Below are 922,746 nucleotides of genomic sequence, written 5' to 3'. Positions count from 1 at the left end.
GCCGCCTCCTAGCGGGGCCCCGTCGTGCGCGCCCGGCTGCTCCCGCTGCTCGTCGTCCTCATGGCGGGCGTGCTGCTCGCCCTCGGCTTCCCGCTCGCCGTGAGCCTGGCCGCCGGCCAGCAGCAGCGCGTGGTCGTGGACCGGATCGACGACAGCGCCCGCTTCGCCGCCCTCGCCCAGTTCGTCATCGACGCCGAGGGTTCCGGGTCCACCGGCGCCGCCGACCGGCGCGACACCCTCCAGCTCGAACTCGCCCGCTACCAGCAGCTGTACGGCATCCGGGTCGGCATCTTCTACCGCGACGACAACGCCATGGTCCGCGCCCCCGGCTGGTGGCAGCTCCCGGCGGAGGGCGAGGGCCGCCGGGCCTTCGAAGAGGCCCTGGCCGGGCGGCGCAGCCACGACCCCGCCCAGGTGTGGCCCTGGCAGACCCACGGCAAACTCCTCGTGGCCTCCCCGGTCGTCCTCGACGGCGACGTCGTCGCGGTCGTCGTCACCGAATCGCCCACCGACCAGATGCGGGCGCGGATCCTGAGCGGCTGGCTGCTGATCGTCGCCGGGCTCGGCGCCGCCATGCTGGTGGCCTTCGGCGCCGCCCTGCGGCTCACCAGCTGGGTGCTCAAGCCCGTACGGACCCTGGACGCGGCCGCCCACGGCATCGCCACCGGGCGGATGAACTCCCGGGTCGCGGCGGCCGGCGGCCCCCCGGAACTCCAACGCCTGGCGCACTCGTTCAACGAGATGGCCGACAACGTGGAAGAGGTCCTGGAGCAGCAGCGGGCGTTCGTCGCCGACGCCTCCCACCAGCTGCGCAACCCGCTCGCGGCGCTGCTCCTGCGGATCGAGCTGCTCGCCCTCGAACTGCCCGAGGGCAACGAGGAGATCGCCTCCGTGCGGACCGAGGGCAAGCGCCTGACCCAGGTCCTCGACGACCTGCTGGACCTGGCGCTGGCCGAGCACACCTCCGCCGAGCTCAGCCTGACCGACATCGCGGCGCTGACCGCCGAACGGGTGACCGCCTGGCGTCCGTACGCCGAGGAGAAGGGCGTACGGATCACCGAGACGGGCCGGGCCGCCGTCACGGGCTGGGCCGACCCCGTCGCGCTCTCCAGCGCGCTCGACGCCGTCATCGACAACGCCCTCAAGTTCACTCCCGGGGGGGAAGAGGTCGAGGTGTCCGTCGACGCGGCCGGGCCCTTCGTGCACGTCGTCGTCGCCGACCGCGGCCCCGGCCTCACCGACGAGGAGCTGCTCCGCGTCGGCGACCGGTTCTGGCGCAGCGGCCGCCACCAGAACATCAAGGGCTCCGGGCTCGGCCTGTCGATCTCCCGGGCCCTGCTCGCCGCGGGCGGCGGGTCCCTCTCGTACGAGACGAACCCGCCGCACGGGCTGCGGGTCACGGTGGCCGTCCCGCGCAGCGATCCGCACACGCCCTGAGCAGTACCGCTGCAGGGCGGTCCAGGGCCGGTCCGGGGCCCGTCCGGGACGGTCAGGCGGATCCGGCCCACGGGAGGGTGGTACCGGCCGGGGCGGAGGCCGCGTACAGCTCGTCCACGGCCCGGACCTCGAAGGCGGCCGCCCGCTCCCGCCCGGCGCGGATGACGGCCGGGAGGTGGAGGGCCGTGCCGCAGGTGCCGCCGAGGAAGCGGGGGCGGCCGTCCGGGAGCAGGCGGTACAGCTCGTAGTGGCGGACCGGCCCGGCTGCCCGGCGCCAGGACAGTCGCACGGAGGCCTTGCCGTCCTGCTGGGTCTGGGCGTCCACGGTCAGCGCACTGGGAGACGCCGGGCGCCGCCGCGCGGTGTCGTCGCGTACCGACAGGGCGCCGAGCCGCCAGGCCACCGCCGTGTTCCCGCGGGCCGTGATCCGTACGGCCAGGCCGTACGCGGTCCGGCCCGCCAGGGACGAGAGCCCGACCCGAGAGGTGCGCCAGGCGCCCTGGCCGGAGCCCCGGGCCTGCGTCTTCAGCCAGGTGTACGGGACCGGCTCGCCCGGGGCGGCCGGCTCGCGGGTGGCCACGCCCACCTCAATGGTGAGCGCGCCCGCCTCGGTGGCGTGCACCAGCTCCAGCACGGTCGAGCCGGTCAGGGGCAGCCGGGTCGCGTGCAGCCCGACCGCGGCCGGCGCGGTGAGCCTGCCCGCCACGAGGAGGCTGGAGCCGCCGCGCCAGGCCTTCGCGAAGTCCAGCGTCACCGTCGGGCGCTGCCCGGCGCTCTGCACGGCCCAGCGGCGGCCCGGGAGCCGGTCCTGGAGCCCGAGGTGGTTCCAGGCGGTGTCGGAGGTGACCTTGCCGTCCTCGTACCAGCGCTCCCCGTGCCCGGTGTTGAAGCCGCAGGCGAAGGGCAGGGCGGCGACGGTGGACCGGTCCGCTACGGCGGTGGCGGGCGCCCGCCAGGTGCCCTCGGGCGCGGGGTGGGCCGGGTCCAGGGACTCGCCCGTCCAGAACCGGTCGTCGGCGCGGTGGAAGGCGCCGGGGGAGCGGTCGGTGAGGTGGCCCAGCGTCCACTCCGGCCGGTAGAAGCCGATGCTGACGACGTGATCGCGGTCGCGCGGGATGATCGCGTCCCAACGGACGGTGGAATTCCAGCCGTCGGACTCCATGTCGAGCGCCGCCCACAGCTCGTGGCGGGAGCGGCCCAGCCGGTCGGCGAGCGCGCCGGAGGCGGCCAGGGTCTGCTGCGTCCAGCGAAAGTCGACGTACATCGTGTCCGCGACCCGGCCCGCCCGGTCCTCGAAGAACTCCTGGTTGAGCTGGTTGAGCGCGCCCTGCCAGCCGACCCGGCCGGTGCTGTTCATGGCGTCGTACCAGGTGATCCGCAGGCCGTACGGGGCGCCGGCCGCCCGCAGGGCGCGCAGGAACCCCCGCATCCGCGCGGCGAGCGAGCCGTCCCCGCCGTCGGTCTCGGCGTTCACGAACCAGCCGTCGAACCCGTACGTCCGCGCCACCTCGACCAGCTTCTCGGCGATCGGGAACCGGCCGAGGGCGTCCTGCTGCACCAGGTCCCGCGTCCACCGCAGGTCGCCGCCGTACGCGACGGGCGGCAGGAAGATGTTGCCCAGCACCGGGACGCCGTTGCGGTGGGCCGCGTCGACCACGGGCGCGTTCGGGGCGAGCACGATGCCCTCGCCGGAGGAGCCGCCCCAGAACACCAGCTCGTCGAGGTACGCCCAGTGCGTCAGCGCGTAGTGGTCGGCGGTCGCGGAGCCCTGGGAGGGGTTCTGGGCGGTGGGCCCGAAGGACACCAGGGAGGAGATCCGCGCCTGGCCGCTGCGGGCGCCCGCGTTCGGCGGCACCGGGGTGAAGCGGGGCGCGAGCGGCACGGTCGCGGTGTTGTACGCGAGGTCCGGGTCGGACTCCGGGGCCCACTGCTTGAGCGAGCGCCAGGTGATGCCCGGGCCGGGGGAGCCCTGGGGGAGCGAGTCGGGGAACCAGTACGAGGCGTACGGGGCCAGGTCGGCCGGGGGCGCGGCGGCGCCGGCCCGGGTGCCCGGGGCGGTCGCCGCGGCCTGGGCTCTCGTGGTCGCGCCGGCGGCGCCGAGCAGCGCGGCGGCCCCCGCCCCGGCTCCGGCGGCGAGAACCCCCCGCCGGGTCGGCGGCGCCGTACGGGCCGGACACATCGGAGGTGCGGGAGCCGGGGGTGCCGGGGGTGCCGTACGGAGGGAAGGGGCGGTGCGAGGGTCGGCGCCGTTGCCGGTCTCGGACATGCGGGGCTCCTCGGTGACGGGTGACGGGTGACGGGTGACGGGTGACAGGTCAGGCGGTGTTCCTCGTCAGGTGACGTCGTGCACGCGCAGCACCTCGGTGATGCCGCGCGCGGACAGGTGGGCGGGGTCCTCGGCGAGCTCCGCCAGGACCACCGCAGGGCGGACCCCCTGGGCCGTCAGCGCGGCCCAGGCCTCGAAGAAGGCCCCGCCCGGGGCACACACCGACCGCCGCGGCGCGGCCTGCGCCCCGCCGACGTCCACGGCCAGCGCCGTGGACCGGACGGCCGGGCGGTGCTCCCGGCCCCGCCACTGCGCCGCGATCCGGGCGACGGCGGCGCCGGCCGGCTTGGCCTCGCGGTCGTTGGTGAGCAGGCCGAGCCCGTACTCCAGTTCCGGGAAGTCCGCGAGCTCCCGGGACACGTCGTGCGAGCACCACCAGGTCACGCCCCACAGGTCCGGGCAGTCCAGCACGTTCGCCACGGTCGCCTCGGTGAAGGCGGCCGCGTGCTCCGCCGGGATCAGCGGCGCGGGCGCCCCGACCTCCTGGAGCCACACCGGCCGCCGCGGATCGAGCGCCCAGGCCTTCGACAGCTCGACCAGGTACGCGGCGTGGTGCTCGGTCGCCGTCCCGGTCCGGCCGTGGCGCTGCGCGGTGCCGTTGAACACCCACGAGTGCACGGCCGTGGCCGCACCCAGCCGGGCCGCCTGCGCGACCGTGAAGGGGTGCCCGTCCTGGTACCAGGCGGCGTCGTACTCGGCGTGTACGTGGAACCGGCCCGGGGCGCCCTTCTCGCAGGCCGCGAGCATCCGCTCCAGCCAGCGGCCCGCCTGCTCGCGGGTGATCCGGTCCGGGTCCGGGTGCGGGGCGTCGGAGAACTGGTTGATCTCGTTGCCGACGGTCATGCCGAGGAAATTGGGCCGGTCGGCGAGGGCGGCGGCCAGCGTGCGCAGGTACTCCTCCTGCCCGGCGACGACGTCCGGGTCGGTGAAGATGTTGCGCCGGTGCCAGGTCCCGGTCCACGCGGGCAGGAAGTCGAAGCTCGAGAGGTGCCCTTGCAGACCGTCCACGGCGACGTCGAGCCCGCGTTCGGCGGCCGCGTCGGCGAGCGCGACGAGCTGTTCGACGGCGCGCGGCCGGATGAGCGTCCGGTTCGGCTGGAACACCGGCCACAGCGGGAAGACCCGTACGTGGTCCAGGCCGAGCGCGGCGATCGAGTCGAGGTCGGCCCTGACCTCGTCGAGGTCGAAATCGAGCCAGTGGTGGAACCAGCCGCGGGCCGGGGTGTAGTTGGCGCCGAAACGGAGCGGACGAGGGGCGGATTCGTCGTGCACAAGGCGTCCTGGAGTTCTCGGAAATGCGCCGGGTGACGCACAACCTGCCGCGTGTCACGGGGTAAGTCAACAGGGCCTCCGGGGCGGGAACTTATGCGCTTCAGTCCCGTTGACAGAAGGGCTCCGGCCCTCCCAAGCTGACCGAGCTAATGCGGTTTAGTTCTGACACAGGAAGCGTGCGGAAATGGACAGCGGAATTTCGGTCACCGAGGTCGCCACCCCGGCCCTCTTTACCGGTTCTGCGCAAAGCCCGGCACAGGTCGTCCGCGTGCGGATCCGCAGGGAGCGCCCGGCCGGCCCGCTGTACGTCACCGTCCACGGCCCCGGAGTCGCCACCTCGCACCCGCGCATCCTGCGCGCCGACACCGCCGAGGCGTGGGACACCGCCGGTGCCGGGACCGGCGCGCCGGTGGAGTCCACCGTCGAGGTCGCCGTCCGCACGGGCGGCGCCGCTCCGGGGGCCGTACTGCCCGCCACCGCCCGCGTCGCCACCCCCGACGGGCGGCCGCTCGCCGAGCTGCCGTTCGGCCTGGCCGTCGCCGAGCCGGGCTGGACCGTCCGGCTCGTCCCGCACTTCCACTACGACCCCCTGTGGTGGAACACCCAGGCCGCGTACACCGCCCTGTGGGACGCCCCGCTGCGGCCCGGCGAGCCCGAGCGCGGCTGGGAGTACACCGGCGTCCCCGCCTTCACCCTGATCCCGCTCCACCTGCAGCAGGCGCGCGAGGACCCCGCGTACCGCTTCGTGCTCTGCGAGGTCGACTACCTCAAGCCGTACTGGGACAGCCGTCCCGAGGACCGCGCCGAGCTGCGCGCCCTGATCGCCGAGGGCCGCGTCGAGATCGTCGGCGGCACGTACAACGAGCCCTCCACCAACCTCACCTCCGCCGAGAGCACCATCCGCAGTGCCGTCCACGGGCTCGCCCTGCACCGCGGCACCCTCGGCGCCGCCCCGCGCACCGCCTGGCAGCTCGACGTGTTCGGCCACGACCCGTCCTTCCCCTCCCTGATGGCCGGTGCCGGGCTCGACTCCGCCGTCCTCGCCCGCGGCCCGCACCACCACTGGGGCCCGATGCAGGACACCTGGGGCGACGGGCTCCGGGCCCCGTCCGCGATGCAGCTGCCCGCCGAGTACGAGTGGATCGCGCCCGACGGCCGGGGGCTGCTGCTGCACTACCTGCCCGCGCACTACTCGGCCGGCTGGCCCTCCCACCGGGCCCCGGACGCCGAGGCCGCCGCCGGGGAGCTGCTCGAGCTGTACGAACTGCTGCGGACCTGCGCCGCGACGCGGAACGTCCTGATCCCGATGGGCACCGACTTCTCCTGGCCGCACCGCTGGGGCCTGGAGGTGCAGCACGCCTGGAACCGCCGCTACTGCTGGCCGCGGATGGCGCACTCCGGCCCCCGCGCCCACTTCGAGGCCGTCCGCGCCGAACTGGCCGCCCGCGGGGAGCGGCCGCTGCCGGTGACCCGGGAGATGGGCCCGGTCTACACCGGCAAGGACGTCAGCTACGCCGATGTGAAACAGGCCCACCGGGCTGCCGAGAACCTGCTCGAACAGGCCGAGACGTTCGCCGCGCTGGCCTGCGCGGAAGGGCTGCTGGACTACCCGGAGCAGACGCTCGCCAAGGCCTGGCGGCACCTGCTGCACGCCGCGCACCACGACGCGGTCACCGGGACCTTCTCCGACCAGGTGTACCTGGACCTGCTCCCGACCTGGCGGGAGGCCCACGAACTGGCCGACTCCGTACGGGAGGAGGCGCTGCGCGCGCTGACCCGGACGGCCGACACCCGCGGACCGGGCGCCCTCGCCGTGACGGTCCACAACCCGGTGTCCTGGACGCGGACCGACCTGGTCCGCACGACGGTGGACCTCGCGGAGCTGGGTCTGGGCCCGGGCGCGGGCGGGGAGGAGGCCCGGCGCATCACGGTCCTGGACGCCGAGGGGTGCGGCGCGGCCGTCCATCTCGAAGCCGTGGCCGGCGGCCGGGCGGAGCTGGCCTTCCTGGCCGTCGACGTGCCGCCGCTGGGGCACCGCACCTGGTGGCTCGCCGCCGCCCCGTCGCCCGTGTCCGGCGGCTGGGAGCCCGCGGCCGGCCTGGCCGTCGAGAACGCGTGCTTCCGGGCCGAGGCCGATCCCGCGCGGGGTGGCGGCCTCGCCCGGCTGCTGGACCGGCGCACGGGGGACGAGCTGCTGACGCCGGGTGAGGTGGACGAGCTCGTCGTGCAGGAGGAGTACGACCGGCACCCCTTCTTCGGGGAGGGCCCGTGGCATCTGCTGCCCAAGGGGCCGGGCACCGGCTCGGGCAGCGCGCCCGCCGACTCCTGCCGCGTGGAGCGGGGCCCGCTGGGGGCGCGGATCGTGGCCTCCGGGCGTACCGGCCCAGTCCGCTGGACCAGGGCCACCACCCTGTGGGACGGCCTCGACCGGGTCGAACTGACCACCACCGTCCACGAGTTCAGCGGCTCCGACCGGCTGCTGCGGCTGCGCATCCCGGCCGACGTGTCCGGGGCGCTGCCCGTCGCGGAGACGGCGGCCGCGGTGGTGGGGCGCGGGTTCGCGTTCCCCGGGGCGGATGCGGGGGCCGACCACACCCGGGCCCCGTGGACCCTGGACAGCCCGTGCCTGAACTGGTTCGGGCTCTCGGCGCCGCTGGTGGTGGGCGGTGGCCGGGGGCCGGGCCGGGCGGTGGGGGCCGGCGAGATCGTGCTCCCGGACGCGGGAACTCCCGACGGCCTGCGGGAGTTGGTCGTCGCGCTCGCCCGGTACGGGGTCACCGCCACCCCGACCCGGCCGGGCGGCCCGCGCTGGGGCGACCTGGCCGCGGACAGCAGCCTCCCCGACTTCCGGATCGCACTCGGCGGCCCCGAGCGGAGCACCTTCACGGCGGCGGTGCTGGCGGCGGCCGGTCCCGCCTACGAGAAGGCCGTACGAGAACACGCGCAGGTCTGGGTACCGGCTCGGGCCGGGCTCCGCGCGCTCTGGAGCCCCGGCTGCGACCTGACCGGCATCCGGGACCTGCCGGTCCTGGTGCTCGCCGGGCCGGCGGGGGAGGCCGCATCGGCCGTCTCCGCGTCGGGCCGGCTCGAAGCCGTGGACCCGGCGGCCGGCGAGCCCGCGCCCGAGGCCCCGTACGCCGGCCCGCCCGAAGCCCCGTACGCCGGCCGGACCGTCGGGATCCTGGTCAGGGGGACGCCCGGCTTCGCCGTCGACACCGGGGGCCGGCTGCACGGCAGCCTGATGCGCTCTTGCACGGGCCGACCCGCCGGGGAGTGGATGGACCCGCCGCGGCGCACGGCCCCGGACGGCAGCTCCTTCCAGCTCCAGCACTGGACCCACGTCTTCGAGCACGCACTGGTCGCGGGAGCCGGGGACTGGCGGGCGACCGATCTGGTCCGCCGGGGCCGGGAGTTCAACAAGCCGCTGACCGCCGTCACCGCCCCGCCGGACGCCGGCCCGCAGCCGCCCGCCCGTTCACTGCTCGGCGTCGAACCCGCCGACCGGGTCCTGATCGAGGCGGTCAAGCGCGCGGCCGGCGGCTCGGGCGCCCTGGCGGTGCGGCTGCACGAGACCCACGGCCACCCGGCGCAGGTCCGGCTGCACCGGCCCGCGGCCCCGGCCGCCGAGGCGGATCTGCTGGACCGCCCCTTCGGCCCCTTCCCCGGCGCCATCGGCGGCGCGGCGACCACGACGGTGCTGCTGCCCGCCGCATCGGGCATGCCGCTGCGGCGCGGCGAACGCGAGCCGCACCAGCCGGTGTTCAGCCGGTACTGGCTCCACAACACCGGAACGGCGCCGCTGGGCGACGCCCCGTACGCGGTCACCTGCACCGGAGTCCCGGCCGACGCCGCGGTGACGGTCGCGGCGCACGGCGAAGACGCCGGCGGCCCGGTCCGGTTGGAGGTCCGGGCCCCCGAGGGCTGGCAGACCTCCTGGACCCGGCGCGCGGTCGAACTGCCGCCCGGCGGCCACGAGCGGCTCCCGCTGGCGGTGACCCCCGCGGCCGGTGCCCGGCCCGGCACCCACCTGGTCCGCGTCCTCGCGAGCACCCCGGCGGGGGAGTTCGAGGACGTCCTCGCCGTAGAGGTGCCCGGCGACCCGGACACCCCTCCCGCGCTGTGGGTGGAGGCGCCCGATCCGGAGGTGGAGGTGGCCCCCGGCGGGCGGGCCCTCGTACGGGCCAGGATCGGCAGCACCGGGATCCGGAGCCCGCTGACGGGCCGGGCGTACGCCGTCTCCCCGTACGGGACCTGGCAGTTCACCGGTCCCGCCGGACAGGCCGTGCACGTACCCGCGGACCGCCCGGCGGAGGTGGAGTTCGAGCTGCGGCCGCCGCCGGGAGCCGTGCCCGGCACGTACTGGATGCTGGTCAAGGCCGCCTGCCAGGGCAGGATCGCGTACGGTCCCGCCATCGCCGTCCGCGTATCCGGCGTGCCCGACGTACCCCAGGGATGAAGAAGAGGCAGGCAGGCCATGGCCCGCAGACCCACCATCAAGGACATCGCCCGCCGGGCCGGGGTGTCCGAGAGCGCCGTGTCCTTCGCGCTCAACGACCGGCCCGGCGTGTCCCGGGACACCCGCGCCCGGATCCGCCGGGTCGCCGAGGAACTCGGCTGGCAGCCCAACAGCGCCGCCCGCGCCCTGTCCGGCGAACGCTCCGGCGCGGTCGGACTGGTGCTCGCCCGGCCCGCGCAGACCCTCGGCGTCGAGTCCTTCTTCCTCCAACTGGTCTCCGGCATCCAGGAGGTGCTGTCCGCGGGCCGGGTCGCCCTGCTCTTCCAGGTCGTGGACGGCATCGACGCCGAATGCGCCGTCTACCGCCGCTGGTGGGCCGAACGGCGCGTGGACGGGGTCCTCGTCGTCGACCCGCGCACGGACGACCCCCGCCCGGAACTCCTCGCACGGCTCGGCCTCCCGGCGGTCATGATCGGCGCAGCGGGCGGGACCGGCCCCCTGTCGTCGGTCCCGGCCGACGGAAGCGGAACCGGCCCCCTGTCGTCGGTCCCGGCCGACGGAAGCGGAACCGGTCCGCTGTCCTCCGTCTGGGCCGACGACGCCCGGGCCATGGCCCAGGTCCTGGACCACCTGTACGGGCTGGGCCACCGCCGGATCACCCACATCGCCGGGCTGCCCGGCCTCGCCCACACCGCCCGCCGGATGGCCTCGCTGCGCGCCGAGGCCGAGGCGCGCGGGCTCGGCCCGGAGCACGTGCGCTCCGTGGTCACCGACTACTCCGACGCCGAGGGGGCGGCCGCCACCCGCCGGGTCCTCGCCGAGCCCGAACCGCCGACCGCGCTCGTCTACGACAACGACGTGATGGCGGTGGCGGGCATCGCCGTCGCCGCCGAGCTGGGCATCGCGGTCCCCGGCCGGATCTCCATCGTCGCCTGGGACGACTCCGCGCTGTGCCGGGTCACCCACCCCCGGCTCACCGCCCTCGTACGCGACACCGCAGGCTTCGGCCGGCTCGCCGCCGACGAGCTCCTCGCCGTGCTCGCGGGGAGCCCGCCGCGCGCCCGCGAGAGCGAGCAGCCCCGGCTGGAGCCCCGGGAGAGTACGGCCCCTCCGCCGACCGCATACTGAATCCGACCCCTTCCTGGAGCCGCTGCCGTGACGAGTCCCCACCCCGCCTTCCCCGCACCGCGGGCCACCGTCTCGGCCACCGGCCTGACGGTCGCGATCGACATCGGCGGTACGAAGATCGCCGGCGCCCTGGTGCACCCCGACGGCACGATGACGGCCACCACCCGCCGCCCGACCCCGCGGGGCGCGGACGGCGACGCGGTCTTCGCCGCCGTCGCCGAGGTCGTCGCGGACCTCGCGCGCTCCCCGCTCTGGCCCTCGGCGGTCCGCTGCGGGATCGGCAGCGCGGGCCCCGTGGACGCCTCCCGCGGCACGGTGAGCCCGGTCAACATCGGGGCGTGGCGGGAGTTCCCGGTCCAGGCCCGGATCGAGGCCGAACTGGCCCGGCACGGCGCGGCCCTCCCCACCGTGCTCGCCGGCGACGGGCCGGCGATGACCGCCGCCGAGCACTGGCTGGGCGCGGCCCGGGGGCACGCGAACGCCCTGTGCATGGTGGTCTCCACCGGGGTGGGCGGCGGGCTGATCCTGAACAACCAGCTCCACCCCGGCCCCACGGGCAACGCGGGCCACATCGGCCACATCAGCGTGGCCTTCGACGGTGAGCCGTGCGTCTGCGGGGGCCGCGGCTGCGTGGAGTCCATCGCCTCGGGCACGGCCATCGCCCGGTGGGCCAGGGCCCAGGGCTGGGCCCCGGCGAGCCCGGACGGGGACGCCACCGCAGCGGGTGTGGCCGTGGCCGCCGGGGCCGGGGACCCCGTCGCCGTGGCCGCCTTCGACCGGGCGGGCCGCGCCCTGGCCGCCGCCATCGCGGCCACCGCGACCCTCGTCGAAACGGACATCGCGGTCATCGGCGGGGGCGTCGCCGCCTCGGGCGACACCCTCTTCGCACCGATCCGGGCCCACCTGGCCGACTACGCCACGCTCTCGTTCGTGAGGGGCCTGCAGGTGGTCCCGGCGGCCCTGGGCACCCACGCGGGACTGATCGGCGCGGCTGCGGCGGCGCTGATGCTGCTGCCTGCCGCGTGAGCGCTGCGTGAGCCCCGCGTGAGCGTCCTTACGGCGCGCGTGCCTACGGCTTGACCGAGCGGTAGTACCGCTGGGCCCCTTCGTGCAGGTCCAGCGGGTCCGTGTAGATCGCCGTGCGCAGGTCCACCAGCTGCGCCGCATGTACCTCGTGCCCGATCCGGTCGCGGCTGAGGATCACCGTCCGCGTGAACTGCTCGGTCAGCTCCGGGTCCATCTCCTCGGTGGTGACCAGCAGGTTCGGTACGGCCAGGGTCGCCACCGCCGAGGTGTTCCGGGCCCGGGTGTACGCGTCCTGGGGCATCACCGCCGCCCGGTAGTACCGCGCCGGGCTCCCGCTCGCCTGGAGCGTCTCGACCAGGTCGCCGAGCTGTACGAGCCGGATCTCGAACCGGTCCGACAGCTCGCGCACCGCGTTGGTCGGCAGGCCGCCGGACCAGAAGAACGCGTCGATCCGGCCGGCCTCCAGCTCCGCCGGCATGGTGTCGATGCCGATGGACACCGGGGTGATGTCCCGCGCCGGGTCCAGCTTGGCCGCCGTCAGCAGCCGCTCCGAGATCAGCCGCACCCCGGATCCCGGCTGGCCGATCGCGACCCGCTTGCCCTTCAGGTCCCGCGCCGACTGCACCGTCGAGCCGGACGGCACCACCAGCTGCACGTAGTCGTCGTAAAGCCGCGCGACGCCGCGCAGCCGGTCCGCGCCGGGCTTCCCGTCCGCCCGGTACTTGGAGACCGCGTCGGCCGTGGCGATGGTGAAATCGGCCTCACCGGAGGCCAGCCGCTGGAGGTTCTCCTGCGAGCCCTGGCTGGTCTCCAGCTGCACCTTCATTTCGGGCATGTCCTGGGCGAGCGCCTGCTCCAGCAGCTGGCCGTAGCGGTGGTAGACGCCGGTACGGACGCCCGTGCTGATGCTCAGCCCGCCCTTCAGCTCCGGTTCGCCGAAGGGCTTCAGCCACCATGCGAGCAGCGCGAGCACCCCGAGTACGGCCACCAGCCCCCACAGGGCGGTGCGCCTGCGGATGCGGGACGGTACGTGAGCCATGGCCGCGATCCTGCCACCGACCCGCCGCGCTGTCACGGGCGGCCCGTCCGCGGGCGGGCCGCACGGGGGGCCGGAGGGCCTCCGGGTACCGCCTACCCTTGTTGCATGACCAGCAGCAGCGACCGGAGCACGGCAGTGGACGTCAAGGGAACATACGAGGTGCGCACCTACGGGTGCCAGATGAACGTGCACGACTCCGAGCGGCTGTCCGGTCTGCTGGAGGGCGCGGGCTACACGCGCGCGCCCGAGGGCTCCGACGGCGACGCCGACGTCGTGGTGTTCAACACCTGCGCCGTCCGCGAGAACGCCGACAACAAGCTGTACGGCAACCTCGGCCGGCTCGCCCCGATGAAGACCAAGCGCCCCGGCATGCAGATCGCCGTCGGCGGCTGCCTCGCGCAGAAGGACCGCGACACGATCGTCAAGCGGGCACCCTGGGTCGACGTGGTCTTCGGTACGCACAACATCGGCAAGCTGCCCGTCCTGCTGGAGCGCGCGCGCATCCAGGAGGAGGCGCAGGTCGAGATCGCCGAGTCGCTGGAGGCGTTCCCCTCCACGCTGCCGACCCGCCGCGAGTCCGCGTACGCCGCCTGGGTCTCGATCTCCGTCGGCTGCAACAACACCTGCACCTTCTGCATCGTCCCGGCGCTGCGCGGCAAGGAGGAGGACCGCCGTCCCGGCGACATCCTCGCCGAGGTGGAGGCCCTGGTCGCCGAGGGCGTCTCCGAGATCACCCTGCTCGGCCAGAACGTCAACGCGTACGGCTCCGACCTGGGCGACCGGGAGGCGTTCTCGAAGCTGCTGCGCGCCTGCGGCCAGATCGAGGGCCTGGAGCGGGTCCGGTTCACCTCGCCGCACCCGCGCGACTTCACGGACGACGTGATCGCGGCGATGGCCGAGACTCCGAACGTGATGCCGCAGCTGCACATGCCGATGCAGTCCGGATCGGACACGATCCTGAAGGCGATGCGCCGCTCGTACCGGCAGGAGCGCTTCCTCGGCATCATCGAGAAGGTGCGTGCCGCCATCCCGCACGCCGCGATCTCCACGGACATCATCGTGGGCTTCCCCGGTGAGACCGAGGAGGACTTCGAGCAGACGATGCACGCCGTGCGCGAGGCGCGCTTCGCGAACGCGTTCACCTTCCAGTACTCCAAGCGCCCCGGGACCCCGGCGGCCGACATGGAGGGGCAGATCCCCAAGGAGGTCGTCCAGGAGCGCTACATGCGGCTGGTCGCCCTCCAGGAGGAGATCTCCTGGGAGGAGAACAAGAAGCAGGTCGGCCGGACGCTGGAGGTCATGGTCGCGGAGGGCGAGGGCCGCAAGGACGGCGCGACGCACCGCCTGTCCGGGCGGGCCCCCGACAACCGCCTGGTGCACTTCACGAAGCCGGAGGCGGAGGTCCGTCCCGGTGACGTGGTGACCGTCGACATCACGTACGCGGCTCCGCACCACCTCCTGGCGGAGGGCCCGACGGAGTCGGTGCGCCGTACGCGGGCGGGGGACGCCTGGGAGAAGCGCAACGCGGCGCCGGCGCAGCCCCAGGGCGTCATGCTGGGCATCCCCACCCTGGGCGTCCCGGCCCCCCTCCCGGTCGCCACTTCGGGCTGCGCCCTGCCGGCCTCTTCCTGACGACCCCGCCTGAGGACCCCGCGCATTCGGCCCCGCCGGCGTTCGCGGCGCCGGGGTCCGGGGCGGAGCCGCGGGCGGGGGCCCGGGAGGCGGGGTGGCCGGGCGGGGCCGCATTGCGGGTCGCGCGGGGCTAGGCTGCGGATCATGCTCGTTGCCGCCGCCGTCTGCCCCGCCCCGCCGCTCCTCGTGCCCGAGGTCGCCGCGGGGGCCGCCGCCGAACTCGGCGACGCCCGTACCGCCTGCTCCGACGCGCTCGCGGTGCTCGCCGCCTCCCGCCCCGACCTGCTGGTCGTCATCGGAGCCGCCGACCAGGACCACCGCGGCCCCTACCCGCAGGGCGCCCGCGGCAGCTTCCGCGGATTCGGGGTCGAGGCCGACGTACAACTCGGGGACGGGGAGGAGGGGCCGCGCCTGCTGCCTCCGTCCCTCGCCGTCGGCGCCTGGCTGCTCGGCCGCGCCGGCTGGGGCTCCGCGCCCGTGGAGGGCCTCGGGGTCGGGGAACCGCTCGAGACCGCCCGGTGCCTGGAGGCCGGCCGGGGTCTCGCCGCGCGCGAGGAGCGCGTCGCGCTCCTCGTCATGGGCGACGGCAGCGCCTGCCGCACCCTGAAGGCCCCCGGCTACCTCGACGACCGCGCCGCCGCCTTCGACGCCGCCGCGGCCCGCGCCCTCGCCGCCGCCGACCTGGCCGCGCTCGCCGCCCTCGACGCCGAGCTCGCGCACGAGCTCAAGGCCGCCGGCCGGGCCCCCTGGCAGGTGCTGGCCGGCGCCGCCGAGGGCGCGGGCCTCGAGGGACGGCTGCTGTACGAGGACGCCCCGTACGGGGTCGGCTACTTCGTCGCCGCCTGGTCCTGAGCGGCAGGAACGAGAAAAGGGCGCGGGTTCCGTTGAACCCGCGCCCCCTCCGTGCGGGACCGCGTCAGGAAGCTGCCGTCGGCGGCGTCGGCCCGCCGGGGGCGTCCTTGTGCGCGATCTTGCCCAGGGCGTCCTTCGCCTTGCTCGTACCGGTCTCGATCTTGCCGTGGTACTTGCCCTTGGTCTTGGAGTCCACGGCCTGGGCCATCTTGTCGAGGTTCTGGCCGATCCTGCCCTCGTGCTGCTGTGCGAGGTCGCCGACCTTGTCCTTCGCCGGAGCGAGCTTGGCCTTCAGAGTGTCCAGCAGACCCATGGGTCACCTTCCAGTGGCGGTGTCTACGTACGGGCGCTCTCGCCGGCCTCACTGTCCGCGGCGGCCTCCGCCGACTGCTGCTTCGGGATCTCCACGGCTTCCGCCGCAGGAGGCTCCGTCGCGGCCGGCTCGGCCTCGGTCTCGCCGACCGCAGCCTCGGACCCCGCCGGCACGTCCCCGGTCGCGACCTCTGCGGTCGCATCCTGGCCCTTACGACGAAAAAGCCGATCAAAAACACCCATGTCTACTCCTATAACGGTACTCGTGCGGGTGAAGTTCCGCCTCGTGCGGCCCGGCCTCCGCCGGGCGTACGCCCGGCGGAACCTCGCCAGGGCAACGACCCCGTCCACAGCCCGTCACGTAACTCGATCGGGTACATGCCGCAGTGTTTGCGAGACTGGGGCGGTGAGGAATGCAGCCCCCGCCCCGCGGGTCATCGCCGTCGTCGGTCCCACCGCGGCCGGAAAGTCCGATCTGGGCGTAGCCCTGGCCCGCCATTTCGACGGCGAAGTCGTCAACGCCGACTCGATGCAGCTGTATCGGGGGATGGACATCGGCACCGCCAAGCTGACGACGCAGGAGCGCGGCGGCGTCCCGCACCACCTCCTCGACATCTGGGAGGTCACGGAGACCGCGAGCGTCGCCGAGTACCAGCGCCTGGCCCGCGCCGAGATCGACAAGCTGCTCGCCCAGGGCCGTACGCCGGTCCTCGTCGGCGGATCGGGCCTGTACGTCCGCGGTGCCCTCGACGCGATGGAGTTCCCCGGCACCGACCCGGAGGTCCGCGCCCGGCTGGAGGCGGAGGTCGTGCTGCGCGGCCCCGGCGCCCTGCACGCCCGCCTCGCCGCCGCCGACCCGGCCGCCGCCCAGGCGATCCTCCCCAGCAACGGGCGCCGCATCGTCCGCGCCCTGGAGGTCATCGAGATCACCGGGAAGCCGTTCACCGCCAACCTGCCCGGCCACGAGTCGGTCTACGACACCGTGCAGATCGGCGTCGACGTGGCCCGGCCGGAGCTCGACGAGCGGATCGCCCTGCGCGTGGACCGGATGTGGGAGGCCGGGCTCGTGGACGAGGTGCGCGCGCTGGAGGCCCGCGGCCTGCGCGACGGAGTCACCGCTTCCAGGGCGCTCGGCTACCAGCAGGTCCTGGCCGCCCTGGCCGGCGCGTGCACCGAGGAAGAGGCCCGGGCCGAGACCGTCCGCGCCACCAAGCGGTTCGCCCGGCGGCAGGACTCCTGGTTCCGCCGGGACCCCCGTGTGCACTGGCTCAGCGGCGCCGTCGCGGACCGGGGGGAACTCGTCGGACTCGCGCAGTCGTTGGTCGAACGAGCGGTCACAGCCTGATCACGTGATGGCATCGGGACGCCCCGCGCGCCCGTTCGGGGCCCTGAGCCGTGCCATCATCAAATTCCGCAGGTGCGGTCACCGGCGGTGAACGACGGCGTGCGAAGTCCGAGTGGGGAGGGCGCGTGGCAATGGAGGCCGGCCCTCGCGACACCGGGCAGGACGGGACGAGACGGGAAGCGGACCCGACGCTTCTCGGGCACCTCCCAGCAGCGGCTGGGGGAGAGGCTCCCGAGCCCGACGGCCTCGGGCTGCCCACAAACCCGGCACGGCTGACCCCCGACGGCCCGGACGCACCGGACACCGCCGAGGCGGAGGCCGCCGCCGGTCCCGCTTTCGAGGTCGAGCTGCGCCCGCAGCGCCGGCTGCGCATCTGGCAGATCGCCCCCATCGTGATGCTGGCCGCGGCCGGTTCCCTGATGTTCGCCTTCCCGCTCGCCTTCGAGTTCGGCGACGGCGGGGCCGTGGTCGCCATGCTCGGCTTCCTTATCAGCTCCTGCGCCGGCGGCTGGGGCATGATGGCCGCGCGCCGCGTGGGCTACAGCTGGCCCGGGCTCCCGCCCCGGGGCAGCGGCCGCCGCCCCGACTGGCGCATGGCCGGGCTGTACGCCCTGGTCGCGCTGGCACTCGTGGCGCTGGCCGTGTACCGGGTCGCGCGGCTCCGCTAGCGCCTGTCCGACAGGCCGGCCCGGACGCCGCCGACCTGCCCGAAGGCCCCGCTCGGTACCATGGGCGGGTGACGCAGACGAGCCTCTCCTTCCTCAAGGGCCACGGCACCGAGAACGACTTCGTGATCGTCCCGGACCCGGACAACGCCGTCGAGCTGCCCGCGACCGCCGTCGCGAAGCTCTGCGACCGGCGCGCCGGCATCGGCGCGGACGGGGTGCTGCACGTCGTCCGGTCCGCCGCGCACCCCGAGGCGGCGCACCTGGCCGACGAGGCCGAGTGGTTCATGGACTACCGCAACAGCGACGGCTCCGTCGCCGAGATGTGCGGCAACGGCGTCCGCGTCTTCGCCCGCTACCTCCAGTACGCCGGCCACGTCGAGCCCGGCGACCTCGCCGTCGCCACCCGCGGCGGCGTCAAGCGGGTGCACCTCGACAAGAGCGGCGACGTGACGGTCTCCATGGGCCGCGCCGTCCTCCCCGAGGAGCAGGTCACCGTGACGGTCGGCGAGCGCGCCTGGCCCGCCCGCAACGTCAACATGGGGAACCCGCACGCCGTCGCGTTCGTTGACAGCCTGGACCACGCCGGAAAGCTGCTCGACCCGCCCCCGTTCAGCCCCGCCGAGGTCTACCCGACGGGTGTCAACGTGGAGTTCGTCGTCGACCGCGGCCCCCGGCACGTCGCCATGCGCGTCCACGAGCGCGGCTCCGGCGAGACCCGCTCCTGCGGCACCGGCGCCTGCGCCGTCGCCGTGGCCGCCATCCGCCGCGACGGCGCCGACCCGGCCGTCACCGGCGAGCCCGTCACGTACACCGTCGACCTCCCCGGCGGCACCCTCGTCATCACCGAACACCCCGACGGTCAGGTCGACATGACCGGACCGGCCGTCATCGTGGCCGCGGGCGAGTTCGACGCGGCCTGGCTCACCGAAACGGCTTTCGGCTGAAGCTTCCCTCTAATGGGTGATCCGTTTCACGCTGAGCGAGAGGCGGACTGCGCCACGTGGTGGGGTCGGTAGCATCAGGCACCGGCCCTGAGGGCTCACCCCATGCCCGCCACCGCCGGTCGAAGCCGCCGGAGGTGCCCATGAGTGCAGAGGCCACGAACCCCGAAGCACGACCCGAAGCGCGCCCCGAACTCCGCAGACGGGGCCGGACCCGCCTTGACCTGCGACGACTCGGGCGTGCTGCCCTTCTCGGGCCCACGTCCCGAGACCGGCTCCCCGATGCCATCGGCCACGTCGCCGAGGCGCACCGCGCCCACCACCCGGACGCGGACCTGTCCCTCCTGCGCCGCGCGTACGTGCTCGCGGAGTCCTCGCACCGCGGCCAGATGCGCAAAAGCGGTGAGCCGTACATCACACATCCGCTCGCCGTCACGCTGATCCTCGCCGAACTCGGCGCCGAGACCACCACTTTGACGGCCTCTCTGCTGCACGACACCGTCGAGGACACCGAGGTGACCCTCGATCAGGTCCGCGCCGAATTCGGCGACGAGGTCTGCTTCATCGTCGACGGCGTCACCAAGGTCGAGAAGATCGACTACGGCGCCGCCGCCGAACCCGAGACCTTCCGCAAGATGCTCGTCGCCACCGGCAACGACGTCCGCGTCATGTCCATCAAACTCGCCGACCGGCTGCACAACATGCGCACCCTCGGCGTGATGCGCCCCGAGAAACAGGCGCGCATCGCCAAGGTCACCCGCGACGTCCTCATCCCGCTCGCCGAACGGCTCGGCGTCCAGGCCCTCAAGACCGAGCTGGAAGACCTCGTCTTCGCGATCCTGCACCCCGAGGAGTACGAGTACACCCGCGCGCTCATCGCGGCCCACGCGGGGGAGCGCGACCCGCTGCCCGCCATCGCCGACTCCGTCAAGACCGTCCTGCGCGACGCCGGCATCGCCGCCGAGGTACAGGTCCGGCCCCGGCACTTCGTCTCCGTGCACCGGATCGCCCGGGGGCGCGGCGAGCTGCGCGGCTCCGACTTCGGCCGCATCCTCGTGCTCGTCGGCGAGAATGCCGACTGCTACGCCGTGCTGGGCGAGCTGCACACCTGCTTCACCCCGGTCGTCTCGGAGTTCAAGGACTTCATCGCCGCCCCGAAGTTCAACCTCTACCAGTCGTTGCACACCGCCGTCGCCACGCCCGCGGGGTACGTCGCCGAAGTCATCGTCCGCACCCGCCAGATGCACCGGGTCGCCGAAGCCGGCGTGGTCGCCCTCGGTAATCCGTACGCCCACACCGCGGCGGAGACCGCCGCGCCGGCGGAAGCCGGCTCCCCGGCCGCCGCCGCAGACTGCGACGAGGAGCGGGTCGACCCGACCCGTCCCGGCTGGCTGTCGCGCCTCCTCGACTGGCAGCAGTCCGCGCCCGACCCGGACACCTTCTGGAGCGTGCTGCGCGCCGAGCTGGCGCAGGACCGGGAGATCACCGTGTTCCGCGCCGACGGAGGTGCCCCCGGCACGATCAGCCTGCCCGCCGGGGCCAGCTGTATCGACGCCGCCTACGCGCAGTACGGCGAGGCGGCCCACGGCTGTATCGGCGCCCGGGTCAACGGGCGCCTCACCTCCCTGGCCTCCCGGCTGTCCGACGGGGACACCGTCCAGCTGCTGCTCGCCCAGGACGCCTCCTCGGGGCCCGCCGCCGACTGGCTGGAGCATGCCAGGACCCCGGCCGCCCGGATCGCCATCAGCAGCTGGCTCCAGGCCCATCCCGACTCGGTGAAACCCACCACCGCGCCCGCCCGGGCTCCGCTGTCCGTGGTCGGCGCCCGGGGCGGCGGCGGCAACGCGGTCGCCGACCTGCCGGACGCCACCGTACGGCTGGCCGGCTGCTGCACGCCGGTGCCGCCGGACGCCGTCGCCGGGTTCGTCGTACGGGGCGGGGCCGTCACCGTCCACCGCATCCACTGCGCGGCGGTGGCCCAGATGCGCGCGCTGGGGCGGACCTCCGTCGCCGTGCACTGGCGGGCCACGGCGGACTGCCGGGTCACGCTGCTCGCTGAATCGTTCGGCCGCCCGCACCTGCTGGCCGACCTGACCGAGGCCATCGCCCGCCAAGGGGTCGAGGTGGTCTCCGCGACCGTGGAGCCGCCCGTGGAGCAGCGCGTCCGGCACACGTACACGCTGCAGCTGCCCGACGCGACCGGGCTGCCGGCCCTGATGCGGGCGATGCGCGACGTACCGGGTGTCTACGACGTGCGCCGAGCGTAGGCGCCCGGACCGAGGCCGGGCCGTGCCCGGACCGAGGCCGCGCCTCGGCCAGGCCTAGGCCGGGGCGGCGCCGGAAGGTCCCGTTCGGGTGGAACCGTCGCGCGTCGTGCCCGGGTGCGCGGTGGACGCTGGTAAGCGGTGGGGGATGCAGCTCTCCTCCCCGCGCCTGCGCGCCGCCCTGCTCGCCGCGGCCTCCCTCACCCTGGTCGCCGCCGTGCTGCCCCCGCCGAAGCCGCTGGGCATCGGCGACTCGCTGTTCCCGCAGCTCGGGAACCCCGGGTACGACGTCCTCTCGTACGACCTGTCCTTCACGTACAAGGACAACAAGAGCCCGCTCGACGCGGTCACCGTCATCGACGCCCGCGCCCTGGAGCCGCTGGAGCGGATCAACCTGGACTTCACCCACGGAACGGTGGCGTCCGCCGAGGTCAACGGCGAGCCGGCGCACTTCGAGAGCGCCGGGGAGGACCTCGTGCTCACCCCGGCGAGCCCCGTCGCGGCCAACGTGCCGCTGCACATCGCGATCCGGCACACCAGCGATCCGCGCGGCATCGCCGACGGGGGCTGGGTGCCCACCGACGACGGCCTGGCCATGGCCAACCAGGCCGACGCCGCCCACCGGGTCTTCCCGTGCAACGACCACCCGGCGGACAAGGCGTACTTCACCTTCCGGATCACCGCCCCCGCCGGTCTCACCGCCGTCGCCAACGGGGTGCCCGGCGCCCTCCCGGCCCCCCGGGCCGCCGGCTCGACCACCTGGACGTACCGGACCCTGCACCCGATGGCCACCGAACTCGCGCAGGTCTCGATCGGCGCGTCGGCCGTGGTGGAAGGCGCCGGTCCGCACGGGCTGCCGCTGCGCCACGTGGTCCCCACCGCGGACCGGCAGCGGCTGGAGCCCTGGCTGAAGAAGACCGCCGGGCACGTCCAGTGGATGGAGCAGCACGTCGGCCGCTACCCCTTCGAGAACTACGGCGTACTGATCGCACGGGCGAAGACCGGATTCGAGCTGGAGACGCAGACCCTCTCGCTCTTCGAGAACGGCCTGTTCTCGGGAGCGGGCTACCCCGAGTGGTACGTGGAGGCCGTGATGGTCCACGAGCTCGCCCACCAGTGGTTCGGCGACAGCGTCACCCCGCGGACCTGGTCCGACCTGTGGCTCAACGAGGGGCACGCCACCTGGTACGAAGCCCTGTACGCGGACGGCCTCGGCAAGTACTCCATGGAGCGGCGCATGCGCGAGGCGTACCAGCGCTCCGACCAGTGGCGGGCGGCCGGCGGGCCCCCGGCCGCGCCGAAGCCCGCCGCCCCCGGCGAGAAGATCGGGCTGTTCCGGCCGGTGGTCTACGACGGGGCCGCGCTGGTGCTGTACGCGCTGCGGCAGGAGATCGGCGAGAAGGCCTTCGACCGGCTGGAGCGCCGCTGGGTGGCGGAGAACCGGGACGGGATCGCCGGTACCGACGACTTCGTACGCCTGGCCTCGGAGGTGGCCGGTCGGGACCTGGAAGCCTTCCTGAAGCCGTGGCTTTACGGGAAGACGACCCCGGCGATGCCCGGGCATCCGGAGTGGGGCGGCCCGAAAAGCGTGTGACCGGCGGGGAACGGGCATGTCACCATCGACAGGGCCGCACGCCAGGGGGAATCTCCCGGCGATGTGACACGTTGGACGTGACAGTGCGAGAGTCACTGTCAGGTGTGGGCACGGCCCCATTCGATATCGACGTAAGGATCCAATGACCTCCTCTTCTTCCCCTTCCCAGGACGCGCGGGACGCACAGGACGTGCCGGACTCGCAGAGCTTCACCGAGAGCCTTCGGGCCGACGCCCTGATGGAAGAGGACGTCGCCTGGAGCCACGAGGTCGACGGAGACCGGGACGGCGAGCAGTTCGAGCGCTCCGAGCGCGCGGCGCTGCGCCGTGTGGCCGGCCTCTCCACCGAGCTCGAAGACGTCACCGAGGTCGAGTACCGCCAGCTGCGCCTCGAGCGCGTCGTGCTGGTGGGCGTATGGACCTCCGGCACGGTGCAGGACGCCGAGAACTCCCTCGCGGAGCTCGCCGCCCTCGCCGAGACGGCTGGCGCCCTCGTACTCGACGGTGTGATCCAGCGCCGTGACAAGCCGGACCCGGCCACCTTCATCGGCTCGGGCAAGGCCCGCGAGCTGCGCGACATCGTGCTCGAGAGCGGCGCCGACACCGTCGTCTGCGACGGTGAGCTCAGCCCCGGCCAGCTCATCGCCCTCGAGGACGTCGTCAAGGTCAAGGTCGTCGACCGGACCGCTCTGATTCTCGACATCTTCGCCCAGCACGCCAAGTCCCGAGAGGGCAAGGCGCAGGTCGCACTCGCGCAGATGCAGTACATGCTGCCGCGCCTGCGCGGCTGGGGCGCGTCGCTGTCCCGGCAGATGGGTGGCGGCGGCGGTGGCGGCATGGCCACCCGAGGCCCCGGTGAGACCAAGATCGAGACCGACCGGCGTCGGATCCGCGAGAAGATGGCGAAGATGCGCCGGGAGATCGCGGACATGAAGACCGGCCGCGACATCAAGCGGCAGGAACGGCGCCGCAACAAGGTGCCCTCGGTCGCCATTGCCGGCTACACCAACGCCGGCAAGTCCTCGCTGCTCAACCGCCTCACGGGCGCGGGCGTACTGGTGGAGAACGCGCTGTTCGCCACCCTCGACCCGACCGTGCGCCGGGCCGAGACGCCCAGCGGCCGGATCTACACCCTGGCCGACACGGTCGGCTTCGTCCGGCACCTGCCCCACCACCTGGTCGAGGCGTTCCGCTCCACGATGGAGGAGGTCGGTGACTCCGACCTCATCCTGCACATCGTGGACGGCTCGCACCCGGCGCCGGAGGAGCAGCTGGCGGCGGTGCGCGAGGTCATCCGCGACGTCGGCGCGGTCAACGTGCCCGAGATCGTGGTGATCAACAAGGCCGACGCCGCGGATCCGCTCGTACTGCAGCGGCTGCTGCGGATCGAGCGGCACTCCATCGCCGTCTCGGCGCGCACGGGGCAGGGCATCGAGGAGCTCCTCGGGCTCATCGACTCCGAACTGCCGCGGCCCGAGGTCGAGGTGGAGGCCCTGGTGCCGTACACCCGCGGCTCGCTGGTCGCCCGGGCGCACGCCGAGGGCGAGGTGATCTCCGAGGAGCACACCCCGGAGGGCACCCTGCTGAAGGTGCGGGTCCACCAGGAACTGGCGGCGGACCTGGCGCCGTACGTGCCGGCGAAGCGGTAACAGGCAACCGGACAACCGGGTAACCGGATACAAGGCGGAGGGCCCCCTGCTGCGGCAGGGGGCCCTCCGTTTTTTCGTGTACTCGGACACGGGACTACTTGAACTTGGCGCTCACGGCGTCGAAGATCCCCTTGGCCTCCGGGCCCAGCCGGGGTCCGGCCAGCCAGCCCGCCTTGGCGGGGCCGATCGAGGTGTTCGACACCAGCGCCGGCTTGCCGTCACTGCCCGCGGCCACCCAGCCGCCGCCGGAGGAGCCGCCGGTCATCGTGCAGCCGATGCGGTACATCACCGGGGCGCTCGCGACCAGCGACAGCCGGCCCGGCTTGTCCGTGCACTGGAAGGCCTTCTGGCCGTCGAACGGCGCCGCCGCCGGGTAGCCCGTCGCCGTGATGCTCGCGACCTTCGGCACCGCCGGGGCGTTGAACTCCACCGGGAGCGCCGAACCGACGGTCTCCTCCAGGGACTTCCCGGTGCTCTTCTCCGGGGTCACGTGCAGCACCGCGAAGTCGTACGGGGCACCCGCGCCACCGGTCGGACCGCCGTTCGCGATCCACTGGTCCGAGGTCTGCGCCCAGTCGCTCCACCACACGCCGTACGGGGCCACCTGCTCGCGCGGGGCGCCCTTGAGCTGCGCCGCCGGCTTGCCCGCGTTGTTGTACGACGGGACGAACGCGATGTTGCGGTACCAGCCGCCGGACTTGCCCGCGTGCACGCAGTGGCCGGCCGTCCAGACCATGTTGGACCTCCCGGGGTGGGCCGGGTCCTTGACCACGGTCGCCGAGCAGACCATGGAGCCCTCGGGGCCGTCGAAGAAGACCTTGCCGGAGACCGGAACGCTCGCGTGGTACGGCGCGTTGGCGGCCTTGGCCTGCACCGGCGCCGGGGTCGGGTCGGTGACGCCCTGGTCCTTGCCGGCGTCCTGGTCGACCGCCGGGGGCTGCGGGGTCTTGTCGGCCTCGCGCATCCGGTCGGGGTTCCAGAGGTCCTCGATGATCGGGTTGATGTAGTCGCCCGCCTCGCGGAGCCAGTCCTCCTGCTTCCAGTTCTTCCACGCACCCCCCTTCCACTTCTCCATGTCGATGCCGTGCTGCTTGAGCTTGTCCTTGAGCTGGTCCGGGATCTTGATCCCGTCGGCTCCGGACGGGAGGCTCGCCGCCACGGTCGGCTTGGCGTCGCCGCCGGCCTCCCCGTCGCCGGGTCCGCAGGCCGCGGCGGTCATGGCGAGTGCCGCCGCGCACAGGATCGCGGTGACCGGTCGGTTCGGTCGCATGTCGTGAATCCCCCTGGTGAATTCTGGGCGTGAGACGCGGTGCAGTTGAGGTGCACGGGGCACGCGAGGTGCGTGCCGCCGAGCGCAGCACCCCACTATGCCGCTGCCGTTGGGGACGGCGCAGCCCGGGGCCGCGGTTCCGGTCCTGGAAGGGCGCCCCGAAGTCCGAGCGGGACAAGGATCTTGGGTCCACCCGTGATCCGCCGCCGCCACCGTCGTTGGTACGTACGGGGGATGGGGGAGCAGCGTTCATGTTCGAGGCGCAATCCGATGGAGCAGTCCGTGCGGGAGGTCCGACAGTCGTGGCTTTGACCGAGCAGGGCGCGGCCGCAGCGCAGGTACCTCAGGCGTCTCCGGTGTCTGAGGTGCTCGAGGTGCTTGAGGTGCTTGAGGTGCCTTTGGAGGTTCCGCCGCAGGGGAGCCGGGGAGCGGGGCCGGCGGGGCCCGGCGGGCCGGTCGCGGCGGAGGGCATCCTGCGCCGGCAGGCGTTGCGGGAGTCCGCCGCCCGGACGTACGCGCGCTCGCTGCCCATCGTTCCGGTGCGCGCCCGCGGGCTGACGATCGAGGGCGCGGACGGGCGGCGCTACCTGGACTGCCTCTCCGGCGCGGGCACTCTCGCGCTGGGGCACAACCACCCGGTGGTGCTCGAAGCCGTCCGGGGCGTCCTCGACTCCGGAGCGCCGCTGCACGTCCTGGACCTCGCGACGCCGGTCAAGGACGCTTTCACCACCGAGCTGTTCGCCTGCCTCCCGCCCGCTCTGGCGGCCGACGCCCGCATCCAGTTCTGCGGGCCCGCCGGTACGGATGCGGTGGAGGCCGCGCTCAAGCTGGTCCGCACCGCCACGGGGCGCTCGGGGCTGCTCGCCTTCACCGGGGCCTACCACGGGATGACCGCCGGGGCCCTGGGAGCCTCGGGCGGAGCCCAGGACGTACGGGTGACCCGGCTGCCGTTCCCGCAGGACTTCCGCTGCCCGTTCGGGGTCGGCGGCCCCGAGGGCGCCCGGCTCGGGGCCCGTTGGACGGAGAGCCTGCTGGACGACCCGAAGGGCGGGGTGCCGACGCCCGCGGCGATGCTCGTGGAGCCGGTGCAGGGCGAGGGCGGGGTCTTCCCGGCCCCGGACGCGTGGCTGCGCCGGATGCGCGAGATCACCGAGGCCCGGGGGATCCCGCTGATCGCCGACGAGGTGCAGACGGGGGTCGGCCGGACCGGCGCCTTCTGGGGCGTCGACCACGCCGGGGTGGTGCCGGACGTGATGGTCCTGTCCAAGGCGATCGGCGGCAGCCTCCCGCTGGCGGTGATCGTGTACCGGTCGGGCCTGGACGTGTGGGCCCCCGGGGCGCATGCGGGCACCTTCCGCGGCAACCAGCTGGCCATGGCGGCCGGGGCCGCGACCCTGGCGTACGTACGGAAGAACCGTCTCGCCGAGCGCGCCGGGGCCCTGGGCGAGCGCATGCTGACGGCCCTGCGCGGGCTGGCGTCCGACCATCCCTGCATCGGGGACGTACGGGGCCGCGGTCTGATGATCGGCGTCGAACTCGTCGACCCCGAGACCGGGACGGCAGCGCAGGCCCTCGCCGCGGCCGTCCGGCAGGAGTGCCTGGACCGCGGCCTGATCGTCGAACTAGGCGGCCGCCACTCCAGCGTCGTCCGCCTCCTGCCCCCGCTGACGCTCACCGACGAACAGGCCTCCGCCGTCCTGGACCGCCTGGCCGACGCCATCCCCACCGCCGCCGCAGCCTGCCGGCTCCACTGACCCGCAAGGACCCGCGATGCCCGACTCGCAGCACCCCGCCACCGCCACCCCGGCCCCCCACCCGGCACCCCCAGGCGGAACGCCCGAGCCCTGGGCCCCCCACCCCCCGGCAGCGCCCCAACCCCCCGTATTCCTGGCCCCCCTGACCACTCCCGCCGCCTTTCCTGCCCCCACCGGCCCCGCCACCCCGGGCGGTCCCGGCTCCGCCGCCACCCCGGGCGGTCCCGGCTCCGCCGCCACCCCGGGCGGTCCCGGCTCCTCCGCGGCCGCCAGCCCGGGCGGGCCCGGCGCGTCCGCTGCCCCCGGTAGGCCCGGCGCCTCTGCCGCTCCGGGCAGGCCCGGCGTTCCTGCCGTTTCCGGGGGGCCATCTGCCCCTGCTGACCCAGGCGGGTCCTCTGCCCCAGCCGTGCCGCTCCCGGCCGGCACTGGCGGCCCGGTGGCGGAGCCGGAGGCGTCGGGCTCCGCCCAGGACACCCCACACCATGGCCCTGCCGCCGACGCCCCGAGCGCCCTGGGCGGGACCGCCGCCCTGGGTGGACCCGTCGCCCTGGGCGGGCCTGACGCCCTGGGAAGGCCCGGCGCGTCTGCTGGCCCGGGTAGGCCTGTCGTCTCCGCCGCCGCGGGTATGCCCGGCGTCCCCGCTGCCCCCGGCAGGCCCGGCGCCTCCGCCCCGGGCAGTTTCGGCGCCTCCGTTGCCTCCGGCAGACCTGATCCCTCTGCCGCACTGGGCAGTTCCGGCGCCTCTGCCGCCCCCGTTAGGCCCGGCGCCTCTGCAGCCCCGGGCATGCCCGGGGCCTCTGCTGGCCCCGGCGGGCCTGTCGCCCCGGGCGGGCCCGCGGCCCCTGCCGACCCGGCCCCAGCCAGCCCGCTCCCGGCCGGCATTGGCGGCACGGTGGCGGAGCCGGAGGCGTTGGGCTCCGCCCGGGACACCCCGTACCATCGCCCCGCCACCGACGCCCCGAGCACTCTGGGCGGGACCGTCGCCCCAGGCGGGCCTGACGCCCCGGGCAGGCCCGGCGCCTCTGCAGCCCCGGGCAGGCCCGGCGCCTCTGCAGCCCCGGGCAGGCCCGGCGCCTCTGCTGGCCCCGGCGGGCCTGTCGCCCCGGCCGGGCCCGCGGCCCCTGCCGACCCGGCCCCAGCCAGCCCGCTCCCGGCCGGCATTGGCGGCACGGTGGCGGAGCCGGAGGCGTTGGGCTCCGCCCGGGACACCCCGTACCATCGCCCCGCCACCGACGCCCCGAGCAGAACAGACCCTGGCTCCACCCCGAATCCGGACTCGGGCTCTGCCCCGCCCTCGTACCCCACCCGCCGGTCGGCCCCCGGAACCGCGGGCCCGGTCGGCGTCCCGGGGCCGGACCAGCAGCGGCCAGACTCGGTCGCGCAGGCCTCCCATCGGCTGCCTCCTGGAACCGCAGCCTGGGACGGGACCGCTCCGGTCGGTGACTCCACACCGGGCCACGAGCCCGAGGGTTCGGCCGCGCAGGCCTCCCGCCGGTTGCCTCCTGGGACCGCCGCCTCGGACGGGCCCGCCCTGGTCGGTGACTCCACACGGGACCACGAGCCGGTGGGCTCGGCCCTGCCGGCCTTCCGCTGGCCGCCTCATGGGGCCGGTGCCCCCGGTGATCCCGCGCGGGTCGGCGACTCGGCATCGGACCACGAGCCAGAGGATTCAGCCCGGCAGCCCACCGGGTGGCCGGCCCCCGGGAGCGGCGAGCCCGCGCCGCAGTCGTCAGGCTCGGCGTCGTCCGCGGCCAACCCGTGGTCGCCGCCCGGGTCCGGTGCCCCTGCCGGGACCGGCGCCCCGGGCGAGTCCGACCGGCTCGGCGGCTCCGGCGTCCTAGGGGAGGCCGCGTCGGAGCGGGAGGCGGCGGGCACGACCCGGCCCCCGCAGCCCCTGCCGGGCTCGGTGTCCCAGCCCCATCGGCTGCCGCCCCCGGGGTCTGGTGGCGTTGCCGTGACCGGTGCCCCGGAGCGGCTGGGCGATGCCACCCACCTTGGCGGGTCCATCCAGGAGCCGGAGTTGGCGGGCCTCGCCCCGGCCCGGAATCGCCCCCTGGTTTCGGCTTCCGAAGCCACCCTGCGGCTGTTCCCCGAAACCCGCAGCGTGCGCGCCGCCGGTGGTCCGGCCGGATCCAGTGGGAACTTGCTCCAGAGCCGAGCCGATGGGACCGCAGGGATCGGCAGTCCCGCTGCGCCCGGCAGCCCAGGCCTGAGCTGTGCCGGCGGGACCCAGGGCCCAGACTCCGAAGCCAGGCAGGCCCCGGGGACCGCAGGCCTCGCGGCCCCCGCCGACGGCCCGAGCGGCGGCGTCGCAGGGACGGAGGGCCTTGGTGTCCGCGGAGCCCAGTGGAACAGCGGCGCCGACGGCTTCGGTTGGTCTGCCTCGGACCCCGAGCGAGAGGGCACTGCTCTGCCCCCGCAGTCCTCGGGCTCCCAACCCACCCTGTGGCTTGCCCCCGAGATCCGCGGCACGGGTGCCCCCGGTGGCCCGCGCGGGAGTTGGGTCGACAGGACCCCAGGGGCGGGTGCTCCCGGCGATTCGGAGAGCGTCGGCGGCTCCACCACCCGCGGCGGTCCCGGGCTGCAGCCGGTGGAGTTGGCGGGGTCCGCCCCGCAGTCCCCGTTGGGCTCGGGTTCGCAGGCGACCTCGGGCCCGGCCTCAGCGCCCGGCGGGCCGGGCGCTCCCGGCGGCCCGAGCGGTACAGGTGGTGCCGGCGATTCGGGGAGCGGCGGCGGCTCCACCGCCCAGGGCGGTCCCGGGCTGCAGCCGGTGGAGTTGGCGGGCTCCGTCCCGGAACCACAGCCCCCGTTGGGCTCGGGCTTGCAGGCCGCCCGGTGGCCGACCCCGGTGACTGACGGCCCTGGCGGAACCCATGGCCTCGGCGCCCCCGGTGGGGCGTGGGGCCGCAGCGGGAGCGAGGCCGACGAGGTCGCAGGGACATCGCCGGGGAATGGCGGCGCCAGTGGCGTTGGCGGGGCCTCCCAGGAGCCCGTGCCGGAGGGCACTGCACCGGCCCCGCAGCCCACGCCGTGGCCGACCCCCGGGGCCGGCGGCTCGGGCGGAACGGGCGGCCTCGGCGTTCCCGGTGGCCCCCGAAGCAGTGGCGACGCCGACGGCCGCGGTGGGCTCGCCCCGGAGCCCGTGACGGAGGGCACTGTCTCGGCCCCGCAGGCCATGCCGTGGCCGGATTCGGCGGCCGGTGGCCGGGGCGGGACAGGCGGCCTCGGTGCCCCTGGTGGCCCCCGGAGCAGCGGCGGCGTCGGGGGGCTCGGCGGGTTCGCCGCGGAATCCGTGACGGAGGGCGTGGCCTCGGCTCCGCTGCCCTCCCAGGGGGCGGCTTCGCAGGGCGCCTCGGGGAGCGGGGGCCTTGATGCCCCCGGTGGAGGGCAGGCTTCGGCGGCCGGTGGAGGGACCGTGCCGCGGCAGAAGGACGGGACGCTTCGGGCACGGGTCGGCTCTGCCGGTCCCGTCGGGCCCGAACCCGCGATGCTGCCCGACCTGTTGGACCACCCCGACCCAGCCGTCGCCGCCGAGGCCGCCGCGGTGGAGAACCTGCTGCGGTGCTGGGTCCGCGAGAACGGCATCGGCCGTCCCGACGGGCCCGTCGGAACCCTGCTCCGCATCCCCCTCCCTGCATCCGGCACCGCCCTGCTCGTCGCCGTCCGCTACTGGTCCCCGGCCGGCTGGCACCGCTTCGCCCCCGCCCGGCTCGAAGGTGCGCCCGCCCACGCCCCGGCCGTGGACGCCGTCACCCTCGCCTCACTGCTCGCCCGCGAGGGCGACAGCGGCGGACGCGGAGGGGCCGACCTCGTAGGCCGGGTCGCCGACTCGGTGCGTCGCACTGCCGAGTTCATCGCCGACCGGCGCGAGCGCCCCACCCCGCCCGAACCCGTCGCCGGCGACCTCTTCCTCACCGCCGAACAGTCCCTCCTCCTCGGCCACCCCCTCCAGCCGGACCCGAAGAGCCGCGAAGGACTCTCCGAGACCGAAGCACGCCGCTACTCACCCGAACTGCACGGCTCCTTCCCCCTGCACTGGCTCGCCGTCGAACCCTCCGCCCTCGCCACCGACTCCGCCTGGACCGAACGCGGCCGCCCCGTCTCCGCCGCCCGGCTCCTCGGCCGGCTCGCCCCCGGGCTCCCGCTGCCCGACGGCACGACCCCCCTTCCCCTGCACCCCTGGCAGGCCGGCGACCTGCTCCAGCGCCCCGCCGTCGCCGCCCTCCGCGACGCCGGGCTCCTGCACGACCTGGGCCCGTACGGCGAGCCCTGGTACCCCACCTCCTCCGTCCGCACCGTCCACCGCCCCGGCACCCCCGCGATGCTCAAGCTCTCCCTGGGCCTGCGCATCACCAACTCCCGCCGCGAGAACCTCCGCAAGGAACTCCACCGCGGTGTCGAGGTACACCGGCTGCTCCGCACCGGACTCGCGGAACAGTGGCAGGCGGCCCACCCCGGCTTCGACATCGTGCGCGACCCCGCCTGGATCGCCGTCGACGCCCCGGACGGCACCCCCGTCCCCGGACTCGACGCCGTGCTGCGCCACAACCCCTTCCGTTCCCACGACGACGCCGTCTGCATCGCCGCACTCACCGCACCCCGCCCGTGGCCGGGCCGGACCACCATGCGCTCCCGCCTCGCCGAGACCGTCTCCCGGCTCGCCGCCACCACCGGACGCCCGACCTACGCCGTCGCCGCCGAGTGGTTCCTGCGCTACCTCGAGCACGTCGTCCTGCCGGTCCTCGCCTTCGACGCGCTCGCCGGGATCGCGCTCGAAGCGCACCAGCAGAACACCCTGGTGCTCCTCGACCCGGCCGGCTGGCCCGTGGGCGGCCGCTACCGCGACAACCAGGGCTACTACTTCCGCGCATCCCACCGCGCGGAACTCGAGCGCCGGCTCCCCGGCATCGGCAGCGCCAGCGACACCTTCGTCTCCGACGCCGTCACCGACGAACGCTTCGCCTACTACCTCGGCATCAACAACGTGCTCGGCCTCATCGGCGCCTTCGGATCCCAACGGCTCGCCGACGAACGCGTCCTGCTCGCCGCCTTCCGCCGGTTCCTCGGCAAGGCCTCCGGACTCGGACCGCTCCCCGCGCGGCTGCTCGACTCACCCACCCTGCGCTGCAAGGCGAATCTGCTCACCCGCCTCGGCGGCCTCGACGAGCTCGTCGGCCCCGTCGACTCCCAGTCCGTCTACGTCACCCTCACCAACCCCCTCCACGATTGAGCGCCGATGCCCTCCACCGACACCTTCACCACCGCCCTCGACCCCGTCACCGCCGCCCCCACGGCAAGCGGCACCGCCACCGCCACCATCGGCATTCGCATCCCCGGACGGCGGCTCAGCACCCGGCTGCTGCCCCTGCTCGCCGAGGCCGAAATCCTCGACTCCCCGGCCGGATGGGGCACCACCATCACCCCGGCCGGAGCCTTCCGCCTCGAACCCGTACGGCTCGGCCGCGACCTGGAGCTGCTCACCGGCTGGATGAACGACCCCGAGGTGGCCGCCTACTGGGAACTCGCCGGTCCCGCCGCCGTCACCGCCGCCCACGTGCAGGCCCAGCTCGACGGGAACGGCCACAGCATCCCCTGCCTCGGCCTCCTCGACGGCACGCCGATGAGCTACTGGGAGATCTACCGGGCCGACCTCGACCCGCTCTCCCGCCACTACCCGGCGCGCCCCCACGACACGGGTATCCACCTGCTCATCGGAGACGGCACGAACCGCGGCCGCGGTCTGGGCACCGCCCTGCTGCGCGCCGTCGCCAACCTGGTGCTGGACAACCGCCCTCGCTGCGCACGCGTCATCGCCGAACCGGACATCCGCAACACCCCCTCCGTATCAGCCTTTCTCAACTCCGGATTCCGCTGTTCCACGGAGATCGACCTCCCCGAGAAGCGCGCCGCCTTGATGATCCGGGAGCGGGCGCTGCGCAATCTCATCTGAATTGCCGCACCACGCCCCTGGATCCCGCCGCTCCGTGCCTCCCCGTCCAGCGCTTCACGCCTCACCCTTCGAAAACTCTGCGTCGCGCAGCAAAGTTCCCGAACCCCGAGGAGTCCCGTGCCGCATTTCCCCGCCACCCCCGACTCCACCGGACCCCACTTCGCGGAACCTGCCGTTCCGCCGTCCCCCCAGCACCCCTGCACGCCGCCCGAACTCAACAGCGCGACCTGGGAGTCCGCCGCCCGTCGGCTGCTCGCCAAAATGCTGGGCGAGTTCGCGTACGAGGAGGTCATCAGGCCCGTCCCGGCCCCGGGCACCACCTCCGGCGATGCCTGGCAGCTGACCCTCGACGACGGCAGCAGCCTCGGCTTCCGGGCCCGCCGCCGCGCCTACGGCAGCTGGCACGTCGCCCCCGACACCGTCACCCTCACCCCGCCGTCCCCATCGCCGGAGCCCCCGACCTCCTTCGCGGACCCGTACGCCTTCCTGATCCGCACCCGCACCCTCCTCGGCCTCGACGGCGCCACCCTCGGCCACCTGGTCCGCGAGCTCAGCGCCACCCTCGCCGCCGACGCCCGCCTCGAGCACACCGCGCTCACCGCCGACGTCCTCGCCGACCTCGACCACGCCGAGCTCGAAGGCCACCAGACCGGCCACCCCTGGCTCGTCGCCAACAAAGGCCGCATAGGACTGTCCGCCGCCGACACCGCCGCCTGGGCCCCCGAGGCCCGCACCCGCCAGCGGCTGCCCTGGCTCGCGGCCCACACCTCCCTCGCGGCCTACCGCGGCACGGCCGGTCTGGAAGACCCGGCCCGCCTCTACGCCCAGGAGCTCGACTCCGTCACCCGGGCCGCCTTCGACCGGACCCTGCGCGCCCGCGGCCTCGATCCGCTCGGCTACCTCTACCTCCCGGTCCACCCGTGGCAGTGGGACGAGATCGTGCTCCCCCTGTTCGCCCCGGCCCTGGCCTCGGGCGCCCTGGTCCCCCTCCCCGCCGACCCCGACCTGCGCATCCCGCAGCAGTCGGTCCGTACCTTCCTCAACCTCAGCCGCCCCGACCGGCACAGCGTGAAACTGCCGCTCTCCGTCTTCAACACCTTGGTCTGGCGCGGCCTGCCCTCCGACCACTCCGTCGCCGCCCCCGCCGTCACCGCCTGGATCCGGTCCCTCCACGACGCCGACCCGTTCCTCCGCGACGAATGCCGGGTCGTCCTCCTCGGCGAGGTCGCCTCGGTCACCGTGCGCCACCCCGTCTACGACCGGCTCCCCGAGGCTCCGTACCAGTACAAGGAGCTCCTCGGGGCGATCTGGCGCGAGCCCCTGACCGGCCGGCTCGCCCCCGGTGAGCGGGCCCGTACGCTCGCCTCCCTCCTCCACGTGGACCCGCGCGGCCGGTCTTTCACCGCCGAGCTCGTCGCCCGGTCCGGGCTCACGCCCGTCGGCTGGCTCCAGCGGCTCTTCGCCGCCCTGCTGCCCCCGCTGCTCCACTTCCTCTACCGCTACGGCACCGTCTTCTCCCCGCACGGCGAGAACACCACCGTGATCTTCGACGAGTACGACGTCCCGGTCCGGATCGCCCTCAAGGACTTCGTGGACGAGGTCGGCATCTGCCGCGAGCCGCTGCCCGAGCTCGCCGCCGTGCCTGCCGGGGTGCGCGCCGCGCTGCGCGTCAAGCCCGCGGACTTCCTGCCCCAGTACATCCACTCCGGCCTCTTCGTCGGAGTGTTCCGCTACCTCTCCGCCCTGTGCGAGGACCGCCTCGACGTCCCGGAAGAGGAGTTCTGGTCGCTAGTACGGGCGGAGATCCTGCGCCACCAGGCCCGCTTCCCCGAGCTCAAGGAGCGCTACGAGCTCTTCGACCTGCTCGGCGAGCGCATCGGGCGGCTCTGCCTGAACCGGAACCGGCTGTACGAGGACGGTTACCGCGACCGCCCCGACCGCCCGCGCGCGGTGGAGCACGGCACCGTACCCAACCCCTTGTACCGGCCATGAATCATCGTCGTGGCGGTCACTGTCGGTGGCGCCCCGTAGGGTTGTCATTGCTATGACGAAGCCCTCCCTCCCCGACCTGCTGCACGCCGCCGTCTCCGCCGTCGGCGGCACGGAGCGGCCCGGCCAGGTGGCCATGGCCGAAGCCGTCGCCGAAGCGATCGACGACAACACGCACCGGCTCATCCAGGCCGGCACCGGCACCGGCAAGTCCCTCGGCTACCTGGTGCCGGCCCTCGCGCACGGTGAGCGCGTGGTCGTGGCGACCGCCACCCTCGCCCTCCAGCGGCAGCTGGTCGAGCGCGACCTGCCCCGGACGGTCGACGCGCTGCACCCGCAGCTCCGTCGCCGCCCGCAGTTCGCCATGCTCAAGGGCCGGTCCAACTACCTGTGCCTGCACCGGCTCCACGAGGGCGCGCCGCAGGACGAGGAGGAGGGCCTCTTCGACCAGTTCGAGGCGGCCACCCCCACCAGCAAGCTCGGCAAGGACCTGCTGCGCCTGCGCGACTGGGCCGACGAGACCGAGACCGGCGACCGGGACGACCTGACCCCGGGCGTCTCGGACAAGGCCTGGTCGCAGATCTCCGTGTCTTCCCGGGAGTGCCTGGGCGCGACGAAGTGCGCGTACGGCGCCGAGTGCTTCGCCGAGGCCGCCCGAGAGCGGGCCAAGCTCGCCGACGTGGTCGTCACCAACCACGCGCTGCTGGCCATCGACGCCATCGAGGGCGCCCCGGTGCTGCCGCAGCACGAAGTGCTGATCGTGGACGAGGCGCACGAGCTGGTCTCCCGGGTGACCGGAGTCGCCACCGGCGAGCTCACCCCGGGCCAGGTCAACCGCGCCGTGAAGCGCGCGGCCAAGCTGGTCGACGAGAAGACCGCGGATTCGCTCCAGACCGCGTCCGAGTCCTTCGAGCGGGTCATGGAGCTGGCCCTGCCGGGCCGGCTGGAGGAGGTCCCCGAGGACCTCGGCTACGCACTGGCGGCCCTGCGGGACGCGGCGCGCAATGTCATCTCGGCGATCGGTGCGACCCGCGACAAGTCCGTCCACGACGAGGACGCCGTCCGCAAGCAGGCCCTGGCCGCGGTGGAGAGCGTCCACGGGGTGGCCGAGCGGATCCTGCTGCGCTCCGAGTACGACGTCGTCTGGTACGAGCGGCACGACCGCTTCGGCGCCACCCTCCGGGTCGCCCCGCTGTCGGTGTCCGGGCTGCTGCGCGAGAAGCTGTTCGAGGACCGCTCGGTGGTCCTGACCTCGGCGACCCTCAAGCTGGGCGGCGATTTCAACGGGGTCGCGGCCTCGCTGGGCCTGTCTCCCGAAGGGGTCGAGGGGGACGAGGCGCCGGTCTGGAAGGGCCTGGACGTCGGCTCGCCGTTCGACTACCCCAAGCAGGGCATCCTCTACGTCGCGAAGCACCTGGCCACGCCCGGCCGGGAGGGCACCCGCGGCGACATGATGGACGAGCTCGCCGAACTGATCGAGGCGGCCGGCGGCCGCACCCTCGGACTGTTCTCCTCCATGCGGGGCGCCAAGGCGGCCGCCGAGGAGCTGCGCGGCCGGCTGGACAACCCGATCCTGCTCCAGGGCGAGGAGACGCTGGGCGAGCTCATCAAGGCGTTCGCGGCGGACCCGAAGACCTGCCTGTTCGGGACGCTGTCGCTCTGGCAGGGCGTGGACGTGCCCGGTCCCAGCTGCCAGCTCGTGGTCATGGACCGGATCCCGTTCCCGCGTCCCGACGACCCGCTGATGAGCGCCCGGCAGAAGTCGGTCGAGGAGCACGGCGGCAACGGTTTCATGGCGGTCGCGGCCACGCATGCGGCGCTCCTGATGGCCCAGGGGGCGGGTCGGCTCGTACGGGCCGGCGACGACCGGGGTGTCGTCGCGGTCCTGGACCCCCGGCTGGCCACGGCCCGGTACGGGAGCTTCCTGCGGGCCACGCTGCCGGACTTCTGGTACACCACGGACCGCAACCAGGCCCGGCGCTCCCTCGCCGCAATCGACGCCGCCGCACAGGCGGACGGCAAGTAGCCCAACCCTCGAGAGCAACGAGCTCAGCCACTGATTGAGCACCCCAGCGGCGAGCAGCCACCTCCGCGAGGGCGGCGGTGGCTCAGCGCAAAAACAGCAGCTCCGGGACCGGCGCAGTGGGTCCCGGAGCCGGATGGGGGCGCGGGGTCAGACCCGGCGCAGTACCGCGACGACCTTGCCGAGGATGGTCGCCTCGTCGCCGGGGATCGGCTGGTAGGCGGCGTTGTGCGGGAGCAGCCAGACATGGCCGTCCTCGCGCTTGAAGCGCTTGACGGTGGCCTCGCCGTCGAGCATCGCAGCCACGATGTCGCCGTTCTCCGCGACCGGCTGACGGCGGACCGTGACCCAGTCGCCGTCGCAGATGGCGGCCTCGATCATCGAGTCGCCGACGACCTTGAGGACGAAGAGCTCTCCGTCGCCGACGAGCTGGCGGGGGAGCGGGAACACGTCCTCCACCGACTCCTCGGCGAGGATCGGGCCGCCGGCCGCGATTCGGCCGACCAGGGGGACGTACGAGGCGGCGGGCTTGCCGGTGGTGTCCGTGGGCTGCGAGCTGGGCTGGTCGGAGCCGCGGACCTCGTACGCCCGGGGGCGGTGCGGGTCCCGGCGCAGGAAGCCCTTGCGCTCGAGGGCCATCAGCTGGTGCGCGACCGACGACGTGCTGGACAGGCCGACCGCCTGGCCGATCTCCCGCATCGACGGCGGGTAGCCGCGCCGCTGCACCGAATCGCGAATGACTTCGATGACCCTCCGCTGCCGGTCGGTGAGTCCGGAGCTGTCGGCGCGGATGCCTGGAGGTCGACCTGGCAGCGATCGTGCGGGGCGTACGGGCTCCGCCTCCGGGTTCAGGCTTGCGTCATTCATGGGATGCACCGGCTCGAGTCGGCTCTGGGAGCGGTTCTGGGCAGTGATGGTGGCACTGTCTGCGGTGGTGGTCACGTCGGCCCCTCTCGAAATGTTCTCCCTAGCTGGACAACGGTAGTAGCTTTCGAAAGGTTGCGCCAAACACACGTTCGAGTGAAAAATCGCAGATCGTCCACCGTGGTCAGAACGAGGGGTGTATGGACGATCGGTCCACCGAACGCGGGTTCGGTCCCGGCTCCGCTGTTTACGGTACCCTTCCCGGTCGGATCGCCGCCCTCCGGTCCCGCGCCCAGTGTGGCACCGGGAACGCCCGGATCCGGGCATGGGACCCGGCGACACGCGGAACGAACAAAATCCACCACAACCCAAGATCTAGTGGTTGGATGTGCGCTGCCGCCCAGAAGTTGTGGTCCTCGGTCCGTCGAGGCCCTCGGCATCGCATATGCTGGTGGCTGCTTCACGAGCCCCCGACAGGGACCCGTCCCCGTCGTTCAGGGGCCTCGTGAGGTGATTCAGTCGTGCCAAGAGGGAGGGTGAGGGGACCATGCACTGCCCCTTCTGCAGGCACCCCGACAGCCGCGTCGTCGACAGCCGCACCACGGACGACGGCACGTCGATCCGTCGGCGCCGTCAGTGCCCCGACTGCTCCCGTCGTTTCACGACGGTGGAGACGGCCTCGCTGATGGTGATCAAGCGCAGCGGGGTGACCGAACCCTTCAGCCGTACCAAGGTCATCTCCGGCGTGCGCAAGGCGTGCCAGGGACGGCCGGTCACCGAGGACGCCCTCGCCAAGCTCGGCCAGCGGGTCGAGGAGGCGGTGCGCGCCACCGGGAGCGCCGAGCTGACCACCCATGACGTGGGTCTGGCCATACTCGGCCCGTTGCAGGAGCTCGACCTGGTCGCGTACCTCCGGTTCGCGTCCGTTTACAAGGCGTTCGACACGCTCGAAGACTTCGAGACCGCCATCGCGGAACTCCGCGTGCCGCGGCCTCACCCCCAAGAGTGCGAGCCCGGGGGGACCGCTGCGGTCCCCGTGCCCGCCTCCGCCGCCGACTGACCGGGCGGCCGCAGTGCAGCGCGGCCGCCGCCCGGGACGGCCAGGCGAAGAAACGTAGATACAAGACAGACCGTGCCGCGGAATAACGCTGGCACTTTAGGGCGTTTTTGCCCGCATATGGGAGGAAGCGGCATGACAGAGACGGCGAGCAGCTCGGCACGAGGGTCCCGTGCGAAGGGGACCAAGACTGCCAAGAGCGGCCTTCGGATCGAGCGCATCCACACCACCCCCGGCGTGCACCCGTACGACGAGGTGAGCTGGGAGCGCCGTGACGTCGTCATGACCAACTGGCGCGACGGCTCGGTGAACTTCGAGCAGCGTGGCGTCGAGTTCCCCGACTTCTGGTCGGTCAACGCGGTCAACATCGTCACCAGCAAGTACTTCCGCGGCGCGGTCGGCACCCCGCAGCGCGAGACCGGTCTCAAGCAGCTCATCGACCGCATCGTGAAGACGTACACGAAGGCCGGCGAGGACTACGACTACTTCGCGTCCCCCGCCGACGCGGAGATCTTCGAGCACGAGCTGACCTACGCCCTCCTGCACCAGATCTTCAGCTTCAACTCGCCGGTGTGGTTCAACGTGGGCACGCCCCAGCCGCAGCAGGTCTCCGCCTGCTTCATCCTCGCCGTCGACGACTCCATGGAGTCGATCCTCGACTGGTACAAGGAAGAGGGCATGATCTTCAAGGGCGGCTCCGGCGCCGGCCTGAACCTCTCCCGCATCCGCTCCTCCAAGGAGCTCCTCTCCTCCGGCGGCAACGCCTCCGGTCCCGTCTCCTTCATGCGCGGCGCCGACGCGTCCGCAGGAACGATCAAGTCGGGCGGCGCCACCCGCCGCGCGGCCAAGATGGTCGTCCTGGACGTGGACCACCCGGACGTCGAGGACTTCATCGCCACCAAGGTGAAGGAAGAGGAGAAGATCCGCGCCCTGCGCGACGCGGGCTTCGACATGGACCTGGGTGGCGACGACATCACGTCCGTCCAGTACCAGAACGCCAACAACTCCGTCCGCGTGAACGACGAGTTCATGACGGCCGTCGAGAACGGCACCGAGTTCGGCCTGCGGGCCCGCATGACCGGCGAGGTCATCGAGAAGATCGACGCCAAGGCGCTCTTCCGCAAGCTGGCCGAGGCCGCGTGGGCCTGCGCCGACCCGGGCATCCAGTACGACGGTGTGATCAACAACTGGCACACCTGCCCCGAGTCCGGCCGCATCACCGCGTCCAACCCGTGCAGCGAGTACATGCACCTGGACAACACGTCCTGCAACCTCGCCTCGCTGAACCTGATGAAGTTCCTGAACGACGACGGCAAGGGCAACCAGTCCTTCGACGCCGAGCGCTTCGCCAAGGTCGTCGAGCTCGTCATCACCGCGATGGACATCTCGATCTGCTTCGCGGACTTCCCGACGCAGAAGATCGGCGAGAACACCCGCGCCTTCCGCCAGCTGGGCATCGGCTACGCCAACCTCGGCGCCCTGCTGATGGCGACCGGCCACGCGTACGACTCGGACGGCGGCCGCACCCTCGCCGCGTCGATCACCTCGCTGATGACCGGCACCGCGTACAAGCGCTCCGCCGAGCTGGCCGCCATCGTCGGCCCGTACGACGGCTACGCCCGCAACGCCGAGGCGCACAAGCGCGTCATGAAGCAGCACGCCGACGCCAACGGTGTCGCGCCGCGCACCGACGACCTGGACAACTCGATCTGGGCTGCGGCCACCGAGGCCTGGCAGGACGTCCTGCGCCTCGGCGAGAAGAACGGCTTCCGCAACTCCCAGGCCTCCGTCCTCGCGCCGACCGGCACCATCGGTCTCGCGATGTCCTGCGACACCACCGGTGTCGAGCCGGACCTGGCCCTGGTCAAGTTCAAGAAGCTCGTCGGCGGCGGCTCGATGCAGATCGTCAACGGCACCGTCCCGCAGGCCCTGCGCCGCCTGGGTTACCAGGAGGAGCAGATCGAGGCGATCGTCGCGCACATCGCCGAGCACGGCGTGGTCGTCGACGCCCCGGGTCTGAAGACCGAGCACTACTCGGTCTTCGACTGCGCGATGGGCGAGCGTTCCATCTCCGCGATGGGTCACGTCCGCATGATGGCCGCGATCCAGCCCTGGATCTCCGGCGCGATCTCGAAGACGGTCAACATGCCGGAGACGGCGACCGTCGAGGAGATCGAGGAGATCTACTTCGAGGCGTGGAAGATGGGCGTCAAGGCGCTCGCGATCTACCGCGACAACTGCAAGGTCGGCCAGCCCCTCTCCGCGAAGAAGAAGGAAGAGGAGAAGGTGGAGGTCACCGCCAAGGCGGAGGACACCATCCGCGCGGCGGTCGAGAAGGTCATCGAGTACCGCCCCGTCCGCAAGCGCCTTCCCAAGGGCCGCCCGGGCATCACCACCTCCTTCACCGTGGGTGGCGCCGAGGGTTACATGACCGCGAACTCCTACCCGGACGACGGCCTGGGCGAGGTCTTCCTGAAGATGTCCAAGCAGGGTTCGACCCTCGCGGGCATGATGGACGCCTTCTCGATCGCCGTCTCGGTCGGTCTGCAGTACGGCGTCCCGCTGGAGACGTACGTCTCGAAGTTCACGAACATGCGCTTCGAGCCGGCCGGGATGACGGACGACCCGGACGTGCGGATGGCGCAGTCGATCGTCGACTACATCTTCCGCCGCCTGGCTCTCGACTTCCTGCCCTTCGAGACCCGCTCGGCGCTCGGCATCCACACCGCCGAGGAGCGTCAGCGCCACCTGGACACCGGCTCGTACGAGCCGCTCGAGGACGACCTCGACACGGAGTCCCTGGCCCAGTCGGCCCCGCTGGCCGCCGTCCCGGCTGCCCCGAAGCCGGCCGCGGTCCTCGAGGTCCAGGCTCCGAAGACGGCGCACTCCAACGCCGAACTGGTCGAGATGCAGCTCGGCGTCTCCGCCGACGCCCCGCTCTGCTTCTCGTGCGGTACGAAGATGCAGCGCGCAGGCTCCTGCTACATCTGCGAGGGCTGCGGCTCGACCAGCGGCTGCAGCTGAAAGTAGGCGCCCACCAGGCATGAAGTGCCTGGTCAAAGCGGGGAGTCGGTGAAATGCCGGCTCCCCGTCGGCGTCATTGCCCGTTGTGTCCGATGCGACTGCTCAGGTGGCTTCCGCCGCCTCCGAGGTGCTCCGGGCCCGGGCCCGCTCGATCTCGTTGATATGGGTTTCGGTCCATTGGCGGAGTGCGCTGATCGGCTCCGCCAGACTGCGACCGAGCTCCGTCAGGTCGTATTCGACTCGGGGCGGGATGGTGGGGTACACGGTGCGGGTGACGAACCCGTCGGCCTCCAGGCCGCGCAACGTCTGGGTGAGCATCTTCTGTGAGACACCCTCGATGCGCCGCATCAAGTCGGTGTACCGCAGGGTCCCTTCGAGGAGGGCGTCCACGACGAGGATCGTCCACTTGCCGGAGATGTGGTCGAGGACCTGGCGCGTCGGGCACTTTGCGGAGTAGACGTCGGCAGGTAGTCCGGAGGCTTCCACCATGGTCTTCATGGCGGGAGAGTAGCGCACAAAAAGGTGCCCTCTTCCCGATGGAGAGTCACTCTCCAATAGTGAGTGACATGACGAGCCACACGATGTCTGTCGCAGAAGCGATCCGCACCCGCCGCACCGTCCGCCACTACCGGCCCGACCCGATTCCGCCGAGCACGCTCGAAGCGCTCCTCGATCTCGCGGTCGAGGCCCCCACCAGCTGGAACCTGCAGGACCGGTCGATCGTCGTGGTGTCCGCAGGAGAAGGCCGTGCGGGGCTGGCATGGGCTACCGGAGGCCAGCCCCAGCCCCAAGAGGCCCCGGTCGTACTGGTCTTCGTCGCCGAGCCGCAGGCCTGGCGCGATGACCACGGCGACGTCCATGAGCAGGCGCGGCGCAGCGGAGCATGGGACGACGAGTTCATCGCGATGTTCTCCGCCGCGTCGAGGGCCTTCCAGGAGGATCTCGATCGGCGCGGTCTGCTTCGGGAGTACGCGGTCAAGGACGCCATGATCGCGGCCTCGTTCCTGATGCTCGCTGCTACGGAGATGGGTCTGGCGACCTCGCCCATGAACGGTTGGGACGAAGCCAAGGTGAAGAAGGTGATCGGGATCGACGGCCGTGACGACCTGGCCATAGCCCTGTTGGTCTCGGTCGGCTACCCGGCGGAGGAACGGCGCCATCCAGGTCGGCGTGCCACGGATCGCAACGTCTTCCACGGATCGCACGGGCCCCGCGACGCGGGGAATACTGCGCCCCAGGAACAAGTGATCTCCACCAGTACACGGCTGAACGCCGCTCCTTGAGCGGCTGACGGAGCGGGGACCGGCACATCGTGCCGGTCCCCGCTCCGTCATCGGGTGACGCATGACGGCGTCGTGCGGCGGGGCGGGCGGGTCAGTGGGGGATACGGCGGGGTGGGCGGGGGACGAGTTCGTCGCGGAATTCCGCGATCCGGGAGTGGACCTGGCGCATCAGGTGGGTGTCCTCGATGCGGTACAGGTAGAGGCAGCGCGCGGCGAGGCCCGGCAGGTCGAAGGCGAAACACAGTGACATCAGCGGGTTGATGAAGAGCTCGCTGCCGCTCGTGCGGGTCGTGAACCGGACGTCGCCGAAGGAGCCGCGGACGGCCGCGGCGATCGAGCCGTTGACGATGCTGGGGCGGTCCGGGGTGTACTCCTGGGCGTGGGCCACGGCGTCGAGGAAGAGCGCGCCCTCACGGGTGGCGCGCGGAATGGAGAAGGCGCCGAGGTACGCGCCCTCGCGCTCCAGCGCCGCGATGTTCTCCAGCACGAGGGCGTGGCTGACCCCGTGGTACGCGTCCACGCCGAAGCCGACCGATACGACCAGGCGCTCCGGTACGTCGTCCAGCGCGGCCAGCGCCGCGACGCTGGTCAGGTCCTCTTCGGGGGTCCCGAGGCCCGCTTCGTCGCCGCGCATCAGGATGTCCGTGCCGCCGTCGACCAGCACGATCGCGTCGATGCGGTGGAGGTCGACCAGCGCGCGGTAGGCGGCGCGCAGCGGCTGCACCCCGGTCTGCGGGAAGGCGTAGACGGTGGCCGGGTAGCCGTGCGCCTCCAGCCACTGGGCCAGCGTCCGTTCGGGGAAGTAGGCCTGGTGGGGCGCGGTGCGCGGGGTGATGGCGGCGAGGTCGGGAGCCGCCCAGTCCTCGATGGGCAGCCCGGCGAGGTGGCTGAAGGAGAGGTTCGCCAGGTGGACCTCCTTGCCCTGGTGGATGAGGGAGAGGGCGATGGGGAGGCCGGCGTAGACGTCGAAGCCGCCGCCCGCCCCCGCCACCAGGATGCGCTCGGCGCCGGCGAGGCGGTCGAAGAGCGGGTTGGTGTGCAGGGCGGTCATGGAGATCATTGTGCGGGGCGTGGAAGCGCCGCCGCCCGAAATTTACCGGGAGCCGCGATGGCGGCCGGGGCGGATGGGAGACGGGGGAGACACATGTGGAGCGGTGACCAGCTGGATCTCGATGCCTATCTGGCGCGGATCGGATACGACGGGCCCGTCGGGGAGGACGGGGAACTCCGGCCGGACCTCGGGACGTTGTACGCAGTGCACCGGGCCCACACCGGTGCCATCACCTTCGAGAACCTGGACGTGCTGCTCGGTCGCCCCGTTGAGCTGGGCGTCAAGGCCCTCGAGGACAAGCTCGTGCACGACCGCCGCGGCGGCTACTGCTACGAGCAGAACTCGCTGCTGGCCGCGGCCCTGGAGCGGATCGGCTTCGAGGTCTCCGGGCGCGGCGCCCGCAACCGCACCCGGGGGGACACCCTGCTCGCGGTGACGCACGCCGTCCTCGTCGCCACCGTCGAGGGGGAACCCTGGCTGTGCGACGCCGGGTTCGGCCACCAGGGCCCGCGCGAGCCCGTCCCGCTTGCGCAGCCCGGAGCCGAAGTCGTGCAGGGGGAGTGGACGTACGCCGTCCGCGAGGAGGGCGACGGGATCCTCGTGCTGTGCATGCTGCGCGAGGGGGCCTGGCGGGACCTGTACGCGTTCTCCCCGCAGCCCTACTACCCCGTCGACTACGTCCTGCTCAACCACTACAGCTCCTCCCACCCCCGCTCCGCCTTCGTCGGGCAGGTGATCGTCCAGCACCCGGGCGACCCCGTCCACCACCCCGTTCGCCGGGCGCTCGTGGGGCGCGAGCTCACCGGGCTGTACGCCGACGGGCGGGTCGAGAGGCGTTCGGTGGACCCCGACGAGCTGCTCGCGCTGCTCGACCGGGAGTTCGGGCTTCGGCTGTCCGGGCGGGATGCGGAGGAACTGGCGCGGATCAACCGCCGTAGGGACTGACCGGGGCCGCGCCGGGCCCGTACGATGGCGCGGTGCTGGTCAAGTGGATTCGCTGCACGGTGACGGACCGACGCGGGTTCGAGCGCGGGCAGCGCAAATGGGCGGGGCTGCCTGGCGAGCCGGGATTCCGGGGACAGGGTGGCGGCTGGAGCCGGGGGAGGCAGGGGGTCGCGCATGTCTTTGCGTTCTGGGAGAGCCGTTCCTTCTACGACTCCTTCATGGCCCGGTCGTACGACCGGCTGGCCGCGGCCCAGACCGGCACGTACACCAATGCGCGGGTCACGCTCTTCGACCACCGCTTCGACGTGAAGACCGGCTTCGAGCCGCGGTTCACCGACGCGGACGTCGTGCGCGTGGCCCACACCCGGGTGCGGGAGGGCCGCGTGGACCACTTCGCCCTCATGCAGGAGAAGGTGTGGAACCCCGCCATGGCCGGCTCACCCGGAATGATCCGCGGCCTCTTCGGGGAGGCCCCCGGCCGGGAGTTCCTCGTACTGTCGATGTGGCATGCCGCCGCCGAACACGGCAAGTACCGTCAGGAACGGGTCGAACGGCTCTCGCTGCGCGCCCAGACCGAGGCCGACGTGGAAGCCCTCACCGGTGACGTCGTCGACCTCGAATCGTCCTGGACGGTATGACCGTAGGACGATCGGCGGGCCCGACCGGCGTGCCCGGGTGCCCGGCCCGCCGGTGGCCGAATAGGGTCGGGGAATGGCACGACCACGGCGCATCGTCCTTGTCCGGCACGGGGAATCGGAGGGCAATGCCGATGACACGGTGTACGAGCGGGAGCCCGACCACGCCCTGCGCCTGACCCGCCGGGGGCACGAAGAGGCCGCGGAGGCCGGCGTACGGCTGCGCGAGCTGTTCGGCGACGAAGCCGTCAGCGCATACGTCTCCCCCTACCGCCGGACCCTGCAGACCTTCCGGGAGCTGCGGCTGGACCCGGCGCGGGTCCGGATGCGCGAGGAGCCGAGGCTGCGGGAGCAGGACTGGGGGAACTGGCAGGACCGCGACGACGTACGGCTGCAGAAGGCGTACCGCGACGCGTACGGGCACTTCTTCTACCGCTTCGCGCAGGGCGAGTCGGGCGCGGACGTCTACGACCGCGTCGGATCCTTCCTGGAGAGCCTCTACCGCAGCTTCGAGGCCCCGGACCATCCGCAGAACGTCCTGCTCGTGACCCACGGCCTGACCATGCGGCTGTTCTGCATGCGCTGGTTCCACTGGTCGGTGGCCGAGTTCGAGGCCCTCTCCAACCCCCGGAACGGCGAATTCAGGGTGCTTCTGCCGGGTCCGGACGGCCGATACCGGATGGACCGCCCGTTTGAGCGGTGGACCACACCGGAGCCTTATGACCTGGACGGCTAAAGTGACGCGGGATGACCGCTGACTCCTCTTCCGAAAGGCGCTACGCACGCGCCATGGCCAGCCTCCGCGGGCTGGCTCTGGGTGACGCCCTGGGCTCCCAGTACTTCGTCCCCGTGAACTACCCCCTCCTCAAGCGCCGCGAGCTGCCCGCCGGCACCGAGACCTGGCAGTGGACCGATGACACCGAGATGGCCTGCTCGGTGGTCGCCGTCCTCGCCGCACACGGACGGATCGACCAGGACGCCCTGGCGAGTTCGTTCGCCCACCACCACGACTTCGACCGCGGTTACGGGCCCGCCGTGAACCGGATGCTGCGGCTCGTCCGGGAGGGCGAGGACTGGCGCACGCTGGCCGCCGAGCTGTTCAACGGGCAGGGCTCGTGGGGCAACGGCGCGGCGATGCGCATCGCGCCGCTGGGCGCCTGGTACGCCGACGACCCCGAGCAGGCCACGCACCAGGCGGAGATCTCCGCCTACACCACCCACCAGCACCGCGAGGCGGTGTGCGGGGCGATGGCCGTCGCCGCGGCGGCCGCACTGGCGGCAGCTCCGACCGGTCCGCCGAAGGCCGCCGACCTGCTGGACGGGGTGATCGCGCTGGTGCCGCGCAGCGCCGTGGGCGCGGGGCTGCGGCGGGCACGGGACATGCTGGACTACGGCGACGCGACCACGGTCGCGGCGGTACTGGGCTGCGGGCGGCGCACGAGCGCCCACGACACCGTGCCGTTCGCCCTGTGGTCGGCGGCGCGGTCGCTGGACGACTACGAGCGGGCGTTCTGGACCACCGCGCAGGTGGGCGGTGACGTCGACACGACCTGCGCGATCGTCGGCGGAGTGCTGGGGGCGCGCGGGGACGAAGTGCTGCCCGCCGCCTGGCTGGCCCGTACGGAGGCCCTGCCGGCCTGGCTGCCGGAGACGGCGGCGCGTTAGCCGACGGCGCGGTGGCCCGTGGCCAAGCCGCCGGGCCGCCTGACCGCCTGGCCGGGGGAGCGGGCGTCCACGGTGGGCGATATGACCCGTTCTGATTGTCACGGTCCTGCCACAGGGCCCCTTCCGGTGTGGCTGAAGCCGCACGTCACGGGCCTACCCTGTCCGCGCGCTGCCGCCCTCGTCGTGACGACGGGGGCGGCCGACAGGGGAGGGGAACCCGATGTCAGAGAACACCGACGGGGTGGCCGACGCCGCGGCCGGGGACGCGGTCGGGGGCACGGCTGCCGATCCGGCGCAGCCGGCTCCGGCAACAGCGGGGCCGCCCGCAGCCGCCGGTCCGCCCGCAGACTCGGCGGCAGGGTCCGGCACGGCAGCTGTCCCGGAGCCGACCCCGGCACAGCCCGCGGCGCCTTCGGCGGCAGGGTCTGCCGCCGGATCTCCGGGCCACGGGCCGGCCGCCGGCGTGGCGCCGGCGGGGTGGGATCCCAAGGCGTGGCGGACCTATCAAGTGCGCCGGCAGCGGGCCGAGTCCGGGGCGTGGTCCATCGCGCCGCTCGCCTGGGCCGAAGCCGCGCGGCCGGGACTGGCCGGGCCCGTGCCCACCGCCGTGCTGGTCTGCGCCGTCGTCGCCGGCATCGCCTCGGCCCTCTTCCTCGGCGACGGTCTGGGCCCCGGCCTGCTGCTCGCCGTCGTGCCCGCCATCGCCGCCGCGTACGTCGCCGCCCGTACGGCCCGGCGTACAGCCCGCCCCTGGACCCTGGTCTGGGCGGTCGGCTGCGTGGCCCTCCTCGCCGTACCCGCGCTGCGCGACGCCGGCTGGCCGTCCACCCTCGCGCTGCTCGCCGCCGTCCTGCTCGGCGCACTGGCCCTGCACGGCAGCCGCACCTGGCCCGGCGTCCTGCTCAGCCCGCTCGGCTTCGTCGACGCCACCGTGCTCGGGATCCGCTGGGCCTGGAGCGGGCTGCGCTCGCGCGGCAGCGGGGTCGACCGCAGCCGCTGGCTGCCCGTGGCCAAGGCAGCGCTGGTGGCCGTGGTCCTGCTGGTGCTCTTCGGCGCCCTCTTCGCCTCCGCCGACGCCGCCTTCGCGGACCTGCTGAGCGGGCTGACCCCCGACGTCTCCGTCGGCGACAGCCCGGTGCGCTTCCTGCTGTTCCTGCTCGGAGCCCTTCTCGCACTCGCCGCCGCCCGCGCCGCCGCGGCGCCCTCGCGCTGGGACCGGATCCGGGTGGCGCCCGGAAAGCCGCGCTCCCGCGTCGAATGGGCGCTTCCGCTCGTCGTGCTCAACCTGCTCTTCGCCGGCTTCAACGCCGTCCAGCTGGCCGTCCTGTTCGGCGGGTACGACAAGGTCTTGGAGAGCACCGGGCTCACCTACGCCGAGTACGCCCGCCAGGGCTTCTGGCAGCTGCTCTGGGCCACCCTGCTCACCCTCGCCGTGATCGCCCTCGCCCTGCGCTGGGCCCCGCGCGCCGGAGCCGGCGACCGGGGCTTCGTCCGCGTGGTCCTGGGCACGCTGTGTGCGCTGACCCTGGTCGTGGTCGCTTCCGCGCTGCGCCGGATGGACCTGTACGTGGACGCGTACGGACTGACCCGGCTGCGCGTGTCGGTGGCCGCGATGGAGCTCTGGCTCGGGCTGGTCATCGTACTGATTATGGCTGCCGGGGTGTTCGGCGCGAGCCGGCTGCCACGCCTGGTCGCGGGGAGCGCGGCCGCCGCCGTCCTGGTATTCGGGCTGCTGTCCCCGGACGGGATGGTCGCCGAGAAGAACGTGGCCCGCTACCAGCAGGACGGCAAGATCGACCTGGCCTACTTCCAGTCCCTGTCGGCGGATGCGGTGCCCGCCCTGGACCGGCTGCCCGAACCCCGCCGCTCCTGCGCGCTGCGGGGTATCAACAACGAGCTGTCGAGGGGCGGTCGGGTGCCCTGGTACGCGATGAGCCTCGGTGAGTACCGGGCCCGGCAGATCCTTCGCGAGCGCCCGGTGAAGGCCTCGTACGAGGTCTGCTCGAGCCTGGGCACCTTCCACAGCCGCACCATCGGCTAGCCGCCCGGCGGCGGATCCGTACGAGGGCCCGGGCGCGGGATCGTTCATCCCCGCGCCCGGGCCTGCGTACGGACGACCGGGCTCAGGCGGCCGGACCGGCCTCCGCGGCGGCGCCGTTGAGGGCCTCCAGGTCGCTCTTGCGCACCCTGATCACCAGCAGCGCGGTGGCCAGCGCGAGCCCGGCCATGGCGACGGCCGCGGTGAACGCGGTGGAGATGCCCTGGGTGAGGACGAGGTCCCCCCAGGGGTCGGGCAGCCGCCCGGTCTCCTTGAACGCGGCCATCTGATCGGGGTCCGCGTGGGCCATGAAGTCCGGCACCTGCTTCTCGCCCTCGCTCCGGCTGGCCGTACCGAAGACGGTGACCAGGATCGACAGGCCGAGCGAGCCGCCGACCTGCTGGCTGGCGTTGAGCAGCCCGGAGGCCGCGCCCGCCTCCCGCTGGGCGACCCCGGAGACGGCGGTGAGGGTGAGCGTCACGAAGTTCAGGCCCATGCCGAAACCGAACATCAGCATCGGCCCGAGGACCCCGGAGACGTACGAGCTGTCGGTGCGGATGAGGGTCAGCCAGGCCAGTCCGAGGCCGGTGAGGCCGGATCCGGCGACCATGAACGGCTTGGGGCCGAAGCGCGGCAGGAAGCGCTGCGAGAGGCCTGCGGCGGTGACGATCGCGACGGTCACGGGCAGGAAGCCGAGCCCAGACCGGATCGGGGAGAAGTCCAGCACGTTCTGGACGAACTGGACGATGAAGAAGAACATGCCGAACATCGCGGCGGCGAGGCCGAGCATGATCAGGTACGTGCCCGCGCGGTTGCGGTCGGCGAACATCCGCAGCGGGATGATCGGCTCGTGGGCCCGCGACTCGATGGCCACGAAGAGCGCGAGCAGGACGACGGCCGCCGTGAAAGAGGTGAGGGTGAGCCCGTCGCGCCAGCCGTCCTCGGAGGCGCGGATGAACCCGTAGACGAGCGCGGCCATGCCGCCGGTGGAGGTGAGGGCGCCCGCGATGTCGAACCGGCCCGGGTGGCGCTCGGACTCGGTGATGTACAGCGGCGCGAGCACGGCGATCAGCACGCCGATCGGCACGTTGACGAAGAGCACCCAACGCCAGTCGAGCCACTCGGTCAGCATCCCGCCGGCCAGCAGGCCGATCGCGCCGCCGCCCGCGGAGACGGCGGCGAACACCCCGAACGCCCGGTTGCGCTCGGGGCCTTCGGCGAACGTGGTGGTGATCAGGGCCAGCGAGGTCGGCGAGGCGATCGCGCCGCCGACCCCCTGCAGGGCGCGGGCGGCGAGCAGTTGCCAGGGCTCCTGTGCGAAGCCGCCGAGCAGGGAGGCCAGGGTGAACAGCAGGATGCCCGTCATGAACACGCGGCGCCGGCCGAGGATGTCGCCGGCCCGGCCGCCGAGCAGCAGGAGCCCGCCGAAGGCCAGCGTGTACGCGCTGATGACCCAGGACAGGTCGGTGGTGGAGAAGGAGAGGGCGGTCTGGATGTGCGGAAGTGCGATGTTCACGATCGTCGCGTCGAGGACGACCATCAGCTGGCACGCGGCGATGACCGTGAGCGCCACGCCCGGGCGGCCTTCCCGGCGGGCCGCGCCCGGTATCCGGGGCGTGGCGAGTTGAGAGCCTTTCACCGTGGAACCCCCCATAGTGAAATAGTGAACGCATCCGTTCACTGAGGGTCCACGGTAGGAGGCCCTTGATAGTGAACGCAACCGTTCACTAAGGCTGAAAACGCGTGCGAGGGGCGCGTGGGTCGGCCGGAGGCAGAGGTGATGGTGGGTTCGCGCTGGTCAGCGACGTCACCGGGGCGCAGGCGGGGTCCGGAACTCGAACGGGCGATTCTCGACGCGGCCTTGGAGCAGCTGAGCACCGTCGGCTGGAACGCGCTCACCATGGAGGGCGTCGCGGCCGGCGCGCACACCGGCAAGGCGGCGGTGTACCGGCGCTGGCCCTCGAAGGCGGACCTGGTGGCCGACGTGCTGCGGACCGGGCTGCCGCCGATCGGGGCGATCGCCGACCACGGATCGATCCGGGGCGACCTCATCCGGTTGTGTGTGCGGATGCGGGACGTGATGGAGTCGCGGGCCGGCCAGGCGCTGCGGGCTGTCCTTCACGAATGCGACCACGCCCATGCGGGTCGGTTCCACGACGTCATCCGGGCGGGGCTGCACGAGCCCGCCCACCGGTTGATCAGGGACCTTGTCCAGCGGGGGATCGAGCGGGGAGACGTGCGGCCGGATGCGACCGGTCCGTTCGTCGCCGACGTCATTCCGGCGATGATGATGTACGGCGCGAAGGTGTGCGGGAGCGAATGGACGGATCCGGACATCGCGGAGATGATCGATCAGGTCATGGTGCCGCTGCTCAGGGCGTGAGACGGCGTACCGACTCCACCCGGGCCGGGGTGTGCAGGCGGCTCGGGGCGGCGTAACCTTGCTGGCGCCATGCCGTACGAAGCACCCACCCACACCGTCGAACGCTCCCTCCGTGCAACCACCGGCGCCAAGGTCATCGCCGGGGTCGACGAAGTCGGACGAGGGGCCTGGGCCGGTCCGGTCACCGTGTGCGCGGCGATCACCGGTCTGCGCCGGCCGCCCGCAGGGCTCACCGACTCCAAACTGCTCACCCAAAAACGCCGCGACGCGCTCCTCGACGTCCTCGAGACCTGGGTCACCGCGTACGCCCTGGGGCATGCCTCGCCGGAGGAGATCGACGAACTCGGGATGACCGCCGCCCTGCGGCTCGCCGCGGAGCGCGCCTTGGAGGCGCTGCCCGTGCGGCCCGACGCGGTGATCCTCGACGGCAAGCACGACTATCTCGGCCCGCCCTGGCGGGTTCGTACGGTGATCAAGGGCGACCAGTCCTGCGTCGCCGTCGCGGCGGCCTCGGTGATCGCCAAGGTCAGGCGCGACCGCATGATGGCCGAACTCGGTCAACAGGGCGGCGGCATTCAGGACTTCGCCTTCGGTGACAACGCCGGATACCCCTCGCCCGTGCACCGGGCCGCGCTCGAGGAACTCGGGCCGACCCCGTACCACCGGCTCTCGTGGTCGTACCTCGACGCGCTGCCCCGGTGGCGCCACCTCAAGAAGGTGCGCCGCAGCGAGGAGTCGGTGGAGCTGGAAAACGGAGGCCAACTCGGCTTCGATTTCTGATCGCACCCACGTGCCACCCGCCGGTACGTTTCGTACCGGTGTTTGATAGACATCAACTCATGCCTCTCACCCCCGAGGAGCCTCAGATTCACGAGAGTGCCCAGGGTCCCCGCGTCACGCCGGCTGCGAGCCGCACCGCGCAGACCCCCCGTCCCGTACCTGGTCCGCGTCCCGCCGCCGTGCCGCGGCCCGGACGCCCCGGTCCCTCCCCCGCAGCGGCAAGCCGCGCGGGAGGTGCCTCCAGGCCCGCCCCGCCCGCGCAGCGTGCGCCGCAGGCCACCCCCGGACCCGTTCCCGCCGCCCCCACCGCACCGTCCGTCTCCGCGGCGGTGCCGCAGATCCAGCTGATCCCGGCCTCCGCCGAGGGTGCGCTGGACGCGGCCGAAGAGGCCGTCGACCTGCTGCTCGACACCGGGCGCGCGCCCGGCGACATCCTGGTGCTCACCACCGGCGACCCGCACCCGTGGGCCGCTCACGAGCTGTCCTTCGGCGAGGCCGCGTACTGGGCCCTGCACGACGCCGGGGACGACGTCTTCTACGCGGACGCGACGCAGGTCGAGCGCGCTGCGGGCCGTCCCGTCGTGGTCTTCGCGGCCAACGGCGGACCGGCCGAGGCGAACGCCGCCGCCCTGCCGACCGCGCTGACGCGGGCCGGCGCGCTGCTCATCGTGTGCGGCGACCCGCAGCAGATCAACTCCGTGCTGGGCACGGGCGTCTGACGCCCCGTACCCCGGCGCGGTCGAGGGGCGGGGTCGGCCGGGAGCCGGCCCCGCTGAAGCCCGAGGCCTGACCTGCCGTACGCCCGCTCCAGGGTGTGCGGCCGTGAGGGCTGCCCGCGGGCGGGCCGGCGTACGGGTACGGCGGGCTCAGCGCGCGGCGGTACGGCGCAGGACCTCGGTCGCGCCGCCGCTGGTGCGCAGGCTCACCGCGGGGAACTCGGCCACGGTGTCGCCGAGGCGCTCGGGGCGCGAGTCGGAGCTCGGCCGCCGGCCGCCCCGGCCTTCGCCCAGCACCTGCCAGCCCCCGCGGGTCAGCGTGATGTACGCACCGCAGCGCAGCCCGTGCAGGGTGCAGGCGTCCCGCAGACCCCACATCCAGGCGCCGTCCTCCTCGGTCCACCGCTCGTCGCCCTCGCGGCAGTACAGCAGGACCGCCGTCCGGACCGGGGTCCGGCGCCGCAGGTCGTGCGGGAGGACCCGGCGCAGCGCGGCGAGCAGGGCGTTGCGGTACTCCCAGCCGTCGGCCGAGGCCGAGCGCTGGACGAAGGAGGCGCTCGCGACGAGCTGTTCCTCGGGGCCGAGGACGGCGATCACCGCGGTCGAGGGGACCGGAACGTGCCGGGAGTGCAGCCCGCTGACCACCTCGCGCGGATTGCGCAGCAGGGGGATGCCCGCCGATGTCCACTCGGCGGGTTCCAGCAGTCGGCCGTGCCGGCTGGAGCCGCCGGCTGCCTGTGTCAGAGACGTGGTCGAGGGCGGGGCGAATCCGAAGGTCACGGTCCTCCCTTCGGGTACACGCCCGCGGACGGGCACAGCTGAAGTGCGGGCACGCCGCGGCGCGGCCCAGGAGAGCGCCGTCGAGCCGAGCGGGAACACTCCGATTCTCGCGTGGCCCGTGAGCATGCGGCAACGAGCAATTGGCGCCGCCGACCGGAATTCGCCGGTATGCCGTTCATATCCTTGCCCCGTCACACCGAAGATGACTCATTCGACTACGGCCGAAGCGCCAGTACCAGCGGAAACACTCGCTACGGGCCAGACTCGACGGCGGCGCCGGGGTCCCGGTCCAGGCCTGGTGGAGGCACGCACCCCGGCGCGGCCCGCTCGCGGCGTGCGACGCGTAGGCCATCCGTGACGTGCTCGTCACGTTGGGTGAATTGGCCGATTGTCCGTGCCATCCGGTTGCATGGGGGCATGGACAACCTGGAGCTCCGCACCGAAGCCGATGCCGTCCTCGCCGAGCTCGTGGGCGCACCGGGAGGTTCGGCGCGGCTGCGGGAGGACCAGTGGCAGGCCGTGGCGGCCCTGGTGGAGGAGCGCCGGCGGGCCCTGGTGGTGCAGCGCACCGGCTGGGGCAAGTCGGCGGTGTACTTCGTCGCGACCGCGCTGCTGCGACGGCGCGGATCCGGCCCCACCGTGATCATTTCGCCGCTGCTGGCGCTGATGCGCAACCAGGTCGAGGCGGCGGCGCGGGCCGGTATTCAGGCGCGCACCATCAACTCGGCCAACCCGGAGGAGTGGGACACGATCTACGAGGAGGTCGAGCGCGGCGAGACCGACGTCCTCCTCGTCAGCCCCGAACGCCTCAACTCCGTGGACTTCCGCGAGCAGGTGCTGCCCAAGCTCGCGGCCACCACCGGTCTGCTGGTGGTCGACGAGGCCCACTGCATCTCCGACTGGGGCCACGACTTCCGCCCCGACTACCGCCGGCTGCGGGCCATGCTCGGAGACCTCGCCCCCGGTGTGCCGGTCCTGGCCACCACCGCGACCGCCAACGCCCGCGTCACCGCGGACGTGGCGGAGCAGCTGGGAACGGGCGCCGGCGAGGCGCTGGTGCTGCGCGGCCCGCTGGACCGCGAAAGCCTGCGGCTGGGCGTGGTGCAGCTGCCGGACGCCGCGCACCGGCTGGCCTGGCTCGCCGAGCACCTGGACGAGCTGCCCGGCTCGGGGATCATCTACACGCTGACGGTGGCCGCGGCAGAGGAAGCCGCCGTCTTCCTGCGGCAGCGCGGCTTCCCGGTGGCCTCGTACACGGGGAAGACAGAGAACGCCGACCGGCTGCAGGCCGAGGTCGACCTGATGGAGAACCGGGTCAAGGCGCTGGTCGCGACGTCGGCGCTGGGCATGGGCTTCGACAAGCCCGACCTGGGCTTCGTGATCCACCTCGGTTCGCCGTCCTCGCCGATCGCCTACTACCAGCAGGTCGGCCGCGCCGGGCGCGGTGTGGAACACGCCGAGGTGCTGCTGCTGCCGGGCAAGGAGGACGAGGCCATCTGGCGCTACTTCGCCGATACCGCCTTCCCGCCCGAGGCCCAGGTACGGCAGACCCTGTCGGCCCTCGCCGATGCGGGACGACCGCTGTCCGTGCCGGCCCTGGAAGCGGCGGTGGAGCTTCGGCGCACCCGGCTGGAGACCATGCTCAAGGTGCTCGACGTCGACGGAGCGGTCAAGCGGGTGAAGGGCGGCTGGACCTCCACCGGCCGGGAGTGGACGTACGACTCCGAGCGGTACGCGTGGGTCGCCCGCCAGCGGGCCGCCGAACAGCAGGCCATGCGCGACTACGTGAGCACGTCCGGGTGCCGGATGGAGTTCCTGCGCCGGCAGCTGGACGACGAGGGGGCGGCTCCCTGCGGGCGGTGCGACAACTGCGCGGGCGCCTGGGCCGATTCCTCGGTGTCGGCGGAGACGCTGAGCGGGGCGGCGAAGGAACTGGACCGCCCGGGGGTGGAGGTGGAGCCGCGCCGTATGTGGCCGACGGGCATGTCCGCACTGGGCATCAGCCTCAAAGGACGCATCCCGGCCAGCGAGCAGTGCTCCACCGGGCGGGCCCTGGGCCGGCTCTCGGACATCGGCTGGGGCAACCGCCTGCGCCCCCTGCTGGCGGAGAACGCACCCGACGGACCGGTCCCCGACGAGGTCCTGCACGCCGCGGTGGCCGTCCTCGCCGACTGGGCGCGCTCTGCGGGCGGCTGGGCACCCGATGTCCCGGACGCCTCCGCCCGGCCCGTGGGCGTCGTCGCCGTACCGTCCCTCGCCCGCCCGCAGCTGGTCGGGTCCCTCGCGGAGGGGATCGCGAGCATCGGGCGCCTCCCGTACCTGGGCACCCTGACGTACACCGGTCCGGGCGGCGCGCACGCGGCGCGGCGCAGCAACTCCGCCCAGCGCCTCAGGGCCCTGGCCGGCACCTTCGCCGTCTCCGAGGAACTGGCCGCGGCCCTGGCGCAGTCGCCCGGGCCCGTCCTCCTCGTGGACGACTACTCCGACTCCGGCTGGACCCTGGCGGTCGCTGCCCGCCTGCTGCGCCAGGCGGGCAGCGGGCCGGTCCTTCCGCTGATCCTCGCGACGGCAGGCTGAACGCGGCCCGGGGCGGCCGACACTCCGCATCGGAGCCGGCCGCGCCCCCCTTACGCGGCGGGCGGGGGTGCGGCCGGGGTCAGGTGGTTCCGGGTGTCCGGCAGGCGGTCGCCCTGCGTGGGCAGGATCCGGCGGACCACGGCTCCGGCATGCGGACTGGACCAGGACGGCTGTTGGCGGAACCCGCCGCCCCGTGGCCCTGTGGGCCGACGAACTGGACGAGGCCGACCGTCTGGTCGAACGGTGTCTGGCCGGGCAGTGCGGCTCGCTGCTCGATGCGCGGCAGACTTCGGAGGCGAATGGCGAACGCGCCTGCCGACGCACGTGGTTGCTGTCGCCGTCCTCGCTCTGGTCGAAACCGGCCATGCGCAGCGGGCCGCGGCCAGCCACGGTCTGGAACACACCACGCCTGCAGGGGCGGTGCCTGAGCGCGGCGACCGGGGGCTTGCGGGCTGGAGCTGGCCGAGCAGGTCGTAGGGCTGCTGCGGGACACGCCGGACTGGACGGAGCCGATCCCGGCGCTGATCGGTCAGGGCCGGCAGTTCGCCGCCGCCGGAGACCGGAACCGGGCCCGCGATCCGCTCCGGGAAGCGTCGGAACAGGTGCTGCGCGAGGGCGGAGCCCGGCGCGCCGCGACACCGCACACTGGGTCGGCCCCTGGGCGGCTTTGACGGTGCGGGCGTGGGTCGGTCGTCTGCGTTCATGTCCCCATGCAACGCGATGGTTCCGACATCGCGCCAACGGCACCCCGAACCTGTGGATGTTGAGCGATCAACAGTTATCCACAGGGGTTTCGGGATCCGATCGTCCGCGGGACCGTCGGGGCATGACGAACGACCGCGCATCACGCAACCCGTCCGACCGGCCCTCCATCAGCCCGTCCGGACCCGCCCTCGACCCTCGGATCACCCTGCGCAGCCCGGCCGAACTGGCCGACGCGCTGCCCTACATGCTCGGTTTCCATCCCACCGACTCCCTCGTCATGGTCACCGTGCACGGCGAGGGCGGCCGCTTCGGCGGCCGGCTCCGCGTCGGCATCCCCTCGGCCCCGGCGGAATGGGAGGACACCGCCCGGCAGGTCGCCGACTGCCTGGTGCGGGGCAGCGAGCGGCGTGGCGACAAGCCCGACGGCATCGTCGTCTTCCTCTGCCAGGACCCGGCCGGCGGCGAGAGCGGCCAGCGGGTGATGACCCGGCTGCGGCCGCTGGCCCAACGCATCCGGCTGGCCTGCGGCGCGCTCGACGTGCCCGTGATGGAAGCGCTCTGCATCTCCGGCGGCCGGTACTGGTCCTACTGCTGCCCCGACGAGCGGTGCTGCCCGGCCGAGGGCAGCCCACTGGCCGCGACCGGCACCTCGGTGATGGCGGCGACGGCCACCTTCGCCGGACTCCAGGTCAGGGGCTCCCTCCGGGAGATCGAGGGCCGGCTGGTACCGCTGCGCGGCGGTGCGGCGGTGGAGATGGAGCGGGCCCTGGACCGGGCGGCCGCCGCCCTCGTACCGAAGATCCTCGACGGGGCCACCCAGCAGGAGGTCGGCGCGGAGACCGTCACGCTGGCCCGCACCCTGATGCGGCGGATGACCCTCGCCCCGCCCGTCGAGGGCGGCCCCGGAGCCGACGAGTGGGACGACGCCCTGCTCGGCCACGACGAGGCCGCCAGCGTGATCCTCGGCCTCCAGGACCGCGAGATCCGGGACGTCGCGGCCGAGTGGATGGAGGGCGAGGAAGCAGCCCCCGCCCTGCGGCTGTGGCGGGCGCTGGCCCGCCGCTGCGTCGGGGCGTACGGGGAGCACGCCGCGGCCCCGCTCACCCTCGCCGGCTGGGTCTCGTGGTCCACCGGCGACGAGCCGACCGCCCGGATCGCCCTCGGGCTGGCCCTGCGGGCCGATGCCGAGTACCGCTTCGCCCAGCTGCTCCACCACGCCTGTAACGAGGGCATCGACCCGGAGGGGCTGCGGGCCTGCCTGCGGGAGGAGCGGCGGCGCCGGGAACCCCGCCGCAAGCGGGCAGCGGCCACCACGCGCCCTCCGGGCCGCCGGGAGGCGCAGCCCCGCCGCGAGCCCCGCCGCACCGCGGGGAGCGAACAGTGAGCCGGGACCAGGCCCGGGGCCGCAGGGGTCCGGGCCCGGGCGGGAGCGGAGGGAATCCCGTGCGGCGGATCCGGGACGCCGCGATCACCGCCCTGCGGCGGCGGCTGCGTCACCGGCACGGCCCAGTACGGGCGCAGCCGCCCCCGGGGCCCGTGACCCGGGCGGGGGCGGGGGCGTTCAGCTGGAGGGTGGCGGGGGCCCGGCCGCGCCGCCGCCCAGCGAAACCGGCCGGAGCGCAGACAGCCCAGACAAGGCGACCCATGGCCCTCTCCGTACCGCCCGCCCGCAGGACCGAGTTGCCGCCCGTGCACGGCGCCGTCATCTGCGTCGCCGCGCCCTGCCTGGTCATCTCGCCGGAACACGGCCAGCTGACCGGACGGGGGATCGACGGGATCTACCGCTCCGGGCGGCGGCTGCTGTCCCGCTGTGTGCTCCGGGTCGGCGGCCGGGACCCGGTCGCCGTCCAGGGGCGCAGCCTCGGCTCCGACCGGGCCGCCTTCACCGCGACCGTCCGTACCGGGGCCGAAGCGGGCCCCGACCCCGACATCGGCGTGGAACGGGTCCGGCACGCGGACGGCACCGAGCGGATCACCCTGCGCAGTTTCACGGCCCGCCCGATGCGCCTCCCGGTGGAGGTGGCGCTCGGCACCGACCTGGCGGAGCTGGCCGCGGTGGCCGCCGGCCGGGCCGGGCCGGAACTGCCGGCCGGGGTGCACGCCGCGGGGCTGCGCTGGAGCACCGGGGAGGCACAGGCCGTCACAACGGCCGAGCCGGCCCCGGACGACGCCCTCGCCTCGGCGGGACTGCTGCGCTGGCAGCTCGACCTGGGGCCGGGGGAGTCCCGCACCATCGAGCTGCGGACCACGCAGGACCGCACGGCCCGGGCCCCGGCCGGGCAGGTGGCCAATCCGCTGGCCGACGCCCGGGCCGAGGGGGACGACCGGCGGGTCGAGGCCTGGTTCCGCACCAGCGTCGAGGACCTTGGCGCGCTGCTGATGCGGGACCGCGAGGAGCCTGCCGACGCGTTCGCCGCGGCCGGGGTGCCATGGCGGCTGGGTCTGGCCCCGGCGGAGTCCCTCTGGGCCGCCCGGATGGCGCTGCCGCTCGGGACCGGGCTCGCCGCGGCCACCCTGCGCACCCTCGCCCGGAGCCAGACCGCAGGCCGCGGCCCCGACGCCGGGAAGATCCCGGGGCCGCTGCGCGGGGCAGGTCCGCAGCTGCCGCCGGGGTGCACCGGCACCGAGGCGACCCTCGCCTTCCCGGCGGTGCTCGCCGAGGCCCGGCGCTGGGGGATGCCCGAGGCGGAGGTGGCCGGGCTCCTCCCCGCGGCCGAGCGGTGCCTGGAGTGGCTGCGCGGCGCCCTGGGGCAAGACGGGTTCCTGGCCGATCCCGATCCCGGTCCACGCCGCTGCGAGACCCAGGCCCACGCCCATCGGGCCGCGCTGCTCGGGGCCGACCTGCTCGCCGGATGCGGGCGGCCCGGCGCCGAGGCGTGGCGGGAGTGGGCGGCCGCGCTGCGGGAGCGGTTCCGGGAGGCGTTCTGGATCGACGGTCCGGACGGCGGACGGCCCGCGGCGGCCCTGCACCCCGACGGGCGGCCGCTGCCCCGGCTCACGGGGGCCGCCGTGCACCTCCTGGACACCGGCCTGCTCGGCGGCGGCCGGCTCGCCCCGGGGCTGCTGGACCGGGTCCGCACCGAACAGCTCGCCCGCCTCCTCGGAGCCCCCGCCATGGATTCCGGATGGGGGCTGCGCAGCCTGGCGTTCCGGGAGCCGGGTCACAACCCCTTCGGTCACCGCTCGGGCGCGGTGCGGGCGTACGAGAGCGCCGTGGCGGTCGCCGGGCTGGCCCAGGCCGGCTTCGAGAAGGAGGCCGCCGGACTGCTGAGGGGGCTGCTGGATGCCGCGGAGAGCTTCGGGTACCGGCTGCCGGAGATGTACGCCGCCGAGCAGCGCACGGTGGGCAGCGCCCCGCTTCCGCATCCGGCGGCCTGCCGCCCCGCGGCGGTGGCCGCTGCCGCAGGGGTCCATGCCCTGACCGCCCTCGCCGGAATCCGTCCCGACGCCCCCGCGGGCACGGTCGCCCTCGTCCCGCTGCCAGGTGCTCCCCTCGGCGCCCTCCGGTTCTCAGGCCTGCGGGTCTCGGGGGAACCGTTCGCCGTCCGGATCAGCCGGCTCGGCCTCGCCATGGTGGAGGAGGCGGCCGATGCGCTCCAACTGGGCGGTTAGGGGGTGTCCGGCGATCACCGGCTTCGGGATCACGAAAGCTCTGTTTATCGTCAGGCAGACGACTATGATCGCGGCATGTCGCCCTACGACCCGTCGGCCTATCCGCCCTTCGCTGTCACCGTCGACCTGGTCGTGCTCACCGTGCGGCGTCACGCGCTCTGTGCGCTGGTCGTCCGGCGGGGTGAGCAGCCGTTCCAGGGACGCTGGGCCCTGCCCGGCGGCTTCGTGCGCGGAGACGAGGACCTGGCCGCGGCCGCGGCCAGGGAGCTCTCCGAGGAAACCGGCCTGTGCGCCCACGATCCGGCCGAGCCGGGCGCGGGCAACGGGGCACACCTCGAGCAGCTGGCCACGTACGGGGATCCGAAGCGGGATCCGCGCATGCGTGTCGTCAGCGTGGCGCATCTGGTCCTGGCTCCGGACCTGCCCGCGCCCCGGGCCGGCGGAGACGCCAACAGCGCGCGCTGGGCCCCGGTCGACGAGCTCCTGGCCGTCGAGGACGAGGCGGCCTCGGGGCTGGCCTTCGACCACGCCCGGATCCTCGCCGACGGCGTGGAGCGGGCCCGCTCCAAGATCGAGTACTCCTCGCTGGCCACCGCGTTCTGCCCGCCCGCGTTCACCGTCGGCGAGCTCCGGCGGGTCTACGAGGCCGTGTGGGGCGTGGCCCTCGACCCGCGCAACTTCCACCGCAAGGTCACCGGGACCCCCGGGTTCCTGGTGCCGGCCGGGGGGACGACGACCCGTCAGGGCGGTCGGCCCGCCCAGCTGTTCCGGGCCGGCGGGGCGAACCTGCTCAACCCGCCCATGCTGCGCCCGGAGGTCTGAGGCCCCGTCACCCGCGCGCTCGGCATCCGCGCGCTCGTCACCCGCGCCCCTGGCACCCGCGCCTTCGCGCCCCCGGTCGTTGTCGACACGGCCGCGAACGCGCCCCGGTTGCGCCGAAAATCGGACATATCGCGTTATCTTGTTTGCGGTACTCACGCTGCCGCAGAGCGGTCTCACCCCCCGCGGGAGAAGCGATGCTCCAGGCCATCGGACTCACCAGCACACCCCGTCGAGACCTCCCGCCCCTCGTGGACGACCTCACCTTCGAGGCCCGCCCCGGGACCGTGACCGCCCTCCTCGGCGAACCGGGATCGGGCAAGACCACCGCACTGCGGCTCATGCTCGAACTCGAACCGGGCCGCGGCGTCACCTACTTCCGCGGACGCCCGCTGCACCGGATCCCGCATCCCGGCCGTGAGGTCGGCGTGCTGCTCGGCGACGTCCCCGGCAACCCGGCGCGCACCGTCCGGGGCCAGCTGCGGATGCTGTGCGCCGCCGCCGGGGTGCCGGCCTCCCGGGCCGACACCATGCTGGAGGTCGTCGGCATCGCGGGCCTGCGCGACCAGCGGCTCGGCTCGCTCTCGCTCGGCATGGAGCGCCGGGTGGCGCTGGCCGCGGCGCTGCTCGCCGATCCGTGCACGCTGCTCCTCGACGAGCCCGCCGCCGGACTCTCGCCCCGCGAACGCGGCTGGTTGCACGGGCTGCTGCGCGGTCACGCCTCCCTCGGCGGCGCGGTGCTCTTCACCACCGACGACGCGAAGGAGGCCGCCCGCAGCGCGGACCGGGTCGTGAGCATCGAGTCGGGCCGGCTCGTCGCCGACCAGGACGCGGCCGAGTTCGCCCGTACCCGGCTTCGGCCGCGGGTCGCCGTGCGCAGTCCGCACGCCGCCCGGCTGGCCGACGTACTCGGCCGCGAGGCCCGGGACGCCCAGCGGGCGGTGGAGATCGTCGAGGAGTCCGGCAGCCGCCTGTCGGTGTACGGCAGCAGCTGCGCGGAGGTCGGCGAAGCGGCGTTCCGGCACGGCGTGCTGGTCCACCAGCTCGCCGACGAGACCGGGGACGCCGGGGCGCCCTGCCCGCCCGTACCGCCGGTGCCGCAGGCGCGCACCGAACCCGGCGCGGAGCCGGCGAGCGCCGCCGCCCCGGCCGAAGCGGGGCCCCTGCCCGCCCGAGGCGGCTGTCGGTCGGCCGCCAGCAGCGGGACCCCCGCCTCGCCGGTGCGCCGGGTCGGCGGGCCGCTGCGGCCGCTGCGCTACGAGCTGCGCCGGGTCTTCGGTACCGCCATGCCCGTCCTCACCGCGGCCGTCGTCGTCGCCGTCTCCGCCGTCACCGCCCTGGTGCTGGCCCGGGCCGGCGGCACCCCGCAGAACCGGCTGCTCGCCGCCTGGCCGGAGCTGCTGCCGCTGCCCCCCGCCGCCCTCGGCGCGGGACTGCTCGGCGCCCTGGCCTTCGGCGAGGAGTACCGCTACCCCGTACTCGCCGCCGACCGCGGCACCGTGCCGCGCCGGATGGGCCTGCTCGCCGCCAAACTGGCCGTCTGTGCGGGCCTCGCCCTGCTGTTCGGCGCGCTCGCCGTCACCGCCGACGCCGCCGCCCTGAAGCTCGTCTTCGACCGCGGCCCGCTGCGCACCCCCGCGGAATGGGTCTCCCCGGCCGCGAGTTGGGCCGGACTGCTCATCGGCTGTGCCTGGGCCGGGGTGCTGGCCTCCGGCGTCTTCCGGTCGGCCACCGCCGGCCTGGCCGCCGTGCTCGCCGTCCCGGTCATGGTCGTCCCGCTCGTCCGCAAGGCGCTGGACGGTCCGTCCGCGTACCCGGCGAGCGGACTCGCGGCCCGGCTGCGCGGTCTGGCCTGGGCGCAGTGGCCCCCGGAGGCGGACCGCCTGGTCCTGGGGGCCTTGCGGGTGATGGCCCAACCCGTCGGCACCGCGCTGGTGTTGTCGCTGATGGTCCTGTTGTGCGCCTATGGGTTCACAGGACTGCGCAGCCGCGTCCGCTGGTAACGGACCGTTCGTGATCGTTCCGGTGCCGCAGAATGTTTCGACGGGACCGATCCCGTCCACATCACGTGAACCGGACCACAACACCGCCCAAAGAGCCCGGTTCTTTACGATAAGTCGTCAATTGCGTAGGTGGCACCGATCACCCTTTCGTGTGCTTTTCACCAAAGACCTCAAGGGTCATCGAGGCAAGGCCGACAAAGGATTCGTGAGTACCCTTGCGCACACCATGATGACCGCCGCCCGCCATGCAGACTCCGGCCTCGCCGGCCCGGGCGAACTCGACCGCTACCCCTACGCGGAAGCCTCCGGGACCGACCGCGTCGGAGCGCCCCACTGGGACGGCGCCGACGTCGAGTTGAGCCGGGTCGGCCGCCGCGCGGCAGGCAGCCGCGGCCGCGGACTGCACGGCCAACTCGTCCAGCAGCTCGGCCAGATGATCGTCTCCGGCGACCTCGGCGCGGACCGCCCGCTGGTCCCCGAGGAGATCGGCCAGCGCTTCGAGGTCTCCCGCACGGTGGTCCGCGAATCGCTGCGCGTGCTGGAGGCCAAGGGCCTCGTCAGCGCCCGCCCCAACGTCGGCACCCGCGTCCGTCCGGTCGCCGACTGGAACCTGCTCGACCCCGACATCATCGAGTGGCGCGCCTTCGGCCCCCAGCGCGACGACCAGCGCCGCGAGCTCAACGAGCTCCGCTGGACCATCGAGCCGCTCGCCGCCCGCCTCGCCGCCGGCCACGGCCGCCCGGACATTCAGCAGCGCCTCGCCGACATGGTCGAGATCATGGGCCACGCCCTCGGCCAGGGCGACGCGATCACCTTCGCGCGCGCCGACAACGAGTTCCACGCGCTCCTCATCCAGGTCGCGAGCAACCGCATGCTGGAGCACCTCTCCGGCATCGTCTCCTCCGCGCTCCAGGTCTCGGGGAGCCCCGTCACCGCCTGTGACCGCCCCGGCGAGGCGTGCGTCGCGCACCACGCGCGGATCGTCGAGGCCCTCGCCGCCGGGGACGCGACCGGTGCCGAGAACGCCATGCGCCAGCTCCTGATGGTGCATCCGGAGGTCGAGCGCGTGGTCCCCGCCCCGCGCGAGCACTGACGCGCGGACGGACGGCGGCGCGGGAAGTACTCGCACGTGCCGCCGAGGGCGTTGGCGGTGGCGCCGACGCCCCGGAGGTACCCGGGACGCCGTCCGGTGGGGGTACCTCCCGGCGGAGGCCGGGGGGCGGCCCGGCGACACCGGCGTGCGCGACGCGGTCGACCGCAGGTCGGCGCACACGGGCCCGGCGGGGGCCGGCCCCGCAGCACCCCCGGCGACCTCGCACGACGGCATCCGGCCGCGTCCGGCCCGCGTGTACGACCGTATGACCGGCATCGTGGCAATCGGGGTGTGACTCGGGCCACGAAGAATTGGGCGTAACACTCCGCGAGGTCAAGCGATGACCTAGAGAGGTGATGGCCGACGGAGGGAAGACAGCAGCCCTTGCGGGTGCTGTGCAGCTCCCCGGCCCCTGCCCGCGCCCCCGGCCCATCCCCAGTCGGTGGTCGTCGGCTCCGGTCCAGCACCACCCGGCCGGGGTCGGAAGCCGTTTCCATCGTTCCGAGAGGTTGTTCGTGTCGGCCAGCACATCCCGTACGCTCCCGCCGGAGATCGCCGATTCCGAGTCTGTGATGGCGCTCATCGAGCGGGGCAAGGCCGAGGGGCAGATCGCCGGCGATGACGTGCGTCGGGCCTTCGAGGCTGACCAGATTCCTGCGACCCAGTGGAAGAATGTTCTGCGCAGCCTCAACCAGATCCTCGAGGAAGAGGGTGTGACGCTGATGGTCAGTGCCGCGGAGTCGCCCAAGCGCACCACCCGCAAGAGCGTCGCAGCGAAGACCCCGGCCAAGCGGACGGCCACCAAGACCGTCGCGGCGAAGACGACGGCTGCGCGGACCGTCGCCGCCGCGGCACCGGCGGCCGAGACGGTGGACCCGGAGCCCGTGGACGCGGACGCTCTCGCGGAGGAGCCCGGAACCGAGCCCGCCGCGAAGAAGACGGCGGCGAAGAAGACGGCGGCCAAGAAGGCCGCGCCCGCCAAGAAGACGGCTGCCAAGAAGACGGCGGCGAAGAAGACCGCTTCCAAGAAGGACGCGGACGAGGGCGGCGAGGACGAGACCCCGGACGAGGGGCCCGACGCCGCCAAGGCCGAGGCCGAGGAAGAGGAGGAGGGCGGGGAGAACAAGGGCTTCGTCATCTCCGACGACGAGGACGACGCCCCCGCCCAGCAGGTCGTGGTCGCCGGCGCCACCGCCGACCCGGTCAAGGACTACCTCAAGCAGATCGGCAAGGTCCCCCTCCTCAACGCGGAGCAGGAGGTCGAACTCGCCAAGCGGATCGAGGCGGGCCTGTTCGCCGAGGACAAGCTGGCCAACTCCGACAAGCTGGCCCCCAAGCTCAAGCGCGAGCTGGAGATCATCGCCGAGGACGGCCGCCGCGCCAAGAACCACCTGCTGGAGGCCAACCTCCGCCTCGTGGTCTCCCTGGCCAAGCGCTACACCGGCCGCGGCATGCTCTTCCTGGACCTGATCCAGGAAGGCAATCTCGGTCTGATCCGTGCGGTCGAGAAGTTCGACTACACCAAGGGCTACAAGTTCTCCACGTACGCGACCTGGTGGATCCGCCAGGCGATCACGCGCGCCATGGCCGACCAGGCCCGCACCATCCGCATCCCGGTGCACATGGTCGAGGTCATCAACAAGCTCGCCCGCGTGCAGCGCCAGATGCTCCAGGACCTGGGCCGCGAGCCCACCCCGGAGGAGCTGGCCAAGGAACTCGACATGACCCCCGAGAAGGTCATCGAGGTCCAGAAGTACGGCCGCGAGCCGATCTCCCTGCACACGCCCCTCGGTGAGGACGGCGACAGCGAGTTCGGCGACCTCATCGAGGACTCCGAGGCCGTCGTCCCGGCGGACGCCGTGAGCTTCACGCTCCTGCAGGAGCAGCTGCACTCGGTGCTCGACACGCTGAGCGAGCGCGAGGCCGGCGTGGTCTCCATGCGCTTCGGCCTCACCGACGGACAGCCGAAGACCCTCGACGAGATCGGCAAGGTCTACGGCGTCACGCGTGAGCGCATCCGTCAGATCGAGTCCAAGACGATGTCGAAGCTGCGCCACCCGTCCCGCTCCCAGGTCCTGCGCGACTACCTGGACTGACCGGGCCGGGGACCGTACGAGGTGGCCGTGCGCGGGTGCGCTCGGCCACCGGGCGTCCCACTCTGGGTGGAGTCATGCACACCCAGAGTCAGGAGGCCTCATGCGTCGTCCCTTTTCCCGTGCTCTGGCGGGCGCGCTGGCCCTGGTGGCGGGAGCGGCCGCGGCGCCGCTGGCCCAGGCGCCCCACGCGGCTGCGGACAGTGTGGTGATCGGCGGGAAGCCGGTGAAGGCGGCCGACAGCCCGTGGGTGGTGGCCCTCGCCAGCCGTGACCGGTTCGGGGGTACGAGGGGCGGCCAGTTCTGCGGGGGCGTCATCGTGGGCCCGACGAAGGTGCTGACCGCGGCCCACTGCCTGGGCCGCCAGGTGCTGGGCGGCCCCATCGAGTCCGTCCCCGACTTCCGGGTGATCACCGGGCGTACGGAGCTGCGGGCTGCCGAGGGCCGGGAGATCACGGTCCGCTCGGCCCGGGTGAACCCGGGCTACGACACGCGGAGCAACGCCGGCGACCTGGCCGTGCTGGAGCTCGACGAGGCCGTACCCGCGCACTACGTGCTCCCCATGGCCGGCGACGGGCACCCCGGCTACGAGGCGGGCGGCGAAGCGGCCGTGTACGGCTGGGGCGACACGAGCGGATTCGGTGACTACGCGTACGGACTGCGCGCGGCGCGGGTGACGATCCTGGCGGACGAGGTCTGCCGGCGCGCCTACCCGGGGGACGCGGACGGGCAGTACCGGCCGGAGTCCATGGTGTGCGCGGGGCACCGCGACGGCGGGAGGGACGCATGCCAGGGGGACAGCGGCGGGCCGCTGGTCGCCCAGGGCCGGCTCATCGGGCTGGTGTCCTGGGGGCGGGGCTGCGGGCGCCCCGACAGTCCGGGGGTGTACACGAAGATCGCGCCGCTCACCGGCTTCGTGACAGCCCCTGAGACGGCCGCGCGGCAAAGCGTCGGCCAGGACATCGCATGGGGTGGCCAAAGGCGCTCCGGACCGGCTGCACGGCCCGTACGGGGGTACGTGGCCGAGCAGCCGCAGGGAGTCCCGGGAGCACCCGGGGGACGGCACCGGCACGGGAGCCGCCGGCCGAGCCCGTGAACACTCGGGCCGCGACAGGCCTCCGGACGTGAGGACGGGCGGCACCCCTGGGTCTCAGAGGTGCCGCCCGTCGACCGGCCTGGCCGGTCCTGGCTCGTCGGATGCGAGGTATAGGCCTGTGTCAGCGGTCCTCGGTGTCGGCATTGGCCGTCGGAGCGGACGTGAGCCGCTCGGTCTCATCCTGTATATCCGCGGCGATCTTCTTGAGTTCCGGCTCGAACTTACGCCCGTGGTGGGCGCAGAACAGCAGTTCACCGCCGCTCAGCAGGACGACGCGCAGATATGCCTGGGCGCCGCAACGGTCGCATCGGTCAGCGGCCGTCAGCGGGGTCGCGGGTGTCAGAACAGTAGTCACGTCGCCTCTTCTCTAGCTCGACGAGCTGTCGTACCAGGGTCAACATCCAACCAGGCCGAAAACGTTCCCGCTCGCGGCTTTTCCTCGAAACTTCCTTCCGAAGCTGGCCGGCTGTTGCCGGTTGGCGGCGAAGGAGCCGTATTGCAGTGCTTTACGGTTTCGCGTTGTCAGTCGTTCGCTTGTAGCAGTTCCGTCCTCCCCGGCGTGGGTGCCGGTTGTTCATGAGGACGTGCCCGAACCCTAAATGGTTCATGCCTGGAAGGGAACGTGATGTTTGCTTCACTCCCCCGGGGGATCGAACACCCGTGCGGCCCTGCACTAGGCTGATGAAGGACGAGGGTGGCGTTGCATCGGCTCTACCAGGCCTCGGTACCCTTCGACCGGCAACCGAGCCACCCTGCGCCCGACGGGCCAGAAAAAGAAATTCAGCGAGGAGCGAACTGCGTGACCGCCGACACGTCCGTGCCTTCCAGCGCGCTGCTGTCCGGAGCAGACCGGGACGGCTCCAACTACACCGCGCGGCACCTGCTCGTCCTCGAAGGCCTCGAGGCCGTCCGCAAGCGCCCCGGCATGTATATCGGTTCCACCGACTCCCGGGGCCTTGTGCACTGCCTCTGGGAGATCATCGACAACGCCGTCGACGAGGCCCTGGGCGGCTACTGCGACCACATCGAGGTGATCCTCCACGAGGACGCCTCGGTCGAGGTCCGCGACAACGGCCGCGGCATCCCCGTCGACGTCGAGCCCAAGACCGGGCTGTCCGGCGTCGAGGTCGTCATGACCAAGCTGCACGCCGGCGGCAAGTTCGGCGGCGGCTCGTACGCGGCCTCCGGCGGCCTGCACGGCGTCGGCGCCTCCGTGGTCAACGCCCTCTCCGCCCGGCTGGACGTCGAGGTGGACCGCAACAGCTCCACCCACGCGATCAGCTTCCGCCGCGGCGTCCCGGGCATGTTCACCGAGCAGGGCCCCGACAGCCCGTTCGACCCCGCCAACGGCCTGCGCAAGACCAAGCGGGTCGCCAAGGGCAAGACCGGCACCCGGGTCCGCTACTGGGCCGACCGGCAGATCTTCCTCAAGGACGCGCGGCTCTCGCTGGAGACGCTCTACCAGCGCGCCCGCCAGACCGCCTTCCTCGTCCCCGGCCTGACCCTCGTCGTCCGCGACGAGCGCGCCATCGACGGGGCCGGCAAGACCGAGGAGACCTTCCGCTTCGACGGGGGCATCAGCGAGTTCTGCGACTACCTCGCGCAGGACAAGGCCGTCTGCGACGTGCTGCGCCTGACCGGCCAGGGCACCTTCAAGGAGACCGTTCCCGTCCTCGACGAGCGCGGCCACATGACCCCCACCGAGGTCAGCCGCGAGCTCGGCGTGGACATCGCCCTGCGCTGGGGCACCGGGTACGAGACGCAGGTCAAGTCCTTCGTCAACATCATCGCCACGCCCAAGGGCGGCACCCACATCACCGGCTTCGAGCGCTCGGTCGCCAAGACCGTGAACGAGGTGCTGCGCTCGGCGAAGCTGCTGCGCGTCGCCGAGGACGACGTGGTCAAGGACGACGCGATGGAGGGCATGACGGCGGTCGTCACCGTCCGGCTGGCCGAACCGCAGTTCGAGGGCCAGACCAAGGAGGTGCTCGGCACCTCGGCGGCCGCCCGGATCGTCGCGGCCGTGGTCGCCAAGGAGCTCAAGGCCTTCCTGACCAGCACGAAGCGCGACGACAAGCAGCAGGCCCGCGCCGTGATGGAGAAGATCGTCGCGGCCGCCCGGACCCGGATCGCCGCCCGCCAGCACAAGGAGGCGCAGCGCCGCAAGACGGCACTGGAGACCTCCTCGCTGCCCGCGAAGCTGGCCGACTGCCGCAGCGACGACGTGGAGCGCAGCGAGCTCTTCATCGTCGAGGGCGACTCTGCCCTCGGCACCGCCAAGCTCGCGCGGAACTCGGAGTTCCAGGCTCTGCTGCCGATCCGCGGCAAGATCCTGAACGTCCAGAAGTCGTCGGTCTCGGACATGCTCAAGAACACCGAGTGCGGAGCGATCATCCAGGTCATAGGAGCCGGCTCGGGCCGTACCTTCGACATCGATGCAGCGCGTTACGGGAAGATCGTCCTGCTCGTCGACGCCGACGTGGACGGCGCGCACATCCGCTGCCTGCTGCTGACGCTCTTCCAGCGGTACATGCGGCCGATGGTCGAGGCGGGCCGGGTGTTCGCCGCGGTGCCGCCGCTGCACCGGATCGAACTCGTCCAGCCCAAGAAGGGCCAGGACAAGTACGTCTACACGTATTCGGACAACGAGCTGCGCCAGACGCTGCTCGAATTCCAGCGCAAGAACGTCCGGTACAAGGATTCGATCCAGCGCTACAAGGGTCTCGGCGAGATGGACGCGGACCAGCTGGCGGAGACCACCATGGACCCCCGCTTCCGTACGCTGCGCCGGATCAACATCGGCGACCTGGACTCGGCCGAGCAGGTCTTCGACCTGCTGATGGGCAACGAGGTCGCGCCGCGCAAGGAGTTCATCACGAGCTCGGCGGCGACCCTGGACCGCTCGCGCATCGACGCCTGACGGGCGCACCGGCACACCGGTGCTCTTCGCTCCATCACCTGTTGGAGTGAAGAGCACCGGGACACCAGTCCGGAAAACGTCCATACCGCACATCCTTGTGAGCACGCGGCCAATGCGGCAGCGGACAAGGAGAGTTCGGTGGACAAGCACGAAGGTCCCGATGCCGGAACGATCCGGCTCGACGACCCCTGGTACGACGCGCTCGCCGTCGGCTGGGGGGAGGGCGAGGGCGAGGACCCGGCGCCCCCGCGTCCCGCCGCCGGCGGCCGGGCCGCGCCCGGGGCATCCGACATCTACCTCGAAGTGCAGCGCAGCGCCGCTTTCCAGGAGGTCCGCAGCCGCTACCGCGGCTTCGTCGTCCCCGCGACCGCCGGATTCTTCCTCTGGTACGTCGCCTACGTGGTCGCGGCCACCATGGCACCGGGGATCATGGCCCGGCCCGTCGTCGGGGCGGTCAACGTCGCCCTGCTGGCCGGGCTCGGCCAGTTCCTCAGCACCTTCCTGCTGACCTGGGCGTACGCCCGGCACGCGCGGCTGCGCCGCGACCGCGCCGCGCTGGACCTGCGCTGGACGGTCTTCGAGCAGGAGCGCGGCCAGGAGCGGATGCGGGCCCGGGAGGGCGGCCGGTGACCACCGAGCACCAGACCCTCGCGCTGATCCTGTTCAGCCTCTTCATCGCGGTCACCCTGGGCATCACCACCTGGGTCAGCCGCAACCGGCACGGCTCGGCCGAGGAGTTCTACGCCGGCGGACGGCTGTTCTCACCCCTGGAGAACGGTTTCGCCATCGCGGGCGACTACATGTCCGCAGCCTCCTTCCTCGGCATCTCCGGCCTGATCGCCCTCTTCGGCTACGACGGCCTGCTGTACTCGGTGGGCTTCCTCGTCGCCTGGCTCGTCGTGCTGTTCCTCGTCGCCGAACTCGTCCGCAACTGCGGGCGCTTCACCCTCGCGGACGTGGTCGCGGCCCGGATGAGCGAGCGGCCCGTCCGGATCGCCGCCGGCACCTCCTCGGTCGTGGTCTCGGTGCTGTACCTCGTGGCGCAGATGGTCGGCGCGGGCAGCCTCGTGGGCCTGCTGCTCGGTGATTCGGGCACCGCGGCCCGGACGCTGACCGTGATCGGGGTCGGGGCGCTGATGGTGGTCTACGTGTCCTTCGGCGGCATGCGGGCCACCACCTGGATCCAGATCGTGAAGGCCGTGCTGCTCATGGGCGGAGCCATCACCCTCACCGTGCTCGTACTCCTGCGCTTCCACGGGAACTTCGACCAGCTGCTCACCAGCGCGGCCGAGCGCAGCGGGCACGGCCGGCGGTTCCTGAGCCCCGGGCTCAAGTACGGCGGCGACTGGACCGCCCGCTTCGACTTCATGAGCCTCGGCCTCGCGCTGGTCCTCGGGACAGCCGGGCTGCCGCACATCCTGTCGCGCTTCTACACGGTGCCGACCGCACGCGCGGCCCGCCGGTCCGTGGTGTGGGCGATCGCGCTGATCGGCGGGTTCTACCTGATGACCATCGTGCTCGGGTTCGGGGCGGCCGCGCTGGTGGGTCCGGACGCGGTGCGGGCCTCCAACGCCTCGGGGAACACGGCGGTTCCGCTGCTCGCGGCCTTCCTGGGCGGCGGGGCCGGCTCCACCGGGGGCGCGGTGCTGTTCGCCTTCGTGGCGGCGATCGCCTTCGCCACGATCCTGGCCGTGGTCGCGGGCATCACGCTGGCGTCCTCGGCCTCGGTGGCGCACGACCTGTACGCCTCGCTCAAGCGCCGCCATGCGCGCCAGCGCAGCGAGGTCGCGGTGGCCAGGGCCGCGGCCGTCGGGATCGGGGCGGTGGCGATCGCCCTGGGGCTGCTCGCCCAGGACCTGAACGTGGCGTTCCTGGTGGGGCTGGCCTTCGCGGTGTCGGCTTCGGCCAATCTGCCGGTGCTGCTCTACTCGCTGTTCTGGCGCTCCTTCACCACGCGGGGCGCCGTCTGGTCGGTGTACGGGGGCCTGATTCCGGCGGTCGTGCTGGTCGTCCTGTCTCCGGTGGTCTCCGGCAGCCCGGACTCCCTCTTCCCGGGGGTGAGCTTCCAGTTCTTCCCGCTGCAGAACCCCGGCCTGGTCTCGATCCCGCTGGGCTTCCTGGCGGGCTGGCTGGGCACGGTCACCTCGGCGGAGGAGCCGGACGAGGCGAAGCACGCGGAGACGGAGGTCCGCTCCCTGACCGGCGCCGGGGCCGTCTGAGCGGGTTCCCGTCCGACGGCTACGCGCCCTCGGACGGGAGCCAGGAGTAGCGGTGTTCGGGGCGGCCCGTCTCGCCGTAGCGCAGGGCCAGGGTGACCCGGGCGGTGCGCTCCAGGAGCTTCAGGTAGCGCTGGGCGGTCTGGCGGCTGATGCCGGCGCGGTCGGCGATCTGCTGGGTGGAGAGCGGGCCCTCGGCGGAGCGCAGGACCCGGCGGACCAGTTCGGCGGTGGTGGCGGAGTGGCCCTTGGGCATTTCGTTCGGGGAGCCGGCCGCGGCGAGGGCGCCGAAGATCCGGTCCACCTCGGCCTGTTCGGCCTCGCCGCCGGTCTCCAGGGTGCGGCGCAGGGCGCCGTACGCCTCCAGCCGGGTGCGCAGGCCGGCGAAGGTGAAGGGCTTGACCAGGTACTGCAGGGCGCCGAGGCGCATGGCGGACTGGACGGTGGCCAGGTCGCGGGCGGCCGTGACCATGATCACGTCGGTGCGGTGGCCGAGCTGGCGCAGCCGGCGGACCAGGTCCAGGCCGTTCTCGTCCGGGAGGTAGTGGTCGAGGAGGATCAGGTCGACGGCGTGGGTGTCGAGGTAGGCGAGGGCCTCGGCCGCCGAATGGGCCTGGGCGCAGACGCGGAAGCCGGGAACCTTCGCCACGTACGCCGCGTTGATCCGGGCAACACGCATGTCGTCGTCGACGACCAATACGTGGATGTCATGGATCGGGGTCTCGTTCATCGCAGGGCCTCCGGGAGTACGACGGAGAACTCCGCCCCTCCGTCCGCTGCCTCGCCGGCCCGGGCCGTGCCGCCCTGCCGCTCCGCGAGGCGGCGTACGAGTGCGAGACCGAGCCCGCGCTCGCGGTGGGCCTTGGGCTGCTTGGTCGACCAGCCCTCGGTGAAGATTTCCTCGCGACGGGCTGCCGGGACGCCGGGCCCGCTGTCCCGCACCCGGAGGATCGCCGTACGGCCCTCGGCGCGCAGCTCGACCTCGACCAGGGGCGCCGCGGAGCCCGCCGCCGCGTCCAGGGCGTTGTCCACCAGGTTGCCCGTGATGGTGACGAGGCCGCCGGGGTCGACGAGGCAGTCGGGCAGGAAGGTGGTGTCGGCGAGGCGCAGCGGGACGCCGCGCTCGGCCGCGACGGTCGCCTTGCCCACCAGAAGGGCGGCCAGCAGGGGGTCGTGGACCTTCTCGGTGACCTGCTCGGCGGTGCTGCGGTGCACTCCGACGACCTCGGTGACGAACTCCACCGCCTCCTCGTGCAGGCCCAGCTCCAGCAGGCCGAGGAGGGTGTGGAGGCGGTTGGCGTGCTCGTGGTCCTGTGCGCGCAGTGCGTCGATGAGGCCCTTGGTGGAGTCGAGCTCGCGGCCGAGGTGTTCCAGCTCGGTGCGGTCGCGCAGGGTGGCGACGGCGCCGCCGTCCTCGGTGGGCATCCGGTTGGCGACGAGTACCCGGGGCCCCTGGACGGTGAGCAGGTCGCGGCCGGTGACGCGGCCGGCGAGGACGTCGGTGGTGCGGCCGGCGCCCAGGACGTCGTCCAGCGGGCGCCCGGCGAGGGTGGAGGCTGTATCGGGGGCGAGGCCCAGCAGCCGGGCGGCCTCGTCGTTGACCAGGCGGACCCGGCCGGCGCGGTCGAGGGCGATCACGCCCTCGCGGATGGAGTGGAGCATCGCCTCGCGCTCGGCGAGCAGTCCGGCGATGTCGGAGAACGCCAGGTCGCGGGTCTGCCGCTGGATCCGGCGGGAGAGCAGGTAGGCGGCGAGCGCGCCTGCCGCGAGCGCGCCGCCCGCGTAGGCGAGCAGGCCCGGGATCGCGCCGAGCAGCCGGTCGTGGACGCTGTCGTAGGCGATGCCGACGGAGACCGCGCCGACGATCTCCCCGTCGGCCGCGAGGAGCGGGACCTTGCCGCGGGCGGAGCGGCCGAGGGTGCCCTCGTCGATCTCCATGACCTCGCGGCCCGCGAGGGCGTCGCTCGGGTCGGTGGAGACGCGCAGGCCGATCCGGTCGGTGCCGGGGTGCGAGCGGCGGATCCCGTCCAGGTCCATGACGACGACGTACTCGGCGCCCGTGGCGCGGCGGATCCGCTCGGCCGAGGCCTGCACGGGGCTGTCCGCCGTGGGCCCGGAGTCGAGGAGGTCGGCGGCCAGCGACGGGTCCGCCGCCGCGCTCTGGGCGATGGCCAGGGCGCGCCGCATGGCCTGGTCGTCGAGCTGCGCGCCGAGCGGGGCCAGGAAGAGCCCGGTGGCCAGCACGGCGACCCCGGCGGCGATGGCCAGCTGGGTCAGCAGGATCTGCGAGACGGCCCGTCTGGGCAGCCCGAGGCGCCGAGCGCTCAAGAGGAGGAACCGCATGACCAGCAACCGTAGGCCGCCTTCGGCCTGAGTGGAATATCCGATGTGTGCGTACCTGTCGCTGATCTCCCGCTGCCCGCTGCCCGCTGCCCGCTGCTCGTGGGCTGTGGGCCGGTCACGGCATCGGCTGTGGCGGGCGGGGGCCCTGGTACTGGCCGCTCGGGCGCATCCGGAGCGGTCGCTCCTGGTACTCCTCCAGCGCGTGCGCGATCCAGCCCGCCGTCCGGGACACCGCGAACACCGTCTCCCCGGCCTCGGCGGGCATCCCGCAGGACACCGTCAGCACCGCCAGCGCCAGGTCGACATTGGCGTGCAGCCCGCCCCGCCGGGCCGCCGTCGTGGCGACGACCTCCCGGGCGGCCGCCAGCGCGGGCCCGGCCTGCGGCACGTCCTCCAGCCGCGCGAACAGCGCCGTCGCCCGCGGGTCCTCGCCCTCGTACAGCCGGTGCCCGAGTCCGGGCACCCGCCGCCCCGCCCGCAGATGGTCCGCGACCACCGGCGCGGCCCCGCCCCGCTCCAGGGCTTCCACCAGCATCCGGTGCGCCAGCCGTCCGGCCGCGCCGTGCAGCGGGCCCTCGAGCGCGCCGAGGCCGGCCGACACCGCCGCATACGGATGGGCCCGCGCCGACGCGGCCACCCGTACGGCGAGGGTCGAGGCGGCCAGGTCGTGGTCGATGAGCAGCGCGAGGGCCAGGTCCAGCGCGGCCAGCGCCTGCGGATCCGGCTCGCGCGCCGTCAGCCGGGTCCACAGCTGCCGGGCCAGCCGGCCGTCCCCGCGCCAGCCGGGCGGGCCCACCTCGGGCAGCGCGCCGACCAGCGTCGGGATCAGGCAGCGCGCGGAGCCCAGCACGGCCTCCTCGGACAGGTCGAAGCGCAGCGGATCCGCCACCGCGGCGGCCGCGGTCGCCACCCGCAGCCGGTCGATCGGGCCGCTGTGCTCGGGCAGTGCGGCCACCGCGCGCCGGGCCGCGGCAAGCACCTGCGGGGGAGCGGTGAACCGCACGCCGCTCGGCAGCGTCCCGGTCCAGAGCCACTCGGCGACCTCCTCGTAGCGGTGCCGCGAGGCCAGCTCGACGGCGTCCACGCCCCGGAAGTAGTACCGGTCGGGCTCGATGAGCGTGAGCGAGGTGCGCACGGAGAGCTCCGCGCCGGGGGGCGCCGCCGCCTCGCGCCGGGTGCGCCGGGCCAGATCCTCCACCTCGCGCGCATCGAAACTGCTGCCCCGGCCGACCGGGTCGCGGCGGCTGGTGAGCTGGCCGCGGCTGACGTACGCGTACACCGTCGCGGGCTTCACCCCCAGCAGTTCCGCCGCCTGCCGGGTGCTGATCCGGCGCTCGCCCTCCGCCTGGTCATTCATGATGCCCACCCTACATATATTGATTCAATCAATATTGACAACGATTCAATCCATCATGGATGGTCGATGCATGAACACCACTGTCGATGTGCCCCGCGGTCTCGCGGGAGTCGTGGTCACCGAGACCGAACTCGGTGACGTCCGAGGCCGTGAGGGCTTCTACCACTACCGCCAGTACTCGGCCGTCGAGCTCGCAGCGAGCCGCAGCTTCGAGGACGTGTGGCACCTGATGTTCCGCGGCGCCCTGCCCGCCGACGCCGCCGAGCGGGCCGCGTTCGCCGCCGAGATCGCCCCGCTGCGCCGACTGCCCGACGCGGTGCGCGAAGCGCTGCCCGGCCTCGCCCGGGCCACCGCCCTCTCCGGCCCGCTCGCCGGGCTGCGGACCGCGCTCTCGCTGCTCGGCGCATCCGCCGGCTTCCGGCCGGTGTACGACCTCGACCCCGGGCGGCGGGCCGCGGACGCGCTGGCCGCCTGCGCGGCCGTACCGACCCTGCTCACTGCGCTGCACCGGCTGGGGCAGGGCCTGGAACCGGTCGAGCCGCGCGCGGACCTCCCGTACGCCGCCAATTACCTGTACATGCTCACCGGGCAGGAGCCCGACCCGGTCAAGGCGCGGGCGGTCGAGCAGTACCTGATCTCCACCGTCGACCACGGCTTCAACGCCTCGACCTTCACCGCCCGCGTGATCGCCTCCACCGGCGCGGACGTGGCGGCCTGCCTCACCGGGGCGATCGGCGCGCTCTCCGGGCCGCTGCACGGGGGTGCGCCCAGCCGGGCCCTGGACACCCTGGACGCCATCGGCACGGCGGACCGCATCGACCCGTGGATCCGCGAACGGGTGCTCGCCGGGGACCGGATCATGGGCTTCGGGCACCCCGTGTACCGCACCGAGGACCCGCGCTCGCGGATGCTGCGGAACATCGCGCTGCACTTCGGCGGCCCGCTCGTGGACTTCGCCGTCGAGGTCGAGCGGCACGTCGAGGAGATCCTCGCCGAGCTCAAGCCGGGGCGGGAGCTGCACACCAACGTGGAGTTCTACGCGGGCGTGGTCATGGAGCTGTGCGGGCTGCCGCGCGAGATGTTCACCCCGACGTTCTGCGCGGCCCGCGTGGTCGGCTGGAGCGCGAACATCCTGGAGCAGGCCGCTGACTCGAAGATCATCCGCCCGGCCGCCCGGTACGTCGGCCCGACCCCGCCGCAGCCGGTTCCGGCGCTCGGCTGACTACGATCGGCCGTGTGAACAGCAGTCAGCCCGCCCAGCCGATTCCCGTCGTCGTACTGTCCGGATTCCTCGGATCCGGCAAGACGACGCTGCTCAACCACCTCCTCGGCAACCGGGGAGGCACCCGGATCGGGGTCGTCGTCAACGACTTCGGCTCGATCGAGATCGACGCGATGGCCGTGGCGGGCCAGGTCGGCGACTCGATGGTCTCGCTCGGCGGCGGCTGCCTGTGCTGCGCGGTCGACGGCAGCGAGCTGGACGCGTACCTGGAGAAGCTCTCCGCGCCCGTCCACCGGATCGACGTGATCGTCATCGAGGCGAGCGGGCTGGCCGAGCCCCAGGAAATGATCCGGATGCTGGTGGCCAGCGAGAACCCGGCGATCCGGTACGGCGGGCTGGTGCAGGTCGTGGACGCGGCGGAGTTCGACGCGACCCGGGCCAAGCACCCGGAGTCCGACCGCCACCTGGCCGTCGCGGACCTGGTGGTGCTGAACAAGACCGACCGGGTGGAGCCGGCCGGCCTCGCCCGGATCGGGGCCGAGCTGGGCGCGCTCTGCCCCGGCACGCCGGTGGTGGCCGCCGACCACGGCCGGATCGACCCGGAGCTGCTCTTCGACCGGCGGCCGTGGACCGAGACGCGGGGCCAGTTGTCCTTCGAGGACCTGATCTCGCAGGCGAGGGACGCGGACGACGCGGACCACGCGGAGGACACGGAGGACGAGGACCACACCGGGCACGCCCACACGGTCTACGAGAGCACCGAGTTCGAGTCGGAGCAGGCCCTGAACCCGCGCCGGTTCATCGACTTCCTCGACCGCCGCCCGGCCGGGCTGTACCGGATCAAGGGCTATGTCCACTTCGGCGTCCCCGGCCACGAGGAGCGCTACGAGGTCCACGCCGTGGGCCGCTTCCTCCGCTTCGTGCCGGGCCCCTGGGACCGCGGCGAGCCGCGCCGGAGCCGGCTGGTCCTGATCGGCGCCGGTACGGACGGCGCCGCCCTGCTCCGCGAACTGGAGGCCTGCCGCGAACCGGCTCCGCAGCACGCGCCCCCGGAGAGCATGTGGGGCATCCTGCGCTACGTCGACCGCCCCGCGCAGGCGGACGCCGAGCCGGAGCCGGAGCCGGAGCCGGAGCCGTACGAGCCCGATCCGTACGGCGATCCCGACTCCGATTGATCAGGCGACCTCGACGCCATACTCGCTCAACAGGTCCTCCAGGCCGCCGCGGTAGCCCTTGCCGCCGATCACGAAGTCCCAGTCGCCGCTGGAACGGCGCCGGAACGAGCCGAGGACCAGAGCGGTTTCGCCGGCGCGCCCGTCGGAGACGTCCAGCCGGCCGAGTTCCTCGCCGCCGGCGGACAGCAGGCGGATGTGGGCGTCGGTGAACCCGGCGAGGTCGGCGTGCGGATCGACCTCCGGGTCGATCGCGGCAACGAGGACCAGGCGGTCGGCGGGCTCGGGAAGGGCGTCGAAGGAGACCTCCAGCGCCGCCTTGTCGGGGGCGGAGTGGGCGCGGGCCCGTACCGAACCGTCGGGGGTCCGCGGGTTGTTGAAGAACACGAAGTGGTCCTCGCTCAGCACCCGGTTGCCCGCGCAGACGAGGGCGCACACGTCCAGGGCGACCGCGCCCGTCCAGGACATGCCGAGCACGTTGTGGTCCGCCGAAGGGGCGGCGGGCGGTTCGGGCGCGCGCTGCGCCGGACCGCCGCCGAGCCGGCCGCGCAGCCCGTACTGGTGGAGCAGCTCAACCAGGTCCGCCCCGGGAACCAACTCCAGCGGCTTGCCGTTGGCAAAGGTGTACGACCCGGGACCGAAGGACGCGGTGGTGACCAGCACCCCCTTGTTCGCCCCCTTGTCCTGGACCGTGCCGTACAGATCACGCACGGCCGTCGGCGGCACCGTGTTCCGGTAGCGCTTGACCTGGACGACGATCCGCCCGCCCCGGATCGGCGCCGGGTCCAGCGCCTCCACGTCCACCCCGCCGTCGCCCGACCGCTGCGTGGTCACCGCCTCCATGCCCATCGCCCGGAAGAGCTCCGCCACCAGGTTCTCGAAGGCGATCGGGTCCATCGCGAAGAGGTCCGGCTCGTCCTCGTCCCCGTCGCCCGCGATCCCGCCGTGGCTGACGACGCCTCCGCCGACCTCGTCGGGCCGCCGCCCGGGGCGTACCGCCGTCAGCTGGTCTGGGCGCGCCGACAGCTGCCCGCGCAGCCCATCCGACAGGCAGTCCACCGCGCTGACCTGTTCCAGCCGGAGCCCCTCGAAGGCGGACCGTGCCGCCGACACCGTGGCGAGGACGATCTGCGCTTCCCGGCCCGTCGCCGGATCGTGGTCGTCCACGAAGCCGTTGACGACCACCGAGTCCAGCGCGCCGAACTCGTCCGCGGCGTAGAGCTCGCGCACCACCAGGAGTACGCACTGGGCCAGCAGGTCCCGGTACAGGGCCCGTCGCTGCGTGGCGGGGCGGGCGGTCTCCCTGTCCTGGTCCGTGCTCGGCTGGTACCGCACCGCCTTGGCCTCTGGCACCACCCCGAAGCGGGGCAGCTCCCAGTCGAGCACCAGCTGCCGGGCCGCCTGGTCGTACGAGGCCGAGACCTGCCGCGGCAGCTCCTCGGGCCAGGCCGTGGAGGCGTACAAGGCGGCCGAGAAGTACTCCACCGCGGCCTCCGCCTGGCCGGAGCGAAGCCTTCCGGCCAGCTCGCTCAGCCCGCGGTTGTGCGCGCGGATCGCTGCGAGCTGCTCGGCCGCCCACCGGTCGTACTGCTGCCGGTGCTCGGCGAGCTGCTGTTGGCGTCGCGTCTCCGCAGCTCTCGCCTTCTGATGAGCCCGGGTGTACTGGGCGTGCGCCTCGTGCTCCGCCTGGGCCCGCCGGTAGGAACCCAGCGCCATGCCACTGCTCTGCTGGAGGAACTGCTCGATGCGGGGGAGCGCCACCGGATGCCCCAACGACCCCGGACGGAACGGTTCGAGCTCCTCGCTCCGTACGAGCGAGGCCATCCGGAATTCCGTTGCCCCGCAGCCCGTGACCAACAGGTTCTGCAGCGCCGCGACCTCGGCCTCTATGCCCTCCGTGCGACGCCGCGCCTCGGCCTCGCGATGCTGCCGGTAGGCGGCCTGCTGTTCGCGCTCGCCCCGGGCCACGTCCCGGTCCCACGCCCGCCGCCGGCGCTCCGCCTCGCGCTGCTGGATCACCTGCGTCCGCTGCTGCCTGCGCTGGGCCTCGGCCCAGTCCCCGATCATCCCGCTCGACTGACGGCCCATCAGTTTTCCCCCGCCCCCACCACAAGCACCAACGGGAAAACACTAGTCGGCATTCGGGTGGTACGTCCCCCCGGTCGCACCACCCGAATGCCGCCGCCGTACGTCCTACAGCGCGCCGCCCGCCAGAGCGGCGACGACCGCGGGCAGTGCGGCACCCGAGCCGTCGCGGCGCGGATCCACGGGCGGCAGTTCGGCCGGAGTGCCGTTCGCCGCGGCCGCGCGGACCGGCGCGTTGCCGGCCCAGGCCAGCACCAGCAGGTCCTCGCCCTTCAGGAACCGCTGGCAGCGCACGCCGCCGGTGGCCCGGCCCTTGCGCGGGTACTGGTCGAACGGGGTGAGCTTTCCGGACAGCATCGAGTCGTCCAGCGTCCCCTGCGAGCCCGCCACCGTGAACACCACGGCGTCCCGTGCCGGGTCGATCGCCGAGAAGTGGATCACCTTGGCGTTCTCGGAGAGCTTGATGCCCGCCATGCCGCCAGCGGGGCGGCCCTGCGGGCGCACCTGGCCCGCCGGGTAGCGCAGCAGCTGGGCGTCGTCGGTGAGGAAGACCAGGTCCTCCTCGCCCGTGCGCAGTTCGACCGCGCCGACGATCCGGTCGCCCTCCTTGAGGGTGATGACCTCCAGCTCGTCCTTGTTCGCCGGGTAGTCCGGCACGACCCGCTTGACCACGCCCTGCTCGGTGCCCAGGGCCAGGCCCTGCGAGGACTCGTCCAGCGAGGTCAGGCAGATCACCTTCTCGTCCGCCTCCAGCCCGGAGAGGAACTCCGCGACCGGGGCGCCGCCCGCCAGGTTCGGCGCGGCGTGGGTGTCCGGCAGCTGCGGCAGGTCGATCACCGACAGCCGCAGCAGGCGCCCGTACGAGGTGACCACGCCGACATCGGCCCGGGCGGTCGCGGCGACCTGCGAGACGATCAGGTCGTGCTTCGCGCGGGCGCCGCCCTCCTCCTCCGGCAGCGCCTCGCCGTTGGCGGTGCGCGCCAGCAGGCCCGTCGAGGACAGCAGGACCCGGCACGGGTCGTCCGCGACCTCCAGCGGAACCGCGGCGACGGCCGTGCCCGCCGACTCCAGCAGGACCGTACGGCGCTCGGTGCCGAACTTCTTCGCGACCGCCGCGAGTTCCGTGGAGACCAGCTTGCGCAGCTCCGTGTCGGACTCGAGGATCCCGGTCAGCTCGTCGATCTCGCCCGTGAGGCGGTCGCGCTCGGACTCCAGCTCGATCCGGTCGAAACGGGTGAGCCGGCGCAGCGGGGTGTCCAGGATGTACTGGGTCTGGATCTCGCTCAGCGAGAAGCGCTCGATGAGCCGCTCCTTCGCCTGCGCCGAGTTGTCGCTGTCCCGGATGATCCGGATGACCTCGTCGATGTCGATCAGGGCCACCAGCAGGCCCTCGACCAGGTGCAGCCGGTCGCGCCGCTTGCTGCGGCGGAACTCGCTGCGGCGCCGCACGACCTCGAAGCGGTGGTCGAGGTAGACCTCGAGCAACTCCTTGAGGCCGAGCGTCAGCGGCTGGCCGTCGACCAGCGCGACGTTGTTGATGCCGAAGGACTCCTCCATCGGCGTCAGCTTGTACAGCTGCTCCAGCACGGCCTCGGGGTGGAAGCCGTTCTTGATCTCGATGACCAGGCGCAGGCCGTGCGAGCGGTCCGTGAGGTCCTTGACGTCCGCGATGCCCTGGAGCTTCTTGGAGCCGACCAGGTCCTTGATCTTCGCGATGACCTTCTCGGGGCCGACCGTGAAGGGCAGTTCGGTGACGACCAGGCCCTTGCGGCGCGCCGTCACGTTCTCCACCGCGACCGTCGCGCGGATCTTGAACGTGCCGCGACCGTTCTCGTAGGCGTCCTTGATCCCCGAGAGGCCCACGATCCGGCCGCCCGTGGGCAGGTCCGGACCCGGCACGAAGCGCATCAGCGCCTCCAGGTCCGCCTGCGGGTAGCGGATCAGGTGGCGGGCGGCCGCGATGACCTCGCCCAGGTTGTGCGGGGGCATGTTGGTGGCCATGCCGACCGCGATCCCGGAGGCGCCGTTGACCAGCAGGTTCGGGTACGCCGCGGGCAGCGCGACCGGCTCCTGCTCCTGGCCGTCGTAGTTGGCGGTGAAGTCGACGGTGTCCTCGTCGATCGACTCCGTCATCAGCGACGTGGCATCCGCCATCTTGCACTCGGTGTAACGCATCGCGGCCGGCGGGTCGTCGTTGCCGAGCGAACCGAAGTTGCCGTGGCCGTCGACCAGCGGCAGCCGCATCGAGAAGGGCTGGGCCATGCGCACGAGGGCGTCGTAGATCGACGCGTCACCGTGCGGGTGCAGCTTGCCCATGACCTCGCCGACGACGCGGGCGCACTTCACGTAGCCGCGGTCGGGGCGCAGGCCCATCTCGTTCATCTGGTAGACGATGCGCCGGTGCACCGGCTTCATGCCGTCGCGGGCGTCGGGCAGGGCGCGGGAGTAGATCACCGAGTACGCGTACTCGAGGAAGGAGCCCTGCATTTCGTCGACGACGTCGATGTCGAGGATCTTCTCCTCGAAATCCTCCGGCGGCGGGGTCTTCGTGCTGCGGCGGGCCATCGCTGCGCGGCTCCTTAACCAAGAAAGAAGGTGTGCTGGGGGTCTTGCGGGTGGTGTGGCGGGTGGTGTGACAGGGGCTGACGGGGGTTGTCGCGGACCATTGTGGCCCGAGGCACCGACAACGCCGACTCCGACCCAGGTCTGAGCCGGGAACTTCTCCGGTCCCCGACGCGCTTGCATACAGTGGCAGGTCTGACGGAAATCTCTGCATCGCGATCGAAGGGACCACATGCCCATGGGTCACACGGCCACAGCCCAGGCCGGCTCCGGCGGCCTCACAGCGACCGAGCACAGGCTGGCCAACGGCCTGCGCGTGGTGCTCTCCGAGGATCACCTGACCCCGGTCGCCGCGGTCTGCCTCTGGTACGACGTAGGCTCGCGCCATGAAGTCAAGGGGCGAACCGGTCTGGCTCACCTCTTCGAGCACCTGATGTTCCAGGGCTCGGCGAGCGTACCCGGCAACGGCCACTTCGAGCTCGTCCAGGGCGCCGGCGGTTCGCTCAACGGCACGACCAGCTTCGAGCGGACCAACTACTTCGAGACCATGCCGACCCACCAGCTGGAGCTCGCGCTCTGGCTCGAGGCGGACCGGATGGGCTCGCTGCTGGCAGCCCTGGACGACGAGTCCATGGAGAACCAGCGCGACGTCGTCAAGAACGAGCGCCGCCAGCGGTACGACAACGTCCCGTACGGCACGGCCTTCGAGAAGCTGACCGCCCTGGCGTACCCCGAGGGCCACCCGTACCACCACACCCCGATCGGCTCCATGGCCGACCTGGACGCAGCCTCCCTGGAGGACGCCCGCACCTTCTTCCGTACGTACTACGCGCCCAACAACGCGGTGCTGTCGGTCGTCGGCGACATCGACCCCGAGCAGACGCTCGCCTGGATCGAGAAGTACTTCGGGACCATCCCCGGGCACGACGGCAAGCAGCCGCCGCGCGACGGCGCGCTGCCCGAGATCATGGGCGAGCAGCTGCGCGAGGAGATCGTCGAGGAGGTCCCGGCCCGCGCGCTGATGGCCGCCTACCGGCTCCCGCACGACGGCACCCGCGAGTGCGACGCCGCCGACGTGGCGCTGACCGTCCTGGGCGGCGGCGAGTCCTCCCGGCTGCACAACCGCCTGGTACGCCGCGACCAGAGCGCCGTCGCGGCCGGCTTCGGCATGCTGCGGCTCGCCGGAGCGCCCTCGCTGGGCTGGCTGGACGTGAAGACCTCCAGCGGGGTCGAGGTGCCCGACATCGAGGCGGCCGTCGACGAGGAGCTCGCGCGGTTCGCCGCCGAGGGCCCGACGGCCGAGGAGATGGAGCGCGCCCAGGCGCAGCTGGAGCGCGAGTGGCTGGACCGGCTGAGCACGGTGGCCGGCCGCGCCGACGAACTCTGCCGCTTCGCCGTACTGTTCGGCGACCCGCAGCTGGCGCTCAGCGCCGTCCAGCGGGTCCTTGACATCACCGCCGAGGAGGTGCAGGCCGTGGCCGCGGCCCGACTGCGCCCCGACAACCGCGCGGTGCTGGTGTACGAGCCGCTCCCGGCAGAGGCCGACGAGAACGACGAGACCGAAGGGGCGGAGCAGTGAGCGACACCGCAGCCGTCACGATGACCTTCCACCCGCAGCCGCAGGCCGGCCAGGCCCGGCCCTGGGCCTTCCCGGCGCCCGAGCGGGGCTCGCTGTCCAACGGGCTGACCCTGCTGCGCTGCCACCGCCCCGGCCAGCAGGTCGTCGCGGTCGAGGTCAACCTCGCCGCCCCGCTGGACGCTGAGCCCGCGGGCCTGGACGGCGTCGCGACCATCATGGCCCGCGCGCTCTCCGAGGGCACCGACAAGCACTCCGCCGAGGAGTTCGCGGCCGAGCTGGAGCGCTGCGGCGCCACGCTCGACGCGCACGCCGACCACCCGGGCGTGCGGGTCTCCCTGGAGGTCCCGGCCTCCCGGCTGGCCAAGGCGCTGGGCCTGCTCGCCGAGGCGCTGCGCGCGCCCGCCTTCGCCGACAGCGAGGTCGACCGCCTGGTGCGCAACCGGCTCGACGAGATCCCGCACGAGCTGGCCAACCCGCAGCGCCGCGCCGCCAAGGAGCTCTCCCGGCAGCTCTTCCCGGCCACGCTGCGGATGTCCCGCCCGCGCCAGGGCACCGAGGAGACGGTCGCCCGGATCGACTCCGCGGCCGTGCGCGCCTTCTTCGAGGCGCACGTACGCCCCGCCACCGCCACCGCGGTGGTCGTCGGCGACCTGACCGGCATCGACCTGGACGCCGTACTGGCGGACACCCTGGGCACCTGGACGGGCAACACCGCCGCGGCCCTCCCGGTGCCGCCGGTGACCGCCGACGACACCGGCCGCGTGGTCATCGTGGACCGGCCCGGCGCGGTCCAGACGCAGCTGCTCATCGGCCGGATCGGGCCGGACCGGCACGAGCGGGTCTGGGCGGCGCAGGTGCTCGGCACGTACTGCCTGGGCGGCACCCTCACCTCGCGCCTGGACAAGGTGCTGCGCGAGGAGAAGGGCTACACGTACGGCGTGCGCGCCTTCGGCCAGGTGCTGCGCTCCACCGCCGACGGCAAGGGCGCCTCGATGCTCGCCATCAGCGGCTCCGTGGACACCCCCAACACGGGCCCGGCGCTCGACGACCTCTGGAAGGTGCTCCGCACCCTCGCGGAGGGCGGCCTGACCGATGCCGAACGGGACGTGGCGGTGCAGAACTTGGTGGGCGTGGCCCCGCTGAAGTTCGAGACGGCCGCGGCCGTCGCCGGCACGCTCGCCGACCAGGTCGAGCAGGAGCTTCCGGACGACTACCAGGCCCGGTTGTACGCGCAGCTGGCCCAAACGGGCACGGTGGAGGCGACTTCGGCCGTCCTGGCCGCCTTCCCGGTGGACCGCCTGGTCACCGTCCTGGTGGGCGACGCCTCGCAGATCGAGGCGCCGGTGCGGGCGCTGGGGATCGGTGAGGTCACCGTCGTCACCAACTGACGGACATCCCAAGGGGCTCCGGTGGCTTGTCCACCGGAGCCCTTTTTGTCTGTTTAGTGGAGAGGTTGCTTGTATGCGGTGTGGCGTACGCAACAAAAAGGCGTGTCTGTTTGGCGATTGACTGATGATCCGCCTAGCGTCGGCCGTGCTGTCCGTCAGTTGTACGCGCCGCATCCGCGGCACCGGGCAGCGATCGCCGAGTCCCCGTCAGGCGCGAGCCTGGGGAGCCGGGGACCCACATGTGTCCCTGGGGTGAATCGGACCGCCTCGTCAGAGGGGGCCCGTAGGAGACCTTCCTGCTCCGAACCCGTCAGCTAACCCGGTAGGCGAGAAGGAAGGAAAGGATCAGCCCCTTCATGGCGTTTGGCAGTCGTGCCGCCGGTAAGCACCGTGGTTCCAGTCGTCTGAGCCGCAAGACCGCCGGCTACGCCGGCATAGCCGCCCTCGCCACCACCGGTGTCGTCGGCTCCCTCGCAGGCCCGGCGTTCGCCGCGTCGGACAAGGCCCCCTCCATGGAGGACACCGGCCTGAACGCCGTCGTGACGGCCGAGGACCTGCCGGTCCAGATCGAGGCCCAGGCCGAGGCCCAGGAGCACGCGGCAGAGGCCGCGGCTGCCAAGGCGAAGGCGGAGGCCGACGCGAAGGCGCGCGCCGCCGAGGCCAAGCAGAAGGCCGAGGAGAAGGCGAAGGCCGAGCGCGAGGCCGCCGAGCGCGCCGCCCGCGAGGAGGAGCGCAAGCGCCTCAACACCTTCGTCGCCCCCGTCGACGGCTCCTACATCAGCACCCAGTGGCACGCGGGCGGCGGCATGTGGTCCTCCGGCAGCCACACCGGCATCGACTTCCACGCGGCCTCCGGCACCTCGGTGCACGCGGTGGGCGCCGGAACCGTGGTCGAGGCCGGCTGGGGCGGGGCGTACGGCAACAACGTCGTCATCAAGCACAACGACGGCACCTACACCCAGTACGGCCACATGACCTCGCTGGACGTCTCCGTCGGCGAGCAGGTCACCCCGGGCCAGCAGATCGGCCTGTCGGGCTCCACCGGCAACTCCAGCGGCCCGCACCTGCACTTCGAGGCCCGTACCGGCGCCCAGTACGGCTCGGACATCGACCCGGTCGCGTACCTGCGCAACCACGGCGTCGACGTCTGACCCGCAGCACTTCACCGAAGGCCCCGGCTCCCCGAGCCGGGGCCTTCGCGTTGTGGCCGCAAGCGGCCGCATTGTGGCTGTAAATATTCGCGATTTCCGTCCGCGCTCGGAAAACATCGCGTGTTGCAATAGAGTCCCAGTACGATCCGAGCACGGTCGCGGCAATGGCGTCGGCAGTCGGAAATAGGCGGAGGTCCGGACTTGCGTATTCCTGCGCACGCGGTATGCACGGCAATCCGCGACGACATCGTCTCCGGAGTCTTCGAGCCGGGCGGCCGGCTGACCGAGGAGCTGCTGGCCCGCCGGTACGGGGTCTCCCGCGTCCCCGTCCGCGAGGCGCTGCGGACCCTGGAGTCCGAGGGCTTCGTCACCACCCGGCGGCATGCGGGCGCCTGCGTCGCCGAGCCCACCGAGCAGGAGGCGGCCGACCTCCTGGAACTGCGGATGCTGATCGAGCCGCTGGCGGCGGCCCGGGCCGCCCGCCGGCGTACCGAGGCCCACCTGAAGGTGCTGCGCGGGCTGGTCAGACTGGGCCAGGAGCGGGCCAGGCGGGGCCAGGGCGAGGATCTGCGGTCCCTGGGGGGCTGGTTCCACGAGACCCTCGCCCAGGCCTCCGGCAGCCCCGGGCTGATCGCGCTGCTGACGCAGATGCGGCACAAGGTCGCGTGGATGTACGCCGTGGAGGCGCCGGCCCGGCCTGTGGAGTCCTGGGCGGAGCACGGGGCGATCGTGGACGCGGTGGCGCGCGGGGACGCCGAGCGGGCGCGGGCGCTGACGGCGATCCACGCGGACCGGGCGGCCGGGGCGCACCGGCTGCGCGTGAGGACTTCGCAACATGCCGTAAACATGTCGGGCGGTCCGCATTAACAAATAGCGCGTATTACTGTGGAGGCGGCGGCCGAATTCACGGCGCATTGGCGGTGCATTCGCGGTCTCCCGGCACGGACGATGGAATTCCCGAAAACGAGGAAGCCGCGGCTCCGGAATTCCGGCGGCCGCGGCTTCGTCGCATGTCCGGGGGTGAACCCGAAGGGTCAGACGGTCTCGGGGAGCTCCTCGAGACCCTCGGCGACCAGCTTGGCGAGGCGGTCCAGCGCCGCCTCGGCGCCCTCGGCGTCGGACGCGAGGATGATCTCCTCGCCGCCCTGGGCGCCGAGGCCCAGCACCGCGAGCATGGACGCGGCGTTGACGGGGTTCCCGTCGGCCTTCGAGATGGTCACCGGGACGCCGGAAGCGGTCGTCGCGCGGACGAAGATCGAGGCGGGACGAGCGTGCAGGCCCTCGGCCCAGCCGACGTTGACGCGGCGCTCTGCCATGGTGATGCCCTTCAGGTTCTTACGGTTGTCTAGACCAGTCTCTCACGACGCCTCGAATGCTCCGACCGGCCTCAGGTTCGGATCCTCTGCCGTTCGACGTACCCCAGCTTGCACTTGTTTGTCCCTACTTGCCTCGCGCGCCGCGCAGGAGCTGTCCGGCCGGTCCGGGCCTTAAGATCGCCGCATGACCACCGCGTCGGACCCCTCGTACCCGGCCCACTGGGAAGCGGACGTCGTCCTGCGTGACGGCGGCACCGCCCGGATCAGGCCGATCACCACGGAGGACGCGGGCCGGCTGGTCAGCTTCTACGAGCAGGTCTCCGACGAGTCGAAGTACTACCGCTTCTTCGCGCCCTACCCCCGGCTGTCCGACCGCGACGTGCACCGCTTCACGCACCACGACTACGTGGACCGGGTCGGCCTCGCGGCGACCGTCGGCGAGGAGTTCATCGGCACCGTCCGCTACGACCGGATCGGCCCCGACGGCCGGCCCGCCTCCGCCCCCGCCGACGAGGCCGAGGTGGCCTTCCTCGTCCAGGACGCCCACCAGGGCCGCGGAGTCGCCTCCGCCCTCCTCGAGCACATCGGCGCGGTCGCCCGCGAGCGGGGCATCCGCCGGTTCGCGGCCGAGGTGCTGCCCGCCAACAGCAAGATGATCAAGGTCTTCACCGACGTCGGCTACCAGCAGAAGCGCAGCTTCGAGGGCGGCTCCGTCCACCTCACCCTCGACCTCGAACCCACCGCCGAGTCCCTGGCCGTGCAGCGCGCCCGCGAACAGCGTGCCGAGGCCCGCTCCGTGCAGCGGCTGCTGGCCCCCGGCTCGGTGGCGGTGATCGGAGTCAGCCGCTCCGGCGGGGGAGTCGGCGCGGCGGTGCTGCGGAACCTGCGCGACGGCGGCTTCCAGGGCCACCTGTACGCCGTGAACGAGGCCGTCACCACCGACCTGCTGGACGGCGTACGGGCCTACCGCGGGCTCGGCGACATCGACTCCCCGGTCGACCTCGCGGTGATCGCCGTCCCCGCCGAGCGCGTCCCCGAGGCCGTGGCCGCGTGCGGCGAGCACGGGGTGCAGGGGCTGGTGGTGCTCTCCGCCGGCTACGGGGAGAGCGGCGCGGCCGGGCTCGACCGGCAGCGCGAACTGGTGCGCCAGGTGCGCTCGTACGGGATGCGGTTGATCGGGCCGAACGCGTACGGCGTGATCAACACCGCGCCGGAGGTCGGACTCAACGCCTCCCTGACCCCGGCGCCCGCGCCGGTCCGGGGCCGCATCGGGCTGTTCACCCAGTCCGGGGCGATCGGCATCTCGCTGCTCTCCGCGCTGCTGCGGCGCGGCGAGGGCCTGTCGTCCTTCGTCTCGGCGGGCAACAGGGCGGACGTCTCCGGCAACGACATCCTGCAGTACTGGTACGAGGACGAGGCCACCGACGTCGCGCTGATGTACCTCGAAACCCTGGGCAACCCGCGGAAATTCACCCGGCTCGCGCGGCGGACGGCAGCCGTGAAGCCGGTGGTCGTCGCGAAGGGCGGCCGCCACACCCCGGCCGGGCACGTGGTCCCCGGGACCAGGCTCCCGGACACCACGGTCTCGGCGCTGCTGCGGCAGGCCGGGGTGATCCGCGTCGACACCGTGACGGAGCTGGTGGACGTCGGGCTGCTGCTGGCCTCGCAGCCGCTGCCGGCCGGGCCGCGCGTGGCGATCCTCGGCAACTCGGAGTCGCTGGGTGTCCTCACGTACGACGCCTGCCTCACGCAGGGGCTGCGGCCGGGGGCCCCGCTGGACCTGACCACGGCGGCGACGCCGGAGGACTTCCGAGAAGCGCTGGGGGCGGCGCTGGGCTCCGCCGAGAACGATGCCGTGATCGTCACCGTGATTCCGTGGGTGAACGAGCAGGAGCCGCAGGACGACCTGGCCGAAGCCCTGCGGGATGCGGTGGCGGGGCATCCCGGCAAGCCGGTGGCGGTGGTGCACGTGGAGCTGGCGGAGCTCGTCGACGCCCTGTCCCCGGCGGGGGGCCTTCCGGGGGCCGGGGTCCGGCCCGAGCCGGTGCGGCCGGAGTCGTCGGGCGCGGCGCCGCTTCCGGGGGCTCTGCCCCCGCGCCCCCGCGCCTCGAACGCCGACGGGGCCGGAGGCGCGAGCGGGGACGCCGGCGGCGCCGGCGTGCGGATCCCGGCGTACCCGGCAGCCGAGCGGGCCGTACGGGCCGTCGCCGAGGCCGTCCGGTACGGGCAGTGGCGGCGGGCCAACGCCGAGGCCGGGCAGGTTCCCGAGTACGAGGACATCGACGAGGCCGGAGCCGCCGCCCAGCTCGCCGGCCTCCTGGCGGACGCCGGCGACGCCGTCCTCACCCTCACCGAGGCCGACGCGGCCGCACTGCTCGCCCGGTACGGGATCCGGGTGCTCCCCACCCTGCCCGCGCCCACCGCGGACGACGCGGTCCGGGCCGCCCGGGCCATGGGCTACCCCGTCGCCCTCAAGACCACCGCCCCGCACCTGCGCCACCGCGCGGACCTCGGCGGCGTACGCCTCGACCTCGCGACCGAGGCCGATCTGCGCCGCTCGTACGAGGAGCTCACCGACCTCCTCGGGACGCCCGGCGAGCTGCTCCCCGTCGTCCAGGCCATGGTGCCGCGCGGGGTCGACACCGTCGTGCGGTCCGTCATCGACCCCGCCGCCGGAGCCGTCCTCTCCTTCGGGCTCGCCGGCGTCGCCTCCGAGCTGCTCGGCGACACCGCCCACCGGCTCGTCCCGGCCACCGAGCGGGACGCCGCCGGGCTGATCCGGTCCATCCGGACCGCTCCCCTCCTCTTCGGCTGGCGCGGCAGCGACCCCGTGGACACCCCGGCCCTCGAGGAGCTCCTGCTGCGGCTGTCCCGGCTCGTGGACGACCACCCCGAAGTGGTGGGAGTCACCCTCGAGCCCGTGGTCGTCGCCACGGAGGGCCTCTCCGTGCTCAGCGCGACGGTCCGGGTGGCCCGTCCGCCGGCGCGCACCGATCTCGGCCCCCGGACACTCCCCAGCTACTGAGCGGGTCCGGCCCGGTCCGGAAGACGGACACTGCGCGCCCGGGGTGCCCCGTACGGGCCTTAGGATGGACCCCATGGCGAAATCCGGTACGACGACCCAGGGGCTGCGCACGGCGATCGAGCGCAGCGGCTACTACCCGGCCCTCGTGGCCGAGGCCGTGGAGGCCGCGGTGGGCGGCGAGCCGATCTCGTCGTACCTGGTCCACCAGGAGACGACCTTCGACTCCAACGAGGTGCGCCGGCACGTCACCGTCCTGGTCCTGACCGGCAACCGCTTCATCGTGAGCCACACCGACGAGCAGGCCGCCGACGCCGGGTCCCCGTCCCCGTACGCGACCACCTCCACCGAGTCGGTCAAGATCGGCGCGATCTCCTCCGTGGTGCTCAGCCGCGTCGTCGCCAACCCCGAGTCGTACACCCCCGGCACCCTGCCCCGCGAGGTCGTCCTGACCATCGGCTGGGGCGCGGTCTCGCGGATCGACCTGGAGCCCGCCGCCTGCGGCGACCCGAACTGCGACTCCGACCACGGCTACACCGGCAACTCCACCGCCGACGACCTCAGCCTGCGCGTCAGCGAGGCCGGCGACGGCCCGGAGGCGGTCCGCCAGACCCTCGTCTTCGCGCAGGCACTCAGCGAAGCAACGGCAGCCACCTCCACCTCCGCCCGCTGATGGCCTATTCCGCACCGTCGAACTGGGACGAGCCGGAGCTGCTGGACCTCGCCGGCGCCCCCGTTCCGGAGTACGGCACCGGCTCGCTCGCCGACCTGCTGCCGACCCTCGTGGCAGGCCAGGGCGTCCCCGGGTTCACCGCCGCCATCGCCGAGCTGACCCCGGCCGACCGGAACTGCGTGTTCCTGGTCGACGGCATGGGCTGGGAGCAGATCAAGGCCCACCCGGACGAGGCCCCGTACCTGAACTCCCTCCTCGGCAGCTCGCGCGGCGGCTCCGGCCGGCCGATAACGGCAGGCTTCCCGGCGACCACCGCCACCTCGCTGGCCTCCGTCGGCACCGGCCTGCCGCCCGCGCGGCACGGCCTGCCCGGCTACGCCGTGCGCAATCCGGCCACCGGCGAGCTGATGAACCAGCTCCGCTGGTACCCCTGGACCCAGCCGAAGCCCTGGCAGCCGTACCCGACCGTCTTCCAGCAGGCCGACAAGGCGGGGGTGGCGACGGCGCAGGTTTCCTCGCCCGCGTTCCAGACCACCCCGCTCACCAAGATCGCGCTGAGCGGCGGCACCTTCCTCGGCCGGATGACCGGCGAGGAGCGGATGGACCTCGCGGCCGAGCGCCTCGCAGCCGGCGACCGCTCGCTGGTGTACACGTACTACAGCGAGCTCGACGGGGCCGGCCACCGGCACGGCGTGAACTCCGACGCCTGGCGCGGCCAGCTGATGTACGTCGACCGGCTGGTGCAGCGGCTCGCCGAGCAACTCCCGCCGCGTACGGCGCTGTACGTGACCGCCGACCACGGCATGGTGGACGTCCCCTTCGACGAGGACTCCCGGATCGACTTCGACGAGGACTGGGAGCTGGGCGCGGGCGTGGCCCTGCTCGGCGGCGAGGGCCGGGCCCGGCACGTGTACGCCGTACCGGGCGCCGAGGCCGACGTCCTGACGGTGTGGCGCGAGGTGCTGGGCGACCGGTTCTGGATCGCGAGCCGTGAAGAGGCCCTGGAACGGGGCTGGTTCGGCGCGCCGGGGGAGTGCGACGAGCGCGTGCTCGGCCGGATCGGCGACGTGGTCGCGGCCGCCCAGGCAGATGTGGCCATCACCGCCTCGCGCAAGGAGCCCAACGAGTCCGCCCTCGTCGGCATGCACGGCTCCATGACGGCGGCCGAGCAGCTGGTCCCGCTGCTCGAGATCCGCACCTGACCGACCCTTCTTCCCCGCCCCGCCCCTGCCGCCCACGACCCGAAAGGTCCCGTACTTCCCATGCCCGAGCTGGTGTTCTTCTCCGGAACGATGGACTGCGGAAAGAGCACTCTGGCGCTCCAGATCGCCCACAACCGCGATGCGCGGGGGCTCCAGGGCGTGATCTTCACGCGGGACGACCGGGCGGGCGAGGGCAAGCTGTCCTCGCGCCTGGGTCTGGTGACCGAGGCGGTCGAGGCGCCGGAGGGGATGGACCTGTACGCGTACCTGGTCGCGCAGCTGTCCAAGGGCGGCAAGGCGGACTACGTGATCGTGGACGAGGCGCAGTTCCTCGCCCCCGAGCAGATCGACCAGCTGGCGCGGATCGTGGACGACCTCGACATGGACGTCTTCGCCTTCGGGATCACGACCGACTTCCGCACCAAGCTCTTCCCGGGCTCCCAGCGTCTGATCGAGCTGGCGGACCGCCTCGAACAGCTGCAGGTGGAGGCCCTGTGCTGGTGCGGTGCCCGCGCCACGCACAACGCCCGTACGGTGGGCGGCGAGATGGTCGTGGAGGGTGCCCAGGTCGTCGTCGGGGACGTGAACCGCCCGGCGGAGGAGATCGGCTACGAGGTTCTCTGCCGCCGCCACCACCGCAAGCGGATGACCTCGGCCGCCGCCCACGCCGGCGCCCTCTCCCCGGACGTCCTCCCCGTCAACCACGGCTGACCGCCCGCGCGAAGGCGATCCGGCCGGTCCCTTGCTGGGACTACCCACGTTGGTGATGGCCCCCGACCAGCGGTGCGCGCGAGACTGATCAGGCTTCAGACGTGCAGGGCGTCGGCAGCCGTGCCGGGAGTGACCTTCCTGTTGGCCGTCCGCAGCAGCACGCCATCCGAAGGCTTCACTTGACGGTCGGCAGCGGGAAAAAGGGCTGGGGATGCCATGCGGCAACTTGAAGTAGCACTGATCGGCGCAGGACTGATAGCACGCTTCCATCTGGACGCGTGGACCACCGTCGGGGCGTCCGTGCGCGTCTACTCCACCGACGGACGCGCCGAGGAACTCGCACACGAATTCGGCGCCAAGGCCGTCGGTTCCCTGGACGAAGCGCTGGACGGCGCGGACGCCGTGGACATCTGCACCCCGACGGACAGCCACTACGACATCGCCATGACCGCCATTGCCGCGGGTGTGGGGGTGGTCTGCGAGAAGCCGCTGGCGGCCAGCACGGCCGAGGCGGAGGAGATCGTCGCCGCGGCGGAGCAGGCCGGCGTACGGCTCTACCCGACCCACAACGTACGGTTCGCCCCGGCCTACGCCCGGCTCCACGAGCTGGTGGCAGCAGGCAGCCTGGGTACGGGCACGGTCGCCCGGTTCACCGTCGCCGGCTACCACCCGCGGCCCTGGACCGGCCACGCGTCCGCGCGTTCGGGCGGGATCCTGACCGATCAGCTGCTGCACGGCGTCGACATCGCCTACTGGGTCTTCGGGGACGTCGTACGGGTGCACGCCTCCTATCAGGGTGAGATCGCCGCTCCGGCCCCGACCGGGGCCGTCGGCGTCGCAACCGTCGTCCTCACCCACGCCAGCGGCGCGCTCAGCCAGGTCGTGGGCCGGTGGACGGCGACGCCGCAACCGCCCTTCCGCCTCACCTACCGCGTCTCGGGCACGGGCGGGACGGTGCACTACGACTCCGAATGGCCTCAGGAGATCCGGGTGTTCGGCGACGCGGCCCCCCACTTCGGGCACTTCGGGGAGAAGCCGTTCGTCTCCGAAATCCGCGAGTTCGCCGAGGGGTTCCTGGGCGGGCCGGAGCCTCGTCTGGGGCCGCGGGACGCGCTGGCCGCCATCCGTATCACCCAGGCCGCCGCGGAGTCCGCATGGACCGGGCGTGCCGTGGAACTGACCGTGAAGGGGGCCGCATGAAGGTCGCTGTGTTGTCGTTCGCGCACGAGCGCGCCGCGACGTACGCCCGGCTGTTGAACGACATGCCCGGCGTCGACCTGGTCATCGCGGACCCTGACGGTTCGCCGGATGATCCGGCTCGGGGGCACGCCGTGGCCCGGCAGCTCGACGCGCCGTACGCGGGCAGCTGGGACGAGGTGTTCGCGCTGCGCCCCGGGGCGGTGGTGGTCACGAGCGAGACCGACCGCCGCCGCGAACTGGTCGAGCGGGCGGCGGCGGCCGGGGCGCACGTGCTGTGCGAGCAGCCGATGGCAGCCGAGGAGGCGGACGTCCGGGCCATGGTGCGCGCCTGTGAGGACGCCGGGGTGCGGCTGACGCTCGTGTCACCGGCCTGCTTCGGTCCGGCCTTCACCGCCGTGCGCGAAGGGCTCGCCGACGGTACGGCCATCGGCAGGCTGACGACCCTTCACGGGGCGTACAACAGCCCTGCGACCGGGGAACGGGAGGATGGCGGAGCGCTGGGCGCCGACGCCGCCTTCCTGCTCGACATGGTGGATGCGGTGCTCGGCGGGGAGCCCGCGGAGCAGGTGTACGCACAGGCGAACAGCCTCCTCGGCAACGACCCGGACGCCCCGAGCGCGGCTCTTGTCACGGTGCGCTATCCGAGCGGAACGGTCGCGTCCATCGACTGCAGCCGGAGCGTGGCAGCGCACCCGTCTGCCGTGGACGGACCGACGATGAGCTTCATCGGTGACCGGGCGAGCGTGGAGTTCCATGCCCGCCCGCGGCTGCTCGGCGGGTTCGACGCCGCCACGGCCGGTGAACGGTGGGAAGCGGGCGGGAGCGACCTGTACGCGGTCATGCTCGGCGAGTTCGTCGCCGCGGTCGGCGAGGGACGCGGAGCCGGCCCGGACGGCGCGGCCGGGGTGCGTACGCTCCGGATCGTCCAAGCGGCCCGCGCTTCGGCGAGGACCGGCCGGCCCGTGGATCTGGCAGCGCCCGCCGGCTGAGGCGCAGCGATCTCGACCGGCCTCGGACCCGGCCGTACGCGAAGCTCCTGGAGAAACGGTGGACCTCGGTCGCGACACCGTCCACCAGGAGCTTCGCCATTTCTCCGGCGCCGCCTGCCGGCCCTACCAGGCTGAGGGATGTTTTGCCGTCGGGGCCCGACCTAGTCTGGCCTGAGAGATCAAGGCTGCACCCTCGCGATGAATCGAAATGTCGCGGGATGTGTAGACGTACATTTCCCGATCGCTAAGGGGACGTCCGCATGTCACACCTCCTGCACATTGACTCGAGTGTCGGTGCCGAATCCGTATCGAGGCAACTGTCAGCCTATTTCGCTGAAGAGTGGCGTAACAACCACCCTGGTGGTGGCTATGTTTATCGCGACGTGGCAGCCCAGCCGGTACCCCACATCACGCACCCCGTGCACCAGGCCCTCGTCTACCCGGACAGCGACCACGGTCAGAGTGCGCAGGAGCAGGAGCTCACCGCGGCGATCACCCAGGAGGTGCTCGAGGCGTCCGTGCTGGTCCTCGGCGTTCCCATGCACAACCTCTCGGTCCCGTCGACCCTCAAGTCGTGGCTGGACCGTGTCGTCCACCCGGCCCACATGGTCCGGCCCGGGCAGTCCGGTCCGCTCAGCGGAAAGTCGGTCGTGGCGATTTTGTCGAGGGGCGGTTCGTACGCGCCGGGAACGCCGCGTGAGGGGCACGACTTCCAGCGGTCCTATCTGAAGGCGATTATGGAGGCGATCGGTCTCGGCGAGGACCTGACCTTCGTGACCGCCGAGTTCACGATGGCGGCAGCCGCGCCGCAGATGGCGCATCTCAAGCCGTTGGCCGAAGCCTCCCTGGCGAATGCGTACGACACTCTCGGAAAGCTGGCCCAGTAACCCCGGCCCTTTCCGATGTGCAGTCTCGATTGAGAAGGACTCCATGAGCGACGCAATTTCCTTCGAGGAGCATTGGGACCGGACCCATCAGTTCGATCCCCCTGCCATATTCGATTCCCTGCGTGAAGAGCGTCCGCTCGCGCGCATGGTGTACCCCGACGGGCACGTCGGCTGGATCGCCACCAGTCACGAGCTGGTGCGCAAGGTCCTCAGCGACCCGAGGTTCAGCCACAACCTCGAGAACTTCCACTTCCCGGTGACGCGCTTCGGAGAGCCGGCCGTCGGCTCCTCTCCGGAGATCCCGGGGATGTTCATCCACATGGACCCGCCGAACCACACCCGGTACCGGCGCCTGCTGACGGCCGAGTTCACCGCCCGCCGGGCGAACCGGCTGACGTCGCGCGTCGAGGCCGTGGCCGCCGAGCAGATCGCCGTGATGCGCGAGCACGGCGGTCCGGTGGACCTGGTGGCGAACTTCGCCGAGCCGCTGGTCCTGAGGGTGCTGTCCGAAATGGTCGGCCTGCCCTACGAGGAACGCGACCGGTACGCCCACGCACCGGCCGTCCTGCACGACCCGGACTCGACGCAGGAAGAGGTCGGAGCCGCGTTCGCGCAGCTGACGCCGTTCATCGTCGAGGTCGTGGAAGGAAAGCGGAAGCAGCCCGGAGACGACCTCATCAGCCGGCTCGTCGCCGACGGGGAGTTGACCACCGAAGAGGTGTGCAACATCGTCACCCTCCTGCTGTTCGCGGGCTACGAGACCACGGAGAACGCACTGGCCGTCGGGGTCTTCGCCCTGCTGCACCACGCGGACCAGTTGGCGGCCCTCCGTGCGGACCCGTCGAAGCTCGACGCCGCCGTCGAGGAGCTCCTCCGCTACATCACCATCAACCAGTACGAGATGTACCGCACTGCGTTGGAGGACATCGAGCTGGACGGCGAGCTGGTCAAGAAGGGGGACACCGTCACGGTGTCGCTGCCTGCGGCCAACCGCGACCCGGCCAAATTCGGGTGCCCGGCGCAGCTGGACATCGATCGCGACACCTCGGGCCACGTGGCGTTCGGCTTCGGCATCCACCAGTGCCTGGGCCAGAACCTGGCGCGCGTCGAACTGCGCGCCGGCCTGTCGGCTCTCCTCCAGGCGTTCCCCGACCTCCGGTTGGCCGTTGCCGTCGATGAGGTGCCGCTCCGGCTCAAGGGTTCCGTCTTCGCGGTAAAGAGCCTGCCCGTCTCCTGGTGAGCTCTCTTCTTCTCTGATTTTCTCCGAAAGGACCTGCGGCACAGTGCGCACCGATCTCGTCAAGCCACTTCCTGTCGCACTCCTGGAGAACGCGACCCGTTTCCCCCGCAAGGTGGCCTTCCAGGACGACCGACGGGCGGTCACCTACGGCGAACTGGAGGCGCGCACGCGCCGGCTCGCCGGACATCTGGCGGACCTGGGTGTCCGGCGCGGGGACCGGGTGGCCATCTGCCTCGGCAACTCGGTTTCCACCGTGGAGAGTTACCTCGCGATCGTCCGCGTCGGCGGCGTCGGGGTGCCGCTCAACCCGGCCTCGGCCCTTGCCGAGCTGGAGTACCTGCTGTCCGACAGCGGGGCCACGGTGGTCATCACCGATTCCGTTCAGGCGGAGAGGTTTCGCCGCTCACCTGCCGTGGCGTCCGACATCACGCTGCTGGTGACCGGCGACGTCCCGGCGGGGACGGGAGCCCACTCGTACGACGAACTCGCCGTCCGCGAGCCGGCCGTGCCCGCCAGGGACGACCTCGGCCTCGACGATGTGGCCTGGATGTTCTACACCTCCGGGACGACCGGCCGGCCCAAGGGCGTCCTGTCGACGCAGCGCAACTGCCTGTGGTCCGTGGCCTCTTGCTACGTGCCGATTCCGGGACTGACGGACCAGGACCGGGTGCTCTGGCCCCTCCCGCTGTTCCACAGCCTCTCGCACATCGCGTGCGTCCTGTCCGTCACCGTGGTCGGCGCCACCGCCCGGATCATGGACGGCAGTTCCGCCGAGGACGTGATCAGGGCACTGCGCGAGGACGATTCGACGTTCCTGGCCGGTGTCCCCACCACGTACCACCACCTGGTGACGGCCGCCCAGCAGAACGGTTTCTCCGCACCCGACCTGCGGATCGGCCTGGTCGGCGGAGCGGTCACCGGATCCCGGCTGCGCCGCGACTTCGAGGAGATCTTCGGCGTCCCGCTGGTCGACGCCTACGGCAGCACCGAGACGTGCGGGGCCATCACCATCAACCCGCCGGACGGCGCCCGGGTCGACGGCTCCTGCGGCCTGCCCGTGCCGGGCGTCGGCGTCCGCATCGTCCACCCCACCACCGGGCTCGACGTACCCGTCGGGCAGGAGGGTGAGGTGTGGGTCAGCGGACCGAACGTCATGGTCGGCTACCACAACAGCCCGGAGGCGACCGCCGCGGCGATGCAGGACGGCTGGTACCGGACCGGAGACCTGGCCCGGCGTGACGAGGCCGGCTACTTCACCATCTGCGGCCGGATCAAGGAGCTCGTCATCCGCGGCGGGGAGAACATCCACCCCGAGGAGATCGAGGCGGTCCTGCGCACCGTCGAGGGCGTCGCCGACGCGGCGGTGGCCGGCGTACCGCACGAGACGCTCGGGGAGGTTCCGGTCGCGTACGTGGTCCCCGGCCCCTCCGGCTTCGACACCGCGACGGTCATCGACCGGTGCCGCGAGCAGCTCTCCGCCTACAAGGTGCCGGAGCAGGTCCACGAGGTCGACGCCATCCCCCGGACCGCATCGGGCAAGATCAAGCGCCGCCTGCTGGCCGATCAGCCGAGCCGGCTGCGGTACGAGGCGATCGGCCACCGCGACGCACTGCTGGGCAGCAGCCCCGACGCGACCGTCGCGGCCGCCCTGCGTGAGCGGCTGTCCGGTCTGGACGAGCGCGCGCAGCTGGCACTGCTGGAGGACCTGGTCCGTACACAGGCCGCCGTCGTGCTGCAGAAGCCGGGACCGGATTCCATCCCGTCCGACCGTGCTTTCCGCGACCTGGGCTTCACCTCGATGGCCATCGTCGCCTTGCGCAACCGGCTGGTGGAGAGCACCGGGCTGCCGCTGCCCACCACCGCCGTCTTCGACCACCCCACTCCGGTGGCGCTGGCAGGCTGCATACGGGCCGAGGTCCTCGGGATCACCGGGCCGGCGACCGAGTCGCTCATGGCCGCCGACCCCGACGAACCGCTCGCGATCGTGGGCATGGCCTGCCGTCTGCCGGGTGGCGTGGCGGGGCCGGAAGACCTGTGGCGCCTGGTGTCCGAGGGCCGGGACGCCCTGTCGTCCTTCCCCGAGGACCGCGGCTGGGACCTGGAGGGCCTGTTCGACCCGGACCCCGAGCGTGCGGGTACCTCGTACACGGATCAGGGCGGTTTCCTGCACGAGGCGGGGCTGTTCGACGCGGGGTTCTTCGGGATCTCGCCGCGTGAGGCGCTGGCGATGGACCCGCAGCAGCGGCTGCTGCTGGAGGCTTCGTGGGAGGCGCTGGAGCGGGCGGGCATCGACCCGGTCTCGCTGAAGGGCGCCGACGTCGGCGTGTTCTCCGGGCTGTTCGGCCAGGGATACGGGACCGGCGCCGCCGCGGTGGCACCGGAGCTGGAAGGCTTCGCTACCACGGGCTCGGCGACGAGTGTCGCGTCGGGCCGCGTGTCGTACGTGCTCGGCCTCGAGGGGCCGGCGGTCACGGTGGACACGGCGTGCTCGTCCTCGCTGGTGGCGATGCACCTGGCCGCGCAGGCGCTGCGGCAGGGCGAGTGCTCGATGGCGCTCGCCGGCGGCGTTTCGGTCATGGCGACCCCCGACCACTTCGTGGAGTTCTCCCGGCAGCGGGCCCTTGCCGCCGACGGCCGGTGCAAGGCGTTCTCCTCGTCGGCCGACGGAACCGGCTGGGCCGAGGGCGTCGGCGTGGTCGTATTGGAGCGGCTGTCGGTGGCGCGGGAGCGCGGGCACCGGGTGCTGGCGGTGCTGCGCGGCAGTGCGGTCAACCAGGACGGCGCCTCGAACGGTCTGACGGCGCCGAACGGGCTGTCGCAGCAGCGGGTGATCCGCAAGGCGCTGGCCGCCGCCGGACTGGTCTCGGCGGATGTGGACGCGGTGGAGGCGCACGGGACCGGTACGGCCCTGGGCGACCCGATCGAGGCGCAGGCACTGCTGGCCACGTACGGACAGGGCCGGGGCGCGGAGCAGCCGCTGTGGCTGGGCTCGTTGAAGTCGAACATCGGTCACACGCAGGCCGCTGCGGGCGTGGCCGGTGTGATCAAGATGGTGCAGGCACTGCGGCACGGGGTGCTGCCGGCGACCCTGCACGTGGATGCGCCCACCCCCCAGGTCGACTGGTCCGCGGGTGCGGTGGAGCTGCTGACCGAGGCGCGGGAGTGGCCGCGCAGCGGCCGGCCGCGCCGCGCCGGTGTGTCCTCGTTCGGTGTGAGCGGCACGAACGCGCACCTGATCCTGGAGGAAGCGCCCGCGGAAGAGACGCAGGAGCGGCTCGCGCCTGCGGGTGTGGTGCCGTTGGTGGTGTCGGCACGGAGCCCCCGTGCGCTTGAGGGCCAGGCCGGGCGGCTCGCGGCATTCGTCGAGGGCGCCGATGAGGTGTCCCTGGCGGAGGTGGCCGGGGCGCTGGTGTCGGGCCGCGCGGTGCTGGGCGAGCGTGCGGTCGTGGTGGCCGGCTCGGACGAGGAGGCGCTGGCCGGTCTGCAGGCGCTGGCGCGCGGTGAGAGCGCGCCCGGTCTGGTGACCGGTTCGGGCACGCCCGGCAAGGTCGTGTGGGTCTTCCCCGGGCAGGGCTCCCAGTGGGTGGGCATGGGCCGTGAACTCCTCGACTCCTCGCCCGTCTTCGCGGAGCGGATTGCCGAGTGCGCTGCCGCGCTGGAGCCGTGGATCGACTGGTCGCTGACCGAGGTGCTGCGCGGCGAGACCGAGCCCGAGTTCCTGAACCGGGTCGACGTCCTGCAGCCGGCGAGCTTCGCGGTGATGGTCGCTCTGGCCGCCGTGTGGTCGTCGGTGGGTGTGGAGCCGGACGCGGTGCTCGGTCACTCGCAGGGTGAGATAGCCGCGGCGTGTGTGGCGGGTGCGCTGTCGCTGGAGGATGCGGCGCGCGTCGTGGCGCTGCGCAGCCAGGCGATTGCCGAGGACCTGGCGGGCCGTGGCGGTATGGCTTCGGTGGCGCTGAGCGCGGACGAGGCGCTCGTACGGATTGAGCCGTGGGCGGACCGGGTCGAGGTGGCCGCGGTCAACGGGCCGTCCTCCGTGGTGATCGCGGGTGATGCCGAGGCGTTGGACGAGGCGCTGGAAGCGCTGTCCGGTGCGGGCGTCCGGGTGCGTCGGGTCGCGGTGGACTACGCCTCGCACACCCGGCACGTCGAAGCGATCCGCGACACCCTCGCCGAAACGCTGGCCGGGATCACCGCGCAGGCCCCGAAGGTGCCGTTCTACTCCACCGTTACGGGCACGTGGGTGCAGGACGCCGACGTCCTCGACGGCGCGTACTGGTACCGGAACCTGCGCGGCCAGGTGGGCTTCGGCCCGGCCGTGGCCGAGCTGCTGGCGCAGGGCCACAAGGTGTTCGTCGAGGTCAGCGCCCATCCCGTACTGGTCCAGCCGATCACCGAGGCCGTCGATGCCGGCCACGCCGATGCGGTGGTGACCGGGTCGCTGCGCCGCGAGGACGGTGGCCCGCGACGGCTGCTCGCCTCGATGGCCGAGCTGTTCGTCCGCGGTGTGGCCGTGGACTGGAGCGGAGTCCTGCCGGCCGGGGCCACCTCCGCCCGCATCGACCTGCCGACGTACGCCTTCGAGCACGAGCACTACTGGCTCGAGGCGGCCGCTTCCGCGACCGACGCCGCCTCCCTGGGACTCGCCGGGGCCGGTCACCCGCTGCTGGGCGCGGTCGTCGGCATGCCGAACTCGGTCGGCCTCATGGCCACGTCGAGCTGGTCGCTCCGGTCGCAGCCCTGGCTCGTGGACCACCAGGTGTCCGATGCCGTCGTGGTGCCGAACGCCGCCCTGGTCGAGTTGTCCATCCGGCTCGGCGACCTGGCCGACGCTCCCGTCCTCGACGTACTGACCGTCGATGTGCCGGTGGTGCTGCCGCAGCGGGGCAGCCGCAGCATCCAGGCCATGGTCGGCGAGCCCGATGGGGCGGGACGGCGGTCGGTGGAGATCTTCTCCCGCGCCGCGGACGCCCCGCTGGACGCGCAGTGGACGCGGCACGCGCACGGCGCGCTGGCTCCCGCCGGCGCCACCGTGGCTCCGACGAACGACGGGCCCGTCACCGAAGTCGCCCTGGACGGCCACGCTCTCCGCGACGCGGGCCGTTACGGGGTGCACCCCGCGCTGCTGGACGCCGCCGTCCGTACGGTCGTCCCCGACGGCATGCTCCCGTCCGTGTGGACCGGGGTGTCCCTGCTGGCTTCCGGCGCCGCCGCTCTGCAGGTGCGCTCGGGCGGGACGTCGACCGAGGGAACCGGTCTGCGGCTGACCGACCCCACGGGGCAGCCCGTCATGACCGTCGAGGCGGTACGCGCAACTCCGTTCTCCCCCGAACAGGCGGGGATCGTCGGCGCGTTGCCGCACGACGCCCTGTTCCGCGTCGAGTGGACGGAGTGCGCGCTTCCCGCCCAGGACCGCTCCCTCGACATCGTGACCGTCGCGACCGGCGAGGACGTCGCCGCCTCGGCCGGCTCGGCCACGTCGGTTCCCGACGTCCTGCTGTACGAGGCCGAGGCCGTGAGCGCGGCGGCCGACCCCCGCGCGTCGGTCAACGCGGCGCTGGCCGTACTCCAGGCCTGGCTCGCGGAACCCGCCCTGGCGGAAACCCGGCTGGCCGTGGTCACCGGGGACTGCGCCGAACCCGACGCGGCCGCGGTGTGGGGTCTGGTCCGCTCGGCGCAGTCGGAGCACCCGGACCGGATCGTCCTGGCGGACCTCGACGACGTCTCCCGGTCCGCTCTGGCGGCCGTCGTACTGAGCGGCGAACCGCAGCTGAGGGTGCGGGAGGGCGTGGCGGAGGCCCCCCGGCTGGTCCGCGTGCCCGTCGCGCAGGACCGGTCGCCGTCCGAAGCCGGGCCGCACCCGCGGCCGCTGGACACCGAGGGCACCGTACTGATCACCGGCGGCACCGGGACGCTGGGTGCGATGACCGCACGGCACCTGGTCACCGCGTACGGCATCCGTCACCTGGTCCTGGCCGGCCGCCGCGGCCATGCCCCGGAGCTCCACGACGAGCTGACCGCGATGGGGGCGTCCGTCACCATCGCCGCCTGCGACACGGCGGACCGGGCCCAGCTCGAGGCCCTCCTGCGGGCGATACCGGCCGAGCACCCGCTCACCGCCGTCGTGCACTCCGCCGGTGTCCTGGACGACGGGGTCCTCACCGAGCTGACCCCGGAGCGGGTCGACACCGTACTGCGGCCCAAGGCGGACGCGGCGCTGCACCTGCACGAGCTCACCCGGGACCTGGACCTCGCCGCGTTCGTGCTGTTCTCCTCGGCGGCGGGCGTACTGGGCAACCCCGGGCAGGCCAACTACGCCGCAGCCAACGCCTACCTGGACGCGCTGGCGCACCGGCGCCGCGGCCTCGGTCTGCCGGCCGTCTCCCTCGCCTGGGGCTACTGGGCGACGGTCAGCGGCATGACCGAGCACCTGGGCGCCGCAGACCTGCGCCGCAACCGGCGCATCGGCATGAGCGGGCTCTCCGCGAGCGAGGGAATGGCCCTGCTGGACGCCGCCCTGGCCGGCGGCGCGGGCACCGCCGACACGCTGGTGGCGGCGAAGTTCGACGTGTCCGCCCTGCGGGCGGCCGCGGCCGAGGCTCCGGTCCCGCCGCTGCTGCGGGGCCTGGCCCCGTCGCCGCGACCGGTGGCCCGGGCCGCCGCTCCGTCCGGGCCCGAGTCGCTGAAGGAGCGCCTCGCCGCTCTGGGCGATGCCGAGCAGACCGGGGCGCTGCTCGAACTGGTCCGGCGGCACGCCGCCGAGGTGCTCGGACACACCACTGCCGAGGCCGTCCATGCGACCAGGACCTTCAAGGAAGCCGGATTCGACTCGCTGACCGCGGTGGAGCTGCGGAACCGGCTGGCCGCCGCGACCGGGCTGACCCTCTCCCCGGCGATGATCTTCGACTATCCGAAGCCGACGGCGCTCGCCGAGCGCCTGCGCACCAAGCTCTTCGGCGGTACGTCGCACCGTCCGGCCGAGCCCGCGGCGCCCGCCGGGACGACCGACGAGCCGATCGCGATCGTGGCGATGGCCTGCCGCTTCCCGGCCGGGGTGCACAGCCCGGAGGACCTGTGGCGGGTCGTGGCCGACGGGGTCGACGTCGTCACCGAGTTCCCCGGCGACCGCGGCTGGGACACCGAGCGGGTCTTCAACGCCGATCCCGACCACGCCGGCACCACTTACGTGCGCCACGGCGCGTTCCTCGACGACGCCGCCGGGTTCGACGCCGCGTTCTTCGGCATCTCGCCGAACGAGGCGCTGGCGATGGACCCGCAGCAGCGACTGCTGCTCGAGACGTCGTGGGAGGCCTTCGAACGGGCCGCGATCGACCCGACCACGCTGGCCGGGGAGGACGTCGGCGTCTTCGTCGGGGTCAACAGCCACGACTACAGCGTGCGGATGCACCAGGCGTCCGGTGTCGAGGGATTCCGCCTCACCGGCGGCTCGGGCAGCGTCACCTCCGGCCGTATCGCCTACCACTTCGGCTTCGAGGGCCCCGCCCTCACGGTCGACACGGCGTGCTCCTCCTCCCTGGTGGCACTGCACCTCGCGGCGCAGGCACTGAACCGCGGCGAGTGCTCCATGGCGCTGGCCGGCGGCGTGATGGTGATGGGCACCGTGGAGACCTTCGTCGAGTTCTCCCGGCAGCGCGGACTGGCCCCCGACGGCCGGTGCAAGGCGTTCGCCGACGGCGCGGACGGCACCGGCTGGTCCGAGGGCGCGGGGCTGCTGCTCGTGGAGCGGCTGTCGGACGCCCGTCGCCGGGGCCACCAGGTACTGGCCGTGGTCCGCGGGTCCGCGGTGAACCAGGACGGCGCCTCGAACGGTCTGACGGCCCCGAACGGTCCGGCGCAGCAGCGGGTGATCCGCAAGGCCCTGGCCCATGCCGGTCTCGGCACCTCGGACGTGGACGCCGTGGAGGCGCACGGCACGGGTACGACGCTCGGCGACCCGATCGAGGCGGACGCGCTCCTGGCGACCTACGGCCAGGACCGGGAGGCCGACCGGCCGCTGTGGCTCGGGTCCGTGAAGTCGAACATCGGGCACACCCAGGGGGCGGCAGGCGTCGCAGGCGTGATCAAGATGGTCATGGCCATGCGGCACGGCGTCCTCCCCAGGACACTGCACGTGGACCGTCCCTCGTCCCACGTCGACTGGTCCGCGGGCGCCGTGGAACTGCTGACCGAGGCCCGCGACTGGCCGCGCAGCGGCCGGCCCCGCCGGGCCGGCGTGTCCTCCTTCGGCATCGGCGGCACCAACGCGCACGTCGTCATCGAAGAGGCCCCCGATCAGCCGCCGGCTCCCGCGCCGGAGCCCGGACCGGAGCCGGCCGGCGTCCTGGTACCGGTGCCCGTCTCGGCGCGGACGCCGGCCGGGCTGCGCGGCCAGGCCGACCGGCTCGCCCGGTTCTTCGACGCCCGGCCCGACGTACGCTTGACCGACGCCGCCCACGCGCTCGCCACCACGCGTGCCCAACTCGACCACCGTGCTGTCGTCCTGGCGTCCGACAGGGAGCGGCTCTCTGCCGACCTGAGCGCCTTCGGGCGTGGTGAAGCGAGCCCCGCCGTCGTCTCCGGCACCCCCACCACGGGCAAACTGGCCGTCCTCTTCACCGGTCAGGGCAGCCAGTGGGCCGGCATGGGCCGCGAACTCGCGCAGACCTACCCGGTCTTCCGCGAGGCCTTCGCCGCCGCCTGCGCCGCCGTGGAAGAGCACCTGGACGAGCACGCGGCGCGCCCGCTGCGCGACGTGGTGTTCGCCGCGCCGGGATCGCCCGACAGCGAACTGCTCGACCAGACCATGTACACGCAGGGCGCCCTGTTCGCCCTGGAGACCGCGCTGTTCCGGCTCTTCGAGTCCTGGGGGGTGCGACCGGATCTCGTCGCAGGCCACTCGATCGGAGAGATCACGGCCGCGCACGTCTCCGGAGTGCTGGGACTGGCCGAAGCGGGCCGACTGATCGCCGCGCGCGGCCGGTTGATGCAGTCCCTGCCCGAAGGCGGTGCGATGGTCGCCGTCCAGGCGACCGAGGCCGACGTCGCCCCCCTGCTGGCCCGGGCCCGCGGTGTGGTCTGCGTCGCGGCGGTGAACAGCCCCGACTCGCTCGTGCTCTCCGGCGCCGAGGACGCCGTGCTCGCCGTCGCCGACGAACTGGCCGGCCGCGGCCACAAGACGCGCAGGCTGCCGGTCAGCCACGCCTTCCACTCCCCGCTCATGGAGCCCGTGCTCGACGAGTTCCGCACGGTCCTGGAGGGCCTGTCGTACGGGCCGGGCGCTCTTCCCGTCGTCTCCACCCTGACCGGCGAACCCGTCCGGGACGGGCAGCTCTGCACCCCCGAGTACTGGGTCGACGAGGCGCGGAACGCGGTGCGGTTCAGCGATGCCGTCGTCGCGCTGAGCGACCTCGGAGCGACGACGTTCCTCGAACTGGGCCCCGGAGGGATCCTCGCCGCGATGGCGCTCGGCTCGCTCGGCGGCCGCGAACAGAGCTGCATCGCCACCCTGCGCAAGGACGGCGCGGAGCCCGCCGGCGTCCTGACCGCCCTCGCGGAACTGCACGTACGCGGTGTGGCCGTGGACTGGGCGGCCGTCCTCGGGCGGCCCGCCACGGCGGCCGGGGCCGAGCTGCCCACGTACGCGTTCCAGCACCAGCGGTACTGGGTCGAAGCCGACGAGACCGCGAAGGGCGGCGCCGAGGCGCTCGGCACCGCCGGCGCCGGGCACCCGCTGCTCTCCGCCGTCGTCGAGATGCCGGGCGACGGCGGCGGGACCGGTCTCGTACTGACCGGGCGGCTGTCGCCGCGAAGCCGCGGCTGGCTCCCCGGCGCGACGGAGAACGACGGCGCCACCAGGGTTCCGGCCGCCGCGCTCCTGGAGATGATCGTCAGGGCCGGCAACGAGGTGGGCTGCGGAAGCCTCGAACAGGTCGTCGTCGAGGCGCCTTTGACGGTGCCGGAGCACGGCCACACCCAGGTGCGGGTGTCGGTGGACGGCCCGGGCCCCGACGGGCGCCGCCGGGCCGCCGTCCACGGCCGGACCCTCGACCCGGAACAAGGTCCCTGGACGTGCCATGCACGCGCCGTACTGGTCCCCGGAATGCCGCAGTCGGCGTTCGACCTGCGGGACTGGCCGCTGCCGGCGGACGGTGACGCACTCCTCCCGGGGGCGCACCGTGCGTGGCAGCACGACGGGCAGACCTACGCGGAGATCGCTCTCCCGGACGAACTGACCGACGAAGCCGCCGAGTTCACCCTGCACCCGGTGCTCCTCGACGCCGCACTGCGCGTCCTGGACGCCCGTACCACCGCGGACCTGTCCGGCTGCGCCGGCTTGGCCGTGTACGCGGAAGGCGCCGCCTCGCTGCGGCTGCGGATCACGCCGGCGCCGGACGGCGGCCACCTGCTGGAGCTCGCGGACCCGGCCGGCGAACCGGTGGCGGTCCTCGGCCCGTTGACCCTGGGCACCCTGCCCGGAGACGGCGCCGAGCAGCCGCTGACGAAGGCCGAGCGGGGCGCCTGCGCCGCCGAAGCGCACACGCCTTCCGGAGCCCTCACGCGGCGCGTGGTGTCGCGGAGCGAAGGGGCCGGCGATGCGCTCGCGAGCCGGCTGGCCGGGCTGTCGGCCGCGGAGCAGCAGCGTGCGGTGATGGACCTGGTCCAGCAGAGCACCGCGTTCGTGCTCGGCCACCGCGCGTCGGACGGGTTCGACGAGGAGCAGTCCTTCAAGAGCCTCGGATTCGACTCCCTCAGCGCGGTCAAACTCTGCAACCGCCTGCGCGACTCCACCGGGGTGGACCTGCCCAGCACGCTCGTCTTCGACTATCCGACGCTCACCCTGCTCGCGGCCCACCTGCGCGGCGAACTGCTCGGTGAGCAGGCAGCGGTGCCCACCCCGGCCACGGCGGCCGCCGTCTCCGACGAGCCGATCGCGATCGTCGCCATGAGCAGCCGGCTGCCGGGCGGGGCGGACAGCCCCGAGGAGCTGTGGAAGCTCGTGGTGGAGCAGCGGGACGCGGTGTCCGGCTTCCCGCTCGACCGCGGCTGGGACCTCGAGGGGCTCTACCACCCGGACCCGGCCCACCCGGGTACCAGCTACACCCGCTCGGGCGGATTCCTCCACGAGGCCGCGCAGTTCGACGCCGGCCTCTTCGGGATCTCCCCGCGTGAGGCCCTGGCGATGGACCCGCAGCAGCGCCTGCTGCTGGAGACCTCCTGGGAGGCGCTGGAGCGGGCGGGCATCGACCCGCAGTCCGCCAAGGGCAGTGACATCGGCGTCTTCACCGGAATCGTCCACCACGACTACGTGACCCGGCTCCACCAGGTGCCCGAGGACGTCCAGGGCTACCTCATGACCGGTACGGCGGCGAGTGTGGCCTCGGGCCGCGTGTCGTACGTGTTCGGCTTCGAGGGTCCCGCGGTCACGGTGGACACGGCGTGTTCCTCGTCGCTCGTGGCCATCCACCTGGCCGCACAGTCGCTGCGGCAGGGCGAGTGCTCGATGGCGCTCGCCGGCGGCGCGACGGTCATGGCCAGTCCGGACGCCTTCATGGAGTTCTCGCGGCAGCGCGGCCTGTCCGCCGACGGCCGGTGCAAGGCGTTCTCCTCGGCGGCGGACGGAACCGGCTGGGCCGAGGGCGTCGGCGTGGTCGTATTGGAGCGGCTGTCGGTGGCGCGTGAGCGCGGGCACCGGGTGCTGGCGGTGCTGCGCGGCAGCGCCGTCAACCAGGACGGTGCGTCCAACGGCCTGACCGCGCCGAACGGTCCCTCGCAGCAGCGGGTGATCCGCAGGGCGCTGGACACGGCGGGGCTCACTCCGGCGGACGTCGACGTCGTCGAGGCGCACGGGACCGGTACGGCCCTGGGCGACCCGATCGAGGCGCAGGCACTGCTCGCCACGTACGGGCGGGACCGGGATCCGCAGCAGCCGCTGTGGCTGGGCTCGTTGAAGTCGAACATCGGCCATGCGCAGGCGGCCGCCGGTGTGGCCGGTGTGATCAAGATGGTCATGGCCATGCAGCACGGCGTCATGCCCGCCACGCTCCATGTGGACGAGCCCACGCCTCAGGTGGACTGGTCCGCGGGTGCGGTGGAGCTGCTGACCGAGGCCCGGGAATGGACCCGCAACGGCCATCCGCGCCGGGCCGCGGTCTCCTCGTTCGGGGCCAGCGGGACGAATGCGCACCTCATCCTGGAGGAAGCGCCCGCGGAAGAGACGCAGGAGCGGCTCGCGCCTGCAGGTGTGGTGCCGCTGGTGGTGTCGGCGCGGAGCGCCGGTTCCCTGGCCGGTCAGGCCGGGCGGCTGGCGGCGTTCGTCGAGGGCGCCGATGAGGGGTCCCTGGCAGGAGTGGCCGGGGCGCTGGTCTCGGGCCGCGCGGTGCTGGGCGAGCGTGCGGTCGTGGTGGCCGGCTCGGACGAGGAGGCGCTGGCAGGACTGCAGGCGCTGGCTCGGGGCGAGAGCGCGCCCGGTGTGGTGTCCGGCAGTGCCGGTTCGGGCAAGCCGGGCAAGCTCGTGTGGGTGTTCCCCGGTCAGGGCTCGCAGTGGGCGGGCATGGGCCGGGAACTGCTCGACTCCTCGCCGGTGTTCGCGGAGCGGATCGCGCAGTGCGCTGCCGCGCTGGAGCCGTGGATCGACTGGTCGCTGACCGAGGTGCTGCGCGGCGAGACCGAGCCCGAGCTCATGGAACGGGTCGACGTCCTGCAGCCGGCCAGCTTCGCCGTGATGGTGGGCCTGGCGGCCGTGTGGAGCTCCGCAGGAGTGGAGCCGGACGCCGTGCTCGGCCACTCCCAGGGCGAGATCGCCGCTGCCTGCGTCGCGGGGGCCCTGTCCCTCGACGATGCGGCACGCGTGGTGGCACTGCGCAGCCAGGTCATCGCGAAGGAGCTGGCGGGCCGCGGCGGTATGGCCTCGGTCGCGCTGAGCGCGGACGCGGCGGTTGCGTGGCTGGAGCCGTGGGCGGACCGGGTCGAGGTGGCCGCGGTCAACGGCCCGACCTCCGTGGTGATCGCCGGCGACGCCGAGGCGCTGGACGAGGTACTGGAAGCGCTGGCGGGTCAGGGTGTCCGGGTGCGTCGGGTCGCGGTGGACTACGCCTCGCACACCCGGCACGTGGAGGACGTTCGCGACACGCTCGCCGAAGCCCTGGCCGGGATCGACGCGCAGGCCCCGAAGGTGCCGTTCTACTCCACCGCGACCGGCGGTTGGGTGGCGGACGCCGGCGTCCTCGACGGCGCGTACTGGTACCGCAACCTGCGCGGCCAGGTCGGCTTCGGCCCGGCCGTGGCCGACCTGATGGGTCAGGGCCACGGGGTGTTCGTGGAGGTCAGCGCCCACCCGGTGCTGGTCCAGCCGATCACCGAGACCGCTGACGACACCGGGACCGATGCGGTCGTGGCGGGTTCGCTGCGCCGCGAGGACGGCGGCCTGCGACGGCTGCTGGCCTCGATGGCCGAGCTGTTCGTCCGCGGTGTGGCCGTGGACTGGAGCGGTCTGCTGCCCGCCGGGGCCGGGTCCGTACGCGTGGACCTGCCGACGTACGCCTTCGAGCACCAGCACTACTGGCTCCAGGAGGCGGAAGCGGCCGCCGGCGCCGCCGGCGATGCGGCCGAAGGCGCGGACTCCGACTTCTGGGCCGCGATCGAGCGGGCCGATCTGGACTCCCTCGGCGAGCTGCTGGAGATGGTGTCGACCGACCAGCGCAGCGCCCTGGACACCGTCGTCCCCGTACTGGCGGAATGGCGGGGCAAGCGCCGCGAGCGGTCGACGGCGGAGAAGCTGCGCTACCACGTCACCTGGCAGCCGCTCGAGCGCGAAGCCGCCGGCGTACCCGGTGGCCGCTGGCTGGTCGTCGTACCGTCCGCACGTCCTGACGGCAGCGCGACCGACGCCCTCCTGGAGGAGCTGGCCGGTCTCGGACTCGGCACCGTCCTGCTGGAGATCGGTGAGCCCGACCGTACGCGGGAGGGGCTCGCCAAGCGGCTGACCGGCGTCCTGGCCGAACACGACCTGACCGGCGTGCTGTCCCTGCTGGCCCTGGACGAGCGGACGGGCAGCGGTCTGCAGGACCCGACCGCGGTCACGGCGTCGACGCTCGCGCTGATCCAGGCCCTCGGCGACAACAACGCCACCCAGCCGCTGTGGTGCCTGACCAAGGGCGCGGTGAACATCGGCATCCACGACACCCTCACCTCACCGGTGCAGGCGTCGCTGTGGGGCCTCGGCCGCGCCGCCGCGCTGGAACGCCTCGACCGGTGGGGCGGTCTGGTCGACCTGCCTGCCGTGAGCGACCCGCGTACGGCCCGGTACCTGCTCGGAGTGCTGAACTCCGCTGCCGACGAGGACCAGCTCGCGGTCCGGCGATCGGGTGTGTACACCCGGCGCCTGGTGCGCAAGCCCGTCCCGGAGTCCACCGGCGACGCCGGCTGGCAGCCCCGGGGCACGGTCCTGGTGACCGGCGGCGCCGAGGGACTCGGCAAGCACGTCGCGGTGTGGCTCGCGCAGGCCGGCGTCGACCGGCTCGTCGTCACCACGACCGCGCAGGCATCCGGCGGGAGCGTGTCGGACCTGCGGGCCGAACTGGCCGGACTGGGCGTCGCCACCACGGTGGAGTCGTGCGAGGACTCCGACCGGGACGCGATCGCGCAGCTGGTCTCCCAGGCGGCCGCCGAGCAGCCGGTCACGGCCGTGGTGCACGCCGCCGACGTGACGCAGACCAGCTCCATCGACGACACCGGGGTGCAGGACCTCGCCGGGGTGTTCGCGGCCAAGGTGGACACCGCGGTGTGGCTGGACGAGCTGTTCGAGGACGCTCCGCTCGACGCGTTCGTCGTCTTCTCCTCGATCGCGGGCGTGTGGGGCGGCGGCGGCCAGGGTCCGTCCGGAGCGGCCAACGCCGTCCTCGACGCCCTGATCGAGTGGCGCCGCGCCCGTGGGCTGAGGGCGACGTCGATCGCCTGGGGAGCCCTCGACCAGATCGGCGTGGGCATGGACGAGGCCGCCCTCGCCCAGCTCAGGCGCCGCGGCGTCCTTCCCGTGGCCCCCGGGCTCGCGGTCACCGCGATGGTGCAGGCGGTACAGGGCAACGAGAAGTTCGTGGCCGTGGCCGACATGGACTGGGGGGCCTTCATCCCCGCGTTCACCTCGGTCCGCACCAGCCCCCTGTTCGCCGACCTGCCCGAGGCGAAGAAGGCCCTCCAGGCCCTGCAGGGCGACGGCGAGAACAGCGACGCCGCCACGTCCCTCGCGGACTCCCTGCGGGCGGTCTCGGACACCGAGCAGGACCGCATCCTGCTCCGGCTGGTCCGTGGCCACGCCTCGACGGTCCTCGGCCACACCGGCGCGGAGGGCATCGGCCCGCGCCAGGCGTTCCAGGAGGTCGGCTTCGACTCGCTGGCCGCCGTCAACCTCCGCAACAGCCTGAACGCGGCCACCGGACTGCGCCTGCCCGCAACCCTGATTTTCGACTACCCCACCCCGGAGGCGCTGGTCGGATACCTGCGCTCCGAACTTCTCCGGGAGACCGACGACGGCCCGGACGAGCGGGAGGACGAGCTCAGGCAGGTCCTGGCGTCCGTGCCGTTCGCCCGGTTCAAGGAAGCCGGGGTACTGGACACCCTCCTCGGCCTCGCCGAGGCCGACACGGACGCGGACGCGGACGCGCCGGAAGTGGAGCCGTCGGCGGCCGCCGCCGACGTGGAACTGATCGACGCCATGGACGTTGCCGATCTGGTGCAGCGGGCCCTGGGCAAGACGAGCTGATCGCCTGTGAACGAATCGTGGAGGATGGATATGTCGGCGCCCGACCAGCAGGTCGTCGAGGCACTGCGTGCCTCGCTGAAGGAGAACGCCCGGCTTCAGCAGGAGAACAGCACACTCGTCGCGGCAGCCGCGGAGCCCATCGCGATCGTGTCCATGGCCTGCCGGTACGCCGGCGGGATCCGCGGGCCGGAGGACTTCTGGCGGGTGGTGTCCGAGGGCGCCGACGTGTACAGCACGTTCCCCGAGGACCGCGGCTGGGACGTGGAGGGCCTCTACCACCCGGACCCCGACAACCCCGGTACGACGTACGTGCGCGAAGGCGCCTTCCTGCGCGACGCGGCGCAGTTCGACGCCGGGTTCTTCGGCATCTCGCCGCGTGAGGCCCTGGCGATGGACCCCCAGCAGCGACAGCTGCTCGAGGTGTCCTGGGAGACCTTCGAGCGGGCCGGCATCGACCCCCACTCGGTACGCGGCAGCGACATCGGCGTCTTCGCCGGAATCGTGCACCAGGACTACGCGCCCGACCTCAGCGGCTTCGAGGGCTACCTCAGCCTGGAGCGCGCGCTGGGCACGGCGGGCGGCGTCGCCTCCGGGCGGGTCGCCTACACCCTCGGGCTCGAGGGCCCCGCGGTGACGGTCGACACCATGTGCTCCTCCTCGCTGGTCGCGATCCACCTCGCCGCACAGGCGCTGCGCCGGGGCGAGTGCTCCATGGCGCTCGCGGGCGGCTCGACGGTCATGGCGACGCCGGGCGGGTTCGTCGGGTTCTCGCGTCAGCGCGCACTCGCCTTCGACGGGCGCTGCAAGTCCTACGCCGCCGGCGCCGACGGCTCCGGCTGGGCCGAGGGCGTGGGCGTGGTGCTGCTGGAGCGGCTCTCGGTGGCGCAGGAGCGCGGGCACCAGGTACTGGCCGTGATCCGCGGCAGTGCCGTGAACCAGGACGGTGCGTCCAACGGCCTGACCGCGCCGAACGGTCCCTCGCAGCAGCGGGTGATCCGCAAGGCGCTCGACAGCGCCGGGCTCTCCCCGTCCGACGTGGACGCGGTGGAGGGCCACGGCACGGGCACGGTGCTGGGCGACCCGATCGAGGCGCAGGCGCTGCTGGCCACGTACGGGCAGGGCCGCGACCCGGAACAGCCGCTGTGGCTCGGCTCGGTCAAGTCCGTCATCGGGCACACGCAGGCGGCGTCCGGCGTGGCCGCCGTGATCAACATGGTCCAGGCGCTGCGGCACCGTACGCTCCCGGCCACCCTGCACGTGGACGCGCCCACCCCGCAGGTGGACTGGTCCGCGGGCGCGGTCGAGCTGCTGACCGAGGCGCGGGAGTGGCCGCAGAACGGCCACCCGCGCCGCGCCGGTGTTTCCGCGTTCGGGGCCAGCGGCACGAACGCGCACATGATCCTGGAGGAGGCGCCGCAGGAGGCCGCGGAGCCCGTCACGGACGAGGCCCGGCCTGCCGGTGCGGTGCCGCTCGTGGTGTCGGCGGGGACCGCAGGCTCGCTGGCGGCCCAGGCCGGGCAGCTCGCGGAATACCTCGACGGCGCCGACGAGGTGCCGCTGGCGGACGTGGCCCGAGCACTGGTGTCGGGCCGCGCGGTGCTGGGCGAGCGTGCGGTGGTCGTGGCCGACTCCGCCGACGAGGCGCTGGCCGGTCTGCAGGCGCTGGCGCGCGGTGAGAGCGCGCCCGGTCTGGTGACCGGTGCGGGCACGCCCGGCAAGGTCGTCTGGGTCTTCCCCGGCCAGGGCTCCCAGTGGGTGGGCATGGGCCGTGAACTCCTCGACTCCTCGCCGGTGTTCGCCGAGCGGATCGCGCAGTGCGCTGCCGCGCTGGAGCGGTGGGTGGACTGGTCGCTGCTGGACGTGCTGCGCGGCGAGACCGAGCCCGAGCTCCTGCAGCGGGTCGATGTGGTGCAGCCGGCCAGCTTCGCCGTGATGGTGGGCCTGGCCGCGGTGTGGTCGTCGGTGGGTGTGGAGCCGGACGCGGTGCTCGGTCACTCGCAGGGTGAGATAGCCGCGGCGTGTGTCGCGGGTGCGCTCTCGCTGGAGGACGCGGCGCGCGTCGTGGCGCTGCGCAGCCAGGCGATTGCCAAGGACCTGGCCGGGCGCGGCGGTATGGCTTCCGTCGCGCTGAACGTGGACGAGGCCGTCGCGCGGCTGGAGCCGTGGGCGGACCGGGTCGAGGTGGCCGCCGTCAACGGCCCGACCTCCGTGGTGATCGCGGGTGACGCCGAGGCGCTGGACGAGGCGCTGGACGCACTCGACGACCAGGGCGTCCGGATACGCCGGGTGGCCGTGGACTACGCGTCCCACACCCGGCACGTGGAGGCCATCCGCGAGACGCTGGCCGAAGCACTGGCCGGTGTCACCGCGCAGGCCCCGACGGTGCCGTTCTACTCCACCGTCACGGGCACGTGGGTGGAGGACGCCGACGTCCTGGACGGCGCGTACTGGTACCGCAATCTGCGCGGACAGGTGGGCTTCGGCCCGGCCGTGGCCGACCTGCTCACGCAGGGCCACGGCGTGTTCGTCGAGGTCAGCGCCCACCCGGTGCTGGTCCAGCCGATCACCGAGACCATCGACAAGGCCGACACCGACACCGACGTGGTGGTGACCGGCTCGCTGCGCCGCGAGGACGGTGGCCTGCGCCGGCTGTTCGCCTCGCTGGCCGAGCTGTTCGTCCGCGGTGTGGCCGTGGACTGGGCCGAGGTGCTGCCCGCCGGAGCCGCCTCCGCCCGCATCGACCTGCCGACGTACGCCTTCGACCACCAGCACTACTGGATCCAGATGGGCGGGTCGGCCACGGACGCGGCCTCGCTGGGACTGACCGGGGCCGATCACCCGCTGCTGGGCGCGGTGGTGCAGCTGCCGCAGTCCGACGGACTGGTCTTCACCTCGCGGCTCTCGCTGCGGACGCACCCCTGGCTGGCCGGTCACGCGATCGGCGGCGTGGTGATCATCCCCGGCACGATGTACGTCGACCTCGCGGTCCGGGCCGGCGACGAGTTCGGCTACGGCGTCCTGGAAGAACTCGTGATCGAGTCACCGCTGGTGCTCCCCGAGCAGGGCGGCGTGCGGTTGCAGGTCGCGGTCGGCGGACCGGGCGAAACCGGCTCGCGCACGGTGGACGTGTACTCGCAGCGCGAGGACGCCGCCGGCGACGGCGGCGCGAACGAATGGACGCGGCACGCCACTGGGCTCCTGGCGGCGTCGTCGGCGTCGTCGGTGAAACGGGGAACGGGACAGGAATACGACTTCGCCGCGTGGCCGCCCCCGGGCGCCGAGCCGGTCGAGGTCGGGACCTTCTACACCGACCTGCTCGAGCGCGGCTACGCGTACGGTCCGGCGTTCCAGGGCCTGCGGGCGGTGTGGCGGCGCGGTGACGAGGTCTTCGCGGAGGCCGTCCTGCCCGAGGAGCAGCGGGAGGAAGCCGGCAAGTTCGGCATGCACCCGGCGCTGCTGGATGCGGCCCTCCACACGAACGCGTTCGCCAACCCGGACGACGACCGCCAGGTGCTGCCGTTCGCGTGGAACGGGCTGGTGCTGCATGCCGTGGGTGCCTCGGCACTGCGGGTGAGGGTCGCCCCGTGCGGGCCGGACGCGCTGTCGTTCCAGGCCGCCGACGAGACCGGCGACCTGGTCCTGACGATGGACTCGCTGGTGTCCCTGCCCGTATCCACCGACCAGTTGGGCGCCGCGGCAGGCGACGAGAGCCGCGACTCGCTGTTCGGGGTGGAGTGGACCGAGCTGTCTGCGGCTCAGGGTGGGGAGCCGGCGCCGTCGTGGGTGGCCGTTTCCGGCGCCGACGACGTCGTGGCTCTGGCCGGGAGCGCCGCCGTCCCGGCGGTGGCGGTCCTGCAGGCCGTGGCCGGCGCCGACGGCGAGGACGCGGTACTGGAGTCGACCTCCCGGGTGCTGGAGGTCGTCCAGGCGTGGCTGGCCGGGACCGGGCTGGAGGAGTCGAGCCTGGTCGTGGTGACCCGGGGCGCCGTCCCCGCCGGCGACGGTACGGTGACCGACCCGGCCGGATCGGCCGTGTGGGGTCTGGTGCGCGCCGCGCAGGCCGAGAACCCCGACCGGATCATTCTGATCGACACCGACCCGGCCTCCGGCGACGGAGCCGGAGCCGTGCTGGGCGCGGTGCTGGCCAGCGGCGAACCGCAGGTCGCGGTGCGCGGAACGGCCCTCTGCGTCCCCCGGCTCGTCCGGGCCGGCGGCGAGGTCCCGGACGAGCCCGCGGTGTTCGGGGCCGAAGGGACCGTCCTGGTCACGGGTGGCACCGGCGCCCTGGGCGGTCTGGTGGCCCGGCACCTGGTCACCCGGCACGGGGTGCGGCACCTGCTGCTGGCCGGCCGTCGGGGTCCGGCTGCCGAGGGTGTGCAGGAGCTGGTCGCCGAGCTCACCGAGCTGGGCGCTGCGGTGTCGGTGGCGGCCTGTGACGTGTCCGACCGCGGCCAGGTCGAGGCCCTGCTGGCTTCGGTGCCGGCCGAGCACCGCCTGACCGGTGTCGTGCACATGGCCGGTGTGCTGGACGACGGCGTGATCGCGACGCTGACCCCGGAGCGGCTCGCGACGGTGTTCGCGCCCAAGGTGGACGCGGTACGGCACCTGGATGAGCTGACCCGCGGCCTGGACCTCGACGCGTTCATCGTGTTCTCGTCCGCCGCCTCGCTCATGGGGTCGGCAGGCCAGGGCAACTACGCGGCGGCGAACGCCTTCCTCGACGGGCTGATGGCCGGCCGTCGGGCGGCGGGCCTGCCCGCACTGTCGCTGGCCTGGGGCCTGTGGGAGCAGAGCAACGGCCTGACCGCTCACCTCAGCGCCGTCGACCAGGCCCGTATGAGCCGTGGCGGCGTGCTGGCGATGACGCCGGCCGAGGGCCTGCACATCCTTGACGTCGGCCTGCACACGGACCAGGCGCTGCTGGTGCCGATCAAGCTGGACCTGAAGGCCATGCGAAGCCAGGCCGCAGCCGGCGGGGGAGTCCCGCATCTCCTGCGCGGCCTGGTTCGCGCGAGCCGGCGCGTGGCGCGGGCGGCTGCCGGGGACAGCAGCGGACTGGTCCGCAGGCTCGCCGGGCTGTCGCCCGCCGAGCAGGAGAGCATCCTGCTGACCGTCGTCCAGGCCGAGTCGGGCAACGTACTCGGCTTCAGCGGCCCCGAACTGGCGCAGGGCACCCGCGGGTTCAGCGACATCGGGTTCGACTCGCTGACCGCGGTCGAGCTGCGGAACCGGCTGAGCGCGGCGACCGGCGTGAAGCTGCCCGCCACGCTGATCTTCGACTACCCCACCCCGGTCGCGCTCGCCCGCCACCTGCGCGAGGAGCTCGGCGACGCGGCGGCCGGCACCCCTGCCTCGGCTGCGGCCGTCGTCGCGGATCCGGACGAGCCGATCGCGATCGTCGGGATGGCGTGCCGGCTGCCGGGCGGTGTCGCGGACCCCGACGGCCTGTGGCAGCTGGTGGCCGAGGGCCGTGAGGGCATGTCGTCGTTCCCCGACGACCGCGGCTGGGACCTGGACGGTCTGCACGACCCGGACTCCGACCGTACGGGCACCTCGTCCGCCGGCCAGGGCGGATTCCTGCACGAGGCCGCGCAGTTCGACGCCGCGTTCTTCGGCATCTCGCCCAACGAGGCGCTGGCGATGGACCCGCAGCAGCGGCTGCTGCTGGAGGCCTCCTGGGAGGCGCTGGAGCGGGCGGGCATCGACCCGAGCACGGCACAGGGCAGCAACATCGGCGTCTTCTCCGGTGTCTCCATCCACGACTACGTCGAGTCCCTGACGAACATGCCCGCGGAGCTCGAAGGCTTCGTCACGACCGCCACGGCGGGCAGTGTGGCCTCGGGCCGCGTGTCGTACGCCTTCGGTTTCGAGGGCCCCGCGGTCACGGTGGACACGGCCTGCTCCTCGTCCCTGGTGGCGATGCACCTGGCCGCGCAGGCACTGCGCCAGGGCGAGTGCTCCATGGCGCTCGCCGGCGGTGTCGCCGTGATGGGATCGCCGATCGGAATCCTCGGCATGTCGCGCCAGCGGGGCATGGCCGCCGACGGCCGGTGCAAGGCGTACGCGGACGGCGCGGACGGCACGGTGCTGTCCGAGGGCGTCGGCCTGGTGGTGCTCGAGCGGCTGTCGGTGGCGCGTGAGCGCGGGCACCGGGTGCTGGCGGTGCTGCGCGGCAGTGCGGTCAACCAGGACGGTGCGTCGAACGGTCTGACCGCGCCGAACGGTCCCTCGCAGCAGCGGGTGATCCGCAAGGCCCTGGCCAGCGCCGGACTCACCGCGTCCGACGTGGACGTCGTGGAGGGCCACGGCACGGGAACGGCCCTGGGTGACCCGATCGAGGCGCAGGCGCTCCTGGCGACGTACGGGCGGGACCGGGACCCGGAGCAGCCGCTGTGGCTGGGCTCGTTGAAGTCCAACATCGGTCATACGCAGGCGGCTGCCGGTGTGGCCGGCGTGATCAAGATGGTGCAGGCGCTGCGCCACGGCGTCATGCCGCCCACGCTGCACGTGCACGAGCCTTCACATCAGGTGGACTGGTCTGCTGGTGCCATCGAGCTGCTGACGGAGTCGCGGGAGTGGCCGCGCAACGGTCATCCGCGTCGGGTCGGTGTGTCCTCGTTCGGCATCAGCGGGACGAATGCGCACCTGATCCTGGAGGAGGCGCCCGCGGAGACGGCCGAGACCGTCGCGCAAGCGCCGGCGCCCGCCGGTGTGGTGCCGCTCGTGGTGTCGGCGCGGAGCGCCGGTTCGCTTGCGGGCCAGGCGGGTCGGCTGGCGGCGTTCGTCGAGGGCGCCGATGGGGTGTCGACGGCGGATGTGGCCGGGGCGTTGGTGTCGGGCCGTACGGTCTTCGGTGAGCGTGCGGTGGTGGTCGCGGGTTCGGCCGATGAGGCGCTGACCGGGCTGCAGGCGCTGGCGCGCGGTGAGGATGCGGCCGGTGTGGTGTCCGGGAGTGCGACTGCTTCGGGCAAGGTCGTGTGGGTGTTCCCGGGTCAGGGCTCGCAGTGGGCGGGTATGGGCCGTGAACTCCTGGACTCTTCCCCGGTGTTCGCGGAGCGGATCGCTGAGTGTGCTGCCGCGCTGGAGCCGTGGATCGACTGGTCGCTGATCGACGTACTGCGCGGCGAAGGCGACCCTGAGCTCATCGAGCGGGTGGACGTCCTGCAGCCGGCGAGCTTCGCCGTGATGGTGGGCCTGGCGGCGGTGTGGGAGTCGGTCGGGGTCAAGCCCGATGCGGTGCTCGGCCACTCGCAGGGCGAGATCGCCGCGGCTTGCGTGGCGGGTGCGCTCTCGCTGGAGGACGCGGCCCGTGTGGTGACGCTGCGCAGCCAGGCGATTGCCAAGGAGCTTGCGGGGCGCGGTGGTATGGCTTCGGTCGCGCTGAGCGCGGACGAGGCGCTCGTACGGATTGAGCCGTGGGCGGATCGGGTCGAGGTGGCCGCGGTCAACGGCCCGTCGTCGGTGGTGATCGCCGGTGACGCCGAGGCACTGGACGAGGCACTGGAAGCGCTGACGGGCGAGGGCGTGCGGGTGCGTCGGGTCGCGGTGGACTACGCCTCGCACACCCGGCACGTGGAAGCCATCCGCGACACCCTCGCCGAAACCCTGGCCGGGATCGACGCCCAGGCCCCGACGGTGCCGTTCTACTCCACCGTCGCCGGCGGCTGGGTGGTGGACGCCGGGGTCCTGGACGGCGACTACTGGTACCGGAACCTGCGCGGCCAGGTGGGCTTCGGCCCGGCCGTGGCCGACCTGCTCGACCAGGGGCACGGGGTGTTCGTGGAGGTCAGTGCCCACCCGGTGCTGGTCCAGCCGGTCAGCGAGATCGTCGACGGCACGGACACCGATGCGGTGGTGACCGGGTCGCTGCGCCGCGAGGACGGTGGCCCGCGACGGCTGCTGGCCTCGATGGCCGAGCTGTTCGTACGCGGCGTGGCCGTCGATTGGAGCGGTGTGCTGCCGCAGACGGCGCCGTCCCGGCGCGTGGACCTGCCGACGTACGCCTTCGACCACCAGCACTACTGGCTCCAGACGGCCGGGTCGGCCACGGACGCTGCGTCGCTGGGCCAGACGACGGCCGATCACCCGCTGCTGGGCGCGGTGGTGCAGCTGCCGCAGTCGGACGGGCTTGTCTTCACTTCGCGGCTGTCGCTGAAGTCGCAGCCCTGGCTGGCCGATCACACGATCGCCGGCGTGGTGCTCCTTCCGGGCACCGGCATGGTGGAGCTCGCGGTGCGGGCCGGCGACGAGGCGGGCTGCGGGGTCCTGGACGAACTCGTCATCGAGGCACCGCTGGTGGTGCCCGAGCACGGCGGAGTCCGCGTCCAGGTCGCCGTCGGAGGACCGGGTGAGAACGCATCGCGGACCGTGGAGATCTACTCCCAGCGCGAGGACGCTGCCGGTGAGGGCGTGTGGACGCGGCACGCCACCGGTGTGCTGTCGGCATCGGCTCGGACGGGCGGCAGTGGCACCGGGTTCGACTTTGCCGCCTGGCCGCCGGCCGGCGCGCAGCCGGTCGAGGTCGGGGACTTCTACTCCGGCTTGGGCGAGCGCGGCTACGGCTACGGTCCGGCGTTCCAGGGCGTACGGGCGGTCTGGCGGCGCGGCGACGAGGTCTTCGCCGAGGTCGCCCTGCCCGAGGGGCAGCGCAAGGACGCCGGCAGGTTCGGCATCCACCCCGCGCTGCTGGACGCGGCCCTGCACGCAGGGACGCCCGACGCCGCGGAGGCGGACGGACAGCTGCAGCCGCTCGACTGGAACGGGCTGCTGCTGCACGCCGCGGGCGCCTCGGCCCTGCGGGTACGGCTGGCGCCCTTCGGGCCGGACGCCCTGGCGGTCGAGGCTGCCGACGAGACCGGCGGCCTGGTCCTGACGCTGGACTCGCTGGTGTCCCGTCCGGTCTCCGCCGCGCAGTGGGAGACCGCGGGGGGCACGGCGCGTACCGACTCGCTGTTCCGGGTGGAGTGGACCGAGCTGTCCCAGGCCCAGGGTGCCGGGCTGTCGCCGTCGTGGCTGCCGGTGGCCGATGCCGACGATGTGGCGGCTTTCGCCGGGAGCGCAGATGCCCCGGCGGTGGCGGTCCTCGAGGCCGTCGGTGGTACCGGCGAGGGTGCGGTGCTGGATCTGACCTCCCGGGTGCTGGAGGTCGTCCAGGCGTGGCTGGCCGGGTCCGGGCTGGAGGAGTCGCGGCTGGTGGTCGTGACCCGGGGCGCGGTTCCCGCCGGCGACGGCGCGGTGACCGACCCGGCCGGGTCGGCGGTGTGGGGCCTGGTGCGTGCCGCCCAGGGCGAGAACCCCGACCGGATCGTCCTGTTGGACACCGACCCCGCTGCCGAAGGCGCCGCGGAGCTGGTGCTCGGTGCGGTGCTGGCCGGCGGGGAGCCGCAGGTCGCGGTCCGTGGGACGGTCCTCTCCGCCCCCCGGCTCGTCCGGGCGGGCGACGAGGCCCCGGATGCTCCCGTGGTGTTCGGGCCGGAGGGAACGGTCCTGGTCACGGGTGGCACCGGGTCGTTGGGTGGCCTCGTGGCCCGGCATCTGGTCTCCCGGCGCGGGGTGCGTCAGCTGCTGCTGGCCAGCCGTCGGGGTCCTGAGGCCGAAGGCGTGCAGGAACTGGTCGCCGAACTCACCGAACAGGGCGCTGCGGTGTCGGTCGTGGCCTGTGACGTGTCCGACCGCGGCCAGGTCGAGGCCCTGCTGGCATCGGTGCCGGCCGAGCACCGCCTGACCGGTGTCGTGCACACCGCCGGTGTGCTGGATGCCGGGGTGATCGAAACGCTGACCCCGGAGCGGCTGGCGAGGGTGTTCGCGCCCAAGGTGGACGCGGTACGGCACCTGGATGAGCTGACCCGCGGCCTGGACCTCGACGCGTTCGTCGTCTACTCCTCCGTCTCGGCCGTCTTCATGGGCGCGGGCAGTGGCAGTTACGCCGCGGCGAACGCCTACCTGGACGGGCTGATGGCCCACCGCAGGGCGGCAGGTGTGCCGGGTCTGTCGCTGGCCTGGGGCCTGTGGGACCAGACCTCCGGCATGGCGGCCAACACCGACGACCTCACCAGGAACCGGATGAACCGGCGTGGTGGTCTGCAGGCGATGCCGCTTGCAGAGGGCATGGAGCTGTTCGAAGCCGCTCTGGGGTCCGCACAGTCGCTGCTGGTGCCGGCCAAGCTGGACCTGCGCGGGGTGCGCGCCGACGCGGCCGCCGGTGGCGGCGTACCGCACATGCTCCGCAGCCTGGTCCGGGCGGGCCGTCAGCAGGCACAGGCGGCGGACACCGCCGACGAGGGCCGCAAGCTGTACGACCGGCTGGCCGCACTGACCGCCGCCGACCAGGCGAAGGTCCTCCTCGACCTGGTGCGGACCCAGGTGGCCGCCGTGCTCGGACACGCCGGTCCGGAGAGCGTGCGGACGGACATGGCGTTCAAGGACGCCGGCTTCGACTCGCTCACGTCGGTGGAATTGCGCAACCGGCTGCGTGAGGCGACCGGTCTGAAGCTTCCGGCCACGCTGGTCTTCGACTATCCGGCCCCGCAGGTCCTCGCCCGCCACCTGCACCAGGAATTGCTGCCGGCCGACGACGCAATTGAGATGGAAGTGGATGAGGAGCGACTGCGGAACGCACTCGTATCTCTCCCGCTGGCCCGGTTCCGGGAAGCAGGATTGATGGAAGCCCTGGTCAAGCTGGTCGCCCGTGGCGATGGCGAACCGGAGATCGGCGGGATCGACAACGCCGACGAGGAGAGGGCGATCGCCGAGCTGGACGTCGACGATCTCGTGCAACTGGCGCTCGGCGAATAAAAACCTTCGGAACCGCTGAATGATTGGGGCAATTAAGTGAGTGCGTCATATGAAAAGGTCGTCCAGGCGCTGAGGAAGTCGCTGGAAGAGGTCGGCTCGCTGAAGAAGCAGAACCGCCAACTCCTCGACGCTTCCCGTGAGCCGATCGCCATCGTGGGCATGGCGTGCCGACTGCCCGGTGGCGTGGCGGGGCCGGAGGACCTGTGGAAGATGGTGTCCGAGGGCCGGGACGCCGTCTCCGGATTCCCCGAGGACCGCGGTTGGGACCTGGAGGGCCTGTTCGATCCGGACCCCGAGCGTGCGGGTACCTCGTACACGGATCAGGGCGGTTTCCTGCACGAGGCGGGGCTGTTCGACGCGGGGTTCTTCGGGATCTCGCCGCGTGAGGCGCTGGCGATGGACCCGCAGCAGCGGCTGCTGCTGGAGGCTTCGTGGGAGGCGCTGGAGCGGGCGGGCATCGACCCGGTCTCGCTGAAGGGCAGCGACGTCGGCGTGTTCTCCGGGGTCTTCGGCCAGGGCTACGTCGCGCCGGGAGCCAGTGTGGTGACGCCCGAGCTGGAGGGCTTCGCCGGCACGGGCGGCTCGACCAGCGTGGCGTCGGGCCGGGTGTCCTACGTGCTCGGCTTCGAGGGTCCGGCGGTTTCGGTGGACACCGCGTGCTCGTCCTCGCTGGTCGCGATGCACCTGGCCGCGCAGGCGCTGCGCCAGGGCGAGTGCTCGATGGCACTGGCCGGCGGCGCGACGGTACTGGCGTCGCCCGGCGTCTTTGCGGAGTTCTCCCGGCAGCGCGGCCTGGCCGCCGACGGCCGCTGCAAGGCGTTCGCCGATGCCGCGGACGGCACGGGTTGGGCCGAGGGCGTCGGCGTGGTCGTACTGGAGCGGCTGTCGGTGGCGCGTGAGCGCGGGCACCGGGTGCTGGCGGTACTGCGCGGCAGTGCGGTCAACCAGGACGGCGCGTCCAACGGCCTGACCGCGCCGAACGGTCCCTCGCAGCAGCGGGTGATCCGCGGAGCGCTGGCCAGTGCCGGTCTGGTCTCCGCGGACGTGGACATGGTGGAGGGCCACGGGACCGGTACGGCCCTGGGTGACCCGATCGAGGCGCAGGCACTGCTCGCCACGTACGGACAGGGCCGTGACGCGGAACAGCCGCTGTGGCTCGGCTCGTTGAAGTCGAACATCGGTCACGCGCAGGCGGCCGCCGGTGTGGCCGGTGTCATCAAGATGGTGGAGGCGCTGCGCCACGGCGTGATGCCTCCCACGCTGCACGTGGATGCGCCCACGACCGAGGTCGACTGGTCTGCCGGTGCGGTGGAACTGCTGACCGAGGCGCGGGAGTGGCCGCGCAGCGGCCGGCCGCGCCGCGCCGGTGTATCGGCGTTCGGTGTCAGTGGCACGAACGCGCACCTGATCCTGGAAGAGGCACCGCAGGAAGAGGCGGAGCACGACTCCGGCGAGGCGCTCCCCGCAGGCGCGGTGCCGCTGGTGGTGTCGGCGCGGACCCCCGGTGCGCTTTCGGCTCAGGCGGAGCGGCTCGCGGCATTCGTCGAGGGCGCCGATGGGGTGTCCACGGCGGACGTGGCCGGGGCGCTGGTGTCGGGCCGCGCGGTGCTGGGCGAGCGTGCGGTGGTCGTGGCCGAGTCGGCCGATGAGGCACTGGCCGGTCTGCAGGCCCTGGCGCGCGGTGAGGACGCGGCCGGTGTCGTGTCCGGCAGCGCCGGTGCGGGTGCGCCCGGCAAGGTCGTGTGGGTGTTCCCGGGTCAGGGCTCGCAGTGGGCGGGTATGGGCCGGGAACTCCTCGACTCCTCGCCCGTCTTCGCGGAGCGGATCGCGGAGTGCGCTGCCGCGCTGGAGCCGTGGATCGACTGGTCGCTGATCGACGTACTGCGCGGCGAGACCGAGCCCGAGCTCATGGAGCGCGTCGACGTCCTGCAGCCGGCCAGCTTCGCCGTGATGATCGGCCTTGCGGCGGTCTGGGCGTCCGCGGGCGTGGAGCCGGATGCGGTGCTCGGTCACTCGCAGGGTGAGATAGCCGCCGCTTGCGTGGCGGGTGCGCTCTCGCTGGAGGATGCGGCGCGCGTCGTGGCGCTGCGCAGCCAGGCGATTGCCAAGGACCTGGCGGGCCGTGGCGGTATGGCTTCGGTGGCGCTGAGCGTGGACGAGGCCGTTGCGCGTCTGGTGCCGTGGGCGGACCGGGTCGAGGTGGCCGCGGTCAACGGGCCGTCCTCCGTGGTGATCGCGGGTGATGCCGAGGCGTTGGACGAGGCGCTGGAAGCGCTGTCCGGTGCGGGCGTCCGGGTGCGTCGGGTCGCGGTGGACTACGCCTCGCACACCCGGCACGTGGAGGACATCCGCGAGGCGCTCGCCGAAGCGCTGGCCGAGGTGAGTGCTCTGGCTCCGACGGTGCCGTTCTACTCCACCGTCACGGGCACGTGGGTGGAGGACGCGGACGTCCTGGACGGCGCGTACTGGTACCGCAATCTGCGCGGACAGGTGGGCTTCGGCCCGGCCGTGGCCGACCTGCTCACGCAGGGCCACGGCGTGTTCGTCGAGGTCAGTGCCCACCCGGTGCTGGTCCAGCCGATCACCGAAGCCGTCGACAACAGCGACACCACGGCCCATGTGCTGGTGACCGGCTCGCTGCGCCGCGAGGACGGTGGCCTGCGCCGGCTGTTCGCCTCGCTGGCCGAGCTGTTCGTCCGCGGTGTGGCCGTGGACTGGAGCGGAGTCCTGCCCGCCGGGGCCGGGTCCGCACACGTGGACCTGCCGACGTACGCCTTCGAGCACCGGCACTACTGGCTCGAGGCGGTCGGGGGCGCCACGGATGCGGCCTCGTTGGGCCAGACGACGGCCGATCACCCGCTGCTGGGCGCGGTGGTGCGCCTGCCGCAGTCCGACGGGCTCGTCTTCACCTCGCGGCTTTCGCTGAAGTCGCACGCCTGGCTGGCCGATCACGCGGTGAGCGGTGTGGTGATCGTGCCCGGCACCGGGCTGGTGGAGCTGGCCGTTCGGGCCGGTGACGAGGCCGGCTGCGGCGTGCTGGAAGAGCTGGTGATCGAGGCGCCCCTGGTGGTGCCCGAGCACGGCGGAGTCCGCGTCCAGGTCGCCGTCGGCGGACCGGGTGAGACCGGCTCGCGCACGGTGGAGGTGTACTCGCAGCGCGAGGACGCTGCCGGCGACGGTGGCGCGGACGTGTGGACGCGGCACGCCACCGGACTCCTCTCGGCGTCGCCGGCGGCCCGTGGGACGGAGTTCGACTTCGCCGCCTGGCCGCCGCGGGGTGCGCAGCCGGTCGAGGTCGGGACCTTCTACGCCGACCTGCTCGAGCGCGGCTACGCGTACGGTCCGGCGTTCCAGGGCCTGCGGACGGTGTGGCGGCGCGGCGAGGAGGTCTTCGCCGAGGTTGCGCTGCCCGAGGAGCAGACCAAGGACGCCGGGAAGTTCGGCATCCACCCGGCGCTGCTCGACGCGGCCCTGCAGGCCGGGACGGTCGGCGCAGCGGCGGGTACGGCACAGGAGGAAGAAGCCGGGGAGCCGGTGCTGGCGTTCGCGTGGAACGGGCTGGCGCTGCACGCCGCGGGTGCCTCGGCCCTGCGGGTACGCGTGGCGCCCAGCGGTCCGGATGCGCTGACGTTCCAGGCTGCCGACGAGACCGGCGGCCTGGTCCTGACGCTGGAATCGCTGGTCTCCCGGCCGGTGTCCGCCGAGCAGCTGGGCGGCGCGGCGGACGCGGCGATCGCCAACTCGCTGTTCCAGGTGGAGTGGAGCGAGCTGCCCGAGGTTCAGGCCGAGCCCTCGCTGTCGTGGGCGCCGGTGGCCACCGCTGACGAGGTGACGTCGCTGGCCGAAGGCATGGCTGCGGTCCCCGGCGTATCGCTCGTGGCGGTCCTGGAAGCCGTCGGCGAGGGGGACGGCGGCGAGGACGCGGTCCTGGCTCTGACCTCCCGTGTGCTGGGGGTCCTGCAGGCGTGGCTGGCCGGCGCCGGGCTCGAGGAGTCGCAGCTGGTGGTGGCGACCCGGGGCGCGGTGCCCGCCGGCGACGGCGCGGTGACCGACCCCGCGGGCGCCGCGGTGTGGGGTCTGGTGCGTGCTGCCCAGACGGAAAGCCCCGACCGGATCGTCCTGGTGGACATCGACCCCGCTGCCGAAGGCGGCACCGACTCGGTCATGGACACGGTTCTCGACTCGGTGCTGGCCTGCGGCGAGCCGCAGGTCGCGGTGCGCGGGACCGCCTTCTCCGTGCCCCGGCTCGCCCGCACCACCGTTCACGTTCCGGACGTTCCGGCGGTCTTCGGACCGGAGGGAACCGTCCTGGTCTCCGGCGCAGGCTCCCTCGGTGGTCTGGTGGCCCGGCATCTGGTCTCCCGGCACGGGGTGCGGCACCTGGTGCTGGCCAGCCGTCGCGGCCCGGACGCCGACGGCGTGCAGGAACTGGTCGCCGAGCTGACCGGGCAGGGCGCGGCGGTTTCGGCGGTCGCCTGTGACGTGTCCGACCGCGGCCAGGTCGAGGCCCTGCTGGCATCGGTTCCGGCCGAGCACCCCCTCACCGGTGTGGTGCACACCGCGGGCGTCTTCGACGACGGGTTGATCGGGGCGCTGACCCCGGAGCGGCTGGCCGGGGTGTTCGCACCGAAGGTGGACGCGGTCCGTCACCTCGACGCACTGACCCGGGGCCTGGACCTCGACGCCTTCGTCGTCTTCTCGTCCGTTGCGGGCCTGTCCGGCGGCGCCGGCCAGGGCAACTACTCGGCGGCGAACGCCTTCCTGGACGGGCTGATGAACAACCGCCGGGCGGCGGGCCTGCCGGGCCTGTCGCTGGCCTGGGGCCTGTGGGACCAGACCCTCGGCATGGCCACGCACCTCAGCACCGTCGACCAGGCGCGTGCCAGCCGTAGCGGTGTGCTCGCGATATCGGCGGCAGAGGGCATGGAGCTCTTCGATGCCGGTCTGGTGTCCGAGCAGGCACTGCTGGTGCCGGTCAAGCTGGACCTGCGCGCGGTGCGCGCCGACGCCGCGGCCGGCCGTGGGGTGCCGAACCTGCTGCGCGGCCTTGTCCGCTCCGGCCGGCAGCAGGCGAGCGCGGGAGGCGCCGCCGACGAGGGGCGCCAGCTCTCCGACCGGCTGGCCGGACTCACCGCGGCCGAGCAGGAAGCCCTGCTCCTCGAGCTGGTGCGTACCCAGGCCGCAGTCGTGCTCGGGCACACCGGGCCGGGCGGCGTCCGCGCGGAGACGGCGTTCAAGGACGCCGGGTTCGATTCGCTGACCTCGGTCGAGCTGCGGAACCGGGTGCGTGAGGCGACCGGTCTGAAGCTTCCGGCCACGCTGGTCTTCGACTACCCGACCCCGCTGGCCCTCGCCCGCTACCTGCGCGAGGAGTTCGGCGACGTGGCGCCGGCGCCGGTGGAACCGACGGTCGTGTCGGCCGATACGGGTGAGCCGCTCGCGATCGTGGGCATGGCGTGCCGCCTGCCGGGCGGTGTGGCGGGTCCCGAGGACCTGTGGCGCATGGTGTGTGAGGGCCGGGACGCGGTGTCCTCCTTCCCCGACGACCGCGGCTGGGACCTGGAGGGCCTGTTCGACCTGGATCCCGACCACGCGGGTACGTCGTACACCGACCAGGGCGGCTTCCTGCAGGGTGCGGGCCAGTTCGACGCGGGCTTCTTCGGGATCTCGCCGCGTGAAGCGCTGGCGATGGACCCGCAGCAGCGGCTGCTGCTGGAGACCTCCTGGGAGGCACTGGAAGGGGCCGGCATCGACCCGGTCTCGCTGAAGGGCACCGACGTCGGCGTGTTCTCCGGCGTCTCCAGCCAGGGCTACGGGACCGGCACGGTCGCGCCGGAGGTGGAAGGCTTCGCGGGCACGGGACTGGCGCCGAGTGTGGCGTCGGGCCGGGTGTCCTACGTGTTCGGCTTCGAGGGCCCTGCGGTTTCGGTGGACACCGCGTGCTCGTCGTCGCTGGTGGCGATGCACCTGGCCGCGCAGGCACTGCGCCAGGGCGAGTGCTCGATGGCGCTGGCCGGCGGCGCGATGGTCATGTCGACGCCCGGTGCGTTCATGGCCTTCTCCCGGCAGCGCGGCCTGGCCGCTGACGGCCGGTGCAAGGCGTTCGCGGACGGCGCGGACGGCATGGGGCTGTCCGAGGGCGTCGGCGTGGTGCTGCTCGAGCGGCTGTCGGTGGCGCGGGAGCGCGGCCACCGGGTTCTCGCGGTGCTGCGTGCCAGCGCCGTGAACCAGGACGGCGCCTCGAACGGTCTGACCGCGCCGAGTGGTCCGTCGCAGCAGCGGGTGATCCGCAAGGCCCTGGCCAACGCCGGGCTTTCCCCGTCCGACGTGGACGTCGTGGAAGGCCACGGCACGGGTACGGCCCTGGGTGACCCGATCGAGGCGCAGGCCCTGCTCGCCACGTACGGCAAGGGGCGCGACCCGGAGCAGCCGCTGTGGCTGGGTTCCCTGAAGTCGAACATCGGTCATGCGCAGGCGGCTGCCGGTGTGGCCAGTGTGATCAAGATGGTGCAGGCGCTGCGATACGGCGTCATGCCCCCCACGCTGCACGCCCAGAAGCCCACGACCGAAGTGGACTGGAAGGCGGGTGCGGTCGAGCTGCTGACCGAGGCCCGGGAGTGGACGCAGAACGGCCACCCGCGCCGGGCCGGTGTCTCCTCGTTCGGTGTGAGCGGCACCAACGCCCACCTGATCCTGGAGGAAGCGCCCGCCGAAGAGGCCGAGACCGTCGCGGAAGCGCCGGCGCCTGCCGGTGTGGTGCCGCTCGTGGTGTCGGCGCGGAGCGCCGGTGCGCTCGCGGGCCAGGCCGAACGGCTGGCGGCCTTCGTCGACGGCGCCGATGAGGTGTCGCTGACGGACCTGGCCGGAGCGCTGGTTTCGGACCGTACGGTCTTCGGCGAGCGCGCGGTGATCGTCGCCGACTCGGGCAAGGAAGCACTGGTCGGGCTGCAGGCGCTGGCGCGCGGTGAGAGCGCGCCGGGCGTGGTGTCCGGGAGTGCGACTGCTTCGGGCAAGGTCGTGTGGGTGTTCCCGGGTCAGGGCTCGCAGTGGGCGGGCATGGGCCGCGAACTCCTCGACTCCTCCCCGGTCTTCGCCGAGCGGATCGCGCAGTGCGCGGCAGCGTTGAAGCCGTGGATCGACTGGTCGCTGATCGAGGTGCTGCGCGGCGAAGGTGACCCCGACCTCATCGAGCGGGTCGACGTACTGCAGCCGGCCAGCTTCGCCGTGATGGTGGGCCTGGCCGCGGTGTGGGCGTCGGTGGGCGTGGAGCCGGATGCGGTGCTCGGTCACTCGCAGGGTGAGATCGCTGCCGCCTGCGTGGCGGGTGCGCTGTCGCTGGAGGATGCGGCGCGCGTCGTGGCGCTGCGCAGCCAGGCGATTGCCAAGGAGCTTGCGGGCCGTGGCGGTATGGCTTCGGTGGCACTGAGCGCGGACGAGGCCGTTGCGCGTCTGGTGCCGTGGGCCGACCGGGTCGAGGTGGCCGCGGTCAACGGGCCGTCCTCCGTGGTGATCGCGGGTGACGCCGAGGCGTTGGACGAGGCGCTCGAAGCGCTGACGGGCGAGGGCGTCCGGGTGCGTCGGGTCGCGGTGGACTACGCCTCGCACACCCGGCACGTGGAGGACCTTCGCGACACCCTCGCCGAAACGCTGGCCGGGATCGACGCGAAGGCCCCGACGGTGCCGTTCTACTCCACGGTGACCGGCGGTTGGGTGGCGGACGCGGACGTCCTGGACGGCGCGTACTGGTACCGGAACCTGCGCGGCCAGGTGGGCTTCGGTCCGGCCGTGGCCGAGCTGCTGGCGCAGGGCCACGGCGTGTTCGTGGAGGTCAGTGCCCACCCGGTGCTGGTCCAGCCGATCACCGAGACCATCGACAACACCGACACCAACGCCGACACCGATGTGGTGGTGACCGGCTCGCTGCGCCGCGAGGACGGTGGCCTGCGAAGGCTGCTGGCCTCGATGGCCGAGCTGTTCGTCCGCGGTGTGGCCGTGGACTGGAGCGGAGTCCTGCCCGCCGGAGCCGCCGCCCGCATCGACCTGCCGACCTACGCCTTCGACCACCAGCACTACTGGCTGCACCTGGCCGAGGCGGCCACCGATGCCGCCTCGCTGGGCCAGGCGGCCGCCGACCACCCCCTGCTGGGTGCGGTCGTGCGCCTGCCGCAGTCGGACGGGCTGGTCTTCACCTCGCGGCTGTCGCTGAAGTCGCACGCCTGGCTGGCCGATCACAGGGTCGGCGGTGTGGTGCTCCTCCCGGGCACCGGGCTGGTGGAGCTCGCGGTACGGGCCGGCGACGAGGCCGGGTGCGGGCTGCTGGAGGAACTCGTGACCGAGGCTCCGCTGGTGGTGCCCGAGCAGGGCGGCGTGCGCGTGCAGGTCGCGGTGGGCGGACCGGGTGAGACCGGCTCGCGCACGGTGAACGTGTACTCCCAGCGCGAGGACGCCGTCGGCGAGGGTGGCGCGGACGTGTGGACGCGGCACGCCACCGGTCTTCTGTCGGCGTCGCCGGCAACGCAGGGAGCGGCGCAGGAGTTCGACTTCGCCGCCTGGCCGCCGCTCGGCGCGCAGCAGGTGGACATCAGCGGTGGCTACGACATGCTCGCGCAGGTGGGGTATGCGTACGGGCCGGCGTTCCAGGGCATGCGGGCCGTGTGGCGGCGCGGTGAGGAACTCTTCGCCGAGGTCGCCCTGCCCGAGGACCAGCGCAAGGAAGCCGGCAAGTTCGGTCTCCACCCCGCGCTGCTGGACGCGGCCCTGCAGGCCGGGATGTTCAGCGCCGCGGCGAGCACGGCGACGGAGGAATCCGCGGAACCGGTGATGCCGTTCGCGTGGAACGGGCTGGCGCTGCACGCCGCGGGTGCCTCGGCCCTGCGGATACGCGTGGCGCCGAACGGCCCCGATGCGCTGTCGGTCAAGGCTGCCGACGAGACCGGTGGCCCGGTCGTGACGTTGGACTCGCTGGTCCTTCGGCCGGTGTCCGTGGAGCAGTTGGGTGCGGCGGCGGACACCGCGGTCGCCAACTCGCTGTTCGAGGTGGAGTGGACCGAGCTGCCCCAGGCCCAGGGCGCCGAGCTGTCGCCGTCGTGGGTGCCGGTGGCCACCGCCGACCAGGTGGCGGCCCTGGCGGGCGGCGCAGGAGTCCCCGCCGCGGCCGTACTGGAAGCCTTCGGCGGCGTCGGCGACGACGCCGTGCTGGCTCTGACCTCACGGGTGCTGGAGGTCGTACAGGCCTGGCTGGCCGACGCCGGCCTGGAGGAGTCGCGCCTGGTGGTGCTGACGCGCGGCGCGGTTCCCGCCGGCGACGGTGCGGTGACCGACCCGGCCGGGTCGGCGGTGTGGGGTCTGGTGCGTGCCGCCCAGGCCGAGAACCCGGACCGGATCGTCCTGCTGGACACCGACCCCGCTGCCGAAGGCAGCACGGATGCGGTGCTGGATTCCGTACTGGGGTCGGTACTGGCCGGCGGTGAGCCGCAGATCGCTATGCGCGGAACGCTCCTCTCCGTACCCCGGCTCGTCCGGGTCACCGGCGAGGTCCCGGACGCTCCTGCGGTGTTCCGACCGGACGGGACCGTTCTGGTCTCCGGCGCCGGGTCGTTGGGCGCCCTGGCGGCCCGGCACCTGGTCACCCGGCTCGGCGTGCGGCACCTGCTGCTGGCCAGCCGTCGGGGCCCGGCTGCCGAAGGCGTGCAGGAGCTGGTCGCCGAGCTCACCGAGCTGGGCGCGGCGGTTTCGGCGGTCGCCTGTGACGTGTCCGACCGCGGCCAGGTCGAGGCCCTGCTGGCTTCGGTTCCGGCCGAGCACCGGCTGGCCGGTGTCGTGCACACCGCAGGCGTTTTCGATCCCGGCGTGGTCGGGGCGCTGACCCCGGAACGGCTGGCGGGGGTCTTCGCGCCGAAGGTGGACGCGGTCCGTCACCTCGACGAACTGACCCGCGGAATGGACCTCGACGCCTTCATCGTCTACTCCTCCGCATCGTCCATCTTTATGGGAGCTGGTAGTGGTGGCTACGCAGCGGCCAATGCTTTCCTGGACGGGTTGATGGCCTGCCGCCGGGCGGCGGGCCTGCCGGGTCTGTCGCTGGCCTGGGGCCCGTGGGAGCAGGTCACAGGTCTGGGCGACAGCATCGACGACCTCACCCTGACTCAGATGAGTCGGCGTGAGGGACGTGGGGGAGTCATGGCGCTCAAGTCCGCCGAGGGTATGGAGCTGTTCGGTGCAGCCGTGGGGTCCGGACAGGCGCTGCTGGTGCCGGTCAAGCTGGACCTGAGGGGTGTGCGTGCCGACGCCACGAACGGTGTCGGGGTGCCGCACCTGTTGCGCGGCCTGGTGCCGGCGGGCCGGCAGCTGGCCAACGCCGCGGGCACCGGCAGCGAAGGCCGGCAGCTGTCCGACCGGCTGGCCGGACTCACCGGGGCAGAGCAGGAGGCCCTGCTTCTCGACCTGGTGCGTGCTCAGGCCGCGGTCGTGCTCGGGCATTCCGACTCCGGCAGCGTCCGTGCGGAGATGGCGTTCAAGGAGGCCGGTTTCGACTCGCTGACGTCGGTGGAACTGCGCAACCGGGTGCGTGAGGCGACCGGTCTGAAGCTTCCGGCCACGCTGGTCTTCGACTACCCGACCCCGCTGGCCCTCGCCCGCCACCTGCGCGAGGAGTGCGCCGTCGACGAGGCCTCCGCCGCCGATCCGGTGCTGGCCGGTCTCGCCGGTCTGGAGGCGTCCATCGAGGCCGCGGCTTGCGATGACGAGGCCCGCGACCGGATCGCCGTACGCCTGCGGGAGCTGCTGAAGGCAGCCGAGTCGGCGGGCGGTTCCGATGAGGCGGCAGGAAGCGCGGACACGTCCAACGAGGATCTCGAAACCGCTGACGACGAGGAGCTGTTCGCGATCTTCGACCGGCTCGACTGAGCCGGACCCCGTACGGCCGGGCCCGGGTGGGCCCGGCCGTACTCCCCGCACCCACGGTGCGGGGACCCCCCTCAGCAATCGCTCACTCAAATTTTCCTTGGAGCTGAATCCAGTGGCTGACGAGGCACAACTCCGCGACTACCTCAAGAGGGCCATCGCCGACGCCCGCGACGCCCGCAAGCGGCTGCGCGAGGTCGAGGACCAGGCGCGGGAGCCGATCGCCATCGTCTCCATGGCGTGCCGCTACCCAGGCGGTGTGTCCTCGCCCGAAGACCTGTGGCAGCTCGTCGCCGACGGGGTCGACGCCGTTTCCGGGTTCCCCGACGACCGCGGCTGGGACCTGGAGGGGCTGGTCGACCCGGACCCCGACCACGCCGGTACGTCGTACACCGATCAGGGCGGATTCCTCCAGGGGGCAGGGCTGTTCGACGCGGGGTTCTTCGGGATCTCGCCGCGTGAGGCGCTGGCGATGGACCCGCAGCAGCGGCTGCTGCTGGAGACCTCGTGGGAGGCGCTGGAGAGCGCCGGCATCGACCCGTTCTCGCTGAAGGGCACCGACATCGGGGTGTTCTCCGGAGTGTCCGGTCAGGGCTACGGGGCCGGTGCCGGTGTGGTGACACCGGAGGTGGAGGGCTTCGCGGGCACGGGAGCGGCGTCGTGCGTGGCATCGGGCCGCGTGTCGTACGTCTTCGGCTTCGAGGGGCCTGCGGTATCGGTGGACACGGGGTGTTCCTCGTCGCTGGTGGCGATGCACCTGGCCGCGCAGGCGCTGCGCCAGGGCGAGTGCACGATGGCGCTGGCCGGCGGAGCGATGGTGATGGCGACCCCCGGATCCTTCATGGCGTTCTCCCGGCAGCGCGGCCTGGCCACCGACGGCCGGTGCAAGGCGTTCGCGGACGGCGCGGACGGCATGGGCCTGGCCGAGGGCGTCGGCGTGGTGCTGCTCGAGCGGCTGTCGGTGGCGCGTGAGCGCGGCCACCGGGTGCTGGCGGTGCTGCGCGGCAGCGCGGTCAACCAGGACGGTGCGTCCAACGGTCTGACCGCGCCGAACGGTCCGTCGCAGCAGCGGGTGATCCGCAGGGCCCTGGACAGTGCCGGGCTCGCCCCGTCCGACGTGGACGTGGTGGAGGGGCACGGCACGGGTACGGCCCTGGGTGACCCGATCGAGGCGCAGGCCCTGCTGGCGACGTACGGCAAGGGCCGCGACCCGGAGCAGCCGGTGTGGCTCGGCTCGTTGAAGTCCAACATCGGTCACACGCAGGCGGCTGCCGGTGTGGCCAGCGTGATCAAGATCGTGCAGGCGCTGCGCCACGGAGTGATACCCCCCACGCTGCATGTGCAGGAGCCTTCGAGCCAGGTGGACTGGTCTGCGGGTGCGGTGGAGCTGCTGACCGAGGCGCGGGAGTGGCCGCGCAGCGGCCGGCCGCGCCGCGCCGGTGTGTCCTCGTTCGGTGTCAGTGGCACGAACGCGCACCTGATCCTGGAAGAGGCGCCGTCGGAGGAAACGGAGCAGGAACTCGGCGAGGCTGCGCAGCCTGCCGGTGTGGTGCCGCTGGTGGTCTCGGCGCGGAGCGCCGGTTCGCTTGCGGGCCAGGCCGAACGGCTGGCGGCGTTCGTCGAGGGCGCCGATGGGGTGTCGTTGGGGGATGTGGCCGGGGCGTTGGTGTCGGGCCGTACGGTCTTCGGTGAGCGTGCGGTGGTGGTCGCGGGTTCGGCCGATGAGGCGCTGACCGGGCTGCAGGCGCTGGCGCGCGGTGAGGGTGCGGCCGGTGTGGTGTCCGGGAGTGCGACTGCTTCGGGCAAGGTCGTGTGGGTGTTCCCGGGTCAGGGCTCGCAGTGGGCCGGCATGGGCCGTGAACTCCTGGACTCTTCCCCGGTGTTCGCGGAGCGGATCGCGGAGTGTGCTGCTGCGCTGGAGCCGTGGATCGACTGGTCGCTGATCGACGTACTGCGCGGCGAAGGCGACCCTGAGCTCATCGAGCGGGTGGACGTCCTGCAGCCGGCGAGCTTCGCCGTGATGGTGGGCCTGGCGGCGGTGTGGGAGTCGGTCGGGGTCAAGCCCGATGCGGTGCTCGGCCACTCGCAGGGCGAGATCGCCGCGGCTTGCGTGGCGGGTGCGCTCTCGCTGGAGGACGCGGCCCGCGTCGTGGCCTTGCGCAGCCAGGCCATCGCCAAGGACTTGGCCGGCCGCGGCGGTATGGCTTCGGTGGCGCTGACCGCGGACGAGGCGGCCGTACGGCTGGCTCCGTGGGCGGACCGGGTCGAGGTCGCGGCGGTCAACGGCCCGACCTCGGTGGTGATCGCCGGTGACGCCGAGGCGCTGGACGAGGCGCTGGAAGCGCTGACGGGCGAGGGCGTCCGGGTGCGTCGGGTCGCGGTGGACTACGCCTCGCACACCCGGCACGTGGAAGACATCCGCGAGGCGCTCGCCAACACGCTGGCCGGGATCACCGCCCAGGCCCCGACGGTGCCGTTCTACTCCACGGTGACCGGTACGTGGGTGGAGGACGCCGACGTCCTGGACGGCGACTACTGGTACCGCAATCTGCGCGGCCAGGTGGGCTTCGGCCCGGCCGTGGCCGAGCTGCTCACGCAAGGCCACAAGGTGTTCGTCGAGGTCAGCGCCCACCCGGTGCTGGTCCAGCCGATCACCGAAACCGTCGACGGCACCGACACCCATGCCCGTGTGGTCGTGACCGGTTCGCTGCGCCGTGAAGACGGCGGTCTGCGGCGGCTGTTCGCCTCGATGGCCGAGCTGTTCGTCCAGGGCGTCGCGCTGGACTGGAGCGGTGTGCTGCCGCAGACGGCGCCGTCCCGGCGCGTGGACCTGCCGACGTACGCCTTCGACCACCAGCACTACTGGCTCCACGCGGACGAGTCGGCCACGGATGCGGCCTCGCTGGGCCAGACGACGGTCGATCACCCGCTGCTGGGCGCGGTGGTGCAGCTGCCGCAGTCCGACGGTCTGCTCTTCACCTCGCGGCTGTCGCTGAAGTCCCACCCCTGGCTTGCCGATCACGCGATCGGAGGTGTGATCCTCGCACCGGGCACCGGGCTCGTGGAGCTGGCGGTACGGGCAGGCGACGAGGCCGGGTGCGGGCTGCTGGAAGAACTGGTGATCGAGGCTCCGCTGGTGGTGCCCGAACAGGGCGGCGTGCGGGTGCAGGTCGCGGTGGGTGCGTCCGGCGGGAACGGTACGCGCACGGTGGAGGTGTACTCGCAGCGCGAGGACGCCGCCGACGAGGGTGGCGCGGACGTGTGGACGCGGCACGCCACCGGACTGCTGTCGGCGTCGCCGGCGGCCCGTGGGACGGAGTTCGACTTCGCGGCCTGGCCGCCGGCCGGCGCGCAGCCGGTCGAGCTGGATGCAGACGGTTTCTACGCCGATCTGCGCGAGCGCGGCGTCGCGTACGGGCCGTCGTTCCAGGGCATGCGGGCCGTGTGGCGGCGCGGCGACGAGGTCTTCGCCGAGGTCGCCCTGCCCGAGGAGCAGCGCAAGGAAGCCGGCAGGTTCGGTCTCCATCCCGCGCTGCTGGACGCGGCCCTGCAGGCCGCGACGTTCGGCGCCGCCGCGGGCACGGGGGAGGAGGAGTCCGGGGATCCGGTCCTCGCGTTCGCGTGGAACGGGCTGGCGCTGCACGCCTCGGGTGCCTCGGCCCTGCGGGTGCGCGTGGCGCCGAGCGGTCAGGATGCCCTGTCGGTCGAGGCTGCCGACGAGACCGGCGGCCTGGTGGTGACGATGGACTCGCTGGTGTCCCGGGCGGTGTCCGCCGAGCAGCTGGAGACGGCGGCGGACGCGGCTGTGGCCAACTCGCTGTTCCACGTGGAGTGGACCGAGCTGTCCCAGGCCCAGGGCGCCGAGCTGTCGCCGTCGTGGGTGCCGGTGGCCACCGCCGACGAGGTGGCGGCCCTGGCGGCCGACGCGGGAGCCCCCGCCGCAGCGGTCCTGGAAGCCTTCGGCGGCAGCGGCGAGGGCGCGGTGCTGGCTCTGACCTCCCGGGTGCTGGAGGTCGTCCAGGCGTGGCTGGCCGGGTCCGGGCTGGAGGAGTCGCGGCTGGTGGTCGTGACCCGCGGCGCCGTACCCGCCGGCGACGGCGCGGTGACCGACCCGGCCGGGTCGGCGGTATGGGGCATGATCCGTGCCGCCCAGGCCGAAAACCCGGACCGGATCGTCCTCCTGGACATCGCCCCCGCTGCCGAGGGCGCCGCGGATGCGGTGCTGGGCGCGGTGCTGGCGGGCGGGGAGCCCCAGGTCGCGGTGCGCGGCACCACCCTCTCCGTGCCCCGGCTCGTCCGTACCACCACTGAAGTCCCGGACGCTCCGGCGGTCTTCGGACCGGAAGGGACCGTCCTGGTCTCCGGCGGCGGTTCGTTGGGCGAGCTGATCACCCGGCACCTGGTCTCCCGACACGGCGTACGGCACCTGGTGCTGGCGAGCCGTCGCGGTCCGGAGGCCGACGGAGTGCAGGAGCTGGTCGCCGAACTCACCGAGCAGGGCGCTGCGGTCACCGTGGCGGCCTGTGACATGTCCGACCGCGGCCAGGTCGAGGCCCTGCTGGCATCGGTGCCGGCCGAGCACCGCCTGACCGGTGTCGTGCACACCGCGGGCGTGTTCGACTCCGGGCTGATCGAGGGGCTGACCCCGGAGCGGCTGGCGGGCCTGTTCGCGCCCAAGGTGGACGCGGTACGGCACCTCGACGAGCTGACCCGGGGCCTGGACCTCGACGCCTTCATCGTCTACTCCTCCGCCTCGTCCGTCTTCATGGGCGCCGGCAGCAGCGGCTATGCGGCGGCCAATGCCTTCCTGGACGGGCTGATGGACACCCGCCGGGCGGCCGGTCTGCCCGGGCTGTCGCTCGCCTGGGGCACGTGGAACCACGCCACCAACATGACCACCCACCTCACCACCGACGACCAGGTGCGCATGAGCCGGCGCGCGAGCCGCGACGGTGTCGTGGCGCTCAAGCCGGCAGAGGGCATGGAGCTGTTCGACGCCGCCGTGGTGTCCGCGCAGTCGCTGCTGGTGCCGGTGAAGCTGGACCTGAAGGGCGTGCGTGCAGGCGCAGCGGCCCGCGGCGGGGTGCCGCACCTGCTGCGCGGCCTCGTACCGGCAGGCCGGCAGCAGGCTCGAGCGGGATCCGCCAAGGAAGGCGATCTGGCCCGCCGGATCGCCGGGCTCGCCGAAGCGGAGCAGGAGGCCCTGCTCCTCGACCTGGTGCGCGGTCAGGCCGCGCTCGTGCTCGGGCACACCGGGCCGGAAGGCGTCCGGGCGGAGACGGCGTTCAAGGACGTCGGCTTCGACTCGCTGACGTCGGTGGAACTGCGCAACCGGATGCGTGAGGCGACCGGTCTGAAGCTTCCCGCCACGCTCGTCTTCGACCACCCCACGCCGCTGGCCCTCGCCCGCCACCTGCGCGACGAGCTCGGCATCAGCGACGACGCGCTTTCTCGGGTGAACGCAAAGATCGAGGACGTCGAGGCGCTGATCAGTGGCCTGCTGCTCGATGAATCCATGAAATCCAGTATCGCGCTTCGCCTTCAGGGTTTGGTGGCCAGGTGCAACGGAGTGCTCGAGAACGTGGACGCTTCCACGGTGGCGGAGCAGCTGGAATCCGCGTCCGCCGATGAGGTCCTCGCATTCATTGACGGTGAATTCGGACTCGTCTGAAAACAGTTCAAGGCATCGCGGTTCCATCACACTTCGTAAGGACTTAAAGAATGGCCACGGACGAAAAACTCCTCGAGTACCTGAAGCGCGTCACGACCGAGTTGCACAACCTGAAGAAGCAGGGCTCGAGCCACGCTGACGAGCCGATCGCCATCGTGGGCATGGCGTGCCGCTTGCCGGGTGGCGTGGCGGGGCCGGAGGACTTGTGGCAGTTGGTGTCCGAGGGCGGGGACGCTGTTTCCGGGTTCCCCGAGGACCGCGGCTGGGACCTGGACGGCCTGTTCGACCCGGACCCCGACCACGCGGGTACGTCGTACACCGACCAGGGCGGCTTCCTGCACGGGGCGGGGCAGTTCGACGCGGGCTTCTTCGGGATCTCGCCGCGTGAGGCGCTGGCGATGGACCCGCAGCAGCGGCTGCTGCTGGAGACCTCCTGGGAGGCACTGGAAGGGGCCGGCATCGACCCGGTCTCGCTGAAGGGCACCGACGTCGGGGTGTTCTCCGGTGTGTGCAGCCAGGGTTACGGGGCCGGTGCCGGTGCGATCGCGCCGGAGCTGGAGAGTTTCACGGGCACGGGTGTGGCGCCGAGCGTGGCGTCGGGCCGTGTGTCGTACGTCTTCGGTTTCGAGGGTCCTGCCGTCACGGTGGACACGGCGTGTTCCTCGTCGCTGGTGGCGATGCACCTGGCCGCTCAGGCGCTGCGCCAGGGCGAGTGCTCGGTGGCGCTGGCCGGCGGTGCGATGGTGATGTCGACGCCCGGTACCTTCGTCGCGTTCTCCCGGCAGCGGGGCATGGCCACGGACGGCCGGTGCAAGGCGTACGCGGACGGCGCCAATGGCATGGGGCTGGCCGAGGGCGCCGGTGTGGTCGTACTGGAGCGGCTGTCGGTGGCGCGTGAGCGCGGCCACCGGGTGCTGGCGGTACTGCGTGCCAGCGCGGTCAACCAGGACGGTGCGTCCAACGGTCTGACCGCGCCGAACGGTCCCTCGCAGCAGCGGGTGATCCGCAAGGCGCTGGCCGGCGCCGGGCTGGTGTCGGCGGACGTGGACGTCGTCGAGGGCCACGGCACGGGTACGGCCCTGGGCGACCCGATCGAGGCACAGGCGCTGCTGGCCACCTACGGCCAGGGCCGCGAGGCGGACCGGCCGCTGTGGCTGGGCTCGCTGAAGTCGAACATCGGTCACACGCAGGCGGCTGCCGGTGTGGCCAGTGTGATCAAGATGGTGCAGGCGCTGCGCCACGGCATCATGCCCCCCACCCTGCACGTGGAGAAGCCCTCCACCGAGGTGGACTGGACGGCGGGTGCGGTCGAGCTGCTGACCGAGGCCCGCGCGTGGCCGCAGAACGGCCGGCCCCGCCGGGCCGGAGTCTCTTCGTTCGGCATCAGCGGCACCAACGCCCACCTGATCCTCGAGGAGGCGCCGCAGGAGGAGGCCGAGCCCGACACGGAAGAGGCACGGCCTGCCGGTGCGGTGCCGCTCGTGGTGTCGGCGCGCAGCGCAGAGTCGCTTTCGGGCCAGGCCGGGCGGCTGGCTTCGCATCTGGAGTCCGGTGCCGCCGGAGCGCCGCTGGCGTCGGTGGCCGGTGCGCTGGTGTCGGACCGTGCGGTCTTCGGTGACCGTGCGGTCGTGGTGGCCGACTCCGCCGAGGAGGCGCTGACACGACTGGAAGCACTGGCGCGGGGGGAGAACGCGGCCGGTGTCGTGGCCGGCAGTGCCGCTTCGGCGCCGGGCAAGACCGTATGGGTGTTCCCCGGTCAGGGCTCGCAGCGGGTCGGGATGGGCCAGGAGCTGTACGCCCGGTACCCGTTGTTCGCGCGGGCGTTCGACGAGGCGTGCGAGCAGCTGGACGCGCGTCTGGCCGGATGGGTCGACCATCCGGTACGCGATGTGGTTCTGGGCAGGGTGCCGGGCAGTGCTGCACTTCTGAACCAGACGGTGTTCACGCAGGCGGGACTGTTCGCGGTCGAGAGCGCGCTGTTCCGGCTCGTGGAGTCCTGGGGTGTACGGCCGGATGTCGTGATCGGGCATTCGGTGGGCGAGATCACCGCCGCCCATGCGGCGGGTGCGCTGTCGCTGCAGGACGCGGCGCGCGTGGTCGCGGCCCGGGGCCGGCTGATGCAGGCGCTGCCACTGGGCGGGGCGATGGTCGCCGTGGCTGCCGCCGAGGAGGAAGTCGCCGAGCTGCTGGGCGAGGGCGTGGAGGTCGCGGCGGTCAACGGCCCGACCTCGGTGGTGCTCTCCGGTGAGGAGGACGCGGTCCTCGCAGCAGCCGACCGGCTTCGGGCGCAGGGACGCAAGACGAAGCGGCTCGCGGTGTCGCACGCGTTCCATTCCCTGCGGATGGAGCCGATGCTGGCCGAGTTCGCCGCAGAGCTGACCGAGGTCGTGTGGCAGCCGCCGGTGATTCCGGTGGTCTCGAACGTGACCGGACGGCTGGCCGGGCCCGACGAGCTCGCCGACCCGCAGTACTGGGCCGGGCACGTGCGGCGGCCGGTGCGGTTCGCCGAGGGGATCGCCGCCGCGGTGGAGTACGGCGGCACGCTGTTCGTGGAGATGGGTCCGGGCGCGGCCCTGACCGGCCTGGTCGAGGAGACGGCCACCGCCGCGAACACCGAGGTGGCATGCGTCGCGGCGCTGCGCGACGGCCGCCCGGAAGAGCAGACCCTGCTGACCTCGGTGGCCGGGCTGTTCGTCCGCGGCGTGGCCGTGGACTGGAGCCGTGTGCTGGGGCAGACGGCGAAGCCCGGGCGGGTGGCCCTGCCCACGTACGCCTTCGAGCACCGGCACTACTGGCTGAAGGACTCCGGGTCGGCGACGGACGCGACGTCGCTCGGACAGGCGGCCGCCGACCACCCGCTGCTGGGCGCGGTGGTGCAGCTGCCGCAGTCCGACGGTCTGGTCTTCACCTCGCGGCTCTCGCTGCGGTCGCACCCCTGGCTGGCCGATCACGCGGTGAGCGGTGTCGTGCTCGTCCCGGGCACCGGGCTGGTGGAACTGGCCGTCCGGGCCGGCGACGAGGCCGGCTGCGGAGTCCTGGACGAGCTGGTGATCGAGGCGCCGCTGGTCGTGCCCGAGCACGGCGGCGTACGGGTGCAGGTCGCGGTCGGCGCACCGGGCGGGAACGGTTCGCGCACGGTGGAGGTGTACTCCCAGCGCGAGGACGCTGCCGGCGACGGCGGCGCGGACGTGTGGACGCGGCACGCCGCCGGCATGCTGTCGGCGTCGCCGGCGGCCCGTGGGACGGAATTCGACTTCGCCGCCTGGCCGCCGCCCGGCGCGCAGCCGGTGGACGTGGTCCCCGGCGAGTTCTACGGCGACCTGGTCGAGCGCGGTTACGGCTACGGGCCCGCGTTCCAGGGCCTGCGGGCGGTCTGGCGGCGCGGCGAGGAACTTTTCGCCGAGGTCGCCCTGCCCGAGGAGCAGAGCAAGGACGCCGACAGGTTCGGCATCCACCCCGCGCTGCTCGACGCAGCGCTGCACACAGGGATGTTCAGCGCCCCGGCGGGCGCGCCGGCCGAGGAGACCGCGGAGGCGGTGCTGCCGTTCGCGTGGAACGGGCTGGCGCTGCACGCCGCGGGTGCCTCCGCGCTGCGGGTGCGACTGGTCCCCGGCGGGCCCGGCGCCGTGTCGCTGCAGGCGGCGGACGAGACCGGCGGCCTCGTCGTGACGTTGGACTCGCTGGTGTCGCGTCCTGTGTCCGCCGAGCAGCTGGGCGCCGCGGCGGACACGGCGGTCGCCGACTCGCTGTTCCAGGTGGAATGGACCGAACTGCCCCCGGCCCAGGGGACGGAGGCTTCGCCCGCATCCGTGCCGGTGGCCACCGCTGATGACGTGGCGGCCCTGGCGGGCGGGGCAGGAGTCCCCGCCGCGGCCGTACTGGAAGCCTTCGGCGGCGTCGGCGACGACGCCGTGCTGGCTCTGACCTCACGGGTGCTGGAGGTCGTACAGGCGTGGCTGGCCGGGTCCGGGCTGGAGGAGTCGCGGCTGGTGGTCGTGACCCGCGGCGCGGTGCCCGCCGGCGACGGCGCGGTGACCGACCCCGCGGGCGCCGCGGTGTGGGGTCTCGTGCGCGTCGCCCAGGTCGAGAACCCCGACCGGATCGTACTGATCGACACCGACCCGGCCTCCGGCGACGGAGCGGGAGCCGTGCTGGGCGCGGTCCTGGCCGGCGGGGAGCCCCAGGCCGCGGTCCGTGGCTCCGCCCTCTTCGCCCCCCGGCTCGCCCGTACCAACGCTCACGTCCCGGACGTTCCGGCGGTGTTCGAGCCGGAGGGAACTGTCCTGGTCACGGGCGGCACCGGGTCCTTGGGCGCTCTGGTGGCCCGGCATCTGGTCTCCCGGCACGGGGTGCGGCACCTGGTGCTGGCCAGCCGTCGCGGCCCGGACGCCGACGGAGTGGAGCAGCTGGTCGCCGAGCTGACCGGGCAGGGTGCTGCGGTCTCGGTGGTGGCTTGCGATGTGGCCGACCGCGGCCAGGTCGAGACGCTGCTCGCTTCCGTGCCGGCCGAGCACCGGCTGGCCGGCGTGGTGCACACCGCCGGTGTGCTGGACGACGGTGTGATCGGGGCGCTGACCCCGGAGCGGCTGGCGGGGGTGTTCGCGCCGAAGGTGGACGCGGTCCGCCACCTCGACGAACTCACCCGCGCCCTGGACCTCGACGCGTTCGTCGTGTTCTCGTCCGCCTCGGGCGTGTTCGGCTCTGCCGGCCAGGGCAACTACGCGGCGGCGAACGCCTTCCTGGACGGGCTGATGGCCAACCGCCGGGCAGCGGGTGTGCCCGGTCTGTCGCTGGCCTGGGGCCTGTGGGAGCAGACCACCGGCATGACGGCCGACCTCAGCAGCGTCGACCAGGCGCGGATGAGCCGTGGCGGTGCGCTGGCGATATCGGCAGTGGAGGGCATGGAGCTGTTCGACGCCGGTCTGGTGTCCGGCCAGGCCCTGCTGGTGCCGATCAAGCTCGACCTGCGGGGGGCTCGTGCCGGCGCGGCGGCCGGCGGCGGTGTGCCGCACCTGCTGCGCGGCCTGGTCCGCGCGGGCCGGCAGCAGGCGCGCGCCGGATCCACCGAGGACGGCGGCCTGGCCCGTCGGCTGGCCGGGCTCGCGGCGGCGGAGCAGGAAGCCCTGCTCCTCGAGCTGGTGCGTGCCCAGGCGGCGGTCGTGCTCGGACACAGCGGGCCGGGCGGTGTCCGGCCGGAGATGGCCTTCAAGGACGCCGGCTTCGATTCGCTGACCTCGGTCGAGCTGCGGAACCGGGTGCGTGAGGCGACCGGTCTGAAGCTTCCGGCCACGCTGGTCTTCGACTACCCGACCCCGCTGGCCCTCGCCCGCTACCTGCGCGAGGAGTTCGGCGACGCGGAGGCCGGTACCCCTGCCCCCGCCGTGTCCGTCGTCGCGGATCCCGACGAGGCGATCGCGATCGTCGGGATGGCGTGCCGGCTGCCGGGCGGTGTCGCGGGTCCCGAGGACCTGTGGCGGCTGGTCCACGAGGGCCGTGAGGGCATGTCGTCCTTCCCCGACGACCGCGGCTGGGACCTGGACGGCCTGTTCGACCCGGACCCCGACAGCGCGGGTACCTCGTACACCAGCCAGGGCGGCTTCGTGCGGGGGGCAGGCCTCTTCGACCCGGGGTTCTTCGGGATCTCGCCGCGCGAGGCGCTGGCGATGGACCCCCAGCAGCGGCTGCTGCTGGAGACCTCCTGGGAGGCACTGGAGGGCGTCGGCATCGACCCGCTCTCACTGAAGGGCACCGACGTCGGCGTGTTCTCCGGCGTCTCCAGCCAGGGCTACGGCGCCGGCGTGGTCGCCCCGGAGCTGGAGGGCTTCGCGAGCACGGGTACGGCGGCCAGTGTGGCCTCGGGCCGCGTGTCGTACGTGTTCGGTTTCGAGGGCCCCGCGGTCACGGTGGACACGGCCTGCTCCTCGTCCCTGGTGGCGATGCACCTGGCCGCGCAGGCACTGCGCCAGGGCGAGTGCTCGATGGCACTGGCCGGCGGCGCGACCGTGATGGCGACACCCGTCTCCTTCGTGGAGTTCTCCCGGCAGCGCGGCCTGGCCGGGGACGGCCGGTGCAAGGCGTTCGCGGACGGCGCGGACGGCACGGGCTGGGCCGAAGGCGTGGGCCTCGTCGTGCTGGAGCGGCTGTCGGTGGCGCGTGAGCGCGGGCACCGGGTGCTGGCGGTGCTGCGCGGCAGTGCGGTCAACCAGGACGGTGCGTCGAACGGTCTGACCGCGCCGAACGGTCCCTCGCAGCAGCGGGTGATCCGCAAGGCCCTGGCCAGCGCCGGGATCGCCCCGTCCGACGTGGACGTGGTGGAGGGACACGGCACGGGAACCGCTCTGGGCGACCCGATCGAGGCACAGGCCCTGCTCGCCACCTACGGCAAGGGCCGGGACGCGGAACAGCCGCTGTGGCTGGGCTCGCTGAAGTCGAACATCGGTCACACGCAGGCCGCTGCGGGCGTGGCCAGTGTGATCAAGATGGTGCAGGCGCTGCGCCACGGGGTCATGCCCCCCACCCTGCACGTGGATGCGCCCACGCGTCAGGTGGACTGGTCCGAGGGCGCCGTCGAGCTGCTGACCGAGGCCCGGGAGTGGCCGCGCAGCGGCCACCCGCGCCGGGCCGGTGTGTCCTCGTTCGGCATCAGCGGGACGAATGCGCACCTGATCCTGGAGGAGGCGCCCGCGGAGACGGCCGAGACCCTCGCGCAAGCGCCGGCGCCTGCCGGTGTGGTGCCGCTGGTGGTGTCGGCGCGGAGCGCAGGTTCGCTTGCGGGCCAGGCCGAACGGCTGGCGGCGTTCGTCGAGGGCGCCGATGGGGTGTCGTTGGCGGACGTGGCCGGGGCGCTGGTGTCGGACCGTGCGGTCTTCGGCGAGCGTGCGGTCGTGGTGGCCGAGTCGGCCGATGAGGCGCTGACCGGGCTGCAGGCGCTGGCTCGGGGCGAGAGCGCGGCCGGTGCCGTGATCGGCAGTGCCGGTTCGGCCGCCCCGGGCAAGGTCGTGTGGGTGTTCCCCGGCCAGGGCTCGCAGTGGGCCGGCATGGGCCGTGAACTCCTCGACTCCTCGCCCGTCTTCGCGGAGCGGATCGCGGAGTGCGCTGCCGCACTCGAGCCGTGGATCGACTGGTCGCTGATCGACGTACTGCGCGGCGAGACCGAGCCCGAGCTCCTGGACCGGGTCGACGTCCTGCAGCCGGCGAGCTTCGCCGTGATGGTCGCTCTGGCGGCCGTGTGGGAGTCGGTCGGGGTCAAGCCCGATGCGGTGCTCGGTCACTCACAGGGTGAGATCGCCGCGGCGTGTGTCGCGGGTGCGCTCTCGCTGGAGGACGCGGCCCGCGTCGTGGCGCTGCGCAGCCAGGCCATCGCCAAGGACCTGGCCGGCCGCGGCGGAATGGCCTCGGTCGCGCTGAGCGTCGAGAACGCCGTTGCGTGGCTGGAGCCGTGGGCGGACCGGGTCGAGGTGGCCGCGGTCAACGGCCCGACCTCCGTGGTGATCGCCGGCGACGCCGAGGCACTGGACGAGGTACTGGAAGCGCTGTCCGCTGACGGTGTCCGGGTGCGTCGGGTCGCGGTGGACTACGCCTCGCACACCCGGCACGTGGAAGCCATCCGCGACACGCTCGCCGAAACCCTGGCCGGGATCGACGCCCAGGCCCCGACGGTGCCGTTCTACTCCACGGTGACCGGTGCGTGGGTGTCGGACGCAGACGTCCTGGACGGCGACTACTGGTACCGGAACCTGCGCGGCCAGGTGGGCTTCGGCCCGGCCGTGGCCGACCTGCTCACGCAGGGCCACGGGGTGTTCGTGGAGCTCAGCGCCCACCCGGTGCTGGTCCAGCCGATCACCGAGAGCGTCGACAGCACGGACACCCATGTGGTGGTGACCGGGTCGCTGCGCCGCGAGGACGGTGGCCTGCGACGGCTGCTCGCCTCGATGGCCGAACTGTTCGTACAGGGCGTGGCCGTGGACTGGAGCAGCCTCCTGCCCGCCCGGGCCGAGTCCGCACGACCGGCCCTGCCGACCTACGCCTTCGACCACCAGCACTACTGGATCCAGGCGACCGAGTCGCCCACCGACGCGGCGTCGCTGGGACTCGCCGGCGTCGATCACCCGCTGCTGGGCGCGGTGATGCACCTGCCGCAGTCCGACGGGCTGGTCTTCAGCTCCCGGCTTTCGCTGAAGACGCACGCCTGGCTGGCCGATCACGCCGTGGACGGTGTGGTCATCGTGCCCGGCACCGGGCTGGTGGAACTGGCCGTTCGGGCCGGTGACGAGGCCGGCTGCGTGGTGCTGGAAGAGCTCGTGATCGAGGCGCCGCTGGTGGTGCCCGAGCACGGCGGAGTCCGCGTCCAGGTCGCCGTCGGCGGACCGGGCGAGACCGGCTCGCGGACCGTGGAGGTGTACTCCCAGCGCGAGGACGCCGTCGGTGAGGGCATGTGGACGCGGCACGCCACCGGCATGCTGTCCGCCACCGTCCAGCCGGGCGGCGGCGGCACCGGGTTCGACTTCGCCGCCTGGCCGCCGCTCGGCGCGCAGCCGGTGGACATCACCGGCGGCTACGACCTGATCGCCCAGGTGGGGTACGGGTACGGCCCGACGTTCCAGGCCGTACGGGCGGTGTGGCGGCGCGGCGAGGAACTCTTCGCCGAGGTCGCCCTGCCCGAGGACCAGCGCAAGGACGCCGGCCGGTTCGGCATCCACCCCGCGCTGCTCGACGCGGCCCTGCACTCGCCGCTGCTCAATGCCGCGGCGGAGCCCATGTCGGCCGGCGGCGACGCCGAACGGGAGACCGACGGGCAGGAACTGCGTCTGCCGTTCGCGTGGAACGGGCTGGCGCTGCACGCGGCCGGTGCCTCGGTGCTGCGCGTGCGCCTCGCACAGCCCGAGCGCGACGCACTGTCGCTGGAGGCGGCAGACGAGGCCGGCCGCCTGGTGGTGACGATGGACTCGCTGGTGTCCCGGGCGGTGTCCGCCGAGCAGCTGGAGACCGCGGCGGGCTCGGCGCGTACCGACTCGCTGTTCCGGGTGGAGTGGACCGAACTGCCCCACGCCCAGGGGGCGGAGCCTTCGCCGTCGTGGCTGCCGGTCGCCACCGCGGAACAGGTGGCGACCTTGGCCTACGACGTGCTGTCGGGTATGGACGCCGCCCCGGCGCTGGCCGTCCTGGAAGCCGTCACCGGCGGGACCGAGGGTGCCGACGGCGAGGATGCGGTGCTGGGGCTGGCCACCCGGGTGCTGGACGTGTTGCAGTGCTGGCTGGCCGGGGCCGGGCTGGAGGAGTCGCGGCTGCTGGTCGTGACCCGCGGCGCGGTTCCCGCCGGCGACGGCGCGGTGACCGACCCGGCCGGGTCGGCGGTGTGGGGCCTGGTGCGTGCCGCCCAGGCCGAGAACCCCGACCGGATCATCCTGCTGGACACCGACCCCGCTGCCGATGACGGCGCGGAGCCGGTGCTCGGTGCGGTGCTGGCCAGCGGGGAGCCGCAGATCGCGGTCCGTGGCACCACGCTCTCCGTGCCCCGGCTCGCCCGTACCACCGGTCAGGTCCCGGACGCTCCGGCGGTCTTCGGACCGGAGGGGACCGTCCTGGTCTCCGGCGCAGGCTCCTTGGGCGGCCTGGTCGCCCGTCACCTGGTCTCCCGGCACGGGGTGCGGCAGCTGCTGCTGGCCAGCCGTCGGGGTCCGGAGGCCGAAGGCGTGCAGGAACTGGTCGCCGAACTCACCGAACAGGGCGCTGCGGTGTCGGTGGTGGCCTGCGACGTGTCCGACCGTGACCAGGTCGAGGCCCTGCTGGCATCGGTGCCGGCCGAGCACCGCCTGACCGGTGTCGTGCACACCGCAGGCGTGACGGACGACGGGGTGATCGGAACGCTGACCCCGGAGCGGCTGGCGAGGGTGTTCGCGCCCAAGGTGGACGCGGTACGGCACCTCGACGAACTGACCCGCGGGATGGACCTCGACGCGTTCGTCGTCTACTCCTCCGTCTCGGCCGTCTTCATGGGCGCGGGCAGTGGCAGTTACGCGGCTGCCAACGCCTACCTGGACGGGCTGGTCTCCGGCCGCCGGGCGGCAGGCCTGCCCGGTCTGTCGCTGGCCTGGGGCTTGTGGGACCAGACCTCCGGCATGGCCGCGGACACCGACGACATCGTCAAGGCGCGGCTGAACCGGCGAGGCGGTCTGCAGGCGTTGTCGCCGGCGGAGGGCATGGAACTGTTCGACGCCGCCGTCGGCTCCGGGCAGGCTCTGCTGGTGCCGGCCAAGCTGGACCTGCGGGGTGTCAGGGCCGGCTCGGCGGCCGGTGGCGGCGTACCGCACATGCTCCGCAGCCTGGTCCGGGCGGGCCGTCAGCAGGCGCACGCGGCGGACACCGCCGACGAGGGCCGCAAGTTGTTCGACCGGCTGGCCGCACTGACCGCCGCCGAGCAGAAGAAGGTCCTGCTCGACCTGGTACGGGCCCAGGTGGCCGCCGTTCTGGGCTACAGCGCGACGTACCACTTCGACGCGGACCAGGGGCTCTTCGAGATCGGCTTCGACTCCCTCACCGCCATCGAGCTTCGCAACCGGCTGCGCAACATCACCGAAACGAAGCTCTCTCCCAACCTCGTCTTCGACTATCCGACGCCGGGAATGCTCGCCGCATACCTGCACGAGCTGACGTGCGGCGAACAGGCCGCGAATCCAGTAGCGATCTCCGTCTGAAAGAGGGTGATGATATGTTCGACGTGGACAAATATCTGCAGCGGATCGGCTGCGGCGGAGAAACCGGTGTGGACCTCGCGACGCTGCGAAAGCTGCACAAGAATCACCTCATGGCGATTCCGTACAACGGAGTCACCGAGGATTACCGCGCCGGAGTGCACCTCGTCGACATCGACGAGGACGCCACCTTCGAGACGACGATCGTGGGCGGGCAGGGCGGCACGTGTTTCCAGCTGAACCGCCTTTTCTTCCGGCTTCTGCGTGAGCTGGGCTACGACGTCACGCTGATGGCGGCGAGGACCGCCGAAGGCCAGGACGCCTTCGGGCTCGACGTCGAGCACATGTTCAGCCGCGTCGCCCTGGACGGCGACGAATGGCTGGTGGACGTCGGTTACCCCGGCCCCTCCTTCATCGAGCCGCTGCTGGTCTCCGATGCGGTACAGACCCAGTACGGGTGCCAGTACCGGCTGGTCGAGAGCGAATCGGAGATCGCTCTGCAACGCCGGGGAGCGGTCACCCGGTGGAGCGTCGTCTACACCTTCACGATGGAATCCCGGCAGTGGACCGACTGGAAGGAAATGGAGGACGTCCTCCGGGACATCCTTTCGCAGCCGCGGTCGAATGACGGCCAGGAAATCCTGTGCGGCCGGAGCTTCGAGAACGGCCAGGCCGTACTGAAGGGGCGACGGTACCTGACGGTCCGTGACGGCCGCGAGCAGGCCCGCACGATCACGGACGACGACGAGCACCGGACCCTGATCTCCGGCGTCCTGTCCGGCGAGCTCGGCTGAATTCGCACCACCCACCACCCCCGTATGGCAATTCATCGCGGGTGAAACATGCACGAGTTGGAATCAGAAGGGGAATGTGATGACGAACGACACCGCTGACGTGGTTGTGATCGGTGGAGGGCCGGCCGGCGCGGTCAGCGCCCTCGTGCTCGCCAAGCAGGGGCACTCCGTGGTGCTGCTGGAGCGGGACGAGTTCCCCCGGTTCCACATAGGCGAGTCCCTGCTCCCCTACATGATGGGCCTGTTCGACCAGATCGGCCTGCGCGAGACGGTCGAGGCCCAGGGCTACGTCCCCAAGTTCGGCGGCGAGTTCATCGACCCGACCGAGAAGAAGTTCTTCGAGGGCGTCTTCCGTGCGGACTTCACCAAGCAGGGTGAAGGCCGGTTCCCCCGCGCGTTCCAGGTCGAGCGCGCCAGGTTCGACAAGATGCTCACCGAACAGGCCGCCGAGGCCGGGGCCAAGGTCCTCTTCGGCGCGAACGTGAACGAGCTGCTCATGGACGGCGACCGCATGGTCGGCGTCCGCTACGAGCGCGAGGGTCAGAGCCACGAGGTGCGTTCGTCCTACGTGATCGACGCGAGTGGTCGGGCCGGCCGGATCGCCAACCGCTTCGGGCTGCGCAAGACGCTCGAGAAGCTCCGCATGGTGGCCGTGTTCCGGCACTACACGGGACTCGACGAGAGCAACAACCCCGGCGTCGAGGGCGACATCCAGGTCGGCGCCCACGACGACGGCTGGGTCTGGGCGATCCCGCTGTCCACCGAGGACATCAGCGTGGGCACGGTCATGCCGCGCGATGCGCTGCGCGCGTCGACGCCGGAGAAGGCGTTCGAGGAGCACGTGGGCCGGATTTCGCGGATCACCGCGCGCCTGACCGGAACCCGTCCCAGCACGGACCTCAAGGTCGAGACCGACTACTGCTACCACTCGGACACCGTCACCGGGCCGGGCTGGGTCATGGTCGGAGACGCCGGCTGCTTCGGCGACCCGATGTTCTCCGGTGGCGTGCTGGTGGCGACGACCACCGCCGTCCGTGCCGCCGAGACGATCGGGGCGGCGCTGAAGGATCCCGCGCAGGCCGACCACCTGATCGACAAGTACGCGAGCTTCTTCAAGACCGGGTACGACACGTACATCCGGCTCATCCACGCCTACTACGACGGCGAGCTGGTGGCCATGGCCGCCGACGCCGCCCGCTCCACGGACCGCGACACCCTGGAGAGGTACCTCGTCCGGCTGATCGGCGGCGACTTCTGGAGCGAGCACAACTCGGTGGCCCAGGAGATGCGCAAGCGGACGGAGTGGGACACGTTCGAGCCGTTCCGGCGGGTCTTCGGCTGCCCGGTCTACCCCGAGCTGGACGAGGCCGACCGCAAGGAGCGGGCCGAGGCGCGCGTCCGCAGGGCGACGGCGGGTCGGTAGGGACGTCATGGCTTCCATTCCTCTGCGCCTCAGAGATCATTCGTACGATGTACTCATCGGCCCGGGGGTGCGTACGTCGCTTGCCGAGGTCATCCGACGGCTGGGCGCCGGACGGGCCGTCGTCGTGTCGGCCCGCCCGGAGGAATGGGTGCCGGACACCGGTGTCGAGACCCTGCTGCTGCCGGCCCGGGACGGCGAGCAGGACAAGACCCTCGCCACGGTGGAGGCGCTGTGCGGTGAGTTCGTGCGGTTCGGGCTCACCCGGTCCGACGTCGTCGTCTCCTGCGGCGGCGGCACGACCACCGATGTGGTCGGGCTGGCGGCCGCGCTCTACCACCGGGGCGTGCCCGTGGTGCACCTGCCGACGACGCTGCTCGCCCAGGTCGATGCCAGCGTCGGCGGTAAGACGGCGGTGAACCTGCCGGCCGGCAAGAACCTGGTCGGTGCGTACTGGCAGCCCAGCGCGGTGCTGTGCGACACGGACTACCTCTCGACCCTGCCGCGGCGGGAGCTGCTGAACGGTCTCGGCGAGATCGCCCGCTGCCACTTCATCGGCGCGCCGGACCTGCGCGGGCTGTCGCTGGAGGAGCAGATCACCGCCAGTGTGAGCCTCAAGGCCCGCATCGTGGAGACGGACGAGCGGGACACCGGGCTGCGGCACACGCTCAACTACGGCCACACGCTGGGCCATGCGCTGGAGAAGGCGACCGACTTCGCGCTGCGCCACGGCGAGGGGGTGGCCATCGGAACGGTCTTCGCGGGGCGGCTCGCCGGCGCCCTGGGCCGTATCGACCAGGCACGGGTGGAGGAGCACCAGGACGTCGTCCGGTACTACGGTCTCCCCACCGCCCTGCCCGTGGAGGCCGAGCCCGCGGCCCTCATGGAACTGATGCGCCACGACAAGAAGGCGATGAACGGGCTCTCGTTCGTTCTGGACGGCCCGAAGGGCGCGGAGCTGGTGAGCGACGTACCGCACGAGGTGGTCGCGCGCGTCCTGGACCGGATGCCCCGAGCAGGCTTGGCCGATCTCGTCGGCGGCGCCGCGCTCGAAGCCTCCACGACCGATGCGGCTCAGAAATGACACGTGCAACCCAGTGGCCGGCCGATCTCGACGGATCGGCCGGCGCCGCCCGCCCGGCGGACCGCCTGCTGTTCGACAGGCTGGAGGCCGCGCTCGCCAAGCCGGCCGCGCAGCAGCCGGTCTGGGGAGACCCGGAACAGGCGAGAGACGCGGCGGCCCTGCTGAGCCGCGCCGAGCCGATCGTGACGCCGGCCGAGACGGCCCGGCTGCGCAGCCGGCTCGCCGCGGTCGCGCGCGGCGAGGCGTTCCTGCTCCAGGGCGGTGACTGCGCGGAAACCTTCGCCGCGAACACCGAAGCCCACGTGCGCGCCAACCTGTGGACGCTCGTGGACATGGCCGCCGTGCTCGCCCGCCGCACCGGACTGCCCGTCGTCAAGGTCGCCCGCATGGCGGGCCAGTACGCCAAGCCCCGTTCCCAGGCCGTCGACGCACTGGGGCTGCCCGTCTACCGCGGCGACATGGTCAACTCCGTCGAGCCCACGCTCGCGGCCCGGACGCCCGACCCCTACCGGATGCTGCGGGCCCACGCCGACGCCGCACGCGCGATGGCTCTGGTGCGCACCTTCGGCCACGGCCACGGCAACGGTGCCGGCGAGGTCGAGGACGACAACGACATCTACGTGAGTCACGAGGCACTCCTGCTCGACTACGAGCAGTCCTTGCTCCGGGTGGACACCAGTGGGCCCGAGCCCCGTCTGGCCAGTGGGCTGGGGCACTTCCTGTGGATCGGCGAGCGCACCCGCCAGCTCGACGGCGCGCACATCGCGTTCGCGGAACTGCTGTCCAATCCGATCGGCCTCAAGATCGGTCCGGGCACGAGCCCGGAGGCGGCCGCCGCGTACGTGCGGCGGCTCGACCCGCACCGTGAACCCGGGCGACTGACCCTGGTCAGCCGCATGGGACACGGGCAGGTGCGTGACGTCCTGCCGCCGATCGTCGAGAAGGTCACCGCCTCCGGCCATCAGGTGATCTGGCAGTGCGATCCGATGCACGGCAATACGTACACGTCGGCGAACGGATACAAGACCCGCAATCTCCGTCACATCACCGATGAGATAGCAGGTTTCTTCGAAGTCCACCGGAAGCTGGGCACCCACCCCGGCGGAATTCACATCGAAGTGACGGGTGACGACGTCACGGAATGCGTCGGCGGCGCATCCGGAACAACGGAAGCCGACCTGCCCGCCCGCTACCACACGGCCTGTGATCCCCGGCTCAACGCCGAGCAGTCGATGGAACTCGCATTCTCCGTACCGGAGAGGGCGACGGCCGATGTCCCCGACTTCGAGGCGGCGCTGCGATGACCGACCGTCCGACCACTGCGCCCATCAAAGGCACCACCCGGCTCTACGCCGTGCTGGGGGATCCCATCGCCCAGGTCCAGGCGCCCGGGCTGATGAATCCGCTCTTCGCGCGCCTGCGCAGGGATGCGGTGCTCGTTCCGGTGCACGCCCGGCCGGAGCACCTCGAGCAGATCGTGCGCGGTCTGCAGCGCGTGGAGAACCTCGACGGCATGTTCGTCACGGTGCCCCACAAGGTCGCCGTCCGCCGGCTCGCCGACCGCTGCGGACCGACCGTGGACATCGTCGGAAGCGCGAACGTGCTGCGACGGGAGGCCGACGGCAGCTGGCTCGCGGAGAACTTCGACGGCTCGGGCTTCGTGGCCGGTCTCGTCGGGGCCGGGCACGACCCGCACGGCCGGCGGGTGGCGCTCGTCGGCGCGGGCGGCGCGGGCAGCGCCGTCGCCGCGGCGCTGCTGACGGCCGGCGTCGACCGTTTGTCCGTCTACGACACGGACACGGCGAAGCTCGGCGCGCTGGTCACCCGCCTCGGCGCGTACTGGCCGGGTCGGGTGCGCGCCTTGACCGGACCGCAACTGCGCGACATCGGCATCGACATCGCGGTGAACGCCACGCCGCTCGGAATGCGTGCGGACGATCCGCTTCCGTTCCCCCTGGACTCCCTGCCGCCGGGCAGCGTCGTCGCCGACATCGTCATGAAACCCCGTGAGACGCGGCTCCTGCGTGAAGCGGCCGCACTGGGCCACCCCGTCCATCACGGTATTCACATGCTCGAGGGGCAACTGAATTCCTATCGAATCTTCTTCGACTTGCACTGAACTCGCGGCACGACTACCGAATCTAGGGATGCGGTGTCGTAGGCGGAGCTCTATTTTGGACTTGTAATTCAGCCTCTTTCTGACTGCACATGACGCTGCACGGGGCGGAGTGTGCGCCTCTTCCGCGATCTCGACGGCGACTGCTCGTGTGCGCGCGTCTTCCTCCGTAGCAGCACAGTGCCCCGCCCACTCCGCACCTCGCGTCGAGTCAGATCCATTCCTTGGAGAAACATGAACGTGCGACAGGCGCCGGAATTCCCCCAGTGGCCGCAGTATGACGAGAACGAGCGGGAAGGGCTCATCCGCGCGCTCGAGCAGGGCCAGTGGTGGCGGATGGGCGGAAGCGAAGTCGATTCCTTCGAGCAGGAGTTCGCCGAGCACCACGGCGCCGCCCACGCCCTCGCGGTCACGAACGGAACCCACGCACTCGAACTCGCCCTGCAGGTCATGGGCGTCGGCCCGGGCTCCGAAGTCATCGTCCCGGCCTTCACCTTCATCTCGTCCTCCCAGGCGGCGCAGCGGCTCGGCGCGGTCGCCGTCCCGGTGGACGTCGACGAGCACACGTACAACATCGACGTGGAGGCGGCTGCCGCCGCCGTGACCTCGCGGACCCGGGCGATCATGCCGGTGCACATGGCCGGATTCCTCGCGGACATGGACGCACTCGCCAAGCTCTCCGCCAATACGGGCGTCCCGCTGCTCCAGGACGCCGCGCACGCGCACGGCGCCCGCTGGCAGGGCAAGCGCGTCGGCGAGCTCGGCTCGGTCGCCGCGTTCAGCTTCCAGAACGGCAAGCTGATGACCGCCGGTGAGGGCGGCGCCGTGCTGTTCCCGGACACGGAGATGTACGAGACCGCGTTCCTGCGGCACAGCTGCGGACGGCCCCGCACCGACCGTCGGTACATGCACGCGATCGCCGGCTCCAACCTGCGGCTCAACGAGTTCTCCGCGTCGGTGCTTCGCGCACAGCTGCGCCGCCTGGACAGCCAGATAGCCACGCGTCACGAGCGCTGGGCCCTGCTGTCCCAACTGCTCGAGTCGATCGACGGTGTGGTCCCGCAGCGCGCCGACGAGCGCACCGACGTCCCCTCGCACTACATGGCGATGTTCCGGGTGCCCGGCATCGGCGAGGAGAACCGCAACGCTCTCGTCGACCGGCTCGTGGAGGCCGGCCTGCCGGCGTTCGCCGGTTTCCGCGCGATCTACCGCACCGACGCCTTCTGGGAGATCGGCGCACCCGACGCCACCCCGGACGAGCTCGCCGAGCGCTGCCCCAACTCCGAGGCCATCAGCCAGGACTGCATCTGGCTGCACCACCGCACGCTGCTCGCCTCCGAAGAGGACATGCACCTGACGGCTGCGATCATCGCCGACGCTGTGAGCGCCGTATGAGCGTCAGGGTGGCCATCGTCGGGCTCGGCTGGGCGGGCCGTGAGCTGTGGCTCCCCCTGCTGAGCGAGCACGAGGACTTCGAAGTCGTGGCCGTCGCCGACACCGAACCCGCGGCGCGCGAGGCGTTCGGCGTGGTGCCGGGCCTTCCCGTCCACGCGACGGTGGACGCGCTCACCGCCCGGTCGGTCGACCTCGCCGTCGTCGCCGTGCCCAACTTCCTGCATGCCGAGGTGGCCGCGGCACTGCTCGGCAAGGGCATCAACGTCTTCCTCGAGAAGCCGGTGTGCCTGACCTCCGCCGAGGCCGACATGCTGGCAGCCGCCGAACGCAGCGGCGGTGCCATGCTGCTGGCCGGCAGCGCAGCCCCCTACCGCAGCGACGTGGGAGCCCTGGCGAGCCTGGTGCCCGACCTGGGCCACATCCGGCACGTCGACCTGTCCTGGGTCCGGGCGCGCGGGATCCCCAAGGCCGGCGGCTGGTTCACCCAGCGCAGCAAGGCCGGCGGCGGTGTGCTGTTCGACCTCGGCTGGCACCTGCTCGACACGCTCGCCTCGCTGCTCGGCCCGGCCCCCTTCGCGGAGGTCGTCGGCGTGACGGCGAACGACTTCGTCAACGTCGGTTCCTGGAGCGCGGCATGGCGGCACGACCAGCCCGTCGCCGACACCGCCGGTGACGTCGAGGACACCGCCCGGGGCTTCTTCGTCCGCGACGACGGGGTCTCCGTCGCCCTGCACGCCAGCTGGGCGTCGCACGAGGCACGGGACGTGACCCAGATCCAGGTGGTGGGCAGCGAGGGAACCGCCGAGTTGCGGTGCACCTTCGGCTTCAGCCCCAACCGCCGGCCCGGGTCGGGTCTGACGCTGACCCGCGAAGGCACCACCACCTCGGTCCCGGTGCCGGACGAGCCGATCGGCAACGAGTACCGGCGCCAGCTGTGCCGGCTCGCCGGAGTCCTGCGGGACCCCGGCAACCGCGGCAAGGCCATCGGTGAGGCCCGTACGACGGTCCGCGTCATCGAGGACTTCTACGCGTCGGCCCGCTCCGTGCGCGCCCGCAATGACGTGCCCGCCTACCGGTAGACGGCGCGGAGACCAGTGGAACCACGGTTCCAAGAGAACGAGCAGACGTACGGGATGGCATGACGTGACAATTTCAATGGCAGGGACATCAGCGACGGCGACGCAGACGCGCCCGTCCGTCAGGCGCGCCGTGATCTTCGACCTGGACGGGGTCGTCGTCGACAGCTTCGCCGTGATGGAAGAGGCTTTCGCCATCGCGTACAAGGAGGTCGTCGGCGAGGGCCAGGCGCCGTTCGAGGAGTACCGGCGCCACCAGGGGCGCTACTTCCCGGACATCATGCGGATCATGGGCCTCCCGCTGGAGATGGAGGAGCCCTTCGTCCGCGAGAGCTACCGGCTCGCGCACCAGGTGCCGGTCTTCGAGGGCATCACCGAGCTGCTGCTGACCTTGCGGACGCGTGGGTACAAGCTCGCGGTGGCCACCGGCAAGAGCGGGCCGCGCGCGCGGTCCCTGCTCGAACAGCTCGGCCTGCTGCCCTTCTTCGACCACGTGATCGGCTCGGACGAGGTCGCCCACCCGAAGCCCGCCCCGGACATCGTGGTGCGCGCTCTCGAGCTGATGGGGCTGCCGGCCGAGGAGGCGATCATGATCGGTGACGCACCGACCGACATCGCCAGCGCCCACGGCGCCGGTGTGGCCTCCGCGGCCGCGCTGTGGGCCGAGGTGGACGACGAGGACGCACTGCTGGGCGCTCTGCCGGGCGCCGTCCTGCACCGCCCGGCCGAACTGCTGGAGCTGTGCCCGTCCGTGCCCCGCGGCTGAGGGTCGTCCAAGGGCATGGAGAAGGCACATCACCTCGGTGTCGACATCGGGGGCACCAAGGTCGCCTTCCGGGTGGAGGCCGGCGCGGAGTGCGTCGACGAGTCCGCCTTCCGGTGGGGCCCGCGGCACAGCGCCGACCGGGACCTCGCCCAACTCGCCCACCACGTGGAGCAACTGCGGGCGAGACTCGGAGTACCGCTCCGCGCGGTGGGCGTCGCGATGCCCGGCACGGTCGACCCGGCCGGCCGGGTCACCGCCTGGCCCAGCCGGCCGGAGTGGAACGGGCTCGACCTGGACGCGTCGCTGCGCGCGCTGTTCCCCGAAGCGGCCGTCGCCTGGGCGGACGACGGCGACCTCGGTGCGCTCGCGGAGGCCCGGGCGGCGGGCTGCGACGACCTGCTCTACCTCGGGGTGGGCACCGGCATCGGCGGCGGCCTCGTCCTGCAAGGGGCACTGTGCCCCGGGCTCGGCCGGGGCTCCTTCGAGATCGGACACGTGATCGTCGCGATGGGCGGTGCGCAGTGCGTCTGCGGCCGCCGGGGATGCCTCCAGGCGATCGCCTCCGGACCGGCCACCCTGGGCCGCGCGGCCCTTCTGCGGGGAGCGCCCGCCCCGTTCGAGGAACTGCGGCGGGCACTGCGCGAAGGGGCGCCGTGGGCGGTCACCGCGGTCGAGGAGACCTCCCGGGCCCTGGCCGCCGCGGTGGCCGGCGTCCAGGAACTGGTCCATCCCCGACTCGCCCTGATCGGCGGCGGCTTCACGGCCGGTCTCCCCGACCTCGTCGGGCTGGTGTCCGATCACCTCGGCGAGCTGGCCCGCCCGGGCAGCCCCGCGCTGCCGGTGGAGCCGGCAGCGCTGGGGGGCCTGTCCTCGTTGCGCGGCGCGGTGGCGCTCGCCCGCCTGACCGCGCCCTGACCGCGTACGACCGTCAGCCGGTTCGGTGCGGTGCACCGGCCGGCACCGCGGCGCCCAGCCGGTCCCGCAGGTCGTCGACCAGCGAGGCGGCGCCGGCCGGGCCGCTCGCGGCACCGAAGACGTGGTAGTCCGGACGGACGAGCAGCGAAGTCGCCCCGAACCGTGCCAGATACGGCCCGTAGACCTCGTCCGTGTCCACCACGTCGATCACATCGGCCGAGCCGTGCTCGCCGGACGCATGTCCGGGCGGCAGCAGCCGCACCACGTGGGCCCCCAGGCCGACGAGGAAGGACAGCCGCTCCGCGTCGAGCAGGGTGTGCGGATCGTCGGTGGTCAGCAGGACGAAACCACGGCCGACGACATCGTCGAACAGCCCGGCGGGACCCTGGCGCGCCACTCGTCCCTGCGGTACGACGGCGCCCGCGGGCGCCGTCGCCGCCTCCGCTCCGGACCGCCGGTGCAGCAGCCCGCCCGGGAGCGCTTTCGCCGGCTCCGGCCGCCCCGCCGGCTTGCCCCGCCGGTTGGCCAGCACCGTCGCATCCCGCTCGGCGGCCGCCGCCGGGTCCGTCACACAGATCACCCGGCCCAGCTGGACCGACGCCAGAATGGCCTCCTTGGCCTGCGCCCGGCGTTCCTCCGTGTAGCTGTCCAGTACGGACTCTTCCGCGATCCCGCGGAGCGTCAGGTCCAGCTTCCATGCCAGGTTGACGACGTCCCGGATGCCGGAGCACATGCCCTGCCCGGCGAAGGGCGGCATGAGATGGGCCGCGTCTCCGGCCAGCAGGACACGGCCCACGCGCCACTGGTCGGCCCAACGGGCCTGGAAGATGTACGTGGTGCTGCGCAGCAGGGTGGCCGTGTCGGGGGTGACGCCGAACGGCGCCAGCAGCCGCCAGGCCGTCTCGTCCCGGTTGAGCTCGGCGGTGCTCTCGCCGGGCAGGCGCATGAACTCCCAGCGCCGGCGCCCGGGGCCGCTGGCCACCACGGTCGTGGGCCTGGCCGGATCGCAGATCTGCACGTTGGTGGGGGTGAACTCGCGCGGCCGGTGCAGTTCGACGTCGCAGAGCAGCCACTCGTAGGAGAACCCGAGGTCCGTCACGGAGACGTCGAGGTGGTCGCGCACGAAGCTGTTGGCTCCGTCGCAGCCCACGACCCACCGTGCGGAGAGGACGCGTGTCGCGTCGTCGTCGGTGGCCGCCGTCACCTCCACCCGCTCCCCGCCGTCGGCGATCTTCACGACCTCGTGCCCGCGCAGCACCGTGATGCCGGCAAGCGCCGCCACCCGGGCGGCGATCAGCTCCTCCAGGGCCGGCTGGTGCATCGTGTTGGCATCGGGCCAGCCGTAGGGACCGGCCGTGGCGAACGCGATGTCCAGCAGCGCCGCGCCGGAAGGGGTCTGCCACTGGTAGCCGTTGGCCGGCTCGGTGACCCGGCCCAGATCCGGGCCGATCCCGGTGGCCGCCAGGAGGCGAGCGGTCTCCCCGTCGAAGCTGGTCGCCCGGGGAAGCCGGTACGGCCGGGCGCGGCGCTCGAGTACGGTCACCCGCCAGCCGCGCTGGGCGAGGAGCACCGAGAGCGTGGCGCCGATCGGCCCGTTGCCCACGATGACGACGTCGGTGTCCGTCGGATTCGAGTACGTATCGTGCGTTCGCATGGTTGGCATCGTGCCCCTACTCGCATGCTGTGGGCAGATCAGCGCGCACTTCGAAAAACGGCGTCAAGGAAGACTTCACAGGTCCGCGCTGTTTGAAGGGCTGAATTCCGCCACGCCGGAAAATTGTCAGAATGGTATTCCGGCTGTTCGATACGTGTCAAGGAGCGGAAAACCCTATCAGGTTGAGGGATGTTCAGGCGGCGATTTCTGTGCCGACCGGGCCCGCTCGGCTCATTCCACCAGCGAGATGGCCCGGCCCGGGCAGACGTAGGACGCCTCGCGGGCCTTCTGTTCCAGGAGTTCACTCCCGGGCTCTGCATTCAGCACGACGACGGTGCCGTCGTGCTCGTTCTGGTCGAACAACTCGGGCTCGGTGAACAGGCATTGACCTGCACCGATGCACTTGTCGACGTCCGCGATGATCCTCATGGCGATGGCCTCCTGCGCGTTCGGGAAACCACAGACTGACACATGCCCGGATGTCTTCGAGGGGGAGCGCAATATTTTTCGGATGCGCTATCAGATCGAGGGATGTCCGGCCGGTCGAGCCTGTCCTACCCTTCAGAGCGAAGACAAAAGTCTCGGGATCGGCACGGTTCCCACCGTCGATCGCTGGTCGACCCGCGGTGCGGCGACAGCGTGCCCAAGGGTGATTCCTGAAAGGAATTTATTGCCGTGCCTCAGCCAGCGGAGCAATTCGATAAATGGGTCCGCCGATCTCATGCGGCGCCGAACAGTGAAGTCCGCCTCGTATGCCTGCCGCACGCAGGCGGATCGGCGAGCTTCTACTTCCCCGTGTCCAAGGAGCTCGCGCCCGCGGTGGAGGTGCTGGCGATCCAGTACCCGGGGCGGCAGGACCGACGCCACGAGCCGAACATCCCCAGCATCCCCGACCTGGCGGATCAGATCTTCGCGGCCGTGCGCCATCTCGACGATCTGCCCATGGCGTTGTTCGGGCACAGCATGGGCGCCGTTCTCGCCTACGAGCTTGCGCTGCGCATGCAGGACGCGGGCCTGCCCTCGCCCGTGCGGTTCTTCGCGTCCGGTCGGCGGGCTCCCTCCCGTTACCGCGACGACGTGGTCCACCTGGGGTCGGACGCAGAGATGGTGGCCGAGCTGCGCAAGTTGAGCGGAACCGACTCGGCGATGCTGGCCGACCCGGAACTGCTGGAAATGATCATGCCGGCCATCCGCAGCGACTACCGCGCGGTCGAGACGTACCGGTACGAACCCGGCCGGATGCTGGACTGCCCGGTGACCGTGCTCACCGGAGACAACGACCCCCGGGTCTCGATCGACGAAGCGGCGTCCTGGGACGCGCACACCACCGGGCCGATGGAGCTCCGGGTATTCCCGGGAGGCCACTTCTTCCTCGCCGATCAGAGCAGAGACGTGATCGAGCTGCTGACGGAGAGGCTGGTCCGCCAGAGCGCCTTGACGCCCGGCAGGTCCCGGGCCGCGGGGTGATGTGAGATGAGCTCCGTGCCCGTCCCGACCATCGCCCACCACTGGCTGCTGCCGAAGCAGCCCTCCCAGATGCACCTCCTCGACGCGGTGGGTCAGCTGGGTGTCCTGCTGCTCGTCGGTGTCACGGGCATGGAGCTGAAGTTCGACCTCGTCAAACGGCGCGGGGCCACCGCGATGCGGGTCGGTCTCGCCGGGCTGATCCTGCCCCTGGTCCTGGGTGTCGGCACGGGCCTCCTGCTGCCCGCCTCGCTCCTGCCGGACGACACCGACCCGACGGTGTTCGCCCTGTTCCTCGGGGTGGCCGCGCGAAGATGAGCGGGCTGGGCCGGTGGGAGGCCCTCGCGCTCGGTGCCGGCATGAACTCCCGCGGGGTGATCGAGGTGATCGTGGCGATGGTCGGGCTGCGGCTCGGCATCCTCGGCCCCGAGACCTACACCATCATCATCCTCGTGGCGATCGTGACCTCGCTCATGGCGCCGCCCATCCTGCGCGCCGCCATGGCCAGGGTCGAGGAGAACGCCGAGACGGAATTGGGTATGGGCGCAGACAAGCCGCGCGACCTCGCGCCGCAACCGCCCGCCACCGTCTGAGGATTTGTCGTCGCCCTCGAACGGAGGGCCTGACTGGCGCTCGACGAGTGCCAGGAGGAGAGAAGCATGACTTCCAGTTCGCCGCTGCACGGGGCCTGCGCCCCCTCGCGGACAGCTGCGTGCGCGAAGCAGGCGGAGAGGTCTCTCCTGGCACCCGTCGCGTGCACCGAAGGGGAAGAGGGATGACCGGGAAGGCCGGCGGCAGGGGCAAGGGACAGTTGCTGGCCATCAGCGACCTCCACCTCAACTACGCCGAGAACCGTGCCCTGGTCGAGCGGATGAGACCCGGCTCGGAGGACGACTGGCTGCTGGTCGCCGGGGACGTGGCGGAGAACGTGGCCGACATCCGCTGGTGCCTGAAAACCCTCGCGAGCCGTTTCCGCAAGGTCGTCTGGGTCCCCGGCAACCACGAGCTGTGGACCCACCCGAGCGACACCCTCACCCTGCGCGGCGTCGCCCGGTACGAGCACCTGGTCGAGCTCTGCCGCGAACTGGGCGTCACCACGCCCGAGGACCCCTACCCGATCTGGGAGGGGCCGGACGGCCCCGTGGCCGTGGCGCCGCTGTTCCTGCTCTACGACTACTCCTTCCTGCCGGCCGGTTGCGCCACCAAGGAGGAGGGACTGGCCTACGCGCACAGCACCGGAGTCATCTGCAACGACGAGTACGTCCTGCACCCCGACCCCTACCCGAGCCGCGAGGCCTGGTGCCGGGCCCGGGTCGCCGAGACCGAGCGCAGGCTCGCCGAACTCCCCGACGGCCTGCCCACCGTCCTCGTCAACCACTACCCGCTCGACCGGCACCCGACGGACGTCCTGTGGTACCCGGAGTTCGCCATGTGGTGCGGCACCCGGCTGACCGCCGACTGGCACCGCAGGTTCAACGTGGCCGCCATGGTCTACGGCCATCTCCACATCCCGCGGACCACGTACCACGAGGGCGTCCGCTTCGAAGAGGTGTCCGTGGGATATCCCCGCGAGTGGCGCACGCGCCAGGATCCACCGGGAAGGCTGCGCCGAATACTGCCCGTGGAGGCCGGCTGACCGGGTGAGCGGTGATCACCGCCGGACGTTCAGCCAACCTGCGCGAGCTCGGGAGCCGCACTCGAAATACGGCTCCACGTCCGCGTCAGCTCCACACGGGAAGCCACGTTCATCTTGCGGAAGATCTTCTTCAGATGGAACGCCACGGTGTGACCGGAGATGAACAGGTGCTCGCCGACCTGGGAGTTGGTGAACCCCTGGCTCACCAACTCGGCCACCGCAGCCTCGGTGACGGTGAGGGAGCCCGCGCTCACACCGTCCTGGCCGGCGTACTGCGGATAGCGGCCGCGTCGCACACCGAGCGAGCGGAGCTTGCTCACGACCCTGCGGGCATCGCGCGGGGCCGCGGAACGCGCGTACCCCTCCACCGCCCGCTCGAGGATCTCGACGGCCCGATCCCGCTCCTGGTCCAGATCGGAGAGGAGGGTCCCGGCATCTTCGTAGGCGGACGCACCGGCCCACAGGTCCAGATGCGATTCGGCCGCAGCGATGACGCGTTCGGGATCCGCCTCCAGCAGCCCGTCGGCGTGCACCGCGGCCGCTTCGATCGACCGGAGCCCGCAGTTGCGCGCGGCGAGTCCGGAAGCCTCGGAGGCCACCCGCTCGGCGAGGGATTCGTCGCCCAGCTTCCTCGCGGTCCGGACGAGCCAGGCGGCGGCGGCCGGCTGCGAGGCCAGGAGCTCCAGGATGAGCTGGTCGTCCGTGATGATGCCCGCGATGAGATGGGCGGCACTCTTCGCGCCACCCTGCACTTCCAGGAACTGGGCCGCGGCCCAGGCGCACTGACTGGGCCGGTCGACCGTCCGGCCGAGAAGGGCGTCCTGCCGCAGCTGATCGACGAAGTCCAGGCTCACGCTCATGTTGCCCTGCCGGAGAGCGCTCAGCGCCAGCATGGTGTGCGCGTCCGGAAGCAGGGAGTTGAGGTCGGCCTGCTGAGCCCTGCGGACGCCCCTGCCCGCCAGATCGGCGGCCGAGTCGACATCTCCCCGGGTGAACGCGAGTTCCGCCGAACAGATCAGCGCAGCCGCCAGCAGTCCGCCGGTTTCCGCAGCGCGGGCCGTCAGCTCCTCCACGCGGGCGAGCACACGCGCCCCGGAGGCGAGCTCGCGGACCCGGACGAGCAGTACGGAATGCCAGACCATGGCCGGCCCCACGCAATTGTCCGCGCATTCGGGGTTGAACCGGGCGGCTGCGGCCGCCAATCGAATGGCCTCGACGAGTTCGCCGCGAGACCAGGCGGAAAACGAGAGTTCGGACAATCTGACCGTCTCGCAGGAGTTGCCGTCGCAGGTGCGCATGACGGAAAATACCGGGGGCGTCTGCAGGCGAATCAGAGAGTCGAGCATCACATCTCCTGTCATCGGATCATCAGTCGCGCCGCTTCGTCCGGGTGGTGGCGATGGACGTGGCAGTCATGATTCAGCACCGGGCTCCCCAGGGCCGGAGTGCTCCAGCCGGGCTCGAGTGCAGATCAAGACAGCGGCCGGAACGGTGAAGTTCGGTTCGCACGGCCGCGCAGCCCCGCCGGACGGGGAGGCTGGGCCCACCACGGGATCTCGCGTCCGCGGCCCGCCGGATCGCCGTCGTACCGGGCGCGCGCGGCATCGAGCCGGTTCCCAGTGGTCCTCTTGCCGCGGTCCTCGACGAGGGCCGGCGCGGCGGGCCGACAGGGGACTATCAATTCTGATGATGGCGCACCGAGAAGGGCGCCGACATCATGGAGGTGTTCCGGAACCGTCCGGTGGAATGAATAGCGAGGTGTCCCCTTGAGTGTCGTTCTTCTCTTGAACGGTCCCAACCTGGGCATTCTGGGGCGACGCGAGCCGGAGATATACGGCACGGATACGCTCGCCGACATAGAAGAGGCGGTCGCCCGGGAAGTGAGCGTCAAGGGGTGGGAGGTCGTCTCCGTCCAGCACGATTCGGAAGGCGACCTCGTCGGCGCCGTTCACCGGCATTCCGACAGCACGGTCGGGGCGATCGTCAATCCGGGTGCCCTGATGATCGCCGGATGGAGTCTGCGTGACGCTCTGGCGAGCTACTCACCGCCGTGGGTCGAGGTGCACCTCAGCAACGTATGGGCCCGCGAACAGTTCCGGCACGAGTCGGTGATCGCCCCCCTGGCGAGCGGCGTCGTGGTCGGCCTGGGCGCTTTCGGCTATCGCCTGGCAGCCCAGGCGCTGATGCACCTGTCCGAGGGCCAGCCCTCGTAGCCATCACGCCGACGGCCGCCGAAGGCCGCCGGTCAGTGGCCGTTTCCGGGACGCGACTCCAGGAGGGTGAACACCGCGCCCTCCGGATCCGTGACCGTGGCCACCCTGCCGGTCAGCCCCTCGCGGGGCGGCTGGACGACGCGCCCGCCGAGCCTTTGGACCTGGGCCGCAGCCGTGTCGGCGTCCTCGACCTCGAAGTACGTCATCCAGTGCGGGCCCCGGTCGTGCGGGAGGGAGCGCCCGACCCCGTGCACGGCGGCGACCGGGCGCCCGTCCAGCAGCAGCGTCACGTAGTCGAAATCGGTGGAGGCCGTGCCGTGCGTCTCGGCCTCGTGGCCGAACACGTGCTCGTAGAACTTGCCGACGGTCGACGTGTCCTGCGTGACCAGCTCGCTCCAGACCGGCGTGCCGGGGACCCCGGGCTGCCGGGTCCCGATCTGCTCCTCGGCCTGCCAGAGGCCGAAGATCGCCCCCAGCGGATCGGAGCAGATCGCCAGGCGTCCCGCGGCGCCCGCGTCCAGCGGGCCCACCGCCACCGTGCCGCCGCAGGAGCGGATCGTCTCGGCCGTCGAGTCCGCGTCGTCGGTGGCGAAGTACGTCGTCCAGGCCACCGGGAGATGCCGGTCCGGCGGCATCTCCCCGATGCCGGCCACCTCCTGGCCGTCGAGCAGGGCGCGGACGTACGGGCCGAAGGGCTGGGGGCCGGGCTCGTACTCCCAGCCGAACAGGTCGGTGTAGAAGGCCTCGGTGGTCCCGAGGCCGTGCACCATCAGACTCGACCAGCACGGTGTGCCGGGCGGGCGCCGCGTTGCTTCCGGTGCCTCGGTCATGTCAGCCGTCTCCTCCGTCGTCGCTCATCCCGGACCAGATGCTTCCACTCCGGGGTGTCCGGCGCGCCCCGACCGGCCGGGTTTCGCCGGAGCGGGGAGAGATGACCGAATCGGTGCGGCCTGTCGATGTCGGGCTTGTTACACGGGCTGTGGAGCGGGGAGGAAGATGGGCCGCATGACTGCGAACTCTGCACCCTCCGTGATCGTTTCCGTCCCCGAACTGATGGCCGGGCCGGCCGGGTCCCGGCCGCCGGTGCTGCTGGACGTCCGCTGGCAGCTGGGCGGCCCGAACCTGCGGTCCGCGTACGAGGCCGGACACCTGCCGGGTGCGGTGTACGTGGACCTCGACCGCGAACTGGCAGGTCCGGCGGGGGCGGGCGGTCGGCACCCGCTGCCGCAGCCGGATGAGTTCGGGGCGGTGATGCGCAGGGCCGGGGTCTCGGCGGACGTGCCGGTGGTCGTGTACGACGGGGGTCAGGGGTGGGCCGCCGCCCGGGCGTGGTGGCTGTTGCGCTGGACGGGTCACACGGACGTGCGGGTACTGGACGGGGGACTGGCTGCGTGGACGGCGGCGGGCGGGCCGGTGACGGCGGACGCGGTGACCGTCGAGGAGGGCGATTTCAAGCCAAACCCGGGGGCGGTGGGGCTGCTGGACGCGGATGCCGCGGCGGCGCTCGCGCGCAGCGGGATCCTGCTGGACGCGCGGGCGGGGGAGCGGTACCGGGGCGAGGTCGAGCCGATCGACCCGGTCGGCGGGCACATTCCGGGGGCGGTGTCGGCGCCGACGACGGAAAACGTGGGGGCCGACGGGCGGTTCCTGGCGGCGGATGCGCTGCGGGCGAGGTTCGCCGGGCTGGGTGTCTCGGGCGAGGCGCCGGTCGGGGTGTACTGCGGCTCGGGCGTCTCGGGGGCGCACGAGGTGCTGGCGCTCGAGGTGGCGGGGATTGCGGCCGCCCTGTACGCGGGCAGCTGGTCGGAATGGTCCGCAGACCCGACCCGCCCGGTAGCCACGGGCCCGGACCCGCAGTAGCCCAGCGGGCGAATCCGGCCCCGCAGGCAGTCCGGCCCGGGCCCGCTCGCGCCGTGGCGGCGCGGCCGAGCCGGGGCTGCTACTCCTGTTTCTTGCGGCGGGTGCCGAAGACGATCTCGTCCCAGCTCGGGACCGCGGCGCGGCGGCCCGGGCGGACGCCGTCGGCTTCCGCCTGGCGGTCCGTGGTGCCCGTCAGGCGGTCGCGGTGGCCCGCCACCGTGCGCGGCATCAGGACGTCCGCGTACGCGGCACCTGCACCGGCGCTCGCCGAAGCCGCCGGGGGCTCCTCCGCCTCCGGCTCCTCCGCCGGGGGCTCGGTGCGTTCCGGGACCACCAGGTCGCCGCGGAAGCTCGGGACCGCTTCCAGCAGGCTCGTCAGCGTGTCCCGCTCCTCCTCCGGCTCCGGAGCCGGGGCGACCGGGCGCTCCAGCTGCCGGTCGAGCGCGCGGTCCAGCGGCCGGTCCCGCGGCAGCCGCGCGATCCTCGGCACGAACGGGAAGCTCGGCTCCGGCGTCGCCGGCAGGTCGTCGGCCTCGCCGATCAGGGAGCGGGCCTCGTCGTCCACGGCCACGACCAGTCGGCGCGGCGGGTCGTACGTCCAGCTGGCCGAGTGCGGTTCGCTCGCGACCCGGTAGACCAGCAGGACCTCCCAGGTGCCGTCGTCGCGGCGCCATGAGTCCCACTGGACGGACTCCTTCTCGGCGCCGCGCAGCGTGAGCCGCTCCTGCACGGCCTCGCCGAGCTGGGGTCCGGTGTTCTCGCCGGGACGGCGTACGGGCGTCTTGCGGGCCCGCTCCGCCATGAACGCGCGCTCGGCCAGCACCGGGCCCTCGAAGCGGCGTACGCGGTCGACGGGGATGCCGGCGAGTTGAGCGACCTCCTCAGCGGAGGCACCGGCCCGTATGCGGGCCTGGATGTCGCGGGGGCGGAGGTGGCTCTCCACCTCGATCTCGATCTGGTTCAGGCGCGCGCGGTCGTTGCGCACGGCAGCCCGCAGCCGCTCGTCGATCGGAAGCGTGTACTCCGTGCTGTCCGCAGCCTTGAGCACCAGTCGTGTGCCGTCATTTGAGACGGCCACGACACGCAGTTCGGGCATGGGGACCTCCCGGGTGGTGCCTGCCGACGTCACGTGCGTCGCTGCTTCCGCTAGTCGAGTGTGGCCTGCCCGGGTGCAGCCTGCCACAACCTTGCCGAGTTCAACCGGCGTGTCGGGCATGCGCCCTTGATCGCCGTTATGGCACGGTTACCTGTTGGGCACACACAGTGACCGAAAGGTTACTGTGTGCAGCAGGAATCCGTGCAATGCCGCGGGATCACCGGTCTCGAGTGCCGTTTCTCCATCAGTCGGCCCCCTCTCCCGGGTCCGGACATCCGTAAGGAAGGACAGCCCCAGGGCTCGCCACAGTACTCCATTCGGGCCACCTGGGTGGACCGCCGCGCCGCCGAACTTGTCGCGGGCGGCGGGAGTTGGGCTGCCCCGAATCGGGCCGGACCTGCGACCGTGGCTGTTTCCGGGTGTCTTGCTTCACAGAATCCCCATAAACGGAACCATCTGTTTCGCCCGGTGGTCAGTAACTGCTGAGAGCGGTGAAGCGCGAGAGGTCGCGAGAGGCAGCACATACAGGGGATGAGGATGGGTCAGAAGGCCGCGCCGGGAGCAGAACCGGGATCCGGGACGGACGGGACGGACGGGACGGGAGAGAAGAAGCTCGATCTGAGCGTGGCCCAGATCGCGGGCTCCTCCCTCGCCACCGTCGCGGCAGCCCTGCTCGCCTCGAAGCTCGGCGTCTACGGGACCATCCTCGGCGCCGGCGTGGTGAGCGTGGTCGCCACCGCCGGCGGCCCCGTCATCCAGCACCTCTTCAAGCGCACCGGCGACCAGCTGCGCGAGAGCGCCCGCCCCAGGGCCCGTCAGATCCCGCTGCCCCGCGAGGAGAAGGCGGCCGACGGCACCCTGCTGCTGCGCGCGGTCCCGCCCTCCGAGGAGTTCGGCGAGGCCACCGTGCACGGCACCCGCGTACGGGGCTGGAAGCGCACGGCGGTGGCCTCGGGCACGGCCTTCGCGATCGCGCTCGGCGGCCTCGGCGCGTACGAGGCGTTCTCCGGCACGGCGATCAGCCAGGGCGGCGGAACCATCTGGTCCGGCGGCACGCGCAAGGTGAACGACGAACGGCCCGCCGGCCCCGGGAAGGAACCCGGCGCCGGCGGGAAGGGCGGCGGAACCCCGGAGTCCGGGACCTCCCCGAGCCCTTCGGCCCCGCACGGCGGCCGGGGCCCGAGCACGAGCACCGACCCCGGGCCGTCCTCCCCGGACGCCCCGGACCCCTCGGGCTCCGCGGGGTCGGAGTCCGGGAGCCCGGCGCTGCGTCCGAGCCCGCCGGCGCCGAGCCCGAAGCCCACCCCGACCCCGACGCCCACACCCACGCCCGCCCCGAGCGGAAAGGGGCAGCAGGACTCCCCCTGAGCGCCGGGCGGGGGCTATTCGCCCAGCACCCGCCGCAGGTAGTCGTTCCCGAACAAACGCTCCGGGTCCAGCCGGTCCCGCAGCGCGGTGAACTCGCCGAAGCGCGGGTAGACCCGGGCGAAGTACTCCGCGTCCCGCGTGTGCACCTTGCCCCAGTGCGGCCGTCCGCCGTGCGCGGTGAAGATCCGCTCGGCGGCCGTGAAGTAGGCCTGGTACGGCGTGCCCTTGTACATGTGCACCGCGATGTACGCGGTCTCCCGCCCCGAGGCCGTCGACAGCGCGATGTCGTCCGCCGGGGCGGTCCGCACCTCCACCGGGAAGCTGATCCGCAGCCCGGAGCGGTCGACCGTCGTCTTGAGCTCCCGCAGCGCCTCGACGACCTGCTCGCGCGGGAGTGCGTACTCCATCTCCACGAAGCGCACCCGGCGCGGGCTGGTGAACACCTTGTACGGGATGTCCGTGTAGGTGCGCGCGGACAGGGCGCGGCTGGCGATCCGGGCGATGGACGGGATGGCCGCCGGGACCGCGCGGCCCAGCGAGTTCACGGCCTGGAAGACGCCGTTGGACAGCAGCTCGTCCTCGACCCAGGCGCTCACCGCTCCGGGCGGGGCGGCGGGGCCCTGGCTGCGGTTGTTGCGCTTGGTGTTGCAGTTGCCGGTGTGCGGGAACCAGTAGAACTCGAAGTGCTCGTTCTCCGCGAAGTGCTGATCGAACTCGGCGGTCACCCGGTCGAAGCCCATGGGCTCCTCACGGGCGGTCAGGAAGAAGATCGGCTCCACCGCGAAGGTGATCGCGGTGACGATGCCGAGGGCTCCGATGCCGATCCGGGCGGCCGCGAAGACCTCCGGATTCTCCTTCTCGGAGCAGGTGAGCACCCGCCCGTCCGCCGTGACCAGCTCCATGCCGCGGATCTGGGCGGCGATGGAGGCGGAGTCCCGGCCGGTGCCGTGGGTTCCGGTGCTGGTGGCGCCGGAGACCGTCTGCTCCATGATGTCGCCCATGTTGGTGAGCGACAGGCCCTCCCGGGCCAGGGCCTGGTTCAGGTCCTTGAGCACCGTGCCCGCGGCCACCGTCACGGTGCCGGCGGTCCGGTCGATCTCCCGGATCCCGGCCAGCGCCTGCGGGCGTACGAGCACCCCGTCGGTGGCGGCGGCCGCGGTGAACGAGTGGCCGGTGCCGACCGCCTTCACCTTCAGCCCGTCCTCGGCGGCCCGGCGGACCGCCTCCTGAAGCTCCCCGACCGAGGCCGGGGTCACCACCCGGGCGGGTGCCGCCGTGACGTTGCCCGCCCAGTTATGCCACGCGCCCGCTGTCGCCGGCCCGTTCTTCCCTGCTGCTGTCGCCGTCCCCATCGCTAGAGGGCTCCTCCCCTTGCGCCGGCCTCGTCAGCCGGCGGTAACCCGCGAACGCCACCGCCGCCGCGGCGGTCCCCGCCGAGATCGAGACGACGAACCCGCGCTGCGCCCCGGCCGCGTCGATGACCAGACCGGTCACGGAGGAGCCGACCGCGACACCGACGGCGAGGCCGGTGGTGATCCACGTCATGCCCTCGGTGAGCTTCGCGCGTGGTACGTGCGCCTCGATCAGGGCCATCGTGGTGATCATCGTGGGAGCGATGGCGAGGCCCGAGACGAAGAGCGCCACGGCCAGAAACGGAAGGTTCCCGGCCAGTAGGAGGGGGATCATACTCACGGCCATCGCACAGATGCCCAGTACCCACCTGCGTTCGGTCCGGCCCTTGAGATGGAGCAGGCCGAAGACGATGCCGGCCAGACAGGATCCGGCCGCCCAGATGGCCAGGATGAAACTGGCGGCGGACTTCTGGCCCTGCTCCTCGGCGAAGGCAAGGGTGGACACGTCGATGGATCCGAAGATCGCGCCGGTCGCCACGAACGTGGCCGTCAACACCTGCAGGCCGGGGGAGCGCAGGGCGGAGGTCCGGTCGCCGTCCTCGCTGTGCGGGTGCGGCGGCGGCTCGGTGGCGCGCTGCGCGGTGAGCAGCCAGACGCCGACCAGCAGGCAGCCGGCCGCGATCACCGGCCCGGCTTCGGGGAACCAGGTGGTGGACAGCCCGATGGCCAGGATCGGGCCGAAGATGAAGCAGACCTCGTCCACCACGGACTCGAAGGAGTACGCGGTGTGCAGTTCGCGCGGCGCGTCGTGGTAGAGCACGGTCCAGCGGGCGCGGACCATCGAGCCGACGCTCGGCACGCAGCCCGCGACGGCCGCGAAGACGAAGAGGGTCCAGTCGGGGAGTCCGTTCGCCGCGGCCAGCACCAGGGCGATGACGGAGGCGACGGAGATCAGGGTCGCGGGGCGCAGCACCCGCCGCTGCCCGTACTGGTCCACCAGCCGGGACACCTGCGGGCCGATGAATGCGGCGGCCAGGGCCAGGGTGCCGGTGAGGGCGCTGGCCATCGCGTAGCGCCCGGTGATCTCGGAGATCATCGTGAGGATGCCGACGCCCACCATGGAGATCGGCAGCCGGCCTATGAGGCCGGCGGCGCTGAAGGCCTTGGTGCCGGGCGCTGCGAAGATCGCGCGGTAGGGACTGGGCAAGGTCTCTCCGTAAGGGACGTCATTGGCCCATACAGGTTACGACCGCCGACAGGGCACCCGCACGGGGAAGATTCGAACATAAAAACTTAGGGTCACCTTACCTATTTCGCGGTGCGAGACGCGTGGCCGGGCCGTTTCCCCGGCGCGGACGCCGGGTGGCAGGATTCGAGCCATGTCAGACCAGCTCCGCGCCGCCGCCTCGGCATCGGCCGAAGGCCTCGCCGGCCCCTACGACGCCCTCCTGCTGCTCTCCTTCGGCGGCCCCGAGGGGCCCGACGACGTCGTGCCGTTCCTGGAGAACGTCACGCGCGGGCGCGGCATCCCGCGCGAGCGGCTCAAGGAGGTCGGGCAGCACTACTTCGGCTTCGGCGGGATCAGCCCGATCAACGGGCAGAACCGCGAGCTGCTGGACGCCCTGCGCAAGGACTTCGCCGACCACGGACTGGACCTGCCCGTGTACTGGGGCAACCGGAACTGGGCCCCGTACCTCACCGACGTGCTGCGGGAGATGGCCGCCGACGGGCGCCGCCGGATCGCGGTGCTCGCGACCAGCGCGTACGCCTCGTACTCGGGCTGCCGGCAGTACCGCGAGAACCTCGCGGACGCGCTGGCGACACTGGCCGAGGAGGGCGTCGCCGAGCTGCCGAAGGTCGACAAGCTGCGGCACTACTTCAACCACCCGGGCTTCGTACAGCCGATGATCGACGGGGTGCTCGCCGCGCTGGAGTCGCTGCCGCAGGAGGTGCGCGCCGGCGCGCACCTGGCCTTCACCACGCATTCGATCCCCACCGCGGCCGCCGACACCTCCGGCCCGGTCGAGGAGCACACCGCCGGCGGCGCGGGCGGGGCCTACGTCAAGCAGCACCTGGACGTCGCGCAGCTGATCGCGGACGCGGTACGGGCCGAGACGGGCGCGGAGCTGCCCTGGGAGCTCGTCTACCAGTCGCGCAGCGGCGCCCCGCACATCCCGTGGCTGGAGCCGGACATCTGCGACCACCTGGAGGCCCTGCACGGCGCCGGGGCGCCCGCGGTGGTGATGGTCCCGATCGGGTTCGTCTCGGACCACATGGAGGTCCTGTACGACCTCGACACGGAGGCCACGGCGAAGGCGGCGGAGCTCGGGCTCCCGGTCGCCCGGTCCGCGACGGTCGGGGCCGACCCGCGGTTCGCGGCGGCGGTCCGGGAACTGGTGCTGGAGCGCGCCGCCGCGGAGCGGGGCGAGCCGGCGGAGCGGTGCGCGCTCGGGCTGCTCGGGCCCAGCCACGATCTGTGCGCGGTGGGCTGCTGCCCGGCGCGCAGCCCCCGGCCGGCAGCCGCGGGCATCGACAGCCCGTACTAGGAAAGGGCGAGCGTGATTTCCGAAGAGCTGAAGGCCGAACTGCTGGACGTGGGGCTGGACGCCGCGCGGCAGGCCGGGGAGCTGCTGCGGGACGGCCGGCCGGCCGATCTCGCGGTGGCGGCGACGAAGAGCAGCCCGATCGACGTGGTGACCGAGATGGACATCGCGGCGGAGAAGCTGATCACCGGCATCCTCGCGCGGCGGCGGCCCGAGGACGGGCTGCTCGGCGAGGAGGGCGCGGACAGCCCCGGGACGAGCGGCGTGCGGTGGATCGTGGACCCGCTGGACGGCACCGTCAACTACCTGTACGGGCTGCCGAGCTGGAGCGTGTCGATCGCCGCCGAGTACGAGGGCGCGACCGTCGTCGGGGTGGTGGCGGCCCCGATGCGGGGCGAGACGTACCGCGCGGTGCTCGGGGGCGGGGCCTGGCTGGGGGAGGCCCGCCTCGCGTGCCGGGCGGCCGCCCCGCTGGACCAGGCGCTGGTCGCGACCGGGTTCGCGTACCTCCAGGCGCGCAAGGAGCAGCAGGCGGACGTCGCGCAGCGGGTGATCCCGAAGGTGCGGGACATCCGGCGGGGCGGATCGGCCGCGCTGGACCTCAGCGACGTGGCCGCAGGGCGGCTGGACGCGTACTACGAGCGGGGGCTCAACCCCTGGGACCTGGCCGCGGGCGAGCTGATCGCCCGGGAGGCCGGGGCGCTCACGGGCGGGCGGCCCGGCAGGCCGGCCTCGGGGGAGCTGGCGCTCGCCGCCACCCCGGCGGTGTTCGCGTCGCTGCAGCCCCTGCTGGAAGAGGCCGGGGCCTGGCACGACTGAGGCCCTCGCCGGCCCCGGCCCGGCCGCCGCGGTGCCCGTACGGCCGGTTCGTACGGCTGGGCCCGTACGGCCGGGCCCGGGCATGAGGGAACCCCGGCTGCCGCGTACGGTCGCCGGGGTTCGGGTCGGACTGGCGGGGTCAGGGAGGTGAGTCAGCAGGCGGAGACGGGAACTCCGTGTTCGGCTGCGAGGCGCTGGAGATCTTCCAATTCCGCCTGCTCCACTTCCACGAGGAAGTCGTCGCCCGTCTCACGGGCCTGATTGAGGTCCGACTGCGTGGCCCGGATGCGCTGCAGGAGACCCGCGGTGAATGCGTCCATGGTGGGTTCGCCCCCTCTTCGTGGGTCGGCGGCGGCACGTGGCAGTCCGCCGTCAGGGAGTGGTTGGGGTGTGCTCACGTCCTCCCCGGCACCCTGGGCCCAGAAACCTCGAGAGACGAGGGAATCCACACTTCCGGCCCGGGCAGGCCCCCGAGCGACGCCTTACAGCCGGTTTACGGCCGAAACGTGCAGGATGGACGACGCAATACACGTGTGCCCTCAGGGCTCGATGGAAGGAAACGACGTGCGCGTACTCGTCGTCGAGGACGAGCAGCTGCTCGCCGATGCGGTGGCCACCGGGCTGCGCCGGGAGGCCATGGCCGTGGACGTCGTGTACGACGGCGCCGCGGCCCTGGAGCGCGTCGGGGTGAACGACTACGACGTGGTCGTGCTCGACCGGGACCTCCCGCTCGTGCACGGCGACGACGTCTGCCGGAAGATCGTCGAGCTCGGCATGCCCACCCGCGTGCTGATGCTGACGGCGTCCGGAGACGTGAGCGACCGGGTGGAGGGCCTGGAACTGGGCGCGGACGACTACCTGCCCAAGCCCTTCGCGTTCAGCGAGCTGACCGCCCGCGTGCGCGCCCTGGGGCGGCGCACCACCGTGGCCCTGCCCCCCGTACTGGAACGGGCCGGCATCAAGCTGGACCCGAACCGGCGGGAGGTGTTTCGTGAGGGCAGGGAGGTACAGCTGGCGCCCAAGGAGTTCGCGGTGCTGGAGGTTCTCATGCGGAGCGAAGGGACCGTCGTCTCCGCCGAGCAGCTGCTGGAGAAGGCATGGGACGAGAACACCGACCCCTTCACGAACGTGGTGCGGGTCACGGTCATGACCCTGCGGCGCAAGCTCGGGGAGCCGCCGGTCATCGTGACCGTGCCTGGCTCCGGATACCGGATCTGACGCGGGTGGCGGCGACCCCGGCACCACCGACGGTGCCGCCGAGACCGACCTGGGACCCCGGCCAGCCCGAGGGTCCCTTCCCTTGGCTGCGGCCGACCATCCGCATACGCCTCACGCTGCTGTACGGCGGCATGTTCCTGATCGCCGGCATCCTGCTGCTGTCGATCATCTACCTGCTGGCGGCGCAGGCGCTGCGCGAGGGCAACGGACCGGCGTTCAAGATCCTCGGCGGCACTGACATCCGGGTCACCAGCAGCTGTCCCGGCATTGTTGGTACGGGTCAGAACCCCGACCAGTTCAACGCCGCGATCAACGCCTGCATCCTGGACGAGCGCCGGCACGCGCTGGACGACCTGCTCAGCCGGTCGCTGATGGCCCTGCTCGGCCTAAGCATCATCGCCTTCGCCTTCGGCTACGCGATGGCCGGCCGGGTGCTCTCGCCGCTGGGCAAGATCACCCGGACCGCCCGCCGGGTGGTCGGCTCCGACCTGACCCGGCGGATCGAGTTGGACGGGCCGGACGACGAGCTCAAGGAGCTCGCCGACACCTTCGACGAGATGCTCGACCGGCTGGAGCGGGCCTTCACGGCCCAGCAGCGGTTCGTCGCGAACGCCTCGCACGAGCTGCGCACCCCGCTGGCGATCAACCGGACGCTGCTGGAGGTGCACCTGTCGGACCCGGGTGCTCCGGTGGAGCTCCAGCAGCTGGGCAAGACGCTGCTGGCCACCAACGAGCGCAGCGAGCAGCTGGTCGAGGGCCTGTTGCTGCTGGCACGCAGCGACAACCAGATAGTCGAGCGCAAGCCCGTGGACCTGGCGGAGGTCGCCTCGCGCGCCATCGACCAGGCGCGCGGGGAGGCGGCGGTGAAGGGCGTGGAGATCCGCGGCGAGCGGGCGCCGGCCGTGGTCCAGGGCAACGGCGTCCTGCTGGAGCGGATCGCGCTCAACCTGGTGCAGAACGCCGTCCGGTACAACGTGCCGGAGGACGGCTGGGTCGAGGTCACGACGGAGTCCCAGCACGGTCAGGCGGTCCTCGTGGTCTCGAACACGGGTCCCGTGGTTCCCGCGTACGAGGTGGACAACCTCTTCGAGCCCTTCAGGCGGCTGCGTACGGAGCGCACGGGCAGCGACAAGGGTGTGGGGCTCGGTCTGTCGATCGCGCGCTCTGTCGCGCGCGCACACGGCGGACGGATCTCCGCGACGCCCCGCGAGGGCGGTGGCCTCGTGATGCGTGTCACTTTGCCCCTCTGAGCCACCTCGTCACATGTTCGCTGTTGGCTGAATGACCGAAGGGTGGGAGTGTGGTGGCTGTGTGATCGATCACATTGTCGAGTGTGGGGTCATGTGCGTTCAGTGACCCCGAAGGGGGCCGGAAAGCCCGGGAAGTCCGGGTTTCCCGCCCCTCGAACGGCGGGAAATACACGGGGTGGCGTTTGTGCAAGACGGCCCCCGGACCGTGTACGGTCCCGGTCGTCATCCCAGCCAATCGCTCCTTCAGGTGTGCGGCTGGGTGTCGATTGAGTAACAGACCTTGATGTGAGGCAAAATCTCCGCCTCAGGTCGGGCACAAGTCCGGCCTCTCGCGCGTTACGTGCGCTGAGACACCGCTAAATCCCAGAGGGGGAGAGCGAAAAATGGCAACGGACTACGACACCCCACGCAAGACCGACGACGACGTCGACAACGACAGCATTGAAGAGCTGAAGGCCCGGCGTAACGAGAAGTCGTCCTCGAACGTCGATGTCGACGACTTCGACGCGGCGGAGGGCATGGAGCTCCCCGGCGCGGACCTCTCCAACGAGGAACTGGCCGTCCGGGTGCTGCCCAAGCAGGCCGATGAGTTCACCTGCATGAGCTGCTTCCTGGTGCACCACCGCAGCCAGCTGGCACGAGAGAAGAACGGTCAGCCGATCTGCCGCGACTGCGACTGAGAGGCGTCGGCCGTGACCGGCTCGACACCGTTTCGGAAGCTGCGCTTCCGGAAAGCTGGTGATCCGGCGGAGACGCAGGCGGGAGCCACGGGCCCGGAAACGGGCCCAGGAGCCCCCGGCGTAGCCGACGTGTCCTCCGGCACCGCCATGGCGGTGCCGTCGGCCACAGAGTCCGACGAGGCGGCCCGGCGCAGGTCCGGGGCTCGTCGGCTGCAAGCGGTCAAGAGTGGTGTGCGCAAGGGCGGCGAACATGCCAGGGCCGCCGTCCTGCACATCGCGGACCGCATCATCGAGAACGCACCGCGCGTTCCGGTTCGGGACCTCGCGACCCTGCGCGCGCAGTTCCCGGGCCTCGGTCCCGATCAGCTTGCCGACAAGCTGATCGCGGGCGCCTCGTACGGCACCTCCACCGTGGGCGCGGGCGTCGGAGCCGCGGCCATGCTGCCGGTGCCGCCCGCGATGCCGGCCGAGCTGGCCGCGGAGGTCACCGGGGTCGCACTGATCGAGCTGAAGCTCATCGCGGAGCTCCACGAGGTGTACGGCCTGCGGGCCCCCGGCAACCTCAAGGACCGCAGCCTCGCCTACGTGACGTCGTGGACGGAGGAGCGCGGGGTGGACCTGACGCAGCCGACGACGCTGAACATCGCGCTCGGCGGTCAGATGAAGCGCGAACTGCGCCAACAGATCGTGAAGCGGACGTTCCGCAACCTGCCGATGCTGCTGCCGTTCATGGTGGGCGCCGCCGTCGGCGCGGTCATGAACCGCCGGGACACCCTCAAACTCGCCGAGAAGGTCCGTGCCGACCTGCGGAGCCGGGCGGTGGCGTGGGACTCGCTGCCGCAGCTCCCGCCCCTTGAGCAGCCCTCCGAGCCCCTTCCCGAGGCTGTCAGAGCCGTCCTGGAAGGTCCGGCGGACGACCCGCCCCCGGTCTGACCCGCGCTGCGGCCTCCCGCCGGGCCCCCGGCCCCGTCCCCGGCCCCCGGCCGATCAGCCCTTGGCCGACCGGATCGCCTTGACCAGGGCCTGCGGCTCGCGGGTGGAGACGTACGCGTACGGGGTCGGGTCCTCGGGGTCGGTGATCGGGATGCGCACCGCCGTCGGGACGTAGCTGCGCAGCAGCATGAAGGCGCGGGTGTCCGCCTTGTACGTGCGCCAGGCGCGCGCCTCCTCCGGCTCGAGCACCTCGGGCTCGCCCAGGGCCGCCACCGGGATCCGCGCGTCACCGGCGGCCAGCGCACCGTTCACCACGCGCACGCGCGCGGAGCCGTACGAACTCACCAGCATCCCCGCCAGCGCGGTGCCCCCGACCAGCCCGGCCAGCAGCGGCAGCGTGCCCAGCGGCAGCAGCATCAACGCGCACGCGAGGCCGATGAGTACGGCGATGGCCCACCACGAGCGGGGGGCGGTCAGACGTTCGTCGTGGTGCGCGGGGGAGAGCTGCATGGCACCAAGCCTGCCACGAGGCGACCCGCGGGTAGCGGCGCGGGTAAGGTCTGCGGCTGTGAGTGGACGAAACACAGCGTTGACGCCCCCGGCCGATGCCGCCGCGCCGGTCCGGCACCCCGATGCCCCGGCACCCGGCGAGCTGCTCGGTGCGCACTACGAGCACTGCTTCGGCTGCGGCGAGGGCCAGCCCCACGGACTCCACCTGGAGGCCCGTGCGGGTGAGGGTGTGCGGGTCACCGCCGAGTTCACCGTCAAGCCCGCCCATCAGGGCGCTCCCGGCCTCGCCCACGGCGGCGTGCTCGCCACCGCGCTCGACGAGACGCTGGGCTCCCTGAACTGGCTGCTGCGCGTCATCGCGGTGACGGGACGGCTGGAGACGGACTTCGTGCGGCCGGTGCCCGTGGACACCGTGCTGTACCTGGAGGCCGAGGTGACCGCCGTCGCCGGGCGCAAGATCTACTCCACCGCGGTCGGCCGGATAGGCGGGCCCGAGGGCCTGGTCGCCGTGCGCGCAGACGCGCTCTTCATCGAGGTGAAGGTCGACCACTTCATCGACAACGGTCGGCCCGAGGAGATCCGGGCGGCGATGTCCGACCCGGACCAGGTCAGGCGCGCACGCGCCTTCGAGGTGAACCCCTGATGTCTGACAACAACCCCGCGCCCGTCGACGTGCTGATCCGCCGCGTCGACCCCGAGGTGCCCCTGCCCGCGTACGGCCACCCCGGCGACGCCGGCTGCGACCTGGTGACCACCGAGGCGGCCGTGCTGGAGCCCGGCGAGCGCACCGTACTGCCCACGGGCGTGTCCATCGCCCTGCCCGACGGGTACGCCGCCTTCGTGCACCCGCGCTCGGGCCTGGCCGCCCGCTGCGGGCTCGCGCTCGTGAATGCCCCCGGGACGGTGGATGCCGGGTACCGTGGGGAGATCAAGGTGATCGTGGTCAATCTCGACCCGCGCGAGAGCGTCCGGTTCGAGCGCTTCGACCGCATTGCCCAGCTGGTTGTCCAGAGGGTCGAGAAGGTGCGCTTCCACGAGGTGGCGGAACTTCCCGGCTCGGCCCGGGCCGAGGGGGGTTTCGGCTCCACCGGCGGTCATGCGGCCGTGGCCGGATCCGGCGCTGGTCAGCAGGGTGGGAATGGCTACGCTTCGGTCGTATCCGACCGGGAAGGACAGTGACGTGTTCGGACGTCGCAAGAAGAACGACTCCGCCAAGGACGGCGGCGCGGCCGAGCAGGTCGTGGACGGCGTGGCTGCCGATGAACAGGACGGCGGCGAGGAGCAGGACTCCGCGCCCCGCAGGGTGAATCTGCCGCCCGCCCCGCGGCCCGACGGCCCCTGGGACGTCTCCGAGGTGCCCGGTGCACCGGAGGAGGGTCGCGTCGACCTGGGCGGCATTCTCGTACCGGGTGTCGAGGGCATGGAACTGCGCGTCGAGGTCGCCGGTGACGCGATCGTCGCCGCGACGGTCGTCCTCGGCGACAGCGCCGTGCAGCTGCAGGCCTTCGCGGCGCCCAAGAAGGAAGGCATCTGGGGCGAGGTCCGCGACGAGATCGCCACGGGCATCACCCAGCAGGGCGGCATCATCGACGAGGTCGAGGGTCCGCTGGGCTGGGAGCTGCGCGCCCAGGTGCCCGTACCCATGCCCGACGGCCAGACCGGCGCCCAGCTGGTCCGCTTCGTCGGCGTCGACGGCCCGCGCTGGTTCCTGCGGGGCGTCATCTCCGGCCAGGGCGCGGTGCGCCCCGAGTCGGCGGGCGTGCTCGAGCAGATCTTCCGGGAGACCGTCATCGTGCGCGGCGACGGCCCGATGGCTCCGCGCGACCCGATCGTGCTGAAGCTGCCGAACGACGCCCAGATGGTGCCGGACGGCGTGCAGACCGAGGACCAGGAGGGCTCCCGCTTCTCCGGCGGCATGGGCCAGCTGGAGCAGGGCCCGACGATCACCGAGGTCCGCTGACCGGCGGATCTCCGGCGACGCCTGCTCGGCGACTGTTTCAGGCCGCGGGCCGTACTCCTTCGGGGGTACGGCCCGCTGTCGTACCCGCGGGGTGTCAGAGATCCGTCAGGGATCGGCGGACGGCCGGGAAAAGTGCGTGATCGGCGGAAACGTCCCGGAGAATGGGCGCATGGGACGCGGCAGGCTACGGATCTACCTCGGCGCGGCGCCCGGTGTGGGCAAGACGTACGCGATGCTCTCCGAGGGTCATCGCCGGGTGGAGCGGGGCGGCGACTGCGTCGTCGGCTTCGTCGAGCACCACGGGCGGCCGCGCACCGAGGTGATGCTGCACGGGCTCGAACAGCTGCCGCGGGGGGAGCTCTCGTACCGGGGCGCCGCCTTCACCGAGATGGACGTGGACGCCGTACTGGCGCGCCGGCCCGCGGTCGCCCTCGTGGACGAGCTCGCGCACACCAACGTGCCCGGCTCGCGCAACGCGAAGCGCTGGCAGGACGTCGAGGAGCTGCTGCAGGCGGGCGTCGACGTCGTCACCACGGTCAACATCCAGCACCTGGAGTCGCTCGGCGACGTGGTGGAGTCCATCACCGGCGTGCGGCAGCGCGAGACCGTGCCGGACGAGGTGGTGCGGCGCGCCGACCAGATCGAGCTCGTCGACATGTCCCCGCAGGCACTGCGCCGGCGCATGGCGCACGGGAACATCTACCAGTCCGACAAGGTCGACGCGGCCCTGTCGAACTACTTCCGGCCCGGCAACCTCACCGCCCTGCGCGAGCTCGCGCTGCTGTGGGTGGCCGACCGGGTGGACGAGTACCTTCAGCAGTACCGGGGCGAACACGACATCCGCTCCACCTGGCAGGCCCGCGAGCGGATCGTCGTCGGGCTCACGGGCGGGCCCGAGGGCCGTACGCTCATCCGCCGCGCCTCCCGGATGGCGGCCAAGGGCTCCGGCAGCGAGATCCTTGCCGTCTACATCGCCCGCAGCGACGGGCTGACCGCGGCCTCGCCGAAGGAGCTGGCGGTCCAGCGGACGCTGGTCGAGGATCTTGGCGGAACGTTTCACCATGTGATCGGCGACGACATCCCCGACGCCCTGCTCGCCTTCGCCCGCGGGGTCAACGCCACCCAGATCGTGCTCGGCTCCAGCCGCCGCAAGGCCTGGCAGTACGTCTTCGGCCCTGGTGTCGGCGCCACCGTGGCCCGCGACTCGGGGCCCGACCTCGACGTGCACATCGTCACGCACGAGGAGGTCGCCCGGGGCCGCGGCCTGCCCGTGGTCCGCTCGGCGGCCCGGCTCGGACGGACCCGGATCATCGCGGGCTGGGTCGTCGGGATGGTCCTCCCCGCCCTGCTGGCCGTGCTCCTCACGCACGTGAACGCCGACCCGGGCCTGGCCAACGAGATGCTGCTGTTCCTCTCGCTGACCGTGGCCGCCGCGCTGCTGGGCGGGCTCTGGCCGGCGCTGGCCTCGGCCGCCTTCGGCTCGCTGCTGCTGAACTACTTCTTCGCCCCGCCCGTGCACCGCCTCACCATCTCCGACCCCAAGAACATCGTGGCCATCGCCGTCTTCTTCGGGGTGGCCGTCTCCGTGGCCTCGGTGGTGGACCTGGCCGCGCGGCGCACCCACCAGGCCGCCCGGCTGCGGGCCGAGTCCGAGATCCTCTCCTTCCTGGCCGGCAGCGTCCTGCGCGGCGAGACCACGCTGGACGCCCTGCTGGAGCGGGTGCGCGAGACCTTCGCCATGGAATCCGTGGCCCTGCTGGAGCGCGCGAGCGACGTCGAGCCCTGGAAGCCCGCCGGCAGCGTCGGCCCGAGCCCGGCCGGCCGCCCCGAGGACGCCGATGTGGACATGCCCATCGGGGACCACATGGCGCTGGCCCTGTCCGGCCGGGTGCTGCCCGCCGAGGACCGCCGGGTGCTCGGCGCGTTCGCGGCCCAGGCCGCCGTGGTCCTGGACCGGCAGCGGCTGGTCGGGGAGGCCGAGGAGGCCCGCCGGCTGGCGGAGGGCAACCGGATCCGGACCGCGCTGCTGGCCGCCGTCAGCCACGACCTGCGTACACCGCTGGCCTCCATCAAGGCCTCGGTGTCCTCCCTGCGCTCCGACGACGTGGACTGGTCCGAGGAGGACCGGGCCGAGCTCCTCGAGGGCATCGAGGACGGCGCCGACCGGCTCGACCACCTGGTGGGCAACCTGCTCGACATGTCCCGACTGCAGACCGGCACCGTGACCCCGCTGATCCGGGAGATCGACCTCGACGAGGTGGTCCCGATGGCGCTGGGCGGCGTACCGGAGGACAGCGTGGTGCTGGACGTCCCGGAGACGCTGCCGATGGTGGCGGTGGATCCGGGGCTGCTGGAGCGGACCGTCGCCAACGTGGTGGAGAACGCCGTCAAGTACAGCCCGGCCGGGGAGCCGGTGGTCGTCGCGGGCAGCTTCCTCGGCGACCGGGTCGAGGTGCGCGTCGTGGACCGCGGGCCCGGGGTGCCCGACGAGGCCAAGGACCGCATCTTCGCCCCCTTCCAGCGGCACGGGGACGCACCGCGCGGCGCCGGGGTGGGCCTCGGCCTCGCGGTGGCCCGGGGCTTCGCCGAGGCCATGGACGGCACCCTGACGGCCGAGGACACCCCGGGCGGCGGCCTCACGATGGTGCTGACGCTGCGCGCCGTGACACGCGACAGTGGACCGGCACACGGCGCGGCGGACGACGGGGCACCTGCCACCGACCTCATGGATCTCGACCCGATACGACAGAAAGCAGGACCTCAATGACCCGGGTGCTCGTGGTGGACGACGAGCCGCAGATCGTCCGAGCCCTCGTGATCAATCTGAAGGCACGCAAGTACGAGGTCGACGCCGCGGCGGACGGGGCCGGCGCCCTGGAGCTCGCGGCCGCCCGCCACCCCGACGTGGTCGTCCTCGACCTCGGCCTGCCCGACATGGACGGCATCGAGGTGATCAAGGGCCTGCGCGGCTGGACCAGGGTGCCGATCCTGGTCCTCTCGGCCCGGCACACCTCCGACGAGAAGGTCGAGGCGCTGGACGCCGGGGCCGACGACTACGTCACCAAGCCCTTCGGCATGGACGAGCTGCTGGCGCGGCTGCGCGCCGCCGTCCGCCGGGCCGAGCCCTCCGCAGGCGCCGGCGAGGACGAGGTGATCGTGGAGACCGACGGTTTCACGGTGGACCTCGCCGCGAAGAAGGCCGTGCGCGAGGGGCGCGACGTACGGCTCACGCCCACCGAATGGCACCTGCTCGAGGTGCTGGTCCGCAACGGCGGCAAGCTGGTCAGCCAGAAGCAGCTGCTCCAGGAGGTCTGGGGGCCCTCGTACGGCACGGAGACGAACTACCTGCGGGTCTACATGGCCCAGCTGCGGCGCAAACTGGAGGCGGACCCCTCGCACCCGCGGCACTTCATCACGGAGCCGGGCATGGGATACCGCTTCGAGAGGTAGCGGGGGCGCCGGTACGCTTCCTGTATGAGTGCTGAACCGCGTCCCGAGAAGTCCGCCAAGCCGGTCAGGCCGGCGGGCCGGTTCCGGCGGATGATAGAGCGGCTGTCCACCTCGCAGGAGGAGCTGCATTCGGCGGAACTGCAGGAGGACGCAGAAGCCGCGGGGTGCACGCGGATCTGCGACTGCCACGACCGCCAGATAGTCAAGGTCACGGGAACCCTGCGTACCGTCACCCTCCGGCCGCGCGCGGGAGTGCCCGCCCTGGAGGCGGAGCTCTTCGACGGCTCGGCCGCGCTGGACGTGGTCTGGCTCGGGCGTCGCTCGATCGTGGGAATCGAGCCCGGCCGGCGCATGATCGCCTCAGGGCGGATCTCGCTGAGCCACGGCCGCCGGGTCCTCTTCAACCCGAAGTACGAACTCCGACCGCTCGGACAGGAGCACTGACCGGTGACGTCATTCGACAAACCGACCACCCCGGACCCCGCAGGCGGGCCGTCCCCGGATCCGGCCGCCGACCAGAAGGCCGTGACCCAGGCGGCGCTCTTCGACGCCTTCGGCGGCGTCCGGGGCACCGTGGAGACGATGCTCCCCGGGCTGCTCTTCGTGATGATCTACACGGTCAACAAGGACGTGAAGATGTCCGCGATCGCGGCGGGCGCCGTCGCGGTCCTGCTCGTGATCGTGCGGCTGCTGCGCAAGGACACCGTGAAGCACGCCTTCAGCGGGGTCTTCGGCGTGGGGGTCGGCGTGGCCTTCGCCCTGTTCACGGGCACCGCCAAGGGCTTCTACCTGCCCGGCATGATCTACGGCGCCGGGCTGGGCGTGGCCTTCACGCTGTCCGCGCTCGTCGGGTTCCCGCTGCTGGGCGTGATCCTGGGCCCGGTGTTCAAGGAGAACCTGTCCTGGCGCACCCGCAACCCCGGGCGGAAGAAGGCGTACACCAAGGCCAGCCTGGCCTGGGGGCTCATCTTCCTGGCGAAGTACGCGATCCTCTTCCCGCTGTACTGGTGGGGGGACGCGACGCAGCTGGGCTGGGTGCTCATCGCGCTGAAGCTGCCCCCGATGGTGCTCGCGGTGTACTTCACGTGGGTGTTCCTGGCGAAGGCCCCGCCGCCGATCGACGTGATCGCGGAGTGGGAGGCCAAGGACGCCGCCGAGGAGGCCGCCAAGGCCGCTGCCGCCCGGGAACACGGGGCCTGACCCCCCGCCGGCGGGCTCGGGTGCCCGGGCCTGCCGGACGATGACGCGAAAGGGGCGGGCCGACCATCGGATGGTCGGCCCGCCCCTTCGTCGTGTCGCGTGCCGTCAGTGACGGGCCTGGAGGAGGTCCTCCAACTGTTCCTCGCGGGCCTGGGCGGCCACGAAGAGCAGTTCGTCGCCCGGCTCGAGGGTCTCCTCCGCGTGCGGGGTCAGGACCCGGTTGCCGCGGATGATCGTGACCAGCGAGGTGTCCTCGGGCCAGGTGATCTCGCTGATCTGGGTCCCGGCGACCGAGGAGTCGGCGGGCAGGGTCAGCTCGACGAGGTTGGCGTCGCCGTGGCTGAAGCGGAGCAGCCGCACCAGGTCGCCGACGCTGACGGCCTCTTCGACCAGGGCCGACATCAGACGCGGCGTGGAGACCGCGACGTCGACGCCCCAGGACTCGTTGAAGAGCCACTCGTTCTTCGGGTTGTTCACCCGCGCCACGACCCGGGGGACCCCGTACTCGGTCTTGGCCAGGAGGGAGACGACCAGGTTGACCTTGTCGTCGCCCGTGGCGGCGATGACGACGTTGCAGCGCTGCAGCGCGGCCTCGTCGAGCGAGGTGATCTCGCAGGCGTCGGCCAGCAGCCACTCGGCCTGCGGCACCCGCTCCACGGAGATGGCGGTCGGCGCCTTGTCGACGAGCAGCACCTCGTGCCCGTTCTCCAGGAGCTCGCCCGCGATGGAACGGCCCACCGCGCCGGCTCCGGCGATCGCGACCCTCATGCGTGTGCCTCCTCGGGGCCCTCGGTGAAGGCCGCCTCGACCTTGTCGATCTCGTCCGTACGCATCATCACGTGGACGAGGTCGCCCTCCTGCAGCACCGTCTGGGACGTCGGCAGCATGGCCTCGCCCAGCCGGGTGAGGAAGGCCACGCGGACGCCGGTCTCGTCCTGCAGCTTGCTGACCTTGTGCCCGATCCAGGCGGCGGAGGTGTGCACCTCCGCGAGCTGGACCCCGCCGCTCGGGTCGCGCCACAGCGGCTCGGCCCCGGACGGCAGCAGCCGGCGCAGCATCTGGTCGGCGGTCCACCGCACGGTGGCGACGGTCGGGATGCCCAGGCGCTGGTAGACCTCGGCGCGCTTCGGGTCGTAGATGCGGGCGGCGACGTTCTCGACACCGAACATCTCGCGCGCCACGCGGGCAGCGATGATGTTGGAATTGTCACCACTGCTGACGGCTGCGAAAGCGCCCGCTTCCTCGATCCCGGCCTCGCGCAGCGTGTCCTGGTCGAAGCCGACCCCGGTGACGCGGCGGCCGCCGAATCCGGCTCCCAGCCGGCGGAATGCGGTGGGGTCCTGGTCGATGACCGCGACCGTATGCCCCTGCTGTTCCAAGGTCTGCGCGAGGGCGGAGCCCACCCTTCCGCAGCCCATAATGACGATGTGCACGGCCGTCCTTCCGGCTGTCAGCGCTCGCTGGTTCCCAGCCTCATTGCATGCTCTGGCTTCACAGGGTCTCAGACCATGGCCCAAGCTACACACGGGCGGTCACCCATGGGGGCTCTTGCGGTGCACTCGGGCACTCATCGACCGGCTTAGGGGGTGGGGGGTTCGTCAGGCTGATTTCGAACGCTTACGATCCTCTGCGTGTCCAAACTGACCGACGTGCCCAAACGGATCCTGATCGGCCGGGCGCTGCGCAGCGACCGCCTCGGAGAAACCCTCCTCCCCAAGCGGATCGCCCTCCCCGTCTTCGCGTCCGACCCGCTTTCCTCAGTGGCATATGCCCCGGGTGAAGTCCTGCTGGTCCTCTCGATCGCGGGCGTGTCGGCGTACCGCTTCAGCCCCTGGATCGCCGTCGCGGTCGTCGTGCTGATGTTCACCGTGGTTGCCTCCTACCGGCAGAACGTTCACGCCTACCCCAGCGGCGGCGGCGACTACGAGGTCGCCAACACCAACCTCGGCCCCAAGGCCGGCCTCACCGTCGCGAGCGCCCTGCTCGTCGACTACGTGCTGACCGTCGCCGTGTCGATCTCCTCGGGCGTCGAGAACCTGGGCTCGGCCATTCCCTTCGTCGTCGAGAACAAGGTGCTCTGCGCAGTCGGGATGATCCTGCTGCTCACGCTGATGAACCTGCGGGGCATGAAGGAATCCGGCAAGCTCTTCGCGATTCCGACCTACGTCTTCGTCGTGGGCGTATTCATCATGATCGCGTGGGGTGCCTGGCGCGGCATCGTCCTCGGCGACACCATGAAGGCCCCGACCGCCGATTTCGAGATCAAGGCGGAACACGAGGGCCTGGCGGGGTTCGCCCTGGTCTTCCTGCTGCTGCGGGCCTTCTCCTCCGGCTGTGCCGCCCTGACCGGCGTCGAGGCGATCAGCAACGGCGTACCCGCCTTCCGCAAGCCCAAGAGCAAGAACGCGGCGACCACCCTGGCCCTCATGGGCGCCCTGGCCGTGACCATGTTCTGCGGCATCATCGGCCTGGCCATGGCCACCGATGTCAGGATGGCCGAGAAACCCGCCACGGACCTGCTGGTCAACGGCATCCCGGTCGGCCCCGAATACGTCCAGAACCCGGTCATCTCCCAGGTGGCCGAGGCGGTCTTCGGCGACGGCTCGTTCTTCTTCATCCTTCTGGCCGCGGCCACCGCACTCGTGCTGTTCCTCGCGGCCAACACCGCGTACAACGGCTTCCCGCTGCTCGGCTCGATCCTCGCCCAGGACCGCTACCTGCCGCGCCAGCTGCACACCCGTGGCGACCGGCTCGCCTTCTCCAACGGCATCGTGCTGCTCGCCGGCGCGGCCGCCCTGCTCACCTGGGTCTACGGGGCCGACTCGACGAGGCTGATCCAGCTCTACATCGTCGGCGTCTTCGTATCCTTCACGCTCAGCCAGACCGGCATGGTCCGTCACTGGAACCGCCATCTGAAGGCCGAGACGGACCCTGCCAAGCGCCGTCACATGATCCGCTCCCGGGCGATCAACACTTTCGGCGCCTTCTTCACCGGCCTGGTGCTGGTCGTCGTGCTCGCCACCAAGTTCACCCACGGCGCCTGGGTCGCCCTGCTCGGCATGGTGATCTTCTACGGCACGATGACGGCCATCCGCAGGCACTACGACCGGGTCGCCACCGAGATCGCCGCCGCGGAGGAGCGCCCCGACGAGTACGTGCGGCCCTCGCGGGTGCACTCCGTCGTCCTGGTGTCCAAGCTCCACAAGCCCACCCTGCGCGCCCTCGCCTACGCCAAGCTGCTGCACTCCAACCGGCTGGAAGCGCTCAGCGTCAACGTCGACGATGCCGAGACCAAGGCCCTCAAGGAGGAGTGGGAGCGGCGCGGCATCAACGTTCCGCTCAAGATCCTCGACTCGCCCTACCGGGAGATCACCCGCCCCGTGGTCGAGTACGTGAAGGGGCTGCGCACCGAGAACCCGCGCGATGCCGTCAGCGTGTACATCCCGGAGTACGTCGTCGGCCGCTGGTACGAGCACCTGCTGCACAACCAGAGCGCGCTGCGGCTCAAGGGCCGCCTGCTGTTCACCCCCGGCGTGATGGTCACCTCGGTGCCGTACCAGCTGGAGTCCTCGGAGCTCGCGAAGAAGCGGGCGAAGAAGCGGCAGGACTGGAACGCCCCGGGCGCGGTGCGCCGCGGACCGGTGGACACCCCGCGCCCGAAGGACCGCACGGGGAAGTAGCGATCGGGGTGTCAAACGGCCGGACGAGATCCACGTAAACTGGTGGGTCGGTCGTCCGGCCGTTCCCATTTATGTTTTGGAGTCTCCCCACCATGACCGAGCAGAACGAGAAGCAGTCACTGGTCGGGGAGGAGTACGAGGTCGAGGTCGGCCCCGTCGCGCACGGCGGCATCTGCATCGCCCGGACCTCCGACGGGCGGGTCCTGTTCGTCCGCCACACGCTGCCCGGCGAGAAGGTCATCGCGAAGGTCACGGAGGGCGAAGCGGACTCCCGCTTCCTGCGCGCCGACGCGATCACCGTCCTCGAGGCTTCCAAGGACCGCGTCGAGGCCCCGTGCCCGTACGCCGGCCCCGGCAAGTGCGGCGGCTGCGACTGGCAGCACGCCAAGCCGGGCGCCCAGCGCCGGCTCAAGGGCGAGGTCGTCGCCGAGCAGCTGCAGCGGCTCGCCGGGCTCACCCCGGAGGAGGCCGGCTGGGACGGTACGGTCATGCCGGCCGAGGGCGACAAGCTCCCGGCGGGCCAGGTGCCGCAGTGGCGCACCCGCGTGCAGTTCGCCATCGACGAGGACGGCAACGCGGGTCTGCGCAAGCACCGCTCGCACGACATCGAGCTGATCGACCACTGCATGATCGCGGCGCCGGGCGTCAGCGAGCTGGGCATCGAGAAGCAGGACTGGCCCCAGATGGCCACGGTCGAGGCGATCGCCGCGACCGGTTCCCAGGACCGCCAGGTCGTCCTGACCCCCCGCCCCGGCGGCCGGCTCCCGCTGGTCGAGCTCGACAAGCCGGTCTCGGTCCTGCGCGTCGAAGAGAAGGACGGCGGCGTCCACCGCGTCCACGGCCGCCCGTTCGTACGGGAGCGCGCGGACGGCCGTACGTACCGCGTCGGCATGGGCGGCTTCTGGCAGGTCCACCCGCAGGCCGCGGACACCCTGATCAAGGCCGTCATGCAGGGCCTGATGCCGCGCAAGGGCGAGATGGCCCTCGACCTCTACTGCGGCGTCGGCATCTTCGCGGGCGCCCTGGCCGAACGCCTGGGCGAGACGGGCGCGGTGCTCGGCATCGAGTCCACGAAGCGCGCGGTCGAGGACGCCCGGCACAACCTGGCGGACTTCCCCCGGGTCCGCATCGAGCAGGGCAAGGTCGAGTCGATCCTCCCGAAGACCGGCATCACGGAGTGCGACCTGGTCGTCCTGGACCCGCCCCGAGCGGGCGCGGGCAAGCAGACGGTCCGCCACATCGCCGGCCTCTCGGCACGCCGCATCGCGTACGTGGCCTGCGACCCGGCAGCCCTGGCCCGAGACCTGGCCTACTTCGCGGAGAACGGCTACAAGCCCCGCACCCTCCGCGTCTTCGACCTCTTCCCGATGACGCACCACGTGGAGTGCGTGGCAATCCTGGAGCCGATCGCAAAGGGCGCCTGACCTGCAGGTTCGTGATGTCGTGCAAGTCTCGACGTGTTTCACGCCTTTCATCACGCGATGGGTGCTCGGTCTTCGTGGAACGGCACTGACCTGCTGTTTCATGAGGGAGCCTCGAACGGGCTGACTCCGCCCCGAGAATCTTGACGCTCGCGTGACGCTTGTCCTGATGATCCATCAGTCATGGCGATCTGGCGCGGCATGACCGAATCCGCACCTCGCCTTCGCAGGGCCGCGAGAGCTCGAAGGCGAGGTGCAACCCCCTCTCCCACTGTGCGTGTACGTTGTCAACGTGCTGTGCAAGCTGGTCGGGTGGGCCGTCGTGTACGCTGGCGTTATGGCTGACGTGGAGGGTGCATCGCCGGAGCAGCTGGTTTCCGGGTCTGAGATTGCCCGCCTCGCTGGTGTGACGCGGGCGGCGGTTTCCAATTGGCGGCGGCGCTATGACGACTTTCCCGCTCCCAGCGGTGGCGGTGTGAACAGTCCGCTCTTCTCCTTCGCTGAGGTGCAGGCGTGGCTGGACCGGCAGCGCAAGGGGCAGGACGTCTCGGACGAGGTCAGGCTTTGGCAAGCGGTACGGGCTGCCTACGGTGAAGAGACGGTCGCTGGTGTCGCGGACATCGCCCGACGGCTGGCCCAGGCGGAACCCACTCCGGATCTACCCGCTGACGCCATCCGGCTGTCCGAGGAACTCGTCCGCTCCGGGTCCGCCGCTGAGGTCGTCGAAGGGCTGGCTGCCCGGATTGCCGACTCTGTCGGCCGCTCCGGCTCCGACCGTGTCACCTCCGAGCGGATCGCCCGCGCTCTGCGTCACTTCGCCCCATCCCTTGCCGCGGATGCGACCGTGCTGGACCCCGCTTGTGGCATTGGGACGCTCCTGCTCACTATCGGACCCCGACACAGGCTGAAACGTTTCGGGCAGGAGCGAGAGCCGCACAGTGCGCGCCTGGCCCAGCTCCGCGCCGATCTGGGTGGGCAAGCGGACGTCACCATTGCGGAGGGCGACTCCCTCTGTGCTGATGAGTGGTCGCAGGTGCGTGCCGATCTGGTGGTGTGCGACCCGCCCGTCGGTGTCACCGACTGGGGCCGTGAAGCTTTGCTGCTCGACTCGCGGTGGGAGTTCGGCACACCGCCCAAGGCGGAGGGCGAACTGGCCTGGCTACAGCATGCGTACGCCCACACCGCTCCGGGTGGCCGGGTGCTCATGGTCATGCCCGCCTCGGTCGCCTACCGCAAGGCGGGCCGCCGGATCCGGGCGGAGCTCGTGCGGCGCGGTGTGCTCACGCAGGTCGTCGCGCTGCCCGCCGGAGTCGCGGCCTCGCATGCGCTGCCCGTCCACGTCTGGCAACTGACCCGACCCACGAGTGCCGGTGATGCGGCGACCGCGGTGCGGCTGGTCGACCTGACCGCGAACGAGCCTGACGGACCGCTGGATCCGGCCCCGCACCAAGTGGTCGACGCCCCCCTCGTAGGCCTGCTGGACGACGCCGTCGACCTCACCCCCGGCCGGCACATCCTGGCCTCCCACCGTGACTACCACGCCGAGTACGCATCTCTGCGGGCCAGGCTGGAGCACCAGCTCGGCCAGCTCGCCGAACTCCTTCCCGCCCTTGCCGAGGGAACGGGACCCGGAAGCCTGGACGCTTCGACGGTGAGCGTCGCCGAACTCGCCCGGGCCGGCCTCGTCGAGTACGGCGACACCGAGCCGGCGTCGGTCAGTGACCAGCTGGACACCGACTACCTTCGCGGCTTCCTGCACAGCACGGCGAACACCCGGCGCTCGACCAGTGCCAGTGGTACCTACCGCTTCGACAGCCGGAGCGGCAGGGTCCCGAAAATGGACATCGAGGCGCAGCGCCGTTATGGACAGGCCTTCAACGCGGTCCAGGAGTTCGATGACCGCGTCCGAGAAGTTGCGGACCTCGGCCGGCAGGCTGTGGAGTTGGCCCGCGACGGACTGGGCAACGGAGCGCTCGCACCGTCCGTCGACGAGGACGCCTGAGCGTCAGCCTCCCGGCCGGCGGATCAGCGGTCGGCGGCTTGCGGAAGGAACTCACTCGGCAGCCCCGACCAGGAGACGTACAGCGCTTCCCGGGCCCGGGTGCATGCGACGAACAGCAGGCAGCGCTCCCGCAGCAGGTCCGATTCGTGCTGCAGGGCATCGATCGAGGCGGGCGTGACCTCGCGCCCGAACGGCAGGCTCCCAGCCGTCACCCCGATGACCGCCACGCAGCGGAACTCGAGGCCCTTCATCGCGTGCATGGTGGCCAGGCGCACCCCGTCCACCGCCGGGCCCGGGTTGTCCCGTACCCGGACCACCGGGATCCCGTCCGCCGCCAGCCTCTCGTACACCTTGTCGAGCAGGAGGTTGAAGCGGGCACAGATGCCGATCTCGGACGGTCGTACGCCCTGCGCGATCCACTCCCGTACCCGGTCTACCAGCGCCGCGACCTCCGCCGGCTCGGAACTGTGCCCTCCCACGCTCGGTCGGCGTCCGTGCAGAACGGAGCGGTAGCCGGCGAGGGTGTCCGAGCCCGCGCCACCCAGGTCCTCGACCGCCACCGGGGCCAGGATGCCGGTCGACCAGGCCAGGATCTCCTCCGTGCTGCGGTAGTTGATGCGCAGCCGGGTCGTGCGGCCGGTCACCGCGATCCCGAGGGAACTCAGGGACACCTTCGCGTCGTAGATCCGCTGATGCGGGTCCCCGGTGATGAACAGGTCGTCGTTGCCCGGAGCGACCGCGCCGCGCAGCACCCGCCACTGGGCCGGGTGGAGGTCCTGGGCCTCGTCGACCACGACGTGGTCGTAGGCGGGCGCCGCCTCGGCGAGCAGTCGGGCGGCCCGCGCGCACACCTTGAGGTGGGTGGTGGAGCCCTGGCCGGTCAGCATCGACTCGAAGAGCTCGATGGCCGGCCACAGCTGTTCCCGCCGGGCGGTGGACAGGGCGTTGCCCCGGCCCCGCCGCAGAGCGGTGCGGTAGGTGTCGAGATCGCGGATGTCCTGGGCCAGGACGACGTGCCGGTACTCCTGTGCGAGGAACTGTTCCGACCAGGGGAGTTGCAGCTTCTTCAGGACGCGTTGCCAGAGCTGCCGCTCCTCCCGGTCGTTGACGGGGGACGGTACCCGCGTGCCGTCCCCGGCAACGGTGCGGTGGGCGAAGGCGTTCACCGTGGTCACGTCGACCCGGGTCAGCTGCCCCTCGTCCCCGTCGAGCAGCAGGGCAAGGTTCTCCCGCAGGGTGTGGGCCAGGGCGTTCGTGTAGGTGGTGAGCAGGATCCGGGTGTCGGGCGCCCGGGACAGCAGGTGCTTGACGCGGTGCAGGGCCACGACGGTCTTGCCGGTACCCGGTCCGCCGGTCACCTGGACCGGTCCGCCGTACGACACCCGGTAGGCGACCCGGCGCTGCGAGGGGTGCAGGAACACCCGCCATGCGGCGAAAGGCTTGTTCAGGATCTCGGTCAGCTCGTCCGCGCTGGTCACGAGCGTGATGCGGCTCGTGGTGTTGGCGATGGCCACGGCCAGGCTCTGGTCCGGATCGGGCCCGGCGTCGGCCGGGCGGCGCACCGCGACGACGTCCCGGTAGACCTCCTCGGGGGTGAACCCCTCCGCGAGGTACTGCAGCGCCTCGAACTGGTCCTCGGGCAGGAGGGTTCCGAAGGCCTCCAGCTGCGGCTTGTTGATGACGGTGCGCACCGCCCGCAGTACCTGGTCGTCGATGCCGAGGTCGCGCAGGACGGTGTCGGAGTACCGCCCGAACAGCAGGGTCGGGGCCTGAGCGGCCGCCTTCTCCAGGGTCGGGGTCAGTTGCTCGATCGCGACGACGTTGCGGACCTCCAGCGCCCGGGTCGCCTTGTTCGTCGTGTACAGCCGCTTGGCCGCCCAGGTGTAGGCGTCGTCGTGCGGCACGACGTTGACGAGCAGGAAGACGTCACTGCCGTCGTCGGGGGAGAGGACCACACCGCGCCAGAAGTCGTTGACGCGGATCGTCCGCATCCGGGGGTCGCGTGCCTTGTCGACGGACTCCAGGTGCAGTCCCTTGTCCGCGTAGAGCTCGGCCACGGTCAGCTGCTGGAACTTCTCCATCGCCTTGCGCACGCCGGCTTTGATCGGCTTCTCCAGGACGTCGTAGCTCTCCCAGAAGCTGTTGGCGAACGCAAGCTGTGGCACGACGTGAACTCCCCACCCTGGACGGACACTCCGCCGCCGATCATACGGGCAGGTCAGCGCCCATATGCCGGGAAAGGGCGGCAATATCGGCCAGGAGTACGGCCGGTTCTCGGTCCAGGTCCAGGGCGTGCTGGTGGAGGACGATGCCTGCGTGCCGGACCCGGTGGGCGGCGTGCGGGGCATTTCCCTTTGCGTAGATGAGATGACCCTCGGGCAGTCCCAGAGCGGTGCAATAGGCGAGCATCTGGTACAGGTCGGCGTCCGGGTAGCCGTCCCGCTTCTCGGCCTTGTACTTGGCGTCGGCGACCGCGAGCGGGGTGCCGTCCGGCCCGTACATCACGTAGTCCGGCTTCATGCGGATCGCATCCTCCTCGTCGAGGTGGTGCGGATCCTGGAGGGCGCCGGTGAGCTCCGAGCCGCGCAGGGCCTCGCGCAGGGCGACCGTCACGAAGTCCTCGAAGAGCCTGTTCATGTCGAACAGGAATCCGTCGATGCGCAGGCCGCCGGGGGTGTGCTCGGGTGAGGACCCGCCGAGCGCGGCGCGGGCCAGGTGCAGGGCGGGCTGGTAGCGGGTGTTGAGGCGGGACGGCTGCCAGGCGGGATGCGGCTGTCCGGGGTGCAGTGGGGTGGTGTCGGCGAGGCGGGCGCGCTGGTGCAGCAGGCGTCGGCGTACCTCGGGCGGTACGCCGGGCAGGCGCAGCAGCCGTTCCACGGCAGCGCGCAGGATGCGGTTCTCGGGGATGTCGGTGGTGAACTCGTCGTACGCCACCTCGACCGGCAGCGCCGCTCCGAAGCGCCGCCGTATCTGGTCCGCCTCGCGGATCCGCCCGCGGACCACGAGCGCGCTCTGCTCGGTCGCCCGGTAGCCCTGGAGCAGCCCTTGGCGCAGAGCCCGGTCGATCTGCCGCTCCACGGCGTGCGCGAGCGCGGGCAGCAGCTCACGGTGCTCGCCCACCTCGACCTGGCCGTCCCGCCAGGCGCCCTTCGGGTCGAGGCTGTAGCCGAGCAGGAAGAACAGCCTTGCGATGGGGACCTTGGGCGTGACGCGGACGGTGACCGGTGCGCCGCCGCCCGGTACGCCGACGGACACCGCGCCGACTTTGCTGCCGGCCCGCAGCAGCCAACGGCCCGGCGTGTGCGGGTCCGGGGACGCGTCCACGATCCGGGCGGCGGCCAGCGCCCGGCCGACCGCGTCCGGCAGGACGTGGCCGGTGGCCGGGGCGTGCTCGACGAGCTCGACGACCTGGGTCACGCGAGCGGCTCGGGCGCGGGCGGCTGGGGCGTCGGCTGGGGGAGTGACCGCCGCAGCGCGGTGAGCCCGTACCGCTTCTCGATGTCGACGCCCTCCCCGTAGTGGTGCTCCTCGAGCAGCGGAAGGATCTTCGTCCGCCAGGTGCGCTCCAGACCGCCGTCCCGGTACACGCCCTTCTTCATCAGGTACGACGGCCCGATCCGGAAGTCCGGCTCGTCGATACGGGCGTTGAGCGCGTCCAGTAGCTCCGCCGGCTCGTGGTCCCGTTCCTGGGAGTCGAGCCAGCGCCGGAGGAGCCCGCTGGTGGGCTCGGTGCGCGGGGACAGCTCCACGAACGCGAACCGGCGCCGCATGGCCGCGTCCACGAGGGCGATCGAGCGGTCCGCGGTGTTCATGGTGCCGACGACGAACAGGTTCGGGGGCAGGGCGAAGTCGTCGCCGGAGTAGGTGAGACGGACCGACTTGTTCCGGTACTCCAGGAGGAAGTACAGCTCACCGAAGACCTTGGCCAGATTCGCCCGGTTGATCTCGTCGATGATCAGGAAGTGCGGGAGGTGTCGGTTGCCCTCCCGGGATGCCAGATCCGCCAGCTCGCGCAGCGGGCCGGCGGTCAGCCGGAAGGCGACCTCCCGGGTCTCGGGGTCCTCCTGCGGCCGGAAGCCCTCGAAGAAGTCCTCGTAGGCGTAGGAGGGGTGGAACTGGACCAGCTTCACCTGCTCCGGGCCGCCGCCGAGGAACTCGGCCAGCTTCAGGGCCAGATAGGTCTTGCCGGTGCCGGGCGGCCCGTACAGCACGAGCTGCCGGTCGTCCCACAACAGGTCCCGGACCTCGCGCAGCCAGTCCGTCTTGTGGACCAGCAGCTCGGCGGTCAGCTCGTCGGTCGGCTCCGGCAGCTCCAGCTCCCGCCGGGCGGCGAGGGCCGGGATCTCCACGCTGGGATCCCCCTCTATCGCCTCGGCCTCGTCGGCCAGCTCCTCGTCCGTGAGGCCGAGACCGTCGATGACGGCCTGGACGGTGGTCAGCTCCACCACATCGTGCTGGATGGACAGCTTCTGCTGGAGCTCCTCGGGCAGCTCGTCGTACGCGTACCCCTCCTCCTGCCAGGTCACCGGGCGGCGCAGGTTGGACCGGTGGTCCTCCGATTCGACCTGCTCCACCTCGCCGGCGATCTCCCCCACGTACAGCCGGCCACCGGAGATGGTGCACACGGTGTCGCCCGGCTTCATCCGGGACAGGAACGCGTGCAGCTCCTCGACCAGGTCCTGCTTCTGGCTGTAGGTCGCCGTGGACTCGTAGTCCTCCTGGACCAGAGCGCGCACCTGCTCCTTGCTGATGCCGAGTTCCACACCCTGCCGCAGCCGGGAGGCCGCCAGGCTGATCCGGCCCTCGGGCAGCCACACCCGCCAGACGAGGTCCAACCCGGTGACGTTGGAACCGCGCACCAGCCAGGCCCGGTTGGGCCCCCAGGACGCATCCGGCATGAAGTCGCCGAGCGGCCGGCCGTCTTCGGTCTTCCAACCCGTCCAGCCGTTGGCGCTGCTTCCGGTGAGGACGGCGGCAGCCTCGGACGAGGAGTTGAACGTGATGGTGTCGGCCGTCTCAAGGCAGCCGGGCCAGGTCTTCGTCTGCTTGATCCGCCCTTCGGAGATGAGCTGCTCCCGGAGCCGGTGCGCGGAAGCCACCCGCTTGGGGAAGGACGGCACGACTTCGGCCCGAACGGGCTGACCCGGGCCCACGACGAACCGGCGGCTGCCGTTCGTGCCCATCTCGTCGGTCTGCCGCCCGCGCGCCTCCGGCCCGCCGTTCGGCAGCCGCAGACGGAACTCCGGGTACGGGTCCGTTGCCATCGGGGCCTTCCTTTCCTCTTCCACGGGTGGGCGGATCACTTGCGGGCAGGCTAGTCGGCGCCACGGACAGTGGGCCGGGCCCTACGTCACCAGGGGTCGAGGTCGTGGTCGCGGGGTGCGGTTTCGGGCAGCATGGCTTGGCGAGTCCGAGTGGTCAGCGGGGTCAGTCGTGCAGTCGAGCGGTCGATGTGGAAGACGAAGGCCTTGGCCTTGTCGGCAAACGCTGCGGCCGGCCGACTGATGCCCGCGCCGGTCACCAGAATCAGCCGCTTGGGAAGGTCTTCGCCGGCTGCCGAAGCCAGGCCGTTGAGCCGTTCCATCTCGGACAGCGAGAGATCCTTGGTGCCGCCGTCCCGGATCTGGACGTCAAAGCCTTCCGAATGGATTGGGGCCGCGAAGTCACCTGTGGGGACAGCGTTGAAGCCGAGCATGTTCAGCTGGTCGACGACGGCCCGCGGGATTCCTCTGCCTGCCGCCGTCACCGAGGTGGACGGATCCGGCGCGGCCTCGTCCTCGAAAAGCGCCATGGCGTCGGGCTCGGGTTCCTCGATAGGGAAGAGGGAGTCCTGTCGCATGGACGGGACACGCCCGCGGCTGGCGGAACGCCTGACGGGCTCCCAGGGGAAGCTGGTGCCCCAGTGAGCCGGCCCCTTCCCGATCACGTCGGCGACCTCGTCGACGGACACGGTAGTGAGAGAAACACCCGGTGCGGCCGCCGACTGATCCCACAGACTGCGGGCGAGGTCGACCCGGCCCCAGGCGCCCCAGTCGCGGATGTACGCGTCGACCATCCAGCCGAGGGCGGGCTTGACCGAGATCCGGACGAAGGCGTCGGCGAGCTCGGCGTCCACGTACGCCCCCGCGGACTCGTGCACCAACACAAGCTCTGGGTCACTGCGCGAGCCCCGAGCGAACCACCGGTTCCCCGCGACGACCCGACGCACGCGCACGCCTCGTGCGTCGAGCAGATCGGCCAGCTGGGTCATGTCCGATGCTTCGCCCTCGTCCCAGCGCAACGGCGATGGCACCGGAGTGCTGAAGACGTGGGCCGCCGCGCGGGCGTGCAGGGCATCGACGAGTACCTCGACGGATGTGTCGAGGGCCCACACGGACGGATCGCTGTGCGGGGACGGATCGACGATGGTCCAGGCGACCTGGAGTTTGTAGCTCCCGCGGGCGAGCACGACGGAACGTTCTCCCGGCAGGTTGACCTTCAGGAAGAAGGGGCTGGCAGCGTTGAACTCGACCCGGTCCGCCAACTCCGGATGGCGCTCGAGGAAGGTGCTTTCCAAGCTCTGGAAGTGCAGGAAGTTGCCGAACGCGGCGACCATGTCGCCCGGGGGGAAGGCCAAGTAAACGCACGCTCCTGGGGCTTGTGCCGCCGGGCGGTGCAGGCTTGACCGCCGGAAGGAAGCGTAGATCGCCCCGATTCCTTGATCAAAGGCGTTCTTCGGCCGATTGGCCGGAAGGAGCCGCATGCGCTGAGGGAATCTCTGCCTCCGCCCACACGGTCTTCCCGCTCGGCGGATACGGCACGACGCCCCAGCGGTCGGCGAGCGCGGCGACGAGCAGCAGACCGCGGCCGGACTCGCCCTCGGAGTGCTGCGGCAGTACGGGCATCCGGTCGCGGCAGGCGTCGGTGACCTCGATGCGCAGCGTCCGAGGAGCCGGCGAGAGCGACAGCCCGAGCCGGAAATCTCGGCCTTGCACCCGGCCGTGGAGCACGGCGTTCGAGGTCAGCTCGGCGACGATCTGTTCGGCACGCTCCGTGATGCTTGGCGGCAGGTCCCACCTACGGAGTTCGGTGACGGCGAGCACCCGGCCGAGGCGGGCCCCGCGCCGGGTGGACGACAGGAGGAGGCAGAAGACGCCAGGGGCGGCGTCGAGTTGTGGGGAGGAGGGGTTCATAGGGGACACGGTGACGGTGGCGGAGCGCGCTGCGCGAGTGCTGAACCCCGTACGCGGAGTCAGCGTACGGGCACGGGGAGTGGACAGTACGGCTGCTGCGCCGTCACGCTGAGTCGGTCAGTCGCGGGGAGGACCCATGCACGTACTTGGAGGTGGCCGCGTATGACGATCGTGGGTGGCGAGGTCGATGTCGAGGGGGCGGCGGGGGACTGGGAGCGTGAACCTGACCCGTCGGACAGTCTGCGGACGTTCGGGGCCGTCGTCCAGGCCCTGCGGGAGCATGCGGGGTTGAGCCGGGTGGAGTTCGGGAGGCGGGTCCGGTTCTCCAAACACACGGTGGAGTCGGTGGAGTTGGGCCGCAGGATGCCGGACGAGGACTTCGTGGAACGGGCGGAGGAAGCGCTGGGCAACACGGGCGCCCTGCGGAAGGCCGCCCGGCACTTGACGCGCGGCGAGCCGGGACTGGCGGCGTGGTTCCGGCGGTGGGCGCGGCTGGAGCGGGTGGCGGTGAGCCTGTGCACGTATGAGTGCAGGCTGGTGCCGGGGCTGTTGCAGTCGGAGGGGTACGCGCGGGCGGTGTTCGACAACAGCATCCCGTTGCTGACGGACGAGCAGGTGGAGGCCCAGCTGACCGCCCGGCTGGGCAGGCAGAAGATGCTGCGGGAGCGGCCGACGGTTCCGTTCAGCTTCATCGTGGAGGAGGCGGTGTTCCGGCGTCGGCTGGGCGGGGTGGAGGTGCAGCGCGGCATGCTGGACCTGGTGCTGGAACTGAGCGCGCCGCGCAATGTGACGCTGCAAGTGATGCCGCTGGGAGCGGAGCTCCATGCGTGTCTGGATGGGCCGGTTCGCCTGTTGGAAACCCGTGAGGGGCGGCGGCTGGGTTACTCCGAAGGTCAGCAGAATGGTCGACTGATCGCCGGCATCCAAGAGGTGAGCCTGCTCTTTCAGCGCTATGACACACTGCGCTCGCAGGCCCTCAACCCCAAGGAATCGCGCGGCCTGCTGGAGAGACTGCGAGGAGAACTATGAGGACCACGGAACTCGCCTGGTTCAAGTCCAGCTACAGCGGCACGCAAGGAGACGACTGCGTGGAGGTCGCCATCACAGAACACGCCATCCACGTACGTGACTCCAAGAACGTGACCCGCCCCCACCTGGCCGTCGCCCGCGACGGCTGGGCGCGCTTCGTCCGCTACGCCGCACGCGGCTGAGCCCCGCTTGGGGCCCCAGCCGCGCAGCGGCGCAACTTCAGTCGGCCTCGGGCTGCGCCTCATGCCGGGGGCCGTGGCCCGGGGGCGGCGTGAGGGTCGAGGTGTAGCTCTCCCCGTCGATCAGCGGGTTCTCCAGGCTGACACCAGCAGCGGCCATCCGGTCGTACTCGGCGAGGATCAGTTCCTTGGTGCGGTATGAGCCGTACTTGGTCTCGTCCTTGCGGCGGACGATGGGGAAAGTGTCGAGGATGTAGTCGACGTCCTCGCGCGAGATCCCGTAGAGGTGGAAGAAGAGAGCGTCCAGCTCCGCGCGGATTGCCTGACGGCGTGCTTCGTTCCAGTGGTATGGGCCGCCAGTGCACCCAAGATCGTGAGCAAAGGGAGCCATGTCGTACGCGGTGTACGTGAGTTCAATGACACGCGGAACAATGAAAATGTGATGTCGGTTGAGAATGGCAGGCGGCGGGATGGGAACCTGTTCCGATGTGCTTTGCGGGATGCTCGGTTGGCTGAAGCTGTTGCGTAGCACGTAGTCGTATGGGAAGGAGTTGTAAGTCGCCACCAGCAGGGCAAGCTTATCGGCGGAGGGGCCAGCCGAGAGAGTCCATCCGTACGATGCGGCACCCCAAGGGATAATTGCCGCGATGGATGTACGCTCGTCGTTGTTTCGGGCTACACGTCGATGCCCGAGCATTCCGCTCGTGCAGCCGAAGCTGCGCCGTTCCTGGCGTTTGCGTGTCTCCTCCGAAGAGACCCAATATTGGGGCTGCACAACAAAGTTCGCATCTTCAAGCTCGAGTTGTGACGTCTCGCGCGATCCTGTCGAGTCAGCGAATCTGTGACTGTACTGGTGTCCCATCCGCCCCTCGTAGAGGGGTAGCATCCGCGCCTCATCTTTTTCGAATGAGTTGCCACTCAGGATCCAGCCTTCGGATTCGAGAGACTTGCGCTCGTGGAACAGATATGAGTCCTCAGACATGTGGTACATGCGCCCCAGAGAAACACCCCAGGGATTTCCCCTGGGGTCGCCAGTCCTGATGAGGACCGGGGCTCGACGGTGCACGGCCAGGCAGATATCTGCGTCGCGGCGCGTCCTGAAGACGGGACAGGTTCCAGTATTAGGGTTGAGGAGCTGGAACTCTTCTGAAGTCAGCGTGAATGACTTCTCGGCGTCATCCAATTCGGCAGGGTCATGCAGGAAGAATGCGAAGCGCGCCGCTGATTGGCATTCGGACTTCCCACTGATCGACAAGATGCTGAACTTGAACGAGCGGTGCACTCCAGGGAATAGAGGAGTCGCGTTCTCGAAGTCGTACAGCGAGGAGATCGTCCTGTTCTTCACTAGGTTTTTGAAGAAGTGCTGAGTAGTGATATCAGTGGCGATTCCGGTGGGAACGATCACGCCCATGCGGCCGAGTGGGCTCACCAGTCGGTGATTGCCCTCCGCAAATGCTGCATACGTGTTGACGGTTCCGATTCCAGTTAGGGGGTATTTGCCAGAATTCCGAATAAAATGAGCCTCGCCATCGCCCTGACGTTTCACTTCTGAAAATTCGTTGGCCAACTCCGGGCGTGTTTCTGGTAGTGCTGTGATGAGCGCACGCCGGACTGCAGTACTGGAGGCCGTGGCGATATCGGTGTCCCGCTGGGCGAAGAACTCTTGCTCCTTGAGTTTGATCCGTTCCCACGGAGGGTTGCCGAGCATGCAATCGAATCCTCCAGTCCACCCTGTTAGCTCATCCACTCCTGTACCAGATTCCGGTACGGAGAAGACTTCCGGGAACTCAAGGTGCCAGTGGAAGAATCGGTACTGGTCGCCCAGGCGGATGACTTCGTTGTGTGTGGACTGCGGAGCCGCGTCGGCTGTCGGGTCGTGGAGGGCCTGGAAGACCTCTTCGGTCATCGCGAGAGGGGCGTCAGGCGTCTTGCGCCACATGAACGCCGCGCACCAGGCGTCGGCCACGTGGAGGGCGTGGACGTACTCAGCTGACTGAGACCAGTTCTGATAGGCGGCCTCTTGACGATTTACCTCGGCCAAGGTCTCTGACGAGGCACTGATGATGCGGCGTAGGCCTGTTGCGAATGTCGCATTGGTGATCTTTGTCTCGACTTCGACATCGAAGAGGCCTTGCTGGCCGCCGCGCTCAAGTTTGTTCTGGCGTTCAAGTGCCTTCGCGAACTTCTTGTCGTCGCCCTCGATCGGCTTGAATGCCTCATCGGGGATCCCCCCCTGGAGCAGCTTCGGCGTCGCCCCGATTAGCCCATTGCCACGCCTCACATGCGCGTCCAGGAAGCCGAGAGGCTTGCCCGGTTCCAGGGCCTCCAGCCATAGGGAGACCTTGGTCAGCTCGACAGCCATGGGGTTGAGGTCCACACCGTAGATGCAGCGGGCGACGACCTCGTGGAGGGCGTGACGGACTGCGTCCAAGGTGGGCTCGGGGTTGCGCTCTCGTACCGCTGCCACCTGCTTGGCGATGCGGCGAGCTGCCGCGACCAGGAAGTGGCCGGAGCCGCAGGCCGGGTCACAGATGGTGAGGGACAGCAGCTCGTTGACGATCGACTCGGCCGGGTCGGTAGCGCCGGCGGCCGTGGCGGCCTCCTGGCCGCGCGTCACCGCGTCCTTGATCACCGGGTCCAGCGTCGAGTCCAGCAGGCACTCGATGAGTGAGGACGGGGTGTAGTAGCTACCCGTCGTCTTGCGGGTGTTGCCCGCGACCTCGATCAGGGTGAACGTGCGTTCCGCCGCGCTGTGTTTCGGTTCCAGCTCCAGCAGGGACTCGTAGACGGAGCCCAGTTCCTCCGCGTCCAGGTGCCGGTAGTCCACGGCGCGCCAGCGGCTGCCGTCGCGGACCTGGGACAGGTGGCGGACGGCAGTCAGAATGGCCTCGTTGGACAGCTTCAGGCTGCGCAGCGGGGCATCCGCGTCCGTGTCGTTGAACAGGCCGCCGAGGCCGGGCAGGGCAAGTTCCGGGCGGCCGTGCTCGTCGCCCAGAGCTGCGAGGACGATGCTGAGCGCCTCGTACAGGTCACCGTGTGCTGTACCCCGCCGTTTGCGGGCGTGTGCGCGCAGCCGGGCCGAGGAGAAGTAGGACTCGTAGCGGTTGCGGGCCTGCTGGTCGGCCTTCGGTGACAGAAGTGCTTCGCGGTCCTCGGCGACGAAGATGAACAGCAAGCGGTACACGAGGCGCAGCAGGGCCGCCTGGAGGGCCTTAGGTTGGACGTCCTCGCGCAGAGTGGCGTTCGCCGGGTGACGGAGGAAGCCTGTCCCGAGCGCGGTGATCGCCTCCTGGACGCCCTTGCGGAGCTGGTCCAGTGCGCGGGTGCCCGAGGCGATGGCCTCCGTGCGCCATTTCTCCAGCCAGCAGGTGGAGGGGGCGGCGTCTTCCGCGACATCGAAGCGGGAGACGTGCAGGGTCCGATACAGGAGCACGAACTCGCTGAACAGCTCGCCGTCGAAGATGGATTCCAGGTCGAACTCGACGTAGGAGGCCGTGGCCAGGGCGCTGGAGTCGCGCAGCAGGCGGACCTGGCGGCCGTTCGTCAGAACACCCCACAGGTGGGCGTCGACGCGGTTCAGGCACTCCTGGAGCATCGACTGCGGCGGGACCGTGCCCGCGGCGCCCGGGCGTTTGTCCAGGTTGGCGTTCCAGGCCGCCTGGTGGATGAGGGCGTGGCGCCAGCGGTGGGAGACGGGGAACGACTTCTCCGCGTCGGAGTCGGCGGTGATGCCGGCCGCGCCCACCGTGGTCAGTGGGCCGAAGCCCAGTTCGCGCCAGAGCGGGGTCAGCCAGTCACTGCCGGCCAGGCCCGTGGGGTCGGCAGCGGGCAAGCCCGACTGTTCGTCCTCCGGAAGGCGCTTGCGGAGCTCGCGCCAGAGCGGCTTGAGGTACTCCCAGCTCCGCTCGGCCTCGTCCCGTACCGAACGCGATGTCGGCAGGCCGTAGTCGGCGGGCTTCGAGCCGGGGACGTCCTTGCCTTCGGAGATCCGGACCAACATGTCGGCCGGCAGCAGCGCGCCAACCGTCTGGACGGCGGTGAAGACCTGGTTGCGGGTGGTGGCAGACATCAGGCGGACACTCCGGCGGCGACAGCGGCGGGCAGGTAGACGTAGGCGCCGAGGATGTCGGCGGGCTTCTGGGCGGTGACCGTCAGGCCGCGGACGATCTCGCCCGACGCGGCGCGGACCCGGCGGTGTGAGGCGTCGAGCTCGGCGGCCAGCTCGTCGCCATACCCGATGAGGTGGTCCGAGGCGTCCGGGAGCTGGCCCAGGATGCGGGTCATCGTGCGCTCGCCGAAGTGGGCGTCGGTGTTCTCCGTGGCCGTGGCATCGAGAAGGGCGATTGCTTCCTCCGGCGGCAGCCATACCGCGTTCTTCGGGGAGCCCTGGAAGGCCAGGAGCCGGGCGTCCTCCGCGACCAGCTGCTTCTTGCCTGTGCGGGAGGGGAGCGTGAGGTGGAAGCGGTAGCGGACCAGGAGGAGGGTGGTGCGGGTGGTGACCGCGTCCGTGGTGATGACGCCGCAGCGGCGGGCCGGGCGGGCGCCGTCGGCCTGGGTGTCCAGGGCCGCATTCAGGACGTGGGCCGCGAGGGCGCCGACGACGGGGTCCGTGCGGACCAGCGCGGCCTCGCCGCGGCCGACCGCCGGGTCTGCGCGGAACGGGATCGCCCGGTCCTTCTCGACCACCTCGGCGCCGACGACCGGCGCGAGCGCGTCGCGCAGGCCGGCCGGAGTGCCGCCCACCTGGGCCGTGAAGTCCTCGCCGGCACCGCGAAGTACGGCGCCTAGCGCGTTCAGGGACTCGCGGACGAAGGTGTCGACCTCGCCCGTGCCGCCCAGGGCTTCGCGGACGGCCGCGACCTCCCTGGCCACTTCCTGCGGGTGGATGGAACGCTGCGCGAAGCGGGAACGGGAGGCCTTTTCCCGCTCGGCGGCCGAGTTCCAGTCGCTGTCCAGCTTCGCCGTGCTCACCTTGAAGGCGTCCGCGCTGAAGAGGGCGTCCTGGTCATCGCGGCCGCGCATCAGGAGCCACTCGACGATGGCGTCCGTGACTCCCGTGGACAGCTCGTCGGGCACGGACACCGAGATGCCGAGGTCCTTCTTGATCTGCCGGTGCTTCTTGATCAGGACTTCGAGCACCTTGCCGTCGATCCCGTTGTCCGCGCCGTACAGGGTGATGACGCGGACCTCGTCGCGCCTCTGTCCGTACCGGTCGACGCGGCCCTCGCGCTGGTCGTGGCGGGTCGGGTTCCAGGCCAGGTCGTAGTGGAGGACGGCGTCGAAGTAGTGCTGGAGGTTGACGCCCTCGGAGAGGCAGTCGGTGGCGATCAGGACGCGGCGGGCCGCCGCGTCCGTACCGGCCTCCGTGGCCAGCTCCTCGATGCGTTGCACCCGCTGCTGCGGGGAGAGCGTGCCGGTGACCGCCTTGACGACGGTGTTCGCGCCGAGCGGGGAACGCTTCTTCTTGCCGTCTTCGGTCTCGCCCGCCCCCAGTTCGGCCTCCAGGTACTCGGCCGTCGGGATGTAGCGGCAGAAGACGATCGGGTGGTAGCCGTCCGCGAGCAGGGCTTTGAGGTGTTTGATCAGGGCCTTCAGCTTGAGGTCGTCTCCGACGCCCTCCAGCGCGGCGGCCCGCTCCGCGAGCTCGGACAGCCGGTCGCCCGCGCCGTCGATCTCCGCGCCGGGTGCCACGTCCATGCCTTCGAGGGCATCGCTGTCGGCGGCGTCGCTGTTGAGCGGCGCCCCGAGCCGGTCCGCCTCCTCGGCGGAGGCGGCGATGGCCGCGGCCGAGCGGGTGCGCAGGGTTTGGGACGCCGCACGGGGCGAGGACACCAGGGAGCGCAGCAGGGCGATGGCCGACCACCAGGCGATGCGCGCCTCGCGCTTGCCCTGGCTGCCGGCCGCCTCGACGCGCTCGCTCGCGTACGCGATGGCGTCGTCGAGCAGGGCCCGGTAGGCCGGGGACAGCTTGTACGTCTCGTCCTTGAAGTACCGGTCCGAGGGGAACGCCGTGCGCTCGGCGAGGCTGTCGTCGCCGAGACCGTCCTCCTTGGTCAGGTACTGGCGTACGTCGGCCCGCTTGCGCGCCACGAAGTGCTGAGCGAGGAGCTTGCGGCCCGCGTCCGATTCCAGGTTCACGTTCGCCAGTTCCGGCTTGACCAGCCCCAGCAGGTTGCGGAACGCCGACTCCTTGCCGCTGTGCGGAGTCGCCGTCACCAGGACCAGGTGGCGTTCCGCGTCCTCGGCGACGCGCCGCAGCAGCTCGTATCGGAGCTGGTTCTGGGCACCGGAGGCGGTGTCCTCGGCTGCCACGCAGGTGTGGGCCTCGTCCACGATCACCAGATCGGGGCAGTGACGGACGAAGTCGTCCCGGTGGCGGGGGGACTTGATGAAGTCGGTGGAGACGATGACGTGGGGGTAGCGGTCGAACAGGGACTGGCCCAGGTCCAGGCCGCGTTCGAGACGGGACACGGTGGAGGAGAGGACCAGCTCGGCGTCGATGCCGAACTTGGTCCGCAGCTCCTGCTGCCACTGCTCGGCGAGCGCGGGGGAACAGAGCACCGCCAGCCCCGTCGCCTCGCCCTGGGCCAGGAGCTCGCTGGCGATCAGACCCGCTTCGACGGTCTTGCCGATGCCGACGTCGTCGGAGATCAGCAGGCGGACGGTCTGCTGGCGCATGGCCATGAGGAGGGGGACCAGCTGGTAGGCGCGCGGCTCCACCGCGATGCCGGCGAGGGAGCGGAACGGGCCCGCTCCGGATCGGAAGCCGATGCGCAGCGCGGTACGCAGCAGGCCCGCCGCCCGCTGGTCGCCCAGGTCGGAGGGCTCGGGCGCCGCGAACTCGGCGCCCTTCACCTCCTCGAACGCGGGGAAGACGGCGGCGATGTCGTCGTCCGAACCGCCGAGCGGGCGCAGGACGAGCAGGTCGGCCTCGCTCTCGGGCAGCACCACCCACTCGCGGCCGCGGGCCGTCACGAGGGAACCCGCGGTGTACGTCAGTGCCATATCAGTCGTCTCGTCCTCGTGTCAGTGGGCGGAGTCAGTGGGCGGAGGGGGTGCCGAAGTAGCGGGCGTGCGGTGCGACGAGCTGGTCCCAGTCGGCGCCGTGCGGGAAGCGGAGCACGTCCCAGCGGGCGTCGAGGAGCCGTTCCTCGGCGTCCTCGTCGCGCAGCGCCGTCGGCTCGGTGTCCGCCAGGTCGACGAAGACGGCCAGGTTCACGCCGGGCAGCCGGTACACGTAGTCCGCGAGGGCGTTCGCCTCGGTGATCAGGGTTTCGCTCTCGTCGGGGAGGCGTAGGCCGCGCGCCCTCAGCCAGGTGAGGAGGTTGTCCTGGGCGACGGCGACGGCCTCCTCGACCACGGCCTCCACCCGGGTGGTCGCGGGGGCGTCGGGCGCCTGGTCGAGGAGTCGGCGGAACTGCTCCGACCGGGACTCGCCGCGCGCCTCACGCGTGGCCGAAGCCGAGGCGAAGCGGACCAGCAGCTCCCGCGCGGAGTGCCGGTTGATGAGGGCGTGGTTGAGCTGGTTGCCATAGGTCAGCAGGCACTCGTAGCAGCCCAGGGCGCAGGGGCGGTCCGGGTGCGGGCCTCCCTGGTCCGTGCCGTCCTCGTCGAAGTGGCAGATGGCGAGGGCCTGGTGGGCCGCCTTCGCCAGCGCGCCCTTCTCCGCCTGGAGGCGGCGCAGGACGCCCGCCCCGCCCTCGGCGGCCTCCGTGAAGAGGATGCGGCGCCGCGGGCCGTCGTCCGGGGGGAGCAGTTCACTGGTCAGCTCGGCGTCCTCCAGCTCGAACGCGGCCTCGATGCCGCGCTCCAGGGCGTACATGAGGGACAGCGCGATCGGCTCGGGAAGTGCCTCGTCGAGGGTGAGGACCAGGATGTTGCGGCGGTCCTCCACGAACGGGATGACCCGCTTCTTGCGCCGCCGCTCGTTGCCGTCCTCGTCGATCACCGGCAGCTCGGCGGAGTCACCGGACGCCTGGGAGGCGTCGCGGTCGTTCATCCAGCGGCCGTCGGCCAGGTCCAGCCAGTAGCCGTTCGGTTCGTCGCTCTTGGCGCGTACCCGGCCGGTGTTGGTGATGCGCACCGTCGCCGAGTCCCCGTACGCCAGGTCGGCGACCGGAGCGCCCGCGGCGTCGGTGACGGACGCGTTCAGCCGGCCGCTGCGCGTGCCGTGGTCGTGGAAGCGGTAGGAGGTCTCCAGCCGGAAACCGGCGCGGCGCCGCTCCTCCTCGTCGGAGGAGATCCGTTCACGGCGGGTGGTGTACACGGTGTGCAGGTGGAGTAGGCCGTACGTGGCCGAGCCGAGCGGCTCGTCGCACATGCGGCAGCGGTCGTCGCGCTCCTTCGGGTCGTGGTGGTAGCCGCACTGGGTGCAGCGGCGGGCCTCGCTGGTGGCCAGGTCGCCGGAGGAGTCCGGCGGGAGCTGGATCCGCGTGACCTGGTAGCGGGCGCCCTCGTGGTAGATCAGCGCACCGGGCCCGAACTCGCGGATGGCGAGGAAGCGGGGCCGCTGGAGGAAGTCGCCGTTGCCGCGGCGGCTGCCGATGGTCGGGATGTACGCGGCGAGGGGCAGGCGGGGGAAGCTGTAGCCGGGAAGGAAGCCCTCGGAGGCGAGATAGCGGTACGGGTTGAAGTCGGAGAGGACCGACTTGCTGTCTACGCTCTCGTTCATCAGCAGGTTCAGCTGGGTCTCGGCTTCACGGCGACGGGAGTTCGCCCGGATGCGGTCGCCCTCCGTCAGGCTGTAGTCGAGCCGGCGCCGGTTCTGGATGAACTGGTCGTCGAGTGCGGAGGTGAACAGCTTGCGCCAGCGGTCGAAGGCGCGGTCGAAGCGCTCGGGGACCGTGCGCACCTGGTCCTGGATCCACTCGTCGTACCACCAGGTGGTGTCCACGAAGTCGGGCAGCAGCGGGCCGAGGACGCGCAGCGACGCGTCGACGGTGCGGCGCTGGGCGTCCTTGTCGATGGATGCTGCCAGGATCTCCGGGTGCAGATTCAGGGCGGGGGCGGGCCGTTCCCCGGTGTCCGGGTACGACACGTCGAGTACGTCGGGGATGGCACGGCCCAGCTTCAGGCCCGCCTCAGCGATCCAGATCCCCTGGAGGTGGGAGCGGACCAGGTCCTCGTTGGCGAGGTCCAGGCGGGGCGGGGCCACCGCGCCCGCCACCATCCGCTCGGAGCGGCGGAAGTAGTACTGGTCGTGGCTGTTGCCGGTGGCGCAGTACGTGGTGACCAGCGCGGGCTGGCCGCTGCGTCCAGCCCGGCCCGAGCGCTGGGCGTAGTTGGCGGGCGTCGGGGGTACGTTGCGCATCATCACCGCGTTGAGCGAGGAGATGTCGACGCCCAGCTCCATCGTCGGCGAGCAGTACAGCAGCTTCAGCTCGGCCTTGCGGAACGCCTCCTCACGCTTCTCCCGCTCCTCCGGAGAGACCTGGGCCGTGTGCTCGCGGGCGAATAGGCCGGACAGGGCTCCGGCAGCGTCCTTGTAGAGGTCGCGGAAAAACGTGTTCACACGGGGGCCGTCGCCGCTCTGGTAGGTGCGGGTCAGCGGGTCGTGCGTACCGGTCTCACCCTTGCCGGCCCGCCAGACGAGGGACTGTGCCGCGACCCGGTAGCCGGTCGCGGTGGGGCCGGTCGGCCTGCGGAAGCGGCCCGCGCGCTGCGGGGCCTCGGAAATCTCCTTGACCAGCCCGGCCTTGGCCAGGACCTGCAGCAGCTGCTCGATGACCAGCTGGAGGTCGTCCGTGTCGAGCTTCTTGAACTCGCGGTCCGCACGGCCCAGGTACTTGCCGAACTTGCCGCGGGCGGAGAGGAAGAGCGCCGAGCGGTCCATGCCCTTGCCCGAGGGGTGCGGGTAGGCGGCGGCGACCTTGGGGCGGTCGGCGGCGGACAGCACCCACGGGTCCACGAGCCGTTCCTCGCTCGCCCGCTGGAGTGCGTCGAAGTCGTCCCGGAAGTACGACACGTCGATGGCGAGGGACCGGCGCATCTCGTTCAGCAGCGCCTTCGTGATCTCGGCGCGCAGGGCGGGATCGGCGTCGCGCAGCACCTCGTGGGTGCCGGCCCAGCGGTCCTGCTTGTCCGCGACCCAGGCCAGGTCCTCGTAGTCGATCTCCAGCAGGCCGGTCTGCTCCAGATTGGGCATGGTGATGCGCCAGCCGCGCTCCAGGTCCAGGTAGAGCCGGAACGCGATCACGTCGCGGAGGGTCTTGGCGGCGGCGCGCGCGATCCCCGGCGCGAGCTCGCTCTCGCCGGTGTAGTCGACCAGGCCGAGGCCGAGGGCCTCTCCGACGCGGGTGGCCAGCTCCTCGTGGGGGATGCCGTCCTCGCCCGCGTCGAGGGCTGCCCGGTAGAGCGCTCCACGGAGCTGGGTGATCTGTACGAAGTCGTTGAAGTGGCCGGCCTGGAGTGAGGCGTCCTGGCGGTTGTCGACGAAGGTGAGCAGCTTGCGCGCTTCCTTCTCCAGGGCCTCCTCCGGTACCGACTTGAGGGACTTCACGACCGAGGCGGAGATCAGCGAGGTCGCCGACGAGCGGCCTTCCTGGTCGAGCGTCGCGAGCTTCGCGAAGTCCTTGCCGCGGGTCTGCTCGTACGCCACGCCGCAATGCAGGCAGAACAGGAACGGGGAGGGGATGAAGGCGGCCTGCAGCTCGCCCTGCCCCTCGACGCCGCGGGGATCGACGGTGACGGCGCGGGGCAGACGGTCCCGGTAGGACTTCTTGACCACCTCCTGGCCCCGGTCGTCGAGCTCCAGCCAGGACTCGGGAAGCCGGCGGTCGTCGACCGCGTACTGGGTCGCCGACGGCCACGGCCGGTCGTGGTCGACGTACAGGTAGCCGTCTCCCTGTCGCCCGCCGGTCGCCGTGGTGTCGCGGCGGGCCTCGTACCGGACCTCGCCGTCCTTCTCGGTGCGCCACACGGTCAGGTACTCCTGGCCGCACTCCCGGCAGAACGCCAGCGGCATCAGCAGCTTGCCGCCGCTGCCCGGCTGTTCGAGCTGGTAGGAGCGCGTGCGGTGGCGGGTGAGCTTGTCCTCGAGGGTGACGTAGACCGTGTCTCCCTTCGACAGGAACTGGTGCAGCCGGAACGCGAACAGGGGGCGCTCGGTCACCGGGTGGCGTGCCTCGGAGCCGGACTCCAGGGTGGCGCGGATCGCGTCCGCGCACTGCTCGGCCTCCACGCCGGAGGCGTCGGCGAGCTCCTGAGCGGCCACTTCGATCTTCGCCGGCTGCCGACGTACCAGCCGGCCCGCGTCCACGGCCAGGCCGAACCGGGTCTCGATCCAGCGGGCCAGCGGGTCGCGTACCAGGTCCGCGTAGGCGCGGGGGGCGGCGGGAGCGCGCAGCCGCTCGGCCGGGACGGTCGCCGGCGCCTCGCCGGTGGCCCGGATCAGGGTCTCCACGATGACGTTCCGCGGGTGGACGGGCAGGCCGAAGAGGGTCGTCGCGGTGTCGGCGACCACCCTGCGCTGGTCGTCGACGGTGCCCTCGGTGGACATGGTGGCCGACGTGCCGACGCACTGGAGACGCTCCGCCTGGCACGCCTCGCGCACCCGGCGGATCAGCAGGGCGACGTCGGCGCCCTGCCGGCCGCGGTAGGTGTGCAGCTCGTCGAAGACGAGGAACTCCAGGCCGCGGGCCATGCTGATGAGGCTGGCGCGGTCGGCCGGCCGGGTCAGCATCAGCTCCAGCATCACGTAGTTGGTGAGGAGGATGTCCGGCGGGTTGCCGCGGATCTCCTTGCGGCGCTGTTCGTCCTCCTGGCCGGTGTAACGGGCGAAGGTGACCGGCTCCCGGCCCTCGCCGTAACCGTCCCGCAGGTACTTCTCCAGCTCCTTCAGCTGGCTGTTGGCGAGAGCGTTCATCGGGTACACGACGATCGCCCGCACGCGCTTTGCCGACCGAGGCCCCTCCGCCTCCCGTTCCCGCAGCACCCGGTCGACGATCGGGACGATGTACGACAGCGACTTGCCGGAGCCGGTACCGGTGGTCAGCACGTACGAGTCGCCGGACGCGGCGGCGTCGATCGCCTCCCGCTGGTGCTGGTGGAGGGTCAGCGGGCGGCCGTCGCACACCGTGCCGCCCTTCGTCTTGCCCGCCTGGAAGATCTGCGCGCACTCGCGGTGCAGGACACCTTGGCCGGCCAGCTCGACGACTGTGCCGCCGCCGCCGAAGAAGGGGTTGAGTGACAGCCACGGGTCCGGCCACTGCGACTTCGCGTTCAGGTCGTCCTCGACGAACGAGGCGATGCGGTCGTCCCGGATGACGGTGCCGCCCTCGGTGAAGGAGCGGTAGTCCTTGATCAGAGCGCGGTGCACACCGAAGACGTCCATCCCGACACCGCCGGCAACCGCGGAGGGCCGAGCCTCGGCAGCGTGCGAGGATCCCGGTTCCGCCGTCGACGTGCTGCCCCGCAGGGGACGCACCGGGTCGAGGGCGCTCCAGTGGGGGAGGGCGGAGCCTTGGTCGCCGGGGTCCGTCCCGTCTGCGTCGAAGGCTTCGGGGAGCAGAGGTAGCAGGGCCTCACGGACCGCGACGGCGTCGGCGGGCCGCTCAGCCGGGTCCTTGGCCAGTAGCCGCTCCACCAGACGCGCCAGACCGGCAGGTACGGCAGGCCGCACGATCCGTACGGAGGTCGGCTCTTCCTCCACGTGCTTGCGGCCCAGTTCGTAGGCCGAGCCGCTGGTGAACGGCGGTACTCCGGCCAGCATCTCGTAGAGGACGCAGCCAAGGGCGTAGAGGTCGGCCGCCTGCGTGACCTGCTTGGCCTCGAATTGTTCGGGCGCCATGTACCGGGCCGTGCCCACGCTGACGCCGGTGCTCGTGAGCCGTGTCTCGTCCGGGTCGTCGGCGATCCGGCCCATGCCGAAGTCGAGCACCTTCACAGTGCCGCCGGTGATCAGCATGGTGTTGGCCGGCTTCAGGTCGCGGTGGACGATGCCTGCCGTGTGCGCCGCGGCCAGACCGGAAGCCATCTGAACGCCGATCGCCACGGCCCACGCCACGGGGAGCTGACGCTCCTCCTCGATCAGGTCGCGCAGAGTCTCGCCGTCCAGGTACTCCATGACGAGGTACGGGCGCCCGCCATCGGTGTCGTCGACACCGCCGTCGATGAGACGGGTGAGGTTCGGGTGTTCCAGGCGGCGCATGATGCGGACCTCGCGGGCGAACCGCTGGACGGCCTTGGCATCCGCTCCGGTGTCGAGGGCGACCCCGGAGCGGCGGCGGAGCACGGTCTTCACGGCGACGGTGCGTGTCGGGTCGCCCTCCGGCCGATGCAGGTCTTCGGCCCTGTGGACCTCGCCCATGTTTCCGGCCCCGATGACTCCCGTCACCCGGAACCGGCCCCCGATCAGCCGCTCGGTCACTGCCGCCCCTCTCTCCGTCACGTCGCATCCCCTCCCCGCGCACCTGTCCCGATGGGTGGCAAGTGCCCTGTTCATGGTCGCAGAGGAGCATTGTCCTTACGTGCTAGTCCTTCACATCGTCGAATGTACACATCCATGAGCTGTCATTTCCATGGTTGAACCTGTTGACATTGTCAACAGGTCGACCGTAGGGTCATTTCTTGAACGGGTGAGGGAGGGGTGGCCGTGGGTGGAGAGGCTCGGGTCGAGCGGGGCGCGGCTGCACTTCGTAACGCGCTCCGCGAGCTGTACGCCGAACTCGGCAGGGCGGCGGTGGGAGGTGCGGTCTCCGAAGCAGATTTCCGCAGGTGCGTCGGGGGTCTCGGTTTGGCGCATGCGGAGCAGGAGCGCCTGCGAAGCGAGCTGGCCCGGCTGGGGCTGCAGGTCCGACGGGAAGCGGAGCATACCGACCAGGATGAGCGTGACGCGCGAAAGGTTGTACATCCCTCGATTACCGGGCGGGTGGCCGCGGCGCACACTCTGCTGGGCCGGTACGCAAACGAACAGGGCTGGGTGAGCTCCACCGCTGTAGAAGGGGTGGCCAAGCTCGCGGGTCTGACCCCGACGGAGACGAGTTCGCTCCAGGCGGCGGCACGGCCTGACCCGAGGAAGACGGCCTCCCAGGTGAGTGTGCACGCCGCGCCCTTACCGGCCGAATTGGAGGCGCAACCACGCGAAGTGGCAGCCGAGTTGGAGTGGGCTGACTTCGACCCCGACCAGGACCCGGAGCAACGCGCACCCGCGCAGCCTCTCGGAGACATCGGCCGGGCGGTCGAGGCCGCGCGGGCGGTGCTGAACGAGGACCGCTTCACGCGGCGACCCGCGAAGCGCAGACTCACCGCCGAGGAAGAGGTGGGGCTCGGCGTGCTCGTGCGGGGAGGCCCTGACCGGATCGAGACCCGGCCGACCGATGCCGAGATCGCCGCACTGCCTGCCACCGACCTCCGGGTCATGGCGCGCAACTGCCTTGTCATGCACAACCAGGGCCTCGCGCACGCCGTTGCCCTGCGCCATCTGGGACAAGGCCTCGATCATGACGACCTGTTCCAGCACGGGGCCCTCGGGCTGCTCAAGGCGGCGGTCAAGTTCGACCCGGCCAGGGGCTACAAGTTCTCCACGTATGCGACGTGGTGGATCCGGCAGTCGATCAGCCGGGCCATCGCGGATGAGGGGGCGGTCATCCGCATCCCGGTTCACTTCCACGAACAGGTCCGCAAGGTTGCCGCTGTAGAGCGGCGGCTGCAGTCGGAAGGGCGCCCCTCGAGCGCCGCCCACGTTGCGGTCGCGTGCGATCTGAGTGTTGGCCGGGTCGAGGAGATCCGGAAGGTCAGCCGGCGTACGGATTCCCTGGACCGGGTGATCGGGGACGGTGTGCACCTGGGGGACCTGGTCGCCTTGGACCGGCCGCTGCCGTCGGCGGAACACCTGGCGATCGAGGCGGTCGGGCACGCGCACCTGCTCTCCCTGCTCACACGGTTCGACGCGCGGGATGCGCGGATCCTCCTGCGCCGCACCGGCTTGGACGGCGGCGAGAAGTCGACTCTGGACGAGCTGGGGAAGGAGTTCGGCGTCACCCGGGAGCGCATCCGCCAGGTGGAGGGGAAGGCCTTCGGGGCGTTCCGGCAGATGCTGCAGGCCGAAGGGATCGGGCTGAGGCCCCCCGAGCCGCCGGACCCGAAGCCCCGTAAGCGCAAAGCGCCGCTGAAGCGGTCTCCCCGACTCCGGAAACCGGTCGGCGTGCCGACTCAGCGAGCACCGCTGAGTCCGCAGCCCACCCCAGAGCACGATGCGCCTGCCCTTGCCGAGGGGTGCGTACCGGAGGCGGTGGACCTGGCTGCGCAGCCGCCTCTGTTCGATGCCGCCGTGTTCCTGCCTACGAAGCCGGGCACGGAGCCGATCATTGAGCCGGAGCCGGAGTCGTCCACGGGGTCGGACCTCAAGGGGGCGGAGACGCCTTCACCTGGGAGGTTTCAGCCTGATTGGGAGCAGGCGCTGGCGATACCGGTCATGTTCGCCGGCGGCATGGCATGGCTTGCCGAGTATGCGCTGATCGCTCTTGGCGACGCCGAACTGGCCGCGCTGCTGGGGCAGTCCGCCACAGAGGACGTCGTGGGTGCGGTTCAGCGAAGGGGAACGCTCGACCGCCCGGTCGTCACGGCTCTCCAGGTGTTGCAGAAGGTTTTCAACTCCCTCAAGAACACTGGCCAACGTCCCGCGGATTTCCTCGATCGCTCCTTCGCGGCGCTGAACGGCGCCTCGCCGCGGACCTACCTGGCCGAGCGCCCCCTCGTACGCAGCGAGTCGCGGCTCGCGCTTCGGGACGCCCTGGAGGAGTTCACGTCCCAGCAGCCTGTCCGCGGAGGGCCCACGGCAGTGCCGAAACCGGCCGAGACCGCCGCCGACCCGGCTGCTTCGACGCCTGCCGTTCCGGCCGTCGTTGAGGAGCCCGCCATGCAGAGGGAGTCCATGGAAGAGACGGAGACCGTGGCGGATCCTGCCGAAGTGAACGAGGCTGTCGAGCCGGCGGGGTCGCCCGAGGCGGTGGCCGGCCTCGGGCCGGTCGTACCGGTCGCGCCGCCCGCCAAGGACGGCACGGCAGAGCGGCGCCGTCCGGAAGCGGCGGCGGCCGAGCGCCGTCTGCGGGAGGAACATGCGGACGCACTCGAAGGGGAGCGGCAGCGCACCCGGCGTGCTGTCGCAGACGCCGAGCGACAGCTTGACGAGCTCGAGTCCGTACTGCTCAAGCGCGTCGATCTGGCCTTGCAGCGCCAAGCGGCTTCGTTGCACCACGCGGCCGATGAACGAGTGGCCCGGTTGCGGATGCAGGCCGAGGTGGAGCTCCAGGCAGCGCGACAGGCCGCCGAGCCCGCGGCCGGTGTGCTACGCGATCTTGAGGCAGCGCAGCGGCGGGCGGACGAAGCCGAGGAACTGCTCCGGAGGGCGGTTCAGGAGCACGAGGCCCGTGTCTCCGCGCTCGCTGCGCGCCTGCAGTTGGCCGAGTCGGCCCTCGCGCAGCGGGAGCGGGCGCTTGAGGACGCCGATGGGCACGCAACCGCCCGTGTCGAAGCCGTCGAACGCTGGGCCGCCCAGCGTGTTGCCGAGGCAGAGTCCGAAGCGAACGGACGGGTGGCCCAGGCGGAGCACGATGCCTGGGTGCGCATCGCGGAACTCCAGAACCAGCTGTCGGCCATGACCGATTCCGAACACAGGCCGCTGCGCGACGGGTGGCGCCGCGGCTGAAATCCACTCTTCCCGGCCCGGCACGCCCCGTACTTCCCCGAGGAACACCATGGATCCCCGACAAGAACTCGTCGACTATCTGAGCCGCCAGCTGGTCGGACCGGCCTACGGTGAGGACGAGGTCCTCGACGCGCCACCTGACCGCCAGTACCTGATGGGCACGCTCTACCCCCAAGATGCGGATCTCCAGAGGCAGCTGACGCTGGCAGCCGAAGACGAAGACGGCATCGGAACCGAAGGCGCGGCCCTCGACACCAACCCGGCGGACGATCCGGTACCGGAGTCCAACTCGTGGCTGCCTTCGTCGCTCGGGCTCAGCTTCTACACGGACAGTGACACCATCGAGATCGACTGCGGTGGCGCCTACTACCGCACCCTGCGCGCTCTGGGAGACCAGGGGCGCCGCTGGCAGAGGGTCGCGCTCCCGGAGGAGAACCACCGCGTCGGACTGGACCGAGACGCCGTCAGCGTCCTCGACGGGAGGGCCGAAATCAGGATTCGCCGCCGCCCCCTCGGCGAGGGCCTGCTGGTGACCGTGGCGCTGGTGAACACGGCTCGCACCGAACCGGCGCTGGGCCGGTCGGCCCAGTGGGACCGGATGCTGTTCCAGGTGGCTCTCGGCGTGCGTCCCTGCGACGGGCGGGTACTGCAGTACCCCAGCGTCCGGCTCGCCAGCCGGGATCCGGAAGAGCAGGAGCTGCGGCTCCAGTACCGCCACGTACGCACCCACGCCGTAGGCCACGGCTGCGCCGTCGAGGAGAGTGGCGACGGCGAGGCCGTGACCGGACTGCGCGCGGTGGTCCTGCCGGAGGCCGAAGTACCCGCCACCCGTGCCGCGGGTCTCACGGGCGCGCCCGTACTCAACGTGCTCCACCTTGCAGATCCGGACGTGCCCGTCGCGCAGCTGCGGCAGGAACTGGCGGACTTCACCTCCGACTACCGCAACTGGTACGAGGAGCAGAAGGGCATCGAAATACCCGCCTGGGGCAGGGATGCCGCCGACCGGGTCCTGGAACGCATCGGCACGGCCGTCACCCGGATGGAGTCCGGCGTACGCACCCTCTGCGATCCCGGCTGCCCGGAACTCCTGGAGGCGTTCCGCGCGGCCAACCTCGCCATGGCCCTGCAGATGCGCCACTCCGCACGGGACCAGGCGGGGGAGCGGCGGGCCCGGCGAGACTCCGTTCCTGTCGACCCGGCGCCGGACCCCCGGTCCGCCTGGCGCCCCTTCCAGCTGGCGTTCTTCCTGTTGACCCTGGACGGCGTCGCCGATCGCCGCCACCCCGACCGCGGAATGACGGACCTGATCTGGTTTCCCACCGGTGGTGGCAAGACCGAGGCGTACCTGCTCCTCGCCGCCTTCGTGATGGTGCTGCGCCGGCGTGAACCGAAGGGCGGCGGCACTGCGGTCCTCAGCCGTTACACACTCAGTTTGCTGACCACTCAGCAGTTCCAGCGAGCCGCGACGACGGTGTGTGCTCTGGAGACGATGCGCCGCGCAGATCCAGGTCGTTATGGCGAGGAGCCGTTCTCGATCGGGCTGTGGGTCGGCGAGGCCACCTCGCCGAACACGTACGAGGCGGCTGACAGGGCAGCCCAGGACGTACGGTCCGCGGCTCGGCCCGAGGACGTCTTCATCCTCGACCGCTGCCCCTGGTGCGGCACCCGCATCGTGCCGGCCCACCGTTCGCCTGATCACGCCGACTACGGCATTCGGGCCGACGTCGTCTCCTTCGCGTTCTACTGTCCGCGCGACGAGTGCGCCTTCCACGACGAGCTGCCGGTAGCCGTCGTAGACGAGCAGCTGTATGACCGGCCGCCCACCTTCGTCCTCGGTACGGTCGACAAGTTTGCGCGGCTCGCCTGGGAGCCTCGGGCGGGGAGCCTGTTCGGGGCAGGGGGCGTCAGTCTGCCGCCCGCCCTGGTCATCCAGGACGAACTGCACCTGCTGACCGGGCCGCTCGGCACAACGGTGGGGCTGTACGAGGCGGCCATTCTCGGCCTGTGCGCGACGGCCGACGGGACGGGCCCCAAGGTGGTCGCCTCCACCGCGACGATCCGCCGCTCCGGTGAACAGGTACGCGCTCTCTACGGCACCGACGTACAGCTCTTCCCGCCCGCCGGGCTTGACGCCCGGCACTCGTACTTCGCCGAACCCGACACCTCACGCCCCGGGCGGCGCTACCTGGGCGTCATGGCCCAGGGGCACACGGCCGGCCGTGCAGCGGTCGCCACCGCTGCGGCCATGCTCCAAGGGGCCTGGGAACTGCCGGAGGAGCACCGGGACTCCTACTGGACCCTCGTCGCCTATCATCACAGCCTCCGCGAACTCGGTCGTACCGTCACGGCCGCGGCCGATGACATCCCTGCCCAGCTCGCCGGCCTGGACGCCGGATCCGGTGTCCGGCAACTCGCCGACCACCAGGTTCAGGAGCTGACCAGCAACCTGGCACGGGCCGAACAGCCCGTGCTGCTGGACCGGCTGGAGAAGCCCTGGACGCATCCCGAAGCCGTGTCCTTCCTGCCCTGCACCAACATGCTGTCGGTGGGAGTGGACGTAAAACGGCTCGCGCTGATGCTGATGCAGGGGCAGCCCAAGACCACGGCCGAGTACATCCAGGCCACCAGTCGGGTCGGTCGGCATGCAGTGCCCGGACTGGTCATCGCCTTCTTCAACGCCACACGTCCTAGGGACCGTTCACACTACGAGACCTTCGACCCCTATCACCGGGCCCTCTACCGCCATGTCGAACCGACCAGCGTCACACCGTGGTCGGTGCCGGCGCGCCGCCGGGCGCTGCACGCCGCTCTCGTGATCCTCGTACGGCACCGGCTTGGCCTGAGCGCCGAGAACCAGGCAGGCGAACTGCCGGACCGCATCGGTGAGGCGCAGGCGCTGGCCGAGCTGCTCGCACGGAAGGCAGGGGCCAGTGACCGGCGCGCTGCACATGCGGTCCGCACCGAACTGTCCGAGCTGCTTGCTGCTTGGGAGGAGGCCGCGCACAACGCCAGGCAAGAGGGCAAGGCGCTCTACTACCGCAATCAGGGCAAGGGGCAGCACAACCTGTTGAAGAACTTCGAACAGCACGGCGGGCTGTGGGAGACCCTCCACTCCATGCGCAGCGTGGATCGCGAATGCCAGGTGACGGTAAAGGGAGCCGACCAGTGAACCGCAAGCTTCGAGTCCGTCAGGCACAGACGGTGCTCCCGTTCGGTGTCGGCGCGGTTTTCGACATCCAGGGCGAGTCGTTCGTCGCGACCGGGATCGGTGACTGGCCGCGAGTGCGTCAGCCGGTGGAATCACCGCGATTGGCCTCCCGGCTCGGTGTGACCGGTTTCTTCGCGGCGCCTGCAACTCTCAACGACCGCTTCGACCGCTCTGATGCGCCCGGCGCGCCGTACATCCGATTTCCGGCCTGGCTGTTCTGCGGCTCGTGCCGCCGCATGGTGCGTTGGCGGATCAACGATGAGAAGCCCGGGACACCGCCGAGTTGTCCCTCCTGCATGCCGGTGCGCAAGCTCGCCCCGATGCGGTTCGTCCAGATCTGTGCCGGCGGCCACCTCAGCGACGTGGACTGGTGGTTCTGGGCCCATGCGAGGCTCGACGCCGCACAGCGGCAGTCCTGCGGCTCGCGCGAACAACTGCGCTTCCGCGTCTCTGACCGGGCAACCGGCCTGGAGGCGCTCTCCGTCTCCTGCGCTGCCCCTGGTTGCGGTGCGTCCCGGGACCTGTTGGACGTGCTGGGCACCCACGGCATGCGGTGCTCCGGACGGAATCCCTGGCAGAGGGTGCGTGAAGCCGCAGACTGTGCCAAGCCGGTCCAGGTAGTGCAGCGCACCGCAGGCAACCTCTACTACCCGGTGGTCCACTCGGCCCTCTCCCTTCCCGAGGCCGAGGTGCCGGTTCTGGAGGGAGACGATCTCGCCGAGCGCGTCCGCGAGAGCGACTACTGGGTACCTCTGTGCAAGGCAGCCGGGACCCCGCGTGCGGACATCCTCCGAGACATGATCAAGGAGGATACGAACGTGGATGACGCCGTGCTCGATGCACTCATCGCCGAGGAAACCGGGACCGGCACCCCCGCCCAGGCCAATGCCGCCGGCACGGTCACTGCGAGCTTGGATCTGCGCCGCGAGGAATGGTCGGCGCTGACGGCCGCCGAACCGCCGACGACGCGTGACTTTCTGGTCCGCGGTTCCGGGCTGGGGTTGCAGCGGGAGACCACGGAGCCGTGGGCCGGACTGCACCAGCGCGTCGGCCGCATCGTCCTCGCCGACCGGCTGCGAGAAGTACGGGCCCTCTCGGGCTTCAGCCGGGTCTCTCCGGATGCTGCGATCGTCCCGTCCGACACCTCCCGCAGACTGCGCTGGCTGCCCGCGGTCGAAGTCTTCGGCGAAGGCGTTCTGCTCACTCTGGACGTGGCTGCGCTGACCGCTTGGGAGCAGCATGACGCCGTACGGGCCCGGGTGGCAGGTCTCAGGGGCGATCTCGAACGCTCCTTCCAGAAGGACCGGCTCCAGGCCCTGACGGGAGTGGAGCTCTCCCCGCGCTTCGTGCTCCTGCACACGCTCGGACACCTGTTGGTGCGCCAGCTGTCCTTCGAATCGGGCTACACCACGGCCAGCCTGCGCGAGCGCGTCTATGCCCGGCCCGAACACGACCAGTACGGGGTCCTCGTGTACACCGCAGCCGGGGACGCCGAGGGCACGCTCGGGGGCCTCGTACAGCAGGGGGAGCAGCCGCGGCTCGCCGAGACACTGCTGCGGATGGCCGAGGCCGCCGCCTGGTGCTCCGCGGACCCGCTGTGCTCGGAGCACACCGGGCAGGGCTTCGGGAACCTCAACCGTGCCGCCTGCCACGCCTGCGCACTGCTTCCGGAAACCAGCTGCGAGACCGGAAACACCTTGCTGGACCGAGCTTTGGTCGTGGGCGGGGGCGGCGTGCCCGGGTTCTTCGAGCCGATCGTGGCGGCCGCCCGGGCAGCGGCCACTCAGGAATGAGCGGAACCGTGACACTGACCTACCTCGACTTGACGCCTACCCAGCGAGCGCTGCTCGATGGACTGCCTTTCGACGGGAACCACGTGATCAGCGGGCCGCCGGGGAGCGGCAAGAGCGTGCTGGCGGCGCAGCGGGCCGTCATGCTCGCCCTTACCGGAAGGCCGGCCGTCCTGCTGACCCGATCCAACCTCCTGCGCCAGTCGCTGGCGCCGATGGTGTCCGCGTTGTCCTCCAGCGGTACGCACGTCACCGTTGCGACCGCACACTCCTGGCTCGCCCAGTGGTACGGCGCCGATGCCCCGCGTGCCGATGACGGATGGTACGACTGGCCAGCCTTCTACGAGCGGGCCGCGCTCGAGGATCCTGGCGATCCGCTGACACTGGTGGTCGACGAAGGGCAGGATCTGCCCCCTGCCTTCTACCGCCTGTGCCGGATCCTCGGTGCCCGCACCACCGTCTTCGCCGACGAGTGCCAGCGGCTGACCAACACGAATTCCACCCTGGCGGAGATCGCGCAAGGCCTGGGCAAGTGCTCGCCCCACGCGGTTGACGCCAACTACCGCAACACCCGGCAGACAGCCGAGCTCGGCGCCAGGTTCCACACGGGACCCCGACTGCCCGTGCTTCCGGAGCGGGACGGCCCGTTGCCTCGGCTGCACTCGCTCTCACATCAAGGAGCGGTGGCGGACCTGCTGATCGGTCTCGCCGGGATGCGACCCGGCCGCAGCATCGGAGTGGTAATGCACTCCACCCAGGCCCAGTTCGAAATCCTCACCCGACTGGAACGCAAAGCACCGCGGCTTCGGCCGCAGATGTACACGGCGCAAGCGACGGGGGGCCGCTACCGGACCCTCGACCTGTCGCGCCCTGGCGTTGTCATCGTCCACCGGGCAAGCGTCAAGGGGATCCAGTTCGACACGGTCGTGGTGCCTGACACGGAGGCTGACGCAGGAACAGATCCCACCTCGGCGGAACTGCGTATGGCGTACTACGTGATGTCAACTCGGGCGCGTCACGATCTGCACTTCGTCTATGCGGGGGAAAGGGAACCGGGGCAACTGAAGGGCATCCCTCGCGGAGTTTTGGCGCGTGGGTAGATGCTCACAGCGGACGCGGCAGGCGCACGGCCGGGATTCCCCTCCAATGAATCCGGACCTGCACCTGAGGGAGGCGGTTGAGGCAGGTGCCCAAGGGACGACGGCTGCGGTGAGAGAGCCCAGTGTTCTTAGCGGCAGCACAAGTCCGTGACGCTCGTTTGACGCTCGATGCACCCGTAGCCCTGCAGTTAGACCAGGGAAACCAGTTGACCTGCGATTTCTTTCCCTCGCCTCTGACTGACGCTCTCCCGATGACGCACCACATGGAGTGCGTCGCGATCCTTGAACCGGTCGCGAAAAGCTCCTGACCTGCAGGTTTGTCGGTGCGCATTATGTGCACTATGGGCGTTACGGACGATATCTTGACGCTGAAATGACGCTCGTGACGCTCATTTGCCGCTCGGCGGGCTTGATTCCTGACGATGCGTCAACAATGAAAAGCCGCCCCTCGGGCCGGGCTGCGCGCCTGCTCGGGAGGCGGCTTTCTGCGTGCGGTGGCGGGGCGGATGCCGACTTTGTCCGGGCGTTGGCCGAGCTCTTCCCGCGCACACGCTCTGTAGTGGAGCGCCGCTGCGCTGCCGTCCTCCGGTACTCGTCGGCGGAACACGTACGGGCGGGGGATTGGGCACAGGTGGGATCTGCTGGCGAGAGCGTGAGGTGGGTGCATGCACCGCTGGTCCCCGTTGAACGACCGCCAGCGAGAGCTCCTGCGGCGGCTGGATGCCGGCGAGGAGCCTGGCGTGGCGTCGGCTGAACGGCTGTCCGCGTACGCGTTGCGCGATCGAGGGCTGCTGGTCGTCGTACGCCGCGGCGGGGCGGTGCGGGCCGAGGTCACCGGGGCAGGGAAGTTCTATCTGGAGCACGGTCACCATCCGGAGGATCCGCGGTACGCGGCCGAGCGGCGGGAAACCGGCAGGAAGACGCCCACGCCGTACTCGGAGCGGCCTGTGGGCCGGGCGCGGCGCGCCAAGGCGGCGGAGCTGATCGAACGGCTCGTCGCTGAACGGCGGGTGGTCGTCCCAGAGCACGACGAGGCGGCGGAAGCGGAGTACAGGCGAGTCATCGATTATGTGAAGCGGCACAACCTCCTGCCGCTGGGGAAGCGCATAGAGAAGCTCCGTCTGTGGAACTGCGACCTCAGATCTCCCTCGAAGATGGGCCACATACAGTAAGTAATAAGGCGACTGTCCACGCCCGACGGAGCGGGCGCTCTAGACCTTGCCCGCCGGGCGATTGCCCGAGGGATCCCGGTGAGTGTGGAGATCCGGCTCTGCCCCTCGATCTCCATGTCCTTGGTCAATGGCGGTTTCATCCCCGTACAAATGACGACTGAGCAGTCCGTGGGGCCTCATGTCATCCTCCTGACAGGCTACGACGATCACGTCGACACCGCTCCGTACGACCGAGGCACCGGTCCGGGCGCGTTCCAGGTTCGCAACAGCTGGGGGACCCAGTGGGGCGACGAAGGCTACGGCCTCCTGCCCTATGCATTCCTCGAACAGCAACTGACTGGTGGACACTGGATTGTCGTGGAACAGGACTGGGTGAAGCCGTGACGGCTGCCGGCGTGACACGGTCATCTCTCTGCCGCGCGCCCTCCGCCCTCTGGTTTATGCGAACGAATATGGCCAGCAATATACTTACCCCCACTTCCGCCTGAAGAGGTGCCTGCCATGATTGCCAGGACACCGAGCACCCGTGCAAGGACAGGTGAGGAACGTTGAGGAAGTTCTTGGCAAACGCCGCCCGGTGGGCGGCGCCCACCGTGGTTCTCGCCCAGGTCTGTCTCGTATGGACCGGCGTGTTCAGCCTAGGTGAAGCTGTTGCGGTGGGACTGCTTCTCGAACTCCTGCTGGCCGGGATCGTCATCACTGAAATCGCCCTGGCCAGGCGGGCGTTCCGCACCTCTAAGAGCCAGGGAGCCGACGGGCAAGAGGCCCTCAACCAGGCCCTGTCCGCAGTGTTACCCGCGCCCGTCGCCAAAGCGATGGGGATGGAGTTCGGACTCTTCCGTGCACTGTGGCGCTGGATCCGTCGGAAGCCGGACGCGCCTGAAGGACACCAGATCCTGAGCTACGGCTCCGAAATCAAGCCAATTATGTGGGTGATGGTCTTCCTTGTGCCACTGGAGCTCCTCGCCGTCGAACTTCTGATCCCTTGGACGGTGGCGCGCATCGCCCTGCTAGTGCTCTCCGTGTACGGATCGGTATGGGTACTCGGATTCATCGCGGCGCTGTCCATCCGCCCTCACACGGTCGGCGACGGCAAAATCGTCCTGCGCTTCGCCCACTTCACTCAGATCACCATTCCGCTAGAACTCGTCGAATCGGTTCGCTCGTCCCGGCACAGCGGCTACCGGAGGGCGGTCAACATCAGCGATGGGGTGTTGGCGATGCCGATCGGAGACTCCACCACGCTCAGCATCAAGCTGCGCGAGTCCTACTCGGTGGCGCCCAAGCCCGGGAAGCCGACGCAGGAGGTGCGAGAGGTTCGCTTCGCCGCCGACAACACCCGCGAAGCCATCCGCGTGCTCACAGCGAACATCTCCGGGAGCTGATCCGACGCGGAGTCGCTGCCACGACTCAGGTGCACTGCCCAGCGTCAGCGGGCACCCTTCGGTGGCGATCTTGATGGCGCCGGTCACGACCAGTGGCTGGGATCATGCCCGCTTTGCCGCGTCTGGAGAGCTGGTCCACGAGGTAGGCGTACAGGTCCACGGCCTCGGTGGCCTCGACCGCCGCCGTGACCAGGCCCAGCCGGGACGACAGCTTCCCCTCGCCCGCCCGGTCGTCCCGCGTGAAGATCACACCGTGGAGTCCGAGGGTCGTACGGTTACGTCCGATCCGGCTTCGACCGACGGCGGCGCCAAGGCACCGGGATGCTCCACGGGCTCGATCACCTGCCCGCCACAACCTACAACCGATTCTGCGCTTCCGCGATGGAGGCCATTCGCAACGGGTACCACGCGATCCGCGCCGACGCGGCCCACGCCGTCGTCTTCGTCGGCGGTGTCGAATTGCACTCCAGGGCGCGGGGCCGCAACAGCGACTCCTGGCCGGACACCCACAACCCGCTGTTCGCCGACGCCGAAGCCCTGACGGCTTCCCGGACCGAGGCGGGGAGCACGCCGTGGGCCGAACCATGGGAGCCGGGCAGGCAGCCGGACCCCTACATGGACGCGGGGCACGCGGCGGAGAACCTCGCCGACCACCTCGGCATCAGCCGCGCGGAGATGGACGATGAGGTCGATGAGTTCGCGGTGCCAGTCGGTGAATTCCTCGCGGATGGCATGCGCAGCCTTGGCGTCGCGGCCGTAGGCGGCGAACTGCCTGTCGGTGTGATACCCGACCCGGGCGAGGGCGGACACGTGCTCGTCGAGGTTGGGCGCGGTCGGCGTTCTTGAACCACGGGGTGGTCGATGTCAGGACGGCAACCAGCCCGGTCCCGAGCGGCAAAGCAGCGTCAAGTTTCTGCACACAGCGCCCATAACGCACACCATCCACGTCACGAAGCCAGGATAGTAGGGCTCTGACCTGTGGTTTTCTTCCACCTGTTTTGGACGGACCTGTTCCCGATGACGAAGTGGTCCCGGTCCGCGGAGACGAACTTCCCCGTCAGCTCTTCCGACTCGCCGAACTGGTAATTGTCCGCGGTGTCGAGGAAGGTACCGCCCGCTTCGGCGAACTGGTCGAAGATCCGGCGCGCCTCCTCAAGCTCGGCGCCGGCACCCCAGCCGGTGCCGAAGTTCGCCGTGCCGAGCGCGCACTCGGACACGCGCAGTCCCGTCCGGCGTCCGAAGGTCGTGTAACGCATCAGGTGTCCTTACTCAAGGTGCGCAGCTCGCAGTGTCCGCCGCCATGCCGGATGCTGTTGGTGGCCACTTCCGTTGCGGCCAGATGCAGTTCACGCAGGCGTCGGCCGGTCAGGCCATGCAGTTGGGCGCACGCGGAGATCTTCTCGCGCAGCGCGGACAGGTCCCCGCTGCTGTAGGCGAATTCCTCGTACGGGTCGCACGAGTCGGTGAGGGGGGTGAAGCGGTACGGCGCCTTCGGGGCGTAGTCGTCGCACGGCGTCGTGCGACCGTCCTGGCGCAGCTCGGGATGGCACCGGGCCGTTTTTTCGGTCAGTGCGGCGTCGTCGTGTGCGATGTCGTACGGGCACAGCAGCCACCAGGCCGGGCCATGGGCGAAGGCTTTGTTGAGGAGCCATTCGTGGTAGCGCAGCTCCTGGGCGTCGGCCGGGCTGCGGACCTTGTCCCAAGGTGACTCGCCGACCCCGCGGACAGGCCGCCCCTGTGCCGCGTACTCCCGGAGCCATTCCTGCCAGGCTGCGATGAGCCGACCGGGATGGTGCGCGACCGCTTCGGTGTCGACGTAGCGGACGGCGTCCTCGTTGCGGATCTCGGCGCGCAGCAGGGACGCCTTGTCCTGGGGGACGGCCACGACGACAGCCTCACCGTCGTCGAGAGCGTCCTGGACGAAACCCAGGGCACCCTCGACTAACGCGTCCCTGCCGGAGTAGGGGTACAGCTCGTGTCGGTATCCGGTGCTCGGAGTGGAGGAGGTCACGGCGTCATCGCCGTCCAGCCCTCCTCTCCCGTGCGGTACACGTGAAACGCAGGCGCAGGTGCCGTGGGACGGCTGCCCAGCTTGGGGGTGTGCGCACCCGATCTGCTCCAGAATCGAGTTCACTTCGCAACAGTTCCTTCGCCCGCTCCGCACGCCAGCCGGACCTCACATGATGAAGCACCCGGAGCGAGCGAAACCCTCACGGTCGGCGTTGGCCGCCTCCCGGCGCACCGCGGCCGGCAGGGAGCCATCCAGCCGGGCCGGGTCGAGCACGAGCCGCGCGAACTCGCTCCCCGCTTCCGGAGCCGACCCGACGATCACCCGAGACGACCAGGACCACGGATTCCTCAGCAGTGCGGGTGGGGGGACGGGTGAGGCTGTCGAGGAAGAGGCGGGCGCGCTCGCGGGCTTCGGCAGGGGAGGTCGCGGACCGGCCTGCTGCGACATCGACGCTCATCGTGTCCATCAGACCTCCCTGCCCTCTGATCGCCGAAGCCTGCCCACCCGGTGCTTCTGCCCCGCCCTGCGGCGGTCAAGCCGGGTGAAGCCCGCCCCGCGGCCTTCTCGGCGGGGGTCGATTACCTCTCCACTGGACTCGCAAAAATCTGTGCTGGCTGGAGTAGACATTAGGTGGTGGTCTGGTTATGGTTTCTCTCGTAGCCAGAGAGGCCGAAGGGCCCGGCAGAGACGAACTGCCGGGCAGCAGTACAGGTAGTTGCAGTGCGCAGGACGGTGCGGTGGCGGAGTTTCGAAGCCAGAGCAGTTGCAGGACGGCGACGGGACTGGCGGCCGGACCGGGTGGCCCGCAGTCATCAGGGGCCGCCGACAGCAGTTGACGCAGTGGCAGTACCCAGCAGTGAAGTGAAGTGAGCGGTACCTCGGTGAAGGCGTCGGCTGCGGGCGCGCGCACCGGGAGGTTCGGCAGTGGGGTTCTAAGCCAGAGCAGACGCACGATGGGCGACGGGGCTGGCTGCCGAAGAGTGACGCTTGCACAGGTCACCAGCAGTACGCATCACCGGCAGTACCAGCAGTACGCGGTATCAGCAGTACGCAGTCCCCCGTTAGGTAAGGCAGTTCATTCAGAGGGAAGAAACGGAGGAACAGACGCCATCAGGATCGCCCGGACGGATTGTCGAGTCCGGGTACCGCAGGACATCGATAGTGAGGTGGTCTCCGGTCAAGCAACCGCGATCCCCGCACCCCCGACAGCATCAAGGTCGGGCAGGCGGAAACAGAAGGCCGGCGCAGTACCAGGGCCGGCAGATGGTGTAGCAGTTCCTTCGGGGCCCGGGCGCGAACAAGCGCCCGGGCCCCTCCACGCGTTCCACAGAGAGGTGACATGACAGCAGACGACTCGTTCGACCGTCTCGACGACGACGACTACCCCGCCTACACGATGGGCCGGGCCGCCGAGATGCTCGGCACCACCCAGGGCTTCCTCCGCGCCATCGGCGAAGCCCGCCTCATCACCCCGCTGCGCTCCGCCGGCGGACACCGCCGCTACTCCCGCTACCAACTGCGCATCGCCGCCCGCGCGCGGGAGCTCGTCGACCAGGGCACCCCCATCGATGCCGCCTGCCGCATCGTCATCCTCGAAGACCAGCTTGAAGAAGCCCAGCGCATCAACGCCGAACACCGCAACGCCGCCGGATCCTCGAACCCGACGATCGCCTTCTGAAGCAAACTGAGACCCGCAACTCTCCCGGGAAGCACGTGGGCACCGCGCACATCGCACATGCCGCCCGGCTCGTGCAGCCCCCTCGCGGCAGTAGCAGAGTCGCTCGGCTCCCGCGCCGGAGGCGGCCCCGGCCGGGCCCCCTCCGGCCCGGCCCCTCCGCCTCGAGAAGAATCCGGCTCCAGGGCAGGACGTGGACCGTCCACTCTTCTTCGTCCTCGTCAAACCCTTCGGAATCCGGGTCACGCAGGACCGCAGCGCGCCCCCGGGCGGGGTAAAGGCAGTGAATGTGGCGGCCGCGCATTTTCAGGTTGCGGGGCTCGAGTGGGGAGAGCCGGGCGATGCCCTCACCCGGGATCTCGTGCCCGTCGGCGCGGAACTGGGTGACGCCGGCGCCGATGTAGCGGGTCGCCCCGCAGTGCGATCGCGTTGAAAACCAGGCCGAGCGCGCCGAGCTGGTCCTCCATACCGTCCCACCGGGTCCACCGTCCACATCAGGTGCTCGTCCTCGCGATCCGCCCTTACTCCGCAAACGTCTGCACCGGCAGGGTATGGCGCCCCTCCCCCAGCCCCATCAGTGGCGAGGGCTGTAGGCCCTCGTCGAGAAGGCTGCCGCCGACCGCATCTCTTACCGAATTCCGGATTTGAAGGTCCCAGCCGCGTGTCCGCTACGCAGGCAATCGCACCGCTGCCATCGGCTCCGGCTCCGGCGCCGGCGCCGCCGAGCAGATCCCCGCCTGTGGGGCCCTAGGCTCGCAGTCAAGGCCGCCGTGGACGACGGATACACCGACGCGGTCACCGGCTTCCGCACCTCCGTCGCCGAGGAGAGTGCCGACCGGCCGGCCCTCGTCTGTGCAGACGGCCGGCGTCTTGAGCCGGTCGACGAGGGCGTCGTCCTCACCGGCTTGCGCCCCGACCTCTCCTTCCTGAACGAGCTGGGCCTCGGTCTCGGCGAGCGCCTCCAGGCTCCCCGTTGGGCCCACCCCGCTGATCGACTCCAATCAGCACTCCTGCGGCACCGTTTACCCCCACGGGGTCAACGCGTTCTTCCACCCGAAGGAGGACATCTACCTCGTCGGCATGAAGTCCTACGGCCGCGCGCCGACTCCTCTCGCCATGACCGGCTTCGAGCAGGTCCGCTCCATCGCCGCTCGCAGGCGATCAGGAAGCCGCCAAAAACGTCGAACTCACTATTCCGAGAACGGAGTCTGCGGCGGCCGCTGAGGTTGTTGACGAGACCGGCCTGGCCGGCGGCGGAGAGGGCTTTGTCCGTGAAGCTGGTACGTCGGGCGATCTGTGCGGTGGACAGCTGGATGTCGGTCCCGTGCCGGGCGGGGTGGACGGCTGCTTCGGCGTGGGCTGCGATGGCGCCAGTGGCCATGGATGTGGCGGCGACGGCGACGTATCCGGCGGCCTCGTTGAAACCGATGGCGCCGAAGGCCAGGATGTAGGCGAGCGCGCTCACCGAGGCCGCCAGGGACGCGGGGGATCAAATCTGTGGCCGTGAGGTGAGAGTTTGCTGCGTATAAAAGTGAGGGTTTTTATCTCAGGGGACTTCCTGGAATAGCTTTACGTGCGGGGGGCGCTCCGGCGTGCTACTGTCGATCTCAGTTGCAGTCTTGGTTCGCAAAACTTCAAGCGCTTCCCTTGTGGCGTCCTCTCGCCCGCTGAATGCGCTTTGTGTTTCCGCCGATTTTCCGGTCGGGGCAATCATCGCGGCGACTCCGCAATTACATAGTGTAATTGCGGGCACTGCCCCAAAGGAGATTAATATGGCATCTGGCACCGTGAAGTGGTTCAACGCGGAAAAGGGTTTTGGCTTCATCGAGCAGGAGGGCGGCGGCGCTGACGTCTTCGCTCACTACTCGAACATCGCCTCCTCCGGCTTCCGTGAGCTTCAGGAAGGCCAGAAGGTTAACTTCGACGTCACGCAGGGCCAGAAGGGCCCGCAGGCCGAGAACATCGTTCCCGCCTGAGGCTGACGCGTACACGCAGCTGGGGCCCGCACCTTGGGGTGCGGGCCCCAGCTCGTTGCTTTTCCCCCTCACACGCCTCGTCGGATCCCGACGTTTTCGCGTGCGCGGCGGGCGACGGTGCCTCGCGCCGGCCCGCCTCACTGTCCGGCCCGGCGGATACGTTCTCACATTGTCGCCCGCCCCGCCCCCGTCGCCTGTAAGTCGTCCGCCGTTTATCCGGCCTCCTGGACGCGCCGCGCGGATCTCTCTGCAAGCCCTATCCGCTGTTTTCGCGGCACGGCTCTGCCCCGTCTTTCTTCGGCCCGCTCTCGGGAATACCCGTAATGGGGATTCCTCGATACGTGCCGTATCGAGGAAGGTTCCACATGGACCGCACCACTCGCACGAACGACCGCTATTCCCGCACCCGCGCCGGCGGCCAGAGCGGCGCCCCCCGCACAGGCCGTACCGGTGCTCCCGCCCGTTCCATCTCCTCCACCCGTCCGGGCTACGGCAGCCGACGTCCCGCCGCCATCCAGGGTGAGTTCGCGCTGCCGAAGACAATCACTCCCGCGCTGCCCGCCGTCGAGGCCTTCGCAGACCTGGACATGCCGGCCCAGCTGCTGGCCGCCCTGGACGCCGAAGGGATGAAAGTCCCGTTCCCGATCCAGGGCGCGACCTTGCCCAACACCCTCGCCGGGCGGGACGTCCTGGGACGGGGCCGCACCGGATCCGGCAAGACACTCGCCTTTGGCCTGGCCCTGCTGGCCCGCACCGCCGAGCAGCGCGCAGAGTCCGGGCAGCCGCTGGCCTTGGTCCTCGTTCCCACCCGCGAGCTCGCCCAGCAGGTCACGACGGCGCTGACCCCCTACGCACGTGCGGTGAAACTGCGCTTGGCCGCGGTGGTGGGCGGTATGCCCATCGGCCGTCAGGCGAACACGCTCAGGAACGGCGCGGAGATCGTCGTCGCCACCCCGGGCCGCCTGAAGGACCTCATCGACCGCGGCGACTGCCGGCTCGACCGAGTCGCGATCACCGTCCTGGACGAGGCCGACCAGATGGCCGACATGGGCTTCATGCCGCAGGTCACAGCCCTCCTGGACCAAGTACGGCCCGAGGGCCAGCGGATGCTGTTCTCCGCGACCTTGGACCGCAACGTGGACCTGCTGGTGCGCCGCTACCTGACCGACCCGGTCGTGCACTCCGTCGACCCGTCCGCCGGCGCGGTGACGACGATGGAGCACCACGTGCTGCACGTCCACGGCGCCGACAAGCAGCGGATGACGACGCAGATCGCGGCGCGCGAAGGCCGGGTCATCATGTTCCTGGACACCAAGCACGCCGTCGACCGCCTGACCGAACACCTGCTCAGCAGCGGAGTACGAGCCGCCGCGCTGCACGGCGGGAAGTCCCAGCCCCAACGCACGCGGACCCTGGCCCAGTTCAAGACAGGCCACGTCACCGTGCTGGTCGCGACCAACGTGGCGGCGCGCGGCATCCACGTCGACAACCTCGACCTCGTCGTCAATGTCGATCCGCCGACCGACCACAAGGACTACCTCCACCGCGGCGGCCGCACTGCCCGCGCCGGCGAGTCCGGCAGCGTCGTCACCCTGGTCACCCCGAACCAGCGCCGCGAGATGACCCGCCTCATGGCCGCCGCCGGCATCGTCCCCCACACCACCCAGGTCCGCTCCGGCGACGAGGCACTCAACCGGATCACCGGAGCCCGGACCCCCTCCGGCATCCCCGTCACCATCACGGCGCCGGTATCGGAGCGGCCCAAGCGCAGCGCAAGCTCCCGCGGCCGGCGCAGGCCCGCTTCGGCTGCCCAGCGCATGAGCCTGCGGCAGTCGGCCTTCGACGCGGCGGCCTGACAACTCAGTGATCCGGAAACTGACCCACCTCTGCAGGAGGCACGTTGTGACGTTGATCCAGATGCAACGCCGCCCGGCACAAGCCGACCCCGCGCCCCGCACGGTGAACGACGCCATGGACGCGGCCGGCCCCCAGGTATGCGACGACATGACGGTCGAAGTGGCCATGGCCGTCATGGCCAGCGCCCGCGCCGGGCATCTGCTCGTCTGCGACGAGTACGGTGAGTGCACGGGACTGGTCACCCAGGCCCAGCTCGCAGCCCTCCACGACAGCGCCGCGTACACGGACCAAGTCCGTCTGCGCGCTGTTCTCGGCGACCGCGGGCCGTTCACCTCGCCCAGGACCACGATGGCCGAGGCCGAGCACGCGATGCGCTACCGCGGGCTCGCTGCCCTGCCCGTCATCGACGAGCAGGGAAGCGCTCTGGGTGTCCTCGCCCTTGCCCGCTGAACCGCCCCACCGCGGCACGACCGTCCCCTTCTTCCTGTGAGGCATTCATGCGCTGTGTCATCGCCCGCTTCCCGTTCGACCTGACCAAGACCGGCGTCCTGGCGTCGATGAAGGGCGTCAAGCCTGAGCAGGTCAGCGGCGGCTCCGTGGTCATCGGCCGCCGTACCTACCCCCTCAAGCAGGTCGGTCAGGTCATCACCCGCCAGGACCGGCGCGACTTCAGCGCCGGCGAAGTCCTCCGCGCCATGACCCAGCTCGGGTTCACCTGCCGCGGCCTTTCCCTGGCCGCCGTGCCCACGCGCGTACTCAGCCCGCTCCAGCAGGCCTCCGCGATGCTCGGCGTCCCGGCAGCCGTCTGACAGACGGGGAAGACCGAGACGACCGCCGGCACGCGGGAGGACGTCAAAGCCGCCCCGCGGTTCACCACGGACCGGAACCGGCCGACCACGATCACCTGTCCGACGTCGCCGACGACTACGTCTCCCTCCGCCGCCCGCTCGCACCCCGACCCGAAGCCGGTCGGCAGCGCGCCCGCCCCGTAGAGCGGGCGGGCGAGCGTCCACAGATGGTCGTGGTCAGTAGGCGGCGAGTGAGATGGCGATGTAGTGCGCGGTGAAGGCTGCCACGGTCAGGGCGTGGAACACCTCGTGGTAGCCGAACCAGCGGGGTGATGGGTCGGGGCGCTGGAGGGCGTAGACGACCGCGCCCGCGCTGTAGAGCAGCCCGCCGGTCACGATCAAGGTGAGTAGGGTCGCCCCTCCGCCGTGCAGGAAGTTGGGCAAGTAGCGCACCGGTGCCCAGCCCAGGGCCAGGTAGCAGGGGGTGTAGAGCCAGCGGGGGGATCCGACCCACAGGACGCGGAAGGCGATGCCCGCCAGCGCGCCCGTCCACACGATCCACAGGAGGACGGACCGCTGGTCAGGGGGGAGGAGGAGCAGGGCGAGAGGGGTGCAGGTGCCCGCGATGATCAGGAAGATGTTGGCGTGGTCCAGGCGCCGCAGAACGGCCTCGCCGAGGGGGCCCCAGGTGCCGAGGTGGTAGACCGCGCTCGTCCCGAACAGCAACCAGGCGGTGACGGCGTACACGGTGCAGGCCAGGGTCGCTTGCGGCGTGCCTGCGAGACAGATGAGGACGATGCCCGCGGCCAGCGATGCGGGGACCATGCCGGCGTGGAGCCATCCTCGTAGCTTCGGCTTGATCGGCTCCGGCTGATCGGCCGCTCGCTCGGCCAGGTCGGTAATCGGATGGGAGTTCTCGCGTCCGCCGACCGTTGGTGTGGAAGTAACACGGCCAGCTTTGGCGTCGTCTCGGGACACTGCTTCTCTTCCTGACTCGTACTGCCGGGCAGCACTGGCAACCATGTGTGCATGCTAGGAGCCCGCCCGGAGCGGCATTGCGGGAGGTCTGCCCAAGCCCCGCCGGGAGCTGCCGGACGCGGCTGCTTCATCCGCCTCATGCTTCCGTCACCGTAGCCTTCCGCCAACTGGGGCCGTGGGACTCGTGTAATTCGGCGCACCGTGGGAACGATCAGGGCTTCCGAACGGGCCTCTCCGCTCTCCTACGTTCAAGGACCGCCGATGCTTCCCGAGTTCCGCTCCCACGCGTCCGCCCCCCTTTCCCATCAGCTGGAACAGCGACTGGGACTGGATCCACGCCTTGAAGCCGGCCGAATCGACGTGGAGCGCGTCGCGGACATCGCCGTCGTCGCATCGGCCCACTCCGACGGGTACGCGGCCACCGCGCATCTCCTCGGACTCCTGGCAGCGCTCCCCGCTCCCACCGAGGCCGGAGAACACTTCTGGTCGGACTTGTGGAGGTCTTCGGGCTCCCTCTACTTGCTGCCCAACAACATCAAGGACTACGTCCTGAGTTCGCTGGCAGGCGAAGGCACCGGTCTGGCCGGACAGATCCTCTCGGCTGTTGACGAAATGACCCCGCCCCAGCGCATCGCAGCCGGGGGGGTCATCGGCCAAGCGCTCTGCGAGTCCGACCACCTCCCCGACCTCAAAACGCAGGTCATCGGCGAGCTGTGGCTCCGGGACCTCGAACTCACAGCCTGGCGCGTCCTGCACGCGGACCACACATCAGCTGATCCGGCCAGGCGAAAGGCCTTTCTCGACGCATGGACGAGTATCTGATCGGCATGGCAACCCGTGCCGTCCGGCCCCACAGCACCCGTAGAGCCGGGTATCCGTCACCGGCCACCCTGGTAGTGGGCGCCCTGCGCCGGGGTCGATGAGCGATCCAAGTCGAGCGGTTCCGGGGAGCGCTCCAACTCCCATGGCAGTAACTCGCGCAGCTTCGACAAGGTGTTCACGACGGCCCGATGCTTGTCGGGGTAGTGGTTTGTCTGGTGGGCAAGCAACTCGTCTATGACCGTCCAAGGAGCGGTGGCCACCCTGTTGTGACCGGACTGAGCCGTTCTGAGGCGGCAGCCCTGCGACCGCGCCGGGTCAGAGCCCGGCTGCCGGGCCGGCTTGGCCCGCATACGCCGGAGGCTGCAAACCTGGAACCCGTACGGTCCTGGCCTTGGGCGGCCAGGACCGGGCGCGAGGCAGGCTCGGGGATGACCTCGCGGGTGACGCGTCCGTTTCAACGAGGACAGCATGTTCTGGGGATGCCGCCGGGCGGGGGATATGCCGGGCAGGGTTCTACCGGGGGAGGAGGGCGCTGACGGTCTTGCCGCCGGTGGTCTGGTGGGTGACGGCGGTGGCCTGTGCGAGGTGGTTGACCATGGACCAGCCGAAGCCGCCGCTCCCGCCGCGCAGGTCGGGGGTGCGCGTGCCAGGTGCGTGCGGGCTGGGGCCCTGGACCGCCACCTCGATACCGTCCACGTGGGGCGTCAGGGTCAGGGTGCAGGATCCCCCGCCATGGCGCAGGGCATTGGTGGCGAGCTCCGAAACGACGAGCACCACGTCATCGGCCGCCTGAGCTGAGACCGCCTGCACGAGATGGTCGAGGAAATCCCGCGTACTGGCACGCGCGTCGCCGGGGGAGGCCGCCGCCTCTTCGGGCCGGCGACGCCGGCCCGCGCCCGTTCTCGTGCCCGTCGCTGAGGCGCTCAACCCGAAGCGCCCCTCTGATGCCTCCCAGCGTCCGAGGCGGATTACCTCCTCGCCGCACACGCGGAAATCTATGGTGGCTGGAGTAGACATTGGGTGGTGGCGTGGTTATGGTTTCTCTCGTAACGCAGAGAGACCGCAGGGCCTGGCAGAGACGAACTGCCGGGCAGCAGTACCCGTGGTTGCAGTGCGCAGGACGGTGCGGTGGTGGAGTGTCGAAGCCAGGGCAGTTGCAGGACGGCGACGGGGCTGACGACCGGACCGGGTGGCCCGCAGTCATCAGGGGCCACCATGAGCAGTAACGCAGTGAACGCAGTGGCAGTACCCGGTAAGTGCAGTTCGCAGTACCAGCAGTGAAGTTGAGTGAAGCGGTACCTCGGTGAAGGCGTCGGCTGCGGGCGCGCGCACCGGGAGGTTCGGCAGTGGGGTTCTAAGCCAGAGCAGATGCAGGATGGGCGACGGGGCTGGCCGCCGAAGTGGCGCTCTGACAGGTCACCAGCAGTACGTAACACCAGCAGTACAGGAAGTTCGCAGTCAGCAGCAACAGCAGTACCCGCGTTGCAGCAGTTCGCAGTATCAGCAGTACGCAGTTTCCGTTTGGTAAGTGATTGATCCAGAGGGAAGAACGGAGGGATTGGGCGCCATCAGGATCGCCCGGACGCCACGCGAGTCCGGGTACCGCAGGACATCGATGGTGAGGTGGTCTCCGGTCACGCATCCGCGATCCCCGCACGCCCGGCGAAGCTCAGGTCGGGTGGGCGGAAACAGAGGGCCGGCGCAGTACCAGGGCCGGCAGATGGTGTAGCAGTTCCTTCGGGGCCCTGGTGCCATAGGCACCAGGGCCCCTCCACGTGTTCCACAGAGTGGTGCGATGACCGCAGACGATTCATTCGGCCGTCTCGGTGACGACGACTACCCCGCCTACACCTTGGGCCGTGCCGCCGAACTGCTCGGCACCACCCAGAGCTTCCTCCGTGCGATCGGCGAGCACCGCTCGATCACCCCGCTCCGCGGGCGGACACCGCCGCTGCTCCCCCTACCAGCTGCGCATCAACGCCGAACACCGCTAAACGCCCAGTCAGCGGACCCGGCGTCCGCGGCTTGAGCTGGAGCGTGCCCGCCGGCCCTCGGCGGGACGGCATGCCCCCGGCCCAAGGGCGCGACGTGCCCTCGTTTCCTCTGGTGACAGCCCGTCGTGGGCGTGTAGCGTTTGGGCTAGCTGTCGTGGTTCGGAAGTTCCCTTTGCCCACGCCTCGGTGTGGGCGTTTTGCTGTGCTGTGCCGCAGGAACCAGGGCGATCACCTCCGCCTTCCGCATCGGGCGGTTGGCGTTCATCGACTGGAAGGCATGAGACATGGCGACGGGAACTGTGAAGTGGTTCAACGCGGAGAAGGGCTTCGGCTTCATCGCCCAGGACGGTGGCGGCCCGGACGTGTTCGCCCACTACTCGGCGATCAACTCCTCGGGCTTCCGTGAGCTCCAAGAGGGCCAGGTCGTGACGTTCGACGTCACCCAGGGCCAGAAGGGCCCCCAGGCGGAGAACATCACCCCGGCCTGACCTGTCCTGCCCGCCTGCAGCAGGCACTGGGAGTGCCGGGTGGATGCCCCTGCACCCGCCGTACCATCCTCGGAGCGACGGTCGACCGAACGTCGTCCGGGTGCTGGCGGGATCTGCGACGCACACGATCAGGGCCGCGGGACCGCGCGGCCCTGATCCCGGCTGGCCCCGGTCCACGGGGCTCGGACCCGTGAGTTCGCCCCTTTTTTAGCCCCACCCCTGCCGAGGCCGCCATTTCAAGCCCCGTAAGCTCCACGCGGACAAGGTTCCGGACTGTCGGAGTGGTGTTGGATGCGGGCGACGGCGGACGCGTATTCGTCGACGCTGCGTTCAAACTCGTTCTGTGCGGCGAGTTCTACCAGCCGAGCGCGGGGCCATCCGGTACGCCTCGGTGAGACGTGCGATCGCCTGTCGCAGTTGCCCCTCGGCGCGCCCGATCGGGGTGAACAGGTCGACGTCGTCACTGACGCGGCTGACGAGACGATGGGCCTGGACCGCGTATCCGCCCGCGCGCCGGTAGCCGAAGTCCTCAGCAAGTGCTTTCAGGCCGATGCGGATGAGTCGGCGGTGCAGGTCTTCCACTACGCGGCCGCCGCCGGACTTGCGAGCTCGGGGAAGCGGGACTCCCCGGCGGCCCTCGCCGGGCCGGGCAGGAACAGGGCTTGCCAGTGGCTCCGCAGCACGTCCGCATTGAGGGGGGCGAGCAGGTCCTCAGGCGTCTGAGCCTCGCGGACCACCCGCTCGTGCATCAGCGGTACGTCGGCGTCGTCGGCCAGGTCGTACTCGTAGCGCGGGCCCCAGCCCAGGTGCGCGACCTGGTACGCCACCGGGGCACCGGTCGGCACCCGGTCGGCATCGGAGACTTTCCCTGACCGCTCCCTGCGCCACCGGTTCGCCGGACTCTGGCTGTCGGTGCCCGGCGGACCGCACGGGTGGGACGGCGGCAGCACCTTCGCCGCGGACACCCCCTGGGCCGTCTCCGCGCCCTGGGCCGGCCGGCTGTTCGAGGCTCAGGCGAACAGCGGCTCCAGCGCCGACTCACCGACCAGAATCCGCCAGGCAGGCACCCGGACCGTGCGCGTCACCGGAACGGCCTTCGCCCCGGCGCCGCCGGACGGGAGCCCCGTCAGCAGGTCGCCGCGCGCGTGCGTCAGCCGCAGATGCCGTGCCGGATCCCGGTCGTGCCCGGGGCCGGGATCGATCAGCACCGCCGTGTTCGCCCCGTCCACCGTGAACAGCAGGTCCACGGTGTGTCCGCCGACCACCGCCGCGCGCTCCAGATCGATGATGCCGCGTGCGCTCAGGTACGCCTGGAGCCGGTCGGCCAGCTCCTCGCGGAAGCCGGAACCTGCGTTCGCGCTGACGGCCGAGTCCTGGTCCGCGTACGTCCCCCTGCGCAGTACGGCCGACCGCCCCGCGAGCAGGGCAGGGAGTCCCGCCTGTTCCTGCCAGAACGCGTGGCTGCCCACGGTGATCAGCTGCGACTTGGCCCGGGTCACGGCAACATTCCACAGGTTGACCTGACTCGCCACCCAGTGCGTCGTACGCGGCGGCGTGTTGCCCGTCGCCACCGGGCTGAGGACCATCACATCGCGCTGCCCTCCCTGGAAGGCATGCACCGTGCCGACGCGGACCCGGTCGTCGTCCGCCCATACCCGGGCCAGTGCCTCCTTCTGGGCCCGGAACGGTGTCACCACCCCGACCGTCGCGCGCTCAGGCAGTCGCAGCAGCAGGTCGTTCACCGTCTCCCGTACGCGGTCCGCCTCTGCCGCGTTGCGCCAGGACTGGCCGCCGCCGCCCCGTGCCGACTCGCCGTGCGGGACGTCCACCCACCCCAGCACCGGCGCCGGGTCGGTGTGGCCGAACGGGTCGGATGCCGGTACCTGCCTGCGGACATCGGTGAGGACCTGCAACTGGCCCGCGTAGCAGTAGCCGTTGACGATGTCCGCGATCGCCGGATGACAGCGGTAGTGCTCGTCGAGCAGCAGCGCCGCCTCACCGTGCTGCGCGGCCGCGTGGTACGAGGCGTACACGTGATAGGCGAGTCGGTGGTCCTCGAGCTGCGCCGCACTCAGCCCGGTCCGTACGCGCGCCTGTCGTTCCTGCTCCGCGGTGATGCCGGGAATGTGTCCGAGTTGCATGGGATCACCGATGATCAGCGCCCGCTTGGCCCGGAACAGCAGGGGCAGGACCGAGGGGATCGAGCACTGGCTCGCCTCGTCGATCACGACCAGGTCGAAGAGCTTCGGTACGAGTTCCAGCTGGCGTACCGAGTGCGTACTGATGGCCCACCCCTTGAGGTATGCCATCAGGTTGCGCTGGCTCTTCTGGAAACCCGAGCGCTGGCGCAGCGCCTGGAGGCGCTGGCCCATGAGCGAGCTCCCCCGGACCATGGCCTCGGCCGCCACGGCCCGGGCGAGTTCGCCCGACGTGTCCGACAATCCGGCGTCGCTCTCCAGCCGTGCTCGCTTCAGCTCCTCCTCGTCCCGGCCGAGGAGCGCCGGTACGAGTTCGCGCAGCGCACTCTCCACGGCCACGACGTCCGCCAGCGCGAGGAGGAGCCCGGACGGAGCCGGCCGCGCCGAGGCCCAGGAGGGCCACGGGGTGGCCGGATCCGTCCGGGACGCGGCGACGAATGCGGCCAGGGCACGCCCCCGACGCCATCGGCCGAGAAAGAGCCGTCCGGCACCGGCTGCCTTCCGGGCCCGCTCCTCCCAGCGGGAGAGCGAGGCCACCTCGCTGTCGGCCCACGCTCCTTGCAGCAGCTTGACCGGCAGGCCGAGTTCGTCCGCCTGCCGGGTCTGCTCCCGCAGCAGTTCCAGCAGCTGCATCTCGTCACCCACCAGCCGTGCAGCCTCCGCCCGGTGCGCGGCCGATCGGGCATGCCGGTTGCGCAGGTCGCCGGCCACGGTCGCCGCACCCCGGCCCGGGGCTTCGACGGGCTGGGCGAGCAGCCGTTCCAGCTTCGCGGCCTCGAGCTCCAGCGCCGCCGCGTTGCCCGTCCGCATGAGCAGGCCCGGCGAGATCTCGTCACAGCGCTTGGCGACCACGTCCACGGCCTCGTTGTTCGTGGATGCCACGAGCACGGTCTGGCCGGCGGCGACAGCGGTCGTGACCACGGCGGTCACGACCTCGCTCTTCCCGGTACCGGGCGGCCCGGTGGCGACGGTCAGGGGCCGGGTCATCGCCGACCGGATCACCAGCTCCTGGCTCTCGTTGCACGGCCCGGGAGCGACGACGGACGGCGCTTCGCGGCTCGTGTCCTCGTCGCCCCCGCCCGTCAGGAGCGCGTCCAGCGCGGTGCCGGGAATCTGCCCGGTACGCGTCGACATCTGGAGCAGGTTGTCCACGAGCGCCCCAGTGGCGACCCGCTCCACGCCCGAGGGCGCCAGGAGGACCGCGGCGTTGTGAGCACCGGGCCGCAGCGCGTCCATCACGGACCGCTCGCTGAGGGCCGACAGGTCGAGGGGCTCCAGCTCCGGGATGCCGAGCTCGGTCAGGAGCTCGCGCACGGCCCGCACCATCTGCGTGCCGTTGCCCTCCTGCCAGGTCGGCTGCCAGCGGGCGAGCAGGTCGGCAGCGTCGTCGTCCGCCAGCAGTTCCGTGATCAGCCCGGTGTGCAGGGAGGGGACACCGTTCGGGCGAAGCCTGTCGCGGCCGTCCTCGTCGGGGGCGAGCTCCATCGGCTGGATCAGCAGCGGTGCGATCCGCACGGCGGCGCGGCGCCGGCCGTCCCCGCCGCGTTCGGGGAGGGTGATGGCCGGATACCCGTACCAGTACTCCTGCAGCCCGGCGCCGTCGGCCTGGGCGCCCCTGCTCCTCGGCTTCGGCAGCTGGGAGGGGGCGGGGAGGGTGGGCCCGAGCCCGGACTGGATCGTCTCGGATCCCTGGCCCAGCAGGAAGTACGCGGATCCTCGCCCGCTGTCCCGGTCGGGCAGCATGCCCGACGCCGCTTGCGCGCCCAGGCAGTGCACGTAGTAGCGGAGCAGCTGCTGCCAGTCGATGCCGTCGCGGGCGTCGAGGCCGGCCAGCGCCCGTGCCTTCAGCAGGGCGGGGGAGGACTGGGCGGCATCGCGGGGCGGGGCGGGGAGGTTCACGGACCGGGCCACGGAGCGCGCCAGAGGCAGCGAGTGCGTCGCTCGGATCGTGGACTTGGTCGGCCGCTGCTCCTGGGGCACGCCGTTGCGGACCATCTGCGCCGTCAGGTACTCGAACAGGTCGTCCGGCGTGACCCAGCCGCTGTCCTTGATCCGTCCGCTGCGCAGGCCCTCCACGATCTCACCGGTGAACCGGGAGGTGCCGAGGGAGGATCCGACCGGAGCCATCGCCGAGGCGGCCTGGAGGGCATCGGAGGCGGTGATGAAGTAGACGCCGGTGGGCCGCAGCAGGGTGCTGGGCGCGGGCCGGTCGTTCGTGTCGCTCGTCCCCTTGGCGGTCCATCCCTGGACGACCGAACCGCTGGAGCAGCAGTCCAGCAGTACGACCTTCGAGGAGGCACGGCAGGACTGGAGCATCCGCTCCAGGAACTCGGCCGGCACGGCCGTGCCTGGCAGGTCGTCCGGGTCGGCATCCCGGGTGAGGAAGTACAGCTGGTTGTCGGCCTCGCAGAACTCCCCGTGCCCGCTGAAGTAGAGGAGGGCGGTCTCGCTGGGCTGCCGCTCCTCCAGAAACGTCTCGATGGCGTGCAACATCTCGGCGCGGGTCGGCTCGGGGACCATGGCACAGTCGTTGTACATGCCGATCTCGGTGTTCTGGAGCACCGCTTGCATGTAGTGCAGGTCGGCCCGGACGGCCGGGAGGTCGTGGTAGCGCTCGCTGTCGTACGTGGACACTCCGATCAGCATGGCGTACCGGTCGTTGTCACTCACTCCGCGGCCGGTCCGTCCGCGAGACCGTCCTGCGAGCCGCCGGTGAGGAACCGCTCGATCTGCTCGTCGTCGGTGCGTGCCCGCTTGCCGGAGATGCGCAGGGTGGCCCCGTCGGGCCGGGTGACGACGATCGTCCGCTGCGGTGCGCGGGCCAGCCAGATCTGGATACCGGCGGCGACCATGGAACCGCCGCTGAACACCAGTCCGATCAAGTCGGTGACGGGCCCGCCCTTGTCGGTTTCCTGGGCCACCGCCTGCGGGCGCGGGACGTCGAGAGCGGCCTGTGGATCGGTGTCGGCGATCGCAGCGAGCAGTTCGCGTGCTTCGCGCCGGGCGCGGAGCGGGTCCTCGTCGACGATGGAGACGCGGTAGCCGGGCGGGCCCGCGTGGATGGCGCTCATGTTCACTGTCCCCCTGGATTCCCCGTGCGGCAGACACACGGACCGACGGACCGACGAGGCTATCGGGGGCTATGCACGACAGCCCCGCATATAGCCGAAACCCGCTGGTCAATGGCGTGAAACGCACAGCTCCGCCAGGCGGGCCACGACGAGCAGACCGCGCCCCGACCCGGCGTTGGCGATGAGCTCGGCGGCGATCAGCGTCAGGGGCTGAAGTGCATGGGGTTGGCGGAGTCAGTCGGACGGGAGGGCTGTCATCCTGCCCTTCTCGCGGACGTACAGCCGGGTTCCGGACGGGTCCGGGGTCAGGGTGGTCGCCTTGGTCTCGTAGCGCCAGATCGGGCGGTGGGTGCGGAGGTCGACGGCTCGGACGCCCAGGGTGTCCAGGTAGTAGATGTGGTTCGGCGTGGCCACCGGGGCCACGTCGCGGTCGGGTGCCGGCTCCTGTGGGGCGGACTTCTTCGGGGTGGTCTCGCGCCAGCGTTCGGTTCCGGTGCGGGCGTCCAGGGCGACGATGCCGTGGGTGCCCTCGACGGCGTAGACCACGCCGTCCCGGACGGTCGGGATGCCGTAGCGGCGCTTGCCCGCGACCGGGCCCACGTCGCGGCCCTCGCCGAAGGACCAGGCGGGTTTGCCGTCCGAGAGGCGCAGGGCCTGGACCGTGGCCGCGCCCAGGTAGACGTGGTCCTCGTCCGTGGCCGGCTGGTCCGGGGTCGCGCCCGGCGCCGCCAGGGTCGCGGACCAGCGTTCGGTGCCGTTCGCCGCGTCGTGGAGGGAGACCCGCAGGTCGTCGCCGAGTTCGGCCCGCTGCCACAGCAGCACCCCGCCGCGTACGGCCTTGAGCCGGACCACGGCCGGGCGCTGCAGCTCGATCTGGTGCGCGGTGGGGCCCGCCGCCGGCTGCCGCCACAGCTCCTTGCCGGAGGCCAGGCTCGCGGCCACCACCGACCACTGCTCGCCGCCCGCGGCCTTCGCGTGCAGGAACACGGTGTCCCCGCTCACGCCCAGGATCTGGGTCATGGGGTGGGTGCCGTCGTACGCGGGCAGGCGAAGGCGTGGCGGCGCCTCCTTGCCGCGTTCCACGTACTGCATGGGCAGGACGGAGACCGCGACCGCCTTGTCGGGCACGGTGTCGGGGTCCCGCCTCCCGAGCCCGTACAGGACCTTGCCGTCGGTGCCGACCCGCCAGCGGTCCCCGTAACCGAAGAACCCCGTCTCGTCCGCGCCGCTCCGCGCGTCGACGGCCTCGACCGTGATCCCCATGACGGCGACCAGGACATCGCCCACGCGCAGGGGCTCGGGGAGGACCGGGGGGATGGACGCGTCGACCCACCACAGCGGCTCGGGCGGCGGCTGGAGAATGGGGGTCTTCTTCGCGGCGTTGCCCGACCGGCTGCTGCGCCAGGCCCACCAGCCGCCGCCCGCCGCCAGTACGGTCCCGGCGACCGCCGCGCCGCCGCTCAGCGTCAGGAGTCTGCGCCGCGACATGCCGGTCTGCGCCGCGGCGACGGTCGCCGGCTCCTCGGCGGGAGCCGTGAGCCGGGCCGGCGGCGCCTGCCACACCGCCGCCGCGCGCCGGGCGATGTCCGCGAGGACCGGCTGCGGCAGCCCGTCGGCGAAGACGGCCGCCTCGTCGGGGGAGAGGAGTTCCGCCAGCTCGTCGGTGCCCGGCCGCAGGGCCGGGTCCTTGCTCAGGCAGCGGGCCAGCAGCGGTGCCAGTCCGGTCGGTACGCCGCCGAGGTCGGCCTCCGCGTACCGCACCCGGTACAGGAGGTCCGCGGCCTGGCCGCCGCCGAACGGGGCGTGCCCGGTGGCCGCGAAGACCAGGACGCCCGCGAGCGCGAACACATCGCCGGCCGGGGTGTGTTCGAGGCCGCCGGCCTGCTCCGGCGACATGAAGGCGGGGGTGCCGGCCGCGGCCCCCGTACTGGTCAGCCGCTCGTCGCCGAGGGCCCGCGCGATGCCGAAGTCGATGACCTTGGGCCCGGCGGCGGTGACCATGATGTTGGAGGGCTTGAGGTCGCGGTGCACCACGTCCGAGCGGTGCAACTGGCCGAGGGCGCGGGCGAGATCGGCGCCCAGCGAGCGGACCGACGCCTCGGGCAGCGGACCGCCGAGGCGGACGGCCCCGTCGAGCTGCGGGCCGATCACGTACTCCGTCGCCAGCCACGGCGTCGGTGCCAGCGGGTCGGCGCCGAACACACGCGCCCCGTACCGGTCGCCGATGACCCGCGCCGCGTCCGACTCCAGCCGGAACCGGGTGCGGAAGGAGGTGTCGGCGGCAATCCGGGTGTGCACGGTCTTGAGCGCGACCGTACGCCCGCCCGCCGAACGGGCCAGGTAGACCGTGCCCATGCCGCCGCTGCCGAGCCGGGCGAGCAGCCGGTGGCCGCCGAGGTGCTCCGGGTCGTCGTGCGTGAGCGGTGCGAGCGGGGACGGGAGCTGAGGCATCGGGGTCAGTACGCTTTCTGGGGTGACGCGGGTGACGCGGGTGACGTGAACGGCTGCTGAACCGCAGGGAGTTCGGCGGCGAGCAGCCACGCCGACTGGGCGGCGAACGCGGCGACGACGCGGCCCGGCAGGACGACCGGGTGAGCGGCGCCGTCGAGGGCCGTGGCAGGCCCGGGGGAGGGCGGCAGCCGCGGGTCCGGCACCCGCGCCGGTGCGGCCAGCCCGCGCAGCAGCTCCCCGGCGGACCGGGGCCGGTCCGCGGGATCCCGCGCCAGGCAGGCCCCCACCAACCCGCGCAGCCCGGGCGGCAGTTCACTCTGCTCGGGCACCGTGTGGCCGGTCGACGCGTAGGCCAGTACGGACCCCAGCGCGAAGACGTCCCCGAGCGGCCCGGGGGCTCCGCCCGAGGCCTGTTCCGGAGCCAGGCAGCCCGGGTCGAGCCCCGGCAGCCCGGCCCGGTGCACCCCGTCGGGAGCGGCGGCCCGCACCGCGCCGAAGCACGACAGCACCGGCCCGCCGGGGGTGACCAGTACGGCGGCCGGCGACAGGCCCGCGTGCGCCACCCCCTGGGCGTGCGCGGCGGTGAGCCCCTCCGCGAGGGCGGCGCCGAGCCCGCGTACGACGTCCTCGGGCAGCGGACCGCCGTGGGCGGCGAGCACCGCCGGCAGCGGCAGCACCGGCGTGTACGGGGCCGCGTACCAGGGGAAGCCGGCCGTGCCGCCGACCTCGGCGACGTCGAGGAACCGCGGCAGCCGCAGCCGCCGGGCGCCCTCGGCCTCGACCGCCCACCGGGAGGGATCGGCGCCGACCCGCGGTACGCCGACGAGGACGGTGCGCTCCCCGTCGGCGCTGCGCGCGAGGTACCGGCGTTCGGGGACGGAGCGCTCGGCGGCCTCCGGGTCGAGCCGCGCCAGGGTCGTGAACGGCCCGATCTGCGGGGGGTCGTCCTGCCGTAGGCGTTCCATGCGCGCGGTCTCCCGGTTCGGATGCTGGGCCCCGAGCCTAGGCGATCGTCAGTTTACGACCGGCAGGGCGGTCAGCTTCCAGCTGTTGACGGTGAACAGGCGGTTCCCGGCGCCGGCCATGGCCCAGACCCCGCGCGACTCGGGCGACCAGGTCCACATCCGCTTGCCGCCGAAGGCGGAGTAGGCCGAGACGCCCTGGCCCTCGCCCTCCACGGCGAAGACCGTACGGGCCTGCACCACGGGGGGGACGTGCGGCAGGGGGCCGTGGACGGCGCTGCCCCACGCGGTGGGCAGTCCGGTCGAGAGCCGCGCCTGGCTCATCGCCGTACCGTCCATGGCCCACAGGGACTCGCCGTACTGGACCGGCGGCCCCCAGCCGCCGCTGTCCTCCTTCGGGGGCTCCTTCGCGTCGGTCGGGTCCCACAGCTCGGTGCCCGTCCTGATGTTCAGCCCGTTCAGGGTCCGGCCGCCGAGGTACACCGCATCCCCCACGACGAGCGGCTGCACGGCGGACCGCGCCTGACTGACGACCTTCCAGATGGTGCCGCCCGTCGAGGTGTCGACGGCGAACACCGTGCCGTCGGCGCCGCAGACCACGAGCCGGTCCGGGCCGGCCGCGGCCCGTGCGCCGGGCGCGGCCTTCGAGCCGGGCGCCCGCAGGGAGTTCTGCTCCAGCGCCACGGTCCAGCGGACCTTGCGGGTGGCGGTGTCCACGGCGCGCAGCCGCCCGTCCCGGGTCACCAGGTACACGGCCGACGCGTCCGCGGCCAGGATGCGGTTGGTGTCGGCGGCGACCGTCCACAGCCGCTTGCTGGTGGAGGCTTCGAAGCACAGCAGCCCCCCGCCGGGACCGCCGGTGACGAACCGGCTGCCCGGCAGGGCGACCAGGCCGGCGGCGGGAGTGGTGCCGGGCAGCCGCCACTTCTCCTTGCCGTCGGCCGTCAGCCGGGCGGCCAACCCGCCCTCCTTCGCGGCGAAGACGACCACGTCGAGCGCCGGGAGCGGGGTGGTGACGACACCGTCCACCGACTGCGCCGCCACCGGCAGCGGCCCCCACAGGGGGTTCGGAGGCGTGCCGGACTGTGCGGAGAGCGGGGACAGGGGCTCCGCGTTGTGGGCCTCGCCGGGCGGGGGGAGGACTTCGCCGCGCATCAGCCACCAGGCGCCCGTCGCGCCGCCGGTGGCGGCCAGCGCCCCGCCGGCCGCGAGGGAGGCGCGCAGCACCCGTCTGCGGGAGGGGCCGGTTCCGGGCCCCTGGCCGATCACCGTGGCGGCCTGCCGCTCGGCCTCGCTCCCGCGGTGCGCGATGTCCTGGGCGAGCGGCCCCGTACGCCAGATGCGGTCCGCTCCGCGCGGCGGTGCGAAGGCGCCCGCGATCTGCTCGGGGGTCGGGCGCAGCGCGGGGTCCTTGGCGAGGCAGGGCGCTATGAGATGCCGCAACTCGTCGGGAACGCCGGTGAGTTGGGCCTCGCCGTGCACCACCTCGTACTGGACGGCGGCCACGTGCGTCCCGTCGAAGGCGCGCTGCCCGCTCGCCGCGTACGCGAGCACCGCGCCCAGCGAGAAGACGTCCGCGGCGGGACCCACGCGCCGGCCGAGCACCTGCTCGGGGGCGCCGTAGCCGGGAGTGGCCGGGACCTGGCCGGTGGTGGTGAGCGTCAGACCGTGCTCGGGGCGGGCGATGCCGAAGTCGATGACGCGCGGCCCGCCCGAGGTGAGCACGATGTTGGCCGGCTTCAGGTCGCGGTGGACCAGGCCCGCGGCGTGGATCTCGCGCAGGGTGGCGGCGAGGGAGGCGGCGAGCGCGCGGACCCCGTCGGCGCCGAAGGGCCCGTACCGGCGCACGGCGTCGTCGAGCGTGGGCCCGGTCAGGAACTCGGTGGCGATCCAGGGCCGGTTGCCGTCCTCGCTCATCGCGTTCAGGACGCGGGCCACGCCGGAGCTGGTGACGGCCTGCGCCGTGTGCGCCTCGCGGACGAAGCGCTGGGCGAGGTTCGGGTCGTGCGCGAGCTCCGGCAGCAGCACCTTGACCGCCGCGGTCCGGCCGCCCTCGTCCCGCCCGAAGTAGACCTTGCCCATGCCGCCCGCGCCGAGGACGCCGAGGAGTCGGTACGGGCCCAGCCGGACCGGGTCGCCGGTGCCGAGAGGTTCCATGGGTGCTGCTTCCTTCGCTTGGTCCGGTACGGCCGGTACGTCCGGTACGTCCGGTCGACGTCAGCGCTCGACGGGCAGGCCGGTCGGTTCCTTGATGCGCTTCATGATGATCTGCGAGTTGACCTCGGTGACCCCGGAGAGGGCCGTCAGCTGCTCGATCCACAGGCGCTCGTACGCCCGCAGGTCCGCGACGGCGATCCGCAGCAGGCAGCCGGGGCTGCCGAAGAGGCGGTAGGCCTCGATGACGTCGGGGATGTCCTGGAGGGCGGTCTCGAAGGCCTCCACCGCGGCGCGGTCGCGGCGCACCTCCACCGAGACGAGCACCTCGAAGCCGCGCCCCACGGCCTCGGGGGAGATCACGGCGCGGTAGCCCTGGATCACCCCGTCCTGTTCCAGCTGGCGCACGCGGCGCATGCAGGGGGAGGGGGTCAGGCCCACGCGCGCGGCGAGTTCCTGGTTGCTGAGGCGGCCGTCTGCCTGGAGCTCGCGCAAGATATCCCGGTCAATCGAGTCCATTGCGCAATTATCACCCATGGAATGCCGGGAGGCCGGGCTGAAGAAGCAATCGCATTGCGCGTAGATGTCCGTATCATTGCTGCTTTCAGCACATGTGTACGAGTGATCCGAGGGAAGGGCGGCCGCGGTCATGGGACGGATCGTCGTCATCAGCACCGGTGGGACGATAGCCAGCCGCTGGCAGGGCTCCGGCTTCGCGGCGGACGCCGACGGCAGCGAGGTCATGGCCACCGCGCCGCTGCCCGAGGACATCACCGTCGAGGTGGTGGACCTGTTCAGCGTGAACAGCCCCCGGCTGACCACCGCCCACCAGCTCACCCTGCTGCGCACCGTGCACGAGGTGCTCGCCGACCCGGACGTGGACGGCATCGTCGTCACGCACGGCACCGACACCCTCGAGGAGTCGGCCTTCCTCGTCGACCTCCACCACCACGACGCCCGCTCCGTGGTGTTCACCGGCTCGCAGCGCCCCATGGGCACCGCCGACGGCGACGGACCGGGCAACCTGTACGACGCGCTGCTCACCGCCGCCACCACGCGCGGGCTCGGCGTGCTGATCGCCTTCGGCGGGCGGGTCCACGCGGCCCGCGGCACGGTGAAGACCCAGTCGGTGGCGCTGGACGCGTTCGCCGACCCCTCTGCCGAGCTCCTCGGGAAGATCGGCTTCGGCAAGGTCACCATGCTGCGCACCCCGCAGCGCCCGGAGCCGCTGCCGCTGCCCGCGATGCCGGAGCTGCCGCCGCGGGTGGACATGGTGATGCACCATGCGGACGGCGACCCGGTGCTCCTGAACGCGGCGGTCGCGGCGGGTGCGCGGGGCATCGTCCTGATCGGCACGGGCGCGGGCAACGCCACGCCGGAGATCGTGGACGCGGTGAAGGGAGCCGTGGCGCGGGGCGTGCTGGTGGCGCTGACCACGCGCGTGGCCGCCGGGCCGGTGACGGAGATCTACACCCACGGCGGTGCGGTGGACCTGGTGGCGGCGGGGGCCGTTCCGACGGGCACGCTGCGCGCCCCGCAGGCCCGCATCGCGGTGCTTTCGGCGCTGCTGGCGTCCGGGGACGCGGCGGACCAGGTCCGTATTCTGCAGCGCAGTGTTTCTTCGGCGGGGCCGGCGCTGGTTACTGCCTGAGCCGGTTGGCGCTCCGCTGCGCGGTGCCGTCTCCCCGCCCCGCCCTTTCACCGTTTCCCCGGGCGCGGCCCCGGACCCCCGTTGGGTCTGCGGCCCCGTCGCGGGGGCGCAGACCCCGCGCCTCAAACGCCGGCGGGGCCGGAGTTGCCGAACGCCGACAGGATGCGGTCCGCCGCCGAGGTGGGGGTGACCGTGCCCGCGCGGACGGCGGCCTCCAGGCCCGGGGCCAGCTCCCGTACGGACGGGTTCCCGCGCAGCCGCTCCAGGAGCTCGTCCCGGACCATCGACCAGGTCCACTCCACCTGCTGCGCCGCCCGCTTGGCCGCCAGTCGGCCCCCCGCGTCCAGCAGCCGCCGGTGCTGCTCCAGCCGGTTCCACACCTCGTCCAGACCCGCGGACTCCCGCGCGCTGCACGTCAACACCGGCGGCGTCCACGCCGCGTCGGCGGGGTGCATCAGGCGCAGCGCGCCCGACAGCTCCCTCGCCGCCGCCTTCGCGTCGCGCTCGTGCGGGCCGTCCGCCTTGTTCACCGCGAGGACGTCCGCCAGCTCCAGGACGCCCTTCTTGATGCCCTGGAGCTGATCCCCCGTACGGGCCAGGGACAGGAGGAGGAACGAGTCGACCATGCCCGCGACCGTGGTCTCCGACTGGCCCACGCCGACCGTCTCGACGAGGACGACGTCGTAGCCCGCCGCCTCCATCACGATCATCGACTCCCGCGTGGCCTTGGCGACCCCGCCCAGCGTCCCCGCCGAGGGCGACGGGCGCACGAAGGCCGAGGAGTCGACCGCCAGGCGCTCCATCCGGGTCTTGTCACCCAGGATCGAGCCGCCCGTACGGGTGGAGGACGGGTCCACGGCCAGGACCGCGACCCGGTGGCCCAGCCCCGTCAGCATCGTGCCGAACGCATCGATGAACGTGGACTTGCCGACGCCCGGCACCCCGCTGATACCGATCCGGCGGGCCCGCCCCGAGTGGGGCAGCAGCTCCGTCAACAGCCCCTGCGCGAGCGCCCGGTGAGCGGGCAGGGTGGACTCGACGAGCGTGATCGCGCGCGCGATGAACGCGCGCTTCCCGTCGAGCACCCCCTTCGCGTAGGCCTCGATGTCGATCTTCGGAGGCATCCGCCGCGCCTACAGCTCGTGGCCCAGATCCGCGGCCAGCCGCGTCACCAGGTCGTGGGCCGCGTCCGGGATCACCGTGCCGGGCGGGAACACCGCCGCAGCGCCCATCTCCAGCAGCGTCGGCACGTCGGCCGGCGGGATCACCCCGCCCACCACGATCATGATGTCCTCGCGTCCCTCCTCCGCCAACTGCTCGCGCAGCGCCGGTACGAGGGTCAGGTGGCCGGCCGCCAGCGACGACACGCCCACCACGTGGACGTCCGCCTCGACGGCCTGGCGGGCCACCTCCGCCGGGGTCTGGAACAGCGGGCCGACGTCCACGTCGAAGCCCAGGTCGGCGAAGGCGGTCGCGATCACCTTCTGGCCGCGGTCGTGCCCGTCCTGGCCCATCTTGGCGACCAGGACACGCGGACGGCGGCCCTCCGCCTCCTCGAACCGGTCGACCAGCGCACGGGTGCGCTCCACGTTCGGGGACTCGCCTGCCTCGGTGCGGTACACACCCGAGATCGTACGGATCTGGCTCGCGTGCCGCCCGTACACCTTCTCGAGTGCGTCCGAGATCTCGCCCACGGTCGCCTTCGCCCGCGCCGCGTTCACCGCCAGCGCGAGGAGGTTGCCCTCCATGCCCTGCCCGGCGCCCCGCCCGGCCGCGTTCGTCAGCGCCCGCAGCGCGTCCTGCGTGACCGCCTCGTCGCGCTCCTCGCGCAGCCGCCGCAGCTTCTCGATCTGCTGCGTGCGCACCGAGGAGTTGTCGACCTTGAGCACGTCGATCTGCTCGTCGTTCTCCACCCGGTACTTGTTCACGCCGATCACCGGCTGGCGCCCCGAGTCGATCCGCGCCTGCGTACGGGCCGCGGCCTCCTCCACGCGCAGCTTCGGGATGCCTGCGTCGATCGCCTGCGCCATGCCGCCGGCCGCCTCGACCTCCTGGATGTGCTGCCAGGCCCGGCGCGCCAGGTCGTACGTCAGCTTCTCGACGTACGCGCTGCCGCCCCACGGGTCGATCGACCGGCAGGTCCCCGACTCCTGCTGGAGCAGCAGCTGGGTGTTGCGGGCGATGCGCGCCGAGAAGTCCGTCGGCAGTGCGAGCGCCTCGTCGAGGGCGTTGGTGTGCAGCGACTGGGTGTGCCCCTGGGTCGCCGCCATCGCCTCGATGCACGTACGCGTCACGTTGTTGAAGACGTCCTGCGCGGTCAGCGACCAGCCGGAGGTCTGCGAATGGGTGCGCAGCGACAGCGACTTGGCGTTCTGCGGGTCGAACTGCTTGACGAGCCGCGCCCACAGCAGCCGGGCGGCGCGCAGCTTCGCCACCTCCATGAAGAAGTTCATGCCGATCGCCCAGAAGAACGACAGGCGCGGCGCGAAGGCGTCCACGTTCAGCCCGACGGCCTGCCCGGCGCGCAGGTACTCCACGCCGTCCGCGAGCGTGTACGCGAGCTCCAGGTCGGCCGTGGCACCGGCCTCCTGGATGTGGTACCCGGAGATCGAGATGGAGTTGTACCGCGGCATCTTCTGCGAGGTGAACGAGAAGATGTCGGAGATGATCCGCATCGAGGGCTTGGGCGGGTAGATGTAGGTGTTGCGGACCATGAACTCTTTGAGGATGTCGTTCTGGATGGTCCCGGCGAGCTTCTCGGGGGAGACGCCCTGCTCCTCCGCCGCCACGATGTAGAGGGCGAGGACCGGCAGCACCGCGCCGTTCATCGTCATCGACACCGTCATCTTGTCCAGCGGGATGCCGTCGAACAGCTGCCGCATGTCGTAGATCGAGTCGATCGCCACGCCCGCCATGCCGACGTCGCCCGTGACGCGCGGGTGGTCGCTGTCGTAGCCGCGGTGCGTGGGCAGGTCGAAGGCGATCGACAGGCCCTTCTGGCCGGCCGCGAGGTTGCGCCGGTAGAAGGCGTTCGACTCCTCGGCCGTGGAGAAGCCCGCGTACTGGCGGATCGTCCAGGGCTGGTTGACGTACATGGTCGGGTACGGGCCGCGCAGGTACGGGGCCACGCCCGGGTAGGTCCGCAGGAAGTCCAGGCCCTCGAGGTCCCGCCCGGTGTACAGCGGCTTCACGCCGATGCCCTCGGGGGTCTCCCACAGCAGGTCGCCGGGGGCGGTCCCGGTGGACTCCTTCACCGCCGCACGCCACTGGTCCTCGGAGCCGGCGGCCGGGCCCGCGCCGTTCAGCGCGAGTTCGGAGAAATCGGGGATGCTCACAGCGCGATTCCCATCCGGTCGAGTACGGAGGACAGCACGGCGACCGCATCGCAGCCGGCGAAGACGTACTCGTCCACGGCGCCGGCCGACGTGCCGGGCTTGCCCGCGAGGAACACGGTCGTCGCACCGGCCGCGCGCAGGGCCTCGGCCACCGCCTCGGCCTGCTCCTGGTACAGCGCGTCGCTGGAGCACAGCACGGCCATGCCGTCCGCGCCGCTCCCGGCGTAGGCCTCGGCGGCCGTCGCCGCGTCCACCGACACCGGGTCGTGCACCGCCTCGATGCCGCCCGCCTGGAACAGGTTCGCGGCGAAGGTGGCGCGCGCGGTGTGCGCGGCCGCCGGGCCCAGCGCGGCGAGGAAGATCCGCGGGCGGTTCCCGGTCGCGGCCAGGTGCGCGTCGCTGCGGGCGCGCAGCGCCTCGTACGCCTCGTCGCGCCGTACGCGGGGCAGCCCGCCGGTCGGGCCCGCCGGGGCGGGCTCGCGGTCGAGGGGCTTCTCCGAGAGCAGCGGGAACTCGCTGACTCCCGTGATGGGTTCGCGGCGCTTGGCGAGCTTCTTGGAGCGCTCGGCCCAGGTCGCGGCGAGCCGGTCGGCGACCAGCCCGGAGCGCAGGGTGGCGGCCAGGCCGCCGGCCTTCTCGATCTCCTGGAAGAACTCCCAGGCGGCGTGCGCGAGTTCGTCGGTGAGCTGCTCGACGTAGTACGAGCCGCCGGCCGGGTCGATGACGCGGGCCAGGTGCGACTCCTCCAGCAGGATGGTGGAGGTGTTGCGGGAGATGCGGCGCGCGAAGGCGTCCGGCAGGCCCAGCTCGTGGTCGAAGGGGAGCACGGTGACCGAGTCCGCCCCGCCCACGCCCGCCGCCATGCAGGCGACGGTGGTGCGCAGCATGTTCACCCACGGGTCGCGGCGGGTCATCATCACCGGCGAGGTGACGGCGTGCTGGCGCTGGGCGCCGGCCTCGGGGGCCCCACAGGCCTCCGCGATCCGGGCCCACAGGCGCCGGGCGGCGCGGAACTTCGCGATGGTGAGGAACTGGTCGGCGGTCGCGGCGTAGCGGAACTCGAGCTGGCCGAGGGCGGCTTGGACGCCGAGGGCGCTGCTGCCGCTGCCGGCTCCGGTGAGGGCGCGGAGGTAGGCGACGCCGGTGGCCAGGGACAGCCCCAGCTCCTCGGCTGCGCTGCCGCCGGCCTCGTGGTACGGCAGGGCGTCGACGGCGAGGGCGCGGACGCCGGGCCAGTGCGCGGCGGCTTCCCGGGCGAGCCCGACGGCGCCGGCCAGCTCCAGGACCTCGCCCGTACGGGCCTCGTGGCCCAGCGGGTCGGCGCCGAGGCTCGCGCGGGCCGCCTCGGGGGCCACCCCGCGCTCGGCGTACAGGCGCAGCAAGGCGCGGGAGGCGTCGGCGTATTGCGCTCCGGCGTCCAGGGAGACGGGCGCCAGGTCGAGGTAGACGCCGTCGAGGGCGCGGGGGAGCGCGTCGACCGGGAGTCCGCCGGGTCCGCCCAGGGACAGCCAGATGGAGGTGACCCCGTTCTCGAGGTCGGTGAGCACGGCCTCGTTCACCCGTGCGGGATCACTGCCGAGGTACCGCTGCCGCACGTCCCAGCCGCCGGCGGCACCGCCGGCGGGGCTGCCGCCCCGGACGAACGGAGCGAACCCGGGGAAACCGGTCTCGTCGGCCGTTTCGGGCGCGGTGTACAGGGGGCGGGTGGTGAGCCCGTCCTCGAGCTTTGTGGACAACGCGTCTTCTGCAGCATCGCCGGATACATCCTTGCCGGACTTGCGTAGAACGCCCTCTACCAGGCGCTGCCACTGCTCATGCGTCGCGTCAGGGAACTCGGCGGCCAAGGAGAGCCCGTCATCAGGCAGGACCGTCATGGCTCGAATGCTAGGGGGGTCACCTTGGGAACCACTATAACGACAGGGTGTGATCTCGCCCTCTCATGTGAGACGGGTCGGGTCACGAAAGAGCGCCCTCAGTGGGCGGGCACCTGCCGGGGGGCGGGGCCGGGCCGTCTCTCGGCCCCGAGGGCGTCCGAACCGGCGGCAACGACGGCGGTGTCTGCGAACGCGTGGCGGTCGCGTTGCAGGGGCGTGAAATCCGGCCACGGTTTTCGGCCGTTGCGGAGTGCTGGGCGGTGTATTCCCGGGAAGGCTTAGGGCCAGGTCAGAGCCGGTGGCCCGCGGTGGGTGGGGGCTTCGGGCGAGGGCCGTTGCGGCATGCCGGGCGGGGCTTGACCCCTGCCCGGGCCGCTGACAGTCTCCGAGCCATGTCCGCGTTCGAGCTTCCCGCCCCGCGGCTCCACACCCCCGGCTCCTGTACCGCGCCGGGTTCGTGTCCGGGCCGCTGTCCGGCCCCGCGCCGCGCTTAAGCGCCGCCCCGGGTCCTGACCGATGACCGTTCGGCTTCCGCCGAACCGGCCGTCGGCCACCCGGCCCGGAACGGCCCGGCTCCGCGCCGGCCTCTCCTCTCTCCTCTCTCCCGTCTTGCCGACCGCCTTCCGGCCCTGTTCCGCGAGCGTTCGGTCCGTACGGCCCCGGCCCACCGGCCATCGGCCAGCGGCTCGGTCCGGCCACCCGGCCCGAAGCCGACCCGGCCTCCCGCTCACCAGCCTCCGGCCGACCCGGCCCCGGCCTCCGGCGGTCGCCTCGCCGTCACCCGGCGCAGGGCGGCCTCGCTCGCGACACCTCTGTCTCTGTCCATGGCCCCGGCCTCGGGCCAAGCGGCTCCGGTCGACAGGTCTGCCCGTGCGTCCGTTCCTCCACTACGGATTCCAACCCAAGGGAGTTCCCATGAGCACTGCCACCCGTACCCAGCTCACCGTCACCCGGATCGGCGGGCGGATCGGTGCCGAGATCGGGGGCGTGCGGCTCGGTGGGGGGCTCGGTGGCGATGCCGTCGCCGAGATCCGCGCCGCGCTCCTCGCCCACAAGGTCGTCTTCTTCCGCGACCAGGACCACCTGGACGAGGCCGGCCACGAAGCCTTCGCCCGCCTCCTCGGCACGCCCGTCGCGCACCCCACCGTGCCCTCCGCCGACGGCCGTTACGCCCTCGGCATCGACTCCCACCACGGCGCCCGCGCCAACCAGTGGCACACCGACGTCACCTTCGTCCCCGCCTACCCCGCCTTCTCCATCCTGCGCGCCGTCACGATCCCCCCGTACGGCGGCGACACCCTCTGGGCCAACACCGCCACCGCCTACGCCAACCTCCCCGAGCCGCTGCGCAGCCTCGCCGACAGCCTGCGCGCCGTGCACTCCAACGCGTACGACTACGCCGCCCTCAGGCCCGGCGCCCTCCCCGAGGCGCTGGCCCAGTACCGCGAGGTGTTCACCTCCACCGAGTTCCTCACCGAGCACCCCGTCGTCCGCGTCCACCCCGAGACCGGCGAACGCGCCCTGCTCCTCGGCAACTTCGTCCAGCGGATCAAGGGCCTCACCGGCCGCGACTCCCGCGCCCTGCTCGACCTCTTCCAGGCGCACATCGAGAGCCCCGAGAACACCGTCCGCCGGCAGTGGCGGGCCGGCGACGTCGCGATCTGGGACAACCGGGCCACCCAGCACTACGGCGTCGACGACTCCGACGAACACGAGCGGACCCTGCGTCGCGTGACGGTGGACGGAGACGTCCCGGTCGGCCCGGACGGGGTCCCGTCCCGCCTGATCAGCCCGGAGACCGTGCCCGACCCCTCCTTCGGCATCCCCTCCGGCGCATCCGCCGACGCCTGACCCGCCTGCCGCCTGACCCGCCTGCCGCCTGCCGCGCCCAGTCCGCCCCGCCCCGCCCGCCCGTACGACGCCCCAAGGAGGCCCCGTGCCCACCCTGCTCGCCCTCTCCGGCAGCCCTTCCCCGCACTCCCGTACCGCCGTCGTCGCCGACCACGTCCTGCGTCGGCTCTCCCACGCCGGGTACGACACCGCCCACCTCGCCGTACGGGAGCTCCCCGCCGCCGACCTGCTCTCCGCCCGCCGCGGCGAGCCGGAGATCCGCCGGGCCCTCGAAGCCGTCGCCGAGGCCGACGGGATCATCGTCGCGACCCCGGTCTACAAGGCCTCGTACACCGGCCTGCTCAAGGCCTTCCTCGATCTGCTCCCGCAGGACGGGCTGGCCGGCAAAACGGTTCTGCCCATCGCCACCGGCGGCAGCCTCGCCCATGTCCTGACCCTCGACTACGCCCTGCGCCCGGTACTCGCCGCCCTCGGCGCCCGGCACGTCACCGCCGGCCGGTTCGTCCTGGACTCCTCCGTGGAGCGCGGGGCCGGCCCCGACCGGCTGCGGCCCGAGGCGGAGCTGGACCTCTTCCAGGCCGTCGACGAGTTCGCCGACGCGCTGAACGCCCGGGCCTCCGCCGCCTCCTTCGCGACGACCGCCCCGTAGCAGCCCCGAAACCCCCCGATTCCCGACAAGGAACCCCATGCCCGCAGCCCTCGCTTCCGCCCGCACCTCCCGTCGCCAGTTCCTCACCCTGCTCGGCATCTCGGCGGCCGCGGTGAGCTGCGGCACGGCCACCGCCTCCGGCGGATCCGGCAAGCAGGTCACGTCCCTCAAGTACCAGGGCGCCGTCGGCACCGTCCTGCTCCCCGAACTGGCCGCGGACCTCGGCTACCTGGGCGGCCTGACCCTCGACTGGGTCGGCAACACCATCAGCGGCCCCCAGGACATCCAGTCCGCCGCCACCGGCCAGACCCACTTCGGCGGTGCCTTCAACGGCGCCATCGTCAAACTCGCCTCGAGCAAGGCCCAGATCCAGTCCGTCATCTCCTACTACGGCTCCGACAAGGACACCTACCTCGGCTACTACGTCCTGGAGGACAGCCCGATCCGCTCGCCCCGCGACCTGATCGGCAAGAAGGTCGGCATGAACACCCTGGGCGCCCACGCCCAGGCCCTGCTGGACATCTACCTGGAGCGCAGCGGCCTCTCCAAGGCCGAGGCCGCGAAGGTCGAGTCCCTCGTGGTCCCGCCCGTCAACACCGAACAGGCGCTGCGCCAGAAGCAGATCGAAGTCGGGGTGCTCAGCGGCGTCCTGCGGGACAAGGCCCTCGCCACCGGCGGCATCCGCCCGCTGTTCAAGGACTTCGAGCTGCTGGGCGCCTTCAGCGCCGGGTCGTACGTGATGACCCGGCGGTTCATCAAGGAGAACCCCGACACCGTACGGACCTTCACGACCGGTGTCGCCAAGGCCATCGAGTGGTCCCGGACCACCCCGCGCGAGGAGGTCATCGCCCGGATGACCGAGATCGTCAAGAAGCGCGGCCGCAACGAGGACACCTCCACCCTCCAGTACTGGCGCTCGTTCGGGGTGGCCGAGACCGGCGGCCGGATCGCCGACAAGGAGTTCCAGCTGTGGATCGACTGGCTCGGTGAGCGCGGCGAGATCAAGAAGGGCCAACTGAAGCCCGCCGACCTGTACACGAACGAGTTCAACGACCAGGGGAAGGGCTGAGGACCATGGCGAAGATCGTGTTCGAGTCCGTGACGAAGACCTTCCCGAGGAAGCAGGCCAAGGGCAGGAGGGCGGGTGCCCTCGGCGACGGCGGCAGCTTCACCGCCCTCGACGGCGTGGACCTGGAGATCGGGGCCGGGGAGTTCGTGGTGGTCGTCGGCCCCAGCGGCTGCGGCAAGTCCACCCTCCTCGACCTGCTGGGAGGCCTGACCCGGCCCACCTCCGGCAGGATCCTGCTCGACGGCGAGCCCGTCACCGGACCCGGCCTGGACCGGGGCATCGTCTTCCAGCAGTACGCCCTGCTGCCCTGGCGCACCGCGCTCGGCAACATCGAGTTCGGGCTGGAGGCGACCGGCGTCCCCCGCCGTGAACGCACGGAGCGGGCCCGGGAGTTCCTGGACCTCGTCGGCCTCACCGGCTTCGAGGACCGCCACCCGCACGAGCTGTCCGGGGGCATGCGCCAGCGCGTGGCCATCGCCCGGTCCCTCGCCTACGACCCGGACGTCCTGCTGATGGACGAGCCGTTCGCCGCGCTCGACGCGCAGACCCGTGAATCCCTCCAGGACGAGCTGCGCCGCATCTGGCAGCGCACCGGCAAGACCGTCGTGTTCATCACGCACGGGATCGAGGAGGCCGTGTACCTCGGGCAGCGGGTGGCCGTGATGACCTCCCGCCCCGGCCGGATCAAGGAGGCGGTGCCCGTCTCCTTCGGTGACCGGGCCACCGGCGCCGGCGGGGAGGAGCTGCGCTCCAGTCCGGAATTCGCCCGCTACCGCCACGAGATCTGGACCCTGCTCCACGACGAGGTGGCCCGCGCCCAGCAACTGGAGAAGGAGGAGGCCACCGTATGAGCACCGGAACCGATACGAAGAGCACCGCGGCCGGGGCGGAGGCCGGTCGGGAGGACCCCGTGCGCACCCATGCGCCCGCGCCGGTACGGGAACCCGCGCCGGTACGGGAACCCGGGCCGGTACGGGAACCCGCGCAGGTCCCGCCCGCCTCGCCGGCCCCTGCCCCGGCCGCCCCGCGGGCCTCCGCCCCGGCCGCCCGGCCGGCCCTGCGCGCCGTCGCCCGGTGGCTGCGCGCGGCGGCCCTGCGCTCGGCGGCGATCGTCGCCCTGCTCGTGGTCTGGGAGGCGGCGCCACGGCTCGGACTGGTGGACTCCACCTTCCTCCCGCCGGTCAGCGAGGTCGCCGCGGCCTGGTGGGAACTGGCGGGCAACGGCCAGCTCGCCGAGCACACGCAGGCCAGCCTGGTCCGCTCCTTCGGCGGCTTCGGCATCGCCGCCGTCGTCGCCGTACCGCTCGGTCTGCTCATCGGCTGGTACCGCCCCGTCGCGGCGCTGCTCGGCCCGCTGTTGGAGGTGTTCCGCAATACGGCGGCCCTCGCGCTGCTGCCGGTGTTCGTGCTGCTGCTGGGCATCGGCGAGACCTCGAAGGTCTCCATCGTCGTCTACGCCTGCGTCTGGCCGATCCTGCTGAACACCATCAGCGCCGTCGGCAACGCCGACCCGACGCTGGTCAGACTGGCCCGGTCCATGGACCTGTCCACACCGAGGCTGTTCCAGAAGGTGATCCTGCCTGCGTCCGTACCGGCCGTCTTCACCGGCATCCGGCTGGCCGGCGCCGTGTCGATCCTGGTCCTCGTGGCCGCCGAGATGATCGGGGCCAAGGCGGGGCTCGGCTATCTGATCAACGCCTCGCAGTACAACTTCGCGATACCGCAGATGTATGCGGGCATCGTCACCATCTCCGCCATCGGCGTGGCCTTCAACCAGCTGCTGGTCGTGATCGAACGCCGCCTCAGCCTCTGGCGCGTACCGACGGCTTGACGCCCGTACGGGCCCGGACCCAGCCGTCCCGCACCTGCCCTTCCACCGTTCCCCGGGCTCTGCCCGGGCCAGTGCCTCGATCGTCGGCGGGGCTGGGCCCGGGCCCGGCCCGTCCGACTCATCGACCCAAGGAACAGAACCATGACCGCACCCCGGACCCTCCACCTCAACGCCTTCCTCATGAACGCCGGGCACCACGACGCCGCCTGGCGGCACCCCGGCAGCAGCCCCGAACGGGTCACCGACCTGCGGTACTTCCAGGAGCTGGCGCAGACCGCCGAGCGCGGACGGCTCGACTCGGTCTTCTTCGCCGACGGGCTCGCCCTCTGGGGCAAGGCCCGCTACAACGCCCTCGGCGGGTTCGAGCCGCTCACCCTGCTCTCCGCCATCGCCGCCGTCACCGAGCACATCGGGCTCATCGCCACCGTCTCCACCACCTTCAACGAGCCGTTCCACCTCGCCCGCAAGTTCGCCTCCCTCGACCACATCAGCAACGGCCGCGCCGGCTGGAACATCGTCACCTCCGGCACCGTCGACGAGGCCCGCAACTTCGGCCAGGACGAGCACCTCGAGCACGGCCTCCGCTACGACCGCGCCCGCGAGTTCCTCGACGTCGCGACCAAGCTCTGGGACAGCTGGGAGGACGACGCGATCGTCCTCGACAAGGAGCGCGGCATCTACGCCGACACCGACAAGCTCCACCCCGCCGCCCACCGCGGCGCGTACTTCGGCGTCGCCGGCCCGCTCAACGTGCCCCGCTCCCCGCAGGGCCACCCGCTCCTCGTGCAGGCCGGGTCCTCCGAGGACGGCAAGGAGTTCGCCGCCCGGTACGCCGAGGCCGTCTTCACCGCCCAGCAGACCCTCGCCGACGGGCAGACCTTCTACAAGGACCTCAAGTCGCGCCTCGCCAAGTACGGCCGTACCGGGTCCGACCTGCTCGTCCTCCCCGGCATCGCGCCGGTCATCGGCTCCACCGAGGCCGAGGCGAAGGCCCTGGAGCAGGAGCTCACCGACCTCCAGGTGCCGGAGTACGGGCTCGCCCAGCTGTCCGGCATGCTCGGCACCGACCTGACCGGCCACCCCCTCGACGGCCCGCTGCCCGAGCTCCCCGAGGAGCGGGACATCAACGGCAACAAGAGCCGCTTCACCCTCGTCGCCGAACTGGCCCGCCGCGACGGCCTCACCCTGCGCGAGCTGATCGCCCGCCTCGGCGCCGGCCGCGGCCACCGCGTCTTCGCCGGCACGCCCGAGCAGATCGCCGACCAGCTGGAGGAGTGGTTCACCCAGGGCGCCGCCGACGGCTTCAACATCATGGCGCCCGTCCTGCCGACCGGGCTGACTGCCTTCGTCGACCACGTCGTGCCGATCCTGCAGGAGCGCGGCCTGTTCCGTACGGAGTACACCGGTACGACCCTGCGCGAGAACTACGGCCTCGGGCGCCCGGCGAACCGGTATGCGGAGGCCGCCTCGTGACGGACCCCGCGCCCTGACCCGCCCTGCCGCGGGCCGCCGGAGACCCGTACTCCGGCGGCCCGCGGCGCAGCGCCGTCAGACCGTCAGTACGATCTTGCCGCGCGTGCGGCCCGCCGCGCTGAGTTCCCAGGCCTTCGCGGCCTCGGCGAGCGGCAGTGCGTGCTCCACGTTGACCGTGAGCTTCCCCGCGTCGGCCAGTTCCCCGAGGAACGTCAGGTCGGCGGAGTCCGGGCGCACCCACAGCTGGTGCGCGCCCTTGGCCGCGGCCTCGTAGTCGGCGATGGAGACCACCCGGCTGCGCTCCTTGACGAGCGACTGGAGGATCTCGACGGCGCCGTCTCCGAAGAAGTCCAGCCCCGCGTCGATGCCTTCGGGGGCGAGCGCGCGGATCCGGTCCGCCAGGCCCTCCCCGTACAGGACGGGCTCGGCGCCGAGCGAGCGCAGGTAGTCGTGGTTGTGCGCGCCGGCCGTGCCGATGACGCGCAGGCCGAGCGCTACGGCGATCTGCACGCCGAGGGAGCCGGTGCCGCCGGCCGCGGAGTGGATGACCACGGTCTCGCCGGCCTTGAGGCCCACGCGGACGAGGGACTGGTACGCGGTGAGGCCGGCCAGCGGGATGCCCGCGGCCTGCTCGAACGTCAGCTCGCGCGGCTTGCGGGCCAGCGTCCGGACGGGGGCGCTGACCAGTTCGGCGTAAGTGCCGAGCTCGACCCACTCCTTGCGGACGTACCCGTAGACCTCATCGCCGACGGCGTGGTCGAAGGTGTCGGGGCCGACGGCCTCGACGACTCCGGCGACGTCCCAGCCGGGTATGACCGGGTAGCGGACCTCGAGGATCGGGTCGAGATATCCGGCGGCGAGCTTCCAGTCCACCGGGTTCACGCCGGCCGCCTTGACCCGGACCAGCACCTCGCCCGGGCCGACCTTGGGCTGCGGTACGTCAACGAGCGTGAGGTTCTCTGAAGTTCCGTATGCGCTGTACGTGATTGCCTTCATGATCGTCCCCAACGGAACCCCGTACGGACGTATTCCTCAGGCGGGCAGGCTGTTGCGGTGCGAGCTCCGCCGGGCCGCGCTGAACAGGGCCTGGATCTGCACCCCGGACTGCTCGACGTCGTCGAGCGGCGAGGGGAACGGCAGCCGTACGTCGCGGTGTCCGCGCCGCTGCTCCAGGCGCAGGGTGATCCCGTACCGGTCCATGGCGAGCGGCAGTACGCGCAGGATCGCGCCGGTGGGCAGCGGCTGGACCAGGCGCAGCAGGAGGGTGACGAGTTCGGCGTGGTCGTCGAGGAGGTGGGTGAGAATCCCGGCCTCGTACGGCGCGAGCGGATCGGGGCAGGCCGCGTCGAGCTCTTCGATGCCGACGTACGAGCGGCCCTGCGCGGTCTCGAGGACGGCGCTGCCGAATTCCATGCAGGTGGAGTCGGCGCCTTCGTCCGTGTAGGGCGAGAGCAGCCGGCCCAGGATCGTGACGCGGGCGCGCACCCGGTCCCGCACGGGGGTGGGGGCGATGTCGGTGAACTCCAGCCGGATCGACGGCCGGTGCTCGCCGTCGCCGCCGGGCTCGCCGGGGTGCAGGTGCAGCCGGCCCATCGGGTCCGCCCCGTCGAGGTGGCGGACCTCGCTGCGCAGCCCCTCGGTGACCACGGTCATGGAGTGGGCGGCGGCCAGGACCGACCGGACCCGCTCGGCGTCGGTGGGCCGGCCGGCGGCCGGGGTGGCGGGGGCAGCACCGGACATGCGCATGCGGATCTCTCCATCGTCCTGGACGAGTGACTTAGGTATGCCTAACCTAACCTATTCGCTTTCGCGGGAGTACCCCGCGTCGCTCGTGTCGTTGTTGGGCTGAACGGGTGAAACGCGAGAGGATGGCGGGATGCACATGAAGCGCACGGCCGAGGCGGCCCGGTGAGCAGGTACGACGTCACGGACGAACAGTGGGAGGGGCTCGCGCAGGTGGTCCCCCTGCGCAGTCGCAACGAGTGGCCCTCCCGGGTGGACCACCGCACGATCCCCACGGCGCCGGGACCTGCCGCGGCGGAACAGCGGCGCTTCGTCGTGATCCGGGTCCAGATCTTCGCCGATGCCCGGGAGGTGGCCGAGTACCTGATCGCGCAGATCCCGGTGCTGCTCGACCTCACCGGCGCGGACAGCGAAGTGGCCAAGCGGATCCTCGACTTCAGCAGCGGCGTGGTCTTCGGACTGGGCAGCGGGATGCACCGGGTCGACCGGAACGTCTTCCTGCTGGCGCCCGTCGGGACCGAGGTCGAGGGGATCGCGGCCGCCGCCGTCCCCCGATCGTAGGAAGGTCGCCAGGGCGGAACGGTTCGCCGTGCCCACCGGGGGCCCGGCGGGCCGTACCGTCCGGCGCATGGACGCCACCTTGGACGCGGCGGAGGCCTCTGCCTCTGCCGCGTTAGCCGATACCCCTGCCGCCGCCGCCCCGGCCGACGACGCCGTGTCGCCCGGCCCGCCGGCCGATACCGCACGGCCCGTCGTGCACCACCGGCCCGCCGTCACCGAGTTGCGGCTCTCCGCCTTCGGGGCGCACCGCGCGGCCGTCTTCCCGCTCGGGCCCGTGACGTACCTCACCGGGCCCAGCGGCAGCGGCAAGTCCCAGGTCCTCGCCGCGTACGAGGCCCTGGCCGGGCTCGGATCCGGGGCCACCCTGGAGGAGGCGTTCCCCGACCCGGGGGCCCGGATCCCCGACCGGGCCCTGCCCGACGGCGAGGGGCGGCGCGGATTCCGCATCGGCTGCACCGTCGACGGCCCGGCCGGACCCGTCCGCCTCGACCTCGCCGTCCAGGCCGAACCCGCACTGCGGATCGTCGGCGAACGGCTCTCCGCGGGCGGGCAGATCCTGCTCAGCACCGCCCTGCGCGACCCCGGCCGACGCTCCGTACAGGCCTCCTGGCTGACCGGCGGGGCCGTCGGCGTCACCCGGGCCCCGCTGCCCGACGACCGGCTCGGCACCGCCCTGCTCCCGCTGCGCGTGGCCGGCGCCACGGCAGGACAGCGGCAGGTCCTCGCCGCCGCCGAGCAGATGGTGGTGGCCCTGCGCTCGGCGTTCCCCTGCGACCCGCGCCCGGACCGGATGCGGGCCCCCGTCCCGCCGGGCGCGGGCCGGCTGCTCGGCGACTGCGCCAACCTGGCCGACGTACTGCGCCGGACCCGCCACGAATGCGGCACCCGCCATGCGCTGCTGACGGCGGCGGCGCGGACCGGCTGTTCGGGCCCGGTGGAGGGCCTGGACGTACGGGCCCCCGCGCACGGCCCGGTCACGGCGCTGCTGGACCGCGGCTCCGCCGGGCCCGCCACGGAACTGGGCCGGCTGGGCGCGGGCGAGCTCCGGTTCCTCGCGCTGGCGCTGGTCCTGCTGACCGGCCCGGGGGTGCTGGCCATGGACCCGGCCGCCGAACTGCTCTCCGCCCGGCAGGCGCTGACCGTCCTCGCCGACGGTTTCGACCGCGGCCTGGACCGGCGGCAGAACGCAGAGCTGCTGCGGCTGGCCCTGCTGTGCTGCGGCCGCGGCCATGTCCGCCTGGTCGCCGCGGTGGGGGAGGAGACGGCCGCGGCCGCCCGCCTCAGCCCGGGCGTCGCGGTGGTAGACCTGACGCCATGAGCGATGAGCAGGACGTACAGCACGGGGACGAGCCGCACCCGCACGAGCGGCTGCACCAACTGCAGCGGCGGCTGGCCGCGTTCGCGGCGGCTCGCGGCTGGGAGCCTTACCACACGCCCAAGAACCTGGCCGTGGCGCTGAGCGTGGAGGCCTCCGAACTGGTCGAAATCTTCCAGTGGCTGACCCCGGAACAGTCGGCGGAGGTCATGGAGAAGCCGGAAACCGCGCACCGCGTGGCCGATGAGGTGGCCGACGTGCTGGCGTATCTGCTGCAGTTCTGTGAGGTCCTCGAGGTGGATGTGCTGGATGCGCTCGCCGCGAAGATCGAGAGGAACGAGCTCCGCTTCCCGGTGACAGGGCCTCCGACATCGAATTGTCACTCTTCGGAGTGATGGCGTCGTCCACAACCATGTTTGTGTCCATAGATTTCCGAATACCCCTGGCTTTACTGGCGCATTGCCCTCACTCTGGGTAGTGGTGAGAACGGTGGATGTCGTGCGGACGGGGGACGGCATATGGATGCGGTACGGCTCATCGCGGCCGGCCGGCACGCGCTGGCACAGAGCGGGGCGGCGATGGACATCGTGGGCGAGGCCTGGCAGGCCCAGGCGCTCACGCAGGGGATAGGGAGCTGGCTGGCGGTCACCGGGCCGCGGGAGCTGAGATCGGAGGCACGGGGACTGGGTGAAGCGGGGGGCAGAGGCTGCGGGGTGCTCGACAGAGCCGCCCTGCGCGGCGAGGGCAGCGCGCCCGACTATCCGCCGAGAGCGGCGCAGCTGACCGAGGTGGCGGATGTCCGCCAGGCTCTGCTCGGACTGCAGGCGTTGCTCGGCGAAGTGGGGATAGCCCTGGTCGGGGTGGCCTGTGCGACGGACGACGAAGGCCTGTACTGGCAGTGCATAGAGTCCATCGACGCGGCCGACGAATCGAGCGACCGGGTCCGGGCGGTCCTGCGGCGCCTGGCGGTCCGTGAACGGGGGTCCGCCTCGGGCGTGGCCTGACGGGAGCGGGCGAACGACGGGAGAACGGGATCGAGGGTCCCGCCGCGCGCGACGGGACCCGCACGGTCAGTACGACCGGTGGGACGGGCGCTCGCTCTCGGGGGCGCGGCTTCCCGGGGCCGGCGGCGTGCCGGGGGTGCGGTCCGTGGAGGACTGGAGGTCGGCGTCGAGCTGCGACAGGTCGGCGTTCAGCGCCGCGATCAGCTCTTCCATCTGCTGCAGCAGGCCCTTCGGCGCGCGGGCCGGGCGGTCCGGCTCCGTCCGAGCCAACGATCCCCGTCCGGGCCGGTCACCGGCCTGGCGCGGGGCGGACCGCAGGGTTGACGCAGATTCACCCTGCCGGGGCGGGACGGGGGCGCCTGCCGGAGGCGGCCGGGCGAGGCAGGATGGGAGGCATGGATCTCCGTATTTTCACCGAACCCCAGCAGGGCGCCAGCTACGACACCCTCCTGAGCGTCGCCAAGGCCACCGAGGACCTGGGCTTCGACGCGTTCTTCCGGTCCGACCACTACCTGCGGATGGGCTCGGCGGACGGCCTGCCCGGGCCCACCGACGCCTGGATCACCCTCGCGGGCCTGGCCCGGGAGACGCGGCGGATCCGGCTGGGCACGCTGATGACGGCCGGCACCTTCCGGCTGCCCGGCGTGCTCGCCATCCAGGTGGCCCAGGTCGACCAGATGTCCGGAGGCCGGGTCGAACTGGGCCTGGGAGCGGGCTGGTTCGAGGAGGAGCACAAGGCGTACGGCATCCCCTTCCCGGCGGAGCGGATGGCCCGGCTGGAGGAGCAGCTGGCCATCGTCACCGGCCTGTGGGCCACCGAGCCCGGCGCCACCTTCGACTACGCCGGCACCCACTACCAGGTGGAGAAGTCCCCGGCGCTGCCCAAGCCGGCCCAGGCCAAGGTGCCCGTGCTCATCGGCGGCCACGGCGCGAAGCGCACCCCGCGCCTCGCCGCCCGGTACGCCGACGAGTTCAACATGCCGTTCGCGTCGATCGCGGACAGCGAGCGGCAGTTCGGCCGGGTGCGCCGGGCCGCCGAGGAGGCCGGGCGGGGGGCCGACGACCTCGTCTACTCCAACGCCCTCGTGGTGTGCGTCGGCAGGGACGACGCCGAGGTCGCCCGCCGCGCCGCCGCCATCGGCCGCGACGTGGACGAGCTCAAGGCCAACGGCCTGGCCGGCTCTCCGGCCGAGGTCGTGGAGAAGATCGGCGCCTACGCGGCCGTCGGCAGCTCCCGCGTCTACCTCCAGCTGCTCGACCTCGACGACCTGGACCACCTGGAGCTGATCTCGGCCCAGGTGCTGTCCCAGCTCGGCTGAGACAGGCGCACGACCGATGCCCCGCGCGTCCGGACCGCTCGCCGAAGCCCTGGCCCGCAGGGTCGTGCTCCTGGACGGCGGACTGAGCAACCAGCTCACCGACCAGGGCTGCGACCTGTCCGGCGGCCTCTGGTCGGGCCGGGTGCTCGCCGAGCGGCCGGACCAGGTGGAGGCCGCCCACACGGCGTACGCGCGGGCCGGCGCCGAGGTGCTGATCACCGCCGGCTACCAGGTGGGGTACGAGGCCTTCGCCGCCCACGGCCACGACCGGGCCGCGACCACCGCCCTGCTGCACCGCAGCGTCGCACTCGCCGCCCGGGCGGCCGAGGCCGCGGACCACGAGGTCTGGGTCGCCGCCTCGGTCGGCCCGTACGGGGCGGTGCTCGCGGACGGCTCCGAGTACCGCGGGCGGTACGGGCTGAGCGTGCGCGAGCTCGCCGCCTTCCACCGCCCCCGCATCGAGGCGCTGCTCGAGGCGGGCCCCGACGTCCTGGCCGTGGAGACCGTCCCGGACGCCGAAGAGGCCGAAGCCCTGCTCGCCGTCCTCGCCGCAACCGGTGCGCCCGCCTGGCTGAGCTACACCGTGGCCGACGCCCGCACCCGCGCAGGCCAGCCCCTCCCCGAGGCCTTCGCCCTCGCGGCCGAGGCCCCGGAGATCATCGCCCTCGGCGTCAACTGCTGCGACCCGGCGGACGTACTGCCCGCCCTGGAGGCGGCCGCCTCCGTCACCGCCAAGCCGCTCCTGGCCTACCCGAACGACGGCTCCGTCTGGGACGCCCCCACCGCCACCTGGCACGCCCCGCCCGACCCCGCCCCCTGGCCCGTCGAAGCCTGGCTCACGGCGGGCGCCCGCCTCCTGGGCGGCTGCTGCCGCATCGGCCCGCCCGCCATCGCCCAACTGACCGCGGGGATGCAGCGGCTCCAGTGAGCCCGACCGGGATCCGGGGGTGGTGCGGGAGGTGGGCGAGGGGGAAAATCCGGTGGCCCTCGCCAGGGGGCTGCAGGCATGCTGAGCTGCATGTTCCTGACGATCTCCACCACTGGCAGTGCTGAGCACCCGGCTACCGATCTGGGTTTTCTGCTGCACAAGCATCCCGGGAAGGTGCAGGCGTTCTCCACCTCCCACGGTGTCGCCCACGTGTTCTATCCCGAGGCCGCCGACCAGCGATGCACGGCGGCCCTGCTGCTTGAGGTGGATCCCGTCGCACTCGTGCGGCGCGGGCAGGGCAAAGGGCGGGGCGGGGCGCCCGACGCCGCGCTCGCGCAGTACGTCAACGACCGTCCGTACGCCGCCTCCTCGCTGCTCGCCGTCGCGCTCAGTTCCGTCTTTCGCAGCGCGCTCAAGGGCCAGTGCACCGCCCGCCCCGAGCTGCCGGAGCAGGCCCGTCCGCTGCGGATCGAGATACCGGCGCTGCCCGCCCGCGGCGGGGCGGAGCTCGTCCACAGGCTGTTCGATCCGCTCGGCTGGGACCTCGTGCGGGCCGAACCCGTGCCGCTCGACGAGCAGTTCCCCGAGTGGGGGGACTCCCGGTACGTACGGCTCGTGCTGGAGGGCGAACTGCGGCTCGCCGACGCCCTGCGGCAGCTCTACGTCCTGCTGCCCGTGCTCGACGACGCGAAGCACTACTGGGTCGCCCCCGACGAGGTGGACAAGCTGCTGCGCGCCGGAGACGGCTGGCTGGCCGCGCACCCCGAGAACGGGCTCATCAGCGCCCGCTACCTCGCCCGCCACAAGCGGCTGACCCGCGACGCCCTGGAGCGGCTGGAGCTGGTCCGGCTGGCCGAGGCCGACGGCAGCGAGGTCGAGGAGCTCGACAACGCCGTGGACGAGAACCGTGACACCGAGGAAAGGCCCGTACCGCTCGCCGTGCAGCGGCGCGAGGCGGTCCTCGCCGCACTGCGCACCGCCGGCGCGGCCCGGGTCCTCGACCTCGGCTGCGGACAGGGCCAGCTGGTGCAGGCCCTCCTCAAGGACGCCGCCTTCACCGAGATCGTCGGCGTCGACGTGTCCATGCGGGCCCTCGGCACGGCCGCCAAGCGGCTGCGCCTCGAGCGGATGGGGGAGCGGCAGAGCAGCCGCGTGCAGCTGCTGCAGGGCTCGCTCGCCTACACCGACAAGCGGCTGACCGGCTACGACGCGGCCGTGCTCAGCGAGGTCATCGAACACCTCGATCTGCCGCGGCTGCCCGCCCTGGAGTACGCGGTGTTCGGCTCGGCCCGCCCCCGCACCGTCCTCGTCACCACCCCGAACGTCGAGTACAACGTCCGCTGGGAGACCCTGCCCGCCGGGCACGTCCGGCACGGCGACCACCGCTTCGAGTGGACCCGTGAGGAGTTCCGTACCTGGGCCGGAGAGGTCGCCGAACGGTACGGGTACGCCGCCGAGTTCGTTCCCGTCGGGGACGACGACCCCGAGGTGGGGCCGCCCACCCAGATGGCCGTTTTCACACAGATCAGCACGGAGACCAAGAAAGAGGGTGAGGTCGCATGACCACGACCGCCGCGCGCGTACTTCCCGTCACCGACCTGTCCCTCGTCGTCCTGATCGGGGCCACCGGATCCGGCAAGTCCACCTTCGCCCGCAAGCACTTCAAGCCCACCGAGATCATCTCCTCCGACTACTGCCGGGGCCTCGTCTCCGACGACGAGAACGACCAGAGTGCGAGCCGGGACGCCTTCGACGTCCTCCACTACATCGCCGGCAAGCGGCTGGAGGCCGGGCGCCTCACCGTCGTCGACGCGACCAGCGTGCAGTCCGAGGCCCGCCGGCAGCTGGTCCAGCTCGCCCGCGCGCACGACGTGCTGCCCATCGCCATCGTCCTCGACATGCCCGAGGAGGTCTGCGCCGAACGCAACGCCGGCCGCCCCGACCGGGCCGGGCTGCCCCGCGCCGTCATCCAGCGGCACCGCCGCGACCTGCGCCGCTCGCTGCGCGGTCTGGAGCGCGAGGGCTTCCGCAAGGTGCACGTGCTGCGCACGCCCGAGGAGGCCGACAGCGCGGAAGTGGTGCTGGAGAAGCGGTTCAACGACCTCACCCACCTCACCGGACCCTTCGACATCATCGGCGACATCCACGGCTGTTCCTCCGAGCTGGAGACCCTGCTCGGCCAGCTCGGGTACGAGGACGGCGCCCACCCGGAGGGCCGCACCGCGGTCTTCGTCGGCGACCTCGTCGACCGCGGCCCGGACAGCCCCGGCGTCCTGCGCCGCGTGATGGGCATGGTCGGGTCCGGCAACGCGCTGTGCGTGCCCGGGAACCACGAGAACAAGCTCGGCCGTTACCTCAAGGGCTCCAAGGTCCAGCAGACCCACGGGCTCGCCGAGACGATCGAGCAGCTGAGCCATGAGCCGGAGGAGTTCGTCCAGGAGGTGCGGGAGTTCATCCGCGGCCTGGTCAGCCACTACGTGCTCGACGGCGGCAAGCTGGTGGTCTGCCACGCCGGGCTGCCCGAGAAGTACCACGGCCGCACCTCCGGCCGGGTCCGCTCGCACGCCCTGTACGGGGAGACCACCGGCGAGACCGACGAGTTCGGCCTGCCCGTGCGCTACCCGTGGGCGGAGGACTACCGCGGCAAGGCGGTCGTGGTCTACGGCCACACCCCGGTCCCGAACACCGCCTGGATCAACAACACCATCTGCCTGGACACCGGCGCCGTCTTCGGCGGGAAGATGACCGCCCTGCGCTGGCCCGAGCGCGAACTGGTCGACGTACCGGCCGAGAAGGTCTGGTACGAGCCGGTCAGGCCGCTCGCCGGCGAGGCGCCGGGCGGCCACGAGGGGCGTCCGCTCGACCTGGGCGACGTCCACGGGCGCCGGATCGTCGAGACCCGGCACCTGGGCAACGTCACCGTGCGCGAGGAGAACGCGGCGGCGGCCCTGGAGGTCATGAGCCGCTTCGCGGTGGACCCGCGGCTGGTCCCGTACCTGCCGCCGACCATGGCGCCCACCGCCACCTCCCGGGAGGCGGGCTACCTGGAGCACCCGGCCGAGGCCTTCGCCCAGTACCGCAAGGACGGCATCGCCCAGGTCGTGTGCGAGGAGAAGCACATGGGCTCCCGGGCCACGGTTCTGGTGTGCAAGGACGCCGAGAGCGCCCGGGAGCGCTTCGGTGCCGACGGGCCGACCGGTTCCGTCTACACCCGCACCGGCCGGCCCTTCTTCCGCGACCCCGAGGTCACCGAGGAGGTCCTGACCCGGCTCCGCGGCGCCGTCACCGACGCGGGCCTGTGGGAGGAGCTGGCCACCGACTGGCTGCTGCTGGACGGGGAGCTGCTGCCCTGGTCGCTGAAGTCCACCGGCCTGCTGCGCAACCAGTACGCCGCCGTCGGCGCGGCCTCCCGCGCCGTCTTCCCGGACGCCCTCGGTGCCCTGGCCGCGGCCGCCGCGCGGGGCATCGACACCGGCGAGCTGCTCGCCCGCCAGCAGGACCGGGCCGCCGACGCCGCGCGGTTCACCGACGCCTACCGGCGCTACTGCTGGACCACCGACGGGCTGGACGGCGTACGGTTCGCGCCGTTCCAGCTGCTGGCGGCGGCCGGGCGCTCGCTGGCCGCCGTACCGCACGACGAGCAGCTGTTCTGGCTGGACCGGCTCGTCGCCGCCGACGAGGCCTCCGGCACCGGGCTGCTGCGCCGCACCGGCCGGATCCTGGTCGACACCGCCGACGAGGACTCCGTACGGGCGGGCACCGACTGGTGGCTGGAGCTGACGGCCGCGGGCGGCGAGGGCATGGTCGTCAAACCGCTCCAGGCGTACGCCCGGGACGGCAAGGGCCGCCTGGTCCAGCCCGGGGTCAAGGTGCGCGGGCGCGAGTACCTGCGGATCATCTACGGCCCGGAGTACACGCGTCCGGAGCAGCTGGAGAAGCTGCGCCAGCGGTTCCTGGGGCACAAGCGCTCGCTGGCCCTGCGCGAATACGCGCTCGGGCTGGAGGCCCTGGACCGGCTGGCGGGGGAGGAGCCGCTGTGGCGGGTGCACGAGGCGGTCTTCGGGGTGCTCGCCCTCGAATCGGAGCCGGTCGACCCCCGGTTGTGAGCAGGGCCGGTACGCGGGGCCGCACAGGGCGGAGCCGTAAAGGTGAGGCCCCCGTACGGCCCCGAATTAGGTCGTATGGGGGAACTTTCCCTAAGAACGCCGGGAAAACCGCCGGCGGGATCGTTCATCCAGGGCAGCGGAATGTCCGCGACCCTGGAAGGACGGAACGTCACTTATGAAGATGACCGCGCGCGGAAGCATTGCGGCACTCATGACCTGTATGGCTGCGGCCGGCGCGGCCACCCCGGCCGTGGCCGACTCGGTGCCGGTGGCTGTGCCCCTGGACGCCGTGAAGACCACGCTGGGCGTGGACACCCCGCGCGTGGCCACCGCGGTGCCGGTACCGGTCGTCGGCGCCCCGGAGGCCCCCCGGTACCACACGGGGGATCTGCTCCCCAGCCCGATCCTCCCCGTGCTGCCGGTCAGCACCGAGCTCGGCAACACCCTGGTCGGCGCACCGGTGCCGAACCTGCTCGGAGACCCGAAGACGGACGGCGAGGGGACGCTGGAGTCCGAGGCCACCGACCTGCTCGTCCGTACCCCCGGTGCGGTCGTCGGCGCCCCGCTGACGATGCCGAACGGCGACAACTTCGGGATCCCGGACCTGACCATGCCCAAGCTGGGACTGACCACCCCGGAGCTGATCGGGACCCCGACGGCACTCCTCGGTCTGCGCTGATCCCGCGGGGGCTGCCGGGCCTGCAGGGGCTGCCGGCCGCGCCCGGTCTCCTGAGCGAACGCCACATCAAAAGGCCGTCCGGTCTGCGAACGTGTACGCCATGGGATTCCATGTCGACTCCGAGACCGGGCGGCTTCGCCGCGTCATCCTCCACCGGCCCGACCTGGAGCTGAAGCGGCTCACACCGAGCAACAAGGACGCACTGCTCTTCGACGACGTGCTGTGGGTGCGCCGGGCCCGCCAGGAGCACGACGGCTTCGCGGACGTCCTGCGCGACCGCGGCGTGGAGGTGCACCTCTTCGGCGACCTGCTGTGCGAGGCCCTGGACATCCCGGAGGCCAGACACCTCGTACTGGACCGGGTGTTCGACGAGAAGGAGTACGGGCCGCTCGCCACCGACCACCTGCGCGCGGTCTTCGACCAGCTGCCGGCGACCGGGCTGGCCGAGGCGCTGGTCGGCGGGATGACCAAGCGGGAGTACCTGGAGCGGCACGCCGAGCCGGTGTCGGTGCGCTTCCACGCCATGGAGCTGGACGACTTCCTGCTGGGGCCGCTGCCCAACCACCTGTTCACCCGGGACACCTCCGCCTGGATCTACGACGGGGTGTCCATCAACGCGATGCGCTGGCCGGCCCGGCAGCGCGAGACGGTGCACTTCGAGGCGATCTACAAGCACCACCCGCTCTTCACCTCCTCGGGGGCCTTCCACTACTGGTCGCAGGGGCAGGCGGACTACCCCTCGACCATCGAGGGCGGTGACGTGCTCGTCATCGGCAACGGCGCGGTACTGATCGGGATGAGCGAGCGGACGACGCCGCAGGCGGTGGAGATGCTCGCGCGGGGCCTGTTCGCGGCCGGATCGGCGACCACGATCGTGGCGCTGGACATGCCGAAGCGGCGGGCCTTCATGCACCTGGACACGGTGATGACGATGGTGGACGGAGACACGTTCACGCAGTACGCGGGCCTCGGCATGCTGCGCTCCTACACGATCGAGCCGGGCGCCGGCCTGCAGGAGCTGAAGGTGACCGACCATCCGCCGGAGCACATGCACCGGGCGATCGCGGCCGCGCTCGGGCTGGATTCGATCCGGGTGCTGACCGCGACGCAGGACGTGCACGCGGCGGAGCGCGAGCAGTGGGACGACGGCTGCAACGTGCTGGCCGTCGAGCCGGGGGTGGTGGTGGCCTACGAGCGGAACGTGACGACCAACACGCACCTGCGCAAGGAGGGCATCGAGGTCATCGAGATCCCGGGCAGCGAGCTCGGGCGGGGCCGCGGCGGGCCGCGGTGCATGAGCTGCCCGGTGGAGCGGGACCCGGCCTGACCCGGAGGACCGCGCAACAGGGGACCGGCGGAAGCGGAGGTCGGCGGGCCGGTGGATGGGGGCTGTATATCAATGCAGGCGAGCGTATACACTTCCAGCATCCCCTGTCAGCGCGACCCTGGAGTACCCCGATGGCCACCGACCTCGTCGGCCGCAGTTTCCTCAAGGAGCTCGACTTTTCCGCCGCCGAGTTCCGCGGCCTGATCGAGCTCGCCGCCGACCTCAAGGCCGCCAAGAAGGCCGGGGCCGAGCAGCGCCTCCTCCAGGGCAGGAACATCGCGCTGATCTTCGAGAAGACCTCGACGCGCACCCGCTGCGCGTTCGAGGTCGCCGCCGCCGACCAGGGCGCCCACACCACCTACCTCGACCCGGTCAGCTCCCAGATCGGCCACAAGGAGTCGGTCAAGGACACGGCGCGGGTGCTCGGCCGGATGTTCGACGGCATCGAGTACCGGGGTGACAGCCAGGCGGCCGTCGAGGCGCTCGCCGCCCACTCCGGCGTGCCGGTGTTCAACGGGCTCACCGACGACTGGCACCCCACCCAGATGCTGGCCGACGTGCTCACCATGACCGAGCACTGCGCCAAGCCGCTGGACCGGATCACCTTCGCCTACCTCGGCGACGCCCGCTTCAACATGGGCAACTCCTACCTGGTGACCGGTGCGCTGCTCGGCATGGACGTACGCATCGTCGCGCCGAAGGCCTACTGGCCGGGCGAGTCGGTGGTGTCGCAGGCGCGCCGGCTCGCGGCCGCCAGCGGTGCCCGCATCACGCTGACCGAGAACGTCGCCGAGGGCGTGGCCCAGGCGGACTTCGTCGCCACCGACGTGTGGGTCTCCATGGGCGAGCCCAAGGAGGTCTGGGACGAGCGGATCGGCGCCCTGGCCCCGTACGCCGTCACGATGGACGTGCTGCGCGCGACCGGGAACCCGGACGTGAAGTTCCTGCACTGCCTGCCCGCCTTCCACGACCTGGGCACCAAGGTCGGCCGGGAGATCCACGAGCGGCACGGGCTGGAGTCGCTGGAGGTGACGGACGAGGTGTTCGAATCCGTGCACTCCCTCGTCTTCGACGAGTCGGAGAACCGGCTGCACACCATCAAGGCCGTGCTCGTCGCGACCCTCGCCCGGCCCGACACCGACTAGTTGCGGCTGATGCCGCGCAGCGCCGCATAGTCATGCGGGCCGGGTCGGCGGGGTGAGCCGGGCGGCCTTCCCGTCCGCGGTGAGGTGCTGACGCTTTCGACCATGCCGAGTGTGTCGCGTTTCTGTGACGGCAGTCACGATGCAGTGATACCGTCGATCGTGTGAGCCCCTTCATCGGTTCCACAGCAGCGACCGAACGGTGGCGCCACCTGCGGGTGACCCGGCAGGACGGCGTGGCCACCGTCACCCTCGACCGCCCCGAGAAACTCAACGCCCTCACCTTCGGCGCCTACGCCGACCTGCGCGATCTGCTCGCCGAGCTCTCCCGGGAGCGGTCCGTGCGCGCCCTCGTGCTCGGCGGCGAGGGGCGCGGGTTCTGCTCCGGCGGCGACGTCGACGAGATCATCGGCGCCACCCTCGCCATGGACACCGCCCAGCTCCTCGACTTCAACCGGATGACCGGCCAGGTGGTGCGGGCCGTCCGCGAATGCCCCTTCCCGGTGATCGCCGCCGTGCACGGGGTCGCCGCCGGCGCCGGCGCCGTCCTCGCGCTCGCCGCCGACTTCCGGATCGCCGACCCCACCGCCCGCTTCGCGTTCCTCTTCACCCGCGTCGGCCTCTCCGGCGGGGACATGGGCGCCGCGTACCTGCTGCCCCGCGTCGTCGGCCTCGGCCACGCCACCCGGCTGCTGATGCTCGGAGAGCCCGTACGCGCGCCGGAGGCCGAGCGCATCGGCCTGCTCAGCGAGGTCACCGAGGAGGGCAAGGCCGGCGTACGGGCCGCGGAGCTCGCCGCGCACCTCGCGGCCGGCCCGGCCCTCGCGTACGCGCAGACCAAGGCGCTGCTGACCGCCGAACTCGACATGCCGCTGGCCGCGTCGGTCGAGCTCGACGCCAACACCCAGGCCCTGCTGATGAACGGCCGGGACTACGCCGAGTTCCACGCCGCCTTCACCACGAAGCGGCCCCCGGAGTGGGAGGGCAGGTAGCGCCATGGCTGCGGGCACCATGCGGGTCGGCAGCGCATTGCGGGTCGCCGTCGTCGGCGGCGGGCCGGGGGGCCTGTACGCCGCCGCACTGCTGGCCCGCCAGGGCCACACCGTGGAGGTCTGGGAACGCGGCGCCCCCGAGGACACCTTCGGCTTCGGCGTGGTGCTCTCCGACGAGACCCTCGGCGGCATCGAAGCGGCCGACACCGTGGTCTACGCCGCCCTCGGCGCGGAGTTCGTGCGCTGGGACGACATCGACATCGTCCACCGCGGGCGGCTGCTGACCTCCGGCGGCCACGGCTTCGCCGCCATCGGGCGGCGCCGGCTGCTCGAGATCCTGCACGAGCGCTGCGCCGGGCTCGGGGTGCAGCTCCGCTTCCGCACCGGGGCGCCGGCCGCCGCGCTGCTGGCGGCCTCGTACGACCTGGTGGTCGCGGCCGACGGAGTGCACAGCGCGACCCGCCAGAGCGGCGCAGCGCACTTCCGGCCGACGCTGACGAGCGGGCACTGCCGGTACATCTGGCTCGCCGCCGACTTCGCCTTCGACGCGTTCCGCTTCGAGATCGCCGAGACCGAGCACGGCGTCATGCAGCTGCACGCCTACCCGTACTCCGCGGACGCCTCCACCGTGATCGTGGAGATGCACGAGAAGGTGTGGCGGGCCGCCGGCCTCGACCTGTGCGACGAGGACGAATCGGCCGCCCGCTGCGCCAAGATCTTCGGCGAGGCCCTGCGCGGCCGGCCGCTGCACGGCAACCGCTCGGCGTGGACGGAGTTCCGTACGGTCGTCAACGAGCGGTGGTCCCACGGCAACGTGGTCCTGCTCGGCGACGCGGCGCACACCGCGCACTTCTCCATCGGATCCGGCACCAAGCTGGCCGTGGAGGACGCGCTCGCCCTCGCCGAAGCGGTGGCCGCGGCGGTGGCCGCCGCCGAGCCGGGGGCGCAGCCGGACGTGCCCGCCGCCCTGGCCGCGTACGAGACGGCACGGCGGCCGGCGGTGGCCTCGACCCAGCGGGCCGCCGCCGCCAGCATGCGGTGGTTCGAGGAACTCGCCGGGTACGTGGACCAGCCAGCCCGGCAGTTCGCCTTCAACCTGCTCACCCGCAGCCGCCGGGTGACCCACGACAACCTGCGGCTGCGCGACGAGCGGTTCACCCGGGCCGTGGAACGGGACTTCGGCTGCCCGGACGCGGACACCCCGCCGATGTTCACGCCGCTGAAGCTGCGCGGGCTGACCCTGCGCAACCGGGTCGTGGTCTCCCCGATGGACATGTACTCCGCGCAGGACGGCGACGGGACGCCCGGGGACTTCCACCTGGTGCACCTGGGCGCGCGGGCCCTCGGCGGGGCCGCCCTGGTGATGACCGAGATGGTCTGCGTGTCCGCCGAGGGCCGGATCACCCCCGGCTGCACCGGCCTGTACACGGCGGAGCAGGCGGCTGCCTGGACCCGGATCGCCGACTTCGTGCACACCTCCGCGCCCGGAACCGCGCTCGGCGTCCAGCTCGGCCACTCAGGTCCCAAGGGCTCGACGCGGCTGATGTGGGAGGGCATGGACGACCCCCTCCCGGAGGGCAACTGGCCGGTCGTGGCGGCCTCGGAGGCGCCCTACCGGCAGGGCGTCTCGGCCGTGCCGCGCGCACTGACGGCGCAGGACCTGGCGTCGGTCCGCTCCGATTTCGCGGCCGCCGCGGTACGGGCCGCCGGCTGCGGGTTCGACCTGCTGGAACTGCACTGCGCCCACGGCTACCTGCTGTCCGGCTTCCTGTCCCCGCTCACCAACCACCGTACGGACGCCTACGGAGGCCCGCTGGAGAACCGCCTCCGGTTCCCGCTGGAGGTCTTCGACGCGGTCCGCGCCGTCTGGCCCGACGACCGCCCGATGACCGTCCGCATCTCCGCCACCGACTGGGCCCCGGGCGGCACCTCCGCCCAGGACGCGGTGGACATCGCGGCCGCCTTCGCCGCCCACGGCGCCGACGCCATCGACGTGTCGACCGGCCAGGTGGTGGCGGACGAGAGCCCCGAGTACGGGCGCTCGTACCAGACCCCGTACGCGGACCGGATCCGCAACGCACTGGGCGTCCCGGTCATCGCCGTCGGCGCGATCTCCTCCTGGGACGACGTGAACTCCCTGCTGCTGGCGGGCCGCGCCGACCTCTGCGCCGTCGGCCGCCCCCACCTGTACGACCCGCACTGGACCCTGCACGCGGCCGCCGACCAGTCCTACGCCGGCCCGGCGGCCCCCTGGCCCGCCCCCTACCGGGCCGGCAGCCGCAAACCGCCGGCCGGCCGCGGCTGAGGCGCGTTCACCCGGCGACCGTCAGGCACGCATGGCACAGGCAGGGCTCCGGATGCCGCCGGTCCGGCCACCGCCCGCTGCGCAGCTCCCCGGCGTGGCGCTCCAGTGCCCGGGCCGCCTCCGCCACGTCCGCCCCGGCCGTCTCGCGCCAGAACCTCGACCAGCCGGCGGTGCGCAGTACGGCCGGGCTGCGCACCAGCTTCGGCCGGAAGGCGTGCAGATGGCGGGTGTGGACGTAAGCCTGCACGGAGCGCCGGGTGTGCCGGGGGCGGCCGACGACCAGGCAGCAGTCCCAGCCGTCCGGCATGTCGAAGACGTAGACCCTGGCGCCGCCCGCGAACGTCTTCGTGCCCGGACGCAGGTCCCGTCCGTCCTCGCCCAGGCGGCGCCACTGCACGACGTTGGCGGCCAGCATCCAGAGGGGTTCGAGCGGGTCCTCGGGCCCGTCGCGGGCGCCGGGTTCCCCGGAGGTGCTCACAGCGCCGCCACCTCGATGCGGTCCTCGACCGGGGTGTAGCCCAGGCGCTGGTAGACGCCGTTGCTGGTGGGGTTGGCCAGGTCCGTGAAGAGCAGCACCTCCGAGGCGCCGGCCGCGTACGCCGCTTCGCTCACCGCGTACGTGACCCCGGCGGCGTACCCGCGGCCGCGGAGCTCCGGCGGGGTGTACACGGGCCCGACGCGGGCGGCCGAGCCGATCGGGCGGAAGAACCCGGCCATCGACACCGGAGTCCCGGCGTCCTCCCAGAGCAGCATGCCCCCGTACGAGAGCCGGTCGCGCAGGAACGCCTCGGAGGGGCCGCCCGGCTCCCCGGTCTCCCGCTTGAAGGCGCCGGCCCAGTCCATCAGCAGCGGCAGATCGGCCCCGGTGGCGGTCCGGGCCCGCCCGGCCGGGACGGGATCCGGGGCGACGAGTCCGGCGAGCCGGTACAGCCGGTTCTCCTCGGTGACCTCGCTCGGCCTCCCCCAGGCCGCGGCCAGCGCCTCCGCGTCGCGGCGGCGGGCGATCAGCGCTTCGACCCCGGCGAGCAGCGGCTCGGCGGCGAGCGCGGCCCCCAGCCCCCGGACGGCCTCGTCCGGCAGCGCCCCGATCAGCAGCGGGCGCGGCGGGGTGCACAGCAGGGCGCCGGCGACGCTCCCGTCGGCGGCGGTCCACCAGCCGAAGAACGGCTCGTCGGATCCGTAGGCGTGCAGACCGCGCCGCTCCAGCGCGTCGGCCACGGTCAGCAGGGAGGTGTTGGCGACGGGCTCACCGGCCACGGCCGGGCCCGCCGCGGCCAGATAGGCCGCCAGGTCATGGGTGAAGGTCCAGGTCATGGCTCATGATGGCGCCGGATCGTTTCCCCGCGCACACCGATTTCACCCGGGCCGGGGCTAGGCTCGACATCCCCTAAGGCTCCAGGAACCCCGCCCCGATGTCCCGCAGCCGGGCGTGCAGTTCGGCGAAGACCGCCGCCGCCCGGTCGCCCGGCCAGTCCGCCGGCAGCAGCTCGCGCGGCAGGCCCGGATCGGCGTACGGCAGGCGGCGCCAGGTGTCCAGGGCCAGGAGGTAGCCGCGGTAGGCCTCCTCCGGGGTGGGCGCCGGGCCCGACTGGAAGGCGCGCAGCACCGGCTCGTGCAGGTCGAGGAACTCCTCGTGCTGCTTGGCCAGCGAGGTCAGGTCCCACCACCGGGCCACCGCCTCGGCGGTCGGGGCGAAGCCGAGGTGGCCGCCGCGGAACAGCTCCACGTACGCCGTCAGGCGCAGCCGGTCCAGGGTGTGCCCGGTCTCCTCGTACAGGTGGGCGGGGGCGATCCACACCCCCGGCGCCACCGCGCCGAAGCCGAGCCGGGCGAGCCGCGAGCGCAGCAGGTGCCGCTTGCTCCGTTCCTGCTCCGGTACCGAGAACACCGCCAGCAGCCATTCCCCCGGCGGGTGCGCGTCACGGTCCCCGTAGATCCGCCGGTCGCCGTCGTCCAGCAGCTGCCGCGCCTCCGCCGAGAGCGCGTACCCCGCCGAGCCGTCCGCGGCGCGCGCGGGCAGCAGGAAGCCGCGCCGCTTCAGCCGGGACACCGACGAACGGACCGACGGGGCGTCCACGCCGGCCGCGCCCAGCAGGCGGACCAGCGCCGACACCGGGACCGGGCCCTCGAAGGCCCGCCCGTAGGCTCCGTAGAACGTGACGATCAGGGATCGCGGAGTGTGCTGCTCGACCACGGGTTCACTGTAGGGGGCGGCCGGGCGGTCAGCCCGGGCTCGTGGCGTCGCGCAGCCGGAACCGCTGCAGTTTTCCCGTCGCGGTCCGCGGGAGCGCGGGGAGGAAGACGAAGGAGCGCGGGCACTTGTGCGGGGCCAGTTCCGCCCGCATGAACGTGCGCAGGGCCTCCTCCGTCAGCGCCGTGCCCGCCCGCAGGACGGTGTACGCCACCACGATCTGCCCGCGTCGCTCGTCCGGGCGGCCCACCACCGCGGCCTCCACCACGTCCGGGTGGCGCATCAGGGCTTCCTCCACCTCCGGACCGGCGATGTTGTAGCCCGCCGAGACGATCATGTCGTCGGCGCGCGCCACGTAGCGGAAGTACCCCTCCGGATCGCGGACGTAGGTGTCCCCGGTCAGGTTCCAGCCGTCCCGTACGTACTCCTCCTGCCGCGGGTCCGCCAGGTAGCGGCAGCCCACCGGGCCGCGGACGGCCAGCAGCCCCGGCTCGTTGTCCGCGACCGGGCGGCCGGAGGCGTCCACCACCCGCGCCTGCCAGCCCGGCACCACGCGGCCGGTCGTCCCCGGACGGATGTCCTCGTCGGCCGCGGAAATGAAGATGTGCAGCAGCTCGGTGGCGCCGATGCCGTTGATGATCCGCAGTCCGGTGCGCTCGTACCAGGCCTGCCAGGTGGCCGCCGGGAGGTTCTCGCCCGCCGAGACGCAGCGGCGCAGCGCGGACAGGTCGTACGCGCCCACGTCGTACGGGCCCAGGGCGTCCAGCATCGCCCGGTACGCGGTGGGCGCGGTGAACAGCACCGTGACCCGGTGCGCGGCGAGGGCGGGCAGCAGCCGGCGCGGGACCGCCTGGTCGAGCAGCAGCGCGGAGGCGCCGGCGCGCAGCGGGAAGACGACCAGGCCGCCGAGGCCGAACGTGAAGCCGAGCGGCGGACTGCCCGCGAAGACGTCGTCGGGGCGGGGGCGCAGGACGTTGCGGGAGAAGGTGTCGGCGACGGAGAGCAGATCGCGGTGGAAGTGCATGCAGCCCTTGGGGCGCCCGGTGGTCCCCGAGGTGAAGGCGATCAGGGCCACGTCGTCGGCGGAGGTCTCGACGGCGCGGAAGGGCTCTTGGTGCCGGTCGGCCAGTCGCAGCAGGTCGTCCGGGGCCTCGCCGCCGTACGGGGTGATCCGCAGGCCGGGCACCTCGGCCTTGGCCAGGTCGTCCACCACGCCGACATGGCACAGCGCGTGCTGCACCCGGGCCATCGCGCAGACCGTGGCCAGCTCCTGCGCCCGCTGCTGGGCGAGGACCGTCACCGCCACCGCGCCCGCCTTCATCACCGCCAGCCAGCAGGCGGCGAGCCACGGGCCGGTGGGACCGCGCAGCAGCACCCGGTTGCCGGGGACCACGCCGAGGTCCGCCGTGAGCACGTGCGCGAGGCGGTCCACGCGCTCGCGGAGTTCTCCGTACGACCACACCTCGCCCGTGCCGCTGCGGAAGGCCGGGCGGTCGGGCCCGAACCGGGCGACGGTGGTGTCGAGCAGCTCGGCGCCGCAGTTGAGCCGGTCCGGATAGGCCAGTTCGGGGAGCTCGAACAGCAGCCGCGGCCAGGCGTGGGGCGGCGGCAGGTGGTCGCGCGCGAAGGTGTCGGCGTGGGCGGAAGGCTTGAGCTCCAAGGCGGGTTCGCCCCCTTGCAACGGCAGCGGCCCCCGGGTGGGGGACCGAAGTGGCGGAGCAGGCCGTGCACGTGCGCTACGAGCGTATCGTGATGGTGACGGCAGTCAACAGGACGCGATAGAAGCGGGGATATTCGGATGACCGGATTCGCGCTCGGGGCGGAACAAGAGGAGTGGTGCGGGCACTTGCGCGCGCTGGCGGCGGACCGGCTGCGGCCGATCGCCGACAAGGGGGAGCCGGGACGGGTCAACCGCCCGCTGCTCGCGGCACTCGGCGAGCTGGGCCTGCTGGAGCGGGTGTTCACCTCGGGGGCGCTGGAGCTGTGCCTGCTCCGCGAATCCCTCGCGTACGGGTGCACGGAGGCCGAGACGGCCCTCGCCCTCCAGGGGCTGGGGGCGCATCCGGTGCTCAGCTCGGGGACGCCGGAGCAGCGGGCGCGCTGGCTGCCGCAGGTGCGGGCCGGGAGGGCGGTGGCGGCCTTCGCGCTGAGCGAGCCGGGGGCGGGCTCGGACGCGGCGGCGCTGGCGCTGCAGGCCGTACGGGACACCGCGAGCACGGCGGACGGGCGCGGGCGCGGTGGCGCGGGCGCGGGCGGCGGCGGTGGCGCCGGCAAGGGCGGCTGGCGGCTCAGCGGCGAGAAGTGCTGGATCTCCAACGCCCCCGAGGCGGACTTCTACACGGTGTTCGCCCGGACCGGCGAGGGCCCGGCCGCCAAGGGGGTCACCGCCTTCCTGGTACCGGCCGACCGCCCCGGCCTCTCGGGCGAGCCCCTGGACATGCTCTCCCCGCATCCGATCGGCCGGCTGTCCTTCGACGGGGTCCCGGTCGGCCCGCAGGACCTGCTGGGCGAGCCCGGCCGCGGCTTCCGGGTGGCGATGGACACGCTGAACCTGTTCCGGCCGAGCGTGGGCGCCTTCGCCGTCGGCATGGCCCGGGCCGCGCTGGACGCGACCCTCGCCTACACGGCGGCACGGCCCGCGTTCGGCGGGGTACTGGGCGACCTCCAGGCGGTGGGCCACCGGGTGGCCGAGATGGCCACCCGCACCGAGGCCGCCCGGCTCCTGGTCTACGCGGCGGCGGGCGCGTACGACGCCGGCTCGCCGGACGTCCCGCGCCGGTCGGCCATGGCGAAACTGCTGGCGACGGAGACGGCCCAGTACGTGGTGGACCACGCGGTCCAGCTGCACGGCGCCGTCGCCCTCCAGCGCGGCCACCTGCTGGAGCACCTGTACCGGGAGGTCCGGGCCCCGCGCATCTACGAGGGCGCGAGCGAGGTCCAGCGCACGATCATCGCGAAGGAGCTGTACCGGTGAGTCTCGAGCGGATCAACCCGGCGGAGCTCTCGCCGCCGACGGGCTTCTCCCACGCCGTGGCCGCGAGCGGCTCCCGGCTGGTCTTCCTGGCGGGCCAGACCGCGCTCGACGCCTCGGGCAAGGTGGTCGGGGACACCCTGCCCGAGCAGTTCGAACGCGCTCTGGCCAACCTCCTGACGGCCCTCGCCGCATCCGGCGCCGCCCCGGCCGACCTGGTCCGGGTGACCGTCTACACGGTCGACGTGGATGCCTACCGCACCCATGCGTCCGAACTCGGCCGTGTCTGGCGCCGGCTGGCCGGCCGCGAGTACCCGGCGATGGCGGTCATCGGGGTCGTCCGCCTCTGGGACGAGCCCGCGCTGGTCGAACTGGACGGTATTGCCGTACTCGATACGGCCGTATCCGAGTTGCCGGATCGCTGACCAGGTGCTTTTGACAGCGAGCCAGGGAGGGGTGAGGGTGGAAATGACCTTTTTGTAAGGAATGTCTCAATCCTCGGAGGTGCATGGTCATGCGCCGTGTCATCACCGCGACGATCGTGGCAGGAGCCGCGGGCGTCGCGCTCGGCCTGATGCCTGTCGGCGGGGCTTTCGCCGCGGGTCTTCCCCAGACCCAGCAGAACAACTCGGGATGGTGCTCCGACGACTGGCGCGGCAGCAACAACTGGCGTGACTGCTGCGACTCCTCCCGCTGGCACAACTGGAACGACCGCCCCAGCTGGTGCTGGGACAACGACTCGGACAACGGCCGCCACAACAACGCCAACTGGAACGACAACTGGAACAACGGCCGCTGGAACGACAACCGCTCCAACCATGACAACCGCAACGACAACAACTGGAGCGGCGGTCACGACAATGGCTGGAGCGACAACGGCTCCGGCCGCGGCGGCGACGGCGGCGGTGGCGGCCACGACGGCGGCGGTGGCGGCCACGACGGCGGCGGCGGAGGCTACGGCGGCGGCGGCGGAGGCGACGGCGGCGGTGGCGGCGGCCACGACGGCGGCGGCGGGAACGGCGGCGGGAACGGTGGCGGCGGGGGCGGTGGAGGCGGCGGTGGCCACTAGCCACTCGGCCGCCGGCCTCCCGGCTTCACCCACCACCACCGACCACCACCACTGACCGTCCGGCTCGACCGGTCACTGACCGTCCGGTTTCACCGGCTCTCCAGGAGGGTCCCCATCCATTCCTCGATCCCCGCGACCGTGCGGGGCAGGGCGCCTGACATCAGTCGGGCGCCCTTCGCCGTGATGACCAGGTCGTCCTCGATGCGCACCCCGATGCCGCGCAGCTCCGGGGGCAGGGTCTCGTCGTCCGGCTGCAGGTACAGGCCCGGCTCGACCGTCAGGACCTGGCCCTCCTCCAGGACCCCGTCCAGGTAGGTCTCCGCGCGCGCCTTCGCGCAGTCGTGCACGTCCAGTCCCAGCATGTGACCGCTGCTGCACAGCGTGTACCGCCGGTGCAGGTCGCCCCGAGCGTCCTTCAGGACGCCCCACTCCGCCAGGCCCTCCGCGATCACCCGCATCCCGGCCCGGTGGAAGTCCCGGAAACTCGCGCCCGGGCGCAGCGCCGCCATACCTGCGTCCTGCGCCGCCAGCACCAGCTCGTACACCTGCCGCTGGACGGGGGAGAAGCGCCCCGACAGCGGGAGGGTGCGCGTGATGTCCGCCGTGTAGAGGCTGTCGGTCTCCACGCCCGCGTCCAGCAGCAGCAGTTCGTCCCGGTCGAGCCGGCCGTCGTTGCGGATCCAGTGCAGGACGCACGCGTGCGCGCCCGACGCCGCGATCGTGTCGTACCCGGTGCCGTTCCCCTCCGCCCGGGCGCGCAGGCCGAAGACCCCCTCGATCCACCGCTCGCCGCGCGGGTGCGCCAGGGCGCGCGGCAGCGCCCGTACGACGTCCTCGAAACCGGCCGCCGTGTGGTCGACGGCGAGCTGGAGCTGCCCGACCTCCCAGGCGTCCTTGACCAGGCGCAACTCGGAGAGCGCGGTGGCCAGTTCCGGGTCCACCCCGGCATTGCGGCCCGCCGGGGAGCCGAGGTCGTCCAGGTGGGCGCAGCGCAGGCCGGTCAGCCGCCGGGCCTCCGCCAGGTCGGGGCGGCGGCCGACCCAGAACTCCCCGTACCGGCGGTCCCGGTAGAACTCCTCGTTGCCGTCCGCGCGCGGGGAGCGGGGGCGCAGGTACAGCACGGCCTCGTGGCCGTGCGGGCCCGAGGGCTCCAGCACCAGGACGTGGCCCACCTGGTCCTCGCCCGTGAGCCCGGTCAGCCAGGCGTACGCGCTGTGCGGGCGGAAGCGGTGGTCGCAGTCGTTGGAGCGGACCTTGAGCTCGCCGGCCGGGATGATCAGCCGCTCGCCCGGAAAGCGCGCCGAGAGCCGGGCGCGCCGGGCCGGGGTGACCTCGTGCGCGCCGACCCGCGCGGCGTCGGGGAGGGGGGACGACGCCCAGTCGGCGGCCATGAAACGGGACAACTCCGGTGACACCGGCAGGTCGTGGCTGCCGATGTTGAGGCGGGAGGGGGTGTCGGTCATCGGGGCTCCCTCAAGAAGATGTGAACTGGTGGGCGCACAGGTCTTGTCAGTGCAATTTCACATTACTATGTTACAGCTCACACCGCGGCACGTTAATCCCCGTCAAACGCCGTGTGACGCAGGGCAGTTCAGGCATTTCGCGTATTCACGCACCACCTCGCGCACCACTTCCCCCACCTCCCCTCCCAACCAGGAGTCTTTGGTGTCTCAGCACAGAGCTGTGCGTACGTCCCTCCTCTCCGCCGCCGTCGCGGTGACGCTGCTCGCCTCCGCCGGCCAGGCCGTGTCCCAGACCGCCGAGCGGCCCGCGCTCGCCGCCCCCGCCGCCGTGCCCGGCACCTTCACCTCCGGCGCGCCCGCCCCGAACCCCTTCGACGAGGTCGACCACCTCGCCTCGCCCAAGCAGGCCGCGCCCGCCACGGCCCAGGCCCCCGGCGGGCTGGCCGCCGACGGCCGCGTCCCCGGGGCCGCCCCGGCCGCCGCCGCTCCCGCCGAGCGCACCGAGCGCGCCGAGAAGAGCCGCAAGCTCGCCGCCGCCGCCCAGACCGCGGCCACCGCGCAGAGCGTCGCCGCGGGCGTCCCCTGCACCCTCGACGGGATCACGGGCCTGAGCCCCGAGCAGTTCGCCGACTTCCTGGCCGACCCGGCCGTCACCGCCGACGGCTGTCTGCGCGGGCTGATCTGGACCTGGGACGCCCGCCTGGTGCCCGTCATGTCCGACGCACACGTCCAGGCCGTCTCCCGCCGGATATCCGGCCTGGCCGCCGCCCACGACGGCCGTGACTCCTCGCACCTGGAGGAGATGTTCACGTACCTGCACGCGGCGATGTACCACGACTTCTCGCGCTCCGAGATCGACCTCACCGACGCCGCGACCGTCGGCGCGATGAGCAAGGCCGTCACCGACTTCGGCAATGCGGCCCGCACCTTCGACGCCACCGCCTCCAACGCCCGCACCCTGCGCGAAGCCCTCTACGCGACCGGCCCCGGCATGCGCCAGAGCCAGCTCGGCCTCGTCAAGAAGGTCCTGGCCACCCTGGACGCGTCGCACACCGCGACCAACACCGACGCGGCCTGGGGCGGCGCGGCCCTCGCCGCCCTCACCGTCAACTACCTCGGCGTGTACCCGGGCAACCAGGACAGCGCCTTCCAGGCCGCGGCCAAGGCCGACTCCGCGTACCGGGCCGCCTTCAAGGCCTTCGCCGGATACACCCACCTCAAGGGCACCGCCAACGAATGGGTGGTGCGCGACGCGCTCGGCGAGTACGGCCGCTTCGGCCAGATCGAGGGCCTCCAGGACCAGATATCCGCCGACCTCGGCGGCCTCCTGGAGCCGGTCAAGACCGCCTGGGGCAACGGCAGCGAGCCCTGGGCGAAGATCGTCTCCTGGCTGAACACCTACAACGCGTGCAAGCAGTACGGGGTGTGCAAGGAGGACATCGAGAAGATGCTCTTCCCGAACACGTACACCTACGACAACGGCGCCATCAAGGTCCGCACGGCCCTCGACCGGGCCACCGTCGACCAGCTCTACTACGCGAGCAAGCAGGTCAAGACGCAGTTCCACCGGGTGCTCGGGACCGACCAGCCCCTGGCCGGCGACCCCAACACCACGCTGAACATCGTGCTGTACGCCTCCCGCGCCGACTACGTGACCTACCAGACGATGCTGTACGGCTACGGCACCGCGAACGGCGGCATGTACATCGAGAACGGCGCCACCTTCTACACCTACCAGCGGCGCGTCCCGCAGGACTCCTCCCTCACCCTCGAGGAGCTCTTCCGGCACGAGTACACGCACTACCTCAACGGCCGGTACGCCGTTCCCGGGTTCTTCGGCGAGGGCCCCTGGTACGAGGGCGACCGCACCACCGCCATGGACGAGGGCACCGCGGAGTTCTTCGACGGCGCCACCCGCGACAACGGCATCGCCGTCCGCAAGTCCCTGGTCAAGGGCGTCATCGGCGACACCGCCGGCGGCGGCCCGCGGATGTCGGTCGAGCAGCTGCTGAACGCCACGTACGAGGGCGACGGATTCCGCTTCTACAACTACGCGGGCACGTTCTTCGAGTTCCTGTGGACCGAGAAGCCCTCGCTGCTGCGCGAGATGTACACCCACCTGCGGGCCAACGACGTCGCCGGGTACGACGCGTGGCGCCACCGGATGGGCGCCGACACCTACCTCCAGCGCGACTACGACCGCTTCCTGGACGCGCAGATCGCCAAGGTCGACCAGCTCTACGTGCCGAACACGGTCTTCACGCCCAACGACCGGCTGCGGGACTCCGCGCTGGCGAACGTGAAGTCGGCCTTCGCGACGGCCACGTACAACACCCCGGACTGCGTGGAGAACGGGGACCCGGGCAAGCGCCGGTTCACCTGCACCGGCCGGATCAGCGCGAACCTGAAGAACTGGCGCAGCGACGACCAGAACTTCAAGGACATGTCGGAGACGGTGGACTACTTCATCCTCGACCGGGCGGGCGCGGCCTCGAACAACCTGGCCGACATGAACTGCTCCTTCGGCCCCGTGGAGATCTGGACCGACCACAAGGCGGGGACGTCGAGTTACAGCTGTGAGGGTCCGCTGCGCAGCTGATCCCGCGACCGTGCCGGTCCCTTCCGCAACGGGGGGAGGGACCGGCACGCGGGCCGGTCCGCGGACCGGCCGGCCGACCTAGGCACCGACTAAAGAATGTGACATATTACTGCCGTGCCCAAGAGACATCCCCTGGACGTCGTGATCATCGGCGCCGGCGTCGTCGGAGCCGCGATCGCGTACTACGCGGCCCGCTCCGGACTCTCCGTGGCCGTCGTGGACCGCGGCCCCGTCGCGGGCGGCACGACGGGTGCCGGGGAAGGCAACCTGCTCGTCTCCGACAAGGAGGCGGGCCCGGAGCTCGACCTGGCCCTGCTGTCGGCCGGCCTGTGGCGCGAACTCGCCGCGGTCCTCCCGCAGGAGGTCGAGTACGAGGCCAAGGGCGGGCTCGTCGTCGCCCCGGACGAGGCTTCGCTGGGGGCGCTGCGAGATTTCGCCGAAGGCCAGCGCGCCGCCGGGGTCGAGGCCCTCGAGGCGGGGGTGGACGACCTCCGCGAGCTGGAGCCCCATCTGGCCCCGGGGCCGGTCGGCGGGTTCCTGTACCCGCAGGACGCCCAGGTCCAGCCGGCCCAGGCGGCGGCCAGGCTGCTGGCCGCATCGGGTGCTTCGGTGCACCTGGGGCAGGAGGTGACCGGGATCCTGACGGGGCCCGGGGGTGTCCGCGGGGTCCGCACGCGGGGCGGTGAACTCCTCGCCCCGGCGGTGGTGAACGCGGCCGGGACCTGGGGCGGCCGCATCGCGGAACTGGCGGGGGTGTCCCTGCCGGTGCTTCCGCGCCGCGGGTTCGTCCTGGTGACGGAGCCGCTGCCGAGGGTGGTCCGGCACAAGGTCTACGCCGCCGACTACATCGCGGACGTCGCGAGCGGCTCGGCGGCGCTCCAGTCCTCGGCGGTGGTCGAGGGCACGCCGTCGGGCCCGGTGCTGATCGGGGCCACCCGGGAGCGGGTCGGCTTCGACCGGTCCCTGTCGGTGGAGGCCCTGCGCCGCCTGGCGGCGCAGGCTTCGGCCCTCTTCCCCGTGCTGGCGGACGCCCGGGTGCTGCGCACCTACCACGGCTTCCGACCCTACCTCCCTGACCACCTCCCGGCGATCGGCCCGGACCCCCGCCTCCCGGGCCTCCTGCACGCCTGCGGCCACGAGGGCGCGGGCATCGGCCTGGCCCCGGCCACGGGCGTCCTGATCGCCGCCGCCCTGACGGGGGCGGAACCCCCGCTCCCCCTGCACCCGTTCCGCCCGAACCGCTTCGACCGGGACCCGGCCCGATGACCGCCCGCGGTACGGGTCCTCGCTGCGCGGGGCCGAAAGGTCCGGGGCTCGGCCCGAATCCGGGCCGGTGCGGCACCGCTGCGCGGGCGGGCGCCCGCACCGCCGCGCCTCAGCCTCAGCCCCGCCGGCGTTTGAGGCGCGGGGTCCGGGGCGGAGCCCCGGGAATCGGGAAGGGGCGGGGCGGGGAGGAGGCTCCGCGCAGCGGGGCCCTGTGCCCGCCCGCCGCACACACCACGCCGAAGGAGAACCGCCGATGAGCCGGACCCCCCGCACCCTGGTCGGCGGAGGCCCCTCGGCCACCTACGTCCTGCGCTTCGACGGCCGCGAGCTCACCGCCCAGGCGGGCCAGAGCATCGCCGCCGTGCTGTGGGGCGCCGGGATCCTCGCCTGGCGGACCACCCGCGAACGCGGCGCCCCGCGCGGGGCGTTCTGTGGGATCGGCAGCTGCTACGACTGCCTCGTCACCGTCAACGGCCGCCCGAACCAGCGCGCCTGCCTCGTCCCCGCCCGCCCCGGGGACACCGTCACCACCCAGGAAGGAACCGGCCATGCCGAGCTCGGCGTCTGACCACGCGGCTCCGGGCCCCGCAGCGTCCGGCCCCGCGGGGCCGCGCCCCGCGCCCGACCTCGCCGTCGTCGGCGCGGGCCCCGCCGGGCTCGCCGCCGCGGTCACCGCCGCCGGGCTCGGGCTGCGGGTCGTCCTTCTGGACGCGGGGGAGCGGCCCGGCGGGCAGTACTACCGGCACCCCGCGCCGGGCCTCGGGGCGGACCGTCCCGAAGCCCTGCACCACGGGTGGGCCGCCTTCGCCTCCCGTGAAGCCGCCCTCCGGGCCCACGAGGAGGCCGGCCGGATCACGTACCTCCCGGCCCACCACGTCTGGACCGTCGTACCGGACGGCCCCGCCTGGACACTGCACGCCGTCGCCGGCCCCGAGGAGGCGGCCGCCACCTTGCGCGCCCGGGCCGTACTCCTCGCCACCGGGTCCTACGAGCGGCAACTGCCCTTCCCCGGCTGGACCCTGCCCGGGGTGGTCGGGGCCGGCGGGGCGCAGGCCATGCTCAAGAGCGGGCTCGTACTGCCGGGCAAGCGGGTCGTCGTCGCCGGGAGCGGCCCGCTGCTGCTGGCCGTCGCCGGGTCGCTCGCCGCCGCGGGGGCCCGGGTGCCGGCCGTCGTCGAAGCCGCCGCGTACGGCGGTTACGTCGGCCACGTCCCCGCCCTGCTGCGCAACCCCGGCAAGCTCGCCGAGGCCGCCACGTACGGCAGCGCCCTGCTCCGCCGCCACATCCGGCTGCTGACCCGGCACGCCGTGACCGCGGCCCACGGCACCGACCGCGTCGAGGCCGTCACCGTGGCCCGCCTGGACCGGGACTGGCGGCCCGTGCCCGGCACCGCCCGCCGGATCCCCTGTGACGCCCTTGCCGTCGGCCACGGGCTCGTCCCCCAGCTGGAGCTGGCGACCGGCCTCGGCTGCGCCACCCGCCGCAGCGCCGACGGCGCCGCCGCCCTGGCGCTGGACGCCGAGCAGCGGACCTCCGTACCCGGCATCTGGTCCGCCGGCGAGACCGGCGGCGTCGGCGGCGCCCAACTGGCCCTGCTCGAAGGCGAGATCGCCGCCCGTGCCGTCGCCGGACGGCCCGTCCCCGCCGCCCTGGCCGGCCGCCGGGCGCGCTTGCGCGCCTTCGCCGAGGCGATGGGCGCAGCGCACCGCCCGGGCGCCGGCTGGACCGACTGGCTCCGCGAGGACACCGACGTGTGCCGCTGCGAGGAGGTCCCGGCCGGCCGGATCCGGGAGGCGGTCGCCGACCTCGGCGCGCGGGACGCCCGTACGGTCAAGCTCCTCACCCGGGCCGGAATGGGCTGGTGCCAGGGCCGGATGTGCGGACCGGCCGTCGCCGCCCTGGCCGGGGAGGACCCCGCTCCCGACCGGCGGCCGCTGTCCTGCCCGGTCCCGCTGCGCCACCTCGCCGAACTGCCCCCGGCGGACGGCTGATCCACCGGGTCGGAGCCCTTGTGGCCACCTCACACCCACTAGTAAAATGTCACACATCACTTAGGGAGCTCTCACATGACCGACGCGCACACCCCCGCGCCCACCACCGGTGCGGACACCCGCACCCGCCCCTGGCACGGCATCATGGTCGCCACCGCGCTGCCCCTGCGCGAGGACCTGAGCGTCGACTACGACGCCTACGCCGAGCACGTCGCCTGGCTGATCGCCAACGGCTGCGACGGCGTGGTCCCCAACGGCTCGCTCGGGGAGTACCAGACCCTTGACCACGAGGAGCGGGCCCGCGTCGTCCGCACCGCAGTCGAGGCCGCCGGCGACGGCGCCCGCGTCATGCCCGGCGTCGCCGCCTACGGCAGCGCCGAGGCCCGCCGCTGGGCCGACCAGGCCGCCGAGGCCGGGGCGGGCTCCGTACTCCTGCTGCCCCCCAACGCCTTCCGCGCCGACGAGGCGACCGTACGCGCCCACTACGCCGAGGTCGCCCGCGCCGGGCTGCCCGTCGTCGCGTACAACAACCCCATCGACACCAAGGTGGACCTGACCCCCGCCCTCCTCGCCCGCCTGCACGGCGACGGCAGCATCGTGGCCGTCAAGGAGTTCAGCGGGGACGTCCGCCGCGCCTACGAGATCGCCGAACTCGCCCCCGGCCTCGACCTGCTCATCGGCGCCGACGACGTCCTCCTCGAACTCGCCCTGGCCGGCGCCGTCGGCTGGATCGCCGGCTACCCCAACGCCCTGCCGCGCTCCTGCGCCGAGCTCTACCGGGCCGCCGTCGCCGGGGACGTCGCCACCGCGCTGCCGCTGTACAAGTCGCTGCACTCCCTGCTGCGCTGGGACTCCAAGACCGAGTTCGTCCAGGCCATCAAGCTCTCCATGGACCTCGCCGGACGCCCCGGCGGCGCCACCCGCCCGCCCCGCTTCCCCCTGACGGGGGAGACCGAGGCGGCCGTCCGCGCCGCCACCGAGAAGGCCCTCGCCGAGGGCCTCAACTAGTCAGTGGGGGAACCGGAATGCGTACGCGCCACATCTACCACGCGGTGGACTCGCACACCGAGGGCATGCCGACCCGGGTGATCACCGGCGGCGTCGGGGTGATCCCCGGCGCCACCATGGCCGAGAAACGGCTCCACTTCATCGAGCACACGGACCACGTCCGGACCCTGCTCATGTACGAGCCGCGCGGCCACTCCGCGATGAGCGGCGCCATCCTCCAGCCCCCCACCCGTCCCGACGCCGACTTCGGCGTGCTCTACATCGAGGTGTCGGGCCTGCTCCCCATGTGCGGGCACGGGACCATCGGGGTCGCCACCGTCCTGGTCGAGACGGGCATGGTGGAGGTCGTCGAGCCGGTCACCACCGTCCGGCTCGACACCCCGGCCGGGCTGGTGAGCGTCGACGTCCGGGTCGAGGACGGGGCGGCCACCGCCGTCACCCTCACCAACGTCCCGTCCTTCTGCGTCGGACTCGACCTGAAGGCCGAGGTCCCCGGCCACGGCACGGTCACCTACGACCTCGCCTACGGCGGGAACTTCTACGCCTTCGTCGACCTCGACTCCCTCGGGCTCCCCTTCGACCGGGACCGCAAGGACGAGCTGCTCGCCGCCGGACTCGCCGTCATGGACGCGATCAACGCCTCCGGGGACCGGCCCGTCCACCCCGAGAACCCCTCCATCGCCGGGGTCAAGCACGTCTACCTCGCCGCCCCCGGCTCCGACGCCCGCCGCTCCCGGCACGCCATGGCCATCCACCCGGGCTGGTTCGACCGCTCGCCCTGCGGTACCGGGACCAGCGCGCGCATGGCCCAGCTGCACGCCCGCGGCCTCCTCGAGCTCGGCGCGGACTTCGTCAACGAGTCCTTCATCGGCACCGAGTTCACCGGCCGGCTGATCGGGGAGACCACGGTGGGCGGGCTCCCGGCCGTCGTCCCCACCGTCACCGGGCGGGCGTGGATCACCGGCACCGCCCAGTACTTCCTCGACCCGTCCGACCCCTTCCCCGCAGGGTTCCTGCTGTGAGCGGCGGAACCGCCACCGTCCGGACCGTGGACTACCACACGGCCGGGGAGCCCTTCCGGATCGTCGACGTCGCCGCGGCCGGCCTGCCGCCCGTGCCCGGGGACACCGTCGCCGAGCGCTGCGCCACCGCCATCGGTCCCGGGGGCTCCGGAACGGCCCCGCGCCGGAGCCCGCTGGACGACGTACGGCGGCTCCTTGTGCAGGAGCCGCGCGGACACGCCGGGATGTACGGCGGGTTCGTCGTTCCCCCGGACGACGACGGGGCCCACTTCGGCGTGCTGTTCTGGCACAAGGACGGCTACTCCACCGCCTGCGGCCACGGCACGATGGCCCTCGGCGCCTGGGCCGTGGACACCGGCCGGGTCGCCGCCCCGGACGACGGGGACGTGCAGGTGCGGATCGACGCGCCCTCGGGCCGGGTCGCCGCGACCGTGCACCGCAGCGGCGGGCGCACCACCGGGGTCACCTTCCGCAACGTCCCGGCCCGGGTCGGCGCCCGCAAGGTGCCGGTGGCGACCACCCTGGGCATGGCGGAGGTGGACCTCGCGCACGCCGGCGCCTGCTACGCGTCCGTCGCCGCCCGGGACCTCGGCCTGGAGGTCACCCGGGCCGCGCTGCCCGAACTCGTCCGCGCCGGGCAGGAGATCCGGGCCGCGCTGGCCTCCCACCCCGGGACCTGGCACCCCGGCGGACCCCTGCTCTCCGGGGTCTACGGGGTGATCCTCCACGAGGAGCTGGCCGACACGCCCTTCGGGCCGCACCAGCGCAACGTCACCGTGTTCGCCGACGGGCAGATCGACCGCTCGCCCTGCGGCTCGGGGACCTCGGCACGGCTGGCGCTGCTCGCCGAGGACGGGCGGCTCGGGGTGGGCGAGGACCTGCTCCACGAGTCGGTGGTGGGCACGGTGTTCACCGGCCGGGTGGCGGCGGGGGGCTCCCGCGACGGCCTCGTCACGGAGGTCGCCGGCACGGCGTACCGCACCGGCGAGCACACCTTCGTACGGGATCCGCAGGACGCCCTCGGCGCCGGATTCCTGCTGTGATCCCGCAGTTCGAGGCGGAGGAGACGGCGGCGCTGCTCACCCCGGCCGCGGCCGCCGACGCGCTGGCCGACGTCCTGCGGGCCGGGCTGGACCCGGAGGCCTGTCCGCAGCGCTCGGCCATCCCCGTGCCGGGAGGCGGCGAGCTGCTGCTGATGCCGGCCGCGGCGGGGGCGTACGCCGGGGTGAAGATCGCCGGGGTGGCGCCCGGCAATCCGGCGCTCGGCCTGCCCCGCATCACCGGTTCGTACCTGCTGCTGGACGGGCCGACCCTGCGTCCGCTGGCCCTGTTCGACGGCGCGGCGCTGACCGCCCTGCGCACCCCGGCGGTCTCGGCGCTCGCCCTGCGCCACCTCGCGCCGGCCGGGCGGGCCCTGCGGCTGGTGCTCTTCGGCGCCGGCCCGCAGGCGTACGGACACCTCGAAGCGGTGCGGGCCGTACGGGAGTTGGCGCAGGCCGTGATCGTGGGCCGCGATCCCGTCGCCGCGGAGAAACTGGCGGAGCGCGCCCGCGCCCTCGGCGTCCCGGCCCGTACGGGCACCCCGGCGGACGTGGTCGGCGCGGACCTGGTGCTGTGCTGCACCACGGCCCGCGAACCCCTCTTCGACGGGCGGCTGGTGGCCCCGGGCGCGACGGTCGTCGCCGTCGGCTCGCACGAGCCGGACGCCCGGGAGACCGACACCGCCCTCGTGCGGCGGGCCGCCGTGTACGTGGAGTCGCGGGCGGCGGCGCTGCGCGAGGCGGGGGACCTGCTGGTGCCGGAGGCGGAGGGGGCCATCGGCCCCGGTCATATCAGCGGCACGCTGGCCGACCTGGTGACGGGCCGGATGCCGGGGGCCGGACCGCCGAGTTGTCCACAGCTCTTCAAGAGCGTGGGCATGGCCTGGGAAGATCTCGCTGTGGCGGTGGCGATGTATCGCGCCGCGGGAGGCACCACCGCTCGGGGAATAAGCGCAACGTGACATTGTACGCTGTTCCCTCTGCACTCGGTGGTGCGAAGGGTTTCGGAGGAACAGCAATGGGTGACCTGAAGCAGCACAGTCTCATCAAGGCTCAGGAACGGCTCCGCGACCAGGTCGGCCACGCCCTTCGAGCAGCCCTGATAGCGGGTGAACTGCGCCCCGGCAGCGTTTACTCGGCGCCCGGTCTGGCCGCCGAACTCGGGGTCTCCGCAACGCCCGTCCGCGAGGCGATGCTCGACCTGGCCCGCGAGGGCCTGGTGGAGCCCGTCCGCAACAAGGGCTTCCGGATCACCGAGGTCAGCGAGCGCGACCTGGACCAGTACACCGAACTGCGCACGATGATCGAGGTTCCGACCATCGGCCGGATCACGAAGATCGCCACGGCGGAGCAGCTGGAGGCGCTGCGGCCCATCGCGGAGGAGATCGTCACCAGCGCCCGCGAGCACAACCTCATCGGCTACCTGGAGGCGGACCGCCGCTTCCACCTGTCGCTGCTCGCCCTGGCGGGCAACGACCGCCTCGTCGAGACCGTCGGCGACCTGCGCAAGCGCTCGCGGCTGTACGGGCTGACCGGCCTGGACGAGGCCGGAAAGCTGGTCTCGTCCGCCGAGGAGCACATCGAGCTGCTGGACCTGATGATCGCCGGGGACGCGGAAGCGGCGGAGGCCTGCATGGTCCGCCACCTCGGCCACGTCCGCTCCCTCTGGGCCCAGGGCCGAGACGAGCCGGTCGGCCGCACCCCGGGAGGCCTGGGCTCGGGCGTCTAGGCGTCTATCCGTCCAGGCGTCCAGGCGTCTGGACGGATCCGTGGGGCTGCGCGGGGGCGCGGGGGCACCCTCAGCCGTCGAGCCAGCGCCGGCGCCCCGGGCCGGTCGGGTGCGTGCCGGTGACGCCCGTGACCATCGAGTAGAGGCTGGTCTGCGCGGTGATGAAGAGGCGGTTGCGCTTGGCGCCGCCGAAGGCGATGTTGGCGACCGTCTCGGGGACGTTGAGCCGTCCGATCAGGGTGCCGTCGGGGTCGTAGCAGTGCACCCCGTCGTCCATCGCGGCGACCCAGAGCCGGCCGCCGTCGTCGAAGCGGAGGTTGTCGAAGCGAGCCTTCCCGGGCGCTGCTTCGGCGAAGACCTTGCCCTCGGACAGCGTGCCGTCGTCGCGTACGTCGAAGACCCGGATGAAGCCCGCCCGGGTGTCGGAGACGAACAGCTGCCGCTCGTCCAGGGAGAAGACCAGCCCGTTGGGCGCGCCGAAGCCGTCGGCGACCAACTGCACCGCGCCGGTGGCCGGATCGACGCGATAGACGTTGTTGGCCCCGATCTCGCTCTGCGCGCGGTGGCCCTCGTAGTCACTGGTGATCCCGAAGTCCGGGTCGGAGAACCAGATCGAACCGTCGGACTTCACCGCCGCGTCGTTCGGGCTGTTCAGGCGTTTGCCGTTCCAGCGGTCCGCCAACACGGTGATGGTGCCGTCGTGTTCGGTGCGCGTGACGCGGCGGTTTCCCTGCTCGCAGGTGATCAGCCGGCCCTGACGGTCGAGGGTGTTGCCGTTGGTGTGCCCGGCGGAGCGGCGGAAGACGCCGACGGCGCCCGTTTCCTCGTCCCAGCGCAGCATCCGGTCGTTGGGGATGTCGCTCCAGACCACCTGCCGCCAGGCAGGCAGGTATATCGGCCCCTCGGCCCAGCGGCAGCCCGTGTACAGGACCTCCAGTGCGTCATCACCGTTCATGCACCGCCCGGTTCGGAACCGGTCGTCGAGCATCTCGTACAGCCCGGGGCGCTGGCTGGTCATGGGGCCCTTCCCTTCCTGGCGGTCGTAGACCGAATCTCATCTGGTCTATGACGAAGATTGCGGGATGATCTATGGTCCACGCCAGCAGATTCCGAATGAAGAGGCGTGGATCACACCGGCCGCCGCCGGCCGCTCCGCCGCCGGAACCGCTCGCCGTGATCTGACGCCGGGCTCGTCCCCCCCGGGTCGTGGCCGATGCCCCCAACGGCGCCCCGATCGGCCGGATTTGGACACGGCTGGGTAACGGCGGCACCAACCTCTTGTCAGTACAATTTCACATTACTATGTTACCGGTCACATCATAGAGCGCGGCCCTTCACTGGAGTGACCCATGACCAAGCGCACCCAACTCGCCCTCGCCACCGCCCTGGTGGCCGCACTCGCACTCGGTGCCTCGGGCTGCTCCGACCCCAAGAAGGGCTCCACCGGCGCCGGCGCGAGCAACCCCGCCGCCGCCAACGACGGCAAGGTCCTCGGCGGCGCCCCCGTCAAGGGCGGGACCCTGACCGTCCTGTCCAACCAGGACTTCGCCCACCTCGACCCCGCCCGCAACTGGGTCATGCCGACGATGGACTTCGGCACCCGCCTCCTCTACCGCACGCTCGTCACCTTCAAGGCCGAGCCCGGCAAGGCCGGCAGCGAGCTCGTCCCCGACCTCGCCACCGACCTCGGCACCCCCTCCAACGGCGGCAAGACCTGGACCTTCACCCTCAAGGAGGGCGTGAAGTACGAGGACGGCTCGCCGATCAAGGCGCAGGACATCAAGTACAACGTCGAGCGCTCCTTCGCCCCTGACCTCACCGGCGGCCCCGACTACGCCGCCCAGTACCTGGCCGGCGGCGAGGGCTACAAGGGCCCGCTCCAGGGGCAGCACCTCGACTCCGTCAAGACCCCCGACGACCGCACCATCGTCTTCGAACTCAAGCGCCCCGTCGCCGAGTTCTCCGCCACCGCCACCCTCCCCACCTTCGCCCCGGTCCCGCAGTCCCAGGAGAAGGGCACCCAGTACGACGCCCGCCCGTTCTCCTCCGGCCCGTACAAGATCGAGTCGTACGACCGCGACAAGAAGCTCGTCCTCGTCCGCAACGAGCACTGGGACCCGAAGACCGACACGGTCAGAAAGGCCTACCCCGACAAGTTCGTCGTGGTCATGGGCCTCAAGGGCGGCCAGATCGACGACCGCATCATCGCCGGCGAGGGCGCCGACGCCTCCGCCGTCCAGTACGCCGACATGCGCCCCGAGAGCGCCCCGAAGGTGCTGCCGAAGCCGGACGTCAAGGCGCGCCTGCTCGCCGAGTCCCAGGGCTGTACGGAGATGCTGCAGCTGAACAACTCCCGCGCCCCCTTCAACGACCCGAAGGTCCGCGAGGCCCTCCAGTACGCCGTCGACAAGGAGGCCATCGTCACCGCGGGCGGCGGCCCGGCCCTCAACGAGGTCGCCACCGCCTACCTGCCCCCGGCGCTCTCCGGCGGCAAGCAGGCCGACACCCTGAAGATCGCGCCTGCGGGCGACCCGGCCAAGGCGAAGGAACTCCTCAAGGCCGCCGGCAAGGAGACCCTGAAGGTCTCCCTCGCCGTCTCCACCGGCGACAAGGGCAAGGCCGAGGCCATCCAGCAGGGCCTGTCCCGCGCGGGCATCGAGGTCGTCATCGACACCGTCGACCCCGGCGCGTACTACGACGTCATCGGCGACCTCTCCACCACCCCCGACATGACCCTCACCGGCTGGTGCCCCGACTACCCCTCCGGCTCCACCTGGATCCCGTTCGTCTTCGACGGACGCACCATCAAGGACAAGGGCAACCAGGGCAACTACAGCCAGTTCCGCGACGAGGCCACCATCAAGCGGATCGACGAGATCAACGCCATGGCCGACGCCAAGCAGGCCAACCAGGCCTGGATCGACCTCGACGCCGAGATCATGAAGAAGTCCCCGGCCATCCCGATCCTGCTCGAGCGCAAGCCGCTGCTCGTCGGCCCCAACATCGCGGGCGCCTACGGCCACCCCGTGTGGACCGGCACGATCGACTACGGAACGGTCGGCCTCAAGGACCCCTCGAAGAGCCAGGGCTGAGGAAGACGGAAACCCCGACACCATGACCACCACCGCACCCGGTGCCGGCGGCCAGCCGGCCCCGGCTCCGGCTCCGGGCGGGGCACCGGCCCCCGGCGCAGCCGAGGACGGTCCCGCGGCGGCAGCCACCGGCAGCAGCCCCTGGCAGCTCGCCCGGCGGGAGCTGCGCCGCCGTCCCGCCGTCCGCGTCAGCCTCTGCGTCGTCCTCCTCTTCGTCCTGATGGCCGTCACCGCCCCCTGGCTGGGCGCGCTCGGCGGCTGGTCCCCCGAGGAGTTCGACAAGTCCGCCATCGACCCCTACCTCGGCGGCCAGCCCCTCGGCTCCTTCGGCGGGATCAGCCCCGAGCACTGGCTCGGCGTCGAACCCGTCACCGGCCGCGACCTGTTCGCCCGTGTCGTCCACGGCGCCCAGGTCTCCCTCCTCATCGCCTTCGCCGCCACCGCCATCGTCGTGGTCACCGGCACCGCCGCCGGGATCGCCGCCGGCTACTTCGGCGGCCGTACCGACGCCGCCCTGTCCCGGCTGATGGACCTGACCATGTCCTTCCCGTCGCTCATCTTCATGATCGCGATGCTGTCGGTGGCCAAGGACGTCAACCGGATCGTGCTCATGACCGCCGTCATCGGCCTCTTCGGCTGGCCCGGCGTCGCCCGCGTCGTCCGCGGCCAGACCCTCTCCCTCAAACACCGCGAGTACGTCGACGCCGCCCGCGTCGGCGGCTCGAGCTCCTGGCGGATCCTGACCCGCGACATCCTCCCGGGCGTCTTGGGCCCGGTCATCGCCTACACCACCCTGCTCATCCCCGGCATGATCAGCACCGAGGCCGCGCTCAGCTACCTCGGCGTGGGCGTGCGCCCGCCCACCCCGTCCTGGGGCCAGATGATCGCCGAGTCCGTCGCCTTCTACGAGACCGACCCCATGTACTTCGTCATCCCGAGCACCTTCCTCTTCCTCGCGGTACTCGCCTTCACCCTGCTCGGCGACGCCCTGCGCGACATCCTCGACCCGAGGGGCGGCCGCACGTGATCCTCTACCTCGGACGCCGGCTGCTCGCCCTCGCGGGCGTCCTGCTCGCCATCGCCGCCGTCACCTTCCTCATCTTCTACGTCCTGCCCTCCGACCCGGCCGCGGCCGCCTGCGGCAAGACCTGCAGCGCCGAACGGCTGGCCGACGTACGGGAGTACCTGGGCCTCGACCAGCCGGTGTGGCGGCAGTTCGGCGACTTCCTCACCGGCATCTTCACCGGCCGCACCCTCGGCACCGGCCAGTACGCCGTCCAGTGCGACTTCCCGTGCCTGGGCTACTCGTACGAGAACTCCCTGCCCGTGTGGGACCTGCTGATGGACCGCCTCCCGGTCTCCGCCTCCCTCGCCGTCGGCGCCGCCGTGCTGTGGCTCGCCCTCGGCCTCGGCGCCGGGGTCACCGCGGCCCTGCGCAAGGACACCGCCACCGACAAGGCCCTGATGGTCGGCGCCGTCGCCGCCGCCTCGCTGCCGGTCTACTTCACCTCCGTCATGCTCATCTACGGGGTCATCCGCGTCGCCGGGCTGCTGCCCTACCCCACCTACCAGGCCTTCACCGACAACCCGGGCGCCTGGGCGGCCAACCTGCTGCTGCCCTGGACGGCGCTCGCCCTGCTCTACGCGGCCATGTACGCCCGCCAGAGCCGCGGCTCGATGATCGAGGCCATGGCCGAGCCGTACATCCGTACCGCCCGCGCCAAGGGCATGCCCGAGCGCACCGTCGTCGTCAAGCACGGGCTGCGCTCGGGGATGACCCCGATCCTCACGATCTTCGGCATGGACCTCGGCGGGCTGCTCGCCGGAGCCGTCATCACCGAGTCCATCTTCGGACTCCCGGGCATCGGGCGGCTGTTCTACGGGGCCCTGGTCAGCTCGGACCAGCCGGTGGTCCTCGGGGTCACGCTGCTCGCCGCCTTCTTCATCGTCGTCGCCAACCTCGTCGTCGACCTCCTGTACGCCGTCATCGACCCGAGGGTGAGGTACTGATGGCCGCCCCCCTGCTGGAAGTGCGCGATCTGCGCGTCACCTTCACCACCCCGCGCGGCCGCGTACGGGCCGTCGACGCGCTCGGCTTCACCGTGGAGGCCGGGCGGACCCTCGGCATCGTCGGTGAATCCGGGTCCGGCAAATCGGTCACCTCGCTCGCCGTCATGGGCCTGCACCGGGGCGCCGAGGTCGGCGGCTCCATCGCACTGGCCGGGCAGGAGCTCACCGGCCTGTCCGAGAAGGAGCTCTCCCGGCTGCGCGGCCGGAAGATGGCCATGATCTTCCAGGACCCGCTGTCCAGCCTGCACCCCTACTACACCGTCGGCGAGCAGATCGCCGAGCACTTCCGGGTGCACTTCAAGTCCGGCCGGGCCGCCGCGCGCCGGCGCGCCGTCGACATGCTCGGCGAGGTCGGCATCCCGGAACCGGCCCGCCGGGCGGGGGAGTACCCGCACCAGTTCTCCGGCGGCATGCGCCAGCGCGCGATGATCGCCATGGCGCTGGCCTGCGAACCCGATCTGCTGATCGCCGACGAGCCCACCACCGCCCTCGACGTGACCGTGCAGGCGCAGATCCTGGAGCTCATCGCCCGGCTCCAGCAGGAGCGCGGCCTCGGCGTCGTCATGATCACCCACGACCTGGGGGTCGTCGCCCGCGTCGCGCACGAGGTGCTGGTCATGTACGGCGGCCGGGCCGCCGAACAGGCCGGCGTCGACGAACTGTTCGCCGACCCGGCGCACCCGTACACCCGGGGCCTGCTCGACTCGCTGCCCCGGCTGGACGACGCCGACGACGAGCCCCTGCGCGCCATCCCCGGCTCGCCGCCCTCCCTGCTCGCGCCCGCCCCCGGCTGCGCGTTCGCCCCGCGCTGCCGCCTCGCCGCCGCGGGCACCCCGGAGCAGCAGCGCCGCTGCGCCACCGAGCGGCCCGAGCCACGGCCCTACGGGATCGCCGGGCGCACTGCCGCATGCCATTTCACGGGGGCCGACGCCGAGCCGGCCCCTGCGTCCACCCCGATCGCCCTGACCACCCCGACCGCCCAGACGGCCCCGACCGCCCCGGAGGCGTCCCGATGACCGTAGAGGCCCGCCCCCCGGACACCACGCCACGGACGGCCCGTGCCGGGACGGACCCGGCGCCGCCCGATCCGCTGCTGTCCGTACGCGATCTCACCATGGCCTTCCCCGGCAGACGCTCCGCGTCCGGGCGCCGGGGGGCGCCCGTGCGCGCCGTCGACGGGATCTCCTTCGATCTGGCGGCGGGCGAAACCCTCGGCCTGGTGGGCGAGTCGGGCTGCGGGAAGTCCACCACCGGCCGGATGCTGGTGCGGCTGCTGGAGCCCACCTCGGGCAGCATCGCCTTCGACGGACGGGACATCACCCGGCTTCCGCAAGGAAGACTCCGTCCGCTGCGCCGCCACCTCCAGATGGTCTTCCAGGACCCGCACTCCTCCCTCAACCCCCGCCAGACGGTGGCCCGGATCATCTCCGACCCGCTGCTCGTGCAGGGCTGGTCGGCCTCCGACGCGCGACGCCGGGCGGCCGAGCTGATGGACCTGGTCGGGCTGATCCCGGAGCACATCGACCGCTACCCGCACGAGTTCTCCGGCGGCCAGGCCCAGCGCATCGGGATCGCCCGCTCACTGGCCACCAGCCCCCGGCTGATCGTCGCCGACGAGCCCGTCTCCGCGCTCGACGTCTCCGTCCAGGCGCAGATCGTCAACCTGATGGAGCGCCTGCGCCGCGAACTCGGCCTGGCCTACGTGTTCATCGCGCACGACCTGTCCGTGGTGAAACGGGTCAGCGACCGGGTCGCCGTCATGTACCTCGGCCGGATCGTCGAGATCGGCGAGAAGCGCACCCTGTACGAGAACCCCCAGCACCCGTACACCCGGGCGCTGCTGTCCGCCGTACCGCTGCCGGACCCGGCGGCCGAGCGGCGGCGGGAGCGGATCGTGCTGCTCGGCGACCCGCCGAGCCCGGCCGCACCGCCCCCGGGCTGCACCTTCCACCCGCGCTGTCCGAAGGCGCAGGAGCTCTGCCGGACGGAGCGCCCGCTGCTCCGGATCGCCGCCTCGCGCGAGGTGGCCTGCCACTTCCCCGGTGACTGACGGGGATCCAGGGGAAGAAAGAGGAGGCCTCCGGAGCCGACACGATCGGCTCCGGGGGCCTCCCGCCGTCCGCGGTACGACCGGCCGATGACATGATCGCGGCGTGATCGGTGAGAACGGTGGACCACCCCGTCCGGCCCCCGTGCCGTACGTCCTCTTCGACGTCGACGGGACGCTGATCGACGCGGTGGCCAACCAGCGTCGCGTCTGGGAGGCGTGGGCGGCGCGCCACGGGCTCGACCCCGCCGCCGTCCACCGGGTGGCGCTGCGGACGCGTCCCCTGGAGACCTTCGCGGAGGTGGCCCCGGAGCAGGACCCGCAGGCCTGCCTGGCTGCGCTGCACGAGCTGGAGGACGAGGACGTCCGGTCCGGTGTCTACGGCGCCTTCGACGGCGCGGTGGAGCTGCTGGCCGGCCTGCCCGCGGGCCGCTGGGCACTGGTGACCTCGAACTACGAGCACCGGGTGCGCGGGCGCTTCGCCCGGACCGGCCTGCCGGTCCCGGACGTCGTCGTGGACGCCGCCTCCGTCGCCGAGGGAAAACCGTCGCCGGTGCCCTACCTGCTGGCCGCGGAGCGCCTCGGTGCAGCGCCGCAGGACTGCCTGGTCATCGAGGACGCGCCGTCCGGCGTCGAGTCGGGGCTGCGGGCCGGGATGACGGTCTGGGGTGTCAACACGCCGACCCGGGTGGACGGGGTGCACCGGCATTTCACCAGCCTGTACGAGGCGGTGCCGGCGATTCTCGCCTTCGCGCGTGGAGCGCACCGGGACGTCACCGGCTGAGCGACGTCACCGTCCGGGCGCCATTGCGCGGCGGCTGCGCCGGCACCCGCATCCGACGGTGCGCCGGCGCCGGCTCCGCCGTCTGTCAGGCCAGTTCGCGGCGGAAGAACTCCAGTTCCAGGGCCATGAGCTTCTCCTTCGTGCCGTTCGGGGTCATGTGGGTGACGCCGGGCAGGGCCAGGAGCTGGTGCGGGCGGCCTGCGTCGGTCAGGGCCTGGGAGAGGCGCAGGGTGTGCGAGGGGTGGACGTTGTCGTCGGCCAGGCCCGTGACCAGCAGCAGCGGCCGGATCAGGTTCGGGGCGTCGGGGATGAGGGAGTCCCGTTCGTAGACCTCGGGGTTCTCCTGCGGGAGGCCGAGGTAGCGCTCGGTGTACGCGGTGTCGTAGTGCCGGAAGTCGGTCGGCGCGGCCCCGGCCGCCGCCGCGTGGAAGACGTCCGGGCGGCGCAGCACCGCCATCGCGGACAGGTAGCCGCCGTACGACCAGCCGCGTACCCCGACCCGGCCCAGGTCCAGGTCCGGGTGGCGTTCGCCGAGTGCGTGCAGGGCCGCGACCTGGTCGTCCAGGGTGACCTCGGAGAACCCGCGGTACACGGCGTGGGTGAAGGCGGGGGAGACGTACGGGGTTCCGCGGTTGTCGACGGTCACCACCGCGAAGCCCCGGTCGGCCCACCACTGGCGGTGCTGCCAGCGGCGCGGCTCGGCGGACACGTCCTGGAAGCCGGGGCCGCCGTAGCTGTCCATGAGGACGGGCAGCCGCCGGCCGGGGACGTGGCCGCGGGGGAACACCACCGCGGTGGGGACGGCGTGCTCGGTGACCCGCTCCAGCAGCGGCACCACCCGGTACGGCAGTGGCGCGGAGAGGTCGGCCGGAGCGAACTCCCGCCCGTCGGCGGTGCGTACGGTCCGCCGGATCCCGTCGGCGTCGGCGGAGGTCAGCAGCAGCGTTCCGGCGGAGGCCTGGACGCTGTGCACCCCGGGTCCGTCGGCCAGCGGGGTCAGCTCCCCGGTGGCGGGGTCGAGGAGCAGGACCTGCTGCTCGGCAGGGTCGCGCTGCCCGGCCTCGATCAGGAGGCGCTCGCCGTGGACGCCGGCCACCCGGCGGACCTGGACCCCGTCCCCGGTCAGCGGTTTCCCGTCGACGGCGAGGCCGCGGGCGGCGCCGTCCGGGCTGTCGGCGGCGGTGAGCATCCGGCCGTCGGCGAGCCGGGCCGGGGTGCCGGGCAGCATCGGGTCGACCCAGTGGGGGTGGGTGGTGCGGGAGAGCTCGCGGGTACGGCCGGTGGCCGGGTCGGCGGAGAGCAGCAGGACGCAACTCTGGAGCCGGTCCTGGACGGTCAGCAGGATCTCCCGTTCCGCCGCGTCATCGGCCGGCCAGTCGGCGTCGGAGACGTACGGGTACGCCTCGGCGTCCCAGTCGAGCCGCACCCGGGCGCCGTCGAGCCCGAGCACCCACAGCTGGACGTCGGCGTTGGGCCCGCCCGCCTCGGGGTACGCGAAGTCCTCGGGCGGGAGCTCGGGGTGCGCGGGGTCGGCGAAGTGGCGCCGCTGGAGGGCGGATTCGTCGACGCGGGCGGCGAGCAGGGCCTGCCCGTCGGGGGACCACCAGTGGCCCCGGCCCCGGTCCAGCTCCTCGGCGGCGGCGAACTCCGCCACGCCCCAGCGGGCTCCGTCGGCGGGGCTGATCCGGCCGCCCGGGTGGGTGTACAGGGCGTCGTCGGTGACGTAGGCGGTGCGGGTGCCGTCGGCGTCGAGCCGCGGGTCGAGGGCGGGTCCGGCGGCCGGAACCTCCTCGACCGCGCGACTGCCCTCGTACCTGACCCGGTACAGCCGCCCGTACAGCGGGAACACCGCGCTGCGGCCGTCGCCGGAGAGCGCGTACGAGCCGATCCCGGCGGCGACCAGCCGGATCCGCTCCCGCAGCCGGCGCTCGGCGGGCGGCAGGATGCCCGGCTCGGGGGACAGCTCGCGGGGGTCGGCGAGGCGGGTCTCGGTGCCGGTGGCGGTGTCCAGGACCCAGAGGCTGTCGAAGGCGTCGGCGGGGCCGGTGGAGCGGAGGAACCAGAGCAGCCGGCCGTCGTCCCCGAAGGAGAACGCGCGCGGGGCGCCGTACGTGAAGCGGCCGGTGCTCGCGGAGAGCCTGAGGAAGTCATCCATGATCGTAGTGTGTCATGTGAAATGGCACACTGTACATGTCATGCAGCCTAGACCATTCGAGTGGTGTACCCCCGGTAGCAGGTTTAGCGTCGACAAGGTGGACCGGAACGCAACGCCGACCAGCAAGGGGACCGACGGCAAGGTCCGGGGCAGCGGCAACGGCCTGGCGCTGTTCGTCATCGCCTCGTGCCAGCTGATGGTCGTCCTCGACATCACCATCGTGAACATCGCGCTGCCGCACATCCAGACCGCCCTCGGTTTCTCCACCGAGAGCCTGTCCTGGGTCGTCAACGCCTACACCCTCACCTTCGGCGGACTGCTCCTCCTCGGCGGACGCGTCGGCGACATCCTCGGCCGCAAACGCGTGTTCATCTTCGGCATCCTGCTCTTCGGCCTGGCCTCGCTGCTCGGCGGCCTCGCCCAGAACGAGGGCCAGCTGATGGCCGCCCGGGCCCTGCAGGGCGTCGGCGGCGCCATCGCCTCGCCGACCGCCCTCGCACTGATCACCACCACGTTCCACGAAGGCCCGGCGCGCAACCGGGCGTTCGGCGTGTTCGCCGCCGTCTCGGCGGGCGGCGGCGCGATCGGACTGCTGGCCGGCGGCATCCTCGTCGAATGGCTCAACTGGCGCTGGGTGCTCTTCGTCAACGTCCCGATCGCCCTGGCCATCGCCGTGATGGCCCGACGCGTCATCCACGAGTCCGAACGCCACCCCGGACACTTCGACTTCGCCGGCGCGCTCTTGTCCACCACGGGCATGGTCGCGCTCGTCTACGGCTTCATCCGCGCCTCCCAGGAAGGCTGGACCGACCCCGTCACCCTCGGCTCCTTCGGGGCGGCCGTGGTCCTGCTCCTGCTGTTCTTCCTCAACGAGCGCCGCTCGCCGCAGCCGATCACCCCGCTGCACATGTTCGCCGACCGCAACCGGGCCGGGTCCTACGGCATCATGCTCTTCCTCGCCTGCGCGATGTTCGGCATGTTCTTCTTCCTGACCCTGTTCGTGCAGAACGTACTGGACTTCAGCCCGATCCAGGCCGGCCTCGCGTTCCTGCCGGTCAGCGTCGTCATCGCCGTCGGCGCGGGCATCACCTCGCAGCTCCTGCCCAAGATCGGGCCGAAACCCTTCATGGTGACGGGCGCCCTGTGCTCGGCGGCCGGGCTCGCCTGGCTGACGCAGACCGGCATCGACTCGACGTACCTCGGCAGCATCCTGGGCCCGATACTCGTGTTCAGCCTCGGCATGGGCATGCAGTTCGTCTCGCTGACCCTGATGGCCCTCTCCAACGTCGCCGACCGGGAGTCGGGCGCGGCGTCCGGACTGCTCAACACGACGCAGCAGGTGGGCGGATCGCTGGGCCTGTCCATCCTGGTCACGGTGTTCGGCACGGCCAGCCGCAACGAGGCCCACGACCAGGTCCCGGCCTTCCTGAGCCAGGCCGACCCCGTCCAGAAAGCCCTCTTCCTGCGGACCGGCCAGCTGCCGGACCCGTGGGGCGACCAGGTGCTCACCTCGGGCGTGAGCGCCGCGTTCATCGTCGCCGCCTGCTTTGCCCTGGTCGCGGCGCTCATCGCCCTGTTCGCCATCCAGGTCCGCCCCTCGGACCTGGAACGCCTCAAGGGCCACCACGCCCCGGCCGCCGCCTGAGACGTGCAGGCGGCGGAACCATGCCGCTCGGGCGTCTCAGCCGGCCGCGCCCCGCACCCGGCAACGGATCGGGCCGTCCGCCTGCAGGGTGATCCCGGCGCTGAGCGGCACGTCGGTGTCCACCGCCTCGAACTCGTACGCCCGCAGGATCATCGCCAGCGCGATCACCGACTCCAGCATCGAGAAGTGCTGCCCGATGCAGGCGCGCGGGCCGCCGCCGAACGGGAACCAGGCGTAGCGCGGGCGGCCGGCCTCCGCCTCCGGGGTGAAGCGGTCCGGGTCGAAGCGGTCCGGGTCCGGCCAGTACCGGGGGTGCCGGTGCGTCACCCACGGAGCCAGGATCACGTCCGAGCCCGCCGGGATGGTCCGTCCCCCGACCTCGGTGGCCGCGACCGAGCTGCGGCCGATGACCGGGGCGGCCGGGTAGAGCCGCATCGCCTCCTTGAGGACCTGCGTGAGGTACGGGAGCCGGTCCAGGTCGGCGGCCTGCGGCGTACGGTCGCCCAGTACGCGGGAGATCTCCTCCCGGGCCCGCGCCTGCTGCTCGGGGTGTCGGGCCAGCAGGTGCAGGGAGAAGGCGAGCGAGGTGGCCGTCGTCTCGTGGCCGGCGAGCAGGAAGACGAGTACCTGGTCGCGCAGCTCGGCGGCGTCGAACTCCCCGTCGTCCGTGCTCGTGGCGGCGGCCAGCAGGCTCAGCAGGTCCTCGCCCCCGGCCGCGGCCCCGCTGCGCCGCTCGGCGATGATCTTGTCGCACACCGCGTACAGCTCGTCCATCGCGGCGGCCGCCCGCTTGTTGCCCGGCGTGGGCCAGGTACGCGGGATGTTGGCCGGGGAGTAGCCGCGGCGCAGCACGTAATCCGTGATGACCGGAAAACACCGGTCGACGACGTCGACGGTGGCCTCCACGTCGGTGCCGAAGAGGATCCGGGCGACCGCGCGCAGGGCGAGCTGCATCATCTCCTCGCCGACGTCGACCACACCGCCGGGGGCCTGCCCCCAGCCCGCGACGACCGCCCGGGTCTCGGCCGCGACCGCGCCGGCGTACCCGTCCACCCGGCGCTTGGTGAACAGCGGCTGGACCAGCCGGCGCTGGCGCAGGTAGTCCTCGTCCTGGCTGGTCAGCAGGCCGTTGCCGAAGGAGTCCCGGATCTCCTGGTAGAAGGCGTTGTCCTTGCGGAAGTTGGCCGACTCCGAGGCCAGGACCTGCTGCGCGCCCTCCGCGGAGAAGACGCAGTACAGCTCGGCGCGCAGCCCCGGCGGGCCGGCGGTGATCCGCACGACGTCGCCGTGCTGCTGCTGGGCGCGCAGGTAGGTCCCGAGCGAGTCCGATTTCAGGTCGAACAGGGAGCCGAGCAGGGGGATCCCGCCGAGCGCGGGTACCTCCGTACCGGTTTCCGTCCGTGTATCCACTGCTGCCATGGCCGCCCCCTCGACACCGTACCGACGGGGCCGATTCTGCCGGGCCCGGGCCGCGGGAGCCGAGGATCGCTCCGCCATGCGGCTCAAACCCATCGTTCGGCTTGGGTTTTTTGTCACTACTTGTCGCAGGCGATGCCGCCCTTGTCCCGGTCGAGGGCCTCGCGGTAGCCGGGCTGGCCGCGCCGCATGGGCGCCGCCCCGGCGCAGCTCTTGAAGTAGACGCTGCTCCCCCCGCTGCCGCCCCCGCCACCGCTGCCGCCGCCGTCACCGCCGGTGGAGCCGCCGTCCGTCGGGGGCGAGGTCTTCGGCTTCGGCGGGGCGGGAGTCCGGCTCGCCGCCGGGGCCTTGGAGGGGGCGAGGGCGGCGCCGGCCTTGTCCGGGCACGGCCGGCCCACGCGCGGCGGCGGTCCCGGGCTCCCGGGTGCCCGCCGTGCGGGGTCCGGGGCGCCCGGACCTACCGCCGCATCAGATGTCGCGGAAGATTTCGATCTGGGCGCCCACCGAGTTGAGGCGTTCCGCCAGTTCCTCGTAGCCGCGGTTGATGACGTAGACGTTGCGCAGGACCGAGGTGCCCTCCGCCGCCATCATGGCCAGGAGGACGACCACCGCCGGGCGCAGGGCCGGCGGGCACATCATCTCCGCCGCGCGCCAGCGCGTCGGGCCCTCGACCAGGACGCGGTGGGGGTCCAGGAGTTGGAGGCGGCCGCCGAGGCGGTTCAGGTCCGTCAGGTAGATGGCCCGGTTGTCGTACACCCAGTCGTGGATCAGGGTCTGGCCCTGGGCGGCGGCCGCGATGGCCGCGAAGAACGGGACGTTGTCGATGTTCAGCCCGGGGAACGGCATCGGGTGGATCTTGTCGATCGGCGCCTCGAGCTTCGAGGGGCGGACCGTCAGGTCGACCAGGCGGGTGCGGTTGTTGTCCGCCGTGTACTCCGCCGAGCGGTCGTGGTCGAGGCCCATCTCCTCCAGCACCGCGAGCTCGATCTCCATGAACTCGATCGGGACCCGGCGGATCGTCAGCTCCGACTCCGTGACCACCGCGGCGGCGAGCAGGCTCATCGCCTCGACCGGGTCCTCGGAAGGGGAGTAGTCCACGTCCACGTCGATGTTCGGGACGCCGTGGACGGTCAGGGTCGTCGTGCCGATGCCCTCGACCTTGACGCCGAGCGCCTCCAGGAAGAAGCACAGGTCCTGGACCATGTAGTTGGAGGAGGCGTTGCGGATGACCGTGACGCCGTCGTGCCGGGCGGCGGCCAGCAGCGCGTTCTCGGTGACCGTGTCCCCGCGCTCGGTCAGGACGATCGGGCGGCCCGGGGAGACCCCCGCCTCGACCTTCGCGTGGTAGATGCCCTCGGTCGCCGTGATGTCCAGGCCGAAGCGGCGCAGGGCGATCATGTGCGGCTCGATGGTGCGGGTGCCGAGGTCGCAGCCGCCGGCGTACGGCAGGCGGAACTGGTCCATCCGGTGCAGCAGCGGGCCCAGGAACATGATGATGCTCCGGGTGCGGCGGGCCGCGTCCGCGTCCATGGCGTCCATGTCGAGGCGGACCGGCGGCACGATCTCCAGGTCCACGCCCTCGTTGATCCAACGGGTGCGGACACCGATGGAGTTCAGGACCTCGAGGAGCCGGTAGACCTCCTCGATGCGGGCGACCCGCCGCAGGACCGTACGGCCTTTGTTGAGCAGGGAGGCGCACAGCAGCGCCACGCACGCGTTCTTGCTCGTCTTGACGTCGATGGCGCCGGACAGGCGGCGGCCGCCGACGACCCGCAGATGCATCGGGCCGGCGTAGCCCAGGGAGACGATCTCGCTGTCGAGAGCTTCACCGATTCGGGCGATCATCTCAAGGCTGATGTTCTGGTTGCCGCGCTCGATGCGGTTCACGGCGCTCTGGCTGGTGCCCAGTGCGTCCGCGAGCTGACTCTGCGTCCAGCCCCGGTGCTGCCGGGCGTCACGGATGAGCTTGCCGATGCGTACGAGGTAGTCGTCTGCCATGGATGCACCGTATCTCAGATATGAGATGCCACCTGCTTCGGGTGTGGCAGACGGGTGTTACCGACCGTCAGATCGCCTGATCCCCGGTTCACGGTCGGTTCCACCCGACTCGCCATGCATCACTCCAATTGCGGACATCCAGCCTATTGGGTTGGTTAGTGGGCGCAATTGCGGTGGCGGCCCCCGTGCACCGCCGCGTACGTCGCCGGGCGCGGACCGGATACCGCCCGGGCTGCCCGGGCCGCCGCGGCCCGGCCCGCCGCCGAATCCGCGTCGTGCACCACCCGGCCGCCGACCAGGGTCATCCGTACGCCGGTCCCGCTGATGTCGGCCACCGGACAGCGGGTCACATCCCGGTCCAGCACCACCAGGTCCGCCGCCTTGCCCGGCTCCACCGTCCCCGTCAGCCCCTCCTGCCTCAGCTGCCACGCCGTCCCCGACGTGTGCATCCGCAGGACCGAGGTCCGGCCCAGCCCCTCCAACTCCCGGTGCAGCTCTCCCGTGCCGTACGCGCCCTGCCGGTCGATCGCGGTCCGCAGCTGGTTCCACACCTGGAGCGCGTCCACCGGCCAGTCCGAGCCGCCGGTCAGCCGGGCCCCGGCCCGCTCCAGGCTGCGCGCCGGGTACATCCACCGGTGGCGCTCCGGCCCGATGTACGGAAGCAGCGCCTCCATCGTCCAGGTGTCCTCGGCGGCCCACTGGAGCTGCATGCACGCCGCGACGCCCAGCTGCGCGAAGCGCCGCAGGTCCGCCGGGTCCACGATCTGCAGATGCGCCACGGCATTGCGCGCGTCCCGCTGCCCCGTCACCCGGCGGGCGTACGCGTATCCGTCCAAAGCCGTACGTACCGCCCGGTCTCCGAGTCCGTGGGCGTGCAGCTGCCAGCCGGCCTGGTTGAACGCCGCCGTCAGCCGGCCGTAGTCCGCCGCCGAGGTGTACAGCTCGCCCCGGTTGCCGGTGGGCTTCCCGTTCCCGTCGAGGTAGGGCTCCAGCAGTGCGGCCGTCTGCGCCGGGTACTCGATGACCCCGTCCAGGAACACCTTGACCATCCCGAACCGCAGGCCCCGCACCCCCTCGAACTCCTTTCGCAGCCCGCGCGCGTACGCCAGTGCGCCTGCCGGGTCCTTGGTCTGCTCCGCGTCGAGCCGGATCGCCGGCACGATCCGCTGCGGCAGCTTCCCCGCCGCCGACAGCGTCTGGTAGAGCTCCAGCTCGTGGCGCCCGACCAGGGCGTCCATCATCGTGGTGACCCCGGACGCCGCCGCCAGCTCCAGCACCTTCGCGCAGGCCGCGACCAGTTCGGCCCGCGAGGGCTCCGGGATGTGCCGCTTCACCAGGTCCTGGGCGTCGTCCTTGAGCACGCCCGTGGGCTGCCCGTCCGCGCCCTTCACGATCCGGCCGCCGACCGGGTCGGGGGTGGCCGCCGTGATCCCGGCGATCTCCAGGGCCCGCCGGTTCGCCCAGAGGTTGTGCCCGTCGCCGCCGACCAGCGCGACCGGTCTGCGGGTCGCCAGCGCGTCCAGCATCGAGTGGTGCGGCACGCTCCCGGTCGGCAGCAGCCCGACCGGGTTCCAGTCCTCCACCACCAGCCAGGCATCCGGCTCCGCGCCCGCGCCCCCGGTGTCGGCGAGGAAGCCGGCCAGCAGCTCGCGCAGCTCGGGCAGGGTGGTCTCCGCCCCCTCCAGCGAGGGCCGCAGCGAGCGGTCGCCGGCGCCCAGCGGGTGCACGTGCCCGTCGTGGATGCCGCTCATCACGGTGTTCCCGCGCGCGTCGACGACCTCGGTGTCCCGCCCGATGTGCCGGCGCACCGCCGAACCGCTCCCGGCCGCCAGGATCTTCCCGTCCCGGCCGACCGCGACGGCCTCCACCGGCGCCCCGCCGGCGGTACCGGTGAACACCCGGGCGTTGTGGATCACCAGGGCGGCCGAGCCGCGCCCGCCGGAGGAGGCGGCCGCGGCCGCGGGGCCCGCGCCCAGCAGACCGGCCGCCCCCGCCGCGCCGACGGCCCCGAGAAGGCCCCGGCGGGACAGGGGAGAAGACAAAGCAGAAGTAGAGGTCATGGCCACTCCAAACGTCGGTGTGGCCAGGACACTGTTTGATTAACCCCTTAACCAGAACCCGCCGCCACCGACGAAATCCGCACCGCCGTCCGTACGATGACCCCGTGCCCGGGCCCGGACCGACCATCGCCGACATCGCGCGCGCCGCGGAGGTCTCCACCGCGACCGTCTCGCACGCGCTGGGCGGCACCGGCCGCGTCGGCGAGTCCACCCGCCGCCGGGTCCGCGAGGTGGCGGCCGCCCTCGGCTACAGCGCCCGCCGCGGCCCCCGCACCCGTACGCTCGGCCTCGCCGTCACCACGTACGCGGGCTCGGCCTGGAACTTCGTCGAGATCGCCTACTTCTCGCGCCTGCTGACCGCCGCCACCGCGGCCGCCCACGCCCGCGGCTACGCCCTGACCGTGCTGCCCGCCGACCGGGGCGCCGAGCCGCTCTGGCACACCCTCGCCGTCGACGGGATGCTGCTGCTCGACAGCCCGGCCGGCGACCCGGTGCTCCGGGCCCTGCGCGCACGCGGCCTGCCGGTGGTCTTCGACGGCCGTCCCCCGGACCCGTGGCCCGAGGACGTGTGGGTGGACAACGACCACGAGGCCACCACCCACGAGGTCCTCGACCACCTCGCCGCCTCCGGGGCCCGGCGGATAGCGCTGCACTCCGCGTACGGCCGGGAGTACTACACCGAGGCCGTCACCTCGGCCTACACCCGCTGGTGCGCCGCGCGCGGGGCGGCCGCGCTGGTGGTCCCCTTCGACCCCGAGGACACCCGGGGGCACGCCTTCGACGCCGCCTTCGCCGCGCCCGGGCGCCTGCGCCCCGACGCCGTGTACTGCGTGTACGACCCCGGCGGCAGCCAGGTGCTGGCCGCCGCCGCCCGGCACGGGCTGCGGATACCGAACGAGCTGCGGCTCGTCTGCGCGAGCGAGGATCCCTCGTACGCGACTCGAGACCCGGCAGTGAGCACCGTGACCCTGCGGCCGGAGGTGATCGGGGAGAAAGCCGTCGCCGCGCTGGTCGCCCTGCTGGAGTCCCCGCAGGGCGCGCCGCCGGGCCGGCTGACCGTCCCGGCCGGGCTGACCGTGCGTGCGTCTTCCCGTACGCCTTCCCTGTGATCTGGCCCATGCCGTGCATGACCAGGGCGCGGCAATGCACTAGAGTTATCTCGACATCGAGATATCTGCCGAAGGCGTACCGCAGCCGCCCCTGCTGGTAAGGATTACCTAACTTAGCCTTACCTTAGCGGATTGGCCACAGGGCGTGGCGGCAGGATTGCGGTAAAACGCGCGAATTTCATGCATGAAGGAGACTGTCGTGTCGGCGAACAGCTTCGACGCCCGCAGCACGCTGCAGGTGGGCGACGAGTCGTACGAGATCTTCAAGCTGGACAAGGTCGAGGGCTCCGCCCGCCTTCCCTACAGCCTGAAGGTCCTGCTGGAGAACCTGCTTCGTACCGAGGACGGCGCGAACATCACCGCCGACCACATCCGGTCGCTCGGTAACTGGGACTCGCAGGCCCAGCCCAGCGAGGAGATCCAGTTCACGCCGGCCCGCGTGATCATGCAGGACTTCACCGGCGTCCCCTGCGTGGTGGACCTCGCCACCATGCGCGAGGCCGTGAAGGCCCTCGGCGGCGACCCGGCGAAGATCAACCCGCTCTCGCCCGCCGAGATGGTCATCGACCACTCGGTCATCGCCGACAAGTTCGGCACGAAGGACGCCTTCGCGCAGAACGTCGAGCTGGAGTACGGCCGCAACAAGGAGCGCTACCAGTTCCTGCGCTGGGGCCAGACCGCCTTCGACGACTTCAAGGTCGTCCCCCCGGGCACCGGCATCGTCCACCAGGTCAACATCGAGCACCTGGCCCGCACGGTCATGGTTCGCAACGGCCAGGCCTACCCCGACACCCTCGTCGGCACCGACTCGCACACCACCATGGTCAACGGCCTGGGCGTGCTGGGCTGGGGCGTCGGCGGCATCGAAGCCGAGGCCGCGATGCTCGGCCAGCCGGTCTCCATGCTGATCCCGCGCGTCGTGGGCTTCAAGCTGACCGGCGAGCTGCCGACCGGCACCACCGCCACCGACCTGGTGCTGACCATCACCGAGATGCTGCGCAAGCACGGTGTCGTCGGCAAGTTCGTCGAGTTCTACGGTGAGGGCGTCGCCGCCACCTCCCTCGCGAACCGCGCCACCATCGGCAACATGTCGCCGGAGTTCGGCTCCACCGCCGCGATCTTCCCGATCGACGACGAGACCCTGAAGTACCTGCGCCTGACCGGCCGCGACGCCCAGCAGGTCGCGCTCGTCGAGGCGTACGCCAAGGAGCAGGGCCTGTGGCTGGACCCGGCCGCCGAGCCGGACTTCTCCGAGAAGCTGGAGCTCGACCTCTCCACGGTCGTCCCCTCCATCGCCGGCCCGAAGCGCCCGCAGGACCGTATCGTCCTCGCCAACGCCGCCGAGCAGTTCGCGCAGGACGTGCGCAACTACGTCAGCGACGACGAGGAGGCCGGCAAGGAGTCCTTCCCGGCGTCCGACGCCCCGGCGTCCTCCAACGGTGTGCCCACCAAGCCCACCCTGGTGACCCTGGCCGACGGCACCTCCTTCGAGATCGACCACGGCGCCGTCACCGTCGCCGCGATCACCTCCTGCACCAACACCTCGAACCCCTACGTCATGGTCGCCGCGGCGCTCGTGGCCAAGAAGGCGTCCGAGAAGGGCCTGACCCGCAAGCCCTGGGTCAAGACCACCCTGGCCCCGGGTTCGAAGGTCGTCACCGACTACTTCGACAAGGCCGGCCTGACCCCGTACCTCGACAAGATGGGCTTCAACCTCGTCGGGTACGGCTGCACCACCTGCATCGGCAACTCCGGTCCGCTGGACGAGGAGATCTCGAAGGCGATCAACGAGGCCGACCTCGCCGTCACCTCGGTGCTCTCGGGCAACCGCAACTTCGAGGGCCGCATCAACCCCGACGTCAAGATGAACTACCTGGCCTCCCCGCCGCTGGTCGTCGCGTACGCCATCGCGGGCTCCATGAAGGTGGACATCACCAAGGACGCCCTGGGTACGGACCTCGACGGCAAGCCGGTCTTCCTCGCGGACATCTGGCCCTCCGAGGCCGAGGTCAACGACGTCGTGGCGAACGCCATCGGCGAGGACATGTTCGCCAAGTCCTACCAGGACGTCTTCGCGGGCGACGCCCAGTGGCAGGCGCTGTCGATCCCGACCGGCAACACGTTCGAGTGGGACCCGCAGTCGACCTACGTGCGCAAGCCCCCTTACTTCGAGGGCATGACCATGGAGACCACCCCGGTCTCCGACATCGCCGGCGCCCGCGTGCTGGCGAAGCTGGGCGACTCGGTCACCACCGACCACATCTCCCCGGCCGGTGCGATCAAGGCCGACACCCCGGCCGGCAAGTACCTCACCGAGCACGGCGTCGAGCGCCGCGACTTCAACTCGTACGGTTCCCGCCGCGGCAACCACGAGGTCATGATCCGCGGTACCTTCGCCAACATCCGCCTGCGCAACCAGATCGCGCCGGGCACCGAGGGCGGCTTCACCCGCGACTTCACGGCCGAGGGCGCGCCGGTCGCGTTCATCTACGACGCCTCGCAGAACTACCAGGCCGCCGGCATCCCGCTGGTCATCCTGGCGGGCAAGGAGTACGGCTCGGGCTCGTCCCGCGACTGGGCGGCCAAGGGCACCGCGCTGCTCGGCGTCAAGGCCGTCATCGCCGAGTCCTACGAGCGCATCCACCGCTCGAACCTGATCGGCATGGGCGTGCTGCCCCTGCAGTTCCCGGAGGGCGCCTCGGCGGCCGCGCTGGGCCTCACCGGCCAGGAGACCTTCTCCTTCACCGGTGTGGAGGAGCTGAACAACGGCACCACCCCGCGCACGGTCAAGGTCACCACCGACACCGGTGTGGAGTTCGACGCGGTCGTCCGCATCGACACCCCGGGTGAGGCGGACTACTACCGCAACGGCGGCATCATGCAGTACGTGCTCCGCAACCTCATCCGCGGCTGAGCACCTTAGCGGCACCAAAGGGCCGTATCCCCGTTAAGGGGGTACGGCCCTTCCGCTTTTTCCAGGCCCGGGCCAGGTTTCGGGGAGGTCTCAACTCGGAAAAGCTGACGGACAACCGTGTGCATGATCTTGCTCACACGAGCGGAAGTGGACTATACCTGTGCCCGTCCGGATCACCGCGTTACGAGCGGCACCGGACAGGGGGATGGCGGGGACCTGCGGTGATGTCCGTATGTGCGGTGACCGTCGCGATTTCCGGCCTCCTTCACACTTCTGACGAAGGCGAGGACATGAGCATGGGATCCACTGGTGAGGGCATCGGCCGCCGTGACCTGATCAAGCGCTCCGTGGCGCTGGGACTGATCTCGGTGCCCACGATGAGCTTCCTGTCCGCCTGCGCCTCCGGGGGTGAGGACACGTCCACGAAGGGGCCGGACAAGGGTGCGGTGACCAAGGAGAACCCCTTCGGCGTGGCCAAGGGCGGCAAGCTGGACGTCGTCGTCTTCAAGGGCGGGTTCGGCGACGACTACGCGAAGGCCTGGGAGGCCGCCTTCGACAAGAAGTGGGGCACCACCAGCTCCCACCTGGGCACCCAGGAGATCGCGGCCAAGCTCCAGGCCCGCTTCAACGGCGGCAACCCGCCGGACGTCATCGACGACTCCGGCGCCCAGCAGATCAAGGTCGACGTCCTCGCCAAGGGCGGCCAGCTCGCCGAGCTCACCCAGGTGCTCGACGCGCCCTCGCTCGACGACCCGGCCAAGAAGGTGCGGGACATGCTCCTCCCCGGCACCGTCGAACAGGGTACCCAGGGCGGCAAGTTCGTCGCCCTCTACTACGTCTACACGGTGTTCGGCCTCTGGTACTCGGGCAAGCTCTTCAAGGAGAAGGGCTGGGCCGAGCCGAAGACCTGGGACGAGTTCCTCGACATCTGCACCAAGGCCAAGGCCGCCGGCATCGGCGGACTCGCCCACCAGGGCAAGTTCCCGTACTACATCAACGTCGTCATCATGGACCTGATCGCCAAGAAGGGCGGTCTGGAGGCCATGAAGGCGATCGACAACCTGGAGCCGAACGCCTTCGAGGGCAACCCGGCCGCCCTCGCCGCCGTCGAGGCCGTCTACGAGGTCGTCGAGAAGGACCTGCTGATGGCCGGCACCAACGGCCTCACCCACACGGAGTCCCAGACCGCCTGGAACCAGTACAAGGCCGCCTTCATCCCCTCCGGCTCCTGGCTGGAGAACGAGCAGCTCAAGCAGACCCCGGAGGACTTCGACATGAAGTTCCTGCCGGTGCCGACGCTGGCCGACAGCAAGCTGCCCTTCGAGGCCATCCGGGCCGGCGCGGGCGAACCCTTCATCGTCCCGGAGAAGGCCGCCAACAAGGCCGGCGGCCTGGAGTTCCTCCGCTCGATGCTGTCCCGCGAATGGTCGACCATCTTCGCCCAGCAGGCCAACTCCCTCACGGTGGTCAAGGACGGCGTCGACCCCAACGTCAAGCTCCGCCCGGGAACCGCATCGGCGGTCACGGCCGTCAAGGCGGCCGGATCGAACACCTTCAGCTACCTGTACCCCGACTGGTACAGCGAGATGGACACCGAGATCCAGAACGCGTCCAATGAGCTGATGGCCAAGCGGATCCAGCCAAAGGAGTGGATCAAGCGGGCCCAGGCTGCGGTAGACAAGGCTGCCAAGGACCCGAACGCCAAGAACAACCACCGCAGCTGACATACGTCCAAGAGGCGGACACCATGAGCCAAGTAGCCCAGGGCAAGGGAAGGATCGGCTTCATCGCCGGCTTCCTCTTCCTGCCGCTCGCGCTGTACCTGACTTTCGTCATCTGGCCGTACATCCAGACGTTCGGCTACTCCTTCACCAACTGGTCCGGACAGTCGCCCACGTTCGACTTCGTCGGCCTGGACAACTACGCCGCGCTGATGAAGGACGAGGTCTTCCGCGGCGCCCTGTGGCACAACCTGCTGCTCCTGGTGTTCGTCCCGACCGTCACCATCCTGCTGGCCCTCTTCTTCGCCTTCATGGTGAACGTGGGAGGGCGCAGCGGGGCCGGCGGGGTGCGGGGCGTCCGCGGATCCTCCGTCTACAAGATCGTCTACTTCTTCCCGCAGGTCCTGTCGCTGGCCATCCTCGCCGTGCTCTTCGGCGCCGTGTACCGCAGCGACGAGGGCGGCCTGCTCAACGGATTCCTCACCAAGCTGGGCCTGGTCGACCCGGCCCACCCCGTCGAATGGCTCAACCAGCCGAACCTCGTCGTGTGGTGCCTGCTCCTGGTGGTGGTCTGGCACGGAGTCGGCTTCTACCTGGTCCTGTTCTCGGCCGCCATGCAGTCCGTACCCAAGGACATCTACGAGGCCGCCCTGCTGGACGGCGCCGGGCGTGCCCAGACCTTCCTCAAGGTCACGCTGCCCCTGCTCTGGGACTCCGTGCAGACCTCCGCGGTCTACCTGGGCATCGCCGCGATGGACATGTTCGTGCTGGTGTCGACCATGACTTCCGGCCAGTTCGGCGGCGGACCCGACCACCACAGCGAGGTCATGGCCACGGTGCTGATGCGCAACTTCCTGTACTTCGGCAAGAGCGGCTACGCCTGCGCCATGGGCGTGGTCATGCTCGTCCTTACCATGATCCTCTCCATCGTCACGCTGCGCGCCACCCGCCGCGAGCGCATCGAGTTCTGAGCGGGAGACTACGATGACCACAGTGATCAAGGCGCCGGGCGAAGCCTCGGCGGAGCGGTCCGGCGGGAGCGGTCGCCCCAAGGAGGGCGGGAACACCGGCTCCGACGGCATGGTGCTGAACGTCTTCTCGCACGGGTTCCTCGCCGTCTGGGCGATACTGATCGTCCTGCCCCTGATCTGGCTGGCGCTCGGCTCGTTCAAGACCGACTCCCAGATCGGCGGATCGGCCCTCAGCTGGCCCTCCAACTGGCACTTCGACGCCTTCTCCCGGGCCTGGGACAAGGGCATCGGCGACTACTTCGCCCACACGTTGATCGTGATGGTGTTCTCGGTCCCGCTGACCATGCTGCTCGGCTCGATGGCGGCGTACGTGCTGGCCCGCTACCCCTTCCCGGGGAACCGGCTCTTCTACTACTTCTTCGTCAGCGGGGCGATGTTCCCCGTCTTCCTGGCGCTCGTCCCGCTGTTCTTCATGGTCAAGCGCCTGGACATGCTCAACACGTACCAGGGTCTGATCCTGGTGTACGTGGCCTACTCGATGCCCTTCACCGTCTTCTTCATGCACTCGTTCTTCCGCACGCTGCCGACGGCCGTGCACGAGGCGGCGGTGATCGACGGGGCCTCCGACACCCGGATCTTCTTCCAGGTGATGCTGCCGATGGCCAAGCCCGGCCTGATCAGCGTCGGGATATTCAATGTCCTGGGCCAGTGGAACCAGTACATCCTGCCCTCCGTGCTGATGCAGCCGCAGACCGGATCGGACCCCGAGCGCTACATGCTCACCCAGGGCCTGATCCAGCTGCAGTACCAGATGGGGTACGAGACGGACCTGCCGGTGCTGTTCGCCGGCGTGACCATCGCGATGATCCCGATGCTGGTGGTCTACTTGTCCTTCCAGCGCCAGATCCAGGCCGGCCTGACCTCCGCCACCCTCAAGTAGCGGGGCGGCGACGGCCGGGGGCGACGCCGATCGCCCCCGGCCGTCCGCACGGCCGTCGTGCGGGGCGCCTACAGCCAGGTTCCGAACCGGCGGATGTACAGGGTCTTCAGGAGCTGCGTGAGCGTGCAGTACGCCAGCAGTACGCCGATCAGCCACGGGAAGTAGGCCGCCGGCAGGGGCACGAAGCCCAGCGATCCGGCCAGCGGCGAGAAGGGCAGGTACAGCCCGGTCAGCACCGCGAGGACGGTCATCACCATCACCGGCCAGGAGGCGCGGGACTGGATGAAGGGGATCTTCCGGGTACGGATCATGTGGACGATCAGGGTCTGCGAGAGCAGGCCCTCGATGAACCAGCCGGACTGGAACAGCGCCTGCTCCGCCTCGCTGTTCGCACCGAACACGTTCCACATGATCACGAACATCGCGATGTCGAAGATCGAGCTGATCGGGCCGATGCAGACCATGAACCGGCCGATGCCCTTGGCGTCCCAGTTGCGGGGCCTGCGCAGGTACTCCTCGTCCATCCGGTCCCAGGGCGTCGCCAGCTGCGCGATGTCGTAGACCAGGTTCTGCACGAGCAGCATGATCGCGAGCATCGGCTGGAAGGGGATGAACGCGCTCGCCACCAGGACCGAGAAGACGTTGCCGAAGTTCGACGACGCCGTCATCTTGATGTACTTGATCGTGTTGCCGAAGGTGGTCCGGCCCTGGATCACGCCCTGCTCCAGGACGGTCAGGTCCTTCTCCAGCAGGATGATGTCCGCCGACTCCTTCGCGATGTCGACCGCGGTGTCGACGGAGATGCCGACGTCGGCGTCGCGCAGCGCGGCGGCGTCGTTGATGCCGTCCCCGAGGAAGCCGACGGTGTGCCCGTCGGCCTGCAGGGCCCGTACGATCCGGGCCTTCTGGACCGGATTGACCTTGGCGAAGACCGTCGTACGGGCGGCAAGGGCGCGCAGCGCCGTGTCGTCGAGGGCGTCGATCTCGGCGCCGAGTACCACGTGCCCGACGTCGATGCCCACGTCCGCGCAGACCCGGGCGGCGACGAGGTCGTTGTCGCCGGTGACGACCTTGACCGCGATGCCCTTGTCGGCCAGGGCCTGCAGGGCCCGGGCGGCGTCGGCCTTCGGCGGGTCGAGGAAGGCGAGGAAGCCGACCAGGGTCAGCCCGTCCTCGTCCGCGACCGAGTAGGTGTCGCGCGGGGCGCTCATCGTGCGGGTGGCGACGGCGAGGACGCGCAGGCCCTGGCGGTTGTTGTCCTCGGCGATGCGGGTGACGTGCCGGCGCAGCTGATCGGTGAGCTCGACCTTCCGGCCGCGGTCCGTCATGTGGGTGCAGAGGTCCAGGACCTCCTCCACCGCACCTTTGGTGATCATGACGTGCTCGGAGCGGCCGAGATCGCCCACGATGCTGTTGCGGCCCAGCACCACGGACATCCGCCGGCGGGCGAAGTCGAAGGGGATCTCGTCGACCATCGAGAACCGTGCGTCGACGACAACCTCCTCGGCCTCGTTGACCCGGTTGATGACCGCCTGGTCCATCAGGTTCTTCAGGCCGGTCTGGAAGTGCGAGTTGAGGTAGCCGTACTCCAGGACCTCGTCGTCCTCGTTGCCGTGCACGTCCAGGTAGCGGTCCAGGACGATCCGGTCCTCGGTGAGGGTGCCGGTCTTGTCCGTGCAGAGCACGTCCATCGCGCCCAGGTTCTGGATCGCGTTGAGGCGCTTGACGACGACCTTGTGCCGGGACATGGCGACCGCGCCGCGCGCCAGGTTGGCGGAGACGACCATCGGCAGCATCTCGGGGGTCAGGCCGACCGCGACGGCGATGCCGAAGAGGAAGGCCTCGTCCCAGTCGCCCTTGGTGAGGCCGTTGACCGCGAACACGACCGGGACCATGACCAGCATGAAGCGGATCAGCAGGAAGCTGACCTTGCGCACGCCGTCGTCGAAGTTGGTCTGCGGGCGCTCGCCGACCAGCGAGCCGGCCATCGAGCCGAAGTAGGTGTCGGCGCCGGTGGCGACGACCACGCCGGTGGCGGTGCCGGAGGTGACCGAAGTCCCCATCAGGCAGAGGTTGTCGGCCTCGACCGGGTCGGTGGTCTCGAACTGGCCGAGGTCCTCGGAGCTGGGGGTCCCCCCGGCGGAGCGAGGGGGAGCGTCGGCCTTGGCCACCGGCAGGGACTCGCCGGACAGTGCGGCCTGGCCGACCATCAGGTCCTTGGAGGTGATCAGCCGCAGGTCGGCCGGGATCAGGTCACCCGCGGCCAGCTTCACCACATCGCCCGGGACCACCTGGTCCATGGGCACCTCGAGGGTGGTCGGCCCCGCGCCGCCGGCCCGGCGCTGCACCGCGCAGGTGGTGGTGACGAGCTTCTTCAGTGCGTCGGCGGCGCGGCCGGAGCGGAACTCCTGCCAGAAGCGCAGCAGTCCGCTGATCCCCACCATCACGGAGAGGATGACGACGCCGGGATCGGCCGGGTCCTGCCACCACATGACGGCGGCGAGGAAGACGAGGACGGCGATGAAGGGGTTCCGGAACGCCTTCGCCAGCTGGACCCACCAGCGCGGGGCGCGCTCGTGGGCGACGACGTTGGCGCCGTGCCGCTCCAGGCGCAGCGCCGCCTCGGCGTGCGTGAGGCCGTTGCGCGTGGCGGAGAGGTCCTGCAGGACCTGAGCGCCGGGGCGGGCGCTGAATCCGGCGAGCCGCTCGCCGGCGAGCCGGGTACGGGACTCCAGCTCGGCTGCCTTGCGCTCGCGGCGGCCCTTGCCCGGCGGTGCGAGCTTGGTCGGAGTACGGGGGGTGAGCATGGTCATGACGAATACCTCCCTCCACTGCGTCCGGGCAGCGCGAAGCCGCGCGGTCACGTGGAGTGATCATGGGTCGGCGCAGGGCGGCGCGAAGCGCCGGCGGACACGCCGATGGGCATGGATGACGCACGCCCGGCGGATGGGCCGGGGCGTGCGGAAGGAAAGGCGGGGTGGGGAAAGAAGGAATGCAGAAACGCACGAGGAAGGCGGTGGTGCACCGCAGCCGTGCGCACTCAGGAAAGGATCAGCTGATCAAGGTCAGCCGACGAGAGCGCTGCAAAGACTTCGATCGGGACTCATCCCGAACACCTCCTTGCGTCGCGCCGTCATTACAGGGCGCCCGATCCGGCCGGAAAGGCCGCAGAGGACCGGCGCCTCAGCGACCGTAGCACGATCTAGAGGGATGTCTTTCATACTTATGACTGGTAGTGGCCGATTCGTTCCGTGTCAGCCTCTTGACGTCTGGAGGGCCAAAGGCTCGACTTAAGGTTCACAAGTTGGAGAGACGCCGGGGTCTCGGAGCACCAAGCCGCGATGCCGGCTCGGGGGGCGACGGTCGGCCGTCGCTTATGGGCAGGAGTGGATGAGTCGTGCAGACTCCCGGATCGCAGTCTTCACTGCACCGCGCGAATCTCGAACGGGTCGTGCGGGCGGTGCGGCTCGCGGGTTCGCTGACCCAGGCGGAGATCGCCCGGTCCACCGGACTGTCGGCGGCCACGGTCTCCAACATCGTCCGCGAGCTCAAGGACGGTGGGACCGTCGAGGTCACGGACACCTCGGCCGGCGGCCGGCGGGCGCGCAGCGTCTCGCTCAGCGGCGACGCGGGCATCGTGATCGGCGTGGACTTCGGCCACACGCACCTGCGGGTGGCGGTCGGCAACCTCGCCCACCAGGTCCTGGCCGAGGAATCCGCCCCGCTGGACGTGGACGCTTCCTGGGCGGACGGCTTCGACCGGGCCGAAGCCCTGGTCGGAGAGCTGATCGCGGGCATCGGAGTGGGCCTGGACAAGGTCATCGGCGTGGGGCTCGGCGTCCCCGGCCCCATCGACGTGGAGTCCGGGACCCTCGGCTCCACCGCGATCCTGCCGGGCTGGGCCGGGATCAACCCGCGGCGCGAGCTCTCGCAGCGCCTCGGCGTGCCCGTGTACGTGGACAACGACGCCAACCTCGGAGCGCTCGGGGAGCTGGTGTGGGGGAGCGGCCGGGGGGTCAAGGACCTCGCGTACATCAAGGTGGCCAGCGGCGTCGGCGCCGGCCTGGTGATCAACGGGCAGATCTACCGGGGTCCCGGCGGCACCGCCGGCGAGATCGGGCACATCACCCTCGACGAGTCCGGCCCGGTTTGCCGCTGCGGCAACCGCGGCTGCCTGGAGACCTTCGCCGCGGCCCGATACGTGCTGCCGCTGCTGCAGAGCACGCACGGGCCCGAGCTCACCATGGAGCGGGTGGTCGAACTGGCCCGGGAGGGTGACCCGGGCTGCCGCCGGGTCATCGCGGACGTGGGCCGCCATGTGGGTAGTGGTGTCGCGAACCTGTGCAACGTTCTGAATCCGAGCCGCGTGGTGCTCGGGGGTTCGCTGGCGGAGGCCGGTGAACTGATCCTGGCCCCCATACGTGAGTCGGTCGGGCGGTACGCGATCCCCAGCGCGGCACGGCAACTGTCCGTGCTCACCGGGTCGTTGGGCGGCCGGGCCGAGGTGCTCGGCGCACTGGCCCTGGTACTGAGCGAGATGGGCGATTCGACCCTTCTGGCCGGTTCTCCGACCCTCAAGCTCTTGCCTTCAGTTAGATAACGGATGGCACCGTTGTCATCTCGTTAAGGATTCACTCCTTGACGGCAAACTGCGGCCGAGGTTGACTCACGTCCACCTCGGCCGCAACGCTGCGGCCTCGTCAGGGAGGTTCAAGAAATGAACACGCGTATGCGTAGAGCCGCCGTAGCCGTCGCCGCCACCGCGATGGCCGCTTCCCTCGCTGCCTGTGGCAGCGCCAAGGAGGCCGGTGAGAAGCCGAAGGAGTCCGGCTCCGCCGCCGCGGGTGGTGCGATCAAGATCGGTCTGCTCCTGCCGGAGAACCAGACCGCGCGCTACGAGAAGTTCGACAAGCCGCTCTTCGAGAAGAAGGTCGCCGAGCTCACCGGCGGCAAGGCCGAGGTGGTCTACGCCAACGCCAAGCAGGACGCGACCACGCAGAACTCGCAGGTCGACACGATGATCACCAACAAGGTGAACGTCCTGGTCATCGACGCCGTGGACTCCAAGGCCATCGCCGGCTCGGTGAAGAAGGCCAAGGAGAAGGGCATCCCGGTCGTGGCGTACGACCGCCTCGCCGAGGGCCCGATCGACGCCTACACCTCCTTCGACAACGAAGAGGTCGGCAAGGTCCAGGGCAAGGCCCTGCTCGAGGCCCTGGGCGACAAGGCCAAGGCCGGCGAGATCGTCATGATGAACGGGTCGGTCACCGACCCGAACGCCGCCCTCTTCAAGAAGGGTGCGCACTCCGTCCTCGATGGCAAGGTGACCATCGGCAAGGAGTACGACACCAAGGAGTGGAAGCCGGAGAACGCCAACACCAACATGGCGGGTGCGATCTCCGCCATCGGCAAGGACAAGATCGTCGGCGTCTACTCCGCCAACGACGGCATGGCCGGCGGCATCATCACCGCCCTCAAGGCGGCCGGCATGGACCCGCTGCCCCCGGTCACCGGCCAGGACGCGGAACTTGCCGGTGTGCAGCGCATCGTCGCGGGCGAGCAGTTCATGAGCGTTTACAAGCCGTACGCCCCCGAGGCCGAGGCCGCCGCGAAGATGGCCGTCGCGCTCGCCAAGGGCGAGAAGCTGGACGGTGTCACCACCTCCAAGGTCGACAGCCCCACCGACAAGGGCATCGCCTCGGTCCTGGTCCCCGTCGTCTCGCTGACCAAGAGCAACATCAAGGACACTGTCATCAAGGACGGTGTCTACACGGCCGACGAGATCTGCACCGACAAGTACGCGGCCGCCTGCGCCACCCTCGGCCTGAAGTAGGCCGACCGGGCCCCCACACGGGCCCCCAGTAGGCCATCCCGGCCCCGAAACGGGCCGGTCCCGGCCGCACTCAGGTCCCCCCGGGCCTGCCGAGGCCCCAGCGTCCTGCCGGCCGGAGGCCCGCCCCCGCGGCCTCCGGTCCACCAGGACCCCCGCGCCTGCCCGGCGCCCCGCCCCTCTTCCCCCGCCACCCGTGGGGCGCCGGGCAGAAACGATTCCTCATTCCACCCCGCTCCTGCACTTACTGCACGACATCCCCGCCGGTCAGGCGGCGAAGGAGATGGTTCATGTGTCCGCTGCGCCCGTGCTGGCGTTGCGAGGGGTCTCGAAGCGATTCGGTGCCGTTCAGGCGCTCACCGACGTAGAACTCGAGATCCACTCCGGCGAGGTGGTCGCCCTGGTCGGCGACAACGGCGCCGGCAAGTCCACGCTCGTCAAGACGATCGCCGGCGTCCACCCCATCGATGACGGAGTCATCGAGTGGCAAGGCAAGCCGGTCTCGATCACCAAGCCCCACGACGCCCAGAACCTGGGCATCGCGACGGTCTACCAGGACCTCGCGCTGTGCGACAACATCGACGTCGTCGGCAACCTCTTCCTGGGCCGCGAGCTCAAGCGCCGCGGAGTCCTGGACGAGGTGGAGATGGAGCGCCGCGCCCGCGAGCTCCTGACCACCCTGTCCATCCGGATCCCCAGTGTCCGCATCCCCATCGCCTCGCTCTCCGGCGGTCAGCGCCAGACCGTGGCGATCGCCCGTTCGATGCTCGGCGAGCCCCAGCTCGTCATCCTCGACGAGCCCACGGCCGCCCTCGGCGTCGAGCAGACCGCACAGGTCCTCGACCTGGTGGAGCGGCTGCGCGAGCGCGGCCACGCCGTCATCCTCATCAGCCACAACATGGCCGATGTGAAGGCCGTCGCCGACAAGGTGGCGGTCCTGCGGCTGGGCCGCAACAACGGCGTCTTCAACGTCAAGGACACGTCGCAGGAAGAGATCATCTCCGCCATCACCGGAGCCACGGACAACGCCGTGACCCGCCGTGCGGCCCGTACCGGGGAGGCCCGCAAGTGAGCACCGAACACCACACCCATGCGGAAGAGGTGGCCCAGCTCGCCAACCCCGCCGCCCCGGCGGACGCCATTCCCGCGGTGGACCCGCGCCTGCTCGTGCGCGAGCAGGGGCTGGCCGGCTACCTGAGCGAGTTCGGCCGCAAGATGAAGGCCGGCGACCTGGGCTCCCTCCCGGTCGTCATCGGTCTGATCGTCATCTGGGGCATCTTCCAGGGACTGAACGCGAATTTCCTGTCCCCGGAGAACCTCACCAACATCGCGATCACGATGGTCGCCACCGGCATGATGGCCGTCGGCATCATCTTCGTGCTGCTGCTGGGCGAGATCGACCTCTCCGTCGGCTCGGTCAGCGGTGTCTCGGGCGCGATCGTCGCGGTCCTCGCCGTCACCAACGGCGTCAACGAGTGGCTGGCGATCCTGGTCGCCATCGCCGGCGGCGCCGTGATCGGCTCGATCCACGGCTTCTTCTTCGCCAAGATCGGCGCACCGGCCTTCGCGGTCACCCTGTCGGGCCTGCTCTTCTGGTCCGGTGCGATGCTGCAGATCCTCGGCAGCAACGGCACGATCAACCTCGACTCCGACGGGGTCGTGGGCCAGCTGACCACGTACTTCTTCTCGGACGTGGCCGCGGGCTACGGCCTCGCCGCCATCGCCGTGGTCGGGTACTTCCTGGCCTCGTTCTTCGACAGCCGCCGCCGCACGGCGGCGGGTGTCCCCTCCCGCCCGATGAGCGAGATCGTGCTGCGCACGGGCCTGCTGGCGCTCTTCACCTTCGGCCCCGCCGCGGTGTTCAACCAGTACAAGGGCCTCCCGCTCGCGGTGGTGCTCTTCGTGCTGGTCCTGGTCGGCACGGACTTCCTCCTGCGCCGTACCTCGTTCGGCCGCAACATCTTCGCGCTCGGCGGCAGCGTCGAGGCCTCCCGGCGCGCGGGCATCAACGTCACGGGGATCCGCATCGCGGTCTTCGCGATCTCGGGCACCTTCGCCGCCGTCGGCGGGCTCTTCTGGGCCTCCAAGATCGCGGCGGCCAACCAGAGCGCCGGCGCCGGCGACCTGCTGATGAACGTGATCGCGGCGGCCGTGATCGGCGGCACCAGCCTCTTCGGCGGCCGGGGCCGGACCTGGAACGCCCTCCTCGGTGTCATGGTCATCACCTCGATCCAGTACGGTCTGGCTCTCGAGGGAATCGCCACGCCGATCCAGTACATGATCACCGGCGCGGTGCTGCTGGCCACCGTGGTGATCGACTCGGTCACCCGCAAGACCCAGAAGACGGCCGGACGCGCCTGACACCGCGCCCTGTGCGGTAAGACCGGTCACAGTGCCCGGTGCCACCCCGTGGTGGCACCGGGCATCCGTGCGTGCGTCCGTACGTACATCTGTGCGTACGCCTGTGTGGGTATACGCCCGAATGTGAGGTGTGACATCGGGGTCAACTGCACAGGGATGTCTACAGCCATGACAAAGCTGTGACCCGTGTGCGGCAGCCCGATGACCGCGGTCGCCGACGGAACATTAGACTCGACAGACCAGCAAGCAACTGCAAGGAGGCACGGGTGCTGCTGACCCGCATCAAGGGACCGCGCGATCTGGACCGGCTCAGCCAGGAGGAGCTCGACCAGCTCGCCGCCGAGATCAGGTCCTTCCTCGTCGACGCCGTCTCCAAGACCGGCGGGCACCTCGGCCCCAACCTCGGGGTGGTCGAACTGACGATCGCTCTGCACCGGGTCTTCGACTCGCCCAAGGACAAGGTCCTCTTCGACACCGGCCACCAGGCCTACGTCCACAAGCTGCTCACGGGCCGCCAGGACTTCGCCGGCCTGCGCACCAAGGGCGGCCTCTCCGGCTACCCCTCGCGCGCCGAGTCCGACCACGACGTGATCGAGAACTCCCACGCCTCCACCGTGCTGGGCTGGGCCGATGGCCTCGCCAAGGCCAACGAGGTGCTCGGCCGGGAGGACCACCACGTCGCCGCCGTCATCGGCGACGGCGCGCTGACCGGAGGCATGGCCTGGGAGGCGCTGAACAACATCGCCGCCGCCAAGGACCGTCCGCTGGTCATCGTCGTCAACGACAACGAGCGCTCGTACGGCCCCACCATCGGCGGCCTCGCCAACCACCTGGCGACCCTGCGCACCACGGACGGCTACGAGCGCTTCCTGGCCCGCGGCAAGGAGCTCCTGGAGCGCACCCCGGTCGTCGGGAAGCCGCTCTTCGAGACCCTGCACGGCGCCAAGAAGGGCCTCAAGGACTTCATCGCCCCGCAGGGCATGTTCGAGGACCTGGGCCTGAAGTACATCGGGCCCATCGACGGCCACGACATCGAGGCCCTGGAGTCCGCCCTGCAGCGCGCCAAGCGCTTCAGCGGCCCGGTCATCGTGCACTGCCTCACCCAGAAGGGCCGCGGCTACACCCCGGCCCTGGAGCACGAGGCGGACCGCTTCCACGCGGTCGGCGTGATCCACCCGGACACCGGCCTGCCGGTCAAGACCGCCGCGGCCAGCTGGACCTCCGTCTTCGCCGACGAGATGGTCAAGCTCGGCCACGACCGCAAGGACATCGTCGGCATCACCGCGGCCATGCTCCACCCGGTCGGCCTCAACAAGTTCGCCGAGGCCTTCCCGGACCGGATCTTCGACGTCGGCATCGCCGAGCAGCACGCCGCCACCTCGGCGGCGGGCCTCGCCACCGGCGGCGTCCACCCGGTCTTCGCGGTGTACGCGACCTTCCTCAACCGCGCCTTCGACCAGGTCCTGATGGACGTGGCCCTGCACAAGTGCGGGGTCACCTTCGTCCTGGACCGGGCCGGCGTCACCGGCGACGACGGCGCTTCCCACAACGGCATGTGGGACATGTCCATCCTCCAGGTCGTACCCGGCCTGCGGCTCGCCGCCCCGCGCGACGCCGAGCAGCTGCGCGCCCAGCTCCGCGAGGCCGTCGAGGTCAAGGACGCCCCGACGGTCGTGCGCTACTCCAAGGGCGTCGTCGGCCCGGCCGTTCCGGCCGTCGGCCGGATCGGCGGCATGGACGTCCTGCGCGCTCCGGCCCGCGAGGTCACCCGTCCGGACGTACTGCTCGTATCCGTCGGTGCACTCGCCCCGATGTGCCTGGAGATCGCCGACCTGCTCGACAAGCAGGGCATCTCCACGACCGTCGTCGACCCCCGCTGGGTCAAGCCCGTGGACGAGGCCCTGGCCCCGCTCGCGGACCGGCACCGCGTGGTCGTCACCGTCGAGGACAACGGCCGCACCGGCGGTGTGGGCTCCGCGGTCGCGCAGGCGCTGCGCGACGCGGGTGTCGACGTGCCGCTGCGCGACTTCGGCATCCCGCAGCGCTTCCTCGACCACGCCCTCCGCAAGGAGATCATGGCCGAGATCGGGCTGACCGCGCCGGACATCGCCCGCCAGGTCACCGGCCTGGTCGCCAAGCTGGACGGGCGGTTCGACAGCGAGCCGGCCGCCGCCGTGGACTAGGACGGTCCCGGCCACTAGATCGCCGCGCGGTTGCACGTCACGGGCCGGGAGATCACCCTTGAGGGGTGGGCCTCCCGGCCCGTTCGCGTGCGTCGACACCCGTTTCGGAGGTGCGTCGGTGAGTAGGGATATGAACAGCCCCTTCCGCACCAAGACGGTGGAGCAGTCCATCCGTGACACGGAGGAGCCGGAACACGCGCTCCGGAAGTCGCTCTCCGCCTGGGACCTGACGGTTTTCGGTGTGGGTGTCATCATCGGCACCGGCATCTTCGTCCTCACGGGCATTGCGGCCCGGAACAACGCCGGACCGGCCACCGCCCTCGCCTTCGTGGCGGCGGGCATCGTATGCGCCCTCGCGGCGCTCTGCTACGCCGAGTTCGCGTCCACCGTGCCGGTGGCGGGCTCCGCGTACACCTTCTCGTACGCCTCGATCGGTGAGCTGCCCGCTTGGATCATCGGCTGGGACCTGGTGCTGGAGTTCGCGCTCGGCACCGCCGTCGTGGCGGTCGGCTGGTCCGGCTACGTGCGCCACCTGATGCACACCAACCTGGGCTGGGACCTGCCCACCGCGCTGGCCGGACCGGACGCGGGAGGAACCTTCGACCTGCTGGCCTTCCTGCTGATCCTGGTGCTGACCGCGATCCTGGTCGCCGGGACGAAGCTCTCGGCGCGGATCACCGCGATCGTGGTCGCCATCAAGGTCACCGTGGTCCTGCTGGTCATCATCGCGGGCCTGTTCTTCATCAAGGCCGACAACTACTCGCCGTTCATCCCTCCGGCCCAGCCGCAGGAGGCGGGCGGCGACCTGCACGCGCCACTGGTCCAGCTGCTCTTCGGCTACGCGCCCACCAACTTCGGTGTCATGGGCATCTTCACCGCGGCCTCCCTCATCTTCTTCGCCTTCATCGGCTTCGATGTCGTGGCCACGGCCGCCGAGGAGACCAAGAACCCCCAGCGCGACATGCCGCGCGGCATCCTCGGCTCGCTGCTGGTCTGCACCGTGCTCTACGTCGCCGTGACGCTGGTGGTCACCGGCATGCAGAAGTACACGGAGATGTCACCGACCGCGCCGCTGGCCGAAGCCTTCAAGTCGGTGAACCAGCCCTTCTTCTCCGGTGCCATCAGTCTCGGGGCGGCCGTCGGTCTGATCACCGTATGCATGATCCTGCTGCTCGGCCAGACCCGCGTGTTCTTCGCGATGAGCCGTGACGGACTGCTGCCGCGCGTCTTCTCCGTCACCCACCCCAAGTACCGGACCCCTTACCGGGCGACCCTCCTGCTCGGCGGAATCATCGCCATCATTGCGGGCTTCACCAGCCTGGAGAAGCTCGCGGAACTGGTGAACATCGGCACCCTGTTCGCCTTCGTGCTCGTCGCCCTCGGCGTGATCATCCTGCGTAAGACCCGTCCCGACCTGCACCGGGCGTTCCGTACCCCGTGGGTGCCGGTGATCCCGATCCTGTCGATCGCGGCCTCGCTCTGGCTGATGCTCAACCTGCCGGCCGAGACCTGGATCCGCTTCGGCGTCTGGATGGCGATCGGCATCGTCGTCTACTTCGCCTACGGACGCTCGCACAGCCGCCTCGGCAAGGTCGGCGCCGAAGCGGAGTTCTAGGAGTTCCGGCGGAGGAAAACAGGAAGCCGGCCGTACGGGTCACCCGTACGGCCGGCTTCCGTGTGTCCGGTCCGTCAGCCCTTGGCGGGGGACTTCTTCGCCTCCGCCGGGATCTTCTGGTCGGTGCGCAGGGCCTCCCACAGCTGGCCCGCCTGCGGCTCCGCGACGACCACGCGGTTCGGGTCCACCTTGTCGTAGGCGACCGGAAGCATGATCGTCTCCATGGTGTCCGGGTCCACGCCCTTCATGCTCTGGGCGAAGTCGGCCAGGGAGGTGAGGGAGGCGAGGTCGGAGTCGGTGGTCAGCGACTTCGTGCCGGCATCGGCGAGCTTGTAGAGCCTGGCCGGGTTGCCCAGCGCGTCCTGCTTCTTGATCTCCGACAGCATCGCCATCATGAACTGCTGCTGGAGGCCTATGCGCCCGAGGTCGCTGCCGTCGCCGTAGCCGTAACGGGTACGGACGAACTTCAGCGAGTCGGTGCCGTTCAGCCGGTGCGTGCCGGCGTCGAGCTTGAGACCGCCCTTCGCCCCGCTCATCGGCTTGTCCAGGGTGACGGTGACCCCGCCGAGCGCGTCCACCAGGCCCTTGAACCCGGCGAAGTCGACCTCGACGAAGTGGTCCACGCGGACCCCGGACATCTGCTCCACGGTCTTGACCACGCAGGCCGGTCCGGCCAGCGAGTAGACCGAGTTGAACATGACCCGGTTCGCGGCCTTGACGGTCTTGCCGTCGGAGTCCTTGCATTCGGGCCGGCTGATCAGGGTGTCGCGCGGGATGCTCACCGCGGTGGCCTTGGACCGGCCCTCGGGTATGTGCACCAGCATGGCGGTGTCCGAGCGGGCGCCGCTCACATCGCCGTGGTCGAGGTCCGCGTTGGCCCCGGCGCGCGAGTCGGAGCCGAGGACGAGGACGTTCTGCGCGCCCGCGACGACCTTCTTCGGGCGGTTGTCGCCGATCGCCTGGTCCAGGTCGACGCTGTCGATGTTGCCGTTGAGATGGCTGTAGGCCCACCAGCCCGCGCCACCGGCCGCGAGGATGAGCACGGCCACCGTCAGCAGCACGATTCGCAGGACACGTCGCCTGCCGCCGCGCCGCGGCTTGCGCCGGGACGGGGGAGCGGTGGCCGAGGGCCGGTCGGTCATGGAGGCAGAGCCCTTCTATTATCGATGGGGTGCATCATAAGACACACTTTCGAGTGGCTGGTTCTTTCCGGTGAAGAGCCCTGTCGCTTGAGCAGGACATACTCGGCAGAAAGGTGGACAGTGGCGTGATCCGAGGCAAAAGCGGTAGCCGGGGCGCCACTTCCGACCGCACGGTGCAGGATGCGGCCCCGGGGGGACCAGGTCCCCGCCGGTCGCCGTCGGTGGCCGGAAACTGGCTGTTCAAGGGCGGCGACGGCCGCCTGACGGCCTACGCGTGCACCCCGCACGGCCTGCTGCGCTGGACCGAGGCCGCGGCCCCCCGCGCCGGCTGGACCGGCCCCGACGTGTTCGAGGTCCCGGGCTGGCTGGGCACCGTCTCGATGGCGCAGAGCCGCGAGGGGTACGTGCACTTCGTCGCCCTGCGGGCCGTCCAGGACGGCTCGGAGGGGCCGGAGGTCATCGTCTCCACCCAGTTCCAGCCGGGCCGCGGCATGATCGACTGGCACAGTCTCGGCACCCCCGGCCTGCGCGGCGGCCCCGCCGACGAACGGCTGGCCGGCCCGCCGCGCATCGCCGTCAACCAGCGCTCGGGCTCCACGCACGTCCTCGTCTCCCTGCGCCACGGCGGCGTCCTGCGGCGCAGCCGCAACGCCGAGGGCGCGTGGGGTGGCTGGAAGCAGGTGGCGCCGGAGCCGTACGCGGGCGACGTGGCCCCGCTCATGTCGGCGGGAGGGCCGCTCGAGATGCTCGCCCTCGGCCGGGCCGGAGCCGACCGCTGGGTGGGTGTCGGCCAGGGCCGTTTCCAGCTCGCCGACCGCATCCCCACGCCGGTCGTCCCCGGCACCCCGGTCCTGTGCGAGACGGGCCCGCGCAGGGTGACGTACTTCTGGCGCTACCCGGGCGACGGTTCGCTGGTCGCCTGGCGGGCCGGGCAGCAGGGCGCGCAGGGCGGCGGTCTGATGGCCCTCGGCGGTGCCGGCGGCACGGGCGCACCGGGCGTGGTCCGGGCCGTCATCGGCGGCTACGACTGCACGGTGCTCGCGCAGACCGGAGCCGAGGGCGACGTCGAACTCACCGCCTACGTCACCGAGAACGAGGGCTACGGCACCTGGTGGGCCTCCCTCGGCGGGCACGGCGCGCAGGCGCCCCAGGTGGCGGTCGACGCGACGGGCCGCATCGTCGTGGCCGCCTTCGACGCGGACGGCGCACTGATCTGCACCCGTCAGGACACCACCCAGCAGGGGCTGGCCTTCGGCCCCTGGGACGCCGCCTGAGGCTCACGGCCGTGCCGGGCGGGCGGGCCGCGACGAGCGGCCCGGCCGTCCCGCGGCCCGGCCGTCAGGCGTGCCGCGGCAGCGGCGTCCGCTGCGCCACCTCGATGCTGAGACCGCCGGACTCCGTGTAGTACGGGGTGGCCGCCAGCTCCAGGCCCTGCGTACCGGGCGCGGCCGCGATCCGCACCGGCACCCGGGCCGTCGTGTCGAGCTCCTCGGCGCGCCGCGGGCCGAGCCGCACCTCCTGGGTCACCCCCTCGAAGCCGACCGCGAGGTGCAGGTCCCAGGTGCCCGGCGGGAGCGGCCAGCCGCTCGAGGTCTGCGCCAGGTTGACCCGGCAGGAGAAGCGGCCCATCGCCCGGGGCCTGCCCTTGGCGTTGGTCAGCTCGTCGTCCCTGCGGGCCGTGACGGGGCAGCTCTCCACCGCACCGCTCGTCCGCTCGCGCAGCACCACCCGGGTGGCGCGGTCCTTCGTCGACAGCTGCTCGAAGAACGCGAAGCCGTCCAGCAGCAGCATCGGCCCGTCCCAGCGGGCCTTCTCCAACTGGTGGGTGACCGTCATGTCACCGGTGATGTCGAACAGCTCGTCCGGCAGGGCGACCTGCGGGTCGCGGAAGAACGGCAGCGTCGTGTACACCCGGCCGTTCTCCACCGTCTTGCGGACGGCCGGACGCTCCTTGTCCGCCTCGAAGGCGGCCATCCGCTGCGCCTCGGCGAAGCGGCCCTGCGCCAGCAGGGCGAACCGTACGGCCACCATGCGCGGCAGCAGCGCCAGCGCCCCCGCAGACGCCTGGGTGCGCAGCACCTCGGCGGCGGCCCACAGCGCCTGGTCCCGCTCGGCCGCATCGGTGGCGGACAGCAGCGCGGCCGCGGTCGCCTTGCCGAGCTCCACCTCCAGGTGGCGGGACTGGAGCTTGTCCCGGCGCGGCCCCTCCGGCAGCTGCGAGCCGATCAGCGCCAGCATCCGGGAGACCAGGGCGACCCGGTCCGGCAGCGTCACCCGCTCCGCCGGCGAGGGGCCCTTGACCACGCAGGTCGCATCGCCGACGACCGAGACGTTGTCCGCCCCGATGAAGGCGCCGGCCGTGAAGGCCTGGTCGTCGCCGATCACCATGTCGGTGGGGAAGGCCAGCCCGCGGCGCTGCAGCAGGCTGGTGCGGAACAGCTTGTCCGGCGTCAGCGACCAGTAGACGCGCGAGGCGTACACATCGGTGTAGGCCTGGTTCTTGCGGAACATCGACGTCGCGACCGCATGCCGGCCCGAGCTCTCCAGCTTGCCGAGCACGACGTCGGCCTCGTTCGCGTCGGCCGCGGCGACCATCCGCTCCAGCGCGTCCGGCGCCAGCCGGTCCGTGGCCTCCAGGAAGATGACGTACCGTCCGCGCACCTGGCTCAGCGCCCAGTTGCGGGCGGCCGCCGGACTCAGCCCGTGCGACACCTGGCCCACCCGGACGAAGGCGGGGTACTGGTGCGCCGCGCGCGCGAGTACGGACCCGCTCTCGTCGGTCGAGCCGTCGTCGACGCCGATGATCTCCAGTCGCTCCGTACCGATGGACTGCACGAAGACGGATGCCAGGCAGGCGTCGAGCGCGGCGGCCTGATTGCAGACCCGGACGGCGACCGTCACGTCCTTGACGTCGGTGGGGCCGACGACGGCGGTGTTCATGATGTCGGGATCCTCGTCAGTTCTGCGGAGCGGCGGGGCGGGGCCACGGCATCTCCCCGGTGAGTTCGGGCCATTGCCAAGGACGCGGGGCGCTGTCCGACGGATGCTGCGGGAAGGCGCCCGGGATGTGCTCCAAGGAGCCCACGAAGACGTTCACGTGCGAGGTCAGCTCGGCGCCCGCGGCCGTGCCCACCGCGTACGCGAACCGGTCGTAGCCGGTGAAACCGGGGGCGGGCGCGTACGTGACCCAGCCGTCCTGCGACAGCTGCGCCCGGCCGCCCCGCGGCTGTGTCACCGAGATGGCCGTGCTTCCCGCCGGCGCCGCCGAGAGTACGTTGACGGTGCCCGGCCGGTCCGGTTCCGTCGCGATCCGCAGGCCACGGGCCGCGGCCGGCCGCAGCGGCAGGGGCTCCGCCGAGAGCTTCCCCGTCCGTACGAGCTTGCGGCCCGAGGCGTCCGGGATGCCGACGAGGATCCGGGGCCGGATGCTGCGTGCCGTGGCCGAGTCGGCGACGCGCAGGTGCAGGACCCCCGTCGTCTGCTCCCCGGCGTCGGCGCGGGCCCGGAACCAGCGCTGGCGGGGGAAGTACTCCAGCCCCTGCACGCCGACGATCTCGCCGACGGCGGTCAGCGGTTCCTCCGCCAGGTACGCGCAGCCGCGCGAGGCGCCCTGATCGGGTGCGACGGACAGGCCGAACTGGACGGTCTCGCCCGGGGAGACACCGCGGCGCGGGTCGGCGGAGCTGTACAGGGCCGCGTACACGGCGCCCAGTGACGGGGTGTCGCCGACGGCCTGCCCGCGGCGGAGGAGGTTCACGCGCTGGACTCCTTGCGTGCCGCGGGCTCGGACACCCGGGACTTCGTACGGTGCGAGAACGTCTCCTCGTCCAGCCAGCCCATCTCCTCGTAGGAGAACCGGCGGCGGTCGAGGCCCTGGACCCACGGGGAGGGGATGACGCCCTGCTCGGCGAGGCTGCGGGCGACGAAGCGGGCGCACTCGATCGCGCCCTCCGCCCGCAGGTGCACGTTGTCCCCGTCCTGGACGTTCTCCAGCAGCGGCTCACCGGGCCGCAGATAGGTGAAGACGAGCTTGGACGGCTCCGGCCCGAGCTCCTCCCACCACTGCACGCTCTGGCCGTACAGGTCGACGACCGGAACGTGCTCGTCCTCGGCCAGCTGCCGGGCCGCGAGCGGGTAGTCGCCCAGGAAGCGGGCGACGTTGCCGTGCGTGTCCATGCGGCGCCGTTCGTACGGCAGCAGGATCACCGGGTGGGCCTGGCGTTCGCGCGCGCCGTGTACGAAGGCGGCCATGTTCTCCTGGAAGGTGGAGAACGGCTTGGTGTGCAGGCCGGGGTCGGTCTTCCAGTCGATCTGGCCGAAGCCGAACAGCAGGTAGTCGCCGGGCTCCAGGTTGTCGAGGATCCACTGGAGCCGGCCGCGCTCGCGGAAGCTCTTCGAACTCGCGCGGGCGCGGGCACAGTTGACGACCTCGACCGCATCGGTGAGGAAAAGGGGCAGTGCCTGGGCCCAGCCCACCATCGGCAGGTAGCTGTACGGCCGGGTGACCGCCTCGGAGTCGCCGGCCACGAAGATCCTCCGCGGCGGCTGCTGCTGTCCGGGTGTGTACGTCACGCCTAGACCCCCTGGTCCTCCGTGGTCTGGATCAGTACGGACGCCAGCGCCGCCTCGAAGCCGGAACGCTGAGCCGGCGTCGTGGTCGGGTCCTGCTTGCGTACGTCGATCACGTGGCCGGTCATCTCCGACAGCAGGACGTCCAGGGAGCTCAGGGCGACCGACTCGGACGTGAGCAGCGAGGCCGAGGGCTCCTGGCCGAACGCCTTGGTGCGCATCGGCGTGGCGGTGCGCTCCGGGTTCACGCAGTTGACGCGGATGCCGTCCTCGGCCCACTCGTCGGCGAGCGCCTGGGTCAGGTTGACCATGGCGGCCTTGGTCGAGGAGTACAGGCTGTACTCGGCGCGGCCGCGGGTGTAGCTGCTGGAGGTGAACAGCAGCAGCTGGCCCCGGGTCTCGCTCAGGTACTTGTACGAGGTCCGGGCGATGTTGACGGGGGCGAGGTAGTTGACCTCGAGCGCTTCGCGGATCGTGTCGTTGTCGGTCGCGTCGAGGCGGCCGACGCGCAGCACGCCCGCGGTGTTGACGACGAAGTCGATGCGGCCGGTCTCGGCGTAGGCCTTGGTCAGCGCCTCCTCGACGTGGTCGGGGTTCTCGACGTGCGTGCCGGTGGTGGAGCGGCCCAGGGCGAAGACGCGGGCGCCGAAGCCCTCCGCGATGCGGGAGATGTCGGCGCCGATGCCGTACGAGCCGCCGAAGACCACCATCGTCTTGCCGGCCAGCTGCTCGCGGTACGCGGCCTCGCCCGCCTGGGCGGGCGCGGCGTGGGAGGCGAGCTGGAACAGCTTGTCGGCGATGAAGACGTCGACGGGCTGGGTGACCTTCATGTTGTAGTCGTCGCCGGTGACCACGTGGACCGGGACGTCGGGCAGGTACTTCACGACGACGGAGCAGTCGTCGGTGGCCTGGAAGAAGGGGTCCGCGGCCGCCCGCTCGTACGCGGCGCGGATCGTGGAGAGCCGGAAGCCCTGCGGGGTCTGGCCGCGGCGCAGCCGGGACCGGTCGGGGACCTCGGTGATGAACTCGCCGTCGTCGCCGTGGGTGCGGGTCACGATGACGGTGTCGGAGGACGGGATGGCGACGTCGACGGCCTGGTAGCGCTCCAGGGACTCGACGCATTCGCGCACCACGCGCTGCGAGAGCAGCGGGCGCACCGCGTCGTGGAAGAGGAGGTTGCAGTCCTCGCCCTCGCCGAGCCCGGCGGCCGCGGCCTCGATGGCGATCCGGGTGGTCTCGCTGCGGGTCGAACCGCCCGCCAGGACCCGGGTGACCTTGCCCAGCTTGGCCCGCTCGACGATGCGGCGGGCGTCCTCCACGTACGCGGGCGTCATGAGGAGGATCACCTCGTCGACGTCCGGCGCGTTCTCGAAGATGTGGAGCGTGTGCTCCAGGATCGGCTTGCCGGCGATCTTGAGCAGCTGCTTCGGTATCTCGAGACCGATGCGCTGGCCGGTGCCCCCAGCGAGAACGACGGCGACGGTGCGGTGGGGGACGGGCCTGGAGGACAAGGCTCCTTCTTCCTGAGCTGAGGGGTGCGGCACGGCGGTCGGGCAGGGCGGTGGATGGACGGGCGGTGCGACGCGAGCACCGGGGAGGCCCGCCTACACGGGGTAGGGGGCCTGCTCCGGGTACTCGATGGGGAAGTCGCGCAGCCCCCGCCGGTAGAGGTTGTTGGCGGCCGCGTTGAAGCGGACGATCGACGGCGGGTACTCCTCGCCGAGGAGGTATTCCTTGAGCTGCTCGCGGTACGGGGCCATGAGGTCCTCGCGCGGGTTCAGCGTGGCCTCGATGGCCTCGGCGAGACCGTTGCAGTCCCCGTCCAGCAGGTACGAGGCGTACGCCGTCCGCTGCTCGTTGCGGAACTGGTCGTCCGGCAGGCCGTCGAGGTTGAAGATGGCGTACGGCTTCAGGGTCGCGACGAAGTCGGAGACGACGCTGGACATGTCGCCGATGAGCAGGTCGGACTGGTTGAAGCAGTCGTACAGCGCCGGGATCCGCTCGGTCACCACGTGGTGCGCGGCGTCGGGGAGGGCGCTCCAGTACAGGGCGCCGGCCTGGTTGCGGCTGCGCCGGATGCGCGCGGTCCGCTCCTCCTCGGTGAGGTCCGGGTGCTTGGAGCGGACGCCGCGCTCGGAGAGGTCGGCGATGCGCTGGTCGATCCGGGCCAGCTTCTTGGCGGCGGCCTTGGAGTCGGTGAGGTTGCGGCCGAAGCGCCTGGCGTTGTCCTCCTCGAGGAGGGCGATGACGCGGCGGTGCGCGGCGGCGGCCTCGGCGGAGCGCGAGCCGGTGAGCGGGTGCGGCTTGTAGATGATCCGGATGTCGCGCTCGTAGTCGAGCAGCGCCTTGATCAGCTTCTCGCCGGCCGGGATGACCGAGGTGTAGCAGGCGTCGTCGGTCCAGCCCTCCCAGGTGGGGGCGTAGATGACGGTGGGCACGGGGCCCGCGACCCGGCCGGTCCAGCGGTGCAGGGGCATCAGCTGGGGGCGGCCGACCTCGACGATCTGGTGGTGCGACACGGCGTGCTTGATGCGCTCGTAGCGGTCGCGGCCGGCCCGGCCGGCCACCCAGATCTCGTCGAAGACCTTGCTGACCCGGTTGCTGCTCGCGAGCTTGTCGCTGTCGCCGTGGCCGATGAAGACGTGCTTGACCTCGGCGCGCTGCAGCATGTGCACGTTCTTGCCCGCATTGCCGGGGTAGAGGGCGACACGGAGTTCGTTCATCTCGATGCGTGCGAGGTTGTCCGCCTTCGGAATGCAGATGACGGGAACCGAGGTGGCGTCCAGGTAGCGCAGGGTGGCCCGCTCGCGCAGCACGATGATGGGCCGCAGTTCCAGCGCCTCCAGCGACTCCAGCCACATGTTCACCTGGTACATGAAGTCTTTGGAGACGGCGGCGAACGTGAAGTAGAGCGCGACCTGCGGGCGGTATTCGGCCAGCTGGTGGTTGAGCTCGTCGATGGCCTCGTCGGTGGTGGGCAGCTTGAGCGCGTTGCGCGCGTCGGGCACCAGCACCAGCAGCGAGAAGTAGGCGAGGAAGACGGTGGTGATCATGCCGTACGTGACGAAGCGCCAGTCGTCCGTCGCGATGGTGGTGAGCGAGCCGGCCACCAGCGGGATGTCCAGGTGCAGCGTCTTGCGGACGTGCTTGTTCATCAGGAACGGGTGCGGCATGCGGCGGATGCCGAGCGCCTCCAGGTCCAGCCCGCGCGTGGTGAACGGCAGTTCGTTGCGCATCTTGCGGACGTGCTTGAGGAGTGCGCCGTACGCGAGCTGCAGGATGAACAGGAGGAGCAGGCCGATGGTCGTCATCTGTGCCACGAACGACTCGATGTCGGCGATGGCCCCGCACAGGCCCAGCAGCAGGAACTGCCGGATCAGGAAGCGCATGGTGAGGCCGAAGCGCGAGTCGCGCAGCTTCTCCAGCGTCGGCGACTCGGTGTTGTGGAGCATCAGGTCGGCGACGTAGCTGAGCGCGGCGCAGCCTGCGAACAGGGGGAGCGAGACGAAGGCGACGGCGACCAGCATTCCGACGAAGCTGAGGATGAGCCCAGCAGTGATCAGAACGCCGAACACGGCTCGCAGCCGCTTGGAGCCCATGGTGCGGTGCCTCCCCCGTGGAGGTATAAGGATCCTGTGAAGTGTCGCAGTAGTATAAGCAGCCTCATGGACGGCTCTAGAACGTCTGGTGAACCGCAGGCCAATGATTTAGGGCATCTTCACAAAGGCATGTGACATCAGTCCCTCTCGAGTCCCTCTTGCGGGTCCTCAGCTTGGCGTTTATGCAGGTGTGCTGCTTGTGATGGCTGTTGCGATGCTCGGTTTGGCTTGTTTCCCGACGGGGTGCTCGCGTGCACGCTGCTTGTTCTTCGTGCCGGTTGGTCGGCCGGGGCCTGCGGTGGTGGGTTTCGGTGCACTGGCCGGCTGAGGGGTTTTCTCGTGGATGCGGCGAAATCCTCGACGGACGCGTGCGGGTGTCAGGCGCCCTTGGCGTGCAGGCCGTTCCCAGGGTTTGCGGAGGTCTTCTGCGAGGGGCCGGGCAAGTCGGAGCTGGGCGTGTGCGGCGAGGACGAGCCAGGTCCAGCGGTCAGCGGCGGCCGGCTCGCGGAGTTTGGGAGCGGTCCACCCCAACGTCTGCTTGAGCATCCTGAAGGTGTGCTCGAGGTCGAATCTGCGCAGGAACGCCTGCCAGAGCCGGTCCACGTCCCCGGCGGTAGCGGCGGTGGACGACCACCACAACCAGATGGGCCTGGGGCTGCGGTCTCCGCGAAGGTGGTCGACCTGTAGACGGATGACGGTGCCTTCGATGACCGGCAGCTCTCCTTCGGGGTGGTCGGCCCAGGCCGAGCGTCGGACCAGCAACGGGTGCAGGCGGTCCCAGGCAGTGGCGACGGCCTTCCCGTAGTGCGTGGTGTCGGTCACCGTGGTGATGGACGGGACCGGCTGAGTGGCCGCAATCTCGAACGCGAACTCTGCCCCGCGCTTGGGCTTGCGCCCGCGCTTTCCCGCCGGCTGCGGCGGGGGCGGGAAGTACAGGACGCGGTCCGAACGCATCCGGCCCAGCAGCTCAACGGGCAGGTCCGCAAGCAAGAAGGCCAAACGGGTCACGTCATATCCGGCATCGACGACGACCAGGACGGGCGGGTCACCGATCCGCCACTGGCCCGCGACATACAGTCGCTGGAACACTTCCCTGACCTGGGATGCGGTCACGGCGATCGTGTCGTCCCACGGGCACAGCCGGACCACGTCCAGCATGGCAGTCCACGACGTCCGCCCCGGCTCCAGGGCGGCGACGAAGGAGTAGGGCCACCCGGGGATCATCTGGGCCGAGCCCCTGCCCCGGCCATACGTGTGACAGAACAGCCGGTCCGGGCTGGTATTCGCGTCCGGCCGCAGCCAGTTGCTGACATCGACAGCAAGGACCAGCCGCCCCTCTGCCGTCCGTGGAAGGGGCATTCCTGCCAGCGCCCTGCGCAGTCGGGACAAATCCAGATGCCCGCGGTTCAGCCCGCCGTACAACGCACCATGCCCACGCTGATGCTCAGGCGCCAGGGACAGCTCGACCAACGTCTTCACCGGGCCGTCCGCACACAACAGAGCGTCACTCAACTCGAACAAGGCATCGGCCCTCTGAGTCAAGCAGGCATAGAACTCCCTCCGGAAGCATGACAATTCGGCAAATGCATCCCGCGGGACCCGCTGCAGCAGACTCATCGCTACGGCCTTCGTACTGGTCAAGTGCCTCTGTGACGGAGCACAGGATCAGACGAGGGCCGCCCTTACGTCAGGCACTCAGCCGAAAACGTCAGCAAGTTCGAGGCCATGTTCGACCGCAGACGTTAAACGCCAAGCTCAGAGGGTGTAGCGATACACCGCCAGCTCGCGCCGGTCCTTCGCCTTCACGGAAAATCCGACGCACAATGCCGGCCGTCCGCCGGCCAGGCTGACCGCGATTCCCTCCGGCTCCCGGTAGGCCAGATCCGGTGCCACGGTCACCCGGTGACGCCCTTGCGCCGCACCGGTGCGGACGTCAATTGCCGAGACAAATGTATTTCCGCCGGACTTCCGCGGATTGTCCCCGTTCTGCCCGGTATACGGGTTGCCGGTCAGTACGTAGACGAAGTCCCCGTACAGCGCGCAGCCCTGGAACCACTCCTCTTCCTGGACCTGCACCCCGGCCTTGATGACCTGTGCGGGGTTGAAGCGCCCGGTCAGGAAATCCGCCATCCCGTACACCGAGAACCGGTGTACGCCCTCCTCCTCGTGGCTCACCAGGACCCGTTCGCCGGGCAGGTCGAGCGCGGGGGAGACATCGGTGGAACCGGGAACCGGATCGAAATGGCGGACGGAGTCGTCGGAACTGTCGAGGACCGAACCGTCCTTGAACGGCACCCGGACCACCGTGCGGCCGTAGCCGCTCTCGGCGTCGGCCCTGCCCTCCACCCATATGTACGTGCGCTGGCCCGTCGGCTCGACGCCGCAGGAAATTCCGTGGCCGAAGCCGCGCAGATACATGTGCCCGAGCGTTTTCCCGGAACTGCTCAGCCGGGTCAGGCACATATCGCCGGAGGTCTTGCGGCCGCCCGCGTCGACCGCGTCCTCCTCGTCGTCGAGCCGGATGCCGGCCTGGACGGTCTGCAGGGTGTAGACCTGACCGTTCGTGTGGTCGAACGCGAACGACTGAGGACCCGTCGTATTGAACAGCGGAGTCGAAGCGAGCAGCTCTGCGCCGGTCCGCATGTCGAACTCACCGGCCACCGGCCGGGAACCGTCCTGCTGGCCGGCCCCGGCGCGCAGCGCCCAGGACAGACCGCTCGTGGTGAGGCCGGCGGCCACGGCGCCGCCCGCGAACAGAAGGGTCCGGCGGCTGAAAGGTGTCTTGCCATCCGCCATGGACCGTATTCTGCCAGCCCGGACGCGCGGGTTCCGAGCCGGGCCCCGCCCCGGGTCCCGCCTCGCCCCGCCCCGCAGAACGGCGGACGCCCGCCCCCACGAGGGGGACGGGCGTCCGCGGTGCTCACGCACCGCCCGGCGTACGGGCGTACGGGCCTCAGGCCGGGACGCTCGCCAGACCCGGGGCGAGGAACTTCTTGCCGTTCACGCGCTCCGAGACACCCTCGCGGTCCAGGTACGGCGTCACGCCGCCCAGGTGGAAGGGCCAGCCGGCGCCCGTGATGAGGCAGAGGTCGATGTCCTGGGCCTCGGCCACGACACCCTCCTCCAGCATCAGGCCGATCTCCTGCGCCACCGCGTCCAGGACGCGGTCGCGGACCTGCTCCTCGGTCAGGACGACGTCGCCCTGGACCAGGAGCGCGGCGACCTCGGGGTCCAGCTCCGGCTTGCCGGAATCGTAGACGTAGAAGCCGCGCTTGCCCGCCTTGACGACGGCAGCGAGGTTCGGGGACACGGTGAAGCGCTCCGGGAAGGCGCGGTTCAGGGTCTCCGAGACGTGCAGACCGATCGCCGGGCCCACGAGCTCCAGCAGCACCAGCGGGGACATCGGCAGGCCGAGCGGCTCGATGGCCTTCTCCGCCGTGACGACCGGGGTGCCCTCGTCGATGACGTTCTGGATCTCGCCCATGAAGCGGGTCAGGATGCGGTTCACGACGAACGCCGGGGCGTCCTTGGTGAGGACCGCGGTCTTCTTCAGCTTGCGCGCGACACCGAAGGCCGTGGCCAGCGAGGCGTCGTCGGTCTGCTCACCGCGGACGATCTCCAGCAGCGGGAGGATCGCGACCGGGTTGAAGAAGTGGAAGCCGACCACGCGCTCCGGGTGCCGGAGCTTGGAGGCCATCTCCGACACCGACAGCGAGGAGGTGTTGGTGGCGAGGATCGCGTGCGCCGGGGCGACCGCCTCGACCTCCGCGAACACCTTCTGCTTGACGGACATCTCCTCGAACACGGCCTCGATGATGAAGTCCGCGTCCGCGAAGCCCTCGGCCTTGTCCAGGACACCGGTCACCAGGGCGGTCAGGCGGTTGGCCTTGTCCTGGTTGATGCGGCCCTTGCCGAGCAGCTTCTGGATCTCGGCGTGGACGTAGCCCACACCCTTGTCCACGCGCTCCTGGTCGATGTCGGTGAGGACCACCGGCACCTCCAGGCGGCGCAGGAAGAGCAGCGCCAGCTGCGAGGCCATCAGGCCCGCGCCGACGACGCCGACCTTGGTGACCGGACGGGCCAGCGACTTGTCCGGGGCGCCGGCCGGGCGCTTGGCGCGCTTCTGGACCAGGTTGAAGGCGTAGATGCCCGAGCGCAGCTCGCCGCCCATGATGAGGTCCGCGAGCGCGGTGTCCTCGGCGTCGAAGCCGGCCTGGAGGTCGCCCGACTTGGCCGCGGCGATGATGTCCAGCGCGCGGTAGGCGGCCGGAGCGGCGCCGTGCACCTTGGAGTCCGCGATGAAGCGGCCCTTGGCGACGGCCGCGTCCCAGGCCTCGCCGCGGTCGATCTCGGCGCGGACGACCTCGGTGGTGCCGTTCAGGACGTTCGCGGTCCACAGGAGCGACTGCTCCAGGAAGTCCGCGCCCTCGAACAGCGCGTCCGCGATGCCCAGGTCGAAGACCTGCTTGCCGCGCAGCTGCTTGTTCTGGTTGAGCGAGTTCTCGATGATCACCGAGACCGCGCGCTCCGCGCCGATCAGGTTCGGCAGGATGGCGCAGCCGCCCCAGCCGGGAACCAGGCCGAGGAAGACCTCGGGCAGCGAGAAGGCCGGGATGGCCTTCGAGACGGTGCGGTAGCTGCAGTGCAGACCGACCTCGACGCCGCCGCCCATCGCCGCGCCGTTGTAGTAGGCGAAGGTCGGGACCGCGAGGGCCGACAGACGCTTGAAGACGTCGTGGCCGCCCTTGCCGATGGCGAGCGCCTCGTCGTGCTTCTTCAGCAGCTCGACACCCTTGAGGTCGGCGCCGACCGCGAAGATGAACGGCTTGCCGGTGATGCCCGCGCCGACGATGGAGCCCGCGAGGGCCTCCTGCTCGACCTGGTCGATCGCCGCGTTCAGGTTGGCCAGCGACTGCGGGCCGAAGGTGGTGGGCTTCGTGTGGTCGAAGCCGTTGTCCAGCGTGATGAGCGCGAAGCGCCCGGCGCCGAACGGCAGGTCCAGGTGGCGGACGTGCGCGGACGTGACGACCTCGTCCGGGAACAGCTCGGCCGCGCCCTTCAGGAGCTCAGCGGTGGTGCTCACTTGGAGTCTCCCTCGGCGTTGAAGTTCGGGTTCTCCCAGATGACCGTGGCGCCCATGCCGAAGCCGACGCACATGGTGGTCAGGCCGTAGCGGACGTGCGGCTGCTCCTCGAACTGGCGGGCCAGCTGCGTCATCAGGCGCACGCCGGAGGAGGCCAGCGGGTGGCCGAACGCGATGGCGCCGCCGTACTGGTTCACGCGGGCGTCGTCGTCGGCGATGCCGTAGTGCTCCAGGAAGGCGAGGACCTGGACCGCGAAGGCCTCGTTGACCTCGAACAGGCCTATGTCCTCGATGGACAGGCCGGCCTGGGCGAGGGCCTTCTCGGTGGCCGGGATCGGGCCGTAGCCCATGACCTCCGGCTCGACACCCGCGAAGGAGTACGAGACGAGGCGCATCTTGACCGGGAGGTTGTTCTCGCGGGCGAAGTCCTCGGACGCGATGATCGCGGCGGTGGCACCGTCGTTGAGACCGGCGGCGTTGCCCGCGGTGACCCGGCCGTGCGTACGGAACGGGGTCTTCAGGCCGGCCAGGTTCTCCAGCGTGGTGCCCGGGCGCATCGGCTCGTCGGTGGTGACCAGGCCCCAGCCCGTCTCACCGGCCGCCTCGTTGGTGTTGCGCACCGAGATCGGGACCAGGTCCTGCTGGATCTTGCCGTCGGCGTACGCCTTGGCGGCCTTCTCCTGCGAGCGCACGGCGTACTCGTCGGCGCGGAGCTTGGTGATCGTCGGGTACCGGTCGTGCAGGTTCTCGGCGGTCATGCCCATGAACAGGGCGGACTCGTCGACCAGCTTCTCGGAGACGAAGCGCGGGTTCGGGTCGACGCCCTCGCCCATGGGGTGGCGGCCCATGTGCTCGACACCGCCGGCGAGGGCGACGTCGTACGCACCGAAGGCCACGCCGCCCGCGACGGCGGTGACGGCGGTCAGCGCGCCGGCGCACATGCGGTCGATGGAGTAGCCCGGGACGGACTGCGGGAGGCCCGCGAGGATGCCGGCGGTACGGCCCAGCGTCAGGCCCTGGTCACCGATCTGCGTGGTCGCGGCGATGGCGACCTCGTCGATCTTCGCGGGGTCCAGGTCCGGGTTGCGGCGCAGCAGCTCCCGGATCGCCTTCACGACGAGGTCGTCGGCGCGGGTCCCGTTGTAGATGCCCTTCGGGCCCGCCTTGCCGAACGGGGTGCGGACGCCGTCGACGAAGACGACGTCCCTGACGGTACGAGGCACGTTGGCTCTCCTCCAGGTGCGGGTGTGCACTGCTGCGCGGGGGCGCGGTCGGCCGGTGGCTGAGCGCCCGCTCACCCGGTCATGCTACTTGCCGGTAACCGGCGTGCACACCCCCTCCGGGAGGAGCGGCGAACGTCACACCGCCGCGGGCGTCCGCGGCGGTGTGAGCGGGGGCTCCGCCCCGGACCCCCGCGCCTCAAACGCCGGCGGGGCTGGAAGCGGCGGGGGCGGGAGCCCTGGACATCGCCCTGGCCAGGGGGCCGGAGGAGCGGATCACGTCCGCGGTGAACCGGCGGCGCCGGACGCCGAGGTGGCGCAGCGCCGGCCCGTGGTCCGCGGCGACGACCACGGCCGTCCCCGCGAGCAGGGCCTGCCAGGCCAGGGTGGCGCCCCGGCGGGCCGGCGCCGGGAGGGGGGCCAGTGCCTCGCGCAGCCGCCGGCAGTGGAAGGGGACGTGCCGCTCCTCGTCCGCGAGGATCCGCCCCGCCACCTCGGCCGCCAGCGGATCGGGGGCCCCGTCCCGCACCGCCCGGTAGTACCGCAGGGCCACGGCCTCCGCCGTCATCAGCAGCAGCAGTTCCACCCGCAGCCCCCGCAGCCTGCGCAACCGTACGAACACCGCGTCGCTCCAGTGCCCGTCCAGGGTTCCGGCCCCGCCCGCCGCCAGCAGCAGCGCCAGCATCCGCGCGTGGTTGTGCTCCTCGGCCTCGAAGAGCCGTATCGCCTGCGCGTACACCGGGTCCCCGGCCCGGTCCGCCTTGCCCATCAGGGTCAACCCGTCCCCGTCCTCACCGACCTGGAAGCGCTGCAGGCTCCGTACGAGCGCCGGATCGAGCACGGCCCCCCGGTCCCAGTCGGGATCCCCGACCGCCGCGCGGCGCTCCCGCTCGGCCTCGAAGCCGCGTACCCATGCCTCGTACCCGCCGTCGTCTTTGATCACGTTCAAAAAGCTAGCGAGGTTTGAGCGTGTTCAAAAGCAGCTCCGGGTCCCTGTTGCGGAACCGGGACAGAAAGAGCCCCCGGCCGATGGGGCCGGGGGCTCTCTCGTGCGGGGGGCGTCAGGCGGTCGCGGCCAGGGCCGTGACCAGCGCCGGTGTCACCTGTTCGATCTGCCACGGACGGGCGCCGTGGACCGCGAGGGCCTGCGCCACCGCGTCCGCCTCGAGCCGCTGCGGCGGCTCCCAGCACAGCCGGCGGACCGTGTCCGGGGTGATCAGGTTCTCCTGGGGCAGGTTCAGCCCCTCCGCGAGCGCCGAGACGGCGGTCCGCGCCGCCGCCAGCCGCGCCGCGGCCGCCGGGTCCTTGTCCACCCACGAACGCGGCGGCGGCGGACCCGCCGGGGTCGCCCCCGGCTGCGGCAGCGCGCTCTCGGGCAGGGCCTTCGCCCGGTCGACGGCGGCCATCCACTGCTCCAGCTGGCGCCGGCCCATCCGCTGTCCGTACCCGGGCAGGGCCTGCAGCGCGTGCACGTTCGCCGGCAGTGCGAGCGCGGCCTCGACGATCGCGGCGTCGCCCAGCACCTTGCCGGGCGACACGTCACGCCGCTGCGCGATCCGGTCCCGGGACTCCCACAGCTCCCGTACGACGGCCATCTGCCGGCGCCGGCGCACCTTGTGCATGCCGGACGTACGGCGCCACGGATCCTTGCGCGGCGGCGCGGGCGGGGCGGCGGCGATGGCGTCGAACTCCTGCCGGGCCCATTCCAGCTTGCCCTGCCGGTCCAGTTCCTTCTCCAGCGCGTCCCGCAGGTCCACCAGCAGCTCCACGTCGAGCGCGGCGTAGCGCAGCCACGGCTCGGGGAGCGGACGGGTGGACCAGTCGACGGCGGAGTGGCCCTTCTCCAGCGCGTAGCCGAGCACGCTCTCGACCATCGCGCCCAGTCCGACCCGCGGGAAGCCGGCGAGGCGGCCGGCCAGCTCGGTGTCGAACAGGGAGGTGGGAACCATGCCTATTTCGCGCAGGCACGGCAGGTCCTGGGTGGCGGCGTGCAGGATCCACTCGGTACCGGACAGGGCCTCGCCCAGTGCGGACAGGTCGGGGCAGCCGACCGGGTCGATCAGCGCGGATCCTGCGCCCTCGCGGCGCAGCTGCACCAGATAGGCGCGCTGGCCGTAGCGGTATCCGGAGGCGCGCTCGGCGTCGACGGCCACGGGTCCGGTGCCCGCGGCGAAGGCCGCGACCACCCGGGCGAGTGCGTCCTCGTCGGCGACCACCGGAGGGATCCCCTCACGGGGCTCGAGCAACGGAATCGGCGCCTTTTCGACGTCGTCCGGGGGGCCGCCCCCGGTGGTGGTGCGCAGGTCTGCTGCGGTCTCTTGGGCGTCGGTCACCGCTCAAGGGTATCCGCGGATGCGGCGCGCCCGTCGCCGGAACGTTCCGTCGACGGGCGCGAGGTGGAGGCACGGGCGTTTCCCCGGCTTCCCCGAGAGTTTCCCCGGGAGCCGCCGGGCGGGTGTCAGTGGATGATCCCGGTCCGCAGGGCGACGGCGACCATCCCGGCCCGGTCACCGGTGCCCAGCTTGCGGGCGATGCGGGCGAGGTGGGACTTGACGGTCAGGGCGGACAGGCCCATCGAGACGCCGATGGCCTTGTTGGACTGGCCCTCCGCGACGAGGCGCAGGACCTCGACCTCGCGGCCGGAGAGCTCGCGGTAGCCGCCCGGGTGGCTCGGGGCACCCGGGGGGCGGCGGTGCATACGGGCGGCGGCAGCGCCGATGGGGGCGGCGCCGGGCCGGGTGGGGAGCCCGATGTTGGTCCGCGTGCCGGTGACGACGTAGCCCTTCACTCCGCCCGCGAGGGCGTTGCGTACGGCGCCGATGTCGTCGGCGGCGGACAGGGCCAGGCCGTTCGGCCAGCCGGCGGCCCGGGTCTCGGAGAGCAGGGTGAGACCGGAACCGTCGGGCAGGTGTACGTCGGCCACGCAGATGTCGCGCGGGCTGCCGACGCGGGGGCGGGCCTCCGCGATGGACGACGCCTCGATCACGTCACGGACTCCGAGGGCCCACAGATGGCGGGTCACGGTGGAACGCACGCGCGGGTCGGCCACGACGACCATGGCCGTCGGCTTGTTCGGGCGGTAGGCGACCAGGCTTGCGGGCTGCTCGAGAAGAACGGACACCTAGGCCTCCTGGGGGAGTGGCGGGACGGCCGGCTCGGGGAAGGAAGCCGGTGCGAACCGTGCGGATGGTCACTGACTCCTTCGGCACGTCACCCGCCCGGCTTTAGGGAATGATCACGATTTGGTGAGTAACAATTCGGGCAATTCGGACGCACGATCGATCATCGGGTGATCAGAAGCCCGCAACGCTTGCCCGCTTCCGACACCGCGCCTCCGGCGCTCGATCGGCCGTTCTACGGGGCGCGGTGTATTCGGACGACGAGCGGACCCGGGCGGCCGCCCGGGTGCCGCCGTACGGCGCCACGGCTACGGGTGGTGCGGACCGCGGCGCTGTGGCAGGGAGACCACACCCGTCCCCGAGTCCGTCGGCCCGACCGGCGGCAGCCCCGCGATCTGGCACAGCAGCTCGCACCACGCCGACAGGTGCGCCGAGGTGTCCGGCACCCCGCCCACGCCCTCGCGCGGCGTCCACGAGGCCCTGATCTCGATCTGCGTGGCCGGCCGCCGCTCGGCGAGTCCGCCGAAGTAGTGCGAGCTCGCCATGGTCACGGTCCCGCTCGCCTCCCCGTACGCCAGGCCGCGCGCCTCCAGCGCCCCCGTCAGCCAGGACCAGCACACCTCGGGGAGGAGCGGGTCGGCGGCCATCTCGGGCTCGAGCTCGGCGCGTACGAGCGTCACCAGCCGGAAGGTCCCGTGCCAGGCCTCGTGCCCGGACGGATCGTGGAGCAGGATGAGCCGGCCGTCGGCCAGATCGTCCTCGCCGTCCACGACCGCGGCCTCCAGGGCATAGGCGTGCGGGGCCAGGCGCTGGGGCGGTCTGGTGGGGTCGATCTCGATCCCCGGACGCAGGCGCGCCTTCTTCAAACCGTCGACCGCGCGTCGGAACGGGAGCGGGACGGAGCTCTCCTTCGCGCTGTCCACACCGTCAGCGCCATCTGAAAATCGTCCCTGAGCCGCAGCCATGCGGGGAAGACTAGGCGGAACGAGCGTCCGTGCGGCGCAGGGACACCCGCGCCGGGCCGGGCACTTCTTCATACGTGCGAAGATTTGGCGCGTGAGCGCCAACGACCTTCCCCTCACGCCAGGCTCCGCCGGCGCTGGGGAGACCCCATTCCAGGGCCAGCCGAGTCAGACGTACGATTCCGCCTTCCTGAAAGCGTGCCGGCGGGAGCCGGTGCCGCACACCCCGGTGTGGTTCATGCGGCAGGCCGGGCGCTCGCTCCCCGAGTACCGCAAGGTGCGCGAGGGGACCCAGATGCTGGAGTCGTGCATGCGGCCCGACCTGGTCACGGAGATCACGCTCCAGCCGGTCCGCCGCCACAACGTGGACGCGGCGATCTTCTTCTCCGACATCGTCGTCCCGCTCAAGGCCATCGGCGTCGACCTCGACATCAAGCCGGGCGTCGGCCCGGTCGTCGCCCAGCCGATCCGCCGCCGCGAGGACCTCGCACAGCTGCGCGACCTCACCCCGGAGGACGTCTCGTACGTCACCGAGGCGATCGGCATGCTCACGGGTGAACTGGGCGCCACGCCGTTGATCGGTTTCGCGGGTGCGCCATTCACCCTCGCGAGCTACCTGGTCGAGGGCGGCCCGTCGAAGAACCACGAGCACACCAAGGCCCTGATGTACGGCGACCCGGAGCTCTGGGCCGACCTGCTGGACCGCCTCGCGGAGATCACCTCCGCCTTCCTGAAGGTCCAGATCGAGGCCGGCGCCTCCGCGGTGCAGCTCTTCGACTCCTGGGTCGGCGCGCTGGCCCCGGCGGACTACCGCCGCTCGGTGATGCCGGCGTCGGCGAAGGTCTTGCAGTCCGTCGCCTCGTACGGAGTTCCGCGCATCCACTTCGGCGTGGGCACGGGCGAGCTGCTCGGCCTGATGGGCGAGGCCGGCGCGGACGTCGTGGGCGTCGACTACCGCGTCGCGCTCGACGAGGCCGCCCGCCGCGTCGGCCCCGGCAAGGCGCTCCAGGGCAACCTGGACCCGGCGGTGCTCTTCTCCACCGAGGAGGCCGTACGGACGAAGACCGACGAGGTCCTCGCGGCGGCGGCGGGCCTGGAGGGCCACGTCTTCAACCTGGGCCACGGTGTCCTCCCGACGACCCCCCCGGACGCCCTGACCCGCCTGGTGGACTACGTCCACACCCGGACGGCCCGCTGATCCGGACCGCCTCGACAAGATCGCGAACGTCGGTACCGTGCCCTGCATGACATGGCACGGACCGACGTTTCGCATATCCGACGGAGCACACATCGCCGGGGCCTGGTGCCTCGTGTGGCGCAGGTACGACCGGGCCGACGAGCTCCACCCCGAGCACCTCTTCGTCTACGCGGACGGCCGGATCACCCTCGGCCGGTTCGAGTCGACCGACCTGGCCGGGCTGGGGAAGCTGCTGGCCTCCGGGAAGATCGCACTGGACCGGCCGGCCGCGCGCGAGCGGCCCGCCGATCCGTCGAAGTGGAAGTCCCGCAGTCCGCAGCGGCGGACCGACGAGAGCTTCCTCGCGGAGGTCGCCGGCGAGGTCGCACGGCTGGCGGGCCGGCCCACGGCCGCCGACCTCCTCCGGGAGGCCGTCCGCGGCTACCAGCGGGAGACGAGCGAGGCCAACCGGATCCTGCTCCGGGACGCCTACCTCGCCGTTCCCGCCCACCTGCGGGTCTACGTCCTGGGTGACATGGACCGCCAGGACCGGCCGCTGCGGATCCTCACCACGGACATCGGGCACGCCGTCGACGGGGACGGGCCGGTCGTCACGGAAGAGATGCACCAGGGTGCGCGTGACTACTTCGCCGAAGGGGACGCAGCCGTCGAGCGGGCCGAGGAGCGGCAGGCCGTCCGGTACGCCGACGAACCCACCGGAGTCCCGCAGCCGCCGGTCGTCCTCCACGAGGTCGTGCACCCGAACGGCCGGCCCGCCGAACTCGGCGCCTTCGTCCTGCGCAACGACTACGAGGCCCCCGTCAGGTACGGGGGCCGGACCTACCCCACCGTGCTCCACGGGTACTGGGCCCTCTCCGCGGCCGAACCCGCCGACCACGACCGGATCCGCGCCTGCGCGACGGCCCGCGAGGTGCAGGAAACGGGCGGACGCGCGGCGCGGCGTACGGACTGGCCGGCCGTGCGGCTCGCGGTCATGGCCGGGCTCCTGCGGGCCAAGTTCGACCAGCACCCCCGGCTCGCCGAGATCCTGCTCGCCACGGGGGAGGCGGGCATCCACTACACCGGCTTCTCCGAAGCCCCCTTCTGGCGCGAGGACGGCCCCCGCGGCGGCCACAACTGGACCGGCCGCCTGCTGGAGCTGATCCGGTCCGAACTGCGCGCCGCAGGCGTGGACTTCGACGACCCTCTCTAGGGCTTCAGGAGGCCGCCCGCACCGCCGAGACGGCCTTGCGGGCGGCCACCAGGACGGGGTCCCAGACCGGGGAGAAGGGCGGGGCGTAGCCCAGGTCCAGGGAGACGACCTGGTCCACCGTCATACCGGCCGTCAAGGCCACCGCCGCGATGTCCACCCGCTTCGCGGAGCCCGCGCCGCCGACGATCTGGACACCGAGCAGGCGGCCCGTGCGCCGTTCCGCCAGCATCTTGACCGTCATGTCCGCGGCCGTCGGGTAGTAGCCCGCCGTCGTCGTCGAGCTGATCGTCGCCGTGACGAACCGCAGGCCCGCGGCCAGGGCGTCCTTCTCGCGCAGCCCCGTACGGGCGATCTCCAGGTCGCAGACCTTGCTCACCGCCGTGCCCACCACCCCCGGGAAGGTGGCGTAGCCGCCGCCCACGCCCGAACCGATCACCTGGCCGTGCTTGTTGGCGTGCGTGCCCAGCGGGATGTGCCGCATCCGGCCCGCCACCAGGTCCAGGACCTCCACGCAGTCGCCGCCCGACCAGATGTTCTCGTGGCCCCGGACCCGCATCGAAAGGTCCGTCAGGATGCCGCCGGACTCGCCCAGCGGCAGCCCCGCCGCGCGGGCCAGCGCCGTACGGGGCTCCACGCCGATGCCGAGCACCACCACGTCCGCCGGGTACTCGTCCCCCGCCGCCGTGGCCACCGCGCGGACCGCGCCCTGGTCGTCCGTGAGGATCTTCGTGACCTCCGCCCCGGACACCGTGCGGATCCCCATCCGGTTCATCGCCGCGTGCACGAGAGCGCCCATGTCCGGGTCCAGGGTCGCCATCGGCTGCTGCCCGCGGTGCAGGACCGTGACCTCGTACCCCCGCGCGACCAGCGCCTCCGCCATCTCCACGCCGATGTAGCCCGCGCCGACGACGACCGCCCTGCGGCCCTGCGTACCCTCCGTCCGCTCCGGGCCCTCGAGGAGTTCCAGAGAAGCCATCAGGCGCTGGCCGTCGTCCAGGGTCTGGACGCCGTGCACCCCGTGCGCGCCGATCCCGGGCAGCCGGGGCCGGACGGGCCGGGCGCCCGTGGCCAGGACGAGCTTGTCGTAGCCCGTCCAGGCCTCGGAGCCGGACTCCAGATCGCGGGTACGGACCCGGCCCCCGGGGAGGTCGAGCTCCACCACCTCCGTGCGCATGCGCAGGTCGATGTCCCGGGCGCGGTGTTCCTCGGGCGTACGGGCGATCAGGTCGTCCCGGCCGGGGACCCGGCCGCCGATCCAGTACGGGATCCCGCACGCCGAGTACGAGGTGAAGTGCCCCCGCTCGAAGGCCGTGATCTCCAGCTCCGCCGGGCCCTTCAGCCGCCGGGCCTGTGACGCGGCGGACATCCCCGCCGCGTCACCGCCGACCACCACCAGTCGTTCCGTCGCCATCGTCCGCCCCGTCCTCCGCACCGCGTCTCGTACCGAACACGCTACGGCCGAATGCGTGTTCAGTCCGGCACGTCGGTCTTTTCCGTCGGGTCCGCGGTCCGCGCCCCCGGTACGGCAGGGACCTTCGCCGGCGGCAGGCCCGTCTTCGGCTTCGCCGGGCGCAGCCGCCGGTACGCGCGGAGGCACAGCAGCACCAGCGCGGCCGTCACCGCGAACGGCAGCACCGCGGCGACCGCCAGGGCCAGGTACCGCACGATCGTCGTGAAGACGTTCCAACCGCCGTGCAGGGCGGCCGTGAAGGAGGGCTCCTCGTCCTTCTTCTCCGCCGGCTTCGGGGCCGGCTCCGAGACCTCCACCGTGATCGTGCCCATCGAGGTCTGGTCCTTCAGCGCCGTCTGCTGCGCGAGCAGCGACTCCAGGTCCGACTGGCGCTTGCTCAGCTCGCTCTCCAGCATCACCACGTCACCGAGCGCCGTGGCCTTGTCCATCATGTCCCGCACCCGGGCCACGCTCGCCTGCTGCGACTTGACCCGGCTGTCGACGTCCGCGACCTTCTCCGTCACGTCCTGCGCCTCGACCTTGCGGCTGCGCAGCTTGCCGCTGCCCTCCATCGCGCCGAGCACCGCGTCGAAGCGGTCGCCCGGCACGCGCAGGGTCAGCGTCGAGGTCATCCGCCCGTCCTCGCCGCGTTTCGTGGACTCGTTGCCCACGTACCCGCCCGCGGCCTCCGCCGCCGTACGGGCCGCGGCCAGGGCCTTCTGCGCGTCCGCCGTCTCGAGGGCGAGCGTGGCCGTACGGATGACGTGCGGGCGTACGGCGGCCGGCTGCTGCCCGTTCTTGGCCGCATCGGAGCCCGAGGTCCCGGCGGCCGCCGGGGGAGCCGCCGCGGCCGCACCCGGCTTGCCCTGGGCCGCGCCCTCCGGGGCGCCGACCGCGGCCTTGTCGGCCGACGCCCGGCCGGCGGTGTCCTGGTCGGCGCCGCAGCCGGTGAGCGCGAGCGCTCCGGCCAGGGACAGGGCGGCCAGGGTGGCCGCGCCGCGGTGTCTCACAGCGGCGCCTTGGTTGCTGCGGATGGTGCGCATCGGTGGTACCCCCCGAGGATCGGCTGACGTCGCCGGTGTGACGTACAGGGTCCCGTCGCGGGTTTCGCTCCGGCGGTCCCGAGCCGATCCCGATGCGGTCACGGTCCGGCCTCGGTGATCGGCCCGTGAACGGTCTGAGACGATGTGTCCATGCACGAAGCGGACATGCGTACGGACGGCGCGGCAGGCGCAGCGGGCGCGGCGGCCCCGTCCCGCCACGCCGTCGTCATCGGCGGTGGCATCGCCGGCCTCGCCGCGGCCCACCGGCTGCTCGCCGACGGCGTGCGCGTCACGCTCCTCGAGGCCGGGCCGCGGCTCGGCGGCAAGCTGCTCGCGGGCGAGCTCGCCGGCGCCCCCGTCGACCTCGGCGCCGAGTCCGTGCTCGCCCGCCGCCCCGAGGCCCTGGAGCTGGCCCGGGCCGTGGGGCTCGGCGAGGCCCTCCAGCCGCCCGCCACCGCCACCGCCCACCTGTGGACCCGCGGCGCGCTGCGGCCCATGCCGCGCGGCCATGTCATGGGCGTCCCCGGCGACCTGGCACCGCTCGCCGCCTCCGGAGTGCTCTCCGCCGAGGGCCTGGCCCGGATCGAGGCCGAACGCGAGCTGCCGCCCACCGAGATCGGCGAGGACGTGGCCGTCGGCGAGTACGTCGCCGCCCGCCTCGGCCACGAGGTCGTCGACCGCCTGGTGGAGCCCCTCCTCGGCGGGGTCTACGCCGGCAACGCCTACCGCATCTCCATGCGCGCCGCCGTCCCGCAGCTCTTCGAGGCCGCCCGTACGCACGCCTCGCTGGGCGACGGCGTACGCGAACTCCAGCACCGGGCGGCCGCGCAGCAGCCCGAGCAGGCCGGGCGGCCCGTCTTCTGCGGCATCGACGGCGGCATCGGACGCCTCCCGCAGGCCGTGGCCGAGGCATGCCGGGCGGCGGGGGCCCGGATCAGCACCGGCTGCGCCGTGCGCGAGGTCCAGCGCAGCGCCGGCGGCTGGAGGGTCGTCACCGACGCGGAGGTGATCGACACCGACGCCGTGGTCCTGGCCGTCCCGGCCGGGCCCGCCGCCCGGCTGCTGGACGGGCTCGCTCCGGCCGCGGCCGCCGAGCTGCGGACCGTCGAGTACGCCTCCATGGCCCTGGTGACGATGGCCTTCCGGCGCTCCGAGCTGCCCGCCGCGATCACCGAGGGCGGCGCCAGCGGATTCCTCGTACCGCCCGTCGACGGCCGGACGATCAAGGCCTCCACCTTCTCCAGCAACAAGTGGGCCTGGGCGGGCGCCGACCCCGGGCTCTTCCTGCTGCGCACCTCGGTCGGCCGGTACGGCGACGAGGGCGACCTGGGGCGCGAGGACTCCGAGCTGGTCGACGTCTCGCTGCGCGACCTCGGCGATGCCGTGGGCCTGGCGGCCCGGCCGCTCGCCTCCACCGTCACCCGCTGGGACGGCGGCCTGCCCCAGTACCCGGTCGGCCACCTCGCCCGCGTGGCCCGGATCCGCGGCGCCGTCGCGGCCCTGCCCGGCCTCGCCGTGTGCGGCGCGCTGTACGACGGCGTGGGCATCCCGGCGTGCATCGCGAGCGCCGGCAAGGCCGCCGACGTGGTGATGGCCACGTTGGGCACCCCTGGCACCGACCACTGATCAGCACACGGGACAATGGACACATGACTGCACCAGAGAAGATTCCCAACGCGGGGAAGAAGGCGAAGGACCTCAACGAGGTCATCCGCTACACCCTGTGGTCCGTCTTCAAGCTGAAGGACGTCCTGCCCGAAGACCGCAGCGGCTACGCCGACGAGGTCCAGGAGCTGTTCGACCAGCTGGCCGCCAAGGACATCACCGTCCGCGGCACCTATGACGTCTCCGGCCTGCGCGCCGACGCGGACATCATGATCTGGTGGCACGCCGAGACCTCGGACGAGCTGCAGACCGCGTACAACCTGTTCCGCCGCACCAAGCTCGGCCGCGCGCTGGAGCCGGTGTGGTCGAACATGGCCCTGCACCGCCCGGCCGAGTTCAACAAGTCGCACATCCCGGCCTTCCTGGCCGACGAGGTCGCGCGCGACTACGTCAGCGTCTACCCGTTCGTGCGCTCGTACGACTGGTACCTGCTGCCCGACGAGGACCGCCGCCGCATGCTCGCGGACCACGGCAAGATGGCCCGCGGCTACCCCGACGTGCGCGCCAACACCGTCGCGTCCTTCTCGCTGGGCGACTACGAGTGGATGCTGGCCTTCGAGGCCGACGAGCTGTACCGCATCGTCGACCTCATGCGTCACCTGCGTGCCTCCGAGGCCCGTATGCACGTCCGTGAAGAAGTGCCCTTCTACACCGGACGCCGCAAGTCCGTCGCCGATCTGGTGGCCGGGCTCGCCTGATACCTCCCCTGGGGGGAAGGAACCGGAGTACTGCTCTCTTGACTGGGGAGCGGCCTCCGGTGGATCGGGAGGCTGGTCCGGATGACGGCCTGACCCCCGAAACGACGCAGCCGGAGATCCCGCCCGGAAGTTCAGACGACTGGCGGCAGCAGAGCCCTGGGTACCTTCCCGGGGGTTCGTGCTGCCCGGTCGTCCAGCGACACCGGTGCGGGCTCCGGATGCGGCGCACACGTGACACGCCATCCTGAGGTGTCACCCGTCAGCAAGTACCGCTCCACGTGACGGTCCACGCAGTCATTGCGTCCGCCGACCACTCCGTGGGAGCCGGCCCCCTCCTCCGTGACCAGCGCGGCTCCGCTGCCGAGCCGCCTCTGCAGCTCCAGCGCACCCGCGTACGGGGTGGCCCCGTCCCGCTCCGCCGCGACGATGAGCGTGCGGGGGACCACCGCCGGCCGCGCGCCCACGGCCACCGGCTGTTGCCGCTCGCCGACCGGCCAGTACGCGCACGGCAGGTTCAGGAAGGCGTTGGCCCAGGTCTCGAAGGGCGCCCGGCGCGCCAGTTCCGTGTTGTCGCGGTCCCAGGTCTCCCACTTCGCGGGCCAGGCGGCGTCGTTGCACATCACCGCCGTGTACACCGCCCGCGCGTTCTCGCGCGCGGCCGCCGACTCCGGGTCCGGGCGTGCCTGTTCGGCCAGCGGGCCCGGATCACCGGCCAGGAAGGCACTGAGCGCGGCCGCCCGCTCCGGCCACACGTCGTCGTAGTACGCGGCCTGCAGGAAGGCGGCCTGGAGCTCGCCGGTCCCGACCGTCTTGCCCGCCGGGGTGCGCGCCACCGCCTCCCGTACGCGCTCGTAGCTCGCCTGCACGGCCGCCGGGGTGGCGCCGAGCCGGTACGTGGCGTGGTGACGGGCCGCCCAGGCGCGGAAGTCGTACCAGCGGCGCTCGAACCCCGGTGCCTGCTCGAGGTTGTCGAGGTACCAGATGCGGCGCGGGTCGGGGTCGACCGCGGAGTCGAGGACCATCCGGCGGACCCGGCCGGGGTGGAGGGAGGCGTAGACGGCGCCCAGGTAGGTGCCGTACGAGGCGCCCATGAAGGTCAGCTTCTCCTCGCCGAGCGCGGCGCGCAGCACGTGCAGGTCGCGGACGTTGTCGAGGGTCGAGTAGTACGGCAGGGCCGCGCCGGCCCGCAGCGCGCAGCCGCGGGCGTAGGCCCGGGCGGCGGCGACGCGCTGCTGCTTGTACGCGGCCGAGGGCTCCGCCGGGACCTGGGTGGGGCCCTTCGCATGGACGGCGGGGTCCTCGCAGGACAGCGGGGCGGAGCGGCCGACGCCGCGCGGGGCATAGCCGACGAGGTCGTAGGCGGCGCCGATGCGCTCCCACTCGGGGAGGTCGCCGAGCAGCGGGAAGAACATCCCGGAGGCGCCGGGGCCGCCGGGGTTGTAGACGAGCGCCCCTTGGCGCCGGGCGCCGCCGTGGCCGGTGGCGGCGATCCGGCTGACGGTGAGGGAGATCTGCGGCCCGTCGGGCCGGGCGTAGTCGAGCGGAACCGGCAGGTCGGCGCACTCCACGGTGGAGGGCAGCTCCTCGACGGAGGCGCACGGCCGGAAGCGGAGCCCGGGGGCCCCGGGGGCGTGGGCGGCGCGGTGGGCGACGAGTTCGGCGCCGGCGTTCGCGGCGGCCGTCCTCGCGGTGGAGCCGGCGCCTGCGGCGGCTGCCCTCGCCGCGGGGCCGGTGGCGTCCGGTCGGGGGAGGGTCGCGCGGGCGGGTGGGGACGGGGTGCACAGGGAGAGGGCGAGCACCGCCGCGGCGACTCCGCAGCGGGCGAGCGGAGTCTGCATCATGGGCCGCCTTCATCTCTTCGGATGAGCTGATGAGATGCGCTGGACGGGGCCCTGTACAGGATCACCGCCGGGTGTCGGCCGCATTCCCCCCGTTGCCCGGGCCAATGCCGCCCGTAGGGCGGGGTCCGCGAGCACGCGGACCCCGCGCAGCGCCACCGCCGGTCAGGAGCTGCTGCCGCAGCTCGAACCGGACGAACTGCTGCAACTCGAACTGCTGGAACAGCTGGAGCTGCTGGAACAACTGGAGCTGCTGCTGCTCGCGCAGCTGCTGCCCGACGAGGACCCGCAGCCCGAGCCGGAGGAACAGCTCGACCCCGACCCCGAGGAGCCGCAACCGGATCCCGAGGACCCGCAGCCGGACCCGGTGGACCCGCAGCCGGACCCGGAGCCTCCCCCGCCGTCGCTGCTGCCCGCGCACCAAACGACGGGCAGGACCGCGGCGGAAGACCCGCAGGAGTCCGACGAGGACGAGGAGGAGGACGAGGAGGAGGACGAGCCGAGGCGCGCGGAGCGCGACTGCGCGGCCGCCAGCCTGGTGCTGCGCGCGGCCGGTACCAACTGCTCCCGCAGGTGCGGGTCCCGCAGGCCGCGCAGCCCGTTCAGGGCGGTCTGCACGTGCGGGGTCCGGTCGTTCAGGTACTGCGTGCGCATCTCGCGCAGCGCCGCCCGCCCCGCCGGGGTGAGCCGCTGCCCGGCCCGGGCGGCGAGGACGCAGCCCAAGACGATCCCGCCCACCAGCGCCGGGAACACCTTGAAGGCGAACGGCACGTGCGAGCCGGACTCGAGCGCCATCGCCACGAACGTGAGGGGCAGCGAAAGCACCACCCACACCGTGCACACCACCACCTGGATCACCGCCCAGCGCCGCCACTTCGCCCCCGAGCCGGGAGCGGCGAGCAGCCCGCGGGCGGCCAGCGCGTCGCCGGTCTCCTGGACGGCGGGGTCGACCATGGCGGCGTACCGCACCTGGTAGAGCCAGCCGGACGGGGCCCGGCGAAGGGCCTCGAGCACGGCCCGCTCGGCGGTGTCGTGGGCCCGCGCCCCGGGGCGTACCTGGACGATCCCGGGACCGCCGACCACCAGCCGGCCGTCCCCGAGCATCGAGACGAGCGCGCAGTCCACGACCGTGCCGGGGCCGCCGGCCATGAACGCGGCCTCGGACAGGTCGTGCAGGCGCGGGGCCGGACCGGCCGACGGCGGGCGGGAGCGCCGGAGGCCGAGGAGCAGCAGCACGGTGGAGACGACGACGGCGATCCAGATCGCGACGGCGAGTACGTTCATGCCGCACGCCCCACGAGGGTCCGGGCCCAGCGCACGATCCGGCGCGGCGGCCGCGCCCCGACCCGGTCCCGCCACCAGGAGGTGAGCCGGCGCCGGGCCGCGGGGTCGGCGGGCAGGTCCTGGATCAGCAGGTGCTCGGCGAAGTCGAGGGCGTCCCGCCGGTATCCGGCGGTCATGGGCCGGTTGCGGGCGTACACGAGGAAGGCCTCGCGGTACGGGTCCTCACCGCCCAGGATCCCGGGCAGCTCGGGTGCGAGCTTCGCGACGACCCCGGCCCGCTTGGCGGCCAGCGCCCGCGCCTGCACCCGTACGCGCTGCCGGTCGAACCCCTCCGGCACGGGCGTCCCGGCGACGAGCGCCGACAACAGCGCAGCCTGCTCCACCCCGACCCTCACCCGGGCCCGCTCCGGCCCGGCCGGCGTGCGAGGCGCGGGGTCCGGGGCGGAGCCCAGCGCGGGGGCTCCTCCCGGACGGAGTCCGGGGGAGGCGGAAGGGCGGGCGGGGGACAGCCCCGCAGGGCCCACCACCCCCCGGATCGCGGCCAGTTCCCCGGCCAGCTCCGCCTCGGCCGGAAAGTCGTCGTCCCGCTCCAGCAGCACCCCCGCCGGCTCCACCCGCTTGCGCAGCTCCGCCAGGATGTCCAGCACCACGGCCGGCACCGGATGCGCATGCGTGTCGTGCCACACCCCGCCCCGCTCCACGCCCCCGGCGACGTGCACGTACGCGAGCGCCTCCAGCGGGATCGCGTCCAGCACGGCGAACGGGTCCTCGCCCCGGTTCACCCGGTTCGTGTGCAGGTTGGCGACGTCGATCAGCAGCCGGACCCCCGTCCGCTCCACCAGCTCCGTCAGGAACTGCCCCTCCGTCAGCTCCTCCCCGGGCCACGAGATCAGCGCGGCGATGTTCTCCAGCGCCAGCGGCACCGGCAGCGCGTCCTGCGCGATCCGGACGTTCTCGCACAGCACGTCCAGTGCGTCCCGCGTCCGCTGCACGGGCAGCAGGTGCCCAGCCTCCAGCGCCGGCGAGGCCGCCCGTACGAACGCGATGTGCTCGGTGACGAGCGGCGCCCCCAGCGCCACCGCCCGCTCCCCGAGCGCGGCCAGCTTCTCCGCGTCGGGCCGCTCGGCGCCGCCGAGGCCCAGCGAGACCCCGTGCGGCACGACGCGCACGCCCCGCTCGCGCAGCCGCAGCAGGGATGCGGGCAGGTGGCCGGGGCAGATGTTCTCGGCCACCACCTCGACCCAGTCCAGGCCCGGCAGCCGTTCCACCGCGTCAGCGATCTCCGGCCGCCATCCGATGCCCACCCCCAGGTGCGCCATGGTCTTCATGTCCCCTCGCCCCCTCTCATCGGTCGTGTGCCGATGTCATGGCCCCGACGGAGTCAGGCCAACCGCGGACGGGGACGTTCAGAGCAACATTTGAGGTTCCGCGTCAGCGCGAAACTCCGCCGGCGAGCCGGGCCCGCAGGGCCGGATGGTCGGCGACCACCGTCGCCGAACCGGGTGCGATCTCCGTGAACCCGGCGTCCCGGACGACCGGGAGCCCGCTCCCGCTCAGCTCCGCCCACCGCTCGCGCGCCGCCGTCCGTACGGCCAGCCGGAAACCGGAGTCCTGCCAGGCGGTGCGCTCGGGGCCGGTCAGCTCCCACCACGCCAGCTGAGCCGCGTGCCCGGCCTGGGCCATCGCCTTGCCGGCGGACATCTCCAGGTCCGGGTTGAGCCACAGCACCGCAATCCCCGGGGCGGCCGGAGCGGCCGGCTCCGGGTCGTCGAGATCGGTCCCCGAGACCTGGAGCTTCGCGAGCTCCTTGGGCCAGCCGTCCAACGGCACCGGCGGGAAGACCCGTACCTCCGACATGTCACCGTGCACCGTGACGCCGGGCAGGGTGCCGGCCTTGCGCCACTCCGCCCCGCGCGCCCGCCGCACCACCTTCCGGATCCGCGCGTCCTGCCAGTCCCGGACCGCCTCGGCCCACTCGCCCTCGCCGTGCGCCCGCTCGTCCGTCAGCAGGACCAGCACGGCCCGGGCCGCCGTCTCCAGCGCGTCCGTCCGGGCGGGCGGTTCGGCCTTCTCGATCCGTACGACCAGCGGCAGCACGAACTGCGGTGCCTCGTCGCGGGCGACGTGCTCCTGCCGAAGCGGGCTGTCCGCCCCGACGGCAGGTACGTCTGAAGTGTGGTTCCGGTGCTGGCTGCTCATCCCGCCAAGGATGCCAGGCTCCCCCTTCAGGATGATGCCGAGGGGTGCTCGGGCGGGTGAGGATCGAGCGCATGAAGAGCGATCTTTTTGCGTCCGAGAACCTGGCCCAGCCGGCCGCTGCTCCGGGCATGACCCTGCAGAACGCCAAGTCCGTGAAGTACACCGTCAACGGTGAAATGCTGGCCCGTCAGGGCTCGATGGTCGCGTTCCGGGGGAACCTCCAGTTCGAGCGCAAGGGCCAGGGCATAGGCGGCATGCTCAAGCGCGCCGTCACCGGCGAGGGCCTCGCGCTGATGTCCGTACGCGGGCAGGGCGAGGCCTGGTTCGCGCACCGGGCCGAACAGTGCTTCATCATCGACTTCGAGCCCGGTGACTCGCTGACCATCAACGGCCGCAACGTGCTCTGCTTCGACCCCACGCTCGCGTACGAGATAAAGATGGTGAAGGGCGCCGGCATGACCGGCGGCGGCCTCTTCAACAGCCTCTTCACCGGCACCGGCAAGCTCGCCGTCGTCTGCGACGGCCACCCGATCATCATCCCGGTCACGGCGCAGAACCCGGTGTACGTGGACACCGACGCGGTCGTCGGCTGGAGCGCCCAGCTCGAGACGGGCCTGCACCGCTCCCAGTCGGTCGGCTCGATGATCCGCGGCGGCTCCGGCGAGGCCGTCCAGCTGATGCTGCGCGGCGAGGGCTTCGTCATCGTCCGCCCCAGCGAGGTGACCGAGACGGCGGCGTCCCACTGAAGCTGACCGGTGTGGGCCGCCGCTACGGGCTGCGGCGGCCCTGGGTGCTGCGCGGGGTCGCCCTGGAGCTGCCGCCCGGGGCCCTCGTCCGGATCGAAGGCCCCAACGGCGGCGGCAAGTCCACCCTGCTGCGCATCGTCGCCGGGATCGACACCCCGTCCGAGGGGCGGATCACCGGCCGGCCAAGCCGTACGGCGTACGTCCCCGAGCGTTTCCCGGCGGCGCTGCCGCTCACCGCGGCGGCCTACCTGACCCACATGGGCCGGGTGCACGGGCTGGCACGCGGCGAGGCGGCGGACCGGGCCGCCGAGTGGCTGGAGCGGTTCGGGGCGGCCGGGTACGCGCACACCCCGCTGGCCGAACTCTCCAAGGGCAGCAGCCAGAAGGTGGCCGTCGCGCAGGCTCTGCTCGCCGAGCCCGGGCTGCTCGTCCTCGACGAGGCCTGGACAGGGCTGGACGTGCCCGCCCGCGCCGAGCTGGACCGGGCCGTCGCAGAGCGGACCGCCGCCGGGGGCACGGTGGTCTTCGTCGACCACGATCCGGCGCGGCTCGCCGGATCGGCCGATGCGCACCACCGGGTCGAGGGGGCCGCGCTGGTCCCCGTACGGGAGCCTGCCGATGCGGGGCCGTACGTGCGGATCGAGGCCGCCGGGCCACCCGGCGCCGAGCCGCCCGCGGGCCTGGCCGCCGCGCCCGCGCCCGCGCCCGGCGGGGGCCTGCTGCTGACGGTGCCCGCCGCCCGTTCCGACGCCGTGCTGCGCGAACTGCTCACCGCGCCCGCGCCCTGGCACATCAGAGCCGTGGAGGAACTGCCGTGACCGGCCTGCTGCGCTACCAGTGCGCGCTGCTGCTGCGCTCCCAGCGCTGGATCGGCCCGCTGGTCGTGTACGCGGCCTTCCTGGCCGCCGGGGTCCGCCCGGGCGACCCGCTGCTGGACTCGCTGGGCTTCGCGGCCGCCGGACTGGTGCCGTTGACGGTCTGGCTGGTCCGGGTCTGCGTGACCAACGAGCCCGACGCCGCCCGCGACTGCGCGGCCGCGGCGGCCGGTCCCGTACGGGTGCACGCGGCGGCCCTGCTCGTCGCGCTGGGCGGGGCGCTGCTCGCCGGGGCCTTGGGCACGGTGGTGGTGCTGCTGATCGGCAACCCCGGACGCAAGGTGGAGCCGCAGGACGCCGCCCTGGCCGGGGCGCTGGCGGTCCTCGCGTGCGCGCTGACCGGGGCGGCCGTGGGGGCGTTGTGCAGCCGGCCGCTGCTGCGGTCGACGGGGCTCGCGGTCCTGGCGGGCGGCCTGGGCTCGCTGCTGGCGTGGGGCATCGCCGGCTCCCCGGCGCGCAGCGCGGTGACCGCGCTGGTGGAGGGTTCCCGGGTGGAGGCCGTGACGCTGCCGCTGGCGGCCTTCGCGGGATCGCTGGTGCTGGCCTGCGGGGCGGGTGCGGTGGCCTGCCTCGTCAGCGCGCGGCGGGGCTGAGTACGCTCGGGGGCATGGACGAAGTGGACGCGCCGACCGGGGCCGAGTCGTACTGCCCAGCCCCGGCGGCGCCCGTGGGGCGAGTGGCCGGGCCGCCGTACGCCGACTGCGTGGAGTGCGGCAAGCCCACCGAGTACGGGGTCGCGACCCCGGGCCGGGTGCTGTGCCCGGTGTGCGAGTGGCAGGACGCGCAGCGCACCGCCTGCTCCGGCTGAGGCCAGGCCCGGGGCGGCCTACTTGCCGATGAGCTCGGACACCTTCACGAAGCGGTAGCCGCGCTTGCGCAGCTCCGGGACGATCTTCTGGACGGCCTCCTCGGTGACGGGGGCGGCGCTGCGCGTGCAGTGCATGACCACCACCGAGCCGGGCTTCACCCCGGTGAGGACCTGCTCGGCCACCGCGTCCGGGTCCTTGGCGAAGGCGTCCCCGCTGACCACGTCCCACTGGACGGCCGTGACCTTGGCCGTGGAGATGGCGCGCAGCGCCTGGTCGTTGTAGCAGCCGCCGGGGAAGCGGAAGTACGGGACCGTGTTGACCGCGCCGGCCGTACGGAACGCGGCGAAGGCCCGGTCCACGTCGGCGCGGGCGGCGGCCGCGTCGAGCGCCGGGAGCCCGTAGCAGGGAGAGGTGAAGGCGTGGTGGCTGTACGAGTGGTTCGCGATCTCGAAGTTCGGGTCGGTGCCGATGGCCTTGGCCTGGTCCGGGTACTCCTCGGCCCAGCGGCCGGTCATGAAGATCGTCGAGGGCACCTTGAGCGTGCGCAGGGTCGAGATCAGCTGGGGGTTGTCGAAGTGCTCCCCGCCCGCGGCGCGCGGCCCCTGGTCGGAGGTCATGTCGGCGTCGAAGGTCAGCGCGACGGTCTTGTCGGTCTGCTGCTTCGCCCGCTCGAAGACCGGGGTCAGGCCGTTCGGGCCGGGCGCCAGGGTCGGGGCCTTGGCGGGCGGCGGGGCGGCGGCCGGGGAGGAGCCGGCGGCCTGCGGCGCGCCGGCCGAGGAGGCGGAGGACGGCGACGCGGAGGGCCCGGGGGTGCCCATACGGGCGGCCTGGTGGCCGGAACCGGAACCGGATGCGGAGCTGCCGCTGCCGCCTCCGCATCCGGCGAGGGCGCTGCAGAGAGCGGCACTGAGGGCGGCCGCGACCGCCACATTGCGCACAGAAAGGGTCACGGACGCAAAATATATGACCATCTGCCAAGCAGACCGCAGCGGCGCGGGCGCGGGCATACGAATCGCCCGACCGTGTGACGGGCGTCAGGTCTCCAGCAGCCGCTTGCGGCACTCCGCCACGTCGAAACCGGCCGCGGGATAGCGCGGATCCAGCTCCTCCAGATGCTCCAGCAGCAGCTTGCTGACCGCCCAGTTGCGGTACCACTTCCGGTCCGCGGGGACCACGTACCAGGGCGCGGCGTCGCTGGAGCAGCGCTCCAGGGCCAGCTCGTACGCGTGCCGGTACTCGGGCCACAGGCCGCGGTCGTCGATGTCGGCCGGGCTGAACTTCCAGTGCTTGTCGGGGTTGTCGAGCCGCCCCAGCAGCCGCTCGCGCTGCTCCTCGTGGCTGATGTGGAGGAAGACCTTCACCAGGGTGACGCCGTCGTCCGCGAGGGACTGCTCGAACCGGTTGATCTGGGCGTAGCGGCGGTTCAGCTGACTGCGCGACACCAGCTCGCGGACGCGGGCGACGAGGACGTCCTCGTAGTGCGAGCGGTCGAAGATGCCGATCTCGCCCGGCACGGGGAGGGCCTTCCTGATGCGCCAGAGGAAGGGGTGTGCGTGCTCCTCCGGCGTGGGCGCCTTGAAGGCCCTGATCCGGCAGCCGGAGGGGTTGAACAGGCCGATCACGTGCTTGACCGTGCCGCCCTTGCCGCTGGTGTCCATGCCCTGGAGGACGAGCAGGACCCGGCGGCGGTCGCCGGCGGTGCTCGCCGCGTACAGCCGTTCCTGCAGGGCGGCGAGCGGCCCGGCCAGCTGCGCGGTGGCGGCGAGGCCTGCGGCCTTGCCGGCCGGCCCGCCGGGGGTCGCGGCGGGATCGAAGGCGCCGAGGTCGATGCTCCCCCGGCTACCGCCGGGAGGTACCCCCACACCTGCCGGGGCGCGCAGCAGGGGACGCAGCGGGGCGTCCGGGGCGGGCGGCTCGGCCCGCCCGGCCCGCTTCGGGGCCTTGCCGCCCTTCTCGTCCTTGCCCTTCTTGTCCTTCTTTTCCTTCGCGTCCTTCTTCTTGGTCTTCTCGGCCACCGTCACCTACCCCGATCCGGTCGATTCCCTCCGATCCTCCACCACATCGGACGGGGTCGCGAGGGCGCGCCCGGTTCAGCGCCAGGGGCCCGTCACGGCGAAGGTGGTCCCGGGCGTGTAGGCGTTGACGTACATCGTCCGCCCGTCCGGGGAGAAGGTGACCCCGGCGAACTCCCCCCACTCCGGGGCGCCGGGCCGCCCGATGTCTTCGGCGTTGCGGGCCATCGGGTAGACCTCGCCGCCCGGGGTGACGCCGAAGACGTACTGCGCCCCGCCGCCGTCCTCGCACACCATCAGGCCGCCGTCCGGGGCCAGGCAGATGTTGTCGGGGGAGTCCCCCGGGAGCTGGATGTCGGCGGCCGGGCCGAAGAGCACGTCCAGGCGGATCGTTGAGCGTCCCGGATCGTGGAACCACACCTGGCCGTGGTGGTCGGCGGCCGCGCCCTCGAGGGTGCGGGCGTAGCTGGAGACGAAGTGGACGCCGCCGTCGCCCCAGTAGCAGCCCTCCAGCTTCTGCGCGTGGGTGATCCCGCCCGGCCCGAAGTCCTGGAACCGGATCGGGGTGCCCGCCGCCGAGGGGTCCGGTACGGGGACCCACTCGACCGGGAACTCGGCGCCGGGCTCCTGCACGACGGAGAGGTCCGGGACGCCGGGGACCCGCAGGGCGTGGAGGGTGCCGCCGGCGCGGAGGGAGCCGGGGCCGCGCAGCGGCTGCGCGGGCAGGAAGCGGTAGAAGAGCCCGAAGGGCTCGATGAAGGCGTCCTCGGTCTCGTAGACGGTCCCGCGGTACGGGTCCACGGCGACGGCCTCGTGCGCGAAGCGGCCCATCGCGGTGAGCGGGACGGCGCCGGAGCGGCGCGGGTCGGCGGGGTCGACCTCGAAGACGTAGCCGTGGTCCTCGGTGTACCCGGAGGTCCCGGCCCGGTCCTCGGTCTCCTCGCAGCTGAGCCAGGTGTTCCAGGGGGTGCGCCCGCCAGCGCAGTTGACGGCGGTGCCGGCGAGGGCGACGCGCTCGGCGGTGACGCTGCCGCTCGGGTCGAGGTCGAGGAGGGTGCAGCCGCCGAGGGCGTGGGGGTCGTACGTGAGGCCGTCGACGGCGGGGACGCGGAGGGCGGCGGTGGTGCGGTTCTCGTGGTTGCGGACGAGGCGGACGCGGCCGGAGCCCGCGTCGAAGGCGGCCATGCCGTCGCAGTTGGCCGGCACGGTGCCCTCGCCGGAGCGGAGGGGGTCGCCGGCGCGGGAGAGTACCCGGTAGCGGAACCCGGCGGGGAGGTCGAGCAGCTTGCGGGGGTCGGGGAGCAGCGGCCCGTACCCCTGCCGGGGCGGGGCGGCGTGGGAGCTCCCGGCGAAGAGGGCGCCGAGGGCTCCGGTGAAGGCGATGCCGGTACCGGTGCCGGCGGCGAGCAGGGTGCGGCGGGTGACGGACATCGGCGGCTCCCGGGGCGAGGGGGTGACGGGGCCGTGTTACCACGCGGCCCCGCGCCCCGCGACCGGACGCGCCGAGCAGCCGCCGCACTGTCGGGGGCCGGCCCCCCGCGCCTCGAACGCCGGCAGGGCTGGAAAGCCCGGCCGGCGCCTCCGCGGGGCGGAACCGTCAGATGAGCTCTGCGCTCAGGGTGATCGTCGTGCCCGTCAGGGCCTGGCTGACCGGGCAGTTCTTCTTCGCGTCCTCCGCGGCCGCGGCGAAGCCCTCCGCGTCCAGGCCCGGGACCTCGGCGCGCACCGTCAGGTGGATGCCCGTGATGCCCTCACCCGGCTGGAAGGTCACATCGGCCTTGGTCTCCACCCGGGTGGGCGGGGTGCCGGCACCGTCCAGGCCGTGCGAGAGCGCCATCGAGTAGCAGCTGGAGTGCGCGGCGGCGATCAGCTCTTCCGGGCTGGTCTTGCCGTTCGCGGCCTCGGCGCGCGACGGCCAGGAGACGTCGAACGAGCCCTGACCCGAGGAGTCGAGGGTGACGACACCGGCGCCCTTGAGCAGGTTGCCTTCCCAGTTGGTGTGCGCGGTACGCGTGGTGGCCATGGTGGATCCCTTCGGAGGAAGTGGGAACGGCCGGACCGTCGCCCATAGGGAACGGCCGGCGCCTCCAAACCTACTGGGACACCAGGGGTTTCGCGTCGCGCGCCAGTGCGGTGAGCCTCGAGATGGCCCGGAAGTACTTCTTGCGGTAGCCGCCGTTCAGCATTTCTCCACTGAAGAGCTCGTCGAAGGGGACGCCCGATGCCAGGACCGGTATTTCGCGGTCGTACAGCCGGTCCGCCAGGACCACGAGGCGCAGGGCCGTCGACTGGTCCGGGACCGGGCCGACGTCGGTCAGGCAGACCGCCGATATGCCGTCCGTGAGGGCGCCGTACCGGCTGGGGTGGACCCGGGCCAGGTGTTCGAGGAGGCCCGGGAAGTCGTCCAGGCTCGCGCCCTCGGTCGCGTACGCGGCCTTGGCGACCTGCTCGTCCGAGAACGGGGCCGGCGCCTGGGGCAGGCCGCGGTGGCGGTAGTCCTGGCCGTCGATGCGCAGCGGGCGGAACTGCGCCGAGAGCCCCTGGATCTCCCGCAGGAAGTCCGCGGCGGCGAACCGGCCCTCGCCGAGCTTGCCGGGCAGGGTGTTGGAGGTGGCGGCGAGCGCCACGCCCTGCTCGACGAGGCGGCTGAGCAGCGAGGAGACCAGGACGGTGTCGCCCGGGTCGTCCAGTTCGAACTCGTCGATGCACAGGAGGCGGTGGCCGCCCAGGGTCTGGACCGTCTGCTGGAAGCCGAGCGCGCCGACCAGGTTGGTCAGCTCCACGAAGGTGCCGAAGGCCTTCAGCGCGGGCTCGGCCGGGGTGGCGTGCCACAGGGAGGCCAGCAGGTGGGTCTTGCCGACGCCGTAGCCGCCGTCGAGGTAGACCCCGCGCGGGGCGGTCGCAGCCGGGGCCTTCTTCGCGAACCAGCGGCGCTTGCCGCCGCCGCTCGCGTGGGCTCCGCCCAGCCCGGCGGCGAAGCCGCTGAGCACGGTGACGGCCTCGGACTGGCTCGGCTGACCGGGGTCCGGGTTGTACGTGTCGAAGCGCACCGAGTCGAAGCGGGGCGGCGGCACCATCTCGGCCACCAGCCGTTCGGCGGGCACCCGCGGCTCGCGGGCGCACAGGGCCTGCGGGCCGACGTCGGCCGGGCCGGCTATCGGGGGTCGCCCGTAGGTGGATCCGGAGGTGGAGAGTGATGTTGACACAGCTCTTAACTCTACGGGGCGTGGCACACTGCACCGATGCGACGCCTGTTCCCTGTGACCGATCAGACACCAGCCCCCGCGGGCGGCGGTGACCGCGAGTGGTCGCTGGACGAGCTCGCGGATGCGTACGCGTACCCCGAGCTCGGCCCGGAGGGTCACTGGCTGCGGGCCAACATGGTCTCCACCCTGGACGGCGCGGCCCAGCACGACGGGCGCTCGCAGCCGATCTCCGGCGAGACCGACATGCGGATCTTCGGCACCCTGCGGGCGCTGGCCGATGTGGTGGTCGTCGGCGCCGAAACGGTTCGCCAGGAGGGCTACCGCCCGGCCCGGGCCCGGGAGGCCTTCGCGGCCCGGCGCGCGGCCGCGGGGCAGGGTCCCGCGGCCGCCATCGCGGTGGTCACGGCCAGTCTCGACCTGGACTTCTCGCTTCCCCTCTTCACCTCACCCCTGGTGCCCACCCTCGTGGTGACCGGGGCGAGCGCGCCCGCGGACCGGGTGGCCGCGGCCGCCGGGGCCGGGGCCGAGGTCGTGGTGGCCGGCAGCGGGGCCGGCGCGGATCCGGCCCGGGTCGTGCGGGAGCTCGCGGACCGGGGGCTGCGCCGCCAGCTCACGGAGGGCGGTCCCCGGCTGCTGGGGCAGTTCGTGGCCGCCGACGCGCTGGACGAGCTGTGCCTGACGGTCTCGCCGATGCTGGTGGCGGGCGGCGCCCAGCGCATCTCCGGAGGGCCCCCGGTCGCCGTGCCGCACCGGCTGGCGCCCGCCTCCGTACTGGAGGAGGCCGGGTTCCTCTTCACCAGCTACCGTCGGATCTGAGAAGGGGCGGAATTTCTTGTTCCGCTTAGCTTCCGGCGGGCACATACCTGGGCAACATATCCCCGCAAGGCCCCGTGTGAGAGCGGGGCAGGATGGTTTCCGCAGGGGCCGGCCGACCGGCCCTGGCCCATGAAGGAGAGGGCGTCCGTGTTCACGAGCGTATTGATGATCGAGCAGCCGCTGACCAGCGTCGACGTGGACTTCGTCACCAGCCTGCACGGGGACGACCCGGTCTCCTTCCTCGTCCTCATGCAGCCCCGGGGCGACCAGGACCGGCTGCTGCGCGCCATCGACGACGTGGCGCTCGGCGAGCTCCCCGAGGCGCTCCGCGAGGCCGACGTACCCGAGGGCCACGCCGCCCGCGGCCCGGCAGAGCAGGCCCTGGTGCACTCCCTGGAGGCCCTGCGCAAGAAGGGCGCCAAGGCCAGCGGGCAGATCATCGAGGACCACCCGCTCGACAAGCTGAAGGCCGTCGTGGAGGAGTCGAACGCCGACGAGGTGATCGTTCTGACCGCCCCGCACTTCGTCGAGGAGTTCTTCCACCGGGACTGGGCCTCCCGCGCGCGCCACAAGGTCGGGGTTCCGGTGCTCAAGCTCTTCGCCCACAACGAATAGGCTGGCGTCCGACACACGCGCCGGGACGGCCCGCACCGCCGAGACCCCCGACGTACCGACCCGCACCTTGGGGAGATCCCGTATGACGCCGCCCGGCCTGCCGAACGCCATGGAACGCCCGCACTTCATCGGCATCGGCGGCGCCGGGATGTCCGGCATCGCGAAGATCCTCGCCCAGCGCGGCGCGCAGGTCGCCGGCAGCGACGCCAAGGACTCCGAGACGGCCGGGGCGCTGCGCGCCCACGGCGCCACGGTCCACATCGGGCACGCGGCCGACCACCTCGCCGACGACGCCACCTGCGTCGTCGTCTCCAGCGCCATCCGCGCCGACAACCCGGAGCTGGCCCGCGCCGCCGAGCTCGGCATCCCCGTCGTGCACCGCTCCGACGCCCTGGCCGGCCTGATGGACGGCCTGCGGCCGATCGCGGTCGCCGGTACGCACGGCAAGACCACCACCACGTCGATGCTGGCGGTGTCCCTGTCGGCCCTGGGCCTGGACCCCTCGTACGCCATCGGCGGGGACCTGGACGCCCCCGGCTCCAACGCCCACCACGGCGGGGGCGACATCTTCGTGGCCGAGGCGGACGAGAGCGACCGCAGCTTCCACAAGTACACCCCGCAGGTCGCGATCATCCTCAATGCGGAGCTCGACCACCACGCGAACTACGCGTCGATGGACGAGATCTACGAGTCCTTCGAGACCTTCGTCGGCAAGATCGTGCCCGGCGGCACCCTGGTCGTGGCCCACGGTCAGGCGGGCGCCGCCGAGATCGCCGGCCGGGTCCGCGCCACCGAGGGCCTGAACGTCGTCACGTACGGTGAGGAGGAGGGCGCCGACGTCCGGATCACGAAGATCACCCCGCGTGGTCTGACCAGCGAGGTCACCGTGGTCATCGACGGCCGGATGCTCACCTTCACCGTCTCCGTGCCCGGCCGCCACTACGCGCACAACGCCGTCGCGGCCCTCGCCGCCGGTGTCGCCCTCGGCATCCCGGCGCACAACCTGGCCTCCGCCCTCGGCAAGTACACCGGCGTCAAGCGCCGCCTCCAGCTCAAGGGCGAGGCCGCGGGCGTGCAGGTCATCGACTCCTACGCGCACCACCCGACCGAGATGACCGCCGACCTGGAGGCCATCCGGGGCGCGGTCGGGGACTCCCGGATCCTGGTCGTCTTCCAGCCGCACCTCTTCTCCCGCACCCAGGAGCTGGGCAAGGAGATGGGCCAGGCCCTCGCGCTGGCCGACTCCGCCGTGGTCCTGGACATCTACCCGGCCCGCGAGGACCCGATCCCCGGCATCACCAGCGAGATCATCATCGCGGCGGCCCGTACCGCGGGCGCCGACGTCACCGCCGAGCACGACAAGGCGGCCGTCGCCGACGTCATCGCGGGAATGGCAAAGCCCGGTGATCTCGTTCTCACCATGGGCGCGGGAGACGTCACGGACCTGGGTCCGGCGATCCTCGCCCGCCTGACGGACTGAGAACGAGGGAGCGGGAGAGTCATGTCGTACGAGGTCGAGAAGACGGACGAGCAGTGGCAGGCGGAGCTGACGCCGTCCGAGTACCAGGTGCTGCGCCTGGCCGGCACCGAGCCGGCGTTCCGTGGTGAGTACACCGACACCAAGACGGCCGGCGTCTACTCCTGTCGCGCCTGCGGCTCCGAGCTCTTCCGCTCCACGGAGAAGTTCGAGTCGCACTGCGGCTGGCCGTCCTTCTTCGACCCGAAGGACTCCGACGCCGTCGAGCTGAAGGCGGACGTCTCGCACGGGACGGTCCGCACCGAGGTGCTCTGCGCGAAGTGCGGCTCCCACCTGGGCCACGTCTTCGAGGGCGAGGGCTACCCCACGCCCACCGACCAGCGCTACTGCATCAACTCCATCTCGCTGCGGCTGACCCCCGACGGGGGCTGAGCCACCGCGGGCAGGAACTGGTCGTAGAAGGCCGTCTTGAGGCGCAGGGCGCGCTCCTCGAGCTCCCTGAAGCAGTCCGTCGACTCCTCCTGGGCGAGGAGTTCGGTCACCCGCGTGGCCAGGCGGTCGGAGTGGGAGCCGGACAGCAGCGAGACCGTCGCCAGGGAGTGCGTCTTCGCGTCGTGGACGTGGTGCGGGTGGTAGAAACGGGAGCGGTTCCTGCCGTCGTCGGTCAGCTGGGGGGCCATCCGCTCCCACAGCTGCCCGTACTCGACGGAGACCAGCACCTCGCCCCAGAACCGCAGGATCGTCAGCAGCCGCAGGTCGGCATTGGCGTGGCCGCCCGCATCGGCGATCAGCTCCAGGGTGTCCCGGATGACCTGCTGCGTCTTCGCCGTGGGGCGCGAGGCCGCCAGGGCCGGGCGGGAAACCCCCAGCCGGCGCATGTCCTGCGTCATGTCCTCCCGGTGCGAGGGCGTGAGGCCGTGGCCGCCCGGATACTCCTCGCGCAGGATGACCCGGGCGATCCGCAGCCCCGCCTCGTCGCTCAGCAGGTCGATCGCGAGGTCGTAGGAGGGGGTGAAGGCGAGGGAGACGAAGCGTCGCTGGAGCAGGAGCGCGGCGAAGTCCTCGTCCGGGAGCCCGGCGGCGTTCGCGAGGACCGGATGCGCCTTGAACTCCTCGATCAGTGCGTCCTCGAACGCGTCCAGATCGTGCAGATCGTGCATGGCCGTACCTTTCCGTGGATCACAGGCTGATGCTTGCCACCGACGTGCGCCAGTCGAGGAGATCCACGTCCTTGCCGATGCTCCACAGCGTGCGCAGCTCCTGCTGGACCTCTTCGCCCATGACGGTGTCGCCGCCGTCGATCTCGATCTGAGTGGAATCGATGGCGAGTTGGCCGTGCAGGAACGAACTGACCAGAAAATGCTGGTCGACCTTGAACACGGCGATGGACGGCAGGGAGTTGTAGACCCGCACCTGGAGGCGCGCCCGGCTCTCGGCGGGAAGGTCCCCGTTCAGCTGGGCGAGTCCGGCGAGGCAGGACTCGACGCTCGCCTTCACGTTCACCGCGAGTGCCGGATCCCGCACCGCCCTGAGCGCCTCGTCGCGCAGCCCCGCCACCGGCGAGGAGGGGTGCAGCAGCAGGATGCGCACGCTGACCTGCTGATCGACGAGCACCTTGCGCAAGGCGGACCTGAGGTGGTGCAGGTTGGGGATCCAGGTCTGCAGGATCACCAGCTCCTCCCCTGCGCGCTCGAGGAACCCGGTGAACACGTCTTCGGGGAAGCGGCTGTGGACCCCGACCACGCCGCCGTAGTGCTGCCGCTTGAGGCGCTGGGCGATGGCGTCGATGTCCAGCTTGGAGAGGTGCGCCTCGACGTTCACGGTCAGGGCGGTGATCTGCGCGGCGACGCTGGTCTCCAGAGCGGTGAACTTCGTGCCGACGCTGGTCTCCAGGGTGGTGACCTTCTCGTTCACCTCGGGGCCCAGCGCGTCCATCTTCTGCTGGACGGTGTCGAGCTTCTTCAGTCGGTCGAGCTCGAGCAGGAGGAACACCGTCACCGTGCTCAGGATGAGCAGCGTGACCTTGGGAAGGGCGCCTCCCGGAGCCAGCGCATCGAGCCAGCCGAAGAGATCGGCCAGCAGGACCACCACGCCCGACGTGGCCATCAGCGCCAGCGCCGCCCGCTCCACCCAGTGGCGAAATTCGCCGCCCGTCCCGGCCAAGCCCATCAACCCCCGTCCAGTGTTTGCGCGTTGACCGTACACCCGCGGCAACGCGGGCAAGGGCGGCTTTCCGGCCAACGCCTCAGATGAGGCTGTGCCGGACCGCGCAGGCCACGGCGTGGGCGCGGTTGCGGGCCTGGAGGCGGGACATCAGCTCGTAGATCACGTTCTTGACCGTGTGCTCCGAGCAGGACAGGGTGCGGGCGATCACCGCGTTGCCATGGCCCTCCGCCATCAGCGTGAGCACCGCGGTCTGGCGGGCCGTGAGCCGGGGGGCGTCCGGCGGCGCCGCGCACCGGGGCCCCGGTGCGCTCGCGGTGGCCGTTCCGGCGGCGGCGGTGTCGATGGCCGTTCCGGCGGTCGTGGCCGCGCCGAGCAGGCGGACCAGGGCCGGGTACGGCATCCGGCCGTCCCCGGCCTGGCGCAGCAGGCTCAGCCGGTCCGGCGCCGCGGGGACCCGTACGGGCGCGGTCTCGCGCGTGAGTTCGGCGACGGCGCTCACAGCAGGCCCACCCGCAGGGCGTAGGCGACCGCGTGCGCGCGGTTGCGCAGCCGGAACCGCTGGGTGATGTCGTGGACGACGCTCGTCACGGTGCGCGGCGAGTAGCACAGCTGCTTGGCTATCTCGTTCGTCTCGTGGCCGTCGGCGACCAGGCGCAGCACGCTGCGCTCCCGGTCGCTCAGGCCCGCCGCCGCCCACGGGTCCGTACCCCCGTCGGACCCGCTGCCCGCCCGGCCGCCGGCGCCGGAGCGCTCCAGCAGCCGGTCCAGCAGATCCGGCGGCAGCGTGCAGTCGCCGCGGGAGGCGGCCAGTACGGCGCGCGAGAGCCGATTGACGTCCGCCTCGCGGCGGCGCAGCAGCCCGCGGGCGCCGGCCGCTATGGCGTGCAGGGCGCCGTCGGGCGCCAACTCGCCCGCCACCAGCACCACATCGGGGCGGGCCGGGGCGTCGCGGACGGTGCGCAGGACGTCGAGCTCCGGCCGGCCGACCTGGTCCACGGTCATGACCACGACCCGCGGTGCGCCGCCCGGTGCCGTCAGGCACAACTCCGGGCAGGCGAACAGGGTGCTCTTGGTTCCGGCTTCCAGCACGGGGTCGAATGCGATGACGTCGACAGGGACGGGTACTCCCACCAGGTCCTCCGATGATCATCCGCCGGCCGGGGTAGCCGGACGGGCGGAAGGGGCACTGGACACAGGCTGCGGGCCACCGGCCGGGTGGGGCATCGGGCCGCGGCCCCCACATTCGTGAACGCGCCCTTCCGCAGGCACGGATCCTGCACAGGCAGCCCTCGAGGCGGCCGGCGACCTGCCGCAACCGGGGCGCGGCCACCCCGCCCGACCGCCGCCGCACCACCCGTACGCCGGGCCCGCGGGGGCCATGGGGGCGGCTCCGCGGAATATGGGGGATCGGCCCCCATGCGCGCGGCCCCGCGCTCTGCGAGTTTTCTCCTGTGACTGACACCGCCACCACCGCCGAAGAAACCCAGGTCGGCGGCCTGGCCCCCTCCTGGTGGGCCCGGGCCCTGAACCTGCGGGAGCGGCTCGCCGCCCCGGGTACCCCGGTACCCGCACCGGCCGACGCCCCCCACGGCCGACCGGCCTCGTGGTCCCTGGGGGACACGGAGGGCTTCGCGGCCCGGCTGGCGGGCCTGGGAGCCGGCGAGGACGTGGCGTACGCCCTCGCGGCGGAGGCCCCCGGCCGGCTGGCGGCCCGTACGGCCAAGCCGCAGTGGGCCCGGTACATCGAGCAGAGGGTGGCCGAGGCCCCCGCACAGGCCGGCCGGCCGGTCTCCGCGTCGGCGGACACGGACGGCGCCGCGGTGTTCCTGCCCGCACTGCGCCCCCTGATCGCAGCCGCCTGGGCGGAGGCGGCCGCGGACATCGACCTCGCCGGGGGCGAACTCGGCGCCGTGCGGACCGCGTTCGAGGAGCGGCTCGGCGACCGGCTGATCCGGCAGTCCGCCCGCACCCTGGTCCGGGAACTCCACCGGGCCCGTACGCAGGGCCTGTTGGCCGGGGAGACCCCGCGGGAGCGGTTCGCGGCCTTCCTGGCCCGGCTCGGCACCCGTCGGGGCCTCGCCGAACTGTTCACCCACTACCCGGTGCTGGCGCGGATGCTGGGCCAGACCTGCGGCCTCGCGGCCTCGGCCACGGTGGAGCTGCTGGACCGCTTCACCGCCGACCGGGCGGCGATCGTCGAGGGGCTGCTGCACGGCCGCGACCCGGGCGCCCTCGTACGGGTCGACCTCGGCCGGGGCGACGTCCACCAGGGCAACCGGTCCGTGGCCCTGCTGGGCTTCGCCGACGGGGCGACCGTCGTCTACAAGCCCCGGCCGCTGGACCAGCACGTCCTGCTGGACCGGGCGGTGGGCTGGGCCAACGGCAAGGTGCCGGGCCTGGGGTTGCGGACCCCCCGCTCGGTGCGCGGCGACGGGTACGGCTGGCTGGAGTTCATCGAGCACGGCTGGTGCGCCTCGCCCACCGAACTGGACCGGTTCTACCGGCGCCAGGGCGCGCTGCTCGCCCTCCTCTACGCGGTCGACGGCGTGGACATGCACTACGAGAACGTCATCGCCTGCGGTGACCAGCCGGTCCTGGTGGACGCCGAGACCCTGCTCCACTCCGGTCTGCCGGCGGCCGTGACCTGCGGCTCCGACCCGGCGGCGGACGCCCTTGCCTCCTCGGTGTACCGCACCTGCCTGCTGCCGAGCCTGCTGATCGGCGAGAACGGCGCCATGGACATCTCGGCGCTGGGCGGCGGGGACGGCGGCTCGTACCCCAGCGACGGACTGCGCTGGGAGGCCGCCGGGACGGACGGGATGCGGCTGCTGCGCGGCCCGGTGGCCAGCGCGGCCGGGCAGAACCGGCCGGCGCCGCAGGGCCGGGCGGCCGGCCACGCCGACCACCGGGCGGCGCTGCTGGAGGGGTTCCGGGCCGGGTACGACGCCATCGCCGAGCACCGGGCCGAACTCCTGGGCGGCGCCGGTGACGGCGGCGCAGAGGGCGGCGAGGAGGGCGGCGCCGGTGACGGCGGTCTGCTGGCCCGCTGGGCCACCAGCCCCGGGCGCCTGATCGCCCGCTCGACCCGCCTCTACACGACCCTGCTGGACGAGTCCACGCACCCCGACGTGCTGCGCGACGCCCTGACCCGCGACGCGGTGCTCGCCGTGCTCTGGGCGGAGTCCGAGCACGACCCGGCCCGCCAGCGGCTGATCGAGGACGAGATCGCCGACCTGTGGTCCGGGGACGTACCGCTCTTCTTCCACCACCCCGCCGACACCGCACTGCGCACCTCCCGGGGCACCCGCCTCGACGGGGTGCTGCCGGCCCCGAGCCTGCGCTCCGCCCGCGACAAGATCGCGGCCATGGGGGAGGTGGACCGCCACGACCAGGAGTGGATCATCTCGGCGACGCTCGCCGTCACCGGGGCCAACCTCAGCGTCGGCGGCCCCCGTTCGACCCTCGCCGGGCCCGCCGCGCCGGCCGTCGTACCCGAGCCGTCCCGGCTGCTGGCCGCGGCCTGCGGGATCGCGGACGAGATCGCGGCCCGGGCGGTGCACGGCGGCGGGCGGGTCAACTGGCTCGGCCTGGAGCAGGTGGCCGGCGAGCACTGGGCCGTCCTGCCGATGGGCGGCGGCCTCGCCCAGGGCTACTGCGGGGTGGCGCTGTTCCTGGCCCAGCTCGGCGCCCTGACCGGAGCCGAGCGGTACACCGCGCTGGCCCGGCAGGCCGTACGGCCGCTGCCCGCGCTGCTCGCGACGCTGGCCGCGAACCCCGGGCTGGGCGCCGCGGTGGGACCCGGCGCCCTGCACGGGCTCGGCGGCATCGTCTACACCGTGGCCCGGCTGGCCCCGCTGCTCGGCGAGGGCCTGGGCGACTGCCTGCCCGACGCCCTCGCCGCCCTGGAACGCGCCGCCGAGGCCGACGCGCTGGAGGGCGCCGAGGAGGGCGCCGAAGGGCCGGCCGATCTGGCCGACGGCCTCGCCGGCGCCCTGGCCGCCGCCGTCGCCGCGCAGCGCACGTACGGGGCCGGGGCCGGAGCAGTGGCCCGGCGGCTCGCCGACCGGCTGCTGGTCCGGGCCGAGAAGCGGCTCGCCGAACAGCGCCCGGCGGACCCCGGCTTCTCCCACGGCGACGCCGGAATCGGCTGGGCCCTGCTGCGCCACGCCGCCGCCTCGCAGGAGGCGGGAGCGCCGGATGCCGCGTATGCCCGCACCGGTGCCGCGCTGCTGCGCGCGGCGCTGGACGAAGCGCTGCGCCGCCCCACGGACCTCGGCTGGCACACCGGCCTCGCGGGCACCGCGCTGGCCGCCGCCGACGTACTAGGCGCCGACCTCCCCCCGGCAGGACTCGACCGGTGTGCCGCCCTGTCGGGTGCGCCCTTCGAGTCCCCCGACCTCAGCCTGCACCACGGCGCCCTCGGCTCCCTGGAGCTGCTCGGCGTCCTCGCCGGGCAGGGCCACGAGGGGGCCCGGGCCGCACTCGGCCACCGCGCCGGGGAGGTCCTCGGGCGGCTCGAGGACCACGGCCACCGCTGCGGCACCCCCGACCACGTACCTTCGCCCGGTTTCCTCACCGGGCTCTCCGGGATCGGATACGCCCTGCTCAGGCTGGGCTTCCCGGAGGCCGTCCCGTCCGTCCTGCTGTTCGAACCCGATCGGCACCTCTGCACCGCAGCACGTCAGCACTGAGCGCCACTCCCCATCAGGCAACGAGAAAGGTACTCACCACCATGCAGAAGTCCCAGGTCAACGCCCAGTCCGTCACCGCCGCCGACGAGGCCGCCGCCGACGCCGCGGCCGAGGCGCGGATCGAGGACCCGGCCGGCGGGATCACCCTGTCGGGTCGGAACAAGGCGTGCGCCCGGGCCCGTGCTCTGGCCGGTGTGGTGCTCACCAGCGGCATCGTGATCACCCTGAGCTCGATCGACACCAGCGTCTCGGCCCCGAACGTCACCTGGTAGCCAGCCTCCCGTCACCCGGCGGTCCGTGTCCGATCTTCTCCGGATCTTTCCCGGATCTCCACGCCGCCCTTGTTCGAAACGGCCAACTTTCGTCGCACAATGAGCCGTTCACATGAACTAGATTGCGGACATGCGTTCCCGTTCGCGGTACATCGTCGGTCGTGACTCGCAACTGCGGGAGATCAAGCAGGCACTGGCCGACGCGGGCGAAGGGCGCGGCGGGGTCGTCTTCCTCGTCGGCGAGGCCGGAATCGGAAAGTCCCGGCTCGCCGCCGAAGCCGTGGGCATGGCCTTCGGCACGGGCATGCGGGCCCTGCGGGGCCGGAGCAGCACCACCGGCCCCACCGTCCCTTTCCGGCCACTCACCGAAGCGCTGATGTCGCTGTTCCGCAGCGGTCCGCTCGACGGAACCTCCCTGGACGACCTGCCGCTGGGCCCCTACCGGCCGGCGCTCGGCAGGATCATCCCGGACTGGAGCAGCGACGCCGAGAACAACAGCTCCATGGTCATCCTCGGCGAGGCCGTCCTGCGGCTGCTCATCGCCACCGGCAAGGAGCACGGCCAGCTCCTGCTCCTGGAGGACCTGCACGACGCCGACCCCGAGACGCTCGCGGTCGTCGAATACCTGGTGGACAACCTGGAGTACACGAACGTCGTGCTCCTGGCCACGATCCGTACGGAGCCCTGCGACGCGCTCGACATGGCCGACTCGGCCCGCCGGCGCGGCGTGGGGACCGTACTGGAACTCGCCCCGCTCACCCGGCCCGAGGTTCGCGCGGTCATCGCCGCCCAGCTGGACACCGAACCGGAGCTGGTGCCGCAGGAGGCCCTGGACCGGCTCTGGGACGACAGCGCCGGCAGCCCCTTCCTCGTCGAGGAGCTGCTCCAGGGCATGATCGGCAGCGGCGCCCTCGTCCGCTTCGAGGACGGCTGGCGCGTGGTCGGCGACCTGCGCAGCGACGTGTCCACCGCCCTCGCCCGCGGGATCCTGCGCCGCATCGACCGGCTCGGCCCGCAGGGGCTGACCCTGCTGTCCGCGGCCGCCGTGATCGGCCGCCGCTTCCCGCTGACCGTGCTCCAGCGGATGACCGGCATCGACGACCGCGGGCTGCTCAGCCACCTGCACGCCGGCGTCGCGGCCCAGCTCGTCGTCCCCGACGAACCCGCCCCGGACTGGTACGCGTTCCGCCACTCGCTCACCGCCGAGGCCCTGCTCACCCAGCTCACACCGGGCAACCGGGCGACGATGTCCGGCCGCGCCGCGGACGCCGTGCAGGCGCTCTACCCGGACCTCGAGGGCGACTGGTGCCCCCTCGTCGCGGAGCTGCGCTCCCAGGCGGGCGACGAGGCCGAGGCCGGCCGCCTGTTCACCGACGCCGGCCTGCGCGCCCTCGCGGCCGGCGCGATCGGCTCCGCGATCACCCTGCTCAGCCGCGCCGAACGGCTGCTCGCCGCCAGCCAGGACCCCTCCGGGCGCACCGACGCCCTGGAGGCCCTGCTCCCCGCGCTCGCCGAAGCCGGTGACTTCGCCCGGGCCTTCGGCTTCGCGGAGAACCTGCACACCCTCGGCGGCAGCGGCCTGAGCGCCTCCCGGCTCGCCGCGCTGCACACCCGGCTCGCCAAGGTGGCCCACACCGCGGGCCGCTGGGAGGACGGAAACAGACAGATATCCCAGGCCAGATCCCTCCTGGGGCCCCGGCCCGACGAACGCTGCACCGCCTCGATCGATGTGACCGCCGCCTACCTGGCACTCGACACCCCCGGCCCGGACCGCACCCAACTGGCCGAGAAACTCGCCCACTCCGCGCTCCAGGCGGCGCAGCGCCACGGTCTGGCGACCGTCGCCTGCCAGTCCCTGGAACTCCTCGCCACCCTCGCCCGCGAACGGGACTTCGACGAGGCCACCGCCCTGCTGGAATCGGCCCTGCAGACCGCCGAACAGCACCAGCTCCCGCTCCAGCGCATGTACGCGCTCACCCGGATCGGCGGGAACTACTGGCTCACCGAGGGCGCCACCGCCCCGCTGCTGGCGGCCCGCAGCGAGGCCCAGCGGCTCGGCTCGGCCACCATCGTCTACACCATCGACGGCATCATGATCCTCGACGCCGTCCTGCGGGCCGAGTTCACCGCCGCGCAGCAGTCCGCCGAAGAGTGCCTGGCCGTCGTACAGCGCCTGCGGCTGGCCCCGGCCACCCGCTACGTCCTGATGGCCCGGGCGGCGATGGCGGCCCACCGGGGCGACCGGCCCGCGATGGAGAGCGCCCTGGCCGCGTTCGCCGACTGCGACGGGGCCGGCTCCCAGGAGGAACCGCTGACCCGCGGCCTCGCCCGGTCCTTCTGCGCGCTGACGCAGGAGGACCGGCCCGGCGCCGTCCGCGAGCTGCGCGCCGTCGCCGACCTCGAGGACACCAACCCCAGTACGTACTACCTCAGCGGGCGGTACGGCATCGGCCTGCTCCTGGACGTGCTGTCGGGGGAGGCCGACCGCGCCGCGTACGAGGAGATCGCCGCCACCGCACCCGGGCGGATGCGCTGGAACCGGCAGTTCGTCCTCTTCGCCGGCGCCGTCCTGCTGGGCCGCGAACGCCGCCCCGAGGAGGCCGCGGCCGCCGCGGCCGAGGCCCTGCGCGCCGCAGCCCCGTACCCCACCGCGCTCCACCTGGGCCTGCGGCTGATCGCGGAAGCGGCGTACGAGGACGGCTGGGGCGAGCCGGTCGCCTGGCTGCGCCGCGTCGAGGAGCACTTCCACCAGGGCGGCGTGGCCGCGGTCGCGGGCGCCTGCCGCGCGGCCCTGCGCCGGATGGGCGCCCCGGTCCAGCAGCGCCGCACCGGTTCGAGCACGATCCCGGACGTCCTGCGCTCCCAGGGCGTCACCGTCCGCGAGTACGAGGTCTTCCGGCTCCTCGCGGAGCGCCTGGGCAACAAGGACATCGCCGACCGCCTCTACATCTCCCCGCGCACGGTCGAGAAGCACATCGCCGCACTCGGCACCAAGACGGGCCGCACCAACCGCGCCGCCCTCTGCGAACTCTCCGCGTCCCTCGCCTCCTCGGCGCCCTGACGCACCGGCGCCCGCCGCCGGGACGACGCGGGGGCCGGTGCCCGGTCAGCGCATCTCGCGGACCGTCCGCGAGCCGAGGATCCCGATTCCCGTCACCGCCAGGACCACTGCCGAGAGGGCGAACATCGGGGCCGTGCCCGACTGGGCCAGGGCTCCGCAGACGATCAGGGAGAGCGGGGCCACCGCGTAGCCGATGACCATGTCCACCGAGATCACCCGGCTGAGCACCGCGCCGTCGATGGTGCGCTGGATCCAGCTGAGGCCGAAGACCCCCTGGAAGCCCATCCCGAAGCCCATCGCCAGGACCGTCGCGAGCGCGCCCGCCGTACTGCCGATCAGGCCGAGCAGGCCCGTGCCGATCGCGAGCCATCCCGCGAGCGCGGCGATCAGCAGGCCGATCCGGGGGCGGCTGCTCACCGCGCCGCCGACGAGGGTGCCCAGCATCGCCCCGCCGGCCAGCGCGCCGTTCAGCAGGCCGAGGGTGGTCGAGCCGCCGTGCAGGTCGACCTTGGCCAGGGTGGCGAAGCCGACGGTGAAGGGGCCCGCCTGGCAGAAGGTCACCGCCGCGTCGACGGCCAGGATCGTACGGATCCGCGGATCGTCGAACGCGTACCGCAGCCCGGCGCGGATCCGGGCGCCCAGCGAGAGCCCGGCCGCAGGGGCCGCCGCGCCCCCGGCCGCGGCGTCCGGCGCCGGGACTTGCGCCGGGCGGGGCAGCGGCCGGATCCTCGCGACGCACAGGCCGCAGAGGGCGAAGCACACCCCGTCGACGAGGAAGGCGACCGGGGCATCGGAGAAGGCCACCACCATGCCGCCGACGGCCGGGCCGAGCACGGCCGCCACCTTGGCGGCGACCGCCAGCAGGGCATTGGCGGGGGCCAGCTGCTCCTTGTCCACCACCGACGGCAGGATCGACGCCCGGGCGGGCTGGAAGAACGCGTCGACCGCGCCGAAGGCCGCGGCGGCGCAGCACAGCATCCACACCGTCAGGGATCCGGCCAGGCCGGCCAGGCCCACGCCGGCCATCAGGCCGGCCCTGGCCCAGCTGGAGAGCGTCATCAGCGTCCGCGAGGACCACTTGTCGCTGAGGGAGCCGCCGACCAGGGTGAGCAGGGCCCGCGGGACCGCCTGGAAGGCGAGGACGTAGCCGAGGGCCAGGGTGGACTGCGTGAGGCCGAGCGTGATCCAGGAGAAGGCGATGTAGCTGAACCCGTCGCCCAGCAGGGACAGGGACTGCCCCAGCCACAACAGGCGGAACGACGGCAGCCGGGCGGGGGCGCTCAGCCGGGTCCGCACGCCCACCAGGGTGGAAGCCATGAACAAAACCCCTTCGTAGGGCTGTCGGGACGCCGCCGGCCCGCCCTCGGGCGGCAGGTGGCCGGCAGCGGCCGTGGTCAGTAGCGGCCGTGGTCAGTAGCGGACGGGCAGGGCCGTCAGCGCGCGGTTGAGGAGGGAGAGCTGCCAGGTGTGCTGCTCCCGGCCGAGCAGCTCCAGGCCCGGGTACTCGCGTACGAGTACGTCGACCACCGCGCCGGCCACCAGCCGGGCGAACGCCGCCCCGATGCAGAAGTGCGCGCCGAAGCCGAACCCGAGGTGCGAGGCGCTGCCGCGCCGGACGCTGAAGAGGTCCGGATCGGCGAAGCGCGCCGGGTCCCGGTTGGCCGCCGCCGTGACCAGGAACAGCCGGTCCTCCGCGCGGACGGATCGCCCGTCGAGGTCGAAGTCCCGGGCGGCGGTGCGGATCGACATCTTCGACGGGCCGTCGAAGCGCATGGCCTCCTCCACCGCCATCGACACCAGCTGCGGGTCCTCCCGTACGGCCGCCAGCTGCTCGGGGTGCTCCAGCAGGGCCAGTACGGCGTTGACGATCAGGTTGCTGGTGGTCTCGCCGCCAGCGAAGGCCATCTGCGTCAGCATCCCGACGAACTCCTCCTCGCTGACCGACTTCCCGATCTGGCCGCCCGCCAGCACGGCGCTGATCAGATCGTCCTTGGGGTCGGCGCGGCGCTGTTTCACCAGGTCGGCGAGGTAGTCGTCCAGGTTGACCAGGGACTGGAGCGAGGTGCGGTACTCGCGCTCCTCCTGGGCGGCGCCCAGGACCAGGTCGCCCACCCGGGCGTTCCAGTACCAGAACGACGGGCCGTGCGCCTGCGGGACGCCCAGCCAGCGGGCGAAGACCAGCGCGGGCAGCGGCCGGGCGATGTCGGCGACCAGGTCCCCGATCCGGCCGGGGACGGCGCGGCGGGCGAGCATGGCGCGGGTGGCGCGCTCGACGAAGGCCCGGTAGCGGCCGATCGAGCGGGCCGCGAACTGCTCCTGGAACACCTGGCGCAGCCGCCGGTGCTGCGGGGCGTCGTTGAACACCATCCAGCGGGACAGGATCGCGAAGGCCCGCTCGGCGTCCTCGCGGGCGCCCTCCGGCACGGCGTCCATCAGCGGGCGCACCCGCTCGGCGGAGACCGCGGGATCGCGCAGGCAGTGCATCAGCTGGGCGTGCCCGGTGACGAGCCAGGCCCGGTGCATGGCGGACCAGTACACGGGGTCGTGGTCGCGCAGGGAGTTGAGGTACCCGTACGGGTCCGCGTTGACGGCGGGGTCGAGGAGGTAGCGCTCGGTGAAGGCGGCCGGCGGGCTCGCAGGTGTCACCGGGGCCGGCGGGGCGGCCGGCGGCGCGGTCCTCCCGGTGATCGGGCACACCAGGGCGCTCGTGTCCATGGTCGCGGTCGCGGTCGCTGTCGTGTGCGTGTTCGTGGTCAGGACGGTCATCGGCGTGCCTCCGACTGGATCCGGCCGAGCACACCAGCGGTCTTGTGCATCAGCCGTTCGGACATCATGGACATGTGGTCGCCTTCGGTGACGTGGACGGTCAGCCCGCCGAGCGCGATCTCGCGCCAGCGCTCGACGTAGGTCCGGAAGTCCACGTCCAGACCGGGCATCGGTTCGCCGTCGGGCAGTTCGGCGGCCGCGCTGCCCACCAGGAGGTGGACGTGGCCGGGGTAGGGGCGCAGGGCGTAGCCGGCCAGGGCGGTGAGCAGCGAGTGCCACACCTCGATGGGGGCGTGCTCCACCAGGGACGCCTCGCCGGGGCTCATTCCGGCGCCCAGCAGCAGGGCGGTCAGCTCGGCCACGGCCGCCTCCCGCTCCGCGGACGGCGCCAGCGCGCGGACGCGGTCGCGCATCCGCAGCCCCCGCTCCATGTCCCGGCCGACCGCGGCGAGGCGCTCGCGGGCCGCCGGGTGGGGCAGGTACGGCTCGATCAGCGTGAGCGGTGCGACGGTGTGACCGGCCTCGTGCAGCTGGGTGGCCATCTCCAGGGCGATGTTGGCGCCCATGGACCAGCCGAGCAGGTCGTGCGGGCCGTGCCCCCCGTGGGCGGCCATCTCGGCGGCGTAGTTGGCCGCGATGCCGGCGATGGTGGTCGGGTCCACCCCGCCGAGCAGGCCCCGGGCCTGGAAGGCCCGGACCGGCTGCCCGGCCGGGAGGGCCCGGGCGAGCGGTACGTACCAGGCGCCGCTGCCGCCGCTGGGGTGCACGCACCACAGGGGGGCGCCGTCGCCCTCGCGCAGCCGGACCTCGGAGGTGACGGCCCGGGCCTTCGCCCCGGCCTCCGTCCCGGCCTCCGCCTCGGCCGGCCTCTCCCCGGCGGCCTGCGCCGCCGCCTCCGTGGCCCGGGCGGCGAGCCGGGCGATCGTCGGCAGTTCGAGCAGGTCCCGTACGGAGACGCTCACACCGCGGGCGGCGGCCTGCGCGGCGACCCGCACGGTGGAGAGGGAACTCCCGCCGAGGGCGAAGAAGTCGTCGTGGACACCGACCTGGGAGATGCCGAGGACCGTGCGCCACACCTCGGCGAGCACCACCTCGGCCGGCGTGCCGGGCGCGACGTAGTCGGTGGCGCTGTGCAGGCGGTCGGCCGAGGGCAGCGGCAGGGCCTTCTTGTCGATCTTCCCGCTGCTGTTGACCGGCATCGCGTCGAGGAACACGAACCGCGCGGGGACCATGTACGCGGGCACCCTGGCCCGCAGCGCCTGGCGGAAGGGCTCGACGACGGGCTCCACGCCCGCCTCCGGCACCACGTACGCCACCAGCGCCGGCTCCGGCAGGTCCCGTCGCAGCAGGACCACCGCCTGCTGCACCTCGGGCAGTTCCCGCAGCCCGTGCTCGATCTCGCCCAGCTCGATGCGGAATCCGCGCAGTTTCACCTGGCTGTCCCGGCGGCCGAGGACCTCCACGGCGCCGTCGGGCAGCTGGACGCCGATGTCTCCGGTGCGGCACAGCCGGCCGCCGGGGGCGCCGTAGGGGTCGGGGACGAACGCGGCGGCGGTCAGGTCGGGGCGGTTCACATAGCCGCGGCCGATGGCCCGCCCGCCGAGGTAGACCTCGCCCTGCACCCCGACGGGAACGGGCTGCAGGTCCTCGTCGAGTACGTAGACCTGGGTGTTGCGCATCGGCCAGCCGATCGGCGGCCGCTTGCAGTCGGGCTTGAGGAGGGTGGAGACGGACCACACGGCCGTCTCGGTGAGCCCGTAGACGTTGTAGAACCGCCGTCCGCCCGCCCATTTCTGGGCCAGTTCGGCGGGGCACGCCTCGCCGGCCACCTGGAGGATCCGCAGTGCGGGGAAGCGGTCCTCGCCGAGGGCCGCCAAGGCGCTCGGGGCCAGCATGGCGACGGTGATTCCGTAGTCGAGCAGGGTGTTCGCCAGGTCGGCGCCGGCGCGCAGGGCCTCCCGGGGCGGAGTGCACAGCTGGGCGCCGTTCGCCAGGGCCCACGTCAGGTCCATGATCGAGACGTCGAAGCTGAGGGAGGCGAACTGGAGCACCCGGTCGGCCGGGGTCACGGGGAACAGGTCGCGCTGTCCCTCCAGCATGTTGGTCAGGCTGCGGTGCTGGATGGTGACGCCCTTGGGCGTGCCCGTGGAGCCGGAGGTGTAGAGGACGTAGGCGGCGTTGTCCGCGGTGACGGCGGGCGCCGGAGCGGGGACCCCGATCGGATCCGCCCAGGTCGCCGGATCGTCCACGACCAGGGTCGGGCCGTCGAACGGCACCTTCCCGAGCAGCGAGGACTGGGTGATCAGCACCGGCATCCCGCTGTCCCGGGCGATGAACTTCAGCCGGTCGGACGGGTGCTGCGACTCCAGCGGCAGGAACGCGCCGCCCGAGCGGAGCACACCGAGCACGGCCCGGACCATCTCCGGACCCCGGTCGAGGCAGATCCCGACCGGCACCTCGGGGCCGACCCCGAGCGCGCGCAGCCGGTCCGCCAACTGCCGTACCGAGGAATCCAGTTCGCCATACGTGACCTCCTGCCCGCCCTGGCGGACGGCCACCGCGTCGGGCGTGCGCACGGCGTGCTCGGCCACGCACTCGTGGAACATCAGCGGGGTGTTGGGCAGTTCGGGCCCGCGGCCCCACTCCTCCAGCGCCCGCATCCGTGCCTCGCCGCCCAGCACCGGGGCCGTGACCGGAGCCTGCGGCCGCGCGGTCATCGCCTTCAGCACCCCGCACATCAGGTCGGCGAGCTGCTCGGCGGTGGCCGGGGCCAGGTGGTCCGGATCGACGTCGAGGGTGAAGGACTCCACGCTCGCGTTGAGCATCAGCGGGAACGCGGTACGGGCGATCTCCAGCGAGTCGTCCCAGCTGTCCCCGGAAAGCCGGTGGAAGTTGACGTAGTTGAACAGGGTGTCCGCCAGGCTCGGCTCCCCGGGCCGCAGCTGCGCGAGGCGGGCCAGCGGCACCCTGCGGTGCGGCAGCATCTCCTGCTCTGCGGCGAACGCCGCCTTCAGGTACTCCAGCCAGCTGCCGCGGGGGCGCCGGACGCCGAACGGCACGGTGTTGAGGAACAGCCCGCGCATCCGGTCGGCGCCGGGCACCTCGGGCCGGCCGTTGGTGACCAGGCCGACCGAGTGCCCCTCGGCGGAGCCGTCCCGCTCGGCGAACAGGCTCATGGTGTGGTGGAACGCCGTCAGCAGGACGGTGCGGCGGGGCACCCCGGCCAGCCGGGCCAGCCGGCCGATCGGCTCGGCGAGGGAGGCGTACGAGCGGCGCACCTCGTGGACGAACTGCCCGCCGTCGGAGGCCTCCGTACCGCGCCGGGTGAACCGGATCGGGCTCAGGTCGGCCAGCGCCGAGCGCCAGTACGCCAGGCCCTCCTCGTCGACGAGCGCGGCCCGCTCCAGCGCGACGTACTCGGCGTACGGGGGCGCCGGCGGCAGCTGCGGGGTCCGGCCCTGCGCCACGGCCTGCCGGTGCAGGTCGAGCAGGTCCGCGATCAGAGAGGTCAGGCTCCAGCCGTCGAGCACCACGTGGCAGTCGGTGAGCGTGAGGCGCAGCTCCCGGTCGGTGAGCCGGTGCAGGTGGATGCGGACCAGGGGCGGGGCGGCCAGGTCGAAGCGCCGGGCGAACTCCGCGTCGACGTACCGCCGTACGGAGGCCCACTGCTCCTCGTGCGGGAGACCGCGCAGATCGCTGTAGCCGACCGGGAGTTCGGCGGTGCGGTGCACCAGCTGGAGCGGCTCGGAGAAGGACACCAGGTCGATGGAGGACCGCAGGATGCTGTGGCCGCGGACGACCGTGTCCACCGCCGTCCGGAAGGCGGCGAGGTCGAAGCCCTCCGGCACGGTGATCTTGAGGTCGGTGACGTTGTGGTAGGCGCCGCGGCCCGGGTCGGCCAGCATCTCGTGCAGCATCCCGGCCTGGAGCATGGTCAGCGGGTACGCGTCGTCGAGCCCCTGCGGCAGCCGGGCCGCGTCGGCCGCATCCAGCTGGGAGAACGGCTCCACGGGCGCGGGGCCGGTGTCGTCGGCCGCCTCGGTCGCCAGCGCCGCGAGATCGCCCAGGGTGCGGGCCCGGAACAGGTCCGGGACGCTCAGGCCCAGCCCGGCGGAGCGGGCCTGGCCGATGACGCGAAGGGCCAGCATCGAGTCGCCGCCCAGGTCGAAGAAGTTCGCCGTACGGCTGATCCGCTCGGCGCCCAGGACGTCCGACCAGATGCGGACCAGTGCCTCCTCGGTCGCTCCGGCCGGCGGGACGTGCCCGGCGGGCGCGGCGGCCCCGTCGGCGGCCACCGCCACCAGGGCCGTGCGGTCCACCTTGCCGTTGGCGGTGATCGGCAGCTCCGGATGCCGCACGAACAGCGCGGGCACCATGTACTCGGGCAGCGTGAGGCGCAGCCGGTCGCGCAGGTCCGGCGCGTCCAGCGGCCGGCCCTCGGTCAGCACCACGTGGGCGACCAGGCGGGCGCCGCCGTGCGCATCGGGCCGGGCCACCACCGCGGCGTCCCGTACGCCGGGCAGGGCGCGCAGTGCGGTCTCGATCTCGCCGGGCTCGATGCGGAATCCGCGGATCTTCACCTGGTGGTCGGCGCGCCCGGCGTACGCCAACTGCCCGTCGGGCAGCACCCGTACGAGATCGCCGGTGCGGTACATCCGGGTCCCGGCCGGACCGAAGGGGTCGAGGGGGAAGCGCTCGGCGGACAGCTCCGGCCGGTTGCGGTAGCCGCGGGCGACGCCGCCGCCGGCCACGTACAGCTCGCCCACGGTGCCGTGCGGCACCAGCCGGCCCGCCCGGTCCAGGACGTAGCCGTGCTGGCCGGCCAGGGGGCGGCCGATCGGCGAGTACACGGGGGAGACCGTGTCCTCCTCGGTGATCAGCCGGAACGTGACGTGCACGGTGGTCTCGGTGATCCCGTACATGTTCACCAGCGCGGGCCGCCCGCCCTCGGGCCCGGCGAACCAGTCGCGGTAGTCGCGGGCGTCGAAGGCGTCACCGCCGAAGACCACGGTGCGCAGCGCGAGGGCGCCGAATTGCTCGCCCTGCTGGGCCAGATGGGCCCGCAGCCCCTTGAACGCGGCCGGGGTCTGGTTGAGCACGGTGACGCGCTCGTCGCGCAGGACGGCGTGGACGGCGGCGGGGTCGCGGACCTCGTCCTCGGTCAGCACCACCACGCGGCCGCCGGAGGCCAGCGGAGCCCACAGCTCCCAGACGGAGAAGTCGAACGCGGGGGAGTGCAGGAGCGTCCACACGTCGTCGGCGCCGAAGTCGAAGTGGCGGTCGGCGGCGCCGAGCAGCCAGGCGAGGTTGCCGTGGGTGATCTCGACGCCCTTGGGCTGCCCGGTCGAGCCGGAGGTGTAGATGACGTACGCGAGACTCTCCGCTCCGGGGAGCACGGCGGGGAGGGGGTCCCCGGAGTCGTCGGCCGGGTCGGCAGTGGGGCTCTCGAGCGGGATCACGCCCACCGGCAGCCCCTCCACCGCCGCACGTCCCACGGCATCGGCGACCACCCACTCCACCCCGGCGTCGCCGACGGTGTACTCCCGCCGGGCCCGCGGGTGGGCGGGGTCCAGCGGCAGGTACGCCGCACCCGCCCGCCATACGCCGAGCAGCGCGACGGCCAGGTCGACCGAGCGGCCCAGGCAGACGCCGACCAGGGACTCCGGGCCGATGCCCGCGGCCCGCAGCCGCCGGGCCAGGGCCATGGAAGCCGCGTCGAGTTCGGCGTACGTCAGGCTGCGGCCGCCGCCGCAGACGGCCACGGCGGTGGGGGCCAGCCGGATGTGCTCGGCCAGGCGCTCCAGCGCGAGCCGGGGTGCCGGCTCGGGTACGGCGCCCGCCAGCGGGCGGTTCGCCGGGCCGTCGGGGCCGAGCAGCGCGGCGCGCTCGTCGGCGGTGAGCAGGTCGGCCATGCCGAGCGGCACGTCCGGGGCCTCGGCGAAGGCCCGCAGCACCGCGACGGTGTGCTCGGCCAGCCGGGCCACGGACGCCGCGTCGAACAGGTCGGGGCGGTAGACGAACCGGAGCCGGATGCGGTCCGCGTCCTCGCTGACGTCCAGCGTCAGGTCGAACTTCGCGGTGGTCAGGTCGATGGGGAACGCCGTCCCCGTCGCGGCGCCGAGGGCGTACGCACCCTGCCGCGCGGCGGCGGAGTGCGAGAACAGCACCTGGAACAGCGGGTTGCGCGAGAGGTCCCGCTCGGGGCTCAGCTCGTCGACGACCCGCTCGAAGGGCAGGCTCTGGTGGGAGAGGGCGCCCAGGACGCTCTCCCGGGTACGGGCGAGGAGCTGCGCCGAGGTCGGGTCGCCCGACACATCGGTGCGGATCACCAGGGTGTTCACGAAGAACCCGACCAGCTGCTCGATCTCCGGGCGCTCCCGGTTGGCGACGACGGTGCCGATCGCGATGTCGTCCTGGCCGCTGTGGAAGGCCAGCGCCGCCTGGAACGCCGACATGAGGGTCATGTACGAGGTGGTGTCGGCCCGGCGGCCGAGCTCGGCCAGGGCGGCCGTCAGCGGCTCGGGGAGCTCCACCGCGTGCACGGCGCCGGCGGAGCTGCGCACGGCCGGCCGCGGGTGGTCGGTGGGCAGTTCGAGCGGGGTCAGGCCGGAGAGGGCCGTACGCCAGTAGTCCAGTGCGGTGCTCTCGTCGGCCTCGCGCTGCCAGTGCGCGTAGTCGGTGTACTCGACCGGTGGTGCGGCGGGGCGCGGGGGCCGGCCCTGGCTTCTGGCGCGGTAGCAGGCGCTCAGGTCGCCGGTCAGGAGGTCCAGCGACCAGCCGTCCGAGACGATGTGGTGCATGGCCAGGACGAGTACGTGGTCCTCGGCGGCGATCCGCAGCAGGGTGGCCCGGAACGGGGGCGCCGCGGCCAGGTCGAAGGGGCGCAGCGCCACCTCCCGTACGGCCCCGGCGACCGCGTCGGGGCCGGCGTCGCGCACCGCCGGGGGCAGGTCGACCACGTCCAGGCCGGGTGCCTCGGCGGCGGCGAGCACGTGCTGGGCCGGTACGCCGTCCTCGTGGGTGAACACCACGCGCAGCTGCTCGTGGCGGCTGACGAGGTCCCCGATGGCGGCGCTCAGCGCGGCCGAGTCCAGCGGGCCGGTGAACCGCCAGGCCGCGGGCATCAGGTACTCGACGCCGCCGGGGTCGAGCTGGTCGAGGAAGTACAGACGCTGCTGGGCGGCCGACAGCGGGGCCTGCGCGGGGCGCGGGTCGAGCCGGGGGATGCCGGCGGGCGCGGCGGCGGCCTTGCCGCGCAGGCGCATTTCGAGGAGCCGGCGGGCCGCGGGGGAGAGACCGCCGGGGGTGCCGGAGGGCGCGGCGGCGGAAGCGGTGGCGGAGGGTTCGACCTGTGCAGTGGTCATCGCAAGTGCCGTCCAATCAAGGCTGGGATCGAGGCGGGGATCGAGGCTCGGATCGCGGCGGCGATCAGAACTCGGAGGTCAGGGACAGGTCGATCTCGTCGTCGCTCATCGAGGAGATCTGGTCGATGAGCTGTCGTTCCACTTCCATGGCGAGCAGTTCGACCGTCGGGTGGTCGAACAGGTCGCGTACCTGGATCGGGCAGTCGAACGCGGTGCGCAGGCGGGACGCGGCCGCCACGGCGCGCAGCGAGTGGCCGCCGAGGGCGAAGAAGTCCTCCCGGATTCCGACCTCGGGCAGGCCCAGGACCTCGGCCCAGATCTGGGCCGTCACCACCTCGGTCGGGGTGCGCGGCGCGACGGACGCGGCCGGCGCGGGCAGTTCCGGGTCGGGCAGGGCGGCGGTGTCCACCTTGCCCTGCACGGTCCGGGGCAGGGCGTCGAGCAGGACGAACGCGGCGGGCACCATGTAGCCGGGCAGCAGGGTCCGGCACCAGGCGGCCAGCGCCTCGGCGTCCGGGCCGCGGCCTTGGCCGGCCGCGTAGCCGACGAGGGCGCGCTCGCCCCGGAGTTCCCTGACCAGGACCGTCGCGGCGTGCACGTCCGGGTGCTGCTCGAGGACGGCCTCGATCTCGGCGGGTTCGATCCGGAAGCCGCGGATCTTGACCTGGTCGTCGGTGCGGCCGAGGAACTCCAGCTCCCCGCAGGCCCGTCGGCGGACCAGGTCGCCGGTGCGGTAGAGCCGCCCGCCGGCGCCGCCGTACGGGTCGGGTACGAACCTCTCGGCCGTGAGGGCGGGCTGCCCGAGGTAGCCGCGGGACAGCTCCGGGCCGCCGATGAGCAGTTCGCCGGGCACCCCGACGGGGACGAGCCGGCCGAGGGCGTCCACGACGTACGCCCGGCGGGAGCCCAGCGGCCTGCCGATCGCCACCCGGCCCTCGACGGGCGCGGTGACGATGTGGGCGGTGGCGGAGATGACCGCCTCGGTCGGGCCGTACGTGTTGACGACCGGCACGTCGGGCAGGTGCGCGAACCAGCGGGCCAGCGGCGCCGAGGGCAGTGCCTCCCCGCCGGTGACCAGCAGCCGCAGGCTCTTGAGGTCCCCGGCGACCGTGTCGAGGCGGGCGACGATCTCCTCCCAGTAGGCGGGGGTGGCCTCCATGACCGTGACGCCCCGGGTGCGGACGGCCTCGGCGAGCTCCTCCACCGACCACACCTCGTCCGGGCGGACCAGCACCGAGGCGCCGGCTCCGAGGGCGGGCAGCACCTGTTCCAGGGAGGCGTCGAAGGAGAAGGAGGCGAAGGCGAGGACGCGGTCCTCGGCCGTGATGCCGAAGAGCTCGCGGGCCGCGGCGGCGTGCGCGCCCAGCGCATGGTGTTCCACGCCGACGGCCTTGGGGCGGCCGGTGGAGCCCGAGGTGAAGATGACGTAGGCGAGGTCGTCGGGAGCGGGGGTGTGGTGCGGTGCGTCCGGATCGGGCACGACGGTGTCGACGGAGACGGTCCGCGGCCCGAGCCCGGCGGCCAGTGCGTGGGTCGAGGCGTCGCTGAACACGCTGTGCACGCCCGCCTCGGCGCACATGAACCGCAGCCGCTCCTGCGGCAGCCGGGGGTCGAGCGGTACGTAGACCCCGCCCGCCCGCCAGATCGCGGCCATCGCGGCGACCGAGGCGATGCCGCGGCGCAGGCACACGCCGACCGGGGTGCCGGGTCGTACGCCGGCGGCGGCCAGGGCGCGGGCCAGCCCGCCGGTCAGGCCGTCCAACTCGCCGTAGGTCAGGCTCTCGTCCCCGCAGAGCAGGGCGACGGCGTCCGCAGCGCCCGACACGGTGAACGGCGCCGCCGGGGCGGCCGCCGTGGAGCCCGCGGCCCCGGCCAGCTCCTCGTACTCCGCGGCGGACAGCAGCTCCAGCCGCCCGACGGCCTGCTCCGGATCGGCCACCACCGACGCCAGCACCCGGCCCACGTGCCCGGCGAACCGGGTGACCGTGGCGGCGTCGAAGAGATCGCTCGCGTACTCCACGTTCAGCGCGAAGCGGTCCGGATAGAGCAGGAAGGCGGCGGTCAGGTCGAACTTGGCGGAACCCCACGGCAGGACGAAGTGCTCCACGTCGAGGCCCTCGACCCGCGGCCCGCCGGCGGCGCTCTCCTGTACGTCGAACATCACCTGGAACAAGGGGTTGCGGGACGGGTCCCGCTCCGGCCGCAGCTGCTCCACCAGCCGCTCGAACGGCACCTCCTGGTGGTCGAAGGCCCCGAGCACCGACTCCCGGACCCGGCCCAGGAACTCCGTGAACGAGGGCTCGCCGGACAGGTCCCCGCGCAGCACCACCGTGTTCACCAGCAGCCCCACCAGCCCCTCCAGCTCGACCTGGCCGCGGCCCGCGACGGGGGTGCCCACCGCCACGTCCTGCTGTCCGGACCAGCGGCCCAGCACGATCTGCAGCACGGCCAGCAGCACCGTGAACCGGGTCACCCCGTGCCGCCGGGCCAGCTCGCCGAGCGCGCTCTCCAGCTCCTTCGGCAGGTCGATCTCGACCGCGCCGCCCCGGCCCGACCAGCCCGCCGGGCGCGGCCGGTCCGTCGGCAGCTCCAGTACGGGCACGCCGGCCAGGGCCCGCTCCCAGTACGCCAGCTGCCGCTCCAGCACCTCGCCGGCCATCCGGTCGCGCTGCCAGACCGCGAAGTCCCCGTACTGGACGGGTACGGGCGGCAGTTCGGCCGGCCGCCCGGCCACCCGGGCGGCGTACGACTCCGCGAGCTCGCCGATGATCACGTCCTTGGACCAGCCGTCGGTCGCCGCGTGGTGGAAGGCGATGACGGCCACGTGGTCCTCGGGGTCCAGCTCCCACACCCCCGCCCGCAGCAGCGGCGGCCCGGCCAGGTCGAAGCGGCGGGTGGCGTAGGGGACGGCCACCTCCCGGAGCCTGGCCAGTCGTACGGCCTCGTCGTCCCCGGGCGGGGCCGACTGCCACACCAGCGGTACGCGGACCCCGTCGACCACCCGCTGCGCCGGGCGGCCGTCCACCTCGACCAGGGCGGTCCGCAGCGCCTCGTGCCGGGCCACCACCTCGTTGAGGGCGCCCTGCCAGGCGTCCCGGTCGAGCCCGCCGCGCATCCGCCAGGAGAACCAGAGCACGTACTCGTCGCCGACGTCGGACATGCGGTCCAGGAACCACATCCGCTCCTGCGCGAACGACAGCGGCAGCAGCCCCGAGCGGTCCACCGGGACGACGCTCGCGGCGCCCGCCTGCCGGGCGGCGGCCACCAGCGGGCCGAACTCGCGGATGCGGGGGTTCTCGAACAGGGTGCGCAGCTCCACCTCGCGGCCGAGCCGCTCGGCGATCCGGGACACGGCCATGGTGGCGAGGAGGGAGTGGCCGCCCAGGTCGAAGAAGCTGTCGTCGATGCCGACCCGGTCGACGCCGAGCACCTCGGCCCAGATCTCGGCGACCACCCGCTCGGTGGCGTCGCGCGGCGCGATGAACTCGGCGCCGCCCGCGGCCGCCCGGTCCCGCTCCGCCCGCTCCCCGTCCGGCCGGGCGGCGGGCAGGGCGGCCCGGTCGAGCTTGCCCGAGGCGTTCACGGGCAGCGCGTCGAGCGCGACGAAGTCCGCGGGCACGGCGTAGTGCGGCAGCCGCCCGGCGCAGAAGGACCGCAGGACGGCGGACTCGACCGGGCCACCGGGGCCGGCCACCACGTAGCCGGTCAGGCTCTTGCCGCCCTGGGCGTCCGCACCGACGGCCACCGCGGCGGCCACCACGCCGGGGCACTGCGCCAAGACCGCCTCCACCTCGCCCAGTTCGATGCGGAAGCCGCGGATCTTGACCTGGTCGTCGGTGCGTCCGAGGAACTCCAGCTCCCCGGACGGCAGTCGGCGGACCAGGTCGCCGGTGCGGTAGAGCCGGCCGCCGTCTCCGCCGTACGGATCGGGCACGAACTTCTGAGCGGTGAGAGCGGGTTGGCCGAGGTAGCCGCGGGCCAGCTCCGGGCCGCCGATCAGCAGCTCGCCGGGCTCGCCGACCGGCACGAGCTCGCCGTGCACGTCGGCCACGTACGCCCGGCGGGAGCCCAGCGGCCGCCCGATCGGCACCCGGCCGGTGTTCCCGGCCGCGCCGATCTCGTGCGCGGTGGCGGTGACGGTGGTCTCGGTCGGGCCGTACGCGTTGAGCACCCGTACCTGCGGGGCCCGCGCCAGCCAGGCCGCCAGGGCCGCGGCCGGTACGGACTCCCCGCCGAGCACCAGCAGGCGCAGCGGGGCGAGCAAGGCCGCGGTCCGGTCGGTGAGCGAGAACGCCAGCTCGGTCCAGTACGTGGGCGGCAGGTTCAGGACGGTGATCCCGTGCCGCTCGACCACCGAGGGGAGCTGCGCGGGCAGCCACTGCTCGTCCGGCCGGACCACCAGGGCGGCCCCGCAGCCGAGGGCGGTCAGCAGCTGGTCCAGCGAGGCGTCGAACGAGAAGGACGAGAAGGCGAGCACCCGGTCCCGGGCGGTGATCCCGAACTCCTCGCGGACGGCGGCCACATGGGCGGCGATCGCCCCGTGCTCGATGCCGACGGCCTTCGGGCGGCCGGTGGAGCCCGAGGTGAAGATGACGTAGGCGAGGTCCCGCGGGTCGGGGGTGTGGTGCGGGGCGGCGGCGTCGGGCCCGGCGTCCTCCACCCGGAGCACCTGCGGGCCGAGCGCGCCGGCGAGCCGCGCGGTCGCGGCATCGGCGAGCACGCAGTGCAGACCGGCCTCGGCGGCCATGAACCGCAGCCGCTCCTCGGGGAGCGCGGGATCCAGCGGTACGTAGACCCCGCCGGCCCGCCAGATCGCGGTCATCGCGGCCACGGACCGGATCCCGCGCTTCATGCACACCCCCACCGGGGTCCCCGGGCCGGCGCCCGCCGCGCGCAGGGCCGTGGCCAGGCCGCCGCCGAGCGCGTCCAGTTCGCCGTAGCGCAGGGTCTCCTCCCCGCAGACCAGGGCCACCGCATCGGGCTCGCCCGCGACGCTGAACGGCTCCGCGGCCGCCGGCGCGGTGCGCCCCGAGCCCGCCATGGCGACCAGGCGCCGGAGCTCCTTGCCGGGCAACGGCGCCAGGCGTCCGGCGAGTTCGGCCACCGGGGTCCCCGGCGAGGCCGTCACCGCACGCAGGAGTTCGACGTAGCCCTCGGTGAAGCGGACCATCGTGCTCTCGTCGAACAGGGCCGTGGAGTACTGGAGCCGGGCCGCGATGTCCCCGTTGGCGCGCAGGCTCAGGTCGAGGAACACGTCCAGCGGCGTGCCCGTCAGCGGGGTCCGTACCAGCGCCACGTCCAGCTCGTCCAGACGGGCCGCCGAGGGCACGGTGTTGAGCAGGGTGAAGGAGGCCTGCGCGAGGGGGTGGCGGGACAGGTCGCGCTCGGTGACCACCTCGCCGACCACCCGGTCGAACGGGGCCTCGGAATGCGAGAAGTCCCGCAGGGCCCCCGACCGGACCCGGCTCAGCAGGGCGGCGAAGCTCGGCTCGCCGGACAGGTCGGTGCGCAGCACGATCGTGTTCACGAACGGGCCGATCAGACCGGCCACTTCGGCGCGCCCGCGGTCGGCCAGGGTGGTGCAGACCGCGATGTCGGAGCGGCCGGAGTAGCGCCCCAGCAGGGCCTGGTACACGGCGAGCAGCAGCATGTAGCGGGTCGCGCGCTGCTCACGGGCCACCCGGTCGACCTCGGCGACCAGCCCGGCCGGCAGCTCGAAGCGGACCACGTCCCCGGAGCCCTCCCAGAACGCCGGCCGGGGCCGGTCCGCGGGCAGCGCGAGCGGGGAGACCCCGGCCAGCCGCTCGCGCCAGTACCCGAGCAGCCGCTCCATGCGCGGTCCGCCCAGCCGCTCGGCCTCGGTGCGGGCCACGTCGGTGTACTGCAGGGCGGGCGCGTCCACCGCCTCGCCCCGGTAGCCGGCGTCCAGTTCGCGCAGCAGCACGTCCCACGACCAGCCGTCCACCGCGATGTGGTGGACCACCAGCAGCAGTACGTGCTCGTCGGACCCGAGGCGGGCGAGCGTCGCCCGCAGCGGGTGCTCCTTCGCCAGGTCGAGGGGGCGCGCCAGCTCCCGGTCGAACAGCTCGGCGGTGCTGCCCGCCTCCACCCGCGCCAGCCGGGTGCGGCCCGCCGGGTCCACCACGGGTACGGGCTCCCCGTCGACGGCCGTGAACCGCGTGCGCAGCACCTCGTGCCGGTCCACGATGCCGGCCAGCGAGCGCTCCAGGGCCGGGACGTCGAGGGCGCCGCGGATGCGCAGGGCCAACGGGAGCAGGGACTCGGCGGAGCCTCCGGTGAGCTGGTCGAGGAACCACAGCCTGCGCTGCGCGAACGACACTCCGTCACCGTCACGGACGACGTCGCCGGCTTCGCTGCCGTGCCTCGCCGCTCCGCCGTGCGCTGCGACAACCTTCACTGTGGGCCTCCAAGCGGTGTTTTCCTCAACACTGCTGGCTGCGGAGATCCGTCAGTAGGGAAGAAGACGCAGCCGCGCACGCAGCCGCCGGGGGGTAAAAAGCGCAAACGGCGGCGCCGCACGGTGTCGGTCTGCCGTGCGCGCCGCCGTCGTACGCGTCGCTCCACAGGGGCGGCCGGGCCGCTGCGCTCAGCCCTCGTCCACCGCCACGAAGCGCAGCTCGGAGGTGTACGCCTCGCCCTGGTCGTCGGTCAGCCAGGCCTGTTCGGGGCTCGGCAGCATCTCGGTGAACACGGCCCGGCCCCCGGGCTCCTTGCGGGCCATCCTGCGGACCGCCTTGGCGAGGATGTTGACGTACACCGGGCTGTCGAAGTCCACGTAGAACGGGCGGGTCTCGGTCGGCAGCACCACGAACACGAACCGCGGCAGCTCGCGCCGCTCCCGCCACTGCCGGGCCCGTACGAACCGGCGCGCCTCGTCCTTCTCCTCCGCGAAGTCCATGTCCGACGGGGGCAGCCGCCAGGTCTCGCGGGCCACGACGAGGCGGTCCACCGTGACCCGGGGGGAGTGGTCGGCCGCGTCCGGCAGGATCTGGAACAGGTCCATCGCCAGGGTGGTCAGCACGTGCGAGAACACGTCCACCGCGGGGAACGCGGACCCGTCGGGCAGGACCACCGCCAGCTCGCCGTCCGCCCGTTCGGTCACCGCCACGTCGGCGCTGAGCACCGTACGGGGCCGGCCCGGATCGGCGGTGAAGTCGACGAGGGCGACGTAGTAGTCCTCGGGGCGGACCAGGGAGTGCCGGATCCGCGCCGACAGCCGCGAGCGGTGCTCCTTGGGCAGCAGCGGCATCAGCCGGGGGCCGGGATGGTCCCGGTCGGTGAGCCCGAGCAGCTCCTCGGCGTCCGGGTGCTGGTGGACGAACAGCGAGGCGCCCAACGTGTTGGCGGCGACGTGCAGTTCACCGAGGACCAGCTCGAAGTCACCCCGGGCCACGGCCTGTTCCCCGGCCGCGGCGATCATGATGTCGGGGCTGAGGTAGCGGGCGGCGGTCCAGCCGCCGCCCGGGCCGCCGAACTGCTCGGCGACGGGCCCCGCGACGGCCTCCAGCGGCAGCCTGACCCGGCGGGTGCCCGGCGGCGGCGCCAGGATCGCGTCCCAGCGCCGGCGGAACTCCTGCTGGAGCTCGGCGGATTCCGCACGGGCGGCGCCGTGCAGGATCGGCATGCAGGCGAACCAGAACGCGGCCAGGTCGACCGGCCCCTGCGCGGCCAGCCGGCGGTACACCTCCCGGGCCCGGCCCATCACCGCGTCGGCGAGCCGGGCGGTGAGCCAGCCGGCGCTGGTCAGCAGCGGGTCCAGCGGGGCGAGGGCCTCGTGCACGGTCCGCCCCAGGGTGGCGGTCGCCGCCCGCCGGCAGTCGGAGTACACCAGGGCCCGGCAGGGCGCCGTACCGGCCGCCTTCTCGCGTACGGCGGCGGTCTCGGTCAGCGCGACGAACTCGCCCTCCAGGTCCGTCAGCGCGGTGACCAGGGCCTCGGGCCCGGCCGCCTCCGCCACCCGGTCCCGGCCCCGTTCCAGGGCGTCCAGGGCGGCCAGTCCGGGTGCGCGCAGCTCCGCGTCCCCGACCCGGTCCAGCCAGGCCCGCAGGTACCGCTCGGGGCGGGCGCCGGCGGGCACCTCCAGCTTCCACACCACCCACCGGCGGGCGACCAGGTCGGCCAAGGCCGCGGACACGTCCACATCCGGCAGCGCGGCGCGGATCTCCCGGGCGGGCCGTACGCCGTCGCACAGCGCGAGCACGGCACGCGCCTCCTCGGCGAGGGCCTGGCGCGGGCGGCCCGGCACCGTCACGTCCGTCCCGGACTGGCGGACGAACGGCACGCGCCGGGGCGCCACCCACTCCCGCAGCTCCGGGCCGGTGTCGATCCGCGCGGCCAGGGCGTCGATCGCCCAGCTGGCGAAGTACACCTCCGATCCGGCGATCAAACCGGTGCCGGGGGCGCCGGCGTCGACGCGGACGCCCTGCGCGGACAGGTCCCAGCGGCCCCAGCCGACGGGGCCGAAGAACCCGATGGTGTCGTTCTTGACGCAGAACCGCTGCCAGTAGTGGGCGACCAGCTCCTCGCGCTGGCGGGGCATGCTGGTACGGCCCGCCGCGGTCGGCGTCCAGTTCAGGAAGGGCGTGATCCCGGAGCCGAGGACCGGGCGGTTCTGCCAGGCCACCGCCTCCCGGAAGGCGGGCATCCGGGCGATCTCCTGGAGCGTGTGCGCCACCTCCACCTGGGCGTCGGCGAACAGGGCGGTGAACTCCCCCCACCGCTCCCCGGCCAGGGCGGCCGGGCCCTGGCCGGGCTCGAACTTGTCGGCGGCCGCGGCCAGCCCGTCCGGGGCCAGCCGCAGCACGCCCCCGGCCGCAAAACCCGCCCCGCGCAGGGCGAATTGATCCCACAGCCGCCAGCGGCCGCCGGGCACGTAGGTATCGGTCATGGCCGGCCCCTCATGCCCGGACGAAGTCGGCGTGGACGACGTCGGCGAGGTCCGCGGGCGAGGGGTAGGCGAAGACCAGGGCCACCGGGACCTCTGCCCCGAGTGCCTCCTCGAGCCGTGCGGTGATCCGGAACGCGGTCAGCGAATCGCCGCCCCATTCGTAGAAGTCGCTCTGCTCGTCGAGGTCGGCCACTCCCATGGTCTCGCGGTAGATGGAGACGACCAGCTCGGTCAGGGCGGCGCCGGTCAGCTGCGCGGTCGGGTGCTCGGTCTCGGTCACGGTCGTGGTCATGAGATCTCCTCCAGGAGCGAACGGGTGGTGGGGGTGGTGTGAGACGTCGGGGTGGTGCGGGTGGTGCGGGCCGTGCGGGCCGCGTGCGGGGGTCGTTCGGTACGGGAAGCGGTGGGGGCCGCGGCGGCTGCCGCGGCCGCCGTCAGGGCCGCCGTGGTGTTGCCGCCGGAGACGACGGCGACGGCGCGGCCGCTCCCGCGACCCGCCCGCATCGCCCCGGCCAGCGCGACCGCGCCGGACGGCTCGGCCTCGATCCCGCGCCGCCGCAGCAGCGCGGCCGCGGCGAGGATCTCCGCGTCGGACACGGTGACCAGGTCGTCGACCCGGTCCCGGATGACCGGATACGGCACCGCCCCCGGCTGCTGGCCGCGCAGCCCGTCGGCGACGGTGTCACCGGGCGCCAGCCGTACGGGGTGCCCCGCGGCCAGGGACCGGGCGTAGCGGGGGCTGCCGGCGGGCTCGACGCCCACCACCCGCACCGGATGCCCGTACGCGGCGAGGCACACCCCCGCGAGCAGCCCGCCCCCGCCGGTCGGCACGTACACGGTCTCTGCGTCGGGCACCTCGGCGAGGATCTCCAGGCCGACCGTGCCCTGCCCGGCGACCACCAGTTCGTGGTCGGAGGAGGGCACGAGGACCGCGCCCGTCTCCTCGGCCAGCGCCCGCGCCCGGGCGTCGCGCTCGGCGACACCGCCCGGCACGCCGAGCGTCCGCCCGCCGAGCGCCCGGATCAGGGCGATCTTCGCGGGGTGCGCCCCGCCGGCCAGCACCACGGTCACCTCGGCGCCGAGCGCGGCCGCCAGGCGGGCCAGCGCGATGCCGTGATTGCCGGAGGAGCCGGTGACGATCCGCCGGGCCCCCAGCGCCAGGACCGCATTGGCGGCCCCGCGCAGCTTGAACGAGCCGCCGTACTGGAGGTGTTCGGCCTTCAGCAGCAGCCGCCGGCCCGTCCGGTGGAGGTCGGGCGCGGGCAGCCCCGGCAGCAGCGGGGTACGCCGGACGTGCCCGGCGATCCGCGCGGCCGCGGCCGCCACGTCGGCCGGGCCGAGCGGGGCGCGCACGGCGCCGGCCGGCCCGCCGGACGTGACGGGCGCGGCAGGCGCCGCAGGTGCGGTGGTCATGACCGGCCTCCCGTCTGCGAGAGGGCACGGCGGTCGGCCTTGCCGCCGCGGGTGGTGGGCAGCTCCGCCAGCCGCACGAACCGCCGCGGCATCAGGTGCGGGGGCAGGCCGACGGCCAGGTGCGCGCGCAGGGCGGCGTCGGTGGTGCCCGCCAGGTCCCCCGTGACGTGGGCGACGAGGAACACCCGCCCCTGCGCGTCGCTCTCGCTGGTGACGACCGCCCCCGTGACCCCGGCATGGGACAGCAGAGCCCCCTCCACCTCGGCCGGGTCGACGCGGTAGCCGCGGATCTTCACCTGCCGGTCACCGCGCCCCAGGTACTCCAGCCCGTCGGGACCCGTCCGGGCCAGGTCGCCGGTCCGGTACATCCGCGCCCCGGGCGGACCGAACGGGTCCGGTACGAAGCACTCGGCCGTACGGGCGGGCCGCCCGCGGTAGCCGCGGGCCACGCCCGCCCCGCCGATGTAGACCTCCCCGGTGTCCCCGTCGGCCACCGGGGACATCCCGGCGTCCAGGAGGCGTACGGCCACGCCGTCGATCGGGGTGCCGACGGTGTCGCTCAGGACGTCCGGCCGGGCCGGCACGGCGTACCGGGTCGAGGTCATCGTGCACTCGGTCGGGCCGTACTGGTTGACCAGGCTGCCCCGGACCAGCGGCCGCCCCCCGGCCGCCAGGAACGGCCGCAGCGACTCGCCGCTGGAGACCACCAGTCGGACCCCGGCGAGCAGCCGGGCCCCGTTCGGCTGCCCGGCCAGGAACGACAGGAACGACGGGGTCGTGCTCAGCAGCGCGTTCACCCCGTGCTCGCGGACCACGGCGCCGAACTCCTCGGGCCGCAGCAGCGCCGAGCGCGGCACCACCACCAGCCGCCCGCCCGCCAGCAGCGGGGCGAAGGTGTCCCGCAGGGACGCGTCGTAGCCGAGCGGGGCGAGCTGGAGGGCCACGGTGTCGGGCCCCAGCCCGTAGTCGCGGGCGATGAAGCGCAGGTACGAGTCCAGTCCGCGGTGCTCGACCAGCACGGCGCTGGGCTCCCCGGTGCTCCCGGAGGTGTGGCTGACGTACGCGAGCGAGCGCTCGCCGAGCGGCCCGCCCGGCCCCCCGTCCGCGCCGGCCGCGCTCCCGGGCCGGTCCAGCAGGACGGGCGGCCCCGGGACCGGCAGGTCGAGCCCGCCCGCCAGGGCCGAGGCGGTCACCAGCAGCTCCGCGCCGCCGCTGCGGGCCAGCGCCGCCAGCCGGGCGGGCGGCTGCTCCGGGTCCAGGCCCAGGAACGCCGCGCCGCAGCGCACCACGGCAGCCGGTGCCACCACGGCGTCCACGCCGCGTTCCACGGCCACCGCGCACACCGTCTCCGGCCGGGCGCCGCGGGCCCGCAGCACCGCCGCCAGGGCGTCGATGCGGGCGGTGAGCTCCGCGTACGTCACCTCGCCGGCGGGGGTGGTGACGGCGACCCGGTCCGGATCGAGGGCGGCGTGCGCGGCGATGTCGTCGACGAAGGTCCGCATCACGCGCTCCCGTCCGCGGGCCGCGAGAGGTCGGTGACCGTCCGGTCGACGGCCACGAAGCGCAGCTCCGAGGTGAACGTGTCGCCCTGGTCGTCGGTCAGCCAGGCCTGCTCCGGGGTGGGCAGCATCTCGCTGATCTTCAGTTTGGCCCCGGGGTCCTTGCGGGCCAGCCGGCGTGCGGCCTTCGCGAGGATGGTCAGGTACACCGGGCTGTCGAAGTCCACGTAGAACGGCCGGGGTTCGGTCGGCGAGACCACGAACACGAACCGGGGCAGGTCGTGTTCCTCGCGCCAGTGCCGGGCCCGTACGTACCGCTTCGCCTCGGACTTCTCGTCGGCGAAGGCCAGTTCGGTCGCCGGGAAGGCCCAGGTCTCGCGCGCCACCACCATCTTGTCGATGCTGATCCGCGGCGTGTGGTCGCCCTCGGGGCGCAGCGTGAACCGGTCCATGACGCGCTGCGTCAGGGTGTTCGCGTACACGTCGAGCAGGTCGAACGCGGCCCCGTCGGGCAGCACCGCCATCAGCCGGCCGTCCCGGTCCTCCACCGCGACGTCGGCGCACAGGACGGTGCGCGGGCGGTGCGGGTCGCCGGTGTCGTCGACCAGCGAGACGTAGTAGTCCTGCGGCCGGTCCAGCGAAGGCCTGCTGCGCGTCGACCACTTCAGCGGCAGCTCCTTGGGCAGCATCGGCAGCAGTCGCGGCCCGGGGAAGTCGCGGGTGGTCTCCGCGATCAGCTCGTCCCGGTCGGGGTGCTGGTGGACGAAGAGCGAGGCGCCCATCGTGTTGAGCGCGCTGTGCATCTCGCCCAGCACCATTTCGAAGTCGCCGCGGGCCACGGCGTCCGCGTTCTCCGCGAGCAGCAGCACGTCCGGGCTGAAGTAGCGGGCCAGCGACCAGCCCGCGCCGGGCTCCTCGAACTCCGCCCGCACCTGCTCGGCGATGTCCGCCGAGGACACCCTGACCCGGCGCGCTCCCTCGGGCACGGCCAGGATCCGCGCCCATTTCGCGCGCAGCTCCGCCTGGACGGCGTCGAGGTCCCGGCCCGCCTCCGGGTACGGGGAGGGCAGGCAGCCCAGCCACATCGACCCCAGGTCCACCGGGCCGGCCGCACGCAGCCGCTCGTACACCTCGCGCAGCCGCGCCCCGACCCGCTCGGCGAACCGGTTGGTCAGCCAGCGGGCCGCGGTCAGGCACTGTGCGAGGGGGGTGAGCTCGTCCAGCAGGGCGGTGCCGAGGGTCGCGGTCGCCGCGCGCCGCGCGTCCGAGTACACGAGCCCCCGGCAGGGCGCGGTCCGCGCGCCCTTGGAGCGCTGTGCGTCGGTGGCGGTCAGCGCCGCGAAGTCGGCCTCCAGGGCGCCGATCGCCGAGGTCAGCGCCTCGGCGTCGAGGCCGGCCGCCTGGACGGCGTCCCGTCCGCGCTCCAGGACGGCGAGCTTCTCCAGGGCCGGGTCTCGCAGGGCCGGATCGCCGATCCGCTCCAGGACGGTCCGCAGCTCCCGCTCCGGGTAGGTGCCCGTCGGCACGTCGAGGCGCCAGTGCACCCAGCGCTTGGCCAGCAGCCACTGCACGGTCTCGGTCGCCTCCGCCACCGGGATCCCCAGTGCCTCGGCGATCGCGGCCACGGGCCGGGTCCCGTCGCACCGGTCCAGTACGGCGCGGGCGCTCTCGCCGATGGGCTGCGGCGGCCGGCCCGGCAGATGCACGGACAGGCCCTCGGCCCGTACGAAGGACACCCGGCGCGGGGGTATCCACGCCCGCAGCGCGGGGTCCGCGTTCAGCGACTTGGCCAGGGCGTCGATGGCCCAACTGGCGAAGTAGACCCGAGAGTCGGCGAGGAACCCGCCGGCGCCGGGGTCCACCCGTACCCCGTCCGTGGCGAGATCCCAGCGCCCCCAGCCGACGGGGCCGAAGAACCCGATGGTGTCGTTCTTGACGCAGAACCGCTGCCAGTAGTGGGCGACCAGTTCCTCGCGCTGGCGGGGCATGCTGGTCCGACCCGCCGCGGTCGGCGTCCAGTTCAGGAACGGCGCGATGCCGGTGCGCAGCACGGCCGGGTTCTGCCAGGCCACGGCGGCCCGGAAGCGCGGTGAGGCCGCGATGTCCTGGAGCAGCTCGGCGGTGCGGACCGCGCCGGTGTCGAAGGCCCCGGTGAAAGCCTCCCAGTCCGGGCCGGCGAGGGTGTCGCCCGGCCCGAACTTGTCGGCGGCCAGGGCGAGTCCGGGCGGAGCCATGCGCAGGACCCCCTCGGCCGGGAAACCCGGGCCGCGGAGTGCGAAGTGCTCCCACAACCGCCACCCGCCGGTGGGCAGGTGCACGGTCTCTGGGGTGTCCGACATGGCGGAGCTCCTTCCAGCCTGATGGGGTGGCGTGGCCGGCGGCGCTGTACCTCTCGGACGCCACCCTGGCTGCCCCGAACACTGCCGCCGCGCGGGCCGGCGTCACCAGGGAAGGAGCGGCAGCACCGACCGCCGGTCCTTCTGCGCGTTTGTCCCTATGGCGGCCCGGGCCGCAGCGGCACGCTGTGAGCCATTGACGGAAAGACCGGACGAAACCGGATCACCGACCGACTGCGGAGGACCGAAGCGATGACTGACACCGACGAGAGCGGCTACCGGGTCGTGCGCAACGACGAGGAGCAGTACTCCATCTGGCGTGCGGACCGCGAGCTGCCGGCGGGCTGGCACGCCGAGGGCACGACGGGCACGCGGCAGGAATGCCTGGACCACATCGCCGCGGTGTGGACGGACATGCGCCCGCTGAGCCTGCGCCGCAGGATGGCGACGGCCTGAACGGCGGCCTGAACGGCGGCCTGAACGGCGGCTTGAACGGCGGCCCGGACGCGGGCTTGAACGGGGGTCTGGGCGGGGGTCTGAACGGGGGCCTGAAAACGCCGGTCGGCGAGGCTGAGGCGCGGGGGGACCGAGCCCCGCCGACCGGTCCCACCCCGCACACCCCGCCCCCGGGTTCCACCGGGGCACGAGCAGCGCGACGGGCGGCAAGGGGGCCGGCGCAAGCGCCGTCGGCGTCAGTCGCCGGGGACGGTCCGGCCGCCCGGGGCGAGCGTGGCGAGATAGTCGTCCAGCGTGCGGTGCGGGGTCCAGCCCTGGGCCCGGGCCCGGGTCAGGTCCAGGACCACCGGGTGGGCCAGCTGGTCCACCGCGTAGCGGCTGAGGGCCGGTTCGCCGGTGCGCGCGAGCACCTCCGCCGCGCGGGCCGCCGTACGGGCCACCCCCACCGGGAGGTGGCGGATACGGGCGGCGATGCCGTGCGCGTGCAGGACCCGGCGTACGGCGGCGTCGCGCGCGTAGGGCGCCGCGTCGGCCACGTTGTACGCGCCCGGGGCCCAGCCGTCGGCCGCCGCGAGCGCGGCATCGGCCAGGTTCTCCACCGCCGTCAGGCTGAGCGGGACGTCCGGACCCGGCAGCAGCAGGGTCCCGGCCCGGACCCGGGAGAGCAGCCGCGGCAGCAGGGTGCCGTCGCCGGGGCCGTAGACGGCCCGCGGCCGCAGCGCCACCGCCCCCGCGGCCAGTGCGAGGGCCTCGCCCGCCGCCTTGGTGCGGCCGTAGGCGTTCAACTGCCCGGCGCACGGGTGGTCCTCGCGGACCAGGCCGCGGTCGCGGCGCGGATCGTAGACGCTGGCACTGCTCACCCAGACCACGGGCCGGCCTCCGGCGGCCTGCAGCAGCCGTTCGGTGCCGGTGACGTTGACCGCGTACATCTCCGCCTCGGCGGGGGATCCGGGGGCCGGGTCGCCGACCGCGGCCGCGCAGTGCACGACGACGTCGACCCCGGCCAGGTCCGGCAGTTCGCGGGCCGCATCCCAGAACCGGTGCTCCCCGACGGGCCCGGGCCGCCGTCCCAGGCACACCACCTCGGCCCCGCGCGCCACGGTGGCCCGCGCCACGTGCCCACCGCAGAACCCGCTCCCCCCGGTCACGGCGACCCGCAGCCCCCCGACCCCCCGGCCGACGCCGGCGGAGCGGTCCGCTCCGGCGGCGGTCCGGCCGGTCCGGTCGGCGTTCATGAGGTGGCCTTCACGGTCAGCAGGCGCCAGCCCGGCAGGGCGGCCCGGCGGTCGACCCGGGCGCGGGTCACCACCGGTCGGTACGGGGCCAGGGCCGCCAGGGTGTCGGCCAGTTGGACGCGGGCCAGGCGGGCGCCGGGGCAGGCGTGCGGGCCGGCGCCGAACACCAGGTGGGCCAGGGCCGGATCGGCCGGGGCGAGGGCGTCCGGGTCGCGGCGGTGTGCCTCCGCGGCATGCCGGGCGACCAGCAGCAGCCGGTCGCCGCTGCGGACCGGGCAGCCGCCGACCGTCCCGTCGGCCGCCGCCACGCGGGGCAGCAGCGGCGAGGCCGCGGTGACCCGCAGCAGCTCGTCGGCCAGCCGGAGCCGCAGCACCGGGTCCGCGGCCTGTTCCCACAGACCGGCGTCGGCGCACCACGCCACCGCCCGCGGCAGCGCGGCCACGGTGGTGTTGACGGCGGCCACCGCCACCATCGCACCGAGCGCATCGCCCCCACCCGCCCGGCTGCCGGGCGGCGAGGCGGCGCGGCCCGGCACCTCGGCGCCGGCTGCCGTTCCGCCCTGAGGGCACCGGGCGGCAGCCCCATCGGCGCCCGGGACGCCGTGGGCCGCCGCGCCATGAGGGCAGCCGGGCACGGGCGTGGGGAGCGGCGTGGCGAGAGGGCGGCCCAGGAGGGACTGGAGCCTGCGCGCCGTGTGGGCGGCAGCCGCCTTCGCGCCCGGGCGGTGCGGGCCCGGCAGATGGGTGCGCACCGACGCGGCCGCGGCGTCGGCGGCGGCCTGTGCCACCTCCACCGGGCCGGCTTCCGCGCCCAGCAGCCGGCAGACCACCGTGCCGGCCAGCTCCCGCGCGAGCGCGACCGCGTCGACCTCGCCGCCCTGTGCGAGCGGCGCCAGCCGGCGGGCGAGCAACGGCTGCCACACCGCGCGCAGTTCCTCCACACCGGCCGCACCGAGCTCCTGCGCGAGCCCCCGCCGGTCCGCGCGGTGCCCGCTGCCCTCCTGATCGAACAGCACGCCGCCGGCGATGCCGCCCGCCGCAGGGCCGAGCTCCGCCGAGCCCGCGCGCGGGGTGTGTGCCGCGCCATCGGTGGTGCCGGCCGTCGCCCGGCCGGGCTCCGCCGACCCGGCGAGCACCGCGCGTGCCGCGTCGGCCGTCCTGCGGTCGGGCTCCGCCGGACCGGTGGGCGCCGGGCGGGCGGGCTCCGCCGACCCCGCCAGTGCCGTGCGGGCCGCGGCGCCCGTGGTGCCGGGGGCCGTGCGGTCCAGGGGGAGGCGGGTCAGGGCCTCGCGGTAGGCCGAAGCGTCGTGGACCAGCAGCGTGCCCCCGAGGCGGCGCACCGGGCGGCCGCGGGTGGCGGCGAGCAGCGCGAACAGCAGCGGGTGGCTGCGTACGTACACCCGGCGGTCGCGCCGCCGGGCGCGGGCCCGGCTCATCGGGTCCCGCTCAGCCGGGCCGCCGCGAGCGCCGCGGCCGCCGCCCTGTCGGGTTTGCGGGAGCGTCCCGCCAGCGGGACCCGCGCGAACAGCACGGCGTCGGGGCGGGCGGAGCCCATCCGCCCCAGCGGCCCCGCCAAGGCGGCGCGCAGCCCCGGCTCGGCGACCCCTGTCTGCGGCTGTACGAGGGCCACGAGCCGCTCGTCGCCCGCGGACTCGGCGCCGCGGCCCGCCGGGATGCCGACGAGTACGGCCAGCTCCACCCCGGGCACGTGCAGCGCGGGCTCGTACAGGCCCGGGTAGATGTTCTCGGCCCTGCGCAGCACCATGTCCTTGCTCCTGCCCTCGAGGACGATCCGCCCCGCTCCGTCCAGCCGCGCCCGGTCTCCCGTACGCACCCACGGCTCGGGCTCCTCGCCCAGGTAGCGGCGGCGAGCCGCGGCCCCCGCCAGCAGCAGCTGGCCGTCCTCGTCCGGCTTCGCCGTGACCCCGGGCAGCGGGGCCCCGACCAGGTCGCCGGGGCCCTCGTACGCCGCCTTCTGGCGTGCCTCGACCGCGGCGGCCGGGAACAGCTCCGTCAGCGCGTACACGCCCCACGCCTCCTCGGCGCCGGCGCCCCGCACCCGGGACAGCAGCTCGGCGCTCGCCGGCGCCGAGCCCGTCCACACCCGCCCGCGGAAGCGCGCCCCCGCGCCCAGGGCGTCCCGCAGCTGCGGCGGCGTCAGATACGTGTCCCGCGGCCGCAGCCGGCGCAGCTGCCGGGCCAGGACCGCCGGGGACCGGGCCGGGAGCGCCACCGGGGCGCCGTGCGTGAGGGAGGGCACGAGGACGAAGAAGGTGCCCCCGAGCACCGGATCGCCCGCCCGGGCCGGATCCGCGGCGCCGAACAGCGCGGAGACGGACGCCATCCCGGCGGCCAGGCTCGCCCGCGTGTGCACCACGGCCCGGGGCTGCGAGGTGGTCCCGGAGGTGAAGACGATCACCGCGTCGGCGTCGGAGTCCCCGTACGCCGGGCGGCGACCCTGCCCGGGGACCCCGGCACGCGCCGCGTCCGGGTCCAGCGCGGGCGCACAGCCGGGCAGCCGCCGCCCGACGGTGGCCACGGGGGCGCCCAGCGAGGCCAGGTCGGGCAGGGCGAGCCGGGCCCGGCGGGCCAGCGGGCGGGCCCAGCCCGCGACGGCCTGCGCGGCCGCGTCGGCGAGGACGAGCGAGGGCTCGGCCAGCGCGAGCCGGGCGCGCAGTACGTCGGGCCCCGCGCCGGGGTCGAGCACGGCCCCGCGCAGCCCGAGCCGCCACAGCGCGAGCATGACGGCCAGCGCCCGCGGCCCGGGCCGGACGGCGACCCCGACGGTGTCCCCGGCGCGCAGCCCGCGCGCGTGCAGGGCCGCGGCGAACGCGTCGGCCAGCTCGGCGAGTTCGCCGCGCGTGGCCCGGACCCGGGTGGCCCCGGTGCGGGTGGCGGTGAGCACGGCGGCCCGCTCGGGGCGGGCGCGCAGCGCGTGGTCGAGTCGGTCGAGCATCAGCGGGGGTCCGTTCCGTGGGTGCCGCTGCCCTGGTCGAGGTACCAGCGGGCCGTGCCGGCGATCCCGTACGCCTGCAGCCGGCGGGTGGAGTTCTCCACGACCATCCGCCGACAGTGCGTGATCCGGTCGGTGTGCCGGCGTACGGCGTTGAGGAAGAGCCGGTCGGTGGGCGAGGGGCGCCGCGGCATCCCGCCGACGGCGAGGTACAGCTCGGCGGTGATGGCCATGTTGTTCCCCGCGTGCATGCGGTACGGGGCCTTGAAGCCGCCCCTTCGGGCGGCGTGCTCAGGCCGCAGCCGTCCGAACAGCGCGGCCAGCCGGACCAGCCCCGCGAAACCGGCTCGGCCGATCGGCCCGTGCTCGTCGCGCCGGGCGGTGATCCGCCCGCACACCAGGCCCGGACGGGCCGTGAGCGCGGCCCGCGCCGCGCCCGTCCAGCCGGGCCTCGGCAGGCAGTCGGCGTCCGTCCGCGCGAGCAGGGTCGCGCCCCGGTCGATCGCGTACCGGAATCCGGTGTCCACGGCAGAGCCGACCCCCTTCTGCGGCTCCTCGATCACCTCCACCGCGAACGGCGCGCCCGTGGCGAACTCCCGTGCGATCGCAGCCGTGTTGTCCGTCGAGGCGTTGTCGACGACCAGCAGCGTGAAGTCACGGTCGCGCTGGGCGGCGAGCGCCCGCAGGGTGTCGCCGAGGCGGGCCTCCTCCTGGTGGGCGGGCACGACCACCCACAACCGCTCCGTCACGACTTCTCCCAGACCATCGTCATGATGCTGATCCCGCCGCCCAGCCCGACACACAACACCCGTTCCCCCGGCTCCAGTTCACCGAACACCCGGTCCAGCTGCACACCGATGCTCGCGCTCGCGACGTTCCCGAGCTCGGGCACCGTGACCACCAGCTTCCCGGCCGGCACCCCGGTCAGCTCCGCGAACCGCTCCAGGTACGGCACCGTCACCTGGTGCACCAGCACCTTGGCGAAGTCGTCCCAGTCCATCCCCGTACGGTGCAGGGTCCGGTCGATGACCGCGGTGCCCACCTTCTCGAAAACACCCCGCAGTTCGTGCCCGTCACCGCGGAAGTACGTGTACGCATCCCCGCGCGGGTGCCGCGAACCGCCGCCCGGGATGCCCCCGACCGCCCAGTGCTCGGAATGCGTCTCGGTGTCCACGTCGAGGATCCCGCCGCGCTCCACCGCCTCCACGACGACGGCGGCCCCCGCGTCGCCGAACGTGTACCCGGCGAAGCCCTCGCGCAGCTCCGCGAGCCCGGCCGGCGCGTACTGCACCGCCCGGCTCGGGGTCTCCCCGGTCACGACCAGCGCCCGCCGGGCCCGTCCGGCCAGGATCATGGCCCGGGCCAGGTCGATGCCGTTCACGAAGCTGTTGCAGGCGTTGGTGACGTCCAAGGCGTGGGCCCGGGAACCGAGTTCCGCCTGCACGATGTGCGCGGTCGCGGGCTCGACCATGTCGCGCGACGCCGAGGCGAACACCAGCAGGTCGATGTCCATCGGGGAGAGCCCGCCGGCGGCCAGCGCCCGGCGCGCGGCGCCCACGGCGAGCGTCGAGGCGTACACGCCCTCGCCCGCGACCCGGCGCGAGACGATCCCGGTGGCCTGCGTCAGCAGCCGCGGCGGCAGGACGAGGCCGCTGCGGCGGGCCACCTCCTGCTGGAGGTCCTCCGAGGAGCGGACCTCCTCGGGCAACAGGCTGCCGACGGCGGTTATCCCGGCGCGCGGCGACGGATCACACGGCTGAATGAGCATGCCCCCACGATGCGACCCCGCGAGCGGCCGGACCTGAGTACGCATGCTCAGATCCGCCCCGCGCGCCGCACACCCGGCATGAGTACGTGCCCCTCCCGGCCCGCCCCGTGTCCCCCCGGCTGATCACGGCCAACGGCGGGACAGCCAGGTCCCGTTTCCGTAGGGTGTGCCGAAGACCGAGGGGCACACGGGGGACACGGGGGAGAGGCACATGGCAGCACGCCGGTTACCGGCGCTGGCGCAGTACCGCACCGATGCGGTGACCCGCCGACTGTGCGCAGGGGCGCACCTGGACGAGGACTTCGCCCGCGACGTGGACGTGGAACTCACCGCGGACGGGCTGCGCGCCACCGGCCTCTCCCTCGGCATCGACCTGGTGGCGCTGGCCCGCCACGGGCGCGCCGCGGTCCGGCGGATCGACGTACGGGACCGGCGCCTGGCCTGGATCTGCGCCGTCGGCGTGTGGGCGGCGCTGCCGCTGCTGCTGTACGCGGTGGCCACCACCCGGTGGGTGCTCGCGTACGCGGCCGCCGCACTGGTCCTCCTCGCGTACGGGAGCGCCTGGTGGCTCGTCCACCAGGCCGAGAGCCGCTCCCGTACGGCGGCCCTCGCCGTGGAGCACGGCGCGGACCGCCCCGCGGACCTGGCCCCGGCCGTCGAACCGGAGGTCGAGCAGCGGCTGCTGGAGACCAAGCGGGCCAACGTGGTCCCGTACACGGCGGGCGCCGAGCGCACCAACCCCTTCGTCGGCAGCGGCTCCAAGCTCAAGGAGATGGTCTGGCAGCCCATCGACGTCAGCCGCCCCGCCGACGACCCGGCGGGCAACGGCGGCAAGCTGCCCATCAAACCGTTCGACGCGGTCGACCTGCACACCTACGTGGCCCGCGAGATGGAGAACATCGCCGGGCTCAAGGGCCTCCAGGTCCGCAACCGGCTCTACGTCATGGGGACCAACGTCCCGTACGTGGGGCCGGAACTGCTGCCGGACCGGCTGCGCCGGCCGCGCGCCCAGATCCCCAAACAGCTGGTCCAGGCGGGCCTGATGCAGTCGGGCGCCGGCATGCGCACCTACCTCAGCCTGGTCCGGGCCGGCGAGGGCGGCCGCGCCATCGTCTCCATGCACCTGCGGGCCCGCCTCCACCACCCCAGCCTCACCTGGGAGGTGTCGGCGTACGGCATCCCCCCGCTCCAGGCGCGCTTCGACCGGGTGAACCGGCTGCCGCTGGAAGGGCTGGAGCGCTGGTGGAGCCTGGTCTCCTTCGCCACGTCCCGGACCGGGACCGCCCTGCTCAAAGCCTCCTCGCGGCGCATGCAGCGCGCCTCCGAGCAGCGCAGGCGCGCCCGCTCCCTGGAGAAGGTGCGGCGCGAGATCGACAAACGGCACGCGCTGTACGACTACGGCGCCGTGGACAGCATCCGCGAACGCGTCGCGGACTGGAAACAGTTGGGGTTCAGCGAACGCACGGACTCCCAGGACTTCCTGCAGCGCCTCCAGCAGGGTGTGCTGATAGCGACGGAGCGGTTCCTGAAGGACCACAACATCGACACCAGCTCCTACGACCAGGCGCAACAGGTCATCAACACGCACACCTACACCTTCCAGGGCAGCGTGCAGGCGGGCGTCATCGGCGACAACGGCACGGTCAACCACCACAACGGGCCCGGTGCACAGGCCGGGCACCCCGGACAGGGTCGAGGCGCGCCCTGACCCGTCACCACCGTCGGGAGAGACAGATGGGCACCTTCAACTTCAACGAGAAAGTCACCGCCGGCATCATCGGCGACAACGGCACCATCAACATCGGGCAGCAGGACACCGCCGCCGAAACCCTGCGGCTGGCCGCCGAACTCGCGCAGTGGCTGCGCGACCAGGGCGCGGCCCAGGAGCGGATCACCGCGGCAGAGACCCTGCGCGGCGAACTCGACCGGGCCGCGCAGGAGCGGCGCGCCGCCGAGCCGGGGGTGATCCGCCGCTCGCTGGAGACCATCACCCTCGGTCTCGGCGCCGGCAGCGGCGGACTCGCCCTGGCCCAGGAGATCAGCCGCCTCCTGGGGAACTGACGCCCCGGGTCTCCTACTTCGACCGTACGACGGCCCGCGCGCCGCCGAAGTCCAGCTCGAGGCCCGAGCGCAGCGGTACCGTCTGCCCCGGGTCGATCCGCTGGGTGGAGCCGTCCGCGCGGGTGCCCGTCCACGCCGAGGCCGACCGGTTCGCAAGCCCGAACCGGCCCGGCCTCTGCGGATGTTCGGTCAGCTGCGCCACCAGCGTCCCGTCGCCGTAGTCGTGCCGGGCCGGCTCCGGGGCCAGATGGTGCGCCTGCACCCGCGAGGACCGGTGCAGCAGGATGTGGTGCTCGGTGCGCGGCGGAGGAGTGGTCAGCACCAGCCGCGGCGGCAGCACCAGCGTGCTCCCGCAGCTCCAGCAGGTGCCCGGATCGGCGGACCGCGGTTCGGTCATGTTCTGCTTCCCGCACTGCGCGCACTCCACCACCGCGTCGAGCACGGCCCGCAGGGTGTCCCGCCACTGCGACTCCCGGATCCGGGCCGTGGGAGCGTGCAGGCCCGTCGTGAAGTTCTTGGTGAACAGGTCCCGCAGGGAGTCCGGGGCCGCAGCCCAGGTGGCCAGTACCGTCGCCTGCTCGGTGGGATCGGGCGCATTGGACCGGTCCTGCGGGTCGAAGACGAACAGCGGCTGCTTCCCGTACAGCTTGCGCTCCGCCGCCTCGTCGAGGCAGTGGATCGCCAACTCGCGCCGTCCCTTGAGCGGGTGGTGGTTCATCAGCAGCATGAACAGCAGCACGGACAGTGAGTGCAGATCGCTCTGGGTGCCCGGGGAGACCTCCGGATCGCCGCGCACCAGCTCGGGCGCCATGAACTCCATCGTCCCCGAGATGCCGGTGCTGTCGCCCTCCACCACCGCGTTGTCGTTGTCACAGACCAGCACGTCGCCGGTGGCCGGGTCGAAGAAGATGTTGCCCCAGGAGATGTCCCGGTACGCGATCCCGCGCGAGTGCAGGGCCTGGTACGCCTCGACGGTGTAGAGGCAGGCCGTGAGCAGGGCCCGGGGCGTGGTGTGCAGCTGCCGCCGGAACAGCAGGGGCAGGCCCTTGAACCGGTCCGGGCGGATGTCCATCAGGTACCCGAACCCGCCGCGCCCGTCGGCCACGAAGTCCAGCGGCCACAGGAAGCGGTCGTCGTCGAAGCCGCGGCCCACCAGCTGGCGGACGATGTCCTCCTGGGCGGGGGTCGCGCAGGCCGGGTAGTACCACTTGAGCGCCTGGTACCCGGCGGGGGTCCGTACCCGGTAGACCTCGCCCTGGCCGCCGGCGCCGAGCAGGTCGAAGACCTCCACGCCCGTGCCGCTGTCGGTCGTCAGCAGGGTTCCGCTGTCGAGCATGCCGCTCATTCGTCTCTCCCGTGCGGGTCGGTCGGTGGTGCCGCGTCAGTGGTCGTCGTCGCCCCGGTGGCGCCGTGGGTCCCGGCGGCCCCGTACGCCCCGGCGGCCGCCGCCGGTGCCGGGTGCCAGGCCGCCACCAGGGTCGTGTCGTCCCCGGAGTGTTGCGAGGCCTTGGCCAGCCATTTCGGCAGGACGGCCCGGACGGTGTCCGTGCCCTCCGCCGACAGCCGGTCGTCCAGCCCGGCCATGAACTGCAGGAAGCCCCGGTCCGAGGCGAAGCTCTTGGACAGCCCGTCGGTGGAGACCGCGACCAGCCGGGGCGCCCGCGACGGGGCCGTCACCGGCGCCCAGTGCGTCCGTACGCGCAGCCACGCCGCCGGGCTGCACAGCGACTCCGTCTCGTCCCCCAGGTCCGCCTCGGCGGGCGCGAGCGGTACGGTCACCCGCCCGTCGTCGTCCACCACCGTCAGCTCGCCGTCGCCGAGCTGCCAGGCCGCGAACACCCGGGGCGTGAGCACCGCGCCGACCAGCGTGCTCCCGTACAGCAGCAGCTTGTGCTCCTCGGACAGGCCCGGCTCCTCGTGGGAGCTGGTCCGCTCCCAGTTGCCGAGGACCTTCTCCCGCCAGGCGCTGACCAGCTGGCGGGGGAAGGCGTGCTCGGCGTAGTGCATCAGCCAGGCCAGGCTCGGCGGCCGCTCCTCGCCGCGGGGCTGGGCGAGCGCCCCGAACCGCCGGGCCTCCTCCACGAAGAGGTCCACCGCGAAACGGGAGCCCAGATGGCTGCGGGCGTGCACCGCGGAGCCGTGGCCGTCGGCCACCGCCATGATCAGCGGCTCCTCGGCGGTGCCGCGGCCCGCGACCTCGCAGTAGTCCTGGTTGCGGGTCTTGTTCACGCCCTGGATGCTCTCCCGGAGCGTGGCCCAGAGCGGTGCGGGCGCCGGCAGGGGCTCCGGTCCGTGCGGCGGTACGGGCGGTGGTTCCGGTGACACGGGCCCGCTCACCACACGTCGTCATCGTCGTCGTCGAGCACCGGCGGGGCGTACGGCGGCTGCTTCGCCATCGCGTCCGCGGAGCCCGCCACCGGCTGCGAGGCCGCCTTGACCGCGGCCGTCGAGGCCCAGCGGATCGCCGCCGCCAGCTGCTTGGGACTGTTCGCGTCCAGCGGCTGGAGCTCCGGATTGCCGAGGAACTCCTGCAGCACGGTGCGGTCGGCGTCCGCGCCGATCGCGATGGCCACCCGTACGGCCTTGCGCCCCCACGGGGTCGCGTCGACCGCCCGCAGCCCCGCCTTCCAGTCGTCCGTCGGCACCCCGTCGGAGACCAGCGCGAGCACCGGCTTCAGCGCCCGCTGCGGCATCGGCGGGGTGTCCAGCTCCCGGGCCGCCAGCTGGAGGGCCTCGCCCAGATTGGTCATGCCGTCCACCTGGACGTCCTGCCAGGTGAAGTTCTCCACCGGAACCGGGTCCTGGTGGTGCCAGCGGGCCGTGGTGGAGAACGTCATCGTGCGCAGCAGCAGTTGGGCCGCCGGATTGTCCTGCGCCACCGAGCGCATCTCCGGAACGGCTTCTCTGATCGCGTAGTTGAGCTGGCCGATCTTCTCGCCCTGCATCGAGTACGAGCAGTCGAGCAGCCAGATGAAGTGGACGGGCCGGTTCGCCATCGGCCCGCCGGGGATGTCACTCACCGCTAATCTCCTTCAACTCCCGAGCCATTGCGGTACGTACCGCACGAGCGCCGCCAGCCCGGCGGACGCCGTCATCACGACCGCCACCACGAACAGGACCAGCATCAGCAGCCGCCCCCGCGCGATCTGCGGTGTCACCATGGGGTGTTGCTCCTCTTCTCGGCGATTCGACCCTAGCCTTCGGCCCGGGCCGCGTCACAGGCTTGATCGATCTGCCGCCGGCCGGCCGGTGCGGCCCCGCGGCCGGGGCAGGCGCGGCAGGCGCGGCTCCTCGGCCGCGGCCGCCGCCCCGCCGATCCGCAGCCCCGTTCGCGACAGCAGCCACAGCACCGGCTCCGCCGCCCGACGCTGCTCGGACGCCAGCGCGCCCGCCCCGGTGGCGGCATGGGCGCTGACCGCCCAGTAGCGGGCCGCCGCGAAGTCGTGGCCCAAGGCCCGGACCAGCTCGCCCAGCCCGATCTCGGCCAGCCAGGCGTCGACCGCGCCCACCGGCCGCGGCAGCGAGTCCAGCCGGTCCAGCACGTCCCGCTTGGTCACCACCGCCGCCACGCCGAGGCGCCGCCGCCGGCCGCCGAGGCCCTGGAGCTCCCCGGTGAACCCCGCGTACGTCTCCACCGGACCGAGGTCGGCGGGCCGGGCGGCCACCGCCAGCTGCCCGTCGCCCCCGCGCAGGATGCGCCGTACGGCGGGCGAGGCCAGCACGTCCGCGACCAGCAGGACCCCGTCCGCGTGCGCCAGGTACTCCTGGCGCCGGGTGGTGTCCGCATCGCGCAGCGACTCGCCCATCGGGTCGTACAGGTACAGCAGCCGCTGCCGCCGCAGCAGTCGCAGCCGGCCGCGCCCGCGCCCGACGAGCAGCATCAGCGCCCGGGGCTGCCCGCCCTGCGTCTTCAGCGCCCACCCCGTCGACTCCACCTGCCGGCCCAGCGTGTTGGCCTCGCGCCGGTCGGCGGGGGACGCGAACTCGACCGTCAGCGCCGACTCGTGCGACCAGGCCCGCAGCCCGTCGAGCAGCGCCGCCATCAGCATGGTCTTCCCCGCCGAGGTGCCCCCGATCAGCGGCAGGTGCACCACCCGCGTGGTGCCCACGGCCGGCGGCAGCCCCTGGTCGCAGTGCGGGCAGCGGGCGGTGAGCCCCCGCCTCCCGGAGAGCGCGGTGGTGGGCAGCGCCCGCCCGCAGCGGCAGACGCGCCGCAGCGCCCCGTACCGGCCGGGCCGCAGCTCGCGGTGGGCGGCGCCGCAGCCCGGGCAGATGTGCACGGCCAGCGGGAACGGCCGGTAGCAGCCGGGGTAGGGGCACTTCATGCGGATGCCGCGGGCCAGTTTCCACAGCCGCTCCGCGCTCCGCCCGGCCGCCACCCCGGTCAGCGCCACGGCCGAGACCAGCAGCAGCTGGGCGGCGAACGCCAGCGCGACGCCGAGGAGCAGGGCGCAGGACAGCAGGGCGGACAACAGCGCGGCCAGCGCCGTCGCCGGTGCGAGCAGCCGCAGCAGGAGCCGTCCGAGGGCGTTCCCGGCGCGGTCCCCGGTCGATCCGCCCCGCCCGTTCAGCAGCCGGTGGCGGACGATCTCGTCGAGCCAGTGGTGGACCAGCAGGTACCGGACGGTGTGCGCGGCCGCCCGCGCCGCGGCCCCAGCGTCGGTCCACATCTGCCGTGCCCAGTACGCGGGTTGCCCCGGCTCCGTGCCACCGTACGGGCCGACCCGCGGGTCGGGGCTCCCGGGCGTGCGCGGCCCCAGGGCGGTCCAGGCGGCCCCCAGCGCCAGCGCCAGGAACCGCCACAGCCCGTACCCGAGGCAGACGGCAGCCCCGATCGCGCCGGTGGCCACCCCGAGGATCTGCAGGACGAGCCCCGCGTTCACGGCCACCGGCCCTCCTCGGCGGATTGGCCCGGGACGATGGGCCCGCCGGAGCCGCCCCGCAGCGGCGGGCTGCCGGGCGCGGGCTTCGCGCCGCGGCGCCCGGAGCCGCCGAAGCGGTCGCGCAGCCGCCCGAAGGCGCCGGGCCGCTGCCAGCCGCGGAAGTCCTCCGCCCAGCGGCCGCCGAGCCGGGCCAGGGCCTCCTCGAGCGCCTTGAGCTCCGCGGGCGCCAGGCCCCGTACGGCCGGCCGCAGCACGCCGTCGAGCAGGTCGGTGCGGGCCTCCTGCCACACCGGGCCCGCCTGGGGCTGGGAGGACCAGGTCACGAAGCACTCCGCCGCGTACCGGGGATCGCGCCTCAGCCGGTCCGCGACCTGCGGCTCCCGGGCGGCCCGCCGGTACGCGGCCAGCAGCTCGGCGTCGTTGCTCTCGATCAGGGCCCGCAGCTCGCTGTCGGGCCGGTCCTCGGCGAGCAGCCGGTCGGCCACCGCCGCATAGGCGTGCTCCCGCGCCGTCGGCGTGGGGTCCAGCGTCCGCAGGTCCAGGGCCTGGCGGACCCAGCCCGCGCCCGTCTCCCCGGCCCGCAGGTTCCGGGCCAGCTCCAGCAGCAGCAGCGAGGACCGCAGCGGGGCGGGGAGTTCCGCGGAGAACCGCCGCAGCAGCTCCAACGCCAGCTCCTGCGCGTACCGGTCGTCGGCAGGGGCGCGGACCGCCGCCTGCGCGAGCAGCTCCCAGGTGCCGGCCTCCCGGTGGGCCCGGTCGCCCAGCGCGGACAGGGCCAGCCAGGCCTCGCCCGCTCCCGGCGGCTCGCCGCCCCACACCAGCCGCATCGCCGTGCGCAGCACCAGCGGCTCCTCCTCCAGCGAGGCGCCGGAAGCCTCCACGAGCCCGGTCAGCGCCTTCACCCGGTCCCCGCCCGCCCCGGCAGCCCCGCCCGCCCCGGCCACCGCGGGCGCCTGCGCGCACATCCGCAGATGCGGCAGCGCCTCGGCCCCGGTCAGCCGCAGCGGGGTGAGGGCGAACAGCCGGGCCCCCGCGGCCGGATCGCCCGCCGCGAGCGCGTCGAGCCGGTCGAGTACGAGGCCCCGCAGCCCGGCCTGCTCCCGCAGCTGCGCCGGCTCCGCCAGCACGGCCCGTACCGCCTCCCCGAACGCCCGCTCGGGATCGGCGATCAGGGCGCGCGCCAACTGCCGTGCCACATCGGGCAGGAGATCCGTGCTGCCCACCCCGAGCTCGCCGGCGAGCCGCAACAGGTCGACCCGCTCGTCCGGTTCGCGCTCCGGGTCGGTGAGCGCCGCCCGCAGCTCCGGCCCCAGCCCGGCCGCGAGCCGGGCCCGGGCGGCCTCGCCCAGCTCCCCGGCGGGCGGGAGGGCGCCGCCCGAGCGCACCGCCCCGGCCAGGGCCAGCTCCAGCAGCGGCTCGCTCACCGCCGGGGGTGCCCAGCCGGCCAGGGCCGTCAGCAGCCGCCCGCTCGCGGCGGCCTCCTCGGGGCCCCGGTCACCGGCCGGGCCGCCCAGAGCCCGGGCCAGCGCCTGCAGCCGTACGCCGTCCAGCGCATCCCGGTGTCCGGCGGCCCAGTCGGCGGCCGCGGCCCGGCCCGCCGAGTCCAGCCCGATGCCCGCGGCGAGCGCGAGCGCGGCCAGCGGACCCGCCTCGTACGGCCCGGACCGCTCACCGGGCAGCCGCCGGACGTCCGCGAAGAGGTCCTGCCGCTGCGCCCGCCAGATCAGCGCGGCGGTCTGCGCCCACGGGTCGGGATCCGGTGCGGGGGCCGCCGCGCGGGCGGCGTCGTACACCCGGTAGCGGTGCTCCTGCCCGGCGAGGCTCAGGCCGTCCTCCGGCACCACGCCGATGATCTGCTGCCGGGCGAGCTGCGGCCGCCGGGTGTAGGTGGTGAAGGTGAGCCACTGGCCGCGCCGGTGCGGCAGCACGCTGCAGGCGAGCAGGATCCACCAGGCCACGGCCTCGCTGTCCTGCTCCACCAGGACGAGCTGCGGGGCGGCCGGGTCCTCGACGAGCCGCCGTACGTCGGCGAAGAACCCGGCGAGCCAGCGCCCGCGCGCGCTCACGAAGGCCGCCAGCGCGCCGACGTCGAGCGGGCCCGGGGCCGGCACCGATGCCAGCGGCGGTACGGGCGCCCCGGCCGGCGGGGAATCGGCCGCCCACTGCCGGGAGCCCCAGGAGGTGATCGGCAGCGGCCAGGGTGCGGGCCGGTCCGGGTCGGCGGGCTGCGGCAGATGTACCGCGTGGGCGTGGAAGTTGCCCCAGCGGCCGCTGTAGTCGGCGCCCGTGTACACGGAGCGGGCCAGCAGCCGGCTGCCGTCGGCGAGCACGTTCAGGCTCAAGGCCTGCGGGAAGGCGCCCAGTTGGTCCGCGCTCGGGCGCGGCGGCGCCTCGCGGGGCGGCTCGTACCCGATCAGCTGCTCGGCCTCGCGCAGCAGCGAGGCGGGCACCCCGGGGCTGACGGCGGTGAACCGGAAACCCGATCCGTCGGGACCCGGCGGCGCCGAGGTGTAGTGCATCTGCGCGAGGTTCATGCCTCTCCTCCCGACGCGTGCGACCGGTGCGCCGTCGCGCCGGCGCCCGCGGCCGCCGCCGTGCTCCGGCCCGCGCCGCCGGTCCCGGTGCGCGGCAGCAGCCCGCCCAGCCCCAGCAGCCACAGCAGCGGGTCCTCCACGCGCAGCGGCTGCGGCCCCGACTTCGGGGCGTCCGCAGGGGCGTGCGCGGGCGGCGGGGAGCCGAGCGCCGAGAGCCCGAACAGCGACAGCCGGGCGAAGTCCCGGTCCAGCTGGCGGTACAGCGCCCCCGAGTCCCAGCCGTCGAGCAGCCCCCGCATCTCCTCGTGCACCGCCAGCCGGTCCTCGTCGTCCACCGCACCGCCCGCGTGCCCGGCATTGCGCCGCAGCGGGGAGTGCGGCCCCACCAGCGAGAACAGGGAGTCCGTCTTGGTCACCGCCACCGCCACGGGCGTGGTGACCCGGCCGCGCGAGGTGCCCCGCCCGTGGGCCCGCAGCTGCGCCGCGAGGTCCGCCGCGATCTGCTGCGGCGGGGTCTCCACCGTGGGCAGCGGCAGCCCCGCGTCCACCGGCAGCTGGTCCCGTACGGCCCGCATCTGCAGCGGGTCCACCAGCAGGATGATCCCGTCGGCGGCCGCCAGGTAGTGCGTGTACCGGTCCATGGCCTCGGCGCTGGCGAGGTCCTCGCCCGCCGCGTCGAAGAACACGAGCGCGGTGTGCCGGCTGCCGTCCCCGCGCAGCCGGCGGCGCAGCGGCAGGCTCAGCCGGTACAGCAGCGGGTCGTTGAAGCCGAGCGCCGCCGGTCTCGTCGCCTCCGGCAGCCGCAGCCGGTCGTACAGGTCCTCGGCCATCTCCCGGTCCCGGCGCTGGGTCTCGCCGCCCATCGCCGTGATGGAGGCGCCGTACGCCCTGCCCACCCGGTTGCGCAGCTCGTTGATCAGGACGGAGACGTACGTGCTCTTGCCCGAGGCCTTGGGGCCCAGCAGGGCGATGATCCGGGTGTCCTGGTCGGTGTAGTCGCTCGGGAAGTCGCTGTGGCAGCGCAGGCAGACCCGCACCGGGGTGGACACCCCGCAGTGCGGACAGTCCGCCCGCGCGGCGCCGCCGCTGCCGAGACGGCCGGCGAGGCCGCGCGGGGCGGTGAAGACCGGGCCGCGCATCTTCAGCGCGGGCGGCACGCTCGGCCCCATGAACTCCGCCCATATGTCATCGAGTTCCGCAGTGCACGGCTTCCCGCCGCGCACCCCGGTGGCGGACATCTGGCAGCGGAACGGCAGCCGGGCGGCGGCCGAACGGTCGAAGCAGTAGGGGCAGACGACGGAGGTCATGTCAGCGGACCACCAGGGAGGTGAGGGAGGGCTCGTCGAGCCGGACGGAGGCGGCACGGCCGCCGAGGAGGAAACCGCGCACGGCGTACGGGCCGCCGGGCGCGCGGGGGGCGATCTCGCGCTCGACGGTCCCCGAGGCCGCGAGCTCGGCGCCGGTCACCCGGCACAACTCGGCGCCGTCGACCGGCCGGTGGGGCCGGGCAGCACCGCCGCCCGCTCCGGCGACGAGGACGAAGTCGGGCAGCCCGGAGCCGGGATCCCCGCCGGGCGCGAGGAGGGTCACCCGGAGCACGGCGGGACCGCGGCGCAGCATCCGCCGGGGCCCGGGCAGGAGCCGGTACGCGATGGCCACGTCGGCCGGGAGGACGGCCTGCTCGGCGTCGCGCGGGGCGGCCGCGGTGGCGAGCGCGCTGCGCGGGGCGGCGTACGCGGTGACGCGGACGGCGCCGGGGCCGACCGGCAGCTCCAGCCCTTCGCGCAGGAACACGGCCCGTACGACGGGGTGTTCGGTGCGCTCGCCGCCGGACTCGGGGGCGACCGCGACCGTGACCCGGCCGGCGCCGTCGGGCCAGTCGAAGCTGATCCGGGCCCGCCCGGCGGCGGTCCGCCGGGCCGTGAGCCCGGTGACCGGTTCCGGGGCCTCGACCACCACGCCCGGCCCGGCCAGTGCCCGCTCGCCCAGGACGGCCACGGCGCTGACGGTGGCCAGCGTGCCGGGCGGCGGCTCGGCGATGCCGTCCGCATCCACCCAGGGCAGCGCCGCCGGCAGTGCGTCGACCGCCAGCTCGGCCCCCTCGGCGGGGACCGCGCCCGGCCACTGCACGAGCCGTACGTCGGCCCCCGCGCCCCCCGTCCACCGGAACTCCAGCCCGCCCGGGTCCCGGGCAACCGTGCCGAGGCCGGTCACCGGCTCCGGCCAGGGATGTACGGCGACGGCCGCCTCGACCCCGCCGGACAGCACCTCGCCGCCCACCCCCGCATACCGGCACCGCACCCGCACCACGTAGTCACCGGGCCCGAGCCCGTCGGCCCGCACGCCCTCCCGGCCGGACCCGCCGGCGCCCGGCCCGCTCCCGGCGCCCGCGCCGGGCCTGCCGGCCTCGGCACCGGCTTCGGCCGCGCCTGCCGCGCCCGCCGGGCCGGTCGGCGTCGGGGAACCGAGGTTCGTCGTGCGGCCGTCGGGGTCGGTCAGGGTCGCCCGTACCCCCGTCGCGCCGGGCGGGCGGAGCCAGGAGGCTTCGATGCGGGAGCGGCCGTCGGCGAGGCGGAGCTCCGCCACCTCGGGGGCCACGAGCAGCGGAGCACTGATCAGGGGGGTGCCGTCCCCGGCCGGGAGGGCCACGTACCGGACCTCGCGCCCGAGCGGGGCCCGCCGGTCCGTCAGCGGTCCCGCGCCGAGCGGCCCGGGCACCTCCGGCAGCGGTGTGGTGAGCGGCTCGCGCCGGGTCAGCCGGACCACCCGCCAGGTCCCGTCCGGGTCGGCGCCCGGCGGTCTGCGCAGGGCGACCCCGCCGGGCAGGGGCCGGGCCTCCAGCGGCCCGGGGTCCCCGTCGGCCGGGCGGTGGGTGCGGACCAGGCCCCGCACCGCGCGCGGGCAGTCCCAGGCCAGCCGGGCCGCCTGCGCGTACGCCGCGGCGGCCCGCTCCGGATCCTCGCGGTCCTCGTACTCCCGCGCCTCGTCCAGCAGCGCATCGGCGGCCCGTACCCGCCCGGCCAGCTCGGCCAGCCGCCGCGCCAGCAGCGGATCCCCGCCGCCCAGCGACGGCGGCAGTACGGCGGCGCTCCGGGCGGCGGCGCGCACCCGCCCGGCCAGCCACACGTCCTCCAGCCCCTCGGCGGCCGCCCGCTGCGCCGGATCCAGCCGGGGGCTCCGCGCGGCGGCGTGCACCAGGGCCGCCGTCTCGTCGGGGTCGACCCCGAACCCGGCGGCCGTGTCCGGCAGGTCCCCCCGGGGGTGGTCGTGGAGCAGCTGCACCAGCTGGTACAGCAGGATCCGCCGCAGCGCGGCCGGATCCCGCTCCTGGATCCCGGCCAGCCGCTCCAGCAGCGCCCCGGCCCCGGCGCCTGCCCCGGAACCCGCCACGGCAGCCTCCCGGGAGGCCCGCAGCCCCCGCAGGGCCGCGGCCCCCACATGGCGCCAGCGCCCCGGACCTTCGACGGCGAAGATCCCGTCGAGCACCCGCAGCCGCCCGCCGGCCGGAACCAGTAACTCGCCCAAGTGGCGTAAGCCCAGGGCCTGTTGCACCGCCACGAGTTCCCCGTACCGTGCCACCAGCGGAGCAGCCGGCAGGCCGGAAAGCGCACGGGACCGCCCCAGGGCATGCCCGAACTCGGTCCCCGCCATCTGCTCCGCACCCCCCGTGCAGTGTGTTTGGGAGGTCATTTCAGCAGATGCGCGGACCGTCCGGGAGGTCTTTCCGTTCTCCAGCTGTACCGCGCGGCGTCACGAACTGATCTCCGTCCGGTACCCCGGGACCGCTGTCCTTGGGTCGCCCCTCGACACCCCCCCTCACTCGCAGAGGTCGTCCCCCATGGCTGAGCTCAATCGCCGCAGGTTCCTGCAGATCGCGGGCGGAACCGCCGCAGCCGCGATGCTGAACGAGAGCATCGCGCGCGCGGCCGCCATCCCGGCACAGGGCAGCACCGGCACCATCCAGGACATCGAGCACATCGTGGTCCTCATGCAGGAGAACCGGTCCTTCGACCAGTACTTCGGCTCGATGAAGGGCGTACGGGGCTTCGGCGACCCGCGTCCGGTGCTCCAGGACAACGGGAAGTCCGTCTTCTACCAGTCCAACGGCACGAAGGACATCCTCCCCTTCAACCCGCAGGTCAACGACCTGGGCATGCAGTTCGTCGAGGGCCTGAACCACGACTGGGCCGGCGGCCACGCGGCGTACAACAACGGTAAGTACGACAAGTGGGTCCCGGCCAAGACGGCCACGACCATGTCGTACATGACGCGGAACGACATCCCGTTCCACTACGCGCTCGCCGACGCCTTCACGGTGTGCGACGCCTACCACTGCTCCTTCATCGGCGCGACCGACCCGAACCGCTACTACCTGTGGACTGGCCACACGGGCAACGACGGCACCGGCGGCGGCCCGGTCCTCGGCAACCAGGAGGCCGGCTACGGCTGGAAGACCTACCCGGAGCGCCTGGAGGCGGCCGGGGTCTCCTGGAAGATCTACCAGGACATCGGCGACGGCCTGAACGCGGCCGGCGGGTGGGGCTGGATCAGCGACGCCTTCCGCGGCAACTACGGCGACAACTCGCTGCTGTACTTCAACAACTACCGGGGCGCGCAGCCCGGCAGCCCCCTGTACGAGAAGGCCCGTACGGGCACCAACGCCAAGGCGGGCGAGGGCTACTTCGACAAGCTGCGCGCCGACGTCGTGAACGGCACGCTGCCCCAGGTCTCCTGGATCGCCGCCCCCGAGGCCTTCAGCGAGCACCCGAACTGGCCGGTCAACTTCGGTGCCTGGTACATCTCGCAGGTCCTGGACGCGCTGACCGCGAACCCGGCGGTGTGGGCGAAGACGGCGTTCTTCATCACCTACGACGAGAACGACGGCTTCTTCGACCACGTCGTCCCGCCGTACCCGCCAGCGTCCTCGGCGTGGGGCCTGTCCACGGCCGACGTCTCGAAGGACCTCTACGCCGGGGGCGGCGGCTACGCGGCCGGCCCGTACGGACTCGGCCCGCGCGTCCCGATGATCGTCGTCTCCCCGTGGAGCAAGGGCGGCTACGTCTGCTCCGAGACCTTCGACCACACCTCGGTGATCCGCTTCATGGAGAAGCGCTTCGGGGTGCAGGAGCCCAACATCTCGCCGTGGCGCCGCGCGGTCTGCGGTGACCTGACCTCGGCGTTCGACTTCTCGAGGGCGGACGCCTCGCCCGCGGCCCTGCCCTCCACGGCGGGCTACGTTCCGCCGGACCACAACGCCCACCCGTCCTACCACCCGGTCCCGCCGGCGACGGGCACCTTGCCCCGGCAGGAGGCGGGCGGCAAGCCCACGCGCGCGCTGGGCTACGCCCCGTACGTGGACGGCAAGGCCACGGTCTCCACGGGCAAGTTCACCCTGACCTTCTCCTCCGGCCCCACCCTCGGCGCCCACTTCCACAGCACCTCGGGCAACCGGACGGACGGCCCCTGGCCCTACACGGTCGAGGCGGGCAAGACCCTTGTCGACACCTGGAGCACCAGCAGCTCCACCGCGAACCAGATCAACCTGTCGGTCTGGGGCCCGAACGGGTTCCTGCGCACCTGGAAGGGCCCGGCGAAGAAGGCCGGACCGGAGGCCACGGCCCGCCACGACGCGGCCACCGGCAACCTGAAGCTGACGCTGACCAACTCCGGCTCGGCGGCGGTCAACCTCACGGTGACCAACGGCTACGGAGGCGCGACCCAGACCCTCCGCGTCGCGGCGGGCGGCACGGCCGCGTACACGGCGGACCTGAGCACCACGGGCCGCTGGTACGACGTGAAGGTCGTCTCCGACGCGGACAGCACCTTCCTCCGCCGCTTCGCGGGCCACGTCGAAACGGGCGCCCCGGGCCTCTCCGACCCGGCGATCAAGACCGTCTGACGCGGTCGTCCGGTGTGCGCAGCAGCCGCCGCTCCAGGACCGGGAGGTCGGTGGGGCGGTGGCTGCGGGCGTGCGCCAGCAAAAGGTTGCGGGCGGTGTCCGGGACCCGGCGGCGCTTGGGGTGGCGGGTGGTGAACTCCTCGCTCGCGAAGAACCGTACGGCCCCCTCCAGGCCGACGCGACCGGATTCCCGGACCGCCCAGGCGAGTTCGTCCGTGGGCTCGTCGGCGAGCAGCCGCATCGGCGCTTCGACGGCCAGGACCGAGGCGGCATCCGCCTCGTGCGGGAGCGGCGTGCCGAGCCAGCCGAAGACCACGGAGAGCGGCACCGCGGGACGGTTGTCCGGCGCGCTCCCGAGGGCCATGGCCCCGGCGTACTCGCGCAGCCCCGCGGGCGCTGCCTGCGCCCAGCCGGTGCGGTGCCTGCCCGGGATCCCGTCCGCGTCGGCGGGGTCGAGGAGGTGCGCCATCGGCTCGGAAGGGGAAACGTGCACGGTCCGTACGAGCTGTCCGCTCGCCTCGTACAGCGTCACCCGGCCCTCGTGGCCGAGGCACATGCAGGCGAAGTGATCTGCGGCCCCGGTGTCGTCGGGCCACGTCGCGAGCAGCTCCCGGACCTGTTCGGGGTCGGTGATCCCGTACTCCGCGGGGTGGTGCGGGTGTGCCTGCCCGTCGGTGCGGCTGCTGCTGACGACGGCGCGGACCGCACGGGATATCGGCTTCACGGTGTGATCGTAGGTGCGCCGGGCAGAAGGTACGGCGGCAGTTCCCACCGCCCCGCCACAGAGGGAGAACGCATGGCCATCGCCCACCGCAGGATCGGCACCGGCCCCGTCCGCGTCATCGTGCTGCACGACTGGTTCGGCACCTCCGCCAACTGGGGCTCCGTACTGGACTACTTCGACCCCGAGGCGTTCTCGTACGCCTTCCTCGACTACCGCGGCTACGGCGACCGCAGGGACGTCGCCGGCCGCCACACCGTCCCCGAGATCGCCGACGACGTGCTCGCGCTCGCCGACGAGATCGGCTGGGACACCTTCTCCCTCATGGGCCACTCCATGGGCGGCAAGGCGATGCAGCAGGTCCTGGTCCGGGCCCCCGAGCGGATCGAGAAGCTGATCGGGATCAACCCGGTCCCCGCCGGCCCCTACGAGATGGACGACGCCACCCACGCCCTCTTTTACGGCGCCGCCGACAGCGCCGAGAACCGGCGGACCATCCTCGACCTCGTCACGGGCCACCGCGCGAGCCGCCACTGGCTGGACCGGATGATCGCGCACTCCCTCGCCGTCTCCCGACCGGAGGCCTTCGCCGCGTACCTCGCGAGCTGGCAGCCGCTGGACCTGTCCGCCGCCGTGAAGGGCAGTACGGTCCCGGTGCTGGTCCTCGTCGGGGAGTACGACCTCGCCCTCACCCCGGAGGTGATGCGGGCCACCTGGCAGGTCTCGTACCCCAACTGCCGGGTCCACCCCGTCCCCGGTGCCGGTCACTACCCGCCGCACGAGACCCCGGTCGCCTTCGCCGCCGCGGTGGAGGCGTTCCTGCGGGGGTAGCGGGAGGACGCAGAAAAGCCCCTGGGGGTACGAGGAAACCTCGTACCCCCAGGGGATCAGGGTGAGTGACGGGACTTGAACCCGCGGCCACCTGGACCACAACCAGGTGCTCTACCAACTGAGCTACACCCACCACGAAGGGCGGCGGACCGCCCGTTCGATGTGCATGCACAGCATAGCTGATCAGGAGGGTGGTCCCGCCACGCGTTATCCGGCCGCGGCACGCGCGACGGCCGCCGCCGCGAGCGCCTTCACGACGGGGTGCGGGCGCTTTCCGTCCCCGGACAGCTCGGGCTGGAACAGCGTCGCCAGGAAGAAGGGATGTCCCGGCAGCTCCGCGATGCGCGCCTGCCCGTCCTCGTCGTGCCCCGACAGCCGCAGCCCGTGGGCGGTGAGCACCGGCAGGTACCGCGGCTCCGGACCGTAGCTGCAGTGGTAGCGCTCCATGGACCGCTCCGCGCCGAGCACGGACTCGGCGAGCGACCCGGGCTCGGCCCGTACGAGGCCCTCGTGGCCGACGAGCGAACAGGCGAGCGGCGCGATCAGCAGGTCCTCGGCCCCCGGGTCGTTCTCGGCGTGCGCGACGCCGGCCAGCCCGCAGACCGAGCGGGCGTACTCCAGCAGCGCGTGCTGGAAGCCGCCGCAGGTCCCGAGGAACGGGATGCCCTCCTCCCGCGCGACCCGGATCGCGGCGAGCGCCCCCGCCTCGCTGGCGTACGGGCTGCCGGGCAGCAGCCAGACCGCGTCGAACCGGGCCAGGGCCCCGGAGGCGGCCTCGGCCGCGGCGTCGCCGGTGGGGATCCAGTACGCGTCGAGGACGAGCCCGTCACGGGAGGCGAGGGCGTCGAGCAGCGCGGGGACGCGGGTGTGGGACTTCACGTGCGGGGAGCGGTCGCCGACGAGGGCGACCCGGGCGGGCCGGGTCGTCCGTGCAGTGGCCGGTGAGGTGGCCCGTGAGGTGGCCCGTGAGGTGGTCCGTGCAGTGGTCATACCGGTCATCCTGCGACCCGGCCCCGGTTCAGCGCCAACGATTGTTCCTGCATGTTCGATCAGCAGATCTGATCGCCGTTCCCGTGCTACTTCAGTGCGGCCTTGGTGGCCACGAGGATCAGGCCGAGGGCGAGGTTGACGACCCCCTCGGCGGCCAGCTGGCCGCGGGTGGCACCGGCGCGGGCGGCACCGAGGCACGCCCAGACGACCTGCTGCGCCACCGCCACGCTCATGGCCAGCCACGCCGTCCCCACGTAGTCCAGCCCGAGGAGACCGCTGACGGCCACGGCGGCCGCGGGCAGGGCGGCGGCCTCGACGATGGGCCACTCGTGCAGGGCGACGCGGCGGATCTCGTGCCGGCTCCACGGCTGCCCGACCAGCCGTTCCCCCGCCAGCTCGGCGTACACGTGGGTGGCCCAGAACACCAGACCCGTGATGAGCAGGAGGATGACGAGGTGGAGCCGCGGATGGTCCCCGACGGTACTTGCGGTGGCCACCACGGAGGTGGCGAGGAGGGAGCCGTACACGGCGCCGGCGGAGTCGGTCCGGGACGTGCCCTGTGGCCTGCTGCGGCCTGCGGACGGGCCACTGGGGATGCTCACCCCGTCCACGATACGGACGCCGCGTCCCGCCGCCGGCCGGGCGCGCCGGGCGGCGGACTTCCGGGGCGCGGCGGGCGGCGGACTTCCGGGGCGCGGCCGGGCCCCGGGCCGGTGGCACGCTGGCGCCATGGATCCGCACCTGCTCCGCACCTTCGTCACCGTCGCCCGGCTGTCCTCCTTCTCCGCCGCCGCCCGTGAGCTCGGCTACACCCAGTCCGCCGTCTCCCAGCACATCGCCGCCCTCGAGGGCGACCTGCGCGCCGAGCTCCTCACCCGGCGGCCCGTGGAGCCGACCCCGGCCGGGGTGCGGCTGCTGGAGCACGCCGGTCCGCTGCTGCTGCGGCTCGACGCGGCCCGGGCCGATGTGCTGCGGCTGGCCGCCGCGCCGCCCGGGCAGGTCACCCTCGCCGCGTCCCCGCTCTGCGTCGGACCCCGGCTGCTGGCCGCGCTGCCGGCCACCGGGGTGGCGCTGCGGGTGCTGCCGGCCGCCGAGGTGCCGGCCGCCGTCGCCACCGGCGGCTGCGACCTCGGCCTGGTCGACGGCCTCGCCGCGCCCAGCGACCCGCTGCGGCTGCCCGACGTGGCCCCGCTCACCGTGACCGGCGTCGGCGAGGAGGAGCTCGCCGTACTGCTCCCGGCCGGGCACCCGTTCGCCGGCCGGGCCGCGCTCCGGCTGGACGACCTCGCCGACGCCCGCTGGATCGACGCCCCCGGCGCGGCGCCGCTGCCCGCCGCCGTCCGGACCGCTCCGGCCCTGCGCTACGACGGCACCGACCTGCACGCCCTGTGCGCCCTCGCCGCCGCCGGGCACGGCCTGGTCCTGCTGCCGCGCCGGATGGCCGAGGCAGCCGGGGCCGGGGTCGCCGTACCGCTGTCCGACCCGCGCCTGGTGCACCGTACGGAACTCCTCGCCCCCGGCACCCCGCCCCCCGCGGCCGCCGCCCTCGCCGCCCGCCTCACCCCGTCCCGGTAACCACTCGCGCGCGGCCCGGCGCGGCGGCAGGATCGCACCATGGACCTCGAACCCGATCCGTTCACGCACGCCGACTACGCCGCCCGGATGGCCGCCGCCGCACAGAGCGCCGCCGATGCCGGGCTGGCCGGGCTGCTCATCGCCCCCGGGCCCGACCTCGCCCACCTCACCGGCTACCGGCCGATCGACACCGAGCGGCTGACCGTGCTCGTGCTCGCCGCCGGGCAGGAGCCCGTCCTCGTCGTGCCCGCCCTGGAAGCCCCCGACGCGGCCAAGGCCCCCGCGGCGCCCGCGCTGACCCTGCGCGACTGGGCCGACGGGAAGAACCCGTACGGAGTCACCGCGCCGCTCCTCGACGTGGGCGGCCGCTTCGGGGTCAGCGACAACACCTGGGCCATGCATCTGCTCGGCCTCCAGCGGGAGTTGCCGGCCACCTCGTACGCCCCCCTCACCGACGTCCTGCCGATGCTCCGCGCGGTCAAGGACCAGCGGGAGCTGGAACGGCTCGCGGCGGCCGGCGCGGCCGCGGACGCGGCGTACGCGCAGATCCTCAAGGTCCCCTTCGCAGGACGCCGGGAGACCGACATCGCCGCCGACCTGGCCGCTCTGCTGCGCGAACACGGCCACTCCCAGGTGGACTTCACGGTCGTCGGCTCCGGCCCCAACGGGGCCAACCCGCACCACGAGGCCGGCGAGCGCACCATCGGGCACGGCGACATGGTGGTCCTCGACTTCGGCGGGCTCAAGCACGGGTACGGCTCCGACATCTCCCGCACCGTGCACGTCGGCGAGCCGAGCGCCGAGGAGCAGCGCGTCCACGACATCGTCCGCCAGGCCCAGCAGACGGCCTCCGCGGCCGTCCGCCCGGGCATCGCCTGCCAGGACGTGGACCGGGCGGCCCGCGCGGTGATCACCGAGTTCGGCTACGGAGACCGGTTCATCCACCGCACGGGCCACGGCATCGGCGTGACCACCCACGAACCCCCGTACATGGTCGAGGGCGAGGAGCAGCCCCTGGTTCCCGGGATGTGCTTCTCCGTGGAGCCCGGCATCTACCTCCCCGGCCGCTTCGGGGTGCGCATCGAGGACATCGTGACGGTCACGGAGGACGGCGGCCGCAGCTTCAACAACGCCCCGCGGGAGCTGGCGGTCGTGGAGTAGGAGTCGCAGGCCGGAGCAATGCCGCAGGGAGGCGTGTTACGGCCCCAGCAGCACCGCCGACTCGCCCGGTACGTGGACGCGGCCGTCCGGGCCCGGGTGGTCGACGGGTTCCCAGGAAGCCAGGACCCGGACCCCGTTGCGGCCGAGGGCGATGGTCACCGGCTCGGGGGAGAGGTTCACGGCCGCGCGTACCTCGCCCCGCCGGAACGTCACCCAGCGGCGCTCCTCGTCGTACGCCACACGGACCGCCGCCAGGTCCGGGTCCCGCAGGTCCGGGTGGGTGCGCCGGAGGGTGACCAGGGTCCGGTACCAGGCCAGCAGCCGGTCGTGCGGGGCGCGCTCCGGCTCCGCCCAGTCCAGGCACGAGCGGTCCCGGGTGGCCGGGTCCTGCGGATCCGGGAGTTCCTCGGCCTTCCAGCCGTGCGCCGCGAACTCCCGCCGCCGGCCGGACCGTACCGCCTCGGCGAGCTCCGGGTCCGGATGGTCGGTGAAGTACTGCCACGGCGTGCCCGCGGCCCACTCCTCGCCCATGAACAGCATCGGTACGAACGGCCCGGTCAGCGCCAGCGTCGCACCGCAGGCCAGCAAGCCGGGGGAGAGCGAGCCCGCGAGCCGGTCGCCGAGGGCCCGGTTGCCGATCTGGTCGTGGGTCTGCGTGTAGCCGACGAAGCGGTGCGCGGGCGTGCGGCGCCGGTCCACCGGGCGGCCGTGGCTGCGGCCCCGGAACGAGGACCAGGTGCCGTCGTGGAAGAAGGCCCGGGTCATGGTCTTGGCCAGGGCGGCGAGCGGCGCCCCGGCGAAATCGGCGTAGTACGCCTGGGACTCACCGGTCAGCGCACAGTGCAGGGCGTGGTGGAAGTCGTCGTTCCACTGGGCGTGCAGGCCCAGGCCCCCGGCGGCGCGCGGGGCCGTGGTGCGCGGATCGCACCGGTCGGACTCCGCGATCAGGAACAGCGGGCGGCCGCTCTCGGCGGCGAGCTCGTCCACGGCCGCGGACAGCTCCTCCAGGAAGGTCAGCGCCCGGCCGTCGGCGAGCGCGTGCACGGCGTCCAGCCGGAGCCCGTCGATCCGGTAGTCCCGCAGCCAGGCCAGGGCGCTGTCCAGGAGGTAGGCGCGCACCTCGTCGGAGCCGGCCGCGTCCAGGTTGACCGCCGCGCCCCACGGGGTGTGGTGGGTGTCCGTGAAGTACGGGCCGAAGGCCGGGAGGTGGTTGCCGGAGGGGCCCAGGTGGTTGTGGACCACGTCCAGCACCACCCCGAGCCCGGCCGCGTGGGCCGCGTCCACGAACCGGGCCAGCCCGGCCGGGCCGCCGTACGGCTCGTGCACCGCCCACGGCGCGACCCCGTCGTACCCCCACCCGTGCCGGCCGGGAAACGGGCAGACCGGCATCAGCTCCACGTGCGTGACCCCGAGCGCGGTGAGGTGCCCGAGGCGGGCGGCGGCCGCGTCGAAGGTGCCCTCGGGGGTGAACGTGCCGATGTGCAGCTCGTAGAGGACCGCGTCCTGGAGCCGCGTCCCGGGCGCCGGGGCCTGCGGGGTGAGCGGCTCGAAATCCACCACCGCCGAGAGGCCGTCGGGCCCGTCCGGCAGCCGCCGCCCGCGCGGGTCGGGCCGTACGATCCCCTCCCCGGGGGCCACGCCCAGCAGGAATCCGTACCGGTCCCCGTCGGCGGCCGGCGCCTCGGCGAGCCACCAGCCGGCCCGGTCCGGATCGCGTGCCATCTCGTACGTCGCGTCGCCGACCCGCAGCGCGACCCGGTCTGTCAGCGGTGCCCACACCTCGAACTGCACGGACGGTTCCCCTCGTCTGCGGCGGTACCCGGAACGTGTGCCTGCCCCATCATCGCGGGACGGCCGCAGGAGTTCTGGACACTCCGGCCCTGACGGGCCGACAATCACCCTGTGACGTCCAGTTTCGAGTTCCCCGCCTTCCCGGTACCGCGCCTGTCCGACGCGGAGCGCGACCGGGCGCTGGAGCAGCTCCGCGAGGGTGCGGCCCTCGGGAAGCTGTCCCACGACACGTTCCTGCGCCGTATGGAACTCGCCCTGGTCGCCCGCCGCTCCGAGGACCTCGTGGTCCTCACCGCCGACCTCGAGAACCGCGGGAGCGGCGAAGGCCCCTGGACGCGTCGCGTCTTCTCCTGGGTGGGCCGCGCCTCGGCCGTGTCCGCCGGCGTCCGGCGGGCGTGGACCGCCGAGCGGCTGCCCAAACTGCTGCTGCCGCACCCGAGCGCGCGGGCCCTGCGGATCGGCCGCGACCCCGGCAACGGGCTGCGGCTCACCGACGAGACCGTGTCCCGGGTGCACGCCGAGCTCGGACTGCGCGACGGGGTGTGGGTGCTCACCGACCTCGGCTCCTCCAACGGCACCACGGTCAACGGACGCCGGGTGACCGGCTCGGTGGCGGTCCGAGCCGGGGACCAGATCGGCTTCGGCCGGATGAACTTCCGGCTGTCCTCGAGCTAGGGCCTGTCCGGGGCGTCCGGCCCGCTCGGCAGGACGCTTCCCAGGGGGGCACCGGCTCCCGGATCCTGCCGGGGCCGATGATGGGGTCCATGGAACACGGAGACCCGAAGGACTCGCAGGAACACCGGCCCGCCGTGCGCCCCGCGCGCCCCGAGGACCTGCCCCGCCTCGTCGAACTCGTCCACGAGCACGTCGCGTACGAGAAGTCCGCGCCCCGGCCCGCGGACCTGGCCGACCGGCTCGGGCCGCAACTGTTCGCCGAGGGCGCCCGCCTGTGGGTGCTGCTGGCCGAGGCGCCGGACGGCTCGGTCGCCGGATATGCCGCCTGCTCGGCCGAGTTCGCGTTCTGGGACGCCCGGCACTACCTCCACATGGACTGCCTCTACCTCGCCGAGGAGGCCCGCGGGCACGGCCTCGGCGCCGCCCTGATGGACGGCGTGGCAGGCCTCGCCCGCGAGCTCGGCCTCGACCAGGTCCAGTGGCAGACCCCGGACTGGAACGAGGGCGCGATCCGCTTCTACGACCGGCTCGGCGCCACGGGCGCGCCCAAGCGCCGGTACACGCTGCCCGTACCTGCCGTACCTGCCGTTCCCGCCGGAGCGCCCGCAGCCGCTACGCATTGACCGTCCCGGCCGCCACGAGCCGTTCGTAGGTCGCCAGGACGGTACGGGTCTGGTGCTCGACCTGGTGGGCCACCGGGACCCGGCGTGCCTGGAACCGGGCGGCGAACTCCTCGCACCAGCCGGTGACGAGCCGGTCCAGCCCGGGCGCCGCCGGGTGGCCCTGAGCCCGCAGCACCCGCAGCAGCATCGCGGCGGCGCGCAGCGACAGGCGGCGCCCGAAGGCGTCGATGCTGCCGATGGAGGCCGCCGTGGCCTCGGCGGGCGCCCCGGGGCCGGTCCACTCCACGGTGATCCGGGGGATCAGGGCGAGCGTCCAGTCGACGGCGCGCAGCAGCGCGGCCGCACCGGGGTCCGCGCCGATGCCCGCGCCGTGGCCCCCGCCGGGCTCCGGGGCACCGGGCACCCGGTCCCGTACGCGGGCCACGAGCGCGGCGTCCGCGGTGAGCCGCCCCGCCAGGAGCCGCAGGGCGCCGCGCGGGTCCGGATGCGGGGCGGGGTCGTCGACCAGGTCCGAGGCCCACATCGGGACTTCGACGATGGCGGTGGTGCCGGCGTACCGGTGGGCGTGGTACCAGGTGCTGAGCCGGGTGTCCTCCGGGTGGAACGCCCCGGCGGCGTCCGCCCCGGGCTGCGGCATCACGAAGATCCCGGGCCCGGGGGAGGGCCAGCCGGCCGCGTCCGAGGCCCCGGTCTCCACCGGGATCCGCAGCTCGGCGGCCGATTTGGCGAACGGCTCCGCGAGGCCCGGTATGTCCCGGGTGAGCTGCACCCAGGACCCGCCGAGGTCCGTGCCGTGGAGCGAGACCTGGAGGACGGGCCGCAGCTCGTCGATGAGGGCCGTCAGGGCCAGGGTCTCGGGCGGGAGCCGGTCCGGAGGCAGTAAAGACGGCGCCCACTCGGGCTGTTCCGGACCGGGCGGCCGGAAGAAGTTCCGGTGGTAGTCGAGCAGGGAGTACGGGCGGGGTGTGCGGTGCAGGGCCGCCCCGTCGGGATCGGCGCACAGCAGGAAGTGCCAGCCCCGCCCGGCGCGGATCGCCGGCTCGTGGAGGACGCGCCGGGCCAGCGCCAGCGCGGTGGCACCGCCGACGGGCTCGTTGGCGTGGGCCCCGGCGACGACGAGCACGCCCGCGCCCTGCGGGCGGCCGCTCGGCAGGGCGGAGAGCAGCCACAGGGGCCGGCCGCCCCGGGAGGTGCCGGCCCGGCGGAGCCGGGCCCGGCCGGGGTGCTCGTCCGCCAGCGCGCGGGCGGCCAGCGCGAGCTCGGACGGTGTGGGGTAACACATGTCTCGGAGGAGGGTCACGTCTGATGCAATGCCCGCCGCGCACGCCCCCTACTGCTCCGCACGCCCCACACTTCCCGGAAACCCCTGGCCAACGCCTTGCCGGGGCGGCCCTCGGCCACTGCTGGTGGAGTCCGCGGCCGGCCAGGGACGGGAAGGCCTCGCCCACCGCCTCCGACAACGTCGGACCGGCGCGGCCGAGGCCTTCGCCGGGCTACTCGTCTCCCGGCCCGCCGTCGCGCAGGAGGACGGCGACCGGGCGGGCCGAGAGCAGGTCCGCCAGCCGGACCTCGCCCTCGTACGAGGCCCCCCGGTCCAGGAGCGCCGTCCACCGCCCCGGCGGGAGGGCCAGGGCGGTGTCCCGCCAGCCGCCGGCCGCGGCCAGCCGGTACGAGAGCCGGGTGGCCGCCGCGACCAGCCCGGCCGGGCGGGCGAACGCCAGGCAGTGCTCCGCCGCCGGGCCCCGGGCGGCGAGCGGGGCGTAGCCGGTGAACAGCTCGGGCCGGTCCCGGCGCAGCCGCAGCAGGGCGGCCGTCAGCGCGAGCTTCTCCTGCGCCTGCCCCTGCGGCGCGGCCCCCGCGTCGAGCCGGGCCAGGGCCTCGCGGGGGAACCGGGCCGGGCGCCGGTTGTCGGGGTCGACCAGGGCCCGGTACTCCGTCTCGGCGCCCTGGTAGACCTCCGGGACCCCGGGCATCGCCAGGTGCAGCAGGGTCATGCCGAGCAGGTTCGCCCGGGCCGCCCCGGCCAGCTCCGCCAGTTCCGCCGGATCCGCGGGCTCCTCCGGGTCCGGGACGTATCCCGCGACCGAGGCCTCGTACGCCGGGTCCTGGTCGGTCCAGCTCGTGTGCAGGGCCGCCTCGCGGACGGCCTTGAGGAGCGCCTGTACGAGGCGCTCGGTGCGCTCGGGGACTTCCCCGAGGCCCAGCGCCGTCTGCCGGGCCACCCAGGCGAGTTGGGGATCGGGACCGGCGGGCCGGCCCATCAGCTCGGGTGCCTGGGAGAGCGCGGAGATGCGGGCCCGGACGTCCGCGCTGCGCTTGGTGTCGTGGGTGGACAGCACCGTCCCGGAGCCCGGCCAGTCCCGGTCGAGCGCGGCGCAGTACGCGTGGAACTCCGCAGGCGGGAGGGCCGGTTGCCCGGGGTCACCCCCGACCTCGGTGGCCGACAGCAGCGGGGCGTGCCGGTAGAAGGCCCGGTCCTCCAGCGACTTGGCCCGCAGGGCGGCCGAGGTCTGGGCGAAGCGCGCCGAGAAGGCGGGATCGCGCAGCACGAGGTCCCGTACGCCGGCCACCGCGCCCGGGCCGGCCGGCGCGGCGGCCTCCGCCAGGGCCTGCGGGTCGAGCTCCGGCTCGCCGGGGTACGGCCGGTAGACCGGATAGGCGATCAGCACCTCCCGTACTCCGGCCGCGAGTTCCGGACCGGCGGCCCGCTCCAGGGCTGCCAGCTCGGCGGCCAGATCGCCGGTCAGTACCTCCCGCGCACACGCCCGGGCCGTCCGTTCCCAGTCCGGCGTCCCGGTGAACTCCAGGTACCGGCGGGTCAGTTCGGGGGCGCCCGCCGGGTCGGTGAACACCCCGTCCACCCGGCGCAGTGCGTCGTACCCGGTGGTCCCGGCCACCGGCCAGCCGGGCGGCAGCCGCTCCTGCCGGGCCAGGATCTTCTCCACCACCACCCAGCAGCCCCCGCCCACCGCCGCCCGCAGCCGCCGCAGGTACCCCTCCGGGTCCGCCAGCCCGTCCACGTGGTCGATCCGCAGCCCCCCGGCCACCCCGTCCCGGACCAGCTCCAGCACCTTCGCGTGCGTCGCCGCGAACACGTCGGGGTCCTCCACCCGGACCCCGATCAGCTCCGAGATCGTGAAGAACCGCCGGTAGTTGAGGCCCGTCCGGGCCTCCCGCCACCAGGCCGGCCGGTACCACTGCGCGGCCAGCAGCTCCGGCGCGGCCAGCCCCGCCGTGCCCTCCCGCAGCGGGAACTCCAGCTCCCCGTGGCGCAGCACCCCGCCGTCCCGGTCGACCGTGAACGCGCCGGGCTCGGGCGGCCCCGGGAGCACCGGCAGCAGCATTTGGCCGCCGCCCGCCTCCCAGTCGATGTCGAACCAGCGGGCGTACGGCGACCGCGGACCCTCCCGCAGCACCTCCCACAGGGGCCGGTTCAGCCGCAGCGGGGACGGCACCGCCATGTGGTTCGGCACGATGTCCAGCACCAGGCCGAGCCCGTGCCCCCGGGCGGCCGCGGCCAGCGCCCGCAGCCCCGGCTCGCCGCCGAGCTCGGCCCGCACCGCGGAGTGGTCGGTGACGTCGTACCCGTGCGCCGAGCCCGGGACCGCCTCCAGCACCGGCGAGAGGTGCAGGTGCGACACGCCGAGCGAGGCGAGGTACGGTACGGCCGCCTCGGCCGCCGCGAAGGGGAACTCCGGTCGCAGTTGGAGGCGGTACGTCGACGACGGGACCGCAGCTGACGGGGCCGCAGGTGGAGCTGGGGTGACAGCTGCCAGAACATCAGATTCCGTTTGGCTGTGCGGATACGGCTGGCTCATGAGAACGTACGTACCCACCTTCCGGGATTCCGTGCCATGACCCAATGCATCCGGGTGACTGCACCGCGTTAGGGTCGATCAAGTGGCCGGAACCGTCAACACCTATCGAAGAGTCATCGCCCTGACCGGGCCCCTACTCCCGCTCCTCTCCTTCCTCGCGCGACTCCCCGTTGCGATGTCCCAGTTCGGGAGCGTGCTGCTGGTCGCCGAGACCAGCGGCTCCCTCGCCACCGCCGGCATCGTCGGCGGCATCCTCTCCGCCGGACAGGTGGTCTTCGGGCCCGTCCTGGGCCGGCTCGCCGACCGGTACGGGCAGCGGCCCGTGGTCCTGACCGCCGCCGCGGTCAACGCGGTCGCCACCGGCGCCCTGGTCGCCGGGGCCCTCGGGGGCCTCGCCACCGTCCCGCTCGCCGCGATCGGCGCCGTCACCGGCGCCTCCGTACCGCTGATCGGACCACTCGCCCGAACCCGTTCCGTGGCCCTCGCCCACCGGGCCGAGGCCGACGAGGGCGTGGTGGGCGCCGTCCACTCGCTCGAAGGCACCCTCGACGAGGTGTCCTTCGTCTTCGGGCCGGCCCTCGTCGGACTCGCCGCGCTCGCCCTGCACCCCGCGATCGCCCTCGGCGGGGCCGCCGCCCTCGTCGCCGTCTTCGGCACGGCCTTCGCCCTGCACCCGACCGCCGCCGTCACGGCCGGGGCAGGAGCGAAGGAGCGCAGCCGGCGGCGGGGCGTGCGCACCGGTGCGGACGCCGGCGACGCCCGCGCCGACGTCGAGCGCCGCAGCCCGCAGCCGCGCGTCGTGTACGCCGTACGGGGCTCCCTGCTGCTCCAGGGGGCCATGTTCGGCGCCTGCCAGGCCGGAATCGCCGCCCTCACCGCTCGTTTGGGCGTCCCCGGCCAGGCCGGCATCGTCTACGCCGCCATGGGCGTCGTCAGCGCCGCCGTGGGCCTCGCCCTCGGGGCGCTGCCCGCCCGGATCGGGCTGCGGCTGCGCTGGCGGGCGGCGACCGCCGCCGCGCTGGTGCTCTCCGTACCGCTGCTCTTCACCGACACCCTGTGGCCGCTGTACGCGGCCGTCACGGTGCTCGGGGCCGCCTACGCCCCCCACCTGATCACCGCGTTCGCGCTGACCGAGCGGGTCGTGGAGCCCGCCCGGCTCGCCGAGGCCACGGCCTTCGCCGCCAGCTCACTCGTCGCCGGGCAGGCCGCCGCGCTCGCCGCCTCCGGACGGCTCGCCGAGTCGTACGGGCCCGCCGGGGCCTTCGCCGTGGCGGTCGGGGCCGCCGCACTGTCCCTGATCCTCGCCCTGGTCACCCGGGTGCCGACCGCCCGGACGCACCCCGCCGCGCCGAAGGTCTTCATCCCGGCGCAGCAGACGGCCTCCCCGCACGTGACCGGGAGCCCGTCGGGCCCGCCGGGCTCCTCCTACGCCGGGCGCTGAAGCACCACCAGACACCGCCCTGTCAGCGCCACCCGGTCCCCGGCCGCATACTGCGGTCCGGTGCCGGGTGGCAGTACGTCCGGCCGCGCCGTGTCCACGACCAGCCGCCACTGCGCCCCGTGCCCGGCCGGGACGGTGAACTCCTGGGGATCGGCGCCCGCGTTGAACATCAGCAGGAACGAGTCGTCCGTGATCCGCTCCCCGCGCGAGCCCGGCTCGGAGATCGCCTCCCCGTTGAGGAACACCGTCAGCGAGCGCGCGTGCTGCGCCTGCCAGTCGCGGGCCCGCATCGGCTCCCCGTGCGGGGTGAACCAGGCGATGTCGGACAGCTCGTCGTCGGTCCCCTCCACCGGCCGCCCGTGGAAGAACCGGCGCCGCCGGAACACCGGGTGGTCGCGCCGCAGCCACACCATCCGCCGGGTGAACTCCAGCAGGGAGGGCGCCGGTTTGCCCGGCTCGGGCCAGTTGACCCACGACAGCGGGTTGTCCTGGCAGTACGCGTTGTTGTTGCCGCCCTGCGAGCGGGCGAACTCGTCGCCGTGGCTGAGCATCGGCACGCCCTGCGAGAGCATCAGGGTGGCCGTGAAGTTGCGCATCTGTCGCTCGCGCAGCTCCTGGACCTCCGGGTCCTCCGTCGGCCCCTCGACCCCGCAGTTCCAGGACCGGTTGTGGGTCTCCCCGTCCCGATTGCCCTCACGGTTCGCCTCGTTGTGCTTCTCGTCGTACGAGACGAGGTCGTTCAGGGTGAAACCGTCGTGGCAGGTGGTGAAGTTGATCGAGGCGAGCGGGCGGCGCCCGTCGTCCTGGTAGAGGTCCGAGGAGCCGGTCAGCCGCCCCGCGAACTCCGCCAGCGTCCGCGGCTGCCCGCGCCACAGGTCCCGTACGGTGTCCCGGTACTTGCCGTTCCACTCGGTCCACAGCGGCGGGAAGTTCCCCACCTGGTAGCCGCCCTCGCCCAGGTCCCAGGGCTCCGCGATCAGCTTCACCTGGCTGACCACCGGATCCTGCTGCACCAGGTCGAAGAAGGAGGACAGCCGGTCCACCTCGTGGAACTGCCGGGCGAGCGTGGCCGCGAGGTCGAAGCGGAACCCGTCCACATGCATCTCGGTGACCCAGTACCGCAGCGAGTCCATGATCAGCTGGAGCACGTGCGGGGAGCGCATGAGCAGCGAGTTCCCGGTCCCGGTCGTGTCCATGTAGTGCCGGGGATCGTCCGCGAGCCGGTAGTACGAGGCGTTGTCGAGCCCCCGGAAGGACAGCGTCGGGCCCAGGTGGTTGCCCTCGGCGGTGTGGTTGTAGACCACATCGAGGATCACCTCGATCCCGGCCTCGTGCAGGGCCCGCACCGCCGACTTGAACTCCAACACCTGCTGGCCCCGGTCACCGGAGGCGTAGCCGTTGTGCGGGGCGAAGAAGCCGATCGTGTTGTAGCCCCAGTAGTTGCTCAGCCCGTCGTCGACGAGCCGGTGGTCGTTCACGTACTGGTGCACCGGCATCAGCTCCAGCGCCGTCACCCCGAGCTTGGTGAGGTGCCCGATGACCGCCGGGTGCGCGAGGGCCCCGTAGGTACCGCGCAGCTCCTCGGGCAGATCGGGGTGACGCATGGTCAGTCCCTTGACGTGCGCCTCGTACAGCACGGTGTGGTGGTACTCGTGGCGCGGCGGGCGGTCGTTCGCCCAGTCGAAGTACGGATTGACCACGACCGAACTCATCGTGTGCGGAGCCGAGTCGAGGTCGTTGCGCGAATCCGGCCGGCCGAAGTGGTAGCCGTACACCTCCTCGCCCCAGTCGACGCTGCCCGCGACGGCCCGCGCGTACGGGTCCAGCAGCAGCTTGGCCGCGTTGCAGCGCTGCCCGCGCTCGGGCTCGTACGGGCCGTGCACCCGGAAGCCGTAGCGCTGCCCCGGCATCACCCCGGGCAGGTAGGCGTGGCGTACGAAGGCATCGGTCTCGCGCAGTTCGACGGCGGTCTCCGAGCCGTCCTCGTGGAGCAGACACAGTTCGATGCGTCGGGCGGCCTCGGAGTAGACCGCGAAATTGGTGCCGGCGCCGTCGTAGGTGGCGCCGAGCGGATACGCCTGTCCCGGCCAGACCTGCATGGATACGACTCTTCCCCTCGTTCCCCCGGCTGTCGGGCTGATGGTTCGGGCTGATCCGGCGTGGACCACGTCACTGCAGATCTTCCCCGAAAGTGGGCCCGCACGCGGGGACTTGGGATGCTCCTCCCGGGTGACCCGGAGAGCTGATATGCGGGTCAGCGGACTATGCGGGCATCGGATAATGGGTCAACGGACCACCGGTGTAAGGGCCATCGGGCTGCATCGGGCGCCGCGCTCGGAGTACCCTTCCGTGATCACTGGAGACGGGCGTCCAGACGCAGAAGGCGGTGCACGGGTGAGCTCGGGAGGTCTGGAGCTGCCCCCTGGTGACAGCGGTCACGAGGGCGGCCCGGCGGACGCCCCAGGAGGTGCACCCGGTGGTGCGCCCGGCGGGGTGTCGGGCGGCGTGTCGGGCGGCGTTCCCACGGGGGTGCCGGCCGGGGCGGTGTCGCTGGCCCCGACGGCGGCCGGGAGCGTGCGGGCCGGGGCCGAGCTGGACTGGGGCGCGGACGCGTGGAGCGAGGTCCGGACCCGGGCGCAGCGCGCCGGGCGTGCGTACATCTGGCTGAACCTGATCGAGCAGAGGCTGCGCGCCGTCGTCGGCGCGGTGCTGCGGCCGATCTACGAGCCCGTGCACGGCGGGGACGACTGGGTGGTCGCGGCCGCCGGACCTGCCGGCCAGGAGTGGGTGCAGCGGGCCGTCGCGGTCCGCGAGGTCAGCCGGCGCAAGGGCTACCTGCTGGACCCGGCCGACGACAACGTGCTGAGCTTCCTGACGCTCCCGCAGCTGCGGGAGCTCATGGTCCAGCACTGGCCGTGCTTCGAGCCGTACTTCGACGACCGGCGGGAGATCGAGCTCGCGCTCGACGAGCTGGAGGTCACCCGCAACGTGGTCTCCCGCAACCGGGCGCTGTCGCGGGCGGTGCTGGAGCAGGCGGAGCGCGCCTCGGCGCGGCTGCTGGAGGTGCTGGGCGGCGGCGCGGGCTCCCCGGGGGCGGACCGGCTGCCGATCGACGCGGTCGAGGACCTGGTGGGCGACCGGTACGCGGACGTCATCTCGGTCCACCCGGACCGGGTGCGGCTGCAGCGCCAGCTCCCGGCGGAGGACCTGTTCGGCGGGGCGCGGCGGCTCGACGCCATCGGCATAGGGCTCAACCTGCTGGTGCAGAACTTCTCGGGCCGAAGACTCGTGCGCCTCACGGAGGCCGGCTGCCGCGTCCGGCTGCTGTTCCTGAACCCGGCCAGCAGCGCCGTGAAGCGGCGGGAGCGGGAGCTCGGCCTGCGCAAGGGCGAGCTGAGCCGCTCGGTGGAGATGAACATCCTGCACGTGCGCCGGGTGCGGGCGGGGCTGCGGGATCCCTCGCGGTTCGAGATCCACGTCTTCGACGAGACGCCCCGCTTCACCGCCTACCTGGTGGAGGGGGAGTCCTCGGGCATCGCGGTGGTGCAGTCGTACCTGCGCCGGGCGCGCGGCATGGAGGCGCCGGTGCTGGTGCTTCGGGGCGGCGGCGCCCGCGGTTCCTCGCGGGACGCGGAGCACGGGCTCTTCCCGACGTACCGGGAGGAATTCGAGTCGATCTGGGAGGACTCCCGCCCGGTGTCGTGACTGTCAGTGCCCCGTGGCAGGCTGAAAGTCGTTGACCAAAGGTGTGTACGGGGTGCACGGGGAGTACGGGGGAGGGGCACGGGGTGGAGAACTGGCGCGGCATGGGGGACTGGCACGGCGGTGTGCTGATCGGATTCGACCTGGAGACGACCGGCACGGAGCCGGGGGAGTCGCGGATCGTGACGGCGGCGGTGGTCGAGGTGCGGGCGGGCGAGGTGCGCGAACGGCGCGGCTGGCTCGCGGACCCGGGGATACCGATTCCCGAGGGCGCCTCGGCGATCCACGGGATCAGCACGGAGCGCGCGGTGGCGGAGGGCCGCCCGGTGCGGGAGGTCGCGGACGAGGTCGCGCAGGCGCTGGTCGAGCACTGGCGGCGGGGCGCGGTGGTCGTCGCGTACAACGCAGCCTTCGACCTGACCCTGCTGACGGCCGAGCTGGCCCGGCACGGGCTGCCCTCGCTGGCCGACCGGCTGGGCGGGGCGCAGCAGACGGGGCCGGTGGTGGACCCGCTGACCATCGACCGGGCCGTGGACCGCTACCGGCGCGGCAAGCGGACCCTGGAGGCGGTGTGCGGGGTGTACGGGGTGACCCTGGACGCCGCGCACGACGCGGGCGCCGACGCGCTGGCCGCGGTGCAGGTGGCCCGCGCGATAGCCGCCCGCCACCCGGAGGTGGCGGCGCTCACCCCGGCCGACCTGCACACCCGCCAGGGCGGCTGGCACGAGCGCTGGGCCCGCGACTTCCAGTCGTACCTGCGCCGGCAGGGCACCCCGGACGCGGTGATCGACACGGCGTGGCCGCTGCGGAGCCTGCTGCCGGCGTCGGCCTGAGGGCTGTTTCGGCCTGAGGGCGTGCCGGCCTGAGGGCTGTGCCGGCCACGCGGTCACGCAGGCCACTCCTCGCAGTACTCGAGGTGCAGGTCGCGGTCTTGGGGATCGCAGTCCACGCTCCGGCAGAAGTGCCTGCCCCCGTGGTTGAACACCTGGCCGGGGCCCGTGCGGGCGAGGTCGGCGAACTGTACGGCGGCTTCCCGCAACGTCCGCGCGCTGCCCGTCATGAACAGCGTCTCGCTGTGGATGCCCTGGCGGAACCGGTCCCGGTTCTCCCGGTGGTGGAGGCCCGATGCGTCGGGCTCCGCATCGGGGTCGGGGGCGGGCAGGTCCACGGTGCGCGGGCGCCCGGGGCCGAGCCGGCCGCGCAGCTCCTTCCACCGGGACGGGGCGAACTGCAGGGAGTGGTGCAGCAGGACGAGGTCGAGCGGGCGCCCCGCGCCCGTGTCCGGTCCGCCCGCCGCGTTGGCCCGGATCGGCAGGTGGACCAGCGACCGGGGCGAGGCGGCCGCGAGGGCCCAGAGCCCCGCGGTGATCTGCGCGGCCTCCTGGTCGAACCAGCCGTTCAGGTACCAGGGGCCGTCGAGGAGCACCGCGCGGGCCGGGGTCCGGGCCGGGCGGATGACTTTGAACTCCGTCGCACCCAGGCGGGCGGTGTGGATCGTGGTGTGCAGTCTCATATGCGGTCCTGGATACGGCACTCCTAGAACGCGTGCCACCGCATTTCGGGGTCGCCGTCGCGCAGGGAGGCCACCCGGCGCCGGAATTCGGCCAGTGCCTTCGGGTTCGTCGGGGCGTGCTGGGCGACCCAGGCGCAGCTGGCCGTCTCGCGGGCGCCCCGCAGCACCGCGCAGCCCGCCCAGTCGCGCACGTCCCATCCGTACGCCGCCACGAAGGCCTCGTACGCCTGCGGCGGCAGCCCGTACCGGTCGCGGGAGAGGGCCATCACCACCAGGTCGTGTTCGCGCAGATCGGCCGAGACGGTCTCCAGGTCCACCAGGACCGGCCCGTCCGGGCCCACGTGGACATTGCGGGGGAGGGCGTCGCCGTGGATCGGGCCCGGCGGCAGGTGCGGGGCGAGCGCGGCGACCTCGCCGGCGTACGCATCGCGCCGGGCGCGCAGGTACGCCGCGTCGGCCGGGTCGACGGCCTCGCCCGCCAGCCGCAGCCAGCGCTCGACCCCGCCCAGCAGGTCCCGCGCGGGCAGCGCGAACGGCGCCGCCGGGAGGGCATGGATCTGTCGCAACAGCACCGCCAGGTCCTCGGGACCGGCCGGCCGGACCGCATCCGCGAGGCGGTGCCACAGGGTCACCGGGTGTCCCGCCACCAGCCGCGGCTTCGGCTCGGCGGCGCGGACCGCCGGGATCCCGGCCTCCTCGAGCCAGCCCGCCACGGCGAGCTCCCGCCCGGCCCGCTCCAGCAGCGCCGCCTCCCGGCCGACCTTCACCACCAGATCGCCGGCTGCGAAGACGGCGTTCTCGCCCAGCGCCAGCAACGCGGCCGGCCCCGTGAGCCCCGCCGCCGCCAGCACACCCCTGGCCTGCGCCTCGTCCATGACACCTCTCCGCATCCGGATCACCGCGAATCCGCCAAGTCTTGCATTCCCACGGCTTCGCCCCCCGCCCGCGCCCCAGCGGCTCCCGTTCCGGCGGCCGGATATCTCCGTTGCACGAGACGTATCGTCTCGTTAGGCTCGTTGCATGACCCCAGCCCAGCCCGCACACATCGCCATGTTCTCGATCGCCGCCCACGGGCACGTGAACCCGAGCATCGAAGTGATCCGGGAACTCGTCGCCCGCGGCCACCGCGTCAGCTACGCCATCCCCGCCTCCTTCGCCGAGAAGATCGCGGAGACCGGCGCGACACCGGTGATCTGGAACTCCACCCTCCCCACCGGCGACGAGCCCGAGGCCTGGGGCACCGAGCTCATCGACAGCATCGAGCCGTTCCTGAACGACGCCGTGCAGGCCCTGCCGCAGCTCGCGGCCGCCTTCGAGGGCGACGAGCCCGACCTGGTCATCCACGACATCACCGCCTACCCGGCGCCCGTCCTCGCCCACCGCTGGGGCGTCCCCGCCGTCTCCCTCTCCCCGAACCTGGTCGCCTGGACCGGGTACGAGGAGGAGGTCGCCGCGCCGATGACCGCCGAACTGCGCGCCTCCGAGCGCGGGCAGGCGTACTACGCCCGCTTCCGCGCCTGGCTCGACGAGAACGGCATCGACGAGGACAGCGACCGCTTCGTCGGCCGGCCGCGCCGCAGCATCGTGCTCATCCCGCGCGCCCTCCAGCCGCACGCCGACCGCGTCGACGCGTCCGTCCACACCTTCGTCGGCTCCTGCCAGGGCGACCGCAGCGCCGACCAGGGCACCTGGGAGCGCCCGGCGGCAGCGGAGGGGAAGAAGGTGCTGCTGGTCTCCCTCGGCTCGACCTTCACCAAGCAGCCCGTCTTCTACCGCGCCTGCATCGAGGCCTTCGGGGACCTGCCCGACTGGCATGTCGTCCTCCAGATCGGCAAGTTCACCGACGAGGCCGAACTCGGCGCCGTCCCCGCCAACGTCGAGGTCCACCGCTGGGTTCCCCAGCTCGACATCCTGCGCCGGGCCGACGCCTTCATCACCCACGCGGGCGCCGGCGGCAGCCAGGAAGGCCTCGCCACCGGCACCCCGATGGTCGCCGTCCCGCAGGCCGTCGACCAGTTCGCCAACGCCGACATGCTCCGGGGACTCGGCGTCGCCCGGCACGTCCCGATGGACGAGGCCGACGCCGCGACCCTGCGGGCGGCCGTCCTCGCGCTCGTCGCGGATCCCGGGGTCGCGGCCCGCGCCGAGGCCGTCCGCATGCAGATGGCCGCCGAGGGCGGTACGCGACAGGCCGCCGACCTCGTCGAGGCCGAACTGCCCGCGCTGTCGGTGCACCGTCCTATCGTTCGGTCATGACCACGAAGACCACGAAGAAGTACGCGGCCCTGCTGCGCGGAATCAACGTCGGCGGGGCCAAGAAGGTCCCGATGGCCGAGCTGCGCGAGGTCCTGGCGGGCCTCGGCCACACCGACGTGCAGACGTACCTGCAGAGCGGCAACGCCGTCTTCGCCAGCACGGAGAAGGACATGGCCGCCCTGGCCCGCGATCTGGAGCGGGCCGTCGAGGCCCACTTCGGCTTCGCGGTGCGCTGCCTGGTGGTCGACGGCGGCTACCTGCGCGCCGTCGCCGAGGCCTGCCCCTTCCCGGCCGCCGAGCTCGAGGGCAGGCAGCTGCACGCCACCTTCCTCTCCGAGCAGCCGGCCGAGGGGCGGTTCGCCTCGATCGACGGGCCCGCGTACCTCCCGGAGGAGTACCGGATCGGCGACCGGGTCGTCTACCTCTACGCCCCGAACGGGCTGGGCCGTTCCAAACTGGGCGAGGCCCTCGCCAAGCCCGCCGTGTTCAAGGGCATCGCCGCGACGACCCGCAACTGGAACACCGTCGCCAAACTCGTCGAGCTGACGGAGGACACCCCCTAGCCCCAGTCGATGTCTGCCAGGCCCTCCAGCGGAGTCCGGTCCTCCAGGGCCTCCGGGACCACCAGCGTGTCCGCCTGGAGCAGCGTGGCGGGGAACTTGAGACCGGTCCGCTTCTGGATCTCGCCCAGCTTGATCTGGAACACCCGGAACTCGTCCAGCTCCAGGATCTCCGCCAGGACCAGGTTCTGGGTCAGCAGGAACGCCTTCGCCTTGAGGGTGCCCTTCTCGGAGTACACGAGCACCTTCCAGAACTCGCGCGGAAGCTGCACGCCGCGGAAGACGCGGTCGTCGTCCTGGAACACCGGCCCGCCGAACACGCTGACCTTCAGGCCCTCGACCTCGATCTCCTCGTAGAGGGCGTTCTCCAGCTCACCCCAGATGCCGGCCTTCGCACTCTGGTTGAAGTCGTCCATCTGCGGGGTGATGTTGGTGTAGAAGAACGAGTCGGTGTTGGCGCGGTCCGCCTCGGGCATGGGCCCCCAGATCAGGTCGGCGCGGCGCGCGATGTGGCCCCGGTCGAGCCGGTTGCCCTTGTAGATCTCGTTGCCGACCTGGACGTCGGCCGGCAGCCGCGGATCCTTCTTGAACTCGATCCCGCTGCGGTCGATCTTCTTGATGGCTCCGCCGTCTATGTTCCAGGCCACCCAGAACGCGAACCGCCGCTTCCCGTGCAGCGCCAGCGAGAAGTGGGTGTACGGGATGACCTCGGTCCCGGAGAGCTGCACGGCATCCGCCTTGACGGCCGCGCCCAGCTGCGGGGTGGCTATCGGCACCGTGAGGAAGCCCGGGTCGTACCCGGTCACGGCCTCCAGCGAACCGCGGGCCGGCGGCTGGAGGGTGATCTTCAGTTCCTCGAAGACCGCGTGGGGGAAGCAGGCCAGCGCCCGGTCCTCGGGGTCCGCGTCGCTCTCCCCGCCGAAGTGCAGACCGGCCAGTACATCGGTCGGCCTGCCGGTGCGCGCCTTGAACAGCCAGGCCGAACCGGAGTCGCCGGGCAGGCTGATCTCGTCGCCGTCCGCCGGGTGGCCGGGGTCGGGGCCTATCTCGAAGCACTCGATCTCGCGCACCCCGACCGGCGCTCCGTAGTTGATGCTCACCTTGGCGAAGGGCCGCGTCACCACCCCGTGCGTGACACCGGTGGTCCGCCCGCTCTTGACGACCTTGTCGTCGATCTGCGGCTCGCCCAGCTGCGTCGGCGTGACGTCGAGATCGAGGATGGCCGTGTCGAAGTCGCGTTCCGTGATGCCGGCGACGGCGCAGTCGCCGACCTGGCCGAGGTGGGAGCGCTTGAGCGTGCCGAGCCGGTTCAGGGCGATGCGGCTGTCGTCGGCGGTCCCGGGCTGGACGACCTCGTCGCCCGGCACGCCCTTGCGGCCGTTGAGCACGTGCCAGTTGCTCAGGACACAGGTCGAGCCGTCGTTCTTGTCGAAGACGATGCAGCCGAGGGTGCCGGCGCTCACCTTGACGTTGCCGACGCTCACCCCGGGACGGACCGGGTCGACGCGCTTTTGCCGCTCGGGCGTCTGGGCCTCGGGCACCACCAGGAAATGCGGTTTGTAGCTGCGCTGCACGACATCGGTCGGCACTTCCACGCCGCCGCCTATGTCGATGACCGCCGGTATCTCGACGCTCCCCACGTCGCGTACGCCCTCCGGCCGGACCTTCTTGTCCACCGTGAACTGCAGTGCCAGTTCCTTGCTCCGCTTCCCGTTCTTCTCCTTGTAGCCGATGCCGATCGAGGACACGTTCGGGTCGCTGAGGTAGCTCGACCCGCGTGTACGGATGAATTGCTTGAGCGAGGTGATCAGCTTGTCCTGGCCGTTCGCCGAACGGGTCGTACCGGCCGAACGGGTCGAACCGGCCGAACGGGCCGAACCGGCCGAACCGGCCGCTCCGGCGGAGCCGGCGGTCGCGGGCCTGGCGGACGTGCGCTTCTTGACAGCCATCAGGGGCTCCCTTCAGGCAAGGAGTTCAGGCGAGAGAAGCCCCGCCGAGAAGAATCCGGCCCCCGAGATGGTTGAAATCGACGCAACCGCACCGGGGCTCCCCGCTCCGTGCGTGCCCTTCCAGCCTACGGCCGGGCTACTGGCCGAGCGCGTCGAGGACGGCCAGCTCCCCGGACGTCAGGTGGATGGTTGCCGCGTCAATGTTCTCGGCCAGGTGGACGGGGGATCCGGTGCCCGGCATGGGGCACAGCACCGGCGACCGGTGCAGCAGCCAGGCCAGCGCGATCTGCCCCGGGCCCGCGCGGTGCTCCGCGGCCACGGCCGTCACCGCGGCCGCGCTCTCGCGGGTCAGGACGCCACTGCCCAGGGGGTAGTACGGGAGGAAGGCGATCCCCCGCGCCTCGCACAGCGCGAGCACCTCCGCCGACGACCGGTCCAGCAGGTTGTACGGGTTCTGGACGGCGGCGACCGGGACGAGCTCCAGCGCCCGGCCCAGCTGTTCGGCGGTGACCGTGTCCAACCCGATGTGCCGGATCTTGCCCTCTTCCTGCAACCCGGCCAGCGCGCCCAGCTGTTCGGCCATCGGGACCGAGGGATCGAAGCGGTGCAGCTGGTAGAGGTCGATGCACTCCACCCGCAGCCGCCGCAGGCTCGCCTCGCACCTCTCCCGCAGCTGCTCGGGACGCCCGGCGAGATGCCACCGGTCGGGGCCGGTGCGCACCACCCCGCCCTTCGTGGCGACGACGAGCTGCTCCCCGTACGGGTGGAGGGCCTCGGCGATCAGCTCCTCGGCCAGGTCGGGGCCGTAGTTGTCGGCGGTGTCGAGGAAGGTGACACCCCGGTCGACGGCGGTGTGCAGCAGGGCCCGGGCCTCGGCGCGGCTGCCGCGCGGGCCCCAGTAGCCGGGTCCGACCAGACCGCCCGTGCCGAGGCCGAGCCGCCGTACGGGGAGATCGCCGCCGAGAAGGAACAAGTCGTCCATCATGCCCCGACGGTAACTCAGGGCTCCGGATGTGCCAGGCTCCTGGCCATGCGTTACATCATCATCGGCGCCGGTGCGATCGGCGCGACCATCGGCGGACGGCTGGCGGAAGCGGGCGCGGAGGTCGTGCTCGTCGCGCGCGGCGCGCACGCGGAGTCCCTCGCGGCGGACGGGCTGCGGCTCACGACGGCGGACGGGGCCCGGGTGCACCGGATCCCCGTGGTCTCGGGCCCGGCGGAGCTGGGTGAACTGCGGCCGGACGACGTACTGCTGCTGACCGTGAAGACCCAGGACGCGATCACCGCGCTCGATGCGTGGGGCGACGCGGAGGTGGCGGGCGGCGGCACGGCGGCGCAGCGGCTGCCGGTGCTGTGCGCGCAGAACGGGGTGGAGAGCGAGCGGCTGGCGCTGCGCCGCTTCGCGCGCGTGTACGGGGTCTGCGTATGGCTGCCCGCCACGTTCCTGGAACCGGGGGCGGTGTCCGCGCTGTGCGCGCCGCTGACGGGCATCCTGCACATCGGACTGGCCGCCGGGGGCGCGGATGCGCGGGCCCGGCGGATCGCGGCCGACCTGGAGAAGTCCGGCTTCGAGGCACCGGTCGTCGAGGACGTGATGCGGTGGAAGCACGCGAAGCTGCTGGGCAACCTGGGCAACGCGATCCAGGCGACGACCGGGCCGGAGCCCGACCCGGCGAAGGCGGCGCTGCTGCAGCGGGCGCAGCGTGAGGGCCGGGCGGCGCTCGAGGCGGCCGGGATCGCGTACGCCTCGGACGCGGAGCAGTCGGCGGCCCGTGACGGCAAGGTCGACCAGCCGGCCGGGGGGAGCATGCGGGGCGGCTCGTCCTGGCAGTCGCTGCGGCGCGGCACGGGCTCGATCGAGGCGGACTACCTGAACGGCGAGATCACCCTGCTGGGGCGCCTGCACGGGATCCCGACCCCGGTGAACGACACCCTGCGCCACGCGGCGAACATCTTCGCCCGCGAAGGCCTCCCACCGGGCGCCATGTCCATCGAGGACCTGACGGCCCTGGCCGACGAGGCGGCGACCAGGGCGTAGGCCGGGCGGCGGACGGAGTGCGTCAGAACGTGCGGTCGCTGCGCCAGGAGGACTGGCTGGACGGGTTGTTCAGGTCGACCGTGAGGCCGGAGAGCCGGCCGTCCGCGCCGCGGGTGCCGGTGTACCGGCCCCTGGGCCCGTGGTTCCACTGGACGATGAAGTAGATGTCGTTCCCGGTGACGGCGCCCTCCTGCAGGGTCCCCACGGTGCCTCCGGACGACGTGGTTCCGAAGAGGTTCCCCGCGGCGTCCTGTCGCACGTCGATCCGCACGGTGGCGTTGGTCTGGAAGATGGTCCAGACCCCACTGGCGTTGAAGAACGCCGCCGCGCGGGCCTCCCGCCCGGCGCTCGCTGCGCTCGCGGGTGCGGCGTTCGCGGGGGCGGTGAGACCCGCCCCCGCGACGGACAGGATCAGGGCGGCGGCGGACGTGGTGAGGAAGCTGCGCGTACGGCGTGACATGGACATCTGCCCTCCAGGGGCGGCCAGGACGATCGATCCCGTTGTGTGATGCACGGAACCTCGCGGCTGGACTACCCATGATCCACTGGACCGAGCCCTTGGTTCGCTCGAACGAGAATCAGGCCGCGGCGAGGAGCGGCACGCTGCGCTGCGCCGTGTCGTAGCGGCGCAGGAGCAGGCGGGCCAGTTCGGGGGCCGCGCCGAGCACGCCGGACACCAGATCCGCCCCGGCGGCTTCCGCGCCCGCCGCGATACGGTCCGGCAGGCGCCCGGGGGCGATGACGTACGGGGCCACCGCCACCCGGCGGACGCCCTCGGCGTGCAGGGCCCGTACGGCGTCCTCCGTACGGGGCAGAGCAGCGGAGGCGAACGCAGGCCGCACGGCGCACCAACCGGTGTGCCGCCACTCCCGCGCGATTTCAGCGATCACTGCGATCGCCTCCGGGTCGGAGGAACCGGCGGACGCGAGCACCACACCGGTGGTGGCGCGGTCCGCCGGGGTGAGACCCGCTTCCGCGAGGCGGCGCTCCAGGGCGCCGACCAGCAGCGGGGACGGGCCGAGGACGTCCGCGATGCGGACGGAGAGGTCCGGCAAGTGGGACGTGGCCTCGGCCAGCACCGCGGGTATGTCGGACTTCGCATGGAACGCCCGGGTCAGGAGCAGCGGGAGGGCCACGACCTCCCGTACGCCGGACCGGTACAGGGCGCAGGTCACCTGCGCCACCGTCGGGGTGTCGAAGTCCAGGAACGCCGTCTCCACCCGCAGCCCGGGCCGCAGCGCCCGCACCCGCCGGGTGAGGGCGTGCACGGTCGCCGCGTGCCGCGGGTCGCGGCTGCCGTGGGCTATGACCAGCAGGACGGGGGGCATGCCGGTCAGCCCTTCACCAGCAGGCCGCGGCTGCGCAGTACCCACCGTTCGACGGGGCTGAAGATCAGCAGGTCGATGGCGATGCCGACGACGAGGATGAGGATGATTGCGAGGAACACGCCGGGGAGGTCGATGTTGTTGCGGCCGTTTTCGAGGAGTTGGCCGAGGCCGAGGCCGAGGTCGGGGGAGCTGGCGATGATCTCGGCGGCCATGAGGGAGCGCCAGGAGAAGGCCCAGCCTTGCTTGAGGCCGGCGAGGTAGCCGGGGAGGGCGGCGGGCATGACGACGTGGCGGGCGCCCTGGAGGCCGGTGGCGCCGAGGGTGCGGCCGGCGCGCAGGTAGAGCGGGGGGATCTGGTCGATGCCGGAGACGAGGCCGTTGGCGATGGAGGGGACGGCTCCGAGGAGGATGACCGTGTACATCATGGCGTCGTTGAGGCCGAACCAGAGGACGGCCGGGGGTACCCAGGCGACGGAGGGCAGGGACTGCAGGCCTTGGAGGATGGGGCCGATCGCGGCGCGGACGAATGTGACGCGGGCGACGATCAGGCCGAGCGGGGTGCCGATGGCCAGGGCGAGCAGGAAGCCGAGCAGGCCGCGGGAGACGCTGGTCCAGATGACCTCGAGCAGGGTGCCCTTGAGCCACATCTGGGACAGGCTGTCCCAGACCGCGGACAGCGCGGGCAGCTTCGTCTCGTCGGTGACCTTCGCCGCGACGAGGATCTGCCACACCAGCAGGACCAGGCCGACGGCGATGACCGGCGGCAGGATCTTCTTGACGAGGACCTCGCGGGCGGGGGTGCGGTGGGTCTGGACCGCGTCGAGCGCGTCCAGGCCGGCTTCCAGGCCGGCCAGGTCGTCGCTCCTGGCGCCCGCCGCGGCCTTCGGGGTGGTGTCAGTGCTGGCCATGGCGGCGGATCTCCCCACGCAGGTGTTCAGTGATTTCGACGGACAGTTCCGCGACGTCCGCGTCCTCGATGCGGCGCGGCTGCGGGATGTCCACGGTCCATTCCTTGGCGATGCGGCCGGGCCGTGAGGAGAGCAGGACCACGCGCTGGGCGAGGCGGACGGCCTCGCGCACGTTGTGGGTGACGAAGAGGACGGAGACGTCGGTCTCGGCCCAGATGCGGGTGAGCTCGCCGTGCAGCACGTCGCGGGTGATGGCGTCCAGGGCCGCGAAGGGCTCGTCCATCAGCAGGAGCCGGCTGTCCTGGGCGAGGGCGCGGGCCAGGGCGACGCGCTGGCGCATGCCGCCGGACAGTTCGTGGACCCGCTTGCCGTAGGCGCCGCCGAGGCGGACCAGTTCCAGCAGCCGCTCGGCCTCGGGCTTGCGGTCGGCCTTGGCCACCCCGCGCAGGCGCAGGGCGAGTTCGATGTTCTTGCCCGCGGTGAGCCAGGGGAAGAGGGCGTGCTCCTGGAACATCAGGGCGGGCCGTCCGGCGGTCTCGATGGTGCCCGCGCTGGGCTTGTCGAGTCCGGCGACCAGGTTGAGCAGGGTGGACTTCCCGCACCCGGAGGCTCCCAGGATGGTGACGAACTCGCCGGGCGCGACATCGAGGCTGATGTCGTCCAGGACGAGCTGCGATCCGGCCGGACCGGGGAAGGACTTCGAGACGTGCTCGATCCGGGCGGCGTGCGTCTGCTCCGCTACCGTGCCCTCGGCAGCCTTGGCGAGTGTGGTGGCCATGGTCGTCACCTCCTGGGGTTCGTACGGACGGGCTTACTTGACGCCGAGACCGGCGTCGGAGACCTCGGGCTTGCCGGCGGCCTTGAGGACCTTGTTCAGGAGCGTCAGGTCGTAGACGCCGGCGAGGTCGGGCTGCTCGATGAGCTTGGCCTTGACCGCCCAGTCGGACTCGGTCTTCAGCGTGGACGCCAGCGGGTCGTCGGTGACGAGGATGCTCTTCCACGCCGGGTCGATGACCGAGGGCTCGAGCTCCTTGCCGCTGAGCGTCTTGAGCGCCGCGTTGGCGGAGGCCTTCGCCTTGTCGGGGTTGGCGTTGATCCAGTCGTTGGTCTTCACCGTGCCGCGCAGTACGGCCTCGACGACGTCCGGGTGCTCCTTGAGGAACTTCTGCGACACGATGACGTTCGTGATCACGAACTTCTTGTCGGGCCACAGGTCGGTCTCGTCGAGGAGGACGGAGCCGCCGTCGGCGACCAGCTTGGAGGCGGTCGGCTCCGGCACCCAGGCGCCGTCGATCGAACCCTGTTTGAAGGCGTCCGGGGTCACCTTGTTGTCCGTACGGACGACGGAGACGTCACCCTTGCCGGACTCCGGGTCGACCTTCCAGCCCTTCTCGCCGATCCAGTTGAGGAACGCGACGTCCTGCGTGTTCCCCTTCTGCGGGGTGGCGATCTTCTTGCCCTTGATGTCGTCCAGGGTCTTGATCTTGTCCGGGTTCACGACGAGCTTCACGCCGCCGGACGCGGAACCGGAGACGATCCGCAGGTTGGTGCTCTTGGACTTCACGTAGCCGTTGATCGACGGCGAGGGGCCGATGAAGCCGATGTCGAGAGAGCCCCCGTTGAGGGCCTCGATCTCGGACGGGCCGGCGTTGAACGTCTGCGGCTTGATCGCGGTGGAGCCGAGCTCCTTGGCGATCAGGCCTTCCTGGATGCCGACCAGCGCGGTCGCGTGCGTCAGGTTCGGGAAGTACCCGATACGGACCTCGGAGGCCGAGAGCTTCGCTCCGTCGGCGGCCGCGCCGGCCTTCTTGGCGTCCGCGCCGGCGGGCTTCTCGGCCTGGGAGCCGTATCCGCAGGAGGCGAGCGCGCCGATCAGGAGCGGCAGGGCGGCGGCGACAACGCTGCGGCGCAGGCCGGACGGGGAGAACACGGTGCGGGTGGTACCGGTGGCAGGCACGGGAGGGCTTCCTCTCGTTGCGTCATCTCATGACGCACGTCTTCGTCTGTGGAGCAAGGACAGGTAACGCAGTTCGTGGAGGGTGAGGGCGCGCATGCAGTGCGCGTACGTCATCGCGCACATCGCGCCACTCCTCCCTGTCCGCTGCCGAGGCGGCCGCTGCCTACGCGGCCGCCCTCCTTGGCGAAGGTCGAGTAGATGTCGCAGAGCATGGGTTAGAAGTCCCAGCCTTCGTCATCCGCCTGGACGGTGGTGCGGGCCTGGGAGGCGAAGGACTCGCCGGCCATGCCCGCCGCCAGGGTGGTTCCGTCGGCCGGGTCGATCAGCAGGAAGGACCCGGTACGGCGCGAGTCGGCGTACGCGTCGAGCGCGAGCGGCTCGGCGGTCCGTACGACGACGCGGCCGATGTCGTTGGCCACCAGCTGCCCGGGGTTCGGGTGCTGGGACAGGTCGTCCAGGGTCAGCCGCGAGGGGATCTCCTTGACGATCGCCTTGACCGTGCGCGTGGTGTGCTTGAGCAGCACCCGCGCGCCGACGGCCAGCGGCTGGTCCGCGACGTGGCAGACCGTGGCGACGACGTCCTGCGTGGTGGCCGGCGGGTTCGCGGACGGCGCGATCAGATCGCCGCGCGAGATGTCGATGTCGTCCGCCAGACGCACCGTCACCGACTGCGGCGCCCAGGCGATGTCCACGCTCTCGCCGAGCGCGTCGATCCCGGCGATGACCGAGGTGCGGCCCGACGGCAGGACCGTGACCGGCTCGCCGACGCGCAGCACACCGGAGGCGATCTGGCCCGCGTAGCCGCGGTAGTCGGGGTGCTCGGCGGTCTGCGGGCGGATCACGTACTGCACCGGGAAACGCGCCGGGCAGGTGGTGAGGTCGTGGCTGACCGGGACGGTCTCCAGGTGCTCCAGCACGGTCGGTCCGCCGTACCAGTCCATGTGGGCGGAGGGCTCGACCACGTTGTCCCCGGCGAGCGCCGAGATCGGGATCGCGGTGATCTCCGGGACGCCCAGGTCCGAGGCGTACGCGGTGAACTCCTCGGCGATCGAGGCGAAGACCGACTCCTCGTAGTCCACCAGGTCCATCTTGTTGACGGCCAGCACCACGTGCGGGACGCGCAGCAGGGCCGCGACGGCGGCGTGCCGGCGGGTCTGCTCGATCACGCCGTTGCGGGCGTCGACCAGGACCACGGCCAGGTCGGCGGTGGAGGCGCCGGTGACCATGTTCCGGGTGTACTGCACGTGCCCCGGGGTGTCGGCGAGGATGAACCGGCGGCGCGCGGTGGCGAAGTAGCGGTACGCGACGTCGATGGTGATGCCCTGCTCCCGCTCGGCCCGCAGGCCGTCGGTCAGCAGCGCCAGGTCGGGGGTGTCCTGGCCGCGCTGGGCGGACACGGCCTCGACGGCCTCCAGCTGGTCCGTCAGGACCGACTTGGAGTCGTGCAGCAGTCGTCCGACCAGCGTGGACTTGCCGTCGTCGACGGAGCCGGCGGTCGCGAAGCGCAGCAGCGTGGTCGCCGAAACGTCGGCGAACTGCTCGGTGGTGGAGGTCATTTCTAGAAGTACCCTTCGCGCTTGCGGTCTTCCATCGCGGCCTCGGACATCTTGTCGTCGGCGCGGGTCGCACCCCGCTCGGTCAGCCGGGAGGCGGCGATCTCGGTGATCACGGCGTCCAGCGTGGTGGCGTCGGAGTCGACGGCACCGGTGCAGGACATGTCACCGACGGTGCGGTAGCGGATGAGGCGCTTCTGCGGCGTCTCGCCCTCCTTCGGGCCGCCCCACTCGCCGGCCGTCAGCCACATGCCGTTGCGCTGGAAGACCTCGCGCTCGTGCGCGAAGTAGATCTCCGGCAGCTCGATGCCCTCGCGGGCGATGTACTGCCACACGTCCAGCTCGGTCCAGTTGGACAGCGGGAACACGCGCACGTGCTCGCCCGGGGCGTGGCGGCCGTTGTAGAGCTGCCACAGCTCGGGGCGCTGGCGGCGCGGGTCCCACTGGGAGAACTCGTCGCGCAGGGAGAAGACGCGCTCCTTGGCGCGGGCCTTCTCCTCGTCACGGCGGCCGCCGCCGAACACGGCGTCGAACTTGAGCTGCTGGATCGCCTCCGTGAGGGGGACGGTCTGCAGCGGGTTGCGGACCCCGTCGGGACGCTCGCGCAGCTTGCCGGCGTCGATGTACTCCTGGACGGAGGCCACGTGCAGGCGCAGGTTGTGCTGCGCCACGGCCCGGTCGCGGTAGTCGAGGACCTCGGGGAAGTTGTGCCCGGTGTCCACGTGCAGCAGCGTGAACGGCACCGGCGCCGGCGCGAACGCCTTCAGCGCCAGGTGCAGCATCACGATGGAGTCCTTGCCGCCGGAGAAAAGGATCACCGGCTTCTCGAACTCGCCCGCCACCTCACGGAAGATGTGCACGGCCTCCGATTCGAGGGCGTCGAGGTGCGACAGCGCGTAGGGCGCGTCCGTCCCTTCGTGGACGTGTGCGACGGTGGCGGTCATGCCAGACCCCTCTCGGTGAGCAGCGCGTGCAGGGCCGAAGCCGACTCCTGCACGGTCTGCGTGTGCGACTCGATGCGGAGGTCCGGGGACTCCGGCGCCTCGTACGGGTCGTCGACGCCGGTCAGACCGGAGATCTCGCCCGCCGCCTGCTTGGCGTACAGGCCCTTCACGTCACGCTCGGAGCAGACCTCCACCGGGGTGGCCACGTGCACTTCGAGGTAGTTCGTCGCGACCGCCGCGTGCCGCTTGCGGACGGCCTCGCGGCTGTCCGCGAACGGCGCGATCACCGGCACGAGCGCCTTCACGCCGTTGCTCGCGAGGAGTTCGGCGACGAAGCCGATCCGCTGCACGTTGGTGTGGCGGTCCTCGCGGGTGAAGCCGAGGCCGGCGGAGAGGAACTCGCGGATCTCGTCGCCGTCGAGGACCTCCACGCGGTGGCCCTCGGCGCGCAGCCGCTCGGCCAGCGCGTAGGCGATGGTGGTCTTGCCCGCGCTCGGCAGCCCGGTCAGCCACACGGTGGCGCCCTGGTCGCTCACGCTCATCGTTCTCGTCTCCGTCGGTTCTGTGAAAGTCGATGCTTCGAGGTCGGTCATCAGCCGTGCAGTCCGCACTCGGTCTTGGCCCGCCCGGCCCAGCGGCCGGCCCGTGCGTCCTCGCCCTGCGCCACGCGGCGGGTGCAGGGGGCGCAGCCGACCGAGGCGTAGCCGTCCATCAGCAGCGGGTTGGTCAGCACCCCGTGCTCCGCGACGTAGGCGTCCACGTCGTCCTGGGTCCAGCGGGCGATCGGGGAGACCTTGACCTTCTGCCGCTTCTCGTCCCAACCGACCACCGGGGTGTTCGCCCGGGTCGGGGACTCGTCGCGGCGCAGGCCCGTCGCCCAGGCCTCGTACGCGGTCAGGCCCTCTTCCAGCGGCTTGACCTTGCGCAGTGCGCAGCACAGGTCGGGGTCGCGGTCGTGCAGCTTCGGGCCGTACTGCGCGTCCTGCTCGGCCACCGTCTGCCGCGGGGTGAGGGTGATGACGTTGACGTCCATCACGGCCTCGACCGCGTCGCGGGTGCCGATGGTCTCCTCGAAGTGGTAGCCCGTGTCCAGGAAGACCACGTCCACGCCGGGGAAGGCGCGGGAGGCCAGGTGGGCGACCACCGCGTCCTCCATGGAGGAGGTCACGGCGAACTTCTTGCCGAAGGTCTCGGCCGCCCACGCGAGGATCTCCAGCGGGGAGGCGTCCTCGAGGTCGCGGCCCGCCTGCTCGGCCAGCCCCTTGAGATCGCGCGGCCCCGCCGCCTGGTCCACTGTCTGACTCGTCGTCATATCTCGTCCCCTCCAGTGGTGTTGGACTGAACACCCCGGGCCAGCAGCCCGAGGTACTTCAGCTGGAAGGCTCGGTTGCAGGCCCTGCATTCCCACGCGCCGTGACCCGTCTCGTTCGGAAACAGGTCCTCGTCGCCGCAGTACGGGCAGTAGAACGGGGCCGCGCGCTCGCTCACGAGAGGTCCTCGTCCTTCGCACGGGTCACCCAGGCGGCGAAGCGCTCGCCGTCCCCGCGCTGCTCCTGGAAGCGCGTGACGACCCGCTCGACGTAGTCGGGCAGACCGGCCGAGGTGACCTTGAGACCGCGGACCTTGCGGCCGAAGCCGGCCTCCAGGCCGAGGGCGCCGCCCAGGTGGACCTGGTAGCCCTCCACCTGGTTGCCGTCGTCGTCCAGGACCAGCTGGCCCTTGAGACCGATGTCCGCCACCTGGATACGGGCGCAGGCGTTCGGGCAGCCGTTGATGTTGATGGTGAGCGGCTCGGCGAACTCGGGCAGGCGGCGCTCCAGCTCGTCGATCAGCGAGGCGCCGCGCGCCTTCGTCTCGACGATGGCCAGCTTGCAGAACTCGATGCCGGTGCAGGCCATCGTGCCGCGGCGGAACGGGGACGGCTTGACCCGCAGGTCCAGCGCCTCCAGGGCCTCCACGACGGAGTCGACCCGGTCCGCCTCGATGTCGAGGACGATCATCTTCTGCTCGGCGGTGGTGCGCAGCCGGCCGGAGCCGTGCTGCTCGGCGACGTCCGCGATCTTGGTGAGGGTGGCGCCGTCGACGCGGCCGACGCGGGGCGCGAAGCCGACGTAGAACTTGCCGTCCTGCTGCCGGTGGACGCCGACGTGGTCGCGCCACTGGCCGCTCGGCTGCTCGGGTGCGGGGCCGTCGGTGAGCCCCCGCTTCAGGTACTCGTCCTCCAGGACCTGGCGGAACTTGGCCGGGCCCCAGTCGGCGACGAGGAACTTCAGCCGGGCGCGGGTGCGCAGGCGGCGGTAGCCGTAGTCGCGGAAGATCGAGATGACGCCCTCGTAGACGTCCGGGACCTCGTCGAGGGAGACCCAGGTGCCCAGGCGCACGCCCAGCTTGGGGTTGGTCGAGAGGCCGCCGCCGACCCAGACGTCGAAGCCGGGGCCGTGCTCGGGGTGGTTCACGCCGACGAACGCGATGTCGTTGATCTCGTGCGCCACGTCGAGCAGCGGCGAGCCGGAGACCGCGGACTTGAACTTGCGGGGCAGGTTGGAGAAGTCCGGGTTGCCCACGATGCGGCGGTAGATCTCGTCGATGGCGGGCGTGCCGTCGATGATCTCGTCCTGGGCGATGCCGGCGACGGGCGAGCCGAGGATGACGCGGGGCGTGTCACCGCAGGCCTCGGTGGTCGACAGGCCGACGGCCTCGAGGCGGCGCCAGATCTCCGGGACGTCCTCGATCCGGATCCAGTGGTACTGCACGTTCTGGCGGTCGGTGAGGTCGGCGGTGCCGCGCGCGAACTCCTGCGAGATCTCGCCGATGACGCGGAGCTGCTCGGTGGTCAGCCGGCCGCCGTCGATGCGGACGCGCAGCATGAAGTACTTGTCGTCCAGCTCCTCCGGCTCCAGGATCGCGGTCTTGCCGCCGTCGATCCCGGGCTTGCGCTGGGTGTACAGACCCCACCAGCGCATGCGGCCGCGCAGGTCGTTGGGGTCGATCGAGTCGAAGCCCGTCTTGGAGTAGATCGTCTCAATGCGTGTCCGCACGTTGAGACCGTCGTCGTCCTTCTTGAACTGCTCGTTGCCGTTGAGGGGGGTGTGGTGTCCAACGGCCCACTGACCCTCACCGCGGTGACGGCCGGTCTTTCGGCGCGCGGCGGCGGGCGTTTCGGGGGTGGCGGCCATGGCGGTACATCCTTCTTCGGCGGCGTCAATGCAAGGTAGGGGGAGCGGCGGCGAGCCCCTGTCATCGGCCCTGCCGCTGAGCAGGTGCGGCCGACAGCCGCCCAGTGCCGGGGTTTCCGGAGGTCAGGGCGGTCTTCTGCCTTCAGGGGGCATGCAGGTGCTTCGGGGGTCGACGCGTCCGCAGCGGCGGGGACGACGGCGATGTGCGGCGGTGGCTGGTTCCGTCAGCTCGCCGGACAGATGGCGCTGGACATGCGGCCGAGGTCGACGTGCCGCCGACTCACCAAGGCAATCCCAGCTCCATTCATGGCGGAAGCGTGTCATGTGCCGATTGGAGGAGTCCACTACTGTCCATTATTCGGACGTACTTGTCTCGCACTTCGAGATCGCGTGACGGGGGTCACGTCATACGGGGTGCGGAATGCGGCCGTGGCGGACCCGGACCCCGCCCACGCTACCCGCCGCCCTGCTGGCCACGGCCCTCGCTCGGGGTGGCACCGGGGGCCGACGGCCGGGGCGTCCCGGGGCGACCGGCCGGAGCGGGTTCGACGTCTCGATCGACGCGGCATCGAGTCCCTGCCGCCGGAGGCGCGGAGGCGCTCGAGAGCGTCGAGCCCCGGCATGAGGGGCCTGGAGGTGACGTCCGAGCGAGTCAGCGGCCCCGACCAGGGCCGTGACCAGGCCCCGAGGAGGCTGTGCCAGTGGCGCGACCGGGACAACCGCCGGGCGGCTCATGCGCCTCGCCTGTTCGACGGGCGTCCAGCATGCGCACGCCCCGCCCCCGCGGTCCCGCAGCCAGGCCGCGGAGCACGGGACGGGCCCTGCCCCGCGGCCTGGATGCCGTACGAGGGCTCCTACGCCCCCGGCCAGGGGCCCGGGGTGGGGGCGGACTCCTTGTCCTCCGTCTCCGTACGGAAGACCTTGAAGCCGCGGCGGAGGTAGTTGTCCATCGCCGTCGGGCCGTCCTGGCTGCAGGTGTGGAGCCACACCCGCGTCGTCGCCCCGCGCTCCGGCCAGCGCTCGGCCAGCGACCAGGCCGCCTCGACGCCCAGCGTCAGCAGGTGCCCCCCGATCCGGCGCCCCCGGAAGTCCGGGAGCAGCCCGAAGTACATGATCTCCACCACGCCGTCCTCCTGCGGGTCGAGCTCCACGTACCCGGCCGGCGTCCCGCGGTCGTACGCCACCCAGGTCTCCACGCCGGGACGGCCCAGCTGCTCCACCCACTGGGCGCGGGTCAGCGAGAGCCGGTCCGTCCAGTGGATGTCGCCGCCGACCGAGGCGTAGAGGAAGCGGCTGAACTCGGGCGAGGGGACCTCCGCCCGCCGGACCTGGATCTCAGGCCCTGGGACGGCCGCCCGGACCAGGTCCTGCGGGGAGGCCATTTCCAGGGACCAAGTGGTGAGTGTGATGGTGCTCATGCAGGTCAGGGAATCACGGCCGGCTCCGTACGGCCCAGGCGGGCCTTGATCACCGCCGGTGCCGTGGAGTGCGGCAGCAGCGCCGCCGGGTCCTGCGGCCGGATCAGCTCCACTTCCACGTCGTCCGCGAAGCGGTACGGGCGGTGGGTCAGCACCCCGCCCAGGTGCCGCCGGACCCGCGACAGCTCGGCCCGGACCGTCACGGTACGCGTCGGGTCCCCGAACAGCTCCGCCGACAGCTCCGCCGCGGACCGCCCCCGCGGGCTCTCCGCCAGCAGGAACAGCAGCTCCGCATGGCGCGGGCTCAGCTCCTGGGACCAGCTCCCGGCGGCCCCGTACACCGTCGCCGACCACGTGCGGGGCCGGCTCAGGTCCAGGACGACGCGGCTCGCCGCCATCGCCGTGCCCGGCTCCTCGGCGATGCGCAGCAGCCAGCCGCCCGGCAGCGGCTCCACCACGCAGTCCCCGAGCTGCGGCACCCACACCCGGCCCGGCCCGAACCCCTTCGGGAGCGGGATCCGGTCCGCCGGGGCCAGGCCCGTCACCGCCGCCGTCCAGCCCTGCGGGTCCACCACGACGGCCTGCCCGGGCAGCCGGGCCAGCAGCGGCGCCGCGACCGCCCGCAGCCGCTCCAGCGACTCCAGGTGCCGGATCCGCAGCTCCCGCTCCGCGAGCCGGGCCACCGAGCTCACCCACGCCAGCGTGGCCGGGTGCATGGTGGCCAGCGGCCCGCTGACGTCCACCACGCCCAGCAGCTGCCCGTCCCGCGGGTCCCGCACCGGGGCCCCCGCGCAGGTCCAGTCGTGGTGGCTGGAGACGAAGTGCTCCGCCGAGAACACCTGGACGGGCTGCCGGGCCACCAGCGCGGTGCCCACCCCGTTGGTGCCGACCACCGCCTCGCCCCAGTCGGCGCCCACCGAGAACCCCAGCCGGTCCGCGTTGCGCAGGATCGACGCGGCCCCCTCCCGCCACAGCAGCCGCCCCTCCGCGTCGGCGACGACCATGATGTGCAGCGCCGTGTCCAGCGCCGGCAGCAGCCCCTCGCGCAGCACCGGCAGGATCTCCCGCAGCGGCGAGACCTGCCGCCGCTCCTCGGTCTCGGCCGTCGACAGCATCCGCGCGCGCGCGTCCCGGTCCGGGTGCACCCCGCAGGCCAGCATCCGCCGCCAGGACTCGGCGATCTCCGGGCGGGGCTCGGCGGGCGGCCGGTCCCCGGCGAGCGCGGCCGCCCGCACCCCCTTGAGCAGACGCGCGGCCTCCCGTGCGTCCATGGCCGAGATGCGTGCCACATCGACCGTGCTGCCTGCGGTGTAGGCCACCGGAACCTCCCCGTGTGGAACAGGACGTACAAGGGAATCCGCCCGGGCGGTCCGTGCGTGCCGCTTCCCCGGGCACGCACGGCGGACGGTTCCGACTCAGAGGGTTGCAACGGTATGCAACTCTCGCCAAGTCCCGGTCACCCGACCGAAACTGTCCGGACGTCGCCTCGCGGCGTGCCAGCTCCTCCTCGGGGCTTTCGGATCAGGGGTGGTGCCGAGTCGGCGCGGCGCCACCCCTGCTCCCGGTCAACGGGTCCGGATCCCGGCTCGGACCTGTTTGGGGACAGGGCCCGGAACCTAGCCCGCGATCCGCGCCCGTTCGACCAGCGCACCCAGATTCAGGCTGTGCGGCAGCGTGCCGAAGGCCGCACCCCCGTCGCCGCCCAGGCGCGAGGCGCAGAACGCGTCCGCCACCTCCGGCGGCGCCCAGCGCACCAGCAGCGATCCCTGGAGCACCAGGGCGATGCGCTCCACCACCCGGCGCGCCCGCGCCTCGATGCCCTCCAGGTCCGCGAGCTCCGTCAGCAGCCCCTTGATGGCCGAATCCAGCCGGTGGTCGGCGCCGCGCGCCAGCCCCACCTCCTGGAGGAACGCGTTCAGCGCCTGCGGCTCCCGCTGCAGGGCCCGCAGCACGTCCAGGGCCTGTACGTTGCCCGAGCCCTCCCAGATCGAGTTCAGCGGGGACTCGCGCAGCAGCCGCGGCAGCCCGGACTCCTCGACGTAGCCGTTGCCGCCCAGGCACTCCAGTGCCTCCGCCACCATCGGCGTACAGCGCTTGGTCACCCAGTACTTCGCGGCGGGCACCGCGATGCGCAGGAAGGCCCGCTCTTGCTCCGTCCCGGCGTCGTAGGCGGCCGCGAGGCGCAGCCCGAGGATGGTGGCCGCCTCGGACTCCAGGGCGAGGTCGGCCAGCACGTTGCGCATCAGCGGCTGCTCGATGAGCCGTGCTCCGAAAGCAGAGCGGTGCTCCGTATGGTGCACGGCCTGCGTCAGCGCCTGCCGCATCTGCGCGGCCGAGCCCAGCACGCAGTCCAGCCGGGTCGCCGCGACCATCCCGATGATGGTCCGCACCCCCCGCCCCTCCTCGCCGACCCGCCGCGCCCACGTCCCGTCGAACTCCACCTCGCCCGACGCGTTCGACCGGTTGCCGAGCTTGTCCTTCAGCCGTTGGATCGCGAACACGTTGCGCGTGCCGTCCTCCAGCACCCGCGGCACCAGGAAGCAGGTCAGGCCTTCCTTCCCGGAGGGGGACGCCTGCGCCAGCACCAGGAACCCGTCCGACATCGGCGCCGAGCAGAACCACTTGTGCCCCGTCAGCAGGTACTCGCCCGCCGCGTCCAGCGGCTTCGCCGCCGTCGTGTTCGCCCGTACGTCGCTGCCGCCCTGCTTCTCCGTCATCCCCATGCCGAACAGCACCCCGCCCTTCTGCGCGGCCGGCCGCAGCCCCTCCTCGTACACGTGCGAGGTCAGCCGCGGCTCCCACTCGGCGGCCAGCTCCGGGTCCGTCCGCAGCGCCGGTACGGCCGCATGGGTCATCGAGACCGGACAGCCGTGCCCCGCCTCGGCCTGCGACCACACGAAGAACCCGGCCGCGCGGCGCAGGTGCCCGGCCGGCCGCCCCCACGCATCGGTGAGGCCGGCGCCCACCGCGTGGCCGAGCAGCCGGTGCCAGGCCGGGTGGAACTCCACCTCGTCGATCCGGTGGCCGTACCGGTCGTGCGTACGTAGTTTCGGGGGGTTCTCGTTCGCCAGCGCGCCCCACCGCTGGGCCTGCGCCGAGCCCGCGGCCCGCCCGAGTTCCGAGAGCTCCTCCCGCACTTCGCCGAGGAGTTCGGGCGCCGAGGCCGTCAGGTGCCGCTCCACGCCCTCGCGAAGGGCCCGGTCGGTGCCGTAGACGTCGTAGCCCACCAGGGGAGGGGGCTGGTTGGTGACGGTGTGGGTGGTGGCTGCCATGCGGATACCGTAAGGACGTGCAGCCAGCAAAAGAAACACCCGAGCGGGTCCCCGGGCGGCTCCATCGGGCCCGCGCCCTCTACCGCAACGTCTCCAAGCGCAAGATGGCGTGGCTGCTCCTGAAAGACACCGTCAATTCGTGCATCGAGTACCGGATCCTCGGCCTGGCGGCCGAAGCGGCGTTCTTCACGCTGCTCTCGCTGCCGCCGCTGTTCCTCGGCCTGCTCGGCCTGCTCGGGTACGTGGACGGCTGGACGGGCGGCACCTTCGTGGCCTCCATCGAGGAGAACATCCTCAACGCGGTCGGCACCGTGCTCTCCGACCGGGGCGTCAGCGACATCGCGAAACCGATGCTCGACGACGTCACCAAAGCCGGCCGCCCGGACCTGATCTCCCTCGGCTTCGCCTTCGCCCTCTGGTCGGGCTCGCGGGCCGTCAACGTCTTCATCGACACCATCACCGTGATGTACGGGCTCGACGGCCAGCGCGGCATCGTCAAGACCCGGCTGCTGGCCTTCCTGCTCTACGTGATCGCCCTGGTGATCGGCGCGATCGTGCTGCCGCTGATGGTGGCCGGGCCGGACGCCGTCGTGCGCTGGGTGCCCTGGAGCACGGAAGTGATCGCGGTGCTGTACTGGCCGACGGTCACCCTGCTGTCCATCGCCTTCCTGACCACGCTGTACCACGTGTCCGTGCCCGTGCGCTCCCCGTGGATCGAGGACGTGCCGGGCGCGCTGGTGGCGCTCGCCATGTGGGTGCTGGGCTCGTTCCTGCTGCGGATCTACCTGACCAACACCGTCGAGGGCCCGACCATCTACGGATCGCTGGCCGCGCCGGTCGCCGTCCTGCTGTGGATCGGCGTGTCGGCCTTCGCCGTCCTGGTCGGCGCGGCCGTGAACGCCGCCATCGACCGCGTCTGGCCGTCCGTGGCCACCGCCGCGGCCCGCGAGGCGAACGAGCGGGCCCGGGAGGCGGAGGCCGCGCAGCTGGTCGCGCGGGCCGCCGCCTGGCGGGCGCTGGCGGAGGGCGAGTCGGAGGACGACGACGAGGGCGACGCCGGGATGCCGTCCGAGTTCCCGGAGCGCTGGTCGAACTTCCTGCCGCCGGAGGACTACTCCTCCCGCCTGCGCAAACACTGACCACCGGACCGGCCGGGGCCTGCACGCCGGGCACGGGGCGCGGCGCCACGAGGTGCGGCCGGCCCCCTGCCTACGCCCCGGCGGGGGCTTCGGCCGGGGCGAACAGCGAGACGCCGCAGCCGTCCGGGTCGAGCACGACGGCGTAGCGCTGTCCCCAGAAGGCGTCCCAGGGCTCCAGGTGGCCCTTGTACCCGGCGTCCGTCAGCTCGGCGTACACCGCGTCCACCTCTGCGGGGGAGTCGCACAGGAACGCCAGGTCCCGCCGACTGTCCCCGGCGGGACGGGTCCAGGAGGGATCGAAGGAGCGGACGACGTCCTCCGTGTCCCAGGCGATCCGGAGCCCGCCGGGGAGGACGGCCTCCACGTGCGGCTCTTCCTCCGCCCCGGCCGGGATGTCCAGGCCCAGGCGGCGGTAGAAGGCGAGCGAGGCGGCCATGTCGGAGACGACCAGGCCGATCAGGTCGAGTCGGGGAGTCATGCGCCCAGGCTAGGGCCCGGAAAAGAATTGGCGGGCGTCTGAGCGCACTTGCTACGGTGAACGTGTTCCCGCCGATCGGCCCGGAACTGCCGGCACGTGCAAGACCCGGAGGTGAGTTCATTGAGGACTGTCGTCACGCAGGGCGCGAACCGCACCCAGAAGACCATCAATGTCACTTCCGTGGTCTCCGGCTGACCTCACACCTCTTCGCGCGCCGCTGGGCGCGCGCTGCCGGGGCCACCCTGTGAAGGGTTCCCCTTGTCTTTCTCTTCTTCTCCTTCGTTTCCGTCTTCTTCGTACGCGCACGCCCTCACCCCCCTCGGCTGGGACGAGGCGTGGGAGGCCGAGTTCGCCCCGTACATCGACCAGGGCCTGGTGCCCGGCCGCGTGGTCCGGGTGGACCGCGGCCAGTGCGACGTGATGACCGCGGACGGCATCGTCCGCGCCGACACCGCCTTCGTCACCCCGCACGACCCGCTCCGCGTCATCTGCACCGGTGACTGGGCTCTCGTCGAAGGGGCCGGCAACCCCCGGTACGTGAAGACGTACCTGCCGCGCCGGACCGCCTTCGTACGCTCCACCTCCTCGCAGCGTTCCGAGGGGCAGATCCTGGCCGCCAACGTCGACCACGCGATCATCGCGGTCTCGCTGGCCGTCGAGCTCGACCTGGGTCGTATCGAGCGCTTCCTGGCCCTCGCCTGGGAGTCCGGCGCACAGCCGCTGGTCGTCCTGACCAAGGCGGACCTCGTACCGGACCCGGTGACGCTCGCGCACCTGGTCCAGGACGTGGAGACCACGGCGCCCGGCGTCGACGTCCTCACCGTCTCCTCCCACACGGGGGAGGGTACGGACGTCCTGGCGGCCGTCGTCGCGGGCGGTACGAGCGTGCTGCTCGGCATCTCCGGCGCGGGCAAGTCCACGCTGGCGAACGCCCTGCTCGGCTCCGACGTCATGGACGTGCAGGCCACGCGCGACGTGGACGGCAAGGGCCGGCACACGACGACCACCCGCAACCTGCTGGCCCTGCCCGGCGGGGGCGTCCTCATCGACACGCCGGGACTGCGGGGCGTCGGCCTGTGGGACGCCGAGGCCGGGGTAGGCCAGGTCTTCTCCGAGATCGAGGAGTACGCGGCCGACTGCCGCTTCCACGACTGCGCGCACGAGGCCGAGCCGGGGTGCGCGGTGCTCGAGGCGGTCGAGACCGGCGCACTGCCGCAGCGGCGCCTGGAGAGCTACCGCAAGCTGCTGCGGGAGAACCAGCGGATCGTCGCCAAGACGGACGCCAGGCTCCGCTCCGAGATCCGCCGGGACTGGCGGATGAAGTCGGCGGTCGGCCGGGCCAATTACGCGGCGAAGCACAACGGCGGCTTCTGACCCGACGCAGCCCGGTGCCCGGCCCCTGCTCAGGCAGGGGTCGGGCACCGGGTCGGGCATCAGACCGGGCGTCAGACCGGGCTCGGGCCGGGCGTCAGGCGTCCAGGCCCCACGCGTGCACCCGCTCCGGGTGGATCCGGATCACCTCCGGGCTGAAGTGCGGGCCCAGCGTGTGCGGGCCGACCTCCAGCGTGGCGCGGCCGCGGACCTCGATCCCGCGGACCCGCCACGGCCGGGTGCTCACCAGATCGTCCACCACCAGCGCGAGCCGCGGGTTGCCCTGGAGGTTCCGCCACTTCTTCGTCGATCCCATCGCCAGGCCGCCGACCAGGATCGTCCCGTCCTCCTGCGGGAAGAACCCCACCGGGTTCGCCTGCGGCTGCCCGGCGGCGTCCACCGTCGCCAGCCGCCCCAGCCGCTGCGACCCGAGGTACGCCAGCTCCGCCTCGCTGAAACCCTTGAACTCCGTCATGCCCACCAGCCTCGCAGCACCGCAGTCACACCGCATCGGGCCTGCGGCCGAGCCGTATCTAGGCCCATGGCCTTAGGGCCCGTCCGGCGGATCAGGGTCGGACAGGCCCGCCGGACAGGCCCTAAGCCGTGAACACCAGCGAGGCGTTGTGCCCGCCGAAACCGAACGCGTTGGCCAGCGCGGCGGGCACCCGGCCGTGCCGCGCGGAGCCCCGGACCACGTCCAGGCCGATGCCCGGGTCGAGGGCGTCGAGGTTGCGGGTCGCCGGGATCGCCCCGTCCCGTACCGCGAGGATCGCCGCTATCGCGCCGACCGCCCCGGCGGCACCGAACAGGTGCCCCGTCATCGACTTGGTCGCCGTCACCGCCGGGTGTGCGCCCACCGCCTCGGTGACCGACCGCGCCTCCACCAAGTCCCCCGCCTGCGTGGACGTGGCATGTGCGTGGACGTGCGCGATGTCCGAGGGGGCGAGCCCGGCGGCGGCCAGCGCCAGCCGCATCGCCCGTACCTGGCCCTGCGCGTGCGCTGCCGTGATGTGGTGCGCGTCGGAGGTCACCCCGGCCCCGGCCAGCGTCGCGTGGACCCGGGCCCCGCGCGCCGCCGCGAATGCGGCCCGCTCCAGGACGACCACGCCCGCGCCCTCCCCGATGACGAACCCGTCCCGGCCGGTGTCGAACGGCCGGGAGGCGGCCGCCGGGTCGTCGTTGCGCGTGGAGTGCGCCTTGGCCTGGGCGAATCCGGCCAGCGGCAGCGGATGGATGCAGGCCTCCGTGCCGCCGGCGACCACCACGTCGGCCCGGCCGAGGCGGATCAGGTCCAGGCCCAGCGCGATCGCCTCCGCGCCCGAGGCGCAGGCGCTGACCGGGGTGTGCGCGCCGCCGCGAGCACCGAGGTCGATGCTCACCCATGCCGCCGGACCGTTCGCCATCAGCATCGGCACGGTGTGCGGCGAGACCTTCCGCACGCCCGCGGACTCCAGTACGTCGTCCTGCCCGAGCAGGGTCAGCGCCCCGCCCGTCCCGGTCCCGATGACCACGGCGAGCCGCTCCGGCTCCACCTCCGGCCGCCCGGCTCCGGCCCACGCCTCCCGCGCGGCGACCAGCGCCAGTTGCTCGCACCGGTCCATCCGCCGTGCCTGTACCCGGTCCAGTACCTCACCCGGCTCCTGCCGCAGCCGCCCCGCGATCCGTACGGGCAGCGCGGCGGCCCACTCCTCCTCGATGGGCCCGATGCCGTTCTCGCCGCGCAGCATCGCCCGCCACGTCGTCTCCACGTCCCCGCCGAGCGGGGTGGTGGCCCCGAGCCCGGTGACGGACACGCCTGCGTGGTCAGCGTTCATGACTCATCCCCTTGTGGTCTTCTCACAGTTGGTCGGACTGCTGTCCCTTCCACTGTGGCAAGCAGGGACCTGAGAAGTGGGCAAGATGATCAACGGACTCGGCGTCCGGGAATTGTCGGGTTACGCCATGGGCGGTCCGTCAGTCGACCAGGACCGCCCCGACCCACGCGCCCACCACCATCAGGCACGCGAGCAGCTCCACCAGCACGCTCGTCCCCACCGCCCGCATCACCGCCCGCACCGAGGCCCAGGCCTCGCCGTGCGTGCCCAGCCGCAGCCGCTCGCACAGGTAGATGCCCCCCACGAACCCCGCAGCCGCCCCCAGCACCGGCACCACCACGAAGCCGAGCAGCGCACCCGCGCCCGCGAACACCGCCATCCGGCGCGTGACCCCCAGCCCGCGCAGCCGTCGCGGCGGCAGCTGCCACTCGATCACCTGGACCACCAGCAGCAGCGCCGTCGTCGAGACGAGCAGGGACCACGCCGTCGCCGAGCGCTCGTGCAGCGCCCACCACAGCACGCCCGCCCACACCAGCCAGGTCCCCGGAACACCCGGGACCAGTACCCCGAGCACCCCGAGCAGCAGCACCAGCCCCACCAGGAGCAGCTGAGGCAGATCCATGCGCTCAGCCTGACCGACCAGGGGCTTTCGGGCCACCCAGCCATCGGGCCACCCAGCTATCGGGCCACCCAGCCCCGTTCGTACGCGTGCCAGCCCAACTGGAGCCGGGTCGTGACCCCGGATAGCTCCATCAGGCCCTTGACCCGCCGCTGCACCGTCCGCAGCCCGAGCTCCAGGTGCTTGGCCACGCTCGCGTCCGTCATCCCGGCCAGCAGCAGCGTCAGGATCTCCAGGTCCGTGGTGTCGGGGATGCCCTCGGACACCTCCGCCCCGTCAGCCCCCAGCCGCAGCGGCAGCGCCTCCCGCCACACCGCCTCGAACAGCCCCGTCAGGGATTCCAGCAGCCCCGACGCGTGCACCACCAGCGCCGCCGGCTCCGCCCCGGGCCCCGTCAGCGGCACGAGCGCCAGCGACCTGTCCGCGATCACCAGCCTGGTCGGGACCTGCGCCGTCACCCGGACCCCCTCGCCCCGCGCGAGCGCCGTCGACGCCTCCCGGATGCCGGTCGGCAGGGTCAGTACGTCCCGCTCGATGACCACCCGGTACTCGACGCCCCGTGCGGCGGCCTGCTCCTCCGCCTCGTTGTCCATCGCCGTCACCACCTGGGGCCGGCTGCTGACCAGAGCGCACACCTCCTCCACCGCGCCCACCTGGAGCTGGTGGAACCGGTGCGCCACCGCGCTCGCCCCCGTCACCACCTCCACCAGGTCGTGCACCGACGGTTCGGCCGCCTCCGCCCGGTACTCCTGCGCCAGCAGCGCCGCCGCCAGCTCCGCCTGCTCCAGCTCGTGCCGCTGCTGCGTCAGCAGCGCCCCCAGCGCCACCCCCGGCGGGGCCGCCACCCAGCGCCCCGGCCGGGCGGAGGACTGCGCCGCCAGCCCGTGCCGCTCCAGGTGCCGCAGCGCCCGCTCGGTCTGCGGCACCGGCAGCGCCAGCCGGTGCGCCAGGTCCGGTATCTCCGCAGCCCCCAGCGCCACCAGCGCGCGGTACGCCGACTCCTGGCCCTCGTCCAGGCCTATCGCACTCAGCAACCGGTCCACCCACCCTCTCGACGCCGTTCCTGGCGGGAAGCGGCCACGGCGCAAACCCGCCGCGGACATCATCGCCGCACCCACCGGCTCTCTGCCAAGGTGACGCCACCGCAGCACCAACATCCGCCGGTCAGACGCCACTTGTGGGCAGCTTTGCCATGCGATGCGGCAGTTGGCCGGAATTCACCTGGGGAGAGCGATGCATCCGATATCGCGCACGGCACTGGGAGCGGCCGGCGCGGCCGTCCTGGCCGTCACCGCCGTCGGCCCGTCGGCGGCGCAGCCGATCGACGGAGCGCCCGGAGGAGCCGGGAAGAGACCGATCGCGGGGAGCGAGGCGGCCGGAAAGCAGGCCACGGCCCCCGTCACCGTGACGCTGGTCACCGGCGACCGGATCCTGGTGTCCACCGACCCGGCGGGCCGGACCGCCGCCACCGCGATGCCGCGCGAGGACGGCTCGCAGCCGCTCGTGCAGACCCGCCAGAGCGGCAAGGACCTGTACGTCTATCCCGAGAGCGCGGTCAAGGCCCTCGCCGCCGGCACGGTCGACCAGGAGCTGTTCAACGTCACCGGCCTGATCCGGCAGGGCTACGACGACGCACACGCCGGGAAGCTCCCGCTCATCGCGGTCTACGACGGCTCCGTCAACCCGGCGCGCAGCGCACCGCCCACCCCGCGCGGCGCCGAACGCTCCCTCGTCCTCGGCTCCATCGGCGCCGTCGCCCTCGCCGCCGACAAGCAGCGGGCCGCCTCCTTCTGGACGGACGTCACCGACACCCGCTCCCGCGCCGCCGGCGGGCTGAAGAAGCTGTGGCTCGACGGCAAAGTCCGGGCGAACCTGGAGCGTTCCACGAAGCAGGTGAACGCGACCGCCGCCTGGGCGGCCGGGTACGACGGCAAGGGCACCAAGGTCGCCGTCCTCGACACCGGCACCGATCTGGAGCACCCCGACCTCAAGGGCCGTGTCGCGGCGTCGAAGAACTTCACCGACTCCGACACCGACGCCGACCGCCAGGGCCACGGCACCCACACCATCTCCACCGTCGGCGGCTCCGGAGCCGAGAGCGGCGGCGCCAAGAAGGGCGTCGCGCCGGGCACCGGACTGCTCAGCGGCAAGGTCCTCAACGACGCGGGCTACGGCCTCGATTCGTGGATCATCGCCGGTATGGAATGGGCCGTCGAGAGCAAGGCCGACGTGGTCTCCATGAGCCTCGGCGACCCCTCTCGGACGACCTGTGACGATCCCATGTCGGCGGCCGCCGAGCGGCTCGCGCAGAGCAGCGGCACCCTCTTCGTGATCGCCGCCGGCAACTCCGGCCCGGGCAACAACACGGTCTCCTCGCCCGGTTGCGCGCCCAGCGTGCTCACCGTCGGCGCCGTCGACCGCGACGACACCACCGCCTCCTTCTCCAGCCGCGGCCCCGCCGGACTCCAGCACACCCTCAAGCCCGAGATCGCCGCGCCGGGCGTCGGGATCTCCGCCGCGGCCATGGGCGGGCGCGGGGTGTACGCGTACCAGTCCATGTCCGGCACCTCGATGGCCACCCCGCACGTCGCGGGCGCCGCGGCCATCGTCAAGCAGCGCCACCCCGACTGGACGGCCCAGCAGGTCAAGGCCGCCCTCGTCGGCTCCGCGAACTCCGGCGTCCCCGGGGACGTACGCCAGACCGGCGGCGGCCGCCTCGACGTCAAGGCCGCCGTCGACACCACCGTGACGAGCGCCCCCGCCGTGCAGGGCGGCACGTACGACTGGCCGCAGGACCGCAGCGACCGGACGACCGTCGAGATCCCCTACACCAACGGCGCCGCCCGGCCCGTCACCCTGAACCTCGCCGTCGAGAAGGTCACCGGCAACGACGGCTCGGCCGTCCGCAGCCGGATCGCAGGCCTGGACCGGCGTACGGTGACCGTGCCGGCCGGCGCCACCGTCAAGGTGCCGCTCGCCCTCGACCCCGCGGCCCGGCTGGAGCGCTCCCAGTACGGGGACGTCACCGGCCGCGTCGTCGCCACCGCGGACGGCGTGCACGTCTCCACCCCCTTCTCGCTGTACGTGGAGCCGGAGACCGTCACCCTGCGCGTCAAGCTGATCGACCGCGCGGGCAAGCCGGCCGCCGGACCGTCCTCCCTGGACGTCATCGGCACCGACGACGCCAGGGGGGAGCGCCGTTTCAACGACGGCGCCGTGGACCAGGTCTACCGGGTGCGCCCGGGCTCGTACTTCCTCTCCAGCTTCATCGGCACCCTCGACGCCGGTGACGGAGCCACGCTGTACGACTCGCTCACCTACCTGAGCCGTCCCCAGGCGGAGGTCAAGAAGGACACCGTGATCGTGCTGGACGCCCGCAAGGCGGCCCGGCTCTCGATCGCCACCGACCGGCCGACCGAGGCCCGCAGCACCACCCTCGCCTTCTCCCGGTACTGGGACGAGTCCTGGCTGCACGCCGGCACGGCGATGGGCGGGCGGACGATCCGCGGCTACTACGCCTCGGTCGAAGGCCGGGCGCACGAGGGCGAGTTCGAGTTCGGCAGCTACTGGCGCGCGGCAGCCCCGCTGCTCTCCGAGCTGAAGGCCGCGGGCGGCCCTGCGCTGCACCCGATCACCGCCTCCACCGGCAGCGACAACCTCGACGGAACCGGCAGTGCGCCGCTCGTCGACGCGGGCTCCGGCACCCCGCAGGAGCTCGCCGCGGCCGGCGCCGGGGGCGCGATCGTGCTGGTCAAGGCCGAGGACGGCGCGCTGTACGAGGTCGCGAACAACGCGAAGGCGGCCGGGGCCAAGGCCGTCCTCGCCCACCGCGACGCCCCCGGCCGCTGGGTCGGCTTCACCGGCTACGCGGGCGGCTCCCTGCCGGCGCTGACCATCGAACAGCCGGAGGCGAAGGCGCTGCTCGCGAAGCTCGCGGCCGGCAAGGTCACGCTGAACTGGAAGGGCAGCGCGAAGAGCCCGTACGTCTACAACCTGGCCCAGATCGAGAACGGCCCGGTACAGGGCGAGCGCACCTACCGGGTGCACGACCGCGACCTCGGCTCCGCCGAGTCGACGTACCACTCGATGGGCGTCGCCGCCGACTTCGTCGATCTGACCGGCGCCTACCGGCCGCTCGGCAACGCCGTGTACTTCGGCGGGCTGGACACCGTGGCCGTCCCGGGCAAGCGCACCGAGTTCTACTCCGCCGGGGACACCGCCTGGGACCACATGGTCTCCAGCAGCTTCCCGTGGGGCGAGTTCATGACCGACCAGCAGCGCACGTACGCCAAGGGCGGCAAGCGCAGCGAGAGCTGGTACGACGGGGTCGTCGGCCCGGTCGCCGGCCGCGACCTCGCGGGCCGGCCGCAGCTCGCCGCCGAACGGCAGGGCAACCTGATCGGCTTCGCCTCCGCAATGTGGGGGGACACGGGGCACTTCGCGCAGCCGGGCTCCTTCGGGGACGTCGGCGGGCTCGTCCTCAAGCGGAACGGCGAGCAGATCGGCGACAGCGGGTACCCGTCGGGGGTCTTCGAGGTCCCGGCCGAGGAGACGACGTACGAACTGACCCAGCAGATCGAGAAGTTCGGCCAGCCGGCGCGCACCTGGCAGCGCTCGCAGGCGGTGGCGACGACATGGACCTTCGTCTCGAAGCAGGACCCGACCCGGTACTCGCAGTCCATCCCGATCCTGTTCCCGTCGATCGCGATCCCGGCGGACGGCATGAAGACGCTGCCGGCGGCGGACGGCCAGACGATCGGCCTGGGGGTCACGGGCCATGCGGGGTACGTGCCGGGGGCGCTGAAATCGGTGAAGCTGTCGTACTCGTACGACGCTGAGCACTGGACACAGGCGGCTGTCGCCGAGCGGGACGGGCGCTGGTCCGCGGTCGTGGACCACGCCGGGGCCGGGGCCGGCCGGCAGGTGACGCTGAAGGTGGAGCTCACCGACGCGAACGGCGCTGCCGTCACCCAGACGGTCGCGCGGGCGTACGACATCCGGTAGGTCGTACGAGAGATACAGAAGGGGTCCACCGGGCGGCGGCCCGGTGGGCTCCTTTTCGCGTATTCGGCGTTTTCTGCCCCTGTGGGGGGCCAAGAATGGGCCCATGAGTCAGCAGGGCGCGGACGACTGGTGGCAGAAGCTGTACGAGGACCCGGACGCGGGACCGGTCCCGGACCCGGGGGACACGCTGGAGAGCCGTTTCCACTCGGCGTCGGCAGTGACCTCCGCACCGGACCCGTCCCTACCGGCCCCACGGCCTGCGCCGCCCGGGCCGCCGGGCTCGCTGCCACCCGCGCCACCGCCGCACGCCGGGCCGCCGGGGAGCGCTGCGCAGCCGGGGCCGCCGCCGGGGGCCACGGCGCCCGGGGCGCCCCCGCATGCCGTGCTGCCGGGGCCGCGGCGGGAGGCCGCGCCGGAGCCGCCGCCACCCCGGGACCCCCGGGGACCCGGCACGACCGGATACGGCCTCGGCAGTGTGACCGTGCCGCCGGCGCTCCCGGAGGAGCCGCCCGAACTGCCGGTCCGGCGCTGGGGCGTCCCGCGTGACACCCCGCCCGAGCCCCCTTCCCCCGCCCCCGGACGGGCTTCCGGCACCTGGCCTGCACCCGAGCGAGCGCCCGAGCAGGGCGCGGGCTCCTGGCCCGTCCCCGGACCGGAGTCCGACCCCGGACCCGACGCCGGTACGGGCCCCTGGCCCGGAACCGGTGTCGGGCCACGTGCCCGGCCGGTGGCCGGGGACGGCACGGGGCACCGGCCCGAGGCCTGGGCCGACCCCGGCGCGGCCGACCCCGGCGCGGCCGACCGCGGCGCGGGCGAGTCCGGGCCGGCCGAGCCCGGTTCGGGTGAGCCCGGCCGGCGCTCCGGTCCCGGCCTGCTGCCCGGGGCTCGTTCCGGTGCCGAGCCGGGCTCCTGGTCGGGCCCGGAGGCCGGTGCGGGAACCGGCGCCGCCGCCGCGCAGCACGGGGCCGGACCTGACACCGGGCTCCGCCCGGGAACCTGGCCCGCCGCCGCGCCGTCGCCGGTCTCCGACGACGAGCCGTCGACCGGTCCCGGAGCCCGACCCCGGGCCGGTTCCCGTGCCGACGCCGACCCGCGGTCCGGTCCGCAGCCTCCGGCCGGTGCTGAACCACATCCCTGGGCAGGCCCCGGAGCCGGACCGGATTCCGCGTCGGATCCCGGTCCTGGTCCCGGAGGGCAGTCGCGGGCAGGTTCCGTGCTCGACGGCGGGCCGGGGGCCGCGGGCCCGGGTGGGGAGCGGCCCGTCGTGGGGTATTTGGGGGACCGGGCGCCCACCTACGCCCCCGAGCCCGGGGCCCTGCCCCTCGCCGATCCGGGGGTGCTCGACGCGCTTGTGCCCGACACCGTCCTCGAGGGGGCCCGGCACGGGACGTACACCCTGCGCGCCACCTCCGTGCGCGGGGACTCCGCCCGGTTCCGCGGCGAGGCCCGCCGGGACTTCCTGCTGACCGCCCGCTTCGGCACCGGCGACGACGCCCTCGTCCTCGTGGCCCTCGCCGGCGGTGACCGGGCCGCCCCCGGCGCCGCCGAGGCCGCCGTCGAGCTGTGCCGCTGGATGGCATCGGCCGTCGGCCGGAGCCGGGAGCGGCTCGCCGACGACATCCGCGCCGGCCGGCGCGACGCCCTGCGCTCGGGGCTCCAGCGCCTCACCGACCGCGGCTACGGCCGCCTGCGGGCGCACGCCGCCGAGCTGGGGCTCCCGGAGGACGCGTACACCGCGGGCCTGCGCGTGCTGCTGCTCCCCATCGACCCCGAGTGCAAGACCCGGGTCTGCTTCGGCGCGGGCGCCGGCGGCCTGTTCCGGCTCCGGGCCGGGGCATGGGAGGACCTGGAGCCGGAACCGAAGCCGGAGCCAGAGCCCGAGTCGACCGAGACCGGCGGGGACGGGTTCCGGTTCAGGGCCGCCGTGGCCCGGCCCGGCGACACCCTGCTGCTCTGCTCCGGCGGGCTCGCGGACCCCATGCGCGAGGAGGGCCTCCTCTCGGCCGAACTCGCGGCCCGCTGGGCCGACCCGGAGCCCCCCGGCCTCGCCGCCTTCCTCGCGGACACCCAGCTCCGCCTCAAGGGCTACGCCGACGACCGGACGGCCGCCGCGGTCTGGGAGGCGTAACCGCGCGGAATGTGGATGGATGGGAGGCGTACCCGGCAGGCAACGGGAAAGGGCGCGCCTCCATGGGCAAGAAGAACGTGGCCGAGCAGTTCGTCGACATCCTCGTACGCGCCGGCGTGCGCCGGATGTACGGAGTCGTCGGCGACAGCCTGAACCCCGTCGTCGACGCCATTCGGCGCACCGGCGGCATCGAGTGGATCCAGGTCCGCCACGAGGAGACGGCCGCGTTCGCCGCCGGGGCCGAGGCCCAGATCACCGGCCGGCTCGCGGCCTGCGCAGGCTCCTGCGGTCCCGGCAACCTGCACCTGATCAACGGCCTCTACGACGCCCACCGCTCGATGGCCCCGGTGCTCGCGCTCGCCTCCCACATCCCCTCCGGCGAGATCGGCCTCGGCTACTTCCAGGAGACCCACCCCGACCGGCTGTTCACCGAGTGCAGCCACTACAGCGAGCTGATCTCCAACCCACAGCAGACGCCCCGGGTGCTCCAGACCGCCATCCAGCACGCCATCGGCCGCAGCGGCGTCGGCGTGATCTCGCTGCCCGGCGACATCGCCTCCCTCCCGGCCCCGGACAAGAGCATCGAGCACGCGCTCGTGACCGCGCGGCCGACCGTACGGCCCGGCGACGGGGAGATCGAGAAGCTGGTCCGGCTGATCGACGAGGCCGAGAAGGTCACGCTGTTCTGCGGCAGCGGCGCCGCCGGGGCGCACCCCGAGGTCATGGAGTTCGCGGGCCGGGTCAAGGCGCCCGTCGGGCACGCCCTGCGCGGCAAGGAGTGGATCCAGTACGACAATCCTTAGTGGCGTACGTATCTCGGTGTCACCGTGATGTTGCAGCATGCTCGCGCGGGAGCGCCCCGCAACGCGTGGCTGCGGGGCGACGATCCACTTTCGCAACGGGCCTGGTGGGGTTTAGTCGACCGTCTGCCCGTCGTACATACCGCCCCTGCAGGTCGGGAGCACGGGCGTCGACCGATCGATCGTTCCGCCGTTGTCCGTGCACTCACCCGGGGTGACGCTGGCCGGGGTGACGCTGCCGGCGGTGGCGGTGGCGGTGGCGGCGCCAGAGAGGCCGAGTCCGGCGAAGGCCGCCGTGGCGATGACGGCGGCGAAGATTCGTCGAAGGCGCATGTGGTTCCCCTTTCACGGATTGCCTCGGTTGGGGCACTACTCAGCTTGATCTTCACCCATGTGGGTGGCGCGTTTGGTTACTCCATTCGAGTGACACCTGTCGGGAGCGGGCCACCGGCGACGCAGGGACGGATGGCCGGTGCCGCAACCCGCCGGAGAGGCCTTGCGGGCCGTGCTCGCATTCACGCGCGCAGGTATCACCAGTACGACAACCCGTACGACGTCGGAATGAGCGGGCTGCTCGGCTACGGCGCCGCCTACGAGGCCACGCACGAGTGCGACCTGCTGATCCTGCTCGGCACGGACTTCCCGTACAACGCCTTCCTGCCCGACGACGTGAAGATCGTCCAGGTGGACATCCGCCCCGAACACCTCGGCCGCCGCACACAGTTGGACCTCGCCGTCTGGGGTGACGCACGGGAGACCCTGCGCGCCCTGAACGCCCGGGTGAAGGCCAAGACGGACCGCCGGTTCCTGGACCGGATGCTGAAGAAGCACGCGGACGCCCTGGAGGGCGTGGTCAAGGCGTACACGCGCAAGGTGGAGAAGCACACCCCGATCCACCCCGAGTACGTGGCCTCGGTACTCGACGAACTCGCGGACGAAGACGCCGTGTTCACCGTCGACACGGGCATGTGCAACGTGTGGGCGGCACGCTATCTTTCCCCGAACGGCAAGCGGCGCATCATCGGCTCCTTCAGCCACGGCTCCATGGCCAATGCCCTTCCGCAGGCCATCGGCGCACAGTTCACGGACCGCGGCCGTCAAGTGGTGTCGATGTCGGGCGACGGCGGTTTCTCGATGCTGATGGGAGATTTCCTCACCCTGGTGCAGTACGACCTGCCCGTCAAAGTGGTCCTCTTCAACAACTCATCGCTCGGGATGGTCGAGTTGGAGATGCTGGTTTCCGGCCTGCCCTCGTACGGAACGACCCATCACAATCCGGATTTCGCGGCGATCGCGCGCGCGGCGGGCGCCTTCGGGGTCCGGGTGGAGAAGCCCAAGCAGCTCACCGGGGCTCTGAAGGAGGCGTTCCGGCACAAGGGGCCCGCCTTGGTGGACGTGGTGACCGATCCCAACGCCTTGTCCATTCCACCCAGGATCAGCGCCGAGATGGTGACCGGTTTTGCACTTTCGGCCAGCAAGATCGTGCTGGACGGAGGGGTGGGCCGGATGATCCAGATGGCTCGATCCAACCTGCGCAACGTGCCGCGCCCGTAAGCCCGCAGGAGTGCGGATTGCCCCGGCGGGCATGCATCCCGTAGACCAGTTCGAGATCCGTGGGACACGGGGGAGGTACATCGCCGTGCGGGTGGGGGCGAAGACCGGGAAGCAGTGGAGAAGAGGGCGGCCCGTACCGCGTGAACCGTCCGTCGAGGACGGGGGAGCGGTGGACGCGCTGAAGATCAGCCGGAGCGTACGGCGGGCGGATCTCAAGGCCGTGGGCGAGGTGCGCCGGGCGTTACGGGAGTTGATGCGCCATCGGTGCCCGGCCGACACCGCGGAGGTGGCGGAGCTGCTGATCACCGAGCTCGTCACCAATGCCCTCGTCCACACCGACCAGGGCGCGGAGGTGTCCGCGCGGATCGCCGCGGACCGGCTGAGGGTGGAGGTCAGGGACTACGCCTCGCGCCGGCCCCGGCCGTACGTACCGACCGCCGACGACGGTACGCACGGCCGGGGGCTGGTGCTGGTGCAGGCCCTCGCCGACGCCTGGGGCGTGGACGCGCCGGTGCAGGCCGGCGGCAAGGTGGTGTGGTTCGAGCTGGACGGCACGCTCGGGATGTACGACGGGGCGTAGGCGCGTACGGCGCGCCGTGCGACGGGACGCACGGCGCAGGGCCCGCCGGACCGGCGGGCCCTGCGAGGTCCCGAGCGGGGGCAGGCGTCAGCCGAACTGCTGCTCCAGGTCCTTGAGTTTGCGCTCGAGCGAGTCGAGGCGGGGGATGGTCTGGGTGTCGTCCTCGGCGGTGAGGTCCACCGTCCGGGCGCCGGTCACCTCAGCGGTCTCGGTCCGGTGCACGGCCTGCAGGGAGGGCCGGCGGCGCGGGGCGGGCAGCTGTCCCGTTTCCGCTATGGCCGGCTCCGCGCCGACCGGCGCGGAGCCCGACCCGGGGGCCAGCCCCGGCACGTCGACCTGGCGGGCGCGGGATCGCCCGAACGCCCGGTTCTGCCGGCCCAGGGCCTTGATGCGGGCCCGGTCCAGCCGGTTCTGGTCGCGCCTGCGGTGGCGGTCCTGCTCCCGCTCGCGCTTGTCCTCGCGCACCTCGTCGACGGCCTCGTCGAGGGTGCGGACCCCTTCGAGCAGCATGAGCGACCAGGCGCCGAAGGTCTCCCGGGGGGCCCGCAGCCAGCGGACCATCCGGATCTGCGGCAACGGCCGTGGAATCAGGCCCTGTTCGCGCAGCGCCGCCCGGCGGGTCTGCTTGAGGGCGCGGTCGAAGAGCACGGCCGCCGACAGCGACATTCCGGAGAAGAACTGCGGGGCCCCGTCGTGCCCGGCGCCGCGCGGAGCGTGCACCCAGTTGAACCAGGCGGCCGCGCCCGCGAACAGCCAGACCAGCATGCGGGAGCCGAGGGCCGCGTCACCGTGGCTCGCCTCGCGGACGGCGAGCACCGAGCAGAACATGGCGGCGCCGTCGAGGCCGAAGGGGACCAGGTACTCCCAGCCCCCGGAGAGGTTCAGGTTCTGCCGGCCGAAGCCGACCAGTCCGTGGAAGGAGAGCGCGGCGGCCACCGCCGCGCAGCAGAACAGCAGGACGTAGGAGGCGGTTCCGTAGACGGCTTCCTTGCGCCGCCGCCGCTCTTCGCTGCGCTCCCACGTGTCGTCTGCCGCGCCCTTGTCGCCCTCCCGCTTGCCCCGGGCCAGTACCGCAACTGCCGCAAGTACGCCCAGGATCAGCAGGCTGCCGGGCAGCAGCCAGTCCAGCGATATGTCGGTCAGTCTCATGCGGATGTCCCTTGCCTCTGCCTCGCGTGTGCGGCCTTCCGGGAGCCATGGTGACCCAGGAGATCGGCCCGCCATGAGGGTTTCGGGGCAAGTGGACGCCATCGGGGGGTGGGGCCCGCCGGATAGGGTGTTGTAGCTCGAACTGCCGCTCGTTCAGCCGGAATTGCGTTCGATTACGGTCAGCCGGACGAGTGGGTTCAGATGTCAGGCGGCAGCTGTGAGGCGGACGATGCGGTCCGCGTCGCAGGTGCGGGGGCAGGTGGTGCAGGTGTCCTCGGGCCGGATCGTGTAGAAGAGGCAGCAGCTCGCGCGGTCCCGGGTGGGCAGCCGTTCGCCGTCCGGGCCGGAGAGCATGCGGAACGCCGCGCCCGCGGTGTACGGGGCCGTCCTGCCGGGCAGCAGCGCCTCCAGCTCCGCCCTGGCCCGGCGCTCCTCGCCCACCAGCTTGCCCAGGTGCCAGACGCCCGAGACGATCTCGTCGGTCACCATGCCCCACAGGGCGCGGCGGCCGCGCCGCATGCGCGGGCCGAAGCCGTCCAGGAGGGGCTCGAGGTGCTGGGCCACCGCAGCCCGCACCTCACCGCGCAGCGCCTCCTCGCCGGGCACGACACGGGCCCCGGGGAGAGCGGCCGCCGGATCGTCCGGCAGGCACGCGAAGGAGTCGATGCGCACGCTCATGCGCCCCTGGGTCCGATGGAAGGCCACCTGCTGCGCCGACAGCCGGGGCACCCGCCGGTGGAGGAACCAGGGGGCCGTGATCAGCAGGCACGCGGGCCATGCGTACCGGTGCAGGCCGAAGGTGGCCACGACGTCGGGGCGGGCCTGGCGGCCGTAGTCCCGAAGGACCTGGGCGTCGTCCCAGGCGAGGTACCCGTCCAGCTCGGCTCCGCCCGCCGCGAGCGCATCCGCACCGACCCACCCCACACCGCGAGGGGCGGTCTCGTGTGCTGCGCGCTCGGTGACCTGCAGCCTGTCGTACACCTGCGACAGGCGTGCGTACGCGTCCGCCACCGCAGAGCCGGCCGGGGGCGGGGCGTCGACGGAGCTGTCGGGCATGGCGGAACCACCGATTCACACAGGCGCGAGAGACAAAGGTAAGCCTTACCTTAACTGATCTCGGTGGCCTGTACCAGCACTTGCCGGACCGATTCGCCTATTCTCGGAGGGCCCAGGTCGAGACCCAGAGGAGGACCGAGTGCACGAAGCGGCCCCCGTCGGGGTGACGGCGCTGATCCCGACGCAGAAGGTGCTGCGCCATTCGGTGCGCGCGCAGGTGCTGGACGCGCTGCGCGCCGCACTCGTCGACGGCGAGCTGGCGCCGGGGGAGATCTACTCCGGGCCGGCCCTGGGGGAGCGCTTCGGCGTCTCCGCGACGCCCGTGCGCGAGGCGATGCAGCAGCTGGCGCTGGAGGGGGCGGTGGAATGCCTGCCGAACCGGGGCTTCCGGGTGCTGTCGCGCACGCCGCGGGCCCTGGCGGAGCTGGCGGAGGTCCGCGCGCTGCTGGAGGTGCCGGTGATGCTGCGGCTGGCCCGTACGGTCCCGGCGGAGGCCTGGGCGGCGCTGCGGCCGGCGGCGGCCGCCACGGCCGAGGCCGCCGCGGCCGGTGACCTCCCGGGGTACGCGGACGCGGACCGGGCCTTCCACCGGGAGGTCCTCTCCCTGGGCGCGAACGACCAGCTGGTCCAGGTCGCCGAGGAACTGCACCGCCGGTCCCAGTGGCCGCTGCCCGGCGCTCCGCGGGTCCGCAGGGCGGACCTCGTCGCGGACGCGGCGGAGCACTCGGCCCTACTGGAGGCCCTGATCGCGGGCGACCTCCCGCTGATCGAACCCCTGATCCGCAACCACTTCACCGGCGCCTGACCGGCGCCCCCGCAGGGTCCGCGCCGTCAGGTCGCCGGGGCCGGCTGGAGTTGGTCCGCCAGCCAGGTGGGGATGCCGCCCAGGAGGTGGAACAGGCGGCGGGCCTCCGCGCGGAGGCGGGCGGCCTCCGGTTCCGGCTCGGCTTCGGCCAGGGCCGCCAGCGCCGGGGCCGTGCCGATCAGGAAGCCCAGCTCCTCCCGGATGCGCAAGGACTCCGCGAAGCCCTTGCGGGCCTCCGCCACCTCCCCGTCCCGCAGGGCCAGCGCCGCCAGGTGCCGCCAGGTGAACGACAGGAGGAGGGTGTCCCCGTGGGCCAGGGCCCCCGCATGGGCGCGCCGGTACGCGGGCCGGGCCGACTGGGGGGCGTCCGCCAGGTGTTCCGCGACCAGGCCGCGCCGGAAGTCCAGCAGGGGCCGCGTCCTGGACCCCGGGGACAGCAGCGCCGCCGCCCGGCCCAGCGCCGACCGGGCCTCGTCCGAGCGGTCGCGGACCCCGAGCACGGTGGCCGCGTACGCCAGCTGCCCCCGCTCGCAGGCCGCCGAGCCCCGCTCGTCGTCGTCCCGGGCCACCGCCTCCGCGACCCGCAGCGCGTCCTCCGCCTCGGCCCAGCCCTGCCCGGTGAACAGGCACCGCTCGACCAGCAGCGCGGTCCGCTGCACGGCCGCGCCGGCGTCGGGCAGGTGCGGCGTCAGCAGGGCCGCCGCGTCGGTCCAACAGCCGCGCGAGCGCAGCCGCCATATCGCCCGCTGGAGGGGGTCGTCTCCCCCGGTAGTTCCGGCACCGGACATGGCGGTATCCGCCACATTGCCCTCCCCAAAGCAACCAAGCAGCACGTCGTCGAGCCCTGGGCCGAAATTTGAGCACGGATCGACGGCTGCGGCCAAGGGGTCGGGTGAACTCTTTCACAAAGTCCGGACGCCGCGTCAGGCATTCGGCACCGCCCCTGGCCGGATCTGCTCAGCTCATCCGCAGTGCCAGGAAGAAGTCGAGCTTGTCCTCCAGCCGCGACAGGTCACGCGACGTCAACTGCTCGATTCGCCCGACCCGGTAGCGCAGGGTGTTGACGTGCAGGTGCAGCCGCGTCGCACACCGCGTCCACGAGCCGTCGCAGTCCAAGAACGCCTCCAGCGTCGGAATGAGCTCCGCGCGGTGGCGGCGGTCGTAGTCCCGCAGCGGGTCCAGCAGGCGCGCCGTGAAGGCGCGGCGCACGTCGTCCGGGACGAACGGCAGCAGCAGTACGTGCGAGGCCAGCTCGTGGTGGCCCGCCGCGCAGACCCGGCCCGGGCGCGCCGCGGCGACCCGGCGGGCGTGCCGGGCCTCCTCCAGCGCCCCGCGCAGCCCCTCCGCGGAGTGCACGGCCGCGCTCACGCCCAGGGTGATCCGGCCGTCATCGGCGAGGCCCGCCTGCAGGGGCTCCCGTACGGCGGAGAGCAGCTCGTCGGCGTGCAGGGCGCTGTCCGGGCCGCCCTTCTCCTCGCCGGGCTCGGCGGGCAGGGCGGGCAGCGGTACGAGCGCGATGGCCTCGTCACCCGCATGGGCCACCGCGATCCGGTCCGAGGGCTCGGGCCCCGAGACGGACGGGTCGATCAGGATCTCCTCCAGCAGCGACTGGGCCACCGGGCCGCCGGGGATGTCCCCGCCCTCCCAGTCGACCCGCGCCACGACGACCTGCCAGTGCGGGGCGGTGCCCAGCCCGGGCAGCAGCACCGGGGCCGCGACCCGCAGGCGGGCGGCGATCTCGGCGGGCGCGGCGCCCGTCTGGACCAGCTCCAGCACCTCCTGGGCGAGCCGGCGGCGCACCGTACGGGCCGCGTCGCGCCGCTCCCGCTCGACGGCGATCAGCTGGGTCACGCCCTGCAGCAGGTCGAGCCGCTCGGCGGGCCAGTCGCCCGCGTCCGCCTCGACGGCCAGCAGCCAGTCCGAGAGCACGCTCTCGCGCACGTCACGGGCCCCGGGACCGCCCGGGCCCCGCCCCGCTCCCCTGATCGGGAACAGGGAGTACGTAATACCCTGGATGGAGATCCGGTGCGGGCCCCTGCGCCCGGTGCGGACCGCCGCCAGGTGCTCGCCGGCCAGCTTCGCGCAGACACCTGGTGCCAGGGGTTCTCCCGCGCCGGCGATCTGCCGGCCCGTGGGGGACAGCACCCAGGCGCGCAGATCGAGGTCGGTGGTGAGCAGATCGAGCACCACGTCGGGTCCACCGCCCGCGGGGCCCGAGGTCATCAGGCGGCGGTGCCGGTCCACGACGGCCGCGAGATCGCCCGCGCGCTCCCCCGAGACCTGCCGCACCACATACTCCGTGATCGTGGCGAATGCAACGTCTTCGTTCACAGCGAACAACGGCAGCCGGTTGCGCCGACAGGCTGAAACGAGATCGTCGGGGATGTCCCCGAGCTCCGCCTCGCCGGCCGCGAGGCCCGCGACGCCCGCGCTCGCCAGGATTCGTACGAACGGCTCGGAGTCGGCTGAATTTCTTCGCCAGGCCAGGCCAGTGAGGACGAGTTCGCCCCCGGTGAGGTATCGGCTGGGATCCCTCAGGTCGGTCGTCATGACGCCGCGGACCGTCCGGTCGAGTTCGTCCTCGCCGCCCAGCAGCCGCAGCCCCAGCGCCTCGGTTTCCAGCAGTGCGCGCAGCCGCATGGTGTCGCCGCCGATCTGTCTCGAATGTTGCCGTTGGAAATCGGGCAGGTCGTTGCATCCTGCCTTTCATACGAATCTACAAGACGAGGGAGGCCGCCAGCCAACTCCTTCATGGTTTCGGTGACTGCACCCGGAGGAGCCGCGGCTTGTGTACTGGCTCCACACCGCATTAACAGCACGTGAACGACCAGTCGAGGGCCCCCCGGGCCTCCTGGCTTGAAGTGAACGACACGATGAAGAAGAAGAGAGCCGCACATGGACTTCCTTCGCCCCGCCAGCTGGGAGGAGGCGCTCGCCGCTAAGGCCGAGTACCCCACAGCTGTGCCGATTGCGGGTGGCACCGACATCATGGTCGAGATCAACTTCGACCACCGCCGTCCGGAGTACCTCCTTGACCTCAACCGCATCGGACTGCTGCGGGAGTGGGAGGTAGGCGAGGAGGTCACCAAGCTGGGCGCCTCCGTCCCGTACACCCAGATCATGGAGAACCTGCGCGGCACGCTGCCGGGTCTCGCGCTCGCCTCGCACACGGTCGCGTCCCCGCAGATCCGCAACCGCGGCGGTGTCGGCGGCAACCTCGGTTGCGCCTCGCCCGCCGGTGACTCCCACCCCGCCCTCCTCGCCGCCGGCGCCGAGGTCGAGGTCGAGTCCGTACGCGGCTCCCGCCTCATCCCGATCGACGAGTTCTACACGGGCGTCAAGCGCAACGCGCTCTCCGCCGACGAGCTCATCAAGACGGTCCACATCAAGAACGCCACGGGCCCGCAGCAGTACTCCAAGGTCGGCTCCCGCAACGCGATGGTCATCGCCGTGTGCGCCTTCGGCCTGGCGCTGCACCCCGACACCCGGACGGTCCGCACCGGCATCGGTTCGGCCGCGCCGACCCCGATCCGGGCGAAGGCCGCCGAGGAGTTCCTGAACGCCGCGCTCGAAGAGGGCGGCTTCTGGGAGTCCGGCAAGGTCATCACCCCGTCGATCGCCAAGCAGTTCGGTGAGCTCGCCACCGGCGCGGCCAACCCGATCGACGACGTCCGCGGCACGGCGAAGTACCGCCGCCACGCGGTAGGCATCATGGCTCGCCGTCAGCTCGTCTGGACGTGGGAGCAGTACCGCGGCACGAACGGCCGCTCGCTTGAAGGGGCTGCGTAACCATGCGCGTCAATTTCACTGTCAACGGCCGTCCGCAGGAAGCCGACGACGTCTGGGAGGGCGAGTCCCTCCTCTACGTCCTGCGCGAGCGCCTGGGCCTGCCGGGTTCGAAGAACGCCTGTGAGCAGGGCGAGTGCGGTTCCTGCACCGTCCGCCTCGACGGCGTGCCGGTCTGTTCCTGCCTGGTCGCGGCCGGTCAGGTCCAAGACCGCGACGTCGTGACCGTCGAGGGCCTGGCGGACTTCGCCAAGCAGCGCGAGGAGCACGGCCACGGCGGTGCCTGTGGCACCGGCGGCGGCTGCGGCGGCAACGGCGTCACCACCGACGAGGCCAAGCGCTGGGCCGCCAAGCCCGGTGACTCCCAGACCGGTGAGGGCGTCGAGCTCTCCGGCATCCAGCAGGCGTTCATCGACGCCGGCGCCGTCCAGTGCGGTTTCTGCACCCCCGGTCTGCTCGTCCAGGCGGACGCGCTCCTGGAGCAGAACTCCGACCCGTCCGACCAGGACATCCGTGAGGCCCTGTCCGGCAACCTCTGCCGCTGCACGGGTTACGAGAAGATCCTCGACGCGGTCCGCCTCGCGGCCGCCCGTCAGGGAGAGGCGGTCTGACCATGGCTCAGAACACCCGCACCGTGCCCGCCGGTACGCCGACGAACGTCACCCAGAAGCACAACAAGGGCGGCATCGGCGAATCGATTCTCCGCCCGGACGGCACCCTCAAGGTCACCGGTGAGTTCGCGTACTCCTCGGACATGTGGCACGAGGACATGCTCTGGGGCCAGACCCTGCGCAGCACCGTCGCCCACGCCGAGATCGTCTCCATCGACATCTCCGAGGCGCTCGCCATGCCCGGCGTGTACTCGGTGCTGACGTACGACGACCTGCCGGCCGAGATGAAGAACTACGGCCTCGAGATCCAGGACACCCCGGTTCTCGCCAACGGCCGGGTACGCCACCACGGTGAGCCGGTCGCCCTCGTGGCCGCCGACCACCCGGAGACCGCCCGCCGCGCGGCCGCCAAGATCAAGATCGACTACCGCGAGCTGCCGCTCGTCACCGACGAGGCGTCCGCCCTCGCCGAGGGCGCGCCGCTGATCCACGAGGGCCGCGACGACCACCACATCGGTCACGTCCCGCACCCGAACATCGTGCACCGCCAGCCGATCATCCGCGGCAACGTGGAAGAGGCCCGCAAGCGCGCCGACGTCATCGTCGAGGGCGAGTACACCTTCGGCATGCAGGACCAGGCCTTCCTCGGCCCGGAGTCCGGTCTGGCCGTGCCGTCCGAGGACGGCGGTGTCGAGCTGTACGTCGCCACCCAGTGGCTGCACTCGGACCTCCAGCAGATCGCCCCGGTCCTCGGCCTGCCGCCGGAGAAGGTCCGTATGACGCTCTCGGGCGTCGGCGGTGCCTTCGGTGGCCGCGAGGACATCTCGATGCAGATCCACGCCTGCCTCCTGGCCCTGGCCACGAACAAGCCGGTCAAGATCGTCTACAACCGGTTCGAGTCCTTCTTCGGCCACGTGCACCGTCACCCGGCGAAGCTGTACTACGAGCACGGCGCCACCAAGGACGGCAAGCTCACGCACATGAAGTGCAAGATCGTCCTGGACGGCGGCGCGTACGCGTCCGCCTCCCCGGCGGTCGTGGGCAACGCCTCCTCCCTCTCGGTCGGTCCCTACGTCCTGGAGGACGTGGACATCGAGGCGATCGCGCTCTACACGAACAACCCGCCCTGCGGCGCGATGCGCGGCTTCGGCGCCGTCCAGGCCTGCTTCGCCTACGAGGCCCAGATGGACAAGCTCGCGGCGAAGCTGGGCATGGACCCGGTCGAGTTCCGCCAGCTGAACGCCATGGAGATGGGCACGATCATGCCCACCGGCCAGGTCGTGGACGCCCCGGCGCCCGTGGCCGAGCTGCTGCGCCGGGTCAAGGCCCGCCCGCTGCCGCCGGAGCGCCAGTGGGAGACCGCCGGCGAGGGCGCGGACGTCCGCGCGCTGCCCGGTGGCCTCTCGAACACCACCCACGGTGAGGGCGTCGTCCGCGGCGTCGGCTACGCGGTCGGCATCAAGAACGTCGGCTTCTCCGAGGGCTTCGACGACTACTCCACCGCCCGCGTGCGGCTGGAGGTCATCAACGGCGAGCCCGTCGCGATGGTCCACACGGCCATGGCGGAGGTCGGCCAGGGCGGCATCACCGTCCACACGCAGATCGCCCGTACCGAGCTGGGCGTCACGCAGGTGACCATCCACCCGGCCGACACCCAGGTCGGCTCCGCCGGTTCCACGTCCGCCTCGCGGCAGACGTACATGACCGGTGGCGCGGTGAAGAACACCTGTGAGGCCGTCCGCGAGGCGCTCCTGGAGATCGGCCGCCGCAAGAACGGCTCGTACCACCCCGCGTGGGCCACCGCCGAGCTGCTGCTCGAAGGCGGCAAGGTCGTCACCGACGCCGGCGAGGTCCTCGCGGACATCGCCGACATCCTCGAGGGCGAGGCCATCGACCTCGAGCTCGAGTTCCGCCACGCGGCGACCGAGCCCTTCGACCTGGTCACCGGCCAGGGCAACGGCCACGTCCAGTACACCTTCGCCGCGCACCGCGCGGTGGTCGAGGTGGACACCGAGCTGGGCCTGGTCAAGGTCGTCGAGCTGGCGACCGCCCAGGACGTCGGCAAGGCGCTGAACATGCTCTCCGTGGTCGGCCAGATCCAGGGTGGTACCACCCAGGGCCTGGGCGTCGCGATCATGGAAGAGATCATCGTGGACCCGAAGACCGCGAAGGTGCGCAACCCCTCCTTCACGGACTACCTGATCCCGACCATCCTCGACACCCCGACCATCCCGGTCGACGTCCTGGAGCTCGCCGACCCGAAGGCGCCGTACGGCCTGCGCGGAATGGGCGAGGCCCCGACCCTCTCGTCCACCCCGGCCGTCATCGCGGCGATCCGGCAGGCGACCGGTCTGGAGATCAACAAGACGCCGATCCGTCCGGAAGCCCTCACCGGCACCCTCTAGGACGGCGTGGTCCGGGGGCCGCGAGGCCCCCGGACCCCCACAGATTTCCGGGCGGTGTGACACCGGGAACGTCACACTTCCAGCCACACCGCCCGGAGCAAGAAGTCCGGAGTACGAAAAACCGCACCGCTCGCGGTCCGTTTCACCGGCAGTACCCCCACGAAACACCCGGTGGCCCCGGCACCCCGGAGCCGCCACCCGTACCGCAGAACCCCCGCAGTACCCGCAGTAAACGCAGTGCATTTCGCGTCGCCTCGGGCCGTCACCCCGGGTCGTGCAGCCAAACGGAGTTTCCCAAATCCCGCGTCTCCAATCTTTATGCGGGTGCCCCTTTGAACCTTGGGAGTTAGGCACCATGACCCAGTCGTCTGTGGAGCCCAAGACCACCGCGGAAGAGGCCGGCGACGGCTCTCGTACCCCCGCCGGGCGTTCTTGGCTCGACCGGTACTTTCACATCACGCACAGAGGATCCAGCGTCGGCAATGAGGTTCGTGGCGGAGTCACGACCTTCATGGCCATGGCGTACATCCTCTTGCTCAACCCGCTGATCCTCTCCGGCAAGGACGTCGCCGGAGACACCATGAGCCAGAAGGCTCTCATCACCGCCACCGCGTTCGCGGCGGCCCTGACCACGCTCCTCATGGGCTTCGTCGGCAAGGTCCCGCTGGCCCTGGCCGCAGGCCTTTCCGTCTCCGGCGTGCTCTCCTCGCAGGTCGCCCCGCAGATGACCTGGCCGCAGGCCATGGGCATGTGTGTGATGTACGGCGTCGTGATCTGTCTCCTGGTCGTCACCGGCCTCCGAGAGATGATCATGAACGCGATCCCGCTCGCGCTCAAGCACGCGATCACCATGGGCATCGGCATGTTCGTCGCCCTGATCGGACTCGTGAAGGCCGGCTTCGTCGGCAAGGGCTCCGAGTTCGGTCCTCCGGTCCAGCTCGGTTCGGTCGGCGAGCTCGCCGGCTGGCCCGTCCTGATCTTCTGCGTCACCCTGCTGACCATCTTCATGCTGCAGGCCCGCAAGGTCCCCGGCGCGATCCTGATCGGCATCGTCGGCGGCACCGTGCTCGCCGCGATCCTCAACGCAGTGGCGGACATCGACGCGAAGGCCTGGCGCAACGGTCCGCCGACCCTGAACGGCTCCGCGGTCTCGATGCCCGACTTCTCGCTCTTCGGCAAGGTCGAGTTCGGCGGCTGGGGCGACGTCGGCGTCATGACGGTCGGCATGATCGTCTTCACCCTGGTCCTCGCCGGCTTCTTCGACGCGATGGCCACCATCATCGGCGTCGGCACCGAGGCCAAGCTCGCCGACGACAAGGGCCGTATGCCGGGCCTGTCCAAGGCGCTGTTCATCGACGGTGCCGGCGGCGCCATCGGCGGCTTCACCGGCGGCTCCGGCCAGACCGTGTTCGTCGAGTCCGCCACCGGCGTCGGCGAGGGCGCCCGCACGGGCCTCGCCTCCGTCGTCACGGGCCTGTTCTTCGCCGCCTGCCTCTTCTTCACCCCGATCACGCAGATCGTCCCGGGTGAGGTCGCCTCCGCCGCCTTGGTCGTCATCGGCGCGATGATGATGCAGAACGCCCGCCACGTGGACTGGGCCGACACCGCGACCGCCATCCCGGTCTTCCTGACCGTGGTGGTCATGCCCTTCACGTACTCGATCACCCCGGGTGTCGCCGCCGGTGTCATCTCCTACGTGGCCATCAAGGTCGCGCAGGGCAAGGCCCGCGAGATCGGCGCCTTCATGTGGGTCCTGACCGGCGTCTTCCTGGTCTTCTTCGCCCTCCACCCGATCGAGGCGTGGCTCGGTGTGAAGTAAGGCCGGGCCGGTGATCAAGACCTGACCCTCCCCGCATCCGATACTGGAAACCGAACCTCTCCGAGGAGGCCGCACATGCTGGACATCGCCGAAGAACTGAACCGGTGGGTCGAGCAGGGACGTGACTTTGCCGTCGCCACGGTGGTGGCGGTCGGCGGGAGCGCGCCCCGGCAGCCCGGAGCCGCGCTCGCCGTCGACGGCGAGGGCACGGCCATCGGCTCGGTTTCCGGCGGATGCGTGGAGGGCGCGGTGTACGACCTGTGCCGGCAGGCGCTGGAGGACGGCGAGACCGTCCTGGAGCGCTTCGGCTACAGCGACGACGATGCCTTCGCCGTGGGTCTGACCTGCGGCGGGATCATCGACATCCTCGTCACCCCGGTCCCCGTGGGATCCCCGGCGCGCGAGGTGTTCGCGGCCGCGCTGGCCGCGGCCGCCCGCGGCGAGGCCGCGGCGGTCGCCCGGATCGCGGAGGGGCCGGCCGAGCTCAAGGGCCGCGCCGTACTCGTCCGGGGCGACGGCGGCCACGAGGGCGGTTTCGGGGGACACCCCGAGCTGGACCGCACCATCGCCGAGGAGGCCCGCGCCATGCTGGACGCGGGCAGGACCGGCGTGCTGGAGATCGGCGCCGACGGCCGGCTCTGCGGAGAGCCGCTGAAGGTGCTCGTCGAGTCCAGCGTCCCGCCGCCGCGGATGATCGTCTTCGGCGCCATCGACTTCGCGTCCGCCCTGGTCCGGATCGGCAAGTTCCTCGGCTACCACGTGACCCTGTGTGACGCGCGCCCCGTGTTCGCGACGAAGAACCGTTTCCCCGAGGCGGACGAGATCGTCGTCGAATGGCCGCACCGCTACCTCGAGGCACAGTCCTCTGCGGGCTCGCTGGACGGCCGGACCGTCCTGTGCGTGCTCACCCACGATGCCAAGTTCGACGTCCCGCTCCTCGAACTGGCCCTCAAGCTGCCCGTCGCGTACGTCGGCGCCATGGGCTCCCGCCGTACCCACGAGGACCGCAACAAGCGGCTCCGCGAGGTCGGCGTGACCGAGCTCGAGCTCGCCCGGCTGCGCTCCCCGATCGGCCTGGACCTCGGCGCCCGCTCCCCGGAGGAGACCGCGCTGTCCATCGCCGCCGAGATCGTCGCCAACCGCCGCGGCGGCTCCGGCGCGGCCCTCACCGGAGCGCACATACCGATCCACCCGGACACCTCGAACACGGTGATCGGCAGGATCGGCTCCGTCGCTTGAAGGACGTGAAGAAACGGGCGTGAAGAAGCGGGTGTGAAAAAAGGGCGTGACCCCAGGGTTGCGCCCTTTTGTTGTTCCGCCTATTTTACCGGCCGGTAACAGCGCCCCCCTGCAACGGAGTTGAGCGGATGTCCAGGACCGCACGCACCGCCCGCACGGCCCGCACCGCCCGTACCCCCGTACGTACGCTCCTCGCCGGTTGCGCGCTGGTCGCGGCCTCGCTGGCGGGAGGCCCCGCCTCGGCTTCCGCACCGGCTGCCGCCGCCGGCCCGGGCGTCCGCGAGGTGCTGTTCGTCGGCAACAACTGGGAGGGGACCGCCGATGTGCTCGCCTCCACCGGCGACCTCGCCAAGGTCGGCCGGATCAACATGATCCCCGACAAGGAGGAGCGGCTCCGGGAGATCTACCTCAATCCGATCAAGCTGGGCTTCTTCCTCGGCATCCGCAACACCGCGGGCGAGGGCCACGACCAGTTCGTGGACGACATGTACACCACGCCGGACGGCACCGCCGTGGTCGCCTCCCGCCCCAGCTTCGCCGACGTCGTCTCGATCGACGTGCGGACGGGCCGGGTGAACTGGCGCTTCCCCGTCGCCGGCTACCGCTCCGACCACATGGCGGTCTCACCGGACGGCACCCGCGTCGCCGTCTCCGCCTCCACCGCCAACACCGTGCACGTCCTGGACATCGCCACCGGGCAGCAGCTCGGCTCCTTCCCGACCGGTGACAAACCGCACGAGAACACCTTCAGCCGTGACGGCCGCTACCTGTGGAACAGCTCCATCGGGGACGTCACCTCCGCGCTCGACGCGCCGTGGCTGGACTGGACGAAGGGCGACCGGAAGCTCACCGTCGTCGACGCGCAGACCTTCCGTACGGTCCGCGTGATCGACATGCGCCAGCGGCTGGACGCCTTCGGCCGCTCGGACCTGTCCGACGCCGTCCGCCCCATGTCGTTCAGCCCCGACGAGTCCAAGCTCTACTTCCAGGTGTCCTTCTTCAACGGGGTCGTCGAGTACGACGTGGCCGCCGACCGGATCACCCGGATCAAGGAGCTGCCCCGCAACCCCGCCACCAACGCGGACCGCACCACCTGGGTCAACGACTCCCGCCACCACGGCATGTCCATGAGCCCGGACGGGGCCAAGCTCTGCATCGCGGGCACCATGGACGACTACGCCACCGTCGTGGACCGCGCCACCCTCGCCGAGGGGCCGCTGGTCCAGGCCGACAAGCCGTACTGGGCCACCGTCGACGGGGACGGCACGGCCTGCGTGATCTCCGAGAGCGGCGCCGACCGGGTCACCGCCATCGACTTCGCCACCGGCACCAAGCGGGTCTCCGTCCCGGTCGGCGACCACCCCCAGCGCGTCCGCCTCGGCCACGTCCCGACGGGCTGGACGGGGCCGCAGGCCCGGTAGGCGTACGGCCTCAGGGTGAGCCTGCCGGGCAGACTGGGCCCGTGGATCGGCCCGGCAGGTGTGCCGTCCGCTCTGCGGGGGTGAGGTCGCGGCCGACGACGCGGCAGATCTTCCCGATGGCGGCCTCGGGCTCCATGAGGACGACGTGCCACAGCCTCGCCGTCCTGTCGGTGCTGCCGGTGGCGAGGGTCTTGCCATCGGGGCTGAATGCCGCCGAGAGGACCGAAGCGGTGTGCCAGAGAAGGGTGACTTCGGCCTTGCCGGCCACGTTCCACAGCCTGGCGGTGTAGTCGATGCTGGTGGTGGCAACCCTGCTGCCGTCAGGGCTGAACGCCACGTCGTAGACCTGGTTGGTGTGCCCGACCAGGGTGTTGCGGAGCTTGCCCGTTGCCGGATCCCACAGGCGTGCGGTGTAGTCGTGGCTGCCGGTGGCGAGGGTTTTCCCGTCGGGGCCGAACGCCACGGAACGTACGGCGCCGGTGTGCCCGACCAGGGTGTTGCGGAGCTTGCCCGTTGCCGGATCCCACAGGCGTGCGGTGTAGTCGTGGCTGCCGGTGGCGAGGGTTTTCCCGTCAGGGCTGAACGCCACCGAACGTACCCGGTCGGTGTGCCCGAGGAGTTCGGCCCGCGGCCTGCCGGTGGCGACGTCCCACAATCGCACCGTGGGGTCGGGACCTCCGGTGGCCAGGGTCTTGCCGTCGGGGCTGAACGCCACCGAGTCCACCCCGCCGATGAACCCGGTGAGTTGGGTGCGGGGCCGGCCGGTGGCCAGGTCCCACAGCCACGCGCTGCCGTCGTAGCTGCCGGTGGCGAGGGTCTTGCCGTCAGGGCTGAACGCCACCGAGGTGACCACGTCCGTGTGTCCGGTGAGTTGGGTACGGGGTCGGCCGGTGACCGCGTCCCACAGCCGCGCGGTGTGGTCGACGCCGGCCGTGGCGAGGGTCTTGCCGTCAGGACTGAACGCCACCGCGGTGACCGACTCCGTGTGTCCTGCCAGCGTCGTGACCGTCGCATCGGTGGCCACGTTCCACAGCCGTACCGTGCGGTCGGTGCCGGCGCTGGCGAGGGTTTTGCCGTCGGGGCTGAACGACACCGCATGCACCTCGTCCGTATGTCCGGCCAGACTGGCGGTGGTCGCCCCGGTGGCCACGTCCCACAGCCGTACGGCGTGGTCTTCATCAGCGGTGGCGAGGGTCTTGCTGTCAGGGCTGAACGCCACCGAGAACGCGTTCGCGTCCAGGGAGCTGCGGAGCCGGTCGCTGGCGACATCCCACAGTCTCACGGTGACGTCATTGCCCGTGGTGGCCAGGGTTTTGCCGTCCGGGCTGAACGTCACCGCCCTCACCCCGTCGGTGTGTCCGGCCAGTTTGCTGCGGGGTCCGCCGGTCGTCACGTCCCACAGTTGCACCTCGTCCTGCGAGCCCCCGGTGGCGAGGGTCTTGCCGTCCGGGCTGAACGCAACCGAATTCACCTCGCCGGCATCCAGGGTGTGGCCCCTCTTCCCGGCGACCACGTCCCACAGCCGCACGCTGCCGTCGTAACTGGCCGTCGCCAGGGTTCTGCCGTCGGGACCGAACGCCACCGAGGACACCGCGTCGGTATGGCCGCTGAGGGTGGCGTAGGGCTCCCCGGCCGCCGCGTTCCACAGCCGTACTCCGCCGTCGCGGCCGGCGCTGGCGAGGAACTTGCCGTCGGGGCTGAACGCCACGGAATACACCTGGTCCGTGTGTCCGGTCAGTCTGTTGCGGGGTCGGCCGGTCGTCACATCCCACAGCCGCACGGAGTGGTCGTCACTGCCGGTGGCGAGCGTTCTGCCGTCGGGGCTGAACGCCACCGAGGTCACCGTCTGGGTGTGGCCCGACAAGCGGCGGTTCAGCGGGAGGGCTGCGGCAGTGCGCAGGCTTTCGAGTGATTCCGCGGTCGGGCTGTGGCGATAGGCCTGGACAGCCAGCAGGGAGGCGAGTTCCGGGTTCGTCCTGATGAACGTGTGTGACTGGGCCGCCAGCTGCCGAGACAAGGCCTCTTGCCTCTCGGTGTTGGCCGCCCGCCACTGCCACAGTGCTCCGCCCGCGGCGATCAGGGCGAGGGCCAGGAAGCCTGCCAGCACCGCGATGAGGCGTCTGCTGCGCCGGATGACGGCCTGCTGGCGGTCCTGGCTCGCGGCGAGGAAGGCTGCAATGCCCCCCGGGAGACGGCGTTGCTGCGACCATTCGAGGCCTTCCGCCAGCGCCGTGCCCCCGAGGAGGTCTCCTGGGTCGGCTTTGTCGGCCCAGCGGTCGCGCTGTTCCCGGGTGTGGTCCAGCCATTCGTGGAAACGGTGGTCTTGGGCGACCCAGTCCCGCAGTTTGCCCCAGTCGCGGATGAGTGCGTCATGGATCAGCTCGGCCACCGGCTGCCCGGGAGGGGCATCGGGGTGCCGGGGGGAGCGGAGCGTCTGGGTGGTGATGATGCGATGGCGTGTGAGTGCCGCGATGACGTCGTCGACGGCCTTGTCTCCGCCGGGACCGTCGTCGGGGCTCGCCGCGAGGTCGCGCAGCTCGTCGAGCGGGATCTGGGCACGGGTGGCCGGGATGTCGTGGTTCGGGTCGGCCGGGCGCACCAGGGAGGTCAGGATCCGCTGGGCGATGGTCCGGTGACCGGCGGGCAGCCGGTTGAGGGCCGTGTCGCACCAGGTCGTCAGGCTGCCGGTGACTCCGCCGATGCGCTGGTAGGCGTCGTGGGTGAGGTATCCGTCCTGGCGTCGCTGCCACAGCTGGCTGAGGGTCAGCTCGAGCAGGGGCAGTACCGTGGCGGGCACCTGGTGGGCCACCGCTCCCTCGCGGGTCGTGGCGAGGACGTCGATGATGATCTGCTCGGCCAGCCCCGGCTGCAAGCGGAGCCCCACGTCCTGGGCGGGCAGGGTGATGATGTCGTGCAAGTCCTGCCGGCTCAGGGTGCCCGGAACGTTGAGGAGTCCGGGCGTCGCGGCTTCCAGGAGCTGGGGAGCCAAGGCGGCCAAGCGGGGGTAGAAGTCGTCGCGCATGATCAGGACGACGCTGAGCTCGCTGTACGCATGGACCTCCGCGGTGATCTGGTCCACGACGGCCAGGCCCCGCTTCTGCCGTTCACTGTCGGCCGGCTGGGTGAGGAGCTCTTCGAACTGGTCGATGACCAGCACGACACGTTGAGCCCCGGGTTCGGACGCCAGTCGGCGGGTCACGGCCGCGGCGAGTCCGGCAGTGGCGGCCCCGGGCAGCCCGGCGCGTTCGAGTTCGGCCGGCAGGTCCTGCCTGGGGCGGGCGATGACGGGCAGCCAGCGGTCGCTGCCCCGCTCGCCCGCGGCCAGCGCACGCAGGACACCGGCCTGGATCAGTGAGGATTTCCCTGAGCCGGAGGGGCCGAGCAGCAGTGTCAGCCGCTGGTGCCGGAACAGGCCGTCCAGTACCTGCCGTACCGCGTCCTTCCGGCCTTCGAACCACCGGGCGTGTTCCGCCGTGAACGGCTCCAGCCCCCGGTAGGGACACACCTCCTGCTCGGCCAGCGCCGGCCAGACCTCCCGCAGGACCTGCGTCGGCGTGGCATAGGCGATGCCCAGCCCCCTGCCGTGCTCGTCCGTGGCCGTGATCTCGGTGAGCATGCCGATGACCAGGCCGGTCTTCTCGTCGAGGACCGGCCCGCCGCTGAACCCGGTGGTCAGGTCGTTGGCGCGGGTCAACTGCAGGTGTACGCCCCTGCCCTCGACGGCCGACAGCAGATCGCCGGCCCTGCCGTAGCCCCAGTGGCCGCCCGGCGGGGCCTGGGCGGGGAACCCGTACGAGCACACGTCGTGGCCCCGGCAGCCCGCCGCCGAGCCCAGCGGCAGCGCCTCCACACCCGCCGGGGTGGTGCTCAGGCGTACGACGGCCACGTCCTCGTCCTCAGGGGCCCGCCACGGCTCGACCAGGACCTGCCCCTCGGCGCGGGGCGCACCCGCCGCGTGGGGGAAGGCCAGCCGTACGCTCTCGCCGGGTCCGCCGCCCGCGCCCTCGACGACGTGCGCACAGGTGACGACGATGTCTTCGGCGACCAGGAAGCCCGCCCCGGCCACCGCCCCGTCCGGTCCGAGGACCTGGGCCACGGCAGAGGGCAATCCTCGGGTGCGGTCGCCGTCGGGCCCGGGCTCCCCGTCGGCGCTGACCACCGCCATGGCTACTCCTGCGCGTAGGGTGCGGCTTCGCTGCCGACGGGCCTGCTTCGGGGTCTTGGCCAGCGTCAGCGACTCCGGTTCCTGCCGCATCCCGGAATGGGCCGGACGAGGGACGCGGTCTGACCGGCGGATCCGGTTTCAGGGCAGCGGGGGCGGGGGCGGGCGAGCGGACCGCCCCCGCGACCGGGCCGGGCTGGATCAGGCGGGCAGGGAGATGCGGGCCGCCGACATGCCGAAGGAGGAGCTCCAGGCTCCGGGGGTCAGCCCGGTGGGCTTCGGGTGCAGATCCTCGTCGCGGTAACGGCGCACGCTCTGGTGCCAGTTGAGGACGGCGACCATCCAGTCCTCCAGCTCCCGCACGTACGCGTCGAGCGAGGCGCGCGCCTGCCGGTCCAGGCCGTGGTCCTCGTACAGCACCGGCAGTTGGTGGTCCCGGATGTGCTCGAACTCCCGGGTGCGCTGCTCCAGCAGGTCGGCGACGATCGAGAACGCCTGCGGGTAGCCGATGTCGAAGAAGTTCTGGGTGACGAGGACATGGTTGTGGACCTCGCCCTCGACCTCGATCTCCTTCTGGTACGAGTGGAGGTCGTTGACGATGCACCCGACGTCCGCCGCCGCGCTCTCCAGCGAGCGCATCACGCCGTCCCGGTAGACCTCGGGCGGGACGCCGTCGCCCTCGTGGCCGAGTTTGGCCAGGAACATCGTCATGTACGAGCCGAACGTGAAGCGGCGCATCTCGGCGTAGTCGACCGGGTCCGGAATCCGGTTCACGACGGCATTGCCGATCTCCCAGACCCAGCTGTCCAGCATCCCGATCACGTGCCCGCGGAACTCCGCGCGCATCGCAGCGCTCATCCCGGCAACGGTGCGGGCCCACAGCTCCTTCAGGCTCCGCTCCATCGCGGTGACCGGCTCCGGGGCCTCGGCCGGGTCGACCGGGATCATGGAGATCAGCCGGTCGGTCGCCGCCCGGGCCGCGCCGGGTGACTTCGAGCCGCCGAAGACCTTGGGGTAGTAGTCGTCCGCGTACGTGCCCCAGGCCAGCCACTGCGCACTCAGGCTCAGTGCCTCGGGCGTGGCGTCGGGGTCGATGCCCGCCGAGCACAGCGCGAAGTCCATGCCGACCAGCTTGGCCTCGTCCCAGATGTCGGAGCCGGGGTCGCCGGGCTGCGGGTGCAGCAGGCCCATCTCCCGGCACCAGACGACCAGTTCCCGGCGCGCCCGGTCCAGGTGGGGGCTGAGCGTGAGCGGGAACGGCATGTGGAACTCGGGCAGCAGCGAAGGGCCCACCTTCTGGAACGGCACGTGCGTGAAGCTGCGCCGGCGCATGTCCATGGCGCGGGGGGTGAACACCGAGCGCAGGTCGAGGGCGGCGGCTCCGGGCCCGCTGGGCATGAAGGGCAGGGTGAGCGGGGCCGCCGCCCCTGCCCTGGCCTCCTCGTTCATGTAGCGGCTGGAGACCATGTGCCATTCGTGGCCGCCGGACTGCCAGTCCTGCAGGCCCTTCGCGTACGCGAGTACGGACGCCTGCTCGACGGGGCCGAGCCCGTACCGGGCGGCGAGCGCGGGGACCTCGGCGAGGGCGGTGTACTCGAACTGCTGGAGCCGCGAGGTCAGCAGGTCGTTCGACAGGTCGGCGGCCTCCTGGGTGCTGCACTTCAGGAAGGTCTCCAGGACCAGGACGGCGTTGGAGAGTTCGCCCTCCTGCTCCACCTCGCGCTGGTAGGAGAAGATGTCGTTGCGGATGTGCACCGCGTCGGAGAAGGCGTCGCGCAGCACCTCGAGCGGGCGGGCGTGCGCGACCCGCGCCGGCACCTCGGCCGACACGTACTCGATCAGCCCCGCGGACCAGGGGGCGCCGCCGACCTTGCGGCGCATCTCGATGTACTCGAGCGGGTTGGCCACCCGGCCGATGTTGATGTTGTGGAGCTCCCACATCGACTCGTTGAGGAGGTTCCTCGTCGACTCGGAGAATCGTTCCCGCCAGTCCATCGACATCGCGGGCACGGTCCGCGACCACAGGTCCTTGAGGCCCGCCTCGACCGGGTTCGAGGGCTCGGGGAACCCGTCGGCGAGGTCCATCGGCATGAAGGCGGCCAGCCCGTCGAGGTACTTCTTGGCACCCTCGCGGTCCTGGGTGCGCTTGTAGACCTCGAGGAAGTGGTCGTCGAAGAAGAACACCCACACGTACCAGTCGGTGACCAGGTCCAGCGCGTCGCCGTCGCAGTCGGGGTGGGTGTACGAGCACAGCAGCGCGTAGTCGTGCGAGTCCAGGTCCTTCTGCGTCCAGACGCCGGATCCCTCCAGCATCCCGAAGTCGCGGGCCCACCGCCGGGTGTGCGTTCTCGCGGCCTCCAGGTGCGGGTTCAGTCGCGCCGGATAGGGCACGTAGAAGTCCGGCAGGTGAAACGGCTGTGTCACGGCGGGGTGGACCTTTCCGTCCGAGGGCGCGGGGGCCCTTGGCTGCGGCCCCCCGCACGAGATCAGCAGGGCCCTACCCCGGTTGCCGCCGGGACAAGGGGGAGTTCACCGCTTCAGGTGACGCACGAGCCGTTCCGGGACGCAAGTGCCTGGCGGGAGGTAGGGGCACCCCCACCGCGAGGGCCCGCGGCCGGCCCCGCCGGGTCGAACACCGTATGACCGTGCACGGTTCGCGCTCACCCGCATGCGCAGGCGATAAGTCAAATCCGAGAGGCGTCCGGTATTCGTCTTGTCACGCGGCGTTCGAATTTATTCGAAGGTGCGGAAGAAGTCCTTCCGGGTATCGGATTCGGCCAGCGAAAAAGCGGAACCATTGACTACTTCCGTCACTTGCGTGTCTACTCGGTGAAACGGCCACGCAACACGGCAGGTGCACCTCCCGTGCATATCAACTGCCGTGACCGGTCGGACCATTGATGTGCGCAAGCACATGTGAAGGAGGGTAAGTACATGAAGAAGACGATTCTCGCCGCCCTGCGCAGCACCCCGATCTGCCGGGACCTTTCGTTCGTCAAGAAGAGCGAGCCGAGCCTGAAGCAGAGCGCCTGGTACTTCTGGTACTAAGCCGGAAATCCCAGCACCTGGCCCGTACACGGTGGAGCCGGCGTCGGCCCTTCCGGCCCCGCCGTGTACGGGCCTTCGGCATTCCCCGGAGCCCTCATATGCCAGCCACGCCCCTGACGCGTGCGCGTACGCGCCGTGCCACCGTATTCGCCCCACGACTCCAGGCACTCATCGACGACCACCTAGGAAAAGACCTCGTCCGGCTGGAGTCGGACACCATCGGAATTGCCGGAGCGGAACTCTCCGACAGGATTCTCGCCGCGCGAAAAGCCACGGAGACCGAGCGGCCGACATTCAAGCCCCTGCACGGCCGGTCCATTTCCAAGACCGAGGCCTCTTCCGTGATGCGCACCATCGGCAAGGACGTGCGCAAAGCCCTGGAGAGCCCGATACCCCACGACACGGACCTGTCGGGGCCGTGGCCCCTCACCGGCCACAACTTCCTCCGGGATCTGATCCTGCGCGACGACCCCGCGCGGCTGCGGATCCTGATGTCCCGGACGCTGGAGATCGACCCGAAGCTGACCTGGTCGACGATCGTCGCCGGAGCCGCGCTCCCGCGCCGGCCCCGGCCCGGCCCGCACCTGACCCACATCGGCAGCCTGTTCGCCGAGGCCGAGGGGTACCACGACCGCCGGTACGCCATGGGCATGTACCGGCGCGCGGCCGCTCCCGTCTGCTTCACCGTCTCCACCCTCGTCGCGAACGCCCTGTGGCTCGGCTCCCCGTTCGACGACGGCGACTCGAACCGGAACGTCCTCTACGAGGCGATGCGGCTGCTGCCGCCCTCCTGGAACCTGCTGCGCAACCGCAGCCCCGAGTACCCCGCCCTCGACTCGCGCATCGGGTCCGGCGACGACGTACTCGTGCTGCCGCTGCTCACGCACCGCGACCCCGCCCTGTGGGAGGCCCCGCAGGAGTTCCGGCCCGCCCGGTGGGACACCCTCGACCCGGACGCCACCCCCGGGTACATGCCGTTCGGCCACGCGAGCGAGCGCTGCTGGGGGCGGCACATGGTCATGCCGCTGGCGGAACTCCTGCTCGACCACATCCGCCGGACCGGACTCGTCGTCGCCCCCGGCCAGCGCACCGCCGACGTGCCGCTCGTCGGCCTCCTCGGGGTGAAGACCGTCCACGTCGGCCACAAGGACCGGGTGCACCATGCCTGACCGCAACACCCACGACCGCCAGGGCCGTGACCACCAGGGCCGTGACCGCGAGCACGCCGAGGTCCTGGCCGACGACTGGCAGGACCGCGCCCACGAGGTCTACGGGAGCCGGCGGCAGGACGGAGGCATCCGCTACCTGCGCTACCCCGGCCCCGGAGCTGTCGAGGGCTGGGTCGTCACCGGCCACGCGGAGGCGAAGGCCCTCCTGGCCGACCCGCGGCTGTCGAAGAACCAGGCCGCGCAGCGGTTCGGCCGGCACATCGGGCTCACCGAAGGGCCCGGAGCGGCGATGTTCTCGCACATGCTCAATGCCGACCCGCCCGACCACACCCGGCTGCGCAAGCTCGTCCAGAAGGCGTTCACCGCCCGCCGCACCGCGAGCCTGCGGCCCTTGGTCGAACAGCTCGTCGGCGGGCTGCTCGACGCCCTGGAGGGGAAGGCCGAGGCCGAGCTGATCTCGGAGTTCGCCCTCCCGCTGCCGGTCGCGGTCGTCTTCGAGCTGTTCGGCGCCTCCGAAGCGGACCACGAGATCCTCCGGATACGGGGCAACAGCATCGGCGGCGGCCAGGGCGACGGCGAGGTCTCCGTCTTCACGGCGGAGAACATGCTCGGCTACCTGCGCGCCCTCATCGCCCTCAAGCGCGAGACCCCGGACGACGACGGGCTGCTGTCCGCCCTGCTCACAGACGGGGACGAGGACGGCGACGCCCTCACCGAGGACGAGATCACCTCCATGTCCTTCCTCCTCTTCGTCGCCGGCCACCAGACCACGGTCAACCTCGTCGCCAACGGCATCCACGCCCTGCTCACCCACCCCGACCAGCTCGCCGCCCTGCGCGCCGACCCGGAGCTGGTGCACGGCGCGGTCGAGGAGGCCCTGCGCTACGAGTCCCCGTCCGGCCTCGCGTCGTTCCGCTACGCCACCGAGCGCATCAAGGTGGGCGCAGTGACCATCCAGAAGGGCGAGTTCGTCCAGATCTCGCTGCTCGGCGCCGACCGGGACCCGGCCGTGTTCGCCGACCCCGACCGGTTCGACATCGGCCGGGCCGACGTGGGCCGCCACCTCGCCTTCGGCCACGGCATCCACCACTGCCTCGGGGCGCCGCTCGCCCGCCTGCAGGGCGAGATCGCCCTCACCCGGATCCTCGAGCGCTTCCCCCGCCTGCGGCTGCACGAGGCGCACGAGGCGCGGTGGCAGTCCAACCCCCGCCACCGCGGGCTCCTCAGCCTGCCCGTACGGCTGAGCTGAGCTGAGCCGCCCGGGGGAGCCGGAACGCAAAGAGCCGGACCGGCCTCCCACCCGTACGCGGGTGAGGAGGCCGGTCCGGCTCCCCGTACTGCGGACTACTCCGCCTCGCCCTCCAGGTTGCCCTCCGTGTCCAGGTAGACCTGGCGGAGGGATTCGAGGATCTGGGGGTCCGGCTTTTCCCACATGCCGCGGGACTCGGCCTCCAGGAGGCGTTCCGCGATGCCGTGCAGGGCCCAGGGGTTGGCCTCCTCGAGGAAGGCGCGGTTCGTCGGGTCCAGGACGTACGTTTCCGTGAGCTTGTCGTACATCCAGTCCGCGACCACGCCCGTCGTGGCGTCGTAGCCGAAGAGGTAGTCCACGGTCGCCGCCAGCTCGAACGCGCCCTTGTAGCCGTGGCGGCGCATCGCCTCGATCCACTTGGGGTTGACCACGCGGGCGCGGAAGACGCGGGACGTCTCCTCGACCAGGGTGCGGGTCTTGACCGTCTCCGGGCGGGTGGAGTCGCCGATGTACGCCTCCGGGGCCGTGCCGCGCAGGGCGCGGACCGTGGCCACCATGCCGCCGTGGTACTGGAAGTAGTCGTCCGAGTCGGCGATGTCGTGCTCGCGGGTGTCCGTGTTCTTCGCGGCCACCGTGATCCGCTTGTACGCGGTCTCCATCTCGGCGCGGGCCGGGCGGCCCTCCAGGCCGCGGCCGTACGCGTAGCCGCCCCACACCGTGTAGACCTCCGCGAGGTCGGCGTCCGTACGCCAGTCGCGGGAGTCGATCAGCTGGAGGATGCCGGCGCCGTACGTGCCGGGGCGCGAGCCGAAGATACGGGTCGTCGCGCGCCGCTCGTCACCGTGCTCCGCCAGGTCCGCCTGGGCGTGGGCCCGGATGAAGTTCTCCGAGGCGGGCTCGTCCAGCCCCGCAGCCAGCCGTACCGCGTCGTCCAGCAGGCCGATCACGTGCGGGAACGCGTCCCGGAAGAAGCCCGAGATGCGCAGCGTGACGTCGATGCGCGGGCGGCCCAGCTCCTCGAGCGGGATCGGCTCCAGGCCGGTGACGCGGCGCGAGGCCTCGTCCCACACCGGGCGGATGCCCAGCAGGGCCAGCGCCTCGGCCACGTCGTCGCCCGAGGTGCGCATCGCGCTCGTGCCCCACAGGGACAGGCCGACCGAGGCGGGCCACTCGCCGTTGTCCGTGCGGTAGCGGGTGAGGAGGGAGTCGGCCAGGGCCTGGCCCGTCTCCCACGCGAGGCGGGACGGGACGGCCTTGGGGTCGACCGAGTAGAAGTTGCGGCCCGTCGGGAGGACGTTGACCAGGCCGCGCAGCGGGGAACCCGAGGGGCCCGCCGGGACGAAGGCGCCGTCCAGCGCGCTCACCACGTGCGCGATCTCGTCGGTCGTGCCGGCCAGCCGCGGGACCACCTCGCGGGCCGCGAAGTCCAGGACGGCCGCCACGTCCGCCGCGTAACCGGCGGCGACCGAAGCCACCGCCTCCGGGGCCCAGTTCGCGTCCTCCATCGCCTGTACCAGCGCGCGGGCCGCCGCCTCCGCCTCGTCGGCGGTCGTACGGGTGGCCGCGGACTCGTCCAGGCCGAGCGCCTCGCGCAGGCCGGGCAGGGCCGTGGTACCGCCCCAGATCTGACGGGCGCGCAGGATGGCGAGGACCAGGTTGACCCGGGCCTCGCCGGTCGGGGCGCCGCCCAGGACGTGCAGGCCGTCCCGGATCTGGGCGTCCTTGACCTCGCACAGCCAGCCGTCGACGTGCAGCAGGAAGTCGTCGAAGCCCTCGTCGTCCGGGCGCTCCTCCAGACCGAGGTCGTGGTGGAGCTTCGCGGCCTGGATCAGGGTCCAGATCTGGGCGCGGATGGCCGGCAGCTTGGCCGGGTCCATCGCCGAGATCTGGGCGTACTCGTCCAGGTGCTGCTCCAGGCGCGCGATGTCCCCGTACGACTCCGCGCGCGCCATCGGCGGCACCAGGTGGTCGACCAGGGTGGCGTGCACGCGGCGCTTGGCCTGGGTGCCCTCGCCCGGGTCGTTGACCAGGAACGGGTAGATCAGCGGCAGATCGCCGAGCGCGGCGTCGGGCGCGCAGGCCGCGGACAGGCCGGCGTTCTTGCCCGGCAGCCACTCCAGGTTGCCGTGCTTGCCCAGGTGGATCATCGCGTCGGCGCCGAAACCGCCGTCCTCCGCGCGCGCCTGGATCCAGCGGTACGCGGCCAGGTAGTGGTGCGAGGGCGGCAGGTCCGGGTCGTGGTAGATCGCGATCGGGTTCTCGCCGAAACCGCGCGGCGGCTGGATCAGGATGAGGAGGTTCCCGCGGCGCAGGGCCGCGAGCACGATGTCGCCCTCCGGGTTGGCCGAGCGGTCCACGAACATGTTGCCCGGGGCCTCGCCCCAGTGTTCGTTGACGCTGCCCTGCAGTTCGGCCGGGAGCTCGGCGAACCACCGCTTGTAGTCGGCGGCCGGGATCCGGACCGGGTTGCGGGCCAGCTGCTCCTCGGTCAGCCAGTCCTGGTCGTGGCCGCCGGCCTCGATCAGGGCGCGGATCAGCTCGTCGCCGTCGCCGGAGACCAGGCCCGGGATCTCCTCGACGGGGCCGAAGTCGTAGCCGCCCGCGATGAGCGTGCGCAGCAGCTCCACGGCGCTGGCCGGGGTGTCGAGGCCGACCGCGTTGCCGATGCGGGAGTGCTTGGTGGGGTACGCGGAGAGGACGAGCGCGATCTTCTTGTCGCGGCGCTCGATGTGGCGCAGCCGGGCGTGCCGGACGGCGATGCCGGCGACGCGGGCGGCCCGCTCGGGGTCGGCGACGTACGCGGGCAGGCCGTCCTCGTCGAGCTCCTTGAAGGAGAACGGGACGGTGATCAGGCGGCCGTCGAACTCGGGCACGGCGACCTGCGTCGCGGCGTCGAGCGGGGACAGGCCCTCGTCGTTCTCCTCCCAGGCGCTGCGCGAGCCGGTCAGGCACAGGGCCTGCAGGATCGGGACGCCGAGCGCGGCCAGCGCACCCGCGTCCCACGACTCGTCGTCGCCGCCCGCCGAGGCGGTGGCGGGCTTGGTGCCGCCGGCCGCGAGGACGGTGGTGACGACCGCGTCCGCCGACTCCAGCGCGGCGATCAGGTCCGGCTCCGGGGTGCGCAGGGAGGACACGTAGAGGGGGAGCGCCCGGGCGTCCTGGGCCTCGATCGCGTCGCACAGGGCGTGCACGAAGGCGGTGTTGCCGCTCATCTGGTGGGCGCGGTAGTACAGCACGGCGATCCGCGGACCCTCGGTGGTCCCCGGCGTGCGCTCCAGCGGGCCCCAGGTGGGCGCGGCGGCCGGCGGCTCGAAGCCGTGGCCGGTGAGCAGCACGGTGTCGGAGAGGAACCGGGCCAGCTGGTCCAGGTTGGCGGGGCCGCCGTGGGCTAGGTAGCCGTGCGCCTCGGCCGCGATGCCGATCGGGACCGTGGAGGCCTCCATCAGCTGGGCGTCCGGGGCCTGTTCGCCGGTGAGGACCACCACCGGGCGGGTCTGGGCAGGCGCCAGGAGCAGGTCGAGGCCGTCCTGCCAGGCGCGCAGGCCGCCGAGGAGGCGTACGACGACCAGGTCGACGCCGTCGAGCAGCCCGGGCAGGTCGTCGAGGGGAAGGCGGGACGGGTTCGCGAACCGGTACGGCACGGGGCCGTCCGCGGCGCGGGCGCTGAGCAGATCGGTGTCGGACGTCGACAGCAGCAGGATCATGCGGCGGCAGGCCTTCCTCGGGGTTTCCGCGCCCCGGGCAGTGAGGACAGCGGGAGTTCCTGACTCACCCGGCGGATTTGCTCTGCAGGGTTCACAGTGGCGGGACCGCGCCGGATTCGCACCGGGCTTCCTCCCGGCGGGCCATGTGGCTCCGCCGCTGGTCATCTTAGGTGGCGATCTCCCTGACCGGGAGTGGGGGTGGCCAGCGCCGGGGCGCCCGCCCGGCGGACCCGCCCCCGCCCCCCCGCCCCCGCGCGCCCCCGCGCGCCCCCGCTCCACGCAGCGCCGAGTCCGCCCGCGCACCGTTGCTGCGCGGAGGGAGCGGGTGGTGACGGCCACAGGTCGGGGCGGGGGAATCGTGGGTATGCTCGCCGCCATGCCGCCCCAGCCCCCGTCCGCCGCACCGCGGGACGAACCCGTCATACGCGACCGTGGTGACGCCTGCCCCGGTGCGCTGCGGCTGCACGCCGCGGACGACGGGTTCCTGGCCCGGGTGCGGGTGCCCGGCGGAATGCTCGACGCGGACGCGGCCGCGCTGCTGGCCGATGCCGCGGACCGGCTCGGCGACGGGCACATCGACCTCACCTCCCGCGGCAATGCGCAACTGCGCGGACTCGGGGCGGGCTGCGGCGGCGAACTGCAGTCCGTGCTCGTCCGCGCCGGCCTGCTGCCCGCGCCCACCCACGAGCGGGTCCGCAACATCGTCGCCTCGCCGCTGACCGGCCTCGACCGGAGCGGCCTGCCCGATGTGGCGCCCTGGGTCGCGGAGCTGGACCAACTGCTGTGCGCGAGCGCGCCCGCGGCCGGGCTGTCCGGCCGCTTCCTGTTCGCCCTCGACGACGGCCGCGGCGACGTCACCTCGCTCGCCGCCGATGTGAACCTGGTCGCCCGGGACGCCGACCGGGCCCTGCTGTGGACGACCGATCCGGCCGACGCCCTGCTCGTGGCCGCGGCCGACGCGCCCCGGGCCGCCCTGGTGGCCGCCGCGTACTTCCTCGACGCCGTCCGGGAAGCCGGTACCCGGGCCTGGCGGGTTGCCGAGCTGCCCGCCGAACAAGCCCTGCGCCCCGACGAGTTGGGCGTGCGGCTGGCTGCCGCCGGGATCGAGGCCTCCCCCGTACGGGAAGACGCCCGGCGCTCCCCGGCCCCCGAGCCCGGCATCGTCCAAGGCCCCGAAGACCCCGAAGACCCCGAGGGCACCGCCGCGCTCAGCGTGCTCGCACCGCTCGGCCGCCTGACCACCGCGCAGTGGCGCCTGCTGGCCGGCCTCACGGGCCGCATGCGCCTGACCCCCTGGCGCGGCGTCGTCGTCCCCGGCGTGCCCGCCCACGCCGCGGCACGAGCGCTGGCCGCCCTCGCCGGGGCCGGGCTGGTCACCGCCCCCGACGACCCCTGGCGGTCCGTCACCGCCTGTACGGGGCGCCCCGGTTGCGCCAAATCCCTCGCGGACGTACGCGCCGACGCGCGGGCCGCCGTCACCCGCGCGACCGGCCCCCTGCCCGTGCACTGGTCCGGATGCGAACGCCGGTGCGGGCACCCCCGCGGCACCGCGTGGGTGGACGTGGTCGCCACCCCCACCGGGTACGACCTCTGCGCGGACGGCCGCACCCCGCGCCGCGGCCTCCAGACCTCCGAACTTCCCGCGGCCCTCGCGGACGCACGCCGCACCACCTCCCACGACGCAGCGAAGAAATGAGCGAGTACACAGTGTTCGAGTACGAGAAGGACGGCGCGGCGATCTACCGCCAGTCCTTTGCCACGATCCGCGCCGAGGCGGACCTCTCCGGGCTGCCCGCCTCCGTCGCCCAGGTCGCGGTACGCATGATCCACGCCTGCGGAATGACCGACCTGCCCCGGGACCTCGGCTACACCGCCGACGTCGTGCTGCGCGCGCGTGCCGCCCTGACCGCCGGCGCGCCGATCCTCTGCGACGTGCAGATGGTCGCCAGCGGGGTCACCCGCAAGCGGCTGCCCGCCGACAACGAGGTGATCTGCACCCTGTCCGACCCGGCCGTGCCCGCCCTCGCCGCGAAGATGGGCACCACGCGCAGCGCCGCCGCCCTCGAAGTCTGGCGCGACCGCGGCCTGCTGGAGGGCTCCGTGATCGCCGTCGGCAACGCGCCGACCGCGCTGTTCCGGCTGCTCGAGATGATCGAGGAGGGCGCCCCGCGCCCCGCCGCCGTCATCGGCGTCCCGGTCGGCTTCATCGGCGCCGCCGAGTCCAAGGACGCGCTCGCCGCCCACGCGTCCGGCCTCGACCACCTGATCGTGCGCGGCCGGCGCGGCGGCAGCGCCATCGCGGCCGCCGCCGTCAACGCGATCGCGAGCGAGGAAGAATGAGCAGCGCAGCCGGCACCACAGCCCGCACCGGAAAGCTGTACGGCGTCGGGCTCGGCCCCGGCGACCCCTCCCTGATGACCCTCCGGGCCGTCCAGGTCATCGCCGAGGCGGATGTCGTCGCGTACCACAGCGCCCGCCACGGCCGTTCGATCGCCCGCTCGATCGCCGCCGAGCACCTGCGCGCGGACCACGTCGAGGAGCCGCTCGTCTACCCGATCACCACCGAGACCACCGACCACCCCGGCGGCTACCAGGGGGCGATGGAGGAGTTCTACGAGCAGTCCGCCGCCCGGCTGGCCGCGCACCTGGAGGCCGGCCGGACCGTCGCCGTGCTCGCCGAGGGGGACCCGCTCTTCTACGGCTCGTACATGCACATGCACAAGCGGCTCGCCGACCGGTACGAGGCCGAGGTGATCCCCGGGGTGACCTCGGTCAGCGCCGCCGCCGCCCGGCTCGGCACCCCGCTCGTGGAGGGCGAGGAGGTGCTGACGATCCTGCCCGGCACCCTGCCGGAGGAGGAGCTCACCGCCCGCCTCGCCGCCACGGACTCCGCGGTCGTGATGAAGCTCGGCCGTACCTTCCCCGCCGTGCGCCGGGCCATGGAGGGCAGCGGGCGGCTGCCGGAGGCCCGGTACGTCGAGCGCGCCACCATGGCGGGCGAGCGGACCGGCGTCCTCGCCGACACCGACCCCGACAGCGTCCCGTACTTCGCCGTTGCCGTCGTGCCCAGCCGCATCGGCAACCCGGGCAGTGTGCCGTCCGGGCCCGGCCAGGTCGCCGTCGTCGGCACCGGACCTGCCGGGCCGCTCTGGCTCACCCCCGAGACCCGGCGGGCGCTGGCCGACGCCGAGGTGCTCGTCGGGTACACCACGTACCTGGACCGCGTACCCGTCAAGCCGGGCCAGATCCGGCACGGCTCCGACAACAAGGTCGAGTCGGAGCGCGCCGAGTTCGCGCTCGACCTCGCCCGCCGCGGCAAGCGGGTCGTCGTGGTCTCCGGCGGCGACCCGGGCGTCTTCGCCATGGCCACCGCCGTCCTGGAGGTCGCGGGGCAGCCGGAGTACAAGGACGTGCCCGTACGGGTCCTGCCGGGGGTGACCGCCGCCAACGCGGCAGCCGCCGCGGCCGGGGCCCCGCTCGGCCACGACTACGCCACGATCTCCCTGTCGGACCGGCTCAAGCCGTGGGAGGTCATCGCGGAGCGGCTGCGCGCCGCTGCCGCGGCCGACCTGGTGCTCGCCCTGTACAACCCGGGCTCGCGCAGCCGGACCTGGCAGGTCGCCCAGGCCAAGGAGCTGCTGCTGGAGCTGCGTTCGCCGCAGACGCCGGTCGTGGTCGCCCGCGACGTGGGCGGCCCGGAGCAGTCGGTCCGCATCCTCGCGCTCGGTGAACTGGAGCCGTCCGAGGTGGACATGCGCACGATCCTGCTGATCGGGTCCTCGCAGACCCAGGTCACGGAGCGGCCGGACGGCTCCCGCGTGACGTGGACCCCGCGCCGCCATCCGGAGGCCTGACCGGCAGCACAGCCGGCCCGCCGCCCCGGGCGCGACGAAGCGTCCGTGGGCGGCGGGGGCTCAGGGCTCAGCACTGCCAGAGGAACGCCGCCCGGCCGCAGGGCTCGCAGGCATGCGCGTAGGCGCTGCCGGAGCCGAAGTTGGGGGCGGTGAGGGGGTCCGGGCCCTCGTCCAGTCGGGCGACGAACTCCATGGGGCGGCCGCAGCCCGTGCAGTCGGGGGTCTCGTCGTTCTGGAGCCAGTCGGCGGTGCCGCCGAGCTGACCGAGCACCTCGTTCGCAGGGCGCCCGCTCTGCTCGGACCAGGCCTTGGAGGCGAGCCGGTACTCAGGCTCGGCCACCGTGACGCGCTCGACGGTACGGACCGCCCCGAGCTGCCGAACGTCCTCGTCCTCGTCCTCGTCGTCGTCTTCGTCGTCGTCGTCCCCGGCGGTGGGGAGTGCGGGCAGCGGCAGCGGCACCAGCCCGGCGGACGGGAAGAGGTACGCCCTGTTGCCGCCGGCCGTCGCACTCCAGTCGCCGCACATGCCCGGGTCGTTCGCGCACATGAAGACGGAGAGGACCCCGCGCCCGCCGTCGAGGACGATCTGCGCGATGAACTGGAGCGGCCCGGAGCAGGCCGCACAGGTGGGCCAACGGGTGCCGGAGGGCGCCAGCGGAAGGCCGCCGATGCGGGTGACCGGGGTGTCGGGTGCGGCGGAGCCGTCGTGGACCAGCAAGGTGGTGGTGCTCATACCGACGAGAGTAAGAGACCCCTCTGACAACGGCCGGGCGGCCTAAGCCATCTCGGCCGGGGCTCCCGCGAGCCACTCCAGGGCCGCCTCCAGGCGCTCCGCCGCCGCGACGCCCTCCGGGACCGGGGGCCGGCGGACCACCAGGACCGGGATGCCGGCCTCGCGGGCCGCGACGAGCTTGGGGGCGGTCGCGGAGCCGCCGCTGTCCTTGGTCACCAGGACGTCGATCCGGTGCCGCGCCAGCAGCTCCCGTTCGTCGTCCAGGGTGAACGGGCCCCGGGCGAGCAGGACTTCGAGCCGCGGCGGCACCGGCGCGTCCGGCGGGTCGACCGAGCGCACCAGGAACCAGGTGTCGGCCAGGTGCGCGAACGTGTGCAGGCCCATCCGGCCGGTGGTCAGGAAGGCCCGGCCGCCGAGTTCCGGCAGTCGTGCGGCCGCCTCGGCGAGGGAGCCGGCGAAGCGCCAGTCGTCCCCGGGGCCGGGGGACCAGCCGGGGCGGCGCAGCGCGAGCAGCGGGACGCCCGAAAGCGCCGCGCCCGCGGCCGCGTTGAAGCTCATCCGCTCCGCGAAGGGGTGCGTGGCGTCGACCAGGTGCGTGACCCGGTGGGCGGTGATCCAGGCGGCCAGGCCGCCCGGGCCGCCGAAGCCGCCGATCCGCACCTCGCCCGGCGGCAGCACGGGCGCGGACACCCGGCCGGCGAGCGAGGTGGTCACGCGGTACGAGGGATCCCCGGCCAGCGCCTCCGCGAGGCGCCGGGCCTCCGTCGTACCGCCCAGGACCAGGACGTGGCGGGCCGGATCAGCAGACATGCCGGTCGCGCTCGGGGGAGTACAGGTGGCTGTCGCGGAACTGCTCGGCGCCGAGCGTACGGCCCACCACGATGACCGCGGTGCGGACCAGGCCCGCCTCTTTCACCTGCGCCGCGATGTCGGCCAGCGTGCCGCGCAGGATCAGCTCGTCGGGGCGGCTGGCCATCGCCACCACCGCCACCGGGCACTCGGCCCCGTAGTGCGGCAGCAGTTCGGCGACGACCCGGTCCACGTAGCGCGTGGCCAGGTGCAGGACCAGCAGCGCGCCGCTGCGGCCCAGGGTGGCCAGGTCCTCGCCGGGCGGCATCGGGGTGGCCTGCTGGGCGATCCGGGTCAGGATCACCGTCTGGCCGACGGTGGGGACCGTCAGCTCCCGCTTCAGCGCGGCCGCGGCCGCGGCGAACGCCGGGACGCCGGGCACCACCTCGTACGGGATGCCGGCCGCATCCAGCCGCCGCATCTGCTCCGCGACCGCGCTGAAGATCGACGGGTCGCCGGAGTGCAGCCGCGCCACGTCCTCGCCCGCCGCGTGGGCCCGTACGCACTCGGCGATGATCTCGTCGAGGTTCAGCTGCGAGGTGTCGATCAGACGGGCGTCCGGCGGGCACTCGGCGAGCAGTTCGCGCGGGACCAGGCTGCCCGCGTACAGGCAGACCGGGGCGGCGGCGAGCCGCCGGGCACCGCGCACCGTGATCAGGTCGGCGGCGCCGGGGCCCGCGCCGATGAAGTACACGGTCATGTCGTCTCCTGGTCCTGTGCGTTGTCTTCGTGTGCTGCCGTGGGCCGGTCGGTCCGCGGCCAGGGCTTCGTCACGGACCACTGGGTGACCGGCATCGCCTGGCGCCAGCCCGTGAAGCCGCCGACCGCCGCCGCGTGCGCGACGGCCAGTTTGACCAGGTCGCCGCCGTGGCGCCGGTAGCGCTCGGTGAGGACCGCCTCCGACTCCAGGGTCACGGTGTTGACCACCAGCCGGCCGCCCGGGGCCAGGGCCGCCCAGGCCGCGTCCAGCAGGCCCGGCGCGGTCAGCCCGCCGCCGATGAACACCGCGTCGGGGGCGGGGAGTCCGGCGAGGGCCTCGGGGGCGGCGCCGGTGACCACGCGCAGCCCCGGGACGCCGAACGCCGCCGCGTTGCGGGTGATGCGGGCCGCCCGCTCCGGGACGCGCTCCACGGCCACCGCCCGGCAGGAGGGGTGCGTCCGCATCCACTCGATGCCGATGGAGCCGGAGCCGCCGCCGATGTCCCACAGCAGCTCGCCGGGGGCCGGGGCGAGGGCGCACAGGGTCGCGGCCCGTACGTGGCGCTTGGTGAGCTGGCCGTCGTGCTCGAACGCGGCGTCGGGCAGGCCGGGGGTCGCGCCGAGCCGCGGGACCTCGCTCTCCCGGTCGCGGCGGCAGTCCACGGCCACCACGTTGAGCGGATCGCCGGGCGCGTGGTCCCAGCTCTCGGCCACCCCCTCGTACGTGTCCTCGCGCGCGGAGCCGAGCTGCTCCAGCACCCGCATCCGGCTCGGGCCGAAGCCCCGCTCTCGGAGCAGAGCGGCGATCTCGTTCGGGGTCGCCGCTCCGGCGCTGAGCACCAGCACCCGCCGCCCGTCGTACAGCGCCGCCGCGAGCCGGGCGACCGGGCGGCCGACCACCGTGACCACCTCGGTCTCCTCCACCGGCCAGCCCAGCCGGGCGCAGGCGTACGACACCGAGGAGGGGTGCGGGTGGACCCGCAGGGCCTGCGGCCCGAGCTCCTGCGCCAGGGCCCGCCCGATCCCGTAGAACATGGGGTCGCCGCTCGCCAGCACCGCGATCCGGCGGCCCGCGTGCTCGGCCATCAGCTTCGGCACGGCCGGCCGCAGCGGGCTCGGCCAGGCCACCCGCTCGCCGGCGCACTCGCCGGACGGCAGCAGGTCCAGCTGCCGCGGCCCGCCGATCAGCACCTCGGCCCCGGTCAGCGCGGACCGCGCGGCGGCGGTGAGCCCGGCCCAGCCGTCGGCGCCGAGGCCGACGACCGACACGGGCATGGAGGGCGGTGCGGAGCTCACTGCGCGGTACCTCGGGAAAGGGAAGGGAGCGGGTGGACCCGCAGCCTACTGGCCGGGTCACCGGCCCCCGGCTCCACCCCCGCGAAGGGCGAGGTCTACCCTCGGTAACCCACCGAAGCCCCGTCGCCCCACCCACCTCGCGAGGGAGACCGCATGCCTGGCTGGAACACAGAGGACATCCCCGACCAGAGCGGCCGGACCGCCGTCGTCACCGGCGCCAACAGCGGTATCGGCTACGTCGCCGCCCGGGAGCTCGCCCGGCGCGGCGCGGCGGTGGTACTGGCCTGCCGCAGCGCGGCGCGCGGCCGGGCCGCCGTGGTGCGGCTGCGCGCCGAGGTCCCGGGAGCCGAGGCGGAGTTCGCCCTGCTGGACCTGGCCGACCTGGGCTCCGTACGGGAGTTCGCGAAGGACTACGGGCAGCGCCGGCCCTCCCTCGACCTGCTGGTGAACAACGCGGGCGTGATGGCCCTGCCGTTCGGGCGCACCGCCGACGGGTTCGAGACCCAGTTCGGGGTCAACCACCTCGGCCACTTCGCCCTGACCGGACTGCTCCTGCCGCAGCTGCTGGCCGCGGAGCCCGGAGCCCGGATCGTCACCGTCTCCAGCGGGTTCCACGCGCTCGGCGACATCGACCTCGACGACCTCAACGGCGAGCGCCGCTACCGGCGCTGGATCGCGTACGGCCGCTCCAAGACCGCGGGCCTCCTCTTCACCCACGAGCTGGCCCGGCGGCTGGAAGCCGCCGGCTCCGGGATCGTCGCCGCCGCCGCGCACCCCGGCTACGCCTCGACCAACCTGCACATCGGGGCATCGCGCCAGGAGGGCCACCGGCCCATGTCCCGGCTGTTGGGGGTCGGCGCCGCCGTCCTCGCCCAGTCCGCGGCCTCCGGGGCCCTGCCCACGCTGTACGCGGCCACCGCGCCGGGGGTGCGGCCCGACGCCTTCTACGGACCGCGGCTCGGCTGGCGCGGGGCGCCCGCGCGCTCCTGGCGGGCGAAGTGGACCCTGGACGACACCTCCGGCGAACGGCTCTGGGCGGCCTCGGAGAAGCTCACCTCGGTCCCGTACCGCTTCCTCGCCCGCTGAGGTGATCCGGGCCGGGCGCCCCGCCGTGAGCCCGTCCGCCCCCGGGGTGCCTCGGGGCGCCCCGGGCGGGACCTGATCCCGGGTGCGCCCGCCACGGGAGACTCGGCGCCATGGACGACGACACGGACAACCACCCAGAAGCCCACGACCACGCAGTGGTCCTCGGCGCAGGCCTGGCGGGGCTGCTGGCGGCGCGGGCACTCGCCCAGCGGTTCGCGCGCGTGACCGTGGTGGAGCGGGACGAACTGCCCGACACCGGACCGGCCTTCCGGCCCGGTGTGCCGCAGTCCCGGCACGTGCACGTGCTGTGGTCGCGCGGCCTGGAGCTGATGGAGGAGCTGCTGCCCGGGGTCACCCGCGAGCTGCTCGCGGCAGGGGCGGCCCTGTTGGAGTCGCCGAGGGACTTCCTGTGGCTGAGCTCCGCCGACTGGTTCCACCAGGTTCCGGGGTCCCGGATCCTGGTGGGCAGCCGGGAGCTGATCGACTGGACGGTCCGCAGGGAGGTGCTGCGCGACGAGCGCATCCGGATCCGCGCCGGATCGACGGCGACCGGACTCGTCGCCGGACCGGACGGCCGCTCCGTGGCCGGCGTACTGCTGCGCGAGGGCGGCCCGCTGCCCGCCCGCTTCGTGGTCGACGCGACCGGGCGGACCTCCCGGGCCCCGGCCTGGCTCGCCGCCCTCGGCCACCCGGCCCCGGCGACCACCCGCTACGACTCCCGTCTCGGCTACTCCAGCCGCTACTACGAGGTCCCGCCGGATCCGGCCCGCCGCTGGCAGGGCATGTACGTCCAGGGCCGCCCCGACAGTCCGCGCGGGGGCGTGCTGGTGCCCCTCGACGACGGCCGCTGGCTGGCGACCCTGATCGGCAACGGCGAGCACGCCCCGCCGACCGGGGACGAGGAGTTCCTCGAGTACACCCGGAGCCTGCGCACCCCGGCCCTGTACGACGCCCTGCGCGACGCCAAACCGCTCTCCTCGCCGACGGGCTTCCGGAGCACCGCGAACGAATGGCGCCACTACGAGCGGCTCGACCGCTGGCCGGCCGGATTCGTCGTCCTCGGCGACGCCGCCTGCCGGTTCAACCCCGTGTACGGGCACGGGATGACGGTGGCCGCCCTCGCGGCGGACGCGCTGGCCGGCGCCATCCGGGGGCTGGCGCCCCGGGAGATCGCCGCGGCCGCCCGGCGGATCCAGCGGCGTACGGCCACCGCCGCCGACGTGGCCTGGCAGATCGCCACCAGCGAGGACATGCGCTACCCGGAGACCGAGGGCCCGCCGCCCGACCGGGCGACCAAGGTCCTGCAGGCCTACATGTCCCGGGTGATCGTGGGTGCCAACGCCGATCCGGAGATCTCCCGGCCCTTCTTCGGCGTGCTGTCGCTGTCGGCCTCGCCGAACACCCTGCTGAGCCCCGGCACGGTGATCCGGGTCCTGTCCAAGTGGCGCCTGCCGACGGCCCCGGAGGCCGCCGCCTACCCCCCGCACCACCCGGGCCCGCCGGACTCGGGCTCGTAGGGGTCCGCGGGCGTCCGGCCGAATCGGCAAGACGCCCCCTAGCGGGGGGCGGCCACGGCCCGTTCGTACAGGGCGCGTACCGCCTCGTCGAACCGGCTGCTGTACGAGGTCGTCTCGTCCCCGCCCCCGTCGCGGCCGCCGACCACCCCGATCAGGGTGTGGGCGTCGGTCAGCACCGGACCACCGCTCGTGCCGTCGGGTACGTCCGCGCAATCCAGCCGCAGTTGCGCGGGCCCCGCGGCGCGGGCGGTGTTGAAGCACTCCACCGGGTGCTCGGTGTCGTTCGGATAGCCCACGACCCGGGCCGGCGCCGGCAGTTCGGGCCGGAACCGGATCGTATGGGCCCCGGTGGCGTCCTCCAGGCGCTCGCCGGGACGGCCGGGCCGGCGCATCCGGAGGAACGCCACGTCGTGGTCGGGATCCTGGTCCTCGGTCCACCGGGGGTCCACGTCGATCCGGGTGGGCACCCAGATCCCGTACGGGGCCTCGCCGTCCCGGTAGCCCGGGGCGAACGCGAGGTTGGTGCGGAAGCCGAAGCTGCCGCGGTACACGCAGTGGGCGGCGGTGGCGATGAGGTCGCCGTCGGGGGAGTGGACCACGCCGGCCGAGCAGTGGTGGTCCTGGTCCCCGTCCTCGCCGGGCGAGAACAGCGCCCCGGTCGCGGGCTCGGCGGCCGCGGGCCGCGCGACCAGCGGGTCGGAGGGCTGCCAGCCGCCCGACCGCCAGTGCACGCCGGCCGGGGGGCCGCCCGTGCCCTGCGCGGTCGGGCCCGGCGGGGCGGGCGCCGGCGCCGGGGTCTCCCGTACCGGGGCCTCGGGCGCCGGGGTCTCCCGTACCGGAGCCTCCTGCTCCGGGACCTCCCCTGCCGGAACAACCTGCGCCGGAACCTCCCGCGCCAGCCCGTCCAGCACGGCCGCCGCCGCGCGGTCGGCCTGCTCCGTGTCCTGTACGTAGCTCCCCTCCGCGGGATCCCCCTCCGCGAGGTGCGCCGCGATGCCGCGCAGCTCCCACAGGAACCCGCCACCCCCGATCAGCACCGCGCAGCACATGCCGACGAGCAGGGAGACCCGTACGGCCCGCCCGTGAACCTTGGTGAACATGTGGCACTCCCGCCCGAAACCCCCGATCGGCACCCTGATCGGCCCCCTGTTCGACGGACGGCGTGACGAGGGCAGTTCCGGATCCGGAACGTGTCCGTTCTCACAGCCGGTCACCCGTCATCCGCCGTCCTTCCGGATGTCACCCAACTCGCCTACTCTCCCGGCGGGTTGAGACGTGGCGCACCGACTGGACGGACAGGAGCCGAAAGCATGGGATTGCGGAACCGGATGGCGGGCGCGGTGACGGCGGGCCTGGCGGCCCTGGCCCTCGTGCTGGGCACGGCCCCGGCGGGGGCGGCCGCGAGGGGGGCGGGAGCCGACCTCCCGTACGCGGGGTCGACCGGCGTCGGCGTGCACAACGCGTACGAGAAGGCCAAGTACCCGTACTTCGCGGACGCCCTCGACTCGGGCGCCGCAATGCTGGAACTCGACGTGTGGACCAATTTCTTCGGCAGCTCCTGGCGGGTCGCCCACGACAACCCCTTCGGCAACGACAACAACTGCGAGAACGCCACGAGCCCCGCCCAGCTGCGCACCAAGTCCCGCAACCAGAACCTCGCAGGCTGCCTCGCCGACATCCGCAGCTGGCACGACGCCCACCCCGGCCACCGCCCGGTCGTCCTCAAGCTGGAGCTCAAGGACGGCTTCGCCGCCAACCTCGGGCGCGGCCCGGCCGAGCTCGACGCGCTGCTGGCCTCGAAGCTCGGCGACGCCGTCTACCGCCCCGGCCAACTCGCTGCCGGCCACCCCGACCTGGACTCCGCCGCCCGGGCCGGCGCCTGGCCGAGCCGCTCCGCGATGGCCGGGAAGTTCCTGGTGGAGCTGATCCCCGGCACGCTGGAGGAGGGCAACGCCGGCGACACCCTGTGGACCGACCGGGAGTACGCCCAGCACCTGCGCTCCCTCGCCGCCGCGGGCCGGCTCGGCGAGGCCGCCGCCTTCCCCGCCGTGCACCGGGCCGAGGCCGGCGACCCGCGCACCCGGTACGCGGACGCGACGCTCCGCCCGTGGTTCGTGGTCTTCGACGGGGACGCGAGCGCGTACGCGGGCGGCTCCATCGACACCGCCTGGTACGACCGCAACCACTACCTGCTGATCGCCACCGACGCCCAGGGCGTGGCGCCCGCCATCGACGGGGTGCACCCCACCGAGGCCCAGGCCCGGGACCGGGTCGGCCTGATGGCCGCGCACCACGCGTCCATCGCCTCGGCGGACTGGTACCCGCTGCCGTCGGTGCTGGCGATGGTGGTCCCGCGCGGCTAGTACCCTTATTGCGAACTATTCGCAATAAGGGTCGGGTGCAGGTGTGATGGCGGGTTCTCCGGTGGTGCTCGGCATCGAGTCCTCCTGCGACGAGACGGGCGCGGGCATCGTGCAGGGCGGCCGGCTCCTCGCGCACGTCGTCGCGTCGAGCATGGACGAGCACGCCCGCTTCGGCGGGGTCGTCCCCGAGATCGCGGCCCGCGCCCACCTGCACGCCTTCAACCCGGTGGTCCGCCAGGCCCTCGACCGGGCCGGGCTGCGCGCGGACCAGCTCGACGCGGTGGCCGTCACCACCGGCCCCGGCCTCTCCGGCGCGCTCCAGGTCGGACTGGCCGGGGCCAAGACCCTGGCGTACGCGCTGGGCGTACCGCTGTACGGGGTGCACCACCTGGCCGGGCACGTCGCCGCCGACACCCTGGAGCACGGGCCGCTGCCCGAGCCCTGCGTGGTGCTGGTCGTCTCCGGCGGGCACACCTCGCTGCTGCTCGTACGGGACCTCGTACGGGAGCCGATCCTGCACCTCGGGGACACCCTGGACGACGCGGCCGGGGAATGCTTCGACAAGGTGGCCCGGGTGTTCGGCCTGCCGTACCCGGGCGGGCCGGCCATCGACCGGGCGGCGCGGGGCGGGAACCCGAAGGCGGTGACGTTCCCCCGCCCGCTGACCGGCGGGCCGCGCGGGGAGGACCCGTACGCGTACTCCTTCTCCTTCTCCGGGCTGAAGACGGCCGCCGCCCGCTGGGCCGAGGGCCACCGGCAGCGCGGGGAGCAGCCGCCGGTCGCCGACGGCGCGGCCTCGCTGCAGGAGGCGGTGGCCGACGTGCTGACCCGCAAGGCGGTCGCGGCCTGCAGGGCGTACGACGTGCGGACGCTGGTGGTGGTCGGCGGAGTGGCGGCCAACTCGCGGGTCCGGGCGCTGGCGGAACGGCGCTGCGCCTCGGCGGGCATCGAACTGCGGGTGCCGCCGATGACGTTGTGCACGGACAACGGGGCGATGATCGCGGCGATCGGCGACCTGCTGGTCCGCGCGGGCGCGGAGCCGGCGCCGTACGACCTCACGATCGACCCGTCGGCTCCGCTGGAGTACGCGGCACTCCACCCGGCGGGCTGACGGTCAGCCGAGCAGGCGGGGCCGGTCGAAGACCGAGTCGTCGATGACGGCGTCCATCCGCGGCAGGGGATCGACCTCGTCACCGGCCGCGCCGGAACGCAGGCGGATCCGTGCCGTTGCCGTTGCGGGGGTGGTGTCGTTGGGCAGCGGGGTGATCCGGCGGCGCGGGGTCTCCCGACGGCATGGCGGACTCGCGGAGGAGTGTACGGACGATATGGGCAGGACTGCCGACGATGTGAAGACGGTGCACCTCACCGCCGAGGTGTACGGGTACCTGGTGGCGCAGGCCGAGCCCCCGAGCCCGGTCCAGGAGCGGCTCATCGCGCGCACGCGCGAGCTCGGCCGCGCTGCGCAGATGCAGGTCCCGCACGAGCAGGGCGTCTTCCTCACCTTGCTGGGAAGGATCGTCGGGGCGCGCCGGATCGTGGAGGTCGGCACCTTCACCGGCTACTCCACGCTGGCCCTGGCCGAGGGCCTGGCGGCCGGCGGACGGGTCCTGACCTGCGACGTCTCCGAGGAGTGGACATCGATCGCCCGGGAGGCCTGGAAGGCGGCCGGAGTGGACGAGCGGATCGACCTCGAGATCGCCCCGGCCCTGGAGACGCTCCGCGCACTCCCGCAGGACCCGGTGATCGACCTGGCCTTCCTCGACGCCGACAAGTCCGGCTACCGCGCCTACTGGGACGAGCTCGTGCCGCGCCTGCGCCCCGGCGGGCTGATCCTCGCCGACAACGTCCTGTACGGGGGAGGGGCGGTGCACGCGGACGCGCAGGGGAACGCCCTGGCCATCCGGGAGTTCAACGCGCACGTGCGCGCCGACGAGCGGGTCGAGTCGGTGATGCTCCCGATCGCGGACGGCCTCACGCTCGCGCGCAAGCGCTGAGGGCCGAGGGGGTCCTCGGGGCTCCCGGGGCTCCCGGGGCTCCCGGGGCTCCTGGGGCATCCTGGGGTGACAACCGCACCCCGAGGAGCCACAGTTGACCGACCTGTCCATCGACCCGCCCGCGGACACGCACCGCCGCCACATCGCGTTCGAGCGTCTGCACAACTTCCGTGACCTGGGCGGCTACCGCTCCGCCGACGGCCGTACGGTCGCCTGGGGCACGCTCTACCGGTCCGACTCCCTCGGCAAGCTGGCGGGCGCCGACTGGGAGCGCTTCCTCGGGCTGGGCATACGGACCGTCATCGACCTGCGCTACCCCTGGGAGATCGAGGCCAAGGGCCGGATCCCGGAGGCCGGGCGGTTCACGTACGCCAACCTGAGCATCGAGCACCGCCCGTACGACCAGGCCGCGATCGACCCCGACGTCGACCCCTGGCGCTACCTTGCCGACCGGTTCGCCGAGGTGACCGAGGACGGCGCCCGGGAGATCCGCGGGGCCATCGAGCTCATCACCGCCGACCCCGGCCCGACGGTCTTCCACTGCACCTCCGGAAAGGACCGGACCGGCCTGATCGCCGCATTCGTCCTGATCCTCCTCGAGGTGTCCGAGGAGGAGATCCTGGCCGATTTCGCGCTCACCGAGCTGGCCACCGCCCGCCTCACGGTCGACTGGCACGCGGCCAACCCGGGCCGCACCATGCGCTGGCCCGCGTACGGCCGCGCCCCGGCGACGATCCTCTCGCTCGTCCTCGCCGACCTGACCACGCGCTATGGCTCGGCCGGCCGGCTATCTCGCCACGCGCGTCGGGATCACGCCCGCGACGACGGCCCGGCTGCGCGAGCGCCTGCTGCGCTGATCATGGCCGGAACCTGACACCGGAGTGGCATCGGCCAACTGGGCGTACGGGGTTGTCAGTTGAGGCGGACATCTCAACAATGCGCATGACAACCGGAGGATCTTCGGTTGCTTCGTTCTTCGCGCATCGTGCTTCGTCATCAGAGGGGAACCCCCACATGAACAAGCCTCTCGCCGGCGCCCTGCTCTCGCTGCTCCTGATAGGAGCGGCGGCAGCTCCGGCCGTCGCCTCCGAACCCCAGGACAAGGCCGCGGCGGCCGTCACCGTGAACTACGCGGGGACGGTCGCGCTCAGCAACTGCTCCGGCTCCGTCGTCCGCGCCCCCGGCTCCCTGCCGACCGACCCTGCGCTCGTCCTCTCCAACGGACACTGCATCGAGTCCGGCTTCCCGGGGCCGGGCGAGGTCGTCAAGGACCAGCCGTCCAGCCGCTCGTTCTCACTGCTCAATGCGTCGGGCTCGCGCGTGGCGACGCTGCGGGCCAGCAAGATCGCGTACGCGACGATGACCGACACCGACATCTCGGTCTACCAGCTCACCAAGACGTATGCGCAGATCCAGAGCCAGTACGGCATCGGCGCGCTCACCCTGAACGACGCCCGCCCGGTGCAGGGCACGGCGATCAAGGTCGTGTCCGGGTACTGGAAGCGGATCTACAGCTGCAACGTGGACGGGTTCGCGTACCGCCTCAAGGAGGGCGAGTGGACCTGGAAGGACTCCGTCCGCTACACCTCGTCCTGCAACACCATCGGCGGCACCTCGGGCTCCCCGGTGATCGACACGACGACGGGCAAGGTCGTCGCGGTCAACAACACGGGCAATGAGGACGGGCAGCGCTGTACGGAGAACAACCCGTGCGAGGTGGACGAGAACGGCAACGTCACCGTCCGCCAGGGCATCAACTACGCCCAGGAGACGTACCTCATCGTCCCCTGCATCGGCGCGGGCAACAAGATCGACCTGAACCGGGCGGGCTGCACCCTGCCGAAGCCGTAACGCGGTCGGCCGCCCGCTCCGCGGGGCGGGCGGCCACTCGCCCCACCGCGGTCGACGGCGGGTCGATCGCCGCGGTCAACGCCGGCATGTGCCAGCGTTGACCCGATGCAATCCGCCCACGGTGTCCTCACGCCCTTCCTGCAGAGCGACATCCAGTTCCTGGACAAGGCGCTCCGCACCATCGCGGTCTACGCGCTGATCCTCGTGCTGCTCCGGATCGTCGGCAAGCGCCAGCTGGCGCAGCTCAGCACCTTCGACCTGGTCGTCATGCTGCTGCTGGCCAACGTCGTGCAGAACGCCGTGATCGGCCCGGACGACTCGGTCATCGGAGCGGCCTTCGGGGCCGCCGTACTGCTCGCGGTGAACACCGTGGTGGTCCGGGCGGCGGCCCGCTACGAATGGCTGGGCCGCCTGCTGGAGGGTTCCCCCACCACCCTGGCCCGCGACGGCCACTGGCTCACCCCGGTGATCCGCCACAACGGCCTGCGCCGCGCCGACCTCGACGCGGCGGTCCGCCACCAGGGCGGCGACGACGTCACGGAGACCACGGAGGTCACCCTCGAACCGGGCGGCGCGCTGGTGGTCCAGCTGGCGGAACCGGAACAGTCGGCGGACAAGGCGGACATTGCCGCCCTGAGGGCCGACATCGCCGCGCTGCAACGCAAACTGGACGCCCTCGCGTCGGGTGCATCCTGACGCTATGTGGCCGGAAGGCCTCGCTCATTTCTTCTAACTTGCGGGTTCGGCACCCCAGTTGAGGCGCCATCCACTACCGTCTCCTGCGCAACCACCTCCGACGGGTGGTCGCTCCACATCATCGGGAGTCCATCCGCCCTCGCACGCCGCAGTAGGCGACGCGCCTGGCCGGCTCTGGTGACGGTCTGTGGAGGCGGCGCTTGCGTCGTCATGAAGTTGAGTCCCGCGCTCCTTCAACGCACCGACGACGCACCCGTCCTCCACCGTGCCCCGCATACGAGCGCGGGCATCGTGCTGGGACGGGTGTCGACCCTGAGGAGGTTGCCACCCGTGGCTGCCCGTAAGAGCACCTTCCAGTTCCTGAACCCCGCCCATAGGAACCTGATCTCCGACGCTGTCCCCCTCGACGGCGTCTTCCCCTTGCTGCCGCCGGTCTTCGAGCCCCTGCGCGGCGAGCCCGCCCTCTCCGACGGGGAGGCGCCCACCGAGCTCGGCAAGGCCGTCATGGAGTGGTACGGCAAGGCCAACGAATGTCCGCCCGAGGAGACGCCGGCCGAGTTGGTCCGGGCCATCGAAGCGGTGTCGGCCGGCGGCCGGGAGAACGTGGAAGCCGTCCGCCGGGCGACGTGGCGGCGCAACCACGCGGGGCGGTTGTCGGTGGCGCAACTCGTGGTCTGCGTCCCCATGGTGCGCCCGGCCACCGTCCAGCCGCGTATGGCAGCCACCGCTCAGCGGATCATGCGAGGTCACGGGCAGTCGCTGATCCACGAGGTCGGATCCGGCCTGCGTATCGAGGCCCGCTCCGCCGAGCACCTGATCAACATCAGCAAGGCGCAGCAGAAGGTCCGCGACCCGGCCGCGTACGTGGGTGAGGCCGAGAAGGAGTTCGCCGACTCGCTCGCCCTGGAAGGGATCCGCGAGGAGATCCGCGGGTTCGTGTACGACATCTACGTGTCGGACGACGAGCGTGGGTACCTCGTCGAGACGGACGACGGCTGGACGCGCGTCAACGTCGCCCAGTCGTTCATGGCGCAGCTGATGGGCACGCATGTGGACCTGTCCACGATGCACTGGGAGTACCCGGCCGGCTCCCTGACCGTCCGCGCGCACACCCCGGACAGCATCGAGGCGGCCCATCGGGCACTGCGCTTCGAGGAGGCCTCCTTCGCCGTCTGGCCGACGGGCCGGACCAAGTCCGCGGTGAAGGCCTGGCTCGACGGCGCCACGCCCGAGGCGGAGGCCACGCTGCGCATGATGACGGCCCGGATGGACATCGGCATCGCCGTCCGTCCGTACCGCAGGAACAGCGATCACGACGTGATCTACGCCGACATGGCCCGCTTCCACGTCAAGGGGCAGAACCCGACCCTTTGGGGGAAGGCGGACGACGAGGCCTTCAAGGCCCGCACGGTCGTCAACGACCTCGTCCATGACCGATTCCTGACCAAGGAGCAGCGCGACGTCTTCTTCGGCGACACGGAGGTGCCGTGGGAGGACGATCCGACGCGCACCCCCTATCGCAACCGCATCGTGGCAACCACGCACGTCATGGTCGCGACCGTGGTCGACGATCCGGTGGTAGACCTCCGGTACCGCTTGGTGCGCGACACGCTCAAACGGCTGCGCGTGCCCAACTCGCCCCTCCAGGCCGCAACCACCACCGCTTCCCTCGCCGGTCTGGTCGCAGGCTTGGACGGGGACGGCGAAATGGGCCAGTTCACCGCCGTGATCGCCCGCTCCTTCCGCAAGCCGGAACTGCGCGACATCGCCCAGCACGTCGGCAATTGGACCGAGTTGATCGACCGGGACGTCGAAGAGATCGTTGAAGGCGCCCGTAGGGAGCTGGCGGCAGCCGTACATCCTCAGCGGGCAGACCTCGGCCGCCACCAGCGGGCCCTGGCCGTCCTCGCTCTCGTCGCGCACGCAGCCAACCCTGCCCTGCGCGACTACCAACGGCAGGACGGTGGCACACGCTTCGACGGCGCCCCGCGCCTGGTCCGGCACCCGTCTTCGATGACCCTGACCGGCCGTGGTGGCCGTGGCGGGGTGATGAAGGTCGAAGCGGACGTCGTGGTCATGAACGCGGCCCGCTCACCCGAGGGCATCGACCAGCTCGAGGCGATCGTCCGCGCGGCCATCGTCGAGGAACCCGTGGTCCCGGTCGACCCGGCGACCGGCGAAGACCTGCTGGAGGAGTGGCTGAGGCGGGCTTGGGCCAAGGCCCCCGGCATCGACGGCAGGCCCGGCACGGGCACGGACGGCCTCGCGGGATCCCAGGTGCCCGCCCGCGACTTCCGGGCCGACGGCAGCGACCACCGGGACGGGCAGGGTCTCCGCACCGCCGTCGCCGTCCCGTTGTGGCCGGACAGCCCAGGAGAGGAAGACGAGCGGTCCGATGCCGATCCGCTGTCCGATCCCGGCACCTGGGGGAAGGAGATCAACGCCCTGGCCGACGGCATCGACGGATTGGCCGACCGGGCGAGAGTGCTCGCCGAGACCCGGGTGGCACCTGTCCGGGCCGGTGTCGACGAGAAGGACTACGATCCTGACGGCCTGCCCTTCATGATCGACGAGCAAGGTATCGATCCCGACGTGGAAAACGGTACCGACAAGTCCCTCGAGACCTTGCGCGGCTTCCTCCGCCAGGGCGTGATGGCCTACCTCAAGCAGCAGGCCCGCCGATGACCACGACGGAGGCGGAGGCCGAAGCAGCGGCCGCGGCCGGGGACGGGCGCGTCGTCGGCACGGTGGGGGTGGACGAGGCCGGCCGGCCCGTGGTTCGGCGGCCCGAGCGCGTGACCGACCGCTGGTGGCAGGACGTGGCCGCCCTCCTCGGCCCGACCGTGCACGGCACGCCCGCCACTGCCGTGACCGCCGCCTCGGTCGTCGTCCGCCGCGACCGGGCCCGGGCCCTGCCCCGGCTGCTCGCCCGCCATCCCGCGGCGGCAGCCCGCTGGACCTGGACCCCGGCCGCCGAACGGCTGCGCGCCGGCGGAGCCGCCGCCGCGGACGGACTGGCCGCGCTGCTCGCCGCCGACGCGGCCGAACAGTCCGCGTGGCCGGCCGACATCGACCTCCCGGCCCTGGGCTTCGTACGGACGCTGCCCCCCTTCCAGCGCACGGCCGCGGCCCGCCTGCTCCGTGCCGGCGGCGGCGCGAACTTCTCCGTGCCGGGATCCGGGAAGACCACCGTGGCGTACGCCGTGTTCAGCGCGCTGCGGGCCCGGGGGGCCGCGCACGCCCTGCTCGTCGTCGCACCGCCCTCCGCGTTCGAGGCATGGGTGGAGGAGGCCCGCGCCTGTTTCGCACCGGACCGGGCGCCCACCGTCGCCGTACGGCCCCGGGTCATGGCGCGCACCGACACGGTCGTCGTCCTCAACTACGAGCGCCTCGGCGACCCGGCGGTGCGCGCCGCGCTCGCCGGCTGGTCCCGCGGGCGCAAGGTCCTCACCGTGTTCGACGAGGCCCACCGCGCCAAGGCCGGCGCCGCCTCCCGGCGCGGCGCGGACGCGGCGGAACTCGCGCGCCGCGCCGACGCCGTGATGGTCCTGACCGGTACCCCGATGCCCAACCGGCCCCGCGACCTGGAGGCCGTGTTCGACCTGGTGTGGCCGGGGCAGGGCCACCGGCTCGTCCACGGCGACCTCGCCCACCTCCGGGACCGGGCCTACGTACGGGCCACCAAGGACGACCTCGAACTCCCGCCCCTGCACCTGCGGGTGGAACGCATCGCCCTCGATACCTCCCACCGCGCCCTGTACGACGCCATGACCAGCCGCGTACGGCAGTGGGCGCAGGACGCCATCGGGGCCGCCGCGGCCGAGGGATCCGCCTCGGGTGCGGTGGCGGCCCAGGCGGGGCGCGCCCTGCTGCACCTGATCGCGGCCGCGGCCAATCCGGCCGCGGTCTTCGCCCCGGGGCAGCCGTGGTCGCTGCCGCTGGACGGGCCCGGCCACGCGGACCTGGCCTCGCTGGTGGCCGAACCGACCCGGCACATCCGCCCGGCCAAGGTGGTCCGCGCCGCTCAACTCGTGGCGGAGCACCGCGCCCAGGGCCGCAAGACCGTCGTCTGGTCGGGCTTCCTCGGCAACATCGAGGCGCTGGTCACGGCGTTGGCCCGACACCGTCCGGCCGTCGTCACGGGCGCCACCCCGCTCGACGACCGCAAGGCCGAGCTCGACCGCTTCCGTCACGACGACGACTGCTGGGCCCTGGTCGCCACCCCGCAGACGCTGGGCGAGGGGGTCTCGCTGCACCTGGCGGCCGGCGACCAGGTGCACCTCGACCGCGGGTACGCCGCCGGCACCTGGCTGCAGGCCCTCGACCGCACGCACCGCCTCGGCCTGCCCCCCGACGCCCGCCCCAGCTGCACGGTGCTGCTGGCCGCCGAGACGGTCGACGAGCGGGTCAACCAGGTCCTCAACCACAAGGTCGCCGCCCTGGCGGCCGCCCTCCGCGACCCCGCGCTCCGCCCGGTGGCGGACCCCTCCCTCACCGACGGCGACACGGACGCCCTGCTGGGCGACACCGACGCCCTCCGCGAACTGCTCCGCCCCTGGTGACGGAGCCGGTCGCGCGCTTCCGGAAGATGACGTACAGATCCACGGCCTCTTTATAATTCGCCATGTACCTGACAGCAGTGGCACTGCACCACTCCGACGGACGGCACCACACCTCGAAGGGGGCGATCAGCGCATGACCGAGCCTGAGAGCGCGGGACACGACTACGACGTCGTCATCAGCGGAGCCGGCCTCGCCGGCAGCGCCGCGGCGATCCTGCTGGCGCGACGCGGTGTCCGCGTCGCCTTGCTGGAACGCCGCTCGGACCCCGAGGCGTACAAGGTGCTGTGCACGCACTCCCTCACGGCCAACGCCTACCCGGTGCTGGACGAACTCGGCCTCGTCCCCGCTCTGGAGAAGGCGGGAGCCGTCCGCAACGAGGCCCGCTGGTACACCCGTTGGGGATGGATCGAGCCGAAGGCCGCACCGGCGGGCCCCGAGCTGCCGTACGGGTACAACGTTCGGCGCAGCACCCTCGACCCGTTGATCAGGTCCCGTGCGGCCCAAACCCCTGGCGTCGACCTGCTCCCCGGCCACCATGTGACCGGGCTGGTCCGGGAAGCCGGGCGAACGGTGGGGGTGCGCGCGTCGACCCCGGAGGGCGAGCGTGAGATCCGGGCCCGCCTGGTGGTCGGCGCCGATGGCAAGGACTCGGCCGTGGCGAAGTTCGCCGCGGTGCCTGCCCGGAGTTACGAGAACGCGCGGTTCGGCTACCTCGCGCACTTCCGCAACCTTCCGCTGCACGGCGGGATCGGCCAGACCTGGTTCCTCGAGCCCGACATGGCGTACGCGTTTCCGAACGACGGCGGGGTCACGGTCCTCGCGGTGCTGCCGGACAAGAAGCGGTTGCCGGCCTTCCGGGAAGACCTGGAGGGCAGCTTCCTGGAGTTCGTCCGCGCCCTGCCCGAGGCGCCGCCCATCGACTCCGCCGAGCGCATCACGAAGATCATCGGTACGGTCAACTACCCGCTCCACAGCCGCAAGCCGACCGCTCCGGGCCTCGCGCTCATCGGCGACGCCGCCCTGACGAGCGATCCCCTGTGGGGGGTGGGTTGCGGGTGGGCCCTGCAGTCCGCGCAATGGCTGACGCAGGCGGTCGCCCCGGCCGCATCCGGTCGGGGCGACCTCGACAGGTCACTCGCCCTCTACGCACGCACACACGGGCGCCGACTGAAGGGCCACCAGTCCCTGGCCGTCGACTATGCCAAGGCCCGTCCGTTCAATCCCATCGAGCGGCTGGTGTTCTCGGCGGCGGCGCGCGATGAGTCGATGGCGCGGCACATGTACCTGTTCGCATCCCGCCTGATCGGTCCGCTGCGCTTCCTGAACCCCCTGGCAGTGGCCAAGGCTTCGGCCGTCAACATCAAGCACCGCCGCGCGGCCGCGTCGGGGGAGGCGAAGCCGGAGCATCCACGGGGTGCGCGACGCACCGGGTGAATCCCGCTGGTGGGGCGGGGAACGTCCCCGTTAGCATCCGACGATGATCACATCGGCGGACAAGTCCTTCCACGATGCGGTGCGCCGAGCCGATGCCGGCTGGCTGGCCGGCCGTCTTGACGCGCAGCTCTGCCCGCCGGCCGTCTTCGGCATCCTCATCCGGCACGACGATCCCCGCCTGCGGTACCTGGGGTTGGTCCTTCTGGCCGAGCGCGTCACGTCGGGCCGGACGGGCGACGGGCTCGAGACGGCCGAGCTCGCGGGGCTGCTGCCGGCAGTGGTGGAGGGACCGCCGGAGGCGGCGCTCGTCCTGGCGCGGCTCTACGAGCGACTGGGGCCGTATCGCCAGGGGCTCCGCCGGCCGTCATGGCGTACGGCCGAGCTGCCGGCGCGGGTGCAGATCGCCTGGCTGCGCGCCGAGCTTCTGAACGAACCGACGGTGCTCCGGAAGGAGCCTCGGGGCGAACTGCTGTACCAGGCCGTGCGGGAACTGACCGTCACCTGCGCACACCGGCCCGGGCAACTCGTGAACGAGCTGGTGGACAGCGCCGATCCGGTGTTGCAGGCCGCGGCGCTGCGGTTGGCCCGACAGGGGCTGCACGCCGGTCTGCTGGCTCCCGCACGGGTGCGCGAGTACGCGATCAGCCTGCTCGGTGTCGACAGCGCAGCCGTCGTCGCCGCCGTACTGGCCGAACTCGCCGAGCCGTGGGCGGCGTTGGATCCCCTGGCGCCGGGACGCCTGTCTCCCTTTCTCGCTGCCCACTCGGTGATCGCACGGCCCGAGGTGGCCGATGCCGCAATCGTGGCTGCCGCCCATCACGGGCACCTCGGTCTGCTCCGGCAGGTCGTCGACGATCCGGATCTGCCGCCGGACCTTCGTCGGCGCGGGATGGAACTGCTCGGTGACCTGGCGGACCGCGGTGACATCGGCGCATTGACGGCCATCGCCGCACGGGATCCTTTGCTGTTCGGCGGGCCGGCGGTGGCATGCCTGCGCGGGCTCCACCGGCGCGGGCACTTCCCGGACGGCGCCCACGTCCCCTCCATCATCGGCCTGGCGCTGGCCGATCACTCGATCCCGCCCCACGACGTCGCCACGATCCTGTTCACCAGCCGACACGTGATGCTCCGCGTACTGCTTGATGCGGACGCCGACGATCCGAGCTGGCCGCGGCGGCTCGCGCTGCTGGTCGCCCTGGCCGGACAGGGAGCGGGGGAGCTGCCGATCGGGGACGCGGTCACACGGGTTCTTCCCTCGGCTCCCGTGCCAGGTCCGTTCCTCGACGCGATCCGTGCCCTGCGCCATGCGGATGCCGAAGACGCCGTGATCGCTCTCCTGCCGTCCGCTCCCGCAGCGGCCCTGGAGGCTCTGGAGGCCATCGGCGGGCACCGGACCACGACCGCGTTGGGGGAAGGGCTCGGTCTCGCCACGGCGGAGAGCGTGGGTGTGGGCGTGATCGCGCCGCATCTCCGCGCGGTGCGCAGCCGCGCCCTCGAGGTGCTGTGGCATCTGACCCACGATCCGGCACAGCGACGCGCCGTCCTCGTCCGTCTCGATCCCGCCGATCTGCCGACTCGCATCGCGGCGGATCTCGGTGGCCCGGACGAGCAGGAACTGGCCCTCCTGAGCTCCCACCTGGACCCGGACGAGCCGGTGGCGGCACTGTGCAGACTGGCTGCACACGGCGGCGCCGGCACGCTGCCGGTCATCGCGGACCTGCTCCTGCGCATCGTGGCCGACCTGGCGGCGTCGGGGGAACCGGGCGCAGCCGCCCCGCGACTCGAAGACGGCCGGCCGGCCGGGGAGCCCGTGGTACCCCAGGAGATCCTGGATGCCCTGGACGGCCTGGGCCGTCGTCTTCACGCGCGGGGACGGATCAGGCCGTCCTGCCTGCTCGACGCGGCGACCGCACGAGAGGCCGGACACGCGCTCGTCGCGACCATGGGCCTGGATCTGCTGGACCGGCCCGGACTGTCGAGCGGCGAACAGGCGGTCCTGCTCGAACTCCTGCTCCGAGCCCCCTACGCGCGGACCTGTACGCGGACGTACCGCCTGCTGCGGCACCGCGACCGGCACGTGCGCAAGCACGTGATCGCGTTGCTCGCCCGCGACGCCACCGGGGACGATGCGCAGGCGTTGTCGGCGACCTTGATCACGCTGACCACCGCCCAGGACATCCAGACCGTCCGGCAGGCGCTGCTCGCACTCGGCCACGCACGGGCCCGCTGGGCCTCCACCGCGATCGCCGCATGTCTCGACCATCCGAACATGAACATCAAGAAGACCGCCGCCGAGGTCCTCGTCCGCGCGGGCACGCCCATGGCGGTACCGGCACTGCTCTTCTGGCTCGGGCGACACGACAATCCGGGCCTGCGCGGCTCGCTCGTCGCGGCGCTGCGCGCCATCCTCGGCGACGCGTACGCGGCGACCGTCCTCGCCGCCGCCGAACACGGCGAGGACGGCCGCGCCCGCGAACTGCTGCTGGCGGGCCTCGATCGGGCACTGCCCGCGCGCTCGGTCCTCGCACTGGACGACCAGGCATCGCGGGTCGTACCGACCCTGCTCGCCCTGGTGGCGGCCCGCCGGGTCGGCCTCGCTTGCGGGACGATCGAGGAGCTGTCCACGGCCATGGCCGAGCACGGGATCGCCGCGCCCGCGACGCCGGGGCCGGCGGCGGACATCGGAGCGGACCCGGACGTCAGGTCGCTGACGGCGGACGGCTGGAATCCGTCGGTGGCGCTCCGCGTGGCCGAAAGGCATGAGCACACGCGCCCCGCCCGGCTGGGGGCGCTGCGGCCCATGCTGCCGGACTGGCTCTGCCTGGCCGGCTCCGAACCCGCCGTCCGAGGTCGCGTACTGCGTTTCGTCCTCCGGCTCTGCCCCGCACCGTGGACGACCGGGGAACTGGCAGCCTTCGCCCGGTTCACCGGGGTCCTGCTCGACGGGCTCGACGGGCTCGACGAGGCTTCGGCCGCAGACCGGCACGATCTCATCGCGGTACTCGAAGCGGTCGCCCCGACGCTGCCGGCGGCTCTGAAGCAGGATGTCGCCGACGCGGTACGCGGGCTGCGCCCTGCATCCGGGGGCCGGTCCGTACTGGGGCTGCTCCGCGCCCTCGATGCGGTGCTGGTGCGGGCCGACCTCGAGCAGGCTCTTGCTTCGGCCCGGCTGGACGCCGACCCCTGTCAGGCCGAGACCGCCGTGCTGCGGGACGCGTTCGGCGCCCCGCAATCCCCTGCAGCCACCTCGCCGGCCAAGGCCAAGGCCAAGGCCAAGGCCAAGGATGAGGCGTGGCGAGCCGCGCTGGAGGCGGCAGTGCGCACACCGAGCGCCCTGGAGGAATTCCGCCGACCCTGCCGGCCGCACGACGATATCCCGGGCTCCCGGGACCGCCTGACCGCGCTGATGGATGTCTACGCCTCCGCCGGCCCCGCGATCCGCCCCGTCCTCGTCGACTGGATGACGGACGTCCAGCCGCTCGACGCACCACCCTGGACCCTCACCGAGACCACGTACGCGACGGCGCCGCGACCGCGGACGGTCCACGCCGACGACCTCGACCAGCCCCGGTCGACCGCACTGCGGGAGCGCCTGCTGGCCATGCTGCAGGCATCCGCTCCGGAGCGCCGGCACACTGCGGCCCTGGCGCTCTTGGAGTGGCCCGAGCCCGAGGCCAGGCTTCCCGTGCTCCGGGCGTTTCTGCGCGGCCGCATCGACGTACCCGTCGGTGCCGACCTGGCCCACCCGCTGAACGCCGTCGGCGAGACGGAACTCCGAGCGCATGACGTCCTGCACGACAGGGTCGCCCTCGCGGCGAGCCGGCTCGACCCGTGGGACCTGGAACCGCTGGTCCCGCTCCTGCTGGACTGGTGGGAGCACGATCCGCCGTCCGGCAGCTCCGCAGCCGCGCGGGCGCTGCTCCGGTTTCCCGCCGACGCGCTGGCGGAGCGCCTCGCCGGCCGGCTCGACGCCGGCGCCTGGGGGTTCCTCGACCTGCTCCGGGGGCGTCGCCTGCTGCGCACGCCTGCGCTGACGCAGACCTGTCGGCGGCTGCGTGCCGAAGGACGCGACGACCTCGCGGACGGGCTGCTCCTCGTCGAGGGCCCGCTGCGCCGCCCGGACTCCGCGGAGCAGGACGCCGCCGCCCTCGCAGCGCTCCGCGACCGCACCCCGCCCACCCCGCCGGGCGCCTCACCAGCCCAGTCCCGCCAGGAGCTGCTGAACCTGGCCCGCACCGGCGACCCGGTACTCATCCACCAGGCCCTCAGACAACTCACCGAACGGCACATCGGCCCGGCCGCGGACCAGGACTCCGGCCTGCGCGAGCTGATCGGCGAGCTGCTGAACCATCCCAGGCCCAAGGTCCGCCTGCACGCCCACCGCACCTCACGGGCCCTGCTGGACCGTCAGACCTACCTGCACCACACCTCGCTCTTGCTGTCCGACCCCCAGCCGGACCTGGTGCGCACGGCGATCCGAACCCTCTGCCACGCCGCCTGGACCCCCGCGGCCCCCGAGGTGACCGCACTGCTGGAGCACCCCCACCCCACCGTCCGCAGAGCCGCGACCGAGGGCCTCATCGCCCTGGGCAGGCCCGCCATCCCCGCCCTCAAGCACGCCGCCACCCACACCCGCCCCGACAAACGCCCCCTCTACGCGGAGGTCCTCGACCGGATCACGGCCGTCGAAGCCGAGTAGGGCGCGGCGGGGGCATGCGGTCAGCCGCGCTGCCCACGCGCGCCCGGCACCCCCAGTGCGGTCTGGAACTGTTCGAGCGCCTCGCCGATGAGGCCCGCCGCCAGATAGGCGAACCCCAGCCGCGAGCGAATGTCCACCTCCAGCCAGTCGTACGCGGGTTCGGTGAGCGGGGACAGCAACTGATGCTGGATCAGGGCCTGGTGATGGAAGGCCATGGCCGCGGCCGGGTCGCCCTCGCCCAGTTCTGCCGTGCCCAGCAGGGTCAGGCCGCGCGCGCAGAGGAAGACGTCCCCGGCCTCCTCGACCAGGTGGACCGCCTGGCGCAGCAGGCCCTTGGCCTCGGCGTAGCGGCCGAGGCGGAGGTGGATGTCGGCGGAGAAACTCAGGACCCTGCCGAGCATGCGCGGTCTGCGGCTCCGGTCGGCGTGGGTGCGGGCCTCGGCGAAGCTGGCCAGCGCCTCCTCGTTCCGTCCCTCCAACTGGTGGGCGAGGCCCTGGATGACGAATCCGATCGAGGCGATCCAGTCGTTGTGCGGCGCCCGCGACGCGGCCAGTCCCTCGGTGACACTGGCGATCGCCCGGTCGCCCTCGCCCACACTCACCTCGACGGACGCCAGCCCGATGAGGGCCCGGGTCTCTTCGGCCGGGTCGAGGTCGCGCCGGCTGAGGTGGAGCGCCTCGGTGAACAAGGTCCGCGACTGCCTGTACCGGCGTTGCCACACGCCCGTGTAGGCATGGCAGTTCCGCAGGGCGAGGGCCATCCTCGGGTCGGTGGCCCCGTCCACGTGCGCGAGTGCGATCTCGAGAGCGGTCTGGGACTCGTGGTAGCGGCCCTGCCGCGTGAAGTAGTCCACCAGCGCCTCGGCGATCCAGCACGCGAGGTCGACCTCGCCGAGGGCCACCGCGTGTCCGACGACGTCGACGAGCTCTCCGCCGGCCGCGTCCAGCCAGCTCTCCGCGTCCTTCCAGTGTGCGAACGGAGCTCCGGAGGGCTGGGGGCCGGTCGGGAAACCGGTGGCGAGGCCCCAGTCACTGGCGATCCGGGCGGCGTCCAGGTAGAGGCGCAGTGCGGCCGTACGTGCGCCGGCGGCCTCGTCGGGCAGGGCTTCCGCGAGGCGCCGCGCGTGCACGCGCACCAGATCGTGCAAGCGGTAGCGGCCCGGACGCGGCTGTTGCAGAAGGTTCGCGTCGACCAGGCTCTCGAGGATCCGCTCGGTGTCGTGGAGCGGCCGGCCGAGCATGGCCGCCGGTGCCAGCACGTCGAACTCGACCGTCGCTGCCTGGCCCAGGGCGCGGAATCCGAGCTGCTGGTCGGGTGCGAGCTGGTCGTACGACAGCCGGAAGGCCGCCTCGACGCTGCGGTCCCCGATGCTCAGTTCGCCGAGCCGGCGTTCGTCGCCCGCCATGCGGCCCACCAGGTACTCCACCGTCCAGGTGCGGCGGTTCTGCAGCCGCGACCCGGCGATGCGCAGCGCCAGCGGCAGCCCGTCGCACAGTCCGACCAGCTGACGCGTAGCCTCCGGCTCGCGGCTCGCGCGCTCCTCTCCGATCAGGTGCGTGAGCAGCTGCACCGCACCCCCGCCCCTCAGCGGCTCCAGCGTGACCCGCCCATCGGCGTCCAGTTCGGGCAGCCGTCGGCGGCCGGCCACCAGCACCCGGCTGCCCGCTCCTGCGGGCAGCAGCGGTCGCACCTGGTCCGCGTCCAGGACGTCGTCCAGCACGAGGAGCAGCCGTAGCGGGCTGGTCGCCGCGCGCCAGGCGGCTGTGAGTTCCTCGAGGTCGCTCGGCAACTCGCCCTTGGCCGCGCCCAGGGAGCGCAGCAGGCGCTGCAGTGCCTGCTCGGGGGTCTGGCGCCGCTGCGTGCTGTGCGCGCGCAGGTCCACGAACAGGCTGCCGTCCGGGTAACGGTCGCTGAGCTCACGGGCCGCGCGTACGACGAGCGCGGTCTTGCCGACACCGGCCGTACCGTCCACCGTCAGGATCGACACGGATCCGGGCGCGTAGGCCCCGGTCAGCTGGGCGAGCTCGGCCTCCCGGCCGACGAGGCGGCCGGCGTCGCCCGGCAGTTCATTGACGGTGCGGCGGGTCCAGGGCCGGGCGGGCTGTGCGGCGGAGCGGGTGGCGGCGGGACCGAGCAGGTGTGCGTCGTCGCGGCGCAGCACCGCTTCGTGCAGCCGGTGGAGTTCTTCCCCCGGATCGACGCCGAGCTCGTCACGCAGCCGTACGCGCATGTCCTGATAGGCGTTCAGGGCCTCCGCCTGGCGTTCACAGCCGTACAGGGCCCGCATCCGCAGCGCCAGCAGCGACTCGTCGTACCGGTCGGACGGGGACAGGACCGTGAGGTCGTCCAGGGCGTCGCCGAACCGGCCGAGCAGGACCAGGCACTCGAGCCGGTCCATCCGCTCGCTCCACGTCGTCACGGGCGCCGCGCATCGCCTCCAAGTGTTCCTCGACCACACCAAGTTGCTCATCGGAGATACGGGTGGCGGCCAGCGCGGTCGCGACCGGTTCCAGGAGGCCATCGACGCACTGCTCGGCACGGTGCCCGAGTACGTACCTGAGGGCCTTTTCCCCTCTCACAGCCGCATCTGAGATGGGTGTGGTTCGGATTGAGGGACCTGGTGACCAGGCGTTTCGCTTTACGGTAGTCCGGTACGGCGAAAATGCCCGACCAGAACACCAACATGCCTAACGCTCGGCGCACAGTGGCTGTACGGGGACACGCGCCGGAAGGCTCGCCCGCTCGTCATCGGTGAACTGCCGGTAGCCGATGATCTTGCACAGGTCGCGCTGCCACATCTGAGGGTCGAGCCGGAGGACGCCGCCTGCTCCGGACGGGTCAGCGTAGATCACCGTGCTGCCGTCCTTCGAGATGTCCATGAACGAGTACGAGCGGTTCGAAGTGCTGCCGGGCGGTTCGCCGAATTCGAAGGAGTCCTGCGGGGCACGCTCCCCAACGCGGTAGATCCGTACGGCGTTGTTGGCGGCGATCAGGAAGCGGCCGTCCCGGTCGATGAACTGCGTGACGGTCGGTGTGACCAGGTCCTCGGCGGTGCTGCGCAGCGGGCCGAGTTCCCTACGGAGCGGGTCACGCCGCCACAGCTCGACGATCGATCCGCGGCGCATCAACCCGAAGTAGCGACCGCTGCGGTCGAACTGCACGGCCAGGACGTCTTCGGTGGTCCTCACAGTCTCGTTGACAGCACCTGTGGTGATGTCAACGATGCGGACATCAGGATCACCCCAGGTGACCACGTCCACCTTGTTCGGGGCCGGATAGGGGCCTATCGAGATGCGTGGCCGGCCCTCGGGGGCATCTTTGGGCTGCAGGACCTTCGCGTCGAAGTGCGCGAGCTCCTGACCGGTGCGCGGATCCCACTGCTGCACCACGGTCCCTGACACCGTGAGCACGTTCCCGCCGCCGTCGAAGTAGTACTGGAAATCCCACTTCCCGGCGTCCCCCGTCGGTGCGGCAGGCCCCAGGATCGACGGCGTGACCGCGGCAGATCGACGTGGAGCCGGGCAGAGGCCATCGGCTCCTGGTCCTGTGGTGTGCCAAGGGCTGCGGACACCACGTGTGCACACGTCAGAGCCAGCTCCGGAGAGACCAGGAATCCCAGGCCCACCGCTTCTCCACGCATATCGCGGATCCGCAGCACTGCCGCATTCAGAGCCTTCGGCCCGATACCCTCCGCCGCCTGCGGCCCTAACGGGGTCACTGCGCCTGCTCCGCGCGGGCGCCGATCTGGTCGGACGGGGGACGGTGCCAGGTGAGCGAGATCTTGAAGTTGGCCTGGGCCGCCGTACTGGAGATGATCACATCAGCCTCAGCGGACAACGACAGCCCGAACTCGAGGTTGAGCTCGTCAGGTCCATGGACCATGCCACGGAAGCCATCCACGAAACTCTGCGCGACCGGCCGGATTCCGTTCACCATCTCCCCCAGCGACCGTGAGGCGCGTGCCATCACCTGCCCCGGCCGTGCCACCCTGACCAGGCCGTCCTCGCCGATCGGCGCGATCTCGACCCTCACCACGTCCTGTGGCCCGCCCGCCGCACCGATGGGCAACTCCACCTGATACGCCATGTCTCCCCCTCAGGAATCCCTGGCCCCTCCACCGGTGGTTCCCGCGCCACGGCTCCTTCCGAATCCGCTCGACGCGAACCAACCAGCCACCAGATGGGGCGAACGTACAACACCACGGTCGGTGACGAGTGCAGAACAGAGAAGGGTGTTGTGGTTCGGATTGAGGGACCTGGTGACCAGGCGTTTCGCTTTGCGTTGGTCCGCTAAGTCCTTGTGTGGTAGAGGGGTTGGGCCCGGCGCGTCGGCGCGTCGGTGCGCTCGCCGAGGGTTGGCCGATCGCCACTGGCGTGATCACGGTCCCTCAAACCGAACCACACCCATCTGAGATCCCGTACTGACGACAGTCGCCTGCATCCGGCAATGTTCTAGTCCTGCCGTCACCTCTGCCTGGTCCGGGCCGTCCTCGGTCGCCAGTAGTTCCCCGGCCGTAACCATGGCGACCCAGAACTCGGGAGGTGAGCCCCGCCCGTTCCGGAACCGCGTTTTCGCGAAGAACAGGAAGATCTTTGTGAGTTCCCCGCTACGGAACCACGCGAGAAGGCCGCCGGGGAAGCCCCCGCGGGCGCCGGCCGCGGTCCCCAACAGGTCGCGGATCCGTTCACCGTGAGCGTCCAGCACCCGGTCCACGACGAACACATGCCCAAAGGCTGGAACCGAGGCGACGAGGTCCTCCTCACCCACCACGAACTCCTTGAAGAGGGGCCGAACCTCGCGGATTCGGGCTTCGGCATTCGTCAGGGGCACTCCGAGGGCCAGACACACAGCCAACGCGGAGGCGCCCCAGTCGCCGGTGCGCGCGGCCAGTTCGGCGAAGACCTCCTCCTCGTCCCGTCCGGTGGCCGGCATTTCGCGGGCCTCCAGGACCAGCTCGTCCTCGCCCTCCCCATGCCTCATGACCAGAGGCTAGAGCGATGCTCGAATGCGGCAGGGCGGCGTGGGGGACTTGAGTGAACGTCCGCGATTCCCCTGGAGTGGGGACCGTGCCGAAGCGGCGAGTTCGGTGGTGATCACTCGCGTCCGATCGAGGATTTGTCCAGTGAACCCGGCCGGTCGTGCAGGTGACGGCGCTGGGTTCAGTGGCAGAGCTCCATGATGGTGTCGTCGAAGTCGGGGAACTCCTGGGCCGCCAGCTCGATCACGGCTGCCGCCGACCGGCGCTGGTGCGGTGCGAATCCTTCAGCGATGGCTGCCAACTCCGGATTGGGGCGCGCCTTCCAGTCGGGCTCGTACGAGGTTGCGGCTTCCCAGGGGCCGAAGCCGTCGGCCAGTAGCCATAGGAAGTCGCCCAGGTCGCGTGCTACGACACCGGTCTCGCCCTCGGAGCCGAGGAAGACGACGGGCTGCTCGGCCGACGGCCGGCCGGGGCGGATGAGCCAGAACGCTGCGTACCCGCCCGTGCCGTCCTGCCCGAACACGCGGAAGTCGCCGCCGTCCAGTTCGCTGTTCCCGGTCCACGCCTGGAACCAGTCGGTGGTCTCGGCAGCGGACAGGAAGGCCGGGAAGGGCTCGAAGTCGACCCCGTTCTTCCCGTCGGCGTAGTCGAATCGAACGGCCATCGCGGTGGCGAGCGCGGCGGGGAACTGTCGGTCATCGGTGGGCGTCACGGGGGCAGGCTAGCCAGGGGGTCGGGCATCGACGCCCTACGGGCAAGGTTGTTGGACGACTGCCGGTTTGCAGTCGTCGGGGGAGACAGGACAGACCTGGTCGAAGAGCTAATTTGATCAACGATGCTGATGTGCGGCCTATAGCCAGTCGCGCTTCTTGAAGATGACGTACAGGCTGACACAGACCACTGCCATCAGCACCTGGCGGGCCGCTCGGTGCGCCGTACGGCCCCCACTTGGCGCGTGGCCAGGAGCCTGCTCCGGAGCGGCTCGAAGAGGCACGCGAGCTGATCGAGAAGGAGGGCCCGCAGGTCGTCGAGCGCTACTTCCCGTAGCGCTCCCCCTCACCTTGCCGACAGCCCCAGCCCTGGGTCGGCCCCCGGGCCGGGGCCGGGACGCGTCAGCGGAGGTGCCAGAGCGCATACCCCGCGACCACCATCACCAGTCCGGCGCCCATCATGGCCGCCCCAGGACCCGGTGGTACCAGGGCTGCGCCCACATCGAACCGGCCGGCTGCGCCAGTTGCGTCCCTACCGGCTGCTGGCGCTGCCGAATGCCCTCGGCCCGCCGCACCGCGATGCCCCGCACATTGAACGCCCAGCTCGCACCACACCCGACGCCGGCCAGCCCGGCCAGAAAGAAGACTCCGATGGCGACGGGCGACGGCCCCTGCGTCCCGGCGCAAGACTGCTCATCACGCGGCACCCCATACGGCTTCAAGGTCCTGGCAGTGAACAGTGATCGACGCATCGGTCAGCACAATTTCGTGGCTACAACCATCATGCCGCGGAAGGATCTCGTCGAGGAGCACCGTATCGGCCTGCATCCAGTCGATCGACTGGTCGTAGTCGATCGAGAAGTGCGAGACCCCGGAGTACCGAATCCGAAGACCGGATTCATGCTTCCACTGGTTGGCGGAAAATTCCAGGGTCAAGACCCCACGCTTGTCCGTCGGCACGAAGATTCCTGCCAGTTCGAGGTCTTTTACAGATCGGGCACTGCGCATGCTGTAGTGCTCGGCATCGGAGGCAAAAGCCCAGGCTCCGGCTGGCAACGCGTCCCGCATCTGCGGAAGTTCGACGAGATAGGCACTCGGGTCCAGGTTGAACCCGTGCATCTCTGAATCCCAGTCCGCCTTCACATATTTCATTTACAGCCTTCCGAGGCAAGGCGGGGTCGCTGCCATTTATCTCCGGTGACGTCTTCGGTCCCCTTCGGGCCAATCCGCCTATGCCGCCGCATGGTGTCGATGGCTTTCCCCTTCAGCGCATTTTCGACACTTGGCGGAACTTCAACATCTGCACCTTTTGTCCGGTGTTTGTTGAACCAGCCGTCGCTGCCAAAGATACCCACTTCGCGGCCAGATTTGTCGTAGACGTGGATCTCAAAGTCTCTTCCCTTCATCCCTTCCTGCCAGGTGTCCAATCGCCCTCGATACCCCTGCCCAAGGTCAAGTGGATCCTTCGGGCCCCGTGCCGCAAGCCCCAGCGAGTCGGTCCAGCCCAACGCGTTCACAACATAAGCGTGGTGGTTGGGTGCCGGTTCCAGGCCCAGCGGGTCCGGGCTGATGTACCTGGCGGTTTCGGGGTCGTAGTAGCGGAAGTAGTTGTAGTTAAAGCCGGTTTCAGGGTCCGCGTATTGGCCGGGGAAGCGGAGTGGGCAGTCTACGGATGTGGTGTCCGTCGGGGCGGGGAAGTGCCTGCCCCACAGCGTGGTGCGGCGCTGCCAGGTCAGTTCACCGTCAGGGGTGACCAGCTCGGTCGGCGTGCCGACCGCGTCCGTGATGACGGCGTGGAAGCGGGTGGCGTAGTCCGCCGAGGTGTCCTGGGCCAGTTGGGCCAGCAGCGATGCGCCTTGTTCCCGGACCAGCGGTCTGTGGTCGCTCTGGGTGAGGGGGCGGTGGGTGCCTGGGGCGTAGTCCCAGGTGGTGACCTGGCCGTCGGACGTGTTCTGTTCGGCCAGGCGGGTGTCGTCCCAGGTGAATTCCGTGCGGTCGGCGGTCGAGCCGTCTTCTGACAAGCGGTGCTTGGATATTCGGCGGCCCAGTGGGTCGTACGTGTACTGCCAGTGTTCGCCGGCAGGTGTCACGGCCTCCGTCAGGCGGTCTTCCGCGTTCCACGCGTACGTCCAGGTGTGCTGCTGCCCGTTGAGGAGCTTGCGGGTCTTGCGGATCAGGCGGCCCTGGGTGTCGTGCTCGTACGAGGTGCGGTCGGCGCTGCGGATGAGGGTGCCGTTGAATGCGCGGTCGCCAGAGGCTTCGTGCGCGGGGGCCGTGGCGTGGGTGAGGTTGCCTGCCGCGTCGTAGGCGTACGCCTCGGTCCAGCCGTGGGCCCGGACCCCGGCGACCCGGCCCAGTCGGTCGAGGTCGAACCGACGGGTGCCCGAGGTCAGTTCGCGGATCTCGGTCAGGTAGCCGTCCTCGCGGTAGGCGTACGTGCGGTGCTGGAGGAGACGGTCGGCCTCGTTCACCCGGCCCGAACCCGAAAGTGTTTGCTCGGTGAGGCGGTGGGCGGTGTCCCAGGACTGGGTGAGCGTGACTCCGTCGCCGAGGCGGCGCTCGGTCTCACGGCCCGCGGCGTCGTACGCGAAGGTCAGGGAACCAGCCTCGGTACTGATCGCCGCGGGGCGGCCTGCCGGGTCGTAGGTCCACTGCGAGTTCAGCTCGGACGGGGTGGTGCGCCGGACGAGACGTCCGAGCACGTCGTACACGTAGGTGATGGTCCGGCCGTTGACGGTTTCCGTGAGCGTACGGCCGAGGGCGTCCCGCTCGATGGCGACCGCCGCATCCGAGTTGGCCGTGTGGATCAGATGGCCCGATGTGCTGTAGGCGTACGTGGTGACGGCGCCCGCGTCGGTGCGCTGCTCGACGACGCGGCCCAGCGCGTCCCGGGTGAAGCTCAGCTTTTCGCCCGCGCCGTTCGTGCGGGATGTCAGAGCGCCCGACGCGTCGTGCGTGTACGTCAGCGTCCGGCCGTTGAAGTCGGTCTCCGTGATCAGTCGGCCCGCATCGTCGTACGCGTACGTCCAGGTCAGCCCCTGCGGGTTGGTGACTCCGGTCAGCCGGAGCTCGGTGTCGTACGCGAAGGCGTATGCCGTTCCGTCCGGGTCTGTGCGGGTGGCGGGTACGTCGAAGTGCGTGGCGGTGTGGCGGGTGACGTTGCCAGCGGGGTCGGTGTGGGTGAGCGGGTTGCCCTCGCCGTCCCAGGTCCAGGACTCCCGGCTGCCATCGGCATGCTCGCGCCACGTCGGCTTGCCTTCGGTCGACCAGCCCATGCGGGTGGTCCCGCCCAGTGGGTCGACCACTTGGACGACACGGCCGAAGGAGTCGCGGCGCGCCACCGTGGTGTGTCCGAGTTCATCGGTGACCGCGACGGGCAGCCCGGCCGCGTCCGGTGTGACCCTGCGGGTATGGCCCAGGGCGTCGGTGACAGTGACCAGATGGCCCGACTCATCGTAGGCACAGTGTGTTTCGGCGCCGAGCGGGTCGGTTGTGGTGACCAGGTTGCCGAGCTCGTCGTAGGTGTGGTGCCAGGTCGCACCACCGGGTTCGACGACCTCGACCGGCCGGCCGAGCGCGTTGTACGTGGCCCGGGCGACGGTCTGGTCCGGCAGGGTGACTGCGGTGAGGTTGTCGGCTTCGTCATAGGTGTAGCGCGTCGTACGGCCCTGCGGGTCGGTGACCGAGACGGGTTTGTCGCCCCGCTGTGTCCACTGCGTGCGGGTGGTGTGGCCGAGCGGATCGGTCTCCTCGACGACCATGCCCGCGGAGTTGTACCGGTGGGTGGAGCGGCGGCCGAGGGAGTCGGTGTAGGTGGTGGTGTGCGCCGTGTCGTCGTAGGCGAGGGTGCCGGAGAGGAAGCCGTCGCTGCCCTCGGTGCGCTCGACTCGGCCGCGGGTGTCGTAGAAGTACGCGAACGAAGTGCCGTTGCGGTCGGTCCAGGAGGTGACCCGTCTCTCGGCGTCGTACGTGAAACGCAGTGGTTCGTCGCTGGAGTTGATGACCTCGGTGAGGTTGCCCGCCCCGTCGTAGCCGTACCGCATCACAACCGTACCGGCGTCCTCGCCCGGTGACGGCTCGTACCGCGACGGGGCCTGGTCCAACAGGCGCAGGGCGGTGATGCGCGGCCCCTGGGTGTCGACGGCGATGTAGTAGCCGCCGGAGTGGCGGAGCGCGGTGGGGATGCCGTCGGGCGTGCGCTCGATGTCGATGCGAGCGCCGTTGCGGTCGTGCCAGCTGTCCAGGGGGAGGTGGAAGACACCAAAGCTGTCGGAAGGGAGGGGGGTACTGAAGGTGCGGACGACTCCGGAGTCCGGGTCGGTGATGGTCATGACGCCGTCGGGCTTGCCGTCCCATTTCAGCGGCCAGCGGGCGCCCTTGACGGGCAGGGCTGGCTCGCCGGGCTGAGGAACGGGGTAGACCAGGCGCATGCCGTCCGAGGCGGCGAACACCACCCCTTCCCCGTCGATCTGAAGGCACTCGTCCAGGGTGGAGACCCAGGTGGGGCCGAAGCACACCCCACCGCGGTACGAGGACAGGTGGGTGCGCTCGAAGACCAGGGGGAGGTCGGCGGGGAGCGTGAGGTCGGTCTGCGTCATCAGCATGGCGCCGGTCGCCACGTCGATCGGCTCTCCGACGCACGGAGTGCTCTTGCACTGCCGGGCCGCAGGACCGAGTTCGACCAGGTCGGGGCGGAGCGTCGGCGGCCGCAGCATCAGAGGCACCTCGGTCTTGGTGAACAGGCTCCCCTCGATGCCGGCCTTCGTGACACCACCGGCGGCGCCGAACGCCCCGCCGTAGATCATGCCGTCCTTTGCCGCGGCATTGATCTCGTCGAGGCTGAATCCCTTCTGCATGCCGGTGGCGATCTTCAGGGGCTGGGCGACCGCGAGGTCGATGGTCACCGACTCCATGCTTCCGAAGGCCGCCGCGACCAGCGTGCCGGCGGCGATTTCGGCGACGGTGGTGGTGACGGCGACGCCCATGGTGGCGCCGAATTCGATGAGGGCCTCGGTGGCCAGGGCGGCAGCACCCGCGGCAGCACCCGCGGTCACGAAGGCCAGCGCGATGCCACCCACGATGATCGCGGCATCGATGCCGATCTGCGTCCAGAGTTTGTTGATGGCGTCGTCGACGGCCTTGGCGAACTTGTCCAGTGCCTCGGCCATCTGGCGGGCCGCCTCGGCGAGGTCGCTGAGCCAGCCCGCGTCGTTGCCCTTGGCGTACCTCCCCCAGAAGGTCCCGAACGCCTCTATCGCCTCACCCGTGTTGTTGGTGATCAGGGAAGAGGCCGCGTTGTTGACGGGCGTACGTACATCGTCGACGGCGTCGGCGAAGGTCCGCCAGGCATCGGCGGCGTGCCGCAGGGTGCCGGAATTGGCATCCGGCCACCACAGGCCCAGCTTGAGCAGGAGGTCCTTGGCCTCGTCCTCAATGCTCACTTGTCGCCCCTGTCGTGGCCTTCGCCGTCCTTCGACAGCACTTTCGTGAACATCCCGGCGATCAGCTCGTCGTTGTCGACGTGCCCGTCCGCCATGTCGGTCATCGCCTCGTGAATGCTGACCAGACCGAGGACGAGGGTGCCGGCCGCCTTCTCGATGGCCTTCTGCTGGGGGCTGTAGGCGTCGCCGAATGCCTTGCCCTGCTCGTCATCTCCCCACGGCTTACCGAGCCCGTCGAGGGCGGTGACGAGCGTCGTGAGCGCTTTGCTCAAGTTCTGGCCCTGCGTGTGGAAGACCGGCGCCGTCAACTTGATATCGGCCGTACTGATGTCCAGAACCTTGCCGCTGTCGTTGCCGTCACCCACGCGTGATGCCTGCCCTGATACCGACCGCGAATCGCAACCCTAGCTTGACACTGTCGAGGATCTTGCAGTGGTCGACGTCAGTCGCTGGCGGTGCGTCAGGACTTTGGCCGCTGGATTTCGTGCTGGTCCAGGAAGTTCCGGAATGCGGTTGGTGGCCGTGGCGGGGATGCTTTCGCCGGTCGGCGGGAGGCCGCTGAGTCTCCCGATGTTCACGGCAATGGCCGTGAGGACGTGCTGCAGGTGGGCCTTCGGCTGTCTCCGGCAGCGGCGTATGCCGTGCCCAATGGGCGAACTCGTTGACGGTGTCCTTCACTCGGAGCGGACCGCGTAGCGGGCCCGCCAGTTGGGCGTCTGCTGCTCGGCGCGGACTCGGATCTGTAGGTCTCGGAGTTCGCGCGGGCGAAGCCGACGTTCCGGATGCTTGGTGCACCGGGTGCGGACCGGGCGGGGCCGGCGCTGCCCTTGGTGAACCGTGCCGTGATCAGCGGCGCCGCGGTGGGCGAGGAGGTCGGGTAGGGGCCGTGCGATCCCTCGCTGACCTGGCGCTGGGGGCAGGTCAGCTGGCAGCAGTCGAAGTCGATGTGGAAGTCGTCCCGGCTGAAGCCCTCGTTCTGGCGGTGCTGACGGATGGGGTTGCCCGGCAGCTGGCCGCGACGCCTCAGCCGGGAATGGATGCCGGGCAGAGCCCGGGCGTCGTACGTGGTGGCCGGGGTCGTGGCCACATCCGTGATCGCGCACGTGTCATCGGGGGTGCAGGCCAGGTTCCGCTGTGCACCGCCATAGCCAGCCACTACGCCCGCCGGGCTGAGCGCGTGGAGTTCACCGGCTTGGTCCCATGGCAGTCCCCAAGGGCTGGCGCCTGCTCCGGAAACTCCGCTGCAGCACCAACTGGATCACCGACATCGTCAGGGCCGTCATCGTTCTTCATCACGCATCAGCGTGAGGATGGAAAGGCTCACTGTCTGTGATGCGCCGCAGGGTCGGCGGGCTCTGTAAGGGGCGCTGAACAGGAAGCCCGGCGGGCTCGTTGCGGCGGGCGCAAGGCGCTGACTCCCATTCGGTTCTCCCCGGATTCTCCCCAGAGCTTGCCGACGCCCAAAAATGGCTGGTCACGGGCTTGTCGGGGACAAGGTGAGGAGATCACCCGCATCTATTCTCCCCAGGGACTCCCCAGGGCTGCTTCTGAGTCGATCTGTGAGTGATGCGAGAGCAAAGTGCGAAGGAGAGCTGAGCGGGATGTGAGGAGTCTAGAGCCAGTCTCGCCGCTTGAAAATCACGTACAAACTCACGCAAACCACGCCCATGAGGCAGATCGCAAGGGGGTATCCGAAGCTCCAACCCAACTCCGGCATGTACTCGAAGTTCATGCCGTAGATGGTTCCCACCAGCGTGGGTGCAAAGAGGATGGCGGCCCAGGAAGAGATCTTCTTGAAGATGTCGTCCTCAACGCGTTGACCTGCGCAGATCGCTGTGTGAGGCGTGCTGACCTGCGGCGTTGCATGTTTCCGACGCTTTCATGGTGAGGCCGAATTGTGCGGTCGATTCTCCCCAGCCGCTCCCCAGCGCTGCTTCATTCTCCCCAGATTCTCCCCAGCCGCAGCGGGTTCTCGACGGTGCTTCCGCTGGTGAGACGGCCCTCCTGGGGCTTGCTGAGCCGCTTCGCACAGTCGAGGCGGCGGCGTGTGGGCCGAGGAGGCGATTCACGGGCTGTCGTACGTGTCACCTCTCGGCCTCCTGCCAGACGGAGGTGAGCGCCGTGACGGGGTCGCTGTCGGCCGGTCCTGCCGGCCACCAGTCGCCGTCGTCACCCTGGAGGTAGGGGTACCAGCGGGCGTCAGGGCCCAGGCGCAGCTGGATGCCGTGGTCGGTGAGAGTGAGGCGGTTGCGCCAGGCCCTGAGGGCGGCCGGGGCGGTGGTCATTTCGGTGAGGGCCCCGGTCAGGGCGCTGCGGGCGGCTGTCATCGCCGTCGGGTCGGGGGTGTAGGGCTGTTCGGCGACGGTGATGCCGGTTGGGCCGCCATACCGCCAGGCGCGGGTGAGGCGGGCGAACGCGGTCGGTCTGGCACCGGTGTTCTGGATGAGGTGGTGGAACCACTCGGGTCCGCAGTTGCTCGCGGCGATCCGTGCCGCGTCCTCGCGCTGGGTCAGGTGCAGGCTGGTGGTGTCGCCCGTGAGCAGCCGGGCAGCGCGTGCGGCGGTGTCCGTCATGAGGCGTTCGAGGTCCGTGGTGGACAGACCGGTGCCGGGTGGCGGGGCGGCGGGCAGTGTGGCGGTGTGGGGGGCCGGTTCGGGGAGATCTGGAAGGGGTGGAGTGTGTTCGGCCAGGGCGGCCCAGGCCGCGTAGGCGCCGACGGCCGGGAGGCCGGCCGGCGCCGGTGGGGTGGAGGTCGCTTGGGCGGCCGTACGGCGGGCGCGCAGCTGGGCGAGGACCTCCTCCCGTCCGCGGCCGCGCAGGGCGAACACCACGAAGGGGTCGGCGTCGATGGTGGAGGCGGTGGCGTAGCAGAGTGCGGCGGCGTGTTTGCAGGGGTAGCCCCAGTCGGGGCAGGAGCATTCGGGGTCGAGTTCGGTGGGCTGCGGGAGCAGGGGGACACCGGCGTGGCGGGCGTCGTCGACGAGTTCGGCGGGCATCTCGCCGTCGAGGAGTGCGGCGAGATGCCCGGCCCGGGCTGCGATGGTGTCGAGGAGGGTGTCCCACTGGGCGTCGGTGAGGACGGGCAGGTGGACGGTGGAGCGGTAGGGGCGGGGCCTGCTGCCCTGGACGGCGGCTTTGACCTGGCCGGGGGCGATGGTGGTCGGGCCCACCATGCCCTGGCGGGCGTAGGTGCGTCCGCGGGACAGGCGCCCCGAGTCCATGGTGGAGTCCTCCAGGGCCGTCACCCATGCCTGGCCCCACCAGGTCTCGGCGAAGGCACGCCTGCCGCGGGCGGGCGTGCGGCGCGGGCCGGGGATCGAAGGGCTCATTCCTGCCCCCCCAGGGCGACGAGTTCGGCGAGATCGGCGTCGGACAGTTCGGTCAGAGCGGCCTCACCGGAGCCGACCACGGCGTCGGCGAGCGCGCGCTTGGATTCGAGAAGCTTCGACACCTTGTCCTCCACGGTCCCCTCCGCGAGGAGTTTGTGGACCTGTACGGGCTTGTCCTGGCCGATGCGGTAGGCGCGGTCGGTGGCCTGGTCCTCGACCGCCGGGTTCCACCAGCGGTCGTAGTGCACGACATGGGTGGCACGGGTGAGGTTCAGGCCGGTGCCCGCGGCCTTCAGGGAGAGCAGGAATACCGGCACCTCGCCGCGCTGGAAGCGGTCCACCATCTCCTCGCGCGCGTTGACGGGGGTGCCGCCGTGCAGGAGGAGGCTGGGGACGCCTCGTTCCGCGAGGTGCTTCTCCAGCAGGTTCGCCATCTGCCTGTACTGGGTGAAGACCAACACCGACTCGCGTTCGGCGGTGATGGTATCGACCAGTTCGTCGAGCAACGCCAGTTTGCCGGAGCGGCCGTGCAGCGGTGTGGACTGGCGCAGGTACTGCGCGGGGTGGTTGCAGATCTGCTTCAGCGCGGTGAGGAGCTTCAGGATCAGGCCGCGGCGGGCGATGCCCTCGGCTTCGGCGATCTTCGCCATGGTTTCGCGGACCACAGCCTCGTACAGGCTTGCCTGTTCGGCCGTCAGCGGCACGACGCGGTCGGTCTCGGTCTTGGCGGGCAGTTCGGGCGCGATGCCCGGGTCGGACTTCCTGCGGCGAAGCAGGAAGGGCCGCACGAGACGAGACAAACGCTCAGCGGCCCGCGGGTCCTCGCCCGACTCGATCGCGCGGGCGTGGCGGTCGCGGAACACGGCGAGTGGTCCGAGGAGTCCGGGGGTGGTCCAGTCGAGGAGCGCCCACAGTTCGGAGAGGTTGTTCTCCACGGGGGTGCCGGTGAGGGCGACGCGGGCGCGGGTGGGCACGGCGCGCAGCTCGCGGGCGGTGACGGCGTACGGGTTCTTGACGTGCTGGGCCTCGTCCGCGGCGATCAGCGACCAGGCGTTCTCGGCGAGGGTCTCCCGGTCGCGGCGCAGGACTCCGTAGGTGACCAGGACGATCTCGTCGTCGGCGAGGTCCTTCAGGTGGCGGTCGCCGCCGTGGTAGCGGCGCACGGGGGTGGAAGGCGCGAACCTGGCTGCCTCGCGCTGCCAGTTGCCGAGCAGCGAGGCGGGGCAGACGACGAGTGTGGGGCCCGCGGTGGCGGGGTCGGTCTGGCGGTGCAGGTGCAGAGCGAGCAGGGTGATGGTCTTGCCCAGGCCCATGTCGTCGGCGAGACAGCCGCCGAGACCGAGCTCGCACATCTCGGCCAGCCAGGCGAGGCCCCGTTTCTGGTAGTCGCGCAGCGTGGCATTCAGTGCGGTGGGCTGCGGGGCGGGGGTGCGGGATTCGGGGTCGCGGATACGGGCGACGAGGTCGCCGAGCGCACCGACCGCCGTGCAGCGAAAGGTCTCCCCGTCCCGCTCCGCTTCGCCGGTCAGCGCAGCGCCCAGCGCCTCCATGGGAGTGAGCGGTTCCATCCGGCGGCGCTTGGCGCGGGCCACCAGCTTCGGGTCGGCGACCACCCACTGGTCGCGCAGCCGGACGAGGGGGCGGCGCGTCTCCGCGAGGGCGTCCATCTCGGCCTCGGTGAGCGGGTCTCCGCCGAGCGAGAGCTGCCAGCGGAAGTCGAGCAGGGTGCCGGCGTCGAGCATGCCGCCCGCGCTGGAGCCGGGCGCGGTGCGTTGCCCGATCTCCGCGGTCGCGGTGAATGCCTTGACGAGCTCGCGCGGCCAGTGCACGTCGACACCGGCGGCGCGCAGGGTGTCGGTGGCGTCGCCCAGCAGGTCGAAGGCTTCGTCGTCGGTCAGCCGCAGCCGGTCCGGAGCAGCGTCCTTCAGCAGCCGGTCGAGCGGTGGCCAGACGCGGGCGCCGCGGCGCAGTGCGAGCAGCGTCTCGGTTTCGGCGCGCGGGCCGAGCAGGCGCTCGGTCTCGGCCGGCTCGCTCCACAGCTGTGCGGCCTCCACGACGAGCGCCGGATCCGCAGCGGTGTGCAGCTGGAGGACGGCCCGGAAGTGCCGGCGGCGTCCCTCGGGTACGTCGACCCGCAGCGAGACTCGGACGTCGGCGGTGAACGCGGCAGCGGTCTCCTCGGCCCACTCGTGCAGGGTGGGCACGGCACGCGTCTCGCGCCAGGCGTACGGCAGGGCTCCCATGGCGAGCGGAACGGCGGGGGTGCGGACCAGGGCGTCGGCGACCGCGTCGCAGAACCGGCGCACCAGCGCGGCCGGTTCGGCGATCCGCAGCGGGGCAGGACCTGGCTCCGGCAGGCAGTGGCCGTGGGGCGGGAAGGCGGCGGCGAGGGCGTCCAGCGTCCGACGCTGGGCCGCGTTGAGGGGGCCCGCCTGCCAGGTGTCGTAGCCGTCGGGGGTGAGGGCCGGGTGAAGACGGCCGTCGGCGAGCAGCCGGAGCGCGAATCGGGCGGCGGTCTGCCAGGCGGCGGCGGACGGGTGCGGTGGCTGTGCCCCAGACAGCGCGGCGACAGCGAGGGCGACGGGCAGCGCGTAACCCTCCGCCTTGCGCCGTCTGACCGAGCGGCCGTGCGGCAGGACGAGCTCCGCCGCCTCGGTCTCGATGCCCGCGGGTGCCGTGCCCTTGGCGGCGGCTGCCCCGGCGGGCTGCCAGAGCAGCAACCGGCCGAGGCGGGACGGCTCGCCGGGCAGGAAGACCGCCGCCCAGCCGTCGTCGAGCAGGCTCCGGGCCCAGGCAGCCGACTCCGGTGTGGCCAATGGCGGCAGGCTGCTCGTGCCTGTGCCCTGCTCCCGTACGAGGACTCGTGCCACTCGCTTTTCGCCTCACCATCGTCCAGGCGGTCTTCACCGCGTCTTCGTCCACCAGCAGGGTCCGACCCCGCCGTCACCGGCGGGAGTGGGCCTTGTTCGCCGCGGTACGCATGCGCTTGGCCAGCCGCTTGTCGACGCCGCGCAAGCCCTCGCCCAGTTCGGCGAGCACCTGGGCGGTGGCTGGGTGCTCCACTCGCCACAGCTCGTCCACCCGCTGTTCGAGCGGCTCCGGCGCCGTGTTCCAGTTCTCCAGGAAGCCCCGGGTCAGCTCCTGCCTCTCCTGAGCACCGGCGAGGATCGACAGTCCGTCGATGAGCAGCCACAGTTCCGACTGCTCCGCCCGCGCCGGGTCCACGTCTGCTTCTGCCCCGAGGCGTGCGCCCAGGGTCGCGGTGGCCACCTGGTGGCACCCCTCGGCGTCGGAGTCCGCTGCCTTGCGCAGCACGCGCAGCGCCCGCGGGTCGTCGAGGCCGGCCAGCACCAGTTGGGCCACGGCGCGCTTCGCCGCTGCCTCGCAGCCGTCTCCCACGCATGCGTCGAGCAGCCCTACCGCGGCATCCGTCGCCGAACGGTGTGCCAGCCACCCTTCGACCTCCCGGCGCATCTCCTCGGGGGAGTAGCCCAGGAGCCCCTGGAGCAGAGCGTCGGCGTCCGCTTCGGCGTACTCACCGAGCAGCGGCGCGGGCACACCGCACTCCATCAGGTACGCGCGGAGCCCGTAGCGGCCGAGTGGGGTGAGCCGCATGCGGTGCCCGCGCTGGTCGTCCCACGACCGGTCCGACGCCGCCGTCGAGGTTCCCGAACCGCCGCCCAGCTCCTGTCCGACCAGGGCGTTCTGGAGTGTGCGCAGATTCTCCTCGGCCGAATCGACGCCGTCACCGGGCTCGTACTCCACCGCGCCCAGCAGGGCGAGCCCTTCGCCGAGTCCCTGGAAGGACGCCGCGAACAGCGCCTGGAAGAGATCGAACTCCGGCCCGTTCTCGCCCACCTCGCGGGCCTTCGCACGCAGGCCGTCGACATCCACCCAGGCGTCGTCCGGGGCGTCGTACAGCAGGCCGACCAGTCCGTCGGCGATCTCGGCCGTCAGCTCGCCCAGCTCACCGTGCCACCCGTCCAGCACCCCCGTCTCACCGATCTCCTCCAGCAGATCGCCCATCGTGGCGGCCCAGAACTCCAGGAGGCCCTCACCGGTGAAGTCGGTTGCCGCGCCACCCCACGCGCGGCCCCCGCTGACCGTGATCAACCCGCCGTCCACGGCGAGCCACCACGGATCATCGAGAACGGCCACGTCCTTGGCGCTGCGCAGCGACTTCAACGCACGAGCCCGCCCGACGGCATCGGCATACGGCGAGTCGTCGCCGGCCGGCTTCCACAGCTGGAGCTCCTCGACGGCCGCACGGGCGAGCGCGGGCCGAAGCACCCGGCCGGCGGTGACCTGCCGTCCCTCGCGGCACCAGGCGGCGAGCCGCAGCGCAGCGTCGAAGAGCGGAACACCCCGCACGGCAGCGAAAAGGTCCTCCCGCGGAGCCAGAGTCACCGGGCGCAGCACAGGCACATCCTCAGCCGGTCCGTCGACTCCGGCATCGACCGGACCGCCCACCCCGCACTGCCCGCAGGTACACAACGCCACGTCCTCGGCGGTCAGCCGACGGACACCGCCGCGCCCGACCCCATCACCGGTCGGCGGCTTCGCTTTGCCGGACACCGTGTCCGGCGTCAGCCGGGCCAGCCGCGCGGTGATCCCGTCCCGGTCGAAGGCCGCCGGATCGTATCCGGCCGCCCGCAGCTCGGCGACAAGCTCACCGTGCGGGCCATCCCCGGCCCCGCCCGGGGTGTCGAGGAACTCCAGCACCTCGGCCAGCCCCCACACGCCGCCGATGTCCTCGGCCGGTACGTCGGCGCGACGCCCGCCGACGCAGCGCACCGCCCGCTCCGCGCCGACCGGGCGCGGCAGTGTCTTCTCCAGCGTGATCCCGTGCTCCCAGTCGTCGCCGAAGTCGTAGACGTAGCGCAGCCGTGCCTTCTCCTCGGCCAGCACGTCGCCGAGCGCGGTGGCATCCTCGTCGCCGACCTGGTGGCCGAAGCCGAGATCGATGCCGGTGAGTCGGGCCGCCTCGCCGTACCCCCGGCCGAACTCGTCGGTGAAGAGATGCAGATGGCCACCCTGCCATCCGAAGGCGACCTGGATGGCGTCGTGCAGCGTCCCGAGCGAAGCATCGGACGGCAGCACGAGGCGCCGCCACAGGGGCGGTCTTGTGCCGTGCAGCACGATCTTCAGCTGGAGATCGGACGGGGCCGTCTTCCCGTCTCGCCGCATCTGCTGCTCCTACCGCACCGGTGCCACTCGAACGGCCCCATCATGGCGTTGCCGGTGTGCCGAGCTCAAACCCGGTTGCGGCGGCCACCGTCCTTCTGGGAACACACGGTCCCGACGCCGCCCGATGCGGACATCCTCTGCCCTCGCGACCTTTCGCAGGGCGGCACAGGCGCTCGGGAGCGCATGGCCCTACCGGCCACGGCTGTCGCAGCCCTCGACATGTGCGGACGCGGCGCGATGCCGGGTTTCGTAGCCCGTCCGGTGTCTGAAGTTCTTGGGGCCGGTCGGTCTTGTCGGCAGGCAGATGCGGTCTCGTCCGGATTCGATCAGTCGATGTCCGGATCACCGGACTCTTCGAGGAGTCGGGCCGCGAGGTCATCGGCCCACTCCACGGCCCAGGTACGAAGAGCGGCGATGGTGGTCTCATCCAGGCCGTAGGCCCCGAAGGCTTCGTCGTCAGTCCACTCGGCGCCCGTGAGGTTCGCCTGCAAGTCCTCGCGCTCGAAGCGGCCACGGGCGTGGCGGCGGCCGAACTCCTCGAGTTCAGAGTTCGTCCAGCGGCGGGAGGCAGCGAACACGTCGATCAGGTCGCGGGGCGCTCCGCGGTCGGCGAGGGCGCGAACCTTGGTCCCGATCACGTCCTCCTCCGCGAGGACGGGCCCGTACGGGCTCTGGGAGACGGGCCGCCAGAAGATTTCCTTCAGGATGTCGACTTCACAGTCCTGCCCGGTGACCGGGTCGGTCACGGTGAAGCGAGCGGACAGCGGGGCAGTTTCCAGCGCCTGCACTTTCCAGCCCCGGGCCTCGAGGCCGCGACAGACTGCGGCCGCGATGTCGGCCATGGGCGCCGGGTTCTCGGTGGCGACATCGAGGTCCTGGCTGGGACGGTTCACGAGGCGGTGCGCCCTCACGGCATACCCGCCGGTGAGGACCAAGGGATACGGCGAGCCGAGGGCGATCACATCCGCCAGGAGCCGCGTGTGCAGCTCCGGCATGTCCGTCACGCGGCTGCCCGGGTGCGGGAGGCGAGCTGGGGAAAGGCGTCCTCCCACACGGTGCGCACGGTGCGACCGACGAGCGTGCGCAGCACGGGCCACAGCTGGAGGAGTAGATCCTGATTGAGGTAGAGGGGCAGGTCGTCGTGCAGGCCCTCGTGCAGGACGGTGCGGTACAGGCCCACGCGCTGGCGAGGTTTGCCCAGGTCGTACGAGGTCATCCCGGACCAGGCCAGGTGCAGCGGCAGCTCTACGACACCGTGCGCCGGCCCGTGCAGCTCGTCCAGCGATTCCGGCAGACGGCGCCGGAACTTCTCCTGGTACAACGCGAGGTCCTCGGCTTCCGCGCCGGAGAGCTCCCTCGGCGCGGGTGCAGGATGCTGTGGGCTGGAGGACATGCCTCCATTATGGCGGCCGCAGAAGCGATGCGGGCCGTGATGCGCCGGCCTGCGCCCAAGGTGAGCCAGGTGTGGCTCCGTGCCGATGTCACTTTCTGTGATCAGTTGCGCGTGCAGCAAGGGCGCCGCGAGATGTTGAGCACGAAGAGGCGAAGCCGCGGATACAGGCCGTGGATCGCCAGTCGATTCTCCCCAACGCCTACAGGAGGGTAAAAGTCCTGGTCAGGGCCTTGCTGGAGGCAGGTAGACGAGATCACCCGCATCACTTCTCCCCAGGCACTCCCCAGCGCCCCGTATGGCTCTCCGATCGAGAGGAGCAAGAGCAATCCATGCAAGCTGCTTGAGCAGAGTCGGCCGACTCTAGAGCCAGTCCCGGCGCTTGAAAATTGCGTACAAACTGACGCAAACCACACCCATCAAGCCGACCGCGAAGGGGTATCCGAGACTCCAACTCAACTCAGGCATCTGCTCGAAGTTCATGCCGTAAATGGTTCCCACGAGTGTGGGCGCAAACAGAATGGCCGCCCAGGCGGAGATCTTCTTGATCTCCTCGTTTTGTTCGAAGCCGGCTTCGGCCAGGGCGCGCATTTCGGCGTTCTGTTGTTGGGAGACCAGGGTGGCGTTGACCGTCAGGATTTCCGTCAGGGCCTGGCGGAAGCCGTCCACGCGTTCGCTGGTGTGGGTGACGTGGTCGGCCACGTCGCGGAGGTAGCGCTGGAGTTCCTCGTCCGTGCCGTACTTCGCGAAGCCGGCCATCAGGGCGTGGAGCATGCCGACCAGGGGGCGGGTGGCGCGCTGGAACTCGACCATTTCGCGGGAGAGTTCGTAGATGCGGCGGGAGACCTCCGGGTCGCCGCGGAAGACCTCCGTCTCGATCTCGTCCATGTCGTTCTGGACGCCCGCGACGACGGGCGCGTAGCCGTCGACCACCGCGTCGAGGATCGCGTACAGGGCGGCCTCGGGGCCGAGGGAGAGGAGCTCCGGGGTCTCCTCCATGCGGCGGCGGACCGCGGAGAGGTCCGGGGCGGCGCCGTGGCGGACCGTGATCAGGAAGTCCGGGCCGACGAAGATGTGAAGCTCGCCGAACTCGACCTCCTCCGGGGCGTCGAGGTAGCGCGCCGCGCGCAGGACGACGAAGAGGGTGTCGCCGTAGCGCTCCAGCTTGGGGCGCTGGTGGGCCTCGAGGGCGTCCTCGACGGCGAGCTCGTGGAGGTTGAACTCGGCGGCCAGGGAGTGGAGCTCGGGCTCGGTGGGGCGGTGCAGGCCGATCCAGGCCATGCCGTCGGGCTCGTCGCGCAGCCGCCGGAACGTCTCCGCCAGGGTCGCGGGAGAGGCGATGCGCCGGCCGTCGCGGTAGACGGCGGAGTCGATCACGCTGCGGTGGTTCGGGGGAGGGGCCGGCGCCGGAGCGGGCTTCGGGCCGGCTGGCGGGGAAGCGGGTGGCGAAGCGGGCGGGGGCGCGGGGCGGCGCCATCCCTGGCGCTTGCCGGACGGCGAGGGGCGGTGGTCTGGGCGCTCCGACATCGCAGGTCAGCTCCCGGTTTTGGGCGTTTGTGTCGGCTGTGTGGATTGAGGGGGCTGGGGTGTGGGGGTGGCCCCGTTGAGGACAGTATCTGTCCGCAACGGGGAGTAGCTTGCTGTTCATGGCCTCCCGGACTGCGCATCCCGTACTCGACACCCGTTCACTGAACCGTGCCACGCTCGCCCGCCAGCTGCTCCTGAGCCGCGCCGCACTGTCCGCGCAGGACGCCGTGGCGCACCTGCTCGGACTCCAGGCGCAGAACGTGAAACCGCCCTACTTCCAGCTGCACGCACGGCTCGCCGGATTCCGGCCCGCCGAACTCGCAGAGCTGATGGAGTCGCGGCAGGTGGTCCGGATGGTCACCATGCGGTCCACCATCCACACCCACACCGCGCACGACGCACTGACCTTGCGGCCGCTGGTCCAGGGTGCCCGGGACCGGGAGGTCAACTACTTCCGCAAGGGCCTCGTCGGAGTGGATCTGGAGCGGCTCGGCGAGCTCGCGCGGGCGTTCGTCGAGGCCGAGCCCCGCACGATGGGCGAGATCCGGGAGGAGCTGCTCACGCAGTGGCCCGACGCCGATCCGCAGTCCCTGTCCATCGCCGCGCGGTGCCGGCTCCCGCTCGTCCAGGTGACGCCCCGCGGGGTGTGGGGACGCAGCGGGCAGGTACGGCTCACCACCGTCGAGCAGTGGCTCGACACGCCCGCCGCGCCTTCCGCGCCTTCCGCGCCCGCCCCGCAGACCGTGGACGACGTCGTACTGCGCTACCTCGGCGCCTTCGGACCCGCCTCCGTCAAGGACATGCAGGTCTGGGCCGGGCTGACCCGGCTGCGGGAGGCCTTCGAGCGGCTGCGCCCTCAGCTGGCCGTCTTCCGCGACGAGAACGGCGTCGAGCTGTTCGACCTGCCCGACGCGCCCCGGCCCGACGCCGCCACCCCGGCCCCGCCCCGCTTCCTCCCGGAGTTCGACAACCTGCTGCTCTCCCACGCCGACCGCACCCGCGTGGTCGCCCCCGAGGCCAAGGGGCGCACCTGGGTGGGCAACCAGTCCTACCGCACCCTTCTCGTGGACGGTTTCGTCGGCGGGCTGTGGCGGCTGGAGGCGGGGACGCTGACCGTCGAGCTCCTCGGGAAGGTGTCGAAGACGGACAAGGAAGAGATCGTTGCCGAGGGGGAGCGGCTGATCGCCGACATGGCGGACGAGGACGGCCGCGGTTTCGTGCGCTTCGGGTCAATCAGCGGCTGACGCCGCTCTGGTGGGGATTACGGCCGGCACGGCACGATGCCTCCCATGACGCACAACATCCCCGAGAACGCCGAGAACGCCGAGACCGGCTTCACCAACAGCGGCGCCACCGCCGAGTTCCTGGCCGCACGCGACTTCCTGCTCGAACGCCGCGGGGACTACGAAGCCGCCCGCACCGGATTCACGTGGCCGCGGCCCGAGCGCTTCAACTGGGCCCTGGACTGGTTCGACCACATCGCCACCGGCAACGGCGCCGACGCCCTGCGCATCGTCGAGGAGGACGGCACCAGCCGGTCCGTCTCCTTCGGGGAGCTGTCCGTACGGTCGGCCTCCGCCGCCAACTGGCTGCGCGACCAGGGCGTCGCGGCCGGCGACCGGGTCCTGGTCATGCTCGGCAACCAGCGCGAGCTGTGGGAGGTCATGCTCGGCGCGATGAAGCTGCGCGCCGTCGTCATCCCCGCCACCCCCCTCCTCGGCGCGGCGGACCTGCGCGACCGCATCGAGCGCGGCCACGTCCGGCACGTCGTCGTGCGCGCCGAGGACACCGGCAAGTTCGACGAGGTCCCCGGCACCTACACCCGGATCGCCGCCGGAGCGGACGTACCCACCGGATGGCGCCGGCTCGAGGACATGTACGCGGCCGACCCCCACTTCAGCCCGGACGGCGAGACGCTCTCCACCGACCCGCTGATGCTCTACTTCACCTCCGGGACCACCGCCCGCCCCAAGCTCGTCGAGCACACGCACGCCTCGTACCCCATCGGGCACCTCTCCACCATGTACTGGCTCGGGCTGCGCCCGGGCGACGTGCACCTCAACATCGCCTCGCCCGGCTGGGCCAAGCACGCCTGGTCCAACCTCTTCGCCCCGTGGAACGCCGGCGCCACCGTCTTCGTGCACAACTACACCCGCTTCGACGCCGAGCGGCTGATGGACGAAATGGACCGGCACGGCGTGACCACCTTCTGCGCCCCGCCCACCGTGTGGCGGATGCTGATCCAGTCCGACCTCACCAAACTCCGCACCCCTCCGCGCGAGGCCGTCGCCGCGGGCGAGCCGCTCAACCCCGAGGTCATCGAGAAGGTCCGCGAGGCCTGGGGCGTCACCATCCGCGACGGCTTCGGCCAGACCGAGACCACCCTCCAGGTCGGCAACTTCCCCGGCGTCCCGGTCAAGCCCGGGTCGATGGGGCGTCCCGCGCCCGGGTACGAGATCGTGCTCCTCGACCCCGTCACCGGCAAGGAGTCCCCCGACGAGGGCGAACTCTGCGTCGACCTGCGCCGCCGGCCCGCCGGGGTGATGACCGGCTACCGGGACGATCCGGAGCGCACCGCCGAGGCCATGGCGGACGGGCTCTACCGCACCGGCGACATCGCCTCGCGCGACGAAGCCGGGTACCTCACCTACGTCGGGCGCTCGGACGACGTCTTCAAGGCCTCCGACTACAAGATCAGCCCGTTCGAGCTCGAGAGCGCCCTGCTGGAGCACGAGGCCGTCGCCGAGGCCGCCGTGGTCCCGGCCCCCGACCCGCTGCGCCTCGCCGTGCCGAAGGCGTACATCGCGCTCGCCGCCGGCTGGGAGCCCGGGCCGGAGACCGCGCGGGCCCTGTTCGCGCACTCCCGCGCGGTGCTGTCCCCGTACAAGCGGATCCGCCGCATCGAGTTCGCGGAGCTGCCGAAGACCGTGTCCGGCAAGATCCGCCGGGTGGAGCTGCGGGAGCTGACCGCGGCCGGCTCAGGGGCCGAGTACGACGAGTCCGAGCTCGGCTGAGTCGGGTCCGGGTACGGCTGGGGGCGGGCCGCCGTACGGCCGGCCCGCCCCGCCGTACGGTCGGTCAGGCGGGCAGCTGCGCCTCGATCGCGGCGATGACCTCGGGGGACTCGGGCTCGGTGCGCGGACGGAAGCGCGCCACGACCTCACCGGCCGGGGAGATCAGGAACTTCTCGAAGTTCCACTGGATGTCGCCCGCCTCGCCGTCGGCGTCCGGGGTCTTCACCAGCTCCTGGTACAGCGGGTGCCGGTTCTCGCCGTTGACCTCGGTCTTCTCCAGCATCGGGAAGGTCACGCCGAAACCGGCCGCGCAGAAGGTCGCGATGTCCTCGGCGTTGCCGGGCTCCTGCTCGCCGAACTGGTTGCAGGGCACGCCGACGACGGTGAAGCCCTTCTCCTCGTACGTGAACTGCAGCCGGGCCAGTCCCGAGTACTGCGGGGTGAGACCGCACTGCGAAGCGGTGTTCACCAGCAGGATCGCCTTGCCCTTGTGGGCCGCCAGGCTGGTGGGCTCGTCGGACAGGGTGGTCAGCGGGATGTCGTACAGGCTCATCGGGCTCTCCTCGGCAGGGAAAGGGCGGGCGCGCAGGCAGGCACCCGCGTAGGCAGGCACCCGCGCAGGCAAGCGGGCACGCAAGCAAGCAACCAACGGATACGGATATGTGTTCCGAGCCTACGTCCTGCCCCGCGGCCTGATCGACCGGCCGGCCCTGACCGACCAGACACCCCCTACGACCCCGCGCCCACCAGCTGGTCCGCCGGGTCGTTGACCGGCTGCGGCATGCCCGTGAGGTCCATGACGAACAGCGGTATCCCGAGGTCGTCCGCGCGGGAGCGGGCGTCCTGCGTATACCCGGCGAGCGCGAAGTAGACGCTGGTCGCGGAGGCCGTCAGTCCGTTCAGCCAGACGCATTCCACGGCCCGCAGCCCGGCCGGCGCGGTGGTCGGGTCCACCTGCGCCACGAGCCCGGGGGCCCGCAGGTCCACGGCCGCCGAGGGGATGGGCCGCCCGTCGGGCTGGCGGACGTCCTGGAAGCCGAGCCACCGCAGGTACAGCGCGGCCGTGGCCACCGCGTCCCGGGCGGTACGGATGGTCACCGGGCGGAACGCCGGCCGCGGCACCGGCGCCGCCGCAGGCTGCCCGGGGGCCGGTCCGGACGCGCCGGACGTCTCGGACGCGCCCTCCGCGCCGACCGGGCCGGCTGACCCGGTGGCACCGGCCGAACCGTCCCGGCCCGGCGCGCCCGGCCGCCCCGGATCCGCCGCCCGGCCCTGCCCGCGTACGCCGGGCCGCGGCAGCAGCCCGTCCCGTACGCCGGGCCCCGAGCCGGGCCCCGCCCCCGTCACCGTCTCCACCGGGTGCACCGGAATCCGCACCACCGTCCCGCACGACGCGCATCCCAGCTCGGGGTGCGGCCACTCGCTCACCCGCCCGCACGCCGTGCACCGCACCGCCACCCAGGCATCCGACCAGGTGCGGTGCGTCAGCGGCACGGGCGGCGCCGCGAGGTCCAGGGGCGGGGTGACCGGGCTTCCGCAGGCGCACGGGAAGACCGGAGCGGCGTAGCCGTTCTCGCGCAGGCATGCCGGGCAGCGCACCGGTACCGCTTCCGCCATGAGTGCAGGGCCCCCTCCGTCGCTGTGCGTAGCTCCATGCTCCACCACCTGCCACCGGCGGGCGGGCTTGCCCTCGATTTTCCCCTCATATTCGGCCGGGTCCCGGTGGTTCGTACAACTCGCTTGCGCGAGACGCGGCATTTGGTGTGTTCCGGGGTGCTGAAGCTCCTTGACGTGCGGGGACTGGCCGCTTAGCTTGTTCCGTATAGCAGAACAAAACTTCCGGATTGTGGAAACGCCCCGGGAAGCAGTCTGACCGCCAGACCCGCAGGAGAACTCGATGCCTCGTATGACAGCCGCCGCCGCTGCAGTGGAGATCCTCAAGCGCGAGGGCGTTTCGCAAGCGTTCGGCGTGCCCGGCGCTGCGATCAACCCGTTCTACCGCGAGCTCAAGAACGTCGGTGGCATCAACCACACCCTCGCCCGCCACGTCGAGGGCGCCTCGCACATGGCCGAGGGCTACACCCGCACCAACCCGGGCAACATCGGTGTCTGCATCGGTACGTCCGGCCCCGCCGGCACCGACATGATCACCGGCCTGTACTCGGCCATCGCGGACTCCATCCCGATCCTGTGCATCACCGGTCAGGCTCCGGTCGCGAAGCTCCACAAGGAGGACTTCCAGGCCGTCGACATCGCCTCGATCGCGAAGCCGGTCACCAAGAAGGCCACCACGGTCCTGGAGGCCGCGCAGGTCCCCGGCGTGTTCCAGGAGGCCTTCTACCTGATGCGCTCCGGCCGTCCGGGCCCGGTCCTGATCGACCTCCCGATCGACGTCCAGCTGACCGAGATCGAGTTCGACCCCGACCTGTACGAGCCGCTGGCCGTCCACAAGCCGGCCGCCACGCGGAAGCAGGCCGAGAAGGCCATCCAGTTCCTGCTGGAGTCCGAGCGTCCGCTGATCGTCGCCGGCGGCGGCATCATCAACGCCGACGCCTCCGACCTGCTGGTCGAGTTCGCCGAGCTGACCGGTGTCCCGGTCATCTCCACCCTCATGGGCTGGGGCGTCATCCCCGACGACCACGAGCTCGCCGCCGGCATGGTCGGCGTCCAGACCTCGCACCGCTACGGCAACGCGACGTTCCTCGAGTCGGACTTCGTCCTCGGCATCGGCAACCGCTGGGCCAACCGTCACACCGGTTACAACCTGGACGCGTACCTCGGCGACCGCAAGTTCGTCCACGTCGACATCGAGCCCACCCAGATCGGCAAGATCTTCGCCCCGGACCTCGGCATCGCCTCCGACGCCAAGGCCGCGCTGGAGATCTTCATCGAGGTCGCCAAGGAGCTCAAGGCCGAGGGCAAGCTGCCCGACTTCAGCGCGTGGGTCGCCTCCCACCTGGAGCGCAAGGCCACGCTGCAGCGCCGTACGCACTTCGACAACATCCCCATGAAGCCGCAGCGCGTCTACGAGGAGATGAACAAGGCCTTCGGCCCGGAGACGCGCTACGTCACCACCATCGGCCTCTCCCAGATCGCCGGCGCGCAGATGCTGCACGTCTTCAAGCCGCGCCACTGGATCAACTGCGGCCAGGCCGGCCCGCTCGGCTGGACCATCCCGGCCGCGCTGGGTGTCGCCACCGCCGACCCGCAGACCCCCGTCGTCGCCCTCTCCGGCGACTACGACTTCCAGTTCATGCTGGAGGAGCTGGCGGTCGGTGCGCAGCACAAGATCCCGTACGTCCACGTCCTGGTGAACAACGCCTACCTCGGCCTGATCCGTCAGGCACAGGGCGGCCTCGGCATCAACTTCGAGGTCAACCTGGAGTTCGAGAACATCAATGCCCCCGAGCTGGGTGTCTACGGCGTCGACCACGTCAAGGTCGTCGAGGGTCTCGGCTGCAAGGCGATCCGTGTCACCGACCCGAACGAGCTGGGCGCCGCCTTCGAGGAGGCCAAGAAGCTCGCCGCCGAGTTCAGCGTCCCGGTGGTCGTCGAGGCCATCCTGGAGCGCGTCACCAACATCTCGATGAGCAAGACGGTCGACATGAGCGACGTCACCGAGTTCGAGGAGCTCGCGACCGAGCCGGGCCACGCCCCGACCGCGATCCGCCCGCTGGCGGTCTGACGACCGAGGCGGCAGCAGTACCGGCTTTACGTACGGCCCCCGTCCCTCCGCATGGAGGGGCGGGGGCCGTACTGCGTGCGCTACGCCGGGGCCAGGCCGCCGATCAGCACCTCGATGCCGAGGGCGAGCCGGGCGGCGGCCGGACCCGCCGCCAACTCGGCGGCGCTCGCGGCGAGATGCGGGTGCCGGCCCGGATCCAGCCGGGCGAGCCGGTCCTCGATGGAGACCTGGGCGTGGCGGGCCTCCAGGGCGCCTTGCAGGGCGTCCGGGCCGTCGCCGGCCGGCGGGTGCGCGACGGAGACCTCGTACGTGACCGCCCCGATGTGCAGGGCGATCAGATCGCAGCCCCAGGCGGCGCGTTGGCGGTCGACCCCGCCGGCCAGCAGGAGGCCGAGGATCCGGTCGAAGAGGTCGAGCCAGGCGGGGGAGGCCGGGATGGAGCCGAGCGAGACCCGGCCGATGCCGGGGTGGGTGTTGAGGGCGTGGACCACATCGGTGATCAGCCCGGCCAGCCGGGCGCGCCAGTCCCCGGGCGGGGCGGCGGGCAGCTCGGGCAGCGGCACCGTCGCGATCACCGCATCGAGCATCAGGCGCAGCAGCTCGTCGCGTTGGGCGACGTAGACGTAGAGCGACGCGGGCCCGGTGTCCAGCTCGGCGGCCACCTTCCGCATGGTCACCGCGTCCAGGCCCTCGCGGCGCAGCACCCGCAGGCCGGCATCGATCACGGCCCGCTCGCTGAGCGGGGGCTTGGCGGGGCGGGAGCGGGTGCTCTTGCGGCGGGCCGGTGAATCCATGGCGTCAGACTAGCACTTGACAGCGAACGGTGTTCGTGGCGAACGTTGTTCGTGACGAACACCGTTCGTCATGCGTTGTGGGTCGTCCGTCGTTCCCGTCCGTTTCCCTGGGGGAGTACCGCCATGTCACACACCTGTCCGCCGTATCCACAGCGTTGGGCGGTCCTGGCCGTCGTCCTGCTCGCCGAGGTCATGGACCTCCTCGACGCCACGATCACCGGGGTCGCCGCCCCCGCCATCGCCGCCGACCTCGGCGGGGGTCGGGAGACCGCCCAGTGGCTCGGCGCCGCTTACACCCTGCCCTTCGCCGTCCTGCTGATCACCGCCGGGCGGCTGGGCGACCGGTACGGGCGGCGCCCGCTCTTCCTCATCGGCGCCGCCGGGTTCACCCTGGCCTCCGTGCTCTGCGCACTGGCGCCGGGGCCGGGTGCGCTGATCGCGGCCAGGGCGCTGCAGGGCGCATGCGGCGCGCTGCTGCTGCCGCAGGGCTTCGGCATCGTCAAGGAGACCTTCCCGGAGCCGGAACTGGGCAAGGCCTTCGGCCTGTTCGGCCCGGTCATGGGCCTGTGTGCGGTCGGCGGCCCGGTGGTGGGCGGCCTCCTGGCGGGCACGGACCTGTTCGGCGCCGGCTGGCGGATGGTGTTCCTGGTCAACCTGCCGCTGGGCCTCGCGGCGCTGGCCGGCGCGCTCCGGTGGATCCCGCGCGGCGCGTCCGACGCCGGCCTGCGGCTCGACGTACCGAGCATGCTGCTGGCCGGGGCGGCTTCCGGGGCGCTCGTGTATCCCCTGGTCGAGGGCCGGGAACTGGGCTGGCCGGTCTGGGGGTTCGCCCTCCTCGCAGCAGGACCGCTCGGTTTCGTGCTCTTCGCGCGCCTGCAGCACCGACGGCCCTCGCCGCTCATGACGCCGAGCCTGCTGGCCAACCGGGGCTACACCAGCGGCGTTCTGGTCGCCGTCGCGTTCTTCGCCTCGTTCACCGGCTTGATGATGGTGCTGTCCCTCTTCCTCCAGGGCCCGCTCGGCCTCTCACCGCAGGGCGCGGGGTACGCGATCGCCCCCATGGCCCTCGGCATGGCCGTCTCCGCCGGCCCGGCGGGTGGGCTCGCCCGGCGGCACGGCCGGGTGGTGATCCAGTGCGGAATAGTCCTGACCGCGCTGGGGCTGGGGCTGCTCGCCGCCTCGGCCGCCGGCGCCACGGACGGCTGGCGGCTGGTCCCGGGCACCCTCACGACCGGGCTCGGCATGGGGCTGGTGATCCCACCGCTGTTCGACGTGATCCTGGCGGGCGTCCGCGAACCGGAGGTGGGCTCCGCGTCCGGCGTACTGAACGCGGTGCAGCAACTGGCCAACGCGGTCGGCGTGGCTCTGCTGGTCACGGTCTGGACGGCCTTCACGGACCACGGCCGCACGCCGTCGGCAGCCCTGTCCGCGACCGCCCTGGTGACGGTGGTCCTCCTGGCGGCCGCCCTGGCCCTCTCGATCCGCCTCCCCCGCCCCTGACCCAGCGCCCGTCGGCATACTGCTCCCATGGACAGATCAATGGCCTCGTGGCGCAACACGACGCACGACTGGGCAGGTTCCGTGGACGCCGACCACCTTGCCCACATCCGTGAGAACCAGGCCGAATTCGCTCCTGGCGGCCTTCCCCACCTGCTCCTCGAGGTCGTCGCCTACGCGGCCGACGAGGCGGAGTGCGTGGGCGGGGGGCGTTGCACGATCACGCTGCACGCCGACGGCTCGGTGTCCGTGGCCGACGAGGGCCGGGGCACCGACACCCGCCTCGACGACCACGGCCGGCCGGTGAAGAAGCCGATCATGGCGACGAAGGACCTCCGGTTCTTCGATCACCCCGACGCGCAGATCCTGCCCGACGGCCATCCGCGGCGCGGCATGTCCGTCGTCGCGGCGCTCAGCGAGTGGCTCGTCCACACCAACCGCCGGGCGGGCGGAGCCTGGTTCCAGCGCTACGAACACGGCGTTCCCGCGACCGACCTGACACCGGTCGCCGGCGACGGCACGACCGGTACGACCGGTACGACCGTCCACTTCAGCCCCGCCGAGTCCCTGCGCGCAGCGACCGGACCGACGTCGGACGAACTGGCCGCGCTCACCACGCCGTGGCCGCACCTGTCCATCGACGTCATCGACCGCCGCGCATGACAAAGCGCCGAGTCACGGGACCGTCCGTGACTCGGCGCTTTGGGTGTGACCGCCCGACGGTGCGAGGCTGGCGCGACAGGACATTCGCACCGCCGGGCGGAGTAGGAGTGGCCTCGGGCAGAGCCCGACGGCCGGAGGCCGGCGCAGCCGGCCCGATGCCCGCGGAGCGGTGCGAGGACGGCGTCCGGAAGAGGACGTTCGCACCGCCGGGCGGAGTCGTTGGGGAGGTTGTCCTCATATACAGGGGACTCTGTGCGTGGCCCCTGTATATGAGGAGTGGCTGGGACCGCGACGGGCGGTGACGAGAGCTTCGGCTTCGTCTCCCTCAGGTCAAGAGACGGGCCTCGGCCCCCATTACCACCGCACTGGCTCACACGCCCGTCGCGGTCCTCGTCCGGCCCTTACCGCGTACCACCCCTCATCCGGGTCCGCGGTTCGGGCTCGGCACCCGGGACCTGACCTCCCGCCAGGTCCCCGGTGCAGCTATGGGCTCAGGCGTCGCGCAGGGCGCGGACGGCCTCCTCGACGCGCTTGCCGTAGTCGGCGTCCGCGGCGTGGAAGTGAGCCAGGTTCTTCTCGATGACGTCCTCGAGGGTGACCTGAGACAGGCCGCCGGCGATGTTCGCCACCAGACGCTGCTTCTCGGCCTCCGACATCAGGCGGTAGAGCTCACCGGCCTGGAAGAAGTCGTCGTCCTTGGTGTGGGCCGGGGCCTCGTGGGTGCCCGTGTAGCCGGAGACGGCCTTCGGGGCGCCGAGCGCGAGACCGGTCTCGGCAGGGCCCTGGTACGAGTTGGGCTCGTAGTTCTTGTCGTGGCGCGAGCCGTTGCGCAGCGCCATGACACCGTCGCGGCCGTAGTTCTCGGCCTGCGTCGCCTTCGGGGCGTTGACCGGCAGCAGGGTGTGGTTCACACCGAGGCGGTAGCGCTGGGCGTCGGCGTACGCGAAGAGACGGCCCTGGAGCATCTTGTCCGGCGAGGCGGTGATGCCCGGGACGAAGTTGTTCGGGGAGAAGGCGGACTGCTCGACCTCGGCGAAGACGTTGTCCGGGTTGCGGTCGAGGACCAGACGGCCCACGCGCTGCAGCGGGTAGTCGCTGTGCGGCCACACCTTGGTGAGGTCGAACGGGTTGAAGCGGTACTCCGCGGCCTCGGCGGCCGGCATGATCTGGACGTACAGGGTCCAGCTCGGGTTCACACCGCGCTCGATCGCCTGGAGCAGGTCGGTCTGGTGCGAGTTCGCGTCCTTGCCGACGAGCTCGGCGGCCTGCTCGCCCGACAGGCAGCGGATGCCCTGGTTCGTCTTGAAGTGGTACTTGACGAAGAAGGCCTCGCCCTGCTCGTTCGTCCACTGGTATGTGTGGGAGCCGTAGCCGTTCATGTGACGGTACGACGCGGGGATGCCGCGGTCACCCATCAGCCAGGTTATCTGGTGCGTCGCCTCGGGGGCGTGCGCCCAGAAGTCCCAGACGTTGTCCGGCTCCTGCTTGCCCGTGAAGGGGTCGCGCTTCTGGGAGTGGATGAAGTCGGGGAACTTGATCGGGTCCTTGATGAAGAACACCGGGGTGTTGTTGCCGACGAGGTCGTAGTTGCCCTCTTCGGTGTAGAACTTCAGCGCGAAGCCGCGCGGGTCGCGGACCGCGTCCGCGCCACCCAGCGAGTCGGCCACGGTGGAGAACCGCAGGAAGGTCTCGGTCTTCTTGCCGACCGTGTTCAGGAACGCGGCGCTCGTGTACGCGGTGACGTCGTCGGTCACCTCGAAGTGGCCGTACGCGGCCGAGCCGCGGGCGTGCACCACGCGCTCCGGGATGCGCTCCCGGTTGAAGCGGGCAAGCTTCTCGAGCAGCTGCTGGTCCTGGATCAGCAGCGGGCCACCGACGCCGGCGGTGGCGGAGTTCTGGTTGTCGGCGACCGGGGCGCCGGACTCGGTCGTCAGCGTGCGCTTCGACATGGTGACCTTCCGTACGGGAAACCTGCTGACGGAAAGCGTCTTCCGTCATGCGGAACAGCCTAATTTCAGGCTGAACGCAACGTCAACAGTTTGTTGAACAAAGATGGAGAGAGGTGATCCGGACGGTGCCGGCGCTTGGGCGCGACAGGACAGGTGTCAGCACCGGCACCATCCGGAAACTCAGGCCCCCGAAGGGGGGGAGGAGCGGCGGCCCGCAGAGCGGGCCGCGGGCTCAGATCTGGGCGCCGGAGAGGCGCTCGACCGCGCGCAGCAGAGCCGAGTGGTCCAGGCCGCCGTCACCCTGGGCGCGCAGCGAGGCGACCAGCTGGGCGACGACCGCGCCGACCGGGAGGGCCGCACCGACGTTGCGGGCGGCGTCGGTGACGATGCCCATGTCCTTGTGGTGCAGGTCGATCCGGAAACCGGGCTTGAAGTCGCGGTTCAGGAAGTTGTCCTTCTTGCGGGTCAGGACCGTGGAGCCGGCCAGACCGCCGTTGAGGACGTCCAGGGCGGCCTGGAGGTTCACGCCCGACTTCTCGAGGAAGACGACGGCCTCGGCGCACGCCTGGATGTTCACCGCGACGATGAGCTGGTTGGCGGCCTTCACCGTCTGGCCGGAGCCGTGCGGACCGCACAGGACGATGACCTTGCCGAGCGTCTCGAGGATCGGCAGCGCCGCGTCGAAGTCGGCCTGCTCGCCGCCCACCATGATCGACAGGACGGCCTCGATGGCGCCGGCCTCGCCGCCGGACACCGGGGCGTCGATGACGCGGATGCCCTTCGCAGCAGCGTTCTTCGCGAGGTCGACCGAGGTCTGCGGGGTGATCGACGACATGTCGATGATCAGCGCGCCGGACTTCGCGTTCTCGAGGATGCCGTTCTCGCCGTAGGAGATGGCCTCGACCTGCGGGGAGGCGGGCACCATCGTGATGATGACGTCGGCGTCCTTGACGGCCTCGGCGATCGAGCCGGCGGCGGCGCCGCCGGCGGCGGCCAGGCGGTCCAGCTTGTCCTGCTCCAGCGTGAAGCCGGTGACCGAGTAGCCGGCCTTCAGGAGGTTCTCGGCCATGGGGGAGCCCATGATTCCGAGGCCGATCCAGGCAATCTTGGGGAGGTTGCTCATGATGAGGGTCCTTCTCTTAATGCTTTGTACGAAAAGTGCGTGACGTGCCTGGCTGATCGCCTGGACTTGGTCCGCCTACTGGGCGGCGCGGGCCTCGGCCGGCAGCCACGCGAAGGAGGCGGCGGCGTCGGCGGCCTTGTACTCCAGGCCTACGTAGCCCTGGTATCCGGCCTTCCTCAGCTGGTCGAGCAGCTCCTCGAGGGGCAGCTCGCCGGTGCCGGGGGCACCGCGTCCCGGCTTGTCCGCGATCTGGACGTGCCCGGTCTTGGCGGCGTACTTTTCGATGACCTCGGAGAGGTCCTCATCGTTCATCGCCAGGTGGTACAGGTCGAGCAGGAACTTGGCGTTCCCGAGGCCGGTGGCCTCGTTCACCTTGTCCACTACCTCGATGCCGGCCGGGGCGCTCACCAGCGGGTAGAGCGGCGACTCGGGCTTGTTGAGGGTCTCGATCAGAAGGATCGCGCCGACGCGGTCCGCGGCCTGAGCCGCCACGACCAGGTTCTTCAGGGCGAGCTCGTCCTGGACGGACGGGTCCACCCCTTCGACGCGGTTGCCGTAGAGGGCGTTCAGCGCCTTGCAGCCGACCGAGGCGGCGAAGTCCGCGGCCACGTTGATGTTGGCATTGAAGCGGTCCGACTCCTCACCGGGTACCGAGACCGCACCGCGGTCCGGGCCCGGCAGCTGGCCGGCGTAGAAGTTGAGGCCCACCAGCTGGGTGCCGGCGTCCTCAAGAGCCTTCTTGAGGGCGTCGAGCTCCGCCTGAGCGGGGGTGGGGGTCTCGATCCAGGGCCACCACAGCTCGACCGCCGTGAAGCCCGCCGCGGCGGCAGCCGCGGGACGCTCCAGAAGCGGGAGTTCCGTGAAGAGGATCGAAAGGTTCACATCGAAGCGCTGGTCCGTGTATCCCATGAGGGGTGTGCGCTCCTTCCGTATTGCGGAAGTTAGTTTCTGCTTGATGGAAGACTGCACGGGCTTCGGCGTGGATGTCAAGCCCGGACTGCCGAAAAATCGTGACCGGGAGGTAGCTTGACCGCGTGCGATTGAGAGTGGAGTTCACGACCGAGCCCTTCGATCTCGAAGAGGCCCCTGCCCATGCCGTGGCCGCTCGCGAGGTCATCCAGAAGGCCCAGCTGGACGCGGTGGATGTCGGCCCGTTCGGCAACACCGCCGAGGGTGACGCCGACGAGGTGCTGACCGCTGTGGCCGCGCTGCTGCGCGACGCGCTGGAGTCCGGGGCCACGCGCGTCTCGCTCCAGGTCAACGTGATCGGGGAGGACACCCCATGACCGAGCCCCGCGACCACCCGTTCGTCACCGCGGTCAAGCCGCTGGTCGACGCGATGGGCGGCGAGCTGATGGATCCGGCCCTGGCGCAGCCCGACGACGTGGTCCTGTCGTGGGAGGGCCAGGACCTGCTGGCCGTGCGCCTGCCTCAGCTGTCCGACTCGCTGGACCACATCCTGGCGGCGCTGGAGCGCCGGCACGGCGTACCGTTGTCACAGCTCGACCGGAAGTCCAAGCAGGACGTCGTCCGGATACTGGAGGCGCGCGGCGCCTTCTCCGTCCGGCACGGCGTGGAGACGGTCGCGGGCGCGCTGGGCGTAAGCCGCTTCACGGTCTACAACTATCTGAACAGGGAAAACCCCAACAAGAACAGCAAGGCGTGAAGCCTGCTTGACCCGCTGTGACGAGCCGCCGCCCAATTCATCCGGGCGGCGGCTTTTGTGTACGGGAAGTTTCAACAAAGTGTTGACGCCGTGTTGTCGAGGGCGTTAGCTATGCGCAGCCCGTCAAAGCAACAACAGGCCACGGAGGCCTACCGTGACTTCGAGTCCGACCCCGGGTCTCACCCGGTTCAACGCCTTGGACGACAGCGCGGCCACGGCCGAGCTGCACGAGGTGTGCGCCAGTTCGGCATGGGGGAGCAAGCTGCTCGCCCAGCGCCCCTTCGCCACCGCCGACTCCCTGTTCTCCGCGAACGAGGCCGCCATGGCCGAGCTCACCGCCGAGGACCTGGCCGAAGCGATGGCAGGCCACGCGCCGATCGGCCGTCCGAAGCCGGGAGACCCGACCTCCGCCCGCGAGCAGCGCGGCATGGCCGGCGCCTCGGAGGAGCTCAAGAACGAGCTCCTCGAACTGAACCTGGCGTACCAGGAGAAGTTCGGCCACGTCTTCCTCATCTGCGCCACCGGTGCGACCGGTGAGTTCATGCGCGACGCGGTCAAGGTCCGGATCGACAACTCGCCGGAGCAGGAGCGGGAGACCGCCCGCGGCGAGCTCGTGAAGATCAACCGGATCCGTCTGACCCGCCTCGTAGAAGAAGGAGCGTGAGCATGAGCACCGAGACCACCGCGTCGGTGTCCACGCACATCCTGGACACCAGCATCGGTCGCCCCGCCGAGGGCGTCGCCATCTCCCTGTCGGCCCGTACGGGTCTCGACGGCGAGTGGGCGGCCCTGGGCGGCTCCGCCACCGATGCGGACGGGCGCTGCAAGGACCTGCCGGCGCTGCCGGAGGGCACCACCCACGTACGTCTCGACTTCGAGACCGAGACGTACTTCTTTAAGAAGCAAGCCGAGGCGCAGCAGGACGCCCCCCGCGTAAGGGACAGCGGTGCGTTCTTCCCCGAGGTCACCATCACCTTTGCGGTGAACCCGGGCGAGCACTACCACGTACCGCTGCTGCTCAACCCGTTCGGCTACTCCGTTTACCGAGGGAGCTAGCATGGCCACGATTCTGGGCCAGAACCAGTACGGCAAGGCAGAGAACCGCGTCGTCAAGATCACGCGGGACGGCGACACCCACCACATCAAGGACCTGAACGTCTCGGTCGCCCTCTCCGGCGACATGGACGACGTCCACTACTCCGGCTCGAACGCCAACGTCCTTCCGACGGACACCACCAAGAACACGGTGTACGCGTTCGCCAAGGAGTACGGCATCGAGTCCGCCGAGCAGTTCGGCATCCACCTGGCGCGCTGGTTCGTGGGCAGCCAGGAGCCGATCCAGAAGGCCCGCATCCGGATCGAGGAGTACTCCTGGTCGCGGATCGCCACCTCGGACGCGAACTCCAAGTTCATCGGCTCGGACGAGGTCAACCACTCGTTCGTCCGTAACGGCGGCGAGACGCGCGTCACCCAGATCACGTACGACGGCAAGAACTGGGAGGTCATCTCCGGCCTCAAGGACCTCGTCGTCATGAACTCCACGAACTCCGAGTTCTGGGGCTACGTGAAGGACAAGTACACGACCCTGAAGGAAGCATACGACCGCATCCTGGCCACCCAGGTGTCGGCCCGTTGGCGCTTCAGCTGGTCGGACGACGACCAGCGGATGCCGAACTGGGAGAAGTCCTACGCCGAGACCCGGAAGCACATGCTCCAGGCCTTCGCGGAGACCTACTCCCTGTCGCTGCAGCAGACCCTGTACCAGATGGGTTCGCGCATCATCAATCACCGTTCGGAGATCGACGAGGTCCGCTTCTCGCTCCCGAACAAGCACCACTTCCTCGTCGACCTGGAGCCGTTCGGCCTCAAGAACGACAACGAGGTCTACTTCGCCGCGGACCGCCCGTACGGTCTGATCGAGGCGACGGTCCTCCGCGACGGCGTCGACGCCCGCATCCCCGTGGACATGACCAACCTCTGACACGGCATGCGCGTCCCGGGGCTCCGCAGTGGCCCCGGGACCGCGCGACACGCTTCAACTTCCTGAATCGGCACCCGGACGCACCCCGTGGGACGGCAGTACTGTCAGCTGTCGAGGTCCCCGGCTCCGGCACTCAAATCCCCTGGGTCCTGCCGTGCCCCCACCGCCACTGAAAGCACGAGGAAGTCCCATGGCAGCATCGGCAGCGCATGACGGCGCCGTAGAGCGCATCGTCATCGAGAACTGTGCGATTGCGACCGTCGACGCGAACGACACCGAGTACGCCTCGGGCCACGTGGTCGTCGCCGGCAACAAGATCGAGTCGATCGGTGCGGGCAAAGCCCCCGAGAACCTCGACAATGTGGTCCGCCGCATCGACGGCACGGGTCACCTCGTCACCCCGGGTCTGGTCAACACCCACCACCACTTCTACCAGTGGATCACCCGTGGTCTGGCCACCGACCACAACCTCTTCAACTGGCTCGTCGCGCTGTACCCGACGTGGGCGCGCATCGACGAGCAGATGGCCTACACGGCCGCCCAGGGCTCCCTGGCGATGATGGCCAAGGGCGGCGTCACCACCGCCATGGACCACCACTACGTCTACCCCAAGGGCTCCGGCGACCTCTCCGGCGCGATCATCCGCGCCGCGTCCGAGATGGGCGTCCGCTTCACCCTCGCCCGCGGCTCCATGGACCGCAGCAAGAAGGACGGCGGCCTGCCCCCGGACCACGCCGTCGAGACCCTCGAGGGTGCGCTCGCCGACACCGAGGCGACGGTCAAGAAGCACCACGACTACTCCTTCGACGCGATGACCCAGGTCGCCGTCGCCCCCTGCTCCCCGTTCTCGGTCTCCACCGAGCTGCTGAAGCAGGGCGCCGAGCTGGCCCGCCGCCTCGGTGTGCGCATGCACACGCACGGCAGCGAGACCGTCGAGGAAGAGCAGTTCTGCAAGGAACTGTTCGGCATGGGCCCGACCGACTACTTCGAGTCGACCGGCTGGCTCGGCGAGGACGTGTGGATGGCGCACAGCGTCCACATGAACGACTCCGACATCGCCGCGTTCGCCCGCACCAAGACCGGCGTCGCGCACTGCCCGTCCTCCAACGCCCGTCTGGCCGCCGGCATCGCCCGCGTCCCCGACATGCTCGCCGCCGGCGTCCCGGTCGGCCTCGGCGTGGACGGCACCGCCTCGAACGAGTCCGGTGAGCTGCACACCGAGCTGCGCAACGCGCTGCTGATCAACCGGCTGAACCCGGTCCACCGCGAGGCCGCCCTCAACGCGCGCCAGGCCCTGCGCCTCGGTACGTACGGCGGCGCGCAGGTCCTCGGCCGCGCCGACAACATCGGCTCGCTCGAGGTCGGCAAGTGCGCCGACCTGGTGATGTGGAACCTCAGCACCCTGGCCCACTCCTCGATCGCCGACCCGGTCACCGCGCTCGTCTTCGGTGCGGCCGCCCCGGTGACCCTCTCGCTGGTCAACGGCAAGCAGATCGTCGAGAACAACCGTCTTCTCTTCGCCGACGAGGACGCCATCGCGGTGTCCACCCGGGAAGAGGCCCAGCGCCTCGCGCGGATCTCCGCGCAGGGCTGATCCCACGGAGTCCGGCCGGGGGGGACGGCCCCCGGCCGGCGGTCGCGGACCCGAGCGGGGTCCGCGGCAGCCGTTCCCGGGAAGCGCCCGAGGAAATCCGAGGGTGCTCCCGGGGCGGTGACTCGTGCCACTGCTCTTTTCGCCTTCTGCGCGAACGACTCGGGCGAATCGTTTCCGCATGCCGCGGACCACGGCGACCACGGCACCCCCACAACTGCATACAAGGCTCGACTCGCACCGCTTTCGCACCACCTCCAAGACACCACGTCCCTGCCGGCGTGTTCAACCGAACGGAGGAAGCCGTGGCCCAGGCGCCCAGGCTTCGCAAAGATGCAGTCGCAATACCGCAGGAGAAGCACCCGGTCGACGAGACCCTGCCTCCGCTGAAAATGTTCACGAGCGGACTCCAGCACGTGGCCGCCATGTACGCGGGTGTCGTCGCCCCGCCCATGATCGTCGGCCCTGCCGTCGGACTCTCCGCCACCGAGACCGCGTTCCTGATGGGCGCCTCGCTCTTCACCGCCGGCCTCGCCACCCTCCTCCAGACCCTCGGCTTCTGGAAGATCGGCGCCAAACTCCCCTTCGTCAACGGCGTCTCGTTCGCCGGTGTGACCCCGATGATCGCCATCGGCAAGGGTGAGGGCGCGGACGCCATCCCCGTCATCTTCGGCGCGATCATCGTCGCCGGGCTGGTCGGCTTCCTCGCCGCCCCCTACTTCGGCAAGCTCGTCCGCTTCTTCCCGCCCGTGGTCACCGGTACGGTCATCACCCTGATCGGCGTTTCCCTGCTGCCGGTGGCCTTCAACTGGTCCCAGGGCGGCAACCGCACCGCCACCGACTACGGCTCGATGAAGAACATCGGCATGGCCGCCGTCACCCTCGTGACCGTCCTGCTGATGCGCAAGTTCCTGCGCGGTTTCCTCCAGCAGATCTCGATCCTGCTCGGCCTGGTCGCGGGTACGCTGATCGCCCTCCCGCTCGGCATGACCAGCTTCGACGCCGTCAAGAACGCCTCCCTCGTGGGCTTCCCGACCCCGTTCCACTTCGGCGCCCCGCAGTTCCAGGTCGCCGCCATCGTCTCCATGTGCATCGTCATGCTGGTCTGCATGACCGAGTCCACCGCCGACATCCTGGCCCTCGGCAAGATCGTCGGCCGCCCGGCGGACGCGAAGACCATCGAGGGCGGGCTGCGCGCCGACACCCTCGGCAGCGCGCTCAGCCCGCTGTTCAACGGCTTCATGTGCAGCGCCTTCGCGCAGAACATCGGGCTCGTGGCGATGACCAAGGTGCGCAGCCGGTTCGTCGTCGCCGCGGGCGGCGGCATCCTGATCCTGCTCGGCCTGTGCCCGATCGCCGCCTCCGTCATCGGCGTGGTCCCGCTGCCGGTCCTCGGCGGCGCCGGCATCGTCCTGTTCGGCTCGGTCGCGGCCAGCGGGATCCAGACCCTGGCGGGCGCGGCCATGGAGAAGGGCGAGAACGCCCTGATCGTCGCCGCCTCGGTGGGCATCGGCCTGATCCCGATCGCGGCGCCGGACTTCTACCACGCGTTCCCGAAGGACCTGCTGGTCGTCCTGGACTCGGGCATCAGCACCGGCTGCGTGGTGGCCATCGCGCTCAACCTGGCCTTCAACCACCTCGGCGCCCAGCGGGCCGCGGCGGCCGTCCCGGAACCGGTTCCGGTGCACTGACCCTTACGGGGTCCGACCTGCTACGGCGGTGCGTACGCCACCCACTGCGGGTGTGGCGTACGCACCGCCGTCTTTCCGCACCGGCCCGGGCGGCGGAGTCAGCCGGCGGTGCCGGGGCCGCCCGGGGGCGTCCAGAGCATCAGGTTGCTCATCAGCTCGGCCTGCTCGATCGCGTCGTCGAGCGCGTGGTGGGTGTGCCGGCGGCGGGAGAGCAGCTGCTTGGGCATCCGTCCCTTGACGGCGGCGCGCAGCGGGACCCGCGCCTTCGCCGCGTACAGGGTCTTCATGTCGAGGCAGCCGGAGTGCCCGAAGGGGCTGTCGCCGCCGAACCGCATCAAGTACCAGTACAGGAAGGTCCAGTCGAAGGAGGCCGGGTAGCCGCACATCACGGGCTGGGCCCCGACCGAGACTTCCCGCACCCAGGCGCAGAACTCGGCCATGGCCGCCGCGGGTTCGGCGCCCTCCCGGACCAGCCGGTCCCGGTCGAGGCCGCTGACGGCGAGCGCCTCGGGGACGTACGCGTCGCTGATCGGCCGGAGTTCGCGGTAGAAGGTGTGCTGCTCGGGGTCGGCGGCCGTATACGAAGCGCCGTCCTGCCGCCCCGCGACGGCGGCCCCGAAGCTGATCATCGAGTGCGGGCCGGGGATCGGGCCGTCGGCCTCGATGTCGACGGAGATGTAGAGACTGGGACGTGCGGTACGGGCCGGCATGAACGGGATCATGCCGGCCCGCGCCGCTCCGATCATCCGGTTTCCCGGCGCCGCCCCCGAGCGGACAACCCCGAGCGGACACCCCCTACGGGGTCCGGGGGGAGGAGATGCGGTCCACCACCCGTACGACCATGCGGCGGCTCGCGAGGCGTCCGCTGAAGGCCATGACCCGGTTCATGCCTCCGGAGATCACGCTCGGCGGCGGGTTCTTCCGGTCCAGCGCCTTCAGTGCGGTGCGCACGACGACCTCGGAGGTCTGCATCCGGGTGCCGCCGGCGGCGTCCTCGCTGCCGACCACGTCGAAGAACTCCGTCTTCGTCGCGCCGGGCGACAGCGCCATGACGCGCAGCCCGGTTCCGTGCGACTCCTGCCACAGGGCCTCGGTGAAACTCAGTACGAAGGCCTTGCCGGCGCCGTAGACGGCCATGTTCGGGACGGGCTGGTAGCCGGCCATGCTGGCGACGTTGAGCAGGACCCCCTCGCCGCGGCTGCGCAGCCGGCCGATGAAGGCGCGGCTGATGTCGACGACGGCCATCACGTCGAGGCCCACTTCCTGGCGGAGCCGCTGCGCGTCCTCCTCGTGGAAGCGGCCGTAGGTGCCGAAGCCGGCGTTGTTGATGACGCTGGAGACCGTGATCCCGCGCCGGTCCACCTCGGCGGCCAGCAGCTCACCGGAGCCGTCGACGGACAGGTCCATGGCGATCGGCTCCACCGCGACGCCGTGCGCCGCGGACAGCTGCCCGGCGAGCTCCTTCAGGCGGTCCTCGCGGCGCGCGACGAGCACGAGGTCGGATCCTCGTGCGGCGAGCTGGCGCGCGAACTCGGCGCCCAGGCCCGAGCTGGCGCCGGTGATCAGGGTGGTCCGGCCTCGGTAGTCGACCGCGTTCACAGTGGCTCCTGCCCATGGGGTGACATCGTCGGCATCACTGTATGCCCGCTTGGCAGTGACTGCCAAGCGGGCAGTAGGGGCCAAACGGGCGGCCCGCCTATATGCTGACCGGATGGGGACCATCGCAACGCAGCCGAGCCTGTGGGACCGCTCCCGGCAGGCCGTGGTGGCGAGCATCTTCGACACGGCCATGCGGCTCTTCGCCGAGCAGGGTTACGAGGCCACGACGATCGCGCAGATCGCCAAGGAAGCGGGCATCTCCCAGCGGTCGCTGTTTCGGTACTTCGGTACCAAGGAGGACATCGTCTGCGGCGAGCAGGAAGAGCTCGGCGAGCTGCTGCGCGCGACGGTGGAGGCCCAGCCCGCCACCGCCACTCCGTGGGAGGCCCTGCGCGCCGGTTTCGAAGTGCTCATGGACGCGCACGGCGACCCCGGGCAGCTGCTGGAGATCACGGCGCTGATCTTCGACACCCCCTCGCTGCGCGCCCGTTACACGCAGAAGCGGCTGCGCTGGCAGGAACTGGTCCTGCCCGCCGTCACGGCCCGCATGGCGGCCGGGGAGGGGCTGATCCCCGGGGTCCGCGCCGCGGCGGTCGTCGCGACCGTCTTCGCCTGCGTGGACGCCGCCACCGAAGCCTGGGTCCGCAGCGGCGGCAGCGCCGACCTGGCGGCCCTCTACGACGAGGCGCTGGCCGCCGTACGGGGCTGATCGCACGGCAAAGGGCGCCCGCGGAGGTCTCCCCGGGCGCCCTCGATCCGTCAGTGACGACACGCCCTAGGGGGCGGGCGTCAGGAACATCCCCGTCTGGTCCGCTCCGGCGGTGTTCTTGCAGCTGGAGGCGGAGTTCGCGGGCTGGGCGACGGCCAGGGCCAGGCAGCGGCCGACGGCGAGCTGGCCGAAGTAGTTCGGGTGCATGGACTCCTGGACCGGCCCCTGCGTCTCGCTGCTGTCGATCCAGCGCGCCCACTCGCTCGTCTTCGCCGACGCGGGCGCCGAGGTGCTCACCTGCTTGCTGGCCTTCGCGCACACCTCACGGCCCTGCAGCATGTCCCGCAGGTCCAGGAACTGCACGCCCTTGGCGGCGGCAACCCCCTTGAGGCGGCCCGCGATCTGCGGTACGAGCGAGTCGCGCGCCCAGTCGGAGTCCCGGTTCCAGAAGGGGCAGCCGCCCGTGTTGAGGCGGCTCCAGTCGCTCTGCGTGTACCGGTTCTCGGCGCCGCGCGGGATCGGCGACGGGTAGGACTGCAGCACGATCCGGTACGAGGAGTCGCCGTACCCGGCGGCTCGCATCACGGCACGGATCTCGTCCACGGACTTGCCGACGTTCGCCATGGCGCCGTCGATCTTCTCGTCGACCCCGGACTGCTGGTCGTCGTAGCAGTACGAGTTCCAGAGGACGAAGTCGAGGGCGCAGTCCTTGATGATGTCGGCGAAGCCGAGGTCGTTGCCGCCGATGGACAGCGCGATGACCTTGACGTTGTTGGCGGCGGCCACGGCGGCCAGCTGATCGGCCTGCGGGGCCTCGCCCTTGAACGGCACGCCGCCGTTGGAGGCGCGGAAGACGTTCTCGGAGATCGCCCCGGAGCAGGCCAGGTTCACGGCCACGTCGGCGATCGCCCCGGCGCTCTTGACCTCGGCGGTGTCGGAGCGGTCGCACCCGCCGGCGGTGGCGCCGTACACCTTGGCGGGGTCGTAGGTGCTCCCGGAGACCCAGGCACGGTCGGTCCCGGTGCGGTTCCCGCTGTTGGTCAGGCTGTTGCCCTTCCAGCGGCCGGCCTCGCCGGAGATGTAGCTGTCGCCCATGGACACCACGGCGGTGGGCCCGGTCCCGGGACTGGCCACGGAGGTCCCGGCGGAGCCGGCGACCAGAGCACTGACGGCGAGCGGCAGAACCATCCCGGCCCCGGCGAGTCGTCGCACTCGACTGCGGGTCGGGTCCTTGCTGGCGGTGCGGAATCCGATCACGGCGGAACTCCTGCGGTCGGCCATGGCGAAGCCGAAGAGAACTCCGGTGCATGGCTGGGGAAGTGGGGGTACCGCCGGCCGGTGGCATCGGAAAGGTGACACGGCGCGCGTTGTTACCGCTAGGTACAGGAAAGTTACGATGGAGTAACAACCGATCGATCGGTCGGCCTGCCAACCCGCCCCGCCCTTGGCCGGATCGCGCCGTTCCCCCGCCGGCCGTTCGCGCTCACCCTGTGAACAGAAGCGCAACCAAGGCGGTCAACGGGGGAGCCAGCATGGTCGAGCCGCTCTACCTCTGGTCTTGGCCAGTGCTCTGCCCTTCGGGGCGGGGGTCAAGGCCATCCTCGGCCCGGAGGCGCGGAGCGCCGGAGTGCTCTGCGCCTGCGGGGTGACGGTCAGACGGGACGCTGCTGGTTTTCGATGTGCTGCTTGACGACGGTCAGGGGTGCCCCACCGCGCGATCCGGCGAAGTAGGAGTCGGACCAGAAGTGTCCGCCCCACAGGTACCGGCGGACGTGGCCGTCGTACTCCTGGCGCAGCCTGCGGGAGCTGACGCCCTTGAGGGACCACCGGGCGGACAAGTGCGCCCTGCGCGCCCTGGAGTTGCTCGGCCCGCTCACCCGGTGGCGTTCGATCGTGCTGCTGGCCGGTTCCTTTCCGCCCACCGCGCCCGAGCCGGCGGGTTGGGGGCCGATCGAGGCACACCGGCACGACTGGGACGTCTGGCACATGGCCCGCCACGCCCGGCCGGAGCTCCCCGTCGACGTCACCTACGGGGACTACGGCGCCCACCACGCCTTTGCGGCCGACGGCGGCGCGGGCGGCGGCCCGCCCTGGGGCGTCCTGCGCTACACCACGGACCGTACGTTCCTCCTGGCCAAGGCGCCCACGATCGGGGAGGGGCACGCCGAAGAGGTACGGGAGATCGCCCGCCGGATGGTTGCTGAGCCCGACTTCCGCGGAGCCGGGTTCAGCGAGGGCGACCGCTGGCTGCACGCGTGCGCCACGGGTACCGGGACCCCCGGCGTCGGCAACGCCGAGTGGTGGATCCGGGCGGGCCACAGCCAGCACCTGGTCTACGCGGCATGGCGATTGAGTGCGTGAAGCGTGAAACGGGCTCCGCCCCCGGGCCTGGGGGCGCGGGGGCGGAGGTGGGGTCGCCTGCTGTGCGATTCGGTCGACGCCGAGGGGTCAGCCGACGAGCTGGTCGTACGCGGGGAGGGTGAGGAAGTCCGCGTAGTCCGCGTCCAGGGAGACCTGGAGGAGGAGGTCGTGGGCCTGCTGCCACTTTCCGGCCGCGAACGCCTCCTCGCCGATCTCGGCGCGGATCGCGGCCAGTTCCTCGGCGGCGATCGTGCGGGCGAGGTCGGCGGTGGCCGTCACGGGTTCGCCGGCGTGCTCGAAGACGACACCGGCGTTGATCCACTGCCAGATCTGCGAGCGCGAGATCTCGGCGGTGGCCGCGTCCTCCATCAGGCCGAAGATGCCGACGGCGCCCAGGCCGCGCAGCCAGGCCTCGATGTAGCGGATGCCGACCTGGACGGCGTTGCGCAGGCCGTCGTACGTGGGCTTCGCGTCCAGGGAGTCGATCGCGATGAGCTCGCCGGGGGCGACGGAAACGTCCTCGCGCAGGCGGTCCTTCTGGTTCGGCTTCTCGCCGAGGACCGCGTCGAAGGAGGCCATCGCGATCGGGACCAGGTCGGGGTGGGCGACCCACGAGCCGTCGAAGCCGTCGCCCGCCTCGCGGTCCTTGTCGGCCTTGACCTTCTCGAACGCGACCTTGTTGACCTCGGCGTCCTTGCGGGACGGGATGAAGGCCGCCATGCCGCCGATGGCGTGGGCGCCGCGCTTGTGGCAGGTCTTGACCAGCAGCTCGGTGTACGCCCGCATGAACGGGGCCGTCATCGTCACCGCGTTGCGGTCCGGCAGGACGAACTTCTCGCCGCCGTCGCGGAAGTTCTTCACGATGGAGAACAGGTAGTCCCAGCGGCCCGCGTTCAGGCCCGCCGCGTGGTCGCGCAGCTCGTAGAGGATCTCCTCCATCTCGTACGCGGCCGTGATGGTCTCGATCAGGACCGTCGCGCGGACCGTGCCCTGCGGGATGCCGACGTAGTCCTGCGAGAAGACGAAGATCTCGTTCCAGAGGCGCGCCTCCAGGTGCGACTCCGTCTTCGGCAGGTAGAAGTACGGGCCCTTGCCGAGCGAGATGAGGCGCTTGGCGTTGTGGAAGAAGTAGAGGCCGAAGTCGACCAGGGCGCCGGGGACCGGACGGCCGTCGACCTGGAGGTGGCGCTCCGCCAGGTGCCAGCCGCGCGGGCGCATCACGACGGTAGCCAGCTGCTCGGCGGGCTTGAGGGCGTACGACTTGCCCGTGCGCGGGTCCGTGAAGTCGATGCGGCGCTCGTAGGCGTCGATGAGGTTGAGCTGGCCGAGGACGACGTTCTCCCAGGTGGGGGCGGAGGCGTCCTCGAAGTCGGCGAGCCAGACCTTGGCGCCCGAGTTCAGGGCGTTGATGGTCATCTTGCGGTCGGTCGGACCGGTGATCTCCACACGGCGATCGTTCAGCGCGGCCGGGGCCGGCGCGACCTTCCAGTCGCCCTCGCGGACCTGTGCGGTGTCCGGGAGGAAGTCGAGGTGGGAGGTGCGGGCGATTTCGGCGCGGCGCTCGGCGCGGCGGGCGAGGAGCTCGTCGCGGCGGGGCGTGAACCGCCGGTGGAGCTCGGCCACGAACGCGAGGGCCGCCTCGGTCAGGACTTCGTCCTGCCGGGGCAGGGGCTCGGCGTCGACGATGGCCAGCGATGACGGCGCTGGTGCGGACATATCTGTCACTCCTTCAGCGGCGGTGCCTGGCGGCCGCGGGGAATGCTCGCGCAGACGGCACGCAGTGCCGTCGGGTGTGGAGAGTTCCGAAATACGGTCGCGGGCGCCGTCTGGGGGTTCAGGGCGCTTCTGACCAGTGGATAGTAATTTCCTTATGGTGGAAGTTCAATGGTTTGTTGATGTCGAGATTCTCCGAGTCGACAGACTCCGGCGCCCGGTGGCCCTCAGTGCCACCTTCGTCACTGCCTGCTCAACTGCCGCTCGACCTCCGCTCAAGCCAGTCGTGCCAGGTCGGGCGGGGTGTCGATGTCGAAGGCCTCGGCAATGTCCCCGCACTCCACCAGCGTGAGCTCGTTCGCGTGTTCTGTCAGATGAACCCGCGCACCCTTGTCCCCCGTCGCCGTCGCCGCGATGTCCGCCCAGCGGTCCGCGCCGAACAGCACCGGATGGCCGCGCTCCCCGCCGTAGGCCGCCGCGACCAGGCTCGCGGGGGAGCGGTAGGCCTCCCGGACCCGCGCCACGGCCGCGGGACCGATGCCCGGCTGGTCCACCAGCGAGACGAGAGCCGCCGAGGCGCCCGCCCCGGCGAGCGAGGCGAGGCCGACCCGCAGGGAGGAGCCCATCCCCTCCGCCCAGTCGGGGTTGTCCACGACCACGCAGCCGGTCAGGTCCGCCCGCTCGCGGACCTCGGCCGCGGAGGCGCCGAGCACCACGTGCAGCGGACCGCAGCCCGCCTCGCGCAGCACCCGTACCGCGTTCTCGACGAGCGGGCGGCCGCGGTACGCGAGCAGGGCCTTGGGGCGCCCGCCCAGGCGGCGGCCGCCGCCGGCCGCGAGCAGCAGGCCCGCGATCACGGGGCCAGGGGGCTGGGGGGTCGGGGTCGATTCTGCGATGGCTGGCATGTCAGCGATTCTCGCCCCTGCGGATCGGTGCGTGGCCGCCGCGTCAGGAGGCGTCGTACGGCGGCCAGGGCGGGCCCGAGGCGCAGCGGCTCGGAGATCCGGTTCTCGACGGCAGCCGCCAGGGCGCGTTCATGGCGGTCGGTCAGCGGGGTCGACATGGCGGTCTCCTTGCCAATCAGGGGCCAATACCGCGAGTCTGGACCCTGGATTGGCCTGGCCGGCAGAGCCAATCAGGGGAGGTTGGCATGGCAAACGGGCGAGTCGTCCAGACGGCGGACAGAACCATCGGCAGCCGCCAGCTCGCGGCCCTGCTGCCCTCCGAAGTGCTGGCCCGCCCCGGCTACCGGTCCCTCGCCGACGCCGTGCGGACCCTGATCCTGGACGGCCGGATCGCCCTGCACGTACGGCTGCCCGCCGAGCGCGAGCTCGCCGAGGCGCTCGGCGCCAGCCGCGCCACCGTCACCGGGGCCTACGACCTGCTGCGCGAGAGCGGCTACGTCCGCAGCCGGCGCGGATCCGGTACCTGGACCGAACTCCCCGAGGGCCACGGGCCGGTCGGCGCGCACCTGCTGGTCGGCTCCGGCGGCTACATCGCCGACGGCGATCCCGGGATCGACCTGGCCATCGCCGCCCTGGGCGCCCCGGAGGACGCCCTCACCGAGGCCCTCGCCTGGGCCGCGCCCCGGCTGCCGGGCCTCGCCCGGAGCCCCGGCTACAACCCCTTCGGGCTGCCCGACCTGCGCAGTGCCGTCGCCGAGCGGTTCACCCGGCGGGGGTTGGCGACCCGCCCCGAGCAGATCCTGGTCACGGCCGGTGCGCAGCAGGCGTTCTCGCTGGTCGTGAGCCTGCTGTGCCGGCCCGGGGACCGGGTGGTGACCGAGAGCCCCACGTACGCGAACGCCCTCGACGCCCTGCGGCACGCCCGGCTGCGCACCGGCTCGATCGCCGTCTCCGACGCGGGCTGGGACATGGAGATCGCCGAGTCCACGCTGCGGCAGACCGTGCCGAGGCTGGCGTACGCGATCCCGGACTTCCACAACCCGACGGGCCTGCTCATGCCGCAGGAGCAGCGGCTGCGGCTGCTGTCGGCGACACGGCGGACCGGGACCTGGCTGGTGGTCGACGAGACCATCGCCGACATCGCCCTGGACGTGCCGCCGCCGGCGCCGCTGGCCTCGCTGGCGCCCCGGGGCGGGGCGGACCACGTGGTGACGATCGGCTCGCTCAGCAAGACGCACTGGGGCGGGTTGCGGGTGGGGTGGGTACGGGCCACCGCGAAGATGATCACGGAGCTGACGGCGGTGAAGGTGGCCGCGGACATGACGGGGTCGGTGCTGGACCAGCTGGTGGCGCTGCCGCTGCTGGAGGGGCTGGAGCGGACCCTGCCGGCGCGGCTCGCGCAGTTGCGGGGGCAGCGGGGGGCGCTGGTGCGTGCGCTCGAGCGGCACACTCCGGAGTGGTCGTGGCAGGTCCCGCCCGGGGGGCTGTCGCTGTGGGTGGACCTGGGGGAGCCGGTGAGCTCGGCGCTGGCGGAGCGGGCGGGCGCCTGCGGCGTGCACATCGGGCGGGGGGCGCGGTTCGGGGTGGATCCCGGGACGTTCGAGCATCGGCTGCGGATTCCGTACACGCTGTCTGCGGACCGGCTGGACGAGGCCGTACGGCGCCTGGCGGCGGCCTTCCACGACGGGGTGCCGCTGCCTCCGGCGGTGGAGCGGCCGCACTGGGTGGCGTAGACGTGCGGGCCGGCCCGGGAGGACCGGACGGGCAACCGTCACCCTCCCGGCCGCGACGGCAGTACCCGGCGACCGGCTGTGCCGCTTGCGGAAGTAGGCGTTCGCGGCCGGGCGGAACATCAGGGCCACCGCGGTGAGGACGGCGGCCACGTGGACGGCCCGGCTGGCGCCGAAGAGCCAGTCGAGGGCGTCGGCCCGGCCGAGCGCCGCCGATACCGACCCGCCGGCGAGGAGGTGGCCGAGGGGCTGGACGACCATGGACGCCGTGCCGAGGACGCCGAGGCCGAGCGCGAGGGTCGTCCGGGCCCAGCCGGCTCCGGCGCGCATGCGCCGGGCGATCAGCACGGCGGCGGTGAAGACGGTCAGGCGTACGGCCAGGCCGATGGCGATCCCTGCGGCGGACCCCGTGCCGTCGGCGGTCATCCGGCCGACGGCGAGGACGGTTTCGAAGGCACCGGCGGCGACGGCGGTCAGCCAGAGGGCGTAGGCGTTGCGGACGGTCTCCGGCGGGGTGACCGTGGCGGGGGCGGTGGCGGCGGCGGACATCGGGGCTCGCTCTCGGGTCGGGGCTCGGTAACCCGAATGCTTCCGGCCGGGCGTGCCCCGCACCCGCCGGGCCGCCGGTGGACACGTGCGGGGGATCGCCCCACCCCGGAACGGGTCTACGCGGTGCGGATCAGGCGGCGGGTGGTGGCCGCGGCCACCGCCGACGTGCGGGAGTCGACGCCGAGCTTCGCGTAGATGTGGACCAGGTGGGATTTGACCGTGGCCTGGCTCAGGAAGAGCTTCTTCGAGATCTGCTGGTTCGACAGGCCGTCCGCGACCAGCTGGAGCACCTCCAGCTCCCGCTTCGTCAGTGCCTCCGCGGGGGTGCGCATCCGGTCCATCAGGCGCAGCGCCACCGCCGGGGCCAGCGCCGACTGGCCCGCCGCCGCGGTGCGGACCGCCGCCGCCAGCTCCTCCGGCGGGGCGTCCTTCAGCAGGTAGCCGGACGCGCCCGCCTCCACCGCTGCCAGGATGTCCGCGTCCGTGTCGTACGTGGTCAGGACCAGGACCCGGGGGGCTCCGGGCCGGGCGGTGATCGCCGCCGTCGCCGCAGAGCCGTGCATGCCCGTACCGAACTGGAGGTCCATCAGGACCACGTCCACCGGCTCCGAGGCGGCCAGTTCCACGGCCCGCTCGGCGGTGGCGGCCTCGGCGACCACCGCGAAGTCCGGCTCGGTGTCCAGCACCGCACGCAGCCCGGCCCGGACCACCGGGTGGTCGTCGGCCAGCAGCAGGCGGATCGTCATCAGGATGCCTCCAGGGGCAGCGGCAGGGTGACGGCCACGGCGGTGCCCTGGCCGGGGGAGGACTCGACCGTGAACAGGCCGCCGAGGGTCTCGGCCCGCGAGCGCATGGCGGGGAGGCCGAACCCGCCGTCGCCGGAGGGGGCCGAGGACGGTTCAAAGCCGGTCCCGTCGTCCACGATGTCCAGCGTCACGGAGGCGTCCATGAAGGTCAGCGTGATCTCGGCGCGGTCCGCGCGGGCGTGCCGGACGACGTTGGCCAGCGCCGACTGGGCGATGCGGAGCAGGGCGACCTCGTACGGGGTGGGCAGGACCCGGGGCGCACCGCTCAGGCAGAACCGGACGCGCGGCCCGGGAGCTGCCGTGCACAGCCGCTCCAGCGCGGCGGCGAGGGAGCCGTGTTCCAGGTCGGGAGGGGTCAGCGCCCGTACGAAACGACGCGCCTCGGCGAGGTTCTCCTGGGCCGCCTCCCGGGCCCGGCCGATGTGCTCCAGGGCCGGAGCGTCCTGCGGAAGCGACCGCTCCGCGGCGCGGAGCAGGAGCTGGATCGAGGACAGGCCCTGCGCCAGGGTGTCGTGGATCTCCCGGGCCAGGCGTTCGCGCTCCGCCAGGATCCCCGCGTTTCGCTCGGCCGCGGCCAGCTCGGCGCGGGTGGCGATGAGCTCCTCGATGAGCTCGCGGCGGCGTTCGCTCTCGCGGTACAGCGCCTGGTAGCCCAGTACGGTCGCCACCGCCACGGCCCCGCCGAGCAGCGGTCCGAGGAAGGCCCCGGGCGACGCCGCGCCGCTCTGCGCGTGCGCCAGGAAGCCGCCGATCGCCGCGCACGCGGTCACCGCGACGGCCGCGAGGCCCCAGCGCAGCCGCAGCAGGTGCAGCTCCAGGAAGTACAGCGGGAAGGCGATCCACAGCCCGTCGGGGGAGAACACCAGCAGCCCCGCCCAGGCCGCGCCCAGCCCGGCCAGCCACACCGCCCCGGCGCGCGGCGAGCGGTGCACCACGGGAGCCAGTACGCCGGCCGCGTACACGGCGGCGAGCACCGCGCAGGCGGCGACCACCCAGCCGGCGCGCGGCGCGGAGGCGGTGACGGCCCGCCCGGCGGCCAGCGCGAGCAGCCCGAACAGCAGCGCGTGCAGGCACAGGCGCAGCACGCGCGTGACGGGGGTGAGGGGACGTGGAGCGGGGGATTGTGCAGTAGCAGCCATGGCCTGAACAGCCTAAGCGCGGCCGTGCGCCCCCCGGTCAATCGAAAGTTTGATGTCCGGATGCGTCCTTCGATACCAGGATCACTACCGTGGCGCGATGCCCTGGGCCCGCGCCGAAGACCAGGGTGGGGACCATGTTCGTCGCATGGAGAGATCTACGGTTCGCCAAGGGCCGCTTCGCCCTCATGGGCTCGGTCGTACTGCTGATCACGCTGCTGGTCGGCCTGCTGTCCGGGCTCACCGCCGGCCTGGCCCGGGAGAACATCTCGGCCGTCACCGGCCTGCCCGCCACCCACCTCGCCTTCGCCGCGCCGGCGGGGGACCAGAAGGTGTCCTTCACCAACTCCCAGGTGCCCGAGAAGGCCTGGCAGGCCTGGCGGACACAGCCCGGTGTGAAGTCGGTGCAGCCGCTCGGCATCCGCACCACCAACGCGTCGGCGGGTGAGCGCACCGCGGCCGTCTCCGTGTTCGGCGTCGACCCGGCCGGCCCCCTCCCGCCCCGCGGCAGCGGCCTCGCCCAGGGGCAGGTGGTCCTCACGGAGAAGGCCGCGAAGGAACTCGGCGGCCTCGCCGCCGGCGGCAAGCTGAAGATCGGCCCGCTCGAGCTGACCGTGGCCGCCGTCTCCGGCACCGCCGCGTACAGCCACACCCCCGTCGTCTGGATGGACCTGGGCGACTGGCAGCGCATCGGCAACCCCGGCACCTCCCTCGACACCCTCGCCACCGTGATCGCGCTCGACACCGCCGGATCCGCCGACCTCGCCGCAGGCGACGAGGCCGCCGCCACCAAGATTCAGACCGTCGACGAGGCCCTCGGCGCCATAGGGTCCTACCAGGCCGAGAACGGCTCGCTCCAGCTGATGCGCGGCTTCCTCTTCGCCATCTCCGCCCTGGTCATAGGGGCCTTCTTCACCGTCTGGACGATCCAGCGCAGCGGTGACATCGCCGTGCTGAAGGCGCTGGGCGCCTCCACCCCGTACCTGCTGAAGGACGCGCTCGGCCAGGCCGTCGTCATGCTCGCGATCGGCACCGGGCTCGGTACGGCGCTGGCCGCCGGGTTCGGCGCGCTGATCAGCGGCGGCAACGTGCCCTTCGTCCTCGACACCGCGACCGTGCTGGTGCCCGCCGCGATCATGATCGCGCTCGGCGCACTGGGCGCGGCCCTGTCCATCCGGCGGATCACCGCCGTAGACCCCCTGACCGCCCTCGGGAGCGCCCGGTGACCCTGCTCGTGCACGACGTCACGCTCACCTACCCGGACGGCGAGAGCCGGCTCACCGCCCTCGACCGGGTCCGCCTGGAGGTGCCCCCGGGCACCCTGACCGCGGTGATAGGACCCTCCGGCTCCGGCAAGTCCAGCCTGCTGGCCGTCGCCGCCACCCTGGTCACCCCGGACTCCGGGCAGGTGGTGGTGGCCGGCCAGGACACCGCGTGGCTGAGCCCGGCCGAGAAGTCGGCCCTGCGCCGCGAGAAGATCGGCATCGTCTTCCAGCAGCCGAACCTGCTGGCCTCGCTCACCGCCGCCGAGCAGCTCCAGGTGATGGCGCACCTCTCGGGCCGCCCGTCGCGGGCGCTGCGCCGCCGGGCGCTGGAACTGCTGGACGCGGTGGGCCTGGCCGACAAGGCCGACAAGCGCCCCCACCAGCTCTCCGGCGGCCAGCGCCAGCGCATCAACATCGCCCGCGCCCTGATGAACGAGCCGGCCGTGCTCCTGGTCGACGAGCCGACGAGCGCCCTGGACCACGAGCGCGGGGCGGCCGTCCTCGACCTGCTGGTCACCCTGACCCGCGAGCGCTCCACCGCGACCGTGCTGGTCACCCACGACCACGCCCACCTGGAGCGCATGGACCGGACGGCCACGATGACGGACGGCCGCCTGACGCAGGCGGCATCGGAGCCGGAGACCGTCCCGGCCGCGTGAGCGCCCGTGCCGCATGAGCGCCCGTACGCACGAGAAGGCCCCGCCCCCTCGCACCGCAGGGGGCGGGGCCTTCGCGTACGTACGGGGCCAGGGCCCGGGCCGGAAGCTACGCGGGGTTCTGGCTCTGCAGGGCCACGGACAGGTCGGCCGCGATGTTCTGCAGGATCGGCACGAAGGACTCGGCCACGGCCTCGGTCACGCGCCCGGCCGGACCCGAGATGGAGATCGCGGCGGCGGTCGGCGAGTTGGGCACCGACACGGCGAGGCAGCGGACTCCTATCTCCTGCTCGTTGTCGTCGACCGCGTAGCCCACCTTGCGGACCTGCTCCAGCGCCTCCAGGAAGCCCTCGGGCGTGGTGATGGTCTTCTCGGTCGCGGCGGGCATCCCGGTGCGCGCCAGCAGGGCCCGTACCTCGTCCGCGGGGGTGTACGCGAGCAGCGCCTTGCCCACACCGGTGGAGTGCGGCAGCACGCGGCGGCCGACCTCGGTGAACATGCGCATGGAGTGCTTGGACGGCACCTGGGCGACGTAGACGATCTCGTCCCCGTCGAGCAGGGCCATGTTCGCCGTCTCGCCGGTCTCCTCGACCAGACGGGCGAGGTACGGCCGGGCCCAGGTCCCCAGCAGCCGCGACGCGGACTCGCCGAGGCGGATCAGCCGGGGGCCGAGGGAGTACCGTCGATTGGGCTGCTGCCGGACGTAGCCGCATGCCACGAGGGTGCGCATGAGGCGGTGGATGGTGGGCAGCGGCAGACCGCTGGCGGTGGAGAGCTCGCTCAGGCCGACCTCACCCCCGGCATCGGCCATGCGTTCGAGCAGATCGAAGGCGCGCTCAAGGGACTGAACGCCACCGCTGGCGGCGGTGGGCTTGGCGGAAGCGTCGGTGGTGCTGGCGCTGGACGTCGGCACGGCGCGGTCCTTTCGGTGCTGGCAGGCAAGGAATCAGCCTACCGGTCGGTCGGCGTCGGCCCTAGAGCCGGGTCGAAGCCGTCCCCGCCGGTCAGAGGGGGTTTGTCCGGGTGGCGGACGTCCTCGGGAAGTTACCCGCCCGCCCCCCGGTGGTGATAGCTACATTCTGGATAGTGAAATCTTAATTCCATCCTGTGGAAACATCCAATTGCGACTCCAGTGTGTCAGTGCTCTGTCCGGGGGCTCTTGACTGGCTCCGGATCGGCGACGAGACTCCGTCAACAGAACGTTGAATTTCGCTCTGTGGAAGTAGATGGGGAGGTTCCGGCGTGTCCGACGACGTGGAACTGGTACTGCGCTCGACTCGCGTCATCACCCCCGGGGGGACGCGCGCCGCTTCGGTAGCCGTCGCCGCCGGGAAGATCGTCGCCGTACTGCCGCACGACGCCGAGGTGCCGGCGGGCGCCCGGCTCGAGGACTTCGGCGACGACGTCCTGCTCCCCGGCCTGGTCGACACGCACGTGCACGTGAACGACCCGGGCCGCACCGAGTGGGAGGGCTTCTGGACGGCCACCCGCGCCGCCGCGGCCGGAGGCGTCACCACGATCCTCGACATGCCGCTCAACTCCCTGCCGCCGACCACCACGGTCGACCACCTCCGCGTCAAGCAGGAGGTCGCCCGCGCCAAGGCGCACGTGGACGTCGGCTTCTGGGGCGGCGCCCTGCCGGACAACGTCAAGGACTTGGCGCCGCTGCACGACGCCGGCGTCTACGGCTTCAAGTGCTTCCTGTCGCCCTCCGGTGTCGACGAGTTCCCCGAGCTCGACCAGGAGCAGCTGGCCACCTCCCTCGCCGAGATCACCGGCTTCGGCGGGCTGATGATCGTGCACGCCGAGGACCCGCACCACCTGGACTCCGCTCCGGTCGTGCCCGGCCCCAAGTACGCCGACTTCCTCGCGTCCCGCCCGCGCGACGCCGAGAACACCGCGATCGGGAACCTGATCGCCCAGGCGAAGCGGCTGAACGCGCGGGTCCACGTCCTGCACCTGTCCTCCTCCGACGCGCTGCCGCTGATCGCCGCCGCCAAGGCGGAGGGCGTCAAGATCACCGTCGAGTCGTGTCCGCACTACCTCACCCTCACGGCCGAGGAAGTACCCGACGGCGCCAGCGAGTTCAAGTGCTGCCCGCCCATCCGCGAGGCCGCCAACCAGGACCTCCTGTGGGACGCGCTCGCCGACGGCACCATCGACTGCATCGTCTCCGACCACTCGCCCTCCACGGCGGACCTGAAGACGGACGACTTCGCCACCGCGTGGGGCGGCATCTCCTCCCTTCAGCTCGGCCTGCCGGCGATCTGGACCGAGGCCCGGCGCCGCGGACGCACCCTCGAGGACGTCGTGCGCTGGATGTCCGCCGCCCCGGCCGCCCTCGCGGGCCTCGCCGGCAAGGGCGCGATCGAGGCCGGCCGCGACGCCGACTTCGCCGTCCTGGCCCCCGAAGAGACCTTCACCGTGGATCCCGCGGAACTGCACCACCGCAACCGGGTCACGGCGTATGCGGGCAAGACCCTGCACGGCGTCGTGAAGTCCACCTGGCTGCGCGGTACGCAGATCGCCGACCACGGCACCCCGACCGAGCCCACGGGCCGACTTCTCGAAAGGCAGAACTGACCAGTGGCGATTGAATCCTTCACCGGTAACGCGAACCCGTACGGAGGCGGCGACCCGTACGCCGACTACCGCACCGCGGACTTCCCGTTCACCCAGCACGCGAACCTCGCCGCGCGTCAGCTCGGCGCGGGTGTCCTCGCCGCCAACGACGAGTTCTTCGCCCAGCGCGAGAACCTGCTCGTCGAGGAGGCCGCGCACTTCGACCCCGAGCACTTCGGCCACAAGGGCAAGGTCATGGACGGCTGGGAGACCCGCCGCCGCCGCGGCGTCTCGGCCGAACAGCCCTGGCCGACCGCCGAGGACCACGACTGGGCGCTGATCCGCCTCGGCGCCCCCGGCGTCATCCGCGGCATCGTCGTCGACACCGCCCACTTCCGCGGCAACATGCCGCAGGCCGTCTCGGTGGAGGGCACCTCCGTCGTGGGCTCCCCGACCGCGCAGGAGCTCCTCTCCGACGACGTGAAGTGGACGACCCTGGTACCGCGCACGCCCGTCGGCGGCCACGCCGCCAACGGCTTCGAGGTCGACGTCGAGCAGCGCTTCACGCACCTGCGCCTGAACCAGCACCCGGACGGCGGCATCGCCCGCCTGCGCGTCTACGGCGAGGTCCGCCCCGACCCGAAGTGGCTCGCCGCGCTCGGCACGTTCGACGTCGTGGCCCTGGAGAACGGCGGCTCCGTCCAGGACGCCTCCAACCGCTTCTACTCCCCGCCGACCAACACCATCAACCCGGGCCGCTCCCGCAAGATGGACGACGGCTGGGAGACCGCCCGCCGCCGCGACAACGGCAACGACTGGATCCGCTACCAGCTGGTGGCCGACTCCGAGATCCGCGCCGTCGAGATCGACACCGCCTACCTCAAGGGCAACTCGGCCGGCTGGGCCTCGCTGTCCGTCAAGTCCGGCGAGGAGGGCGAGTGGACGGAGTTCCTGCCGCGCACCCGCCTGCAGCCCGACACCAACCACCGGTTCGTACTGGACGCCCCGGCGGTCGGCACGCACGTCCGGATCGACATCTTCCCGGACGGCGGCTTCTCCCGCCTGCGCCTGTACGGCTCACTGACGGAGGCCGGCGCGGCCGCGCTGACCGCCCGCCACCAGGAGCTGGGCGGCTGATCCCGCCCCGGTGACTGCCCCGGGGGCCGACACCCCCGGGGCCCGCACGGCCCGTCGGGGCGCACCGCAGCAGCGGTGCGCCCCGTCGGCGTATCGCCGTACGCGCTACGCCGCGTGGCCGCCGTCCACCGCGAACTCGGCGCCCGTCACATAGGCGGCGTCCGGACCCACGAGGAAGGACACCAGGGCCGCCACCTCCTGCGTGGTGCCGAAACGGCCGAGGGCCGTCAGCGCGCTCTGCGCGGCGGCGTGCGGGCCGTCCGCCGGGTTCATGTCGGTGTCGACCGGGCCCGGGTTCACGAGGTTCGCGGTGATGCCGCGCCCGCCGAGCTCCCGCGCCAGCGCCTTGTTCAGGCCGATCAGCGCGGCCTTGCTCATCGCGTACAGGGTGCCGCCCGGGCCGGGGACCCGCGCGGCCATGCAGCTGCCGATGGTGACGATGCGGCCGCCGGAGCCCATCCGTGCGGCCGCGGCCCGGGTGGTCAGGAACACGCCGCGCACGTTGACCGCCAGTACCCGGTCCACCTCGGCCAGGGTCAGGGCGTCCAGCGGCCCGAGCACGCCGACGCCCGCGTTGTTGACCAGGGCGTCGATCCGCCCCAGGCCCCGTACGGTCTCCTCCACCGCGGCGACCGCCTGCGCCGGGTCGCCCACGTCGGCCCGGAGCGCCAGGGCGCGCCGGCCGAGTGCCTCGATCCTGCCCACGACCTCGGCCGCGGCCTCCGCGCCGCTGACGTAGGTCAGCGCGACGTCGATGCCGTCCTGCGCCAGCCGCAGGGCGGTGGCCGCCCCGATGCCGCGGCTGCCGCCGGTCACCAGTGCCACCACCGCGTCGTTGGTGCTCATGGTCCTGCTCCCTGCTCTCGCCCGATAAGTAGTTGCGGGTTCAATGAAATAGGAGGAGGGAGGCGGGCGCTGGCGGGAATCGGACCTCGCGCTCGCGCGCGCCGCGCCGATGAGTTCCTGGGCGGCCGGGAGTCTGAACCCGTGCAGGGGAAACCCGTGCAGGAGACACCGGACGCAAGGAGTGCAGAGCCATGGGCAAGCTGACCCTCACCACCTTCGTGAGCCTCGACGGAGTGATGCAGGCCCCCGGCGGGCCGGAGGAGGACCCCACCGGCGGGTTCGAGTACGGCGGCTGGCTGACGCCGTTCTACGACGAGGGCGTGGGCGCGTTCACCACCGAGCTGTTCGACCGGGCCGCGGCCTTCCTGCTCGGGCGCCGGACGTACGAGATCTTCGCCGACTACTGGCCGAAGAGGACCGACCCCACCGACCCGATCGCGAGCCGGCTGAACGGCCTGCCGAAGTACGTGGCCTCGACCACCCTCAAGGAACCGGCCTGGGCGGGGACCACCGTCATCGACGGCGAGCAGCTCCAGAGCGAGATCATGCGGATCAAGGACGGGCTGGAGGGGCACCGGGAGCTCCAGGTGCACGGCAGTGGGCAGCTGGCCCAGTGGCTGCTGGCGCGGGACCTCGTGGACGAGCTGAACCTGGAGGTCTATCCCGTCTCCCTGGGCGCCGGACGGCGGCTGTTCCCGACGGGCGGGCTGCCCACGGCCTATGAGCTGGCCGCCTCGCGCACGACGCCGAACGGCGCCGCCATCCTCACGTACCGCCCGACGGGCCGGGCCACCTTCGGCACCTTCGGCTGACCCCCGTCGACGTCGCGCCGCCAGGGGCCCGGCGGGCGGGCCCCGGGCGGTCCCGGGCGGCCCCCGGGCGGGCTCTGGGCGGGCCCGGGTGAAACCGCTCGACCGCCATGATCGGCTCCGGTACGGTGAGCCGCGCCCGAGGGAGCCGCCGGAGTCTCCACCCGCTTCACGCCGATGGAGAGTCCCTGGTGAGCTCGTCCGCCCTCCTTGCACGCACTGCCGCCCCCCGCCGGGCCTGGCTCGCCGATCTGCCCGTCCTGGCCGTCGCCGTCGTCTGGGGCGCCAGCTATCTCGCCGCCAAGGGCATCACCACGGGCCACACCGTGATCGCCGTCCTCGTCCTGCGCTTCGCGCTCGTGCTGCCCGTGCTCGCCGTCGCCGGGTGGCAGCGGCTGCGGGCGCTCACCGCCGCGCAGGTGCGCGGCGCGGGCGTGCTGGGGCTCGTACTCGGCGGGATCTTCCTGCTGGAGACCTACGGGGTCGTGCACACCTCCGCCACCAACGCCGGGCTGATCATCAGCCTGACCATGATCTTCACCCCGCTCGCCGAGGCCGCCGTACGGCGCACGGCCCCGCCGGGCGCCTTCCTCGCGGGAGCCGCGGCCTCCGTCGCCGGCGTCGTCCTGCTCACCCAGGGCGCCGGGTTCACCGTCCCCGGCGCCGGCGACCTGCTCATCCTCGGCGCGGCGCTCGCCCGGACCCTGCACGTCCTGCTGATGGCGCGGATCAAGGCCGTCCAGGACGCCGACTCGTTGTCGCTGACCACCGTTCAGCTCGGCGGCTCCCTCCTCCTGTTCGGCGTACTCGCCGTACCGGCCGCCGTGTCCGGCACCGGCGACAGCCCCTGGGCGGTCGCCGCGGGCTTCGGGGCGGCCGAGTGGGCGGGGCTCGCGTTCCTCTCCTTCTTCTGCACCCTCTTCGCCTTCTTCGTGCAGATGTGGGCCGTACGCCGCTCCTCGCCCTCCCGGGTCAGCCTGCTGCTCGGCACCGAACCCCTGTGGGCGGCCGCGGCCGGCATCGCCATCGGCGGCGAACACCTCGGCCCGGCCGGCCTCGTGGGCGCCGCCCTCGTCCTCGGCGGCACCGCCTGGGGCCGCCGCGCCGTGGCCGGATGACCTCGGACGCCGTCCGCTCGGGCGCGTGACCGGAAATCGATGGTCCCAGCACCGAGCGGTCACATTAATGTGACCGCATGCCACAACCGGACATCAGCGTGAACGACGCAGACTTCCACGCAGACCCCTACTCCTTCTACGCCCGGCTGCGCGCGGCGGGACCCGTGCACCAAGTCGAGGTCACGGCCGCCGAGTACGCGCCGACCTTCCTGGTCGTCGGCTACGAGGAGGCCCGCCACGCCCTCAACCACCCGGGTCTGTCGAAGAACTGGATCAGCAGCGCAGTCCTGCCGGGCGTCGCGACCACCCCCGCCAACAGCAACATGCTGGAGGCCGACCCGCCGCACCACACCCGGCTGCGCCGCCTGGTCGCCCGCGAGTTCACCGCCCGCCGGGTGCAGGCGATGCGCCCCCGCGTCCAGCAGATCACCGACGATCTGCTCGACGCGATGGCCGATCGCCCGCAGCGCACCGCCGACCTGATCAAGGCCCTGGCCTTCCCGCTGCCCATGACCGTCATCGGCGAACTCCTCGGCGTCCCCGACCTGGACCGCGAGCGCTTCAGCTACTGGTCCAAGGAGGTCCTCGCGCCCACCTCCGTCACCCCGAGCACCAACGCGCACCAGAAGCTCGGCGACTACCTCGCGGAGCTCGTCGAGGCCAAGTCCAAGGACCCCGGCGAGGACTTGCTCAGCGCCCTCATCCGGACCCGCGACGAGGACGGCGACGCACTGTCGCCCGACGAACTCATCGGCATGGCCTTCCTGCTGCTGATCGCCGGCCACGAGACCACCGTCAACCTCATCTCCAACGGCACGCGCGCCCTGCTGGCCCACCCGGACCAGCTGGCCGCCCTGCGCGCCGACTACGACGGCCTGCTCGACGGCGCGATCGAGGAGATGCTCCGCTACGACGGCCCGGTGCAGAACACCACCTACCGCTACGCCCGCGAGGACATGGAGATAGGCGGCACCGCCGTCCCGGCCGGAGCCACCGTCCTCGTCTCGCTGGCCGGCGCGGACCGCGACCCCGTGCGGTACGAGGCCCCCGACGCGTTCGACGTCCGGCGCGCCCCGCAGGGCCACCTCGCCTTCGGGCACGGACTGCACTTCTGCATCGGCGCCCCGCTGGCCCGGATGGAGGGCCGCATCGCGATCCGCGGGCTGCTGGAGCGCTTCCCGGATCTCGCCGAAGACCCGGCCGGGGAGGCGCCGACGTACATCGGGGGCAGCCTGATCCGGGGCGTGACCAAGCTGCCGGTGCGCTGGTAGCCGCCGCCCGTGGCCGATCCCGTACCGCACCCGCCCCGGGGGCCCCTACAGGTCCGGGAGCTCCGCCATCCGGACCGGGCGCCGCTCCCGGCGCGACAGCTCGCAGGCCTCCGCGATCCGCAGCGCGGCCAGCGCCTCCCGGCCGTCGCACGGGTTGGGGCCGTCACCGCGCACCAGCCGGACGAAGGCCGCCAGCTCCGCCTCGTACGCGGGGGCGAACCGCTCCAGGAACCCCGTCCACGGTTTGCTCGCCGGGGGCGGGCCCTGCGGTTCGGTCGAGGCGATCGGCGTACGGTCGTCCAGCCCGGAGGAGACCTGGTCGAGCTCTCCGGCCAGCTCCATCCGCACGTCGTACCCGGCGCCGTTGCACCGGGTGCCCGTACAGGTGGCCAGCGTCCCGTCGTCCAGGGTGAGCAGGGCGACGCCGGTGTCCACGTCGCCGACCTCCCGGAACATCGCCGGACCCGCGTCGGAGCCGGTCGCGTAGACCTCCGTCACCTCGTGCCCGGTCACCCAGCGGACCATGTCGAAGTCGTGCACCATGCAGTCCCGGTACAGGCCTCCGGACGTCGCCAGGTACGCGGCGGGCGGCGGCGCCGGATCGGCGGTCATCGTCCGTACGGTGTGCAGCCGGCCCAGGGCTCCGGAGCGCACCAGCTCGCGCGCGGTGCGGCAGCCCGCGTCGAAGCGGCGCATGAAGCCCAGCTGGAGCACCCCGTCGGCGGCGGTCACCTCGCGCAGTACGGCGAGCGTCCGGGCGAGGTCGGTGGCCAGGGGCTTCTCGCAGAACACCGGGAGTCCGCCGCGGATCGCCCGCAGGACCAGCTCCGCGTGCCCGTCGGTGGCGCAGGCGACGACCACGGCGTCCACACCCCACTTGAAGACCTGCTCCACGGAGGGTGCGGCGGTCGCTCCCAGCCGGTCGGCGAGGCGCGCCGCTCGCGCGGGATCGGCGTCGGCGAGCAGCAGCGAGCCGGCGTCCCGGTGGCGGGCCAGTGCCGCCGCATGGAAGGAGCCGATCCGGCCCGTTCCGATCACCCCGATGCGCATGCACTCAAAGTGAACCCGTCAGGGGTGGCTGTCAATCTGCCCGGAGAGGTCTTCGATGGCACAGTTGGCCCAGATGGCCTCGAAGGCCCCGATGAACGCACATGGTCCACTGTGGCGGATACTGAGCGGCTGGGACCGGAATGACCGCTTTGACATCAGCAGCATGCAGGACGAGGGAAGGGCACGCAGACGTGGCTAGGGTTCGGACAGGGGTACGGGTCGTGGGCGCCGTGCTCGCGACGGTACTGGGAGCCTCCCTCGTGGGCTGCAGCAGTACGGGCGGCAAGCGTGCCGAGGACCGCGCGAAGGCCGCCCAGGCGGGCCGGCCCGCCGTGTCCACCCCGCGCTGGACCTTCGCGATGGTCACGCACGCGGGCGACGGCGACACCTTCTGGGACATCGTCCAGAAGGGCGCCAAGGAGGCCGCGGCGAAGGACAACATCAACTTCGTCTACGCCCACGACGACCAGGCACAGCAGCAGGCCCAGTTCGTGCAGAACGCCATCGACCAGAAGGTCGACGGGATCGTGGTCAGCCTGGCCAAGCCCGAGGCGCTCAAGGACGTCATCGGCAAGGCGGTCAAGGCCGGCATCCCGGTGATCACGGTCAACTCCGGATCCGCGCAGTCCGCCGCGTACGGCGCCCTCACCCACATCGGCCAGGACGAGGAGGTCGCCGGCGAGGCCGTCGGCACCGAGCTGACCAAGCGCGGCAAGAAGAAGGCCGTCTGCGTCCTGCACGAGCAGGGCAACGTCGGCCACGAGCAGCGCTGCGCCGGGGCGAAGAAGACCTTCGGCGGGGAGATGGAGAACCTGTACGTCGAGGGCACCAACATGCCCTCCGTGCAGGCGGCCGTCCAGGCGAAGCTCCAGGCCGACCCGTCCGTCGACGCGATCGTCACTCTCGGCGCCCCCTTCGCACCGACCGCGATCAAGGCGAAGGACGCGGCGGGCAGCAAGGCCGAGGTCGACACCTTCGACCTCAACGCGTCCGTCGCCCGCGACCTGAAGTCCGGCGCCCTCGGCTTCGCCGTCGACCAGCAGCCCTACCTCCAGGGCTACGAGGCCATCGACCTGCTCTGGCTGTACCGCTACAACGCGAACGTGCTCGGCGGCGGCCGCCCCGTACTCACCGGACCGCAGATCGTGACGGCCGACGAGGCCGGCAAGCTGGAGGAGTACATCAAGCGGGGCAGCCGATGAGCACGGCAACGGCCGCCGACGAGCGGCTCGCCCCCACCTCCCTGGTCCGCAAGCTGCTCGGCCGCCCCGAGCTGGGCGCGGTCGTCGGCGCGGCCGCCGTGTTCGTCTTCTTCTCCTTCGCCGCGCCCAGCTTCCTGCAGGCCTCCAGCCTGAGCACGATCCTGTACTCGGCCTCCACCATCGGGATCATGGCCTGCCCGGTGGCCCTGCTGATGATCGGCGGCGAGTTCGACCTCTCCGCCGGCGTCATGGTCACCACCTCGGCGCTGGTCAGCTCGATGTTCAGCTACCAGATGACCGCCAACGTGTGGGTCGGCGTCGGCGTGTCCCTGCTGGTCACCCTGGCCATCGGCTTCTTCAACGGGTTCATGCTGACCCGCACCAAACTGCCGAGCTTCATCATCACGCTCGGCACCTTCCTGATGCTGACGGGTCTGAACCTCGGCTTCACGAAGCTGATCAGCGGCTCCGTCTCGACCAAGACCATCGCCGACATGGAGGGCTTCTCCTCCGCCCGCGCGCTCTTCGCCTCGCAGTGGAACATCGGCTCGGTCACCCTCAAGGTGACCATCCTGTGGTGGTTCGCCCTGGTCGCCGTCGCGACCTGGATCCTGCTCCGCACCCGCGCCGGCAACTGGATCTTCGCCGTGGGCGGCGGGGCGGACGCGGCCCGCGCGACCGGCGTACCGGTCGTCAAGACCCGTATCGGCCTCTACATGGGCGTCGCCCTGTGCGCCTGGATCTCCGGGCAGCACCTCCTCTTCTCGTTCGACGTGGTCCAGTCGGGCGAGGGCGTGGGCAACGAGTTCCTCTACATCATCGCGGCCGTCATCGGCGGCTGCCTGATGACCGGCGGCTACGGCTCCGCCATCGGCTCGGCGGTCGGCGCCTTCATCTTCGGCATGACCAGCAACGGCATCGTCTACGCCCAGTGGAACCCGGACTGGTTCAAGTTCTTCCTCGGCGCGATGCTCCTGCTGGCCACGCTGCTCAACGCATGGGTCCGCAAGCGGGCGGGGGCGAAGTGATGACCGAGACCGTGTCCCGGGCCGCGAACGGGAAGACTCCCGCGTCGGCGCTCGTGAAGATGACCGACGTCAGCAAGTACTACGGCAACATCCGGGCGCTCCAGGGAGTCTCCCTGGAGGTCCACGCCGGCGAGATCACCTGTGTCCTCGGCGACAACGGCGCCGGCAAGTCCACCCTCATCAAGATCATCGCAGGGCTGCACCGGCACGACGCCGGCAGCTTCGAGATCGAGGGCGAGGAGACGGCGCTCGCCAACCCCCGCGCCGCCCTCGACCACGGCATCGCCACCGTCTACCAGGACCTGGCCGTCGTCCCGCTCATGCCCGTCTGGCGGAACTTCTTCCTCGGCTCCGAGCCCACCAAGGGCCGCGGCCCCTTCCGCCGCCTCGACGTGGAGTTCATGCGCGAGACCACCCGCGCCGAGCTGCTGCGCATGGGCATCGACCTGCGCGACGTCGACCAGCCGATCGGCACCCTGTCCGGCGGTGAGCGGCAGTGCGTGGCCATCGCCCGCGCTGTCCACTTCGGCGCGAAGGTCCTCGTCCTCGACGAGCCCACCGCCGCCCTCGGCGTGAAGCAGTCCGGCGTGGTCCTCAAGTACGTCGCCGCTGCCCGTGACGCGGGTCTCGGCGTGGTCCTCATCACCCACAACCCGCACCACGCCTACCTGGTCGGCGACCGGTTCGTGCTGCTCAAGCGGGGCACGATGGCCGGCAGTCACACCCGCGACTCCATCACCCTGGACGAGCTCACCCGGCAGATGGCGGGCGGCTCCGAGCTCGACGAGCTGAGCCACGAACTGGAGCGGGTGGCAGAATCAGGACCGGACCACCCGTCCGGAGCAGCCGATCCGGCGTCCGGAACCACCGCACCCTGAGGGACGACACGACTCGATGAGCACGTACCGGGACTTCACGCTCACCCACCGGGGGTCCGCGCGAGGCACCGTCCTGCGGACCATCGGGACCCGTGAGCGCCGGTCGCACCTGACCGCCCCGCGCGTCCCGACCGTCGGCATCGACATCGGCGGCACCAAGGTGATGGCCGGCGTCGTCGACGCCGACGGGATCATCCTGGAGAAGATCCGCACCGAGACCCCCGACAAGTCCAAGAGCCCCAAGGTCGTCGAGGACACCATCGTCGAGCTGGTGCTCGACCTGTCCGACCGGCACGACGTCCACGCCGTGGGCATCGGCGCGGCCGGGTGGGTCGACGCCGACCGCTCCCGCGTGCTGTTCGCACCCCACCTGGCCTGGCGCGACGAGCCGCTGCGCGACGCGCTGCAGTCCCGGCTCGTCGTCCCGGTCATGGTGGACAACGATGCCAACACCGCCGCCTGGGCCGAGTGGCGCTTCGGCGCCGGGCGCGGCGAGGACCACCTCGTCATGATCACCCTCGGCACCGGCATCGGCGGCGCGATCCTCGAGGGCGGCCAGGTCAAGCGCGGCCGCTTCGGGGTCGCCGGCGAGTTCGGCCACATGCAGGTGGTCCCCGGCGGCCACCGCTGCCCGTGCGGCAACCGCGGCTGCTGGGAGCAGTACAGCTCCGGCAACGCCCTGGTCCGCGAGGCCCGCGAGCTGGCCGCCGCCGACTCCCCGGTCGCGCACGACATCATCGCCAGGGTCGGCGGCAACGTCTCGGAGATCACCGGGCCGCTCATCACCGAGCTGGCCCGCGAGGGCGACGCCATGTGCGTCGAGCTGCTCGAGGACATCGGCCAGTGGCTCGGCGTCGGCATCGCCAACCTCGCCGCCGCCCTCGACCCCTCCTGCTTCGTCATCGGCGGCGGCGTCAGCGCCGCCGACGACCTGCTGATCGGCCCCGCCCGGGACGCCTTCCGGCGTCACCTCACCGGCCGCGGCTACCGGCCCGAGGCCCGGATCGCCAAGGCCCAGCTCGGCCCCGAGGCCGGCATGGTCGGCGCCGCCGACCTGGCCCGGCTCGTCGCCCGCCGCTTCCGCCGCGCCACGCGCCGGCGCGTCGAGCGGTACGAGCGCTACGCGCAGTGGGGCCTGATCGACTCCCCGGCCACCGCGGAGCGCAAGGCCGCGGACACCAGGGCCGCGGAGGCCAAGGCCGCGGACCCCACGACCGCAGACCCCACGACCGCGGACCTCACGGACGGGGACACGCAGTGACACCGCCCACCCTGCCCCGCCAGGCGCCCGCCCCCGACGAGGGCGGCCCACCGCTCCCGGCGGAGGACCGCAAGCACGTCGTCCGGCGCCGCTGGATCACGGCGATCATCATCCTGCTGCTGGTCGGCGTGCCCGCGGGCTACCTCGCCGTGTCCGCCCAGCAGAGCCGCGAGAGCGGCCGCGACAAGGCCGCCAAGGTCGGCGCGATCAAGGTGCGCCCCGGCTGGCCGTCCAAGGTGCAGCGCAGCATCTACGAGGTGCCGATCCCGCCGAAGGCCTGGCGGGTCGGGTTCCTCGAGACCAACAACTGGCGCACCAGCCGGCTGTACGTGCAGTTCGCGGTCACCCCCGCCGACCTGGACTCCTTCCTCGCCGAGGTCGGCACCAGCCGCGCCGAGCTGACCCGCGAGGTCTCCATCGGGGCGCACGACGCCGCGATCGCGGGCTGGAGCTGGGGCCCGCAGAACTCCTGGTACGGCACCACCATCGAGCAGCCGAACCCGCGCCCGACCCGGGACGTCACGGTCGACCTCACGGACCCCGAGAAGCCCCGGGTCTACGTGGTGTCCACGGCGACCCCGTAGCGGCCGGCCCGGCAGGAGCTTGCGGGCACCCCCTAGCCTGGGATCATGAAGCTCACCAAGCGGCTGCACTCCTGTGTCCAACTGGAGAAGGACGGGCGTGTGCTCGTCATCGACCCGGGCGCCTTCAGCGAGCCCGACGCGGGGCTGGGGGCGGAGGCCCTGCTCGTCACGCACGAGCACCCCGACCACTTCGACGAGGGCCGGCTGCGGGCCGCCCTCGACGCGAACCCGGCCGCCGCGCTGTGGACGCTGCGCAGCGTCGCGGAGCGGCTGGCCCCGGTCTATCCGGGCCGGGTGCACACCGTCGGCCACGGGGACGCCTTCAGCGCCGCCGGGTTCGAGGTCCAGGTGCACGGCGAGCTGCACGCCGTGGTCCACCCGGACATCCCGCGGGTCACCAATGTCGGCTACCTGGTGGAGGGTTCGCTGTTCCACCCCGGTGACGCGCTGACCGTGCCCGAGGTGCCCGTGGACACCCTGATGCTGCCGGTGCACGCGCCCTGGAACAAGGTCGCCGAGGTGATCGACTACCTGCGCGAGGTCAAGCCGCGCCGGGCCATCGACATCCACGACGCCTACCTCTCGGACATCGCCCGGCCGATCTACGACCACGCCCTGGCCGCCCTCGGCGGCACCCACCACGGGCGGCTCGCCGCCGGGGACGCCGCGGAACTGTGACTGTCGGAGCCGGGCGGTAGGTTGGACGGCATGCGTATCGCCACGTTCAACGTCAACTCGATCACCGCCCGGCTGCCGCGCCTGCTGGCCTGGCTGGAGAGCTCCGGCACGGATGTCGTGTGCATCCAGGAGACCAAGTGCTCCGCGGAGCAGTTCCCGCACGAGCAGCTGCGCGAGCTGGGCTACGAGGCGGCCGTCAACGCCACCGGCCGGTGGAACGGGGTGGCCCTGATCTCCAAGGTCGGCCTGGAGGACGTGGTCACGGGCCTGCCCGGCGGCCCCGACTACGAGGGCGTCCAGGAGCCCCGGGCGATCTCCGCCACCTGCGGCGGGGTGCGCCTGTGGTCGGTGTACGTGCCGAACGGCCGCGAGGTCGAGCACGACCACTACGGCTACAAGCTGGACTGGTTCCGCGCGCTGACCACCGCCGTCGCCGAAGACGCGGCCGGCCCGCGCCCGTTCGCCGTGCTCGGCGACTACAACGTGGCCCCCACCGACGACGACGTGTACGACCCGGCGGTCTTCGCGGGCCTGACCCACGTGACCCCCGCCGAGCGCGCCGCCCTGGAGGCACTGCGCGGCGCGGGGCTCTCCGACGTGCTGCCGCGCCCGCTCAAGTACGACCGTCCGTACACGTACTGGGACTACCGCCAGCTCGCCTTCCCCAAGAACCGGGGCATGCGCATCGACCTGGTCTACGGGAACGAGCCCTTCACCAAGGCCGTCACCGACGCCTTCGTCGACCGCGAGGAGCGCAAGGGCAAGGGCGCGTCGGACCACGCCCCGGTGGTCGTGGACCTGGCGCTCGACGCGTAGCCGCGGCGGCGCGGACGGATCCCGCGCGCCCTGTGGCCAGCGCGGGATCCTGGTGCCAGGCTGGTCCGTATGAACATCCCCTTCCTGGACAACTGGCTGAACCGGCACGAAACGGAACGGGGTGCGGGACTCGCCGCCACCCTCGCGGACGACCCCGAGGGCATCAACGAGTTGTTCTCGGAATGCGAGATGCTGCGCGTCCACGCGCGGGCGGCCGGGCTGGAACTCGACGAGAGCCCGGCCTCGTTGGAGGCGCTCGACCAGCTGATGCCCCGCTGGCGCCGGGACCCGGTGGTCGTGCCCTGGCTCGGCAACGACGCGGGCCTCTACCTCGGGACCGTGATCATCCGGACCAAGCTGGGCTCCGCCTGGCAGGTGTGGCCCAACGGCCAGCCGGTGATCCGCCTGGCCTCGGGCCGCGAGCTGAACGTGGTGGAGTGGGGGGTGTCCTGGGCGATGACCGGATCCCCCGAGCTCTCCCAGGCCTACGCGGAAGCCTCCGAGGGCTGAGCCCTTCCGCGGGAGCGGCCGGGCTGTTTCATCACCGCGTGGGCTTTATGCCGTCTTTAGGCGTGTCGAGGCGAAGTGCTCTTCCGCGGCTGGATAGTTTGCGCTGACCTCGAGATTCCGACAGGTGGGCAGGGCAGCGCATGGCCGTCGATCCGTTGATCGAGCTGCGGGACGTCAACAAGCACTACGGGGCATTGCACGTCCTCCAGGACATCAACCTCACCGTCGGCCGCGGGGAGGTGGTGGTGATCATCGGCCCGTCCGGTTCCGGGAAGTCGACCCTGTGCCGGACCATCAACCGCCTGGAGACCATCGAGTCGGGCACGATCAGGCTCGAGGGCAAGCCGCTGCCCGACGAGGGCAAGGAGCTGGCCGCGCTCCGCGCCGACGTCGGGATGGTCTTCCAGTCCTTCAACCTCTTCGCGCACAAGACCGTCCTCGCCAACGTCTCGCTCGCGCAGATCAAGGTCAGGAAGCGCAAGAGGGACGAGGCCGACAAGCGCTCCCGGGAGCTGCTCGCCCGCGTCGGCCTCGCCGACCAGGCGCCCAAGTACCCCGCCCAGCTCTCCGGCGGCCAGCAGCAACGCGTCGCCATCGCCCGCGCCCTGGCCATGAACCCCAAGGCGCTGCTCTTCGACGAGCCCACCTCCGCCCTCGACCCGGAGATGATCAACGAGGTGCTGGAGGTCATGCGGCAGCTCGCTGCCGACGGCATGACCATGGTCGTGGTCACCCACGAGATGGGCTTCGCGCGCTCCGCCGCCAACCGCGTCGTGTTCATGGCCGACGGCAGGATCGTCGAGGACCGGACCCCGGAGGCCTTCTTCACCGCCCCGGAGAGCGAACGGGCCAAGGACTTCCTTTCCAAGATCCTCAAGCACTGAGGGGCGGCCCGATGAAGCGAACCCGCGGCGCGCGGCCGCGCGCCCGCCTGCGCCTCCTCCTTGCCGCCGCCCTGCTCGCGGCCCTCGCCGGCTGCGGCAAGGAGGGCAGCCCGCCGGTCAAGGGCCCGCAGCCCGAGGACTTGCCGGTGTACAAGGTCGCGACTGACTTCCGGCTGCCGCAGTCCCCCACCTGGGAGAAGGCCAGGAAGCGCGGCCACCTGGTGGTCGGCGCCAAGGAGGACCAGCCGTACATGGGGGAGAAGGACCCGGCGAGCGGGCGCTACTCCGGCTTCGACATCGAGATCGCCAAGATGATGTCGGCCTCGCTCGGCTTCGACCCCAAGACGATCGAGTTCAAGACGATCGCCTCCGCCAACCGCGAGACGGCCCTCCAGAACGGCCAGATCGACTACTACGTCGGCACCTACACGATCAACGACAACCGCAAGAAGCAGGTCGGCTTCGCCGGCCCCTACTTCCTGGCCGGCCAGTCCCTCCTCGTCCGCAAGAACGAGAAGGACATCAAGGGCCCCGAGGACCTCGCCGGCAAGAAGGTCTGCTCCGCCGCCGGCTCCACCCCGTACCAGCGGCTCCAGAAGGAGTATCCGCAGGCGGTCCTGGTCGCCTACGACACCTACTCGGTCTGCGTGGACAACCTGCTGACCTACCAGGTCGACGCCGTCTCCACCGACGACTCGATCCTCCTCGGCTACGCGGCCAAGGTCCCCGAGGAGCTCAAGGTGGTCGGCGCGCCGTTCTCCGAGGAGCCCTACGGCATCGGCGTCCCGCGCAACGACAACGCCCTGCGCTTCGCCCTCGACGACGCCCTGGAGGAACACGAGAAGAACGGCGACTGGAAGAAGGCGTACGAGGCCACGCTCGGCCTCTCGGGCATGCCCGCCCCGAAGCCGCCCGCCATCGACCGCTACCCGGCGAGCTGAGGGAGAGCCCACCACCATGGACGTACTCACGCAGAACTTCGCGCTCTACGGGAAGGGTTTCCTCGGGACGGTGCAGCTCACGGTCTACGCCTCGCTCCTCGCCCTGGTCCTCGGTTTCGTGATGGCCTCCTTCCGCGTCGCGCCCGTCGGCTCCTTCCGGGTCTTCGGCACGGTCTGGGTCACCGTGCTGCGCAACACCCCGCTCACCCTGCTCTTCTTCGCGGTGCTGCTGGGCCTGCCGCGCTTCGGGGTGGTCCTGCCCTTCCAGGTGTTCGCGGTGCTGTCGCTGGGCTGCTACACCTCCGCCTTCATCTGCGAGGTGCTGCGCTCGGGCATCAACACCGTGCCCAGGGGCCAGGGCGAGGCCGCCCGCAGCCTCGGCATGACCTTCACGCAGACCCTGGGCGGGGTGGTCCTGCCGCAGGCCTTCCGCAGCGTCATCCCGCCCATCGGCTCCACGCTGATCGCACTCGCCAAGAACTCCGCGATCGCCGGCTCCTTCAGCGTCACCGAGCTGCTGGGCACGTACAAGCCCCTCAACGAGCTGGGCTACAGCATCGTCTGGACCTTCGTCTGGATCGCCGTCGGCTACCTGATCATCACCTTGTCCATCAGCGCGCTCTTCAACGTGCTGGAGAAGCGCTGGGGGATCACCCGATGACCGCGCACGCGCTCCAAGGGGACCTGGAGTCCACCGCCCTCTACGACGTGCCCGGCCCGCAGGCCCGGCGCCGGCACTTCCTCTACGGGATCGTCTCGACGGTGGTGATCCTCGGCCTGCTCGCCTGGATCCTCTACCTCCTCTTCGACACCGACCAGTTCACCGCCGCGAAGTGGAGCCCCTTCACGTACAAGGGCATCCAGGAACTGCTGCTCAGGGGGCTGCGGAACACCCTCAAGGCCTTCCTCTACGCCTCGGTGTTCTCGCTCCTCCTCGGCGCGGTGCTCGCGAGCGGGCGGCTCTCCGTGCACCGGCCGGTGCGCTGGGCGGCCACGGTGTGCGTGGAGTTCTTCCGGGCCATGCCGGTGCTGGTCATGATCTTCTTCATCTTCGTCGCCCTGAAGGTCCAGCCGCTGCCCGCGCTGGTGGCGGGGCTGACCCTGTACAACGGCTCGGTCCTCGCCGAGGTCTTCCGTACGGGCATCAACTCGGTCGACAAGGGCCAGCGCGAGGCGGCGTACGCGCTGGGCATGCGCAAGACCCAGGTCATGACGTACGTGCTCGGCCCGCAGGCGGTACGGGCGATGCTGCCCACGATCATCAGCCAGCTGGTGGTGGCCCTGAAGGACACCTCGCTCGGGTATCTGATCACGTACGAGGAGTTCCTGCACGCGGGCAAGCTGATCGCCTCGAACCTCGACTACGACCTGCCGTTCATCCCGGTCGTGATGATCATCTCCCCGATCTACATCGGGATGTGCATGCTGCTCTCCTGGTTCGCCGGCTGGGTGGCGCGGTTCGAGCGGCGCAGCCTGAAGACCGAGGCGGTCGACGTCGCCCCGGCCGAACCCGGAACGGTGCTGCCGGGCGGTTCACGGTAGCTCCGAAGAGCCGCCCCGTCCGGCAGCAGCCGCAGATCACTGCTCGCGCAGAGGTACCGAGACGTACGAGGGATCGGTGCGCGGCGAGGAGAAGGTCAGCTGTGCGCCGGTGGGGTTGTGCTCGATGTAAAGGGGGTCGACGGTGTCGATGACGAGGGCGAGCCGGTGGCCCTCGGGCACGTCGTAGGCGGTGGAGAACAGCTCCAGGTCCACGCCGAAGGCCTGCCCCCGGGGCTTGCCGTGGAAGGTGTACGGGGCGTTGCTGACGAGCTTGCCGATGCCGAGCGGGCCGACGTCGTAGAGGTACGCGACGAAGGTGCCGTCCGAGGCGGTGGGGGTGACGGTGGTGTGGAGCCTGACCGTGCCGCGGATGCGGCGGTCCGCGTCGTAACGCGGCGACTGCCAGACGGCGGCGAAGGCGCGGGGCAGGAGCGGGATGGAGGCGATCGGCGGCGCCTTGGCGAACTGGTCCAGGATGCCGGAGAGGAAGATGACGCCGCCGTCGGCGCCCGAGTCGATGTTGGCGAAGAGGTGCTCACTGTCGGAGAGCGGGAGCTTCTCGGCGCCGCCGGAGCCGACCGACTTCCAGTCGGCATAGCCTTCGTAGCCCTCGTTGCTGCGCGACTTGATCTGCACCGGGGCCTCGGCGTCGACGCCGTTGCGCTCGCCCTTGAGGTAACGGTCGAACCAGCGGTGGGCGTTGGTCCAGGTGTCGTTGGGCAGGCCGAGCAGGCCGGTGCCCTCGGCGGTGGCGTGGTCGCCGGGCCGGAACTCCAGGCGCTTGGGGCCCGTCAGCTTCTCGTAGAAGGCGGCGTACTGGTTGGGCGGGAAGATCGTGTCGCCCCAGGCGTTGCCCAGCATGATCGCGGCGCCGTTGGCGTTGATCCGGTCGATCTGCTCCACGGCCGAGCGCTTCTTGCCCCACTCGATCATCTGCGCCTCCCGGTCCAGCCGGGAGCCGAGGAAGTCGCCGAGGATCTGCTCCAGTTCGGGGCCGGGGCGGCCGGTGAGGTAGCCCGCGCCGCCGAGCATCGCGGCGGCCTGGAGGTGCTGCGTGCGGCCCGAGTAGATCGACTCGATGAGGTCGGCCCAGCCGCTGAGCGCGACCACGGCCTTGATCCGGGGGTCGTGGGCGCAGGCCAGCAGGCTGATGCCCGCGCCGTACGAGACCCCGCCCAGGCCGATGCGGGCGGCGTCGGCGGGGGTGTTGGCCAACGCCCAGTCGATGACGGCGGAGACGTCGGCGGTGTCGGGCGGGCCGGCCACCTCGATCTCGCCGCCGGAGAGCCAGAAGCCGCGGGAGGTGTAACTGACCACGACGTAGCCGTCGTCGGCGAGTTTTTTGGCCTGTGCGATGTATTCGATCTGCGGCATGCCCCAGCTGGTGGGGAGCACGATCAGCGGGTATTTCCGGCCGGGCTGGGCGCCCGCCGGGGTGAAGACGTTGCCCTTGAGGGTGATCCCGCCGGAGCCGGGGATGTCGTGGAAACGCAGCTCCGCCGAGGCGTCGGCCGTCGTTGCGGCAGCGGCGGCGGGCGCCGCCTGGGCCTGGTGGGGGGCCAGGCCCAGGGCGGTCGCCGCCAGTACGGCCACCACGGCAGCCGCGGTGCCTGTGGTGCGGACGGTGGGGGCCATCAATCGCTCCTCGCGTGCGCCGGTGTCAAAGTGACCCGACGGTAACGGGAGGGGCTTACCGGAAGTAACCTGTCGGTAAGTTACGCGCTGGTAACGATTGGGCGCGTGTCAAGTGCGGGGATCAGCCGTTCTGGGGAGTGCCGCCCGCGCCGCCGGCCAGGGCGCTCTTGGCCTTCCACTCGTCCCAGGACAGGTTCCACTCGCCGTAGCCGTTGCCGATGTCGGCCTTGCCCTTGGAGCCGTCGCCGGTGACCTCGACCAGGTCGCCCACCTGGGCTTCGCCGAACAGCGCCTTCGCGTCGGAGTCGCTCATGCCGACGCAGCCGGAACTGGTGTTGGCCCGGCCGAAGTTGCCGGTGTTCCACGGTGCGGCGTGGATGTACATGCCCGACCAGGTCAGCCGCATCGAGTAGTCGACCATCTTGTCGTAGGAGTCGCCCAGACCCACCGTCTGGGAGTCCATCCGGATGGTGCCCTCCTTGGACATCAGCACCATCTTCCCGGACCAGGAGGCCTTCTGGCCGCCGGGCGTGCCCGCCGAGACCGGGATGGTCTTCACCGCCTGGCCGTCCTCGGTCACCGTCATCTTGTGGGTGTCCAGGTTCACCTGGAGCCGGCGGTCCTTGCCGATCTTGAACTCGGTGTTGTAGTCCTTGACGAACATCCCGCCGCCCTGGCCCGAGTCCACCCCGTTGAGGTTCATCTCGACCTTGACGTCGGTGCCGGACTTCCAGTACTCCTTCGGCCGCCAGTCCACCCGGTCGTTGCCGGTGTAGTCCTTGAACCAGCCCCAGGAGCCCTCGGTGTTGTTCGAGGTGGTGACCTTCAGGTGCTTCTCGACGTCGGCCTTGTTCTTCACCGGGTTGTCGAACGCGATCGAGATCGGCTGGGCGATGCCCACCACCGGATTGGCCTTGCCCGGGTTGATCGTGACCTTGTTCACCTTGTCCGCGGCGACCGTCTTGAACTGGGCGCTCGCGCTCTGGCTGTCGGTGTTCTGCGCCTCGACCTTGTAGTCCGTGCCCGGCGAGGCGTTGCGCTCGGACGTCCAGGACTTGCCGTCGTCGGCTATCTTCCCGGGCAGTTCACCGCCCTTGCCGTCGGACACCTTCACCAGGGACAGCTTCCCCTCGGCGAGGGTCACCTTCACCGGCTCGCCGGGCTTGGCCTGATCGCCCGTGAGGTTCACGGACATCGCCATGTCCGGCTTCTTCTTCATCTCCGCCGCGCCGGACCCGCTCCCGCCCGAGCCGCCGCTGCAGGCGGTCAGCGCGGCGGCCATGAGTGCGGTCCCGGCCAGCATGGCGTGGCGGCTGCGTGCGGTACGGCGTGTGCGGCTCAACGGAAACCCCTCCAAGTAATGATCGTCCGCAAAAGGAGATGCGAACGGCACGACTGTAGGTTGCGCATTCCGCCGAAAAAATCCGACTTCCGGTTGTGACGTGGACCGCAGCGAAACGGTCATCGTCCGGTCACAATCGCCGCGCACTTCGGTCATGGACGCCTGTGAAAGTCCTGTGCATCCCGCATCCGCATCCCGGGTTCCCGGACGTACAGGAAGGCCGATCCGTCGTGTGCGCACTGCTCGTGACCCCCGCCCAGCGACACCAGTCCCCGGACCAGGAGCTGAGTGTGCGTCCGCTGTCCGTTCCGGAATACCAGGCCTTCCTTTCCAAGAAGCGGAACGCGAGCTTTCTCCAGTACCCGTCCTGGGGCGAGGTCAAGGACCTTTGGCGCTCGGAAAGGGTCGGATGGCACTACCCCGACGGGGAAATAGCCGGTGCCGGACTGGTCCTGTACCGCCAATTCCCCGGCACCCGCAAATACTTCGCCTACCTCCCCGAGGGGCCCGTCGCCGACTGGTCAGACCCGAACATCGACCGGTGGCTTGACCCCTTCAAGCGCCATCTGCGCGCCGCCGGCGCCTTCGCCGTCCGGATCGGGCCCACGCCCGCCTACCGCCGCTGGGACGCCGCCGCCGTCAAGTCCGGTACCGGACCCGGCCGGCAGATCTCCGACGTGCTCGCCACCGAGGTCGACCCGGTCGGCGCCGCACTCGCCGACCGGCTGCGCACCCGCGGCTGGAAGCGCTGCGGCGGCGAGGACGACGGCGACGCCCAGCCGCGCCACGTCTTCCGCGTACCCATCGCCGGCCGCTCCCTCGACGAGCTGTGGTCCGGCCTCAACCAGGAGTGGCGGCGCAACGTGCGCAAGGCCGAGAAGTGCGGCGTGGAGACGATCCTCGGCACCGCCGCCGACCTGCCCGAGTTCTACCGGCTGCTGCGCATCACCGAGGAGCGCGACGGCTTCCGCCTCGGCCGTTCGCTCGCCTACTACCAGCAGCAGTACGAGGTCCTCAACGCCGAGGCGCCCGGCCGGATGCGCTTGTACCTGGGCATCCACCAGGGCGAGATCCTCGCCGCGCACACCATGATCGTGGCCGGGAAGCGGGTCTGGTACCAGACCGGCGCCTCCGCCGACCACCGCCGCGAGGTCCGCCCCAGCAACGCCCTGCAGTGGCGCATGATGCGGGACGCACACACCCTCGGAGCGGACGAATACGACATGCGCGGGGTACCCTCCACCCTTGACCCCGACGAACGTTCTTTCGGGCTGCTGCGCTGGAAGCTCGGCACCGGCGGGCAGGTCGTCGAAACGCTCGGCGAGTGGGAGACCCCGATGGACGGATACGCCAACACGGCGCTCCACAAGGCGTTCCAGGCCTACCTGGCCCGCCGGTGACGGCCACCGACACCAGACCGGCGTCCGGTCCGTCCGCCGAAGGCACCGCGGAGCCGGCACCGGGGAAGTCCTCGGTGCTGCGCAGCGGCGCGCTCATGGCGGCCGGCTCGATCGTCTCCCGCGCCACCGGCTTCGTCCGCTCCGCGGTCGTCGTCGCCGCGCTCGGCACCGGACTCCTCGGTGACGGCTACGCCGTCTCCAACACCGTCCCGAACATCCTGTACATGCTGCTCATCGGCGGCGCGCTCAACGCCGTCTTCGTGCCCGAGCTGGTCCGGGCCGCCAAGGAGCACCAGGACGGCGGGGCCGCCTACACCGACCGGCTGCTGACCGCCTGCACCACCGCCCTGGTCGTACTCACCGCCGCCGCGGTCGTCGCGGCGCCGCTCATCGTCTCGGCGTACACCGACTACACCGGGAGCCAGGCGAGCACCACCGTGGCGCTGGCCCGGTACTGCCTCCCGCAGATCCTCTTCTACGGGCTGTTCACCCTGCTCGGCCAGGTGCTGAACGCGCGCGGCCGGTTCGGCGCGATGATGTGGACCCCCGTCCTCAACAACATCGTGATCATCGGCGTCTTCGGGCTGTTCCTCTACGTCTCCCACGATGCGGCGGACGGCCTGACGGCCGGCGAGACCCGCCTCCTCGGCCTCGGCACCACCGCCGGCATCGTCCTGCAGGCCCTCGCCCTGGTCCCCTCGCTGCGCGCCGCCCGCTTCCGCTGGCGCCCCCGCTTCGACTGGCGCGGCAGCGGCCTCGCCCGGCCGCTGCGCAACGCGGGCTGGCTGGTCATGCTCGTCCTCACCAACCAGATCGGCTACTGGGTGGTGACCCGGCTCTCCACCGCCACCGGGCAGCGCGCCGTGGAGGCCGGCCTCGCGGGCGGCGCCGGCTACACCGCCTACAGCAACGCCTACCAGCTGTGGATCGTCCCCCAGGGCATCATCACCGTCTCCCTGGTCACCGCCCTGATGCCGCGGATGAGCGGCGCCGCTTCCGACGGCGACCTCGCCGCGGTCCGCCGGGACATCTCGTACGCGCTGCGCTCCAGCGCCGCCCTCGTCGTCCCCGCCACCTTCGTGTTCCTCGCCCTCGCCCCCTGGGTCATGGGCGCCGTCTTCGGGTACGGGCGCACCACCGCCGCCGACACCGAGGCCATGGCGGGCATGCTGATGGCCTTCGCACCCGGCCTGATCGCCTTCTCCGGCCAGTACGTCCTCTCGCGCGGGTTCTACGCCCTTTCCGACACCCGGACCCCGTTCTTCCTGAACCTGGTCATCGCCGCCCTGAACGCCGGGCTGTCGCTCGCCGCGTACCTCCTGCTGCCGCCGCGCTGGGCCGTCACCGGTATGGCCGGCGCCTACTCCGTCGCGCTGTTCGCCGGCATGGCCGTCACCGCGTACACCCTCGCCCGGCGCCTCGGCCCGCGCACGGGTAGCCGTACCGAGCGACGCACCACCGCGGTCCGCACCCACCTGCGGCTGCTCGTCGCCGGTCTGCCCGCCGCCGCCGCCGGATACGCGGCCGCCCGCGCGTCCGAGCGGTTCGGCGACTTCGCCGCCGTCGGCGCGGGAACCGCGGCCGTCGGGCTCGTCGTCGTCCTGCTCGCCAGGCCGCTGCGCCTCACGGAAATCACCGACCTGCTGGACTCCCTGCGGCGGAAAATCGGCCGTTAGCAGGAGAGCAAGCCCCCACTCACCTTGGACAATGACCGGATGCCACGCGTACTGCTGATCGAGGACGACCCTTCCATCAGGGAAGGGGTGGGCCTCGGCCTGCGCCGCCGCGGCCACGAGGTGAGCGCCGCCGAGACCGGCGAGGCGGGCCTCGCGCTGATGGGGAGCTTCCTCCCGGAGCTGGTGCTGCTCGACCTCATGCTGCCCGGGATGAACGGCGTGCAGGTCTGCCGCCGCATCCGCGAGACCAGCCAGCTCCCGATCATCATGCTGACCGCCCGCGGCGACGACTTCGACATAGTCGTCGGCCTCGAGGCCGGCGCCGACGACTACATCGTCAAACCCGCCCGCACCGAGGTCATCGAGGCCCGCATCAAGGCCGTGCTGCGCCGGCTCGGCGCCCCTTCGGGCAGCCGTCCCGAGGTCGAGTTCCACGGCGAGCTCGCCATCGACCGCGCCGGGCTGACCGTGGCCAAGAACGGCGAGCGCCTCCCCCTCGCCCCCAGCGAGATCAAACTCCTGCTGCACCTGTCCGCCTCGCCCGAGCAGGTCTTCTCCCGCCAGCAGCTCCTCGAGTACGTGTGGGACCACAGCTACCACGCCGACGCCCGGCTCGTGGACGCCTGCGTACGCCGCCTGCGCACCAAGGTCGAGGACTCCGACGGCAGCCCCCGCTACATCCAGACCGTGCGCGGCTTCGGCTACCGGTTCGGCCCGCTGTGAGGCGCATCGCCCCCCTCGGGCTGCGCACCCGGCTGATCGCGGCCTTCCTGCTGGTCGCCGCGATCAGCGCGGTCACCACGGCCGCGCTGACCTACCAGCAGGCCCGCACCGCGATCCTCAAACAGAGCCAGGACACCGCGGTCATCACCCTGCGCGACCTGGTGGGCGGCCAGCCCCTCGACCTGCCGCTGGACCAGGCGCAGCTCCAGCGGATCGTCAACGAGCTGGCCAAGAGGGGCAAGCCGAACCCGTGGAACATCTTCGCCGAGTACGGCACCCTGCGGGCCTCCAGCACCACCGCGCCCACCTCCACCGTGGTGACCGAGCAGCTCCGCCGCCAGGTGACGGCCCATCCGCACGGCGCCTTCCAGCGGGTGACCGACGCCTCCGGCACCCCGTACCTCACCGTCGGCATGCCGGCCGTCTTCGTCCACAACGAGACCCGGGAACCCACCGGCCTGGTGATCTTCGCGACGATGCGCCTGACCACCGAGGGCAAGACGGTCGAGGCCATGGTCGAAGCCGCCAAGCGCGGCGCCGTGCCCGGCCTGGCCATCGCCGTCGTCCCCGCCCTGCTCGCCGCGCGCAGCGTACTGCGCCCCGTGAGGGACATGCGCCGCGCCGCCCAGCACCTCGGCCGCGGCCGCCTCGACACCCGCATCGAGGTCCGCGGCGCCGACGAGCTCGCCGGACTCGCCCGCACCTTCAACGAGACCGCCCGCGCCCTCGAACAGTCCGTGAGCGAACTGCGGGACGCCGAGATCCGGGCCCGCCGCTTCGCCTCCGACGTCTCCCACGAGCTGCGCACCCCGCTGTCGGGGATGCTCGCCGTCACCGAGCTCCTGGACGAGGACGCCGAGCGCCTCGATCCCGACACGGCCGCCGCCGTGCGGCTGGTCAGCGCCGAGACCGGCAAGCTCGCCGTCCTCGTCGAGGACCTCATGGAGATCTCCCGCTTCGACGCCCGCGCGGCCGAGCTCAACCTCGACGACGTGGACATCGCCGAGGCCGTGCAGAAGACCATCGAGCTGCGCCGCTGGGACGACGAGCGGGTGGTCACCGACCTGCCGCGCCAGGTCCGCGCCCGGCTCGACCCGCGCCGCTTCGACGTGGTCCTCGCCAACCTCGTCGGCAACGCGCTCAGACACGGCGGCGCCCCCGTCCGCGTCACCGTGCGCACCGAACCACGGCTCGGCGGCCACCGGATGCTGATCGAAGTCGCCGACAGCGGGCCCGGTATCGCCCCCGAGGTGCTGCCGCACATCTTCGACCGCTTCTTCAAGGCCGACGCCGCCCGTACCCGCTCCGCGGGCAGCGGCCTCGGCCTCGCCATCACGCTGGAGAACGTCCGGCTGCACGGCGGTACCCTGCGCGCCGCGAACGGGCCCGCCGGGGGAGCGGTGTTCACCGTCGACATGCCTCTGGAGGCCGACGCATGACCCGGGTACGGACGGCCGCGGCCGCCGGCGCCGCCCTGCTGCTGGGCGGACTGCCGCTCACCGGATGCGGGATCAAGCCGACGGGGGTCATCGAGAGCGGAGACGCCGCGAAGGTGGTCTTTCCCGACGCCCACACCAAGGGGACGGTGTACTTCGTGAGGTCCGACGGGCGGCTCGCCCCCGTACCCGAGAGGGAACAGCCGGCGGAGTCGCCGGTGTCCGTCCTCATGCGGCTGCTCATCGGGCCCCTCGACAGGGAGAAGGCCGCGGGCCTGGAGACCCGGGTGCCCGCCCCGGCCGACAGGAAGCCCCCCTTCGGCCTGTCGGCGAGCGTGTCCGGGGAGACCCTGGAGGTCCGGCTGCCGTTCGCGGTCGCCGGCCTGTCCGAGACGGCCCGCCGTCAACTCGTGTGCACGGCAGCCTCCGTCAACCCGCGGTACGCGGTGGTCCTGCGCGGACCGGACACCTCGCTCGGCCCCGCCGGCTGCGACCTCGGCAGCTGATCGTCCCCTTGCGGCGGGACGGGTCCCCCCGCCACCGTGGCCCCATGGACCCCGCCGCGTACGTGCCCGACGTCTTCGACCCCCGGATCTACGGCACCGGGATCCCGTACGAGAGCTACCGGCTGCTGCGCGAGCGGCACCCGGTCGCCTGGCAGCCGGAGCCGCAGATCCAGGGCTGGCCCGCCGGCCCCGGCTTCTGGGCCGTCACCCGGCACGCCGACGTGGTCCGGGTACTGCGCGACCACGCCACGTACTCCTCCTGGATCGGCGCGACACAGATCCGCGATCCCGACCCGGCCGACCTGCCGTTCCTGCGGCGCACCATGCTCAACCAGGACCCCCGCCGCAGCGCGGGCGACCACGGGCGGCTGCGCCGGCTGGTCTCCCGCGCCTTCACCCCCGCCCGCGTCGACGCCTTCGCCGGCCGGGTCCGCGAACGGGCCCGCACCCTGCTCGCCACCGCCCGCGCGAAGGCCGAGGGCGGCGCCGCCGACCTGGTCCGTACGGTCACCGACGAGTACGCGCTGCTCAACCTGACCGACCTGCTGGGCGTCCCGGCCGCCGACCGGGGCCTGCTGCTGGAATGGACCGTACGGATCATCGGCTACCAGGATCCCGAGGACGCGCCCGCGCCCCTGATCGGGCCCGACGGAAAGCCCCTCAACCCGCGCTCCCCGGCGCTGCTCGGCGAGATGTTCTCGTACGCCCGGGAACTGGCCGCCCACAAGCGCGCGCACCCCGGCGACGACGTCATGACCGCGCTCGCCGAGGCCGGACTGGATCCGGCCGAACTGGAGATGTTCTTCTTCCTGCTCACCGTCGCGGGCAATGACACCGTGCGCAGCGCCGCCCCCGGCGGACTGCTGGCCCTGGCCCGCGACCCGGGCGCGTACCGGCTGCTCGCCGAGGGCCGGACCCCGATGCACACCGCGGTGGAGGAACTGCTGCGCGTCCACCCGCCGGTGCTCAGCTTCCGGCGCACGGCCGCTGCCGACACCGAACTGGGCGGGCAGCCGATCCGCGCCGGGGACAAGGTCGTGGTCTTCCACGCCTCCGCCAACCACGACGAGCGCGTCTTCACCGACCCCGGGCGCCTCGACCTCGGCCGGACGCCCAACGCGCACGTCTCCTTCGGGGACGGCCCGCACGTCTGCCTCGGCGCGCACTTCGCCCGGCTCCAGCTGCGCGTGCTCTACGAGGAGTGGCGCGCGGCCATGCCGGCCCCGGAACTCGCGGGCCCGCCGCGCCGGCTGGTGTCGAACTTCATCAACGGGATCACGCGGCTGCCGCTGCGGGTGTCCGGGCCGGCCGGGTGACGTCGGCCAGCAGCTCGACCACGTCGGGACCGTACGCATCGGAGTTGTGGACCTTCAGCACCACGCAGAAGGAGTCCCCGCGGTAGCGGCGCGCCAAGTCCTTGTGGTGGCGCGCCAGGTAGCGGGCACCCGCCTGGTTGCTGATCGCGGTCTGCCCGGAGACCAGGAACACCGGCCGGCTTCCCGGCCCGGTCGTCAGCCGGGCCAGCAGCACGTGGTCGATCTGACCCTTCTCCCAGCGGTACGTCTCCTCGCCGACGCGGATCGCCCCGCGGTCCGGACCCGGCTCGGTGGACAGGTCGACCCGGACGCCCGGCAGCATGGAGGCCAGGTGCGCCGCCGTCCGGGCATTGGACACCGGCCCGCCCACGCAGAACTCGGCGCGCTCGCCGAAGCCTTGGCGGACGGAGTCGTGGGAGACGATCTGGAGATTGGCCCCGCAGTCCTTGATCAGGGCGGATATCTCCAGCAGCGCGAAGGCGTCGTTGCGGTGCACCGACCCCTCGGTGCCGCCCATCTGCCGGTTGACCACGAACAGGCAGTCGGAACCCGTGGGCAGGCCGAAGAAGGCCTGCTTGCGGCGCAGCGTACGGCGCCACAGATAGGTCCGGGTGAACCAGCCGAAGCCGCCGCTGATGGCGGTGGCCACCACCCCGAGCACGATGTTGCGCACGTCTTCGTTCATGGGCCGGATGCTAGCCCGCACGGAGTCTTCCTGACGCGGGGGGTGCGGTGAAGTTAAAGTGCCGAGTTCAGGCCTGTCCGGTGGGGTCCGACAGGCCGTCGACTGGAGGTTCGGATGCGTCGTTCCGCCACACGTCAGTTAGCGCTCGTCGCCCTCGCCGGAGCGCTGGTGTCCACCGGCGCGGCGGCCCCGCCGTCCGAGGCGGTGGCGTCCGCGGGCGGCACTCCCGCCAAGGTCCCGGTCGCCGCCGGCTACGGCGGGGCCGTCGCCAGTGTCGACGCCGACGCCTCCGCCGCCGGCATCGCGGTCCTGCGCTCCGGCGGCAACGCCGTGGACGCCGCCGTCGCGACCGCGGCCGCGCTCGGGGTGACCGAGCCGTACTCGGCCGGCATCGGCGGAGGCGGATACTTCGTCTACTACGACGCCAAGTCCCGCCGGGTGCAGACCATCGACGGCCGCGAGACCGCGCCCGCCACGGCCACCGCCGGCCTCTTCCAGGAGAACGGCGTCCCCATCCCGTTCGAGCAGGGCCAGACCAGCGGCCGCTCCGTCGGCGTCCCCGGCACCCCGGCCACCTGGAAGAGCGCGCTCGACGCCTGGGGCACCCGGCCGCTCGGCCCACTCCTGAAGCCCGCCGAGAAGCTGGCGCGCGACGGGTTCACCGTCGACCCGACCTTCCGGGCCCAGACGGAGCTCAACCAGGACCGGTTCAAGGACTTCCCCGACACCAGGAAGCTCTTCCTGCCGGGCGGCGCCCTGCCGGTGGTCGGCTCCACCTTCAAGAACCCCGACCTGGCGGCCACGTACGCGGAACTGGCCCGCAAGGGCACGGGCGCGCTGTACCGGGGACCGATCGCCGAGGACATCGTCCGGGCGGTACGCAAGCCCCCCGTGGACCCGGCCGCCACCCGGATCGTCCGCTCGGGCGATCTGACCATTGGCGACCTGCGCGCGTACGAGACGAAGCGGCAGGCCCCGACGCAGGTGAGCTACCGGGGCCTCGACGTGTACAGCATCGCGCCCTCGTCCTCGGGCGGCACCACCGTCGGCGAGGCGCTCAACATCCTCGAGCGCACCGACCTCTCGAAGCTGTCCGAGACCCAGTACCTGCACCGGTTCATCGAGGCCTCGCGGATCTCGTTCGCCGACCGCGGCCGCTGGGTCGGCGACCCGGCCGCCGAGAACGTGCCGACGCGGGAGCTGCTCTCGCAGCGGTTCGCCGACTCGCGCGGCTGCCTGATCGCCCCGGACCGGACGCTGACCAGCCCGCTGGCCCCCGGCGACCCGCGTCACCCGGTGGCCTGCGGCGGCTCCGGCCAGGCCGCCCCGACCACGTACGAAGGGGAGAACACCACGCACCTGACGGTCGCCGACCGCTGGGGCAACGTCGTCTCGTACACGCTGACGATCGAGTCCACCGGCGGCAGCGCGATCACCGTCCCGGGCCGCGGGTTCCTGCTGAACAATGAGCTGACCGACTTCTCGTTCGCCCCGGCGGCCCCCGGGGTCCCGGACCCGAACCTGCCCGGCCCCGGCAAGCGGCCGCGCTCGTCCATGTCCCCGACCATCGTGCTGGAGCACGGGCGTCCGGTGCTCGCGGTGGGTTCCCCGGGCGGGGCCACCATCATCACCACCGTCCTGCAGACCCTGATCGGCCACCTGGACCGGGGGCTGCCGCTGGTCGACGCCATCGCGGCGCCGCGCGCCAGCCAGCGCAACCAGACCACCACCGAGCTGGAGCCGGGCCTGTGGAACAGCCCGCTGCGCGCCGAACTGGAGGCGCTGGGCCAGAGGTTCCGGCAGAACCCGGAGATCGGCGCGGCGACCGGGGTCCAGCGGCTCCCGGACGGGCGCTGGCTGGCCGCGGCCGAGACGAGCCGGCGGGGCGGGGGCTCGGCGATGGTGGTCCACCCGCACGGCAAGCCGTAGGACTCAGAGGGCGGTGAGGATCCTCGGGCCGTCGGCGGTGATCGCGACCGTGTGCTCCGCATGCGCGGCGCGGCTGCCGTCGACGGTCCGCAGCGTCCAGCCGTCGCCGTCGCACCGGTAGTCGTCCGTACCGCCGGCGACCAGCATCGGCTCGATCGCGAGGACCATGCCGGGGCGCAGCTTCATGCCGCGCCCCGGCCGGCCCTCGTTGGGCACGCCCGGGTCCTCGTGCATGCTGCGGCCGATGCCGTGGCCGCCGAACCCGTCCGGGACGCCGTAGCCGGCGGAGCGGCAGACCGAGCCGATGGCGTACGCGATGTCCCCGATCCGGTTGCCGGGCAGCGCGGCGGCGATGCCGGCCGCGAGGGCCGCCTCGGCGGTCTCGATCAGCCGCAGGTCGGCCGGGCGCGGCCGGCCGACGGTGAAGCTGACCGCCGCGTCCCCGACCCAGCCCCCGAGCTTCGCCCCGCAGTCGATGCTGACGAGGTCTCCGTCGCGCAGCCGGTAGCCGTCGGGGATGCCGTGCACGATCGCGTCGTTGACCGAGGTGCAGATCACGCCGGGGAACGGCACCGGCGCGAACTCCGGCCGGTAGCCGAGGAACGGCGAGCTCGCGCCCGCCCCGGCCAGCACCTCGCGGGCCACCCGGTCCAGGTCCAGCAGGGACACCCCGACCCGGGCGGCCTCCCGTACGGCGGCCAGGGCCCGGGCGACGACCCGGCCCGGGGCGCGCATTGCATCGATCGACTCTTCCGTCTTCAGTTCCACCATGCCAATAACTATACCGGTATATCTATCCCGGTATAACTTTCACGGGATAGTTATTGGGGGAGCGGGTAGGATGCGGGCATGGTCCGCACCCCTCTCACCCCCGAAGAGCGCGAGCGCGGCGAGCGCCTGGGCGCACTGCTGCGCGAGGCCCGCGGCGGCCGCAGCATGGTCGAGGTCGCGGCGAGCGCCGGGCTGTCCGCCGAGACGCTCCGCAAGATCGAGACCGGCCGCGCGCCGACCCCGGCGTTCTTCACCGTGGCCGCCGTGGCCGAGGTGCTCGGACTGTCCCTGGACGAGGTGCTGCGGCGCTGCGCGTACGTGCCCGCCTGACCTTTCGGGCGGGCCCGGCGGGCCGAACGGCCCAATCGGTGGTGGGAGCGGCCGGGCGCGGGGCAAGCGTGAAGGCGTGTCAGCCTCGAACGCTTCCAAACGACTCGTTTTCGGACTCCTGGGCGCCCTCCTGGCGGCGGGGCTGCTGCTTGCCGTCTGCGCGGCGCCGGGGGGCCGGGCAGACGCCAGGCACCAGGCACCGGAGTGACGCCCCCTATGCTCCGCGGATGACTCTCGATGAGCTGGACCAGGGCAAATACGTCAGCCTCACCACGTTCCGCAAGGACGGCACGCCCGTCGCCACCCCCGTGTGGGCGGTGGCGGACGGCGGTGAGCTGTACGTCTGGACGCGCAGCGATTCCTGGAAGGTGAAGCGGATCCGCAACAACGGGCGGGTCACGGTCAGCGCCTGCGATGTGCGGGGGCGCGTCGCGGAAGGGGCGCCCGTGCTGGAGGGCGAGGCGCGGCTGCTGGACGAGGCCGGGCTGAAGCGGGTGCGCAGGCTGATGCTGCGCAAGTACACCTGGCAGTTCTGGGCGCTCGACGTGCCGGCGGCGGTGGTCCGGCTCGGGAAGCGTCCGCACACCGCGATCGCCGTCAAGCTTTGAGACTCCCGTAGCCCGCCCGTAACACCGGTGGGATCCAATGCGGGCATGGAGACCGCGACTTCGCTGGTGATCGGTCAACTCTCGGGCTACTTGCGCGGGTTGACGCAGAGACTCGATCCGGGGGCAGGTTGGTACGGGGAGTTCCTGCGCCGGGATCCGGAGGGTCTGCGGGCCTGCCTGGACGGGGCCGCGATGCCGCCGTGGGACGTGCTGGAGTCGCTGCTCGGCGACCTCGCGGGGGCCAGGGGCGCCGAGTCCGCGCAGCGGGAGATGCAGTACGCGGCCCGGCTGCGGGCCGTGGCCGTCGCGGTGTGGGACCGGCTGCCGGGTGGTGCGGAGGAGCTGCGGACCCTGCTCGCGGCGGCCGCCGACCAGCGGGCCGTCTCGGAGGCGGCGACGCGCACCCTGACGGCCCGCCTCGCCGCGACGACGGACCGCACCGAAGCGGAGGCGCTGGCCGGGGAGCTCGCCTGGATCCGCGACGACGCGGCCAGGGCCGCCGCCCGCCAGCAGGACCTGGCCTCCCGCCTGACGGCCTTGTCGGCGCCCGCCCCGGAGCGGGCCCCGGCCTGGCCGCCCGCCGACCCGCTGCCCGCCGCTGCTTGGCGTGGCGACCCGCCGGCCGACGGGGCCCGTGCCCCGTACCAGGACCCGCACGGACCGGACCTGGGCGGCCGGGGCGGTGGCTCCTGGTCCGCCGAGGGCGAGGCCGAAGCCGCGGGTGCCGCGCAGGCGCCCGGGGCGTGGGCCGGGGTGGGCGACGGGGGGCCGTTGCCCGGGGTGCCGCGGCAGCGGGAGGCGGGGGAGGACCGGGCGGAGCCGCCCGTCGGACGGGCCGAGGGGCGGTGGCTGCGCGGGGCACGGCGGGCCGGCGGGGCCCGCTACGCAGGCGCCGCGGCCCCCGAGGCCTCCGCCCCCTTCACCCCGCCGCCCGGGCTCCCGGACGCGGCGGCCGCTCCGCCCCGCGGCGCCCGCTTCGGCCGCCCCGACCCCGAGCCCGCCGCTCCCCTCGGGACGATCGGCCGGGCTCGTTTCGCGCCGGCGAGGCCGGAGGTGCAGTACGCCGACGGGCCCCGTCCGGCCTCGCCCGAGGCGCAGGCGCAGGCCACCGCCTGGGACCACGTCGCCCCGCCGGAGGCGGAGGTGCACGCCGCCGCCGGGGTCGGGTTAGCGGCGGCGGAGCCGGCCCGGCGCTCCGGCGGCGCAGTTGCCGGGGTGGTCGGGCAGCTGGTGGCTTTGCGGGCCCAGGGGCGCAGCGGGGAGGCGCACGTGGTGCTCTGCGAGGCCGCCGCCGGGCCCGCCGAGCGGTTGCCCGCATGGGCCGCCGAGCTGGCGCGCGCCGGGCTCGGTGCGGACTGGGCCACGCTGCTGTGGGAGGCGGCCTCGCTCCCGCCCGAGCGGCTCGCCGCGGCCGCCGCCGCGCTCGGCGAGGCCGGCCGGCACGCCGACTGCGAGGCCCTGCTGCGCCAGGGCGCGGCCCGCCCCGCCGCCGAGATCGCCGACGCCGCCCTGGCCCTGGCCGCCGCCGGCCGGACCCACGAGGCCGACTCCCTGCTCGGTGCCTTCGTCAAGGTCCGCACCGCGGAGGAGGCGGTCCGGCTCGCGCGCCGCGATCCGCAGTGGTTCACCCCCCGGCTGCTCCGGGCCGCCGAGGCCCTGTCCGGCACGCATCACCGTGACCTCGTACACGCCTTGCGGGTTGCGAAACCGCCCGTCCATTGAGCGGATCAGACCGCTCTTTGTCATAACTTGATCGACTCACCCAACCGCGCACGGCGGTCTTGCCCCACGGTGTGACGAGGCCTACGTTCTACTCCCTACGCATGTCGTCTACGTGCGTAGAACTCGGCGTTCCCGTCGCGAGGAGCAGCTCATGGCCCAAGTCGTCCGCGCCGCACTCGTCCAGGCCACCTGGACCGGAGACACCGAGTCGATGATCGCCAAGCACGAGGAGCACGCCCGCCGGGCCGCCTCCCAGGGCGCGCAGATCATCGGCTTCCAGGAGGTGTTCAACGCCCCGTACTTCTGCCAGGTCCAGGAACCCGAGCACTACCGCTGGGCCGAAGCCGTCCCCGACGGCCCCACCGTCCAGCGCATGCAGGCGCTCGCCCGCGAGACCGGCATGGTCATCGTCGTACCGGTCTTCGAGCTCGAGTCCGAGGGCTTCTACTACAACACCGCCGCCGTCATCGATGCCGACGGCAGCTACCTCGGCAAGTACCGCAAACACCACATCCCCCAGGTCAAGGGCTTCTGGGAGAAGTACTACTTCCGCCCGGGCAACCTCGGCTGGCCCGTCTTCGACACCGCCGTCGGCCGCGTCGGCGTCTACATCTGCTACGACCGCCATTTCCCCGAGGGCTGGCGCGCCCTCGGCCTGGCCGGCGCCCAGCTCGTCTTCAACCCGTCCGCCACCTCCCGCAGCCTGTCCTCCTACCTGTGGCAGCTGGAGCAGCCCGCCGCGGCCGTCGCCAACGAGTACTTCATCGCCGCGATCAACCGCGTCGGCCAGGAGGAGTACGGCGACAACGACTTCTACGGCACCAGCTACTTCGTCGACCCCCGTGGCCAGTTCGTCGGGGAGGTCGCCAGCGGCAAGGACGAGGAACTCCTCGTCAGGGACCTCGACTTCGACCTGATCAAGGAGGTCCGCGACCAGTGGGCCTTCTACCGCGACCGCCGCCCCGACGCCTACGGAGGGCTCGTACAGCCGTGACCGACCCGATCCCCCTGCACAGCCGCCACCAGGCCGTCCTGCCCGACTGGCTCGCGCTCTACTACCGCCGCCCCATCGAGCTCACGCACGGCGAGGGCCGCCACGTCTGGGACGCCGACGGCAACCGCTACCTCGACTTCTTCGGCGGCATCCTCACCACCATGACCGCCCACGCCCTGCCCGAGGTCACCAAGGCCGTCTCCGAACAGGCCGGCCGGCTCATCCACTCCTCCACCCTGTACCTCAACCGCCCGATGGTCGAGCTGGCCGAGCGGATCGCCGCCCTGTCCGGCATCCCCGAGGCGCGGGTCTTCTTCACCACCTCCGGCACCGAGGCCAACGACACCGCCCTGCTGCTGGCGACGGCGTACCGCCGTTCCAACCAGATCCTGGCGATGCGCAACAGCTACCACGGCCGGTCCTTCTCCACCGTCGGCATCACCGGCAACCGCGGCTGGTCCCCGACCAGCCTCTCGCCGCTGCAGACGTACTACGTCCACGGCGCCGTGCGCTCCCGCGGACCCTTCGCGCACCTGAACGACGCCGAGTTCACCGCCGCCGCCGTCGCCGACCTCGAGGACGTGCTCGGCCAGGCCCGCGGGGGCGTTGCCGCCCTCATCGCGGAACCCGTCCAGGGCGTCGGCGGGTTCACCGCCCCGCCCGACGGGCTGTACGGGGCCTTCCGCCGGGTCCTCGACCGGCACGGCATCCTTTGGATCAGCGACGAGGTGCAGACCGGCTGGGGCCGTACGGGAGAGCACTTCTGGGGCTGGCAGGCCCACGCCCAGAACGGGCCGCCGGACATCCTCACCTTCGCCAAGGGCATCGGCAACGGCATGTCCATCGGCGGGGTCGTGGCCCGCGCCGAGGTGATGAACTGCATCGACACCAACTCCATCTCCACCTTCGGCGGCTCCCCGGTCACCATGGCGGCCGGCGTCGCCAACCTCGCGTACCTGCTGGAGCACGACCTCCAGGGCAACGCCCGCCGCGTCGGCGGCCTGCTCCTGGAGCGGCTGCGCGCCATCGCCGCCACCGTGCCCGCCGTACGGGAGGTCCGCGGCCGGGGCCTGATGGCCGGGCTGGAGCTGACGAAACCCGGTACCGACGAGGCCGATCCGGACGCGGCCGCGGCCGTCCTGGAGGCCGCCCGCGAAGGCGGTCTGCTGATCGGCAAGGGCGGCGGGCACGACACCAGCGTGCTGCGCATCGCGCCGCCGCTGTCCCTCACCGTCGCCGAGGCGGAAGAGGGCGCCGACATCCTCGAACGGGCCCTGAGCAGCATCGTGTAACCGGAGGCGCCGCACATGTCCATCCGCACCCTCATCCGCGGCGGCCTCGTCATCACGGCCGCCGACGAGCTCCATGCCGACGTCCTGGTCGAGGACGGCCGCGTCGCCGCCCTCGCCGCCCACGGCTCGGCGGCCGCCGAGGCCTGGACCGCCGACCGTACGATCGACGCGAGCGGGAAGTACGTCATCCCCGGCGGGGTCGACGCCCACACCCACATGGAGCTGCCCTTCGGCGGGACCGCCGCCTCGGACACCTTCGAGACCGGCACCCGGGCCGCCGCCTGGGGCGGCACCACCACCATCGTCGACTTCGCCGTGCAGAGCATGGGCCAGGCGCTGCGCCAGGGGCTCGACACCTGGTACGACAAGGCCGACGGCAAGTGCTCCATCGACTACGGCTTCCACATGATCCTCTCGGACGTCAACGAGGGGACCCTGAAGGAGATGGACCACCTGGTCGGGGAGGGGGTCACCTCCTTCAAGCTGTTCATGGCCTACCCCGGCGTCTTCTACAGCGACGACGGGCAGATCCTGCGCGCCATGCAGCGGGCCTCCGGCAACGGCGGGCTGATCATGATGCACGCCGAGAACGGCATCGCGATCGACGTCCTCGTCGAACAGGCCCTGGCCCGGGGCGAGACCGACCCCCGCCACCACGGGGAGGTCCGCAAGGTCGTCCTCGAAGCCGAGGCCACCCACCGGGCGATCCAGCTCGCGCGCGTCGCCGGCTCCCCGCTGTACGTGGTCCACGTCTCGGCGGACGAGGCGGTGGCCGAGCTCGCCGCCGCCCGCGACAAGGGCCTGCCGGTGTTCGGGGAGACCTGCCCGCAGTACCTGTTCCTGTCCACCGACAACCTTGCGGAGCCCGACTTCCAGGGCGCCAAGTACGTCTGCTCCACCCCGCTGCGGCCGAAGGAGCACCAGGCGGCGCTGTGGCGGGGCCTGCGGACCAACGACCTCCAGGTGGTCTCCACCGACCACTGCCCCTTCTGCTTCCGCGGCCAGAAGGAGCTCGGCCGCGGCGACTTCTCGAAGATCCCGAACGGGCTGCCGGGCGTGGAGAACCGGATGGACCTCCTCCACCAGGCCGTCCTGGACGGGCACATCAGCCGCCGCCGCTGGATCGAGATCGCCTGCGCGAGCCCGGCCCGGATGTTCGGCCTCTATCCGCAGAAGGGCACCATCGCGCCCGGCTCCGACGCCGACATCGTCCTCTACGATCCGCACGCCGAGCAGGTCATCTCCGCCGAGACGCACCACATGAACGTGGACTACTCGGCGTACGAGGGCAAGCGGATCACCGGACGCGTCGACAGCGTGCTCTCGCGCGGCGAACTCGTCATCGACCGGCGCGAATACACCGGCCGGGCCGGCCACGGGGTGTTCGTCCCCCGCTCCACCTGCCAGTACCTCTAAGGAACCGTGATGGACTTCGGCCTCGTCCTCCAGACCGACCCGCCCGCCTCGCAGGTCGTCAGCCTCATGAAGCGCGCCGAACGCAACGGCTTCCGCTACGGCTGGACCTTCGACTCCGCCGTGCTGTGGCAGGAGCCGTTCGTCATCTACAGCCAGATCCTCGCGAACACGCAGAAGCTGCACATCGGACCGATGGTCACCAACCCCGGCACCCGCACCTGGGAGGTCACCGCCTCCACCTTCGCCACCCTCAACGACATGTACGGCAACCGCACGGTGTGCGGGATCGGCCGCGGCGACTCCGCGATGCGGGTCGCCGGACGCAAACCGAACACCCTGGCCCGGCTCGGCGAGGCCATCGACGTCATCCGGGACCTCGCCGAGGGCCGGGAGGCCGACGTCGACGGCAACGCGCTGCGGCTCCCGTGGGTCCGGGACGGGAAGCTCCCCGTCTGGATGGCCGCGTACGGGCCCAAGGCGCTGGCCCTGGCCGGCGAGAAGGCCGACGGGTTCATCCTCCAACTCGCCGATCCCTACCTCACCGAGTGGATGATCGGCTCGGTCCGGGAGGCCGCCGAACGGGCCGGCCGCGACCCGGGCGCGGTCACGATCTGCGTGGCGGCGCCGGCGTACGTGGGCGAGGACCTGGCCCACGCCCGCGACCAGTGCCGCTGGTTCGGCGGGATGGTCGGCAACCACGTCGCCGACCTCGTCGGCCGCTACGGCGAGCACTCCGGCATGGTGCCGGACGCCCTCACCGAGTACATCAAGGCCCGCCAGGGCTACGACTACAGCCACCACGGCCGCGCCGGGAACCCGTCCGCCGACTTCGTGCCGGACGAGATCGTGGACCGCTTCTGCCTGCTCGGCCCGCCCGAGGCCCACATCGAGAAGCTGCGGACCCTGCGCGACCTGGGCGTCGACCAGTTCGCCCTGTACGACATGCACGACGCGAAGGAGGACACCATCGACGCGTACGGCCGGCACGTCATCCCGGCGCTCAACGGCTGACGACTCGGCCCGCGCCCCCGGGAGTTGCCCCGGACGCCCCCTGCACCGCCTGTGCCCCAGGTGACGGTGCAGGGGGCGCCGCCGTCGTGTGTGAGCCGCACAACAAATGCTTTGTGCGCGACAGCACCTGGATGTTTGATCACCAGGACGAGTGATCCGGCCCCGGGTGATCCCCGGGACGCTTCCGGGAGGAAACTTGAGTACAGCCACCGAACCCCGTCATCACACGGGCATAGGTACGGACGCCATCCGTTACGTTCACACACTCGGCCCGCACGGGACGAACCTCGAAGCCGCCGCCCATGAATGGCTGCGCCGCCGGGGCGTCGCGGGGGAGGTCGAACTCCACGCGTCACTCGAGGAAGCCCTCGAAGCGGTGCCCGACGACGGGGAGCACGCGCTCGCGGCCTGCGCCGTCTATCCGGCGTTACACACCCTGACCTTCGGGAACCTGCACCGGCTGCACATGGTCGACAGCTTCATCATGCCGACGCACAACATGGTCCTGGCCAGCATGGGAGCGCAAGCCCCGCTGACCGTCTCCACGCACCCCGCCCCGGTGGGACTGGTCCCGCAGCAGGCCGAGCCCCGGCTGGTGCTCAGCAATTCCCAGGCCGCCATCGACTGCGCCGCCGGCCTGAGCGAGGGGTGCATCACCACGATCGTCGCCGCCGAGCGGCACGGGATGCGCGTCCTCAAGGACTTCGGCCCGGTGCCCATGGTCTTCACCATCCACCAGGTGCTCGCAGCGGCCGGCCGGCCGGACACCGCGGGAGCGGTGCTGTGACGACCAGTGCCCCGGCCAGTGCCCCGATCAGTGCCGCCTCGCGCGCCGAGGCGAAGGACCTCACCGGATCCCTCATCCCCAAGGTCAACCGGTTCCGCCTGCGCCAGGCCGACGACGGTACGGTGACGGCCCCTCGGGCAGCCGACCGCGAACTGCTCGCCGAGATCCGCGACGAGGCCACCGCCTGGTACGGCCGCAACGGACGAGACCGCCAGGCCGACGCCCTCGCGGCGGACGTGGACGGCTGGATCGCCGCCGGCCTCGACACGGCGCCCGACTTCGCCCGCTCCCGGGACGCCCTCGAGCCGCCCGCGGACGGTGAGCACGTGTTCTTCCTGGCTCCCGCGCAGACCACCAACAGCGTGCCGCCCGTGGGCAAGCGCCTCGACTGCTTCTTCGCGCTGCGCAAGGAACCCGACGCGCTGCCGCGGCTGGCCACGTCCTTCCCGCATCCCAAGAACAACTGCCAGTCCCTGGTGCTCATCGCGGGCAGCCACGGCTTCGCCCACGGCAACTGCATCGTGTTCTTCCCCGAGAACGTGGCCGCGCCCGACAAGGTCGAAGACCAGCCGTATGCGATGTTCTTCTACAACAAGATGCGGAAGATCCACGAGACCTACGCCCTGCCGGGAGCCGAGGCGGTCCTCACCGCCGAGTCCGTGCCGCGGGCCTCGTCCGGCCTGGCCCCGGACGTCTGCTTCGAGGCCCGTGCGATCTGGGGATACCTGCACGACTCCCTGCACTACCAGGGCCGCTGGCCGTTCGACCAGCACATCACTCTGAAGATGAACTGGTTCGTCGGGCTCCTGGAAGAGACCAAGGTCGACGCCAAGACCGTCCTCGCCTGCGCGGACGGCGGGGTCCCCTTCGCGCGGGAACAGATCGCCATGATCCTGCTGGAGCGCGTCTTCCGGTACCCGCAGGCCGACGACGCGACGCGCAACTTCGATTCGGGCACCGGCGTCTTCCTCTACTCCTGGCTGCGCGCCCACGACGCGCTGACCGGGTCGCCCGAGGCCGGCGGCCTGCTCCACCTGGACTGGGACAAGACCCTCCACGCCCTGCGGGAGTACGTCGCCACCGTCGAGCGGCTCGAGGACCGCGTACGCACCGACGACGAGTACCGGGCCGCGGCCAAGGAACTCGTCCGCGCGTACCTGCCCGCGGGTGAGACGAAGCAGCGGTTCCGCTTCACCGAGGACCAGAGCGTCCTGCTGCGGGCCAAGCGGACGCTCGCCGGGCTGCCTGCGCTGCGGTTCGCGGACGCGGAGTGGTGAGTCTGCGCCATGAGCGGTGAGCGTCGTGGGAGGGGCAGCCTCGGCACCCCGGCCCTGTCCTGCCTGATGGTGCTGCTGCTGGCGACGGGATGGGTGCTCTCCGGCAAGCTGGTCAGCGACACCCCGCCGCTCGCGGTGGCGGCCGGCCGCACCGCGGCGAGCTTCGCCGTCATCAGCGCGATCTCCGCGCTGCGGCCCCGGACGTGGACGGCGATCCGGGTCACCGGAGGCCGCCGCGGGGCCGTCGTGCTGCTCGCGTTCCTGGGCTTCTTCGCCTACTACACGGGCACCCTGCTGGGCATCGACCGGATCGGTGCCTCCCGGGTGGGCCTCGTCGTCTCCCTCCTCCCCTGCATCACGTTCGTGATCGGCATCGTCGCCTTCCGGGAACAGGCGGGCACCCGCCGGGTCCTGGGAACCCTGCTCGCCGTCGCGGCGGCCCTCGGCTACGCGCTGGAAGACGGCCCGGCGCGCGCCGACGCCGGAACCGGAGTACTCGTCACCGGGGTCCTCTTCGCCCTCGCGGGCACGTTCGCGTACGCCCTGTACGGCTACGTCTACCGCAAGCACATGTCCGACGTCCCGCCGCTCGCCGCCCTTCCGGCGGTCACCGGCGCGGGCACGGTCATGCTCGGGCTGGCCGCGGCCGTGTGCGCGCCGCTCGGCGACATCAGCGCCGCGCAGTGGGCCGCAGTCGCCGTGCTCGGCGCGGTCCTGACGGCGCCCGTCTTCGTCATCTCCCATGAACTGATCCTGCGCAAGGGCCCCCTGTTCACCTCCTCCGTCGCACTGGTGGTGCCGTTCCTGGTGCGCCTGGGGGAGTGGGCATGGGGTGAGGCGGACGCTCCCGGGCCCGCCTCGCTCCTCTTCCTCGCACTCTGCTCGGCGGGCGTGTGGATGACCGTCGCCCCGGTCCGCACGCCGGCCACGGAGGAAGACCAGGCCCCGAGCCCGACCCAGACCGAAAGAAGCACACCGTGACAGAGCCACACCCCCCGCGCCCCACCGTCGTCCTGGTCTACCAGCGCATGTCGCTGCCCTGGATCTTCGAGGGCGCGCAACGGGCCGGCATCGACATCGTCCTGGTCCCGCGCCCCGACGAGTCCGTGTCCCCGGACCGTCTGCCGCCCGCCGTGGTGGAGCTGCTCCCCCTGGACGTGGAGGGGGATCCGGCCAAGGCCCTGAGCGTCCTGAGGCAACGTCACGAGAGCGCCCCGTTCGACGGCATCACGACGCTCTACGACCCCGCGGTGCCCTTCGTCGCCGACGTGGCCGAGGCCCTCGGCCTTCCGGGGCTGGGCCGCGAGAGCGCCCGGGCCGTACAGGACAAGCGGATCATGCGTCGCCGACTGGCCGAAGCGGGCCTGAACGTACCCGGCTTCGTCGCCGTGGACGATCCGGGCGCGTGGACCGACGCCACCGGCCTCACCTTCCCGGTGGTGGTCAAACCGGCCAACGGCTTCTCCAGCCTCGGCGTGACCAAGGCCGACGGCCCGCAGCAGCTCGCCGCCGTGGTCGAGGAGGTCTGGCAGGTCTGCCGGAACCATCTGAACCACGTCGCGGGTCTCGTCGTCGAGGAGTACCTCGACGGCCCGGAATTCGCCGTGGAGTCCCTCGCCCACCGCGGCGAGGTCCAGGTGCTGTCCATCGGCTACAAGGGCGAGCCGGCCGGCCCGCACTTCGAAGAGGGCGTCTACCGGGCCCCGGCCGCGCTCCCGCCCCACGTCCAGGAGGCCGTGGTCCGCGAGGTCGTCGCCGCCCACGCCGCCCTCGGGGTGAGCGACGGCCCGACCCACACCGAACTGCGGCTGCGCGGCGGCGAGCGCCCCTACCTGCTGGAACTCGGCGCCCGCATCGGCGGCTCCGGCGTTTCCCACTACATCGCCGCACACGTCACCGGAGCCGATCTGGCCGCGGACGCCCTGCGCGTGGCAGCCGGGCTCCGCCCCGCCGCCCTGCCCGGCCCGCCGGCGCAGCCGGCCCGAGCGATCGGTGCGGCCGCCAACTACATCGTGCCGTGCGGCGGCTCCGGACGGATCACCGCCATCCACGGGCTGGACGAACTGGCCGCGGACCCCCGGGTGGACCACGTCGTCCAGATGCTGCATCCGGGTGACGTCGTACGGCCCTACCCCGAGTTCACCGGCTATCCGGCGTTCGTCCTGTCCCACCACCCTTCCACCGAGGACGCCGAGGCGTTCCACGGCACCATCGAGCAGATCGTCCGCATCGCGTACACACCGGCGGAGGGCGCGCGGTGAGCACTCCGCCTCTCGACGACCGCGACGGGCACATCTGGCTGGACGGCCGGTTCGTCCCCTGGCGGGACGCCCGCCTGCACGTGCTCACCCATGGCCTCCACTACGGCGGCGGGGTCTTCGAAGGAGAACGCGTCTACGACGGTCACGTCTTCAAGCTGACCGAGCACTCGCAGCGGCTGCACGACTCGGCGCGCGAACTGGGCTTCGACATCCCGTTCTCCGTCGCCGAGCTGGACGGGGCGACCCTCGAACTCGTCGCCCGGCAGGGCATCGGCGACGGCTACGTCCGGCCGGTGGCATGGCGGGGCAGCGAGCAGATCAGCGTGGCCGGTGCGGGAACCTCCGTCCATGTCGCGATCGCCGCCTGGGAATGGCCGCACGTCTTCTCGGCCGACGCCAAGAACAGCGGCATCCGGCTGGGGACCTCGCGCTGGCGGCGCCCGGCGCCGGACACCGCGCCCGTCCGGGCCAAAGCGGCTTCCTTGTACAACATCTGCACCCTGGCGCGGGACGCCGCCGACGCCGACGGCTTCGACGACGCGCTGCTCCTGGACTACCGCGGCCTCGTCGCGGAGGCCACGGGGGCCAACATCTTCCTCGTGACGGGGGAAGAGCTGCACACCCCGACCGCAGACTGCTTCCTCGCGGGCATCACCCGGGCGACCGTGCTGGATCTGGCGCGGGAGCTGGGAATCCGCGTCGTCGAACGTGATGTCCGCCCCGAGGAGCTCGGCGGGTTCGACGAGTGCTTCCTCACGGGCACCGCCTACGAGGTGCAGCCCGTCCGGTCGATCGACGCGCACGAGTACAGGGTGGGCAGGACGACGACCGCCTTGCAGGAGGCGTACACCGAGCTCGTTCGTGCGACGAACCGGACGGCCGCTCTCCGCTGAGTGGTGATCGGCCGGGGCGCGGCGCGCGCCGCGCCCCGGCCCGTCACGACCGCCTTCGTACGGTGCGTCGTCGACGCGAGCGGCGCGCCACACCGCGGCACGCGCACCGGCATGGGCCACACTCGAGGGCGCACGGCCCGCCGGCCGAGGAGACGGGACGGTCGCAAAGAGACCACCGAATAGATCACGGCCCGTTGGGGGATGACTACAGCCACCACGCCCGCGGGGCGCGGTGCGACGTGAGGGAGGCCGCCATCGAAGCCTACGGGCAGCAGACGATCCCGGCGCTCAGAACCTGACCCAGATCCCCACCCGACCTGAAGGGGCGTGCGCACATGCCGGACCACACGATCGGCGCCACCGCGGACCGCGTCGAGCTCGCTCCCGGCGAGGTCCCCTCCGACGGCCGTTTCGCCAACCCCGACCTGCTGCCCGTACCCGTCGAGGCCAGGCGCTGGACCACGTACAACTTCACGGCCCTGTGGGTCGGCATGGCGCACAACATCCCCTCCTGGCTGCTCGCCTCCGGGCTGGTGGCCCTGGGGATGGACTGGAAGCAGGCCGTCTTCACCATCGCGCTGGCCAACCTCATCGTGCTGGTGCCGATGCTGCTCACCGGGCATGCCGGTCCCAAGTACGGGATCCCGTTCCCGGTGCTGGCCCGGGCCTCGTTCGGGGTGCGCGGAGCCAATCTGGCCGCGCTGATCCGGGCGGCCGTGGCCTGCGCGTGGTTCGGGATCCAGACCTGGATCGGCGGGTCCGGGATCTTCGTCCTGCTCGGCGAGATCTTCGGGGGCTGGGAGGACGCGGGGCAGATCGCCGGGCAGCCCTGGCCGCTGTGGCTGTGCTTCCTCCTGTTCTGGGTCCTCGAACTCGCCATCATCTACCGGGGGATGGAGGCCCTGCGGCGCTTCGAGAACTGGGCCGCGCCCTTCGTCATCGTCGGCGCGTTCGCGCTGCTGGTGTGGATCGGGGTGAAGGCGGGCGGCTTCGGCGTGCTGCTCGACCAGCCGTCCAAGCTCGGCTGGGGCGAGGAGTTCTGGCCGGTCTTCTTCCCCTCGCTGATGGGGATGATCGCCTTCTGGTCCACGCTCTCGCTCAACATCCCGGACTTCACCCGCTTCGGCGCCGGCCAGCGCTCCCAGATCCTCGGACAGACGCTGGGGCTGCCGACGACGATGACCCTCTTCGCGCTGCTGTCGGTGTTCGTCACCTCCGGCTCGGAGGCGGTGTACGGCGCCCCGATCTGGGACCCGGTGCAGCTGGTCGCCAAGGCCGACAGCGTCTTCGGGCTGCTCTACGGCCTGGTCACGGTGCTCGTGGCGACGATCTCGGTGAACATCGCGGCGAACGTCGTCTCCCCGGCGTACGACCTGGCCAACCTGGCCCCCCGCCTGATCAACTTCCGCAGGGGTGCGCTGATCACGGGCGTGGTCGGCGTACTGATCATGCCGTGGAAGCTGACCTCCACCCCCGAGCTGTACATCTTCACCTGGCTCGGCCTGGTGGGCGGCCTGCTCGGCACGGTCGCCGGCATCCTTATCGCGGACTACTGGCTCGTGCGGCGCACCCGGCTCTCGCTGCCCGACCTGTACCGGGAGGGCGGGCCGTACTGGTACACGGGCGGCTGGAACTTCCGGGCGCTGGCGGCGTTCCTGGTCGGCGGGGTGCTGGCCATCGGCGGTTCGCACTCGGCCCCCGGCCAGGGCCCCTTCCCCGAGGAAGGCCTGATCCCCTTCCTGAAGCCCCTGGCGAACTACGGCTGGGCGGTGGGCGTGGCCTCGTCCTTCCTCCTGTACGCAGCGCTCATGACCCGGGAACACCCCGACCGCTGACCTGCGGACCCTGCGCTTCCACCGCCTCGGCGAAGCGTGAGTCCAGCACGATCTCCTGCCACGTGCAGCAGTCGGCGGCCTCGACGGCGACCTCCGCACCGCACCCGGCACACGCGAGGTTCGGTCCGTCGATGCCCATGGGCCCGCAACAGCCGATCCGGCGCGCCGCGATCGGCTCGACCCCGCGGATGTCACCGGGGCTCAGCACCACGGCCCTTGCCGGGCCGGGCCGGCCGCCGGCCCGGCGCAAGCCCTTCGGCGGCGGTCCCCAGGAGAACCGGGACGGCTCCGGGTCGTGGGCGTACGTCCCGGGCGCCATCCGCGGCGGACACGGATCCACGGGCGCCTCGTACGGGGCCCACGTCCCGCTCTCCGGCGGGATCGGCACCTCCCGCACGGCGGTGGTCAGCTCGGTCTTGCAGTGCACGCAGCGAAATATGGTCACCGCCCCATCGTCCGCCACGGGCCCGGCCGCCTGCGCAGCCTTTGCCGGCGGCGCCCGGAGTCCACCTGGAGTCCAACCGGCGGACGCCGATTGTCGGTGGGGTTTGTCAGCCGGGCGTGGTGTGATGGGGGCATGATCGAAGAGTTCCTGGCCCAGAACCTGTCCGCGGTGGAAGAAGCGGTCCGCAAGGCGGCGGCGATCGAGATCATGCCGAGATTCCGGCAGCTCGCCGAGCACGAGGTGGACCAGAAGAGCGGCCCGCACGACCTGGTGACCGTCGCCGACCGCAAGGCCGAGGAGCACCTCACGGCCTCGCTGACGCACCTGCTGCCCGGCTCCGCCGTGGTCGGCGAGGAGGCCGTGCACGCCGACCCGACCGTGTACGGGGCGCTGCGCGCCGATGCGCCGGTCTGGATCGTCGACCCCGTCGACGGCACCCGGCAGTTCGTCGCCGGCGACCCGGCCTTCTGCACCCTGGTGGCCCTGGCCCACCGCGGGGAGATCCTCGCCTCCTGGACCTTCGCCCCGGCGCTGGACGAGCTGGCGACCGCCGTGCGCGGGCAGGGCGCGTACGTCAACGGCGAGCGGATCCACAGCGGTTCGCCGGAGCCGGGCGCTGCGCTGCGCGTCGCCATCGCCCACCCGCTCTACACCTCCGACGAGGACAAGGCGACCCTGGCCCGCCTCGACGTGCCCGGGGTCGCGGCCCGGCCCTGCGGCTCCGCCGGCCTGGAGTACCTGAAGGTGGCCCGCGGCGAGATGGACGGCCTCGCCTTCACCTGGCCCTCGGCGTGGGACCACGCCGCCGGTCTGCTGCTGGTCGCCGAGGCGGGCGGCGCGCAGAGCACCGTCGCCGGAGTCCCCTTCCGGGTGGACCGGGACAACGAGCTGCCGTTCGCCGTGGGGCGCGACGAGGCCACGGCCGTACGGATCCGCGACCTGCTCCGCGGCGCGTAGGACGGTCCGACCGGACCGGAGCCGGGGCCCTTGTGGACGGGCCGAATATCCTGGGAGCACAGCCGCCGCCGGACGAAGGAGTCTCAAGGTGCCGTCGATTCTCGATGCGGTCGTGGTGGGGGCGGGGCCCAACGGGCTGACGGCCGCCGTCGAGCTGGCCCGGCGCGGCTTCTCGGTGGCCGTGTTCGAGGCCGCTGAGACGGTCGGCGGTGGGGCCCGCACCGAGGAGCTCACCCTCCCGGGCTTCCGGCACGACCCCTGCTCGGCCGTACACCCGCTCGGCATCGGCTCGCCGGTGTTCGCCACCATGCCGCTGAAGCGGTACGGGCTGGAGTGGCTGCACGCCCCGCTGCCCATGGCGCACCCCTTCGACGACGGCACGGCGGCGGTGCTCTCCCGCTCCGTCTCCGAGACCGCCGCCTCCCTCGGGCCGCGCGACGCGGGCACGTACCGGCGGCTGGTGCAGCCGTTCCTCGGCAAGTGGGACACCCTCGCCCGGGACTTCATGTCCCTGCCGTCGACCGCCCTGCCCCGGGACCCCGTCACCCTGGCCCGCTTCGGGCTCGCCGGGCTGCCGCCCTCCACCTGGCTGCTGAACCGCTTCCAGGACGAGCGGGCGCGGGCGCTGTTCGCCGGGCTCGTCGCGCACGTCATCGCCCCGCTGGGCGGCATCGCCACGAGCGCCGTCGGCCTGGTCTTCGCCCTGGCCGCGCACGCGGGCGGCTGGCCGATGCCGCGCGGCGGCTCGCAGTCGATCTCGGACGCCCTCGCCGGCTACCTGCGCGACCTCGGCGGCGCGGTCCACACCGGCTTCGAGGTCAAGCGCCTCGACGACCTGCCGCCGGCCAGGGCGTACATCTTCGACACCTCGCCGACCGCGCTGGCCCGGATCGCCCGGCTGGGGCGCGTGTACGACGGCTACAAGTACGGCGCCGGCGTGTTCAAGATCGACTACGCCCTGTCCGGCCCCGTGCCCTGGACGGCCGAGGCGCCGCGCCGGGCCGGCACCGTCCAGATCGGCCCGCGCGCCCGCGACATCGACGCCGCCCTCCAGCTGGCCACCGGCGGGCGCGCTCCCCGCAACCCCTTCCTGATCACCGCCCAGCCCAGCCTGGTGGACCCCGGCCGGGCGCCCGAGGGCCAGCACGTGTTCTGGGCGTACGGGCACGTCCCCGCGGGCTGGGGCGGCAACCTCACCGACGCCGTCGAGCGCCAGATCGAGCGCTTCGCCCCCGGCTTCCGCGACCTGGTGCTGGCCCGCGCCACCGCCGGCCCGCCGGAGCTGGCCGCCCGCAACCCCAACTACGTCGGCGGCGACATCGCCTGCGGCGCCGCCTCCGGGATCCAGCTGCTGCTGCGGCCCAAGCTGTCCCTGTTCCCGTACACGACGGCCCACCCGGCCGTGTTCCTCTGCTCCTCGGCCACCCCGCCCGGCCCCGGCGTGCACGGCATGTCCGGGCACAACGCGGCCAAGGCGGTCTGGCGCCACCTGAGAAAGGCCTCCTGATGGTGCGCATCACCCTCGTCCAGGGAGACATCACCGCCGAGCACGCGGACGCGATCGTCAACGCGGCGAACTCCTCGCTGCTCGGCGGCGGGGGAGTGGACGGGGCCATCCACCGGCGCGGCGGCCCCGAGATCCTGGACGCCTGCCGGGCGCTGCGCGCCTCCCAGTACGGCAAGGGCCTCGCGACGGGCCGGGCCGTGGCCACGACGGCGGGCCGGCTCCCGGCCGACTGGGTGATCCACACGGTGGGCCCGGTCTGGTCCCGGGACGAGGACCGCTCGGAGCTGCTGGCCTCCTGCTACCGCGAGTCCCTGCGGGTCGCGGCCGAGCTGGGCGCCCGTACGGTCGCCTTCCCGGCCATCTCCACCGGCATCTTCGGCTGGCCGATGGACGACGGCGCCCGGATCGCACTGGAAACGGCCCGCGAGGCCGCGGCCCCGCCCGTGGAGGAGGTCCGCTTCGTCCTCTTCGACTCGTCCGCCTACGACGCGTTCGCCCGCCGGCTTCCCTGAGCGTCCACGGCTGCGGCGCACGGCGAACGGCCGGCCTCCCGGGCGCACCCCAGGTGCTCGAGCATGCACGCAGCGTCGATATCATCGCGGGGCTCCATACCCCGAACCGTGTCGGTGTCGCGGACACCGCAAGACCTCCAGAGGTTTCATGTACGACAGGCCTGTCCTCGCCGAGGACCGTGTCCCGGCGCCCGCCCAGGCTCCAGAGGCAGCCCCCGACTCCACCCGGCGCCGCCGGACGGTGTGGCCGAGGGGCGGCGGGGCCGGGCAGGCCGCCGGTGAGGCGAAGTCCGCGCGGGCGCCGCGAATAGCCGTGCTGGACGGCCTGCGGCTGCTGGCGGCGCTGTCGGTGGTCCTGTTCCACTACCTGGCCGGCACCGGGACGATCCCCTGGCAGCGGACGTCGGTCGAACTGTTCCCCACGCTGCACCGGGTCGCCGGGTTCGGCTGGCTGGGCGTGGTCTTCTTCTTCATGATCAGCGGGTTCGTCATCTGCATGTCCGCCTGGGGCAAGTCGCTCCAGCAGTTCTGGCAGGGCCGGATCCTGCGGCTGTTCCCGCTCTACTGGGCGGCGGTCGTGCTGGCCTCGGCGGCCGCGCGCCTGGGCCCGCACACCCCGGGAGAGCAGAGGGTGACCCTCGGGCGGATGCTCACCAACCTGACGATGCTGCAGGAACCCCTCGGTGTGAACGGCATCGACAACGTCTACTGGACGCTCTGGGTCGAGCTGCGTTTCTACCTGATCTTCTCGCTGGTCGTCCTGCTGGGCACCAGCCACCGCCGGGTCGCGAACTTCTGCTGGCTCTGGGCGCTGGGCTCGGTCCTGGCGCCGGCGTCGGGCATCAAGTTGCTGGACCAGCTCCTGGTGCCCGCGTGGGCGTCCTTCTTCATCGCCGGGATGGCCTTCTACCTGATCCGCCGGGCGGGCCGGATCGAGGGGGAGACCCTGGGCATCCTGGCGCTGTCCTGGCTGCTGATGCAGCACTGGCTCCCGGCGATCATGGAGGGCGAGGGACACGGCATCAACTGGAAGGTCTGCCTCGCCGCGATCACCGTGATGTACGTGGTGATGGGCCTGATCGCCCTCGGCAAGCTCGACCGCATCCAGTGGCGCTGGCTGCCGGTCGCGGGCGCGATCTCCTACCCGCTCTACCTCGTGCACCAGTCGCTGGGCGTGCGGGTGATCTGGCGGTGGAATGAGCAGTGGGGCGCCTGGCCGACCCTGCTCGGAGTGGTCGCGGGCGCGGTGCTGATCGCCTGGCTGCTGTACCGCCTGGTCGAACGGCCCCTCGTCCCGCTGCTGCGCCGCCTGATCGCTCCGGCACCCCGGTAATCCCCGTCGGACCGCGGGGCTTGCGGCGGAAGCGGGCGGGGGTGTCGGTGGAGGTCGCTAGGCTTCTGGGATGAGCCTTGTCGACGCGCCCACCGAGACCCCCGATGCCCTGCAGGTGCTGCACCGCGTCTTCGGATACGACTCCTTCCGCGGCGAGCAGCAGCAGATCATCGAGCACGTGGCCGGCGGCGGCGACGCGCTGGTGCTGATGCCGACCGGCGGCGGCAAATCGCTCTGCTATCAGATCCCGGCGCTGGTCAGAGACGGTACGGGCGTGGTGATCTCGCCGCTGATCGCGCTCATGCAGGACCAGGTGGACGCCCTGACCGCCCTCGGGGTGCGGGCCGGGTTCCTCAACTCGACCCAGGACCCGTACGAGCGCCAGGCCGTCGAGCAGGCCTTCCTCGCCGGCGAGCTGGACCTGCTGTACCTGGCCCCCGAGCGGCTGCGCACCGAGGGCACGCAGCGGCTGCTCGACCGGGGCACGGTTTCGCTGTTCGCGATCGACGAGGCGCACTGCGTCGCCCAGTGGGGCCACGACTTCCGGCCCGACTACCTCGCGCTGTCCATGCTGCACGAGCGCTGGCCGAAGGTGCCGCGGATCGCGCTGACCGCGACGGCGACCGAGGCCACGCACGCCGAGATCGCGGCCCGCCTGGGCCTGGCCGAGGGGGACGCCCGGCACTTCGTCGCCAGCTTCGACCGGCCGAACATCCAGTACCGGATCGCCCCCAAGAACAACCCGACGCGGCAGCTGCTGGAGCTGATCCGCACCGAGCACGAAGGCGACGCCGGGGTCGTCTACTGCCTGTCGCGGGCCTCCGTGGAGAAGACGGCCGCGTTCCTGGTGGAGAACGGCATCGACGCGGTCGCGTACCACGCGGGCATGGACTCCCGGACGCGCGCGGCGAACCAGGCGCGCTTCCTGCGGGAGGACGGGGTCGTGGTCGTGGCCACGATCGCGTTCGGCATGGGCATCGACAAGCCGGACGTGCGCTTCGTGGCGCACCTGGACCTACCCAAGTCGGTCGAGGGCTACTACCAGGAGACCGGCCGCGCCGGCCGCGACGGCGAGCCGGCCACGGCCTGGCTCGCGTACGGCCTCCAGGACGTGGTGCAGCAGCGCAAGATGATCGAGGGCTCCGAGGGCGACGAGACGCACCGCCGCTCCCTGGCCGCGCACCTCGACGCGATGCTCGCGCTGTGCGAGACGGTCGAGTGCCGCCGCGTGCGGCTGCTGGCGTACTTCGGGCAGGCGGCCGCCGGGCCGTGCGGCAACTGCGACACGTGCCTGACACCGGCCGAGTCCTGGGACGGCACGGTCGCGGCGCAGAAGCTGCTGTCCACGGTGTGGCGGCTGGCCAAGGAACGCCGGCAGAAGTTCGGCGCCGGCCAGATCATCGACATCCTCCAGGGCAAGAAGACGGCCAAGGTCATCCAGTTCGACCACGACGGCCTGTCGGTCTTCGGGGTCGGGGCGGACCTGAGCACCGCGGAATGGCGCGGGGTCGTACGCCAGCTGCTGGCCTCGGGGCTGCTGGCGGTCGAGGGCGACTACGGGACGCTGGTGCTGACCGACGCCAGCGGCGAGGTGCTGGGCGGCCGCCGCAGCGTTGCGATGCGCAAGGAGGCCGCGCCGGCCCCGGCGGCCCGCAAGTCCCCGGGTTCGGGATCCGGCTCCGGGAAGGCCGGGAAGGTCCCGGTCGACCTGCCGGCGGCGGCCGTGCCGGTCTTCGAGGCCCTGCGCGCCTGGCGGGCCGCGACCGCGAAGGAGCAGGGCGTTCCGGCGTACGTGGTCTTCCACGACGCGACGCTGCGGGAGATCGCGACCCGGCTGCCCGCCACGATCGAGGAGCTGGGCACGATCAGCGGCGTCGGCGAGGCGAAGCGCGCCAAGTACGCCGAGGGGATCCTCGAGACCCTGGCCGAGACCGGCGGCGCTCCCGAGCCCGCGTCCGCGCCCTCCGAGGCGGCACCGCCGGAGCCCGCGGCCCCGCATGCCGACGAGGAACCGCCCTTCGACTTCGACGAGACGGACCCGCCCTGGGACGACTGGCAGTAGCCCGGGGGAGGGCCCGAGGACTACGCCGCGTCGGCGGCGCGGTCCTCGTCCGGGTCCTCCTACTCGGCCTCGTCGGGGTGCGCGGCGCACGGGGGGCACAGGCGCGCGTACTCCGCCATCACCTCCTCGACCGTCTCCTTCTGCTTGCGCTCGCACGCCTTCTTGCGCGATTCCTCCTTGCAGACGAGCTCGGCGCGGGCGCCCTCCAGTACGGCGATCGCCTGCCAGCCCTTGAGCACGCACAGCAGCGCCTTGCACAGGCAGTCGACGAACTCGGAGACCGTCTCGAAGCCCCGCCAGGCCTCCGTGATGCGGCGCAGCAGCACCAGCAGGCGTGCGTAGAGGCGTACGACGTCCTTGCCCAGGACCGCGTCGCAGACGTCCGCGAGCAGCTGGGCCGCCTCCGTCTTGATCTTCGCGGCGCGTTCGGGCAGCGCCGTCAGCTCCCCGTCCAGGTCGGTGAAGCAGGCCGCGGCCTTCACGGTGTCCGCCGTGTACCGGGCGATGCGCGCCGAGAGCGTGGCGACCGTGTCGTCCCTGCCGACCGTGTCGTCGAACTCGCACCCGCAGTCGTCCACACAGCAGCCCCAACCGCCCCGGCACCTGCGGATCTCGTCGAAGACCTTGTCGACGGCCTGCTGCAGGCAGTGGCGCTGCTCGTGCGTGACCCGGCAGCGGATCTGCTCGCGGACCTTGCCGAGCGTCGCCGCCGCCTCGTCCAGATCGGTCTTCGCGGCCAGCCGGGCCTTCGTGTACTGGGTCCGGGCGCTGTTGAACTTCTCCTGGAACTCCCGCAGCTGGGGCAGGTGTTCCTGGGTGACCTCGGCCCGGCGCTGGATGCCCGCGGCGACGCAGGCGAGTTCGTCGATCGCGCCGGGATCGCAGCCGCCGCCGGTGCTGGTGCCGGCCGGGTGGTGGTGCGGGGTGCTGCTCATGGTGGGCTCTCCTGGGTGAGGGGGCAGGCGCTCCCCGAGTGTGGGCCGGGCGGTGTCACCGGCTCGTCGCCCGGCCATCGCCGCCTCCGGCCCGCGCAACGCCCCCGTGACGGGAGGGGCCGCAGCATCGGCCCATGGCTGGATACCGGGCACTCGCCGCCGTGGGGCGCAGCGTCGTCGCGCTGCTCAACCGGCGCTTCGCCGAGGAGATCCCTGCGGGGCGCCGCCCGGAGGCCGTCCTCGCCGGGCCCGTCGACTTCGACAAGGTGGACACCCCGGGCTCCGTGATCCGCAACCCGGCGGTGTCCGTCTACTGCTACCGGCTGAGCATCGACCGCGAGACCCGGCCCGCGCTGGCGGCGATGGCGGCCCAGGACGGGCTGCCCCGGCTGCCGCTGCGGATGCACCTGATGATCGCCGCCTGGGACCAGTTCGTGGAGGCGGAGCTCGAATGGCTGGGGCTGGTCGCCCGCGTCCTGGAGAGCGAGGGCCTGCTCACCGGGCCCCTGCTGCACCCGAGCGGGGACTGGCTCGCCGGGGACTCGGTGCAGATCGTCCCCGACGAGCTGGCGATGGACTCGATGAGCGAGGCCTTCCAGGCGATGACCACCGACTACCGGCTCTGCCTGCCGTACGTGGCCCGGGTCATCCGGATCGACGGTCAGGCCGGGCCCGCCGCGGGCGAGGTCACCGTGGTCACCGCAAGCTCGTCGGCGGGGCCGCTCCGATGACGCCGGGCGGGCCGACGACGCCCGGCGGGCCGGCCGGGCGGATCACCGTCGAGGCAGGCCGGGTCGACGTACTGCACCGGCTCGCGCTGGCCGTCCGGCCGCTCGACGCCAGGAGCCGCGCCGCCGCCGGGCCGGGGCTGCGCGTGGGGTACGAGGACCACCCCGCCCCCGGGCGCCGACAGCGCGGGGGAGACCTCGTCCGCCCGCTCGAAGGGCACGGCGCCACCGGATTCGTACTGCGCCACGCCACCGCGGGCCGCCTCCCCGCCGCCGTCACCGTACGCGTCGACGACCCCGCGCGCCGCTGGATCCCGCGCCGTTTCTCCGTACCGCTGTGGACCCGCGCGGAACTCTCCGGCTCCGACGAACAACCGCCCACCGCACCCCATGTCCGCGCCGACGCCCGGCTGTTGATCCCCTGGCTGCTGCCCGGCCCCGGTCACCCCGTACCGCAGGGCACGACCGGCCTCCGGTTCCGCGTCACGCGCCCGGACGCCGCCTCCACCCCCGTGCGCTGGCCGCGGGTGGACGCCTTCGGGCCCGGCGGCGTCCCGCTCGGCTGGGCCCACGGCGACGAGCACGGCCAGGTGCTGCTGCTGATCGACGGGGTCGGCGTGCTCCCGTACCCGGCGCCCTCCAAGTTCCCCGTCGCGCTGCGCACGCACGCCCCCGACCCGCCGGCCGACCCGCAAGGGGACACGGCGGCCGATCCGCTGGCCGGCCTCGTCGCCGAGCCGGTCGTCCGCAGCGCCAACCCGCCCCGGCCGCAGGACCTCGACAACGAGGTACTGCGCGGTACCTCCCGCCCCGCCGGGTACCGCACCGCCGCCGCCGACGCCGTCCGCACCCTCACCGTCGGCCGGGTGGTACGCGCCGCCGACCTGCCGCACAGCCCCGCCTGACCTGTGACCGAGGAGACCCGTACATGCCCGAGTACCTGACCCCCGGCGTCCACGTCGAGGAGACCAGCTTCCGCTCACGGTCCATCGAGGGTGTGCCGACCAGCACGTTCGCCATGGCGGGGCGCACCGCGTACGGACCCGTGCCCTACATCCTGCCGGGCGGTCCCACCGTGCTGCCGGGACCTGCACTGGTCACCAGCTTCACCGAGTACGAACGGGCCTTCGGCGGACTGAAGATCGGCGAGGAAGACTGCCAACTCGCCCTCGCGGCACGTGCCTTCTTCGCCAACGGCGGGCGCCGGCTCTATGTGTCCCGGGTCTTCCCGTTCGTCCGCACGAGTGCCGCCGAGGACGCGCCGCCCGCCGTCGACGCCAACTTCGCCTCCCTGGCAGTCCCCGCGCAGGGCACCCCGCTGCTGTACTGGCGGGCCCGCTGGCCGGGCTCGGCGGGCGCCAGGATCTCCGTCGCGGTGTCGTTCCGGCGCGGCAAGAACATCCTCGTCGCCGGCGGCGACGGAGCGCCCCGGCTCACCGGGGTGCAGCAGGGCGCCGCCGTGGAGGTCGTCCAGCTGAGCGGCGGGGCGGTGCCGTCCCTCTCCGACGACACTCCGCCGGTGCCCGACAAGGTCAGGACCGTCATCCGGCGCGCCGACGGAGTCCTCGGATATCTGAAGGGCCAGGGCGAGTTCGACCCCGTCGCGGCCGGAACCGCCGCCTTCCACCTGACGCTCGCCGTCACCGTGCGCCTGGACGACCGCGTCGACGTCTACAACGAGCTCGAGCTCGACGACCGGCACCCGCGCTCGGTGGGCCGCGTACTCCAGGCCGCCGACCCGGCCGACGAGTTCTCCCTCGTCTGGCTGGACACCGTGAAGCCCGCGGCCGGAGCGCCCCCGGCGACTCCCGGCGCCCGCCTCGACGCGCTCCTCTCCCTCCGGCAGCCCGGCGGCCACCTGGTCCACGGCGGCGACGGGCTCGAGCTGTCGGCGCAGGACCTGGGCGGCAAGGAGGCCAACCCCGACAGCCTCACCGACCCCGCGCGCGGGCTCGGCGCGCTCGCCGAGATCGACGACATCGCCATCGTCGCCCTCCCCGACACCGTCACCCTGGACCCCGGCGCCCAGAAGACCGCGGTGGACCTCCTCATCGGACACTGCGAGCGGCTGCGCTACCGGATGGCGATCGTCGACCCGCCCCGCGACAGCTCGATCTCCGAAGTGCGCCGGTTCCGCGCCCAGTTCGACACCAAGTACGCCGCCCTCTACTACCCGTGGGTCCGGATCACCGACCCGGGCCGCCGCCCCGACCCGGGCGCACCGCCGCCGGTCCTGGAGGTGCCGCCCTCCGGGTACGTCGCCGGCATCTACGCCCGCAGCGACGTCGAGCGCGGTGTGCACAAGGCCCCGGCCAACGAAGTCCTCCTCGGCATCAACGACTTCACCGCGAACGTGACCTACGACCGGCAGGCCGTCCTCAACCCGGAGGGCATCAACGCCCTGCGCTTCTTCGAGGGCCGGGCCCGGCGGGTGTGGGGCGCCCGGACGATGAGCTCGGACCCGGAGTGGAAGTACGTGAACGTGCGCAGGCTCTTCATCTACCTGGAGCACTCCATCGAGAAGTCCACCCAGTGGGCGGTGTTCGAGCCGAACAACGAGCGGCTGTGGGCCTCCGTCCGGCAGACCGTCGAGGACTTCCTGATCTCCGTCTGGCGGACCGGCGCCCTGCTCGGCACCAGGCCCGAGGAGGCCTTCTTCGTCCGCTGCGACCGCACCACCATGACCCAGAACGACCTCGACAACGGGCGGCTGATCTGCCTGATCGGCGTGGCACCCACCTACCCCGCCGAGTTCGTCGTGTTCCGCATCGGACAGTTCACGGCCGACGCGCAGCGCAGCTGACCCCGGCACCGACACCGACGGGCCCAGGAGAGCGGGAGACACCCCATGGCCACGCGCAACAACCCCTACGGAGCCTTCAACTTCCTCGTCAAGCTCGGTGACACCGGAGGCGAGGACCAGATCGCCGGCGGCTTCTCCGACTTCAGCGGAGCCGGCAACGAGGTGAAGTTCTCCGAGTACCGCAACGGCAACGACCCCGAGAACCACGTGCGCAAGATCGCCAACACCAATACGACGAACGACGTCACCCTCAAACGCGGAATCATCGGCGACCTGCGCCTCTTCAACTGGATCAAGGCCACCCGCGAGGGCGCGTACGACGCCCGCACCGTCACCGTCACCCTGCACGACGAGGGACGCCAACCGGTCTGCGCCTGGGTGCTGCGCGCCGCCCAGCCCAAGAAGTGGGTCGGCCCCACCCTCACGGGCAAGGGCGGCGGAGAGGTCGCGATGGAGGAGCTCCACCTCGTCGCCGAGCGCATCGACTTCCAGTCCCTTTGAAACCTCCCCGCCCTGAAAGGCGGGGATTCCTAGCTCACTTTGCCTGACCCCTAGCAGGGGGCGGGTCTTACAAGATCAGCACTAGCCGGGTTGAGACCAGCCCGGACAAGCATCACGCGGGCGGAGTTCTTGTCCCTGGGAGACGAGACTCCGCATGCGGTGCACGTGTACGTCCTTTCGGAAAGGGGAAGTGCGTGCTTGGTTCTCGCGCCGCACGGTGCGCAGTCCATGGTGGTGTGCGCGGGGTGCACGAGGTGCAGGTTCCGGCCGTGCTTGCGGGCCTGCTCGATCAGGGCCGACTTCGTGGCACTGATCGCGGCGTCGGCCGCCTTGCGGGCCATGGTGGACTTCGCGAGGAAGCGCGGCCGGAAGTCTTCCACGGCGAGGTGGTCGAAGTCTCGGACGATCGTCTTGGCCCACTTTCGGCCGCTGTCCTGCCGCTGACGGGCGATCTTCTTCGACACCTTCGCCGCAGCCTTCCGGGCCTTGCGGTAGCCGACGGTGTCGGGCCGGTTCTTGGGCGTCGCGCGGCGGGCCATCATCCGCTGGTAGCGGGCGAGCCTGGCGGTGGCGGTCCTGCCGTGCTCGGCGTGCGGGAGGTCGTGGGCGTCGGAGGTGGTGGTAGCGGTCTCCTTCACGCCCCAGTCCACACCGACCACCGCTCCGGTCACCGGCAGCGGCTGCGCCTCGGCCGTCACGACGAACGACGCGTACCAGTGCCCGAGGCTGTCTCGGTACACACGCACGCTGGTTGGGGCGGATGGCAGGTCACGCGACCATACGACCGTCAGCACGGTCCCGCCCGCCAGGTGCAGACGACCGTGCTTGATCGAGAACCCGCGCCGCGTGTAGTTCAGCGACGGCGAGGCCTCCCGCTTCCGCTTGATCCGGGGCATCCCGGCCCGCTGCCGCATCGGCAGCCTCGCCTTGATGTCTTTCATCGCCTTGGCACGGGACTTCGCGAAGTCCCGGATGGTCTGCTGCTGTGGTACCGAAGCACCCTCACGCAGCCAGGCCATCGACCGGCGCGCCTCGGTCAGCATCTTGTCGAGCTGCGCCGGACCGCACGTGATCTTCTGTTCGGCGTCCTTGTTGACGGCGTGGACCTTGCGGGACATCGCCACGCACTCGTTCCACACCCACCGGCACCGCGCCCAATCGGCATCAAGCCGGGTCAGCGCGGTCGACGAGACGCGCAGCCGGTACGTGTACCGGGCGCGCCCGGTCACGTCATCGGCCAGCGGTGTCGTGGCCATGATCGCAACCTAACAGCCCCCACTGACAACGGAAGAGAGTGCAGGTCAGGGCAGACATGCAGAGAACTCCGCCGCTTCGTGGCTCCGCGCCAAGGACCCATTCCTCCCCGGCTTGAAGGCCGGGACGTCCTGGGAGAAATCAGGTGAGCCCCGCCGGATTCGCCGGACTGCGCCTGGGGGCGCCCGGGGTGTACCGCGATGCGCGTCGGCCGCCGCCCTCCTTCCGGCCGGTGCGCCTGGACATCGCCGGGTTCGTCGGCGTGGCACCCCGCGGGCCCGTCGACGAGCCGGTCGCCGTCGACCGCTGGACCGACTACCAGCGGCACTTCGGCGGCTTCGAGGGGCCCGGGCTGCTGCCGTACGCGGTACGGGCCTTCTTCGACCAGGGCGGTGTACGGGCCCACGTCCTGCGGGTGGCGCCGCTGCCGCGGGCCCCGCACCCCGCGGCCGAGGAAGCCTGCGCCCTGCACCGGATCACGCTGGCCCGCGCGGACGCCCCCGGCGCCGAACCCGGCAGCGGGGCGCCCTGCGCGATCGGGCTGCGCGCCCGGAACGAGGGGAGCTGGGGCGGGCGGCTCACGGTGCGCTGGGAGTTCACCGGCGCCGGGCAGTTCGAGGCCGCCGTGACCGGCCGGGACCTGGCCCTGCCCGAGGGGCGCACCCCGCCGGTCGGCTCCGTGCTGCGCGTACGGGGCGCCGGGCTGCCGGCCGCCGGGACGTTCTTCCGCATCCTCGAACTGGCCGAGCGCCAGGACGCGTCCGGGCAGCGCAGCCGGGTCGCGGTCCTGGACCGGCCGCCCGGCGGCGGAATCGGCCCCGGCCGCGGCGCCCGGCCGCTGACCGTCGAGGCCGAGGTCGTCACCGCCACCGTCACCGTGGCCGACGGCGACCTCGCGTACCCCCGCCAGGAGCGGTTCGCGGAGCTCGGGATGGGCCCCGCGCACCCCCGGTACGCCGCCGCCGTACTGGCCGCCGAATCCGTGCTGGTGGCCCCCGACGGGCCGTGGCCCGCGGCGCTGCTCCCGCCGGACGCCTTCCTCGGCTCCGCCCTCTCCCGGCCCGTCCGCCCGGGAGCCGACCGCTACGAGGGCATCGGCGCCGACGGCTTCCACGGGCCGGTCCCGGTCGAACTGCTGCCCGTCGGCGGCGCCGAGAGCGTCGAGGACCCCGGGTCGTTCGAGGCCGTCGGCATGGACCGGATGGCACTCGTCCCCGAGGTCGGGCTGCTCTGCGTACCCGATCTGCTCTGGCAGTACGGCGAGGCCCTCCCCACCACCGAGACCCCGGCGCGGGAGGTCGGGGCCCGCTTCGCGCCCTGCCCGCCGGCGCCCGCCCCCATGACCCTGCACCCGGCGCGCCCGCGCGGCCTGCTCCTGGACAGCGCCGCCCAGCTGCCCGAGATCCTGCGGCGCCAGCAGCGGCTCGTCGCCCTGGCGGAGCGCCAACGGCGGTTCGTCGCCCTCCTCGACGTGCCGCCGGGGCTCCCCCTGCGCGCCGTCGCCCGCTGGCGAGCCGCCTTCGACAGCACGTACGCCGCCGCGTACCACCCCTGGCTCGGCGTCGTCGCGCCCGACGACCCGGACCGCCTGGCCGTGCAGGTCCCGCCCTCCGGGTTCGCCGCCGGGATCATCGCCGAGCGCGAGCGGAGCCTCGGACTGCCCTGGGGCCCGGCCAACGCCCTGGCCGCCGGCGCCGTGACCGCGGTCCAGCGGCTCGGCGACGCCGACTGCGACGAGCTGCACCTGCTCGGCATCGACGTGTTCCGCGCCGAACGCGACGGCTACCGGCTCGCCTCGGCCCGCACCCTCTCCCGGGACCCCGACTACGTACAGCTCGGCGTGCGCCGGCTGATGACCATGCTGCGGCTCGTCCTGGACCGCCAAGCGCAGGGACTGGCCTTCGAACCCCACACCCCGCAGCTGCGCGAGGAACTGCGCGGAGCCGTCGTCCCGCTGCTGCGCGGGCTGTACCGGAGCGGCGCGTTCGCGGGCGACAGCGAGGACGAGGCCTTCTTCGTACGCTGCGACGAGGGCCTCAACCCCGGCTGGTCGCAAGGGCTCGGACGGCTGGTCGCCGAGATCGGCGTGGCCCCCGCGCGCCCCCTGGAATACCTCGTCCTGCGGATCGCGCAGGACGCCGACGGCGCCGTGGCGGTGACATGAGGTGAGCGTGCCCGAGCTCGTGCAGACCTTCAGATTCCGGGTGCGGCTCACGCGCAGCGCCACGCCCGGCCGGACCGCCGCGCCCCCGCCCCCCATCCCGCGGCCGCCGTCCGAGGCCGGCGCGCCCGGTTCCGCGGCGGTCGGCCCCGGCGTGGCGGACCGGGCCCCCGAACGGCTCGGCGACGGCGGGTTCCAGGAATGCGCCGGGCTGGCCCTGGAGGCCGACGTCCGCGAGTACCTGCAGGGGGGTGCGAACGACGAAGTGGTGCGCCGGGTGGGGCGGGTCAGGCTCCAGCCGCTCGTCCTCAAACGGGGCATGCTCGTGGCCTCCGACGGGGGGAGCGCCGACACGAGCCTGTGGGACTGGCTGCACGGCATGGTCGCAGGCGGCGCCCCGGTCCCCCGGTACGACGGCGACGTGGAGGTGCTCGACCCCGCGGGCCGACGGGTGGTCGCGCACTGGACGTTCGTCCGGGGACTGCCGCTGAAGATCACCGGACCGACGCTCAACGCCCGTACGGGGGAGATCGCCGTGGAGGAACTGCACATCGCCCACGAGGGCCTGCGCCTGGAGCGGACCCCGTGACGGCCCTGGTCCACGCCACCCTGCAGCAGCTCACGGTGACCGCCCAGCCGGGGAAGGACCAGCCGCCGCTGGTCAAGGAGGCCGAGGGCAGCCGGCCCCTCGCCGTGCAGTTCAACCCGGCCACCCTGCGGATCAGCCGCAACAACAACGTCGACCGGGGCGGGGCGACCACACGGAACCAGAAGGTCCAGCATCCCGCCCAGGAGGGCTCGACCCTCACCTTCGACCTCGAATTCGACACCGCAGAACAGCGCGGCGGCGGTCAGTACGTCGACGTACGCCGCTGGACCGCCCTGGTACGGCAGTTCGTCGAACCCCCGGCGAAGCCCTCCGACCCGCCGCCCGCCGTCCGCTTCGTCTGGGGCACGCTCCGCTACAACGGCATCGTCACGCAGGTCAACGAGGAGCTCGACCACTTCGCGCCCGACGGGACCCCGCTGCGGGCCAAGGTCGGGGTGACCATCGTCGAGCAGAACTTCGCGTACCAGGCGCACGCCGAAGGCCCCGCCACCCGCGACGCCCGGAGCGCCACCGAGGCCGGCGACCAGCGGACCGGAGCCGCGCCCGGTACGTCCGGCACGAACCGGCCCCGGCAGGTCGTCCAGGCCCAGGACGGGGAGTCCGCCCAGCAGCTGCTGTCCCGCCTCGGGCTCGACCCGGCGGCCTGGCGCGGCGCGATGAGCGGGCTCGACAGCCCGCTGACGCTGGCCGCGGGGGCCGCCGTCCAGCTGGGCGCGGAGGTCTCGGCGGGGTTCGCGGCCGCGGCCGGGATCAGCCTCTCGGCGGGCTTCGCCGGGGACGCCGCGCCGACCTCGGTCGGGGGCCTGGCCGCCGCGCTCGGCACCGGCGGCGGGCCCGGGGCGGATCCGGCGCTCGCCGGCTTCGTCCTCAGCGCCGGGGGCGGGATCGCCGCATCGGCGGACATCGTGGCGGGCGCCGCAGTGGACTCCGCCACCGTGCGGGCCCGGCAGAGCTTCGAGCTGCCGGCCGCGGCGACCGGGGGTACGGGCCCGGCCGGGCCGCCCGTACGGGAGCCGGCGCGGCCCGCAGGACCGGCCGGATCCGCGCCGCCGCCGGCGCTCGACCGCCGCTCCCTCGGCTACGGCCGCGGCATACCGCTGCGGGCCCGCGCCGATCCCGCGACCCTCGCCGAGGTCCGGGCCGGCGGCGCCCGCAGCCTCGCCGACCGGGCCCGGCGCGAGGAGATCCCGCCGCCCGACCCCGCAGCCGCCCCGTGGGAGCGGCTGCCGCCCGCCGCGCCCGGCCGGGCCGCCGCCGACTGCGAGCAACGCGGCCGTGACGCGGGCCCGACCACCCTGAGGTGGACACCGCGAGGAGGCCCGCCATGAGCGTGTACATCGGAGAGCTGCACACCGACGTCGTGCCCGCGGGCGGCGCCGCCCCGCCGGCCGCCGCTGCGGACCGGGCGGGCGGGAAGTGGGCGGCCGCCGAGCACCACCGCGAGGCCTGCGAACGGGCCGCCTGGCTCGCCGCCCGCGTCGCGGCGGAGGGCTTCGATGACTGAGCCGGCGATCGCGGTCGTCTCGCCGGTCTTCGAGGTGGCCGGCGCCCTGGTCAGGGACCTCGCGCGGGACTGCGTACGCCTGGAGGTCGCCGAAGGCGTCGAGGGACTGCGCACCCTGCGCGGGCACTTCCTCGCCGTCGGCGCCGGGGCCAAGGGCCCCCAGGACCGGCTGCGGCACCTCGACGGGTCCACGGTCGGCCTCGGCAGCGCCCTCAAGGTCGCCCTCGGCCCGCCCTCCCGCCAGCGGTACGTGTTCGAAGGCGTCGTCTCCGGCCTGGAACTCGTCCTCGGCGACGGCGAACCGCCGCTCGTCCTCGTCCACGCCGAGGACGCGCTGATGCGGCTGCGGATGACCCGCCGCATGCGCACGTACCACGACACCACCGACGCCGGAGTCGCCGAGGAAGTGGCGCGCGAGCACGGCCTCGCCGCCGACGCGGACGTCCCCGGGCCCCGCTACGACGTCGTCCAGCAGCTCAACCAGAGCGATCTGGCCTTCCTGCGCGAGCGGGCCCGGCTCGTCCAGGCCGAACTGTGGGCCACCGGCCGCACCCTGCACTTCCGCCCCCGCGGCAGCCGCGGCACGACCCCGCAGACCCTCGTCTACGGCGGCGAGCTCATGTCGGTCAGGCTCTGCGCCGACCTCGCACACCAGCGCAGCGAGGTCGCCGTCACCGGATACGACGCCGACCGGCGGGAGGTCGTCGACGAACGGGCCGGCCCCGAGGTCGTCGAGGCGGAGACGGCCGGCGGCCGCACCGGGGCCAGGGTCCTGGCCCGGGCCCTGGGCCCCGGCACCAGCCTGCGCGTCCGGGAGGCCGCCCTGACCGCCGAGGAGGCCGGGACCTGGGCGCGCGCCGAAATGCTGCGCCGCGGCCGCCGGTTCGTGACCGTCGCCGGCACCACCAACGGCAGCCCCGATCTCGTGGTCGGCGGCAGGCTCACCCTGCGCTCGGTCGGCGCGCCGTTCGAGGGCGAGGGGTACCACGTCACCCGGATCCGGCACACCTTCGACGCGGACCACGGCTTCCGCACCCGCTTCGACGCCGAACGCTCCAGCCTGAACGAGGTGGTGTGATGTCCCTGCCCGCTCCTGCGGACGGCTCCGCTCCCGGATACTTCGGCGTCTACCCGGCGTTCGTCACCGACATCGTGGACGAGAAACGGCTCGGCCGGGTGGAGGTGCGCTTCCCCTGGCTCGGCAGGGACGGGGACCGCGACGTACGCGCCTGGGCCACGCTCTGCTCCCCGTACGCCGACGACGAGCAGGGCCTGCTGGTGCTGCCCGAGGTGGGCAGCCAGGTCGTCGTCGCCTTCGAGGCGGGCAACCCGCGCCGCCCGTACGTCCTCGGCGCGGCCTGGAACGGCCGTACCGCCCTGCCGCACGAGCCGGAGGACGCCAACAACCTGCGCACGCTGCGGTCGAGGGCCGACAGCCGGCTGGAGTTCGACGACACCCGGGGCGCGGCCAAGGTGCGGATCACCATGGCGTCCGGCCACGAGGTGACCCTCGACGACGCCACCCAGCAGGTGACGATCCGGCACAGCGGCGGATGCGTGGTGCGGCTGACGCCGACCGCCGTGGAGGTCCAGGCGAACGTGTCCGTCGACGTCAAGGCGCCGATGGTGGCCGTGAACTCCCCGCTGTCCACCTTCAGCGGCCTGGTGAAATGCGGGACGCTGGTCACCGAGCAAGTGGTGATCTCCCCGGCCTACACCCCCGGCGCCGGGAACATCTGGTGACCGCCGCCACGGAGCACGCCGGGCACGGCTTCAAGGTCCTCGCCCCCTGGTACGCCTGCGAGCGCGGGCACTTCGACCGCTTCGCCCCCTCGGCGCACGCCCCGGCGCTCCAGAAGTACGCCTCCGCCGAGTTCGTCCGGGCCCTCGTGGCCGATCCGCGCGACTCGCTGCAGTTCGACCCCGACGAGGACGTCTGGTCGTACCCGGTACCCGTCGACCTCGCCGAGCGCGGCCCGGGCCGGGCCCGGTTCGCCACCCACCGGCTGGTCCGCACCCGGCTGCGCAAGCTCTACCAGCCCAGCCACGAGCGGTTCTACGCGGTCGTCGTCGAGCTCTTCTGCGACCGGCCCGGACTGCCGCGCCCGCAGTCGGCGGAAGGCCTCGAGGTGGGCTTCGTGATGCGCCGGCGCCGCGTGGAGACGGACGCGCCGCCGAAGGTGCTGCGCACGCTCTCCCGCAGGCTGACGGCGGAACTGCTCGCGGCCGGTGGGCGACCGGGGCCGGACACGGGCCCGTACCAGTCGGAGGCCCGGGACGTGCTGTGGGCCGATCTCGCCGACCGCACGGCCTTCGAGGACGCCCACCGCGAACTCCTCGACCAGGTCGACCTGAAGAAGGAGACCCAGGCGTGGATGGCCGGGGCCGCGGGCGGCCAGTGGCGCAGGCTCGGCGAGCCCCCTGCGGCCGGCCGCCCCGAGGACCGGGAGCAGGAGCTGCCGATGTGGCGGCTGCCCGCCCGCTCGGGTGACTGTGCGCACGGAACGCCCCCGCCGGAGCGCTCGCTGTGGTTCGGGGTGGTGCCGACCGCCTCCGCCGACCACGACGACCGGGGCGCCCCCAAGCTCGACGACCGCTCCGTCTACGAACTGCGCTGCTTCGTACGGCGCGCCCCGCGGCCGGGGCACGAGCACTGCCCGCCGCAGATCTCCTGGAGCAAGCCCACGGAACCCTTCCGGCTCGCCTCGTTCTTCGACCCGGAGGGCACCAAGAACCGGAAGATCTCCATCACCATGCCCGACTTCCGGGCGGTGGCCGCCCGGGCCGCCGCGCCGCCCGGCCCCGGCGGGGTCGCGATCACCAGCCCGCCGGGCTCGCAGATGTCCTTCGACCCGGGCGGCGGTACGCCCAGCGGTGGCTCGGTGGGCGGCACCGCCTCGCGGACCTGCACCTTCGCCCTCGAGATCTTCATGATCGTGGCGTTCTTCGTGTTCAGCCTGTTCCTGCCGATCGTGGTCTTCCTCTTCCAGCTGTGGTGGCTGCTCGCCCTGCGCTTCTGCCTGCCGCCCTCGCTGGAGGCGGCCGCCGCGCTGAAGGCCTTCTTCGACGGCACCAGGACCCTGGCCGACATGGGACGGGCGGAGACGGACGCCTTCGACGAACTCCTCGGCGCCAAGGGCGCGGGCGCCCGCCTCAGGGACGCGAGCGATGCCTTCGCCCAGGACGACCTCGACGACCTGGTGGACCTGGTCACTCCGCCCGCCACCGCCCCGGTGCCGGCGGCGCCCGTGCCGTTGCCGCCGGTGAACGACCCGCTGTGCGAGGGGGGATGAGATGGCCGCTCCGGCCCCCGCGGCCCGGGAACCGGTCCGCACCCCCGTCCCGGCTGCCCCCGCACCCGCCGCGGCCCGCACGGCACCCGCGCCCGCCGCCCCCGGAAGGCTTGCGGCGGAGCTGTCCCTGGTGCTCCCGGGGCCCGCCGCGTCGCCGGTTGCGGACCAGGCTGACGCGAGGGCGGCCGCGAGCGGCCCGCCGCCGCGCGGGCCGGCCATGAACCGGGCCGTTGCGGGCCGGAGGGCCGGGCCCCCGGAGACCGGAGACCGCAACGCCGCGCCCCACGAGGCCGGCTCCCGCGAGGCGGGGGGCCGTCGGGCCGGGGAGCGGGCCGTGGAGCCCGGAGCCGGGGACCCACAGGCCGCAGGCCGCGAAGCCGGGGCCCGGGAGGCCGGAGACGTTGAGGATTTGGCCCCGGAGACCGGAGACCGGAAGGCCGCGGCCCACGACGCCCCAGGTCACGAGGGCTCGGCCCGGAAGACCGGAGACAGGAAGACCGGCGCCCGGGAAGCCGGAGACCGCGGGACCGCGGCGCACGAGACCGGGGACCGGGAGGCGGGGGGCCGTCGGGGCGGGGAGCGGGCCGCGGGGAGCGGAGCCGGGCTCGACGACGGAGACCTGATCACCACGGAACTGGCCGAACACGAGCGCTGGGCGGCCTCGTTCGGAGAATTCGGAACCGCCGGCACCGACCAGCGGGTGAGGTTCCTGCTCGACATGGCGGGCCAGGGTGTCGCCGAGGGTGCGGCCGGCGGCGTCGCGACGGCCTTCGCGATGAGCGCCGTCAGCGTGGCCATCGGGCAGCTCGCCGCCCGGCGGCTCGCCACGCTCGCGGTGTCCCGGGGGGCACTGGCGGCCCCCGTCCCGGGCCTGGGCCCGGCCATCGGCGGTGTGATGGCGTTCGCAGGACTCGTCGCCCGCGACTGGGGTGCGACCCGGCAGACCTTCGGCCGGATCGGCACCGGGACCGGCTACGAGCGGCTCGCCAACGACCTCGAAGGCCTGGCCGAGGTGCTCGACGTCGCGACGGCGCTGATGGATGTCCTGGCCGGTGTCTTCGGGGGCATCGCGGTCGCCATGTGGGTGGGGGCGGTGCTGTCCGGCGGCACCCTCGCCCCGCTGGCCCTGACGCTGTCGGGCATTGCGACGGCCGTGGGAATCGCCACGACCGCGGTGGGCCTGATCACGACCGTGGTCATCCGGCCGGTGGTCACGGCGCTGCGGGCCCTGCACGCCTTCGACTCCCAGGGCGACCCGGCCCAGGTCGAGCAACAGGGCGGGCAACTGTCCTCGGCCGCGGGCCAGATCAGTGGTGCGGTGGCCGGAGCGCTGGCCGCGAAGGCCGGCTCCCGGGCCGGCACGGCGGGCGGCAACCGCATCGACCGGGGCATCACGCGTCTCCAGGAACGTGCCGCACACGGCAGCCCGCCCATGTCCGTCACCTCGTCCGGGGGCCCGCGCCTGCACGTCGAGATGCCGCAGGCCCCGGCCCCGGCCCCGGCCCCGGCCCCGGCCCCGGCCCCGGCCCCGGACCGCGCTGCGCCCCGCGCCCCCACGGACACCGCACCCCACCCCGCCCCGGCTGCCCTCCCTGCCGCGTCCGGGCCCTCCCCCGTGCACGATCCCACCGATTTCGGCGACCTTGCCCCCTTGGTCCGCAACTTGAACGAGGACCCCGTCGTCCGGGCGCGACTGAGCGACGAGCGGCCCGGTCTGCCCCGGCGCACCACCCCTTGGGGTTCCGGCGAGCCCCGGGAGTACGCCAACAAGCAGGCCGCCGACCACCGCGAGGCCACCGGGATGACCGGCGACACCGTCCAGGCCGGGCACACCGCGGCCGCGCGCCACGCGGCCGAGTCGGGGATCCATGAGGCGGACTGGGACACGCAGCCGATGCAGGAGCTGCACAGCCGACGTGACCCGGACCTCATCGTGACCGTCACGCACGAGGATGGCAGGACGAGCACCAACACCCGCCACCGCGCGCAGGAACGGCTGATCGACGCCGCCGTCGAACAGGCCCGGGTGGGTTCCCAGGACGGCAGCCTCACGCCCCGCGGCCAGCTCGACGCGGCCGCCCAGGTGGCGTGGCAGTCCGAGAACGTGCCCCTCGCCCAGCCCGAGATCGACCGCCTGCGCGCCGGCGGCCGGGCAGCGCCGGACCGGGGAGCTCCGGTCGACCCCGACACCGGCCGCGTCGTCCCCGTGGAGGGTCCGTCGCCCGCCGCCCCCGGCGGGACCCCGCACGGCCCGTCGGCGCCCGCCTCCCCGTACCCGGACCACACCCCGACCCTCCAGCCCACATGGGACCGCGCCGAGGCGATGGCGCAGTACCAAGCACAGGTACGGGCCGACCCGGGCCGCGAGTCGGGGGTGTGGCGTGACTCCGTCGGGCGCTACCACGTCGTGCAGGGCGGGCCCGGCAGTGTCCGTCTGCCCAGCGGGGCGTTTGGGCCGCTGGAGATCATCTACCACAGCCACCCCACCACGGCCGATCCCGTGATGCGGAGGCTGAACAGCCAGCCCTCGCAGGCGGGCGGGGACTTCAGCGTGCTGCAGTTCCAGCACGGGCAGGGCACGCCGGGTCGTCGGCAGAGCTCGGAGCTGCACTTCCCGGTGTACGACACGGACGGCAACCACAGCGGCTACGGCCTCACGCGGTTCGCGTACGACCCCACGCACCCGCTGCCGCTGAACGTACACACCAAGACGCCGGACGCAGGCTCCTCCGTGTTGCGCTACCGGGACTTCGCCGACTTCCGGCAGCGCGCCGGGGTCGGGGCCGGCGGGACGACGCCGGCGCAGCGATCGGCCGCGTTCGCCCGGGCCCAGGAGCGGCTGCGCGCCGACCGGGCGGATGCCCGCGTCGCCGTCGATGCGGCCACGGGCAAACTGCTGCCCGAGCCCGTAGCGCTCGGCGTACGCGAGGGCCGCGAGCTGGGACGGCAGCGGGGCGAGGCCGACCGGGGGCGCGAGCCGTCGCGGCTCGGACCGGAGTACACCGCCCGGGTTGCGGGGCTGCGGCCCGGCGAGTCGGTGGACATCCCGGTCAACCCGGCCTATCCGGCGCCACCTGGCACCCCGGCCGAACTGGCGGTGCTGCGTGAGCGGATCGCCGTGGCGCGGCAGGCTCAGGCCGATCTCGCACGCACCGAGGGGCGGATGGCCGGACAGGCGGCGATCCAGCACGGGCAGGACACGCAGCTCGGCCGGGCGGGCGAGGTGTCGCAGCAGCTGGTCGCGGGCGGTCAGGCGCAGTCGGCCGCCACGGAGCGCACCGGGGCCGCGAACAAGGAGCAGCAGTCCACGGCGGGCCGGGCCCTCGGCAGTCTGGCCCGGCCCGTCCAGGGGGCCGGAGCGGTCGCCACGCTCGTGGGCAGCCTGCGGGCGTTCCAGGGGCTGGCGCACCTGTTCGGCTACCTCCCCGGCGGTGTCGGCGCCGACGCCCGGGGCGCGAGTGCCGACTCGGCCCGGCTCATCGCCGCCCTGGGCCGGGTCACCGAGACGCACGCCGCACAGGACTGGATGGAGGACCGCCGCGCGGGCATGCAGGCGAACGAGGCGCGCATCGAGGGTGTCGGGCAGCGCAACCGGCAGACGACGGAGGAACTCGACCAGGGCCGTAGGCAGGTGGACGAGCTGCGTGCGCGTCATCAGGAGCGGCTCGGCGAGACCGAGGCGACCGGGAACCAGGCGCGGCAGGAACGGCGGGCCGCCGCCGGTGACCAGGAGCGGACACAGGGCGTCCACGACGAACTGCTCGCCCGGATGCGGGCCTGGGCCGGCGAACACCGGGCCGCCCGGGAGCGGGCCGTCACGAAGGCCCGATCCCGGCTGGAGGCCCAGGGATACACAGCGAAGGAGAGCCGATGACGACGATGCCCGGAGCCCCCGGAGCCCCCGGAGCCCCCGGAGCCCCCGGAGCCCCCGGAGCCCCCGGAGCCCCCGGAGCCCCCGGAGTGCCACGGACCGCCGCGGCCCGCGACGAGGTCGCGCGACGGCGCGGCGGCGACCCGGCCGAACTCGCCGACGCCCTCGAACGTCTGGCCACGGCCGCCCTGGAGGACGGTGACCTCGGGACGGCGGCATCCGCGCTGGAGGAGGCCGCCGGACTGTGGGGCCGGGCTGCGGAGCCCGGGCGCGAGGGGTCCTGCCTGCTGCTGGCCGCGACCGCACAGCGCTTGCGCGGGGACCTCGGAGCCGCCCGGCACGATCTGGAGCGGGCGGCCGCCGCGGAACCGCCGGACGCCGTCCGCCGGGCGCTGCGGGCCGAAGAGGCCGAGCAACTGCTGGCGGGGGGCGACGCGGAGGCCGCGTACGAGGGCTTCGCCGCGGTGCTCGGCGCCCTGGACGCCGCGCAGGACCCGCTGGTCCGGGCACGGATCCTGCAGCGCCGGGCCGCTGCCGGCGCCGCCGCGCAGCGCTGGCACGACGCGGCCGGTGACCTGATGGACGCCGAGGAGCTGTTCGCCGCGCACGGCGCGCCCGACGAGGCGGAGGCGGCCGCGCTGGGCGCAGCCCTGGCCGTCGCCCACGTCGATCCGCAGACCGCGCAAGACGTGTGGGCCGCCGTCACGGGCACGGAGCCGCGTGACGGGGCGGCGGCGGTGCAACGCGGTATCACCGGAGGCCGGATCGCGCTGCTCGCCGGTGACCCGGCCCTCGCGCTGCGACGGTTCGACCAGGCCCGCCAAGGCGCTCTGGACGTACCCGACCCGATCGCCTACCTGGCCGCCGTCTCCGAGGCCGTACGTGCCGCCGAGGCGCTGGGCGACGACGTGAGCGCGTACGCCCGGCTCGCGACCGCATGGGGGACCGTCGGTGACCTCCTCGGGGCGGAAGCGGGCCGTCAGCTGGTGCGGCCGATGCTGGAAGCGTTCCGCGAACGTCTCGGCGCCGGGCGCTTCACCACCGCGCGGACGGTGTACGAGGCAGGCTCCGAACGCCGGCGCCGGTAGCAGCGGCCGACAGTACGAGCCGGTGGGAGAAGCCGCGACGCCGCGGTGACGCCCGCCGGGGAGGATCGGACCCATGAGCGTGAGCACAGGCACGAGCCGGGCCACGGGCCCGGCGGGGGCGACGCCCGGCGAGGCCCGGCTCGGGACCGGGGTGCGGTTCCCGTTCCGGCCCGGAAACGGAAACGGAGGCGGAGGCGGGCTCGGGTGGGTCGCGGGGGCCGCCGCGGTCCGGCAGTCCGTCGAGACGATCCTCGACACCGAGCCCGGGGAGCGCATCATGCGCCCCACCTTCGGCTGTGGACTGCGCCGCCACCTCATGGCCCCCAACACCCCCGCCACCCGCACCGCGATCGCCGCCGAGATCGCCGAGGCGCTCACCGCCTGGGAGCCCCGGATCCGGGTCACCGAGGTCGCCGTGACCCCGGGGGAGGAGCCGACCCTGGTGTGGATCGACATCGCCTACGTCCACCTGCTCGACCTGCGCCCTGCCAACCTCGTCTACCCCTTCTACCTGCGGTAGAGGCCGGGTGACGACGGTATGCCGCTGATCGGCCCCATCCTCGACGACCGCACCTTCGAACAGCTCCGGGACGAGCTGGTCAAGCGGATCCCGGTCTACGCGCCCGAGTGGACCGACCACAACGCGTGCGACCCCGGCATCGCCCTGCTCGAACTCTTCGCGCACCTCGGCGAGTCACTGCTCTTCCGCTTCAACCAGATCCCCGACGCCACGAAGGTCGCCTTCCTGCGCCTCCTCGGCGTCCGCCCGCGTCCCGCGCTCACCGCCCGCACCCTCCTCGTCCTGGAGACCGAACGCCCCGAGGGCGTGCAGGTGCTGCGCGGAGCCGAGGCCCGGGCCGGCGCGGTCGCCTTCGAGACCGACAACGAGGTCGTCGCCTGGCCCCTGGAGACCCTGGCCGTCGGCAAGACGCCCGCCCCCGAGGCCCCCGGCTCCGCCGAGAGCCGGCGCCGGCAGAACGCGGTCGAGGCCCTGCCCAAGGAGGAGCGGGGGCGGGTGGCCTGCGGGGCCCCCGTCTCCTTCTACGTCACCACCGCCGTCCCCGCCGACCCGCTGGACCCCGACCGGCCGCCCCTCGACGTCGCCGCCACCCTCGACCGGTCCCTGTGGATCGCCCTGCTCGCCAAGAACACCACCGACCCCCGCCTGCTCGCCGGCCGGACCCTCTTCCTCGGCGTCGTCCCCGACGAGCAACTCCCGCGCCCCTACGACCTGCGCGCCCGCGACACCCACGACCCCACCCGGCTGCGGGCGGGCGACCTCGTGAGCGCCCCGCCCGGCTTCCTCTGGGAACTGTGGAACGGCCCCGGAGCCCCCACCGCCTTCACCCCCCTCGCCGTGCTCGGCGACACCAGCCGCGGGCTCACCACCACCGGTGTGGTCTCCGTCGCGCTGCCCGCCGCCTTCCCCACCCACCCCAGGGGCCGCACCGGCAGCGGCGGCCTGCACAGCCCGCCGCCGCTCGACGACGACAAGACCGCCGCCCGGGTCCTGGGCTGGCTGCGCGTACGCCGCCCCGCCGACGAGAACGACGCCATCCACCGCATCCGCTGGGTCGGCGCCAACGCCGTCGGCGCCGTCCAGGCCCGCACCGCCGCACCCGAACTCCTCGGCACCGGCACCGCCGACGCCGACCAGGTCCTGCGCCTCACCCAGCGCCCCGTCCTCGCGGGCAGCGTCCGGCTGGAGGTCGAGGAGGCCGACGGCTGGCGGCCCTGGACCGAGGTCGAGGACTTCGCCGCAAGCGGCCCCTTCGACCGGCACTACACCCTCGACGCCGAGGCCGGACTCGTCCGCTTCGGCGCCCGCTGCCGACTGCCCCAGATCGGCGAGCGCATCCGCGTCCTCGCCTACCGGTACGGCGGAGGCTCCGCAGGAAACGTCCCGGCAGGCGCGGTCGGCGCACTCACCGCAGTCTCCGGCGTCAAGGTCACCAACCCGCTCCCGGCGTACGGCGGCGCCGACGCCGCCTCCCTCGCCGACGCCCTCGACGCCCTGCCCGCCGAGGTGCACCGCCGCGACCGGGCCGTCACCCCCGACGACTTCCGCTCCCTCGCCCTCGAAGTCCCCGGCGTACGGCGCGCCGAGACCCTGCCCCTGCTGCACCCCGACACGCCCACCCAGCCCGCCGCCGGCGTCGTCAGCGTGCTCGTCTTCCCCACCGAGGACCTGCGCGACCCCGGCGCCCCGCTGCCCGACCTCGCCCTGCTGCGCCAGGTGGCCGCGTACCTCGCCCCCCGGCGCCTGGTCACCACCGAGCTGTACGTCATCCCGCCCACCTACGTGGACCTCGCCGTGTCCGTCGGCATCCGGACCCGGGACGGCTACCAGCCCGACGCGGTGCGCCGCTGGGTCGAGCTGATCCTGCGCCAGTACCTCGCCCCGCTGCCGCCGTACGGGCCCGAAGGCGCGGGCTGGCCGCTGGGCCGCGCCGTGCGGCGGGCCGAACTCGAGGCCGTCGCCGTCCAGGTGGAGGGCCTGGAGTACCTCGAGGACGAACTGCTGCTGGCTCGCCGCGCCGGTACGGGATGGACCCCGCTGCCGCTCGTCCCGCTGAACCCGTGGGAGGTGCCGCGCCTCGCCGAGATCACCGTCGTCACCGGCAGCCCGCTGCCCGTCGGCGCCGGCTACGGCTCCCCGCCACCGCCCCCCGGCGACCCCGTCGTCGTACCGCTGCCCCCGGAGGTGTGCTGATGTACGGCGACCGCGCGATCGGCGTCCTGGCCGACCCGGACCAGTGGCTGCGGTGCCGCCACGAGTCCACCGCCCTCCTCGACGAAGGCGGGGTCTGTCTCGCCTGGGAACCCGAGCCGGAGGCCGCGCCGGACCCGGGTACGGCCGTGCACGGACCCGCCGGGCTCGCCTTCGACCGCTGGGGCCGCGCCTACCGCTCGTACCCGCGCGCCGGACGCGTCGAGGTCATCCCGCCCGGTGGCGGCGGCGACGGCCCGCCCCACCAGCGGCCGGGCACCCTGTGCGTCCCGCGCGGCCTCGCCGTGGACGCCGCCCAGCGGCTGTTCATCGCCGAGTCCGGCGCCGGCGCCGTCCACGTCGTCGACCTGTGGGGCGAGCGGCTGCTGCGCCGGGTCCCCGTCCGCAGCGCCGACCGTCCGCACCGCCGGCCCCTCGACGTCACCGCCCACTGCCGGGCGGTGGCCGTCCTCGTCACCCGGCCCGCCGGGATCGTGCTGCTCCAGGGCCGCCGCGGCCCGCTGCGCGGACCCGTACTGCGCCGCCCGCCCGGCAGCGACGGCCTGCGCCCCACCCGGATCGCCGACCACGCCGGACACCTCCACGTGCTGTGGACCGGGGCGGCAGGCGGGCACGCCGTCGTCGCCCGCGCCGACGGCACCCGGCCGCTCGTCGTGGACGACGCCACCGATCTCGATCTGACCGCCGACGGGGCACTGGTCGTGGCCCGGGCCCCCGGGCAGCCGTTCCGGCGGTTCCGTACCGCCGGCGATGCCTGGGCCGAGACCGAACCCCTGCGCGCCCCCGGCTACGACGGCGGCGGCATGACCGTCGAACCCGACGGCCGCGTCGCGTTCACCACCGCCGACGGCCTCGCCCGTACCGCCGGGCCCGCCGCCCGGTACACGCCCGCCGGGAGCGTCATCGGCTACCGCCTCGACGCCGGCGAGTACCGCACCCGTTGGGGCCGGCTGTTCCTCGACGCGTGCATCCCGCCCGGCACCGAGGTCCGCGTCAGCTTTCTGACCACCGACGAGGACACCGTCCCCGACCCGCTGCCCTGGTCGCCGCCCGTGCGCGGACCGCGCTCCGCGCGCCATGCCGACCGCACCCCGCCGCTGCCCTCCCGCGCCCTCTACACCGAGCGGCTGCCGCCCTCCGGGCCCCTGTTCCGGCGCCCGACCGGCCGCGAACTGCCCTGGGCGCAGATCGACCCCGACGACGGGTTCGAGACGTACGAGGCCCCCGTGCAGGCCCCGCCCGGCCGCTACCTGTGGATCGTGCTCAGGCTCGCCGGCACCCTGCGCCTGAGCCCCCGCATCCGGGGCCTGCGCGTGGAGCGGCCAGGACACCGGCTGCCCGCGGCGCTCCCCGGGGCCTGGAGCCGGGACGAGGCCGACGCCGCGTTCCTGCAGCGCTTCCTTGCCCCCGCCGAAGGCCTGCTGCACGAACTGGACTCCCGCGCCGCCCTGCGCACCCTGCTGCTCGACCCCCGGGCCACCCCGCAGGAGGCCCTCGGCTGGCTGGCCGGGCTGCTCGGCCTGGCCCTGGACCGGCGCTGGCCGCCGGCCGCCCGGCGCGAGCTGATCGCCCAGGCGTACGACCTGTTCCGCATCCGCGGCACCGTGGCCTGCCTCGAACGCATCCTGCGGCTCTACCTCCCGCTGCCCATCAGCGTGGTGGAGCACTGGCGGCTGCGCGGACTCGGCGGAGCCGTGCTCGGCGCCGGACCCGGCGGGGCCCCCGCACCGGCCGTGGGCGGCGCGGCAGGCACCTCCGGGGCGCTGGGCCGGTTCACCGTCGGCGGCGTCCGGCCCGGAGAGGACGGCTACACCGCCACCGCACACCGGTTCAGCGTGCTCATCCCCGCCGATCCGAGCGCCGTGCAACTCGACGTGGTCCGCACCATCGTGGAGGCCCACAAACCGGCCCACACCCTCGTGGACATCTGCCCGCTCGGCGCGGGCATGCGGATCGGCCGCGCCCTGCACCTCGGGCTCACCTCCGTCGTCGGCCCCGGAGCGGCCTGGGGGCCCGCGGTCGTGGGCCGGGTCCGGGTCGGCGAGGACGGCATCGTGGGCGTGCCCGCCGCCGGCTCCCGCGTCGGCGAGAGCACCATCGCCGGGGCGGTGCGCGTCGGATGAGCGGCCCCACCGTGGTCATCGACCGGCTGTCGGCGACCTTGCGCCACGACCCCGCCGAGGCGCCTCCCGCCGCGGACCGGCTGCGCGGACCGCTGCGGCACGCGGTCGGCGGCGCCCTGGAATCGGCCCTGCGCGGACTGGTCCTGCCGCCCGGGCACTGGTGCCTGGCCCGGCTCGACCTCACCCTGGACCTCGACCTGGCCCGCCCCGATCCGGCGCTCGCCCGCGACTGGTCCCAGGCGGTCGCCGCCGCGATCGAACGGACCGTACAGGAGGGCCGCGCCGCCGCACCGGGCGCTCTCGTGCACTACCGGCACGACGTGGAACTGCTCGCCGACGCGGTCGCCGGCCTCGCCGCCGGGCGCCGCGAACGGCTGTGGGCCTGGCGGCAGACCGGCATCCTCCGCCCCGGCGACCCCGCCCCGGACGCGGCGCCCGGCCCGGCGCTGCTCGCCGCCCTGGAACGCCACCCGCAGTACGCCGCGGCCGCCGTGCTCCGCGCCGCCGAGGACTGCGGGCTCGCCGCACTCGACCGGGCCTGGGGGCGCGCCGGCTGGCAGCGCCTGGCCGCCCTCGTGGCGCCCGAGGAGCCCGGCATGGGGGCGCCCGACCCCGGTACCCGGGCGCTCGCCCGTACCCTGCTCGCCGGATCGCGGCTGGCCGGGCTGGTCCGGGCGTCCCGGCTGCGCCCCGCCGAACCGACGCCGGACGCCTGGGCCCTGCTGGTCCTGGCGGAAACCGACCCGGCCGCGCTGGAGCGGCCCGCCGCCCGGGCCGGCCTGCGCGCACTCCTGGCAGAGGGCCTGCGAACCCTGGCCGGCGGGCCCACGCGTCCGGCGCCCGAACCGGACCCACGGATCGGGGAGTTGCCCGACGGAGGGTGCGCCGGGTGTGCCGGATGCGGTGGGTGCACCGCGGACGGCGGACGCTGCGCGGGTGCCGGGTGCGCCGCGCACGCCGGGTGTGACCGAGACGCCGGACGTGGCACGTGTGCCGGGGGCGCAGGATGCGCCGGGGACGGCGGGCCGGCATCGGGCGCCGATGGCGCCGGAGCCCCGCCCGGCCGGGACGCGCCGCCGCAGGGGCCTCCCTCCGCCGACCCGCCCCGCGCCGGTGCGGACGGTTCAGGACCGGCCCCGGGCGGCCTCGCGGCGGGCGACTCCGCCGCACGGGCCCCCGTACGGCCGGAGCCCGGTCCCCATCCGCCGGGCGGCGCGGCCACGGGCTGGGCCGGGCTGCTGTTCCTGCTCGCCACGGCGGCCGAAGCCGGGCTCCCGGACCGCGTCCTCGCCGAACCCGCCCTGGCTGCCCGGCCGTTGCCCTGGGTGCTGCACACTGCTGCCCGCGCCCTGTGCGGCCTCGAGCCCGAGGACCCGGCCGCCCTCGCCCTCGCCGGGCTCGGCCCCGACCGGGCCGCCGGGCTCCTGCGCGCCGCCCCGGCGACCCCGTCCGAGCAGGCCGCCGTGAGCGCGCTCGCCGCCGACTGGGCGCGGGCCACCGCCGCCCGCCTCGGCGACGAGCGGTACGCGGACGACCCGTTCGGCGCCGTCGCCGCCGTCGCCCGCCGCCCCGGCCGGATCACCGCGGAGACCGGCTGGATCGAGGTGCACCTCGCCGCCGCCGACACCGACCTCGCGGTCCGTCGCGCCGGACTGGACCTCGACCCGGGCTGGGTGGGCTGGCTCGGCGCGGTCGTGAGGTACCGCTATGTCTGAGCGCATCAGCCGCGACCTCTCCCGCCGGGCCGCCGCCGTCGCCGTACGGGTGGCCGAGCTGCTCGAGACCCTGTGCAGCGAGGAGGCGGGCGGCGGATCCGCCGCGTTCCTGCGCGACTGGGCCGCGAGCGCCGCGCCCCGCGCCGCAGCCGCCCCCGGCATACTGCCCCCGGCCCTCACCCCGCTCGACCGGCTCGTGCACCGGTTCGGGCTCGGCTCCCTGGAGACCGAGCTCGTCCTGTTCGCCGGACTCCCCGAGGAACACGAGGGCCTGGCCCGGACGTTTCGCACCATGAACCCCGGCGGCGCCCCGCACCCCAGCGTGGGCCTCGCGGGCCTGCTGATCGACTGCGCGGCCCGTACCGGAGCCGAAAGCGGCGTACAAGGGCACGCGCCGGACCGGGTCGCCCTGCGCCGGCTGCTCCACGAAGGCCCGGCGGTACGGGCGGGCGTGCTCGCCCTCACCGGCGACGGCCCCTTCCACGAACGCTCCCTGACCCTCGCCGACGGGCTGTGGGAGGCCCTCCACGGCTACCCCGCCTGGCCCGCCGCCCTGGAGGAGGCCGACCCCGGCCCGCCGGTCGCCGGACTCGACGGCTGGCTCGAACTCCCCGAAACCGTCCGGGCCGTCGCCGCCCTGCGCTCCCGCGAGCCCCGCATCCTGCTCGTCGGCGCCCGGGACGAGACCGTCGCCCTCAGCCGCTGCGCCGCCCTCGCCCGCGCCGCCGGACTCGGCCTGCTCGCCGCCCGGACCCGCCCCGAAGACCCCGGCGCCATGGGGCTGCTGGGCCTGCACGCCGCCGTACGGGACGCCGTGCCGCTGCTCGTGGTGCCGGCCCCGGCGGGCGGGGCCGGCCCGGTCACCCCTGCCGTTGGCCGGATCCCCGGCCCGCTGCTCGTCTGTGCGGCGCCGGGCACCGTACGCCCCGGGCCGCAGCGGCCCGTACTCACCGTGCCGGTCGGGCCGATCGGCACCGCGGACCGGCGCACCGCCTGGCGGGCGGCGCTGCCCGAAGCACCGGAGCACGCCCCGGAACTGGCGGCGCGCCACCCGCTCGACCCGGCGCTCACCGCCCAGGTCGCCCTCGACGTGCACAGCCGCGCAGGGCTGGACCCCGACGCGGAGGAGGACGGGGGCAGCCCGGACGTCTCCGGCGCCATCCGGGCCCGCGCCGGGGCGCTGCTGCCCTCGGGCGTCGAGCTGGTCAGCCCGGACGCCCGCTGGCCGCGGCTCGTCCTCGGCGGGGAGGCGGACGGCCAGCTGCGCGACGCGGTGGCGCGGCTGCGCCACCAGGCGCTGGTGCTGGACGACTGGCGGCTGCGGGAGGCCGCCCGGGCCGCCCGCGGCGTACGGCTGCTGCTCACCGGGCCGCCCGGGACCGGGAAGTCGCTGGCCGCCGAGGTGCTGGCGACCGAGGCGGGCCGGGACCTGCTGGTGGTCGACGGCTCCGAGCTGGTCTCGAAGTACATCGGCGAGACCGAGAAGAACCTCGCCGCCTGCTTCGAAGTGGCCGAGCGCACGCAGGCGGTGTTCCTCCTCGACGAGGCCGACGCCCTGTTCGCCACCCGTACGGAGGTCTCCGAGGCCAACGACCGGTTCGCGAACATGGAGACGGCCTACCTGCTCCAGCGGCTCGACCGGTTCGACGGGCTGGCCGTGCTGACGACCAACCTGCGGCAGAACATCGACGCCGCGTTCATCCGCCGGATGGACTTCGTCGTGGAGTTCCCGCTCCCCGACGAGGCGGGCCGCAGCCGCCTGTGGGAGCTGCACCTGCCCCGCGCCCTGCTGCACGCCGACGTGGACCTGGCGGGGCTCGCGCAGTACTACCCGGTGCCCGGCGGCTGGATCCGCAACGCCGCGATCGGCGCGGCCTTCCGGGCGGCGGACGACGGGGGAGCGGTCCGCCAGGGCCACCTGGTCGACGCGATGCGGCGCGAGTACGGGAAGGCGGGCCGCCCCTTCCCGGGGGAACCGGCCACCCCGGGCGGCGCCGCCGCGGACCGGCGGGCCGCGCTGGCCCTCGATCCGGCCCTCGACCCGGCCCTCGGCCCCGCGTCCGACTCGGCCGTCGGCTCCCCGCCCCCCTCCGCCCACGTGCTGAACGACAGACGTACCCAGAAGGAGAGCTCATGACGGCGCTCGGCTCCGGCAGCACCCCGTGCGGCTGCGGCGGCGGGTCCGCCCCGGACCTGCCCACCGATCCCGCGCACGGAGGCGGGCCGTGCGGTCCCGGCCCCTGCGGCGGGGACGAGCTGCCCGTCAACCCGTTCCTCGCGCTGCGCGTGGCCTTCGGGATGCTGCTCGGCGAGGACGACTTCCGCGTCCTGATGGGCAATCCGCGCGGCAAGCTGATGCTGCACAACGCCTGGCTGCACGGCCCGGGCGTCGTCCGGGGGCTCGGGGTCGCCCGCGACGGCGACGAGCTCAGGGTGCTCCCCGGGCTGGCCGTCGACGGGCTCGGCCGCGAGCTCACCCTCGAAGCGGCCTGGTGCGTGTCCCTGACCGCATGGGCGCGGGAGTGGATCGACGCGCACCCGCCGCAGGACGGGCGGCCCGGCCCGGCGCCCGCAGCCGGGGACCCCGAGCCCGGGCCTCCCCGGCGGCGCACCGTCGAGGCCTGGATCCTCGCGGAGTTCGCGTCCTGCCCCGACCGGCCGGTGCCCGCCCTGGCCGACCCGTGCGACGTCACGCGCCGGCACGACGACTTCTCCCGGATCGTGGAGAGCGCGCGGATCACCCTCCGCTCCACCGCCCCCGAGCCCTGGCGCCCCTACCCCCGCGTACGGGTCCTCCTCGGCCTCGACGAGGCCGCCCCGGGGGACCCCGCCGGCCAGGAGGCGCTGCGGGAGGCCGCCGAGGTGGCCCGGGTTCCGGCGCACCTGCGGGCGCCGGCCCTGCTCGCCGCGTTCCGCCGGCTGGCCGCCGCGGACGCCACCGCACTGGCGCCGGAGAGCGAGGAGGGCGACATGTGCCCGCCGTGGGCTCCGGTGACGGAGGACCACGCCCCCGTCGTCCTCGCCCGCCTCACCGTCGAACTCACCGAGTACGACGGGTGCGTACGCATCGAGGAGGTGCGCGCCGACCCGTCCGTGCGCACCGCGGTCCTGCCCACCACCACCGTCCAGGAGCTGGTGTGCGGCCTGGCGCCCGGGATCATCGGCGCCGCCGCCGAGGCGGACGCCGGCGGCCCGCGCCTGATCCGCGGGTCCCTCGACTGGAGCCGCGAGCACACCGTGCTGAGCTTCGAGGTCACCGCCCCGCTCGCGCCGGGCTCCGCCGAACCGGAGGGCATCGAGATCACCTCGCTCTCCGACGCCGGCCGGGGATGGGCGACCGACGAGGTCGCCGGGATCCGGGTGTCGGCCGACGGCCGCCGGGTCAAGGTGGACCTCGACCAGCGGCCCGCGTACGAGACGGTCCGCATCCGCGTCCGCGGCACCGGGCCCAAGCCGCTGTACGGCGAGCACCCGCGCGCGCCCTTCGCGGGCCTGGAAGGCGGCCCGCCGGGCACCGCCGACGAGGGGAACGACGCCGTCGTCACCGTCCATCTGCCGCGCCAGGCGGCCCCCGGGAGGACCGAGGAATGACGATCAGCGAAGGCACCGCCGCGCCGGCCTCGCCCGCCGACCCGCCGACAGGGCCGCCCGCCACCCCGTCCGCGACCGCCGACGGCGGGATCGACCGGCTCAACCCCTTCGACGGGCTGTTCCTGCGCGCCGAACACCTGAGCCGCATCCAGGACTACGCCCGCGAACTCGCCCTGGCCGTCGGCGCGGCCGCCGGCCCCGGCGTGGTCGAGGGGTACGAGGTCAGCGTGCAGGACGGCACCCTCCGCGTCGGCGGCGGCCTCGCCGTCTCCCCGGAGGGGCGTCCGCTGCGCTCGGACCGCCTCGTCACGCTCCCGCTCACCGGCCTGAAACCGGGACTCGACGGGTTCTGGTGGGTCGAAGTGGCGCCCGACTCCCGGCCCTACGGCGACGCCCCGGTGCAGGGCAGCTACTGCGACGACCCGTGCGCGGGTACGGGCACCACCCGGCGCCCGTACGTCTCGGAAGGCGTCCGGATCCGGCTGACGGAGGGCACCGAGCGGGGCCTGGACAACCAACTGCCCGCCTCCCGCCGCAACTTCCTCGCCTCGCGGATCTTCGCAGCCGAGCGTACGCAGCACTCTCCGTGGCCGTACGGGACCGGCAGCGCGCACCTGCCGCCCTCCTGGACCCCGCCGTCCGCGAGCCCCGGACTGCCCGGGACCGTCCGGCTCGCGGTGCTCCTGCGCGACCCCGGGAGGCCCGACGGGTGGGAGGTCGACATCTGGGCCGCCCGCCGCGACCGGGCCGCGGCCCCGCCGTACCGGTACTGGCAGTCACGGCTCGGCATGCGGCCCTGGGACGCGTACACGGCCCAGATCCTCCAGTTCCAGGACCAGTTGGCGCGGGCACTGGGGGCCGCGCAGGCACCCGCGGCGGATCTGGGGCCGCTGCTGGAGCAGTTGGCCCTCATCGGGGAGCAGCAGTTCCTCAAGAGCCACACCAAGGACCAGCTCGGCCAGGAGGTCGCACGGCTCATCACCGGAATCGGCGAGGGCGCCCTGATCGGGCCGGCGGCCGCCGGCGCCGGCCCGTACACCCTGGAGCAGCTGGGCATCGCGGAGCTGCCGCCCGCCGGGTACCTGCCGTTCACGCCCGAGGCGGAGCAGCGCGCCGCCCTCGGCGGGATCCGGGCGCTCCTGGGGCAGCAGCTGGACCTGAGGTACTGCTCGTGCGCGCTGGCCGATGTCGCCAGGGCCGTGGAGGAGGCGCAGCACCGCGACCGCATCCGGCTGGCCGAGCCCGTCGGCGTCGACATCCTGCTGCCTGTCGACGACCGGGAGACGCCGGTCGGCAACTGGGTCGCGTTCGTCAGGAGGGAGCAGCGGCACTGCTACGACCCCGGAGACGGTGAAAAAATAGCACTCGGTGACTGATCGGTGACGGTGCGCGCATAGCATATGTGGTCGGACTTCTATGCAGGAGGACCGCCTATGAACCAGCAGTTCCTCGAGTCACCGGTCCGTGTTCCCGGGCAGGGGGAGGCGCCGGCCCTCCACCTCCTCGGCGGCCCGCGCGTCGTCCATCAGGGGAGATGGCTGGACGTTCCGGAAGGGGGCAAGCGCCTGCTCGCGTTCGTCGCGCTCAACGGCGGCCGGGTCGAGCGCCGGCATGCAGCGGGCACGCTGTGGCCCTCCGGCGACGACCTGAGGGCTGCCGGGAACCTGCGGTCCGCGCTGTGGCGGCTCAAGGCCGCCGGCATCGACCTGCTCGACTCCGACAAGTGCTCGCTCGCCGTGCGCGAGCACACGGTGGTCGACCTGTACGTCCTGTACGGCTGGGCCGGGCGGCTCATCGGCGGCACCGCCACCAGCCAGGACCTCTCGGTGCTGAAATGGCGTACCGACGCGCTCGATCTGCTGCCCGGCTGGTACGACGACTGGGTGCTGCTGGAACGCGAACGCGTCCGCCAGCGGCTGCTGCACGCGCTGGAGGCGCTGAGCCGCGAGCTGGCCCGCGTCGGCCGGCACGCCGAGGCGGTGGAGTCCGCGCTGGTCGCGGTGAGCGCAGAACCGCTGCGCGAAAGCGCCCAGCGGGCCCTGATCGAGGCCCACTTGGCGGAGGGCAACCTGATCGAGGCGATGCGCACCTACGACACCTACCGCGACCTCGTGAAACGCGAACTCGGAGTGGAACCGGGCTGTGAACTCTCCGGACTGATACGCAACTTCTGCTGCTCCGCCACCCGCACCCGCGAGGTGGTGGCCGCCCGGGTGCGGCACGCCTGAGACAGGGCCAAGCTGGAGGCATGAGCGACGACCGGCCGGGCCGGCGCAGTACGGAACTGCGGCTGGCCCTCGCGATGCGCGGCGGGGTCAGTCTCGCCGTCTGGATGGGCGGGGCCTGTTGCGAGACGGCGGCGCTGCGGGCGGCGGCCGGGCAGCAGCCGGCCCCGGAATCGGGCGTCTACGCAGGCCTTCTGGACACGTGCGGATACGAGGACGTCGACATCGACGTCCTCGTCGGAACCAGCGCCGGGGGGATCAACGGCGTCCTGCTGGCCTGCCACCTCGTGTACGGGATGCCCTTCGGCCGGGGCGTGCGGGACCTGTGGCTGAGCCTGGGCGACCTCGAAGGGCTGCTGCGCCGCTCCACCCCCTTCCACGTGCCGTCCTCGCTGATGCGCGGCGACGAGGTCTTCTACAAGGAGCTGCGCGGTGCACTGGGCCGCCTCGTCGACGAGGCCCCGCCGGACCGGCGGCCGCCCGCCTCGCTGCGGCTGATCCTGACGGCCACCCGGCTGCGGCCCCGCCGGGACCTGGTCCGGCCCACCCTCGGACGGCCGCTTCCGGTCGGGCGCTCCCAGGCCTACTTCCGCTTCCGGCACCGCGCCGCCCTGACGGACTTCCCCGACGACGTCACGGGCGCGGCCCGGGAGACGGCGCTGGACCGGCTCGCGTACGCGGCGCGGACCTCCTCCTCGTTTCCGGGAGCCTTCGAACCGGGCCGGGTGTACGTCGGCAACGGCGCGCAGCCCGTCGAGGACCCGCCCCGGGTGGACATGCGCGGCGTCAGCAGCGAGAGCGGCCACCCCGACGAGGACCTGAACGGCTGCGCCGAACTCATGGACGGCGGGCTGCTGGACAACATCCCCGTCGCCTGGGCCGTACGGGCCGTCGCCGGGTCCCCGGTGGCCCGCAGGGCCGACCGCCGGCTGCTGTTCCTCCAGCCGGTGCCCCCGTTCCCGCCGCCTCCCGAGCCGGGCGGCAGCCGGCGCGTCACCCGGCTGGTGCGGATGGCCGCGAAGTCCCTGGCCGTGAAGACCGGCGCGGAGTCCCTGCGCGACGACGCCCTCGAGCTGCGCGCCGCCGAGGCCGCGGCCGAGCAGCAGCGGGCCGTCCTCGGGGTGCTGCCGCCGACCCTCACCGAGCTGTACGACGCGGCGATGGCCCGGCTGGGCCCGTACGCCCGCGCGGCCGGCCGGGCGGAGGCGCAGCGGCTGATCCGGCTGCTGGCGGACCCGGCGGAGGTGACCGGCCCGGACGCGCTGCCGCTGCCCGCGGGCCCGGGGCCGCTCGAGGCGCTGGACGAGAGCGCCGCGGAAGGCTCGGCGGTCCTCTTCGCCCGGCTGCGCCGGGCGGCGGACGGCCTGGCGGTGGCGCCCGGCACCCTGCCCGGCCCCGGGTACTCGCCGCTGGCCCTCGCACGTACCGTACGGCTGCTCATGGACTGGCTGGTGGCGTACGAGTCCGGTGCCGGGCCGGTGGAGGCGGAGCTGGTGGAGGCGTACCGGACCCGGCTGTTCGCGTGCCGCTCCGCCGTCGCCACCCTGAACGCCGCCCGGGACCGGCTGCTGCTCGGCCGCTACCGGGCCGCCCTGTCCCTCGGCCTGATGCCCACCGATGCCGCCGCCCCGTACGGCGAGGCGACCTGCCTGCTGGGCGCCCTCATGCCGCCCGTGCCCCCGCCCGAGGCCTCGCCCGCGCACTGGGAGACCTGGGCGGCGAACCTCGCGACGGCGGTCGGCGCCGCCACCTTGCCCGAGGTCCCCGCGACCGGCCGGGCAGCCGTCCCGGAGGGCTTCGGCCACCTGTGGGAGCGGCTGGCGGACCTGGGCCAGGAGATCGGCCTGGACCTGAGCCCCGACGTCGGCGGCTACGAGGCCCTCCACGCCGCCGCCCTCGGCACCGGCCCGCCGATGACCGAGGCGCTGGCGTACGCCGAGGTGCTGCTCGGCCCGCTGCGTCCCGACCCGCTGGCCGAGGCCACCGACATCGACTTCCACACCGTTTCGGCGGCCGACACCAGTTGGGCCACGCGCACGGTGCTGCCCCAGGTGGCCCCGGATTCGCCGGAGGACATGGTCAGGGCCAAGCTCAGCGGCAACCAGCTGAACAACTTCGCCGCGTTCCTCAGCGCCCGCTGGCGGATGAGCGACTGGACCTGGGGCCGCCTCGACGGGGCCGCCGCCCTCGTGTCGGTCGTCGCCACCGACGAGCGCCTGCACGACGCGTTCGGGGACCCCGAGGACCTCACGGCGCTCGGCGAGGAGATCGCCGGGGAGCTGGCACTCGGCCCGCCGTTCACGGAGCTCTGGGCGCAGGACGTCACCACCCGGCCGGACGTGGCCCCCTGGGACCGCGTACGGGACGTGCTCACCGCGGTCCGCCAGCACGAGATCCTCCAGGAGGAGCTGCCGCTCCTCGCCGAGCTGCACCGCAAGGGCTTCCGGGGCGGCAACCGGCCCCCGGACTCCCCGCCGAACGCGCAGAACCCGCCGAACGCCCTGAACGCGCCGAACCCACCGGGCCTGCCCACACGGGCCGCGTTCGACGCGGCCCTGGAGTCCTTCCGCGAGATCGGCGCCGAGGAGGCCGGCCGGCTGCTCCGGGCGCGGGATCCGCGCCGGGCGGCCCTGCGCACCGGGCTCCTCGCCTGGCCTGCGCTCCAGCCCACGGGCCGAGCCGGGGCCCGCCTGGTGCAGGGCCTCCTCGGCGTGCTGAAGCCGCTGGTCTGCCTCCCGGTGCTGGCCGGGGCGGTGGCGCCCGTAGCGGCCCTGTGCGCGGCCGTGCTGATGTGGACGGGCATCGCCTTCTCCACCGGCGACTGGTCCTCGCTCCCCGGCCACGTCCCGGTCTGCCTGTACGCCATGGTCGCCCTCGCGGCGCTCGTCCGACAGCGGATCCGGCCCGCCCGGCTGCGCGTCCCCGCCCTCCTGATCGCGGTGGCCAGCCCGCCCGTCGCCCTGTGGCAGCTGCGCGGCCTGCACCCCCCGGAGGTCGGCGACGGCGCCCGCACGCTGATCGTCGGGGTCGCGTTCGCCCTCGCCGCCGCGGCCGTGCTGTACGTCGGTACGGACCGGTGGGCGCTGCTGCCGGGGGCCGCCGCCGTCGCGGGAGTGATCGCCGGCCTCGTCCAGTTCGGCCGCCCCGGGCTCGGCGGCTGGTGGGCCGCCCTCATGCTCTACGCCGTCCTGTTCTGGGTCACCTTCGTCCTTCCCTGGCTGTACCCGAGGCCGCGCCCGCCCGTATCCGGGCCCGTCGGCCACACCGGCCGACGCAGCGCCCCGCGCCGATCGCTCGGATAGGGTGAATCGGTAGGAATCAGACCCCCCGGGGTGAGGTCGGTGCGGTGGACACATACCAGTCGACGAGCGAGGTCCCGGATCAGCCGGTCGCGGCTGTCGGGTACGCCGGTGTGCTCCGCGAGCTGCTGCCGATCGCCCTCTGGCGGGAGGACGCCGACGGACTCATCGTCGAATGGTCGCTCGCCGCCCAGGACCTGCTCGGCCACCGCCCCGAGGACATCCTCGGCCGCCCCGGCACGTCCGTACTCGTCCCCGAGACCAACCAAGAGCTCGCCGACGACCTGACCCGGCGCGTCCAGGCGGGTGAGACGGTGGTCGGCACCCTCCCCGTACGCCACCGCGACGGGCACCGCGTCACCATGGAGATGTGGATCGTCCCCGCCATCGACCCGCAGGGCCGTACGGGGGCCATGCTGATCGCCGTGGAGACCACCGAGGTCCTGCGCATGCGGGACTCGCTCGCCGCCCTCCAGAGCCTCTTCACCCAGTCGCCCATCGGCCTCGCCACCCTCGGCCCCGACCTGCGCTTCCTGCGGGTCAACGACGCACTGGCCCGGATGAACGGCGTCTCGGCCGCCGACCACCTCGGCAAACGGCTCACCGAGGTCGTGCCCGGCGTCAACGCCGTCGCGCTCGAGGCGACGATGCAGCAGGTCATGGACCGGGGCACCGCCGTCGTCGACGTCCGCCGCACCGGCCGCACCCCGGCCGATCCCGAGCACGACCACACCTGGTCCTGCTCGTACGCCCCGCTGCTCGACGGCTCCGGCCGCCCGCTCGGCGTGATCGCCTCCCTCATCGACATCACCGAGAGCCAGCAGGCCCAGGTCGAGGCCGAGCGGGCCCGCCGCCGCTTCGCCGTCCTTGCCGAGGCCGGCACCCGCATCGGCACCACCCTCGACCTGGACCAGACCGCCCGGGAGATCGTGCAGGTCCTCGTACCCCAGCTGGCCGACTCGGCCGACGTACAGCTGCTGGAGGCCGTCCTCGCGCCCGACGACGCCGCGGCCACCCACCAGGGCATGCTGCGCCGCATCGCGGTCGAGTTCCCCGACCCGGACGCCCCCACCGCCCGGCTGGCACCCGGCCAGACCTTCCAGATCCCGGCCGAGTCGGTCTACGAGCAGGTCATCGCCGAGGGGCGGCCCATGAACCTGTACGTGTCCGACGTGCACGCGCTGGTCCCCGACCCGCGCGCCACGGAACTGCGCGACTACCTCGCCACCCTCGGCTCCGCCCGGCTGATCCCGCTCGTCGCCCGCGGCACCGTGCTCGGCGCGGTCACCGTGACACGGCTGCGCGGCCGCGAGCCCTTCGACGAGCAGGACTGCGTGCTCCTCGACGAGGTGGTCGCCCGCGCGGCGCTCAACATCGACAACGCCCGGATGTACACCAACCAGCGCCGGGCCGCCCTGACGCTCCAGCGCAGCCTCAGCAACAGCGCCCTGCCCGAGGTCACCGGCCTGGAACTGACCGGCCGCTACCTGCCCGCCAGCGACCACGACGTCGGCGGCGACTGGTACGACGTCATCCAGCTGCCCGGCGGCCGCACCGGCCTGGTCATCGGGGACGTCATGGGCCACGGCATCCACGCCGCCGCCGTCATGGGGCAGCTGCGCACGGCCGTACGCACCCTCGCCCGCCACGACGTCTCCCCGACCCGGCTGCTGCGCTCGCTCGACGAGGCCGTCGCCGACCTGGGCGAGGACGAGATGGCGACCTGCGTCTACGCCGTCCACGACCCGGCCACGGGCGGCTGCACCATCGCCCGCGCCGGCCACCCGCCGCCCGCCGTGGCCACGGCGGGCGGGGAGGTCACCTTCCTCGACGGCCCGCCCGGCACCCCGCTGGGCACGGGCGGGCAGGAATTCCGCACCGAAGAGGTCGCCCTGCCGCCCGGAAGCCTGCTCGTCCTCTACACCGACGGCCTCATCGAGGCCCGCGACCGGGACCTCGACCAGGGCATGGCCCAGCTGGGGTGGGCGCTGCGCGACGCCGGGCAGCCGCTGGACCGGCTGTGCGACGAGATCCTGGCGCGTCTGCTGCCGGGGGCCCCGCAGGACGACGTGGCGGTCCTGCTCGCCCGTACGGCGGCCTCCCGGCCCCGCTGAGCGGCCGGTGGCCGCGGGCGCCTGGCGCCGCCTGGCGCCGGCGCCCAGGGCCGTCACCAGGCCAGGTCCTCCAGCGACTCCAGGTCCATCACCGGCAACGCGGGCTCCGGATCGCCGGTCAGCGGCAGCTCGGCCCAGATGACCTTGCCGCGCTCGGTGTACCGGGTACCCCATCGCTCGGCGTACTGCGCGACCAGGAACAGGCCGCGGCCGCCCTCGTCGGTGGTGGCCGCGTACCGCAGGTGCGGCGAGGTGCTGCTGCCGTCGGAGACCTCGCAGATGAGGTTGCGGTCGCGCAGCAGCCGCACCCGGATGGGCGCGGTCCCGTACCGGATGGCGTTGGTGATGAGCTCGCTGAGGATCAGCTCGGCCGTGAACGCGATGCCCCCCAGCCCCCAGGCGGCGAGCTGCGCCGAGCCCGCGTTGCGCACCCGGGAGACCGCGGCCGGGTCGGCGGGCACCTCCCACTCCGCGATCCGGCCCGCCTCCAGCCGCCGGGTGTCGGCGATCAGCAGGGCGATGTCGTCGCTCGGGGACGGGAACAGCAGCGCGGCCAGCACGTCCGCACAGGCCTGTTCGGGGCTGCGGCCGGGCTGGGAGAGCGTCTCGGCCAGCAGGTCGAGGCCGGCGTCGAAATCCCGGTCGCGGTCCTCCAGCAGGCCGTCCGTGAACAGCACGAGCCGGCTCGACTCCGGCAGCAGCAGCTCGGTGGCCTCGAAGGGCATGCCGCCCACGCCGAGCGGCAGCCCGGCGGGCAGCTCCGGGAACTCCACGCCGCCGTCCGGCCGGACCAGGGCCGGTCCGGGGTGCCCGGCACTCGCCATCGTGCAGACCCCGGAGACCGGGTCGTAGACCGCGTACAGGCAGGTGGCGCCCGTGACGCCGGCCGGCTCGCCCGCCCCGTCGGCGGCGTCCCCGGCGGCCGCGGACTCGTTCTGGTCGATGCGGTGGATCAGCTCGTCCAGGTGCCCCAGCAGCTCGTCCGGCGGCATGTCCAGGGTGGAGAAGTTGTGCACGGCGGTCCGCAGCCGGCCCATCGTGGCCGCCGCGTGCACCCCGTGCCCGACGACGTCGCCGACGATCAGCGCCACGCGGGCGCCGGCGAGCGGGATCACGTCGAACCAGTCCCCGCCCACCCCCGCCTTCGCGGGCAGGTACCGGAAGGCCACTTCCACGGCGCTCTGGTCCGGCAGCACCCGGGGCAGCAGGCTCCGCTGGAGGGCCACGGCCGTCGCGTGCTCCCGGGTGAAGCGGCGGGCGTTGTCGATGGAGACGGCCGCCCGCGCCCCCAGTTCCTCCGCGAACGACAGGTCCTCCTCGTCGAAGGCCTCCGGGGTGTCGGCGGCCCGCCAGAAGTTGGCCATGCCGAGGACCACGCCGCGGGCCTGCAGCGGCACCGAGATCAGCGAGTGCAGCCCGTACCCCAGCGCCTGGCGGGTGCCCGCCTCGTCCTGCGCCCGCCAGCCCATCGCCGCGTTCAGATCGGACGCCAGCACCGCGTGCCCGGCGTCCAGGGCCGCCGCCATCGGAGCGGTGGGCACCTCGAAGCGGATGATGTCGCCGACCGGCTGCAGCGGCTGGTCGGTGCGCACCCCGCTCATCGCCGCCCTGCGCATCTCGGAGTACACGCCGGTGGCCGGCGAGGGCTCCTCGCCCTTCAGCACCGGCTCCAGCAGCTCCACCGTGACGAAGTCGGCGAACCGGGGCACCGCCACCTCCGACAGCTCCTCGGCGGTCCGCACCACGTCCAGCGTGGTCCCGATCCGCACCCCCGCGTCGTACAGCAGCTGGAGCCGCTCCCGGGCCACCTCGGCGCGGCCCGAGAGCGCGGCGAGCTCGGTGGTGTCGCGCAGGGTCATGACGCTGCCGGACGGGTGCCCTCCGTACGGCTTGGTCGGGCGGACGTTGACGGCGAGGAGCCGGTCGCCCGCCAGGTGCACCTCGTCCGTCGCGACCCGCCCGGACACCAGCAGCGAGGTGGTGCGCGGGTCGAGGCCCAGCTCGCCCACATGGCGCTGCTCGGCGTCGGGCGGCAGGTTCAGCAGCCGCCGGGCCTCGTCGTTGGCGAGCAGCAGCCGCTGGTCGGCGCCGATGATCAGGACGCCCTCGCGGACCGCGTGCAGGACCGCCTCGTGGTGCTCGTTGATCCGGGCCATCTCGGCCTCGCCCAGGCCTCGGGTCTGGCGCCGCAATCGGCGGCTGACCAGGGCGGCGCCGCCCGTGCCGAGCAGCAGCGCGCCCGCCGTGGCGCCGAGCAGCAGCGGCAGCTGGCCCTCGACCACGTCGGAGACCTTGGCGACCTCGATGCCGGTGCCGACCAGGCCGACGACCGTCCCGCTCGCGTCCCGTACGGGGACCACGGCGCGGACCGCATCGCTGGGCGAACCCTTGAACACCTCGGTGAAGGACTGCCCGCCGACGGCCCGCGAGAGGTCGCCGGTGGCCCGTTTGCCGATCAGGTCCGGCCGGGAGTCGGTGTAGCGCAGCCCGTCGGGCGCCATCACGGCGATGAAATCGACGCCCGAGCCCCGCCGGGCGGCCTCGGCCAGGGGCTGCAGCGCACGCGTCGGGTTGGGCGCCACGAGGGCCTCGGGGAGGCCGGGGGCGTGCGCGAAGGCCTCCGCGGCCGCGAGGGAGCGGTGGCGCGCATCGCGCTCGGTGTCGTACCGCTCCTGGAACACGAGGGCCAGCGAGGCGGCCGCGATCAGCAGCACCACGATGAACGCCTGGAGCGCGAAGACCTGACCGGCGACACTGCGGGCACCCAGGGAGAGGCGCGGCGGCAGGCCGGGGTCCCGCCCGATCGGCTGCCGGGGCGGGGATCCCCTGGGTCGACCCAAACGTCCGGTCATGAGCCATTTCTAACACTGTCACCGGGATTTGGGCGGGGCTGCTGGTGTGGCGATCGCCGCACTGCGGTACGCACGGGGGCTGAGGCCCATGGACGAGGTGAAGTGCTGGCGGAACGTGACCTCGCTGGCGAAGCCCGCGCGCCGGGCCACTTCCGGAACCGGATGGTCCGTGCGCTCCAGGAGCTTGCGGGCCTCGTCCAGGCGGTGGCCGAGGATCCAGCGGTGCGGGGTGGTCCCGGTGGCGGCGAGGAAATGGCGGGCGAAGGAGCGCGGGGACATCCCCGCCCAGCGGGCCAGCGTGGCCACGGACAGCGGCTCGTGCAGATGGCGCAGGGCCCGCTCCCGTACGGCCGCCAGGGCCTCGGCGGTCCGGTCCGCCGCCGGGGTGGGCCGGTCCAGGTACTGGGCGTGGCCGCCGGTGCGGAACGGGCCCGTCACCATGGACCGCGCGATGGCGGCGGCGGCCTCCGCGCCGTGGGCCTCCCGTACGAGGTGCAGACAGAGGTCGATCCCGGAGGCCACCCCCGCGGAGGTCCACAGCCCGCCGTCCTCCACGTACAGCGGGGCGTCCTCGACCAGCACGGACGGGTGGCGCGCGGCGAGCTGCGGCGCCAGCGACCAGTGGGTCACGGCCCGGCGGCCCGCCAGCAGGCCCGCCTCCGCGAGGATGAACGCTCCCGCGCACAGTGCGGCGATCGGCACGCCCCGGGCGTGCGCGTCCCGCAGGGCGGCGAGGACCGGCCCGGGCGTCGGGGCGGCGGGTTCGGCCAGCGCCGGCACGACGACGAGATCGGCCTCGGCGAGCCAGTCGAGCGGCCCGTCGGGGGCCAGGGTCAGCCCGCCGGGCAGTGCGATCGGCCCGGTGTCCACGGCGCACCGGCGCAGCTCGAAGCGCGGGACGCCCAGGTGGCTGCGGTCGGGTCCCCAGACCTCGGTGATGACGGCGAGGTCGAAGCTGCGGATCCCGGGCTGGACGACGACGGCGACACGATGCATGCTGCCATTCTGGCAGGATCCCATCGGTTCGGGTCCCGGTTGCCGCTGTCGGCGCGCCGGTCCGGCGGAAGATCATGAAGCCATGACGAAGAACGAGATCGCACTCGCCCCGAACGCCGCCCTGCTGGTCATCGACGTACAGCAGGGCTTCGACGACGCCTCCTACTGGGGCCCCCGCAACAACCCGGCCGCCGAGGCCAACATCGCCGCCCTGATGGACGCCTGGCAGGAGTCCGGCCGCCCCGTGGTGCTCGTCCGCCACGCCTCGCGGACCGCCGGCTCGGTCCTGGCCGAAGGCCACCCCGGCCACGCCTTCAAGGACTTCGTGGCCGACCGGGCGGGGCAGGAGTCCCTGCTGGTCACCAAGACCGTGAACTCCTCCTTCTACGGCACCCCCGACCTGGCCGCATGGCTCACCGCCCAGGGCATCGGCCAGCTCGTGGTCTCGGGGATCCAGACGAACATGTGCGTCGAGACCACCGCGCGGATGGCCGGGAACCTGGGCTACGACGTGCTCGTCCCGCTCGACGCCACGCACACCTTCGACCTCGAGGGCCCGGACGGGCTCCGGCTGACGGCCGACGAGCTGGCGACCGCCACCGCCGTCAACCTCCAGGGCGGCGGCTTCGCCCGCGTCGTCACCACGGCTCAGCTGCTGGGCTCGTAGTCCCGCAGCCGGATCGGTTCCGTGCGGGCGTGCTCCGGGGCGCCGGCGGCGAGCATGTCCAGCACCTCCTGGGTCGGGGCGGGCAGGAAGAACCGCTCCGCGCCCTCCCGGCCCAGTGCCTGGTGTTCGGCGACGTACGGGCGCATCCGGTCCTCGTACGCGGCGAAGGCCGCCCGGTGGTCGCCGCCGGCCTCGGCCAGCTCGCCCGCCAGGACGTACGCGCCGATCAGCGCCTGCGAGGTGCCGCGGCCCGAGGTCGGCCCGGCGCAGGCGCCCGCATCGCCGAGCAGCACGACCCGGCCGGCGGCCCACGTCTCCATCTCCACCTGGGCGTTGGCGTCGAAGAAGAACTCCGCCGCCGCGTCCATCTCCGCCAGCAGCCGCGGCACCTCCCAGCCCTCGCCCGCGAACCGCTCGGCCACGATCCGCTTCTGCTGCGCCCGGTCGCGGCGGTCGTAGTCCAGCCCTTCGGGCGCGGCGAAGTGGAAGGCCGCCCGGGCCTCGGTGTCGGCGCGGGCCGAGAAGACGTTGGCGGTCTTGCCCGGAGCGGCGTACAGCTGCCCGGTGCTCCGCAGTCCGAGGTAGTTGTCGAGGTTGAAGATCGCCGTGTAGATGCCGAGGTGGCGGACGAACCGCTCCTCGGGGCCGAAGGCCAGCGCGCGGGTGGTGGAGTGCAGCCCGTCGGCGCCGACGACCAGGTCGAAGCGGCGCGGCGCGCCGTGCTCGAAGGTGACGGACACGCCGTCGGCGTCCTGTTCCAGCGTCGCGATCGAGTCGCCGAAGACGTACTCGACGTCGGCGCGGGTGGCTTCGTGGAGGAGCCGGGTCAGGTCGCCCTTGAGGACCTCCAGGTCGCCGGCGAAGACCGCGGCCGGGAGGGTGGCGTACTGCCTGCCGTCGGCGTCCATCATCGCGGCGTCGCCCATCCCGGTGTCGAGCGCCCGGATCTCGTCGAGCAGGCCCATCCGGTCGAGTACGTCGAGGGCCTCGCCGCGGAAGTCGACGGCGTAGCCGCCGTCGCGGAGCTGCGGGGCGCGCTCGACGACGGTGGGGGCGAATCCGTGCCGGTGCAGCCAGTAGGCGAGGGCGGGGCCGGCGACGCTGGCGCCGGAGATCAGGACGGTCTTCGTGGGGGTCATGCGGGGTTCCCTTCTTGGTTCCGAGGCGTACAACGTACAGACGCAAAACCCCAGTGATAAGGCCTTTGTCGAGCAAAGCAGCCTAGTGCACTGGAGGCCATGGTGTACTAGTGCACCAGGCAGGGTCGGGGTCGGGAGGCAGGGAATGACACCACAGGCGCCGTACGCGCGGATCGCGGCCGAGCTGCGGCGGCGGATCGAGGCGGGGGAGCTGCGGCCGGGGGACCGGGTGCCGTCGACGCGGGCGATCACCCAGCGCTGGGGGGTGGCGATGGCCACGGCGAGCAAGGTGCTGGCGCTGCTCGCGCAGGAGGGCCTGGTACGGGCCGTGCCCGGGGTGGGCACGGTGGTCGCGGCCGAGCCGCCGGGCCCGGCGGCGGGCCGGGACGACCCGGGCGCGGCCCGGACCCGGATCGTGCGCACGGCGATGGAGATCGCGGACGCGGAGGGCCTGGCGGCGCTGACCATGCGCAGGCTCGGGGCGGAGCTCGGCGTCTCGGCCATGTCCCTGTACCGGCACGTACGGAACCGGGAGCAGCTGGTGGCGCTGATGGCCGACGCCGCCTTCGGGGAGGCCTCGCTGCCGGAGCGGCCCCCGACGGGCTGGCGGGCCCGGCTCGAGCTGTCGGCGGCCGCGCAGTGGCGGCTCTACGGGGCCCACCCCTGGCTGGCCGCGGCCATGAACCTGAACCGCCCGCTGCTGATCCCGAACGGGGTCCGGCACATCGAATGGGCCCTGGCCGCGCTGGAGGGCCTGGGCCTGGACGCGGATGCGCGGATGCACGCCGCGGTGTCCCTGTTCGGCTACGTCCGGGGCCAGGCGGTGGACCTGGAATCCGAATCGGCGGCGACCGCCTCGAGCGGGGTGACCGGCGACCAGTGGATGCAGGCCCAGGAGACCCGGCTGGCAGCCCTCCTCCAGGACGGCACCTTCCCGGCCTTCGCGGCAACCCGCACCTCCGCCGACCTCTCCCCGGAATCCCTCTTCGCGTTCGGCCTGACCACACTCCTGAACGGCCTGTCGGCCGAAATCGGCAGCGGCACGGCGCCCGCGCCCCGGCACCGGCGCCGGCCGTAAACGCCGAGGCCCGGCACCCCCGCTCGGGGGCACCGGGCCTCGTACGGCCGACCGGAGGTCAGAGCACGTCGGCGGCAATACGGGCCGCAACCCGCTCCAGCAGGGGACCGGCGTTCGGGATCGACTTGGCCGGGTCGGGCTCCAGGTCCGTCAGCGGGTACGCCTTGCGGATGCCGGCCGCCTCCAGGGCCTCCTGGCCCAGCAGCAGACGGCCGCAGACCGCCACGACCGGCTTGCCCGCCGCCCGCGCCGCCGCCGCGACACCGGCCGGGGCCTTGCCGTGCAGGGTCTGCTCGTCCAGCGAGCCCTCACCGGTGATCACCAGCGTCGCCCGCTCGAGCGCCGGAGCGAACCCCAGCACCTCCAGCATCAGCTCGATGCCGGGCCGGAACGACGCGCCGAGCAGCAGTGCTCCGTACCCGATGCCGCCCGCGCCACCCGCACCCGGGGCGGCGGCGAGCCGGCCGGCCTTCTCGCCGATCGACTTCTCCAGCACCACCGCGAAGTGCGCCAGCGCCGCGTCCAGCGTCGCCACGTCCTGGGGCGACGCCCCCTTCTGCGGGCCGTAGACCGCGGGCGCGCCCTTCGGGCCCGTCAGCGGGTTGTCCACGTCGCTCGCCAGGACGAGGTCGACCTCCGCGAAGCGCGGGTCGATCCCGGACAGGTCGGCGGACGCCAGCTCCGCGAGCGCGCCGCCGCCCGGACCGACCGGTTCACCGTTCGCGTCCAGGAACACCGCACCCAGCGCGGCCAGCATCCCCGCACCGCCGTCGGTGGTGGCGCTGCCGCCCACACCGAACACGATCGAGCGCGCCCCCGCGTCCAGCGCGGCCTTCAGCAGCTCGCCCGAGCCGTACGTGGTCGCCGTCAGCGGGGCGAACACACCCGCCGGCAGCAGCTGGAGCCCGGAGGCCTCCGCCATCTCGACCACGGCGGTGCCGTCGCGCAGCGCGAAAGCGGCCGTGACCTGCTCGCCGAGCGGTCCGGTGACCCGTACCTCCCGGCGTTCGAACCCTGCCGCCACGGCGGCCGCGACCGTGCCGTCGCCGCCGTCCGCGACGGGGAGGGTCTCGATCTCCACGCCCGGTACGGCCTTGCGGAGGCCCGCCGTCACCCGCTCCGCGACCTGAACGGCCGTGAGCGAGCCCTTGAATTTGTCCGCGGCGATGAGCACGCGCGCGGTCTCAGTTACTGCTCCGTCCGTCACCTTGCTAATCCCTTGCTATCGAACAGTGCAGTCGCGCCCCCATGAGCCTATCCGGAGGATCCTCCTATGCCCATGGGTGGCCTGGCTCACACCCGGCGCGCCATGCCCCTAAATACGGATATACGCCTGCATAGTGTGGCCGCATGAGCGCGGAATCGCTGGAAGACGCACCTCCGGAGGGTTCGGACCCCGAACCGGACCGCGCCGTCGTCGCCATCGGGGTGATCGCCGTGCTGGCCGTCGTCGCCTGGGCGGCGCTGGGCAAGGACTCCTTCGACACCGCGTCGAGCACCGCGCTGGCCTGGGTGCTGGCCAATTTCGCCTGGCTGTTCGTGATCGCCGCCGACGTCTTCCTCGTCATGTGCGTCGTCCTCGCGATCAGCCGGTTCGGCCGGATCCGGCTCGGCGCCGACGACTCCGAACCCGAGTTCACGAACCTCGCGTGGATCGCGATGATGTTCAGCGCCGGCATGGGCATCGGCCTGATGTTCTACGGGGTGGGCGAGCCGCTCACCCACTACCTGCACCCACCGCCCGCCTCCGGGGCGGCCCCCGGCACCGGGGCCGCCGCCCAGGCGGCCCTCGACTACTCCTTCTTCCACTGGACCCTGACCCCCTGGGCCATCTACGGCATCGCCGGCCTCGCCCTCGCCTACGCCACGTTCCGCAAGCGCCGCGGCAACCGCCTCAGTGCCGCCTTCGTCCCGCTGATGGGGGAGGAGCGCGCCAGCGGGCGGCCCGGCAAGGCCATCGATCTGCTCGCCGTGTTCGCGACCGTCTTCGGCACGGCGACCAGCCTCGGCCTCGGGGCGCTCCAGGTCGCCGAAGGGCTCCACATCACGGCCGGCATCGAGGACTCCACCTCCGTCGAGCTGATCATCATCGCCTCGCTCTCCGGGGCCTTCGTGCTCTCCGCCTTCTCCGGCCTGCACAAGGGCGTGAAATGGCTGAGCACGATCAACATCGTGCTCGCGGCCGCCCTGATGACCTTCGCCTTCCTCCTCGGCCCGACCGTCTACATCCTCGACGTGATCCCCGCCAGCATCGGCAGCTACCTGCACGAACTGCTGCCCATGGCCACCCGTACCGGCGCCTTCACCGACAGCACCTGGCTGGGCGCGTGGACGATCTTCTACTGGGCGTGGTGGCTGTCCTGGGCGCCGTTCGTCGGCACCTTCATCGCCCGCATCTCGCACGGCCGCACCATCCGCGAGTTCCTGATCGGCGTCCTGCTCGTCCCCAGCGGCGCCACCGTCGTCTGGTTCTGCGTGATGGGCGGCACCGCGATCCGCCTCGACTCCACCGGCGCCGCCGACCTCGCGGCCAAGGTCAAGGACGGGGCGGAGGCCTCGCTGTTCGCCATGCTGGACGCGCTCCCGCTGGGCACGCTCACCTCGTACGTGGCCATGGCCCTGGTCATGACCTACTTCGTCACCAGCGCCGACTCGGCCTCCCTGGTGATGGGCTCGCTCACCAGCCGCGGCTCGCTGAACCCGCCGACCTGGCTCGTCGTCACCTGGGGCGTGCTGATGGCGGCGGTGGCGGCCGTGCTCCTGGTCGCGGGCGGCCTCAAATCCCTGCAGACCGCCACCATCCTGGTCGCGCTGCCCTTCGCGATCGTCATGCTGCTGCTCTGCTGGGCCCTGGTGAAGGAGCTCCGCGAGGACCCCGGCGCGGGGCCCGCCCGCCACCACGCCCTGCACGGGATGCGGGACGCGGTCACGGCCATGGTCGGCGACGCCCTGAACGACCAGGGCCGGTCCCGCCACCCCCGCCTGCGCCGCGTCGCCGAATCGCCCCGTCGCGACCGCGACGACCCGCCCGCCCCGAAGACCCCGGAGGCGTGATCCCGCCCGGTGGGGCCGCTGGGTAGGGTGGCGGCGTGACCACCACGGATGACTACGCCACGTACATCGCGAGCCTGCCCCGGGTGCTGGCCGGCGCCGCCGCCCTCTACCGCGACGCCGAGGGCCGGGTGCTGCTCGTCGAGCCCAACTACCGCGAGGGCTGGGCCCTTCCGGGCGGCACCATCGAGTCGGACCAGGGCGAGTCCCCGCGCACGGCCGCCCGCCGCGAGAGTGCCGAGGAGATCGGCCTCGACCTGCCGCTCGGCCGGCTGCTCGCCGTCGACTGGACGCTCGGCGAGGGCCGCCCGCCGTTGGTCGCGTACCTCTACGACGGCGGCGTGCTCGAGGAGGCGCAGCTCGCCTCGATCAAGCTCCAGGAGGAGGAACTGCTCTCCTGGCGGCTGGTCGAGCCCGCCGAACTCACCACCTACCTCCCCGGATCGCTCGGCCGGCGCACCCGAGAGGCCTACCGGGTCCTCGAGTCCGGCGAGGGCGCCGCGGAGCTGGAGAACGGCACGCGCCCGGTCTCCTCGTGACACCGGGCTTACTTCGAGCAGGACAGAATCATCTGATGATCACGATGTACGCCTGGCCCAGCACCGCCGACGGGCCCGACGCCCTGCCCATGGTCCACTTCACCACCGAAGAACAGGCGGGCGGCGAGGTCACCGCCGAGGGGACACCGGTGTGGCTGTTCGACACCGCGATACGCGAGGGCGGCTGGGCCCAGTTCACCGATTTCGAGGGCTGGTCCGTCCCCGCCGCAGGCTGGCAGGCGTTCTACCGCCGCGAGGACGACCTCCTCGCCGTGACCGGCCCCGGCGCCTGCGAGGGCTGGTACCAGGGCAACCTCGGCGCCGACGCCGACTGGGTGGCGGCGGCCACCGCCCAGCAGAGCGTGGTCCTGCTCGCCGCCCCCGTCCAGCACCCCTCGCTCTTCGGCTACGCGGTCGAGGCGGGCGCCGCGTTCGCCCTGCTGGTGCCGTTGCTCGTCGTGTAGGGCACGGACCGGATCACCGCCCGCTGGTAGTACACCTGCCGGGCCCGCCGGGTCCGCGACAGCAGCCCGGACCGGTGCAGGATCCCCAGGTGGTACGAGACGGTGGCCGGGCTCAGATACAGCCGTCCGGCCAGCTCCGCGGTGGTGCGCGGGTCGGCCAGCTCCGCGAGCACCCGGCCGCGCGTCTCGCCGATCAGCTCACCGAGCCCGGCCCGGCCCGCCTCCTCGGCGGGCGGCAGCGGGTAGACCACCGTCAGCGGCTGCTTGTCGGGCGCCCCGTCGGTGTCGAGGCAGTACATGGCGGTCCGGCTGAATGCGGACGGGGTCAGGATCGCGAAGTCGGCAGCCGCCCGGCCCGAGAGTTCGGCGTGGTCGGGCGACCGGCAACCGCGCCCCAGATCGATGTCCACCCCGCCGTCCCGCCATCCCAGGCTCGGCGCGAGCAGATCGGCCATCGCCGCGAAGCCGGAGCGGGCCGCGGAGTCCGCCCGGCGTCCGATGTCCGACTCCATACGGTCCCGGAGCTCCGGCCACAGCGGCCGCAGCGTACCCTGCCACAGCCGCTCCAGCTGCCCGGCCACGGTGGCGGCCAGCGCCTGTTCGCCGCGGTCGAGCGCGTTCAGGACGAGGGCGGACCGTTCGCGGCGGCCACAGCCGGACAGGGCGGCGCACTCGGTGAAGGCCCGCATCTCGTAGGCCACCCGCCCGGGCGCGGTGCACGTGATCCGGTGCAGCTCGCCGTCGAGGTCGCAGGCGAAGTCCAGTGGCCGCGGGCTGAGGAAGTCGGGCGTGTACCCCCCTCGGTTGCCGAGCAGTAACCGGGCCACCAGCCCCAGCCCCTGCGATCTGACCGCGTCGGCCACCGAGCGGCGCAGCTCCCGGCCGAGCTGTTCGGGGCGGTGGCCGAGCAGGAACAGCAACTGGCCGAGCGAATGGACCGGTGAGACGGCGAACCGCGTCCGTGCGACCGCGTCCGCCCCGAGATCGACCCTGATCATGCATCCCCCAACGCACGCGCCATGGTGATCGAATTCGAAGCTGATCGAATCACTGGGTCGTCGTTCGCTTGTGCGTTTTGCTGTTTCCAGACCGGATGCAGGGAAGGTCCGGACCGGCCCTTTTCACGTGCCCCATGCCAGAAGGAGAACGACATGCCCGTGCGACGCTCCGCCTCCCGCGCCCGCCGCGCCCTCACCACCGCCGCGGTCCTCACCGGCGCCGTGCTGGCCGCAGGCGCGACCACCACCTCGGCCTACGCCGCCGAGGGCCAGTGGACGATCGGCAGCGGCTCCTGCGTGGCGATCGAGAAGATCGAGCTCCACTGGACCAGCACCGGCTACCACGACTTCATGGCCAACGATCCGATCCAGAACTCGGCGAGCGACCCGTACCAGTGCCGCTTCACGCTCTACGACAACGGCAACCTCCTCTGGAGCTCGTCCCCGCTCCCCGGCACCGGCAACCAGTCCTCGTGGTACTACGACGGCCCCGGCCACAGCATGCAGGCCTGCGTCGACCGCTACTACAACGGCACCCGCCTCACCCACAACTGCGGCCCGCTCAACTGAGCCGCAGGGCGTGGTGCGGCGCGGCCCGGAAGGCACGCACCGCACCACGCCCGCCGGGTGCGCGCCCGGTCTACAGCCGGTCGCCTGCCTCGAAGGACAGCAGCCGCACCTTGCGCTCGACGCCGCCGCCGTAGCCGGTCATGCTGCCCGAGGCGCCGATCACCCGGTGGCACGGCACGATGATGCCGACCGGGTTCTTCCCGTTGGCCAGGCCCACCGCGCGCGAGGCGTTCGGCTTGCCGAGCTTGGCCGCGAGCTCCCCGTACGACCAGGTCTCGCCGTACGGGATCCGTACGAGCTGGTCCCACACGCTGCGCTGGAACGCGGTGCCCTCCAGCCGGACGGGCACGTCGAACTCCGTGAGCTCCCCGGCGAAGTACGCGGCCAGCTGCCGCACGACCTCGGGGAACGGCTCCTCGGTCGCGGCGACCCGCTCCCCGAAGGACTCCTCGGCGGGCCGGTGCCGCTGCCCGGTCATGTACAGACCGCTGAGGACGCCGTCCGTGGCGACCAGGGTGAGCGGCCCGTACGGGCTCTCGACGACGGCGTGCTGCTTGGTGTGCTGCGTGGTGCTCATGACGGAAGGCACTCCTCAGACGGGCAGGTGGTTGATGGGGTGGGCATCGGTGGCCCACAGGTACTGCACGGCGTACGCGCGCCAGGGCCGCCAGCCGGCCGCCCGGGCGGTGAGCGCCGCGGGCGTCGACGGCAGCCCGAGCTCCTTCGCGGCCCGCCGGACCCCGAGGTCGGACGGCAGGAAGGCGTCCGGATCGCCCAGCGCCCGCATCGCGATCACCTCGGTGGTCCACGGGCCGAAGCCGGGCAGCGCGTTCAGCTGCGCGCGGGCCGCCTCCCAGTCGCTGTCGATGCCGAGCGGGAGGGAACCGTCGGCCAGCGCGCCGACGAGGGTGGTCAGGGTGGCGCGCCGGCTGGCCGGCAGGGCCAGGGACTCCGGGTCCAGGGCGGCCAGCGCCTGGGGCGAGGGGAACAGGTGGGTCAGCCCGCCCTCGGGATCGGGGTCGGCCACCGGTTCCCCGTACGAGGTGACCAGCCGGGCGGCGTGCGTACGGGCCGCCGCCGTGGACACCTGCTGACCGAGCACCGCCCGTACGGCGAACTCCGCCGCATCGACCGTACGGGGCACCCGGCGCCCCGGGGCCTTGTCGACGAGCGGGGCCAGCAGCGGGTCGGAGCGCAGCTGCTCGTCGACGGCCTCGGGATCGGCGTCGAGATCGAGCATCCAGCGGCAGCGGCTGATGGCGATCGTGAGGTCGCGCAGGTCGGTGAGGGCCAGCTGGCAGCCGATGTGGTCGGGCTGCGGGGTGAGCGCGACGACTCCGGTGCCGTACGGGAGCCGCAGCGTCCGGCGGTAGGCGCCGGCCCGCCACTCCTCGACGCCGGGGACGGCCGTCGCGGCCAGGTGGCCGAAGAGGTTGTCGGGGTTGAGCGGAGCCCGGAACGGCAGGCGCAGGCTGATGGTGCCGGGCACCCTCGGCACGTGCCGGCTCGACTTCTCGGCCCGCAGGCGCAGCTCGCCGGGGGCGAGGGCGAAGACCTCGCGGACGGTCTCGTTGAAGGTCCGGATGGAGGAGAACCCGGCGGCGAAGGCGACGTCGCCCATGGGCAGCTCGGAGGTCTCGATGAGCAGCCGGGCGGTCTGGGCGCGCTGCGCCCGGGCGAGGGCGAGGGGCCCGGCGCCGAGCTCGGCGTTCAGCTGCCGCTCCACCTGGCGGGTGGAGTACCCCAGCCGCGCCGCCAGCCCCGGTACGCCCTCGCGGTCCACGACGCCGTCCTGGATGAGCCGCATGGCCCGGGCGACGGCGTCGGCGCGGGCGTTCCACTCGGGGGAGCCGGGGGAGGTGTCGGGCCGGCACCGCTTGCAGGCCCGGAACCCGGCCTGCTGGCAGGCGGCGGCGCTGGGCAGGAAGGTCATGTTCTCGACCTTGGGCGGCACCGCGGGGCAGCTGGGACGGCAGTAGATCCCGGTGGTCCGCACGGCGGTGAAGAACCACCCGTCGAAGCGGGCGTCCTTCGACTGCACGGCCCTCACACAGCGCTCGGTGTCGGTGTACATGGCTCCAGCATCCCGGGCCGGCCCTCGCTGGGCTGGCGATTTTCCGACATCAAGCGTAGCCGCCGGGGGCATGCGAAAGCCCCCGGCGCCTGAGGGCGGCCGGGGGCCTCGTACGAACTGCAGTGACCCGTGTTACGGGAGCTGCGACGCCGCTCGCGCCTCGCGGCGGTTGTGGCGGAAGGTGTTCGCGCGACGGGTCGTCGCGAACAGCGGGATGGTCGCCGCCATGGCGATCTGCAGCGCGCAGCCCGCCTGGAGCAGCATCTGACCGCCCGGGGCGTCGAACGCCCAGGCCGCCAGCAGGCCCATGGCCCCGATGATCCAGCTCAGCATCGCCACCGCGAGGACACCGCGCGGCTTCGGGTACTCGACGCGGCTCACCATCAGCCACGCCACCCCGATGATCGCCAGCAGCGTCGGGACGAACGGCAGCTCGAGCAGCACGATCGAGACGACCGTCAGCGCGCCGAAGGGGCTCGGCATGCCCTGGAACATGCCGTCCTTCATCGTCACGCAGCTGAATCTCGCGAGTCTGAGCACCACGGCCAGCAGCACCACGATCGCGGCCAGCGCGGACATCTTCTGCACCGCGTCGTCGGCGACCATGCCGTACACCAGCACGAAGTACGCGGGAGCCAGGCCGAAGCTGATCAGGTCGGACAGGTTGTCCAGCTCGGCGCCCATCGGCGAGCTGCGCAGCTTGCGGGCCACGATGCCGTCGAAGAGGTCGAAGACCGCGGCGAGCAGCATCAGTATCACTGCCGTCGCGGCGCTGTTGCGGGCCATGCCGGACTCGCCGCTGCCGGTGAGGTGCGGGATGAGGATCCCGGTGGTGGTGAAGTACACCGCCATGAATCCGCACGTCGCGTTGCCGAGGGTGAGGGTGTCCGCTATCGACAGCCGCAGCGAGAGCGGCATGTCGTCCTCGGCGGACTCCGCCTCCGCGGCCTCGGGCACCCACCCACTCGACGGTGTGGTGGGAGTCTCAGGGTCAGTCACGGTCAATTCGGGTCACCCCCGCGGTGGTGGCCTGACCGACCTCGACCGCGACCTCGACACCCTCGGGGAGGTAGATGTCGACGCGGGAGCCGAAGCGGATCAGACCGATGCGTTCGCCCTGCTCCACCTTGGTACCGGCCGGCAGGTACGGGACGATGCGGCGTGCGACGGCGCCGGCGATCTGCACCATCTCGATGTCGCCGAGTTCGGTGTCGAAGTGCCAGACAACGCGCTCGTTGTTCTCGCTCTCCTTGTTGAACGCCGGGACGAACCCGCCGGGGATGTGCTCCACGGACGTCACCGTGCCCGCGAGGGGCGCGCGGTTGACGTGGACATTCAGCGGGCTCATGAAGATCGCGACCCGGGTCCGCCCGTCCTTCCACGGCATGATGCTCTGCACCACACCGTCGGCGGGCGAGATGACCCGGCCCTGCGTGATCTCACGCTCGGGGTCGCGGAAGAACCACAGCATGCCCGCCGCGAGAGCGGTGGTGGGCACGGCCACTGCCGCCCAGCGCCCGGACTTGCGGGCCCGGGTGAGGCTGAGCGCAGCGGTGGCGACGGTCGGCAGAAGCCACGGCGATGCTCCGCGTGCGAGACGTCCACCGAGGATGCCGACGCGAGGTGCAGAGGTTTGGCTGTGGGGCATGGATGACCTTCGTAGCGGGTGATTGCCGCGCCGCAAACAGGGGGACGGGACGGCGGCTTTACTGGAATGCTATCGGTTGCACGCAACAACTGGGCAAGCCAGAAGCCGAGTCGATGGCCGCGAGCCAGTGACTGCCAGTGATTCTTTTGCGACGGACCCATGGAGGATCCGCCGCAAAAGGGACTTTCAGCCCTGGAGTCGGTACTCCTCGAGAAGGCGCCGACCGATGATCATTTTCTGGATTTCGGCCGTCCCTTCACCGATCAGCAGCATCGGTGCCTCGCGGTAGAGGCGCTCGATCTCGTACTCCTTCGAGAATCCGTAGCCGCCATGGATACGGAAGGCGTCCTCCACCACCTCCTTGCAGTATTCGGAGGCGAGGTACTTCGCCATCCCTGCTTCGAGGTCGTTTCGTTCCCCGGAGTCCTTTTTGCGTGCTGCATTCACCATCATCGCATGGGCGGCCTCGACCTTGGTAGCCATCTCGGCCAGCTTGAACTGGATGGCCTGGTGCTCGGCGATCGCCTTGCCGAAAGTGTGACGTTGCTGGGCATACGAGACACCCAGCTCGAATGCACGCTGAGCGACACCGCAGCCACGGGCCGCCACGTTGACGCGGCCGACCTCGACCCCGTCCATCATTTGGTAAAACCCTCGGCCCGTCTGGCCTCCGAGGACCCGATTGGCCGGAATGCGCAGTCCGTCCATGATGAGCTCGGTCGTGTCGACGCCCTTGTAGCCCATCTTGTCGATCTTGCCCGGGATGGTCAGGCCCGGACGGACCTCACCGAAGCCCGGCTCCTTCTCGACGAGGAAGGTCGTCATCGACTTGTGCGGGGCCGTGCCCTCGGGGTGGCCTTCGTCACTTCGCACGAGGACCGCCACCAGCGTGGAGCTGCCGCCGTTCGTCAGCCACATCTTCTGGCCGTTCAGGACGTACTCGTCGCCGTCCTTGACCGCCTTGGACGTGATGGCCGACACGTCGGAGCCCAGCCCCGGCTCGGACATCGAGAACGCGCCGCGCACCTCTCCCAGCGCCATGCGGGGCAGGAAGTGGTCCTTCTGCTCCTGCGTGCCGTGCTGCTTGAGCATGTACGCCACGATGAAGTGGGTGTTGATGATGCCCGAGACGGACATCCAGCCCCGCGCTATCTCCTCCACGCACAGGGCGTAGGTGAGCAGCGACTCACCCAGGCCGCCGTACTCCTCGGGGATCATCAGTCCGAAGAGGCCGAGCTCCTTGAGGCCGTCGACGATCTGCTGCGGGTACTCGTCACGGTGTTCGAGCTCGGTCGCGACCGGGATGATCTCCTTGTCGACGAACTCCCGGACGGTCTTGAGGATCTCCCGCTGGACGTCGGTGAGCCCGGCGGTCTGGGCGAGTCGGGCCATGGCTACTTCCCCTGTTCCTTCAGCGTGGGGCGGCCGGGCTGCTCGCCGCCGCGCTCCTTGATGTACGTCTCGGTCGGGACCATCACCTTGCGCCGGAAGACGCAGACGAGGGTGCCGTCCTGCTTGTAGCCCTTGGTCTCCACGTAGACGATGCCGCGGTCGTTCTTCGACTTCGACGGGGTCTTGTCGAGGACCGTGGTCTCGCCGTAGACGGTGTCGCCGTGGAAGGTCGGCGCCACGTGCCGCAGGGACTCGATCTCCAGGTTGGCGATGGCCTTCCCGGAGACGTCCGGCACGGACATGCCCAGCAGCAGCGAGTAGATGTAGTTGCCCACGACCACGTTCTTGCCGAAGTCGGTCGTGTTCTCCGCGTAATTGCTGTCCATGTGGAGCGGGTGGTGGTTCATGGTCAGCAGGCAGAAGAGGTGGTCGTCGTACTCGGTGACCGTCTTTCCGGGCCAGTGCTTGTAGACCGCCCCGACCTCGAACTCTTCGTAAGTGCGTCCGAACTGCATCGGGATCAGGCCTCCGGGATCTCGAACTTGGTGGTGCGCTGCATCCCGGCCGCGCGGCCCTTGCCCGCGATGACCAGGGCCATCTTGCGGCTGGCCTCGTCGATCATCTCGTCGCCGAGCATGGCCGAGCCCTTCTTGCCGCCGGCCTCGGACGTGCACCAGTCGTACGCGTCGAGGATCAGCTCGGAGTGGTCGTAGTCCTCCTGGGAGGGGGAGAAGACCTCGTTCGCCGCGTCGACCTGGCCCGGGTGCAGCACCCACTTGCCGTCGAAGCCCAGCGCCGCCGCCCGGCCCGCCACCTCGCGGTACGCGTCCACGTCGCGGATCTGGAGGAAGGGGCCGTCGATCGCCTGGAGGTTGTGCATGCGGGCCGCCATCAGGATCCGCATCAGGATGTAGTGGTACGCGTCCGCCGGGTAGCCGGGCGGCTGCATGCCCACGACCAGCGACTTCATGTTGATCGAGGCCATGAAGTCGGCCGGGCCGAAGATGATGGTCTCCAGCCGCGGCGAGGCGGCCGCGATCTCGTCGACGTTGACCAGGCCCTTGGCGTTCTCGATCTGCGCCTCGATGCCGATCTTGCCGACCTCGAAGCCCATCGTCTTCTCGATCTGGGTCAGCAGCAGGTCCAGCGCCACGACCTGCTGGGCGTCCTGGACCTTCGGCAGCATGATGCAGTCGAGGTTCTGGCCCGCGCCCTCCACGACCGTGATGACGTCGCGGTACGTCCAGTGCGTGGTCCAGTCGTTGACGCGCACGACCCGGGTCTTGCCGGTCCAGTCGCCGTTGTTCAGCGCGTCCACGATCGTGTGGCGGGCGCCTTCCTTGGCGAGCGGGGCGCAGGCGTCCTCGAGGTCGAGGAAGACCTGGTCGGCCGGCAGGCCCTGGGCCTTCTCCAGGAACCGCGGGTTCGAGCCCGGAACCGCGAGGCAGGAGCGGCGCGGCCGCAGCCGGTTCACGGGAGACGTGGGCGTGGTCATGCGGGGACCTCCAGAGGGTCGAGCTTGTTCGCTTTCCGGATCTCGTCGACGATACGGCCGATGATCTCCGTGATACCGAAGTCCTTGGGTGTGAAGACGGCGGCGACTCCGGCCGCCTTGAGGGCGATGGCATCGGCGTTCGGAATGATGCCGCCGAGCACGACGGGGATGTCACCCGCCCCCGCCGTACGGAGGCGTTCCAGCACGTCCGGCACGAGCGCGCTGTGCGAACCGGACAGGATGGACAGTCCCACGCAGTGCACGTCCTCGGCCAGCGCCGCCGAGGAGATCTCCTCGGGCGTCAGCCGGATGCCCTGGTAGACCACCTCGAAACCGGCGTCGCGGGCCCGTACGGCGATCTGCTCGGCGCCGTTGGAGTGACCGTCCAGGCCGGGCTTGCCGACCAGCAGGCGCAGCCGGCCGGAGCCCAGGTCATCGGCGGTACGCGCGACCTTCTCGCGGACGAGTGCCATCGGCGTGCCCGCTTCGGCGGTGACGGCCACCGGGGCCGAGGAGACCCCGGTCGGGGCGCGGAACTCGCCGAACACCTCGCGCAGGGCGTTCGCCCACTCGCCGGTGGTGACACCGGCCCGGGCGCACTCGAGGGTGGCCTCCATCAGGTTCTCGGTCCCGGCCGCGGCCTGCTTGAGCCGGTCCAGGGCCTGCATCACCGTCGGGAAGACGAACGGGTCGCCGCCCCCCTGCCGCTCCGAGGACTCCTGACGCTCGGCGCGCCAGCGGCCGATCCGCTCCACGGTCAGCGCCTCGACGGCCGGGTCGACCGTCATGATGGCGCCGTCCAGGTCGGCGGTGAGCGGATTCTCCTCGGTCTGCTCGAAGCAGTTGACGCCGACGATCTTGTCCTCGCCTGCCTCGATCCGGGCCCGCCGCTCGGCGTGCGAGGAGACGAGCTCGCCCTTCAGGTACCCGGACTCGACGGCGGCCATCGCGCCGCCCATCTCCTGGATCCGGTCGATCTCGGCCAGGCAGTCGGCGACCAGGGAGTCGACTTTGGCCTCGATGACGTGGGATCCGGCGAAGATGTCCTCGTACTCCAGCAGGTCGCTCTCGTGCGCCAGGACCTGCTGGATGCGCAGCGACCACTGCTGGTCCCAGGGCCGGGGCAGGCCCAGCGCCTCGTTCCAGGCGGGCAGCTGCACGGCGCGGGCGCGGGCGTCCTTGGAGAGGGTGACCGCGAGCATCTCCAGCACGATGCGCTGGACGTTGTTCTCCGGCTGGGCCTCGGTCAGGCCCAGGGAGTTGACCTGGACGCCGTAGCGGAAGCGACGCTGCTTCTCGTTCTCGATGCCGTAGCGCTCGCGGGTGACCTTGTCCCAGATGCGGCCGAAGGCGCGCATCTTGCACATCTCCTCGATGAAGCGGACGCCCGCGTTCACGAAGAACGAGATACGGGCGACCACTTCGCCGAAACGATCCTCCGGGACCTGGCCCGAGTCGCGCACCGAGTCCAGCACGGCGATCGCGGTCGACATCGCGTACGAGATCTCCTGGACCGGGGTGGCCCCGGCCTCCTGGAGGTGGTACGAGCAGATGTTGATCGGGTTCCACTTCGGGATGTGGTTGACCGTGTACGCGATCATGTCCGTCGTCAGGCGGAGCGAGGGCCCGGGCGGGAAGACGTGCGTCCCGCGCGAGAGGTACTCCTTGACGATGTCGTTCTGGGTGGTGCCCTGGAGCAGGGCGATGTCCGCGCCCTGCTCCTCGGCGGCCACCTGGTAGAGCGCCAGCAGCCACATGGCGGTGGCGTTGATCGTCATCGAGGTGTTCATCTGCTCCAGGGGGATGTCCTGGAACAGCCGCCGCATGTCGCCCAGATGGGAGACCGGGACCCCGACCCGGCCCACCTCGCCGCGGGCGAGGATGTGGTCGGGGTCGTAGCCGGTCTGCGTCGGAAGGTCGAACGCGACCGACAGGCCGGTCTGGCCCTTGGCGAGGTTGCGGCGGTACAGCTCGTTGGACGCCTCGGCCGTGGAGTGGCCGGCGTACGTCCGCATGAGCCACGGACGGTCTTTCTGGCGCTCTGTCATCTCAGGCTGTCCCTTTGGCCCTTGAACGGTCTCAGATGTTCCGGAAACGGTTGATCGCCTCGAGGTGCGTCGCGCGCATCTCGTGGTCGCGGACACCGAGGCCCTCCTCGGGGGCGAGGGCGAGCACGCCGACCTTGCCCTGGTGGAGGTTGCGGTGGACGTCGTACGCGGCCTGGCCCGTCTCCTCGAGGGAGTAGACCTTGGACAGCGTGGGGTGGATCTTGCCCTTGGCCACCAGGCGGTTGGCCTCCCAGGCCTCGCGGTAGTTGGCGAAGTGCGAGCCGACGATCCGCTTGAGCGACATCCACAGGTAGCGGTTGTCGTACTCGTGGTTGTAGCCCGAGGTCGAGGCGCAGGTGACGATGGTGCCGCCCTTGCGGGTGACGTACACGGAGGCGCCGAAGGTCTCGCGGCCCGGGTGCTCGAAGACGATGTCCACGTCCTCGCCGCCGGTCAGCTCGCGGATGCGCTTGCCGAAGCGCTTCCACTCCTTGGGGTCCTGGGTGTGCTCGTCCTTCCAGAACTTGTAGCCCTCGGCGCTGCGGTCGATGATCGCGGTCGCGCCCATCGCGCGGCAGATGTCCGCCTTCTGCGCGCTGGAGACGACGCAGATCGGGTTGGCGCCGCCGGCCAGTGCGAACTGGGTGGCGTACGAGCCGAGTCCGCCGCTGGCGCCCCAGATCAGGACGTTGTCGCCCTGCTTCATGCCGGCGCCGTTGCGCGAGACCAGCTGGCGGTAGGCGGTGGAGTTGACCAGGCCGGGGGAGGCGGCCTCCTCCCAGCTCAGGTGGTCGGGCTTGGGCATCAGCTGGTTGGACTTGACGAGTGCGATCTCGGCGAGACCGCCGAAGTTCGTCTCGAAGCCCCAGATGCGCTGCTCGGGGTCGAGCATCGTGTCGTTGTGGCCGTCCGAGGACTCCAGCTCGACCGAGAGGCAGTGCGCGACGACCTCGTCGCCGGGCTTCCAGGCGTTGACGCCAGGGCCGGTGCGCAGCACGACGCCCGCGAGGTCCGAACCGATGACGTGGTACGGGAGGTCGTGGCGCTTGGTGAGCTCCGACAGGCGCCCGTAGCGCTCCAGGAAGCTGAAGGTGGACACGGGCTCGAAGATCGAGGTCCACACGGAGTTGTAGTTGACCGACGAGGCCATGACGGCCACCAGGGCCTCGCCCGGGCCGAGCTCCGGCACGGGCACCTGGTCGAGGTGCAGGGACTTGCGCGGGTCCTTCTCGCGGGTGGTGAGCCCTGCGAACATCTCCGCCTCGTCCTTGTGCACGGTGATCGCGCGGTACGAGTCGGGGAGCGGCAGGGCCGCGAAGTCGGCGGCCGTAGCGGCCTGCGACTGGATCGCGTCCAGGATGTCCTTCACGGTGTTGCCTCCGGCGAAGCGCTGATGAGGGTGCGCTGAGGGGTACGCGGGTGCGTGGTACGGGTGTGGTGTGGTGTTGCGGTGCTGCGGGATGCCGTCGGTCCGGCGGAGCTGTGGTGCTGGCGACGCCCGTGGTGAGGCGTGCGGTGCCTGGTGACGCAGGCATCCGGGGCGCGGTTCGTGCCGAGTGGGCGTGGACCGCGGGGACATCCGGACGAGATTCAACGTATGGCACCCCGTGTCACTCAGCAAGGCACCGCGTGCCAAAACTTTCTCTCATTTGCCTATTGACCTGCGCAGATGAGCGATGATCGATCAGAGTTACCCGTGAGTAGGGGCAAGTCGGACAAACAAAAGCGGCCGCCCCCGGAACGGGGGCGGCCACTGTGATGTGTGTGACTCGACGGGTGTGACTACTGGTTGTTCCTCAGTGCTTCCTCGATGGTCCGCATGACCTCGTCGAGCGGGGCGTCCGTACGGGCCACCGCCACCAGCACCTCGCCCTGCGTCCTGACCTCCGCCGACGCGGCCGGGGCCGGCGCCGTGCTCAGGGTCCGGCCCGCGCCGATCCCCGTACCGAAGGTCTTCCGCACGATCGAGAAGGCGTGGTCCAGCTGCGCCTCCACGTCCCCCTGGCCACCCGCCCGCAGCCAGCGCCGCAGCACGTGGTTGTGGGCCGTGACGACCGCCGAGGCGGCCACCTCGGCCAGCAGCGGGTCGTCGTTGCCGTCGTGGTGGTCGGTCTCGTCGAAGTGGGCCAGCAGGTAGCGGGTGAACAGCCGCTCGTACCGGGCCACCGAGGCGATCTCCCGCTCCCGCAGCGCCGGCACCTCGCGGGTCAGCCGGTAGCGCTCCACCGACACCGCCGGCGAGGCGGCGTACATCTTCATGACTTCCTTGATCCCGCGGCACACCGTGTCGAGCGGGTGCTCGTGCGCCGGGGCCACGTCCAGCACCGCTTCGGCCCTGGTCAGGGTGTCGTCGTGGTCCGGGAAGATCGCCTCTTCCTTGGACCGGAAGTGCCGGAAGAAGGTCCGGCGCGCCACCCCCGCGGTCGCGGCGATCTCGTCGACCGTCGTCGCCTCGTACCCCTTGGTCGCGAACAGCTCCATCGCGGCGGCGGCGAGCTCACGGCGCATCTTGAGCCGCTGTGCGGCCGCCTTGGTGCCGGCCGTGCTCTCCGGGCTGTCGGAGGCCGTGGCGGCGCGGGGCGAGGTCTTGGCGGGCTGGGACATGGATCGAAAGTACTTCATTTGCGCAGGGGAGCGCGCCTGAGGGGGGTGGGACAGGGGTGGATGCGGGGGAGAGCCCGCACTGGGCTCGGAAGGTATGGCCTGCCGTGAGGGTCCGGCAGACCCGAGCAGCCCTCCCCACGCATCCGGCTCTTGGGGCACCTGGCCAGGGCGCTGCTTACCGGCGGGCGTACTCACGAAATCCGCGGCCGGTCTTCCGGCCCAGGCAGCCCGCCGCCACCAGGTGCTCCAGCAGCGGGGACGGGGCCAGTCCCGGGTCGCGGAACTCCTTGTGGAGGACCTTCTCGATCGCCAGCGAGACGTCCAGGCCGACGACGTCGAGGAGCTCGAACGGGCCCATCGGGTAGCCGCCGCCCAGCTTCATCGCGGCGTCGATGTCGTCGAGGCTGGCGTAGTGCTGCTCGACCATCTTGACGGCGTTGTTCAAGTACGGGAACAGCAGCGCGTTCACGATGAAGCCGGCCCGGTCCCCGCAGTCCACCGGGTGCTTGCGCACCTTCGTGCAGATCTCGCGGACCGTGGCGTGCACGTCGTCGGAGGTCAGGACGGTCCGGACCACCTCGACCAGCTTCATCGCCGGCGCCGGGTTGAAGAAGTGCATGCCGATCACGTCCTGCGGACGCGAGGTCACGCGGGCGACCGCGATCACCGGCAGCGAGGAGGTGGTGGTGGCCAGCACCGCGCCCGGCTTGCAGACCTTGTCGAGGGCCGCGAACAGTTCCTGCTTGACCGCCAGGTCCTCCGCGACGGCCTCCACGGCCAGGTCCACGTCAGCGAACGCGTCCAGCGAGCCGGCCGGGGTGATCAGGGCCAGCGTCTGCGCGGCGCCCTCCTCGGTCAGCCGGCCCTTGGACACCGCACGGCCCAAGGACTTGCCGATCGCGGCCTTCGCGGCGTCCGCCTTCTCCTGGCTGCGGGCGGCGAGCACCACCGCGAAGCCGGCCTGCGCGAAGACCTGCGCGATACCGCTCGCCATGGTGCCGGAGCCGGCCACGCCGACCGAGCTGACCGGACGGCCCTCGCCGAGCCGGGCCCCGTCCAGCGGGGTCTGCGCGTCGCGGACGATCGCGGAGCTGCCCGGCTCCTCGTAGGTGTAGAAGCCGCGACCGGACTTCTGCCCGGTCAGGCCGGCCTCGGCGAGGTGGCCCAGGATCGGGGCCGGGGCGTGCAGCCGGTCGCCGGAGGAGGAGTACATGGCCTCCAGGACGGTCCGGGCGGTGTCCACGCCGATCAGGTCGAGCAGCGCGAGCGGGCCCATGGGCAGGCCGCAGCCGAGCCGCATCGCCGCGTCGATGTCCTCGCGGGAGGCGTACTTCGACTCGTACATCGCGGCGGCCTGGTTGAGGTAGCCGAAGAGCAGGCCGTCGGCGACGAAGCCGGGGCGGTCGCCCACCGAGACGGGCTCCTTGCCGAGCTCGCGGGCCAGCGCGGTGACCGCCTCGACGGCCGGCGGGGCGGTGAGGACGCTGGAGACGACCTCGACCAGCTTCATCGCCGGGGCCGGGTTGAAGAAGTGCAGGCCGAGGACGCGCTCGGGACGCTGCGACTCGGCGGCGAGACGGGTCACCGACAGGGCGTTGGTGCCGGTCGCCAGGATCGTGTCGGGCCGGACGATCGCGTCGAGCTCGCGGAAGAGGCGCTGCTTGAGCTCGTAGTTCTCCGGGACGACCTCGATGACGAGATCGGCGTCGGCCGCGGCGGTCAGCTCGGTGAAGGTGCGGAAGCGGGCCAGCACGCCCTCCCGCTCCTGCTCGGTGAGGCGCTCGCGGGTCACCGAACGGGCCGTGGCGGCCGCGAGGGAGGCGGTGGCCCGGCGGGTGGCGGTGTCGCTGACGTCGATGCCGATGACCTCGCGGCCGGCCCGGGCGAGGACCTCGGCGATGCCGGTGCCCATCGTGCCGAGGCCGACGACGGCGATGGTCTGGAGGGTGGACTGACTGGACGTGGACGGAAGGTCCATCGCGGGACTCCAGTGGATGAGGGTGACGACTGAGGGCGGCGCGCGGCGCACGACGCGCGGCAGGGATCCCGGCCCCGAGGAAAGGGCGGGGCGGAGAGAGCGGCGGACCCTGTCCCGGGGCCACGCCGTACACGAGAAGCACTCGAGGCAGCCGAGGTACGTGGTGTGCCCGGGATGCCTGAGGTCCTGAGGTACCGAACATGAGGTACCGAACCGACTGGTACGGGGTGGCTGCGTCACCAGGCCGGCCTCGTACGTTGAAGGGAGCGTAACCCGCCGGTAACTGGCGCGCCAGAGCGCGGAGATGTGACCTGTACCGCCCAAATGTACCGATCATCGATCATCGATCACCCATCTGCGGAAACCCGCCGCGGCGGCGCCCTCACCCCCTAGGGTGGCCGGGTGAACGACGTGCTGGAGCGCCTGCGAACGGAATCCGGGCAGTCCCCTCCGTACGAGGAACTGGTCGCGGCGGACCCCGACGCGCTGGCGGCCTCCCTGACCTCCGCCGGGCTGCCCCTGTGGGCCCGCGAGCTGGCCGCCTACCGCCTCGGCCTGGCCCGGGACCGGCGGGCGTTCGAGCCGCTGGTCCTGCTGCTCAACCACCGGGACCCGCCGCGCTGCGCGGCCGCCGCCGAGGCGCTCGCCGTGCTGGGGGACCCGCGTACCGCCCGCGCCGCGGCCGCCCTCGCCACCAACACCCTGCGCACGGCCTACGCCCTCCAGCCCGTACGGCTGCTCACGGCCCTGCGCGCCCCCGAGTCGGCGCCGGTCCTGACGGCCACCCTGGCCCGCCTGCTGTCCCCGCACGACCCGTACTGGCGGGTGGCCCTGGCCTGCGTCGAGGGACTCGGCGCCCTTGCCGACCCCCGGTCCCGCGAGGTGCTGACCCGGGCCCAGTCCCATCCGCGCCTCGCGGTGGCGGCGACGGCCGCGCTGCGCGCGCTCGGCTGACATGATCGCTTGCATGAGCGAACGCGACGACAGCCACATCACCCGCCTGCCCGCGCCGGAGGGCGTCCACCCCGGTACGGGCTACAGCCATGTCGCATGGGGTACCGGGCGGTTCATCGCCGTCTCGGGCCAGTGCGCCTTCGACGAGCACGGCGAGGTGGTCGGCGAGGGCGACGCCTCCGCGCAGGCCCGCCAGGTGTTCGAGAACCTGCGGCGCTGCCTGGCAGCGGCCGGGGCGACGTTCGACGACGTCGTGAAGCTGACCTACTTCGTCACGGACGTCGCCCACCTCCCGGCGGTACGGGAGGCACGCGACGCCGTCATCCCCGGCGACCGGCAGCCGGCCTCCTCGGCCGTCCAGGTCGTGGCCCTCTTCCGGCCCGAACTCCTGCTGGAGGTGGAGGCCTTCGCGGTGCTGCCGATGCCTGCGGGCCGGTAGGCCGGGTCAGCGGGACGCCGAGTGCGGTCCGCCCTGCGCGGGGACGGAGGCGGGCCCGCGGTCCGGACCGTCCGGCTGCCGGGGCACCAGGATCACAGCGGGCCCGGACGCAGCCGTGGCCGGCGCGGCCGGCGTGGACGGCCGGCGGCGCTCCGCCGCCCGCTGGACCCGCCGGCCGAGACGCTGCGCCGGCAGCTCCACCAGCCGGTACATCACATGGCTCGCGGCCAGCAGCACGGCGAGGAAGATCCCCGTCCAGGCGAACTTCCCCAGCGTCGACGAGGGCATCGGCGGAACCCCGAGCAGCGGCCCGAGGGTCCGCAGCAGCGGGAAGTGCAGCAGGTACAGCGAGAAGCTGATCGCGCCGAGCCAGGTCAGCACCTTCGGGAAGCGCCGGTTGCGCAGGAGGAAACCGAGGCCGAACAGCACCCAGGCCGCCAGGTACGAGAACGAGAAGGCCTTCCAGCCCGAGGTCCACGTGTGCACCTGGACCCCGTTCCGGTTGTACAGCCACCCGACGAGCACGCCCGCGGCGACCACGAACCCGCAAGCGAGCAGGGCCGGGGCCCGGCGGAGCCGGCCGTGCTGCACCCGGTGGACCGCGGTGCCGGCGAACATCGTCGCGGGGATCAGCAAGGTCTCGAACGACACCGCCCGGCTGTTCAGCGTGAGCAGCACCAGGCCGAGCCCGCCGAGCAGCAGGGCGCCCGCCCCGGTCAGCTTCCGGTTGCCGCTGAGCACACCCCACAAGCCCAGGAGGAAGACCGGGGTGACGATCATCAGGAGCAGCCGGACCGAGCCGAGCTCCCTCAGCAGCAGCTGCGGGGCCAGGGTCGTGCCGATCGCCAGCGCGGCGCCGGCGAAGGCCACCGCGATCACGCCGCTGTGCCGGTGCAGGCCACGGGTGAACAGGGCGGTGACCAAGAAGTAGAAGACCATCTCGTAGCAGAGGGTCCAGGTGACGTTCATGCCGTTGCGGACGCCGAGCAGGTCCTGGAGCATCAGGCCGTTCGCGACCAGTGAGGCGGGGTTGTCACCGGTGCGCAGCAGCGAGGTCGAGCCGTCCCCGGCCGGCAGCATCACGATCGAGGCGGCCAGCGCGACGATCAGCGCCGGGTAGATCCGGAAGATCCGGCCGATCCAGAAGGCCCGGACATCGCCCCGGCGCTCCAGCGAGGCCGGGATGATGTAGCCGCTGACGATGAAGAAGAGCATGACCCCGAACACGCCGAGGTCGAAGTTCTGCCGGATCACCCCGCCGAACGGCAGCATCCGCAGCACGTTGAAGTGGTGCAGGGCCACGACCAGGGCGGCGAAGCCGCGCAGCGCGTCGAGCCAGCCGAGCCGCGCACCGGTGGCGGCCGCGGCCCCGGCGTTCTTCCGCAGGGCGGGTGGGGGTATGTGCTGCTTCACCGCAGGGACCCTAGCTCATCCCCGGCCGGCCCGCCCCCGTTCACCGCAGCGTCGGGGACGGGCCGGGCGGAGCCGGTACGAGTGGCGCAGATCCGGGATGAACCGGGGCGAACCGCCCGTCCCGTGAACTGGCGGGCCGGCGCCTGGCCGCGGAGCCCCTGGCCGCGGATCCCCTAGCCGCGGAAGCCCAGCAGGCCGTGCAGCGCCGTGCCGCCCGCCGACGGGGGCACCGCGCGGGTGGCCGCGGTCGGCTTCGGGGCCGCCGGGGCGGGGCAGGTGGCGTCCGAGGCCCCGCCCGTGCGCAGGTACGCCGCCACCTTCTCGTCCAGGCACTTGTTGCCGCTGAGCGCGACCCCGTGGTTGCCGCCGCCCTCCTCGACCACCAGCGCCGAGCCCTTCAGCTTCCCCTTCATGCTCAGCGCCCCCTCGAACGGGGTCGCCGCATCGTCCGTCGCCTGGAGGAGCAGGGCCGGCGGAAGGTCGGCGTTGGTCACGTCCGGCGCCGCCAGCGGTTCCGTCTGCCAGAACGCGCACGGGGCGTTGTACCAGGCGTTGTTCCAGGTCATGAACGGCGCCTTCGCGTGCGTGCGCCACATGTCCGTGCGCCACTGGTTCCAGTCCCTCGGCCAGGCCGAGTCGCGGCACTGCACCGCCGTGTACACGCTGTAGCTGTTGCCCGCGGACGGCTCCACCGCCCCGAACCGCTGGTACGCCGCCACCAGCGGCTTCGGGTCCCCGGCCACCGCGTACGCCGAGAACGCCTCGGCGAGGACCGGCCAGTAGCCGTTGTAGTAGCTGCCCGGCATGTAGGTGTCCTCCAGCTCCGAGGGCCCCACCTTGCCGCCCGCCGGTGTCGAACGCAGCGCGTCCCGCATCGCGTACCAGCGCTCCTCGACGCCCGTCGGGTCGGTGCCGAGCTTGTACTTCTCGTCGTACTGGGCCACCCAGGCCAGGAAGGCCTTGTGGCGGGCGTCGAAGGCCTGGTCCTGCGCGAGGTTGTCCTCGTACCAGACCCCGCCCGGGTCCACCACGGAGTCCAGGACGAGGCGGTGCACCCGGTCCGGGTGGAGTTTGGCGTACACCGCGCCCAGGTAGGTCCCGTACGAGTAGCCGAAGTAGCTGACCTTCGCCGCGCCGAGGGCGGTGCGCAGCACCTCGATGTCGCGGGCGGCCGAGACGGTGCCGATGTAGGGGAGCACGTCCGCGTGCTTGGCCTGGCAGGACTCGGCGAAGGACTTCACCCGCTCCAGGTTGGCCTGCTCGGTCTGCAGGTCGCGCGGGACGGAGTCCGGGCGTACGGGGTTGAAGTGGCCGGGCCCGCAGTCGAGGGTGGGCTCGCTCTTGCCGACGCCCCGCGGGTCGAAGCCGATCACGTCGTACTGGGCGGCGACGTCCTTGGGGAGCGCGGAGGCGATGAACCCGGCCAGCGCCCGGCCGCTGCCGCCGGGGCCGCCGGGGTTGACCAGCAGCGGACCCTGGGAGGTGCGGGCGGTGTGCGGGACCCGGGTCAGCGCCAGGGAGATCTGGCGGCCCGCGGGCCGGTCGTGGTCCAGCGGGACCTTGAGGGAGGCGCACTGCAGTGTCGGGTAGCGCTCGGTCGCACAGCCGGTCCAGCGCAGCGGGGCGGCGGCGGCGCGGGCCGGCGCCGCCGCCGTCGGCGTGGCGCCGGCCGGGCTCGTGACGACGGCGGCCACGGTCGCGGTGGCGATCGAGAGCAGGACGGCGGCGCGCTTCGTGAAGGGGCCGCGCTTCTTCGCGGGGTGCAGCATGGGGCCTCCCAGCCGAGGGTTCTGGGCGGAATCGTCCCGGAAACCGTGCCTGGAAGACGGGATTGGGCTGCTGATTGGCCCGATGTGATGAGCTTTCAGCGGCCGTACGAGGTCACAGGAGGCCGAGCTGGGTGGGGCCGGCGGGCACGGGCTCGGCCGGGCGTTCGGGGGCGGCGAGACCGCGGGCCGCGGCCTGCCGGGAGGGGCCGATGCCGAATTCGGCCGCGAGCTCGTGGACTTGCCGGGTGATCTGCCGCCGGTACCAGGTGGGCGCGTACGAGCCGCCGGCGTACATCCGTTCGTATCGTTCGATCGGGTGGGGGTGGTGGGCCTGCAGCCACGCCGTGAACCACTCGCGGGCGCCCGGCCGCAGATGGAGTACCAGGGGTGTCACAGAGGTCGCCCCGGCGTCGGCGAGGGCCCGCACCCTGGCCCGCAGCTGCTCGGGGCAGTCCCCGAGGAAGGGGACCACCGGGGCCATCAGCACCCCGCCCATGGCGATGTGCGCGCCGGCCCACCGGCTCGAGGCGAGTTCGCGGCGCAGCAGCTCGGGGCCGACAGTGCGGACGACCCTCCTGCCCTCCATGTCCCTGGTGAAGAGAGGACGGGTGGGGCTGGGTGGTGGGGCGCGAGGGTTCGAAACGGGATTCCTCGGCCTGTGGCGGGCCTGTGCGGGTTGCATGACCTCTCCCTGGATCATTGGATCGCTCAAATGGGGCGGGTGGTCATGCGTTTGTCATAGGACAAACCGAGCGTTAGGTATCGGCCATCGATCAGAACTGAGGCGATGGATGACTGAGGGGCCGGACTGGGCTGCCTTATGCCAACTAATCACCTTAAAAGCGGGTGATGGGGAAGTGTAGAAATGTCCGGACGATGGCGTACGGATCGGTCAGGGAAGTTTTGAGTCAACAGGTTAATTTCCCTTTACAGGCAGGTGTGGACCTACGGAGAATCTCTCCCGTTCCCAACAGGGGGAATCAGGGAGGGGATTTCGTGAAGATCGCCGGTAGGTCCGTTCTTTTCTCCATCGCGGGCGCAACCATTGCGGCTCTGGGCTTCGCGGCGCCGGCCACCGCGGACGCGCCTTCAACCGCCAGTGCCTCCGGAGCAACTGTCACCGTCCACCATCGCGGGGACGGCACCCAGCCGCCCGCAGAGCTGGGCAACCCCTCTGAATGGGGTGTGGTGACGTTCAAGTTAGACGCTTCGGCGAACTCTGTTCGCCCGTCGGAAGCGTGCGTCAGCCCGTCCAGTGGCGGCAACTGGTGTTACGGCTGGTACACGACACAAATCGGCACCGGGGAACTCAGGAAGTACTGCTACTCGAATTACTATCAGTTGGACAAGGGGCACACGTCCACTGTGAAGATGGCGGGTGGTACGAACCGTGCTTGGGCCGCAGCCCGCGACGTCTCTCAGGCGCACATCACTGCGGGTTTCGCCTACACCTGCTCTACCTACTACAGCGTCGACTAGGTTCTGATACGCGCACCACGCGATAACTCCTCGTAGGGTGCGGTAGGTTGGGCGCCGCTCGGGGGCTGTTCGGTTGCCCGCGCAGCCTTCGGAGCGGCGCCACCCCCACTCGGACTCACTCGCTGAACGGGGAAGTGAAATCATACGCTTTACACGTGCTCGCGTCGTGCCGGTCGCCGTGTGTCTCGGGGCGGGTTTGCTTCTTGGTCTGGCGGGCCCGATTTCCGGGAAATTCGATAATCCCGTTTTTGTCGCCGCGGGTATTGTTTTCTCCAGTGGCTGGCCGTGGGCCTGTTATGCATTCCTGGTGGGATATTTCCGCCGATCGAGAATCGAATCCGTGTTGCTGGCGTCTTTGGGGTTGGCCATCGGCGTGGTCACGTACTATCTTTTTAAAGATATGAACCCCACCATTCTGCCTGGAATGAAGCCTGTTACCCCCATTTCGGGCGAAATGGAGATGGGTGCCCCCGGTCACGCCTCCAGCGAGGGGCAAATTCTCGTATGGGGAATAGCGGCTTTTGTGTTTGGTGCGCCTTTGGGGCTCGTGGGGAACGTGGCGCGAATCCCCGGAATTGGTGGCCTCCTGTTCCGCCTGCTTGTTCCGCTGATCGCCTTCTTCGAGGCCACTCAGCGATTGAGTACAGAGGCGGACTCGCAGGGACCGTATTTCGCCGTAACCTGGAACGTCATTCGCGTCGCAGCGTGCGTCGCCGCCCTGGCTCTCCTGGGACACACGGTGTGGAGCTGGCGCGTTCGGCGCAGCCGAGCCGACGGGCGAACGGACGCTGCCGAGCCTTCACGGCGTCTCTGACCCCTCGTACCTTCCACTCTCCACCTTGATCCAGCGACTCGTACCAGCGTGGCCAGCGGCACTGGCGCGGGTGAGTGGCAGCGGTAGTAGGCGAGTTCTCCGGTGGTGCGGTTGCGGCGGATCAGCAGCTGGCGGCTGCCTGTGGCGGGGTGGGGCAGGTCGATGGCGGCCCAGTCGCAGAAGCGGTGCCCCTTGGCCCCCGCTCCTGCGGACAGCTTCTGCCATGCTCGCTTGGGCAGCTTCTTGACCAGGGTGTCCGCGCGGAACTTCCCGGCTCTGGTGGTGACTTCATGGGAGCAGGCCACGGCCGGCACGTAGCCGGTGCCGCGCTCCTCCAGCGCGGCACGCCGTGTCGGGTTGCCGCCGTAGACCTCGTCCCCCGCGACCCACGACGCGTGGTGGCCGGCGTCAAGGAATCGGGTGATCATGCGGGTGGTCAGCTCCGGTTTGGTCGCGAACCCGGCTTCCTCGCCCAGTCCGGCGCCCCAGCAGCGTCGGCGTCCCACTCGGCACGGCCGGCAAGTGCTGCATGCCGTCCGGGGTGATCTCTCCGGCCCACTCGGCGATCACAATCCATCGCCGGGGCTCGGCCGCCACTCCGCTTCGAGGATGCTGAACATCTCGGAGTCCCGCCAGCCGTCCCGGATCAACGCAGTGTGCCGATGTCGCCCCTCGTACGTCATGCCGAGCTTGCCCAGCAACCGAGACGACGCGAGATTGCGGGGGTCACAGGTCGCGTAGATCCGGTGGAGTCCCCATTCCCCGAACCCGCACGACAGAAGCTCTTGTCCGATCGCCGTGCCCACGCCACGCCCCCAGGCCCTCGGGTGCACGATGTAGGCGATTTCGCCCTGACGATGGCGACGGCTACGAATGTGCAGCTCACCCATGCCGACGAGTTCGTTCTCGAAGCGAGCGATGTAGACGAATCTCTGCTGATGGGCGTGCGACCAGGCTTCGACGGCGGTTTGCGCGAACGCGCGCGTCTGGTCCTCGGTGTTCGGCCCCCAAGACTGGTAGCGACAAGCCTCCTCAAGGCCGGCCCAGGAGTGCACTGCTTGCCAGTCGTCGAGCACGAGCTTGCGCAAAGTCACCACGGATCGGCTCACAAGCGGATCTTGCCAGATCTCGTACGGGCGCGATCCCGGACTTCACCAGCCCGCCACCGCCGTCAGACCGAGCCCCACGGATCGGCGTCACCTTGCGTAAAGTCACGATCTACGGCCGGAGTGCCAAGCGGAGACAACGAAGCAGTACACGCAGGCGTGGCTGCACCCGCGGTACGGGTTGACCGTCCACTCGAACGGCATCCGCAAGGCTCCGGGCACCCGGTTGAGGACCGAGCGGGCGCGTCCGGCTTCTTGGGGAGGGACGGACGGCGTGCCGTGCAATTCCGTCCGGCAGGCCCGAGGCTCCTGCTGGACGGAATCGTTGTCACAGAGGTGTGGAAAAGCTCAGGGCTACGCCCACTTCTTGTCGACCTTGATGGTGCCGTCCGCTCGCTTCACGGCCTTCCAGCCGTCGACGTGCTCGCCCTTGTCGGGGCGGTTCTTGTTGCTGTGCGGGGTGGCGTCGAAGTCGTCGTTGAAAGTGACCTCGGCGCCGACCGGCTCATTCTTCAGCAGTTTCTCCGCAACCTGCTTCGCTTCGTAAGAGTTCATGTGGATTTCCCTTCCGTTCGCCGTTCGCCGTTCGGCAACGGGTGCCGGCTACTGGTTCGCGAGCCTGAATTGCAGCTCTTGGATTTCCGGAAACAGTTCCTTGTTCATGCGGTTGAGCGCTTGCAGGACGAGTGAATTTCGCTGCAGGCTCCGCACCTGGTCGGCGCGTGTGTCCGGGGGGTTCGGCTTGCTGCGCCCGAACAGCCCCTTGGGCTCCGGAGTGGGCGGAAGGAGCCTGGCGGCAGCCGAGGCGATGCTGTTCTCGTCATCGTGATCGCCGCGCTCGACGGCGGCGACGAAGGTTTTGAGCTTCTCGACTTCGGCAAATAGCTCGGCGAGCCTTGCCCGTATTTCGTCTGGACTCATGAGTCATCTTCTTCTGCTGGGCAATCTGCTGGCAGGAAGGTGTCCGGCGGGATCATACGGTTGGCCGATCATCGGCTGTTCGGTGCGAAGTTACCTGATGCCGGAGCGTGCCGCCCAGGTGCGGTCACGTGGATACGAACTCTTTACCCGGTGAAGATTTTTCGAACGCAATGCCTTTTATGGATCTCCTGTTCGCTCTCGCTGAGCGGGGTGTGCGACACCTGGATATCCGGAGCAGAGCGTTTCCAGCGACCCCCTAGGTCAGTGGGCGCATGCGGAAGTTGTACGACGGGGGGAGCGGGCGGTCCGTCACGCGGGCCCAGACCTCCGAGAGGATCTCGTCGCCCTCGCGGAGGTCGGGCAGTTCGAAGCCCTCCTCGAACACCCGGCGGGCCGCGCCCACATGGCCCTCCGCCGCCAGCAGTCGCGCGGCCAGCAGACGGAACCGGCCCTCCTCGCGGAGCGCCGGCCGCAGCCGGTCCCACACCGCCCGCGCCGCCGGCAGACGACCGGCTGCCAGCAGAGCCGTCATCGCCTCCCGCCCCAGCGCGGACTCGGCGGCCGTCCACGGCTCGCCGCCCCGGCTCTCCTCGGTCAGGTCCTCGAAGGCCTCCGCGAACCGCTGCGCGGCCCGCGCCGGGTCGCCGGCCATCGCGTCCGCCACCGCCAGGCAGCGCAGCAGCGGCCACCGCGAGGGCGCCAGCGCCAGGCCGCGCTCCCAGCTGCGCACCGCCTGCGCCACATCGCCCGCATGCCACTGGGCCACGCCCAGGTGGTATTCGGTCAGCGGATCCGCCGGGGCGGTCTCCAGCATGTCCCGCCAGTGCGGGGCCACCAGGCTGGGCCCCGGCGGCGTCACCCGCCGCGGGGCGGGGAAGACCCCGGTGCGCCACAGCTCCAGCCAGGGCGCCTGCGCCTCGCCGAGCCCGGATTCCGGGAAGGGGGTGCCGGGCAGTTTGTGCCCGCCGCACAGCACCTCCAGCGCACCCCACCCCGAGCCCGCCGCCAGCCGCTCCCCGGGCTCCGTGTCGGCGGACCCGCGCCACGCCTCGTACGCCTCCTCGACCCGCTCCCGGGGCAGGGCCGCCGCCAGGGCCGTCTCCGTGGCGGACCGGGCCGCCGCCCAGTCGGGGCCGTGCACCGATGCCGGGTCCGCGGCGAGGGGCCCGTACGCCTCCAGCCAGCTGAACTCCGCCCCGGCCTCGAGCCGTACGTGCTCCAGCTGGGTCCGCGCGAGGCCGGCCTGGATCTCGGCGTAGCCGCCGGTGCCGGGCTCGGTCAGCCACTCCTGCCAGCGCCGGCCGCCCTCCCCCGCGCCCCAGACGAACAGCTTGCGTCCGCGCAGCCGGGCCGTGGACGTCTGGACGAGCCCGCACCCCTCCGCGTCCAGCGAGGCGATCCAGGGCCGGGCCCCGGCCGGGACCTCGTAGAAGAAGTCGGCCGGGTACGTGCTGCGCAGCGGGTACGTGCGGTCCTCGCCCTCCCACTGCGGTACGGGGATCCGCCGCAGGGCCCGCTCGTACCCGAAGTGCCAGGCCTCGTCGGCGGGGGCGAGCACCCGTGTGCCGGGGGCCTCCGGGACGGCGATGTTGGACCACCAGTAGACGGGGGCGGAGCGCTCGTGCGGGTTGCGGACGCGGACCGCGACGTACAGGAACTCCGAGTCCTCCGGCAGCCACAGGTCCACCTGGAAGGGCAGGTCGCGCAGCCGCTCCCACTCCCACAGCCGGACCATCACGCCCCCGTCGGGCGCCGGTACGAGCGCGGCGTGCAGCGGGGCGCAGGAGAGGGTGGTGTGGCCGGTGGCGCCGACGTTCCACTCGATGCCGCCGGAGAACCAGGCGCCGTTGAGGGCGAAGTTGGCGGGCTGGAACACCGGGTTGCGGTACAGCAGTTCACGGCCGGTGGGCACGTGCACGAGGGAGTGGACCCGGCCGCCGAGCCCGGGCAGCACGGTGACCCGCAGGTGCGCGTTCTCGATGACGACGGCCTCGAACTCGCGGTCCTGCCTGCGCCGTTGGTACCCGTCCAGCAGGCGTACGGGCAGCAGCGAGCGCAGTGGCTCGTACCCGATCTGCCGGGCCATGTCGCGCGGCAGCCCCTCGCGCGAACGCTCGTCCAGTGCGTGCGCGTCGGCGGGTGCGCGCAGGACGGGCAGCGGGTTCTCGGGCCCCAAGGGGGCTGCGGGCAGGGTCAGTACGGCGCGGCGGACGGTGGTGGCCATGCAGGAAATGGAACACGCCACGGCGGCTGGTGCACAGGGGTTCCGCGGATCACCACCGGTCAGGATTACGCAAAGCCCTGGCCGGAGCGCTACCCGAACGACCCGAACGACCCGAACCACCCCGACTACGTGAACGCCCCCGCGACCAGATCGGCGAGCAGCTGCCCGGCCCGCAGCTCCGGGTCCAGGTCCGGGTCGTAGATCGTGACGTTGAGCCCGACGCACCGCGGGGAGCCCACCAACACGGCGAGCAGCTCGGACAGTTCGCCGGGGAGCAGTCCGCCCGGGTCGGGGCTGTCGACGGCGGGCATCACGACCGGGTCCAGCACATCGGCGTCCAGGTGGACCCAGAACCCGTCGGTGTCCGGCCGGTGCAGTCCGTCCAGCGCGGCGCGCGCCACCGGGGCGGCGCCGCGTGCGCGGATGTCCCCGACCGTGGCCGCGGAGATCCCCGCCGCGCGCAGCTCCGGCAGGTCCTGGTCGCCGTCGCGCAGCCCGAAGAGCCGTACGTCCTCGTCCCGGAGGTAGGGCCCGAGCCCCTCCAGGTCGGCGAGGTCGGCCTGGCCGCGGCCGGTGGCGAGGGCGAGCTCCTCCCCGGCGGCGGCCCCGACGGGCCCGTTGACGGCCTCGTTCCCGGGGTGGCGGAAGTCGGCGGAGCCGTCGATCGCGGCCAGCCCGTACCGTCCGAGGCGGCGCATGGCGAGGGAGGCGCCGAGCTGGATCGAACAGTCCCCGCCGAGGACGACGGGGAACTCCCCGGCCCCCAGGTGCGTCCCGATGCGGTCGGCGAGGGCGAGCGTGTACGCGGCGAGGGGGCCGGCGTGGAACACCCCGTCGCCCTCCTGCCAGCTGCCGCGGTCGTAGCGCGGCGGCACCACGACCCCGCCCTCGCGGGCGCCGAGCCGGCTCAGCAGGCCCTGGTCGCGCAGGGCTCCCGCCAGTTTGTACACACCGGGGACGGTGCCGGGCGCGGCCGGGCGCAGACCCAGGTTGGACGGGGCGTCGAGGAGCACCAGGCTTCGCATGCCTTCATCCTGCGCGCTCGGCGCCCGCGGGACCACACATCTCGGCGGTGATCGCCCAGCGCTCGTGATCGCGCCAGGCCCCCTCGACGAAGAGGAAGTCCGGCGAGAACCCCTCCAGCCGGAACCCGGCCCCGCGCACCAGCGCGAGGGAGGCGGCGTTGCCCGGCTGGATGTTGGCCTCCAGCCGGTGCAGTCCCGGGCCGCCCTCGTCCTGGGGGGTGAAGGCGTACGCCACCACCAGCCCCAGCGCCTCCCGGAACAGCCCGCGCCCGGCGGCGTGCGCGAAGGCGCCGTACCCGAGCGCCCCGCAGTCGAAGGCGCCGCGGACGATGTTGTTGACGTTGACGAACCCGGCGATGGCCCCGGTCTCGCGCTCGCAGACCAGGAACCCCGCGCGGCTCCCGCCCTCGATCAGGCGCGTCGCGTACGGCTCGTACTCCTCGATCGTCGCGGGCGGGGACAGCCACGGGCGGTGGAGGTCCCGGCTCTCGTGCACGCGTGCGGTGAACTCGGGGCCGTCGGCGAGCCGGAAGGGCCGCAGGCCGACGTGCTGCCCCTCGCGGAGGTACGTGGAATATGACATCCGCCCAGGCTATGAGGTGTGGCAGGATCCCCGACGTGATCATCGACCCGGACACCGAAGAACTGCTGCACGCGGCGGTACACAACAACGCCGAGTGGTGCGCGGCGGTCAGCGGCGCCGGCTCGTTCGCGCCCGACGTGTGGACCAGTGCGCGCCGCACCCCGCCGTACTACCCGGACGGCGTGACCCTGACCCGGGAGGCCTCGCCGGACGCGCTGCTGGCCGGGATGGACACGGGCTCCCCCGGCTGCTCGGTCAAGGACAGCTTCGCCGTGCTCGACCTGGCCCCGGCGGGCTTCGAGGCCCTCTTCGCGGCGCAGTGGATCCACCGCCCGGCGCAGGCCCCGGCTCCGTCCGCACCCGCCCTGACCTGGTCCCGTGTCACCGACCCCGGCGGGCTGGCCGCCTGGGAGGCGGCCTGGGACGGCGGGGAGAGCACCGGCCTGTTCCACCCGGGCCTGCTCACCGAGGAGATCGCCTTCTTCGCCGGCCGGTCCGCCGACGGCCGCATCGTCGCCGGGGCCGCGGCCAACCGCACGGGCCGGGTCGTGGGCCTCTCCAACGTGTTCACCGCGGACGACGCCCCGGCCGACGAGGCCTGGACGGGCGCCCTCACCGCGGTCGCGGACCTCTGGCCCGGCCTTCCGGTCGTCGGCTACGAGGCCGGGGACGACCTCGACACCGCCGTCCGCCACGGCTTCGCCCCGCTCGGCCCGCTCCGCATCTGGCTGCACACCGCCTAGACGGGCCCCGCCCGGACCGGCCGCGGCGTCAGCGCCAGTTTCGGGACGTCGGTTCGGTCGATGGCGAACACCTGGGTGTACAGGGAGAGTTCGGCCTCCAGCGCGCGGATCATGGTGTCCGCCCGCCGGAAGCCGTGGCCCTCGCCTTCGAAGGCGACGTACGCGTGCGGGACCGGCCGGTCGCGGAGGGCGGCCAGGAAGCGCTCCGCCTGCGCCGGCGGGCAGACCGGGTCGTCCAGGCCCTGGAGCAGGACGAAGGGTGCGGTGATCCGGCCGGCGCGGGCCACCGGTGAGCGCTCGCGGCAGCGTACGGCCAGGGTCTGCGGGGGTCCGGCCAGGCCGTCGATGTACCGGGACTCCAGGTCGTGGGTCTCCTCGGCGAAGCCCAGCAGGTCCAGCACGGGGTAGATGAGCGTCCCGCAGGCGTACAGGTCGGTGGCGGCCAGCGAGGCCGCGGCCGTCCAGCCGCCCGCGCTGGCGCCCCGGATGGCGAGCCGGTCCGGGTCCGCGGTGCCCTCGGCGGCCAGGGCCCGGGCCACCGCCGCGCAGTCCTCCACGTCGACGACGCCCCACTGCTCGCGCAGCCGCTCCCGGTAGGCGCGCCCGTAGCCGCTGGAGCCGCCGTAGTTCACCTCGGCCACGCCGATGCCGCGCGAGGTGAAGTAGGCGATGTGCAGGTCGAGTACGGGCGGCACATGGTCGGTGGGGCCGCCGTGCGCCCACACCACGTACGGGGGCAGTTCGTCCGCGGGGGCCCGGCGCGCGGGGTGGTGCGGCGGGTAGACGTGGGCGTGGATCTCCCGGCCGCCCGGGCCGAGGAAGGTCCGGCTCTGCGGTTCCGGGTAGTACGAGGGGTCCACCGGGTCCACCCCGGCCGCGCCGACCACCCGGGCGTGCCCGTCCCCGGTGTCGAGCTCCACCACCTCGTAGGCGCTGCGCGGGCTGGCGGCGACCCCGTAGACGCGGCTCCCGTGCGCGGTGAGCGTCGGCTGCCAGGCCGTCCACGGCCCGGCGGCGTCCACCAGGTCGCCGCTCTCCGGGTCGAGGATGCCGAGCACCGAGGAGCCCTGGCCGTGCAGGACGGCGAGGAGCCCGCCGGGAAGCGGGGCCAGCCAGCTCAGCCCGGGCTTCCACAGGGGGCCGCCGAACTCCTCCTCGCGCGGGCACAGGTTGACGGCCTCGCCGGTCGCCGCATCCACCCGGTACGGGTTCCACCAGCCGCTGCGGTCGCTGACGGCGAGGAGGTCCCCGCCGGGGGTCCACTCCACCTGGGCCACGGACTCCTCGGGACCGCCGAGTACGGTACGGGCCCCGGTCAGCGTCCCGTCGGCGGTGACGTCGGCGAGGCGCACCTCGGTGCCGTCCCACGGCATCCGGGGGTGGTCCCACACCAGCCAGGCCGCGCGCAGCCCGTCGGGGGACAGCCGGGGCCCGGTAGTGAACCGGTGCCGGTCGTCGGTCAGTTCGCGCACGAGGGACCGGTCCTCGGCGGCCGAGCCGTCCAGCGGTACGGCGGCCAGCACCCGGCGTACGTCGGTCGGCGCCGGGCCGGTGAACTCCTCGAGCACGCACCAGACTTCGCCGCCCCGCGGCACGGGGTCGGCCCAGCGCAGCCCGCCGCCGACCGCGGAGACGGGGGTGAGGGGCCGCGGGGCGCAGCCGCCGGGCGCGTCGGGCTCGTACGCGTACATCCGCTGGTCGGCGAAGTGGACGAACACCACCAGGGGCCCGCCCGCGGGCCGTTCGGCGCCCGCCCAGGGCCGGCCGCCGTACTCGGTGACGCGGCTGCGGACGTTCCACGGGGCGGGCAGCACCGAGGCCTCGGGGCCGCCGTCGGCGGGCCGGCGCACCAGGGTGCGGCGGCCGCCCTCGGCCGGCCGGGGCTCGGTCCACCACACCTCGGGGCCGACGGTTCCGAGGTACTCGGGCCGCCCGTCGACCGAGGCGGCGACCGCCGCGTCGATGGGCGAGGGCCAGCTGCCGTAGGGCCCGGTCGCCGCCGCCATCACCGGCTCCCCCTCACAGGGTCCGCAGGGCGTGGTCGAGGACGCGCACGCCGAAGTGCAGGGCGTCGACGGGGACCCGCTCGTCCACGCCGTGGAAGAGGGACCAGTAGTCGAAGCCGGGCGGCAGTTTCAGCGGGGAGAAGCCGTATCCGGTGATCCCGAGCCGGGAGAACTGCTTGGCGTCGGTGCCGCCCGCCATGCAGAACGGCACCACGTGGCCGTCGGGGTCGAAGCGTTCCACGGACTCGCGCAGGATCGCGAAGGTCCGTCCGTCCACGGGGGCTTCGAGGGCCACCTCGCGGTGGTGGAACTCCCAGGTGACGTCGGGGCCGGTGAGTTCGTCGAGGGTGGCGATGAACTCGGCCTCGCTGCCGGGCAGCATCCGGCCGTCCACGTGGGCGGTGGCCGTACCCGGAACGACGTTGAGCTTGTAACCGGCGCTGAGCATGGTCGGGTTGGCGCTGTTGCGTACGGTCGCCTCGACGAGGAGGCCGGCCGGGCCGAGCTTGCCGAGGACGGCGTCGAGGTCGAAATCGCGGGCGCGGGGGTCGACCGACAGGCCCTGGAGGGCGACGAGTTCGGTGATGCAGGCGGCGACGGTGCCGGTGAGCCGGGCGGGCCAGCGGTACTCGCCGATCCGGGCCACGGCGGCGGCGAGCCGGCTGACGGCATTGGCCCGGTTGGGTTTCGAGCCGTGGCCGGTCGTGCCGTGGGCGGTCAACTTCAGCCAGGCGGTGCCGCGTTCGCCGGCCGCGATCGGGTAGAGGGCCTGGCCGGGGCCGTTGTGCACGGTGAAGGCGCCGGATTCGCCCAGGCCCTCCGTGCAGCCCTCGAAGAGGTGCGGGTGCTGGTCGGCGAGGAATCCCGAACCGTCGACCGCGCTGTCCTCCTCGTCCGCGGTGTAGGCGATCACGATGTCGCGGCGCGGCTTGGTGCCGGCCCGTGCCCAGGCCCGTACGACGGCCAGCACCATCGCGTCCATGTTCTTCATGTCGACGGCGCCGCGGCCCCAGACCACCCCGTCGCGGATCTCGCCGGAGAAGGGGTCCACGCTCCAGTCGGCGGCCTCGGCGGGGACCACGTCGAGGTGGCCGTGGACGAGGAGGGCCTGCGCACCGGGGTCGGTGCCCTCGATCCGGGCCACCACGTTGGTGCGGCCGGGCGTGCGTTCCAGCAGGACCGGCTCGAGGCCGGCCGCGGCGAGCCGCTCGGCGACGTACTCGGCGGCGGGGCGCTCGCGGCAGTCGCCGCCGCCCCGGTTCGTGGTGTCGATGCGGATCAGGCCGGAGGTGAACTCGACGGCCTCGTCGAGCGCGACCTGGTCGACCGGGCACTCCCGGTCCGCCGGGGATTCCTGAGTGACTGCGGGCATGTCAGCCATACTGCTCCTCCACGGCTGCCGAGACGACCGTCGTGACCGCCTTGAAGGTCCGGATCCCCTCGTACATCGTCTCGCTGGTGTACGCGACCCTGCGTTCCCCGGAACGTTCGACGCCCGGGACGACGGTGGCGGCCATCGCCAGGTGCTCGGCGTCGAACTCCAGCTCCACGCCGTACGGCCCGCCGCGCGCGGGTTCCCGGCGTACGGCGAGGGCCGCGGCCTCTTTGGCCGCGGCCCGGATGTCGGCGGCGGTACGGGCGGGGGTGCGGCAGACGGCGGCGTAGCGGGAGACGTGGTCCTTGACGGCGACCTTCACCGCGTCGGGGGCGTAGCCGTCGGCGTCGACGCAGGTCAGGTCGTCGCCGGTGACGAGGACGACCGGCACTCCGTACTCGGCGACGACGTGCGCGTTGAGCAGTCCCTCGCTCGCGCGGGTCCCGTTCAGCCAGACCCCGGTGATGGAGTTGGCGAGGTAGGTGTGGGCGAGGACGCCCGGTGTTCCGGCGCCGGTGTGGTAGCCGATGAACGCGATGCCGTCGACGTCGCCGTGCTGGACCCCCTCGACCATGGTGAGGGACTTGTGGCGGCCGGTGAGCAGCTCGGCCCGCTCGTCGAGCTGTTCGAGCAGCAGGTTCCGCATGCTCCAGTGGGCCTCGTTGATGAGGACCTGTTCGGCGCCGCCGTCGAGGAAGCCGAGTACGGCCGCGTTCACGTCGGAGGTGAACAGGTGGCGGCAGCGCTCCCACTCGGGCGTCCCGGGCAGGACGTCGGCGGGCCAGGTGACGCCCGTGGCGCCTTCCATGTCGGCGGAGACGAGGATCTTCATCGGGCCCTCCGGGCGGTCGGCTGCCACGGCGCGGCCGACACGGACGGAGCCGTCCACGCAGGCTTCCACCCTAGTCGCCCGGGCCCGCTCCGGCCGGGGGCCACGCCCGTGCGTCCGCCTGGGGGTCCGCCCGCGGCGTCGCCGGGAGGTCACGCCCGGGCCGGGGACCCACCTCCGCCGGGAAATCCACCCGATCCGGTGAGCCGCCCGGCACCGCCGCCGGGCAACGGCCTTGCTCAGCCCTCGACTTCGGCGGCCAGGTTGGCCAGCAGGGTGTCGTAGATCCGGCCGAGGCCCTTGGGGGCGAAGGTGCGCTCGAAGAAGCCGCCGATGCCGCCGGCGCCGTTCCAGACGGTGGTGACCACGGCCTTGGACCTGCCCTCGCCGGCCGGGGTGACGACCCAGGTGGTGACCATGGTGGAGTTGCGGTCCTTCTCCACGATCTGGCCGTCGGTGGGCTCGGTGACCTCGAGCAGGCAGTCGCGTACGCGCTTGCTGGTGGCCTGGAGCTTCCAGTGGACGAGGGTGCCCTCGCCGTCGCCGCCCTCGCGCACCTCGTACTCGCTGAAGTGCTCGGGCAGCATCTTCGCCCGGGTCCCGGTGTAGTCCGCCAGCGCGTCGAACACGGTCTCCGCGTCAGCCGCGATGATCCGCTCCGTGGTGGCTTCGACCTGCGCCATAGCTGTTCCTCCAGCAGTTGTCTTCGCTCGTCGCGGCAAGCCAACCACCTCCGGGGCACGGGCCCAAATCCGGGTCGGAGGTGACAGCGGGGACGGATGGGGAAACGTGTTCCCGGCGGAACGCCGCCGTTTCCGGTGGCGGACGGTCAGGGCCGGGCCAGGATCTCGCCGTTCAGGACCGAGAACCAGGCGTCCGGGGCTGTGCCCCAGCGGTGCCAGGCCCCGGCGACGGCGGACAGTTCGGCCGCGGTCGCGTGGCCGCCGCCCGTCGCGAGGGACGCGTACGCCGAGGCCGTCGTACGGTCCGCCCACAGGGAGGACCACCACGCGGTCTCCTCGGGAGTGGCGTAGCACCAGGCGGTCGCCGAGCAGGACACCTCCGTGAAGCCCGCCGCCTTCGCCCAGGACAGCAGGCGGCGCCCGGCGTCCGGTTCGCCGCCGTTCGCGCGGGCCACCCGGCGGTACAGGCCCTGCCAGTCGTCCAGGCCCGGCTCCGCCGGGTACCAGGTCATCGCCGCGTAGTCCGCGTCCCGGGCGGCCACGATCCCGCCCGGCCGGCACACCCGCCGCATCTCGCGCAGCGCCTGCACCGGGTCGCCGACGTGCTGCAGCACCTGGTGGGCGTGGACCACGTCGAAGGAGTCGTCCGGGAAGTCCAGCGCGTGGACGTCCGCCGTGGCGAAGGCGACCGCCCCGGCCAGGCCGCGCTCCTCCACGTACTGCGCGGCCTGCTCGAGGACGTCCTGCGCCGCGTCGACCGCCGTGACCCGCCCGCCCGGCGCGACCAGTTCCGCCAGGTCCGCCGTGATCGTGCCCGGGCCGCAGCCCACGTCCAGGACCGACATCCCCGGCCGCAGCTCGCCGATCAGGTACGCCGCCGAGTTCGCGGCGGTGCGCCAGCGGTGCGAGCGCAGAACGGATTCGTGGTGTCCGTGCGTGTAGACAGCCGTTTCCTTGGCACTCATGACCCGACTCCTCCTCGTCGTTGAAGCGTTGTGATCACCGTAGGGCATGGGTTCGAGATATGAGATACGTGTTTTGACATATGGACAGCATCCTTGTGCTGCAAGGTAATCGGACAGGTCGGTGGCAGGTCAAAGCAGGTGCGAGGACAGTGGGCTCCAGGGGTGGAACCCGCTGGCACAGGACGGTGGAAGCCATGCCGGACACACTGCTCGAACAGCACGCCGAGGCCCTGCGGCTCTTCGGTCAGCGGGTGCGCGCCGTCGCGGACGGCCAATGGGACGCCCCGACCCCCTGCACGCAATGGACCGTGCGCGACCTGGTCAACCACGTCACCGGCGAGCAGCTCTGGATCCCGCCGATGGTCACCGACGGGCGCACGGTCGAGGAGATCGGCGACGCGTTCTCCGGCGACGTGCTCGGCGAGGACCCGGCCGGGGCCTGGGACCGCGCGGCGGCCGCCGCGCACGCCGCGTTCACCGCGGCCGGGGCGATGGACCGTACGGTCAGGCTCTCGTACGGGCCCGCGCTGGGCCGGGCGTACTGCGCGGAGCTGACCGCCGACTGCGTCGTGCACACCTGGGACCTCTCCCGGGGCATCGGCGCCGACGACCGGCTCCCGGACGGCCTGGTCGAGTTCGCCCTCAAGGAGGTCATGCCGTACGCCGACGGGCTCGCGGCCAGCGGCTTGTTCGCCGCGCCGCTGGACATACCGGCGGGCGCGAACGCCCAGACCCGGCTGCTGGCCCTGGCGGGCCGACGGGGCTGAGTCCGCGAGCCCGGGGCCCCGGACCCCGGGAGGGCGACAACAGGCGTACCCACGCAAATAACCGTATAAAGGGCATGGTCAAGGGCGTGGTCAAGGGCATGGCCGGTCGGCGGCACGCACGGGGTCGGCGGCCCCGTCGGGACGGGGAAGGCAGGGCGGCGAGGTGTCGGGGATGCAGCGCACGGCGGAGGGCCGAGGTCCGGTCCGGTACGGGCCGCCCGCGCCCCAGCCCGGCCTGCCCGTGCTGCCCGAGCTCACCGCCGTGATCGCCGCCGCCGCCGAACGGTCCGCCCCCGAACCCCCGGGCGGCGGAGAGCCCGTACGCGAGGCCGCGTGCCGGCACTGGGGACGGCGCGGGCTCCCCACCGAGCCGGAGAACGTGGCCGCCGGGCCCGGAGCGCCCGGTCTGCTGCTGGCGCTGCTCGGCGCGTACGGGGGCGATGTCATGCTGCCCCGGCCCTGTCCCGCCTGGTGGACGCCGCAGGTCCGGCTGCTGGGACGGCGGGCCTACCACGTGCCGACCCCGGCCGAGTGCGGCGGCATCCCGGACCCGTACGCCCTGCTGGAGACCGTACGGCGGGTGCGCGCCGAGGGCGGCGACCCGCGCGTACTGCTGCTGTCCGTGGCCGACGACCCGACGGCGACCGTGCCCCCGCCCGAAATGCTGCGCGAGGCCTGCGAGGCCGCCGGGGACGCCGGGCTGTTCGTCGTCAGCGACGAGAGCTGGCGCGACACCGTCCACCGGCCCCACGACACCCTCGTCCTGAGCCCGGCCGAGATGCTGCCCGACTCGGCCGCCGTACTCCTCGACCTGTCCGGTGCACTGCTGCCCGCCGGGTGGCCCGCCGCCGTGGTCCGCTTCCCCGGCACCCCGCGCGGCGCCTGGCTGCGGGCCCGCACCCTCGACATGCTCACCGCGACCGGCGCCCTGGTCGCGGGCCCGGTCGCCGGGGCCGCCGCGCACGCGCTCGACGAACCCGACGCCGTCGCCGGCCGGGCCCATGCCGCGGCCGCGCTGCACGGGGTGGTCGCCGCCGCGGCCCACCGGGAGCTGCTGGCCGTCGGCGCCCTCGCCAGGCCGCCGCAGGCCGGGCGGCACCTGTACGCGGACCTGAGCCCGCTGCGCGCCGGGCTGGCGCGGCAGGGGGTCCGCGACGCCATGGAACTGGAGGACTACCTGGGCGGCCGGCTCGGCGCACCCACCCCCGGCGGGCAGCGCTTCGCGGATGACCTGGGTGCGCTGCGGGTCCGCCTGTCGACCGGTCCGCTGCTCGGCGCCACCCCGGAGGAGCGGCTCTCCGCGCTCACCGCGCACGACCCGCTCGCGCTCCCGCACGTACGCCGCTCCCTGGACCTCCTCGGATCGGTCCTGGCCGGGCTGACCTCCTGACCTCCTGACCTCTTGACCGACTTTCGCCGACCGACGCGACGAGCCCGCTGTGCGGTGAACGGAGAGCTCTTGATGAGGCACGAGACGGACACCCCCGCAGCCGGCGCCGGGACGCTCTGCGCCACCTGGGCTGGACATGCCAGTTGGGTGCTGCGGGTCGGCGGGCTGACCGTACTGACCGACCCCGTCTGGTCCCGGCGCATCCTCGGCACACCGGCGCGGATGACCCCGGTCGGGGTCCGCTGGGAGGAGCTGCCGCCGGTGGACGCGGTGGTGATCAGCCACAACCACTACGACCACCTCGACGCCCCCACCCTCAAGCGGCTGCCCCGGCACACCGCGCTCTTCGTCCCGGCCGGCCTGGCCCGCCGGTGCCGGCGGCGCGGTTTCACCCGGGTCACCGAGCTCGACTGGTGGGAGTGCGCGGAACTGGGCGGCGTACGTTTCGGCTTCGTCCCGGCCCACCACTGATCGAAGCGGTCGCTGCTCGACACCTGCCGGACGCTGTGGGGTGGTTGGGTGCTGACCGACACGCGGGCCGGAAACGCCGGGGGCGGCGAAGCGGACGCCCGCGGCTGGGGGCGGGTAGGGGCGCAACCGTAGGGGCGGGGCAGCGGGAAGGTCGGCGGGGCCGAGAAGGTGTCGGCCTGGCTGAGGGGGCTTCGCCGGGGCCGAAGCCGTGCCGGCGGGCTGGGGGTGATGGGGCCGCACTGTGCGGGCGGGGTAGGGGGACGCCCGCGGGGCTGAATCGGGCGGCGCCGGAGCCGTGCCGGCGGGCCGGAAACGCCGGTGGCGGCGAAGCGGACGCCCGCGGATGGGGGCGTTCGGGCCGCAGCCGTAGGGGCGGCGCCCGAGCCGTGTCGGCGGGGCCGAGAAGTGTCGGCTTGGCTGGGGGCCCCGGGGGTCAGAGGTTGCGTGAGTGGCGCCAGAGGGTGGGGGCTGCGCTGATCAGGAGGGTGAGGGCCACCGCCAGGGCCACGCCCTTCCAGGGCTCCGAGAACAGGGAGCCGCCCAGGATGCCGATCAGGCAGTACGTCGCCGCCCAGGCCAGGCAGGCCGGGGCGTCGCCGCGGGCGAACCGGCGCAGCGGGAGGCGGGCCAGCAGGCAGGCCAGCATCACCGGGATGCGGCCCGCCGGCACCAGCCGGGAGACCACCAGGACCAGGACCCCGTGTTCGTCCAGCTTGCGCTGCGCCTGCGCGAGCCGTTCGGGCGTCGCCCGCCCGCGCAGTGCCTCCAGCCGGCGCGAGCCGTTGCGGGACGCCACCCCGCGCTGCCCCAGCCAGTACAGCGCCACGTCCCCGACGAACGCGGCGACCGCCCCCACCGCGAACACCAGCAACAGCCCGAAAGGCAGCGTCTGGTGATGGAACGCCACCACCGCCGCGGTGCTCACCAGCGCCCCCGTCGGGATCACCGGCACCAGCGCCCCCAGTGCCACCAGCAGGAACAGCGCCGGGTAGCCCACCGCCTGCTGGGTCGTCTCCGGCGGCGCCTGGCCGACGCCCGCCCCCGCCCCCACTCCCGCCGCCGCTGCCGCCAGCTCGCGCCACGTCACGGCAGCCGCACCCGCTCGCCGTGGTCGGGCACCCGTACCGTCACCTTCGGCGCCAGCTGCCGGGCCCGCCGTGCGAACTCCTCGCCCGGCGCGTGGAATTCGTGCGGCCGCACCGCGTCCAGCCCGATCGGCCAGTACGTCCCGTAGTGCACCGGCACCGCCGCCGCCGGCGCCAGCGCGGCCAGCGCCTGCGCCGCCCGGCCCGCGTCCAGGTGCCCCGGCCCCAGGTACGGGCCCCAGCCACCGACCGGCAGCAGCGCCACGTCCACCGGTCCGACCTCCTCGGCCATCGCGTCGAACAGCCCGGTGTCCCCGGCGAAGTACGTCCGCGCCGCGCCCTGGACCACGTACCCGAGCGCCGGCGCGAGATGCGGACCGAACGGCAGCCGCCGCCCGTCGTGCCGCGCACTGACCGCCCGTACCCTCACCCCGGCCCGTACGCCGACCTCGTCGCCCGGAGCCATCTCCGTGACCGCCAGCCCCCGCACCCCCGCGACCCGCGCCAGCCCCGGCACGGCCCGGCGCGCCCCGCGCGGCACCAGCAGCCGGGTCCCGGGCGCCAGCCGGGCCAGCGACGGCAGGTGCAGATGGTCGGCATGCAGATGCGACACCAGCACCGCGTCCGCCTCGGCCGCCTCGGGCGGGGGCAGCGCCCCGCGCCGCCGCCGCAGATGCGCGAGCCGCCGCGCGAACAGCGGATCCGTCAGCAGGCGCACCCCGGAGTCCTCGACCGTGCACGTGGCATGCCCCCACCAGGTGATCTCCACCGACACCCGGCCTCCCCGTTAGCCCTCGTCTCCCCGGACCTCTCGAGCCTAGGGGGTGTCTTGCCGATCAGGCCGGGTTCGCGGCGTCCGGCACGCACGCTCGCCGCGTTCTCGTCACTCGCCGACATCCCCCGGCTACCGCTGGGAGGTGCCCCCACCGTGTCGCCTCACTCCTCGGCCTTGCGATCGCACGCACCGGACGCCGCTCCCTGATCCGGCCCGATCGACAAGACACCCCCTGGATCCTGCCCCGCCGCCGGGCCCGGAACCGAAGGCCGCGACCCCCTCCTACCGGGCGGCGGATCGGAGTAGGGTCGGGCGGCATGGATGAGCTGCGCGTGGCCGCGATCGCCAGCCTGGCCCCGCTCGAGGATCTGGACACCGACCCCTTCGTCGTCGACACCCGGAGCCAGCACGCCATGTGCGCCCGCTGGGCCGCCGGCCAGGGCTACGTCGTGACGAGGGAGCTGCTCTTCTACGGGCTGCGCGCCGACCACTGCGGGCTCTGGTGCGACGTCGACGCCGGGCAGGTCGACCTGTTCGTCGCCCCCAACCACCGGGTGCTGGCCCGTGCGCTGCGCTCCGTCGAGGAGTTCACCGCCGCGTGCGAGCGGCGCGGCGTACGGCTGGAGACCGCCGGGCTCGCCGAGCCGCAGTACACCTCCGCCATGAAGGCCGAGGTGCACCGCCGGCTGTCCATGCCGACCGCCGGCTACGACGGCACGTAGCAGCCGCATTCCCGCCCCGCGCCGCGCCCTCCGCACGTCCGTGCGCCCACCCCCGTCACCCGGCCTCCGCCGCCGCCCTGTGCGACGCTGGAGGGTGCGGCACGGCCGCGCGCGGGGCGCGGGTCCGGGGGAGACACGAGGCGGTACGGCGTGTGGCGAGGACGGTGGCGGACCACGGGCAGCGCCCTGGCACGGGTGACCATCGTCTGGGCGGTGTCCACCCTCACGATGCTCGCGCTGGCCGGCATCCTCCCCGACTTCCGGCTGCAGTCCGGCGACGGCGACAGCATCACCGAGATCGGGCTGACCGCGGCCTGGGGCGCCGGGGCCTTCGGCCTGCTGAGCGCGCTGGTGTGGCCGGTGCTGGTCCGGGCACTGCTGCTGGTGCCCGCTCTGGTGCTCGGCCTGCTCGTCTTCTTCCTCAACGGCTCGCTGCTGCTGCTCGCCCTCAGCCTGATCCCGTCCGGCCGCGGCGAAGTGGCCCCGGAGACCGCCGTGGTGGTGGCCGCGGTGATGTCCGCCGTCGCCTCGGCGACCTCCACCGCGCTCGCCGTACGCGACGACGAGGCGTACCGGCGCAGGCTCTACCGGCTCGCCGACCGCCGCCGCCGGCGGATGCGGCACAAGGGCGCGCCCGGCGGCGGGGAGACCGCCCCCGGACTGGTCTTCCTGCAGCTCGACGGGGTCGGGTACGAGACCCTGCGGCGCGCCGCCGGCAGCGCCCTGATGCCCACGGTGGCCGGCTGGCTGGACGGCAGCCACCGCATCACGTCCTGGCGCACCGACTGGTCCAGCCAGACCGGCGCCAGCCAGCTCGGCATCCTGCACGGCTCCAACTTCGACGTGCCCGCCTTCCGGTGGTACGAGAAGGACACCGGCGAGGTGGTGGTCTGCAACCGGCCCACCAGCGCCGCCGAACTCCAGCGCCGGGCCATCACCCGCACCGGCGACGGCGGGCTGCTGACCCTCGACGGGGCGAGCCGGGGCAACCTGTTCAGCGGCGGCGCCGACCAGTTGGCCCTCGTCCTGTCGGTCTCGGCGCGGCGGGGCCGGGCGAACCGTTCCCGCGCGGGCTACTTCGCGTACTTCTCCGACCCGGCCCATGCCGTCCGCACCGCGCTCTCCTTCGTCGCCGAGGTCGCCCGGGAGCTCGGCCAGTCGCTGCGGGCCCGGCTGCGGGGGGAGCGGCCGCGGGTGGCCCGGGGCGGGCTGTACCCGCTGATCCGGGCCTTCGCGACGGTGGTCGAACGGGACGTCGTGGTGGCGGCGGTGATCGGCGACATGCTCGCGGGGCGTGCCGCGATCTACGCGGACCTGGTCGCCTACGACGAGGTCGCGCACCATTCGGGGCCGCACGGCCGGGACACCGACCAGGTGCTGGCCCGGCTCGACCGGAGCCTCGCGCTGATCGCCCGGGTCGCCGAGCACGCACCGCGGGAGTACCGGATCGTGCTGCTGTCGGACCACGGCCAGAGCCCGGGGGAGACCTTCCTGGGCCGGTACGGGCTGACGCTGAAGGACCTGGTCCGCGCGGGCTGCGGGCTGCCGGTCTCCCGCCGGGCCGGGCGCACCCGCAGCGGAGCCGAGGCCCGCGCGGCGGTGCTCGCGGCCCTGCACCGGCCGGTGGAGGAGGGCGCCGAGGCCCACCCCGAACGGGGCCCGGACCCGGTGGTTCTGGCCTCGGGCAACCTCGGGCTGATCTCCTTCCCGGACGTACCGGGCCGGGCCTCGCGGGAGCGGATCGAACGGGCGCACCCCGCCCTGCTGGCGACCCTGGTCAACCACCCGGGCATCGGGTTCCTGCTGGTGGACGGGCAGGTACTGGGCCCGGGCGGGGCGGTGGCCCGCCTCGACGAGCCCGGTGCGGCGCAGGAGCTGCTGGCCCGGTTCGGACCGGGGGCGGCGCAGGCGGTCCGCCGGACCGACGCCTTCCCGCACGTGGCCGACGTCATGGTGAACTCGGCGTACGACCCGCGGACCGGGTCGGTGCACGCCTTCGAGGAGCAGATCGGCTCGCACGGCGGCCTGGGCGGGGAACAGGGGCACCCGTTCCTGATGTGGCCGACGGAACTGTCGGAGCCGGAGCCGGACCTGGTGGGCGCGGAGGCCGTCCACGAGGTACTGCGGAGCTGGCTGCGGGAGGCGGACGGGCCCCAGGTGCCGGTGGCTGCGCCGGTGGGCGGGGCGGCGGCGGACCCCGCGGGCCGGTCCGCGGATCGGGCCGAGGGGCATCCCGACAGGCATCCCGACAAGCACCCCGTGGGGCAGCCCGCGGCGAGGCCCGCCGCAGGGCAGCCGGTGGAGGAACCCCCGCCCGGGGGCGGAAATAGCGGAAGCCTTCCTTCCGCAGGGGTGCCCGCGCGGGACGAAATACGCTGATTTTGTGGCGCCTTCGCGGTGGTCAACCATGTGTTGACCCTGACCAGCATGTGAGACACCCAGAGGCGCACCACCGATGACCAGCACCGCAACCCTGCCCGCCGAGGCCGCAGTACCCCCCGAGCAGGGTCGCGACCCCCACGCGCGCCGCTTCGGCCTCCCGATCGCGACCTGCCTGGTCATGGGCAACATCATCGGCGGCGGGATCTTCCTGCTGCCCGCCTCCGTGGCGCCCTTCGGCACGATCAGCCTGGTCGCCTTCGGCGTGCTCACCGCCGGTGCGATCGCCCTCGCCCTCGTCTTCGGCCGGCTCTCGCAGCGGCTCCCGCAGACCGGCGGCCCGTACGTCTACGCCCGCGCCGCGTTCGGCGACTTCGCCGGCTTCCTCGCGGCCTGGAGCTACTGGATCACCGCCTGGGTCTCGAACGCGGCCCTCGCCGTGGCGGCCGTCGGCTACCTCACCGTGCTCTTCCCGGCCGTCGGGGAGCACAAGGCGGCGATGTGCCTGGCCGCCCTCGCCGTGCAGTGGCTCCCGGCGCTCGCCAACCTGGCCGGCACCCGCTACGTCGGCGCGGTCCAACTGGTCGCCACCGTACTGAAGTTCGCCCCGCTGCTGCTGGTCGCGGTGGGCGGTCTGTTCTTCTTCGACCCGGTGAACCTCGGCCCCTTCCAGGCCACCGGCCAGAGCCCCGTCGGCGCGGTCTCCGCCGCCGCGGCGATCCTGCTCTTCAGCTACCTCGGCGTCGAGTCGGCCGCCGTCAGCGCGGGCGAGGTCCGCGACCCCGCCCGCAACGTCGGCCGGGCCACGATCCTGGGCACCGCCGGTGCGGCCGTCGTCTACCTGCTGGGCACCGTCTCCGTCTTCGGCCTGGTCCCCCACGAGAAGCTGGTCTCCTCCGAGGCCCCCTTCACCGACGCCGTCAATGGAATGTTCGGGGGCACCTGGGGCGGCACCCTCGTCGCCTGCGCGGCCGTGATCTCGATGCTCGGCGCCCTCAACGGCTGGACCCTGCTCAGCGCGCAGACCCCGTACGCCGCCGCCCGCGACGGGCTCTTCCCGAAGGTCTTCGAGACGAAGAAGCGGGGCGTCCCGGTGGCCGGCGTACTCGTCACCGTCGTCCTCGCCTCCGGCCTGACCGTCTACAACTACACGGCCGGCTCGGACGGGGTCTTCGAGATCCTCGTCCTGGTCACCACCTTCACCGCGACCGTCCCGTACCTGCTCTCCACCGCCGCGCAGATCTACTTCCTGCTCTCCGGGCAGTCCGGGCGCGTCCACCGCGGCCGCCTGGTCCGCGACGGGATCCTCGCGGGTCTGGCCTTCGGCTTCTCGATGTGGCTGGTCGCCGGCTCCGGCTACGCGGCCGTCTACCAGGGCGTCCTGTTCCTCTTCGCGGGCGTCCTCGTCTACGCCGCGATGTCCGCGCGAAAGCACCGGGCCGGGCACCGGGCCACCGCCTGACCTGCGCGGTAGTTTGGAATGAGAGGAAAAGGGAGGACAAGCAGGGGGCAGTAAGGGGTCGCCATGTCCGCGATCAGAGAAAGCATCGACATCTCCCGCAGTCCCGAAGACGTCTTCGACTACGTGACGGACCCCACGCACCTGCCCGAATGGCAGGACAGCGCCGTCTCCGCCCGCCTGCTCGACGGCGCACCCCTCCACATCGGTTCGAAGGTCGCCGTCACCCGGCGCATGGGCAAGCGGCAGTTCCCGATGACCATGGAGGTCACGGAGCTCGACAAGCCGCGCAGCTGGCACATCCAAGGGGTCGACGGACCCATCCGCGGCGATGTGCGCGGGACCATCGAACCCCTCGACGGCGGGAAGCGCTCGCGCGTGACCCTCGACCTCGAATTCGAGGGCCACGGCATCGGCAGGGTCATCGCCCCGCTCGTGGTCAAGCCGTACGCCCGCAAGGCGATGCCGCGCAACGAGGAGAAGCTGAAGCACCTGCTGGAGCACTGAAACACCCGGCCACCGCCCCGCGGAGGAAAACCGGATGCTCCGGGGTACGCGGTGCGCCCACACTGGGCGCGCCACGTACCCCACACCCGTACCTGCACAACGTGGCCGCCTACTACGTGGTCAACGGCTGGCTCGTGCGGGGGTCCCCCCATGCCCGAAGGGCTATGGGGGCGGGCGTCGGCGAGATGCCCGAGGGGCTGCTGTACGACCCGGAGCTGAAGGACCTCTCCGTCGAGGAGGTCTACGACCGCATCGCCACCGACGTGCGCCGACTGCGCCGGCTGTCGACCCTGCGCGGCAAGGGCCTCGGGGACGTCCTGGGCGAGGCGCTGCCCCATGCGGGCAGCCTCCCGTACACCGATCTGGACGATTTCTACCGGCGCGGCCTCGTCCAGGGCTTCGACCTGCACACCTACGGGGAGCGCGGACGGCTGCCCGCCGGGCTGGTCCAGGAGATCCGGGCGCTGGCCCACCCGCCCGTGCCCTGGGACGCGCAGCTCGCCCGCTGGTTCGACGAGTACGTCCCCAGGCCCGAGCCGGTACGGTCCTACGCGCGCCCGGCACGCCGCCAGGCCTCCACCGGCGGACATCCCCCGGGCGGGCCGGTACTTCCCGCCCGAGGAGATCGCCCGCTGCACCTTCGGCGTGGTCCTCGACACCTCGGGGTCGATGCCCGCCGCCCTGCTCGGCAAGGCGCTCGGCGCGATCGCCTCGTACGCGGAAGCCCGCGACGTACCGGCGGCACGCGTCGTGTTCTGTGACGCGGCGCCGTACGACGCGGGCTATCTGCCCCCGACCGAGATCGCGGGCCGGGTGAAGGTGCGCGGGCGGGGCGGGACCGTGCTCCAGCCCGGCATCGACCTGCTCCAGCGTGCGGAGGACTTCCCTCCGCAGGCGCCGGTGCTGGTGATCACGGACGGGTGGTGCGACACCCTGCGGATCCGGCGCGAGCACGCCTATCTGGTTCCGCAGGGTGCCACCCTGCCGTTCACGCCCCGCGGGCCGGTCTTCCGACTGACCTGAGGGGCGCGGGCCGGCTCAGTCCAGGTAGTCGCGCAGGACCTGCGAACGCGACGGGTGGCGCAGCTTCGACATGGTCTTGGACTCGATCTGGCGGATGCGCTCACGGGTGACCCCGTACACGCGGCCGATCTCGTCCAGGGTCTTCGGCTGGCCGTCGTTGAGGCCGTAACGCATGGAGACGACGCCCGCCTCACGCTCGGAGAGCGTGCCCAGGATCGACTGCAGCTGCTCCTGGAGGAAGGTGAAGCTCACCGCGTCGGCCGGGACGACCGCCTCGGAGTCCTCGATCAGGTCGCCGAACTCGCTGTCGCCCTCCTCACCCAGGGGGGTGTGCAGGGAGATCGGCTCGCGGCCGTACTTCTGGACCTCGATGACCTTCTCGGGGGTCATGTCGAGCTCCTTGCCCAGCTCCTCCGGAGTGGGCTCCCGGCCGAGGTCCTGGAGCATCTGGCGCTGGACGCGCGCCAGCTTGTTGATGATCTCGACCATGTGGACGGGGATGCGGATGGTGCGCGACTGGTCGGCCATGGCACGCGTGATCGCCTGCCGGATCCACCAGGTCGCGTACGTGGAGAACTTGAAGCCCTTGGTGTAGTCGAACTTCTCCACGGCGCGGATCAGGCCGACGTTGCCCTCCTGGATCAGGTCCAGGAAGAGCATGCCGCGGCCGGTGTAGCGCTTGGCCAGCGAGACCACGAGGCGGAGGTTGGCCTCCAGCAGGTGGTTCTTGGCGCGGCGGCCGTCCTCGACCAGGATCTCCAGCTCGCGCTTGAAGGCGGGCTTGTGGTCCTCCTCCTCTTCGAGCTTGTACTCGGAGAAGAGGCCCGCCTCGATGCGCTTGGCGAGCTCGACCTCCTGCTCGGCGTTGAGGAGCGGCACCTTGCCGATGAGCTTGAGGTAGTCCTTGACGGGGTCGGCGGTGGCGCCGGCCACCATGACCGTCTGCGCCGGGGCGTCGTCCTCGTCGTCGTCGGACAGGACGAAGCCCTGGGTCCCGCCGGCCTTGGGGGCCTCCTCCTCGGTGTCGTCGGCGAGGTCCTCGGCGGCCCAGTCCTCACCCTCGGCGGCCGGGGTCTCGCCCTCGTCGGCATCCTTGGCGCCGGTCTTCTTGGCCGCGGCGGTCTTCTTCACCGCGGTCTTCTTCGCGGCGGTCTTCTTGACCGTCCGCTTCTTCGGCTCGGCGGCGGCGTCGGCCGTCACCTCGTCCTCGGTGGCCGCGGACGGCGAAGCGGATATCGCCGCCGCGGTGGCGGTGGCCGGGCTGGTGGCCGAGGCCTTGCGCGCACCGATGGGGCGCGGCGCGGCGGCCGCCTTCTTGGTCACGGTGCGGGCAGGCGCGGCGGCAGCCTTGCGGGGCTTCTTCGCGGCGGCCTTCGTGGCGGGGGCGGCACTGACGTGCAGCGCGACACCCTCCTCGTCCAGGACCTGGTTCAGGCTGCGCAGGACCCGCTTCCACTGGTCCACCGGGATGCGGCCGGCCTCGAAGGCCTGGCGCACGTCGTCACCGTTGATGTGACCCTGCTCGCGGCCGCGCTCTACGAGCGTGACGAGGGCCTCCGATTCGGCGATCTCCGGAGGGAACGTACGGGACGGGCTGAGCGACACAAGGAGCCTCTCGTTGCGAACAGATAAGGAGTGGGCGGGACATCATCGCGCGGACTCGGGAAACAGACCCGAGGGGGGTCTGTATTCCGGGGCCGCGCGAGGACGCCTGTCGGTTCATCGCATGCCCGAGTCGATTCGTTACGCGCTGAATTGAGTGACCTGCGCCACGCTGTGGGCGCGCAACCGATCGGCCGTGGATCCGTCCGCGCCTCCGCCGCCTTTCCCGTCAGCCCGTTTTGCGGGCTTCGATAAGGAAACGGGCGGTATGCGCCACGAACGGACCGTCGTGTTCGATCTGTTCGTGGAGCTCGCGCAGCCGGTCCCGGTACTGCCCGACCGTGAAGCCGGGCACCATCCAGATCACCTTCCGGAGAAAGTAGATCACGGCTCCGATGTCGTGGAACTCCGTGCGCAGTCTTTCGGAGCGCAGATCGACGACCTCGAGACCGGCCTTGCCGGCGTCGGAGACCGCATCGTCCGGGTGCCGCCCGCGCCGGACCTCCTCCGGCTGGGGCCCGAGGAAGTACTCGACGAGCTCGAAGACGCTCGCCGGCCCGACCTGCTGCGAGAGGTACGTTCCGCCCGGACGCAGGACCCGGGAGATCTCCTCCCACCAGATGGTCACCGGGTGACGGCTGGTGACCAGCTCGAAGGCCTCGTCGCCGAACGGCAGCGGCGGCTCGTCGGCGTCCGCGACCACCACCGCGCCGAGCGGGTGCAGCAGCCGGGTCGCCTTGTCGATGTTCGGCGGCCAGGACTCGGTGGCCACCATCAGCGGGGGCAGGGTCCCCGCCCCGGCGAGCACCTCCCCGCCGCCGGTCTGGATGTCCAGGGCCGACCGGACCCGGGCGAGGCGCTCGCTCATGAGCCCCTGGTAGCCCCACGAGGGGCGCTGCTCCGTGGCCCGGCCGTCGAGCCAAGAGAAGTCCCAGCCGTCGACGGAGACGGACTCGGCTTCGGCGACGAGGTGATCGAAAGTACGCGTCATGTCTTGATCGTCCCAGGTGGGGCGCCGGTGATCCACCGGTTTGACCGGATCTCATCCTTGCCGGGCCGCCGCGGGATCCGGCCGGGCCGGCGAGGTCCATTAGAGTGGAGCCGGGCCGTGACTGGCGTTCGGGTGGATCACCACCGGGGAGCGGCCCGGCGTACGTCCCACGTACGTCGACTGCCGCGCGCCTGGGCGAACCGCGAACCGCGATCCGCAGCGACGCTCAGGAGACCCCGTGACGACTGCCCAGACTGCCACCACCTCTGCTCAGCTGATGGACGGCACGGCCCTCGCCCGCCGCATCTCGGAGCAGACCGCCGCCTACGCGGCGAAGATCACCGAGCGCACCGGTACCGCTCCCTGCCTCGCGACCGTGCTGGTCGGCGAGGACCCGGCGTCCGTCACGTACGTACGGATGAAGCAGAACCGTTGCGCCAAGGCCGGGATCACCTCCCGCCACGTGGAGCTGCCGGCCGAGACCACCACCGAGGAGCTCGTCGCCGCCCTCACGGCTCTCTCCGAGGACCCGGAGATCAGCGGCATCCTGCTGCAGCACCCGGTCCCGCACCACATCGACGAGCGCGCCGCCTTCGAGGCCATCGCCCCCGGCAAGGACGTCGACGGGGTCACCATGCACTCCTTCGCCGCCATGGGCTTCGGGCTGCCGGGCTTCGTCTCCTGCACCCCCGGCGGGATCATGCGGCTCCTCGCCGAGTACGACGTGGACCTGACCGGCAAGCACGCCGTCGTCGTCGGCCGCAGCGCGATCCTGGGCAAGCCGGCCGGCATGCTCCTGCTGGAGCAGAACGCCACCGTCACCTACTGCCACTCCCGCACCGTGGACCTGCCCTCGATCGTGCGCCAGGCCGACGTGCTGGTCGCCGCCGTCGGCAAGGCCGAGTTCATCCGCGGCGAGGACATCAAGCCGGGCGCCGTGGTCCTGGACGCCGGCTACAACGAGGGCAACGTCGGCGACGTCCACTTCGAGTCGGCCGCCGCCCGTGCCTCGCTGATCACCCCGGTCCCCGGCGGCGTCGGCCCGATGACCATCGCCGTCCTGCTGGAGCAGACCGTCCAGGCGGCCGCCGCCCAGGCGGGGCTCGCGCTCGCGGAGCTCTGACCCGCCCCGCACCCGCGCACGGTGAACGCCCCGGGCCCTTCGGCCCGGGGCGTTCCACATCCCCGGGTGTCCGGTTCCTTACGCCCGCCGGCGCCGGTGGGACCGGTGCGCAGCCGCCAGGCCGGGCCCGGCGGCGGGCGCGCCGACGGGTCCGGGCCCCGACGTCCCGCGGCAGCGACCAGGTCGTCGCGGCGGTGCGGTCGCGGCCTCCCCCCGGCCTCCTCCCCAAGCGCCTCAAGGGACCCACAGGTGCGCAGCACCGGCCGAGGGGCCGGCGAACCGGTTGACGCAGCAGCCTGACGCAGGCTCGGGAGGGAGCGGTATGTTTTGCGCCGGGGCGCGGGATGACACGTGCAACACGTTTCCTGGGGGAACTGCTGATGGACCTGTTCACGCCACTGGAGTTGCCCAACGGGACGGCCCTGCCGAACCGCTTGGCGAAGGCGGCCATGGAGGAGAGCCTCGCCGGGTCGGGCCAGCTGCCGGACGGGCGCATCGAACGGCTCTACCGCCGCTGGGCCCAGGGCGGCGCCGGGCTGCTGATCACCGGGAACGTCATGGTCGACCGCCGGGCGCTGACCGCGCCGGGGACGATCGTCCTCGACGCCCGCTCCCCGCTCGACCCCTTCCGCCGCTGGGCCGAAGCCGCGTCCTGCGGCGGCGGCCGGGTCTGGATGCAGATCAACCACCCCGGCCGGCAGGTCGGCTCGGAGATGCCCGGCACGGCCTGGGCGCCCTCCGACATAGGGGTGAGCCTCGGCAGGCACACCAAGCGCTTCGCCCGCCCCACCGCGATGACCGAGGCCGACATCGAGGCCACCGTCGCCCGGTTCGCGGTCACGGCCCGGCGGGCCGAGGAGGCCGGCTTCGACGGGGTGCAGATCCACGCCGCCCACGGCTACCTCCTCAGCCAGTTCCTCTCCCCGCTCGTCAACCGGCGCACCGACCGCTGGGGCGGCAGCCTGGAGAACCGGGTCCGGCTGCTCACCGAGGTCGTCGGCGCCGTCCGCGCGCAGGTGGACCCCGGCTTCGCGATCGGGGTCAAGCTCAACACCGCCGACTTCCAGCGCGGCGGCTTCGACACCGAGGAGGCGGCGCAGGTCCTCGCGGTCCTCGGCGGCCTCGGCGTCGACCTCGTCGAACTGTCCGGGGGCAGCGTCGAGAGCCCCGCGACCCTGGGCCGCACCGCCGATCTGCGGACCCTCGAACGCGAGGCGTACTTCCTCTCCTTCGCCGAGCAGTTCCTGGGCTCGGCCACGATGCCGCTGATGCTGACCGGCGGGATAGGCCGCCGGGAGACGGCGCAGAAGGTCCTGGAGCGCGGTGTGTCCGTCGTGGGGCTCGCCTCGGCCCTGGCCTTCCGCCCCGACCTGCCGGCCCGCTGGCGCGCCGGGGAGGACGTACGGGTCACGGTGGAGCGGCTGCACTGGAAGGACCGGGACCTGGCCGGTGCGGGGCTGCTGGCCTTCGTACGCTTCCAGATGCACCGGCTGGCCCGCGGCCTGGAACCGCGCCCGGAGGCCTCCCCGCGCGCGACGTTCGCCCTCGACCAGCTCCAGCACTGGCGCAGGGTGCGGGCGTACGGAGCCTGGCTCGCCCGCAACCCCGAGCCCGAGGACGCCCTCGCCGGCTGACGCCGGCCCCCGCACGGGGGCCGCCCCCGCGCGGGCCGCTCACAGGGGCGCCGGGTCCCGCCGTACGGCCGCCACGATGGGGGAGGCGCGGAACTCCCGGGCCAGTGCCGCGAGCGGCCGGGAGTCCAGCCGGTACGGCTCGGGCAGCCCCTGATCGGCCTCGGCGGGGTGCTCCCCGGAGCCGTCCGCGTCCGCCGGGTCGAGAGCCCCGGCGGCTTCCGCGGCTTCGGCGGCCTCCCTGCGCCGGCAGGCCGCGGCGAGCATGGCCGCGTCGGCCACGACCGAGGCCTGCGACTCGCACATGCCCTGCCCGAGCGCCGCCTCGTACGCGGCGCCCCGTACGGCCGGGTCGAACCAGCGGGCCAGCGCCAGGATCCCGTCGTCGATCACCGATTCGCGGTGGATCAGCCGGATCCCGATCGGCGACCACCAGGTCAGCGGCACGGTCGTCACGCTCGACGCGGCGAACCCGCGCAGCGCCTTCCACAGCGGGTGCAGCCGCCGGTACCGGCTGAAGTCCCGCCAGGCCGCCGAGCCGCCGACCAGCGGCACGATGAACCCCGACCCCACCATCAGGGCCGCCGCGGAGGCGAACGGCGGGGCCACGTACGTCGACAGGCCGTCCCAGTCGCGGCCCGCCCAGCGGGCGCCCACCGCCGCCCACTTCGTGACGAGGTAGCCCAGGTCCAGCACCCCGCCGAGCACGATCAGGGCCAGCCCGGTGCGCAGCGGACGCAGCGAGGGGCGCACGCGCAGCAGCCACTTCCAGCACAGCACGGTGAGCGTCGAACTGCCCACGGTGTGCGCGAGCAGGTAGCAGACGATCATCTCGCGCAGCCAGGGCGTGTTCGCGTAGTACGTGTCCAGGTCGCGCAGCCGCTCCACCGGCGCGTCGCCGATCGCGAAGAGGACGATGATGAGCAGCGTGACGACACCGAACGCGGCCACCGTCAGCCGGGTCGCCCGCCGGACGACGGCGGGCGGGCCGCCGCCCCACTGCAGGACCAGCACGATGCACGACCCCGAGAACGCGGTCAGCACGCTGTACACCAGCGGGGCCGAGAAGTTGACGACGCCGGTGAGCCGGTTGACCGCGGAGATCGTCGGCGGCGCCGCCAGGAACATGACCATGCAGCCGACGACGAGCAGGGTGCACACGGCCCGCATGAGCGGCTGGTCCCAGCCCCGGCGCAGGGTGGGCGCCTTGATCAGCAGCGCCAGGATCATCACCGACCCCGGTACGTACAGGATGAGACCGTCGGTCATCGCGCCTGGCCGACGGGGCCGACCGGGCCGACCGGGCCGACCGGGCCCACGGGATCGACCGGGGCCGCCGGGTCGACCGGTCCGGACCCCTGGTCGAGCCCCGCGACGGCCCGCTCGGCCGCGGTCAGCGGCGGCGCCTTCAGCGCGCCCCGGTCCGAGGCGCGCAGCACGTGCCAGACCACCGAGGGGCGCAGCCAGTACGTGGGCGAGCTGCTCATGGTGATGACCTGGAGGAACGCGGCGGTCAGCGCCTCCCGCGTGGTGGCCCCGGTCATCAGCCGGCTGACGTACGCGTTGAGCAGCCCGGCGCCGGCCCGCGGCTTCATGCCGGTGGCCCCGGGATACAGGATGTCCTGCGAGGTGGCGAGCTCCCAGGCGGTGGCCACCTGCGGGACGAGCGCGCGCTGCGCCTCACGGCCGAAGCCGGGATGGGCGAGGCCCTTGGCGCGCAGCAGGGCGCGTACGGCCAGCAGGCCCTGGGCGGCGACCGTCATGCCCTGCCCGTACAGCGGGTTGAAGGTGGCGACGGAATCGCCGACGGCGAAGAAGCCGTCGGGCAGGTCCGCCTTCTCGAAGTAGACCCTGCGGTTGGCGGTGCCCTGGGTGACGGCGACGTCCGTGAGGGGCTTCCTGCCCTCGAGGAGCTCGCCGACGACGGGATCGCGGATGCCCTTGGCGAACGGTATGAACTGCTCGGGGTCACCGGTGGGCTGGCCGCCTCGGGTGCCGGACAGGGTGGCCTGCCACCGGCCGTTCTCGATGGGCACGATCGTCGCCGTCTGCCCGGGTATGCGAACCCGTGGATCGGACTGCACGTTGACGATCGGGAAACCCATCTCGTGCGCTCCCGCCGGGGCTTCGAAGATCCGGGTCGCGTACACCAGGCCGGAGTCGACCTGGGCCTGTCTGATGCCGCCGACCCCGAGTTCGTGCAGCCAGGCCCGGGCCCGGGAACCGCGCCCGCTCGCGTCCACCACGAGGTCGGCGGCCAGCAGCCGGCCCGCCTCGCCGGGGGTGTCGACGCGGACGCCGGCGACCCGCGCCGCCGTACCCTCCAGGGCCTGTACGCGGCTCTGCTGGAGCGTGGTGACGCCGCGCAGGCCGGTCACCCGGGCGCGGACCACCGAGTCGAGGAGGTCGCGGCTGCACGAGATGTTGAACTGCTTCTCCCCGCAGCGCGGGATCCAGCCCTGGGCGGTCTTGGTGACCAGGTCGGTGGGCAGGCTGCGGCGGATCGCGCCCGCCGCCGTCCAGTCGTCGGTGATGCCCGGGAGTATCTTCTCGATGGCCCGGGCCCCGCCCGACCACATGACGTGGACGTGCCGGGCCTGCGGGAGTCCGCGCCGCGGCGCCGGGCTGTCGGGCAGCGTGTCGGCGTCGATGATCGTGACCGTCGCGTGCTCGGCGAGCACGGCCGCGGCGAGCAGGCCGGCCATGCTGCCGCCGATGACGACGGCGTGGCGGGGCGGGGAAGACTGGGTCATCGAGGTGCTCTCTGTCCAGGGCCGTGCGAGGGCAGCGGCACGTGAGGTGCGTCGGCGGGGAAGGCGGTGGTCACCGGGGCGTCATCGGTACGCCGCGGGGACGTGCACTCAACGGCCCCAGCCGAGCGAGGTCTTGATGCGCTCGATCGCCTCGGGGAACCGTTCCTCGCGGGGGCCCGGCAGGTACGCCTTCAGGACCTGGCCGAGGTACAGCCCGAAGGTCTCGGCCCGGATCTCCGCCGGATCCTCCCGGTCCGCGCGGGCGGCCGCCTGCCGGACCACGCTGCCCAGTCCGGCCTCCGAGTGCAGCAGCTCGGCGAGATCGCCCCGGTGCCCGGTGAGCCGGGCCGCCACGGCCATGCCCGGGCCGTGGCTGTCACAGGTGCCTTCCTCCAAGTGCCATAACTCGTGGCAGGCGATGACGAGCTGGTGCTCGGGCCGGGTGCGTTCCTCGATGACGAGCAGGTCGCGCTCTTCCATCTCCAGCCACAGCCCGCTGGCGGTGTCGGGCGGGAATCCGGCGAACCGGAACTCCACCGGCCGGCCGCCGCGCCGGCGGCCGTACGCGGCGCACAGACACCCGATGATCTCGGCGGCATCGGCCGGCTGCGTCAGGCGCGCGTCCGCCAGCAGATCTCCGCCGAGTTTCCGCATGGTCCGTGTGGTCCTCATGGCGCTCCCCCCTCGGCAGCCTTACGGTCGTCGGGCACCGTCGCGTGGAGCGGGCGTTCGCGCTCCGCGCCCGGGCGACCCAGCCGGCCCTCGCGGGCCAGCAGGTCGTCGAGGTGGTCGGCCAGCGACTTCCAGCCCGCCGGAGAGAGCCGCCCGGCCCGCGTGACGATGCTCCGTACATCGTGCGCCCGCAGCACGGCGAGCATCGGGCTTTCGGCGTTCCGTCCGGCGGTTTCCAGCTCGTGCTCGATCCCGGAGAGGGCGGTGGCGAGCGCCTCGGTGTCGTCGGCCAGCAGGAAGCCGCCGTCGACCCCGTAGAAGCGCTGGATCCCGGCGGCCGCCGCGAGGTTGGGCAGGCCTTCACCGCGCGCGAGACGGGTCAGCGACTGCCCCGAAGCGTCGAAGGAGTGGGCGATGGCCGCGAGGGAGTGGGCCTGGCCGTCCGCGCGCAGTCTGGTGCGGCGCAGGTGCTCGAACCGCTGGTGCACCTGCTCCTTCAGCGGGAGCCGGGGCGGTAAGCCGTCGAGGGTGAGCCGGATGTCGTGCGGGGGCATGCCCGTCAGGTACGAGAGGTGCTCGAGATCGTCCGCGGCGCCGGCGCCGGCGCCGGTATGGGCGAGGGCGTGTTCCACCGCGCACTGGCTGTCGGCGAGGAGGAAGCCGGAGTAGACCCCGAAGAACCGCTGCACGCCCGCCGCGTGGCCCAGCCGCGGCATCCCGGTGCCCGCGTTGAGGGGGCCGAGGGAGGCGCCGGGCGCCTGGAAGTCCTCCGCGATGGCGGCGAGGGACCACTCCCGGCCGTGTTTGTCGCGGCGGGTGGCCCGCAGCCGCAGGAAGCGCCGGTGGACCCGCCGGCACAGCGGCACTTCGGGCACGGTCCCGGCAACGACCCCGGGGACGAGCGCGGGTTCGACCCCGCAGAGACGGCCCAGCCGCTCCGGGGACAGCACCTCGGCCGGATCCCGGCCGCCCCGCTCCGCCAACGCCGCGACGCGGGCCCAGGCCGAGGCCAGGTCGGGTCGGGCGGCGGCTGACACCGTGATGTTCTCCGTATGCCGAGAGGACGTTCGAGAGCTTCAGCTCCGTGCAGCGTAGCCCGCAGCCCCCCGGCGAAACAGAAGATCCCCCACCTTTCTTGCGATGTGACTCAAAGAAGGTTGGCACGCCCGCCGCCGCCCCCGGCATGACCTCGGGGGTAATCGACCCCGGTGCGGGTCGCGGGGGACAGTGGAGCCATCGGGTTCCGAGTCCGCGCACTCGGCCTCGGGACCCGTCCCCACCAGCACATTCGAGCGCGCGACCGGTCGGCCGCGCGACCACCCGACCCCCTCGACGGAGGCTGATCCGCCATGTCCGCGACCCTGCTCGGCAGCATCGTCCGCACCACCGTCCCGCAGGGCGCGCTGCGCCGCCTCCTCGCCCTCGACTGCGTGGTCACCACCGGGAACGGCCTCGCGTACGCCGCCTTCTCCGCCCCGCTGGGGCGGCTGCTCGGCGTCGGGCAGGCCGCCCTGCTCGAACTCGGCCTGTTCCTCGTCCTCTACGGGGCCTGCGTCGGCGGGCTCGCCGCCCGCCGCCGCCCGCCGGTCCTGCCGGTCAGGTGGGTCATCGGGTCCAACTGGGCCTGGACGGGCCTCAGTCTGGTCTCGCTCTTGCTCTGGGACGCCCCCACCGCCGTCGGCCTGGTGTGGATCCCGGCGCAGGCCCTCGTCGTCGCCGCGCTCGCCCTCCTCCAGGCCCCTGCGCTGCGCGCTGCCTCAAGGCCCCAGTGAGCGCAGGTACTTCGCCGTCGCCGCGTCGGCCGGCAGGAGTGTCTCGATGGCCAGCTCGGCGACGGTCACGTCCATCGGCGTGTTGAACGTCGCGATCGAGGACACGAAGGAGAGCAGGTGCCCGTCGTACTCGATCACCAGCGGCAGTGCGATCTGCGGCACGGCCTCCTCGGGTGCGGCGTCCTGCGGCCGGTCGGCGACCGGATAGGCGGACACCTCCTCGTACAGCGCGTTCAGCGGCGCGGAGCGGGCCAGTGCGATCTGCCGCTCCATCTGGGCCAGCAGATGCCCGCGCCACTCCGCGAAATTGCGGATCCTCGGGGCCAGGCCCTCCGGGTGCAGGGTGATCCGCATGGTGTTCAGCGGCGGGACGAGCAGGTGCTCCGGCAGGCCGTCGAGCAGCATCGCGATGCCGCGGTTGGCGGCGACGACCTGGTACGTGGCGTCCACGACCAGCGCCGGATACGGCTCGTAGCCGGTCAGCAGCCGCTCCAGCCCCTCGCGCAGCGCCTCCATCGAGGGGTCGTCCAGCGGGGTCTGCGCATAGCGCGGGGCGTAACCGGCAGCGAGGAGCAGGGCGTTGCGCTCGCGCACCGGGACGTCGAGGCGGTCCGCGAGCCGCAGGAGCATCCCCTCGCTCGGCCGGGACCGGCCGGTCTCGATGAAGCTGATGTGGCGGGACGAGGAGTCGGCGCGGCCCGCCAGCTCCAGCTGGCTGATGCCGCGCCGCTCCCGCCAGGTACGCAGCAGGGCTCCGACGGGCGGGGGGAGGTCATGCCCACGACGGTAGCCCAGAGGGGGTCAGCCCAGGTCGAAGACGTTGCGCAGGCCGAGCCGGTGGCGCCACAGGTCGTGCCGCTTGAAGGACTCCACCTCCGGAGCCCGGTACATCGGCAGGACCGCACACCGCTCCGCCTTCGAACCGTCCCGCTCCAGCAGGGCGTTGACGGCGGCGCGGGCCGAGGCATTGGCGCCCTCCATCGTCGCCAGGTCGATGTCGACGGCCACGTAGTCCCCGCTGAGGAAGAAGTTGGGGACCCGGGTGTCCGCGCTCGGCCGGTTGTGGAAGGTGCCGGTGGGGTGGATCAGCAGCTGGTCCTGGTTGGTCGGATGCGGGGTGCCGAGCCCGTCCACCCCCGGGTCCAGGAACCAGGAGTGCAGGGTGCGGTCCGTAAGCAGCGTCTTCCCGGTGTCGTTGAGGGAGGCCTTCAGCTGCGCCCACACCTCGCGGGCGACCTCCTCGCGGGTGCACTGCTTGGCGGTCTTCCCGTACAGGATCCCCGGCTTGTCCCAGTCCGAGATGTCCACCGACAGGCAGTCCACCGCCACCCCGTCCCCGTAGTCGGCCGGGAAGTCGCGGGCCGGCCAGTGCTCGGCCTGTTGAATCGCCGTCAACGACCAGGGCGAGTCGATGCAGTTGAGGTGCCCGTGGACGAGGGGTGCGCGCTCGGTGAGGTAGAACTGGATGCCGGTCATCCAGTCGGTCTCCAGCCGGTCGCAGCGGCCCAGCATCGGATCCGCGGCCCGCAGCCCCGCGCTCCACGTGCGCCGGGCGTGCTCGACCGGCAGCGCGCTGACGTAGTGGTCGGCGGTGACGGTCTGCCGGGTCCCCGCCGGGTCCAGGACCGCGACCCCGCTCACCCGGCCGTTCCCGTACTGCACCTCCTGCACCGTCCAGCCGATCCTGAACTCCACGCCGAGGGCTCGCAGATGGGCCTCCCACGGGTCGATCCACGCCTCGTTGGTCGGCAGGTTGAGGATCCGGTCCGGCGGCCCGTCCGCGCCGCGCCCCAGCGCGTTGAAGACGAAGGCCTCGCCCAGGGCGCCGACGGTACGGGTGGAGGCTTCCTCGGCCTTGGTCGCGACGATGTTGCGGGTGATGCCCACGGCGAGGATGCGCTGGTACTCGTTCGACATCCGGGCGGCCCGCACGAACTCCCACCAGGGGGTGTGCTCCCAGACCTCGGTGCGGCGCTCGTCGCAGCTGGTCAGGAAGACCAGCACGCGGTCGACGAAGTACGCGGTCTCGTGCGGGGGCAGTCGGACCAGCGACTGCAGGATGCCGGTCAGGGCGCGGCGGATCTCTTCGGGCGTCAGCTCGGCGGGGGAGTGGTCGGGCCAGGGGATGGGCGCGCGCAGGTCCTCCCGGCCGCCGGCCCGGGCGAACATCATCTCGGGCGGGGCGACGAGGTTGTCCCACACGCCGTGGGCGTTGCCGGGGAAGGGGATGCGCCGCATGGTGTCGGGCAGGTTGTGGTAGATGCCCGGGATGAAGCGGAAGCCGTGCTCGGCGGGCAGCGGCCGGCGCCCGCCGCGGGCGCTGTCGGGGACGTCCATGCTGCGGGCCTTGCCGCCGAGCGCGCGGCGCTCGTACACGGTGACGGCGTAGCCGCGCTCGGCGAGTTCGTGGGCCGCGGTGAGCCCGGCGACCCCGCCGCCGAGGACGGCGACGCGACGGCCGGTGGGTTCGGGCGCCGGAGACTGGGCCTGGGCCGGGGACTGGACCTGGGCCGGGGACTGGACCTGGGCCTCGGCGGGGGCGGCCAGGGCCCCGGAGGCCCCCAGCGCCCCGGCGGTGGCCGCCGCCCCCGCGCCCGCGATGAACGTGCGCCTCGAACTGCCCGTGCGCGTCATGAGGAAGCCCCTTCGGAGTCGCCGGCAGCATGTGCATTACCGGCGGTAACAGTCACGTCCGGCGCAGGAGCATAGGGGCGACACCGTGGACCCGGAAGGCGCGGAAGCACCCGCACGCACTATGGCGCGAAACCTTCCCTCCGGCGTGCGCTGTGGGAACCTTGACCCCACGTCAGAAGTCGGGCCCGAACGGTGAAGGAGCATGCCGATGGCGGACGAGCCGCTTTCGCAGAAGGAGATCGAGGACCGGTTGCGGGAACTCCCCGGCTGGGCCTTCGAGGACGACCGGATCATCCGCACCTACCGGCTGGGCACCCACTTCGCGGCGAGCGCCCTCGTCGCCCACATCGCCTCGGTCCAAGAGGAGTTGAACCACCACTCCGACCTGACCCTCGGCTACAACACGGTCCGGGTGTCCGTGAACACGCACAGCGCGGGCGACTGCGTCACCGGCGCCGACTTCGCGCTCGCCGAGCGCCTCGAGGCCCTCGCCCCCGCCCACGGCGCGAGCTGATGCCGATAGCGAAGCCGCTGCTCGACTACGACACCGAAGCCGGGGCCTACGACGCCACCCGCGGCGGCGTCCCGCGCGCCGAGGCCGCCGCCGCGGCGGTCCTCGGCCTGCTCCCGGCCGGCGCGGCCACCCTCCTCGACCTCGGCTGCGGCACCGGCATCGTCACCGCCCGGCTGTCCCGGCCCGGGTTGCGGGTCCTGGGCGCCGACGCCTCGTACGGGATGGCCGCGATGGCGGCGGGCCGCGGGGTCCCGGTGGTGCTCGCCTCCGGGGCACGGCTGCCGGTGCCCTCCGGGTCGCTGGACGCCGTGAGCGCGGTGTGGCTGCTGCACCTGCTGCGGGAGCCGGGCGCGGCGCCGGCCGTGGTCGCCGAGGCGGGGCGGGTGCTGCGGCCCGGCGGGGTGTTCGTCACCACCGTGGACAAGGACGCCGCACACGACGTCGGCAGCGACATCGACGAACTCCTCGCGCCACACCTGACCCCCACCCCGGCGGATTCCGCCGAGGCCGTGACGGCGTACGCGGCCGGCGCGGGCCTGCGGCCGCACGGCGAGGCCCGGTTCACGGGCCACGGCCAGGGCCGCACCCCGCGCGGGGCCGCCGCCGCACTGCTGGCCGGGCAGTACGCCTCCCGCGTCAGCCCCCGCGGGACCACCCCGCGCGAGCTCGCGGACCGGCTGGAACTCCTGCCCGGACAGGACACCCCGCGCGCGGAGCCGACGTACCGGCTGCGGAGCTTCGTACGGAGCTGACGGGCACGGGCCGCCCCGGGGGGACCGGCGAGGTTACCCGCCGGTCCCCGCGGGCGACCGGCGGGTACGCAACTAGCCTGGTGAAGGGGCGACCCTCGAGGCGGTGCACCATGTCCGACGACGCCACGTACTGGAGTTCGGCCAGCTGGCAGGTCACGGAAGGCAAGGCCGACGAGTTCATCGCGCGCTGGACGGACTTCCTGAACTGGACGAACGAGACCACGGACGGCGTCCTTTCCGGCCGGCTGGTGCGGGACGCGGGGGACCCCCACCACTTCCTCTCCTTCGGGTCCTGGCGCGATGCCGACGCCGTCGACGCCTGGCGGGCCGATCCGCAGTTCGCGGTGCACTTCGGCGCCTGCCGCGCCGTGTGCGAAGACGTCCGCGCGGCGAGCTACGAGGTGGTCGTCTCCGGCTGACCCCGGCCCGCACCGGGCAGGACCGGCTCCAGGCGCCACCACTGCGACGGCGCATCGGTGTCCTCGGACTGGCGGGCCCGGCCCTCCTCGTCCCCCTCCAGCGGCAGCCCGCTGATGCAGGCGATCAGGGACACCACACCGGGATCGTCGAGGTGCTCCTCGACGATCCACTCCTGCGCGCCGAACGCGTTCGGCCGCCACACCTGGACCCGGGTGCCGCTCTCCGTCGACGCGTTCGCGACATCGAGCCGCTTGTCGTTGTGCACGCTGACGACGTGGACGATCCCGCCGCCGCTGTGCACCGGCGAGATCCGCCACTGCCGGGCGGCCGGGGGCCCTGCCGGATCCTCGGGCCCCACCCGCACCCGCGTGCCGCCCTCCAGCTGGAGCAGCAGCCCACTGGCCGCGTTGCGCACCAGGTACACCCCGTCGGGGACGCTCACACCGCACCCCTCAGTAGTCGAAGACGGCCGGGTCCGGCCCGATCCGCCGGGCCGCGGGACCCGTACCCAGCGCGTCCAGCGCGGCGAGGTCGGCGGCGTCCAGCTCGAAGCCGAAGAGGTCCAGGTTCTCCCGGATCCGCTCCGGGGTCACGGACTTCGGGATCACGATGTTCCCGAGCTGCAGGTGCCAGCGCAGCACCACCTGGGCGGCCGAGCGCCCGTGCCTGGCGGCGACCTCGGCGACGGCCGGGAGCGTCAGCAGCTCCTTGCCCTGGCCGAGCGGGGACCAGGCCTCGGTCGCGACGCCGAGCCGGCGGTGCAGGGCGCGCAGGTCGGCCTGCGGGAACAGCGGGTGCAGCTCGATCTGGTTGACGGCCGGGACCAGGGAGCTCTCGGCGCCGAGCCGCTCCAGGTCCGCCGGGCGGAAGTTCGACACGCCGACGGCGCGGGCGCGCCCGCTCGCCGCGATCTCCTCGAAGGCCTTCCAGATGGCGACGAAGCCTTCGCGCATCGGGCGCGGCCAGTGGATCAGGTACAGGTCGATGTGGTCGAGGCCCAGCTTGGCCAGGGAGTCGTCGAACGCGCGCAGCACCGCGTCCCGGTCCCACGTCCGTGACGGCCCGTTCCACAGCTTGGTGGTGACGAACAGCTCCTCGCGCGGCACCCCGGCACCGGCCAGTCCCCGGCCGGTGCCCTGCTCGTTGCCGTAGACGGCCGCCGTGTCGATGCTGCGGTAGCCCGCCTGCAGCGCCGCCCCCACCACCCGCTCGGCCTCGGCGTCCGGGACCTGCCAGACGCCGAAGCCGAGCTGGGGCATGAGCGTGCCGTTGTTGAGCTTGATGCTGGGGACCTGGTTCACGTCTGGCTGTTCCCTCGGATCGTCGATCGGTACGGGGGGCGACAACCGGCCACCCATCCAACGTATTCCCGCCAGGAACCGGAGGGACCGGACACACCGTCAGGACGTACCCAGATAGGCCTCCCGGACGAGCGGATCGCCGCGGATCTCGGCGGGGGCGCCCTCGGCGAGGACCGTGCCGAGGTCCAGGACGACCACCCGGGTGCACAGGTCCGTCACGAAGGCCACGTCGTGCTCCACCAGCAGCACCGCACAGCCCTCCTCCTCGGCCAGTCGCCGCACGACCGCCGCGAGCTGCTCGCGCTCGGGCGCCGACAGCCCGGACGCGGGCTCGTCCAGCAGCAGCACCCGCGGCGGATCGGCCACCGCGCGGGCCAGCTCGACCATCCGGGCCTGACCGACCGGCAGCCCGCCCGCGTACGCCGCCCCCAGCGCGCCGATCCCGCAGGAGGCGAGCACCCGCTCGCCCTGCTCCCGCCGCTCCCGCTCCCGGCGGCGCCGGGCCGGGGAGCCGAGGAGGTCGGCGGCGATCCCGCCCCCGCCCCCGCGCCACTCCTGCGCGACCAGTACGTTGTCGGCCACGCTGAGCTGCCCGAACAGCTGCTGCCGCTGAAAGGTCCGGCGCATCCCGTGCCGGGCCCGCCAGACCGGGGAGCGCCGGGTGATGTCCGCCCCGTCGAGCAGCATCCGTCCCCGGTCGGGCCGCCGGATCCCGGACAGTACGTCGAACAGCGTGGTCTTCCCGGCCCCGTTCGGCCCGATCAGCCCGCACACCTCGCCGGCGCGGACCCCGAGGTCCACCCCGGTGAGCGCCTTCACCCCGCCGAACCGGACGCTGATCCCGGCGCCCTCGAGCACGTAGGGCATCGTCATCGCACCATCCCCAGATAGGCCGCGGTGAGCCGGTCGGCCTCCACCTCGGCGCGCGGACCGCACCAGGAGACCCGGCCCCGGGAGAGGTACGCGACGGTGTCGGCGACACCGAGGATCCCGGCGGCCTTCTCCTCGACCAGCAGCAGCGCGGTGCCGGCGTCCCGCAACTCGGCGAGCAGCGCGTACACCTCCTCCACGACGCGGGGAGCGAGCCCCAGCGAGGGCTCGTCGGCGATCAGCACCTCCGGCGGGCGCTGCAGCAGCGGAGCGAGGGCCAGCATCTGCTGCTCCCCGCCGGACAGCGCCCCGGCGGGGACCCCCCGCCGCTCCCCGAGCCGGGGGAACCGGTCGTAGACGGCGGTCCGCGCGTCCGCCTCGCGCAGGTACAGGGCGAGGTTCTCCTCGATGGTCAGCGCCGGGAAGATGCCCCGCCCTTCGGGGGCGAGCAGCACCCCGCTCCGGGCACGCCGTACGGCCCGCTCGCGGGTCACGTCCCGCCCGTGTACGCGGACACTCCCGCCCACGGCATCGACCAGCCCGGCGGCGACCCGGCAGGCGGTGCTCTTCCCGGCCCCGTTCGGCCCGAGCACGGCGAGGATCTCCCCCTTCCGGACGGCGAGATCGACCCCGTGCAGCACGAGACCGCCGTCGTAGCCGGCGGTGACACCGCGCAGCTCCAGGGCCGGCCCTGCGGGGTCGTGCCCTGCGGGGCTTTCCCCCACCCCGCCCTTTCGCCGTTTCCCTGGCTCGGCCCGTACCCGCGCCTCAAACGCCGGCGAGGCTGAATCAGCCTGCCCGGCGTGAGCCCCGGCCGTGGCGCCCGTCCCGGCTCCGGCCGCCCGCCGGGCCCGCCGCACCGGGATCGCGGCGCAGTACCCGTCCGGATCGTTGGCCAGGGCCAACCCCGCCAGCCCGAACAGGATCACCGGCAGGTGGGCGGACTCCGTCAGGTAGTCGGACAGCAGCCGCGGGGCCACGGCGAAGACCACCCCCGCCACCACCGCGTACTGCGGCCGCCGGACCCCCGCGGCCACCACCACCGCCAGCCACACCAGCCCCGTCATCGCCGTGAAGTCCGTCGCCGTGATCCGGGTGTTGTACGACGCCACCAGCACGCCCCCGAACCCGGCCAGCCCCGCCGACAGCGTGAACAGCAGCAGCTTCGTGCGCAGTACGGACACCCCCGAGGCCATCGCCGCCGCCGGCGCCGACCGTACGGCCAGCATCGCCCGCCCCGACGGCGAGTTCCGCAGCGCGCTCAGCCCCGCCGCGCACACCGCGACGACCACCACCAGCGCCACCCCCAGCGCCCGGTCGTCCCCCAGGTCCACCGGCCCGAACACGGGCCGCGGCACCGACCACCCCGAGTCCCCGTTGCGCAGCCACCGCAGCTGGAACAGCACCTGGTCCGCGAGGAACGCCAGCGCCAGCGTCGCCAGCGCCAGCGTCCGTCCGCCCAGTCGCAGCGCCGGCAGCGCGACCAGCGCCCCGAGCACAGCCGCCACGCACGTCCCCACCGCCAGCGCCGCCACGAACGGCCAGCCCCGGCTCATCAGCAGCCCCGCCACCAGCGCGGCCCCCGTCACGAACGTGCCCTGGGCCAGCGACACCATCGCCCCGAGCCCGGTCACCACGGTGAAGGACATGAACACCAGCCCGAGGGCCAGCCCCTGCGCGAGCAGCCCGCTCCAGAACGGCGTGGTCACGGTGTAGAAGGCCACGCACAGCGCCCCGGCGAGCGCCGCCCACATCCCCCACCGCCGCCCCCACGAGGCCCCCGCCAGATGGTCCACGGGCGCCGCGTCCACCGCCGCGGTTCCCGCCGTCCGGGCCCGCCGGGTCAGTACGAGCAGCCCGCCGAACAGGATCAGGAACGGCACCGCCGTCCGGAACCCGGTGATCCCCTCGGCGAACGACGCGTACCCGGCCACCAGGTTCTGCAGCACCCCCAGCCCCAGCCCGCCCGCGAACGCGAGCGGTACGGAAGCGAACCGGCCGAGCACCGCCGCCGTCGCCGAAACGAACAGGAACAGGGTGAAGTCGTGCGCCGACAGCCCCAGCAGCGGCGTCGCCAGCACCCCCGCCAGACCTGCCAGCGCGGACGCGATCATCCAGGCCACCGACGACAGCCGGTCGGCGCTGATCCCGCGCAGCTCGGTCAGGGAGCGGTTGTCGACGGCCGCCCGCAGCTGCAGCCCCAGCCGCGTATGCCGCAGCAGCACCCACAGGGCCACCGCCACGACCGCGGTCACCACCCAGGTGATCAGCTGGTCGGAGTCGATGCCGACGCCCTCCGTGAGCTGCCAGGACCTCGCCGGGCTCGGCCCCACCCCCGGCAGCCCGAACTGGTTCTCCGCGGGTTTCACGGGCGCACCCGCATCCCCCAGCAGCTCGACGGCCCACAGCCCGGCCGCGGGCAGCGCCACCAGCAGCCCGATCGTGGCCACGATCTGCGCGGTCTCGCCGACCCGCGCCAGCCGCCGGAACATCAGCCGGTCCAGCCCCCACCCGAGCCCGGGGGCCAGTACGCACACCACCAGCAGGGCGGCCCAGACGGCCGGCCACCCCAGCCCGGAGTGCACCTCGTAGAAGGTCAGCGCGCACAGGTAGGCGGTGGCCCCGTGCGCGAAGTTGAACAGCCCGGACGCCGAGTACGACAGCACCAGCCCGGTGGCGAGCAGTGCGTACAGGGCGCCGGAGACCAGACCGCTCAGGACGAAGACGAGCAGATCTCCCATGGGACCGCGCCTACTTGAAGGGGATCGGCGGGTGGCATTTGAACGGTACGGAGACCTCGTACGCCCCGTTCTTCAGCTGGACCAGTGCACCGCAGCCGAAGCTGTCCTTCTGCCCCTTGGGCTCGGCCCGGTCGCCGACGAGGGTGCCGGTGTCGGAGAAGCTCTGGGCGGCGTTCTGGAAGTGCGCGACGGTGAGGTCCTTGCCCGCCTTCTGCGCGATGGACACGAACAGGTCCGCCGACATGTACCCGGTCAACATGTGCATGCTCAGGGGCACTTCCTGGCCACCGGAGGCGGCCTTGACGTCCGCCTTGAACCGGGCCATGGCCGGGCTGGTCGACTCGAAGGGCTCGAACTGGAGCAGGACGTGCACCCCGTCGAGGGCCTGCTTCGTGGCGTCCTTGGCGAGCAGGCCGGGGTCGTAGTCGGTCGGGTCGGAGAGCAGCCCCTTGTACCCGCTGCGCTTGAGCGCCGTGAACAGGCCGATGTTGTTCGGGGTCTGCATGACCGAGACGACGGCGTCGGGCGCCTTGCCGTCGTTGCTCTCCAGGAGCTCCTTCACGTACGCCGACCAGTCGCTCGGCACCGCCGTCGCGGGGACGGAGGCCTTGGCGTAGGCGACGTCGAACCCGGCGCTCGCGAAGCCCTGCTGGAAGGTGCGGATGCCGAACTTTCCGGCGTCGCTGTCGTTGGCGATGACCGCGACCGACTTGCCCTTGGCCCCGCCGAGGATCTGGGCGATGCCCTCGGGCCAGGTCTGGTTCAGGGTGCCGCCGGGGGAGGGGACCAGGCAGCCGTTGAACCCGTAGAGGTACTTGGGCCCGCAGAAGGCGGGCAGGGTGCCCCAGCCGAAGGTGGGGACCTTCTCCTGCTCCAGGAAGTCGGCACCGGAGAAGGTGACCGAGCTCATCGGGGAGATCGCGAAGACCTTGTCCTGCTGGACGAGCTTGCGGGCGGCGGCCATGTTCTTGGCGGGGTCCTGGCCGTCGTCCTCCGCGCCCAGGTACTCGATCGTGCGCCCGTTGATCCCGCCCTCGGCATTGGCCCTCATGTACCGCGCCTTGGCCCCGAGGTCGGTGTCCTTCTTGCTGTAGCCGCTGGCGCTGGTCATGGAGACGATGCCGCCGACCTTGATCGACCGGTCGGTCACCCCGCGGAAGTTGGCGGCGGAGCCGGCCTCGGACTTGCCGGGGGAGCTGCTGTCGGAGGCGGAGTTGCAGGCGGAGACGAGCGCGAGCGCCGCCGCCGCGGCGGCCAGGGTGCGGATCGGTCGCAACATGTGTGGGATCCCCTCCGGTCGGAATCCCCGCATTCTGTGGGCGACCTGACGGATCGTCAATATCGCTGACGAAGGAGAAGTGACGCATCGTCAGTTGAGTTCTGCGGGGCCGTCAGGGCTGGTAGAGGGCCGCCACCTCCGTCGCGTACGCCTTCTCGATCGCCCGCCGCTTCAGCTTCAACGAGGGCGTCAGCAGACCCTGCTCCTCCGTGAACTGCTCCGCCAGCACCCGGAAGGTGCGGATCGCCTCGGCCTGCGAGACCAGCGTGTTCGCGGCCACCACCGCCCGCCGGACCTCCGCCGTCAGATCCGGGTCGTGGACCAGCTGCGAGGCGGGCATCTGCGGGCGCCCGCGCATCGACAGCCAGTGCGCTATCCCCTCCATGTCCAGCGTGAGCAGCGCGGCCACGTACGGCCGGTCGTTGCCCACCAGCACGCACTGCGCGACCAGCGGATGGGAACGCACCCGCTCCTCGAGGGCGGTCGGCGAGACGCTCTTGCCGTTGGAGGTCACCAGGATCTCCTTCTTGCGCCCGGTGATGGTGAGGTACCCGTCCTCGTCCAGCCGGCCCAGATCGCCCGTCGCCAGCCAGCCGCCGCGCAGCACCTCCTCCGTGGCGCGGGGGTCGTTGAGGTACCCGCTGAAGATGTGGCCGCCGTGCAGCCAGACCTCCCCGTCGTCGGCGATGTGCACCGTACTGCCCGGGATCGGCCGGCCCACCGTGCCGTACTTCGTCGCGCCCGGCGGATTCGCGGTGGCCGCCGCGCAGGACTCGGTCAGACCGTAGCCCTCGAACACCGTGATCCCGGCCCCGTCGAAGAACAGCCCGAGGCGGCGCGACATCGCCGACCCGCCCGACATCGCGTGCCGCACCCGGCCGCCCATCGCCTCGCGGACCTTCCCGTACACCAGCTTCTCGAAGAGCTGGTGCTCCATGCGCAGCGTGGCCGAGGGGCCAGGCCCGATGCCGAACGCCTTCTGCTCGCGCGCCTCCGCGTACCGTACGGCCGCCTCGACCGCCCGGTCGAAGGGGCCCGTACGCCCCTCCGCCTCCGCCTTGCGGCGGGCCGCCGCGAAGACCTTCTCGAAGACGTACGGGACGCCCAGCACGAACGTCGGCCGGAACGCGGCGAGGTCCGGCAGCAATTCGGCGGCCGCCAGCACCGGCTGGTGCCCGAGCTTCACCCGCGCCCGGACGGCCGCCACCTCCACCATCCGCCCGAAGACGTGGGCGAGCGGCAGGAACAGCAGCGTGGAGGGCTGCTCCCCGGGCCCGGCCTGGAAGACCGACTCCCAGCGGGCCACCATCGTGTCGGCCTCGTACATGAAATTGCCGTGGGTGAGCACGCAGCCCTTGGGGCGCCCGGTGGTCCCCGAGGTGTAGATCACGGTGGCGACGGCGTCGGGCGTGACCGCGGCGCGGTGCCGGTGCACCAGGTCGTCGGCGACCCCGCGGCCGTCCGCGACGAGCGCCTCGACGGCCCCGGTGTCGAGCTGCCACAGCCGCCGCAGGTGCGGGAGCCGCTCGATGACGGACCCGACGGTCATGGCCTGGTCCTCGTCCTCGACGACGCAGGCGGTGCAGTCGGAGTCCTGCAGGATCCAGTGCACCTGCTCGACGGACGAGGTCGGGTAGACGGGGACGGGCTGGGCGCCGATCGCCCACAGGGCGAAGTCGAACAGGGTCCACTCGTACCGGGTCCGGGACATGACGGCGACCCGCTCCCCGAACCGGACCCCCTGGGCCAGCAGCCCCTTCGCCAGCGCGAGCACCTCGGTGGCGAGCTCCCCGGACGTCACGTCCCGCCAGATCCCGTCGGTCTTGCGCCCGAGCACCACCCGGCCGGGATCCTCCTGGGCATGCCGGAACACGACGTCGGCGAGCCCGCCGACGGGCGCTGCCAAAACGACTGGTGGGACGGTGATCTCGCGCATGCCCCGCTCCTCTCCGCGCAGCGCGGCGACGCTACCCCACGGCTCCCCGCGGTTGATCACCGTGCGAAGACCTCCACAAGACCTCCCCAGGGAGCCGGGGAAGGGCCGTCCGGGGAGACACTCCCCGCGGCGGCGGCCCGGAAACGCCGGGCGCCCCGCCGATCGTGCGCCGGACGGGAGGAGCCGGGGCGCGGGCTCAGCCGTTCGCGGCGGCCGACCCGCCCGGAACGAAGGAGTCCAGCGCCGCGTCGAAGTGGCTCCGCGCCTCCGCGAGCCGGCCGACGGGCGCGGACACCCACACGTCGTACATGCGCCCGTTCTCGTCCCAGCAGACGTCGAAGGTGTGCCGGGCGCCTTCGGCGGCGGTGAAGCCGTTCCAGGTGAACTCCCAGAGGGCGGCGGGCAGTCCGTTGTGCGTGGTCGGGACGACCGTGCCGTCGCGGTAGCCGGGGTTGGTGGCCGGGCCGCTGGCGTGCGAGAGCCGCATGACGGCGACCGGCCCGTCGGACACCGCCGGCTTCACCTTGATGCCGATCCGCAGGGCCCCGTCCGGCGACATGTAGAACACCCGCTCGTCGTCGGTGGAGCGCTGGAAGCCGTCGGGTACGGCGAGGCCGAAGCCCGCCGGGTCGGACACGGACCGGTACCCGGCGGGCGCGGGCTTGGCGGGCCCGGGCACCGACGGGGGCGCGGTACGGGCGGGGGCCGGCGCCGGAGAGAGGGTCTGTGCGGGCTTGGCGTCGGCGGAGGCCCGGCTCCATCCGGAGGCGGTGGCGGTGGGCGCCGTCTCCCGTGCGCCGTCCGCCTGCCGGTCGCCGAGCTGTGAGGTGACGGCCACGGCGCCGGCGACCGCGACGGCGAACAGGGCGGCGATCAGCCCCGCCCGCAGAGCGGGCCGGGCCCGCCGGGCCGGGGCGGACGGCTGTGGGACGTGCTCGGTCGGCGAGTAGCCGACCGCGGCGCCCGCCCCGGATACGGTCCCGGCCGGAGGCGCGGTCACCGGACTCGGCGGCGGTACCCGGTCGGCGACGACGGGGACCTTGCCGGTGCTCACATAGGCCGACAGCAGCCGCTCGGCCTCCGCCGCCCCCATCCGCCGCTCCGGGAGGCGCTCCAGCAGTCCGCGGATGACCGGAACCAGCGGCCCCGCCTGCGCCGGCGGCCGGATCTCGTCGTACACGACGGCATGCAGGACCCCGCCGAGCGAATCGCGGTGGAAGGGCGACTCGCCGGTCAGCGCCGCACACAGCAGGACGCCGAGCGACCACAGGTCGGATTCGGGTCCCGCGACGGCTCCCTGCATGCGCTCGGGCGAGGTGTACTCGGGCGAGCCGACGAATGCGCCGGTCTCGCTGATGGTGGTGGACCCGGCGAGCCGCGCGATGCCGAAGTCGGTGAGCACCACCCGCCCCGTCCCGGCCTCCATGAGGACGTTGGCCGGCTTGACGTCCCGGTGGAGCACCCCGCGCGCGTGCGCCGCGGTCAGGGCGCCGAGCAGGGCCAGCCCGGTCCGCGCGGTCTCGGCGGGGGTGAGCGGCCCCTCGGTGCCGAGCCGGTCGGCCAGCGAGCCGCCCTCGACGAGTTCCATGACGATGTGGGGGCGCCCGTCGTGCTCCACGACGTCGTGCACGACGACGACGTGCGCATGCCTGACCTGGGCGACGGTCCGAGCCTCCCGCAGGGCGGCCCTGGCGTCCGCACCCCCGTCGACATGGAGCTCCTTGACGGCGACGGGCCGCCCGAGGAGCTCGTCGGAGGCCCGCCAGACGGTCCCCATGCCGCCTCTGCCCAACCGCTTCTCCAGGCGGTAGCGCCCGGCGATCACGATGCTGCTGTCCGGCCCGTCGTGCGACACGTTGCTTCCCCTCCGACCCCGTGGCGCCCCATGATGCCGCACAACCGGATCCGCCCCCGCCGCCCGAGCCGGACAACGCGAGGCCACCGCACCCCCAACGCAAAAAACCCCACCGAAGTGGGGTTTTTGTTTTGTGTCCGAGGGGGGACTTGAACCCCCACGCCCGATAAAGGGCACTAGCACCTCAAGCTAGCGCGTCTGCCATTCCGCCACCCGGACCAGGTGGTCGGCCCCGGTTTCCCGCGGCGACAAGGACAACAATAGCAAAGGATCGGGGCGGTTCCGACCAGGTATTCGGGCCCGGGCCGCTCGCTGACCTGCAGGCATGTCCCCGAGGGGGCGGCGAGACTCCGCGTCTCGCGGGTCAGCGGGCCGCCGCGGCGGGCTCGGCCCTCAGCCAGTCGTCGTTGTGCTGCCACGCGTAGAGGGTGGTGCCGTCCATGTAGGCGTAGTACAGGCCGCAGCGCGCGGTGGCCCTGCCCCGGGCGTCCTTGGGGAACCAGTCCTGCGCGAGCGGGACCTCCTGCGCCTGCGGCCGCGGCTCCGTCGTGCATGCGGTCGGGAGCCGGTCGTCCGGCAGGGTCGCCCTCAGCAGGCGGTCGCCGCCCGTCGTCTTCATCGCGTACTGCACCGACGTCGCGTCGTCCGCCAGCCAGCGCGGGACCGAGGCCCGTGCCGTCTTCGCCTCGGAGCCCGTCGCGTACGTGTCCGCCTCCTGGTGGCGGTTGCCGTACCAGTCGGCCGCGGCCGGGAGCGCGACCACGGTCGCGAGCCCCACGGCCGAGACGACGGCGGCGGTGGTCAGGATGACGGACCTGCGGATCATGGGGCTTTCGCTTCCCTCGGCGGCTGGCTTGCGGCGTTCCTCATCCTCCGCCCGCGCCCGGGGGCGGCGCGTCCTTCCACCGGGCGGGATCCGCATACATCTCAGGTCGTACGGGCCCGAAGCGCATCCGGATGCCGATACGCGCTGGACACCACGGGCGCCGAGGCGGTCGGATGAGCGCCGCACGTCTGCATCCGGGGGGACACACACATGGAAACACCGCACCGCGTCAGCACGTTGGAGCTCTTCTTCGACCTCGTCTTCGTCTTCACCATCACCCAGCTGACGGTGCTGCTCGCGGACGACATCAGCTTCCGGGCCGCGGGCCAGGTGCTGGTCATCTTCACCGTGCTGTTCTGGATGTACGGCGGCTACGCGCACCTGACCAACCAGGTGCCGCCCGACCGGACCGTGCGCAGGGTGCTGCTGATCCTGGCCATGGGGGCGTTCCTGGTGTGCGCGCTGGCGGTGCCGACCGCCTTCGGGGCCGGCGGGGTCGCCTTCGGCCTGGGGTACGTGTTCGTCGTCCTCGTGCACAGCGCCCTGTACACGCAGGCCCACGGCTTCGGAGTGCTCTGGTTCGCACTGCCCAACTTGCTGTGCGCGCTGTCGGTGCTGGCCGCCGGGTTCTTCGACGGGCCGCCCGCCTGGGGCCTGTGGATGCTGGCCCTGTTGATCCAGTTCGTCGTGCCGCAGCTGGTGCAGAGGGTGGCGGCGAGCGGGGCGCGGCCCGCCGAGGCCGAGGCCGCGTCCGCGGTGACGACGGTCAGCGACCAGCTCGGCGGCATGAGCGCGGAGCACCTCGTGGAGCGGCACGGACTGCTGCTGATCATCGTCTTCGGCGAGTCCGTGATCGCGATCGGCATCGGGACCGGCTCGCTGCCCCTGTCCGTGGGGATCGCCGCGGGTGCCTTCCTCGCGCTCGCCATCGCGTCGGCGCTGTGGTGGATGTACTTCGTCCGTGACGAGGGCCGGGCCGAGGAGGTCTTCGCCGAGACGGCCCCGGAGAAGCGTTTCAAGCTGGCGATGCTCGCGTACTACTACGCCTTCCTGCCCATGCTGCTCGGGATCGCCGCCTTCGCGGCGGGCGTCAAGAAGACCATCGGGCACCTGGGCGAGCACCTGCACACCGGCCCGGCGCTCGTCCTCGCCGGCGGGGTCGCCGTCTACCTGGCAGGCGACCTGGCCTTCCGGGCCGTGCTCGGGATCGGCCCGGCCCGCTTCCGGGCGGCGGGGATGCTGCTCGTCCTGGCCACCGTCCCGCTGGCCGGCGCCACCGCCGGGCTCTGGCAGCTGCTCGCGCTGGTCCTCGTCCTGCTGGCCGTGCTGGGAGCCGAGGCCCGCTGGGCCCCGGCCGCCGTGACCCCCGCTACGGGCAGCGGATGACCTGGCCCGCGTACGAGAGGTTGCCGCCGAAGCCGAAGAGGAGGACCGGGGCGCCGGTGGGGATCTCACCGCGCTGGACCAGCTTCGAGAGCGCCATCGGGATGCTGGCGGCCGAGGTGTTGCCGGAGTCCACGACATCGCGGGCGACGACCGCGTTGACGGCGCCGATCTTCGCGGCGAGCGGCTCGATGATCCGCAGGTTCGCCTGGTGCAGCACGACGGCGGCCAGCTCCTCGGGAGCGACCCCGGCCTTCTCGCACACCTTGCGGGCCAGCGGCGGGAGCTGGCTGGTGGTCCAGCGGTAGACGGACTGGCCCTCCTGGGCGAAGACCGGCGGCGAGCCCTCGATCCGGACCGCGTGGCCCATCTCCGGGACCGAGCCCCACAGGACCGGTCCGATGCCGGGCTCCTCGCAGGCCTCGACCACGGCCGCGCCCGCACCGTCGCCGGTCAGCACACAGGTGGTGCGGTCGCTCCAGTCGGTGATCTCGGTCATCTTGTCGGCGCCGATGACCAGCGCGCGGGTGGCCGAGCCGGCCCGGATCGCGTGGTCGGCGGTGGCCAGGGCGTGCGTGAAGCCCGAACAGACCACGTTGAGGTCCATGACGGCCGGGCTGCCGCCCATGCCCAGCTTGGCGGCGACGCGGGCGGCCATGTTGGGCGAACGGTCGATCGCGGTGGAGGTGGCCACCAGGACGAGGTCGATGTCGTCCGGGGACAGACCGGCACCGGCGAGGGCCTTGCCCGCGGCCTGGTAGGCCAGCTCGTCCACCGGTTCGTCGGGGCCCGCCATGTGCCGGGTCTTGATGCCGACCCGGGAGCGGATCCACTCGTCGTTGGTGTCGACCATCGCCGCGAGGTCCTCGTTGGTGATCACTTTCGCGGGCTGGTAGTGCCCTAGCGCCACCACGCGTGAACCGATCATGGGCGGGGTATCCCCTCGTACGGAAGTCAGGATCACCCAGCTTGACCTGCTACTGGTGGGTACAGGTGCACGTGACCCAACAGGATTACCTGCCCTTAATTTGGAGATTCCGGAGGATCTTCCTGCCGGGAGCGCCGTGGAACGGCGATCCGGGAGAATGGGCTCGTCAGCTGCACGACGAGGTGCGCGACGAGGACAGAACGGGCGGGCTGATCACCATGGGACGGGTCACCGAGCGCCGTCGTGTCGTGCGGGTGCGGAACGGGGTGGCCGGGGTGCGCCCGGACACGCTGGTCGCCGAGGAGCCGCTGGAGATACGGCTGAGCGGCAAACCGCTCGCCATCACGATGCGCACGCCCGGCGACGATTTCGCGCTGGCGGTGGGCTTCCTGGTGAGCGAGGGCGTGCTCGGCTCCGCGTCGGACGTACGGGCCGTGACCTACTGCGAGGGGGCGACGGAGGACGGCTCGAACACCTACAACATCGTGAACGTGCAGCTCGCGCCCGGGGTGCCGCTGCCGGACATCACCCTCGAACGGAACGTCTACACCACGTCCTCCTGCGGCCTGTGCGGAAAGGCCAGCCTCGACGCGGTCCGCACGGCGACCCGTTTCCCGCTCCAGCGGAGCGCGGCCGAGGACACCGTACGGATTCCCGCGGAGCTCCTCGGCGAGCTGCCGGACCGGCTGCGTGCGGCACAGAAGGTCTTCGACCGCACCGGCGGCCTGCACGCGGCCGGGCTGTTCTCCCCGCAGGGCGAGCTGCTGGACCTGCGGGAGGACGTCGGCCGGCACAACGCCGTGGACAAGATCGTCGGCCGGGCCTTCCGGGCCGGCCTGCTCCCGCTGGCGGGCGCGGTGCTGCTGGTGTCCGGCCGGGCCTCGTTCGAGCTCGCACAGAAGGCGGTGATGGCGGGCATCCCGATCCTGGCCGCCGTCTCTGCGCCGTCCTCGCTGGCCGTGGACCTGGCGCTGGACTCGGGCCTGACCCTGGTCGGCTTCCTGCGCGGACAGAACATGAACATCTACGCGGGCGAGGAACGGATCATCCTGTAGCGGTTCCCCGGGCGCGACCCGCGGTCCGGCCCTGCGGTCCTGGGTCCTGCGCGGCCCTGCGGTCAGCGGCCCCGGCGGGTGCGGCGCTTCGCTTCCGGCCTGGGCTCGGGCTCGGGCGGGTCGATGCGGTGGAGGTCGAGCGTCGCCGGGACGGGGGTGACGCCCGGGCCGCCGGATTGCGCCCACGCGATGACCTCGTCGGTCGCGGTGTCGTCCAGGGCCCAGCCGAACCAGGTCGCGCGGGCGCCCCTGCGGCGGGCCTCGGTGGTGGGCTGGACCACGATGACATTGGCCTGCGCGCACGGCCCGAGGCAGTCGCTCGTACGGACGGCCAGCCGGCCCCCCGACGCGGCGGCGGCCTCACGCAGCCGGGCCAGCTGGCCGGCGTGGTCGGAGCCGGGGTTCTTGCGGGGGTCCCCGCAGCAGCAGCCGCGGCAGACCACGAGGGTGCAGGGGCGTTCGGCGTGGGCGGCGAGCGGGCGAATCCAGGTCACCGCCGCACGTTACCGGGCCTGCCGTGCGGGGTGTTGGGCTCCGGAGGAGACCTCCACCACATGTCCGGCGGGCAGTTCGCCGTCGGCTGCAGACCCGGCGTCCCGGGCCCGTCGGCGCGCCAGTACCGCACACACCATCAGCTGCATCTGGTGGAACAGCATCAGCGGCAGCACCGCGAGGCTCGCCTGGGCCCCGAACAGCACGCTGGCCATGGGCAGTCCGGCCGCGAGGCTCTTCTTCGACCCGGCGAACTGGATGGCGATCCGGTCCGCCCGGCCGAACCCGAGCCGCTTCGCCCCGTACCAGCTGACCAGCAGCATGACGGCGAGCAGTACGGCCTCCACCGCCAGCAGGACGGCCAGACGCGGGACGCTGACCTGGTGCCAGATCCCGGCGGCCATGCCCGCGCTGAACGCGGCGTAGACGACGAGCAGGATCGAGCCGCGGTCGACGTATCCGAGGACCCTCTTCCGCCGGACCAGGAAACCGCCGACCCAGGGCCGCAGTACCTGCCCCAGCAGGAACGGCAGCAGGAGCTGGAGGACGATCTTGACGAGGGAGTCGAGGGAGAACCCGCCCGCGCTGTTGCCGAGCAGGCCGGCGGCGAGGAGCGGGGTGAGGAAGATGCCGGCGAGGCTGGAGAACGAGCCCGCGCAGATCGCCGCGGGGACGTTGCCGCGGGCGATCGAGGTGAAGGCGATCGAGGACTGGATGGTCGAGGGGACCAGGCACAGGAAGAGCAGTCCGCTGTGGAGCGGGGGCGTGAGCAGGGTGGGGACCAGCCCGCGGGCGGCCAGGCCGAGCAGCGGGAAGAGGACGAAGGTACAGGCCAGCACGGTCAGGTGGAGCCGCCAGTGGCGCAGGCCGTCGAGGGCCTCGCGGGTGGACAGCCGGGCGCCGTAGAGGAAGAAGAGCAGGGCCACGGCCCCGGTGGCGGCGCCCTCGGCGAGGGTGCCGGCCGGCCCGCGGGCGGGCAGCAGCGCGGCGAGGCCGACGGTGCCGAGGAGGGCCAGGACGTACGGGTCCAGGGGCAGCCGGGAAGGTATCTGCGGGCGGCGCATGTACGGGGCTCTCTTGCTGTCGTGGTGGTGGCGGGGCGGGGGCGGGGCGGGCCCCGGGTGCCTCCTCATCGTGGCGCTCGGGCCGGTGATCGGGAAACCTGCATACTGCACTTACTGTCATTGCGGTTCGTGATGGCCGTGGGGGAGCATGGGAGCCATGCCCGCCATGTACGACCCCGTCCAGTTGCGCACCTTCCTCACGGTCGCCCAGACGCTCAGCTTCACCCAGGCCGCCGGCCGGCTCGGCGTCCGGCAGTCCACGGTCAGCCAGCACGTACGGCGGCTCGAGGAGGCGACGGGGCGGCAGCTCTTCCTCCGGGACACGCACAGCGTGGAGCTGACGGAGGACGGCGAGGCGCTGCTGGGCTTCGCCCGGACGATCCTGGAGGCGCACGAGCGCGCGGCGGCCTACTTCACGGGGACGCGGCTGCGGGGGCGGCTGCGGTTCGGGGCGTCGGAGGACTTCGTGCTGACCCGGCTCCCGGAGATCCTCGAGGGCTTCCGCCACGAGCATCCCGAGGTGGACCTCGAGCTGTCCGTCGAGCTGTCCGGGACCCTGCACGAACGGCTGGACGCGGGGCGGCTCGACCTCGTCCTGGCGAAGCGGCGCGGCCCGGGGGACGAGCGGGGCCGGCTGGTGTGGCGGGACCGGATGGTGTGGATCGGCGCGGAGGGGCTGCGGGTGGACCCGGACCGGCCCGTGCCGCTGATCGTCTTCCCGCCGCCGGGGATCACCCGGGCCCGGGCGCTGGAGGTGCTCGAGCGGGACGGGCGGGCGTGGCGGATCGCGTGCACGAGCGGCAGCCTGAGCGGGCTGGTCGCGGCCGCGCGGGCAGGCCTGGGCGTGATGGCGCACACGCGGGGGCTGATCCCGCCGGGGCTGGTCAGGGTGCCGGGGCTGCCGGAGCTGGGCCCGGTGGAGTTCGCGCTGCTGCGGGGCGGGCGGAGCTCGCCGGCCGCGGAGGCACTCGCGGCCGCGATCCTCTCCGGCGCGGACCGCCTCACCCGCCCCGCCTGACCCCCGCGGGGCGGGTGAGGGCGGGTCAGGTGCCCAGGATCAGGAGGCCCTCGGACGGGGGGAGGCTGCCTGGGGTGAGGGGGGCGAAGGTGAGGGGGGCGAAGGTGAGCGGGAGGGCCAGGCGGGGCGGGCCGGATTCCGGGAGGGGGTCGAAGAAGTACGCAGCCTCCGCCGCGGTGTCACTGACCAGGTGGGGACCGGCCGGGGACGGCGTGGCCCGGGTCAGCGGGGTGCGGAAGAGGCTGCGCAGGTGGCGCAGGATCTCCGGAGTGACGTACGACGGACGGGGGAGGGGAGCGGTCGTCGGGGCCTCCCCGGCGTCCGGGGCCTGTGCGGCAGCCGGGGCGGCCGGCGCGTCCGGGGGGATCGCACCCGACAGGAGCAGTGCCAGGAGCACCGGGACGGCCTTGCGGCGCAGGGCCTCCGTGGCCTCGGGCAGCCGGTGGGCACGGTTCGCGGGCAGCGACAGCGCGAGGCTTCCGGCGGCGTCGCCGGTCGCGATCGGGACCGCCGAGCACACCACACCCGGGGAGTACTCGCGCAGGTCGAAGACCGGGGCGCCCGGGGCCAACGCGTCGAGGGCGCTGAACAGCACCCGGCTGTCGGTGATCGTCTGCGGGGTGAACCGGGCCGGCCGGTACCGGGCGACATGGTCGAGGCGGCGGTCGTGGTCGAGCTGGGTCAGCAGGCACTTGCCGACGGCGCTGGCGTGCGCCGCGGCCTTGAAGTCCACCCACTCCTGCACCGGCGGCGCCCCCGGCCCGTCGGCCATCTGCGTGATCCTGACCTCCCCCTCGGCATACCGGCTCAGGTACACCGCGGCGCCCGCACTGTCCCGGGCCAGGGCCAGGGTGCGCTGGAGCTGGCCCGCCAGCCCGCTGCCGCCGGGGGCGCCGAGCCGGTCGAGGGCGGGCCCGCGCGCGTACACGCCCGCGCCCGGCCGGTACGCGTACTCCTCCTCGCACAGCATCGCCAGCAGCGGCCACAGCTCCGCCTCCGCCAGACCGGCCTCCCGCCCCAGCTGGCCGGCCCGTACCCCCAGCGGATGCTTCTCGAGGACCCGTACGACGGCCAGCGCGCGCCGCGCGTGGGCCAGGGCCTCGCTCGTCCCGGCCCGGACGCGGCCGTCGCGCGCCGCCGACGCCAGCGCGGGATGCCGCAGCGGCCCCGCGCCCAGCCGGGTCCCCTCCGGGGACTGCGCCACCACCGGGGGCGCCGGCCGGAACGCGTCCAGCGCCGAGGGCAGTCCCGGCCTCGGCAGCGGCACCGGGCCCAGATCGGGATCGTCGCGCTGGTCGACGTAGCGCAGGACCGTCGCCTGCGCGCACAGCCGCACCTCGCGCAGGTCCCGCCGGCCGCTCGGCCGGAAGCCGCGCCGGCCCAGCTCGCGCGCCCAGATCCGGGCGTCGTGGTGCTCCCCGCGCCGGGAGTGGTCGAGGAAGAGGCAGTACGCGGCCGGCGCGGTCCGCGCGCGCCCGGAACCGGCGGCGAACTGCCACCAGAAGCGGGCCCCTTCGCGCAGCCCGGCCAGGTGCAGCAGGCAGCCGAAGACGACCGCCCCCGCCAGATCCGTGTGCCCGCTGTCGACGAAGGCGGTCAGCTGCGCCTCGGCCTTCGGGGTGCACACGGAGGCCAGGCAGACGGCCTTCAGGTCGCGCCGCGCCTGTTCGGAGTCGAGCGGGCAGTCCCGCGCCGGGTCGCTCCACCCGTACGCCCGGCGCCGGGAGGGCGCCGCGGCGGCCTGCCCCCGGGCGGCGCGCAGCAGCCGCGCCTCGGCCGCGCCCAGGTCGTAGTGCGGGTACCGGTCGCGGACGCCGGCCCGGGTCAGGAACTCGGCCAGGGAGCGGCGGGTGGCGTCGCCGCCGCGCTCCTCCTTGCCCTCGCGCCGCCTCATGATTCGGCGGAGGTGTCGAGCATGCGGGCGAGCCGCCGGTGGGCCTGGCCGAGCTGCGAGCGGACGGTGGCCTCGTCGACGCCCATCACGGAGGCGGCCTCGCCGGGGGTGCACTGGAGCCCGTAGCGCAGCAGCACGGCGTCGCGCTGGCGCTCGGCGAGCCGGGACACGGCGGAGTAGAAGCGGATGGTGTCGGTCAGCACCTCGTACTGGTCGGCGTGGGCCTCCTTGAGGGCGGCCTCGAAGGCGCTGATGTCCATCGGTTCGGGCCAGGTGCTGCGCCGCTGCTGCCGGTCGACCAGCCGTTGCTTGAGGATGGTCCAGGCGTACGCGTCGAGCCGGTCCATGTGGAGCATGCGTAACCACTCGTTCATGATCGAGTCGAAGGTGGCGTCCACCGCGTCCTCGGCAGCCGTGTCGGAGCCCAGCTGCAGGTACGCGAAACGCATGTACGAGGGCCTCCGGTTGGCGTGGAAGGCCCAGTACGACAGGCGTGCCGGCGGGTCCCACTGACTCATGGGCGTCGGCCGCCGCCGTCGGCTGGGCAGTCCCACGGCCCCACCGGACTCCTCTGGTCCGCCATCGCTCACCGTTCCACCTCACCTCGTCCCCTGTGCGCGGACAGCCTGGCAGTGCGGGCGCACCCGGGGGGCGCAGAAGAGAGACGTCGAGAGATTACGTTCGGTGATGATCGGCGAGTGACCGACTTCGACCGCGCGCGGGCCCAGTCCGCGCGTACGCATATGCCGGTGCCAAGCCGACCCGCCATGCACCGGCGTACGCCGTGTGACCAGCCAGGACGATCGCCGCGGCGGGCCCGCCCGGCCGCACCCCGGACACCGGTCCGCGGTGATCCGGACCGGCTGTAGCATGGGCGCACTGCGAGGGCCGTGACGGAGAGGTCACTTCCCTCGCTTTTGCGTTACGTCCACCCCGAAAAATGCGGCACGTGGCCTTTCGGCGGTTCGATACGATGAACCGCATCACAATCCGTCACGGCACGTTGTCACCGCATAGATGAAATGGAGCATCCGAGGATGGCTCGACACCTGATCACCAGCGCGCTTCCCTACATCAACGGGATCAAGCACCTGGGCAACATGGTCGGGTCGATGCTTCCGGCGGATGTGTACTCCCGGTACCTCCGCCAGCGCGGCCATGACGTCCTGTACATCTGCGCCACCGACGAGCACGGCACCCCCGCCGAGCTCGCCGCCAAGGAGGCCGGCGTCTCGGTCGCCGAATTCTGTGCGCAGGCGCACGACGCCCAGAAGGCGGTCTACGACGGCTTCGAGCTGTCCTTCGACTACTTCGGCCGCAGCTCCTCGCAGCAGAACGCCGAGATCACCCAGCACTTCGCCCGCCGGCTGCAGGAGAACGGCTTCATCGAGGAGCGCGCGATCCGGCAGGTCTACTCGCCGGTCGACGGCCGCTTCCTGCCGGACCGCTACGTCGAGGGCACCTGCCCGCACTGCGGCTACGACAAGGCCCGCGGCGACCAGTGCGAGAACTGCACCCGCGTCCTGGACCCCACGGACCTGATCGAGCCCCGCTCGGCCATCTCCGGCTCCACCGAGCTCGAGGTCCGCGAGACCAAGCACCTCTTCCTCCTCCAGTCCAAGCTCCAGCACGAGGTCGAGGCCTGGGTCGCGGAGCACGAGGAGGAGTGGCCGCAGCTGGCGTCCTCCATCGCCCGCAAGTGGCTGACCGAGGGCCTGCACGACCGCGCGATCACCCGCGACCTCGACTGGGGCGTCCCGGTCCCGGCCGACACGTGGCCCGAACTGGCCGCCGACGGCAAGGTCTTCTACGTCTGGTTCGACGCCCCGATCGAGTACATCGCCTCCACCAAGGAGTGGGCGGACGCCGACCCGGCCACCCGCGACTACAAGTCCTGGTGGTACGAGGCCGAGGACGTGCGCTACACGCAGTTCATGGCCAAGGACAACGTCCCGTTCCACACGGTGATGTTCCCCGCCACCGAGATCGGCACCCGCGAGCCCTGGAAGAAGGTCGACTACGTCAAGGCCTTCAACTGGCTGACGTACTACGGCGGCAAGTTCTCCACCTCGCAGAAGCGCGGCGTCTTCACCGACCAGGCGCTGGAGACCCTCCCGGCCGACTTCTGGCGCTACTTCCTCATCGCCAACGCGCCCGAGTCCGACGACTCGTCCTTCACGTGGGAGCACTTCGCGGCCACGGTCAACAAGGACCTCGGAGGCACCCTCGGCAACTTCGTCAACCGCGTGCTGACCTTCTCCCGCAAGAAGTTCGGCGACGAGGTCCCGGCCGGCAGCCCGGCCGGCGAGGTCGAGGCCAAGCTGGGCGAGCAGATCGCCGAGCTGCTGGCCGAGTACGAGGGCCACATGGAGTCCCTCCAGTACCGCAAGGCCGCGGCCGCGCTGCGCGCGCTGTGGTCCGCCGGCAACGCGTACCTCGACGAGAAGGCCCCCTGGCAGGAGGTCAAGACCGACCTGGACGGCGCGGCCCTCACGCTGCGCACCGCGATGAACCTGATCCACCTCTACTCGGTGGTCTCGGAGCCGTTCATCCCCGCCTCGGCGCGCGTCATGCGCTCCGCTTTCGCGCTCGCCGACGACACGGCGACGTGGATCACCCCGGAGCAGGCCAGGTCGCTGGACGCGGTTGCGGCGGGCACGCCGTTCACCGTGCCGCCGGTGCTCTTCGCGCGGATCACCGAGGAGGACCTCGAGTCCTACCGCGAGCGCTTCGGCGGCACCGAGGCCGGCTGACCTCCTCCGTCCGAGCCGAGGGGCGCGACCTTCCGGGGTCGCGCCCCTTCGCCGTACCCCCTGCCCGCCGGGGGACGCCGGGTGCAGTGGCGGAATAGGCCGGGCAGGTTAATGGTCTTTATGAGAGCACGAGCCGCAAAAAGGACAACCTGGTGCTCTACGGAGGTCATCATGGATGTGCTGGTGCTCATCGGCCGTCTGCTGTTCATCGGCCTCTTCGCCGCTTCCGGGGTGAACCACCTGACCCAGACCAAGGCGATGGCCGGATACGCGGCATCCCGCGGACTGCCCCTCGCCGTCCCCGCCACCGTCGCCAGCGGGCTGGTCATGCTCGTCGGCGCCGTGAGCGTGGGCGTCGGCCTGTGGGCCGACATCGGGGCGCTGCTGCTGGCCGCGTTCTCCTTCTCCGTCGCCGTCCTGATGCACGGCTTCTGGGCCGAGAAGGACCCGCAGGCCAAGATGATGGAGCAGTCCCAGTTCTTCAAGGACGTGTCGCTCGGCGGCGCGGCCCTGGTCCTGTTCGCGTTCTTCGCCTACGCCGGCCACGACCTCGGGCTCATGGTCACCGGCCCCGCGTTCTCTCTTGGCTAGGGCCGCCGCCCGCCCTGCTGCCGCCGATGGCTTGAAGTAGCCCCTCCGTCGGGGATCTTGACGCGTCTGCAGCGTATCGAAGCGCTCCCGTGATCGTTTCTTCAGCCGAAACCCTCACAACCGTCCCCCCGCTACCGCCGGGGGCGGCCGGCGGAACGGGAGGACGCGCGGTGACCGCTTGGCAGTACTTCGCCGGAGCAGGCCTGGTGGCGGCGCTCTGCCCGCTGCAGGGCCATGTGGCGGTCGCGGACGACGGCCCGGGGCCCTTCCCCGGCCACGGCCACGGGGCCCGGCTCGACGTGTGCGTGCCGACCGGGCAGCCGCGGCCGCCCGCCGTCACGCCCCCCGCCGCCACACCCCCTGCGGTCCGGCCTCCGGTACGGGCCGTGCTGCCCGGCGCCGAGCGGCCGACCGTGCACCACCCGGGGCGGCGCCCCGCGCCGGCCGTCGCCGCCCCCGCACCGCCGGAGCCGCCCCGGCCTACGGCGAAGGCAAGGGCCGCGGAGCCGGAGCCCGCGCCGCCCGCGCCGGGTCCCGAGGAGGTGGCGGAGCCGGCGCCGGCCGAAGCACCGGCCCCGCCCCGGCCCGCAGCCGTGGCCGCGCCCGTGCGCGCCTTCCACGTGCGTCCGCACCACTCGATCGCCCTGGAGCGGCGCGGCCCGGGCGGTATGTCCACCGTGATGCTCATGGTCGTCGTCACCACCCCGGCCGTGCTCGCCGCCGCCGCGCTGCGGCCGCGTTCCAAGAGCCGCGGCTGACGCGGCCGCCCCGCACCCACCCACCGATCCACCAACGGGAGAACCCTCGTGTCCGAATGGCTGGTCCTGGCCGTCGCCATGGCGCTCGTCTGCGCCCTCGTCCTCGCCTGTACCGCGCTCCGGCACCGCCGGGTCGCGGAGGACGAGGACACCAGCGAAACCCCCGACGTCATCGAGTACATGACGATGATGGTGGGCGTGGTCTACGCGATCGTGCTCGGCCTGGCCATCGCCGGCGTCTGGGAGGCGCGTGGCGCCGCCGAGGACAGCGTGCGCCGCGAGGCCCAGTCGCTGTACGAGGTCACCCAGCGCGCCGACGTCTACCCGACCCCCGTCCGCGACCGGATCCGCGGCGAGGTCGACGCGTACGTCTCCCACACCGTCGCCGTGGACTGGCCGCTGCTGACCTCGGGCCAGGGCGCCTCGCCCCAGGGCGCCGAGCTGCTCGGCAAGCTGCGCAGCGACGTCACCCACCAGAGCCCGGCGAGCGAGCTGCAGGCGCAGGCCTACCAGCCGCTGCTGGACCACATCGCGGCCGCCGACGACGCCCGGCACTCGCGCGTGCAGGCCGACGAGTCGACCCTGCCGGGCGTGGTGTGGTTCGGGCTGCTGGTCGGCGGGCTGGTCACGGTGGGGCTGATCTTCACCCTGCAGATCCGCCGGTCCGGGCGGGAGCTGCTGCTGGCGGGTCTGTTCAGCGCGCTGATCGTGTTCCTGCTGTTCATGGTGTGGAGCTTCGACGCACCCTACGGCCGGGACGGAATCGATTCCGCGGGTCCGTTCCAGGACCTGTTCCCGAAGGTGGCGCTGGCCGCGGCCGCCGAACGCTGATCCCCTGCGGCCGCGGGAGCGGTACCGGCGGGCCGGCTCAGGCCGGTCCGCTCCCCGTCAGCGCGACCTGCCGGCGTACGGCCGCCACCACCGGCGAATGCCGCAGCGCGTGGGAGATCCGTACGAGGTCGCGCGCGCTGCCCAAGGTGTCGAGGACGCTCTCCTCGCTGGCCCCGATGACCGCACCCTCCGGGTCCGCCGAGCGGGCCCGGACGGCGGCCGCGACCATCGCCGCGTCGGCGACCGCGCGCGCCGTCTCCTCCTCCGCCCCGCCCGCGAGGGCCCGCGTGTACGCCTCCTCGCGGCGGCCCAGGTCGAAGTACGGGCCGAGGTGCAGGAATCCGTCGTGGATGTCCGACTCGCGCTGGATCACCCGCAGTTCGGCCGGGGCCCACCAGGACATCTGCACGCAGGGCGTGCCGCTGGGGGCGCCGATCTGCACCTCGTTCCACAGCGCGCCGAGCCGCCGGTACGTCGTCCAGGTCTGCCAGCTGTCGGACAGCCGCTGGCACAGCAGGGGCAGTACGAAGCCGATCGCGCTGATCAGGGCGCCGATGGAGGCGAGCGGCGGGGCGATGAAGGTGCTCAGGCCGTCGAGGTCGTGGCCGGCCCAGCGGGCGACGACCGCGGAGATCTTGGTGGCGTCGTAGCTGAGGTTGAAGATGTAGCCCGAGACGATGATCATCAGGCCGATCCGCAGCCAGCCGTGCACCTGGAGGGACCAGCGCCAGCACATGGCCACCATCACGACGGCCGCCACCAGGTGCGCCGTCAGGTAGAGGGCGATCATCTGCTGGATGTACGGGGTGTTGGCGTAGTAGGTGTCGAAGTCGCGCAGCCGCTCGACCGGGGTCTCGCCGAGCAGGAAGAGCACGACCAGCACCACGACGACCGCGGCGTATCCGAGGATCCAGCGGCGCGAGATGCGCCGGGTCGCTTCGGGAGGGCCGCCGCGCCAGTTCACGATCAGTACCAGGCAGGCGGCACTGAACAGGGTGATCAGGCAGTAAACGAGCGGTGCGGAGAAGTTGGTGACACCGGTCCAGCGGTTGACCGCCTCGATGGTGGGCGGAGCGGCGAAGGTGAACACCGATCCGGCCAGGATCAGCAGGGCGCAGACCGACCGCAGGAGCGGGTCGCGCCAGTTGTTCCGTAGTGCCGGCAGCTTGAAGGCGAGTGAGACCGCCAGGGCGGCTGCCGGTATGTAGTAGTCCTGGCCGTTCAACGGTCGTTCCTGTGCCCCCGGTATCCGAGCGAGGCCTCGATGCGGCCCGCCAACTGGTCACGCTGTGCGGGCGCCCGGTGGCTCGCGGAACCGGCGAGCCAGGTCCGGCAGCGGCTGCCCAGCAGTAAACCGAACGTCTCCGCCTCGGTCTCCTCCGAGACGTCGGCGCGCGTGCGCGCGGCGACGCGCCGGACGGTCTCGCCGAGATCGGCCTCGTCGGTCAGCAGCCGGGCGGCGACGGCGGCTCCGTCGACGTGGTGGCTGCAGTGGCCGGCCTTCATGTGCCACAGCTCGTGGCCCAGGATGACCAGCTGGTGGTCCGGCGCGGTGCGTTCCTCGATGACCACCAGATCGCGGTCCGCCATGTCGAGCCACAGGCCGCTGGCCGTCCCCGGCGGGAACGAGGCCATCCGGAAGTCCACCCGGCGGCCGCGGTGCTTGCTCATGCCCTCGCAGAGGGCGGCGTAGAGGTCCACGGGCTCCACGGGCGCCGTCAGCCGGAGCCCGGCCACCAGTTCGCTGCACAACCGGCGCTGCTCTCTGCCTATGCTCACCGTTCTCCCCGTCGGCGCGGATCCGGATCAGGACTCAAGGATCAGACCCAGACTCTCGACTGGGTCATCATTCATTCGGTTTGACGCTTTCGAGGAGCATGTCCAGCCATTCGGTCACCTTGTCCCGGTGCTTGTCGCTGGGCAGTTGGGCGGCGCGCCAGGCGATGCCCCGCACACCGTGGTTCTGCAGGAGTCTTGCCAGCGGATCGCCGGTCGAAGCCGCCGGGGCGGGTACGGTTTCGCGCGTGCGGCCCGCGAAGTCCTGGAGCAGCTGCTGCTCGGTCCGCTGGAGCGCGTCGGTGAGGGCTTCCGCGTCGTGCGCGGTGAGGAACCCGGCGTGGACGCCGAAGAAGCGCTGGATCGCGTCGCAGTGCTCCATGGTGGGCCGGCGGTCGCCGTTGATCAGGGCGCCGGCCTGCTGCCGCGACATGCCGGCGCCGTCCGCGATCTCCTGCTGGGTGTAGCGGCGCCCGTTCGGCTTCAGCCGGGTGCGCCGGAGCAGGTCGAGACGCTGGAGGAAGCGCGTCTGCAGGCAGGGCTCGACGGCGGGCCGGCCGTCCAGCAGGGACCTGACCACGTCGGCGGGGACGCCGGAGGCCTCCGAGAGGCGGCGCAGGTCGAAGACCTTGTTCAGGTCGCGGCCCATCTTGCCCGCGAGTTCGGCGACGCGCGTGACGGTGGCTGCCAGGGGCGCGTTGGCCACCGCGACGGGAGCCGGGAAGCCGTCTGTCACCAGTGGTTCTCCTAGATCGCGGCGGGTCGGTACGGGCACATGGTCGGCTTTTGGAATCTAGCCGAGGACCCGCCGCAGGGCCAGAACTTGCCACAGCTGTGGCGGGAATGAGCTGTCAAGAGGCTGGAATTGCCACGATAGTTGACACTCGAATGAAGTCGGTAGCAGGATCGCCACAGGCAATTGAAGATCCAGACCGTGAAGAGGGGGAGCTCTCGGTGCCACATCTCGCAGCGGTGGGCCCGTCCGATGGCCTCGCCCGAGCCGGTGAGGAGCGCCTGGCGGGCGAGGAGTCCGTACGCGGCGCAGTGCGGTCGGAGCGACGCAAGGAGATTTTGCGCCAGCGGCGCGAGGAGCTCGGCCTGAGCCAGGAGGACCTCGCCGCCCGGCTCCGCATCAGCGTCCGCGCCTATGGAAACTGGGAGCGCGGCCTGGTCAAGGAATGGACGGACCGCAAACTGCTCGCCCTGGCCGAGGCCTTGGAGATGAGCGAGCGGCAGTGCTTCTGGCTCTTCCGCGTCATGGTCGACCGCGACCCGCCGCCGACCTGGCGGGCGGCCGAGGAGAGCCGGCTGCCCCAGGACCCGGCCCAGCGCGACTACTTGTGCGACTACGCGGCCCTCATGGAGGCCGTGCCCTACCCGAGCTTCCTGGTGGACCACCGCTGGGACGTGGCGCTCACCAACTCGGCGTTCGACAAGCTCTTCCAGTCGGTGCGCCCCCATCCGACCGCCCTGCCGGACGACAACTTCCTGCGCTTCGTGCTGTTCCACCCGGACGCCGCGGCCGTGCTGGAGGACCACGAACCGGCCTGGTGCGTCCCGCTGCTGGCCCAGTTCGCGAACGCGCTCGCCGCCGCCCCGGAGGACGAGGGCCTGAACAGCATCCGCCAGGAGGTGGCCCGCGACCCCTTCATGGAAGCGGCCTACCGTTACGGGGTGCCGCACTGGCTGAGCACCCACGGGGCCGACGCCGCCGAGCGCGACGGGGCCGTGCGGACCGTCCGCCACTGGGACCCGCGCTGGGGGCACGTACGCTGCCGGCTGGTGGCCGAATCCAGCCGGATGCTCGACGGGATGGGCCTCACCCGGATCACCATGATCCTGTCGGCACCGCAGGGTGCGGCGACGGGTCCGGTCCCGGGAACCGCCGCCCCGCTCCACCACGGACCCCGGCTGCGCGCCGTCCCGTCGCTGGAGGACTGAGCCGGCCGAGCCCCCCGCCGCACCGCCCGGCAGGGGACACTGGAGCCCTCCAACATGTGTCGATCACGTGTCGCGGAGCGGATGCCACGGATCGTGGCACCGATCGTGGCACGGGCGAAGGGCGGTAGGGCGTGCGGCTGACCATCCTCGGCGGGGGCGGATTCCGGGTACCGCTGGTCTACGGTGCACTGCTCGGCGACCATGCCGAGGGCCGGGTCTCCCAGGTGACCCTGTACGACGAGGATCCCGCCCGGCTCGGCGCCATGGCCCGGGTGCTCGCCGACCAGGCGGCCGCCTCCAAAGCGCCCGACGCCCCGGCCGTCACCGCCACCGGGGACCTCGACGAGGCCCTGCGCGGGGCCGACTTCGTCTTCTCCGCCATCCGCGTCGGCGGCCTCGAGGGGCGCGCCGCGGACGAGCGGGTCGCCCTGGCCGAGGGCGTACTGGGCCAGGAGACGGTCGGCGCGGGCGGGATCGCGTACGGCCTGCGGACGGTACCGGTCGCCCGGGAGATCGCCCGCAGGATCGCCCGCAGCGCCCCCGATGCCTGGGTCATCAACTTCACCAACCCGGCCGGGCTGGTCACCGAGGCCATGGCCGAGGAGCTCGGCGACCGGGTGATCGGGATCTGCGACTCCCCGGTGGGGCTCGGCCGGCGCGTCGCCCGGCTGCTCGGCGCCCGCCCGGACGAGGCCTGGATCGACTACGTCGGCCTCAACCACCTGGGCTGGCTGCGCGGGCTGCGCATCGGCGGCCGTGACGAACTGCCCCGGCTGCTGGCCGACACCGAGGCGCTGGAGTCCTTCGAGGAGGGCCGGCTGTTCGGGGCCGAGTGGCTGCGCTCGCTCGGCGCGATCCCGAACGAGTACCTGCACTACTACTACTTCAACCGTGACACCGTACGGGCGTACACGGAGGCCGAGCAGACCCGCGGCGCGTTCCTGCTCGACCAGCAGCGCGGGTTCTACGCCGACGCGGGCCGGGCAGACCGGCCGGCCGGGGCGGCACTGGCCGCCTGGGACCGGACCAGGGCCGAGCGGGAGGCCACGTACATGGCCGAGAACCGCCGGGCGGCGGGCACGGGCGAGCGCGACGAGAGCGATCTGGAGTCCGGCGGGTACGAGAAGGTCGCGCTCGCGCTGATGCGGGCCATCGCCCGGGACGAGCGGGCCACGCTGATCCTCAACGTCCGCAACCGCTCGACCCTGTCCGTGCTCGACGCGCAGGCGGTCATCGAGGTGCCCTGCCTGGTCGACGCGAACGGCGCCCACCCGGTGGCCGTGGACCCGCTGCCGCTGCACGCGGTGGGCCTGGTGACCTCCGTCAAGGCGGTCGAGCGGGAGGTCCTCGCGGCCGCCGCGAGCCGCTCCCGGGCCGCCGCCGTCAAGGCCTTCGCGCTGCACCCGCTGGTGGACTCGGTCGCAGTGGCCCGGCGGCTCCTGGACGGCTACGCGGCCACGCACCCGGGACTGGCCTACCTGCGCTGATCCCGCGCCCGGGAGCCCGGCGGGGTCCCTCGTACGGTCCAGTGCGCATGCGGCGGGGTGGGGGCGCTGTGAGAGTGCGAGATGTGACCACTGCCCCCGCCGAAGCCTCCGCCGCAGCCGCGGCGCCTCCCGAGCTCGACCGGCGGCAGCGCAATGTCGTCTTCGGCACGATCATGCTGGGCGTGCTGCTCGCGGCCCTCGACCAGACGATCGTCGGCACCGCCCTGCCCACGATCGTGGCGGATCTCGGCGGCGGGGACCACATGTCGTGGGTGGTGACCTCCTACCTGCTCGCGGAGACCGTCGCGACGGTGCTGGTGGGCAAGTTCGGCGACCTCTTCGGCCGGAAACTGATCTTCCAGATCTCGGCGATCGTCTTCATCACCGGTTCGTTCCTGTGCGGCCTGGCGAGCAACATGTCCCTGCTCATCCTGTGGCGGGGCGTCCAGGGCGTCGGCGCCGGCGGCCTGATGGTCACCTCCATGGCCCTGATCGCCGACGTGGTCCCCTTGCGCGAACGCGGCAAGTACCAGGGCGCGATCGGCGCGGTCTTCGGGGTCGCGACCGTCATCGGGCCCCTGCTCGGCGGCCTGTTCACCGACCACCTGACCTGGCGCTGGGCGTTCTACGTCAACGTCCCGATCGCGATCCTGGTGGTGATCGCGGCGGCCCGGACGATCCCCTCGGTCCGGGCCGCCGGGGGGACCCGCATCGACTACCTGGGCATCGCCCTGGTCGCGGTGGGCTCCAGCGCGCTGATCCTGGCCACCAGCTGGGGCGGGAACGAGTACGCCTGGGGCTCCGCGACGATCATCGGGCTCTTCGTGCTCGGCGTGCTGGCCCTGGCCCTGTTCTGCCTGGTCGAGACGCGGGCGGCGGAACCGATGCTGCCGATGCGGCTGTTCCGCAACCCGGTCTTCACGGTCTGCTCGGTGCTCAGCTTCGTGGTCGGCTTCGCGATGCTCGGCGCGATGACGTTCCTGCCGACGTACCTGCAGTTCGTGGACGGGGATTCGGCCACGGTCTCGGGCGTACGGACCCTGCCGCTGGTGATCGGCCTGCTGATCGCGTCGGTCTTCAGCGGGAACGTCACCAGCAAGACCGGGCGGTACCGGATCTTCCCCATCGTGGGCTGCCTCGTGATGGGGATCGGGCTGTACCTGCTGTCCCGGATGGGCCCGGGGACCAGCGCCTGGCTGGAATCGCTGTACATGTTCGTGCTCGGTGCCGGGATCGGCCTGTGCATGCAGGTCCTCACGATCGCGGTGCAGAACACCGTGGACTACGCCGACCTCGGCACCGCCACGTCAGGTGTCACGTTCTTCCGTACGCTCGGCAGCTCGTTCGGCACGGCCGTCTTCGGCACGATCTACGCCAACACCCTGGGCCCGGCGCTGGAGGAGGCGGTCGCCGAGGCCGCCCGGGCCACCGGGGGCGATCCGGCCCAGCTGGCCGAGGCGGCCCAGAGCCCCAAGGGCGTCCACGGGCTCGACCCGGCGGCGGCCGAGCCGATCGTCGAGGCGTACGCGCAGACGCTGCACACGGTGTTCCTGTGGACCGTTCCGGTGGCCGGGATCGGCTTCGTCGTCGCGCTCTTCCTCAAACAGGTCCGGCTGCGCGACACCGCCCGCGCGGCCTCGACGGACATGGGCGACGGCTTCGCCTCACCGGCCACGGCCTCCGGCAACTCGGCCAAACTGCTGGAGCTGGCGGTCGGCACGCTCGTGCGGAACATGGGGCCGGAGACGGCGCGGGCGATCGTGAACGCCTCGGACACCCGGCTGGACATGGCGGGCGCCTGGACGGTGATGCAGGTGGAGCTCATGACCCGCACCGTCGGCCATGCCAGCCTCGGGCTCGTCGCCTCGCGCCGTTCCGTGCCCCCGGAAGTCCTGCTGCCCGTCTTCGACCGGATGATCGAGGAGGGGTACCTGACCCGCGAGGGCACCTTCTTCACGCTCACGCCGGCGGGGGAGCGGGAGGCGGCGACCATCTCGAAGGCGTGGGGCGACTGGCTCGGCGACCAGCTGGAGAAGGACCGCGGACGCCCGCGGAGCGAGGAACTCCGGGCGGCGGCCGACGCGATCGCGAAGCGGCTGCTGGCGGAGGACCTGCGCGAGGGCCACTTCGCGCAGAGGGCCCCGGCGGGTGTGTGATCCGCCGTCCCGGGCCGACAGCCGGGTGAACGCCCCGGTCAGAGCCCGGTGCGGCCGCTCGTGATGCGGTTCCACAGGGAACGGGTCGCGCCGAAACCGCTCTCGTGCACCCAGACGTGAGTGCAGGAAGGGCACTGCAGGTGCAGCAGGCTGCCGGTGTTGGACAGCAGGTAGCGCCAGTGGTCGGAGCACGTGCGCTGCTGCTCGCACGGGTCGCACCCGCGGCTGTCGTTGCAGCTCGGACAGCTGACCCACGCGCGGCGCCCGAGGTCCGCCTGCGGGTCAAGCGGCAGCATGGCCGCCCCCGCGCGAGGGCAGCACGCCGGCCGCGACCAGGTCGTCGTACACGCGCTGCTGCTCCTCGTCGAGGCCGGAGTACAGCAGGTCGTACGCCGCCTCCTCGCCGCGCAGTACCTCGATCGGGTCCCAGTCGGAGCCGAGGGCTTCCATGACCTGGGCCCGGCGGAGCACCTCCTGCGCGGTGAGGTCGACGGTGAAGTCGACCAGCGCCGGGGTACCCGGGCCGGTGGGGGGTGTGGGGTGGTGTGGGGCCATACGTCTGAACTTAGGTATGCCTTCTTTCCCGTGGCAAGAGGGGGTGGGAGATGTCACAGCAGGCCGGCGGCCCTCTGCGGGCGGGTCTGCGCCCTCGGGCCGTACGCCGCAGGGCCGTACGCCGCAGGGCCGTACGCCGCAGGGCCCTACGCCGTGGGGTCCTGCTCCGTCGGGTCCTGCTCCGTCGGGTAGTCGTACGACGGGACGGGCGGCAGGGTCGGCCCGAGCTCGGGGCGCCACGCGCGCAGGACCGCCGTCGAGGGGGCGTACAGGGCGTCCGGGATCCCGTCCGGGGCGAACCACTGCCAGCGCAGGATCTTGTGCGGCTCCGTGACCCGGGGGGTGCCCTCGGCGCGGGTGGTGACGGCCCCCGCGGTCAGACGGGTCACCCCGGCCTTCGGGGAGAGCTGGACGGTCAGGATCCGGACGTCCTCGGGAGCCACCCGCAGATCCGTCTCCTCGGCCAGTTCCCGGGCGGCGGCCTGCTCGAAGCTCTCCCCGGGGTCGACCTTCCCGCCGGGCAGCTCCCAGCGGCCGTCGTGCGCCTGCCCGAGGAGCACCCGGCCCTCGGCGTCGGCCACGACCAGCCCGACGCCGACGACGGCGTTGGGCTGCGGGACGGCCCGCGCGGGGCGTTCGGGCCGGTCGTTCGGCGTCGTCATCACTCTGCTCCGCTTTCCTGCTTCGGTGGGGTGGTGGGTCTGGCGCGTACGTGGATCCGCTCGCCCTGCGGTCCGAAGAGGCTCAGGAACTCGGCGGGCTGCGGACCCGCGTTGAAGAACGCGTGCGGGGTGCGGGTGTCGAACTCGGCGGCCTCCCCGGCGCCGAGCACGAGGTCGTGCTCGCCGAGCAGCAGCCGGACCTGCCCCGAGAGCACGTACAGCCACTCGTAGCCCTCGTGGACCTGCAGCTCCGGGTCGAGCGGCGGCCGGTCCAGGGGCGGCAGGATCTGCTTGAACGCGTGCACCCCGCCGAAATTCCGGCTGAGCGGCACGTACGTGCAGCCGTGCCGGACGAAGGGGCGCGGGCGGATCCGCGGATCGCCCGTCTCCGGCGCGCCGACCAGCTCGTCCAGCGCCACGCGGTGCGCCTTGGCCAGCGGAAGCAACAGCTCCAGAGTCGGCCGGCGCTGCCCGGACTCCAGCCGGGAGAGGGTGGAGAGCGAGATTCCGGTGGCCTCGGCGAGCTGGGCGAGGGTGCTCCCGCGCTGCAGGCGCAGGGCGCGCAGCCGTGGCCCGACGGCGGTCAGCACGTCCGCGAGTTCCTCGTCGTCCTGCTGCCGCCGGTCGTCCCGCTGCCGGTCCGGCTGCTCCTCGTTGGCCATGGCTCCATTTGCCGGTTCGGCAAGAGCATTTGTCAAGCGGGCGCCTGCGGCCGCACCCTCGCCGGTATGGACAACGCAACGGACGGCATCGGCATCGGCATCGACATCGGCATCGGCAGGGACCTGGCACCGAGCGGCTTCGACGTGGTGGTCGTGGGCGGCGGGACCGCCGGACTCGCCGGGGCGCTGACCCTGGCCCGGGCCCGCCGCTCGGTACTCGTGCTCGACTCCGGCAGCCCCCGCAACGCCCCCGCCGCCCACCTGCACGGATACCTGGGCCGGGACGGGGCGAGCCCGGCGGAGCTGCTGGCCGTGGGGCGGGCGGAGGTCGCCGGGTACGGCGGCGGGATCCGGTCCGGGGCGGCCGGCACCGCAATCGCGGCCGACCGGCTGCCCGCGGGCGGCTTCCTGGTCCGGTGCGCCGACGGGTCGGCGGTCCGGGCCGGCCGGCTGCTGATCGCCACCGGCCTGGTGGACGAGCTGCCGGAGATCGCGGGGCTCCGGGAGCGCTGGGGGCGGGACGTGCTGCACTGCCCGTACTGCCACGGCTGGGAGGTCCGGGACGAGCCGATCGCGGTGCTGGCCACCGGTCCGGTCGCCGTGCACCAGGCGCAGATGTGGCGGAACTGGAGCGACCGGGTCACCTTGCTGTCCCACACCTGGCCGCTCACCGGCGAGGACCGGGAGCTGCTGGCCGCCCTCGGTATCGCGGTGGCGGAGGGCGAGGTGACCGGCCTCGACATCGCCGACGGCCGGCTGGCCGGGGTGGCCCTGGCCGGCGGAGGGGCCGTGGCGTGCACGGCCCTCGTGGTGGGGCCGCGGTTCACCGCCCGCGCCGGGGTGGCGGCGAGTCTGGGACTGCCCGTCGCCACCGTGGAGCGGGCCGGGGTGGCGATCGGCACCTGCCTGGAAGCGGATCCGGCGACCGGGGCCACCGCGCTGCGGGGCGTCTGGGCCGCCGGGAACGTGGCCGGCCCGATGGACCAGCTGGCCGGGGCGGCCGCGGCCGGGGTGCGTGCGGCCGTGGCGATCAACACCGACCTGATCGAGGAGGAGACCCGTCGGGCCCTCGAGGCCCACCGCGCGGGCCGGAGCGCGGGCGAGGCATAGCGCATCGGACAGGTGTGCGGGTTTCGGTCAGGGCCCGCCCGTGCAAGCTCTGAGCGGTCTGATCTTCGTACCGTTTCATCGGCTCAGAGGCTCGGGGGGCACGCAATGGCACATGTGCTGGTCATCGGCGGAGGTGTCGGAGGGCTGGCGACCGCGTTGCTCGCGGCGCGGCACGGACACACCGCCGAACTGTTCGAACGGGACACGCGCGCCCCCGGCGCCGCACTCGAGCGGGACTTCTTCGGCTGGCACCGGCCCGGAGTCCCGCAGGCCACCCAGCCGCACGCCCTGCTCGGCGCGGCCCGCACCGTGCTGCGGGAGGAACTGCCCGACGTCCACGCGGAGATGCTGCGGCTCGGCGCCCGCGAACGGCACGAGCTGGACTGGTTCGAGGTACGCCCGCCGGCGCGGCCCGGCGACGAGGACCTCGTGATGCTGCAGGCCCGGCGCATCGTCCTGGAGAGCGCGCTCGCCACGGCCCTGCGCGCCGAACCGGGGGCCGTCATGCACCACGGGGAGCCCGTGACCGGACTGACCACCACGACCGGGCCCGGGGCCTGCGGGGTGCGCGTGACGGGCGTGACCACGCAGGACGGTGCGTACGCGGCGGACCTCGTCGTGGACGCGGGCGGGCGGCGCGGCGGGGTCGAGCGGCTGCTGGCCGCGGCGGGCTGCCGCCCGGCGGTCGTGGAACGCCACCGTACGGGGCTGGCGTACTTCTGCCGCTGGTACCGGCTGCCCGAGGGGCTCGAGGAAGGGCCGCGCCGGCCCTGGGCGGTGACCGGCGGCACCTTCGCCGGGTGCGCGGTGTTCCCGGCCGACAACCGGGTGTTCGCCGTGACGCTGTTCGTCCACACCCGGGACACCACCCGCTCGGCGCTGCGCGACCCCGCCGTCTTCGAGGCCGCCGCCCGGGCCTTCCCGCCCGGTGCGGCCTGGCTGGACCTGGGCGCCGAACCGCTGTCCGGCGTGTTGGCCACGGCGAGCCTGGACAACCGGTGGAGCGCGCTCGTCGACGAGCAGGGGCCGGTGGCGACCGGACTCGTGCCGGTCGGGGACGCGATCACGCACACCAACCCGACGCTCGGGCAGGGCACCTCGCTCGCGCTGTGGGCCGCCCGCAGGGTGGCCCGTACGGCGCACCGGGACCCGGGATCGGCGTCGTTCGCCGCCGAGTACCACGCGTGGGCCGTGCGCACCCTGAAGCCGTGGTTCGACTTCCAGGTGGTGGCCGACGCGGCCATCGGCGAGCGGTTCGCGACCCGGGCCGGGCGGTCGGGGACGGCCCGTGAGGTGGCCGCGCTGTTCGAGTGCGCCCTGGAGGACCCCGAGGTGATGCGGGCCCGGGCGCGGGTCCGGCACCTGGCCGAGCCGCCGGAGCGGGCGTACGCGGACCCGGAGGTCCGGGCCCGGGTGGCGCGCTGGCTGGCCGACCGGCCGGACTACGCACCGCACCTGGTGGGCCCGGACCGGGAGGAGTGGGCGAAGCTCACGGCGGGCTCCTGACGGCGGGCTCCCGACGGCGGGGTGCCTCCGGCGCCCGGCCGGGGGAGGCCGCCTACGCGTCGGCGGTCGGGCCGAGGACCTCGGCGAGGTCGTAGCCGACGACCTCCTCGAGCTGGGCGTACGTACAGCTCTCCGGTGCCCGGTCGGGCCGCCAGCGGCGGAACTGGGCGGTGTGCCGGAAGCGGTCGCCCTCCATGTGGTCGTACGCCACCGCGTACCGGCCCCCTTCCAACGGCTCTCGACAGGCGAGGGCCGGGGCATGGAGGGAAGATCCGCACATGGACCAGGTACGTCTACTGGGGGCGCTGCGCGAGTCGAAGGGTCGGGACTGGTCCGACTCCTTCGACGGCCAGGAGAAGGACGTCGAGGGCGTAGCCGCGAGGCATCGCGGGGTCCTGGTGGAGATCGCCCGTGACCGGGACGTATCCGGCCGGGAAGTCCACCTCTTCAAGCGCCCCGCTCTCGGGCCCTGGCTAAAGAAGCCGGACCTGTACGACGGCATCGCCGTCCAGAAGATCGACCGACTCACCCGCCGCCCCGTAGACATCTACCTGTTCTTCGAGTGGTGCAAGGAGAACGGCAAGTTCCTCGTCTCGGCTGACGGAGTGGACACCCGAACCAGGGCGGGTAAGGCTCATGCCGAGCTGCTCGCCATGGTCGGTGGGTGGGAGTGGGAAGCGATCCAGCCGCGAAACCGGGACTCTCGGGCGCGCGCTCGGGAGGCTGGCCGCTGGCACGGCGGAACGGTTCCGTACGGCTACCGAATCACGGGCGGCAAGGGCAACTGGCGGCTCGTACCAGACACGGTGCCGCTCTTCTCGACCGTTGCCGACCGTAGGACTTGGTCCCCCGTAGATGTCCTTCATTGGATGATCGAGACGTTCCTCTTCGGAGAGGACGGGACCGGCGGTTGGTCGTACCTGCGGATCGCCGCATGGCTAGACCTCCATGTGCCCACGTCTACAGGTAGGGGGCAGTGGAATCACCGCACGGTGAAGAACATGCTCCGTTCGGGCGCGAACCTCCTTGGCGAAGACAGCCACGGCAACAGTCGGGCTAAGCCGCTCATCACGATGGGCCTCTTTCAGCAGGTGCAGCGCGAGATGGACGCGCGGGCGCGAACCATTAAGCCGCCACGAGCTAACGCTAACCTGCACCAGACCCGTTGTGATCGGACAGCGCTGCTTCCTCAACATGCTGACTGATCAGGGCTGTTGTCATACTCCGTGCGGGCGTAGTAGCTTGTAAACGCTCTTGTGATACCGCTCGAACCATGTGCTAGTCGGCGTCTCGCCGTGTCGGCATGCAAGAGGGTTGATCAAGATCGCGTAGCAACAAGCCTAGAAGCAAGACTTCATCCGGAGTGCACTTCCACTGCCTCCGGATAGCCGTGGTGGTGAGACACCACATCAGCCCGCACCATTTACATCTGAGACATTCAAGGTCATCACGACCTCAACGAACACCACTCGCCGACCTGGCGGGGGGCGCAGCTGGCGGGCGGCTGTGTTTTCTGACAGACACTTCCGTCTGTCTTCGTTGAGGTTTCCGTGCCCTGGCACGCCCTCTCGAAGGCGACGGCCTTACCGTCCTGGAGGGGCGATGTGGGCCGTTATGCAGGAACTCGCCATTACTGGGCCGAACGTGATGCTTGCGTTCTTCGCCCTCTTGGTTTTCATGTTCCTGGCTGCGCTAGTGATCGCGCTGCGTAACGCGGAACCTGGCCATCGACCGGAGATCATCCGAGCGTTGGCTGAGCTCATGGCGTTCTGGAAGCGACGATGACGGCTTCCCTGTAGTGAGGCGACCTCCCCGTAACGTTACGGGGAGGCTCTACTTCGAGTTGGCCTCTCCCCACTCGATCGGAGGAGGGACTGCCTGAGCCGTTCCGGAACGAGCCCTAACTCAGTGGGCAGAGCAACCCTGGTTCGGCGCGGTTCGGGGAGCAGGTCACCACGGCTACGGAATGGAACACGGTGCCGCTGAGGTAGTGGCCGAGGGATACGTCGCCACCCCACGTCAGCCGCTCCACAGCGGCTCCCACCAGGACCACGAGGCGGGTCACGTCGCGCTCTGCCTCGGCAGCGCATCTTGGTGCGAACTCTGCGAGTTGGAGGCTTAGCCATTCGCCGGCCTCCTTCGGCTCCTCCCACGTCCCTCGGATCGTCGAGGGCGGCTTCATCAGCCAGTGCGCCGTCTGGATCGGCGGCATGCCACTCACGGGGAACTCGGCAACGGCCTGCCGGTACCGGTCGATGACCTCTTGCGGACTGCCAACGGTCGGAGGCCCACCCGGAGGGCGGCGGACGCCTTCCTTGTCGAAGTCCTGCTTCTCTCCGAGCCATGCGTAGCCGTGGTGGTGCACCGGTGCTCCAAGCTCTGGGCGTTGCCCGTCGTGCGTTCCGAGAGATGGCGACGGCCCCACCCGTCGGCGAAGAGGGCAGGGCCGTCAGTTCAGGTGGTGCCGTGGATCAGCGCCGTCCGACAGGCGGCGCGACTAGGCGGAGAGATCGAACCGCGCGGGGTCGATGCCCGCCGCGTCCAGTTCCGCCGTGGTGAAGCGCAGCGGCTCCGCGTCCGGCCGCTTGCTGTCACCCATGGCCCACGCGTCCGGGCCGATCTTGGCGAGCGTCACGCACGCCTCGCCGTCCGGGTGAGTGTTGCCACCGCACGCCTTCGAGAACGCGGCCGTGTCGATGTTGAGCGCGTACAGGTCGGTCATCGTTGCCCTTCCTGATCTGCTGACGGCCCCGTAAGGCCGTCTCCCGCCCCTAGTGAGCGGAAGTCTTCGTAAGCCTCAGGGCCTCGGCTATCTGCTCCACCACGTCGGCCGGGAGCATCCCCAGGTGGACGTACGGCAGGCCGTTGAACGTCACCGTGGGGCGCATTCCGGTCCACATGTCCTCAGGGATGCCGAGAGCCCCGAGGGCCGCGCGGAGGGATTCGAGTGCGTCAGTGGCCCGTGCGTGGCCGTCCCGCCATACCTGCATCTCCATCAGGCGGCCACGGTCTGCGTCGTCGGGCACTCGTTGTGCCGGTAGACGACGGCGGGCGCACCCGACGTGCGGTCAACGGCTCCCCGGCGGACAGGGTCGAGCGGCTTGACCGTACGGGAGCAGGCCGAGCACTTGTGGCCGGGCGCGTAGGTCAGGTACTCCCACTCGTCCCGGTCAAGCGTCGGGGCCTCTGCCTTTTTCGCCCTTGCCATGTCGTACCCCTCGCGGTCGCCTTCGCTGCGTTGGCAGCAATAGTGACCAGGGGAGATTGGCGTTCCTAGCCTGTTTCCTGTTCCGTCAAGAATCCGTCTCGGAGGCTCTCGACGAGGCTCCGCATTCCGTCGCCCGACAGGGCCGAGTTCTCGAATCCTTCGAACTTGCGGACGTACATTTCAACGTCCCGAGGGTCGGTTACGACTATCTCGGCATGCACGGTTTCGACGGTCACCATCCGGTCGTCGCGGATGACGAAGGCGTGGTTCGCGATGTCGGTCTGTGGGGCGGAAAGCGGTACGACGCTGATGTCTACGTGAGCCAAGCGGGACACGGAGACGATCCGGTCGAGCTGTGCGGCCATCATCTGCGGCGAGACGATCCGCCACCGAAGCACGGGTTCGGTGATGACGAAGCGGAGCTTCTTCGTGCTGTCGAAGAGGACGGCTTGCCGCTCAAGCCTTCCGCTGATGGTGCGGGTGAGGGCGTCTCCGCTCAGGTTGTGGCGCTGAAGGATGGCCCGGATGTACTCGGGTGTCTGGAGCAGTCCGGGGACCAGGGCGGGCTGGAAGAGCCTGAGCGTGGCCATTTGGGCTTCTAGGGCCTTCGCGGCCTGCTGGCCCTTGTGAATGCCGGCTCGCTTGAGGAGGCGCCACGCGGTGGCCTCCGTGGTGGCTGCGCGGGCGGCTTCCGTGTATTCAGCCTTGATGGCGTCCGAGACACCTATGGCGGTGAGGATGCGTTCCACGTCCGTGGCGCTCGGGAGGAGGTTCGCGTTCTCGATCTTGGACAGCTTGGACGGGGACATGAGGGCGCTACGGGCGACCGCTTTGGCTTCCTTCCCGGATGCCTCTCGCAGTGCCCGCAGCGCGGCCCCAAGCTGTGCTTTGTTCACTGGCCGTACTTGGCCCACCAGTCGATGAACGGCTCCGCGTGGGCGAGAGCCAGTTCCCTGTAGCCGACGAACCGGTCAGCTTCGGTCGCGGGGAGCACCTGCGCTCCCTGGTAGGCGCCGTGGTCGTCGTAGCCCATGACGGCCGTGTCCGTGGAGTCGAAGAGCCAGAAGTCCGGGACGCCTTCGAGCGGGTTGGGAGCGTCCGTCACGTCGAGGATGAAGAACTCTTCCCCGCCGGTCATGTTCGTCCGGTAGCCCCATCCCAGCTCGAAGCGGAGGTACTCCGTGAGGGGTCGCTTGAGGACGTGCACGCGGTACACGCGCTTGCCCTCGTGGGCCAGGCCGCGCAGCTCCGCGACCCATCCGGCGTTATAGCCCTCGGGCTGCGGCTGACCGGCCTGAAAGGCCCGGTAGGCGTCCACGTTCCCCGAGCCGCTGTAGTCGTCCAGGGTCTCCAGGCGGAACGCCTCGTGCCGGAACCGCTCGAAGAGTTCGGCGAGGGTGCTAGATGAGGCCATCGGCGATGGCCTTCTTGATCAGCTCGACAGGGATCTCGACGAGGGTTTCGTGAGCGGGAATCTTGAGGCCGTGGTCAGTCGGCGTTTCCCCCTGGACGAGGAACGTGCCCCTGTCGGTCGCGTAGATCGTCGGGCAGTCCTTGAGGTCACAGGTGCTGATCAGCTTGGTCACCTTCATGGCTTCCGGTTCCCCTCTCCCGTGCGGCGGAGTGCCGCGTTCGATGCTCCCGAGCCAGTGACCCCAGGGTCAAGCGATCACGGTTGAGAGAACGGGAAACCGGCCGTGTCTACGTGCCCTTGATGCCCAACACCTCGTCCAGGTCGTAGCCCACCACTTCCTCGAGTTGGTCGTAGGTGCAGCTCTCCGGGGTCCGGTCGGGGCGCCATCGGCGCCACCGGGCCGTGTGCCGGAACCTTCCTCCTTCGCCACCGTCTACGCTGTTGGTAAGGGTGTCGTACGCCACCTCGCAGACGCGCTCGGGGCTCAGCGGCACCCAGGAGAGATCCTTCTTGCCGGTCCAGCGGCTCTGCGCGCCGGGCAGCCGGGCGCTCTCGTGGGCGGACTCCTCGGCCCAGGCGGCCCACGGATGGCCGGTGGTGTCGGCCATCCGCAGCGGTGCGAGCTCGTCCACCAGCTCGGCGCGGCGCTTCATGGGGAAGGCGGCGCAGACCCCCACGTGCTGGAGGGCGCCGTGGGCGTCGTACAGGCCCAGGAGCAGCGATCCGACGATCGGACCGCTCTTGTGGAAACGGAATCCTGCGATGACGGCGTCGGCCGTACGCTCGTGCTTGATCTTGAACATGAGACGGGCATCGGGCCGGTAGGGCAGATCGAGCGGTTTGGCGACCACCCCGTCGAGCCCGGCGCCCTCGAACCGCTCGAACCACTCCTGCGCGAGCGCGGGGTCGGTGGTCGCGGGCGCGAGATGAACGGGGGGCCGAGCGGTGGACAGGGCGTCGGTGAGGGCGGTGCGGCGGTCGGCGAGCGGGGTCTCGAGGAGCGCCTCGTCGCCGAGCGCGAGCAGATCGAAGGCGACGAAGCTGGCGGGGGTCTTCTGCGCCAGCATGTCGACGCGGGACTGCGCGGGATGGATCCGCTCGGTCAGCCGGTCGAAGTCGAGCCGCCCGCCGTGAACGATGACGATCTCGCCGTCCACCACGCAGCGGGGCGGCAGGTTGTCCTTCAGCGCGGTCACCAGCTCGGGAAAGTACCGGGTCAGGGTCTTGCCGGTGCGGCTGCCGATCTCCACCTCGTCGCCGTCGCGGTGCACGATGGCCCGGAAGCCGTCCCACTTCGCCTCGTACTGCATGCCCGGCGGGATCTTGGCCACCGACTTGGCGAGCATCGGCTTCACGGGCGGCATCACGGGCAGATCCATGCCTAGATTCTGCGGCGGTACACCCCGATCCGCCCGGTATGCACACCTGGCCGGGTCCGCCTACCGTGGCGCACATGGGTGCATCCGGTAATGCGATCGAGCTGGACGCGGGCGGGCGGACGGTGCGGCTGTCCAGCCCGGACAAGGTGTACTTCCCCGAGCGGGGCCTGACGAAGCTGGACGTGGCGCAGTACTACCTGGCCGTGGGCGACGGGATCACCCGCGCCCTGCGCAACCGGCCCACCACCCTGGAGCGCTACCCCGAAGGCGTGGAGGGCGAGTCCTTCTTCCAGAAGCGCGCCCCGAAGAACCTGCCCGACTGGATCCCGACCGCCCACATCGAATTCCCCTCCGGGCGGACGGCCGACGAGATCTGCCCGACCGAGCCCGCCGCCGTGCTGTGGGCCGCCAACCTGGGCTGCCTGACCTTCCACCCCTGGCCGGTGCGCCGCGAGGACACCGACCGGCCCGACGAGCTGCGCATCGACCTGGACCCGCAGCCGGGCACCGACTACCACCACGCGGTGATCTGCGCCCACGAGCTGCGCGACGTACTGGAGGACCTGGGCCTGCGCGGCTGGCCGAAGACCTCGGGCGGGCGCGGTCTGCACGTCTTCGTCCCGATCGAGCCCCGCTGGACCTTCACCGAGGTCCGGCGCTGCGCGATCGCGATCGGCCGCGAGCTGGAACAGCGCATGCCCGGGAAGGTGACCACGGCGTGGTGGAAGGAGGAGCGCGGCGAGCGGATCTTCGTCGACTACAACCAGACCGCCCGCGACCGCACCATCGCCTCCGCCTACTCCGTGCGCCCGCGCCCGCACGCCCCGGTCTCGGCCCCGCTGCGCTGGGACGAGATCGACTCCGCCGAGCCCCGCGACTTCGACATCACCACCATGCCCGCGCGCTACGCCGAACTCGGCGACCTGCACGCGGACATGGACGACCACGCCTTCACCCTGGACGCGGCCCTCGAACTGGCCGACCGCCACGAACACGACCACGGCCTGGGTGACATGCCGTACCCGCCGGACTACCCGAAGATGCCGGGCGAACCGAAGCGCGTCCAGCCGAGCCGCGCGAAGCACGAAGACGCGAAGCACAAGGACGCGAAGCACGAGGACTGAGCGCGCTGTCAGTGGCGGGTGCCATGCTCGTAGGGAGGACGGAAGGAGTACGGGTCATGCTCACGACGGACTACAAAGACGGCTCCCCGAACTGGGTCGACCTCGGCACGCCCAACCTCGACGGCGCCGCCGGGTTCTACACCGGACTGTTCGGCTGGGACTTCCGGCCGGGCGGCGAGGAAGCCGGCGGATACGCGATGTTCCACCTCGGCGGAAAGACGGTGGCGGGCGGCATGGCCGTCGCGCCCGAGGAGGTCCGCTCGGCCTGGACGCTGTACTTCCAGAGCTCCGACGCGGAGGCCACTGCGGCCGCTGTGGTCAAGGCGGGCGGTACGGTCGCGGTCGAACCCAGGGACGTCATGGGCCTCGGCCGGATGGCGATCTTCGCCGACCCGGCGGGGGTCACGTTCTCGATCTGGCAGCCGGGCAGGATCGCCGGCCTGGGCGCGGTGACCGACGTCGGCACCCTGTGCTGGACCGAGCTCTACACGGGGGACGTGCAGGCGGCCGCGGCCTTCTACGGCGCGGTCTTCGGCTGGGAGATCAGCGAGATGCCCTTCGAAGGCGGCTCGTACACCGTGGTCAAGGCGGCGGGCACGCCCGACGAGGCGGCCTTCGGCGGCCTGGTCCCGATCGGCTCGGACCCGGTGGAGGATGCCGAACGCCCCTACTGGACCCCGTACTTCGAGGTCGCGGACTGCGATGTGACGGCGGCCGAGGCCGAGGAGTCGGGCGGCAAGGTCCGGCTGTCGCCGGTGTTCATGGAGGGCGTCGGCCGCTTCGCGAAGCTGGCGGACCCGTACGGTGCGCGGTTCGCGGTCATAGCCAGCGCTCCCGCGGCGGGAGCCTGAGGCGCCGCTGCGGTCGGGGAGCGGGCCGGTGTTGATCAGGCGTTGATCGGACGTCCATCGACGGCGGTGAGTATCTCCGGCATGTCGATGAACACCGCTACCGCCACCACTGCCACCACCGCGCCCGCCTGGTACGACCTCGCCCTCTGCGCCCAGACGGGCCCGGGCTTCTTCTTCCCGGAGCCCGGCTCGTCCCTGCGGGACGCGAAGCGGCTGTGCGGGGCGTGTGAGGGCCGCGTGGCATGCCTGGAGTACGCCCTGGCCAACGACGAGCGCTTCGGCGTCTGGGGCGGCCTCTCGGAGTCGGAGCGCCTCGCCCTGCGCACGCGAAGCTGAGCGGGCCCGAAGGCTGCGCAAGCCCGAAAGCTGAGCGGGTCCGAAGGCTGCGCGGGCTTGACGGCTGCGCAACGCGAAACCCTGGCAGAGTACGGCTCTGCCAGGGTTTCGGTGACCGGTCCGAGCGGTCCGGTCAGGCCTTGCGGGCCGCGATACGGGCCGCGCGGGCGGCCAGGCGCTCGTCGAACTTGCGGGCCTCGGAATCCAGGCCGTTCATGAAGAGCCCCAGCTCCTCCTGGGCCTGCTGGCCCTCGGGGCCGAGACCGTCGATCTCCATGATCTTCAGGAAGCGGATCACGGGGCTCAGCACGTCGTCGTGGTGGATCCGCAGGTTGTAGACCTCGCCGATCGCCATCTGGGCGGCCATGCGCTCGAAGCCGGGCATGCCGTGTCCGGGCATCCGGAAGTTGACCACGACGTCCCGCACGGCCTGCATCGTCAGGTCTGGGGCGAGCTCGAAGGCGGCGCCCAGCAGATTCCGGTAGAAGATCATGTGCAGGTTCTCGTCCTGCGCGATGCGGGCCAGCATCCGGTCGCAGACCGGGTCACCGGACTGGTGGCCGGTGTTCCGGTGCGAGATGCGGGTCGCGAGTTCCTGGAAGGCCACGTACGCCACCGAGTGCAGCATCGAGTGGCGGTTGTCGGACTCGAAGCCCTCCGACATGTGCTGCATGCGGAACGCTTCCAGCTTGTCCGGGTCCACGGCGCGCGAGGCCAGCAGGTAGTCGCGCATCACGATGCCGTGGCGGCCCTCCTCGGCCGTCCAGCGGTGCACCCAGGTGCCCCAGGCGCCGTTGCGCCCGAAGAGCGTGGCGATCTCGTGGTGGTAGCTGGGGAGGTTGTCCTCGGTCAGCAGGTTCACGACCAGCGCGATCTTGCCGATGTCGGTGACCTTGGACTGCTCCGGGTCCCAGGCCTCGCCGTCCTCGAAGAAGCCCGGGAAGTTCCGGCCGTCGCTCCACGGGACGTACTCGTGGGGCATCCAGTCCTTGGTGACCTTCAGATGGCGGTTGAGTTCCTTCTCGACCACCTCTTCCAGCGCGTACAGCAGCTTGGCGTCGGTCCACGCCTCCGAGCTGCCGAGGTGGGGAGAGGTGATCGTCACGGGTGCTCCTGGGGACAAAGCGAATTACCTACGGTTCCGTAGCCTACGAACCCGTAGGTTAAGCGGAGCGTGAGGAGCCGCCAAGCCCCAGGCGTTCATATGCCCGGTTACATCCGGTTATCTATGCAGTTTGTGGGCGTGCCGGAAGGGCGCCAAGGAGCGAAAGTCACGCCGTCAGGGGAGCGAAAGTCACGCCGTCAGGTGGTCCCCGACGCCTTCCTTGACGCCGGGGACCGGGACGGCGGGGGCCGGCGGCGCGCCCGTCACTCGTCCCAGAGCGCCTCCCGCACCTCCTCGGCCGTGGTCGCCCGCATCTCGCCGTCGCCGTCGAGCAGCAGCCACCGCGTGATCCCGATCGACTCCAGGAACGGCACGTCGTGGCTCGCCACGAGCAGTGCGCCCTCGTACGACTCCAGCGCGCCCGTCAGCTGCCGCACGCTCGCCAGGTCCAGGTTGTTCGTCGGTTCGTCCAGCATCAGCAGCTGCGGAGCCGGCTCCGCCAGCAGCAGCGCCGCCAGCGCAGCCCGGAACCGCTCGCCGCCCGACAGGGTGCCCGCCGGCCGGTCCGCCCGGGCGCCCCGGATCAGGAAGTGCGCGAGCCGGGCCCGGATCACGTTGTTCGAGGCCTGCGGGGCGAACCGCGCCACGTTCTCGACCACCGAACGGCTGTCGTCGAGCACGTCCAGCCGCTGCGGCAGGAACCGCGTCGGCACATGGGTCACCGCCTCCCCGGACGCCGGCGGGAGCAGCCCCGTGATCGTGCGCAGCAGGGTCGTCTTGCCCGAACCGTTGCGGCCCACGAGCGCGATCCGCTCCGGACCGCGCAGCTCCCATTCGCCCGCAGCCCTGGCCCCGTGCACCAGGTGCACATTGCTCAGGGTGAGGACCCGGCGCCCCGGCGGGACCTGCGTGGCGGGCAGCTCGATCCGGATCTCGTCGTCGTCCCGGACCGCCTCCACCGCCTGGTCCAGCCGCTCCTTCGCCTGCGCCAGCTTCTCGGTGTGCATGATGCGGTGCTTGCCGGCCGACTCCTGGGCCGCGCGCTTGCGGGCGCCCATGACGATCTTCGGCTCGCGTTTCGTGTCGTTCATCTTCTGGCCGTACCGCTTGCGCCGCGCCAACTTGCCGTGCGCGTCCGACAGTTCCCGCTTCTGCCGCTGTACGTCGGCTTCCGCGACCCGGACCATCCGCTCGGCCGCGTCCTGTTCGGTGGCGAGCTGCTCCTCGTACGCGCTGAAGTTCCCTCCGTACCAGCGGACTTCGCCGTCGTGCAGGTCGGCGATCTGGTCGACCCGCTCCAGTAGCTCCCTGTCGTGGCTGACCAGGAGCATCACCCCGGACCAGGACTCGACCGCCGCGTACAGGCGGCGCCGGGCCCGCAGGTCGAGGTTGTTCGTCGGCTCGTCCAGCAGCAGGACGTCGGGGCGGGCGATCAGCAGGGCCGCGAGGCGCAGCAACACGCATTCGCCGCCGGAGAGTTCGCCGACCGTGCGGTCCAGGCCGATCCGGGCGAGTCCGAGCTGGTCGAGGGCGGCCAGGGCCCGCTCCTCGACGTCCCAGTCGTCGCCGACTGCGGCGAAGTTCGCCTCGGTGGCCTCGCCCGCCTCGATGGCGTGCAGGGCGGCGCGCGCGGCGCGGATGCCGAGCGCCTCGTCGACGCGCAGGGCGGTGTCGAGGGTGACGCTCTGCGGCAGGTATCCGACGGTGCCGGCCACGGACAACTGGCCGTCGGACGGCGTCAGTTCACCTGCGAAGAGTTTCAGCAGGGTGGACTTTCCACAGCCGTTGAGCCCGATCAGGCCGGTGCGGCCGGGGCCGACGGCCAGGTGGAAGTCCTCGAAGACGGGAGTGCCGTCGGGCCAGTCGAAGGACAGGGCGGAGCAGGTGATGAAAGCAGGGGCATGGCTCATGGAGGCCTCCAGGTTGCGTGAGTGGTGCGTGCAACGCGGGGAGACAGCCGACGGTGGATACAGCCACGGTCATGGCGTCACGGTCACGGCCGGGGGCGCGTGCTGACGAGGGTGGCGTGTTCGGTCGGTGTCTCGAACCTCAGACGAACAATGTCCTGCTCCGTTTCGACGGCGGTGGGGCGCCTACGAAACTACGGGCGGCCGGGGCCGCCCGCAAACGAATAACAAGGGCGGGCCGGGCGGTTCGGCGTCAGTGGGGATCGCGCATCAGCTCGGCCAGGCTGTGGTCCATGTCGAGGTACAGGTGCTCCAGACCCGGCGGGACGACCGTCGCGGCCCGTTCCAGGAACCGGTGCAGTTCGGCCGTCAGCATCAGCACGATCGCCACGCCCTCGGGCGCGTGGAACTCGATCGTGGTCCGGTCGATGTCGTACGGCCGCACCCGCACGTCGCCGCACCCCGTCGGGCGGTCCAGCCCCGATTCGAGGAGCTCGCGCGCGAAGGTCCACGAAACCTCGACGCCCTCGAGGGTGGCGGGGGCGGGGAAGGCCATGCGCACGGCGAACGGATCCGCACGGTCGTAGCAGAGCGTGACGGGTACGGTCTCGACCTTCGGCGCGGTGGCGACCAGACGGGCCTGCACGGCCTGCTCGATAACAGTGATCAAGACTCGCTCCCTTGCGGCGGATCTGCTGCCGGGCGTGGGTGGAACCCGGCAAACGGATAGACGCCGGAATCGGCAAATCCGTGCACGCGAACTGACGTGAGCTGTGTCACCGATTGGCTGGAACGCGTCCGTTTGATCGCACAGAGTAACGGTGCGAGTGGGTGTGAGGGGGTGCGCGCGAAGGGGTCTCAGTCGCTGCCGCACGCTCCGGAGTGGTCGCAGAACGGCTGGTTACCGCTCACTCCACAGGCGCAAAGCATCGCCCTGGTCTCCCTGCGGACGGTCCCGTCGGGGGTCGTCACCCGCAGATCCCCGCGCATCACGAGCTGGCCGGCGGGCGACCGTACGACCGTGGTCGGCCGGTCCGGCTCCTCGGCCGGCCCGTCGTCCGCGAGCCGGTACTGCAGCGCGCCCGAGGGGCAGCGGCGGATCACCTCGGCCACCCGCTCCGGCTCGGCCCCGTCGGGCTGCACCCACGGACGCTTTCCCGAGTCGAACACCTCGGGCAGTCCGCCCACGCACTCGGCGGCGTGCAGACACCGGCCGGTGTCGTACGTGACGGTGATGCGCTTGCCGTCATAGGCCTTGGGTTCCTTGGAGGGCATGGCCTCAGCCTAGGAACGCGGCGGCCCGGACGCACCCTGGACGCCGGATCCGGGGTGCATTAGCTTCCGGCGCCATGAGACTTCTGGGAGTTGGCATGTGCGCGGCGGCCCTGGCGGCGGGGCTGTTGGCCGCCCCCGCGTACGCGGAGGACGTTCACGACGTGAAGGGAAGCGACGTGAAGGGGAGCGACGCGCAGGGGTTACGGGGCGTGGGCTGGGCGCTGAAGGAGACCGGCAAGGACTCCCGATTCCGCGGGCTGGCCGCCGTCAGCCGCTCCACGGCCTGGGTGGCCGGCTCCAAGGGCACGGTGCTGCGCACCGTGGACGGCGGCCGCAGCTGGCGCGACGTCTCACCGCCGGGCGCGGTCGCGGAAGGCCTGGAGCTGCGCGACATCGAGGCCTTCGACGCACGGCGCGCGGTGGCCCTGTCCATCGGGGAGGGGGAGGCGTCACGGGTGCTGCGCACCGAGGACGGCGGCGCCACCTGGACCGAGACCTTCCGCAACCCCGACCCGCGCGCCTTCTACGACTGCCTCACCTTCTTCGACTCCCGGCACGGGCTGGCCGTGAGCGACCCGGTCGACGGCAGGTTCCGGATCCTGTCGACGGACGACGGCGGCCGGAACTGGTCGGTGCTGCCGAGTACGGGCATGCCGGACGCCCTGCCGGGCGAGGCGGGCTTCGCGGCCAGTGGCCAGTGCCTGGTGAGCGCCGGGTCCCGCGACGTCTGGCTGGCCACGGGCGGCGGCGCCGCCGCCCGGATCCTGCACTCGGCGGACCGCGGCCGCACCTGGCGGATCGCCGAATCGGGCATCCCGGCGGGCGACCCGGCCAAGGGGGTCTTCGCCCTGGCCTTCCGCGACCGTACGAGGGGCCTCGCAGTCGGCGGCGACTACCGCACCGGCGAGGCCTCCCCGCAGGCCGCGGCCGCATCGGCGGACGCGGGCCGCACCTGGAGCCCGGCCCAGACCCCGCCGCCCGCGTACCGCTCGGGCGCGGCCTGGCTCCCGCACCTGCGCGACGCGGCCCTGGCGGTGGGCCCGACGGGCACGGACGTCACGACGGACGGCGGCAGGAGCTGGCGGCCGCTGACACCGGGCTCGTTCGACACCGGCTCGTTCGACACGGTCGACTGCGCCGGTGACGGGGGCTGCTGGGCGGCGGGGGAGAAGGGGAGGGTGGGGAGGCTGGAACCGCAAGAGGGGGCGTGACGCTTGGTCAGGAGTGGGGGGCGTCCTGTGGGGTGTGCTGGCGGATGTCCTGTGGGATGTCCCGTGCGGTGTCGCGGGGAGTGGTGAACAGGTCCATTCCCGGGTAGCGGCCGGTGACGAAGCCCGCCGCCTTGTACACGGGCTCGCCGTCGGAGCTGGCGTGCAGCTGGATGTAGTGGATCCCGTTGCCGTTCAGCCAGGCGGTGAGCCCGTCGACGATCCGCCGGCCGTGGCCCCGTCCACGGGCTCCTTCGTCGGTGACGATCCCGTCGAGGTAGCCGCGCCGCCCGTCGGTCCACCGGGGACTGGGCAGGTGGTACGTGATCCAGGCCATGCCGGTGGCCAGCAGGGGCTCGCCGGGTGCTCCGCCGACGACCAGGCAGTGCACGTCGGGGCGTTCGCCGATCCGCTCGAGGAACCACCCGCGGGCGACGTCCCGCCAGGCGGCATCGAGAGGCCCGGGGTCAACCCCGAGGGCGGCAAGGGCCACGGCCCGAAGCCGAACCAGCTCGGGTATGTCGTCGGGGGCGGCGGGCCGGGGTGAGTGGTGCATGGGGGCTCCTGGGGATGTCGGGATCTGTCGACTCGGGGTCGGGAGTGGGTACGGGGGCTTCCCGTCAGTCCACTGTCCTTCCGGTGCGGTCCGGGCCGTCAAGGGCGCTCCTTCGTCGCGTCGCTTCGCGATGGCCTTCGGCCACCCTTGACTGCCCGGCCCACCCCGGAAAGACAACAGACTGTCGGGAAGCCCCCGGAGGATGGCCGGGGGGTTCATGTTCCGATACGGGCCCATCAGAGATGCCGCTCAGGGGCCCCTGTCCATCCGCAGTCCGCTCACCAGGACCACCGAGCCGGGCCAGTGATCGGCCCGCGGGGAGGCAGCGACTCCCTCAACGGCCCATAGGAAGCCCCTTCCGGGTCCGGGCAGGGTCAACCTGCACCAGACAGCGGCGAGATGACCATGCCGGTAGGGGTGAGCCCGCAGGCGCACCAGATCGCTACGCGCTCCTCATCTCTCAGCGTCCGACGGAGTTCCGGGGGTCGGCGAGGGCATGGTTCGGTCTGCGCCGAACGGGTCGACGATGTGGTCGGGCGACGTTGCGGCCTGGGCATTTCGGACGACCGTCATAGGGTGGCCGTCGTTCACAGGGGACGGAAGAACGGACGTTCATGGCGTACGAACTACGGGACCGCGCGATCTTTCGTGCCACCTCGACTCCTGACACCACCGCCACCCATGACGTCGGACTGCTCGTGCTTCGGCTCGTCGTAGGCCTCACCATGGCCGGCCACGGCACACAGAAGCTCTTCGGCTGGTTCAAGGGCCCGGGCCTCATCGCGACCGGCAAGGGCTTCTCGATGAGTGGCTATCCCGCCGGGGATGCCATGGCCGTGATCGCCGGACTCTCCGAGACCCTGGGCGGCCTCGGTCTCGCGCTCGGCCTGCTCACTCCGCTCGCCGGTGCGGCACTGACCGGTACGTTCATCAACATCCTTGCCATTCGGGGCTTGAGCACCTTCTTCGCTCCCAAGGGTGTGGAACTCGAGTCGGTGCTCTCCGCCGGGGTCGTCGCCCTCACCCTCACCGGGCCGGGCCGCTTCTCCGTCGACCACTTCCTGCCCGTCCTACGTGAGTCGCGGCCCCGGTACTCCGTCCTCGGACTGCTCCTGGGAGCCGTGGTGGGCTTCGTCGTCCTCCTCATCCGCGACTGACCCCCCTTCAACCGCCGCCCCCCTGCGATGCCGGAATTCTGAACCTCGCACTCCCACAAGCCCCCATCCACCTGCCCAGCTCGTCTGCGCCGTCCGTGGGCGGCATATGAGCGGCCCCAGACGGCCGTCGGACGCTGAGAGATGAGAAACGTGTAGCGATCTGACGCGTCCGCGGGCCCACTGCTACCGAGATGGGCATCTGGTCGCTGTTTGGTGCGGGTTGACCCTGCCCGGGTCCGGAAAGGCTTCCTATGGGCCCTTGGGGGAGGCATGGCTGTCCCCGCATGCCCATCGCCGTCCCGGCTCGGTGGTCCTGGCGGGCGGACTCCGGGTGGACGGGGGCCCCTGCTCGGCATCTGTGATCTGGGTAGGTCTGAATCCGAACCCCCCGGCCATCCTTCGGGGGCTTCCCGGCAGTCTGTTGTCTTTCCGGGGCGGGTCGGTCGGTCAAGGGTGGCCGAAGGCCATCGCGAAGCGACGCGACGACGAAGGAGGAGCGCCCTTGACGGGCCGGCACGACACGGAAGGACAGTGGACTGCCGGGAAGCCCCCGTACCCACACCGACGCCGAGCACCCGCCCCCGCCCCCGACATCCCGACCGACCTCTCCGACCCGAGCACCCCGCCCCCGACATCCCGGCCGGCGCCCTCCCGACCCCGAGCACCCCGCGCCCCTACCCCGCCAAGTTCTCCCGCACCGCCGCCAGATCCCCCGACGTCTTCGTCGCGATGAACTCCGTGATGCGGTAGTCGCAGACGCCGGCCAGGGTGAAGGGGTCCTCCGCCGCGATGCGTTCGGCTTCCGCGCGGGAGATCCCGGCCGCCAGGATGATGCCGCCCTCGCGCGGGACCTTGCGGCCCGAGGCGAGGAAGACGCCCGATGCGTAGTAGCCGTCCAGCCAGGCGATGTGCGCGTCCATCTCCTCTTCGACGGCTTCGACGGGCGCGGTGTAGGTGAGCTCCATGACGAACATGATCGCCAGGCTACTCTCGCACCATCATGACGAGCGCAAAGACCCCCGCCGACGAGGCCGAGGCCCGGGCGATACAAGACGAACTCCGCCATCACGTCGTGCTCGACGAGACCGGCCCGCTGCCCGGGCGCGGGCTCGTCGCGGGCGTGGACGTCGCCTACGACGACGAGCGCGACCTGGTCGCCGCCGCGGCCGTCGTCCTCGACGCCGCCACCCTCGCGGTCGTCGAGGAGGCGACCGCGGTCGGGCACGTCAGCTTCCCGTACGTGCCCGGGCTCCTCGCCTTCCGGGAGCTGCCCACCGTGCTGGCCGCGCTGGACGCCCTCACCGCCGCCCCCGACCTCGTCGTCTGCGACGGCTACGGGCTCGCCCACCCCCGCGGCTTCGGCCTCGCCTGCCACCTCGGGGTGGTCACGGGGCTGGCGAGCATGGGCGTCGCGAAGAACCCGTTCACGTTCACCTACGAGGAGCCCGGCGCCCTGCGCGGCGACGCCGCGCCGCTGCTCGCGGCCGACGGCGCCGTCGTCGGGCGGGCGCTGCGTACGCAGGACCGCATCAAGCCGGTGTACGTCTCCGTCGGCCACCGGGTCTCGCTCGACAACGCCTGCGCCCACGCCCTCGCGCTGAGTCCCCGCTTCCGGATCCCGGAGACCACCCGGCACGCCGACTCGCTGTGCCGGCGGGCCCTGCGCGAAGCCTCCTGACCGCCGCCCGCTACCGCTGCGCCGCCACCCGGAAGCGGATGCCGGCCTTCTGGAGCCGGTCCAGCAGGGCGTCGCCCATCGCCACCGCCGTGGTGAGCTGGCCGGCCCGCTCCGGCAGGGCGTCGTACGCGAGGCACAGTGCCGACTCCGCCAGCATCTTGGCGGTCTCGCCGTAGCCCGGGTCGCCGCCCGAGACCTCGGTGAACACGCGGCGGCCACCGCCCTCGCCCACGAAGCGGACCGTGAACCAGCTGCGCGCCCGGCGCTCCGCGTCCGGGCCGCGGCCCGGCTCCCAGCGGCTCATCAGCCACCGCCGCGCCGCCGGGAGCTGCGCCAGGGCCGCCGTCGCGCCGACCGCCGCCGTCCCGCCCACGGCGATCGGAAGGTGCTTCACCGAGGCGTACTGCCGGTAGCGGAAGTCCGGACCGTACCGCTCCAGCGCGGCCGCCGAGCGGGTCACGATCCGGGGGTCCAGGGTCGGCAGCGGCAGCGCCCACGCCCCGGTCTCCCGGCTGAACCGCGGCGCGCCCAGGGGTCCCCGTACGCGCCGTTTCAGCAGCCGGGGCTCGTGCAGCCGGCGCTCGTGCGCCGCGGCCAGGGTCTGCGGCCCGCGGCCCATGACGGTGAGGACGGAGGCCAGGGTCCCGCCGGAGAAGACCGCGTTGGACCGCATGAACCCGTCCACCCGCAGCGGCACACCCTGCGGCAGCTGTCCCACCGTGAAGTACGCGCCGAGGTCCGCCGGGATCGAGTCGAAGCCGCAGGCGTGCACCAGCCGCGCGCCGGTCTCCCGGGCCCGGGCGTCGTGTTCGACGTAGGTCCGGTCCACGAACTCCGGCTCGCCGGTGAGGTCCACGTAGTCCGTGCCCGCCGCGGCGCAGGCGGCGACCAGCTCCGCCCCGTACAGGACGTACGGTCCGACGGTCGTGGCCAGGACCCGCGTGGAGGCGGCCAGTTCCCGTACGGCCTGTGCGTCGCCGGCGTCCGCGCGCAGCAGCGGCAGCGACGCGCACCCGGGGTCGAGCGCGGTCAGCCGCTCGCGCAGCCGCTCCAGTTTGCCGAGGTCGCGGCCCGCGAGGGCCCACCGGCAGTCGGCGGGGGCGTGCGCGGCGAGGTACTCGGCGGTCAGGGCCCCGACGAACCCGGTCGCGCCGAAGAGCACCACGTCATAGGCCCGGTCGCGAGGGCGCTCACGCCCCGCGGCCTCGTCGGTCTGCCGAACCTCTTCGTTCATCACGGCTCCTGCTCCTCCCCGCTCCCCGCTCCTGTCGGTGGCTGAGGCTAGCGCGCGGCGACGGTACGAAGAACAGCGCCCCGGGGGCGGCCTGGACGGCCGTTCCCGGGGCGCTGTATCCGGCGCGATGCGCAGCGGGTCAGTTGTCCTGGTACATGCCGAAGACGTCGACGATGAGGTCGATGTTGCCGTCGCTCTGGTTCCAGAAGTCGATGACGCCGGTGCCGCCGGTGCTCGCCTGGACCAGGTTCGGGACGGTCTTGCCGGTCGTCCAGTTCAGGGTCGAGGAGCCGGGCGGGGTCGGCTGGCTCGCCGCGTTGTTGTCGTACTCGTCGAGCGTGTTCGGGTCCGGGGCGACCGCGAGGAAGCCGCTGTCCCCGGTGTTGGTCACCGTGGTGTTCAGCACGAAGCCCGTGATGCCGGAACCGGGCTCGGACATCGCCGTGTAGATGTAGTCGCGGCCGGCCAGCGGGCCGTGGACCGGGTCCTTGGGGTCGCGGGTGTCGAGCATGCGCTCCGGCGCGAACGGCAGGTACGAGCCCTTGCTCTGCGGGCTGTAGTAGCCGACGACGTCGACGATGACGTCGGCCGGGTTCCAGCCGCCGTTGCGGACGCTGATCTTCCCGTCGGGGCCGACCGGGACGATCACCGAGTTGGCGATGGTCTGGCCCGTGGTGAAGTTCACGTTGGAGGCGGTCGGGGCCTGCTGGCCGCTCGGGTAGACGGTCAGGTGGCCGTCGCTCTTCGGGTTGGTGACCGTCACGTTGAGCGCCACGGCGGTGACCCCGGTGGCCGGGACCTTGCCGAGGCCGGTGATCTGGGTGCTGAAGGAGCCGTATCCGGCGACCTGGCCCTTGGCGGTGCCCGTGCCGCTGCGGGTGTCGACGAAGCGCTGCGGGGCCAGCGGGGTGTAGCCGCTGGAGGAGGTCTGGGTGAAGTACCCGGTGACGTCGGCGATGAGGTCGACCGACTCCCAGCCGCCGTTGTACAGGTTGACGTAGCCGTTCTCGCCGACCGGCACGATGACCAGGTTCGGGACGGTCTGGCCGGGTACGAAGTTGACGTTCGACGTGGTCGGCTTGTCGTCGCCGTCGGCGTAGGCGGTGACGTGGCCGCCGCTGGTGGTGTCGGTGACGGTGACGTTGAGGACGACCGCGGTCACGCCGGCGGGGATGCCGCCGTTCCCGCCGATCTTCAGGTGCGCGGAGCTGTACGGGGCGACCTTGGTCTGCGGGGCGCCGGTGCCGTTGCGGGTGTCCAGCAGGCGGGTCGGGCCGTACGGGGTGTAGTCCGAGCCCCCGGTCGTGACGGCCACCTCGTTGGTGACCACGGTGTTCGCGGCCTTGTCCGTCACGGTGACCTTGACGGTGTAGGTACCGAGCTCCGCGTAGGTGTGCTCCGACTCCACGACCTGCGTGCCCGTGGCCGAGGCGGCGGTGACGGCGCCGTCGCCCCAGGCGACGCTGACGTCGAGCGGGGTGGCCGCGCTGGTGATGGAGCTCGCCAGCGTGATCGCGTGCGCCGTGATGGGGGTGGCCTCCAGGCCGACGGCGAGAGTCGGGTTGGCGTCGGCGGTCTCCGCCATGGGTGCGGCCGTCATGGGCGCGGCTGCCGTCCCGCTCTTGGCGGCCGGCGCGGACTGCGCGGTCCGCCGGGTCGACCGGTCGGCGGGGCTGGTGAACGTGGTGCCGTTCTTCAGCCCGGCCTGGGTGAGGTCGGGCTGGCTGACGCCGTGGGCATCGCCGGAGGCCTGGTCGGCCGCGTGCGCCATGCCCGGTATGAGGGAAATGCCGGCTGCGAAGACGGCGGCAGAAGCTGCGAGTCGGCGATAGGACACCGAGCCCCCTATGGTTCCGTGAGCCCTTGGCCAGGGCTGAAAGTCCGCTCAGATTACATAGTCACTGAGCTTCCGCTTATAGGCCCCCGCCTTAAGCCCGCACATCTGCCGCCGGCGGGCCGGCGGCGGCCTGGAGCCGCCACCGACCCGCCGTGACCAGCGCTTTCGCTGCTGCGTATCAGTTGTCCGTGTAGACACCGAAAAGGTCGACGACGAGGTCGATGTCGCCATCGCTCTGATTCCAGTAATCGATGACGCCGGTGGAGCCGGTGCTCGTCTGGACCAGGTTCGGGACCGTGTCGCCGTAGGTCCAGTTCAGGGTGGAGGAGGTCGGGGTGGCCGGCCAGGTGTTCGTGTGGTTCTCGTAGTCCTCCTTCGTGTTCGGGTCCGGGGCGACCGAGAGGAAGCCGGTGTCGCGGGTGTTGGTCACCGTGGTGTTCAGGACGAACCCCTTGGTGTGCGGGTACCCCGAGGCGAGGGGCATGTGGACGTAGCCGCGGCCGCCCAGCGGGCCGTACACCCACTCGCGCGTGTCGAGCAGCCGGAACGGCTGGACCGGCAGGTACGCGTTCGCGCTGTACGGGCTGTAGTAGCCGACGACGTCGACGATGACGTCGGCCGGGTCCCAGCCGCCGTTGCGGACGCTGATCTTCCCGTCGGGGCCGACCGGGACGATCACCGAGTTGGCGACGGTCTGGCCCGTGGTGAAGTTCACGTTGGAGGCGGTCGGGGCCTGCTGCCCGCTCGGGTGGACGGTCAGGTGGCCGCTGCCCTTGGGGTTGGTGACCGTCACGTTGAGCGCCACGGCGGTGGCCCCGGCCGAGACGCCGTTGACGCCGTTGATCCCGGTGCTGAAGGTCCCCTGGCCGGGGACCTGGCCCTTGGCGGTGCCGAGGCCGGAGCGGGTGTCCACGAAGCGGACCGGCGACATCGGGGTGTAGCCGCTGGACGCGGTGTGCGTGAAGTACCCGGCGACGTCCGCGACCAGGTCGACCGACTCCCAGCCGCCGTTGTACAGGTTGACGTAGCCGTTCTCGCCGACCGGCACGATGACCAGGTTCGGGACGGTCTGGCCCGTGGCGAAGTTGACGTTCGACGTCTTCGGCTTCTCGCCGCCGTCGGCGAAGGCCGTGACGTGGCCCCCGCTCGTGGTGTTGGTGGCGGTGACGTTGAGGACCACCGCGGTCACGCCGGCCGGGATGCCGCCGTTCCCGCCGATCTTCAGGTGCGCGGAGGAGTACGCGGCCACCTTGCCCGCAGGTGCGCCCGTCCCGTTGCGGGTGTCCAGCAGGCGGGTCGGGCCGTACGGGGTGTAGTTCGACCCCTCCGTGGTGACGACGATGTCGTTGGAGACCACGGCCTGGGTGGCCTGGTCGGTGACGCTCACCTTGACCGTGTACGTGCCGAGCTGGTCGTAGGTGTGCGACTCGGTGACGGTCTGGGTCCCGGCGGCGTAGTCGTTCGTCGTCTTGTTGTCGCCCCAGTCGACGTGGACCGAGAGCGTCGTGGGCGCGCTCGTGATGTCGGCCTTCAGCTCCAGGCCGCGCCCCGTGGTGGTCGTCGCGTGCAGCCCGACCGCGAGGGCGGGGTTGGCGTCGGCCGCCTGCGGAGCGGCCGCGGCCTTGTTCCCGCCGGCCGCCGGGGCCTGCCGGGCCGACCGGTCGGCCGGGCTGTCGAACGTGGTGAACTTCGGAGCGGCTGCCTTGCCCATGTCCGGCGCGGCGACCCCGTGGGCCTTGCCGGCGGCCGGGCCGGCCGCGTGGGCCATGACCGGTACGAGAGAGATGCCGGCCGCGAGAACGGCCGCGGATGCTGCGATTCGGCGATAAGACACCGATTCCCCCCAGATGTCGGTGAGTCCTTGATCAGGACTGAAAGCCCGCTCAGAGTACAGAGACCCGAAGCCTTTGCCATGCGAGTTTTCGCAGGTGGGAAGGGGTGCGACCGGAGGATTGGGGTCCGGTTTTCCGGCCGGTGCCGGGGGCCGGCGCTAGCGTGAGGACCGACTGCGAGTGCGAGCAGGTGTGACCTGTGCTGAGTGGAGGCGTCCATGAAGGCTGCGGTGCGCAAGTGGGAGGCGGTGCGGGAGTTCGCCCGCGGGCTGCCGGAGGCCGTGGAGGAGTTTCCATGGGGCCCGGAGGACGGCGTCGTGAAGGTCAACAAGAAGATCTTCGTCTTCCTGGGCAACGCCGACGGCCCGCAGCCGCCCGGGCTCTCCGTGAAGCTCAAGGACGAGGCGCTGCACGGCCATGCCATGACCGCGCCCGGGGCGGAGCCGACCGGGTACGGGCTGGGGAAGGCCGGCTGGGTCTTCCTGCCGCTGGGGGAGAAGGGGGCGCCGTCCCTCGAGGTGCTGTGCGAATGGGTGGAGGAGAGCTACCGGACGGTCGCCCTCAAGCGGCACCTGAAGGCGCTCGACGCGCGAAACGAGTCAACCGGCTAAGCGCTTGCTCTTGTGCTGAGTGGAACGCGTTCCTAGCATCACTGGTGTTACATCAGTTGTGTCACACAGTGGCGGCAGTGGCGGCAGTGGCGCCAGGGATGCTGGGGGCTCGATGGCAGTGACAGGGAACGTGCCCGGCAACGGCCCGCTCGCGGGCGTGCGCGTCGTCGAACTGGCGGGCATCGGCCCGGGCCCGTTCGCCGCGATGCTCCTCGCCGATCTCGGTGCCGACGTCGTACGGGTGGACCGCCCCGGCGGCGGCGGGCTCGCGGTCGATCCCGCGTACGACGTCACCAACCGCGGCAAGCGGTCCGTCCTGGTCGACCTGAAGTCCGCCGAGGGCCCCGCCCGCGTGCTGGACCTGGTCGAGCGGGCCGACGTGCTCATCGAGGGCTTCCGCCCCGGGGTCGCCGAGCGGCTCGGCGTCGGCCCCGCCGACTGCCACGCCCGCAATCCGGGGCTCGTCTACGGCCGGATGACCGGCTGGGGCCAGGACGGCCCGCTCGCGCACACCGCCGGGCACGACATCGCGTACATCGCCGTCACAGGCGCCCTCGGCATGATCGGGAACCCGGGCGAGCCCCCGGCCGTCCCCGCCAACCTCGTCGGGGACTACGCGGGCGGCTCGCTCTACCTGGTCATCGGCGTCCTCGCGGCCCTGCAGCACGCCCGCACCCCGGGCGGCGCCGGCCAGGTCGTGGACGCGGCCATCGTCGACGGCACGGCCCACCTCACCGCCATGATCCACGGGATGATGGCGGCCGGCGGCTGGCAGGACCGGCGCGGGGCCAACCTCCTCGACGGCGGCTGCCCCTTCTACGGCACGTACGAGACCTCCGACGGCGGGTACATGGCGGTCGGCGCGCTGGAACAGCAGTTCTACGACACCTTCGTGGCGCTGCTCGGCATCGAGGACGGGGCCCCGGCCCGCAAGGACACGGCCCGCTGGGGCGAGCTCCGCGAGACCGTCGCCGCCCGCTTCAAGTCCCGTACGCGGGAGGAGTGGACGGCCGTCTTCGAGGGCTCCGACGCCTGCGTCGCACCCGTACTGTCCCTGCGCGAGGCGCCGCTCCACCCGCACCTGGCCGCCCGCGGGACCTTCACCGACTTCGGCGGGATCACCCAGCCCGCCCCCGCGCCCCGGTTCTCGGCCACACCGGTCGCGGTGGCCTCGGGCCCGGCGCAGCCGGGGGCCGACACCGAATCCGTGGCCCGCGACTGGGACGTGCCGGGCCTGACCGCGAAGGGCGAGGGCGCCTGATGGAACTCTCCATGATGCTCGACTACTCCGGGGACCCGCGCCGGGCCGCCGACGAGGCGACCGCGCTGGAGGCGGCCGGACTCGACGCCGTGTGGGTCGCCGAGGCCTGGGGCTTCGACTCCCCGACGATCATGGGCTATCTGGCGGCCCGTACCGAGCGGATGAAGATCGGCTCGGCCATCCTCAACGTCTACTCCCGCACCCCCGCCCTCGTCGCCCAGACGGCGGCCGGGCTCGACGCCATGTCGGGCGGCCGGGCGCTGCTGGGCCTCGGCGCCTCCGGCCCGCAGGTCGTCGAGGGCTGGCACGGGAAGCCGTACGACAAGCCGCTCGGCCGGACCCGCGAGACGGTCGAGCTGTGCCGCCGGATCTGGCGCCGCGAGACGATCGACCACCACGGCATCACCGACATGCCGCTGCCGCCCGAGAAGGGCGGCCGGCACGGCAAGCCGCTGAAGATCCTCACCCGGCCGGTCCGCGACGCGATCCCCGTGTACATCGCCTCGCTCGGTCCCGCGAACGTGCGGATGACCGCCGAGATCGCCGACGGCTGGCTGCCCACCCTGTTCATCCCGGAGAAGGCCCACGCGGTGTGGGGGAGCGCCCTCGCCGAAGGCGCGGCCCTGCGCGCCCCGGAGCTCGGACCCCTGCAGACCGTGGCGGGCGGGCTGCTCGCGATCGGCGAGGACGCAGCAGCCGTACGGGACCTGGCGCGCCCGCAGATCGCGCTGTACGTCGGCGGGATGGGTGCGGTCGGCAAGAACTTCTACAACGACCTCGCCGTCGCCTACGGCTATGAGGAGGAGGCCCGCAAGATCCAGGAGCTCTACCTCTCCGGCCGCAAGCGCGATGCGGCGGCCGCGGTCCCGGACGAGTTCTGCGAGCTCATGACGTTGTGCGGGCCGCAGAGTTACGTACGCGAGCGGGTCGAGGCCTTCCGGGAGGCGGGCGTCACCATGCTCAACGTCACCCCCGTCGGTGCCGAGCCGGCCCGGCTGATCGAAACCGTCAAGAGCTGGCTCTAGGAGGCCCCGATGCAACGCCGCATCTTCGACGCCGAACACGAGGCGTTCCGCGAAACGGTCCGCACCTTCCTCACCAAGGAGGTGCTGCCGCACTACGAGCAGTGGGAGAAGGACGGGATCGTCAGCCGTGAGGCCTGGCGGGCCGCCGGCCGGCAGGGCCTGCTGGGCCTGGCCGTCCCGGAGGAGTACGGGGGCGGCGGGAACACCGACTTCCGCTACGCCGCCGTGATCGCCGAGGAGTTCACCCGGGCCGGGGCGGCCGGGCTCGCGATCGGCCTGCACAACGACATCATCGGCCCGTACCTGACCTCGCTCGCCACCGAGGAGCAGAAGCGGCGCTGGCTGCCCGGCTTCTGCTCGGGCGAGACGATCACGGCGATCGCGATGACCGAGCCGGGTGCGGGCTCCGACCTCCAGGGGATCCGGACCAGCGCGGAGGACCGGGGCGACCACTGGGTGCTCAACGGTTCCAAGACCTTCATCTCCAACGGCATCCTGGCCGACCTGGTGGTCGTGGTCGCCAAGACCACCCCGGAGGGCGGCGCGCACGGCCTGTCGCTGCTGGTGGTCGAGCGCGGCACGGAGGGCTTCGAGCGCGGCCGCAACCTCGACAAGATCGGCCAGAAGGCGCAGGACACCGCCGAGCTGTTCTTCCACGACGTACGCGTCCCCAAGGAGAACCTGCTCGGCGAGCTGAACGGCGCCTTCGTCCACCTGATGACCAACCTCGCGCAGGAGCGGATGGGCATCGCGATGGCCGGCATCGCCGCCGCCGAGCACCTGCTGGAGATCACCACCCGGTACGTGAAGGAGCGCGAGGCCTTCGGGCGGCCGCTCTCCAAGCTCCAGCACATCCGCTTCGAGATAGCGGAGATGGCCACCGAGTGCGCGGTCACCCGCACCTTCCTGGACCGCTGCATCGTCGACCACTCCAACGGCGAGCTGGACCACGTCCACGCCTCGATGGCCAAGTGGTGGGCGACCGAGCTCCAGAAGCGGGTCGCCGACCGCTGCCTGCAACTGCACGGCGGGTACGGCTACATGAGCGAATACCCGGTCGCACGGGCCTTCATCGACGGCCGCATCCAGACCATCTACGGGGGCACGACCGAGATCATGAAAGAGATCATCGGCCGCTCCCTCCTCGGCTAACGCACGGACCCCTCCCCGAAAGGCTTGACCAGTGAGCACCGAAGCTTACGTATACGACGCGATCCGCACCCCGCGCGGCCGCGGCAAGGCCAACGGCGCCCTGCACGGCACCAAGCCGATCGACCTGGTCGTCGGCCTCATCCACGCCCTGCGCGAGCGCAACCCCGGCCTGGACCCGGCCACCATCGACGACATCGTCCTCGGCGTCGTCGGCCCGGTCGGCGACCAGGGCTCCGACATCGCCCGGATCGCGGCCATCGCCGCGGGGCTGCCGGACACGGTGGCCGGCGTACAGGAGAACCGCTTCTGCGCCTCCGGCCTCGAGGCCGTGAACATGGCCGCCGCCAAGGTCCGCTCCGGCTGGGAGGACCTCGTCCTCGCCGGCGGTGTGGAGTCCATGTCCCGCGTGCCGATGGCCTCCGACGGCGGCGCCTGGTTCAACGACCCGATGACCAACTGGGACACCGGCTTCGTCCCGCAGGGCATCGGCGCCGACCTCATCGCCACCATCGAGGGCTTCTCCCGGCGCGACGTGGACGAGTACGCCGCCCTCTCCCAGGAGCGCGCGGCCACCGCCATCAAGGACGGCCGCTTCGCCAAGTCCGTCGTCCCGGTCACCGACCGCAACGGCCTGGTCGTCCTGGACCAGGAGGAGTTCGTCCGCCCGGGCACCACGGCCGACACGCTCGCGAAGCTGAAGCCGTCCTTCGCGGACATCGGCGACCTCGGCGGGTTCGACGCCGTCGCGCTGCAGAAGTACCACTGGATCGAGAAGATCGACCACGTCCACCACGCCGGCAACTCCTCCGGCATCGTCGACGGCGCCTCGCTCGTCGCGATCGGCACCCGCGAGGCGGGCGAGCGTAACGGCCTGGCGCCGCGCGCCCGGATCGTCTCGGCCGCCGTCTCCGGCTCCGAGCCCACCATCATGCTCACCGGCCCCGCCCCGGCCACCCGCAAGGCCCTCGCCAAGGCCGGCCTGACCATCGACGACATCGACCTGATCGAGATGAACGAGGCCTTCGCCGGCGTCGTGCTCCGTTTCGTCAAGGACATGGGCGTCTCCCTCGACAAGGTCAACGTCAACGGCGGCGCCATCGCGCTCGGCCACCCGCTCGGCGCCACCGGCGCGATGCTGCTGGGCACCGTCATCGACGAACTGGAACGCCAGGACAAGCGCTACGGGCTCGTCACCCTCTGCGTCGGCGGCGGCATGGGCGTCGCCACCATCGTCGAACGCCTCTGAACCGCGTCCTGTATCCCCCAGACCTCCTCTCTGACACGGAAGTAGCGAACATGAGCGAGTCCACCACGATCCGCTGGGAACAGGACGAGACCGGCGTCGTCACCCTCGTCCTCGACGACCCCGACCAGTCCGCCAACACGATGAACCAGGCCTTCAAGGACTCCATCGCGGCGATCGCCGACCGCGCCGAGGCCGAGAAGGACTCCATCCGCGGCATCATCTACACCTCCGCCAAGAAGACCTTCTTCGCGGGCGGCGACCTCAAGGACATGATCGGGCTGCGCCCCGAGCACGCGCAGCTCGCCTTCGACACCGGCACCGCGATCAAGCGCTCCCTGCGCCGCATCGAGACCCTCGGCAAGCCCGTTGTGGCCGCCATCAACGGCGCGGCCCTCGGCGGCGGTTACGAGATCTGCCTGGCCTCGCACCACCGCGTCGCCCTCGACGCCCCCGGCTCCAAGATCGGCCTGCCCGAGGTCACCCTCGGCCTGCTGCCGGCCGGCGGCGGTGTCACCCGTACGGTGCGCCTGATGGGCATCGCCGACGCGCTGCTCAAGGTCCTGCTCCAGGGCACCCAGTACAACCCGCAGCGCGCCCTCGACAACGGCCTCGTCCACGAACTGGCCGCCACCCCCGAGGAGATGCTGGCCAAGGCCCGCGCCTTCATCGACGCCAACCCGGAGTCGAAGCAGCCCTGGGACGTACCCGGCTACCGGATCCCGGGCGGCACGCCGTCGAACCCGAAGTTCGCCGCCAACCTCCCGGCCTTCCCGGCCAACCTGAAGAAGCAGCTGAACGGCGCCCCGTACCCGGCCCCGCGCAACATCCTGGCCTGCGCCGTCGAGGGCGCCCAGGTGGACTTCGAGACCGCGCTGACCATCGAGGCCCGCTACTTCACCGAGCTGGTCACCGGACAGACCGCCAAGAACATGATCCAGGCGTTCTTCTTCGACCTCCAGGCCGTCAACGCCGGCCGCAGCCGCCCGCAGGGCATCGCGCCCCGCAAGGTCACCAAGGTCGCCGTCCTCGGCGCGGGCATGATGGGCGCGGGCATCGCGTACTCCTGCGCCCGCGCGGGCATCGAGGTGGTGCTGAAGGACGTCACCCCCGAGGCCGCCGCGAAGGGCAAGGCGTACTCCGAGAAGCTGCTCGACAAGGCCGTCTCCCGCGGCCGCAGCACCGAGGCCCAGCGCGCCGAACTCCTCGCCCGGATCACCCCGACCGCCGAGGCAGCCGACCTGGCCGGCTGCGACGCCATCATCGAGGCCGTCTTCGAGGACACCTCCCTCAAGCACAAGGTGTTCCAGGAGATCCAGGACGTCATCGCCCCCGACGCGCTGCTCTGCTCCAACACCTCCACGCTGCCCATCACGGGCCTCGCGGAAGGGGTTTCGCGCCCCGTCGACTTCATCGGACTGCACTTCTTCTCGCCCGTCGACAAGATGCCGCTGGTGGAGATCATCAAGGGCGAGCGCACCGGCGACGAGGCCATCGCCCGCGCCTTCGACCTCGTACGGCAGATCAACAAGACCCCGATCGTGGTCAACGACTCGCGCGGCTTCTTCACCTCGCGCGTCATCGGCCAGTTCATCAACGAGGGCGTCGCGATGGTCGGCGAGGGCGTCGAGCCCGCCTCCATCGAGCAGGCCGCGGCCCAGGCCGGCTACCCGGCCAAGGTGCTCTCCCTGATGGACGAGCTCACCCTCACCCTCCCGCGCAAGATCCGCAACGAGAGCCGCAAGGCCTTCGAGGCCGAGGGCCGCACCTGGACCGCGCACCCCGCGGACACGGTCATCGACCGGATGGTCGACGAGTTCGGCCGCCCCGGCCGCAGCGGCGGGGCCGGCTTCTACGCGTACGACGAGAGCGGCAAGCGCGCCGGCATCTGGCCGGGCCTGCGCGAGCACTTCGCCAAGCCGGACGCGGACATCCCGTTCATCGACATGAAGGAGCGGATGCTCTTCTCCGAGGCCCTGGACACCGTCCGCTGCCTCGACGAGGGCGTGCTCACCTCGATCGCCGACGCCAACATCGGCTCCATCATGGGCATCGGCTTCCCGGCCTGGACCGGCGGCGTGATCCAGTACATCAACGGCTACGAGGGCGGCCTGCCGGGCTTCGTCGCCCGCTCCCGCGAGCTGGCCGCCCAGTACGGCGAGCGCTTCACCCCGCCGGCCTCGCTCGTCGCGAAGGCCGAGCGCGGCGAGACGTACGCCGACTGAGCTCGGCGCCCCGGGCCCGCCCGCGAGCGGGCCCGGGGCGTGCGCTCCGGCTGCCGTCAGGCGGCGGGCGGGGTCCAGTCGGCGGGCAGGCCGGACTGGCGCAGGACAGCGGCCAGGCTGTAGTGGTCCCGGTCGGAGACGATCCGGCAGTGGTTCCCGCCGAGGTCGAGCAGGGTGGTCATCGGCACGGCGAAGGGCTGGGGCGCGCCCTTGAGATGGCCGGAGTAGACGGCCCGGACGGTGATGCGGTCGCCGTCGCGGTGGGCGGCGCGGACGGTGACGCGGACGTTGTCGATGAGGCTGTCGGCGCGGGCCTTCCACCCCGAGATCTCCGTCCGGCCACGGAAGGTGATGGCCACGGCTTCATCGGTGTACGTGCCGTCGGCGGTGAACAGGGCGCCGAGCGCCTGGGGTTCGGTGCCGTTCCAGGCACGGGCCCAGGCGCCGACGATCCCCGGCGCGCGCCGGTCGGTGTCCTGCGCGGCGTGGGCGGTGGGGGCGGTGGCGCAGAGGGCTGCGGCGGCGGTCAGCACCGTCATGGCACGGAGCGCGCGGGACGTCGTGGTGGTACGTGCAACATTCATGGCACGCAGACTCGCGCCGGGCGGTGTCCACTTTCCAGGCCCTGCAGGGTCGGTGACCGTCCAACACTGCCCGCTCGTGTCCACCGCACCGAGGTGCCGATCAGTCGGTCCTCCCCGCCTCCGGTTCCGAGACGAACGCCGCCCGCAGTTCTTCCTTCAGCGACCGCTGGAACGCCGTCACCAGCGCCTGGACCACCATCGGCTGCATGTGCGCCGACAGTGCCTTCATGGACTCCACTCGCTCCGGATCGCTCTCGCCCTGCGTGAACGGGCCCCACACCTCGTCCCGGAACAGCGCCGTCAGCTGGTGCGCCGCCGTCCGCGCGTGCTCGAGCAGCACCTTGCGCGCCACCAGGATCGTCTCGTACGCGATCGGCACGTCGAGCAGCGCGACCCCCAGCCGCAGCAGCCCCACGTCCACCCGGAAGCCTTCCGGGGCCGGTGCCAGCACGTTCATCGCCGTCAGCCGCCGGATGTCCGTGTCCGTCAGGGTGCGCCCGGCCCGCTTCTCCAGCTCCTCCCGCGAGGACTCCAGCGCCGAGTCCGGGGCCCAGGTGGCCACCAGCGCCCGGTGGATCGCCAGGTCGTGCGGGCTCAGGTCGTCCGGCAGCGCGTCCAGGTACCGCTCGATGGCCGACAGGGTCATGCCCTGGTGCTGCAACTCCTCGATCAGGGCCAGCCGCGAGAGGTGCTCCGGGCCGTAGTGGCCCACCCGACGGGGGCCGATCACGGGAGGGGGCAAAAGCCCGCGCGTGCTGTAGAACCGTACGGTGCGGACGGTCACACCCGCCCGGGCGGCCAGCTCGTCCACGGTGAGCGTGGGTTCGGGTGCCCGGGTGGTCATGGTCGCCGCCTCGCTCTCTGTTCCGCGCGTACCCGTTCGTAAGTACAGCTTCAACAGTATTGCTGTCGCACCAACGATGTGAAACGGCCAGGAGCTGCCCATGACCACGAAACTGCGACTGCCCGGACGACCCGAAGAGCTCACCCTCCCCGCACTGCTGGCGCGCAACGCCGCGGAGTACGGGGATCTCCCCGCCCTCTCGTGGCGCGAGGGCGACGGCTGGACGACCCTCAGCTGGACCGAGGTCCGCCGCAAGGTCGCCGTCCTCGCCTCCGGATACGCCGCCCTCGGCATCGAACGCGGCGAACACGTCCTGATCATGATGGGCAACCGCCCCGAGCACTGGCTCAGCGATCTCGCCCTCGTCCACCTCGGCGCCGTCCCCGTCACCGTGTACGGGACCTCCGCGCCCGAGCAGATCGCCCACATCGCCCGCCACAGCCGGGCCCGGGTCGCCCTCCTCGAGGGCGCCCGCGAGCTGGCCCGGTGGGAACCGCTGCTCGCCGACGCGCAGGTGCCCCTGGAGCGGCTGGTCGTGGCCGAGGCCGCCGATGCGGGTGCGCACCGCACGTACGGCTCCCTGCACGCGAGCGGCGCCCGCACGCACCGCCCCGACGCCTTCGAGAAGGCCTGGCAGGAGTCCCGCCCCGAGGACCCGCTGACCGTCGTCTACACCTCCGGCACCACCGGCGACCCCAAGGGCGTCCGGCTGACCCACCGCAACATCATGCTCCAGTCCGTCCGCCTCGACCGGCGCGTGGACCTGCCCGAGCACGCCGAGCACATCTGCTACCTGCCGTTCGCGCACATCGCCGAGCGGATCCTGGGCATATACCTGCCGCTGCTGCGGGCCGCCCACGTCCGGCTCGTCGCCGACCCCGCCGCCGTGGGGAGTGCCGTCCGCGAGCTGCACCCGGTGCAGTTCTTCGGCGTGCCCCGGGTGTGGGAGAAGCTCGCCGCGTCCGTACGGGCGGTGCTCGCGCAGCTTCCGGCCGCGCAGCGGGAGGCCATCGAGGCCGCGAACGACCTCGCCCGCGCCCGGGCCGGCCACCGGGAGCGCGGCGAGCAGATCCCGGCCGCGCTCGAAGCCTCGTACGCCCGCGCCAAGGAGCAGGTGCTGGACCCGCTGCTGGGCCTGGCCGGGCTGGACCGGCTCCGGTGGACGGCCAGCGCCACCGCGCCGATGCCGATCGACGTCGTGCGGTTCTGGGCGGGCTGGGGCATCACCATCATGGACGCCTGGGGGCTCACCGAGACCTCGGGCGTGTGCACGGTCAACAGCCCGGACGGCTTCCGGCTGGGCTCGGTGGGGCAGGCGATCGAGGGGCTGGAGCTGCGGCTCGCCGAGGACGGGGAGATCCTCACGCGCGGCGGGACCGTCTTCGGCGGCTACCTGCGGCCCGACGGGTCGGTGGAGAGCGCGCACGACACCGAGGGCTGGTTCGCGACCGGGGACATCGGCCGCCTCGACGAGGACGGGTTCCTCTGGCTGACCGACCGCAAGAAGGAACTCATCATCACCTCGAACGGCAAGAACGTCTCTCCGGCGCTGGTGGAGAACACCGTCAAGGAGCATCCGCTGATCGGCCAGGCCCTGGTGCACGGTGACGGCCGCTCCTACCTCGTCGCCCTGCTGGTGCTGGACGGGGAGCTGGCCCCGGCGTGGGCGGCGGCGCGCGGCATCGAGGCCGGCTCGCTCGCCGGGCTCGCGGCGCACCCGGCCGTCCGGGAGGAGGTCGCCCGCGCGGTCGAGGCGGCCAACGCCCGGCTCAACCGGACCGAGCAGATCAAGCGGTACCGGCTGCTGACGGAGGAGTGGGGCCCGGAGACCGGGGAGCTCACCCCGTCGCTGAAGCTGCGTCGCCGGGTGGTCCGGGAGAAGTACGGAGCCCTGATCGACGGTCTGTACGAGGAGCCGCACGAGGGCCCGCACGAGGCAGCGCCCGGGGCCGTGTAGCCCGGACGGCCCTGTCCGGTGGGCGCAGCGCCGCCCACCGGACGAGGGCGGGAGGATCCCGGAGCCCCGCTTCAGCCCCGAGGAGATCCAGGCCCTCGCGCAGCTCAACCGGTTCGAGCCGAAGGACCGGTTCGGCTGAGCTGCGTGCAGGGGCGGTCCCGCGGGGGCCCGTCGCGCGGAGGCACCCGCGGGAGCGTGGGCTAGCGGCCGATCAGCGGGTAGTGGTCGGAGAGGTTGGTGTACGTGTACGAGGTGCCCCAGCTGGAGACCGTCCAGGGCGCCGACTGCTCCTTGACCACGTTGTTCTCCCAGCCCGCCGGGCGGGCGTTGCCCTTGCGGTAGAGGACGTAGTCCAGGTCCTCGCGCGGGTCGGTCGGGTAGCGGTAGTTCGCTATGGAGTTCAGCGCGGTGTCGAAGGAGTACGGGTGACCCGTGCGCGTGTCGGAGTTCGCCAGGTCGGCATCGGCGAGCATCGACGCGAGCTCGGGGGTGCGGGAGTCGACGTTCATGTCGCCGGCGACGATGACCTGCTCGTCCGCCGGGATGTTCTTGCCGTCCAGGAACGCGTCCATCGCCTTGAACTGGCGGGCGCGCATCTGCGCGGCCTCACCCGCGCCGCAGCCCGGGTCGGTGGACTGGGCGTGGGTGCCGACCACGTGCACCTTGGTGCCGCCCACGTTCAGCACCACGTAGGCGAAGCCCTTGTTGGACCACCAGTCGGCGCCGCAGGCGTCCTTGTAGACGACCTGCTCCTTGCGGATGATCGGCCACTTGCTCAGGATCGTGACGCCGCCGTCCTCCGGGGTGGTGGAGGAGTACGCGCCGCCCGTGGCGTCCCAGCCGCTCTTGCTCCGGCCGACGACCGGGGTCTGGTACGGGTACTGCGCCGAGGCATTGGACTTCAGGGCGTCCGAGGCGCCGTTGTCGAAGGCCTCCTGGAGCACGACCACGTCGTGGCCCTGGAAGAAGGAGGCCTTGGGGATCTCCGAAGCGCGGTGGTCCTGGCCCCAGTTGGGGTAGAGGTTCTTGCTCATCAGGAACGTGTTGTACGTCAGGACGCTGAGCCGCGGGGCCGCGGCGCTCTCCGCGGCCGAGGCGGCCGGCGCGCTGGTGGCGGCCAGCGCACCGACGGCGATCACCGCAACGGCCGTGGCGGCGGCACGACCCGGGCGGGGCTTGGTGGGCAGCATGAGGTCTCCATCATTCCTGCAGGGGGGAGATCGACTCCGTCATCCAAGCAGCCGCGGTTACCTCTGGGTAACACCCGTGACAAGACTTTCTGTCCGGGAGCGGACGTCTCGCACTCGCATACTGGAACCATGAGCGAAACAGGGCTTCCCGCACCCGGACCGACGGCCGCGCGCCGCACCGATCCCGAGCCGCCGGCCCCCGGCGGGGTGCTCTGGACCATCTCCGGCGACATCCGGGCCCTGCTGATGCTCCCCGCCGCGTTCACCATGCAGGTCGCCCACCCCGCGATCGGGGCCGGAGTCGACGAGCACTCGGTCTTCCGCACCGACCCCTGGGGGCGCGGCGAGCGCTCGCTGCGCTCCGTCCAGCTGTGGGTGTACGGCGGGGAGGAGGCCGCCGAGGAGGGCCGCCGGGTGCGCCGCCTGCACAAGGAGATCCAGGGCATCGACACCCGGGGCCGGCGCTACCACTCCCTCGACCCCGCCTGCTACTCCTGGGTGCACGCCACCGGCTTCCCGATCTACCTGTACGCCGGGCGCTACCTGCTGCGCCGCTTCACCCCCGCCCAGGAGCGGCAGTTGTACCGGGAGTGGCTCCAGGTGGGCCGGATCCTCGGCGTTCGCGACCGGGACATGCCGCAGAGCATCGAGGAGTACTGGGTCTACTACCGCCGGATGCTGTCCGAGGAGATCGAGCCCACGAAGGTCGCCCGCGAGCTGGTCGCCACGGACGTGCCGCTGCCCCGGCCCGAGGGCGGCTCGCTGCCGGTGCGGCTGCTGCTGCGGCTCACCTGGCCGGTGCTCCGGAAGGCGTTCTTGCACTTCCGGGCCTTCGTCACCGTCGGGTACATGCCGCCCGACGCGCGCGCCGCCATCGGGCTGGAGTGGAGCCCGGCCCAGGAGCGCCGGCTGCGGCGGTTCAGCACGGGCGTACGGCTCCTCGTACCGCTGCTGCCGGAACGGCTGCGGTACCTGCCGATCGCGCGGGCGGCGCGGGAGCGGTGGCGCGCCGCCGCCCCCTGAGGGGCGCCGGCGCGCGGGTCCGCGGACGACCGCGGATCAGTGCTCGTGGATCGTGTTCGTCTCGGCGATCTTCTTCCAGGACTTCGGCTCCACGGGCTTGGCGGCGGGTGCCTTGAGCGACCGGGCGCTCGGCGAGGCGGCACCCGAGGCCGTGGCGCCCGGGGCCGTGGCGGCCGGCGGAGCGAACGCCGGCTTGCCCGGGGTGTACAGCCAGGTCTCGAACAGCTGCGCCAGCGGCTTGTTCGACACCTTCTCCGCGTACCGGACGAAGTCCCCGACCTTGGCGTTGCCGTAGGCGCGCTCGGTCGGCCAGCCCTTGAGGATCTGGAAGAACTTCTCGTCGCCGATCTCGTTGCGCAGCGCCTGCAGGGCGATCGCGCCGCGGTCGTACACGGCCCCGTGGAACTGGTTGTCCGGGCCCGGATCGCCCGGCTTGACCTGCCAGAACGGGTCGTCCGCCGCGCGCAGCTGATACGCCCAGTCGGCGAGCTCCTGCGCGGTGCCCTCGCCCTCCTTCTCCGACCACAGCCACTGGCTGTAGCGGGCGAAGCCCTCGTTGATCCAGATGTCCTTCCAGCCGTCGACGGAGACGCTGTCGCCGTACCACTGGTGGGCCAGCTCGTGCACGACCACCGAGACGTTGGCGCCGTTCGCGAACTGCTTCGGGCTGTAGAACGGCCGGGTCTGCGTCTCCAGCGCGAAGCTGGAGGGCACGTTCGGCACGTAGCCGCCCAGGGCGTTGAAGGGGTACGGCCCGAAGACCCCCTCCAGCCATTCGGCGACCTCGCCGGTCCGCTCCACGCTCGCGCGCGCCGCGCCCGCGTTGTCGCCGAGGTCCTTGCTGTACGCGTTGAGGATGGGCAGGCCGCTCGCCGTCTTGTCGGTGGTGACGTCGAACTTGCCGATGGCGAGCGTGGCGAGGTACGTGGCCTGCGGCTTGTTCGAGCGCCAGTTGTACCGGGTCCAGCCGAGCCGGGAACTCTGCGACTGGAGCACGCCGTTGCTGATGGCCTGCGTACCGTCGGGGACGTTGACCGAGATGTCGAAGGTGGCCTTGTCGAGCGGGTGGTCGTTGCTCGGGAACCACCAGACGGCCGAGTCGGGCTCCTGCGCCGCGATACCGCCGTCCGGGGTGCGCTGCCAGGCCGACCATCCGTCGATCTTGAACTCCGAGGGCTTTCCCGCGTACTTGACGACGACGCTCGCCGGCTTGTCCTTCTGCAGCGGCTGGGCGGGGGTCACCTCCAGCTCGTGGTCCCCGGACGTGGCGAACTTCGCCTTGGCGCCGTTGACCCGGATCTCACTGACCTTCAGGCCGAAGTCCAGGTTGAAGCGGGAGAGGTCCTGCTTGGCGGTGGCCAGGAGGGTGGCGGTGCCCTCCAGCAGGTCCGTCTTCGGCTGGTACTGCAGGCGCAGGTCGTAGTGGGACACGTCGTATCCGCTGTTGCCGCTGGCCGGGTAGTAGGGATCACCGATACCCGGGGCCCCTTGGACCGAACTCGCCGCCGACGCCGGGATCACCAGCAGGAGGGAAGCGGCGAGCACGCTCGGGGCGATGACTTTGCGGTGCACGAAGGGCTCCAATGGGTTGGGAGTCGGTTCCGATCAAGGCCTTGTCGTTCGACCGTATTCACGCCTGACCCCCCACGTCATGTCCATGGCCCCTGCTGTCACACGATCGCCATTCGGCCGTCACGGGCCGGCGGCCGCACCGGGCCCGGGCTGCGGCGCAGTCGGGCGCTCACCGTCCCCGAAGAGCCCGGTCCGGGTGCGGGTACCGCCGGCTCCCGGTGCGGCGAAGTGCCGAAGAAAGGCCAGAAAGTGAGTGCGGCCGTCTGGTATGTCCACGCCTCCCCGTTGGCATATCGGCTCGATCTCGCGCACGGCAACTGCGCCCCGGACTACCCGACATACTGAGCGGTCGGTAACCTGAGCGGTATGACGATTCCTGAGCGCGCCGCCCGCAACTGTTGGCATGCAGCGATCAACCCGCTGCACGCGACCATCTACTTCTCGCCCGACCTGGGCAAGGAGTTCGCCGCCCTCGGCGTCACCGAGCGGCCCGCCGTGAACCTCGCCTCGCGATCCGCCGCCATGGGCGCCGTCGGAGCCGGGACGGTCACCGCCACCTTCTACAACTACCGCCACGACTTCGTCGCCCGGCACCTGCCCGCCGTCTGGGACGTGATCACCCCCGGGCAGGCCCTCGACGCCCGCCTGCGCGCCGCCGACAGCACCCTGCGCCGGCTGCTCGGCAACGAGACCGTCGAGTCCCCCGAGCTCGCCGAGGCCGCAGACCTCGCCCTGCGCGCCACCGAGGGCTGCAGCCGGCACGCCCGGACCCTGTACGCCGCCCACGCCGACCTCCCCGTACCCGAGGAGCCGCACCTGCGCCTGTGGCACGCCACCACCCTGCTGCGCGAACACCGCGGCGACGGCCACCTCGCCGCCCTGCTCCTCGCCGGGCTGGACCCGCTGGAGGCCCTGGTCAGCCACACCGCCACCGGCCGCGGCATGACCCCGAAGTGGATCAAGGCCATCCGCGGCTGGGAGCAGTCCGACCTCGACGCCGCCGGCGACCGGCTGCGCGAGCGCGGGATCCTCGACGCAGACGGCGAGCTCACCGAGGAGGGCAAGGCCGTACGCGAGCGCCTCGAGACGGACACCGACCGCCTCGACGCGGCCCCGTACGAGCACCTCGGCGCGGACGGCCTGGCCCGGCTCGCCGAACTCGGCGGCGGATTCGTCATGAAGGCCCTCGCGGCCGGCGCCTTCCCCGGCGACGCCTTCGGCAAGGCCTGAGGAAGCGGGGCGCGGCCCCGGGCGCGGGGCTCCCGGACCCCGTCACCGCCACCTGCCACAATTGGCAGCCTTCCAGTGCAAACGAAGGCAGGCGGGACCCGATCGTGACGATGTCCATCGAAGGCAGGATCGCCGAGGAGCTCGGCGTACGGGAGCGGCAGGTCAAGGCCGCCGTCGAGCTGCTCGACGGCGGCTCCACCGTGCCGTTCATCGCGCGCTACCGCAAGGAAGCGACCGAGATGCTCGACGACGCCCAGCTGCGCACCCTCGAGGAGCGGCTGCGGTATCTGCGCGAGCTCGAAGACCGCCGTGCGGCGATCCTGGACTCCGTACGGGAGCAGGGCAAGCTCGACGCCGAGCTGGAGGCCCGGATCAACGCGGCCGACACCAAGGCCCGGCTCGAGGACATCTACCTCCCGTTCAAGCCCAAGCGGCGCACCAAGGCGCAGATCGCCCGCGAGGCCGGCCTGGAGCCGCTCGCCGAGGGCCTGCTGACCGACCCGTCGGTGGATCCGGCCGCCGCCGCGGCCGCGTTCGTGGACGCCGACAAGGGCGTCGCGGACCCGGCCGCAGCCCTGGACGGCGCCCGCGCCATCCTCACCGAGCGCTTCGCCGAGGACGCCGACCTGATCGGCGAGCTGCGCGAGCGCATGTGGGGCCGCGGCCGGCTCGCCGCGAAGGTCCGCGAGGGCAAGGAGGAGGCGGGCGCCAAGTTCGCCGACTACTTCGAGTTCGCCGAGCCCTTCACCGCGCTGCCCTCGCACCGCGTCCTCGCCATGCTGCGCGGCGAGAAGGAGGACGTCCTCGACCTCACGCTGGAGCCGGAGGCGCCGAGCGAGACGCCCGGCCCGTCCACGTACGAGGGCATGGTCGCGCGCCGCTTCGGCGTCAACGACCGCGGCCGGCCCGGCGACAAGTGGCTGGCCGACACCGTCCGCTGGGCCTGGCGTACGAAGATCCAGGTGCACCTCGGCATCGACCTGCGGATGCGGCTGCGCGCCGCCGCCGAGGACGAGGCCGTCCGGGTCTTCGCCGCCAACCTGCGCGACCTGCTGCTCGCGGCCCCCGCCGGCACCCGGGCCACGCTCGGCCTGGACCCCGGTTTCCGCACCGGCGTGAAGGTCGCCGTCGTGGACGCCACCGGCAAGGTCGTGGCCACGGACGTGATCTACCCGCACGTCCCCGCCAACAAGTGGGACGAGTCCCTCGCCAAGCTGGCGCGGCTCGCGAAGGAGCACGCTGTCGAGCTGATCGCCATCGGCAACGGCACCGCCTCGCGCGAGACCGACAAGCTCGCCGGGGACCTGATCACCCGCCACCCCGAGCTGAAGCTCACCAAGGTGATGGTGTCCGAGGCGGGCGCCTCCGTGTACTCGGCGTCCGCCTTCGCCTCGCAGGAACTCCCGGACATGGACGTGTCGCTGCGCGGCGCGGTCTCCATCGCCCGCCGCCTCCAGGACCCGCTCGCCGAGCTCGTCAAGATCGACCCCAAGTCGATCGGCGTCGGCCAGTACCAGCACGACCTCGCCGAGGTGAAGCTCTCGCGCTCGCTCGACACGGTGGTCGAGGACTGTGTGAACGGCGTCGGCGTGGACGTCAACACCGCCTCCGCGCCCCTGCTCTCGCGGGTGTCCGGCATCAGCGGCGGACTCGCCGAGAACATCGTGGCCCACCGCGACGCCAACGGCCCCTTCCGCAGCCGCAAGGCGCTCAAGGACGTGGCCCGGCTCGGCCCGAAGGCGTACGAGCAGTGCGCGGGCTTCCTGCGGATCCGCGGCGGGGACGACCCGCTGGACTTCTCCAGCGTGCACCCCGAGTCGTACCCGCTGGTCCGGGGCATGGCCAAGACGGCCGGCAGCGAGGTGGCGGCCCTGATCGGCAACACCGGCGTACTGCGCTCGCTGCGGCCGGAGCAGTTCGTCACCGAGGCCTTCGGCCTGCCGACCGTGACGGACATCCTGCGCGAGCTGGAGAAGCCGGGCCGCGACCCGCGGCCCGCCTTCAAGACGGCCACCTTCAAGGAGGGCGTCGAGAAGATCGGCGACCTGGCGCCCGGGATGATCCTGGAGGGCGTGGTCACCAATGTGGCCGCGTTCGGCGCGTTCATCGACATCGGCGTCCACCAGGACGGGCTGGCCCACGTCTCGGCGCTGTCGAAGAACTTCGTCAAGGACCCGCGGGACGTGGTCAAGCCGGGTGACATCGTCCGCGTGAAGGTCATGGACGTGGACATCCCGCGCAAGCGGATCTCGCTGACCCTGCGGCTGGAGGACGAGGCCGACCGCTCGGCGGACGCCCCGCGGCAGCGCGAGGACCGCCAGGACCGGCGCGGCGGCGGCCGTCCCCCGCAGCAGCGCGGCGGCAGCCAGGGCGGAAGCCAGGGCGGCGCAGGTCAGCGCCAGGGTGGCCAGCGCCAGGGCAGCGGCCAGGGCAGCGGTCAGGGTGGCCAGCGCCAGGGCGGCCAGGGAGGCCAGCGCCAGGGCGGCAGCGGCTCCCCGGCCCCGGCCAACAGTGCGATGGCGGACGCCCTCCGCCGCGCCGGCCTCACCGGCGCCCCCGAGGACCGCCGCAAGCGCTGACCTCGCGCAGCCCGTGGCTCCTGCGGCGGTCGGCCGCAGGGGCCACGGGGGCCGACTTCCTGCAGATCGTCAACTCCGAGCCGCCGCACGGGAAATATGGGATTCTGCGATCCCAGACCTTCCGCGAGCGGGGAGTGGCACGGACGGATGAAGCAATGGCTGGCCGAACGGGGCGTCCACTATCTGTTCCTGCTCTTCTCCGCCGTCCTCGGTGTGGCTGTCGCCGTCGTCTCCGTGTGGGCGGACGGTGCCCAAGGGGCCGACAAGCGGCAGTGGGCCCTCATAGCCGGCGTCTCCGCCTTCGGCGTCGTCCTGATCACCCACTTCGAGAAGCGCCTGGTGGAGAAGGGCAAGAAGCGGGCCGAGGATCGAGCCATCCGGGCGGAGGCGGGGATGGCACAGCTGTACACGACGACGCTGCGCCCCCTGAGCGACAAGATCAAGGCCATGGCGGAGTTCTACGCGGACGCAGCCCCGCTCCCGTCCTCGCTGCCCGCGCAGACGGTCGCCGACCTGGACGACAGGCGCAAGGACATCCTCGATCAGGTCCTGGCCGGAGCGGTCGACCTCACGGCTCCTCCGCTGGGGCCGAGCTACCTCCCCCGCGCGCGGTGCAGTTTCTACCTGTACGACGCCGCCACGGGCGGTTTCACGCTGGAGGCCACGTTTCCCGGGTACCGGCCGCCCAGGGCCGTCATCGACCCGGTCGGCGCGGCGCACATGAAGAACGAGATCCTGGGCGGCGGCGGCAAGACCTTCAGGATCGACGGCGAGCAGGTCACGCGGTCCTATCTCATCCCCGAAGGCACGGGATACGAAGCGGTCATCGCCGTCCCGGTCATCCACGGAACCCAAGAGATAGGCGTACTCTCGGTCGACGCACCCCGCTTCGCGGACTTCATCGATCCGCACGTGACGCTCATGGAATCGCTCGCCCGCATCCTCGCCGCCTCCTACGCACTGAAGTAACGGAGGCTTCCGATGGTTTCGCAGGATCCGGGCGAATCCCGCCGAGCGCCGACGTCGGCATCCGCGTGGTCCGACGAACATCCCATGCCCCCGCACCTGGAGGGCGTCGGTCCCGAGAACTGGCATCGGCTGCTGGAACACGAGCGCGTCCGCTTGGCCGCCCTCGACGCGGCACGCCTCCAGGTGGAGGCCGAACTGGACCGTCCGCGCGAGCGGAGCCTGTCGAACCTCGGCGTCACCGCCGTCGCGTCGGTCGTGTTCGGCGTCATTGCCGTCGCCCTGTTCGCCACGGGCTTCGGGCAGTGGAGCATCCTGCCGCTGGCCCTGCTGGTGCCGGCGTTCCTGCTGGCCCTGCGCTACGCCCTGCTGGTGCTCCGCGCAGGCACGCAGGAGCGGCCTTAGCGGCGCAGGAGCGCCGAGGGTCTGATTGTGGCCAGTGGCGGGCCGTGGGCCGGGTTCCGGGGTGGCCGAATAGGCACCCCACCTGGGCAGCTGCCTTGCGAACTCCCGTACAAGATCTGTAGGCATGGTGGAACGCCCGTTCGCCGGCTGGTGAACGGGCTTCCGTTTCTCCCCTCAGGACCCCACTCCCCGAGGCCGCCTTGAAGGCACAGGACGCCATGCCCACGCCCACGCACGCCTACCGACGCTGCCCGCGAAAGGGTCCGAAGAGGGATCACATGCCCCACTCGCAACCCAGCCTCCGTAAACGGTGCGAGAAGATTCTCGGCCATCTGGATCTGACGCATCCCTTCTCCCTCGAAGGGCTGTGCAACCGGATCGCCGAGCAGCGCGGGCGCCCCATCCGGCTGCACCCGCTCCCCAAGGAGGCGGCGGAATCCGGGGTCTGCGGGCTGTGGGTGGGCACCGCCACCGTCGACTACGTCTTCTACGAGGCCCAGACCACCGCGCTCCACCGCGAGCACATCGTGCTCCACGAGCTCGGGCACATCCTGTTCGGCCACCACTCCCTGGAAGCGGAGGACACCGACGGGCAGGCTCCGGTCGTCCTCGGCCGCACCAACTACACCACCAGCCAGGAGCGGGAGGCCGAGATGCTCGCCAGCATGATCCGCATCCGTACGACGGGCCCCTGCCCGCAGTCCGCCGCCGCACCCCGCGGCACCCTCGCCTGGCTGGAATCCGCCATGGGTTACGGGCGGGGGGGCCATGGGCGCCGCTGAGCTCACCGCCTTCGGCGACTGGCTCGCCGTACCCAGCGTGGTCTGCCTCTGGATCGCGGTCCTGCTGCGCGCCCCGGCCGCCCTGCGCTCCCCGCAGCAGCGCGGCCTGTGGCTCGCCGTCGCCACCGCCGCCGCGGCGATGACCCTGAACCTCCCGGACGTCGTCACGTACGCGATGCGCGACCCGGACTACGCGCACACCGTCGGGCTCGTCCGCAACCTCATCGGCGTGCTCTCCGCGGGCACCGTGCTCTACTTCGTGGCCGCCGCCACCCGCGGCCGGGTCCTCCAACTCGCCGCCTGGACGGGCACGGTGGCCTGGCTGACCACCCTCGTGGTGCTGGACACCGCCGCTCCCGCGCACGGCACGCACACCATCCCGCCGCAGGGCGATCCGGTGCCCTCCCTCGCGTACTGGCTGTTCCTGATCTCCGCGCACCTCCTCGCCAACATCACCTGCGTCTCGCTCTGCTGGCGCTACAGCCGCCGCAGCGAGAGCAGGGGCCTCGTCGCCGGGCTGCGGCTCTTCGGCCTCGGCACCGCGCTCGCCGGCCTGTTCTGGTTCGTGTACCTCCTCAAGGCCCTGTTCGCCAGCACCTGGGCGATGCCCGCCCTGCCGCTGATGATGAACCTGCACGGGCTGCTGCGCGCCGCCGCGATCCTCGTGCCGACCCTGTTCGTCCTGCGCCGCACGAGCGCCGACATCGCCACCGCCTGGCGGCTGTGGCCGCTGTGGCACGACCTCGTCCAGGCCGTCCCGCACGTCGCCCTCACCAAGCCCCGGGCCGGCCGGGTCGTGGAGCTGCTGTGGCCGCCGGTCCCGCGCAACCTGCTGGTGTACCGCAAGGTGATCGAGACCCGCGACGCGATCCTGATCCTCGGCGAGTACGTCGCCCCGGGCGTCCCGGAGCTCGCCCGCAGCCATGTCACCGGGCACGGGATCCCCGAGCAGCGGCGCACCGCGGCCGCGCTGGCCTGCGTACTGAAGGAGGCACGGCAGGCGAAGCTCGCCGGACGGCCCGGACAGCCGGGGGAGGACGCGGACTGGGAGCTGCCGGCCGCGATGCAGACCTCCGCCGAGGGCGGGGACCTGGACGACGAGGCCCGGTTCCTGGTCGACGTGGCACAGGCCTACGGCTCGCCGGCGACCACGGACTTCACCCCGGAGAGCCCGAACGCCGGCTAGGACCCGGGGACTTGAGGGCCTCAGGACCTGAGGACCCGAACCCCGGACGACCGTAGGAAGTGACGTTCTCTTGACCACCGTTCTGATCACCGGGGCCAGTGCCGGACTCGGCGCCGCCTTCGCCCGCGGCTTCGCGGCCAAGGGCTGCGCCCTCGTCCTGGTCGCCCGCGACAAGGACCGCCTCGAAGCCGTGGCCCGGGAGCTCGGCCGGGAGTTCGGCACGGCGAGCGAGGTGCTGCCCGCCGATCTGCTGGACGACGCGGACTGCACGGCCGTCGCCGAGCGGCTCGCCGACCGGTTGCGGCCCGTGGACATCCTGGTCAACAACGCGGGCTTCGGGCTCCCCGCGCCGTTCCCGTACAGCCCGGTCGAGGACGAGGAGCGGATGCTCGACCTGCTGGTGAAGGTCCCGCTGCGGCTCACCCACGCCCTGCTGCCGCGGCTGCGCGAGCGCCGCCGGGGCGCGGTGGTGAACGTGTCCTCGGTGGCCGGACTGCTGCCGACCGGGACGTACGGGGCCGCCAAGGCCTGGGTCACCGCGTTCAGCGAGTCCCTGCGGGTGGACATGGCGCCGTACGGGGTACGGGTGCTCGCGGTGGTCCCGGGGTTCACCCGCACCGAGTTCCAGGCGCGGGCCGGGATGGACGTCAGCGCCCTGCGCGAGGCGGTGTGGCTGGAGCCCGAGGCCGTGGTGGCCAAGGCCCTGCGGGACCTGGCCCTGCGCCGGCCGGTGAGCATCACCGGCCGCCGCTACCAGGCGTACGCGCTCGCCGCCCGGCACCTGCCGCGCGCGCTCGTGGCGGAAAGGCTGCCCCGCAAGCGCCGCGCGCCGCAGCAGTAGCCGCCCGGACCGCGGACGCCCTAGAGCTCGGTGACCTTGCCGTCCGCGACCTCCAGGCGGCGGGTCACGTGCACCGCGTCCAGCATCCGGCGGTCGTGGGTGACCAGCAGCAGGGTGCCCTCGTACGCGTCCAGGGCCGCCTCCAGCTGTTCGATCGCCGGGAGGTCCAGGTGGTTGGTGGGCTCGTCCAGCACGAGCAGGTTCACCCCGCGGCCCTGGAGCAGCGCCAGGGCCGCCCGGGTGCGCTCGCCGGGGGAGAGCGTGGCCGCCGGGCGCAGGACGTGCGCCGCCTTCAGGCCGAACTTGGCCAGCAGGGTCCGCACTTCGGCCGGCTCGGTGTCCGGGACCGCCGCGCAGAAGGCCTCCAGCAGCGGTTCGTCCCCGAGGAAGAGCCCGCGCGCCTGGTCCACCTCGCCGACCAGCACGCCCGAACCGAGCGTGGCCGCACCGGAGTCGGGCACCAGCCGGCCGAGGAGCACGGCGAGCAGCGTGGACTTGCCCGCGCCGTTGGCGCCGGTGATCGCGACCCGGTCCGCCCAGTCGATCTGCAGGCTGGCCGGGCCGAAGGCGAAGTCCCCGCGCCGCACGGCGGCCTCGTTCAGGGTGGCGACGACCGAGCCGGAGCGCGGCGCCGCCGCGATCTCCATGCGCAGCTCCCACTCCTTGCGGGGCTCGTCGATGACGTCGAGCCGCTCGATGGCGCGCTGCGTCTGGCGGGCCTTGGCGGCCTGCTTCTCGCTGGACTCGCCCCGCAGGTTCTTGCCGATCTTGTCGTTGTCGCTCGCCTTGCGGCGGGCGTTGCGCACGCCCTTGTCCATCCAGTTGCGCTGCATCTGGGCGCGGCCCTCCAGGGCCGCCTTCTTGCCCGCGTACTCGTCGAACTCCTCGCGGGCGTGCGTACGGGCCCGCTCGCGCTCCTCCAGGTAGGCGTCGTAGCCGCCGCCGTAGAGGTTGATCTGCTGCTGCGCCAGGTCGAGTTCGAGGACCTTGGTGACGGTCCGGGTCAGGAACTCGCGGTCGTGGCTGATCACGACGGTGCCCGCGCGCAGGCCCTTCACGAACCGCTCCAGGCGCTCCAGACCCTCCAGGTCCAGGTCGTTGGTCGGCTCGTCGAGCAGGAAGGCGTCGTAGCGGGAGAGCAGCAGCGAGGCGAGGCCCGCGCGGGCCGCCTGGCCACCGGACAGCGCGGTCATCGGCAGGTCCAGGCTCACGGCCAGCCCGAGCTCGTCGGCGACCTCCTGGGCCCGCTCGTCGAGGTCGGCGCCGCCGAGGTTCAGCCACTGGTCCAGGGTCGTCGCGTACGCGTCGTCGGCGCCCGGGGTCCCGTCGACCAGGCCTTGGGTCGCCGCGTCCAGCGCCGCCTGGGCGCCGGCGACGCCCGTACGCCGGGCCAGGAAGTCCCGTACCGACTCCTCGGGGCGCCGCTCCGGCTCCTGGGGCAGATGGCCGACGGCAGCGGTGGGCGGGGAGAGCCGCAGCTCACCGGTCTCGGGCGTGTCCAGGCCGGCGAGCAGGCGCAGCAGGGTGGACTTCCCGGCGCCGTTGACGCCGACGAGGCCGATGACGTCGCCGGGGGCGACGACGAGGTCGAGATCGGCGAAGAGCGTGCGCTCACCGTGCGCGGCGGTGAGGTTCTTGGCGACGAGGGTTGCAGTCATGGTCCGACGATCCTATCCGGGCTCCTCCGCGCCGCCGGACCGTGGCCGTAAAGGTGGGATGGGCGTCATTGCGGTCATCGCCAGGGCGTCACACCATGGGGTCATGTCGTTGCGAAACGTGCTCGTCGTCCTCTATGACGGCGTGCAGAGCCTGGACGTGACCGGGCCCGTGGAGGTGTTCGCCGCGGTCGCCCGCTTCCCGGGGCGGGCGGGGGACCGGTACGCGATCCGTACGGTCTCCCCGGGCGGGGCGCCCGTACGGACGAGCAGCGGGCTCACGCTGGTGCCGGACGGGGACCTGGAGGGCGCGCGGCCGGGACCGGGGACCACCGTGCTGGTGCCGGGGGGCCGGTACCGGGGGGACTTCGAGCCGCGGCTCACCGCATGGCTGCGCGCGCACGGGGAAGGCGCGGAGCGGCTGGTCTCGGTGTGCACGGGCGGGCTGCTGCTGGCCGAGGCCGGGCTGCTGGACGGGCTGCGGGCCACGACGCACTGGTCCGTGTGCGAGCGGATGGCCCGGGACTACCCGGAGGTCACGGTCGAACCGGACCCGATCTACGTACGGGACGGCCGGGTGGCCACCTCGGCCGGGGTCACGGCGGGGATCGACCTCGCGCTGGCGCTGGTGGAGGAGGACCACGGCCGGGAGATCGCGCTGGACATCGCGCGGCACCTGGTGGTGTTCCTGCGCAGGCCCGGGAACCAGGCGCAGTTCAGTGCGCAGCTGGCGGCGCAGACCGCGCAGCGGGATCCGTTGCGGGAGGTGCAGCAGTGGATCACGGAGCATCCGGGGGCGGACCTGAGCGTGGAGTCCCTGGCGGCGCGGGCCAGGCTGTCGCCGCGGCACTTCGCGCGCGCCTTCCAGGCGGAGACGGGGGTCACGCCCGGCCGCTACGTGGAGCGGGTCCGCGTGGAGCACGCGCGGCGCCTCCTGGAGGACACCGGGGACGGGGTCGCCCAGATCTCCCGCGCCTGCGGCTACGGCACCCCGGAAGCCCTGCGCCGCGCCTTCGTGAAGACCCTGGGCCAGCCCCCGGCCGAATACCGCCGCCGCTTCGGTCCCGAGCGCACGTGACCGACCCGCTCCCGCGCCCCGCACGCCGGCGGGGCCGGATGCGGCGGCGCCGTCTGTCCGCAATCGCCACTCAGGAGGAAACATGCAGATCGCAGTACTGCTCTACGACCGGTTCACCGCGCTCGACGCCATCGGGCCCTTCGACACCCTCGGGCGGCTTCCCGACGCCGAGGTCGTGTTCGTCTCGGAGCGGCCGGGGCCGGTGCGGACCGACAACGGGGCGCTCGCGCTCGTCGCCGACAAGGGGCTCGACGAGGTGACCCGGCCCGACATCGTCATCGTGCCCGGCGGGCCCCACCCCGAGCTGGAGATGGAGAACCCGGCCGTCGTCGACTGGCTGCGCGCCGTCGACGCCACCACCACCTGGACCACCTCCGTCTGCACCGGCTCGCTCCTCCTGGCCGCAGCCGGGCTGCTCAAGGGGCGGCGGGCCGCAGGCCACTGGCTCTACCTCGACCGGCTGCCCGCCTTCGGCGCCGAGCCCACCGGCGAGCGCGTCGTGTACGACGGGAAGTACGTCACCGCCGCCGGGGTGTCCTCCGGCATCGACATGGGCCTCGGCCTCCTCGGCCGCATCGCCGGGGACGAGTACGCCCAGACCGTCCAGCTCATGACCGAGTACGACCCCCAGCCGCCCTACGATGCCGGCTCGCCGGACAAGGCCCCGGCCGAGATCGTGGCGCGGCTGCGCGCGGTCAACCCGCTCGGCCCCCGGTAGTCCAGCCGAAGGACGGGGTACGGCGTTCCAGGAACGCGGCGACGCCCTCCGCGGTGTCGCCGCTTCCGGCCGCCTGCTCCGCCCAGTAACCGTCCCGGTCCGTCCGCCCGTCCGCGAACTCCTTGGCCGCGGCCTGCGTCAGCTGCGAGCGGGTGGTCAGGATGCGGGCGAAGTCCGCCACCCGCTTGTCCAGTTGCCCGGCCGGCAGCAGCTCGTTCAGGAAGCCCGCGCGCAGCGCGTGCTCCGCGTCGATCAACTCCGCGGAGAACAGCAGGTACTTGGCCACCGCAGGGCCGACCAGCGCGGCCAGCCGGCGGGTCGAGGACGCGGCGTAGACGATGCCCAGCCTCGCCGGGGTCACCCCGAACGACGCCCCCTCCTGCGCGAAGCGCAGGTCGCAGGCCGCAGCCAGCTGGCTGCCGCCGCCCACGCAGAATCCGCGGATCGCCGCGAGCGTCGGCTTCGGGAAGGCGGCCAGGGCCTCCTCCGCCGCCACGGCCAGCGCCTGCGGTTCCGCGTCCCCGGCCAGTGAGGAGATGTCGGCCCCCGCGCAGAAGGTCGCTCCGGCCCCGGTCAGGACGAGCACCCGTACGGCCGGGTCGGCCGCGAGCCCGTCCAGCAGTTCCGGCAGGGCCCGCCACATCGCCGCGGTCATGGCATTGCGCTTGGCGGGATGCGAGATGACGACCGTGGCGACCCCGTCGGAGACCGTGTGCAAGAGCGCTGCGTCCATGTGCCGGATGCTATCCCGGTCGGCCGAACCTATGATCAAGAGGAGTCCGTCCGGGGGGTGCTGAAAGGTGGCACGACCATGGGCGCAGACCGTTCCGCGGCCGGGACCGGGGCCGGCGGCGAGGTCACGGACAAGAAGCACCTCAAGCGGAGTTTCGGGCTGCTGGCCGTGCTCGGGCTGGTCCTGGTGGTCGCCGGACTGGTGGGTCTGCTCTACGCCGCCTTCGCCACCCTGACCACGATGTTCCTCTTCGGCTGGCTGCTGTTGGCCGGCGGCCTGGTGGGCCTGGTCCAGGCGTTCCAGTCCCGCAAGAGCAACCACTTCTGGCTCGCCGTCGTCGTCGCCGCGATCAACATCGCCGCAGGTTTCGTGATCCTGCGCCGGCCCGAGGCGAGCGCCGAGGCGCTGACCATGTTCGCCGCGCTGTTCTTCCTCATCGGCGGGCTGTTCCGGCTGGTCGGGGGCCTGGTGGTGCGCGGGTCGCACCTGTGGCTGAACCTGGTCCAGGGAGCCTTCGGCATCCTGCTGGGCTTCCTGATCCTCTCCAACTGGCCGGGCAACAGTCTCTACGTGATCGGAACCTTCTTCTCCCTCGCCCTCTTGTTCGACGGGCTGAGCCTGCTGGTGCTGGGCATGAGCGCCCGGCGCATTCTGGGCTTGGTCAGGGAAGACGAGGTCCCGGCCGCCACGGGCGGGGCGGGTGTCGCGGCCGAGAAGGGTCCCGCAGAAGATCAGGAACAGTCGCACAACTGACGCTGTCATACGCCAACGGTCAGAAAGCGTCCGATTGACGCTGACTTCTGGTCAGGGGTCCGGTCCGGACCAGCCCGTTCCCCACTCTGGACGCGTGGAGACGATCGAGCGTGAAGACGGGGGCCGGAAGATGGATGTCAGCGGGAGCGTCCCGCCAGCCAAGGAGGGTGAGCCGGAGGCGCCGGCCGACCCCCTCGCGTACGAAGGCGTGTGGCGGTTCACCGTGCCCGCTGTAGAAGAATCCGTTCCGCAGGCCCGCCGCGCCGTTCGCGACCTGCTCGGCCGTCAGGGCGTACCGGCCCACCGGGACCTGGTGTACTCCCTGCTGCTGATCGTCTCCGAACTGGTGACGAACTCGGTGCGGCACGCGGCCCTGCTCTCGCCGCAGGTCGCGGTCGAAGTCGCCATCGGCCGGGAGTGGGTACGGGTGGCCGTCGAGGACAACCACCCGTACCGTCCCAAGGCGCTGGAGGCGGACTTCGGCCAGACCGGCGGCCGGGGCCTGCTCCTGGTGCGCGAGATCACGCTCGAGTCCGGCGGGGTCTGCGACGTCGAGCACACCTCGACGGGCGGCAAGGTCATCTGGGCGGCCCTGCCGCTCACCGCACCCGCGCTCTGAGACGGAGTACGGGCTACCAGCCCGCGGCATCACCGGTCAGTTCCCGGATCGCGGGCCGGGCAGCATCCAGCACGGTCATGAACCAGGCGGAGAACGGCGCCTCGGCGTGCCGCTTGGCCAGCTCCTCGGCGGTGACGAACGCGGTGTCGCCGACCTCCTCCGGATCCGGCCGCAGCTGCGCCTGCGCCAGTCCCACGAACAGGTGGTTGTACTCCTGCTCCACCAGACCCGACGCGGGGTCCGGGTGGTTGTAGCGGACGGTCCCCGCCTCCGCGAGCAGCGAGGGCGACAGGCCCAGCTCCTCGTAGGTCCGCCGGGCCGCCGCCGCGAACGGAGACTCCCCGGGGTAGGGGTGGCCACAGCAGGTGTTCGACCAGACGCCGGGGGAGTGGTACTTCCCGAGGGCCCGCTGCTGGAGCAGCAGGCGGCCCTGCTCGTCGAAGAGGAACACGGAGAAGGCCCGGTGCAGCAGACCGGGCGCCTGATGGGCGGAGAGCTTCTCCGCCGTGCCGATGGTGTTGCCGGACTCATCGACCAGTTCGAGCATGATCGTTTCCTGAGTGCCGGTGCCGGGGGACGCGGTGTTCGCGGCGGTGGCTGGTGTGGTCGGCATACCCATCCTTCGCTTCGGACTTCGGCCCTCAGTCTGCCGTACAAAAGAGGCTTGTCCCCACTTCGGTGATCCACGCATGTCCGCCCCCGCCGCGTGGTAAGCGGCGGGGGGGCGGACCATGCGAGCGGTCAGATCCCGAAGGGCGCCGGGTACGCGATGGTGCCCTGCGGCACGGGCACGGAGGCGTCCAGCACCAGCGCCATCATCGCCTCGTCGGGAACCTCGATCGGCGCCCGGATCCCGAACCGCGAAGCCGGCACGAAGCCGAAGCGCGGGTAGTACGCCGGGTGCCCGAGGACCAGGACCAGCGCCTCCCCCTGCTCCCCGGCCGCCGCGAGCAGTGCCCGTACGACCGAGCTGCCGGCGCCCGAGCGCTGGTGCGCGGGATGGGCCGCGACCGGAGCGAGGGCGAGGGCCGGGACCCCGTCGACCGCGCAGCGGGTCAGCAGGGCGTGCGCCGCCACCAACCCGTCCGGGCCCTCGGCCACGAACGACAGCCCCGGCAGCCAGGAGGCGTCCGCGCGCAGCGCGTCCACGAGGTCCGCCTCCAGCGGGGTCTCGAACGCCGCCAGGTTGACGTCCCGCACGGCGGCCGCGTCGGCCGGGGTCTCGGGCCGGGTGCGCCAGGCGCTGCGGGTGTGGTCGGTGTTGTTCTTGTCACCAGTGATGTCGGTCAACGTGACCCCTTGGGGAACAGGGGGCTCCGGCCGACGCGGCGGATCGGTGTGATCAGGCCTGGCCGGACGCCCGGAAGGAAGAGGGGATGAACCGGAGTTCGCCGCGCTCGGCAGCGATCACTGCGACGGTCATCGACCCACCTCCTCCCGCTCGGCTGTTGCGAGGGTCCGACAAGACGTTTGACCTTAACATCCAGGCGGTTTGTGGTATTCGGACGCGATCGTCAATGATGATCGCGCCAGGGCCCGAGGCCCCGGGATATTCGGCTTATCGGGGAGTAAACGGGTGGTGAACCCCGGCTTCCCTTCATCCGATAGCCTCTGCCGACGTGCCGCCGCCCCCACCAGGCGGCCGTCCAGTGTTCGCTGCAAGGAGTGAGTTCGTCTGTCGACCGTCATCCTCACCGGCCTGCCGGTCCCCGGATCACCGCTCACCGACGAGCTGCGCTCCCTCGGCTTCGACGTCCGCCCGGCCGCCGGGCCTGAAGACACCGCCGCGGTGCTGGCCGGCGTACCCGCCGACCAGCGGGTCGCCGTCGTCGACAGCGCCTTCGTCGGGCACGTCCACGCACTGCGGCTCGCGCTGACCGATCCGCGCTTCGACGCCTGCGCCGTGACCGGCGCCCTCGCCGTACTGCCGGGCGCCCGCGCGGCCCTGGACCAGGCCGCGGCCCTCCCGGCGCAGGGGGACGGCCCGTACGCGGACCGGCTCGCCGCCGCCGTCGAGGCCGCCGGGGCCACCGTCCAGCGCCCCGAGCTCGGCACCCTGGTCGCCGCCGTCCCCGCCACCGGCGCGGAGCGCGCGACGGCGGAGGCCGCGGTCGCCGCCGTCGACGACGAGGCCGTACGCCTGCGCACCGCCGTGAAGTCCCGCGACGGGTTCTTCACCACCTTCTTCATCAGCCCGTACTCGCGCTACATCGCCCGCTGGTGCGCCCGCCGCGGCCTGACCCCGAACCAGGTCACCACCGCCTCCCTGATCACCGCGCTGATCGCGGCCGGCTGCGCCGCCACCGGCGAGCGCTGGGGCTACGTCGCCGCCGGCGTGCTCCTCCTCGTCTCCTTCGTCCTGGACTGCACGGACGGGCAGCTCGCCCGCTACTCGCTCCAGTACTCGACGATGGGCGCCTGGCTCGACGCCACCTTCGACCGCGCGAAGGAGTACTCCTTCTACGCGGGCCTCGCGCTCGGCGCGGCCAGGAACGGCGACGACGTGTGGGCCCTCGCACTCGGCGCGATGATCCTCATGACCTGCCGCCACGTCGTGGACTTCTCCTTCAACGAGGCCAACCACGACGCCACGGCCAATACGAGCCCCACCGCGGCCCTGTCCGACAAGCTCGACAGCGTCGGCTGGACGGTCTGGGTCCGGCGGATGATCATCCTGCCGATCGGCGAGCGCTGGGCCATGATCGCGGTGCTCACCGCGGTCACCAGCCCCCGGATCGTGTTCTACGCCCTGCTCATCGGCTGTGCCTTCGGCGCGCTCTACACCACAGCAGGCCGGGTGCTGCGCTCGCTGACGCGCAAGGCCAAGCGAACGGACCGGGCCGCCCAGGCGCTGGCCGACCTCGCCGACTCCGGCCCGGTCGCCGAGCTCGCGGGCCGGGTCGTGGGCCGGATGGCCCCCGGGGCCGGCATCGCCGCCGCCGTGATCGGCTCGGTGGCCCTGCTGTGGACGGCCTGGGCGTACGGGTTCGGTGCCCGCCAGGTGATCATCGCCGCCGTGTTCTACGCCGTACTGGCCGGAGCGGCCGTCGCCCGCCCCCTCAAGGGCGCCCTCGACTGGCTCGTCCCGCCCGTCTTCCGGGCCGCCGAATACACGACCGTGCTGGTCCTCGCTGTCAAGGCGGACGTCCCCGGGGCCCTTCCCGCGGCATTCGGACTGGTCGCGGCGGTCGCCTACCATCACTACGACACGGTCTACCGCATCCGCGGTGGCTCGGGCGCGCCCCCGCGGTGGCTGGTGTGGACGATCGGCGGTCACGACGGCCGGGTGCTGCTGACCGTGGTCCTGGCCTCCGTCCTGGCGACGCGCGCCACGGACTTCCCCGTCGCGCTCACGGCCCTGGCCGTGTTCGTGGCACTCGTGGTGCTCGTGGAGAGCATCCGCTTCTGGGTCTCCTCCGGGGCACCCGCCGTACATGACGAAGGAGAACCAGCATGATCGGCCTTGTACTCGCTGCCGGTGCCGGACGCCGCCTGCGTCCCTACACCGACACCCTGCCCAAGGCCCTCGTGCCCGTCGGCCCCGAAGGCGACGAGGAAAGCCTGACCGTGCTGGACCTCACCCTCGGCAACTTCGCCGAGGTGGGCCTCACCGAGGTCGCGATCGTCGTCGGCTACCGCAAGGAAGCCGTCTACGCGCGCCGGGAGGCCCTGGAGGCCAAGTACGGCGTCAAGATCACGCTGATCGACAACGACAAGGCCGAGGAGTGGAACAACGCCTACTCCCTGTGGTGCGCCCGTGACGTCCTGAAGCAGGGTGTGATCCTCGCCAACGGCGACACCGTCCACCCGGTCTCCGTCGAGCGGACCCTGCTCGGTGCCCGCGGCAACGGCCAGAAGATCATCCTCGCCCTGGACACGGTCAAGAGCCTGGCCGACGAGGAGATGAAGGTCGTCGTCGACGGCGCCAAGGGCGCCCGCAAGATCACCAAGCTCATGGAGCCGTCCGACGCCACCGGCGAGTACATCGGCGTCACGCTCATCGAGCCGGAGGCCGCCGAGGCCCTCGCCGAGGCGCTGAAGACCACCTTCGAGCGCGACCCCGACCTGTACTACGAGGACGGCTACCAGCAGCTCGTCAACGACGGCTTCGTCATCGACGTGGCCCCCATCGGCGACGTCAAGTGGGTCGAGATCGACAACCACGACGACCTCGCCAAGGGCCGGACGATCGCATGCCAGTACTGACGAGGCTCATCCCCTCCCCGGTCGTCGTCGACATCAGCCGCGGCGCCATGGACGACCTGGCCGGCCTCCTGGCCGACCAGCGGATCTCGGCGTCCGGCAAGCTGGCGATCGCGATCAGCGGCGGCTCCGGCCAGCTGCTGCGCGCCAAGCTGGAGCCCGTGCTGCCGCACGCCGACTGGTACCCGGTCGTCGACGGCACGATCGACTCCGCTGTGAAGCTGGCCGACGACATAAAGGGTCGCCGCTACGACGCCGTCGTCGGCCTGGGCGGCGGCAAGATCATCGACGTGGCGAAGTACGCCGCGGCGCGGGTCGGGCTGCCCATGGTGGCCGTCGCCACCAACCTGGCGCACGACGGCATCTGCTCGCCCGTGGCCACGCTGGACAACGACAACGGCCGCGGCTCCTACGGCGTGCCCACGCCGATCGCGATGGTCATCGACCTCGACGTGATCCGCGACGCCCCGGTGCGGTTCGTCCGCTCCGGCATCGGCGACGCGCTCTCGAACATCTCGGCCATCGCCGACTGGGAGCTCTCGCACCAGATCACCGGGGAGCCCGTGGACGGCCTGGCCGCCGCCATGGCCCGTACGGCCGGCGAGGCCGTCCTGCGCCACCCCGGCGGCTGCGGCGACGACACGTTCCTCACCGTGCTCGCCGAATCCCTGGTGCTCACCGGCATCGCCATGTCGATCAGCGGGGACACCCGGCCGGCGTCCGGCGCCTGCCACGAGATCAGCCACGCCTTCGACCTGCTCTACCCCGGGCGCTCCGCGCTCCACGGCGAGCAGGTCGGCCTCGGCGCCGCCTTCGCGATGTTCCTGCGCGGCGCCGAGGAGCAGTCCGGGCTGTTCGTCGAGTCGCTGCGCGGCCACGGACTGCCCGTGCTGCCCGCCGAGATCGGCTTCAGCGTGGACGAGTTCGTCGCGGCCGTCGAGTACGCCCCCCAGACCCGTCCGGGACGCTTCACGATCCTGGAGCACCTCAATCTGTCCGCAGCCGAGATCAGGGACGCTTACGCCGACTATGCCAAGACCATCCGTAGCTGAACTCCGGCCCGTCGTTCACCCGCCGGGCGTCAAGGACCGGCGCAGTGGCGAGCACTGGGGCGGTCGCCTGTACATGCGCGAGATCTCCCTGCGCATCACCCGCGTCCTGGTGAACACCAAGGTCACGCCCAACCAGCTGACCTACGTGATGACCCTCGCCGGTGTCCTGGCCGCCCCGGCCCTGCTGATCCCGGGCATCTGGGGCGCCGTCCTCGGCGTGGTGATGGTCCAGCTGTACCTGCTGCTCGACTGCGTCGACGGCGAGGTCGCCCGCTGGAAGAAGCAGTTCTCGCTCTCCGGCGTGTACCTGGACCGGGTCGGCGCCTACCTGTGTGACGCGGCGGTCCTCGTCGGCTTCGGCCTGCGCGCGTCCGACCTGTGGGGCACCGGCCGGATCGACTGGTTGTGGGCCTTCCTGGGCACCCTCGCGGCCCTCGGCGCCATCCTGATCAAGGCCGAGACCGACCTGGTCGGCGTCGCCCGGCACCAGACCGGCAAGGAGCCCGTCGCCGAGGCCGCCGCCGAGCCGCGCTCCTCCGGCATGGCGCTCGCCCGCCGGGCCGCGTCCGCGCTGAAGTTCCACCGGCTCGTCCTCGGCATCGAGGCCTCGCTGCTCATCCTGCTGCTGGCCGTCCTGGACCAGATGCGGGGCGACCTGTACTTCTCCCGCCTCGGCGTCGCCGTACTGGCCGGCATCGCCATGCTCCAGACCGTGCTGCACCTGGTGTCGATCCTGGCCTCGAGCAGGCTCAAGTGACGACGGCGATGCGGCTGGGCGCCGTGATCATCACCATGGGCAACCGGCCCGACGAGCTGAAGGCGCTCCTCGACTCGGTGGCCCGCCAGGACGGCGACCCGATCGAGGTCGTCGTCGTGGGCCAGGGCGTCCGGGTCACCGGGCTGGCGGATCTGCCGCCGGGCGTGCGCACTGTGGACCTGCCCGAGAACCTGGGCATCCCCGGCGGCCGCAACGTCGGCATCGAGGCCTTCGGCCCCGGCGGCCGCGAGGTCGACGCCCTGCTCTTCCTCGACGACGACGGGCTGCTGGAGCGCACCGACACCGCCGAGCTGTGCCGGCAGGCCTTCGCCGAGGACCCGAAGCTCGGGATCGTCAGCTTCCGGATCGCGGATCCGGAGTCCGGCGAGACCCAGCGCCGGCACGTGCCCCGGCTGCGCGCCGCGGACCCGATGCGCTCCTCCCGCGTGACCACCTTCCTGGGTGGCGCCAACGCCGTCCGTACGGAGGTGTTCGAGCAGGTCGGAGCGCTGCCGGGCGAGTTCTTCTACGCGCACGAGGAGACCGATCTGGCCTGGCGGGCACTCGACGCAGGGTGGTTGATCGACTACCGGGCGGACATGGTGCTCCTGCATCCGAAAACCGCCCCCTCCCGGCACGCGGTCTACCACCGTATGGTTGCCCGTAACCGGGTGTGGCTCGCCCGCCGCAACCTGCCTGCCCCGCTGGTCCCGGTCTACCTGGGCGTCTGGCTCCTGCTGACGCTCGTGCGCAGACCGTCGGCGCCGGCGCTCAAGGCCTGGTTCGGTGGGTTCAAGGAGGGATGGACCACTCCCTGCGGTCCCCGGCGCCCGATGAAGTGGCGCACGGTCTGGCGGCTGACCCGGCTGGGCCGACCGCCTGTCATCTGAAACGCCCGCGTCTGAGAACATGACGCGATCCCGGAACATGCATGATCACGGGCCGAGCGCCCCCAGGCCCGATGCCACCTTCTGCCGCATCTTGAAGACGGAAAGTTTCAACTTGTGAGTGACACAACCCAGGATGGCGCCCTCGCCACGAGCAAGCCGCCGTCCCAAGACGCCGGGCTGACCCCCGCGGAGCTCGCCAGGAAGTACGGCCTGTCCGTCAGCGGTGCCCGGCCGACCCTGGTCGAGTACGTGCGGCAGCTCTGGGACCGGCGCCACTTCATCATGGCGTTCTCCCGGGCCAAGCTGATGGCCCAGTACAGCGAGGCGAGGCTCGGCCAGATCTGGCAGGTGGCGACCCCGCTGCTCAACGCGCTGGTGTACTACCTGATCTTCGGCCTGATCATGAACGCGGGCAGGGGCATGGAGAAGGGGGTCTACATCCCCTTCCTGGTGACGGGCATCTTCGTCTTCACTTTCACCCAGAGCTCGCTGATGGCGGGAGTCCGGGCCATCCCCGGCAACCTCGGCCTGGTCCGCGCCCTGCACTTCCCGCGCGCCTCCCTGCCGATCTCCTTCTCGATGCAGCAGCTCCAGCAGCTGCTGTACTCGATGATCGTCGTGGTGATCGTCACGGTCGGCTTCGGCAACTACCCGAGGCTGTCGTGGCTGCTGGTCGTCCCGACCCTGGCGCTCCAGTTCGTCTTCAACACCGGCCTCGCGCTGGTCTTCGGTCGGATGGGTTCCAAGACCCCCGACCTCGCGCAGCTGATGCCGTTCATCACGCGTACGTGGATGTACGCCTCGGGCGTCATGTTCTCGATCAGCGGTGCGCTCGAGGACCGGCACGTGCCCGCGTGGGTCACGGACGTGCTCCAGTGGAACCCGGCAGCGATCTACATGGACCTGGTCCGGTTCGCGCTGATCGACGACTACGGCCGGGAGAACCTCCCGCCGCACGTCTGGGCCTTCGCCGTCGGCTGGGCCGTCGTGATCGGCCTCGGCGGTTTCGTGTACTTCTGGAAGGCTGAGGAGCGTTACGGCCGTGGCTGAGATCAACCGGGGCGACGTCCCCACCGTCATCGCCGACGACGTGCACATCGTCTACCGCGTCAACACCGGCAGCGCCGGCAAGGGCAGCGCCACCGCGGCGCTGAGCAAGATAATGCGCCGGGGCAAGGGCGATGCGCCGGGCGTCCGCCGGGTCCACGCCGTACGCGGCGTGTCCTTCACGGCGTACCGCGGTGAGGCCATCGGCGTCATCGGCTCCAACGGCTCCGGCAAGTCGACCCTGCTGCGCGCCATCGCCGGCCTGCTGCCCTGCGAGTCCGGCAAGGTCTACACCGACGGCCAGCCCTCGCTGCTGGGTGTCAACGCCGCACTGATGAACGACCTCACCGGTGAGCGCAACGTGGTCCTCGGCGGTCTCGCGATGGGAATGAGCCGGGAGCAGATCCGGGAGCGTTACGACGACATCGTCGACTTCTCGGGCATCAACGACAAGGGTGATTTCATCTCCCTTCCGATGCGCACGTACTCCTCCGGTATGGCCGCGCGCCTGCGCTTTTCCATTGCGGCGGCGAAGGACCACGACGTTCTGATGATCGACGAGGCTCTGGCGACCGGTGACCGCAAGTTCCAGGTGCGTTCCGAGGAGCGCATCCGCGAACTCCGCAAGCATGCCGGAACCGTTTTCCTGGTGAGCCACAACAACAAGTCCATCCGCGACACCTGCAGCCGCGTGCTGTGGCTGGAGAAGGGCGAACTGCTGATGGACGGGCCCACCGAGGAAGTCGTCTCGGCCTACGAGAAGGCGACCAGCGCCTGACGCGGCCCGCGCCGGCCCCCGTCGCCTCGAGCGGCGGGGGCTTCGGCATGCCCGGGACGCCCGGCGCCGACATTCGGTAGCGGAGTGAATACCCGAGAGGCTGCCGCGACGTTGTACAGCGTAAGCTGGAGCAGGCCTCAATCGCGGTCAGAGGGGACGATTCCCCGCAGGTGAACAGCCTGGGGTACCCCGGGGAAAGTCCGGCGGCGTGTCCGAAATAGGATGTATTGGGTCGGCAGTGTAGAACGGGAGATGTGACGGCAATGGCTACGGGAATTCTCCGGCCCCCAGGCATTACGGCCGTCCCCCGCGCGGGCGGCGGGCGGTGACCCCCGGGCACGGTATCCGGCCACGGCGGGACGCGGCCCCCACAGCCCCCGACGCCCACGCGCGCGCCACCCTCGGCAAGGCGCGGACGGAGAACTTCCCCGTCGCCCCGTCCTTCCTCCCGCGCGCCTGGCGCGACGGCCTGATGGCGGTGTACGGGTACGCCCGCCTGGTCGACGACATCGGCGACGGCGACCTCGCCCCCGGCGGCCACGACGCCGTACTCCTCGGCCTCGACCCCGCCGCGGCGGACGACCGGCTCGCGATGCTCGACGCCTTCGAGGCGGACCTGCGTCGTGTCTTCCGGCGTACCGGCGGCTCCGACGGCCCGCCGCGCCACCCCCTGCTGCAGGCCCTGCAGCCCGTGGTCCGCGCCCACGGCCTCACCCCCGAGCCCTTCCTCGGGCTCATCGAGGCCAACCGCCAGGACCAGCACGTCACGCGCTACGAGACGTACGGCGACCTGCTCGCGTACTGCGAGCTCTCCGCGAACCCGGTCGGCCGCCTCGTGCTGTCCCTCACCGGCACCAGCACCCCCGAGCGGATCCGCCGCTCCGACGCCGTCTGCACCGCCCTGCAGATCGTCGAACACGTACAGGACGTCGCGGAGGACCTCGGCCGGGGCCGCATCTACCTCCCGGCCGAGGACATGCGCCGCTTCCGCGTGGCCGAGGCCGACCTCAAGGCCCACAGTGCGGGAGCGTCCGTACGGTCCCTGGTCGCGTTCGAAGCCGAACGCGCCCGCGATCTCCTGAATGAAGGCACCCCGCTCGTGGGTAGCGTGCACGGCAGGCTCCGGCTGTTGCTCGCGGGCTTCGTGGGAGGAGGGCGCGCCGCCCTGCGAGCCGTCACCGCCGCCGGCTTCGACGTGCTCCCCGGCCCGCCCAAGCCCACCAGGAGCGGCCTGCTCCGCGAGGTGGCCACCGTCCTGCGCACAGCGCCGAGAAAGGGGTGAGCCCGACCGTGGAGGGTTCCGCACACACGTCCGCACCGTCCGCTCCGGTCCTGGCGGCCTACAGCTACTGCGAGGCCGTCACAGGTTCGCAGGCGCGCAACTTCGCGTACGGCATCCGGCTGCTGCCCTCCGACAAGCGGCAGGCGATGTCCGCGCTGTACGCGTTCTCCCGGCGCGTCGACGACATCGGCGACGGCACGCTGGCCCCCGAGGCGAAGCTCGCCCGGCTCGAGGAGACCCGCGCCGTCCTCGGCCGGATCCGGGCCGAGGAGATCGACGAGGACGACACCGACCCGGTCGCCGTCGCCCTCGCCCACGCGGCCCGCCGCTTCCCGATCCCGCTCGGCGGCCTCGACGAGCTCATCGACGGCGTCCTGATGGACGTCCGCGGCGAGACCTACGAGACCTGGGACGACCTCAAGGTCTACTGCCGCTGCGTGGCCGGAGCCATCGGGCGGCTCTCCCTCGGCGTGTTCGGCACGGTGAACACCGCAGGCCTCGGCGCAGCCGACGCGGCGCGCGCCGACGAGTACGCCGACACCCTCGGCCTCGCCCTCCAACTCACCAACATCCTGCGCGACGTCCGCGAGGACGCCGGCAACGGGCGCACCTACCTGCCCGCCGAGGACCTCGCCAAGTTCGGCTGCTCGGACGGGTTCGGGAGCGACCGGATGCCCGCAGGGGCCGACTTCGCCGGCCTCGTCCACCACGAAGTCCGGCGCGCCCGCGCCCTGTTCGTCGAGGGCTACCGGCTGCTGCCCATGCTCGACCGGCGCAGCGGCGCCTGCGTCGCCGCCATGGCCGGCATCTACCGGCGCCTCCTCGACCGGATCGAGCGGGAGCCCGAAGCGGTGCTCCGCGGCCGTGTCTCGCTGCCCACGCACGAGAAGGCGTACGTCGCCGTCCGCGGCCTGTCCGGCCTCGACGCACGGACCATCTCGCGCCAGAGCACGCGGAGGCGCACGTGACCCGGACCACCCGCCAGGCGCCCCGGCCGGGCGCCGACGCAACCCCCGTGCGCGCGGCCGCGTCCCTCCAGGCGGGCGCTGCAGGCCACGGCACCGGGGAGGGCTCATGAGCGGCAGCGACAACCGCGCCGTCGTCATCGGCGCAGGCCTCGCCGGAGTGACGGCCGCCCTCGAACTCGCCGACGCGGGAGTGCAGGTCACCCTGCTCGAAGGCCGTCCGCGGCTGGGCGGGCTGGCCTTCTCCTTCAAGCGCGGCGAGCTCACCGTCGACAACGGCCAGCACGTCTACCTGCGCTGCTGCACCGCCTACCGGTGGTTCCTCGACCGCATCGACGGCGCCGCCCTCGCACCGCTGCAGGACCGGCTCGACGTACCCGTACTCGACGTCGCCCACCCCGGCGGACCGCGCCTGGGCAGGCTGCGCCGCACCGCCCTGCCCGTACCCCTGCACCTGGCGAGCTCCCTGGCCCGCTACCCTCACCTCTCGCTCGCCGAGCGCGTCAGCGTCGGCCGCGCCGCCCTCGCGCTGCGCCGGCTCGACCCCGCCGACCCGGCGCTGGACGGCCTGGACTTCGCGACCTGGCTCGGGCGCTACGGCCAGAGCCCGCGCACCATCGAGGCCCTGTGGGACCTCGTCGGCATCGCCACGCTCAACGCCACCGCCGACCAGTGCTCGCTGGGCCTGGCCGCCATGGTCTTCAAAACCGGCCTGCTCTCCGAGAACGGCGCCGCCGACATCGGCTGGGCCTCGGTCCCGCTCGGCGACCTGCACGACACCCTCGCCCGCAAGCAGCTCGACGCCGCCGGCGTACGCACCGAACTGCGCACCCGCGTCACCTCCATCTCCCGTACGCAGGACGGGAACTGGCGCGTCGACACCGAGGGCGAGTCCCTCGACGCGGGCACCGTCGTCCTCGCCGTCCCACAGCGCGAGGCCCACGGACTGCTGCCGCCCGGCGCGCTCGCCGACCCGGACAAGCTCCTCGACATCGGCACCGCGCCCATCCTCAACGTCCACGTGGTCTACGACCGCAAGGTGCTCAAGCAGCCCTTCTTCGCCGCGCTCGGCTCCCCGGTCCAGTGGGTCTTCGACCGCACCGACGCCTCAGGGCTGCCCGACGGCGGCCAGTACCTGGCGCTGTCCCAGTCGGCCGCCCAGGACGACATCGACGAGCCCGTCTCGGAACTGCGCACGAAGTACCTGCCCGAGCTGGAACGGCTGCTGCCGGCCGCGCGGGGCGCCAAGGTACGGGACTTCTTCGTCACCCGGGAGCGGACGGCCACGTTCGCCCCCACCCCCGGCGTCGGCCGGCTGCGCCCCGGGGCGCGGACCGACACGCCGGGCCTCTACCTCGCCGGTGCGTGGACCGCCACCGGTTGGCCCGCGACCATGGAGGGCGCTGTCCGCAGCGGACTGAGCGCGGCGCACGCCGCACTCGCCGCACTCGGCCGCCACCGGGAGCACCCCCTGCAGGAGGCGGCATGACGACCACCAGCACGACCGCAGCAGCACGTACAGGACACAGAGGAGAGCCAGTGAACCCGGGGAACCCGGCTGTCGAGAACACGGATGCCGGCAACGGCGCAGCCGGAGGGGGCGTCGAGAAGGCGGACACGCTCGCCCTCCTGGAGCGCGGCCGCGCGCTGTCGACCCCCGTGCTCCGCGCCGCGGTCGACCGGCTCGCGGCGCCCATGGACACCGTCGCCGCGTACCACTTCGGCTGGATCGACGCCCAGGGCAACGCGGCGGACGGCGACGGCGGCAAGGCCGTCCGCCCCGCCCTCGCGCTGCTCTCCGCCGAGGCTGCGGGAGCCGCGGCCGAGGTCGGCATCCCCGGCGCGGTCGCCGTCGAGCTCGTCCACAACTTCTCGCTGCTGCACGACGACCTGATGGACGGCGACGAGCAGCGCCGCCACCGCGACACGGTGTGGAAGGTGCACGGCCCGGCGCTCGCGATCCTGGTCGGCGACGCGCTCTTCGCCCTCGCCAACGAGGTCCTGCTGGAACTCGGCACCGTCGAGGCCGGCCGCGCCGCCCGCCGGCTGACCACCGCCAGCCGCAAGCTCATCGACGGCCAGGCCCAGGACATCTCCTACGAGCACCGCGAGCGCGTCAGCGTCGAGGAGTGCCTGGAGATGGAGGGCAACAAGACCGGCGCCCTGCTCGCCTGCGCGGTCTCCATCGGCGCCGTCCTCGGCGGCGCGGACGACCGTACGGCCGACAAGCTGGAGGAGTACGGCTACCACCTCGGCCTCGCCTTCCAGGCCGTCGACGACCTCCTCGGCATCTGGGGCGACCCCGAGGCCACCGGCAAGCAGACCTGGAGCGACCTGCGCCAGCGCAAGAAGTCCCTGCCGGTCGTCGCCGCCCTCGCGGCGGGCGGACCCGCCTGCGAGGAGCTCGCGCAGCTGCTCGCCGCCGACGCCAAGAGCAACGACTTCGAGAACTTCTCCGAGGAGGAGTTCGCTGCCCGCGCCGCGCTCATCGAGGCCGCGGGCGGGCGCGAGTGGACTGCCGAGGAGGCGCGCCGCCAGCACGCGATCGCCATCCGCGCGCTGGACGACGTGGACATGCCGCAGCAGGTGCGCGAACAGCTCGTCGCCCTCGCCGACTTCGTCGTCGTGCGCAAGAGGTGATCGCCACCCGAGCAGGGATATGACGCGCGAGTCGCCGGCCGGCGCCACCTGACAGGAGCACCCGGCCGACGGCATACCCCAGCACAGCAGAGGACCACTGCCACGTAAGGGGAAGCCATGACAGCGACGACCGACGGTGCCGGTACCCCCGGCGCCGACCCGGACTTCACCATGCCGGACACGGTGCAGGGTGCGCACGAGGCCGCCGCGCGGGCCACCCGGCACCTGCTGGCGCGCCAGGACGCGGCCGGGTGGTGGAAGGGCGATCTGGAGACCAACGTCACCATGGACGCCGAGGACCTGCTGCTGCGGCAGTTCCTCGGGATCCGGGACGAGGCCACCACGCAGGCCGCCGCCCTCTTCATCCGGGGCGAGCAGCACGAGGACGGCACCTGGGCCACCTTCCACGGCGGACCGCCCGAACTCTCCGCCACCATCGAGGCGTACGTCGCCCTGCGGCTCGCCGGCGACGCCCCCGACGCCCCGCACATGGCCCGCGCCTCGGTCTGGGTCCGGGCCCACGGCGGGATCGCCGCCGCCCGCGTCTTCACCCGGATCTGGCTGGCCCTGTTCGGCTGGTGGAGCTGGGACCACCTGCCCGAACTCCCGCCCGAGCTGGTCTTCCTGCCGCCGTGGGTGCCGCTGAACATCTACGACTTCGGCTGCTGGGCCCGCCAGACCATCGTGCCGCTGACCGTGGTCTCCGCCCATCGCCCCGTGCGCCCGGCCCCGTTCGCCCTCGACGAGCTGCACACCGACGCGCGGCGCCCGTACGCCGCCAAGCGCCCGGCCCCGCTGGCCAGTTGGGAGGGCGCCTTCCAGCGGATGGACAAGGCCCTGCACCTCTACCGCCGGTTCGCCCCGCGCCGGCTGCGCAAGGCCGCGATGGACACCGCCGCCCGCTGGATCATCGAGCGCCAGGAGAACGACGGCTGCTGGGGCGGGATCCAGCCACCCGCCGTGTACTCCGTCATCGCCCTGCACCTGCTCGGGTACGACCTCGCCCACCCGGTGATGCGGGCCGGGCTGGAGTCCCTCGACCGGTTCGCGGTGTGGCGCGAGGACGGTCCCACCGGGCCCGACGGCCGGGGAGGTGCCCCCACCCGGATGATCGAGGCCTGCCAGTCCCCGGTCTGGGACACCTGCCTCGCCGCCATCGCCCTGGCCGACGCGGGCCTGCCTGCCGACCACCCGGCCCTGGTGAAGGCCGCCGACTGGATGCTCGGCGAGGAGATCGTCCGCACCGGCGACTGGGCGGTCCGCAGGCCCGGACTCGCCCCCGGCGGCTGGGCGTTCGAGTTCCACAACGACACCTACCCCGACATCGACGACACCGCCGAGGTGGTCCTCGCCCTGCGCCGGATCCGGCACCCGGAGCCGGCCAGGGTCGAAGCCGCCATCGCCCGAGGGGTCTCCTGGAACCTCGGCATGCAGTCCCGGAACGGGGCCTGGGGCGCCTTCGACGCCGACAACACCAGCCCCTTCCCGAACCGGCTGCCGTTCTGCGACTTCGGCGAGGTCATCGACCCGCCGTCGGCCGACGTCACCGCCCACGTGGTGGAGATGCTCGCTGTCGAGGGCAAGGCCGCCGACCCGCGCACCCGGCGCGGCATCACCTGGCTGCTCGCCGAACAGGAGCCCACCGGGGCCTGGTTCGGCCGCTGGGGCACCAACTACGTGTACGGGACGGGGTCGGTGGTTCCGGCCCTGACGGCCGCGGGCTTCGCCCCGGCGCATCCTGCGATCCGGCGGGCCGTGCGCTGGCTGGAATCCGTACAGAACGAGGACGGCGGATGGGGCGAGGACCAGCGCTCGTACAAGGACCCGCAGTGGGCCGGGAAGGGCGCCTCGACCGCCTCGCAGACCGCCTGGGCGCTCATGGCGCTGCTGTCGGCGGGGGAGCGGGACGGCAAGGCCGTCGAACGGGGCATCGGGTACCTGGTGGAGACCCAGCGGGGGGACGGCTCCTGGGACGAGCCGTACTTCACCGGCACCGGCTTCCCCTGGGACTTCTCCATCAACTACCACCTGTACCGGCAGGTGTTCCCGCTCACCGCGCTCGGCCGCTACCTGTACGGGGAACCCTTCGCGCCGGGGGAGGCGTGATGGCGGCCGCCCGGGCCGGCGGGCCCGCGCCGCCGCCCGCCGGGTCGCCCCCCGCCCCGCTGCTGGTCGCCTGCGCCCTGCGCATCGAGCAGGCGGCCCTGCGCAGCGGCGGCGGCCGCGGCGCCGCCCGCCCCGAACCGGGCTACGCCGTGCTGCGTACGGGCATGGGCCCGCGCGCCGCCGAGCGGGCCGTCGGCCGGGCGCTCGCCGAGCCGGGGCTGCACCGGGCCCCCGTCCTCGCCACCGGGTTCTGCGCCGGACTGGTCCCCGGCATGAGCCCCGGCGACCTCGTCGTCGCCGAGGAGACCCGGGACCCGCGGGGCGCCGTCACGTGCGACGGCACCACCCTGCTCGCCGAGGCACTGGCCCGGGCCGCTCCCGGCCGGACCGTGCACACCGGCGCACTGACCGGATCCGACCACGTCGTCCGCGGCCAGGAGCGCGCCCAGCTGCGCGCCACCGGCGCGATCGCGGTCGACATGGAGTCCGCGGCCACCCTGTGGACGGCCACCCGGGCCGCCGCAGATGGCTGGAACCGTCCGGTTGCGGCCGTCCGGGTGATCGTGGACGCTCCGGAGCATGAGCTCGTCCGTATCGGCACGTTCCGCGGTGGAATATCGGCCTTCCGCGTACTGCGTGCCGTACTGCCCGCGTTTCATGACTGGCACCGTTCTTTGCTGCTCCCCAGGAGGTGAGCCAGATGGCCATGCCACTGCGACAGACCATCAGGGTCGGGACGTATCTTCTCGAACAGAAGCTCCGCAAGCGTGAGAAGTTCCCGCTGATCGTCGAGCTGGAGCCGCTCTACGCCTGCAATCTGGCCTGCGAGGGGTGCGGGAAGATCCAGCACCCGGCGGGCGTGCTCAAGCAGCGCATGCCGGTCGCCCAGGCGGTCGGCGCCGTCCTGGAGTCGGGCGCGCCCATGGTGTCCATCGCGGGCGGCGAGCCCCTGATGCACCCGCAGATCGACGAGATCGTGCGGCAGTTGGTGGCCAAGCGGAAGTACGTGTTCCTCTGCACCAACGCGATGCTGCTGCGCAAGAAGATCGAGAAGTTCACCCCGTCCCCGTACTTCGCCTTCGCCGTGCACATCGACGGGCTGCGCGAACGGCACGACGAGTCGGTCGCCAAGGAAGGCGTCTTCGACGAGGCGGTCGCCGCCATCAAGGAGGCGAAGCGGCGCGGGTTCCGGGTCACCACCAACTCCACCTTCTTCAACACCGACACCCCCCAGACGATCATCGAGGTGCTCAACTACCTCAATGACGACCTCAAGGTCGACGAAATGATGATCTCGCCCGCCTACGCCTACGAAAAGGCCCCTGACCAGGAGCACTTCCTGGGCGTCGAACAGACCAGGGAACTCTTCAAGAAGGCCTTCGCGGGCGGAAACCGGGCGCGCTGGCGGCTCAACCACTCCCCGCTCTTCCTCGACTTCCTTGAAGGCAAGGCGGATTTCCCCTGCACCGCCTGGGCCATTCCCAATTACTCCCTCTTCGGCTGGCAGCGCCCCTGCTATCTGATGAGCGACGGCTACGTGCCGACGTACCGGGAGCTGATCGAGGAGACCGACTGGAGCAAGTACGGCCGCGGAAAGGACCCGCGCTGCGCGAATTGCATGGCGCACTGCGGCTACGAGCCCACCGCCGTCCTCGCCACCATGGGCTCCCTCAAGGAGTCCCTGCGCGCGGCCCGGGAGACGGTCTCGGGGAACCGGGAGAAGCCGTGACCGGCTTCGACCTCCGCGCCCTGCTCGACGAGCGGGGCGGGGAACGGTACGAGCTGCACACCAGGCACCTCAACCACCAGCTGCCCCGGATGCTGCACACGATCGGCTTCGACAAGGTCTACGTACGGGCCGAAGGCGCGCACTTCTGGGACGCCGACGGCAACGACTACCTGGACATGCTGGGCGGCTTCGGCGTGATGGGCCTGGGCCGCCACCACCCGGTGGTCCGCCGGGCCCTGCACGACGTCCTGGACGCACAGCTCGCCGACCTGACCCGGTTCGACTGCCAGCCGCTGCCCGGGCTGCTGGCGGAGAAACTGCTCTCGTACAGCCCGCACCTGGACCGGGTCTTCTTCGGCAACAGCGGCACCGAGGCCGTGGAGACCGCCCTGAAGTTCGCCCGGTACGCCACCGGGCGAACGAGGGTCCTCTACTGCGACCACGCCTTCCACGGGCTGACCACGGGCGCGCTCTCGGTCAACGGGGAGGGCGGGTTCCGGGACGGCTTCGCGCCGCTGCTGCCCGATACGAAGATCGCCCTCGGGGACCTGGCCGCCCTGGAGCGGGAGCTGAAGCGGGGCGACGTCGCCGCCTTCGTCGTCGAACCGGTCCAGGGCAAGGGCGTGCTCGCGGCCCCGCCCGGGTTCCTGCTCGCGGCGCAGGAGCTGCTGCACCGGCACAAGGCGCTGCTGATCGCGGACGAGGTGCAGACGGGCCTCGGCCGGACCGGTGATTTCTACGCGTACCAGCACGAGCCGGGCGTGGAGCCGGACCTGGTGTGCGTGGCCAAGGCGCTGTCGGGCGGCTATGTGCCGGTCGGCGCGACCCTGGGCAAGGACTGGATCTTCAAAAAGGTCTATTCGTCCATGGACCGGGTGCTGGTGCACTCCGCCAGCTTCGGATCCAACGCGCAGGCGATGGCGGCCGGGCTGGCGGTGCTCTCCGTCATGGAGGACGAGTCGGTGGTCGCGAACGCCCGCGCGATGGGCGACCTGCTGCGCGGGCGGCTCGCGGCGCTCGTGGACGAGTACGAGCTGCTCCACGAGGTACGGGGGCGCGGCCTGATGATCGGCATCGAGTTCGGGCGGCCGTCCTCGCTCGGGCTGCGCAGCCGGTGGACCATGCTCCAGGCGGCCCGCAAGGGGCTCTTCGCCCAGATGGTCGTGGTGCCGCTGCTGCAGAAGCACCGGATCCTGGCGCAGGTCTCCGGCGACCATCTGGAGGTCATCAAGCTCATCCCGCCGCTGATCGTGGACGAGCGGGACGTCGACCGGTTCGTCGGCGCCTTCCGCGCGGTCATGGACGAGGCACACGGCGGGGGCGCTCTGATGTGGGACTTCGGCAGGACGCTGGTGAAGCAGGCCGTCGCCGGCGGCTGACGGCCTGCTCTCTTCGATCGTCTCCCGGCGGCGGCGGCGGCGTCGTCGGCCGGGCTGTCGCTCGGGTTATCGCTCGAGCAGCTGATCCCGCAGCCGGTCGAGGGTCTCGGGCGTGAGTCCGAGGCCCTCGGCGAGGTACCGGTCCACCCCGCCCCAGTGCTCGTCGATGGTGTCGAAGGCCGCCCTCAGGTACTCGGCGCGGGCGTCGAAGAGCGGGGCGAGCAGCTCCATCACCTCGGGGGAGCGGGCCTCGGGCGCGTCGCTGCCGCGGCGCACGCGGTAGCGACGGTGCGGGGCGTTGGACTCCAGGTAGTCCGCCACGATCGCGCCGCGCTCGACGCCCAGCGCGAGCAGGGTGACGGCGATCGACAGGCCGGCCCGGTCCTTGCCGGCCGCGCAGTGCATGAGCGCCGGCACGCTGTCCTCGGCGAGGGCGTGGACGACCCGGCTGTGCTCGGCGGTGCGGTTCTCGATCATCGCGCGGTACGAGTTGGTCATCCGGGCGGCGGCCTTTCCGTCGCCGAGGAGTCCACGGAGCTGTTCGACGCCGCCGTCGCGGACCATCTTCCAGAATTCTTTGCCGGCGGCCGGATCCGACAGCGGGATGTTGACGTTCCGTACGCCGGGGAGCTCGATGTCGGGCCCCTCCAGAGCGTGGTCGGCGTGGTTGCGGAAGTCGAAGACGGTGTGCAGGCCGAGCGATGTGAGGAATTCTGCATCGGTTTCGGTGGCATGTGCCAGATGTCCGCTACGGAATAGTTTTCCTGGCTTGACCCTCCGTCCGTCGGCGGTCGGCAGGCCGCCCACATCACGGAAGTTGCGCACTCCGGCCAGCTCCGGCTCCGGCAGGGGCTCCGTCCGCGGGGGCTGGGGTATCTGCTGGGTCACGGGAACTCCTCGGCGTCGTCGTGGGATGTCCGAATTGCGCTGGTTGGGACCAACTTGCCATCACTGGAGGCGAGATCGGGCGCAGCCCCGTGAGCCAGATCATACGGTGACCGTGAGTGCCTGATCGTCGAAGCCGAAAGGCCCGGCCGGGGCGGTTGTTGGCGGCGGGGAATGGACGGAGGGTGACCGGAATTCCGTCGAAATCCGCGGCCTGTGAATCCGTCAGGAAATTCGTGGCTTGTTCCGTGCGGCGGAACTCGATTACCTTCGCGATCGATCCGGATGGACCGCCGAATCCTGCCGCCGTCCGGGAACCGCACCCGACTATTCACGCGCGCGGCAGGAGCGGGGGAACCAGGTAAGCCGCTGTGCCCGATCTTTGTATCGGTGCAGCTCGGGGTGAAGCCGTACATGTTCCGTTCATGTGCGGCCGGACATCTCCAGTCCGAACCCGACAGCTCACCTCGCAGGCGACGGAGAGGAATTCGCCATGCCTGCAAAGGGTAAGCACCGCCGTCCCAAGTCCCGTTCCATGGCGCGCGGCTTCGCCGTCGCAGGCACCGGTGGTGCGGCCCTCGCGCTGCCGCTGCTGGGTGCCGCCGGCGCCCACGCGGCCGGCGCCCCGGCCGCCGCCCCCGCCGCGGCTCCCGTGCAGGCCCTGCAGGTTCCGGTGGCGCTGCAGGCCGCGCCCGCCGCTGCCGCGCAGGCCGCGCCGGCCGTCTACACGGTCGTGCCGGGCGACTACCTCTCCAAGATCGCCCAGGACCGCCACCTCTCGGGCGGCTGGCAGCAGCTGTACGCCGACAACCGCGAGGCAGTCGGCACCAACCCGTCGCTGATCCACCCCGGGCTGAAGCTGACCCTCGGTGCGCCGGGCGAGGCGGCGCCGGCCGCGCAGTCCGCTCCGGCCCCGGCGAAGAAGTCCTCGGCCTCGGCCTCGGCCTCCTCCTCCGACGACAAGGGGTCCGCGGACGCCGCGCCGGCCCCCGCCGCCCCCGCGGCCGCGGCCGCCGCCGCGCCCGCCAAGAAGAGCACCGCCGCCAAGTCCGCCGCCGGTACGGTCAGCGCCGCCGGCTTCGTCGCCCCCGTCGGCGGCGGGATCTCCACCCAGTACAAGACCCCCGGCGCCATGTGGTCCAGCGGCTACCACACCGGTGTCGACTTCATCGCGAGCTCCGGCACCACCGTCCGGGCCGTGGGCGCGGGCACCGTGGTCTCCGCCGGCTGGGCGGGCGCGTACGGCAACGAGGTCGTCATCCGGCACGCGGACGGCAAGTACTCCCAGTACGGCCACCTGTCCCAGCTCTCCGTCTCCGCCGGCCAGAGCGTCACCGGCGGCCAGACCATCGGCCTCTCCGGCTCCACCGGCAACTCGACCGGCCCGCACCTGCACTTCGAGATCCGCACCGGGCCGTCCTACGGCTCGGACATCGACCCGCTGGCCTACCTCCGCTCCAAGGGCGTGAGCATCTGACGGCTCCCGCCGTCGGAGCGAGGCAACCGGACACGTGAGGCCGGGACCCGAGGGGGGTCCCGGCCTCACGCCCTGTTATTCCGGACTGACCAGGTGGTATAGATCACGGCCCGTCAACCCCTTCCTACGATGGCGTAGGTCACGCACCGGGGTGAAAGATGTGTTCTCGTGGCAGCGACGAAGACGACACTCAAAACCATCGGCTCGTACGCGGCGATCGGGGACAGCTTCACCGAGGGTGTGGGGGACCCGGGGCCCGGGGAGACCTTTCTCGGCTGGGCGGACCGGCTGGCCGTACTCCTGGCCGATCAGCGCGACGAACACGAATTCCGGTACGCGAACCTGGCCGTGCGGGGGCGCCTCCTCGACCAGATCGTGGCCGAACAGGTCCCCCGGGCCAAGGAGCTCGCACCCGACCTGGTGAGCTTCTGCGCCGGCGGCAACGACATCATCCGGCCCGGCAGTGACCCGGACGACGTGGCGGAGCGGTTCGAGGCGGCCGTCGCCGACCTCACCGGAGCCGTCGGCCACGTCATGATCACCACCGGATTCGACACCCGGGGCGTGCCGGTCCTCAAGCACCTCCGGGGCAAGGTGGCCACGTACAGCGCCCATGTGCGCGCCATCGCCGACCGCTACGACTGCCCGGTGCTCGACCTCTGGTCGCTGAAGTCCGTACAGGATCGGCGTGCTTGGGACGACGACCGGCTGCACCTCTCGCCCGAGGGACACACCCGGGTCGCGCTGCGCGCCGCCCAGGTGCTCGGGTTCGAGGTGCCGGCCGACCCCGACCAGCCGTGGCCGCCGCAACAGCCGCGCGGCTCGGTGGACGTGACCCGGGACAACATCCAGTGGGCGCGGGAGTACCTGGTGCCGTGGATCGGGCGGCGGCTGCGCGGGGAGTCCTCCGGGGACCACGTGGAGGCGAAGCGTCCGGACCTGCTGCCGCTGTAGCCCGGCGCGGCAGCCGCGGGGTGGCCGAGCAGGGGACCGGGACGGGGGCAGGAGGATGGGGACGCGCGGCGGAATCCTTCGGGGCCGGTGCGCGTTGGCATGGTGATAGACCGGAAACCAGTACGGCCCCTCACGCCCATCCGTCCCACCCTCCCAGGAGGCGCTTTGACCGGCTCCCGTCCCCTGCGTCCACGGCTGCGCGCCCTGCGGCCCGAAGCCTTCGGCGCGGATCCGTCCGGCGCACGCCTGGAGCGGATCCACCGCTCGCCGAACTTCGCCGACGGCGTCTTCCAGAACCCGGTCGGGGCCCAGACCAGGCCTTCCGGCTCCATGATGGAGTTCGCCAAGATCTACTTCCACAAGGAGCAGCGGCTCCGGCGGAACCCCGGAGCTCCCATCCCGGTCTACCCGACGACCCTCGCCGAGCTGGCGAAGCCGCCGGTCAGCGGGCTGCGCCTGACCTGGATGGGGCACTCGGGCGTACTCGCGGAGATCGACGGGCGGCGGGTGCTGTTCGACCCGGTGTGGGGTGAGCGGTGTTCCCCCTTCCCGTTCGCCGGGCCCAAGCGGCTGCACCCCGTACCCGTACCGCTGGCCTCGCTGGGTCCGGTCGACGTCGTGGTGATCTCGCACGACCACTACGACCACCTCGACCTGCCGACCATCAAGGAGCTGGCCGGTACGGACACGGTCTTCGCCGTCCCGCTCGGCGTCGGCGCCCACCTGGAGCGCTGGGGGGTGTCTGCGGACCGGCTGCGCGAGCTCGACTGGAACGAGGGCACCAAGATCGCGGGCCTCTCGCTGACGGCCACTCCCGCCCGGCACTTCTGCGGGCGCGGCCTGCGCAACCAGCAGAACACCCTGTGGGCCTCCTGGGTCGTCGCGGGCGACGAGCACCGGATCTTCCACAGCGGCGACACCGGCTACTTCCCCGGGTTCGGGGAGATCGGCGCCGAGCACGGCCCCTTCGACGCCACGATGATCCAGATCGGGGCCTACTCGGAGTACTGGCCGGACATCCACATGACCCCCGAGGAGGGCATGCGCGCCCACCTCGACCTCCAGGGCGGGATCCCGCACGGCACGATGCTGCCGATCCACTGGGGCACCTTCAACCTGGCCCCGCACCCGTGGGACGAGCCCGGTGAGGGCACCGTGACCGCGGCCGGGGCCACCGGGGCGGCGATCGCGCTGCCGATCCCGGGCCAGCCGTTCGAGCCGGGCGACGCGGACGCCCCGAGCGAGCCGTGGTGGCGCCCGTTCGTGGCGTCGGCCCCGGTGCCCGCCACGCCGACCCGCCCGGTCGCGACCGCGCAGCCGCCGGCCGTGGCGCACGAGGAACCGGAGGCCGTCGGCTCCTAGGGGGTGTCTCGTCGATCGGGCCGGAGCAGCCGCCCGTTCGGGGGTCGTGCGTCGCGTACGGCGGCGGCGGACGTGCGCCCCCGGCGGATTCGGGCTGTCGTACGAGCGCTCCGCCAGGAGCGGGAAGCAGCCAGGTCAAGTTCCCCAACTGGCTGTCAGGGGCGGGATCGTGCGGTCTAGCGTGGGTATCCGGTGATCAACACCGGGCCCCGGAACCCCTGGAAGCCCGGGCCCCACGTAGAGGACGCCGATGTCCGGACTCCGCGCCGCCCGCCACGCCCCGTCGAGACACGCCGTCACCGGTCCCGGGCGGCAGATACTCCCCCAGTTGGTCCGCGCCGCCCTGCTGCCGACGCTCGCCGCGGCGCTCAGCGGAGCCGCCGCGGTCATCTTCACGCTGCAGCTCGGCGGGGGCGCGGGGGAGCGGGACGCCCGGCTGTGGCCGGTCCTGGCCGGCTGCGCCCTGCTCGTCGTCGGCGCGCTGGCCGCCGCCCTGCTCGGGGCCCAGCGCTCCGCCAAGGCCGTCCGGGACCGCTGCGAGGCCCTGCGCCGCTCCAGCGTGCGCGGCCGCCAAGAGCTGCGGACCGCCGCCGAGCGGTTGGAACGGGGCGAGCCGCCGGCCCGCCCGGTCCGCGGCGGCCCCACGGGACCGCCGGCCGGCAGCGACCCGGCGCGGGTGGACGAGTTCTGGCTGCTCTCCCAGGAGCTGCGCGGCGCCCGCGAACAGGCGCACACCACCCTCGTACGGCTGGCCGGCCCGGCCGCGCCGTCCGACAGTGACCGCAAGGTCGAGGTCTTCGTCAACCTCGCGCGCCGGCTTCAGTCCCTCGTGCACCGGGAGATCTCGCTGCTCGACGAGCTCGAGGACACCGTCGAGGACCCCGACCTCCTCAGGGAGCTCTTCCACGTAGACCACCTCGCCACCCGGATCCGCCGCCACGCCGAGAACCTGGCCGTGCTCGGCGGCGCCGCCTCCCGGCGCCAGTGGACCCGGCCCGTCGACCTGAGCGAGGTGCTGCGCTCCTCCGTCGCGGAGGTCGAGCAGTACACGCGGGTCAAGGTGGTGCCCCCGGAGGGCGGCACCGTACGCGGCCACGCCGTCGCCGACGTGGTGCACCTGCTGGCCGAACTCGTCGAGAACGCCACCGTGTTCTCCGCCCCCGACACCGACGTGGTGGTGCGCGCCGCACGGGTGACCTCGGGCATCGCCGTCGAGGTGGAGGACCGCGGGCTGGGCATGCCGGCCGCGGAGCAGCGCCGGATGAACGCGCTGCTCGTCGACCCCGACCAGATCAGCGTCCGGCAGCTGCTGGCGGACGGGCGGATCGGCCTGTTCGTGGTCTCGGCGCTGGCCCGCCGGCACGGGATCGCCGTCGAGCTCAAGTCCAACATCTACGGCGGCGTGCTCGCCGTGCTCGTGCTGCCGCAGGAACTGCTGGGGGCGGAGGCGCCCAGCGCCGCCGACGCGCTCGGGGGCTCCCGGGCCACCTCGTGGGGGACCGGGGAGGGGGGCGCCATGCCCCCGCTGGAGCCCGTACGGGTGGCCGTGCCGCGGCCGATGCCGGAGCGACAGGTGCGGCCGGAGCCGGAGCGGCAGCCGCGACATGAGTCGGTCCCGCGACAGGCGCCGCAGCCGCAGCCCCGGCGGGAGCCCGAGCCGGCTGCCGCGCGGCCGCCGCAGGCCGCACCGACGTGGGCGGCTCCGCCCGCGCCGGGCCCGGACACGCGTGTGCGGCCCGGGGCGGTGCGGCAGGAGACGGAGCGCCGGGAGCCGGGGCAGACACCGGCGGTCGAGACGACCCTCGACCTGGGCCTGGACCTGGGTCCGGACGTGACGCAGGACCTGGCCGCAGGTGTGGGCACGGCCGTGGGGACATCCGCAAGGACGGTGTCCGTACCGGCTGCCCGGACGGACCCGGACCGGCCGCTCCTGCCCCGCCGCCGGGCCCAGCACCACCTCGCCCCGCAACTGCGCGACGCCCCCGCCCCGCGGCGGGCCGACGCGCCCGAACGGCCCGTGCACGACCCGGGCCTGATGGCCGCCTTCCAACGGGGCTTCGGCCTCGCCCAGTCGGAGGACCAGCCATGACCCCGACCTCTCACCTCAGCAAGGAGCGCACCACCATGGGCGGCGAAGCGGCGACGAAGACCGGTCGGCTCTCCGATCTCGACTGGCTGCTCAGCGGCCTGGTCCAGCGGGTCCCGTACACGCGCAGCGCGGTACTCCTCACCGCGGACGGACTCCTCACGTGCGTGCACGGCCTCGACAACGACAGCGCCGACCACCTGGCGGCACTGGCGTCCGGGCTGTACTCGCTCGGGCGGAGCGCCGGATCCCGGTTCGGGGACGGCGCGGAGGTCCGGCAGGTCGTGGTCGAGCTCGACACCACGCTCGTGTTCGTGTCCGCCGCCGGGGCGGGCACCTGCCTGGCGGTCCTGGCCGACCGGGAGGCCGACGCCGGCGTGCTCGGCTACGAGATGGCGATGCTGGTCAAGAGCGTCCGACCGTACCTGGCGGCCCCGCCGCGGCGGCCCGCGGGCGATCCGGCGTGATGCGTGCCGACCGCGCCGCATGCGAAGCGGGGGTCCCGCGCGACACGCCCTGGCTCGACGGCTCGGCGGGCCGGGTGATGCGTCCGTACACGGCCAGTGGCGGGCGCACCCGGTCCGCGGTCGCACTCGACCTGCTGTCCCTGGTGACCGCGACGGGGGTGCGCCCGCGCGGCCCCCTCGGCACGGAGCACACCCTGGCGCTGCGCCTGTGCGCGGGCTCCGCGGCCGTCACCGTCGCCGAGGTGGCCGGACAGCTGCGGCTGCCGGCGGTGGTGGTGAAGGTGCTGCTGTCCGACCTGATGGAATACGGGGCCGTCACGGCGCAGGCGCCGCGGTTCCCGGGCGGCGGGTACCTCGCCGCCGACGACCAGAACCTGCTCCGGGCGGTGCTCGATGGCCTACGCCGACGACTGTGACGCCCGCCCCGCCGCCGTCCTGCCCGCGACGCTGAAGATCCTGGTCGCGGGCGGGTTCGGGGCGGGCAAGACGACCTTCGTGGGCGCGGTGAGCGAGATCGAGCCGCTGTGCACGGAGGAGCTGCTCAGCGGGCTGAGCGAGGGCCCCGATCCGCTCGAAGGGGTCGAGGCGAAGACGTCGACGACCGTCGCGCTCGACTTCGGCCGGCTCACCCTGGACGAGCGGCACGTCCTGTACCTCTTCGGCACGCCGGGGCAGCAGCGCTTCTGGTTCCTGTGGGAGGAGCTGTGCGCGGGCGCGCTCGGCGCGGTGGTGCTCGCGGACACCCGCCGGCTCGACGACTGCTTCCCGGCCGTGGACTTCTTCGAGCGGCGCGGCATCGGCTTCATCGTCGCCGTCAACGAGTTCGACGAGGGCCACCGCTACACCGCCGGCGAGGTCCGCGAGGCGGTGGGGCTCGGGCCCGAAGTGCCGGTCGTACGGTGCGACGCGCGGCTGACGAGCTCCGGGACGGGGGCGCTGGCCGCGCTGGTCCACCACCTGCTCTTCACGGCGGCGACGGAGAGGTCGGCGAGGCCGCCGATTTCGGCGGACTGGGCGGACTAGACGGACTCAATGAATGCAGTGAACGCACCGACTTCAGCGACTTCAGCGAAGTCTTGGGATGGGGGGAACCCGCGATGACGTACTACGAGTCGACCGGACACCTGCTGCTCACGCCGGTGGACCGGGAGGCGCCCGCACGCACCGTCCGGCTGCGCGAACTGGGCCTGGGGGAACGGGCGGACACGGAACTCGACGCCTTCGCCCGGCAGATCGCCGACGTACTGCAGGCCCCGTACGCGGGGGTCAACTTCATCGGCGAGGAACGGCAGTTCTTCGCCGGGCTGCACCACGCTCCGGACGCCCCCGCGAGCGGCTACCCGGCGCGGGTGCTGCCCCGGGACCACGGGTACTGCCCGCACGTGGTGGTGCGGCGCCGGGCGCTGGCGCTGGAGGACGTACGGGACTTCGCGCGCTTCGCCGGCAACGCGGTGGTGGACGAGAGCGGGGTCCGCTCGTACCTGGGGGCGCCGCTGACCGACCGGCAGGGGATCGTCCTGGGCACCGTGTGCGGGGTGGACCTGGAGCCGCGCAGATGGGGGACGGCGGGTCTGACGACCGTCAAATCCCTGGCCGCGGAGCTGCTGGAGATCATCCACGCACGCGAGGACGGCCTGCGGGCGGGCTGAGGGCGTCCGCAGGGACCGCTGCCCGGGGGCGGCTGTCAGTGCCGGGCGCTACGGTCGACGACATCAGCCCGAAGCCCGACCGCTGGCCGGAGAGGAGTCGCGCGATGGCCGTGACCGCCGAGGACGTCCGTACGACCGCGCTGTCGCTCCCCGACAGCAGCGAGAAGCTCGCCTGGGGCATGCCCACGTTCCGGGTGGGCGGGAAGATATTCGCCGCCCTCGGCGAGGACGACGCCTCGATCGGGGTGAAGTGCCCGAAGGAGGACCGCGCGGAGCTGATCGCCGCCGAGCCGGAGAAGTTCTTCGTCCGGGCAGGCCACGACGACAACTACGCCTGGCTCCGCGTCCGCCTGGCGGCGCTGGAGGGCGCCGCCGAGCTGCGCGCGATCCTGGTCGACTCCTGGTTCCAGGCGGCCCCCAAACGCCTGGCCGCTGCCCATCCGGAACTGGCGGGGAACTGAGGGGCGACCGGCGGGGGCCTCACCGCAGGAAGGCGCTGATCCGCTCGCGGAGGGAGTGCGGGTCCAGGCCGTGCGCGGCGGTGTGCTCCTCGATCGTGCCGTAGCGCCGGAGCTCGGCGCGCCCGACGCCGAGGCCGAGGACCCGGTGCGGGACCTCCGAGAGGGCCTGGGCCGCGGCCGCGGTGGAGGTGCCGGCCAGGTACGGCTCGACGAGGACCACGTCGGTCGTGGCGCGGCCGACGGCCTCGCGCAGAGCCGCGTCGTCGAAGGGCCGCACGGTGGTGGCGTACAGCACGGTCACGTCCAGGCCCGCCGTCGCGGCGAGGACGTTGTCCAGCAGCGGGCCGACCGCGACGACGACACCGGCTTCGGCGCTGCCCTCCCGTACGGTCCGCAAGCGCAGGCCGCCCACCGGGCGCGCGGCGGCGTTCGACTGCTGGGAGAGCCGGACGTACACCTTGTCGTCCCCGGCGGCGTACGCGTGGCGCAGCAGCGCCTCGGCCTCGTCCGGGTGCCCCGGCACGTGGACGGTCCAGCCGTCGAGGGTGTCCATCAGGGCCACGTCACCCGGCGCCATGTGCGTGAACCCGCCGGCCGGCCAGTCGTAGCTGGCGCTCGCGCTGACCAGCACCCCGCCGGTGCCCTGGTGCCCGAAGTCCAGCTTGACCTGCTCGAACGGCCGCTCCACCAGGAAGCTGGCGAAGGTGTGCATGATCGGCCGCAGCCCGGTGAGGGCCAGCCCGCCGCCGACTCCGACGAGCAGCTGCTCCCTGATCCCGACGTTGATCACCCGGTTCGGGTGGCGCTGCCGGTCGGGCCGGAACCCGTCCATGGTGATCTCGGCGAGCACGAGCGCAAGCCGAGGATCCTCGTCGAGCGCGCGCGATGTGACGGAGACGAACCGCTCCCGCATGGTGTCCATGTTTCCCCCTGCCCTACTGCTTCTTCTCGACACGGGCGATGACGGCGTGCGGCCGGCCCGGATGCGGTGTGGTGAAGGCGGCGTGCAGCGCCGCGTGGTCCCGGCCGTCGACGGTCACGGCCGACCAGCCGGCCGCCTCGAAGCGGGAGGCGATCCCGCCGTGCCAGCCGTGGGTCGCGGAGTCGTTGTCGATCACCACCGTGTGCAGCTGCTCCAGCCCGGCCGCCCCGGCGTACGCGAGGGCCTCGTGGTTGCTGCCCTCGTCGAGCTCGGCGTCCCCGATCAGCACCCACACCGCCGACTCGTCCAGCCCCTGCGCCTGCAGCCCGAGCGCACTGCCGACGGCGAGCGGCAGCCCGTGTCCGAGCGAGCCGCTGCCGATCTCCACTCCGGGGATCAGGGTGCGGTCCGGGTGGTGGCCGAGGGGGGACTCGTACGAGCCGAAGCCGCTCAGCCAGTCCACCGGGAAGAACCCCTTGGCGGCGAGCACGGCGTAGTACGCCATCGGCCCGTGCCCCTTGGAGAGCAGGAACCGGTCCCGCCCGGGCTCCTCGGCGCTCGCCGGCCCGACGCGCAGCACCCGGTCGTAGAGCACCCAGAGCACGTCAAGGGTGGAGGTGGCGGCGGGCCCGTGCTTCTCGGCCCCGGTCATGAGCGCCATGAGCCGGCTCAGATCCTCGTAGCGGAACCCCGTGTCCGCGCTTGCCTGTGTCATGCACCGATCGTGCAACCTCAAGTCCACTTGAGGTCAAGCGCCTCCTCGGCGTGACCCGGCCCCGGGAAAGCCGCGCGCGACCACCCCGCGAAGTGCGGTATTGTTCTCCTGCGCGTTCAACCAGGGGAAACCCCAGGTCAGCGGGCATCGGGACGTGGCGCAGCTTGGTAGCGCACTTGACTGGGGGTCAAGGGGTCGCAGGTTCAAATCCTGTCGTCCCGACCAGCGTTTACGCAGGTCGTAGGCCGTTCTCTCATCCATGAGGGGGCGGCCTTTTCCGTGCCCGGAATGCTGGTGGTCGCATTGTGGTCGCACGCCCGCTTCGGGGTTGGTTGGCGGTGGGGTGGAAGTCGGTCGGGCGGGGGAGCGGAGCCGGTTGAGGGCTTCGCGGAGGTGCTGGAGGTGGTCGCGTGGTGGTCGCAGCCGTTCCAGCCAGGCCCGTCGGTCGTTTCGTTTCTGGGCCCGGGTGAGGGTGTGGTCGATGGTGTCGACGGCTTCGCGGGCGGCCTGTTGGGTGAGGTGGCTGTAGATGTTCGCGGTGGTCGAGAGGGTGGAGTGCCGCAGCGTCTTGGAGACCATCGTGAGGGGGACGCCGGCGGTGATGGTGATGGTGGCGGCGAGGTGTCGCAGGTCGTGAACGGTCACCCGCGGTACACCGGCCTCTTTGGAGAGTTGCCGGAGCCGGTCGAGGACGGTGTGGGGTCGCAGGGGTCGGCCGTCGGGTCTGCAGAAGACGAGTCCGGTGAATGGATCGCTGGGGTCGCTGTGTCGGCGGGCCCTTGACCGGGCCCGGTGCTCGAGTGCGGTGGCGACGCGGGGTGAGACGGCGACCCAGTTCCGACTGGTACGGGTCTTGGGCGTGGTGATGACGAGGTGGTTGTTGTCGATCGCGGAGAGCGTGCACCGTACATAGAGGACGCGCTCGGGCAGGTGGACGTCGTCCCAGTGCAGACCGAGGGCCTCTCCTTTGCGCAGGCCGGTGCCGATGAGGAACTCGAACAGGTCGGCCATGTCCGGGTCTGCCTGATGGCAGTGCTGGAGGAAGCGGACGGCCTCGTCCGTGGTCCAGATCCGCCGCTCGGGCGACGGTGGCCGGTGCAGTGCCGGGGGACTGGCAGGGTTGTGGGCGAGGCGATGGTGGCGGACTGCGTCGCCGAGCGCCCTGGAGAGGGTGGCAAGGCGCCGGTAGAGGGTGGTCTTGCCGCGGCCTGCGGCGAGCTCGCTGGTGACGAACGCGGCGATGTGCCGGTGCCCGAGCTCGTCCAGTTTCATAGTCCCGAAGGCCGGGACGAGGTTGCGGACGTAGTCCCGGTAACGCGCCATGCAGGAGTAACGACCCTGTTCCGGCGCAGCAGCCAGGCACTCTCGGGCAAGCTGGCCGGACTCACCGGTGTCGTGGTGCTGGCCGTCGCCGCCTGGACCATGCTCTCCGCGCTGCAGGCAGGCGGCCGGGTCTCCTTCGACTCACCCTCACCGGGCCGGCAGACCTCGGTGAGCGGCCCGTTCATCGTCGAAGGCGGCGACGGCAGCGGTTCCGGGGGTGGCGGTGACTCGCAGAAGCCGCCCGAGACCCCCGTACGTACGGACGCATCCGGGCGACAGATCATCACGCTGACCGTGACGGACTTCTACACCCCACCCAGTTCACCGCGAAGGCCGGCGTGCCCACCACGCTCGTGCTGCACGGCAAGGACTCGGGCGGCTGCGCCAGGGCGTTCACCATCCCCGAACTCGGGGTGCAGGAGATCGTCAAACGCGACGGTGACACCGACGTCGACCTGGGCACCCGCAAGCCGGGAACCCTCCGTTTCACATGCGCCATGGGCATGCAGACCGGCGCCATCGAGTTCAAGAAGGACTTGTAATGAAGCTCTTCAGCCGAAAGAACAAGACTGAAGCCGACGGCGGCTTCCAGGTCGAGCTCCTCATCGAAGGCATGCACTGCACCAGCTGCGGCCTCCTCATCGACGACGAGCTGGAAGACCTCCCCGGCGTCCGCTCGGCCACCACGGACACCCGCTCCGGGCGCAGCATCGTCCGTCTGGAGGAGGGCGCACACGTCGACAGCGCGACTCTCGTCGCCGCGGTGGACGGGGCGGGCGACTGCAAGGCCCGGCTCGCCGTGTAGGCCGCAGCCGCTGCGACAAGGCCCCGCACCCGGATCAGTCCTGGGGTGCGGGGCCCCCACCCGGAGGCGGGCACTTCCGGTCAGGCCTTCGGCTTGGCGTCGATCTCGGCGATCAGGCCCTCGATGAGGCCCTTGATCTCGTCGCGGATGGGGCGGACGGCCTCGACGCCCTGGCCGGCCGGGTCCTCGAGCTGCCAGTCGAGGTAGGTCTTGCCGGGGAAGTACGGGCAGGCGTCGCCGCAGCCCATCGTGATGATGTAGTCCGATGCCTGGGCGGCCTCGGGGGTGAGGACCTTCGGCTTCTGGTCGGAGATGTCGATGCCCAGCTCCGCCATGGCGGCCACGGCGGAGGGGTTGATCCGGTCTCCAGGGACGGAGCCGGCGGAGCGGACCTCGACGCGGTCCCCGGCGAGGTGCCGCAGGAACCCGGCCGCCATCTGGGAGCGGCCCGCGTTGTGGATGCAGACGAACAGGACAGAGGCGCTGGGAGCGGAGGACATCTGTTCTTCCTTGGAGTAGGCGACTGCGATCGTGATCACGATGTCGGCGGCGCCTGGGCGACCTGTTCGGTCAGCGGCATGGGGCAGGCGTCGGCAATAAGGTCAGCTCGGACTGGTGTCATCCTCGGCTGATGTGACAGTATCAGCCCATGATGACGTCAGTCGACACTGATCTGATCCGGGTTCTGGCCGACCCGCTCAGGCTCCAGATCGTGACCCTGCTCGCGCGCGAGACGCTGTGCACCACCCACCTTGTGGAAGAGACGGGTGCCAAGCAGACGAACCTCTCCAACCACCTGAAGGTGCTGCGCGAGGCCGGGGTCGTGGATACGGAGCCATGCGGGAGGTACATCTACTACCGGCTGCGCCCGGAAGTCATCGAAGCCCTCGCCGGTCAGTTCGCCGACCTCGCCACGACCGCGCGTGCCACCGCCGAAGCGAACCTCAAGCGGTCCTGCCCATAGCCCGCTCTGCCTCACCTGCCCGAGGAGAACCCGTCTTGACCGCCACCGAGCCCGTCGCCGCCCCCGCAGCGGAGAGCGACATAGCCGCCGACGAGCCCCAGCCCGCACCCGGCGCGACCCCGCCCCGCACTCCGCTGATCGCCCGCGCCGCCGCCGAGCTGGTGGGCTCTGCCGCGCTGGTCGCGATCGTCGTCGGCTCCGGCATCCAGGCCACGAAGCTCACGCAGGACGTGGCTCTCCAGCTGCTGGCCAACTCCACGGCCACGGTCTTCGGCCTCGGCGTCCTGATCGCCCTGCTCGGGCCGGTCTCCGGCGCACACTTCAACCCGGCCGTCACGCTGGCCGAGTGGTGGACCGCCCGCCGCGGTGGCGCCGGAGTCACCGCCCGCGAGCTGGCCGTGTACGTGCCTTCGCAGATCGTCGGTGCGATCGCGGGCGCGATCCTGGCGGACGCGATGTTCGGCGAGCCGCTGGTCAAGTGGTCCACGCACGACCGCTCCGCCGGAAACCTCCTTCTCGGTGAGCTCGTTGCGACCGCCGGCCTGATCCTGCTGATCTTCGGCCTGGCCCGCACCGACCGGCTCCGCTTCGCGCCCGTCGCGGTCGCCTCGTACATCGGTGCCGCGTACTGGTTCACCTCCTCCACCTCCTTCGCCAACCCGGCGGTGACCATCGGCCGCGCCTTTACCGACACGTTCGCGGGCATCGCCCCCGGCTCGGTCCCGGCGTTCGTCGGCATGCAGCTGGTCGGCGCGGTGGTGGGCCTGGCTCTGGTGGCGGTCATCTTCATGCGCGGCAAGAACGACACGGAGCAGCCCGCGGCATGACGGAGCGCACGGCCGTGGTGGTGATCGGCGGCGGCCAAGCAGGGCTTGCCGCCGGCTACCACCTGCGCCGCCTGGGCGTCGAGCACGTCATCCTCGACGCCCAGGCCGCACCCGGCGGGGCATGGCAGCACACCTGGGACTCCCTCCATCTGTTCTCTCCGGCGCAGTACTCCTCGCTGCCCGGGCGGCTGATGCCCGCCCAGCCCGGCCAGACGTACCCGGACGCGCAGCATGTCGTGGAGTACCTCGCCGACTACGAGAAGCGGTACGAGCTGCCGGTCCAGCGCGGCGTATGGGTCGACGCTGTCCACCGCGAAGGCGCTCGTCTGCGGGTGGAGAGCGACTCGGGCGACTGGCGGGCCCGCGCGGTCGTCACCGCGACCGGCACCTGGACCCGCCCGTTCATCCCCGCTGTCCCCGGTCGGCGGGAGTTCTCCGGCCGCCAGGTCCACACGGTGCAGTACAAGAGCCCGGCCGAGTTTGCTGGCCAGAGGGTGATCGTGGTCGGCGGCGGCAACTCCGGTGCCCAGATCGCCGCCGACCTCGCCTCTGTGGCCGACCTGACCTGGGTCACCCTGCGTCCGCCCCGCTATCTGGCCGACGACATCGACGGCCGGGCCCTCTTCGACGCCGCAACCGCTCGCCGTCGTGCTCTGGACGTAGGACTCACCGACACCGGTGGCGTGGCCTCCCTCGGCGACATCGTCGCCGTGCCGCCCGTACGCGCCGCCCGCGACGCCGGACTCCTTCATGCGAAGCCGATGTTCACCCGGCTCACCACCATCGGAGCCGAGTGGGCCGACGGCGCCGTCGCTGAAGCGGACGCGGTCATCTGGTGCACCGGCTTCCGCCCCGCCCTCGCCCACTTCGCCTCACTGCGCCTGCGCGGCACTCGGGGCCACATCGCGACCGTCGGCACCCGGGCCGTCGACGAACCCCGCCTGCACCTGCTCGGCTACGGCGACTGGACCGGCCCCGCCTCCGCCACCCTCATCGGCGTCGGCCGCACTGCCCGCGACGCAGCCCGGGACATCTCGGAGATTCTGCAAGCCTGACCCTCAGACGGAGTTTCGGCAGCACCAGGCCTGCTGGGCAGAGGCGAGGGGCCGGGTCGAATCCGGTGCTCGGAGGTCCTGACAAGTCCTGGGCCCGTATCCGGTGGCTTTCCCTGAAGGTCGGGCCGGGCCGTAGCAGGCGGGCCCGTGACCAGCAAAGATGCCCATCATGCGCACTGACCAGAACCTCAGCCCCCTCCGCGCGACGCCCACGGCACCGGTGGTGTTCGGTGCGGGAGCGGCCATCGGCGTGCTGGGCGGAATGATCGGGCTGGGCGGCGCGGAGTTCCGCCTGCCGCTCCTGATCAGCCTCTTCGGATTCGCCGCGCTCTCGGCCGTCATCCTGAACAAGGCGATGAGCCTGGTCGTGGTCCTGGTCGCACTGCCTGCCCGTCTGGCGGCGGTCCCGGCCGCCGAGGTGGCCGCACGCTGGCCCGTCGCGGTCAACCTGCTGGCCGGAAGCCTGCTGGGTGCCTGGGCCGGAGCATCCTGGGCAGTGCGGATGCGTTCCTCGACCCTCTACAAGGTGCTGGCTGTTCTGATGGTGCTCATGGCGGTCGCCCTGGTGATCACGCACACCACCGCCCTGAGCACGCTCGACCTGCCGCTGTGGGCGCAGGTGCCTGCCGGTGTCGTCGCCGGGTTCGGCATCGGTGTCGTCGCGGCGATCATGGGCGTGGCCGGCGGCGAGCTGCTGATCCCGACGATCGTGCTGCTGTTCGGGGAGGACATCAAGACCGCCGGCAGCCTCTCCCTGCTGGTGTCCCTGCCCACGATGCTGGTGGCGTTCGCCCGCTACAGCCGCGACGGCAGCTTCGACGTCCTGGGCGCGAACCGCCGCTTCACCATCGTCATGGCCGCAGGCTCGATCACCGGCGCGGTCCTGGGCGGGCTGCTGCTGGGCGTGTTCCCGGACGTGGTCCTCATCCCCGCGCTGGCCGTGATCCTGCTCATCTCCGCAGTCAAGCTCGCCCGTCACAACTGACTCGGCCGAGCCGTCGCGTCGGGGTGCCTCCCGTTCTCAGGTTCTGGCTCAACTTCTGTGGTGACGGCTCGACGCTCGGTACTTCGAGACGCTGAACGACGAGAACCAGCTGGTCAGTGCGCTGGCCCGACTCAGCGCAGGGCGCAGGTCCACAGAAGTTGAGCCAGAACCCGAGTTTCGACAGCACCTGGGCCTGCTGGGGCTGTCTCGTAGCACGGCCTTGGGGACCAGCGGGGCAGCGGATGGCGCTAAGCCGACCTCCGCAGGTGGCAGCGCGCGCTGGTCAGCCGAATCGGCGAGTCCCACGATTGAGTGGTGGGCCGCCAGTTGCGGGGCGATGGCCCACCTGACTCCATAGCATCCTCGGACATGACGATGAACAATCCTCCGCACCGAGTACGCAAGCTCTTGGCCGCGGCAGTTGCGCTGACGGTCGGGGGCGTGGTGGCGCCCGTGACACTGGCCTCTCCGGCAAACGCCGCAAACACCTGCGTGAGTGGCGTCACGTTCAAGACAGCAGGAGCTGCGTCCTGTGAGCTGCCGAACGGCGCACTCACGGTCACCGTTACCCTCATCGGCGCTGGCGGCGGCGGTGGTGGTGGCAGCGTCGGCTCGACGGATGGCAGCGGGGGCGGTGGTGGCGGTGGCGGCGGGCGCATGGAGTGCCACTACTTCGTCAAGCACGGCGACGATGTGCGCATCACCGTGGGCCGTGGCGGGGTAGGGGGCGGCGGCGGTGTCAGCTCCGCCGTAGGCGGCTCGGATGACGGCCGCAAGGGCGGCGGTGGCGGCGCCACCTCCGTGTCCCTCGGCGGCCGTACCGACACCATGCCCGGTGGCATCGGCGGTGGCGGCGCCATCTACGGCACCCTCAGCGGCCGACCCGGCACTGGCGGCCAAAGCCCCGGCGAAGGCCCCTGCGGATACAAGCCAGGCGGCACGGGCGGCAACGGCACCAGAGGCCGGGGCAGCGCTGGCGGCAGCGGCGGCGCTGGCGGCAGCGCCGCCGGCCCGGTTCCCGCCTCCTGCGGCGCGGTCGGCCTTGCTGGCTCCGGTGGCAGCGCTAGCGGCAACGGCAATCCCGGTTACGACGGGCGGGGCGGGCAGGGTGGGTGCGTCATCATCCGCTTCCACTAGCGGCAGCCGTACACATCACTGCTGACCCCACTCAGCGCCTACAGCCAGCTGACCGTTACCCGCTACCGGTCGCGGTAACGGTCAGCTGGCGGTGAGTCGGATCCTGGCAGTCACAGCGGTCGGCACTGAAACTACCGTTACCGCCAACCACTGCCCGTTGGTCCCCAACGCCGTAGCAGTGGACCTTGCAGAGGTCAGATCCACCTTGCGTTTGATCTTGCGTGGGCGGGAAAGATCCCCTCATGACCGATCCTGTGAACGACGGCGTGGCGACGCCGACAACCGTTTCGATCTCGGTGAAGGGCCTCTCGGACGCCGGTCTGGAACCGCAGCTGCGGTCCTGGATCAGCTCCGGACCCAACGAGCCCGTGACCGCCGAACAGATCACCCGGGCCATCGGGGAGGACCGGCTCGCCCAGGCCGCCGAATCCCTCGGCCGCGAGCCCGGCGACCTCGCCGCAAGTCTCGCCGCAGATCTCCCCGGCCTCATCGACACCGCCTCCCCCAACGGCCACGTCGAATTGGCCCGCGCCCAGGACGAAACCGTCGCCATCCAAGCCCGAACGGCAGGCAGCATCCACGCCTACATCGAAGGAGGACCCGCCTCTCTCTACAACGGGTCCGACGCCATCGCACTGACCACCAAGTCCAATGGCGTGACGCTGACCGCAATCCCTCAAGAGGTCTTGGACGACGCGACCTCCACTCCCGGAACCCAAGCCGACATGACGATCACCGCCGCACGCCCGCTCGACACCCAGAACGGGCTCTACACGGCCGACATGACCGTGATCTTCGACGCTGTGCCTCGCTCCCAGTAAGCCCAAGACCGAAAACCAGCGCCCTCGCAGCCACGGCGTTGGCACCGTGTGTGACGCAGTGCCGACGCCGTGGGGTGTGCAGGGTTGGTCTGAACAACCCTGCCGTCGGGTGCAGCGCAGACGGCACCAAGAGTTTCCAGGGCGGCCTGGCCGCCCGGTCCCGCGCCACCAAGACGCCGAAGCCCGGCGGGGCGGGGTCCAACCGACGCGTACCCTCCACCCGGCCGGCGGGAGGGCCCGCGAGGTGCCTCCCGTTTTCGGGTTCTGGCACAACTTCTGTGAAGTCGTGGGCTGTCCCGGCCATCCCCACCAGACCTCGAACTGGCTGGCGATTGACATCCCGCATCTGGCAGGGTCGGTCACATGGACTGCATCTTCTGCGGGCTCATTCGTGAAGGCACCGCGAGCTGGGTGGCTCGTGGCCCGATGGCCTGTGCCTTCGTTCCACTGAACCCGCTGGCGCCGGGTCACACTCTGGTGGTTCCAACGCTCCATTACGCGGATGTCTTTGAGACTCCGCCCGACGTCCTCGCAGTGGTGACGGCACTGGTCCAGCGCGTGGCCGAGGCCGCGCGGACAGCCTTGAACGCCTCAGGCGTGAACATCCTCAGCGCCAGCGGCCCGGGATCGGAGCAGTCAGTGCCCCATCTGCACTTCCACGTCGTCCCGAGGTGGGTGGACGATGGAATCTCGACCTGGCCGGCCGGACGCTCCGTACATCACGTCACTGGCGATCCGGTGGCGCGGCTTGCCGACGCTCTTGCTTCGGGCCGGCACCACACAAGTTGAGCCAGAGCCCGTTCTCATGAACATCGACTCCGACCCGATCTTGGCGTCTCCCCAAGCCCTGAACAATCGACGCCGAAACACCTCGTGAACAACGCCAGCCCGTCGGCAGGTGGTGCGCGTGCGGGGAAACGGTCATCATCGCGACGTCGGGCACCGTGCCGTGGGCCGATCGGGAGCTGGCAGACGATGGCGAACACGACTCCGATGGACCGGCAGGCCGTGTACGAGGATTACGAACGAGCCCGCCGCACCTTCCACCAACTGCTGGACTCTGCCTCCGAGGCGGACCTTGCCCGGCCGACCCTTGGTACCAAGTGGACCAATGGGGAGCTGCTGTGGCACATGCTCTTCGGCTACATGGTCGTCCGGGCTCTGCTGGTCCTGGTCCGTGTCTTCGGGCGGCTTCCCCAGGGGGCCAGCAGGGCGTTCGCCCGACTTCTGAACGGGGGAACCGTGCCGTTCGACTGGGTCAACTACGCGGGTCCACGTGGCGCCGTGAAGGTCTACGGGCCGCGCCGGATGGGGGCCGCCTTCGACCGCGTCCTCGACTCCCTCCAACGCCGGCTGGCCGCCGAGTCCGACGCCGACCTGGCCTGCGGTATGCACTACCCCGTCCGGTGGGACCCCTTCTTCAAGGACTTCATGACGCTCGCGGACATCTACCGATACCCGACGCAGCACTTCGACTTCCACCACCGCCAGCTCACCCTGAACAGCGGCGACGGGCTGCGACGGGAGGACTGAGGTCAGCTGATCCGCGGGCTGCGGCGCTCCAGCAGGACCACGTCGCGCCACGCGCCGTGGTGGCGGCCGATGCGCTCGCGGGTGCCGATGACCCGGAAGCCGGCCCGCTGGTGGAGGGCGAGGCTGGCGCGGTTCTCGGGAAAGATGCCGGACTGGATCGTCCAGATCCCCGCGGCCTCCGTCGAGCCGATGAGGGCCGTCAACAGGGCGGAGGCGACACCCTGGCCACGGGCGGCAGGGTGGACGTAGACGGAGTGTTCGACCACGCCCGCGTACGCGCACCGGTCCGATACCCTGCTCGCCGCGACCCAGCCCAGGACCTTGCCGTCGTCGCCGACGGCGGCGAAGCGGTGCTCCGGCAGCCTGCCCGCCTCGAACGCCTCCCAGGTGGGGGCGGTGGTCTCGAAGGTGGCGTTGCCCTCGTCGATCCCCGCCTGGTAGATCGCCAGGACCTCGTCCGCGTGCGCTTCGGCCAGCGGCGCGATGGTGATGCTCATGCGGAGGCCGCGCGGGTCAGGAGCTGGCCCATGGCGGCGAGCACCGCGGGCTCGACCCGGTAGTACACCCAGGTGCCGCGCCGTTCGGAGGACAGCAGCCCGGCCTCGCGCAGCTTCTTCAGGTGATGGGAGACCGTCGGCTGGGAGACACCCACGTCGGAGATGTCGCACACGCATGCCTCGCCGCCCTCGTGTGAGGCGACCAGCGAGAACAGCCTCAGGCGGACCGGGTCGCCCAGGGCCTTGAACATGACGGCGGTCCGCTCGGCCTCCTCGGCCGTCAGCGGGCGCTCAGACAGGGGCGGGCAGCACGCCGCCACGGCCTCCGGCTCCAGCAGCGGCAACACCTTCGTAGTCATGCCCCCATCATCCGAGAAATTTCGACACATGTCTATGTTGACGAACGTCGATCCAGGGTCCACTCTGGAGGCGTCAGGACATCGACAGACGTCGAATCAACTGGGGAGCCCGCCGTGAACGCATCCACCGAAGCCCTGCCCGTCGTCGTGATCGGCGCCGGCCCGATCGGACTCGCCGCGGCTGCCCGGCTCATCGAGCGGGACATCGAGCCCCTGGTCCTGGAGGCCGGACCGGTCGCCGCGTCCGCGGTGCGCGACTGGTCGCACGTACGCCTGTTCTCCACCTGGTCCGAGGTCGTCGACCCCGAGGCGGAGAAGCTCCTCGCCCCCACCGGCTGGGTGAAGCCGGACGGTGCCACGTACCCGTCCGGTGGCGACTGGGCCGAGCTCTACCTCCAGCCCCTGGCCGACGTCCTCGGTGACCGTGTCCGCTACAACGCGACGGTCACCGGTGTCTCGCGCACCGGCCGGGACCGCATCGTCGACGCCGACCGTGAGACCCAGCCCTTCGTCGTGCACCTCAGCAGCCCCGAGGGCCGCGAGGAGAGGATCTTCGCCCGTGCCGTCATCGATGCCTCCGGAACCTGGTCCACCCCCAGCCCGGCCGGCGGCAGCGGCCTGCACGCACTCGGCGAGAAGAGCGCGGCCGACCACATCACGTACCGCGTCCCCGACCTCAAGGACCCCGCCGTCCGCACCCGCTACGCCGGCAAGCGCACTGCCGTCATCGGCTCGGGCGCCTCCGCCTTCACCGCTCTGGCCTACCTCGCCGATCTCGCCAAGGCGGAGGGCGGCACCGGGACGCACGCGACCTGGATCCTCCGTCGCGGGATCAGCGGCTCCACCTTCGGCGGCGGTACTGCCGACCAGCTGCCCGCCCGTGGCGCCCTCGGCCTCGCGGCCAAGGCCGCGGTAGACGGCGGCTATGCCGACGCGGTCACCGGATTCCGCACCGACGCCATCGAGAAGACCGGGGACGGCCGCCTGGTCCTCGTCGGTGAGGATGGCCGCCGACTGGACCCGGTCGACGAGGTCATCGTCCTGACCGGCTTCCGCCCCGACCTCACCTTCCTGGACGAGCTGCGCCTCGGCCTGGACGAGCGCCTCCAGGCCCCGGTCGAGCTCTCCCCGCTGATCGACCCCAACCAGCACTCCTGCGGCACCGTCTACCCCCACGGAGCCACCGAGCTCTCCCACCCGGAGAAGGACGTCTACCTCGCCGGCATGAAGTCCTACGGCCGCGCGCCGACCTTCCTCGCCATGACCGGCTACGAGCAGGTCCGCTCCATCGCCGCCGCCCTCGCCGGCGACCGCGAAGCCGCCGAGCGCGTCGAACTCACCCTCCCGGAGACCGGCGTGTGCGGCGGCGCGGGTCTCTTCGACCAGCCCGAGGCCGCCGAAGAGACCGGCGGCGGCTGCTGCGCCGCCCCGGCCACCCTCAGCATCGGAGCCCCCGCCTCCTCCGGCGGCTGCTGACCACCGTGCCCAACACCCAGGCCAGCGTGGCCGCGACCGGAACGGGGGTCCGGTCGCGGCCGCGCGCCGCCCTGCCCGCCCTGTGCGCCACCCAGATCACCAGCTGGGGCATCGTCTACTACGCCTTCCCCGTACTCCTCCCGCGCCTCACGGCCGACACCGGCTGGTCCGCCAACGCGACCACCGGCGCATTCTCCCTGGCCCTGCTCGTCTCCGCTCTGGTCGGAATCCCTGTCGGCCGGATACTCGACCGCCGAGGTCCCCGAGCGGTGATGACCGCCGGATCCGGCATCGGAGTCCTCGCCGTCCTGACCATCGCCGCCGCTCCCAATTTGCCCGCCTTCTTTCTCGGCTGGACCCTGGCCGGAATCGCCATGGCGGCCACCTTCTACCCGCCCGCCTTCGCCGCCGTCACCCGCTGGTGGGGACCGGACCGGGTCCGGGCGCTGACCATCATCACCCTGGCCGGCGGCCTGGCCTCCACCGTCTTCGCACCGCTCACCGCCGCCCTCGCGGACCACCTCAGCTGGCGGCAGACGTATGCCGTCCTCGCCCTCATCCTGGCCGCGATCACCATCCCGGCCCACGCCCTGGCCCTACGAGCCCCCTGGCCCCCGGCGCCTGCGGCCCCGCCCACCACCGACCGCACCCCGGTAGCCAAGACTCGCCCCTTCGTAGTCCTGGCGGCGGCCTTCACCCTCTCCAGCTTCGCCATGTACGCCGTCGTCATCGGGCTGATCCCGCTCCTCACCGAACGCGGTGTCGACGCCACAACAGCCGCCTGGGCTCTGGGACTCGGCGGCGCGGGCCAGACCCTCGGTCGCACCCTCTACGCGAGCCTGGCCGGCCGTACCTCGGTCACCGGCCGCACGGTCGCCCTCATCGCCCTCGGCGGCGCGACCACGGCAGCGCTCGCCCTCATCCCAGGTCCGCTGCCCCTGCTGGTTGTCCTCGCAGTCTTGGCAGGAGTCGTCCGCGGCAACCTCACCCTCCTGCAGGCCACCGCCGTCACCGACCGGTGGGGCACCACCCACTACGGCCACCTCTCCGGACTCCTCGGCGCCCCGGCTCGCATCGCCGCCGCCCTCGCCCCCTGGGCTGGCGCCGCCCTGGCCGGCCCTCTCGGCGGCTACCCCCAGCTCTTCGGGATGCTCGCGGTGCTCTCCGGTGTGGCCGCGTGCCTCGCGGTGCGGGGACGGAGTGACGCGACATCAGCTCCGTAAGTCAAGAGGGCATGGCGGGCCCGAGGGTCATGTGGTGCCCCTTGGGGACCAGTTGGGGACCAGTGCCCACGTCGATGGGCGCACAGCATGTACGGGTGTGCACGCTGTGCGCCATGAGGTTGTGCTGTATGTCAGGATTTTTTCTCCGACCCATCGATCTGGGGGTCAAGGGGTCGCAGGTTCAAATCCTGTCGTCCCGACTGTGCTTTACGCACGTCGGAGGCCGTTCTCTCATCCGTGAGAGGACGGCCTTTCGTGCGTTGGGGGGTGTGGCGGTCGCAGCCATGCCGGCCGGCGTGGGCGGACAGCGGTCTGTTCCGCCGTGCTGAAGGTGCAGTCAATGGTGTCGACGGCTTCGCAGGCGGCATGTTGGGTGAGGTGGCTGTAGATGGTGCGGTCGAGTACCACGTGTGGTCCGAGCGGGCGGCCGTCGGGTCGGCAGAAAACGAGCCCGGAGAACGGGTAGCGCGGGTGCTGAGCCAGGCCGCGATCGGCGTCGGGTCACCACTGGCTGATGAGGGGCGTGTCCGGCTACCACGAGGACATCGCCCGGATCTGCGCGGCGGCGGCGAACATCACCACCGTCGCCGAGGCGGCGCCCCTGCTCGCCCGCCTTGACGAGTCGGCGACGAGCCTGGGCACCGTCACCGAGGTCGTCGCCGGATTGGAGATCGGCGACGCCACGGTCCGTACGGGCATCCTGGAGCGGATCGCCGAGGTGCTCGGCGGCGCCAACCGGGCCCGCGCCACCCTCGACGCGCGCCGCCGCGAACTCCTCGTCCATGAGGGGCAGGCGGAGTTCGCCGCCGAGTCCGCCCTCCTGAGCCAGGCCGTCACCGGAGCGCTCACGGCGGCCGACACCCCGCAGGCGTGCGACGACCAGCTCGCCCGCCTGCTGCTGAGGCTGGAGAACCTGGAGAGCCGGTTCGCGGACTCCGACACCTTTCTCACCGAACTGGCCGACCGGCGCGCCGAGGTCTGCGAGGCGTTCTCCTCCCGCAAGCAGACCCTTCAGGACGACCGGGCCCGCCGGGCCGAGCGCCTCGCCGACTCGGCCATGCGGGTCCTGGGAGACGTCACCCGCCGCGCGGCCGGCCTCCCGGACGCCGACGCGGTCAGCACCTTCTTCGCCTCCGACCCGATGGTCGCCAAGGTCCGCCGCACCGCCGACGAGCTGCGGGAGCTGGGGGAGGGGACCCGGGCCGAGGAGCTCGACGGCCGGGTCAAGGCCGCTCGGCAGGAGGCCGCCCGCGCCTTGCGCGACCGCGCCGAGCCGTACGCGGTCGGCGGCCGGACCGTACGCCGACCGGCCCCGAGCGGGCCACCTGGACCCGCCGTGCGGCCTCGCTCGCCCGCGTCCGGACGGCCTTCGGCCCGACACCGGCGATCGCCGCGTTCCAGGAGGAGCTGGCCGAGGCCATGGGCGCCGGCCCGCAGTGTGTCGAGTACCTCTTCGAGGAGCTGGCCGGCGGACCCGAGGGGTTCGTCACCCGTGCCGCCACCCGGACCCTGCTCGACAAGTTCCGTCGGTCCGTGGGCACCTCGGCCTACGACGAAGGCCTCGCTGCCCTGCCTGTACTTGCGGACCGGCGTCAGCTCGTGGAGGCCTGGCTCACCGCGTACGCCGCCACGACCGGCGAGCCGCTCGGCCCCGGTGACCTCGCGGAAGCCATGGCTGTCGAACTCTGCCCGGACCTTCTCCGGTACGAGTCGGACGTCGAGCCGACCGGTACCGCCGAAGGACTGCTCGGTCGGCACCCCCGCATCACCGACCGGAACCTGATCATCCGCATCGATGAACTCCTCGCCCGCACCGCCGATTTCGCGGCCTGCGAGGTCCCCGGCTTCCGCGCCTACCAGCGCGCCCGCACTGCCCTCGTCGCGGCCGAGCGGGCCCGGCTTCGGCTGGACGAGTACCGTCCCAAGGTCATGTCCACCTTCGTCCGAGGACGCCTCCTCGACGAGGTCCGCCTCCCGCTCATCGGCGACAACCTGGCCAAGCAGATCGGCACCACCGGTGAGACCAAGCGGACGGACAGCAACGGCCTGCTGCTGCTCGTCTCCCCGCCCGGCTACGGCAAGACGACCTTGATGGAGTACGTGGCCGACCGGCTCGGCCTGGTCCTGGTCAAGGTCAACGGCCCGGCCCTCGGTCGCGCGGTCACCTCCCTCGACCCGGCCGGGGCGCCCAACGCAGCCGCCCGCCAAGAGGTCGAGAAGATCAACTTCGCGCTGGAGGCGGGCAGCAACACCCTCCTCTACCTCGATGACATCCGGCACACCTCGCCGGAGCTCCTCCAGAAGTTCATCCCCCTCTGCGACTCCACCCGCCGGATGGAGGGCGTGTGGAACGGCGAGGCCCGCACCTATGACCTGCGCGGCAAGCGCTTCGCCGTCTGCACGGCGGGCAACCCGTACACCGAGTCCGGGGAGCGCTTCCGGATTCCCGACATGCTGGCCAACCGGGCCGACGTGTGGAACCTCGGCGACGTCCTGACCGGCAAGGAAGGCGCCTTCGCCGCCAGCTTCGCGGAGAACGCCCTCACGTCGAACCCGGTCCTGGCCCCGCTCGCCGGCCGCGACCGCGCCGACCTGGATCTCCTGCTGCGGCTGGCCGACGGTGACCCCACCGCGCACGCCGACCGGCTGGCCCATCCGTACGCCCCAGCCGAACGAGACCGGATCCTCGCCGTCCTGCGCCACCTGCTGACCGCTCGCACCACGGTCCTTGCGGTCAACGCCGCATACATCGCCTCGGCTGCCCAGAGCGACACCACCCGTACCGAGCCGCCGTTCCGGCTCCAGGGCTCGTACCGCAGCATGAACAAGATCGCCGCCCGCATCGACCCGGTCATGAACGACTCCGAACTCGCCTCCCTCCTCGACGACCACTACACCGCCGAGGCGCAGATCCTCACCTCCGGAGCCGAGGCCAATCTGCTCAAGCTCGCCGAACTCCGGGGCACACTCACCCCGCCCCAGGCCGCCCGCTGGGCCGCGATCAAGGCCTCCTACGTCCGCGCCGAGGCCTTGGGAGGCCCGGAGTCGGACCCCTTTACCCGCGCGGTGGCGGCCCTCGGCCTCCTGGCCGACCGCGTCGCCTCGGTCGAATCGGCCATCACCCGCGCGAACGCCTCCCGCCAGGCCTTCGTCAACCCCGCCGCCCGACACGCCGCCCGCCCGGACGAGCCGTCGCGCAGGTCGTGAAGCTGCGTGCTCGGTGCGACTCAGTGCGACTCAGGCGTGCCGCTCCATGAGGGCCTTGAGGCGTGCCAGGTCCTTGTGCTGGGCGCGGCGCATCGCGGCCGCCATCACCGGTGCGCCGAGCGTGGCGAAGCCGCTGGGTTCACCCCGGTTGCGCAGGGTCATGCGGGTATGGGCGCCGCTTTCCCCGTGAGGCTCCCATGTGTACGTGGTCTCCATGGGGAAGGGGCCTTCGCTGGTGCGCATGACCAGTCGGCGGCCGGGCTCGTACGCGGTGATCTCGTAGGTGTAGGCCAGGCGCCGGCCGAGGAAGCGGGCGACGAACGCGATGCGCGAGCCGAGCGCGGCGGGTGGCGGGGTCTGCCACTCGACCGAAGAGATGTTCTCGTACCACTCCGGCGCGTGGGAGGGGTCGGCCACGTAAGCGGCGACCCGCTCGCACGGAACGGCGATCACGGTCTCGGTCAGCACGTCGACTTTCATCGGGATCCTCAGACGGTGAAGAATGGGTTGGACTTGCCCGTCTCGGCGTAGCCCTTGAGGCGGGTCGTCAGGATGCCCCAGGTCTCGCTGATCATCGGGATCTCGGCCCCGCCGCTCGGGAAGCCGGAGTGGGACCTTTTCCTTCGAGCCCGGCGGCTCGTACCGCACCCGCGTCACGGGCGAGAACGTCGCCTCCGGCCGCTTCGACCCGCCCAAGCGGCTCGTCTTCACCTGGGGCTGGGAGCGCGGCCCCATGCCCGTCCCGCCCGGCTCCAGCACCGTGGAGATCACCCTGGAGCCCGTCCCCGACGGCACGCTGCTGCGCCTCGTCCACAGTGGACTGCCGTCCCCCGAGGCCTGTGCCGCGCACGCCGAGGGCTGGCAGCACTACGTCGGCCGGCTGGCGGTACGGGCGGAAGGCGGCGACCCCGGCCAGGACGTGTGGATGCAGCAGCCCGCGAAGTGAGGGCCGTCCGTCCGTCCTCTGGGGAACCCGTACCCGGCCGGGGAGCCCGCCAGGGTGACCGGTCCGAGGTCGAAGGATGTGGGCCGACCTCCGTCCGTCGCCGGAGACGGTGGAGATGCGTAGGCTTGAGGTGAGGGCCCGCCGGTGCCAGAGGGCGCTCTCCGCCGGAGCAGTGGCGTGTGGTCGCAACGGTGGTCCGAGCCCGTGGAGGACCGGTGCCGACACGCTCGCGGTCGGCGCGGGCGAGCCCGGTCGGGCACGCGGAGCCTTCGGAGGAGGCGGTCGTCATGACGACCGCGGTCAGTCGCGCCGATGTCGAAGCGGACATCAAGGAAACCCTGGGCCTGGTGCCGCACTTCTTCCAGAGCATCCCCACCGAGCTGCTCGGCCCGGAGTGGGAGATCTTCAAGCGGATCGAACTCGGCGAGACGCTGATCCCGAACAAGTACAAGGAGCTGATCGGCGTCGGGCTGCACGCCGAGACCAAGTGCCGGTACTGCAGCCTGTTCCACGCCGAGGCCGCCAAGCTCTTCGGTGCCACGGACGAGGAGATCCAGGAGGCCGTGCACTACGCGAAGGCGAGTCTGGGCTGGAGTGCCTACATCAACGGCATGCAGGAGGACTACGACCAGTTCGCCTCCGAGCTCGGACAGGTCGTCGAGTACGTACGGTCCAAGGGCTGACCGAATGTTGTTGGAGAGACTGCGCCCGGCGGTACTCCGAGGCACGTTCCACGTGTACGAACTGTCCGCACTGGTCACGGCTGCCCGCTACGTCGTGGAGTCCGCTCCGGCCGACGTACCGGCCGAGTCACTGGACCACCTCCGCCAGTTGCTCGACGATTACGACCGGCAGGTGCAAGACCTGCCGGCCGCGGAGCCGACGGAAGGCAGCCCCGCGGCACCGTGAACGGCAGACACGAACGCCTGGCTGAGCGCCCGGACCGGGGCCGGGAACTCAGCAGCACAGGACGGGTGCGCGCCGGACGGCGTTGTTGCCGAATCCGCCACGGTTCCACGGATGCTCGAGGGCTGGATGCGGCCCGAGGCATCCGAGGCGCGGACCGTCCGGGTGTGCCTGCCCGGGGTGGCCGTCCACTGCGTGTGCCAGGCCCCCGCAGTGCGCCCAAGCCATCATCGGCTCCTTCTTCGGCACGCCGACTTTCCCGAGCACTGCCTGCCTCAAGGACCTCAAGCCCCCGAGGTTCGAGATCGCCCCTTGACCCGTGGCTTCTGGAATCCAGGAAAGAAGGTGATCGCCGTGCATCGGACGGCCTCGCTGTGCACCGCCGGGGGCGCCGTGGTCGCGGTCGTACTGGCCGGTGTCGCAAGCCCGCAGGCTCTGACGACCGGGCGCGCCATCACCGCGAAGACGGTCTTCGACATGGCGTCCAACTCCAAGCAATTCACCGCGGACGCCGTCCTTTTGCTGGCCGGACGGCACCAGCTCGCGCTGAAGGACCCCCTGTCCGACTTCCTCGACAACCCGCCCGCCTGGACGCGGGACGTCACGCTCGGCGACCTGATGCGTCACACCAGCGGCATTGCCGATTACCAGGATCTGCTGGAGGCCAAGGGCATCGAGCTGACGGATCCGGCCGGCCAGAAGGAAGCGATCGCAGCCATCCTCGCCTCACGGCCGGAAGATCCGCCAGGTAAGCGTTTCTCCTACTCCAACTCCAACTACGTCCTCCTGGCCCATGTCGTCGAGAGGGTCACCGGCAAGCCGTTCCCGACCTTCCTCCAACAGGAATTCTTCACCCCGCTGCACCTGCGCATGACGCTGTCCCCGGCGGTGGACGTTCCCGGAAAGGCGAAGTCGTACGACGCGAAGGACGGCTCCTTCACTCCCGATTCCTCCCCCTGGAAGCAGTACGGAGACGGGTCCGTCCAAGCCACTCCCGGGGAATTCGTCCGCTGGGCCGACAACTACCGCACCGGTCGCATCGGTGGCACGGAACTGCTCACCGGAGTCACGGAGGGAGCCGTGAGCGTGGGTGACGTCCTGCGCCCGCGCGGCATCGAACAAGGGCGGTACGGGGCCGGAATCCTCCTTCTGCCCGACAAGAGCCTGGTGCATCGCGGCGACTGGGAGGGATTCCACAGCACCTTCAAGGTCAGCCCGGACCGCAACACGGCCGTGACCGTCGTGTGCAACGTGGATTCACCCGACAATTTCCGTGCGGCCGATCAACTGCTGGACATCTGGGCCACCGCCCCGCCCGGTGCGACGTCAACGCGCCGACACAACCGGTCCACCGCGCCGCTCTCGCCGAACCTGGCCCGCACCGCGAACGCCGAGCCGCTGGCCTCGGCGATCAGCGCCACTGTTTCCGCGGCGGCCGCTTGGTCGCCGCCGTAGTGGACCGCGACGGTGTTCGAGATCAGCGTGTGACGGCCGACCTGAACACCCTTTTGAGCGCACTGTTCGTGGAGACCGACGACGAGACAGGAGGAAGGCGAGGGCCGGGCCGCCCCGCCGCTGCTCTGCGACTCGGATCCACTTGTCTAGCGGGTGGCCCCCGGATCACCGGAAAGGTCGATGGTGAACGCCACCCGGGCGAGTCCGGGGCCGTCGTAGTCCGCCTTCACGCCCGAGGCCGTGAAGCCGAGCCGGGTGTGAAATGCCTGTGACGCCGTGTTCTCCGGGCTGGTGATGCAGTTCACGTAACGGCGCCCATGCGACCGGGCGAGCTCGAAGAAGGCCCGGTAGACGGCGCGCCCGACACCCTGCCCGTGCAGCGCCGGGTCGACGCCGACGAAGTGCACATAGGCGGATTCGGGTTCTGTCTGCGAGAGGAAACCGACCAGGAAGGCGGCAATCTCGCCACCGTCGTGTTCGACCAGAAAGCTGGTGGTGGTGAAGTGCTGGAAGTACAGCCGGGGCAGCAGCAGCGCACGTTCCGTCGACCCCGCCTCTCCCTTGAGGCCGCCCCACCACGCGTCCAGTACGGCGAGCACACGGAGATGGTCGCCGTCGGCGAGGTGCCGGGCCATCAGGCCGGAGGGGAGATCATCGATCATCCGCGCAGTCTGCCATCCTGCGTGAGGCGCATCGGCGGTCGCCTGCCGCCACGGCGCCCGGGCGGGCCGGGCCTGTTGTTGCACGGGGAAAACCCGGTGTCGTGATCGTCGGCGGCGGATAGGGTCTGGCCGTCGGTGGCGATCACGGGGACGGGCGGGGCGGACATGGAGCGGGCGAAGGCGTCGGCGGAGCCGGCGGCGCTCACGGGGGAGCGTGTGCGGCTCGAGCCGCTGGAGCTCCGGCATCACGACGGGCTGTGCGAGGCGGTTCGCGACGGCAGCCTGTGGAATCTCGCGGTGACGCTCGTCCCGCACCCGGATGATGTCCGCGGCTTCATCGAAGACGCGACGGCGGCCCGCGCCGAGGGCACGCAGCTCCCGTACGCGACGGTGGACGCGGCCACCGGGCGGGTCATCGGCTCGACGCGGCTGATGATGATCAACACCGCGCAGCGTCGGCTGGAGATCGGCTGGACCTTCCTCGCGGAGTCCTGGCAGCGAACCGGCATGAACACCGAGGCGAAGCTGCTGATGCTGAAGCATGCCTTCGAGGTGATGGGGATGAACCGGGTCGAGCTGCTCACGGACGTACGGAACACGAAGTCGCGGTCGGCGATATCCGGGCTGGGCGCGACGCACGAGGGTGTCCTGCGGCACCACATGGTCATGCGGGACGGCTGGATACGCGACACGGCGGTGTACAGCATCACCCGGCCGGAATGGCCGCAGGCGAAGCAAGCGCTGGAGGTCCGAGTGTCGGGCCGCCCCGCGGCCCGCAGCCACGAAACCGAAGCGGCCGGCAGCTAGACGGCCTGGGCCGCTGTCGAGCGGCTTACGGGGTGCACGTGCCGGGGTTCCATTCGGCTGGTGCGGTCGAGCGCCACGAGGCCGGCGCACCCGCCGGAAGACTCCGCCCCAGCACGGCGGACGGATGGAATCCGCGCAGGCCGTTCTCCCCTTCGGGGGAGGACGGCCTCTCCGTTTTTTCGGCGGGTGGGTTCAGGCGCGGATCTCGAAGCCTTCCAGGGCCTCGGGCTGTTCCTCCTGGAGCTGGACGCGGGTCACGTCGGCGCCGTTCGGGCCTCGGTGGGCCCAGTCGACCATGCGGGCGACGGCGGCCGCGGGTCCTTCGAACACCGCCTCGACGGTCCCGTCCGGGAGGTTGCGCACCCAGCCGGCCACGCCGCGATCGACGGCGGTGCGGCGGCAGGTGTCGCGGAAGAAGACGCCCTGCACCACGCCGTGGACGATCACTCGGCTGCGCACTCGTTCCATGGGGCCGACCATAGCCGGGAGGGCGCCGATCGGCACGGATCGTGGTCGGCCCGTCACGGAATGCCGCTCCCGGAAATCTTCACGCGGTGAAAGTGGAGGGGGTACCTCCCGTTACATCTCTCCCTCGAGCTGTGGTGGCGGCCTGCGTCCGCGGCGAGGGTTTGGGTGGGTTTGCGGTGTGGGGGTGGTGGGGTGTTTTGTTTTGTTACTCGATCTTGTGGAGAACCCGTGGCGATCCGTCGAATCAATCGGAAAGCCCGCCGGGGGAACGGTCACCTGGCGCGAGAGGGAGCGTCAACACGGTTGGCCGGGCGACCCGTTCGCGTGCTTACATCTGCCCACCGAAGTGATGTTCGGAAGTGGTCGGACCGCCTTGTTGCAGACCGCCCACGCCATTTGAGAAACATTCAGACAACTGAAGGGTGCGCACATCATGCGTAACGACATCGAGACCCGTGAGATCGCCGACGACGAACTGGACGCGGTTTCCGGCGGTGTCAGCATTTCCGGTGGCCTCCTCGGCGCCGTCACCGGCGACGTCTTCCACGTCGTGAACACCGTGACCTCGCTGGACACGGTCCACGGTGCGCTGGCCCTGCCCGGCCAGGTCGAGGGCATCGTCGGCGTCCGCGCCGGTGTCGCCGGCCTCTGAGCCGAGCCGGCCGGCAGCGCGCGTGAACCCCGGGACGTCTTCGTTCCGGGGTTCACGGGTGCCCGTTTCAAGAATGCAGAATGCAGGCGAAGGATAGTTCGTGCAGTTCCGTCAAAAGGCGCTCTCCAAGCTGCAATCGCCGGAAGAGCTCGATCTGCCCGTACGTTTCGCACGCCCGCAGGGCCGACTCGTTCTCGCCGTCACCGTCGTCGTCATGGCTGCCGCGGCTTTCTGGGCATTCACCGGATCCGTCTCCTCCAAGCTGAGCGCACCCGGCATCCTCACGCATGCCGAGGGCAGTTATCTGCTGCAGAGCCCCTTCGCCGGACAGGTCACCGCCGTGCTTGCCGAAGAGGGCCAACTGCTGTCCCCCGGCGCGCCGCTGCTCCAGCTCGCCACGGACCAGGGTGAGCGGACCGTACGCGTGGTGGCCGGAGGGCGGGTGACGACCCTGGTCGCCAAGACGGGCTCCGTCGTCACGACGGGCGCGGACGTGGCGACCGTGGAACGCGTGAAGAACACGGACGACCCGCTGGTGGCCGTGCTCTACGTGTCCGGCGGCAGCGGCGCGGAGATCCGCGTGGGCGCCCCGGTCGACCTGACCGTCCAGTCCGCCCCCCAGCAGCAGTTCGGCGTGCTGCGCGGGCGCGTCAAGGAAGTCGGCCGCGCGCCCCAGACGCAGGCGCAGCTCAGCGGCTTCCTCGGCGACTCCCGCCTCGCCGCCCAGTTCGCCCGCCAGGGCGACCCCGTCGCCGTGCTCGTGCAGCTCGAACGCTCCTCCGCGACCACCTCCGGCTACCGGTGGTCCTCCGCGGGCGGGCCCCCGTACCCCGTCGACTCCACGACACCGGTCACCGGAGCCGTCCACCTCGCCGCACAGCGCCCCGTCGATTGGCTGCTCCCGTGACCGTGCCGCAGCACACCTCCCCGAACCGGCCCCGCTCCCGGCCCCCGGCCGCCCGGGTCGCGCCCGGCGGGCGCCGGCGCCGCCGTCCGGCCGTCCCCAAGGGCCGCACGCCCCGTACCGTACGCACGCCCACCGTGCTGCAGATGGAGGCGGTGGAGTGCGGCGCCGCCGCGCTGGCCATGGTGCTCGGCCACTTCGGCCGCTTCGTGCCCCTGGAGGAGCTGCGCATCGCCTGCGGGGTGTCCCGGGACGGCTCCCGCGCCGGCAACCTCCTCAAGGCCGCCCGCGGTTACGGGCTCACGGCCAAGGGCATGCAGATGGACCTGGCCGCGCTCGCCGGGGTGAACCCGCCGGCCATCCTCTTCTGGGAGTTCAACCACTACGTCGTCTACGAGGGCATGGGCCGCCGCCTCGGCCGCCGGGGCGTGTACATCAACGACCCCGGCAAGGGGCGCCGGTTCGTCCCCATGGAGGAGTTCGACACCGGCTTCACCGGCATCGCGCTCGTCTTCGAGCCCGGCCCGGGCTTCCGCCGCACCGGCCGCAAGCAGGGCGTCATGAGCGCGCTGCCGGCCCGTCTGCGCGGCACGTCGGGCACCATGCTCGCCGCCGTGGTCTCCAGCCTCCTGCTGGTGGCCGTCGGTGCGACGGTGCCCGCGCTGAGCCGTACGTACATCGACATGTTCCTCATCGGCGAGCAGACGTCCCTGCTGGGCGTGCTCTTCGCCTCGATGGCGGCGGCCCTGGTGCTCACCGCCGTACTCACCTCCCTGCAGCAGGCCAACCTGCTGCGCGGCCGCATCATCTCCTCGACGCTCGGCAGCGCCCGTTTCCTGCGGCACCTGCTCCGGCTCCCGGTCGCCTTCTTCACCCAGCGCAACCCGGCCGACCTGGTCCAGCGCCTCCAGTCCAACGACGCGGTCGCCGAGACCCTCGCCCGGGACCTGGCCGCCGCGGGCGTCGACGCCGTGGTGGTCGTGCTCTACGCGGTGCTGCTGTGGACGTACGACCCGCAGCTCACCGCCGTCGGAGTGCTCATCGCGCTGCTCAACATCGCCGCCGTGCGGATCGTGATGCGGGTACGGGCCACCGGCACCCAGAAGCTGCGCGCCGAGAGCGCCCGGCTCACCAACACCTCGTACAGCGGCCTCCAGCTCATCGAGACGATGAAGGCGACCGGCGGGGAGAACGGTTTCTTCCGCCGCTGGGCCGGCCAGCACGCCGTCACCCTCGACGTGCAGCAGCGGCTCGGCGTCCCCAGCGCCTGGCTGGCCGTCGTCGCGCCGACGCTGGCCGCGCTCAACAGCGCGCTGATCTTGATGATCGGCGGCCTGCGGGCGGTGGAGGGGCACCTCTCGGTCGGCCTGCTCGTCGCCTTCCAGGCCCTGGTGACCAGCTTCACCGCGCCGATCACCCGCCTGGGCGGAGTGGCCGGCCGGATCCAGGACTTCGCCGCCGACGTCGCCCGCCTGAAGGACGTCGAGAACTTCCCCGTCGACCCGCTCTACCTGCGGCACGCGCGGGGTGAGGCCGCCGCCGGTACCCGCCGGCTCAAGGGGCACGTGGAGCTGGACGGCATCACCTTCGGCTACAGCCCGCTGGACGCGCCTTTGCTGAAGGACGTCTCGCTCGCGGTCGGCCCCGGGCAGCAGGTCGCGCTCGTCGGCGGCTCCGGCAGCGGCAAATCCACCGTCTCCCGGCTGATTTCCGGCCTCTACACCCCCTGGGCCGGCGCCATCCGCATCGACGGGATGCGGCTGGAGGACATCCCGCGCGGCGCGCTGGCCGCCTCCGTCTCCTTCGTGGACCAGGACGTCTTCCTCTTCGAGGGCACCGTCCGCGACAACGTCGCGCTGTGGGACCCCTCCATCCCGGACGAGGCCGTCATCGCAGCCCTCCAGGACGCCGCCGTGTACGACGTGGTCGGGCGCCGCGCCGGCGGCATCCACAGCCGCGTCGAGCAGGACGGCCGCAACTTCTCCGGCGGCCAGCGCCAGCGCCTGGAGATCGCCCGCGCCCTGGTGCGCCGTCCCAGCGTCATGATCCTGGACGAGGTGACCAGCGCCCTGGACGCGGCGACCGAGCAGATCGTCATCGACAACCTGCGGCGCCGAGGCTGCGCCTGCGTGGTGATCGCCCACCGGCTGAGCACCGTGCGCGACAGCGACGAGATCGTCGTGCTCGACCGGGGCACGGTCGTGGAACGCGGACGGCACGAGCATCTGATCGCCGCGCAGGGCGCGTACGCCCGACTGGTGAAGGAGCACTGACGTGACATCCCCCCACCAGACCCACGAGACCTACCAGACCCACCAGACCCACATGGCTTACACGCCCGATCAGGCCCACCAGACTTACGAGCCCCACCAGGCCCACATCGCGCCCGATCCGGTCGTGGCGGCCCTCGGCGCCCTCGGCACGCCGGTCGACTGCACGGGCCTGCGCAGCCTGTCGCTGGAAGGTCCGCTCGTCCTGTGGCTCGTCGTGCAGGGCGAGCTGGACCTGTTCGCCGTCGATGCCGCCCAGGCGGGCCACTGGCACTTCCTGGGCCGGCTCGAGTCGGGCACGCTGCTCCTGGGCCCGGCCGAGGGCCCCGCCCACACGCTGACCGGGCGCCCGCTGCAGGGCTGCGTACTGCGCCGCATCGAGCTGCGCGAGCTGTACCGTCCCGAGCACGGAGCCCAGGGGGTCCCCGCGGACGGAGCCTGGGGATGGCACGCCGATCCCTGGCAGAACGGGTTCGCCGACGCGGCGCCCAGCCCCCTCGAGGACGCCTTCGCCCGCGGCATCGGCCGTGGTCTGCGCGTGCTGTACCAGGCGCCGCTGGAAGGCCGTGCCACCGCCGGGACCGGCGGGGCCGACGAGGACATCCTGTGGATGCAGATCCCGCCGGGCAGCGTGCAGTACGGCGCCGTGTACGAGACCCACCACGCCGCGGTCGGGATGTCCGCACCCGCCGGCACGCTCCTCGTGGACGGGGCCGTGTGGCAGGGCATGGTGGACCAGCAGTACCGGCTGCTGGACGCCCTGGACCGCTGGATCGAGCAGGACGAGCGCGCCCACGAGGACCGCACGGCCGCCGGCATCGAGGCCGGCGAGGCCGCCCGCACCCAGGCGGACCGCACCCTGCTCGCCTCCATCGGCCGCTCCCGCAGGGGCTCGCGCCGCGACGCGGGCCACGACGCGACGTTCGCCGTGTGCCGCCTGGCCGCGGCGGAAGCCGGCATCGCCCTGACCGAGCCCACGGGCGGCGGCGCCGCGGCCTCCGAGCGGACGGACCCCGTCGAACGCATCGCGCTCGCCTCGCGGATCCGCACCCGCGCCGTCCAGCTCGGCGGACGCTGGTGGCGGGAGAACAGCGGACCCCTGGTCGGCCGGCGCGCGGACGACGGGACCCCCGTCGCGCTGCTGTGGCGGCGCGGCCGGTACGAGGCCGTCGACCCCGCCGCCGGCACGCGCGAACGCCTAGGCCAGGACGGCGCGGACGCCTTCGAGCCGCACGCCGTCATGTTCTACCGCCCGCTGCCCGACCAGAAGCCCGGCCTGCTGCACCTGCTGCGCTTCAGCGTGCGCGGCAGCGGCGCGGACCTGCGCAGCCTCGTCGTGGGCGGGCTGGGCGCCGTCGGCCTCGGCGCGGTCGTCCCCGTGGCCACCGGCCGGGTGCTCGGCGCGTACGTCCCGCACGCCGAGGAGAGCCTCATCGTGCAGACCGCTCTGGCGCTCATCGCGACCGGCGTGGTCTCGGCCGCCTTCATGCTGCTGCAGAACATCTCCCTCCTGCGCATGGAGGGCCGCATCGAGGCCACCTTGCAGCCGGCCGTGTGGGACCGGCTGCTCCGGCTGCCGGTGACGTTCTTCGCCGGCCGCTCCACCGGGGAACTGGCCGGCGCGGCCATGGGCATCAGCTCCATCCGCACCGTGCTGTCCGGCATCGTCTCGGTGTCGCTGCAGGCGGGCACCGTCGGCACGATCAACCTCGTGCTGCTGCTCGTCTACAGCGTGCCGCTGGCGCTGGCCGCGGTCGCCATGCTGCTCGCCATCGCCGTCGTCTTCCTGGGCCTGGGGCTGTGGCAGCTCCGCTACCAGCGCCGGCTGATCACGATCGGCAACAAGCTCGGCAACCAGGCGTTCCAGACCCTGCGGGGGCTGCCCAAGCTGCGCGTGGCCGCGGCCGAGAGCTTCGCGTACGCCGCGTGGGCGCGGGAGTTCGCCCGTACCCGCGAGCTCCAGCAGCGCATCGGCCGGATCAAGAACGTCGTCACGGTGCTCAACGCGGTCTATCTGCCGCTGTGCACGCTCGTGATGTTCATGCTGCTGGCCGGCCCGGCCCGGGGCAGCATGTCCGCCGGCGAGTTCCTCACGTTCAGCACCGCCGTGACGATGATGCTGTCCTCGGCCACCCAGCTGACCGGCGCCCTCCTCTCGGCCGCCGCCGTGCAGCCGATGTTCGAGCAGGTCAAGCCGCTCCTCGAGGCGACCCCCGAGGTACGGGGCTCCAGTATCCGGCCGGGCGAGCTCAGCGGCGCCGTCGAGGTGAAGAACCTCTCCTACCGGTACGCCGACGACGGCCCGCTCGTCCTGGACGACGTGTCCTTCCAGGTGCGGCCCGGCGAGTTCGTCGCGGTCGTCGGGGCCAGCGGCTGCGGCAAGTCGACCCTGCTGCGCCTGCTCATCGGTTTCGACCGGCCCGGCTCCGGCAGCGTGCTGTACGACGGCCAGGACCTGGCCGCACTCGACCAGGCGGCCGTACGCCGCCAGTGCGGTGTCGTCCTGCAGAACGCGCAGCCGTTCTCCGGCTCGATCCTCGACTGCATCCGCGGCTCCGGCGCGTACTCCCTCGAGGAGGCCGCGGAGGCCGCCGCCCTGGCGGGCCTCGCCGAGGACATCAAGGCCATGCCCATGGGCATGCACACCGTGCTGGCCGACGGCGGCGGCACCGTCTCGGGCGGCCAGCGCCAGCGGCTGATGATCGCCCAGGCGCTCATCGGCAAACCGCGCATCCTCTTCCTGGACGAGGCCACCAGCGCGCTGGACAACGAGGCCCAGCGCGTGGTCATCGAGTCCACCCGCGCCCTGCGCGCCACCCGCATCGTGATCGCCCACCGGCTGTCCACCGTCATGGACGCCGATCGGGTCATCGTGATGTCGGACGGTCGGGTCGCCCAGCAGGGGCCGCCCGCCGAACTGCTCGCCGATACGGCGGGCCTGTTCCACGAGCTGGTCCGCCGACAGGTCGGATGAGCGGCAAGACACCCCGTACCGCCCGAAGGGACATCCTCCGCAAGGGCGGCGGCGGCCGTCAGCCCCGAGCCGGAGCCTGAGCCGCAGTCGGTGCCGGCTTCGGGGACCGCGCGGCGACCCGGCCGCCGGCCGCCGGGGAGCCTTCCTCCCCGGGCAGGGCGAACACGCGCAGGAAGATCTGCGAGAGCGGGCCGATGGCCAGCGCGTACGCCACGGTGCCGACGCCGGCCGTGCCGCCCAGCAGGACCCCGGCCGCGAGGACCGTGAGCTCGATCCCGGTCCGCACCAGCCGCAGCGACCGCCCGGTCCGCCGGTGCAGTCCGGTCATGAGGCCGTCGCGGGGCCCGGGCCCGAAGCGGGCGGCGATGTAGAGGCCGGTCGCGACACCGTTGAGGACGATGCCGGCCGACAGCACGGCGGCCTGCGCGAGCGTGCCGTGCACGTCCGGCATCACCGCGAGCGTGGCGTCCATGGACAGGCCGACGGCGAACACGTTGGAGACGGTGCCCAGCCCCGGCCGCTGCCGCAGGGGCACCCACAGCAGCAGGACCAGTGCCCCGACGGCCACGGAGACCGTGCCGATGCTCCACCCGGTGAGCTCGGCGAGCCCCTGGTGGAAGACGTCCCACGGGTCCAGCCCCAGACCCGCGCGGATGAGGAACGCCGAGCTCGCGCCGTACAGGGCGAGCCCGACGTAGAGCTGCAGGAGTCGACGCGTGAGACGCCGCGCGGGGCGGGCGGGGGCGAGGGGCACCGGTGGAGCCTTTCAGGGAGCCAAAGACCGACAGGCCTCACGATGTGGCATCCCCCGGACGGCCGGACAGGGCCAATCCAACCTAAGTGGCCTTACTTCGGTGGCCTCGGTCCCGATGGTGCGCCGACCGGTCCCTCTCGTGACAACAGGCACATTTTTGCCCCGGTTAGTCCGAATTGGTGAATGCTGGTTCCCGGTCCACACCGACGTACCAGCGCCACCGGCACCGGGAGAGACAAGAGACATGCGACGCGTACACCGCCTCACGATCAACCGGCGGACAGCCCTTCCCCTCGTGGGTGGGGCCGCCGTCCTCGGCTTCGGCAGCCTCTACCTCACCGGTCTGGCCGTGGCGGGCGATGCCATCGTCGACGGCACCCACGTGCGCGGAGTCGACATCGGCGGCATGAGCCCTGCGGAGGCCAAGGCGGCCCTCGACCGCACGCTCGGGGCGGCCGCGGCCACCCCGATGGAGCTGCGGATCGGCGACCGCACCGAGCAGGCCGCCCCCGCCGCCTTCGGGCTGTCCCTGGACACCGCCGCCACCGTCGACCGCGCCGCGCAGGCGGGAGCGGACCCCGTGACCGTGATCGGGCGGCTGCTCACCCCCGCCGAGGACCGCGAGGTCGAGCCCGTGATCCGTACGGACGGTCCGACGAGCACGGCCGAGGTCGACCGGATCGCCGCCGTCGGACGAGAGGCCCGCGACGGCGACGTCACCTTCGAGGGCGGCACCGCCAAGGCGACCGCCCCCGTCACCGGAATCGCCGTGCGCGCCGACGAGGCGGCCGACACCGTCCGCGCCGCCTACCTGCACCCACAGGGCGGTCCGGTCACGCTCCCGGTGGACCAGAAGCCGCCCGCCGTGGGTCAGCAGGAGACCGCGCGGGCCCTGAAGGAGTTCGCCGAGCCCGCGATGTCCGGCCCGATCACGCTCACCGTGGCCGGAAAGCCCGTGACCCTCACCCCCGCCGTGCTCGGCCGGCACCTGGCGGTCGAGCCCGATGCCCAGGGCCGGCTGGTTCCGAAGCTCGACTCCAAGGGGCTGCTGGCCGACCCCGCGGTCGCCCGGCAGGTGGCCGCGGCCACCAGCCCCTCCCGCGGGGCCACCTTCCGCGTCGACTCCGCCGGCCGGGCGGTCGTCGCCCAGGACGGGCGCTCCGGGATCCAGGTCACCGAGAAGGCCTTCGCCGACGCCGTCGTCCCGCTGCTGACGCGCTCGGGGGCCGCCCGCAGCGGCGAGGTCGCCGTGAAGACGGTCCACCCGCGCCTGACCGCCGAGAGCGCACAGCGCCTCGGCATCAAGGAGAAGGTGTCCTCCTTCACCGTCAAGTTCCCGGCCGCGCCGTACCGCACCACCAACATCGGCCGGGCCGTGGAGCGGATCAACGGCTCCGTCGTGCTGCCGGGCGAGACGTGGAGCTTCAACAAGACGGTCGGCGAGCGGACCAAGGAGAACGGCTTCGTCGACGGCATCATGATCAACGACGGCCAGTTCGTGAAGTCCCCCGGCGGCGGTGTCTCGGCGGTCGCGACGACCATGTACAACGCCATGTTCTTCGCGGGCGTCAAGCCCGTGGAGCACGGGGCCCACTCCTTCTACATCGAGCGGTACCCCGCGGGCCGCGAGGCCACCGTCGCCTGGGGCACCCTCGACCTGCGCTGGAAGAACGACTCGGGCCACGCCATCTACGTCCGGGCGGAGTCCACCGACACCTCGGTGACCATCAGCCTGCTCGGCACGAAGAAGTACGACGAGATACGCGCGACCGAGGGCCCGCGGACGAACACCACCCCGCCGGCCAAGCGCACGGGCTCCGGTCCGACCTGTGAGGTCCAGACCCCGCTGGAAGGCTTCGACGTCTCCGTCGACCGGGTCTTCGTCCAGGGCGGGCAGGAGGTCAAGCGGGAGACCTACCGCACGCACTACACCCCGCGCGACGAGGTCACCTGCGATCCGCAGAGCCCGGCGAGCCCGGCCGCCCCGTCGCCCTCGGCCGGTTCGGCGACCGCGACCGGCCCGGCGCCTGCGGCCGGCTCCGCGACCCCGGCCCCGGCCGCGCCCAAGCCGGGCCGCGCCTGACGGACTGCCGCCGACGGGGCCCGGCCGGGCCCCGCCGGCACTGACGGGCCCCGCTAGACGAAGGGGGAGCCCGGGCGGGCGCGCCACGAGTGCGCGGGATGGTGCACCACCGACGCCAGATTGCGGTCCCAGTGGGCACGCCGGTGGCGGGTGGAATGCGGCGCACGGGGCACGGGGGCCGTCCGTGCCAGGATGACCAGGGCGGCCGTGAGGGCCGCCAGTTCTATGTGGTCAGGGCTGCCCCGGACCACCCTTATCCGGTGCCGGCGTATCACCAGGACACCGGCAGGGTCTTGGGCCCGCGGATCAGCGCCCCGGCCTGCCACTCGATCTGCTCGCGCGGCACGGCCAGGGCCAGGCGCGGGTAGCGGTCGAGCAGCGTGGTGACGATGATCTCGGACTCCATCCGGGCCAGCATCGAGCCGACGCAGTGGTGGGGACCGTTCCCGAAGGCCATGTGGGCGATGGGCCCGCGGTCGAAGTCCAGCGTGTCGGGGTTCGGGAAGACCTCCGGGTCGCGGTTGGCCGCCAGGTACGAGGAGTACACCGTCTCGCCGGCCTTGACCGTGACGCCGGCGATGTCCACGTCCCGCGTGGCGATCCGCGGCAGGCCCACCCCGCTGCGGTGCGGGATGAAGCGCAGCAGCTCGTCGACGGCCTGGGGGATCAGCTCCGGATCCCTGCGCAGCCGTTCGAGGTGCTCCGGATGGGTGAGGAGTGCGAAGATCATGTTCGCGCTGTTGTTGCGCACCGCGTGCGCACCGCTCACCAGGATCGCGGTGGCGATGGAGACGGCCTCAGGATCGGTGATCTCGCCGGCGTCGGCGGCCGCGGCGAGCACCCCGGCCAGGTCGTCGCTCTGCTTCTCCCGCCGCATGGCGAGCAGGGCGACGACGCACTCGCGCACCGTCTTCAGCGCGTCGGTGCTCTTGTCGGGAGCCGGACCGGGCGTCATGATCACGTTCGCCCAGGAGGTCATGTTCCGGCGCATGTCCTGCGGCATCCCCAGCAGGTCGGCGACCGCCGCGAGCGGGAACGGGCCGTGCAGGTGCTCGACCAGGTCCGCCGGCGAACCGTGCCGCTCCATGCCGTCCAGCAGGCTGTCGGCGGTCTTCTGCACGGTCGGCCGCAGCTTCTGCATGCTCTTGCCGGTGAAGGCCCGTGCGACCACGCGGCGCATGTCGTTGAGGCGCGGCGGGTCGGCGTAGTTCATGGACGCCTGCTGCGAGGCGATGGCGTGCGGGGAGGAGGCGGTGATCGTACGGCCGACCAGTTCCTGCCTGCTGAAGCGCGGGTCGGTGGTGGCCGCCTTCACGTCGGCGTAGCGGGACATCAGCCAGGCGCTGCCCTGGCCGTACGGCAGCCGGATCCGGGCGGCCCGTTTGTCCCGCAGGCGGTCGTGCAGGAACGGGTCGAAGTCGAGCGCCTCGAAGTCGTCCAGGTTCCAGCAGTGCACCGGTTCGCCCGAGGCCGGGTCCGTCTCCGGATCGAGGGCCGTGTGCGGGTCTGACGTCATGGTTCATCTCCCTGCGTGGATGTCACCCCCCAAGGCGCGATTCCGCGGGAAATCGGCACCGCCATCCCTTCCCTCTCGTCACACGCTCCGCTGCCTCCTCGGCGCAGCGTCACCGGATTGGCTCATGTCCTCCAACGCCGTAGTCCCGCGCGCGCATCGGCCAAAGGTCCGTGAGGCTGTGTCAGACACGAAAGGAGAGCCACCCATGGCGACTCTGTGCAGGCCAACGGTGTGCGTGCCCGAGCACGTGATCACGATGGAGCAGACCCTGGATCTGTGCCGTTCGGTGCACGCGGACCATCCGCAGCTCGACCTGGCGCTGCGTCTGATCCGCAACACCGGCGTCGCGAAGCGGCACATCGTGCGCCCCATCGAGGAGACCCTCAAGCACCCCGGTTTCGAATCGCGCAACGCGGTGTACGAGGTCGAGGCCAAGCAGCGGGTCCCGGCGGTGGTGCGGCAGGCGCTGGAGGACGCGCAGCTGCGTGCGAAGGACATCGACATGATCATCTACGTGTCGTGCACGGGCTTCATGATGCCCTCGCTGACCGCCTGGATGATCAACGCGATGGGCTTCAGGACGGACACCAAACAGCTCCCCATCGCCCAGCTGGGCTGCGCGGCGGGCGGGGCGGCGGTCAACCGGGCCCACGACTTCTGCACCGCCTACCCCGAGGCGAACGCGCTGATCGTGTCCTGCGAGTTCTGCTCGCTCTGCTACCAGCCCAGTGACCTGGAGGTCGGCAACCTGCTCTCGAACGGCCTGTTCGGCGACGGCGTCGGCGCCGCAGTCGTCCGCGGCAAGGGCGGCACCGGCATGGAACTGCACCGCAACAGCTCGTACATCATCCCCCAGACAGAGGACTGGATCATGTACGACGTCAAGTCCACCGGGTTCCACTTCAAGCTCGACCGGCGGGTGCCCGGGACCATGGAACCGCTCGCCCCGTCCCTCAAGGAGCTCGCCAAAGCCCATGGGTGGGACGCTGCCGCACTGGATTTCTACATCATCCACGCCGGTGGGCCCCGCATCCTGGATGACCTGAGCAAGTACCTCGGTGTGGCACCCGAGGCATTCCGCTTCAGTCGGGCCACACTGACCGAGTACGGCAACATCGCCAGCGCCGTCGTCCTGGACGCACTGCGCCGACTCTTCGACGAGAACGGCACCGCTGACGCCGCGCGGGGCCTGCTGGCCGGTTTCGGCCCGGGCATCACCGCAGAGATCTCACTGGGCAGCTGGACCTCGGACCGAGGGACCGGGTGAGGGAGGAATCCGAAGAATGCTGAAGGACGGCCCCGCAACCGCAAGGCCACCCATCACGCACTGGCCCACCCCGGCCCTGGACGGGGTCGACTTCGACCCCGTCCTCGCCGAACTGATGCAGGCGGGTCCGATCACCCGGATCCGCCTGCCGAACGGAAGCGGGTGGGCCTGGCTCGTCTGCCGGTTCGACGACGTGCGCATGGTGGCCAACGATCCCCGGTTCAGCCGAAAGCTGGTCGCGGAACACGACGTCACCCGGCTGGCCCCCCACTTCATCCCCGCGCCGGGCGCGGTCGGGTTCGAGGACCCGCCCGACCACACCCGGCTGCGGCGCACCGTCGCCGCGGCCTTCACCACCAGCGGGGTGGAGTCCCTGCGCAGCCGGGCCAGGGACATGCTCGACACCCTCGTCGACGGGATCCTGCGCGACGGCCCGCCCGTGGACCTGACCGAGCGCCTGCTCGCGCCCTTCCCGCTCGCCGTCGTGTGCGAGCTGATGGGCGTCCCGGAGAGCGACCGGCCCCTGGTCCACGAATGGACCAGCCTGATCCTCTCCTCGGCCCAGGGCGCCGAACGCAGCGAGCAGGCGAAGAACGACATGTGCGCCTACCTGGGCGGGCGCATGCGCAACGGGGAAGTGGCCGGCGGTGACAGCGTCATCGGGCTCCTCGTCAAGGCCGTCGAGGCCGGCGAGGTCACCGCCGAGGAGGCCACCGGACTCGCCCTGCTCATCCAGATCGGGGGCGAGGCCGTCACCAACAACGTGGGCAACATGGTCTACATCCTGCTCACGCGGCCGGACCTGATGGAGCGGATGAGGAGCGATCCCGCGCTGCGCCCCTCGGCCATCAACGAGCTGCTGCGCTACATCCCGCACCGCAACGCCGTCGGCCTCTCCCGGATCGCCCTCGAGGACGTCACCGTGGCCGGCCAGCTCATCCGGGCGGGCGAAGCGATCTACGTCTCCTACCTCGCGGCCAACCGCGACCCGGACGTCTTCCCCGACCCCGACGAGCTGCAGCTGGACCGCAGCCCCAACCCGCACGTCTCCTTCGGGTACGGACCCCACTTCTGTCCCGGGAACATGCTGGCCCGCCTCGAGTCCGAACTCCTCGTGGACGCGCTGCTCGACCGCTTCGCGGACCTGCGCTTCAGCGTCCCTGCGAGCGAACTGGGCTGGCGGCCCGGCGCCCTCATCCGCGGGCCCGAAGGTCTGCCCGTGACCTGGTCATGACCGCGCACATCGCCCGCGACGGGCTGCTCGTCCCACCGGGTCACGGCCGCACGCTGCACACCGACGCCCAGCAGGTCACGTTCAAGGTCACCGGGGAGCACTCCTCGGTGGCCTCGAGCTTCGAGGTCGTCGTACCGCCCGGTTTCGACGTCGGGGCACACCTGCACACCCGGAGCGAAGAGCTGTTCTACGTCCTGGAGGGTGAACTCGACGTCATGGCCTTCGAGCCGCGCGTGCGTTCCGGGGACGACTGGAGACACTGGGAAGCGCTCGACGGACGTCAGGTCGTCCGTGCCACGCCCGGAACCGTCATCGTGGTTCCGCCCGGTTGTCCGCACGCCTTCGCGAACCCCACCGGCGAACCGGCCCGGATGTTCTTCCAGGCCTCACCGCCGCCCGATCACGAGCGGTACTTCGAGGAGCTCCTCGAGCTGCTCGACACGAGCGCCACCCCGGATCCCGCAGCGATCCGCGACCTGCGGATTCGCTACGACATCGAACAGCTCACACCGCTGCGCCACGAGCTGTCCTGACGACCGACACCGCACCACATCCCCACCCACCCCCATGCTCGGGAGAAAAATCGATGTTGCGTACTCGCCGCACCCTGCGTGCCGCCTCGTACACCCTGGCCGGCACGGTCGCTGTGGCCGCCTCGTTCGCCGCGGGACCTGCACGGGCCGCCGAACCCCTGCCGTCCCACTGGTGCTACGTCAACGGTGTCGAGGCCCCGCCCGGACAGGAGGTGCGCGGCACGTCGGCCGACGACACGATCCTGTGCGAGAACGACGTCGAGAACGCGATCATCTACGGCGGTGGCGGCAACGACAACATCCGCGTCAAGGGCATGCTCATCGACGCCCAGGTGCTCGGCGGCGAGGGCGACGACACGCTCCAGGTCAACAACCTCTCCCCGCGCAACGGCAACTCGTCGGTGCGCGGCGGCGCCGGCAACGACACCATCATCACCGCCCTCGTCGTGGGCACCGCGGACCACGGAGCCAGCGTCTACGGCGACCACGGCGACGACAAGATCACCACGGGCAGCGTGATGGGCCAGCCCGGCGAGTACGAGCGCGGCGGCGGCCAGGTCTTCGGCAACGACGGCAGCGACCTGATCCGCACGGGCAACGTCGACCTCGGCGGCCGGGTCCTCGGCGGCAGCCAGAACGACGTCATCGAGCCCAAGTCGGTCGGCGCCGAGTCCGCTGGCATCGTCCAGGGCGGTCCCGGCGACGACACGGTCCGCGGCCTGAACGACACCGTCCTGACCATCGGACCGGGCTACGGCCAGGTCGACGGCGGGATCGGGACCAACTCCTGCCGGGTGAAGCACTTCTCGACCGGCGACCGGGTCCGCAGCTCGCTGGCGAACTGCCCGTCCACCGAGGCGGCTCCGTCGACCCCGACCGCGCCGGTCTCCCCGGTCTCTCCCGCCGCCCCGGCGTCCCCCGCCAAGCCGGCCTCGCCCGCGGCTCCGATGGCCCCCGCCAAGCCGGCCTCCCCGGCGGCTCCGATGACCCCCGCCAAGCCCGCCTCCCCGATGGCCCCCGGCGCCCACTCACCGCGCTGACGGGCGGCGGCCTCCGGGCGCGCCGTGCGCGCGCTCCACGGACAGGCCGCCGGGAAGCAGGAGCAGGGTCAGCACCGCGCCGACGGCGAAGATCGCCGCCGATGCCGTGAAGACCGTGTGGTAACTCTCCAGGGCAGCCCGCGCCATCAGCTCCGGCGTGGGCTGCCGGCCCGCCAGGGAGCGGGCGACGGCTCCGGCGGCAAGGGTGCTCATGAGCGCCGTGCCGACGGAGCCGCCCGTCTGCCGCATGGCATTGACCGTCGCGGAGCCGACGCCGGCGTCCCGCGGGTCGATGCCCGCCGTGCCGAGGTTCATCGCGGCGGCCGTGATCAGGCCCATGCCCAGCCCCGTGGCCACCTGGCCCGGCAGGACGTCCGCGACGTACGAGCCGGTCGCCGTCAGGGTCGCCAGCCAGGCCATGCCGCACGCCGACAGCAGCATCCCGGTGACGATGCGCGGGCGCCCGCCGATCCTGCCGAGCAGCCCCATGTTGCTGCCGATCGCACCGATCATGGTGCAGCCGGACATCGGCATGAAGGCCAGGCCGGTCCTGGCCGGGCTGTAGCCGCGGGTGTGCTGCAGGTAGTACGTCAGGAACAGGAACACGCCGAACATGCCGACCCCGGTGATGAACACGGACGTGAGCGCCGTACCCCGGACCCGGTCGAGCACGATCCGCAGCGGCAGCAGCGGGTGCGGACTCCGCCCCTGCCACCAGACGAACGCGGTGAGCAGGACGGCGGCGGTGGCCAGGAAGCCCAGGGTGTGCACGGACTGCCAGCTGTGCGAGCCGGCCTTGGCCAGGCCGTAGACCAGGCAGAACAGCCCGGACGAGGCGAGCAGCGTGCCCGGCAGGTCCAGCCGGGGAGGGGTGGTCGGCGCCGGGCGCTTGAGCAGCAGCACACCGCCGACGACGGCGACGGCGGCGAAGAGCAGGTTCACGTACATGGTCGAGCGCCAGCTCAGGTGCTCGGTGAGGAACCCGCCCAGCAGCAGCCCCACGGCGCCCCCGGACGCGGCCAGCGATCCGAACACGCCGAAGGCCTTGCCGCGTTCGGCGGGGGCGGAGAACGTCGTGGTGAGCAGCGAGAGCGCGGCAGGAGCCAGCAGCGCCGCGAACACGCCTTGCAGGGAGCGGGCCGTGACGAGGATCCCGAAGGTGGCGGCGGCCCCGCCGACCGCGGAGGCCGCGGCGAAGCCGATCTGCCCGATGAGGAAGGCCCGCCGCCGCCCGAACTTGTCGGCCAGCCGCCCGCCGAGCAGCAGCAGACTGCCGAAGGTGATCGCGTACGAGGTCACCACCCACTGCCGCTGGTCGTCGGAGAACCCGAGGTCGGCCTGGGCGGAAGGCAGGGCGATGTTCACGATGGTGGCGTCGAGGACCACCATGAGCTGGGCGAGGCCGATGACGGCAAGGATCCACCACCGGCGCGGATCGGGCTGCGCGGCGGTGGTGGGGACGGCTGGAGTGGTACTGGTTCCGGGGCGGGTCGGCTCTGCGGACATGGTGGTACTCCATGGGTTCCGCTCGTTCTCGCTGGCGAGAATGCGTGCGCGTGTGCGTGTGCGTGTGCGTGGACTGTCTGGTTCGACGATGCGTGAGCCGGCCCCCTCGCCCGCGCGCCACGCCACGATGCCGTCCGGATGGACCAGTGGCGCGTTCGTTTCTGCTACCCCTTCCCCTTGTCCGCCTTTCCTCCGGCGTCCTCCTTCCTCTTGCGGGGGGCGCCGGCCGGGCGTCCGGCGTGGAGTTCCAGTGGGCCCGTGCCCTCGGTGCGGGCGCGCAGGCAGGCCTCGATCTGGCGACGCAGGGACGGTTTGACCAGGGGGCGCAGCTCCGCGGCCGGCACCGCCCGCCAGCGGAGCAGTTCGAACGGGGCGAGCCGGATCCGGGCCAGCGCGGCGCCGTCCAGGACCCCGCCGTCGTAGAGGAAGCGGATGCGGGCCGGATAGCCGTGCTTGTGGGCCCAGTTCACGCCGAGCAGCCGGCCCGGTTCGAGGTCGAGGCCGAGCTCCTCGTGCACCTCCCGCCGGGCGGCGGCCCGCGGGGTCTCGCCCAGGTCGCTGTCGATGCCGCCGCCCGGCAGGTTCCACCGGCCCGGCCTGCCGTACGAGGGCTCCACCAGCAGGATCCCGCCGGCGGAGTCGGTGAACAGCACGCTCGCCGCCGTGAGGGCCTTGGGGCGGGAGGCCCGGTGGCTCGCGGCGTCGAAGGACCCGGCGTGCTCGAGGGCCGTACGCCGCGCCGGGTCCAGCCCGGCCGGGGAGCCGGGCTGGGCCACGCCGTCGACGAGGTGCGCGAGGGAGCCGGAGTACAGGGCGTCCAGGCCGGCGCGCAGCCGGGGCGCGATCCGGGCGGGCAGCGCCGCGTACGCCTCGTGCGGCGGGAGCCAGCGGGCCGCTGTGACCTCGCCGTCCGCGAAGGAGATCGCGGCAGCCTGCTCCGGCGAGAGCGGCCCCACGAGGTGGACGTGGGCGATGAGGGAGCGGCCGAGCGCGCCGGGCCGCCGGGAGTCCACGGCGAGCAGCCGGCCGACCGGCACGGCGAGGTCCAGCTCCTCCTTCAGCTCGCGGGCCAGCCCTTCCTCCGGGGTCTCGGTGTCCTCGACCGTGCCGCCCGGCAGCTCCAGGTCCGCCTTGTACGAGGGCGTCAGGACGAGCACCCGCCCGTCGGTGTCCAGCACGATGCCGGTGGCGGCGACGAGGGGGGAGGGCCGGGCGGCGTAGTACGCGCGCACCGCGTCGGGGGAGGGGTGGTCGGTCGGCCGGTCGGCCGGGCGGTCGGGCACTGCGGGCTCCTGTGGTCGTGCGGCGGTACGGGGCGGATCCACGGGGCGGATCCGTACCCCGCGCGGGCCGCCGCGCTCCGCGCTCCACGGTCCGCGGTCAGGCCCGGGCCAGGAGCATCCCGCCCATCGTGACCATGGTCGCCGCGACGAGCCCGTCCAGCACCCGCCAGGCCGAGGGGCGCGCCAGCAGTCCGCTCAGCAGCCGGGCGCCGTAGCCGAGCGTGCCGAACCAGATCAGGCTGGCCAGCCCCGCCCCGATGCCGAAGGCCCAGCGCAGGTCGCCGCGGTCGGCGGCGAGGGAGCCGAGCAGCAGGACGGTGTCCAGGTAGACGTGCGGGTTGAGCCAGGTCATGGCCAGGCAGGTCAGCACGGCGCGGCGGCGGGACCCGGCGGTGGCCCCCGCGGTGTCCAGGGCGGCGCCCGGGGTGGGCCGCAGCACCCGGCGGGCGGCGAGGAATCCGTAGGCGATCAGGAAGGCGCCGCCGGCGATGGCGACGGCGGTCAGGGCGGCCGGCCAGGCGGTGACGAAGGCGCCGACCCCGGCGACGCCGAGGGCGATGAGGACCGCGTCGGAGACCGCGCAGATCGCGACCACGGCGAGGACGGCCTGCCGACGGGCCCCCTGCCGCAGGACGAAGGCGTTCTGTGCGCCGATGGCGACGATGAGGGAGAGTCCGGTGCCGAAGCCGGCGAGTGCCGCCGCGATGATGCCGTGTGTCATGTCTTCGACCGTAGGCAGCCGCGTGGTTTCAGTACA

At 72.4% G+C, this 922,746-nt stretch carries 706 protein-coding genes, 3 tRNA genes, 22 pseudogenes and 4 riboswitches (1 of these 735 running past the window's edge); of the genes and pseudogenes, 421 read left to right on the top strand and 310 right to left on the bottom strand.

Annotated elements, in window-relative coordinates; translation table 11 throughout:
* A protein-coding gene (locus tag OG299_RS11830; protein ID WP_266636142.1) for a response regulator transcription factor crosses the window boundary here: on the top strand, positions 1–12 show its end. The gene continues 693 nt to the left of window position 1, outside the view; the window shows 12 of its 705 coding nt (coding positions 694–705); its start codon lies off the left edge, out of view; its stop codon occupies positions 10–12.
* Between the two features lie 12 nt (positions 13–24).
* Positions 25–1,437, top strand: a complete 1,413-nt coding sequence (locus OG299_RS11825; RefSeq protein WP_266636140.1) for a sensor histidine kinase — start codon at positions 25–27, stop codon at positions 1,435–1,437.
* Positions 1,438–1,489: 52 nt separating this feature from the next.
* Here the strand turns inward: OG299_RS11825 and OG299_RS11820 are convergent, their stop codons facing one another.
* The gene (locus tag OG299_RS11820) at positions 1,490–3,616 is read right to left on the bottom strand and encodes an endo-beta-N-acetylglucosaminidase (protein ID WP_327364504.1); all 2,127 of its coding nucleotides are present in this window, start codon (positions 3,614–3,616) and stop codon (positions 1,490–1,492) included.
* A 153-nt stretch (positions 3,617–3,769) separates the two neighbouring features.
* A complete protein-coding gene (locus OG299_RS11815) occupies positions 3,770–5,035 on the bottom strand; it encodes a glycoside hydrolase 5 family protein (RefSeq protein ID WP_327361477.1) in 1,266 nt (421 codons plus the stop codon).
* A 184-nt stretch (positions 5,036–5,219) separates the two neighbouring features.
* Here OG299_RS11815 and OG299_RS11810 point away from each other — a divergent pair, with 184 nt between their 5' ends.
* The 3 genes from OG299_RS11810 to OG299_RS11800 are packed head-to-tail and all read left to right on the top strand — an operon-like array spanning position 5,220 to position 11,645.
* Positions 5,220–9,491 carry a glycoside hydrolase family 38 N-terminal domain-containing protein gene (locus tag OG299_RS11810; protein ID WP_327361476.1) on the top strand — a complete coding sequence of 1,424 codons (4,272 nt, stop codon included), beginning with the start codon at positions 5,220–5,222 and terminating at the stop codon, positions 9,489–9,491.
* 18 nt (positions 9,492–9,509) lie between these two features.
* A complete protein-coding gene (locus OG299_RS11805) occupies positions 9,510–10,619 on the top strand; it encodes a LacI family DNA-binding transcriptional regulator (RefSeq protein ID WP_327361475.1) in 1,110 nt (369 codons plus the stop codon).
* A gap of 27 nt (positions 10,620–10,646) precedes the next feature.
* Complete coding sequence (locus OG299_RS11800; protein WP_442817506.1) at positions 10,647–11,645, top strand: ROK family protein; 999 nt, start codon at positions 10,647–10,649, stop codon at positions 11,643–11,645.
* A 43-nt stretch (positions 11,646–11,688) separates the two neighbouring features.
* On the opposite strand, the gene OG299_RS11795 is transcribed toward OG299_RS11800, so the two are convergent.
* The gene (locus tag OG299_RS11795; RefSeq protein ID WP_327361474.1) at positions 11,689–12,684 is read right to left on the bottom strand and encodes a TAXI family TRAP transporter solute-binding subunit; all 996 of its coding nucleotides are present in this window, start codon (positions 12,682–12,684) and stop codon (positions 11,689–11,691) included.
* A gap of 105 nt (positions 12,685–12,789) precedes the next feature.
* Here OG299_RS11795 and miaB point away from each other — a divergent pair, with 105 nt between their 5' ends.
* Both miaB and OG299_RS11785 read left to right on the top strand, forming a co-directional pair.
* Positions 12,790–14,316, top strand: a complete 1,527-nt coding sequence (gene miaB / locus OG299_RS11790) for a tRNA (N6-isopentenyl adenosine(37)-C2)-methylthiotransferase MiaB (RefSeq protein WP_266636130.1) — start codon at positions 12,790–12,792, stop codon at positions 14,314–14,316.
* 144 nt (positions 14,317–14,460) lie between these two features.
* Positions 14,461–15,168 carry a class III extradiol dioxygenase subunit B-like domain-containing protein gene (locus tag OG299_RS11785; RefSeq protein WP_266636128.1) on the top strand — a complete coding sequence of 236 codons (708 nt, stop codon included), beginning with the start codon at positions 14,461–14,463 and terminating at the stop codon, positions 15,166–15,168.
* Between the two features lie 64 nt (positions 15,169–15,232).
* Here the strand turns inward: OG299_RS11785 and OG299_RS11780 are convergent, their stop codons facing one another.
* A complete protein-coding gene (locus OG299_RS11780; RefSeq protein ID WP_266636126.1) occupies positions 15,233–15,481 on the bottom strand; it encodes an antitoxin in 249 nt (82 codons plus the stop codon).
* A 23-nt stretch (positions 15,482–15,504) separates the two neighbouring features.
* The gene (locus tag OG299_RS11775; RefSeq protein ID WP_327361473.1) at positions 15,505–15,723 is read right to left on the bottom strand and encodes a hypothetical protein; all 219 of its coding nucleotides are present in this window, start codon (positions 15,721–15,723) and stop codon (positions 15,505–15,507) included.
* A 163-nt stretch (positions 15,724–15,886) separates the two neighbouring features.
* Here OG299_RS11775 and miaA point away from each other — a divergent pair, with 163 nt between their 5' ends.
* The 6 genes from miaA to hflX all read left to right on the top strand — a co-directional run bounded on the left by miaA (position 15,887) and on the right by hflX (position 23,940).
* Complete coding sequence (gene miaA / locus OG299_RS11770; RefSeq protein WP_327361472.1) at positions 15,887–16,825, top strand: tRNA (adenosine(37)-N6)-dimethylallyltransferase MiaA; 939 nt, start codon at positions 15,887–15,889, stop codon at positions 16,823–16,825.
* 131 nt (positions 16,826–16,956) lie between these two features.
* Entirely contained in the window at positions 16,957–17,493 is a 537-nt protein-coding gene (locus OG299_RS11765) for a hypothetical protein (protein ID WP_327361471.1), read from the top strand.
* A gap of 68 nt (positions 17,494–17,561) precedes the next feature.
* On the top strand, positions 17,562–18,437 hold the full coding sequence (gene dapF, locus OG299_RS11760; protein ID WP_327361470.1) for a diaminopimelate epimerase: 876 nt from the start codon (positions 17,562–17,564) through the stop codon (positions 18,435–18,437).
* 140 nt (positions 18,438–18,577) lie between these two features.
* A complete protein-coding gene (locus OG299_RS11755) occupies positions 18,578–20,701 on the top strand; it encodes a RelA/SpoT family protein (RefSeq protein WP_266636120.1) in 2,124 nt (707 codons plus the stop codon).
* Positions 20,702–20,846: 145 nt separating this feature from the next.
* Positions 20,847–22,292 (top strand): M1 family metallopeptidase, encoded by a 1,446-nt coding sequence (locus tag OG299_RS11750; protein WP_327361469.1) that lies wholly within the window; start codon positions 20,847–20,849, stop codon positions 22,290–22,292.
* A gap of 142 nt (positions 22,293–22,434) precedes the next feature.
* Entirely contained in the window at positions 22,435–23,940 is a 1,506-nt protein-coding gene (gene hflX / locus OG299_RS11745) for a GTPase HflX (protein ID WP_266636118.1), read from the top strand.
* A gap of 94 nt (positions 23,941–24,034) precedes the next feature.
* Here hflX and OG299_RS11740 read toward each other — a convergent pair whose 3' ends face one another.
* Positions 24,035–25,210, bottom strand: a complete 1,176-nt coding sequence (locus OG299_RS11740) for a hypothetical protein (RefSeq protein ID WP_266636116.1) — start codon at positions 25,208–25,210, stop codon at positions 24,035–24,037.
* Between the two features lie 251 nt (positions 25,211–25,461).
* Between OG299_RS11740 and OG299_RS11735 the strand changes: the two genes are divergently transcribed.
* The 5 genes from OG299_RS11735 to OG299_RS11715 all read left to right on the top strand — a co-directional run bounded on the left by OG299_RS11735 (position 25,462) and on the right by OG299_RS11715 (position 36,929).
* Positions 25,462–26,964, top strand: coding sequence for a diaminobutyrate--2-oxoglutarate transaminase family protein (locus OG299_RS11735; RefSeq protein WP_327361468.1), 1,503 nt, complete (start codon positions 25,462–25,464; stop codon positions 26,962–26,964).
* 3,319 nt (positions 26,965–30,283) lie between these two features.
* Positions 30,284–32,194 (top strand): IucA/IucC family protein, encoded by a 1,911-nt coding sequence (locus OG299_RS11730; protein ID WP_442817585.1) that lies wholly within the window; start codon positions 30,284–30,286, stop codon positions 32,192–32,194.
* A gap of 6 nt (positions 32,195–32,200) precedes the next feature.
* The gene (locus tag OG299_RS11725) at positions 32,201–32,914 is read left to right on the top strand and encodes a GNAT family N-acetyltransferase (RefSeq protein ID WP_266636110.1); all 714 of its coding nucleotides are present in this window, start codon (positions 32,201–32,203) and stop codon (positions 32,912–32,914) included.
* Between the two features lie 117 nt (positions 32,915–33,031).
* Complete coding sequence (locus OG299_RS11720) at positions 33,032–34,906, top strand: IucA/IucC family protein (protein ID WP_327361466.1); 1,875 nt, start codon at positions 33,032–33,034, stop codon at positions 34,904–34,906.
* A 52-nt stretch (positions 34,907–34,958) separates the two neighbouring features.
* Positions 34,959–36,929, top strand: coding sequence for an ATP-dependent DNA helicase (locus OG299_RS11715; protein WP_327361465.1), 1,971 nt, complete (start codon positions 34,959–34,961; stop codon positions 36,927–36,929).
* 147 nt (positions 36,930–37,076) lie between these two features.
* Here OG299_RS11715 and lexA read toward each other — a convergent pair whose 3' ends face one another.
* Positions 37,077–37,868, bottom strand: a complete 792-nt coding sequence (gene lexA, locus OG299_RS11710; protein ID WP_030301390.1) for a transcriptional repressor LexA — start codon at positions 37,866–37,868, stop codon at positions 37,077–37,079.
* Between the two features lie 469 nt (positions 37,869–38,337).
* Here lexA and nrdR point away from each other — a divergent pair, with 469 nt between their 5' ends.
* Positions 38,338–38,850, top strand: coding sequence for a transcriptional regulator NrdR (gene nrdR, locus OG299_RS11705; RefSeq protein ID WP_134070617.1), 513 nt, complete (start codon positions 38,338–38,340; stop codon positions 38,848–38,850).
* Positions 38,851–38,982: 132 nt separating this feature from the next.
* A complete protein-coding gene (locus tag OG299_RS11700; RefSeq protein ID WP_327361464.1) occupies positions 38,983–41,871 on the top strand; it encodes a vitamin B12-dependent ribonucleotide reductase in 2,889 nt (962 codons plus the stop codon).
* A gap of 102 nt (positions 41,872–41,973) precedes the next feature.
* On the opposite strand, the gene OG299_RS11695 is transcribed toward OG299_RS11700, so the two are convergent.
* Entirely contained in the window at positions 41,974–42,369 is a 396-nt protein-coding gene (locus tag OG299_RS11695; RefSeq protein ID WP_266636098.1) for a winged helix-turn-helix transcriptional regulator, read from the bottom strand.
* A gap of 68 nt (positions 42,370–42,437) precedes the next feature.
* Here OG299_RS11695 and OG299_RS11690 point away from each other — a divergent pair, with 68 nt between their 5' ends.
* On the top strand, positions 42,438–43,154 hold the full coding sequence (locus tag OG299_RS11690; RefSeq protein WP_266636096.1) for a nitroreductase family protein: 717 nt from the start codon (positions 42,438–42,440) through the stop codon (positions 43,152–43,154).
* Between the two features lie 91 nt (positions 43,155–43,245).
* On the opposite strand, the gene OG299_RS11685 is transcribed toward OG299_RS11690, so the two are convergent.
* On the bottom strand, positions 43,246–44,205 hold the full coding sequence (locus OG299_RS11685; protein WP_327361463.1) for a DUF1152 domain-containing protein: 960 nt from the start codon (positions 44,203–44,205) through the stop codon (positions 43,246–43,248).
* 93 nt (positions 44,206–44,298) lie between these two features.
* Here OG299_RS11685 and OG299_RS11680 point away from each other — a divergent pair, with 93 nt between their 5' ends.
* The 5 genes from OG299_RS11680 to OG299_RS11660 all read left to right on the top strand — a co-directional run bounded on the left by OG299_RS11680 (position 44,299) and on the right by OG299_RS11660 (position 49,491).
* Positions 44,299–45,150, top strand: a complete 852-nt coding sequence (locus OG299_RS11680; protein WP_327361462.1) for an arylamine N-acetyltransferase family protein — start codon at positions 44,299–44,301, stop codon at positions 45,148–45,150.
* 32 nt (positions 45,151–45,182) lie between these two features.
* Complete coding sequence (locus tag OG299_RS11675) at positions 45,183–45,788, top strand: YdbC family protein (protein ID WP_053787769.1); 606 nt, start codon at positions 45,183–45,185, stop codon at positions 45,786–45,788.
* A gap of 73 nt (positions 45,789–45,861) precedes the next feature.
* Complete coding sequence (locus OG299_RS11670) at positions 45,862–46,521, top strand: histidine phosphatase family protein (protein ID WP_327361461.1); 660 nt, start codon at positions 45,862–45,864, stop codon at positions 46,519–46,521.
* Positions 46,522–46,532: 11 nt separating this feature from the next.
* Positions 46,533–47,450, top strand: a complete 918-nt coding sequence (locus OG299_RS11665; protein WP_266636047.1) for an ADP-ribosylglycohydrolase family protein — start codon at positions 46,533–46,535, stop codon at positions 47,448–47,450.
* 220 nt (positions 47,451–47,670) lie between these two features.
* The gene (locus OG299_RS11660; RefSeq protein WP_327361460.1) at positions 47,671–49,491 is read left to right on the top strand and encodes a DUF4153 domain-containing protein; all 1,821 of its coding nucleotides are present in this window, start codon (positions 47,671–47,673) and stop codon (positions 49,489–49,491) included.
* Between the two features lie 82 nt (positions 49,492–49,573).
* Here OG299_RS11660 and OG299_RS11655 read toward each other — a convergent pair whose 3' ends face one another.
* Positions 49,574–51,127, bottom strand: a complete 1,554-nt coding sequence (locus OG299_RS11655) for an MFS transporter (protein WP_266636045.1) — start codon at positions 51,125–51,127, stop codon at positions 49,574–49,576.
* A gap of 141 nt (positions 51,128–51,268) precedes the next feature.
* Between OG299_RS11655 and OG299_RS11650 the strand changes: the two genes are divergently transcribed.
* From OG299_RS11650 to OG299_RS11640, 3 genes are all read left to right on the top strand, one after another.
* Complete coding sequence (locus tag OG299_RS11650) at positions 51,269–51,871, top strand: TetR/AcrR family transcriptional regulator (RefSeq protein ID WP_266636420.1); 603 nt, start codon at positions 51,269–51,271, stop codon at positions 51,869–51,871.
* Between the two features lie 69 nt (positions 51,872–51,940).
* Positions 51,941–52,651 (top strand): ribonuclease HII, encoded by a 711-nt coding sequence (locus tag OG299_RS11645; RefSeq protein WP_327361459.1) that lies wholly within the window; start codon positions 51,941–51,943, stop codon positions 52,649–52,651.
* A 59-nt stretch (positions 52,652–52,710) separates the two neighbouring features.
* The gene (locus OG299_RS11640; protein WP_327361458.1) at positions 52,711–53,370 is read left to right on the top strand and encodes a hypothetical protein; all 660 of its coding nucleotides are present in this window, start codon (positions 52,711–52,713) and stop codon (positions 53,368–53,370) included.
* 147 nt (positions 53,371–53,517) lie between these two features.
* On the opposite strand, the gene OG299_RS11635 is transcribed toward OG299_RS11640, so the two are convergent.
* Complete coding sequence (locus tag OG299_RS11635; protein ID WP_327361457.1) at positions 53,518–54,147, bottom strand: hypothetical protein; 630 nt, start codon at positions 54,145–54,147, stop codon at positions 53,518–53,520.
* Positions 54,148–54,564: 417 nt separating this feature from the next.
* On the opposite strand from OG299_RS11635, the gene OG299_RS11630 reads away from it, so the two are divergent.
* The 8 genes from OG299_RS11630 to OG299_RS11595 all read left to right on the top strand — a co-directional run bounded on the left by OG299_RS11630 (position 54,565) and on the right by OG299_RS11595 (position 68,145).
* A complete protein-coding gene (locus OG299_RS11630; protein WP_327361456.1) occupies positions 54,565–56,724 on the top strand; it encodes a RecQ family ATP-dependent DNA helicase in 2,160 nt (719 codons plus the stop codon).
* Positions 56,725–57,550: 826 nt separating this feature from the next.
* Positions 57,551–58,813 carry a DUF4192 domain-containing protein gene (locus OG299_RS11625; RefSeq protein WP_327361455.1) on the top strand — a complete coding sequence of 421 codons (1,263 nt, stop codon included), beginning with the start codon at positions 57,551–57,553 and terminating at the stop codon, positions 58,811–58,813.
* A gap of 260 nt (positions 58,814–59,073) precedes the next feature.
* Positions 59,074–61,041 carry a glycogen debranching N-terminal domain-containing protein gene (locus tag OG299_RS11620; RefSeq protein ID WP_266636033.1) on the top strand — a complete coding sequence of 656 codons (1,968 nt, stop codon included), beginning with the start codon at positions 59,074–59,076 and terminating at the stop codon, positions 61,039–61,041.
* 75 nt (positions 61,042–61,116) lie between these two features.
* Positions 61,117–61,863 carry an NUDIX hydrolase gene (locus OG299_RS11615; protein ID WP_266636031.1) on the top strand — a complete coding sequence of 249 codons (747 nt, stop codon included), beginning with the start codon at positions 61,117–61,119 and terminating at the stop codon, positions 61,861–61,863.
* A 194-nt stretch (positions 61,864–62,057) separates the two neighbouring features.
* Positions 62,058–63,863, top strand: coding sequence for an ATP-binding cassette domain-containing protein (locus OG299_RS11610; protein ID WP_327361454.1), 1,806 nt, complete (start codon positions 62,058–62,060; stop codon positions 63,861–63,863).
* 151 nt (positions 63,864–64,014) lie between these two features.
* Positions 64,015–64,956: a FadR/GntR family transcriptional regulator gene (locus OG299_RS11605; protein ID WP_323179138.1), complete on the top strand. Its 942-nt coding sequence runs from the start codon at positions 64,015–64,017 to the stop codon at positions 64,954–64,956.
* A gap of 515 nt (positions 64,957–65,471) precedes the next feature.
* Positions 65,472–67,052, top strand: coding sequence for an RNA polymerase sigma factor (locus OG299_RS11600; protein ID WP_266636027.1), 1,581 nt, complete (start codon positions 65,472–65,474; stop codon positions 67,050–67,052).
* A 100-nt stretch (positions 67,053–67,152) separates the two neighbouring features.
* Positions 67,153–68,145, top strand: coding sequence for a serine protease (locus OG299_RS11595; RefSeq protein WP_327361453.1), 993 nt, complete (start codon positions 67,153–67,155; stop codon positions 68,143–68,145).
* Between the two features lie 121 nt (positions 68,146–68,266).
* Here the strand turns inward: OG299_RS11595 and OG299_RS11590 are convergent, their stop codons facing one another.
* The gene (locus OG299_RS11590; protein WP_030154305.1) at positions 68,267–68,500 is read right to left on the bottom strand and encodes a DUF7455 domain-containing protein; all 234 of its coding nucleotides are present in this window, start codon (positions 68,498–68,500) and stop codon (positions 68,267–68,269) included.
* A gap of 444 nt (positions 68,501–68,944) precedes the next feature.
* Here OG299_RS11590 and OG299_RS11585 point away from each other — a divergent pair, with 444 nt between their 5' ends.
* From OG299_RS11585 to OG299_RS11575, 3 genes are all read left to right on the top strand, one after another.
* Positions 68,945–71,065 (top strand): DNA gyrase/topoisomerase IV subunit B, encoded by a 2,121-nt coding sequence (locus OG299_RS11585; protein WP_266636024.1) that lies wholly within the window; start codon positions 68,945–68,947, stop codon positions 71,063–71,065.
* Positions 71,066–71,203: 138 nt separating this feature from the next.
* The gene (locus OG299_RS11580) at positions 71,204–71,695 is read left to right on the top strand and encodes a DUF485 domain-containing protein (protein ID WP_327361452.1); all 492 of its coding nucleotides are present in this window, start codon (positions 71,204–71,206) and stop codon (positions 71,693–71,695) included.
* Positions 71,692–73,284, top strand: coding sequence for a monocarboxylic acid transporter (locus tag OG299_RS11575; RefSeq protein WP_266636020.1), 1,593 nt, complete (start codon positions 71,692–71,694; stop codon positions 73,282–73,284). Before OG299_RS11580 ends, OG299_RS11575 begins: the two co-directional genes overlap by 4 nt.
* Positions 73,285–73,303: 19 nt before the next feature.
* Here the strand turns inward: OG299_RS11575 and OG299_RS11570 are convergent, their stop codons facing one another.
* From OG299_RS11570 to OG299_RS11560, 3 genes are all read right to left on the bottom strand, one after another.
* The gene (locus tag OG299_RS11570) at positions 73,304–74,011 is read right to left on the bottom strand and encodes a response regulator (RefSeq protein ID WP_266636018.1); all 708 of its coding nucleotides are present in this window, start codon (positions 74,009–74,011) and stop codon (positions 73,304–73,306) included.
* Positions 74,008–75,624, bottom strand: a complete 1,617-nt coding sequence (locus OG299_RS11565; RefSeq protein WP_327361451.1) for a sensor histidine kinase — start codon at positions 75,622–75,624, stop codon at positions 74,008–74,010. The genes OG299_RS11570 and OG299_RS11565 overlap by 4 nt, the downstream gene beginning before the upstream one ends.
* 115 nt (positions 75,625–75,739) lie before the next feature.
* Positions 75,740–76,981, bottom strand: coding sequence for a citrate synthase (locus tag OG299_RS11560; RefSeq protein ID WP_327361450.1), 1,242 nt, complete (start codon positions 76,979–76,981; stop codon positions 75,740–75,742).
* 55 nt (positions 76,982–77,036) lie between these two features.
* On the opposite strand from OG299_RS11560, the gene OG299_RS11555 reads away from it, so the two are divergent.
* Positions 77,037–78,203 (top strand): citrate synthase/methylcitrate synthase, encoded by a 1,167-nt coding sequence (locus OG299_RS11555; protein WP_327361449.1) that lies wholly within the window; start codon positions 77,037–77,039, stop codon positions 78,201–78,203.
* Positions 78,204–78,217: 14 nt separating this feature from the next.
* The gene (locus OG299_RS11550; protein ID WP_327361448.1) at positions 78,218–79,378 is read left to right on the top strand and encodes a CobW family GTP-binding protein; all 1,161 of its coding nucleotides are present in this window, start codon (positions 78,218–78,220) and stop codon (positions 79,376–79,378) included.
* On the opposite strand, the gene OG299_RS11545 is transcribed toward OG299_RS11550, so the two are convergent.
* A complete protein-coding gene (locus OG299_RS11545) occupies positions 79,379–81,463 on the bottom strand; it encodes a restriction endonuclease (protein WP_327361447.1) in 2,085 nt (694 codons plus the stop codon).
* Positions 81,464–81,568: 105 nt separating this feature from the next.
* The gene (locus OG299_RS11540; protein ID WP_266636006.1) at positions 81,569–84,025 is read right to left on the bottom strand and encodes a DNA gyrase/topoisomerase IV subunit A; all 2,457 of its coding nucleotides are present in this window, start codon (positions 84,023–84,025) and stop codon (positions 81,569–81,571) included.
* Between the two features lie 235 nt (positions 84,026–84,260).
* Here OG299_RS11540 and OG299_RS11535 point away from each other — a divergent pair, with 235 nt between their 5' ends.
* The 4 genes from OG299_RS11535 (at position 84,261) to OG299_RS11520 (ending at position 89,007) form a co-directional block, all read left to right on the top strand.
* On the top strand, positions 84,261–85,601 hold the full coding sequence (locus OG299_RS11535) for a M16 family metallopeptidase (RefSeq protein WP_327361446.1): 1,341 nt from the start codon (positions 84,261–84,263) through the stop codon (positions 85,599–85,601).
* Between the two features lie 20 nt (positions 85,602–85,621).
* Positions 85,622–86,989 (top strand): M16 family metallopeptidase, encoded by a 1,368-nt coding sequence (locus OG299_RS11530; protein WP_266636419.1) that lies wholly within the window; start codon positions 85,622–85,624, stop codon positions 86,987–86,989.
* A 184-nt stretch (positions 86,990–87,173) separates the two neighbouring features.
* A riboswitch (cyclic di-AMP (ydaO/yuaA leader) is annotated at positions 87,174–87,332 on the top strand.
* A gap of 13 nt (positions 87,333–87,345) precedes the next feature.
* Positions 87,346–88,140: a M23 family metallopeptidase gene (locus OG299_RS11525; RefSeq protein WP_266636002.1), complete on the top strand. Its 795-nt coding sequence runs from the start codon at positions 87,346–87,348 to the stop codon at positions 88,138–88,140.
* A 201-nt stretch (positions 88,141–88,341) separates the two neighbouring features.
* A complete protein-coding gene (locus OG299_RS11520; protein WP_266636000.1) occupies positions 88,342–89,007 on the top strand; it encodes a GntR family transcriptional regulator in 666 nt (221 codons plus the stop codon).
* A 167-nt stretch (positions 89,008–89,174) separates the two neighbouring features.
* Here OG299_RS11520 and OG299_RS11515 read toward each other — a convergent pair whose 3' ends face one another.
* Entirely contained in the window at positions 89,175–89,456 is a 282-nt protein-coding gene (locus tag OG299_RS11515; protein ID WP_266635998.1) for an HPr family phosphocarrier protein, read from the bottom strand.
* A 184-nt stretch (positions 89,457–89,640) separates the two neighbouring features.
* Between OG299_RS11515 and OG299_RS11510 the strand changes: the two genes are divergently transcribed.
* The 22 genes and pseudogenes from OG299_RS11510 (at position 89,641) to OG299_RS11405 (ending at position 162,761) form a co-directional block, all read left to right on the top strand.
* Positions 89,641–92,481, top strand: a complete 2,841-nt coding sequence (locus tag OG299_RS11510; protein WP_327361445.1) for a bifunctional acetate--CoA ligase family protein/GNAT family N-acetyltransferase — start codon at positions 89,641–89,643, stop codon at positions 92,479–92,481.
* A 64-nt stretch (positions 92,482–92,545) separates the two neighbouring features.
* The gene (locus tag OG299_RS11505; protein WP_078864899.1) at positions 92,546–93,151 is read left to right on the top strand and encodes a DUF5998 family protein; all 606 of its coding nucleotides are present in this window, start codon (positions 92,546–92,548) and stop codon (positions 93,149–93,151) included.
* Positions 93,151–94,353 carry an alkaline phosphatase family protein gene (locus OG299_RS11500; RefSeq protein WP_327361444.1) on the top strand — a complete coding sequence of 401 codons (1,203 nt, stop codon included), beginning with the start codon at positions 93,151–93,153 and terminating at the stop codon, positions 94,351–94,353. The genes OG299_RS11505 and OG299_RS11500 overlap by 1 nt, the downstream gene beginning before the upstream one ends.
* Before the next feature lie 60 nt (positions 94,354–94,413).
* Positions 94,414–95,064: a thymidine kinase gene (locus OG299_RS11495; RefSeq protein WP_327361443.1), complete on the top strand. Its 651-nt coding sequence runs from the start codon at positions 94,414–94,416 to the stop codon at positions 95,062–95,064.
* Between the two features lie 216 nt (positions 95,065–95,280).
* The gene (locus tag OG299_RS11490) at positions 95,281–96,264 is read left to right on the top strand and encodes a Gfo/Idh/MocA family protein (protein ID WP_327361442.1); all 984 of its coding nucleotides are present in this window, start codon (positions 95,281–95,283) and stop codon (positions 96,262–96,264) included.
* Positions 96,261–97,253 carry a Gfo/Idh/MocA family protein gene (locus OG299_RS11485; RefSeq protein WP_327361441.1) on the top strand — a complete coding sequence of 331 codons (993 nt, stop codon included), beginning with the start codon at positions 96,261–96,263 and terminating at the stop codon, positions 97,251–97,253. The genes OG299_RS11490 and OG299_RS11485 overlap by 4 nt, the downstream gene beginning before the upstream one ends.
* Before the next feature lie 260 nt (positions 97,254–97,513).
* Complete coding sequence (locus OG299_RS11480) at positions 97,514–98,140, top strand: FMN-dependent NADH-azoreductase (protein ID WP_266635983.1); 627 nt, start codon at positions 97,514–97,516, stop codon at positions 98,138–98,140.
* Between the two features lie 43 nt (positions 98,141–98,183).
* Positions 98,184–99,380 carry a cytochrome P450 gene (locus tag OG299_RS11475; RefSeq protein WP_327361440.1) on the top strand — a complete coding sequence of 399 codons (1,197 nt, stop codon included), beginning with the start codon at positions 98,184–98,186 and terminating at the stop codon, positions 99,378–99,380.
* A 43-nt stretch (positions 99,381–99,423) separates the two neighbouring features.
* Positions 99,424–115,137, top strand: coding sequence for a type I polyketide synthase (locus OG299_RS11470; protein ID WP_327361439.1), 15,714 nt, complete (start codon positions 99,424–99,426; stop codon positions 115,135–115,137).
* Between the two features lie 6 nt (positions 115,138–115,143).
* Positions 115,144–125,931, top strand: a complete 10,788-nt coding sequence (locus tag OG299_RS11465) for a type I polyketide synthase (protein ID WP_442817505.1) — start codon at positions 115,144–115,146, stop codon at positions 125,929–125,931.
* A 36-nt stretch (positions 125,932–125,967) separates the two neighbouring features.
* Positions 125,968–136,836, top strand: a complete 10,869-nt coding sequence (locus OG299_RS11460; protein ID WP_327361437.1) for a type I polyketide synthase — start codon at positions 125,968–125,970, stop codon at positions 136,834–136,836.
* Between the two features lie 151 nt (positions 136,837–136,987).
* Positions 136,988–142,504: pseudogene (locus OG299_RS11455) on the top strand (type I polyketide synthase); the annotation flags it as partial.
* A 50-nt stretch (positions 142,505–142,554) separates the two neighbouring features.
* Entirely contained in the window at positions 142,555–153,198 is a 10,644-nt protein-coding gene (locus OG299_RS11450) for a type I polyketide synthase (protein WP_327361435.1), read from the top strand.
* Complete coding sequence (locus OG299_RS11445) at positions 153,156–153,989, top strand: arylamine N-acetyltransferase (protein WP_266633920.1); 834 nt, start codon at positions 153,156–153,158, stop codon at positions 153,987–153,989. Before OG299_RS11450 ends, OG299_RS11445 begins: the two co-directional genes overlap by 43 nt.
* Before the next feature lie 79 nt (positions 153,990–154,068).
* Positions 154,069–155,412, top strand: a complete 1,344-nt coding sequence (locus tag OG299_RS11440; protein WP_266633922.1) for an NAD(P)/FAD-dependent oxidoreductase — start codon at positions 154,069–154,071, stop codon at positions 155,410–155,412.
* Between the two features lie 7 nt (positions 155,413–155,419).
* On the top strand, positions 155,420–156,493 hold the full coding sequence (locus OG299_RS11435; RefSeq protein WP_266633924.1) for a 3-dehydroquinate synthase family protein: 1,074 nt from the start codon (positions 155,420–155,422) through the stop codon (positions 156,491–156,493).
* A complete protein-coding gene (locus tag OG299_RS11430; protein ID WP_327361434.1) occupies positions 156,490–157,797 on the top strand; it encodes a 3-deoxy-7-phosphoheptulonate synthase in 1,308 nt (435 codons plus the stop codon). Before OG299_RS11435 ends, OG299_RS11430 begins: the two co-directional genes overlap by 4 nt.
* Positions 157,794–158,612: a shikimate dehydrogenase family protein gene (locus OG299_RS11425; protein ID WP_327361433.1), complete on the top strand. Its 819-nt coding sequence runs from the start codon at positions 157,794–157,796 to the stop codon at positions 158,610–158,612. Before OG299_RS11430 ends, OG299_RS11425 begins: the two co-directional genes overlap by 4 nt.
* 231 nt (positions 158,613–158,843) lie before the next feature.
* Positions 158,844–160,004 carry a 3-amino-5-hydroxybenzoate synthase gene (gene rifK / locus OG299_RS11420; protein ID WP_327361432.1) on the top strand — a complete coding sequence of 387 codons (1,161 nt, stop codon included), beginning with the start codon at positions 158,844–158,846 and terminating at the stop codon, positions 160,002–160,004.
* Entirely contained in the window at positions 160,001–161,083 is a 1,083-nt protein-coding gene (locus tag OG299_RS11415; protein WP_266633932.1) for a Gfo/Idh/MocA family protein, read from the top strand. Before rifK ends, OG299_RS11415 begins: the two co-directional genes overlap by 4 nt.
* A 76-nt stretch (positions 161,084–161,159) precedes the next feature.
* Positions 161,160–161,846 (top strand): HAD-IA family hydrolase, encoded by a 687-nt coding sequence (locus OG299_RS11410; protein ID WP_327361431.1) that lies wholly within the window; start codon positions 161,160–161,162, stop codon positions 161,844–161,846.
* A gap of 15 nt (positions 161,847–161,861) precedes the next feature.
* Positions 161,862–162,761, top strand: coding sequence for an ROK family protein (locus tag OG299_RS11405; RefSeq protein WP_327361430.1), 900 nt, complete (start codon positions 161,862–161,864; stop codon positions 162,759–162,761).
* A gap of 13 nt (positions 162,762–162,774) precedes the next feature.
* On the opposite strand, the gene mhpA is transcribed toward OG299_RS11405, so the two are convergent.
* Positions 162,775–164,415: a bifunctional 3-(3-hydroxy-phenyl)propionate/3-hydroxycinnamic acid hydroxylase MhpA gene (gene mhpA, locus OG299_RS11400; RefSeq protein ID WP_327361429.1), complete on the bottom strand. Its 1,641-nt coding sequence runs from the start codon at positions 164,413–164,415 to the stop codon at positions 162,775–162,777.
* A gap of 231 nt (positions 164,416–164,646) precedes the next feature.
* The gene (locus OG299_RS11395) at positions 164,647–164,844 is read right to left on the bottom strand and encodes a ferredoxin (protein WP_266633940.1); all 198 of its coding nucleotides are present in this window, start codon (positions 164,842–164,844) and stop codon (positions 164,647–164,649) included.
* Positions 164,845–165,090: 246 nt separating this feature from the next.
* Here OG299_RS11395 and OG299_RS11390 point away from each other — a divergent pair, with 246 nt between their 5' ends.
* From OG299_RS11390 to OG299_RS11375, 4 genes are all read left to right on the top strand, one after another.
* Positions 165,091–165,882, top strand: coding sequence for a thioesterase II family protein (locus OG299_RS11390; protein WP_327361428.1), 792 nt, complete (start codon positions 165,091–165,093; stop codon positions 165,880–165,882).
* A gap of 6 nt (positions 165,883–165,888) precedes the next feature.
* Positions 165,889–166,197: a hypothetical protein gene (locus OG299_RS11385; RefSeq protein WP_327361427.1), complete on the top strand. Its 309-nt coding sequence runs from the start codon at positions 165,889–165,891 to the stop codon at positions 166,195–166,197.
* On the top strand, positions 166,194–166,472 hold the full coding sequence (locus OG299_RS11380) for a cation:proton antiporter domain-containing protein (RefSeq protein ID WP_327361426.1): 279 nt from the start codon (positions 166,194–166,196) through the stop codon (positions 166,470–166,472). Before OG299_RS11385 ends, OG299_RS11380 begins: the two co-directional genes overlap by 4 nt.
* Before the next feature lie 182 nt (positions 166,473–166,654).
* Positions 166,655–167,515: a metallophosphoesterase family protein gene (locus OG299_RS11375; protein WP_327361425.1), complete on the top strand. Its 861-nt coding sequence runs from the start codon at positions 166,655–166,657 to the stop codon at positions 167,513–167,515.
* Between the two features lie 29 nt (positions 167,516–167,544).
* On the opposite strand, the gene OG299_RS11370 is transcribed toward OG299_RS11375, so the two are convergent.
* Positions 167,545–168,861, bottom strand: a complete 1,317-nt coding sequence (locus tag OG299_RS11370) for a LuxR C-terminal-related transcriptional regulator (protein WP_327361424.1) — start codon at positions 168,859–168,861, stop codon at positions 167,545–167,547.
* 420 nt (positions 168,862–169,281) lie between these two features.
* Here OG299_RS11370 and OG299_RS11365 point away from each other — a divergent pair, with 420 nt between their 5' ends.
* Positions 169,282–169,728: a type II 3-dehydroquinate dehydratase gene (locus tag OG299_RS11365; RefSeq protein ID WP_327361423.1), complete on the top strand. Its 447-nt coding sequence runs from the start codon at positions 169,282–169,284 to the stop codon at positions 169,726–169,728.
* Positions 169,729–169,760: 32 nt separating this feature from the next.
* Here OG299_RS11365 and OG299_RS11360 read toward each other — a convergent pair whose 3' ends face one another.
* Complete coding sequence (locus tag OG299_RS11360) at positions 169,761–170,558, bottom strand: VOC family protein (RefSeq protein ID WP_266633954.1); 798 nt, start codon at positions 170,556–170,558, stop codon at positions 169,761–169,763.
* A 175-nt stretch (positions 170,559–170,733) separates the two neighbouring features.
* On the opposite strand from OG299_RS11360, the gene OG299_RS11355 reads away from it, so the two are divergent.
* The gene (locus OG299_RS11355) at positions 170,734–171,588 is read left to right on the top strand and encodes a sulfurtransferase (protein WP_266633956.1); all 855 of its coding nucleotides are present in this window, start codon (positions 170,734–170,736) and stop codon (positions 171,586–171,588) included.
* Between the two features lie 79 nt (positions 171,589–171,667).
* Here OG299_RS11355 and sepH read toward each other — a convergent pair whose 3' ends face one another.
* Positions 171,668–172,684 (bottom strand): septation protein SepH, encoded by a 1,017-nt coding sequence (gene sepH, locus OG299_RS11350; protein WP_266633958.1) that lies wholly within the window; start codon positions 172,682–172,684, stop codon positions 171,668–171,670.
* A gap of 537 nt (positions 172,685–173,221) precedes the next feature.
* On the opposite strand from sepH, the gene OG299_RS11345 reads away from it, so the two are divergent.
* Positions 173,222–174,052 carry a hypothetical protein gene (locus OG299_RS11345; protein WP_327361422.1) on the top strand — a complete coding sequence of 277 codons (831 nt, stop codon included), beginning with the start codon at positions 173,222–173,224 and terminating at the stop codon, positions 174,050–174,052.
* Between the two features lie 14 nt (positions 174,053–174,066).
* Here OG299_RS11345 and OG299_RS11340 read toward each other — a convergent pair whose 3' ends face one another.
* Complete coding sequence (locus tag OG299_RS11340; RefSeq protein ID WP_266633962.1) at positions 174,067–175,404, bottom strand: D-arabinono-1,4-lactone oxidase; 1,338 nt, start codon at positions 175,402–175,404, stop codon at positions 174,067–174,069.
* Positions 175,346–176,611 (bottom strand): MFS transporter, encoded by a 1,266-nt coding sequence (locus tag OG299_RS11335; RefSeq protein WP_327361421.1) that lies wholly within the window; start codon positions 176,609–176,611, stop codon positions 175,346–175,348. Before OG299_RS11335 ends, OG299_RS11340 begins: the two co-directional genes overlap by 59 nt.
* Before the next feature lie 172 nt (positions 176,612–176,783).
* Here OG299_RS11335 and OG299_RS11330 point away from each other — a divergent pair, with 172 nt between their 5' ends.
* Both OG299_RS11330 and OG299_RS11325 read left to right on the top strand, forming a co-directional pair.
* Positions 176,784–177,950: a ferrochelatase gene (locus OG299_RS11330; RefSeq protein WP_327361420.1), complete on the top strand. Its 1,167-nt coding sequence runs from the start codon at positions 176,784–176,786 to the stop codon at positions 177,948–177,950.
* Between the two features lie 12 nt (positions 177,951–177,962).
* A complete protein-coding gene (locus OG299_RS11325) occupies positions 177,963–178,766 on the top strand; it encodes an inositol monophosphatase family protein (protein ID WP_405700557.1) in 804 nt (267 codons plus the stop codon).
* Between the two features lie 152 nt (positions 178,767–178,918).
* Here the strand turns inward: OG299_RS11325 and OG299_RS11320 are convergent, their stop codons facing one another.
* Complete coding sequence (locus OG299_RS11320) at positions 178,919–179,086, bottom strand: hypothetical protein (RefSeq protein ID WP_199920421.1); 168 nt, start codon at positions 179,084–179,086, stop codon at positions 178,919–178,921.
* Positions 179,087–179,330: 244 nt separating this feature from the next.
* Between OG299_RS11320 and OG299_RS11315 the strand changes: the two genes are divergently transcribed.
* From OG299_RS11315 to OG299_RS11300, 4 genes are all read left to right on the top strand, one after another.
* Positions 179,331–179,984, top strand: a complete 654-nt coding sequence (locus OG299_RS11315; RefSeq protein WP_030154340.1) for a response regulator transcription factor — start codon at positions 179,331–179,333, stop codon at positions 179,982–179,984.
* Between the two features lie 5 nt (positions 179,985–179,989).
* Positions 179,990–181,234, top strand: a complete 1,245-nt coding sequence (locus tag OG299_RS11310; RefSeq protein ID WP_266633973.1) for a sensor histidine kinase — start codon at positions 179,990–179,992, stop codon at positions 181,232–181,234.
* A 383-nt stretch (positions 181,235–181,617) separates the two neighbouring features.
* Entirely contained in the window at positions 181,618–181,914 is a 297-nt protein-coding gene (locus OG299_RS11305) for a DUF4193 domain-containing protein (RefSeq protein WP_053676268.1), read from the top strand.
* Positions 181,915–181,926: 12 nt separating this feature from the next.
* Positions 181,927–182,847, top strand: a complete 921-nt coding sequence (locus OG299_RS11300) for a hypothetical protein (protein ID WP_266633977.1) — start codon at positions 181,927–181,929, stop codon at positions 182,845–182,847.
* Positions 182,848–182,901: 54 nt separating this feature from the next.
* Here the strand turns inward: OG299_RS11300 and OG299_RS11295 are convergent, their stop codons facing one another.
* Complete coding sequence (locus tag OG299_RS11295; RefSeq protein ID WP_266633979.1) at positions 182,902–183,357, bottom strand: DUF3093 domain-containing protein; 456 nt, start codon at positions 183,355–183,357, stop codon at positions 182,902–182,904.
* A 58-nt stretch (positions 183,358–183,415) separates the two neighbouring features.
* Between OG299_RS11295 and OG299_RS11290 the strand changes: the two genes are divergently transcribed.
* The 7 genes from OG299_RS11290 to OG299_RS11260 all read left to right on the top strand — a co-directional run bounded on the left by OG299_RS11290 (position 183,416) and on the right by OG299_RS11260 (position 189,967).
* The gene (locus tag OG299_RS11290) at positions 183,416–184,000 is read left to right on the top strand and encodes a PaaI family thioesterase (protein ID WP_327361419.1); all 585 of its coding nucleotides are present in this window, start codon (positions 183,416–183,418) and stop codon (positions 183,998–184,000) included.
* Entirely contained in the window at positions 184,000–184,536 is a 537-nt protein-coding gene (gene dut, locus OG299_RS11285; protein WP_266633983.1) for a dUTP diphosphatase, read from the top strand. The genes OG299_RS11290 and dut overlap by 1 nt, the downstream gene beginning before the upstream one ends.
* Before the next feature lies 1 nt (position 184,537).
* The gene (locus OG299_RS11280) at positions 184,538–185,317 is read left to right on the top strand and encodes a DUF3710 domain-containing protein (RefSeq protein ID WP_266633985.1); all 780 of its coding nucleotides are present in this window, start codon (positions 184,538–184,540) and stop codon (positions 185,315–185,317) included.
* Positions 185,318–185,486: 169 nt separating this feature from the next.
* On the top strand, positions 185,487–188,084 hold the full coding sequence (locus tag OG299_RS11275; protein WP_266633987.1) for a DUF4118 domain-containing protein: 2,598 nt from the start codon (positions 185,487–185,489) through the stop codon (positions 188,082–188,084).
* Positions 188,081–188,767, top strand: coding sequence for a response regulator (locus OG299_RS11270; protein ID WP_266662855.1), 687 nt, complete (start codon positions 188,081–188,083; stop codon positions 188,765–188,767). Before OG299_RS11275 ends, OG299_RS11270 begins: the two co-directional genes overlap by 4 nt.
* Positions 188,768–188,791: 24 nt before the next feature.
* Positions 188,792–189,211, top strand: coding sequence for an OB-fold nucleic acid binding domain-containing protein (locus OG299_RS11265; RefSeq protein ID WP_266633991.1), 420 nt, complete (start codon positions 188,792–188,794; stop codon positions 189,209–189,211).
* Positions 189,212–189,214: 3 nt separating this feature from the next.
* Complete coding sequence (locus OG299_RS11260; RefSeq protein ID WP_327361418.1) at positions 189,215–189,967, top strand: DUF3159 domain-containing protein; 753 nt, start codon at positions 189,215–189,217, stop codon at positions 189,965–189,967.
* 105 nt (positions 189,968–190,072) lie between these two features.
* On the opposite strand, the gene OG299_RS11255 is transcribed toward OG299_RS11260, so the two are convergent.
* Positions 190,073–190,735: a potassium channel family protein gene (locus tag OG299_RS11255; RefSeq protein WP_053691455.1), complete on the bottom strand. Its 663-nt coding sequence runs from the start codon at positions 190,733–190,735 to the stop codon at positions 190,073–190,075.
* Complete coding sequence (locus OG299_RS11250) at positions 190,732–191,400, bottom strand: potassium channel family protein (RefSeq protein ID WP_266662847.1); 669 nt, start codon at positions 191,398–191,400, stop codon at positions 190,732–190,734. Before OG299_RS11250 ends, OG299_RS11255 begins: the two co-directional genes overlap by 4 nt.
* Before the next feature lie 198 nt (positions 191,401–191,598).
* Between OG299_RS11250 and OG299_RS11245 the strand changes: the two genes are divergently transcribed.
* The 3 genes from OG299_RS11245 (at position 191,599) to OG299_RS11235 (ending at position 197,070) form a co-directional block, all read left to right on the top strand.
* Positions 191,599–193,647 (top strand): APC family permease, encoded by a 2,049-nt coding sequence (locus tag OG299_RS11245; RefSeq protein ID WP_266634001.1) that lies wholly within the window; start codon positions 191,599–191,601, stop codon positions 193,645–193,647.
* A gap of 92 nt (positions 193,648–193,739) precedes the next feature.
* Positions 193,740–195,071 (top strand): class I SAM-dependent RNA methyltransferase, encoded by a 1,332-nt coding sequence (locus tag OG299_RS11240; protein ID WP_327361417.1) that lies wholly within the window; start codon positions 193,740–193,742, stop codon positions 195,069–195,071.
* A 334-nt stretch (positions 195,072–195,405) separates the two neighbouring features.
* A complete protein-coding gene (locus OG299_RS11235; protein ID WP_327364502.1) occupies positions 195,406–197,070 on the top strand; it encodes an N-6 DNA methylase in 1,665 nt (554 codons plus the stop codon).
* A 23-nt stretch (positions 197,071–197,093) separates the two neighbouring features.
* Here the strand turns inward: OG299_RS11235 and OG299_RS11230 are convergent, their stop codons facing one another.
* The 5 genes from OG299_RS11230 to OG299_RS11210 form a co-directional block, all read right to left on the bottom strand.
* Positions 197,094–199,235 (bottom strand): DEAD/DEAH box helicase, encoded by a 2,142-nt coding sequence (locus OG299_RS11230; RefSeq protein WP_266634007.1) that lies wholly within the window; start codon positions 199,233–199,235, stop codon positions 197,094–197,096.
* A gap of 40 nt (positions 199,236–199,275) precedes the next feature.
* Positions 199,276–200,487 (bottom strand): McrC family protein, encoded by a 1,212-nt coding sequence (locus tag OG299_RS11225; protein ID WP_327361416.1) that lies wholly within the window; start codon positions 200,485–200,487, stop codon positions 199,276–199,278.
* A complete protein-coding gene (locus OG299_RS11220; RefSeq protein ID WP_327361415.1) occupies positions 200,484–202,334 on the bottom strand; it encodes a DUF4357 domain-containing protein in 1,851 nt (616 codons plus the stop codon). Before OG299_RS11220 ends, OG299_RS11225 begins: the two co-directional genes overlap by 4 nt.
* A gap of 86 nt (positions 202,335–202,420) precedes the next feature.
* Positions 202,421–203,686: a hypothetical protein gene (locus tag OG299_RS11215; protein WP_327361414.1), complete on the bottom strand. Its 1,266-nt coding sequence runs from the start codon at positions 203,684–203,686 to the stop codon at positions 202,421–202,423.
* Between the two features lie 85 nt (positions 203,687–203,771).
* Positions 203,772–204,242, bottom strand: coding sequence for an ATP-binding protein (locus OG299_RS11210; RefSeq protein WP_327361413.1), 471 nt, complete (start codon positions 204,240–204,242; stop codon positions 203,772–203,774).
* Between the two features lie 162 nt (positions 204,243–204,404).
* Between OG299_RS11210 and OG299_RS11205 the strand changes: the two genes are divergently transcribed.
* Both OG299_RS11205 and OG299_RS11200 read left to right on the top strand, forming a co-directional pair.
* Positions 204,405–205,271, top strand: coding sequence for a helix-turn-helix domain-containing protein (locus OG299_RS11205; RefSeq protein ID WP_327361412.1), 867 nt, complete (start codon positions 204,405–204,407; stop codon positions 205,269–205,271).
* Positions 205,268–205,453, top strand: coding sequence for a DUF397 domain-containing protein (locus tag OG299_RS11200; RefSeq protein WP_327361411.1), 186 nt, complete (start codon positions 205,268–205,270; stop codon positions 205,451–205,453). The genes OG299_RS11205 and OG299_RS11200 overlap by 4 nt, the downstream gene beginning before the upstream one ends.
* 37 nt (positions 205,454–205,490) lie before the next feature.
* Here the strand turns inward: OG299_RS11200 and OG299_RS11195 are convergent, their stop codons facing one another.
* The 3 genes from OG299_RS11195 to OG299_RS11185 are packed head-to-tail and all read right to left on the bottom strand — an operon-like array spanning position 205,491 to position 218,756.
* Complete coding sequence (locus tag OG299_RS11195; RefSeq protein ID WP_327361410.1) at positions 205,491–209,519, bottom strand: Eco57I restriction-modification methylase domain-containing protein; 4,029 nt, start codon at positions 209,517–209,519, stop codon at positions 205,491–205,493.
* Entirely contained in the window at positions 209,519–212,455 is a 2,937-nt protein-coding gene (locus OG299_RS11190; RefSeq protein WP_327361409.1) for a DUF8741 domain-containing protein, read from the bottom strand. Before OG299_RS11190 ends, OG299_RS11195 begins: the two co-directional genes overlap by 1 nt.
* Before the next feature lie 34 nt (positions 212,456–212,489).
* On the bottom strand, positions 212,490–218,756 hold the full coding sequence (locus OG299_RS11185) for a protein kinase domain-containing protein (RefSeq protein ID WP_442817584.1): 6,267 nt from the start codon (positions 218,754–218,756) through the stop codon (positions 212,490–212,492).
* A 285-nt stretch (positions 218,757–219,041) separates the two neighbouring features.
* Between OG299_RS11185 and OG299_RS11180 the strand changes: the two genes are divergently transcribed.
* From OG299_RS11180 to OG299_RS11150, 7 genes are all read left to right on the top strand, one after another.
* Positions 219,042–222,095, top strand: coding sequence for a sigma-70 family RNA polymerase sigma factor (locus tag OG299_RS11180; protein WP_327361407.1), 3,054 nt, complete (start codon positions 219,042–219,044; stop codon positions 222,093–222,095).
* 49 nt (positions 222,096–222,144) lie between these two features.
* The gene (locus OG299_RS11175; RefSeq protein WP_327361406.1) at positions 222,145–225,264 is read left to right on the top strand and encodes a helicase-related protein; all 3,120 of its coding nucleotides are present in this window, start codon (positions 222,145–222,147) and stop codon (positions 225,262–225,264) included.
* Complete coding sequence (drmB, locus tag OG299_RS11170) at positions 225,231–227,096, top strand: DrmB family protein (RefSeq protein WP_266634032.1); 1,866 nt, start codon at positions 225,231–225,233, stop codon at positions 227,094–227,096. Before OG299_RS11175 ends, drmB begins: the two co-directional genes overlap by 34 nt.
* 8 nt (positions 227,097–227,104) lie before the next feature.
* On the top strand, positions 227,105–228,193 hold the full coding sequence (locus OG299_RS11165; RefSeq protein WP_327361405.1) for a DEAD/DEAH box helicase: 1,089 nt from the start codon (positions 227,105–227,107) through the stop codon (positions 228,191–228,193).
* A 665-nt stretch (positions 228,194–228,858) separates the two neighbouring features.
* The gene (locus tag OG299_RS11160) at positions 228,859–229,365 is read left to right on the top strand and encodes a hypothetical protein (RefSeq protein WP_327361404.1); all 507 of its coding nucleotides are present in this window, start codon (positions 228,859–228,861) and stop codon (positions 229,363–229,365) included.
* 3 nt (positions 229,366–229,368) lie between these two features.
* Entirely contained in the window at positions 229,369–229,749 is a 381-nt protein-coding gene (locus tag OG299_RS11155; protein WP_327364501.1) for a C1 family peptidase, read from the top strand.
* Between the two features lie 164 nt (positions 229,750–229,913).
* Positions 229,914–230,750, top strand: coding sequence for a hypothetical protein (locus tag OG299_RS11150; RefSeq protein ID WP_327361403.1), 837 nt, complete (start codon positions 229,914–229,916; stop codon positions 230,748–230,750).
* Positions 230,751–230,850: 100 nt separating this feature from the next.
* Here OG299_RS11150 and OG299_RS11145 read toward each other — a convergent pair.
* A pseudogene (locus OG299_RS11145) lies at positions 230,851–231,036 on the bottom strand (thymidine kinase); the annotation flags it as partial.
* A gap of 35 nt (positions 231,037–231,071) precedes the next feature.
* Here OG299_RS11145 and OG299_RS11140 point away from each other — a divergent pair.
* A complete protein-coding gene (locus OG299_RS11140) occupies positions 231,072–231,596 on the top strand; it encodes a thiolase family protein (protein ID WP_327361402.1) in 525 nt (174 codons plus the stop codon).
* 101 nt (positions 231,597–231,697) lie between these two features.
* Here OG299_RS11140 and OG299_RS11135 read toward each other — a convergent pair whose 3' ends face one another.
* Together OG299_RS11135 and OG299_RS11130 are read right to left on the bottom strand one after the other, a co-directional pair.
* Entirely contained in the window at positions 231,698–232,006 is a 309-nt protein-coding gene (locus OG299_RS11135; protein ID WP_327361401.1) for an aldo/keto reductase, read from the bottom strand.
* Positions 232,006–232,761 (bottom strand): anti-sigma factor RsbA family regulatory protein, encoded by a 756-nt coding sequence (locus tag OG299_RS11130; RefSeq protein ID WP_327361400.1) that lies wholly within the window; start codon positions 232,759–232,761, stop codon positions 232,006–232,008. The genes OG299_RS11135 and OG299_RS11130 overlap by 1 nt, the downstream gene beginning before the upstream one ends.
* Before the next feature lie 1,339 nt (positions 232,762–234,100).
* Here OG299_RS11130 and OG299_RS11125 point away from each other — a divergent pair.
* Positions 234,101–234,439, top strand: coding sequence for a MerR family transcriptional regulator (locus tag OG299_RS11125; protein ID WP_266634044.1), 339 nt, complete (start codon positions 234,101–234,103; stop codon positions 234,437–234,439).
* A 202-nt stretch (positions 234,440–234,641) separates the two neighbouring features.
* Here the strand turns inward: OG299_RS11125 and OG299_RS42725 are convergent.
* Positions 234,642–234,909: pseudogene (locus tag OG299_RS42725) on the bottom strand (Tn3 family transposase); the annotation flags it as partial.
* Between the two features lie 88 nt (positions 234,910–234,997).
* Here OG299_RS42725 and OG299_RS11120 point away from each other — a divergent pair.
* The 5 genes and pseudogenes from OG299_RS11120 to OG299_RS11100 all read left to right on the top strand — a co-directional run.
* Positions 234,998–235,700 (top strand): annotated as a pseudogene (locus OG299_RS11120) (flavoprotein); the annotation flags it as partial.
* Between the two features lie 508 nt (positions 235,701–236,208).
* On the top strand, positions 236,209–236,412 hold the full coding sequence (locus tag OG299_RS11115) for a cold-shock protein (RefSeq protein ID WP_134068503.1): 204 nt from the start codon (positions 236,209–236,211) through the stop codon (positions 236,410–236,412).
* Between the two features lie 365 nt (positions 236,413–236,777).
* On the top strand, positions 236,778–238,268 hold the full coding sequence (locus OG299_RS11110; protein WP_327361399.1) for a DEAD/DEAH box helicase: 1,491 nt from the start codon (positions 236,778–236,780) through the stop codon (positions 238,266–238,268).
* A gap of 46 nt (positions 238,269–238,314) precedes the next feature.
* Positions 238,315–238,719, top strand: coding sequence for a CBS domain-containing protein (locus tag OG299_RS11105; protein ID WP_442817504.1), 405 nt, complete (start codon positions 238,315–238,317; stop codon positions 238,717–238,719).
* Between the two features lie 47 nt (positions 238,720–238,766).
* On the top strand, positions 238,767–239,078 hold the full coding sequence (locus OG299_RS11100) for an SCO5918 family protein (RefSeq protein ID WP_266634051.1): 312 nt from the start codon (positions 238,767–238,769) through the stop codon (positions 239,076–239,078).
* Between the two features lie 216 nt (positions 239,079–239,294).
* On the opposite strand, the gene trhA is transcribed toward OG299_RS11100, so the two are convergent.
* On the bottom strand, positions 239,295–240,080 hold the full coding sequence (trhA, locus tag OG299_RS11095; RefSeq protein WP_327361398.1) for a PAQR family membrane homeostasis protein TrhA: 786 nt from the start codon (positions 240,078–240,080) through the stop codon (positions 239,295–239,297).
* Between the two features lie 216 nt (positions 240,081–240,296).
* Here trhA and OG299_RS11090 point away from each other — a divergent pair, with 216 nt between their 5' ends.
* Positions 240,297–240,857, top strand: coding sequence for a hypothetical protein (locus OG299_RS11090; RefSeq protein WP_266634054.1), 561 nt, complete (start codon positions 240,297–240,299; stop codon positions 240,855–240,857).
* 513 nt (positions 240,858–241,370) lie between these two features.
* Here the strand turns inward: OG299_RS11090 and OG299_RS11085 are convergent.
* On the bottom strand, positions 241,371–241,784 hold the full coding sequence (locus OG299_RS11085) for an ATP-binding protein (protein WP_327361397.1): 414 nt from the start codon (positions 241,782–241,784) through the stop codon (positions 241,371–241,373).
* Positions 241,785–242,652: 868 nt separating this feature from the next.
* Here OG299_RS11085 and OG299_RS11080 point away from each other — a divergent pair.
* A pseudogene (locus tag OG299_RS11080) lies at positions 242,653–242,848 on the top strand (MerR family transcriptional regulator); the annotation flags it as partial.
* 287 nt (positions 242,849–243,135) lie between these two features.
* Positions 243,136–243,339: a cold-shock protein gene (locus tag OG299_RS11075; protein ID WP_030303412.1), complete on the top strand. Its 204-nt coding sequence runs from the start codon at positions 243,136–243,138 to the stop codon at positions 243,337–243,339.
* Positions 243,340–243,669: 330 nt separating this feature from the next.
* Here the strand turns inward: OG299_RS11075 and OG299_RS11070 are convergent, their stop codons facing one another.
* The 8 genes from OG299_RS11070 to OG299_RS11035 all read right to left on the bottom strand — a co-directional run bounded on the left by OG299_RS11070 (position 243,670) and on the right by OG299_RS11035 (position 254,694).
* The gene (locus tag OG299_RS11070) at positions 243,670–243,921 is read right to left on the bottom strand and encodes a hypothetical protein (RefSeq protein ID WP_327361396.1); all 252 of its coding nucleotides are present in this window, start codon (positions 243,919–243,921) and stop codon (positions 243,670–243,672) included.
* Positions 243,921–244,184, bottom strand: a complete 264-nt coding sequence (locus tag OG299_RS11065; RefSeq protein ID WP_327361395.1) for a hypothetical protein — start codon at positions 244,182–244,184, stop codon at positions 243,921–243,923. Before OG299_RS11065 ends, OG299_RS11070 begins: the two co-directional genes overlap by 1 nt.
* A 165-nt stretch (positions 244,185–244,349) precedes the next feature.
* The gene (locus tag OG299_RS11060) at positions 244,350–248,207 is read right to left on the bottom strand and encodes a caspase, EACC1-associated type (RefSeq protein WP_327361394.1); all 3,858 of its coding nucleotides are present in this window, start codon (positions 248,205–248,207) and stop codon (positions 244,350–244,352) included.
* Positions 248,204–248,608 (bottom strand): effector-associated constant component EACC1, encoded by a 405-nt coding sequence (locus OG299_RS11055; RefSeq protein ID WP_327361393.1) that lies wholly within the window; start codon positions 248,606–248,608, stop codon positions 248,204–248,206. The genes OG299_RS11060 and OG299_RS11055 overlap by 4 nt, the downstream gene beginning before the upstream one ends.
* A 234-nt stretch (positions 248,609–248,842) precedes the next feature.
* The gene (locus OG299_RS11050; protein WP_327361392.1) at positions 248,843–251,059 is read right to left on the bottom strand and encodes a serine/threonine-protein kinase; all 2,217 of its coding nucleotides are present in this window, start codon (positions 251,057–251,059) and stop codon (positions 248,843–248,845) included.
* 5 nt (positions 251,060–251,064) lie between these two features.
* Complete coding sequence (locus OG299_RS11045; protein ID WP_327361391.1) at positions 251,065–252,024, bottom strand: protein kinase family protein; 960 nt, start codon at positions 252,022–252,024, stop codon at positions 251,065–251,067.
* Between the two features lie 48 nt (positions 252,025–252,072).
* Positions 252,073–254,178 (bottom strand): serine/threonine-protein kinase, encoded by a 2,106-nt coding sequence (locus tag OG299_RS11040; RefSeq protein WP_327361390.1) that lies wholly within the window; start codon positions 254,176–254,178, stop codon positions 252,073–252,075.
* 60 nt (positions 254,179–254,238) lie between these two features.
* Complete coding sequence (locus tag OG299_RS11035; RefSeq protein ID WP_266634069.1) at positions 254,239–254,694, bottom strand: Lrp/AsnC family transcriptional regulator; 456 nt, start codon at positions 254,692–254,694, stop codon at positions 254,239–254,241.
* Between the two features lie 130 nt (positions 254,695–254,824).
* On the opposite strand from OG299_RS11035, the gene OG299_RS11030 reads away from it, so the two are divergent.
* Positions 254,825–255,826 (top strand): asparaginase, encoded by a 1,002-nt coding sequence (locus tag OG299_RS11030; protein WP_327361389.1) that lies wholly within the window; start codon positions 254,825–254,827, stop codon positions 255,824–255,826.
* A 122-nt stretch (positions 255,827–255,948) separates the two neighbouring features.
* Here OG299_RS11030 and meaB read toward each other — a convergent pair whose 3' ends face one another.
* The 3 genes from meaB to OG299_RS11015 are packed head-to-tail and all read right to left on the bottom strand — an operon-like array spanning position 255,949 to position 261,035.
* The gene (gene meaB, locus OG299_RS11025) at positions 255,949–256,950 is read right to left on the bottom strand and encodes a methylmalonyl Co-A mutase-associated GTPase MeaB (protein WP_266634071.1); all 1,002 of its coding nucleotides are present in this window, start codon (positions 256,948–256,950) and stop codon (positions 255,949–255,951) included.
* A gap of 9 nt (positions 256,951–256,959) precedes the next feature.
* Complete coding sequence (gene scpA, locus OG299_RS11020) at positions 256,960–259,161, bottom strand: methylmalonyl-CoA mutase (protein WP_266634072.1); 2,202 nt, start codon at positions 259,159–259,161, stop codon at positions 256,960–256,962.
* Complete coding sequence (locus OG299_RS11015) at positions 259,158–261,035, bottom strand: methylmalonyl-CoA mutase family protein (RefSeq protein ID WP_327361388.1); 1,878 nt, start codon at positions 261,033–261,035, stop codon at positions 259,158–259,160. The genes scpA and OG299_RS11015 overlap by 4 nt, the downstream gene beginning before the upstream one ends.
* A gap of 915 nt (positions 261,036–261,950) precedes the next feature.
* Here OG299_RS11015 and OG299_RS11010 point away from each other — a divergent pair.
* From OG299_RS11010 to OG299_RS10985, 6 genes are all read left to right on the top strand, one after another.
* Positions 261,951–262,886 carry a TauD/TfdA dioxygenase family protein gene (locus OG299_RS11010; RefSeq protein ID WP_266634075.1) on the top strand — a complete coding sequence of 312 codons (936 nt, stop codon included), beginning with the start codon at positions 261,951–261,953 and terminating at the stop codon, positions 262,884–262,886.
* Positions 262,887–262,971: 85 nt separating this feature from the next.
* Positions 262,972–263,535 (top strand): NADPH-dependent FMN reductase, encoded by a 564-nt coding sequence (gene ssuE / locus OG299_RS11005; protein ID WP_266634077.1) that lies wholly within the window; start codon positions 262,972–262,974, stop codon positions 263,533–263,535.
* A 37-nt stretch (positions 263,536–263,572) separates the two neighbouring features.
* Complete coding sequence (locus tag OG299_RS11000) at positions 263,573–264,604, top strand: ABC transporter substrate-binding protein (protein ID WP_266634079.1); 1,032 nt, start codon at positions 263,573–263,575, stop codon at positions 264,602–264,604.
* 5 nt (positions 264,605–264,609) lie between these two features.
* A complete protein-coding gene (locus OG299_RS10995; RefSeq protein WP_266634081.1) occupies positions 264,610–265,455 on the top strand; it encodes an ABC transporter ATP-binding protein in 846 nt (281 codons plus the stop codon).
* Positions 265,452–266,435 (top strand): ABC transporter permease, encoded by a 984-nt coding sequence (locus OG299_RS10990; protein ID WP_327361387.1) that lies wholly within the window; start codon positions 265,452–265,454, stop codon positions 266,433–266,435. Before OG299_RS10995 ends, OG299_RS10990 begins: the two co-directional genes overlap by 4 nt.
* Before the next feature lie 141 nt (positions 266,436–266,576).
* Positions 266,577–267,908 (top strand): LLM class flavin-dependent oxidoreductase, encoded by a 1,332-nt coding sequence (locus OG299_RS10985; protein WP_327361386.1) that lies wholly within the window; start codon positions 266,577–266,579, stop codon positions 267,906–267,908.
* A gap of 75 nt (positions 267,909–267,983) precedes the next feature.
* Here OG299_RS10985 and OG299_RS10980 read toward each other — a convergent pair whose 3' ends face one another.
* Positions 267,984–268,904: an NADP-dependent oxidoreductase gene (locus OG299_RS10980; protein ID WP_266634087.1), complete on the bottom strand. Its 921-nt coding sequence runs from the start codon at positions 268,902–268,904 to the stop codon at positions 267,984–267,986.
* A 36-nt stretch (positions 268,905–268,940) separates the two neighbouring features.
* Positions 268,941–269,654 carry a DUF2470 domain-containing protein gene (locus tag OG299_RS10975; RefSeq protein WP_327361385.1) on the bottom strand — a complete coding sequence of 238 codons (714 nt, stop codon included), beginning with the start codon at positions 269,652–269,654 and terminating at the stop codon, positions 268,941–268,943.
* A 162-nt stretch (positions 269,655–269,816) separates the two neighbouring features.
* On the opposite strand from OG299_RS10975, the gene OG299_RS10970 reads away from it, so the two are divergent.
* From OG299_RS10970 to OG299_RS10955, 4 genes are all read left to right on the top strand, one after another.
* Positions 269,817–270,212: a cell division protein SepF gene (locus OG299_RS10970; protein WP_327361384.1), complete on the top strand. Its 396-nt coding sequence runs from the start codon at positions 269,817–269,819 to the stop codon at positions 270,210–270,212.
* 67 nt (positions 270,213–270,279) lie between these two features.
* Entirely contained in the window at positions 270,280–271,530 is a 1,251-nt protein-coding gene (locus tag OG299_RS10965) for an AAA family ATPase (protein WP_327361383.1), read from the top strand.
* Positions 271,527–271,922, top strand: a complete 396-nt coding sequence (locus tag OG299_RS10960; protein WP_327361382.1) for a nucleotide pyrophosphohydrolase — start codon at positions 271,527–271,529, stop codon at positions 271,920–271,922. The genes OG299_RS10965 and OG299_RS10960 overlap by 4 nt, the downstream gene beginning before the upstream one ends.
* A gap of 123 nt (positions 271,923–272,045) precedes the next feature.
* Positions 272,046–272,531: a DUF6099 family protein gene (locus OG299_RS10955; protein ID WP_266634096.1), complete on the top strand. Its 486-nt coding sequence runs from the start codon at positions 272,046–272,048 to the stop codon at positions 272,529–272,531.
* A gap of 66 nt (positions 272,532–272,597) precedes the next feature.
* On the opposite strand, the gene OG299_RS10950 is transcribed toward OG299_RS10955, so the two are convergent.
* Positions 272,598–272,801 (bottom strand): hypothetical protein, encoded by a 204-nt coding sequence (locus tag OG299_RS10950; RefSeq protein ID WP_327361381.1) that lies wholly within the window; start codon positions 272,799–272,801, stop codon positions 272,598–272,600.
* A 125-nt stretch (positions 272,802–272,926) separates the two neighbouring features.
* Here OG299_RS10950 and OG299_RS10945 point away from each other — a divergent pair, with 125 nt between their 5' ends.
* From OG299_RS10945 to OG299_RS10905, 9 genes are all read left to right on the top strand, one after another.
* Positions 272,927–273,850: an LLM class F420-dependent oxidoreductase gene (locus tag OG299_RS10945; protein ID WP_327361380.1), complete on the top strand. Its 924-nt coding sequence runs from the start codon at positions 272,927–272,929 to the stop codon at positions 273,848–273,850.
* A 16-nt stretch (positions 273,851–273,866) separates the two neighbouring features.
* Entirely contained in the window at positions 273,867–274,778 is a 912-nt protein-coding gene (gene mmuM / locus OG299_RS10940; RefSeq protein WP_327361379.1) for a homocysteine S-methyltransferase, read from the top strand.
* Between the two features lie 90 nt (positions 274,779–274,868).
* Positions 274,869–276,341 carry a 3' terminal RNA ribose 2'-O-methyltransferase Hen1 gene (locus OG299_RS10935; RefSeq protein WP_266634101.1) on the top strand — a complete coding sequence of 491 codons (1,473 nt, stop codon included), beginning with the start codon at positions 274,869–274,871 and terminating at the stop codon, positions 276,339–276,341.
* A complete protein-coding gene (locus tag OG299_RS10930) occupies positions 276,338–278,884 on the top strand; it encodes a polynucleotide kinase-phosphatase (RefSeq protein WP_266634102.1) in 2,547 nt (848 codons plus the stop codon). Before OG299_RS10935 ends, OG299_RS10930 begins: the two co-directional genes overlap by 4 nt.
* A 211-nt stretch (positions 278,885–279,095) precedes the next feature.
* Positions 279,096–279,563: a hypothetical protein gene (locus OG299_RS10925; RefSeq protein ID WP_266634103.1), complete on the top strand. Its 468-nt coding sequence runs from the start codon at positions 279,096–279,098 to the stop codon at positions 279,561–279,563.
* A 100-nt stretch (positions 279,564–279,663) separates the two neighbouring features.
* The gene (locus OG299_RS10920; RefSeq protein ID WP_266634105.1) at positions 279,664–280,890 is read left to right on the top strand and encodes an arginine deiminase; all 1,227 of its coding nucleotides are present in this window, start codon (positions 279,664–279,666) and stop codon (positions 280,888–280,890) included.
* A 131-nt stretch (positions 280,891–281,021) separates the two neighbouring features.
* Positions 281,022–282,035 (top strand): ornithine carbamoyltransferase, encoded by a 1,014-nt coding sequence (argF, locus tag OG299_RS10915; protein WP_327361378.1) that lies wholly within the window; start codon positions 281,022–281,024, stop codon positions 282,033–282,035.
* 161 nt (positions 282,036–282,196) lie between these two features.
* A complete protein-coding gene (locus OG299_RS10910; protein WP_266634110.1) occupies positions 282,197–283,024 on the top strand; it encodes an enoyl-CoA hydratase family protein in 828 nt (275 codons plus the stop codon).
* 4 nt (positions 283,025–283,028) lie between these two features.
* Positions 283,029–285,329 carry a bifunctional salicylyl-CoA 5-hydroxylase/oxidoreductase gene (locus tag OG299_RS10905; protein ID WP_327361377.1) on the top strand — a complete coding sequence of 767 codons (2,301 nt, stop codon included), beginning with the start codon at positions 283,029–283,031 and terminating at the stop codon, positions 285,327–285,329.
* Positions 285,330–285,336: 7 nt separating this feature from the next.
* On the opposite strand, the gene OG299_RS10900 is transcribed toward OG299_RS10905, so the two are convergent.
* The 4 genes from OG299_RS10900 to OG299_RS10885 form a co-directional block, all read right to left on the bottom strand.
* Positions 285,337–285,807 (bottom strand): hypothetical protein, encoded by a 471-nt coding sequence (locus tag OG299_RS10900; protein WP_327361376.1) that lies wholly within the window; start codon positions 285,805–285,807, stop codon positions 285,337–285,339.
* Positions 285,804–286,643: a GNAT family N-acetyltransferase gene (locus OG299_RS10895; RefSeq protein ID WP_327361375.1), complete on the bottom strand. Its 840-nt coding sequence runs from the start codon at positions 286,641–286,643 to the stop codon at positions 285,804–285,806. The genes OG299_RS10900 and OG299_RS10895 overlap by 4 nt, the downstream gene beginning before the upstream one ends.
* A gap of 73 nt (positions 286,644–286,716) precedes the next feature.
* Positions 286,717–287,523 (bottom strand): PaaX family transcriptional regulator, encoded by an 807-nt coding sequence (locus OG299_RS10890; protein ID WP_266634118.1) that lies wholly within the window; start codon positions 287,521–287,523, stop codon positions 286,717–286,719.
* A 28-nt stretch (positions 287,524–287,551) separates the two neighbouring features.
* Positions 287,552–289,180 (bottom strand): AMP-binding protein, encoded by a 1,629-nt coding sequence (locus OG299_RS10885; RefSeq protein ID WP_327361374.1) that lies wholly within the window; start codon positions 289,178–289,180, stop codon positions 287,552–287,554.
* Between the two features lie 138 nt (positions 289,181–289,318).
* On the opposite strand from OG299_RS10885, the gene OG299_RS10880 reads away from it, so the two are divergent.
* The 3 genes from OG299_RS10880 to OG299_RS10870 all read left to right on the top strand — a co-directional run bounded on the left by OG299_RS10880 (position 289,319) and on the right by OG299_RS10870 (position 291,560).
* Complete coding sequence (locus OG299_RS10880) at positions 289,319–290,494, top strand: acyl-CoA dehydrogenase family protein (protein ID WP_327361372.1); 1,176 nt, start codon at positions 289,319–289,321, stop codon at positions 290,492–290,494.
* Positions 290,491–290,916 (top strand): RidA family protein, encoded by a 426-nt coding sequence (locus OG299_RS10875; RefSeq protein WP_327361371.1) that lies wholly within the window; start codon positions 290,491–290,493, stop codon positions 290,914–290,916. The genes OG299_RS10880 and OG299_RS10875 overlap by 4 nt, the downstream gene beginning before the upstream one ends.
* Positions 290,917–291,005: 89 nt before the next feature.
* Positions 291,006–291,560, top strand: a complete 555-nt coding sequence (locus OG299_RS10870; RefSeq protein ID WP_327361370.1) for a hypothetical protein — start codon at positions 291,006–291,008, stop codon at positions 291,558–291,560.
* A gap of 89 nt (positions 291,561–291,649) precedes the next feature.
* Here the strand turns inward: OG299_RS10870 and OG299_RS10865 are convergent, their stop codons facing one another.
* Positions 291,650–293,023 carry an aminopeptidase P family protein gene (locus OG299_RS10865; protein WP_327361369.1) on the bottom strand — a complete coding sequence of 458 codons (1,374 nt, stop codon included), beginning with the start codon at positions 293,021–293,023 and terminating at the stop codon, positions 291,650–291,652.
* 202 nt (positions 293,024–293,225) lie between these two features.
* Between OG299_RS10865 and OG299_RS10860 the strand changes: the two genes are divergently transcribed.
* From OG299_RS10860 to OG299_RS10820, 9 genes are all read left to right on the top strand, one after another.
* Positions 293,226–295,622 carry a collagenase gene (locus OG299_RS10860; protein WP_327361368.1) on the top strand — a complete coding sequence of 799 codons (2,397 nt, stop codon included), beginning with the start codon at positions 293,226–293,228 and terminating at the stop codon, positions 295,620–295,622.
* A 114-nt stretch (positions 295,623–295,736) separates the two neighbouring features.
* Positions 295,737–296,888 (top strand): NAD(P)/FAD-dependent oxidoreductase, encoded by a 1,152-nt coding sequence (locus OG299_RS10855; protein ID WP_327361367.1) that lies wholly within the window; start codon positions 295,737–295,739, stop codon positions 296,886–296,888.
* Positions 296,889–297,141: 253 nt separating this feature from the next.
* On the top strand, positions 297,142–297,456 hold the full coding sequence (locus OG299_RS10850) for a (2Fe-2S)-binding protein (RefSeq protein WP_327361366.1): 315 nt from the start codon (positions 297,142–297,144) through the stop codon (positions 297,454–297,456).
* A complete protein-coding gene (locus OG299_RS10845) occupies positions 297,437–298,879 on the top strand; it encodes an FAD/NAD(P)-dependent oxidoreductase (RefSeq protein WP_327361365.1) in 1,443 nt (480 codons plus the stop codon). Before OG299_RS10850 ends, OG299_RS10845 begins: the two co-directional genes overlap by 20 nt.
* Before the next feature lie 75 nt (positions 298,880–298,954).
* Positions 298,955–299,887 carry a dihydrodipicolinate synthase family protein gene (locus OG299_RS10840; RefSeq protein ID WP_266634138.1) on the top strand — a complete coding sequence of 311 codons (933 nt, stop codon included), beginning with the start codon at positions 298,955–298,957 and terminating at the stop codon, positions 299,885–299,887.
* 17 nt (positions 299,888–299,904) lie between these two features.
* A complete protein-coding gene (locus OG299_RS10835) occupies positions 299,905–300,909 on the top strand; it encodes a proline racemase family protein (RefSeq protein WP_266634140.1) in 1,005 nt (334 codons plus the stop codon).
* Positions 300,906–301,952: a proline racemase family protein gene (locus OG299_RS10830; protein WP_327361364.1), complete on the top strand. Its 1,047-nt coding sequence runs from the start codon at positions 300,906–300,908 to the stop codon at positions 301,950–301,952. The genes OG299_RS10835 and OG299_RS10830 overlap by 4 nt, the downstream gene beginning before the upstream one ends.
* Positions 301,949–302,911, top strand: coding sequence for an ornithine cyclodeaminase family protein (locus tag OG299_RS10825; protein WP_266634144.1), 963 nt, complete (start codon positions 301,949–301,951; stop codon positions 302,909–302,911). The genes OG299_RS10830 and OG299_RS10825 overlap by 4 nt, the downstream gene beginning before the upstream one ends.
* A 56-nt stretch (positions 302,912–302,967) precedes the next feature.
* Positions 302,968–303,678 (top strand): GntR family transcriptional regulator, encoded by a 711-nt coding sequence (locus OG299_RS10820; protein ID WP_327361363.1) that lies wholly within the window; start codon positions 302,968–302,970, stop codon positions 303,676–303,678.
* A 70-nt stretch (positions 303,679–303,748) separates the two neighbouring features.
* Here OG299_RS10820 and OG299_RS10815 read toward each other — a convergent pair whose 3' ends face one another.
* A complete protein-coding gene (locus tag OG299_RS10815; RefSeq protein ID WP_327361362.1) occupies positions 303,749–304,696 on the bottom strand; it encodes an SMP-30/gluconolactonase/LRE family protein in 948 nt (315 codons plus the stop codon).
* Positions 304,697–305,027: 331 nt separating this feature from the next.
* Between OG299_RS10815 and OG299_RS10810 the strand changes: the two genes are divergently transcribed.
* From OG299_RS10810 to OG299_RS10785, 6 genes are all read left to right on the top strand, one after another.
* Positions 305,028–306,770 carry an ABC transporter substrate-binding protein gene (locus tag OG299_RS10810; protein WP_266634150.1) on the top strand — a complete coding sequence of 581 codons (1,743 nt, stop codon included), beginning with the start codon at positions 305,028–305,030 and terminating at the stop codon, positions 306,768–306,770.
* 22 nt (positions 306,771–306,792) lie between these two features.
* Positions 306,793–307,797 carry an ABC transporter permease gene (locus OG299_RS10805; RefSeq protein WP_327361361.1) on the top strand — a complete coding sequence of 335 codons (1,005 nt, stop codon included), beginning with the start codon at positions 306,793–306,795 and terminating at the stop codon, positions 307,795–307,797.
* A complete protein-coding gene (locus tag OG299_RS10800) occupies positions 307,794–308,780 on the top strand; it encodes an ABC transporter permease (protein WP_266634154.1) in 987 nt (328 codons plus the stop codon). Before OG299_RS10805 ends, OG299_RS10800 begins: the two co-directional genes overlap by 4 nt.
* Positions 308,780–309,856: an ABC transporter ATP-binding protein gene (locus tag OG299_RS10795; protein WP_266634156.1), complete on the top strand. Its 1,077-nt coding sequence runs from the start codon at positions 308,780–308,782 to the stop codon at positions 309,854–309,856. The genes OG299_RS10800 and OG299_RS10795 overlap by 1 nt, the downstream gene beginning before the upstream one ends.
* A gap of 98 nt (positions 309,857–309,954) precedes the next feature.
* The gene (locus tag OG299_RS10790; protein ID WP_266635822.1) at positions 309,955–310,890 is read left to right on the top strand and encodes an ABC transporter ATP-binding protein; all 936 of its coding nucleotides are present in this window, start codon (positions 309,955–309,957) and stop codon (positions 310,888–310,890) included.
* A 103-nt stretch (positions 310,891–310,993) separates the two neighbouring features.
* Positions 310,994–311,671 (top strand): HAD family hydrolase, encoded by a 678-nt coding sequence (locus OG299_RS10785; RefSeq protein ID WP_266634158.1) that lies wholly within the window; start codon positions 310,994–310,996, stop codon positions 311,669–311,671.
* Between the two features lie 85 nt (positions 311,672–311,756).
* Here the strand turns inward: OG299_RS10785 and OG299_RS10780 are convergent, their stop codons facing one another.
* Complete coding sequence (locus tag OG299_RS10780; RefSeq protein ID WP_327361360.1) at positions 311,757–313,826, bottom strand: prolyl oligopeptidase family serine peptidase; 2,070 nt, start codon at positions 313,824–313,826, stop codon at positions 311,757–311,759.
* A gap of 97 nt (positions 313,827–313,923) precedes the next feature.
* Here OG299_RS10780 and OG299_RS10775 point away from each other — a divergent pair, with 97 nt between their 5' ends.
* A complete protein-coding gene (locus tag OG299_RS10775; protein ID WP_327361359.1) occupies positions 313,924–315,471 on the top strand; it encodes an MFS transporter in 1,548 nt (515 codons plus the stop codon).
* A gap of 36 nt (positions 315,472–315,507) precedes the next feature.
* On the opposite strand, the gene OG299_RS10770 is transcribed toward OG299_RS10775, so the two are convergent.
* From OG299_RS10770 to OG299_RS10755, 4 genes are all read right to left on the bottom strand, one after another.
* Positions 315,508–316,890: a cytochrome P450 gene (locus tag OG299_RS10770; RefSeq protein ID WP_266634164.1), complete on the bottom strand. Its 1,383-nt coding sequence runs from the start codon at positions 316,888–316,890 to the stop codon at positions 315,508–315,510.
* A 116-nt stretch (positions 316,891–317,006) separates the two neighbouring features.
* Positions 317,007–317,285, bottom strand: a complete 279-nt coding sequence (locus OG299_RS10765) for an excalibur calcium-binding domain-containing protein (protein ID WP_327361358.1) — start codon at positions 317,283–317,285, stop codon at positions 317,007–317,009.
* A gap of 70 nt (positions 317,286–317,355) precedes the next feature.
* Positions 317,356–318,885, bottom strand: coding sequence for a helix-turn-helix domain-containing protein (locus OG299_RS10760; protein WP_266634168.1), 1,530 nt, complete (start codon positions 318,883–318,885; stop codon positions 317,356–317,358).
* 155 nt (positions 318,886–319,040) lie between these two features.
* A complete protein-coding gene (locus OG299_RS10755) occupies positions 319,041–320,927 on the bottom strand; it encodes an amidohydrolase (protein WP_327361357.1) in 1,887 nt (628 codons plus the stop codon).
* A gap of 122 nt (positions 320,928–321,049) precedes the next feature.
* On the opposite strand from OG299_RS10755, the gene OG299_RS10750 reads away from it, so the two are divergent.
* The 5 genes from OG299_RS10750 (at position 321,050) to OG299_RS10730 (ending at position 328,600) form a co-directional block, all read left to right on the top strand.
* Positions 321,050–322,054 carry a LacI family DNA-binding transcriptional regulator gene (locus OG299_RS10750; RefSeq protein WP_327361356.1) on the top strand — a complete coding sequence of 335 codons (1,005 nt, stop codon included), beginning with the start codon at positions 321,050–321,052 and terminating at the stop codon, positions 322,052–322,054.
* Positions 322,055–322,253: 199 nt separating this feature from the next.
* Positions 322,254–324,968, top strand: a complete 2,715-nt coding sequence (gene acnA, locus OG299_RS10745; protein ID WP_327361355.1) for an aconitate hydratase AcnA — start codon at positions 322,254–322,256, stop codon at positions 324,966–324,968.
* Positions 324,969–325,264: 296 nt separating this feature from the next.
* The gene (ngcE, locus tag OG299_RS10740) at positions 325,265–326,692 is read left to right on the top strand and encodes an N-acetylglucosamine/diacetylchitobiose ABC transporter substrate-binding protein (RefSeq protein WP_405700478.1); all 1,428 of its coding nucleotides are present in this window, start codon (positions 325,265–325,267) and stop codon (positions 326,690–326,692) included.
* A gap of 23 nt (positions 326,693–326,715) precedes the next feature.
* Complete coding sequence (locus OG299_RS10735; protein WP_327361354.1) at positions 326,716–327,660, top strand: carbohydrate ABC transporter permease; 945 nt, start codon at positions 326,716–326,718, stop codon at positions 327,658–327,660.
* Positions 327,661–327,673: 13 nt separating this feature from the next.
* Complete coding sequence (locus OG299_RS10730) at positions 327,674–328,600, top strand: carbohydrate ABC transporter permease (protein WP_266634180.1); 927 nt, start codon at positions 327,674–327,676, stop codon at positions 328,598–328,600.
* Positions 328,601–328,668: 68 nt separating this feature from the next.
* Here the strand turns inward: OG299_RS10730 and mgtA are convergent, their stop codons facing one another.
* Positions 328,669–331,413, bottom strand: a complete 2,745-nt coding sequence (mgtA, locus tag OG299_RS10725) for a magnesium-translocating P-type ATPase (RefSeq protein WP_327361353.1) — start codon at positions 331,411–331,413, stop codon at positions 328,669–328,671.
* Positions 331,414–331,997: 584 nt separating this feature from the next.
* Here mgtA and OG299_RS10720 point away from each other — a divergent pair.
* From OG299_RS10720 to OG299_RS10695, 6 genes are all read left to right on the top strand, one after another.
* Positions 331,998–333,200 (top strand): ROK family transcriptional regulator, encoded by a 1,203-nt coding sequence (locus OG299_RS10720; RefSeq protein WP_266634184.1) that lies wholly within the window; start codon positions 331,998–332,000, stop codon positions 333,198–333,200.
* A gap of 117 nt (positions 333,201–333,317) precedes the next feature.
* On the top strand, positions 333,318–334,433 hold the full coding sequence (locus tag OG299_RS10715; RefSeq protein WP_266634186.1) for a substrate-binding domain-containing protein: 1,116 nt from the start codon (positions 333,318–333,320) through the stop codon (positions 334,431–334,433).
* A 280-nt stretch (positions 334,434–334,713) separates the two neighbouring features.
* Positions 334,714–335,502 carry an ATP-binding cassette domain-containing protein gene (locus OG299_RS10710; RefSeq protein WP_266634188.1) on the top strand — a complete coding sequence of 263 codons (789 nt, stop codon included), beginning with the start codon at positions 334,714–334,716 and terminating at the stop codon, positions 335,500–335,502.
* Complete coding sequence (locus OG299_RS10705; protein ID WP_405700472.1) at positions 335,499–336,791, top strand: sugar ABC transporter permease; 1,293 nt, start codon at positions 335,499–335,501, stop codon at positions 336,789–336,791. Before OG299_RS10710 ends, OG299_RS10705 begins: the two co-directional genes overlap by 4 nt.
* 266 nt (positions 336,792–337,057) lie before the next feature.
* Positions 337,058–338,974 (top strand): 1-deoxy-D-xylulose-5-phosphate synthase, encoded by a 1,917-nt coding sequence (dxs, locus tag OG299_RS10700; RefSeq protein ID WP_266634190.1) that lies wholly within the window; start codon positions 337,058–337,060, stop codon positions 338,972–338,974.
* A 130-nt stretch (positions 338,975–339,104) separates the two neighbouring features.
* Positions 339,105–340,589: an amino acid permease gene (locus OG299_RS10695; protein WP_266634192.1), complete on the top strand. Its 1,485-nt coding sequence runs from the start codon at positions 339,105–339,107 to the stop codon at positions 340,587–340,589.
* Between the two features lie 74 nt (positions 340,590–340,663).
* Here OG299_RS10695 and OG299_RS10690 read toward each other — a convergent pair whose 3' ends face one another.
* Entirely contained in the window at positions 340,664–341,731 is a 1,068-nt protein-coding gene (locus OG299_RS10690; RefSeq protein WP_327361352.1) for an LCP family protein, read from the bottom strand.
* A 221-nt stretch (positions 341,732–341,952) separates the two neighbouring features.
* Here OG299_RS10690 and OG299_RS10685 point away from each other — a divergent pair, with 221 nt between their 5' ends.
* Entirely contained in the window at positions 341,953–343,005 is a 1,053-nt protein-coding gene (locus tag OG299_RS10685; RefSeq protein WP_266634197.1) for a PLL family lectin, read from the top strand.
* 64 nt (positions 343,006–343,069) lie between these two features.
* Here OG299_RS10685 and OG299_RS10680 read toward each other — a convergent pair whose 3' ends face one another.
* From OG299_RS10680 to OG299_RS10620, 13 genes are all read right to left on the bottom strand, one after another.
* Positions 343,070–344,671, bottom strand: a complete 1,602-nt coding sequence (locus OG299_RS10680; protein ID WP_327361351.1) for a glycosyltransferase family 2 protein — start codon at positions 344,669–344,671, stop codon at positions 343,070–343,072.
* Between the two features lie 16 nt (positions 344,672–344,687).
* Positions 344,688–345,488, bottom strand: coding sequence for an Ig-like domain-containing protein (locus tag OG299_RS10675; protein ID WP_327361350.1), 801 nt, complete (start codon positions 345,486–345,488; stop codon positions 344,688–344,690).
* Positions 345,485–346,303: a rhamnogalacturonan acetylesterase gene (locus OG299_RS10670; RefSeq protein WP_327361349.1), complete on the bottom strand. Its 819-nt coding sequence runs from the start codon at positions 346,301–346,303 to the stop codon at positions 345,485–345,487. Before OG299_RS10670 ends, OG299_RS10675 begins: the two co-directional genes overlap by 4 nt.
* A gap of 2 nt (positions 346,304–346,305) precedes the next feature.
* Entirely contained in the window at positions 346,306–347,811 is a 1,506-nt protein-coding gene (locus OG299_RS10665) for an SDR family NAD(P)-dependent oxidoreductase (RefSeq protein WP_327361348.1), read from the bottom strand.
* A gap of 93 nt (positions 347,812–347,904) precedes the next feature.
* A complete protein-coding gene (locus OG299_RS10660; protein ID WP_327361347.1) occupies positions 347,905–349,899 on the bottom strand; it encodes a hypothetical protein in 1,995 nt (664 codons plus the stop codon).
* A 180-nt stretch (positions 349,900–350,079) separates the two neighbouring features.
* Positions 350,080–351,516: an NF041680 family putative transposase gene (locus tag OG299_RS10655; RefSeq protein ID WP_266673905.1), complete on the bottom strand. Its 1,437-nt coding sequence runs from the start codon at positions 351,514–351,516 to the stop codon at positions 350,080–350,082.
* A 138-nt stretch (positions 351,517–351,654) separates the two neighbouring features.
* A complete protein-coding gene (locus OG299_RS10650) occupies positions 351,655–352,695 on the bottom strand; it encodes a phage baseplate protein (protein ID WP_327361346.1) in 1,041 nt (346 codons plus the stop codon).
* Between the two features lie 157 nt (positions 352,696–352,852).
* Positions 352,853–354,982: a 3-hydroxyacyl-CoA dehydrogenase NAD-binding domain-containing protein gene (locus OG299_RS10645; RefSeq protein WP_266634211.1), complete on the bottom strand. Its 2,130-nt coding sequence runs from the start codon at positions 354,980–354,982 to the stop codon at positions 352,853–352,855.
* The gene (locus OG299_RS10640; protein ID WP_266634213.1) at positions 354,979–356,205 is read right to left on the bottom strand and encodes a thiolase family protein; all 1,227 of its coding nucleotides are present in this window, start codon (positions 356,203–356,205) and stop codon (positions 354,979–354,981) included. Before OG299_RS10640 ends, OG299_RS10645 begins: the two co-directional genes overlap by 4 nt.
* Positions 356,206–356,401: 196 nt before the next feature.
* The gene (locus tag OG299_RS10635; protein ID WP_327361345.1) at positions 356,402–357,151 is read right to left on the bottom strand and encodes a ferritin-like domain-containing protein; all 750 of its coding nucleotides are present in this window, start codon (positions 357,149–357,151) and stop codon (positions 356,402–356,404) included.
* 112 nt (positions 357,152–357,263) lie between these two features.
* Complete coding sequence (locus OG299_RS10630; RefSeq protein ID WP_327361344.1) at positions 357,264–358,535, bottom strand: HRDC domain-containing protein; 1,272 nt, start codon at positions 358,533–358,535, stop codon at positions 357,264–357,266.
* Positions 358,536–358,660: 125 nt separating this feature from the next.
* Entirely contained in the window at positions 358,661–359,323 is a 663-nt protein-coding gene (locus OG299_RS10625; protein WP_007267191.1) for a helix-turn-helix transcriptional regulator, read from the bottom strand.
* 306 nt (positions 359,324–359,629) lie between these two features.
* Positions 359,630–360,286, bottom strand: coding sequence for a DUF3000 domain-containing protein (locus OG299_RS10620; RefSeq protein ID WP_266634219.1), 657 nt, complete (start codon positions 360,284–360,286; stop codon positions 359,630–359,632).
* 187 nt (positions 360,287–360,473) lie between these two features.
* Here OG299_RS10620 and hemE point away from each other — a divergent pair, with 187 nt between their 5' ends.
* Together hemE and OG299_RS10610 are read left to right on the top strand one after the other, a co-directional pair.
* Positions 360,474–361,481 (top strand): uroporphyrinogen decarboxylase, encoded by a 1,008-nt coding sequence (gene hemE / locus OG299_RS10615; protein WP_266635826.1) that lies wholly within the window; start codon positions 360,474–360,476, stop codon positions 361,479–361,481.
* A gap of 46 nt (positions 361,482–361,527) precedes the next feature.
* Positions 361,528–362,673: an NADAR family protein gene (locus tag OG299_RS10610; RefSeq protein WP_327361343.1), complete on the top strand. Its 1,146-nt coding sequence runs from the start codon at positions 361,528–361,530 to the stop codon at positions 362,671–362,673.
* A gap of 4 nt (positions 362,674–362,677) precedes the next feature.
* Here OG299_RS10610 and OG299_RS10605 read toward each other — a convergent pair whose 3' ends face one another.
* Together OG299_RS10605 and OG299_RS10600 are read right to left on the bottom strand one after the other, a co-directional pair.
* Positions 362,678–364,084, bottom strand: a complete 1,407-nt coding sequence (locus OG299_RS10605; protein WP_266634221.1) for an FAD-dependent oxidoreductase — start codon at positions 364,082–364,084, stop codon at positions 362,678–362,680.
* A gap of 59 nt (positions 364,085–364,143) precedes the next feature.
* Positions 364,144–365,133: a DUF4349 domain-containing protein gene (locus OG299_RS10600; RefSeq protein ID WP_327361342.1), complete on the bottom strand. Its 990-nt coding sequence runs from the start codon at positions 365,131–365,133 to the stop codon at positions 364,144–364,146.
* A gap of 198 nt (positions 365,134–365,331) precedes the next feature.
* On the opposite strand from OG299_RS10600, the gene hemG reads away from it, so the two are divergent.
* Positions 365,332–366,792, top strand: a complete 1,461-nt coding sequence (gene hemG, locus OG299_RS10595) for a protoporphyrinogen oxidase (RefSeq protein WP_327364499.1) — start codon at positions 365,332–365,334, stop codon at positions 366,790–366,792.
* A gap of 23 nt (positions 366,793–366,815) precedes the next feature.
* Positions 366,816–367,529 carry a hydrogen peroxide-dependent heme synthase gene (gene hemQ / locus OG299_RS10590; RefSeq protein ID WP_266634223.1) on the top strand — a complete coding sequence of 238 codons (714 nt, stop codon included), beginning with the start codon at positions 366,816–366,818 and terminating at the stop codon, positions 367,527–367,529.
* 131 nt (positions 367,530–367,660) lie between these two features.
* Here the strand turns inward: hemQ and OG299_RS10585 are convergent, their stop codons facing one another.
* The 4 genes from OG299_RS10585 to OG299_RS10570 form a co-directional block, all read right to left on the bottom strand.
* Complete coding sequence (locus tag OG299_RS10585; RefSeq protein ID WP_327361341.1) at positions 367,661–369,370, bottom strand: alpha/beta hydrolase; 1,710 nt, start codon at positions 369,368–369,370, stop codon at positions 367,661–367,663.
* 162 nt (positions 369,371–369,532) lie between these two features.
* Positions 369,533–370,651: a TIGR04222 domain-containing membrane protein gene (locus tag OG299_RS10580; protein WP_327361340.1), complete on the bottom strand. Its 1,119-nt coding sequence runs from the start codon at positions 370,649–370,651 to the stop codon at positions 369,533–369,535.
* Positions 370,648–371,979 carry an MbnB/TglH/ChrH family RiPP precursor modification enzyme gene (locus OG299_RS10575; protein WP_442817503.1) on the bottom strand — a complete coding sequence of 444 codons (1,332 nt, stop codon included), beginning with the start codon at positions 371,977–371,979 and terminating at the stop codon, positions 370,648–370,650. The genes OG299_RS10580 and OG299_RS10575 overlap by 4 nt, the downstream gene beginning before the upstream one ends.
* A 103-nt stretch (positions 371,980–372,082) precedes the next feature.
* Positions 372,083–372,850: an aminoacyl-tRNA hydrolase gene (locus OG299_RS10570; protein WP_266634227.1), complete on the bottom strand. Its 768-nt coding sequence runs from the start codon at positions 372,848–372,850 to the stop codon at positions 372,083–372,085.
* A gap of 71 nt (positions 372,851–372,921) precedes the next feature.
* Between OG299_RS10570 and OG299_RS10565 the strand changes: the two genes are divergently transcribed.
* The 4 genes from OG299_RS10565 to OG299_RS10550 are packed head-to-tail and all read left to right on the top strand — an operon-like array spanning position 372,922 to position 375,279.
* Positions 372,922–373,596 carry an AIM24 family protein gene (locus OG299_RS10565; protein ID WP_266634229.1) on the top strand — a complete coding sequence of 225 codons (675 nt, stop codon included), beginning with the start codon at positions 372,922–372,924 and terminating at the stop codon, positions 373,594–373,596.
* Positions 373,593–374,414, top strand: coding sequence for an ATP-binding cassette domain-containing protein (locus OG299_RS10560; RefSeq protein ID WP_327364497.1), 822 nt, complete (start codon positions 373,593–373,595; stop codon positions 374,412–374,414). The genes OG299_RS10565 and OG299_RS10560 overlap by 4 nt, the downstream gene beginning before the upstream one ends.
* Positions 374,411–375,064, top strand: coding sequence for an ABC transporter (locus tag OG299_RS10555; RefSeq protein WP_266634231.1), 654 nt, complete (start codon positions 374,411–374,413; stop codon positions 375,062–375,064). Before OG299_RS10560 ends, OG299_RS10555 begins: the two co-directional genes overlap by 4 nt.
* Before the next feature lie 14 nt (positions 375,065–375,078).
* Positions 375,079–375,279: a hypothetical protein gene (locus OG299_RS10550; protein ID WP_266634233.1), complete on the top strand. Its 201-nt coding sequence runs from the start codon at positions 375,079–375,081 to the stop codon at positions 375,277–375,279.
* Between the two features lie 18 nt (positions 375,280–375,297).
* Here the strand turns inward: OG299_RS10550 and OG299_RS10545 are convergent, their stop codons facing one another.
* The 5 genes from OG299_RS10545 to zapE all read right to left on the bottom strand — a co-directional run bounded on the left by OG299_RS10545 (position 375,298) and on the right by zapE (position 380,450).
* The gene (locus OG299_RS10545; RefSeq protein WP_266634235.1) at positions 375,298–376,230 is read right to left on the bottom strand and encodes a polysaccharide deacetylase family protein; all 933 of its coding nucleotides are present in this window, start codon (positions 376,228–376,230) and stop codon (positions 375,298–375,300) included.
* An 84-nt stretch (positions 376,231–376,314) separates the two neighbouring features.
* On the bottom strand, positions 376,315–377,295 hold the full coding sequence (locus OG299_RS10540) for a PPK2 family polyphosphate kinase (protein ID WP_442817502.1): 981 nt from the start codon (positions 377,293–377,295) through the stop codon (positions 376,315–376,317).
* Positions 377,296–377,370: 75 nt separating this feature from the next.
* Positions 377,371–378,723 carry an alkaline phosphatase PhoX gene (locus OG299_RS10535; protein ID WP_266634237.1) on the bottom strand — a complete coding sequence of 451 codons (1,353 nt, stop codon included), beginning with the start codon at positions 378,721–378,723 and terminating at the stop codon, positions 377,371–377,373.
* 166 nt (positions 378,724–378,889) lie between these two features.
* Positions 378,890–379,315, bottom strand: a complete 426-nt coding sequence (locus OG299_RS10530) for an OsmC family protein (RefSeq protein ID WP_030863232.1) — start codon at positions 379,313–379,315, stop codon at positions 378,890–378,892.
* A 70-nt stretch (positions 379,316–379,385) separates the two neighbouring features.
* Positions 379,386–380,450 carry a cell division protein ZapE gene (zapE, locus tag OG299_RS10525; protein WP_327364495.1) on the bottom strand — a complete coding sequence of 355 codons (1,065 nt, stop codon included), beginning with the start codon at positions 380,448–380,450 and terminating at the stop codon, positions 379,386–379,388.
* An 84-nt stretch (positions 380,451–380,534) separates the two neighbouring features.
* Between zapE and OG299_RS10520 the strand changes: the two genes are divergently transcribed.
* From OG299_RS10520 to msrB, 4 genes are all read left to right on the top strand, one after another.
* Complete coding sequence (locus tag OG299_RS10520) at positions 380,535–381,314, top strand: pyrimidine reductase family protein (RefSeq protein WP_327361339.1); 780 nt, start codon at positions 380,535–380,537, stop codon at positions 381,312–381,314.
* A 147-nt stretch (positions 381,315–381,461) separates the two neighbouring features.
* Entirely contained in the window at positions 381,462–381,929 is a 468-nt protein-coding gene (locus OG299_RS10515; RefSeq protein ID WP_266634243.1) for an indole-3-glycerol phosphate synthase, read from the top strand.
* 82 nt (positions 381,930–382,011) lie between these two features.
* A complete protein-coding gene (gene murC / locus OG299_RS10510) occupies positions 382,012–383,409 on the top strand; it encodes a UDP-N-acetylmuramate--L-alanine ligase (protein WP_327361338.1) in 1,398 nt (465 codons plus the stop codon).
* 21 nt (positions 383,410–383,430) lie between these two features.
* A complete protein-coding gene (gene msrB, locus OG299_RS10505; protein ID WP_266634247.1) occupies positions 383,431–383,838 on the top strand; it encodes a peptide-methionine (R)-S-oxide reductase MsrB in 408 nt (135 codons plus the stop codon).
* On the opposite strand, the gene OG299_RS10500 is transcribed toward msrB, so the two are convergent.
* The 4 genes from OG299_RS10500 to OG299_RS10485 form a co-directional block, all read right to left on the bottom strand.
* On the bottom strand, positions 383,790–384,566 hold the full coding sequence (locus tag OG299_RS10500; protein WP_266634249.1) for a hypothetical protein: 777 nt from the start codon (positions 384,564–384,566) through the stop codon (positions 383,790–383,792). The genes msrB and OG299_RS10500 overlap by 49 nt on opposite strands.
* A gap of 19 nt (positions 384,567–384,585) precedes the next feature.
* Positions 384,586–385,575 carry a hypothetical protein gene (locus OG299_RS10495; protein ID WP_327361337.1) on the bottom strand — a complete coding sequence of 330 codons (990 nt, stop codon included), beginning with the start codon at positions 385,573–385,575 and terminating at the stop codon, positions 384,586–384,588.
* A gap of 76 nt (positions 385,576–385,651) precedes the next feature.
* Positions 385,652–386,071 (bottom strand): helix-turn-helix transcriptional regulator, encoded by a 420-nt coding sequence (locus OG299_RS10490; RefSeq protein ID WP_327361336.1) that lies wholly within the window; start codon positions 386,069–386,071, stop codon positions 385,652–385,654.
* Positions 386,068–386,703: a helix-turn-helix transcriptional regulator gene (locus tag OG299_RS10485; RefSeq protein ID WP_266634255.1), complete on the bottom strand. Its 636-nt coding sequence runs from the start codon at positions 386,701–386,703 to the stop codon at positions 386,068–386,070. The genes OG299_RS10490 and OG299_RS10485 overlap by 4 nt, the downstream gene beginning before the upstream one ends.
* A gap of 320 nt (positions 386,704–387,023) precedes the next feature.
* Between OG299_RS10485 and OG299_RS10480 the strand changes: the two genes are divergently transcribed.
* The 3 genes from OG299_RS10480 to OG299_RS10470 all read left to right on the top strand — a co-directional run bounded on the left by OG299_RS10480 (position 387,024) and on the right by OG299_RS10470 (position 393,596).
* Complete coding sequence (locus OG299_RS10480; RefSeq protein ID WP_327361335.1) at positions 387,024–390,263, top strand: type 2 lanthipeptide synthetase LanM family protein; 3,240 nt, start codon at positions 387,024–387,026, stop codon at positions 390,261–390,263.
* Positions 390,264–390,304: 41 nt separating this feature from the next.
* Entirely contained in the window at positions 390,305–390,535 is a 231-nt protein-coding gene (locus OG299_RS10475) for a hypothetical protein (RefSeq protein WP_266634258.1), read from the top strand.
* A 130-nt stretch (positions 390,536–390,665) separates the two neighbouring features.
* The gene (locus OG299_RS10470) at positions 390,666–393,596 is read left to right on the top strand and encodes a helix-turn-helix transcriptional regulator (RefSeq protein ID WP_327361334.1); all 2,931 of its coding nucleotides are present in this window, start codon (positions 390,666–390,668) and stop codon (positions 393,594–393,596) included.
* A gap of 45 nt (positions 393,597–393,641) precedes the next feature.
* Here OG299_RS10470 and OG299_RS10465 read toward each other — a convergent pair whose 3' ends face one another.
* The 9 genes from OG299_RS10465 to OG299_RS10425 all read right to left on the bottom strand — a co-directional run bounded on the left by OG299_RS10465 (position 393,642) and on the right by OG299_RS10425 (position 417,885).
* Positions 393,642–394,913, bottom strand: a complete 1,272-nt coding sequence (locus OG299_RS10465) for an MFS transporter (protein ID WP_327361333.1) — start codon at positions 394,911–394,913, stop codon at positions 393,642–393,644.
* A gap of 93 nt (positions 394,914–395,006) precedes the next feature.
* A complete protein-coding gene (locus OG299_RS10460) occupies positions 395,007–396,362 on the bottom strand; it encodes a cytochrome P450 (RefSeq protein WP_327361332.1) in 1,356 nt (451 codons plus the stop codon).
* On the bottom strand, positions 396,359–403,726 hold the full coding sequence (locus OG299_RS10455; RefSeq protein WP_327361331.1) for a non-ribosomal peptide synthetase: 7,368 nt from the start codon (positions 403,724–403,726) through the stop codon (positions 396,359–396,361). Before OG299_RS10455 ends, OG299_RS10460 begins: the two co-directional genes overlap by 4 nt.
* 64 nt (positions 403,727–403,790) lie before the next feature.
* Entirely contained in the window at positions 403,791–410,144 is a 6,354-nt protein-coding gene (locus OG299_RS10450; protein WP_327361330.1) for a non-ribosomal peptide synthetase, read from the bottom strand.
* Between the two features lie 189 nt (positions 410,145–410,333).
* Positions 410,334–412,634 carry a lantibiotic dehydratase gene (locus OG299_RS10445; protein ID WP_327361329.1) on the bottom strand — a complete coding sequence of 767 codons (2,301 nt, stop codon included), beginning with the start codon at positions 412,632–412,634 and terminating at the stop codon, positions 410,334–410,336.
* A gap of 10 nt (positions 412,635–412,644) precedes the next feature.
* The gene (locus OG299_RS10440; RefSeq protein ID WP_266634273.1) at positions 412,645–412,926 is read right to left on the bottom strand and encodes an acyl carrier protein; all 282 of its coding nucleotides are present in this window, start codon (positions 412,924–412,926) and stop codon (positions 412,645–412,647) included.
* Positions 412,923–414,047 (bottom strand): threonine ammonia-lyase, encoded by a 1,125-nt coding sequence (locus OG299_RS10435; RefSeq protein ID WP_327361328.1) that lies wholly within the window; start codon positions 414,045–414,047, stop codon positions 412,923–412,925. The genes OG299_RS10440 and OG299_RS10435 overlap by 4 nt, the downstream gene beginning before the upstream one ends.
* Complete coding sequence (locus OG299_RS10430; protein WP_327361327.1) at positions 414,044–415,549, bottom strand: amino acid adenylation domain-containing protein; 1,506 nt, start codon at positions 415,547–415,549, stop codon at positions 414,044–414,046. Before OG299_RS10430 ends, OG299_RS10435 begins: the two co-directional genes overlap by 4 nt.
* Positions 415,549–417,885, bottom strand: coding sequence for a lantibiotic dehydratase (locus OG299_RS10425; RefSeq protein ID WP_327361326.1), 2,337 nt, complete (start codon positions 417,883–417,885; stop codon positions 415,549–415,551). Before OG299_RS10425 ends, OG299_RS10430 begins: the two co-directional genes overlap by 1 nt.
* A 249-nt stretch (positions 417,886–418,134) precedes the next feature.
* Between OG299_RS10425 and OG299_RS10420 the strand changes: the two genes are divergently transcribed.
* Positions 418,135–418,338: an MbtH family protein gene (locus OG299_RS10420; protein WP_266634281.1), complete on the top strand. Its 204-nt coding sequence runs from the start codon at positions 418,135–418,137 to the stop codon at positions 418,336–418,338.
* 236 nt (positions 418,339–418,574) lie between these two features.
* Here OG299_RS10420 and OG299_RS10415 read toward each other — a convergent pair whose 3' ends face one another.
* Genes OG299_RS10415 through OG299_RS10395 form a run of 5 tightly spaced genes read right to left on the bottom strand, consistent with a single transcriptional unit; the run spans position 418,575 to position 424,294 of the window.
* Positions 418,575–419,573 carry an NAD-dependent epimerase/dehydratase family protein gene (locus OG299_RS10415; RefSeq protein WP_327361325.1) on the bottom strand — a complete coding sequence of 333 codons (999 nt, stop codon included), beginning with the start codon at positions 419,571–419,573 and terminating at the stop codon, positions 418,575–418,577.
* Positions 419,570–421,009, bottom strand: coding sequence for a cytochrome P450 (locus OG299_RS10410; RefSeq protein ID WP_327361324.1), 1,440 nt, complete (start codon positions 421,007–421,009; stop codon positions 419,570–419,572). Before OG299_RS10410 ends, OG299_RS10415 begins: the two co-directional genes overlap by 4 nt.
* A complete protein-coding gene (locus OG299_RS10405; RefSeq protein ID WP_327361323.1) occupies positions 421,006–422,529 on the bottom strand; it encodes an AMP-binding protein in 1,524 nt (507 codons plus the stop codon). The genes OG299_RS10410 and OG299_RS10405 overlap by 4 nt, the downstream gene beginning before the upstream one ends.
* Positions 422,529–423,275 (bottom strand): glycosyltransferase family 2 protein, encoded by a 747-nt coding sequence (locus tag OG299_RS10400; RefSeq protein ID WP_327361322.1) that lies wholly within the window; start codon positions 423,273–423,275, stop codon positions 422,529–422,531. The genes OG299_RS10405 and OG299_RS10400 overlap by 1 nt, the downstream gene beginning before the upstream one ends.
* Positions 423,272–424,294 (bottom strand): 3-oxoacyl-ACP synthase III family protein, encoded by a 1,023-nt coding sequence (locus tag OG299_RS10395; RefSeq protein ID WP_327361321.1) that lies wholly within the window; start codon positions 424,292–424,294, stop codon positions 423,272–423,274. The genes OG299_RS10400 and OG299_RS10395 overlap by 4 nt, the downstream gene beginning before the upstream one ends.
* A 211-nt stretch (positions 424,295–424,505) precedes the next feature.
* On the opposite strand from OG299_RS10395, the gene OG299_RS10390 reads away from it, so the two are divergent.
* Both OG299_RS10390 and OG299_RS10385 read left to right on the top strand, forming a co-directional pair.
* Positions 424,506–426,002, top strand: coding sequence for an AbeC-like domain-containing protein (locus tag OG299_RS10390; protein WP_266634294.1), 1,497 nt, complete (start codon positions 424,506–424,508; stop codon positions 426,000–426,002).
* 26 nt (positions 426,003–426,028) lie between these two features.
* Positions 426,029–426,355, top strand: a complete 327-nt coding sequence (locus OG299_RS10385) for a hypothetical protein (protein WP_327361320.1) — start codon at positions 426,029–426,031, stop codon at positions 426,353–426,355.
* A 13-nt stretch (positions 426,356–426,368) separates the two neighbouring features.
* Here OG299_RS10385 and OG299_RS10380 read toward each other — a convergent pair whose 3' ends face one another.
* From OG299_RS10380 to OG299_RS10345, 8 genes are all read right to left on the bottom strand, one after another.
* A complete protein-coding gene (locus tag OG299_RS10380; RefSeq protein ID WP_327361319.1) occupies positions 426,369–427,700 on the bottom strand; it encodes a protein kinase domain-containing protein in 1,332 nt (443 codons plus the stop codon).
* Complete coding sequence (locus tag OG299_RS10375) at positions 427,697–428,584, bottom strand: PP2C family serine/threonine-protein phosphatase (protein ID WP_327361318.1); 888 nt, start codon at positions 428,582–428,584, stop codon at positions 427,697–427,699. The genes OG299_RS10380 and OG299_RS10375 overlap by 4 nt, the downstream gene beginning before the upstream one ends.
* 104 nt (positions 428,585–428,688) lie before the next feature.
* Positions 428,689–429,351, bottom strand: a complete 663-nt coding sequence (locus tag OG299_RS10370; protein ID WP_030294174.1) for a vWA domain-containing protein — start codon at positions 429,349–429,351, stop codon at positions 428,689–428,691.
* Positions 429,352–429,387: 36 nt separating this feature from the next.
* The gene (locus OG299_RS10365) at positions 429,388–429,516 is read right to left on the bottom strand and encodes a hypothetical protein (protein ID WP_327361317.1); all 129 of its coding nucleotides are present in this window, start codon (positions 429,514–429,516) and stop codon (positions 429,388–429,390) included.
* Positions 429,517–429,570: 54 nt separating this feature from the next.
* Entirely contained in the window at positions 429,571–431,244 is a 1,674-nt protein-coding gene (locus tag OG299_RS10360) for a TRAFAC clade GTPase domain-containing protein (RefSeq protein ID WP_327361316.1), read from the bottom strand.
* A complete protein-coding gene (locus OG299_RS10355) occupies positions 431,235–433,772 on the bottom strand; it encodes a GTPase-associated protein 1-related protein (RefSeq protein WP_327361315.1) in 2,538 nt (845 codons plus the stop codon). Before OG299_RS10355 ends, OG299_RS10360 begins: the two co-directional genes overlap by 10 nt.
* Entirely contained in the window at positions 433,769–435,079 is a 1,311-nt protein-coding gene (locus tag OG299_RS10350) for a TRAFAC clade GTPase domain-containing protein (RefSeq protein ID WP_266634309.1), read from the bottom strand. The genes OG299_RS10355 and OG299_RS10350 overlap by 4 nt, the downstream gene beginning before the upstream one ends.
* 1 nt (position 435,080) lies before the next feature.
* Positions 435,081–437,423, bottom strand: a complete 2,343-nt coding sequence (locus OG299_RS10345) for a thioesterase domain-containing protein (RefSeq protein WP_327361314.1) — start codon at positions 437,421–437,423, stop codon at positions 435,081–435,083.
* 187 nt (positions 437,424–437,610) lie between these two features.
* On the opposite strand from OG299_RS10345, the gene OG299_RS10340 reads away from it, so the two are divergent.
* Positions 437,611–439,671, top strand: a complete 2,061-nt coding sequence (locus tag OG299_RS10340) for a phosphocholine-specific phospholipase C (protein ID WP_327361313.1) — start codon at positions 437,611–437,613, stop codon at positions 439,669–439,671.
* Here the strand turns inward: OG299_RS10340 and OG299_RS10335 are convergent.
* Entirely contained in the window at positions 439,658–440,395 is a 738-nt protein-coding gene (locus tag OG299_RS10335; protein ID WP_327361312.1) for a hypothetical protein, read from the bottom strand. The two genes, OG299_RS10340 and OG299_RS10335, sit on opposite strands and share 14 nt — an antisense overlap.
* A 72-nt stretch (positions 440,396–440,467) precedes the next feature.
* Between OG299_RS10335 and OG299_RS10330 the strand changes: the two genes are divergently transcribed.
* Entirely contained in the window at positions 440,468–441,223 is a 756-nt protein-coding gene (locus tag OG299_RS10330) for an alpha/beta fold hydrolase (protein ID WP_327361311.1), read from the top strand.
* A 60-nt stretch (positions 441,224–441,283) separates the two neighbouring features.
* Here the strand turns inward: OG299_RS10330 and OG299_RS10325 are convergent.
* The 3 genes from OG299_RS10325 to OG299_RS10315 form a co-directional block, all read right to left on the bottom strand.
* A tRNA-His gene (locus OG299_RS10325) sits at positions 441,284–441,356 on the bottom strand.
* Positions 441,357–441,430: 74 nt separating this feature from the next.
* A complete protein-coding gene (locus OG299_RS10320) occupies positions 441,431–442,213 on the bottom strand; it encodes a CTP synthase C-terminal region-related (seleno)protein (protein WP_327361310.1) in 783 nt (260 codons plus the stop codon).
* 86 nt (positions 442,214–442,299) lie between these two features.
* On the bottom strand, positions 442,300–442,815 hold the full coding sequence (locus OG299_RS10315) for a hypothetical protein (RefSeq protein ID WP_266634321.1): 516 nt from the start codon (positions 442,813–442,815) through the stop codon (positions 442,300–442,302).
* A gap of 127 nt (positions 442,816–442,942) precedes the next feature.
* Between OG299_RS10315 and OG299_RS10310 the strand changes: the two genes are divergently transcribed.
* Positions 442,943–443,788, top strand: coding sequence for a LysR family transcriptional regulator (locus OG299_RS10310; protein WP_266634323.1), 846 nt, complete (start codon positions 442,943–442,945; stop codon positions 443,786–443,788).
* 39 nt (positions 443,789–443,827) lie between these two features.
* Positions 443,828–444,949, top strand: coding sequence for a M24 family metallopeptidase (locus OG299_RS10305; RefSeq protein ID WP_327361309.1), 1,122 nt, complete (start codon positions 443,828–443,830; stop codon positions 444,947–444,949).
* 36 nt (positions 444,950–444,985) lie between these two features.
* On the opposite strand, the gene treZ is transcribed toward OG299_RS10305, so the two are convergent.
* The gene (treZ, locus tag OG299_RS10300) at positions 444,986–446,740 is read right to left on the bottom strand and encodes a malto-oligosyltrehalose trehalohydrolase (RefSeq protein WP_327361308.1); all 1,755 of its coding nucleotides are present in this window, start codon (positions 446,738–446,740) and stop codon (positions 444,986–444,988) included.
* A 111-nt stretch (positions 446,741–446,851) separates the two neighbouring features.
* On the opposite strand from treZ, the gene OG299_RS10295 reads away from it, so the two are divergent.
* Positions 446,852–447,415, top strand: coding sequence for a DUF1707 and FHA domain-containing protein (locus OG299_RS10295; protein WP_266634329.1), 564 nt, complete (start codon positions 446,852–446,854; stop codon positions 447,413–447,415).
* Between the two features lie 89 nt (positions 447,416–447,504).
* Positions 447,505–448,038, top strand: a complete 534-nt coding sequence (locus tag OG299_RS10290; RefSeq protein WP_327361307.1) for a GNAT family N-acetyltransferase — start codon at positions 447,505–447,507, stop codon at positions 448,036–448,038.
* Here the strand turns inward: OG299_RS10290 and OG299_RS10285 are convergent.
* Both OG299_RS10285 and treY read right to left on the bottom strand, forming a co-directional pair.
* A complete protein-coding gene (locus OG299_RS10285; protein ID WP_327361306.1) occupies positions 448,028–449,338 on the bottom strand; it encodes a M14 family zinc carboxypeptidase in 1,311 nt (436 codons plus the stop codon). The two genes, OG299_RS10290 and OG299_RS10285, sit on opposite strands and share 11 nt — an antisense overlap.
* Positions 449,339–449,531: 193 nt before the next feature.
* The gene (gene treY / locus OG299_RS10280; protein WP_327361305.1) at positions 449,532–451,856 is read right to left on the bottom strand and encodes a malto-oligosyltrehalose synthase; all 2,325 of its coding nucleotides are present in this window, start codon (positions 451,854–451,856) and stop codon (positions 449,532–449,534) included.
* An 82-nt stretch (positions 451,857–451,938) separates the two neighbouring features.
* Between treY and OG299_RS10275 the strand changes: the two genes are divergently transcribed.
* Positions 451,939–453,297: an MFS transporter gene (locus OG299_RS10275; RefSeq protein WP_327361304.1), complete on the top strand. Its 1,359-nt coding sequence runs from the start codon at positions 451,939–451,941 to the stop codon at positions 453,295–453,297.
* Here OG299_RS10275 and glgX read toward each other — a convergent pair.
* Positions 453,282–455,396 (bottom strand): glycogen debranching protein GlgX, encoded by a 2,115-nt coding sequence (gene glgX, locus OG299_RS10270; protein WP_266634338.1) that lies wholly within the window; start codon positions 455,394–455,396, stop codon positions 453,282–453,284. The two genes, OG299_RS10275 and glgX, sit on opposite strands and share 16 nt — an antisense overlap.
* A 295-nt stretch (positions 455,397–455,691) precedes the next feature.
* Here glgX and OG299_RS10265 point away from each other — a divergent pair, with 295 nt between their 5' ends.
* Entirely contained in the window at positions 455,692–457,002 is a 1,311-nt protein-coding gene (locus OG299_RS10265; protein ID WP_266634340.1) for a DUF5919 domain-containing protein, read from the top strand.
* Between the two features lie 101 nt (positions 457,003–457,103).
* Complete coding sequence (locus OG299_RS10260) at positions 457,104–457,832, top strand: 3'-5' exonuclease (protein ID WP_266635840.1); 729 nt, start codon at positions 457,104–457,106, stop codon at positions 457,830–457,832.
* A 53-nt stretch (positions 457,833–457,885) separates the two neighbouring features.
* Here the strand turns inward: OG299_RS10260 and OG299_RS10255 are convergent, their stop codons facing one another.
* Together OG299_RS10255 and OG299_RS10250 are read right to left on the bottom strand one after the other, a co-directional pair.
* Positions 457,886–458,512: a hypothetical protein gene (locus OG299_RS10255; protein WP_327361303.1), complete on the bottom strand. Its 627-nt coding sequence runs from the start codon at positions 458,510–458,512 to the stop codon at positions 457,886–457,888.
* A gap of 23 nt (positions 458,513–458,535) precedes the next feature.
* Complete coding sequence (locus OG299_RS10250; protein ID WP_327361302.1) at positions 458,536–459,387, bottom strand: phosphotransferase enzyme family protein; 852 nt, start codon at positions 459,385–459,387, stop codon at positions 458,536–458,538.
* 101 nt (positions 459,388–459,488) lie between these two features.
* On the opposite strand from OG299_RS10250, the pseudogene mgt reads away from it, so the two are divergent.
* A pseudogene (gene mgt / locus OG299_RS10245) lies at positions 459,489–460,768 on the top strand (macrolide-inactivating glycosyltransferase).
* Positions 460,765–461,331, top strand: a complete 567-nt coding sequence (locus tag OG299_RS10240; RefSeq protein WP_327361300.1) for a DUF1697 domain-containing protein — start codon at positions 460,765–460,767, stop codon at positions 461,329–461,331. Before mgt ends, OG299_RS10240 begins: the two are co-directional and overlap by 4 nt.
* Here the strand turns inward: OG299_RS10240 and OG299_RS10235 are convergent.
* Positions 461,328–463,277, bottom strand: a complete 1,950-nt coding sequence (locus OG299_RS10235) for a DNA/RNA non-specific endonuclease (protein WP_327361299.1) — start codon at positions 463,275–463,277, stop codon at positions 461,328–461,330. The genes OG299_RS10240 and OG299_RS10235 overlap by 4 nt on opposite strands.
* Positions 463,278–463,413: 136 nt before the next feature.
* Positions 463,414–464,262 carry an aldo/keto reductase gene (locus OG299_RS10230; RefSeq protein WP_327361298.1) on the bottom strand — a complete coding sequence of 283 codons (849 nt, stop codon included), beginning with the start codon at positions 464,260–464,262 and terminating at the stop codon, positions 463,414–463,416.
* A gap of 45 nt (positions 464,263–464,307) precedes the next feature.
* Between OG299_RS10230 and OG299_RS10225 the strand changes: the two genes are divergently transcribed.
* Positions 464,308–465,315: a ketopantoate reductase family protein gene (locus OG299_RS10225; RefSeq protein WP_266634352.1), complete on the top strand. Its 1,008-nt coding sequence runs from the start codon at positions 464,308–464,310 to the stop codon at positions 465,313–465,315.
* A gap of 22 nt (positions 465,316–465,337) precedes the next feature.
* On the opposite strand, the gene OG299_RS10220 is transcribed toward OG299_RS10225, so the two are convergent.
* From OG299_RS10220 to OG299_RS10150, 15 genes are all read right to left on the bottom strand, one after another.
* Entirely contained in the window at positions 465,338–465,781 is a 444-nt protein-coding gene (locus OG299_RS10220) for a hypothetical protein (RefSeq protein ID WP_327361297.1), read from the bottom strand.
* A gap of 112 nt (positions 465,782–465,893) precedes the next feature.
* Positions 465,894–466,643, bottom strand: a complete 750-nt coding sequence (locus OG299_RS10215; protein ID WP_327361296.1) for a sirohydrochlorin chelatase — start codon at positions 466,641–466,643, stop codon at positions 465,894–465,896.
* Positions 466,644–466,648: 5 nt separating this feature from the next.
* Positions 466,649–467,551, bottom strand: a complete 903-nt coding sequence (locus tag OG299_RS10210; protein WP_327361295.1) for an ABC transporter permease — start codon at positions 467,549–467,551, stop codon at positions 466,649–466,651.
* Positions 467,538–468,329 (bottom strand): ABC transporter ATP-binding protein, encoded by a 792-nt coding sequence (locus tag OG299_RS10205; protein WP_327361294.1) that lies wholly within the window; start codon positions 468,327–468,329, stop codon positions 467,538–467,540. Before OG299_RS10205 ends, OG299_RS10210 begins: the two co-directional genes overlap by 14 nt.
* 33 nt (positions 468,330–468,362) lie before the next feature.
* Complete coding sequence (locus tag OG299_RS10200) at positions 468,363–469,508, bottom strand: aliphatic sulfonate ABC transporter substrate-binding protein (RefSeq protein ID WP_442817501.1); 1,146 nt, start codon at positions 469,506–469,508, stop codon at positions 468,363–468,365.
* Between the two features lie 215 nt (positions 469,509–469,723).
* A complete protein-coding gene (locus OG299_RS10195; RefSeq protein WP_266634362.1) occupies positions 469,724–471,064 on the bottom strand; it encodes a sulfate adenylyltransferase subunit 1 in 1,341 nt (446 codons plus the stop codon).
* Between the two features lie 2 nt (positions 471,065–471,066).
* On the bottom strand, positions 471,067–472,005 hold the full coding sequence (gene cysD, locus OG299_RS10190) for a sulfate adenylyltransferase subunit CysD (RefSeq protein WP_266634364.1): 939 nt from the start codon (positions 472,003–472,005) through the stop codon (positions 471,067–471,069).
* Positions 472,002–472,547 (bottom strand): adenylyl-sulfate kinase, encoded by a 546-nt coding sequence (gene cysC / locus OG299_RS10185; protein WP_266634366.1) that lies wholly within the window; start codon positions 472,545–472,547, stop codon positions 472,002–472,004. Before cysC ends, cysD begins: the two co-directional genes overlap by 4 nt.
* 50 nt (positions 472,548–472,597) lie before the next feature.
* Positions 472,598–473,317, bottom strand: coding sequence for a phosphoadenylyl-sulfate reductase (locus tag OG299_RS10180; protein ID WP_327361293.1), 720 nt, complete (start codon positions 473,315–473,317; stop codon positions 472,598–472,600).
* A complete protein-coding gene (locus OG299_RS10175) occupies positions 473,314–473,493 on the bottom strand; it encodes a hypothetical protein (RefSeq protein ID WP_266634370.1) in 180 nt (59 codons plus the stop codon). Before OG299_RS10175 ends, OG299_RS10180 begins: the two co-directional genes overlap by 4 nt.
* Positions 473,490–475,181 (bottom strand): nitrite/sulfite reductase, encoded by a 1,692-nt coding sequence (locus OG299_RS10170; protein ID WP_327361292.1) that lies wholly within the window; start codon positions 475,179–475,181, stop codon positions 473,490–473,492. The genes OG299_RS10175 and OG299_RS10170 overlap by 4 nt, the downstream gene beginning before the upstream one ends.
* 224 nt (positions 475,182–475,405) lie before the next feature.
* Positions 475,406–475,489, bottom strand: coding sequence for a putative leader peptide (locus OG299_RS10165; protein ID WP_309550570.1), 84 nt, complete (start codon positions 475,487–475,489; stop codon positions 475,406–475,408).
* A gap of 546 nt (positions 475,490–476,035) precedes the next feature.
* Positions 476,036–476,599 (bottom strand): GNAT family N-acetyltransferase, encoded by a 564-nt coding sequence (locus OG299_RS10160; RefSeq protein WP_266634374.1) that lies wholly within the window; start codon positions 476,597–476,599, stop codon positions 476,036–476,038.
* 5 nt (positions 476,600–476,604) lie between these two features.
* Positions 476,605–477,870: a GAF domain-containing protein gene (locus tag OG299_RS10155; RefSeq protein ID WP_327364493.1), complete on the bottom strand. Its 1,266-nt coding sequence runs from the start codon at positions 477,868–477,870 to the stop codon at positions 476,605–476,607.
* A gap of 345 nt (positions 477,871–478,215) precedes the next feature.
* Positions 478,216–479,871 (bottom strand): acyl-CoA dehydrogenase family protein, encoded by a 1,656-nt coding sequence (locus OG299_RS10150; protein WP_327361291.1) that lies wholly within the window; start codon positions 479,869–479,871, stop codon positions 478,216–478,218.
* Between the two features lie 17 nt (positions 479,872–479,888).
* On the opposite strand from OG299_RS10150, the gene OG299_RS10145 reads away from it, so the two are divergent.
* Positions 479,889–481,010, top strand: coding sequence for a YihY/virulence factor BrkB family protein (locus OG299_RS10145; RefSeq protein WP_266634378.1), 1,122 nt, complete (start codon positions 479,889–479,891; stop codon positions 481,008–481,010).
* A 70-nt stretch (positions 481,011–481,080) separates the two neighbouring features.
* On the opposite strand, the gene OG299_RS10140 is transcribed toward OG299_RS10145, so the two are convergent.
* Positions 481,081–481,488 carry a VOC family protein gene (locus OG299_RS10140; RefSeq protein WP_266634380.1) on the bottom strand — a complete coding sequence of 136 codons (408 nt, stop codon included), beginning with the start codon at positions 481,486–481,488 and terminating at the stop codon, positions 481,081–481,083.
* A gap of 258 nt (positions 481,489–481,746) precedes the next feature.
* Here OG299_RS10140 and rsgA point away from each other — a divergent pair, with 258 nt between their 5' ends.
* A complete protein-coding gene (rsgA, locus tag OG299_RS10135; protein ID WP_327361290.1) occupies positions 481,747–482,862 on the top strand; it encodes a ribosome small subunit-dependent GTPase A in 1,116 nt (371 codons plus the stop codon).
* A gap of 94 nt (positions 482,863–482,956) precedes the next feature.
* On the opposite strand, the gene OG299_RS10130 is transcribed toward rsgA, so the two are convergent.
* The 4 genes from OG299_RS10130 to OG299_RS10115 form a co-directional block, all read right to left on the bottom strand.
* Positions 482,957–483,334 carry a PPOX class F420-dependent oxidoreductase gene (locus OG299_RS10130; RefSeq protein ID WP_266634384.1) on the bottom strand — a complete coding sequence of 126 codons (378 nt, stop codon included), beginning with the start codon at positions 483,332–483,334 and terminating at the stop codon, positions 482,957–482,959.
* Positions 483,335–483,455: 121 nt separating this feature from the next.
* Positions 483,456–484,673, bottom strand: coding sequence for a beta-ketoacyl-[acyl-carrier-protein] synthase family protein (locus OG299_RS10125; protein WP_266634386.1), 1,218 nt, complete (start codon positions 484,671–484,673; stop codon positions 483,456–483,458).
* A gap of 139 nt (positions 484,674–484,812) precedes the next feature.
* A complete protein-coding gene (locus OG299_RS10120; RefSeq protein WP_327361289.1) occupies positions 484,813–485,295 on the bottom strand; it encodes a DUF456 domain-containing protein in 483 nt (160 codons plus the stop codon).
* Between the two features lie 56 nt (positions 485,296–485,351).
* Positions 485,352–486,326 carry a helix-turn-helix domain-containing protein gene (locus tag OG299_RS10115; RefSeq protein WP_266634390.1) on the bottom strand — a complete coding sequence of 325 codons (975 nt, stop codon included), beginning with the start codon at positions 486,324–486,326 and terminating at the stop codon, positions 485,352–485,354.
* 199 nt (positions 486,327–486,525) lie between these two features.
* On the opposite strand from OG299_RS10115, the gene OG299_RS10110 reads away from it, so the two are divergent.
* The 3 genes and pseudogenes from OG299_RS10110 to OG299_RS10100 form a co-directional block, all read left to right on the top strand.
* On the top strand, positions 486,526–490,296 hold the full coding sequence (locus OG299_RS10110) for a S8 family peptidase (protein WP_327361288.1): 3,771 nt from the start codon (positions 486,526–486,528) through the stop codon (positions 490,294–490,296).
* A 1,264-nt stretch (positions 490,297–491,560) separates the two neighbouring features.
* Positions 491,561–492,424 carry a protein phosphatase 2C domain-containing protein gene (locus tag OG299_RS10105; protein ID WP_327361287.1) on the top strand — a complete coding sequence of 288 codons (864 nt, stop codon included), beginning with the start codon at positions 491,561–491,563 and terminating at the stop codon, positions 492,422–492,424.
* 62 nt (positions 492,425–492,486) lie between these two features.
* A pseudogene (locus tag OG299_RS10100) lies at positions 492,487–493,224 on the top strand (thiamine pyrophosphate-binding protein); the annotation flags it as partial.
* 114 nt (positions 493,225–493,338) lie between these two features.
* Here OG299_RS10100 and OG299_RS10095 read toward each other — a convergent pair.
* Positions 493,339–493,557: a hypothetical protein gene (locus tag OG299_RS10095; protein ID WP_327361286.1), complete on the bottom strand. Its 219-nt coding sequence runs from the start codon at positions 493,555–493,557 to the stop codon at positions 493,339–493,341.
* Positions 493,558–493,755: 198 nt separating this feature from the next.
* Here OG299_RS10095 and OG299_RS10090 point away from each other — a divergent pair.
* A pseudogene (locus OG299_RS10090) lies at positions 493,756–494,778 on the top strand (thiamine pyrophosphate-dependent enzyme); the annotation flags it as partial.
* 169 nt (positions 494,779–494,947) lie between these two features.
* Positions 494,948–495,358, top strand: coding sequence for an ATP-binding protein (locus tag OG299_RS10085; protein ID WP_327361284.1), 411 nt, complete (start codon positions 494,948–494,950; stop codon positions 495,356–495,358).
* An 87-nt stretch (positions 495,359–495,445) separates the two neighbouring features.
* Here the strand turns inward: OG299_RS10085 and OG299_RS10080 are convergent, their stop codons facing one another.
* Both OG299_RS10080 and OG299_RS10075 read right to left on the bottom strand, forming a co-directional pair.
* On the bottom strand, positions 495,446–496,507 hold the full coding sequence (locus OG299_RS10080) for a DUF2637 domain-containing protein (protein ID WP_266634398.1): 1,062 nt from the start codon (positions 496,505–496,507) through the stop codon (positions 495,446–495,448).
* A 204-nt stretch (positions 496,508–496,711) separates the two neighbouring features.
* Positions 496,712–497,563: a (2Fe-2S)-binding protein gene (locus tag OG299_RS10075; protein ID WP_327361283.1), complete on the bottom strand. Its 852-nt coding sequence runs from the start codon at positions 497,561–497,563 to the stop codon at positions 496,712–496,714.
* A gap of 139 nt (positions 497,564–497,702) precedes the next feature.
* Between OG299_RS10075 and OG299_RS10070 the strand changes: the two genes are divergently transcribed.
* On the top strand, positions 497,703–498,368 hold the full coding sequence (locus OG299_RS10070) for a GntR family transcriptional regulator (protein ID WP_266634402.1): 666 nt from the start codon (positions 497,703–497,705) through the stop codon (positions 498,366–498,368).
* Between the two features lie 26 nt (positions 498,369–498,394).
* Here OG299_RS10070 and OG299_RS10065 read toward each other — a convergent pair whose 3' ends face one another.
* The gene (locus tag OG299_RS10065; protein WP_266634404.1) at positions 498,395–499,171 is read right to left on the bottom strand and encodes a hypothetical protein; all 777 of its coding nucleotides are present in this window, start codon (positions 499,169–499,171) and stop codon (positions 498,395–498,397) included.
* A 154-nt stretch (positions 499,172–499,325) separates the two neighbouring features.
* Positions 499,326–501,008 (bottom strand): PucR family transcriptional regulator, encoded by a 1,683-nt coding sequence (locus OG299_RS10060; protein ID WP_266634406.1) that lies wholly within the window; start codon positions 501,006–501,008, stop codon positions 499,326–499,328.
* A gap of 255 nt (positions 501,009–501,263) precedes the next feature.
* On the opposite strand from OG299_RS10060, the gene OG299_RS10055 reads away from it, so the two are divergent.
* From OG299_RS10055 to OG299_RS10030, 6 genes are all read left to right on the top strand, one after another.
* Positions 501,264–502,157: an FAD binding domain-containing protein gene (locus OG299_RS10055; RefSeq protein WP_327361282.1), complete on the top strand. Its 894-nt coding sequence runs from the start codon at positions 501,264–501,266 to the stop codon at positions 502,155–502,157.
* A 2-nt stretch (positions 502,158–502,159) separates the two neighbouring features.
* Entirely contained in the window at positions 502,160–502,765 is a 606-nt protein-coding gene (locus OG299_RS10050) for a (2Fe-2S)-binding protein (RefSeq protein ID WP_266634410.1), read from the top strand.
* Positions 502,766–502,767: 2 nt separating this feature from the next.
* A complete protein-coding gene (locus OG299_RS10045) occupies positions 502,768–505,170 on the top strand; it encodes a xanthine dehydrogenase family protein molybdopterin-binding subunit (protein ID WP_266634412.1) in 2,403 nt (800 codons plus the stop codon).
* A 355-nt stretch (positions 505,171–505,525) separates the two neighbouring features.
* A complete protein-coding gene (locus OG299_RS10040; protein WP_266634414.1) occupies positions 505,526–506,989 on the top strand; it encodes an NCS2 family permease in 1,464 nt (487 codons plus the stop codon).
* A 75-nt stretch (positions 506,990–507,064) separates the two neighbouring features.
* Entirely contained in the window at positions 507,065–508,228 is a 1,164-nt protein-coding gene (locus OG299_RS10035) for an XdhC family protein (RefSeq protein WP_266634416.1), read from the top strand.
* A gap of 128 nt (positions 508,229–508,356) precedes the next feature.
* Positions 508,357–509,649, top strand: coding sequence for a YncE family protein (locus tag OG299_RS10030; protein WP_327361281.1), 1,293 nt, complete (start codon positions 508,357–508,359; stop codon positions 509,647–509,649).
* 10 nt (positions 509,650–509,659) lie between these two features.
* On the opposite strand, the gene OG299_RS10025 is transcribed toward OG299_RS10030, so the two are convergent.
* Both OG299_RS10025 and OG299_RS10020 read right to left on the bottom strand, forming a co-directional pair.
* Positions 509,660–513,814, bottom strand: a complete 4,155-nt coding sequence (locus tag OG299_RS10025; RefSeq protein WP_327361280.1) for an nSTAND1 domain-containing NTPase — start codon at positions 513,812–513,814, stop codon at positions 509,660–509,662.
* A gap of 198 nt (positions 513,815–514,012) precedes the next feature.
* On the bottom strand, positions 514,013–516,235 hold the full coding sequence (locus tag OG299_RS10020) for a terpene synthase family protein (RefSeq protein ID WP_327361279.1): 2,223 nt from the start codon (positions 516,233–516,235) through the stop codon (positions 514,013–514,015).
* Positions 516,236–516,957: 722 nt separating this feature from the next.
* On the opposite strand from OG299_RS10020, the gene OG299_RS10015 reads away from it, so the two are divergent.
* Both OG299_RS10015 and OG299_RS10010 read left to right on the top strand, forming a co-directional pair.
* On the top strand, positions 516,958–518,028 hold the full coding sequence (locus OG299_RS10015) for a cytochrome P450 (protein WP_266634421.1): 1,071 nt from the start codon (positions 516,958–516,960) through the stop codon (positions 518,026–518,028).
* Positions 518,021–519,277 (top strand): cytochrome P450 family protein, encoded by a 1,257-nt coding sequence (locus OG299_RS10010; RefSeq protein ID WP_327361278.1) that lies wholly within the window; start codon positions 518,021–518,023, stop codon positions 519,275–519,277. The genes OG299_RS10015 and OG299_RS10010 overlap by 8 nt, the downstream gene beginning before the upstream one ends.
* Positions 519,278–519,372: 95 nt before the next feature.
* Here the strand turns inward: OG299_RS10010 and cobN are convergent, their stop codons facing one another.
* Complete coding sequence (gene cobN, locus OG299_RS10005) at positions 519,373–522,981, bottom strand: cobaltochelatase subunit CobN (RefSeq protein WP_327361277.1); 3,609 nt, start codon at positions 522,979–522,981, stop codon at positions 519,373–519,375.
* Positions 522,982–523,014: 33 nt separating this feature from the next.
* Positions 523,015–523,154: riboswitch (cobalamin riboswitch) on the bottom strand.
* A 203-nt stretch (positions 523,155–523,357) separates the two neighbouring features.
* On the opposite strand from cobN, the gene cobG reads away from it, so the two are divergent.
* From cobG to OG299_RS09990, 3 genes are read left to right on the top strand one after another with little or no spacing between them, the layout of a single operon-like run.
* On the top strand, positions 523,358–524,677 hold the full coding sequence (gene cobG, locus OG299_RS10000) for a precorrin-3B synthase (RefSeq protein ID WP_327361276.1): 1,320 nt from the start codon (positions 523,358–523,360) through the stop codon (positions 524,675–524,677).
* Positions 524,674–525,321 carry a precorrin-8X methylmutase gene (locus tag OG299_RS09995; protein WP_266634429.1) on the top strand — a complete coding sequence of 216 codons (648 nt, stop codon included), beginning with the start codon at positions 524,674–524,676 and terminating at the stop codon, positions 525,319–525,321. Before cobG ends, OG299_RS09995 begins: the two co-directional genes overlap by 4 nt.
* Positions 525,318–526,835, top strand: a complete 1,518-nt coding sequence (locus OG299_RS09990; protein WP_327361275.1) for a precorrin-2 C(20)-methyltransferase — start codon at positions 525,318–525,320, stop codon at positions 526,833–526,835. Before OG299_RS09995 ends, OG299_RS09990 begins: the two co-directional genes overlap by 4 nt.
* Positions 526,836–526,902: 67 nt before the next feature.
* Here the strand turns inward: OG299_RS09990 and OG299_RS09985 are convergent, their stop codons facing one another.
* The 4 genes from OG299_RS09985 to cbiE are packed head-to-tail and all read right to left on the bottom strand — an operon-like array spanning position 526,903 to position 530,391.
* On the bottom strand, positions 526,903–527,568 hold the full coding sequence (locus OG299_RS09985; protein WP_327361274.1) for a hypothetical protein: 666 nt from the start codon (positions 527,566–527,568) through the stop codon (positions 526,903–526,905).
* Between the two features lie 42 nt (positions 527,569–527,610).
* Positions 527,611–528,378, bottom strand: a complete 768-nt coding sequence (locus tag OG299_RS09980; protein ID WP_266634434.1) for a cobalt-precorrin-6A reductase — start codon at positions 528,376–528,378, stop codon at positions 527,611–527,613.
* Entirely contained in the window at positions 528,368–529,117 is a 750-nt protein-coding gene (cobM, locus tag OG299_RS09975; RefSeq protein WP_266634436.1) for a precorrin-4 C(11)-methyltransferase, read from the bottom strand. Before cobM ends, OG299_RS09980 begins: the two co-directional genes overlap by 11 nt.
* Positions 529,114–530,391: a precorrin-6y C5,15-methyltransferase (decarboxylating) subunit CbiE gene (gene cbiE, locus OG299_RS09970; protein ID WP_327364492.1), complete on the bottom strand. Its 1,278-nt coding sequence runs from the start codon at positions 530,389–530,391 to the stop codon at positions 529,114–529,116. The genes cobM and cbiE overlap by 4 nt, the downstream gene beginning before the upstream one ends.
* Before the next feature lie 174 nt (positions 530,392–530,565).
* Here cbiE and OG299_RS09965 point away from each other — a divergent pair, with 174 nt between their 5' ends.
* The gene (locus OG299_RS09965; protein ID WP_327361273.1) at positions 530,566–531,498 is read left to right on the top strand and encodes an oxidoreductase; all 933 of its coding nucleotides are present in this window, start codon (positions 530,566–530,568) and stop codon (positions 531,496–531,498) included.
* Positions 531,499–531,608: 110 nt separating this feature from the next.
* Positions 531,609–533,015, top strand: a complete 1,407-nt coding sequence (locus tag OG299_RS09960) for an FAD-dependent oxidoreductase (protein WP_327361272.1) — start codon at positions 531,609–531,611, stop codon at positions 533,013–533,015.
* Between the two features lie 38 nt (positions 533,016–533,053).
* On the opposite strand, the gene OG299_RS09955 is transcribed toward OG299_RS09960, so the two are convergent.
* Complete coding sequence (locus tag OG299_RS09955; RefSeq protein ID WP_327361271.1) at positions 533,054–534,115, bottom strand: trypsin-like serine peptidase; 1,062 nt, start codon at positions 534,113–534,115, stop codon at positions 533,054–533,056.
* 210 nt (positions 534,116–534,325) lie between these two features.
* On the opposite strand from OG299_RS09955, the gene OG299_RS09950 reads away from it, so the two are divergent.
* The 10 genes from OG299_RS09950 to OG299_RS09905 all read left to right on the top strand — a co-directional run bounded on the left by OG299_RS09950 (position 534,326) and on the right by OG299_RS09905 (position 550,615).
* Positions 534,326–535,378, top strand: coding sequence for a phosphatidylinositol-specific phospholipase C domain-containing protein (locus OG299_RS09950; protein ID WP_266634444.1), 1,053 nt, complete (start codon positions 534,326–534,328; stop codon positions 535,376–535,378).
* Positions 535,379–535,424: 46 nt separating this feature from the next.
* Positions 535,425–536,489 (top strand): tRNA (adenosine(37)-N6)-threonylcarbamoyltransferase complex transferase subunit TsaD, encoded by a 1,065-nt coding sequence (tsaD, locus tag OG299_RS09945; RefSeq protein ID WP_327361270.1) that lies wholly within the window; start codon positions 535,425–535,427, stop codon positions 536,487–536,489.
* A gap of 214 nt (positions 536,490–536,703) precedes the next feature.
* Positions 536,704–537,372, top strand: coding sequence for an O-methyltransferase (locus OG299_RS09940; RefSeq protein ID WP_266634448.1), 669 nt, complete (start codon positions 536,704–536,706; stop codon positions 537,370–537,372).
* Between the two features lie 94 nt (positions 537,373–537,466).
* Positions 537,467–538,246 carry a tyrosine-protein phosphatase gene (locus OG299_RS09935; protein ID WP_442817500.1) on the top strand — a complete coding sequence of 260 codons (780 nt, stop codon included), beginning with the start codon at positions 537,467–537,469 and terminating at the stop codon, positions 538,244–538,246.
* A 140-nt stretch (positions 538,247–538,386) separates the two neighbouring features.
* The gene (locus OG299_RS09930) at positions 538,387–539,223 is read left to right on the top strand and encodes a S1 family peptidase (RefSeq protein WP_266634451.1); all 837 of its coding nucleotides are present in this window, start codon (positions 538,387–538,389) and stop codon (positions 539,221–539,223) included.
* A gap of 105 nt (positions 539,224–539,328) precedes the next feature.
* Positions 539,329–539,919 (top strand): DUF421 domain-containing protein, encoded by a 591-nt coding sequence (locus OG299_RS09925; RefSeq protein ID WP_327361269.1) that lies wholly within the window; start codon positions 539,329–539,331, stop codon positions 539,917–539,919.
* 330 nt (positions 539,920–540,249) lie between these two features.
* A complete protein-coding gene (locus OG299_RS09920; protein WP_327361268.1) occupies positions 540,250–542,604 on the top strand; it encodes a hypothetical protein in 2,355 nt (784 codons plus the stop codon).
* Positions 542,601–544,481: an SNF2-related protein gene (locus OG299_RS09915; RefSeq protein WP_327361267.1), complete on the top strand. Its 1,881-nt coding sequence runs from the start codon at positions 542,601–542,603 to the stop codon at positions 544,479–544,481. The genes OG299_RS09920 and OG299_RS09915 overlap by 4 nt, the downstream gene beginning before the upstream one ends.
* A gap of 133 nt (positions 544,482–544,614) precedes the next feature.
* Complete coding sequence (locus OG299_RS09910) at positions 544,615–545,916, top strand: NAD(P)/FAD-dependent oxidoreductase (protein WP_327361266.1); 1,302 nt, start codon at positions 544,615–544,617, stop codon at positions 545,914–545,916.
* Between the two features lie 43 nt (positions 545,917–545,959).
* The gene (locus OG299_RS09905; RefSeq protein ID WP_327361265.1) at positions 545,960–550,615 is read left to right on the top strand and encodes a HEAT repeat domain-containing protein; all 4,656 of its coding nucleotides are present in this window, start codon (positions 545,960–545,962) and stop codon (positions 550,613–550,615) included.
* Between the two features lie 20 nt (positions 550,616–550,635).
* Here the strand turns inward: OG299_RS09905 and OG299_RS09900 are convergent, their stop codons facing one another.
* The 9 genes and pseudogenes from OG299_RS09900 to OG299_RS09860 all read right to left on the bottom strand — a co-directional run bounded on the left by OG299_RS09900 (position 550,636) and on the right by OG299_RS09860 (position 562,110).
* Positions 550,636–553,014 carry an ATP-binding protein gene (locus tag OG299_RS09900; protein WP_327361264.1) on the bottom strand — a complete coding sequence of 793 codons (2,379 nt, stop codon included), beginning with the start codon at positions 553,012–553,014 and terminating at the stop codon, positions 550,636–550,638.
* Positions 553,015–553,018: 4 nt separating this feature from the next.
* Positions 553,019–553,132: pseudogene (locus OG299_RS09895) on the bottom strand (FCD domain-containing protein); the annotation flags it as partial.
* A 171-nt stretch (positions 553,133–553,303) separates the two neighbouring features.
* The gene (locus OG299_RS09890; protein ID WP_327361263.1) at positions 553,304–554,017 is read right to left on the bottom strand and encodes a hypothetical protein; all 714 of its coding nucleotides are present in this window, start codon (positions 554,015–554,017) and stop codon (positions 553,304–553,306) included.
* Between the two features lie 313 nt (positions 554,018–554,330).
* Positions 554,331–554,702: a CU044_2847 family protein gene (locus OG299_RS09885; RefSeq protein WP_327361262.1), complete on the bottom strand. Its 372-nt coding sequence runs from the start codon at positions 554,700–554,702 to the stop codon at positions 554,331–554,333.
* A gap of 291 nt (positions 554,703–554,993) precedes the next feature.
* Entirely contained in the window at positions 554,994–555,596 is a 603-nt protein-coding gene (locus OG299_RS09880) for a hypothetical protein (RefSeq protein WP_327361261.1), read from the bottom strand.
* Positions 555,597–555,775: 179 nt separating this feature from the next.
* The gene (locus OG299_RS09875; protein ID WP_327361260.1) at positions 555,776–556,306 is read right to left on the bottom strand and encodes an SMI1/KNR4 family protein; all 531 of its coding nucleotides are present in this window, start codon (positions 556,304–556,306) and stop codon (positions 555,776–555,778) included.
* Between the two features lie 694 nt (positions 556,307–557,000).
* Complete coding sequence (locus tag OG299_RS09870) at positions 557,001–557,456, bottom strand: hypothetical protein (protein ID WP_327279328.1); 456 nt, start codon at positions 557,454–557,456, stop codon at positions 557,001–557,003.
* Positions 557,453–561,745: a DUF6531 domain-containing protein gene (locus tag OG299_RS09865; RefSeq protein ID WP_327361259.1), complete on the bottom strand. Its 4,293-nt coding sequence runs from the start codon at positions 561,743–561,745 to the stop codon at positions 557,453–557,455. Before OG299_RS09865 ends, OG299_RS09870 begins: the two co-directional genes overlap by 4 nt.
* Positions 561,742–562,110 (bottom strand): hypothetical protein, encoded by a 369-nt coding sequence (locus OG299_RS09860; RefSeq protein WP_327361258.1) that lies wholly within the window; start codon positions 562,108–562,110, stop codon positions 561,742–561,744. The genes OG299_RS09865 and OG299_RS09860 overlap by 4 nt, the downstream gene beginning before the upstream one ends.
* An 835-nt stretch (positions 562,111–562,945) precedes the next feature.
* Here OG299_RS09860 and OG299_RS09855 point away from each other — a divergent pair.
* A pseudogene (locus tag OG299_RS09855) lies at positions 562,946–563,053 on the top strand (IS5/IS1182 family transposase); the annotation flags it as partial.
* A 304-nt stretch (positions 563,054–563,357) separates the two neighbouring features.
* Here the strand turns inward: OG299_RS09855 and OG299_RS09850 are convergent.
* From OG299_RS09850 to OG299_RS09820, 7 genes and pseudogenes are all read right to left on the bottom strand, one after another.
* Positions 563,358–563,543: pseudogene (locus OG299_RS09850) on the bottom strand (CorA family divalent cation transporter); the annotation flags it as partial.
* Positions 563,544–563,829: 286 nt separating this feature from the next.
* Positions 563,830–565,074, bottom strand: a complete 1,245-nt coding sequence (locus OG299_RS09845; RefSeq protein WP_327361257.1) for an SWIM zinc finger family protein — start codon at positions 565,072–565,074, stop codon at positions 563,830–563,832.
* Entirely contained in the window at positions 565,071–567,890 is a 2,820-nt protein-coding gene (locus tag OG299_RS09840; RefSeq protein WP_327361256.1) for an SCO1167/SCO6262 family helicase, read from the bottom strand. The genes OG299_RS09845 and OG299_RS09840 overlap by 4 nt, the downstream gene beginning before the upstream one ends.
* Before the next feature lie 127 nt (positions 567,891–568,017).
* Positions 568,018–570,261, bottom strand: coding sequence for an IS1096 element passenger TnpR family protein (locus tag OG299_RS09835; RefSeq protein ID WP_327361255.1), 2,244 nt, complete (start codon positions 570,259–570,261; stop codon positions 568,018–568,020).
* 326 nt (positions 570,262–570,587) lie between these two features.
* Positions 570,588–571,256 carry a nucleotidyl transferase AbiEii/AbiGii toxin family protein gene (locus OG299_RS09830; protein ID WP_266662339.1) on the bottom strand — a complete coding sequence of 223 codons (669 nt, stop codon included), beginning with the start codon at positions 571,254–571,256 and terminating at the stop codon, positions 570,588–570,590.
* Between the two features lie 5 nt (positions 571,257–571,261).
* Positions 571,262–571,654, bottom strand: coding sequence for a hypothetical protein (locus OG299_RS09825; RefSeq protein WP_266662337.1), 393 nt, complete (start codon positions 571,652–571,654; stop codon positions 571,262–571,264).
* 360 nt (positions 571,655–572,014) lie between these two features.
* Positions 572,015–573,178: a magnesium and cobalt transport protein CorA gene (locus tag OG299_RS09820; RefSeq protein ID WP_327361254.1), complete on the bottom strand. Its 1,164-nt coding sequence runs from the start codon at positions 573,176–573,178 to the stop codon at positions 572,015–572,017.
* Positions 573,179–573,297: 119 nt separating this feature from the next.
* On the opposite strand from OG299_RS09820, the gene OG299_RS09815 reads away from it, so the two are divergent.
* Together OG299_RS09815 and OG299_RS09810 are read left to right on the top strand one after the other, a co-directional pair.
* Complete coding sequence (locus tag OG299_RS09815) at positions 573,298–574,422, top strand: winged helix DNA-binding domain-containing protein (protein WP_327361253.1); 1,125 nt, start codon at positions 573,298–573,300, stop codon at positions 574,420–574,422.
* A 45-nt stretch (positions 574,423–574,467) separates the two neighbouring features.
* Positions 574,468–576,192: an AMP-binding protein gene (locus tag OG299_RS09810; protein ID WP_266634552.1), complete on the top strand. Its 1,725-nt coding sequence runs from the start codon at positions 574,468–574,470 to the stop codon at positions 576,190–576,192.
* Positions 576,193–576,256: 64 nt separating this feature from the next.
* On the opposite strand, the gene OG299_RS09805 is transcribed toward OG299_RS09810, so the two are convergent.
* Positions 576,257–576,745, bottom strand: coding sequence for a glutathione peroxidase (locus OG299_RS09805; RefSeq protein WP_266634554.1), 489 nt, complete (start codon positions 576,743–576,745; stop codon positions 576,257–576,259).
* Positions 576,746–576,921: 176 nt separating this feature from the next.
* Positions 576,922–577,809, bottom strand: a complete 888-nt coding sequence (locus tag OG299_RS09800) for a hypothetical protein (protein ID WP_327361252.1) — start codon at positions 577,807–577,809, stop codon at positions 576,922–576,924.
* Positions 577,810–578,089: 280 nt separating this feature from the next.
* Here OG299_RS09800 and gcl point away from each other — a divergent pair, with 280 nt between their 5' ends.
* Positions 578,090–579,877: a glyoxylate carboligase gene (gcl, locus tag OG299_RS09795; protein WP_266634558.1), complete on the top strand. Its 1,788-nt coding sequence runs from the start codon at positions 578,090–578,092 to the stop codon at positions 579,875–579,877.
* Between the two features lie 80 nt (positions 579,878–579,957).
* On the opposite strand, the gene OG299_RS09790 is transcribed toward gcl, so the two are convergent.
* Positions 579,958–580,671, bottom strand: a complete 714-nt coding sequence (locus OG299_RS09790; RefSeq protein WP_327361251.1) for a TetR/AcrR family transcriptional regulator — start codon at positions 580,669–580,671, stop codon at positions 579,958–579,960.
* Positions 580,672–580,794: 123 nt separating this feature from the next.
* Between OG299_RS09790 and OG299_RS09785 the strand changes: the two genes are divergently transcribed.
* Both OG299_RS09785 and OG299_RS09780 read left to right on the top strand, forming a co-directional pair.
* Positions 580,795–582,171 (top strand): MFS transporter, encoded by a 1,377-nt coding sequence (locus OG299_RS09785; protein ID WP_327361250.1) that lies wholly within the window; start codon positions 580,795–580,797, stop codon positions 582,169–582,171.
* A gap of 27 nt (positions 582,172–582,198) precedes the next feature.
* Positions 582,199–582,831, top strand: a complete 633-nt coding sequence (locus tag OG299_RS09780; protein ID WP_327361249.1) for an ATP-binding protein — start codon at positions 582,199–582,201, stop codon at positions 582,829–582,831.
* Positions 582,832–583,322: 491 nt separating this feature from the next.
* Here the strand turns inward: OG299_RS09780 and OG299_RS09775 are convergent, their stop codons facing one another.
* The 3 genes from OG299_RS09775 to OG299_RS09765 form a co-directional block, all read right to left on the bottom strand.
* Positions 583,323–584,780 carry a catalase gene (locus tag OG299_RS09775; RefSeq protein ID WP_266672582.1) on the bottom strand — a complete coding sequence of 486 codons (1,458 nt, stop codon included), beginning with the start codon at positions 584,778–584,780 and terminating at the stop codon, positions 583,323–583,325.
* A gap of 232 nt (positions 584,781–585,012) precedes the next feature.
* Complete coding sequence (locus tag OG299_RS09770; RefSeq protein ID WP_266634567.1) at positions 585,013–585,903, bottom strand: 2-hydroxy-3-oxopropionate reductase; 891 nt, start codon at positions 585,901–585,903, stop codon at positions 585,013–585,015.
* 75 nt (positions 585,904–585,978) lie between these two features.
* Positions 585,979–586,812, bottom strand: a complete 834-nt coding sequence (locus OG299_RS09765) for a TIM barrel protein (RefSeq protein ID WP_327361248.1) — start codon at positions 586,810–586,812, stop codon at positions 585,979–585,981.
* A gap of 125 nt (positions 586,813–586,937) precedes the next feature.
* Between OG299_RS09765 and OG299_RS09760 the strand changes: the two genes are divergently transcribed.
* From OG299_RS09760 to OG299_RS09730, 7 genes are all read left to right on the top strand, one after another.
* On the top strand, positions 586,938–587,189 hold the full coding sequence (locus OG299_RS09760) for a thiamine-binding protein (RefSeq protein WP_327361247.1): 252 nt from the start codon (positions 586,938–586,940) through the stop codon (positions 587,187–587,189).
* Entirely contained in the window at positions 587,186–587,569 is a 384-nt protein-coding gene (locus OG299_RS09755; protein WP_266634573.1) for a helix-turn-helix domain-containing protein, read from the top strand. Before OG299_RS09760 ends, OG299_RS09755 begins: the two co-directional genes overlap by 4 nt.
* Before the next feature lie 154 nt (positions 587,570–587,723).
* Positions 587,724–588,233, top strand: coding sequence for a 2-oxo-4-hydroxy-4-carboxy-5-ureidoimidazoline decarboxylase (uraD, locus tag OG299_RS09750; protein ID WP_266634575.1), 510 nt, complete (start codon positions 587,724–587,726; stop codon positions 588,231–588,233).
* A 2-nt stretch (positions 588,234–588,235) separates the two neighbouring features.
* Positions 588,236–588,625: a hydroxyisourate hydrolase gene (gene uraH / locus OG299_RS09745; RefSeq protein WP_266634577.1), complete on the top strand. Its 390-nt coding sequence runs from the start codon at positions 588,236–588,238 to the stop codon at positions 588,623–588,625.
* Between the two features lies 1 nt (position 588,626).
* The gene (gene pucL, locus OG299_RS09740) at positions 588,627–589,550 is read left to right on the top strand and encodes a factor-independent urate hydroxylase (protein WP_266634579.1); all 924 of its coding nucleotides are present in this window, start codon (positions 588,627–588,629) and stop codon (positions 589,548–589,550) included.
* 190 nt (positions 589,551–589,740) lie between these two features.
* Complete coding sequence (locus OG299_RS09735; protein WP_327361246.1) at positions 589,741–591,144, top strand: 8-oxoguanine deaminase; 1,404 nt, start codon at positions 589,741–589,743, stop codon at positions 591,142–591,144.
* A gap of 389 nt (positions 591,145–591,533) precedes the next feature.
* Entirely contained in the window at positions 591,534–592,832 is a 1,299-nt protein-coding gene (locus tag OG299_RS09730) for a nucleobase:cation symporter-2 family protein (RefSeq protein WP_405700335.1), read from the top strand.
* Between the two features lie 98 nt (positions 592,833–592,930).
* Here OG299_RS09730 and OG299_RS09725 read toward each other — a convergent pair whose 3' ends face one another.
* Both OG299_RS09725 and OG299_RS09720 read right to left on the bottom strand, forming a co-directional pair.
* On the bottom strand, positions 592,931–593,542 hold the full coding sequence (locus OG299_RS09725) for a 3'-5' exonuclease (RefSeq protein ID WP_327361245.1): 612 nt from the start codon (positions 593,540–593,542) through the stop codon (positions 592,931–592,933).
* 85 nt (positions 593,543–593,627) lie between these two features.
* Positions 593,628–594,431 (bottom strand): SDR family NAD(P)-dependent oxidoreductase, encoded by an 804-nt coding sequence (locus OG299_RS09720; protein WP_327361244.1) that lies wholly within the window; start codon positions 594,429–594,431, stop codon positions 593,628–593,630.
* Positions 594,432–594,543: 112 nt separating this feature from the next.
* Here OG299_RS09720 and OG299_RS09715 point away from each other — a divergent pair, with 112 nt between their 5' ends.
* Positions 594,544–595,140, top strand: a complete 597-nt coding sequence (locus tag OG299_RS09715; protein WP_266634586.1) for a TetR/AcrR family transcriptional regulator — start codon at positions 594,544–594,546, stop codon at positions 595,138–595,140.
* A gap of 66 nt (positions 595,141–595,206) precedes the next feature.
* On the opposite strand, the gene OG299_RS09710 is transcribed toward OG299_RS09715, so the two are convergent.
* Together OG299_RS09710 and OG299_RS09705 are read right to left on the bottom strand one after the other, a co-directional pair.
* On the bottom strand, positions 595,207–596,397 hold the full coding sequence (locus OG299_RS09710) for a GDSL-type esterase/lipase family protein (protein ID WP_399850564.1): 1,191 nt from the start codon (positions 596,395–596,397) through the stop codon (positions 595,207–595,209).
* 395 nt (positions 596,398–596,792) lie between these two features.
* A pseudogene (locus OG299_RS09705) lies at positions 596,793–596,963 on the bottom strand (transposase); the annotation flags it as partial.
* Between OG299_RS09705 and OG299_RS09700 the strand changes: the two are divergent.
* Complete coding sequence (locus OG299_RS09700; protein WP_442817499.1) at positions 596,956–597,501, top strand: beta family protein; 546 nt, start codon at positions 596,956–596,958, stop codon at positions 597,499–597,501. The pseudogene OG299_RS09705 and the gene OG299_RS09700 overlap by 8 nt on opposite strands.
* An 87-nt stretch (positions 597,502–597,588) precedes the next feature.
* On the opposite strand, the gene aceB is transcribed toward OG299_RS09700, so the two are convergent.
* Both aceB and OG299_RS09690 read right to left on the bottom strand, forming a co-directional pair.
* Complete coding sequence (aceB, locus tag OG299_RS09695; RefSeq protein ID WP_327361243.1) at positions 597,589–599,217, bottom strand: malate synthase A; 1,629 nt, start codon at positions 599,215–599,217, stop codon at positions 597,589–597,591.
* A 272-nt stretch (positions 599,218–599,489) separates the two neighbouring features.
* A complete protein-coding gene (locus OG299_RS09690) occupies positions 599,490–600,119 on the bottom strand; it encodes a nucleotidyltransferase family protein (protein WP_266634592.1) in 630 nt (209 codons plus the stop codon).
* Positions 600,120–600,364: 245 nt separating this feature from the next.
* On the opposite strand from OG299_RS09690, the gene yczR reads away from it, so the two are divergent.
* On the top strand, positions 600,365–601,852 hold the full coding sequence (yczR, locus tag OG299_RS09685) for a MocR-like transcription factor YczR (RefSeq protein WP_327361242.1): 1,488 nt from the start codon (positions 600,365–600,367) through the stop codon (positions 601,850–601,852).
* 662 nt (positions 601,853–602,514) lie between these two features.
* On the opposite strand, the gene OG299_RS09680 is transcribed toward yczR, so the two are convergent.
* Both OG299_RS09680 and OG299_RS09675 read right to left on the bottom strand, forming a co-directional pair.
* Positions 602,515–603,144, bottom strand: a complete 630-nt coding sequence (locus tag OG299_RS09680) for a response regulator (RefSeq protein ID WP_266634596.1) — start codon at positions 603,142–603,144, stop codon at positions 602,515–602,517.
* Positions 603,144–604,343 carry a sensor histidine kinase gene (locus tag OG299_RS09675; RefSeq protein ID WP_327361241.1) on the bottom strand — a complete coding sequence of 400 codons (1,200 nt, stop codon included), beginning with the start codon at positions 604,341–604,343 and terminating at the stop codon, positions 603,144–603,146. The genes OG299_RS09680 and OG299_RS09675 overlap by 1 nt, the downstream gene beginning before the upstream one ends.
* 134 nt (positions 604,344–604,477) lie before the next feature.
* Between OG299_RS09675 and OG299_RS09670 the strand changes: the two genes are divergently transcribed.
* Together OG299_RS09670 and OG299_RS09665 are read left to right on the top strand one after the other, a co-directional pair.
* A complete protein-coding gene (locus OG299_RS09670) occupies positions 604,478–605,566 on the top strand; it encodes an ABC transporter permease (RefSeq protein ID WP_327361240.1) in 1,089 nt (362 codons plus the stop codon).
* Positions 605,563–606,264, top strand: a complete 702-nt coding sequence (locus tag OG299_RS09665) for an ABC transporter ATP-binding protein (RefSeq protein WP_327361239.1) — start codon at positions 605,563–605,565, stop codon at positions 606,262–606,264. Before OG299_RS09670 ends, OG299_RS09665 begins: the two co-directional genes overlap by 4 nt.
* 106 nt (positions 606,265–606,370) lie before the next feature.
* Here OG299_RS09665 and OG299_RS09660 read toward each other — a convergent pair whose 3' ends face one another.
* Entirely contained in the window at positions 606,371–607,174 is an 804-nt protein-coding gene (locus tag OG299_RS09660; protein WP_266634604.1) for an IclR family transcriptional regulator, read from the bottom strand.
* 329 nt (positions 607,175–607,503) lie between these two features.
* Between OG299_RS09660 and allB the strand changes: the two genes are divergently transcribed.
* Positions 607,504–608,844 (top strand): allantoinase AllB, encoded by a 1,341-nt coding sequence (gene allB / locus OG299_RS09655; protein WP_266634606.1) that lies wholly within the window; start codon positions 607,504–607,506, stop codon positions 608,842–608,844.
* Positions 608,845–608,847: 3 nt separating this feature from the next.
* Positions 608,848–609,960: an allantoicase gene (gene alc / locus OG299_RS09650; protein ID WP_327361238.1), complete on the top strand. Its 1,113-nt coding sequence runs from the start codon at positions 608,848–608,850 to the stop codon at positions 609,958–609,960.
* Positions 609,961–610,065: 105 nt separating this feature from the next.
* Here the strand turns inward: alc and OG299_RS09645 are convergent, their stop codons facing one another.
* Positions 610,066–610,806, bottom strand: a complete 741-nt coding sequence (locus tag OG299_RS09645; protein ID WP_327361237.1) for an SDR family oxidoreductase — start codon at positions 610,804–610,806, stop codon at positions 610,066–610,068.
* A gap of 191 nt (positions 610,807–610,997) precedes the next feature.
* Between OG299_RS09645 and OG299_RS09640 the strand changes: the two genes are divergently transcribed.
* From OG299_RS09640 to OG299_RS09630, 3 genes are all read left to right on the top strand, one after another.
* Complete coding sequence (locus OG299_RS09640) at positions 610,998–611,618, top strand: dihydrofolate reductase family protein (RefSeq protein ID WP_266634610.1); 621 nt, start codon at positions 610,998–611,000, stop codon at positions 611,616–611,618.
* A 188-nt stretch (positions 611,619–611,806) separates the two neighbouring features.
* Entirely contained in the window at positions 611,807–612,733 is a 927-nt protein-coding gene (locus OG299_RS09635; RefSeq protein WP_266634611.1) for a DMT family transporter, read from the top strand.
* 77 nt (positions 612,734–612,810) lie between these two features.
* Positions 612,811–614,004, top strand: a complete 1,194-nt coding sequence (locus tag OG299_RS09630) for a cytochrome P450 family protein (RefSeq protein ID WP_266634612.1) — start codon at positions 612,811–612,813, stop codon at positions 614,002–614,004.
* 45 nt (positions 614,005–614,049) lie between these two features.
* Here the strand turns inward: OG299_RS09630 and OG299_RS09625 are convergent, their stop codons facing one another.
* Together OG299_RS09625 and OG299_RS42720 are read right to left on the bottom strand one after the other, a co-directional pair.
* Positions 614,050–614,736, bottom strand: coding sequence for a Gfo/Idh/MocA family protein (locus OG299_RS09625; RefSeq protein WP_399850646.1), 687 nt, complete (start codon positions 614,734–614,736; stop codon positions 614,050–614,052).
* Positions 614,713–615,054: pseudogene (locus tag OG299_RS42720) on the bottom strand (Gfo/Idh/MocA family oxidoreductase); the annotation flags it as partial. The gene OG299_RS09625 and the pseudogene OG299_RS42720, both read right to left, overlap by 24 nt.
* Before the next feature lie 191 nt (positions 615,055–615,245).
* On the opposite strand from OG299_RS42720, the gene OG299_RS09620 reads away from it, so the two are divergent.
* The 12 genes from OG299_RS09620 (at position 615,246) to OG299_RS09565 (ending at position 625,378) form a co-directional block, all read left to right on the top strand.
* Complete coding sequence (locus OG299_RS09620; RefSeq protein WP_442817498.1) at positions 615,246–616,256, top strand: sugar ABC transporter substrate-binding protein; 1,011 nt, start codon at positions 615,246–615,248, stop codon at positions 616,254–616,256.
* Entirely contained in the window at positions 616,253–617,284 is a 1,032-nt protein-coding gene (locus OG299_RS09615; RefSeq protein WP_266634617.1) for an ABC transporter permease, read from the top strand. Before OG299_RS09620 ends, OG299_RS09615 begins: the two co-directional genes overlap by 4 nt.
* Entirely contained in the window at positions 617,284–618,162 is an 879-nt protein-coding gene (locus tag OG299_RS09610) for an ATP-binding cassette domain-containing protein (RefSeq protein WP_266634619.1), read from the top strand. Before OG299_RS09615 ends, OG299_RS09610 begins: the two co-directional genes overlap by 1 nt.
* 16 nt (positions 618,163–618,178) lie before the next feature.
* On the top strand, positions 618,179–619,423 hold the full coding sequence (locus tag OG299_RS09605; protein ID WP_327361235.1) for an ROK family glucokinase: 1,245 nt from the start codon (positions 618,179–618,181) through the stop codon (positions 619,421–619,423).
* Positions 619,420–620,007: a hypothetical protein gene (locus OG299_RS09600; protein WP_266634623.1), complete on the top strand. Its 588-nt coding sequence runs from the start codon at positions 619,420–619,422 to the stop codon at positions 620,005–620,007. The genes OG299_RS09605 and OG299_RS09600 overlap by 4 nt, the downstream gene beginning before the upstream one ends.
* 45 nt (positions 620,008–620,052) lie before the next feature.
* Entirely contained in the window at positions 620,053–620,685 is a 633-nt protein-coding gene (locus OG299_RS09595) for an MBL fold metallo-hydrolase (protein WP_327361234.1), read from the top strand.
* A 30-nt stretch (positions 620,686–620,715) separates the two neighbouring features.
* Positions 620,716–621,501, top strand: a complete 786-nt coding sequence (locus tag OG299_RS09590) for an exodeoxyribonuclease III (RefSeq protein ID WP_266634626.1) — start codon at positions 620,716–620,718, stop codon at positions 621,499–621,501.
* A 69-nt stretch (positions 621,502–621,570) separates the two neighbouring features.
* Positions 621,571–622,011: a DUF6278 family protein gene (locus OG299_RS09585; RefSeq protein ID WP_327361233.1), complete on the top strand. Its 441-nt coding sequence runs from the start codon at positions 621,571–621,573 to the stop codon at positions 622,009–622,011.
* A 140-nt stretch (positions 622,012–622,151) separates the two neighbouring features.
* A complete protein-coding gene (locus OG299_RS09580; protein ID WP_327361232.1) occupies positions 622,152–622,895 on the top strand; it encodes an amino acid ABC transporter ATP-binding protein in 744 nt (247 codons plus the stop codon).
* Positions 622,896–622,906: 11 nt separating this feature from the next.
* Complete coding sequence (locus tag OG299_RS09575) at positions 622,907–623,836, top strand: glutamate ABC transporter substrate-binding protein (RefSeq protein ID WP_327361231.1); 930 nt, start codon at positions 622,907–622,909, stop codon at positions 623,834–623,836.
* Positions 623,837–623,852: 16 nt separating this feature from the next.
* Positions 623,853–624,497, top strand: coding sequence for an amino acid ABC transporter permease (locus OG299_RS09570; protein ID WP_266634634.1), 645 nt, complete (start codon positions 623,853–623,855; stop codon positions 624,495–624,497).
* On the top strand, positions 624,494–625,378 hold the full coding sequence (locus OG299_RS09565; protein WP_327361230.1) for an amino acid ABC transporter permease: 885 nt from the start codon (positions 624,494–624,496) through the stop codon (positions 625,376–625,378). Before OG299_RS09570 ends, OG299_RS09565 begins: the two co-directional genes overlap by 4 nt.
* Positions 625,379–625,414: 36 nt before the next feature.
* Here OG299_RS09565 and OG299_RS09560 read toward each other — a convergent pair whose 3' ends face one another.
* Both OG299_RS09560 and OG299_RS09555 read right to left on the bottom strand, forming a co-directional pair.
* Positions 625,415–627,013, bottom strand: a complete 1,599-nt coding sequence (locus OG299_RS09560; protein ID WP_266634638.1) for a CocE/NonD family hydrolase — start codon at positions 627,011–627,013, stop codon at positions 625,415–625,417.
* 121 nt (positions 627,014–627,134) lie between these two features.
* Positions 627,135–628,355 carry a L,D-transpeptidase gene (locus tag OG299_RS09555; RefSeq protein ID WP_405700322.1) on the bottom strand — a complete coding sequence of 407 codons (1,221 nt, stop codon included), beginning with the start codon at positions 628,353–628,355 and terminating at the stop codon, positions 627,135–627,137.
* 284 nt (positions 628,356–628,639) lie between these two features.
* Between OG299_RS09555 and OG299_RS09550 the strand changes: the two genes are divergently transcribed.
* From OG299_RS09550 to OG299_RS09525, 6 genes are read left to right on the top strand one after another with little or no spacing between them, the layout of a single operon-like run.
* Positions 628,640–629,755: a lipid II:glycine glycyltransferase FemX gene (locus OG299_RS09550; protein WP_399850644.1), complete on the top strand. Its 1,116-nt coding sequence runs from the start codon at positions 628,640–628,642 to the stop codon at positions 629,753–629,755.
* Positions 629,752–631,431: a murein biosynthesis integral membrane protein MurJ gene (gene murJ / locus OG299_RS09545; protein ID WP_442817497.1), complete on the top strand. Its 1,680-nt coding sequence runs from the start codon at positions 629,752–629,754 to the stop codon at positions 631,429–631,431. Before OG299_RS09550 ends, murJ begins: the two co-directional genes overlap by 4 nt.
* Positions 631,432–631,470: 39 nt before the next feature.
* Complete coding sequence (locus OG299_RS09540; protein WP_266634642.1) at positions 631,471–632,154, top strand: response regulator; 684 nt, start codon at positions 631,471–631,473, stop codon at positions 632,152–632,154.
* A complete protein-coding gene (locus OG299_RS09535) occupies positions 632,151–633,593 on the top strand; it encodes an ATP-binding protein (RefSeq protein WP_327361228.1) in 1,443 nt (480 codons plus the stop codon). The genes OG299_RS09540 and OG299_RS09535 overlap by 4 nt, the downstream gene beginning before the upstream one ends.
* The gene (locus OG299_RS09530; RefSeq protein WP_266634646.1) at positions 633,590–634,096 is read left to right on the top strand and encodes a hypothetical protein; all 507 of its coding nucleotides are present in this window, start codon (positions 633,590–633,592) and stop codon (positions 634,094–634,096) included. Before OG299_RS09535 ends, OG299_RS09530 begins: the two co-directional genes overlap by 4 nt.
* Positions 634,097–634,140: 44 nt before the next feature.
* Positions 634,141–635,412 carry a cytochrome P450 gene (locus OG299_RS09525; RefSeq protein ID WP_327361227.1) on the top strand — a complete coding sequence of 424 codons (1,272 nt, stop codon included), beginning with the start codon at positions 634,141–634,143 and terminating at the stop codon, positions 635,410–635,412.
* Here the strand turns inward: OG299_RS09525 and OG299_RS09520 are convergent.
* Complete coding sequence (locus tag OG299_RS09520) at positions 635,372–636,097, bottom strand: hypothetical protein (RefSeq protein ID WP_327361226.1); 726 nt, start codon at positions 636,095–636,097, stop codon at positions 635,372–635,374. The genes OG299_RS09525 and OG299_RS09520 overlap by 41 nt on opposite strands.
* A gap of 114 nt (positions 636,098–636,211) precedes the next feature.
* Here OG299_RS09520 and ggt point away from each other — a divergent pair, with 114 nt between their 5' ends.
* Positions 636,212–638,026 (top strand): gamma-glutamyltransferase, encoded by a 1,815-nt coding sequence (gene ggt / locus OG299_RS09515; RefSeq protein ID WP_327361225.1) that lies wholly within the window; start codon positions 636,212–636,214, stop codon positions 638,024–638,026.
* A gap of 3 nt (positions 638,027–638,029) precedes the next feature.
* Here the strand turns inward: ggt and map are convergent, their stop codons facing one another.
* Positions 638,030–638,797, bottom strand: coding sequence for a type I methionyl aminopeptidase (gene map / locus OG299_RS09510; protein ID WP_327361224.1), 768 nt, complete (start codon positions 638,795–638,797; stop codon positions 638,030–638,032).
* 78 nt (positions 638,798–638,875) lie between these two features.
* On the opposite strand from map, the gene OG299_RS09505 reads away from it, so the two are divergent.
* The 13 genes from OG299_RS09505 (at position 638,876) to OG299_RS09445 (ending at position 653,223) form a co-directional block, all read left to right on the top strand.
* Positions 638,876–639,127: a helix-turn-helix domain-containing protein gene (locus OG299_RS09505; RefSeq protein ID WP_327361223.1), complete on the top strand. Its 252-nt coding sequence runs from the start codon at positions 638,876–638,878 to the stop codon at positions 639,125–639,127.
* A 227-nt stretch (positions 639,128–639,354) separates the two neighbouring features.
* Positions 639,355–639,735, top strand: a complete 381-nt coding sequence (locus OG299_RS09500; protein WP_266634666.1) for a PPOX class F420-dependent oxidoreductase — start codon at positions 639,355–639,357, stop codon at positions 639,733–639,735.
* A 45-nt stretch (positions 639,736–639,780) separates the two neighbouring features.
* Positions 639,781–641,457, top strand: coding sequence for a hypothetical protein (locus tag OG299_RS09495; RefSeq protein WP_327361222.1), 1,677 nt, complete (start codon positions 639,781–639,783; stop codon positions 641,455–641,457).
* Positions 641,458–641,608: 151 nt separating this feature from the next.
* Positions 641,609–642,451, top strand: a complete 843-nt coding sequence (locus tag OG299_RS09490; protein ID WP_266634668.1) for a nitrilase-related carbon-nitrogen hydrolase — start codon at positions 641,609–641,611, stop codon at positions 642,449–642,451.
* Complete coding sequence (locus OG299_RS09485; protein ID WP_327361221.1) at positions 642,448–643,743, top strand: aspartate aminotransferase family protein; 1,296 nt, start codon at positions 642,448–642,450, stop codon at positions 643,741–643,743. Before OG299_RS09490 ends, OG299_RS09485 begins: the two co-directional genes overlap by 4 nt.
* 15 nt (positions 643,744–643,758) lie before the next feature.
* The gene (hydA, locus tag OG299_RS09480; RefSeq protein WP_266634676.1) at positions 643,759–645,159 is read left to right on the top strand and encodes a dihydropyrimidinase; all 1,401 of its coding nucleotides are present in this window, start codon (positions 643,759–643,761) and stop codon (positions 645,157–645,159) included.
* 9 nt (positions 645,160–645,168) lie between these two features.
* Entirely contained in the window at positions 645,169–646,170 is a 1,002-nt protein-coding gene (locus OG299_RS09475; RefSeq protein WP_266634678.1) for a TIGR03842 family LLM class F420-dependent oxidoreductase, read from the top strand.
* A gap of 196 nt (positions 646,171–646,366) precedes the next feature.
* The gene (locus OG299_RS09470) at positions 646,367–646,957 is read left to right on the top strand and encodes a type 2 periplasmic-binding domain-containing protein (protein WP_266634680.1); all 591 of its coding nucleotides are present in this window, start codon (positions 646,367–646,369) and stop codon (positions 646,955–646,957) included.
* Positions 646,954–648,234: a DUF6421 family protein gene (locus OG299_RS09465; RefSeq protein ID WP_327361220.1), complete on the top strand. Its 1,281-nt coding sequence runs from the start codon at positions 646,954–646,956 to the stop codon at positions 648,232–648,234. Before OG299_RS09470 ends, OG299_RS09465 begins: the two co-directional genes overlap by 4 nt.
* Before the next feature lie 9 nt (positions 648,235–648,243).
* Positions 648,244–649,215, top strand: a complete 972-nt coding sequence (locus OG299_RS09460; RefSeq protein WP_327361219.1) for a DMT family transporter — start codon at positions 648,244–648,246, stop codon at positions 649,213–649,215.
* A complete protein-coding gene (locus OG299_RS09455) occupies positions 649,212–650,495 on the top strand; it encodes an ATP-grasp domain-containing protein (protein WP_327361218.1) in 1,284 nt (427 codons plus the stop codon). Before OG299_RS09460 ends, OG299_RS09455 begins: the two co-directional genes overlap by 4 nt.
* Positions 650,492–651,388 (top strand): branched-chain amino acid aminotransferase, encoded by an 897-nt coding sequence (locus OG299_RS09450; RefSeq protein WP_327361217.1) that lies wholly within the window; start codon positions 650,492–650,494, stop codon positions 651,386–651,388. Before OG299_RS09455 ends, OG299_RS09450 begins: the two co-directional genes overlap by 4 nt.
* A 335-nt stretch (positions 651,389–651,723) precedes the next feature.
* Positions 651,724–653,223: an NCS1 family nucleobase:cation symporter-1 gene (locus OG299_RS09445; RefSeq protein ID WP_327361216.1), complete on the top strand. Its 1,500-nt coding sequence runs from the start codon at positions 651,724–651,726 to the stop codon at positions 653,221–653,223.
* Here the strand turns inward: OG299_RS09445 and OG299_RS09440 are convergent.
* Positions 653,195–653,668, bottom strand: a complete 474-nt coding sequence (locus tag OG299_RS09440) for a hypothetical protein (RefSeq protein ID WP_266634692.1) — start codon at positions 653,666–653,668, stop codon at positions 653,195–653,197. The two genes, OG299_RS09445 and OG299_RS09440, sit on opposite strands and share 29 nt — an antisense overlap.
* A gap of 132 nt (positions 653,669–653,800) precedes the next feature.
* On the opposite strand from OG299_RS09440, the gene OG299_RS09435 reads away from it, so the two are divergent.
* The 5 genes from OG299_RS09435 to recQ all read left to right on the top strand — a co-directional run bounded on the left by OG299_RS09435 (position 653,801) and on the right by recQ (position 660,039).
* Positions 653,801–654,625: an inositol monophosphatase family protein gene (locus OG299_RS09435; protein WP_266662179.1), complete on the top strand. Its 825-nt coding sequence runs from the start codon at positions 653,801–653,803 to the stop codon at positions 654,623–654,625.
* 88 nt (positions 654,626–654,713) lie between these two features.
* Positions 654,714–656,132, top strand: a complete 1,419-nt coding sequence (locus OG299_RS09430) for a phytoene desaturase family protein (protein WP_266634696.1) — start codon at positions 654,714–654,716, stop codon at positions 656,130–656,132.
* Positions 656,132–656,644 carry an O-acetyl-ADP-ribose deacetylase gene (locus OG299_RS09425; RefSeq protein WP_266634698.1) on the top strand — a complete coding sequence of 171 codons (513 nt, stop codon included), beginning with the start codon at positions 656,132–656,134 and terminating at the stop codon, positions 656,642–656,644. The genes OG299_RS09430 and OG299_RS09425 overlap by 1 nt, the downstream gene beginning before the upstream one ends.
* 148 nt (positions 656,645–656,792) lie before the next feature.
* Positions 656,793–657,977, top strand: a complete 1,185-nt coding sequence (locus tag OG299_RS09420) for an acyltransferase family protein (protein WP_327361215.1) — start codon at positions 656,793–656,795, stop codon at positions 657,975–657,977.
* A gap of 70 nt (positions 657,978–658,047) precedes the next feature.
* A complete protein-coding gene (gene recQ / locus OG299_RS09415; protein WP_327361214.1) occupies positions 658,048–660,039 on the top strand; it encodes a DNA helicase RecQ in 1,992 nt (663 codons plus the stop codon).
* Between the two features lie 59 nt (positions 660,040–660,098).
* Here recQ and OG299_RS09410 read toward each other — a convergent pair whose 3' ends face one another.
* A complete protein-coding gene (locus OG299_RS09410; protein WP_327361213.1) occupies positions 660,099–660,974 on the bottom strand; it encodes a hypothetical protein in 876 nt (291 codons plus the stop codon).
* 134 nt (positions 660,975–661,108) lie between these two features.
* On the opposite strand from OG299_RS09410, the gene OG299_RS09405 reads away from it, so the two are divergent.
* The 4 genes from OG299_RS09405 to OG299_RS09390 are packed head-to-tail and all read left to right on the top strand — an operon-like array spanning position 661,109 to position 665,006.
* Positions 661,109–661,705 carry a Pvc16 family protein gene (locus tag OG299_RS09405; RefSeq protein WP_327361212.1) on the top strand — a complete coding sequence of 199 codons (597 nt, stop codon included), beginning with the start codon at positions 661,109–661,111 and terminating at the stop codon, positions 661,703–661,705.
* Entirely contained in the window at positions 661,702–662,607 is a 906-nt protein-coding gene (locus OG299_RS09400; RefSeq protein ID WP_327361211.1) for a hypothetical protein, read from the top strand. Before OG299_RS09405 ends, OG299_RS09400 begins: the two co-directional genes overlap by 4 nt.
* A 23-nt stretch (positions 662,608–662,630) precedes the next feature.
* Complete coding sequence (locus OG299_RS09395; protein WP_327361210.1) at positions 662,631–664,505, top strand: phage tail sheath family protein; 1,875 nt, start codon at positions 662,631–662,633, stop codon at positions 664,503–664,505.
* Positions 664,506–664,550: 45 nt separating this feature from the next.
* Positions 664,551–665,006, top strand: a complete 456-nt coding sequence (locus tag OG299_RS09390) for a phage tail protein (RefSeq protein WP_030155191.1) — start codon at positions 664,551–664,553, stop codon at positions 665,004–665,006.
* Between the two features lie 50 nt (positions 665,007–665,056).
* Here the strand turns inward: OG299_RS09390 and OG299_RS09385 are convergent, their stop codons facing one another.
* Positions 665,057–666,262, bottom strand: coding sequence for an RNA-guided endonuclease InsQ/TnpB family protein (locus tag OG299_RS09385; RefSeq protein WP_327361209.1), 1,206 nt, complete (start codon positions 666,260–666,262; stop codon positions 665,057–665,059).
* Positions 666,263–666,405: 143 nt separating this feature from the next.
* Between OG299_RS09385 and OG299_RS09380 the strand changes: the two genes are divergently transcribed.
* The 19 genes from OG299_RS09380 to OG299_RS09290 all read left to right on the top strand — a co-directional run bounded on the left by OG299_RS09380 (position 666,406) and on the right by OG299_RS09290 (position 696,585).
* On the top strand, positions 666,406–668,424 hold the full coding sequence (locus OG299_RS09380; RefSeq protein WP_327361208.1) for a hypothetical protein: 2,019 nt from the start codon (positions 666,406–666,408) through the stop codon (positions 668,422–668,424).
* 7 nt (positions 668,425–668,431) lie between these two features.
* Positions 668,432–669,010 carry a phage tail protein gene (locus OG299_RS09375; RefSeq protein ID WP_327361207.1) on the top strand — a complete coding sequence of 193 codons (579 nt, stop codon included), beginning with the start codon at positions 668,432–668,434 and terminating at the stop codon, positions 669,008–669,010.
* The gene (locus OG299_RS09370; RefSeq protein ID WP_327361206.1) at positions 669,007–670,359 is read left to right on the top strand and encodes a CIS tube protein; all 1,353 of its coding nucleotides are present in this window, start codon (positions 669,007–669,009) and stop codon (positions 670,357–670,359) included. Before OG299_RS09375 ends, OG299_RS09370 begins: the two co-directional genes overlap by 4 nt.
* Positions 670,356–670,535 (top strand): hypothetical protein, encoded by a 180-nt coding sequence (locus OG299_RS09365; protein ID WP_266634719.1) that lies wholly within the window; start codon positions 670,356–670,358, stop codon positions 670,533–670,535. The genes OG299_RS09370 and OG299_RS09365 overlap by 4 nt, the downstream gene beginning before the upstream one ends.
* Positions 670,528–671,613 carry a phage late control D family protein gene (locus OG299_RS09360; RefSeq protein WP_327361205.1) on the top strand — a complete coding sequence of 362 codons (1,086 nt, stop codon included), beginning with the start codon at positions 670,528–670,530 and terminating at the stop codon, positions 671,611–671,613. Before OG299_RS09365 ends, OG299_RS09360 begins: the two co-directional genes overlap by 8 nt.
* The gene (locus OG299_RS09355; RefSeq protein ID WP_266634723.1) at positions 671,613–672,278 is read left to right on the top strand and encodes a phage baseplate assembly protein V; all 666 of its coding nucleotides are present in this window, start codon (positions 671,613–671,615) and stop codon (positions 672,276–672,278) included. The genes OG299_RS09360 and OG299_RS09355 overlap by 1 nt, the downstream gene beginning before the upstream one ends.
* Positions 672,275–673,828 (top strand): hypothetical protein, encoded by a 1,554-nt coding sequence (locus tag OG299_RS09350; RefSeq protein ID WP_266634725.1) that lies wholly within the window; start codon positions 672,275–672,277, stop codon positions 673,826–673,828. The genes OG299_RS09355 and OG299_RS09350 overlap by 4 nt, the downstream gene beginning before the upstream one ends.
* 1 nt (position 673,829) lies before the next feature.
* On the top strand, positions 673,830–677,702 hold the full coding sequence (locus OG299_RS09345; protein ID WP_327361204.1) for a hypothetical protein: 3,873 nt from the start codon (positions 673,830–673,832) through the stop codon (positions 677,700–677,702).
* Positions 677,699–678,787 carry an ATP-binding protein gene (locus OG299_RS09340; protein WP_327361203.1) on the top strand — a complete coding sequence of 363 codons (1,089 nt, stop codon included), beginning with the start codon at positions 677,699–677,701 and terminating at the stop codon, positions 678,785–678,787. Before OG299_RS09345 ends, OG299_RS09340 begins: the two co-directional genes overlap by 4 nt.
* A gap of 73 nt (positions 678,788–678,860) precedes the next feature.
* On the top strand, positions 678,861–679,307 hold the full coding sequence (locus OG299_RS09335) for a GPW/gp25 family protein (RefSeq protein WP_266634731.1): 447 nt from the start codon (positions 678,861–678,863) through the stop codon (positions 679,305–679,307).
* Between the two features lie 18 nt (positions 679,308–679,325).
* Complete coding sequence (locus OG299_RS09330; RefSeq protein WP_327361202.1) at positions 679,326–681,500, top strand: putative baseplate assembly protein; 2,175 nt, start codon at positions 679,326–679,328, stop codon at positions 681,498–681,500.
* Entirely contained in the window at positions 681,500–683,641 is a 2,142-nt protein-coding gene (locus OG299_RS09325; protein ID WP_327361201.1) for a phage tail protein, read from the top strand. Before OG299_RS09330 ends, OG299_RS09325 begins: the two co-directional genes overlap by 1 nt.
* On the top strand, positions 683,638–685,356 hold the full coding sequence (locus OG299_RS09320; RefSeq protein WP_327361200.1) for a hypothetical protein: 1,719 nt from the start codon (positions 683,638–683,640) through the stop codon (positions 685,354–685,356). Before OG299_RS09325 ends, OG299_RS09320 begins: the two co-directional genes overlap by 4 nt.
* Positions 685,349–687,493 (top strand): ATP-binding protein, encoded by a 2,145-nt coding sequence (locus tag OG299_RS09315; RefSeq protein ID WP_327361199.1) that lies wholly within the window; start codon positions 685,349–685,351, stop codon positions 687,491–687,493. Before OG299_RS09320 ends, OG299_RS09315 begins: the two co-directional genes overlap by 8 nt.
* Entirely contained in the window at positions 687,490–688,947 is a 1,458-nt protein-coding gene (locus tag OG299_RS09310) for a hypothetical protein (RefSeq protein WP_327361198.1), read from the top strand. Before OG299_RS09315 ends, OG299_RS09310 begins: the two co-directional genes overlap by 4 nt.
* Positions 688,944–690,323, top strand: a complete 1,380-nt coding sequence (locus OG299_RS09305) for a hypothetical protein (RefSeq protein WP_327361197.1) — start codon at positions 688,944–688,946, stop codon at positions 690,321–690,323. The genes OG299_RS09310 and OG299_RS09305 overlap by 4 nt, the downstream gene beginning before the upstream one ends.
* A gap of 57 nt (positions 690,324–690,380) precedes the next feature.
* Complete coding sequence (locus OG299_RS09300) at positions 690,381–691,175, top strand: AfsR/SARP family transcriptional regulator (RefSeq protein ID WP_327361196.1); 795 nt, start codon at positions 690,381–690,383, stop codon at positions 691,173–691,175.
* A gap of 20 nt (positions 691,176–691,195) precedes the next feature.
* Positions 691,196–694,474, top strand: coding sequence for a DUF3376 domain-containing protein (locus OG299_RS09295; RefSeq protein WP_327361195.1), 3,279 nt, complete (start codon positions 691,196–691,198; stop codon positions 694,472–694,474).
* A gap of 44 nt (positions 694,475–694,518) precedes the next feature.
* Positions 694,519–696,585, top strand: a complete 2,067-nt coding sequence (locus OG299_RS09290; RefSeq protein ID WP_266634746.1) for a SpoIIE family protein phosphatase — start codon at positions 694,519–694,521, stop codon at positions 696,583–696,585.
* A 53-nt stretch (positions 696,586–696,638) separates the two neighbouring features.
* On the opposite strand, the gene OG299_RS09285 is transcribed toward OG299_RS09290, so the two are convergent.
* Positions 696,639–699,437, bottom strand: a complete 2,799-nt coding sequence (locus tag OG299_RS09285) for a SpoIIE family protein phosphatase (RefSeq protein ID WP_327361194.1) — start codon at positions 699,435–699,437, stop codon at positions 696,639–696,641.
* An 18-nt stretch (positions 699,438–699,455) separates the two neighbouring features.
* The gene (locus OG299_RS09280; protein WP_266634748.1) at positions 699,456–700,433 is read right to left on the bottom strand and encodes a GlxA family transcriptional regulator; all 978 of its coding nucleotides are present in this window, start codon (positions 700,431–700,433) and stop codon (positions 699,456–699,458) included.
* Between the two features lie 82 nt (positions 700,434–700,515).
* Between OG299_RS09280 and OG299_RS09275 the strand changes: the two genes are divergently transcribed.
* Positions 700,516–701,100 (top strand): cysteine hydrolase family protein, encoded by a 585-nt coding sequence (locus OG299_RS09275; RefSeq protein ID WP_266634750.1) that lies wholly within the window; start codon positions 700,516–700,518, stop codon positions 701,098–701,100.
* Here the strand turns inward: OG299_RS09275 and OG299_RS09270 are convergent.
* The gene (locus OG299_RS09270; RefSeq protein WP_327361193.1) at positions 701,082–702,239 is read right to left on the bottom strand and encodes an FAD-dependent monooxygenase; all 1,158 of its coding nucleotides are present in this window, start codon (positions 702,237–702,239) and stop codon (positions 701,082–701,084) included. The two genes, OG299_RS09275 and OG299_RS09270, sit on opposite strands and share 19 nt — an antisense overlap.
* Before the next feature lie 145 nt (positions 702,240–702,384).
* On the opposite strand from OG299_RS09270, the gene OG299_RS09265 reads away from it, so the two are divergent.
* Positions 702,385–703,317 carry a GntR family transcriptional regulator gene (locus OG299_RS09265; protein ID WP_327361192.1) on the top strand — a complete coding sequence of 311 codons (933 nt, stop codon included), beginning with the start codon at positions 702,385–702,387 and terminating at the stop codon, positions 703,315–703,317.
* Positions 703,318–703,375: 58 nt separating this feature from the next.
* Here the strand turns inward: OG299_RS09265 and OG299_RS09260 are convergent, their stop codons facing one another.
* Positions 703,376–704,524, bottom strand: a complete 1,149-nt coding sequence (locus OG299_RS09260; protein WP_266634756.1) for a glycerate kinase — start codon at positions 704,522–704,524, stop codon at positions 703,376–703,378.
* A 143-nt stretch (positions 704,525–704,667) separates the two neighbouring features.
* On the opposite strand from OG299_RS09260, the gene OG299_RS09255 reads away from it, so the two are divergent.
* Genes OG299_RS09255 through OG299_RS09245 form a run of 3 tightly spaced genes read left to right on the top strand, consistent with a single transcriptional unit; the run spans position 704,668 to position 707,371 of the window.
* Entirely contained in the window at positions 704,668–706,371 is a 1,704-nt protein-coding gene (locus OG299_RS09255) for a BCCT family transporter (RefSeq protein ID WP_327361191.1), read from the top strand.
* 35 nt (positions 706,372–706,406) lie between these two features.
* Complete coding sequence (locus OG299_RS09250) at positions 706,407–706,907, top strand: NUDIX domain-containing protein (protein ID WP_266634760.1); 501 nt, start codon at positions 706,407–706,409, stop codon at positions 706,905–706,907.
* A 35-nt stretch (positions 706,908–706,942) separates the two neighbouring features.
* Entirely contained in the window at positions 706,943–707,371 is a 429-nt protein-coding gene (locus tag OG299_RS09245) for a hypothetical protein (RefSeq protein ID WP_266634762.1), read from the top strand.
* On the opposite strand, the gene OG299_RS09240 is transcribed toward OG299_RS09245, so the two are convergent.
* Positions 707,314–708,369, bottom strand: coding sequence for an ArsR/SmtB family transcription factor (locus OG299_RS09240; protein ID WP_327361190.1), 1,056 nt, complete (start codon positions 708,367–708,369; stop codon positions 707,314–707,316). The two genes, OG299_RS09245 and OG299_RS09240, sit on opposite strands and share 58 nt — an antisense overlap.
* 153 nt (positions 708,370–708,522) lie before the next feature.
* Here OG299_RS09240 and OG299_RS09235 point away from each other — a divergent pair, with 153 nt between their 5' ends.
* Positions 708,523–708,939, top strand: coding sequence for a hypothetical protein (locus tag OG299_RS09235; protein WP_266634766.1), 417 nt, complete (start codon positions 708,523–708,525; stop codon positions 708,937–708,939).
* A gap of 70 nt (positions 708,940–709,009) precedes the next feature.
* Here the strand turns inward: OG299_RS09235 and OG299_RS09230 are convergent, their stop codons facing one another.
* The 11 genes from OG299_RS09230 to OG299_RS09180 form a co-directional block, all read right to left on the bottom strand.
* Entirely contained in the window at positions 709,010–709,516 is a 507-nt protein-coding gene (locus OG299_RS09230) for a methylated-DNA--[protein]-cysteine S-methyltransferase (protein ID WP_327361189.1), read from the bottom strand.
* A gap of 15 nt (positions 709,517–709,531) precedes the next feature.
* Positions 709,532–711,013, bottom strand: coding sequence for an AlkA N-terminal domain-containing protein (locus tag OG299_RS09225; protein ID WP_266634770.1), 1,482 nt, complete (start codon positions 711,011–711,013; stop codon positions 709,532–709,534).
* A 132-nt stretch (positions 711,014–711,145) separates the two neighbouring features.
* A complete protein-coding gene (gene pssA, locus OG299_RS09220; RefSeq protein WP_266635864.1) occupies positions 711,146–711,931 on the bottom strand; it encodes a CDP-diacylglycerol--serine O-phosphatidyltransferase in 786 nt (261 codons plus the stop codon).
* 73 nt (positions 711,932–712,004) lie between these two features.
* Complete coding sequence (locus OG299_RS09215; RefSeq protein ID WP_030868027.1) at positions 712,005–712,661, bottom strand: phosphatidylserine decarboxylase; 657 nt, start codon at positions 712,659–712,661, stop codon at positions 712,005–712,007.
* 186 nt (positions 712,662–712,847) lie between these two features.
* A complete protein-coding gene (locus OG299_RS09210) occupies positions 712,848–714,053 on the bottom strand; it encodes an acyl-CoA dehydrogenase family protein (protein WP_030868030.1) in 1,206 nt (401 codons plus the stop codon).
* Between the two features lie 2 nt (positions 714,054–714,055).
* The gene (locus OG299_RS09205) at positions 714,056–714,568 is read right to left on the bottom strand and encodes a MaoC family dehydratase (protein WP_327361187.1); all 513 of its coding nucleotides are present in this window, start codon (positions 714,566–714,568) and stop codon (positions 714,056–714,058) included.
* A 5-nt stretch (positions 714,569–714,573) separates the two neighbouring features.
* Positions 714,574–715,548: an HpcH/HpaI aldolase/citrate lyase family protein gene (locus OG299_RS09200; protein ID WP_030292956.1), complete on the bottom strand. Its 975-nt coding sequence runs from the start codon at positions 715,546–715,548 to the stop codon at positions 714,574–714,576.
* Positions 715,545–717,596 (bottom strand): ethylmalonyl-CoA mutase, encoded by a 2,052-nt coding sequence (locus tag OG299_RS09195; RefSeq protein ID WP_266634776.1) that lies wholly within the window; start codon positions 717,594–717,596, stop codon positions 715,545–715,547. Before OG299_RS09195 ends, OG299_RS09200 begins: the two co-directional genes overlap by 4 nt.
* 31 nt (positions 717,597–717,627) lie before the next feature.
* Positions 717,628–718,965 (bottom strand): crotonyl-CoA carboxylase/reductase, encoded by a 1,338-nt coding sequence (gene ccrA, locus OG299_RS09190; protein WP_266634778.1) that lies wholly within the window; start codon positions 718,963–718,965, stop codon positions 717,628–717,630.
* A 413-nt stretch (positions 718,966–719,378) separates the two neighbouring features.
* A complete protein-coding gene (locus OG299_RS09185) occupies positions 719,379–720,200 on the bottom strand; it encodes a TetR family transcriptional regulator (protein WP_327361186.1) in 822 nt (273 codons plus the stop codon).
* 175 nt (positions 720,201–720,375) lie between these two features.
* Entirely contained in the window at positions 720,376–722,178 is a 1,803-nt protein-coding gene (locus OG299_RS09180; RefSeq protein WP_266634782.1) for a 3-hydroxyacyl-CoA dehydrogenase family protein, read from the bottom strand.
* Positions 722,179–722,580: 402 nt separating this feature from the next.
* Between OG299_RS09180 and OG299_RS09175 the strand changes: the two genes are divergently transcribed.
* On the top strand, positions 722,581–723,132 hold the full coding sequence (locus tag OG299_RS09175) for an adenylosuccinate lyase (RefSeq protein ID WP_266634784.1): 552 nt from the start codon (positions 722,581–722,583) through the stop codon (positions 723,130–723,132).
* A 13-nt stretch (positions 723,133–723,145) separates the two neighbouring features.
* Complete coding sequence (locus tag OG299_RS09170; protein ID WP_266634786.1) at positions 723,146–723,571, top strand: RidA family protein; 426 nt, start codon at positions 723,146–723,148, stop codon at positions 723,569–723,571.
* 6 nt (positions 723,572–723,577) lie between these two features.
* On the opposite strand, the gene OG299_RS09165 is transcribed toward OG299_RS09170, so the two are convergent.
* The 3 genes and pseudogenes from OG299_RS09165 to OG299_RS09155 form a co-directional block, all read right to left on the bottom strand.
* Positions 723,578–724,984, bottom strand: a complete 1,407-nt coding sequence (locus OG299_RS09165; protein WP_327361185.1) for an acyltransferase family protein — start codon at positions 724,982–724,984, stop codon at positions 723,578–723,580.
* A 173-nt stretch (positions 724,985–725,157) separates the two neighbouring features.
* Positions 725,158–726,753 (bottom strand): alpha/beta hydrolase, encoded by a 1,596-nt coding sequence (locus OG299_RS09160; protein WP_327361184.1) that lies wholly within the window; start codon positions 726,751–726,753, stop codon positions 725,158–725,160.
* Positions 726,754–726,865: 112 nt separating this feature from the next.
* A pseudogene (locus OG299_RS09155) lies at positions 726,866–727,315 on the bottom strand (Rv2578c family radical SAM protein); the annotation flags it as partial.
* Positions 727,316–727,749: 434 nt separating this feature from the next.
* Between OG299_RS09155 and OG299_RS09150 the strand changes: the two are divergent.
* Both OG299_RS09150 and OG299_RS09145 read left to right on the top strand, forming a co-directional pair.
* Positions 727,750–728,232, top strand: coding sequence for a lactococcin 972 family bacteriocin (locus OG299_RS09150; RefSeq protein ID WP_327361183.1), 483 nt, complete (start codon positions 727,750–727,752; stop codon positions 728,230–728,232).
* Positions 728,233–728,398: 166 nt separating this feature from the next.
* On the top strand, positions 728,399–729,046 hold the full coding sequence (locus tag OG299_RS09145; RefSeq protein ID WP_327361182.1) for a hypothetical protein: 648 nt from the start codon (positions 728,399–728,401) through the stop codon (positions 729,044–729,046).
* Between the two features lie 11 nt (positions 729,047–729,057).
* Here the strand turns inward: OG299_RS09145 and OG299_RS09140 are convergent.
* The 7 genes and pseudogenes from OG299_RS09140 to OG299_RS09105 all read right to left on the bottom strand — a co-directional run.
* Positions 729,058–729,540: pseudogene (locus OG299_RS09140) on the bottom strand (IS701 family transposase); the annotation flags it as partial.
* Positions 729,541–729,612: 72 nt separating this feature from the next.
* Entirely contained in the window at positions 729,613–730,155 is a 543-nt protein-coding gene (locus tag OG299_RS09135) for a GNAT family N-acetyltransferase (RefSeq protein ID WP_327361181.1), read from the bottom strand.
* Positions 730,156–730,506: 351 nt separating this feature from the next.
* On the bottom strand, positions 730,507–730,707 hold the full coding sequence (locus OG299_RS09125; RefSeq protein ID WP_133896442.1) for a hypothetical protein: 201 nt from the start codon (positions 730,705–730,707) through the stop codon (positions 730,507–730,509).
* Between the two features lie 48 nt (positions 730,708–730,755).
* Entirely contained in the window at positions 730,756–731,073 is a 318-nt protein-coding gene (locus OG299_RS09120) for a hypothetical protein (RefSeq protein ID WP_266634799.1), read from the bottom strand.
* Positions 731,074–731,329: 256 nt separating this feature from the next.
* Entirely contained in the window at positions 731,330–733,297 is a 1,968-nt protein-coding gene (locus tag OG299_RS09115) for a DUF5107 domain-containing protein (RefSeq protein WP_327361180.1), read from the bottom strand.
* Between the two features lie 125 nt (positions 733,298–733,422).
* Positions 733,423–734,322 carry an arginase family protein gene (locus tag OG299_RS09110; protein ID WP_327361179.1) on the bottom strand — a complete coding sequence of 300 codons (900 nt, stop codon included), beginning with the start codon at positions 734,320–734,322 and terminating at the stop codon, positions 733,423–733,425.
* A gap of 4 nt (positions 734,323–734,326) precedes the next feature.
* Positions 734,327–734,905 (bottom strand): GNAT family N-acetyltransferase, encoded by a 579-nt coding sequence (locus tag OG299_RS09105; protein WP_327361178.1) that lies wholly within the window; start codon positions 734,903–734,905, stop codon positions 734,327–734,329.
* An 11-nt stretch (positions 734,906–734,916) separates the two neighbouring features.
* Here OG299_RS09105 and OG299_RS09100 point away from each other — a divergent pair, with 11 nt between their 5' ends.
* Entirely contained in the window at positions 734,917–735,648 is a 732-nt protein-coding gene (locus OG299_RS09100) for a hypothetical protein (RefSeq protein WP_442817496.1), read from the top strand.
* Here the strand turns inward: OG299_RS09100 and OG299_RS09095 are convergent.
* The 5 genes from OG299_RS09095 to OG299_RS09075 form a co-directional block, all read right to left on the bottom strand.
* Positions 735,645–737,654 carry a prolyl oligopeptidase family serine peptidase gene (locus tag OG299_RS09095; protein ID WP_327361176.1) on the bottom strand — a complete coding sequence of 670 codons (2,010 nt, stop codon included), beginning with the start codon at positions 737,652–737,654 and terminating at the stop codon, positions 735,645–735,647. The two genes, OG299_RS09100 and OG299_RS09095, sit on opposite strands and share 4 nt — an antisense overlap.
* Positions 737,655–737,667: 13 nt before the next feature.
* A complete protein-coding gene (locus tag OG299_RS09090) occupies positions 737,668–739,026 on the bottom strand; it encodes a M20/M25/M40 family metallo-hydrolase (RefSeq protein ID WP_327361175.1) in 1,359 nt (452 codons plus the stop codon).
* A 1-nt stretch (position 739,027) separates the two neighbouring features.
* Complete coding sequence (locus tag OG299_RS09085; protein WP_327364489.1) at positions 739,028–739,861, bottom strand: M55 family metallopeptidase; 834 nt, start codon at positions 739,859–739,861, stop codon at positions 739,028–739,030.
* Positions 739,862–740,097: 236 nt separating this feature from the next.
* Positions 740,098–740,541 carry an SRPBCC family protein gene (locus tag OG299_RS09080; protein WP_266634813.1) on the bottom strand — a complete coding sequence of 148 codons (444 nt, stop codon included), beginning with the start codon at positions 740,539–740,541 and terminating at the stop codon, positions 740,098–740,100.
* 146 nt (positions 740,542–740,687) lie between these two features.
* Entirely contained in the window at positions 740,688–741,506 is an 819-nt protein-coding gene (locus OG299_RS09075; protein ID WP_266634815.1) for a methyltransferase domain-containing protein, read from the bottom strand.
* Positions 741,507–741,700: 194 nt separating this feature from the next.
* Between OG299_RS09075 and OG299_RS09070 the strand changes: the two genes are divergently transcribed.
* From OG299_RS09070 to OG299_RS09060, 3 genes and pseudogenes are all read left to right on the top strand, one after another.
* Positions 741,701–742,273, top strand: coding sequence for a TIGR03086 family metal-binding protein (locus OG299_RS09070; protein WP_327361174.1), 573 nt, complete (start codon positions 741,701–741,703; stop codon positions 742,271–742,273).
* 172 nt (positions 742,274–742,445) lie between these two features.
* The gene (locus tag OG299_RS09065; protein WP_327361173.1) at positions 742,446–743,663 is read left to right on the top strand and encodes an aminotransferase class I/II-fold pyridoxal phosphate-dependent enzyme; all 1,218 of its coding nucleotides are present in this window, start codon (positions 742,446–742,448) and stop codon (positions 743,661–743,663) included.
* A 111-nt stretch (positions 743,664–743,774) separates the two neighbouring features.
* Positions 743,775–744,218, top strand: a pseudogene (locus OG299_RS09060) (MBL fold metallo-hydrolase); the annotation flags it as partial.
* Between the two features lie 349 nt (positions 744,219–744,567).
* Here OG299_RS09060 and OG299_RS09055 read toward each other — a convergent pair.
* Positions 744,568–745,185, bottom strand: a complete 618-nt coding sequence (locus OG299_RS09055) for a DedA family protein (RefSeq protein WP_327364488.1) — start codon at positions 745,183–745,185, stop codon at positions 744,568–744,570.
* A 32-nt stretch (positions 745,186–745,217) separates the two neighbouring features.
* Positions 745,218–745,994 carry an MBL fold metallo-hydrolase gene (locus OG299_RS09050; protein WP_327361172.1) on the bottom strand — a complete coding sequence of 259 codons (777 nt, stop codon included), beginning with the start codon at positions 745,992–745,994 and terminating at the stop codon, positions 745,218–745,220.
* A gap of 317 nt (positions 745,995–746,311) precedes the next feature.
* On the opposite strand from OG299_RS09050, the gene OG299_RS09045 reads away from it, so the two are divergent.
* The 5 genes and pseudogenes from OG299_RS09045 to OG299_RS09025 all read left to right on the top strand — a co-directional run.
* Positions 746,312–746,716: a hypothetical protein gene (locus OG299_RS09045; protein WP_327361171.1), complete on the top strand. Its 405-nt coding sequence runs from the start codon at positions 746,312–746,314 to the stop codon at positions 746,714–746,716.
* A gap of 150 nt (positions 746,717–746,866) precedes the next feature.
* Positions 746,867–749,095, top strand: a complete 2,229-nt coding sequence (locus OG299_RS09040; RefSeq protein ID WP_327361170.1) for a phage holin family protein — start codon at positions 746,867–746,869, stop codon at positions 749,093–749,095.
* A gap of 76 nt (positions 749,096–749,171) precedes the next feature.
* Positions 749,172–750,557 (top strand): amino acid permease, encoded by a 1,386-nt coding sequence (locus OG299_RS09035; protein WP_327361169.1) that lies wholly within the window; start codon positions 749,172–749,174, stop codon positions 750,555–750,557.
* 63 nt (positions 750,558–750,620) lie between these two features.
* Positions 750,621–751,061, top strand: a complete 441-nt coding sequence (locus OG299_RS09030; protein ID WP_327361168.1) for an SRPBCC family protein — start codon at positions 750,621–750,623, stop codon at positions 751,059–751,061.
* Between the two features lie 86 nt (positions 751,062–751,147).
* Positions 751,148–752,084: pseudogene (locus OG299_RS09025) on the top strand (vWA domain-containing protein); the annotation flags it as partial.
* 15 nt (positions 752,085–752,099) lie between these two features.
* Here OG299_RS09025 and OG299_RS09020 read toward each other — a convergent pair.
* Together OG299_RS09020 and OG299_RS09015 are read right to left on the bottom strand one after the other, a co-directional pair.
* Positions 752,100–753,689, bottom strand: coding sequence for an RNA polymerase sigma factor (locus tag OG299_RS09020; protein ID WP_266634834.1), 1,590 nt, complete (start codon positions 753,687–753,689; stop codon positions 752,100–752,102).
* Positions 753,690–753,915: 226 nt separating this feature from the next.
* Entirely contained in the window at positions 753,916–754,677 is a 762-nt protein-coding gene (locus OG299_RS09015; RefSeq protein WP_266634836.1) for a class I SAM-dependent methyltransferase, read from the bottom strand.
* Between the two features lie 107 nt (positions 754,678–754,784).
* A riboswitch (ZMP/ZTP riboswitch) is annotated at positions 754,785–754,881 on the top strand.
* A gap of 73 nt (positions 754,882–754,954) precedes the next feature.
* On the opposite strand from OG299_RS09015, the gene OG299_RS09010 reads away from it, so the two are divergent.
* Both OG299_RS09010 and OG299_RS09005 read left to right on the top strand, forming a co-directional pair.
* Complete coding sequence (locus OG299_RS09010; protein ID WP_266635870.1) at positions 754,955–755,800, top strand: bifunctional 5,10-methylenetetrahydrofolate dehydrogenase/5,10-methenyltetrahydrofolate cyclohydrolase; 846 nt, start codon at positions 754,955–754,957, stop codon at positions 755,798–755,800.
* Positions 755,801–756,144: 344 nt separating this feature from the next.
* On the top strand, positions 756,145–757,434 hold the full coding sequence (locus OG299_RS09005) for an NADH:flavin oxidoreductase/NADH oxidase family protein (RefSeq protein ID WP_327361167.1): 1,290 nt from the start codon (positions 756,145–756,147) through the stop codon (positions 757,432–757,434).
* Between the two features lie 39 nt (positions 757,435–757,473).
* On the opposite strand, the gene OG299_RS09000 is transcribed toward OG299_RS09005, so the two are convergent.
* The 4 genes from OG299_RS09000 to OG299_RS08985 all read right to left on the bottom strand — a co-directional run bounded on the left by OG299_RS09000 (position 757,474) and on the right by OG299_RS08985 (position 761,893).
* On the bottom strand, positions 757,474–758,700 hold the full coding sequence (locus OG299_RS09000) for an MAB_1171c family putative transporter (protein ID WP_266634839.1): 1,227 nt from the start codon (positions 758,698–758,700) through the stop codon (positions 757,474–757,476).
* Positions 758,697–760,184, bottom strand: a complete 1,488-nt coding sequence (locus OG299_RS08995) for an NAD(P)/FAD-dependent oxidoreductase (protein WP_327361166.1) — start codon at positions 760,182–760,184, stop codon at positions 758,697–758,699. Before OG299_RS08995 ends, OG299_RS09000 begins: the two co-directional genes overlap by 4 nt.
* A gap of 108 nt (positions 760,185–760,292) precedes the next feature.
* Positions 760,293–760,856, bottom strand: a complete 564-nt coding sequence (locus OG299_RS08990; protein WP_266634842.1) for a toxin-antitoxin system, toxin component — start codon at positions 760,854–760,856, stop codon at positions 760,293–760,295.
* Complete coding sequence (locus OG299_RS08985) at positions 760,853–761,893, bottom strand: hypothetical protein (protein ID WP_327361165.1); 1,041 nt, start codon at positions 761,891–761,893, stop codon at positions 760,853–760,855. Before OG299_RS08985 ends, OG299_RS08990 begins: the two co-directional genes overlap by 4 nt.
* A 312-nt stretch (positions 761,894–762,205) precedes the next feature.
* On the opposite strand from OG299_RS08985, the gene OG299_RS08980 reads away from it, so the two are divergent.
* The gene (locus OG299_RS08980; RefSeq protein ID WP_327361164.1) at positions 762,206–762,628 is read left to right on the top strand and encodes a hypothetical protein; all 423 of its coding nucleotides are present in this window, start codon (positions 762,206–762,208) and stop codon (positions 762,626–762,628) included.
* Here OG299_RS08980 and OG299_RS08975 read toward each other — a convergent pair.
* Both OG299_RS08975 and OG299_RS08970 read right to left on the bottom strand, forming a co-directional pair.
* Positions 762,614–763,423, bottom strand: a complete 810-nt coding sequence (locus OG299_RS08975; protein ID WP_327364487.1) for a helix-turn-helix domain-containing protein — start codon at positions 763,421–763,423, stop codon at positions 762,614–762,616. The genes OG299_RS08980 and OG299_RS08975 overlap by 15 nt on opposite strands.
* Before the next feature lie 6 nt (positions 763,424–763,429).
* Positions 763,430–765,262, bottom strand: coding sequence for a hydroxysqualene dehydroxylase (locus OG299_RS08970; RefSeq protein WP_327361163.1), 1,833 nt, complete (start codon positions 765,260–765,262; stop codon positions 763,430–763,432).
* Between the two features lie 208 nt (positions 765,263–765,470).
* Here OG299_RS08970 and OG299_RS08965 point away from each other — a divergent pair, with 208 nt between their 5' ends.
* The 3 genes from OG299_RS08965 to OG299_RS08955 all read left to right on the top strand — a co-directional run bounded on the left by OG299_RS08965 (position 765,471) and on the right by OG299_RS08955 (position 766,947).
* A complete protein-coding gene (locus OG299_RS08965) occupies positions 765,471–765,776 on the top strand; it encodes a 4a-hydroxytetrahydrobiopterin dehydratase (RefSeq protein ID WP_266634850.1) in 306 nt (101 codons plus the stop codon).
* Positions 765,777–765,793: 17 nt separating this feature from the next.
* On the top strand, positions 765,794–766,528 hold the full coding sequence (locus tag OG299_RS08960) for a class I SAM-dependent methyltransferase (protein WP_327364486.1): 735 nt from the start codon (positions 765,794–765,796) through the stop codon (positions 766,526–766,528).
* A gap of 110 nt (positions 766,529–766,638) precedes the next feature.
* Positions 766,639–766,947, top strand: a complete 309-nt coding sequence (locus OG299_RS08955; RefSeq protein WP_327361162.1) for an antibiotic biosynthesis monooxygenase family protein — start codon at positions 766,639–766,641, stop codon at positions 766,945–766,947.
* Here OG299_RS08955 and OG299_RS08950 read toward each other — a convergent pair.
* The 9 genes from OG299_RS08950 to OG299_RS08910 form a co-directional block, all read right to left on the bottom strand.
* Positions 766,923–767,390 (bottom strand): RICIN domain-containing protein, encoded by a 468-nt coding sequence (locus tag OG299_RS08950; protein ID WP_266634854.1) that lies wholly within the window; start codon positions 767,388–767,390, stop codon positions 766,923–766,925. The two genes, OG299_RS08955 and OG299_RS08950, sit on opposite strands and share 25 nt — an antisense overlap.
* Positions 767,391–767,400: 10 nt before the next feature.
* Positions 767,401–768,249, bottom strand: a complete 849-nt coding sequence (locus tag OG299_RS08945) for an aldo/keto reductase (protein WP_327361161.1) — start codon at positions 768,247–768,249, stop codon at positions 767,401–767,403.
* A 99-nt stretch (positions 768,250–768,348) separates the two neighbouring features.
* Positions 768,349–769,122, bottom strand: coding sequence for an ABC transporter ATP-binding protein (locus tag OG299_RS08940; RefSeq protein ID WP_327361160.1), 774 nt, complete (start codon positions 769,120–769,122; stop codon positions 768,349–768,351).
* The gene (locus tag OG299_RS08935; protein ID WP_327361159.1) at positions 769,119–771,860 is read right to left on the bottom strand and encodes an ABC transporter permease subunit; all 2,742 of its coding nucleotides are present in this window, start codon (positions 771,858–771,860) and stop codon (positions 769,119–769,121) included. The genes OG299_RS08940 and OG299_RS08935 overlap by 4 nt, the downstream gene beginning before the upstream one ends.
* Before the next feature lie 10 nt (positions 771,861–771,870).
* Complete coding sequence (locus OG299_RS08930; protein ID WP_266634862.1) at positions 771,871–773,139, bottom strand: ABC transporter substrate-binding protein; 1,269 nt, start codon at positions 773,137–773,139, stop codon at positions 771,871–771,873.
* A 112-nt stretch (positions 773,140–773,251) separates the two neighbouring features.
* Positions 773,252–775,075 carry an AMP-dependent synthetase/ligase gene (locus OG299_RS08925; RefSeq protein WP_327361158.1) on the bottom strand — a complete coding sequence of 608 codons (1,824 nt, stop codon included), beginning with the start codon at positions 775,073–775,075 and terminating at the stop codon, positions 773,252–773,254.
* 196 nt (positions 775,076–775,271) lie between these two features.
* Positions 775,272–776,852 (bottom strand): serine/threonine-protein kinase, encoded by a 1,581-nt coding sequence (locus tag OG299_RS08920; RefSeq protein ID WP_442817583.1) that lies wholly within the window; start codon positions 776,850–776,852, stop codon positions 775,272–775,274.
* A 212-nt stretch (positions 776,853–777,064) separates the two neighbouring features.
* A tRNA-Leu gene (locus OG299_RS08915) sits at positions 777,065–777,149 on the bottom strand.
* Between the two features lie 145 nt (positions 777,150–777,294).
* Positions 777,295–777,756, bottom strand: a complete 462-nt coding sequence (locus tag OG299_RS08910) for a hypothetical protein (RefSeq protein WP_266634868.1) — start codon at positions 777,754–777,756, stop codon at positions 777,295–777,297.
* Between the two features lie 210 nt (positions 777,757–777,966).
* Here OG299_RS08910 and OG299_RS08905 point away from each other — a divergent pair, with 210 nt between their 5' ends.
* Complete coding sequence (locus OG299_RS08905; RefSeq protein WP_327361156.1) at positions 777,967–779,142, top strand: low temperature requirement protein A; 1,176 nt, start codon at positions 777,967–777,969, stop codon at positions 779,140–779,142.
* On the opposite strand, the gene OG299_RS08900 is transcribed toward OG299_RS08905, so the two are convergent.
* Positions 779,126–780,067, bottom strand: coding sequence for a beta-ketoacyl-ACP synthase III (locus tag OG299_RS08900; RefSeq protein WP_327361155.1), 942 nt, complete (start codon positions 780,065–780,067; stop codon positions 779,126–779,128). The two genes, OG299_RS08905 and OG299_RS08900, sit on opposite strands and share 17 nt — an antisense overlap.
* A 218-nt stretch (positions 780,068–780,285) precedes the next feature.
* Here OG299_RS08900 and fdhD point away from each other — a divergent pair, with 218 nt between their 5' ends.
* Positions 780,286–781,122, top strand: a complete 837-nt coding sequence (gene fdhD / locus OG299_RS08895; RefSeq protein ID WP_327364485.1) for a formate dehydrogenase accessory sulfurtransferase FdhD — start codon at positions 780,286–780,288, stop codon at positions 781,120–781,122.
* Between the two features lie 62 nt (positions 781,123–781,184).
* On the opposite strand, the gene OG299_RS08890 is transcribed toward fdhD, so the two are convergent.
* Together OG299_RS08890 and OG299_RS08885 are read right to left on the bottom strand one after the other, a co-directional pair.
* Positions 781,185–781,616, bottom strand: coding sequence for a (2Fe-2S) ferredoxin domain-containing protein (locus tag OG299_RS08890; RefSeq protein WP_327361154.1), 432 nt, complete (start codon positions 781,614–781,616; stop codon positions 781,185–781,187).
* Positions 781,617–781,625: 9 nt separating this feature from the next.
* Positions 781,626–782,678, bottom strand: coding sequence for a bile acid:sodium symporter family protein (locus OG299_RS08885; RefSeq protein ID WP_327361153.1), 1,053 nt, complete (start codon positions 782,676–782,678; stop codon positions 781,626–781,628).
* A gap of 166 nt (positions 782,679–782,844) precedes the next feature.
* Between OG299_RS08885 and OG299_RS08880 the strand changes: the two genes are divergently transcribed.
* Positions 782,845–783,696 (top strand): LysR substrate-binding domain-containing protein, encoded by an 852-nt coding sequence (locus tag OG299_RS08880; RefSeq protein WP_266635878.1) that lies wholly within the window; start codon positions 782,845–782,847, stop codon positions 783,694–783,696.
* Between the two features lie 376 nt (positions 783,697–784,072).
* On the opposite strand, the pseudogene OG299_RS42715 reads toward OG299_RS08880, so the two are convergent.
* Together OG299_RS42715 and OG299_RS08870 are read right to left on the bottom strand one after the other, a co-directional pair.
* Positions 784,073–784,792 (bottom strand): annotated as a pseudogene (locus OG299_RS42715) (IclR family transcriptional regulator domain-containing protein); the annotation flags it as partial.
* Between the two features lie 794 nt (positions 784,793–785,586).
* Positions 785,587–786,108: an RNA polymerase sigma factor gene (locus OG299_RS08870; protein WP_266634875.1), complete on the bottom strand. Its 522-nt coding sequence runs from the start codon at positions 786,106–786,108 to the stop codon at positions 785,587–785,589.
* Between the two features lie 519 nt (positions 786,109–786,627).
* Here OG299_RS08870 and metG point away from each other — a divergent pair.
* The 4 genes from metG (at position 786,628) to OG299_RS08850 (ending at position 790,523) form a co-directional block, all read left to right on the top strand.
* Entirely contained in the window at positions 786,628–788,343 is a 1,716-nt protein-coding gene (gene metG / locus OG299_RS08865; RefSeq protein ID WP_266634877.1) for a methionine--tRNA ligase, read from the top strand.
* Positions 788,344–788,514: 171 nt separating this feature from the next.
* Positions 788,515–788,934: a DoxX family protein gene (locus tag OG299_RS08860; protein WP_266634879.1), complete on the top strand. Its 420-nt coding sequence runs from the start codon at positions 788,515–788,517 to the stop codon at positions 788,932–788,934.
* A 170-nt stretch (positions 788,935–789,104) separates the two neighbouring features.
* A complete protein-coding gene (locus tag OG299_RS08855) occupies positions 789,105–789,692 on the top strand; it encodes a hypothetical protein (RefSeq protein WP_327361151.1) in 588 nt (195 codons plus the stop codon).
* Positions 789,693–789,740: 48 nt separating this feature from the next.
* Positions 789,741–790,523: a bestrophin-like domain gene (locus tag OG299_RS08850; RefSeq protein WP_266634883.1), complete on the top strand. Its 783-nt coding sequence runs from the start codon at positions 789,741–789,743 to the stop codon at positions 790,521–790,523.
* A 37-nt stretch (positions 790,524–790,560) separates the two neighbouring features.
* On the opposite strand, the gene OG299_RS08845 is transcribed toward OG299_RS08850, so the two are convergent.
* The 3 genes from OG299_RS08845 to OG299_RS08835 all read right to left on the bottom strand — a co-directional run bounded on the left by OG299_RS08845 (position 790,561) and on the right by OG299_RS08835 (position 793,035).
* A complete protein-coding gene (locus OG299_RS08845; RefSeq protein ID WP_327361150.1) occupies positions 790,561–791,748 on the bottom strand; it encodes an MAB_1171c family putative transporter in 1,188 nt (395 codons plus the stop codon).
* Entirely contained in the window at positions 791,745–792,302 is a 558-nt protein-coding gene (locus OG299_RS08840; protein WP_266634885.1) for a toxin-antitoxin system, toxin component, read from the bottom strand. The genes OG299_RS08845 and OG299_RS08840 overlap by 4 nt, the downstream gene beginning before the upstream one ends.
* A 67-nt stretch (positions 792,303–792,369) precedes the next feature.
* Positions 792,370–793,035, bottom strand: a complete 666-nt coding sequence (locus OG299_RS08835) for a helix-turn-helix domain-containing protein (RefSeq protein WP_266634886.1) — start codon at positions 793,033–793,035, stop codon at positions 792,370–792,372.
* 218 nt (positions 793,036–793,253) lie between these two features.
* Here OG299_RS08835 and OG299_RS08830 point away from each other — a divergent pair, with 218 nt between their 5' ends.
* From OG299_RS08830 to OG299_RS08820, 3 genes are all read left to right on the top strand, one after another.
* Positions 793,254–794,240, top strand: coding sequence for a helix-turn-helix domain-containing protein (locus OG299_RS08830; RefSeq protein WP_266634887.1), 987 nt, complete (start codon positions 793,254–793,256; stop codon positions 794,238–794,240).
* A gap of 131 nt (positions 794,241–794,371) precedes the next feature.
* Complete coding sequence (locus tag OG299_RS08825; RefSeq protein WP_327361149.1) at positions 794,372–795,727, top strand: 6-phospho-beta-glucosidase; 1,356 nt, start codon at positions 794,372–794,374, stop codon at positions 795,725–795,727.
* 83 nt (positions 795,728–795,810) lie between these two features.
* Complete coding sequence (locus tag OG299_RS08820) at positions 795,811–797,883, top strand: MDR family MFS transporter (protein WP_327361148.1); 2,073 nt, start codon at positions 795,811–795,813, stop codon at positions 797,881–797,883.
* Between the two features lie 38 nt (positions 797,884–797,921).
* Here the strand turns inward: OG299_RS08820 and OG299_RS08815 are convergent, their stop codons facing one another.
* The 4 genes from OG299_RS08815 to OG299_RS08800 all read right to left on the bottom strand — a co-directional run bounded on the left by OG299_RS08815 (position 797,922) and on the right by OG299_RS08800 (position 799,762).
* Positions 797,922–798,179, bottom strand: coding sequence for a hypothetical protein (locus tag OG299_RS08815; protein ID WP_266634891.1), 258 nt, complete (start codon positions 798,177–798,179; stop codon positions 797,922–797,924).
* Positions 798,166–798,438 carry a DUF6400 family protein gene (locus tag OG299_RS08810; protein ID WP_030292833.1) on the bottom strand — a complete coding sequence of 91 codons (273 nt, stop codon included), beginning with the start codon at positions 798,436–798,438 and terminating at the stop codon, positions 798,166–798,168. Before OG299_RS08810 ends, OG299_RS08815 begins: the two co-directional genes overlap by 14 nt.
* 146 nt (positions 798,439–798,584) lie before the next feature.
* A complete protein-coding gene (locus OG299_RS08805) occupies positions 798,585–799,100 on the bottom strand; it encodes a nucleotide triphosphate diphosphatase NUDT15 (RefSeq protein WP_327361146.1) in 516 nt (171 codons plus the stop codon).
* Positions 799,100–799,762 carry a helix-turn-helix domain-containing protein gene (locus OG299_RS08800; RefSeq protein WP_266634896.1) on the bottom strand — a complete coding sequence of 221 codons (663 nt, stop codon included), beginning with the start codon at positions 799,760–799,762 and terminating at the stop codon, positions 799,100–799,102. Before OG299_RS08800 ends, OG299_RS08805 begins: the two co-directional genes overlap by 1 nt.
* A 66-nt stretch (positions 799,763–799,828) precedes the next feature.
* On the opposite strand from OG299_RS08800, the gene OG299_RS08795 reads away from it, so the two are divergent.
* Complete coding sequence (locus OG299_RS08795; RefSeq protein WP_327361145.1) at positions 799,829–800,872, top strand: NAD(P)/FAD-dependent oxidoreductase; 1,044 nt, start codon at positions 799,829–799,831, stop codon at positions 800,870–800,872.
* Between the two features lie 105 nt (positions 800,873–800,977).
* On the top strand, positions 800,978–802,378 hold the full coding sequence (locus OG299_RS08790; protein WP_327361144.1) for an NAD(P)/FAD-dependent oxidoreductase: 1,401 nt from the start codon (positions 800,978–800,980) through the stop codon (positions 802,376–802,378).
* 52 nt (positions 802,379–802,430) lie between these two features.
* Here the strand turns inward: OG299_RS08790 and OG299_RS08785 are convergent.
* A pseudogene (locus tag OG299_RS08785) lies at positions 802,431–802,589 on the bottom strand (ATP-dependent DNA ligase); the annotation flags it as partial.
* A gap of 67 nt (positions 802,590–802,656) precedes the next feature.
* On the opposite strand from OG299_RS08785, the gene OG299_RS08780 reads away from it, so the two are divergent.
* A complete protein-coding gene (locus OG299_RS08780) occupies positions 802,657–803,583 on the top strand; it encodes a recombinase family protein (protein ID WP_327361143.1) in 927 nt (308 codons plus the stop codon).
* 409 nt (positions 803,584–803,992) lie between these two features.
* On the top strand, positions 803,993–804,163 hold the full coding sequence (locus OG299_RS08775; RefSeq protein WP_327361142.1) for a hypothetical protein: 171 nt from the start codon (positions 803,993–803,995) through the stop codon (positions 804,161–804,163).
* A gap of 115 nt (positions 804,164–804,278) precedes the next feature.
* Here OG299_RS08775 and OG299_RS08770 read toward each other — a convergent pair whose 3' ends face one another.
* The 8 genes from OG299_RS08770 to OG299_RS08735 form a co-directional block, all read right to left on the bottom strand.
* Entirely contained in the window at positions 804,279–804,743 is a 465-nt protein-coding gene (locus tag OG299_RS08770) for a hypothetical protein (RefSeq protein ID WP_327361141.1), read from the bottom strand.
* 132 nt (positions 804,744–804,875) lie between these two features.
* Positions 804,876–805,100: a DUF397 domain-containing protein gene (locus tag OG299_RS08765; protein WP_327361140.1), complete on the bottom strand. Its 225-nt coding sequence runs from the start codon at positions 805,098–805,100 to the stop codon at positions 804,876–804,878.
* Positions 805,101–805,149: 49 nt separating this feature from the next.
* Positions 805,150–805,374, bottom strand: coding sequence for a hypothetical protein (locus OG299_RS08760; RefSeq protein WP_327361138.1), 225 nt, complete (start codon positions 805,372–805,374; stop codon positions 805,150–805,152).
* Positions 805,374–805,586 (bottom strand): hypothetical protein, encoded by a 213-nt coding sequence (locus OG299_RS08755; protein ID WP_327361137.1) that lies wholly within the window; start codon positions 805,584–805,586, stop codon positions 805,374–805,376. Before OG299_RS08755 ends, OG299_RS08760 begins: the two co-directional genes overlap by 1 nt.
* A gap of 65 nt (positions 805,587–805,651) precedes the next feature.
* Complete coding sequence (locus tag OG299_RS08750; protein WP_327361136.1) at positions 805,652–806,482, bottom strand: helix-turn-helix domain-containing protein; 831 nt, start codon at positions 806,480–806,482, stop codon at positions 805,652–805,654.
* Positions 806,479–807,000, bottom strand: coding sequence for a DUF6879 family protein (locus OG299_RS08745; protein ID WP_327361135.1), 522 nt, complete (start codon positions 806,998–807,000; stop codon positions 806,479–806,481). The genes OG299_RS08750 and OG299_RS08745 overlap by 4 nt, the downstream gene beginning before the upstream one ends.
* Positions 806,987–807,178 (bottom strand): hypothetical protein, encoded by a 192-nt coding sequence (locus OG299_RS08740; protein WP_327361134.1) that lies wholly within the window; start codon positions 807,176–807,178, stop codon positions 806,987–806,989. The genes OG299_RS08745 and OG299_RS08740 overlap by 14 nt, the downstream gene beginning before the upstream one ends.
* 109 nt (positions 807,179–807,287) lie before the next feature.
* Complete coding sequence (locus OG299_RS08735; protein ID WP_327361133.1) at positions 807,288–808,379, bottom strand: ATP-dependent DNA ligase; 1,092 nt, start codon at positions 808,377–808,379, stop codon at positions 807,288–807,290.
* 74 nt (positions 808,380–808,453) lie between these two features.
* On the opposite strand from OG299_RS08735, the gene ligD reads away from it, so the two are divergent.
* The 3 genes from ligD to OG299_RS08720 all read left to right on the top strand — a co-directional run bounded on the left by ligD (position 808,454) and on the right by OG299_RS08720 (position 810,690).
* A complete protein-coding gene (gene ligD / locus OG299_RS08730) occupies positions 808,454–809,503 on the top strand; it encodes a non-homologous end-joining DNA ligase (protein WP_266634904.1) in 1,050 nt (349 codons plus the stop codon).
* 56 nt (positions 809,504–809,559) lie between these two features.
* Positions 809,560–810,354 (top strand): VOC family protein, encoded by a 795-nt coding sequence (locus OG299_RS08725; RefSeq protein WP_327361132.1) that lies wholly within the window; start codon positions 809,560–809,562, stop codon positions 810,352–810,354.
* An 81-nt stretch (positions 810,355–810,435) separates the two neighbouring features.
* Positions 810,436–810,690, top strand: coding sequence for a WhiB family transcriptional regulator (locus tag OG299_RS08720; RefSeq protein WP_266634908.1), 255 nt, complete (start codon positions 810,436–810,438; stop codon positions 810,688–810,690).
* 133 nt (positions 810,691–810,823) lie between these two features.
* On the opposite strand, the gene OG299_RS08715 is transcribed toward OG299_RS08720, so the two are convergent.
* The 4 genes from OG299_RS08715 to OG299_RS08700 form a co-directional block, all read right to left on the bottom strand.
* Entirely contained in the window at positions 810,824–811,795 is a 972-nt protein-coding gene (locus tag OG299_RS08715) for an acyl-ACP desaturase (RefSeq protein ID WP_266634910.1), read from the bottom strand.
* Between the two features lie 263 nt (positions 811,796–812,058).
* Positions 812,059–813,705, bottom strand: a complete 1,647-nt coding sequence (locus OG299_RS08710) for an ABC-F family ATP-binding cassette domain-containing protein (protein ID WP_327361131.1) — start codon at positions 813,703–813,705, stop codon at positions 812,059–812,061.
* Positions 813,706–813,955: 250 nt separating this feature from the next.
* Complete coding sequence (locus OG299_RS08705) at positions 813,956–814,372, bottom strand: spore wall synthesis regulator SsgD (RefSeq protein ID WP_266634913.1); 417 nt, start codon at positions 814,370–814,372, stop codon at positions 813,956–813,958.
* Between the two features lie 188 nt (positions 814,373–814,560).
* A complete protein-coding gene (locus tag OG299_RS08700; protein ID WP_327361130.1) occupies positions 814,561–814,977 on the bottom strand; it encodes a (4Fe-4S)-binding protein in 417 nt (138 codons plus the stop codon).
* Positions 814,978–815,051: 74 nt separating this feature from the next.
* On the opposite strand from OG299_RS08700, the gene OG299_RS08695 reads away from it, so the two are divergent.
* Positions 815,052–816,188 (top strand): WD40/YVTN/BNR-like repeat-containing protein, encoded by a 1,137-nt coding sequence (locus OG299_RS08695; protein ID WP_327361129.1) that lies wholly within the window; start codon positions 815,052–815,054, stop codon positions 816,186–816,188.
* 7 nt (positions 816,189–816,195) lie between these two features.
* Here the strand turns inward: OG299_RS08695 and OG299_RS08690 are convergent, their stop codons facing one another.
* Positions 816,196–816,741 (bottom strand): GNAT family N-acetyltransferase, encoded by a 546-nt coding sequence (locus tag OG299_RS08690; protein ID WP_327361128.1) that lies wholly within the window; start codon positions 816,739–816,741, stop codon positions 816,196–816,198.
* Between the two features lie 614 nt (positions 816,742–817,355).
* Here OG299_RS08690 and OG299_RS08685 point away from each other — a divergent pair.
* Positions 817,356–817,898 (top strand): DoxX family protein, encoded by a 543-nt coding sequence (locus OG299_RS08685; protein ID WP_327361127.1) that lies wholly within the window; start codon positions 817,356–817,358, stop codon positions 817,896–817,898.
* A 674-nt stretch (positions 817,899–818,572) separates the two neighbouring features.
* On the opposite strand, the gene OG299_RS08680 is transcribed toward OG299_RS08685, so the two are convergent.
* A complete protein-coding gene (locus tag OG299_RS08680; protein WP_266634918.1) occupies positions 818,573–818,872 on the bottom strand; it encodes a YciI family protein in 300 nt (99 codons plus the stop codon).
* Between the two features lie 26 nt (positions 818,873–818,898).
* Here OG299_RS08680 and OG299_RS08675 point away from each other — a divergent pair, with 26 nt between their 5' ends.
* Positions 818,899–819,576 carry an endonuclease V gene (locus tag OG299_RS08675; protein ID WP_327361126.1) on the top strand — a complete coding sequence of 226 codons (678 nt, stop codon included), beginning with the start codon at positions 818,899–818,901 and terminating at the stop codon, positions 819,574–819,576.
* Positions 819,577–819,586: 10 nt separating this feature from the next.
* Here OG299_RS08675 and OG299_RS08670 read toward each other — a convergent pair whose 3' ends face one another.
* From OG299_RS08670 to OG299_RS08660, 3 genes are all read right to left on the bottom strand, one after another.
* Positions 819,587–820,810 (bottom strand): saccharopine dehydrogenase family protein, encoded by a 1,224-nt coding sequence (locus tag OG299_RS08670; RefSeq protein ID WP_327361125.1) that lies wholly within the window; start codon positions 820,808–820,810, stop codon positions 819,587–819,589.
* Between the two features lie 139 nt (positions 820,811–820,949).
* A complete protein-coding gene (locus OG299_RS08665; RefSeq protein ID WP_327361124.1) occupies positions 820,950–822,581 on the bottom strand; it encodes a PKD domain-containing protein in 1,632 nt (543 codons plus the stop codon).
* 244 nt (positions 822,582–822,825) lie between these two features.
* Positions 822,826–824,415 carry a hypothetical protein gene (locus OG299_RS08660; protein WP_327361123.1) on the bottom strand — a complete coding sequence of 530 codons (1,590 nt, stop codon included), beginning with the start codon at positions 824,413–824,415 and terminating at the stop codon, positions 822,826–822,828.
* A gap of 282 nt (positions 824,416–824,697) precedes the next feature.
* On the opposite strand from OG299_RS08660, the gene OG299_RS08655 reads away from it, so the two are divergent.
* From OG299_RS08655 to OG299_RS08630, 6 genes are all read left to right on the top strand, one after another.
* Positions 824,698–825,090 carry an MmcQ/YjbR family DNA-binding protein gene (locus OG299_RS08655; RefSeq protein WP_327361122.1) on the top strand — a complete coding sequence of 131 codons (393 nt, stop codon included), beginning with the start codon at positions 824,698–824,700 and terminating at the stop codon, positions 825,088–825,090.
* Positions 825,091–825,202: 112 nt separating this feature from the next.
* Positions 825,203–826,351, top strand: a complete 1,149-nt coding sequence (locus tag OG299_RS08650) for a CaiB/BaiF CoA transferase family protein (RefSeq protein WP_327361121.1) — start codon at positions 825,203–825,205, stop codon at positions 826,349–826,351.
* The gene (locus OG299_RS08645; protein ID WP_327361120.1) at positions 826,351–827,376 is read left to right on the top strand and encodes an LLM class F420-dependent oxidoreductase; all 1,026 of its coding nucleotides are present in this window, start codon (positions 826,351–826,353) and stop codon (positions 827,374–827,376) included. Before OG299_RS08650 ends, OG299_RS08645 begins: the two co-directional genes overlap by 1 nt.
* Positions 827,377–827,385: 9 nt before the next feature.
* Positions 827,386–828,528 (top strand): acyl-CoA dehydrogenase family protein, encoded by a 1,143-nt coding sequence (locus OG299_RS08640; RefSeq protein ID WP_327361119.1) that lies wholly within the window; start codon positions 827,386–827,388, stop codon positions 828,526–828,528.
* Positions 828,529–828,559: 31 nt separating this feature from the next.
* The gene (locus OG299_RS08635) at positions 828,560–829,774 is read left to right on the top strand and encodes an acetyl-CoA C-acetyltransferase (protein WP_266634926.1); all 1,215 of its coding nucleotides are present in this window, start codon (positions 828,560–828,562) and stop codon (positions 829,772–829,774) included.
* A gap of 50 nt (positions 829,775–829,824) precedes the next feature.
* Entirely contained in the window at positions 829,825–831,996 is a 2,172-nt protein-coding gene (locus OG299_RS08630) for a 3-hydroxyacyl-CoA dehydrogenase NAD-binding domain-containing protein (RefSeq protein ID WP_327361118.1), read from the top strand.
* A gap of 56 nt (positions 831,997–832,052) precedes the next feature.
* Here OG299_RS08630 and OG299_RS08625 read toward each other — a convergent pair whose 3' ends face one another.
* Together OG299_RS08625 and OG299_RS08620 are read right to left on the bottom strand one after the other, a co-directional pair.
* Entirely contained in the window at positions 832,053–832,580 is a 528-nt protein-coding gene (locus tag OG299_RS08625) for a nuclear transport factor 2 family protein (protein WP_327361117.1), read from the bottom strand.
* Between the two features lie 100 nt (positions 832,581–832,680).
* Positions 832,681–833,424 carry a MerR family transcriptional regulator gene (locus OG299_RS08620; RefSeq protein WP_327361116.1) on the bottom strand — a complete coding sequence of 248 codons (744 nt, stop codon included), beginning with the start codon at positions 833,422–833,424 and terminating at the stop codon, positions 832,681–832,683.
* A gap of 100 nt (positions 833,425–833,524) precedes the next feature.
* Between OG299_RS08620 and OG299_RS08615 the strand changes: the two genes are divergently transcribed.
* Positions 833,525–835,381, top strand: coding sequence for an AMP-dependent synthetase/ligase (locus tag OG299_RS08615; RefSeq protein ID WP_266634930.1), 1,857 nt, complete (start codon positions 833,525–833,527; stop codon positions 835,379–835,381).
* A 200-nt stretch (positions 835,382–835,581) separates the two neighbouring features.
* Here OG299_RS08615 and sph read toward each other — a convergent pair whose 3' ends face one another.
* Positions 835,582–836,571 carry a sphingomyelin phosphodiesterase gene (sph, locus tag OG299_RS08610; protein WP_266634931.1) on the bottom strand — a complete coding sequence of 330 codons (990 nt, stop codon included), beginning with the start codon at positions 836,569–836,571 and terminating at the stop codon, positions 835,582–835,584.
* A gap of 129 nt (positions 836,572–836,700) precedes the next feature.
* Between sph and OG299_RS08605 the strand changes: the two genes are divergently transcribed.
* On the top strand, positions 836,701–837,594 hold the full coding sequence (locus OG299_RS08605; protein WP_327361115.1) for an oxygenase MpaB family protein: 894 nt from the start codon (positions 836,701–836,703) through the stop codon (positions 837,592–837,594).
* A 36-nt stretch (positions 837,595–837,630) separates the two neighbouring features.
* Here OG299_RS08605 and OG299_RS08600 read toward each other — a convergent pair whose 3' ends face one another.
* Positions 837,631–839,166, bottom strand: a complete 1,536-nt coding sequence (locus OG299_RS08600) for a M1 family metallopeptidase (RefSeq protein ID WP_266634933.1) — start codon at positions 839,164–839,166, stop codon at positions 837,631–837,633.
* A 366-nt stretch (positions 839,167–839,532) separates the two neighbouring features.
* On the opposite strand from OG299_RS08600, the gene OG299_RS08595 reads away from it, so the two are divergent.
* The 7 genes from OG299_RS08595 to OG299_RS08565 all read left to right on the top strand — a co-directional run bounded on the left by OG299_RS08595 (position 839,533) and on the right by OG299_RS08565 (position 847,155).
* Positions 839,533–840,396: an SCO6745 family protein gene (locus OG299_RS08595; protein WP_266634934.1), complete on the top strand. Its 864-nt coding sequence runs from the start codon at positions 839,533–839,535 to the stop codon at positions 840,394–840,396.
* 104 nt (positions 840,397–840,500) lie between these two features.
* Positions 840,501–842,975 (top strand): Tex family protein, encoded by a 2,475-nt coding sequence (locus OG299_RS08590; protein ID WP_327361114.1) that lies wholly within the window; start codon positions 840,501–840,503, stop codon positions 842,973–842,975.
* A gap of 147 nt (positions 842,976–843,122) precedes the next feature.
* Positions 843,123–843,944, top strand: a complete 822-nt coding sequence (locus OG299_RS08585; RefSeq protein WP_266634949.1) for a GAF domain-containing protein — start codon at positions 843,123–843,125, stop codon at positions 843,942–843,944.
* A gap of 84 nt (positions 843,945–844,028) precedes the next feature.
* A complete protein-coding gene (locus OG299_RS08580; protein ID WP_266634951.1) occupies positions 844,029–844,346 on the top strand; it encodes a hypothetical protein in 318 nt (105 codons plus the stop codon).
* Between the two features lie 278 nt (positions 844,347–844,624).
* A complete protein-coding gene (locus OG299_RS08575) occupies positions 844,625–845,128 on the top strand; it encodes a hypothetical protein (protein ID WP_266634953.1) in 504 nt (167 codons plus the stop codon).
* Positions 845,115–846,314: an MAB_1171c family putative transporter gene (locus OG299_RS08570; RefSeq protein ID WP_327361113.1), complete on the top strand. Its 1,200-nt coding sequence runs from the start codon at positions 845,115–845,117 to the stop codon at positions 846,312–846,314. Before OG299_RS08575 ends, OG299_RS08570 begins: the two co-directional genes overlap by 14 nt.
* Positions 846,315–846,384: 70 nt before the next feature.
* Positions 846,385–847,155, top strand: a complete 771-nt coding sequence (locus tag OG299_RS08565) for an SDR family NAD(P)-dependent oxidoreductase (RefSeq protein WP_266634957.1) — start codon at positions 846,385–846,387, stop codon at positions 847,153–847,155.
* 20 nt (positions 847,156–847,175) lie between these two features.
* On the opposite strand, the gene OG299_RS08560 is transcribed toward OG299_RS08565, so the two are convergent.
* Positions 847,176–848,813, bottom strand: coding sequence for an ABC-F family ATP-binding cassette domain-containing protein (locus tag OG299_RS08560; protein WP_327361112.1), 1,638 nt, complete (start codon positions 848,811–848,813; stop codon positions 847,176–847,178).
* Positions 848,814–848,916: 103 nt separating this feature from the next.
* Here OG299_RS08560 and OG299_RS08555 point away from each other — a divergent pair, with 103 nt between their 5' ends.
* Both OG299_RS08555 and OG299_RS08550 read left to right on the top strand, forming a co-directional pair.
* A complete protein-coding gene (locus OG299_RS08555; protein ID WP_266634961.1) occupies positions 848,917–849,888 on the top strand; it encodes a GlxA family transcriptional regulator in 972 nt (323 codons plus the stop codon).
* Between the two features lie 82 nt (positions 849,889–849,970).
* Entirely contained in the window at positions 849,971–850,606 is a 636-nt protein-coding gene (locus OG299_RS08550) for a DJ-1/PfpI family protein (protein WP_266634962.1), read from the top strand.
* On the opposite strand, the gene OG299_RS08545 is transcribed toward OG299_RS08550, so the two are convergent.
* Positions 850,584–851,339 carry an enoyl-CoA hydratase/isomerase family protein gene (locus tag OG299_RS08545; RefSeq protein WP_327361111.1) on the bottom strand — a complete coding sequence of 252 codons (756 nt, stop codon included), beginning with the start codon at positions 851,337–851,339 and terminating at the stop codon, positions 850,584–850,586. The genes OG299_RS08550 and OG299_RS08545 overlap by 23 nt on opposite strands.
* Before the next feature lie 78 nt (positions 851,340–851,417).
* Between OG299_RS08545 and OG299_RS08540 the strand changes: the two genes are divergently transcribed.
* Together OG299_RS08540 and OG299_RS08535 are read left to right on the top strand one after the other, a co-directional pair.
* Entirely contained in the window at positions 851,418–852,092 is a 675-nt protein-coding gene (locus OG299_RS08540) for an HdeD family acid-resistance protein (protein ID WP_327361110.1), read from the top strand.
* A 130-nt stretch (positions 852,093–852,222) separates the two neighbouring features.
* Entirely contained in the window at positions 852,223–852,711 is a 489-nt protein-coding gene (locus OG299_RS08535; protein ID WP_266635883.1) for an ATP-binding protein, read from the top strand.
* A gap of 13 nt (positions 852,712–852,724) precedes the next feature.
* Here OG299_RS08535 and idi read toward each other — a convergent pair whose 3' ends face one another.
* Both idi and OG299_RS08525 read right to left on the bottom strand, forming a co-directional pair.
* Complete coding sequence (idi, locus tag OG299_RS08530; protein ID WP_266634965.1) at positions 852,725–853,324, bottom strand: isopentenyl-diphosphate Delta-isomerase; 600 nt, start codon at positions 853,322–853,324, stop codon at positions 852,725–852,727.
* A 128-nt stretch (positions 853,325–853,452) separates the two neighbouring features.
* Positions 853,453–854,001 (bottom strand): GNAT family N-acetyltransferase, encoded by a 549-nt coding sequence (locus OG299_RS08525; RefSeq protein WP_327361109.1) that lies wholly within the window; start codon positions 853,999–854,001, stop codon positions 853,453–853,455.
* A 385-nt stretch (positions 854,002–854,386) separates the two neighbouring features.
* On the opposite strand from OG299_RS08525, the gene OG299_RS08520 reads away from it, so the two are divergent.
* The 15 genes from OG299_RS08520 (at position 854,387) to OG299_RS08450 (ending at position 871,539) form a co-directional block, all read left to right on the top strand.
* Positions 854,387–856,168 carry a DUF5941 domain-containing protein gene (locus tag OG299_RS08520; RefSeq protein ID WP_266635885.1) on the top strand — a complete coding sequence of 594 codons (1,782 nt, stop codon included), beginning with the start codon at positions 854,387–854,389 and terminating at the stop codon, positions 856,166–856,168.
* On the top strand, positions 856,165–856,917 hold the full coding sequence (locus OG299_RS08515) for a phosphocholine cytidylyltransferase family protein (protein ID WP_266634967.1): 753 nt from the start codon (positions 856,165–856,167) through the stop codon (positions 856,915–856,917). The genes OG299_RS08520 and OG299_RS08515 overlap by 4 nt, the downstream gene beginning before the upstream one ends.
* On the top strand, positions 856,905–857,966 hold the full coding sequence (locus OG299_RS08510) for an iron-containing alcohol dehydrogenase family protein (RefSeq protein WP_327361108.1): 1,062 nt from the start codon (positions 856,905–856,907) through the stop codon (positions 857,964–857,966). Before OG299_RS08515 ends, OG299_RS08510 begins: the two co-directional genes overlap by 13 nt.
* Positions 857,944–858,723: a CDP-alcohol phosphatidyltransferase family protein gene (locus tag OG299_RS08505; protein ID WP_266634971.1), complete on the top strand. Its 780-nt coding sequence runs from the start codon at positions 857,944–857,946 to the stop codon at positions 858,721–858,723. Before OG299_RS08510 ends, OG299_RS08505 begins: the two co-directional genes overlap by 23 nt.
* Positions 858,724–858,731: 8 nt before the next feature.
* Positions 858,732–859,613 (top strand): glycosyltransferase family 2 protein, encoded by an 882-nt coding sequence (locus OG299_RS08500; RefSeq protein WP_405706191.1) that lies wholly within the window; start codon positions 858,732–858,734, stop codon positions 859,611–859,613.
* 114 nt (positions 859,614–859,727) lie between these two features.
* Positions 859,728–860,663, top strand: coding sequence for an ABC transporter permease (locus tag OG299_RS08495; protein ID WP_266634975.1), 936 nt, complete (start codon positions 859,728–859,730; stop codon positions 860,661–860,663).
* Positions 860,656–861,438, top strand: coding sequence for an ABC transporter ATP-binding protein (locus tag OG299_RS08490; protein WP_266634977.1), 783 nt, complete (start codon positions 860,656–860,658; stop codon positions 861,436–861,438). The genes OG299_RS08495 and OG299_RS08490 overlap by 8 nt, the downstream gene beginning before the upstream one ends.
* A 343-nt stretch (positions 861,439–861,781) precedes the next feature.
* A complete protein-coding gene (hpnC, locus tag OG299_RS08485; RefSeq protein WP_327364484.1) occupies positions 861,782–862,720 on the top strand; it encodes a squalene synthase HpnC in 939 nt (312 codons plus the stop codon).
* Entirely contained in the window at positions 862,717–863,688 is a 972-nt protein-coding gene (hpnD, locus tag OG299_RS08480) for a presqualene diphosphate synthase HpnD (protein ID WP_327361106.1), read from the top strand. Before hpnC ends, hpnD begins: the two co-directional genes overlap by 4 nt.
* 106 nt (positions 863,689–863,794) lie before the next feature.
* Positions 863,795–865,174: a hydroxysqualene dehydroxylase HpnE gene (gene hpnE, locus OG299_RS08475; protein ID WP_327361105.1), complete on the top strand. Its 1,380-nt coding sequence runs from the start codon at positions 863,795–863,797 to the stop codon at positions 865,172–865,174.
* A 50-nt stretch (positions 865,175–865,224) separates the two neighbouring features.
* Complete coding sequence (locus OG299_RS08470; protein WP_389867322.1) at positions 865,225–866,325, top strand: polyprenyl synthetase family protein; 1,101 nt, start codon at positions 865,225–865,227, stop codon at positions 866,323–866,325.
* A gap of 171 nt (positions 866,326–866,496) precedes the next feature.
* Positions 866,497–868,431 (top strand): squalene--hopene cyclase, encoded by a 1,935-nt coding sequence (shc, locus tag OG299_RS08465; RefSeq protein ID WP_405706187.1) that lies wholly within the window; start codon positions 866,497–866,499, stop codon positions 868,429–868,431.
* Positions 868,431–869,126 (top strand): phosphorylase family protein, encoded by a 696-nt coding sequence (locus OG299_RS08460; RefSeq protein WP_266634987.1) that lies wholly within the window; start codon positions 868,431–868,433, stop codon positions 869,124–869,126. The genes shc and OG299_RS08460 overlap by 1 nt, the downstream gene beginning before the upstream one ends.
* Before the next feature lie 5 nt (positions 869,127–869,131).
* Positions 869,132–870,160 carry an adenosyl-hopene transferase HpnH gene (hpnH, locus tag OG299_RS08455; RefSeq protein ID WP_327361103.1) on the top strand — a complete coding sequence of 343 codons (1,029 nt, stop codon included), beginning with the start codon at positions 869,132–869,134 and terminating at the stop codon, positions 870,158–870,160.
* A complete protein-coding gene (locus OG299_RS08450) occupies positions 870,157–871,539 on the top strand; it encodes an aspartate aminotransferase family protein (RefSeq protein ID WP_327361102.1) in 1,383 nt (460 codons plus the stop codon). The genes hpnH and OG299_RS08450 overlap by 4 nt, the downstream gene beginning before the upstream one ends.
* Positions 871,540–871,605: 66 nt before the next feature.
* On the opposite strand, the gene OG299_RS08445 is transcribed toward OG299_RS08450, so the two are convergent.
* Positions 871,606–872,427, bottom strand: coding sequence for a tyrosine-protein phosphatase (locus OG299_RS08445; RefSeq protein ID WP_327361101.1), 822 nt, complete (start codon positions 872,425–872,427; stop codon positions 871,606–871,608).
* A 311-nt stretch (positions 872,428–872,738) separates the two neighbouring features.
* A riboswitch (cyclic di-AMP (ydaO/yuaA leader) is annotated at positions 872,739–872,915 on the top strand.
* Positions 872,916–872,917: 2 nt separating this feature from the next.
* Between OG299_RS08445 and OG299_RS08440 the strand changes: the two genes are divergently transcribed.
* From OG299_RS08440 to OG299_RS08400, 9 genes are all read left to right on the top strand, one after another.
* Complete coding sequence (locus OG299_RS08440; RefSeq protein ID WP_327361099.1) at positions 872,918–873,901, top strand: LysM peptidoglycan-binding domain-containing M23 family metallopeptidase; 984 nt, start codon at positions 872,918–872,920, stop codon at positions 873,899–873,901.
* Positions 873,902–874,069: 168 nt separating this feature from the next.
* The gene (locus OG299_RS08435; RefSeq protein WP_266634997.1) at positions 874,070–874,855 is read left to right on the top strand and encodes an SGNH/GDSL hydrolase family protein; all 786 of its coding nucleotides are present in this window, start codon (positions 874,070–874,072) and stop codon (positions 874,853–874,855) included.
* Positions 874,856–875,020: 165 nt separating this feature from the next.
* Positions 875,021–876,217: an MBL fold metallo-hydrolase gene (locus OG299_RS08430; RefSeq protein ID WP_327361098.1), complete on the top strand. Its 1,197-nt coding sequence runs from the start codon at positions 875,021–875,023 to the stop codon at positions 876,215–876,217.
* 250 nt (positions 876,218–876,467) lie between these two features.
* Positions 876,468–878,306 carry a sensor histidine kinase gene (locus tag OG299_RS08425; protein WP_327361097.1) on the top strand — a complete coding sequence of 613 codons (1,839 nt, stop codon included), beginning with the start codon at positions 876,468–876,470 and terminating at the stop codon, positions 878,304–878,306.
* Between the two features lie 35 nt (positions 878,307–878,341).
* Positions 878,342–878,770: a roadblock/LC7 domain-containing protein gene (locus OG299_RS08420; RefSeq protein WP_266635889.1), complete on the top strand. Its 429-nt coding sequence runs from the start codon at positions 878,342–878,344 to the stop codon at positions 878,768–878,770.
* Entirely contained in the window at positions 878,770–879,186 is a 417-nt protein-coding gene (locus OG299_RS08415) for a DUF742 domain-containing protein (protein WP_327361096.1), read from the top strand. Before OG299_RS08420 ends, OG299_RS08415 begins: the two co-directional genes overlap by 1 nt.
* Complete coding sequence (locus OG299_RS08410) at positions 879,164–879,793, top strand: GTP-binding protein (protein WP_327361095.1); 630 nt, start codon at positions 879,164–879,166, stop codon at positions 879,791–879,793. The genes OG299_RS08415 and OG299_RS08410 overlap by 23 nt, the downstream gene beginning before the upstream one ends.
* Positions 879,794–879,867: 74 nt before the next feature.
* Entirely contained in the window at positions 879,868–880,419 is a 552-nt protein-coding gene (locus OG299_RS08405; protein WP_266635006.1) for a GAF domain-containing protein, read from the top strand.
* A gap of 104 nt (positions 880,420–880,523) precedes the next feature.
* Positions 880,524–880,880, top strand: coding sequence for an MmcQ/YjbR family DNA-binding protein (locus tag OG299_RS08400; RefSeq protein ID WP_327361094.1), 357 nt, complete (start codon positions 880,524–880,526; stop codon positions 880,878–880,880).
* A 19-nt stretch (positions 880,881–880,899) separates the two neighbouring features.
* Here OG299_RS08400 and OG299_RS08395 read toward each other — a convergent pair whose 3' ends face one another.
* Both OG299_RS08395 and OG299_RS08390 read right to left on the bottom strand, forming a co-directional pair.
* Positions 880,900–881,802, bottom strand: coding sequence for a transketolase family protein (locus tag OG299_RS08395; RefSeq protein WP_327361093.1), 903 nt, complete (start codon positions 881,800–881,802; stop codon positions 880,900–880,902).
* 13 nt (positions 881,803–881,815) lie between these two features.
* Entirely contained in the window at positions 881,816–882,517 is a 702-nt protein-coding gene (locus OG299_RS08390; RefSeq protein ID WP_327361092.1) for a thiamine pyrophosphate-binding protein, read from the bottom strand.
* Between the two features lie 148 nt (positions 882,518–882,665).
* Here OG299_RS08390 and OG299_RS08385 point away from each other — a divergent pair.
* A tRNA-Pro gene (locus tag OG299_RS08385) sits at positions 882,666–882,742 on the top strand.
* Positions 882,743–883,039: 297 nt separating this feature from the next.
* Here the strand turns inward: OG299_RS08385 and OG299_RS42710 are convergent.
* Positions 883,040–883,789 (bottom strand): annotated as a pseudogene (locus tag OG299_RS42710) (site-specific integrase); the annotation flags it as partial.
* Positions 883,790–884,178: 389 nt separating this feature from the next.
* On the opposite strand from OG299_RS42710, the gene OG299_RS08380 reads away from it, so the two are divergent.
* On the top strand, positions 884,179–884,382 hold the full coding sequence (locus OG299_RS08380; protein ID WP_327361091.1) for a cupredoxin domain-containing protein: 204 nt from the start codon (positions 884,179–884,181) through the stop codon (positions 884,380–884,382).
* Positions 884,382–884,645, top strand: coding sequence for a cation transporter (locus tag OG299_RS08375; protein ID WP_327361090.1), 264 nt, complete (start codon positions 884,382–884,384; stop codon positions 884,643–884,645). The genes OG299_RS08380 and OG299_RS08375 overlap by 1 nt, the downstream gene beginning before the upstream one ends.
* A gap of 80 nt (positions 884,646–884,725) precedes the next feature.
* Here OG299_RS08375 and OG299_RS08370 read toward each other — a convergent pair whose 3' ends face one another.
* The gene (locus OG299_RS08370; protein WP_266635897.1) at positions 884,726–885,145 is read right to left on the bottom strand and encodes an arsenate reductase ArsC; all 420 of its coding nucleotides are present in this window, start codon (positions 885,143–885,145) and stop codon (positions 884,726–884,728) included.
* 149 nt (positions 885,146–885,294) lie between these two features.
* Here OG299_RS08370 and OG299_RS08365 point away from each other — a divergent pair, with 149 nt between their 5' ends.
* The 8 genes from OG299_RS08365 to OG299_RS08330 all read left to right on the top strand — a co-directional run bounded on the left by OG299_RS08365 (position 885,295) and on the right by OG299_RS08330 (position 891,967).
* Positions 885,295–885,609, top strand: coding sequence for an ArsR/SmtB family transcription factor (locus tag OG299_RS08365; protein WP_266635074.1), 315 nt, complete (start codon positions 885,295–885,297; stop codon positions 885,607–885,609).
* A gap of 35 nt (positions 885,610–885,644) precedes the next feature.
* A complete protein-coding gene (locus tag OG299_RS08360; protein ID WP_327361089.1) occupies positions 885,645–886,436 on the top strand; it encodes an aquaporin in 792 nt (263 codons plus the stop codon).
* Positions 886,433–887,491, top strand: coding sequence for an ArsO family NAD(P)H-dependent flavin-containing monooxygenase (locus OG299_RS08355; protein WP_327361088.1), 1,059 nt, complete (start codon positions 886,433–886,435; stop codon positions 887,489–887,491). The genes OG299_RS08360 and OG299_RS08355 overlap by 4 nt, the downstream gene beginning before the upstream one ends.
* Positions 887,492–887,660: 169 nt before the next feature.
* A complete protein-coding gene (locus OG299_RS08350) occupies positions 887,661–888,476 on the top strand; it encodes a sulfite exporter TauE/SafE family protein (protein ID WP_327361087.1) in 816 nt (271 codons plus the stop codon).
* 369 nt (positions 888,477–888,845) lie between these two features.
* Positions 888,846–889,613 carry a hypothetical protein gene (locus OG299_RS08345; RefSeq protein ID WP_327361086.1) on the top strand — a complete coding sequence of 256 codons (768 nt, stop codon included), beginning with the start codon at positions 888,846–888,848 and terminating at the stop codon, positions 889,611–889,613.
* Between the two features lie 254 nt (positions 889,614–889,867).
* Entirely contained in the window at positions 889,868–890,434 is a 567-nt protein-coding gene (locus tag OG299_RS08340; protein ID WP_327361085.1) for a YidB family protein, read from the top strand.
* Between the two features lie 363 nt (positions 890,435–890,797).
* Positions 890,798–891,223 (top strand): HIT family protein, encoded by a 426-nt coding sequence (locus OG299_RS08335; RefSeq protein WP_327361084.1) that lies wholly within the window; start codon positions 890,798–890,800, stop codon positions 891,221–891,223.
* Positions 891,224–891,409: 186 nt separating this feature from the next.
* Positions 891,410–891,967 (top strand): DinB family protein, encoded by a 558-nt coding sequence (locus OG299_RS08330; RefSeq protein ID WP_327361083.1) that lies wholly within the window; start codon positions 891,410–891,412, stop codon positions 891,965–891,967.
* 2 nt (positions 891,968–891,969) lie between these two features.
* Here the strand turns inward: OG299_RS08330 and OG299_RS08325 are convergent, their stop codons facing one another.
* Together OG299_RS08325 and OG299_RS08320 are read right to left on the bottom strand one after the other, a co-directional pair.
* Positions 891,970–892,464: a GNAT family N-acetyltransferase gene (locus tag OG299_RS08325; RefSeq protein ID WP_266635090.1), complete on the bottom strand. Its 495-nt coding sequence runs from the start codon at positions 892,462–892,464 to the stop codon at positions 891,970–891,972.
* Positions 892,461–892,823 carry an ArsR/SmtB family transcription factor gene (locus OG299_RS08320; protein WP_266635092.1) on the bottom strand — a complete coding sequence of 121 codons (363 nt, stop codon included), beginning with the start codon at positions 892,821–892,823 and terminating at the stop codon, positions 892,461–892,463. Before OG299_RS08320 ends, OG299_RS08325 begins: the two co-directional genes overlap by 4 nt.
* Before the next feature lie 114 nt (positions 892,824–892,937).
* On the opposite strand from OG299_RS08320, the gene OG299_RS08315 reads away from it, so the two are divergent.
* From OG299_RS08315 to OG299_RS08305, 3 genes and pseudogenes are all read left to right on the top strand, one after another.
* Positions 892,938–894,299, top strand: a complete 1,362-nt coding sequence (locus OG299_RS08315) for an NAD(P)-binding domain-containing protein (protein ID WP_327361082.1) — start codon at positions 892,938–892,940, stop codon at positions 894,297–894,299.
* Entirely contained in the window at positions 894,296–895,522 is a 1,227-nt protein-coding gene (locus OG299_RS08310; protein ID WP_442817582.1) for an MFS transporter, read from the top strand. The genes OG299_RS08315 and OG299_RS08310 overlap by 4 nt, the downstream gene beginning before the upstream one ends.
* A 532-nt stretch (positions 895,523–896,054) precedes the next feature.
* Positions 896,055–898,729, top strand: a pseudogene (locus OG299_RS08305) (DUF7902 domain-containing protein); the annotation flags it as partial.
* A gap of 30 nt (positions 898,730–898,759) precedes the next feature.
* On the opposite strand, the gene OG299_RS08300 reads toward OG299_RS08305, so the two are convergent.
* Positions 898,760–899,209 (bottom strand): SRPBCC family protein, encoded by a 450-nt coding sequence (locus OG299_RS08300; protein WP_327361080.1) that lies wholly within the window; start codon positions 899,207–899,209, stop codon positions 898,760–898,762.
* A gap of 145 nt (positions 899,210–899,354) precedes the next feature.
* Here OG299_RS08300 and OG299_RS08295 point away from each other — a divergent pair.
* From OG299_RS08295 to OG299_RS08280, 4 genes and pseudogenes are all read left to right on the top strand, one after another.
* A pseudogene (locus OG299_RS08295) lies at positions 899,355–899,675 on the top strand (SRPBCC family protein); the annotation flags it as partial.
* A 287-nt stretch (positions 899,676–899,962) separates the two neighbouring features.
* On the top strand, positions 899,963–900,358 hold the full coding sequence (locus tag OG299_RS08290; RefSeq protein ID WP_327361079.1) for a carboxymuconolactone decarboxylase family protein: 396 nt from the start codon (positions 899,963–899,965) through the stop codon (positions 900,356–900,358).
* Between the two features lie 4 nt (positions 900,359–900,362).
* On the top strand, positions 900,363–900,584 hold the full coding sequence (locus tag OG299_RS08285) for a hypothetical protein (protein ID WP_327361078.1): 222 nt from the start codon (positions 900,363–900,365) through the stop codon (positions 900,582–900,584).
* Between the two features lie 351 nt (positions 900,585–900,935).
* On the top strand, positions 900,936–902,036 hold the full coding sequence (locus OG299_RS08280) for a serine hydrolase domain-containing protein (protein WP_442817495.1): 1,101 nt from the start codon (positions 900,936–900,938) through the stop codon (positions 902,034–902,036).
* A 146-nt stretch (positions 902,037–902,182) separates the two neighbouring features.
* On the opposite strand, the gene OG299_RS08270 is transcribed toward OG299_RS08280, so the two are convergent.
* Positions 902,183–902,698, bottom strand: a complete 516-nt coding sequence (locus tag OG299_RS08270) for a GNAT family N-acetyltransferase (protein ID WP_327361077.1) — start codon at positions 902,696–902,698, stop codon at positions 902,183–902,185.
* A 135-nt stretch (positions 902,699–902,833) separates the two neighbouring features.
* On the opposite strand from OG299_RS08270, the gene OG299_RS08265 reads away from it, so the two are divergent.
* Complete coding sequence (locus OG299_RS08265; RefSeq protein ID WP_327361076.1) at positions 902,834–903,505, top strand: GNAT family N-acetyltransferase; 672 nt, start codon at positions 902,834–902,836, stop codon at positions 903,503–903,505.
* Between the two features lie 192 nt (positions 903,506–903,697).
* On the opposite strand, the gene OG299_RS08260 is transcribed toward OG299_RS08265, so the two are convergent.
* Positions 903,698–903,973 carry an acylphosphatase gene (locus OG299_RS08260; protein WP_327361075.1) on the bottom strand — a complete coding sequence of 92 codons (276 nt, stop codon included), beginning with the start codon at positions 903,971–903,973 and terminating at the stop codon, positions 903,698–903,700.
* 433 nt (positions 903,974–904,406) lie between these two features.
* Here OG299_RS08260 and OG299_RS08255 point away from each other — a divergent pair, with 433 nt between their 5' ends.
* The 4 genes from OG299_RS08255 (at position 904,407) to OG299_RS08240 (ending at position 910,773) form a co-directional block, all read left to right on the top strand.
* Positions 904,407–904,625: a hypothetical protein gene (locus tag OG299_RS08255; RefSeq protein WP_053788601.1), complete on the top strand. Its 219-nt coding sequence runs from the start codon at positions 904,407–904,409 to the stop codon at positions 904,623–904,625.
* Between the two features lie 100 nt (positions 904,626–904,725).
* Positions 904,726–905,532, top strand: a complete 807-nt coding sequence (locus tag OG299_RS08250) for an HlyD family efflux transporter periplasmic adaptor subunit (protein WP_327361074.1) — start codon at positions 904,726–904,728, stop codon at positions 905,530–905,532.
* Positions 905,529–907,802 carry an NHLP family bacteriocin export ABC transporter peptidase/permease/ATPase subunit gene (locus OG299_RS08245; RefSeq protein WP_399848734.1) on the top strand — a complete coding sequence of 758 codons (2,274 nt, stop codon included), beginning with the start codon at positions 905,529–905,531 and terminating at the stop codon, positions 907,800–907,802. The genes OG299_RS08250 and OG299_RS08245 overlap by 4 nt, the downstream gene beginning before the upstream one ends.
* Before the next feature lie 52 nt (positions 907,803–907,854).
* Entirely contained in the window at positions 907,855–910,773 is a 2,919-nt protein-coding gene (locus tag OG299_RS08240; RefSeq protein WP_327364482.1) for an NHLP bacteriocin export ABC transporter permease/ATPase subunit, read from the top strand.
* A 58-nt stretch (positions 910,774–910,831) separates the two neighbouring features.
* Here OG299_RS08240 and yczE read toward each other — a convergent pair whose 3' ends face one another.
* Positions 910,832–911,527 carry a membrane protein YczE gene (yczE, locus tag OG299_RS08235; RefSeq protein ID WP_266635107.1) on the bottom strand — a complete coding sequence of 232 codons (696 nt, stop codon included), beginning with the start codon at positions 911,525–911,527 and terminating at the stop codon, positions 910,832–910,834.
* 244 nt (positions 911,528–911,771) lie between these two features.
* On the opposite strand from yczE, the gene OG299_RS08230 reads away from it, so the two are divergent.
* Positions 911,772–913,610 (top strand): VanW family protein, encoded by a 1,839-nt coding sequence (locus OG299_RS08230; protein WP_327361073.1) that lies wholly within the window; start codon positions 911,772–911,774, stop codon positions 913,608–913,610.
* 53 nt (positions 913,611–913,663) lie between these two features.
* Here the strand turns inward: OG299_RS08230 and OG299_RS08225 are convergent, their stop codons facing one another.
* Together OG299_RS08225 and OG299_RS08220 are read right to left on the bottom strand one after the other, a co-directional pair.
* The gene (locus tag OG299_RS08225) at positions 913,664–913,861 is read right to left on the bottom strand and encodes an acyl-CoA carboxylase epsilon subunit (RefSeq protein WP_327364481.1); all 198 of its coding nucleotides are present in this window, start codon (positions 913,859–913,861) and stop codon (positions 913,664–913,666) included.
* Between the two features lie 20 nt (positions 913,862–913,881).
* A complete protein-coding gene (locus OG299_RS08220) occupies positions 913,882–915,126 on the bottom strand; it encodes a cytochrome P450 (RefSeq protein ID WP_327361072.1) in 1,245 nt (414 codons plus the stop codon).
* Positions 915,127–915,331: 205 nt separating this feature from the next.
* Between OG299_RS08220 and OG299_RS08215 the strand changes: the two genes are divergently transcribed.
* Genes OG299_RS08215 through OG299_RS08200 form a run of 4 tightly spaced genes read left to right on the top strand, consistent with a single transcriptional unit; the run spans position 915,332 to position 919,200 of the window.
* Complete coding sequence (locus OG299_RS08215) at positions 915,332–916,393, top strand: type III polyketide synthase (RefSeq protein WP_266635113.1); 1,062 nt, start codon at positions 915,332–915,334, stop codon at positions 916,391–916,393.
* Between the two features lie 16 nt (positions 916,394–916,409).
* Positions 916,410–917,627, top strand: coding sequence for a cytochrome P450 (locus OG299_RS08210; RefSeq protein WP_266635115.1), 1,218 nt, complete (start codon positions 916,410–916,412; stop codon positions 917,625–917,627).
* Positions 917,624–918,160: a cupin domain-containing protein gene (locus tag OG299_RS08205; RefSeq protein WP_327361071.1), complete on the top strand. Its 537-nt coding sequence runs from the start codon at positions 917,624–917,626 to the stop codon at positions 918,158–918,160. The genes OG299_RS08210 and OG299_RS08205 overlap by 4 nt, the downstream gene beginning before the upstream one ends.
* A gap of 53 nt (positions 918,161–918,213) precedes the next feature.
* Complete coding sequence (locus OG299_RS08200) at positions 918,214–919,200, top strand: hypothetical protein (RefSeq protein WP_327361070.1); 987 nt, start codon at positions 918,214–918,216, stop codon at positions 919,198–919,200.
* Here OG299_RS08200 and OG299_RS08195 read toward each other — a convergent pair.
* From OG299_RS08195 to OG299_RS08185, 3 genes are all read right to left on the bottom strand, one after another.
* Positions 919,189–920,706, bottom strand: coding sequence for a DHA2 family efflux MFS transporter permease subunit (locus OG299_RS08195; RefSeq protein WP_327361069.1), 1,518 nt, complete (start codon positions 920,704–920,706; stop codon positions 919,189–919,191). The genes OG299_RS08200 and OG299_RS08195 overlap by 12 nt on opposite strands.
* A gap of 164 nt (positions 920,707–920,870) precedes the next feature.
* Positions 920,871–921,989 (bottom strand): NUDIX domain-containing protein, encoded by a 1,119-nt coding sequence (locus OG299_RS08190; RefSeq protein WP_327361068.1) that lies wholly within the window; start codon positions 921,987–921,989, stop codon positions 920,871–920,873.
* A 97-nt stretch (positions 921,990–922,086) separates the two neighbouring features.
* A complete protein-coding gene (locus OG299_RS08185; RefSeq protein ID WP_266635123.1) occupies positions 922,087–922,710 on the bottom strand; it encodes a LysE/ArgO family amino acid transporter in 624 nt (207 codons plus the stop codon).
* Between the last annotated feature and the right edge of the window lie 36 nt (positions 922,711–922,746).

The organism is Streptomyces sp. NBC_01296 (assembly GCF_035984415.1).
Classification (GTDB): domain Bacteria; phylum Actinomycetota; class Actinomycetes; order Streptomycetales; family Streptomycetaceae; genus Streptomyces.
Note: the sequence above shows the minus strand (reverse complement) of the source record. Positions and strands in the feature narration are given on the sequence as shown.

What these genes read in the sequence shown, in the direction of transcription:
- OG299_RS10205 (WP_327361294.1), bottom strand. Translation starts at nt 468,329, where the DNA reads ATGGCCACCACACTCGCCAAGGCTGCCGAGGGCACGGTAGCGGAGCAG.
- OG299_RS09105 (WP_327361178.1), bottom strand. Translation starts at nt 734,905, where the DNA reads ATGTCATATTCCACGTACCTCCGCGAGGGGCAGCACGTCGGCCTGCGG.
- OG299_RS10965 (WP_327361383.1), top strand. Translation starts at nt 270,280, where the DNA reads ATGGACGCCACCTTGGACGCGGCGGAGGCCTCTGCCTCTGCCGCGTTA.
- OG299_RS10920 (WP_266634105.1), top strand. Translation starts at nt 279,664, where the DNA reads ATGGGATTCCATGTCGACTCCGAGACCGGGCGGCTTCGCCGCGTCATC.
- OG299_RS08660 (WP_327361123.1), bottom strand. Translation starts at nt 824,415, where the DNA reads ATGGCCCACGCGGCCGGCCCGGCCGCCGGCAAGGCCCACGGGGTCGCC.
- OG299_RS11755 (WP_266636120.1), top strand. Translation starts at nt 18,578, where the DNA reads ATGAGTGCAGAGGCCACGAACCCCGAAGCACGACCCGAAGCGCGCCCC.
- OG299_RS10425 (WP_327361326.1), bottom strand. Translation starts at nt 417,885, where the DNA reads ATGTCGGACACCCCAGAGACCGTGCACCTGCCCACCGGCGGGTGGCGG.
- OG299_RS09520 (WP_327361226.1), bottom strand. Translation starts at nt 636,097, where the DNA reads ATGAACGAAGACGTGCGCAACATCGTGCTCGGGGTGGTGGCCACCGCC.
- OG299_RS09495 (WP_327361222.1), top strand. Translation starts at nt 639,781, where the DNA reads ATGGAGACCGCGACTTCGCTGGTGATCGGTCAACTCTCGGGCTACTTG.
- OG299_RS09360 (WP_327361205.1), top strand. Translation starts at nt 670,528, where the DNA reads ATGACTGAGCCGGCGATCGCGGTCGTCTCGCCGGTCTTCGAGGTGGCC.
- OG299_RS09230 (WP_327361189.1), bottom strand. Translation starts at nt 709,516, where the DNA reads ATGAGCACCACGCAGCACACCAAGCAGCACGCCGTCGTCGAGAGCCCG.
- OG299_RS09345 (WP_327361204.1), top strand. Translation starts at nt 673,830, where the DNA reads ATGGCCGCTCCGGCCCCCGCGGCCCGGGAACCGGTCCGCACCCCCGTC.
- OG299_RS08970 (WP_327361163.1), bottom strand. Translation starts at nt 765,262, where the DNA reads ATGACGCGCACGGGCAGTTCGAGGCGCACGTTCATCGCGGGCGCGGGG.
- OG299_RS11535 (WP_327361446.1), top strand. Translation starts at nt 84,261, where the DNA reads ATGGGTCACACGGCCACAGCCCAGGCCGGCTCCGGCGGCCTCACAGCG.
- OG299_RS09320 (WP_327361200.1), top strand. Translation starts at nt 683,638, where the DNA reads ATGAGCGGCCCCACCGTGGTCATCGACCGGCTGTCGGCGACCTTGCGC.
- OG299_RS11425 (WP_327361433.1), top strand. Translation starts at nt 157,794, where the DNA reads ATGACCGACCGTCCGACCACTGCGCCCATCAAAGGCACCACCCGGCTC.
- OG299_RS10475 (WP_266634258.1), top strand. Translation starts at nt 390,305, where the DNA reads ATGCAGAAGTCCCAGGTCAACGCCCAGTCCGTCACCGCCGCCGACGAG.
- OG299_RS09180 (WP_266634782.1), bottom strand. Translation starts at nt 722,178, where the DNA reads ATGGACCTTCCGTCCACGTCCAGTCAGTCCACCCTCCAGACCATCGCC.
- OG299_RS11615 (WP_266636031.1), top strand. Translation starts at nt 61,117, where the DNA reads ATGTCGCCCTACGACCCGTCGGCCTATCCGCCCTTCGCTGTCACCGTC.
- OG299_RS10095 (WP_327361286.1), bottom strand. Translation starts at nt 493,557, where the DNA reads ATGCGCCTTCGACGAATCTTCGCCGCCGTCATCGCCACGGCGGCCTTC.
- OG299_RS11700 (WP_327361464.1), top strand. Translation starts at nt 38,983, where the DNA reads ATGACAGAGACGGCGAGCAGCTCGGCACGAGGGTCCCGTGCGAAGGGG.
- OG299_RS09405 (WP_327361212.1), top strand. Translation starts at nt 661,109, where the DNA reads ATGGCTGGATACCGGGCACTCGCCGCCGTGGGGCGCAGCGTCGTCGCG.
- OG299_RS08200 (WP_327361070.1), top strand. Translation starts at nt 918,214, where the DNA reads ATGTTGCGTACTCGCCGCACCCTGCGTGCCGCCTCGTACACCCTGGCC.
- OG299_RS08650 (WP_327361121.1), top strand. Translation starts at nt 825,203, where the DNA reads ATGGCAGTGACAGGGAACGTGCCCGGCAACGGCCCGCTCGCGGGCGTG.
- OG299_RS09270 (WP_327361193.1), bottom strand. Translation starts at nt 702,239, where the DNA reads ATGACCCCCACGAAGACCGTCCTGATCTCCGGCGCCAGCGTCGCCGGC.
- OG299_RS11140 (WP_327361402.1), top strand. Translation starts at nt 231,072, where the DNA reads ATGCTCCACGGGCTCGATCACCTGCCCGCCACAACCTACAACCGATTC.
- OG299_RS08290 (WP_327361079.1), top strand. Translation starts at nt 899,963, where the DNA reads ATGACGACCGCGGTCAGTCGCGCCGATGTCGAAGCGGACATCAAGGAA.
- OG299_RS09085 (WP_327364489.1), bottom strand. Translation starts at nt 739,861, where the DNA reads ATGAAGATCCTCGTCTCCGCCGACATGGAAGGCGCCACGGGCGTCACC.
- msrB (WP_266634247.1), top strand. Translation starts at nt 383,431, where the DNA reads ATGTCGTACGAGGTCGAGAAGACGGACGAGCAGTGGCAGGCGGAGCTG.
- OG299_RS10795 (WP_266634156.1), top strand. Translation starts at nt 308,780, where the DNA reads ATGGCCGCCCCCCTGCTGGAAGTGCGCGATCTGCGCGTCACCTTCACC.
- OG299_RS09000 (WP_266634839.1), bottom strand. Translation starts at nt 758,700, where the DNA reads ATGACCGACGGTCTCATCCTGTACGTACCGGGGTCGGTGATGATCCTG.
- OG299_RS08605 (WP_327361115.1), top strand. Translation starts at nt 836,701, where the DNA reads ATGAGCGAAACAGGGCTTCCCGCACCCGGACCGACGGCCGCGCGCCGC.
- OG299_RS09790 (WP_327361251.1), bottom strand. Translation starts at nt 580,671, where the DNA reads ATGGATTCACCGGCCCGCCGCAAGAGCACCCGCTCCCGCCCCGCCAAG.
- OG299_RS11500 (WP_327361444.1), top strand. Translation starts at nt 93,151, where the DNA reads ATGGCCTATTCCGCACCGTCGAACTGGGACGAGCCGGAGCTGCTGGAC.
- OG299_RS11330 (WP_327361420.1), top strand. Translation starts at nt 176,784, where the DNA reads ATGTCAGACCAGCTCCGCGCCGCCGCCTCGGCATCGGCCGAAGGCCTC.
- OG299_RS11810 (WP_327361476.1), top strand. Translation starts at nt 5,220, where the DNA reads ATGGACAGCGGAATTTCGGTCACCGAGGTCGCCACCCCGGCCCTCTTT.
- OG299_RS08560 (WP_327361112.1), bottom strand. Translation starts at nt 848,813, where the DNA reads ATGACTGCAACCCTCGTCGCCAAGAACCTCACCGCCGCGCACGGTGAG.
- OG299_RS08800 (WP_266634896.1), bottom strand. Translation starts at nt 799,762, where the DNA reads ATGGCCAACGAGGAGCAGCCGGACCGGCAGCGGGACGACCGGCGGCAG.
- OG299_RS10445 (WP_327361329.1), bottom strand. Translation starts at nt 412,634, where the DNA reads ATGACCGATACCTACGTGCCCGGCGGCCGCTGGCGGCTGTGGGATCAA.
- OG299_RS08805 (WP_327361146.1), bottom strand. Translation starts at nt 799,100, where the DNA reads ATGACGACGCCGAACGACCGGCCCGAACGCCCCGCGCGGGCCGTCCCG.
- OG299_RS10925 (WP_266634103.1), top strand. Translation starts at nt 279,096, where the DNA reads ATGACCTGTATGGCTGCGGCCGGCGCGGCCACCCCGGCCGTGGCCGAC.
- OG299_RS10385 (WP_327361320.1), top strand. Translation starts at nt 426,029, where the DNA reads ATGGGCACCTTCAACTTCAACGAGAAAGTCACCGCCGGCATCATCGGC.
- OG299_RS09070 (WP_327361174.1), top strand. Translation starts at nt 741,701, where the DNA reads ATGCCGGACACACTGCTCGAACAGCACGCCGAGGCCCTGCGGCTCTTC.
- OG299_RS10585 (WP_327361341.1), bottom strand. Translation starts at nt 369,370, where the DNA reads ATGATGCAGACTCCGCTCGCCCGCTGCGGAGTCGCCGCGGCGGTGCTC.
- OG299_RS08640 (WP_327361119.1), top strand. Translation starts at nt 827,386, where the DNA reads ATGCAACGCCGCATCTTCGACGCCGAACACGAGGCGTTCCGCGAAACG.
- OG299_RS11050 (WP_327361392.1), bottom strand. Translation starts at nt 251,059, where the DNA reads ATGCCTCAGCTCCCGTCCCCGCTCGCACCGCTCACGCACGACGACCCG.
- OG299_RS11375 (WP_327361425.1), top strand. Translation starts at nt 166,655, where the DNA reads ATGACCGGGAAGGCCGGCGGCAGGGGCAAGGGACAGTTGCTGGCCATC.
- OG299_RS11495 (WP_327361443.1), top strand. Translation starts at nt 94,414, where the DNA reads ATGCCCGAGCTGGTGTTCTTCTCCGGAACGATGGACTGCGGAAAGAGC.
- OG299_RS11565 (WP_327361451.1), bottom strand. Translation starts at nt 75,624, where the DNA reads ATGCGGTTCCTCCTCTTGAGCGCTCGGCGCCTCGGGCTGCCCAGACGG.
- OG299_RS09645 (WP_327361237.1), bottom strand. Translation starts at nt 610,806, where the DNA reads ATGAGCACCAACGACGCGGTGGTGGCACTGGTGACCGGCGGCAGCCGC.
- OG299_RS10995 (WP_266634081.1), top strand. Translation starts at nt 264,610, where the DNA reads ATGGCGAAGATCGTGTTCGAGTCCGTGACGAAGACCTTCCCGAGGAAG.
- OG299_RS10735 (WP_327361354.1), top strand. Translation starts at nt 326,716, where the DNA reads ATGAGCCAAGTAGCCCAGGGCAAGGGAAGGATCGGCTTCATCGCCGGC.
- OG299_RS10340 (WP_327361313.1), top strand. Translation starts at nt 437,611, where the DNA reads ATGGCTGAGCTCAATCGCCGCAGGTTCCTGCAGATCGCGGGCGGAACC.
- hpnE (WP_327361105.1), top strand. Translation starts at nt 863,795, where the DNA reads ATGAGCGGCAGCGACAACCGCGCCGTCGTCATCGGCGCAGGCCTCGCC.
- OG299_RS09640 (WP_266634610.1), top strand. Translation starts at nt 610,998, where the DNA reads ATGGGCAAGCTGACCCTCACCACCTTCGTGAGCCTCGACGGAGTGATG.
- OG299_RS11750 (WP_327361469.1), top strand. Translation starts at nt 20,847, where the DNA reads ATGCAGCTCTCCTCCCCGCGCCTGCGCGCCGCCCTGCTCGCCGCGGCC.
- OG299_RS11775 (WP_327361473.1), bottom strand. Translation starts at nt 15,723, where the DNA reads ATGGGTGTTTTTGATCGGCTTTTTCGTCGTAAGGGCCAGGATGCGACC.
- OG299_RS09530 (WP_266634646.1), top strand. Translation starts at nt 633,590, where the DNA reads ATGACCCGGGTACGGACGGCCGCGGCCGCCGGCGCCGCCCTGCTGCTG.
- OG299_RS11795 (WP_327361474.1), bottom strand. Translation starts at nt 12,684, where the DNA reads ATGGCTCACGTACCGTCCCGCATCCGCAGGCGCACCGCCCTGTGGGGG.
- OG299_RS09525 (WP_327361227.1), top strand. Translation starts at nt 634,141, where the DNA reads ATGGACCCCGCCGCGTACGTGCCCGACGTCTTCGACCCCCGGATCTAC.
- OG299_RS08350 (WP_327361087.1), top strand. Translation starts at nt 887,661, where the DNA reads ATGCGCACTGACCAGAACCTCAGCCCCCTCCGCGCGACGCCCACGGCA.
- OG299_RS11670 (WP_327361461.1), top strand. Translation starts at nt 45,862, where the DNA reads ATGGCACGACCACGGCGCATCGTCCTTGTCCGGCACGGGGAATCGGAG.
- OG299_RS08685 (WP_327361127.1), top strand. Translation starts at nt 817,356, where the DNA reads ATGGCGTACGAACTACGGGACCGCGCGATCTTTCGTGCCACCTCGACT.
- OG299_RS11715 (WP_327361465.1), top strand. Translation starts at nt 34,959, where the DNA reads ATGACGAAGCCCTCCCTCCCCGACCTGCTGCACGCCGCCGTCTCCGCC.
- OG299_RS11295 (WP_266633979.1), bottom strand. Translation starts at nt 183,357, where the DNA reads ATGCAGCTCTCCCCCGCGCACCACGACGAACGTCTGACCGCCCCCCGC.
- OG299_RS10495 (WP_327361337.1), bottom strand. Translation starts at nt 385,575, where the DNA reads ATGGGCTTGGCCGGGACGGGCGGCGAATTTCGCCACTGGGTGGAGCGG.
- OG299_RS09870 (WP_327279328.1), bottom strand. Translation starts at nt 557,456, where the DNA reads ATGAAATATGTGAAGGCGGACTGGGATTCAGAGATGCACGGGTTCAAC.
- OG299_RS11820 (WP_327364504.1), bottom strand. Translation starts at nt 3,616, where the DNA reads ATGTGTCCGGCCCGTACGGCGCCGCCGACCCGGCGGGGGGTTCTCGCC.
- OG299_RS10305 (WP_327361309.1), top strand. Translation starts at nt 443,828, where the DNA reads ATGGACCTCGAACCCGATCCGTTCACGCACGCCGACTACGCCGCCCGG.
- OG299_RS11740 (WP_266636116.1), bottom strand. Translation starts at nt 25,210, where the DNA reads ATGCGACCGAACCGACCGGTCACCGCGATCCTGTGCGCGGCGGCACTC.
- OG299_RS10255 (WP_327361303.1), bottom strand. Translation starts at nt 458,512, where the DNA reads ATGAGACTGCACACCACGATCCACACCGCCCGCCTGGGTGCGACGGAG.
- trhA (WP_327361398.1), bottom strand. Translation starts at nt 240,080, where the DNA reads ATGGTTGCCAGTGCTGCCCGGCAGTACGAGTCAGGAAGAGAAGCAGTG.
- OG299_RS09815 (WP_327361253.1), top strand. Translation starts at nt 573,298, where the DNA reads ATGGCCTCCCGGACTGCGCATCCCGTACTCGACACCCGTTCACTGAAC.
- OG299_RS08285 (WP_327361078.1), top strand. Translation starts at nt 900,363, where the DNA reads ATGTTGTTGGAGAGACTGCGCCCGGCGGTACTCCGAGGCACGTTCCAC.
- OG299_RS10710 (WP_266634188.1), top strand. Translation starts at nt 334,714, where the DNA reads ATGGTTCATGTGTCCGCTGCGCCCGTGCTGGCGTTGCGAGGGGTCTCG.
- OG299_RS10405 (WP_327361323.1), bottom strand. Translation starts at nt 422,529, where the DNA reads ATGCTCGACCGACTCGACCACGCGCTGCGCGCCCGCCCCGAGCGGGCC.
- OG299_RS09215 (WP_030868027.1), bottom strand. Translation starts at nt 712,661, where the DNA reads ATGCCCCACAGCCAAACCTCTGCACCTCGCGTCGGCATCCTCGGTGGA.
- OG299_RS10125 (WP_266634386.1), bottom strand. Translation starts at nt 484,673, where the DNA reads ATGAACGCTGACCACGCAGGCGTGTCCGTCACCGGGCTCGGGGCCACC.
- OG299_RS11440 (WP_266633922.1), top strand. Translation starts at nt 154,069, where the DNA reads ATGACGAACGACACCGCTGACGTGGTTGTGATCGGTGGAGGGCCGGCC.
- OG299_RS09170 (WP_266634786.1), top strand. Translation starts at nt 723,146, where the DNA reads ATGAGCGAACGCGACGACAGCCACATCACCCGCCTGCCCGCGCCGGAG.
- OG299_RS08760 (WP_327361138.1), bottom strand. Translation starts at nt 805,374, where the DNA reads ATGGAGATGCAGGTATGGCGGGACGGCCACGCACGGGCCACTGACGCA.
- OG299_RS08395 (WP_327361093.1), bottom strand. Translation starts at nt 881,802, where the DNA reads ATGGACACCATGCGGGAGCGGTTCGTCTCCGTCACATCGCGCGCGCTC.
- OG299_RS10365 (WP_327361317.1), bottom strand. Translation starts at nt 429,516, where the DNA reads ATGGTGACACCGCAGATCGCGCGGGGGCGGCTGCTGATGCTGGTCCTG.
- OG299_RS09765 (WP_327361248.1), bottom strand. Translation starts at nt 586,812, where the DNA reads ATGGGATACACGGACCAGCGCTTCGATGTGAACCTTTCGATCCTCTTC.
- OG299_RS10110 (WP_327361288.1), top strand. Translation starts at nt 486,526, where the DNA reads ATGCATCCGATATCGCGCACGGCACTGGGAGCGGCCGGCGCGGCCGTC.
- OG299_RS10330 (WP_327361311.1), top strand. Translation starts at nt 440,468, where the DNA reads ATGGCCATCGCCCACCGCAGGATCGGCACCGGCCCCGTCCGCGTCATC.
- OG299_RS11650 (WP_266636420.1), top strand. Translation starts at nt 51,269, where the DNA reads ATGGTGGGTTCGCGCTGGTCAGCGACGTCACCGGGGCGCAGGCGGGGT.
- OG299_RS08735 (WP_327361133.1), bottom strand. Translation starts at nt 808,379, where the DNA reads ATGGATCTGCCCGTGATGCCGCCCGTGAAGCCGATGCTCGCCAAGTCG.
- aceB (WP_327361243.1), bottom strand. Translation starts at nt 599,217, where the DNA reads ATGTCCGCACCAGCGCCGTCATCGCTGGCCATCGTCGACGCCGAGCCC.
- OG299_RS09240 (WP_327361190.1), bottom strand. Translation starts at nt 708,369, where the DNA reads ATGATCAGGGTCGATCTCGGGGCGGACGCGGTCGCACGGACGCGGTTC.
- OG299_RS10395 (WP_327361321.1), bottom strand. Translation starts at nt 424,294, where the DNA reads ATGCTCATTCAGCCGTGTGATCCGTCGCCGCGCGCCGGGATAACCGCC.
- shc (WP_405706187.1), top strand. Translation starts at nt 866,497, where the DNA reads ATGCCGGACACGGTGCAGGGTGCGCACGAGGCCGCCGCGCGGGCCACC.
- OG299_RS10960 (WP_327361382.1), top strand. Translation starts at nt 271,527, where the DNA reads ATGAGCGATGAGCAGGACGTACAGCACGGGGACGAGCCGCACCCGCAC.
- OG299_RS11045 (WP_327361391.1), bottom strand. Translation starts at nt 252,024, where the DNA reads ATGGAACGCCTACGGCAGGACGACCCCCCGCAGATCGGGCCGTTCACG.
- OG299_RS08355 (WP_327361088.1), top strand. Translation starts at nt 886,433, where the DNA reads ATGACGGAGCGCACGGCCGTGGTGGTGATCGGCGGCGGCCAAGCAGGG.
- OG299_RS10620 (WP_266634219.1), bottom strand. Translation starts at nt 360,286, where the DNA reads ATGGCTGCGGCTCAGGGACGATTTTCAGATGGCGCTGACGGTGTGGAC.
- OG299_RS11240 (WP_327361417.1), top strand. Translation starts at nt 193,740, where the DNA reads ATGACCGAGCAGAACGAGAAGCAGTCACTGGTCGGGGAGGAGTACGAG.
- OG299_RS09995 (WP_266634429.1), top strand. Translation starts at nt 524,674, where the DNA reads ATGAGCGAGTACACAGTGTTCGAGTACGAGAAGGACGGCGCGGCGATC.
- OG299_RS11385 (WP_327361427.1), top strand. Translation starts at nt 165,889, where the DNA reads ATGAGCTCCGTGCCCGTCCCGACCATCGCCCACCACTGGCTGCTGCCG.
- OG299_RS08400 (WP_327361094.1), top strand. Translation starts at nt 880,524, where the DNA reads ATGGCCGTGACCGCCGAGGACGTCCGTACGACCGCGCTGTCGCTCCCC.
- OG299_RS09560 (WP_266634638.1), bottom strand. Translation starts at nt 627,013, where the DNA reads ATGGCCCCCACCGTCCGCACCACAGGCACCGCGGCTGCCGTGGTGGCC.
- OG299_RS11695 (WP_266636098.1), bottom strand. Translation starts at nt 42,369, where the DNA reads ATGAAGACCATGGTGGAAGCCTCCGGACTACCTGCCGACGTCTACTCC.
- nrdR (WP_134070617.1), top strand. Translation starts at nt 38,338, where the DNA reads ATGCACTGCCCCTTCTGCAGGCACCCCGACAGCCGCGTCGTCGACAGC.
- OG299_RS10790 (WP_266635822.1), top strand. Translation starts at nt 309,955, where the DNA reads ATGGCCTTCCCCGGCAGACGCTCCGCGTCCGGGCGCCGGGGGGCGCCC.
- OG299_RS08330 (WP_327361083.1), top strand. Translation starts at nt 891,410, where the DNA reads ATGGCGAACACGACTCCGATGGACCGGCAGGCCGTGTACGAGGATTAC.
- OG299_RS09185 (WP_327361186.1), bottom strand. Translation starts at nt 720,200, where the DNA reads ATGTCCCAGCCCGCCAAGACCTCGCCCCGCGCCGCCACGGCCTCCGAC.
- OG299_RS08185 (WP_266635123.1), bottom strand. Translation starts at nt 922,710, where the DNA reads ATGACACACGGCATCATCGCGGCGGCACTCGCCGGCTTCGGCACCGGA.
- OG299_RS10215 (WP_327361296.1), bottom strand. Translation starts at nt 466,643, where the DNA reads ATGCCCCCCGTCCTGCTGGTCATAGCCCACGGCAGCCGCGACCCGCGG.
- OG299_RS08725 (WP_327361132.1), top strand. Translation starts at nt 809,560, where the DNA reads ATGCTCACGACGGACTACAAAGACGGCTCCCCGAACTGGGTCGACCTC.
- OG299_RS10820 (WP_327361363.1), top strand. Translation starts at nt 302,968, where the DNA reads ATGGGTGACCTGAAGCAGCACAGTCTCATCAAGGCTCAGGAACGGCTC.
- OG299_RS09490 (WP_266634668.1), top strand. Translation starts at nt 641,609, where the DNA reads ATGGCCCAAGTCGTCCGCGCCGCACTCGTCCAGGCCACCTGGACCGGA.
- OG299_RS09255 (WP_327361191.1), top strand. Translation starts at nt 704,668, where the DNA reads ATGAGCGCGGAATCGCTGGAAGACGCACCTCCGGAGGGTTCGGACCCC.
- OG299_RS09590 (WP_266634626.1), top strand. Translation starts at nt 620,716, where the DNA reads ATGCGTATCGCCACGTTCAACGTCAACTCGATCACCGCCCGGCTGCCG.
- OG299_RS09730 (WP_405700335.1), top strand. Translation starts at nt 591,534, where the DNA reads ATGTTCACGAGCGGACTCCAGCACGTGGCCGCCATGTACGCGGGTGTC.
- OG299_RS10210 (WP_327361295.1), bottom strand. Translation starts at nt 467,551, where the DNA reads ATGGCCAGCACTGACACCACCCCGAAGGCCGCGGCGGGCGCCAGGAGC.
- OG299_RS10040 (WP_266634414.1), top strand. Translation starts at nt 505,526, where the DNA reads ATGACCCAGTCGTCTGTGGAGCCCAAGACCACCGCGGAAGAGGCCGGC.
- OG299_RS10455 (WP_327361331.1), bottom strand. Translation starts at nt 403,726, where the DNA reads ATGACCACTGCACAGGTCGAACCCTCCGCCACCGCTTCCGCCGCCGCG.
- OG299_RS08990 (WP_266634842.1), bottom strand. Translation starts at nt 760,856, where the DNA reads ATGAGGACCACACGGACCATGCGGAAACTCGGCGGAGATCTGCTGGCG.
- OG299_RS10235 (WP_327361299.1), bottom strand. Translation starts at nt 463,277, where the DNA reads ATGGCTGTCAAGAAGCGCACGTCCGCCAGGCCCGCGACCGCCGGCTCC.
- OG299_RS09225 (WP_266634770.1), bottom strand. Translation starts at nt 711,013, where the DNA reads ATGTACACCGACACCGAGCGCTGTGTGAGGGCCGTGCAGTCGAAGGAC.
- OG299_RS11505 (WP_078864899.1), top strand. Translation starts at nt 92,546, where the DNA reads ATGGACCCCATGGCGAAATCCGGTACGACGACCCAGGGGCTGCGCACG.
- OG299_RS11270 (WP_266662855.1), top strand. Translation starts at nt 188,081, where the DNA reads ATGACCCGGGTGCTCGTGGTGGACGACGAGCCGCAGATCGTCCGAGCC.
- recQ (WP_327361214.1), top strand. Translation starts at nt 658,048, where the DNA reads ATGAGCCTTGTCGACGCGCCCACCGAGACCCCCGATGCCCTGCAGGTG.
- OG299_RS10575 (WP_442817503.1), bottom strand. Translation starts at nt 371,979, where the DNA reads ATGAAGACCATGGCGCACCTGGGGGTGGGCATCGGATGGCGGCCGGAG.
- OG299_RS11525 (WP_266636002.1), top strand. Translation starts at nt 87,346, where the DNA reads ATGGCGTTTGGCAGTCGTGCCGCCGGTAAGCACCGTGGTTCCAGTCGT.
- OG299_RS08535 (WP_266635883.1), top strand. Translation starts at nt 852,223, where the DNA reads ATGGATGTCAGCGGGAGCGTCCCGCCAGCCAAGGAGGGTGAGCCGGAG.
- OG299_RS10520 (WP_327361339.1), top strand. Translation starts at nt 380,535, where the DNA reads ATGCGACGCCTGTTCCCTGTGACCGATCAGACACCAGCCCCCGCGGGC.
- OG299_RS08215 (WP_266635113.1), top strand. Translation starts at nt 915,332, where the DNA reads ATGGCGACTCTGTGCAGGCCAACGGTGTGCGTGCCCGAGCACGTGATC.
- OG299_RS09605 (WP_327361235.1), top strand. Translation starts at nt 618,179, where the DNA reads ATGAGCACGTACCGGGACTTCACGCTCACCCACCGGGGGTCCGCGCGA.
- OG299_RS08270 (WP_327361077.1), bottom strand. Translation starts at nt 902,698, where the DNA reads ATGATCGATGATCTCCCCTCCGGCCTGATGGCCCGGCACCTCGCCGAC.
- OG299_RS08870 (WP_266634875.1), bottom strand. Translation starts at nt 786,108, where the DNA reads ATGAGTCAGTGGGACCCGCCGGCACGCCTGTCGTACTGGGCCTTCCAC.
- OG299_RS09980 (WP_266634434.1), bottom strand. Translation starts at nt 528,378, where the DNA reads ATGTCTGCTGATCCGGCCCGCCACGTCCTGGTCCTGGGCGGTACGACG.
- OG299_RS09335 (WP_266634731.1), top strand. Translation starts at nt 678,861, where the DNA reads ATGAGCGTGAGCACAGGCACGAGCCGGGCCACGGGCCCGGCGGGGGCG.
- hpnH (WP_327361103.1), top strand. Translation starts at nt 869,132, where the DNA reads ATGGCCATGCCACTGCGACAGACCATCAGGGTCGGGACGTATCTTCTC.
- OG299_RS09390 (WP_030155191.1), top strand. Translation starts at nt 664,551, where the DNA reads ATGGCCACGCGCAACAACCCCTACGGAGCCTTCAACTTCCTCGTCAAG.
- OG299_RS10930 (WP_266634102.1), top strand. Translation starts at nt 276,338, where the DNA reads ATGACCACGACCGCCGCGCGCGTACTTCCCGTCACCGACCTGTCCCTC.
- OG299_RS10815 (WP_327361362.1), bottom strand. Translation starts at nt 304,696, where the DNA reads ATGACCAGCCAGCGCCCCGGGCTGTACGAGATGCTCGACGACCGGTTC.
- OG299_RS10550 (WP_266634233.1), top strand. Translation starts at nt 375,079, where the DNA reads ATGGACGAAGTGGACGCGCCGACCGGGGCCGAGTCGTACTGCCCAGCC.
- OG299_RS09595 (WP_327361234.1), top strand. Translation starts at nt 620,053, where the DNA reads ATGAAGCTCACCAAGCGGCTGCACTCCTGTGTCCAACTGGAGAAGGAC.
- OG299_RS09900 (WP_327361264.1), bottom strand. Translation starts at nt 553,014, where the DNA reads ATGGACCGGCTCGAGTGCCTGGTCCTGCTCGGCCGGTTCGGCGACGCC.
- OG299_RS09310 (WP_327361198.1), top strand. Translation starts at nt 687,490, where the DNA reads ATGACGGCGCTCGGCTCCGGCAGCACCCCGTGCGGCTGCGGCGGCGGG.
- OG299_RS08345 (WP_327361086.1), top strand. Translation starts at nt 888,846, where the DNA reads ATGACGATGAACAATCCTCCGCACCGAGTACGCAAGCTCTTGGCCGCG.
- OG299_RS10945 (WP_327361380.1), top strand. Translation starts at nt 272,927, where the DNA reads ATGGATCTCCGTATTTTCACCGAACCCCAGCAGGGCGCCAGCTACGAC.
- OG299_RS09015 (WP_266634836.1), bottom strand. Translation starts at nt 754,677, where the DNA reads ATGACGCGTACTTTCGATCACCTCGTCGCCGAAGCCGAGTCCGTCTCC.
- OG299_RS08260 (WP_327361075.1), bottom strand. Translation starts at nt 903,973, where the DNA reads ATGGAACGAGTGCGCAGCCGAGTGATCGTCCACGGCGTGGTGCAGGGC.
- OG299_RS11370 (WP_327361424.1), bottom strand. Translation starts at nt 168,861, where the DNA reads ATGCTCGACTCTCTGATTCGCCTGCAGACGCCCCCGGTATTTTCCGTC.
- OG299_RS09770 (WP_266634567.1), bottom strand. Translation starts at nt 585,903, where the DNA reads ATGAGCAACCTCCCCAAGATTGCCTGGATCGGCCTCGGAATCATGGGC.
- OG299_RS11015 (WP_327361388.1), bottom strand. Translation starts at nt 261,035, where the DNA reads ATGACGGTCCTGCCTGATGACGGGCTCTCCTTGGCCGCCGAGTTCCCT.
- OG299_RS08885 (WP_327361153.1), bottom strand. Translation starts at nt 782,678, where the DNA reads ATGCGCCGCCCGCAGATACCTTCCCGGCTGCCCCTGGACCCGTACGTC.
- OG299_RS09115 (WP_327361180.1), bottom strand. Translation starts at nt 733,297, where the DNA reads ATGGCCACCACCGTCCGCCGCGCCGTACTGACCCTGCCCGCAGCCCCC.
- OG299_RS09200 (WP_030292956.1), bottom strand. Translation starts at nt 715,548, where the DNA reads ATGACCACGCCCACGTCTCCCGTGAACCGGCTGCGGCCGCGCCGCTCC.
- OG299_RS10570 (WP_266634227.1), bottom strand. Translation starts at nt 372,850, where the DNA reads ATGAGCAGCCAGCACCGGAACCACACTTCAGACGTACCTGCCGTCGGG.
- OG299_RS11125 (WP_266634044.1), top strand. Translation starts at nt 234,101, where the DNA reads ATGACAGCAGACGACTCGTTCGACCGTCTCGACGACGACGACTACCCC.
- OG299_RS11275 (WP_266633987.1), top strand. Translation starts at nt 185,487, where the DNA reads ATGGGACGCGGCAGGCTACGGATCTACCTCGGCGCGGCGCCCGGTGTG.
- OG299_RS09830 (WP_266662339.1), bottom strand. Translation starts at nt 571,256, where the DNA reads ATGCCGGAGCTGCACACGCGGCTCCTGGCGGATGTGATCGCCCTCGGC.
- OG299_RS10350 (WP_266634309.1), bottom strand. Translation starts at nt 435,079, where the DNA reads ATGACCTCCGTCGTCTGCCCCTACTGCTTCGACCGTTCGGCCGCCGCC.
- OG299_RS11175 (WP_327361406.1), top strand. Translation starts at nt 222,145, where the DNA reads ATGGATCCCCGACAAGAACTCGTCGACTATCTGAGCCGCCAGCTGGTC.
- OG299_RS08670 (WP_327361125.1), bottom strand. Translation starts at nt 820,810, where the DNA reads ATGAACGAAGAGGTTCGGCAGACCGACGAGGCCGCGGGGCGTGAGCGC.
- glgX (WP_266634338.1), bottom strand. Translation starts at nt 455,396, where the DNA reads ATGCAGGTCTGGCCGGGACAGGCGTATCCGCTCGGCGCCACCTACGAC.
- OG299_RS11780 (WP_266636126.1), bottom strand. Translation starts at nt 15,481, where the DNA reads ATGGGTCTGCTGGACACTCTGAAGGCCAAGCTCGCTCCGGCGAAGGAC.
- OG299_RS08860 (WP_266634879.1), top strand. Translation starts at nt 788,515, where the DNA reads ATGGATGTGCTGGTGCTCATCGGCCGTCTGCTGTTCATCGGCCTCTTC.
- OG299_RS10430 (WP_327361327.1), bottom strand. Translation starts at nt 415,549, where the DNA reads ATGCGGACCTTCGTCGACGACATCGCCGCGCACGCCGCCCTCGATCCG.
- OG299_RS10605 (WP_266634221.1), bottom strand. Translation starts at nt 364,084, where the DNA reads ATGGCGACGGAACGACTGGTGGTGGTCGGCGGTGACGCGGCGGGGATG.
- OG299_RS10035 (WP_266634416.1), top strand. Translation starts at nt 507,065, where the DNA reads ATGCTGGACATCGCCGAAGAACTGAACCGGTGGGTCGAGCAGGGACGT.
- OG299_RS09990 (WP_327361275.1), top strand. Translation starts at nt 525,318, where the DNA reads ATGAGCAGCGCAGCCGGCACCACAGCCCGCACCGGAAAGCTGTACGGC.
- OG299_RS08545 (WP_327361111.1), bottom strand. Translation starts at nt 851,339, where the DNA reads ATGGACGCAGCGCTCTTGCACACGGTCTCCGACGGGGTCGCCACGGTC.
- OG299_RS09735 (WP_327361246.1), top strand. Translation starts at nt 589,741, where the DNA reads ATGGCAGCATCGGCAGCGCATGACGGCGCCGTAGAGCGCATCGTCATC.
- OG299_RS10225 (WP_266634352.1), top strand. Translation starts at nt 464,308, where the DNA reads ATGCGTTACATCATCATCGGCGCCGGTGCGATCGGCGCGACCATCGGC.
- OG299_RS08595 (WP_266634934.1), top strand. Translation starts at nt 839,533, where the DNA reads ATGACGATTCCTGAGCGCGCCGCCCGCAACTGTTGGCATGCAGCGATC.
- OG299_RS11340 (WP_266633962.1), bottom strand. Translation starts at nt 175,404, where the DNA reads ATGGGGACGGCGACAGCAGCAGGGAAGAACGGGCCGGCGACAGCGGGC.
- OG299_RS09330 (WP_327361202.1), top strand. Translation starts at nt 679,326, where the DNA reads ATGCCGCTGATCGGCCCCATCCTCGACGACCGCACCTTCGAACAGCTC.
- OG299_RS08570 (WP_327361113.1), top strand. Translation starts at nt 845,115, where the DNA reads ATGGGCGCCGCTGAGCTCACCGCCTTCGGCGACTGGCTCGCCGTACCC.
- OG299_RS08995 (WP_327361166.1), bottom strand. Translation starts at nt 760,184, where the DNA reads ATGACCCAGTCTTCCCCGCCCCGCCACGCCGTCGTCATCGGCGGCAGC.
- OG299_RS09880 (WP_327361261.1), bottom strand. Translation starts at nt 555,596, where the DNA reads ATGAGGCATGGGGAGGGCGAGGACGAGCTGGTCCTGGAGGCCCGCGAA.
- OG299_RS09205 (WP_327361187.1), bottom strand. Translation starts at nt 714,568, where the DNA reads ATGCAGTTCGGACGCACTTACGAAGAGTTCGAGGTCGGGGCGGTCTAC.
- OG299_RS09725 (WP_327361245.1), bottom strand. Translation starts at nt 593,542, where the DNA reads ATGCCGGCCCGTACCGCACGTCCCAGTCTCTACATCTCCGTCGACATC.
- OG299_RS09300 (WP_327361196.1), top strand. Translation starts at nt 690,381, where the DNA reads ATGAACCAGCAGTTCCTCGAGTCACCGGTCCGTGTTCCCGGGCAGGGG.
- OG299_RS11115 (WP_134068503.1), top strand. Translation starts at nt 236,209, where the DNA reads ATGGCATCTGGCACCGTGAAGTGGTTCAACGCGGAAAAGGGTTTTGGC.
- OG299_RS11630 (WP_327361456.1), top strand. Translation starts at nt 54,565, where the DNA reads ATGGACAACCTGGAGCTCCGCACCGAAGCCGATGCCGTCCTCGCCGAG.
- OG299_RS08410 (WP_327361095.1), top strand. Translation starts at nt 879,164, where the DNA reads ATGGCCTACGCCGACGACTGTGACGCCCGCCCCGCCGCCGTCCTGCCC.
- OG299_RS08680 (WP_266634918.1), bottom strand. Translation starts at nt 818,872, where the DNA reads ATGTTCGTCATGGAGCTCACCTACACCGCGCCCGTCGAAGCCGTCGAA.
- OG299_RS11515 (WP_266635998.1), bottom strand. Translation starts at nt 89,456, where the DNA reads ATGGCAGAGCGCCGCGTCAACGTCGGCTGGGCCGAGGGCCTGCACGCT.
- OG299_RS09395 (WP_327361210.1), top strand. Translation starts at nt 662,631, where the DNA reads ATGCCCGAGTACCTGACCCCCGGCGTCCACGTCGAGGAGACCAGCTTC.
- OG299_RS10730 (WP_266634180.1), top strand. Translation starts at nt 327,674, where the DNA reads ATGACCACAGTGATCAAGGCGCCGGGCGAAGCCTCGGCGGAGCGGTCC.
- OG299_RS08195 (WP_327361069.1), bottom strand. Translation starts at nt 920,706, where the DNA reads ATGTCCGCAGAGCCGACCCGCCCCGGAACCAGTACCACTCCAGCCGTC.
- OG299_RS11765 (WP_327361471.1), top strand. Translation starts at nt 16,957, where the DNA reads ATGGAGGCCGGCCCTCGCGACACCGGGCAGGACGGGACGAGACGGGAA.
- OG299_RS09540 (WP_266634642.1), top strand. Translation starts at nt 631,471, where the DNA reads ATGCCACGCGTACTGCTGATCGAGGACGACCCTTCCATCAGGGAAGGG.
- OG299_RS10870 (WP_327361370.1), top strand. Translation starts at nt 291,006, where the DNA reads ATGCGCCGTGTCATCACCGCGACGATCGTGGCAGGAGCCGCGGGCGTC.
- OG299_RS09435 (WP_266662179.1), top strand. Translation starts at nt 653,801, where the DNA reads ATGATCGAAGAGTTCCTGGCCCAGAACCTGTCCGCGGTGGAAGAAGCG.
- cysD (WP_266634364.1), bottom strand. Translation starts at nt 472,005, where the DNA reads ATGACCGCCACCGTCGCACACGTCCACGAAGGGACGGACGCGCCCTAC.
- OG299_RS08615 (WP_266634930.1), top strand. Translation starts at nt 833,525, where the DNA reads ATGACCACGAAACTGCGACTGCCCGGACGACCCGAAGAGCTCACCCTC.
- OG299_RS08405 (WP_266635006.1), top strand. Translation starts at nt 879,868, where the DNA reads ATGACGTACTACGAGTCGACCGGACACCTGCTGCTCACGCCGGTGGAC.
- mmuM (WP_327361379.1), top strand. Translation starts at nt 273,867, where the DNA reads ATGCCCCGCGCGTCCGGACCGCTCGCCGAAGCCCTGGCCCGCAGGGTC.
- OG299_RS08320 (WP_266635092.1), bottom strand. Translation starts at nt 892,823, where the DNA reads ATGACTACGAAGGTGTTGCCGCTGCTGGAGCCGGAGGCCGTGGCGGCG.
- OG299_RS10975 (WP_327361385.1), bottom strand. Translation starts at nt 269,654, where the DNA reads ATGCGCATGTCCGGTGCTGCCCCCGCCACCCCGGCCGCCGGCCGGCCC.
- OG299_RS10140 (WP_266634380.1), bottom strand. Translation starts at nt 481,488, where the DNA reads ATGACTCCCCGACTCGACCTGATCGGCCTGGTCGTCTCCGACATGGCC.
- OG299_RS09340 (WP_327361203.1), top strand. Translation starts at nt 677,699, where the DNA reads ATGACGACGATGCCCGGAGCCCCCGGAGCCCCCGGAGCCCCCGGAGCC.
- OG299_RS08810 (WP_030292833.1), bottom strand. Translation starts at nt 798,438, where the DNA reads ATGGCCCCACACCACCCCACACCCCCCACCGGCCCGGGTACCCCGGCG.
- OG299_RS08620 (WP_327361116.1), bottom strand. Translation starts at nt 833,424, where the DNA reads ATGACCACCCGGGCACCCGAACCCACGCTCACCGTGGACGAGCTGGCC.
- ggt (WP_327361225.1), top strand. Translation starts at nt 636,212, where the DNA reads ATGCGTCGTTCCGCCACACGTCAGTTAGCGCTCGTCGCCCTCGCCGGA.
- OG299_RS09845 (WP_327361257.1), bottom strand. Translation starts at nt 565,074, where the DNA reads ATGAGCCCTTCGATCCCCGGCCCGCGCCGCACGCCCGCCCGCGGCAGG.
- dut (WP_266633983.1), top strand. Translation starts at nt 184,000, where the DNA reads ATGTCTGACAACAACCCCGCGCCCGTCGACGTGCTGATCCGCCGCGTC.
- OG299_RS11645 (WP_327361459.1), top strand. Translation starts at nt 51,941, where the DNA reads ATGCCGTACGAAGCACCCACCCACACCGTCGAACGCTCCCTCCGTGCA.
- drmB (WP_266634032.1), top strand. Translation starts at nt 225,231, where the DNA reads ATGCCAGGTGACGGTAAAGGGAGCCGACCAGTGAACCGCAAGCTTCGA.
- OG299_RS11205 (WP_327361412.1), top strand. Translation starts at nt 204,405, where the DNA reads ATGACGATCGTGGGTGGCGAGGTCGATGTCGAGGGGGCGGCGGGGGAC.
- OG299_RS08230 (WP_327361073.1), top strand. Translation starts at nt 911,772, where the DNA reads ATGCGACGCGTACACCGCCTCACGATCAACCGGCGGACAGCCCTTCCC.
- OG299_RS10850 (WP_327361366.1), top strand. Translation starts at nt 297,142, where the DNA reads ATGAGCCGGACCCCCCGCACCCTGGTCGGCGGAGGCCCCTCGGCCACC.
- OG299_RS11345 (WP_327361422.1), top strand. Translation starts at nt 173,222, where the DNA reads ATGGGTCAGAAGGCCGCGCCGGGAGCAGAACCGGGATCCGGGACGGAC.
- OG299_RS09670 (WP_327361240.1), top strand. Translation starts at nt 604,478, where the DNA reads ATGTTCGTCGCATGGAGAGATCTACGGTTCGCCAAGGGCCGCTTCGCC.
- OG299_RS08375 (WP_327361090.1), top strand. Translation starts at nt 884,382, where the DNA reads ATGAAGCTCTTCAGCCGAAAGAACAAGACTGAAGCCGACGGCGGCTTC.
- OG299_RS08420 (WP_266635889.1), top strand. Translation starts at nt 878,342, where the DNA reads ATGGGCGGCGAAGCGGCGACGAAGACCGGTCGGCTCTCCGATCTCGAC.
- OG299_RS10120 (WP_327361289.1), bottom strand. Translation starts at nt 485,295, where the DNA reads ATGGATCTGCCTCAGCTGCTCCTGGTGGGGCTGGTGCTGCTGCTCGGG.
- OG299_RS09615 (WP_266634617.1), top strand. Translation starts at nt 616,253, where the DNA reads ATGAGCACGGCAACGGCCGCCGACGAGCGGCTCGCCCCCACCTCCCTG.
- OG299_RS09090 (WP_327361175.1), bottom strand. Translation starts at nt 739,026, where the DNA reads ATGCCCGCAGTCACTCAGGAATCCCCGGCGGACCGGGAGTGCCCGGTC.
- OG299_RS10130 (WP_266634384.1), bottom strand. Translation starts at nt 483,334, where the DNA reads ATGACGGAGTTCAAGGGTTTCAGCGAGGCGGAGCTGGCGTACCTCGGG.
- OG299_RS08695 (WP_327361129.1), top strand. Translation starts at nt 815,052, where the DNA reads ATGAGACTTCTGGGAGTTGGCATGTGCGCGGCGGCCCTGGCGGCGGGG.
- OG299_RS11320 (WP_199920421.1), bottom strand. Translation starts at nt 179,086, where the DNA reads ATGGACGCATTCACCGCGGGTCTCCTGCAGCGCATCCGGGCCACGCAG.
- OG299_RS09100 (WP_442817496.1), top strand. Translation starts at nt 734,917, where the DNA reads ATGAGGTGTGGCAGGATCCCCGACGTGATCATCGACCCGGACACCGAA.
- OG299_RS09955 (WP_327361271.1), bottom strand. Translation starts at nt 534,115, where the DNA reads ATGTTCACCAAGGTTCACGGGCGGGCCGTACGGGTCTCCCTGCTCGTC.
- ligD (WP_266634904.1), top strand. Translation starts at nt 808,454, where the DNA reads ATGGGTGCATCCGGTAATGCGATCGAGCTGGACGCGGGCGGGCGGACG.
- OG299_RS09835 (WP_327361255.1), bottom strand. Translation starts at nt 570,261, where the DNA reads ATGCGGCGAGACGGGAAGACGGCCCCGTCCGATCTCCAGCTGAAGATC.
- OG299_RS09825 (WP_266662337.1), bottom strand. Translation starts at nt 571,654, where the DNA reads ATGTCCTCCAGCCCACAGCATCCTGCACCCGCGCCGAGGGAGCTCTCC.
- OG299_RS08740 (WP_327361134.1), bottom strand. Translation starts at nt 807,178, where the DNA reads ATGAAGGTGACCAAGCTGATCAGCACCTGTGACCTCAAGGACTGCCCG.
- OG299_RS08880 (WP_266635878.1), top strand. Translation starts at nt 782,845, where the DNA reads ATGTACGACCCCGTCCAGTTGCGCACCTTCCTCACGGTCGCCCAGACG.
- OG299_RS11190 (WP_327361409.1), bottom strand. Translation starts at nt 212,455, where the DNA reads ATGGCACTGACGTACACCGCGGGTTCCCTCGTGACGGCCCGCGGCCGC.
- metG (WP_266634877.1), top strand. Translation starts at nt 786,628, where the DNA reads ATGGCTCGACACCTGATCACCAGCGCGCTTCCCTACATCAACGGGATC.
- OG299_RS09160 (WP_327361184.1), bottom strand. Translation starts at nt 726,753, where the DNA reads ATGCTGCACCCCGCGAAGAAGCGCGGCCCCTTCACGAAGCGCGCCGCC.
- OG299_RS10470 (WP_327361334.1), top strand. Translation starts at nt 390,666, where the DNA reads ATGCGTTCCCGTTCGCGGTACATCGTCGGTCGTGACTCGCAACTGCGG.
- OG299_RS09420 (WP_327361215.1), top strand. Translation starts at nt 656,793, where the DNA reads ATGTACGACAGGCCTGTCCTCGCCGAGGACCGTGTCCCGGCGCCCGCC.
- OG299_RS08510 (WP_327361108.1), top strand. Translation starts at nt 856,905, where the DNA reads ATGCCAGTACTGACGAGGCTCATCCCCTCCCCGGTCGTCGTCGACATC.
- OG299_RS10355 (WP_327361315.1), bottom strand. Translation starts at nt 433,772, where the DNA reads ATGAACCTCGCGCAGATGCACTACACCTCGGCGCCGCCGGGTCCCGAC.
- OG299_RS11305 (WP_053676268.1), top strand. Translation starts at nt 181,618, where the DNA reads ATGGCAACGGACTACGACACCCCACGCAAGACCGACGACGACGTCGAC.
- OG299_RS11040 (WP_327361390.1), bottom strand. Translation starts at nt 254,178, where the DNA reads ATGGAACCTCTCGGCACCGGCGACCCGGTCCGGCTGGGCCCGTACCGA.
- OG299_RS10835 (WP_266634140.1), top strand. Translation starts at nt 299,905, where the DNA reads ATGCGTACGCGCCACATCTACCACGCGGTGGACTCGCACACCGAGGGC.
- OG299_RS10565 (WP_266634229.1), top strand. Translation starts at nt 372,922, where the DNA reads ATGAAGAGCGATCTTTTTGCGTCCGAGAACCTGGCCCAGCCGGCCGCT.
- OG299_RS08390 (WP_327361092.1), bottom strand. Translation starts at nt 882,517, where the DNA reads ATGACACAGGCAAGCGCGGACACGGGGTTCCGCTACGAGGATCTGAGC.
- OG299_RS09950 (WP_266634444.1), top strand. Translation starts at nt 534,326, where the DNA reads ATGGGATTGCGGAACCGGATGGCGGGCGCGGTGACGGCGGGCCTGGCG.
- OG299_RS10435 (WP_327361328.1), bottom strand. Translation starts at nt 414,047, where the DNA reads ATGACCACCGCACCTGCGGCGCCTGCCGCGCCCGTCACGTCCGGCGGG.
- OG299_RS09245 (WP_266634762.1), top strand. Translation starts at nt 706,943, where the DNA reads ATGATCACGATGTACGCCTGGCCCAGCACCGCCGACGGGCCCGACGCC.
- OG299_RS11485 (WP_327361441.1), top strand. Translation starts at nt 96,261, where the DNA reads ATGAAGGTCGCTGTGTTGTCGTTCGCGCACGAGCGCGCCGCGACGTAC.
- OG299_RS11110 (WP_327361399.1), top strand. Translation starts at nt 236,778, where the DNA reads ATGGACCGCACCACTCGCACGAACGACCGCTATTCCCGCACCCGCGCC.
- OG299_RS10500 (WP_266634249.1), bottom strand. Translation starts at nt 384,566, where the DNA reads ATGCACGATCTGCACGATCTGGACGCGTTCGAGGACGCACTGATCGAG.
- OG299_RS08665 (WP_327361124.1), bottom strand. Translation starts at nt 822,581, where the DNA reads ATGGCGCACGCGGCCGACCAGGCCTCCGGCGATGCCCACGGCGTCAGC.
- OG299_RS10660 (WP_327361347.1), bottom strand. Translation starts at nt 349,899, where the DNA reads ATGGGCTCCAAGCGGCTGCGAGCCGTGTTCGGCGTTCTGATCACTGCT.
- OG299_RS09285 (WP_327361194.1), bottom strand. Translation starts at nt 699,437, where the DNA reads ATGACCGGACGTTTGGGTCGACCCAGGGGATCCCCGCCCCGGCAGCCG.
- OG299_RS08300 (WP_327361080.1), bottom strand. Translation starts at nt 899,209, where the DNA reads ATGAAAGTCGACGTGCTGACCGAGACCGTGATCGCCGTTCCGTGCGAG.
- miaB (WP_266636130.1), top strand. Translation starts at nt 12,790, where the DNA reads ATGACCAGCAGCAGCGACCGGAGCACGGCAGTGGACGTCAAGGGAACA.
- OG299_RS08540 (WP_327361110.1), top strand. Translation starts at nt 851,418, where the DNA reads ATGGGCGCAGACCGTTCCGCGGCCGGGACCGGGGCCGGCGGCGAGGTC.
- OG299_RS10465 (WP_327361333.1), bottom strand. Translation starts at nt 394,913, where the DNA reads ATGGCTTCCACCCTGGTGGGCGTGCGGACCCGGCTGAGCGCCCCCGCC.
- map (WP_327361224.1), bottom strand. Translation starts at nt 638,797, where the DNA reads ATGGTGGAACTGAAGACGGAAGAGTCGATCGATGCAATGCGCGCCCCG.
- OG299_RS10440 (WP_266634273.1), bottom strand. Translation starts at nt 412,926, where the DNA reads ATGACCACGACCGTGACCGAGACCGAGCACCCGACCGCGCAGCTGACC.
- mhpA (WP_327361429.1), bottom strand. Translation starts at nt 164,415, where the DNA reads ATGCGAACGCACGATACGTACTCGAATCCGACGGACACCGACGTCGTC.
- OG299_RS09755 (WP_266634573.1), top strand. Translation starts at nt 587,186, where the DNA reads ATGACCGAGCCCCGCGACCACCCGTTCGTCACCGCGGTCAAGCCGCTG.
- OG299_RS10055 (WP_327361282.1), top strand. Translation starts at nt 501,264, where the DNA reads ATGGACTTCCTTCGCCCCGCCAGCTGGGAGGAGGCGCTCGCCGCTAAG.
- OG299_RS10695 (WP_266634192.1), top strand. Translation starts at nt 339,105, where the DNA reads ATGAACAGCCCCTTCCGCACCAAGACGGTGGAGCAGTCCATCCGTGAC.
- fdhD (WP_327364485.1), top strand. Translation starts at nt 780,286, where the DNA reads ATGGGACGGGTCACCGAGCGCCGTCGTGTCGTGCGGGTGCGGAACGGG.
- OG299_RS11430 (WP_327361434.1), top strand. Translation starts at nt 156,490, where the DNA reads ATGACACGTGCAACCCAGTGGCCGGCCGATCTCGACGGATCGGCCGGC.
- OG299_RS09805 (WP_266634554.1), bottom strand. Translation starts at nt 576,745, where the DNA reads ATGAGCCTGTACGACATCCCGCTGACCACCCTGTCCGACGAGCCCACC.
- OG299_RS11685 (WP_327361463.1), bottom strand. Translation starts at nt 44,205, where the DNA reads ATGACCGCCCTGCACACCAACCCGCTCTTCGACCGCCTCGCCGGCGCC.
- OG299_RS09905 (WP_327361265.1), top strand. Translation starts at nt 545,960, where the DNA reads ATGATCACATCGGCGGACAAGTCCTTCCACGATGCGGTGCGCCGAGCC.
- OG299_RS09500 (WP_266634666.1), top strand. Translation starts at nt 639,355, where the DNA reads ATGACTCTCGATGAGCTGGACCAGGGCAAATACGTCAGCCTCACCACG.
- OG299_RS09940 (WP_266634448.1), top strand. Translation starts at nt 536,704, where the DNA reads ATGGGCAGGACTGCCGACGATGTGAAGACGGTGCACCTCACCGCCGAG.
- OG299_RS10240 (WP_327361300.1), top strand. Translation starts at nt 460,765, where the DNA reads ATGACCACGAAGACCACGAAGAAGTACGCGGCCCTGCTGCGCGGAATC.
- OG299_RS09265 (WP_327361192.1), top strand. Translation starts at nt 702,385, where the DNA reads ATGACACCACAGGCGCCGTACGCGCGGATCGCGGCCGAGCTGCGGCGG.
- hemQ (WP_266634223.1), top strand. Translation starts at nt 366,816, where the DNA reads ATGACTGCACCAGAGAAGATTCCCAACGCGGGGAAGAAGGCGAAGGAC.
- OG299_RS09210 (WP_030868030.1), bottom strand. Translation starts at nt 714,053, where the DNA reads ATGGCCCGACTCGCCCAGACCGCCGGGCTCACCGACGTCCAGCGGGAG.
- tsaD (WP_327361270.1), top strand. Translation starts at nt 535,425, where the DNA reads ATGGCGGGTTCTCCGGTGGTGCTCGGCATCGAGTCCTCCTGCGACGAG.
- treY (WP_327361305.1), bottom strand. Translation starts at nt 451,856, where the DNA reads ATGAGCCAGCCGTATCCGCACAGCCAAACGGAATCTGATGTTCTGGCA.
- OG299_RS10840 (WP_266634138.1), top strand. Translation starts at nt 298,955, where the DNA reads ATGACCGACGCGCACACCCCCGCGCCCACCACCGGTGCGGACACCCGC.
- OG299_RS11135 (WP_327361401.1), bottom strand. Translation starts at nt 232,006, where the DNA reads ATGCGTTACACGACCTTCGGACGCCGGACGGGACTGCGCGTGTCCGAG.
- OG299_RS08335 (WP_327361084.1), top strand. Translation starts at nt 890,798, where the DNA reads ATGGACTGCATCTTCTGCGGGCTCATTCGTGAAGGCACCGCGAGCTGG.
- OG299_RS09775 (WP_266672582.1), bottom strand. Translation starts at nt 584,780, where the DNA reads ATGTCGAAGCGCACGCTGACGACCGAGTCCGGCGCCCCGGTCGCCGAC.
- mgtA (WP_327361353.1), bottom strand. Translation starts at nt 331,413, where the DNA reads ATGACCATGCTCACCCCCCGTACTCCGACCAAGCTCGCACCGCCGGGC.
- OG299_RS08440 (WP_327361099.1), top strand. Translation starts at nt 872,918, where the DNA reads ATGCCTGCAAAGGGTAAGCACCGCCGTCCCAAGTCCCGTTCCATGGCG.
- OG299_RS11395 (WP_266633940.1), bottom strand. Translation starts at nt 164,844, where the DNA reads ATGAGGATCATCGCGGACGTCGACAAGTGCATCGGTGCAGGTCAATGC.
- OG299_RS10810 (WP_266634150.1), top strand. Translation starts at nt 305,028, where the DNA reads ATGACCAAGCGCACCCAACTCGCCCTCGCCACCGCCCTGGTGGCCGCA.
- OG299_RS11185 (WP_442817584.1), bottom strand. Translation starts at nt 218,756, where the DNA reads ATGGGCGAGGTCCACAGGGCCGAAGACCTGCATCGGCCGGAGGGCGAC.
- OG299_RS10230 (WP_327361298.1), bottom strand. Translation starts at nt 464,262, where the DNA reads ATGATGGACGACTTGTTCCTTCTCGGCGGCGATCTCCCCGTACGGCGG.
- OG299_RS11235 (WP_327364502.1), top strand. Translation starts at nt 195,406, where the DNA reads ATGGCTGACGTGGAGGGTGCATCGCCGGAGCAGCTGGTTTCCGGGTCT.
- OG299_RS11725 (WP_266636110.1), top strand. Translation starts at nt 32,201, where the DNA reads ATGCCCTCCACCGACACCTTCACCACCGCCCTCGACCCCGTCACCGCC.
- OG299_RS11530 (WP_266636419.1), top strand. Translation starts at nt 85,622, where the DNA reads ATGACCTTCCACCCGCAGCCGCAGGCCGGCCAGGCCCGGCCCTGGGCC.
- OG299_RS11010 (WP_266634075.1), top strand. Translation starts at nt 261,951, where the DNA reads ATGAGCACTGCCACCCGTACCCAGCTCACCGTCACCCGGATCGGCGGG.
- OG299_RS11475 (WP_327361440.1), top strand. Translation starts at nt 98,184, where the DNA reads ATGAGCGACGCAATTTCCTTCGAGGAGCATTGGGACCGGACCCATCAG.
- OG299_RS08745 (WP_327361135.1), bottom strand. Translation starts at nt 807,000, where the DNA reads ATGGCCTCATCTAGCACCCTCGCCGAACTCTTCGAGCGGTTCCGGCAC.
- OG299_RS11660 (WP_327361460.1), top strand. Translation starts at nt 47,671, where the DNA reads ATGTCAGAGAACACCGACGGGGTGGCCGACGCCGCGGCCGGGGACGCG.
- OG299_RS08370 (WP_266635897.1), bottom strand. Translation starts at nt 885,145, where the DNA reads ATGTCCTCCGCTCCCAGCGCCTCTGTCCTGTTCGTCTGCATCCACAAC.
- idi (WP_266634965.1), bottom strand. Translation starts at nt 853,324, where the DNA reads ATGCCGACCACACCAGCCACCGCCGCGAACACCGCGTCCCCCGGCACC.
- OG299_RS11480 (WP_266635983.1), top strand. Translation starts at nt 97,514, where the DNA reads ATGTCACACCTCCTGCACATTGACTCGAGTGTCGGTGCCGAATCCGTA.
- OG299_RS10030 (WP_327361281.1), top strand. Translation starts at nt 508,357, where the DNA reads ATGTCCAGGACCGCACGCACCGCCCGCACGGCCCGCACCGCCCGTACC.
- OG299_RS09630 (WP_266634612.1), top strand. Translation starts at nt 612,811, where the DNA reads ATGCCACAACCGGACATCAGCGTGAACGACGCAGACTTCCACGCAGAC.
- murC (WP_327361338.1), top strand. Translation starts at nt 382,012, where the DNA reads ATGACGCCGCCCGGCCTGCCGAACGCCATGGAACGCCCGCACTTCATC.
- OG299_RS11035 (WP_266634069.1), bottom strand. Translation starts at nt 254,694, where the DNA reads ATGGACTCGATTGACCGGGATATCTTGCGCGAGCTCCAGGCAGACGGC.
- OG299_RS09445 (WP_327361216.1), top strand. Translation starts at nt 651,724, where the DNA reads ATGCCGGACCACACGATCGGCGCCACCGCGGACCGCGTCGAGCTCGCT.
- OG299_RS09355 (WP_266634723.1), top strand. Translation starts at nt 671,613, where the DNA reads ATGTCCCTGCCCGCTCCTGCGGACGGCTCCGCTCCCGGATACTTCGGC.
- OG299_RS09045 (WP_327361171.1), top strand. Translation starts at nt 746,312, where the DNA reads ATGGATGAGCTGCGCGTGGCCGCGATCGCCAGCCTGGCCCCGCTCGAG.
- OG299_RS10320 (WP_327361310.1), bottom strand. Translation starts at nt 442,213, where the DNA reads ATGACCACTGCACGGACCACCTCACGGGCCACCTCACGGGCCACCTCA.
- OG299_RS09910 (WP_327361266.1), top strand. Translation starts at nt 544,615, where the DNA reads ATGACCGAGCCTGAGAGCGCGGGACACGACTACGACGTCGTCATCAGC.
- OG299_RS11265 (WP_266633991.1), top strand. Translation starts at nt 188,792, where the DNA reads ATGAGTGCTGAACCGCGTCCCGAGAAGTCCGCCAAGCCGGTCAGGCCG.
- OG299_RS11570 (WP_266636018.1), bottom strand. Translation starts at nt 74,011, where the DNA reads ATGAACGAGACCCCGATCCATGACATCCACGTATTGGTCGTCGACGAC.
- OG299_RS11785 (WP_266636128.1), top strand. Translation starts at nt 14,461, where the DNA reads ATGCTCGTTGCCGCCGCCGTCTGCCCCGCCCCGCCGCTCCTCGTGCCC.
- OG299_RS10905 (WP_327361377.1), top strand. Translation starts at nt 283,029, where the DNA reads ATGGCTGCGGGCACCATGCGGGTCGGCAGCGCATTGCGGGTCGCCGTC.
- OG299_RS08775 (WP_327361142.1), top strand. Translation starts at nt 803,993, where the DNA reads ATGCAGGAACTCGCCATTACTGGGCCGAACGTGATGCTTGCGTTCTTC.
- cobM (WP_266634436.1), bottom strand. Translation starts at nt 529,117, where the DNA reads ATGACCGTGTACTTCATCGGCGCGGGCCCCGGCGCCGCCGACCTGATC.
- OG299_RS10780 (WP_327361360.1), bottom strand. Translation starts at nt 313,826, where the DNA reads ATGGATGACTTCCTCAGGCTCTCCGCGAGCACCGGCCGCTTCACGTAC.
- OG299_RS09065 (WP_327361173.1), top strand. Translation starts at nt 742,446, where the DNA reads ATGCAGCGCACGGCGGAGGGCCGAGGTCCGGTCCGGTACGGGCCGCCC.
- OG299_RS08210 (WP_266635115.1), top strand. Translation starts at nt 916,410, where the DNA reads ATGCTGAAGGACGGCCCCGCAACCGCAAGGCCACCCATCACGCACTGG.
- OG299_RS10770 (WP_266634164.1), bottom strand. Translation starts at nt 316,890, where the DNA reads ATGGCAGCAGTGGATACACGGACGGAAACCGGTACGGAGGTACCCGCG.
- OG299_RS08325 (WP_266635090.1), bottom strand. Translation starts at nt 892,464, where the DNA reads ATGAGCATCACCATCGCGCCGCTGGCCGAAGCGCACGCGGACGAGGTC.
- OG299_RS11690 (WP_266636096.1), top strand. Translation starts at nt 42,438, where the DNA reads ATGACGAGCCACACGATGTCTGTCGCAGAAGCGATCCGCACCCGCCGC.
- OG299_RS09610 (WP_266634619.1), top strand. Translation starts at nt 617,284, where the DNA reads ATGACCGAGACCGTGTCCCGGGCCGCGAACGGGAAGACTCCCGCGTCG.
- pssA (WP_266635864.1), bottom strand. Translation starts at nt 711,931, where the DNA reads ATGCCGCTCTCGCTGCGGCTGTCGATAGCGGACACCCTCACCCTCGGC.
- OG299_RS09315 (WP_327361199.1), top strand. Translation starts at nt 685,349, where the DNA reads ATGTCTGAGCGCATCAGCCGCGACCTCTCCCGCCGGGCCGCCGCCGTC.
- OG299_RS08690 (WP_327361128.1), bottom strand. Translation starts at nt 816,741, where the DNA reads ATGCACCACTCACCCCGGCCCGCCGCCCCCGACGACATACCCGAGCTG.
- OG299_RS10990 (WP_327361387.1), top strand. Translation starts at nt 265,452, where the DNA reads ATGAGCACCGGAACCGATACGAAGAGCACCGCGGCCGGGGCGGAGGCC.
- OG299_RS09675 (WP_327361241.1), bottom strand. Translation starts at nt 604,343, where the DNA reads ATGGCTGCTACTGCACAATCCCCCGCTCCACGTCCCCTCACCCCCGTC.
- OG299_RS09120 (WP_266634799.1), bottom strand. Translation starts at nt 731,073, where the DNA reads ATGAGTCCAGACGAAATACGGGCAAGGCTCGCCGAGCTATTTGCCGAA.
- OG299_RS08505 (WP_266634971.1), top strand. Translation starts at nt 857,944, where the DNA reads ATGCCAAGACCATCCGTAGCTGAACTCCGGCCCGTCGTTCACCCGCCG.
- OG299_RS11450 (WP_327361435.1), top strand. Translation starts at nt 142,555, where the DNA reads ATGGCCACGGACGAAAAACTCCTCGAGTACCTGAAGCGCGTCACGACC.
- OG299_RS09575 (WP_327361231.1), top strand. Translation starts at nt 622,907, where the DNA reads ATGAAGCGAACCCGCGGCGCGCGGCCGCGCGCCCGCCTGCGCCTCCTC.
- OG299_RS08925 (WP_327361158.1), bottom strand. Translation starts at nt 775,075, where the DNA reads ATGCGCGAGATCACCGTCCCACCAGTCGTTTTGGCAGCGCCCGTCGGC.
- OG299_RS11610 (WP_327361454.1), top strand. Translation starts at nt 62,058, where the DNA reads ATGCTCCAGGCCATCGGACTCACCAGCACACCCCGTCGAGACCTCCCG.
- OG299_RS08815 (WP_266634891.1), bottom strand. Translation starts at nt 798,179, where the DNA reads ATGCTGCCGCTTGACCCGCAGGCGGACCTCGGGCGCCGCGCGTGGGTC.
- OG299_RS10805 (WP_327361361.1), top strand. Translation starts at nt 306,793, where the DNA reads ATGACCACCACCGCACCCGGTGCCGGCGGCCAGCCGGCCCCGGCTCCG.
- OG299_RS09930 (WP_266634451.1), top strand. Translation starts at nt 538,387, where the DNA reads ATGAACAAGCCTCTCGCCGGCGCCCTGCTCTCGCTGCTCCTGATAGGA.
- argF (WP_327361378.1), top strand. Translation starts at nt 281,022, where the DNA reads ATGGCCACCGACCTCGTCGGCCGCAGTTTCCTCAAGGAGCTCGACTTT.
- OG299_RS09195 (WP_266634776.1), bottom strand. Translation starts at nt 717,596, where the DNA reads ATGACAGAGCGCCAGAAAGACCGTCCGTGGCTCATGCGGACGTACGCC.
- OG299_RS11595 (WP_327361453.1), top strand. Translation starts at nt 67,153, where the DNA reads ATGCGTCGTCCCTTTTCCCGTGCTCTGGCGGGCGCGCTGGCCCTGGTG.
- OG299_RS10980 (WP_266634087.1), bottom strand. Translation starts at nt 268,904, where the DNA reads ATGAAGGCAATCACGTACAGCGCATACGGAACTTCAGAGAACCTCACG.
- OG299_RS10580 (WP_327361340.1), bottom strand. Translation starts at nt 370,651, where the DNA reads ATGAACGTACTCGCCGTCGCGATCTGGATCGCCGTCGTCGTCTCCACC.
- OG299_RS10415 (WP_327361325.1), bottom strand. Translation starts at nt 419,573, where the DNA reads ATGAACGCCGACCGGACCGGCCGGACCGCCGCCGGAGCGGACCGCTCC.
- OG299_RS08655 (WP_327361122.1), top strand. Translation starts at nt 824,698, where the DNA reads ATGAAGGCTGCGGTGCGCAAGTGGGAGGCGGTGCGGGAGTTCGCCCGC.
- OG299_RS08460 (WP_266634987.1), top strand. Translation starts at nt 868,431, where the DNA reads ATGGCGGCCGCCCGGGCCGGCGGGCCCGCGCCGCCGCCCGCCGGGTCG.
- OG299_RS10150 (WP_327361291.1), bottom strand. Translation starts at nt 479,871, where the DNA reads ATGGCAGCCACCACCCACACCGTCACCAACCAGCCCCCTCCCCTGGTG.
- uraH (WP_266634577.1), top strand. Translation starts at nt 588,236, where the DNA reads ATGAGCACCGAGACCACCGCGTCGGTGTCCACGCACATCCTGGACACC.
- OG299_RS10380 (WP_327361319.1), bottom strand. Translation starts at nt 427,700, where the DNA reads ATGAGCGGCATGCTCGACAGCGGAACCCTGCTGACGACCGACAGCGGC.
- OG299_RS09030 (WP_327361168.1), top strand. Translation starts at nt 750,621, where the DNA reads ATGTCCGCGATCAGAGAAAGCATCGACATCTCCCGCAGTCCCGAAGAC.
- OG299_RS08425 (WP_327361097.1), top strand. Translation starts at nt 876,468, where the DNA reads ATGTCCGGACTCCGCGCCGCCCGCCACGCCCCGTCGAGACACGCCGTC.
- OG299_RS10025 (WP_327361280.1), bottom strand. Translation starts at nt 513,814, where the DNA reads ATGGCGGTGGTCAGCGCCGACGGGGAGCCCGGGCCCGACGGCGACCGC.
- OG299_RS11360 (WP_266633954.1), bottom strand. Translation starts at nt 170,558, where the DNA reads ATGACCGAGGCACCGGAAGCAACGCGGCGCCCGCCCGGCACACCGTGC.
- OG299_RS09820 (WP_327361254.1), bottom strand. Translation starts at nt 573,178, where the DNA reads ATGTCGGAGCGCCCAGACCACCGCCCCTCGCCGTCCGGCAAGCGCCAG.
- OG299_RS11000 (WP_266634079.1), top strand. Translation starts at nt 263,573, where the DNA reads ATGCCCGCAGCCCTCGCTTCCGCCCGCACCTCCCGTCGCCAGTTCCTC.
- OG299_RS09035 (WP_327361169.1), top strand. Translation starts at nt 749,172, where the DNA reads ATGACCAGCACCGCAACCCTGCCCGCCGAGGCCGCAGTACCCCCCGAG.
- OG299_RS11090 (WP_266634054.1), top strand. Translation starts at nt 240,297, where the DNA reads ATGCTTCCCGAGTTCCGCTCCCACGCGTCCGCCCCCCTTTCCCATCAG.
- OG299_RS10680 (WP_327361351.1), bottom strand. Translation starts at nt 344,671, where the DNA reads ATGAACACCGCCGTCGTCGGCCCCACCGACGTCAAGGACGTGACGGTC.
- OG299_RS08585 (WP_266634949.1), top strand. Translation starts at nt 843,123, where the DNA reads ATGAAGCAATGGCTGGCCGAACGGGGCGTCCACTATCTGTTCCTGCTC.
- OG299_RS10410 (WP_327361324.1), bottom strand. Translation starts at nt 421,009, where the DNA reads ATGAGCCGGGCCCGCGCCCGGCGGCGCGACCGCCGGGTGTACGTACGC.
- OG299_RS11200 (WP_327361411.1), top strand. Translation starts at nt 205,268, where the DNA reads ATGAGGACCACGGAACTCGCCTGGTTCAAGTCCAGCTACAGCGGCACG.
- OG299_RS11540 (WP_266636006.1), bottom strand. Translation starts at nt 84,025, where the DNA reads ATGGCCCGCCGCAGCACGAAGACCCCGCCGCCGGAGGATTTCGAGGAG.
- OG299_RS10535 (WP_266634237.1), bottom strand. Translation starts at nt 378,723, where the DNA reads ATGTCCGTCACCCGCCGCACCCTGCTCGCCGCCGGCACCGGTACCGGC.
- OG299_RS09810 (WP_266634552.1), top strand. Translation starts at nt 574,468, where the DNA reads ATGACGCACAACATCCCCGAGAACGCCGAGAACGCCGAGACCGGCTTC.
- OG299_RS10610 (WP_327361343.1), top strand. Translation starts at nt 361,528, where the DNA reads ATGACATGGCACGGACCGACGTTTCGCATATCCGACGGAGCACACATC.
- OG299_RS10075 (WP_327361283.1), bottom strand. Translation starts at nt 497,563, where the DNA reads ATGCCCGACAGCTCCGTCGACGCCCCGCCCCCGGCCGGCTCTGCGGTG.
- OG299_RS11255 (WP_053691455.1), bottom strand. Translation starts at nt 190,735, where the DNA reads ATGAGGGTCGCGATCGCCGGAGCCGGCGCGGTGGGCCGTTCCATCGCG.
- OG299_RS11075 (WP_030303412.1), top strand. Translation starts at nt 243,136, where the DNA reads ATGGCGACGGGAACTGTGAAGTGGTTCAACGCGGAGAAGGGCTTCGGC.
- sph (WP_266634931.1), bottom strand. Translation starts at nt 836,571, where the DNA reads ATGCTGCCCACCAAGCCCCGCCCGGGTCGTGCCGCCGCCACGGCCGTT.
- OG299_RS08240 (WP_327364482.1), top strand. Translation starts at nt 907,855, where the DNA reads ATGGCTTACACGCCCGATCAGGCCCACCAGACTTACGAGCCCCACCAG.
- OG299_RS08935 (WP_327361159.1), bottom strand. Translation starts at nt 771,860, where the DNA reads ATGGGAGATCTGCTCGTCTTCGTCCTGAGCGGTCTGGTCTCCGGCGCC.
- OG299_RS11210 (WP_327361413.1), bottom strand. Translation starts at nt 204,242, where the DNA reads ATGAACCCCTCCTCCCCACAACTCGACGCCGCCCCTGGCGTCTTCTGC.
- OG299_RS09690 (WP_266634592.1), bottom strand. Translation starts at nt 600,119, where the DNA reads ATGCCAGCCATCGCAGAATCGACCCCGACCCCCCAGCCCCCTGGCCCC.
- OG299_RS09235 (WP_266634766.1), top strand. Translation starts at nt 708,523, where the DNA reads ATGCCCGTGCGACGCTCCGCCTCCCGCGCCCGCCGCGCCCTCACCACC.
- OG299_RS08645 (WP_327361120.1), top strand. Translation starts at nt 826,351, where the DNA reads ATGGAACTCTCCATGATGCTCGACTACTCCGGGGACCCGCGCCGGGCC.
- OG299_RS08905 (WP_327361156.1), top strand. Translation starts at nt 777,967, where the DNA reads ATGGAAACACCGCACCGCGTCAGCACGTTGGAGCTCTTCTTCGACCTC.
- OG299_RS11415 (WP_266633932.1), top strand. Translation starts at nt 160,001, where the DNA reads ATGAGCGTCAGGGTGGCCATCGTCGGGCTCGGCTGGGCGGGCCGTGAG.
- OG299_RS09275 (WP_266634750.1), top strand. Translation starts at nt 700,516, where the DNA reads ATGACGAAGAACGAGATCGCACTCGCCCCGAACGCCGCCCTGCTGGTC.
- OG299_RS11735 (WP_327361468.1), top strand. Translation starts at nt 25,462, where the DNA reads ATGTTCGAGGCGCAATCCGATGGAGCAGTCCGTGCGGGAGGTCCGACA.
- OG299_RS09010 (WP_266635870.1), top strand. Translation starts at nt 754,955, where the DNA reads ATGGACGGCACGGCCCTCGCCCGCCGCATCTCGGAGCAGACCGCCGCC.
- OG299_RS09080 (WP_266634813.1), bottom strand. Translation starts at nt 740,541, where the DNA reads ATGGCGCAGGTCGAAGCCACCACGGAGCGGATCATCGCGGCTGACGCG.
- OG299_RS09125 (WP_133896442.1), bottom strand. Translation starts at nt 730,707, where the DNA reads ATGAACTCTTACGAAGCGAAGCAGGTTGCGGAGAAACTGCTGAAGAAT.
- OG299_RS10155 (WP_327364493.1), bottom strand. Translation starts at nt 477,870, where the DNA reads ATGGACGCACGGGAGGCCGCGCGTCTGCTCAAGGGGGTGCGGGCGGCC.
- OG299_RS10180 (WP_327361293.1), bottom strand. Translation starts at nt 473,317, where the DNA reads ATGACGACGAGTCAGACAGTGGACCAGGCGGCGGGGCCGCGCGATCTC.
- OG299_RS11490 (WP_327361442.1), top strand. Translation starts at nt 95,281, where the DNA reads ATGCGGCAACTTGAAGTAGCACTGATCGGCGCAGGACTGATAGCACGC.
- OG299_RS10370 (WP_030294174.1), bottom strand. Translation starts at nt 429,351, where the DNA reads ATGGCGAACCGGCCCGTCCACTTCATCTGGCTGCTCGACTGCTCGTAC.
- OG299_RS08790 (WP_327361144.1), top strand. Translation starts at nt 800,978, where the DNA reads ATGGCACATGTGCTGGTCATCGGCGGAGGTGTCGGAGGGCTGGCGACC.
- OG299_RS09365 (WP_266634719.1), top strand. Translation starts at nt 670,356, where the DNA reads ATGAGCGTGTACATCGGAGAGCTGCACACCGACGTCGTGCCCGCGGGC.
- OG299_RS10195 (WP_266634362.1), bottom strand. Translation starts at nt 471,064, where the DNA reads ATGACCTCCACCACCGAGCAGTTCGCCGACGTTTCGGCGACCACGCTG.
- OG299_RS10530 (WP_030863232.1), bottom strand. Translation starts at nt 379,315, where the DNA reads ATGGCCACCACGCGTACCGCGCACACCAACTGGGAAGGCAACCTGCTC.
- OG299_RS09780 (WP_327361249.1), top strand. Translation starts at nt 582,199, where the DNA reads ATGGACAGATCAATGGCCTCGTGGCGCAACACGACGCACGACTGGGCA.
- OG299_RS10310 (WP_266634323.1), top strand. Translation starts at nt 442,943, where the DNA reads ATGGATCCGCACCTGCTCCGCACCTTCGTCACCGTCGCCCGGCTGTCC.
- OG299_RS09585 (WP_327361233.1), top strand. Translation starts at nt 621,571, where the DNA reads ATGAACATCCCCTTCCTGGACAACTGGCTGAACCGGCACGAAACGGAA.
- cobG (WP_327361276.1), top strand. Translation starts at nt 523,358, where the DNA reads ATGCCGCCCCAGCCCCCGTCCGCCGCACCGCGGGACGAACCCGTCATA.
- OG299_RS09460 (WP_327361219.1), top strand. Translation starts at nt 648,244, where the DNA reads ATGAGCGGTGAGCGTCGTGGGAGGGGCAGCCTCGGCACCCCGGCCCTG.
- OG299_RS08795 (WP_327361145.1), top strand. Translation starts at nt 799,829, where the DNA reads ATGGACAACGCAACGGACGGCATCGGCATCGGCATCGACATCGGCATC.
- OG299_RS09095 (WP_327361176.1), bottom strand. Translation starts at nt 737,654, where the DNA reads ATGGCGGCGGCGACCGGGCCCTACGGCAGCTGGCCCTCGCCCATCGAC.
- hemG (WP_327364499.1), top strand. Translation starts at nt 365,332, where the DNA reads ATGCGTACGGACGGCGCGGCAGGCGCAGCGGGCGCGGCGGCCCCGTCC.
- OG299_RS08205 (WP_327361071.1), top strand. Translation starts at nt 917,624, where the DNA reads ATGACCGCGCACATCGCCCGCGACGGGCTGCTCGTCCCACCGGGTCAC.
- OG299_RS10390 (WP_266634294.1), top strand. Translation starts at nt 424,506, where the DNA reads ATGGCAGCACGCCGGTTACCGGCGCTGGCGCAGTACCGCACCGATGCG.
- OG299_RS11640 (WP_327361458.1), top strand. Translation starts at nt 52,711, where the DNA reads ATGCCTCTCACCCCCGAGGAGCCTCAGATTCACGAGAGTGCCCAGGGT.
- OG299_RS11620 (WP_266636033.1), top strand. Translation starts at nt 59,074, where the DNA reads ATGGCCCTCTCCGTACCGCCCGCCCGCAGGACCGAGTTGCCGCCCGTG.
- cysC (WP_266634366.1), bottom strand. Translation starts at nt 472,547, where the DNA reads ATGAGCGTGAGCGACCAGGGCGCCACCGTGTGGCTGACCGGGCTGCCG.
- OG299_RS10165 (WP_309550570.1), bottom strand. Translation starts at nt 475,489, where the DNA reads ATGAATGGAGCTGGGATTGCCTTGGTGAGTCGGCGGCACGTCGACCTC.
- OG299_RS10760 (WP_266634168.1), bottom strand. Translation starts at nt 318,885, where the DNA reads ATGGCAGACGACTACCTCGTACGCATCGGCAAGCTCATCCGTGACGCC.
- OG299_RS10895 (WP_327361375.1), bottom strand. Translation starts at nt 286,643, where the DNA reads ATGACCTGGACCTTCACCCATGACCTGGCGGCCTATCTGGCCGCGGCG.
- OG299_RS08780 (WP_327361143.1), top strand. Translation starts at nt 802,657, where the DNA reads ATGGACCAGGTACGTCTACTGGGGGCGCTGCGCGAGTCGAAGGGTCGG.
- OG299_RS08575 (WP_266634953.1), top strand. Translation starts at nt 844,625, where the DNA reads ATGCCCCACTCGCAACCCAGCCTCCGTAAACGGTGCGAGAAGATTCTC.
- OG299_RS10420 (WP_266634281.1), top strand. Translation starts at nt 418,135, where the DNA reads ATGACTGACACCGACGAGAGCGGCTACCGGGTCGTGCGCAACGACGAG.
- OG299_RS08720 (WP_266634908.1), top strand. Translation starts at nt 810,436, where the DNA reads ATGTCGATGAACACCGCTACCGCCACCACTGCCACCACCGCGCCCGCC.
- OG299_RS09400 (WP_327361211.1), top strand. Translation starts at nt 661,702, where the DNA reads ATGACGCCGGGCGGGCCGACGACGCCCGGCGGGCCGGCCGGGCGGATC.
- OG299_RS08255 (WP_053788601.1), top strand. Translation starts at nt 904,407, where the DNA reads ATGCGTAACGACATCGAGACCCGTGAGATCGCCGACGACGAACTGGAC.
- OG299_RS09425 (WP_266634698.1), top strand. Translation starts at nt 656,132, where the DNA reads ATGGTGCGCATCACCCTCGTCCAGGGAGACATCACCGCCGAGCACGCG.
- OG299_RS08630 (WP_327361118.1), top strand. Translation starts at nt 829,825, where the DNA reads ATGAGCGAGTCCACCACGATCCGCTGGGAACAGGACGAGACCGGCGTC.
- OG299_RS09305 (WP_327361197.1), top strand. Translation starts at nt 688,944, where the DNA reads ATGACGATCAGCGAAGGCACCGCCGCGCCGGCCTCGCCCGCCGACCCG.
- ngcE (WP_405700478.1), top strand. Translation starts at nt 325,265, where the DNA reads ATGGGATCCACTGGTGAGGGCATCGGCCGCCGTGACCTGATCAAGCGC.
- OG299_RS09475 (WP_266634678.1), top strand. Translation starts at nt 645,169, where the DNA reads ATGGACTTCGGCCTCGTCCTCCAGACCGACCCGCCCGCCTCGCAGGTC.
- OG299_RS11545 (WP_327361447.1), bottom strand. Translation starts at nt 81,463, where the DNA reads ATGGGCCGTCAGTCGAGCGGGATGATCGGGGACTGGGCCGAGGCCCAG.
- OG299_RS08415 (WP_327361096.1), top strand. Translation starts at nt 878,770, where the DNA reads ATGCGTGCCGACCGCGCCGCATGCGAAGCGGGGGTCCCGCGCGACACG.
- OG299_RS09960 (WP_327361272.1), top strand. Translation starts at nt 531,609, where the DNA reads ATGGACGACGACACGGACAACCACCCAGAAGCCCACGACCACGCAGTG.
- OG299_RS10345 (WP_327361314.1), bottom strand. Translation starts at nt 437,423, where the DNA reads ATGGCGGGGACCGAGTTCGGGCATGCCCTGGGGCGGTCCCGTGCGCTT.
- OG299_RS10845 (WP_327361365.1), top strand. Translation starts at nt 297,437, where the DNA reads ATGCCGAGCTCGGCGTCTGACCACGCGGCTCCGGGCCCCGCAGCGTCC.
- OG299_RS10050 (WP_266634410.1), top strand. Translation starts at nt 502,160, where the DNA reads ATGCGCGTCAATTTCACTGTCAACGGCCGTCCGCAGGAAGCCGACGAC.
- OG299_RS09110 (WP_327361179.1), bottom strand. Translation starts at nt 734,322, where the DNA reads ATGCGAAGCCTGGTGCTCCTCGACGCCCCGTCCAACCTGGGTCTGCGC.
- OG299_RS09715 (WP_266634586.1), top strand. Translation starts at nt 594,544, where the DNA reads ATGGGGACCATCGCAACGCAGCCGAGCCTGTGGGACCGCTCCCGGCAG.
- OG299_RS09280 (WP_266634748.1), bottom strand. Translation starts at nt 700,433, where the DNA reads ATGCATCGTGTCGCCGTCGTCGTCCAGCCCGGGATCCGCAGCTTCGAC.
- hydA (WP_266634676.1), top strand. Translation starts at nt 643,759, where the DNA reads ATGTCCATCCGCACCCTCATCCGCGGCGGCCTCGTCATCACGGCCGCC.
- OG299_RS08755 (WP_327361137.1), bottom strand. Translation starts at nt 805,586, where the DNA reads ATGGCAAGGGCGAAAAAGGCAGAGGCCCCGACGCTTGACCGGGACGAG.
- OG299_RS09580 (WP_327361232.1), top strand. Translation starts at nt 622,152, where the DNA reads ATGGCCGTCGATCCGTTGATCGAGCTGCGGGACGTCAACAAGCACTAC.
- meaB (WP_266634071.1), bottom strand. Translation starts at nt 256,950, where the DNA reads ATGCCTCCGAAGATCGACATCGAGGCCTACGCGAAGGGGGTGCTCGAC.
- OG299_RS09325 (WP_327361201.1), top strand. Translation starts at nt 681,500, where the DNA reads ATGTACGGCGACCGCGCGATCGGCGTCCTGGCCGACCCGGACCAGTGG.
- OG299_RS10460 (WP_327361332.1), bottom strand. Translation starts at nt 396,362, where the DNA reads ATGACCGTCCTGACCACGAACACGCACACGACAGCGACCGCGACCGCG.
- OG299_RS09915 (WP_327361267.1), top strand. Translation starts at nt 542,601, where the DNA reads ATGACCACGACGGAGGCGGAGGCCGAAGCAGCGGCCGCGGCCGGGGAC.
- OG299_RS11030 (WP_327361389.1), top strand. Translation starts at nt 254,825, where the DNA reads ATGGGACGGATCGTCGTCATCAGCACCGGTGGGACGATAGCCAGCCGC.
- OG299_RS11560 (WP_327361450.1), bottom strand. Translation starts at nt 76,981, where the DNA reads ATGAATGACCAGGCGGAGGGCGAGCGCCGGATCAGCACCCGGCAGGCG.
- OG299_RS11410 (WP_327361431.1), top strand. Translation starts at nt 161,160, where the DNA reads ATGGCAGGGACATCAGCGACGGCGACGCAGACGCGCCCGTCCGTCAGG.
- OG299_RS08515 (WP_266634967.1), top strand. Translation starts at nt 856,165, where the DNA reads ATGATCGGCCTTGTACTCGCTGCCGGTGCCGGACGCCGCCTGCGTCCC.
- OG299_RS11160 (WP_327361404.1), top strand. Translation starts at nt 228,859, where the DNA reads ATGCACCGCTGGTCCCCGTTGAACGACCGCCAGCGAGAGCTCCTGCGG.
- OG299_RS09565 (WP_327361230.1), top strand. Translation starts at nt 624,494, where the DNA reads ATGACCGCGCACGCGCTCCAAGGGGACCTGGAGTCCACCGCCCTCTAC.
- OG299_RS11055 (WP_327361393.1), bottom strand. Translation starts at nt 248,608, where the DNA reads ATGAGCGCCATCCACGCGGGCCCGCCCGGCTACCGCGTCTCCATCGTC.
- OG299_RS08900 (WP_327361155.1), bottom strand. Translation starts at nt 780,067, where the DNA reads ATGATCGGTTCACGCGTGGTGGCGCTAGGGCACTACCAGCCCGCGAAA.
- OG299_RS10260 (WP_266635840.1), top strand. Translation starts at nt 457,104, where the DNA reads ATGGGGGACTGGCACGGCGGTGTGCTGATCGGATTCGACCTGGAGACG.
- OG299_RS11665 (WP_266636047.1), top strand. Translation starts at nt 46,533, where the DNA reads ATGACCGCTGACTCCTCTTCCGAAAGGCGCTACGCACGCGCCATGGCC.
- OG299_RS09505 (WP_327361223.1), top strand. Translation starts at nt 638,876, where the DNA reads ATGGTCCGCACCCCTCTCACCCCCGAAGAGCGCGAGCGCGGCGAGCGC.
- OG299_RS08580 (WP_266634951.1), top strand. Translation starts at nt 844,029, where the DNA reads ATGCCCCCGCACCTGGAGGGCGTCGGTCCCGAGAACTGGCATCGGCTG.
- cbiE (WP_327364492.1), bottom strand. Translation starts at nt 530,391, where the DNA reads ATGCCCGTGTCGGTCGTCGGCCTCGGCGCCGACGGCTGGGCCGGGCTC.
- OG299_RS11405 (WP_327361430.1), top strand. Translation starts at nt 161,862, where the DNA reads ATGGAGAAGGCACATCACCTCGGTGTCGACATCGGGGGCACCAAGGTC.
- OG299_RS10655 (WP_266673905.1), bottom strand. Translation starts at nt 351,516, where the DNA reads ATGAGTCTGCTGCAGCGGGTCCCGCGGGATGCATTTGCCGAATTGTCA.
- cobN (WP_327361277.1), bottom strand. Translation starts at nt 522,981, where the DNA reads ATGATCCTGCTGCTGTCGACGTCCGACACCGATCTGCTCAGCGCCCGC.
- gcl (WP_266634558.1), top strand. Translation starts at nt 578,090, where the DNA reads ATGCCTCGTATGACAGCCGCCGCCGCTGCAGTGGAGATCCTCAAGCGC.
- OG299_RS09985 (WP_327361274.1), bottom strand. Translation starts at nt 527,568, where the DNA reads ATGAGCACCACCACCTTGCTGGTCCACGACGGCTCCGCCGCACCCGAC.
- OG299_RS11355 (WP_266633956.1), top strand. Translation starts at nt 170,734, where the DNA reads ATGACTGCGAACTCTGCACCCTCCGTGATCGTTTCCGTCCCCGAACTG.
- OG299_RS09800 (WP_327361252.1), bottom strand. Translation starts at nt 577,809, where the DNA reads ATGGCGGAAGCGGTACCGGTGCGCTGCCCGGCATGCCTGCGCGAGAAC.
- OG299_RS11680 (WP_327361462.1), top strand. Translation starts at nt 44,299, where the DNA reads ATGTGGAGCGGTGACCAGCTGGATCTCGATGCCTATCTGGCGCGGATC.
- OG299_RS11555 (WP_327361449.1), top strand. Translation starts at nt 77,037, where the DNA reads ATGGATGGTCGATGCATGAACACCACTGTCGATGTGCCCCGCGGTCTC.
- OG299_RS08220 (WP_327361072.1), bottom strand. Translation starts at nt 915,126, where the DNA reads ATGACGTCAGACCCGCACACGGCCCTCGATCCGGAGACGGACCCGGCC.
- pucL (WP_266634579.1), top strand. Translation starts at nt 588,627, where the DNA reads ATGGCCACGATTCTGGGCCAGAACCAGTACGGCAAGGCAGAGAACCGC.
- OG299_RS08965 (WP_266634850.1), top strand. Translation starts at nt 765,471, where the DNA reads ATGGCGGACGAGCCGCTTTCGCAGAAGGAGATCGAGGACCGGTTGCGG.
- OG299_RS08365 (WP_266635074.1), top strand. Translation starts at nt 885,295, where the DNA reads ATGATGACGTCAGTCGACACTGATCTGATCCGGGTTCTGGCCGACCCG.
- OG299_RS08550 (WP_266634962.1), top strand. Translation starts at nt 849,971, where the DNA reads ATGCAGATCGCAGTACTGCTCTACGACCGGTTCACCGCGCTCGACGCC.
- OG299_RS09385 (WP_327361209.1), bottom strand. Translation starts at nt 666,262, where the DNA reads ATGGCCACGACACCGCTGGCCGATGACGTGACCGGGCGCGCCCGGTAC.
- OG299_RS09785 (WP_327361250.1), top strand. Translation starts at nt 580,795, where the DNA reads ATGTCACACACCTGTCCGCCGTATCCACAGCGTTGGGCGGTCCTGGCC.
- OG299_RS08920 (WP_442817583.1), bottom strand. Translation starts at nt 776,852, where the DNA reads ATGGGGACCGTCTGGCGGGCCTCCGACGAGCTCCTCGGGCGGCCCGTC.
- OG299_RS08980 (WP_327361164.1), top strand. Translation starts at nt 762,206, where the DNA reads ATGTCCGCGACCCTGCTCGGCAGCATCGTCCGCACCACCGTCCCGCAG.
- OG299_RS11435 (WP_266633924.1), top strand. Translation starts at nt 155,420, where the DNA reads ATGGCTTCCATTCCTCTGCGCCTCAGAGATCATTCGTACGATGTACTC.
- OG299_RS10170 (WP_327361292.1), bottom strand. Translation starts at nt 475,181, where the DNA reads ATGGCCGCCACCCCCGAAACGCCCGCCGCCGCGCGCCGAAAGACCGGC.
- OG299_RS10010 (WP_327361278.1), top strand. Translation starts at nt 518,021, where the DNA reads ATGCCTGACCGCAACACCCACGACCGCCAGGGCCGTGACCACCAGGGC.
- OG299_RS11625 (WP_327361455.1), top strand. Translation starts at nt 57,551, where the DNA reads ATGACGAACGACCGCGCATCACGCAACCCGTCCGACCGGCCCTCCATC.
- OG299_RS09410 (WP_327361213.1), bottom strand. Translation starts at nt 660,974, where the DNA reads ATGAGCAGCACCCCGCACCACCACCCGGCCGGCACCAGCACCGGCGGC.
- OG299_RS10865 (WP_327361369.1), bottom strand. Translation starts at nt 293,023, where the DNA reads ATGACCGACACCCCCTCCCGCCTCAACATCGGCAGCCACGACCTGCCG.
- OG299_RS11510 (WP_327361445.1), top strand. Translation starts at nt 89,641, where the DNA reads ATGACCACCGCGTCGGACCCCTCGTACCCGGCCCACTGGGAAGCGGAC.
- OG299_RS10045 (WP_266634412.1), top strand. Translation starts at nt 502,768, where the DNA reads ATGGCTCAGAACACCCGCACCGTGCCCGCCGGTACGCCGACGAACGTC.
- OG299_RS09680 (WP_266634596.1), bottom strand. Translation starts at nt 603,144, where the DNA reads ATGACGATCCGCCTGCTGCTGGCCGACGACCACCCGGTGGTCCGGGCC.
- OG299_RS09075 (WP_266634815.1), bottom strand. Translation starts at nt 741,506, where the DNA reads ATGAGTGCCAAGGAAACGGCTGTCTACACGCACGGACACCACGAATCC.
- OG299_RS10935 (WP_266634101.1), top strand. Translation starts at nt 274,869, where the DNA reads ATGTTCCTGACGATCTCCACCACTGGCAGTGCTGAGCACCCGGCTACC.
- OG299_RS10220 (WP_327361297.1), bottom strand. Translation starts at nt 465,781, where the DNA reads ATGTCCATGTCACGCCGTACGCGCAGCTTCCTCACCACGTCCGCCGCC.
- OG299_RS10880 (WP_327361372.1), top strand. Translation starts at nt 289,319, where the DNA reads ATGACCGGATTCGCGCTCGGGGCGGAACAAGAGGAGTGGTGCGGGCAC.
- OG299_RS10650 (WP_327361346.1), bottom strand. Translation starts at nt 352,695, where the DNA reads ATGGCGGATGGCAAGACACCTTTCAGCCGCCGGACCCTTCTGTTCGCG.
- sepH (WP_266633958.1), bottom strand. Translation starts at nt 172,684, where the DNA reads ATGCCCGAACTGCGTGTCGTGGCCGTCTCAAATGACGGCACACGACTG.
- OG299_RS10160 (WP_266634374.1), bottom strand. Translation starts at nt 476,599, where the DNA reads ATGAGCACCATCACACTCACCACTTGGTCCCTGGAAATGGCCTCCCCG.
- OG299_RS11380 (WP_327361426.1), top strand. Translation starts at nt 166,194, where the DNA reads ATGAGCGGGCTGGGCCGGTGGGAGGCCCTCGCGCTCGGTGCCGGCATG.
- OG299_RS09885 (WP_327361262.1), bottom strand. Translation starts at nt 554,702, where the DNA reads ATGGCGTATCAGGTGGAGTTGCCCATCGGTGCGGCGGGCGGGCCACAG.
- OG299_RS08675 (WP_327361126.1), top strand. Translation starts at nt 818,899, where the DNA reads ATGACGAGCGCAAAGACCCCCGCCGACGAGGCCGAGGCCCGGGCGATA.
- OG299_RS10015 (WP_266634421.1), top strand. Translation starts at nt 516,958, where the DNA reads ATGCCAGCCACGCCCCTGACGCGTGCGCGTACGCGCCGTGCCACCGTA.
- yczR (WP_327361242.1), top strand. Translation starts at nt 600,365, where the DNA reads ATGGCAAACGGGCGAGTCGTCCAGACGGCGGACAGAACCATCGGCAGC.
- OG299_RS11805 (WP_327361475.1), top strand. Translation starts at nt 9,510, where the DNA reads ATGGCCCGCAGACCCACCATCAAGGACATCGCCCGCCGGGCCGGGGTG.
- OG299_RS08700 (WP_327361130.1), bottom strand. Translation starts at nt 814,977, where the DNA reads ATGCCCTCCAAGGAACCCAAGGCCTATGACGGCAAGCGCATCACCGTC.
- OG299_RS10250 (WP_327361302.1), bottom strand. Translation starts at nt 459,387, where the DNA reads ATGGACGAGGCGCAGGCCAGGGGTGTGCTGGCGGCGGCGGGGCTCACG.
- OG299_RS10060 (WP_266634406.1), bottom strand. Translation starts at nt 501,008, where the DNA reads ATGCGGCTGCGCGCACTGCTGGAAACCGAGGCGCTGGGGCTGCGGCTG.
- hflX (WP_266636118.1), top strand. Translation starts at nt 22,435, where the DNA reads ATGACCTCCTCTTCTTCCCCTTCCCAGGACGCGCGGGACGCACAGGAC.
- OG299_RS08955 (WP_327361162.1), top strand. Translation starts at nt 766,639, where the DNA reads ATGTCCGACGACGCCACGTACTGGAGTTCGGCCAGCTGGCAGGTCACG.
- OG299_RS09570 (WP_266634634.1), top strand. Translation starts at nt 623,853, where the DNA reads ATGGACGTACTCACGCAGAACTTCGCGCTCTACGGGAAGGGTTTCCTC.
- OG299_RS08910 (WP_266634868.1), bottom strand. Translation starts at nt 777,756, where the DNA reads ATGATCCGCAGGTCCGTCATCCTGACCACCGCCGCCGTCGTCTCGGCC.
- OG299_RS08625 (WP_327361117.1), bottom strand. Translation starts at nt 832,580, where the DNA reads ATGAATGTTGCACGTACCACCACGACGTCCCGCGCGCTCCGTGCCATG.
- OG299_RS10080 (WP_266634398.1), bottom strand. Translation starts at nt 496,507, where the DNA reads ATGAGACTGACCGACATATCGCTGGACTGGCTGCTGCCCGGCAGCCTG.
- OG299_RS08555 (WP_266634961.1), top strand. Translation starts at nt 848,917, where the DNA reads ATGTCGTTGCGAAACGTGCTCGTCGTCCTCTATGACGGCGTGCAGAGC.
- OG299_RS09965 (WP_327361273.1), top strand. Translation starts at nt 530,566, where the DNA reads ATGCCTGGCTGGAACACAGAGGACATCCCCGACCAGAGCGGCCGGACC.
- OG299_RS09925 (WP_327361269.1), top strand. Translation starts at nt 539,329, where the DNA reads ATGCAATCCGCCCACGGTGTCCTCACGCCCTTCCTGCAGAGCGACATC.
- OG299_RS10955 (WP_266634096.1), top strand. Translation starts at nt 272,046, where the DNA reads ATGGATGCGGTACGGCTCATCGCGGCCGGCCGGCACGCGCTGGCACAG.
- OG299_RS11220 (WP_327361415.1), bottom strand. Translation starts at nt 202,334, where the DNA reads ATGGCAACGGACCCGTACCCGGAGTTCCGTCTGCGGCTGCCGAACGGC.
- OG299_RS11195 (WP_327361410.1), bottom strand. Translation starts at nt 209,519, where the DNA reads ATGTCTGCCACCACCCGCAACCAGGTCTTCACCGCCGTCCAGACGGTT.
- OG299_RS10290 (WP_327361307.1), top strand. Translation starts at nt 447,505, where the DNA reads ATGGAACACGGAGACCCGAAGGACTCGCAGGAACACCGGCCCGCCGTG.
- OG299_RS08710 (WP_327361131.1), bottom strand. Translation starts at nt 813,705, where the DNA reads ATGAGCCATGCCCCTGCTTTCATCACCTGCTCCGCCCTGTCCTTCGAC.
- OG299_RS11100 (WP_266634051.1), top strand. Translation starts at nt 238,767, where the DNA reads ATGCGCTGTGTCATCGCCCGCTTCCCGTTCGACCTGACCAAGACCGGC.
- rifK (WP_327361432.1), top strand. Translation starts at nt 158,844, where the DNA reads ATGAACGTGCGACAGGCGCCGGAATTCCCCCAGTGGCCGCAGTATGAC.
- OG299_RS08765 (WP_327361140.1), bottom strand. Translation starts at nt 805,100, where the DNA reads ATGACCGACCTGTACGCGCTCAACATCGACACGGCCGCGTTCTCGAAG.
- OG299_RS10690 (WP_327361352.1), bottom strand. Translation starts at nt 341,731, where the DNA reads ATGACCGACCGGCCCTCGGCCACCGCTCCCCCGTCCCGGCGCAAGCCG.
- OG299_RS08500 (WP_405706191.1), top strand. Translation starts at nt 858,732, where the DNA reads ATGCGGCTGGGCGCCGTGATCATCACCATGGGCAACCGGCCCGACGAG.
- OG299_RS09005 (WP_327361167.1), top strand. Translation starts at nt 756,145, where the DNA reads ATGACACGTGCAACACGTTTCCTGGGGGAACTGCTGATGGACCTGTTC.
- OG299_RS10715 (WP_266634186.1), top strand. Translation starts at nt 333,318, where the DNA reads ATGAACACGCGTATGCGTAGAGCCGCCGTAGCCGTCGCCGCCACCGCG.
- OG299_RS09295 (WP_327361195.1), top strand. Translation starts at nt 691,196, where the DNA reads ATGAGCGACGACCGGCCGGGCCGGCGCAGTACGGAACTGCGGCTGGCC.
- OG299_RS08930 (WP_266634862.1), bottom strand. Translation starts at nt 773,139, where the DNA reads ATGTTGCGACCGATCCGCACCCTGGCCGCCGCGGCGGCGGCGCTCGCG.
- OG299_RS08940 (WP_327361160.1), bottom strand. Translation starts at nt 769,122, where the DNA reads ATGACGATGCCCTACGTGCTCGAGGGCGCCGGGATCAGCGTCCGGTTC.
- OG299_RS10985 (WP_327361386.1), top strand. Translation starts at nt 266,577, where the DNA reads ATGACCGCACCCCGGACCCTCCACCTCAACGCCTTCCTCATGAACGCC.